Here is a 907,410-nt window from a genome sequence, read left to right on the forward strand (position 1 = left end):
CGGGGTCGGCGCCGGCCGCCTCTGGGTCGTCCGGCGGCTGAGCCACAGGGCGATGGCGTCGCACGAACGGACGGACCGGACCGGACCGGCCCTCAGGTGGTCCGGGCCCAGCCGAACTGCTCGGCGTCAACAGTGATCCAGGTGTGCTCGGCGGTGCCGACCAGCGTGCCGGCGTCGTCGTACAGGCTGGCGGCGGTGCGGATCTTGCGGCCGTCCTCGCCGCGGCCCTCGCCCACGACGACGTGCTCGACGCCCGGGCGCGGCAGCGCGACCAGTGAGGCGGTCATCCGGCCGAGGACCATGGCGCGCTCGCCGATGCCCACGGCCCAGGCGCTGATGCAGTCCAGCGCCGACCAGGTCGAGGCGACGTCCGAGGTCGTCGCGTCCGCGGGGGTCCAGGTGGCGGCGACGCGTGCCCCGCCGACCGGGCCGGGGAAGATCCGCAGGCCGTCGCCCGGCGCGCGCTCGGTGCCGCAGCCGAAGCAGGTGGCGAAGCCGTGGTGCGTCAGTCCCGGGTACGACGCCTCGGCGGCGCGGGCCACGTCGGCGGGAACGCCCGCGGCCGGGCTCGGGGAGGTGTCGGCCGGCGTCGCCGACGCGACCAGCGCGCCGTCGTGGTGCAGCGAGGTGACGCCGTCCTCGGTGGCGAGGTCCAGTGGCGTGTCGAGGGGCGGCGGCCGCCGCAGGGTCACCGTCACCGGCGTCGTGTGGTCGGTGGCGGGCACGCTCGTGGCGAGCGCTCCGGCCACCCAGCCGCCGTTGCCGGAGGCGGGTGGGCCGCAGAAGCGGGCGGGCACGGTGAGGGTCGTCACCGGCCGCAGTCTGCCCGCTCCCGCGGCCGTCGCCGCACGACCCCGTCACCAGCTGACGGCGACGTCCAGGACCCAGGTGATGCCGAAGCGGTCGACGAGCATCCCGTACGCCGGGCTCCACTGCGATGGCCCGAACGCCTCGACGACCTCGGCGCCGTCGGCGAGTGCCTCCCAGATCGCGGTGACCTCCTCGACGGTCTCGCCGCGCAGGGAGACGAACACGTCGCGGACGCCGCGCTCGAGCGGCTTGCTGGCGGGGGCGTCGTACGCCATGACGGTGAAGCCGTTCGGGGCGACGACCTGGCCGAAGACCACGTCCTCGGCCTCCTCGGGACGCTCGACCCGGTCGGCCTGCGCGTTGGTGACGACGTGGGCCTCCCCGCCGACGGCGGCGGCGTAGAAGGTGAGGGCCTCGCGGGCCTGGCCACGGAAGTTGAGGTGGGGGACGACGGCGACGGACATGGCGGTGCTCCTTCGGTGAGGGGTGGGCCGGCCGCGGGCGCGACCGGCCGACCGGGCGTCGGACGACGACCGGTGGTCAGGGGTGAGGGGTGCTGTGGCGGGCCGCTACGGGCCCGGCGGCGCGACACGCAGCGCGGGCAGCACCACCACGTCGACGAGGTGCATGAGCTCGTCGACGTCGATCGGACGCCGCTCGACGGCGAGCCGGAACGCGGTCATCGACGGGGTGACACGGGCGACGGTCGCGACGTCGACGTCCGCCGGCACCTCGCCGCGGGTCACGGCGCGCTCCATGAGGAGGCGCTGGGAGTCCACGAACGGACCGATGATCGCGGCGCTGGCCGCCTCGGCGAGCTCGGAGGACTGGGACAGCAGCGAGGTGAGACCCCGCATGACGCCCAGGGAACGGGCGTCCTCCTCGGGGGTCTGGGGCCGGAACAGCGCCGCGAGGTCGCCGCGCAGGGTGCCGGTGTCCGGCAGGTGGTCCAGGGTCGGTTCGTCGCCGCCCATCCGGCCGACGGCGGCGACCACGAGGTCGGCCTTCGACGGCCAGCGCCGGTAGATCGTGGCCTTGCCCGCGCCGGCCCGCCGGGCGACCTCGGCGGTGGTCAGGTCGTCATACCCGACCTGGGCGAGCAGGTCGAGCGTCGCGTCGAGGATGGCCTCGTCGCGGGAGGCGTCGCGGGGGCGGCCGCCGGTGCTCGTGCTCATGACAGAAACGATACCTGCCGGTTCCGATACTGACAAGTACCGGAACCGATCAGTTTTGAAATGGGCTCGGGACGGCTTTCCCGCGGCCCGCGAAGGCCGGACCGGCGAGGAACCAGATGGCCGTGACGAGGCCGAGCAGCAGCATCGTCGACCAGTACGGGTGGGTCGAGGCCTCGTCGAGCGTGGTCGGAACCGGCTCGCCGCCGGCGGCGACCATGGCCAGGAGCGCGCCGCAGGCCAGGACGCTCGCGACGACGACGCGGGACCACTCGACCCACAGCGCGCGGACGGCGGCGGGGGAGCCCTTCGAAGGTGAGGAGGGGGCGGGTCCGTCGGCGAAGCGGTGGGCGAAGCGGACGTCGGCCCAGCGCACGACGCTGTGCCCGAACGCGACCGTGAACCCCAGGTAGACCGCGGCGAGGGCGTGGGCCCGGGTCGGCTCCGCCCCGCGGGCGACGTCGACGCCCACGACGAGCAGCAGAACGACGTCCACCAGCGGGACGCAGACGAGCAGGACCGAGCTGGGGCGCCGGAGCCGAAGGACGTAGCGCGCCGTCAACCCGCCGAGCAGGAAGACCCAGAAGGCGACCTCGGCCGCCACGATCGCCGCGATCACGAGGTCGGTCCCAGGTCGAGCAGGACCCGGCGCAGCTGGGCGCGGGCGCGGTCGGGGTCCGTGAGGCCTGGCGCGACGAGCAGCCGGAGGAAGAGTCCGTCGACCAGGGCCCCGAGGTCCTCGGCGGCGGCCTCCACGTCGAGGCCCTCGCGGGTCCGGCCCGCCGCGCGCAGGCCCTCGACGACGGAGCGGCAGAAGGACTGGACCCCGTCGAAGCTCGCCGCCGCGACCGGCTGCAGCTCCTCGTCGACGCTGGCGCGGGTGACGAACTGCAGGTGGGCGAGGAACTCCTCACGGGTGCGGTCGGTCAGGGGGAGGAGCTCACCCAGGCCCGCGAGGGCCGCCTCGAGCGGATCCTCGTGGCTGGCGCAGGCGACCCGCACCCGCTGGGTGACGGAGCGGACCAGATCCTCCATCGCGAACCGGTGGAGGTCGGCCTGCGTGGCGAAGAAGTGCCGCACCGAGCCCGTCGACAGCTGCGCCTCGGCGGCCACGTTCCGCACCGAGGCGGCCTCGAAGCCGTCGCGCCGCACGACGCTCCAGACGGCCTCGGCGAGCAGTCGTCGTCGCTCGTCCCCGTCGATCGTCCTGACCACGGATCCAAACTAGCACGACTGTGACAGTCAGGAGCTCTTGACGGCCTCGTACCGGTCCAGCGCCTCCTTGCGCTCCTCCTTGTGGTCCACGATCGGCGGCGGGTAGCCGACCCGGTCGCGGTCGTCGGCCGACGGCTCGTGGGGGTCGGCGACGTCCGCGAGCTCGGGAACCCACCGGCGGACGTACTCGCCCTGCGGATCGAACTTCTTGCCCTGCGTCGTGGGGTTGAAGATCCGGAAGAAGGGCGAGGCGTCGGTGCCGGACCCGGCGACCCACTGCCAGCCGTGGTTGTTGGAGGCGAGGTCGCCGTCCGCGAGCAGGTCCAGGAAGTGCCGCGCGCCGTGCTGCCACTCGACGTGGAGGTCCTTGACCAGGAAGCTCGCCGTGATCATCCGGAGCCGGTTGTGCATCCAGCCGCTCTGCTTGAGCTGTCGCATCCCGGCGTCGACGATCGGGAAGCCGGTGCGGCCCTCCCGCCACGCGTCGAAGGCCTCGCCCGGCTGGGCGTAGGCCATCCGCGCGAACTCCGGTTTGTAGTAGTCCCGGGCGGTCTCCGGGCGCCGGAACAGCACGTCCGCGTAGAACTCGCGCCACGCGATCTCGGTGCGGTAGGTCGACCGGCCCTTGCCGCTGCCCTTGGCCAGGTCGGCGAGCAGCGTGCGGGGGTGGACCTCGCCGTACTTGAGGTGCGTCGACATCCGCGAGGTCTTGTCGTGGTCGGGGCGGTCCCGCTCGTCGTCGTAGTCGGCGACGTCGTCGGCGAACGCGTGCCAGCGCTTCGTGGCGGCGTCCTCGCCGGCCTCCGGGATCGTCAGGTCGGCCGGCAGGTCGACGGTGGGGACGTCCACGGTCTTCTCGAGCTCCAGCCACGAGCCCCCCGTCGGGGCGTCGTACGGCGCCTCCCAGCCGATGTCGGCCCACGCCCGGGAGAAGGGGGTGAAGACCTGGTAGGCCTTGCCCGAGCCGTTCAGCACGCTGCCGGGCGCCACGGCGTACGGCGAGCCGACGCGCACCAGCTCGATGCCGGCCTTCTCCAGCTCCGCCTCGACCCGCTCGTCGCGCTCGCGGCCGTAGGGCCCGAAGTCCTCCGCGACGAACACCCGGGTCGCGTCGACCGCCTTGGCGGCGAGGACGACCTGCCGCTCCGGCTTGCCGCGGACGACGGACAACGACGTCCTGCGCTTCCGCAGGGAGGCGTCGAGGCTGCGCAGCGAGTCGCAGAGGTAGGCGCGGCGGGAGACACCCGACGGCCCCCACAGGGCGGGGTCGAGGACGAACAGCGGCAGGACGGGTCCCGCCTCGCTGGCCTGCAGCAGGGCCGGGTTGTCGGCCAGGCGCAGGTCGCGTCGGAACCACATGACGGCGGGCTCGGGGCCGGACTGGGTGCTCACCGTCCCTTCGTACCCTGCTGCCGTCCGCGGCAACAACGGCCCCGTGCGCGGGCGGTCGGCGGGGTGGACCCGATAGGACACAATGGGGCCGTGAGCGACCTGATCGACACCACCGAGATGTACCTCCGGACGATCTACGAGCTCGTCGAGGAGGACATCGTCCCGCTGCGCGCCCGCATCGCCGAGCGCCTGCACCAGAGCGGGCCGACGGTGTCGCAGACGGTGGCCCGGATGGAGCGCGACGGCCTGCTGACCGTCGAGGGGGACCGCCACCTCGAGCTGACCCCCGAGGGCCGCAGGCTCGCGACGCGGGTGATGCGCAAGCACCGCCTCGCCGAGCGACTGCTCACCGACGTCATCGGCCTCGAGTGGGAGCTCGTCCACGAGGAGGCGTGCCGCTGGGAGCACGTCATGTCGGAGACCGTCGAGCGTCGCCTCCTCGAGCTGCTCGACAACCCCACCTCCTCGCCGTACGGCAACCCGATCCCGGGCCTCGACGAGCTGGGCCAGACCGCGCCCGCCGAGAGCTTCATGGAGGGCGTCCAGCCGCTGTCCAGCGCCGCCGGGGACGACGAGTCCCGCGTCCACGTCCGCCGGATCTCCGAGGAGATGCAGAAGGACGAGCAGCTCATGTCGGCCCTCCGCCGCGTCGGCGCGCTGCCCGACAAGACCGTCGTCGTCGCCGCCACCGAGCAGGGCGTCCTCGTCGGCTCCGGCGGCGAGACCGCCGAGATCGTCCCCGAGGCCGCCGACCACATCTTCGTCAGCAAGCTCTGACGCTGCCGCCCCACGGGCCGAGTCGGCACGTCTGCGCAGCTCTGAGGGGTCGAGTCGGCACGTCTGCGCAGCTCTGGGGTGTCGAGTCGGCACATGTGAGCGCGCGCCGGTGTACGCCGGCCGCTCGCGGCCGACTGGCTCGCCGCATCACTCGTCGTGCAGACCAACCCTCTCGGGCCGGCCGCCTGTCGGCTCCCTCGCCGTCCCTCCCGATCGCCGAGTCGGCAGAAGCCGCCCTCGCTCGCCAGGGCTCGCTCGGTGCGTTTCAGCCGACTCGGCTCGGGTGCCACTCCACGCGGTCCGACCTCCCGCCGGGTGCCACTCGGTGCGGGCTGACCTCCCGCCGGGTGCCACTCGATGCGGTCCGACCTCCCGCCCGGTGCCACTCCACGCGGTCCGACCTCCCGCCCGGTGCCACTCCACGCGGTCCGACCTCCCGCCCGGTGCCACTCGGTGCGGGCTGACCTCCCGCCGGGTGCCGCTCTGGGCGGTCGTCCGCCTCACCGGGTCTTGACGAGGCGGACTCGCTGCGCTCGTCGGCTGCTCGACTACCGGTAGCGGGCGTCAGCCGAGCAGGTCGGTGAGGAACCCGCTGCACCCCGCGTCGACGGTGTACGTCGCGAGCTCGTCGCCGCGGGTGGTGCCGCGGTTGACGATGACCACCGGGGTGCCGTTCTTCGCCGCGCGCTTCACGAACCGCAGCCCGCTCATCACCGCGAGCGACGAGCCCGCCACGAGCAGGGCGCCGTCCGTCGCAGCCAGCGACTCGACGGCGTCGTAGCAGCGCTGCACCCGGTCCTTCGGCACGTTCTCGCCGAAGAACACCACGTGCGGCTTGAGGATCCCGCCGCACGCCTCGCAGTCGGGGACGACGAACCCGGCGGTCTCCTCCAGCGCCACGTCGCCGTCCGGCCTGACGTCGACGTCGCGGTGCTCCTCGACCCAGCCCGGGTTGAGCACGGTCATCCGGGCGTGCAGGTCGGCGCGCGGGGACGTCGTCCGGCAGTCGAGGCAGACCACCTCGGCGATCCGGCCGTGGAGGGCCACGAGGCTGCGCGACCCGGCCTGCTCGTGCAGGCCGTCGACGTTCTGGGTGATCAGCAGCGTCGGGTCCAGCGCGGCGAGCGCGCGGTGGCCGGGGTTGGGGTCGGCGGCGCGCATCCGTCCCCACCCCACGTGGCTGCGCGCCCAGTAGCGCTGGCGGGAGGCGTGGCCGGAGACGAACTCCTGGTAGGTCATCGGCTGCCGCGCCACGGAGCCCGGGCCGCGGTAGTCGGGGATGCCCGAGTCGGTCGACAGACCGGCGCCCGTGAGGACGACCAGGGGCCGGTCGGCCAGCAGCGCCAGCGCGGCGGTGCGCCCGTCGGTCGTCGTCGTGCCGGACGAGTGGATCACGCGCCGTAGCGGACCGCGGCCCGCGCCCTCGCCTTGGCGGCCTCGACCTCGCGGTCCTTCGGCGGGGCGACGGTCACCAGCCGGTCGAGCAGGCGCTGGGTGGTCGCGGCGATCTCGGCAACGGCCTCGTCGTACGCCGCGGCGTTCGCGGTCGACGGCTTGCTGGCCCCGCCGACCTTGCGGACGTACTGCAGCGCCGCCGCCGAGACCTCGTCCGGCGTGGCCGGCGGTGCAAAGTTGTTGAGCGGGCGGATGTTGCGGCACATGCGGCGAGCGTACGTCGACCGGCCGGGCCCCGGCAGGCCTCCGAGGCCGAGGTGTCCCGGCCGGGGCTGGCAGGATCGGGGCATGGCTGACCGCGACCTCGACCTCGTCCTGCTCGGCGCGACCGGCTTCACCGGGGGCCTCACGGCCGACTACCTGGCCGCCCACGCCCCCGACGGGCTGCGCTGGGCGCTGGCGGGCCGCAGCGCCGACAAGCTCGCCGCCGTCCGCGACCGGCTCGGCCTGCCCGACCTCGAGCTGGTCGTCGTCGACTCCTCGGACCCCGCGGGCCTCGCCGCCATGGCCGCCCGCACCCGCCTGGTCGTCACCACCGTCGGGCCGTACCAGGCGTACGGCGAGCCGCTCGTCGCCGCCTGCGCGGCGGCCGGGACCGACTACTGCGACCTCACCGGCGAGCCCGAGTTCGTGGACCGCATGTACGTCGCCCACCACGAGACCGCGGTCGCCAGCGGCGCCCGCCTCGTGCACTGCTGCGGCTTCGACTCCATCCCGCACGACCTCGGCGTGCTCCACGCGGTGGACCGCCTGCCCGACGACCAGCCGATCACGGCGTACGGCGTGGTCCGGGCCAGCGGCACCTTCTCGGGGGGCACCTTCCACTCCGCGGTCGGCGCGTTCTCGCGGGCCGGCGAGATGCGTAAGGCGCACGCCGCCCGTCGCCAGGCCGAGCCCCGGCCGGAGGGCGGCCGCCGGTCGCGCGCGGTCGGCACCCGTCCCCGCCGCGACTCGCGCCTGGGGTTCTGGCTGCTGCCGCTGCCCACCATCGACCCCATGGTCGTCGCCAGGAGCGGCGCCGCGCTGGCGTCCTACGGCCCCGACTTCCGTTACTCCCACTACGCCGGGACGAAGACCCTGCCGTACGCCGTCGGTGGGCTGGTCGGGGCCGGGGCGGTGGGGCTGGCGGCGCAGGTGCCGCTGACGCGCAGGGCGATGCTCTCGCTCGTCAAGCAGGGCGACGGGCCCGACGAGGAGCGTCGCGCGCGCTCCCGCTTCAGCGTGGACGTCGTCGCGAGCGCCGGCGACACCACCGTCCACACCCGCGTCAGCGGGGGCGACCCCGGCTACACCGAGACCGCGAAGATGCTCGCCGAGTCCGCCCTGTGCCTGCTGGCCGACGACGTGCCGACCACGGCCGGCCAGGTCACCACGGCCCAGGCGATGGGACAGCCCCTGATCGCGCGGCTGGAGGCCGCGGGGATGCGGTTCGAGACCGTCGCCTGAGCCCCGGGGACCTCACCCGGCGGAGTCGAACTCCTCCTGGCTGGGGACCTCGACGTCGCTGAACTCGGCCTCCGTGAACCGGACCGGGATCACGTCGCGCAGGGAGGGGGCGTTCTCGAAGGCGTAGGCGACCTCCACGAAGTAGCCGGCGCGGAGCCCGTCGCCCGAGGCGATCACCCGCTGCTCGGGGGCGAGACGGACCACCCCGTCGGTCGGGACCTCGACCGGGCCGTCGGGCAGGACGACGTCGATGCGTCCGTCGTCGGTGATGATCTCGACGTCCGTGAGCGCGTCGGCCTCCGTGGCCTCGTTGACCAGCGTGGCGACGAGCGTCCCGTTGACTCCCCGTCCGTGACGAGGGTGGCGTTCAGGACGTTCATGCGGTCGGACCGGACGACGCCGACCGGCGGGTTGTCCTGGGCGTCGTCACCGGAGCAGCTCGCGAGCAGCATCGGCATCAGGGCGGCGGCGGTGACGGGGGCGAGGCGACGGAGACGCACGGGACGACCTTCTCTCGGGCGAGGAGGCCGAGCGGCCACCGTCGCGGGACGCTACCGGCCCGGCCAAGCGGCGCGGTCCCGGCGCGGCGGTCTGCCCAGGACGACGAAGCGCCCCACCTCGCATGGGGTCGAGGTGAGGCGCGAGCCCCACCGTACGACGGCCGTCTGTGAGCGCTCACAGACGGACGGCCACCGGACGCACGGAGGGCGCGGAGCGGGTGCCCCCGGCAGGAGTCGAACCTGCGACCTTTCGCTTAGGAGGCGGCTGCTCTATCCGCTGAGCTACGGGGGCCGGCGTCCGGGCGACATCCTGGCATCCGGCCCTGGTTTTTGTCCGAGCGGGCCGCCCGACGCATGATGTGGGCTGGATCCGTACTGTCGATGATCGGCGGGTCGGTCGTGATCCGGCCGACATTGACGCCCTGGAGTCCCCGTGAGCAAGCGCCGCGCACCCAAGCGCAAGGCCAGCCGAGCCCGCAAGCCCCGCCAGCACACCGTGGCGACGGTGATCGCGACCTCGACCCTGGGCCTCGCGCTCGCCACCGGTGTCGGTGTCACGACCGTCTACAACCACCTCAACGGCAACCTCGACGTGATGGACGTGGCCAACCAGCTCACGGACCGCCCCGAGAAGGTGGACGTGTCCGGCCCGATGGAGCCGCTCAACATCCTCGTCATGGGCTCGGACTCCCGCGACGGCGAGGGCAACGACATCGACGGCCTGACCGGCGGCGGCCAGCGCTCCGACACCACGATGATCCTGCACGTCTCCGCCGACCGCGAGCGCGCGTTCGGCGTCAGCCTCCCGCGTGACGCGATGGTCGACCGCCCGGAGTGCACCACCGAGGACGGCGAGAAGATCCCCGGGGAGAACCCGGCGATGTTCAACACGGCCTACGCGTACGGCGGCCCCGCGTGCACCATCCAGACCGTCGAGCAGCTCACCGGCATCCGCATCGACCACTTCGTCGACATCGACTTCGGTGGGTTCGAGTCCATGGTCGACGCCATCGACGGCGTCGAGGTCTGCATCCCGACGACCGTGGACGACCCCGCCCACGACATCTACCTCGAGGCCGGGACCCGCGAGCTCGAGGGCCGCGAGGCGCTCGCCTACGTCCGCGAGCGCTACCAGCTCTCCTCCAACTCCGACATCGGGCGCATGAAGCGTCAGCAGGCGTTCGTCGCGTCGATGGCCAACAAGCTGGTCTCCGCCGACACGCTGTCCCGCCCCGACCGGCTGGTCTCGTTCCTCAACGCGGCCACCAAGTCCGTGACGCTCGACCCCGACCTCGACTCGGTGGGCAAGCTGAGCGACCTCGGCCTGCAGTTCCGCAACACGGGCCTGAACAAGATCCGGTTCATCACGGTGCCGATCGCGGCCTACGAGCCCGACCCGAACCGTCTGGTCTGGACCTCCGACGCCGACGCGCTGTGGGACAAGATCATCAACGACGAGCCCATCGGGGCCGACCTCAGCGAGGGCGTCATCACCGCGGCCAAGCCGCAGGGCGGCAGCACCGGCGACGGCAGCGGTGACAAGGGCGGCGCGACCTCCGAGGAGGAGGCCGAGCAGCTCGCCGCCAACGGCCTCTGCACGTGACCGGTCCGGGCTCCGGCGCGGGCCCCGCGACGGAGTCCGACTGGCAGCGCCGTCGACGTCTCGCCGAGGTCTTCGGCGAGGTGCTGCCCCAGACCACCCGCGACGAGCGGGACCCGGGCGAGGACGCCCCGCGCGACGGCGGGTCGGCGGGCGACCGCTGGCTGCGCGAGCAGGTCCCGCCCCACCACGGCTGAGCGAGCCGCCCGGGCGACCGTCCGGGACGGTCGTGTCCGGGGTGGTCAGCCCTTGTGGCTGCCCTCCGAGGGCTGGGCCGGGCTGCCGCTGCCGCCGGCGAGCAGGTCGCGGATCTCCTTGAGCAGGACCACGTCCTCCGGGGTGCCCGGAGCGGGGCTGGGGAAGTACTTCTCCTTGACCTTCGTGTACGGCAGCACCACGAAGAAGTAGACGACCGCCGCGAGGATCAGGAACGAGATGCAGGCGTTGAGGAACGCGCCCAGCTCGGTCTCGTTGCTGAACCGGTCCGCCGTCTGCGGGGGCAGCAGGCTCGTGATGAGCGCGGTGAACGTGGTGACGACGGTGCCGAACGCGGTGGCGACGATGACCGCGACGGCCAGGTCGACCAGGTTGCCGCGGAGGACGAAGTTCTTGAAGCCGGACACGGTGCCTCCTGCTGCTGCGACGGCCTCCGTGACCGCCTCCCGGGGGCAGGTTAGCGCCGCCAGGTGGGGGTGAGGAACAAGCGCGCCATGGCGTCGGTCACCCCGGCGACCTCCGCCTCCCCGACCCCGACGACGACGAGACGGCCCGGGGGAGCGGCCCCGGACGCCCCGGCCGCCTGCTCCGCCGGGTCGGGGGCCGGGACCGCGAGCACCACGACGTCGCTCGCCACGGTGGCCGCCGACGAGCCCTGGGGGTCCGCGGCGACGAGGTCGATCCGGTCGCCGGCACGCAGCAGCGCCGCGGCGCCGGCGTCCGGCAGGCGCACCGGGACGGCGACCACGCCGGGGTAGTCCTCGAGCAGGGACGGCGCCACCAGCCGGGCGTCCGTCACCGGCTCCCCGCGCCGCAGCGGGGCGGCGAGGACCCGTCCGGTCGGGTCGAGCGCCAGACCGTCGGGGACGCTCCCGGGGGCGAAGTCGGTCTCGACGAGGTCGCCGGGACCGACCGTCGTCCCGGCCGCGAGGTCGGTAGCGGCGGTGAGGACCGTGACGCGTGGCGCGGGGGCGGGCGCCGCGGCCTGCAGCCCTGCGGCGACGGCGACGGCGAGGCTGACCGCGGCGAGCGGGCGACGGCGTCGCAGCACCGCGCGTCGTACGGCGGTGCGGGCGCGACCCAGTCGTCGCCGGAGCCCGAGGGTGGGTGGGGACGCGGTACCGGGGGCCATGCGTCGACGCTAGGAGCGGATCGGCCTCGCCCGCTGTGCTCGTCCCCAGGCGTGCGTCCCGGCGACACCGGTGGACGAGAACCGGCCCGGTGGTGGGCCGGTCGGCGTCAGGAGGTGGAGGCCGCCGAGGTGGAGCCCGAGGAGGAGGTGGACGACGAGGAGTCGGACTTCTTCTCGGTCTTCTTCTCCGCCGCGGGCGCCGACTTCTCCGACGAGCCGTCCGAGGAGGACTTCTCCCCGCCGGACCCGGAGCCCGAGGCCGTGTCGGAGCCGGAGGTCGTCGAGCGGCTGTCGTTGCGGTAGAAGCCGGAGCCCTTGAAGACGACGCCGACGGCGTTGAAGACCTTCCGCAGGCGGCCGTGGCAGACGGGGCACTCGGTGAGCGAGTCGTCGGTGAACTTCTGCACCTGCTCGAAGCGGTGCTCGCACTCGGTGCAGGCGTACTGGTAGGTCGGCACGCGCAGCGGTCCTCTCGTGGCGGGGATGACGGGGAACGTCGGGGACGGTGCTCGGCGTGGCCGCGGGGGTGACACCCGCCTGGCACTCGCCGGGAACGACTGCCAAGCGTACGGCACAATGCACGGACGATGAGGGCCAGACGATGAGGCGGGCGTGAGCACCCCGACGCGGCCCCCGCCACCCCTGGTGGCCTGGTGGCTGACGTTCCGCGCCTGGCCGGCCTGGGCCCGCCGCGCGAGCTGGACGGTGGTCGGCCTCGTGCTCCTGCTGCTGGTGCTGACCGTCACCGCCGTGGTCGTCGTCCGCCGGCCCCTGCCCACGGTGGACGGCGAGCTGGACCTGCCGGGGCTGTCGGCACCGGTCGAGGTGCTGCGCGACGAGCACGGGGTGCCGCAGCTGTACGGGTCGTCGGTCGACGACCTCCTGATGGCGCAGGGCTACGTCCACGCCCAGGACCGGTTCTACGAGATGGACGTGCGTCGGCACCTCACCGCGGGCCGGCTCTCCGAGCTGTTCGGCGAGGCGACGCTGGAGTCCGACGCCCTGATCCGCACCATGGGCTGGCGCCGCGTCGCCGAGCGCGAGCTGGCGCTGGTCTCCCCGCAGACCCGGGCCGCGCTGACCGCGTACGCCGAGGGCGTGAACGCCTACCTGGAGGCGAACGACCCCAGCGAGATCGCCGTCCAGTACACGGTGCTCGGCCTCACCGGACTCGACTACCGCCCCGAGCCGTGGACGCCCGTGGACTCCCTGGCCTGGCTGAAGGCCATGGCGTGGGACCTCCGCGGCAACGTCGACGAGGAGGTCGCCCGGGTCCTCGTCGGCGCGGAGCACTCGCCGCGGGAGACCCGCCAGCTCTTCCCGGGCTACCCGTACGACCGGAACCGACCGATCATCGAGGACGGCGGGCTCGTCGACGGCGTCTTCGAGCCCGAGGCCACCGGGGAGTCGACCCGGCTGCCGCGCCCCGCCTGGGGGTCCTCGCAGCGCGACCTGCTCGCGGGCGTCGACGAGGCGCTGCGATCCATCCCCTCCCCGCTCGGACGCGGCGACGACCTGGGTTCGAACTCCTGGGTCGTGTCCGGCGAGCGGTCCTCGACCGGGTCGCCGCTGCTCGCGAACGACCCGCACCTCGGAGTGGGGCTGCCCGGGGTGTGGACCCAGGTCGGCCTGCACTGCACCGAGGTGGGCGAGGACTGCCCCCTCGACGTCGCGGGCTTCGGGTTCTCCGGGGTGCCCGGGGTCGTCATCGGCCACAACGCCGACATCGCCTGGGGCTTCACCAACCTCGGACCCGACGTGGCCGACCTCTACCTCGAGCAGGTCACCGACGAGACCTGGCGCTACGACGACGGCCAGCGGCCGCTCCAGGTGCGTCGCGAGACCCTCGAGGTCCGCGGCGGCGAGGACGTCGAGCTCACCGTGCGCGCCACCGACAACGGCCCGATCCTCTCCGACGTCTCGGAGGACCTCGCCCTGGTGGGCGAGGAGGCCGACCCCGCCGTGGCCGGTGGCGGGGCCGCCGCCGACGCCACGGACGACGGCGGGTCGTCGTACGCCGTGTCGCTGGCGTGGACCGCGCTGGACCCCGCGCCGACCGCCGACGCGCTCCTCGCCCTCAACACCGCGTCCGACTGGGAGGAGTTCCGCGCCGCCGCCGCGGACTTCGCCGTCCCCGCGCAGAACCTCGTGTACGCCGACCGCGCCGGCAGCACCGGCTACCAGGCGCCGGGCCGCATCCCGATCCGCGGCTCCGGGAACGACGGGTCGGCGCCCACCCCGGGGTGGCGCCCGGAGAACGCGTGGACCGGCGAGTACGTGCCGTTCGAGAGCCTCCCGAACGAGCTGGACCCCGAGGAGGGGTTCGTCGTGACCGCGAACCAGGCGGTCACCGGGCCCGACTACCCGGTCTACCTCACCGACGACTGGGACCGCGGCTACCGGGCGCAGCGGATCCGCGAGCGGCTCCAGGCCGAGCTCGCGGAGGGCGACGTGTCGCCGGAGGAGCTGGCGGCGATCCAGCTGGACGAGCAGAACCCGCTGGCGCCGACGCTGGTGCCGTACCTCCTCGACCTCGACCTCGGGGACGGGTACGCCGCCGGCGGCCAGGAGCTGCTGGGCGACTGGGACTTCACCCAGCCCGCGAGCGGCGAGCAGAGCGCGGCGGCGGCGTACTTCGCCGTGACCTGGTCCCGGCTGCTCGAGCTGACCTTCCACGACGAGCTCGACGGCGTCGCCCGACCCGACGGCGGCGACCGCTGGATGGCGGCGGTCGAGGGCCTGCTGCGCCGCCCCTCGGCGTCTTGGTGGGACGACGTCGACACCGAGCGGGTCGAGACCCGGGACGACGTGCTGCGTGCGGCCATGGTCCGGGCGCGCGACGACCTGACGGCGCTGTCGTCGCCCGTGCCCGAGGAGTGGGAGTGGGGCCAGGTGCACTCGCTCGACCTGGTCGAGCCCACGCTCGGTGCCTCCGGGATCGGCCCGGTCGAGGCGCTGGTCAACCGCGGCGGCTGGGACGTCGGCGGTGGCTCCGAGGTGGTGAACGCCTTCGGGTGGGACGCCCGCGAGGGGTACGGCGCGCTGACCGGGCCGTCGATGCGCATGGTGGTCGACACCGGCGACTGGGACGCCTCCCGCTGGGTCAACCTCACCGGGGTCTCCGGCCACCCCGCCAGCGACCACTACACCGACCAGACCGACGTCCTCGTCGAGGGAGACACGCTGCCCTGGGCGTTCGGCGAGGACGCCGTCCGCGATGCCGCCGAGGACGCCCTCACCCTCCTGCCAGCCGAGGACGACGAGGGCTGAACCGGGTCTCGACGACGCGCGCTCGCTGCGCTCGCGTGCTGCTCGACCAGCGTGGTGGTCAGGTGGTCGAGCAGCCGAGCCGCGCCAGCGGCTCCGCGTCGTCGAGACCGTGCGGGGCCGGGTCTCGACGACGCGCGCTCGCTGCGCTCGCGTGCTGCTCGACCAGCGTGGTGGTCAGGTGGTTGAGCAGCCGAGCCGCGCCAGCGGCTCCGCGTCGTCGAGACCGTGCGGGCCCGGGTCTCGACGACACGCGCTCACTGCGCTCGCGTGCTGCTCGACCAGCTGGTCCGACCCCGAGGCGCGTCGGCTCGACCACCTGATCCGACCCCGAGGCGCGTGCTGCTCGACCACCAGGACCGTGGGACCGGCGACCTAGAACCGCCGGACGCCCGACTCCGTCACGGCGCCGGTGACGGCGCGGTCGTGGGGCTCGGCGGGCACGGCGCGGTCGAGCTCGTCCTCGTGCAGCAGCACCCAGACCGGGGTGCCCCGTGGCACCCGGGCGAGCGCGCGGTCGTACGAGCCCCCGCCGCGACCCAGCCGCATCCCGGCGGCGTCGACAGCCAGGCCGGGGACGACCACGACGTCGCAGGTGGCGATGGCGTCGCGTCCGGCGCGCGCGGTCACCGGCTCCAGCAGCCCCCGGCCGGCCGGGGCGAGCGACGCGGGTCCGTCGTACGGCGCCCAGTCGAGGTCGCCGTCCGGTCGCAGCACCGGCAGCAGCACCCGCCGGTCCAGGTCGCGCAGGGCGTCGAGCAGCTCGGTGGTGCCGGGTTCGGAGCCGACCGACACGTACGCCGCGACCGACGCGGCCCGCGCCAGCTCCGGGGAGTCGAGCAGGTGAGCCGTGCGGGCCCGGGCCCCGGCGGTGACCTCGGCGAGCGGCCGGCGGCGCCGGGCGGCGAGCAGCTGGTCGCGCAGACCGGTCTTGGCCACCGCCTGTGACGAACCCATCAGCGCAGCCTACGATCGAAGCATGGGCAGCCCCGGACTCATGCGCGCTCGCGAGAAGATGGCCGACGAGGGCGTCGACCCCGTCGCGATCGACGTGTTCTCGCACTACTACCGGCTCCTGGAGCACGGCGAGACCGGGATGATCCCCGAGTCCTCGATCGAGCCCCACGACATGGAGTCGCTGGCCGACGTCGAGGTCGACCCGGAGGCCGCCCGTGCGGCACTGGACGGCACCGCGGTCATCAAGCTCAACGGTGGTCTCGGCACGTCGATGGGCATGGACCGCGCGAAGTCGCTCCTGTGCGTCCGCAAGGGCCTGTCGTTCCTCGACATCATCGCCCGGCAGGTCCTGCACCTGCGGAAGACCACCGGCGCCCGGCTGCCGCTGATCTTCATGAACAGCTTCCGGACCTCGTCCGACACCATCGCCGCGCTGAGCCGGTACGACGAGCTCGCGGTGAAGGGCCTGCCGCTGGAGTTCCACCAGAACAAGGAGCCGAAGCTCCTCGTCCGCGACCTGCTGCCGGCCAGCCACCCCCGCAACCCCGACCTCGAGTGGTGCCCGCCGGGCCACGGTGACCTCTACACCGCGATGCTCGGCACCGGGCTGCTCGACCAGCTGCTCGACGCGGGCTACGAGCGGGTGTTCGTCTCCAACTCCGACAACCTCGGCGCCACCGCCGACCCCCGCGTGGCCGGGTGGTTCGCCGCGAGCGGCGCGCCGTTCGCGATCGAGGCGGTCCGCCGTACCCCCTCGGACCGCAAGGGCGGCCACTTCGCCCGGCGTACCTCCGACGGCCGGATCGTCCTGCGCGAGACCGCCCAGACACGGGACGTCGACAAGGAGGCGCTCGCCGACCTGGAGCGGCACCGCTTCACCTCGACCAACAACCTGTGGTTCGACCTGCGGGCGATGAAGGACGAGATGCGTCGCCGCGACGGCATCCTGGGCCTGCCGCTGATCCGCAACGTCAAGCACCTCGACCCGACCGACCCGACGACGCCCGAGGTCGTGCAGATCGAGACCGCCATGGGCGCGGCCATCGAGGTGTTCGAGGACGCCACCACCATCGAGGTCGGCCGGGACCGGTTCGTGCCGGTGAAGACCACCAACGACCTGCTCGTCCTCCGCTCGGACGTCTACACGCTCGGGCAGGACTTCGTCCTCGACCAGACCGCCGAGCAGATCCCGTACGTCGACCTCGACGGGCCGTACAAGACCGTCGACGCGTTCGCACAGCGCTTCCCCGACGGCGCGCCCTCGCTGGCCGAGGCGACGTCGTTGACGGTGCGCGGCGACGTGACCTTCGGCAAGGGCGTCAAGGTCGTCGGCGACGTCGAGGTCGAGGCCGAGAAGCAGCCCGAGCGGATCCCCGCGGACACGGTGCTGCGTTGACGACCTCACCCCTCGCGGGGTCGCCCGGCCCGACCCACGGTCCTGCGGGTGCCGACGACGGACCGATCACGGTCGAGCAGCTCCGCGACCACGTCCTGGGGACCGTCCAGCCGCTGCCCGCCCACGCCCAGCCCCTCATGGAGGCCCTCGGCCTCCCGGTGGCCGAGGACGTCCACTCCACGATCGCCCTGCCGGGCTTCGACAACTCCGCCATGGACGGGTACGCCGTCGTCCACCGCGACGTCGCGACCGCCAGCGCCGAGTACCCCGTCCACCTGCCCGTGATCGGCGAGATCGGCGCCGGGCAGGCCCGCCTGACCGCGCTCGCCGAGGGCACGGCGGCCAAGATCATGACCGGCGCCCCGATCCCCGCCGGCTCGGACGCGGTCGTGCCCTACGAGTGGACCGACCGCGGTGAGTCGTCCGTCTGGATCTCCCAGGCCCCCGAGCCCGGTCAGCACGTCCGGGTCCGCGGCGACGACATCGCCGAGGGCGACCTGCTCGTCGAGGCCGGCACGGTCCTGACCCCGCGCCACCTGGGCCTGCTGGCCGCGGTGGGTCGCGACCGGGTCCGCTGCCGCCAGCGTCCCCGCGTCGTCGTCCTCTCGACCGGCTCGGAGCTCCGGGACGCCGGCCAGGAGCTCGGCCACGACTCGATCTACGACGGCAACTCCTACCTGCTCGCCGCCGCCGCCCGGGCGGCCGGGGCGATCGCCTACCGGGTCGGGATCGTCCCCGACGACACCGGCCGCTTCACCGAGGCGCTGGCCGACCAGCTCGTCCGCGCCGACGTGGTCGTCACCTCCGGCGGCGTCAGCATGGGCGACTTCGACGTCGTGAAGGAGGCGCTCCGCGGCATCGAGACCATGTGGTTCGGGCCCGTCGCGATGCAGCCCGGCAAGCCCCAGGGCTTCGGCACCGTCGGCGAGGACGCCACCCCGGTCTTCACGCTGCCGGGCAACCCGGTGTCGTCGTACCTGTCCTTCGAGGTCTTCGTGCTCCCCGCGCTGCGCAAGATGATGGGGATGACGCCCCACGTCCGGCCGTCGGTGCGGGCGCGGGTCACCCACGGCGTGACGTCGCCCCCGGGCCGTCGCCAGTTCCTGCGCGGCTCGTACGACGAGGACGCCGGCACGGCGTACGTCACGCCGATCGGCGGCTCCGGGTCGCACCTGCTCGGCAACCTCGCGGTCTCCGACGCGCTGATCGTCGTGCCCGAGGAGACCACCTCGCTCGACGCGGGGGAGACCGTCGAGGTCATCCGCATGGACGTGCCCTTCTGATGGAGCCACGCCTGACCCACGTGGACGCCGCCGGCGCCGCCCGGATGGTCGACGTCTCCGACAAGGACGTCACGACGCGCACGGCCACCGCGTCGGGGCGGGTGCTGGTCTCGTCGACGGTCGTCGGGCTGCTCCGGGGCGAGGGCGTGCCGAAGGGCGACGCGCTCGCGGTCGCCCGCATCGCCGGCATCCAGGGCGCGAAGCTCACGCCCACGCTGATCCCGCTGTGCCACCCGCTGCCCGTCACCGGGGTGGTGGTGGACCTCGAGGTCGCCGACACCGACGACGGGGGAGCCGTGCTCATCTCGGCGACGGTGCGCACCACCGGGCGCACCGGGGTCGAGATGGAGGCCATGGCCGCCGTCGCCACCGCCGCGCTGACCGTCGTCGACATGGTCAAGGCCGTCGACAAGGGGGCCGTGATCACCGACGTCCGCGTCGAGGCGAAGAGCGGCGGACGGTCGGGGGACTGGACCCGATGAACGCCCCGGGCCCCCACGGGCTGCCCGCCACCGTCGTGGTGGCCTCCAACCGCGCGGCCGCCGGCGTGTACGACGACACCACCGGTCCGCTGATCGTGGAGGCCCTGGAGGACCTGGGGTTCGCCGTGACCGGACCCGTCGTCCGCCCCGACGGCGAGCCGGTCGGCGCGGCCATCGCCGAGGCCGCCGCCGGAGGAGCCCGCGTCGTGCTCACCACCGGTGGGACCGGCCTGACCCCGACCGACCGCACCCCCGAGGTCACCCGCGCCCTGCTGGACGCCGAGGTGCCGGGCATCGCCGAGGCGATCCGCGCCGCCGGCGTCGCGAAGGGCGTGCCGACCGCGGTGCTGTCCCGCGGGCTCGCCGGCCTCGTCGGGCGCTGCCTGGTCGTCAACCTGCCCGGGTCGCGCGGCGGGGTGAAGGACGCCCTCGAGGTGCTGCGTCCCGTGCTCGTGCACGCCGCCGAACAGGTCGTGGGGAGCGATCATTAGCGGCCCCGTCCAGGCCTGGCCGGCCCGCCTCGTCGACGGCGAGCTCGTCCTGCGTCCGCTGTCGTACGGCGACGCCAACGCCTGGCGCGAGGTCCGCCTGCGCAACCGGGCGTGGCTGCAGCCGTGGGACGCGACCCTGCCGCCCGGCGTCGAGCCCGGCCCGCGGACCTTCCGCGGCCTGGTGTGGCGGATGAAGCGGGTGGCCGCCAACGGCCAGGGCCTGCCGTTCGCGATCGAGGTCGACGGGGTGTTCGCCGGGCAGGTGACGGTCAGCAACATCGTCCGCGGGTCCGCGCAGATGGCGAACCTCGGGTACTGGATCGACCAGTCGGTCGCCGGGCGGGGCCTCATGCCCCGGGCGGTCGCGCTCGCGATCGACCACTGCTTCGCCCATGCCGGCCTCCACCGCGTGGAGATCGCCGTACGACCGGAGAACAGCAACTCCCTGCGTGTGGTCGAGAAGCTCGGCCTGCAGGAGGTGGGCTTCGCCCAGCGCTTCCTGCACATCGACGGGGCGTGGCGCGACCACCGGGTCTTCGCGATCACGACCGAGGAGTGCGACCGGCCCGTCCGGTCCCGGCTGCCCTGAACCGGACGTCGTCCGGCCCGACCTTGCGTGCTGCATGGATCTTTCGGTCCTACCGGGGCACGGTGGTCGATGGGCCCCCGACCGGGTGGCCCGTCGGAACGACAGAAGGAGCCATCCATGCTCGCAACCATCCTGTGGATCATCGCCGTCGTGCTCGTCGTGGCGGGGATCCTCGCCATCGTGCGCAAGCAGCTCGTGTGGGGCATCGTCCTGATCGTGGTCGGGCTGCTCGTCGGCCCCGGCGGCGTCAGCATCTTCGTCTAGACAGCGCGGCGGTCGGGAAATCACTCCCGTCACACGAGTGATTTCCCGACACACGCCTTGACATCCGTCCCAGGTCGGTCCGCCGCTCCTAGGGTCAGTACGTGGACCTCAGCGCCGTCATCTTCGTAGCCCTGGCCGTGGCCTGGGCCGTCTACCTCGTCCCGAAGGCGCTGAAGCACCACGACGAGGTGGCGCGCACGCGCTCCGTCGACCGCTTCTCCGCCACGATGCGCACCCTCGCCCGCCGCGAGCCCGCCGTCGCCACCGGCGCGGCCAGTGCCTCGGCCGGCGGCCGCGTCGTCGTGACCCCCGGCCGGCCCGCGTCGGTCTCCGAGGTCACCACCAAGCCCCGGGGCGCCCGCGGCACGACCGTCGTCGAGGCGCCCGCGGACCCGCTGGCCGACCTCAGCCCCGAGCAGCGCCGCGCCCGCCGCGAGTCCGCGCGCGTCGCGGCCCGCCGCCGTCGTCGCGTGCTCGGCACCCTCCTGGTCGCGCTGCTGGCCGCGGTCGTGGTGGCCGCCGTCGGCGTCACCTCGTGGTGGCTCGTCGCCGCGCCCGGCGCCCTGATCGTCATGTGGCTCGTCGCGTGCCGCGCCATGGTCCGCGGTGAGCACCGCGCCCGCGGCCTCGTGGTCCACACCGACGCCGCCGGCGACCCCGTCTCGGTGGAGGAGGTCGACGAGGGCGTGACGCTGCTCGAGGACGTGCCCCCGTCGTACGACGTGGAGCGGAGCGAGGACGGGTTCGACGAGGTCGGTCCCGCCGCCGAGACCGCCAGCATGGACGCGTCCGAGGTCGACCCCGAGCTCTGGGAGCCGCGGCCGGTGACCCTCCCGACGTACGTCGGCAAGGAGATCGCCCCCCTGCGCCACGCCAAGATGCTGCACAAGAACGAGAAGGGCGTCTGGACCTCCGGCCACGACACGTCCGACAGCATCATGGCCCAGGACGCCCGCGCCACCGAGCGCGAGACCAGCCGCACCAGGCCCCGCGAGGAGCCCGCCGCCGAGCGGACCACCTACTCCGGTGAGCGGGCCGTCGGCTCCTGATCCTGTCGCCCGGGGTGGGTTGGGGATCCTCCGGCTCCGGGTGCTAACGTCTCGTCTCGCGCTGATCCGGTTGCGGTGACGGCGCGATGGGGCTGTGGCGCAGTTGGTAGCGCGTCTCGTTCGCAATGAGAAGGTCAGGGGTTCGAATCCCCTCAGCTCCACCTCGAGGCCCGTGGTCGGCGGAAACGCCGGGCACGGGCCTTCGTCCGTGCGGACGGTGCTCTACCGCGGTCTCACGGATCTACCGCGGTCTCGTGGAGCGAGAACGGGCGCCAGCGCCGAGCTCAGTGGCGAGAACACCGCGTGACATGACGGCGCGGGGATCAGGCGGAGGCCCGGCGTCAGGAGGCGGCGCGGGAGGTGAGTCGGAGGACGGCGTCGGCGTGCGCGAGGGCGGCGCGGACGTGGAGCTCGAGGGCGTCCTGCTCGGTGCCGTCGACGGCCGCGAGCGCGAGGACGGCGGCGTCGTCGGCGTGGATGGCCGCGTCGAAGGCGACCGACTGCAGCACGGTGTCGTGGATGCTGGTGGCACCCCGGACGGCGGCGCTGGCGGCGTCGTCGGCCTGGCGTGCGAGGCGTCGACTGGACGTGCTGATCATCGGTTCCCCCCGGATCCGTCTGCCCGGACCCCCGTCCGAGCTCCTCCAGGGTACGGCGACCGGGACGGGTCCGGAGGGGTTTCGGTCGGATCGGCCGGTCAGCCGACGGTGGCCGGGACGTCGCCGTACAGGGTGGTGCGCTGGCGCAGGGGTCGACCCGCCTCGGCCGCGATCGCGGCGAGGTCGTCGGGGGTGAGGCCCTGGCCGTGGCTGGCGCCGGCGGCGCGGCTGATGTTCTCGTCCATCAGCGTGCCGCCGAGGTCGTCGACCCCCGCGGCGAGCAGCTGCCGGGTCCCGACCCTGCCGAGCTTCACCCACGAGGCCTGCACGTGGCGGATGTCGTCGGCGTACGCGATGCGGGCGACCGCGTGCACCAGGACCGTCTCGCGCCACGTGGGGCCGCGGCGGGCGCCGCGCTTGAGGTAGATCGGCGCCGCCATGTGCACGAACGGCAGGCCCACGAACTCCGTGAAGCCGCCGGTCTCGCGCTGCACCGCCCGTGTCCGCAGCAGGTGCCTCACCCAGTGGTGGGGCCGCTCGACGGAGCCGAACATCATCGTCACGTTCGACCTCAGCCCCACGGAGTGGGCGACGCGGTGGACCTCGAGCCACTCCTCGGTGGTGATCTTGTCGGGGCAGAGCACCGCGCGGACCTCGTCGTCGAGGATCTCCGCGGCCGTGCCCGGCAGCGAGCGGAGCCCGGCCTCCTTGAGGCGGAGCAGGTAGCTCTCCAGCGGCTCCTCGAGTCGCCGCGAGCCCTCCATCACCTCGAGGGCGGTGAACCCGTGGATGTGCATGTCCGGCACCCGCTCGTGGACCGCCTGGGCGACCTCGACGTAGAAGTTGCCGTCGAACTTCGGGTGGATGCCGCCCTGCAGGCACACCTCCGTGGCGCCGAGGCCCCAGGCCTCCTCGCTGCGGTCGGCGACCTCCTCCAGCGTCAGCAGGTACGGCGCCCCGCGCAGGTTGAGCGACAGCGGACCCTTCGAGAACCCGCAGAAGGTGCACTTGAAGGTGCACACGTTGGTGTAGTTGATGTTCCGGTTCACCACGAAGGTGACCTCGTCGCCGACCACCCGCCGCCGGATCGCGTCGGCCACCTCGGCGACGGCGGCGACCTCGGTCCCGCGCGCCGCGAACAGCGCCTCGAGCTCCTCGGCGCCCGCCTCCTGGCCCGCCCGGACGCCGTCCAGCACCTCGCCGATCCGGCCGCGGACCACGCCGCCGGTCGACGAGCGACCGGCGCGCAGCGTCGCCGGGTCGGTGCCGGACCCGGAGAACCACGACGTGGAGCGGCGTCCGACCTGGATCACCTCGGCGCCGGTGCCGACGTTGGCGGCGTCCGCGTGGCGCTCGGGCCACATCGCGCCCGGGTCGTCGCGGCCCAGCAGGTCGGCGTCGGCGCGGTCGAGCACCGGGAACCGCAGGGCCTCGTCGAGCCAGCGCTCCGGCTCCGCGGCGTACGTCGGGTAGACGGTCAGGCGCGGGGCGAGCTCGTGGCCGGCGGCCTCGGTGGCGTCGCGCAGGACGTCGAGGGACGGCCAGGGCCGCTCGGGGTTCACGTGGTCGGCGGTCACGGGGGAGACGCCGCCCCAGTCGTCGATGCCGGCCGCGAGCAGACCGGCGAGGTCCTCGGGCTCCGACAGGTTCGGCGGCGCCTGCACGTGGACGTCGTCCGGCAGCACGAGCCGGGCCAGGGCGATGGCGCGCAGGTGGTCCTCGGGCGGGCACGGCGGGGCCGCGCGCATCGCCGTCCCGGGCTTGGGCAGGAAGTTCTGGACGATCACCTCCTGCACGTGGCCGTGGGCGTCGTGGGACTCCGCGATCGCGCGCAGCGCCTCGACCCGGTCGGCCTCGGTCTCGCCGATGCCGACGAGGATCCCGGTGGTGAAGGGGATGGCCAGCTCGCCGGCGGCGTCCAGGGTGGCCAGGCGGCGGGCGGGCACCTTGTCGGGCGCCCCGCGGTGCGCGGCCAGGTCGGGTCGGAGGCTCTCGATCATCATCCCCTGCGAGGCGCTGGAGCGGCGCAGGGTCGCGAGGTCGGCTGCGTCGAGCGCGCCGGCGTTCGCGTGGGGCAGGAGGCCGGTCTCCGCGAGGACCAGGGCGGTGGCCTCGGCGAGGTAGTCGACCGTCGTCGCGTGGCCGCGCGCGGCGAGCCACTCGGCCGCGGCCGGGTAGCGGAGCTCGGGGGCCTCCCCGAGGGTGAACAGCGCCTCGTGGCAGCCCGCGGCCGCGCCCTGCTCCGCGATCGCGAGGACCTCGCCGGGCTCCAGGTACGGCGCGTGCGCGGTGCGCGGCGACTCCGCGAAGGTGCAGTAGCCGCAGCGGTCCCGGCACAGCTTGGTCAGGGGGATGAAGACCTTGGGGGAGTAGGTCACCCGCGTGGAGAACAGGGCGTCGCGCCGGGCGGCGGCCATCGCGAGGAGCTCGTGGGTCGGCAGCGCGGTGAGCGCGGTGACCTCGGTCTTCGGGAGCGACGTCATGGGTGAAGTATCCGGGTGGGGTCCTCAGCGGGACGTCCACGGGTTCTCAACACAGCCACAACGGCGGCGTCCGCACCGGTGACCCGGGCGCCTGAGCTGTGATACCCATCACCCATGAGCCAGGTCGCGTCCGAGCGCGCCCAGGCCCGGTGCCCGCTCGTCCTGGTCGTGGACGACGACGCCGCCATCCGCACCGTCGTCCGGTGGCAGCTGGACGACGAGGGCTTCCGCGTCGCCGAGGCCGACGACGGCCCCACCGCCCTGCGCCGGATCCGCGAGGACAGCCCGGCCCTCGTCGTCCTCGACCTGTCGCTGCCCGGCGTCGGGGGGCTCGACGTCCTCCGCTCCCTGCGCGGCGGGCAGCTGGGGCGCTCCGACACCCCGGTGATCGTGCTGTCCGGGCGCAACGGCGAGACCGACCGCATCGTCGGGCTCGACCTCGGCGCCGACGACTACCTGGTCAAGCCGTTCTCGCCCGGCGAGCTGGCGGCCCGGGTGCGCTCGGTGCTGCGTCGCAGCGCGCCGGACGCCGCCGACGAGGCCCTCACGGTCGGCGACGTCCGCATCGAGCCGGCCAGCCGCCGCGTGGTGGTCTCCCGCGGCGACGCCGGGGTGGCGACGGACGTCGAGCTGACGCCCAAGGAGTTCGACCTGCTGGCCTTCCTGGCCGCGCACCCGCGTCACGTGTTCACCCGCGTCCAGCTCCTCGACCGGGTGTGGCACTCCTCGGCGGAGTGGCTCGGCGAGGCCACCGTGACCGAGCACGTCCACCGGCTGCGCACCAAGGTCGAGGCCGACCCGGCCGCGCCCCGGCTGCTGCGGACGGTCCGCGGGGTCGGCTACCAGCTCGTGGACGACGAGTGACCGCCGAGGTCGCGGGTCGCGCCCCGACCGGGGCTCCCGAGGTGGGCCTCGCGCCGGACGACGCCCGCGTGATGCTGACCCGGCAGCGCGGGATCCTGGAGATGATCGCCCGCGCCGCACCCCTGGCCGACGTGCTGGACGAGCTGCTGTCGTCCCTCGAGACGCTCATGGACGGCGCGAGCTGCTCGGTGCTCCTGCTGGACCGTGAGCAGCGCACCCTGCACCACGGCGCGGCGCCGAGCCTGCCCGAGACCTACGTCCGGGCCATCGACGGCATCACCATCGGGGACGGCGCCGGGTCCTGCGGGACGGCCGCCGCCCGCAACGCCCCGGTCGTCGCGATCGACGTGCGCTCGGACGCGCGGTGGGCCGGGTTCCGCGGCCTCGCCCTCGACGCGGGGCTGCGCAGCTGCTGGTCGACCCCCATCGAGGGCCACGACGGCCTGCCCGTGGGGACCTTCGCGGTTTACCACGCCCGGCCCCACCGCCCGAGCCCGCGCGAGCAGCTGCTGGTGGACCGCTTCACCCACCTCGCGTCGGTCGCCATCGACCACGCCCGCGTGCTGGGTGACCTGGTCACCAGCGAGGAGCGGTTCCGCCGGTCGTTCGACGACAACCCCCTCGGGATGGTCCTGCTGCGGCCCGACGGGACCGTCGACCGCAGCAACCGCGCCTTCGACGCCCTGGCCCGCCCCCACGGGCCCCTCGCCGGACGTCGGCTCGCCGACGTGCTGGCCCCGGTCGACGGGCGCCTCGAGGAGCAGCTCGACGAGCTGGGCCCCGACCGGCCCGGCCCGGTCACCTTCGAGGCCCGGGTGCGCCCGGGCGACGGAGGGGACGAGGTCGCGGTCGAGACCACCGCGTCGCTGCTGTGCGCCTCCGACGACGGTCCGACCCAGTACGTCGTCAACGTGCTGGACCTGACCGAGCGACGGGCCGCCGAGCGCGACCGGCGCGCCCGTCTCGAGGCCGAGACCGCCCGTCGTACGGCGGAGGAGCTGACGCACGCGAAGTCGGCGCTGCTCGCGGCGGTCGGCCACGAGGCGCGCACCCCGATCCAGGCCATCGTGGGCTTCACCGAGCTGCTGGGCACCCTCGACCTCGAGCCGGCGCGGCGCCGCGAGGCGCTCGGCCACATCGACGCCGCGGCCGGGCACGTGATGGACCTCCTGACCGACGTCCTCGACCTCAGTCGTCTCGAGACCCACGTCCTGCCGCTGGCGATCGAGCCGGTGCGGCTCGCGGACGTCGTCCGGGAGGCCCAGGCGCTGCTCACGACCAAGTCCGCCACCCGCGAGTTCAGCCTCGTCGAGGACGTCGGACCGGAGGTGGTGCTGGTCGACCGCCGGCGGCTGCGGCAGGTGCTGCTGAACCTCCTCGTCAACGCGATCCGGCACGGCCGGGTCGGCGGGCGCGCCGTCGTGCGCTCGAGCGCCGAGGGCCCGCACGACGTCCGGGTGACCCTGACCGACGACGGGCCCGGCATCCCCGCCGAGGTGCTTCCCCGCCTCTTCACGCCGTTCTCCCGACCGGCGACGGCCGCGGCGGACGACCAGGCCGCCGACGAGAGCATCGGTCTGGGCGTCGGGCTGGCCCACGGCCTCATGCAGGCCATGGGCGGCGAGCTCCGCGTCGGCGCCACGGGCCCGGCGGGGACGACGATGCTGCTGCGCGTCCCCGCGGCCGGGTCCCGACGGACCACCCCCACGACGGGTGTCACCGCCCCCGTCACCACCCTCGCCGGCGCCCGTGCGCCGGACGTGCAGCACGAGCACGCCGACGACCCCGACACGAGAGGACACCGCCCATGACCGCCACCCTGTTCGCCTGCTACCGCCACCCCGAGGACCCCGCGGCCTTCGACCGCCACTACGCCGACGTGCACGCCGACCTCGGCCGCGCCCTGCCCGGCCTGCAGTCCTTCACCGGCACCCACACCCAGCCCGGCCCGGACGGACAGGCCGCGCCGTACTACTTCATCGCCGCCCTGACCTTCCCGGACGCCGCGACGATGGGCGCCGCCCTGTCCGGGCCGGAGGGTGGGGCCGCGGTCGCGGACCTCGAGAACTTCGCCGGCGCCGGTGTCGACCTGATCACCGGGGGCACCACCACGTACGCCTGAGCTCGCGCCGGAGATCGAGGTGCGAGGCCCGTCGCCGGGACCCCTCGCACCTCGACCTCCGACCGGGGCGGTCAGTCCTCGCTGGCCGCCCAGCCCGTGACCTTCACGATCCGGCACACGAGCACCCGGTGGAACGGCTTGTCGGCGTACTGCGGCACCGTCCGGGCCAGCCGGTCGCCCAGCTCGTCGGTGAGGGCGGTCGGTGGGTCGGGCACGTGCTCGAGCTGGGCCCGCACCCACCACAGCCGCGACCAGTCCTCGGCGTCCCAGTGCTCCACGAGCAGGGACCCCCGAGGGTCGGCGTCGAGGTTGTCCTCCCGCTGCAGCCGCGTCCGCGACTTCGGCTTGACGCTGTCGATCGGGACGCCGACGTGCCCGTCGCCGCTGACGGCGTACACCACCGGCTGGGGGTCGGGCCCCCGCTCGGGGTGCAGGGTGCAGAGCACGCCGTGGACGTGGTCGCCGAGACGGGTCCGCGCCGCCTCCTGGTCGAGCTTCATGCGACCACCCTCGCCCACCGGGCGCGGCCGGACCATCACCGTCCGATCAACGTCGACCCCGGGGGCGCCCGACGCCCTTGACCACCGCGGGGCGGCGGGTGAGGTTGTGCCCATGAACCTGGCGACGTGGGTGGAACGCCACGGACGGCGGCTGCGCGACGACCCCGCTCTCGCGACCGGGGAGGACGTCCACGCGACGTGGGGCGAGCTCGCGGCCCGGGTGGCCGGCGGCGCCGGCGGCCTGCGTGACCGGCTCGGCCTCGAGCCCGGTGACCGCGTCGCGATCGTCATGGGCAACCGTCCGGAGTACCTCGAGGTCCAGTACGCCGCGTGGCACGCCGGGCTGGTCGCCGTCCCCGTCAACGCGCGGCTCCACCGCGACGAGATCGCGTACGTGCTCGAGCACTCCGGCGCGCGGGTCGCGGTCACCGACGACGAGCACGCCGAGGACGTCGGAGCCCTGCTCGAGCGGGTGGGCACCCTCGAGGCCGTCGTCCGCGCTCCGGGGCCGGAGTGGGAGGGGTTGCGCACCGCCGCCCCGGTGCCGCTGACCGACCGTGGCACCGACGACCCGGCCTGGTTGTTCTACACGAGCGGCACGACCGGTCGCCCGAAGGGCGCGACCCTCACCCACGGCAACCTGTTGATGGCCTCGCTCAGCTACTTCGCCGACATCGACCCCGTCGCGTCCACCGACAGCGTGCTGCACGCCGCGCCGCTGTCGCACGGGTCCGGCCTGTACGGGCTGCCGCACGTCGCGAAGGGCGCGGTCAGCGTGTTCACGGAGGGGACCGTGGACGGCGCCCGCCTGCTCACCCTGACCCGACGGTGGCCGGGTCTGTCGTTCTTCGCCGCCCCGATCATGGTCCGGCGCCTCGCCGGCGACGAGGCGCTGCGGGACGCGGACCTGTCCGGGCTGAAGACGATCATCTACGGCGGCGCGCCCATGTACCTGGCCGACCTCGAGGCGGCGCTCGGGACGTTCGGCCCGCGGCTGGCCCAGATCTACGGGCAGGGCGAGACCCCCATGACGATCACGGGTCTGTCGAAGGCCGACCACGCCGGGACGGACCACCCGCGGTGGCGCGAGCGGATGCAGAGCGTCGGGTTCCCGCGCACCGACGTCGACGTCCGCGTCGTGGACCCCGACGACCGGGCCGTGCCGACCGGTGAGGTCGGCGAGGTGCTCGTACGCGGCGGGGTCGTGATGTCCGGCTACTGGCAGGCCGAGGAGGCGACCGCGGAGACGCTGCGCGGCGGCTGGCTGCACACCGGGGACGTCGGCAGCCTCGACGAGGACGGCTTCCTGACCCTGAAGGACCGCTCGAAGGACCTGATCATCTCGGGTGGCATGAACATCTACCCCCGCGAGGTCGAGGAGGCGCTCCTCACCCACCCGCAGGTGGAGGCCGTCGCGGTCGTCGGCCGCCCCGATCCCGAGTGGGGGGAGTCCGTGGTGGCGTTCGTCGTCCCCGGCGACGACCCGCCGTCCAGCGAGGACCTGGACCGCACCTGCCTGGACCGGATCGCCCGGTTCAAGCGGCCGAAGGAGTACCACCTCGTCGACGCCCTGCCGACCAACAGCTACGGCAAGGTCCTCAAGCGCGAGCTCCGCGAGCAGCTGGCGGGGGAGTAGGTCGTCCGGTCCGCAGCATCCCGGAGGCGAGCGCAGCGAGCGCGCGTCGTCGGGCCGTCGTACGGCGACCGACGGCACGGTGTCGTCCCTGACTCACCCGGTGCGTCACAGGCGACACGCACTGGTCCGGTCGGCGGTCTCGACCACCTCGCCTGGGTCGGGTGCAGGGATCTCGTGGCTCGGCCGTGGCCGGCCTCGCACCTCGATGTCCGGCGTCGCCTCCGGTGGTCGAGCAGCCCGCGAGCGCGCGTCGTCGGGACCGTCGTACGGCGACCGGTGGTCCCGGCGCGGTCGCTCGCCGGGGTCGGGCAGCGTTGATCAAACGATGAGAGGCCCGAGCCTTGCGGTGGTCAGGGGGCGGAATGTGGGATGCCTCACAGAGGGCCGGGACCCTGCGCCGCCGGCCGACGCCCCCTCCCGAGGAGATGTCCACCGATGAAGCTCGCGCTGTACCTGCCCACGTTCCGCGACCACGTCACGGTCCAGGAGCTCGCCGACCTGACCGACCTCGCCGAGGAGCTCGACTTCGACTCGGTGTGGACCCTCGACCGGGTCATCGTGCCCGAGGCCTCCGACCGCGGGGAGATGCAGTACCCGTTCGGGATGATGGAGCAGTTCCCGCTGCAGATGCCGGTGAGCTCGACGGGCAAGTGGTTCCAGGGGTGGCCCCTGCTGCCCTGGCTCGCGGCGCGCACCAGCAAGGTCCGCATCGGCATGAGCATCACGGTGACGCCGTTCCGCAACCCCGGCGTCTTCGCCGCCGAGTGCGCCACCATCGACCACCTCTCCGACGGCCGGCTCAACGTGGGCGTCGGGTCCGGATGGATGCCGGAGGAGTTCGCGGCCGCGAGCGTCGCCGACGTCTTCCCCCGCCGCCACGGCCACGTCCGGGAGACCATCGAGATCTGCCAGGGCATCTGGAACAACGAGCACTTCGAGTACCACGGCGAGTTCGCCGACTTCGGCCCGTCCGGCTTCGGGCACAAGCCCGTCCAGCCCGGCGGCCCGCCGATCTGGTTCAGCGGCCTCAAGGACGCGAAGCGCTCCGCCCGCCGCATCTCCAAGTACGGCCTCGCCGGCTGGATCGGCATCCAGGACACCCCGGACGAGATCGCTCGGTGGCGCGGGGCGATCTCCGACGAGCTGGACGCCATCGGCACCACCAGCATCGACAACGTCGAGATGAGCAGCATGATCTGGTTCACGATCACCGACACCGAGGTCGACCAGACCGACAACGGCAAGGTCAGCAACCTGCTCGTCGGCACCGAGCAGCAGATCACCGACCGGCTGAAGGCCTACCAGGAGGCGGGCATGACCATGCCGCTGATCTGGCCGCCGTTCGCCGACGTGCCGGTGTCCAAGACGCTCGACGACCTCAAGCGCCTGAAGAACGACATCATGCCGAAGGTCGAGGCCTCCTGAGGCCCTGAGCGGGCCACGGAGGTGTCACGGCCGGGGCGCGAGCGCGTCGAGCACGCGCTCCGCCTCGGCCGTCGCCGCGTCCGGGTCGAGGTGCGGCGCCCCGACGCGGGAGTCGAAGTTGAGGTCGACGAAGACCTCGGTGACGCCCTGGGCGGCGAGGGCGGCGAGGTCCTCGCGGACCTGGTCCGCCGAGCCCTGCAGGGGACGGCGGTCGGCGCCGGCGTCGCTCTCGGTCACGTCGACCAGGCCCCGCACCAGGATCCGGACGGCGTCCGGGTCGCGTCCCGCCTCCCGGGCCCCGGCGCGCACGTGCTCGACCGAGGCGGCGATCGTCGTCAGGTCCTGCTTGCTGCTGCCGATCCAGCCCTGCGCCAGCCGGCCGGCGCGGCGCAGGGCCGCCGGCGCGGACCCGCCGATCAGCAGCGGCGGGTGCGGGTCCTGCAGCGGGGCGAGGCCGGTGTGGGACGGCGGGACGGTGTAGAACTCGCCGTCGAACGAGACGGGGTCGTCGGTCCACAGCGCCGTCAGGCAGCGCAGGTACTCCTCCATCCGGGCGCCCCGCCGCTCGAACGGCACGCCCGCCGCCTCGTACTCGTGGGGCATCCAGCCGATCCCCAGGCCCACGGCCAGCCGGCCGCCCGTCAGGTGGTCGAGGGTGGCCGCGGCCTTGGCCATCACGACCGGCGCGATGAACGGCGCGCAGATGGTGGCGGTGCCGAGGCCGATCCGCTCGGTGTGCGACGCGACGTACGCCAGGGGGAGCAGGGGGTCGTGCACCTGCTGGTACGACGGGTCGTCGGCCGCCCGGGTGCCCGGGTTCTCACGGCGGTCGAAGGCGGGGTCGAGGCCACCCTCGACGGGGTACAACAGGCGTTGGAAGGTCCACAGCGAGGCGTAGCCGAGCTCCTCCGCCCGGCGTGCGACGTGGACCATCCGGTCCGGTGTCGCCCACGCACCCGAGACGGGCAGTCCGAACCCCAGCAGCGGCGAAGACACGCTCATCGGCACAGGATGACACCCACCACCCCCGTACGACCCCTCCGGAAGGACAGCCACCCCACATGAGCGAGACCCGCGAGACCCCGGCCCTCCGACTCGGCTACAAGGCCTCCGCCGAGCAGTTCGGCCCCCGCGAGATCGTCGACCTCGGCGTCCGTGCCGAGGAGGTCGGCCTCGACAGCGTGTGGATCTCCGACCACCTCCAGCCCTGGCGGCACGAGGGCGGCCACGCGCCGTACGCCCTGGCCTGCCTGGCGGCCATCGGGGAGCGCACCGAGCGGGTCGTGCTCGGCACGTCCGTGCTGACCCCGACCTTCCGGTACAACCCGGCGGTGCTGGCTCAGCACCTCGCGACGCTGACGCTGCTCAACCCCGGCCGCGTCGTCCTCGGGGTCGGCACCGGCGAGGCGCTGAACGAGATCTCGGTGGGGCTCGCCGAGTGGCCGGAGTTCAAGGAGCGCTGGGCGCGGCTGCGGGAGTCGGTGCGGCTCATGCGCGCGCTGTGGGACGGCGAGCGGGTGACGTTCGAGGGCGACTACTACTCGACCGTCGACGCCACGATCTACGACCGCCCCGAGGGCGGGGTGCCGATCTACGTCGCCGCGGGCGGGCCCCAGATGGCGCGGTACGCCGGCCGTGTCGGCGACGGCTTCATCTGCACCAGCGGCAAGGGCATGGACCTCTACACCGACAAGCTGCTGCCGGCCGTCGAGGAGGGCCTGGCGAAGGCGGAGCGCGGGCCCGGGGACCTCAGCCGGATGATCGAGATCAAGCTGTCCTACGCGCACACCCGGGAGGAGGCCCTCGAGAACTGCCGCTTCTGGGCGCCCCTGTCGCTCAGCGCGGAGCAGAAGCACCAGCTCGACGACCCCGTCGAGATGGCGCGGGCGGCCGACGAGCTGCCGATCGAGCAGGTCGCCTCGCGCTGGATCATCGAGACCACCCCCGAGGGCGTCGTCGACGCGGTCCGGCCGTACGTCGAGGCGGGGTTCGACCACCTCGTCTTCCACGCGCCGGGCCACGACCAGCAGGGCTTCCTGTCGTCGTTCTCGTCCGAGGTCGTGCCGGGGCTCCGCGAGCTGCAGGGCGTGCTGCCCACGCCGTGAGCGCCGGCGCGGTGGCTGCCAGCGGACCGCAAGGACGGTGACGGGGGCACGCACGAGGGTGGCCGCGTGCCCCCGTCGACGACACCGAGCCCGTGACCGGCCCACCCCCGGAGCCACCGGACCCACCGGCCGCCTGGCTCGCGCCCTGGTTCACCCCGCCCACCCGCACCGAGCTGGTGACCGGGCACCACCTGCGACCGCTGCGTGCCGCGGACGTCGGGCTGCCCGGCCTCCCGCCCGGCCTCGACCCCGAGGTGGCCGCTGCGGCCGGGCTCGCCCGTACCGCCTTCGTCTACGGCGCGTTCGACGACGAGGAGCGGCGCCTGCTCGCCTGGGTCACCCTCGACCCCGGCGCCGCCCCCCACGACGTGCGGGTCGGCTGGTCGCTCGCGCCGGAGGAGGTCGGTGGCGGCCTCGGGGACGCCCTGTCGTCGGCGCTGCCGGACTGGCTGCGGCGCACCTGGCCGTGGACGTCACCCCTCGTCGTCCGCCGCTGAGTCCGCCACTGAGTCCGCCGCCAGCGCCAGGGCCACGGTCCCCTCCAGCCCGAGCACCCGTCCGGCCCGTCGGCACCCCTCGTACGCCGGGGTGCCGAGCGTGCTCGCGATCGTCGCGGCCGCGGTGTCCCGGGCGGCGTCGTCCGGCAGGTAGTAGCCGCCGTACGCCTGCCCGTTGCCGAGCTCGCGGCAGGACTCGGCGGCTCCGAGCAGCGTCGCCAGCCGCCGCGACCCCCCGGCCCCGGCGCCGCCGACGCGGAGCTCGGTCACCACCAGCAGGTCCAGGAAGTAGGAGAGGTTCGACAGGTCGCCGATCTCCTGCGACAGCCGGATGCCCTCGCGCAGGTGGTCCCGCGCCGCCGCGTCGTCCGTGCCGGACTCGGTGCGGGCCAGGGTCCACAGGGCCGAGAAGGCGCCGAGCCGGTCGCCGCGGGCGGACGCCAGGGCTCGCCCCTGCTCGACGTGCGCCAGCGCCTCCTCCCGTCGTCCGGTCTCGAGGAGCGCCGTGCCCAGCCACACGTGGGTGAGGACCTGGAGCCACGGTCCGTAGGTGTCCGCGGCGAGGCCCTCGGTCAGCACGAGGGCGTCCTCGAGGTGGGGCCGGGCGGAGGCGGGGTCGCCGGCGGCCAGGGCGGCGATCCCCAGACCGGCGCGGCTGTTCGCCTCGGCCTCCACGTCGCCCAGGTCGAGGGCGGCGTCGAGCGCCGTCGCCCAGGCGGCGCCGGCGGCGACGTGGTCGCCCTGGGCGTAGGCCATGCAGGCCACCGCGATGGTGGCGCGGGTCCGGGTGCGGGGTGTGGCGTCGGGCAGGGACGCCGCCCGCGTCGCCGTCCGGCGGCCGAGGTCGGAGAGCCCCCGCAGCCACCAGTACAGCCACAGCGACCACGCGATCCGGCCCGGCGTCTCGTGGTCCCCGGCGGCGACGCTGCGCTCGAGGGCGGCGAGGAGGTTGGGGTGCTCGTCGTCCACCACCCGCAGCCACGTCACCTGCTCCGCGCCCCGGTAGCCGGGCGCGGCCCGCTCGGCCAGGTCGAGGCAGGCGCGGGCGTGGGCCTCCACCGCGGCCTCGTGCTCGGCGGGGACGGCGAGCCGTCGGGCGTGCTGCGCGACCGGCTCGAGCATCGCGTACCGCGGACGCCCGTCCGGCGACCAGCGGACGGAGACGAGGGAGTGCTCCACGAGCTCCTCCAGGTCGCCGAGCGCGTCCGCGGAGCAGACGTCGACGAACAGCTCGAGCGACCAGCCACCGCTGAAGACCCCGAGGTCGCGGAACAGGCGCTGGGCCGGCTCGGGCAGCAGGCGGTAGCTCCAGTCGAGGGTGGCCTGCATCGTGCGTTGCCGCGCGGGGAGGTCCCGCGGGCCCGAGGACAGGGCCTCGTCGAGACGGTCCAGGAGGACGTCGAGGGTGAGGACCCGCACCCGCGCGGCGGCGAGCTCGAGGGCGAGCGGGATGCCGCCGAGACGGTGGCAGATCTCCGCGACGGGTGCGGCCGTCAGGTCGTCGAGGACGAAGCCGCGGGCGACGGCCCGGGCGCGGGTCACGAAGAGGGACACGGCGGGGGAGCGGGCGATCTCGGCGGCGTCGCCGTCGCGGCGCGGGACGGCCAGCGGCTCCACCAGCCGCTCCTCCTCGCCCGCGACGCGCAGCGGTGCCCGGCTCGTCACCAGGACCACCAGGCCGGGGCACGCCCCGACGAGGTACGACACGTCGGGCGCCGCGTCCAGGAGGTGCTCGGCGTTGTCGAGGACCAGGAGCACCCTCCGCGCGCCCACCAGGGCGACGGTGGCCGTCCGGGGGTCGGCGTCCGCGGCGGCGTCCGCCGGGGCGGGCAGCACCTGTCGGAGGGCGTGGAGGATCGTCGGGAGCACCTGCTGCGGGTCGGCGAGGGTCGCGAGCGGGACGAGGACGACGCCGTCGGGGACCTGCTGCCGCAGGCCTGCCGCGACGGCCAGGGCGAGCCGGGTCTTGCCGACGCCGCCGGTCCCGGTCAACGTGAGCAGCCGGGTGCCGCCCAGCAGGGAGGCGGCGACCTCCTCGACGAGGCGCTCGCGTCCGACCAGCACCGTGGGCGGCTCGACCAGGCCCGCTCCGGCCCCGCCCGACGGGGGTTCGGGGCTGGGGGCGGCGCCCGCCGGGGCCGCCGCCGGGGCCGCCGCCGGGGCCGCCGCCGGGGCCGCCGGTGGGGTCGCCGGTGGGGTCGCCGGTGGGGTCGCCGGTGGGGTCGCCGGTGGGGTCGCCGGTGGGTCCAGCGCCGGGTCCTGCAGGAGGACCTGCTCCTGGAGGCGCCGCAGGCGGGGTCCCGGGTCGACCCCCAGGTCCTCCACGAGACGGTGGCGCCCGGTCTCGAACACCTCGAGCGCCGCGGCCTGTCGCCCGGAGCGGTAGAGCGCCACCATCAGCGCGCCGCGCAGCCCCTCGTGCAGGGGCTCGCGGTCCACGAGCGGGCCCAGCGTCTCCACGACCTGCTGGTGGCGGCCGAGGCGCAGGTCGAGGTCGGCGGCGAGCTCCTGGGCGTCGAGGTGGCGGGCGTCGAGGCGGGCGGCCTCGGCCCGCGCGAACCGCTGGGGGACGTCGGCGTACGCCTCGCCGCGCCAGAGACCGAGGGCCTCGCCGACCAGGGTCCGCGCGAGGGCGGGGTCCGGTTCCTCGCGCGCTCCGCGGAGCAGGGTCGCGAAGCGTGCCGCGTCGACGGCCTCGGGTCCCAGCGCGAGCCGGTAGCCGGGGGACTGCGTGACGAGGGCGTCGGGGCCGAGACGGCGCCGGAGCCGGGACACGTAGCTGTGCAGCGTCGACAAGGATCCCTCCCCGTCGGCGTCCCAGACCCGGTCCAGCAGCGCGTCGACCCCGACCACCCGCGGGGCGTCGACCACGAGGGCGGCCAGCAGCGTCCGCAGGGCGGGCATCAGCTCGACGTCCTCGCCGCCGACCGTGAGCAGCGTCGGCCCGAGCACGCGGAGGGTCACGGGGGCGGACGGGTCGGCGGCCACGGCGCGATCCTAGGCAACTCCCGGCGGAGCGGGGAGGGGCTTGCAACCGACCTCAAGTCGGGTGCCAGTGGCTCGCAAGGGCGTGGCGCGAACCTCGTCGCAGACACCTGACGACGACACGGGAGACAGTCATGACCCTCACCGCGACCGCCCCCTGGGACGCGGCAACCCTCACCCCCTGCCGGGACGACCTCGACCTCTGGTTCGCGGAGAAGCCGGAGGTCCTCGCGGTCGCGCAGGCCCTCTGCGGCGGGTGCCCGCTGGCCGAGGCGTGCCTCACCGGTGCGCTCGAGCGTGCTGAGCCCTGGGGGGTGTGGGGTGGTCGGATCCTCGTGGACGGCGCGGTGGTCGCGGTCAAGCGGGGCCGGGGTCGTCCTCCGCGCTCGGCCCCGACCGCGCCCGCAGCCGTGCGGCCTGCCGGGTGAGGTGGTCCCGCTCCGCGAGGCTCCCCGCCCGGGCGGCGGCCTCGGCGTAGAGCCGGCCGGCGGTCGTCACGTCGCCGTCGCGCTCGTGGAGGTACGCCGACGCCGCCGTCCACCGCGGCACGCCCGCGTCGACCTCCGCCAGGGCCCGCAGACCGGCGCGGGGCCCGTCCGCCTCCCCGACGGCCACCGCCCGGGCGAGGCGGGCGACCGGGTCCTCGCCGAGGGCGAGCAGCTCGTCGTACCACTCGACGACCTGGACCCAGTCGGTCTCCGCCGCGCTCGGGGCGTCGGCGTGCAGCGCCGCGACGGCGGCCTGCGCCTGCATCGGGCCGAGCACGTCGCGGGCGAGGGCGGCCTGCAGGACGGCGACCCCCTCGGTGATCATCGCGGTGTCCCACAGGGAGCGGTCCTGCTCGGCGAGCGGCACGAGGGCCCCGTCGGCCCGGGTCCGCGCCGGTCGCCGCGCGTGGTGCAGCAGCATCAGGGCCAGCAGCCCGCCGACCTCCGGGTGGTCGGCGAGCACGGCGAGCTGCCGGGTGAGCCGGATGGCCTCCGCCGCCAGGTCCACGTCGCCGGAGTGGCCCTCGTTGAACACGAGGTAGAGCACCCGCAGCACCGTCGCCAGGTCTCCTGGGCCCTCGCCGCGCAGCCCCGCCTCGGCGACCGTGCGCTTCGCGCGGCTGATGCGCTGCGCCATCGTCGACTCGGGCACGAGGTACGCCGCCGCGACCTGACGGGTGCTCAGACCGCCGACCGCCCGGAGGGTCAGCGCGACCGCGGACGCCGGCGTGAGTGCGGGGTGGGCGCACAGCACGTACAGCGCCAGCGTGTCGTCCGTGTCGCGCGGCGCCCCCGGTTCGGGCTCGTCGGTGACGAGGTCCTCCCTGCGACGCCGGGCCGAGTCGCTGCGCACCAGGTCGAGGAAGCGGCGCCAGGCGACGGTGACGAGCCACCCCTTGGGATCGCGGGGCGGCTCGTCCGCCCAGGTCCGGACCGCCTCCAGCAGCGCCTCCTGGACGGCGTCCTCGGCCGTCGCGAAGTCGGCCCCGCGACCCACGAGGACGCCCGTCACCTCCGGGGTGAGGCGCCGCAGCAGGGCCTCGTCCACGAGGCTCAGTCCGTGACCGTCGGGGCGTCGCCGTACAGCGGGCGCACCTCGAGCCACTCCCCGAGGGGTCGCCCGCCCGCGCCGGGCGCGGCGGACAGCTCGCCCGCGAGCTCGACGGCGCGCGCCCGGTCGTCGACGTCGATGATCATCCAGCCGGCGATCAGGTCCTTGGTCTCCGGGAACGGCCCGTCGGTCACCGGCGGGCGGCCCTCCCCGTCGTACCGGACCCAGAGGCCGTCGGGCAGCAGGGCCTGGGAGTCGACGAACTCCCCGGAGCCACGCAGCCGGTCGGCGAAGTCGTCCATGTAGCGCAGGTGGGCGTCGACCTCGTCGGGCTCCCACTGGTCCATCGGGACGTCGTTCGTCGACGCGGGGTTGCCGCGGTAGTGCTTGAGCAGCAGGTACTTCGCCATGGCCGGTCTCCTCGGTGCTGTGTCGAACGGTGTCGTGCGGCCCATCCTGGCCGCCTCGTCCCGGGGACGGAGCCGGCCGCGTCGTCTCGACATCGGCGGGGTCGTGACTTTCGGGCAGGTCGGCACACTGACCGGATGACCGACGTGACCGGGCCCCGATGAGCCGCCGTACGCGGGTCGCGGGAGTCCTCGGCGCCGTGCTGCTGCTCCTCGGTGGCGGGGCGGTGCTCCTGGACGTCGTCCGCGGTGCGGGGACCGGCGGCGACGACCGGCGCGACGCCGGACCGCGTGGGGGCGGGCGCGAGGTCCCGGCGGGGTTCCGCCCGGAGCGGGGCGGCCCGCGGGCGGGGGTGGTCACGGTCGCGTCGTTCAACGTGCTCGGGGCCGACCACACGGGCCCCGGGGGAGACAGCAAGCCGGACTGGCCGGAGTACACCGAGCGCCTGCCCGAGATGGTGGACATGCTCGACGAGGCCTCCGTCGGGGTCGCCGGGCTCCAGGAGCTGCAGAAGCGCCAGTGGGCCCTCCTGCGCTCCGACCACGGCGACACGTGGGGCGTCTTCCCCCGCACCGACACCGTCGTCACCGCCAACACCATCGTGTGGCGACGGGCGGACTGGACGCTCGTCCGCGCCCGGCAGTTCGACATCCCCTACTTCGGGGGCGTTCCGCAGGCGCAGGCCTGGGCGACGCTGCGGCAGCGGTCGACCGGGCGGACGCTGCACCTGGTCAACGTGCACAACCCCTACGACCTGAACGGCAGCAACGAGCGGTACCGCGCACGAGCGCTCCGCATCGAGCGGCGGCTGGTGCAGCGGCTGGCGACCGACGGCAGCCCCGTCTTCCTCGTCGGGGACTTCAACGAGATCACCGACCCCCACTGCGTGCTGACCCGCGCCGGCATGACCAACGCCTTCGGCGACGGAGGGTCCTCGCCCTGCCGCCCGCCCCGACGGGCGGGCATCGACCAGGTCTTCACCCTCGGTGTCGACGCAGGCCCGGCGCGGGTGGACACCGCGGGGATCCGCCGTCAGGTCTCGGACCACCCGCTGGTCACGGTACGGCTCCCGGGCGGCCGGGTGCCCGACTGAGCGGTCCGGTCCCGGTGCCGTCGCCGAGGTCGGGGTCGGCGAGCACGAGCCCGCACCCGCGCCGCATCGACGTCGGGAGCGCCGACACCGCGACCAGGGCCACGAAGCCGGCGACCACCTTGTCCACCAGCGAGGCCAGCAGGTTCGACGCGATGCTCGCCGCGACCCAGCCCCCGAGTCCGGCGGCCAGGGTCACGGTCAGCTGGTCCTGCGGGCCCCGGGGCTCCGCCCCCGCCACCAGCAGCAGGATCGGCACCGCGAGCGACGTGCTCACGACGGCGACGGCGGCGTTCAGGGCGAGGAAGCGGGGGAGGGTCCGCCCCATCCCCCGGGTGCGGACGCCGTACCCCCACAGGAGTGCTCCCGCCACGTTGACGAGCAGGAACGGCAGCTCCTCCGGCGCCGTGAGGCCGAGGCCGACCACCGAGCTCGTCGCCCCGACGAGCGCCCCGCGCCACGGGCCGAGCGCGATCGCCGCGATCGCGGTCCCGACCATGTCCAGGAAGAAGGGCAGGTCGGTGGCGGCCACGAACCACAGGCCCGCCAGGTTGAGGGCGACGCACGCCGCCACGAGGGCCGACGCCGCGCGGGCGCCGGGACCCCGCGCCGGGGGCCGGACGACGACGGTCTCGGTCCCGGCGTCCTCGTCGGTGTCGGTCGGTGCCGGGGCGGGCGCAGGCCCGGGGACGGCGGCCGGAGGCCCGCCCGACGGTGCGCGCGCCGCGGCGACCCACTCCTCGACCCCGGCCTCCGGTACACCGAGTGCGAGGGCGATCTCCGCGACGAGGGGGAGGTTCATCCGCTTCCTGCCGTCACGGAAGCAGTCGTAGACCGTCGACCGCGCCACCCGTGCCCCGGCCGGGGTCGCCCCGGCGGCGAGGCGCCGGTCACGCACCCGGGTCGCGATCGTCTGGAACGACGGCTCTCCGGCGTCGGCCCGGAGCCGACGGAGCTCGGACGCCAGCGGTGTCCACCGCCCGTCGTCCGGCAGGTCCGGGTCGTCCTGCGGGTCGTCCTGCGGGTCGTCCTGCGGGTCGTCCCCGCGTGCGGAATCCATCCGACACCCCCATGTCGTCAGCGACCGGGCGGCAACGCGCGCCGTCCGGCCCGTGCGGACCCTAGGGCATGTCCGCTGTCCGGGAGCGTCCGGGAGCGCCGGCCGGGGCTGACATCCTCCGGGTCGCGGCGGTGTGATGACGGCGGTCTCGCGCGCTCGACCCGGGGGAGGCGCGCGAGACCCCCGACGAGCTGCGGCGACCCCGGCGGGCGACCGGCGGGGGTCGTGGGGGGAGACGCGGTGCCCAGGTTCTTCCTAGGATCGCTCCAGCACCGAACGCCGGTGCCTCGGCTCGGGCGGGGGGCTCCGATGACGGACCAGGTGGCGCACCGTCGCGTGCGCGACCCCGCCGCCGACCTCCGGGACCTCCACGAAGCCGCCGGGGACGACCTGCACCACGCCGCCGAGGGCGTCCGCGACGTGCTCGGCTACGGGGTGGTCGCCGTCTCCCTGCTCCGCGGCACCGGCGAGTACGAGTTCGTCGCCGTCGTCGGGCCCCCCGACGCGCAGGAGTACCTGCAGGGCACCCATCTCGCGGGCGAGCAGCTCGACCGGGCGGTCGCGGCGGCCGACGTCGACGGCCGCGTCCACTACGTCCCCCGCGGACGGCTGCCCGACAACGGCCCCCGGTGGGCGTCGGACGCCGCACCCACCTCGGACCCCGAGGAGTGGTCGCCCGACGACGAGCTGTTCGTGCTGTTCGTCGACGGCTCCGGTGCCGTGCGGGGGCACGTCGCGGTCGACGACCCGCCCGGGGGCAGGGTCCCCACGCCGGTGATGCGCCGCCAGCTCGAGGCGTACGTCGAGCGGATGGTCCCGGTCCTCCTCCACGCGGACAGCCTCCACCGCAGCGACGAGCAGATCCGGATCGCGGCCCAGGCCAGGCGCGTGGTCCGGTCCGCCATCTCCCGGCTCGACGAGAGCGACCTCCTCGACTCGGCCGGGGCCGACCTCGCCGAGTGCCTGCGAGCGGACCAGGTGTGGTTCCACACCGAGGACCCCCGCCGCCTGCTGCGCCACCCCCCGGACGCCGGGGACGCGCCCCCGCCCGAGATCGTCGACCGCATCCGGCAGATGGCCGACACGGCCTGGCGCGACCAGCAGGCCGTGGTGGTGGAGCAGGAGCGCGTGCTGCCGGCGGGCCCCGGCAGCGAGGGCTGGGAGCAGGTCCTGGCTCACCTGCACGGGGTGGGGCTGGAGTCCATGCTGCTGGTCCCCGTCGGCGCCGGGACCGAGTGCCTCGGCGCCGTGGTCGGCGTACGACGCTCCGGGGCCGCGGAGTGGAGCGACCTCGAGATCCTCGCCGCCCAGGACCTCGGCCGCGACCTGGGCTCCGCCCTGCAGACCGCCCGCTTCTTCGAGCGCGAGCGGGGCCACGCGGCGTACAAGCAGCAGCTGATCGCCACGATCGCCCACGAGCTGAAGAACCCGCTGACCGCCGTGCGCGGCAACCTGGAGCTGCTGCAGGACGAGATCGACGGCCAGCCGGGCGGCCTGCTGCTCGCCGACCGCATCGGCCGGGCCACGCACCGCCTCACGGTCCTCGTGGACAACCTGCTGACGCTCTCGGCGGTCGACGAGGCCGCCGACGTCCGCGAGGGGCGGTCGGTCGACCTGGCCGTCGTCGTGGCGGACGCGGTGGAGGTGGTGACGCTCCAGGCCGGCCAGCGGGGGGTCGCCGTCCGGGTGGACGCGGACGACGACGTCCGGGTCCGGGGCATGCCCGGTGAGCTGGAGCACTTGGTCGTCAACCTGGTCAGCAACGCGGTCAAGTACTCCGACGACCACGGCTCCGTCGACATCCGCCTCGCGGGCGTCGCCGGCGAGGTGGTGCTCGAGGTCACCGACCGCGGCATCGGGATCGCCGAGGAGGAGCGCGGCCGCGTCTTCGGCGAGTTCTTCCGGTCGGCGAACCCCCGGGCCCGCTCCCGGCCGGGCACCGGCCTCGGTCTGGCCATCGCGGCGAGGGTCGTCGAGCGCCACGGTGGCCGCATCGAGGTCGACTCCACCCTGGGCGTCGGGTCGACCTTCCGCGTCCGTCTGCCGCGGGAGCGCTGAGGGCCCGCAGGGCCCGGCCAGGACCGGCCGCGGCGAGCTCGCGTCTCCTGCTGACGCGAAGGTGTCTCGTGCCCTACCGTGTTCCCTGCTCACCAGTGCTGCCGCGGCAGCGTCCGGGGCCGGTGGCGGACGTCGGGTGGCTGTGCCCCGTCCAGACCAGGCCGGAGGAGACCCATGGGGCGCGTCGTGGAGCCGGCCGTGCTGCTCGGGGACTCGTCCTTCGACCACTACTGCCGGCTGGTGCAGCGCTTCCTCGGCGTCCCCGTCGCGCTGGTCACGATCGTGGAGGCCGACCGCCAGGTGTTCCCCGGCCAGCTCGGGCTGCCCGAGCCGTGGGCCTCGCAGCGGGGCACCCCGCTGACCCACTCGTTCTGCCGCCTCGTGGTGAGGCAGCAGGCACCGCTCGTCGTCACCGACGCCCGACTCGACCCCCGGGTCGCCGACAACCCGGCCATCGAGGCCCTCGGCGTCGTCGCGTACGCCGGGTGGCCGCTCACGCGCGCCGACGGCACCGTGGTCGGCTCGCTGTGTGCCATCGACCCCGAGCCGCGCGAGTGGACCGAGGACGACCTCGCGGGTCTCGAGGACCTCGCACAGGCCTGCTCGGCCGAGATCCAGCACGTGAGCGCCCACGCGTCGGCGGGGGCCGACCTCGCGCGCACGATGGTCGACGCCGCCGAGGTCGCCCTCGCGCTGTACGACGCCGACGGCCACCTGCTGCTCGCGAACGGCCGGGCGGAGGACCTGGCGGAGGCGGCGGGCTTCGCCCTCGACCGGGCGCCGTACGCGGGGGAGCGCGTGGTCCGCGCCGACCGCCGTGAGCCCGTGCCGCACGCCGAGCAGATGGTGCCCCGGGCCCTGCGTGGCGCGCTGCGGCACCCGGAGGTGCAGTGGCTGGGCCCCGACGGGCAGCAGGTGGCCGTCGTCGCCACCGGCCACACGATCTCCCTGCCCGACGGCCGGCGCGCGACGCTGGTCGTGGCGCACGACGTCACCGAGCTGGCCCACTCCCTCGAGGTCCGGGAGCGCTTCTCGGCGACCGTCTCCCACGAGCTGAAGACCCCCCTCACCGCCATCCTCGGCTTCGCCGAGCTGCTCGGCGAGGAGATCGCCGACGACCCCACGGTCGCGGGCCTGGTCGAGCGGATCCGCCGCAGCGCCTCGACCCTGCAGGCGCGGGTCACGGGGATCCTCGAGGACGCCGGTCGTCGTCGCCGGCTCGACCTGCAGGCCACCGACCTGCACGCCCTGGTCACCCGGGCCGCCGAGTCGCTGGCCACCCCGGCCGCGGCGACCGGGGTGACGCTGAGCGTCCGCGGGGAGGAGACCTGGGCCACCCTCGACCCCGGCCGGATCGAGCGGGCCGTCGAGAACCTGCTCTCGAACGCGATCAAGTACGGCCGCGGCGGCGCGGTCGACGTCGTCGTCCGTCGTGGCGTGGACGAGGTCGAGGTGGTCGTGGCCGACGAGGGCGGGGGACTGGCGCCGGAGGAGGTCGATCGGGCCTTCGACCTCTACTGGCGCGCCGAGAGTGCTCACGCCGGCGACACGCCCGGCAGCGGCATCGGGCTCCCGCTGGTCCGCGAGATCGCCACGGAGCACCGGGGCACGGTGGACATGGTCAGCCGCCCGGGGCGCGGGACGACCGTGACGCTCAGGCTCCCGCGGGTGCCTGCCTGACCCCTGCGGTGGCCATCTCGTCGAGGGCCGCCCGGGAGGTGGCGGGGTCGACCCCGGCGTGGAGACCGTCCAGCAGGACGACGTCCAGACCGTGGCGGCGCGCGTCGAGGACCGTGGCACGCACGCAGTAGTCGGTCGCGAGCCCGGCGACGTCCACCTCGTCGACGTCGAGGCCGGCCAGCAGGTCGGCCAGCGACGAGCCGTGGTCCTCGCCGCCGTCCACCCGTCCCTCGAACCCGGAGTACGCCGGGAACCCGCGGCCCTTGCGGACGTGGTGGGTGATCCGCGTCAGGTCGAGGCCGGGGGCGTAGTCGTGGCCGTCGGACCCGGCCACGCAGTGCACGGGCCAGGTCGCGGCGAAGTCGGGCGCCTCGCCGGGCTCGGCGAAGTGGCCCCCGTTGGTGCCGTGGGCGTCGTGGTCGTCGCGGGTGGCGACGACGGCGACGTACTCGTCGGCGTGGTCCGCGAGGTGGCGGGTGATCGCCTCGGCGACGGCGTGGCCGCCGTCGACGGCCAGCGAGCCGCCCTCGCAGAAGTCGTTCTGGACGTCGACGACGAGCAGCGCGCGGCGGGTCATGCGTCCATCATCGCGACCCCGCTGGGTCCGCGGGCCCCGGGGCGCCCGCTAGCCGGTCGGGACGCGGGCCGAGACGGGGAGCCGACGGGCGCCGCCGACGAGGGGCTCGTCGGCGAGGCGCAGCGTGGGGTGGCGGTAGGCCCCGAGGTGGTAGAGGCCCCGGACCCCGGTGCTGTAGACCGCGCCGACCCCCGGGCGCCAGTCGGGGACGACCCGGTAGCGGCCGGTCGCGGGGTGGTCTCCGGCCATGCGGGCGAGGAGACCTGTCACCGGGCCGGCGGCGGGCCGCGTGCCGACGCGCCAGGCGGTGACGGCGCGGTCGAGACCCGGCGCGAAGCGGTCGACCTGCTCGAGCGCCCGGCGCAGGGCGCTCGCGGGGTCGGCGGCGGCGGCCACGGGCACCTCGGCCCGGAGCCAGGCCGTGCCCCGGCCGCGCGGCGCCCGACCGGGGTCCTGGACGGTGGGCTGCCCCACGGCGATCGGTGCGGCGCCCGGGCGCTCGACGTGGACCACCGGGCTCTCCTGCAGCACGTCGTCGGTCCAGGGCAGGGGTGACTGGAGCGCCAGGTGCGCCTCGATCTGGACGAGGCCGTGGTCGTCGAGCAGCCCGGCGTGCTCCGCCCGGCGGAGGGACGGCGGTCCGGACGGGACGACGGGGCACGGCGGGGCGACGTCGCCCAGGAGCTGCTCGTGCAGACGGGCGGGGTCGGTCGCGGCGATCACCGTCCCCACCGCCGCGAGACGGCGGTCGCCGACCCGGACGGCCGACGCGCGCCCGCCGTCGATCTCGATCGCGTCCGCGACCGAGTCGAGGAGGAGGTCGACCCCCCGCTCGACCAGGAGCCCGAGGAGGGCGGCGCTGAACCGGGCGGCCCCTCCCCGCACCGCGGGCAGGCCGATCTCGTGCATCGCCAGGGCGGTCGCGGGCAGCGCGAGGCCGCCGAGGACGTCGTCCGGCCGCAGCCCGAGGGCCGGCAGCCAGGGGAGCCACAGCCGGGAGACCTCGTCGCCGCGGAAGCGGTCGGCCAGCAGGTCGGTAGCGCTGAGGGCGGCGGCACGGCCGACCTCCCGGTGCCCGGTGGCGGCCGCGGCCCGCAGGCCGATCCCGTCGAGGGCGAACAGGTCCCGCTGGGTCAGGCCGGCGCCCAGGCCCTCGTGGACGTCGGCCGCGAGGTGCTCGACGCCCCGCAGCATCCCGACGTACGTCGCGGCGTCGCGGGGGTCGGCGAAGCCCGCGGACGTCGTGCCCGCGTCCCGGTGGGCGACGACGGTGCCGCGTTCCCCGACCGTGGCCGTGAGGGGACCGGTGCCGGTGAGGTACTCCAGCCCGTGGCGCCGCAGGTCACCGGCCAGGGCGGCGTACGCCGGCCCGGCCATGAAGTGCAGGTGCCACAACGTGAACGAGTCGTGCACGTGCCCGGGCAGGGTGAGGTGGTCGAGCCCGACGTGGTGCGAGCCGCTGAACTCCCCGACGACCGCGACCGACCAGCCGTTGCCGGCGAGCTCGGCGGCCGCGAGCAGAGAGTTCAGGCTCAGCCCGACCACCACCGCGTCGTACGTGGTCGTGGCGCGGGCTGGACGCCGGGTGTGCAGGTCGGGCGAGGCAGGCGGTGCCGTGCCGTCGGTGAGGGGCATGCTGGGTTCCGTCTCGTGGGGGGAGCGAGGACGCACCCGCGATCGTGGACCCTGCACGTCCACGAAAACCTCGGGTGAGAATATGTTAGGCCGTCCACCTCCCGTCGGTGGACTTTCGCCGAGAACCGGACGAAGTCAGCCCGCCGAGGACAGGAACTCGGCCAGGATCGGACCCGCCGTGGTGGAGCCGGAGGCGCCGGTCTCGACGAACACCGCGACGGCCAGGTCGCCGCGGGTGGCGATCATCCAGGCGTGCGTGGGCAGCTCGCCGTCCGGGCCGGGCTGGCCGTACTCGGCGGTGCCGGTCTTGGCGCCCACCTCGCCGGGCACGCCGGCGAGGACGCTGCCGGAGCCGTCGGTGACCACCGTGCGCATCATCGTGCGCAGCGCCCGCGTCTCCGGCGCGGTCAGGGGGGCCGACGGGTCCTCGGTCTCCGCCTCGACCTCCGGCAGGAGGCGGGGGACGACGCGCTCGCCGGCGGAGACCGACGCGGCGACGGCGGCCATGGCGAGCGGGCTGGCGAGCACCCGGCCCTGCCCGATCATCGAGGCCGCCTCGTCGGTGTCGCCGTCCGGGCGGGGGACCTCGCCGAAGAACGAGCTGAACCCGACCTCGGCGTCGACCCCGAGCCCGAGCGCCGCCGCGGCGTCGGCGAGGTCGCTGCCGCCGAGCCGCTCGGTCCCGGCGCCGATGAAGGCGGTGTTGCAGGAGTCCGCGAGCGCGCGGGTCAGCGTGACGTCGCCGAGCCCCGAGGCGGGGTAGTCGGAGTAGTTGGTGAACGTCCGGCCGTCGACGTCGAGGCTCGGCGGGCAGGCGACCGTGTCGTCGGAGGAGAGTCCCGAGCGCAGCAGCGCCAGCGAGGTCACGACCTTGAACGTCGAGCCCGGGGCGTAGCGGCCCTCGGTCGCGGTGCTGAAGCCGTCGCCGCCGGGTCCGCTGGCGGCGGCCAGCACGGCCCCGTCGGAGGGGCGCAGGGCCACCAGGGCCGACGGCACGTCGGCGGGCACGCCCTCGGCGAGCACCCGCTCGGCGAGGGTCTGGGTGTCGACGTCGAGGGTGGTGCGGAGGTCCTCGCCGTCGGTCGGCGCGGCCTCGAACAGCGTCCGCCGTGTGTCGCCGTCGCCCGCCGCGACGACCTCGGCGCCGTCGACGGACCGCAGCTGCTCGTCGTACCGGAGCTGGAGGCCGGACAGCCCCACCACGTCGCCGGGCTCGACGGCGCCGTCGCTGTCCTCCACGACCTCCTCGGTCGCCTCGCCCACGCGGCCGAGGATCGGGGCGGCGAAGTCGCGTGTCGGGGCGAGGGGGAGCGTGTCGACGACGGAAGCCGCGCCGGGGATGTTCCCGAAGCCGGGCGGCACCAGCTCGCGGGCGTCCTCCGGCCGCAGCACCAGGGCCTCCACGAACGCCTCGTCGCCGGACTGCTCCGTCTCCGCGACGTACGGCGCCACCTCGATGCCGAGGCTGCGGGCGATGCGTCGGGCGCTGTCGGCCTGGCGCGCGGGCCGCACGAGCGTCTTGTCGAGGCCGTAGCGTCGGACCTCGCGGTCGACCACGATGACCTCGCGGTCCGCGCCGAGCACGCGGCCGCGCTCGCCCTCGGTGGAGAACAACCCCAGCCGGTCCTGGGGGCGGAGGTACTCGGCGAGGGTGCTGGGGCGCCAGTCGACGAGCCAGGCGCCCTCGACCTCGACCAGGTTGGCCGTCGTCCGGTAGGCCCACTCCTGGCCGGCGATCTCCCACGTCCAGTCGAGGTCGGCGGTCGCGGTCGCGCCCCGTTCGTCGACGTCCCCGACCTCGACGACGACCTGCTGGTCGACGAGGGGCTCGATGAGCTCGGCGAAGTCCTCCTGGGAGGCGAACTCGACCAGCGGCACCCCCTCGAGCGTGTGCTCGCCCAGGCTCGCGGCGAGCTCCTCGGCGACCTCGGCGGCGTCCTCGCCGTCGTCCTCCTCGGGCGGCGCGCCGGTGCACGCGGTGAGCAGCAGGGCCGCCGCGGCGCAGGCACCGAGGCGGCCGAGGCGGCGTGGGGAGGCGGTCCGAGACATGCCGCGATCCTCGCATCCGCGCACCCCGCCGGGTCCTTCCACTGCCGCGACGGGCTCAGGTGTCGCGCTCAGCGGCCTTGTGCGGCCCCGGGGGCGGTCGCAGGATCGAGCCCGACCACCCCCCGTCCGAGGAGCCGCCCGTGAGCGCGACCGCACCACCCGAGATCGAGAAGGCCCTGGCCGACGCGGACGCCGAGTTCGCCCGGCTCGACGACGCCCTGGCGCAGTGCTCCGACGGTGACCTGCACCGCGGTCACTTCGACGGCGGCTGGACCCCCGCCGAGGTCGTCTCCCACATCCACGTCTGCGTGATCATGTGGCTCGGCAACCTCCGCCGCCTGGAGTGCGACCCCGACCTCCGCTTCTTCTACCGCGAGGCCATCGGCCACGACCTGACCGGCTTCCCGCCGCCCACGGTCGCCGAGGCCCGTGGCCAGCTCGAGACCACGCGCCGCACGATGGCCACCGCCGGCGGCGTCCTCACCGACGAGCTCGCCGCGCGGGTCGTCGAGATCCCCGACCTCGGCACGATGACCGTCCAGGAGTGGACGCCGCTCATCGTCGGTCACGCCGCGATGCACGTCGGCCAGGCGCTGACGGTGATGGAGAACCGCGGCTTCGGGCCGTACGCCTCGACCTCCGGCGACGCGTCGTGAAGGCGGCGGTGCTGACGGCGCTGGAGACCGTCGAGCTCCAGGAGCGTCCCGAGCCCACGGCGGAACCGGGTTGGGTCGTGGTGAAGGTCGAGTCGGCGTCGCTGTGCGGCACCGACGTCCACCAGTACGACGGCCGCATCGACACGCCGTTCCCCCGCGTGCCCGGCCACGACTTCGCCGGTGTCGTCGAGAGCGTCGGCGAGGGTGTCGACGAGGCGCTCGTGGGCCAGAAGGTCGCGGTGAAGCCGTCGCTGCCCTGCCGCGAGTGCGAGCAGTGCGGCAAGGGCAAGCCCGCCGACTGCGGTAGGAAGAAGCTGATCGGGCTGTGGTCCGACGGCTGCATGACGGAGAAGGTCACCGTCCCGTCGGTCAACCTCATCCCGCGCCCGGACGGCGTCGAGGCCTGGCAGGCCTCGCTGCTCGAGCCGCTGGCGGTCGGACTGAACACCGTCGACCGGTTGCGGATCCTGCTCGGCGAGACCGTCGTCGTCCTCGGGCAGGGCCCGATCGGCCTGGCGCTCACCCGCCTGTGCGCGCTGTCGGGCGCGGGGAGGCTGATCGTGACGGACGCCCGCGAGGCGCCGTTCGAGATCGCCCGGGCCTACGGGGCGACCGACTGCGTCAACGTCGCCGACTCCGACGACCCGAAGCAGGCGATCCTCGACCTCACCGAGAACGGCGCCGGCGCCGACATCGTCATCGAGACCAGCGGCTTCCCGGCGTCGTCCGCGATGTGCCTCGACCTGGTCCGCAAGGAGGGCAAGCTCGCCCACATCGGCTGGGCCAACGACCTGCCCCCGCTCCCCGTCGTCCCGATCATGGCGAAGACGCTGACGGTGTTCGGGATCGGCGGCAACGGCGGCCGTGGCCAGTACGAGCGCGCCCAGGAGCTCGTCCGCACCGGCCGCTTCGACATGGACCCGCTCGTCACCCACCGCTTTCCCCTCGACGACGTCGCCGAGGCCTTCGCGGTCGCGTCGTCCAAGCGGGACGGCGCGATCAAGGTGATCGTCGAGCCCTGAGGCTCTCTTTGCGGGCGGTTCTCCGCTGTGACAGCGGAGAACCGCCCGCAAACCGGGCTGTCCACAGGTCGATGGCGGGTGCCGTGCGTGGCCGGTGACTTCCGGGCAACCTGCCGGGGTGCGATCACCGTCCGACCTGCCCGAGCTGCGTGAGGTCCTCGCGCGCCAGGACGGGGTGGTCTCCAGGCGACAGGCGCTGAAGGCGGGCCTTGCGTCGCACGAGATCGAAGGGTTGGTGAGGCGGGAGCGCTGGGCCCGCCACGCGAAGGCGGTGTACGTCGCCCACTCCGGCCCGCTCACCGGTCCCCAGCGCGCCTGGGTCGCCGTCCTCTGCTGCTGGCCCGCCGCCCTCCACCTGGCGTCCGCGCTCACGCCACCCTCCACGACCGGACCGGTGTTCGTCGCCGTCGACCGGGACCGGCGCAGGCCGGTGACCCCGCCGTGGGTCGTGGTGCGCCGACTCACCCGTCTGGAGGGGGCGGCGCACTGGAACACCTCGCCGCCCAGGGTCCGGTGCGAGGACGCGGCGCTCCACCTCGCGGCGGCCGCGCGCGACGACCTTGCCGCCGTCGGGATCCTGGCCGCCGTCTGCCAGCAGCGTCGGACGACACCGCGACGACTCCTGGGCGCACTGGAGCGCTGGCCCCGTCTGGCACGACGTGCCTGGTTGGCGTCGGTGCTCACCGATCTCGCCCGGGGCACGACGTCGGTGCTGGAGCACGGCTACCTGACGCTGGTCGAGCGCGCGCACGGCCTGCCCCGGGCCCGGTGGCAGGTGCGGGTCGACTCCGGCGGGCGGCGCCGCTACCGCGACGCGACGTACGACGGTGGTGCAGTGATCGAGCTCGACGGCGCGGCCCACCACGGCACGAGGTCGCAGCGGGACGACGACCTGCAGCGCGACCTCGAGCTCGCGGCGGACGGCGGGGCGACCGCCCGCCTGGGCTACGGGCAGGTCTACGGCGACACCTGCCGGACCACCTTCCTCGTCGTCCGCTTCCTCAGGTCACGCGGCGTCGTGGTGGACCCGGTCGCCTGCGGCTCCGGCTGTCCGGTCGCGGCGCTCCGGGACGCCGCGTGAGGTCAGCCCGCGGCGTGCTTGTACGGGTCGGGCGGGAACCAGCCGGCGGCGACGACCCGGTCGGACCAGCCCTGGAGGCGGGTGATCAGGGTCTCGAGGTCGGAGCCGAGGGCGTCGACGACGGGCTGCTCGGAGGTGTCGGTGACGGCCTCGAGGGAGTCGCGCAGCGTGCGGCCGGCGGGGGTGATGACGTTGCCGTCGGCGAGGCCACGCTCCTCGAGCGAGCGGCGGCCGGCGGCCATGACCTCGGCGGACCAGCCGCGGGTGCCGGTGTAGGCGTCGGGCTCCCAGCCGATCCAGAGCTCGGTGAGCATGTTGGCGGTGACGCCGTCGAGGCCGGCGCCGACGCAGGCCGCGAGGTGGGCGTCGCCGCGGTGCTCGCGCAGCACCGTGCAGGCGTGCCACAGCCGCGCCCACGGCTCGTCGGGGACGTCGAGCGCCTGGAGACCGGCGTAGAACGGTCGGCCCAGCACCGACAGGCCGCGTCCGGCGGCGAGCAGGGCGTCGGCGGTCTCGGTGACCTCGGGTCCGGGCTCCCCGCACGCCGCGGTGAGGGTCGCCGTCACGCCCTCGACCCGTGCGGCGCGGATCTCGGCGAGGGAGCAGCGGGAGCGGGCGTCGTCCCAGAGGCTGTCCACCAGGCCGGGCTCGAAGACGCCGAACGCCGCGGCGACGACCTCGCCCTCGGGCTCGCCGAGCTGGCTGCCGCGGCCCCACACGTAGCCGGTGAGGAAGTCGAGGCCGTGCGCGGCCTGGGCGTCGTACGCCGGCTCGCCCCAGTAGCAGACCATTGCCACCGCCTCCATCGAGTCGCGGAGGCGGCGGGCCGGCGTGTGCCAGTCCAGCTCGTGGGCCTCGCCCTCGCGGGGGGCGAAGAAGGCGGCGCGGGCGTCGGCGTAGTCCATGGCGGCAGGATGCCCCCGCCGGGCGCGCGCCGACCAGACCCGCGAGCCGGTTCAGCGGCGACGGGACACGGCTTCGCACCGGGCGGCTACCTGCGCCCACGACGCCCCCGGGAGGATCGGGCGGGTGAGTAGCGTCGAGCTCGTCGAGGTGGGTCCGCGCGACGGACTCCAGAACGAGGACCGAGCCCTGCCCCCCGAGACCCGCGTCGCGCTGGTCGAAGGCCTCGTCGCCGCCGGCGTACGACGCCTCGAGACGGTGAGCTTCGTGCGGCCCGACCGCGTCCCGCAGATGGCGGGCGCGGAGGAGGTGATGGCGGCGGTGCCTACCACCGCGCCGGACGGCTCGCCCCTGACCCACATCGGGCTGGTGCTCAACGAGCGCGGCGCCCGGCGGGCGGTGGAGACCGCGGTCGGCGAGGTCAACGTCGTCGTCCCGGTCACCGACGAGTTCTGCACCCGCAACCAGGGCGTCGAGGTCGAGGGCATGCTCGACCACGCCGCCGCGGCCGTCGAGGTCGCCCGCACCGCGGGGATCGGCGCGTCGGTGACCCTCGCCGTCGCGTTCGGATGCCCCTTCGCCGGCACGGTGACCACCGAGCGGGTCGCCGACGTCGTCGAGCGCGTGCTGGCGCTCGGGATCGACGAGCTCGCGTTCGCCGACACCGTCGGGGTCGGCGTCCCCACCCAGGTCGCCGCGCTCGCCGACCTGCTGCCGGAGCTGCCTGACGCCCCGCGGCTGCGCTTCCACTTCCACAACACGCGGAACACCGGGTACGCCAACGCCTGGGCCGCGGTCGCCCTCGGCCGCCGGGTCGCGCTCGACGCGTCCGTCGGTGGCTTCGGCGGCTGCCCCTTCGCGCCCGCGGCCACCGGCAACATCGCCTCCGAGGACCTCCACTTCATGCTCGACCGCGCCGGCGTCGCGATCACGCCCGTCGACCGTGGAGTGCTCGTGGACACCGCGTCCCGGCTGTCGGCGCAGCTCGACAGCCCCGTGCAGGCGCTGCTCGGCAAGGCGGGGGAGCCGGCGTGAGCGACCCCGACGTGCGGCTCGACCGCGACCGTCCCCTCGCCGGCCTCCGGGTCGTCGAGCTCGGCAACTTCATCGCCGCCCCCACCGCGGGCCGCCTGCTCGCCGACTTCGGCGCCGAGGTGATCAAGATCGAGCGCCCGCGCACGGGTGACGAGCTCCGCAACTGGCGCCTGTACGCCGGCGACACCTCGATGCTGTTCCGCACCATCAACCGCGGCAAGCGCTCGGTCGCGCTCGACCTCAAGGAGCCCGAGGGCCGCGACGCCGTCCTCGCGCTGATCGCCCGCTCCGACGCGCTGCTGGAGAACTTCCGCCCCGGCACGCTCGACCGCTGGGGTCTCGACGCGGCCACCCTGACCCGGATCAACCCCGAGCTCGTCGTGGCGCGGGTGTCGGCGTACGGCCAGACCGGCCCGATGTCGAGACGCCCCGGCTTCGCCGCCGTCGCGGAGGCGTTCGGCGGGATGCGCGAGCTGGTGGGGGAGGCCGACCGGCCGCCTGCGCGGGTGGGGGTGAGCATCGGCGACTCGATCGCCGGCCTGTACGCCGCCTTCGGCATCGTGATGGGCCTGTTCGACCGGGAGCAGCGACGCCGCGTCTCCCAGCCCGCCGTCGGTCCCGACGAGCGCCACGTCGACGTCGCGCTGCACGAGGCGGTGTTCTCGATGATGGAGTCGCTGGTGTCGGACTACTCGGCGTACGACGTCCTGCGCGAGCGCACCGGCGGCCGGATGGAGGGCATCGCCCCGTCCAACGCCTACCAGTGCGGCGACGACGTCTCCGTCGTCATCGCGGGCAACGCGGACAACATCTTCGGCACCTTCATGCGGACCATCGGCCGCGACGACCTGGCCGACGACCCCGACCTGGCGCGCAACGCCGGGCGCTGGGAGCGGCGCGACGAGCTGGACGAGGCCATCGAGTCGTGGACCCGGACGCGGACCCGCGCCGAGGTGCTCGGCGTGCTCGAGGAGGCGGGGGTGCCGTCCGGCCCGATCTACGTGGCCTCGGACATCGTCGACGACCCCCAGTACGGCGCCCGTGACATGGTGCAGCACCGCCTCGTGGACGTCGGCGGGGTGCAGCGCAAGGTCGCGTTCCCCGGCGTCGTCCCGCTGCTGGGGGAGCGGTCCCTGCCCGTGAACGACCCCGGCCCGGACCTCGGCGCCGACACCGAGGCCGTGCTCGCCGAGCTGGCTCGGACGAACCAGGAGGACCGATGACCGAGACCGCAGGCCGCACCGCGGCCACGACGAGCGGCGACGACCCCGACCTCGAGACGCTGCGCGCGATCTCGCGGCGGGTGCTGTGGCTGTCGTCGGCGATCGTGGACGCCGCCAACCGCCAGCGACCCAACGACACCGGCGTCAAGGTCGGCGGCCACCAGGCGTCGTCCGCGTCGATGGTCGACGTCTGCGTGGCGCTGTGGTTCCACGAGCTGACCGCGCGCGACCGGGTCTCGGTCAAGCCGCACGCCTCGCCGGTCCTGCACGCCATGAACTACCTGCTCGGCGACCTCGACGCGTCGTACCTGACGACGCTGCGCGAGAAGGGGGGCCTGCAGGCCTACCCGTCGCGGTCGAAGGACCCCGACACCGTCGACTTCTCGACCGGCTCGGTCGGCATCGGCGCCACGGCGACGCTGTGGGCGGCGATCGCGCACCGGTACGTGCGCTCGCAGTTCCCGGCCGTCCACGACGACTCCGTCCTCCAGGGAGGACCACCGGAGCACCCCGGCCGCTTCGTCAGCCTGCTCGGCGACGCCGAGCTCGACGAGGGGGCCATCTGGGAGGCCGTCGCCGACAGCCAGGTCGCCGGGCTCGGCGAGCTGCTCTGGGTCGTCGACATGAACCGGCAGTCGCTGGACCGCGTCGTGCCGGACATCCAGATCGAGCGGCTGCAGGCGATGTTCTCCGCCGCCGGCTGGCAGGTCGTCACCCTGAAGTGGGGGCGGCTGATCTCGGCGCTGTTCGAGCGCCCGGGGGGCGACGAGCTGCGGCGCCGGCTCGAGGCGATGCCGAACGAGGAGTACCAGCGGATCCTGCGCGCCGACTCCACGGAGGTCGCCGAGCGGATCATGGGCGGCGACGAGGCGACCGGCTCCGACGAGCTGTGGGCGCTGCTGCAGTCGGTGCCGACCGCGCACCTCGCGGCCGCCGTCCGCGACCTGGGCGGCCACGACCTCGGGCTGCTGGTCGACACCTTCGCCGGCGTCGACACCGACCGGCCGACCGTCGTGTTCGCCTACACCGTCAAGGGCCGGGGCCTGCCGACCGAGGGGCACCCCAACAACCACTCGGCGCTGCTGACCGAGGCGCAGATGCGTGCCCTCGCCGACGCCTGCGGCACCTCGCTGGACGACCCGTGGGCCGGCTTCGCGGACGACAGCGAGCCCGGTGCGCTGTGCGCGCGGCGGCGTACGGCGCTCGCCCGGACGCCCCACGAGCCGGGCGAGCGGGTGGACGTCCCGCTCGAGCTCGGCCACCCCCACCGCAAGGCGATCTCGACGCAGGCCGTGCTGGGGCGGATGCTGGCCGACCTGGTCCGTGACGCCCCCGAGGTGGCGCAGCGCGTGGTGACCTGCAGCCCTGACGTGGCGTCGTCCACCAACCTCGGCGGCTGGATCAACAAGACCGGCGTGTGGGCCTCCTCGGAGCGGCGCGACTGGTTCGCGGACGACGCCGAGCGGGTGCTGCGGTGGTCCGAGGCGCAGGGCGGTCAGCACATCGAGCTCGGCATCGCCGAGGTCAACCTCGTCGGTCTGCTCGCCGAGCTCGGCGCGACCTGGTCGCGGTGGGGCGAGCGGCTGATCCCCATCGCGACCCTCTACGACCCGTTCCTGGCGCGCGCGCTGGAGCCCTGGTCGTTCGGCATCTACGCCGGCGGGCAGTCGATCCTGGTCGGGACGCCGTCCGGGGTGACCCTGGCCTCCGAGGGAGGGGCGCACCAGTCGGTGTCGACGCCGTCCATCGGGCTCGAGCAGCCGGGCTGCGTCGCCTGGGAGCCGGCGTTCGCGCAGGACCTCGAGTGGACCTTCCTGCACGCCATGCGCTCGGTGGGGGTGCCCGGCGGGACGTCGGCGTACTTCCGGCTCTCCACCCGCCCGCTCGACCCCGCGCTCGCGCGGGTGCCGGAGGACGCCGCCCTGCGGGAGCGTCGCCGCCGCCAGGCGGTGGCGGGCGGCTACCGCCTCACCGACCACGACCCGGCCGGCGAGGACGTCGTCCTCGTGGGGGCGGGCGCGGTGATGCCCGAGGTGCTGGCCGCGGCGGACCTGCTCGCCGGGCGGGGGATCACCGCCGGCGTCGTCTGCCTGACCAGCGCCGACCTGGTGTTCCGCTCCTTCCAGCAGCGGGGCAGCCGGGACGCCGGCGTCGGGTCGGGGATCCTCGACCTGCTCCTGCCGCCGCAGCACGCCGCGCCGATCGTGACGGTCCTCGACGGCCACCCGCACACGCTGTCGTTCCTCGCCGGCGCCCGCGGTGACCGCATCCGCTGCCTGGGCGTCACCGAGTTCGGCCAGTCCTCGAGCCTCACCGACGCCTACGCCCACCACGGCCTCGACGCCGGCTCCGTCACCGGCGCCGCGCTCGACCTGCTGGGCCGATGACGCCGAGTCGGCCCGAACGCACTCCGCCAGGGCGCTGAGTCGGCCCGAACGGCATCCGTTCGGGCCGACTCGAGGGGTCAGGGAGGTGCGTTCGGGCCGACTCGGCCAGGTGGTGGGCGCAGCCACACGATCCCGCCCGGCGAGACGACGGGGCGGGCGTGGGTCGGGTTCCTAGGCTGTGCGCGTCGTCACACACCTCATCCCCCGGGGGTCCCGTTGTCGCTCGCCGCCCTGCCCGTCGCCGACCGGGTGCTCGTCCTCGCCTGCAGCGCGCGTCGCGACGCCGTACGACGTGCCGCCCCGGCGGTGATGCGGGTGCGGCTGCCGGGGGTCGTGCTGGAGGTGCCGGCCGCCGCGGTGGAGGGGCTGCTCGCCGAGCTGCTCCCGACCGGGCGCGCCGCCGGGGTGACGGGACTCGAGGTCGAGGTCGACACCACGACCGAGGCCGGGCGCGGGGTGCTGCGGGCGGTGGGGTTCCTCGTCTCCGAGCTGGACCGCCCGGGCGGCATCGCCACCTGCCCGGTCGCGCGCGCCGAGCTCGAGCGGTTCGTGCTCACGCGCGTGCTGCTGGGCGGTCGGCACCGCTGGGCCGACGCCCTCGCCGACCACGACGACCGCACCCGGCTGGGGCGGCTCGCGCCGGTCGTGGCGTACGTCGAGGAGCACGCCGACGCCGAGCTCACCCCCGAGCTGCTCGCCCGGGTCGGCTGCGTGAGCGTCCGCACGCTCCACGCGGCGTTCGCCGACCGCCTCGGGGTGCCGCCCATGGCGTACGTGCGGACGGTGAGGCTGGCGAAGGTCCGCGCCGAGCTGCTCGCCGGCGACCCCGACTCGCTCCGGGTCACCGACGTCGCCACGCGCTGGGGCTTCTTCCACCAGTCCCGCTTCGCGCAGCAGTACCGCGAGCGCTTCGGCGAGCTGCCGAGCGAGACGCTCGCGCGCTGACCAGACAGCGTTGAGCGGATAGCGGACGGCGTACGGCGGACCTAGCGTGAGCGCGTGACCGTCACGGACCAGACCCCGCAGACCCAGCTCGAGACCTTCCGGCTGTTCATCGGCGGCGAGTCCGTCGACGCCGCCTCGGGGGCCACCTTCGAGTCGACCAACCCCTACACCGGCTCCTCCTGGGCGGTGCTGGCCGACGGCGGGGCGGAGGACGTCGACCGCGCCGTCGCCAGCAGCCGTGAGGCCTTCGAGGGCGAGTGGGGCGCCATGTCCGGGTTCGACCGGGCGCGGGTCCTGCGCCAGGTCGCCCAGGGCATCACCGACAACGCCGAGCGCCTCGCGCTCCTGGAGGTGCGCGACTCCGGCAAGCTGATGCGCGAGATGCGCGGCCAGCTGAACGGCCTCGGGAACTGGTACCTCTACTTCTCCGGCCTCGCCGACAAGCTCGAGGGCCGCACCGTCCCGCAGATCGCCCCGCAGACCTACTTCGGCTACACGCTGAAGGAGCCGGTCGGGGTCGTCGGCGCCATCACTCCGTGGAACTCCCCGCTGCTGCTGCTCACCTTCAAGCTCGCGCCGCTGCTCGCCGCCGGGTGCACCTGCGTGGTCAAGCCGAGCGAGCACTCGCCGGCCTCGACGGTGGCCTTCGCCCAGGTGCTGCACGAGGCGGGCCTGCCCGCCGGCGTCCTCAACGTCGTCACCGGACTCAGCCGGGAGACCGGTGAGGCCCTCGCGAGCCACACCGGCATCGACAAGGTCGCCTTCACCGGCTCCACCGCCACCGGCGCGGCCGTCGCCCGGGCCGCGGTGTCGAACATCAACAAGGTCACCCTCGAGCTGGGCGGCAAGTCCCCGCAGGTCGTGTTCGCGGACGCCGACCTCGACGCCGCCGCGAACGGCGTGGTCGCGGGTGTCTTCGCCGCCACCGGGCAGACCTGCATGGCGGGCTCGCGACTGATCGTCCACGAGTCGGTCAAGGACGAGCTCGTCGCGAAGATCGCCGAGCGGGCCCGCACCATCGTGCAGGGCGACCCGACCGACGCGGACACCGAGATGGGCCCCGTCGCCAACGCCCCGCAGTACGAGAAGGTGCTCGGCTACCTCGACACCGCCCGCACCGAGGGCGCCGAGGTCGTCGCCGGCGGCGGCCCCAACACCGAGCTCGGCGGCCTGTTCGTGAAGCCCACCGTCGTGGTCGCCGAGCCCGGCTCGACGATCGTCCGCGAGGAGGTGTTCGGGCCGGTGCTGGCGGCGTACACCTTCACCGACGAGGACGAGGCGCTGCGCCTGGCCAACGACACCCCGTACGGGCTGGCGGGGGCGGTGTGGACCAAGGACGTCCACCGCGCCCACCGCGTCGCCGCCCGGCTGAAGGCGGGCACGGTGTGGATCAACGCCTACCGGGCGGTCGCGCCGAACATGCCGTTCGGCGGCTACGGCATGTCGGGCATCGGCCGGGAGAACGGCCAGGAGGCCGTGAACGAGTACCTCGAGAACAAGTCGGTGTTCGTCGAGCTCACCGGCGGCACCCGGGACCCGTTCACGCTGGGCTGAGCGGGAGGCTCCGTCCCGTCAGTCGTCGCGCTCGGCCCTGATCGTGGGGCTGGTGTCGCCCTGGCAACCGGGGGACGGCGCCACCCTGGCGTAGAAGCGGCCCTCGGTGCCGGTGTTGCCGGTGTCCCAGGCGCCGTCGGGCCCGCTGGTGTCCATGGCGAACCGCCTGTCGTCACCACCGCCGCGGCTGCCCTTCTGCTTGAACACCACGACCGGCACCTCGGACCGGCAGGACGCCCGGCTGCTCCGCACCGACCCCGACAGGTCGGTGTTCTCGGCCCGGATGGTGACGGTGCGGGCGGCCGGGGCGGCCGGCGCGGCGCCGACGGAGGGGCCGGGAACGGCCGCGAGGCCGGCGGCGGCCAGCAGCGGGGCGAGGGCGAGGGCGCCGAGGCGGGAGCGGTTCATGGCGGTGTCCCTTCGAGGTGGGTGAAGGCAGGCTACGGTCGGCCCGCCGGGGTGGCGGGCGTGCGGACCTGTCCTCTTGCGGAATGTCCGGGATTGCCACCACGATCACGGTGCATGGCGGAGATCGGGAGGATCCGGGAGGGTCCGCTCCTCGACGAGCCGACGATGCGGCTGCTGGAGACGGTCTACCTGCTGCGGCCCGAGGACGAGACGGCCCTGCGGGCCGCGCTGGGCGAGTCGGTCCCGGACGTCCCGGACCACTCCGACCTCCCCGATCGGCTCCGGGCCCTGGAGGACGGCGGGTTCCTGCGCCGGCTCGACGGGCGCCTGGAGTACGAGTCGCCGTACGCCGCGTTCGTCGCGATCGGCGAGGCCCGGGCCGCGACGATCCTGGCGGAGGCGACGCTGGTCGGCGCCGGTCCCGGCGGTCACCGGGCGCCACCGCACCCGGGCCAGCGGGCCCACCTGCGGCAGCACCAGCCCGGCCGTGGCCGCCAGGCCGACGAGGACGGCCGGGGTGGCCCCCGAGGAGGTCGCCACGACCAGCCCGACGAGCGCGAGGGCGCCGGCGAAGGACTGGACGAGGACGACGGGGCGCTGGCCGGCGCGGTCGGCGACGGCTCCGGCGACGGGGGCGCCGACGGCGTTGGCGACGGCCAGGGCGCCGGCGGCGAGGCCGCCGAGGCCGTAGGAGTCGGTGGCCCCGGCGACGAGCAGCAGGGTGCCCAGCTGGCTCATGGCGAGGGGCAGGCGGCCGAGGAAGGCGACGACGACGTACGCCGGGCCGGCGAGGCGGACGAGGCGTCCGTAGGAACGCAGGGGTGACACGGTGAGGGACTCCAGGTGTGCGCAGGGTGCGGGGGTACGGCTGACAGCCGCGCCGACCCACCTCCAGAACGCGGACGAACCCTGTGCTGGTCCCAGTGTGCCAGGACTGAGGGTTGCCTTCCCTTTCTGGAACGATTCCAGAAAAGATGGGAGGGTGGGGCCACTCGCACGACGACACGGCCCCCGGCCGAGAAGGAGCACTCCATGACGCAGACCCTCCACACCGAGCAGCACGTCGCGAAGCCGCCGTTCCAGGCCTCCGAGCGGCTCGCGACCCACCTCCAGGCGCTGCTGGTCGACCTGACCGACCTGCACCTGGTCGGCAAGCAGGCCCACTGGAACGTCGTCGGCCCGAACTTCCGCGACCTCCACCTGCAGCTCGACGAGGTCGTCGACGACGCCCGGAACTTCTCCGACACCGTCGCGGAGCGCATGCGCGCCCTCTACGTCACGCCCGACGCCCGCGCCGCCTCCGTCGCCGCGCAGACGAGCCTGCCGGAGTTCCCGCAGACCGAGGTCGACACCGCCGAGACCGTCGACCGCATCGTCGCCGCGATCTACGCCGTCGCCGGCACCGGCCGCCGCATCCACGACGAGGTGGACGCCGAGGACCCGACGTCGGCCGACATCATCCACACGATCCTCGAGCGCCTCGAGCAGCTCGCCTGGATGATCGACGCCGAGAACCGCGTCGCGAACCGGAGCCTCCCGCGTCCCGTGCACCGCTGAGCCCCACCCGGACCAGCGGTCCCCGCAGCACCCGCGTCCGCCCGGCGGTCTAGACCGCCGGGCGGACGTGTCTGTACAGGACACCGGTTCCGCAGGACCCTGGCAGGGAGCAGCGGACCCGTGCCTCCCGAGCACGGCGTCGCCGCGCGGAGGTCATCGTGAACCGTCCCGCTCTCCTCGCGCTCGCCCTGGTGTCCGCCCTGTGCCTGCCACCCGGCTCGTCGTACGCCGCCCCACCGGCGGCCGAGGCGCCGACCGAGGCCTCGACCGAGGCGCCCGTCGGCTGCGCCGACCCCGTCTTCCCGGAGCCCGTCCGTGCCGACTCCGCCGCGGCCTCGCGCGCCGGGCTCGGCGAGACGGGCGACCCGACCGTGTGGCTCGACACCTGCGGCGAGGTCTACTACCGCGAGTCGCTGCGGGTCGGCCCCCACGCCGTGCCGACCGCCGAGCCCGCGACCGCGGTCCCGGCGGCGGCCGGGGTGCTGGGGCTGTCGTCGCGCCCGTCGTCGAACCGCACGATCTACCTCGACTTCACCGGCCACCGCACCGCGAACACGGCGTGGAACCGCGACTTCGGCGTCAACGCGTTCACCTCACCGCCGTTCCAGGTCGACGGTCCGACCTCGACGGCGTTCTCGGCGGTCGAGAAGGAGCAGATCCGTCGGGCGTGGGAGACCGTGGCCGAGGACTACGCGCCGTTCGACGTGAACGTCACGACGAAGGACCCCGGGCAGGCCGCGATCACCCGCAGCTCGGCGTCCGACCGGAAGTTCGGCACGCGGGTCGTCGTCACGGCCGGCGGTCCGCTGTACCAGCGCTGCTTCTGCGGCGGCATCGCCTACCTCGGCACGTTCGACCTCGCCGGGCGGCAGTCGCCGGTCTACCAGCCGACCTTCGTGTTCACGAACGGCTCCACCGACCAGGGATGGCTGTTCGCCGAGAACATCAGCCACGAGGCCGGCCACAACCTCGGGCTCGACCACGACGGCCGGGGGCGCGAGGAGTACTACTTCGGCTCCCAGCGGTGGGCCCCGATCATGGGCGCCAGCTTCGACAAGCTCAGCCAGTTCTCCCGCGGCGAGTACGAGCGCGCGACGAACACGCAGAACGACCTCGCCATCATGACCCGGCACGGCATCGCCGCGCGCCCGGACGACCACGGGGACGCCGCCGGCGGGGCCACCCCGCTGCCGGGGACCGACGCCCGCCGCGCCGCGGGCGGCGTGGTGTCGACCTCGGTGGACAAGGACGCCTTCTCCTTCACCCCGACCGCGGACGGGCCGCGGACGATCACGGTGGACCCGACGGGCGGGGCCACGAACCTCGACGTGCAGCTCACCCTGCTCGGCAGCGACGGCGCCGTCCTCGCCACGGTGAACCCGGCGCCGTCGGGCGACGTGACCCGGCCGTCCCCGGCCTGGCTGCGGGCGCGCTGGACCGGCGACGTCGAGGCGGGGCGCCGCTACACGGTCCTGGTCGACGGGGTCGGGTACGGCGACCCCCGGACGCAGGGCTGGTCCGGCTACGGCTCCCTCGGGGCCTACCGCGTGGCGGTCACGGCCGGCTGACCGCGGGCGGCCGACCACGGTCGGGCGGTCGCGGTCGGACGACGGCGAGCGTCGCCACCGCCAGCAGCACGCCGAGCGCGGTGCCGACGGTGTTCATGAACCAGTCGTTCGTGTCGCAGACCCGGCCGGTGGCGGGCACGAGGGCCTGCACGAGCTCGATCAGCGCCGAGACCCCCGACGCGACGACCGCGACCCCGACGGGCCGCCGGCAGGCCAGCACCGCGGCGTACGTCGCGGGCACGAACAGCGCGATGTTCGCGAGGGTGTCGAGGCCCTGGAACGGGACCGAGAGCTGCACGGCGCAGCGCACCTCGTCGAGCGCCGCGGCGGGTTCGGGCCAGGCCGTCAGCGCCAGGCCCGCTAACCCGGCGACCACGGAGAGGGCGGCGCTCGTCCGGCGGGCGTCGTACCGGACGAGGAGGACGCCGACGAGCAGCATCGCGAGCAGGAGGCCGGCCAGCACCCAGCGGACGTACGCCGAGTACTCGACCAGCAGGGTCGAGATCACCGCAGTGCTTCCGCGTCAGCGCTCGAGGAGGCTGCGGGAGGCGAGGAACGTCTCGACCGTGATCCGCAGCGCGACGCGCTCCGGGTTCTCGCTCGGCACGCGGTAGCGGGCGGCGTACATCTCCTCGGCGCGGGCGACCCCCGGCCGGTCGGTGACGACCTCGGCGCGTCCCTCGAGCGAGGACCAGCGGCCGCCGTCCACCGACCCGGCCGCGACGCGGGGGTCGGCGGCGACGTGGCGCGCCTTGACCGAGCCGCGCCGGGTGATCACCCAGGCGCACTCCTGCTCGTGGTCCAGCGCGACGCCGACGGCGACCACGTGGGGCCGGCCGTCGGCGTACAGGCTGGTCAAGGTGCACAGCTGGCGCTCGGTCCAGAACTCCAGGAGGCCGGCGGGGAAGTCGCCCCAGCCGGGACGCCAGCTCATGTTCACCAGGCGAGGATGACAGGTGTCAGGCGACGACCGCCGAGCCGGTGCGACGGGTCCGGCCGGCGCGGGCGCCACCCAGGCGGACCCGGACCGCCGCCGCGGCGAGGACCAGGGCGGCGACGACCGCGGCGGCCGCCACCAGGACGCTGTCGGGGGAGTCGGTCACGCGGCCGTACGCCAGCCAGCCGAGGCCCCAGATGGTCGCCCCGGCGACGGTGACGCGACCGCCGAGACGCTGGGCGAGGACCACGCCGCCGGCCGTGACGGCGACCAGGACGAGCAGCGAGACGACGTACCCGACGACGCTCGTGGCGCCCATGCCGGTGCCGACGAGGGCGGCGGTGACGTTGGCGCCGGTCGCGACGGCGACCCAGCCGAGGTAGAGCCCGAAGGTGCCGTCGACAGCGACGGTGTCGACCACGCCGTCCCCACGGGTGACGGTGAGGCGGCGCACGATCTCGACCAGCGTGGCGAGCAGGGCGAGGATCACGACCACGCTGCCCCAGATCCACCCCTGCTGGACGACGAGCAGCCAGGCCGCGTTGAGGACCATGGAGGCCGCGGCGAGCCAGCCGATGCTGCGCTGGCGCGCGGAGGTCGCCTGGCCGGGCAGCCACTGCCAGATCGTGTACGCCGCGAGGCCGGCGTAGACGACCGACCAGATGGAGAAGGCCGGCCCAGCGGGCGCGACGAGGGTGGAGTCCGCGGACAGGGCGCCACCGGACACGGCGGAGACCTCCGTGCCGAGCACCCCCACCCCGACGAGGGTGCCGAGGACGCACGCGACCTCGGCGACGGTGACGGTGACCTGGCGGGCCCGGTCCGTGCCGGTGGGAGAGGTGCTCATGCACCTAGTGTTTCACGAACTTAAGGACTTTCCCATTCCTTGAGGATGAGATCCTGCTCGCATGGGCGACCACCCCGCGGCCGCGACGGCACTGGAGGCACTCGACTGGGTGGTGGCCCAGGAGCGGCCGCTGGCGGACGGCGTCGGGTGGCCCGGGGTCCCGGACGACCCCGCCCTGCCCCCGGACCTCTACTCGGGCGCCGCGGGCGTCGTGCTCGCCCTGCTCGAGGCGGACGCCCACGACGGCGACCCGCGGTGGGCGGAGGCCGCCGCGGCCGGCGCGCGGGGTCTCGCCGCCGTGGCGCCGTCCGTGACCGACGCCTCGCTCTACTTCGGGGCCACCGGGCTCGCCGTCGCCCTCGACGCGGTGGGCCGGCGACTGGACGACCCCGTCGCCCGTGCCGCCGCGCGCGAGTGCCTGGACCGCGTCCGTGCGGCCTTCGACGGGGAGCGCTGGGGCGACGCCTTCGACCTCATGGGCGGCAACGCCGGGATCGCGCTCGGCGCGCTCGCGCTGGGAGACACCGACCTCGCGCTCACCGCCGTCGAGCCGTACCTGCGCACGGCCGAGACGACGCCGTACGGGGTGACCTGGGAGAACCGTCGCGGCCAGCCGTCGCGGCGCCACCACGTCTCGCACGGCACCCTCGGCATCGCCCAGGGGATCGCGGTCACCGCGGCCGCGACCGGTCGGGACGACCTGCGCGAGCTCGCCCTGGCCGCCGTGGCCGACGTCGTGGCCCGCGACGAGTCAGGGGGCGGCGGGTTCCTCGTCCCGCACTCCGACCCCCAGCAGCTGCCGGACCGGATCGACCGGTTCAGCCACGGCTGGTGCCACGGGCCCGCCGGCGACGCGCAGGTGTTCCGGACCCTGGTCGCCCTGACCGGGGACGCCTCCTGGAGCGTCCTCGTCGACCGCTGCTGGACCACCGTCCTCGGCTCGGGGATCCCGGAGCGCCGTCGGCCGGGGTTCTGGGACAACAACGGCCGCTGCTGCGGCACCGCCGGCGTGCTCGCCCTCGCTCTGGACCGGGAGGTCGAGGCCGGCGACGGAACGGCGTTCGCCGAGGTCCTCGTCGACGACCTGCTGGCCCGCGCCACCCGGGACGCCGAGGGGGTCCGCTGGTCCAACGTCGAGCACCGCGCCGAGCGGCCGGTGCTGCCGCCGCGCCTCGGGTGGGCCATGGGCAACGCCGGGATCGCCCGGGAGCTGCTGCGCCACGGCCGGCTGGTCACCGGCCGAGACCCGGCGTACGCCGTGGCCACCCCGGGCCACCCCGGTACGGTCGCCGCATGAGGCTGCCCCCCGCCCTGTCCCGCGGTGTCGACACCGTCCTCGACCGCACGATCGTGCCCGGCTACACCAAGATCGGCCCGGCCGTCCGCCGCCGGCTCGGCACGTGGCCGAGCGACCCGATGCCGACCGCGCTCGACGGGCGCACCGCGCTGGTGACGGGCGCGTCGTCCGGGCTGGGCATCGCGGCCGCGGAGGGTCTCGCGAAGCTCGGCGCCCAGGTGCGCCTCGCGGTCCGCAACACCGACAAGGGCGAGCAGGCCGCCGAGGAGATCCGCCGCGCGGTGCCCGGCGCCGACCTGCGGATCGAGCGGTGCGACATCGGCGACCTCGACGACGTCCGCCGCTTCGTCGAGGCGTACGACGGGGACGCGGTCGACGTCCTCGTCCACAACGCCGGCGTCATGCCGCCCGAGCGGACCGAGTCGCCGCAGGGCCACGAGCTCTCGATGGCCGTGCACGTGCTCGGGCCGGTGCTGATGAGCGAGCTGCTCGCGCCGCGGATGAGCGAGACGCGGGTGGTGTTCGTGACCTCGGGCGGGATGTACCCGCAGAAGCTCCGCGCCGACGACCCCGGCTACCTCGACGGCACCTACTCGCCGACCACGGCGTACGCCCGCTCCAAGCGCGCCCAGGTCGAGCTGCTCCCGGTGCTCGCGCAGCGGTGGCAGGCGCAGCGGACGATGGTCGCCGCCATGCACCCTGGCTGGGCCGCGACGCCCGGCGTCACGGAGTCGCTGCCGACGTTCGACAAGGTCCTCGGGCCGGTGCTGCGCAGCCCTGAGAGCGGCATCGAGACCGCGGTGTGGCTGGCCGCCTCGACGCCCGTGCCGGAGTCCGGGTTGCTGTGGCACGACCGCCGCCCCCGCCCGACCAGCCTCCTGCCCTCGACCCGCCCCACGACCGCGCAGCGCCAGCTGCTCTGGGACTTCGTGAAGCGCGCCACCCAGCTGCCGTAGGGCCGAGACCCGGTGGTCGAGGTGTGAGGCGCGCCAGCGCCGAGCCTCGAGACCCGGTGAGAGGCGGAGGGTCCCTCACCGGGTTTCGAGGCTCGCTCCGCTCGCACCTCAACCGGCGGCGGCGTCGAGGGCCTCGAACCAGCGTCCGTCCCGCATCGCGAGGCGGTCGGCGTGGGTGAAGATCGACACGATGTTGCTGATCGCGCCGTTCGCGCGACCGTGGTCGAGCGCCGTCAGGAACTCCTCGACCTCGTCGGCGGGTGCGAGCAGGATCGTGTCGAGGTACGTCGCCAGCTCGTCGGCGTCCAGCTCGGTGTCGCGGAGCTGGTAGGGGCTGTGCAGCGCGGCGTGGAGGAGCCAGTAGCGGGTGGCGTCGTCCCGCAGCACCGGGACGTGGCGCTCGGCGACCGGCAGTGCGACGGACCGGTCCATGTGGCCGCTGGCCACCATCATCGTCAGCAGCAGGTGCCCGTCCCGCCGGACGACGCGCGGCGCCCACGAGCCGCGTTCGGGCACGAGCAGCTCGTCGTTCAGATCCATCGCGAGAACCAGATGCGGTCGAGCCACTCGCCGTTCGTGAGCAGGCCGTCGGTCCAGATCGGCCAGAACCAGGCGAAGTTCACCAGCACGAGCAGCACGAACGAGCCCGCCACCACCACCCCCGCCGTACGACGCGGGGAGTGGCCGCGCCCCGGACCGATCAGCGCCCCCATGACCATGGTCAGCGCGAGCACGGTGAACGGCAGCATGGCGATCGCGTAGAAGAGGAAGATCGGCCGGTCCGCGTTGGCGAGCCACGGCAGCCACGTCGACAGGGCGCCGAGGACCGGCAGGCCGTAGCGCCAGTCGCGCCGCCCCACCCAGAGCGCCGCCGAGGCGAGCAGCGCGACAGCGCCGCCCCACCACAGCACCGGGGTGCCGAGGATCAGGACCTGGCGCAGGCAGTCGCTGTCCGCGGCGGCCTCGCAGCCCTGCTCGCCGGGCTTGATGTCGAGCTGCGCGTCGACCCCAACCGGACGGCCCAGCAGCGGCCAGCCCCACGGGCTCGACTCGTAGGTGTGGTCGGAGCAGTCGAGGTACTGGGTGTGGAAGACGTACATGTCGCGGTGGTAGCTCGCCAGCGACCGCAGCGACTGGGTGACCTCGCCGAGTCCGGAGGCGTCCGGCTCGGTCGCGGTCGCCCAGCGGGCGTCGGGGTCGGTCGCCGGGTCGGAGTCGCAGTCGGCGGCGGGGGCGACGTACTGGGTGTACTGGGTGCTGGACAGCGACTCCTCGTACTCCGCGGCGTTGACGAGCCACCCGGTCCAGCTGGCGACGTACACGACGAGGGCGACGAGGACGAGGTAGGCGAACGCGGGGACGCCGTCCACGAGGGCCGAGCGCAGCGCCGCCCACCGCACGCCCAGGCCGCGGCGGAGCGAGGCGCCCCACAGCCACACCAGGACGCCGAGGAGCGCCATCGGGTAGAGCGCGGTCCACTTCGTGCCGGCCGCGAGCCCGAAGGCGACGCCGGCGGCGAGCAGCCACGGCCGCCACAGCAGCGCCCGCACCGGCCCCCACCCGGAGGCGACCGGGACGTCAAGCCCGCGGCGCTCCAGCCGGGTGCGGACGGCGTCGCGGTCGGCGACGACGCACGCGACGGCCACCAGCAGGAAGAGCGCCAGGAAGATGTCGAGCAGCCCCAGCCGGGACAGCACGAGCTGCATCCCGTCGAGGCACAGCAGGAGGCCGGCGACGCAGCCGAGCAGGGTCGAGCCGGTCATCCGGCGCGCGAGCCGGCACATCACGAGCACCATCAGCGAGCCGGCGACGACGGCGGAGATCCGCCAGCCGAAGGGGTCCATCCCGAACGCCCACTCGCCCCCCGCGATCAGCCACTTGCCGACCTCGGGGTGCACGATCATCGACGGGCCGTCGGTCCAGACGTCGTCGACCCGGCCGTCGAGGATGAGCTGGTCGGCGTTCTCCTTGTGGTCGCGGACGTAGCCGAAGTTCAGCAGCGACCAGGCGTCCTTGGCGTAGTACGTCTCGTCGAACGCGAAGTCGTCCGGACGGCCCAGGTGGTAGAGGCGCAGCAGCAGGGCGAGCGCCGTCACCGCCAGGGCGGCACCCCAGTCGGCGAGGCGCTGGCGGCCGGTGCGGGCGGCGAGCAGCGCGCGACGTCCGCGGGGGGCCCGCGGACGGGCCGGCGGCGCCGGGGTGGGGGCCTCCGGCGTGAGGGTGCTCGTCACGAGGGCGAGGGTACGGCGGGGCCCGTCGCGCCGGGTGCTGGGAGGATCAGCCCATGAGCGGTGTCCTGGTCCTGGCCGCCACCCCGATCGGGCAGGTCGGCGACGCCCCGCCCCGGCTGGCGGCCGAGCTGGCGGGCGCCGACGTCGTCGCCGCCGAGGACACCCGCCGCCTGAAGCGGCTGCTGACCGACCTCGGCGTGGAGACCACCGGCCGCGTGACGTCGTACTTCGAGGGCAACGAGGCCGCCCGCACCCCGGTGCTGCTGGAGGAGCTCGTCGGCGGCGCCCGGGTGCTGCTCGTGACCGACGCGGGCATGCCGAGCGTCTCCGACCCCGGCTACCGCCTGGTCGCCGCGGCCGTGGAGGCCGGCATCCGGGTCACCGCCGTCCCCGGGCCGTCGGCGGTGCTGACCGCGCTCGCGGTCTCGGGGCTGCCGGTGGACCGGTTCTGCTTCGAGGGCTTCCTGCCGCGGAAGGCGGGGGAGCGGGCCACCCGCCTCGCGGGACTGGCCGCGGAGGAGCGGACGATGGTCTTCTTCGAGGCCCCCCACCGCACCGCCACGACGCTCGCCGCGATGGCCGACGCGTTCGGCGCCGACCGCCCCGGCGCGGTGTGCCGGGAGCTGACGAAGACCTACGAGGAGGTCCGCCGGGGCGGCGTCGCCGAGCTCGCGGCGTGGGCGGAGGGCGGCGTCCGCGGCGAGGTCACCCTCGTCGTCGCCGGCGCCACCCCGCCCGGCCCCGCCGACATCGCCGACGACGCCGACGCACTGCGCGCCGCGGTGGGCGAGCAGGAGGCCGCCGGGATGTCCCGCAAGGACGCGATCAAGGCCGTCGCGGCCGCCACCGGCGTCGGGCGACGGGACCTGTACGACCTGGTGCACCGCTCCGACGACTGAACGCGGAGGATCCCAGCGCCCCAGACGCTGGGATCCTCCGCCCTCACTGCACGGTGGTGGTGTCGTAGGAGTAGATCCCGTCGCCCATCGTGAGGTCGGTGTACGACGGCGCCACGTCCTCGGCGACCGTCTCGCAGGTTCCACGGGGGACGAAGCACGTGACGACGTCGACCGGCTCGTCCCCCACGGGATCGACAGCGAGCGCCTCGAGGGTGCGATCGCTGAGCCAGCGGAGAGGTGCCAACGATTCATCCTCGTCCAGTCGCAACACGCGGACACCGGTCTCGACCTCGAAGACCTCGAAGTCCTGACGTGGCTGGGTCACGACATAAGTGGCGTCGGGGGAGAGGATCGCGCCGTCTCGACCGGGCACGGTGCGCGTGGGGCCCTCCACAAGAGGCATGACTTCCACCGACTCTTTGGAGGCCGAGATGGCGGTGCGCCCGGCGGAGACGTCGAGCGCAGCCTGGCGGCCGTAGGAGAGGCCCGCCACCTGTGGGCTGCCCGGGACCGAGAGGTCGGAGGCCACGTTCTCATTCGCGATCGGGTTGTAGGTCCACAACCGGCCTTCGTCCAGGGCGATGAGTTGGGGCAGCTCGGCACCAGTGCTCCGGGGAGCTTCTTCGTACCGGGTCGTCCCTGCTACCTTGCCCGCCGCCGTGTCGTAACCGAAGAACTCCTCCTCGTCCCGGTCGAGCCACGCGACGTAGCGACCGTCCGTGACCAGCGCGACCGCCGCCGGGTCGGTCGAGGAGCCGATGCGCTCGGTGTCCCCGGTCGGGTCGGTGAGTCGGACGTCGTACGCGGCGTCGATCCAGACGATCCCCGCGTCGGTGAGGACGTACGCGCCCGGCTGCTCGCCCAGATCGACCTCGAGGTCGCCCACGTGCACCAGCCCGTCGACGGCCCATGACGGCGCGGAGGGGTCGAAGGCCTCCGAGGCGACCTGGGTGCGGTCCTGGCCGAGGCCACCCAGCGCGATCGGTGTGACCACCGCGAGCACAGCGACCACGGCCGCCACGGCGACCACCCCGGCGACGCGGCGGCGCCGTACCCGACGGTCACCGGCGGCGACGAGCGCGTCGACGTCCTCCCAGGGCGTGGCGCGTCCCCGCTCCTCGAGCGTCTCCCGCAGCACGTCGGTCATCGCACACCCGCCTGTCCGGCTCGTCGTCCCAGCTCGTCGACGAGGAGCGGGTGCTCCTCGCCCAGGTGATCGCGGAGGTTCGCGAGCGCAGCGCTGACCTGGCTCTTCACGGTCCCCGGCGCGCAGTCGAGCGCCGCCGCGGTCTGCGCGACGGTGAGGTCCTCGTAGTAGCGGAGCACCAACGCCGCCCGCTGCCGCGCGGGGAGCGCCTGCACCGCCGCCCACATCGCGTCGCGCTCGGCGAGGGTGTCGACCGCGGAGCCGCCGACACGCTCGGGCACCTCGTCGGTGGGCTGCTCGTGCCACGACCGGCGCCGCGACCACGACACGACGGTCGTGGCCATCACCCGGCGGGCGTACGCCTCTGCGTTGCGCGGGTCCCGCAGCCGGGGCCAGGCGACGTACGTCGCGACCAGCGCCTCCTGCACCAGGTCGTCGGCGAGCGAGCGGCGCCCGACCAGCAGGTACGCCGTCCCGCGCAGCACCGCCGACCGGGCGCGCACGAACTCGGTGAACGCGTCCTTGTCGCGCCCGCCGCGCCGCAGCGTCAGCCCCATGTCGACCCCTTCCGTCCCCCGATCACACCACTCAGGCGCATCGGGGGACGGAAAGGTTCGGTCAGCTGACCAACGTACGTCTTGACCAGCGTCTCCTGCACCAGATCCTCGGCGAGGCCGCGCCGCCCGACGAGCAGGTACGCCGCCCGGTGCAACGCCCGCGACCGCGCCTGCACGAACTCGGCGAACGCCGCGCTGTCGCGTCGTCGCCGCCCCCTCGGCAGCTCCATCCGCCCCTCCTCGATCCACGGCGGCCCCGGCGGGTCGCGCTCATCAGATCAGGACGCACGGACACCCGGGAAGGTTCGGTGGCCCGCGGCCTAGGGTCAGCCCATGAGCCGGGTACGCGCCTTCGCCCACGACGACCTGCGGTTCGACGTCGCCGACGAGGGACCCGAGGACGGGGACGTCGTGGTGCTGCTCCACGGCTTCCCGCAGCGGTACACCTCGTGGCGCGACGTCGTCCCGCGGCTGCACGCGGCCGGCTACCGCACCCTCGCCCCGGACCTGCGTGGCTACTCGCCGGGTGCCCGGCCGAAGGGTCGCCGGGCCTACTCCCTCGACAAGCAGGTCGGCGACGTGAAGGCGCTCGTCGACGCCGTCGGCGGACCCGTCCACGTCGTCGGCCACGACTGGGGCGGCGCCTACGCGTGGTCCTTCGCCGGCGCGCACCCGGAGCTGACCCGCACGCTCACCGCCATCTCGACGCCCCACCCCCGCGCCTTCCAGGCCGCGCTGCGGACGAAGGAGCAGGCGCGGAAGTCCTGGTACATGGGCGTCTTCCAGGTCCCCCTCCTGCCCGAGCTGGTCGCCGGCAGCGCCCCGCGGCGCTTCGACGGGCTGCTGCGGGCCAGCGGGATGACCCGCGAGGACGTCGAGCGGTTCCGCACCGAGGTCGTCGCGTACGGCGCCCTGCCGGGCGCCCTCGGGATCTACCGCGCCATGCCGATGATGCTCACCTCGTCGGGCAGCGGGATGGGCCGCACCGTCCGCGTCCCGACGACGTACGTCTGGAGCACCGGCGACGTCGCCCTCGGGCGCCCGGCGGCCGAGGCGAGCGCGCAGTACGTCGACGCGCCGTACGAGTTCGTCGTGCTGGAGGGCCCCAGCCACTGGCTGCCCGAGCACGCCCCGGAGGCCGTGGCCGACGCGATCCTGGCGCGCGTGGGCGGATGAGTTCGTCCCGCGAGGGCGTGCCCCCGGCGCCGGAGCCGCTGCCCCATCCCGTGGTCGACAACCACTGCCACCTCGACATCAGCCGCGGCGACGAGACCGCCCTCCCGGTGGAGCAGGCGCTCGCGGAGGCCGCGGCGGTCGGGGTGAGCCGCATCGTGCAGATCGGCTGCGACCTGCCCGGCGCGCGGTGGGCGGTCGAGACGGCCGAGCGGTACGACGCCGTCGTCGCCGGCGTCGCCCTGCACCCCAACGAGGCGCCGCTGCTCGCCGAGCAGGGCCGGCTCGAGGAGGCCCTCGCCGAGATCGAGGCGCTCGCCGCGCACCCGCGGGTGCGGGCGGTGGGGGAGACCGGCCTCGACGCCTTCCGCACTGGCGACGAGGGCCGGGCCGCGCAGGTCGAGAGCTTCCGTCGCCACGTCGACCTGGCCAAGCGCCTCGACCGGACGCTGGTCATCCACGACCGGGACACCCACGACGAGATCCTCGAGGTCATCGACTCCGAAGGCGCGCCGGAGCGGTGGGTCATGCACTGCTTCTCCGGGGAGGCCGACTTCGCCCGCCGCTGCCTCGACCGCGGCGCGTTCCTGTCGTTCGCCGGGACCGTGACGTTCAAGAACGCCCAGCCGCTGCGCGACGCCCTCGCCGTCGTCCCCCGCGACCGGCTGCTCGTCGAGACCGACGCGCCGTACCTCACCCCGACGCCGTACCGGGGCCGCACCAACGCCTCCTCCCTCGTCCCGCTCACGGTCCGGGCGATGGCCGAGGTCCGCGGCGACGACCTCGGCGACCTCTGCGCAGCCATCGACGCGACCACCGACACCGCCTTCGGCGGCCCCTGGGGCTGACGGGCCCCGGTGGTCGAGCAGGTCGGCAGGGTCTCGACGACGCGCGCTCGCTGCGCTCGCGTGCTGCTCGACCACCGGGAGAGCGGTAGAAGGTCGTCCCACGGGGTCTCGTGGCCCCTCGCCAGGGCTCGGGGCACCTCGACCTCCGATGGTCGGGCCGTGGGCCGTACGACGGCCACGACCCGCGGTGGTCGAGCCCGTCGAGACCTCGGCGTCCGGGCGTGGCGGGCAGGGTCTCGACGACGCGCGCTCGCGTGCTGCTCGACCACCTGAGGAGCCACGAGATCGGGTGAGGTGCCCGAAAACCCTGGCGGGGGGATCGTGTCGACAAGTCGCCTCGGATTGGCACACGCCCGCGGCCTCGCTATGGTCGGGTGCTTGTTGGCCGGAATCGGGCGGCCGCTCCCTCCCCGCGGGAGCACCCCTGCACCCGTGAGCGTCGTCCCCCACGTCGCGCACGCGCCCGAGGTCCGGAGAGCGCGACGTACGGAGATCCGTGGTTTCCCCCGAGAACACCCCTGCCCCGAGCACGAACCCCGGTACGACATCCAGCAGCACCCCCAGCGGCAAGAAGCGCCTGGCGCGCCTCCTCGGCAGCCGCGTCGCCCTGGTCGGCACGGCCACGGTCGTCGCTCTCGCCGTGGTGGCCACCACCGTCGGCTACTCGGCGATGGCCAAGGACGTCACCGTGATGGTCGACGGCGAGCCCCGTGACGTCTCCGCGATGGGCGGCACCGTCGGTGACGTGCTCGAGGCCGAGGGCATCGAGGTCGGCGAGCGCGACCAGGTCGCCCCCGAGCTCGACACCGCCGTGGACGACGGCAGCGAGATCTCCGTCCGCTACGCCCGGCCCGTGGAGATGGTGGTCGACGGCGAGGAGTCCACCCACTGGGTGACCGCGACCGACGTCGCCAGCGCGCTCCAGCAGATCGGCGGCCGCTTCGGCGACGCCGCGCTGTCGGCGTCCCGCGGCTCGCAGATCGACCGCGGCGGCATGACCCTCGAGGTCGTCACCGCGAAGAAGCTCGACGTCACCATGGGCGGGGCCAAGACCCGCACCAAGACCGTCAACGCCCTGACCGTCCAGGACGCCCTCACCGAGCTCGAGGCCGAGATCGGCGAGCACGACGTCGTGAGGCCGGCGCTGGACGCCGAGGTCACCGACGGCGACGCGATCACGGTGACCCGCATCGACTACGAGCGGGAGAAGGTCGAGGGCGAGGCGATCGACTTCGAGACCGTCGAGCGCACCGACGACGACATGACGACCGAGGAGACCGAGACGGTCCAGGAGGGCGTCGCCGGCGCCCGCGACGTCGTCTACCGCCGCACCCTGCGCAACGGCAAGGTCGTCGAGACCGAGGTCCTGCGCAGCAAGGTCACCCAGGAGCCCGTCGACGAGATCGTCGTGACCGGCACCCAGGAGCCGGAGCCCGAGCCGGTCGAGGAGAACTACGCCGACGGCGGCACCGTCTGGGACGCCCTCGCGCAGTGCGAGTCGGGCGGCAACTGGGCGATCAACACCGGCAACGGCTACTACGGCGGCCTGCAGTTCAACCTCGGCACCTGGCAGGCGTACGGCGGCACCGGGCTGCCCAGCGACAACTCCCGCGAGGCGCAGATCGCCGTCGCGACCCGCCTGCGCGACGCCACCGGCGGCTACGGCTCGTGGCCGGGCTGCTCGTCCGCGCTCGGCCTCCCGCAGTAGTGCGCGGGGACACGCCCGTCAGAATGACGTCATGAGCACCTCCGCCGGTCCCCGGTTGCTGGGGCCGGTGGAGGTGCGGGCCCTGGCGGCCGCCATCGACCTGCGGCCCACCAAGCAGCGCGGCCAGAACTTCGTGGTCGACGCCAACACCTGCCGCCGCATCGTGCGGGAGGCGGGCGTCGGCCCCGACGACGTCGTCCTGGAGGTCGGGCCCGGCCTCGGGTCCCTGACGCTCGCGCTGCTGGCCGAGGCCCGCCGGGTGGTGGCCGTCGAGATCGACCCCGCGCTGGCCGGACTGCTGCCCGGGACGGTCGCCGAGCGCGCCCCCGACCTGCCCGACGACGCCTTCGAGGTCGTCGAGGCCGACGCGCTCCGCCTCACCGAGCTGCCCGGCCCGCCGCCGACCGCGCTGGTGGCGAACCTGCCGTACAACGTCGCCGTCCCCGTCCTGCTCCACCTGCTGGCGCTGTTGCCGTCGCTGCGGACCGGCATGGTGATGGTGCAGTCCGAGGTCGCCGACCGCCTGGTCGCGACCCCCGGCTCCAAGACGTACGGCGTCCCGTCGGTCAAGCTCGCCTGGCACGCGGTGGCGCGGCGCGCCGGGACGGTCGGCGCCCAGGTGTTCTGGCCCGCCCCGCACGTGTCGTCGGGGCTGGTGGCCTGGGAGCACACCGACCCCCCGGCGACGACGGCCTCGCGGGAGGACGTGTTCGCCGTGACCGACGCGGCCTTCGCGCAGCGCCGCAAGACCCTGCGGGCCGCCCTGCGCGGGGCCGGCCTGGCCGCCGCCGACGTGGACGCCGCCCTCGCCGCCGCGGGAGTGGACGGCGGGGTGCGGGGTGAGACACTGTCCGTCACGGACTTCGCTCGCGTGGCGGAGCACCTGGCCATGGGGGGCCTGGAAGCGGGAGGTCGGCGATGACCACGGGGGACGTCCGCACGCTCACGGTCCGCGCGGCCGCGAAGATCAACCTGCATCTCGGGGTGGGTGCGGTCCGCGCCGACGGCTACCACCCGATCGACACCGTCTTCCACGCCGTGTCGCTCTTCGACGACGTCACCGCGGCCACCGGCGAGCCAGGGTCCGGCCCCGTCCTGACCCTCGACGGCTCCGACCACGTCGACCTCGTCGACGTCCCCTTCGACCGGCGCAACCTCGTCCACGCCGCGGCCACCCGCCTCGCCCGCGAGCAGCAGCGGGCCCCGGACGTCCGCGTCGCCGTCCACAAGTCGATCCCCGTCGCCGGTGGCCTCGCCGGGGGGTCGGCGGACGCCGCGGCCACGCTCGTCGCGCTCGACCGGCTCTGGGGGCTCGACCTGGAGGACCAGGACCTGCTGCGGGTGGCCGCCGACCTCGGCAGCGACGTCCCCTTCGCACTCCTCGGGGGTACGGCGCGGGGCACCGGCCGCGGGGAGGTGCTGCAGCGCGTCGACGACCGCTCCACCTGGTGGTGGGTGCTGGTGACCTCGACCCACGGCCTGTCCACCCCGGCGGTCTACCGCCGCTTCGACGAGCTGTTCCCGACCGCGCCCGCACGCCCGACCCCGGCGGACCGGGTGGAGCGGGCCATCCACTCCGGTGACCCGGTCCAGCTGGCCCGCGTCCTGCACAACGACCTCGAGCCTGCGGCCTTCGACCTGCGGCCCGGGCTGGCCGAGCTGGTCTCGCGCGGCGAGGCCGCCGGAGCGCTCCGGGGCATGGTCTCCGGCTCCGGCCCGACCTGCGCCTTCCTCTGCGCGGACGCCGACGCGGCCCGCGCGGTCTGCTCCGAGCTGCGGGAGACCGAGCCGGCGCGCGCCGGCGACCTCGGCGCGGACGGCGCCGTCCTCGTCACGACCGGACCGGCACCCGGTGTGCACCAGGTCGCCTACGAGCGCCGATGAGCCAACCGCAGTCCGGCGGAGCGAACCTGGTCAACCTCGAACGGGTGTCGCACGCCTACGGGGTCCGTCCCCTGCTCTCCTCCGTCTCCCTCGGCGTCGCCGCCGGCGACCGCGTCGGCATCGTCGGCCGCAACGGCGACGGCAAGACGACGCTGCTGGAGGTCCTCACCGGCCTCGTCGACCCCGACGGCGGGCGGGTCTCACGACCCCGGGGCCTGCGGATCGGCTACCTGCGCCAGGGCGACGACCTCGACGAGGCCTCGACGGTGCGCGAGACCGTGCTGGGCGGCAAGGCCGACCACCAGTGGGCGGCCGAGTCCGGGACCCGGGAGGTCGTCACCGAGCTCCTCGTCGGCATCTCGCTCGACCGCGGGGTCGCCGGCCTGTCCGGCGGGGAGCGGCGCCGCTGCGCGCTGGCCGCGCTGCTGCTGGACCGCAGCGACCTGCTGGTGCTCGACGAGCCCACCAACCACCTCGACGTGGAGGCCGTGGACTGGCTGGCGCGCCACCTCGTCGGCCGCTTCTCCGGCGGCGGCGCGCTCGTGGTCGTCACCCACGACCGGTGGTTTCTCGACGCGGTCTGCACCACCACCTGGGAGGTCCACGACGGCGCCGTCGACGCCTACGAGGGCGGCTACGCGGCGTACGTGCTGGCCCGGGCCGAGCGGCAGCGGCAGGCCGAGGCGTCCGAGTCCCGCCGCCGCAACCTGGTCCGCAAGGAGCTGGCCTGGCTGCGTCGCGGCCCGCCGGCGCGGACCTCGAAGCCCCGGTTCCGCGTGGAGGCCGCGAACCGCCTCATCGAGGACGAGCCGCCCGCCCGGGACCGGCTCGAGCTGGAGCGGTTCGCCGTCCAGCGGCTCGGCAAGGACGTCCTGGACGTCGAGGACGTCGACCTCGTCCGCGGCCACCCGCCGGCGGAGCGTCGGCTGCTGCACCACGCGACCTGGCGGATCGGCCCCGGCGACCGGATCGGCATCGTCGGCGTCAACGGTGCCGGCAAGTCGTCGGTGCTGCGGCTGCTCGACGGCACGCTGCCGCCGCAGGTCGGCCGGGTCCGGCAGGGCCGCACCGTCGCGCTGCAGCACCTGACCCAGCAGCTCGACGACCTCGACCCGGCGAAGCGCGTCATCGAGCTGGTCGACGACCCGGTGACCGGGTCGGCGATGCTCGAGCGGTTCGGCTTCACCGGCGACCGACTCACGACGCGGATCGGGGACCTGTCCGGTGGGGAGCGGCGCCGGCTGCAGCTGATGGTGCTGCTGCTCGACGAGCCCAACGTGCTGCTGCTCGACGAGCCGACCAACGACCTCGACATCGAGACCCTCCGGGTCCTGGAGGACTTCCTCGACGGCTGGCCCGGCACCCTCGTCGTGGTCTCCCACGACCGCTACTTCCTCGAGCGGACCACCGACACGATCTGGGCCCTCCTCGGCGACGGGACGATCTCGATGCTGCCCCGCGGCGTGGAGGAGTACCTGGAGCGGCGCGCGGCGCGTGCGGTCGAGGCGCCCGTGGCGGCCCCGGCCCCCGCGGCGGCGCAGACCGGGCAGGACGGGGCGGACGCCCCGCGGTCCCGGGCCGGCAGCGCCGCCGAGCGGGAGGCGCGCAAGACCATGGCACGCCTGGAGCGGCAGCTCGAGCGGATCGCGAAGGCCGAGGCCGCGCTCGACGCCGAGGTCCTCGAGCACGCCCACGACCACGAGCGCCTCACCGGGATCTCGCAGCGGCTCGCCGCCCTGTCGGCCGAGAAGGCCGAGGTCGAGGAGGCCTGGCTCGAGGCCGGGGAGCTGGTCGACTGACGGCCTCCCCGGTCCCGCGGTGGCGTCAGTTGTGGCGCAGCCGCCGCTGGCCGATGCGGACCGGCTGGTTCCCGTTGCCGTCGCGGCGGGCGTCGTCCGCGCGGGTGATGCCGTCCTCGGTGGCGGTGGTCCTCACCCCGAAGCGCACCCAGGTCGGCAGGCTGAGACAGGTGCGGGGGGCCGACAGGACCATCGTGTCCCGCCGCGGCTGGAGCAGCACCTCGTAGCCGTCGCACATGACCGGCCCGACGTCGTCCTGGGAGACGTAGTCCTCCCGGACGCCGCCGGAGCGGTTCGCGACGAACGTGTACGTCGCCTCGTCGGTGACCACCCGACCCTGCACCTGGTAGGCGCCGGGCCCGAGGTCGGCGACGGTGACGCGGAGGGTCACCCGGCGGTCCTCGTGCTCCCCGACGGTGCGGACGACGTCCGCCCGCTTGGCCGGCGGTGGGTTGAGCCCCCGAGGACCCATGCCCGTGCCGACGGTGTCGCCGCGCCGGTCGGCGACGGTCTCGGAGTCGGCGACCGCGGGGGCGGCCAGCGCGAGGACGGTGGTGGCCGCCAGCGCGGTGGCGGCGAGGGTGCGGACGGTCATCGGCGGGCTCCTCGCGTGGTGGGTGCAACGACGCTAGGACCTCCGGGGGACGCCGTCCAGATGGTCTGGGCCGGTGTCAGCACCGGGTCGCAGGGCTGGGCGGGCTCAGCCGAAGGGGGCGAGCAGGGTCCGCAGCAGGTGGGCGAGGCGGCTGCGGTCGTCGTCCTCGAGACCCGACAGGAAGCCCTGCTCGGCGGCGAGGAGGGCCTCGAACGCCCCGTCCACGACGGTCTTGCCCTCCACGGTGAGCCGCACCAGGACCCCGCGACGGTCGCGGGGGTCGGGGAGGCGCTCGACCAGGCCGCGGGACACGAGCCGGTCGACGCGGTTGGTCATGGTGCCGCTGGTCACCAGCGTCTCGCGCAGCAGGCGCCCCGGTGACAGCTCGTACGGCGCACCCGCGCGGCGGAGGGCCGCGAGCACGTCGAACTCCCAGGACTCCACGTCCCGCTCGGCGAAGGCCTCACGGCGCGCGAGGTCCAGGCGGCGGGCCAGCCGCGAGATGCGGCTGAAGACCTCGACGGGCGCGAGGTCGAGGTCGCCGCGCTCGCGCGCCCACGCCTCGACCAGCTCGTCGACCTCGTCCCGGACCATCGGTCCACTGTAAGTCATGGTCGAGAATCTTGACATCAAGATAAATCGGACGCAGGGTGTCGGCATGGCGACCACCGGACACACCTGGGACCCCGCCCGCTACCTGACGTACGCCGACGAGCGGGGCCGGCCCTTCGTCGACCTGCTCGCCCGCGTCGGCGCCGCAACCCCGCGGACCGTCGTCGACCTGGGCTGCGGGCCGGGGAACCTGACCCGGCTGCTGATCGACCGCTGGCCGGACGCCGAGGTCGCCGGCCTCGACTCCTCCGCCGCGATGGTCGAGCGTGCCCGCGCCGAGGTCCCCGGCCTGGACGTCGCGGTCGCCGACCTGCGGGAGTGGACGCCGCCGGAGCCCGTCGACGTGCTGGTGTCGAATGCCGTGCTGCAGTGGCTGCCGGAGCACCTCGACCTGCTGCCGTCCCTCGTCGACCGGGTCGCGCCCGGGGGGTGGCTGGCGTTCCAGGTGCCGGGGAACTTCGGCGAGCCCAGCCACACGATCCGCGCCGAGCTGGCCGCGCGACCGCCGTACGCCGCCCACACCGCCGGGGTCGACGTCCCCAGCTCGCACGACCCGGCCGTCTACCTGGCGGCGCTGTCCGCGCTCGGCTGCGAGGTCGACGCGTGGGAGACGACGTACCTCCACGTCCTGACCGGCGAGGACCCCGTCTTCACCTGGGTCTCCGGCACGGGGGCGCGCCCCACCCTGGAGGCCCTGCCGGACGACCTGCGGGCCGAGTTCGAGGCCGAGTACGCCGCCCGGTTGCGCGCGGCCTACCCGCCCGGTGTCGACGGCAGCGTGGTGCTGCCGTTCCGCCGGGTGTTCGTGGTCGCCCACCGCCGGGAGGTCGCTGCGTGAGGCACCACCACGTCCAGGTCTGCTGCCCGCCCGGCGGCGAGGACGTCGCGCGCCGGTTCTGGGCGGACGGGCTGGGCATGACCGAGGTCGAGAAGCCGGAGCCGCTGCGTGCGCGGGGCGGCTGCTGGTTCCGGCACCCGGGCGGCGCGGAGGTCCACGTCGGCGTCGAGGACCCGTTCGCCGCGGCCGCCAAGGCTCACCCGGCCTTCGTGGTCGGCGGCGTCGCCGCCCTGGAGGTGGTGGGGGAGCGGCTGGAGACCCTCGGCTTCGTGGTGGACCGCAGCGAGCGCGACACCTTCCCCGGCTTCACCCGCTTCCACTGCTTCGACGGCCAGGGGGAGGGGCGCGGCAACCGCGTCGAGCTGCTCGCCGACCCGGGGTGACCCGGTGGGCGAGCAGCCCGCGAGCGCGTCCCCAGGTGCTCGAGCAGCACGCGAGCGGTCCCCAGGTGATCGAGCAGCACGCGAGCGCAGCGAGCGCGCGTCGTCGAGACCGTGGTGCGCCCGTTCCAGGGGTTGGGCCGGCGGCGTCTACCCCCAGAGCTCTCGCACCTGATCGACGACGGCGGCGGCCTGGGCGTGCCCCGCGCGGGCGGAGGCGCCGCGGGCGGCGAGGTCGAGGACGTTCTTGCCGATCGCGGTCCGTGAGGCGTCGTCCGGGCGGACGACGAGGTGCGGGTGGCCCTCGAGCTGCTGGTACGGGTTCTGCATCGGTCCCAGCCCCTTCGCGATGGGGGCGACGGCGACCACGAGGTCGCAGTCGCGCGCCAGGTCGGCGTTGACGGCCGAGTGCGCGCCGCCGTCGACGTGCGGCCGCCCGTCGATCGGGACGGGCGGGTAGACCCCGGGGACGGCGCAGCTCGCGGCCACCGCGTCGAGCAGCGGGACGCCGGCGTCCCGGTCGAGCACCCGCCGGGTGCCGGTGGTCGCGTCGACCACGGCGATGCGGAGGTCCGCGGCGGTCGGCCAGTCGGTCGACGGCAGCCGCTCGCCGATGACCTGCAGCCGCTCCTCGAGCGGCGGGGTGCTGCCCCGCCTCGTCCGCCGGACCGCCCACGCGCCGAGGTGGCGGCCGAGCTTCTCGACGTCCCCGCGGGCGCGCAGCACCGCCAGGCCCGCCCCGGCCACGACCGGCAGCCCGAACGACGGCGGGGTCGGCGCGTCGAGGACGTCGGGGACCTGCTCGGCGTACAGGTCGGCGAGCGTGGTGCCGCTGGTCAGCTGGGCCCCGACGACGGAGCCGGCGGACGTGCCGACGACGACGTCCGCACTCGTGAGGTCGACGCCGTGCTCGAGCAGCCCGGCCAGCAGGCCGGTCTCCCAGGCGATCCCGGTGATGCCTCCGCCGCCGAGGACGAGACCTCGTGACCGTCCGGGTGTGCCCGCCATGCTGTCTCCTCGATCGTCGGTGGTTACTCGTGAGTAATGTACGCGCCATGAGCCAGGTGCTGACCATGTGGAGCAAGCTCTCGCCGCTGCCCCTGGGGGCGAGGGTGTTCTCGTTCGCCTTCGCCCGGAAGGCGCCGTACTTCGCGACCGTGCGGCCGCGGTTCACGGTGCTCGAGCCGAACCGGGCCGAGCTCGTCGTGCCGAAGCGGCGCGGTGTGCACAACCACCTCGGCACCGTCCACGCGATCGCGCTCTGCAACGGGCTCGAGGCCGCGATGGGGGCGCTCGCCGAGGCGACCATCCCGGCGGACAAGCGGTGGATCCCCAAGGGGATGGAGGTCTCCTACACCGCGAAGGCGACCTCGGACATCACCTGCGTCGCCGAGACCGACGCCGCGGCCTGGGCCGGGTCGGACCCCGACGTGCCGGTCCGGGTCCGCGGCGTCCGGGACGACGGCACCGTGGTGATCGAGGGCGTGATCCGGCTGTGGGTGACGCCGCGCAAGCGCGCCGCGGAGACGGCGACCGTCTAGACCTGGCCGTGGCGGGTGCCGGCGTCGGCCAGCCCGGTGTCCTGGTCCGACAGCCCCGCCGCGCCGACCTGCAGCTGGTCGCGCTCCCCGACGTACCGCTTCTGCACCCAGGTCGCGATCAGGGTCAGGATGAAGTTGGTGACGATGTACATCAGCGCCAGCACCAGCACGGTCTGGAACTGGTTGCGGAACTCGGTGTAGATGCTCCGACCGACCGCCGTGAGACCCGGCGCGAGGACGTAGAAGCCGAGGCTGGTGTCCTTCAGCGCCACGACGCACTGGCTGATGATCGCCGGGATCATGATCTTCACGGCCTGCGGCAGCAGGATCGTCGTCATCACCTGCGTCTTGCGCATGCCCACGGCGTACGCCGCCTCCGCCTGGCCGGGCGGGAGGGCGTTGATGCCGGCGCGGAAGATCTCCGCCAGCACCGAGCCGTTGTAGAGCATCAGGCCGATCACGACGGACCAGTACGAGCCGATGCCCCCGCCGACGCCGTACGTCAGGAAGATGAAGACGATCAGCAGCAGCAGCGGGACGGCGCGGAAGAACTCGACGACCAGTGCGGACGGCAGTCGCACCCACCGGTGGTCCGACAGCTTGCCGACACCGAGCACGACACCGAAGACGAGCGCCAGCAGGACGGCGGTCAGCGCCATCTGGATCGTGGTGATCCAGCCCTCGCCGAGCGCGACCATGAACTCGGGGGTGACGAACGGCTCCCAGTCCTCGTAGGTCAGCTGGCCCTTGGCGTCGAGGAAGAAGTAGAGGCCGACGAGGCCCACGACGAGCAGCACGAGGGCCGCGACGTCGTAGATGCGGTGGCGCAGCCGGGTGCGCGGGCCGGGGACGTCGAAGAGGACGGAGGTGCCGCGGCTCATCGGACGGTCCTCCAGCGACGCTCCAGCAGCCACGAGGCGCCGGAGATGGCCTCGACGATGACGATGTAGCCGAGGGCGAACACGAGGAAGATCAGGATCCGGTCGTCGGCGTTGTTGTTGGTGAAGCCGCGCATCCGGGCGGTCGCCTCGGCGAGACCGAACACCGCGGCGATCGAGGTGTTCTTGGTCATCGCGATGATGACGCTGGTCAGCGGCGGGACGCTGGCGCGGACGGCTTGCGGCAGCACGACCTGCGTCATGGTCTGGCCGAAGGTCATGCCGATCGCGCGGGCCGCCTCGGCCTGGCCGAGCTGCACCGAGTTCACCCCGGCGCGCAGGGCCTCGCAGACGAACGGCGAGGTGTAGATCGTCATCGTGACGATGCCCTTGACCAGGAACGGCGTGCCGACCAGCAGGTCGAGGGCCGGGAACCCCGCGAAGACGAGGATGAAGATCACCAGCAGCGGCGTGTTCCGCACGATGTTGACGTACGACGTCGCGAAGAGCGCCAGCACGCGGACCGGTCCGACGCGCATCGCCACCAGCAGGGCGCCGATGACCAGGGAGCCCAGTGCGGACCAGAACGCGAGCTGGAGGGTGATCCAGAAGCCGCTCAGCACGAGGTCGAAGTTCGAGACGATGTCCTCCACGGGCCCTCCTTCCTAGCGTCGCGGGGTGGTGCGGTGGTCGGGTCGGTGCTCAGAGGAGTGCGGGGCGGCCGTGAGGCCGCCCCGCACCGCTCGGTCGGTCAGTCCTGCGTCAGGCGCAGGGGTCGAGCGCGGGCAGCTCGGGCGTCTCGACGCCCGACTCGCCCAGGGTGATCTCGAACGCCTCGTCGTAGGAGCCGTCCTCGGCCGCGGTCTCGAGGCTGTCGTTGATGAAGTCGCACATCTCGGGCGCGTCCTTCGAGTAGCCCACGCCGTACCGCTCCTCGGAGAAGGGCTCCACGACGACCTTGAGGTTGTCGGGGTCCTCGGCGGCGTAGCCCAGCAGGATGGCGCCGTCGGTCGTCATCGCGTCGAGGCTGCCGTTGAGCACCTGGTCGACGCACTCGGAGTAGGTGTCGAAGCCGCGCGCCGTCGCGCCCTCGGCCTCGATGTTCTCCAGCGACGTCGAGCCGGTCACCGAGCAGACCTCGGTGCCCTTGATGTCCTCGACGGTCGAGATGTCGGAGTCGGAGCGGACCAGCAGCTGCTGACCGGTCTCGTAGTAGGGGCCGGCCTGGCCGACGACCTGACGGCGCTCCTCGGTGATCGAGTACGACGCCACGACGAGGTCGACCTCGCCCTCCTCGAGGAAGGGCTCGCGGTTGTCGGAGATGGTCTCGACCCACTCGATGTCCTCCGGCGCGATGCCGAGGTCGGCGGCGAGGATCTTGCCGATCTCGACGTCGAAGCCGACGGGCTCGTCCTCGGAGGCGCCCTTGAACCCGATGCCGGGCTGGTCGAACTTCACGCCGATCTTGATCGAGCCCTGCTCGTTCAGCTCCGCCATGCGGGTGCCCGACTCGAACTCCGCGTTCTCGTCGGCCTCCACGTCGCGGGTCTCCCCGCCGCTGCTGCCCGCGTCGCCGCAGCCGGCCGCCACCATGGCGAGGCCGGCGGCGACCGCGGCCACCTTGATCCGAGTCATGCGCATCTGCTGTCTCCCTTGTCGTCTCAGTGCTTGAGGATCTTCCCGAGGAAATCCTGGGCGCGTTCCGAGCGCGGGTTCGTGAAGAACTCCTCGGGGGTGTTCTCCTCCGCGATCGCGCCGTCGGCCATGAAGACGACCCGGTCGGCCGCCGTCCGGGCGAAGCCCATCTCGTGCGTGACGACGACCATGGTCATGCCCCGCTGGGCGAGGTCGACCATGACGTCGAGGACCTCCTTGATCATCTCCGGGTCCAGGGCCGAGGTGGGCTCGTCGAAGAGCATCACCTTGGGGTCCATCGCCAGCGCCCGCGCGATCGCGACGCGCTGCTGCTGGCCGCCGGAGAGCTGCGCGGGGTACTTCTGGGCCTGGTGGGCGATGCCCACCCGCTCCAGGAGCTCCATGCCGCGCTTCTCGGCGTCCGCCTTGGACGTCTTGCGGACCTTGATCGGGCCGAGCGTGAGGTTCTCGAGGATCGTCTTGTGGGCCCAGAGGTTGAAGGACTGGAAGACCATGCCGACCTCGGCGCGCAGGTTCGCGAGCTGCTTGCCCTCCGCGGGCAGCGGCTGGCCGTCGAGGGTGATGGAGCCCTGCTGGATGGTCTCGAGGCGGTTGATCGTGCGGCACAGCGTCGACTTGCCGGACCCCGAGGGGCCGATCACCACGACGACCTCGCCGCGCGCGATCGACAGGTCGATGTCGTTCAGCACGTGCAGGGAGCCGAACCACTTGTTCACGCCGTCGAGCACGACGAGCGGCTCGCCCGTGCCCGCGTGGATCTGCCCGGGCTCCGGGGCCGCCTCCGCCGTCATGGCCCGCAGACTAGGGGGAACCTGTGGCCAGCAGCCATCGCAGGCGCCGCGCGGCGCCGATCCGTGACCGGGATGTGACTCGGGGGTCCGGGATCGTCGTACGGCGGCAGACTGGCCGGGTGATCGAGCTCGGCCCGGCGGATCCCGACGACCCGGACCTCCGCGCGCTCGTCACCGACCACCTCGCCGACATGGTGGCGACCACCCCCGACCCCCGCAGCCGCCACGCCCTCGACCTGGAGGCGCTCCTCGGACCCGGCGTCACCCTGTGGACGGCGCGGCTCGACGGGGGGGTCGTCGGCACCGGTGCGCTGAAGGAGCTCGACGCCGACGCGGGCGAGCTCAAGGCGATGCGGACGACCCCGGCGGCGCGGGGCCGCGGGGTGGGCTCGGCGGTGCTGGACCACCTGCTCGCCGAGTGCGTCACCCGCGGCTACCGCCACGTGCACCTCGAGACGGGCGCGCAGGACTTCTTCGCCGCCGCCCGCCGTCTGTACGCCGCCCGCGGCTTCGTCCGGACCGGCCCCTTCGGCGCGTACGTCGACGACCCCAGCAGCGTCTTCATGCGTCTCGACCTGCCGGCCCGAGGACGTCGTGCGCCAGGTGCGTGACGGCGCCCCAGTCCTCACTGACCCGCTGCACCAGCTCCGTCGGCCGCCGCAGCAGCGGCGTCCCGGCCCCGAGCGGATCATGACGGTGCCGGCCGCCGAGGCGTCGCGTTCTCATCGCCCCGCGACCGCTCGCCGCGGGTCCGGACGACGACACGCCGACCGGTGCGGCGTGTCGTGTCCGGCGGGTGCGGTGACGGGCTGCTCGTCGGGCTAGGTTCCGCGCGTGCACCCGCTGCTGAGGAGCGTCCTGCTCGGTGTCGTCGTCGCGGCCGTCCTCTTTCCTGTGCTGGCCTACAGCCGGGAGGACTCCGCACTGCAGGGTCCCCAGCTGTTCTGGATCGTCCCGCTCGTCGGGGTCCTGGTCGGTCTGGTCCAGTACGTCCGCCGGGCCGCGAGTCGTCGGGCGGTCCGGGCCGCGGCGCGCGCGGCGGGACGAGACCCTGACGCGGCCGAGGCGGGTCGCAACCAGTCCGTCGGCGACCTCTGGCGTCGGAGCCCGGCGCTGACCATCGGTGTCCTCCTGCTGGTCGTCCTGGTCGTCGGCCTCACCATCTGGCTGCGTCTCCAGCGCTGATCCCGCACACTCGACGGCAGTCGAGGCTCTCGGTGGGTCCGTAGAGGCATGGGGGTGGACGAGGTGTTCGGTGTCGGGACGGTCGAGCTGCTGGTCGTCGGGTTCGGGTTCCTGGCGCTCGTCGCGCTGGTGGTCGCCGTCGCCCGGCGCAACGGGGTGGTGGCGGTGTCCGACGAGCTCGAGGTGCCGGCCGACCCGGCCCTCGTCGAGGAGCGGGTCTTCGGACCGCTGGGCTCGATCCGCGGCGCCGCGATGACGCGGGCCTCGGCGGGTCACGTCTCCCTGTCGTGCCGTCGTACGCCGGGGTGGGCGGTGGTGCTCGCCATCCTGCTGTTCCCGTGGGGTCTGGTGCTGCTCTTCGTGAAGCAGGAGCACGTCCTGCAGGTCAGGATCGCCACCCACGGCCTAGGCAGCCTCGTCCAGGTCAGCGGCCGCGCGCCGAAGCAGGTGGCCCTCGAGGTCGGGGAGACGCTCCAGCGACGTCTGGCGCCGGCGGACGGGATGGCGTGAGCGCCACCAGGGAGTTCGTGCTCTGGGCGGTCGGGGCCGCCGTGGTGCTCACGGTGGTGGCGGTGGTGGACACGGACTCGCCCTTCCGGGAGCAGCCCTGGGTGGTGCCGGTCATCGCGGTGGTGGCCGGGCTGGGGGTGGTCGCCCAGGGGCGACTGATGCGTCGCGCGCGCCGCCGTGGGGCCGAGGCACGCGGCATGACGCTCGAGGAGTCGGACGCACGAGGTCGTGAGGCCGAGCGTCGGTTCCGGGCGAGGCACCCGGTCCTCTCCCTGCTGGCGTGGATCGGGGTCCTCGCCCTGCTCGGTGTCGCGATCTGGCTGCGGGTGACCTGACCCTGTCGTCGCGCCCACCCGAAACCGGTTGCCGGGCTCTGGGTTCGCCCGGTAGCCAGGACCGGTGACCTCCCACATCAGCCACACCAGCGTCGACTGCCGCGACGCCTACGCCCTGTCCGTCTTCTGGGGCCAGGTCCTCGGGTACGCCGGCGACCCCGACGAGCCCGACGAGCCGGGGGACGAGGAGTGCCTGCTCCAGTCACCCGACGGCGCCCACCGGCTGCTGTTCATCGAGGTCCCCGAGCCCAAGGAGGCGAAGAACCGGATCCACCTCGACCTGGAGCCCGTCGACGGCACGCGCGAGCAGGAGGTCGAGAGGGTCCTCGCGCTGGGCGCCACCCTCGTCGACGACCGGCGGCGACCCGACGGGGGCTGGGCGGTGCTCGCCGACCCCGAGGGCAACGAGTTCTGCGTCCTCCGTACGCGCGCCGAGCGGGAGGCGTCCGGCTCGCTGTGAGGCGACCGGGCGTCGCCTCGTAGTCTTGGACGCTGTCATGCGCACCTACGAGGTCCGCACCTACGGGTGCCAGATGAACGTCCACGACTCCGAGCGCCTCACCGGCCTGCTGGAGGACGCGGGGTACGCCGCCGCGCCCGCCGACGAGCAGGCCGACGTGGTCGTGTTCAACACGTGCGCGGTCCGCGAGAACGCCGACAACCGCCTCTACGGCAACCTCGGCCACCTCGCGCCGGTGAAGGCGAAGAAGCCGGGCATGCAGATCGCCGTCGGCGGCTGCCTGGCCCAGAAGGACCGCGACACCATCACGAAGCGCGCGCCCTGGGTGGACGTCGTCTTCGGCACCCACAACATCGGCTCCCTGCCCGCCCTGCTCGACCGCGCGCGGTCGCAGGAGGAGGCGCAGGTCGAGATCCTCGAGTCGCTCGAGGTCTTCCCCTCCACGCTGCCTACGCGCCGTGAGTCGGCGTACGCCGCCTGGGTGTCGGTGTCGGTCGGGTGCAACAACACCTGCACGTTCTGCATCGTCCCGGCGCTGCGCGGCAAGGAGAAGGACCGCCGCCCCGGCGAGATCCTCGCCGAGATCGAGGCGCTGGTCGCCGAGGGCGTCAGCGAGATCACGCTGCTGGGGCAGAACGTCAACGCGTACGGCGTCGAGTTCGGCGACCGGCAGGCCTTCAGCAAGCTGCTGCGCGCCTGCGGCGGGATCGAGGGCCTGGAGCGGGTCCGCTTCACCAGCCCCCACCCCGCGGAGTTCACCGACGACGTCATCGAGGCGATGGCCGAGACGCCGAACGTGATGCCGAGCCTCCACATGCCCCTGCAGTCCGGCTCCGACGCCGTGCTGAAGGCGATGCGGCGGTCCTACCGCCAGAAGAAGTTCCTCGGGATCATCGACCGCGTCCGCGCGGCCATCCCCGACGCCGCGATCACCACCGACATCATCGTCGGCTTCCCCGGCGAGACCGACGCCGACTTCGAGGACACCCTCCACGTCGTCCGCGAGGCCCGCTTCGCCGGCTCCTTCACGTTCCAGTACTCCAAGCGCCCCGGCACCCCCGCCGCCACGATGGACGGCGAGGTGCCGCCCGAGGTGGTCAAGGAGCGCTACGGCCGCCTCGCCGCGCTCGTCGACGACGTCGCCTGGACCGAGAACAAGCGCCAGGTCGGACGCCGCCTCGACCTCCTCGTCGCCGAGGGGGAGGGGCGCAAGGACGCCGCCACCCACCGCCTCTCGGGACGCGCGCCCGACAACCGGCTCGTGCACTTCACCCCGGTGGACGCCGACGGCGCCGCGGTCGCCGTCCGCCCCGGTGACGTGGCCACCGTCGAGGTCACCTACGCCGCCCCGCACCACCTGGTCGCGGACGGCCCCGTGCTCGGCATACGACGCACCCGCTCCGGCGACGCGTGGCAGGCGCGGACCGAGGGCCCGAAGGCCCCGGTCGGGGTCGGGCTGGGCATGCCGACGATCGGCGTCCCCGAGCCCCTGCCGCCGGCGCCCGCCTGCGGCTGAGGCCACGACCACAGCGGAGATCGAGGTGCCCCGAGCCCTGGCGAGGGGCCACGAGATCCGGTGTCGCGCTCGCGAGCGTCTCCCGGGATCTCGTGGCTCGGCCGTGGCCGGCCTCGCGCCTCGATCTCCGGGCGGGTTGGTCCGGCCGAGGTCGGGTTGGGCATGCCGTCGATCGGCGTCCCCGAGCCCCTGCCGCCGGCGCCCGCCTGCGGCTGAGGCCACGACCACAGGTGGTCGAGCAGCACGCGAGCGCAGCGAGCGCGTGTCGTCGAGACCCTGGTGACGTCACCGCGGTCTCGACGACGCGCAGGCGCTGGCGCACCTGTGCTGCTCGACCAGCTGACGAGGTCAGTCCGAGCGGGGGTCGGTCTCGGAGTAGCCGGCCTTGGGGGTGAGCCCCTCGGCGTTCGGCTCCTCCCCACCGGGGTGCTGCTCGTCGGGGGTCTCGTCGGGGGTGCGGTCGGGGTCGAGCCGGTCACGGTCGGCGGGGGCGCGGACGCCGTCGGTGCCGACCTGGCCCGGGCCCGTCTCGCCGACGCGCTCGCTGCTGATGCCCATGTCGCCCTCGAGCCGCTGCGGACCGCCGGCGCTGGGGTTGGAGTCCTGGCCCTCGACGTCCTCGGGGAGCTTCTTGTCACTCATGGCGTGGCTCCTGTCCCGGCTCAGGCCGGGGGCTCGTCGGGGCTGTCGGCGTCCTCGCCGCGCTCGTCGTCGTCCGGCTCCTGCTTCTTGTCGTCGGACTCCTTGACCTCCTCCGGCAGCGCGTCCTCCACGGCCGGGTTGTCGTCGGGGTCCATGTCGCGGGCGGCGGGCTCGGCGCCGCGGTCCACGTAGTCGGTGGCGTCGCGCGTCGCGTCCGTCCCGCCGGGGAACAGCTCGGGGGACTCGGTGGTGGGGGTGGGCTGGGGGCCGAGGCCCCCGTCGGACTCGCTCATGCGCTCGCTCCTCGGTGGTCGGGATCGTGGTCGAAACCGTGGGTCAGGTACGTCGTGCCGGTGCCGATCGCCGCCAGCGCCCGCCGCTCGTGGGGCACCACCGGCTGGGGCAGGTCGTCCAGGGCGTCCAGCCGGCACCAGCGCAGGCCGGCGCTGCGGTGCGGCTCCTGGACCTCGGGCTCCCCGCTCCACGACCAGCAGGTGAAGAAGAAGTCCACCCGCTCGTCGATGGGCTCGCCGCTGCCGGTGCGCTGCATCGTCAGCTCGAAGTGCAGCTCGAGGTCGGTGAGGCCGAGCTCCTCGAGGGCCTCGCGGTGCGCCGCGTCGTACGCCGTCTCGCCGCGCTCGACGTGGCCCGCGGCGCCGGCGGCCCAGTGGTCGTCCATGAAGCCGGTGCCCTGCCGCAGCTGCAGCAGGACCTCCTCGCTGCCGTCCTCGGCGGGACGGAGCAGGAAGACGTAGGAGGCGGGGACGACGACGAAGCGGTCGTGGGTCACCGGCGCGGCGGACCGGTGGGCCCCGCGGGACCGGTCGGTCCGCCGGGGCCGCCGGCGGCACCCGGGCCGCGGCCGTCGTTCCCGTCGTCCATCTTCGCCAGCTGCTCCTGCGCCTTCACCCGACCCTTGGCGATCTTGTCGGAGTACTTGCCCTTGGTCCGCTTGTCGGCCTCGGACGCCGCCCGGTCCAGCCCCTTGGCGATCTTGTCGCCGTGCTGGTCGACGGCCTTCTGGGCCTGGCCACGAAGCTTGGAGAAGAAGCTGCTCATGTTGCGAGGATATCGGTCGTGCCCCACCCCTCCCCCTCCCCGAGCCCCCCACCGGTGGTGGCGGTGGTCGGTGCCACAGCGGCGGGCAAGAGCGAGGTCGCGCTGGGCCTCGCCGAACGGCTGGGCGGCGAGGTCGTCAACACCGACGCGATGCAGCTCTACCGGGGCATGGACGTCGGGACCGCCAAGCTGACGCCCGCCGAGCGCCGGGGGATCCCGCACCACCTCCTCGACGTCCTCGACGTCACCGAGACCGCCAACGTCGCGAGCTTCCAGCGCGAGGCGAGGGCCGTGGTCGCGGACCTGCGGGCCCGCGGCGTCGTCCCCGTGCTCGTCGGCGGGTCCGCGCTCTACACCCGCGCCGTGCTGGACCGGCTGGAGTTCCCCGGCACCGACCCCGTCGTCCGGGCCCGCCTCGAGGCCGAGCTGGAGGCCGAGGGCGCGGGCGTGCTGCACGCGCGCCTCGCGGAGGTCGACCCCGTGGCCGCGGCGGGCATCGAGCCGGGCAACGGCCGTCGCGCGGTCCGCGCCCTCGAGGTCGTCGAGCTCACCGGCCGCCCGTTCTCCGCGTCGATGCCGGTGCCGGAGTACGTCGAGCCCGCCACCGTGCAGCTCGGCGTCGAGGCCGACCGCGCCGTCCTCGACGCGCGGATCGCCGCCCGCGTCGACGCGATGTACGACGCCGGCCTGCTCGCCGAGGTCGAGCGGCTCCTCGCCGCCGGTCTGGCCGAGGGCCGCACGGCCTCCCGGGCCATCGGCTACCGCGAGGCCGCCGCCCACCTCGCCGGCGAGATGACCGAGGCCGAGGCCCGGACGCGGACCGTCGTCGCCACCCGACGCTTCGTCCGTCGGCAGGACGCCTGGTTCCGCAAGGACCCCCGCGTCGTCTGGGTGCGTGACCTCGACGAGGCGGTGACGACAGTCCGCAACATCGGTCGGGTCGCCGGCACCTCCGACGTCGGAGGCTGAGCCCCATGAGGACGACGTACTACACCGCCACCAGCCTCGACGGCTTCATCGCCGACCCCGCCGACAGCCTCGCCTGGCTGTTCGTCCAGACCCACGTCGAGCCCGACGAGCCCGCGCTCCGCTACGACGCCCTGATGGAGCGCGTCGGGGCGCTGGTGATGGGCGCGACGACGTACGAGTGGATCCGTGACCGCGTCACCGCCGCCGAGGAGGCCTGGAGCTACGACGTCCCGACCTGGGTGCTGACCCACCGCGACCTGCCCGGTCTCGAGGGCGCCGACGTCCGCTTCGCCTCGGGCGACGTCACCGCCGTCCACGCCGAGATCGAGGCGTCGGCGGGCGGGCGCGACCTGTGGGTGGTCGGGGGCGGCGACCTCGCGGGGCAGTACGCCGACGCCGGGCTGCTCGACGACGTCGTCGTGTCGTACGCGCCGGTGACGCTGGGGGAGGGGCGGCCACTGCTGCCGCGCCGGCTGCAGCTGCGGCTGGCCGAGCACGTGGGCGCCGGGGACTTCGTCTGCGCGCGTTACCTCGTCGACGGCCCCCGGCCGGCGCCGGACTGGACGCCGTGAGCGACGCACGTCGGGACCGCCTGCAGGAGCTGCTGGACGCCGTCCTCGCCGACGACCACGACGACCTCGGGGCGATGGCGGACTCCGCGCACGCCTCGCCGTACCACTTCGCGCGCTCGGTGAGCGCCGCCGCGGGGGAACCGCCGGTGGCGATGCGGCGCCGGGTCGCCCTGGAGCGGGCCGCCTGGCGGCTCCGTGGCGGGGCGAGCGTGACCGAGACCGCGTGGGAGGCGGGGTACGACTCGGTGGAGGGCTTCGCCCGCGCCTACGCCCGGGCGTGGGGCCACCCGCCGTCCGCGACCCCGCCGGGCCACCCGACCGCCACCGCGCACTGGCTGGAGGCACCCAACGGCGTCCACTTCCACTCGCCGACCGCGCTCTGGGTCGCCGCGGACCCCCGCGCCGCCGGCGGCGCCCCGGCGGGGGCGGGGGCGGTGACCACGGTGATGGCCCATCACGACCTGGCCGACACCGCGGTGCTCCTCGACCGCTGCGCCGGGATGGGTCGCGAGGAGTGGGAACGTGCCCGGGTCCCCGGGGCGGTGCTCGTCGGGTGGGCGGGCCCCGAGGAGTCGCTGGCCCTGGTGCTCGGCCGCGTCGTCGGCGGCCTGGAGGCGTGGGTGGCGGCGATCGAGGGCCTCGAGCAGCCGAGGGGCGCCGAGCCCGACACCGTCGCGGGGCTGCGCGCCCGGCTGGCCGAGGTCGGTCCCCGCTGGCTCGCGGTGCTCGCCGACGTCGAGCGCCGCGACGCGTGGGGGGACCGGCTCGTCGACGCGCTCTGCGACCCGCCGGAGTCGTTCGTCCTCGGGAGCGTCGTCGCCCACGTCCTGACGTACGACGCCCAACGCCGCGGCCTGGCCCGGGTGATGCTCGCCGCGGCCGGCCTCGGTGACGTCGAGGTGGTCGGCGAGCACGACGGCGACCCGGTGATGTGGCTTCGCCAGGCGTAGATTCACCCCTCGTGGAGGGTGCGGACGAGCGGGTGGGCGAGCCGGTGGGCGAGGTCGCGGTCGCCGACGGGGCGACGCTGACGGCGCTGCTGGGCGGCGAGCCGTCCGCCGCCGCCCGCGGCAAGGACCGCGACCACCTCCACGAGCTCGACCGGGCCTGGCTGGCCGCGTCGCCGTTCTGCGTCCTCGCGACGGCCGACGCCGAGGGCCGCGCCGACGCCTCGCCGAAGGGAGACCCGGCCGGCCGCCTGGTCCACGTCCTCGACGACCGCACGATCGCCCTCGCGGAGCGGCCCGGCAACCGGCGGGCGGACGGCTACCGCAACGTGCTGGCCAACCCCCGCGTCGGGCTGCTGTTCGTCATCCCCGGCCGCCCCGACACCCTGCGCGTCAACGGCCGGGCGCGCCTCGTCAGCGAGGCGCCCTGGTTCGACGCGATGGTCGTCCGCCGCCACCGGCCCGTGGTCGCGATGGTCGTCGACGTCGAGGAGGTCTTCCACCACTGCGGCAAGGCGTTCCTGCGCTCCGGGCTGTGGCACCACGAGGAGTGGGACCCCGAGGCCGGCGTCCCGCGCCGCGCGGTGCTCGCGCAGACCTTCGAGCGCCCCGAGGACGACCTGGACCGGCTGGACGCCCACTACGGGCCGTCGTACGCCGAGGGGCTGTACCGCTCGTGACCGCTTATCGCTTCCTCAAGGGCCACGGCACGGAGAACGACTTCGTCCTCCTGCCCGACCACGACGGCACCGTCCACGGCGACCTCGACCCCGCCCGCGTCGCCCGGCTCTGCGACCGGCGGGCCGGCATCGGCGGCGACGGCGTGATCCGGGTGGTCCGCTCCGCCGTCCTGCTCGGGCGCGACGCCGTGACCCCCGAGCAGGCCGGGGCCTCGGAGTGGTTCATGGACTACCGCAACGCCGACGGCTCGGTCTCCGAGATGTGCGGCAACGGCGTCCGCGTGCTGGCCCACCACCTCGTCACCGAGGGCCTCGCGTCGCTCGACGAGCCACTGCCGATCGGCACCCGCGCCGGGGTGCGCACGGTCGTGGCCGACCAGGACGGGTACGCCGTCGACATGGGCCCGGCCCGCCTGCTCGGCCCCAGCCGGGTCGGCGTGGACGACGCCTCCGGAGTCGGCGCTCGCGAGTGGCCCGCCACCGGGGTCGACATGGGCAACCCCCACGCCGTGGCCCTCGTCGACGACCTCGCCGAGGCCGGCGACCTCCTCGTGCAGCCGTCGTACGACACCGGGCTGTACCCGGCCGGCGTGAACGTCGAGTTCGTCGTACGCCGGGGCGAGGGGCACGTCGCGATGCGCGTCCACGAGCGGGGCTCGGGCGAGACCCGCTCCTGCGGCACCGGTGCCTGCGCGGTGCTGGTCGCCGTCGCGCTCGCGGACGGCGCCGCCGACCCGGGCGCCGAGCGTCCGAGCCCGTCCGAGCCCGTGCAGTACCGGATCGACGTGCCCGGAGGTGTGCTGAAGGCGTCCTGGGAGCCCGGTGGCGGCACTACACTCAGCGGGCCAGCGACGATCGTGGCGTCAGGCACCACCGACCTCTGAGCCATGGCTCGCCGGGGCCGAGGTTTGGCGACACGTGAGACGGGTGAGGCTGGCGGTGAACGCCGGACGCATGCGCCGGCCCGAGACACGAGGTGCGCACATGTCCCAGGACCGACCCGACGAGCCCGAGCCGACCCGCATCGCGGGCAGCGAGCCGCCCAAGCCCTCCGGCGAGTCCGGACCCTCCCTCGGGAAGGACCAGGGCGCGGGCCAGCAGGGATGGTCCCCTGCCGGCGCCACACCGCCCGGTCAGCAGCCGGGCCAGCCGGGTCAGCCCGGCCAGCAGGGCTGGGGCCAGCAGGGCGCCCAGCAGCCCCCGCCCGCCGGCCAGGGAGGGTGGGGCCAGCAGCCCCCGCCCCAGCAGCCCGGGCAGCAGGGCTGGGGCCAGCAGGGCGGGTACGGCCAGCAGCCCGGTGGCTACGGCCAGCAGGGCGGCCCCGGTGGCCAGGGCGGCTACGGCCAGCAGGGTGGCGGGTACGGCCAGCAGGGTGGCGGCTACGGCGGCCCGGGTGGTCCCGGCGGCTACGGCGGCCCTCCCGGCTACGGCGGCCCCGGTGGTCCCGGGGGCCCCGGCGGCCCCGGTGGACCCCGCAAGCCCAAGGACAAGAAGCCGCTGATCATCGCGGGCGCCGTGCTCGCGGTGCTGATCATCATCGGCGGCATCGGCCTGATCTTCGTGCTCGGCGGTGACGACGAGGGCAGCGAGGCCGACGGCGGTGGCACCTCCGAGTCTGCGGAGCCGACGCCGACGCCGAGCGAGTCCGCCCCCAGCGAGGAGTCGCAGGAGTCCGAGCCGGAGGCACCGTCCGACGTCCCCAGCTTCACCGCCACGGACTACTTCGAGATGACCGCCCTCTGCGAGCCGCGGGCGATGAGCAACGCCTCGGAGTACGACCCCGCGGACCCGCGGATCAGCACGTACGCCGCCGTCCCCGAGGCGGGGGCCTACACCGACCTGATCGGCCCGGGCATCGGCGAGACCTGGGGCGTCGAGATCGACCGCTACGAGGACGTCAGCGTCGCGATGTGCCTCACCGGCACGGACGCCGGCGACGCGCAGACCTGTGACGCGATGGACTTCGAGGAGAACGAGGTCACCTACGAGTTCCGCGCCGTCACCTACGACGTCGTCTACTACGAGGCCCTCACCGGCGCCGAGCTCGGCACCGGCAACCCGATCGAGGCGAGCGGCGCGTGCCCCGACCCGGAGTACACGCTGGTGAGCGAGGAGGGCGAGGTGCGGTACGCCTCCCCGGACACCGAGGACGTCAACCTCGAGGTCAACACCTTCATCACCGAGGGTGGCGGCGAGTCCAGCTGACCCGCCCGCTCCACCGGTCGTGACCGCCGGTCCTGGTGACGACGACGTCGTCCTAGGATCGGCGGTCATGGACCTCCACGGAACGAGCGCCCTGGTCACCGGTGGCGCGTCGGGCATCGGCGCGGCCGTCGTACGACGCCTCGCCGGGCTCGGTGCCCACGTCGTCGTCGCCGACCTCAAGGAGGACGACGGCTCCGCGCTGGCCGCCGAGGTGGGCGGCACGTTCGCCCGCACCGACGTCACCGACTCGGCCACGATCCAGGCCGCCGTCGAGACGGCCCTCGAGCACGGCCCGATGCGCACCGCGGTCAACTCCGCGGGCATCGGCTGGGCCCAGCGCACCGTCGGTCGCGACGGGAGCTTCGAGTCCGCCGCCGACATCGACGCCTTCCAGCGGATCATCCGCATCAACCTCGTCGGCGTCTTCGACGCGACCCGCCTCGCCGCCACGGGCATCAGCCGCAGCGAGCCCCTCGTGGACGGCGCCCGCGGCGCCATCGTGAACGTCGCCAGCGTCGCGGCCTTCGACGGCCAGATCGGCCAGGCGGCGTACAGCGCCTCCAAGGGCGGCATCGTCGGCATGACCCTGCCGCTGGCCCGCGACCTCGCCGCCTCCGGGATCCGCCTCAACACCGTCGCGCCCGGCCTGATCGACACCCCGCTCTACGGCCAGGGCCCCGACGCCGAGGCGTTCAAGGACAAGCTCGGCCAGAGCGTGCTGTTCCCCAAGCGCCTCGGCTACCCCGACGAGCTCGCCCGCATGGTCGTCGAGTGCCTGCTCAACCCCTACGCGAACGGGGAGACGATCCGCCTCGACGGCGGCATCCGCATGCCCCCCAAGTAGTCGAGTCGGCACGTCTGCGCAGCTGTACGGGCTCGAGTCGGCACGTCTGCGCAGCTGGGCCGTCGACACGTGCGCAGACGTGCCGACTCGGCCCTCGGTACGTGCGCGGACGTGCCGACTCGGGCTACAGGAGCTCGCGGTCGCGCTGGCAGGCGTTGCTGTCGTCCGGGCCGCCGAGGCAGTCCTCGGGCAGCACGTGGTGCAGGGCCAGGACGAGCAGCGGCGGGGTCGCCGCCAGCGCGAGGAGGCCCCAGGCGCCGGCGTGGGGCAGGCGCCGCTGCAGGAGACCGACGAGGAGCGCGGCCACCAGGACGGCGACGACCACCAGCACCGTGAGGGCGCCCAGGAACGACGGGACGCTGTCCAGCGTCCCGCACAGCACCGCGCTGTACGGCGACCCGGGGGCGGCGGTCTCGCCCTCGTCGTCGTACGACGGGCACTCGGGCCCGACGGTGCCGGTGAGCACCGCGAGGGCCATGGCCAGGCCGACCGCCACCGCCACCGAGCCCGCGACCAGCCAGCCGAGCGCTCGCACCGTCCTCACCCGCCCAGGCTGCCACGTTGCGCCCACGGCAAACGCGGGTGCGCACGACGGCGGGCCGCCGTACTCTGGACAGCACATGACTCATGCACACGACACCACCCCCGAGACCTCGCCCGCCGAGGACTTCACCCTGAGCGCCGAGCTCGCCGAGACCGAGGACTGGGTCGACGACCGCAGCCGGGACCGGGCCGACGACCGCGACCTCACCACCGGCGAGGCCGACCTGGCCGACCGGCAGTCGCTGCGCCGCATCACCTCGCTGCGCACCGAGCTCGAGGACATCACCGAGGTCGAGTACCGCCAGCTCCGCCTGGAGCGTGTCGTGCTCGTCGGGGTGTGGACCGAGGGCACCCAGACCGACGCGGACAACTCGATGACCGAGCTCGCCGCGCTCGCCGAGACCGCCGGCTCCGAGGTCCTCGACGCGATGACGCAGCGCCGTGGCAAGCCCGACCCCTCGACGTACATCGGCTCCGGCAAGGTCGCCGAGCTGACCGAGGTCGTCCGCGCCACGGGCGCCGACACCGTCATCTGCGACGGCGACCTCGCGCCGTCCCAGCTGAGGAACCTCGAGGACAAGACGGGCGTCAAGGTCGTCGACCGCACCGCCCTGATCCTCGACATCTTCGCCCAGCACGCGAAGTCCAAGGAGGGCAAGGCCCAGGTCGAGCTGGCGCAGCTGCAGTACATGACGCAGCGCCTCCGCGGCTGGGGAGGCAACCTGTCCCGCCAGGCCGGTGGCCGCGCCGCGGGCGGTGAGGGCATCGGTGGTCGTGGCCCCGGTGAGACGAAGATCGAGACCGACCGACGCCGGATCAGCGCCCGCATCGCCAAGCTGCGCCGCGAGCTGAAGGAGCTGGAGGGCACCCGTGAGGTCAAGCGCGCCGACCGCAAGCGCCACCAGGTCCCGAGCGTGGTCATCGCGGGCTACACGAACGCCGGCAAGTCCAGCCTCATCAACCGGCTGACCGAGGCGGGCCTGCTCGTCGAGGACGCGCTGTTCGCGACCCTGGACGCCACCACCCGTCGGACGACGACCGCGGATGGCCGCGAGTACACGATGTCCGACACCGTCGGCTTCGTCCGCCACCTGCCCCACCAGCTGGTCGAGGCCTTCCGCTCCACGCTCGAGGAGGTCGCGGACGCCGACCTCGTGCTGCACGTCGTGGACGGCTCCCACCCGGACCCGGAGGGCCAGATCGCGGCGGTGCGAGCGGTGTTCGCCGACGTCGACGCGACCGGCGTGCCGGAGATCGTCGTCGTCAACAAGGCCGACGCGGCCGACCCGATGGTCATCGCGCGGCTGCGCCAGCGCGAGCCCGGCTGCCTCGTGGTGTCCGCGCGGACGGGCGAGGGCATCGAGGAGGCGCGACGCGTCGTCGAGGGCGAGCTGCCCCGGCCCGCGGTCGCCTTCACGGCGCTCCTGCCCTACGACCGCGGCGACCTGGTCGACCGGCTCCACCGTTTCGGCGAGATCGACTCGATGGAGCACACCGCCGACGGCACCCGCCTGGTCGGTCGCGCCGAGCCGGCGCTGGCCGACGAGCTGGCGGCGTACGCCGTCTGAGCTCGACGGCTCCTGACGGCTCCTGACGTCACCCGACGTCCCCCGGCGAGTGCGACTCAGGCCGCGTGGGCCCCTCGCGGGCGTGTCCCGGCCCGCAGCACGGCGCGCACGGCGAGGCCGACCAGCAGGGCCCAGAACGCCGAGCCGACGCCGAGGACGCTGACGCCGGACGCCGCCACGACCAGGCAGGCGACCGCCGGGACCTGGTCGGACGGCTCCGCGAGCGCCTCCCGCAGGGACGCGGCCAGCGTGCCGAGCAGCGCCAGACCGGCGGCGGACTGGACGACGCCCGCCGGCGCCGCCGACACCAGCGTGGTCAGGGCGCCGCACCCCGCGGCGATGACGAGGTACGTCGCCGCCGCGCCCACCCCGGCCGGCCAGCGGCGGGCCGGGTCGGGCCCCGCCTCGGGCCCGGCGGTGAGGGCGGCCGTGATCGCGGCGAGGTTGACGGCGTGCCCGCCGAAGGGGGCCGCCACGAGGGTGCCGAGCCCGGTGACCGTCATCGACTCCCGCCACGGCACGCGGTAGCCGAGGCCCGCCATCACGGCGACACCGGGCACGTTCTGCGACGCCATCGTGACGACGTACAGCGGAAGCGCGACGCCGAGCAGGGCGCCGACGCTCCACGAGGGCGCCGTGAGCGTGAGGGACGGGACGAGGTCCGCGGCCCGGACGCCGTCCGAGGCGGTGGCCACGACGACCCCGAGCGCGACCGCCAGGGCCCCCGGCACCGCCCAGCGGGGCGCGAGGCGGAGCAGGACCAGCCACGTCACGACCACCGGCGCGACGACGGCGGGGGAGTCGGCGAGCGCGAGGACGGGCTCGACGCACAGCGGCAGCAGGACGCCCGCGAGCATCGCCCGGGCCAGCGGGACGGGGATGGCCGCGACCAGGTCCCCGAGCCGCGGCACGAGCCCGGTGAGGACGACGAGCGCACCGACGACCAGGAACGCCCCGACGGCGGCCGGCCACCCGCCCGCGACCGCGCCGGTCGTCACCAGCAGGGCCGCGCCGGGGGTCGACCAGGCGAGCGAGAGCGGGGTGCGGTGACGCAGGCAGAGCCAGAGCATCCCGATCGCCTGCGCGACGCAGAGCGCGACGAGACCGGACGCGGCCTGTCGCGGGGTGGCGCCGACGGCAGTGAGGCCGGCCAGCACGACCACGAAGGAGCTCGAGAACCCGACGACGGCGGCGACCACGCCGGCGGCCAGCGGCGTGCCCAGCGGCGTGCCCGTCGGTGTGCCCATCGCTACCCTTCCCCTGGCGTTCGGTGCACCGAACGTTCCGTTTGCGGAACAGGCTAGGGGAGGACGGCGATGACCACCACCGGGGGACCGACCGGCGCCCGGATCCGCGCCGTCCGGACGGAGCGCGGGTTCTCGCTCAGCGCGCTGGCCGCCGCGGCGGGCGTCGGCAAGGCGACCCTGTCCGAGCTGGAGGCCGGACGGCGCAACCCGACCCTCGACACCCTCTACGCCCTGGCCGGGCCGCTCGGGGTCCCGCTGGCCGCCCTGGTGGAGGAGGGCATCGACGAGGTCGCGGACGAGGCGCTGACGTCGGTGCGGCTCCACGTGTCGACCGAGGCGCACCGCACCACGGAGGTCTACCTGGTGCGGGTGCGGCCCGGCGCGACCCGGCGCTCCCCGGCCCACGCGCGCGGCGCCACGGAGCAGCTCGTCGTCCTCGCCGGGGCCGGCGAGCTGGAGGCCGAGGGTCGGACCGTGGTCCTGTCGCCCGGCGTCCACCACGCCTGGGCGGCGGACCTCGACCACGCCTACCGGTGCACCTCGACCGACGAGCTCGTGGCGGTCGACGTGATCGTCACCCCGATCGAGCCCGGACCGTGACCTCGGTGCCCGACCTGCCACCGGGGAACCCCAGGTAGCCTTCACCCGTTTGTTGCTACGGCAGTCCCGGGAAAGTCGTCGAAGATCGGTTGGTCCCCTTGTCGCGCGGAGTCCTCGTCCGTCTCGTGCTCGTGCTCGGCCTCCTGGCCGGCTGCGCGGCCATCGCCCTCAACGTCTCGCCCCGCCTGGGGCTGGACCTGAGGGGCGGGACCCAGATCGCGATCCAGGTCCTCCCCGACGAGAACGGCGACGAGCCGTCGACCGAGGACGTCGACCAGGTCGTCGAGGTGCTCCGCGGGCGTGTCGACAGCCTCGGCGTCTCCGAGCCCACGCTGCTGCGCCAGGGGTCCGACCAGATCCTGGTCGAGCTGCCCGACGTGCAGGACCCGGAGGAGGCGCAGGCCGTCCTGGGCCAGCAGGCGCAGCTGTCGATCCACGAGGTCGTCGGCGCCGCGCAGGGTCCGAACGCCGAGCCCACCGAGGAGGGCAACGAGGTCCTCCCCTCGGACTCCGGCGACGTGCTCGAGATCGGCCCCACGGTCATCCGGGGCACCGAGATCGACGGCTCGGAGGCCGTGAACGACCCCACCCAGGGTGGCGGCTGGGTCGTCAGCGTCGACTTCACCGGCGAGGGCGGCGCGACGTGGCAGGACATCACGGCCGCCGCGGCCTGCGAGGACGGCGTCCAGCGCCCGCAGACCGACCCGAAGCGCCGCGTCGCGATCGTGCTCGACGACCGCATCATCTCCTCGCCGCCCATGGCCTCCCAGGTGACCTGCGCCGGCATCGGCGGCAACGCCACCCAGATCACCGGCGACTTCACCTTCGAGGAGGCCGACAACCTCGCCGTCCTCATCGAGGGCGGCTCGCTGCCGTTCCCCGTCGAGGTGGCCTCGACCCAGGTCACGGGGCCCACGCTGGGCGCCGACGCCATCCAGCAGTCCGCGCTGGCCGCGATCATCGGCCTCGCCCTGACCGCCCTGTTCATCGGCGCGGTCTACCGCCTCGTCGGCTTCCTCGCGACGCTGGCGCTGACGTCGTACGCGCTGATCTCCTACGCGATCCTCGTCGCCCTCGGCTCGACCCTGACGCTGCCCGGTCTCGCCGGGTTCGTGCTCGCGATCGGCATGGCGATCGACGCGAACGTGCTGGTCTTCGAGAGAGCGAGGGAGGAGTACCGGGACAACCCCGCCGCGGGGATGCGCCGCGCCCTCTCGATCGGGTTCAACAAGGCCTGGTCGGCCATCATCGACTCCAACCTGACGACCCTGATCGCCGCGGGACTGCTGTTCTTCCTCGCCGCCGGGCCGGTCCGGGGCTTCGGCGTCACGCTCTCGATCGGCGTCGTCGCGTCGATGGTGTCGGCCCTCATCATCGCCCGCGTGCTCACCGAGGTCGGCGTCTCGCTGCCGTTCGTGCGCAAGCGCCCGAAGATCACCGGCCTGAGCGACGTCGGCCGGGTGCGCACCTGGCTGATGGACAAGAACTTCCAGATCATGGACCGCACGAGGATCTGGCTGTCAGTCGCCGCGGCCCTCGTCGTCGTCGCGCTGGCGGGCATCGGGACCCAGGGGCTGAACCTGGGCGTCGAGTTCACCGGCGGCCGGACCATCGAGTACGACACCACCCAGTCGATCGACGCCGACGAGGCCCGCGACGCGGTGGCCGACGCGGGCTTCCCCGAGGCCACGGTCCAGCAGGTCCAGCAGGGCAACATCTCGGTCCGCGCCGGGCAGCTCAGCCAGTCCGACGTCGACGCGATCAACGACGCGCTCGGCGACGTCGCCGGCGGGTCGCAGATCCTCAACGACTCCGAGATCGGTGCCTCGCTCGGCAACCAGCTGCGCAACCAGGCGCTCATCGCCTTCGGTCTCGCGTTCCTGGGCCAGCTGATCTACCTGGCGATCCGCTTCAAGTGGACGTTCGGCCTCGCCGCGATCATCGCGATGATGCACGACATCATCCTGGTCGTCGGACTGTTCGCCTGGCTCGGGAAGCCGATCGACGGGGTGTTCCTCGCCGCGGCGATGACCATCGTCGGTGTCTCGATCAACGACACCGTGGTCGTCTTCGACCGCATCCGCGAACGCTGGCGCCTCTCGCGGCCCGACGCGACGTTCAAGGAGGAGGCGAACATCGCCTGCCTGGAGACGACGCCGCGCACGATCAACACCGGCATCGGCATCATGTTCATCCTCGCGGCGTTGACGATCCTCGGCGGCAGCTCGCTGGGTGACTTCTCGCTCGCGCTCCTGGTCGGTCTGGTCGTCGGCACGTTCTCGTCGGTGTTCGTCGCCACGCCGCTGACGATCTTCTTCAACAAGCGCGCGCCGATGACCCGCACCGCGAAGATCCGCCGGAAGGAACGCGACCCGCAGGACACCGGCGCCGTCGTCTGACCCACCGCGGTTCGAGACCTCGGCCGGGTCCCGGGATCTCGTGGCTCGGTCGCTGCGCGACGCTCGCACCTCGATCTCCGGGCGTCCCGGAGGTCGAGGTGTGCCGAGCCCTGGCGTCCGGAGGTCGAGGTGTGCCGAGCCCTGGCGAGGCGCCACGAGACCCGGTGAGGGCGCTGGGTCGGGTCCCGGGATCTCGTGGCTCGGTCGCTGCGCGACGCTCGCACCTCTATCCGCGGGGGTCCGGAGGTCGAGGTGTGCCGAGCCCTGGCGAGGCGCCACGAGACCCGGTGAGGGCGCTGGGTCGGGTCCCGGGATCTCGTGGCTCGGTGGCTGCGCGACGCTCGCACCTCGATCTCCGGGCGTCCCGGTGTGGCGCTGGGTCGGGTTCCGGGCCCTCGCGCGGCGCCCGCGCCTCGATCTCCGGGGTTGTGGAGGGGGACCGAGGTCGGCGCCCGGTGGTGGCTAGGGTTCTGCGGTGCCCGAGACCAGCCGCGTGAGAGAGGTCCTCGAGGCCGCCGTGGCGGCCATCGGGGGTGAGACGCGACCCGGTCAGGTGCAGATGGCGGAGGCCGTGGCGGCGTCGTTCACCTCCGGCGAGCACCTGCTGGTGCAGGCCGGCACCGGCACCGGCAAGTCGCTGGCCTACCTGGTCCCGTCGCTGCTGCGCGGCAAGCGCGTCGTCGTGGCCACGGCGACGCTGGCGCTGCAGCACCAGCTCGTCGAGCGGGACCTGCCGCGCCTGCTCGACGCGGTCGGCGACCACCCCGCCCTCGACGACCTCGAGGAGGACCGAGCGTTCGCCGTCCTCAAGGGCCGCTCGAACTACGCCTGCCTGCACCGGGTGCGGGAGGGCGTCCCCGACGACCAGGGCGCGCTGGTCGACCTGCCGGAGGGCTCCCAGGGCGAGCAGGTGATCGCCCTGCGGGAGTGGGTCGAGGAGCAGGCGGCGGAGAAGGGCACGGGGGAGAAGGACGGCGCGCCGCGCCACACCGACCGGGCCTGGCGCCAGGTCAGCGTCTCCGCGCGTGAGTGCCTCGGCGCGACCCGGTGCGCCTTCGGCGAGGAGTGCTTCGCCGAGCGCGCGAAGGAGCGCGCCGCGAAGGCCCGCGTCGTCGTCACCAACCACTCGATGCTGGCCATCGACGCCATCGAGGGCGTCCCCATGATCCCCGAGTACGACGCCGTCGTGGTCGACGAGGCCCACGAGCTCGCGGCCCGCGTCACGCAGGCCGCCACCGACGAGCTCACCGTCCCGGAGGTCGAGCGGGTCGCCCGGCGGGTGCAGCGCCACGTCGCCGACAAGGACGGCGACGACCCCGCCGAGGACCTCCTCGACGCCGCCGCGGCCCTGCGCGCCGCGGTCGACGAGTGCCCCGAGGGGCGCCTCGACCCGCCGCCGCAGGACCTGGCGGACGCGCTGGCGCTCGTCCGCGACGCGGTCCGTGCGTGCCTCTCGGCGATGCCGAAGGAGGCCGGCGGCGACTCGGACCCCGGCCGGCAGCAGGCGAAGGCCTGGCTGAGCGACCTGTTCGACCACACCGAGCGAATGGCGAAGAACTCCGAGCACGACGTGCTGTGGCACGCGAAGGGCCGCGAGCGCATCCCCGCCCGCCTGTGCGTGGCCCCGCTGCACGTGGCGGGCACGGTCCGCTCGGGCCTGCTGGAGGAGAAGACGGTCGTCCTGACCAGCGCCACCCTGCGCCTCGGCGGCGACTTCCGGGCGGTGGCCTCGAGCCTCGGGCTGCGTCCCGACGACGAGCTCGGCTGGCAGGGGATCGACGTCGGCTCACCGTTCGACTACGCCCGCCAGGGGATCCTGTACGTCGCACGCCACCTGCCGCAGCCCGGCCGCGACGGCCTCGGCGCCGCCCAGCTCGACGAGCTCGCCGAGCTGGTGGACGCCGCGGACGGCCGCACCCTCGGGCTCTTCTCCTCGCGCCGCGCGGCCGAGACCGCGGCCGAGGGCCTCCGCGCCCGGCTGCCGCACCTGACGACGCTCGCGCAGGGCGAGGCGCAGCTGGGCGAGCTGGCGGCGCAGTTCGTGTCCGACCCCCACACCTGCCTGTTCGGCACGCTCAGCCTCTGGCAGGGCCTCGACGTGCCCGGGGACACCTGCCAGCTCGTCGTCATCGACCGCATCCCCTTCCCGCGCCCCGACGACCCCCTGATGTCGGCGCGTCAGAAGGCCGCCGACGCGGCCGGCGGCAACGGGTTCATGCAGGTCGCGGCCACCCACGCCGCGCTGCTGCTGGCCCAGGGCGCCGGTCGCCTGATCCGCAGCACGTCCGACAAGGGCGTGGTCGCGATCCTCGACCCGCGGCTCGCCACGGCGCGGTACGGCGGGTTCCTGCGCGCCGGGCTGCCGCCCATGTGGTCGACGTACGACCCGGCCGTCGCCCGTGCCGCGCTGGCCCGGTTGGCGTCGGCCGCCGGGTCACCGGTGGCGCCCCGGACGAAGGCTCAGACGAAGTAGGAGGCGACGAAGAACGCCGCGACCGCGACCACCAGCACCAGCGCGGTCAGCCGCACCCACGGCGAGAAGCTGCTCGAGCTCGCCGCGGCGGAGTACCCGTCCATCTCTACGCCCCGGAGCTCGGGCGGGTCGTCCTCGGCACCCTCGGACCACCGCTCGTCGGCCCGGACCGTCAGCTCGCGACGGACCGCGTCCCGCCAGGCGTCGACCTGACGGGCGTCGTACCCCCCCCCGGTGACGAGGCTGAACCCACCTCGGGAGGACCAGGGGCTCGGCGCGTGGCCGGCGAGCAGGCGGCGGGTCTCGGCGACCGCCTCGTCGACCTCGGCGACGTCGTACGCCGGGCGGCCGCGCACCAGCGTGAAGTCGGGGGCCAGGAGGTCCATGAGCCCCGACGCTACCGCCTCAGGCGTGGTGGTCCCGGGCTGCGTCCGACGCCCCGAGCTCGTCGGCCTCGGCGCGGTCGACGCGGCGGTGGAACCGCATGCCGGCCAGTCCGCCGAGCATCGCGCCCACGAGGGTGACGGCGGCGACGATCGCCAGCCCGGCGAGGCCGACGCCGAGCTCGCCGGACGGCGGCGACAGCGGCGAGAGCTCCTCGGCGCCGCTGCTGTCGTTGCCGAGGACGGCGGCGGCGACGCCGAGCGCGACGGCGACGAGCACCGCCCAGCCCCAGACCGCGACGCCCTGGCGGACGCCGTGGAAGCGCGCCATGCGGCCCGCGACGTACCCGCCGGCGAGGTAGGCGAGGAACAGGACGACGAGGACGACGACGATCCCGGCGACGCCGAGCTCGTAGGCGCTGGCGCCGGTCTCCTCGCCCGCGCGCTCCAGGGCGTCGCCGGTGCCCGTGTCGGTGATCGCGCCGAGGCCGAACCCCGTGACCGCGAGCACCGCGCTGAGCAGGACGACCATCCCGAGCGAGGTCACGAAGCCGAGGAAGGCGCTGCCGACCTTCACCCCGCCGTACCTGTCCTTGGCCTGCTGGTGGATCTCGGACACGACGGCCTCCTCGACTGGGTCCGGTGGTGGTGGTGCCTAGAGTCGCGGAACCCCGTCCCAGCCGCCTCGCGGCGCGCCGCGCAGGCCCAGGAACCCGGCGACGGTCGGGGCGACGTCCACGGTGGTGGCCGCTGCCGGCGACGTGCCCCGTCGTACGGCGGGGTGGCCGCCGGAGAGGAAGAACGGGATGGGCGCCGTCGTCGGGTGGCCGTGGTTTCCGGGCAGCGGGTTGGACCCCGGGCTCGGGTCGCTGAAGCGCCAGCCCGCCCGCGCGTAGACGACGACGTCGCCCGCCTCCGGCCCGAGCCGCAGCCAGGACGACGCACGCCGGCGGTCGTGGGCGGCCAGGACGCCGTCGGTGGCCAGGGCGAGGCGGCGGATGCGCGCCACGGCGCGCTCTCGGTCGCGGTCCGGACCCGTCCAGTAGACGAGGTCGGCCCCGCCGTTCTGGCCCACCACGACGTTGCCCGCCAGCAGGGGGTCGTCGGTGAGCACCGGCGTCAGCGAGACGGACCGGTCCGGTCGCGACCAGTCCATCGAGTGGTCGGCGAGGACGACGAGCAGCGAGTCGCGCCACCGGCCGCTCTCCTTCAGCGCGTCGACGAGCCGCGACACCTGGAGGTCCCCGGAGGCCAGGGCGGCCCGGCGGGCGAGCTGGAGCGAGGTGCCGGTGAGGTCGGAGTGCCCGACCCGGTCGATGTCGCCGAGGTTGACGAAGACCAGGTCGGGGTCGAACCGGTCGACCATCGCGAGCGTCGCGTCCATCGTGAACGCGTCGGGCGCGTGCCCGGAGACGGGGACGACGGGGAACGGCTCCCAGCGGTGCGTGGCCCGGGGCCCGAAGATGCCGTAGAGGTACTCCTTCGACAGGACCGTGCCGCTCGTCAGCCCCTGCCGGCGGCAGCGCTCCAGGACGGTGTCGGCGCGCATGTCGGCGGGCCGGTCCATCGTGCGGGTCTCGCCGAGGTCCCGGTCGTAGATCGCGTTGGCGGGCACGCCGCTGCGGTCGGGCCGAACCCCGGTCATCATCATCGTGTGGTTGGGGATGGTCTCCATCACCGGCAGCGAGCGGGCACGCGGGAAGCGGCGGCCGCCGTCGCGCAGGCCCCGCACCGTCGGCATCAGGTCGAGGCCGAGCTCCCCGTCGATCTCCGCGGGTCGGCATCCGTCGAGGACGACGACGTACGCGCGGCGCCGCCGTGAGCCCCGCCGGGCGGCGACCGTCGCTGCCGCGGGAGCCGTCGCGGCGGTCGAGAGGACGACGCCCCCGCCCAGCCGCAGGACCGTGCGGCGGCTCGGGCCCGGCGCGGTCATCGCCCACCACCCACCGGGCGGCTCGCGCGCTCGAGGCGCGCCGTGCCCGCCGGAGTCGCCCAGGACGTCGACCACGCCGCCGTCGCCCGCCGATCCGTCCGGGACGAGATCACCCACCAGTCCATCTGCACCCTCTCGCTGGTCACGTCGAGCACGCTGAAGCCGTGGCTGTCGAAGTCCAGGTACTTCACGTGCGGGTTGTCGGCCTTGATCGCCGTCTCGACCGCCACGCTCGTGGTGCGCGGCGGCGTGCCGGTGATGTCCTTGAGGTTGTTCGAGGTCACCGACGTGCACACCAGCTCCACCCCGGCGCTGGCCTCGCCGTCGACCGGCACCGGGTAGGTGCCGGCGTCGTACGGCAGCTCGGCGGCCCACCCCGAGTGGATGTCGCCGGTCAGGAACACGACGTCGCGCACGCCCCGGTCGCGGATGTGGGCGAACAGCTCGCGGCGGTCGTCGGTGTAACCGTCCCACTGGTCCACGTTGTATGGCGACCCGTCCCGCGGGAGCAGCCCCGTCACGTCGTTGACGTTGTCGACGAGCTCGGCCGGGAGGGACGCGAAGGTCACGGGCGCGATCATCACGGGGTTGCCGACGAGCCGCCACTGCGGACGTGAGGGGCGCAGGGAGTCCTTCAGCCAGTGCAGCTGCTGGCGCCCGGTGATCGTGCGGTCGGGGTCGCTGACCTCGCCGTCGACGAGCGGGGTGGCCACCTGCTGGTCGCGGTAGGTGCGGAGGTCGAGCATGCTCAGCTCGGCGAGCTGACCGAAGCGCAGGCGCCGGTAGAGACGGGTGCCGTCGCCGAGGTCGGCGGTGGCCGACATGCGCGCCGGCATCCACTCGTCGTACGCGCGGTGGGCGCGGGCGCGGCGTCGCCGCCAGCCGCCCTCGTCGGGCTGGTGGTTCTCGGCGCCGCGCCGCCAGGCGTCGTTCGCGGACTCGTGGTCGTCCCAGGTGACCACGAACGGCAGCCGGGCGTGGAGGTCGGCGAGGTCGGGGTCGGCCTTGTACTGCGCGTGCCGCTGGCGGTAGTCCGCCAGGCTCACGATCTCGCGGGCGGGGACGTGGGCGCGCACGTCGGTGTCCTGCTGCCCGGCGCCGTACTCGGTCGGGGCGTACTCGTAGAGGTAGTCGCCGAGGTGCAGCACCAGGTCGAGGTCGTCGCGGGCGGCCAGGTGCCGGTACGCCGAGAACCAGCCGGCCTGCAGGTTCGCGCAGGAGACCACGCCCCAGCGGAGGCGGTCCGGCGAGGCGTCGGGCGCGGGGGCGGTGCGGGTGCGGCCGACACGGCTGGTCCGGCCCTGCCAGGTGAAGCGGTACCAGTACCAGCGCGCCGGCCGCAGCCCGCCGACGTCGACCTTGACCGTGTGGTCGCGCCAGGGTCCGGTGACGGCGCGACCGCGACGGACGACCCAACGGAACGACGGGTCGTCGGCGACCTCCCACCGGACCTCGACGCGGGGCCCGCGGCCGGAGCCGGGGGCGGACGCCGCGGTCGGGGTGACCCGGGTCCACAGGACGACGCCGGTCGGCAGCGGATCGCCGGAGGCGACGCCGTGACGGAAGGCGCGGGACGAGGAGGCCGGGGCGGCTGTCGTGGCTGAGCCGGCGGCAGGGGCGACGGGGGAGGTCGCGAGCAGGGCGGTGCCGGCGGCGCCGGCCGCGAGCACGGTACGACGGGAGGCGGAGGAAGGACTCACACCTCAGTGAACGCCCGTCCGGGCCGTGCGTGACGGCCCGGACGGCAACGGTCACCGAGAGTTCACCTACAGGCGGCGCAGGACCGTGGTGACCTTGCCCAGCACCGAGGCGTGGGTGCCGTCGATGGGGGAGAACGCGTCGTTGTGGGGCAGCAGCCAGACCTGGCCGGAGTCGGTGCGCTTGAAGGTCTTCACCGTGGCCTCGCCGTCGATCATGGCGGCCACGACGTCACCGTTGATGGCGGTGGGCTGCTGGCGGACGACCACGTAGTCGCCGTCGCAGATCGCGGCGTCGACCATCGAGTCGCCCCGCACCTCGAGCAGGAAGAGGGTGCCCTCGCCGACGAGCTGGCGCGGCAGCGGGAAGATCTCCTCGACCCGCTCCTCGGCCAGGATCGGGCCACCGGCCGCGATGCGCCCGACCATCGGCACGTAGGCGGCGGCGGGCATGGCGTCGCCGGCCCCGGTGTCGTCGATCGCGGAGGGTCCCGCCGACGACAGGGCCCGGCGTGCGGCGAGCGCGTCCGGCATGAGGACCTCGAGCGCCCGGGGGCGGTTCGGGTCGCGTCGCAGGAAGCCCTTCTTCTCCAGCACGCGGAGCTGGTGGGCGACCGACGAGGACGAGGTGAGGCCGACCTCCTGGCCGATCTCCCGCATGCTGGGCGGGTAGCCCCGCTGCTCCAGGGAGTCCCGGACGACCTGCAGCACGCGCTGCTGCCGGGGCGTCAGGCCCGACGGGTCGGGCGGGCCGTCGGGGAGCTCGGTCACGGAGCCCGCACGGTCGGCCCCGGGATCGTCGGGGGTCTTCGCCTTGGCCATCGTGTCGCCTCCAGGGTGCCGTGCCGGCCCGCTGCGCAGGCCGCTGTCGTGGCGCTCACCGTACGCCGAGGCGGCCCCGAGGTTCAAACATCTGTTCGATCAGCGTGTCGTGCGCGCCGGTCGGGGTGCGGGTCGAACGCGTGTTCGTCCGAGGTCTTGCGACGTTCGAACAGATGCTCTACCGTCGCATGTGTGTTCGATCGAACGTGAGTACGAAGGCCGACCCGCCGCCACTGTCGGTGGTCGCCCGTAGAACTCGTCCCGATCGCAGCGCACCCCTTCTTCCCCAGGAGGTCCCCATGGACACCACTCTCTCCGCCCGCACCGTCGGCGCCGTCAGCCCGGCCCCCGTGCGTCTGACCCGACGGGGCCGGCTCGTCGTCTTTGTCGGCTCCCTGCTGCTCGTCCTGGGCGTCGTCCTGGGTCTCGGCCTGTCCCTGGACACCTCGAGCGCGACGCGCGACGCCGGGACGCCCCCGCCCACCGAGGTCGTCACGGTCGGGACGGGCGAGACGCTGTGGGACATCGCCGCCGACCTCGCCGGCCGGGGGGTCGGCGACGGTGACGTGCGGGTCGTCGTCCAGGACCTCGAGGAGCTCAACGGCCTCGACTCGGCCATGCTGCTGGCCGGTCAGGACCTCCGGGTCCCGCTCGTCGACTGACCCGTCGCTCGATCGGACCGGTCGGACCCGTCCTGCGCGTGCCGGCTCTCGTACGCCGGTGCGGCGTCGCGGCCCGTGAACAGCCGGACGGCGCGGGCCAGCAGGATGAGCGCGGTGAACAGGCAGGCAACCGCGCCCAGCGAGGCGGCGGCGAGGAACAACCACCCGCGGCTCTCACCCGACCGCGCCGCGGTGCCGAAGTCGATGGCCGCGACGACCAGGTAGCCCCAGGCCACCGCGGTCAGCGTGACGCCGAGGGCCAGGAGCAGGAGCCGCGCGATGGGGAGCCGTGAGCGCTCCGAGGGTCGCCGAGGGCCCGCGCGCTTGCCCCCGCGTTTCCCCCCGGCCACGGCGCCATCATCGCACCCGGCCCGGTCACAGGGAGAAGACGAGCCCGGCGATCGCGGCGTTGGAGAAGTTGGCGAGGCTGGCGGCCAGCAGCGCGCGGAGCCCGAGCGCGGCGAGCAGGGAGCGGCGCTCCGGCGCCAGGGACCCCACCACGCCCAGGATGATCGCGATCGAGGCGAAGTTCGCGAACCCCGCGAGCGCGAAGGTCACCACGACGACCGTCAGCGGGTCGAGCCCGGCGACGGCGGGCCCGAAGTCGGCGTACGCGACGAACTCGTTCAGCACGGTCTTCTGGCCGATCCACGAGCCCGCCTGCACCGCCTCCGACCACGGCACGCCGAGCAGCCACGCCAGCGGGGCCAGGGCCCAGCCGAGGATCCGCTCGAAGGTGAGCCCGTCGTAGCCGAACCAGCCGCCGACGGCGCCCAGCAGGCCGTTGGCCAGGGCGATGAGGGCGACGAAGGCGATGAGCAGTGCGCCGACCGTGATGGCGATCCGGCCACCCGCGAGCGCACCGCGGCCGATCGCGTCGATGAGGTTGCGCGACTCGGTGTCGCGGACCTCCCGGACGTCGAGGTCGTCGAGGTCGACCCGCTCCTCGCCCTCGGCGAGCACGATGCTCGCGGGCTCCTTCTCGACCGGCGTGGAGTCCGGCCACATGAGCTTCGCGAACAGCAGTGCGGCCGGGGCGTTCATGACGGTCGCGGCGAGCAGGTACTCCAGCGGGGCGCCCAGCAGGGAGTACCCCACGAGGGTGGAGCCGGCGGCGGCCGTGAGCCCGCCGACCATGACGGTGAAGATCTGTCCGGCCCGCAACGAGCGCAGGTACGGCGCGATCATCAGCGGCGCCTCGCTCTGGCCGAGGAAGATGACGGTGCTGGCGTAGAGCGACTCCACCTTGGACACGCCCAGCACCCGCGACAGCGCGCCCCCGATCCAGTGCGTGGCGTACTGGATGACCCGCAGGTAGAACAGCAGGCCGATCAGGGCGCCGAGGAAGATGATCACCGGCAGGACCGACAGGGCGAAGATCGTGCCGTCGTCGCCGCCGGCCTCGTAGAGCGGCCCGAAGAGGAAGGACGTCCCCTCGTCGGTGTAGCCGATGAGATCCGCGACCCGGTCGGACGCCCACCCCAGCGCCCGCTGGCCGGGACCCCAGCGCAGGACCAGCGCCGCGAAGGCGACCTGCAGGCCGAGCGCGGCGAGGAGGGTCCGCCAGGAGATGCCCTTGCGGTCGGTGCTCAGCGCCCATGCGACCGCGAGGAGCAGTGCGAGGCCCAGGACCCCCCGGAAGTCAGCCATGCGGCGATCCTGTCAGGGGACGTCCTGCGCGCCGACGCGTGCGACCAGCGCGGCCAGCGCGTCGACCACGGCGGCGGCGTCGTCCGGTCCGGCGTACACGTCGCGGCGCAGCTCGACCATCACCGACGACACGCGGGCGTCGGTGCGGTGGTGGCGCAGCGGCACGTAGGTGCCGTGGAAGGGCTCGTCGCGCACCACCTCGCCGACCGCGGCGAAGCAGGACGCCGCCGCCTCCAGGAGCCAGGACGGGGTGTGGTCGGGGTCGGTGCCCAGGCAGACGGCCGGTCGCCGCTCCTCGGCGTGACGCTCGTAGGGCAGGGCGGTGGTGGGGTAGGAGTGCAGGTCGACCAGCACGCACCGGCCGGTGGCCGCCAGCCGGTGGTCGACGAGGTCGGCCAGCGCGTCGGCGTACGGGTGGAACCACCGCTCGGTGTACGCCGCGTCGCGGGCCGGGTCGTCGGCGCGCAGCCGGCCCAGCGTGCTGGTGGCGGTGTAGACGGCGCCCATGCCGATCGCCGCCATCTCCTCCTCCGCCGGATCGGGGAATCGCTCCGGGTCGACCACCAGCCGCGAGAGGCGGTTGACGAAGCGCCAGGGCCGCGCGACGCCCCCGGCCGCGGCCCGGTCGACCGCCCTCGCGGCCAGGACGTCGGTGTCCGCGTCGGTCATCGCGTCGAGCTCGGCGCCCAGGGCGTCGTCGGCGAGCAGGACGCTCGCGCGGGCCTCCGGGTCGAGCCGGCGGGACGCGTGCGGGACGTGCACCAGGACGGGGCTGACGTCGTCCCCGGGCAGGACCTCGAAGGGGGGCGGGGCCGGGTGGCTCATGGGTCGAGCCTGGCAGTCTCGGAGGATGTCGCTGCTGCCGGACGTCGTGGGCGAGACCCCTCTCGTCGTGTTCTGCGGCATGGCGAACCTCTGCTCCCCGCTGCGCCACGACCACCACTACGGCGGCCCGGGCAACGCGTTCTGGCGGCTGCTGCACTCCTCCGGCCTGACCGAGGACCGGCTCGAGCCGGCCGACGACGTGCGGCTCCCGGCGTACGGGCTGGGCGTGACGGACCTGGTGGTCGAGCGCGCGCCCGACGTGCCGCGCCGCACCCACGTCGACGACCTCGCGTCGAAGGTCGAGGGGTGGTCACCGGAGTGGCTCGCGATGACCTCCAAGACCGTGGCGGCGGAGCTCGCGCGCTGCCTCGGCCACCGACCCCCGGGTCTCGGGATCACGGGCTGGGACCTGGCGGGTGCGCCGGTGTTCGTGCTGCCCGGACCGAGCGGCGCCAACCAGCGCCGCGAGTACGACGGGCGCCCCGACCGGCTGTCCTGGTGGACCGACCTGGCCGCCCTGGTCGGTCGCGGGCCGGACGCCGCAGGCGCCTGACCTGCGCTTTCTCCGTGGCCCGCGGCGTGTCGTCGACCGACTCGCCGAACCGCTTGCGGCCCTCGTCGCGCGGGGCGTAGTGTCCCCACATGTAGTAATCACAACCGTGTAGTTATCCACATCTAGTCCCCAGGGACGATGCGGTCCTCCACACGTGTTGCACCAGATGTCCCCAGGTCCATCCACAGGCCGGGGTCCGAGAGGCGGAGGGAGGGACCGGGATGCACTGCCCGTTCTGTCGTCACACCGACACCCGTGTGCTCGACAGCCGCGTCACCGACGACGGCTCCTCGATCCGACGTCGCCGCTCCTGCGGCGAGTGCGGACGCCGCTTCACCACCGCCGAGCAGATGCAGCTCACGATCGCCAAGCGCAACGGCACCGTCGAGCCCTTCGTCCGCGACAAGGCCGTCGCCGGCGTCCGGAAGGCCTGCAAGGGCCGGCCGGTCACCGAGGACCAGCTGGCGCGGCTCGGCCAGGAGGTCGAGGACACGCTCCGCGCCGCCGGGTGGGCCGAGGTGCCCGCCCACGAGGTGGGCCTGGCGATCCTGACCCCGCTCCGCGAGCTCGACGAGGTGGCCTACCTCCGCTTCGCGAGCGTCTACCGCGCCTTCACGTCGGCCGAGGACTTCGAGGCGGAGATCGTGGCCATGCGCCTCGAGCACGCCGTCCCGGCGGACACCTGACGCCCGGCAGGGCGCACCAGCTGCCCGGCACGTCGTGGGGAAGCGGCGTGCCGGGCGCACCACCGGCAGCAGACCAGCAGCACCAGACCAGCAGCACTCACCAAGCAGGGCGAACGAGGGGAACGACTGAGATGACCGAGACGGCGAACGGCGTGCGGGACGACGCCACCAAGGCCACGGGGCGGGGCGTCCGCATCCAGCGGGTCTTCAGCACCCCCGGCGTGCACCCCTACGACGAGCTGTCGTGGGAGCGTCGCGACGTCGTCCAGAACAACTGGAAGACCGGCGAGGTCGTCTTCGAGCAGCGCGGCGCCGAGTTCCCCGACTTCTGGAGCGTCAACGCCTCCACGATCGTCACGACCAAGTACTTCCGCGGCGCCGTCGGCACCGACGCCCGCGAGTGGAGCCTGCGCCAGCTGGTCGACCGCGTCGTGAAGACGTACACGAAGGCCGGCACCGACCACGGCTACTTCGCCGACGCCGGCGACGCCGAGATCTTCGAGCACGAGCTCACCTGGCTGCTCGTCCACCAGTACTTCTCGTTCAACTCCCCGGTCTGGTTCAACGTCGGCACGCAGTCCCCGCAGCAGGTCTCCGCGTGCTTCATCCTGTCCGTCGACGACTCGATGGACTCGATCCTGAACTGGTACAAGGAGGAGGGCTTCATCTTCAAGGGCGGCTCCGGCGCCGGCCTGAACCTCTCCCGCATCCGCTCCTCCAAGGAGCTGCTCTCCTCCGGCGGCACCGCCTCCGGCCCGGTCTCCTTCATGCGCGGCGCCGACGCGTCCGCGGGCACCATCAAGTCCGGTGGCGCCACCCGCCGCGCGGCGAAGATGGTCGTCCTCGACGTCGACCACCCCGACATCGAGGAGTTCGTCGCGACCAAGGCGCGCGAGGAGGACAAGATCCGCGCCCTGCGCGACGCCGGGTTCGACATGGACCTCGGCGGCAACGACATCACCTCGGTGCAGTACCAGAACGCCAACAACTCGGTCCGCGTCTCCGACGAGTTCATGCGCGCCGTCGAGGAGGGGGGCCAGTTCGGTCTCCGCGCCCGCGGCACCGGCGAGGTCATCGAGACCGTCGACGCGCGTGGCCTGTTCCGCAAGATCAGCGAGGCCGCGTGGGCCTGCGCCGACCCGGGCCTGCAGTACGACGACACCATCAACGACTGGCACACCAACCCCGAGACCGGCCGCATCACCGCGTCCAACCCGTGCTCGGAGTACATGTCGCTCGACAACTCCTCGTGCAACCTGGCGTCGCTGAACCTCATGAAGTTCCTGCGCAAGGACGACACCTTCGACGCGCAGTCCTTCGCCAGCGCCGTCGAGCTGATCATCACCGCGATGGACATCTCCATCTGCTTCGCGGACTTCCCGACCGAGCCCATCGGCCGCACCACCCGCGACTACCGCCAGCTCGGCATCGGCTACGCCAACCTCGGCGCGCTGCTCATGGCCATGGGCCTGGGCTACGACTCCGACGGCGGCCGTGCGATGGCCGCGACCATCACGTCGCTGATGACCGGCACGTCGTACGCCCGCTCCGCCGAGATCGCCAAGGTCGTCGGCCCGTACGCCGGCTACCGCCGCAACGCCGACGCCCACCAGCGCGTCATGCGCAAGCACCAGGCCGCGAACGACGAGATCCGCGCCCTCGGCACCGAGGACCGCGCCGTCCACGAGCTCGCGACCCGCACCTGGGACAAGGTCCTGCGCGACGGCGTCCAGCACGGCTTCCGCAACGCCCAGGCCTCGGTGCTCGCCCCGACCGGGACCATCGGCTTCATGATGGACTGCGACACCACCGGCATCGAGCCGGACTTCTCGCTGGTCAAGTTCAAGAAGCTCGTCGGCGGCGGCTCGATGCAGATCGTGAACCAGACGATCCCGCGGGCCCTGAAGAAGCTGGGCTACCAGCCCGAGCAGGTCGAGGCGATCGTCGCCCACATCGCCGAGCACGGCCACGTGATCGACGCGCCCGGCCTGAAGACCGAGCACTACGAGATCTTCGACACCGCCATGGGCGCCCGCTCGCTCAAGCCCATGGGCCACGTGCGGATGATGGCGGCCGCGCAGCCGTTCCTGTCCGGCGCGATCTCGAAGACGGTGAACCTGCCGGAGTCGGCGTCGGTCGAGGAGATCGAGGACGTCTACCTGCAGTCCTGGAAGCTCGGCCTCAAGGCCACCGCGATCTACCGCGACAACTGCAAGGTCGGCCAGCCCCTGTCCGACGGCGGCGGCAAGGCGAAGAAGGACAAGCAGGACGCCGCCGACGCGATCGCCGCGGAGGCGGGCGCCGCCCTGTCTCCGGAGGTCGTCGAGAAGATCGTCGAGAAGGTCGTCTACGCCCCGACCCGCAAGCGCCTGCCGAAGTCGCGCGTCTCCCGCACCACGTCCTTCACGGTCGGTGGCGCCGAGGGCTACATGACGTCCGGCGCCCACGACGACGGCGAGCTCGGCGAGATCTTCCTCAAGCTCGGCAAGCAGGGCTCGACCCTGGCCGGCGTGATGGACGCCTTCTCGATCGCGGTCTCGATCGGCCTGCAGTACGGCGTGCCGCTGGAGACCTACGTCTCGAAGTTCACCAACCTGCGCTTCGAGCCCGCCGGCCTGACCGACGACGCCGACGTGCGGATGAGCCAGTCGATCATGGACTACATCTTCCGCCGCCTCGCGCTGGACTACCTGGCCTTCGAGGACCGCGCCGCCCTCGGCATCTACTCCGCCGACGAGCGCCAGCGTCACCTCGAGACCGGCTCGTACGAGCCCATCGAGGTCAGCGAGGTGCAGGCCCTGCGGGCCGAGCCCGAGGCGGTGACCGTGGTCCTGCCCGACCCGGACGCCGAGGCGCCCGAGGACGCCGCCACGACGGAGCCCGAGGTGACCGCGGCGGAGGCCGTCGAGCTGAAGGACGTCGCCTCCAAGCCCGCCCCGCGGGAGGCGCACACCTCCGCGGAGCTGCTGGAGCGGGTCACCGGGACCGCCGTCGACTCGCCGCTCTGCTTCACCTGCGGCACGAAGATGCGCCCGGCCGGCTCCTGCCACGTCTGCGAGGGCTGCGGCTCGACCAGCGGCTGCAGCTGATGTCGAGTTGCGCGAACTGGGACCACATTCGGGACCAGTTGCGGGATAGCATGAGAACACACGTGGAAGAGGTACTGCTACTGGTAGCGGTGGCCGTCAGTTCGTGACTGTCGCGAATAGACACCTAGGGGTGGCCCGATCGGGCCACCCCTAGGTGTTTGAGGTCTATGTAGACCCCGCGATTATGGTGAGGGGACAGCCTGTTGCAATTGCCTTGTTGGCACCCATGTCCCTCGCGTATTGACCTCTATGCAGCCCAGATCGGCGAGTGTAGCGAGTTACATTCTGACGTTAGCGCTACCAATGCTGAGATGCATACCCTCGCCGTTCATTATGCGGCTAAGGAGTCTGGCCTGGTTCAGTGTTAGGCCGACACTTCCGGTCCGTGCCCGCGCGATCTTCGTTCTTGTTGACTTGTCCGTGGCCCTTAGGGGTCGTATTGAGACGAGTTGGTCGCTAAGAACTAGTTGGAGGCCAGTTCTTTCGAGTGCGGCCGGGACCATCTTCAGCGCGTCGTTGACCCGGTCGCGTCGTCGGTCGAGGGCGCGGGCTAGATCTGCGCGATCGACGAACTTCGAGACGGCCACCAGTAACGGGCCGTCGCGCAATGACAGTAGACGCCGCTGTGGTGATGAAGACGCCCTCGACACGTGTCTACGGCGCGCCTCCCACGAATGACGTGAGCGCACGTGTAGAGAAGATGTGGCGACGCGCCCGTGTCGCTTCACGCTGGTGCCTTCCCTACGCCAACGGCCTTGGGGAACGCTTATGCCCGGACCACCTGAACTCCGCCTTTCTGGCGGTGACTCGCACGCTAGCCACGGCCCGCGCTGTCGCAGCGGAGGCGCGCCGTACGACGTCTCCGTCAGCCTGCCGATGATCAGCGGGACTGTCGGTGGGCGTACGTACGCTGCCGGGCAGACAACCGACGGGAGCAGGAGCACTAGATGACTGGCCGATACGCACCGCACGGCCCGACTCCCGACGCATTCGAGGGAGACCGCTTCCAGATCCTTGCGCTCGACGGCGGTGGGGCGAAGGCACTGTTCACCGCCCACGTCCTCGCACACATCGAGGACGACCTGGGCGTCAGGATCACCGACCATTTCGACCTGGTCGCGGGGACTTCGGCCGGAGGCATCGTCGCGCTCGGGCTGGGCGCTGGACTGCGGCCGAAGGCAATCGCCGAACACTTCGGCGACCTCGTCAACCGAGTCTTCCCTGCCCGGCTGCAACGCAAAGCGCGCTTGGGTCGCCTGAGCAAGCCCGCCTACGACAGCGACGCTCTTCACGAAGTGCTGGTCGAAGTCCTTGGCGAGCGAGCGCTAGGCGACAGTTGCTTGCGGCTGGTCATCCCGTCGTGGGACTTGCAGCGCGGCGAGGTGCACATCTTCAAGACCCGGCACAGCGAGCGCCTGACCAGGGACTGGCGCATCAAGATGGTCGACGTAGCCCTCGCGACGGCCGCAGCCCCCACCTTCTTCCGCGCCGCCCGCGTCAACGACTCCCCGCTCATCGACGGCGGAGTCTGGGCCAACAACCCCTCCGTCGTGGCCATCGGCGAAGCCGTGAGCATGCTCGGCGTACCTCTGGACGCCATTCGCGTGTTGAACGTCGGGACGATGGAGCCGTTCACCGCCAACACCGACCCGCTGGAGAGCGCTGGCGTGTTGGGCTGGGGCACGAAGGCCGTCGACACCATCCTCAACGCCAGCAGCCGGGGCGGCATGGGCACCGCCATGCACCTGGTCGGATTCGATGACTTCGTGCGCTTCGACGCGCCTGTGCCACCGGGCAAGTTCGCCCTCGACCGAATCAAGGCCAAGTCGGTCAGGGGATACGCCTCCACCACCAGCCGGAACCTGGCCCCCGAGTTCACCGCGAAGTTCGCTGACCACGTTGCTCCGGGCTTCACCCCGCTCCCGCCGCCCACTCCACGCAGCGGCCCATGCTCTGACCCAACGCCCGAGGGGGACTCCTGATGGAACACGTCACTTACTTCAACAACCTGCTGAAGGACACCGTCAACCTTCCCGACGGCAAACTCGACAGCCTCGGCGACCGCGTAGACAGGATTTACGCCGCTATCAAGGCCGCGAACCTCGACTCGAAGGTCCTGAGCAAGAAGCGGCAGGGGTCATGGGCGCAGCGCACCATCATCAACCCGCCCAAAGATGTTGAGTTCGATGCTGACTTCATGCTCGAACTCAAGGAGGTGTCGGGCTGGTCCCCTGCCGACTACAACGACGCCGTCTTCCAGGCCCTCGACGACCACCCTGTCTACGGCGAGATGGACAAGCCCGTCGAAGCGAAGAACCGCTGCGTCCGCGTCTCTTACGCCAACGACATGCACGTCGATGTCGTGCCCTACGTGAACCTTGCGGACGGCGGCGAGCACATCATCAACGCCGAGACCGACGAGTGGGAACCGAGCAACTCGGACGGGTTCACCAAGTGGATGAAGGAGAAGGACGACCTCACCGACGGGCACATGCGTCGGGTCATCCGGCTGTTGAAGTACCTGCGCGACCACTGCAGCTGGTACGAGGACACCGTGTCCATCATCCTGACCACCGTCGTCGGCAACACCATCAAGGCTGAGAACGTGCTCGCCGATGCCGACTGCTACGCCAATGTCCCCGTAGCACTCGGCCGCAGCGTGTCGGACCTCGCTGAGTGGGTCCGCGACAACGAAAACCTCCCTGATGTCGAGACGGGGGAGGGCACCGTCTTCACCCACCGCTGGACCGAAGCCAAGTACCAGCAGTTCCGCACGGACATCCAGGACCTCGACACCAGAATCGCCGCAGCGCTCGCCGAGAACGACGAGGACGAAAGCCTCGCGCTCTGGCGCGACCTCTTCGGGACCGGCTTCAAAGCAGCCGAGTCCGACAGCAAGGCGTCCAAGTTCCCAGCCATCGGAACGGGAGCCGCCGGGGCCGCTGGTGGCGCAGCCTCCGAATCTTCCTCCAGCCGAAGCGGCAAGGCCGGGTGACTCGGAGGCAGCCACCGCGACCAGCGCTCAGCAAATGGCAACGACGGGCGCTGGCAGACCTGCGCGCCCAAGCCAAGCACCAGCCTGAACTCCTCGCCGTCGGCGCTCAGAACCGAGACGACGATGGAAACGTCCTTGTTCGGTTCACGCTCCACACCGATGACCTCCCCGCACCCAGTGCCGACGGCCTGCACTTCAAGGCCGTCGAGGAGTTCGTCCTCCTCATCGGACCCACCGACGACCACCCGCCAACCGTGCTCCTGGAACACGGGCGGTTCATCGGCACCCCACACGTCCTGTCCGGCTTCTACCTCTGCCTCTACCTCGACGAGTCCCGTGAGTGGGACCCCGATGCAGGCGTCAACGGCAAGAACGGTGTGCTCAATCGCCTTTGGGACTGGATGGAGAAGGCCAACCAGAACGACTTCAACCCCGACACCGCCCTCTTCCACGCCGTCGGGGGAGTCCCGCACCTCACCCCCGGCACCGCCAGCATCGTTGTCCGGCACCTACCCGACCCCAGTGCCCGTGTCGTCACCGCCCACCTCAACCGGCGGACCCCGAAACGGCTCGACCTGGCGTCTCAAGCCCAAGTCGATGCGGAGCCTACGCACGTACCCGTCTTCTTCGCCGACTCCGACATGCCACTGGGAGCCGGTCACCACTTCCTCGGCCTGCTCCTCGGCCTCATTCGACACCCCCGACCGCATGGGCTCGCGCACTTCATCGCTGCTCCACGCCTGACCCACACAGTCCGACAGCCCTGCGCCTCCGACCTGTCAATCGTCGCGAGCCGCGACTACACGTGCCCGCAATGGTTCGCAGCGCACTACCCCGAGCCAGTACCGCCCCCGTACGAGACGGCGCCCGACGCGGCCCTGTTCACCGCGCTCGCCGCCAGCGCGAGCCGTAACCCCGACGGAACACCGCAGCGCCTCATCTTGGCCGTGCCACACCCGGCTGGAGGCCCGCGCCACCTGCTTGCCCTTCAACTGGCTCCAGAACTCGCCGATGACCTCCGACGCCTCGTGTCCCACAAGACCACGACGTTCATCCCCTACGAGCCAGACCGCATCAACATGGCCGCACCCATCGAATGGTGCTTCGTTTCCGACGAGCGCGCAGCAGTCACCACACGGCGAGACGCCGACCGCCCAGTCGCCGCGCTGCACGGTAAGACCGTGGCCATCCTCGGTTGCGGAGGTATCGGCTCATGGATCGCCGAGTTCGTCGTTCGCGCCGGAGCAAGCCACGTTGTCATCAGCGACTATGGGCGCGTCACCGGCGGGCTACTCGTCCGGCAGGACTACGTCGAGGACGACATCGGGACCGCGAAAGTCCTCGCTCTCTGTGACCGTCTCAAGGCCACCAGCGACACCGTTCTTGTCGACGCCCACGGTCGGCTCGGCACCTCTGAACTGAGCCAGATCGCGCTCACGGCGGACCTCATCATCGACGCCACCATCAGCCTCAAGGTCTCGAAGCAACTCGACATCATCACCACTAACCCCCAGCGGAAGGCGTTCATCGCACAGGTAGCCACCGATGCCCGCAGCGGCACTCTCGGCTACGCCACCATTAACCCGCCGGGTAACACCACCTCCATGACCGACATGGACCACCACCTGCGCGACCAGGTCCGCGCCGACGGAGCACTGGAGCGCTACCGCTACTTCTGGGAAGAACCCGCACCCGGAGACGAGTTCGTCCCGACGCGAGGATGCTCAGCCCCGACCTTCCACGGTTCCGCCGCAGACCTAGCCGCCCTCGGCGGCGGGCTCCTCACCTTCATCGCCAAGCACCTCACCATCGCCGACCGCGGCGCGCATCTCATGGCTCTTCCGCACTCGGACGTCACTCCCGGCCACCGATACGTGCCCTACCGCCCAGTCGCACCGGGCTCAGCAGCCTGAGGTCGACGGCTCCCTCGCCTCTTAATGAGATTCGGAGTGACATTCGGATGAGATTCGACAGCTGATCGTCTGATCCGCGTCGAGAGGCCGGTGCCGAGGTCGGCACCGGCCTCTCGGCGTCCGGTCGGAACCACCCACTGCCGGCGTGCGTCGCAGTGATGTGAGCGGCCGGGCAGCGGGAGCGGTGGTGCTCGTCCTCGGGGCACTCGCGGGGTGCGGAGGCCAGGGGTCCTCGTCCGTGTCCGGCCCCGGCGGGGAGAGCGCGAGCCCGGCAGCCGAGCAGCCGACGTCGTACGACTACCGCCTGACGTCGACCTGCGGGGAACGCGGCTTCCTCGGGACCTTCGACGTCACCGTGCGGGACGACGAGGTCGTCCGGGCGACGGCGGTCCGTCGCTACCGCGGACGGGTCCGCCTCGGGGAGGTCCCCACGCTGACCGACCTCGTCGAGATGGCGGAGGGCGCGGACGGCGACGCCGTCGTGGACCTGCGGGTCGACCGACGCGGTCGGCCGACGTCGTTGCGGATCGACCACCGGCCCGACGCGATCGACGACGAGGAGTGCTACGCGGTCGACCACCTCGAGCTGAGGCCCTGACCGCTCCGAGATCCGCGCCGCGTGCGCGAGGATGGCCGGGTGCCGGTGACGTGGAGGACCGCGGGCCGGATCGCGGTGCTCCTGGCCGCGGTCCCGCTGCTGTGCGTCCAGGCGCCGCTGCTGGTGGCCGGCCACGACGTGGCCGTGGGCCCGGCGATCGCGCTGGCCGTGGCGCTCACCGCCGCCGTCCCCCTGGCGCTGGGGCGGCCGCGGCTCGCGGCGCTGCTCGCGGTGCTGGCGTCGGGCGCGCAGATGTCCGTGACTGCGGCCGGGGGCGTCGGCGGCTGGCCCTGGGCGGTCGCGCCGATGCTCACCGTGCTCCTGGTGATGGTGGTCGTGGGCGTCACCGGCGGCTGGCGGGTGGCACTGCTCGCGCTGCTCGCCACGCTCGCGCAGACCACGGCGTTCGCCGTCCTCGCTGCCCCCTGGCGCGACGTGGCGACGTCGCTGGCCAACCTCGCCCTCTGGGGCTCGCTGGCGACCATGGCGGCTGCGCTCGGGGTGCTGCTCGGACGCTTCACCGACGTCGCCGACGCGCTGCGCTTCGAGCGCACCGTCAGCGCGGAGGCGCAGGCGCGTCGCGTGGTGATCGAGGAGCGCGCCCGGGTGGCGCGCGAGCTGCACGACGTCATCGCCCACAACATGTCGCTGGTGACGGTCCAGGCCCGCTCGGCCCCCGCCCGCGTGCCCGGCCTGACCCCCGAGGCCGCCGCCGAGTTCGAGCAGATCGCCGAGCGCGCCTCCGACACCCTCGCCCAGATGCGGGGCGTGCTGACCGTCCTGCGCACCGAGCCCGGCCAGTCCGGCCGCGCGCCCGTGCCCACGCTGGGGCAGGTCACCGAGCTGTTCGACGCCGTCCGCGAGTCGGGTCAGGGCCTCGACGTCGACTGGCGGGTGACCGACGACGCCGGGGTCGACGAGGAGGTGGGGGCGGCGGCGTACCGGATCCTGCAGGAGGCGCTCAGCAACGTACGGCGCCACGCCCCGGCCGCCCCGATCACCGTCGAGGTCGCCGTCGACCCCTCCGACGTCCCGGGCCAGCTCACCCTCGACGTCAGCAACCCGCTGGAGCGCCCGCTCGCCGACGGGCCCGCGGGGCACGGGCTGGTCGGGATGGGGGAGCGGGCCGCGGCCGTCGGCGGTGCTGTCGAGAGCGGGGAGCTCGTCCCGGGCGAGTACGTCGTCCGTGCGCGCCTGCCCCTGCGGGCGCGGGCCGGCGGGTCGCGCGGCCAGGAGGTCCGGTGAGCACGCGGGTGGTCGTGGTCGACGACCAGGAGATGGTGCGGGCCGGGTTCGCGGCGCTGCTCTCGGCCGAGGCGGACCTGGAGGTCGTCGGCACGGCCGCGGACGGCGCGGAGGCCGTCGACCTCGTCCGGCGCAGCCGGCCCGACGTGGTGCTGATGGACATCCGGATGCCCGTCCTCGACGGCATCGAGGCGCTGCGGCGGATCGTGGGCGACCCCGTCACGCGCGACGTCCGCGTGGTCATGCTGACGACGTTCGACGCGGACGAGTACGTGCTGGACTCGCTGCGCGCCGGGGCCAGCGGGTTCCTGCTCAAGGACGCCTCCGCCGCCGAGCTGGCCGGTGCGGTCCGGGTCGTCGCGGCCGGCGAGGCCCTGCTGTCGCCCTCGGTGACCCGGCAGGTCATCGCCCGACTGGTCGACGGCCCGGCCCGCCCGACGCGGGACCCCCGGCTGCGCCAGCTCACCGACCGGGAGCGGGACGTCCTGCTGCTGGTGGCGGCCGGGCGCTCCAACGCCGAGATCGCGGCCGACCTGGTGCTGGCCGAGCAGACCGTGAAGACCCACGTCAGCCGGATCTTCACCAAGCTCGACCTCCGCGACCGCGCTCAGGCCGTGGTGCTGGCGTACGAGAGCGGGCTGGTCACCCCCGGCTGAGGCACCGCGCCGGTGACCGGGTGCTACCCCGGTAGGGGGTCGGGTTGGCTCCCGCGGGTGACGCGCCCGACCGGACCGCGTCCCTAGCGTCGAGGCCATGACCTCGACCCCGGCCGTCGCCCCGGTCCCCGCCGCGAGGCCCCTCCCGCCCCGGGCCGCCCGCCAGCTCAGCCTCTACACCGACCTGTCCCGCCAGGTCCGCGAGGCGGGCCTGCTCGACCGCCGACCCCGCTGGTACGCCGCCCGCGCGGCCGGACTCGCGCTCGGGTACGCCGCCGCCACGACGCTGCTGCTGACCCTCGGGCAGACCTGGTGGCAGCTCGCCGTGGCCGTCGCGTTCGCCGTGCTGTTCACCCAGACGGGGTTCCTGTCCCACGACGCCGCCCACCGGCAGGTCTTCGGGCTCGGCACCCGCAACGAGTGGGCCTCCCGGCTGCTCGGCAACCTGCTCGTCGGGCTCAGCCACGGCTGGTGGATGCGCAAGCACTCACGCCACCACGCCAACCCGAACAAGATCGGGTCCGACGAGGACATCGGCCCCGGCGTCCTGGCCTGGCAGTCGGAGGACGCGGCCCGCCGTACCGGTCTCGCCGCCTGGCTCACCGCCCGCCAGGGCTGGCTGTTCTTCCCGCTGCTGACCCTGGAGGGGATCAACCTCCACGTCGGCGCCGTCCGGACCGTCCTCGGCCGCGAGCCGGTGGCCCACCGCGGGATCGAGATCGCCCTGCTGACGGTGCGCCTGGTCGGGTGGCCGGTGCTGCTGGTCGCGCTGCTGGGCCCCGGCCTCGGTGCCGCGTTCCTGGCGGTGCAGCTCGCCGTCTTCGGCGTCTACCTCGGGTCCAGCTTCGCCCCGAACCACAAGGGGATGCCGCTGGTGCCGAAGGACTCCCGGATCGACTTCCTGTCCCGCCAGGTGCTCACCTCCCGCAACATCCGCGGCGGCCGCTGGGTCGACTGGCTGATGGGCGGGCTGAACCTCCAGGTGGAGCACCACCTGTTCCCGAGCATGCCGAGCGGCAGCCTGCGCCGGGCGCAGCCGCTGGTGAGGGCCTACTGCGCCGAGCACGGCGTGCCCTACACCGAGGCGGGGCTACGCGAGTCCTACGGGATCGTCGTGGCCCACCTCAACCGGGTCGGCCTCGGCGACCGTGACCCCTTCGCCTGTCCGCTCGTCGTCGCCCACCGCACCGGCTGAGGACCGCCGGGCCCACGCTCCCCACACCCCGACGACGCACGCCAGGACGGCGAGCACCCCGAGGGCGACCGCGGGGGCGAGCAGGGCCGCGGTGCCGGCGCCCCGCGCGCCGGGCACCAGCCCGCCGACCACGACCACCACGGCGGCCGTCGAGGCGATGATCCCGAGCGCGATCAGCATCTGGGTCAGCGCCAGACGCCAGCGCTCCCGGCTGCCACGACCCTGCAGGGTGCGGACGAGCTCGTGCAGCGGCATGTACAGAGCGAGCAGCAGGTAGAACAGCCCGCCGAGCCCGGTCCCGGGGAGTCCCGCGGTCATCAGTGCCCCTTCTCGTAGACCTCGAGCGGCCGACGCAGGACGACCTCGGTGACCAGCGCCTCGAGCATGTAGACGCCGTTGACGATCCGGAGCACGAGGAAGCTCGGCAGCGACAGCAGCGCCCGGCCGACCTCGCCGCGTCGTCGTGCCGCGACCAGGACCGGCACGACGACGGCGGGCACGTCGACGACGTACACGAGGAGGAGCCAGGGGCTCACCAGCACCGCCAGCAGGGGCAGCACGAGGAGGTAGACGAGCGACGCGACGACGGCGTCGAAGACACCCACGCCGACGACCATCCCCAGGAACGGCAGCCGCACGATGCCCCGCCAGTGCAGGACGACGTTCTGCACGAAGCCGTGCGACCACCGCTTGAGCTGCTTGCCGAGGAAGCCGAGGTCGTGGGGCTCGATCGGGTAGCAGACCGCCTCCGGCACGAACCGCACCCGGTGACCCGCCTGGTAGAAGGTCCAGGTCAGGTCCATGTCCTCGGCGCGGGTGCGCTCCGACCAGCCGCCGGCCGCCTTGAGGGCGTGGGTGCGGTACGCCGAGAAGCAGCCCGAGGAGATCAGCGGCTTGCCGAAGTGGTCCTGGGTGGGCTTGTAGAAGGTGAAGGACAGCAGGTACTCGACGTAGCGGCCCCGCTCCCACAACGTCCGCACGTGCCGCGGGACCACGAACCCGCACGCCGCGACGACCGTCTCGTCGGCGTCCAGGGGCGCCATCAGCAGCTCGAGGGCGTCGGGTGCGAGCGTGGTGTCGGCGTCGATGGCCATGGTGAAGCCGGTGTCGACCGTCGCGAGGACGGAGTTCTGGGCGCCGGCCTTCGAGCCGGTGTTGGCGGCGGGACGGAAGACCTCGGCCCCTGCGGCGCGCGCGAGGTCGCCGGTGCCGTCGTCGGAGAAGTCGTCGACGACGACCACCCGGGCGGGCGGGGTGGTCTGGGTCAGGATGCTGCGGACGGTGTCGGCGATCGAGGCGGCCTCGTTGTAGGCCGGGACGATGACCGTCAGGTCGTCGGCGGGTCGCGCGCGGTGCCGCGGCAGCGCGGTCGTGACCTGCGGGTCGGGCTTCACCGGGGGTGGCTCCTCGGTCGGGGACGGGACGGGGATCCGGCGCGGACCCCGGGGAGGACCTGCCGCGAGGCCGTCCGTGCGTTACGCCCGACCCAGGACACGGCCCGGGGACCTGGGCCCGAGGTCACGGCTCGCGCCCAGGTCGCACCGACTGTCGGCGGGGCGGTCTACGGTCGAGGCGTGAGGACGACGGGCGCGCGACGACGACGGGTGGCGCTCCTCTGCTCGCTGCTGCTGGCTCTCACGCTCGCGGGGTGCGCCGACCTCGGCCAGGGCGCGGGCGGGCGGGGCGGCGACCGCGCCGGCGACCGTGCGGACCGGGCCGGTGACGGCAACCGGGACCGCGATCGCAGCCGGGACCGCGGCGGCGACCGGGTCCGCGACCGCGGCAGCGATCGCGGTGGCGACGCCGGGCAGGGGCGGCGCGACGCGTCGGCGCCGGCGGAGCGCCCCGCGGCCCGGCGGGTGGACGCCGGCTTCGGCCGCGCGGTGGCGATGCTGCGCCGGGCGCCCGAGCGGGGCGAGGGCTACGACCGCGACGCGTTCGTCCACTGGACCGACGCGGACCGCGACGGGTGCGACACCCGCGACGAGGTGCTCCTCGCCGAGGCCGTCCGCCGGCCCCGGGTCGGCGACGGCTGCGACCTCCTCGGTGGCCGCTGGGTCTCGCCGTACGACGGGGAGTCGACGCGCGACCCCTCGACGTTCGACGTCGACCACCTGGTGCCCCTGGCCGACGCCTGGGCGTCCGGCGCCCGGCGGTGGTCGGCGACGCGGCGCGAGGCGTTCGCCAACGACCTGGGCGACCGCCGGAGCCTCGTGGCGGTGACCGCCTCGTCCAACCGCTCGAAGTCCGACCAGGACCCCTCGACGTGGCAGCCGGAGCGGCAGCGCTGCCGCTACCTGCGGGACTGGACGGCGGTGAAGCTGCGCTGGGACCTCACCGCCGACCGCGCGGAGGCCCGCACGCTCACCCGCCGCGCCCGGGCCTGCGGGGGCCGGGTGACGGTCCGGACCGTGCGTGCCGACGACGCGACCACGCCCGGCCGCGACCGGACCGACCCGTCCCCCGACCCGTCCGCCGACCCGTCCGCCGATCCCCGGTTCGACACCTGCACCGACGCCGGCGCGGCGGGCTACGGCGACTACCGGTCCGGCGACCCCGAGTACCCCTGGTACGACGACGCCGACGGCGACGGCCGGGTCTGCGAGAGCTGACCAGGCGCGCTCCGGGCGCAGGCGTCCCCGCGTCGCACGTCCTGCCGGCAGCGCTGTCGGTGGCGCCTGCTGGACTGGACCCGTGGACATCACCGCGGCGCTCTCGATGGGGGAGCAGCTGCTCGCCGAGCACGGGCTGACGACCTGGCGCGTCCAGGTCGACCGGGCCAAGCGCCGGGCGGGTCAGTGCCGGTACGCCGACCAGGTCATCACGATCAGCGCTCCCCTCACCCGCCTCCACGACGAGGCCGAGGTGCGCGAGACCCTGCTGCACGAGGTCGCCCACGCCCTCGCCGGCCCCCGTGCGGGTCACGGGCCCCGCTGGCGGGCGATCGCGACACGGATCGGCAGCACGGGTGAGCGCTGCCTGTCGTCGGACGCACCGAAGGTCGCGGGGGCCTGGGTCGGCACCTGCCCGGCCGGCCACACCACCGAGCGCCACCGCCGCCCGACCCGGGTGGCGACGTGCTCGCGGTGCAGCCGCACCTTCTCCCTGGACCACGTCCTGACCTGGACGCGTGACGGTGCGCCGGCCCCGATGCACCCGTCGTACGCCGCGGAGCTGGAGGCGCTGCAGGGCGCACGGCGGGAGGCGGGCCCGGGGGCGCGGCCCGGTGGCGCCCGGGACGAGCGGGTCGCGGTCGGCACCCGGGTGCGGGTCCTCGCCCCCGGGCGCTGGCACGGCCGGGGTGGACCGGTGGTCAAGGTCGGCCGCACGCGCTACCACGTCTCGGTCGGCCGGGACGTCGTCCTCGCCGTCCCGATGTCCGCCGTGGCCGTCGACGGCGGTCCCGGGGTGCCGGGCACCGGGTGAGGGAGGTCCGTCCACAGGGGCGGTGCGGGCACGTCGCGAGTGTCGGAGCGAACCCCTACCGTCGTCCCACCGGGGTGAGGGGAAGGTGGGGACATGGCAGGTGGGGCACGACGGGTCGCGCGGGCGCAGCGCGAGGCGCAGCGGCGGCGCGAGGCGCAGGAGCGCCTGGCACGGTCGACGCGGGGAACGGCGGTGGGGGAGGACGTCTTCCGGACCTCACCCGGGGGCGGACGGGCCCGGGCGCGGCGTGACCGCGCCGAGGAGAGCGTGGCGGACGCCGCCCGGCTCCGCGGCCTCGTCGAGACGGTCGTGCGGCTGACCGACGGCACCCGTCGCGACGACGCCCGCCTCGAGACGCACGCCGACATGCTGCTCGCGCGGGCGGCGCCGAGCGACCCGGACGACGTCCTGGACGCCGCGGTCGACCGGCTCCGCGCGGCGCTGGCGCGGGTCCGGGCCGGGGGCTGGCCCGAGGCCGACGTGCCGCGGCTGGTGGAGCGGACCCTCGGCCCGCCCCACCTGCGGACCCTCGACGCCCTCGCGGCCGGCCGGGGGGTGCGGCTCGCCTCCGTGCTGGGCCTGGCCGCCCTGCTGACGCAGGTGCCGCTCCTCGAGGCCACGGCGCTGGTGGACGCCGACGGGGCGGGTGTCCCGTCAGGCGCCGCCGGCGCGGGCCACCCCAAGCTGGCGCGGGTCCGGGGGCTGCTGGCGAAGGCGGAGTCCACGCCGTACCCCGAGGAGGCCGAGCTGCTGTCCGCGAAGGCGCAGGAGCTCGTCGCCCGCTACGCCCTCGACGGCCTGCTGGACGCCGCCCGCGAGGACGGCGGCGGACCCCGCCCGCAGGTGCGCCGTCTCTGGCTGGACGCGCCGTACGTCGACGCCAAGGCCGCGCTCGTGGCCGCGGTCGCGTCGGCGAACCGCTCGCGGACGGCGGTGGCGGTCCCCCTCGGGTTCTGCCTCGTCGTCGGGGACGCCCGCGACCTCGCCGCCACCGAGCTGATGGTGACGTCCCTGCTGGTGCAGGCCGGTGCGGCGATGCTCGCCCACGAACGCGCGGCCGGCGCGGGGACGGGCCGCACCCGGTCGTTCCGCCGCGCCTTCCTGCTGGCCTACGCCCACCGGGTGGGGGAGCGGCTGAGCGAGGCGACCGCGGAGGCCTACCGCGAGGCCGGTGGTGACGCCCTGCCCGTGCTGGCGGCGCAGGAGGAGCGCGTCGAGGCGGCGTTCGAGGCCGCCGTCCCGCACACGGCCGCGAAGCGGTCCACCGTCAGCAACGACGAGGGCTGGTACGCCGGCCGCGCCGCCGCCGACCGCGCGCGGCTGGACACCGCCGAGCCCCTCGAGGGGGCCTGAGCGGAGGCCTGAGCGGAGGCCTGACTGGGCCCACGCTCAGGGGCCGAGGTCCAGGTCGTCGAGCGACGGGTGTCGTCGGGCTCGGCGTGGGTGAACGGCATGGTGTGCCAGCGCAGCGCACCCCGCAGGTCGCCGTGGGCCTTCAGGACGCCGGCGACGCGCTCGTGGTCCAGGGCGATGAGGGCGTCCTCCCGCACGGAGACGCGCAACCGGGCGAGGACGTCCTCCGCCAGGGACTCGTCCCCGGCCGCGAGCGCCAGGTCGAGCCGCGTGGGCAGCACCCCGTCGGCCGGTTCGCCGCCCTCGGCCTCCGCGACGTCGAGGGCGCGGTGGGCCCGGCCCGCCTGGCCGCGCATGCCCCAGGGGTCCGCCGCGGCGACCAAGAGGGCCGGTCGGCCGAAGTCCTGTGGTCCAGGTCGTCGGCCGCGGCCTCACTCTTCGAACCCGCCACTGTCGGTGGTCGCCCCTAGCGTGCGGAGCGCAGGTGTCGGAGAGGTCGACGGACGGGGGACGAGCCATGGGCGACGCGCTGGAGCAGCGGTGGGACGACGAGGTCGAGGGGGCGTGGGCGGCGTTCCGGCGCCGGCTGGGGGACCGGTTGGCGGCCCTGGAGCAGGAGGAGAGCCTCGCGGTCGTCGTCCGCTCGGCGGAGGACGACGACGAGGGCGCGGCGCCGTACTGCCAGGCGATGGCGTGGGGCGGTCGGGGGCTCACGGTCGAGGCGGTGTCGGACACGTTCCTGGCCGCGGAGCACCGGGTGGGCCCGGAGGGCGCCGAGCGGCTCCGGGTGCTCGGGTTCCACCCGCCGTCGGGCGAGGAGTCGCCCAATCACCACCTCACCGTCGACCAGCGGGAGGCCGACCGGGCCGCCTGGATGGTCGTGGGGGCGGTGCGCGAGGTGTTCGGCGTGCTCCACCCCGCGTTCCTCCTCGACGACCTCACGGCGGCCCCGGGGCCCGATCCCGGTCCCGAGGTCCCGGAGGCGTCGACCTGGGCGGTGCGCGACGAGCACTGGCCCACCGACGACCACGGCCCGTGGTTCCCCGACGACGGCGAGGACGTCCGGCGAGCGGTCCACCGTGTGGTCCGTGACCTCACCGGCGACGAGCCGGAGTGGGACGACGACGACGACCTGCCGCTGCTGACCGACCAGGCGCGGGTGTGGGTGGTCGCGGCGAGCTCGCTGCCGCGCATCCTCCTGACGTGCACCCTGCTGACGGACGTCGTCGACGAGTCACGCGCCCTGGTCGAGGCGAACCTGCTGAACCGTCGCCACTTCGGGCTGACGTTCCTGCTGGACGACCGGCGACTGGTCGTCCGCCGTGAGCTCGGCGTCTCGGCCTTCCAGCCGACCGAGGTGCGCGCGGAGCTGGCGAGGCTGCTGGAGCACGTCGACCGCTGGGTGGTCGAGCTCCGCGAGCGCGTGGGCGGCCGCGGGGCCTTCGACGACGCGGCCGCCGCACCGCTCGCGTCCCGGGGGGAGGGGGAACCGGCCGGGGTCGACGACGCCCAGCAGCGCCGGTTCGCCGCGGCGTACGACGTGATGCGGGAGCTCGAGCGGGAGGAGCGCGGCTCCGCGGACCCGGCGACGCTGGCGCGCGTGTTCCACCACGACCGGGGCCTCGTCATGCTCGCCCTGACCGCGACCCGGGCCCGGGAGGCGCAGGACCGCCGTCGCGCGGAGCGGCAGGTGGAGGCGGAGCGGCCGGCGCTCGCCAAGCGGTTCCGCGCCTCGGCCCGCTACCAGCGGGAGCTGCGGTCCCGGCTGCGCCGCGCGCTGCGGATCACGGTGCAGTCCGCCCCGCGCTCGGAGGTGACGGAGCAGCCGGGTCTGTTCGCCGAGGAGGACGTCCGCGGCTGACGTCGCCGGAGCGGCGGGCGAACGGCCAGGTCATGAGGGCCCACACGGCGCAGATGATGACGATCTCGGCCACCACGTAGGTGGGCCACGGCCCGAGCAGGTCGAGCACCGAGCCGCCCGCCGGCTTGGCGTTGAGGAAGCCGTAGTTGGTGCCCAGCGCCACGTTCAGCCCGTAGACGCTCACCGCCCAGGCGGCGGTCACCGCGACCGCCATCCGGTAGTCGCGCCAGCTGGGGCCGAGCCCGCGTCCGAGGGAGAGGTAGACGGCGGCCCACACGATGCCGATGTGCATCACCCAGAAGAGCAGGAAGACGGGGTGCGGGAAGGCGGTGACGAGGTCCGGGGTCAGGATCGCCTGCGTGGTCAGGGGGATCCCCCACAGGTAGGTCAGGGCGACCGCCCGCCGCCGGTGGGACCACAGGGCCCAGACGCTCACGAAGGACGCGAGGTCGCACAGCTGGATCGGCAGCGTCCGGTCGAGCTCGAAGAACGCGGGGGTGAAGTACAGCACCTGCAGGGGCAGCGTCCCGGCCAGCAGCACCACCGCGAAGACCCGCCCGGTGCGGTCCGAGGGGTCGGTGCGGCGCAGCCGCCGACCCAGTGGCACGAGGACGGCGCAGCCCACCAGCAGCACCGCCAGCGCCGTCAGGTGGGTGACGTCGTAGGCGGTGAACTCGCGGGCGCTGGACACCCCGTCATCATGCCCGGCGGTGCCGGGACGGCGCCTGGGTCGTCGTACTCATCCTGGGCCGCTTGGCTATCCTCGCCACTTTGGCCGTCGCGACCGCCGGGGTCACCATGGATCCACTCCGGTCGGTGCGACGGGCCGGGGGGACCACGACCGCCGTTGCCGGACGACGAGCTCAGGGAGGGAAGCGCATGTCTGCACGTCTCAGGCGCGTCGTCCTCGTCGTGCTCGCGGCCCTCCTGGGCCTCGGGCTGGTGCAGGCGGCCTCGCCCTCGACCAGCCTGAGCGGCTCGTCGACGGACGGGGGTGACTCCGGCTCGCCGACCGAGGAGGACACCTCCTACCGGTTCCTGTCGGCCCCCGACTTCATGAACGCCGACGTCGCCGACCTGAGCGGCCAACCCCGGTGGCGCCCGGGGATGCCGAACTCGTGGAACACCTCCTGGGCCACCGCGACCGACACCGTGATGGACGCCTTCGAGGCCGAGGCCCCCGAGGACGTGCTGGTCGCGGGCGACCTCGTCAACGGCCACTGGGGTGTCGAGCCCAGCGGCGTCTTCGGTCCGGTGGGCACCGAGGCGGAGCGCCAGGCCGCCGTGCGGCGCGCCGCCGCGGCCTACTTCCCCGCGTGGCGGCAGCTGTTCGACGACCGCGGCCTGCCCGTCCACGTCGCCGTCGGCGACCACGAGGTCGGTGACAACGACTGGGCCGGCTCGGACAAGAACGAGTTCAAGCGCCGCAACCTGGGGCTCTTCAAGGAGGAGTTCTCGCGCTACGCGCTGCTCCCGGACCGCTACGACTCGCGCCCCGCGGGCCCTGCGAACCGCACGGCGTACGCCGTCCGCCTCGCCCCGGAGGTGCAGCTCGTGACGGTCGACGTCTTCGAGCGCACCGGGGACGACGTCGTCCCGCGGCTCGACCCGCAGCAGCTCCGCTGGCTCGACGACGTCCTGGCCCGGGCGCAGGCCGACGGCGTCGACTGGATCATGGTCCAGGGGCACGTGCCGGTCGCCCGACCCGTCCGCCAGACCAGCAGCTCGGGGCTGTACTACGAGGGCGGCGCCGCTTCGCCCTTCTGGCGGACGCTGGCGCGGCACGACGTCGACCTCTACCTCGCCGGCGAGGTGCACGACACCACCGCGGTCCGCCGCGACGGCGTGATGCAGATCAGCCACGGCGGGATGTTCGGCCACGGCGGTCACGACGGGCGGGGCGGCACCAGCTACCTCGTCGGTCAGGTCGAGGGCGACACCCTCGACCTCGTCGCGAAGCGCTTCCGGGTCAGCCACACCGAGGGGGAGGGCGAGCGGCTCTGGCAGGCCACCTCGCAGGGCCAGCCGCCGCTCGAGAAGACCTTCGTGCCCACCCCGGACGTCATCGGCACCATGCGGCTGACCGCCGACGGCGAGGTGCTCTCGATGGACGGCCAGCTCGGTCCCTACCTGCCGGGCGGGTCCGACGCGGACTGACCCGCCCGGGACCGACCCCGCCCGGGACCGACCCGGTGCGTCGTCGCGGCCACGAGCGCTGTCGGCGCTCCCTCCTACGGTGGGTGCCCACCGACGGAGGGGGACAGCATGGTGCGGCTCGTGCCCGAGCGCCCGGAGTTCACGACGAGCTCGGAGCAGCAGGTCTGGGAGCGGCTGGCCGCGTCCCTGGGCCCCGACGACGTGCTGCTGGCCAACCTCCGTCTCACCGACCCCACCAAGGACCACGAGGCGGACATCGTCGTCCTGATGCCGGGGGTCGGTGTCGTGGTCGTCGAGGTCAAGGGCGGCAGCGTCTGGTTCGACGCGGACCGCGGCGCCTGGCGTCAGCGGACGGGCCGGCGTGACAAGACGATCGATCCGGTGACGCAGGCGCGGACCACGAAGTACGCGATCCGCACCTACGTCGGCAACGACCCCCGGTGGGCCCGACGCGACCACGTCGGGTGGGCGCACGCCGTCGTGCTGGTCCACTCCGACGTCGACCCCGACTTCGCCCTGCCCGACTGCCCCCGCTGGTCGGTCCACGACCGCGGCGACCAGGCCGACCTCGCCGCCCGGCTGCGGGAGAACGCCCGGCTGGGTCGCCAGGGCAAGCGGGCGCTCACGGCGGACGACGTCGAGACCGTCCTGGAGGTGCTCGCCGGACGATTCCCGGGCTCCCGCGACGTCAACGCCGAGGCCGCCGAGGTGGCGGGCGCGGCCGACCGGCTGACGCTGGAGCAGGCGACCGTCCTGGGTGTCACCCGGCTGCTGCACCGCGTCGAGGTCCGCGGCGGGGCCGGGAGCGGCAAGACCGTGCTGGCACTGCAGCAGGCGCGTGAGCTCAGCCGCGGCGGACGCGGTCGCGGCCGGCAGCGCGTCGCGCTGCTCTGCTACTCCCTCGGGCTGGCCGCGCACCTGCGGCGGACGGTCGCCGCCTGGCCGCGGAAGGAGCGCCCCGCCTTCGTCGGCACCTTCCACGACTTCGGCCGCCAGTGGGGTGCGCCCGACGGCGCCCGGGAGGACAGCGACTTCTGGGAGACCCGTCTGCCGGCGTTGATGGCGGACCTGGCGGAGGACCTGCCTGTCGGCCACCGCTACGACGCCGTCGTCGTCGACGAGGCCCAGGACTTCGCCGACTCCTGGTGGCGGCCGGTGCTGCGCTCGCTGGCCGACGAGGAGGCCGGGGGCCTCTACCTGTACTCCGACGAGCACCAGCGTCTCTTCGCCCGCTACGGCCGCCCGCCCGTGGCCCTCGTGCCGCTGGTGCTCGACGACAACCTCCGCAACACCCGGCAGATCCACGACTGCTTCGGACCGCTGGCCCCGAGCCGGATGCGGGCCCGCGGCGGTGACGGGCCGGACGTGCGGTTCGTCGCCGCCCCGACGGACGAGGCCCTCGGTGTCGCCGACGACGAGGTCGACGCCCTCCTGGACGCCGGCTGGCGCGCCGAGAACGTCTGCCTGCTCACCACCGGCGCCCGTCACCCGGTCCAGCTCGAGCGCACCGAGCACCACGGGCAGGAGGGCTACTGGGACACCTTCTTCTCGGACGACGACGTGTTCTACGGCCACGTGCTGGGCTGCAAGGGTCTCGAGCGACCGGCCGTCGTGCTCTGCGTCAACGAGCGGGGCGAGCGCGAGCGCGCCCGGGAGCGGCTGTACGTCGGGATGTCGCGCGCCACCCACCAGCTGGTGGTGGTCGGCGACCCCGACGTGGTTCGCGCGGTCGGCGGTGACCTCGTGGCCCGCCGCCTCGGCCTCTGAGCCGTGCGACTTCCGTCGTTCGCCCACGCGGGGCCGGGTGGACGCGGAATAGTGGCGTGCGGGGAGAGGAGAGGATCATGGTCGACGTCATGGGGTTCGTCCCCGTCCTCGCGGACAGCCCGTGGACGCGCTGGCGCTCGCGTGCCGCGACCCCGTCCCGGGACGCCGCCGGGGCCCGCGCCACCGCCGCCGCCCTCTCCGGGCTCGACCCCGACCGCTGGCACGTGCTCGCCGACTGGCCGGTCCCCGGCGAGCCGCGGGCCCACGTCGAGCACGTGGTCGTCGGGCCGCCCGGCGTCCTGGTCGTGGACTCGAAGAACTGGAACGGGGCGGTCCGCACCGCCCAGGGCGTGCTCCGCCAGGACGGGTCCCGCCGGGAGCGCGACCTGGCCGAGGCCGCGCGTACCGCCGGAGTCGTGCGCGAGGCACTCGGGCTCGACGAGGACGTCCCCGTCATCGGGGTCCTCTGCTTCGTCCCGCCCGCCATGGTCACCGGCTGGATCGGCGAGGTGCTGCTGTGCGCCACCGGCGACGTGGTCGCCGTCCTCGACCGGCTCACCCGCCGCCTCGACCGGGACCGGGTCGACGACGTCGCGGCCCGCCTCGCACCCGGCGTCGCCCGCCGTCCGGCCCTCGCCCCCGTGGAGGGTCAGGCGGGCGCGTAGACCCGCACCCAGTCGATGCGCATCGCGCGACCACCCTCGAACGAGGGGTCCTCGCCGTCGACGCGCTTCGCGGCGGTCTGCATCGCCAGCCACATCGGCACGTCCGAGATCCGCTCCGGCTCGCGGACCGTCTCCACCGCCTGCCCGTCGACCACGACCTGGATCTCGTCCGCGGTCCACCGCACGGACACCTCGTGCCAGCGCGCGAAGTCGCCCCGCACCGGGCGGCGGGTCGCGGGGTGGGTGCCGTCGGCCGCCAGCTCGCCGTAGTGGTTGGTGACCGTCATCTGCCGGCGCCCGGGCGAGGTCTCGAAGATCTCGTAGAAGTCGATCTCCGGCGGCCACCCGCCGTACGACGGCCACAGCAGCGCGGCGACCGTCACCCCGAGGGCGTCGTCGTCGGTGCGCACCCGCATGTCCCAGCGCCCGTACAGCTGCTGGGTGGGGCTGTCCCAGCTGCCCACCCCGCCGGAGAGCCAGTCCCCGTCGACCTCGGCCGTGTCCAGCACGAGGGTCGAGTCCTCGACGCGGACCATCGAGGAGTCCCACAGGGCGTCGGGGCAGCAGCCAGGCACCCCGTCGTACACGCGCCACACGGAGGTGTCGAGGGTGTCGAAGTCGTCGAAGAAGACCTCCTCCCACCTCCGCTCGGTCGGCTCGGGCCGCTCGGGGACCGGGATGGGGTCCTTCAGCCGGCCGTCCGGCCCGATCTCGGGCAGGCCCTCCCGCCTCGGCTCGTCGCGTGCCGGCGGGGAGTCGCTCTCCACCGGTCCGGGGCCGGTGACCCGGCCGCCGGTGGCGAAGTCGCCGTCCGCGGACCGCCCCTCGCCGGCGACGGTCCCGCACCCGGCCAGCAGCAGGGCCGGCAGGAGGAGCGAGACCGCGAGGGCGGCGAGGGAGCGGGTCACGGTCAGGGCAGGGGGTCGACCTCCGCGTGGCCGCCGACGTCGGCGGCGAGGGCGCGGAGGTGGTGGTGGCCGTCCCCGAGCAGGTGGTCGAGCGCCGTGAGGTGGCTGACGTAGTTGCCGACGTGGTACTCGGCCGTCATCGCGATCCCGCCGTGCAGCTGGATGGCCTCCTGGCCGACGTGGCGCGCCGCCCGGCTGGTGCCGAGGGCGGCCCGACGGGCGGCGTCCGCCGGGTCGGCGTCCGCGGAGCCGGTCGACGCGGCCCCGAGGACCATCGCCGCCCACTGCGCGAGGCTGCGCGCGAGCTCCAGGGACACGTACATGTCCGCGGCCCGGAAGGTCAGCGCCTGGAAGGTCGCGAGCGGCACCCCGAACTGCTTGCGGCTGCGGAGGTACTCCGTCGTCGACTCGAGGGCCACCGTCATGGCGCCGAGGGCCTGGTGGCAGGCCACGACACGGGTCTCGTCGACCACCCGGGCGACCGCCGCGGCGGCGTCCGTGGTGCCGTCGCCGAGCAGGGTCGCGGAGGCGCCGGAGAGGCGGACCTGCGCGGCCCGGCCGCCGTCGTGGGTGGCGTAGCCGGTCCGGGTCACCCCGTCGGCGTCACCCTCGACGAGGAACACGCCGGTGCCGCCGTCCGGCAGCGCCGCGGTGACGACCAGGCGCCCCGCCGTCGCGCCGTGCGGCACGGGCTCCTTGACGCCCTCCAGCGTCCAGGCGTCCCCGGAGCCGGTCGCGACCACGTCGCGTGCCTCGGCCGTCCACCCCCGGCCGGGCTCCGCGAGGGCCGGGGCCAGCAGCAGCTCGCCCTCGGACAGCGCGCCGAGGGTCTCCGCGCGCTGGGCGTCGGTGCCGAGCGCGGCGACCAGGCCGCCGGCCAGGACCACGGAGGTCAGGAACGGCTCGGGGGCGATGACGCGCCCGAGCTCCTCCGCGACCAGCGCGCTCTCGATCGGTCCGGCGCCCATGCCGCCGTCGGCCTCGGAGAAGGGCAGTCCGAGGACGCCCATCTCGGCGAGGCCGGTCCACAGCTTCTCGTCGTACCCGGGCTCGTCCTTGACGGTGCGGCGCCGGTCCTCGTAGCTGCCGTAGGTCCGGGCCAGCAGTCCGCGGACCGCCTCGGCCAGCGCCTTCTGCTCGTCGTCGTGCGTGAAGTCCATCGCTCGTCCCTCTCTCTACAGACCCAGGATCGTGCGCGCGATGATCTGGCGCTGGATCTCGTTCGAGCCCCCGTAGATGGAGGCCTTCCTCAGGTTCAGGTACGCCGGGGTGGCGCGGCGGGTCCACTGCGGCAGCGTCGAGTCGTCCCCGGCGCCGGAGGCCAGCGAGGCCGGCCCGGCGAGGTCGACGACCAGCTCGGAGACGGCCTGCTGCAGCTCGGTGCCCTTCAGCTTCAGCACCGACGAGGCCGGGTGCGGCTTGCCGTCGGCGGAGTGCGCCACGACCCGCAGGGCCGTCAGCTCGAGCGCGAGCAGCTCGTTCTCGAGCTCGGCGACCCGGGCGGCGAGCAGCGGGTCGTCGGCGAGGGTGTCCCCGGCCCACTCCTTGGCCTGGGCGAGGACGCGCTTGGTGGCGCCGACCGGTGCGACGCCGACCCGCTCGTTGCCGAGCAGGAACTTGGCGTAGTCCCAGCCGTGGTTCTCCTCGCCGACGAGGTTCTCGGCGGGCACGCGCACGTCGGAGAACCAGACCTCGTTGACCTCGTGGCCGCCGTCGATCAGCTCGATCGGGCGGACCTCGACGCCGGGGGAGGTCATGTCGATGAGCAGGAACGAGATGCCCCGCTGCTTCTTCGCCTCGGGGTCGGTGCGGACCAGCATGAAGATCCAGTCGCCGTGCTGGCCGAGCGTCGTCCAGGTCTTCTGGCCGTTGACGATCCAGTCGTCGCCGTCACGGACCGCGGTGGTGCGGAGCGAGGCGAGGTCGGAGCCGGCGTCCGGCTCGGAGAAGCCCTGCGACCACCAGATGTCCAGGTTCGCGGTGGCGGGCAGGAAGCGCTCCTTCTGCTCCTGCGTGCCGAACTGGGCGATGACCGGGCCCACCATGGAGGCGTTGAACGCCAGGGGCAGCGGGACGCAGGCGCGCTGCATCTCCTCGTGCCAGATGTGGCGGCGCAGCGGCGTCCAGTCGCGACCGCCCCACTCGGCGGGCCAGTGGGGGACCGCGAGGCCCTCCGCGTTGAGGATCCGCTGGCTCGTGACGATGTCGTCCTTGCTCAGCTCGCCGCGGGAGGCGACGACGTCGCGGATCTCCTGGGGGATCTTGGTGGTGAAGAACTCGCGCATCTCTGCGCGGAAGGCAGCGTCCTGCTCGGACAGCTCCAGCTGCATGGCTTCGACTCCTCCTCGGGGGCGTCCGGGACACGGACGTGCTCCATCATGACGGGCGCTGTCGAGCGCCACGAGGCTGCGTCCCCAGGGGCGAGGGTCGTGCAGTCAGCGCCGACTGTTCCGCCGGCTGCCGCGCGGTGCCCGGTCGGGCTCGAGATCGGTCGGCAGCGTGGGCGTGACGACGGTGCCCTGGGCGGGGTCGCCGTACTGCGTCAGCGTCCCCGGTGCCCGGTCGACCAGCAGGGCGACGTACGCGCAGAGGACGGCGTCGACCTGGTCCTCGGCGAGGCGCAGGTCGCTCTTGCGGGGCGCCCGCTCGACGGCGGCGACCAGGCCCTCCCAGGGCTCCCTGCCCGCGAGCCGCAGGGGCACGTCGGCGGTGGCGAGGCCCTCCAGGAGGGTGGTGAGGCGCAGCAGCTCGGAGCGCAGCTGCGGCAGCTCGCGGCCCTGCTTCTGCTTGTACTTCAGCGTCCGGCCGAGCCGGAACAGCGCCACGGAGGCGGCGTGGGGGTAGACCTCGACGGCCCGACGACCGGGCGGTCCGGGGTGGACGGTGGACGGCGGGGCCGGCCACGGGGTGAGGCCCAGCGCGTCGGCCACCCGGCCGCCCCGGGGGCCGTCGGCGAAGACCGCCAGCCCGGTGTTGGAGGGGTGGGCGCCGGCCTCGAACGCACGGAAGTCCCGGTTGAGCGAGGTCTCGGCGCCGCGGGTGCCCGTCGGGTTCGTGACCACCAGCGGTGCGTCGATGCCGACCACGCACGCCTCGTCGGGCCCGAGCGCTGCCGCGTCGACGACCTCCGCGTCGGTCCGGACCGAGACGACGTCGAGCAGGACCCCGTCGCCGTCGAGGCGGGCGACCCCGGTGCGGTTGCGCTCGCCCCACGCGAGGTCGACGCCCACGAACCGCATGACGGCAGCGTCCCAGACGGGTCTGCCGGGTCCGCGACGACGGTGTTGGCGCGGTCGGGGAACCTGGGGGTCGTGGACCCCCGACGCGCACGGCTGGTCGAGGTCGCCTCTCCGGCCCGACCCACGGGACGGGTGCTGGTGCTGCACGGCGGCGCCGACCGGCCCGGGCACCCCCCGACCAGCACGACCCAGCTGTCGGTGGTGCGGATGATCCCCGTCGCGCGGCGGGTCGCCCGCGCCGGGCGGCGAGACCTCGCGGTGCACCGCCTGCTCAACTCGAGCCGCGGCTGGGACCCCGACCGCACACCCGTCGAGGACGTCGAGTGGGCCCTGTGGCACCTCGCCCAGCAGGGCCCGAGGCTGCCGACCTGCTTGGTGGGCCACTCGCTCGGGGGCCGCGCGGCGCTGCTCGCCGGGGCCGCCGACGACGTCGTCTCCGTCGTCGCCCTCAACCCCTGGGTGTACGCCGACGACGCCCGCCGCACCGACCTCGCCGGCCGCCGCGTGCTGGTCGTGCACGGCACGGACGACCGGATCGCCGACCCCGGACGCGCCCGCCGGGTCGTCACGGACCTGCGGGCCCGTCGTACGGACGCGGAGATGGTGGACGTCGAGGGCGGCAAGCACGCGATGCTGCGCCACGGGCGGGTCTTCGAGGACCACGCCGCCCGGTTCGCCGTCGAGACGCTGGTGGCCGACCGGAGCGGTTGAAACCGTATGGTTGCGGGGAGTTCGCCGACCGCTTCCTCAACTTGTGGTGATTCCGTGGACGGGACCACCTTTACTCGTGTGGAATGTTTGGCGACGCCCCCGCCGGAGCACGGTCGCCTGGGGGCGTCATTCACCGAGGAGATCCATGTCGTTGCGCAGCACCGTCCGACGCCTGCTGGTCGCGCTCTGCGCGACCGCCGCCGGAGGCGCCGCGCTGGCCGCGCCGCAGTCCGCCGTCGCGGCACCGACACCGAGCCTCGCCGCCCCGGCGGAGACCTCCGGCTCGGTCGTCCAGGGCCTGACCTTCCCCGGTGACGCCGGGTTCGCCTACGCCGGCTGCTACGGCTGGGACGGCGGCGTCGCGCCCCAGGCGCTGGTCCGCGACATCCCCGGCAGCCCCAACGGCAACCGCAGCACGGGCTTCACGACCTCCGCGGGCACCGGCGCCGGCCCGCAGGCCGCGGTCCCGAGCCTGAGGAACATCGGGCCGATGGACATCAGCGTGTGGTCCGAGGGCGGTGCCGACGGGTTCGCCTACGTCTGGCTGTTCCCGGCGAAGGGTGGCGCCTTCCTGGGCACGACCCGCCTGGCGACGGGCGCCGGCTGGGCCACGAGCGACGCAGCGTCCGCGACCTTCACCTGGACCGAGCGCAGCCGTCGTACGTTCGCCCCCGTGGCCGGCTCGACGCGCGGCGGCTCGTTGAGCCTCGCCCAGGCCGCCACCCGGTTCGGCAACGGACCGGCGCGGGTCGGCTTCGCCTTCGGCTGCGACGGCGGGGACTTCTCCCTCGACCGCTTCCGCGTCGGCACCTCCTCCTTCGACTTCGAGGGCGTGTCGGTCCTCACCTCCATGACCGTGGGCAGGCGCACCCCCGACGGCACCACCCTGGTCGGCCGCAGCGCCGGGGCCGGTAAGAGCACCGGCGAGCCCCTCGTCCTGCAGGCCTCCCGTCGCGGCAACGCGTTCCGTGACCTGACCGGGGCGCCCGTCGAGGTCGACGCGGACGGCGTCCACACGGCGGTCGTGAAGCCCGCCGTGACCACGAAGTACCGCTGGCGCCGCGTCGAGGTGTCGTACGCCGCGGGCGGGGAGTCCAACGTCGTGGCGGTCCGGGGCACGAAGGCCGTCGCCGAGAGGGACGGGAAGCAGGGCCGGCGCCTTGCCCCGGGTGGCCCGGACGCGACGGAGCCCCCGACCGAGCAGCCGACCGAGCCCGAGGCCGAGCAGCCGACGGAGCCGACGGAGCCGACGGAGCCGGCCGTCCCGGACCCGACCGAGCCCCCCACCGAGCAGCCGACCGAGCCCGAGACCGAGCAGCCGACCGAGCCCACGGAGCCGGCCGTCCCGGACCCGACCGAGCCGCCCACGCAGGAGCCGAGCCCCGAGCCCAGCCCCGAGCCGACCCCCGAGGCCCCCGTGGCCTGCGAGGGCCTGACCTACGAGGACACCGCCGTGTGGCTCGAGGCCCAGGGCCTCGACGCCTCCGACATCACCTCGACCCTCGACGAGGACTGCCCCACCGCGGAGGACCTCGACGCGATGGCGGCGGAGCTCGGCATCGTGCTCGAGCTCGTCCCGGGCATCCAGGGCTGAGAGCCGACCCGGCCCCCACCCCCTGGCTTGCGGGCTGGGTCCGGGTCGCCATACTCGGTTGACGATGAGCGAGACCGAGAAGCCACGCCTGGAGGTCGACTGGGTCAAGGTCGTCGCGGGTGCCCTGGCGGCCGTGTCGTCGGCCGTCCTGCTGTCCACCCTCGGAGCGGCCGGGACCCTGATCGGCGCCGCGCTGGGCAGCGTCGTGGTGTCCCTGGCGACCAGCGTCTACGGCACCGGCCTGGCCCGTGGCACCGAGAAGGTCGCCGTCGCGCAGACCGTCGCCCTGGAGAAGGTGTCCGCGGCGACCCAGCAGATCGCCCAGGTACGACGCACCACGGCCGACGGCGGGACCGGCCCGGAGACCTCCGCAGGCGCCCACGCCGCTGTCGACCCGGCGGCGACGGACGCCGCCGCCGAGGAGGTCACCGAGGCCCTGGAGGACGCCGAGCAGCAGCTCGAGGAGGCCCAGGCTGAGCTCGAGGAGGCGGCCAACCCGGCCGCCGAGGAGGCGACCAGCGACGGGCTCACCCTGAAGGAGCGGCTCGCGATCCTGCCGTGGAAGCGGGTCCTCCTCGCCTCCGCCGGCCTGTTCGTCATCGCGATGGTGCTGCTCACCTCCTTCGAGGTCATCGGCGGGCGCACGGTGTCGTCGTACACCGGCGGCAGCGACCGCGACGGCGGCACGTCGTTCGGCCGCACCTTCCGCGGCGGTGGCGACGACACCGACCAGCAGCCGGAGCAGGACCCCTCGCGCTCCCCGTCGCCCTCGCAGAGCCCGACCCAGGAGCCGTCCGACGAGCCGACGACGGATCCGACGACCGAGCCGTCCGACGACCCGACCGAGACCGACGACACCCAGACGGCGGACCCCTCCGAGGACCCGTCGGACACCCCCACCGAGTCCGAGTCGCCCACCCGCACCCCCACCACCCGCCTCCCCAGCCCCACCACGACGTCCCCCACCCGCTGACCCCAGCGCGCCCTCCCGGGACCGGACCGGGGTGCTCGCCGGGTCTCGACGACGCGCGCTCGCTGCGCTCGCGGGCTGCTCGACCGGCTGGGTGGGGTCCGGAGATCGAGGTGTGAGGGCCGCCAGGCCCGAGCCACGAGATCCCGGCACCGGACCGGGGCGTTACTCACCGGGTCTCGTGGCTCGTCGCTTGCGCTCCTCGCACCTCGACCTCCGGGGTGAGGTGACGACGCGCGCTCGCGGGCCGCTCGACCACCGGTGGGCGCTGCCGGAGATCGAGGTGTGAGGGCCGCCAGGCCCGAGCCACGAGATCCCGGCACCGGACCGGGGTGCTCACCGGGTGTCGACGACGCGCGCTCGCTGCGCTCGCGGGCCGCTCGACCACCGGTGGGAGGGCACCGACATGACACGTGTCATGCCCGACCGGTGAGGGACGCGGCCGGACCGATGACGCCAGGCACTGACCGCGGGGCCGGAGCAGCGGCAGTCTGGTGGACATGACGAACACACACCACGACCTGGCCGTGGAGGTCAGTGGCCTGCGGCGCTCCTACGGCTCCGGCAAGGACGCCTTCGAGGCGGTCCGTGGGCTCGACCTGACCGTCGAGCGCGGCACCATCACCGCCCTGCTCGGCACGAACGGCGCCGGCAAGACCTCGACGCTCGAGGTGATCGAGGGCCTCGCCCCCGCCACCGGCGGCGAGGTGCGCGTCCTGGGGATGGACCCGGTGGCCGACCGCCGCCGCGTGCGCCGGCGTACCGGGGTGCTGCTGCAGAGGAGCGGCTTCGCCGCGGACCTCACCGTGACCGAGACGCTGCGCATGTGGGCCAGCACGGTCTCCTCGCCGCGGTCCGTGCCCGAGTCCCTCGAGATGCTCGACCTGACCCACCGGGCCGACGTGAAGGTGTCCGGCCTCTCGGGTGGCGAGCAGCGCCGCCTCGACCTGGCCTGCACCCTGATGGGACACCCGGAGCTCGTGTTCCTCGACGAGCCCAGCACCGGCCTGGACCCCGAGAGCCGGCGCCGCGTGTGGCGTCTCGTCGAGGACCTGCGGGACGGCGGTGCCACCGTGCTGCTGACCACGCACTACCTCGAGGAGGCCGAGCGCCTCTCCGACCGGATCTCGATCATGGACGCCGGGCGGATCGTGCGCGAGGGGACGCCCGCCGAGATCGTCGAGGGCCACCCCTCCCACATCGAGTTCCAGAACGTCACGACGCCGCTGCCCGACCTGCCCGGCGCCCGCGTCGACGTCGGCCACACGCGCACCGTCATCGCGGCCCCCGAGCTGCAGCCGACGCTGACGGCGCTGCTGACCTGGGCCGAGGCCCAGCGGGTCACGCTGCCCGGCCTGGTGGCCCGCACGGCCACCCTCGAGTCCGTCTTCCTGTCCATCGCCGACTCCGGCCACGCGCCGTCCGAGCCGGCCGTCGCGGACAGCGACACCGACCACGACCTGGAGGTCGCCCGATGAGCACCACCACCGCACCCACCCCGGCCACCGGGCGCACGCCCAGCGCCACCACCCGCGTCCTCGGCCTGGCGCGCGCCAACCTGACCCTGCTGATGCGCAACAAGCTGACCGCCGGCTACGCGCTGGTCCTGCCGCTGCTGCCGCTGGCCCTGCTGCTGGGCGACCGCGGCAACGAGGCCCTCGTGTCGACCGGCCTCAGCTCGGCCCTGCTGATGGCCTTCCTCTTCCCGGTCTTCTACAACCTGCTGTCGGCGACCGTCACCCGCCGCGACGAGCTGGTCCTCAAGCGGATGCGGACCGGCGAGGTGAGCGACCTCGAGCTGCTCGCCTCCCTCGCCCTCCCGGGCGCCGGGATCGCCGCCGTGATGATGACGATCGCCGTCCCGGTCGCGCTGGCCCTCGGGGCGCCGATGCCCGCCAACGTCGTCGTGTACGCCGTCCTGGTCCTGCTGGGGATCGTCATGTTCAGCGCCTTCGGCTTCTGGACCGCCGCCTGGACCCGCAACGCCGAGGCCGCGCAGATGACGAGCTTCCCGGTCATCTTCCTGGCGATCCTGGGCTCGATCGCGCCCGTCCTCCCCGACCGCGCGGCCCGCGTCGTCGAGTTCACCCCGGGCGCCGCGATGGAGTCGCTGGTCGGCATCGGCTGGCTCGGCGTGGACGGCGACCAGGCGCTGTCGTTCGGCGAGACCTGGGCCGCGTCGGCCGAGCCGACGCTGGTCATGGTGGCCTGGGCCGTCCTGGCCCTGGTGCTGGCGCAGCGCTCGATGCGCTGGGAGCCCCGCCACTGACGCCCGCCGGGTCCCGACGGACCCTAGGCTTGACCCGCCGTACGACGACCGACGAGGAGGTGGACCGATGAGCACCACGGCCACCTCCTCGTCGGCGTCCGCCGCGGGCTCGGTGTCCCGGCGGCTCCCGCGCTGGCGGGACGTCAGCCAGGTCCGCCGGGCGGACCTGTACCTGCGGACGTCCTTCTACTGGCTCCTGTGGATCGTCCCGGGTTTCTTCGCGCTGGCCGGCGTCGCGTCGGTCGCGGAGCCGGTCTCGACCGCCGAGGCGCTGGTCACCGTGGTCGTCGCGGTGGCGTGCACCGCCGCGGGGACCGTCGCGCTGCGCGACGTCATGGCCCTCCACCCCCGGACCGGCCCCCTGCCCTGGCGGAGCCTGGGCGGTCTCGCGGCCGCCACGGCCGTCGCCGCGGTCACCGCCCTGGTCATCACCCCGCTCGCCGGTCCGCTGCTCATCGTGGTCACGGTCGTCGCCTCCCTCGCGGCCGGCGGCCTCCGCGACCGGCGGGCCTCGACCGTGCTGGCCCTGGCCCTCGCCGGCGTCCCGCTCCTCGCGACGGGCTCCGTCCCGATCACGGCGGTCTGCCTGGCCTACGGGCTGTTCATGATGTTCACCATCCGCTCCTCCCTGTGGCTGTACGGCGTGATCGCCGAGCTCGAGCGCGCCCGCCAGGCCCAGTCGGCCCTGGCCGTCGCCGAGGAGCGGCTCCGCTTCTCCCGCGACGTCCACGACGTCATGGGGCGGCGGTTGTCGACCATCGCCGTGCAGGCGGAGCTCGCCTCGTCCCTGGCCCGCCGCGGCGACGGCCGCGCCGCCGAGACGATGCTCGAGGTCCGGTCCGTCGCCCACGACGCGCTGCGGGAGGCCCGCGAGCTCGCCCGCGGCTACCGCGAGACCGACCTCGACACCGAGCTCGAGGGTGCCCGGTCCCTGCTGGCCTCGGCCGGGATCACCGGTGAGGTGGCCGTCGACGACGTCGCCGAGCGCTGGCGCGAGCCCGCTGCCTGGGTGGTCCGCGAGGCGGTCACCAACGTCCTGCGGCACTCGACGGCGAGCCGGGTCGCGATCACCTGGGACTCCACCGGGCTGAGGGTCGCGGACGACGGGGGCACGTCCCAGCCCCCCGGCGACACGGCACCGGGCTCGGGCCTCGTGGGGCTCGCCGAGCGGCTGCGCCCGCTCGGCGCGCGGCTGGAGGCCGGGCCGGGCGAGGGCGGGTTCGTCGTACGCATGCTGACGGAGGGGGCGGAGTGAGCGGGACGATCCGGGTGCTGCTGGCCGACGACGAGAACCTCATCCGGGTCGCGCTGGCCCAGATGCTGGACCTCGAGGAGGACATCGAGGTGGTGGCGCAGGCCTCGACCGGCGACGAGGCCCTCGCGCAGGCGGCCCACGCCCGGCCCGACGTCGCCGTCCTCGACCTGCAGATGCCCGGACCCGACGGCATCTCGGTGGCCGAGCGGCTCGCGTCGTCGCTGCCGGACTGCCGCTGCGTCATCGTGACCAGCCACGGGCGGCCCGGCTACCTCAAGCGCGCGCTCGCGGCCGGCGTCAAGGGGTTCCTGCCGAAGACCACCTCGGCCGAGACGCTCGCGTCGGTGGTGCGCAGCGTCCACGGCGGCGGGCGGCACGTCGACCCCGAGCTGGCGGCGGAGGCGATCAGCGCCGGCGACAGCCCGCTGACCCCGCGTGAGGCCGACGTCCTCGAGCTTGCCGCGGACGGCTCCCCGGTCGACCAGATCGCCACCCGCGCCTCCCTGTCGCCGGGGACGGTGCGCAACTACCTGTCCAGCGCGGTCATGAAGCTCGGTGCGGCCAACCGGCACGACGCCGCCGCGACGGCACGCCGCATGGGATGGATCTAGCTCAGGCCCCGCCCTGACGCCCGCCGACGACGGGCAGGTGCACCCGGACGTCGTCCAGCGAGACCACGCCCGGTGTCCGGCTGCCCATGCCGGCGAACAGGTCGGACGTCGGGGTGGCGAGCAGGTACAGGTTCTGCCCGCGCGGGACGTCGACCGCCACCGCGGGCAGCCTGATCCGGCGGGGCTCGCCGGTCACGGGGGACGGCTCGGAGACAGGCAGCACGTTGTTCTGGACGATCTTCGCGTCGGCCGGTGACGTGCCGACCGCGAGGGCGTAGAAGGCGCGGTTCCCGACGCCCAGCGCGGTGAGGTCGGCGGTGACGAAGGGCTTGCCGGCGATCCGCAGCGGGCCCTGGGCGACCTCGGCGGTCACCGGCACCCCCGCGGCCGTCGTGGTGGCCAGCGGCCCGTCGAGGCGCACCGTGCGGTCGGCCTGCACGCCCGACACCGTGGTGCAGCGGGCGCCACCGGGGGCGGCGGTCGCGAGGTGGTACTTGCCGTACCCCCGCAGCCCGGTGTCCCGGCCCCGCAGCTGCTCGTCGAAGAACCGCACCGTCAGGTCCTGGAACGTCCCGCCCGCGAGCCCCCGGCTGCAGGGGTCGCCCGCCACGCCCACGCCGGCCGGGAAGAGCGACGGCAGCGTGTGGCCGCCGTTGTAGCCCACGAAGAGGCTGCGTCGCTTCGCCGCCGGGGTCAGGGCGCGGGCGAACGTGGTGAGGCCCTCCTCGAGCGGGAAGAGGTTGTCGGTCGCGCCCTGGCCCACCAGGACCGGGATGTCGAGCCGGCGTCCCTGCGCGACGTGGTAGCTCGGCCCGTTCTTCGCGAAGAACGACACCAGGTCGGGCCCGGCCGGGTCGCCGTCGGGCAGCTCACCCTCGGCGGCGCCCAGGGCGAGACCGGCCAGCACCTCCTGCGGGACGTCGTTCGCCCCCGCGGCCGACAGCGCGAGCGCCCACTCGGTGCGGACGACGCCGTCCGGGGCGAGGGAGCGGCGCAGGTCCCACCAGGTGATCTCGGGGGCGAGCGCGTCGAAGACGGGCTTGCCGCGGCGACGGAGGGCGTCGAAGGCGCCGAGGTACTGGTAGCCGCCACCGTACGAGCCGCCGATCGCGCCCATCCGCGGGTCGCCGGGACCGTCCTGGCGGATCCACCGCGTGCCGGCGAGCAGGGCGACGAGGCGCTTGACGTCCTGGCCCTCGTAGCGGGGGTTCTCGACGTGGGCCTTGCCGCCGGACTCGCCGAACCCGCGCTGGTCGAACGACAGGACGGCGTACCCGCGGGACAGGAAGGGCTCGAACGCCGCCGAGTCCGTCGTCCGCGAGCCGCCCCAGCCGTGGCTGTGCATGATCACGGGCCGCGGGGTCCGCGCCGTGGCGCCGGCCGGGCGGAACAGGGAGTAGCAGATCGACACCGGGGCGGGGGTCTCGGTGTCCCCGACCGAGTCCAGGCACCCGTTCCGGACGGTCACCCCGGCCCGCGGCTCCGGCGCGGTGCCCACGGCGCCGAACGACGACGGGGGAGCGGCGGCGAGGAGGCCGGCGGCGAGCACGCCGCCGAGGAGAGCGCGGGCGGAGCGGACGAGGAGCGGTGAGCTCACGGGAGCCTCCAGACGGGTCGGTACGAGGTGCAACGGGTCACACCGGCCCTGGGTTACGGACGAGTAACCTCGGCGCATGGACGCCGGACGAGCCGCCCGCATCGCCAAGCGGAGCGCGACCCTCGCCGTGAAGTACGGCCCCCAGGCCAAGCTCGCCTGGGACAACGGCGGTCGCAAGGCGGCCGACGCCGCTGCCGCCCGGGTGACCCTGGCCCGGCACCGCCGTCACGCGTTCACCGAGGCCGACACCCTCAAGGACGGCTCGGTGCTCCGCGTCGCCCCCGGTGGCGTCGCGGCCTACGTCGTGCTGTCCGGCGACGACCCCGTCTCGGTCCACCCGCCCGCCGCCGAGGGCACGCCGCCCCTCGCCGAGCTGGTCGCCCGCGCCGACCTCGACAAGCGCGTCACCCCCGAGCAGGAGCGCACCCGCCGCGCCGCCCGCCGTGAGCGCCTGCGCCCCCGCCGCCCCCGCCGCCCCCGCCGCCCGGCCCCCGACTCCGCCACCCGCTCCGGCAGCGACCCCCAGGCCCTCCCACCCCCGGACGCCTAGGCGTCGAGTCGGCACCTCTGCGCAGCCTGAGGTGCTCGAGTCGGCACGTCTGCGCAGGCTCAGGGCGTCGAGTCGGCACGTCTGCGCACCTGTACGACGTCGGGTCGGCTGGAGGCTGCACGAAGGGACACAGTTCGCCTCGTCAGTGGGTGCGCCGGTGCGGCCTGGTGCGGTGTGAGGCGGCGAGGGAACTCGCCGGGTGTCGACGTGTGTGCGTTCGTGCAGCCGACCCTGGGGGTCCTCGCGTCGAGGGTGGCGGCGCCACGCGCGTGTGGCGCGCCGGTGGTCGACGTGGTCGACGGGGTCGCGAGGCGGAGGGTGCACATCGTCACGGAGTAACGCGACCACGGCTCCCGACCGTGATCGGACCACGCGGCCCACACGACCAGCAGGAGAGCCCGAGTCGGCACGTCTGTGCAGGCTCAGGGCGTCGCTGTCAGCCCTGCAGCCAGCGCTTCGCCTCCTCGGCGTGCGCCTCGCGCTTCTCGGTCTTCATCTTGTCGAGGGTCCGGACGGTCATGGCCGTGCGCGGGTTCGAGGTGAACCCGTCGCGGTGGTCGTCGACGAACTGCCAGTAGAGGGCGTCCCAGGCGGTCGCCCAGTCGCCCTTGCCGAAGTCGCTCATCTTGCGGACGTAGTTCGAGCCCGACACGTACGGCTTCGTCGTGATCAGCTCGCCCGCGGCGAACTGGCTCATGGCGTAGACGTTGGGGACCATCACCCAGTCGTAGGCGTCGACGAACATCTCCATGAACCACTCATAGACCTCGTCGGGGTCGATGCGCAGCAGCAGCATCGCGTTGCCGAGGATCATCAGCCGTTCGATGTGGTGGGCGTAGCCGGTCTCGAGGATCCGCTCGATGACGCGGTCGACGGGGTCGAGGCCGGTGTCGCCGGTCCACCAGCCCTCGTCGAGGCTGCGCGAGAGGTGGAGGATGTTGCGGGTCCGCATCCCGCGGCCGCGGGCGACGTACGCCCCGCGCATGTACTCGCGCCAGCCGATCACCTGCCGCACGAAGCCCTCCAGGCTCGACAGCGGTACGTCGTGGTCCTGGGCGTGGCGGACCACCGTGTCGACGACCCGGCGCGGGTCGAGCAGCCCGGTGTTGATCAGCGGCGACAGGGCGGAGTGGAAGATCCAGGTCTCGTCGGCGGCGATCGCGTCCTCGTAGGGTCCGAACAGCTCGAGCCGGTCAGCGCAGAACCGCTTCAGCCACCGCTCCGCGACCTCGTGGGTGACCGGCCACGCGAACTGCTCGGGGTCGCCCGGGTTGTCGGCGAACTCCTCGGCGACCCAGGCAACGGCGTCCGCGACCTCCGGGCGTCGCTGCACCCGGGGCATCGCGGGGATCTCCAGGTCCTTCGGCAGCGACTTGCGGTTGTCGGCGTCGTACGACCACTTGCCGCCCACGGGGGAGTCGCCGTCCATGAGGATGTCGAGGCGGCGGCGCTGCCACTCGTAGAACTTGTACATCCGCGGCTGCTTGTCACCGAACTGGTCCAGCACCTGCTCGCGGGTGGTGAGGAAGCCCGGGGTCTCCAGGATCTCGAGCTCGGCGCCCGCCTTGCCGACGACCTGGCGCAGGTCGCGCTCGAGCCAGTCGTCGACGACGTCGAAGCAGCTGACCTCGGTGACGCCCCGGTCGGTCAGCAGCGCGGCCAGCTGGTCGTTCGTGCCGTGGTCGGCCTCGCTGGCGACGTACGCCGTGGTGAAGCCGGCGTCGGCGAGCTTGGCCTCGAAGACCGTCATGCTCGCCCGGTGCAGCACCAGCTTGTGGGTGTGGAAGCGGTACTGGCGGAAGAACAGGTCGGGCTCCACCAGGACCATCAGGGTCCCGTCGCCGTCCTTCGGAGCGTCGAGGTGCTCGACGAACAGCTGGTGGGGCATGACGAGGCGGGCGGCGACCATGCCCTGGTGGTTCCCCCGCACCGCCCCACCGACACCCGGACCCCGCTACAGGCCGGCGGCCTTCTCCAGCGACGCCAGCTCGTCGTCCAGGTGGGTGAGCAGGCGCTGGAGCCTGGGGACGGTACGGCGGCACCCGGTGACGCCGAAGCCCATGTTGCCGTCGTACGACGTGCAGGTGATGTTCAGCGCCATGCCGTGGATCGGGATCGAGAGCGGGTAGAGGCCGTCGAGGCGGGCGCCGTTGAAGTACTGCGTCTCCTTCGGCCCCGGCACGTTGGAGATGATCACGTTGAACGGCGGCCGCACGATGTTGTGCATCCGCAGCATGGGCGTGACGATCGCGGGCGCCAGGCCCACCGCGGTCATGGCGACGATCTGCGCCGGCGTCATCGACGACAGCGCCTGCTTGCCGTCCTGCATGGACCGGTGGATCGAGACCAGCCGGTCCTCGGGGTCGGCGAGGTCGGTGCCGAGCTGGACCATCACGGAGCCGACGGCGTTGCCGCCGTCGGCGGACGCCTGGTGGACCTTCTTGGCGTTGAGCCCGACCGGCACCATCGCGACCAGCGGCCGGTCCGGGAGGGCGTCCTGCTCGAGCAGGTAGGACCGCAGGGCGCCGCTGCACATGGCGAGGACGACGTCGTTCAGGGTGGTGTCGGTGGCCTTGCCGACCGCCTTCATCCGCTCCATCGACCAGTCCTGCGCGGCGAAGCGCCGGGAGCCGGTGATCTTCTGGTTGAAGATCGTGTGCGGCGCGTGGAGCGAGATCGCCGAGGTGTCGTTCTTCAGGCCGCGCGCCAGCGTCCGGACGAAGGCGCTCGGCATGCCGGCCGCCTCGGCACTGAGGGCGAACGCGGTGCGCAGCGCCTCGACGGGGACCTCGGCGAGACCACCGCCGGAGGACTCCGTGGGCTTCCGGCGGCGACGGTTCGCCGCCGACCAGGGGGCGGGCATGTCACGCTCGTCGGGATCCGTGGACAGGGTGCTCTGGACGAGCCGCGACGCCGCGACCCCGTCGACCAGGGCGTGGTGCATCTTGGTGTGCAGCGCCATCCGGCCGTCGCGCAGACCCTCGATGAGGGTCGCCTCCCACAGCGGCCGCTCCCGCGCCAGGCGGGTGCTGTGCAGGCGCGAGCAGAGCTCCAGGAGCTCGCGGATGCGGCCCGGCTTCGGCAGCCCCGAGTGGCGGACGTGGTAGTCGATGTCGAACAGGTCGTCGGTCTCCCAGACCCACTGCCCGGCCGTCGCCGCCGAGCGGTGCGGACGGCGCAGGAACAGCGGCGCGATCTCCTCCTCCTCGCGGAGCTGGGCGTACATCTCGCGGGAGTAGGAGCGACCGGCGCCCTCGGGCTTCGCGAACAGCTGGAGACCGCCGACGTGCATCGGCATCGCCCTGTTCTCCGCGAAGAGGAAGGCCAGGGACGTGGGGTCGAGCGGGGTGACCACCGGGGCGGCTCCTGTGCGGGGAAGGGACGGGACCTCCGTCGATCATCGCGCGCCAGTGGTGACCGTCACAAGGGCGTGTGAGGTGTTCGGTCAACGTCTGTTCACCAACGGGACACCACCGGCTCGCCGCGAGGTCGCGGCGTCCGAGGGGAAACCCTTGATCCACCCCGGCGTACGCCGTCGCACCTCCCGTCGGCGTCGGCGCTGGGGCAGGGTGTCGCCGACCGCCCTCCACTCTCGGGAGCCCCTCATGTCCCTCCGCCCCACCCTGTCCGCGGGCGCCGCAGCCCTCGCCGTCCTCGCCGGTGCGCTGCTCGCCGGCCCCGCTGCCGCCCCGGCCGTGTCCGCCGACACGTCGCGTTCGGCGTCCGCGGAGACGTACTCCGCCCCTCTGCGCACCGCGGTGCGCGACCTGGCCGTGGCCACCGAGGTCCGCACCGGCTACGACCGGGACCTGTTCCGCCACTGGGTGGATGCCGACGGCGACGGTTGCGACGCCCGCCGCGAGGTCCTCATCAGCGAGGCCGAGGAGCGGCCCACCGTCGGCTCGGGCTGCTCGCTCACCGGGGGCCGCTGGTTCTCCTACTACGACGGGGTGTCCCGCACGAGCGCCTCCGACATCAGCGTCGACCACATGGTGCCGCTGGCCGAGGCCTGGGACTCCGGCGCCCGCAGCTGGGACTCCTCGACCCGCCAGGCCTTCGCCAACGACCTCGGCGACTACCGCTCGCTGGTCGGGGTGACGATCTCGTCGAACTCCTCCAAGTCCGACTCCGACCCGGCGGGTTGGCAGCCCGGACGCGAGCAGTGCCGCTACGTGTTCGAGTACACCGCGGTGAAGGTCCGCTGGCGCCTCAGCGTCGACAGCGCCGAGCGCAGCGCGCTCATCTCGCGGGCCGACTCCTGCTCCGACCGCACCCTCACGGTCACCCGCGCCCGCTGAGGCGGCGCGCACCGGGGTCTCGACGACGCGGACTCGCTGCGCTCGTCGGCTGCTCGACCACCTGGGATGCCCGGTGGGGGAGCAGCATGCGAGCGAGCGCGCGCACCGCTGGTCGAGCAGCTCGCGAGCCCCGGCGAGCGCGCGTCGTCGAGACCCGGCGAGGCGACCGGCGGTGCCACCTGACATCGGAGGCGATCGCTGTCTGTGAGCGACAGTGATCGCCTCCGTTGCCGAGCACGGGGGTCTCCACGACGGACTCGCTGCGCTCGTCGGCTGCTCGACCAGCTCGGTGGGTCGCGGCACGCCGTACGACGTCCACAGGCGCCGGGTCGTACGAGTGCTCCACAGGCCCCCGTCCGAGGCCCCCACGGAGGGGTCGAACGTTCCTAGCGTCCTCCGCACGACAGCCCCGCCGGACCGCCCGGCGGGGCCGACACGGAGGAGACAGACATGGGACGCACCACCCTCACCGCGGTGGCCACGACCGCGGGGCTGCTCGTCGGCGCGATCGTCGGCCTGACCGGAGCGGCCGCGGCGGACGAGCCGTCGGCCACCGGCTCGTGGCGGCCCCCGGGGCACACCATCGTCAAGGTGACCGGGGACGCCGCGAACGGCTTCACCGTCCACCGTCACGACGGCACCGCCCTGCACCCGCCGACGACGTCGGAGTCGATGGCGGAGTGCGGCGAGTACGACACCAAGGTCGCCCGCGTGCGCTGCCGCACCGAGGTGCGGGTCTGGTACCGCGACCTGGGGGCCACCAAGACCGCGATCAACTGGGCGCGGTACGACGCCCGGCGGTGACCCGCCCGCGGCCGCCTCTGGCACGATCGCGGCATGGAACCGCTGGGCCGGGCCCGGGACTGGGGAGCGCGCGGGCGTGACTCGGGTCGCGCGGGGGTGGGCCGCTGGCGGGCGAAGTGGTGGCACGTCGGGCAGTGCGCGATCGCCGCGGCGGTGGCCTGGTTCATCGCCGCCGACCTGCTCGGCAACCCGAACCCGTTCTTCGCCCCCGCCGCGGCGGTCCTGAGCCTCGGGACGTCCTACGGCCACCGGCTGCGCCGCGTGGGGGAGGTCGCGGTCGGGGTCGCCGTCGGCGTCCTCGTCGGGGACCTCCTGGTCTCCGTCGTCGGCGCCGGCGCCTGGCAGGTCGGGCTGATCGTCGCGCTCGCGATGTCGGCGGCGCTGCTGCTCGACGGCAGCCCGCTGCTGGTCAACCAGGCCGCGGTGCAGGCGATCATCGTGGCGACCCTGCTGCCGGCGGACGTCTCCGCGGGCTTCACCCGGTGGGTGGACGCCCTCGTGGGCGGGGCGGTGGCGCTGGTCGCCGCGACCGTGGTGCCGCGGGCGCCGCTGCGGCGACCGCGGCTCCAGGCCGGGGAGGTGCTGCGCAAGGTCGGCCGGCTGCTGCGGGCCGCTTCGGAGGTGATGACCTCGGGGGACGACGGCCCGGCCACGGCGCTGCTCGCCGACGCCCGCGACACCGACCACCTGGTGCGCGAGCTGCGCAGCGCCTCCGACGAGGGCCTCGCCGTGGTCAAGGTGTCGCCCTTCCGGAACCGGCACCGGCCGGGCCTGGAGCACATCGCGGAGCTGGTGGACCCCATCGACCGGGCGCTGCGCAGCACACGGGTGCTGGTCCGTCGCGCCGCGGTCGCCGCCCACCGGGGGTCGCGGCTGCCCACGGCGTACGCCGGACTGTGCCGGGAGCTGGCCGACGCCTGTGACGTCACGGCGGGGGAGCTGCTGACGGAGGGCGCCCCGCTGCAGCTGCGGGAGCGCCTGATCACGATCGGCGCGGCGACGTCCCAGGTCGAGCGGACGGGCGACCTGTCCGCCGAGGTCGTCCTGGCCCAGATGCGCTCGGTCGTCGCCGACCTGCTCGTGCTCACCGGCATGACCCCGATCGAGGCCACCGACGCCATCCCGCCCATGGCGGAGCGGGAGCGGTGAGCCCCGGCGGGGCGGGCCCCGTCGGCCGGGTCGGACCCGGCGGCCCCGTCCTGCACGTCGACCTCGACGAGTTCGTCGCCGCCGTCGAGGTCCGCCGCCGCCCCGAGCTGGCCGGGCTGCCAGTGGTCGTCGGGGGACGCGGCGACCCCACCGAGCGGGGCGTCGTCGCGACCGCGTCGTACGCCGCCCGGGAGCACGGCGTGTCGTCGGGGATGCCGCTGAGGGTCGCGGCCCGCAAGTGCCCGCACGCGGTGTTCCTCGCCGCCGACCACGCGGCGTACGACGCCGCGAGCGTCGAGGTGATGGACACCCTGCGGACCCTGCGCTGGGGCGGGGAGCCCGTCGTCCTGGAGGTGCTGGGCTGGGACGAGGCCTTCCTCGCGCCGCGACCGTCCGTCGCCACCGCGGACGGCCTCGGCGACCCGGTGGCGTACGCCGACGCGGTGCGCACCGCCGTCCTTGGCGCGACCCGGCTGCACTGCTCCGTCGGCGTCGGCGACAACAAGCTGCAGGCCAAGCTCGCGACGTCCTTCGGCAAGCCCCGCGGGGTGGGCCGGCTGGTCAGCGCCGACTGGGCCGAGGTGATGGGGCCCCGGCCGGTCGACGCGCTGTGGGGGATCGGCCCGGGGTGGGCGCGCCGGCTCGGCGAGCTGGGGATCCGTACCGTCGCCGACCTCGGCGCCGCCGACGTCCACGTGCTCGCCGAGCGGCTCGGCGACAGCACCGGCCCGTGGCTGCGGCGGATGGGCCGGGGGGTCGACACCTCCCCGGTCGACGACACCCCGCGGGTCGCGGTCAGCCACGGCCACGAGACGACGTACCAGGTCGACCTCGAGACCCTGGACGAGGTGCACGCCGGTCTCGCGGAGCTCGTCGCGCGGGCCCGCGAGGACGTCCTGGGTGAGGGACGCGCGGTCGCCCGGGTGGGCCTCAAGATCCGGTTCGTGCCCTTCACGACGTTCACCCGGATCCGCAAGCTGCCCGAGCCCAGCACGGAGGCCGAGGTGCTGCTGGAGGCCGCCGTGTCGCTGCTCGACCGGGTCCCGACCCGACGTGAGGACGGGTCGCTGCGCAAGGTCCGGCTGCTCGGCGTACGCCTCGAGATGACCCCGCCGGGGAGCACGACCGACGGTCCCTGAACCCGCCCGTGTGCGTCGTGTCACCGTGCGCCGGGGACGGCCGCGTCGGTTGGCTCCGGGGCCCCCAGGACTGTCACGCTTGACCCATGCTCGACACGCACCACCGGCTCGACCGCGACACCCCGCAGGACACCCCGCAGGACACCCGGAACGACGCCCCGCAGCCCCCCGACCACACCCTCCCCATCGAGGTCGACCGCACCGTGGACCGCACGACGACCCAGGTCCTCGACCTGTCGCTGCGCATCGGCGAGATGCTCCTGTCGAGCGGCGCCGGCGCCGCCGACGTGACGGCCACGATGCAGTCCGTCGCCATCCACTACGGCGTGCGGCAGCCCGAGATCGACGTCACGTTCACGTCGCTGTCGATGAGCACCCAGCCGGAGCCGTACGTCGCGCCGATCGTCGTGATGCGCCAGGTCAAGCAGCGCGACATCGACTACGCCGACCTCACCTCCGTCGACGTCCTCGTCAGCGACATCCTGCTCGACCGCGTCGACCCCGCCGAGGCCCGCAGCCGGCTCGCGCGGATCACCTCGACCGGCCACACGACCAAGCGCTGGGCGATCACGCTCGCCTGGGGCGTCATGTGCGCCGGGGTCGCGCTGCAGCTCGGCGGCGACCTGCCCGTGATGGGCAGTGCCTTCGTGGCGGCGATCGGCATCGACCGGCTGCAGCTGGTGATGGCGCGCCGCCGGTTGCCGTACTTCTACCAGCAGGTCGCCGGCGGCGGCTTCGCCGCGATCCTGGCGATCCTGGCCGCCAGCGCCAGTGGCGACATCGACCCCTCGCTGGTCGTCACCGCGAACATCATCATGCTGCTCGCCGGCATCGGCTTCATGGGGGCGTTGCAGGACGCGCTGTCCGGCTTCTACATCACCGCGGGGGCGAGGCTCACGGAGGCGATCCTCGCGACCGCGGGCATCATCGTCGGCGTCAGCGCGGGCCTGACCGTCACCGAGGTCGTCGGGCTGGCCCCCGAGCGCCTGATCCCCGGGCGCACCTCCATCGAGCAGCTGCTGGTCACCGCACCGGGGGCGGCCGTGTGCGCCGCGGCGTTCGCGGTCGCCTGCTACGCCCCGTGGCGGGCCATCGCGCCGATCGGGGTGATGGCGGCCGTCGCGTTCGGCGTCAACCAGGTGGTGTTCTCGGCGACGTCGTCGAGGCCGCTGGCCACCGGGATCGGTGCGTTCGTGGTCGGGCTCGTCGCGTTCGGCGTCGCGGGCAGGGTGCGGGTCCCCCCGCTGGTGGTCGCCGTCCCGGCTGTCGTCCCGCTGCTGCCGGGCCTGTCGATCTACCGCGGCCTGTCGCTGCTGACCGAGGACAGCGAGATGGTGTCCTCGGGCCTGCTGTCCATGATCACGGCCATCACCGTCGCCCTGGCCATCGCGTCCGCGGTGATCCTGGGGGAGTACGTCGCGCAGCCCCTCAAGCGCGAGGCGCGACGGCTCGAGAACCGGTTGTCCGGGCCGCGCCTGGTCGGACCCTTCCGCGCACGGTCGGTGCGGGCCGACTACCGGCCCGACGAGCCGGCGGAGGACGGGCCCCCGGCATGAGCGAGCCGCTCCAGCCAGGCCGCCGCCGTGCCGTCGTACGGCGGGAGGCGGGCCGCCACGGCGGCGTGGACCCGCTCGCAGGCCTCCGTGGCGGCGGCCACCACGAGGGGCGGGTAGGCGAGCGCGACCCGGTGGGCGGCGAACTCGTCCTCGTCGTCGACCCAGGTGCGTCCCGACGCGCCGCGGACGACGTCCAGGTCGAGGTCGAAGGCGTGCAGCTCGCCGTCGTCCAGGTCGGGGGGCGTGCTGATGTCGACGTACACCCCGTACGGCGTGCCGGGGGCCTGGAAGGACGGCAGGCACCAGTCGTCACCGACGAGGTGCACCCGCGGCCGGGTCTGCAGGTACGACGCGCCGGGTCGCTCGAAGCGCGTGCCGACGGCGCTGCCGAGCCAGAGCCCGTGCTCGTCCTCGCCGAGGACGACGGTCTCGTAGGTCCAGTGCGGCGAGCCGTCCCACTTCGCCATCCGCACCCGCACCCGCTCCGGCAGCGTCACCCGGCCATCCTCCCGGACGGCGGGGCGGGCGCGGCGGACCCGGTCCGTGCGTCGGTCGATCAGCCCCGACGGGCCGGCATCATCCGCTTCGTCAGGCGGGCGGTGACGTCCTGGTAGCGCGAGCCGACCGTCTTGGCGGCGTGGTGGATCAGGTGGGCGTCGATCCCGACCAGCACCCGCGCCTTGTCGCGCAGGATGCCGCGCACGATGATCTGCGCGGCCCGCGCCGGCTCCATCTTGGCCAGCTTCTCCTCGAAGAGGACGTCGATGGCCTCGGCGTCGCTGCCGAGGGTCTTGCGGCCGTTGCGGGAGATGCCGGTCTTGATGCCGCCCGGGTGGACGCAGGAGACACCGACCGGGTGCTCGCCGACGAGCATCTCCTCGCGGATCGCCTCGGTGAAGCCGCGCACGGCGTACTTGGAGGCGTTGTAGCCGGTCTGTCCGGGCACGCTGATCAGGCCGAACAGCGAGGAGATGTTGACGAGGTGGCCGTCGCCGGAGGCGATGAGGTCGGGCAGGAACTCGCGGGTGCCGGTGATCACGCCGTCGAGGTTGATGGACATGATCCAGTCGAACTCGTCGGGGGTGGTGTCGAGGAAGTCGCCGGTCATGGTGACGCCGGCGTTGTTGACGACGACGTTCACCCGGCCGAAGTGCTCGCGCACCGCGGCGGCGTACGACGAGAAGGCGGCGCGGTCGGCCACGTCGAGGCGTGCGGCGTGCACCAGCGGCGAGCCGGCGGCCTTCGCGAGCTCGACGGTCTCGGCGAGCCCGGTCTCGTTGACGTCGGACACCGCCACCTGGGCACCGAGGCTGGCGACCTCGACGGCGAGGGCGCGGCCGATGCCGGAGCCGGCGCCGGTGATCACGACGACCTTGTCGGTGAGCGTCTTCATGCGGGGATCTCCTCGGTGGTGGTCCGGTCGGTGCGGTCGGTGCGGGGCGCCTCGACGTCGTACGCGGCGACGTCGAAGGCGGCGGTCTGGCGGCGGAAGGTGAAGGTGGCCCGCGGCCACAGCGTGGTGTTGCGGCCGTGGTCGTCGAGGTACCAGCTGGCGCACCCGCCGGCGGACCACACCGTGCCCTCCATGCGGTCCTGCAGGTCGGCGTTGTAGCGCTCCTGGACGTCGGCGCGCGGCTCGAGGGCGGCGTACCGGTCGCGGCGCATCGTGGCGATCGCCTCGCGGATGTAGGCGACCTGCGACTCGATCATGAACACCATCGAGCTGTGACCGAGCCCGACGTTCGGCCCGACGATCTGGAAGAAGTTCGGGAAGCCGTGGACGGTCGTGCCCTTGTACGCCGCCATCCCGTTGCGCGCCCACGTCGCGCCGAGGGTCTCCCCGCTGCGCCCGCGGATGTGGTGGGAGATGGGCTGGTCGGTGGTGTGGAACCCGGTGGCGACGACGAGGACGTCGATCTCGCGCTCGGCGCCGTCGGCGGTGACGACGCCGGTCGGCGTGATCCGCGCGATCCGGTCGGTGACCAGCTCGACGTGGTCGGAGGCCAGGGCGGGGTAGTAGGCGTTGGAGATGAGGATCCGCTTGCACCCGATGCGGTAGTCCGGGGTCACCTTGGCCTTGAGCTCCGGGTCCTTGATGGCCCGCGCGATGTTGGCCTGTGCGAGGGCCTGCGCCGGGGCGGCGAGCCGGGGCTCCTTGGTGAACGCGGGCACGTAGCACTCGCGGCCCCAGTAGATCGCCGTCCGGTAGACCTTCTGGATGCCCGGGAGGTGGCGGAACGCGAACCGCTCGACGGCGGTGTACTCCCGGTCGTTGCGGGGGATCACCCAGGGCGCGGTGCGCTGGTAGACGTCGAGGTGGCCCGCGACCTTGGCGAGCTCGGGGACGATCTGGATCGCGGAGGCGCCGGTGCCGATGACGGCCACCCGCTTGCCGGTGAGGTCGACCGAGTCGTCCCAGCGGGCGGAGTGGAAGGTCTGTCCGGCGAACGACTCGATGCCCTCGATGTCGGGGAGCCGCGGCTCCGAGAGGCCACCCGCACCCGAGACGAGGGTGGTCGCCGTGAGCTCGCCGGCGTCGGTCGACACCCGCCAGTGCTGCTCGGACTCGACCCAGGTCGCCTCGAGCATCGTGACGCCGAAGCGGAAGCGGTCGAGCGTGCCCGACTCCTGCGCCACCCGGCGGATGTAGGCCTGGATCTCCGGCTGGGGCGAGAACGACATCGACCAGTCGGGGTTCGGCGCGAAGGAGTACGAGTACAGCTGGCTCGGGACGTCGCACGCCGCACCGGGGTAGGTGTTGTCACGCCAGGTGCCGCCGACGTCGTGGCCCTTCTCGATCACGAGGAAGTCGCGCTCGCCGTCCTCGTCGAGCTTGATGGCCATCGCGAGGCCGGCGAACCCGGCGCCCACCACGAGGTGGTCGACGTGGCCGCTGAGCGTGGTGTCGGTCATGGCACGACGGTAGGGGCGTTATTGAACGAGCGTCAACAGTTAGGGTGGAGATGTGTCCGCCACCACGCACGCCGGCCGTCGCGCCCGCCTCGCACCCGAGGCGCGGCGCGCGCAGCTGCTGGACCTCGGCGTACGGCTGCTCGCGACCCGCTCCGTCGAGGAGCTGTCGGTCGAGGTGCTCGCCGAGGAGGGCGGGGTGTCCCGCGGGCTGCTGTACCACTACTTCGGCGGCAAGCACGCCTTCCACGAGGCCGTCGTACGACGGGTGGCGGACGAGCTCATCGAGCGCACCGCGCCGCCGGCCACCGGCGACCCGGTCGAGCGGCTGCTCGCCTCCGTCGACGCGTACGTCGGCTACGTGGTCGAGCACTACGACAGCTACCTGTCGCTGGTGAAGGGCGCCTCGAGCGGCAACCCGACCGTCCGCGCCATCCACGACGAGGTGCTGGCGGCGATGACCGACCGGATCTTCGACGAGGACGACGGCCGGACCGTCCCCGACACCCCCGGCGCCCGCCTCATGGCCCGCGGCTGGTCGGCCATGGTCGAGGAGGTCGTCCTCGGCTGGACCGCCGACCCTCGCGGCATCACCCGCGAGAACCTCCTGCTCTCCCTCGCGGCGTCCCTGCAACACCTCGTCGACTCCGCCCCCTAGGAGCCGAGTCGGCCCGAACGCACTCCCCAGGGACGCCGAGTCGGCCCGAACGCACGGCTCAGGGACGCCGAGTCGGCCCGAACGCACTCCTGAGGGGTGCCGAGTCGGCCCGAACGCATCCCTCGGGGCGCCGAGTCGGCCCGAACGCACTCCTCAGGGGCGCCGAGTCGGCCCGAACGCGGTCACGGCGCTGCCGTTCGGCTCGGCTCGAGCCTGCTGAGCTGCGCAGATGTGCCGACTCGGCGTCCTCAGACTGCGCAGACGTGCCGACTCGGCGTCCTCAGGCTGCGCAGACGTGCCGACTCGGCGTCCTCAGGCTGCGCAGACGTGCCGACTGGGCTCAGGCCTGGACGACGTCCACCAGCTGGTCGAGGCCCCAGGAGAGGTCCTCGGCGGAGACGACGAGCGGGGGAGCGAGGCGGATGGTGGAGCCGTGGGTGTCCTTGGCCAGGACGCCGCGGTCCATCAGGGCCTCGCAGACCGCGCGGCCGGTGCCGACGGCGGGGTCGATGTCGACGCCGGCCCACAGCCCGCGGCTGCGGACGGCGTGGACGCCGTGGCCGACGAGGGCGTCGAGGCGCTCGCGCATCAGGTCGCCGAGCTCGAGCGCCTTCGCCTGCAGCTCGCCGGTCGACAGCAGCGAGACGACCTCGCGGCCGACCGCGCACGCCAGCGGGTTGCCGCCGAAGGTCGAGCCGTGCTGGCCGGGGCGCAGGACGCCGAGCACGTCGCGGTCCGCGACGACGGCCGAGACGGGGACGATGCCGCCGCCGAGGGCCTTGCCGAGGATGTAGACGTCGGGGACGACGTCCTCGTGGTCGCAGGCGAACGTCTTGCCGGTACGGCCCAGGCCGGCCTGGATCTCGTCGGCCATGAACAGCACGTCGTTCTCGGAGCAGATGTCGCGCACGGCGCGCAGGTAGCCGTCCGGCGGGATCAGCACGCCGGCCTCGCCCTGGATGGGCTCGATCATGACGGCGACGGTGTCGCCGTCGATGGCCTCGCGCAGCGCGTCGGCGTCGCCGTACGGCACGTGGACGAAGCCGGGCGCGAACGGGCCGAAGCCGTTCTTCGCGTCGGGGTCGTCGGAGAAGCCGACGACGGTCGTGGTGCGGCCGTGGAAGTTGCCGTGGGCGACGATGATCTTCGCCTGCCCGTCGGCGACGCCCTTGACCTGGTAGCCCCACTTGCGGGCGACCTTGATCGCGGTCTCGACGGCCTCGGCGCCGGTGTTCATCGGCAGGACCAGGTCCTTGCCGGCCAGGTCGCCGAGCTCGGCGCAGAAGGCGCCGAACTGGTCGTGCACGAAGGCGCGGCTGGTCAGCGTGAGGCGGTCCAGCTGGGAGTGCGCGGCGCGCAGCAGCGCGGGGTGGCCGTGACCGAAGTTGAGGGCGGAGTAGCCCGCCAGGAGGTCGAGGAAGCGACGTCCGTCGACGTCGGTCATCCAGGCGCCCTCGGCGTGCTCCACGACCACCGGGAGGGGGTGGTAGTTGTGCGCGGTCCGCGAGTCCGCCAGGGCGGCGAGCTCAGGGGTGCGGGGCTCGCTGGCAACAGAGGTGGTGGTCATGTTTCGCCTCCTTCGGCGTCGAGTGGCCGCGGCTCCTGGGAGGGGTACGACGACGTACGGCGCGGCCCGTCCACGGTAACGCCCGCCGGCCCGGACGCCGCATCGCGGAGGGTGCGTCAGAATGGGCTTGCTGTGCGCATCCACTTCCCGCCCGAGCTGCCCGTCTCGGGCCGCCGCGACGACATCGCCGCCGCGATCCGCGACCACCAGGTCGTCGTCGTCGCCGGCGAGACCGGCTCGGGCAAGACCACCCAGCTGCCGAAGATCTGCCTCGAGCTGGGTCGCGGCCGGGGACGCCGTGGCAAGGACGGGAGGGGCGGCCTGATCGGCCACACCCAGCCCCGCCGGATCGCCGCCCGCAGCGTCGCGGAGCGCATCGGTGAGGAGCTCGGCACGGGCCTCGGCGACGACAGCCCCGTCGGCTACCAGGTCCGCTTCACCGACCGCACCTCGAGCGCGACCCGGGTCAAGCTGATGACGGACGGCATCCTGCTCGCCGAGCTGCAGCGCGACCGGATGCTGAAGCGCTACGACACCCTCATCATCGACGAGGCCCACGAGCGCAGCCTCAACATCGACTTCCTGCTCGGCTACCTCAAGCAGCTGCTACCGCGTCGGCCGGACCTCAAGGTCGTCATCACCTCCGCGACCATCGACCCGCAGCGGTTCGCCGAGCACTTCGCCGAGCCCGACGGCACCCCGGCGCCGATCATCGAGGTGTCCGGGCGCACCTTCCCCGTCGAGGTCCGCTACCGACCCCTCCTCGAGCTCCCGGAGGACGACGAGGAGGGCGAGCCGGTCCAGCGCGACACCACCGAGGCCGTCGTCGACGCCGTCCGTGAGCTGTCCCGCGAGGGCCCCGGCGACGTCCTGGTCTTCCTGCCCGGCGAGCGCGAGATCCGCGACACCGCGGACGCGCTGACCGAGGCCCTGGGCGGCGGGGACCGCGGGCCGTCGCGCCTCGAGGTCCTCCCGCTCTACTCCCGGCTCTCCGCCGCGGAGCAGCACCGCGTCTTCGCACGCCCGACGAGCAACGTCGTGCGCCGCGTCGTCCTCGCCACCAACGTCGCCGAGACGTCGCTGACCGTCCCCGGCATCCGGTACGTCGTCGACTCCGGCGTCGCCCGGATCAGCCGCTACTCGGCACGCACCAAGGTCCAGCGGCTGCCGGTCGAGGCCATCAGCCAGGCCTCCGCCCGCCAGCGCTCCGGTCGCTGCGGCCGCGTCGAGGCCGGCATCGCGATCCGCCTGTACTCCCAGGAGGACCACGACGCCCGCCCGGAGTTCACCGACCCCGAGATCCTGCGGACCAACCTCGCCAGCGTCGTCCTCCAGATGGCCGCGCTCGGCCTCGGCGAGCTCGGGGACTTCCCGTTCGTCGAGCCCCCCGAGAACCGCGACGTCACCGCCGGCGTCCAGCTGCTGGAGGAGCTCGGGGCGATCACGGGAGAGCGCGGACGACGGCAGCTCACCGGTCTGGGCCGCAAGCTCGCCCGCCTCCCCGTCGACCCCCGCATCGGCCGGATGGTCCTCGAGGCCGAGCGGTTGAACGTCGTCCGCGAGGTCCTGGTCATCGCCGCCGCGCTGTCGCTGCAGGACCCCCGTGAGCGTCCCCTCGAGCAGCGGGCCCAGGCCGACCAGCTCCACGCCCGCTTCCGGTCCGAGACCTCCGACTTCCTGTCCTGGCTCGCCCTGTGGCGCTACCTGCGCACCCAGCAGCGCGAGCTGTCCTCGAGCGCCTTCCGCCGGATGTGCAAGCGCGAGCACCTCAACTACCTGCGCGTGCGCGAGTGGCAGGACTTCGAGTCGCAGCTGCGCCAGGTGACCAAGGAGATGGACGTCCGCCTCGGGCCCCAGCCGGGCGGCGACGACGAGCCCGACGCCGACGGCGTCCACCAGGCCCTGCTCTCCGGGCTGCTCAGCCAGATCGGCCTGCTGGAGGAGCGCGAGAAGGCCGCGCCCGGCGCCCCGCCGAAGGAGCGCCGCCGCGGCCCGCGGGAGTACCTCGGCGCCCGCGGCGCCCGCTTCGCGATCTTCCCCGGCAGCGGGGTGGCGCGGAAGAACCCGCCGTTCGTCATGGCCGGCGAGCTCGTCGAGACCGGGCGCCTGTGGGGCCGGCAGGTCGCCGCCGTCCAGCCCGAGTGGGCCGAGCGCCTCGGCGCCCACCTGGTCAAGCGCACCTACTCCGAGCCCCACTGGTCCAAGCGCCGCGGCTCGGTCGTCGCCCGCGAGCGCGTCACCCTGTACGGCGTCCCGCTGGTCGCCGACCGCCTCATCGGCTTCGGGAAGGTCGACCCGCAGCTCTCGCGGGAGCTCTTCATCCGCCACGCCCTCGTGTACGGCGAGTGGCACAGCCGTCACCGCTTCCTCGCCCAGAACGCCCGGCTGCTGCGCGAGGCCGAGGAGCTGGAGCACCGCGCGCGGCGCCGCGGGATCGTCGTCGACGAGCACACCCTCTTCGACTTCTACGACGCCCGCGTCGGCGCCGAGGTCGTCTCCGGGCCGCACTTCGACACGTGGTGGAAGGCCGAGCGGCGCAAGCGCCCCGACCTGCTCACCTTCGACCCCGCCATGCTCACCCGCGACGAGGCCGCGGTCGACGCCGACGAGTTCCCCGACGCCTGGGCGGCGCCGGGCAGCGGCGGCGGGGACGGCCTCACCTTCGACCTGCGCTACCACTTCGAGCCGGGCGCCGCCGACGACGGCGTCACCGTCGACGTCCCGGTCGCGACGCTGAACCGGGTCAGCGACGAGGACTTCTCCTGGCACGTGCCAGGCCTGCGCCACGAGCTCGTCACGAGCCTGATCCGCAGCCTGCCCAAGGCGCTGCGGGTGAACTTCGTGCCCGCCCCGCAGCGCGCCGCCGAGTTCCTCGACGCCGTCCCCGCCGGCGACGAGCCGCTGCTCGACGCCCTCGAGCGCCACCTGCGGGCCACCACCGGCGTCCACGTCCCCCGCGACGCGTGGGACTGGGACAAGGTCCCCGACCACCTCCGCCCCACCTTCCGCGTCCTCGACGCCGCGGGGTCCGAGGCCGCGCGCGGCAAGGACCTCGAGGCGCTCAAGGCCCCGCTGCGCGGCGAGTTCGCCCAGGCCGTGCAGGAGGCGGCGGACGAACGGACCGTGAGCGGGCAGACGTCCTGGACCTTCGGTGCCGTCGAGACCTCCGGCACCTGGACCCGCGGCGGTCACGAGGTCCAGGCGTTCCCCGCGCTCGACGACGAGGGCACCACGGTCGGGCTGGGGGTCTACGGCACCGCCGACGAGGCCGAGGCCCGCCACCGGCTCGGCGTACGACGGCTGCTCGCGCTCGCCGTGCCCACGCCGACCAAGGCGCTGCTCGACGACCTGACCACCGCCCAGAAGCTCGGGCTGGCCTCGACGCCGTACCCGACCGCCGCGGCGCTGCTCGACGACCTGTCGCTGGCGGTGCTCACCGACGCCGTCGACTCCTGGCCCGGCGGGGCGGCCGCCGTCCGCGACGAGGCGTCGTACGCCGCCCTGGAGCGCAGCGCCCGCGACGGCCACCGCGAGCGGGTGGCCGCGGCACTGCCCGAGGTCCTGCGGGTCCTCGAGCGGTGGCGGGAGGCCCAGAAGGCTCTCGGCGGCCGGGCCGAGATGGCGCAGCTGCCCTCGCTGACCGACATGCGGGACCAGCTCGCCGGCCTCGTCGGCCCGGGCTTCCTCGCCGAGGCGGGTGCCGCGCGGCTGCGGCGGGTCGGCGTCCACCTCCAGGCGCTGCTGGTCCGCCGGGAGCGCCTCGAGACCCACGTCGCCGAGGACCGCCAGCTGATGGCCCAGGTGACCCCGGTGGCCGAGGCGTGGCGCCACCGCGTCGAGGCGCTGCCGCCGGGCCGCCCGATGGGTGCGGACCTCCGCCGCGCCCGGTGGCTCCTCGAGGAGCTGCGGGTCTCGACCTGGGCCCAACGGCTGGGCACCGCCGAGAAGGTCAGCGACGCCCGGATCCGCAAGCTCCTCTCCTGACCCGGACCGGCCGGCCGCGCCACGGCCAGGGTCGGGGTGCTGGGATGGGGGTGTGTCCGACTCACCCCGCCAGCACCACCGCCCGGTGCGCCCCGGCAACGACTACTTCGACGCCCAGCCCGGCGGCGTCGACCCGGCGGGGCTGGCCGAGGCCGCCGACCGGGCGGCGACGCTCCTGGTCCGCGGCGTGCGCGGCACCGACGACGCCGGCATGGTCGACCGGGTGCTGCACCTCGCGGACACCGAGGGCCTCGACGCCCTCGCCCAGGTGTGGTCCCAGTCGCCCGCCGACTCCCTCGCCGGGTGCCTGTGGCGCCTGTACCTGCTCCGCTCCTGGGTGTACGCCGACCCCGTGACCGTCGCCCGCGAGTACGCCGCGGGCCGTGGCGCCCAGGTCGCGCGCGTGGTCGCCGGGGTCGCCGAGCCGCCCGGGCCCGACGAGCTGCGGGCGATGGTCGACGAGGTCCTGCGCGGCATCGCCGTCAGCGACTTCGCGGACGTGCTCCTGCGGGCCGCGGCCTTCGCCCGGGTCGTCGCGACGGGTCGCGCCCAGCTCGACGAGGCGGCGCCGGAGCAGGCCGCGCGGATGCTGCTGCTGTCGGAGCAGCTCGAGGCCTCCGGCCACACCGAGCTCGCGGCGGGGCTCGTCTGACTCCTCGGCGCGACGGGCTGTCGTCGTGCCCGGGTCGGCTGTAAAATACGAGAGACGGCACATCGGGCCGCGGCAGCCCCGGGTCCCAACTGAAGCCGCTATGAGCGGCCACGCGCCGTGAGGCGCTCCCGGTCCGATGTGTCGTCACAGTCGTTTCACAGCCCCTCGGTCGCGCGCGGTGCGGCGCGGGGAGGTCGGCGGTGCTCTGTAGGGTGGCCGCTCCGGATCGTCCGCGGCCCGGACTCGGTTCGGGAGTGCGGGAGGGCACGGGTTTGTCAGCGCGTCAGCAGCACACGGCACGTCGCCCGTCCCGGTCCCCGCGGGCCGTCCGCCGTACGGCGGTCCGGTCCCTGGCCGCCCTCGCCGTGCTCGTCGCGACCGTCGCCTGCAGCCCCGAGGCCGCGGACCCGCCCGAGGCCGAGCCGTCGCCGGGGGAGCCCCCCGCCAGCCTGAGCTTCGGCATCGCGGCCTCCGACGCGGAGGCCGAGGCGTGGGAGCGCGTCGCGGGCGACTTCGACGACGACGCGGGCACGACGGTCGAGACCACCCGGCTGCCCTCCGGCGCCGGTGCCCTCATCGCCCAGGCCGAGGCGGGCTCGTTGCCCGACGTGTTCCTCGCGGACCGCGGCGAGATCGCCACCCTGGTCGAGGACGACCTGGTGCAGCCGGTCGACGAGCTGCTCGACGAGCGGGGCGTCGACTTCGGCGACGACTACGCCCGCGACGCCCTCCAGGCGCTGAGCAGCGACAACGCACTGCAGTGCATGCCGATCGGCATCTCCCCGGTGGTCGTCTACTACAACACCGACCTGATCGACTTCGACCGGATGGCCGCCCGCGGGATCGAGGGGGCCCAGTCCACCGACGGCTGGAACCTCCAGCAGGTCACCAACTCCGCGCAGTTCGCCACGCGCCCCGCGCGGGGCACGCGCGGGATCCACGTGGACCCCACCCTGCGCGGGTTCGCCCCGTGGGTGCTCGCCGCCGAGGGCGAGGTGTACGACGACGTCGCCGACCCGGTCTCGACGGACTTCGCCTCCGAGGAGACCCAGGCGGCGCTCGAGACGTTCCTGCCGCTGCTGCGGGACCGGTCGCTGACCCTCACCGACGAGCAGCTGGACCGCCGTACGGGCGTCGAGTGGTTCGAGGCCGGCCGCCTCGGCATGATCACCGGCACCCGCTCGCTCGTGCCCCGCCTGCGCCAGGCCGACGACCTGTCCTTCGACGTCATGCCGGTCCCGTTCCTCGGCCAGAACGCCACGATCGGCGACGTCACCGGCATCTGCATGTCCGCGGACACCGAGGACACCGCCGCCGCCGCGGACTTCCTCGTCCACGCCCTGTCCGCCGAGTCGCTGGGCCGCGTGGCCCGCAAGGGAGAGCTCGTCCCGGCGAACCTCGAGGTGTCGGTGTCCGACGACTTCCTGCAGCCGGCTCGGCAACCCCGCAGCAGCAACGTCTTCACCGAGAGCGTCCGGGACATCGTCCTGTCGCCGCTGATCGACACCGGCGACGAGCTCGCGGCCGCCGTGAACCCGTCGCTGCAGGAGATGGTGCGGGAGCCCGTGCTCACCCCCGAGGACCTGCAGACCCTCGGCGTCGAGGCGGACCTGGCCTCCCGGGAGGTCCTCACCCCCGGTGACCTGGACGCCGACGGCACCCCCGACGCCGAGGACGACGAGGACGACTCGGGCCTCGAGCTCCCGTCGGAGACGCCGGACCCGGCGGGCTAGACAGCGGCCACGGTCGCCCTTCGACAGGCTCAGGAACCGGCGAGGCCGTGACGCCGCGCAGATCGAGCGACTGCGGGTCGAGATCCGGTGAGACGGAAGTCCGCCTCAGCCCGGCTCAGCCCGCCTCGGCTCCCAGGATCGCGCGGACCAGCACGGGGGCGACGATCTCCACCTGCCAGGGCCGGGCGCCGAGGCGGAGGAGCGCGGCGTCGACCTCGGTGGCGAGGGCCTCCGGGTCGCGGGTGGCGGGGGGCTCCCAGAGCACGCGGCGGACGGTGTCCGGGGTCATCAGGTTCTCGGTCGGGACGACGTGCGCCTCGGCGACCTCGGCGAGCTCGGCGCGCGCGAGGGTGAGGCGCTCGGCAGCCACCGGGTCGCGCTCGGCCCAGGCCCGCGGCACCGGCGGACCGTCGGAGCGGGGCGAGCGCGGGGGGAGGTCCTCCTCCGGCATCTCCGCGGCCTCCTGGAGGGCCTCGACCCACCGGGAGGAGTAGCGCGACGCGCCGCGCCCGTGGAACCCCGGGGTCGACAGCAGCGCGCGCCGCTCGGTCGGCATCGCCTGGGCGGCGGCGACGATCGCGGAGTCCGGGATGATCCGGCCCGGGGTGACGTCGCGGGAGGACGCGATGTCGTCGCGCGCCGTCCACAGCGCCCGGACGGCGGCGAGCCCGCGCCTGCCGCGGACCTTGTGCATCCCCGACGTACGACGCCACGCGTCGACGCGGACGGGCGCCTCGTGGTCGAGCAGGGCCTCGAACTCCTGCCGGGCCCACTCGGTCTTGCCGGCCTCCTCGAGCTGGGCGACCATCACCTCGCGCAGCTCGACCAGGGCCTCGACGTCGAGGGCGGCGTACTCGAGCCAGGGCTCGGGCAGCGGCCGCGTCGACCAGTCCTGCGCCGAGTGCTCCTTGCGCAGGCGCTTGCCGAGCTGGGTCTCGACGAGGGTCGCGAGCCCGACCCGCGGGTGGCCCAGCAGCCGGCCGGCGAGCTCGGTGTCGAACAGCGAGTCGGGCCGCAGGCCCACCTCGCGCAGGCAGGGGAGGTCCTGCGTGGCGGCGTGGAGGATCCACTCGGTGCCCCGCAGCGCCTCCTGCAGGGGGTCGAGCGAGTCGAAGGCCACGGGGTCGACGAGGAAGGAGCCCGACCCCTCGCGCCGCAGCTGCACGAGGTAGGCGCGGGCCGAGTAGCGGTAGCCGGACGCCCGCTCGGCGTCGATGGCGACGGGACCGGTGCCGGCGGCGAGGGCCGCGCACGCCTCAGCGAGCTCGGGGGCGGTGTCGGCCACCGGCGGCAGGCCGTCCCGCAGGGTCAGCAGCTCGGCGGGCGGGGCCTCCGGCTCCTCCGGCACCCCGACCGCCGACCCGAGGTCCGGGGTCTCGGCGTCGTCGGGGCTCGTCACGGGATCCACCGGGGCTCTCAGTGGACCGGTCCTCGGTGTCCGCGACGGCTCGGCATCACCGACACGCCGTCGGGCACCGGGGGCAGGCCGGCGGCGGTGCAGAGCAGCTCGCCCCACGCCTCGACGTGCCGGCCGACCTCGTCGGGGTCCGGGGTCCACGACGCGCGGATCTCGACCTGCGCGGTGGGTTCCTCGTCGGCCATCCCGCCGAAGCTGGTGCTGCTCACGCAGGTGACGGTGCCCGAGGCCGCGCTGAACGACGCGTGGTGCGCCGCGAGCGCCTCCGTCAGCCAGGTCCAGGCCACCTCGGCGAGCATGGGGTCACCCGCCTGCTCGGGCTCGACGTCGGCGCGGACGTAGCCGACGCAGCGGAAGGTCCCGTCCCACGCGTCGTTGCCCGCGGGGTCGTGGAGCAGCACGAGCCGGCCGGTGCCGATCTCCTCGCCGTCGACCTCGACGTCGCCGGACAGCGCGGCGGCGTACGGCGCGATCCGCTGCGGGGCGGGCATCTGCTCCGCGGTCACCTCGGGTCGCAGCACGGCGTCGCGCATCGCGGCGACCGCGGTGGCGAACTCGGCGGGGAACGCCGCACCACCGACTCCCGCGCCGGCTCCGCGGCGCGGCTCGTGACCGACGACCATGGTGCCAATGTAGGCCGCGGGCCCCGGTACCGACGCGCCGCCACGCCGCCTGACCTGGGAGGATCGGGTGGTGAGCGAGGCCGAGAGCACGACCGGAACAGCCACCACCCGGGACCCCCGGTTGGCCGACAGCGCCTTCCTGGCCGCGTGCCGCGGCGAGCGACCGGACCACGTGCCGGTCTGGTACATGCGTCAGGCGGGTCGTTCGCTGCCCGAGTACCTCGCCGTCCGCGAGGGCGTCGCGATGCTCGACGCCTGCATGGACCCCGACCTCGTCACCGAGATCACCCTGCAGCCGGTGCGCCGGTACGGCGTCGACGCGGCGATCTTCTTCTCCGACATCGTGCTGCCGCTCAAGGCCGTCGGCGTGGACCTCGACATCAAGCCCGGGGTGGGCCCGGTGGTCGCCGACCCGGTCTCCACGCTCGCGGACGTCGAGGCCATCCCCGACCTGACCCCCGACGCGGTCGACTTCGTGACCACCGCCGTGGGCCGCCTCGCCGGCGAGCTGGGCGGCACGCCGCTGATCGGGTTCGCGGGCGCTCCCTTCACCGTGGCGTCGTACCTGGTGGAGGGCGGGCCCTCCAAGGACCACGCCCGGACGAAGGCCATGATGTTCGGCGCCCCGGACGTGTGGGACGCCCTGATGCGCAAGATCGGCGGCATCGCGGCGGCGTACCTCGAGGTCCAGGTGCGGGCCGGGGCCTCCGCCGTCCAGCTCTTCGACTCCTGGGCCGGCGCGGTCTCGCCGCGGGACTACCGGGAGCACGTCAAGCCGTACTCCGCCGCCGTCCTGGAGCGGGTCGGCGCCCTGGGGGTGCCCCGGATCCACTTCGGGGTCGGCACCTCCGAGCTGCTCGCCGACATGGGCGACGCGGGCGCGGACGTCGTGGGCGTCGACTGGCGCACCCCGCTCGAGGTCGGCATCTCCCGCGTCGGCGACCGGTCGGTCCAGGGCAACCTCGACCCCACCCTCGTGTTCGCCCCGGTCGAGGTGATGCTCGAGCGGGCGGCCGAGGTGATCGAGGCCGGCCGCGGCGCCCGGGGCCACGTGTTCAACCTCGGCCACGGCGTGCTCCCGGCGACCGACCCGGGTCGGCTGGAGGAGCTCACGGCGTTCGTGCAGTCCCAGCCCGGCTGAGGCGGCCGTTCGGGCCGACTCGAGCCCCGTCGGGGGTGCGTTCGGGCCGACTCGAGCCCCGTCGGGGGTGCGTTCGGGCCGACTCAGCGGCGACGCTCGGCCAGGTGGTACGACACCGCGGCGTGGGGGACGACCCACACCAGCGCGGCGAGGACCAGGACCATCGCGGTGGCGACGGGCGGCGCCGAGGGGTCCAGGGCGGTCGCCGCGAGGCTGAACGGTGTGCCCATCATCCCGAGCCCCGACTGCAGCAGCGACCCCACGAGGCCCGGGCGACCGTCCGTGACGGTCGAGAGGACCGCGAGGACGACGCCCGCCACCACCACCGCGGCGGCGTGCATCGCGGGGCCGACCAGCCAGCGCCACGGGTCGTGGGCGACCGGGGCGGCGGCGTACGACTGCTGGAACGGCGGGGTCACGGGCCGGCCGAACGACTGCTGGAGGGGCTGCGAGGTCATGCCCCCACGCTCACCCGGGGCCCGGGCGCCGCGCATGGGTCGGCGTACTCAGGTGCGCCACGTGGGTGCTCAGGCCGGGGCGAGGACCTCCTCCGCGGCGCCGGCCCCGGCAGCCTCCGCCGCCTCCTCGGCGAGGCGCTCGGCCTGCTCGGAGAGCGCCCGCATCAGCAGGCGTACGGCGGGGGGCTGGGCGGCCGCGGCGTGCAGCATGAGCAGCGACACCTCGGTCTCCACCCCGACCAGCGGGCGGTGGGTGATCACGCCGGCCTTCACGAGCGGGTCGCTGTCGATGCTGTAGTCGGGCAGCACGGTGACGCCGAGGCCCTCGGCGACGAGCAGCTTGCCCATCTCGGCGCCGTCCGCGGCGATCGCGACGGGCGGCGGGTCGCCCTCGGAGACGCGGTGCAGGAAGCGGTGCATCAGGTAGCCCGAGCGCATCCCGACCAGGGTCGAGACGCGGAGGTCGTCGAGCGTGATGCTGTCGAGCTGCGCGAACGGGTGGTCGGCGTGGCAGCAGACGACGACGTCGCCGCGCAGCAGCACCGACGAGCCGAGCTCGGGCAGCTGGTCGTCGCCGGGCAGCGCGTTGACCAGGCCGAGGTCGAGGCTGCCCTCGGCGATGGCCAGGGCGATCGCCGCCTGCTGGCTGGTGACCACCTCGACGGCGGCGCCGGTCTGGGCCTCGTGGAAGTCGCGGAGCGCGGGCACCAGGAGGTGGGAGGTGCCGGCGTTGACGGTGCCGACGTGGACGGTGCGGGCGCTGGTGCGCTGGTGCCCGGCCTGGCTGCGCAGGCGGTCGACGGCCTCGAGCACCTCGACCATCCCGGGCAGCAGCGCCTTGCCGTCCCGGCTGATCCGGGCGCCGGAGCGGCGCCGGTCCAGGAGCGTGACCCCGAGCTCCCGCTCCAGGTTCCGCAGGCCCTCGCTCAGCGCGGGCTGCGAGAGGTGGAGCTGCTCGCTCGCGCGGCGCAGCGACCCGTGCCGGGTCACCGCGGTCAGGTACTCCAGCTGTTCGATCCGCACCCTGATCTCCTCCGTGGTCCTTCTGGGCCCGTGACGGTCGTGCCAGGCGGCGCCTGGCACCCCGACGGACCTCTGTGGCGTGGTGGGCGTGGCCCGAGCCGATGTCGTCCGTACTTTGTCTAGCGAGACTATAGACAAAAGGAAGGCAGAACCGATGACCGACACCCTGTTGCCCCCGTCACCCGCGGGTACCGCTCCCGACCCGCTGGTGCGGGTCCGCGCGCGGCTGGCGCCGCTGCTGGCCGAGATCGCCGAGGGGGCGGTGCGTCGCGAGGTCGACGGCGAGCTCCCCACCGACGCCGTACGACGCCTGGCCGAGGCCGGCGTCGGCGCCGTCCGGGTGCCCGTCGAGCACGGGGGCGACGGGCTCGACCTGCGCGGCCTGACCGCGCTGTGGATCGACCTCGCCGCGGCCGACTCCAACCTCGCGCAGGCGCTGCGGGGCCACGGCGCCCTCGTCGAGGACCGGCTCTGGCAGCACGCGCGGGGCGCGGAGCAGTCGACCTGGTTCGCCCGGCTGGCCGCCGGCGAGCTCGTGGGCAACGCCTGGTCCGAGATCGGCACCACCGGGCAGGACACCCAGCGCACGACGATCACCCGCGACGGCGACCGCTGGCGCCTCGACGGCGCGAAGTACTACACGACCGGCACCATCTACGCCGACTGGGCCGACGTGTACGTCCGCGTCGCCGGCACGGGCCGGACGACCGGGGAGGGCGCGCAGTACGCGATCGCCCTCGTCCGCACCGACCAGCCGGGCGTGGTCGTGTCGGACGACTGGGACGGCTTCGGCCAGCGCGGCACCGGGAGCGGCACCGCGCTCTTCTCCGGTGCCGTCGTCGAGGACGCCGACGTCCTTCCCTTCGAGCAGCGGTTCGGCTACCAGACCGCGCTCTACCAGCTGAACCTCCTGGCCACCCTCGTCGGCATCGGCCGGGCCGCGCTCGCCGACACCGTCCGCGAGGTCCAGGGCCGCGAGCGCAACTACTCGCACGCCAACGCCGCCCGCGTCCGCGACGACGCCCAGGTCCTGGCGCGGGTCGGCGAGATCGCCGCCCGCGTGTACGCCGCCGAGGCCGCGACGCTGCGGGTCGCCGACGCGATGCAGCGCGCCGCCGACACCGCGACGGCCGACGCCGAGACGCAGCGGGCGGCGAACGAGGTCGCCGAGGTCGAGTCCTCGACCGCCCAGGTCGTGGTGACCCAGCTCGTCCTCGACGCCGCCACCGACCTCTTCGACACCCTGGGCGCCTCCGCCACCTCCCGGGCCAAGGCGCTCGACCGCCACTGGCGCAACGCCCGCACGGTGAGCTCGCACAACCCGCGGATCCTCAAGGCCCGGGTCGTCGGCGACGCCCTCGTCAACGGCACCGCCCCGCCGTACGCCTGGGCGATCGGGCGCACCGAGAGGCAGTGACGACCCCGGTGGCAGGCCCTGCCTGTCACCGGCTCGTCACGTCCGACGGCCGGGAGGGCTCGTCGAGTTGAAACCGGGACGTTAAGTACATCAACCTGATCTACATAACCCGATTTGAGGAGCAGCGCATGACCGAGCAGACCGTGGCCGGCGACCTGGCGTCGTCCGAGCCACTGAAGTTCGCCTACTGGGTGCCCAACGTGAGCGGGGGCCTGGTCGTGTCCAAGGTCGAGCAGCGCACCGACTGGGGCTACGAGTACAACAAGCGCCTGGCGCGCACGGCGGAGAACAACGGCTTCGAGTACGCCCTGTCCCAGGTCCGCTACATGGCCTCGTACGGCGCGGCGTACCAGCACGAGTCGACCTCGTTCAGCCTCGCGCTGCTCCTCGCCACCGAGCGCCTGAAGGTGATCGCCGCCGTCCACCCCGGCCTGTGGCAGCCCGGCGTGCTCGCCAAGTTCCTCGCCACCGCCGACCACCTGTCCGGCGGCCGCGCCGCGGTCAACGTCGTCTCCGGCTGGTTCAAGGACGAGTTCACCAAGATGGGCGAGCAGTGGCTCGAGCACGGCGAGCGCTACCGACGCTCCGAGGAGTTCATCGCCTACCTCCGCGAGATGTGGACCAACGAGCACGCCGAGCTGAACGGCGACTTCTACCGGCTCCACGACTTCGACCTGAAGCCGAAGCCGCTCTCGACGCCCGACCGTCCGCACCCCGAGATCTTCCAGGGCGGCAACTCCGGCGACGCGCAGGCGATGGCCGGGCGGGTCTCCGACTGGTACCTCGCCAACGGCAACACCCCCGAGCGGATCGCCGAGCAGGTCGCCACGGTCAAGGCCGGCGCCGCCGAGAACGGGCGACGCCTGCGGGTCGGCGTCAACGGGTTCATGGTCGCCCGCGACTCCGAGGCCGAGGCCCGCGACGTGCTCCGCGAGATCATCGACCGCGCCGACACCGAGGCCGTCGAGGGCTTCGGCGCCGCGGTCAAGCAGGCCGGCCAGTCGACCGGCGACGGTCGCGGCATGTGGCAGGACTCCACCTTCGCCGACCTGGTGCAGTACAACGACGGCTTCCGCACCGGCCTCGTCGGCAGCCCCGAGCAGGTCGCCGAGCAGGCGATCGCGCAGAAGAAGGCCGGCGCCGACCTGCTGCTGCTGGGCTTCCTGCACTTCCAGGAGGAGGTCGAGTACTTCGGCGCACGCGTCCTGCCGCTGATCCGCGAGATGGAGGACGACCTCGCGGGCCGGCCCCGCGGCAGCGGGCTGGTGGCCTCCTGACGGCCACGCCGTCCTGATCGACCCGCCGGCACGGTCCGGCAGCACGCATCCACGAGGAGAGAGATGAGCCTGAAGTTCCACTGGTTCCTGCCCACCAACGGCGGCGACGGCCGCCACGTCGTCGGCGGCGGCCACGGGGTGAACCCCGGCGCCGCCGGGCGTCCCGGTGACGTGGCCTACCTGACCCAGGTGGCGCGAGCCGCGGAGGACAACGGCTTCGAGGCCGCACTGACCCCCACCGGCGCGTGGTGCGAGGACGCCTGGCTGTCGACGGCGATGCTGTCGCAGACCTCGGAGCGGCTGAAGTTCCTCGTCGCGTTCCGCCCCGGGCTCGTCTCGCCGTACGTCGCCGCGCAGATGGCCGGCACGTTCCAGAACCTCACCCGCGGCCGGCTGCTGCTCAACGTCGTCACCGGCGGCGAGAGCCACGAGCAGCGGATGTTCGGCGACTTCCTCGACAAGGAAGGCCGCTACGCCCGCTGCGACGAGTTCCTCTCCATCGTGCGCAGGCTCTGGGCCGGCGAGGTCGTCGACCACGACGGCGAGCACCTGCAGGTCGAGAGCGCCCGCCTCGAGCAGATCCCGGACCCGCTGCCGGAGATCTACTTCGGCGGGTCCTCCCCGGCCGCCGGCCGCGTGGCGGCGAAGCACGCCGACGTCTACCTGACCTGGGGCGAGCCGCCGGAGGCCGTCGCGAAGAAGATCGAGTGGATCCGGGGCCTGGCCGCCGAGGAGGGCCGCGAGGTCCGTTTCGGCATCCGGATGCACACCATCACGCGCGACACCTCGGAGGAGGCGTGGGCCGAGGCGCAGCGCCTGCTCGACGCCATCGACCCGGCGATGATCGAGAAGGTCCAGTCGGGCCTCAAGCGCAGCGAGTCCGAGGGCCAGCGGCGCATGCTGGAGCTCAACCAGGGCGCCAAGGGCAACGACGTCCACTCCCTCGAGATCCACCCCAACGTCTGGGCCGGCGTCGGCCTGGTCCGCGGCGGGGCGGGCACCGCGCTGGTCGGCAGCCACACCGAGGTCGCGGACCGCATCGAGGAGTACGCCGACCTCGGCATCTCCGAGTTCGTCCTGTCGGCCTACCCGCACCTCGAGGGGGCGTACTGGTTCGGCGAGGGTGTGCTGCCGATCCTGGCCGAGCGCGGCCGCTGGAAGGACGTCCGGCCCGAGCGCCACCGCAACGCCGCGGTGCCCTTCGCCGGGGCCGACGGCCCGCGGGCGGCCTCGTGACCACGCCCCGGACCGTCCTCGTCGTCGGCAACCCGCGCCCGGCGTCGCGCACCCGCGCCGCCGGCGAGCAGGTCGTCACCGGCCTGACCGGCCGCGGGCCCGACCTCGTGGTCGAGCTCGCCGACCTCGGCGCGGAGCTGCTCGACTGGACCTCCGAGCGGGTCACCGGCCTGGTCGAGCAGGTGGCCGCGGCCGACCTGGTCGTCGTGGCCAGCCCGACGTACAAGACGGCCTACACCGGGCTGCTGAAGCTGTTCCTCGACCGGTTCGCGATCGGGCAGGTCGCCGGGGTCGTCGTCCCGCTCATGCTCGTCGCCGCCCCGCAGCACGCCCTCGCGCCCGAGCTCGTGCTGCGGCCGGTCCTCGCCGAGATCTCGTCGGGCCCGGTGCTCAAGGGCCTCGCGGTCCACGACGCGGCGTACGACGACCCGGCGTCGTACGCGACCTGGCTGGACACCGTCCGACCCACCACCGACCGGCTGCTCGGTGCCGTCACCCCTTCCCCCGAGACGACAGGAGCACGCGCATGACCGTCACCCCGCTCTTCACCAACCAGGACCTCGACCCGGACCGCCTCCGCGAGGCCTTCGGGGTCTTCCCCTCGGGCGTCGTGGCGGTGGCCGCGGAGGTCGACGGCGTCCGCACCGGCCTCGCCGCCTCGTCGTTCACGTCGGTGAGCCTGGAGCCGCCGCTGGTGCAGTTCTCGGTCGCCAACACCTCGAAGACCTGGCCCGTCCTGCGCCGCGCCTCGCACCTGGGGCTGACCGTCCTCGCCGAGGACCACAGCGGCGTGTGCCGCCAGCTCGCCGGTCCCGTCGAGCAGCGCTTCGACGGCGTCGAGGTCACCCTCAGCGACCACGGCTCGCTCTTCCTCGACGAGGGTCTGGCCCGGTTCGACTGCACCGTCTACCGCGAGGTGGAGGCCGGCGACCACACCATCGTGCTGCTGCAGCTCCACGCCGTGGAGCAGGCCTCCGACCCCTCGCTCCCGCTGGTGTTCCACCGCAGCGGCTTCGCCGGGGTCTCCGCCACCGCCTGATCGGGCGCCCCTCCTCAGGGGGTCGGGTCGTCCGCGAGCCGCGCCCACAGGTCGAGGTCGCCGCGGGTGCCGTCGGGACGCAGGCGGGAGCGCAGGGTGCCCTCGTGCCGCAGCCCCGCCGCGGCGTACGCCGCCGCCCGCACGCCGTCGTCGGGCGCCGCGACGGCGCTGACGCGGTGCAGGCCCAGGGTCCCCGTGGCGTGCTCGACCACCTGCCGCAGCGCGGCCGTGGCGGCCTCCGCGGAGCGCGCCGCCTCGACGTCCGCGTCGACGTACGCCTCGGCGGCGGACCGCCCGCGATCGAGGTGTCGCAGCCCGGCCGTCACCGCCGCCCCGTCGACGGTCGTCGTGACCGTCGCGGGCCGTGCCCGGCGCGGGGCCCGTCCGCGGAGGTCCCCGCGCACGCGGCTGGCGGTGTAGCGCGCCAGCGCGACGCGGCTGGACCGCGAGCCGGGGAGGTGGTCGGGCGACCGCGCGGGCCGGGTCCCGGCGGGCCGCGGCTCGTCCTCGCCGCGGGACGCCTGGCGTCGGACCACGAACCCGTCGACGGGCCGGTCGGTCGCGAGCACGGACAGCAGGTCGTGGTCCTGCCACACCCCACCCACGTGGGAGTAGCCGCGCATGGTGGCCTCCGCGACCATGCCGATGTGGCTGGTGGCCAGCGCGACGGAGAAGTTCCTCGTGCTCACCGGCGCGGTGACGACCTCCAGCCCCAGGTGGTCGAAGGCGTGGTCGACGACGGCGCAGGCCGCCAGGGTGGCGACGTCGCGGCGGGCGACCCGCAGGTCGGCCCAGATCCCGAGCTCGGCGGTGCCGGCCACCCGGTCGATGCCGCTCAGCCCCACCTGGCCGACGAGCTCGCCGTCGACCTCGATGACGAACGCGAGCCCGGTCCCGAGGCGAGCGGTGCGCCGCGCGTCGGTCACCTCCTGGACCCACCGCCACTCGGTGTGCCGCTCGTCCCAGCTCAGGGGCGAGGTGAGCCAGTACCGCTCCATGACCCGCCGGTTGCGCAGCCGCACCTCCCGCCAGCGCGGGAAGTCCGCGTACCGCGCGGCCCGCAGCAGCAGCGCACCGTCGGTGACGGGGACCGGCCCGATCTCGACCGGGCGGCTCACGGCACGTCCCGACGGCGAGCGCGCCCCGATGCGACCACGGCCCCGAGCGTAGGGGGCCACGGGCACGCTCCGGGCCGGATTCCGAGGGCTGGCAGGCTGGGCGGGTGAGGGTCGCGGTCGTCGGAGCGGGGGTCGGGGGGCTGGTCGCCGCCCGGGACCTGCGGGCGGCGGGCCACGACGTGACCGTCCTCGAGGCGGCCGACCGGCCCGGCGGGAAGCTCCGACGGGCCGAGGTGGCGGGCGTCGCGGTCGACGTCGGCACCGAGGCGATGCTCCACCGGAGGCCCGAGGGATCGGCGCTGGCCGCGGACCTCGGGCTGGAGGTCGTCCACCCCACCCGGGCGTCGTCCCGCATCTGGACCCGTGGCGCGCTCCGGCCGCTGCCGCGGTCGCTGATGGGCGTGCCCCTCGACGTCCACGACCTCGCCGCCTCGGGCGTCCTGTCGCCCGCGGGTCTCGAGCGCGCCCGCGTGGAGCGGGTCGAGCCCTGGGACGGCGAGGACGTCGCCGTCGGCGACCTGGTCGCCGCCCGGTTCGGCGACGAGGTCGTCGACCGTCTGGTCGAGCCGCTCCTCGGGGGCGTGTACGCAGGACACGCGCGCCGGCTGTCGCTGCGGGCGACGGTCCCGGCCCTGGCCGACCTCGCCGCCCGCGGTCCGCTCGTCACCGAGGGCGCCCACGGGGCCACGGTGGCCGCGGCGGGTGCGGGTGTCCCGGTGTTCGCGGGCCTCCCCGGGGGGATGGCCTCGCTCGTGGACGCGCTGGCCGCCGACCTGGTGGTGCGCACCGCGACCACCGTCCGCGCCCTCGAGCGGACCCCCGACGGTCTCGCCCTCACGCTCGGCCCGACCACCGCGCCCGAGCGGCTCGAGGTCGACGGCGTCGTCCTCGCGGTCCCGCCGGCGGCCGCGGCGCGCCTGCTCGCGGACCTCGCCCCGGTCGCGAGCGCCGAGCTGGCCGGCGTCGAGGCCGCTTCGACGGTGGTCGTCGCCCTGGCGTTCGCGGCGCCGGACCTCGCCGCGCTCGGGGCGTACGACGGCTCCGCGGCGGGGTTCCTCGTCCCGCCCGTCGACGCCCGCCGCATCAAGGCCGCGACGTTCTCCTTCGCGAAGTGGGACCACGTCCGCGCGGCCGGCGCCGCGCAGGACGTCGTCCACCTCCGCACCTCGCTGGGCCGGCAGGGGGAGGAGGCGACCCTGCAGCGCGACGACGCCGACCTGGTCGCCGACTCGCTGGCCGACCTGCGCGACGCCACCGGCCTGGAGGCCCGCCCGGTCGACGCCGTGGTGCAGCGCTGGGGTGGCGGCCTGCCGCAGTACGCCGTCGGCCACCTCGACCGCGTCGCCCGCGTCCGCGCCGCGGTCGCCGCCGTGCCCGGCCTGGTCGTCTGCGGGGCGGCGTACGACGGCGTCGGCGTCCCCGCCGTGATCGGCTCCGCACACCGGGCGGCCGGTGAGCTGCACGAGGACCTGCGCGGCAGAATGGACCCATGAGCGAGCAGACGAACGCGGCCCGGCTGAAGGAGCTCAACGCCCTCACCCGCTACACGATGTGGTCGGTCTTCCGGCTCCGCGACGTCCTCGGCGACGGCGCCGACCGTGCCGGCGAGGCGGCCGAGGTCGAGAAGCTGGTCGTGGGGCTGGCCGAGGAGGACGTGACCGTCCGCGGCCTGTACGACGTCTCCGGCCTGCGCGCCGACGCGGACGTGATGGTCTGGTGGCACGCCGCCGACTCCGAGCAGCTCCAGGCGGCGTACCACCGCTTCCGCCGCACCGGCTTCGGCGCCCGCCTCGACCCGGTCTGGTCGCAGATGGCGCTGCACCGCCCCGCGGAGTTCAACAAGTCGCACGTCCCCGCGTTCCTCGCGGGCGAGGAGCCGAAGCGGCACCTGTGCGTCTACCCGTTCGTGCGGTCGTACGAGTGGTACCTGCTGCCCGACGAGGAACGACGCGCCCTGCTCGCCGAGCACGGCAAGATGGCGCGCCCCTACCCGGACGTGCGCGCCAACACCGTCTCCTCGTTCGCCCTCGGCGACTACGAGTGGCTGCTGGCCTTCGAGGCCGACGACCTCGCCCGCATCGTCGACCTCATGCGTGACCTCCGGGCCTCCGGCGCCCGCCGCCACGTCCGCGAGGAGATCCCCTTCTACACCGGCGCCCGCGTCGAGGTCGCCGACCTCCTCGACCGCCTGCCCTGACCCGCCGCGACCGAGGGACGGGGTCGTGACGCGGCCGCGCCCCGGCCGGATCCCCGGGGTGGGTCTCAGCCGGAGAGTCGGCGGGAGGCGTCGGAGCCGTAGCGTCGGGTGGGGTTGGAACCGATGTCGCCCGACGTCGCGGAGGATCCACGGGCGGAGGTCTTCTTCGCGGCGGTCTTCTTGGTCGCCGTCTTCTTCGCCGGGGCCTTCGTGGCGGTGGTCTTCTTCGCCGCGGTCCTCGTGGACGACCTCGCCGACTTCTTCGCGGCCGTTCTCGTGGTCGCCGTCTTCTTCGCCGCCGTCTTCTTGGTGGCGGTCTTCTTCGCGGCGGTCTTCTTGGCGGCGGTCTTCTTCGCCGCCGTCTTCTTCGTGGCGGCCTTCTTGGCCGCGGCCTTCCGCGCCGGCGCCTGCCGCCCGCTGAACCGCTCGAACCAGTCGTCGAGGGAGCGCCAGGTCGTCGCGCGGGCTGCGCGGCCGGTGAGCATGCCGAGGTGGCCGCCGGGGACGATCTCGAACTCGACCGTCTCGGCGCCGCGGAGCAGCCCGACGAGCGCCTTGACCGCGGCGACGGGGGCGATGCCGTCGTTCGCGCCGGCGTACACCGCCACGGGGACGGTGACGTCGGCGAGGTCGAGGGTGCGGCCGCCGAGCTCGAGGGTGCCCCGGCGGAGCTCGTTGGAGCGGACGAAGCGGTGGTACAGCTGCCCGAAGCTGCGGCCCGGGTAGGCGTTCATGTTCGCGGTGAAGTGGTCGACGGCCTCGATCTGGGCCAGCCACTCGGTGTCGTCGAGGTGCGCGGCGATCGCGACCGGCTTGGTGACGAACTTCTGGAACGACGTCATCTGGAACGCCCACCGCACGAACGGCTTGGGGGCGCCGCCGAGCAGGCGGTAGGCACGGTCGACGACACCGCCGCCCGCGAGCTTCAGCAGCGGCCGCAGGGGCGCGACCATCGGGACCAGGCGGGTGTCGACGGGGGTGGCCAGCACGCTGACCGACGCGATCGGGAGGTCCTGGGCGTCGGCGGCGACGAGGAGCGAGAACAACCCGCCCAGCGACCAGCCGACGAGGTGCACCGGGCGTCCGCCCGCGTGCGCGGAGGCCGCGCGGATGGCGGCGGGGACGACCTCGTCGATCCAGTGCTCGATGCCCAGCGACCGGTTGCGGAAGGAGATCTGGCCGTACTCCACGACGTACGTCGGGCGGCCGGTCGTCACGAGGTGCTCGGCGAGCGAGCATCCCCGGCGCAGGTCCCAGCACAGGCTCGGCGCGGCGAGCGGGGTCACCAGCAGCACCGGGTCGCCGGACTCCCGGACGGCCATCGGCCGGTAGTGGTGGACCTCGCGCAGCTCGCCGGAGTCGATCAGCGTGCGGGGCATCGGCCGGAGGTCGGCGAGGCCGCCGTACAGGACGGTGTGGGCGACGTTGCCGGCGCCGCGGACCACGGTGGACACCACCTGGTCGGGCTGCAGGGCGTCGGGCACGACCGGGATCGCGGGGAGGGCCATCACTCGTCGCCGGAGGAGCCGACGGGGCGCACGGTCTTGCCGTGCTCCGGCCGGGTGGCGGCCAGCTCCGCGAGGAAGCCGTCCGCCCACCGGGTCACGTTGCGCTCCTTGACGGTCTTCCGCATCGCACGCATGCGTCGGTTCAGCTCCTTGGGTTCGGCGTCGCTCGCCTCGCGCAGCGCGGACTTCATGCCGTTGATGTCGTAGGGGTTCACGAGCCAGGCCTGCCGCAGCTCGTCGGCGGCGCCGGCGAACTCGGACAGCACCAGGGCGCCGTCCTCCTCGAGCCGGCAGGCGACGTACTCCTTGGCGACGAGGTTCATGCCGTCACGGAACGGCGTCACCACCATCACGTCGGCGGCCCGGTAGAGCGCCGCCATCTCCTCACGGGGGTAGGAGGAGTGGAGGTAGGAGATGACCGGCCGGCCGATCTCGCCGAGGTCGCCGTTGATGCGACCCACGAGGCGGTCGATGTCGTCGCGGAGGATGCGGTACTGCTCGACCCGCTCCCGCGACGGCGTGGCGACCTGCACGAAGACCGCCTCGCCGACCTTCAGGTGCTCGTCGCGCACCAGCTCGGAGAAGGCGCGCAGCCGGGCGTAGATGCCCTTGGTGTAGTCGAGGCGGTCGATGCCGAGGAAGATCTTGTCGGGGTTGCCGAGCGCCTCGCGGATCTCCTTCGCGCGCTGCTCCACCGGGTCGGACGCCGCGAGCTCCTCGAAGCCGGCGGTGTCGATGGAGATGGGGAACGCGGCGGCCTTCACGGTGCGGCCGTCGGGCAGGTAGACGAGGTCGCGGTGGGTCTTGTGGCCCACCCGCTGACGGACGAGGCGCACGAAGTTCTGCGCCGCGCCGGGCAGCTGGAAGCCGATCAGGTCGGCGCCGAGCAGCCCCTGGAGGATCTCGCGGCGCCACGGCAGCTGCTGGAACAGCTCGCCGGGCGGGAAGGGGATGTGGAGGTAGAAGCCGATCCGCAGGTCGGGCCGGGCCTCGCGCAGCATCTGGGGGACCAGCTGCATCTGGTAGTCCTGCACCCAGACGGTGGCGCCCTCGGAGGCGATCTTCGCGGCGCGGTCGGCGAAGCGCTGGTTGACCCGGACGTACGACTCCCACCACTCGCGGTGGAACTCCGGCTTGGCCACCAGGTCGTGGTAGAGCGGCCACAGGGTGCCGTTGGAGAAGCCCTCGTAGTGCTCCTCGATCTCCTCGGCGCTCAGCGACTCCGGGACGAGCGAGAGCCCGTTGGCGGTGAAGGGCTTCATGCCCGTCTCGGTGCCTCCCGGCCAGCCGATCCAGGCGCCGTCGTTGGCCCTCATCACGGGCTCGAGCGCCGTCACGAGCCCGCCGGGGGAGGGGCGCCAGGACTTGGTGCCGTCCGACTCCTCGACCCGGTCCACGGGCAGGCGGTTGGCCACGATCACGAGGTCCGCCGAGCGGTTCTTCAAGGCCACGGTGCGACCCTATCCGGCGTGTCGACCCGCCACGCCGCACGACGAACGACACCGGTGTGGTTCAGGCGTTACAGTGCTGCGCATGACCGCCGCGACCGACCTCGTCCCCGACCAGCCGGGGCCCGGGCTCTCCGAGCGCGACCAGGCCATCCTCGCGTTCGAGCGCCAGTGGTGGAAGTACGCCGGGGCCAAGGAGCAGGCGGTCCGTGAGGCGTTCGACATGTCCGCCACGCGCTACTACCAGGTGCTCAACGCCCTGATCGACAGCCCGGACGCCCTCGCCGAGGACCCGCTCCTCGTCCGTCGCCTGCGTCGTCTCCGGTCGGCCCGCCAGCGGCAGCGCTCGGCCCGACGCCTCGGCTTCGACGTCTGATGAGCGGCCGGCACGTGCGGGACGAGCGCGGCGTCGCCTTCCCCTCACCCCTGGTGCTGCTGAGCATCGTGGCGGTCGCGATGGCCGGCCTGGCCTTCCTGGTCACCTCGGGCGACGACGAGGCCGACCAGGCACGCGTGGTCACCTCTACCCCGAGCAGCACCCCGAGCGCGTCGCCGTCCCCGACGGAGCAGCCGTCGCGCACGCCGAAGCCGAAGCCCTCCCCGAAGCCGGTGGAGCGCGGCGAGGTCTTCGTCGAGGTCTACAACAACTCCGGCATCACCGGTCTGGCGGCCGGGTTCTCCGAGACCGCGGCGGCGGCCGGCTGGCAGGTCGTGGGCTCCGACAACTGGGTCGGCACCATCCCGTCCTCCACCGTCTACTTCCCGCCGCGCCTCGAGCGCGAGGCGGAGAGCCTCGCCCGTGACCTCGGCATCAGCCGGCTCATGCCCGCGGTGGCTCCCATGCGCTTCGACCGCCTCACGGTGATCCTCACCGGCGACGTCGCCTGAGTCACAGGCCGCCGGTCCCGCCTCGGGGTTCGCCGCCGGTGCACGGTCGTGCCGTGGGAGGCTCGGACCATGGAGTTCGTGACCCCTGCCGGTGAGCAGGAGTACGCCGGGGTCGTGCGCGCGGCCGAGGACCTGCTGGTCTGCCTCGACTTCGACGGCGTCCTCGCCCCGATCGTCGAGGACCCCAGCGAGGCCCACGTCCACCCGGACGCGCAGCAGACCCTCGTCGACCTCGCGGAGGTCTGCCGGTCGATCGCCGTGGTCACCGGGCGGCCCGCCCGGCAGGCCATCGAGCTCGGCCGCCTGGACGAGGTCGGCGCAGCGATGGAGGAGCGCGGCCGGACCCTGCACCTGCGCGGCCAGTACGGCAACGAGCGCTGGGACTCCTCCGTGCGCCGGGTGTCCTCGCCGCGCCCGCCGGAGGGGCTGGCGACCTTCGAGGCCGAGCTGCCCGCCGTCCTGCGCGAGCACGACGCCGCGGACGCGTTCCTCGAGGACAAGGGGCTCGCCATCGGCGTCCACACCCGTCGCCTGAGCGACCCCGACGCCGCGCTCGACCGCCTGCGCGGGCCCGTCGCCGTCCTCGCCCGCAAGCACGGCCTGGTCGTCGAGCCGGGCCGCCAGGTCCTGGAGGTCCGTGCCCCCGGCGCCGACAAGGGTGCCGCCGTCCGCGACCTCCTCGAGCAGACCGGCGCCTCCGCCGTGCTCTTCGCGGGCGACGACCTCGGCGACGTCGCGGCGTTCTCCGCGATCACCGACCTCCGCGCCGAGTCCTCGGCCCGCGGGTCGTCCCTGCCGTCCCTGCTCGTCGCGTCCGCCTCCGAGACCGCCGCCGTCCCCGAGCTCACCTCCCGGGCCGACGTGGTCGTCGACGGCCCCGACGGCGTCATCGCCCTCCTCCGCAGCCTCACCGCGGACGCCTCCGCCGCGCGTCTCTGACCGGGTGCTCCCCCCAGCTCGGTGGGCGCGGGACGCTCTGGGGCGGCCTGGCCGACTTCCCGGGGTGAGTGGTGACCTCGGCACCTCCCGTGCCGAATTACGCACGGTAGGTGCCGACATCACAGGGCACCCTGGGAACTCGGCAGCCAGGGCGGGCCCGTCTCACGATTCGGACGCAACGTCCACATGTCGGGACCCCGATGTGCGTCGCGTACGACGGGCTGCGTACCGTGAGGGCTGCTCATCACGAGGGACTGAGGGAACGGCCCGTCGACGTCCCGGCAACCACCGCCATCCACGCCGCCCAGAGGCGCACGGAGGCCGGAGAGGTGCCAATTCCGGCCCGCGGCGAGAGACGTCCCGGGGAAGATGAGGAGGAGGATCCCCATGAGCGCTCCCGTCGTCGAGATCACCGACGCCCCCGAGTCCGCCGCCACCCCGGCCGGCGCCACCCTGCGTGAGGGCGCCTTCGGGCCCGCCCGATGTCTCGCCTGCCGCGAGTGCGGCAACGAGGTCGAGCTCGGCCCCCAGTACGCCTGCCCGGAGTGCTTCGGCCCCCTCGAGGTGGCCTACGACTTCACTGCGGTCACCCGTGAGCAGATCGAGGCCGGCCCGCGGAACATCTGGCGCTACAAGGCGCTGCTGCCGGTCCCGGACGACATCGAGACCAGCCCCAACACCGAGCCGGGCTTCACCCGCCTGCTGAAGGCGAACAACCTCGGCGCCGAGCTCGGCATCACGAACCTGTGGGTCAAGGACGACTCGACCAACCCCACCAACTCCTTCAAGGACCGCGTGGTCGCCTGCGCGCTGAGCGCCGCCCGCGAGTTCGGCTCGACCGTCTTCGCCTGCCCCTCGACGGGCAACCTGGCGAACGCCGTCGCCGCCGCGGGTGCCCGCGCCGGCATGAAGACCGTCGTCTTCATCCCCAGCGACCTCGAGAAGCCCAAGCAGGTCAACTCGGCGGTCTACACCGACTCGCTCGTCGCCGTCGACGGCAACTACGACGACGTCAACCGCCTCGCCTCCGAGATCGCCGGCGAGGAGGAGGGCTGGGCGTTCGTCAACGTCAACGTGCGGCCCTACTACGCCGAGGGCTCCAAGACGCTGGGCTACGAGATCGCCGAGCAGCTCGGCTGGCGCCTGCCCGACCAGATCGTCATCCCGGTCGCGTCCGGCTCCCAGCTGACCAAGGTCGACAAGGCCTTCCGCGAGCTCATCACCCTGGGTCTCGTCGAGGACAAGGACTACCGCGTCTTCGGCGCCCAGGCGACCGGCTGCTCGCCGGTGTCAGTGGCCTACAAGGCCGGCACGGACGTCGTCCGCCCGGTCAAGCCCGACACCATCGCGAAGTCGCTGGCGATCGGCAACCCGGCCGACGCCGTCTACGTGCTCGACGTGTGCAAGCGCACCAACGGTGCGGTCGAGGACGTCACCGACGACGAGATCCGCGCGGGCATCCTGCTGCTGGCCCGCCACGAGGGGATCTTCACCGAGACCGCCGGCGGCACGACCACGGCCGTGCTCAAGAAGCTCGTCGAGACCGGCCAGCTCGACACCGAGCTCGAGACCGTCATCATCAACACCGGCATGGGCCTGAAGACCCTCGACGCGATCGCCGACCAGGTCGGGCCCGCCGCGACCATCGCGCCGACGTACGCCGCGTTCTCGGCCACCGGCATCTGAGCCGGCCCCACCCAGTCACGACCCACCACGCGAGGAGACGAGTTGAGCGTCCAGGTCCGCATCCCCACCATCCTGCGCACCTACACCGGCGGTGAGTCCGAGGTGAGCGCCGAGGGGAGCACCCTCGCCGAGGTCCTCGACCACCTCGACGCCCACCACACGGGCATCAGGGCGCGGATCCTGGACGACGACGGCAAGCTGCGCCGCTTCGTCAACGTGTACGTCGGCAACGACGACGTCCGCTTCCTCGACGACCTCGGCACCGCGACCCCCGACGGCACGCAGATCTCCGTCATCCCCGCGGTCGCCGGGGGCTGAGCCTCCCTCGTCCGAGGACCCCGTGGCGGACCACCACTACGCGCTCGACCTCACCTGGACCGGTGACCGCGGCACCGGGACCAGCGGCTACCGCGCCTACGACCGCGACGTCCTCGTCGTCGCCGACGGCAAGCCCGCGCTGGAGGGCTCGGCCGACCGGCCGTTCCGCGGCGACCCGTCCCGGTGGAACCCCGAGGAGCTGCTCCTCGCCGCGCTCGGCCAGTGCCACCTGCTGAGCTACCTGCACGTCGCGGTGGTGCACGGCGTCGTGGTCACGGCGTACGCCGACTCGCCGGTCGGCACGATGCGGCAGGAGGGCATCGGCGGCCGGTTCACCCAGGTCGTGCTGCGACCGCGGGTCACGGTGGCCTCGCCGGAGATGGTCGAGACGGCCACCCGGATCCACCACGACGCCTCGGAGGCGTGCTTCATCGCCGCGTCCGTGAGCTTCCCCGTGCGTCACGAGCCGGTCGTGGTCGCCGGCTGACTCAGCCGAGCGCCGCCCGGCGTCGCGCCAGGTGGGCGGCCTCGACGGCGTTGCGGCACTCCGCGAGCGCGTCGTCGTACGACGCCCGCGCCGCGTCGGCGCGTCCGAGCCGCGCGAGCAGCTCCGCGCGGACCGCGGGGAGCCGGTGCCCGGGGACGACGAGGCTCTCCAGCAGCGCCAGCCCGGCGGCGGGTCCGTCGGCCTCCGCGACGGCGACGGCCCGGGCCAGCCGCACGACCGGCGAGCCGGTCAGCGCCACCAGCTCGTCGTACAGGCTCACGATGCGGGGCCAGTCGGTGTCCTCGGCCCGCGCCGCGGTCGCGTGGCACGCCGCGACCAGCGCCTGCAGCAGGTACGGCGTCGCGGGTGCGGTGGCGAGCGGGGTCAGCAGGTCGACCGCCTCGACGACCTCGGCGTGGTGCCACCGGGAGCGGTCCTGGTCCGGCAGCAGCACCAGTCGTCCGACGTCGTCGAGCCGGGCGTCGCGTCGCGAGTGCTGGAGCAGGACCAGCGCCAGCAGCGCGTCGAGGTCGGGCGACGTCGGAGCGACCTCGCGCGCCACCCGGACGAGCCGGACGGCTTCCGACGTCAGGTCGGGACGGTGCAGGTCGGGACCCGAGGACGGCGCGTAGCCGGCGGTGAAGGCGAGGTAGGCGACGTCGGCGACCACGCCGAGACGGTCACGGAGCGCCGCGCCGGTCGGGACCTCGAACCGCTCGGCGGCGAGACGCTTCCGGGCCCGGGTCAGCCGTGCCGCCATGGTGGGGACCGGCACCAGGAACAGTCGGGCGACCTCCTCGGTCGGGACCCCCACGACGAGCCGCAGCGACAGCGCCGCGGCCGACTCCCGGGCCAGGGCGGGGTGGGCGCACAGCAGCACCAGCCGCAGCCGCTCGTCCACCGCCCCCACCTCCTCCCCGGCGCTGGCCAGCACCCGCTCCGCCTCCTGGGCCCGCGACGCCTCCACCTCGAGCACCGGCTGGGCGCGCGCCCGGACCGCCTCCGCCCGCAGCCGGTCCAGCACGCGCCGACGGGCGACCGTCATCAACCACCCGGCCGGGTTGGCCGGGACCCCGTCGACACCCCAGGTGCGGAGGGCCGCCTCGAACGCCTCGGACAACGCGTCCTCGGCGAGGTCGAGGCGTCCGAACCTCGCCACGAGCAGCGCGAGCAGGCGGCCCCACTGCTCGCGGTGGAGCGCGTCCAGCTCGCCGGGCCGACCCACCTCGTTCAGAACGACACGTCCACGACCTCGCGGACCTCGACGTCGTACTCGCGGGGGAGGAGACGGACCAGCTCGACCGCGACCTCCAGGTCGTCGACCTCGATCAGGTAGTAGCCGCCGAGCTGCTCGGCCGTCTCGGCGTACGGGCCGTCCGTGACGGCGCGGGAGGCGGCGTCGGTGCCGGCCCTCACCGTCCGTGCCGTCGACGCCGGCGCCAGCGCCTCGCCGCCCAGGACGCGGCCGCGGGCGGCGACCGCCTCGTCGAAGGCCGTGAAGTCCGCGACCACGCGCGCCCGGTGGTCGTCGTCGGCGGCCTCCCAGTGCGCGAAGTGGTCGACCTCCGCCAGGAGCACGAGCACCTTCATCTCAGCCCTCCTCCGTCGTGCCGGGAGCCGGCGCGGGCTGCGACGGCTTCGCGGCCCGCACCTCGACGCCGCCGTCGTCGTCGACCAGCAGCGCTGCGCAGGCCAGCAGGTCCTCGAGGTCGTCGGACTCGACCAGGTAGAAGCCGGTCAGCTGCTCGGCCGTCTCGGCGTAGGGACCCTCGGTGCGCACGACGTCACCGTCGCGACGCCGCAGCGCCCGCGCCGCGCGCGAGTGCTCCAGCTCGGCGCCGCCGACGACGGTGTGCCCCCGCGCGGCGAGCGCCTCGGCGAACCGTCCGTGGGCGGCGTACGTCGCGGCGCGGGTCGCCTCGTCGGCGGCCTCCCAGGTCGTGTCGTCGCCGGTCAGCAGCACGGTGTAGGTGGTCATGTCGTCTCCTCGTCTCGGGTGAATGGTCTCTCGTGGTGGTGACGCGCGGAACCGTCGCGGATCGACAGGCGTCGCGGAAAGTTCCGGGAGTTCGACCCCGGGGCGCCCGGGGTTCACCGGGACGCCGCCGGAATCGGCGAGAACGTCCTCGTGCGATCTCGGATGCTCACCACCCTCGCCCTGCTCACCCCGCTCCTCGCCGCCCCCGCGCTCGCGGGTCCGGCCGCGGCCGACCCCGACCCCCGGGCGGTCGACCGGTCGACGGCCTCACGGACCCTCGACCTCCAGGCCCACCGCGGTGGCATGGCGCTCACCGTGGAGTCCACGCGCGCCGGTTTCGCCCGGGCGCTGCGGCTGGGGGTGACGACCCTCGAGCTCGACACCCAGGTCACCGAGGACGGGGTCGCGGTCGTCACCCACGATCGGCGCACCAACCCGGCGGTCTGCACCGACACCGCGCCGGCGACGCCCGGCGACCCGGCCTTCCCCTACGTGGGCTCCTTCGTGCGCGACCTGTCCTGGGACCAGCTGGCGACCCTCGACTGCGGCTCGACGACGAAGTCGGCCACCTACCCGGACCAGCTCGCCGTCCCGGGGGCACGAATGCTGCGCCTCGACGAGCTGTTCGACCTCGTCGAGACCTACGGCGCCGACGGGCCCGACGGCGTCCGCATGAACATCGAGACCAAGGTGGAGGCCGGCGCGCCCGCCGAGACCGCGCCGCGCGGCCGTTTCGTCCGCGCCGTGCTCGCCGAGGTCGAGGACGCCGGGGTCGGCGACCAGGTCAGCATCCAGAGCTTCGACTGGGGTGCGCTGAACCTCGTCCAGCGGCTCGCGCCGGCGCTGCCACTCGTGGCCCTCGACAACGAGGACTTCCTCCAGGAGGGGCAGCCCGGGGCCTCCCCGTGGCTCGGCGGCGCCGACATCGACGACTACGACGGCGACCCGGTCGCCGCGATCGACGACCTCGGTTACGACGCCTGGTCGCCGGTCCAGGGCCGGCCCCAGAACGGCCGCGTCGGCGACGGGACCTTCGTGCCGTACGCCACCCGCGCCGACGTCCGCGACGCCCACCGCCTCGGCCTCGACGTCGTCCCGTGGACCGTGAACGACCGCGCGACGATGGCCTGGTACCTCGACCGCGGGGTGGACGGGCTCATCACCGACCGCCCCGACCTGCTGCGCGACCTCATGGCCGAGCGGGGCATCGACCTGCCGCCGGCGTACGCGAACCCGGGCGGCCGCGTCGTCCTGCCCCCGGCGCACGCCCACAACGACTACGAGCACGAGCGCCCGCTGCGCGACGCGCTCGCCCGCGGCTTCACCAGCGTCGAGGCCGACGTGTGGCTGCGCGACGGGGACCTCCTCGTCGCGCACGACGAGGTCGACCTCGACCCCGCCCGCACCCTGCGCTCCCTCTACCTGGAACCGCTCGCCCGCCGCGTCGAGCGCCTCGACGGCCGGGTGCACCGTGGCAGCGACCGCCCCCTGCAGCTGCTCGTCGACCTCAAGACCGACGGGCCGACGACGTACGCCGAGCTGGACCGTCAGCTGCGCGAGGTCCGCGGGATGCTCAGCCGCTTCGCGCCGACCCTGCGACCCGGTGCGGTCGAGGTCGTCGTCAGCGGCAACCGCCCGCTCGACGAGATGAGTGCCCAGCGCACCCGCTGGGCCGGGTACGACGGTCGGCTGGCGGACCTCGACTCGGACCTCCCGCCGGAGCTCATGCCGCTGGTGAGCGACAACTGGGCGAACCACTTCACCTGGACCGGCGTCGGGGACATGCCGCCCGCGGAGCACGCCAGGCTCGTCTCGTTGGTGCGCCGGGCGCACAGCCAGGGCTACCGGCTGCGGTTCTGGAACACCCCGGACGTCGCGACCCCGGCCCGCGCCCGCCTCTGGGCCGTGCTCGCCGACTCCGGGGTCGACCACCTCAACACCGACGACCTGCCCGGCCTCTCGACGTTCCTGACGAACCGCGGCCTCGCCGAGACGCCCTGACCCGCACCGACCCGGTGGGCCGCACGACGGACGGTGGGACGGGACCCCGCGCGGTGGAGCGCCCGCCTAGGGTCGGCGCCGTACGCAGGGGACGACGACCAGGAGGACAGATGAAGGCGATCGGCTACACCGAGGCAGGATCCGCGAGCGTGCTGAGCGACGTCGAGGTCGAGGACCCGACCCCCGGCCCGCACGACCTGCTGGTCGAGGTCGCCGCCGTCTCGGTGAACCCGGTCGACACGAAGGTCCGCACCCGCGGCGGCTCCGAGGACGGCACGCCGAAGGTCCTCGGGTACGACGCCGCCGGCACCGTCCGCGCGGTGGGTGAGCAGGTCGAGGGCTTCGCCGTCGGCGACGAGGTCTACTACGCGGGCTCCATCGCGCGACCCGGCACCAACTCCGAGCTCCACGTCGTCGACGAGCGCATCGTCGGCGCCAAGCCGACCAGCCTCTCGATGGCGGAGGCCGCGGCCCTGCCGCTGACCGCCATCACGGCGTGGGAGCTGCTGTTCGACCGGCTCGGCGTCGAGCAGGGCGGGGGAGAGGGGCAGACGCTCCTCGTCGTCGGCGCCGCCGGCGGGGTCGGCTCGATCCTCGTCCAGCTCGCCCGGCAGCTCACCTCCCTCCGCGTCGTCGGGACGGCGTCCCGCCCGGAGACCCAGGAGTGGGCCCGCGACCTCGGCGCCCACGACGTCGTCGACCACTCCGGCGACCTCGCCGAGGCCGTCCGCGCGATCGGGGTCGAGCACGTGGACCTGATCGCCGGCCTCACCGGCACCGACGACCACTGGGCGGCGTACGCCGACCTCGTCGCGCCCCAGGGCCGCATCGGGGTCATCGACGACCCCGCCGACGGCCTCGACGTGATGCCCCTGAAGCAGAAGTGCGCCTCCCTGCACTGGGAGTTCATGTTCGCCCGGCCCGTCCACCAGACCCCCGACATGGTCGAGCAGCACCGGCTGCTGGGCGAGGTCGCGCGCCTGGTCGACGAGGGGAAGGTCCGCACCACGCTGACCGAGACGTACGGCGAGATCACCGCCGAGAACGTCGTCCGCGCCCACCGGATGCTCGAGTCGGGTTCGACCCGCGGCAAGGTCGTGCTGGCGGGCTGGCCCGCCTGACGTTCCGACCCGGGACTCCGGCCCGGGAGGCGTTTGCACTCGACTGGGTCGAGTGCTAGACATTGTGTTGGCAGTCTCGTCACGAGAGTGCCAATCCGGACCGGTCAGCTGAGGTCCGCCGCCACCGCGGGAAGGGTCCGCGGGCGGGGGTGGGCCGTCCGTCGCGGGCAGCCCCGGACCACCCCAGACACTCTGTTCAGAGATGCAGGAGCCATGCCGAAGCTGATTGCTTTCAACGAGGAGGCCCGGCGCGGTCTGGAGCGTGGCATGAACACGCTCGCCGACGCCGTCAAGGTCACCCTCGGTCCCAAGGGCCGCAACGTCGTCCTCGAGAAGAAGTGGGGCGCGCCCACCATCACCAACGATGGTGTGAGCATCGCCAAGGAGATCGAGCTCGAGGACCCGTACGAGAAGATCGGTGCCGAGCTCGTCAAGGAGGTCGCCAAGAAGACCGACGACGTCGCGGGCGACGGCACCACCACCGCCACCGTCCTGGCCCAGGCCATGGTCCGCGAGGGCCTGCGCAACGTCGCGGCCGGCGCGAACCCGATGGCGCTGAAGCGCGGCATCGAGCAGGCCGTCGCCTCCGTCTCCGAGCAGCTGCTCGGCATGGCGAAGGACGTCGAGACCAAGGAGCAGATCGCCGCCACCGCGGGCATCTCCGCGGGCGACCCCTCGGTCGGCGAGCTCATCGCCGAGGCGATGGACAAGGTCGGCAAGGAAGGCGTCATCACCGTCGAGGAGTCCAACACCTTCGGGCTGGACCTCGAGCTCACCGAGGGCATGCGGTTCGACAAGGGCTACATCTCGGCGTACTTCGCGACCGACATGGAGCGCATGGAGGCCGTCCTCGACGACCCCTACGTGCTCATCGTCAACTCGAAGATCTCGTCGGTGAAGGACCTGCTGCCGCTCCTCGAGAAGGTCATGCAGGCCGGCAAGCCGCTGCTGATCATCGCCGAGGACACCGACGGCGAGGCGCTGTCCACCCTCGTGGTGAACAAGATCAAGGGCACCTTCAAGTCCGTCGCCGTCAAGGCCCCGGGCTTCGGTGACCGCCGTAAGGCCATGCTGCAGGACATCGCGATCCTCACCGGCGGCCAGGTCATCTCCGAGGAGGTCGGGCTCAAGCTCGACACCGCCGGCGTGGAGCTGCTCGGCCAGGCCCGCAAGGTCGTCATCACCAAGGACGAGACCACCATCGTCGAGGGTGCGGGCGACCAGGCCCAGATCGAGGGCCGGGTCAACCAGATCCGTGCGGAGATCGAGAACTCGGACTCCGACTACGACCGCGAGAAGCTCCAGGAGCGCCTCGCCAAGCTGGCCGGCGGCGTCGCCGTCATCAAGGTCGGCGCGGCCACCGAGGTCGAGCTCAAGGAGCGCAAGCACCGCATCGAGGACGCCGTCCGCAACGCGAAGGCGGCCGTCGAGGAGGGCATCGTCGCCGGCGGCGGCGTCGCCCTGGTGCAGGCGTCGACCCGTGCGTTCGAGAAGAGCGACCTCGAGGGTGACGAGGCCACCGGTGCGCAGATCGTGCGCCTGGCGGTCGAGGCCCCGCTGAAGCAGATCGCGGTGAACGCCGGCCTCGAGGGCGGCGTCGTCGCGGAGAAGGTCCGCAACCTGGAGGCCGGTCACGGCCTCAACGCGGCCACCGGCGAGTACGTCGACATGCTCGCCGCGGGCATCAACGACCCGGTGAAGGTCACCCGCTCGGCGCTGCAGAACGCCGCGTCGATCGCCGCGCTGTTCCTCACCACCGAGGCCGTCGTGGCCGACAAGCCGGAGAAGGCCCCCGCCGGTGGCGGCGACCCGACCGGTGGCATGGGCGGCATGGACTTCTGAGTCCCGCCCGCTGCCGCACCGGCAGCACCCGCACGAGGCCCCCGTCGTCCGCGACGGGGGCCTCGTCGCGTCCCCGGGGCCACCGATCTCCTCCGGTGTCGCACCGGGGCCGGGCACTTTGTCGAATTGCAGGACTCTTGCGGAAAAGCGTTCTACCTTCTTGAGGTAGTTCCTCTTCCCCCTCGTTCCCCGCCCCGGCGTCCGGGCCCCGCGGCGGTTCGCCTCCTGGAGTCCCCATGCTTCGCTCCCGCCTGCCCTGGCTCCGCCCCTCCGTCGTGGTGACGGCCGGGCTCGTCCTCGCCGGAGGACTCCTGACGCCCGGTGCCGCCGTCGGCGCCCCCGCGGACCCGGCCCTCCGCGTCGGGACGAACCTCTCCCCGAACCCGGTGCTCGCCCAGGACCGCGACGGCTGGCGCCTGGACGGCGACGGCACCTCGACCCGGGTGGCGGTGGTGCGCCGGGAGGCCCGGCACGCGCTGCAGGTCACCGGTCCCCGCGGCCCCGTCACCGTCACCGCACCCGCCACCCCGCTCGGCGCGGACGTCGCCCGTCTCGACCTCGGCCTCGACGTGAAGGCCGCCACCGGCACGGTCACCGACCTCGTCGCCACCTTCCTCGGCCCCGCCGGCGACACGCTGTCGACCGTCTCGGTCCGGCGCCTGACCGGGCCGCTCTGGCGGGCCGTCGGCGTCGGCGCGGACGTCCCCGACGAGGCCACCGCCGTGTCGCTCGCCGCCGTCGTCCGCGGCCTCCGCGGCCGCCCCCTCCACGTCACCCGCCACCTGGCCTCGATCGCCGTCCTCGACGAGCAGCCGGAGCCCGAGCCGGAGCCCGAGCCCGAGCCGGAGCCCGAGCCCGAGCCGGAGCCGGAGCCGGAGCCGGAGCCCGAGCAGCCGGAGCCGCCGCGCGTCCTCGACAACAGCGTCACCCAGCCGGCCCTGGTGGCGTACGGCGCCGCACGCCACGCCACGCCGTACGCCCAGGAGGGCGCGCTCGTGATCGCCGGCCGCGACAACTACGGCTCGCCGGAGATGAAGGCCGTCTCCGAGGCGGGCGGGACCGTGCTGGTCTACCTCGACCTCGTCATCGACAACGACTACGGCCGCTACCACCAGCTGCTCAACGAGCCCTCCGCCTGCGGGGGTGCTGCCACCCAGCGCTGGCCGGGGGACATCAGGGCCAACGACTGGGGCTACCTCAACGACTTCCGGGCCGGCTCGGTCGTCCAGCAGAAGCTCGAGTGCGTCCTCGAGACGATCGTGCGGGAGAACCCGCACATCGGAGGCTTCTTCGCCGACGACCTCGGCTCCCGGTCCTGGTTCCGCGGCTTCGACTGGTCCACGTTCGGGGCGGCGAACCAGCAGGCCTACCGCGACGGCGCCATCGCGGCGTCGCAGACCTTCCGGCGCGTCGCCGACCGCCACGGCCTGATCTTCATGGTCAACGGCACCTGGCAGGGCGGCGCGACCGCCACCAACGGCGGTGGGTACCCCAACGCCATGGAGCACGGCAACGCCCTGGCCGACGGCACCTTCGCCGAGAACCACGCCGCGGACGCCTACTGGGGCAGGGCCTACCCCTGCGCCCGCCAGTGGGCCACCCAGTCGTCCGTGACGAACGGCACGGCCTTCAACTTCGCCGTCCACCGCGACGACCGGGTCCGCGCCGACTTCACCCGGACCGGGTGCTACGCGTTCGCGGCCACCCACCAGGCCTACGACACCGCCCCGGTCTGGGGACCGTTCCGCCGGACCGGCCTGCCCAGCCACGTCCGTCGGTAGCGACACGGTCGGCACCGATCTCCGGGATCCACGCGACATCGCACCGGAAAAATTGCACAATTCCTGAGGACCGGTGTGGCAACCGGCCCCGCAGTCCCCCCACCCCCCACAGCCCGGAGCCCCCCCATGCTCGGACGCCCCACCCCCCGCCGACTCACGCTCGGCGTCCTCACCCTCGTGCTCACCACCGCCCTCAGCGGCCTGCTCGCCCCAGGGGCGTCCGGTCTCGACCAGGACGCGGAGGCCCGGGGCGGGTCGCGACTCGACAACTCCCACACCCAGCCCGCCCTGGTCGCGTACGGCGCCCCCCAGCACGCCGAGCCGTACGCCCGCCGCGGCTCGCTGGTGATCGCCGGACGGGAGAACTTCGGCTCGCCCGCGATGAAGGACGTCTCCCGGGCCGGGGGCACCGTGCTGGTCTACCTCGACCCGATCATCGACAACGCCTACGGCCGCTACCACCAGATGCTCAACAAGCCGTCCCGCTGCGGCAGCCGCGCGACGAAGCGGTGGCCCGGCTCGATCCGCGCGAACGACTGGGGCTACCTCAACGACTTCCGGCGCGGCTCGGTCCTGCAGCGCAAGCTCGGCTGCGTGCTGCGCACCATCGCCCGGGAGAACCCGCACATCGGCGGCTTCTTCGCCGACGACGTCGGGTCGCGCTCCTGGTTCCCCGGCTTCGACTGGAACCGCTTCGGCGCCGCGAACCAGCGGGCCTACCGGGCCGGCGCGATCGCGGTCATGAAGACGTTCCGGCGGGTCGCCGACGACTTCGGCCTGATGGTCATGGTCAACGGCACCTGGCAGGGCGGCTCCACCGCGGAGCACGGTGGCGGCTACCCGAACGCCTCGCAGAACGGCAACGCGCTGGCCGACGGCACCTTCGCGGAGAACCACACCGCCGACGCCTTCTGGGGCCACGCCTACCCGTGCGCCAAGCAGTGGGCGAACCGGTCGAGGACCACCCGCGGCAAGCAGTTCAACTTCGCCGTCACCCGCGACGACAGCACACGGAACGCGTTCGCGCGGACCGGGTGCTACGCCTTCGCCGCCACCCACCAGAGCTACGACACCGCCCGGGTCTGGGGCCCGGCGCGACGGACCGGTCTGCCGCACCGGGTCCGTCGGCGCTGACCTCGCGCCCCTGGGGCCGTCCGTAGGCTGGACGGCATGCGACGCCGGCGGTCCCGTGCCCCCGTCGCACCCGGGGTCCCGGTGCTGCGCCCGGTCCCGAGCTCGGTCCTGCGCCCGGTGCTGGCCGTGGTGCTGCTCGCGCTGGTGACCGCCGGCTGCACGGCCGGCCGCGACCCGGCGTACGACGACACGGGCGAGCCGCCCGTGTCCGGCGGCGTCGTGACCCAGCCCGCGACGCTCGCCTACGGCACCCCCCGCGGGGTCGAGCAGTACGCCGAGCCCGGTGGGCTCGTCGTCGCGGGCCGGAACAACTACGGCGCGCAGGAGTTCCAGGACGTCGCCGCGGCCGGGGGGACCGTGCTGGTCTACCTCGACGCGATCATCGACAACGACGAGGGCCGCTACCACGAGCTGCTGCTCCAGGACTCCGACTGCGGGCCCGCCGTGGAGCCCTGGCCGGGCGAGCCGGGCGCCAACGAGTACGGCGACCTCACCGACTTCCGCCCCGGCTCCGTGCTGCAGGACAAGCTGCGCTGCGTGATGGAGACGATGGTCGAGGAGAACCCCCACATGGGCGGCTGGTTCCTCGACGACGTCGGCTCCCGCTCCTACTTCCCCGACACCGACTGGGAGTCCTGGAGCGCCGAGGACCAGCAGGACTACCGCGACGGGGCCATCGAGATCACCCGCACCGCCCGTGAGGTGGCCGACGAGCACGGGCTCGTCTTCGTCGTCAACGGCACCTGGGGCGCCGGCAGCGTCGCCGAGGCCGGAGGTGGCTACCCCGACGCCGACCGTCCCGGCAACGCCCTCGCCGACGGGGGCTTCGTCGAGAACCAGGACGAGAACCTCGAGTACTTCGCGCCGTACGCCTGCGACGGCCAGTGGGCCGAGGACTCCCCGGTGACCCGGGGCGATCCCGTGAACTTCGCCGTGACCGAGACCGTCGAGGCGCGGGACGCCTACATCGCCTCGGGCTGCTTCTCCTACGTCCAGCGCCACGACGGGTACGACCTGCCCGTCCCTCCCTGGGCGGGCTTCCGCGACCGGGGCCTGCCCACCGGCGTCAGCGGATAGTCCGGACTCCGCCCGTCGGGCCACGTGCCGTCCTTACACTGGGCGGCGTCGTCCGGCACCCGCCGGCGGCACGGGGGAGTGGCCGAGGGGGCGCACCAGCATGTCCGAGCCCGACCATCGCACGCCGCGCCGTGAGCGCGACATCCTCGTCGCGCTCATGGCGGACGTCCGCGCCTTCCGCTGGGTCGCGATCGTCGTCCTCCTCCTCGCCGTCGGTGGGGCGGTCGCGGCGACGGTGCTGTCGCCGACGACGTACACGGGACGGTCGTCGCTCATCGTCAGCTCGAACGACCGCTCACCCGACCAGGACGCCGTCCTGGTGCAGGGCTACGTCGACTACTTCGACGACGTCGCCTACCAGGCGCAGATCCTCGAGGCGGCGGGCGTCGAGGGGTCCGTGCAGATCGAGGCCCGCTCGGCCGCCTCCAGCCCGATCATGATCGTCGAGGCGACGGCCGACGACCCCGACGTCGCGGCCGAGGCATCCGCCGCGGTGGCGCAGGCGTTCCGCGACAGCATCAACGAGGTCCGGACCCAGGAGAAGCAGACGCAGGTCGACCAGCTCCAGAGCCGCCTCGACGCCCGGCGTCGTGCCGACGGGGCCGAGTCCGGCGGGGTCGCGGCGCTCCGCTCGGAGCTGCTGAGGATCGAGGCCGACCGCACCGACGAGCTCCAGGACCTCCAGCTCGACGGCGGCGTCTCCGAGAACTCCGCCGACCCGGTCACGAACCTCGGCCTCGGCGTGGTCGGGGGTCTCGTCCTCGGTGTCTGCGCCGCCGCGGCCACCGGGGCCGTCGCCCGGCGGCGCGGCCGCCGGAGGTGACCCCGACGGCCGAGGCGGCGGAGACGGCCGCCGGCGGACCCGGCGGACCCGGCGGACCGGTCGACCCGGCGCCCGAGCCGTCCTCGCTGGGCCCCGGACTCCTCGTGCTCGGCGTGGTCGGGCTCGTCGTGGCCGGCGTCGTCGTCGTCGCCCCCGCGCAGTACGGCGTCCTCGTGCTGATGGCCGCGATCGCCCTCGTCGCCGTCGTCCTCGGGCTCGCCAGCCCCGCGCTCGCCGCGGCGTACCTGCTCGTGTCGACGTTCCTGCGCCAGGCCCTGCCCACCGGGCCGCTGCCCACGGACGCGTTCATCCTCGCCTTCGGCGGGCTGCTGGCAGCGCTGGTCATCCGGAGGTTCCAGGGGGCGCGGTCCGTGCCCGTGGGCCGGCTCGGGTACGTCGTGGCCGCCTACGTCGCCTGGACGGTCTTCTCGGCGGTCTCCGCGCACACCTACGACGCCGTGTTCCCCTCCGACGGGACCGAGATCGAGGTCCTCCGCTTCCTCCTCGTCGGCACCGTGATGCCGCTCGTCGTCCTCCTGGTCGGCATCGCGGTCCTCAGCCGCCCCGGCCCGGTCGAGGTGCTCGTCCGCACCACGCTGCTCATCGGGGGCTACTCCGCCTACGTGTCGATCATGCAGTTCCACGGGCCGGCCGCGCTGGTCTGGCCGTCGTACGCCGCGGGCAGCGACGTGTGGGTGGGTCGCGCCATCGGCGTGGTGAACCAGCCCGCCGCCCACGGGCTGCTGCTGATCGTCGGCTACGTGGTCGCGCTGATGGTCGCCTCCGAGCCCTGGCGCCGGCGCGCGGTGCGGGTGGCCTCCGCGCTGCTGGCCCTGGCCTGCGCCTACTCCGTCTTCCTGACCTACACCCGCGCGGTGTACGTCGCCCTCGCCCTCGTCGTCCTGCTCGGGTCGTGGCTCGCCCGGGGCTGGCGCACCGGGTTCGTCCTGACCGGTCTCGTCGGTCTCGTCGGCGCGGCCGCCAACTTCTCCAGCCTGGCCTCCGACAGCCGCGCGACCGGCGGCATCGGGTCGACCAACGAGATCGACGACCGCCTCAACATCAACGCCACCGGGGTGTGGGCGACCCTCCAGGAGCCGATCACCGGGTGGGGGATCGGCCGATTCGGCGCCGTCAACACCTACCACCACCAGCAGTTCTCGCCCGAGATCCCGTGGGAGCGGGGGTACGGGATCGCCGCCCACAACGACCTGCTCGCGGTGTCCTCCGAGCTGGGGCTCGTCGGGGCCGCGCTGTGGCTCACGATCGTCGTGCTCCTCGCCGTGCGGCTGGTGCGCGGGCTGCGCACGACCGGCGCCGACCCGGCACGCGGCCGTCTCGTCCTCGCGGCGCTGCTGGCCTACGTCTCCTGGATCGTCTCGGGCCTGCTCGTCGACCAGCGCTTCTTCGACGTCACCAACCTGCTCGTGATGGTCCTCGTGGGCGCGGCCATCGGCAGCGCCGAGCGCGCCGTCGTCCCCCGCTCGCGCTCCGCCCAGCGCGTCGAGCCCGCCGGGGTGGTCGGGGCGTGACGCGCGGCCGGGGGGTCGTGTGGGTCTCGACCAGCACCGCCACGCGCGGGGGCATCGCGAGCTACGTGCGCTCGATGGCGACGACACCGCTGTGGACCCGCTGGTCGGTCACCCACGTCGCCACCCACGAGGACGGCTCCGCGGCGCGCAAGGTGCTCCGCTTCGTGCTCGGCGGGACGCAGGTGCTGCTGCGGCTGCTGCTGCACCGCCCGGCCCTGCTGCACATCCACACCTCGACCGACGGCAGCTTCGTGCGCAAGTCGCTGCTCGCCCGCGCCGCGACGGCCCGCGGGGTCCCCGTCGTCCTGCACGTGCACGGCGGGGCGTTCGACAGCTTCCACGACCGGGCCCCCCGCCCGGTGCAGCGGTGGATCCGCAGCACGCTGGAGGCCGTCGACGTGGTGGTGGCGCTCGGCCCGACGTGGGCGGCGGTGCTGTCCCGGATCGCCCCGGCCGCGCGGGTCGTCGTCGTCCCCAACGCGGTGGACCCGGGCCCCGCCCCGACCGCGGCGACCCGGTCCGGCCCCCGCACCGTGCTCTTCCTCGGACAGGTCAGTGCGCTCAAGAACGTGCCGGTGCTCGTCGAGGCGTGGGCGAAGGTCCTGCCCGGTCTCGCCGCGCCGGCGCGCCTGGTCGTCGCGGGCGACGGCGACGACCTCGACCGGGTCCGGGCCACGGTCGCCACGCACGGGGTCGGGAGCGACGTCGACCTCCGCGGCTGGGTGCCCCCGGAGGAGGTCGACGGACTGCTCGGCGCGGCCGACGTCCTCGTCCTGCCCTCGAAGTGGGAGGGCCAGCCGATGGCCGTCCTCGAGGGCATGGCCCGCGGCCTCGCGGTCGTCGCGACCCGGGTCGGCGGCCTGGTCGACCTGGTGGACGCCGACAGCGGCCTCCTGGTCCCCCCGGACGACGCCGACGCCCTGGCCGACGCCCTCGTGCAGGTCCTGACCGACGACGACCTCCGCGTCCGCCTCGCGCACGGCGGCCGCCGGCGGGTGGAGACCGAGTTCTCGGTCGACCGGACCTGGCGTACGCTCGACGACCTCTACCGCGAGCTGGTCCGGTGAGGGCGCCCGGGCCGCTCCGGGTCACCTTCGTGGTCCCGGACCTCGCGGTCGGCGGCGCCGAGCGCCACGTCGTCGACCTCCTCGCCCGTCTCGACCGCGACGTGGTGGAGCCCCGCGTCGTCTGCCTCGGCGCCCCGGGCCGGCTCTTCGACGCGGCCGCACAGGTGGCACCGGCGACCGCGTTCGGGCACGCCCGACGCGACGCGGCGCGCAGCGTCGTCGCCCTCGCGCGCGAGCTGCGGCGCACCCGCACCGACGTCGTCGTCGCTCGCGGCTACAGCGCGGAGCTGGTCGGTCGGGTCGCCGCCGTCCTCGCCCGGGTGCCGCGCTCCGTCGTCTGGGTCCACAACTGCGGCAGCCTCACCCCCCGCGGCCGCCTGCGGGGCCTCGCCGACCGCGTGCTGGACCCGGCGACCGCCGCCTACTTCGGCGTCGCCCACCGCCAGGTCCCCTACCTGGTCGACGAGCTGGGCTACCCGGCCGACAAGGTCCGCATCCTGCACAACGGCGTCGACGTCGACGCGTTCTCTCGCCCGGCCGACCTCGCCGCCCGCGACGAGACCCGCGCCGCGCTGGGGCTGGCGCCCGACGACGTCGCGATCGGCATCCTCGCCGCGCTGCGCCCCGAGAAGGAGCACGAGCTGCTCCTCGCCGCCGTACGACGGGTGGTCGCCGTGGCTCCCCACGCGCGGCTCGTGGTGGTCGGCGACGGTGAGCGCCGGCCCGGCCTGGAGGAGCACGCCGCCGCGCTCGGCCTGGGCGACCGCGTGGTCTTCGCGGGCTACCGCTCCGACGTGCCGCAGGTCCTCGCCGCGCTCGACGTGATCACCCTCGCCTCCTCGGCGGTGGAGTGCTTTCCGATCTCCCTGCTGGAGGCGATGGCCAGCGGCCTGCCGGCCGTCTGCACCGACGTCGGCGGCGTGGGCGAGATCGTCGTCGACGGCGAGACCGGGTTCCTCGTGCCGTCGCGCCGGGAGGAGCCGCTCGCGGACCGCCTGGGTGCCCTCGCCGCCGACCCCTCGCTGCGGCGCCGCATGGGGGAGGCGGGCCGCGCCCGGGTCCGGGAGCACTTCACCCTCGCCGCCAACGTCCGTGAGACCGAGCGTCGGCTCACGGAGCTCACCGAGCCGACCCCCGGCGGCCGCCGTCCCGCCGGCGCCGGCAGGGCCGGTGCGCGACCTGTCGAGCTGGCCGTCGTCATGGACACCACCGCGGTCGGCGGCGCGGAGAACGTGGTCCTCGCCATGTGCGCCGCCTTCGACCCCGACCGCGTGCGCCCCCGGCTCGTCTGCCTGCGCGAGGAGGGTCCCCTCGCCGACGACTTCCGCCGGGCCGGGGTGCCGGTGACGGCGCTGGGTCGCAGCGGACGCTTCGACCTGCGCACGCTGCCGCGGCTGGTGCGGGCGCTGCGCGGCGCCGACGCCGTGCTGGTGTCGCACCACCACCGGGCCTCGCTGGTGCTCGGCCGCCTCGCAGGGCGGCTGGCCGGTGCCCGTCACACGGTGGTCGCGGCGCACGACATGGGCCTCGTGGAGCTCGGCGGGCGGGTGCTGCCCCGCACGACCGTCGCCAGCCTGCGGTGGACGGGGGCCCTGGTGCTCCTCGCGCCCAGCCAGGGTCGCTACCTCCACGACCAGGAGGGCGTCGGCCGCCGGCCCTGGAGCCGCACCCGCGAGGTCGTCGTCCCCAACGGCATCCCGCTGCCGCCGCCCCCGCCCGACGGCGCCCGCGGTGCTGCCCGCGCCGCTCTCGACCTGCCGGACGGGGCATTCGTGGTCGGCGTCGTGGCCCGGTTGTCGGCACAGAAGGCGCACCACGTCCTGCTGCAGGCGTTCGTCCGGGTCCGCGCGGAGGTGCCCGACGCCCGCCTCGTCGTGGTCGGGGACGGGGAGCGCCGCACCGAGCTGGAGGCGCTCGCCGCCGACCTCGGTCTGGGGGACGCCGTCCTGTTCACGGGGGTCCGGCGCGACGTGGCCGACCTGCTGCCCGGCTTCGACGTCCTCGCGCTGTCGTCGGTCCACGAGGCCGCGCCCCTCGTCGTGATCGAGGCGATGGCCGCGGGGGTGCCGGTGGTCGCGACCGACTGCGGCGCCCTGCGGGACATGGTCGCCGAGCCCACCGAGGGCCTGCTCGTCAGGGTGGGCGACCACGTGGGGCTCGCGGCCGCCCTGACCCGCCTCGCCGGGGACCCGCAGGAGCGGGACCGGATGGGGGCGGCCGCCCGCCGTCGCGCCGAGCGGGACTTCGACGTCACCGCCACGGCACGCGGCTACGAGGACCTCCTGGCCGACCTGACCGGACCCGCCCGGGCCGAGCGTCCCCGCTCTCCCCGCTCTCCCCACGACAGCCACGAGAGGCACACCTGATGAGCACCCCACGCAGGGCGCCGCACGTCCTGGTCCTGGTCGAGAACCTGTCGGTCCCCCTGGATCGGCGGGTGACCCAGGAGAGCCGCTGCCTCGTCGAGGCCGGCTACCAGGTCACCGTGATCTGCCCGCGGGGGAGGACCCAGGACACCGAGCCCGAGGCCGTCGTCGACGGCATCCGGGTGCTGCGCTACCCCCTGACCCCCGCCACCGGGGGCGCCAGCGGCTACCCCAAGGAGTACGCCGTCGCCCTCTGGCACACCTTCCGGCTCGCGCTGCGCGTCCGACGTCAGGGGCCGGTGGACGTCGTGCAGGCGTGCAACCCGCCCGACCTGCTGTTCCTCGTGGCGCTGGCGCTGCGGCCCCGCGGCGCTCGCTTCGTCTTCGACCACCACGACCTCGTCCCGGAGCTGTTCCTCTCCCGCTTCACGGGCGCCCGTCGCGGGCTCCTCTACTGGGCGACCCGGGTCGTGGAGCGCCTCACGTTCGCGGCCGCCGACGGGGTCATCTCGACGAACGAGAGCTACCGGGAGATCGCCGTACGGCGGGGGAAGGTCGACCCGGCCGACGTCACGGTCGTCCGCAGCGGGCCCGACCTGTCCCGCTTCGAACGGCTCGACCCGGACCCGGACCTGCGCCGCGGCAAGGAGCACCTGCTCGCCTACCTCGGGGTCATGGGCCCCCAGGACGGCGTCGACTACGCGCTGCGGGCCGTCGGCGAGCTGCGCGCCCGGGGCCGGGACGACTTCCACTGCATCCTCATGGGGGCCGGCGACTCGCTGGAGGACCTCCGGGCGCTGAGCACCGAGCTGGGACTCGACGACGTGGTCGACTTCCCCGGGCGGGTGTCCGACGACTTCGTCCGGCGCTGCCTGTCGACCGCGTCGGTCTGCCTCTCGCCCGACCCGAAGAACCCCCTCAACGACCTCTCGACGATGAACAAGGTCGTGGAGTACATGGCGATGGGACGGCCCCTGGTCTCCTTCGACCTGAAGGAGGCCCGGGTCTCGGCGGGGGACGCCGCGCTCTACGCGACCGACGACGACCCCGTGCGCCTCGCCGACGACGTCGAGACCCTCCTCGACGACGCCGACCTCCGCGAGGAGATGGGCCGTCGGGGGCGCGCTCGGGTGGAGCACGAGCTCTCCTGGGACGCCTCCCGTCGCCACCTGCTCGCGTTCTACGCCCGCCTCCTCGGCGCGGACGCCCCCCGACCGGACAGCGGGGAGCGCGGGAGGTCCGCGTGAACGACCGGACGCCCACCTTCAGCTTCCTGACCACGGCGTACCTCACGGAGGACACCGTCGGGCGGGCCATCGGCTCCGTCCTCGACCAGACGTACGACGACTGGGAGCTCGTCGTCGTCGACAACGGCCGCTCCGACGCCATGGCCGCCGTCGTGGCGCCGTTCACCGTCGACCCCCGGGTGCACCTCGTCCGCCAGGAGAACCGCGGCGCCGCCGGCGGCATCGCCGCGGCCGCCGCGCACGCCACCGGCCGGTGGCTGGTCGTGCTCAACTCCGACGACCACGTCGCGCCCACCTTCGCGGCCCGCATGCTCGAGGTGGTGGACGCCTACCCGGACGTCGCGGCCGTCACGTGCGACGCGGTCCGCTTCAGCGACACCGGGGCCGACCCGCCCGGCAGCTACCTCGAGACCGCCGGCCAGCGTCGTCCGGCCGACCCCGACCGTCCGCTGACGGTGGCCGACGTCGTGGACGGTCCGTGCCCGTACTACACGTCGGCGGTGCGCCACGACGTGTGGGAGTCGTCGGGCGGGATGACCAGCCTCCGGCCCGACACCAGCAAGGTGAGCGACCTCGACTTCTGGCTGCGCCTGCTGCTGGCCGGGCACGAGGTCCGCACCGTCCCCGACCGCCTCGGTCGCTTCCGCATCGAGGCGGGCTCGGTCAGCCGGCCGGACGACGACGCGGCGGCCGACGAGCTCGACGACCAGCTGGAGGGCGTGCTGCGTCGCGCCGTGGAGCAGACCGGCGCCCCCGAGGACCGTGACGCCCTCGACCGGGTCCTCGCCCGGCGCCACCGCGAGCGCGCCGTCCGCCACGGGCGGGCCGCGCTGCGCGACAGGGAGACGGCCCGGGCGCGGGAGCACTACCGCGAGGCGTGGCGGCTGAGACCCAGCGGACGGCTCGGCGTCGTCCGGGCCGGCCTGCGGGTCGCACCGTGGCTCGTGCTCCTGGCCCACCGGGCGAAGCGCCGCCGGGACCGGCGATGAGCACGCTCGTCCTGGCGTCGCGAGCGCCGACCTCGCCGACCAGCGGGTACGACCTGCGGGTCCGGCACCTGTGCGAGCACACCCCGGGCCCGCTGCACCTCGCCGTCGTGAGGCTGGCCGCGGACGACGGACCGGACCGGCCCGTGAGCGGCGACGCGGTGGCGGGCTTCGCGTCGACGACCTGGGTCGACGACCTGCTGGTGGGCGCGACCGGCCTCCGTCGCCACCTGCGCCGCAGCGACGCGGACTGGCTGCGCACCTCGCGCCCGGCGGGGTACGCCGCGGCCCGGGGCCGGCTCGAGGCCCTCGTCGCGGAGCACGACGTCGACCTGGTGGTGGTCTTCGGCGGCGACCTGGCCGAGCTCGTCCCCGGTGGCGAGCGGCTCCGCACCGTCCTCGACGTGTGCGACAGCGCCGCCCTGACCCGGCGGCGCGGGCAGGAGGTCGCACCGCCCACGGGCGCGCGCGAGCGCCTGCGCGCCGGGCTCGCCCTCGCGCGCACCCGCGCCCTGGAGGCGTCGCTGCCCGCCCGCTTCGACGAGGTGGTGGCCATCAGCGCCCAGGACACCGCCGAGCTGGTCGCGCTCGCGCCGTCGGGGGCGCAGGTCGCCACCGTGCCCAACGGCGTCGACGACCGGTTCCTGACCGGGATGCTGCCGCCCGGGGACGACCGTGTCGTCGGGTTCTGGGGGAACCTGGTCTTCGGGCCCAACCAGGAGGCCCTGCGGTACTTCCTGCTCGACGTGCACGATCCCCTGCTGCGCCCCCACGGCGTCGGCGTCCGGGTGATCGGACCGAACGCCCCGGACTGGCTGGTCGCCCACGCCGCGGCGGACCCGCTGGTGGACCTCGTCGGGTTCGTGCCCGAGCTCTCCGAGGCCCTGGCCGGGGTCCCGGTCGCGATCAACGCGATGCGGTCGGGGAGCGGGCTGAAGAACAAGGTCCTGGAGGCCTTCGGGATGGGCCTCGTGGTCGTCACGACCACCCGCGGGATCGAGGCGGTCGGGGGCGCTCGCGACGGAGAGCACGTCCTCGTCGCCGACTCCCCCGAGGACCTCGCCGCCGCCGTCCTGGCGGTGCTCGACGACCCGTCCGAGCGCGACCGCCTCCGCACCGCCGCCCACGCGCTGCTCGCGGCCGACTACCGCTGGGAGGCCGTCGGCGCCCGCTGGCGCGCGCTCGTCGAGGGTGGGGAGGCCCGCTCCTCCTGAGGCGGCCGGGTCACGGTGGTCTCGACGACGCGCGCTCGCTGCGCTCGCGTGCTGCTCGACCAGCGGGGGGTCGCCGGAGATCGAGGTGCGAGGCCGGCCACGGCCGAGCCACGAGATCCGGTGACGGTCGGCGGGGCCCTCGCCGGGTCTCGTGGCTCCTCGCCGGGGCTCGGAGCACCTCGACCTCCGGGGTGTCGCCGGGCCCGTCCCCGTCAGCCGCGGCGCAGCGCCTTGCGGAGGATGGGGCCGGCGGTCTCGGTGACCGTCCGGGCCGCCCGGGGGGCGAGGACGCGGAGGAGGACGGCGTACAGCAGGAGGTAGACGAGGCCGTCGACGACGAGGAACGCCAGGGCCACGGCGAGGTCGCGGCCGGCGGAGTCGAGCACCTGGGACTCGAGCGCGTAGACGGCCACGCCGGCCAGGGACGCCGCCAGGACCGTCGGGAGGATCGCCCCGAGCACCGGACGCCACCGCAGCCCCAGGACGGAGCGGGCCATCGCGAGGAGCACGGCGGCGGCCACCCACGTGGTGAGGGTGATCGACAGCCCCACGCCGAACAGCCCTGCGGTCCAGGCGAGCAGGGCCAGGAGCCCGATGCCGAGCACGACCTCGAGCGCGGTGACGTAGTTGAGCAGCGACGTGCGGCCGGCGCCCTTGATGGCCTCCGCCGAGGTCGAGACCGCCGTCCCCAGCCCGAGGCCCGCCAGGCCGACGAGCACCAGCCCGGCGCCGCGCCACTCCTCGCCGAGGACGACGACGACCAGCGGCACCGCCACCGAGGCCAGGGCGGCGCTCATCGCCGCGCCGACCACGACGACCAGGGTGAGCGCCCGCAGGTACGCCGCCCGGAACCGCTCGAGGTCGCCGCTGATCCGGGAGTACGCCGGGAAGAGGGAGTTCGCCCCGACCTCCACGATGACCCCGACCGGGATCAGCGCGATCCTCTCGCCGTACCGGAAGAGGCCGAGGTTCTGCACGCCCAGCAGGCCACCGGTGATGAAGGCCTGCACGGACTTGGTCCCCTGGTCGGCGAACAGCCCGATCGCCAGCGGGGCGCCGTACGAGACGAGCTCGCGGTAGAGCCTGATCGTCGGGCGGCCCCGCCCGGGGCGCCAGTCACAGATCCACCACAGCGTCCCGACCCACGTCAGGGTCGAGGCGTAGCTGCCGATGACGAGGCTCCAGACCCCGAACCCCATCAGGGCGAGCGTCACCGAGACCACGGCGAACACGATCGACACCGAGGGCCCGACGACCAGGCGCCGCAGGACGCTGAACTGCCTCTGGAGGAGTGCCTCGGGCACGTTGACCAGCGACATCAGCAGGACGCCGCCGGCCATGCTCGCGGCGACCACCCCGGCCGTGCGGTCGTCGAAGATCAGGCCGATCACCGGCGCCGCCGCGAGCGCGAGCAGCGTCATGACGGTGCCGGAGAGGAGGGTGGCCCGGAAGACGGTCTCGGCGACGTCGTCGACCTGGTCCTCGCGGTGGACCAGTCCGGAGCGCAGCCCGCCCTCCACGAAGGTCCCGGCGAAGGCGGTCAGCACGCTGCCGGCGGCGAAGAGCCCGACCTCGGTGGGGGAGAGGATCCGGGCCAGCACCACGGTCTGCACCACCGTGATCAGCTGCCCGACCACAATCGCGACCGCGGACGCCGCGGCGACCCGGCCGATCCGCTTGCGCAGCGTGCTCGCGCTCCCGGCGGGTGCGTCAGCGGGTGCGTCGGCCCCGGGTGCGGGCTCGGCCCCGGGTCCAGCGGCGGGGTCCGGACCGACCGTCACCGGAGGCGGTCCTCGGAAGCGGCACCGCGCGGGCGTGGGGTCGCGGGCACCCGCCAACTCTGCCACGCCGACCGTGCCGGGGGAGGGCTAACCTCGCGACGGCGCGGATCGCGCCGACGACGGCGGACGGGGGACGCACGGTGGCGGGTGGACGCCTGGGGTGGTACGCCCGTCGGCTGCGGACGATGGGGCCCGCCGAGCTCGCGTGGCGCGTACGACGGGCCGCCCAGGACGCCGTCCCCGCGCGGCCGGGTCGGCGCTCCGGGCTCCCGGACGACGACGCCTGGTGGGACGAGGCGCTCGCGGCGTTCCGTCGCGCCGACGACCGGCCGGTGCTGCTGGACCGGGAGCGGGCGGAGGCGATCGCCGCCGCGGCCCCCGCGTCGGTGGCCGCGGTCGTCGCCGCCGCGGAGCGGGTGCGCGAGGGCCGGGTGCAGTACTTCGGCTACCCCAAGGTCCGCCTGGCCGACCCCGTCGACTGGCACCACGACCCGCTGCGCGACCACCACTGGCCCCGTGTCGCGGCCCGGCGGCTGGACCACCGCACCGCCCCCGCCGACCCGAAGTGGATCTGGGAGCTCAACCGCCTCCAGCACCTGCCCTGGCTGGCGCAGGCCTGGCTGGTCACCGGGTGCGACGAGTTCGCCGAGACCGCCTTCGCGCACCTCGACTCGTGGGTCGAGCAGAACCCCGTCGGCGTCGGCGTGGCCTGGCGCGGCGCGTTCGAGGCGGGTGTCCGGGCGATCTCCGTGCTGGTCGCGCTGCAGGGCCTGCGCGACAGCCCCCTGCTGGACCGGGACCGGTTCCGCCGCCTCGTCGAGGTCCTCGACGCCGGCGCCGAGGCCTGCTGGCGGGAACGCTCGCTGCACAGCTCGGCCAACAACCACCTCGTGGGGGAGCTGGCGGGTCTTGCGACCACCGCGCTCCTCCTTCCCGAGCTGCCCCGCGCCGCGCGGTGGCGCGCCCGGGCGGTCGAGGCGCTCACCCTCGAGGCCGACCGCCAGGTGCTGCCCGACGGCGCCGGCGCCGAGCAGGCCGTCGGCTACCAGGTCTTCACCGCCGAGCTGCTCCTCGTCGTCCTCACCCTGCTGCGCGCCGGCGGGGACGACGTGCCCCGCGCTCTCGAGCACGCCGTGCGCCGCAGCGGCGACTTCCTGGCCGCCCTCGTCGCCGACGACGAGCCCGCCCCCCGGTACGGCGACGACGACGAGGGCTTCGCGCTGCGACTGGGGCCCGCGAGCCACCCAACGGTGCCCGACCACCTCGCCCTGCTCGCCGCGTACGGCGCCGTCCAGCCGCCCGCCGACCTCCCCGCCGTGGGCGTCGGCCCCCACTGGGTCCACGCCGCGACCGCCGGGGCGCTCGACCCGGTGCCCGGGCCGTGGGTCCCGCCGGCGGGTCCCGCCGCCAGCCGCCACGCGCCGTACGGCGGGCTCGTGGTGCTGCGGTCGCGGGAGGGTGCGGACGCCGACGGTCGGCGGCAGCGGGTGACCGTGGACGTCGGGCCGCTGGGCTACCTGTCCATCGCCGCCCACGGCCACGCCGACGCCCTGGCGCTGACCTGGACCCTCGACGGCGAGGAGGTCGTCGAGGACCCCGGCACCGCGAGCTACTACGGCCACCCCGCGTGGCGCACCGCCCACCGCAGCACCGCCGCCCACGCCACCGTGGCCGTCGACGACGAGGACTCCTCCCAGATGGCGGGCCCCTTCCTCTGGACCACCTACGCCGCCGTCACCGACGTCCGCGTCGACCTGGTCGACGGCATCGTCGAGGCCGCCCACGACGGCTACCTGCGCCTGCCCGACCCGGTGCGGCACCGCCGCCGGGTCGTCGCCGCCCCGGACAGGCTCGGCCTCGAGGTCCGCGACTCGCTCGAGGTCCCGGGCGGCGGCAGCCACTCGGCCGTCGTGTCCTGGCCGCTCGCGCCGGGGCTGTCCGCGCAACCGACCGCCGCCGGCACCAGCGCCGGCGTCAGCGTTCTCCGGGCGGACGGGACGCCGGTCGCGACGGCCGCCGTCACCGCCGACGTGGACGTGGACGTCGACGTCGTCCGGGCCGACCCGGACACCCACCTGGGGTGGTCGTCGTCGCGCCTGGAGGCCCGCGAACCCGCCAGCCTGGTGCGGTTCCGGGTGCGCGCGGAGGGACATGTGTCCCTGACAACCGTCTGGCGGCCCGCCAGGCAGAACGCTTGCCCTGAGAACGTGCAAGATTCACCCAATCCACCTGGATGAGCCTCGGGGCCGCCGTACAGTCGCGGTGTTCGTGCGTCAGTCCAGGGGGGAAAGATGCCACGCGACGTCAGTCGTCCACGTCTGTCCGTGCTCGGTCTCGGGTACGTCGGTTGCGTCTCCGCAGCCTGTTTCGCTGCCGAGGGGCACAGCGTCGTCGGAGTCGACGTCGACGCCTCGAAGACCGCCCTGCTCGCTCGGGGCGTGTCACCGATCGTCGAGGAGCGCATCGGTGACCTCGTCGCCGAGGTGGTCGCCGACGGCCGCCTGCGGGTCGGTCACGACCTCGCCGCCGCGGTCGCGGAGACCGACGTCTCGCTCGTCTGCGTCGGCACGCCGTCCGGGCGCGGCGGCAAGCTGTCGACCGAGCACCTCGAGCGCGTCAGCGAGGAGCTCGGGCTGGCGATCGCCGACAAGGACGCCTGGCACACGGTCGTGTTCCGCAGCACGATGCTGCCCGGCACCTGCGAGGACCTGCTCGTCCCGCTGCTCGAGAAGTACTCCGGCAAGCGCGTCGGGGAGGACTTCGGCGTCTGCGTGAACCCCGAGTTCCTGCGCGAGGGCAGCAGCGTCCGCGACTTCTACGACCCGCCGAAGACGGTGGTCGGCCAGAGCGACGACCGCGCCGGCGACGACGTCCTCGCGCTGTACGACGGCCTGCCGGGCCCCCGCTTCCGGGTGGCCATCGGCACCGCGGAGATGACGAAGTACGTCGACAACAGCTTCCACGCCCTCAAGGTCGGGTTCGCCAACGAGATCGGCGCTGTCTGCTCCGCCCTCGGCGTCGACTCCCACGAGGTCACTGAGATCTTCCTGTCGGACACGAAGCTGAACGTCAGCCCGGCGTACCTGCGCCCGGGCTTCGCGTTCGGCGGGTCCTGCCTGCCGAAGGACGTCCGCGCGCTCACCCACGTCGCCCGCACCCGCGACGTGGCCGTGCCGATCCTCGACCACGTGCTGCCCTCCAACGTCGCGCACCTCGAGCGCGCCGTCCGTCTCGTGGTCGAGCTCGGCCACCGCGACGTGGGGATGTTCGGCCTGACCTTCAAGGCGGGCACGGACGACCTCCGGGAGAGCCCGCTGGTCGAGCTCGCCGAGCGTCTGGTCGGCAAGGGCTTCGACCTGCGCGTCCACGACGCGATCCTCGAGCTCGCCCGCCTGATCGGCGCGAACCGCGCGTTCGTCGACGAGCGCCTGCCGCACCTGGCCCAGCTCATGACCGAGGACGCCGGCGAGGTCGCCGCCCACGGCCGCACCCTCGTGGTCGGCTCACGCGACGAGTCCGTCCTGGCGGCGCTCGGGGCCCTGGACGCCTCCCAGGACGCGGGCGGCGACGGCGTCGACCTCGTCGACCTGGTCCGGCTGCCCGACGAGCTGGTCGACGGGCTGCGCGCACGCGGTGTCCGCTACCACGCGATCGCCTGGTGAGCGGGGGACGACGATGACGACGTCAGCGCGGGCCGGGCGCGATGCGCGCCAGGCCCTCCGCGCACTCCGCGAGCGGGGAAGCATGACGGTCGGCCTCCGACATGGCGGACGCCGGGAGCGGCCACTCGATGGCCAGGTCCGGGTCGTCCCAGGCGATCGTCAGGTCCTCGGTGGGGTCGTGCTCGGCGTCGATCCGGTACGACGTGTCGGCCGGGTCGGTCAGCGCCTGGAAGCCGTGGGCGCAGCCCGCGGGCACGTAGATCGAGTTCTGCTCGTCCCCGTCGAGGCGGAAGGTGACGTGGCGGCCGTGGGTCGGCGAGCCCGGCCGCAGGTCGACCACCACGTCGAAGACCGCGCCGGAGCTGCAGCGGACCAGCTTGTTCTCGCCGCGCCCCACGCGGACGTGCAGGCCCCGCACCACGCCGTACGCCGACCGGGACAGGCTGTCCTGGAGGAAGGCGCGCCCGTCGATGCCGGCCTCCGCCGCCGTCGCGGTGTCGAAGGTCCGGGAGAAGAAGCCCCGGTGGTCGCGGTGCGGGGTGGGGCGCAGCTCCAGCAGCCCCTCGATCTCGGTCCGGCGGATCTCCACGCGCTCAGGCTCCTCGCTCGCTGTCCCTCTGTCGCTCGGGGTCACCACCCTAGGGCGCCCCGTGCCACCCGGAGGTCCCACCGATGACCGCGCCCCTGTGCCGGCTCTGCTCGGCCGAGCTCACCCACACCTTCGTCGACCTCGGCATGTCCCCGCCCTGCGAGACGTTCCTGACCGCCGACGAGCTCGACTCCGGCGAGACCTTCTACCCGCTGCACGTCCGCGTGTGCGAGCAGTGCCTGCTGGTGCAGCTCCCGGCGTACATCCCGGCGGAGGAGATCTTCAGCCACTACGCCTACTTCTCCTCCTACTCCGACTCGTGGGTCCGCCACGCCGGCACGTACGTGGAGGACGCGGTCGACCGGCTCGGGCTGGTCGAGGACTCGTTCGTGGTCGAGGTCGCCAGCAACGACGGCTACCTGCTGCGCCACGTCGCGGACCGCGGCATCCGCTGCCTCGGCATCGAGCCGGCCGCCAACGTGGCGGAGGCCGCCGTCGCGGCCGGGGTGCCCACCGAGGTGCTCTTCCTCGGCGCGGACACGGGCGCGGACGTCGCCGCCCGCCACGGCGGCGCGGACCTCGTGGTCGCCAACAACGTCTTCGCCCACGTGCCGGACATCGTCGACTTCACCGCCGGCCTGCGGGCCCTGCTGGTCGACGACGGCACGCTGACCATCGAGATCCCGCACCTGCTGCGCCTCATCGACGGCCGCGCCTACGACACGATCTACCACGAGCACTACTCCTACGTGTCGCTGCTGACCACCCAGCGGGTCCTCGCCACGGCGGGCCTGGTGGTCGTCGACGTCGAGGAGCTGTCCTCGCACGGCGGCTCGCTGCGGACCTGGTCGAAGCCCGCGGAGACCGCGGGCGAGCCCTCCGAGCGGGTGGCGAAGGTGCTGGCCGACGAGGAGGCCGCCGGGCTGCACACCCTGGAGGGCCACGACGGCTTCGCCCCCGTCGTCTCGCGGGTCCGCGACGACCTGGTGTCGTTCCTGGTGCAGGCCTCGCGCGAGGGCAAGCGGGTGGCGGCGTACGGCGCCCCCGGCAAGGGCAACACCCTGCTCAACCACGCCGGCGTGCAGCGCGACCAGATCGAGTTCGCCGTCGACCGCAACCCGTTCAAGCACGGCCGCTTCCTGCCCGGCACCCACATCCCGGTCCACGCCCCCGAGCACCTCGACGCCGAGAAGCCGGACTACGTCGTGATCATGCCGTGGAACCTGCGCTCCGAGATCTCCGCGCAGCTCGCGCACGTGCGTGAGTGGGGCGGGAAGCTGGTCGTGTTCGTCCCCGAGCTCGAGGTCTGGTGAGGTCGCGATGAAGGTGGTCCTGTTCTGCGGCGGCCTGGGGATGCGCATGCGCACCGGGCCGGAGTCGCTGCCGAAGCCGATGATGCCGATCGGCTCCCGGCCGGTGCTGTGGCACGTCATGCGCTACTACGCGCACTTCGGGCACACCGAGTTCGTCCTCGCCCTGGGCCACGGCGCCCAAGCGGTGAAGGACTACTTCCTCACCTACCGCGAGACGTCGTCCAACGACTTCGTGCTCCGCCGCGGCGGGGCCGAGGTCGAGATGCTGTCGACGGACATCAGCGACTGGACGATCACCTTCGCCGACACCGGCGTGGGCTCGCCGATCGGGGAGCGGCTGCGGCGCGTGCGCCGGCACCTCGGCGACGACGAGATCTTCCTGGCCAACTACGGCGACGTCCTGACCGACGCCCCGATGGACACCATCGTGTCCGAGTTCGCCGCCTCCGACGCGGTCGGCTCGATGCTCACCGTCAAGCCGCAGGACTCCTTCCACGTGGTCGGCATCGACCAGGGTCGGGTCACGGGCCTCACCGCCGTGGGCGACATGGACATGCGGATCAACGGCGGCTACTTCGTCTTCCGGCAGTCCATCTTCGACTACCTCGACGAGGGCGACGACCTCGTCATGGACGGCTGCGTGCGCGCCGCCAAGGACGGGCTGATGCGGGCCGTCGAGTACGACGGGTTCTGGGCGCCGATGGACACCCTCAAGGAACGCTCGGCGCTGGAGGAGCGGTGGCGCCACGGGGACAGCCCGTGGACGCTGTGGCGCGGCGGCCGCTCGAACGGTGGGTCCGACGTGGCCGACGTGGAGCTCGAGACCCCCTCGGCGTCGGACGTCTGATGCTCGGTCTCGCCCCCGCCGCCGGCCCGCTCGAGGTGCTCTGCCTCGGCGCGCACCCCGACGACGTCGAGATCGGGTGCGGCGCCACGCTGCTGACGCTCGCCGGGCGACCCGGCACGACGGTGCGCGGCGTCGTCCTCACCGGCGGCGGCGGGCCCCGCGAGTCCGAGGCCCGCCAGGCGCTGCCCCGCTTCGTGCCCGGCGCGGAGGTCGAGGTCCACGACCTGCCCGACGGCCGGCTGCCGCAGCACTGGGACGCCGTGAAGGAGACCCTCGAGGACGTGGGTCGTCGTACCGCCCCCGACCTCGTGCTCGCGCCGCGCACCGACGACGCCCACCAGGACCACCGCCTGATCGGCGACCTCGTCACCACCGTGTGGCGCGACGCGCTCGTGCTGCACTACGAGATCCCCAAGTGGGACGGCGACCTCGGGCCGATGACCCACTACGTGGGGGTGGACGACGCCGTCCGCGCCCGCAAGCAGGAGCTGCTCGACGTCAGCTTCCCCAGCCAGCACGCCCGCGACTGGTGGGACCCCGAGGTGTTCGGCGGGCTGATGCGGTTGCGCGGCATGGAGTGCCGGGCGCCGTACGCCGAGGCCTTCCGGTCCGCGAAGGTCCGTCTCGACCTGGGAGCAGTGTGATGACCGAGCAGATCGTGCGGCAGTCGTTCGCGCAGTCCACCCGCCTGCAGGACCGCCTGCACGAGCTGGTCCCCGGCGGCGCCCACACCTACGCCCGTGGCGCCGACCAGTACCCCGAGCAGATGGCCCCCGTGCTGGTCCGCGGCGAGGGCGCGCGGGTGCTGGACGCCGACGGCAACTGGTTCGTCGAGTACGGCATGGGCCTGCGCTCGGTCACCCTCGGCCACGGCTACGCCCCGGTCGTCGACGCGGTCAGCGCGGCCATCCGCGACGGCGTCAGCTTCTCCCGGCCCTCGACCTGGGAGGTCCGGGCCGCCGAGCGCTTCCTGGAGCAGGTGCCGACCGCGGACATGGTGAAGTTCGCGAAGAACGGCTCCGACGCCTCGACCGCCGCGGTCCGGCTGGCCCGTGCCGCGACCGGCCGCGAGCTCGTCGCCGTGTGCGGCAGCCAGCCGTTCTTCTCCACCGACGACTGGTTCATCGGCACCACCCCGATGCACGCCGGCATCCCCGCCGCCGACCGGGCCCGCACCCTGACGTTCCCCTACAACGACCTCGACGCGCTCGACGCGCTCCTGCGCCGCCACCCGGGCCAGGTCGCCTGCGTGGTCATGGAGGCCGCGACCGGCACCGTCGAGCCCGAGCCCGGCTACCTCGAGGGCGTCCGCGCCCTCACCGAGCAGCACGGCGTCGTGTGGGTGCTCGACGAGATGATCACCGGCATGCGCTGGTCCGCCGGCGGGGCGCAGGCGACGTACGGCGTGACGCCGGACCTGTCGACGTGGGGCAAGGCCCTCGGCAACGGGTTCGCGGTCTCCGCCCTGGCGGGGCGGCGCGACCTCATGGAGCTCGGCGGGCTGCGGACCTCCCAGTCGCGGGCGTTCCTGCTCTCCAGCACCCACGGCGCCGAGGTCACCGGGCTCGCGGCGTACCTCGCGGTGGCCGACGCGTACGACGCCCTCGACGTGGTGGGCACGATGGAGCGCCGCGGCGCGGCCCTGGCCGCCGGGGTCAACGACCTCGCCGCCGTCCACGGGGTCACCGGCCACGTCGAGGCGCTCGGCCGGCCCTCCTGCCTGGTCTTCGCCACCCGGGACGCCGACGGTCAGGCGTCCCAGGCCTACCGGACGCTGTTCCTCCAGAGCCTGCTCGAGCACGGGGTGCTCGGCCAGTCCTTCGTCATCTCCGCCGCGCACACCGAGGCCGACGTCGACCTGACGCTCGCCGCGGTGGACGCCGCGCTGCCGACGTACCGGCGGGCGCTGGAGCAGGGCAGCGTCGACGGCCTGCTCCGCGGCCGCCCGGTCGCCCCCGCGCTGCGCGACCGCGCCGAGCCCCGCCGCCTGCTCCTCCCGGACGCCCCGATGGTCGAGACCGTGGCGCTCGTGGAGGCGGCGTCCCTCGCGGAGGTGGCGGCCGACGACGAGGCCGTGCTGCTCCACGGGGCGGTGCGCCTGGGCGACGGGGAGCCGGTCGGCGAGGCGCTCGTGCTGCCGGAGTCGGTCCTGGAGCAGATGCCCGGTGTCGTGCCCGGTGACGTGGTGGTCGACCCGGCCCCCGGCGACGACGCCCGGTGAGCACGCCGCCCACCGTCGCCGCGCTCACCGACGCCCTGCGCGCCGGCACCACCTCGGCGGGCGAGGACCTCGCCGTCCTCGGCGAGCGGCTGCACGCCCGGATGGCGGCGCTGTACCCGCTCCCGCGCAGCCTCACCGGCCCCGGTGTCCGGGCGACGCTCGACCTGCTCGAGCAGGGCCTCGACGGGGTCGCGGCGATCGAGCGGCACGAGGTGCCGACCGGCACCCGCGCCCACGACTGGACGATCACCGACGAGTGGGCCCTGCGGCGGGCGTGGATCACCGACACCACCACCGGCGACGTGGTCGTCGACACCGACGTCCACACGCTGCACGTGGTCGGCTACAGCGTCCCCGTGCGGACGACGCTCAGCCGCGACGAGCTGCTGCCGCACCTGCACACGCTGCCCGACCGTCCGGACGCCGTCCCGTACCGGACCAGCTACTACCACCGCACCTGGGGCTTCTGCCTGACCCAGCGCCAGCTCGACGGGCTGGGGGAGGGGCCGTTCGAGGTCGTGGTGGACGCCGACCTCGGCCCCGGCCACATGACGTACGGCGAGATCCTGCTGCCGGCCACCGAGCCCCCGCCCGACGGCGAGGAGGCCGGTGAGGTGCTGCTGTCGGCGCACCTGTGCCACCCCTCGCTGGCGAACGACAACCTGTCGGGCCTGGTGCTGGTCACCGAGCTCGTGCGGCTGCTCGCCGCCGTGCCGCGACGGCACGCCTACCGGGTGGTCCTCGCGCCGGGCACCGTCGGCGCCGTCCTGTGGCTCTCGCGCAACGCCGACGTGCTCCCGCGGATCCGCCACGGGCTGGTCCTCACCGGCCTCGGGGGACCGGGCGCGCTGGTCTACAAGCGGACCCGCCGCGGCGACCGCCCGATCGACGCGGCCGTCTCCCACGTCGTACGGCGGCGGGGCGGGGAGGTCCGCGACTACTCGCCGTGGGGCTACGACGAGCGGCAGTACAACGCGCTCGGCTTCGACCTGCCCGTCGGCCGCCTGTCGCGCACCCCGCACAACGAGTACGCCGAGTACCACACCTCCGACGACGACCTCGGGCACGTGACGCCCGCCGAGCTCACCGACGCGCTCGTCGCGCTCGTCGAGGTGGTCGACGTCCTCGAGGACGACGCGCGCCCCCGCAACCTCGCGCCGTACGGCGAGCCGCAGCTGGGCACCCGCGGGATCTACCCGACGACGGGCGGCAGGGCCGCGAGCGACGCGGTGATGGCGATGCTCTGGACGCTGGCGTACGCCGACGGGGAGACGTCCCTGCTCGACGTCGCGGCACGGGCCGACCTGGACTTCGCGGCCATCCGGACGGCGGCTGCGACGTTGTCCGGCGCGGACCTCCTCGACGGGCTAGGTTGAGCGCCGTGCGCGTCCTCGTCACCGGCTCAGACGGCTACCTCGGCAGCCTCCTCGTCACCGAGCTGAGGTCCGGCGGCCACGACGTCGCCACCCTCGACTCCGGTCTCTACCGGCGGGCGCTGCTCGAGTCGCGCGACGACCCCGACTCGACCGGCGACACCCGCGACGTGGCCGCCACGGCGCTCGCGGGCCGCGACGTCGTCGTCCACCTCGCCGAGCTGTCCAACGACCCGCTCGGCGAGCTCGACCCCGACCTGACGGTGGCGATCAACCACCGCGGCTCCGTCCGGCTCGCCGACCTCGCCGCCGAGGCCGGCGTCGGTCGGTTCGTCTACTTCTCCTCCTGCAGCGTGTACGGCGCCACCGGCGACGCGATCGTCGACGAGGAGGGCCCGACGAACCCGCTGACGGCGTACGCCCGCTGCAAGGTCGCCGTCGAGCAGGACCTGCTCGGCACGGACCGCGGCGACCTCGTCCCGGTGATGCTGCGCAACGCGACGGTCTACGGCCCCTCGCCCGCGCTCCGCCTGGACCTCGCGATCAACGAGTTCGTGTACGACGCCGTCATCAACGGCGCGGTGCGGATGCGCAGCGCCGGCACCTCGTGGCGCCCGTTCGTGCAGGCCGGCGACATCGCGATCGCCGCCCGCGCGCTGATGGAGGCCCCGATCGAGTCGGTGGGCCGCCAGATCGTGAACGTCGGCTCCGACGAGGCGACGGTCCAGGTCAGCACGGCCGCCGAGATCGTCGGCCGCCTCACCGGCGCCCCCGTCGAGATCGCCGACCCCTCCCCGGACCTCCGCGACTACCGGGTCTCCTTCGCGAAGCTCTCCTCGCTGCTGCCGGACCTGCGGATGCGGCCCATCGAGGACGGCATCGGTGACCTCGTCGCCTTCGTCCGCGACCACGCCGACGACTTCCGCGCCCGCCCCAAGGATGACTTCTTCCGCCTCGCCGAGCTCCGCCGCCGCCGCGAGGCCGGCGAGCTCGACGAGGCGCTGCGGCGTACGTAGGACGTCCGGGGTCGGCCCGGCCGGCTGCTCGGCGGGAGGACGGACGTGCAGAAGTCCCGCTGACGGCGACGACACGTGCTCGTCGGCGACTTCTGCACGTCGGTCCTCGCAACAGACGAGGCCCTCGTGGCCGGCCCGCTCCTTCCCCAGGCCGGGCCGGTCCCACCGGGTAGTCCCCCGCGTCCCGGTCGTCCCGAGGACGCCGGAAGGACCGATGGTAAGGGGACTACCCGCCGCGGGCGTCCGAGCCTGTGGAGACCGCTCAGCCCAGCGGCTGCTGCAGCTCCACGACCCAGCGCGTGCCGCCGGGCTCGTACGGCGTGGAGTGGTAGACCTCGCGGCAGGTGCCGGCGGGGGTGAGGCCGCGCCGCTCGACCTCGGTGACCAGGGACTGCCAGGCGCCGGCGATGCCCGACAGGTCCGCCGCGTCGTACGTCGTCACGAGGGCGCGGTCGACGGCCGTCAGCTCCGCCGACTCGAGGCCGTCGACGCCACCGTCGACCTGCTCGGCGGCCGCCGCGCGCAGGCCGTCGCCGTCCGGGCCGGACTCCGGCGTGTAGTGGGCGATCCCGGGGCCGGTGCGGAGGGCCGCGGCGGCGTCGACGGCCTCGTTGACGGCGCCGAACATCATGCCCATCTCCGCCTCGATGGCGGCCATGTCCGTGACGACGACGGACCTCTGGACGAGCCGCAGGGACGGGAGGGCGGTCTCGGTGAACTGCAGGGTGGTGCTCATGGCGTGCTCCTTCGTGATCGTGGAGAGCCGCGCCTCGACCCGGGCGAGGCGACCGCGGTCGACCGCGATCTGCGCACGCAGCTCGTCCCGCCGCTCCCGCAGCAGGGCGACCACCCGGTCGCCGCCCGAGGCGTCCGCCTCGAGCAGCTCGGCGACCCGCTCCAGCCCGAAGCCCAGGTCCTTCAGCGCCACCAGGTGGTTGGCGCGGTCGAGCTGGGCGGCGGCGTACGAGCGGTAACCGGTGTGGGGGTCGACCCGGTGCGGCCTCAGCAGGCCGAGCTGGTCGTAGTGCCGCAGCATCCTCACGGACACCCCGGCCAGGCGGGCGAACTCTCCGATACTCATCATGGCGAACCCCACGAGACCGTCTGACACCGTGTGAGGGTCAAGGATGGCGGAGGAGAGGATCGTGGCGTGTCCGACCTCGACCCTGCCCTCGCCTGGGCGGCGGAGCACCTCGGCCGCCTCGCCGACGTACGTCGCCTCGAGGGCGGCTGGACCTCCACCATGCTCCGCCTGGTGCCCGCCGACGGCCCCGACGCGGTGCTCCGGCTGATGACCGAGGAGCCGTGGCGCACCCACGGCGCGGGGCTCACCACCCGGGAGGCCGAGGTGCAGACGATGCTCGCGGACGGCGACGTCCCGGCACCGCGCTCCCTCGCCCTCGACGCGGACGCCGCCGCCTGCGGCCATCCCGCGCACCTCATGACCCTCCTGCCCGGCCGGGTCGAGGCCGAGCGCGCCGACCCCGCCGCCCTCGCCGCGCTCCTGGCGCAGGTGCACGCGGTCGTCCCGACCATCGCCGTGCGGACCTACCAGTCGTGGGCGTGGGAGGAGAAGTACGTCGTCCGCGACTGGGCCCGCGATCCCGGGCTGTGGGAGGCGGCGTTCGACCTCCTGCGCACCGAGCCCCCGGCGTACGAGCCCACGTTCCTGCACCGCGACTTCCAGCCACGCAACGTGCTCTGGGACGCCGGCCGTGTGACGGGGCTCGTCGACTGGGTCGAGACCTCCGTCGGCCCCGCCTGGCTCGACGTCGCCCACGGTGCGACCAACCTCGCCGTGCACAGCGGGCCCGAGGCGGCCGAGGTGTTCGCGACGACGTACGTCCGGGCGACCGGCGCGACGCCGCAGCCGTACTTCGACGTGATGGACGTCGTCGGCTTCCTCCCGCCGCCGGGCCGCGCGATCTTCCTGCCCGAGGCGTGGCAGCGCGAGCGCCTCGAGGACCGGTTGCGCGTCGTGATGGCCCGGGTCGAGGCGTGACCCCTCGCCTGCAGCCCCTGGTCCGGGCGCGCCTGGCGGCGATGGGCACCGCGGGGGAGGACTGGACCGCCGCGCTGCCCGACCTGCTCGCCGACCTCGCCCGCGCCTGGGGCCTGGACCTCGGTCGCGGACTGCCCGGCGGCTCCGCGTCGTACGTCGCCCGCGCGACGACGCGCGACGGCACCGACGTCGTCCTCAAGGTCGGCCTGCCCGGCCAGGTCGAGGCGGTCGCACGGGAGGCCGCGGTGCTGCGGGCCGCCGACGGCCGGGGCTACGCGCGGTTCCTCGCCCACGACGGGGAGCGGGGCGCCGTGCTGATGGAGGCGCTCGGCCCCTCGTTGGAGCGCGGGATGCTCGGCCCGCACCGCACCCTCGACGCCCTCGGCGCGACCCTGCCCGACGCCTGGGCGCTCGACCTCGACGAGCCCCGGGCCGGCGCGAGCCGCGCCGACGAGCTCGCCACGATGGTCCGCGACCTGGCCGAGGGCCACCCCGGCGCCTGCGACGACGCCGTCCTCGACCGGGCGCTGTCGGTCGCCGCGTGGCTGGCGTCCGGCGACGACCCCGACGCCCGGGTGTGGGCCCACGGCGACCCGCACCCCGCGAACGCCCTGCGGCGCGGTGACGGACCGGACGACGCCTGGGCGTTCGTCGACCCCGACGGCCTGTGGGCCGACCCGGCGTACGACGCGGGCATCGCGGTCCGCGAGTGGCTCGGCCGCGTCGAGGAGGCCGCCCGCCACGGCGACCAGCACGCCCTGATCGCCTCGTACGCCGGGCGGCTGGCCGCCGCCACCGGCCTCGACGCCGAGCGGGTCGCCGCGTGGGGCTACCTCGAGCGCGTCAGCACCGGGCTGTACGTGCTCGACTTCGGCGCCGACGCGATGGGCCGACGCTTCCTCGACTCCGCCCGCCTACTGTTGTAGCGAGCACCCGGTGCGCAGGTCGTCGCGCTGCGGGCGGTCGACGAACCCGCTCGCCGGCGGTGCCTTCGCGTCCTCGACCCAGGCGACGAGGCGGTCGAACGCCCGCGTCGCGCACGGCAGGATCGGACGCAGCCGGTCGGGGTAGGTCGCGTACAGGCTGTCGACGTGGGTGCCGTCCTCGATCTCGTAGGACCGGTGCAGGCGACCCGCCCCGGCCCGGCGCACCAGCCGCTCGTAGGCGCGGCCCGCGGTGTCGGGCGGCAGCAGCGTGTCGAGGGTGCCGTGGACGGTCAGCAGCGGCTTGCGGATCCGGCCGGTCAGCTGCACGGACCGCACCGCCTCGCGGACCTCCCGCGGCCGGTCGGCGTAGTCGTAGTCGGCGTCGCAGCGCGGGGTGCCCGGCCGGCAGAACGGCACCCCCGCCTCCAGATCGCCGTCGTACGTCGGGTCGAGCTCCTCGCGGTAGACCCGCTGGGTGAGGTCCCAGTAGACGCCGTAGTGGTACTCCCACAGGAACTGCGAGCCCGGCTCGAAGCCCGCGCGGAGCATCCGCCGCTCGGCCTGCTCCGCGCCCGGCCCGCCCGCGGCGTACGTCGGGTACTCGCGCAGCGCCGTCGGCAGGTAGGTCAGCAGGTTCGGCCCGGCCGCGCGGAACAGCGTGCCCTCCCAGTCCAGTCCGCCGTCGTACAGGCCGGGGCGGTTCTCGAGCTGCCAGCGCACCAGGTAGCCGCCGTTGGAGATGCCCGCCATGTAGGTGTGCCGCGGCGCGCGGCCGTACCGCTGCTCGACGGCGACCTTCGCGGCCCGGGCGAGCTGGGTGACGCGGCGGTGCCACTCGCGGATCGAGCCGCCGGGCGCGGAGCCGTCGTCGTAGAAGGCGGCGCCGTTGTTGCCCTTGTCGGTGGCGGCGAACGCGAAGCCGCGCGCCAGCACGCGGTCCCCGATGACGAAGTCGTTGGCGTACTGGCGCCGGGTGCCGGGAGCCCCCGACACCACGAGGCCGCCGTTCCAGTCGTCGGGCACGCGGAGCACGAACTGCGAGTCGTGGTCCCACCCGTTGTTGGTGTTGGACGTGGAGGAGTCGGGGAAGTAGCCGTCGACCTGGATCCCCGGCACCCCGCTCGGGGTGGGCGTGCCCGGCGCCTGCAGGCCCTCCCAGTCGGCGACGTTGGTGTGGCCGCTGACGGTGGTCCCCGTGGTGGTGAGGTCGTCCAGGCAGGCGGTCTTCTGCTCCTCGGCGCCCGGGACGTCGATGCGGCCCTCGCCGGCGCAGTGCCGGTCCGGCCCGCTCGACGGTGCGGCGGCCGGGGCCGGGGCGGCGGTGGCCGGCGCGGCCAGCAGGCCGGCGGCGAGCGGGACCGTCGCGAGGAGCAGGGGGATCCGAGACAGGCGCATGTCCGGCAGCCTGCGTGACCTGGCTCACGGAGGGCAATGTGGCTGCGCCACACCCTCGGGCCTGTCGGGTGTGCCGGGGCTCAGTCCTCGAGCCGCAGGGCGCCGGTGGGGCAGGCGTCGCACGCCTCGGCGACCTCGGCACGACGGGCCTCGTCGGGGCTCTCGTCGAGCACGTGCATCCACCCGTCGTCGCCGATGGAGAACACGTCCGGGGCCACCGACTCGCACATCCCGGTCGAGGCGCACCGGTCCTCGTCGAAGCGGATCCTCACGACGCCACCTCCGGGGTGAAGCGCACCGGCAGCGACAGCACGGCGTGGAAGAAGTTGCCGCTGCCGTACGTCGGCTCGCCGCTGACGTGGATGTCCGGCAGCCGGGTCAGCAGCTCGCGCAGGATCGAGGCGAGCTGGCGTCGGGCGAGCTGGATGCCGAGGCAGTGGTGGATCCCGCCGCCGCCGAACGCGAGGTGCTTGTTGGGGTGCCGGGCGAGGTCGAGCTGCTCGGGCCGGTCGAACGCGGCGGGGTCGAAGTTCGCCGAGGAGTAGAAGAGGACGACCTTGTCGCCGGCGGTGATCCGTCGGCCGCCGAGCTCGCAGTCGCGGGTCGCCGTCCGGCGGAAGGTCATGATCGGCGTCGCCCACCGCACCAGCTCCTCGACGGCGACGGGGAGGCGGCCGTCGAGGTCCTCGAGCAGCCACGCGCGCTGCGCGGGGTTCTCCGTCAGCGCGAGGATCGCGTGGCTGATCGACTGCCGGGTGGTGTCGTTGCCGGCCACCATGAGCAGCCCGAAGAAGGACACGATCTCCGCGTCGGTGAGCTCCTCGTCGTCCACCCGGGCGGTGACCAGGGCGGAGAGCAGGTCGTCGGCCGGCCGCGCCCGGCGCTCGGTGATCAGCTCGGAGGAGACGACGCGCATCGCCTCGGCGGCCTCGAGCAGGCGCAGGAGGGGGTCCGCCCCGGCGAGGAGCCGCTCGTCGCGCCAGCCGCCGGCGAACTGCGCCTCGTGGGCGACCGTACGGCGGTGCTCGGCCGGGACACCGACCATGTCGCAGATGTTGTGCATCGGCACCGGGGCGGAGACCTCGGGCACCAGGTCGACCTCGCCCCGCGCCGCGACGGCGTCGACCACGGCGCGCGAGTTGGCGTCGATCCGCTCGGTGATGCGGGCCATCTGCCGCGGCGTGAACGCCGCGGTGAGCAGTCGGCGGACCCGGGTGTGCCGGGGCGGGTCCATCGCGATGAACCCCTGCCCGGCCTCGAGGATCTCGGCGGGCATCGACTCGAAGACGATGCCCTCGCCGGAGCAGAAGTCCTCGTGGCGGCGGGTGACCTCCACCAGGTCGTCGTAGGTGGTGACGGCCCAGAAGCCCTGGTCGTTGGGGTCGGTGAACAGGCCGTTCTCGACCGGGCGGTGCCACGACACGGGGCGCCGGGCGCGCAGGTCGGCGAACGTGCGCTCCCGGACGGCGGCCGTGCTCGACCAGAAGGTCTCGGAGGACAGGTCCGCCTCGTCGTACGGACGGTCGAGGCGGGAGTCCACCGGTGCGGTCATGCCGAGACGTTCTGACAGAAACCAAAATCTGTCAAGAAGATGGTTGACGGTCGAAGTGCTTGGGTCCGCTGGTGTAGACCTTCGACCCATGAGCGACAACGGACGAGGCGGCTCGTCCGGGCGGCGACGGGAGATGCGCGACCTCGCGCTCGACGCCGCCCGCGCGCGCGTCCTCGACCGCGGATGGGCAGCCGTCCGCATGGGCGAGATCGCCGCGGCCGTCGGCACGAGCCGCCAGACGCTGCACGCCGAGTTCGGCACGAAGGACGAGCTCGGCCAGGCGCTGATCCTGCGCGAGACCGCGGACTTCTTCGAGGCCGTGTCCGCGCGGCTCGACTCCCACCCGAGCACCGACGTCGGCGAGGTCGTCGCCTCGGCCGCCGAGCTCGCCCTCACGATGGTGTCGGTCAACCCCCTGCTGCAGGCCGTGCTCGGCGGCAACGACGAGGACCACGGCCTGCTCCCGCTCGTCACCAGCCGGGGCGAGCCCCTCGTCGTCCACGGCATCGAGCTGTTCGGCGCCTGGCTGCGACGCAAGGGCCCCGACCTCGAGCCCCGGGTCGCGGAGGTGGTGGTGGAGAGCACCGTGCGGCTGCTGATCAGCCACGCGGTGTCCCCGCTCCACGACGTCCCGCGGGCCTCGGCCGACCTCGCGATGCTGGTCAGGCTCGCTGCGGCGTCCTAGCCGGCGCTCCTACCGCGTGCGGCGGATCCGGATCGCGCCCTTCGCGGTGCTCGGGTCGACGACCGAGCCCTTCTGGGTGATCTCGACCTCGCCCGCGGCGACCAGCCGGCGTGCGGCCCGGCGGGCCGGTTCCATGAGGTCGCGCCAGCCGTCGTCCTCGCCCTCGTAGACCGTGCGGGCGGCGTCCGACGGGCAGATCGTCGCCCCGCCCTTCCGCTTCTCCAGCAGGGACAGGATCGTCGACTCGAGCGCCTCGTCGGTGGCGGTGACGCCGTGCTTGCGGCAGGCCGCTGAGCAGTAGCGGACGGAGTCCCAGTCGCGCTCCCACTTCTTGCGCCACTCGATGCGCCGGCCGCAGGAGGCACAGGTCTTGTCCTCGGGGGTGTTCATCCGCGCCTCGCCTCCAGGAGGAACCGACGGGTCGTGGCGACGACCGGCCCGCCGGCGCGGTGGAGGGCGCGGAGCGTGTCGGCGTGGGCGTCGACGCTGAAGTCCTGGGGGAGCTGCCACGGCATGCGGGAGAGGTACCCCAGCATCGTCGTCACGTCCGCGAAGCGGACCGACCCGGCCCAGTCCTCGGCCCGCTCGACGACCAGGCCGGCCTCCTGCGCACGGGCGGTGAGCGTCGCGAGGGTGACGTCGGGGTACGGCGCGCCCCCGCCGAACCACCCGGCCAGGTCGTCCATCTCGTGGCCGTCGACCTGCTGGGTGAGCAGCCGCCCACCCGGGCGCAGGACGCGGCGCACCTCGGCCTCGTCGTACGCCTCGTGCCGCGCCAGCACCAGGTCGAGCGAGCCGCCGTCGTACGGCAACCGGTCGCCGGCCTCGGCGTCGTACGCCCGGACCTCGACGCCGTGGGGCGCGAGCGCGGCCGCGGCGACCGGCAGGTTCGGCGCCCACCCCTCGGTCGCGTGCACCGTCGCCGGCCACGCGTCGCGCAGGCCGAGCAGCCACTCGCCGCCGCCGGTGCCCAGGTCGACCGCGACACGGCTCGACCCGAGCGCCTCCCGGGCGAGGTCGTCGTACGACCAGGGCGGGGAGTCGGTCGACACCCGGTCGCCGAGGTCCGCGAAGTCCCACCCCACGGGCTGCTCGGCCCACGCCGCCCGCCAGCCGGCGAGGAGGTCGTCGTCGCGGCTCACCCCTCCATCCTCCCGCCGTGACGAAGAACGAGACCCACGGCCCGATCCGGTCTCCTGAGGGCCTCCGGGCCGGGGCGGTCTCGTTCTTTCTCACGCCGACCGCGGGGACCGGCCGCCTAGATTGGCGGCGTGCGCCCCCGAACCCCCCTGGCCGGTCTCGCCGGGCTGGTCCTGGTCGCGACCGGGTGCAGCGCCGAGCCCGAGCCGGCCGCCGAGTCCTCCCCGTCGCCGGAGCCCTCGTCCTCGTCGACCACCGAGCCGTCACCCAGCCCGAGCGCCGAGCGGCCGGAACCGCCCGAGGAGCCGGACCTCCCGCCCGTCGACAGCCCCGTCTCCCTGCCCGCGGTCATGCGCGAGGAGGCCCGGGGCGAGCTCGACGGGAGCCGCCTGCGCCAGGGCGAGGTGATCGAGGAGACCGACGCCTACACCCGGTCGGTGGTCACCTACGAGAGCAGGGGACTCACGGTCTCGGGGATCCTGCTGCGACCGCGCGGCGACGGGCCGTTCCCCGGCGTGGTGCTCAACCACGGCTACATCGAGCCGTCGGTCTACGCGCCGGGCCAGGGCATGGCCCGCGAGCAGGACTACCTCGCCCGCGCCGGGTACGCCGTCCTCCACACCGACTACCGCGGCCACGCCAGCGGCGACCCGGCCTCCGACCTCGACCGCGAGTCCCGCCTCGGGTACGCCCGCGACGCCGTGACCGCCGTCCGGTCCCTGGCCCGCGAGCCGTACGTCGACGCCGACCGTCTCGGGATGGTCGGCCGGTCGATGGGCGGCGGCGTGACCCTCAGTGCGCTGGTGATCGCGCCCGACCTCGTCGACGCGGCCGTCGTCCACGCCAGCGTCAGCTCCGACTACGTCGACAACCTGCGGCAGTTCACCGAGCCGGGCCGGCCCGCAGAGGCCCAGGAGCTCTACGACGAGCTCGGCGGCCCGCCGTCCGAGGACCCGGAGCCCTACCGCCAGCTGTCGCCGCGGACCTACTTCGACCGGGTCAGCGACCCCGTCCTCGCGATCCACGGCGAGGTCGACGACACCTGCCCGCCGGTCTGGGCCGACGACACCCAGCGCGCCCTGAGGCGCGCCGGCGCCGACGCGCAGCTCGAGACCTACCCGGGCGAGGGCCACACGTTCTACGCCGGCTGGCAGTCGATGATCGAGCGCACCGACGAGTTCCTGACCAACCGGATGGGCGACGCATGAGCGCGCTGTTCGACGTCGAGGTCAGCACCACGATCACCGCGATCCACCTCGCCAAGGGCCGGCGGCTGCCCACGAAGGACGTCGAGCGGGCGACCGTCGAGACCCAGCGGGGGATCGTCGGCGACCGCTACCACGGCACCCGCCACCGCCACGTCTCCCTGCAGTCGCGCACCCAGCTCGACGAGGCGCAGCGGACGTACGGCGCCCCGATCGCCAGCGAGCTCACCCGCCGGAACCTGACGCTGGCCGACGGCGTGGTGCCCACCGCGCCCGGCACCCGGATCACGGTCGGGGACGGCGAGGACGCGGTGCAGCTCGAGGTCGTGCGCGTCGCCGCGCCCTGCAAGCTGCTCGACGACACCATCGGCCCCGACGCCCAGCACGCCCTGCGCCGCCGGGCCGGCACCATCTGCCGCGTCCTCGCCGGGGGCGAGATCGCCGTCGGTGACCCGGTCACCTGGACCGTCCCGTGATCGCCGCCGGACTGCTCCTCGCCGCCGGCGCCGGTCGCCGCATGGGCCGCCCCAAGGCGCTGGTCGACGACTGGCTCGCCGCCAGCCTCGGCACGCTCCGCGACGGCGGGTGCGGACCACTGACCGTCGTCCTCGGCGCCGCCGCCGACGAGGCCCGCGCCCGCGTGCCCGACGGCGTCGACGTCGTCGTCGCCGACGACTGGGCCGACGGCATGGGCGCCTCCCTGGCCGCCGGCCTCGCGGCGCTGGACCCCACCGACGCCGACGCGGCGCTGGTCCACCTCGTCGACCTGCCGGACGTCGGCGCCGACGTGGTCGCCCGCGTCCTCGCGGCGCCGTACGGGCCGACGACGCTGCGCCGCGCGGCGTACGACGGGGCCGCGGGGCACCCGGTCCTGCTCGGCCGCGACCACTGGGGCGGCGTCCGCGCGGCGGCCTCCGGCGACCGCGGGGCGCGCGACTACCTGCGGGTCCGCGACGTCGAGCAGGTGGAGTGCGGGGACCTCGCGGGCGGTGCTGACGTGGACACCAACCAGGAGCGAACCTCCCCGACCTAGAGTCACGCCCATGTCTGTCGCACCGCAGGTCACCCCTCAGGTCGCATCGGTCCAGGAGCTCAGCGCGAGGCTCGAGGCCACCGGGTACGTCGGGGACACCTCGCTCGCCACCACCGCCTGGCTGGCACTGGCCATGCAGCGTCCGCTGCTGCTGGAGGGCGAGCCCGGCACCGGCAAGACGTCGTTGGCCGAGTCGATCGCCGCGTCGCTGGAGCTGCCGCTGGTGCGGCTGCAGTGCTACGAGGGCATCGACGCCACGCAGGCGCTCTACGACTGGGACTTCCCCCGCCAGATCCTCCACCTCCGCGCGCTCGAGGCGACCGGCGAGAAGGCCGCGTCGGCGCAGGCCGCCGAGGAGGGGCTGTACGACGAGCGCTTCCTGCTCGCCCGCCCCGTGCTGGCCGCGCTGCAGCAGGCCCCCGCCGTCCTGCTGGTCGACGAGGTCGACCGCGCCGACGACGAGTTCGAGGCGTTCCTGCTCGAGGTGCTGTCGACCTACCAGGTCACGATCCCCGAGCTCGGCACGATCAAGGCCGCCGTGCCGCCGGTCGTGATCCTGACCTCGAACCGGACCCGCGACCTCCACGACGCCCTCAAGCGGCGCTGCCTCTACCACTGGATCGACCACCCCGGCCTGGAGAGGGAGGTCGCGATCGTCCGGTCCCGGGCGCCCGAGGTCTCCGAGACCCTCGCCCGCCAGGTCGTCGAGGTCGTGCAGGGCCTGCGCCAGGGGGGTGGGCTGCTCAAGCCGCCCGGCGTCGCGGAGACGCTCGACTGGGCGCGCGCCCTGCAGATGCTCGGCACCACCGACCTCGACCTCGAGGTCGCGGCCCAGACCGTTGGCGCGCTGGTGAAGTACCGCGAGGACACCGACCGGGTCCAGATGGCCCTGGACCGGATGCTCGCGGCGTGAGCACGCCGCATCCCGAGGCGCCCCTGCTCGACGCTGACGGCCTCCCCCTCGAGGTCCGCCACCCGGGCGACGAGGTGCTGCTCGCGTTCACCCGCGCCGTCCGCGCGTCCGGGGTGCCGGTGACGTCCGACCGCTCCCACGGGTTCCTGCTCGCGGCCTCGCTCCTCGACGCCGGCGACCGGGAGGGTGTCCGGCTCGCCGGGCGGGCGACGCTGTGCGCCGGCCCGGACGACCTCGAGCGCCACGACGAGGTGTTCGACGCCTGGTTCGACCCGCGGGGCGAGCTGCCCCGCCAGCGCGACCGGGCGGCGAGCAACGCGCCCCAGGTGAGCCAGCTGCCGGAGAAGGAGCCCGAGGCGGGGGAGGGCAGCGCGAGCGACGACGACGTGATCCGGGCCGCGGCCAGCGAGGTCGAGATCCTCCGGCACCGCGACGTCGCCACCCTCGAGCCGCTCGAGCGGGCCCGGCTGGAGGCGATGTTCGCCTCGCTGCCCTGCCGCGTCCCGCGCCGTCGTACGGCTCGGCACCGGGCGTGGCACCGCGGTCAGGTGGACGCGTCACGGACCCTGCGGGAGAGCCTGCGACGCATGGGCGAGCCCGGGCGGATCGCGTGGCGCCGCCGGTCGAGCCGGCCGCGCCGCGTCGTCCTGCTGCTCGACGTGTCCGGCTCCATGAGCGGGTACGCCGACGCGCTGCTGCGCCTGGCCCACCGGTACGTCGGGGCCACGCCGCCCGGGGCGTCGTACGGCGTGGAGGCCTTCACCGTCGGCACCCGGCTGACGCGGATCACCCGCGCCCTAGCCAGTCACCGCGACCCCAAGAAGGCCATCGAGGCCGCGGGCGAGGTCGTCCCCGACTGGTCCGGCGGCACCCGGCTGGGGGAGTCCCTGCAGGCCTTCACCGACCGCTGGGGCGCCGCCGGGCTGGCCCGCGGGGCGGTCGTCGTGATCTGCAGCGACGGGTGGGAGCGCGGGGAGGTCGACGTCCTCGAGGAACAGGTGGCGCGCCTGTCCCGTTACGCCCACCGCGTGGTGTGGGTGAACCCGCACCGCGGCAAGGCCGGCTACGAGCCGGTGCAGCGTGGCGTCCAGGCGGTCCTGCCGCACGTGGACGACTTCCTCGCCGGTCACTCGCTGGCGACGTACGCGGAGCTGGTGGAGGTGGTCGCCCGTGCGTGAGGTGCTGGACGAGCTGATGGAGTGGTACGACGCCGGCCAGGAGGTCGGGGTCGGCACCGTGGTCGCGACCTTCCAGTCGGCGCCGCGGCCCCCGGGCGCGTCGATGCTGGTGGGTCCCGACGGGACCGCCGTCGGGTCCGTCTCCGGCGGGTGCGTCGAGGGCGCCGTCTACGAGCTCGCGCAGGAGGTCACCGCCTCGGGCGAGCCCGTGCTGCAGCGGTACGGCGTGTCCGACGACGACGCCTTCGCCGTGGGGCTGACCTGCGGCGGGATCCTCGACGTGTACGTCGAGAAGGTGTCGCGCGCGACGTTCCCCGAGCTCACCGACGTCGCCGCCGACGTGGCGGCCGGTCGGCCCGTCGCGGTCGCCACCGTGATCGAGCACCCCGACCCCGCCCTGCTCGGACGCCGGATGTTCCTGCGTCCCGGCGGCCCCGGCGAGGAGCTGTCGGTGCAGGGCTCGTTCAGCAGCGAGCGCGCCGACGACGCCGTCCGCGACGACGCCCTCGGGCTGCTCGCCCAGGGGCGCAGCGAGGTCCTCGGCTACGGCCCCGACGGCGAGCGCCGCGGCGAGGGGATGCGGGTGTTCGTGTGGGCGCTGGCCCCGAAGCCGCGGATGCTGGTCTTCGGCGCCATCGACTTCGCCGCCGCGGTGGCCCGCGTGGGCTCCTTCCTCGGCTACCACGTGACGGTCTGCGACGCCCGCCCCGTCTTCGCGACCGCCACCCGCTTCCCCGAGGCCGACGAGGTCGTCGTGGACTGGCCCCACCGCTACCTCACGGCCGAGGTCGAGGCCGGACGGATCGACGGCCGCACGGTCATCACCGTCCTCACCCACGACCCCAAGTTCGACGTGCCGCTCCTCGAGGTCGCCCTCACGCTGCCCGAGGTCGCGTACGTCGGCGCGATGGGCTCCCGCCGTACCCACGACGACCGGCTGGAGCGCCTGCGCGAGAAGGGCCTGACCGAGGAGTCGATCGCCCGGCTCTCGTCGCCCATCGGCCTCGACCTCGGCGCCCGCACCCCCGAGGAGACCGCCGTCTCCATCGCCGCCGAGGTCATCGCCGCGCGCTGGGGCGGCACCGGCCGCCGCCTCGCCGCCACCGACGGCCGCATCCACGCCGACGCCGCGAGGTAGCCGAGTCGGCAGGAAGGTGCGCCCGAGAGGCGCCGAGTCGGCAGGCGCGGGGTCCACCGGTCGTCCGACCCGTGGAGGGGATGGGTGGCGTCGGCTACCGTGAGCGGCGTCACGTCCCAAGCGTCCGGAGGCCGACTGTGAGCTCGATGCCCGACCTCGCGCCCGGGGCGCCGGACCTCTCCCAGCGACGGCTCGCCGCGGTCAGCGCCTGGTCGCGCTTCGTCGAGCACGGCGACGCCGTCGAGCCCGTCGTCCGGCCCGAGATCCTCGGCAGCTGGCAGCGCTCCACCAGCGTCAGCCTCGACATCGGGGAGGCCCCGCTCGCGGACGAGGACGAGACGTCCTCGCTGTGGAAGGAGTCCCCGCTGCAGGTCGCGGTCGAGCGCGTCGAGGCGGACCTGCGCCGGACCGCCGAGGACGGCGACCTCGTGCTCGCCGTGACCGACCCGCACACCCGCGTCCTGTGGACGTACGGCGGCCGCGTGATGCGCCGCAAGGCCGAGAGCGTCAACTTCGTGGCCGGCGGCCGCTGGGACGACCAGTCCGTCGGCACCAACGCCCTGGACCTCGCCAACCGGCTGCTCGAGCCCTCCATGGTGTTCAGCGCCGAGCACTACGCTCCCCTCGTCCAGGACTGGGTCTGCTGGGCCGCGCCGGTCCACGACCCGGCCACCGGCCGTCACCTCGGCGTCATCGACCTCTCGACCACCTGGGACCGCACCCACCCCATCGGCCTCGCCACCGCCCGGGTGATGGCGCGCCTCATCGAGACCGCGCTGCCCCACTCGGCCCACCACCCGACGGCCACCGAGGAGACCGACGACCCGGGCCTGGTGATGACGCTGCTCGGCACCGCCGAGGTGCGCCTCGACGGCCAGCGCCTCCTGCTCAACCGCCGCCAGACCGAGATCCTCGCGCTGCTCGCCCTCCACCCCGAGGGCCTGAGCCTCGAGCAGCTCCACGCCCTCGTGTACGGCGACCAGGGCGTCACCTTCTCCACCCTCAAGGCCGAGGTCTCCCACCTCCGCTCGGCCGTCGGTGGCCAGCTCGCGTCGCGGCCCTACAAGCTGCTCATGCCGGTGAGCACCGACGTCGACCACGTCCTCGCCCTGCTGCGCCGCGGCCGGGTCGCCGAGGCCGTCGACGCGTACGGCGGCGACCTGCTGCCGGGCACCAACTCCCCGGCGCTCTCCGAGCTCGCCGAGTACGTGGCCGTCGCCGTCCGCGAGGCCCTCCTCGCCAGCCCCGACCCCGACGCGGTCCTGCGCTACGCCGAGCGCGCGCCGTACGACGCCGAGGTGGTCGAGCACTGCCTGGCCGTGGTGGGCCGCGAGGGCGCGGCCACCCACCCGGCGGTGCCGCTGCTCAAGGGCCGGCTCGCCGCCGCACGCGACCGCTGAGGCCTCACTCGACCGGCTCGCACCGCCCGGTGGAGAACGCCACGCTGTAGGCGTCCTCGGGAGGCGCGTACCCCTCGGGGCCGAGCGAGCCGTACGAGGTCCGCTCCACCACGACGCACGCGGCGGGGGAGGGCGGCGAGTCGTCGTCGACGTACCCGCTGGCGCGCTCGCCCAGCGTCAGCCGGCGGACCTCGAGGGACGTCCGGTCGACCGTCGGCGTCGCGGCCGCCGAGTCCTCCTCCGTCACGGGTGCCGGGAGCGAGGCCGACACGTCCTCGACCAGGACCCGGTCGCCGAGCAGGAGGCGCAGCTCGGCCTCCAGCCGGCCGCCGTCCAGCTCGTCGGCCGGGACGAGGTCGGTCACCAGCTCGGTCGCCTCGACGAGCTCGTCCGTCGTCGGCCCCACCTCCTCGACGGTCCGCAGGACCGCGAACGAGGCCACGAGCACCAGCAGTGCGAGGTTGCGCCAGAAGAGCAGGGCGTGGCCCCGCTCGGTCGGCCCGGCGGCGTCCGGGCGGAGGTTCCGGACGACCTTCCGGACGTACCGCTCGGGTCCCATGAGGACCGCCGTGAGCAGCAGGGTCGTGGACACCCAGAGGGCGACGAGGACGAGCACGGTGGGCAGTCTCCCCACCTCCGCACGCCTCCAACCTTCCGCCAACGTCACCGACCTAGGTTGCGCAGTGGTAACCCACGTCACATTGGATGGAGCGGTGCGAATGACCAGGATCACGATGATGGTCGACGGCGCGAAGGTCGCCGACGACGTCGAACCCCGCACGCTGCTCGTGCAGTACCTGCGGGAGAAGCTCGGCAAGACCGGCACGGTCGTCGGGTGCGACACCTCCAACTGCGGTGCCTGCACGGTGCACATGGACGGCACGAGCGTGAAGTCGTGCAACGTCCTCGCCGTCCAGGCCGACGGCGGTGAGGTCACGACCATCGAGGGCCTCGCCAACGGCAGCGAGCTCCACCCGGTCCAGGAGGCGTTCCGCGACTGCCACGGCCTCCAGTGCGGCTACTGCACGCCCGGCATGATCATGCAGAGCGTGGCGCTGCTCGAGGAGAACCCGAAGCCGACGGAGGCCGAGATCCGCGAGGGTCTCGAAGGCAACCTGTGCCGCTGCACCGGCTACCAGAACATCGTCCGGGCCGTGAAGCAGGCGTCCGGGCAGACCGAAGGAGTGACCGCGTGACCACGCTCGATGACCGTCCCGACGTCGCACCCGAGATCGGCCGCGACCGCCGCCGCAAGGAGGACCAGCGGCTGATCACCGGTCGTACCCGCTGGACCGACAACATCACCCTCCCGGGGATGCTGCACCTCGCGATGGTGCGCAGCCCCTTCGCCCACGCGACGATCACCGCGATCGACACCACCCAGGCGAAGGCCGCGACCAACGTCGTCGGCGTGTTCACCGCCGCGGACCTCGGCGAGAGCCAGGGCGTGCTGATCAACGCCTGGGCCATCACCGAGGACCAGGTCACCCCCACCCACCTCCCGATGGCCGGTGAGCGCGTCAGCTTCGCCGGCGAGATCGTCGCCGTCGTGGTGGCCCGCACGCAGGCCGAGGCCCGCGACGCCGCCGAGCTCGTCGACGTCGACTACGAGGAGCTCCCGGCCGCGCTGGACCTGAAGAAGGCCGCCGCCGACGAGGTGCTCGCGCACCCCGAGCTCGGCACCAACAAGTCGGCGTTCTGGCAGTTCGACTCCGAGGGCGCAGGCACCGGCGGCAACGTCGACGCGGCCATCGAGAAGGCCCGCACCGACGGCGTCGTCATCGAGCGCGAGTTCCGCCAGCAGCGCCTCATCCCGGCGTTCATGGAGCCCCGCTCCACCGTCGTGGACCCCACCGGCGAGCAGGTCACGATGTGGTCGGCGACCCAGATCCCGCACATCCTGCGGTTCGCGCTCGCCGCGACCACGGGCATGCCGGAGTCCAAGATCCGCGTCATCGCCCCGGACGTGGGCGGCGGGTTCGGCGGCAAGCTGCAGACCACGCCCGAGGAGTGGCTGACCTTCTGCCTGGCCAACCGCCTCGGCAAGCCGGTCAAGTACACCGAGACCCGCTCCGAGAGCCTGGTCTCCGCCCACCACGGGCGCGACCAGTGGCAGAAGCTGACGCTGGCGGCCGAGAAGGACGGCACGGTCACCGGCCTCAAGGTCGACCTGCTCGCCGACCTGGGCTCGTACGTCTCCCTCGTGGGTGGCGGCGTGCCGGTCCTCGGCGCGTTCATGTTCAACGCGATCTACAAGTTCCCGGCCTACCAGTTCAACTGCCAGACGGTCCTCACCAACAAGACCTGGACCGACGCCTACCGCGGCGCCGGGCGCCCCGAGGCGACGTACGGCATCGAGCGGATGATGAGCGAGCTCGCCGCCGAGATCGGCATGGACCCGATCGAGCTGCGCGAGAAGAACTGGATCAAGCACGAGGAGTTCCCGTTCACCACGGTGGCCGGGCTCGAGTACGACACCGGCAACTACGAGGCCGCCACGAAGCGGGCCCTGGAGATGTTCGGGTACGACGAGCTCCGGGCCGAGCAGAAGCAGCGCCGCGACGCCGGCGACAAGATCCAGCTCGGCATCGGCATCTCGACCTTCACCGAGATGTGCGGCCTCGCCCCGTCCCGCGTGCTCGGGTCGCTGAACTACGGCGCCGGCGGCTGGGAGTCCGCGACCGTGCGGATGCTCGCCACCGGCAAGGTCGAGGTCGTCACCGGCGCCTCCGCCCACGGCCAGGGCCACGAGACGGCGTTCAGCCAGATCGTCGCCGACCGCCTGGGCGTGGCCTTCGAGGACGTCGAGGTGCTCCACGGCGACACCCAGATCGCGTCCAAGGGCCTCGACACCTACGGCTCGCGCTCGCTGGTCGTCGGCGGCGAGGCGCTGGTCAAGGCCACAGACAAGGTCGTCGAGAAGGCCAAGCCCGTCGCCGCCCACCTGCTCGAGGCCTCGGTGGACGACATCGAGTTCTCGGGTGGCCGCTTCTCGGTCAAGGGCACCGACCAGGGCCTCGCGATCGGTGAGATCGCGGCGGCCGTGTTCACGGCGCACAACCTGCCCGACGGCATGGAGCCCAGCCTGGACTCCGAGGCGACGTTCGACCCGGTCAACTTCAACTACCCCCACGGCACGCACCTGTGCGCCATGGAGGTCGACACCGAGACCGGTGCCGTGAAGATGCGCAAGTACGTCTGCGTCGACGACATCGGCAACGTCATCAACCCGCTGATCGTCTCGGGCCAGGTGCAGGGCGGCCTGGTGCAGGGCATCGCGCAGGCGCTGTGGGAGGAGGCGGTGTACGACGACGCCGGCACGCTGGTGTCCGGCTCGTTCGTGGACTACCTGCTGCCCACCTCGGCCGACACGATGAACTACGAGATCGACCACACCACGACCCCGTCGATCACCAACACGCTCGGCACGAAGGGCGTCGGCGAGGCGGGCACCATCGCCTCGACCCCGGCGGTCGTCGGATCGGTCGTCGACGCGATCCGTCACCTCGGCGTCAACGACATCCAGATGCCCTGCACGCCCGAGCGGGTGTGGAAGGCGATCCAGGGCGCCGGTCGTGGCGGCGACTCCACCGAGGGTGCGGCCATGCCGCACTTCGACACCGACCAGCCCGGCACCGACAGCACGGAAGGAGCGGGCGCATGATCCCCGCACAGTTCGACTACCTCGCCCCGACGTCGGTCGAGGAGGCGCTCTCCGCGCTGGCCGAGCACGGAGACGACGCCAAGATCATCGCGGGCGGGCAGAGCCTGCTCCCGGTGCTGCGGCTGCGGCTCAACGCCCCGGAGATGATCATCGACCTCGGCAGGATCGAGGCGCTGCGGGGCGTGCGCGACGACGGTGACGCGATCGTCATCGGCGCGATGACGCCCCACGCGGCCGTGCAGAAGGACCCGCTGGTCGCCGAGCACGCCGCGCTGATCTCCCGGGCTGTCGACCACCTCGCCGACGCCCAGATCCGTCACCGCGGCACCTTCGGCGGCGCGCTGGCGCACGCCGACCCCGCCGGCGACCTCGGCGCCCCGGCGATCGCCCTGGGCTCGCAGTTCGTGATCGCGGGCCCGAGCGGCACCCGCACTGTCGACGCCGACGAGTTCTTCGTCGACCTCTTCGAGACCGCCATCGGCGAGGACGAGATCCTCACCGAGGTCCGCGTCCCGAAGCACACGGGCTGGGGGGCGCACTACGAGAAGTTCGTGCGCGTCGCCCACCAGTGGCCGATCGTCGCGGTCGCCGCGGCGGTCAAGGCGGAGGGCGGCACGATCTCCGAGGCCCGGGTGGGCCTGACCAACATGGGCAACACCCCGATCCGCGCCCGCGCGGTCGAGCAGGCCCTGGTCGGTCAGCCGGCGACCGAGGAGGCGGTGTCCGCCGCGGCGGCCCACGCCACCGAGGGCACCAACCCCCCGGCCGACCTCAACGGGGACTCCGACTACCGGCGTCACCTCGCCGGCGTCCTCACCCGGCGGGCCGTCCTCGCCGCCGCGGGGGCGTGATCGGGTGCAGCTGACACACGAGTTCACGGTGCCCGCCGGGATCGACGAGACCTGGCGGGTCCTGGACGACATCGAGTCCGTGGGGGCCTGCTTCCCGGGTGCCCAGGTGACCTCCGTCGAGGGGGACACCTTCCAGGGCACGGTGAAGGTGAAGCTCGGCCCGATCGCGCTCGTCTACTCCGGCACGGGCACGTTCAAGGAGAAGGACGAGTCGACCCACAAGATGGTCATCGAGGCCAAGGGCAAGGACAAGCGAGGCAACGGCACCGCGGGAGCGGACGTCGTGGCCACGCTGACCGAGTCCGGCCCCGCGGCCACGGTGGTCAGCGTGGTGACCGACCTGCAGATCACCGGCAAGCCGGCGCAGTTCGGCCGCGGCGTGATGCAGGACGTGTCGGACAAGCTGCTCGGCAAGTTCGTCGACTGCCTGGAGGGCAAGTTCACCGCTGAGCCGGAGCCCGCCGCGGCCCCGGCGACCGAGCCCGGTGCCGACGCCTCCGGCGCGGACGCCACGTCGGCCGCGCCTGCGGCCGCCGCGGCTCCGGCGGCGGCCGACGCCCGGGCCGGGGCGGACACCCAGGACGCCGTCGCCCCGGGGCCCCGCGCGGTCCCGAGCGCGGGGTCCGGCGCGTCGGGCGGGTCGCACCGCGCCGACGAGGACGAGGCGCTCGACCTGGGCGCCACCGTGATCCCGGTGCTGCTGAAGTCCTACGGACCTCAGCTCGCCGGCGGACTCGGCGTCCTCGCCCTGATCATCTGGCTGATCCGCCGTAAGTAGCAGCACCAGCTCGTACGCCGGCCCGTCACCGTCCGCGGTGGCGGGCCGTCGTGCGTCGTGCGTCGGTCGTCGGGCTCAGAAGACCCCGCGCGGCCGGAACTGCACCGAGACGCGCGGCCCGGCGTGCGCAGCCTTCGGGACGGCGTGCTCCCAGGTCCGCTGGCACGAGCCGCCCATGACGACCAGGTCGCCGTGGCCCATCTCGACCGACGTCGAGGGCCCTCCGCCGCGTGGTCGCAGCGCGAGGCGGCGGGGGTCGCCGACGCTGACGATGGCGACCATCGTGTCGTGGGTGGAGCCGCGCCCGATCGTGTCGCCGTGCCAGGCGACGGAGTCGCGACCGTCGCGGTAGAAGCAGCAGCCCGCGGTCGCGAACCGCTCGCCGAGCTCCTCGGCGTACATCGCGTCGAGGGCCTCCCGGGCGGCGGTCAGGGAGGGGTGGGGGAGCGGCTCACCCTCGCCGTACGTGTGCAGGAGCCGGGGCACGTCGACGACGCGGTCGTACATCTCGCGGCGCTCCGCCCGCCACGGGACGTCGCGGACGAGGGTCTCGAGGACGCCGTCGGGATCGGCCAACCAGGACCGTGCCACGTCGATCCAGGCCCCGTCGCCCAGTGCACGACGGTGCGCCCGAGCGGGTTCCGGGAGGGTCGCGGCGAACAGTGAGCCCTGGAAGTCCACGCCGCCACGGTAGCACTCGATCGAACAGGTGTTCGTCTGCGACCGAGGGGAACCTCAAGCCCTCGGATTACCCGCAAGAGACTCGCAAGGTCGGCTGATCTCCCGGGTGCCCGGCCTACATTTCCGCTATGACCTCCCTCCTCCCCGAGCGTCTCGCCGGAGCCCCCGCCGGGCCGCCCCGGGTCGACGGACGGACCGGGGAGGTCGACGCCGCCTCCTGCAAGCACGTCCAGGTCCGGGAGTACGTACGTAGCCTCGCCGACGGGCTCGCCCCCGGCGCGCCCATGCCGTCCGAGCGGGAGCTGGTGGCCCGCTTCGGGGTGGCCAGGATGACGGTGCGCCAGGCGCTCGACGTCCTGGTCGGCGAGGGGGTCCTCGAGCGGGTCCCCGGGCGTGGCACGTTCGTCGCCGAGCGCCGAGGGTCCGCGGAGGGCCTCCGCGGCTTCGGCCAGGAGATGGCCGGTCGAGGCATGCTGGCCGAGGCCCAGACCCTCCACGCGGTCCTGGCCCCGGCGACCCCGGGCGTCGCGCGGGCGCTCGCGGTGGGCCACGGGGAGCCCGTGTGGCACTGGCGCCGGCTCCGGCTCGCCGACGGTCGTCCCCTCGCCGTGGAGGACTCCTGGTTCGCCGCCTCCTCCCTGCCGGACTTCGACGCCGCCCGGCCACCGACCAGCCTGTTCGACGCCCTGGGGGCGCGGGGGCTGCGTCCCGTCGCCTCGGAGGACTCCGTCGCCGCGGACCTGGCCAGCCCCGCGGAGGCCCGCCAGCTCGGGATCTCCCGGGCGGCGCCGGTGCTCCGGGTCGCCCGCCGCGGCATGGTCGCCGGCCGCCCCGTCGTCGTCACCCGCACGATGTTCCGCGCCGACCGCTACACCTTCTGGTCCCGCCAGCTCGACGGCACGGCCGCGGAGGACTGAGACCGGCGCACAGCTGGTCGAGCAGCACGCGAGCGCAGCGCCCGTCGACAGGCTCAGGAACCAGCGTCGTCGAGGCCGTCGTACGGCGACCGGCGGCCGTGGTCTCGACGACGCGGACCCGCTGGCGCGAGTCTGCTGCTCGACCGACTGAGGAAGCTCTCGCTGGTCGAGCAGCACGCGAGCGCAGCGAGCGCGCGTCGTCGAGACCGTCCTACGGCGACTGGCGACAGGGTGTCGTCTGCGACCCACGCAGTACGTCACAGATGACACGCAGCTGCTGGGCCAGGCGGTCTCGACCACCTCACCCCGGAGGTCGAGGTGCGAGGAGCGCCGGCGACGAGCCACGAGACCCGGTGACAGGCGCGCTGCTCAGGTGGGGGGATCTCGTGGCTCGGGCCTGGCGGCCCTCACACCTCGATCTCCGGGAGCGCGTGCACGCGCGACGAGGCCTAGACGGGCCCGCCCCGGTCGCGGAGCTTGCTGAGGTCGCCGAGGCGGGCGACGACCGCGCCGGACTCCTCGCAGACCCACACGGGGTCCGGGCCGCCCAGCTCGGGGCTGATGTGCAGCGGGTGCTGCGGGCCGTCGTCGCACCCCTCGCAGAGCGGCCAGCGGCCCGTCTGGTCGAGGAGGGCGTCCTGGACGTCCTGGGCGACGAGCCCCGCGACGTACTGCGCGCCCTCCGGCCACTGGGAGACCCACCAGCGGCGTGAGGCCACGGCGTCCTCGAGGGCGGAGACGGCCCACGGGTCGGCCATCCGCCTGGCCTCCAGGTCCGCCAGCACCCGCGCACGGGACTCCAGCACCACGTCCTCCACCTGACCATCATGACGCCCGGCCCAACCGCGTGGCAGCACCCCCGAGGGCGGGGGCCGACCTAGGCTTCGGACGTGTCCGAGACCGCCGCCGACCCGTTGCTCGAGGTGGCGGTGCGCCACGAGCGCGACGTCGCCGGGGCGCTGGAGGGCGGGGCCGACCGGCTGCTCCTCACCGGGGACGGCGAGCTGTCGCCCGAGCCCGCCACCGTCACCGCCGTGTGCCGCGCGGCCGACGACGTGCCGGTACGGGTGGTGCTGCGCCTCAACGACGGCTGGACGACGACCGGCGGCGAGGCCGCCCGCCTGGTGGGCCTCGGCACCGAGTACGTGGACCGCGGCGCGGAGGGCCTCGCGCTGGGGTTCCTGGACGCCGACCTCGAGGTCGACCTCGACGTCTGCGCCCACCTGCTGTCGCGGCTGCCCGAGGTGGGGTGGACCTTCCACCGCGCCGTCGACGCCACCCTCGACATGCGTCGTTCCCTGCGCCGCCTGGTCGGCCTGCCACGGCTGACCGCCATCTGGTCGGCCGGCTCGCCGCGGGGCCTCGGGGTGGGGTTCGAGGACCTGCTGGACGCAGCCCGCGCCGACGCCTCCCTCGCCGCGGTCCTGATGCCGGGTGGCGACCTCCACGCCGAGCAGGTGCCGTGGCTGCTCCGTGCCGGCGTCCGCCAGTTCCACCTCGGCGACGAGGCCCGACCCGGCCGCTCCGCCCGCGCGTACGTCGACGGCGCCCTGGTGCGCTCCCTGCGGCTGCTGCTCGACGACCTGGGGTCGCGGGTCCGATGAGTCCCGCGCGGACGGCGGCGTCGACGCCGCCTCGCGCGCTGCGGGCGGGCGACCTCGTCGCGGCCGTCGCGCCCGCCGGACCCGCCGACCCCGCTCGCGTCGCCGAGGGGACGGCGCTGCTCACCTCCTGGGGGCTGCGGGTCCGGCCCCCGGCCGACCTCGGCCCGGCCGACACCACGTGGCACGCCGGGCCGGACGCCGCCCGCCCCCGCGCCGTCACCGGGGCCTGGTGCGACCCCGAGGTGACCGCGGTGTGGGCGCTGCGCGGCGGCGTGGGCTGCCAGCGCGTCGTCGACCTGCTCGACCTCCCGGCCATGGCGGACGCGGCGGCCCGGTACGGCCCACGGCTGCTGGTCGGCTACTCCGACGTCACCGCGCTCCACCAGGCCCTCGGGGCCGGGCTCGGCCTCGGCGGCGTCCACGGGGCCGGTGTGGCGTCCCTGCCGGGCCTGCTCCCGGACGCCGCCGAGGACCAGCGGGCCCTGCTCCTCGGGGAGTCGGCCCCCACCCTGGTCGGACGGGCGGGCGCCGGCGGGTCGGCCACCGGACCGCTCGTGGGCGGCAACCTCACGGTCCTCGCCGCGGGGGTCGGCGCCCCCGGCGTCCTGCCCGCCGCCGGCCGCGTCGTGCTGCTCGAGGACGTCGGCGAGGCGCCGTACCGCCTCGACCGGGCGCTGACCCAGCTCAGCCGCTCCGGGTGGCTGGAGGGCTGCCTCGGCGTCGCCGTCGGTCAGCTCACCCGGTGCGGCGAGCCGACGGTCGCGCGCGACGTCCTCCTCCTGCGGCTGCGGGCGCTCGGGGTCCCCGTCGTCACCGACCTGCCGCTGGGCCACGACCCCGACAGCCGGGCGGTGCCGTTGGGCGCCGCGGTCCGTCTCGACGGCGACGCGGGCACCCTGACGGTGTTGGAGCCGCTGGAGCCCCCGGGCCCCTGACGTCCGTCAGGCCAGCGCGCTGAGCTCGGCCGCGAGGTTCGCCCGGGCCGGGCGCTCCCAGTACCGCCGGGCGTGGGAGGTCGCGAACAGCACGGGTCGGTCGAGCAGGTCGCGGAGGACGGCGGAGCGCCCGCGGGCGAAGTCCGCGTCGGGGACGTGCGACCACTCGGCCCGGACGTCGGCGGCGTACGCGCGGTAGCGCTCGCGGCCCGCCGCCAGGATCGCCAGGTCGGCGTCGCAGAGCGCCGCGCCGTCCCCGTCGGCCGCGTCGGCGCGGTGGTCGACGGTCAGCAGGACCAGGCGCGCGACCTCGGCGGCGACGCCGGCACCCGGGCCGCCGTCCCCGAGGTCCAGCAGCGCCCGCTTGGCCCAGGCGGCCGAGCGGGCCTCGTCGTCGTCGGAGCGCTCGTGGACGCCGTCGTGGAACCAGGCGGCCAGCGTGACGGTGAGCGGGTCGAACCGCTCCCCGGCCGCGGAGAGCTCCGTCAGGCGGTCCAGGACCTCCCCGAGGTGGCGCAGGTCGTGGTAGCGCCGGCCGTCCTCGTCGTACGCCGCCAGCAGCTCGTCGCGCAGCGCCGGGGCGCCGGGCAGCGGCCAGCGCGGGGCGGGGTCGGTCACGACTCGGCGGCGTGCGGGGCGGTCGCCCCGTCGGGCACGGAACCGACGACCGTCTCGACCTCGCGGGGGCTCATGGCCCACCGGATCGTCCTCGTGGCGGCGCCACCCGCGGCGCGGACCGCGGTCTGCTCGACGCCGGGGAGCAGCGGCAGCCGCAGCGGCAGCCGGGTCCACCAGGGCATCAGCCCGATGCCGGCGGCCATCAGCACGCCGTACGGCGCCCGGGCGGGCAGCGGCAGGTCGGGGTGGAGGATGAGGTGCCGGACGGCCTCGCGGGCGTGGCGGGTTCCGCGCAGCTCGGGGCGGAAGTCGCGGAGCACCTGCCTGAGCTCGGCCTCGGTCGTCGGCGGCTCGAGGACCCCCAGCCGGGCGCTCACCTCCCCGACCTGCGCGACGTAGGTGTCGCGCTCGTCCTGGGTGAGCGGGTCGTCGCCGTACACGGTGTGGGAGCGCAGGAAGCTGTCGGCCTCCGCCGCGTGCACCCAGGCGAGCAGGTGCGGGTCGGAGGCGACGTACGGCGTGCCGTCCGGCATGGTGCCGCGGACCTTCTCGTGGATGCTGCGCACGGCGGTGACGGCCTGCTCGGCGTACTGCGCCGGACCGAAGGTCGTGACGGCGAGGAAGGAGCTGGTGCGGGCCAGCCGCCCCCACATGTCGACGCGGAAGCCCGAGTTCTCGGCGACCGCGGTCATGGCGACGGGGTGCATGGTCTGCAGCAGCACCGCGCGGATGCCACCGATGAACATGGCGGCGTCGCGGTGCACCCGGGCGATCGGGCTGTCGGGGTCGAACCAGCGCGGCCCGGGGGTGTCGTGGATGCGCTCACGCTGGCGGGGCCCGTCGGGCCCGGCGACGCGCGCGAAGATCATCTGACCGAGTCGGTCGCGCACGGCGTCCATGTGTACGAGCGTACGGACCCCCGCCCAGGTGGGGCGGGGGTCCGCAGGTGACGCGTGGTGCGTCAGGCGACGCCCGACTGCTCGTCGGACCCCGGCCAGTCGAGCTCGGTCACCATGCCGCCCGTGACCTCGGCGACGAGCACCGCGGTGTCCGAACCCTTCGGGACCAGGACGTAGCGTCCCTGCGTCACCTCGGGGTAGACGAGGCTCGGCCGAGGGCCGCGCGGCGTGGGTCGTACGACGACCGCCACGTGGTCGTGGTGGGGCCCGTGGCCGTGCCCGTGACCGTGCCCGTGGTCCCCGGACCCTGCCGCGTGCTCGGCGTCGTGCGCCCGGAGGGCGACCAGGTCGGTGCCCTCCGGGTGGATCTCCACCTCGTCGCCGGTGGTGTGCGCGGGCATGTTCACGACGAGCGCGCCCACGTCACCACCGATGTCGAGCAGCACCGAGCCGGTGCCGGCGTGGGGGTTCTCCACGCTCGCCTCGTCCTTCTCGGTGTCGGTCATCAGTTGTCGCCGTTGCCCTCGTCCACGGTGCCCGGCCGGGTCTGGTAACCGCCCGACGGGTCCTGCAGGTAGGGGAACGAGTTGGTCCCGGGCGCGGCGGACTCCGTGCCGTCGTTCAGCTGGTTGGCGGCACCGTCGGGCTCGTAGTCCGGGTCGACGAGCGGGATCGTCGCCCCCGCCACGGCACGCAGCTCGATCGCCACGATGTCGTCACGGACCCTCCGGCCGTTCGGGAAACCGGCGAGGTCTCCGCCGATCAGTCCGAGCCTGTTCTGGTCCGCCGGCTGGGTCGGGGGGATCGCCACGTTGAGCCGCAGCATGTCCGCTTGCGTGGGCCCGGTGAAGTTCTGGAAGTTGTCCACCACGCCCTTCGGGATCCCGGTGTGCAGGATCGCGTTCAGGTCCGCGCGCGGCTTGTCGTACGCCTCCAGGTTCGGGAACACGTCCGGGTAGAGCACCGGCAGGAGCTTGGCCAGCTCCGGGCGGTCGACGTACTTGCGGAAGCGACGGTCCCGGGCGGGCTCACCGGCGTTCCAGCGGTCCTTGTCGCCCATCGGGATGAGGACCTCGTTGACCAGCGGGTTGCCCAGGCGGGAGACCTGCCTGTACGGACCGGTGCCGGTCTTGGTGCCGGTCTCCGGGTCGATGATCGTCGAGGTGCGACGCTCGGCGGTGGCCCAGATACCGAGGGTGGCGAACTTGTTGTACCGGTTCGAGGGCTCGTTCTTGTAGCGGGTGAGGCGCGAGATCGGGACCTGGATCGCGATGGTGTGCACGTTGCACGCCTGCACGGAGTTGACGCCGTCCATGTTGGCCATCGGGATCAGGTGGGCCTCGTTGAACGGACGGAGAGCGCCCAGGTCGAAGATGCTCCCGAGGTCCACGTTGAAGGCGTCCGCGCGCTGGCCGCAGAAGAACCAGGTGCCCTTCCGCCGCAGGACGGCCTGCTCGGCGACCGCGGCGTAACCACCCTCCCCGGAGAAGGTGCGGGAGCCGACGTTGACCGGCGGCACCGGCAGGTTGCGGCCGAAGACCTCGGTCTCGCCGCCCTCGATCCGCGTGGCCGTGTAGTACTGCGGGCGGTTCCAGTTCTCGCTGTCGATCGACTCGATCGGGCCCACGTTGTAGAGGAAGGTGTTCGGGTTCCGCACCTCGGTGCGGAAGTCGAACTGGTAGATGATGTCCGACTCCGCGGTCGCGTTGTTGGCGATGTGGATGCGGTAGCGGACGTCGTCGGAGAACTCGTAGAAGTTCGGGCCGCCGTACGGCTGCTGGAGCGGCAGGAAGTTCGCGATGATCGTGACGAACGACGGCCTGTCCGGCGAGACGAACGCGTAGACGTCGGTGTTGTCGGCGGCCGGGTCCTGCGAGATTTCCGGTGCTTCGCGGTGGCTGGACATCAGCGGCTCCCGGCGGCGTTGAGGAGGCGGAGGACGAGGTCGCGGTCGTGCACGACGACCTCGCGCTCGCCGACGAGGAGCTGGACCTTGTCTCCGGCGTGGTCCGGGACGTGCGCGACGACGCGCTCGCGGGCGCGGTCGGCGCTGGGGCGTGCCGAGGCCGAGGCGGTGAACGCCCCTGCGCCGACGGCGGCGACGGCGCCGAGACCGACGCCTCCTGCCGCGATGAAGCCTCTTCTGCTGGTGTCGCTCATGGATTCCTCCATCAGGGGTCGCGCACGCAGACGCGCGCGCGAGCGGGTGTGTGATCCGGGCCATACGGCGTTCGGAGCCCACCCTGCACCCGGATGGGACGAAATTCCTACAAAGTCTGAATGTTTCTCGCGGGTCGGGCGAGACGCTCCAGGAGACGGCCCAGGTCGTCGTCGACGGTGACGATCCCGGCGGCCTCGGGGCGGACGAAGCCGGCGTCGACCATGTGGTCGCGCAGCACGAGGAGGGGCTGCCAGAAGCCCGCCACGTCGAGGAACCCGCTGGGCTTGTCGTGGATCCCGATCTGCGCCCACGTCCACTGCTCGGCGACCTCGTCCAGGGTGCCGGCGCCGCCGGGGAGCACGAGGAAGGCGTCGGAGAGGTCGGCCATGACCTGCTTCCGCTCGTGCATCGAGCCGACCTCGTGCAGCGTGGTCAGCCCGGTGTGGGCCACCTCGGTGGCGAACAGGCCCGAGGGGATCACCCCGACGACGTCGCCGCCGGCCGCCAGCGCCGCGTCGGCGACCTCGCCCATGAGGCCGACCCTGCCCCCGCCGTACACGAGCGTCAGGCCGCGCTCGGCCAGCGTCCGACCGACCAGGCGGGCGGCCTCGGCGTACGCCGGGTCGCTGCCGGAGCTCGACCCGCAGAACACCGCCACCGACCGCAGACCCATGCCGCCGATCCTCTCAGGGCGCGCCTCATCGCCGTCGTGGACCGAGGTGCGAGGCCGGCCACGGCCGAGCCAGGAGACCCGGTGAGGTGTTCGTCGGCCCGGTGCGGGGATCTCGTGGCCCGGTCGCTGCGCGACGCTCGCATCTCGATCCCCTGGGCTACCGGAGGTCGAGGTGCGAGGCCGGCCACGGCCGAGCCACGAGACCCGGTGAGGTGTTCGTCGGCCCGGTGCGGGGATCTCGTGGCCCGGTCGCTGCGCGACGCCCGCACCTCGATCCCCGGGGCTACCGGAGGTCGAGGTGCGAGGCCGGCCACGGCCGAGCCACGAGACCCGGTGAGGTGTTCGTCGGCCCGGTGCGGGGATCTCGTGGCCCGGTCGCTGCGCGACGCTCGCACCTCGATCCCCGGAGCCCGCTACAGCGCCGAGAGGTCCTCGGCGTCGAGGATGCGGTAGGCGTAGCCCTGCTCGGCGAGGAATCGCTGCCGGTTGGCGGCGAAGTCCGCGTCGACGGTGTCGCGGGAGACGACCGTGTAAAACCGGGCGGTCCGGCCGTCGGACTTGGGCCGCAGCAGCCGGCCGAGGCGCTGCGCCTCCTCCTGGCGCGAGCCGAAGGACCCGGACACCTGGATCGCGACCTCGGCGCCGGGCAGGTCGATCGAGAAGTTCGCGACCTTCGAGACCACCAGCAGGCGCTCCTCGCCGGTGCGGAACGCCTCGAACAGCCGCTGCCGCTCCTTGACCGGGGTCTCGCCCTTGATGACGGGGGCGTCGAGCGCCTCGGCCAGCTCGTCGAGCTGGTCGATGAACTGCCCGATGACCAGCGTCGGGGCCTCGGGGTGGCGGTCGACGAGCTGCTTCACCACGCGCGTCTTCTGCGCGGTCGTCGCCGCGAGGCGGTAGCGCTCCTCCGGCTCGGAGGTGGCGTAGACCAGTCGCTCGGAGTCCGGCAGCGAGACCCGCACCTCGACGCAGTCCGCGGGCGCGATCCACCCCTGGGACTCGATGTCCTTCCAGGGGGCGTCGTACCGCTTGGGCCCGATGAGGCTGAAGACGTCGCCCTCGCGGCCGTCCTCGCGCACCAGCGTCGCGGTGAGGCCGATGCGGCGGCGGGCCTGGAGGTTCGCGGTCATGCGGAAGATCGGCGCAGGGAGCAGGTGCACCTCGTCGTACACGATGAGGCCCCAGTCGCGGGCGTCGAGCAGCTCGAGGTGCGGGTAGACGCCCTTCCGCTTCGTCGTCAGGACCTGGTACGTCGCGATGGTGACGGGGCGGACCTCCTTGACGGTGCCGGAGTACTCGCCGATCTCGTCCTCGGTGAGCGAGGTCCGCTTGACCAGCTCGTCCTTCCACTGCCGCGCGGAGACGGTGTTGGTGACGAGGATCAGCGTGGTGGCCTGCGCCCGCGACATCGCGGCGGCACCGACCAGGGTCTTGCCCGCGCCGCACGGCAGCACGACGACGCCGGAGCCGCCGTGCCAGAACGACTCGGCCGCCTCCTCCTGGTAGGGACGCAGCGTCCAGCCGGTGGTGTCGAGGGCGATGGGGTGCGCCTCCCCGTCGACGTACCCGGCGTAGTCCTCCGCCGGCCACCCGATCTTCAGCAGGGCCTGCTTGAGGTTGCCGCGCTCCGAGGCGTGGACGGCGACCGTGTCGGGGTCGATGCGGTCGCCGATCATCCCGGCGATCTTCTTGGCGCGCAGCACCTCCTCGAGCACGGGCCGGTCGGTGGTGACGAGCACCAGGCCGTGGAGGGGGTGCTTGTCGAGGCGCAGCCGGCCGTAGCGGGCCATGGTCTCGGCGACGTCGACGAGCAGCGCGTGCGGCACGGGGTAGCGGGAGAACTCCATCAGCGCGTCCACGACCTGCTCGGCGTCGTGGCCGGCGGCGCGGGCGTTCCACAGGCCCAGCGGCGTCAGCCGGTAGGTGTGGACGTGCTCGGGGCTGCGTTCGAGCTCCGCGAAGGGGGCGATCGCCTTGCGGCAGTCGGAGGCCCGTTCGTGGTCGACCTCGAGGAGGAGGGTCTTGTCGGACTGCACGATCAGGGGGCCGTCGTTCACCGACCCAGCCTACGGACCGGTCGTGCGGCGGACGGTGGTGATGCGGTGGACCGCGAAGGTGCGGAGGTCGTCGGCGCGGTGGTCCCAGGCCGTCAGCGTCCCGCCCTCGACGCGGCGGGGCCGGACGACGCGCTCCGTGCTCGCCCCGTGCGAGTCGACGTACGCGATGGTCACTGTGGCGCCCGTCTCGACCGCGTCGCGCAGGGCGGCGAGGCTGCCGCTGGGGGAGAGGGGCGCGGTGAGGGTGGGGCGGTTCCTCGCGGCGACGTCGCCCGCACGGACGGCGCGGGCGACCTCGTGCCAGTGCTCGTCGCCCAGCCCGGACCGGTCGGCCGCGCTGCCGCCGGCGACGCGTGCGGTGCGCGGCACGCGGGCACGCTGGCGGGTCGTCCCCACGACGTGCACGGTGCCGTCGGCGGCCTCCACGACCGGCGCGGCCCCGAGCTCGCGCAGCAGCGGCACGAGCTCCTCGACCTCCAGGTTGGAGATGACGACGGTCGGGGCGATGCGGCGCAGCCCCAGCTCGCCGGCGCGCTGGTGGTGGAGGATCTCGACCAGCGAGCTCTCGTCGTCGGCCCGCAGGAACGACGCCGCGCGTCCGGCGCGGACGCGACCGTGGGTGCGGGCGGCGTCGTCGACGAGGTAGGTCAGCGGCTGCGGCACGGGGGTCGCCGAGACCCGGGCGACGAACGCGTGGACGTCGGCCGCGGCCCACCCGGCGTCGAGCGCACGGCGGACGGACGCGGCCGTGAAGCGGTAGACCGTCGCCCCGCCGCTGGACTCCACCTCGGCCACGAGGCCGAGCTCGCGGGCGACCTCCGGGGCCAGGGGGCCGGGGGCGACGGCGGTGAGGTCGGCCTGCAGCAGCACGTGCTCCACCGGGCTGGGCAGCTTCGGCGCGAGCTGCGCCCCCGCCTCGTCGGCCCCCTCGAGCACCAGCGTCCGCCCGTACGGCGGCAGCGCGCCGAGGCCCGCGACCCCGAGGACGGCGGCCTCCCGCAGCGCCCAGCGCGCCAGGTCGTCGCGCAGCCGGGGGCGACGGGGCCGCAGCCACCGCAGCCGCTTGACCAGCGAGTCCTCGTCGGCGAGCCCGTAGCCGGGCTCGACCTCGGCCAGCACCGCGAGCACCGCCCGCCGGGTCTCGGGGGCGAGGCTCGAGGACAGCTCGGGGACCAGGGCGTTCCAGGCCTTGCCGGTGTGGTCGCGACCGCCGACGAGGCCGGGCACGCGGGACGTGCTCAGCCACGTCCCGGCGAGCAGCGCCCACCGCTCGGCGGGCTCGCGCCCGCACCAGGCGTCGTACGCCGGGGTGGGGAGCCAGGCCGGCGTCCCCTCGTGGTCGCTGCCCTGCGCGAGCAGCCCGGCGGCCGCGGCGAGCTCCACCAGCAGGGCCGCGTGGTCCTCGTCCACGCCCAGCAGGCGGGCCGCGGCGCGGAGGTCGCGCACCGCGAGCCCCCCGGTGCGCAACGTCGACGGGGGCTCGGTGCCCCAGGTCTCCAGCAGCTGCTCGACGCGGCGCACGGCCTCGGTGGCGGCGCCGACCGCGGCGTGCTCGCAGCGACGGGCCTCGCGCTCGGTGGTGCCGAGCCCGGGGACGTCGTCGACCGGCTGACGGGTGGTCCGTCCGTCCCGCAGCGCCAGGCCGACCTCGCCGGGCAGCTCGACGGTGCCGGGCGGCTGGTCGGAGGCGGCGGGGACGAGCACCCGGGCCGCGAGCAGCTCCTCGACGGGGGAGGTGGGCTCGCCGTCCGGCACCGTCGGGCGGCGAGCGGTGCCGGTGGTGCCCCGGCCCCCGTGGGCGTCGACGTGGGCGGCCAGCGCCCGGGCGCCCTCGCCGAGCCCGGCGAGCCGCTCGGCGAGGACCGCGGGCGACGGCGGGTCCGCCGAGACGGGGAGCAGGCCGCTGCCCGGCCCGGCCGCCCCCGAGCGCAGCAGGTCGGTCACCGCGGCGAGGGGACGGAGGCCCCCGGGGGCCTCCCACACCAGCGCGAGGTCGACCAGACGGTGCGCCGAGGCCCGAGTCACGGCAGGATCACCGTTGACGTGCTCGACCAGCCGCTCGATCGAGGTTTGGCCGAGCACGACCAGGGCATCAAGGACGAGGAGCTCGGCGTGGGTGAGCAGGTCGAGGGCGCGCAGCAAGGAGGTACGGGTGGCTGCCCGTGACGCAAGCTGTCCTGAGTCGGCGGGCACCGGGGTGCCGAGGTCGGCGCGTTCGGTGAGCAGCCGCACGAGCCGCTCGTCGGGCCAGCCGCGCAGCCGGTCCGCGAGCGTCCGGCCCGCGGTGCTGGACGAGGAGGACATCCGCACCACGGTAGCGAGCCCGTCCGCGTCGACGCCCGCCGCGACGGGGGAGGGCCGATGAGCGGCGTCCGGCTCCACTTCGGGGCGGCCACCGACGTCGGTCGCGTGCGCGAGGTCAACGAGGACTCCTACCTCGCCGCGGCACCCGTCTTCGTGGTCGCCGACGGCATGGGCGGGCACGCCGGCGGCGACGTCGCCAGCCGCATCGTCGTGGAGGAGTTCGCCCGGCTGGCCGACGCCGGGTACGACGCCCGCGAGGGCGCCACCGCCGTCTCCGGGACGCTCGAGTCGGCCCAGCAGCGCATCCGGGCGTACGGCGAGGAGAACGGCAGCGACTCCCGCCCCTGGTACGCCGGGACCACCGCGGTCGTCGCGCTCGTGGTGGAGGACGACGAGGGGCCCAAGTGGCTGCTCGCCAACCTCGGGGACTCCCGGATCTACAAGATGCTCGACGGCCGCCTCGACCAGGTCAGCGTCGACCACTCGGTCGTGCAGGAGCTCATCGACGCCGGCCAGATCTCGGCCGACCAGGCGAGCCGCCACCCCGAGCGGCACGTCGTCACCCGCGCGCTGGGCGGACCCGAGCCGCTCCGTCCCGACTTCTTCCTGCTGCCCTTCGGTGCCGCCCGGCGCCTGGTGCTGTGCTCCGACGGGGTGAGCGGCCTGATCGACGACCCGACGATGGAGGACATCCTCCTGGGGGCGCCCGACCCGCGCGACGCCGCGGACCGCGTGGTCGCCGCGGCCGTCGAGGCCGGGGGCACGGACAACGCCACCGCGGTGGTCGTCGATGTGGTGGGATGGGACGACGAGGAGGAGTCCTACGACGCCGCGCGTCAGCAGACGACTCTGCACGAGAAGCTGGGGGCCCTGCCGTGAGTGTCGATGTCAGTCCTGAGAGCGGACGCCGGTCCTACCTGCCGGGCGCCTGGTTCGGCGTCTTCGGGGAGCACGCCACCGTCCTGCTCCCGCCGAGCGAGAAGCGGCGGGTCGCCGCGCTCTGGGAGCTGCTCGACGACGGCGCCGACTTCGACGAGGTCCTCGACGCGCTCATCGCCACCGGGCTGCGCGACCTCCCCGGCTTCGTGCTGCTCAGCGACACCGACGGCGAGGGCGGCGTGACCGCCCGCGTCGTCGTCCGCGGCGACGCGCGCGTCTCCTTCGAGACCACCGACGGCCCCGTCGAGGTCCTGGCCGCCGGCGCCGGGACCTGGGTCGAGCGCACCGTCCCCGGCGTCACCTCGACCGTCCTCGAGGTCGCCTCGCCCGGCGACGACGAGGTCGTGCCCGACCCCGCGGACGCCACCCCGATGACCCTGACCTCCGGGCTGGTCCGCGTCTCGCGCGTCCAGGCCCCGCCCGCCCCGGCGGTGGCCGGTGCCCTCGTCGACGAGGGTCCCGACACCGACCCGATGGTCCTCCCGGCCGACGACCGCGCCGACGACCACGCCGACGACCACGCCGACGACGTGGCCGGGGGCGGTCTCGCCGGCGGCCACGGCGACATCCCGGCCACCGGGTCCGGCGCGTCCGACCCTGCGGGCCTCAGCCCCGCCGTCGTGGCCGGCTCCGCCCTCGGGGCCGCCGGCCTCGCCGGCGCCGCCGGCGTGATGGCGTCCCGCTCCGACCACGAGGCGCAGGAGCCGCCCGCGGGCGACGCCGCCGTCGAGCACGACGCGTTCACCGAGCACCACGAGCCCGCCCCGGCGCCCGAGCCGGAGCCGGAGCCCGCTCACGAGCCCCTCGCCGAGGCCGACCCCGCCACCGAGGCGTTCCCCGCGCCGGTCGACCACCTCGACCCGGCCACCCCGGTGGAGCACCACGACGAGCCGCAGGCCGAGCCCGCCCGGACGGACGACGAGGTGGGCGAGCCCACCGAGATGATGTCCTTCGACGAGCTCGCCGGTGCGTCCGAGCAGCACGCCGAGCAGCACGCCGACCAGGACGTCGCCCCGGACCAGCACCCGGACCAGGGCCCCGCCGACGACGCCCCCGGGCACGGCGGCTGGGAGCCCGCCGAGGCCCCCCGCCAGGACGGTCCGCCGCCTGCGCCCGACTTCGGCAACGGATCCGGGCCCGCGGGCGCGCAGTGGAGCCCGCCGCCCGCGCCGGCCAACCCCTTCGCCCCCGGCGGTGGCGACCAGCCCGGCGACCAGGGCGGCTACGGCGGGGTGGGCCACGAGGAGCAGCCCGCGCCGTACGACGCCCCGCAGGACGCCCCGCAGGACGGCGGCTGGGGCCGACCCGACCCCGCCCCCGGGTGGGGGGAGCCGGCGCAGGCCGGCCATGCCGACGTCGACCACGACGGCGACACCCGCGCGGGTGAGTACGACCCCGAGGTCTACGCCCGCTCGCAGCCCGGGATCCCGGGCCAGCCGCCCGCCCCCAGCGTGACCTCGCGCCCGGTCGCCCGGCTGATGATGTCCCACGGCGAGAGCATCGACGTCGACCGCGCGATCCTCGTCGGACGAGCCCCCGAGGCCCGCCGGTTCACCGCCACCGAGCAGCCACGCCTGGTGACCGTGCCCAGCCCGAACCAGGAGATCTCCTCGACCCACCTCGAGGTCCGACCCGGGTCGGGTGCCGACCACGGCTCGGCCGTGGTCACCGACATGGGGTCGACCAACGGCACGGTGCTGATCCAGCCGGGCCTGGCCCCGGAGGACCTCCAGCCGGGCGTCGCCGTGCAGCTCATCCCGGGTGCGGTGATCGACCTCGGCGACGGCCTCACCATCCAGGTCGCGAACCCGTGACGTCGCCGCTGGAGCGGCGCCCCCTCGACCCCCTGCGGGTCGCCGACCGATGAGCACAGCCTCGGCCGAGGAGGCGTCCCCGCCTGCCGGGCTCGAGCGCCGGTTCCTCGCCTTCACCCTCGACCGGCTGGTCGCGTGGACCGCCTACGCCGGCTTCGGCGTCCTCGCGTGGTGGGTGTTCTGGCGCGACGGCGAGACCTGGCCCGGCGTCGGGGTGCTCCTCGGCGGCGTCGTCCTCGTGGCGGGTGGCCTGGCGGTCCTCGCCGGCCTGACCGGCACCTCGCCCGGTCGTGCGGCGACCGGGCTGCGCCTCGTGGACGCCGACAGCGGCGAGCCGCTCGGCGTCGGCCGGTCGCTGCTGCGGGCCCTCGTGCTGGGCGCGGCCACGCTCCCGACGTTCGGGTTCGGGGTGGCCACCCTGGCCTGGACCGCCGTCAGCGACCCCGGTCACCGCCGGCGCGGGTGGCACGACCGGCGGACGGGCTCCGTCGTGGTCGACACCCGGCCCCCTCCCGAGGAGGACGACGAGGAGGTCGAGGAGCTGCCGCGCCAGATGGTCAACCTCACCGCGATGCGCCTCGTGCCCTCGACCTCCTCGGCGCCGGCCCCCGCTCCCGAGCCGACACCCGCACCAGCACCAGCACCCGCGCCGAGACCCGAGCGGACGCCGCCTCCCCAGCCGGCGGCCCGGCCGCCCGGCGACCCCGGCGCCCCCGCCCCGCGGCCCGAGAAGCAGCAGCTCCAGGGCCCCCTGCGTCCCGACACCGACACGGGGCCGGGCCCAGGGAGCGACACGGGACCCGACGCGGCTCCCGGCGACCTCGGGACGACGGGGGGAGCTCCGGAGCGGCCCACGCCCGCCCCGAGCGGCACCGCCGTGGCCGCCGCACCGGCCGGCACCGCCGTGCCGCCCGACCGGCCGGGACGCCACCGCGGTCGTGACCGCGGACGCGGCCGCTCGGGAGCCGCCCCGGCCGCCCCGGCGCCCCCCCGCTGGGAGATCACCTTCGACACCGGCGAGTCCCTCCTCGTCGAGGGGGTCGTCCTGGTCGGTCGACGCCCCGAGCCCCGACCGGGCGAGCAGGTGCGCCACGTCGTCGCGCTGCCCTCGCAGGACATGTCCCTGTCGAAGACCCACGCCCAGCTGCACCTCGCCGACGGCGTCCTGGTCGTGATGGACCGGGGCTCCACCAACGGCTCCGTGCTCAACCGCCGCGGGGTCGCGCGGGACCTCGCCCCGAGCCGACCCACCACCCTGGTCGACGGGGACAAGGTGCGCTTCGGCGACCGGGAGATGCAGGTCGTGAAGCGGGCGTGAGCACGGGGCTGGTCTGGTACGTCAGCTACGGCTCCAACATGTCGGCGGCGCGGCTGCGCAGCTACCTCGCCGGCGGTCTGCCCCCCGGGGGGTCACGCGTGCACCCCGGCGCCCGCGACCCGTCGCCGCCCCGCGCCGACGCCGCCGTCGACCTGCCCGGCGCCCTGTTCTTCGCCGGCGACTCCAGCCAGTGGGGCGGGGGAGGCGTGGCCTTCTACGACCCCGAGGTCCCCGGCCCCACGGCGGCCCGCGCCTACCTGCTGACCGTCGGCCAGCTCGTCGACCTCGCCGCCCAGGAGATGTACCGCGTGCCGCGCGACGACGACCCCCTGGAGGCCGTGCTCGCCGGGCCGTTGCCCGGCGGGCGGCACCGCGCGGGTCCGGGCCTCTACGAGACCCTCGTCGAGGTCGGGCGCCGCGACGACCTGCCGATGCTGACGTTCACCTCGCCCCACGGACGGGACACGGTGACGGCCGTCCCGCCGTCCCCGGCGTACGCCGACGTGCTGTTCGCCGGCCTCGCGGAGTCGCGGGGCTGGACCCGCGAGCGGTTCGACGCCTACCTCGCCGACGTCACCGGCTGACGACGACGGGGATCCGGGCGCGGGTGCCGTCGGCGCCGGCCCAGGTGACCGTCCCGTCGTCGGGTCGGCCACCGGCCCCGGGGGCTCCCGGGCCCACCTCGACGACGAACTCGCCGCTCTCCCCGGGGCCGAGGCGGAGGGCGGCCGGCCGGACGACGACCCGGTGGTCGGTGAACCCCTCGGCGCGGGAGGAGAAGTACCGCGCGCTCTCGCTGACGTTGCGGACCCGGCGGACGACGCTGGCCGGGCCGCCCCGCACGACGACCGACGGAGTGTTGACGTCGGACGGAGCCAGGTCGCCGTCGAGGTAGCGGCGCAGGTCGCGGACGGGCAGCTCGAGGACGAGGCCGGGGTCCCGGGCGAGCGCCGGGCGCATCCGGCCGGAGCCCTGCGCGAGCGTCGGGTCGCCCGCCAGGGGCAGGGCGGAGGTCCGCAGGGCGGACCGCACGCGGTCGGCGGCCCAGCCCGGGCGCAGGGCCCGCAGGCGTGCCGCGGCGCCGGCCACGGACGCGGCAGCGGCGGACGTCCCGGAGAAGCTGCGCCACGCCAGTCCCTCGGGCGAGGGCGGCACCGCGCCGAGGACGCTGACCCCGGGCGCGAGCAGCGAGGGGGCGAGGACCGGGCCCGCCGGGTCACCGGTGGCCGAGAAGGCGGCCGGGTGCAGCCGCCGGAACCCCTCGCCGTCCGGGACGAGGTCGACCCGGGGTGCGGGGCCGCGGCCGGCCAGGGCGCGCTCGACGCGTCGACCCTCGTCCGCGGCGAGGTGCAGCACCGGGACGCGGTGCAGGTCCAGGGTGAGGGCGGCGCCGCGCTGGTTGACGAGCACCATCGCCGACCCGCCCGCGCGGTCCACCGCCGTCGACTTCTCCAGCCGGGAGACCGCGCCCCGGGTGCAGACGACGGCCGCGCCGTCGACCCGGGCCGCGTCCAGGCTGCCCGGGGTGCACAGGGCGGCGTCCTCCCGGGCGCCGGGGAGCGCGGCGTCGGCACCGCGGACGAGCCGGACGCCGTCGAGCCGACGGCGGGAGGCCATGGCCCCGGTCACGCTGACGCCGCCGGGCAGGTCGAGCCGTGCCCGGCGCAGCGGCGTCGTGTGCGCCCCGACGGTCAGGACGCCCGGCGAGGCGTGGCCGGCGTACGCCTCGCCGCCGGTGTTGCCCGCGGCCGCGACGACGACCACGTCGGCCTCGGCGGCCCCGACCAGGGCCCGGTCCAGGGTGTCGGGACGGGCAGGACCCCCCACGGCGACGCTGAGCACGTCGACGCCGTCCGCGGTCGCGCGGTCGACGGCGGCGACCAGGTCGGAGGTGGCGCAGCCGTCCTGGGAGGGGTCGGGCGCCGACCAGCAGGCCTTGTACGACGCGACCCGCGCCTGCGGGGCGATGCCCGAGTAGGAGCCGAGCCGGTCGCGGGCGACGACGCCGACCGCTCCGTTGCCGGCGGCCACCGAGACCACCGACGTGCCGTGCCCGACGTCGTCGCGCCCCGACAGGGTGGCGGAGGAGGCGAGGCGGTCCTGGCCGAAGCCGCGGACGAACCAGTCGGAGGCCACGAGCTTCTCGCCGCACGCGTCGTCCGGCCACCCCGGTCCGGGCCGGCACCGCCCGCGGAAGCCGGCGGGCTCGCGGCCCAGCTCGGTCGAGTCGTCGACGACGGGGCTGTCGGGGTCGACGCCGGAGTCGACGACGCCGACGACCACCCCTGCACCTCCGCGGACGGCGCGGGACGGCGACCCGGGGGCCGAGGGCTCCGCGCGTCCGCCCCGGGCACCGGCGACGGACCTCGTCGAGGCCATCGGCCGGACGGCGTCCCGCTCGACGGCGACGACCTCGGGACGGGCGGCCAGCCGGTCGGCCTCGGCCTCGGTGAGCGGGACGGCGTACCCGTTGAGCGCGGTGGTCCAGCGGTAGAGGGGCTCGGCGAGGCCGGCGAGGGTGCGGTCCTGGGTGGCGAGGAGGGCCTCCCGGGTCACCGGGGTCCGGCCGGTCGCCGGGCCCGCGGTGCCGGGACCCGCCAGGGTCACCAGGTGCACCGTCCGCCCGCCGGACGCGGCAGCCGACCCCGCGCCGTGGGCGGGGGTGGACGTCGGGGAGCCGACGAGCAGCGAGGCCACCAGCGTGCCGAGGACCGCGAGGCCCACCGACCGTGCGCCCGGCGCCCGGCGTCGGGTCGGCGTGACAGGGGTCCTCACGCGCGGGCCCCCTCTTCCTCGTCCTGCTCTCGTTTCCCTCGTGTCACTCCGGTGACAAGAGGGAAATGGTGCCAGCCGCCGTGACCTGCGGCAACGGGCTGGCGGCAGGGATGCCCGAGGGGACCGTGCGGCCGGTCCCCGGTGCCGGGCCGCGAGGGGCGCGAACCCGGTGGAGCGGACGTCGTCCCCCTCCTACGCTGGGGCCTTCTAGGCTGACGACGAGCGCGGCGGAGCCGCGCACCCGGGCGAGGGCCCGGCTCGGAAGGGGGACGAGGTGCCGAACGGCAAGGTCAAGTGGTTCGACGCGGACAAGGGGTTCGGCTTCCTGGCGCGCGACGAGGGTCCGGACGTCTACGTCCACGCCGACGCCCTCCCTGCCGGCACGACCTCCCTCAAGGCCGGGACGCGCGTGGAGTTCGGCGTCGCCCAGGGCCGGCGGGGCGACCAGGCCCTGCAGGTCCGGGTGCTCGACGAGCCGTCCTCGGTGAGCCGCAACCGCTCCCGCGCGCAGCGCAAGAAGCCCGAGGACATGGTCGGCATCGTGGAGGACCTGATCCGCCTGCTCGACGACACCGGCGAGGCCTACCGCAACGGCCGGCACCCCGACCCGCGCACCGCCAGGCCCACCGCGAAGCTGCTGCGCGCCCTGGCCGACGAGCTCGAGCTCGGCTGAGCCGACGCCCGACGACGGCACCTGTGCGGCCCGTGGCGCGGTACGTGGCGTGGCACGTGCGGCGACGGGGTCGGCGGCGGGGGAGGATGGGCGGATGAGCCAGTCGCGCGAGCCCGGGGGGAGCCCGTCCGGGTCCGAGGGACCCGCTCCGACGGCGCCGTACACCGAGCCGGTGGCCGGTCCGGGCGCGCAGGACGGCCGGGCCCGTCGGGGTCGGGGACGGACCCGTCGCGTCGACGGCCCGCCGCGGCCCGGGGCGGCAGGCCGGGGCGCCCGGGCGACGGCCCGCGGAGCGCAGGCCGCGGCGCGGGCCACCGGGCGCGCCAGCCGCTTCACCGTGCGCCAGGCGCGGCGAGCCACCCACGCGGAGGGTGCGGGGGCCTCGGGGCTGTCCCGCCTGATCGAGATGCACGCGTTCAGCACCGCGGGCGACGCGGCGGTCGCGATCGGCCTCGCGGGCACCCTGTTCTTCCAGGTCCCCACCGGCGAGGCCCGCAGCCAGGTCGCCCTGTTCCTCGGGCTGACGATGCTGCCGTTCGTCATCGTGGCCCCGCTGATCGGGCCGTTCCTGGACCGGTTCAGCCACGGCCGACGCTGGGCGATCGGCTCGGCGATGGCCCTGCGTGCGTTCCTCTGCTGGGTGCTCGCCTCCGCCGTCACGACCGAGTCGCCGGCACTGTTCGCTGCCGCGCTCGGCGTCCTCGTGGCGTCCAAGGCGTACGGCGTCACCCGGGCCGCGGCGGTGCCCCGGCTGCGGCCCTCCCACCTCAGCCTGGTGAAGTCGAACGGCCGGGTCTCGCTCGCCGGGGTGGTCGGCGTCGCCGTCTCCGCGCCGCTGGCCGGCCTGGCCGCCACGTTCGGCGCCGAGTGGGCGCTGCGCTACGGGTTCGTGCTGTTCGTGGTCGCGACCGTGCTGGCGATCCTCCTGCCGTCCGCGGTCGACGACAGCGCGGGGGAGGAGCAGCTGTCGCTGTCCGCGTCCGGGATCGCCCGGGAGGACCAGGCCGACGTCCCCACCCAGCCGCTGCGGGTCGGCAAGGACGGACGCGTCCGGGAGCGGTCGCCCACCCGGGTGCCGCCCGAGGTCCTCTTCGCGCTGCTCGCCAACTGCGGTCCCCGGTGGCTGGTCGGGTTCCTCACCATGTTCATGGCGTTCCTGCTGCGGGAGCAGCCGGTCGCCGACCTCGCGCCCGAGGTCCTGCTGGGCCTGGTGATCGGCGCCGCCGGCGGGGGCAACGCGCTCGGGATCGCGCTGGCCTCCGTGCTGCGCAAGGTGGACCCCCGCGCGACGGTGGTGGCGGTCCTGCTGGCCGACGCCGTGATGGTGGTGCTGGTCGCGGTGCTCTACGCCCTGCCGACCCTGGTCCTGCTCGGGCTGGTCGCCGGTCTGGCGCAGTCGCTGGGCAAGCTCTCCCTGGACTCCACCATCCAGCGCGACGTGCCCGGCCGGGTCCAGTCGAGCGCCTTCGCCCGCTCGGACACGACGCTGCAGCTGGCGTGGGTGATCGGCGGGTTCGTGGGGATCGCGATGCCGCTGGTCCCGCAGCTCGGCCTCGGCACCGCGGCCGTCGTCCTGCTCGCCTGGTCGGTCTACGTGCTCGCGGTCCGCCGCCGTCCCGCGCGGCCCCGCGACGGCCGGGTCGACGCGATGAGGCATGCTTGACCGCCGTGATCGCCCCGACCCTGACGCCGGGCCCCTCGACGGACTCCTCGGAGCCCTCGACCGGGCAGGACGCCGCCCCCGCATCCCGTGCGCGGCGCCCCCGAGCCGACGCCACCCTGGCCTCCGCGGTCGCCGTCGAGCAGGCCCGTGCCGCCGTCCTCGCGCAGGCCGGTGACGACGAGCTCGGCGAGCACCTCGGCCACCTCGTCGAGGGCGACCGGCTGCTCACCCACCGCTTCGCCTGCACCCGCCGCGGCTACGCCGGGTGGCACTGGGAGGTCACCGTCGCCCGCGCCCCGCGCCAGCGCACGGTGACCGTCGACGAGGTCGTCCTCGTCCCCGGCCACGGGGCGATCGTGGCGCCCGAGTGGCTGCCGTACCGCGAGCGCCTGCAGCCCGGCGACCTGTCCCCGGGCGACCTGCTCCCGGTCCCGGACGACGACCCGCGCCTGGTCCCGTGCTGGTCGTACGGCGACGACCCCCTCGACACCGACGACCGCGCGCAGGTCCGTCAGGTGGCGAACGACCTCGGGCTCGGCCGGGTGCGCACCCTGTCGGTCGAGGGCCGCGACGCCGCCGCCGAGCGCTGGTACGACGGCGACGGCGGACCGACGTCGGCCCTGGCGAAGGCGGCCCCGGCGAGCTGTGACAGCTGCGGCTTCCTGGTCCGCCTGGCCGGCCCGCTGGCCGGAACCTTCGGGGTCTGCGCCAACGGCGACGCCAACGACGACGGCCGCGTGGTCTCCCTCGACCACGGCTGTGGTGCGCACTCCGAGTCGAACCTCGGCAAGCGTGCCCAGCCGCAGCCGCTGCCCGACCACGTCTGGGACACGCTGACCCAGGACGACCTCGAAGCGTTCTGACACACCGCGCCCGAGGGACGAGGGCGCGACGTGTGGCAGGTCGAGGGAGCGCGCGACCGAGGGACGAGGTCGCGACCGCGGCTCGAGACCCGGTGAGACGAAAGCCGACCGGACCAGCTACGGCTGCGTCTGCCGCGCCCTCCGCCGACGCCGGCAGTACTCCAGCCCGAGGAGCCCGAGGCCGAAGCCCGCGAGGCAGGTCCACAGCCACCAGAGGCGGCCGGCGTCCTCGAGGCGGCCGTAGAACGGCAGCAGGGCGAGGAACCCCAGGAACCAGAGCCCCACGCCGATCTCGACGGTGCGGACGCCGTCGACGTCCAGGGGCTCGACGTCCGCGACGATGAAGGTGCGGTTGCCGATCTCGTGCTGCGTCGGCTGCTCGTCGCGGAACTCCACGCCCCGAGGATAGGTGAGCGTCCCGGTGGCCCGCGCAGCACCGAGGAATGCTTAGCACGGCTAATGAGTTAGGCTAAGCACCATGGCTCCCACCGTCGAGAAGGTCGCGCGCACGGACGCCGGTCTCGCCTCCGAGCTCCGGCTCTCGGTGATGCGGCTGCGCCGGCGCCTCGCCGCCGAGCGGCACCCCGACAACGAGCTGGGCTCGGGCGCGATGGCCGCGCTCGGCTGCCTGTTCCGCAACGGCGAGCAGACCGTCGGCGAGCTGGCCGAGGCCGAGCGCGTGCGGCCCCCGTCGATGTCGCGCACGGTGCGCGGCCTCGTCGAGGGCGGGTACGTCGTCCGCGAGTCGTGCGCCGACGACGGCCGCCAGGTCCGGGTCCGCCTCACCGAGGCCGGCCGGGCCACCGTGCTCGCCGACCGGCGTCGTCGCGACGCCTGGCTGGCGCTGCGGCTGAAGGAGCTCACCCCCGACGACCGCGCCGTGCTGCGTGCCGCGGCCCCGATCCTGGAGAGACTGGCCACCGCTTGAGTCCCACGTTCCGCGCCCTCGCGAACCCCAACTACCGCCGGTACGCCATCGGCGGTGCGGTGTCGAACACCGGGACGTGGATGCAGCGGGTGGCGCAGGACTGGCTCGTGCTGCAGCTCGCCGCCAACGGCGCGCTCGCCCTCGGCATCACCACCGGCCTGCAGTTCCTGCCGATCCTCCTGCTGTCCCCCTTCGCCGGGCTGGTCGCGGACCGGGTCGCGAAGCGCACCCTGCTGCAGGTCACCCAGCTGATGATGGCCGGCCCGGCCCTGGTGCTGGGACTGCTCGCGGTGACCGGGACCGCCGAGACGTGGCACGTCTATGTGCTCGCCCTGGTCTTCGGTGTCGGCACGGCCTTCGACGCCCCCGCCCGCCAGTCCTTCGTGCCGGAGCTCGTCTCCCGCGAGGACCTCAGCAACGCCGTCGGCCTCAACTCGGCGTCGTTCAACGCCGCCCGCGTCGTGGGTCCGGCCGTGGCCGGGCTCCTCATCGCGGCGTTCGGCGGCGGTGCGGTCGGCACGGGGTGGGTGATCCTCATCAACGCGGTGAGCTACGTCGGGCCGATCTGGGCGCTGCGCGGGATCGACCCCGCGCGCCTCGACACCCCCGAGCCCCGCGCGGCCGGGCCGGGCGGCGTCCGCGAGGGGCTGCGCTACGTGCGGGGCCGCCCGGACCTGCTGCTGATCCTCGCGATCGTGTTCTTCGCCGGCACCTTCGGGCTGAACTTCCAGATGACCTCCGCGCTGATGGCCACCGAGGTCTTCGACAAGGGCGCCGCCGAGTACGGCCTGCTCGGCACCGTCATGGCCGTCGGCTCGCTGACCGGTGCGCTGCTCGCCGCGCGTCGTACGACGATCCGCCTCCGCCTGGTGGTGCTCGCCGCCCTGGCCTTCGGCCTGGTCGAGATCGTCGCCGGCCTGCTCCCGACGTACGTCGTCTTCGCGGCGTGGCTGCCCCTGCTGGGGCTCACCGCGCTCACGATGATCACCGCCGCCAACACCACCATGCAGATGACCACCGCGCCCGAGCTGCGGGGGCGGGTGATGTCGCTCTACCTCATGATCTTCATGGGCGGCACCCCGCTCGGGGCGCCGCTGGTCGGCTGGGTCGGCGCGACCTTCGGGGCGCGGTGGACCCTGATCGGCGGGGGAGCGGCGACCGTGGTCGGAGTGGCGCTGTCGGCCCTGCTGTTCGCGTGGTCCCGGGGCGTTTTGCGTCGTCCCTGGCGACCGAGTAGCCTCGAATCTCGTGTCTGGCAGCACCAGGCGTCCTCGCGCGTGCCCGTGAAGTAGGGGCTCGAGCCACGACACGCCCGACCTCGGGGTGAGGACCACCCGACCAGCACACATCACCGTGCCCGGCAGAGCGCCGCGCACTGAGAGCGAACAAGAGAGGGAACCACCCGGTGCCCACCATTCAGCAGCTGGTCCGCAAGGGCCGAGCCGACAAGGTGTCGAAGAACAAGACACCCGCCCTGCAGGGCTCGCCCCAGCGGCGCGGCGTCTGCACGCGCGTCTACACGACCACCCCGAAGAAGCCGAACTCCGCCCTCCGCAAGGTCGCCCGCGTGCGCCTGAGCAGCGGCGTCGAGGTCACGGCGTACATCCCGGGCGTGGGCCACAACCTCCAGGAGCACTCCATCGTGCTCGTCCGCGGCGGCCGGGTGAAGGACCTCCCCGGCGTCCGCTACAAGATCATCCGTGGCTCCCTGGACACCCAGGGCGTCAAGAACCGCAAGCAGGCCCGCAGCCGCTACGGAGCGAAGAAGGAGAAGGGCTGATGCCGCGCAAGGGTCCCGCCGCCAAGCGCCCCGTCGACGTCGACCCGGTCTACGGGTCGCCGGTCGTCTCGCAGCTCGTGAGCAAGGTGCTCCAGGACGGCAAGAAGCAGGTCGCGCAGCGCATCGTCTACAAGGCGATGGAGGGTGCGCGCGAGAAGACGGGCACCGACCCCGTCGTCACGCTGAAGCGCGCGCTCGACAACGTCCGCCCCTCCATCGAGGTCAAGTCCCGCCGCGTCGGCGGTGCGACCTACCAGGTGCCGATCGAGGTCAAGCCCGGCCGCAGCAACACGCTCGCGCTGCGCTGGCTGGTCTCCTACGCGCAGGCCCGTCGTGAGAAGACGATGACCGAGCGCCTCATGAACGAGATCCTCGACGCCTCCAACGGCCTCGGTGCCGCGGTGAAGAAGCGCGAGGACACGCACAAGATGGCCGAGGCCAACCGGGCCTTCGCGCACTACCGCTGGTGACGACGTCCGGCCCCGACCAGGGGCCGGGCATCCCGCCTTCCACCGACACTCAGCCGACTTAAGGGGTCATCACTCACGTGGCTGTCGACATCACGACCGACCTGAAGGTCGTCCGCAACATCGGCATCATGGCGCACATCGATGCCGGCAAGACCACCACCACCGAGCGGATCCTGTTCTACACGGGCATCTCCTACAAGATCGGTGAGGTCCACGACGGTGCTGCCGTCATGGACTGGATGGAGCAGGAGCAGGAGCGCGGCATCACGATCACGTCCGCCGCGACGACCTGCTGGTGGAAGGACCACCAGATCAACATCATCGACACCCCCGGGCACGTCGACTTCACCGCCGAGGTCGAGCGCTCGCTGCGCGTCCTCGACGGCTCCGTCGCCGTCTTCGACGGTGTCGCCGGGGTCGAGCCCCAGACCATGACGGTCTGGCGCCAGGCCAACAAGTACTCCGTCCCGCGGATGTGCTTCGTCAACAAGCTGGACCGCACGGGCGCGGACTTCTTCCGCTGCGTCGACATGATGGTCGAGCGCCTGAACGCCAACGTGCTGGTCCTGCAGCTCCCGATCGGCGCCGAGGGCGACTTCCTCGGAGTCGTCGACCTGGTCAAGATGCGTGCGCTCACGTGGCGTGGCGAGACCACGATCGGCGAGGACTACGAGGTCGAGGAGATCCCGGCCGAGCTGGCCGAGCAGGCCGCCGAGTACCGCGAGAAGTTCCTCGAGACGCTCGCCGAGGCCGACGACGCCGTGATGGAGAAGTACCTCGAGGGCGAGGAGCTCTCCGTCGAGGAGCTGGAGGCCGCGATCCGTCGCGCCACCCTGGCCGACAAGGTCAACCCGGTGCTGTGCGGCACGGCGTTCAAGAACAAGGGTGTGCAGCCCCTGCTCGACGCCGTCGTGTCCTACCTGCCGTCGCCCGTCGACGTGGAGGGCATCGTCGGCCACGACGTCAAGGACGAGTCCGTCGAGGTCGTGCGCAAGCCGTCCGACGACGAGCCGTTCTCCGGCCTGGCCTACAAGATCGCCTCCGACCCGCACCTGGGGAAGCTCACCTACGTGCGCGTCTACTCCGGTGTCCTCGAGGCCGGCGGCACGGTGTTGAACTCCGTGACCGGCAAGAAGGAGCGGATCGGCAAGGTCTACCAGATGCACGCGAACAAGCGTGAGGAGATCGCGAAGGTCGGCGCCGGCCAGATCGTGGCCGTCATGGGCCTCAAGGACACGAAGACCGGGCACACGCTCTGCGCGCAGTCCAGCCCCGTGATCCTCGAGTCGATGACCTTCCCGGCCCCGGTGATCGAGGTCGCCATCGAGCCGAAGACCAAGAGCGACCAGGAGAAGCTCGGCACCGCGATCCAGCGGCTGTCCGACGAGGACCCCACCTTCACTGTGAAGACGGACGAGGAGACCGGCCAGACCATCATCGCCGGCATGGGCGAGCTCCACCTGGACATCCTGGTCGACCGGATGAAGCGCGAGTTCCGCGTCGAGGCCACCGTCGGCAAGCCGCAGGTCGCCTACCGCGAGACCATCCGCCGTGCGGTGGAGAAGCACAGCTACACGCACAAGAAGCAGACCGGCGGCTCCGGCCAGTTCGCCAAGGTGATCATCAACCTCGAGCCCAGCATCGACGAGGAGACCGGCGCCGGCGCGGGCTACGAGTTCGTCAACGCCGTCACCGGTGGTCGTGTGCCGAAGGAGTACATCCCCTCGGTCGACCAGGGCGGCCAGGAGGCCATGGAGTTCGGCGTCCTCGCCGGCTACCCGATGGTCGACGTGAAGTTCACCCTGGTGGACGGGCAGTACCACGACGTCGACTCCTCGGAGCTGGCGTTCAAGATCGCCGGCAACCAGGCCTTCAAGGAGGCCGCCCGCATGGCGAAGCCGGTCCTCCTGGAGCCCATGTTCGCCGTGGAGGTGACCACCCCGGACGACTACCTGGGCGACGTCATCGGCGACATCAACAGCCGTCGCGGCCAGGTGCAGAGCATGGAGGAGCGTCACGGCGAGCGTGTGGTCAACGCGCTCGTCCCCCTGTCCGAGATGTTCGGGTACGTTGGCGACCTGCGGTCGAAGACCTCCGGTCAGGCGTCGTACTCGATGGAGTTCGACTCGTACGCCGAGGTTCCCTCCAGCGTGGCCGAGGAGATCGTCAAGAAGGTCCGCGGCGAGTAGTCGTCCGCGCGACGTTCACGGGCTTCGGCCCCGCACCACCCCCACAGTTTCCGCACAACCCATCACAGGAGGAGCCCCAGTGGCTAAGGCGAAGTTCGAGCGGAGCAAGCCGCACGTCAACATCGGCACGATCGGTCACATCGACCACGGCAAGACGACGCTGACGGCTGCCATCTCGAAGACGCTCCACGACCGGGACCCGCAGGGCAACCCGGACACGCAGGCCTTCGACATGATCGACAAGGCCCCCGAGGAGCGTCAGCGCGGCATCACGATCTCGATCGCGCACATCGAGTACCAGACCGAGGCGCGCCACTACGCGCACGTCGACTGCCCCGGGCACGCCGACTACATCAAGAACATGATCACCGGTGCGGCGCAGATGGACGGCGCCATCCTGGTGGTCGCGGCGACCGACGGCCCGATGCCGCAGACTCGCGAGCACGTGCTGCTCGCCCGCCAGGTCGGCGTCCCCGCCCTGGTGGTCGCGCTCAACAAGTGCGACATGGTCGACGACGAGGAGCTCATCGAGCTCGTCGAGATGGAGGTGCGCGAGCTCCTCACCGAGTACGAGTTCCCCGGCGACGACATCCCCGTCGTCCAGGTCGCCGCGTTCCCCGCCCTGCAGGGCGAGGAGAAGTGGGCCAACAGCGTCGCGGAGCTCATGCAGGCCGTCGACGACTACATCCCGACCCCCGAGCGTGACACCGACAAGCCGTTCCTCATGCCCGTCGAGGACGTCTTCACGATCACCGGTCGCGGCACGGTCATCACCGGTCGCATCGAGCGCGGCATCGTCAAGGTGAACGAGGAGGTCGAGATCATCGGCATCCGCGAGAAGTCGCAGAAGTCGACGGTCACCGGCGTCGAGATGTTCCGCAAGCTGCTCGACGAGGGCCAGGCCGGCGAGAACGTCGGGCTGCTGCTCCGCGGCACCAAGCGCGAGGACATCGAGCGCGGCATGGTCGTGATCAAGCCGGGCACGACCACCCCGCACACCAACTTCGACGCCTCGGTCTACATCCTGAGCAAGGAGGAGGGCGGCCGCCACACGCCGTTCTTCAACAACTACCGTCCGCAGTTCTACTTCCGGACCACGGACGTGACCGGTGTCGTCACCCTGCCCGACGGCACCGAGATGGTGATGCCGGGCGACAACACCGAGATGTCGGTCGAGCTGATCCAGCCCGTCGCCATGGACGAGGGCCTGCGCTTCGCGATCCGCGAGGGTGGCCGCACCGTCGGCGCCGGCCGGGTCACCAAGGTCACCAAGTGACCCTGGCGCACCCCGCCTAGCAGCACCCGCAGCACCCAGCACGACCACAGCGCCCCCGGGGTCACCCCCGGGGGCGTTGTGCTGTCCGAGTCCGTCCGCGAGGAGAGTCCGACCATCAGCTCCGTCACCCCGCCCGCGCGCCCGCACCGCAAGCTCACCGACGACGGCCGTCGGGTCCGCGAGGTCCTGTCGTACTCCCGGCGCGGCGCGCGCTTCACCGACCGCCAGCAGCGCGCCTGGGACGCCCGCGCCGCCGACCTGGTGATCCCCACCGACGCCGTCGACGACGACGGCTTCGACCTCGCCGAGCACTTCGGGCGCCGAGCACCCCTGATCGTCGAGATCGGCTCCGGCGTCGGCGAGGCGACGGTCGCGCTCGCCGCCGAGCGGCCGTCGTACGACGTGCTGGCGCTGGAGGTGTGGCGGCCGGGGATCGCCTCGACCCTGGAGGCACTCACCGAGGCGGGTGTCTCGAACGTGCGCCTCTGCGCGGTCGACGCGGCCTGGTTCCTCGACCAGCGGGTGGCCCCCCGCGGCCTGGCGGAGCTCTGGACCTTCTTCCCCGACCCGTGGCCGAAGACCCGGCACCACAAGCGGCGGCTGGTGTCGCCGACCTTCGCCTCGGTGGTCGCCTCCCGGCTCGCCGTGGACGGCGCGTGGCGTCTCGCCACCGACTGGGCCGACTACGCCCGGCAGATGCGCGAGGTGCTCGACGCCGAGCCCGGCCTCGCCGGCGGTGAGGTCGAGCGGTGGGAGGACCGTCCGGTGACCCGCTTCGAGCGCAAGGGCCTGGCCGCGGGCCGTCCGCCCACGGACCTGCTCTACCGCGCCCGCGGTTGACCCGAGCCGACGGTCGCGCCGACCCCTCGGACTCGTCAAGGGTTATCCCTCTACCCCCTCGACCCGCCCCCGGGAGAGGGTCGTCCCGGCGGCTCGGGCCGCCCCCGGCACGCGGGAGCGCGGCCGGCGAGTCGAGGAAGGCCCCTACCGGGGTCGGGAGGTCACAAGCATGCTGAAGAGGACTGCGGTCGGGGTCGCCACCCTTGCCATGACCGCGCTGGGCGCCACCGCGCTCGGCGCCGTGAGCACCCCCGCCACCGCCGCGGGCGACGTCGAGCAGGAGCGGGCCCCGCTGGTCCAGGCCGGCAAGGACGCCATCGCCGGGCAGTACATCGTCATGCTCGAGCCGGGCGCCGAGGCCTCCCGCGCCGAGGGCCGCAGCGGCCTGTTCGCCCAGGGCGGCACCGTCGAGCGCGTGTACGACGACCTCGGCGGCTACTCCGCCGAGCTGACCCCCGCCGAGCTCGCCGCGGTCCGCGCGAACCCCGACGTGCAGCTCGTCGCCGAGGACAGCGTCGTCACCGCGTCGGCCACCCAGAACAACGCCACCTGGGGCCTCGACCGCATCGACCAGCGCAACCTGCCGCTGACCCGCACCTTCACCTACAACGCCACCGGCGCCGGGGTGACCGCCTACGTGATCGACACCGGCATCCAGCCCCACAACGAGTTCAGCGGGCGCCTCGGCTCCGGCTACACCGCGATCAACGACGGCCGCGGCACCACCGACTGCAACGGCCACGGCACGCACGTCGCCGGCACCGTCGGTGGCACGACGTACGGCGTGGCGAAGCAGGTCACCCTGGTGCCGGTCCGCGTCCTCGGCTGCGACGGCTCCGGCACGAACTCCGGCGTCATCGCCGGCATGGACTGGGTCGCCGGTCGCGGCGGCCCGGCGGTCGCCAACATGAGCCTCGGCGGCGGCGCGAGCACGGCCACCGACTCGGCCGTGTCCCGCATGACCAGCTCCGGCGTGACCACCGTCGTCGCCGCGGGCAACGAGAACCAGAACGCCTGCAACGTCTCGCCGGCGCGTGCGGCCTCGGCCATCACCGTGGGCTCGACGACCAACACCGACGCCCGCTCGTCGTTCTCGAACTGGGGCTCCTGCGTCGACATCTTCGCGCCGGGCTCGAACATCACCTCGGCGTGGATCGGCAGCACCTCGGCCACCAACACCATCTCGGGCACGTCGATGGCCTCGCCGCACGTCGCCGGTGTCGCCGCGCAGTACCTGCAGACCAACCCGGGCGCCGGCCCGACGACCGTGACCAACGCGATCGTCGGCAACGCCACCACCGGGGTCGTCTCGGGCACGAACGGTGCGCCGAACCGCCTGCTGTTCACCAACTACTGAGCAGCCGCTGACCGCCCTCACGGGCAGCTGATCCTCCACCCCGGACGGGGTGCGAGATCTCGGGGAGACAGGGCCGTCCACCGCCAGGTGGGCGGCCCTGTCGCACGTCGGAGGTCTCGGAACGGTCACCGGCCGGACAATTCTCTGGTGCAGCGAGGACCCGCGGTCCTACGCTCGGCGGGCGGCGAGGACGCCCGAGTCCGAGCCCGACCGCTCAGGGAGAGCCCATGAACACCTGTGTCCGGTGCGGCACGCAGTTCGCGGCGGGCGAGGACCGCTGCCCCTTCTGCTCGCTCGCGGTGGCGGGGGACGCCGACGTCACCCGCGCCGCCCCCCCGAGCGGCCCGGGCCAGCAGCCGTCCGGGCAGGGGCCGTGGCAGCAGCCGGGTCAGCAGCCGTCGGGTCAGGGGCCGTGGCAGCAGCCCGGCCAGCAGTCGTCGGGGCAGGGGCCCTGGCAGCAGGGCCAGCCCGGCCAGCAGCCGTCGGGTCCGGGTCCGTGGCAGCAGCCGGGTCAGCAGTCGTCGGGTCAGGGGCCCTGGCAGCAGCAGGGTCAGCCGGGCCAGCCCTGGCAGCAGGGTGGTCCGCAGGGTGGCGGCTGGCAGGGTGGCCCGCCCCCGGGTGGCCCGCCGTGGCAGCAGGGCGGTGGCATGCCGCCGAAGAAGGGCATGAGCCCTGCCGTGCTGATCGGCATCGGTGTCGCCGTGCTGCTCGTCCTCGGCCTGGGCGCCTGGGGACTCGTGGCCGCGTTCTCCGGCGACGACGACACGACCACCGCGGACGACGGCGACCAGACCTCCGAGTCGGCGTCGCCGTCGGCGAGCCCGTCGGAGTCCGCCTCCGACGAGGCGTCACCGACCGAGTCGACCGAGTCCTCCCCGAGCGCGACGGAGGACCCGAGCGGCGGTGGTGGTGGTGGTGGTGACGACGTGGTCGCCTTCGACCTCGCCTCCGGCCAGGCCGTCGTCACCGTGACCGTCTCCTCACCCGGCCGGCTCCGGATCGAGGCCCAGTCCGACGTGGACGAGGACATCGTCATGGTCGTCAACGACCCCGACGGCGAGGAGGTCTGCAACGAGGACAGCCTCATCACCTACCCCGAGGAGTGCACGATCCAGGCCGTCGTGGGGGAGTACGAGGTCGTCATCACGCCGTACGACGACCAGGACAGCGCCCTCGGCACCGGCGAGGTCCGCCTCCGCTGACACCGACCGTCCCCGGGGCCCGCTGCGGGCCTCGGGGCGTCCCGTTTCGTCACAAACGGCAGTGGGAACGCGCCCGGGGCTGCCGTTTGTCACAAACGGAGGCGGTGCGCGACGGTCCGGACCGGCCGGCGACACGAGCGGCCGGACGCCGTACGTCGGGCACGCGGCGCCATCCCGCGGGCTGGCGGAGCTGCCCGGGCCGTGGTCGTCGTCCGCGGGCCTCCCGGGCCCGGGGCCTCCCGTTTCGTCACAAACGGCAGTGAGAACGCGCCCCGGGCTGCCGTTTCGTCACAAACGGAGGCGATGGGGGGACGGTCCGGAGTGGCCCCCGACCACCCCGGGCGCGGGCGTCACGGACGGTGGCGCGGACGGGGGCGGAGCAGGCGCCAGGCGCCGGTGCACCAGAGGGCCCAGGCGACGAGGAGCGGCTGGAAGAGGAGCCGGGTGGCGCGGGCGCCGTCGGTGTCGAGGCCGAAGCCGTCGGTGCCGGTCACGTACTGGCTGATGTTGCCGGGGAAGACGGCGACGAAGAGGCCGGCCACCGCCAGGCCCACCAGGGGTCGGCGGCGGGCGGGAGCGAGCAGGACGGCGAGGCCGACGGCGATCTCGACGAGTCCCGAGAGCACGACGACGAGGGTCGGGGCAGGCAGGAACGGGGGGACCTGCGCCAGGAACTCGTCGGTGACCACCAGGTGCCCGACACCGGCGAACACCAGGAACGCCCCGAGCAGCAGGCGGCCGGCGGTGGCGGCGGTCGCGAGGACCGCGCTCACCGCCCCGACACCAGCCGCGCGCGCAGACGCGCCTCCCGCGCGAGGCGGCGCGAGTCGCGCTCGCGGCGCTCCGCCACCACCGCGGCCAGGAAGGCCTCCGCCGGGGTGCCCGGCGGGGGGAGCGGGGCCACGTGGGGCGACACCTGGCGGGCCAGGTCGGCGCCGATGGCCTGACGGCTGGCGGGGTCGAGCGTCCCGGCCCGGCCGAGGAACTGGCGCACGGCGAGCGCCAGCGAGGTCGGCAGCGCGGTGATGTCGGCCCGCTGCGCCCAGGCCGCGAGCGGCGGCGGCATCATCGCGGGGGCGTCCAGCCGCAGCGGCACCCGCTCGCGGACGACGTAGGTCCCGGCGGCGTAGTCGCCGAGCCGCTTGCCCTTCGCCGAGACCATCGCCGAGAAGAAGGCGGGGACGCCGGTGAGGGCGTAGATCTCGACGTACCCGATCATCGAGCGGACCAGGGCGTGCTGGAACGAGATGGGCCCGGCGTCCTCCCGGACCGTCCGCAGCCCGAAGGCCAGCTTGCCGACCGTCCGGCCCCGCGTGAGCGTCTCCATCGTGGTCGGGAACACCAGGAACACCCCGACGGTCAGGCCGATCACCGCGATCGTCTGGACCGCGCCGCTGCTCCCCGAGGCCGACAGCAGCACCGTGAACGCGCCGACGACCAGCAGGACGGCGGTGACGACCACGTCGAGGAGCCCCGAGCCGATCCGTACGGCGAGGCCCGCCGGCGGCAGGTCGAGCGCGACGGCCTCGCCGGTGACGAGGTCGTCGTCGGTCAGCGTCGCCGTCTCGCGGGCGGCGACGGGGCGGGAGGCGTCCATCGCGCTCATCGTAGGTCCCCGTCCGCAGCCGGCGCCCCCGGACGACGGGCGCCCTAGGATCGTCGCCGTGGACCTGGACGCGTACGTCGCCGCCCACCACGCCGAGTGGCGCCGGCTCGAGGAGCTGTCGCGGCTGCGACGCCCCGGCGGCGCCGAGAGCGACGAGCTGGTCGAGCTCTACCAGCGGGTCGCGACGCACCTCTCCGTCATCCGCACGTCCGCGCCGGACGCCTCGCTGGTGGCGTACCTCAGCTCGCTGCTGGCCCGGGCGCGCACCCGCTCGGCGGGCGCCCGGATCACGACCTGGCGCAGCGTGACCTCGTTCTTCACCGAGCGCTTCCCCGGGGCGCTCTACCGGCTGCGGTGGTGGTGGCTCGGCACGATCGCGGGCAGCGTCGTCGTCACCGGCGTGATGATCCTGTGGCTGCTGGCCAACCCGCAGGTCGAGCAGACGCTGATGTCGCCCGAGGCGGTCGACCAGCTCGTCAACGAGGACTTCGAGGGCTACTACAGCGAGTACGCCGCCGGCGAGTTCGCCGCCCAGGTCTGGGTGAACAACGCGTGGGTCAGCGCCCTGTGCCTGGCGCTGGGCATCCTCGGGTTCCCCGTGCTCTACCTGCTGTTCCAGAACCTCGCGAACCTGGCGATCATCGGCTCGATCATGCACCGGGCCGACCAGGGCGCCTTCTTCTGGGGACTCCTGCTGCCCCACGGCCTCCTCGAGCTCACCGCCATCTTCGTCGCCGGCGGGACGGGCCTGCGGCTCTTCTGGTCCTGGGTCGCGCCCGGTCCGATCACGCGCGCCCGCTCGATCGCCCGGGAGGGCCGCACCATCGGCACGATGGCGCTCGGCCTCGCCGCCGTGCTGTTCGTCAGCGGCCTCATCGAGGGGTTCGTGACCCCGTCCGGGCTGCCGACGTGGGCCCGGGTGGGGATCGGCGTCGTCGCCGAGGTGCTCTTCCTCGCCTACGTCTTCGTGGTCGGCCGCGCCGCCCACCGCCGCGGCCACGACGGCGACCTCGACGAGGCGCTGCTCGAGGACCGGGTCGCCACCGCCGCCTGAGCCGCCGGACTCGCCTACAGCAGGCCGCGGGCCTTCAGGGACAGGTAGTGGTCGGCCAGGGCGGGCGGCAGGGACTCGGCGTCGGCGTCGACCACGTCGACCCCGAGGGTCCGCAGCATGTCGGCCGTACGACGTCGACGGCCCAGGGCCTGCTCGGCGGCGGCCGCGCCGTACGCCTCGGCGACGGTGCCGCGGGTCGCGGCGAGCCGCTCCAGCTCGGGGTCGCGCACCGAGGCGAGGACGACGCGGTGGTGCCGCACCAGGGTCACGAGCGTCGGCAGCAGGCTCTCCTCGACGGCGGCCGGCTCGAGCGGGGTGAGCAGGACGACGAGGCAGCGGCGCCGGCCCATGGCGTTCACCGCCGCGGCCAGCGCGGACCAGTCCGCCTCGGCGAGCACGGGGGACAGGTCGGCCATCGCGTCCTGCAGCGTCCCGGCGATCGCCCGCGACCCCGCCGAGCGGACCCGGGACCGGACGCGACGGTCGCCGGCCACGAAGTCGACCCGGTCGCCGGCGCGCGAGGCCAGGGCGGCCAGGAGCAGGGCGGCGTCCATCGCGGAGTCCAGCCGCGGCACGTCGTCGACGCGGCCCGCGGAGACCCGGGAGGTGTCGAGGACGAGCACGACCCGGCGGTCGCGCTCGGGCTGCCAGGTCCGGACGACGACCGTCCGGTTGCGGGCGCTGGCCCGCCAGTCGATGGAGCGGACGTCGTCGCCGTCGACGTACTCGCGCAGGGAGTCGAACTCGGTGCCCTGCCCCCGGACCCTGACGGCCGCGCGGCCGTCGAGCTCGCGCAGCCGGGCCAGGCGGCTCGGGAGGTGCTTGCGGGACTCGAACGGCGGGAGGCTGCGCACGGACCCCGGGACGTCGAGGGTCCGCTGCCGGGCGACGAGGCGGAGGGGCCCCAGCGAGCGGACGGTGACGCCGACCGCGCGCAGGTCGCCCCGGCGTACCGGGGTGAGCGGTGTGGTGAGCCGGGCGGAGGCGCCCGGCCCGAGGCGGAGCCGGTGGCGGTTGCCGGTCGCGCCGGCGGTGGGCTGCCACGCGTCGCGGAGTGCGCCCCGCAGGCGTCGCCGTCCGGTGTTCGTGGCGACGACCGTCGTGCTCGTCGCCTCCCCGGTCCGCACCGGGCCGGTCGCCTCGCGGCGCAGCCCGACGGCGGTCGTCGACGGGGCCAGCAGCAGGTCGACGACGGTGACGGCCAGGACCAGGCCGACCCAGCCCCAGCCGACCCCGGCGGTCGGCCGCAGCACGAGCGGCACCACGCCGAGCAGGAGCAGGAGGGGGACGCGCCCCGTGATGGCCACGCCGGGTCCTAGCGGGGGACCGGGACCGAGCCGAGGGCGGAGGCCAGCACCTGGGCGACGTCGGTGCCCTCCAGCTCGGCCTCGGGCCGCAGGCCGAGACGGTGCACCAGGGTGGCGTGGGCCAGGGCCTTGACGTCGTCCGGCGTGACGAAGTCCCGTCCGTTGAGCCACGCCCAGGCGCGCGCCGCCCGCAGCAGCGCGGTCGCGCCGCGCGGGCTGACGCCCAGGCTGAGCGACGGGGAGTCGCGGGTCGCGCGGGCGACGTCGACGATGTAGCCGGCCACCTCGTCGGACACCGACACCCGCGCCACCGCGGCGCGGCCCGCGAGGATGTCCTCGGGCCGGGCCACCGCCGTGACGCCGGCGCCGCGCACGTCGCGGGGGTCGAAGCCGCCGGCGTGGCGTCGCAGCACCTCCAGCTCCTGGGCGCGCTCCGGGATCGGGAGCACCACCTTGAGCAGGAACCGGTCGAGCTGGGCCTCGGGCAGCGGGTAGGTGCCCTCGTACTCCACCGGGTTCTGCGTCGCCGCGACCAGGAACGGCGACGGCAGGGTGCGTGAGCGGCCGTCGACGGAGACCTGCCCCTCCTCCATGGCCTCCAGCAGCGCGCTCTGCGTCTTCGGTGGCGTCCGGTTGATCTCGTCGGCGAGCAGCAGGTTCGTGAAGACCGGGCCCTCGCGGAAGCGCAGCTCGCCCTGCTGGGGGTCGATGACCATCGACCCGGTGATGTCGCCCGGCATCAGGTCGGGCGTGAACTGCACCCGCCGGGTGTCGACGTCGAGGGCGCTGGCGAGGGTCCGCACGAGCAGCGTCTTGGCGACGCCGGGCACTCCCTCCATCAGCACGTGACCGCCGCACAGCAGCGCCACCAGCAGCCCCGACACCGCGGCGTCCTGGCCGACGACGGCCTTCGCGACCTCCCGTCGTACGTCGGAGAGGCGGTCGCGGGCCTGCTCCCCGGCGTCGCGGGACCCGGTCTCGTCGGGCTGCTTCGCGAGCCGGTCCCGGGTGAGGTCGGAGCCGGGGCCGGGGGTGGGCTCCGGGGCGTGGTCGTGGGTCATGTGCGGCGTACCTCTCTGTCGAGCTCGGCGAGCGCGTCGGCCAGGTCGACCAGCTCGGTGTCGGTGCCCGGCGGCGGGGCGGTGGGGTCGATCAGCCAGGCGACCTCGGCGGGGTGGCGCGCCGTACGACGGGCCACGTCGAGGACGACGGGGGCGGGCGCCCCCGGTGCCGGGGGCGTGGCGGGGATGCCGAGCCGCGCGGCGAACCGGTCGCGGGCGGCGTGGCGCAGCGCACCGGCGGCGTGGCCGCGGTCGCGGCTGCGGTGGTAGAGCCGGCCGCGGCTGCGGGTGGTCTCGGAGGCCTTGACGCTGACCGGGAGGGGCTCGGTCACCAGGGGGCCGAAGCGGCGGGCCCGCCACCAGATCCCCACCAGCGACGTCGCGAACAGCAGCCACAGCACCGGCACCAGCCACGGCGGCAGCAGCGCGGACGGGGCGGTGCTCTCCCCGGCCGGGACGTCGGCGGGGTCGGGGACGTACCAGACCAGGCGCTCCCGGGCGCCCAGGAGACGCAGCGCCACCGCGGCGTTGTCACCGCGCAGCACCTGGTCGTTCGCGAGGACGTCGGCCGCGCCGAGCACCGTCAGGCCCGGGCGCGGGCTGACGAGCAGGGACCCCTCGTCGACGGTGAAGCACCCGTCGAGGGGGTAGGCGTCGGCGACCTCGACGTCGATCGCCAGGCCGGACAGGTCGACCCCGTCGACCCCGCCGGCCGCGTCCGCCTCGCAGTCCGCCTCGAGGTCGTCCGGGACCTCCACGGTGACCGGCTCGTCGGCGTCGTCCAGGAGCCCGACCTGCGCGAGCCCCGAGCCCGCGACGACGAGCTGCCCGTCCGCGGCGTGGTCGACCAGGCGGTCGGTGCTGGCGCCGCCCAGGGAGTACGGCGCGGTGACGAGCACGGTGGTGTCGCCGTCGACCTCGGTGTCCTCCAGGGCGTCGGCGTCGCGGACGACCTCCACGTCGACGCCCTCGTCGGCCAGCACCCGTGCCAGCGCCTGCGCGCCGCCGGGGGAGGGGTTGTCGGGGTCGAGGGGGTCGGTGCGGGTGGCGTCGCGGGTGCTGACGGCCAGCAGGACGACCGTCGCGAGCACGACCAGCGCGATCAGGACCGTCGAACGGCGCGGCAGGAACCGTCGCGACGGGCCGCTCCCGGGGACGGCGGTCGCCGGTGCGGGACCCGCGGTCAGGGTCGGGCTCACCGCACGCCCGCCAGGTCGTCGTCCAGGGCGAGGACATCGCGCACCCGCTCGGCCGGCAGCGACCGGTCGCCGTACACGACCTCGTCGAAGGCGGACGCGGCCCGGCGCAGGGCGTCCCCGCGGCCCGGGTGCTCGGTGGCCACGGCGGTCGCGACCTCGCGGGCGGTCAGCCCGGGCAGGTCGGCGAGGCGTCCGCGCTCGACCTGGCGGACGGCGAGCGCGCGGAAGGCGTCGGCCAGTGCCTCGCCCAGGCGCCCGTCCGCGAGCGCCGCCTCCGCCGCCGCCCGCAGCTCGTCGGCCGAGGCGCGGACGTCGTCCAGCACGCCCTCGCCGCGGGTGCGCGTCCCGCCCTCGGTGCGTGCCCGGGTGACGAGCCACAGCACGGCCAGCGCGAGCGCGACCAGGACGACGAGCGCGGCGGCGACCACCAGCGGGTCGGCGTCGCCGGCGCGCCGCAACCCCTCGTCGAGCTGCTCGCCCAGCCAGTCGAGGAAGCGCAGGAACGGGTTCTCCTGGTTGTACTCCGGTCGCAGCAGCTCGCGGCGCAGCAGGTCGCGTCCCTCGTCACCCGAGGGATCGAGCCCGGTCACGGTGTCGTGATCCCGGCCCGAGCGAGGAGCTCGACGTCCAGCGCCTCCTTGCGCATGCGCTGGTCGACGTACTGCAGGGAGGTGACCGCGGCGGAGAACGGGGACACGAACGCCGCCACCACCACGGTCGACAGGGCCTGGCCGAGCACGAAGACCAGGACCTGGAAGCCGCCGAGGGCGGGGACGAGGACGGCCAGCTGCGACACCAGGGAGACCGGCAGGCTGATGATGCTGCCCGCGACCTGCGCGATCAGCGAGGTCAGCAGCGCGATCCCGAGGGTCCGCCAGAACTGCCGCCTGGTCAGCCGGAAGGCGCGGCCGAGGGCGCCGAGCACCCCGGTCCGCTCCAGCATCAGTGCCGGCACGGCCAGGTAGCTGACGCGCACCCAGGCCCACACCGCCAGCGCGACCATCGCCGGCACGGTGACGACACCCCACAGGACCAGGACGACGGGCTCGCCGACGGCGACCACCAGGACGACCCACAGCCCGATGTAGACACCCAGCACGACGGTCCAGACCAGACCCAGCAGCGCGGTCAGGCCGATCAGGCGCCACCGCCGTCCGTGGGTCGCGGCCCAGGCCTCCTGCAGCGACAGCCGTCGACCGACCGCGGCCGCCATCGTGACGTGGGCGATCATCCCGGTGACCAGGACGAGCCCGATTGCCTGGGCGAGCGCCCCCACCATGAACGAGCCGAAGGCCCCGATGAAGCCCAGCGTGTCCTGGGTCGACGGCGCCGCGGTGGGGTCCGACCCGACCGCCGTGGAGGGGTCGAGGAAGTCCAGCGACAGGTCCAGCGTCAACGACAGGACGAGCGTGACGAGGACCGGCACGGCCATCGCCGCCCCCGCCACCAGCGCCGCGGCACCGACCGTCGCGCGCGGGTTGAAGCGGATGATCTTGAACGCCGCGTCGTACATGTCGCCCAGGCGCAGCGGACGGATCGGGATCGCCCCCGGCTTGTGGGCCGCGCCGGCGAACGCCGGCGGCGGTCCCGCCTGCCACGAGGGCGGGCCGGCGTACGACGTCGGGCCCGGCGCGCCGTACCCCGGCGCCGACCTGACCTTCTCGAACGACGGACCGGCCGGGCCCGGCGGCGGCGCACCCGGCGGCGGTGCGCCCGGTGGCGGGAACTGCTCCTCCGGCGCCATGCGCCCCCCTTCGCTGCGTGACTGGTGGTCATCCTGTCAGCACCCGGTGAGAGGCGGCTCCGCATGCCGACGTCCGCCGCGACCTCGTTCCTCGGTCGCGGCTGGGCCGTCACGTAGCCTCACCGGTGTCTCGACCCGCTCTCGCGACCTCGTTCCTCGGTCGCGTCGCTCGCTCGACCCGCCCCCTGCCACGACCTCGCGAGCTCGGTCGTGAGGGGGCGATTTGATGTTCGTCGCGGGCGGGTGTCAGGATAGTGCGGTTGCTCCGGCGGGTTGCCGGGGTGTGGCAGTGCTTGACCACTTCATCGTGTCTCCAGGGATCGACGGTGGTGGCGTGCGGCCGCACCGTTCCAGGAGACCCGATCCGCTCCGCCCAGGCGGAGCGGCACCACCGCTCCACCACCTCGTCCTGTGCGGGGTCGCGCGAGGAACCAGCGCGACACGCCCGACCGCGGGGGTGGGAGACGGAGGCCGGGCACCGAGGGGCGGACCCACCCGGGGACGCACCACAGGACCGAGCACGACGTACGCCCTTGTACTCCGGTACACGTTCGAGTGAGGACATCTCAGACCTATGGCGGGACAGAAGATCCGCATCAGGCTCAAGGCCTACGACCACGAGGTGATCGACACCTCCGCGCAGAAGATCGTCGACACGGTCACCCGTACCGGCGCGCGCGTCGCGGGCCCGGTGCCGCTGCCGACCGAGAAGAACGTCTACTGCGTGATCCGGTCTCCGCACAAGTACAAGGACTCGCGGGAGCACTTCGAGATGCGCACCCACAAGCGCCTCATCGACATCATCGACCCCACGCCGAAGACCGTCGACTCGCTCATGCGGCTGGACCTGCCCGCGGGCGTCGACATCGAGATCAAGCTCTGAGGCTGACACCATGACTTTCGAACGCACCCTGAAGGGCCTGCTGGGCACCAAGCTCGGCATGACCCAGACCTGGGACGCCGACAACAAGGTCGTCCCCGTCACCGTGATCGCCGCCTCCACCAACGTGGTGACCGCGATCCGCCGTCCCGAGCTCGACGGCTACAACGCCGTCCAGATCGGCTTCGGCGAGATCGAGGCGCGCAAGGTGAACAAGCCGGTCGCCGGCCAGTTCGCCAAGGCCGGCGTCACGCCGCGCCGCCACGTGGTCGAGATCCGGACCGCCGACACCTCGGCCTACGAGGTCGGCCAGGAGCTCACCGTCGAGGAGTTCGCCGTGGGCGACTCCGTCGACGTGACCGCCACCAGCAAGGGCAAGGGTTTCGCCGGCACGATGAAGCGTCACGGCTTCTCCGGTGTCGGCGCCTCCCACGGTGCCCACCGCAACCACCGCAAGCCGGGCTCCATCGGTGCCTGCGCGACGCCGGGCCGGGTCTTCAAGGGCACCCGGATGTCCGGCCGGATGGGTGCGGAGAAGGTCACCACCCAGAACCTCACGGTCCACGCCGTCGACGTCGAGCGCGGTCTCGTGCTCGTCAAGGGGGCCGTCCCCGGCCCCCGCGGTGGGGTCGTCGTGCTGCGCTCCGCGGCGAAGAAGGAGGCCACCCGATGAGCAAGGTCGACGTCGCTCTCCCCGCCGAGATCTTCGGCGCGAAGACCAACGTGTCGCTGATCCACCAGGTCGTCGTGGCGCAGCAGGCCGCTGCCCGCCAGGGCACGCACGCCACCAAGACCCGCGCCATGGTGCGCGGCGGTGGCACGAAGCCCTACCGCCAGAAGGGCACCGGTCGCGCCCGCCAGGGCTCGATCCGTGCGCCCCAGTTCGCCGGCGGTGGCGTCGTCCACGGCCCGCAGCCGCGTGACTACAGCCAGCGGACCCCCAAGAAGATGAAGGCCGCCGCCCTCCGCGGTGCCCTCTCCGACCGGGCCCGCAACGACCGCGTCCACGTGGTCGACGGCTTCCTGGACGGCGACGCCCCCTCGACGCGGGCCGCGCTCGCGTCGCTGCACGCGCTGGCCGACCGTCGCCGGTTCCTGGTCGTGGTGGACCGCGAGGACCACCTGACCTGGCTGTCGCTGCGGAACGCGCCCGAGGTGCACCTGATCGTCCCGGACCAGCTGAACACCTACGACGTGCTCGTCAACGACGACGTCGTGTTCACCCAGTCGGCGTACGACGCGTTCGTCGCGCACGCCGGCAAGGGCTCGACCCGCGAGGAGGGCGACAAGTGAGCACCCTGCACAAGGACCCGCGCGACATCCTGCTCGCGCCGGTCGTCTCCGAGAAGAGCTACGGGCTGCTGGACGCGAACAAGTACACGTTCATCGTCCGCCCCGACGCCAACAAGACCGAGATCAAGATCGCCGTCGAGAAGATCTTCGGCGTCAAGGTCACCTCGGTGAACACCCTGAACCGTCCGGGCAAGAGCCGCCGTACCCGGTACGGCATGGGCCGCCGCAACGACACGAAGCGCGCGATCGTCAGCCTCGCCGAGGGTGACCGGATCGACATCTTCGGCGGACCGGGCGCCTGAGCGGGCCTGGAGAGGACATCTAGACATGGCTATCCGCAAGTACAAGCCGACCACCCCGGGCCGCCGCGGCAGCTCCGTGGCCGACTTCGTCGAGATCACCCGGACCACCCCGGAGAAGTCGCTCACGCGGCCCCTGGCGAAGAAGGGCGGCCGCAACAACCAGGGCCGCATCACCACCCGCCACCAGGGCGGCGGCCACAAGCGCGCCTACCGGGTCATCGACTTCCGTCGCTACGACAAGGACGGCGTGCCCGCCAAGGTCGCGCACATCGAGTACGACCCGAACCGCACCGCGCGCATCGCGCTGCTGCACTTCGCCGACGGCGAGAAGCGCTACATCGTGGCGCCCCGCGGTCTGCGCCAGGGCACGGTCGTGGAGTCGGGCCCCGGCGCCGACATCAAGACCGGCAACAACCTGCCGCTGCGCAACATCCCGGTCGGCACGACGATCCACTGCGTCGAGCTCCGCCCCGGCGGCGGCGCGAAGATCGCCCGTTCCGCCGGCAACAGCGCCCAGCTGGTCGCCAAGGAGGGCTCGCGCGCCACGCTGCGCATGCCCTCCGGCGAGATGCGGTTCGTCGACGCCCGCTGCCGCGCCTCGCTGGGCGAGGTCGGCAACGCCGAGCAGTCAAACATCAACTGGGGCAAGGCCGGCCGCATGCGGTGGAAGGGCAAGCGCCCGACCGTCCGCGGTGTGGTCATGAACCCGGTCGACCACCCGCACGGTGGTGGTGAGGGCAAGACCTCCGGTGGACGCCACCCGGTGTCCCCGTGGGGCAAGCCCGAGGGCCGCACGCGCAAGCGCAAGGCCAGCGACAAGCAGATCATCCGCCGCCGCCGTACCGGCAAGAAGCGCTGAGCAGGACTAGGTAGGGAAAGCACAGATGCCTCGTAGCCTGAAGAAGGGCCCCTTCGTCGACGACCACCTTCAGAAGAAGGTGGACGCCGAGAACGAGAAGGGCAGCCACAACGTCATCAAGACCTGGTCGCGCCGGTCGATGATCGTCCCGGACATGATCGGTCACACGATCGCCGTCCACGACGGTCGCAAGCACGTGCCGGTGTTCGTCACCGACGCGATGGTCGGTCACAAGCTGGGCGAGTTCGCCCCGACCCGCACCTTCCGCGGCCACATCAAGGACGACCGGAAGGGGCGCCGCCGATGAGCACCACCGAGCGCACCCGCATCAGCGCGCGTCGCGTCTCGCTGCTCGGCGACCAGCCGGGCGCGTTCGCCAGCGCACGCTTCGTGCGGATCACCCCGATGAAGGCCCGCCGGGTCGTCGACCTGGTCCGCGGCATGGGCGTCGAGGACGCCCGCGCCACGCTCCAGTTCGCCCCGCAGGCCGCGTCCGAGACCGTCCTCAAGGTCCTGGAGTCCGCGATCGCGAACGCCGAGACCACCGAGGACCTGGACCCCGCGACGCTCGTCGTCTCGGTCGCCCAGGTCGACGAGGGACCGACCATGAAGCGCTGGCGCCCCCGTGCGCAGGGTCGCGCGACCCGCATCAACAAGCGCACGAGCCACATCACTCTCGCCGTCCAGCCCGCCGACGCGGTCGCTGTCCGACGGGGCAAGAAGGGACGGACCGCCTGATGGGTCAGAAGATCAACCCGAACGGGTTCCGCCTCGGCATCTCCACCGACCACCGCACCCGGTGGTACGCCGACAAGCTCTACAAGAGCTACGTCGGCGAGGACGTCGCCATCCGCAAGCTGCTCTCCAAGGGCATGGAGCGGGCCGGCATCTCCAAGGTCGAGATCGAGCGCACCCGCGACCGCGTCCGCGTCGACATCCACACCGCCCGGCCCGGCATCGTGATCGGCCGCCGCGGCGCGGAGGCCGACCGGCTGCGCGGCGAGCTCGAGAAGCTCACCGGCAAGCAGGTGCAGCTCAACATCCTCGAGGTCAAGGGCGCCGAGATCGACGCCCAGCTCGTGGCGCAGGGCGTCGCCGAGCAGCTCGCCGGTCGTGTGCAGTTCCGCCGCGCGATGCGCAAGGCCATCCAGACATCGATGCGCTCCGGTGCCAAGGGCATCCGGATCCAGTGCTCCGGCCGCCTGAACGGCGCCGAGATGTCGCGCACCGAGTTCTACCGCGAGGGCCGCGTGCCGCTGCACACCCTGCGTGCGGACATCGACTACGGCTTCTACGAGGCCAAGACGACCTTCGGCCGCATCGGCGTGAAGGTCTGGATCTACAAGGGCGAGGTCGCCGGCACCCGCGCGGAGCGCGAGGCCCAGGCCGCCGCCCGCGCCGGGGCCCCCGGCCGCGGTGGCGCGCGTGGTGGCGGCCGGGGCGGCGAGCGTCCGTCCCGCGGCACCCGCGGCGACCGTCCCACCCGTTCGGCCCGCGACGGCGCGCCCGAGACCTCCGCCCCCGCGGGCGAGGCGACGGCTGCTCCCGCCGAGGCCGCTACCTCGGCTCCGGCCGGGCAGGAGGGCTGACAACCATGCTGATGCCCCGACGCGTCAAGCACCGCAAGCAGCACCACCCGAAGCGCCGCGGTACCGCCAAGGGCGGCACCCGCCTCACCTTCGGTGACTACGGCATCCAGGCGATCGAGGGTCACTACGTGACCAACCGGCAGATCGAGTCGGCCCGTATCGCCATGACCCGCCACATCAAGCGCGGCGGCAAGGTCTGGATCAACATCTACCCGGACCGCCCGCTGACCAAGAAGCCCGCCGAGACCCGCATGGGTTCCGGAAAGGGCTCGCCCGAGTGGTGGATCGCCAACGTCAAGCCCGGACGCGTGATGTTCGAGCTGTCCGGCGTGACCGAGGACGTCGCCCGCGAGGCCCTGCGTCGCGCGATGCACAAGCTCCCCATGAAGTGCCGCTTCGTGTCCCGTGAGGCAGGTGACCTGTGATGGCGACCAAGACCAGCAAGGCGTTCGAGCTCGACGAGCACGAGCAGGCCGAGCTCGAGACCAAGCTGCGCGAGGCCAAGGAAGAGCTGTTCAACCTGCGCTTCCAGGCCGCCACCGGCCAGCTGGAGAACAACGGCCGGCTGCGCACGGTCAAGAAGGACATCGCGCGGATCTACACCGTGCTCCGTGAGCGCGAGCTCGGGATCCGCAGCAGCAGCGAGACCGACGAGACCGAGAAGGACGCATGAGCACCGAGTCGAGCACCGGGGCCACCGCCCCGCAGCGCAACAGCCGCAAGGTCCGCGAGGGCCTCGTGGTGAGCGACAAGATGGACAAGACCGTCGTCGTCAGCGTCGAGGACCGCGTGAAGCACGCGCTGTACGGCAAGGTCATGCGCAAGACCAGCCGGCTGAAGGCCCACGACGAGCAGAACCAGTGCGGCACCGGCGACCGCGTCCGCATCATGGAGACCCGACCGCTGTCGGCCACGAAGCGCTGGCGCGTCGTCGAGGTCCTCGAGAAGGCCAAGTGACCGACGGGCAGCAGCCCGTCACCGACCACACCGTGGAGTTCCCCCAGGCTCGTCGCCAGGCGAGAACCAGGGCGACAAGGAGAAGGACATGATCCAGCAGGAGTCGCGGCTCAAGGTCGCCGACAACACCGGTGCCAAGGAGATCCTGTGCATCCGGGTTCTCGGTGGCTCCGGGCGACGCTACGCCGGCATCGGCGACACCATCGTCGCCACCGTCAAGGACGCCATCCCCGGCGGCAACGTGAAGAAGGGCGACGTCGTCAAGGCCGTCATCGTCCGCACCGTCAAGGAGCGTCGTCGTCCCGACGGCTCGTACATCCGCTTCGACGAGAACGCCGCCGTCATCCTCAAGCAGGACGGTGAGCCGCGCGGGACCCGCATCTTCGGCCCCGTCGGCCGTGAGCTGCGCGAGAAGCGCTTCATGCGGATCGTCTCGCTCGCCCCGGAGGTGCTCTGAGATGACCTCCAAGAAGGCAGCGAACAAGTCGAGGAAGTCGATGAAGATCAAGAAGGGCGACACCGTCAAGGTGATCGCCGGCAGCGACCGGGGAGCCCAGGGCAAGGTCATCACCGTGCTGCGCGAGCAGCAGCGGGTGATCGTCGAGGGCGTGAACCGCGTCAAGAAGCACACCAAGGTCGTCGACGCGGGCGGCCGCTCCGGCAAGTCCGGCGGCATCATCACCACCGAGGCCCCCATCCACGTGTCCAACGTGATGCTGGTCGAGGGCGACGGCGTGACCCGCGTGGGCTACCGCCGCGACGAGGTGACCAAGCGTCGCAGCGACGGCACCACCTACACCGCGCACCGCTCCGTGCGGATCTCGCGCACCACCGGTGAGGAGATCTGAGATGGCCGACACCGCCACCCCCATCGAGGACCAGATCGACCCCGACCTCGAGGTCGAGTCCAGCCCCACCATCTCCGCTCGCGAGATGCCCCGGCTGAAGAAGCGCTACCGCGCCGAGATCCTGCCGACGCTGCAGTCGGAGTTCGAGATCCCCAACGTCATGCAGGTGCCCGGCCTGACCAAGATCGTGGTCAACATGGGTGTCGGCGAGGCCGCGCGGGACTCGAAGCTCATCGAGGGCGCCGTCCGCGACCTCGCGCTGATCACCGGCCAGAAGCCGGCGATCAACCGGGCGAAGAAGTCGATCGCGCAGTTCAAGCTCCGCGAGGGCATGCCCATCGGTGCGCACGTCACCCTGCGTGGCGACCGCATGTGGGAGTTCCTCGACCGCCTGCTGTCGATCGCGCTGCCCCGCATCCGTGACTTCCGCGGCCTCGAGTCGCGCCAGTTCGACGGTCGCGGCAACTACACCTTCGGTCTGACCGAGCAGGTCGTCTTCCACGAGATCGACCAGGACAAGATCGACCGTCCGCGAGGCATGGACATCACCGTGGTGACCACCGCCGAGAACGACGACCAGGGGCGTGCGCTGCTCAAGCAGCTCGGCTTCCCGTTCAAGGAGAACTGAGATGGCGAAGACTTCGCTGAAGGTCAAGGCGGCCCGCAAGCCCAAGTTCGCGGTCCGCGGGTACACCCGCTGCCAGCGCTGCGGGCGTCCCAAGGCCGTCTACCGCAAGTTCGGCCTGTGCCGGATCTGCCTGCGCGAGATGGCGCACCGCGGCGAGCTGCCCGGCGTCACCAAGTCCTCCTGGTGAGCACGAGTCACCTGACCTACCGCTGAAGGTCGCGGGCGACCGCGAAACCGCAGAAGAGAGAGAACCACCCATGACGATGACCGACCCGATCGCAGACATGCTGACGCGTCTGCGCAACGCCAACCAGGCGTACCACGACGAGGTGTCGATGCCGTACTCCAAGCTGAAGGCCGGCCTCGCCGAGATCCTCCAGCAGGAGGGCTACATCACCTCCTTCGGCGTGACCGAGCCCGCGGAGGGCGAGGTCGGCCGCACGCTGACCATCGGCCTCAAGTTCGGCCGTAACCGCGAGCGCTCGATCGCCGGCCTGCGCCGCGTCAGCAAGCCCGGCCTCCGGGTGTACGCGAAGAACACCGGCCTGCCCAAGGTCCTCGGAGGACTCGGCATCGCCATCATCTCGACCAGCCAGGGTCTGCTCACGGACCGCCAGGCCAACCAGAAGGGCGTGGGTGGGGAAGTCCTCGCCTACGTCTGGTGAGGAGGAGTCACCCATGTCGCGAATCGGCAAGCTCCCCATCACGGTGCCGTCCGGTGTGGACGTCGCCATCGACTCCCCGCACGTGACGGTCAAGGGCCCCAAGGGCACGCTGAGCCACACGGTCGTCGAGCCCATCACGGTCTCGCAGTCCGACGGCGTCCTGTCGGTCGAGCGTCCGGACGACGAGCGGCTCAGCCGCTCGATGCACGGGCTCACCCGCACCCTGATCGCCAACATGGTCCACGGCGTGACCGAGGGCTTCGAGAAGCGCCTCGAGATCCACGGCGTGGGCTACCGCGTGCTGTCGAAGGGGCCGACCCAGCTGGAGTTCCAGCTCGGCTACTCCCACTCGATCACGTTCGACGCCCCCGAGGGCATCACGTTCACGGTCGACAACCCCACGCGCCTCGGCGTCCAGGGGATCGACAAGCAGCTGGTCGGCGAGACCGCGGCGAAGATCCGCGAGCTGCGTCGCCCCGAGCCCTACAAGGGCAAGGGCGTCCGGTACGCCGGCGAGCACGTCCGCCGCAAGGTCGGAAAGGCAGGTAAGTGACCATGGCGATCTCCCTGAAGCGCCACAAGCACACCGCACCGCGGGTGCGCGCCCGTCTGCGCCGCCAGGCGCGGGGCCGCAAGCACCTGTCCGGCACGCCGGACCGCCCGCGCCTCGTGGTCACCCGCAGCGCCAAGCACATCTCCGTGCAGGTCGTCGACGACCTGGCCGGTCGCACCCTGGCCCACGCCTCCTCGATGGAGACGGACCTGCGGTCGACCGACAGCGACAAGACCGCCAAGGCCAAGCGCGTCGGCGAGCTCGTCGCCGAGCGTGCGGTGGCGGCCGGCATCTCCGGCGTGGTCTTCGACCGCGCCGGCAACAAGTACCACGGCCGGGTCGCTGCCCTCGCCGACGGCGCCCGCGAGGGCGGCCTGACCTTCTGACCTTCCCCGGGCCCACGGCCCGGTGTGATCGCGAGAGAAAGAGGAAAACCATGAGCGGACCCCAGCGCGGTCAGCGCGCCGGCGGTGAGCGCCGTGGCGGACGTGACGACCGCCGCGGCGGCCAGGCGGGCGACAAGACCGCCTACGTCGAGCGTGTCGTCGCCATCAACCGTGTCGCCAAGGTCGTCCAGGGTGGTCGACGCTTCAGCTTCACCGCCCTCGTCGTCGTCGGCGACGGCGACGGCATGGTCGGCGTCGGCTACGGCAAGGCCAAGGAGGTGCCCGCGGCGATCGCCAAGGGCGTCGAGGAGGCCAAGAAGAACTTCTTCCGGGTGCCCCGCAGCCAGGGCACCATCCCGCACCCCGTGCAGGGCGAGAAGGCGGCCGGCGTGGTCATGCTGCGTCCCGCCGCGCCCGGTACCGGCGTCATCGCCGGTGGCCCGGTGCGCGCCGTGCTCGAGTGCGCCGGCATCCACGACATCCTGAGCAAGTCGCTCGGCTCGTCGAACCAGATCAACATCGTGCACGCGACCGTCCAGGCGCTGCGGATGCTGGAGACGCCCGAGTCCGTGGCCGCCCGTCGTGGGCTCCGCGTCGAGGACGTCGCCCCGGCCGCCCTGCTGAAGGCCCGCGCGGAGGTGACTCCCTGATGGCACAGCTCAAGGTCCAGCAGAAGCGGTCGACCATCGGCTGCAAGCAGAACCAGCGGGAGACCATGCGTTCGCTCGGTCTCAAGCGCATCGGCGACGTCGTCGTCAAGGAGGACCGCCCCGAGATTCGCGGGATGGTGCACACCGTGCGCCACCTCGTGGAGTTCGAGGTCCTCGACGGTGACGTCGAGAAGGGGGCGTGAACCCATGACGCTCAAGATCCACCACCTGAAGCCCGCTCCGGGCTCGAAGAAGGCCCGCACTCGTGTCGGCCGCGGTGAGGCCTCCAAGGGCAAGACCGCCGGTCGCGGCACCAAGGGCAGCAAGGCGCGCAACCAGATCCCCGCGGGGTTCGAGGGCGGCCAGATGCCCCTGCACATGCGGCTGCCGAAGCTCAAGGGCTTCAAGAACCCCTTCCGCACCGAGTACCAGGTCGTGAACCTCGACCGGCTCGGCCAGCTCTACCCGGACGGGGGCGACGTCACCGTCGCGGACCTGGTCGCGCGCGGCGCCGTCCGCCGCAACCAGCCCGTCAAGGTGCTGGGCGACGGCAGCATCTCCGCGAGCGTCAGGGTGAGCGCGAACGCGTTCTCGACGTCCGCGACCCGCAAGATCGAGGCCGCTGGGGGCACGACCACCGTCGTGTGACCCGTCCGGACCTCCCGTGACAGGACAGGCACTCCTCGGCCGCGAGCGGCCGGGGAGTGCCCTGTTAGGCTGCGAGGCGTTCTCGTGGTCGTCTGCGGGAGTCGCATCGCTGCAGAGGAAGAGGAGCTCGTGCTCAGCGCGTTCGCTAACGCTTTCCGCACTCCGGACCTACGGCGTAAGCTGCTGTTCGTCCTGTTCATCGTCGCGATCTTCCGCCTCGGGTCCCAGGTCCCTGCCCCGGGCGTCGACGTCGCGTCGGTGCAGGCGTGCATCCAGACCCAGGAAGACTCGAGCGTCTTCAACCTGATCAACCTGTTCTCGGGTGGAGCGCTGTTCCAGCTCACCATCTTCGCGCTCGGGATCATGCCGTACATCACGGCGAGCATCATCCTGCAGCTGCTGGTGGTGGTGATCCCGCGGCTGGAGGCCCTCAAGAAGGAGGGCCAGTCCGGCCAGGCCAAGATCACCCAGTACACCCGCTACCTGACGTTGGCCCTCGCGGTCCTGCAGGCCACCGGCATCGTCGCGCTGGCGCGGTCCGGGCAGCTGCTCCAGGGCTGCACCGAGCCCCTGCTGCACAGCGACAGCACCGGCGCCTTCCTCGTCATCGTCATCACGATGACTGCCGGCACCGCCGTGATCATGTGGCTGGGCGAGCTCATCACCGACCGTGGCGTCGGCAACGGCATGTCGATCCTGATCTTCACGCAGGTCGTCGCGACGTTCCCCTCCGCGCTCTGGGCCGTCCAGCAGCAGCAGGGCTGGGTCACCTTCGCCCTCGTCATGGCCATCGGCCTCGTCCTCGTCGCGGCGGTCATCTTCATCGAGCAGGCCCAGCGCCGCATCCCGGTGCAGTACGCCCGCCGCATGGTCGGCCGCAAGATGTTCGGCGGCTCGTCGACGTACATCCCGCTGAAGGTCAACCAGGCGGGCATCATCCCGGTCATCTTCGCCTCGTCGCTGCTGTACCTGCCCGGCCTGGCCGTGCAGTTCAACGCGAACTCGAGCGCGGGCTGGGTGTCGTGGCTCAACCGGTACTTCGTGACCGGGGACCACCCCCTCTACATGGCGGCGTACTTCGCCATGATCGTGTTCTTCACCTACTTCTACGTGTCCATCACCTTCAACCCTGAAGAGGTGGCGGACAACATGAAGAAGTACGGCGGCTTCATCCCCGGGATCCGGGCGGGCAAGCCGACGCAGGACTACCTCTCCTACGTCCTCTCCCGGATCACGCTGCCGGGGGCTCTCTACCTGGGCATCATCGCGCTCGTCCCGCTGATCGCGCTCGCGATGATCAACGCCAACCAGAACTTCCCGTTCGGCGGCACGTCCATCCTGATCATGGTCGGCGTCGCCCTGGACACGGTGAAGAAGATCGAGAGCCACCTGCAGCAACGGAACTACGAAGGATTCCTCCGCTGATGCGTCTGATCATCATGGGCCCCCCCGGTGCAGGGAAGGGGACGCAGTCCTCGCGCATCGCCGAGCGCTACGACATCCCCGCGATCGCGACCGGTGACATCTTCCGTGCCAACGTCAAGGACGGCACACCGCTCGGCCAGGAGGCCCAGCGCTACATGGACGCGGGGGACTACGTGCCCGACAGCGTCACCAACGCGATGGTGCGCGACCGCCTGGGCCAGGACGACGCCGTGGGCGGCTTCCTCCTGGACGGCTACCCGCGGACCGTCGCGCAGGTCGACGAGCTCGACGGCATGCTCAAGGACCCCGGTTCGGAGCTCGACGCCGTCGTCGTCCTGACGGTCGACGCCGAGGAGCTCGTGACCCGGCTGGTCAAGCGTGCCGAGCAGGACGCGCGCAGCGACGACACCGAGGACGTCATCCGTCACCGGCAGGACGTCTACGCCGAGCAGACCGCGCCCCTCATCGACGTCTACGCCGAGCGGGGCATCCTGGTCACGGTCGACGGCATGGGCTCGGTCGACGAGGTGTCCACGCGGGTGCGCGAGGCCCTCGACGGCGTCCAGGCCTGACGCGACCCCCATGCTCTGGCGTCGCCGGGGGATCGAGGTCAAGACCCCCGAGCAGGTGCGCGCCATGCGACGCGCCGGCCTGGTGGTCGGCCGCACCCTCGAGGTGCTCCGCTCCGCGGTGGCTCCGGGGGTGACGCTCGCCGAGCTCGACGCCCTGGCGGAGCGGACCATCCGCGACGCCGGGGCGACGCCGTCCTTCCTGGGCTACCAGGGCTTCCCGGCGACGATCTGCACGTCGGTCAACGACGTCGTCGTCCACGGGATCCCGGACGACACGGTCGTCGCCGACGGCGACCTGGTGTCCGTGGACTGCGGGGCGATCGTCGACGGCTGGCACGGGGACGCCGCGATCACGGTCGCCGTGGGTGAGGTGCCTCCGGCGGAGCGGGCGCTGGTCTCGGCGACCGAGGACGCGATGTGGGCCGGCATCGCCGCCGCGCGTCCCGGTGAGCGTGTCGGCGACGTCTCGCACGCCGTCGCCTCGTCCCTGCGTGCGGCCGGGTACGACGGGATCGTGCGCGACTACACGGGCCACGGGATCGGCACCGCGCTGCACCAGGCACCCGACGTCCCCAACGTCGGCAAGCCGGGACGCGGGCCCCGCCTCGTGGTGGGCATGGTGCTCGCCGTGGAGCCCATGGTCACGCTCGGCACCGACGAGGTGGACGTCGACGACGACGAGTGGACCGTCCGCACCCTCGACGGCTCGCGGGCCGCGCACAGCGAGCACACGGTCGCCCTCACCGAGGACGGGCCCTGGGTGCTGACGGCGCTCGACGGGGGCCGCGCGGGGCTGGGTCGTCTCGGCGTGCGCACGGCGGATCTCGACTACGGTGACGAGCGACCACCGAGGGGAGGCCGTGCATGAGCGGTGCGCAGCAGCCGGGGGCGGGAGTCGACCGTCGCCGTGTCCGTGTGAGCCACGACGGCCGAGCCGTCGTGCTCGAGGGCCCGTCGGTGACCTTCGGGCGTGACGCGCGCTGCGAGGTCGTCGTCTCCCACGAGGACGTCTCGCGTCGCCACGCCGAGCTCCGCCTGGCCGGTGAGGGCTGGTTCCTCGTCGACGTGGGCAGCACCAACGGCACCTGGATGGGCGGCCAGCGCGTCAGCCACGTCCGCCTGCCCGACGGTCCGGTGTCCTTCCGGCTCGGTGGCCGCACCGGCCCGTTGGTCGAGGTGCAGCTCGCCGGCGACGGCGAGGCCGCCCCGCCTCCGCCGCAGCCCGGCGCCGCGGCGCCCGTCCAGGCACCGCCGGCCACCCCGCCGTACGGCGTGCCCCCGCAGGGGCCCCCGCCGCACCAGGGCTGGGGGCAGGCCCCACCCGTGCAGCAGGGGTGGGGAGCGCCTCCGGCCGCCCCGGCGGCCCAGCAGGGGTGGCCCGGCCAGGCGGCCCCGATGGGCCAGGGGAGCGGACCGCGGATGGCCCCGCCCGGCCTGATGGAGCACGGGCGGACGATCCTCCCCGAGGGCCGGCCGCAGGGCGGCGCGGCGACGCTGAGCATCGGCCGGAGCCGCACCAGTGACGTGTTCCTCGACGACCCGCTGGTCTCGCGCCAGCACGCGACCCTCGAGCTCGGCGCCATGCAGCCCGTGCTCCGCGACCTCGGCAGCTTCAACGGCACCCACGTCAACGGCCGCCGCATCCAGGGCCCGGTGCCGCTGTCCGGCGGCGACGAGGTGGCGATCGGCAACCAGACCTTCGTGTGGGACGGCTACCAGCTCGTCTCCCGTGCCAGCCGCAGCGACCTCACCCTCGGGGTCGAGGGGCTCACGCAGGTCGTGAAGGGCGGCAAGAAGCTGCTCGACGGGGTCTCCTTCCAGCTCGAGCCCGCCTCCCTCACCGGGGTCGTGGGGCCGTCCGGCTCCGGCAAGTCGACGCTCCTGGGGGCCCTCACGGGTCTCAACCCGGCGTCCCACGGCAACGTCGTGTGGCAGGGCCACGACCTCTACACCCACTACGAGCAGCTGCGCTTCCAGATCGGCCTCGTGCCGCAGCAGGACATCCAGCACCCCCAGCTGACGGTGCGCCAGGGCCTGTCGTACGCCGCCATGCTGCGTCTCCCGCCCGACACCGGCAAGGAGGAGCGGGACGAGCGCGTCGGGCAGGTCGTCGGCCGGATGCAGCTGCAGCGCCAGGTCGACAACCGCATCGGCACCCAGCTCTCGGGCGGGCAGAAGAAGCGGGTCTCCATCGCGACCGAGCTGCTGACGGCGCCCCCGCTGCTGTTCCTCGACGAGCCGACCTCGGGCCTCGACCCGGGCCTCGACCGCGACGTGATGCTGCAGCTGCGGGACCTCTCGGACGAGGGCCGCGTCGTGGTGGTCGTGACCCACTCCGTGCTGGCGCTCGACACCTGCGACAACGTCATCGTCCTCGCGCCCGGTGGCCGGCTGGCCTACTTCGGCCCGCCGTCGGGCGTGCTCGCACACTTCGGGTGCCGGACCTACCCCGAGGTCTTCGACATGCTCGACGAGCCGGACCTGTGGCAGCGCATCCCGCCGCCCCCCGGCGCGATGCACACCGGCGGCATGCCCGCCCTCGGCGCGAACACCTCGGTCACCCCGCCCCCACCGCAGTCGCTCTCGCGGCAGCTGCTGACCCTGGTGCGGCGCAACCTTGCCCTCACCGTCTCCGACCGGCTGCTGCTGGCGATGCTGGTGCTGATGCCCCTGGTGCTCGGCGGCCTCAGCCGCCTGGTGCAGGGCGACGCCGGCATGTCGCTGTCCGAGGCCGACTTCCGCGTGTCCGAGGTCCAGCAGCGGCTCACGATTCTCATCGTGGCGGCGGCCCTGATGGGGGTCGCGGTGACCATCCGCGAGCAGATCAAGGAACGCGCCATCTTCAAGCGCGAGTACGCCGTCGGGTTGTCGCCCGGCGTCTACCTCGCGTCCAAGATCATCGTCCTCGGCACCGCCTGCTTCCTGCAGGGCGTCCTGGTCACCTTCATCGCCACCGTCGGGCTGCCCGGCCCCGACGACGGGGGAGTGCTCGGCCTGGGACGGCTGGAGATCACCTTCGCCATCGGCGCCCTGGCGTTCACGATGGCGGTCACCGGCCTGGCGTTCTCGGCGCTGGTCACCAGCTCCGAGCAGACGATGCCGATCCTGGTCGGCCTGGTGATGGTCCAGCTGGTGCTGTCCGGTGCGCTGTTCGCGGTGAACGACCGCCCGATCCTCGAGCAGTTCGCCTGGCTGGCGCCGTCGCGGTGGGCGTTCTCGGCGGCCGGGTCGTCGGTCGACATCCACGGCCCGCTGGACCGGCGTCCGGGGGAGACCCCCGACCCGCTGTACTCCGACACCGTCGGGCAGTACCTCGGCAACATCGTGATGCTCGGCGTGCTCTGCGCGGCGACGATCGTGATCGCCTTCGTCCTCACCCGCCGCAGCGCCACCGCCCCGGACCGCTGAGCCGCCTCGGCCGAGCTTGCGAGGCCGTGACGCGGCGCAGGTCGAGCGAGCGCGCGCCTGAGGGACGAAGGCGCGCACGCGGGTCGAGACCCGGTGAGTCGACCGACGGCCTAGTGCCGGCGGTCTCGACGACGCGCGCTCGCTGCGCTCGCGTGCTGCTCGACCAGCGGGGCGGCTCCGGAGATCGAGGTGCGAGGCCGGCCACGGCCGAGCCACGAGATCCGGGGACCCGACCGCCGGGGAACAGGTGGGCCGCCCGGGTCGTTGTAGACACCGATGAACGCTGCCGCCATGCCCGCCCTGTCCGTGCTCGACCTGGTGCCCGTGCGCACCGACCAGACCAGCGCCGACGCCGTCCACGCGGCGCGCCACCTGGCGCAGGTGGCCGACGCGCACGGCTACCGACGCTACTGGGTGGCCGAGCACCACAACATGCCGGCGGTCGCGGCGACGAACCCGCCGGTCCTCATCGCGATGCTCGCAGCGGCGACGGAGCGGATCCGCGTCGGCTCGGGCGGCGTCATGCTGCCCAACCACGCGCCCCTCGTCGTCGCCGAGCAGTTCGCGCTGCTCGAGGCCGCCTTCCCGGGCCGGATCGACCTGGGCCTGGGACGCGCACCCGGGAGCGACCCGGTGACCAGCTACGCCCTGCGGTACGGCGGGGGCGGCGTCAGCGAGGACGCCGCGGAGCGGTTCGCCGAGCACGTCGACAACGTGCGGGCGATGATGGACCCGGCCGGGGTCGGCGTGAGCGTCGGTGGCCGGAGCCACGAGCTGCGGGCCACGCCCCTCGCGACGTCGACGCCGGACGTCTGGCTGCTGGGGTCCTCGGACTTCTCCGCCCGTCTCGCCGCGCGCAACGGGATGCCGTACGTCTTCGCCCACCACTTCTCCGGGCAGGGCACCGCCGAGGCGCTCGACCTCTACCGCTCGCAGTTCGTGCCCAGCGCCGAGCTCGCCGAGCCGCGGACCTTCCTCACCGTCAACGTCTCCGTCGCCGCCGACGGTGACGAGGCGATGCGCCTCGCCCGGCCCCAGCTGCTCGGGATGCTGGCGCTGCGGACCGCCGGGCGGCTGGACCCGCAGGTGCTGGTGGAGGAGGCCGAGAAGGTCGAGCTGCCCGCGGCCCACGCGGACCTCGTCGACGCGATGGCCCGGCGCTGGGTGATCGGCGACCCCGCCACCGCCCGGGCCGGCCTCGCCGAGCTCGCCGCGACGTACGGCGTCGACGAGGTGATGGTCCACCCCGTCGCGGGCGCCTGGACCGGCACCGACGCCGACCGCGCCCCGGCGCGCGAGGAGACCCTCCGCCTGCTGGTCGAGGGCTGAACGGGACCGGTCGCGTGGATTACCCCGCGCGACCACCCATGACCTAGTGTTGTTCCTTGGCCCCACGTGGGCCTGTCTCGTGACGCCCAGCGGCTGCCCGACGTACGTCGGGAACAGGACGTCCACGAGCACGTCCACGAGGTCCGTCCGTCGCCCACCGAGAAGCAGGGTGGCGGGGAGGTTCTGCGGGCCACGGTAGACCAGAGACAGATTCGTCGAGTCGAGACAAGCGAGGACATGCCGAAGAAAGAAGGCGTGATCGAGATCGAGGGCACCGTGATCGAGGCCCTGCCGAACGCGATGTTCCGCGTCGAGCTGAGCAACGGGCACAAGGTTCTCTCGCACATCAGCGGCAAGATGCGACAGCACTACATCCGGATCCTCCCCGAGGACCGCGTGGTGGTGGAGCTCTCGCCGTACGACCTGTCCCGTGGACGGATCGTCTACCGCTACAAGTAGCTCCACTCACCAGCCGATCCGAGAGGACCTCCACCCGTGAAGGTCAAGCCCAGCGTCAAGAAGATCTGCGACAAGTGCCAGGTGGTCCGCCGCCACGGCCGAGTCATGATCATCTGCGACAACCCCCGGCACAAGCAGCGCCAGGGCTGATCGCAGCACCGCACAGCACCACCGGCACGACGGTCCCCACGGGGACCGGCACCACAACTCCACACACGACGTGAACGCTGGCCCGGGGTCCCCCCGGGTGAGACACCTCCGGAGCAGGGGCCGGAGCCCGTGCCGGGAACGATCCCGGGCACCACGGGGCGCGACACGTCTCGACACCTCTGTGGCAACCGAAGGGAAACCGCCAGCACATGGCACGCCTCGTTGGAGTCGACCTCCCGCGCGAGAAGCGCGTGGAGATCGCTCTCACCTACATCTACGGCATCGGCCGTACCCGCTCCCGCCAGCTCCTGGCAGCCACCGGCGTGAACCCGGACACCCGGGTCCACCAGCTCGGTGACGACGAGCTCGTCAAGCTCCGCGACGAGATCGAGGCCAACTTCAAGATCGAGGGCGACCTGCGCCGCGAGGTGCAGGCGGACATCCGCCGCAAGATCGAGATCGGCAGCTACCAGGGTCGTCGCCACCGTCAGGGCCTCCCGGTCCGCGGTCAGCGCACCAAGACCAACGCGCGCACCCGCAAGGGACCCAAGCGCGCCGTCGCCGGCAAGAAGAAGGCCAGGTGAGCTCCGTCGTCCCCGTCCTCACGGACGCGGGGCGACGTCGTAGCACCTGAGCATCGACACCAGGACACACAGGAGCAGGTATGCCACCGAAGAGCCGCAGCACCGCGGGCGCCAAGAAGGTGCGTCGCAAGGAGAAGAAGAACGTCGCTCAGGGCGAGGCCCACATCAAGAGCACGTTCAACAACACGATCGTCACGATCACCGACCCCTCGGGTGCAGTGATCTCCTGGGCCTCCGCCGGCACCGTCGGCTTCAAGGGCTCGCGCAAGTCCACGCCGTTCGCCGCGCAGATGACCGCCGAGGCGGCGGGTCGTCGGGCGATGGAGCACGGGATGAAGAAGATCGACGTCTTCGTGAAGGGCCCGGGTTCGGGTCGCGAGACGGCGATCCGCTCCCTGGGTGCGGTCGGCCTCGAGGTCGGCACCATCCAGGATGTCACCCCCACGCCCCACAACGGATGCCGGCCGCCCAAGCGCCGTCGCGTCTGAGCCCCGCCGACCACAGCACACCGAGGAGCATCTGAGACATGGCCCGTTACACCGGCCCCATGACCAAGAAGTCGCGCCGTCTCGGCGTCGACCTCGTCGGTGGCGACGCCGCGTTCGAGCGTCGCCCCTACCCGCCCGGCATGCACGGCCGTGGCCGCATCAAGGAGAGCGAGTACCTCCTCCAGCTGCGCGAGAAGCAGAAGGCCCGCATCTCGTACGGCATCATGGAGCGTCAGTTCTTCAACTACTACGCGGAGGCCTCGCGGCGTCCCGGCAAGACCGGTGACAACCTGCTCCAGCTCCTGGAGTGCCGCCTGGACAACGTGGTCTACCGCGCCGGCTTCGCCCGGACCCGTCGTCACGCCCGCCAGCTGGTGTCCCACGGGCACTTCCTGGTGAACGGCAAGAAGGTCGACATCCCGTCGTACCAGGTCAGCCAGTACGACATCATCGACGTCAAGGAGAAGTCCCTCGAGACCACTCCCTTCATCGTGGCTCGCGAGACCCACGGCGAGCGGGTCGTCCCGGCGTGGCTCCAGGCGCTGCCCACCCGCATGCGGATCCTCGTGCACCAGGTCCCGGTGCGCGCGCAGATCGACGTGCCGGTGCAGGAGCAGCTGATCGTCGAGTTCTACTCCAAGAAGTGACCCGGCGGGTGCCGGCCCCCGATCGTGGGGGCCGGCACCGGCAGGAGCCTCTCGTCCGTCAGCCTCAGCTCGCCACGCAGTTCGGGCCCGTCAAATAGCGGGTGGGCCCGGGAAGGAAAGAACAAGTGCTCATCGCACAGCGCCCCACCCTGTCCGAGGACGTCGTCGACGACTTCCGCTCCCGCTTCGTCATCGAGCCGCTCGAGCCCGGCTTCGGCTACACGCTCGGCAACTCGCTGCGTCGTACCCTCCTCAGCTCGATCCCCGGTGCGTCCGTCACCAGCATCAAGGTCGACAACGTGCTCCACGAGTTCTCGACGATCGAGGGTGTCAAGGAGGACGTCACCGAGGTCATCCTGAACCTCAAGTCCCTCGTCGTCTCCTCCGAGCACGACGAGCCCGTGACGATGTACCTGCGCAAGTCCGGCGCCGGTGAGGTCACCGCCGCCGACATCGCGCCCCCGGCCGGCGTCGAGGTGCACAACCCCGACCTGGTCATCGCGACCCTGTCCGACAAGGGCCAGCTCGAGATGGAGCTCGTCGTCGAGCGCGGCCGCGGCTACGTCTCCGCCGTCCAGAACAAGGGCGCCGACAACGAGATCGGCCGCATGCCGGTCGACTCGATCTACAGCCCCGTGCTGAAGGTGACCTACAAGGTCGAGGCCACCCGTGTCGAGCAGCGCACCGACTTCGACCGTCTGGTCATCGACGTCGAGACCAAGCCGTCGATCCGGCCCCGCGACGCCATCGCCTCGGCGGGCAAGACGCTGGTCGAGCTCTTCGGCCTGGCCCGCGAGCTGAACGTCGAGGCCGAGGGCATCGACATCGGCCCGTCGCCGGTCGACGAGCAGCTGGCCGCCGACCTGGCCCTGCCGGTCGAGGACCTGCAGCTCACGGTCCGGTCGTACAACTGCCTCAAGCGCGAGGGCATCCACACCGTGGGTGAGCTCATCAGCCGCTCGGAGCAGGACCTCCTCGACATCCGCAACTTCGGTGCGAAGTCGATCGACGAGGTCAAGGCCAAGCTGGTCGAGATGGGTCTGTCCCTCAAGGACAGCGCGCCCGGCTTCGACCCGACCGCGGCCCTGGCGGCGTACGGCGACGACGACAACGACGACGCCTACGTCGAGGACGAGCAGTACTGATCCCCGTACGACCCTGAGATGCCGCCCGTCGACGTGACGGGCGGCCCACTACCCCGGTACCTGGTACGGCCGGGGAGAGAGCGAGAGAAGCAGCATGCCCAAGCCCACCAAGGGACCCCGTCTCGGCGGCAGCCCGGCGCACCAGCGCCTCATCCTGCGCAACCTGGCGACCCAGCTCTTCGAGTACGGCGCCATCACCACCACCGAGAAGAAGGCCCGTGTGCTGCGGCCCTTCGCCGAGAAGCTGATCACCAAGGCCAAGAAGGGCGACCTGCACAACCGTCGCCTGGTCCTGCGTGAGCTCTTCAACGGTGTCGACCAGCGTGCCTTCGACGAGGAGGGCGTGCTGGTGGTCAACAAGTACCCGCAGCACAAGCTCTTCACGGAGATCGCGCCGACCTTCGCGGACCGTCCGGGCGGCTACACCCGGATCACCAAGATCGGTCCCCGCAAGGGCGACAACGCCCCGATGGCTGTCATCGCGCTCGTCACCGAGCCGTACACCGCGTCGGAGAAGTCCGCCGACAAGGAGAAGCCCGTGAGCAAGCCGTCCGAGGACACCCCGGCCCCCGTGGCCGAGACCGACGAGCCCACCCTGGTGGACGAGTCGGCCCGCGAGGAGGAGGCCGGCGACGCCCCCACCGCGCAGGACGCCACCGGTGGCGACACCGGCACCGACGACGTGGTCGAGGAGGCTTCCGAGGAGGCCGAGCCGGCCGCCGGCACCGAGGACCCGCAGACGCAGGCCTCGACCGAGGACGCCGCCCCCGTCGGCGAGGGCGACAAGAACGCCTGATCCTCCGCTCCACCCGCTCCGTCCCGGACGCGCAGACGACTCGGTCGTCTGCGCGTCCTGGCGTCTCCGGGGTTCCCGGCCTGCGCAGACGTGCCGACTCGAGGTCGCTGAGGTGCGCAGACGTGCCGACTCGGCGTTCCTCAGGTGCGCAGACGTGCCGACTCGGCGGTGGAGAGCAGCCCGGCGGCGTCGAGGGAGCGGGGGCGGCCGCCGGCGCGGGCCAGCTCGGCGACGGCGCGCTGGACCACCTCGTTGTACGGCGCCCGCCGGCCCAGCAGCCTGGCCCGGAGCACGATCTCGCCGTTGAGGTGGTCGGCCTCGGTCGTGCCGCCCGCCCCGCCGGCGCGCTGCAGGCTCTGCCAGGTCGAGGAGCCGACGCCGTCGTCGCGGGCGAGGGGGCGCAGGTGCTCCGCCCGGCGCGCACGGTCGTCCTCGGCCGAGGTCACCGCGACGCCCGCCGCGGCGAGGACCTCCTCGCCCTCGGCACGGCAGCGGGCGACGAGCTCGGCGGCGGCCTCGCCGTCCCCACACGCGGCGTCCACGCCGTTGCCGAGGTTCATCAGCAGCTTGCGGTGCTTCCACGCCATCACGTCGCCCCGGGGCTCCGACAGGAACCCGGCACCCACCAGGTCCCCGGCGACGGCGCGGTCGACCTGGTCGACGCCGCCGGCGGCGCGGCCGACGTCGAGGATGCCCGGCCGCCCGAGCGAGAACAGCCTCACGGTGCCGGGTTCGAGGTGGGCGCAGGGGAGCATCACGCAGACGCCGTGCACCCGCGCGCTGTGACGGAGCAGGAGCCGCTCGTTCGCGACGCCGTTCTGCAGGCACACCACGGGCAGGTCGACCGGCAGCGGCAGCAACGGCTCGAGCGCCGCCGCCGTGTGCTGCGACTTCACGGCGAGGACGAGCACGGTGCCCGCTGCGTCCAGACCCGCCTCGGAGGCGTCCGGGACCGCGGGGACGTCGACGCGCCACTCCTCGTCGCCCCGGACGACCAGGAGCCCGTCGCGGCGGACGGCGTCCAGGTGCGGCCCGCGGGCCACCAGCGTCACGTCGGTGCCCGCGCGGGCCAGCAGGCCGCCGACGACCCCGCCGACCGCGCCGGCGCCGAGGACGACGTACCTCACGGGCGCGTCACCGACCGGCCTGCCAGGAACGCGTGACGAGGGCCGCCGCCTCCTCGGCGGACACCCCCGCCCGTCGGGCCGCGTCGACGTACGCCGTCACCGCCGCGCGGAGGTCGGAGCCGGCCGCGGAGGTGGCGACGAAGGTGCCGCGCCGGCCCTCGGTGACGACGACGCCGTCCGCCTCGAGCTCGCGGTAGACGCGGGCCACGGTGTTGACGGCGAGACCCACCTCACCGGCCAGTCCGCGGACGCTGGGCATCCGGGTGCCGGCGGCGAGGCGCCCGTCCGTCACGCGCTCGGCGATCGCGGCGCGCAGCTGCTCGTACGGCGGACGCGGGTCGGCGGGGTCGGCGGCGGGGAGGTCCACGCGCCCACCGTAGGGGTGCTACTCGAGCACAAGCGCCCGGCAAGGACGCGGGCGCACGCTCCGGGGGTCAACCGCACCCCTCACCGAGGAGAACCCATGTCACCCCGGACCCTCCAGCGCGCCGGCGGCGTGACGCTCGTCGTCCAGTTCGCGCTCTGCCTCGCCGGCGGCCTGCTGCACCCGGTCGTCGACGGTCGGGCGCACAGCGCCGCGGCCCTCACCGCGGCGGGCGGACCCGTCGCCCTCAGCCTGCTGCTCACCGGGACCGTCCTCCTCGTGGTGGCGTTCCCGGTCGCCGTCGTGCACCTCGCACCCCACGTCGGACGGGTCGGGACCATCGCGGCGATCGGTCACCTCGTCGCCCTCGTCGTGGTCGTCGTGCCCCACCTCGCGGTCGAGCTGATGGTCGCCCCGGTCATCGCCCGCGACCCCGCGGCGGCCCACCTGATCGACCCGGCCGACTCCATCGTCGACGCCCCCGTCTTCCTCGCCACCCAGGCGATCGGTGGACTGGTGATGATGGGGTGCCTCGCCGTCCTCGGCATCACCGTCGTGCGGTCGTCCCTGCCGTCGTGGATCGGTTGGACGATGGTCGCCGCCCTGGTGGTGCTGCTGGTCCCGGTGCCCGTGCTGCCGTTCCTCGCGGGCCTGCAGATCGAGGTCCCGCGCGGCCTCGCGCTCGCCGCGGTCGGCGTGCTCGTGGTGCGGGCCACCGGGACGACCCGGCCCACGGACGCCCGGCCCGAGGTCGGTGCGGTGCGGTAGAAACCCCTCATGACCCAGGCAGCGGACGTCCCGTCGCACGACCCCTCCGTGCTGGTCGTCGGGGAGGCGCTCGTCGACGTCCTCCGCGGCGACGACGGGACCGACACCGACCTCCCCGGCGGGAGCGCAGCCAACGTCGCGGTCGCGCTCGCCCGGCTGGGACGGCCGACGTGGCTCGCGACCTGCTTCGCCGACGACCGCCTGGGTCGGCTGCTCGACGCCCACCTGTCGCGCGACGGGGTGCGGATGGCCGCCGACCCGGGCGCCGTCGTGGACCACACCTCCTCGGCCGTGGTCACGCTCGCACCCGACGGCTCCGCCAGTTACGAGTTCGACCTCGACTGGCGGCTCGGCGGGCTGCGCGACCTGCCGGAGGTCGTGGCCGTGCACACCTGCTCGCTCGGGGCCGTGCTGGAGCCCGGGGCCGACGACGTCCTCGCCCTGGTGCGCCGTCTGGCGTCCACCGCCCTCGTCTCGTACGACGTCAACGTGCGCGCCGTCGTCACCGGCACCGGTCCCGACGTCGTGGGCCGCATCGAGGCGACCGCCGCCGCCGCGGACGTCGTGAAGGCCTCCGACGAGGACCTCGAGCACCTCTACCCCGACCTCGACCCCCTCGACGGTGCCCGTCGCCTGCTGGCGCTGGGCCCCGCGGTCGTCGTCCTCACCCGCGGGGAGCACGGCCCGACCTGGGTGTCCACCGACGGCGAGACCTCCGTGGCGGCGCCCCGCGTGGCGGTGGCGGACACCATCGGCGCGGGGGACACCTTCTGCGCCGCGATGCTGCACGGACTCTGGGAGCGGGGGGTCGTCGGACCCGAGGCCCGGGCGCGGCTCCTCGCCCTCGACGCCGACGCCCGCGCGGAGCTCCTCGCGCTCGCGGCGCGGGCCGCCGCGATCACCGTGTCGCGCCCCGGGGCCGACCCGCCGTACGCCGAGGAGCTGCTGGTCCAGCCCTGAGCGGGGCTGCCGACCCGCGCCGACCACCCCGGGGTCGAGACCGACACCCCACAGGACGGCCGACGCTGCTTAGGATCCCGCCATGGATCCCATCCTCGCGTGGCGTGAGGCCCACAGCCGGGTGGTCGGGCTGCTCACCGGCCTCGACCCCCGACGGGCCGGCACTGTCGTCCCCGCCTGCCCGGACTGGACCGTGCGCGACCTGCTGTCGCACATGGTCGGCCTCGCCGCCGACGTCCTCGACGGCGACGAGCCCGACGACCACAACGAGCAGTGGACGAAGGCCCAGGTCGAGGCCCGCCGGGACCGGAGCGTCGCCGAGCTGCTCGCCGAGTGGGGCGAGCTCGTCGAGGACCTCGTCGCCTGGATGGGCGAGAACGGCTCCCGGCCGCTGAACGACGTCGTGATCCACGAGCAGGACCTCCGCGGCGCGCTCGACCAGCCCGGCGCCCGCGACTCCGACGGGTTGCGGGTCGTCCGCGACCGGCTCGCCGGCCGGCTGGCCGACGCGGCCGCCGACCTGCCGCCCCTGCTGCTCGTCGAGGCCCGGGGGGCCGGGGGCGACCCGTGGACCTTCGTCACCCGCGGCAGCGCCGACGACGCGGCGTGCGTGGTGTCCGCGGACGGCTTCGAGCTGTTCCGGGCGCTGACGTCGCGTCGTACGGAGGACCAGCTCCGCGCGATGGTGGTCCACGGCGACGTCTCGCCGTACCTCCCGGCGTTCGCCGGCCTGGGCTCCCTGCCCGACGAGACGCTCCCCGAGTGAGGACGCGCTCCGGCGGACTGCTCCCCGCCCTGGTCGCCGCGTGCCTCGTGCTGGCCCTCGCGGTCGGCGGCGGACCCGCCGTCGCGGACCCCGACACCCCGGACCCCGACGCCCCCGGCTCGGTCCCGTCGCGCGACATGCCCTCCCGCGACTGGGGCAGCCGCGGGGTCCCGGACCCCTTCGCGTCGGGCCCCGACGAGCCCCGCACCAGCACCGAGCGCTTCTACGCGGGCGAGCGCTACACCGGCATGTTCGCCGACCCGTCGGTCGTCCGGGTGGGCCAGCGGTTCGTGGCCGTCGCGACCAACCACGACGGGCTGAACCTGAACCTGATGACGTCGCCGAACCTGCGCGACTGGTTCCCGCGCCAGGGACTGCCGAACCACCGCCGGTGGACCGACTGGCCCGGCTACAACGACGCCATGCCGACCCGGCCCGCCTGGGCCGCGCGGGTCGACAAGGGCGAGCGCAAGGAGGGGTTCAGCCTCTGGGCGCCGTCGGTGGAGCGGGTGGGCTCCCGCTACGTCGCGGCGTACTCCGCGGCCACCCGGCTGGAGACCGCGACGAAGGTCCGGCGCAGCTGCATCGGCCTCGCCACCTCACGGAGCCCGATCGGGCCGTTCGCCCACGTCTCCCGCCGGCCGCTGGTCTGCTACCCGCCGTCCCCGCGCGGGGTCATCGACCCGGACCTGCTGACGCTCGGCGACGGCCGCACCTTCCTGCTGTGGAAGCGGGAGGGCATCCCGAACCGCGCCGACAGCGAGCCGGCGCTCATGGTGCAGCAGCTGTCGCAGGACGGCACCCGTCTCAAGGCGGGCTCGCGGCGCCACGCCCTGCTGGAGCTCGTGCGCGGCACGTGGAAGGGCGGGGTGATCGAGAACCCGTCGATGACCCGCTACCGCGGCCGCTACTACCTGTTCTACTCCGCGCACGACTGGTACAGCAGCGACTACGCCGTCGGGTACGCCGAGTGCGCCTCGCCGGCCGGTCCCTGCGTCGACCGGACCCACCAGCGGCCGCTGCTGGCCTCCGGGCCCCGCGCGAAGGGACCGGGCGGGGGCGACGCGTTCGTCGACCGCGCCGGGCGCCTCCGTCTCGCGTACGCCGCGTGGGACCGCGGCCGGGTCGGGCCGACGGGCACGAACGCCCGGATGCTCCACGTCGCGACGCTGCAGCGCCGGGGCGGGCGGCTGCGCGTGGCCGCACGCGGCTGAACCGGTGTAACGCCGGCGGCGTCCGGCGGCAGGTGGTGGTCGGGAGCCCGTTCCGGGGCCCACCGACCCGAGGAGAAGCCCATGCACCTCACCACCCGTCTGGCCGGCGCCCTCGCCGGCTCCGCGCTGAGTCTCGGCGTCCTCGCCGCGGCCCCCGCCACGGCAGGGGAGCCGGTCGAGCCTTGCGCGAAGCAGCAGCAGAAGGTCGACGACGCCGAGGCGGCGCTGGAGAAGGTCACCGCCGTGTTCGAGCGTCAGAAGGACAAGGTGGAGAAGGCCAGGCGGCAGAAGGGCGAGGCCGACACCCCCCGCGAGGAGAAGGCCGCCGACCGCGCCCTCGAGCGGGCGAAGGACGGCCGCGACGAGGCGAGGAAGGACAAGAAGGCGCAGAAGCAGCGCCTCGCCCGCGCCGAGGAGCGCCTCGAGGAGTGCCAGGCCGAGCAGGCCTGACCCAGACCCCCCCGGGCCGTGCGGCCCCCGTCGTCCCCCCCGGCGGCGGGGGCCGTGAGGGGTCCGGGGGTCAGGGGGCGCCGGCGCCGTCCGGACGGCGGTCCGCGGCTGCCCGGGAACGGAGCTTGCGCAACCCCCGGTGCCTCGCGACCCGCAGGGACACCGCGCTGACACCGAGCGCCTCCGCCGCGGTCGCGTTGTCGAAGCCGAGGCCGTCGACGAGCCCCACCGCGTCGCGCTCGCGGGGTGGCAGCGACGCGATGGCGTCGCGGACCCAGTCCCGGCCCTCGACGGCCACGGCGTGGTCCGGCTCCCGGTCGAGGTGGTCGTCCACCTCCCCGGGGTGGGTACGACGACGGTCCGCACGCCGCTTCGTCCCCCCGCTGAGCTTGCGGGCGATCCCGAAGAGCCAGCCCGCGAAGTCCGACGACGAGCCGTGGAAGTCGGCGATCTTCGCGGCGGCCACCAGCCAGGCCTCGCTGGCGACGTCCTCGGGCGACCCGGCCGTGTCACCGGTGGGTCGGGAGGACAGCCACGCGACGAGGCGGCCGGCGTGGTCGGCGTACAGGGCGCGCCAGGCCTCCGTGTCGCCACTCTTCGCCGCGGCGACCACCTGGTCGTCACGCATCGGGCCCCCGGCCCTCGGAGCGGTCCTGCCCCGTCGCCTTCCCCTGACTGTTCTGGCTGCCCTGGCCCTGGCTGCCCTGGCCCTGGCTGCCCCGGCCCTGGCTGCCCCGGCCCTGGCTGCCCTGGCCCTGGCCTCGGCCCCGGTTGCCCTCGCCCGGGTCCTGGTTGCGCCGCTCGTCACCGCGACCGGGGTTCTCACCGCCCCGACCGGGGGCGGTCGGCGTGGCCGATGGGGGCGCGGTGGTCGGCGGCGCGCTCGACGACGGACGGTCGGACGGCTCACCGCGGCCGCTGGGACGCTCGGTCGGTGACGAGTCGGGCGGTGACGAGTCGGGCGGTGACGTGCGCGTCGTGCCCGGGACGGTGGGGGAGTCGGGGCGGTCCGACGGGGTGGCGGAGGGCGTGTCGGACCCGGTCGGCTCCGGCGTGGGCCGCCGCGCTGGCGAGGGGGCGTCGTCGTCGGACCGGTCCACGATCACCGGCAGCCCGCCGTCGGGGAGGCCCGGGACGGGCAGGGCACCGGTGGCCCAGGCGCCGCCCACGCCCGCGAGCGCGACGACGACCCCGGCCGTCACGGTCGCGGCCCGGCGTCCGGCCCGACGTGGCGTCGGGGTGCTGTTTCGCGCCGCCTCGGCGAGCTGCTCGAGCAAGTGGGGCGGCGGCTCCGGCTCGGTGACCTCGAGCCGGAACGGGCGGTCGTCGGGAGGCATCGCCCACTACCTGCCGCGACCCACCCGGTCCGTTACGTCGCTCAGCCCTTCTTCAGCAGCTGACGGGCCATGACCACGCGCTGCACCTGGTTGGTGCCCTCGTAGATCTGGGTGATCTTGGCGTCGCGCATCATCCGCTCGACCGGGTAGTCGCGGGTGTAGCCGTAGCCGCCGAGCAGCTGGACGGCGTCGGTCGTGATCTCCATGGCGGCGTCGGAGGCGTAGCACTTCGCGGCGGCGCCGAAGAACGACAGGTCGTCGTCGTTGCGCTCGGACTTCGCGGCGGCGACGTACGTCATCTGGCGGGCGGCCTCGAGCTTCATCGCCATGTCGGCGAGCATGAACTGCACGCCCTGGAAGCCCGAGACGGCCTGGCCGAACTGCTCCCGCTCCTTCACGTACGACGTCGCGAAGTCGAGGGCCCCCTGCGCGATGCCGACCGCCTGCGCCGCGATCGTGATGCGGGTGTGGTCGAGGGTGCGCAGCGCCGTCTGCAGGCCGGTGCCCGGCTCGCCGATGATGCGGTCGCCCGGGAGGCGGACCTTGTCGAAGTGGAGCTCGCGGGTCGGGGAGCCCTTGATGCCGAGCTTGCGCTCCTTCTCGCCGAAGGTGAACCCCTCGTCGCCCTTCTCGACCACGAACGCGGAGATGTTGCGGCCGCGAGCGCCGTCGGGGTCGGTGACCGCGAGGACGGTGTAGAACTCCGACTCGCCGGCGTTCGTGATCCACGACTTCTGGCCCGAGAGGATCCAGTCGTCGCCGTCGCGCACCGCCTTGGCGCGCATCGAGGCGGTGTCGGAGCCCGCCTCGCGCTCGGACAGCCCGTAGGAGAAGCCCTCGCCCGCGGCGAGGCGGGGCAGGTACTTCTGCTTGATCTCCTCGCCCCCCGCGAGCATGACCGGCAGCGAGCCCAGCTTGTTCACGGCCGGGATGAGGGAGGACGTGGCGCAGGCGCGGGCGACCTCCTCGATGACGAGGCAGACGGCGAGCGCGTCGGCGCCGACGCCGTCGTACTGCTCGGGGACGTGGGGGGCGTGGAAGTCGGAGGCGACCAGGGCGTCGTGGGCCTCCCGGGGGTAGCGGGCGTCCTCGTCCACCTCGGCGGCGTACGGCGCGATCTTGTCGGTCGCGAGATCGCGGACGGCGGCCTTCAGCTCCTGGTGGTCGTCGGAGAGGCGGAACTGGTCGAAGTCGCTCATGGTGCGGGCCCCCAGGCTCGTCGCGTCGCTGGTACGGAGTACTGCCGTCATGGTACGCAGTACCGATGACCGAGTCCACGCGCGAGTCGACCAGGGACCGCCTCGTCTCCGCGGCGTACGACCTGTTCGACGAGCGCGGGTACGACGCCACCACCGTGGAGGCGGTCGCCGAGCGCGCTGGCGTGGGTCGGACGACGTTCTTCCGGGCCTTCCGCTCCAAGGACGACGTCGTCCTGCCCGACCACGCGGCGGTGCTCGCCCGGGTGGCGGCGCGCCTCGACGCCGTCGCCGCCACGGCACCACCCGCCGCGGTGGCCACGGGGGTCGTCGAGGCGGCGCACCTCGTGCTCGCCCACTACCTCGCGGAGGGCGACCGCGCCCGGGCCCGCTACCGGCTGACCCGGACCGTGCCGGCGCTGCGGCAGCGCGAGGTGGCCGGCCTCCAGGCCTACCAGCGCCTGTTCCGGGAGTTCTTCCGCGGCCGGGTGGGCGACGGCGAGGCCGGCGAGGTCCGCGCCGAGGTGCTCGCCGCCGGGGTGGTCACCGCCCACAACCACGTGCTGCGCCGGTGGCTGCGGACCGAGGAGGTCGGGTCGTCGGAGACGACCGCCGCGCTGGACCGCGCGCTCGCCGACGTGCTGCGGCTCTTCGCCCCGGCGCCCGGGGGTGGCGCGCGCGTCGTCGTCCTCGAGGCGGACGGCGACGTCGACGACGTGGTCCGCGAGGTGCGCGCGGCGCTGGAGCCGTAGGCTCGCGCCGTGTCCGGAGCGACCGTCCTCCCTGAGCTGCCCGTCCTCGACGCCCCCGAGCAGCGTGTGCTCGGCGCCCTCCTGGAGAAGGAGGTGACGGTGCCCGGCAGCTACCCGATGACGCTCGGCGGCCTACGGACCGCCTGCAACCAGGCGAGCAGCCGCGAGCCCGTCAGCGAGTACGACGACGGCGAGGTGCAGGCGACCCTGGCGGCGCTGAAGCAGCGCGACCTCGTCGGGGTCACCTGGGCGGACTCCGGGCGTCGGACCCTGAAGTACGTCCAGCGGCTCTCCGTCGTCCTCGACCTGGCGGCGGACGCCCGGGCCCTGCTCACGGTGCTGCTGCTCCGTGGGCCGCAGCCGCCGGGCGCGCTGCGGTCGCGGACCGAGCGCCTTCACCCGTTCGCCGACCGCGACGAGGTCGAGGCGGTGCTGTCGGCGATGGCCGCCGCGGACCCGCCGCTCGTCGAGCAGCTGCCGAAGCGGCCCCGCGAGCAGGACCACCGCTGGCGCCACCTGCTCGGCGACCCCGCCGACGACGAGGCGGCCGCCCCGACCGCGGCCGTCGCGGACCGCGAGGCCTCCCTCGCCGACGGGCCCCAGGCGCGGGACGTCAAGGTGCGGACGACGTACGACGCGGTCGCGGCGTCGTACGCCGAGCGGTTCGCCGACGAGCTCGACGACCTCCCCTTCGAGCGGTGGGTGCTGAACCGGGCGGCGTGGCTGGCCGGTGAGCGGCCGGCCGTCGAGGTCGGCTGCGGACCGGGCCACGTCACCGCCTTCCTCGCCGACTGCGGCGTCGAGGCCACGGGCTACGACCTGTCCCCGGCGATGGTCGAGCAGGCCCGCAGCCGGTTCCCCGACGGGCACTACGAGGTCGGCGACCTCCGCCGGCTGATGCGTCCGACGTCCGCCGACGGGTGGGGTGCGGTCCTGGCCTGGTACTCGCTCATCCACCTCGCGCCGTCCGAGCTCACCGAGGCGGTGGCGTCGCTGGTCCGCCCCCTCGCACCCGGCGGGTGGTTGGTCCTCGCGCTGCACGCGGGGGAGGACCTGAGGAGCCCGACGGAGTGGTTCGACGTCGAGATCGACGTCGACTTCGTGCTGCACCGGCCGGCCGAGGTGGTGGCCGCGGTGGAGGCCGCCGGTCTGGTCGACGTCGAGTGGTACGTCCGTGGCCCCCTGGCCGCCCGCGAGGAGACCACCGACCGGCTGTACCTGCTGGCCCGTCGGGGCGACTGAGGCTGGGAGGATGCCGGGGTGCGGATCCGCCTCGACCTGACCTACGACGGCGCCGGCTTCCACGGGTGGGCCGCGCAACCGGGTCTGCGGACGGTCCAGGGCGAGCTCGAGGCCGCGCTGAGGACCGTGCTCCGGCACGACGACGTCACCGTCACGTGCGCCGGCCGCACCGACACCGGCGTCCACGCCCGCGGCCAGGTCACCCACCTCGACCTTCCCGACGGCCTGCTCGCCGAGGCGGCGGGCCGGGCGCGGGACCGCCCCGTCGTCGCCCTGCGCCGCCGGGTCAACGGGGTGCTCGACCCGGACGTCCGGGTGCGTCGGGTGGGCATCGCACCCGAGGGCTTCGACGCCCGCTTCTCGGCGCTGTGGCGCCGCTACGTCTACCGCGTCGCCGACGACCCGGCGTCCGTCGACCCGTTGACCCGCGGGCACGTGCTCGCCTGGCCGCGGCCCCTCGACGTCGAGGCCATGGACGCCGCCGCGCAGCGGCTGCTCGGCGAGCACGACTTCGCGGCGTTCTGCCGGAGGCGGGAGGGCGCGACGACCATCCGCACCCTGCTCGACCTGCGCTGGGAGCGCTCCGGCGCCGCGGACGGGCTCGTGGTCGGGACCGTGCGCGCCGACGCCTTCTGCCACTCGATGGTGAGGGCCCTGACGGGGTGCCTGATCTCCGTCGGGGAGGGCCGCCGTGACGTGGACTGGCCGGCCGCCGTGCTGTCCGCCGGTGTCCGCGACCCCGCCGTCACCGTCGCGCCGGCGCACGGGCTCACCCTCGAGGAGGTCCGTTACCCCGAGGACGCCGACCTCTCCGCCCGCCAGACCGAGACCCGGAGGGTCAGGACGCTGTGAGCGACGAGACCGAGACGGAGCAGCAGCACTACTTCAGCGCCGACCCCACGGTGGCCTTCCGGCGCGAGCTGGTCACGGCCCGGGTGTGGGGCCACGACCTGTCGCTCGCGAGCGGCAGCGGCGTCTTCGCGCGGGGTCGCGTCGACGCCGGCACCGCGGTGCTGTTCCGGGAGACCGAGCCGCCGGCGCGCGACGGCGTACGCCGGGTGCTCGACCTCGGCTCCGGCTGGGGCGTGATCGGCCTCGCCGTCGCCACCGCCGTCCCCTCCGTGGAGGTGACCTGCGTCGACGTGAACGAGCGCGCCCTGCTGCTGGTCCGGGAGAACGCCGCCGCCCTCGGCCTCGCCGACCGTGTCACCGCCGCGCTGCCCGCCGAGGTCGACCCGGCGGCGACGTACGACGAGATCTGGTCGAACCCGCCCATCCGCGTCGGCAAGGAGGCGCTCCACGAGCTCCTGCTGACCTGGCTGCCCCGGCTCGCGCCGGGCGGTCGCGCGGTGATGGTGGTCGGCAAGAACCTCGGCGCCGACTCCCTCCAGCGGTGGCTCGACGAGCAGGGCTGGCCCACCACCCGGCTGGCGTCCGCCAAGGGGTTCCGGGTGCTGGAGACCCGCCGGGGATGAGCCCCGGACCGGCCGCGCGTCGCCCGTTCCTCGGCGTCGGGCTCGACGAGCTCTCCGGCGCCCGGGCCCCGGCGGCCCTGGCCGGTCTCCGCGCCGTCGGGCCCGTGGTCTGGGTCCCCGCGGTCGAGGGCTGGCTGGTCACCGGTCACGCCACGGCGGTCGGTGTGATGAAGGACGCCCGGACGTTCACCGTCGACGACCCGCGGTTCAGCACGGCGCGGGTCGTGGGCGCCAGCATGCTCTCGCTCGACGGCGCCGAGCACCGGCGCCACCGGGACCCGTTCGTGGCCCCGTTCCGACCACGACAGGTCGAGGAGGACTTCGGCGCGACGGCACGGTCCCTGGCCGCGCAGCTCGTCGCGGCGGTCCGACCCGCCGGCCGCGCCGACCTCCGGACGTGCCTCGCCGGGCCGCTGTCGGTCGCCGTGGTCGCGCACGCCCTCGGACTGCCGACGGCGGACGCCCGCGAGGTGCTCGACTGGTACGACGCGATCGTGGCCGCCGTCTCCGCCCACAGCGCGGGGGAGGAACCCCCGGCCCGGGCGTCGACGGCGGTGGCGGAGCTGGGGGCCCACATCGGTGCGACGCAGGGCGAGCACTCCGTGCTGACCACTGCCCGCTCGGTCCTGACGGACCGCGAGGTCGTCGCCAACGCGGCGGTCATGATGTTCGGCGGTATCGAGACGACCGAGGGCATGATCACCAACGCGGTGCTCCACCTCCTCGAGGCCCCCGGCTGGCTCGACCGGCTCCGTCAGGACCGCTCGCTCCTGGCCGGCGTGGTCGAGGAGTCCCTCCGGCTGGAACCCGCCGCCGCCGTGGTCGACCGGTACGAGACCCGGGACGTCGACCTGGCCGGGGCGACCGTCCGCCGCGGCGACCTCGTGCGTGTCTCGATCACCGGCGCCAACCGCGACCCGGCCGTCTACGAGCACCCGGACCGCTTCGACCCGGCGCGCCCGGGGCTCGGGCTCCAGCTGTCCTTCGCCCGCGGCCCCCACGTCTGCCTCGCCATGGGTCTGGCCCGCCTCGAGGCGACCGTGGCGGTCGAGGCCGTCCTCGACCTGCCCGGGCTGCGGCTGGCCGAGCCGGCCACCCCGACGGGCCTGGTCTTCCGGAAGCCGGCCTCGCTCGTCGTCGCGTGGGACCCGCCGCCAGGAGGTTGAGCGTCCCGGCCTTGGGGTGGGCGTGGGTGACAGGTAGTCCCTGACGTTGCGACCCCACATCCACCCGATCCAGGGTCAGGACGTCAGGGACTACCCCGCACGGCGCCAGCCGGTCTCCGGGCCGAGCGGGTCGGTGTCCGGGCGGTCGTCCACGTCGCGCCACCGCTCCAGCTCGCCGGTCACCTCCAGGACGTCGGTCAGCCACAGCGTCTCGTCGGGATTCCACCCGCCGAGGAGGGTGGCGGCGTCCTCGGTGCCGGGAACGGCCACGTCCCAGGCCTTCGTCGCACTGACGAGGTAGCCGGTCACCGTGAGGTGGACGGCGTCGTAGGCCTCGGCGACGGCGAGCCACTCCGGGAGGAACCACGGGCAGTCGCGCCCGCTGACGCTGTACCAGTCGTTGCGGCGCAGGTCCGTCACGTCGAGGGGGAACCTCTCCACCAGGGCGACCCAGGCCGCCGGGGAGTCGACCTCGTACACGCGCGGCTCCCTCCGCGGGGCCAGGCGGCGCAGGTCCGCCTCCTCGTAGTCGCTGTCCCCGTCCTCGGCCCACATCAGCCCGACCGCGCCGAGCCCGGGCAGGCCGCGCGTCGTCGCGGGCAGCCCGGCGGCCATCGGGACGCTCCACCAGCCCGATGACGGGGTCCCCCGCGGGTCGGTGGGGCGCGCGGGCCCGTTCATCGCGGCCAGCGATCGTTCCCGGGCCTCGCCGGCGACGAGCCGCCCGGGTACGCCCGTCAGCGGCTGGTGCCTCGTCCCGTGCTCGGCCCGGAACTCGATGTCCTGCAGCGACGCCAGGTCGACCCCGCTCGACCACCAGGCCGTGGCGGGCGCGGCCAGGACGGCCTCGGCAACCGGCACCAGCGCCTCGACCAGCTCGGGCCGGTCCGCGATCAGCGCATCTCGCTCGTCGGGCTCCTGCCAGTACATGGCCGACGCGACGGCTTCACTCATGGGCCACACCAGGCTGGCGGGGTCCTCACGACCTGCGACTGCTGCGGGCTCGCTGTCACGCAGGGCCGCGAGGACGTCCCCGACGGGCCCGTCGAAGTGGGACGCGAGGTTCATCGCCCAGTCGAGACCGGGGGACAGCGCCACTGCCACCGCTAGACAGAGCCGCCGCCCGCGAGGTCCGTCGAGGAGCTCGCGGGCGGTCGGGCGGTGCGTCACGAAGCCGGGTCGTTACGCGGTGTGCTTGCGGATCTCGGCCTTGCCCAGCGCCGACTTGTGGACCTCGTCGGGGCCGTCGGCGAAGCGGAGCGTCCGGATGCCGGCGTACGCCGCGGCGAGGGGGAAGTCCTGCGAGATGCCGCCGCCGCCGTGGACCTGCATGGCCCGGTCGAGGATCGTCTGCACCGCGAGCGGCGTGGCGATCTTGATGGCCTGGATGTCGCCGTGGGCGGCGCGGTTGCCGGCGGTGTCCATGCGCCACGCGGTGTGCAGCGTCAGCAGGCGGAGCTGGTCGACGGTGACGCGGGCCTCGGCGATCCACTCGCGGATCACGCCCTGCTCGGCGAGCGGCTTGCCGAAGGCGACGCGCTCGGAGGCGCGGGCGCACATGAGCTCGATCGCGCGCTCGGCGACGCCGATCGAGCGCATGCAGTGGTGGATGCGGCCGGGGCCGAGACGGCCCTGGGCGATCGCGAAGCCGTCGCCCTCGTCGCCGATGAGGTTCGCGGCGGGCACCCGGACGTCGGTGAACCGCAGCTCGGCGTGGCCACCGTGGTCGTGGTCGTCGTACCCGAAGACGTGCATGCCGCGGACGACCTCGAGGCCGGGGGTGTCGCGGGGGACCAGGATCATCGACTGCTGGCGGTGGCGGTCGGCCGACGGGTCGGTCTTGCCCATCACGATGAAGATCGTGCAGTCGGGGTTCATGGCCCCGGTGATCCACCACTTGCGGCCGTTGATGACGTAGTCGTCGCCGTCGCGGACGATCGAGGTCTCGACGTTGGTGGCGTCGGACGACGCGACGTCGGGCTCGGTCATCGCGAACGCCGAGCGGATCTCGCCGGCCAGCAGCGGCTCCAGCCACTGCTTCTTCTGGGCGTCGTCGCCGAACATGGCGATCGTCTCCATGTTGCCGGTGTCGGGCGCGGCGCAGTTCAGGACGGCGGGCGCGAGGCCGACGGCACGGCCGGTGATCTCGGCGAGCGGGGCGTACTGGAGGCTCGTCAGCCCGGCGCCGTGGCCGTCGGGGTCGTGCTTGGGCGGCAGGAACAGGTTCCACAGACCGCGGTCGCGGGCCTCGGCCTGGAGCTCCTTGAGGATGGGCGTGCGGCTCCACGCCCACGGGTCGTCGGAGCTCGAGAGCTGCTCGGAGAAGGTCGCCTCGGCGGGCACGATGCGCTCGGCCATGAAGGCCTCGAGCCGCTCGATCATGTCGGTGGTGCGCTCGTCGTGGGTGAAGTCCATCGGGAGTCCTCTCGGGAGTCTCAGGAGGTGCTGCGGAGTGCGTCGAGGCCGGCGCGCATCAGGGGCACGGTGGCGGCCCCGATGCCCTCGAACCCGTCGCCGGTGGTCTGGCCCTGCTCGTGGCGGTAGTGGATCCCCTCGAGGATCACGGCGAGCTTGAAGAAGCCCAGGCCGAGGTGGAAGCGCAGGTCGTCGAGGTCGTGGCCGGCGGCGGCGTACCGCTGCTGGACCTCCTCGGCGCTCGGGTAGCCGGGGGCCAGGGAGGCGTCGGAGACCGACCGCTCCTGGCCCCCGAGGTCGAGGCGGGCGAGCCGGTCGTAGACCAGCAGCAGCGCGAGGTCGGTGAGCGGGTCGCCGAGCGTGGCCATCTCCCAGTCGACGACCGCGGCGACCTCGTCGTCGGGTCCGACCAGGAGGTTGTCGAGGCGGTAGTCGCCGTGGACGATCCCGGCCCGGTCGGTGGTCGGCACCTGCGCGGCCAGCGCGGCGGCGAGCTCGTCGGCGCCGGGCAGGTCGCGGTTGCGCGACCCCTCCAGCTGGCGGGTCCAGCGACGGACCTGCCGCTCCAGGAACCCCTCGGGGCGCCCGAACTCCGCGAGCCCGACCGACGCCGGGTCGACGTGGTGCAGGGCGGCGAGGACGTCGACCATCCGCTCGGTGATCGCGCGGGTGCGCTCGGCGCCGAGGGGCTCGAGCTGCGCGGCGGTGCGGTACGGCGTCCCGTCGACGCGCTCCATCAGGTAGAAGGGCGCGCCCAGCACGTCCTCGTCGGTGCAGTGCGCGACCATCCCCGGCACGGGGACGTCGGTGTCGCGCAGCGCCGACATGACGGTGAACTCGCGGCCCATGTCGTGGGCCGTGGCCTGCACGTGGCCCCGCGGCGGGCGCCGCAGCACCCAGGTCGACGTGCCGTCCGTGACCTCGAAGGTGAGGTTCGACTTGCCGCCAGTCAGGAGCCGGCCGGTCAGGTCACCGGCGAGGTCGACCGTGCCCGTGGACGTCAGCCAGGCGCCGACGGCGGCGAGGTCCTGCTCGACGGGCCGGGCCTCCCACTCGCGTGCGCTCGTGCTGTCGGCCATCAGAAACCCGCCTCCCCGATCGACGTGCCGCCCTGGTCGTCGACGCGCTGGCGCAGCTTGCGCATGCCGCGCAGCCAGCCGTCGGTGTCCGCGGCCCGGTAGGAGTAGTAGTCGGCCACCTCGGGGTGGGGGAGCACCAGGAAGCGCTCCTCGCCCTCGGACAGCGACGCGACCCAGGCCTCGGCCACCTGCTCGGGCTCGAGCGCACCGTCGTGGGACAGCAGCGCGGTCACCTTGCCGGCCTCCTCGAGCATCCGGGTGCGCACGCCCTGCGGGCAGATGGCCTGGACGGCGACCCCGCGGTCGCCGTACGTCACGGAGAGCCACTCGGCGAAGGCGACGGCGGCGTGCTTGGTGACGGTGTACGGCGCGTTGCCGATCATCCCGAGCAGCCCCGCGGCGGACGCGGTGACGACGAAGCGACCGCCGGGCGGGCCGGCGGGGCCGGGGTCGGTCCACGTGGGGACGAGCGCGCGCGCCAGCCGGACGTGGGCGAGCACGTTGACCTCGAGGGTCTGCTCCCAGACCGCGTCGGGGGTGTCGAGGTCGCCGCCGGTGTCGACGCCGGCGTTGGAGCACACGACGTCGACGGCACCGAGGTGCTGGGTCGCGGCGGTCACGAGGTCGCGGGCACCGTCCGCGGTGGCGCAGTCGCCGGGCTCGGGGTGGCCGCCGACCTCCTCGGCGACCTCCGCGGCCAGGGCCGGGTCGAGGTCGTTGACGACCACGCGGGCGCCCTCGGCGGCGGCGCGGACGGCGAGCGCCCGACCGATGCCGCGCCCGGCGCCGGTGACGAGGACGCCGGCGCCGGCGAGCGGGCCGCTCACACGCCGCCCCGCAGCAGGGTGCCGCCGTCCAGGGTCAGCGTCTGCCCGGTCACCCAGGCGGCGTCGTCGGACAGCAGGTAGGCGACGGCGCCGGCGACGTCCTCCGGGGCGCCGAGGCGTCCGAGCGGGTAGCCCGCGACGACCTCGGCCTCCTTGCCGTCGAACAGCGCGGTGGCGAACTGGGTCTTCACGATCGCCGGCGCCACGGCGTTGAGGCGGACGTCCGGCGCGAGCTCGACCGCGAGCTCCTCGGTGAGGTGGATGAGCATCGCCTTGGTGGCGCCGTACCAGGCGATGCCCGGGGCGGGCCGGATCCCGGCGACGGAGGCGACGTTGACGACGGCGCCGCCGTGGTCCTTCATCCAGGCGGCGTGCGCCCGCTGGATCCACGACAGCGCGGCGAGGCAGTTGACCTCGACGGTCTTGCGGGCCGCGCTGAGGTCGAGCTCCAGCAGCGGGCCGTACGTCGGGTTGATGCCCGTGTTGTTGACCAGCAGGTCGAGGCTGCCGAAGGTCGACACCGCCCGCTCGACGACCTCGGCCTGGTGGTCGGCGTCGTCCGCGCCGCCCGGGACGCCCAGGACGTGCTCCTCGCCGCCGAGGCTCTCGACGGCCTCGGCGAGGGGCTCGGGCTTGCGTCCGGTGATCACCACCCGCGCCCCCTCGTCGACGAGGCGGCGGGCGATCGCGAGACCGATGCCCCGGCTGGCGCCGGTGACGACCGCGGTGCGGCCGGCGAGGCGGGTGGACATCTCGGGCACTGGACCTCCAGGGGCGTTGCCGACTAGGTGAGCGTTTGCTTACCCTGTCCGACGTGGATGGTCCAGTCAACCCCGACCGCGGCCCTGGTCCGGGCTCCGGTCCGGGCAGCGAGCGCCTGGCGCGCGCCGCCGCGGAGGCGTTCGCCGCGCGGGGCTTCCACGGGACGTCCACGCGGCACGTCGCGGCGGCCGCGGGCATGAGTCCGGCGGCGCTCTACGTCCACCACCGCTCGAAGGAGGAGCTGCTCCACGCTCTCTCGCTGGAGGGCCACCGGCGGGTCCTCGCGCTCGTGCGTGAGGCCGCCTCCGGGGCCGACGACCCTGTCGCGGCACTGGGGGTCCTCGTCGAGCGCTTCGTCGAGCACCACGCGACCGAGCACGTCTCGTCGCGCGTCGTGAACTACGAGCTCGCCGCCCTCGACGACGACCACCGCGCCGAGGTGGCCGCGCTGCGCCACGAGATCGAGGAGACCGTCCGCGCCGTCGTACGACGGGGGGTCGCGGCGGGCCTGTTCGTCACCGACGACCCCGACCTCAGCGCCGCCGCGCTCCTCTCGCTCGGGGTCGACGTCTCGCGCTGGTACCGCCCCGGTGGCCGGTGGACCCCCGCCGAGGTCGCCGCGCACTACCGCGGACTCGCGCTCGCGATGCTGGGGGTCAGCGGTCGTGGCCCAGGGCCCGCCACTGCTCGAGCGTCAGGTACTCGTCGTCCCACATGAACGGCGCCGGCGCACGCTGGCTCCACCGGTTGCCGCTCCAGGTGATCGTCGGGTCGTCGAAGATCTCGTCGCGGCCGTCGTCGGCGACCATGCCTGACTCGCCCTCCGCCATCGCCACGGTGTTGTCGGCGATCCGGACGTCGTGCAGCCGGCGCGGGGTGCCGTCGACGTCGCTGGTGCCCCGGTCCTGCTGGATCATCCCGATGCCCTCCGCGTTGCCGGCCAGTCGGTTGCCCGTGACCTGGACGTCGTGGGAGCCCGCGAGGAGGATCCCGGAGCCCCACAGCCACGCCGGGAAGCCGTGGCCGTTGCCGGTCACGTCGTTGTCCGCGATCACCGCGTCGGCGCTGATCTCGTGGAAGATCCCCATCCACGCGTTGTCGTGGACCTCGTTGCCGCGGTAGACGGTGTCCTGGGCGTCGATGTCCGTCCACAGCCCCGGGCCGGCGTTGCGTACCACCCGGTTCCGCAGGACGCGCAGGCCGTCGGTGACGGCCCACTTGGCCCCGCCGGCCTCCCACGCGGGGTCGTAGCCGCCGCCGCCGTTCCGCGCGATGACGGTGCCGACCACCCGGGTGTCGTCGCCGGTGCCGCCGATCCCGAGCTGGCCGTTGCGGCGGACGGTGCTGTCGAGCACCGTCGCGCCGCCCTCCGTGGTGATGCCGGCGCCGTGGTTGTCCTGGACGGTGACGTCCTCGATCCTCCAGCCCGGCGCCGAGGCCCGGACGGCCCCGCGCTGGGCGGGCGTGGCGAAGTGCTGGGCGGTGATCCCGTGGACGGTGACGCCGGTGGCGTGGGGGCGGGCGAGGACGGCGGCGGGGGAGACGAGCCCCTCGATCCGCGTGCCCCGCGGGTCGCCGCCGAGGTGGACGGCGTCGTGGCGGTAGTCGAACCAGTAGCTGCCCGGTCCGAGGTCCGACCGGGCGAGCACCCGGCGGAGGGGGACGCCGTCGCGGAGGACGTCGTCCGGGCGGGAGCACTCCGGTCGCTCCTCCAGGCACGTGCCGGTGCGCTCGCCCTCCTGCCGCTGGCCGCGCACCACCCAGCCGTCGCGGGTGCGGGTGAAGCCCCGCAGCACGCGAGAGCCGTCCAGGACGGCCCCCGGCCCGGTGATCGTCTGGTCGCGCCGGGGCTCCAGCGGTCGGCTGATGCGGTAGGTCCCGGGGCGCAGGCAGATCGTCTCCCCGGTCGCGGCGGCCCGCACCGCGCCGACCGGGTCCCCGCCCGGGCGGACGACGACGTCGCAGGCGACCTCCAGGGCTCCAGCCGGGGCTTGCGCGGAGGCGGTCGGGAGCCCGAGGGGCACGAGCCCGAGGACGACTCCGACCGCGGCGGTGAGGTGACGACTCGCCATCATGGTCCGACGGTAGGCCCCGGACGGCCCGGTGTCTGCGGTCCGCGACGGGATATCGACGTGCGGTCCCGAGGCCGCTCCGGCAGGATCGAGCCCCGTGGGACACGTCGACATCGCCGGGGTACGGGTGGACCTGCCCGACGGGCGGGTCCTGCTCGACGAGGTCTCCTTCCGGGTCGGGGAGGGCCAGAAGGTCGCCCTCGTCGGCGCGAACGGCGCCGGCAAGACCACCCTGCTGCGGGTGGTGACCGGCGAGCTGGTCCCGCAGGCCGGCGCGGTCACCCGCTCCGGCGGGCTCGGGGTGATGCCGCAGTTCGTCGGCCAGGGCGTCGTCCCCGGCGGTGGCGAGCTGCCGACCGTCGCCGACCTCATGGTCTCCGTCGCGCCGCCCCGCGTACGACGGGCCGTCGCCGAGGTCGACCGCTGCGAGCTCGCGCTGATGGAGTCCGACGACGAGCCCACCCAGATGGCCTACGCCACCGCGCTGGCCGAGCTCGGCGACGCCGGCGGCTACGACATCGAGGTCGTCTGGGACACCTGCACCACCGCCTCCCTCGGCGTCGGCTGGGACCGGGCCCGCAACCGCCTCCTGCGCACCCTGTCCGGCGGGGAGCAGAAGCGGCTGGTGCTGGAGTACCTGCTCCGCGGCCCCGACGAGGTGCTGCTGCTCGACGAGCCCGACAACTACCTCGACGTGCCCGCGAAGATCTGGCTCGAGCAGCGGCTGGCGGCCTCGGAGAAGTCGGTGCTGTTCGTCTCCCACGACCGGGAGCTCATGGCGAACGCCGCGACCCGCGTCGTCACGGTCGAGCTGGGCGCCGGCGGCGCCGCCAACGGGGTCTGGGTCCACCCCGGTGGGTTCGCGTCGTACCACCAGGCGCGCACCGAGCGCTTCGCCCGCTTCGAGGAGCAGCGCAAGCGGTGGGACGAGGAGCTCGCCAAGCTCGAGGCCCTCGTCGCGATGTACAAGGCGAAGGCGTCGTTCCGCTCCGACATGGCGAGCCGCTACCAGGCGGCCAAGACGCGCCTCCGGAAGTTCGAGGAGGCGGGCCCGCCCACCGAGCAGCCCCGCGAGCAGCAGGTCTCGATGCGCCTGCGGGGCGGTCGCACCGGCAAGCGCGCGGTGGTCTGCGAGGGCCTCGAGCTGACCGGCCTGATGAAGCCCTTCGACCTCGAGGTCTGGTACGGCGAGCGCGTCGCCGTCCTCGGCTCCAACGGGTCCGGCAAGTCCCACTTCCTGCGGCTGCTCGCCGGCGAGGACGTCACCCACACCGGCGTCGCCCGGCTCGGGGCGCGGGTGCGGCCGGGGTGGTTCGTACAGACCCACGAGCACCCGGAGCTCGTCGGGAGGACGCTGCTCGAGATCCTGCACCGCGGCGAGGGGGAGCGCGCCGGGATGGGACGGGAGGCCGCCTCCCGGGTGCTCGACCGCTACGAGCTGTCCGCCTCCGCGGAGCAGCGCTTCGAGCAGCTCTCCGGCGGCCAGCAGGCGCGCTTCCAGATCCTGCTGCTCGAGCTGTCGGGCTGCACGCTGCTGCTGCTCGACGAGCCGACCGACAACCTCGACGTGCAGTCCGCCGAGGCGCTCGAGGCGGGCCTGGAGTCGTTCGAGGGCAGCGTCCTCGCCGTGACCCACGACCGCTGGTTCGCCCGCGGCTTCGACCGCTACCTCGTCTACGGCGCCGACGGCACCGTCCGCGAGACCGACGGCCCGGTCTGGGACGAGGGGCGGGTCGTGCGGTCGCGCTGACGTCGTGCGACCTCCGACCAGCCCCGGAGATCGAGGGATGAGCGTCGCGCAGCGACCGGGCCACGAGATCCGGTGAGGGGTCGGCGGTCGGCTCGCCGGGCCTCGTGGCTCCTCGCCGGGGCTCGGAGCACCTCGACCTCCGACCGGGACGACCGTTGCCGCTGTCTGTGACCTGTGCCACTCTCCGGCCATGACGGCGACGGCTGAGCTCGCGACCCCGACGTACCTCGACGAGCGCCTGGCGCACTGGGCGCGCGAGACGCCGGACGCCGAGGCGATGACCTACCTGGGGCGGACGTGGACCTGGGCCGAGATGCACGACCGGGTACGACGCCTCGCGGGCGCGCTCCGGGCGATGGGGATCGGGCGCGGCGACGTCGTGTCGTTCCTCGACAAGAACCACCCCGCCTGCGTCGAGCTGACCCTGGCCGCGGCCTCGCTCGGCGCGGCCAACGCGATCGTGAACTTCCGCCTCGCCGCCGACGAGATCGACTACGTCGTCAACGACTCGGGCGCCCGCGTGCTGCTCGTCGGCACCGAGCTGCTGGGCCAGGTGGAGGCCGTCCGCGACCGGCTGACGCACGTCGAGCGGGTCGTCGCGCTGACCCCGGACGGGGCCGACGGCGACGAGTACGAGGCGCTGCTCGCCGGGGCCGACCCGGTCGACCGCGACCCGGCGGTGGAGCCGGGGGACACCTGCCTCGTCATGTACTCCTCGGGCACCACCGGTCGCCCCAAGGGCGTCATGCTCAGCCAGGCCAACATGGTCGCCCACACCCTGAACGCGCACGACGGCTGGGCGTTCGACCCGGGCGACAAGAACATGGTGTCGATGCCGCTGTTCCACGTGGGCGGGTCGTCGTACGTGCTGTTCGGCATCCACGACGGCGTCCCCAGCGTGATGACCCGCGACCCTGACGGCGCGTCGCTGGCCGGCGCGATCATGGCCGGGGCGAACCGGACCTTCCTCGTGCCCGCCGTCCTCGCGCAGGTGCTGGCGTCGGGCGACCAGGCGATCGCGGTCTTCGGCAGGCTGAAGACCTACTGCTACGGCGCCGCCCCGATGCCGCTGCCGCTGCTCCGTGCGGCGATCCAGGCGTGGCCGGACACCGACTTCATCCAGGTCTACGGCCTGACCGAGGTCTGCGGCGTCATCACCCACCTCATGCCCGCCGAGCACCGCGACCCCGACCACCCCGAGCGCCTGGTCAGCGCGGGCCAGCCGATCCCCGGCGCCGAGGTGCGGGTCGTCGACGTGGGCACCGGCGAGGACCTCCCGGTCGGCGACCACGGCGAGCTGTGGTTCCGCTCCCCGCAGGTCATGACGGGCTACCTCGGCAAGCCGGAGGCCACGGCCGAGGTGATCACCGAGGACGGCTGGTTCCGCACCGGCGACATCGGCAAGGTCGACGCCGACGGCTACGTCTACGTCACCGACCGGCTCAAGGACATGATCATCTCGGGCGGGGAGAACATCTACTCGCCCGAGATCGAGCGCGTCCTCGCCGAGCACCCCGCGGTCGCGGAGGTCGCGATCATCGGCGTGCCCGACGACCGCTGGGGCGAGACCGTCAAGGCGGTCGTCTCGCTGCACCCCGGCCAGGAGGCGACCGAGGCCGAGCTCGTCGAGCACTGCCGCGCGTCGCTCGCCCGGTACAAGTGCCCGAGCAGCGTGGAGTTCCTCGAGGCGCTGCCACGCAACCCGACCGGCAAGATCCTCAAGCGCGACCTGCGGGCGCCGTACTGGGGCGAGTGGGACCGCCGGATCTGAGGCTCACCCGGCCGCCGCGATGGCGACGAGGTCCCGGACCGGTCCCGCGGGCGGCGTACGACGACCCAGCCAGACCGCCCGCAGCGTGCGGCTGAGCGCGAGGTCGCGCAGGGGCACCTCGACGAGGTCGCCGGACGCCAGCGGGACCGCGACGGTGCGCCGGCTGACCACGGCCGGCGCGGAGCCGGCGAGGACGGCCTCCCGGATGCCCGTCGAGGTCGTGAGCTCGACCGCGGGCGGTGACAGGGTCAGCCCGTGTCCGGCCAGCGCCTCCTCGAGCACCTCCCGGGTGCCCGAGCCGGCCTCGCGGGAGGTCAGCGACAGTGCGGCGACCTCTGCGGGCCCCAGCGGCGTGCGGCGGCGGGCCAAGGCGTGGTCGGGGGTGCAGACGAGGACGAGCTCGTCGGTGCCCACCTCCGCCCAGGCCAGGCCACGGGGGGCCTCGACGCCCTCCACGAACCCCAGCGAGGCGCGGTGGGCGAGCACCGCCGCCACGGCACCCGCCGAGTTCGTCGCCGTCATCGAGACCTCGACGGCCTCCCGGGAGGTGGCGCGCAGGCGCACGAGCCACCGGGGGAGCAGGTGCTCGGCGACGGTCATGCTGGCGGCGACCCGGAGGTGACGCTGCTGGTCGTCGCGGAGGCTGGCGAGCGCGACCTCCGTCTCGGCGGCCACGTCGAGCAGCCGCGTCGACCACTCGACGACGACCTGCCCGGCCGCGGTGAGCTCGGAGCCGCGGGCGCCGCGCCACAGCAGCGGCACGCCCAGCAGTGTCTCCGCGGCCCGCACCCGTTCCGAGGCGCCCTGCTGTGAGAGGCCCTCGGCGCGCGCGGCGGCGCCGATGCTGCCGTGGCGCGCGACCCCCACGAGGAGGGCGAGGGTGCGGAGGTCCGGGAGGGGCATCCCACAAGCATAGATTGTGGACACACCAAGATCCGGTGGCTACTGCCGGACTCGGGAGGAGCGCACCATGGAGTCATGACCACGACCGACCTGCCCCCTGCCGCCACCACGGCCGCGCTGGCCCCGAACTGGTTCGCCGCGGTCATGGGCACGGGCATCGTGGCGACCGCGGCCGTCACCCTCCCCGTCACGCACCCCGTCCTCACCGTCGCCGCCACCGGCGTCTGGGTGCTCTCCGTGGTCCTGCTCGCGGGGGTGACCGTCCGCAGCCTCGGCGGCGCCTGGCACGACCACCCGGCGATGTCGCACTTCCTCGGGGCGCGCGCGATGGCGCCGATGAGCGTGGCCGCCGCGACCATCCTGGTCGGCAGCCGCGTGGTCGGCGCCCCCACCGCGTACGTCGCGGCCCTGGTGCTGTGGCTGGTGGGGACCGGCCTCGGCCTGGCGACGGCGACCTCGCGACGCATCCGGGCGCAGCGCACCGGGCCGGCGGAGGCCACGTGGCTGATGCCGGTGGTGCCCCCGATGGTCAGCGCCGCGGTCGGCGCGCTGCTCGCGGTCCGCTCGCCCGAGCCGCTGGCCACCGGCCTGCTCGTCGTGTCGTGGGCCTGCTTCGCGCTGACCCTCGTGCTGGCGGCGGGCCCCGCCCTGGCCGTCGTCCGTCGCGTCGCCGGTGGGGACCTCCCGGCGGCGACCCCGACCCTGTTCGTCGTGCTCGGCCCGCTGGGCCAGTCCGCGACCGCGGTGCTCCTGCTGGCCCCCGGCCGGCGGCTCGCCGTCCTGTACGCCGCCCTCGTGCTGGTCGCGGCGCTGGTCTGGTTGGCCGCGGCGGTGGCCTGCGTGCTCCGGCAGCGTCCGCCGTTCGCGATGACGTGGTGGGCGTTCACCTTCCCGGTGGGCACGGTCGTCACCGGCTCGTCGGCCCTGGCCGCGGCCACGGGGTCCGGGCTCGCCGCGACGGTGGCCGTGGCGACGTACGTCGGGCTGGTCGGTGTCTGGGCCGTGACGGCGTCCCGCACCGCCCTCGGGCTCCGCGCCCCGCGCTGAGGTATCGGTCCGGGTCGGGCCGTTCGGCACGAGCCGGCCGCCCGGTCGCTGTAGGTTCGTCGCATGGGGACACCGCTGACCGCCGTGATCGCCGACGACGACCCGGACATCACGGACCTGATCGACGTCGTGCTGGGCAGCGTGGGCTTCCGCGTGGTCCACGCGCAGAACGGGGCGGACGCCGTGGAGGCGGTGCGCCAGCACGCCCCGGTGCTGACCACGATGGACGTGAGCATGCCGGGCATGGACGGGTTGTCCGCGCTGCGCCAGCTGCGTGAGTTCAGCGCGACGTACCTCATCATGATCACCTCGAGGTCGACCGACGACGACGTGATCGCGGCCTTCGAGGCCGGCGCCGACGACTACCTGGTCAAGCCGTTCAGCCCCCGCGAGCTCCAGCTGCGCGCCGAGGCCATGCTGCGCCGCGCCGCGTCGGCCCCGCAGGTGGAGCCCGAGCCGGAGCAGGGGTGGGCGGTCGCCGCCGCCCGCGAGTTCCGGGAGTCGCTGAACCGCGACGCGACCCCGGCGCCGGTCGATCCCGACCCCGGCGCGCCGCTGTTCGACGAGGTCGCGGACGTGGTCCCGCCGCCCCTGCCCCCGGTCGCCCCGGTCGCCCCGGTCACCCCGGTCACCCCCGCGGTTCCCCCCGCCCCTGCGGCGCCGGCTCCCGTCGCGGCTCCGGCTCCGCCGGTCCAGCGACCCGTCCCCGCCGAGGACGACCCCGCCGGCGGGGTGGTCTGGCAGGGGGACCTGGCGCAGTTCGGCCCGCTCGTCGTCGACACCCGCGGGGGTGCCGTCCAGCTCGCGGGCCGGCGGATCGCGGTCCCGGCCGAGGAGCTCGACCTGCTGGTCGCCCTGATGCGCACCGGACGCCGCGTCCGCAGCCGCGCCGACCTCGTCCTCGCCATGCGCGGGGACGGGGCGACGTCGCACTTCGTCAACGAGGCCGACAAGCGGGTCGTCGACCAGCACGTCGCCAGCCTGCAGCAGCGCCTCGGGGACGACCCCGCGAACCCGCGCGTGGTGGAGACGGTCCGGGGCGTGGGCTTCCGGCTGGCGCGATCCACCGGCTGAGGCCTCCGGGCGACCGGGTCCGACCGGCCGGGCCCGGCAGCGGGGGTCCGCCGGGCCCGACCGGCTCGATCCCGGTCGCCTGTCGGTCGGTTCAGTCGCGTGTGACCGCGTCCGACGTCGTCCGCTCCCGGGAGTCGAAGATCCCGACCGGGACGTCGGTGCTGACGGTCCGGCGGTCGAAGGTGTCGCTGCCGGCGGAGGTCTCGACGAAGACGACGGCGTCGAACGTCAGCTCCACCCCGCGGGTGCCCCGCGGCACGGAGCCGAGCTTCTGCTCCTGGAGCTCGAAGGAGCCCTTGGGGGAGGTGATGAGCATCCCGTCGTCGTTGCCCGCCGGCTCGGGGTCGAGCGTCACGTCACGGGCCTCGGCGTCGAGACGGTACGGCTCGTCGGCCTTGCGGTCGCGCTTCCCGTCCTCGCCGATGACGACCGAGGAGACGTCGAGGTCGCCCAGGTAGACCTCGCGCTTGGAGTCGAACGGGTCGCGCTCGCCACGCGAGGTGTCGAAGGCCTGGAGCGTGTACGTAAAGTACTTCCCGCCCTTCGGGTGCCACTCGTGGGTCCGGGGCGTCCGGGCCGTGGGGTACATCGTGAGGACCACGTCGATGTCGTCCGCGCCGCGGACGTCGAGGTGGGCCTGCACCGTGCCGTCGTCCGTGAACTCCGACGAGATCGGGTCCGGCGTACGCCGCTCGGCCGCGGCCGGCTGGGCCGCGGGGTCGCCGCCGACGAGGCCGGCGGCCGAGTCGACGATGCCGCAGGACGACGTCGCCAGGGCGGTGGCGGCGAGGACGACGCCGAGGGCGATCCGCCCCGTGGTGCGGGTGGACGTGGTCACGACTGGAACCCCCGGTTTCGCTTCATGATCTTGAGCACCATCCAGGCGGTCTGGACGACGGTGATGATGCCGAGCACCGGCCAGCCGACGGAGAGCATCGCCGAGCGGACGTCGACGGACAGCTGCAGCCAGATGGCCAGGCCGGCGAGGACGACGACGAGCAGCGTCAGGTAGGGGTAGAGCCAGGCGCTGCCGCGCCCGCTCTCCGCCTTGGCCTGGGCCGCCCAGTTGTCGGACTGCTGGTGGGAGAAGAACTTGAGCCAGGCGCGGACGAAGTGGCCCATCCGCACCCACATGTAGACCTCGGCCTGCACGAGCGTGGCCGCGAACAGGTAGTCGCGCCGGTTGGCGTTGGCCATGGCCCGTACGACCTTGAGGTTCAGCAGGATCGCGACGGTCGGCGGGATCAGCCACCAGGCCTGGAAGACGAACGCGTCGATCGTCAGCGACCCGATGAGCAGCAGCAGGAAGCCGACGCGGGTCAGGATGTTGAGCACCATCGAGGCGTGCTCGAACCACCGCAGGCGCAGGTTCGGGTGGAGCGGTTGGCCGCGCGTGTCGCCGCGCTGGCCCGGCCACATCAGGTCGATGGCGCCGAAGTTCCACTTGACCTGCTGGGCGTCCAGCGAGCGGAGGGTGGTCATGCCGCCGACGTGCGCGCGGGCGGTGGCGCTGATCTTCGTCAGGTAGCCGGCGCTCTTGATCTGCAGCGACAGCAGGGAGTCCTCGACCTCGCTGTCGTTCACCCACGGGGTGCGCTGGTGGCTCTGGGCCATGACCTCGCGCAGTGCGCGGGTCGAGAAGATCGAGAACTGGCCGCCGAGCACCGCCATGTTGCGCCCGCGCAGCAGGTTCTGCATGTTGAAGGCGGCGAACTGGGCGCGCTGCCCGGCCACCAGCCACCGACCGACCCGGGTGTCCATCGCGCTGTCGTCGATGGAGTAGATGGCCGAGATGCCGCCGATCCGGTCGTCGCTCGTGACCTCCGCGACGAGCGCCTCGACGGCGGTCGGCTCCGGGGTGGTGTCGCCGTCGACCCCGAGCATGTAGTCGCAGTCGGACACCAGCGAGTAGCCGTGGTTGAGCGCGCCGACCTTCTTGTCGGGGTTCACGCCGATGTCGTGGACGTAGATCTCGGTGGTCTGCGTGCCGAGCTCGGTGGTCCGCTCGTGCTTGCCGGCCCAGTGGGACGCGATCTCCACGGTGTCGTCGCTGGTGTTGTTGACGATCAGGTGGATGACGTCCGGCAGCCGCGTCTGCATCAGCAGTGCGTCGAGCACCCCGCCGATGGTCTCGGCCTCGTTGTACGCCGGGATCACGCAGCCGACCGTGGGTCGGCTCTCCTCGATGGCCGCGACCTCGGCCAGGAACTGCTCGGCGTAGGCGTTCAGCCCCGGGTCGGCGACCGTGACGTAGGGGTTGTCGACCGGGGCGGCCGGAGCCTGCTGCGGGGCCGCTGCCGGAGCCGCAGCCGGTGCTGCGGTGGCCGTGGGTGCGGCGTGGGTGCGGGTCCGCGTGCGGATGTGTCGGGTCATGACGGGTCCTCGTCGGTGGTGGTGTCCGGAGAGGGGGGGACGGTGGTGTGGCACTGCTCGCCGTCCTGGTCGGCGTCGGGCAGGTGTGGCAGACCGAGGCGACCGAGGGAGGTCTCCTGGCCGGTGCGGACCGCGACCGGGACGGTCAGGTCGTCGTACTTGCAGTAGCTCGTGCCGCGGCCCAGGTACGGGCTGTACGGGCCGGGCCCGACGACGAGACGCAGGTCGGTGCGGGTGGTGAGCTGCCCGCCGAGGCGGAACGTGCCGTCCTCGTCGGTGGTGGCGGTGGCGAGGACGGTGCCGCGCTCGTCGAGGAGCTGGACCTGGCCGTCCTCGAGGGTCGCCTCCGGGCGGTTCGCGTCGACGAGGGTCCCCCGCAAGGAGGCGCCGCGCTCGGTCAGCTGCACGGAGTCGAACGTGGCCCGACCGGCCCTCACGACCTTCCGCGGGGTGGCAGTGGTGCCCAGGTAGTTGCCGGAGCCCGGGACGACGACGCGGTAGCGGCCGGGGAACAGGCCGGAGAAGGTGTACGAGCCGCCGCGCATCCGGGTGACCCAGAACTGGCCGGTCCGCTCCGACACGGCCGTGGCGTAGCCGGTCCCGGACGCCCGGGTCTCCCCGGCGTACACGTCGAGGAGCAGGGTGCCCGCCTTCGTCCCCAGCGCGATGTCGACCGGCTTGTAGACGCCCGCCCTCAGGCGCGGCAGGTAGATGCTCCTCGCCGTCCACCCGCCCTGGGCGTCGTAGGTGAAGACGGAGTAGGCGCCGGCGGGCAGGCCGCCCAGCGCGTAGTTGCCGTGGCTGTCCGCGGTGGAGGTGTAGACCGTCTGGTCCTTCCTCGCGGCGACGACCCGGGCGCGGGGTGCCACCGTGCCGCCGGCCCTCACGCTGCCGCCGATCGAGGCGCCCTGCACGAGCCGGACGTTGCGCTGCACGGTCCTGCCGGCCTCCACCGTGACCTCGACGGTCGAGGGAGCGCGCTTGCTCGTGTCGTACGTCGGCCGGCGGTCGGTGACGGTGAGACGGTAGGTGCCGGGCGCGAGGCTCAGCGAGTACACCCCGCCCGTGGCCCGCTTGGTGCCGCTGCGGGTGCCGTCGGTGCTCGTCCAGGAGAGGTCGGCGGTGCTGTCGCCGAGCCCGGTGATCGCTCCGCGCACCCCGCCCGTCGGTGCGGCAGCCTGGGCCGGTCCGACGGTGACGACGAGCGCGCTCATCAGCAGGGCCATCGCGGCCAGCGCGACGGTCACGAGGGCCCCCCGGCCCAGCTGGTTCGTTGACATGTCATCACCGTACGAGCGGCGGAGCCCCTTTTCGGGGGCCTTGGGGAAGCCTGGCCGGATCCTGAGGTGACTGCTGAACCGCCGCGGAGGATGCCCTGCGCTCCCCTTGAGGTTCGCGGTGCTCCCGGTCACACCGGCCCGGTCGGGCGGGCGTGGCAACCGATGGTGCGCCGTCGTCGTAGGAGTGGTGACAGGGTGCTCGTACCGACCAGGAGGCGACGTGGAGATCGACTGGGAGCGTGAGCTCGACGGGGTCGTCGGTGGTGGAGCCGGCGGCGACCGGCCGCCGTCCGACTTCGTCGTCCCGGGCCGCAGGGCCCTGAGTCGTCGCCGCGCGGCGCTCACGGGGGCGTCGGTCGCCGCGGTCGCGGTCGTCATCGGTCTCGGGGTGTCCGTCGGTGGCGCCACCGGACTGGTCGGCCAGGGCCCGACGGGTGCCGGGTTCGCGGTCGACCCGACGAGCGCGCCCTCGCCGGAGGCCGACCCCGTCACGGAGTCGTGCTCGCCGAGCGACAGGGACACGTTCGCGGAGTACGACGGCGTCGGACGGCTGTGCGTCGCGGCCGGGGCGGCGGTCGTCCAGCGGGTCGCCGACCCCATGGCGTACGGCGAGGGGCGTCGACGCTCGATCGGGCTGGTCGTCGAGAGGGAGGGGGAACGCGAGTTCGTGCTCGCGACCTGGCGTCGCGGGTCGTCCTCGACCACCCAGCGCCCGGCCGTCGGTGCCCTGGAGGAGTGGTTGCCGGCGGTGGTCGCCGCCCAGCGGCTGCTCGACGGCGACGCCGTGCCCGACGAGACGCTGACGCTGGACGCCTCGGGCGAGGTCGTCGCCGGGGAGGGCATCACGGTCGTGGACCAGCGGGACGTGGACCTCGGGCCGAGCTTCGCCCCGCCCGGGAGCCCCGCCGTGGCGGTGGAGCTCGAGGTGAACGGCGAGCGCACGTTCGCCCTGCTCCGGAGGGTCGACGGGACGACGGACGTGATCCCGAGCCGCATCGACTTCTTCGACCTCGACGCGTTCGTCGCCGACGCCCGCGAGCGGTACGACTCGGGCGAGGGCGTCCTGTGAGGCGTGAGGAGCGCGAGGCGGCGTACGTCGAGTTCGTCGCCGCACGCCAGTCCCACCTGCGACGCATCGCCCACGGCGTGTGCCGCGACGCCTCCCGTGCCGAGGACGTCCTGCAGGACGCCCTCGTGAAGCTGTACGTCGCCTGGCCCCGGGTGCGCCTCGAGAACGCGGAGGCCTACACGCGGCGGATCATCGTGCGCGCGAACCTCGACCAGGTGCGTCGGCCGTTCCGTTCCCGCGAGGTCAGCGGCCTCGACGGGCACGACCGGGGCGAGGAGTCGGAGGCGTCGTACGAGGACCGCAGCGTGCTCCACGACGCCCTGCGCGACCTGCCCGAGATGCAGCGCAAGGTGGTGGTGCTGCGCCACTGGGTCGGGCTGTCGGTGCGGGAGACCGCGCAGGACCTGGGGATCTCGGAGGGCACGGTGAAGAGCTACTGCTCGCGCGGGCTCGAGAAGCTGCAGGCGGCACTGGAGACCTCCCGGTCCTGAGCCCTCACCGGTCGCGGACGGCCGCGCCCATCCTTCTCACGGCCTCGGTGAGGACCTCGGTCGACGTCGCGAGGTTGAGCCGCACGTGGCCCGCGCCGCCGGTGCCGAAGGTGTGCCCGGCGCTGAGGGCGACCCGCGCGGCGTCGACGAAGAACCGGGCGGGTCCGGCGAGGTCGGTGACCACGGCGGGCCCGTCGCCCGGCGAGGAGTCGTCGTCGGGCAGGCCCAGGTCGCGGCAGTCGAGCCAGGCGAGGTAGGTCGCCTCGGGCGGCGTCCAGCGGACGGCGGGGAGGTGCTCGGCCAGCAGCCCGCCCAACAGCGTCCGCTTGGCGTCGAGACCGAGCAGCAGGGCGTCGAGCCAGGGCTCGCCCGCGGTGAGCGCGGCGGTGTGGGCGAGCACGGCGAGGTGGCTCGCGCCGTGGCCGACCTCCTCGGGCAGCCGGGCCAGGTCGGCGGCCGCCTCGGGCCCGGCGACCAGGACGGCCGACTTCAGGCCCGCGAGGTTCCACGCCTTCGACGCGGAGGTGACGACGAAGGCGTCCTCGGCCCCGGCGACCGACAGGTAGGGGACGAAGGTGGCGCCCGCGGGCACGAGCGCGGCGTGGATCTCGTCCGCGACGACCCGGACCCCGTGGCGCCGGGCGAGCGCGGCGACGGCCTCCAGCTCGACGCGGGTGTGGACCACGCCGGTCGGGTTGTGCGGGTTGCTCATCAGGTACGCCGCCCGCCCGCCGCCGGCGACGGCCTCGTGGAGTCGGCGGTCGAGGTCGTCGAGGTCGAGGCGGCCGTCCGGCGTCAGCCCGGCCTCGACCACCCGCCGTCCGTCGTGGGCGGTGAACGCCTGGAACGGCGGGTAGACGGGGGCGCTCACGACGACGGTGTCGCCGGGGGCGGTGACCAGGCGCAGCGTCTCGACGATGCCCTGCATGACGTCGGGCACGACCGCGGTCCGCGCGACCTCGAGCCCGTCCCAGCCCCACCGCCGCGCGGCGAACCCGGCCAGCGCCTCGGCGTACGCCGTCCCGACGGGGTAGCCCGTGTCGCCCCGCCGCATCGCGTCGCTCACCGCGGCGACGACCGGCTCGGCGAGGACGACGTCCATCTCCGCGACCCACAGCGGGAGGACGTCGTCGGGGTACTGCCGCCACTTGATGCTGGTGCGGCTCCGCAGCTCGGCCAGGCTCAGCTGCTCCAGGGGGTCGGGGACCGCCGCGGCCGACGTGTGTGGATTCGCTGTCGCCATGACGACAGCGAACCACCACGGTCCGCCCTCGGGGTGGCCACGGTCTCGACGACGCGCGCTCGCTGGCGCTCGCGTGCTGCTCGACCAGCGGTGGCTGGGTCAGTCCCCGGTGCCCATCGCGGCGAGCGCGGTGGCGACGCGGGGGTGGGCGCGGGCGCCGGTGCGGTGGACGCCGAGCAGGTGGCGCGCGGGGCGGGGGTCGCCGCGCAGCGGCACGCGGACGATGTCGTAGACCGACGGCAGGTTCGCGAGCTGCGGGACGAGGGCGACCCCGAGGCCGGCGTGGACCAGTGCCGCGCCGGTGTCCCACTCGACCGCCTCGTGGGCGAGGTCGGGAGTGAAGCCCGCCGCGAGGCACGCGCCGGCGACGAGGCGGTGGTACGGCCGGCCGGGGCGGTCCATGATCCACGGCTCGTCCGCGGCCTCGGACAGGGCGACCGACGCGCGTCCGGCGAGCGGGTGGTCGGTCGGGACGAGGAGGTCGAGGGGGTCCTCGCCCAGGGCGTGCTGCTCGAAGCGGCGGTCGGCGCGTGAGGGCGTCGCCTCGGTGGCCACCACGACGGCGAGGTCGGCGCGCTCGGCGAGCAGCAGGTCGAAGCACTCGACGGGGTCGGCCTCGACGATGCGGACGACGGTGCCGGGGTGCTCCTCGGCGACCCGCCGGGCCGCGTGGGGGAGCAGGGTGGCGGCGGCGGTCGAGAAGCCGCACAGGGTGAGGTGGCCGCCCGCGTGGGCCTGCACGCGGGCCCGGGCCGCCTCCCAGCTCGCGGCCACGTCGTGGGCGTGGTCCAGCAGGACGAGGGCGGCGTCGGTCAGGCGGACGCCGCGGCCCTGCGGCTCCACCACCGGTGCCCCGACCTCCTTGGCCAGCGACCGCAGCTGTGCCGACACCGCCGACGGGCTGTAGCCGCTCGCCTCCGCCGCCGCGGTGACGCTGCCGTGCTGTGCCACCAGTCGCAGCGCGTGGAGACGGGCATCGAGCATGCAGCATGATTGCACGGTTCTGCCCGGATCTTCGCGACGATCTGCAGCGTCCTGGGCGGGACGTACCTCGGTACGGTGGGCCGGTGAGGGCCCCGTGAGGATCGCCGAGATCGCCGTGTTCTCCCACCGCATGCCGGTGGTCGGGGGCACCTACCGCATCGCCAGCAGCGAGGTCGACGCCCTCGACAGCACGCTGGTGCGGATCACCGCGGACGACGGGACCGTCGGCTGGGGCGAGACGTGCCCGGTCGGCCCGACGTACCAGCCGCACCACGCCCTCGGCGCCCGCGCGGCCCTCGCCGAGCTCTGTCCCTCCCTGCTCGGCCGGGACCCGAGCCGGCTCCGCGGGCTCCACCGGACCATGGACGGCAGCCTCGCCGGCCACCGCTACGCCAAGGCCGCGGTCGACATCGCCGCGCACGACCTCGTCGCCCGGCACCGCGGCGTCCGGGTGGCCGACCTGCTCGGGGGACCGCTCGTCGACGCGGTGCCCTCCTACTACGCGACCGGCGTCGGCGAGCCCGACGCCGTCGCGGAGACCGCCGCGGCGAGGGTCGCGGCCGGCTACCGCCGCATCCAGGTGAAGATCGCCGGACGCCCCGTCGAGACCGACGTCGAGGTCGTCCACCGGGTGTGGGAGCGCCTCGAGGGCACCGGGGCGCGGCTGGTCGTCGACGGCAACCGGTCGCTGACCACCTCCGACGTCGTCCGGCTGAGCCAGCAGTGCCGCGACGTGCCGCTGGTGCTCGAGCAGCCCTGCGACACCCTCGCGGAGCTCGAGGTCGTCCGCGACCGGCTGGCCCACCCCGTCCACCTCGACGAGGCCGGCACCGACCTCGCGACCGTCGTCCGGGCGATCGGTCGCGGCGTCGTCGACGGGTTCGCCATGAAGGTGACCCGGCTCGGGGGCCTCGTGCCCATGGCCACCTTCCGCGACGTCTGCGAGGCGACACACGTGCCGCACACCGTGGACGACGCCTGGGGCGGCGACGTCGTCGCGGCGGCGTGCGTGCAGCTGGCCGCCACGGTCGACCCCCGCCTGCTGGAGGGGGTCTGGATCGCCCAGCCGTACGTCGAGCAGCACCTCGACCCCGACCACGGACCGGAGGTGGTCGACGGCCGGATCGCGCTGCCGGAAGGCCCCGGGCTCGGTGTCGTGCCGCGCGCGGACCTCCTCGGGGAGCCGGTCGCCGTCCACGGGTGACCCGTCCGTCGTACCGTGCAGTCCTGACGCACGGTCGGGCGTCGTTTCTTGCGATGGTGTGCACGGTCGCGGGCTTGCAGACTGACGCCCATGACGACCCTCGCCGCCCGTGAGCACACGCCCGGGTCCGGGCGGACCGGGCTGGCCGACCCGCTGCTGCAGCCCTTCACCCTCGGCCACCTCGAGCTGCGCAACCGCGTGGTCAGCGCGTCGCACGAGCCGGCGTACACGGAGGACGGGATGCCGAAGGAGCGCTACCGGCGCTACCACGTCGAGAAGGCCCGCGGCGGGGTCGGCCTCACCATGATCGGCGGCTCCGCCGTGGTCTCCCCGGACAGCCCGCCGGCGTTCGGCAACATCGAGGTGCACCGCGACGAGGTCGTCGGCTGGCTGCGCGCGCTCGCCGACGAGGTCCACGACGCCGGGGCCGCGGTGATGATCCAGCTGACCCACCTCGGGCGCCGCTCCAGCAACTTCTCCGGCGACTGGCTCCCGCTGGTCTACCCCAGCGGGCAGCGCGAGCCCGCCCACCGCTCGTTCCCGAAGGTCGCCGAGGCCTGGGACGTCGACCGCATCGTCGGCCACTACGTCGCCGCCGCCCGGCGCTGCCGGGACGCGGGCCTCGACGGCATCGAGCTCGAGGCGTACGGCCACCTGCTCGACGGCTTCCTCTCGGCCGCGACCAACGACCGCGACGACGCGTACGGCGGGGACGCCGACCGGCGCCGAGCCTTCGGCCTCCGCGTCGTCCGGGAGGTCCGCGCCGCGGTCGGGGGTGACTTCCTCATCGGCCTGCGGATGAGCATGGACGAGTGCCTGGTCGGCGGGATCGACCTCGACGAGGCGGTCGAGACCGTCCGGCTGATGTCGGCGGAGGGCGTCGACGTGCTCTCGGTGATCCGCGGCACGATCGACTCCGACGCGACGCTGGCGAAGGTCATCCCCTCGATGGGCGGCCGCTCGGCGCCGCACCTCGCGTTCGCCGGGGAGGTCCGCGCGCGGGTCGACGTCCCCGTCATGCACTCCTCGATGATCTCGGACGTCGCGACCGCCCGGCACGCGATCACCGCCGGCCTGCTTGACCTCGTCGGCCTCACCCGCCCTCAGATCGCCGACCCCCACCTCGTCGCGAAGGTCGCCCGGGGCGAGGAGGACCGGATCCGGCCCTGCGTCGGCGCGAACTACTGCCTGGACGCGATCTACGAGTCCGGCGACGCCAAGTGCCTTCACAACGCCGCCACCGGGCGGGAGCTGCTGTGGCCGCAGCTCGTGCCGCCGACCGAGCGCGCCCGCAAGCGGGCCGTCGTCGTCGGCGCCGGCATCGCCGGCCTCGAGGCCGCCCGGGTGCTGGGGGAGCGGGGCCACGACGTGACCGTGCTCGAGGCCAACGCCGCCCCCGGCGGTCAGGTCCGCCTCGCCGCGGCCGCCCCCCGGCGCCGCGACCTCGTCGGCGTCGTCGACTGGCGCGTGGCGGAGGCGGCCCACCTCGGCGTCGAGATCCGCTGCGGCGTGATGGCCGAGCCGGACGACGTCCTCGCCCGCGACCCCGACGTGGTCGTCGTCGCCACCGGCGGCCTGCCGAACACCGACGTCCTCGACTCCGGCTCCGAGCTCGTCCTCGACACCTGGGACGTCCTGTCCGGCGACCGCCACCCCACCGGCACCGTCCTGGTGTACGACGACCACGGCGGCGAGGCCGCGCTCGGCACCGTCGAGCTGCTGGCCGGCCGCGGCTGCGACGTCGAGCTCGTCACCCCGGAGCGCACGGTCGGCATCGGGGTCGGCGGCATGAACTCCCCGGCGTACCTCACCGCCTTCGCCGAGCACGACGTCCGCACCACGCTGGCGACCCGGCTGCGGTCGGTGGCGCGGGTGCCCGGCAGCCGGCGGCTGGTCGCGACGCTCGGCAGCGACTACACCGACCGGACCTGGCGCCGCGAGGTCGACGCGGTCGTCGTCGAGCACGGCACCGTGCCCGCCGACGACCTCTACCACCGCCTCGTGGCCGGCTCGACGAACCTCGGCGAGGTCGACCAGGCCGCGCTGCTGGCTGGCCGGCCGCAGGAGGTCGCGACCAACCCGCTCGGCGGCTACCAGCTGTTCCGCATCGGCGACGCGGTCTGCAGCCGCAACATCCACGCCGCCGTCTACGACGCGCTCCGGCTCTGCGTCGCGATCTGAGGAGGACCCCGTGACCGCGCTCCCCACCACCGCCCAGCCCACCGGGCTCGAGTGGGACCTCCTCGAGCGGGTGCCCGGCCGCCCGCTGCCGGGTCACCTCTACACCGACGCGGCCGTGTACGACGCCGACCTGCGCCACGTCTTCGGCCGCCACTGGTTCCTCGCGACCACCGAGGCGGAGGTCCGCGAGCCCGGGGACTTCGTGACGATCGACGTCGACAGGCGCTCGATCATCGTCATCCGGGACGACGACGGTCAGGTCCGCGCCTTCCACAACGTCTGCCGCCACCGCGGGGCGCGCTTGCTGACCGAGCCGTCCGGCTTCGTCGGCAACCTCACCTGCGGCTACCACTCGTGGACCTACGGCACCGACGGCCGACTCCTGCACGCGCCCGGGCTGACCGGCACGGACCCGGCCTGCCTGTCGCTGCGCGCCGTCGCCGTCCGTGCGGTCGCGGGGCTGGTGTTCCTCAGCCTCGCCGCGGTGCCGCCGACCGACATCGACGACTTCGCCGCGCTCGCGACGCCGTACCTCGAGCCCCACGGCCTCGCCCGGGCCAAGGTCGCGGCGCAGGTCGACCTGGAGGAGGCCGGCAACTGGAAGCTCGTCATGGAGAACAACCGCGAGTGCTACCACTGCGACGGCCACCCCGAGCTGTCGTGCTCGTTCTTCCCGACGTACGGGCTCGAGGCCCACGAGGTGCCCGAGCGGCTGCGCCCCGCCCACGAGCGGTTCACCGCCGCCGAGGCCGACCTCCACGCGCGGTGCGTCGAGCTCGGCCTGCCGGACGCGCTCCTGGAGGACCTGGTCGACCCCGACGTCGCCCACCGCGTCGCCCGTGAGCCCCTGGACGGGGCGGGGGAGTCGTTCTCGCTGACCGGCCGGGCCGTCGTACGCCGCCCGCTGGCGGACCTGGGCGAGGCCCGGCTGGGTCGGCTGAGCATCCACACGCAGCCCAACGCGTGGCTGCACGTGCTGTCCGACCACGCCGTCGTCTTCTCGGTGCTGCCGCTCGGCGTCGACCGGACCCTGGTGCGCACCACCTGGCTCGTGCACGAGGACGCGGTGGAGGGCGTGGACTACGACCTCGCCGAGCTCACCCACGTGTGGACCGAGACCAACGCCCAGGACAGCGCCTTCGTCGCGCTCACCCAGGCCGGCGTCGCCGACCCGGCGTACGAGCCCGGTCCGTACACCTCGAGCGAGTACCAGGTCGACCACTTCCTGTCCTGGTACACCGCCAAGATGCTCGACGGGCTCACCGCGGGACGGGCCTCGTGAGCGGTTTCGACGCGGACCTGCTGGTTCGCCGGGTCGTCCCGGTGACCCACGACGTGACGACGTTCGTGCTGGAGGCCCCCGCCGGGTGGGACGGCCGGTTCGACGCCGGGCAGCACCTGACGCTGACCGTGCCCGTCGACGGGTCCACCACGGGGGAGAGTGTGGAGCGCTGCTACACGATCTCGTCCCCGCCGACCCGTCCCGGGACGCTGACGATCACGGTCAAGCGGCAGCCCGGCGGGGTGGTCTCGCCGTGGCTCCACGACCACGTCCGCCCCGGCGACCGGCTGCGCGCCCGCGGACCCGCCGGCGCCTTCACGGACGTCGAGCACCCGGCGTCGTCGTACCTCTTCCTGACCGCGGGCAGCGGCGCCACCCCGGCGATGTCGATGGTCCGGGCGATGGCCGACCGGGGGAGCGGGGCGAGCGTGGTGCTCGTCCACAGCGCGCGGACCCCGTCCGACATCCTGTTCCGCCGCGAGCTCGCCGCGCTCCCCGAGTCGGGTCTCGACCTGCGGGTGACCTCGGTGTGCGAGTCGGACTCGCCGGCGGACCGGTGGGACGGGCCGCTCGGCCGGCTGTCCGCGTCGCTGCTGCAGCTGGTGGCGCCGGACCTCGACCGCCGCGAGGTCTTCCTCTGCGGCCCGCCCGGCTACATGGCCGCCGCGACCGCGCTCCTCGACGGCCTCGGCGTGGACCCCGAGCGGGTGCACCGCGAGTCGTTCGAGGTGGGCACCGCGGACGCGCTGTTCGCGGAGGCCCCGGTGGACGCGGACGCCCCGGCCACGGTGCGGGTCGAGCTCAAGCGCACCGGCCGGACCGTGGTCTGCGGCCCGGGCGACACCGTCCTCGACGCCGTCACCGCTGCCGGCGTCATGCTCCGCTCGTCGTGCCGCCAGGGCCTCTGCGGCACCTGCAAGATCTCGCTCGTCGAGGGCGAGGTCGACATGCGGCACCAGGGCGGCATCCGCCAGCGCGAGATCGACGTCGGCCGCATCCTCCCGTGCTGCTCCCGCCCGCTCACCGACCTGGTGCTCGACGCCTGAGGTACCTCTGCGGTCGACGCTCGGAGATCGAGGTGTGAGGCCGCCCGCGGCCGAGCCACGAGATCACCGCACCGGAACGACGCGGCACGGCAGACTGTCGTCCGACTTCACTGTCGCAAGTGCGTTGATTTGCTGTCGCCATAGCGACAGCGAATCGACACACTCCCGGATCAACCGAGGAGCGGTCCGACCGGCTACCGCGCGTCGCGCGTGGAGGCCTACGCGGGCGGTGACGGATCGAGGCGACAGTGCAGTCGGCAGCTCTCATCGCCCCAGGCAGCCGTCCAGCTCACCGGGTCTCGTGGCTCGTCGCCAGGGCTCCTCGCACCTCGACCTCCGGTGGCTCAGGTGAGGAAGTGGTCCGCCGTCAGCGGCAGGTCGCGGACGCGGGTGCCGGTGGCGTGGAAGGTCGCGTTGGCGATCGCCGCGGCGGTGCCGACGATGCCGATCTCGCCGATGCCGCGGCTGCCCATGGGGGTGGCCGCGGTGTCCTCCTCGTCGAGCCACTCGACCTGGAGGTCGCCGACGTCCGCGTGGGAGGCGACGTGGTACGTCGCGAGGTCCTGCGTCACCACGTGGCCGAACCGCGGGTCGCGGTAGCCCTCCTCGAACAGTGCGCCCGACAGCCCCATGACGAGACCGCCGAGGAACTGGGAGCGGGCGGTGGTGGGGTTGATGACCCGGCCGACGGAGTAGACGCCGAGCATCCGCGGCACGCGCACCTCGCCGGTCCACCGGTGCACCCGCGTCTCGGCGAAGACCGCGCCGAAGGAGTGCAGCGCGAGGTTCTCCATGTCGGGGTAGCCCTCGGACGTCGCCGTGGTCTCGACGCCCGCGTCGGGGTCGTCGCCGTGGTCGGCGCGGAGCTGCTGGGCGGCCAGGACGATGGACGTGCCCCAGGACGACGTGCCCGCCGAGCCGCCGGCGACGGTCGCCTTCGGCAGCTCCGTGTCGCCCAGCGACAACTCGATGCGCCCGGGCTCGACGCCGAGGGCGTCGGCGGCGATCTGGGTCAGCACGGTCCGGGCGCCGGTGCCGATGTCGACGGCACCGATGGAGACGGCGTACCGGCCCTCGCCCAGGGCCTGGATCCGGGTGGTGTTGCCGGGCATGAACAGCGCCGGGTACGACGCCGACGCGACGCCGGTCCCCACCCGCCAGTCGCCGTCGAGGCGGACGCCGGGCTCGGGGTCGCGCTCGGCCCACCCGAACCGGGCGGCGCCGCGCTCGAGGCACTCGAGCAGCCGCCGGTTGTTGAACAGGTTGCCGGTGTCCGGGTCCACGTCGGGCTCGTTGCGCAGCCGCAGCTGGATCGGGTCGACGCCGCAGGCGACGGCGAGCTCGTCCATCGCCACCTCCTGCGCGAACATGCCGGGCATCTCGCCGGGCGCGCGCATCCACGCCGGGACGGCGACGTCCAGCGGCACGACCCGGTGGGTGGTGGCGCGGGCGTCGGCGGCGTACATGGTGCGCGCCGAGGTGGCCGTCTGCTCGACGAACTCCTTGTAGCGCGACGTCTGGCTCAGCGCGTCGTGGCTGAGTGCGAGCAGCCGGCCGTCCGGCTCGGCGCCGAGCCGGAAGCGGGAGACGGTCTGGGTGCGGTAGCCGGTCAGGGAGAACATCTGCTGGCGGGTCACCGCGAGCTGCACCGGCCGGCCGTCGGCCGCGAACGCCGCCAGCGCCGCCGCCATCTCCGGGGCATGGGGGAGGCCCTTGCTGCCGAACCCGCCCCCGACGTACGGCGCCCGCACGCGCGTCTTCCCCCGCTCCAGCCCGAGCGCCCGCCCGATCACGGAGGCGACGCCGTGGACCGACTGGGTGGAGTCCCACATCGACAGGTGCTCGCCGTCCCACACCGCGGTCACCGCGTGCGGCTCCATCGGGCTGTTGAACTCGTGCGGCGTCGTGTACGTCGCGTCCACGACGACCGCGGCGCCCGCCAGGGCCGCGTCGACGTCGCCGTCGGTGGTGTCGGGCTCGTGGCCGGCGTTGGCGACCTCGGGGGCGTACGCCTCGCCGTCGTCGAGGACGACCTCGGCGGGAGCGGCGGCCGGGGTCTGGTGGACCCGCACCAGGCGGGCGCCCTCCCGCGCGGCCTCGCTCGTCTCGGCGAGCACGACCGCGACGATCTGGCCGCGGAAGCCGATGGCGTCGTCCTGCAGGACGGCCAGCTCGGCGTCGTCCGGCTTGGCCAGCCGCCGGGCCGAGGTGTGGTCGAGGACCTGCACGACGCCCGGGTGGGCGAGGGCGTCGCTCGCGTCGACCCGCTCGACGGTGCCGCGGGCGATGGTCGAGGTGACGAGCCAGGCGTGCAGCGGCCGCTCGGGCAGGTCGAGGGCGTGCTCGACGGCGTACGCCGCGACGCCGGTGACCTTCTCGTGCCCGTCGAGGCGGGTGAGGTGGGTGCCCATCGAGCGGGGGCGGATCGGGGTGGCGGTCATGCGAGGTCCCTCCCGGCGAGCGTCGTCAGCGCGCTCGTGGTGACGCCACGCAGCATCGCGGGCTTGTAGGCGTTCTGGTCGGTGGTGGTCGCGTGGCGCGTCTCGGCGTCGACGGCCTCGCGGACGGCGGCGGCGTCGAGCGGACGGCCGCGCAGCACGTCCTCGGCGGCGGTGGCCCGCCACGGCTTGTGCGCGACCCCGCCCCAGGCGAGTCGGACGTCGGTGACGACGGCGTCGGGGCCCTCGCCGTCCAGCTCGAGGCCGGCGGCGACGGAGACGAGCGCGAACGCGTACGACGCCCGGTCGCGCGCCTTCACGTACGTCGACCGACGCGCCACCGGGGAGCCGGCCAGCTCGACGTGGGTGATCAGCTCGCCGTGCGCGAGCGTGGTGTCGCGCTCGGGGTGGTGGCCGGGCAGCCGGTGCAGCTCGCCCATCGGCACGCGACGCTCCCCGTCGGGCCCGAGCACGACGACGGTCGCGTCGAGCGCGGCCAGGGCGACGGCGAGGTCGGAGGGGTGCGTCGCGACGCAGGCCTCGCTGGTGCCGAGGATCGCGTCGTACCGGCCGTACCCGCCGATCGCGGAGCACCCGGACCCGGGCTCGCGCTTGTTGCAGGGCGTCGAGGAGTCCTGGAAGTACACGCAGCGGGTGCGCTGCAGCAGGTTGCCGCCGGTGGTGGCCTGGTTGCGGATCTGGCCCGACGCGCCCGCGAGGAGCGCGCGGCTGACGGCACCGAAGCCGTGGCGCAGCAGCGGGTGGACGGCGAGGTCGGAGTTCCGCACGTTGGCGCCGATCCGGACGCCGCCGTCGGGCAGGGACTCGACCTCGGTCAGCGGCAGCCCGCTGACGTCGACCAGGCTGCCGGGCGTCGCGACGCCGAGCTTGAGGTGGTCGACCAGGTTGGTGCCGCCCGCGAGGAAGCGGGCGTCGGGGTCGGCGGTGACCGCGGCGACGGCCTCGGCGGCGTCGGTGGCCCGGACGTAGGTCAGCTCCTTCACGCGCCCGCCTCCTGACGCTCGTGCTGCTCGAGCCCGGCGGCCTCGCGGATCGCGTCGACGATGCCGCGGTAGGCACCGCAGCGGCACAGGTTGCCGCTCATCCGCTCCTTGATCTCCTCGTCGACCATGAGCTCACCCTCGGCGTCGAGGTCGACGTCGGCCTCCAGGTCCTCGGTGACGTGGCTCGGGTGGCCCTGCTTGACCTCCTCGAGCATGCCGACGGCGGAGCACACCTGGCCAGGCGTGCAGTAGCCGCACTGGTAGCCGTCGTGGTTCAGGAACGCCTGCTGCACCGGGTGCAGGTCGTCGCCCTCGCCGAGCCCGTCCGCGGTGGTGATCGTGGCGCCGTCGTACGACACCGCGAGGGCGAGGCACGTCAGGTGGCGGCGGTCGTCGAGCAGCACGGTGCACGACCCGCACTGCCCGTGGTCGCAGCCCTTCTTCACGGTGTGGACGTCGAGCCGCTCGCGCAGCGCGTCGAGCAGCGTCGTCCGGGTGTCGACGGAGACCTCGTGGGGGGTCCCGTCGACCGTCAGCCTGACCGTCGTCTCCATGCCCGCGACGGTACCCAGCACGGAGGGGGGCATCTAGCGCCAGGCGCCGAGGCGGGCGCACACTGCGACATGCCCCCGCGCCCCCGTCTGGCCGCCGTCCTGCTCGCCCTCGTCCTCGGCGCGACGGGCCTCCTCGCCGCGCTCCCGGCCGCCGCGGCGCCGGGCGTGCCCCCGCCCGGCGCCAACGAATACGACTGCCGCCCCGACGCGGCGCACCCGCAGCCCGTCGTCCTCGTCAACGGCACCTTCGAGACGATGGACAAGAACTGGGTGACGATGTCGCCGTACCTCGCCGACGCCGGCTACTGCGTCTTCGCGTTCAACTACGGCAACCGCGCCACGGGCCCGATCCCGCGGTCGGCGAGGCAGCTGCGCCGCTTCGTGGAGAAGGTCCGCGAGGCCACGGGCAGCCGGCAGGTCGACCTCGTCGGGCACAGCCAGGGCGGGATGATGCCGCGCTACTACCTGCGCTTCCTCGGCGGAGCGCGGAAGGTCGACGACCTCGTCGGGCTGGCGCCGTCCAACCACGGCACGACGATGGCGATGGAGGGCGACGGCACCTCCCCGTGCCGCGCGTGCGAGCAGCAGGCCCGCGGGTCGGCCTTCCTGGAGCGGCTCAACCGGGACGGCGACACCGTGCCCGGCCCCGACTACACCGTCGTCTCGACCGAGTACGACGAGATCGTCACGCCGTACCGGTCGCAGTTCCTGCGCGGCCCCGAGCGCCGGGTCACCAACACCGTGCTGCAGGACGTCTGCGCCACCGACGTCTTCGAGCACGACCAGATGCCCAACGACCCCGTCGCCCAGCAGGTCGTGCGCAACGCGCTGCGCCTCGACGGGCCGGCCCGGGAGGGCTTCCAGCCGGAGTGCCTGCCGGCCCCGTGACCCGGCGTCACGCCTCCGCGACCGCGGCGACGAGGGTCCGGGTGAGCCAGTCGGCGTACGCCGTGGTGCTCCACCCCCGCTGCAGCACCAGCAGGTCGTAGACCTCGACGGAGAGGCAGGTCCACACGACGTCGGCGATCTCGGCCTCGTCCACGCCCTCCCGGACGCCGCCCGACGCCACGAGGTGGCGGGCGAACATCGTGACGCCCACGAGGCGCTGCTCGGAGATGGTGCGCCACAGGTCCGCCACGTTGGCGTCACTGCCCGCCCCCGCCCGGATCGCGAGCTGGACGCGCGCCGACCGCTCGGCACGGAGCGCCGCCCCCTCGGCGTACAGCCGGAGCTTGGTGCGGAGGTCGGGCTCGGCGCGGATCCGCTGGTTCTCGGGCCGGTCGGCGACCGCGACCGGGGCGTCGTCCCCGGCGATGGCGACGTCGAAGACCTCCTGGACCAAGGCGGCCTTGGAGCCGAAGCGCTGGTAGACGCTCTCGGCGGAGACCCCGGCGGTGCGGGCCACGTCGGCGATGGTCGTCGCGGTCCAGCCGCGCTCCTCCAGCAGCTCCCGGGCCGCGGCGATGACCGCGCGGCGGCGCTCGTCGGCCCGTCGTCGCCGTCCGCTGGCGTCGTACTCGCGCGCCCGGCCCTTGACCCCGTCGTCCACCAGGTCCATCCTCACTTTCAATACAGTCCGACTTTATCGAAAGCTGCGGCCATGACCACGACGACCGACCCGACCCGCGCGGCGGCGCTCCGCAGCATCGCACTCATGGCCGACGGCGACCGGGCCGACTTCACGGAGGTGGTCGCCCCCGACGCCGTCAACCACGAGGCCGACGTCGAGCCACCGGACTGCCGCGTCGGCGGCCCGGAGGGCTTCCACGCGACGGCGCTGTGGCTGCGGGCGGCGTTCGCCGACCTCTCCCACCACGTCGAGCACGTGGTCGCCGAGGACGACCTCGTCGTCGTCGACACCACCATGCGCGGTCGTCACGTCGGGCCGTTCGCGACGTACGACGAGCACGGCGCCGTCGACACGGTGTGGGCGCCGACCCGGCGGAGCTTCGCCGTCCGCCAGAGCCACTGGCTCCGGGTGCGTGACGGCCTCGTCACCGAGCACTGGGCGGTGCGCGACGACCTGGGCCAGGGGTTCCAGCTGGGATGGGTGCCGCCGACGCCGCCGTACCTCGTGCGCTGCGCGCTCGCGAAGCGGCGCCTGAGGCGCACGGGCCCTCCCGGACGTTGAAGGACGCCGAGCGGACGCGATTGCGGGTTTCCCCGGATGGTGCGACGGCCCGGTGAGGACGAGGGTCGCCGCCATGAGCACCGATCTCGCACCCGCCGCCCCGACCACCCGTCCGGACCTCCCGCCCCTCCTGCCCGCCGCCCGTCTGGCCTTCGCCCTGCTGGTCCTGTCCCAGCTCGCCCTCGTCGTCTTCGCGTGGTGGGAGCCGCCCTTCGACGGCTCGACGTCGTACGACGACGTGGCCGGGCCCGGGGCGGCGTACTGGCCGATGCACGTCCTGCTCGGCGGCCCCGCCTTCGCGCTGACCGCGGTCACGACCACCGTCTTCCTCCTCGTGCTCGGCACGGGCCGGGGGAGGGCGCTCACCCTCATCGGCGCGACGGCCCAGCTGCTCGGGGGTCTGGTGTTCGCCCTCGTCGTCACCGCGGAGGTGCTGCCCCTCGCCTTCGCCGTCCAGGCGCCGGAGGCCACGGGCCGGGCGCAGGTCGAGGCCCTCGCGGAACCCCTCGCGGGCTACGGGCCCTACGTCCTCGTGCCGATGCTGGTGGTCGCCCTGGGTGCGCTGCTCGCGATCACCGGGGCGGCCCTCTCCGGCGGACTGCCCTGGTGGGTGATCGGGGTCGCCGTCGTCGTCGCCGCGCTGGTCTTCGCCCTGCCGCCCGACGGCGCCCTGGTGCCGGCGGTCGACCTCGCCCAGCGCGCCCTGTGGGTGTACGTCGGCTGGCGCGGGCTGCGGGTGGCGAGTGGTCGTGCCTGAGGGCTCGCGCTCCTTCGACGGCCGCGCCGATACTGGTCCGGTGTCCGCCTGCGGACCGCCTCGTCGGTGGTTGCCGCTCGGAGTGCTCGTGCTCACCGTCGTCGTCGGGGTCGCGGGCGGGGCGGTCCTGTGGATCGGCGGTGACCGGACGTTCGTCACCCACCCGGTGTCGCTGGCTGCCCTCGGTGGCGCCGCCGTCGGGGTGGCCACCTGGACCGGACCCGACGACGGCTCGTCCACCCGGCGGGTGCGGTGGGGGCTCGCCTGGAGCCTCGTGTCGTACCTGCTCCTCGGAGGCTGGGCGACGGCCGCTCCCGGTGGCGTCGCGGCGGGGCTCTGGTCGGTCGCGTGGGTGCCCGTGACGACGCTGCTGGCGGTCCTCGGACTCCTCGCCGCGGGCCTGCGGCGCACCGCGGTGGTGCTGGGCTCGCTGACGGCCGTGGCCGTGGTGGCGGGAGCGCTGCTCGTGCGGCCCGAGGCGCCCTTCGCGGGGGTGGCCACGGTGGCCCCCGACGGTTGGTCGAGCACCTCGCCCGTCGTGGTCGACGCCCTGACGGTCACCTGGACCGTCACGCTCCTCGTCTGCCTGGCGATGGCCACGAGGACCGCCGTTCGCGCGTCCCTCATCGACCGCCGTCGCCTCGCCCGTGCGGCGGCCGTGACCTCGACGGCGCCGTGCCTGGTCCTCGCGTGCCTCGGGCTCGCGGTGCTCCGGGACCCCGGGGACGTCGATCCTGGCACCGGCAGCGTCGCCTACCTGGGCACCGTGGCGGCTTTCGCCCTGCTCGCCGCCTGGGTCGAGGCCACCGAGCGGCCTGCCGCCGTCCGGGCCGTCGCCGCCGCCTGGGCGGCGTCGGTCGTCGTCCTCGCCGGGGTGGCCGTGGCCGGCCCGCTGGCCGAGGGCAGCCTCGCCGTCGCCGTGCTGGCCGTCGTCCTCGTCACCGCGCTCGTCGGCGCCGGCACGGTCGTCGCGCTGGCGCGCTTCGAGGCCTGGTCGCGCCCGCCGCCGCCCCGCGCGGTGACCCGCACGGTCCCGGGCCTCTCACCGCGGGAGAACGACGTCCTCGCGGCCACCGCGACCGGCGCCACCAACGCCGCGGTCGCCGCCGAGCTCTTCCTCTCGGAACGGACCGTCGAGCAGCACCTGCGCTCGATCTTCACCAAGCTCGACCTGGGCGAGCACGGCGGTTCCAACCGCCGGGTGCGCGCCGCCGCGATCTGGTGGGAGCACCAGCGCAGCCGCGAGTCGGCCTGAGGGTCAGGTGGTGGGCGACCCCGGTGCGGTGGGACCTCGTGGGGAGCCGCGGGTGGTGCCGCCGTGGGGGCGGGTGTCGACGAGGTAGGTCTCGCGGTGGGGTGAGGTCCATTCGTAGAGGCCGGGGTGGAGGTGGCGGTAGCGCCATCGGCCGTGGGTCTTGAGGCGGTGGTGGTAGCGGCAGAGGGGGGCGAGGTTCGCGGCGCAGGTCTCGCCGCCGGAGCCGTGGGGCACGGTGTGGTCGAGGTCGCAGGCCTCGGCGGGGCGTTGGCACCAGGGGAAGACGCAGTGGCGGTCGCGCAGGCGGACGAGGCGGTCGAGGTGGGCGGGGATGCGGTAGCCGGTGCCCTGTCCGGTGGCCTGGCCGACGATCTGCTCGACGGTGGTGGGGTCGGGGTCGAGGTCGATGACAGGCTGGACGGTGACGGTGGCGGCGTCGTTGCACCAGGTGCGGGCCTGCTCGGCGAGGGTGAGGACTTCGCCGGTGATGGGGTGGCGCACGGTGACGATCTCGCCGGTGCCGTCGAGGGCGGCGCGGGTGAGGTGGACGACCAGGGTGATGTTCCGGGTCGGCCTGCTAGCCGTGCGGACCGTCGGCCCACTTGACGCGTTGGCGTCGGTGGTGAGGTCGAGGCCGAGCTGGGCGCGGGCGAGGTCACCGGCGGCGTGGGCGCGGCGTTCGTCCAGGGAAGCGTCGGAGCCGAGGTCGGCGCGGAGCCGGGCGCCTGCGCGGATGGCGGTCTCGAGGTCGAGGGCGTCGTCGGTGTCGAGGCATCCGGTGAGGGTGACGGTGGCGGAGAGGTCGCCGTGGGCGCTGGCAGACGATGCGGCGTCGAAGTCAAGGTCGAGGAACCGGCGGGCGTGGCCCTCGGTGGCGCGGGCTTCGCGCGCGAGGCGTTCGGCGAGGTCGGGGTCGGTGGTGGCGATCGCGGCGCCGACGGCGCGGTCGATGACGGCGGGTCCGGCGCGGTGGGCGACGGGCAGGAGCTGGCGGTCGACGAAGTCCGCTCCCGCGCGGGAGAGGCCGGTGGTGCGTTCGGCGATGCGGCGGGCGCGCCAGGCGGGCAGGCGGCCGTCCAGGACGGCGGCGTAGAGGCGGGGGAGGCGGTAGGCGAGCTCGAGGGCGGCGGTGAGGTAGGCCCGCCCGGACTCCTGCGGGAGACCGAGGGTGGTGGCGAGGTCGGCGAGGCAGAACTCCCCGACCTCGGGGGTGCCCTCCCCGGCCAACCGCCGCGCCCGCTCGCCACCCTGCACGGTGGACCAGGAGGCGGCGTCGTCGATCGAGGCGGGCGGGTGCATCGTCGCCCACGTCACCGCGAGGCGCAGCTGGGCGGCCTCGGCGGCGTCGGCGGTGACCCGCGCGGAGCGCAGCGCGGTGAGGACCGCTGCCGGGTCGACCGGCTCCCGCTCCTCGTCCACCACCGCTTCGCTCATGTGTTCGACTCTAGGGGCGACCACCGACAGTCAGGAACGCGCTCGAGCCCATGACCCACCGGTCGCCCTCGGGGTAGAAGTACGACGTCCCGGCGAACACCGCGGTGACGTCGCTGCCCGGTCCCACCCCCGCCACCGGGAAGGCCCCCGCGGGGCCGGTGGTCCGTTCCACGGACGTCGTCGCGCCGCCGGGCGCACGGGTCGTGACCGTCACCGGCTGGTTCGGCAGGCCCCGGCCGTCGCCGTCCAGCAGGCGCCCGCGCACGGTGCCGTCGGCAGCAGCCAGCGACAGGCGGGAGCCCCGGACCACCAGGGACTCGGGCCGGCTCACGTTGTCCCACCGGTCCACCAGGCGCAGCGTCAGGCGGACGTCCTGGCCGGGCAGCAGTCCGTCGACCCCGAACCGCTCCCGGGGGCCCCGGTAGACGACCCGCTGCCCCCCGCCGTCGAGCGGCCTGACGCGGAGGACGGCGGTCAGGTCACCCGCGGGTCCCCGGCCGGCCCAGTCCACGTCCATGCCCCCGACCCGGGGCTCGGCGCGGAAGGTGGACACCTCCGGTGGGTCGGTCGGCGCCGGCACCCGGGGCGGTCGCCGCAACGTCGGCGACGCCCAGGCGAGCGACGCCCCGAGCCTGACGGCGGGGGAGCCGAGGCGGTAGGTCAGCAGCAGCGACCGGACCTCGCCGTCGGGCCCGAAGCGCGCCCGGTGGACGGTCACCGAGCCGTCGTCCTCCCCGAGCAGCCCCCCGTTGCCCTGCACGGTCAGCGACGGGATGCCGGGGCCGCGCCGCGCGCTCACCGGGTAGGTGCGGCCCTCCCGGATCCCGCCGGGGACCGTGAAGGTGCCGCCGGCCGCACCGAGGTGCTCGCCGTCGTCGACGGTCCAGGTGACGGCCTGGCGGTCGCCCAGGACGAGCAGGTCGCTGTCCTGCGGGTCCTGCGTGCGCACGGACCGGCCGTCGTCGACCTGCCAGCGGCTGCGCCCGGGGCGTACCGTGCCCCGCACCGGGACGGTCGTCGTCCCGGACCCGTCGGCCACCCGCAGCGTCGTCCGCCTCGTGCCGGTCCCCTCGGGGTCGAAGCCGACGAGGACCCGGCAGGACTCGCCGGCCGGCAGCGCGCCGCAGGCCGGGCCGACGAGGCGGAAGTGCCGGGTGTCCGCGAGCGACACCTCGACCTGCCGGGCGGTGTCCGCGGGTTGGACGACGACCGGGAGCACGGCACCGCGGTGGCCCGCGTGGTCGGCGGGCCAGGTGAGCGCCGACGTGCCGAGGCGCGGGCCCTCCGGGGCCGGGGCCCCGATCCGGATCTCACCGAACGCCCGCTGGCCCAGCCAGCCGCACTGCGCGTCGAGCACCAGCCACAGCCGGTCCAGGTCCGCGCTGAGCTCGCGGACCTCCACCGTGGCCTGGTCCCAGGTCCCGCAGACCGAGTCGCTGGCCTGGAGGTCCAGGCCACGCAGGTTGCCGTAGGTGCCCTCCTCCAGCCGCTCCCCGGCGGGGGCGGTCAGCGTCAGGTCGAGACCGGCCTCGTCGCTGCGCAGCGAGACGTCGAGGACGCGCCGCTCGGTGTCGTCCGCCCAGCGAGCGGTCACCCGCGACAGGCCGGGCAGCCAGGTGCGGACGACGTCCGGCGGGCGGATGTCGTTGCGGAACGCGACGGTGGCGTGGTCCCCGGCGGGGCCTCCGGCCCAGATCGACCGGTCCGCGCGGTCCGTGTCCGCCTCCTCGGCCGAGGTCGCGGTGGGCACGGCCGCGACGAGCAGACCCATCAGCACCAGGACGACGGCGGTGCCGCCGAGGCTGCGCGTCGTGCCCGGGCGGCTCATCGGACCGCTCCGACGGAGGTCACGCTGCCGAGGTCGCGCCCGACCCCGGAGAAGCCGAGCTGGACGACGGCGTCGCGCGGGACGGTGAGCGAGAACCGGCCGTCGGCCGCCGTCCTCACCCGCCGGGCCGAGGGTGGACCGTCGGGGGGGTTCTCCTCCGCGGTCACCCAGCGCCGGGGGACCGGTCGTCCGTCGCTCGTCACGAGTCGTCCCCGGACGACACGGCGGTCGCCCTCCACCCGGCTGCTCCGCTTGATCCGGGTGCCGCGCAGGACGACGGTCACCGGGGGCGGCGGCTCACCGCGGGAGGGGTCGACGAAGAAGGTGACCGTGTAGTCGCGGCCGGGGAGCAGGCCGGTGGGCTGGACGACGTCCTCGCCGTTCGCCGTGGTCGTCGGCTCCAGCTCCTCACCCTCCTCGGGGGAGGTCATCGGCTCGTCGCCCTCGCGCAGCCGGACGGTGACGGCGTCCTGGTCGTCACCGGACCCCGCGTACGACGGCGGCGGCGCGAAGGTGATCTCCGCCCGACCGGTGGAGGCGTACGGGACGACCTGCCGGACGGGGTCGGAGCGCCACGGCGTCAGCGCCCCGAGCGCCGGGAGGTCGGCGTCGGAGCGCCAGGCGATCGCGCCCTGGACGGCGCGGTCCGGGCTGTCGAAGCAGCCGTGGTGCCAGGACGCCACGAGCGAGGTCAGGTCGCCCGTGCGGGGGTCGTGCGTGGCGCGGTGCACGGTGAGGGCCCCGCCGGTCTCGCGGCACCCGTCGGGGAAGCCGGTGAACACGGCGGCGCGGCGGGTGCCGCGCCCGGGCCCGACCCCCACCGGGTAGGTGCCAGGCACCAGGGCTCCGCCGACCGGGGCGCGCAGGCGCACCGACAGCTCGAGGTCGTCCGAGGAGGCGCCCAGCTCGGCGTACCGGTCGCTGACCGACCACTCCTCCGCCGCACCGTCGAGCACCTCCCAGGTGCCCTCGTCGCTGGCGACCCGCATGCTCGCCGCGGGGGCGGCGCCCACGACCGACAGCGGGACGATCAGCTCGCCCCTGGTGTGGGTCACGACGACCTCCGCCTCGCGGCGGCCGACGTCACCCGGCGTCATGGCCACCGTCGCCGTGCAGGCCGCGCCGGCGTCGAGCGCGCCGCAGTCGTGGGTGAGGTCGACGTCCTCGGCGTCACGGCCCCGCACCGTCACCGCCAGGACCGACACCGGCGCGGCGGAGTCGTTCGCGACCCGGACCGGGACGGCCTCGGCCGCCTCGCCCGGACGGCGCTCGGGCCAGTCCACCCCGTACGGCGCCGCGACGACGCGGTCGCCGGGCTCGCCGTCCGCCGGGACGGCGTCCGGCCCCACCCGCACCTCGCCGAAGGACCCGCCGCGGCCGCACGCGGAGCGCCACGTGATCCACACGTCGGTCAGGTCGTCGTCGATCCGGTGGACCGTGAAGCCGCCGTCGCCGAGCCCGCAGGCGAGAAGGTTCTGCGCCAGGTCGAGGCCCGGCTGGTGCAGGGCGGGCGTGCCGGCCTGCGCGTCGACGTACGTGCCCACCGTCAGCTCCTCGCCGACCGGCGGCGCGAACCTCAGCGTCGCCGACTGGCCCGGGACGGTCGCCTCCACGCGCAGCTCACCGTCGGCCTCGCGGGTCAGCGTCAGGGTGCCGGTGGCCTCGTCGAACGCGACGCTGGGGTGCTCCCAGCGCTCGCCGCCGCGGTGCATCACCGACACCGACCAGTCCGTCGCCGGCGACGCGACGGTCTCGTCGGCCGCACTCACGCTGCTCGGGACGAGCAGGGCCGTGCCCAGCAGCACCGCCGCGAGGAACCGCGGCGTCCAGGAGCGGTCGGATGAGCGTCGTCGCATGTGTCCCCCACGTGTGATCCGTCGACCAGCGCCCGAACGCTGTGGGGAACCTAGCGCCCCGCTGAGGCCCGGGGAAGCAGAACGCCGGCCCCGGACGAGTCCGGGGCCGGCGCGCGGCGTGCTGCTGGGGGAGCGGGGTCAGGCCCAGCGCTCCGAGGCGGGCGTGAAGGTCAGCTCGCGGTCACCCATGTAGAGCTGCTTGGGGCGGGCGATCTTCTGCTCCTTGTCCTGCACGAGCTCCAGCCACTGCGCGAGCCAGCCGGGGGTGCGGCCGATCGCGAAGAGGACGGTGAACATCTCGGGCGGGAACTGGAAGGCCTCGTAGATCAGGCCGGAGTAGAAGTCGACGTTCGGGTAGAGCTTGCGGGAGACGAAGTACTCGTCCTCCAGCGCGATCTTCTCCAGCTCCAGCGCGATGTCGAGGAGCGGGTTGGTGCCCGTGACCTCGAAGACGTCCTCGGCGGCCTTCTTGATGATGCGGGCGCGCGGGTCGTAGTTCTTGTAGACCCGGTGGCCGAAGCCCATCAGGCGCTCGTCGCCGTTCTTCACCCCGGTGATGAAGTCGGGGATGTTCTCCTTGGTGCCGATGCGGCGCAGCATCCGCAGCACCGACTCGTTCGCGCCGCCGTGCAGCGGGCCGTAGAGGGCGCCGATCCCGGCCGCGACCGCCGAGTAGGGGTCGACCTGCGAGGAGCCGACGGAGCGGACCGCGTTGGTCGAGCAGTTCTGCTCGTGGTCGGCGTGCAGGATGAACAGCACGTCGAGGGCCTTCACCAGGCGCTCGTCGGCGTTGTACTTCTGCTCGCTCATCTTGAACAGCATCGCGAGGAAGTTCTCGGTGTACGACAGGTCGTTGTCGGGGTAGACGTACGGCTTGCCCTGCGCGTGGCGGAACGCCCAGGCGCCCAGCGTCGGCATCTTCGCGATCATGCGGATGATCTGCAGGTAGCGGACGTCGGGGTCCGAGATGTTGCGGGCGTCGGGGTAGAAGGTCGACAGCGCGCCGGTGCCGGCCATGAGCATGCCCATGGGGTGCGCGTCGTACCGGAAGCCCTGCATGAACGTCTTCACGTTCTCGTGCACGAAGGTGTGGAAGGTGATGTCGTGCACCCACTGCTGGTGCTGGTCGGCGGTCGGCAGCTCGCCGTGCACCAGCAGGTAGGACACCTCGAGGAACGACGACTTCTCGGCCAGCTGCTCGATGGGGTAGCCCCGGTACTCGAGGATCCCCTTCTCGCCGTCGATGTAGGTGACGGAGCTGCGGCACGAGGCCGTGTTGACGAAACCCGGGTCGTAGATCGACAGCCCGGGGCTGTCGTCGTCGGTCCGGATCTTCCCGAGGTCCGCGGCCTTGATGGCGCCGTCGGCGATCGGGACGTCGTACTCCTGCCCGGTGCGGTTGTCACGGACGGTGAGAGAGTCGGTCACGCGCTCACGGTAGTAGCACCGCCGCCGTCGTGCGACAGGGGTCTCACTCGTTTTGACCGCCCCCCGCGGCCCCCGTACTGTTACCGGCTGCGCCTACTGCCGCGTCCGCACGCCTCCTGAGGGGGTGTCACGGTCGCAGACCCGGACGAGGACGAGCCGGGCAGTGTCGGTCAGGAGGCGTACGACCAGGCCCGGGCTCACCGGGCCGCCACCGACGAGCAGAACCGAGGATGCCCGTGCGCACCTACAGCCCCAAGCCCGGCGACATCGAGCGCGCCTGGCACATCATCGACGCGGACGACGTCCGCCTCGGCCACCTCGCCGTGCAGGTCGCGAACCTGCTCCGCGGGAAGCACAAGCCGACCTTCGCCCCGCACGTCGACGGCGGTGACTTCGTGGTGATCATCAACGCGGAGAAGATCTCGCTGTCCGGCAAGAAGCGGACCGACCGGATGATGCACCGCCACTCCGGCTACCCGGGCGGCCTCACCTCCACCCCGGTGGGCGAGGTCCTCGACAAGGACGCGCGCAAGGTCGTCGAGAGCGCCGTGTGGGGCATGCTCCCCAAGAACCGCCTCGGTCGCCAGATCATCAAGAAGCTGAAGGTCTACTCCGGCCCGACGCACCCGCACCAGGCGCAGCAGGCCACGCCCTACGAGATCCACCAGATCTCCCAGTGACGCGCCCGCTGACCGCCCACCTGCCTGAGCCGAACCGATCGAGGACCATCTGATGGCTGACGAGACCACCACCCCCGCCGCGGACACCACCGACGCCGCCGGCGACGAGACCTACACGACCGACTCCGCCGGGGTCGCCTACTCCTCCGAGACCGCCGCCGCGCCCGACGCGGGCGCCGCGACCTCGGTCATCGCCCCCGGCGCGGCCACCGGCCGCCGCAAGGAGGCGGTCGCCCGCGTCCGCATCGTCCCGGGCACCGGCCAGTGGACCGTGAACGGTCGCACGCTGGACAGCTACTTCCCGAACAAGCTGCACCAGCAGGTCGTCAACGAGCCCTTCGTGACGACCCACCTGGAGGGCCGCTTCGACGTCATCGCCCGCATCCACGGCGGCGGCATCACCGGTCAGGCCGGCGCCCTGCGCCTCGGCGTGGCCCGCTCCCTCAACGCGATCGACACCGAGGCCAACCGCGCCTCGCTGAAGAAGGCCGGGCTGCTCACGCGTGACGCCCGCGCCATCGAGCGCAAGAAGGCCGGTCTCAAGAAGGCCCGCAAGGCCTCGCAGTTCAGCAAGCGCTGATCCGCGCCGCGCGAGGAGCCTCGTCATGGGGAAGAGGATCTTCGGCACCGACGGCGTGCGGGGGCTGGCGAACGGGGTCCTGACCCCCGAGCTGGCCCTCGACCTCGGGGTGGCCGCTGCACGGGTACTCGTCGGACACGGCGAGTACACCGGGCAGCGGCCCCTCGCCGTCGTGGGCCGTGACACGCGCATCTCGGGGCAGTTCCTCGAGCACGCCGTGGTGGCGGGTCTCGCCGCCGCCGGCGTGGACGTCGTCCGGCTCCGCGTGCTCCCCACCCCGGGGGTCGCGTACTTCACCGACCAGCTCGGCGCCGACGTCGGCGTCGTCATCAGCGCCTCGCACAACGCGATGCCCGACAACGGCATCAAGTTCCTCGCCCGCGGCGGCGTCAAGCTCGACGACGCCCTCGAGCGCGAGATCGAGTCGGTGATGGGCACCGAGTTCGACCGCCCCGTCGGCGGGACCGTCGGCCGGGTCACGCCCCACCAGGGCACCGTCGAGCGGTACGCCGCCCACCTCGTCGCCACGGTCACCCAGCCCCTCGCCGGGCTGCGGGTGGTCCTCGACTGCGCCAACGGCGCGGCCTCCGAGGTCGGGCCGATGGCCCTGCGCCAGGCCGGTGTCGAGGTCATCACGATCAATGCCCAGCCCGACGGCCTGAACATCAACGAGAACTGCGGCTCCACCCACCTGGAGCCCCTGCAGCAGGCCGTCGTCCGGCACGGCGCCGCCGCCGGCTTCGCCCTCGACGGGGACGCCGACCGCTGCCTCGCCGTCGACCGCAACGGCGAGGTCGTCGACGGCGACCAGATCATGGCGATCCTCGCGCTGGGCATGCGCGAGGCCGGCACCCTGCGCGACGACACCGTCGTCGCCACGGTCATGAGCAACCTCGGCTTCCTGGTCGCGATGCGCGAGGCCGGCGTCACCGTCGCGCAGACCGCGGTGGGCGACCGCTACGTGCTGGAGGAGATGAAGCGCGGCGGGTTCAGCCTCGGCGGCGAGCAGTCCGGCCACGTGATCCTGTCCCGCCACGCCACCACCGGCGACGGCGTGCTCACCGCGCTGCAGCTGCTGGACCGCATGGTCGTCGCGGACGCCCCGCTGCACCGGCTCGCCGCGGTGATGACCCGCATGCCCCAGGTCCTCGTCAACGTGCCGGGTGTCGACCGCTCCCGCGCCGCCTCCGACCCCGAGCTCGCCGCCGCCGTCGACGCCGAGGCCGCCGCCCTGGGCGAGACGGGTCGCATCCTGCTCCGCCCCTCCGGCACCGAGCCCCTGGTCCGCGTGATGGTCGAGGCCCCCACCGCCACGGTCGCCCGCGAGGTCGCCGACCGCCTCGCCGACGTCGTCCGGGCGCGTCTGTCGCTGTAGCTCTCCGGAGATCGAGGTGCGTGGAGCGCCAGCGACGCCCCCGGTGGTCGAGGTGCGAGGAGCGCCAGCGACGCCCTCGGTGGTCGAGGTGCGAGGAGCGCCAGCGACGAGCCTCGAGACCCGGTGAGAGGGTCGTCGGTCCGTCCCCGGGGTCTCGAGGCTCGCTGCGCTCGCACCTCAACCACCGGGGTGGGCACTCGCACCTCGACCACCAGTAGCCGGCGTGTCCGGGAACAGAGAGGCGGCGCGGTGTCGTTGGGCCTGACATGACCAACACTCCGGACAAGATCGTCTACACCGCCCGCGCCTCCGTCTCCGGTGGCCGCAAGGACGGCCGCGTGGCCTCCGAGGACGGCGTCCTCGACCTGTCGCTGACCGCTCCGAAGGAGATGGGTGGCCCCGGCACCGGCACGAACCCCGAGCAGCTCTTCGCCGCCGGGTACGGCGCCTGCTTCAACGGCGCGCTGCAGGCCGTCGCCCAGAAGGACGGCGTGGACGCCTCCGGCGCCACGCTCCAGATCGAGATCGGCTTCGGCCCCGACGACACGTCGTACGCCCTGACCGCCGACCTCACCGTCACCATCCCCGGTGTCGACGGCGAGACCGCGCAGAGCCTCGTCGAGAAGGCCCACGCCTTCTGCCCGTACTCCCGCGCCATCAGCGGCAACGTGCCCACGACGGTCACCGGCATCGCCGGCTGACCCACGACGGGACAGCGCGAACCCGCTCGACCCGACCCCGGACGCTCTCGTAGCGTCCGGGGTCGTGCCGTCCCTGGAGCCGGGTCGCGGAGAGGGTCCTCGAGGTCCGGAACTGCCTCCCGAGGACAGAATGACTATCATTCTCAGTTAGGGTGCGGGGCGTGCCCGAGCCCGCCCTCACCGTCCGAGGTCTCCAGGTCCGCCACGGCGGACACGTCCTCGTCGGACCCGTCGACCTGGACGTCGCGCCCCGCGAGCGGGTCGCCCTCGTCGGGGCGTCGGGGGTCGGGAAGTCGCTGACGCTGCGCGCCGTCGCGGGCAGCCTCCCGCCCGGCCTCACCCGCCACGGCGAGGTCGTCCTCGGGGGCCCGGTGGCCTTCCTGGCCCAGGACTCCGCCGTCGCCCTGCACCCGCTCGTGGGCCTCGCGCGCCAGCTGGAGCGGCCGCTGTGCCGCCGCGGCGTACGACGGGACACCGCACGCGGCCGGGTCGCCGACGCGCTGGAACGGGTCGGCCTCGACGCCCGCCACGGCCGCGCCCGGCCCGGCGAGCTGTCCGGGGGCGAACGGCAGCGGGGCTGCCTCGCCCTGGCGCTGCTCACCGAGCCGGCCCTGCTGCTGGCCGACGAGCCGACGACCGCGCTCGACACCGTCGCGCAGCGCCAGGTGCTCGACGCCCTCGGCACGCTGGACGCCGCGCTCGTGCTCGTCACCCACGACCCCGCCGTCGCCCGCCACGCCTGCGACCGGGTGGTGGTCGCGGCGTGAGCGTCCTGCTCGAGGCTTCCGGGGCGGCGTACGCCCACCCCGGCGGGGCCGGGGTGGGCCCGGTCGACCTCGCCGTCGGACCCGGGCGGGCGCTCGGCGTCGTCGGTCGCTCCGGCTCGGGCAAGAGCACGCTCGTCCGGATGCTGCTCGGGCTGACGGTCCCGCAGCGCGGGGAGGTCCGCTGGCGCGGGGCTCCGGTCCCGCGCGGCACCGGCCGCGCCGCCCGCGTCGTCCGCCGGGAGCTGACCTACGTCCCCCAGGACCCGGCCGGCAGCCTCGACCCCCGCCGCACCGTGCGACGCACCCTCACCGACCCCCTGCGACGGCTCGGCGTGGACGGCGGCCCGCGGGAGCACGAGGTCCGGGTGGCCGAGGCGCTGGCCGCGGTGGGGCTCGAGCCCGACGTGGCCGACCGTCGTCCGCCGACGCTGTCCGGCGGGCAGGCCCAGCGGGCCGCCCTGGCCCGGGCCCTCGTCACGGGCGCCCGGGTGGTGGTCGCCGACGAGCCCGTGAGCGGTCTCGACCACGCGCTGCGCGACCAGGTCCTCGACCTGCTCGCCGACTTCGTCGCCTCCGGGCGCATCGGTCTGGTGTGGGTCTCCCACGACCTCGACGCCACCGCCCGCCTCTGTGACGACCTGCTCGTCCTCGACCGCGGCGCCGTCGCGGAGTGCGGGCCCGCGGACGAGGTGCTGCACCGACCCGGGCACCCGGCGACCCGGGCGCTCGTCGAGGCCCGGCTGACCGACCCGACGCCCGCGCGGTGACGGCGCGCACCACCCCGCTGCCGCCCCTCCTGGGTGCGCAGCTGGTCTTCAACACGGGCTTCTACGCCGTCGTCCCGTTCCTCGCCGTCGTCCTCCGCGACGACTTCGCCCTCGGCGGCGCCGCCGTCGGTCTGGTGCTGGGACTGCGGACCTTCGCCCAGCAGGGCATGTTCCTCGTCGGCGGCCTGCTGGTCGACCGGCTCGGCGCCCGGACGCTCGTCGTCCTCGGGTGCGCCGTGCGGACCACGGGCTTCGCCCTGCTGGCCGTGCCCGGCGACCTGTGGCTGTTCGTCGTCGGGGTCGTCGCCACCGGGCTCGGCGGGGCGATGTTCTCCCCGGCCCTGGAGTCCCTCGTCGCGCACGCCGACCGCGGCCGGTCGGGGCGGACGACGGCGTTCGCCCTGCTGAGCGTGGTGGGCGAGACCGGCGCCGTGCTCGGACCGCTGCTCGGCGCCCTCCTCCTCGGGTGGGGCTTCGCCGCCGTCGCCGGGGGAGGGGCCGTGATCTTCGCGGTGACCGGCGTCGTGCTGGCGGTCGTCCTCGCCGGGGTGCCGCAGGCGGGCCGGCCGGACGTCGACCGGGCCGACGGCGCCGCGCGCCGGGTCCTGCCCACCGCCCCGCTCGTGCTGCTCGCCGCGGTCTGCTCGGTCAACCTCCTGGCCTACAACCAGCTCTACCTCGGCCTGCCCTACGAGCTCGACCGCGCCGGTCTCGGCGTCGGTGCCCTCGCGGGTCTGTTCGCCCTGGCGTCGGCCATGACCGTCGCGCTGCAGCTGCCCCTGGCGCGGCTCGCCCGGCGGGTCGGCACCCCGGCCGCGGTGCGCACCGGCTACCTGCTCATGACCGCCGGCTTCGGCGTCCTCGCGCTGGCCGCGCCCGCCCCGCCACCCGCGCTGCCGTGGCTCCCCGCCGCCGTCGCGGTGGGCCTGCTGAGTCTCGGCCACCTGCTCGTCACGCCGACCACCCTCGAGGCGGTCGGGCTGCTCGCCCCGCCGGGCGCCCTCGGGGCGTCGTACGGGCTCATGGCCACCGCCGGCGGCGTCGCCGTCCTGCTCGGCAACACCGGGCTCGGCCTGCTCTACCCGGACGCCGCCACCCCCGGACCGGCCGCGGCCGCCGTCTGGTGCGTGCTCGCCGTCCTGCCCCTCGTCCCCGCGGTGGTCGCCCCCCGCCTCCTCCGCACCGCACCCGGCCCCCACGCACGACCCGACCCACGAACCACCCCTCGAACCCAGGAGATCCCCCGATGAGGACCCCCGTCCGTCTCGCCGCGACCGCCCTGCTCCTCGCCCCGCTGACCGGCTGCTTCGCCGGCGGCACCGATACCGGCGCCGAGGGCGGGGACGCGAGGATCCGCCTCGCGATGCTGCAGCCCCCGCGCTCCGGGCTCAGCCCGCTCAGCGACGACGCCTTCAAGCTCTCGCGGTGGAGCACCGCCGAGACCCTCGTCGAGCTCGACGGGGCCGGCGACCCCCGGCCCGGGCTCGCCACCTCCTGGGAGCGGACCGACCCCCGGACCTGGCGCCTCGAGCTCCGCGCCGACGTCGTCTTCCACGACGGCACCCCGCTGGACGCCGACGCGGTCGTCGGCGCCCTGACGGCCGCCACCGAGGCGTCCCCCGTGCCGAGGATCCTCGACGGGTTCGAGCTCGACGTCGCGGTCGACCCCGACGACCCCGAGGGCGCCGTCGTCATCACCACCGGCGAGGTCGACCCGCTGCTGCCCGCCCGCCTCTCGAGCCCTCAGCTCGCGATCCTCGCCCCGAGCGCGTACGCCGGGGACGGCCCGGTCGACCCCGTCGGGACCGGCACCGGACCCTTCGAGCTGGTGCGCTCCGACGGCACCGCGGGCGCCGCCCTGGACCGCTTCGACGACTACTGGGGCGAGACCGCCGCCGCGAGCGGCATCGACGTCTCCTACGTGCCCGACGGCACCGCCCGCGCCGCCGCGCTGCGCACCGGGGAGGCGGACGTCGTGGAGGCCGTCCCGGTCGCCCAGCTCGCCGGGGTCGACCCCGAGCTCCTCCACGAGGTCGCCATGCCGCGCACGAACACGCTGTACCTGAACACCGACACCGGACCCTTCGCCGATCCGGCGGTCCGCGCGGCGGCCCGCGAGGCGCTCGACCCCGCGCGGCTCGTCGCGGACGTCTACGAGGGCCGCGCCGACCAGGCGACCGGCCTGCTCGGCCCGGCGCTGCCGTGGGCGGCGCCGCTGCGCGAGGACCCGTCGTACGACGCGGAGCTGGGGCGCCGCGTGGAGCCCGCGACCCCCGACGAGGTCGACGGGGCCCCGATCACCCTGGGCACGTTCACCGACCGCGCCGAGCTGCCGGAGGCCGCCGTCCTGCTGGAGCAGCAGCTCGAGCAGGCCGGGTTCGAGGTCACCCAGGAGGTCCGCGAGTACCAGTTCATCGAGGCCGACGCCCTCGACGGCGCCTTCGACGCCTTCCTGCTGTCGCGCGCGACGATCCTCGACTCCGGTGACCCGGTCGCCTACCTGGCCAGCGACTTCGGCTGCGACGGCTCGTTCAACCTCTCCCAGTTCTGCGACCCGGCCGTGGACCGCGCCCTCGAGCGGGCGGCCACGACCCCGGCCGGGGAGGAGCGCCGCGCGGCGATCATGGCCGCCGAGGCCGCCGTCCTGTCCCGCGACGCCGCGATCCCGCTGCTGCACGAGCGCGTCGTCCAGGGGGAGGCCGCCGACGTCACCGGCGCCCTGCGCGACCCCCGGGAGCGCGAGCTCGTCGACGAGCGCACGAGCGTCGGGTGAGGGTCCCCGTCGCGGCCCTGTCGCGGGTCGTCGCCGTCCTCGGCGTGACCGCCGTCGTGGCGCTGCTCCCGTGGCTGTCGGGCCGCGACGCGGCGTACACGGTCCTGCGCGCCCGGTACGCCGACCGCGAGGCCACCGACGCCGCGCTCGCCGCCGTCCGGGCCGAGCTCGGGCTGGACCGGGGACCCCTCGTCATCGCCGGGGACTGGCTGGGCGGGGTGGGCCGCGGCGACCTCGGGACGTCCTGGATCAGCGACCGACCCGTGGCGGACGCCCTCGCCGGCGCGGTCGGGGTCTCGTTGACCCTGACCCTCGCCGCCCTCGGCGTCGCGCTGGTCGTCGCCTCGCTCGTCGTGGCCCCCTCCGTGCGGGCCGCCCTGGCCGGGCGCCCCCGCGTCGGCAGCGGGGTCGTCGCCACCGCCGTGATCTCCCTGCCGGAGTTCCTGCTGGCCACGCTCCTGCTGCTCGTCGGCGCGGTGTGGCTGGGCTGGTTCCCGCCGTACGGGTGGACCGGGCTCGTGCACCTGCCGCTGCCCGCCCTGGCGCTCGGACTCCCCGCCGGGGGCCTGCTGGGACGCCTCGTGGCGACCGCGGTGACCGCCGCGGCCACGGAGCCGTGGGTGCGCACGTGGCTGCTCGCCGGCCACGGCTCCGCGGCCACCGGGCTGGCGCTGCTGCGACGCGCGCTGCCCTCGGTGGCGGGACAGGTGGGCCTCGTCGTCGTCGGCCTCACCGGGGGAGCGGTGGCCGTCGAGGAGGTCTTCGCGATCCCCGGGCTGGGCCGGCTGACCCTGGGTGCGGCGTCGTCGCAGGACCTCCCGGTGCTGCAGGCCGGGCTGCTGGCGCTGATGCTGCTCGCGGCGGGCCTCGGCGGGGTGGTCGCCCTGCTCCGCCGGGCGCTGCTCGGCGGCCGCGCCGCCCCGGCGCTGCCGCCCGCCCTCCCGGCCGCCGGCACGCGGCGGCGCGACCTCGCCGTCGCCGTCGGCGCCGCGGCCCTCCTGGCCCTGGTGGTGGTCGCCGGGCTGCTGCGGGACCCCTTCGCCTCGGCACACCCCCGCCTCGCGGCGCCGTCGTGGACGTTGCCGTTCGGGGCGGACGCCTCCAGACGCGACCTGCTCGCCCGGGTCGGCCACGGCGCGGTGTCCACGCTGGGCACGGCCCTGCTCGTGGTCGCGGTCTGCACCGTGGTGGCGCTGCTGGTGGGCTGCCTGCCCCGCCTCGCCGCCGGCCCGGTCGAGGTCGGCAACGCGCTGCCGCCGGTCGTCGTGGGCCTGGTCCTCGCCGCGCTGCTCGGCGCCTCCGTGCCCGCCGCGGCGCTCGCCGTCGGCCTGGTGTCGTGGGCGCCGCTCGCGGCCCACACGTCGGCCCTGCTCGAGGAGGCCCGCCGCGCCCCGCACGTCGAGGTGCTCCCGCTGCTCGGGGTCGGCCGCGCCCGCCTGCTCCTCACCCACCTGCTCCCGTCGGTCGTCGTCCCGGTCGTCCGGCACGCGGCGCTCCGGGTGCCCGGCGTGGCGCTCGCCCTGGCCGCGCTCGGCTTCCTCGGCCTCGGCGCGCGGCCGCCCAGCCCCGAGTGGGGCCTGCTGCTCGCCGAGGGTGCGGCGTACGTCGAGCGGGCGCCCTGGACCGTCCTGGCACCGGGCGGGGCGCTGGTCCTCGCCGCGGTGGTCGCGGTGACCTCGACGTCGCTGGCGCCGCGACGGTCCCCGGCCGCTCCCCGTCGTACCGTCCCGGCGCCCGCGGGCGAGCCCGACGTCCGCGTGTGAGCGTCCCCGCGCCGGGGTAGGTTTCGCCGCGACGACCAGGGCGGGACCGAGGAGGTGGCGTGTCCGGGAACCAGCGGTCCTCGGCGGCCACCGGCGGTGTCGCCGGACCCGTCGCGGCGGCGCTCGCCGTGCTCGCGGTGCTCGCCGTCGTCACCGCCGGTGTCGTGGCGGGCGTCGAGGGCCTGGGCGGCTCGCCCGGCGCCGACCCCGGGCCCCCGTCGCCGGCCCCCACCGAGGCCACCTCCGGGGCCACGGAGGAGGAGACCGACGAGCCGGCCACCTTCTTCCCCGACGGCCAGGTCATCGTCGGCGACCGCCGCGACAACGCCGACATCGAGGTGCCGTCGGTCGACGAGGGCTGGGAGGTCCAGGCACCCCGCGACGTCCGGGGCTTCCAGTCCGAGACGCCCGACGGGGAGACCGTCTCGGTCGGCGTGACCGGCCCGGCCCTGTGGAAGCCCCTGACCTGCGAGGACGAGTACGGCTACGAGGTGGACTCCCCGCGTGCGTTCGCCGGGTTCACCGCCCCCGGCGAGGACGACGGCGAGGCGGACGCCGTACGCCGCGCCAACGAGCAGACGACCGAGCAGTGGCTCCGGGTGTTCCGGCTCGCCGGCGACGACCTCGCCGACCCGTCGTACGACTCGACCACGATCAGCGACGGCACCCCGGCCCGGCGGGCACGGATCCTCACCGTCCCCACCGGCGACCGCGGCAAGGGGTCGTGCGACGCCACGGCGATCGAGATCAGCCTGCTCAGCTTCGACTCCGGTGACTACGTCTCCACCGTGGTCCTCAGCCGCCTGGTGGCCGACGACGGGTCCGACCTCGACTCGGGGCTGCCCGCCGACGTGGCCGACCAGGTCCTCGCCAGCCCCCGCCTGCAGGAGACGCCGTGAGCGGCCCGGGCTCGCGGCGGGCCGTCCTCGCGAGCGCCCTCGCACCCCTGGCGGTGCTCGGCGTGCTCGTCGCGGGCGTCAGCGCGGCGGTGGTCTACCCGGGCGAGGACGCCGCCTCGGGACCCGGTGGCACGAGCACCGGTGGGTCCCCGACGACGCCGTCGGGCTCGCCGTCGGACTCCCCGACCGCCCCCGAGGGCATGCAGCTGGTCTCGGGCGACGGCCGCTCGGACGCCGTGTTCGCCGTGCCGGAGACCGACGACTGGACCCTGACCGAGGCCGGCACGAACCTCGGCTACTCCACCTCCGACGGATCGGTCACCGAGGGCGTCCGCGACCCGGCGCTCTTCGGCGCCGACTTCTGCGACGACGACCTCGGGCTCACGAACCGGGCGTTCGTCGGCTTCACCCGCCCCGTGCCGGTGGAGGACGCCGACGTCCAGTCCACGGCCCAGGAGCTGGTGACCAGCTGGGCCGGCGTCCTCGGCGCGGACGACGAGGCCGCGGCGCCGACGGTCACCCCGGTGCGGCTCGACGACGGCTCGGCCGGCTGGACCGGCGCGACCGTGGTGCCCGTCACCGACCCCGAGTCCGACTGCGACCCCGCCGCCCGCGAGGTCCGCGTCGTCTCCGTGGCGTCGTCCAGCTTCGTGGCCACCCTGGTCCTGGTCCGGGACGTCCGCGCCGACGGCAGCGACCTCGACGACGGCCTGTCCGCCGACGGCGCCGACGAGGTCCTGCGCACGCTCGACCCGCAGTAGCCCCTGAGGTGGTCGACCGGGGAGCAACCCCGGCGAGCGGCCGCGGCGAGACCGCCGGTCGGCTGACGGGAGGTCTCGACCCGCGGTCGCGCCCTCGCAGGCTCGGGCGCGCGCTCGCTCGACCTCTTCGCGTCGGGACCGGACTCGTTCCTCGCCCGGTCCCGGCTCAGAGCTTCCGGAGCCTCACGTAGCGCACGGAGTGGTCGGCGTCCTTGCGGAGCACGAGGGTGGCGCGGGGGCGGGTGGGGAGGACGTTCTCGCGGAGGTTCGGGCCGTTGATGCGGTCCCAGATCCCCTCGGCGCGGGCGCGGGCCTCGGCCTCGGAGAGGGAGGCGTACTTCGCGAAGTACGACGCCGGGTCCTGGAACGCCGTCTCGCGCAGGCGCAGGAACCGGTCGACGTACCACTCCCGGATCTCGGAGGTGCGGGCGTCGACGTACACGGAGAAGTCGAAGAAGTCGCTCACCGCCAGGCCCTGGCGGCCGTCCTCGCGGGTCCGGGCGGGCTGGAGGACGTTCAGGCCCTCGACGATGAGGATGTCGGGGGTGCGGACGACGACCTTCTCGTCGGGCACCACGTCGTAGCGGAGGTGGTCGTAGACCGGGGCCTCGACGGTCTCGCGGCCCGACTTGATGTCGATGACGAACCGCAGCAGCGCCTTGCGGTCGTAGGACTCCGGGAAGCCCTTGCGCTCCAGCAGCCCGCGGCGCTCCAGCTCGGCGTTGGGGAGCAGGAAGCCGTCGGTGGTCACCAGCGCGACCTCCGGGTGCGCGGGCCAGTGGGCCAGCATCTGCTGCAGCACCCGGGCGGTCGTCGACTTGCCCACGGCCACCGACCCGGCGACCCCGACGACGAACGGCGTCCGGCGCGGCTGGGGGCGGTGCAGGAACGTCTCGGTGTCGCGGTGCAGGCGGCCCGCGGACTCGACGTACAGCGACAGCAGGCGCGACAGCGGCAGGTAGACCTGCTCGACCTCGTCGAGGTCGAGGGCGTCCCCGAGGCCCCGCAGCCGGGCCAGCTCCGTGGCCGTCAGGGGGTTCGGGGTCTCCCGCGCCAGCCGGGCCCAGGCCTCCCGCTCCAGCTCGACGTACGGCGAGGACTCCGCCAGGTGCGCCAGGGGTACGGAGGGTGCGGCACCGTCGTCACTGCTCGCCGGAGGCCGCACCCACGCATTGTTGCAGCGCTCCCACCCGGCCGGAGGGGCAGCCCGGTCCGGGCACGTCCCGTCGAGCCCTAGACTCGGCTCCCATGTGCGGCATCGTGGGGTACGTCGGCGGCGTGGGCTCGGCCCTCGACGCCAAGGACGTCGTGGTCGAGGGCCTCGCCAGGCTCGAGTACCGCGGCTACGACTCGGCCGGCCTGGCGCTGGTCACGGAGCCGGGCGGGCCCGACGGGGGTCAGGGCGGACTCCACGTCGACAAGAAGGCGGGCAAGCTCGCCAACCTCCGCGCCGTCCTGGACGACGCGCCGCCGCCGGCCACCCGGACGGGGATCGGCCACACCCGCTGGGCCACCCACGGCGCGCCCACCGACGCCAACGCACACCCGCACCTGGGCGCGCAGGGCCGCCTGGCCCTGGTGCACAACGGGATCATCGAGAACTACGCCGTCCTGCGGGAGGCCCTCGAGGCCGACGGCCACCGGATGGCCTCCGAGACCGACACCGAGATCGCCGCCCACCTCCTCGAGAACCGCCTCGACGCCGGGGACGACCTCACCACCGCGATGCAGCAGGTCTGCTCGATGCTCGAGGGGGCCTTCACGCTGGTCGCCGTCGACCGCGACGACCCCGACCGCGTCGTCGCCGCCCGCCGCAACTCCCCGCTGGTCGTCGGCCTGGGCGAGGGCGAGAACTTCCTCGGCAGCGACGTCGCCGCGTTCATCCAGCACACCCGCGAGGCCCTCGAGCTGGCGCAGGACCAGGTCGTGACGCTGCGCCCCGACGGCGTCGAGGTCACCGGGTTCGACGGCAGCCCCGCCGAGGGCACCCGCTACCACGTCGACTGGGACCTCTCCGCCGCCCAGAAGGACGGCTACGACTGGTTCATGCGCAAGGAGATCTTCGAGCAGCCGCGCGCGCTGGCCGACTCGCTCCTGGGCCGCCGCGGCCTCGACGGCCACCTGCAGCTCGACGAGATGCGCCTGACCGACGCCGAGCTCCGCGAGATCGACCGGATCGTCGTCATCGGCTGCGGCACGGCGAACTACGCCGGCCTCGTGGCGAAGTACGCCATCGAGCACTGGACCCGCATCCCCTGCGAGGTCGAGCTCGCCCACGAGTTCCGCTACCGCGACCCCATCCTGACCAGCACCACCCTGGTCGTGGCGATCAGCCAGTCCGGCGAGACCGCCGACACCCTGATGGCGATCCGCCACGCCCACCTGCAGAAGGCCAAGGTCCTGGCGATCTGCAACACCAACGGCTCCACGATCCCGCGCGAGTCCGACGCGGTGATCTACACCCACGCCGGCCCGGAGATCGGGGTGGCGTCCACCAAGGGCTTCCTCACCCAGCTCATGGCCTGCTACGTGCTCGGCCTCTACCTCGCGCAGGTGCGGGGCACGATGTTCGGCGACGAGATCAACGACGTCATGGGCGAGCTCGAGGCGATGCCGGCCCACGTCCAGACGATGCTCGACAAGGCCGAGGACGTCTACAAGCTGGCCCACGCCCACGAGGACTCGAAGACCGTCCTGTTCCTCGGGCGTCACGCGGGCTTCCCCGTCGCGCTGGAGGGCGCGCTGAAGCTCAAGGAGCTGGCCTACCTCCACGCCGAGGGCTTCGCCGCCGGCGAGCTGAAGCATGGGCCCATCGCGCTGATCGACGAGGGGCTGCCGGTCTTCTGCGTCATGCCGCCCCGCGGTCGCGACCAGCTGCACGACAAGATGCTGAGCGCCGTCCAGGAGATCCGCGCCCGCGGCGCCCGCACCCTGGTGCTGGTCGAGGACGGCGACGAGGGCGTCGCCCGGTACGCCGACGAGGTCGTCTACCTGCCGAAGGTGCCGACGCTGCTCCAGCCGCTCGTCGCCGTCGTCCCGCTGCAGCTGTTCGCCTGCGAGCTCGCCACCGTGCTCGGCCACGACGTCGACCAGCCCCGCAACCTCGCCAAGTCCGTCACCGTCGAGTAGCCGGCGACGTCCGTGCCGGTGGTCGGCGTCGGGATCGACGTCTGCGAGATCGAGCGGTTCACCGCCGCGCTCCGTCGTACGCCGGGGCTGCGGGCGCGGCTGTTCACCCCCGCCGAGTCGACCCGCGGCGACGCCTCGCTCGCGGCGCGGTTCGCCGCCAAGGAGGCGCTCGCCAAGGCCCTCGGCGCCCCCGCCGGCCTGGAGTGGCAGGACGCCGAGGTCGTCAGCGAGGACTCCGGCCGCCCCCGCCTCGAGGTCCGCGGCACCGTCGCGGACGCCTGCACCGGCCTCGGCGTGACCTCCCTCCACGTCTCGCTGTCCCACGACGCCGGCGTGGCGTCGGCCGTGGTGGTGCTCGAGGGCTGAGCCCGCACCGCTGGTCGAGGTGCGAGGAGCCCTGGCGACGAGCCTCGAGACCGGGTGAGGGCCCCGCGCTGACCTGCCATTCGTCTCACCGGGTCTCGACCCGCGGTCGCGGCCTCGCAGGCTCGGACGCGCGCTCGCTCGACCTGCGCCGCGTCACGGCCTCGCGAGCTCGGCCGTGGCGGCTTGCCATCATGGGGGTGATGAGACGAGCGCACACCGTGCAGGAGATCCGGGCGGCCGAGGCCGCGCTCATGGCGACGCTGCCGGACGGCACCCTGATGGACCGGGCCGCCACCGGCCTCGCGCACCACGTGGCCGACCTGCTCGGCAGCTGCTACGGCCGCACGGTCCGGCTGCTCGTCGGGTCCGGGGACAACGGCGGTGACGCCCTGTACGCCGGCGCGGCGCTCGCCCGGCGTGGCTGCCGGGTCGAGGTGCGGGCGCTGTCCGAGACGCCCCACCCGGCCGGCCTCGCGGCGCTGCGGGCGGCCGGCGGGCGGGTGCTGGCGGCGGGTGAGCCGGGACGGCGGCCCGACCTCGTCCTGGACGCGGTCGTCGGCATCGGGGGCCGCCCCGGCCTGCGTCCGGACGCCGTCGCGGCGCTCGCGGAGGTCGCCGGCGTGCCGGTGGTCGCGGTCGACGTCCCCTCCGGCGTGGGCGTCGACACCGGCGAGCTGGACGGCCCGCACGTCGTCGCCGACGTCACCGTCACCTTCGGCACCCACCGGGTCTGCCACCTCGTCGACCCCGCGGCCGCGGCCTGCGGGCCGGTCCACGTGGTCGAGCTCGGCGGCCCCGGCGACCTGCCGCTCCCGCCGTCCGCGGTCACCGCGCTCCAGGCCGCGGACGTCGCGCGGCTGCTGCCGCGGCCCGGCGGGACGGACCACAAGTACTCCCGCGGCGTCGTCGGCGTCCGCGCCGGCTCGGCCCGCTACCCCGGTGCGGGCCTGCTCTGCGTGGCCGGCGCCGCCTCCGGGCTCGCCGGCATGGTCCGGTACGTCGGGGACGACACCGTCGCGGACCGCGTCCGCGAGCAGCACCCCGAGGTCGTCGGGGCGGGCCGCGTGCAGGCCTGGGCGGTCGGGTCCGGCACCGACGCCGCGGCCCGCCGCACGCTCGAGGAGGCCCGCGCGGACGACGTCCCCCTGGTCGTCGACGCGGACGCCCTCGCCCACGTCACCGACTTCGGCGGCCCGCTGGCCAGCTCCGTCGTCCTCACGCCGCACGCGGGCGAGCTGGCGTCGATGCTGGGGGCGTCCCGCGACGCCGTCGAGGCCCGCCCGCTGGAGCACGCCCGCCGCGCGGCCGCGGCGTACGGCGCCGTCGTCCTGCTGAAGGGCCGCCGCACCCTGGTCGCCGACCGGGACGGCGACGTCCGGGTCAGCGCCAGCGGCACCCCCTGGTTGGCCACCGCGGGCGCCGGCGACGTCCTCACCGGACTGATCGGCGCCCTGCTCGCCGCCGGCCTCGCGCCGTACGACGCCGCCTCGGTCGGCGCCTGGCTCCACGGCTCCGCGGCGACCCTCGCCTCCGGCGGCGGGCCGCTCGTCGCGGGCGAGGTGGCCCTGGCGGTCCCGGCCGCGGTGCGCGCCCTTGCCGACTGATCCGGCGCCGGGCTGAGACACTTCCGGGCGTGCCACCACCGCCCAGGGTCGAGATCCGCGTCGACCTCGACGTGATCAGCGCCAACGTGGCGCTTCTCGCCGAGCGGGTCGCCCCCGCCGCGCTGATGGCCGTGGTGAAGGCCGACGGCTACGGCCACGGCCTGCTGGAGTCCGCCCGCGCCGCCCGCCGCGGCGGCGCACCCTGGCTGGGTGTCGCCACGCCCGAGGAGGCGCTCGCGCTGCGCGCCGACGGGGACGCCGGCCCGCTGCTGTGCTGGCTCACCACCCCCGGTGACGACCTCGCCCCCGTCGTGGCGGCCGGCGTCGACGTGACGGCGTACGACGCCCGCGAGGTCGCCGCGATCGCCGACACCGCCGCCGCGGTCGGCCGGCCCGCCCGCCTGCAGCTCAAGGTCGACACCGGCCTCTCCCGCGGGGGAGCGACCCCCGAGGACTGGCCCGGCCTCGTCGACGCGGCGCTCCGTGCCCGCGACGCCGGTCTCGTCGACGTCACCGGCACCTGGTCCCACCTCGCCTGCGCCGACGAGCCCGCCCACCCGGCCAACGACGCCCAGCAGGCCGCCTTCGACGCCGCCCTGGCCGTGATGGCCCAGCGCGGCGTCGACCCCGGCGTCCGCCACCTCGCGAACTCCGCGGCGTCCCTCCTGCGCCCCGGGGCCCACTACGACCTGGTCCGCTGCGGCATCGCGACGTACGGCGTCGACCCGGCGCCCGGCGCCCACGACCTGGCGGCCTCGGGGCTGCGGCAGGCCATGACCGTCCGGGCGCGGGTCGCGACCGTGAAGCGGATCCGCGCCGGCGCGAGCGTCTCCTACGGGCACCGCTGGACCGCCCCCGCCGACACCTGGGTCGCCCTCGTGCCCGCCGGGTACGGCGACGGCGTCCCCCGGCACGGCACGAACGTCCTCGAGGTGCTCCTCGGCGGTCGCCGCCGGCCCGTGCGCGGCACGGTCTGCATGGATCAGGTCGTCGTCGAGCTCGGCCCCGACGACGCGGACCGCGTCGAGCCGGGCGAGGTCGCCGTCCTGATCGGGGACGCCGCCACCGGTGCGGCGACCGCCGACGAGTGGGCGGCCGCCTGCGGCACCATCGGCTACGAGATCGTCACCCGGATGGGTGGCTGGCGGACGGTGCGCACGCACCACGGCGAAGGGACGGCCCCGTGAAGCGCGGCGGCATCATCGGACTGGCGGCGGGTGCCCTCGGCCTCACCGCGACGGGACTCGCGGCCGGCGCCGCCGTCCAGCGTCGACGCAGCATCCACCGCCGCTCCCCGGGCGAGGAGGTCGAGCTCGGCTCCTTGCGCGCCCCCGCCCTGACGGTCGTCGCGGACGACGGCGTCCCCCTCCACGTCGAGGTCGACGAGGTGGACGGCCAGGGTCCGGGCGACCTCACCGTCGTCCTCGTCCACGGGTATGCCCTGAACATGGACTGCTGGCACTTCCAGCGCGCCGCCCTCCGCGGGCACGTCCGGACCGTGCTCTACGACCAGCGCTCGCACGGCCGCTCCGGTCGGTCGGCGCCGGAGCACACCACCATCGAGCAGCTCGGCCACGACCTCGCGCGGGTCCTCGACGAGACCACCGAGGGCCCCGTCGTCCTCGTCGGTCACTCGATGGGCGGGATGACGCTGCTCGCGCTCGCCGAGCAGCGACCCGAGCTGTTCGGGACGAAGGTCGTCGGCGCCGGTCTCGTCGCCACCGCGGCCGGGGGCATCGCGCCGCACAAGACGGTCCTGCCGATGCTCCCCTCGACGATCGGCGGGGGGCTCTCGACGCGCATCGTCGCCCTGCTCGGACGCAACCACCACACGGTCGACGGGATCCGCCGGCTCGGGAAGGACGTCGCCTTCGTCGCCACGGACGTCTTCGCCTTCGGCGGCCCCGTCCCGGAGGCGTGGCTGGCGTTCGTCGACGACATGATCAACGCCACGCCCTTCGACGTCCTCGCCGACTTCTTCCCCGCGTTCCGCAGCCTCGACAAGTACGCCGCGCTGGCCGCGTTCGAGTCCATCCCGACCGTCGTGATCGGTGCGACGAAGGACAAGATGACGCCGATCAAGCTGTCCCGCAAGCTCGCGGACCGGCTGCCCGACGTCGACCTCGTCGAGTGCGAGGGCGCCGGGCACCTGGTGATCCTCGAGCAGCACGAGAAGGTCCAGCAGGCGCTCGAGGGGATGCTGGAGAAGGCCCGTGCCGACGTCTGAGCCCGGCCCCTCGCCCGTGACCGTCGCGGACGGCGACGCGATGCGGGACCTCGGGGAGCGCCTCGCCGCGCGGCTGCGCGCCGGGGACCTGCTCGTCCTCGTCGGCGGCCTGGGCGCCGGGAAGACCACGTTTACGCAGGGCCTCGGCGCCGGGCTGCAGGTGCGCGGCGCGGTCACCTCCCCGACGTTCGTGCTCTCCCGGGTGCACCCCTCCACCGTCGGCGGCCCCGCGCTCGTGCACGTCGACGCCTACCGCCTCGGCCTCGGCGCCGGGGACGGCGACGACCTCGGCGTCGTCCTCGACGACCTCGACCTCGACGCCTCCCTGGACGACGCCGTCACCGTCGTCGAGTGGGGCGAGGGCCTCGCCGAGCGCCTCGCCGAGGACCGCCTCGAGGTCCGCATCGACCGCTCCTCCGACCCCGACGACGAGACCCGCGTCGTCCGCCTCCTCGCCGTCGGCGCCCGCTGGGACGGCGTCCCGCTCGACCTCTGAGGCCGCCCCCGCGACGGGGCGGGGTCACAGGGGCCTCACCTGCCAGTCGGGGCTTCCCCAGCCAGGCGGCGAAACCCGAGGCGGGAGGGACAGCAGTGACGCGAGTGACCCCAGGGCCGCCGGCACCTCAGCACCCCAGCCCCCCGAGCCCGCGCGGCGCCGGGCGATAGCCTGCGGATCGTGCTGCTGACCCTCGACACCGCGACGGCGTACGTGTCCGTCGCGCTGCACGACGGCACCGACGTCGTGGCCGAGGCGTCCGGCGAGGACCGCATGCGCCACGGCGAGCAGCTCGCTCCGGCGATCGCGCAGGTGCTCGCCGAGGCCGGTGCCGAGCGGGGGGACCTCACCGCCGTCGGCGTCGGGGTGGGGCCCGGGCCGTTCACCGGCCTGCGGGTCGGTGTGGTCACCGCGCGGGTGCTGGGCCACACCCTCGGCATCCCCGTGTACGGCGTCTGCAGCCTCGACGTCATGGCCGTCGAGGCCGTGGCGCGCGGGCAGGTCGACGGCGCCTTCGTGGTCGCCGGCGACGCGCGGCGCAAGGAGGTCCACGTCGCGACGTACGACCACGGCACCCGCCTCGAGGGTCCCGTCGTCGCGAAGCCCGACGCCGTGGCGACGTCGCTGCCGGTCGTGGGGGAGGGGGCGCTGCTCTACCCCGAGGCGTTCCCCGGCGCGGTCGGCCCCACCCGTGTGTCCGCGGGCTTCCTGGCCCGCACGATCGCCGGTGAGCACGCCGAGCTGCTGGACCCCGACCCCCTCTACCTCCGCCGCCCCGACGCGGTCGCCGGGCTGAGCGCCAAGCGCGTCTCGTGACCGGGACCGGCGAGTCCGGGCCGGCCGTCCTCGTACGCCGCGCCACCCGCGCCGACGTCGACGCCGTCGCCTCCTCGGAGACCACCAACCTCGGGGACGACGCCTGGTCGCCCGCGCTGGTGCGGGCCGGGATCCTCGGCGACCTGCCGACGGTCCGCTACCTGCTGGCCGAGACCGACGGGGAGGTCGTCGGCCACGCCGTCGCCAGCCTCGTCGCCGACGTCGCCGAGCTGCAGCGGATCGCGGTCGACGAGGCCCACCGCCGTGGCGGGGTCGCCTCCGCGCTGATCGCGGCCGTCGAGGCCGAGGCGCTCGCCGTGGACGCCGAGCGGCTGCTGCTCGAGGTCCGCGAGGACAACCACGGCGCGCAGGCGTTCTACGCGGCGCACGGGTTCGTCGAGATCGCCCGGCGCCGCAACTACTACGCCGACGGGGCGCCGGCGGTCGTCATGGAGCGCCGCCTGGCGCCGGGGCCGCCTCAGCCCGCGAGCTGACCGGAGTAGAACGTGTGCCGGGTCGCGTACCCGAGCCGCGTGTACACCCGCAGCGCCGCCGCGTTGTCGACGTACACCCCGAGCGTCGCCACCCCGGAGGCACCCGCGAGCGCGCGGCGGGTCAGCGCCGCCGACAGCGCCGTCCCCAGCCCCTGCCCGCCGTACGACGGGAGGACGGCGATGCCGCGCAGGTTGCCGGTGCCGTCGGGCTGGCGCGCCACCGCGCCCACCCCGGCCAGCGTCCCGTCCGCGTCACGGACCCCGAGCCAGCACTCGAGCCCCGGCGTCCCCGGTCGGGCGTGGGTCTCGGGCATCGCGACGTCGAGCACCGCCGTGACCGCCGCGGCGTCGTCCACGACCTCGACCGCGTCCTCACCCGCGACCGCCGCCGGCGCCTGGCGGGTCAGCATCCAGTGCCAGCTGTGCGGCTCGGCCGGGCGCCAGGCGGGCGGCAGGGCACCGGCCGAGGTCTCGTCGACGAACAGCCGCCAGGGCCGGTCCGCCGTCCCGGCGACCTCGGCGAGCAGCGGGTCGAGGTCGGCGGCGGGCCCGACCCCGGCCGTCATGACCCGCACCCCGTCGGCGACGGCCCGCTCCATCTCCACCACCGCGGCGTCCCCGCGGCGCCACACCCGGCGGACGGCGTCCGGCGCGACGTGGTGCAGCAGGAAGGGGTCGGTCAGTCCGTCGAGCAGCACCTGTGACACCCCGCCATCCTCTCCCCGCCACAATGGGCGGGTGGACGAACCCCTGGTCCTCGGCATCGAGACCTCCTGCGACGAGACCGGCATCGGGATCGTGCGCGGCCGCACCCTCCTCGCCGACGCGATCGCCAGCAGCGTCGACGAGCACGCCCGCTTCGGCGGCGTCGTCCCCGAGGTGGCCAGCCGCGCCCACCTCGAGGCGATGGTCCCGACGCTCGACCGGGCCTGCGAGACCGCCGGCGTGCGCCTCGAGGACGTCGACGCGATCGCCGTGACCTCCGGACCCGGCCTGGCCGGCGCCCTGCTGGTCGGCGTCGCGGCGGCGAAGGCGCTGGCCATCGGTCTCGGCAAGCCGCTGCACGGCGTCAACCACCTCGCCGCCCACGTCGCCGTGGACCAGCTCGAGCACGGCCCGCTGCCCGAGCCGTGCCTCGCGCTCCTGGTCTCCGGCGGGCACTCCAGCCTGCTGCGCGTGGACGACGTGACCGCCGGTGTCGACCCGCTCGGCGCGACCATCGACGACGCGGCGGGGGAGGCCTTCGACAAGATCGCCCGCCTGCTGGGCCTCGGCTTCCCCGGCGGTCCCCACGTCGACCGCGCCGCCGCCTCCGGCTCGTCGGTCGCCATCGACTTCCCCCGCGGCCTCACCGGCCGCCGCGACCTCGAACGACACCGCTTCGACTTCTCCTTCTCCGGCCTCAAGACCGCCGTCGCCCGCTGGGTCGAGGCCCGGGAGCGGGCCGGCGAGCCCGTCCCCGTCGAGGACGTCGCCGCGTCGTTCCAGGAGGCCGTCTGCGACGTCCTCGTCCGCAAGACCCTGGACGCCGCGGCGGCCACGGGCGTCGAGGACCTCCTCATCGGCGGCGGCGTCGCCGCGAACTCCCGCCTCCGCGCCATGGCCGTCGAGCGCGCCGAGCGGGTCGGCGTCCGCGTCCGGGTGCCGCGGCCGGGGCTGTGCACCGACAACGGTGCGATGGTCGCCGCGCTGGGCGCCGAGGCCGTACGACGGGGGCGCGCGCCGTCGGCGCTCGACCTCCCCGCCGACTCCTCCCTGCCCGTCACCGAGGTGCTCACCTAGGCGACGTCCCGCCCGGGTGCGCGGGGGACAGGAGAGATCGGTCCCCGACGGCCGGTGGGACGTGATCCGGGGACATCTCTCCTGTCCTCCGCGCACGTGGTGGCCGGCCGTGACGGCGCGCGGCCCGGCGGCCCGGGGCCGCCGGCGGACTGTCTTCCGATCCACCGGGTACATCCCTGGGCGGACGGGGTTAGGTTGTGCACGTCACAGCACGCGAAGGTCAACGGAAGGCACCTCATGCAGCAGGTCAAGGCGGTCGTGGCGAAGGCCAAGGGCGAGCCGGTCTCGATCGAGACCATCAACGTCCCCGACCCCGGCCCGGGCGAGGCCCTGGTGAGGATCCAGTCCTGCGGGGTGTGCCACACCGACCTGCACTACCGCGAGGGCGGCATCAACGACGAGTTCCCCTTCCTGCTGGGCCACGAGGCCGCGGGCGTCGTCGAGTCCGTCGGCGACGACGTGACCGAGGTCGCCGCCGGTGACTTCGTCGTCCTCAACTGGCGCGCGGTGTGCGGCGAGTGCCGCGCCTGCGACCGCGGCGAGCCGCAGTACTGCTTCGCGACCCACAACGCGACCCAGAAGATGACCCTCGAGGACGGCACCGAGCTGTCCCCGGCCCTGGGCATCGGTGCCTTCGCCGAGAAGACCCTCGTCGCCGCCGGCCAGTGCACCAAGGTCGACCCCGAGGCGCGTCCCGCCGCGGTGGGCCTCCTCGGGTGCGGCGTCATGGCCGGCATCGGCGCGGCCATCAACACCGGCGGCGCGACCCGCGGACGCAGCGTGGCCGTCATCGGCTGCGGCGGCGTGGGCGTCGCCGCGGTGGCCGGTGCGGCGCTCGCCGGCTCGAGCCCGGTCATCGCCATCGACATCGACGCCAAGAAGCTCGAGGCCGCGACGAAGCTCGGCGCCACCCACACCATCGACTCCTCCACCGAGGACGTCGCCGCGCGGGTCAAGGAGATCTGCGGCGCCCTCTACCCGGGCGCCGAGGGTGCGGACGTCGTCGTCGAGGCCGTCGGCCGCCCCGAGACGTGGAAGCAGGCCTTCTACCTCCGCGACCTCGCCGGGACCGTCGTCCTGGTCGGCGTCCCGACCCCGGACATGACGATCCCCGAGATCCCGCTCATCGACGTCTTCGGGCGCGGCGGCTCGCTGAAGTCCAGCTGGTACGGCGACTGCCTGCCCAAGCGCGACTTCCCGATGCTGGTCGACCTCTACCGCCAGGGCCGGCTCGACCTCGACGCCTTCGTCACCGAGGAGATCGGTCTGGACGACGTCGAGGAGGCGTTCTCCACGATGCACTCCGGCGGCGTCCTGCGCTCGGTGGTGGTCCTCTGATGGCCGCCGGCACCGGGCTCCGCGTGGACCACGCCGTCACCAGCGGCACCTTCAGCCTCGACGGGGAGACCCACGAGGTCGACAACAACGTCTGGGTCGTCGGCGACGACGACGAGTGCGTCGTCATCGACGCCCCGCACTCCGTGGACGACATCCTCGCCGTCGTCGGCGGGCGCACGGTGAAGGCGATCATCGCCACCCACGCCCACGACGACCACGTCCGCGTCGCGCCGGAGCTGCGCAAGCGGGTCGGCGCGCCGATCCTCATGCACCCCGCCGACCGGCCGGTCTGGGAGCTCACCCACGGCGACGAGCTCTGGGACGTCGACCTGTCCGACGAGCAGTCCATCAAGATCGCGGGCGCCTCGATGAAGGTCCTCCACACGCCGGGCCACGCCCCGGGGGCGGTGTGCCTCTACGTCCACGACCTCGGCTGCGTCTTCACCGGCGACACCCTGTTCCAGGGCGGCCCCGGGGCGACCGGCCGGTCGTTCAGCGACGCGGACCTCATCAAGGACTCGATCCGCGCCCGCCTGCTGACGCTGCCCGACGACACCGTGGTGCACACCGGCCACGGCGACGACACCACCATCGGCCAGGAACGGGTGAACCTCGAGTGACCACCCACCGCACGGCACCCGGAGGCTGCGACCACGGCACGGCGAGGCACGTCTCGCCTCGCCTGTCGTCGTCGTCCCCGGCGGTGCTGTGCGGTCGACGGGACGACGGGGGCGGCCGTGGACGCTGAGTACTGGCAGGCGCTCTGCGACGGCGACCGCCACGCGTCGCTGGCCGCCGTACGACGACTGCGCGCGTCGGGCCTGACCAACTCGCAGGTCATCGCCGACCACATCCTGGTCGCGCAGCGCCGCGTCGGCGACCTGTGGCTCGACGGTGAGTGGAGCGTCGCGCAGGAGCACGCCGCCACCGCCATCAACGAGGGCCTGGTCCACTGGCTCGGCTCCTTCAGCGACCCGCCCGCCGCGGGTCGCCCGCTCGTCCTCGTCTCCTGCCTGGAGAAGGAGTCCCACGCGCTGCCGGCGCTGATCGTCTCCGAGGCCCTGGTCGAGGCCGGCTACCGCGTGAACTACCTCGGCGGCGCCCCGGAGCCGGACGACCTGCTGCGCCAGGTCCTGCGGCTGAAGCCGCGGGCCGTGATGTTCAGCGCCTCCCTGACCTCGTCGCTGGGGCGGCAGAAGCGGATGCTGAACCAGATCCGCTCGCTCGGCCTGCCGGTCATCGTCGGCGGACAGGGCTTCGGCGGCGACGGGTCCCGGGCCGAGGCGCTCGGCGCGACCGCCTGGTGCGCGAGCCCGGCCCACGCGGTCGCCCTGCTCGAGACCCTGCCCGAGCGCACCGAGCGGCTGGCCATGCCCGAGCCCACGATGGCCGACGAGGAGGCCGCCTGGATCGAGGAGCACCGCGCCCAGATCGCCGGGTACGTCGTCGCCGGCCTCCGCGACGCCGAGCACTTCTCCGACGAGCTGGCCCGCTCCTCGCGCAGCTGGCTGGTCGAGCTCGAGGGCCTGGCCGACCACCTCGTCGGCTGCCTCTCCGCCGCCCTGGTCACCGGCGACGAGACGATCATGGTCGAGGCGCACTCCTGGCTCGCCCGCGTGCTGACCGCCCGCGACGTCGACACGGTCCTGCTGGTCGAGGCGTGGTCGCTGCTCGCCGAGTCGCTGCGGGGCCACCCCCTGGCCCGCGCCGCGGTCGCCTCCGCGGCCAGCTACGCCGAGCAGGCCCTCACCGACGACAGCGACGACCGACCGGCCTGAGCACGTCGTACGACGGCCCCGTGACGGGTCGTGCTCAGTCGACCGGCTCGACGAGCAGCGCCGTCCCGACGCCCGCGACCCGGGTCATCACCAGGGTGGCCGTCTCCTCGCCGCTCAGGTCGAGCCGCTTGCGCAGCTGCTCGGGGACGACGTCCACGCCCCGCTTCTTGATCGTCAGGGTGCCGACCCGGCGGAACCGCAGGGCCGCGCGCAGCTGCTTCTCCCGGTACGGCAGCTCCTCGACGACCCGGTAGGACCGCGACAGGGCGGCCGGGCCGGGGGAGTCGGCGCTGACATAGGCGAGGTGGGGGTCGACCAGCCAGCCGTCGCAGCGGGCGGCGACCGCGGTCACGAGCCCGGCGCGGACCACGGCGTCGTCGGGCTCGACCAGGTAGGCCCCGACCGCGCCCGTCGGGGCCGGCGTGCCGGGGGCGACCGGGTCGTCGGCGTCGGTGAGGGTGGCGAGCCCGGACGTGCCGAGCACGGTGGCCCGGTGGCGCGCGGTCGCCAGGGCGGGGCCCCACAGCGCCGCCTCCTTCAGGTGTCCGCGGTCGCTGACCCACTCGGCCTCGACGCCGGCGGGGACCAGGTCGTGGGGCAGCCCGGGCGCCACCTTCGCGACGGCCGGCACCGGGCCGGTCAGCAGCCCGGCGAGCACGTCCCACGACGGCTCCCAGGCGTCGGCGCGGAACGTCCGGCCGGTGCCGTCGCGCCGGGCGGGGTCGATCATCACGGCGTCGAAGGAGCCGAGGGCCAGCGTCGTCCCGTCGCGGACGTCGACGGCCACCGGGAGCCCGAGCGAGTCGACGTTGGCCTGCGCCACCGCGGCGGTGACCGGGTCGAGGTCGGTGCCGACACAGGTCGCGCCGGTGGCGGTGGCGGTCGCCATCAGGTCGCCGCCGATGCCGCAGGTGAGGTCGGCGAAGGCGCGGACGTCGTACGCCTCGAGCCGGCGCGCCCGGTGGGCGGCCACGGAGGGGCGGGTGGCCTGCTCGAGCCCGGCGGGCGTGAACCACAGCAGGTCCGCGGCCGCGCCGAACTTCGCCCGGGCCCGCCGCCGCAGGGAGGCCTGGGTCAGGGCGGCCGTCACGTGGGCGCCGTCGGCCCGGCGCCGCAGCCGCGCCTGCACGGCCAGCTCGGAGGCGCCGTCCCCCAGCGCGGCCGCGGCCTCGTCCAGCAGCCGGCCGCCCTCGTCGGTGCGCAGCCACTCGAACGACTCCAGGTCCATGGGGCCATCCTCGCAACCCCGTCCGGCGAGCGTCCGCGGCGCGACCCTCCCTGGCACTCGCCCGCGCTGAGTGCTAGTTTCGGCATTGGCACTCTCGCCATGAGAGCGCCAGCCAGCACCGGGGTGCGGCACCCGCGACGGCGCTCCCCACCGCAGGCCCCGAACATCTGTGCCCGGCGCGTGCCGGGCCGGCACACACCCCGTACCAGCAGAAAGTGGAGGTCGACATCGTGTCGGTCAACATCAAGCCCCTCGAGGACCGCCTGGTCGTCAAGCCGCTCGACGCCGAGCAGACGACCGCTTCCGGGCTGGTCATCCCGGACACCGCCAAGGAGAAGCCCCAGGAGGGCGAGGTCCTGGCCATCGGTCCCGGTCGCGTCGACGACAACGGCAACCGTGTCCCGCTCGACGTGAACGTCGGCGACAAGGTCATCTACAGCAAGTACGGCGGCACCGAGGTCAAGTACTCCGGCGAGGAGTACCTCATCCTCTCCGCGCGCGACGTCCTCGCGGTCGTCGGCTGACGCTCGGCCCAGCAGCGCCGTAGGGCGGGTCCGTACCGCTCGCGGTGCGGACCCGCACCCTTTTCCCCAGCTCATCCAAGGAGCAAGCAGTGCCCAAGATCCTGGAGTTCGACGAGAACGCCCGCCGCGCCCTCGAGCGCGGCGTGGACGCCCTCGCCAACGCCGTCAAGGTGACGCTCGGCCCGAAGGGCCGCTACGTCGTCCTCGACAAGAAGTGGGGCGCCCCCACCATCACGAACGACGGCGTCACGGTCGCCCGCGAGGTCGAGCTCGACGACCCCTTCGAGAACCTCGGCGCCCAGCTGACCAAGGAGGTCGCCACCAAGACGAACGACGTCGCGGGTGACGGCACCACCACCGCCACCGTGCTGGCCCAGGCGATGGTCCACGAGGGCCTGCGCGCCGTGGCCGCCGGCTCGAACCCGATGTCGCTCAAGCGCGGCATGGACAAGGCCACCGAGGCCGTCGGCGAGGCCCTCCGCGAGGCGGCCCGCGAGGTCGACTCCCGCGAGGACATGGCCTCCGTCGCCACGATCTCGAGCCGCGACGCCCTCATCGGCGACCTGCTCGCGCAGGCCTTCGACAAGGTCGGCAAGGACGGCGTGATCACGGTCGAGGAGGCCAGCACCCTCGGCACCGACCTCGAGTTCACCGAGGGGATGCAGTTCGACAAGGGCTACATCTCGCAGTACTTCGTGACCGACCCCGAGCGGATGGAGGCCGTCCTCGACGACCCGTACATCCTGCTGCACCAGGGGAAGATCTCGTCGGTCTCGGACCTGCTCCCGCTGCTCGAGAAGGTCATCGCCGCCGGCAAGCCGCTCTTCATCCTCGCCGAGGACGTCGACGGCGAGGCGCTGTCGACCCTGGTCGTCAACAAGATCCGTGGCACCTTCAACGCCGTCGCGGTGAAGAGCCCGGCCTTCGGTGACCGCCGCAAGTCGATGATGCAGGACATCGCGACCCTGACCGGTGGTCAGGTCGTCGCCCCCGAGGTCGGCCTCAAGCTCGACCAGGTGGGCCTCGAGGTCCTCGGCCAGGCGCGTCGTGTCGTCGTCACCAAGGACGACACCACGATCGTCGACGGGGCCGGCGACGCCGACGCCGTTGCGGGTCGCGTCAACCAGATCAAGGCCGAGATCGAGAACACCGACTCCGACTGGGACCGCGAGAAGCTCTCCGAGCGCCTCGCGAAGCTGGCCGGCGGCGTGTGCGTCGTCAAGGTCGGCGCCGCCACCGAGGTGGAGCTCAAGGAGAAGAAGCACCGCATCGAGGACGCCGTCTCCGCGACGCGCGCCGCGATCGAGGAGGGCATCGTCCCCGGCGGTGGCTCCGCCCTCGTCCACGCCGTCTCGGTGCTGGACGACGGCCTCGGCCTCACCGGCGACGAGGCTGTGGGCGTCCGCATCGTGCGTCGCTCCGCCGACGAGCCCCTGCGCTGGATCGCCGAGAACGGCGGCTACCAGGGCTACGTCGTGACCTCCAAGGTCCGTGAGCTCGGTGTCGGCAACGGCTTCAACGCCTCCAGCGGCGAGTACGGCGACCTGGTCGCCCAGGGCGTCCTCGACCCGGTCAAGGTGACCCGGTCCGCGCTCGTCAACGCCACCTCCATCGCGGGCATGCTGCTCACGACCGAGACCCTGGTCGTCGACAAGCCCGCCGACGAGGAGCCCGCCGCAGCCGGTCACGGCCACGGCCACGGCCACTGAGCCGAGGCACCTCCCGCACCACCCGCACGCCGTACGACGCCCCCGGTCCCCTCGCGGACCGGGGGCGTCGTCGTGTCCCACCCGCCGCCCCCGGCCCCGAGTCACAGGGGCCCCACCTGCCTCAGGTTTCGCGGGTCGGCTGGTGAAACCCCGTCCGGGCTGACGAAAGTTCGTCCGCCCAGTCGGGGTTTCGTGGGCCCGACCCCGGGTCGCCGGCCGTCGAAGGGACGGCGAGTCCCAGGCGTCCCACCGGTCCCGGGCGCCTCGCGTTTCGCGGGTCGGCTGGTGAAACCCCGTCCGGGCTGACGAAACTTCGTCCGCCCGGACGGGGTTTCGTGGGCCCGACCCCGACCCCGACCCCGACCCCGACCCCGACCCCGGCCGGCCGGCCGGCCGGACCGGATCAACTCGCGCGCGCGGGCGGCGAGGTCAGACCAGCAGCCACGCGAAGCGGGCGGCCTCGAGGACGATCCAGAAGCGCAGGAAGCGGCCGGCGAGGCCGGCCAGGACGAAGACCTCGATGCGGGTGCGGAGCAGGCCCGCGACGACCGAGACGACCGCGAACGGCGGGAGTCCGGTCAGGCTCGAGGTGAACAGCAGCGCCGCCGTGGTCCACGGCCGGCCCTCGGTGCGCGCCCGCCACCGCTCGACGTTCGCGTGCCAGGACTCCTTCGCCATCTTGCGGCGCAGCCACGGGACGCGGTCGAGGCGGTCGCCGGCGTAGTACCAGACGACCTTGCCGAGCATCTGGCCCGTCGCGGCCGCCCCGACGAGCAGCAGGGTGGGAGCGGTCGAGTCGGAGGCGGCGACGACGAGGTAGGCCTCCACGTTCAGCACGGGGATCAGGGCGGAGGCCACCGAGAACCCGAACGTGAGGGCCAGCAGCCACACGTCAGGGGCTCCCGGGCACCGGCAGGCCGAGGCGGAGCAGCCTCACCAGCGACGCCGTCTTGAGCACCGTCAGCGCCAGCGCCAGGACGAGGCCCGCCCACATCGAGCCGGTGACCAGCAGCAGCACGGCCACCAGGGCGGAGTTCGCGGCCTTCCCGGGGGGCGACCAGTTCCACAGCCACAGCCGGCGGTCCACGACGTAGAAGTAGTTGGGGGAGCGGATCGGCCACGCCACGAAGGCGATCGACAGCAGGCAGTCGATCACCATGAACTGGGCGAGGTAGACGAAGACGGCGGGCGCGAGGTCGGGCTGGAGCCAGGCCAGACCGAGGTAGAACGACGCCGCGCACAGCCGGTCCGACAGGACGTCGAGCAGCGCGCCCACGCGGCTCTCCTGGCCCAGGACCCGGGCCGTGAACCCGTCGAGGACGTCGCCGGCCCAGTAGACGACCAGCCCGGCGACCAGCAGGGTCAGCGAGGACTGGTGCGCCGCCATCGCGGACAGCACGACCGCGACCACCGTCCGCGCGATCGTGACGAGGGTGGGGACCGTCAGGAGCCGCTCGTTGGCAGGGATCACCCCGACCCGGGGGTCGTCGGCGCGCACGTCGCGCGGCGGGTCCAGGAGGTGGTCCAGGGGCACGGCCCCAACCTAGCGATCGGCGGTGGGGTCGCAGGGGATGTCGGGGGTCCCCCGCTCCACGCCGTCGAGCAGCCAGACGCGGGCGCCGTCACCGCAGACGGCCGTCACCTCGGTGTAGCGGGCGTCGACGTCGGCGTACAGCGCGGGGGCGGCCGGGTTGCCCCACGAGCCGAACCACGCCTGCTCGACGATCCACGTCGGCGCCTCGGGGGAGTCGATCACCGACCGGAGCTCGGCGTAGTCGGGGTCGAGGGTCCGCATCGGCAGGCTCCACAGGTGCCGGTACGGCGAGTCCATGCCCGACAGCAGCTGGATGTCGGCGCGCCCGCCGAACACCACGAGCGTGTCCTGCGGCTCGGCGACGGCGGCGAGCGCCTCGCCGGTGCGCGCCTCCTGGGCCCGGTCGGGGCCGAGGACGTTGACGACGACCCAGGCGGCGGAGGCGACGACGCACGACACGACGCTCGCGACGATCACCGCCCGCATCGCCAGACCGCGCTTGCTGGTCCGGCCCCGCCGCACCAGCATCGCGGCCGCGAGCGCCGTCCCGGGGACGAGCGTGAACAGGTAGGCGCGCCAGAAGCTGCCGCCCAGGAACATCGCGACGAGGTCGACGGCGATCATCGCGGCGATCGCGGTCGTCAGCGCGGGGCGGTCGCGCCACTCGTCGCGGGCGTGCACCACGAAGCCACCGATGAGCAGCACCACGCCGGCGGCGAGGGCGTACGACAGCAGCTCGAGGAGGCGGATGTCGTTGGCCTCGGAGGAGTACTCGGTGATGACCGCGAACGCGTCCGAGCGGAACCCGTACACGTCGTACCAGAGGGTGCTGAGCCCGACCCCGGCGGCGAGCGCCCACCCGACGGTGGCGAGCAGGGGGACCAGCGCCCCGGCGGTGGCGGCCGCGCCCAGGCGCAGGACGCGCGGCCAGGGGAGCCGGCCCTCCCGCGGACCCAGCGCGGCGGAGGCGACGAGCAGGACGGCGCCGAACACGAGGCCGCCCACGAGGTTCTGCTTCATCCCGAGAGCGGCGGTCGCGAGGAAGCCGGCCGCGCCGGCCTGCAGCAGCGCACGACGCAGGGGCGGCTCGTCGGCGTCGGTCCGGGCGGCGAGGAGGGCCAGCCAGCAGCTGCCCATCACCAGCGGCAGCCCGAGGAGCTCGCCCTTGACCGCCACCGCGTCGATGGCGGTGTTCGAGACGACGGCGGCGGTCGCGACGGCGGTCCAGGCGGCCGCCCGGTCGCCGGCGATGACGCGGGCGCAGCCGGCGGCCGCGACGACGAGGACCACGCACGCCACCGCCCCGGCGGCCCGCAGGGCCGCGACGCCCCCGAGCTGGTCGAGCAGCCCGATGAGCGCGATCAGCGGCGGCGGACGGTCGACGAAGTACGGGCCGAACATGCTCGTGGGCTGGGGGTCCCAGGACCGGGCGACCAGGATGAACCCGGCCTCGTCGGGCCGCACCGGCCAGAACAGGCCGGGGAAACGCAGCAGCGCGGCGGCCGTGGCCGCCGACGCGACGACCACCCGACTCCTCACGTGGGTCGAGGTTAGCGGCGACGAAACACGACCGACGCGGATCCGCAACGACGGCCAGCCAGGCTGGGGTCATGCTCTGGCGCATCCGCACCTCCCTGCCCGACCGCCCCGGTGCGCTCGCGGCCCTCGCCCGGGCCTGCGGCGAGGCGGGGGTCAACGTCCTCGGCCTGCAGATCTTCCCGGGCGTGGTCACGGTCACCGACGAGCTGGTGGTCCGGACGCCGGCCGGCTGGGGCGGTGACGACCTGGCCCGGCTGGTGGTCGGCGCGGGCGGCCAGGCCGTCGCCGTGTCCGTCTGCTCGGAGTCGGCGCTCGTCGACCAACCGGCCCGCTACCTGCGGGCGGCGCGGTCGGTCCTGGCGAGCCCGGCGAGCTTCACCGAGGTCCTGGCCGACCTCTTCGACGCGGGGGCGGGTCCCGAGCCGGGACCCGGGCCGGAGGGAGGCCCGGGAGCCGACGTGATGGAGATGCGGGTGGTCGACGTCGTGGTCCAGGTCTGGCGGCGCACGCCGTTCACCGCGACCGAGCACGCCCGCGGCGCGGCCCTCGCCGACCTGCTCGCCGACGTCCTCGCCGACGACCGGTCCGCCCTGCTCGCCCCGACCGCGGTCCCCGGGGGGCCGACCGCGCTCGAGGTCACGGTCCGGGCCACCGGCTCGGGCGGGGTGGAGGCGGTCGCCGGGGGCGGGGTCGTCGGCGCGGCCACCCTCGACGGCCCCACCCCCGACGGCGTCATGATGCTGCGGCTGCACGTCGAGGCGGGCTGGCGACGACGCGGGGTCGGCACCCGGTTGCTGCTGGGCGCCGTGAGGGAGGCCGGCGCGGCCGGGGCGTCCGAGGTGCTGCTGGAGACCGAGGCCGGCAACCAGGCCGTGCTGCCGATGGTGCTGGCCGCGGGGCTGCGCGGCCGGATCCGCGTCAGCGGCGGGCGGCTCGCCGTCCACGTGCCCGCCCGGGCCCTCGCGCCGCGAGGGGTCCGCACCGCGTGACCTAGAGTGGGGGTCCTCCCCGACGGCGTACGAGAGGACCCCGCAGGCGATGGACGAGACGCACGGCATCCCGGACAAGTTCGCTGCGGTCGGGCTCACCTACGACGACGTGCTGCTGCTGCCGGGCCACTCGGACCTGGCGCCGTCGGACATCGACACGACCACGCGCCTCACGCGTGAGATCAACCTCCGCGTGCCGCTCATCAGCGCCGCGATGGACACCGTCACCGAGTCGCGCATGGCGATCGCGATGGCCCGCGAGGGCGGCATCGGGGTGCTCCACCGCAACCTCTCGACCTCCGACCAGGCCTACCAGGTCGACCTGGTCAAGCGGACGCAGACGGGGATCATCTCCAACCCGGTCACCATCGGCCCGGACGCGACCCTCGAGGAGCTCGACCGCATCTGCGGGGAGTACCGCGTCTCCGGGCTGCCGGTGGTCGACACCGACATGCGTCTGCTGGGCATCATCACCAACCGCGACCTCCGCTTCACCCCGGTCGCGGAGTGGGCGTCGACGAAGGTCGACGAGATGATGACGCAGATGCCGCTGATCACCGGCCACGCCGGGATCAGCCGCGACGAGGCCACGGCGCTCCTGCGCAAGCACAAGCGCGAGCGCCTGCCGCTGATCGACGACGCGGGCCACCTCGTCGGCCTCATCACCGTCAAGGACTTCGTCAAGGGCGAGCAGTTCCCCCACGCGTCGTACGACGGCGACGGCCGCCTCATGGTCGGCGCCGCCATCGGCTACTTCGGCGACGCCTGGGAGCGGGCCACCACGCTCATCGAGGCCGGCGTCGACGTGCTGGTCGCCGACACCGCGCACGGCCACGTCAGCCTGCTGCTCGACATGGTCCGCCGCCTCAAGACGGACCCCGCCACCCGCCACGTGCAGGTCATCGGCGGCAACGTCGGCACCCGGGAGGGCGCCCAGGCGTTCGTGGACGCCGGTGCGGACGCCGTCAAGGTCGGCGTCGGCCCGGGCTCGATCTGCACCACCCGCGTCGTCACCGGCGTCGGCGTCCCGCAGGTCACCGCCATCCACGAGGCGTCCCTGGCCTGCGGCCCCGCCGGCATCCCCGTCATCGCGGACGGCGGCATGCGCCACTCGGGCGAGATCGCCAAGGCCCTGGTCGCCGGTGCCGACACCGTGATGCTCGGCTCGCTGCTCGCCGGCTGCGACGAGACCCCCGGTGAGCTGGTGTTCGTCAACGGCAAGCAGTTCAAGGCCTACCGCGGCATGGGCTCGCTCGGCGCGATGAGCAGCCGCGGCAAGAAGTCCTACTCGAAGGACCGCTACTTCCAGGCCGAGGTCACCAGCGACGACAAGATCGTCCCCGAGGGCATCGAGGGCCAGGTCGCGTACCGCGGCCCGTTGTCGGCGGTCTCCCACCAGCTGCTCGGCGGCCTGAGCCAGTCGATGTTCTACGTCGGCGCGCGCACGGTGCCGGAGCTGAAGGAGAAGGGCCGCTTCGTGCGGATCACCTCCGCGTCGCTGCAGGAGTCGCACCCGCACGACGTGCAGATGACCGTCGAGGCCCCGAACTACGCGGGGCGCTGAGCCGAGCCGGTCCCCGGGTCGGCCGGCGGGTCCTACAGCTCGCCGGTGAGGAACTGGGCCCGGCCCATCCCGAAGGACCAGTCGTCCCGTCCCACCTCCGCGACCGACACCAGCAGGTCCTCGGGACGCAGGCCGCACCGCTCCTCCAGCCGCTCGGCGAGCGCGGCGTACAGCGCCTGCTTCTGCTCGGTGGTCCGGCCCTGCTGGAAGACGTGGACGACGACCTGCTGCGCGGTGCGCTCGAGGCCCAGCCCCGTGTCCTCGAGGATGATCCGCCCGGGCGGGTGCTCGGTGATCACCTGGTAGCGGTCGCGGGGCGGGGCGGCGAAGACGTCGAGCATGCACTCCTGGACGACGTCCGCCAGCAGGCGGAGCTCGTCGTCGGTGCGTCCGGTCTCGAGGTCGATGCGTACGAGGGGCATGCCGGTGGGGTACCCGGTCGCCCGACACTAGGCTCCTCCCCATGACCGAGATCCAGATCGGGCAGGCCAAGCGCGCTCGGCGGGCCTACGCCTTCGACGACATCGCCATCGTGCCGTCGCGGCGCACGCGCGACCCCGAGGAGGTCAGCACCGCCTGGCAGATCGACGCCTACCGCTTCGAGCTGCCCGTGCTGGCCGCGCCGATGGACTCGGTGATGTCCCCGGCGACCGCGATCGCGCTCGGGCGCCACGGCGGGCTGGGCGTGCTGAACCTCGAGGGGCTCTGGACGCGGTACGAGGACCCCACCTCCCTGCTCGAGGAGATCTCCGAGCTGCGCGGCCCGGCGGCCACCCGTCGCATGCAGGAGATCTACACGGCGCCGGTCGTCCCCGAGCTGGTCGCCGAGCGCCTGCGGGAGATCCGCGAGGCAGGCGTCACGGTCGCGGGCTCGCTGTCACCGCAGCGCACCAAGGAGCTCGCGAAGACGGTGGTCGACGCGGGCGTCGACATGTTCGTGATCCGCGGGACGACGGTCTCCGCCGAGCACGTGTCGTCGTCGTCGGAGCCGCTGAACCTCAAGGAGTTCATCTACGAGCTCGACGTGCCGGTGGTCGTCGGCGGCTGCGCGACGTACCAGGCGGCGCTGCACCTCATGCGGACCGGCGCGGCCGGCGTCCTCGTCGGCTTCGGCGGTGGCGCGGCCCACACCACCCGGTCGGTGCTGGGCGTCGCGGTGCCCATGGCCTCGGCCGTCGCGGACGTCGCCGCCGCGCGCCGCGACTACCTCGACGAGTCCGGCGGCCGCTACGTCCACGTCATCGCCGACGGCTCGATCGGCCGCTCCGGCGACCTCGCCAAGGCGATCGCCTGCGGCGCGGACGCGGTCATGGTCGGCTCCCCGCTCGCCCGCGCGAGTGACGCGCCCGGCAAGGGCTTCCACTGGGGCGCCGAGGCCCACCACCCCGACCTGCCCCGCGGCGAGCGGGTCGAGTTCGGGACCGTCGGCACCCTCGAGCAGATCCTGTTCGGGCCCTCCGAGGTCGCCGACGGCACCATGAACCTCATCGGCGCCCTCCGCCGCGCCATGGCCACCACGGGCTACACGGACCTCAAGGAGTTCCAGCGCATCGAGGTCGTCGTCCAGTAGGCGGCCGGAGCCGCGGGGCCCTCACGGGATCTCGTGGCTCGGTCGCTGCGCGACGCTCGCACCTCGATCTCCGGGCGAACCGGAGGTCGAGGTGCTCCGAGCCCTGGCGAGGAGCCACGAGACCCGGTGACAGCCCCGGGGCCTCTCGCCGTCCGTGCCCGGTCGCTGCGCGACGCCCGCACCTCGATCTCCGGGCGAACCGGGGGTCGAGGTGCTCCGAGCCCTGGCGAGGAGCCACGAGACCCGGTGACAGCCCCGCTGCCTCTCGCCGGTCGCCGTCCGTGCCCGGTCGCTGGGCGACGCCCGCACCTCGATCTCCGGGCGAACCGGAGGTCGAGGTGCTCCGAGCCCTGGCGAGGAGCCACGAGACCCGGTGACAGCCCCGAGGCCTCTCGCCGGTCGCCGTCCGTGCCCGGTCGCTGCGCGACGCCCGCTCCTCGATCTCCAGGGGTACGACGGGCGACCGGACGGGGACACGCCGCGGCCCCTGGTTGACACACCCACCCGATGGCGGTCGACTGGCGGGCACCGCACGACACCCCACGGGCCCGGGCCCGGGAAGCGAGATCCCTGTGTCCGAACCGAAGGCGACACCCTCGGCCGTGGCCGACGACGGTGGTCTCAAGAGGTCCATCACCGGCCGGCTGCTGTTCTTCTACGTGCTCGGCGACGTGCTCGGCTCCGGCATCTACGTGCTCATCGGTGCGGTCGCGGGCGAGGTCGGCGGGGCGTTCTGGGCGGCCTTCGCCGTCGGCGTGACCGTCGCGGCCTTCACCGGGCTCGCGTACGCCGAGCTGGCGACGAAGTACCCGCAGGCCGCGGGCGCCTCGCTCTACGTCAACAAGGCCTTCCGCAACCGGGGCCTGACGTTCATGACGACCGTGCTCTACCTCTCCGCGACGTTCGCGGCGGCCGGCTCGCTCGCCGCCGGCTTCGCGCGGTACTTCGGCCAGATCTGGTCGCTGCCCCCGGCCCTGCTGGTGATGATCGTCTTCGTCGGGCTGCTCGCGCTCGTGAACTACATCGGCATCACCGAGTCGGTCGTCATCAACATGGCGATGACGATCGTCGAGGTCGTCGGCCTGGTGATCGTGCTGCTCGTCGGCATCATCTACGTCGGGCAGGGCAACGCCGACTTCTCGGTCCTCGTGAACTTCAGCAGCGGCGACAACATCATCTTCGCGATCATCGCCGGCGTCGCGCTGGCCTTCTTCGCCATGACCGGCTTCGAGAACGCCGCCAACGTCGCCGAGGAGACCATCGACCCGTCGCGGAACTTCCCGCGGGCCCTGGTCGGCGGCATGGCGGCCGCCGGCGTGATCTACGTGCTGGTGTCGATCTCCGCGGCCCTGGTGGTCCCGGTCGACACGCTCGCGAACTCGGACGCCGCGCTGCTCGAGGTGATCCGCGCGGGGATCCTCCCCGTCCCGGTCTCGATCATGGTGCTGGTGTTCGCGATCATCGCGATGATCGCCATCAGCAACACCACGCTGGTGCAGGTCGTGACGCAGTCGCGGATCCTCTACGGCATGGCCCGGCAGGACGTCGTCCCCGCCGCGTTCGCCAAGGTGCACCCCACCCGTCGCAGCCCCGTGACCGCCATCGTGTTCAGCGCGTTCGTGGTCGTGGCGCTGCTCGTCGTGGGGGACCTGCTCAACCGCATCGGCCTGCAGATCGACATCGTGGAGCGGCTCGCCGCGGTCACGGTGGTGCTGCTGCTCGTCGTGTACGCCGGCGTGATCATCGCCTGCCTCAAGCTGCGCGGGCAGGACGACACCGACGACTCCTTCCGGGCGCCCACCGCGCTGCTGCTCGTCGGTCTGGTCGGCAACCTCGTGCTGCTCTACTACGTGATCTCCACCGACCCGGGCTCGCTGCTGTGGTGCGCCGGCCTGGTCGCGGTGGGCCTGCTGCTGTTCGTCGCCGAGCTCGCCGCCGGCAAGCGCGACCGCCCGCCGGGCGTCGAGCGCGGTACGCCCATCGACGGAGGGAACTGACATGGCGTCCACCACCGGGATGCACGTCGTCGTGGCGACGGACGGTTCGAAGCAGTCGCTCGCCGCTGCGAAGCACCTGATGTCCTTCGCCGACCCGGCCAAGATCTCCGAGATCTCCGTCGTCGGCGTCGTGAGCCCCTACGCGTCCGTCGCGTTCGCCGACGACATCTCGGGGTCGACCGGGGACCGCACGTTCCGCGAGGCGGCCAACGACGCCGTCGCGACGGTGGCCGCGGTCCTCGACGCCTGGGGGCCGAAGGTCAGCAAGAAGGTCCGCAGCGGCTCCCCGGCCAACGAGATCGTCAAGGCGGCCACCGCCGCCGGGGCCGGACTCGTGGTCGTCGCGAGCGGTGGCCGCGGCCTGTCGGAGACCATCCTGCTCGGCAGCACCGCCCAGCGGGTGCAGCACTCCGCACCGTGCCCCGTGCTCGTCGTCCGCCCCGCCAAGCGCAAGAAGAAGTGACCCAGCGGTGAGCCGGCGGTGAGCCGGCGGTGACCCTGCGGGTCGCCGCCGCCCAGGCGGAGGCCGTCGCGGCGCACGACACGCAGGGACTGGCGGCCAACGCGGCCACCGCCGCCCGGCTCGTACGGCGGGCGGCCGGCGAGGGAGCCCGCGTCGTGGTGCTGCCCGAGGCGTTCCTCACCGGGTACGACGCCGCCGTGTTCGCCGGTCCGCTGCCCGGTCCCGGCGACCTCGACGCCGGCTGGCTGGACCCGCTGCGGACGGCGACCGCCGAGACCGGGGTCGTCGCCCTCGTCGGGACGGCCCTCGACCGGGGCGAGGTCCGCACCCTGTCGCTGCTCCTCGCTGCGCCGGGCCGCCTCGAGGTCGCCTACGACAAGCAGCACCTCGACGGTGACGAGCGCCCCTTCTTCACCCCGGGGGAGAGCGGTGTGACGCTCGACGTCGACGGTCACCTGCTCGGGCTGAGCATCTGCTACGACGGCTGCTTCGGCGAGCACGCCCGCACCGCCGCCGACGCCGGCGCGATCGGCTACCTGGCCTCCGCGGCGTACTTCACCGGCGGCGAGCACCGCGCCGAGCTCTACTACCGGGCCCGGGCCCTCGACAACGGCATGTACGTCGCGTTCGCCGGTCTCACCGGTCGGTGCGGGAGCGGGCAGTTCATCGGCGCCTCCGCGGTCCACGACCCGGAGGGCCGGACGCTGGCGCGGCTCGGCACCGGGGAGGGCGTGGCCGTCGCCGACCTCGACCCGGCCGTCGTGGAGGCGACCCGCGCCCGCCACACGATGCTCGCCGACCGCCGTACCTCGCTGGGCGGCGTCGTCCGGCTGGCGGTCTGACCGGTCGAGTCGGCACGTCTGCGCAGCTGTGAGGGCTCGAGTCGGCACGTCTGCGCGGCTGTGAGGGCTCGAGTCGGCACATCCGTGCACCGGCCGTGCGCAGACGTGCCGACTCGGCGGTCTGGGGGTGCGCAGACGTGCCGACTCGGCGGGCTGGGGGTGCGCAGACGTGCCGACTCGGCGGGCTGGGGGTGCGCAGACGTGCCGACTCGCGGGGCTGGGGTCAGCGCATCGTGACCGAGGACAGGTCCTCGCGCAGCGAGGTCTTCACGCCGTCGGCCTCGAGGACCTCGGCGGTCTTGGTGACGGGTCGCGACCAGGGCCAGCAGTGGAAGGCCAGGCCGAGGCAGGTCAGCGCGGCCGAGAGCCCGACCAGCACGACCGGCTGGGGGACCGCGAAGGCGAACGACAGGGCGACCGCGACGACGAAGGGGGCCTCGGTGAGCGCGAAGCGCAGGATCATCCCGGTGCGGAACCGGTCCGCCGCGAGGCGTCGGGCCTGCTCGGGCCCGGTGCCGGCGGGGATCGCCGGCACCGTGTAACCGACGAGCTCGGCCGCGACGATCCCGGCGAGGTTCAGCACGGGGACGACGAGCAGCCAGGGTCCCCACGACGCCGTGGGGTCGTCGGTGGCGGCGAAGTAGATCGCGACGGTGATGATCAGCGGCGCGCCGATCAGGGTGGAGGCGAGGGTGACGACGGGTTGACGCATGGCGGCCATGTTCCCGCATCCGAGGGCTGACCGGTGGTTGACATTTAGTACGAGCCTCGTACTTAATAGCCCTTGTGACGCTCGTCATGGGAGTCGACTCCTCCACCCAGTCCTGCAAGGCCGTCCTCGTCGACGCCGCGGACGGGACCGTCGTCGACGCGCGGAGCGTCGCCCACCCGCCCGGCACGGCCGTCGACCCCCGCGCCTGGTCGGCCGCCGTCGACGAGGCCACGGCCGGGCTCCTCGAGCGGGCCGACGCCCTCGCGGTCGGCGGCCAGCAGCACGGCATGGTCGCCCTCGACGCCGACGGCGCCCCCGTCCGCGACGCCCTGCTGTGGAACGACACCCGCTCCGGCCCGGCCGCCGCGGAGCTCGTCGCCGAGATGGGCGGCCCGCAGGCCTGCGCCGACGCGGTCGGCAGCGTCCTGGTCGCGTCCTTCACCGTCACCAAGCTGCGCTGGCTCCGCGACGCCGAGCCCGACCACGCCGCCGCGGTACGACGGGTGCTGCTGCCCCACGACTGGGTCTCGCTGCACCTCGCCGCCCCCGGCACCGCGCCCTGGACCGACCGTGGCGACGCGTCCGGCACCGGCTACCACGACCCGGCGACGGGGGAGTGGCGCCACGACCTGCTGGTCGCCGCCCTCGGCCACGACGCCGACCTGCCCCGCGTCGCCGGACCGGGTGAGGTGGCCGCCGCCACGGCGGCCGGCACCCCGATCGGGGCGGGCACCGGCGACAACATGGCGGCCGCGCTGGGGCTCGGCCTGCGCACCGGTGACGTCCTCGTCTCGCTCGGCACCTCCGGCGTCGCCTCGGCGGTGAGCGCGACCCCCGTGGCCGACGGCACCGGCGTCGCGACCGGCTTCGCCGACGCCGCCGGCGGCTGGCTGCCGATGGTCACGACCATGAACGCCGCGGGCATCCTCGACCTCCAGGCGAGGTGGCTCGGCGTCGACCACGCCGGTCTCGCCGAGCTCGCCCTGTCCGCCGACGTCGGCGCGGGCGGCGTCGTCCTCTCGCCGTACTACGGCGGGGAGCGCACCCCGAACCGACCCGACGCCACCGGGACCTGGACGGGCCTGCGACCCACGACGACCCGCGCCGACCTGGCCCGCGCCGCGGTCGAGGCGCTGCTCTGCAGCGTCGCGGAGGCCGTCGACCGGCTCGTCGCGGAGACCGGCGAGGAGCCGCGCCGCGTCCTCATGACCGGCGGCGCCACCCGCAGCCCCGCCGTCCGCGCCCTGGCCCCCGCGGTCCTGGGTCGGCCCGTCGTCCTGCCGCCGCCGGGTGAGTACGTCGCCCGCGGCGCCGCCCGGCAGGCCGCCTGGGCGTTGTCCGGGGCCGAGGCCGCCCCCGCCTGGACCCTGACCGGCGAGGAGCACCTGCCGCTCGACGACGCCCTCGCCGGGCGCTACGCCGCGGTGCGCACGGCGTACGCCGACCTGCGCGAGCGCACCGCCCCCTGATCCCCGAGACGACCCCGGACCACCCCACCGCACACCCGCACACCCGAGGAGCCCCATGAGCCTGCCCGCCCCGACCCCCGACGACCGCTTCTCCTTCGGCCTGTGGACCGTCGGCTACACCGGACGCGACCCCTTCGGCGAGGCCACCCGCGCCCCGCTCGACCCGGTCCACTCCCTCGAGCAGCTGGCCGGCCTCGGCGCCTACGGCGTGAACTTCCACGACGACGACCTCATCCCGTTCGGCAGCGACGACGCCGAGCGCGAGCGCATCCTCGGTCGCTTCCGCCAGGGCCTGTCCGACACCGGACTGAAGGTCACCACCGCGACCACCAACCTGTTCTCCCACCCCGTCTTCAAGGACGGCGGCTTCACCGCCAACGACCGCGACGTCCGCCGCTTCGCGCTCCGCAAGGTCATGCGCAACATCGACCTCGCCGCCGAGCTCGGCGCCGAGGTGTACGTCTGCTGGGGCGGACGCGAGGGCGCCGAGTCCGGCGCCGCGAAGGACGTCGCCACCGCGCTCGACCGCTTCCGCGAGGGCTTCGACATCCTCGGCGACTACGTCGTCGAGCGCGGCTACGACATCCGCTTCGCCATCGAGCCCAAGCCGAACGAGCCCCGCGGCGACATCCTGCTGCCGACCGTCGGCCACGCCCTCGCCTTCATCGAGCAGCTCTCGCGCCCCGAGCTCGTCGGGGTCAACCCGGAGGTCGGGCACGAGGAGATGGCGGGGCTCAACGCCGCCCACGGCTACGCGCAGGCCCTGTGGGCGGGCAAGCTCTTCCACATCGACCTCAACGGCCAGCACGGCCCCCGCTACGACCAGGACCTCCGCTTCGGCGCCGGCAACGTCCGGGGGGCCTTCTGGGTCGTCGACACCCTCCTCGCCGGCGGGTACGACGGCGTCGTCCACTTCGACTACAAGCCCGTCCGCACCGACGGCGAGGACGGGGTCTGGGAGTCGGCCAAGGCGTGCATGACCAACTACCTGGTCCTGCGCGACAAGGTCCGCGCCTTCCGCGCCGACCCCGAGGTCCACGAGGCCCTCGTCGCCTCCCGCGTGCACGAGCTGTCCGAGCCGACCCTCGCCCCGGGCGAGTCGATCGCCGACCTGCTGGCCTCCCCGGCCGAGGACGTCGACGCCATGGCCGCCCGCAGCATGGGCTACGAGCGCCTCGACCAGCTGGCGCTCGAGCACCTGTACGGCGTCCGCGGCTGACGTGGTCGACCGCACGCCGGCACGGTCGGGCCCGCTCACGACGGGCCCGACCGTGCCCCCGGGCGAGGCGGTGACGCCCGACGACCTGCGTCGGACCTCGACCGCCCGGGTCGTGCGGACGCTGCGCGAGGACGGCCCGGCGAGCCGGGTCGACCTGGCCGGGCGGACGGGCCTGTCGAAGGCCACCGTCGGTGTGATCGTGGCGCGCCTGGAGCGCCAGGGCCTCGTGGGGCCCGCCGACGAGCCCGACGGCCCGGCCACCCGCGGACGGCCCGCGCGCCCGGTCGCGCTGCTCCCCGGGACCTGCTGGGGCCTGGGTCTCGAGCTCAACGTCGACTACGTCGCCGTCGGGGTCGTCGACCTCGCCGGTGTCGTGGTCACCGTCGAGGTCCGCGCCGTCCGGCCGGAGGCCGACGACCGTCTCGCGGTGCTGCTCGACCTGCTCGCCGAGGTGCTGGACGCCCCGTCGTGCCCCGACCGCTCCGGCCTGCTCGGGGCGGTCGTCGCCATCCCCGGACTCATGGACGCCGAGCGGCACCGCGTGACCTGGGCGCCCAACCTCGTCCTCGCCGGCGAGGACGTGGGCTCCCGCCTGGCGGGCCTGCTCGGCCCCGACGTCACCGTCCACCTCGACAACGACGCGAGCTGCGCGGCGTACGGCGAGCGGTGGCACGGTGCGGCGCTCGGCGCCGCGCACGCGCTCTACCTCACGGGCACCGTCGGCATCGGCGCCGGGATCGTCGCCGACGGACGGGTGCTGCGCGGTGCCGCGGGCAACGCGGGCGAGGTCGGCCACGTCCCGCTCGGCCGGCCCGGCGTGCCGTGCGGCTGCGGGCGGACCGGGTGCTGGGAGACCGCGGTCGGCCTCGGCGCCATGCTCGCCGCGGTGGGGGCGGAGGAGTCGGGCACGCCGGTGGAGTCCGCGACCGCGGTGGCCGCCCGCGCCGCACACGTGCCCGCGGTGCGCGCCGGTCTCGAGGCGGTCGCCGAGGACCTGGCCCGCGGCCTCGCCGTCCTCGTCAGCGTCGTCGACCCCGAGGTCGTGGTGCTCGGCGGCTACTTCGGCGCGTTGGAGGAGCACCTGCTGCGCCCGGCGGCCGCCCGCCTCGACGGGCTGCTCCCGTCGCCCTCGCAGCACCGCCCCGCGCTGGTCCCCGGACGGCTCGGCATCACGGCGGCCGCCGTCGGGGCCGCGGAGCTGGCCATGGAGCCGGTCGTGGCGGGCCTGGTCGGTCTGCCGGAGCCCGCGGCGGAGGTCATGCCGACGTGACCGCGCCCGCGCCGAGCACCCGCGCGGCGTCCGGGAGGGCGCCGGCGAGCGCGCCGGCCGGGTCGGCCAGCAGCGGCTCGAACGCGAGCTCGGCGGCCCCGAGGAGGACCGAGTCGGCCCCGAGCCCGGGCAGCGACAGGGAGACCGACTCCTGCGGCGCGGGCAGCGCGACCTCCTCGAAGCCGGCACGCACGTCACCGGGCACGAGGCGCAGCAGCGAGCGGAAGTAGCCACCGAGGACGACGACCTGCGGGTTGAGGACGTTCACGATGCCCGCCAGGCCCTGCCCGAGCTCGCGACCCACCCCGCCGAGGCCGGGCGGCGCGACGTCGTACCGCTCGAGGACGAGGTCGAGGTTCGCCACCTCGTCGGTGGGGCAGCCGATCGTGCGGGCGATCTCGTGGCCGCCGACGGAGGTCTCCCAGCAGCCGCGGGCGCCGCAGTGGCAGTCGCGGCCCGCGGGGCTCAGCGCGAGGTGGCCGACCTCGCCGGCGTACCCGCCGGCACCGGCCAGGGGCACGCCGCCGGCGACGACGCCGGCACCGACACCGACGTTGCCGGAGACGTAGACGAGGTCGTCGATGTCGACGCCGACGCCCCGGTGGTGCTCGGCGAGCGCGCCGAGGTCCGCGTCGTTGCCGACGCGCAGCGGCACGTCGACGCCGAGGGCGGCGAGGATCATCGGGCCGGGGGAGACGTCCGACCAGCCGAGGTTCGGGGCCAGGCGGACCATGCCGTCGCGGCGCCGGACCATGCCCGGCACGGCCAGGCCGATCCCCACCAGCGGCGCCCCGTCGGGTGCGTCGGCGACGACCCGGCGCACCAGCGCTGCGATGTCGGCGGCGATGCGCCACGCCTCGCGGTCCTCGTGGACCCGGGCGGGCAGGCGGGCGTGGAGCTGCCCGCCGAGCCCGACCCGGGCCACGGTGATGCGGTCCACCCCGAGGTCGACGGCCACCACGTAGGGCCCGTCGTCGGAGAGGCCCACGCCCTGCGAGGGCCGGCCGGCGCCCTGCCGCGGTCCGGAGACCGCGGTGGTGGCGCCGACCAGGCCCAGGTCGGTGAGCTCGCCGACCAGGCCGCCGATGGTGCTGCGGTTCAGCCCCATCGCGGAGGTCAGCTCGGCCCGGGACACCGGCCCGGGTGCGAGGTGCACCTGGCCCAGCAGGGTCGAGAGGTTGTGCCGCCGGACGGCCTCCTGGTTGGCCCCGGTCCCTCGGCGTTGCGCGGTGACCACGGCCGGGGCCTACAGGCCCGACGCGGAGCGACGACGCCGCGAGATCGCGTCGACGCCGGCGGCGACGAGCAGCACGATGCCCGTGACGAGGAAGTTGATGTACGCCGACTGGTTCAGCAGGCCGAGGCCGTTGGCGATGGTCGCGATGACCACGCCACCGAGCACGGCGTCGAGCGCGCGCCCGCGGCCGCCGAAGAGGCTGGTACCGCCGATGACGGCCGCGCCGACGGCGTACAGCAGCGTGTTGCCGCCACCGGACGCCGGCGAGACGCCACCGGTGTACGACGACTGCACGATGCCGCTGACCGCGGCCAGCGTGGAGCAGATGACGAAGGCGAGGACCTGCATCCGGGCCACGTTGATGCCGGCGCGGCGGGCGGCCTCGGCGTTGCCGCCGACGGCGTACAGGTGGCGGCCGAAGGTGGTGCGGTCCAGCACGAAGGTGCAGATCAGCAGCAGGACGACGACCAGCGGCAGGACGTAGGGGATGCCCGCGATGGGGAAGAACGGGTTGACGCTGCGGTTCAGGCTCAGCAGGCCGGTGATGCCGAGGACGATGAGCCCGACGACGACGACCCGCACGACGACCAGGCTCAGCGGCTGGTGCTGCAGCTTGTTGGCGACCTGGGTGCGGTAGCGCAGCAGGGAGCCGCCGGCGTACGCCACCACGAGGACGGCCGCGGCCACCCAGCCGAGGACGACGGGGACGTTGTCGATGGTCAGGCCGCGCAGGACCGGGTCCTCGACGCCGACCGAGCCGCCCTGGCCGATCATGTACAGGATCACGCCCTGCAGGCCGAGGAAGAACGCCAGCGTCACGACGAACGACGGGATGCCGAGCCGGGCGACCAGGACGCCGATGACGACGCCGATGACGGCGCCGGTGACGAGGCCGGCGAGGACGGCGACGTACCAGGGCAGGCCCCGGTCGGCGATCGCCAGCGCCGTCATCGCGGCGGCGGTCCCGCCGGCGACACCGGCGGACAGGTCGATCTGACCCAGGAGCAGCACGAAGACGAGGCCCATGGCGAGCAGGCAGATGGGGCCGGCCTGGACGACCAGGTTCGCCATGTTCAGCAGCGAGAAGAACTGGTCGGAGGCGAGGCCGAAGACGATCATGAGCACGACGAGGCCCAGGATCGCGGGCAGGGAGCCCATGTCGCCGCCGCGCACGCGGGCGACGTAGCCGCGGAGGCTCTCACCGAGGGTGGAGGCCTGGGTGCTGTCGTGGGCGAAGTCGGTGTCGGCGAGCGACGTGCCCTTCTTGCCGGCGTCCTTGTCGGTGGACGGCGTCCCGGTGGTGCTGGTGCTCATGGTGGTCCTCGAGATCTGCGTGGCGTGCGGGGCGGGGGGCTCAGACGGTGGCGGTGGCGGGGTTCTCGGCGATGCCGAGCGAGCCGCTGCGGCCGGCGGTGATGAGCTCGACCACCTGGCTGTGGTTCAGCTCGGAGGTCGGGACGTCGGCGGCGACACGGCCCAGGTACAGCGCCGTGATGCGGTCCGCGACCTCGAAGACGTCGACCATGTTGTGCGAGATGAGGACGACGCCGAGGCCGCGGTCGGCCAGGCGCCGCACGAGGTCGAGCACCTGGCGGGTCTGGGCGACGCCGAGCGCCGCGGTGGGCTCGTCGAGCAGGACGATGCGGGAGTTCCACAGCACCGCCTTGGCGATGGCCACGGTCTGGCGCTGGCCGCCCGACAGGCTGGCCACCGACTGGCGGACCGACTTCACCGTGCGCACCGACAGCGACGCGAGGGTCTCCCGGGCGCGGGACTCCATCGCGGTCTCGTCGAGCACGACGCCCTTGCGGGACTCGCGGCCCAGGAACATGTTCTGGACGATGTCGAGGTTGTCGCACAGCGCGAGGTCCTGGTAGACGACCTCGACGCCCATGGCGGCGACGTCGCGGGGACCGGTGACCTCGACCGGCTTGCCCTCGAAGAGGTAGTCCCCGTCGTCGCGACCGTAGATGCCCGCGATCACCTTCACCAGCGTCGACTTGCCGGCGCCGTTGTCGCCGACGAGCGCGGTGACCTGGCCGGGGTAGACGGAGAAGTCGACGTCGTGGAGCACGCGGACGTTGCCGAAGCTCTTGTTGACCGAGCGCAGCTGGAGCAGGGGTGCCGTGGACATGGTTCCTCCGGGAGCGGGTGTGCCGACCGAGCGTGTGTCAGGGGAGCGTGTGTCAGGGAAGCGGGTCGTGCTGGCTGGACGCGGCCCCCTCGGGGTTGACCCGAGGGGGCCGCGTCCTGTCTGTGGTGCGGGCCGGTCAGGAGATGCCGGCGTCCTCGCACATGGCCTCGTAACGCCCGGTGCAGACGTCCTCGACCTTCTGGCCACCGTCGTCGAACACGTCCTGCATGTTGTCGGTGGTGATGGACTGCGGCTCGAGCAGCACCGAGGGGACCTGACGGTCACCGTCGACGTCCTCGGTCTCACCGTTGGTCTCGGCCTCCTCGCCGTTCACCAGCGCGATGGCGGTGTCGGCGAGCGCGCCGGCCTCGAGGTTGGCCGACTTGTAGACGCTCATGCACTGGTCGCCGGCGAGGATGGCCTGCAGGCCCTCCACGGTGGCGTCCTGGCCGGTGACGGGCACCTCGCCGTTGCGGCCGTTGCGCTCGAGGATCGAGATCGCCGCACCCGCGAGTCCGTCGTTGGCGGCGTACACGCCGTCGACGTCGCCGCCGGCCTGCGTGTAGAGCTGGTCGAAGATCGTGACGGCCTCGTCCGGGTCCCAGTCCGGCACGGCCTGCTCGCCGGCGTTGGTGTAGGTCGAGACCTCGTCGAGCACGCTGTGCGCGCCCTCGGAGAACAGGGTCGCGTTGTTGTCGGTCGGCGAGCCGTTGAGGTAGATCAGGCTCGCGTCCTCGTCACCGAGGCAGTCGGCCAGGCCCTGGCCCTGCAGCTCGCCGACGACGGTGTTGTCGAAGCTGACGTAGTAGTCGGCCGAGCCGCCGAGGGTCAGGCGGTCGTAGTCGATGGTCTTGACGCCCTGGGAGGCGGCGCGCTCCTGGATGGCCGCACCGGAGTCGGAGTCCAGGTTGACGATCGCGAGCACCGTCGCGCCGTTCGCGATCATGCTGTCGGCGATCGTCGCCATGCGGTCGGCGCTGCCCTCGGCGTTCTGGATGTCGTACTCCACGCCGGCGTCCTCGAACGCGGCCTCGAGGGCCGGGCGGTCCGCGCTCTCCCAGCGGACCGAGGACTCGGTGTCGGGCAGGATCACGCCGATCGCGCCCTGGGGCGCGTCCTCACCGCTGCCGCCGCCCGAACCGGAGTCCGAGTCGCTCCCACAGGCGCCGAGGGTCATGGCCACTCCGACCACGGCCGCCAGGGCCACACCACGCTTCAGCTTCACGAGCAACCGCCTTTGTCTCCGGGTTCGACGTCCGACCCACGGTTGGTCGGCTCGTCATTTGTTGTCCGCGACAACGTAAGCCGTGGCGTCCGTCACGTCTAGGGGGCGGGAACAGCAAGATTTCCGCAGGTTGCGCTGTGCAGCGCTGTGCGGTTGGTCACAAAACGGCAACGACGAATGTCGTCCGAGACAACAAATCCAGGAATGCGTTCTGGGTGAACAGGTGTGTCGGACGTCGTGTTACTCAGGGGTAGGCACCCACCCGCGCCTCACATACCCTCGGTACATGAACGCCCCCGAGCCGTCCGGTCCCGCTGACCTGCAGGGTCTGCGGGACCCCGAGCACGACCCCCGCGCCTCCTACGCCCTCGAGCCCGAGTACGTCGCTGGCCTGGCGACACGCCTGCGCGCCACCTCGGGGGAGACGACGGCCCTCGTGTCGCCGCTGGCCGGACAGCCCCTCGCGCACCTGCCGGTGTCGCAGGTCTCGGACGTCGAGGAGGCGTTCGCCCGGGCCCGCCGTGCGCAGGAGGCCTGGGCGCGGACCCCGGTTGCGCAGCGCAGCGCGGCCCTGCACCGGCTGCACGACCTCATCCTGGACCGTCAGGACGAGATCATGGACCTGATCGTGTGGGAGTCCGGCAAGGCCCGCAAGCACGCCTTCGACGAGCCGCTGCACGTCGCGCTGACCGCCCGCTACTACGCCCGCACGCTGCCCGGGCTCGTCGCCCCGCGCCGGGCGTCCGGCGCCATTCCGGTGCTGACCCGGGTCGACCTGTCCCGGGTCCCCAAGGGCGTAGTCGGGATCATCTCGCCCTGGAACTACCCGTTCACGATGGCCCTCTGCGACGGCATCGCGGCCCTCGCGGCCGGCAATGCGGTGGTCACCAAGCCCGACGGGCAGACCATGATCACCGCCCTGTACGGCGCGCAGCTGCTCGAGGAGGCCGGCTTCCCGGCGGACCTGTGGCAGGTCGTCCACGGCCCGGGCTCCGAGATGGGCCCGGCGATCATCGAGCGGGCCGACTACGTGTGCTTCACCGGCTCGACGGCCACCGGCCGTGACGTCGCCCGGCGCTGCGCGGACCGCCTGATCGGCTGCTCGCTCGAGCTCGGCGGCAAGAACCCGCTGCTGGTGCTGCGCGACGCCGACCTCGAGCGGGCCGCCGAGGGCGCCGTGCGGGCCAGCTTCGCGAACGCCGGCCAGCTGTGCGTCTCGATGGAGCGGATGTACGTCGCCGACCAGGTCTACGACCGCTTCGTGGAGCGCTTCGTGGCGCGCACGCAGGCGATGACGATCGGCGCCACCCTCGACTGGGGCAACGACATGGGCTCGCTCATCTCCGCGAAGCAGCTCGAGACCGTGGTCGCCCACGTCGACGACGCCGTCGCGAAGGGGGCCCGCGTGCTGACCGGGGGCCGCGCGCGCCCCGACCTCGGCCCGTACGTCTACGAGCCGACGATCCTCGAGGGTGTCACGCCCGACATGACCTGCTTCGCCGACGAGACCTTCGGACCCGTCATCGCGCTGTACCGCTTCTCCGACGAGGCGGACGCCGTCGCCCGGGCCAACGCCGGCGACTACGGGCTCAACGCCTCCGTCTACAGCCGCGACGTCCGCCGGGCGCGGGCGCTGGCCTCGCAGATCCGCTGCGGCACGGTCAACGTCAACGAGGCGTTCGCCGCCACCTTCGCCTCGATCGACGCCCCGATGGGTGGCATGCGCCAGTCCGGGCTCGGTCGCCGCCAGGGCGCCGAGGGCCTGCACCGCTTCACCGAGACCCAGTCGGTGGCGACGCAGCGGCTGATGCGCTTCGGGCCGGCGTACGGGATGTCGGACCGGGCGTACGCCCGGATGATGACCGTCAGCCTGCGCGCGCTCGACAAGCTGGGCCGCGCGTGAGCGCGGCGGACGAGGGGTTCGACTACGACGTCCTGGTCGTCGGCTCCGGCTTCGGCGGGTCGGTCTCGGCGCTGCGGCTGAGCGAGAAGGGCTACTCCGTCGCCGTCCTGGAGGCCGGCGCCCGGTTCGCGGACGACGACTTCGCCTCGACGTCGTTCGACGCGAAGCGTTTCCTGTTCGCGCCGTCCGCCGGCTGCTACGGCGTGCAGCGGATCGACGTGGTCAAGGACTGCGTGATCCTCGCCGGCGCCGGTGTCGGCGGCGGGTCGCTGAACTACGCGAACACGCTGTACGAGCCGCCGGACGCGTTCTACCGCGACCGCGGCTGGTCGCACATCACGGACTGGAAGGCCGAGCTGGCGCCGTACTACGACCAGGCGAAGCGGATGCTCGGCGTGGTCACCAACCCGACGCACACGCCGTCCGACGAGGTGATGCGCTCGGTGGCCGCCGAGATGGGCGTCGAGCACACCTTCCGCGCCACCCCGGTCGGGGTGTTCTTCGGACCCGAGGGCACGCAGGCGGGCGAGACCGTCGCCGACCCGTTCTTCGGCGGCGCGGGCCCGGACCGCCAGGCGTGCCGCGAGTGCGGCGAGTGCATGACCGGCTGCCGCCACGGCGCGAAGAACACGCTGGTGAAGAACTACCTGCACCTCGCAGAGAACCTCGGCGCCGTGGTGCACCCGCTCACCACCGTCACGAGGATCCGACCGCTCGAGGGCGGTGGCTACGAGGTCAGCGCCCGGTGGACCAAGGCGAAGCTGTCGCGCGGCCGGGCGGTGCGCACCTACCGCGCCCGCCAGGTAGTGCTCTCCGCCGCCGCGCTCGGCACCCAGAAGCTGCTCCACCGGCTCAAGGCGGACGGCGACCTGCCGCACGTCTCCGACCGGCTGGGCGAGCTGACCCGCACGAACTCCGAGGCCATCCTCGGGGCCATCGCGCCCCGGTCGACGACGGACTTCACCCAGGGCGTCGCGATCACCTCGTCGTTCCACCCGGACGACGACACCCACGTCGAGCCGTGCCGCTACGGCCGCGGCTCGAACGCGATGGCGCTGCTGCAGACGGTGCTCACCGACGGCGACGGCCCCGGCGCCCGCTGGCGGACCTGGATGGTCGAGCTGTGGAAGCAGCGCAGCCACCTGCTCGGCATGTACGACGTCAAGCACTGGTCGGAGCGGACGGTCATCGCGCTGGTCATGCAGACGCTCGACAACTCGATCACCACCTCGGGCCGGCGGACCCCGTTCGGCTACCGGCTCACCTCCCGGCAGGGTCACGGAGCGCCGAACCCGACGTACATCCCGGTGGCGAACGACGTCGTACGACGCATGGCGAAGCGCATCAACGGCTTCGCGGGGGGCTCGGTGGGAGAGCCGTTCGAGAAGCCGATGACCGCGCACTTCATCGGCGGCTGCACCATCGGCGACAGCCCCGAGACCGGCGTGGTCGACGCCTACCAGCGGGTCTTCGGGCACGAGGGGCTGCACGTCGTCGACGGGTCGACGATCTCGGCGAACCTCGGCGTGAACCCGTCGCTGACCATCACCGCCCAGGCGGAGCGCGCCATGGCGCTGTGGCCGAACAAGGGTGAGACGGACCGCCGTCCGGCCCTGGGGTCGTCGTACGAGAGGGTCGCGCCGGTGGCGCCCACGTCGCCCGCGGTGCCCGAGGCGGCCCCCGGCGCGCTGCGGCTGCCGCTCGTCGCCGTCCGGCAGGGCGACGAGGCCCGGATGGGACGTAACCCGGTCTCCGAGGTGTCGTTGAGCCAGTAGGAGCCGCTGGCACCGAAGCACCACCCTCCCGGCCACGGCTCCTGGTCCGGGTGGCCCCGAGCCCCCGGACAGGCCAGGACCCGGCCATCCTCCCTCCCGGCCGGGTCCTGGCCCCGGGGCCCGCGACCGCGTGCGGGGTGCGAGCGGCCCTCGACCGGCGTGGGGGTCCGGCCCTCGATAGGGTGCGGACGTGTCAGACGAGACGGTGAGAGACGCACGTCCCGAGGCCCACCACGACCTGGTCCTGGTCGTCGACTTCGGAGCCCAGTACGCCCAGCTGATCGCCCGCCGCGTCCGTGAGGCGCGCGTCTACTCCGAGATCGTGCCGCACACGATGCCGGTCGCGGACATGCTGGCGCGGGAGCCGAAGGCGATCATCCTGTCCGGCGGCCCGTCCTCGGTGTACGCCGACGGCGCCCCCGGGATGGACGACACCGTGTTCACGGCGGGCGTCCCCGTCTTCGGCATGTGCTACGGCTTCCAGCTGATGGCCCAGGGTCTCGGCGGCGAGGTCGCGGCCACCGGCGCCCGCGAGTACGGCCGCACCCCCGTCGCCGTGAGCGACCCCGGGACCCTGCTCGCCGACCTGCCCGCCGAGCACCGCGTGTGGATGTCGCACGGCGACGCCGTCACCGCGGCTCCCGAGGGTTTCTCCGTCCTGGCGTCCACCCCGACGACCCCGGTCGCGGCGTTCGAGGACGTCACCCGCGGGCTGGCCGGCGTCCAGTGGCACCCGGAGGTCATGCACACCGAGCACGGCCAGCAGGTGCTCGAGCACTTCCTCCACGACATCGCCGGCTGCCGCCAGACCTGGACGATGCTCAACATCGTCGAGGAGCAGGTCGACGCCATCCGCAGCCAGGTCGGCGACGGCCGGGCGATCTGCGCACTGTCCGGCGGCGTCGACTCCGCCGTCGCCGCCGCGCTGGTGCAGCGCGCGATCGGCGACCGCCTGACCTGCGTGTATGTCGACCACGGGATGATGCGCGCCGGCGAGACCGACCAGGTGAAGCGGGACTTCGAGGAGGTCTTCGACTCCCTCGACGTCGTCGACGCCGCCGACCAGTTCGTCGGCGCCCTCGCCGGGGTCACCGAGCCCGAGCAGAAGCGGAAGATCATCGGGCGCGAGTTCATCCGTACCTTCGAGACCGCCCAGGTCCGGGTCTTCGGCGATGCGGAGGAGGGAGAGACAGCCTTCCTCGTCCAGGGGACCCTCTACCCCGACGTGGTCGAGTCCGGCGGCGGCGCCGGCACCTCGACGATCAAGTCCCACCACAACGTCGGCGGCCTGCCCGACGACCTCACCTTCGCCCTGGTCGAGCCCCTGCGGACGCTGTTCAAGGACGAGGTGCGCGCCGTCGGCGAGCAGCTCGGCCTGCCGTCGACGATGGTGTGGCGCCAGCCCTTCCCGGGCCCCGGCCTCGGCATCCGCATCATCGGCGAGGTCACCCACGAGCGTCTCGACCTGCTGCGCTCCGCGGACCTCATCGCCCGTGAGGAGCTCACCCGCGCGGGCCTCGACCGCGACGTCTGGCAGATGCCGGTCGTGCTGCTGGCCGACGTCCACTCCGTCGGCGTCCAGGGCGACGGCCGCACCTACGGCCACCCCGTCGTCCTGCGCCCGGTCACCTCGGACGACGCGATGACCGCCGACTGGGCCCGCCTGCCGTTCGACCTGCTGGAGCGCATCTCCACCCGCATCACCAACGAGGTCCCCGACGTCAACCGCGTCGTCCTCGACGTCACCAGCAAGCCGCCGGGCACCATCGAGTGGGAGTGACCGCCGGACGCTGACCCTCGTCGGCGGGCCTGTGGAGGAGCGCCGACGCCGGACCCCGGATCGGGGCAGGCTCCTCGCCATGACCTGCGACCACGAGCCCGACAGCCCCTTCCGCCCCCTGATCCGCACCCAGGCCGACCTCGAGGCCACCTGGCGACGTCTGATGGAGCCCCTCGGCTTCTCCCGCCACAGCGTCTGGATCCTGATGATCGACGCCGACGACCGTCCGGTCCCGCAGATCATCGAGATCGACGACGCCCACCACCTGCCGCCCGACCTCGAGGCCGAGGGGTTCGGCCCCTTCGCCCGCCACCTGCTGGACGACGTCGTCCCCGGTGGTCGGCTGGCGATGCTGCGCACGCGTCCCGGCTCCGGAGGTCCGGACGCCGACGACCTGGGCTGGTCCCGGATCCTGCTGGCGGGCTGCCGCAGCGCCGGCGTGCCCACGGACGTGGTCCACCTCGCCACCGACGTCGACCTCCTGCCCCTGCCGCTCGACGTCCTCGGCGCCGCCTGAGGCCCCGGCGAGGGCCCTCCGGGAGGCGGGCGCGCCCGTGCCACGATGAACCCCATGCGTGAGGTGAGCCGGGTCCGGACCGCACTCACCGGGGGACTGCTCGTGCCCCTCCTGGCCGTCGGTCTCGCCGCGTGCAGCGGGTCCTCCGAGCCGGAGTCGCCCCGACCCGTGGTCGCCTTCCTCGGCGGCGCCGACCCGGACTCCCGCCACGTCGAGGTCGACGCAGAACTGCTGCGCTCAGCGCTCGCCGCCGACTGCGAGGACTGCGAGTACGTCGCCCGTGACGCCGAGGGCGACCCGGACCTGCAGGCCGAGCAGATGGCCGAGGTCGTCGAGGGCGGCGCGGACGTCGTCCTGCTCGAGGCCGCCGACGCCGCGGCCGCGGAGGAGATGCTGGCCGAGGCGGGTGACGTCCCCGTCGTCACCCTGGACCGCTCGGTCCCGGGCGCGGCGTACCACGTGGGCTACGACCCGGTCGCCGGTGGACGCAGCCTCGCCCGGGCGGGTCTGCAGGTGGCCCTCGACGCCGGGGCACCCGCCCAGGGCGCGGGCGTGCTGGTGCTCGGGGCCGGCGGCGGGGACCTCGCGGGGACGGCCCGTACCGAGGCCGCCCTCGGCGCCCTCGAGAAGCGGGGCGCCACGGTGCTGGCCACCGACGAGCCGGACGTCGCCACCGCCGAGGACGCCCAGGAGTGGACGGCGGGGCAGATCGCGGAGCGCGCCGTGGAGGAGGTCGCCCTCGTGGTGGCCGCCGACGAGGCCCAGGCCGAGGGCGTCGTCGCGGCCTACGAAGAGGCGGGCGTCGCGCCGGAGGACCGGCCGGTCGTCGCCGGGTCCGGCGCCGACCTGGACTCCCTGCGTCGCGTGGTCACCGGGGAGCAGGAGGTGCTGCTGTACCGCCCTCGGCCGCCGATGACCTCCCGCGCCGTCGAGACCGCCGCGGAGGTCCTCGAGGGCGCCCCCGTCACGGACACGGTGGACGTCGACGGCGTCCCCTCGTTCCTCGGCACCGCGGAGGCGCTGTCCCTGCGCACCCTCACCAGCGTCGCGGTCGCCCGCGGCTTCGTGACCACCGCGGAGCTCTGCGAGGGCGAGACCGCCGACGCGTGCGCCGCCAACGGCATCCGCTGACGGCGTCCCGGGCGCTCAGAGGCCGAGCGACCGGCCGATGATCTCCTTCTGGATCTCGGTCGTCCCGCCGTAGATGGTCTGCACGCGGCTGTCCAGGAACGCCTTCGCGACCGGGTACTCCATCATGTAGCCGTAGCCGCCGTGCAGCTGGACGGCGACGTCGGCGGTCTTGGTCTGCAGCTCGGTGGTCCACCACTTCGCCATCGAGGCGAGGCTGGTGTCGAGGGTGCCCTCGTTGTGGCGCCGGACGCAGTCGTCGAGGAACACCCGCGCGACGTGCACCTCGGTCGCCATCTCGGCGAGCGTGAAGCGCGTGTGCTGGAACTTCGAGATCGGGCGGCCGAACGCCTGCCGCTCCTTGACGTAGGCCAGCGACAGCTCGAGCAGCTGCTCGCAGGCGGTGACCGCGATCATGGCGATCGACAGCCGCTCCTGCGGGAGGTTCTGCATCAGGTACACGAACCCGCCGCCCTCCTCGCCGAGGAGGTTGTCCTTCGGGACGACGACGTTGTCGAACGACAGTTCGGCGGTGTCCTGGGCCTTCATGCCGACCTTGTCGAGGTTGCGCCCGCGCTCGAAGCCCTCCATGCCGCGCTCGACCACGAGCAGGCTGATGCCCTGGTGGCCGGCGTCCGGGTCGGTGCGGCACACCACGATGACGAGGTCGGCGTTGATGCCGTTGCTGATGAACGTCTTCGAGCCGTTCAGCACCCAGTGGTCGCCCTTGTCGACGGCGTGGGTGCGGATGCCCTGCAGGTCGCTGCCGGCGCCGGGCTCGGTCATCGCGATCGCGGTGATCGTCTCTCCGGACACGCAGCCGGGCAGCCAGCGCTGCTTCTGCTCCTCGGTCCCGAGCGTGGTGATGTAGGGGACGATGATGTCGGTGTGGACCGGGAAGCCGGGCCCGCTCGCCATCGCCCGCGACATCTCCTCGCTCAGCACGAGGTTGTAGCGGAAGTCGGTCGCCCCGAGCCCGCCGTACTCCTCGGGGACGTCGAAGCACAGCAGCCCCGCCTGGCCCGCCTTCGCCCACACCTCGCGCGGGACGATGCCCGCCGCCTCCCACTCGGCGTGGTGGGGGACGACCTCGCGGTCCATGAAGGCCCGCGCGGTGGTCCGGAAGTCTTCGTGCTCCTGCTCCAGCAACGTCACCCGCTGATCGTGACACCATCACTGTCACGGTTCAAGGGCCAGTTCCCGTCCTCAGACGCCCGGGCGGTACAGGTCCTCCACACCCCGGACCGATCGTCGCCCGGGGGCAGACGGGGGTCGGGACGATCCACGCGTGCTGCTGCCACCGCCCGTCCTCGCGCTCGCCTCCCGGCAGAGCGGGGTCGTGTCGCGCCGTCAGCTCGTCGGCGTCGGGGCGTGTGACGGTGACCTCCGGTCGTGGCTGCGACACAGACTCCTCGTCGTGGTCCACCGGGGCGTCTACGTCACCCACACCGGCGCGCTGAGCTGGTCGGAGCGGGCCTGGGCAGCAGTGCTGTACGCCGAGCTCGCGTCGCTCCACGGCCCATCGGCGATCCTGGCCTCCCTGGGGCGCAGCCGACAGGTGTCCGAGAAGGCGGCGATCCAGGTGGCGGTCGAGCTCGGACGCCGTCCGTCCTCGCCCGAGGGGGTCGTGGTGAGGCGAGTGGCCCGCTTCGAGGAGCGGTCCCTCCTCGGCCTCAGTCCGCCGCGTGCGCGCATCGAGGATGCCGCTCTCGACGCCGCCGCGGAGGCGACGGACGACCTCGGCGCGATCGCCGTCCTCGCCGAGGTCGTCGGGTCACGTCGCACCACGCCCGCCCGGATCACAGCGGCCCTGGACGCCCGGGGGCGGATCGAGCGCCGGGTCCTTCACCAGGGCGCGTTGTCGGACCTGAGCCTGGGAGCGTGCTCCGTGCTCGAGCGCGAGTACCTGAACCGGGTCGAGCGGGCGCACGGGCTCCCGGCGGCAGCCCGCCAGGTCCGGGCGAGCGCCCGCGGCTCGGTCTTCCGCGACGTCCTCTACGGGAGGTACCGCGCGGTGGTCGAGCTCGACGGGCGGGCCGACCACACCCACCTCCTCGACCGGGACCGCGACCTCGAGCGGGACCTCCATGCCGTGGAGGACGGGCTGGTCACGCTGCGTCTCGGCCATGGTCAGGTGCACGACCGAGCCTGCGCGACGGCCGGCTTCGTCGGCCGTGCGCTCGTCCGCGGGGGTTGGACCGGCCGCCCCAGGCGCTGTGCGCGCTGCCGGTGACACGACAAGGTGGAGAGTTACTGCTCCTGAGGAGCAGCAACTCTCCACCTACCGGGGCGTGACAGCGCCTCAGACCAGCCCGAGCTCCACCGCGCGGTCGACGGTGTCGTCCACGTGCACCGTCTCGTAGCCGAGCCGCGCCAGCAGGCTGCACCCGATGGCGGCGCGAACGCCGCTGCGGCAGTGCACCCACACCGGCCGGGCCGGGACCTCGTCGGTGCGACGCAGCAGCTCGTGCAGCGGCACGTGCAGCGAGCCGTCGATGCCGCCGGACGCCCGCTCGTCCTCGCGGCGGATGTCGAGCACCGTGATCGCCGAGCGCTCCGCCGCGGAGAGTCCCGCCAGGTCGTCGAAGGTGACGACCCGGCGCTGTCGGAGCTGGTCGGCGTCCGCCGCCAGGTCGTGCGGCGCGCCGACCGCGGCGCCCTCGGGCCGGTCGATGCCGATCCGGACCAGCTGCCGCTGGGCCTCGGCGACCTGCTCGGCACTCTCGCCGAGCAGGGTCACCGGGGCGCCCCACGGCATCAGCCAGCCGAGGTACGTCGACATCTGGCCGCCGAGCTCGATGCTGACCGTGCCGGCCAGGTGCTCCGCGGCGTACGCCGTCCGCGACCGCAGGTCGACGACCCACTCCCGCGCCGCGAGCCGTTTGCGCAGCTCGTCCGGCTCCACCGGGGTCGGCGCCGACAGGTCGACCGGACCCGCGCCCGCGAGGTTCGCCACGCCCATGTGGGCGTAGTAGGCCGGGTACGCCGTCAGGCCGGCGATCAGCCGCTCGGCGAAGGCGTCCTCGTCGTCGGTCAGCAGCGCCTCGTTGCGGGCGAGCTCCTCGGCGATCGTGGAGGTGTCGGTGACCACGCCGGTCGATCCCGACGAGCAGAAGCTGCCGAACCCGTGGGTGGGGAAGACCCGTGTCCCGCCCGGGAGACGGGCCAGGCGCCGGGCGGAGCGGTACTGCTCACGGGTGAGCTCCTCGGTGCGGTGGTCCCCGAGGAGGTCGGTGCGGCCCACCGACCCGAACAGCAGCGACCCGCCCGTGAACAGGGCCCCGGGACCGTCCCCGGGGACCGCCTCCACCAGGTAGGCCAGGTGCGTGGCGGTGTGGCCGGGGGTGGCCAGCACCCGCACCCGCAGGCCGCCCACGGTGAGGGTCGCCCCGTCGCTGACGCCGACCCGCTCGAACGCGACCGGGTCGGCCGCGTTGACGAGGTAGTCCGCGCCGCTGCGCCGGGCGAGCTCGAGCCCGCCCGAGACGTAGTCGTTGTGGACGTGGGTCTCCGCGACCGCGGCGCAGGCCAGGCCGCGCTCCGCGAGCAGGTGCTCGACCCGGTCGATGTCGCGCTGCGGGTCGACGACCAGGGCCGTGGCGCCGTCGTGGGCGACGTAGCTGCGGTCGCCGAGCTCGCTGGTCTCGAGGACCTCGACCTGCACCCCGGCCCGAGCCGGCGCGCTCAACAGACCGAGTCCGTCGGCTTGGGGTTGCTCAGCCCGAACAGCGGACGCAGCGCGAGGCCGGCCGCGGTGCCGCCCAGCGCCATGAGGCCCCACAGCCAGCCGTGGAGGCTGAACGAGGCGATGCCGCCGAAGTAGGCGCCGATGTTGCAGCCGAACGCGATGCGGGCGCCGTACCCCATCATGATGCCGCCGACGACCGCGCCGAGGGCGAGCCTGCCGGGGATCCGCTTGTGGACGACGAACGCGCCGGCCATGGCGGAGGCGATGAGTGCGCCGAGGATGATGCCGAAGTCCATCACCGAGGTCTTCTCGGCGAAGATGCCGGCCTGGTACTTCGCGAGGTTCATCGGGTCCTGCCAGAAGCCCCAGGACAGGACGTCGACCCCGACGGCGTCGAGGATCTTGCTGCCCCAGAGGCTGAACGCGAAGGTGACGCCCCAGGCGCCGCCGGACACCCACAGGGTGAGGGCGTTGAGGCCGGCGAGCAGCAGCGCGCCCACCCACAGCGGCCACGAGCCGCGGACGGCGCGGGCGAGGCCGGTCGCGACCGGCGCGCGGTCGACCGGGGGGACGCTGCCGCGGCGGGCGACGACGTACGTCGCGCCGACGATCGCGCCGACGGCGGCCATGGTGATCACCCAGGCACCGGTGTAGCCGAACGGCTGGATCTGCGCGAGCGAGACCGGCTCCGCGGCGGGCAGGCCCGTCCAGAAGCCGAACGTGTAGGCGCCGAGGACCGAGCCGACGATGAAGCCGCCGAGCGTGATGAGGACGGCGGTCTGCCCGCTGCCGACCGCGAACAGCGTGCCGGAGGCGCAGGAGCCGCCGAGCTGCATGCCGACGCCGAACAGGAAGGCGCCGACGACGACGCCGAACCCGATCGGGGCCAGGGTCGGGGTCGCGGGGACGCCCTGCCAGGCCACGCCGACCGCGAGGATCGGCGCGAACAGGGTGGCGGCGACGCCGATCATCAGCATGTGGGCCCGCAGCCCCGCGCCCTGCCGGACCGAGACCAGCTGGCGCCACGCGGAGGTGAAGCCGAAGCGGCTGTGGAACAGCACGAAGCCCAGGGCGAGCCCGATCGCGAAGAGCACGCCGGGGACGGTCCCCGAGCGCAGGACGATGAAGCCGCCGAGCGCCAGCGCCACGACGGCGCCGCCCAGGACGACGGGCACCTGGGGCGGGGGAGCGGTGTCGGCCTCGGCGGCTGAGCGCGCCGAGCGTGTCGGACGGGGTGGTTCGACGGTGGTGGCCATGGTGCGTTCCTTGTCTGGTGCGTGCGGTCGGTGTGCGGGTGCTACTCGGAGAGGGTGTTGCTGGCGGTGTTCTCGCGGGCGTCCAGCACCGTGCCGGCTGCCTCCAGGGTGCCGACCGGGGTGATGGTGCCTCCGGGGAACCACGAGATCTGGGTCGCGTGGTTGTGGGTGGGCGAGCCGTCGGTCGGTGGCTCGGCCATGAGGATCGACGCCCGGGACGCGGCGTACAGCTGGACGGGCTGGGGCTTCGTGCCCCGCGCCTCCGCGAACGCGGCGTACCCGCTGGAGGTGGGCGCCTGGCCCGGCAGGAGCGTGCGGACCAGGTCGGCGTACCGGGCCGCGTCGGCGGACCGGATGTCGAAGTCCAGCGGCAGGACCGCGCCGGAGGTCGAGTCGACCACCCCGCGCGACAGCAGCCAGGGCGCGAGCCAGGTGCCGTCGGAGCGGACCGGTTGCTCGGTGAGCGGCAGGCGGCTGACGGCGGCGAGGCCCTCGGCGGAGGTCTCCCAGCCGGCGACCTCGAGCAGGGCGGTGCGGCCCGTGGCGGGGGCGTCGGGGTCCACGACCTCGACGCCGGAGCCCTCGGCGGCCTCGCGGACGGTGTCGAGGGCCGCGGTGGAGCGCTCGGAGTCGTCGGCGCGCACCGCGAGCCGGCGTACGCCGCGGGCGGCGAGCGTCTCGACCGTGTCGCCGAGGGTCGTCGCGTCCGCGCGGCTCAGCTCGTCGCTCGGGCACGCGCCCACGTCGGGGTCCTCGCCGGCGGCCAGCACGGCCACCGAGGCGCTGAGGCACTCGGGGGCGTCGGCGCTGCGCCACGCGGGGGAGACATCGACCTGCTCACCGGTGTCGACCGGCAGGGTGTGCCTCACGCCGTCGAGCTCGACGACGACCTCGTCGGAGCCCGTCTCGAGGTCGACGCGGGCCCAGAGCCCGTCCGTGCCGGGGACGGCCTGTGCGGCGACGGGCTCGGTGCCCGTCGAGCCGATGAGCACGCCGGCCTCGTCCGACCCGTGGTCGGAGCCGTGCTCGGACCCGTGCTCGGCCCCGTGGCCCGCGGCCGGTCCGGAGATGTCGAGCCGGACGACGTTCTCGCCCGGGGTGGCGGGTCCGACCGCCACGGTGAGGGCGGTCTCGTCGTCGGTGACGACGCGCTGCACCGACGGGACGCCGGCCTCGGTCGGACCGAGGTGCTGTACGTCCTCGGACGCCGCGGCGGCGTCGGAGGCCCGAGGGGCGTCGAGCTGCCAGACGGCGACCCCGGCGGCCAGGCCCAGCGCCAGGACGCCGCCCGTGACGGCGGCGAGGGGCCGGGCCCCCCGCCGACCGCCGTGGCTCGCGCCACGACGGTCGGCGGGGGTGGTGCCGGGGTGGTGCTCGGTCACTTGACGTCCTCGTCGGCGGTCACGAAGAGCATCGAGTGCGGCTTGGCCGGACCCCACTCGCCGTGCGGCCACGCCGCGCGGTCGAAGTCGAGGCAGGCCTGGCCGGTGTACTCGTCGCGGAACTCCTCGTCGAGCGCCAGCGTGCCGTCCTCGGCCTGGTCGGCGATGCACACGCGGTGGTCGCCGTTCAGGCCCGTGCGGGCGACGAAGTAGTTGCTGTACGCCAGACGCTTGGCCACCGCGTCGTCGCGGTAGAAGCCGTCCTCGCCGAGCTCCAGGTTGTCCAGCGCGCCCCAGTGCGGGCCGCCGGGGGCGGACTGCACGTCGACGACCGCGGGGCAGTCGGACTCCTCGCCGCCGGCGGTGACCTCGGCCAGCGTGTCGATCTTGCACTCGGGGGCGTCACCCGAGGCGAGGAGCTCCTCGATGTCGAGCACCAGGATGTACGGCTTGCTGCCGTCGGTGCCCTGGCGTCCCTGGACCGCGTGGTATAGGTACTTGTCGTCGTAGCTGGTCTGGATCCAGGCGCCGTTGCTGCCGCCGCCGTAGTAGTTGCCGGCCGGGTCGGCCGTCTTGTTCGACGTGGTCACGTCGAAGACCTGGCGCCACGTCGGCTTGTCGACGGTGATGTCGGGGGCGTAGAAGATCGCGCCACCCTGCATCGTCGAGACGAACGCGCCCTTGTTCTCGGGCTGGTTGGTGACCGTCACCTCCATCGCCGCGCGGTTCTCCTCGTGGTGCGCGACCTTGCCGGTGCGGGGGCCGTCGGGGAGGAACGAGACGTTCTTCAGCTCCGGGGCGTCCTGGTCGGAGATGTCGTAGGTGCGGACCGTCGGGCGCCGCAGGTACGACGAGGGCGCCTGCACCGGGTTGAGGATGATGTTGCGCGGCTCGTTGTAGTCGCTGGTGATGAGGATGTCGAGGTCCTCGCGGGCCTGGATGCCGTGCGGGTTGGCGCAGGTCGGACGCGGCAGCGCGGGGATGTTGTCGCACCGCAGCTTCGTCTCGCCCTCCTCCGGCGTCGCGGGGGCCTCGTAGATCGTCTCGCCGTTCTCACCGAGCCGGACCACCTCGCCGGGCGAGCCGGCGAAGCCGTTGCCGAAGCGGGTCGAGCCGTCGGAGTAGGTGCAGGGGCCGGGGACGTCCGGGCCGCCCATGTAGGTGCCGTAGGCCTTGTTGTCCTTCGTCACCCAGTAGGCGTCCGGCACCGTGCCGCACAGCGTGTCGGTCGGGAGGTTGATCCCCTTCAGCGACAGCGCGGGCAGGTTGGAGGTGTCCAGGACGTAGGTGACGTCGGTGAACAGGCCGCCGGCGAAGATGTTCTGGCCCTTCTGCCACGTGTACTGCATGTGGTGGGGCTCGTTCTCGACGAGCGGGCCGACCGTGGCGGTGTTGACGACCTTGCCGTAGGTCTCCGACTCGGGCGTGGCGTCGATGACGGCGAAGAAGTCGGGACCGATCAGGTCCTTCTGGCCGATGAGGTCCGGCCCGATGGACTTCGGCAGGTCCAGCAGGTCCGCGCCGGACTTGTCGAGGATGTTGTTGTCACCCGCCCAGGCGACGAGGTACTTGCGGCGCACCCCGTCGTCCGGGGCCTCGCCGCCGGAGTCGCCGCCCACGACGGGCAGGTCGACGAGGTCGAGGTCGAGGCCGGGCACGTCCTCGAGGACGTCGAGCGCGCTCGCCGACAGCAGGTCGGGGCGGATGTGGTTCTTCACCCAGTACTGGCGGCCGTCGCCGCCCTTCTTGCTGGACGTGTTGGTCAGGATGTCGCCGCCGGCGACCTGCTCGAGCAGGTCCTCCACGGACTCCTGGGTGTCGGACGGGGTGTCGACGGGGCCGGCGTCGGCCGCCGCCGGTTCGACACCCGCGGACTGGCTCTGCCAGCCGAGGGTGCTCACGACCAGCAGTGAGCTGGCGAGGACGGCGAGCCTGGTGCCCGACCGCCTCCTGGACTTGAGCTGCACGGTGATGCCTCCGAGAGATCGGCGTCAAGGTCACTTACGAGTGGAACTCGGCAAAGTTAAGTGACCTTGTCGCCTTGAGGCCTTCGAGATGCTGTCGAACGGTGCTCACAGGATCCTGGTGGGACAGGGCGTAACCCCGGCGGCGGTGGTTCGTTCAGGCGCGCCCAGGAGGTACGGACGGGCTCAGGCGAGCCACTCCTTCGTCTGCGACACCAGGGCGGGCTGGTCGCCGTCCAGGGCGGCGGGGACGACGCTGAGGGTCGTCACGCCCGCCTCGGCGAAGGCGGCGATCCGCTCCTTGACGTACGACGCCGGGCCGACGAGGTTCGCCGCGCGGAGCCACTCCAGGGGGACCTCGGCCTCGGCCTCCTTCTTCTTGCCGTCGAGGTAGAGGTCCTGGATGCGCGTGGCCTCCTCCTCGTAGCCGTACGAGCGGGCGACGTCGTTGTAGAAGTTCTTGCCGCGGGCGCCCATGCCGCCGACGTACAGCGCGAAGTGGGGGCGGGCGAAGTCCAGGACGGCGTCCGCGGTCGCGGTGTCCTCGGTGATCGACAGGACGCCGCCGGCGGTGATCTCCAGGGGGCCGAGGGCGGGGTCCCGCTTCGCGGCGCCCGCCCGCAGGGCGTCGCCCCAGACGCGGTCGGAGCGCTCGGGGTGGAACAGCGTCGGGATCCAGCCGTCGGCGATCTCGGCGGTCTGCTGGACCGACTTCGGGCCGAGGGCGGCGATCCACAGCGGTACGGCGTCGCGCTCGGGGTGGGTGAGGATCTTCAGCGGCTTGCCGAGCCCGGTGCCCTGCCCCTGGGGCAGCGGCAGCGGGTAGAGGCCGTCGTTCGTGAGCACCTCGCGGCGCATGCCGCGGCGGATCAGGTCGACGATCTCCCGCAGCCGGCCCAGGGGCTTGTCGTACGGCACGCCGTGGAAGCCCTCGATCACCTGCGGGCCGCTGGCGCCGAGACCCAGGATGGCGCGGCCGCCGGAGACGTTGTCGAGCCCGGCGGCGGTCTGCAGCAGCGCGCTGGGGGTGCGGGAGTAGATGTTGACGATCCCGGCGCCGATCTCGACCGTCTCGGTCCGCGCGGCGAGGTAGCCCATGAGGGTGGGGGAGTCGAAGCCGTAGGCCTCCGGCACCCAGAGGACGTCGAGCCCGGCGCGCTCGAGGGCCACGACGTCGTCGGCGGCCTCCCGCGGGTTGCCGGCGTACATGAGCTGGAGGCCGAGCTTCACAGGTCCACCTTGCTGTCGAGGGCTTGGTCCAGGGCGGCGGTCAGGTCCTCGGCGTACGAGGTCGTGAGGTGACCGGGGTCGCGGTAGGTGACGGTCGAGCCCACCACGGCGGGGCAGGCGTCGCGGAAGCAGAGCCAGGCGTAGGGGTTGAGGTACGGCACGCGCTGCGCCCAGGCGACGCGCTTGGTCACGTCGGCCATCAGCGTGGTGCGGTCGTACGGCGTCCCGAGGCAGCTGCCGAGGTCGACGTCGCCGGTGGTCAGGCACTCGGCGGGGTCGATGTCGAGCTGGGGGACGTCGCCCAGCACCACCAGCTCGCCGGTCAGGGGCTCGAGGGTCGCGAGGCGGTCGTCGATGCCGACCCGGACGGCCTCCGCGACGCCCTCGTCGTCGTCGACGTACTCGTCGTCGACCCAGACGCCCTTCGGCGGCGCGGTGCTCGACACGATCGTGAGGTCGGGGGCGAGGTCGGCGACCTGCTCGTCGACCCAGTCCTGGAACTCGGTGCAGTCGGGCCACGGGTCGGGCGAGCCCTGCACGGTGGTCACCACCCGGGCGGCGGTGCAGCGGGGTTTCACCAGGAAGTAGGCGGTGTAGCCGCGCTCGGCGGCGATCGCGTCGATCGCCGGGATCCAGGCGCGGGCGTGGGAGTCGCCGGTGAGCACCAGCGTCCGGTCGCCGTCGGGGTCGCCCTGGGGGCAGAGCTCGCGCAGCTCGTTGTCCTGGTAGTCGCACTCGACGGGTGCGATGGCGTCGCGGATGTCGAGCAGGTCGGGGGTCAGCTCGCTCGGGACCGGGTCGCCGTCGCGGGCCGCGGCCACCGACGCCCGCACGAGCGCGCGGGCCTCGGCGTCGGCGGAGACCTCCGGCGCCTGCTCGCCGGGCTCGGCGGTGCGCTCCGGCACGGTGATGGCGGGGGCGTCGCCCGCCTCGGCGGCCCAGTTCACGTAGCCCCAGCCGACGGTGCTGCTCGCCACGACCAGCACGATCGAGGCGGGGTAGAGCACCAGGCCGCGGGGCAGACGCACCCGGAGCCGGCGGGGGGCGCCGGGGCGCCGTCGTACGGCGGCGGGCGCGCGGAACGGCTGCTCGACGTACCGGTAGGTCAGGGCGGACAGCCCGAACGTCGCGGCGACGGCGACGATGCTGCCGAACACGCCGAGCGGGCGACCCAGGGCGCTCGCCGGGATGATCAGCAGCGGCCAGTGCCAGAGGTAGAGCGAGTAGGACCAGTCGCCGATGACGCGCATCGGGGCGACGCCCAGGGCCCGGGTCGGCCACGGCGGTGCCTCCCGCAGGCGCAGGCCGGCCACGAGGAGCATCGCCGTGCCGAGGACCGGCGGCAGCGCGGCCAGGCCCGGGAACGGGGTCGAGGAGTCGTAGGCGATCGCCGGCACCAGGATCGCGCCGAGACCGACCGCGCCCAGGATCGTGCGGCCGCGGGTGGTCAGCAGGTCCGCCAGGGCCGGGCCGACGAGGGCGGCCAGCGCGCCGAGGGACAGCTCCCAGATGCGGGCCGTGGTCGAGAAGTACGCCGCCTCGGGCTCGACGCTCGTCGTCACCAGCGACCACAGGAGGCTGAGGGAGGTGACGGCGACCAGCAGCCAGAAGACCGTGAGCCGGGGCAGCCCGCGGCGGGAGTCGTCGCCGTGGCGGTGGCGGTGCCACAGCAGCGCGGCGAGGATCAGCAGCGGCCAGACGAGGTAGAACTGCTCCTCGACCCCGAGCGACCAGTAGTGCTGCAGCGGGCTGGGCGTCAGCCCGTCGGAGAAGTAGTCGGTGCCGGTCTCCGCGAACCGCAGGTTCGCGACGAACAACCCGGCCCACACGGCGTCCACCAGGATCGTCTCGACCTCGATGAGGCTGAGCCAGATCATCGACGCAAGGAGCGTCGCGACGATGACGACCGTGGCGGCGGGCAGGATGCGGCGGGCCCGTCGTACGTAGAAGGTGCGGAGCGAGATCGTGCCGTGCCGTCCGACGTGGCGGAACAGCAGGCGCGAGATCAGGAAGCCCGAGATGACGAGGAAGACGTCGACCCCGAGGTAGCCGCCGGAGAAGGGTCCGAGGCCGGCGTGGGCGCTGATGACGAGCAGCACGGCGAGGGCCCGCAGGCCCTGGACGTCGCCGCGCAGCGCGGTGCCCGGACCGTCGCCCCGCGGGGCGCTCGGGTCCTTCTGCACTGTGCTCGCCGCGCCCACGTTTCCCGCCCGTCCGTGCCCCACCCCAGAGTGCGCCCGCCGCGTGTGGGCGGGCTGGCCGAGTTTACCAACGGCCCGCGGACTACCATCGGTGGTTGATGACCGCGGACTGGTGCGACCTGTGTGAGCTCCCCCTGAGCCAGTGCCCCCACGGGGCACCGCCGCCGCCCCCGCGGCCCGCGGTCAAGGCGACGCCGGTGCGGACGCGGACGGCGAAGCCGGCCACGACCCGGGCCGCGGGCACCCGTCGTACGCCCGGAGAGGCTGCGCCCCGCCCGCCCGCACAGCCCCGGACGCCGCCCGGCCGGACCCCCCAGACCGAGTTCCGCAAGCACCTGCTCGCGGTCCTCGCGACGTACCCGGTCGCCGCCGAGCGCGACGTCGTCCTCGACGAGATGGGGGAGCGGATGACGCTGACGACCCAGGACCGCGGCATCACCGCCGACGGCCAGGTCCGCTGGCGCCGCGCCGCCATGAAGGAGCGCGCGGCCATGGCCGAGGAGGGCCTCGTCGCCTCCGAGGGCCACGCCCTCTGGGTCCTCACCCCCGTCGGCCGCTCCCTCGCCGCGGAGCAGGCCGAGCCGGAGCCGGAGTCGGAGTCGGAGTCGGAGTCGGAGTCGGACGAGCCCACCGACTGACGCAGAGTCGGCCCGGACGTGCGCCTCAGGGGCGCCGAGTCGGCCCGGACGTGCGCCTCAGGGGCGCCGAGTTGGCCCGGACGTGCGCCTCAGGGGCGCCGAGTTGGCCCGGACGTGCGCTCCGGGTTTGGAGTTGCGGGCCCAAGATGTGCGTTCGGGCCGACTCGACGTCTGTACGGCGTGCGCTCGGGCCGACTCGGCGTCTGTACGGCGTGCGCCCGGGCCGACTCGGCGTCTGTACGGCGTGCGCCCGGGCCGACTCGACGTCTGTACGGCGTGCGTTCGGGCCGACTCGGCGTCTGTACGGCGTGCGTTCGGGCCGACTCGCGCTCAGGTGACGGCGAGGCCCTCGACGACCTCGGCGCCCGGGAGGTCGGCCAGGAGGTCGCCGGGCATGAGCAGCTTGGAGTGGCGTACGCCGGACCCGAGGACGGCGACGTCCATGGCGAGGCAGCGGTCGTCGACGAACAGCCGCCAGCCGGTCGGGAGCCCGAGCGGGGTGATGCCGCCGTACTCCATCCCGGTCTCCTCGACCGCCCGGTCCATCGGCAGGAACGACGCCTTGCGGACGTCGAGGAGCCGCTTGACGGCGGTGTTGACGTCGACGCGGGTGTCGGCGCGGACGACGCACGCCGCGATGCGCTCCTCACCGGCGCGCCGTCCGGCGACGACGAGGCAGTTCGCGCCGGCGGTCATCGGGACCGCGTAGGCCTCCGACATGGCGGCGGTGTCCGCGAGCCCGGGATCGATCTCGACCACGGCCGTGCGCTGCGACCCCGCCCAGCGCACCAGTGCGGCCCCGACGGGGTCGGCCAGCAGGCCAGGATGGTCGAGCACCGGCAGCGAGGTCAGGCCGTCGATCTGCGGAAGGCTCATCCGGACATCATCGGCCATTCACGAAGGCGTCACCGCGCGGACCACCGGTGCGGGTCCTCTGGGTGTCGTGTCCGTCACCGAGGTCCTGCCCCTCGCACCGCTCGCCCCCGCCGCCGGGCCGCGCTCGCGCGGCCTGCTCGGCGGCCGGGCGGACAGCCTGGTCGTCACCCCCGCGGTGGTCGGCCACCGCGGCGCCTCCGGCTACCGCCCCGAGCACACCCTCGAGGCCTACCGCACGGCGATCCGGATGGGCGTGGACGACGTCGAGCTCGACCTGGTCCTCACCGCGGACGGGGTGCTCCTCGCGCGCCACGAGAACGAGCTGTCGCTGACCACCGACGTCGCCGAGCACGCCGCGCTCGCGGACCGTCGTACGACGAGGGTCGTCGACGGGCGCGAGGTCACCGGCTGGTTCGCCGAGGACCTCACCGCCGCGGAGGTCGCCACCCTGCGCGCCCGCGAGCGCAGCCCGCGGATGCGCCCGCACAGCGCGGCGTACGACGGTCGCGAGGGCGTCCCCACCCTCGACGACGTCCTCGCCGCGGTCGCCGAGGAGTCGGCCCGGCTGGGCCGCAGCGTCGGCGTGATGATCGAGCTCAAGCACTGCGCGCACCTCGAGGCGCGCGGCCTGTCCGTGGTGGAGCCGCTGCTCGAGGTCCTGGCCCGCCACGGTCTCGACCACCCGCGCTCCCGCGTGACGGTGATGTCGTTCGAGGTCGGCGTGCTGCGGCGCCTCGCGCCGCTGACCCGCCTGCCCCTCCTCCAGCTCGTCGACCGCCTCGAGTCACGCCCCCCGGACCTCGCGGCGGCCGGCGAGCCCACGACGTACGGCGACCTGGTCACCGCGGCCGGGCTCGCCGAGGTCGACACGTACGCCGACGGGCTGGGCGTCCACAAGGAGCTGGTGCTGCCCCGCGACGAGGACGGGACCACGCTCGGCGCCTCCGACCTGGTGCGGGCCGCGCACCGCCGGTGGCTGACCGTGCACGTCTACACCGTCCGCGCCGAGAACCGCTTCCTGCCCGTCGAGGCCCGCCTCGGCGACGACCCCGACGCCCGCGGTGACGTCGCCGCGGAGGCCCGGGCCCTGCTCGACGCCGGGGTCGACGGGCTCATCTGCGACCAGCCCGAGGACGCGCTGGCCGTCCGCGACGCCCGGGTCTGAGCCACCGGGCACCGGGCGTTCACCCGGACGCCTGGACCCCGTCACCCGCGTGGGGCACGATCCGGAGCATGACGACTCGGGTCCCCGCCCTCCGCCGCGCCCTGCTCGGCTCGCTCTCCGCCGGCCTCGCCCTCGCGGTGACCGCCACCGTCGCCCCACCCGGCAGTGCGACCACCGACCCGCCGCTCGACGCGCCGCGCTCCGTCCCGAGCGACGCCGCCCAGCGGTCGGCGGCCGACACCTCCGCGCAGCGCGCCGCCCGCGGCCAGGTCCGCCGGCCGCTGGTCACCGCCCACCGCGGCGCCTCCGGCTACCGCCCCGAGCACACCCTGGCGGCGTACCAGCTGGGCATCCGCCTGGGCGCCGACTACGTCGAGCCCGACCTGGTCTCGACCAAGGACGGCCGCCTGGTCGCCCGCCACGAGAACGAGATCAGCGGCACCACGAACGTCGACGACCTCCCGCAGTACGCCGACCGCGAGACCACCAAGACGATCGACGGCGAGCCGATCACCGGGTTCTTCACCGAGGACTTCACCCTCGCCGAGCTGAGGACGCTGCGCGCGGAGGAGCGCCTCCCCGACGTCCGGCCCGACAACACGCGCTACGACGGGCGCTTCCAGGTCCCGACCTTCGAGGAGATCCTGCGCCTCGTCCGCGACCACAACGCGAAGCCGGGTCGCGACGTCGGGCTCTACATCGAGACGAAGCACCCGACGTACTTCGACTCCATCGGGCTGTCGCTCGAGGAGCCGATGGTGCGCACGCTGCGCCGGTTCGGCTTCGACGAGCCGCGGTCGAAGGTGTTCCTGCAGTCCTTCGAGACCGGCAACCTGCGCGAGCTGGACTCGATGACCGACCTGCCCCTGGTGCAGCTGATGGACGTCGTCGGCGGGCCCTACGACCTCGAGGCGAAGGGCGACCCGACCACCTACGAGGACCTCGCCAGCCGCCAGGGCCTGCGCGGTGTCTCTGAGTACGCCGACGTGGTCGGACCGGAGAAGACGCTGGTGATCCCGCGCAACGCCGACGGCTCGGCGGACCGTCGTACGGCGCTCGTCGGCGACGCCCACGAGTTCGGGATGCGCGTCCACGTCTTCACGATCCGCGACGAGAACCAGTTCATGGCGACCGACTGGCGCCGTGGCGACGACCCGAACGCCAAGGGGAACGTGTTCGGCGAGATCACGTCGTACCTCGACGCGGGCATCGACGGATTCTTCGCCGACTACCCCGACTCCGGGGTCGACGCCCGCGACGCCTGGGTGGCCGCCAACCGCTGAGGCGGGGGCGGTCCCGCACCTCGCCGGATCTCGTGGCTCGGCCGTGGCCGGCCTCGCACCTCGATCTCCGGCGGGCCCCGTGCGTGGAGCTCCGGGCTAGAAGCCCGGGCCCTCCTGCTTGGGCAGCACGGCCCACAGCACGACGTACAGGATGGCGACGGTGCCGAAGCCGAAGACCACGCCGAGCACGGTCACGGCGCGGATGACGTTCACGCTGACGTTGGTCCGGGCGGCGAGGCCGGAGCAGACCCCGCCGAACCAGGCGGTGTCGGAGCGTCGGACGAGTGCAGCCATGTGAGTCCCTCCCAGGAATCGCGAACTCCCATGGTGGCAGGTGGCCTTGAACACTCGTCGCCAGTGGCGCGCGCCGGAGAACCTCGGCGCTCGCCGCGGCCCAGGCACGCGCATCGCGGCGTCCTCGTCGGTCGACGGGCCTCGGCCCGCCTTCCCTCCTCGTCCTTGCGCTGCACGCACCTGGACCACGGCAAGCGTGCGAGGACCTTCGACGCACACCACTAGTCTGCGCCCGTGGAGACGTTGCGGTTGGTCCTGTTGTTCCTGCACATCCTCGGTTTCGCCGCCCTCGTCGGGGGCCTGCTCAGCCAGGTCCGCTCCGACGAGAAGAAGGTGCTGCCGATCATGCGCGACGGGGTCGGGACGGCCTTCGTCACCGGGCTCGGACTGGTCGGCGTCCTGGAGGCCGGTGACGGCGACGTCGACCACGTGAAGATCGGGATCAAGTTCGCGGTCGGCCTCGTCCTGCTCGTGCTGGTGATGGCCAACACGCGGAAGCCGACCATCCCGGCGGGCCTGTACTGGGGCCTGCTCGCGCTGTCGGTGCTGAACATCGCGGTCGCCGTCTTCGTCTCGCCCACCCACGTCACGGAGGTGCCCGCATGAGCGAGCCCACGGTCCAGCACCTCGTCGGCGGCGTCCGTCGTCCCGCGAGCGACGGCAGCACCCGCGAGATCCGCTGCCCCGCCGACTCCACCCTCGTCGCGGTCGTCGCCGAGGGCACCGCGGACGACGCCGCGGCCGCCGTCGAGGCCGCCCGCAGCGCGTTCGACAACACCCACTGGCCCTGGACGCCGACGCCCGAGCGCGCCGCGATCCTCACCCGGGTGGCGGACCACCTCGAGCGCGATCTCGAGACCGTCGCCCGTCTCGAGGCACTCGACACGGGCAAGCGCATCGTCGAGGCCCGCGTCGACATGGCGGACGTCGTCTCGGTGTTCCGTCACTACGCCGCCGTCGGGCAGACCGAGGCGGGTCGCGTCGTCGACACCGGCGTCCCCGACATCTCCAGCCGCGTCGTCACCGAGCCCGTCGGGGTCTGCTCGCTCATCACGCCGTGGAACTTCCCGCTGCTCCAGACCTCCTGGAAGGTCGCGCCCGCGCTCGTCGCCGGCAACACCTTCGTGCTGAAGCCGAGCGAGCTGACGCCGTCCACCGCGTCGTGGCTGATGGACGCCCTCGCCGGGGCCGGCCTGCCCGACGGCGTCGGCAACCTCGTCCTCGGCGCCGGCGACCGCGTCGGACCCACGCTCACCGAGCACCCCGGCGTCGACCTCGTCTCCTTCACCGGCGGCGTCGTCACGGGCCGCCGGATCATGGCGGCCGCCGCGCCGACCGTGAAGAAGATCGCCCTCGAGCTCGGCGGCAAGAACCCGAACGTCGTCTTCGCGGACGCCGACCTGGACGCCGCGCTCGACATGGCGCTCACCGCGGTGTTCCTCGACTCCGGCCAGGTCTGCTCCGCGGGCGCCCGGCTCGTGGTCGAGGAGTCGATCCACGACGAGTTCGTCGACGAGCTCGTCCGCCGCGCCGGCCAGATCCGCCTCGGCGGGCCGTACGACCGCGAGGCCGAGACCGGCCCGCTCATCAGCGCCGCCCACCGCGACAAGGTCGAGGCGTACGTCGCCGCCGGCGTCGCCGAGGGCGCCGTCCTCCGGGTCGGCGGGGAGCGTCCGACGGGGGAGTCCTACGACGACGGCTGGTTCTACCCGCCGACGGTCCTCGACGGCTGCTCCGCCGACATGTCGTGCGTGCAGGACGAGTCCTTCGGACCGGTGCTGACGGTCGAGACGTTCTCCGGCGCCGACCGCGACACCGCCGAGCAGGCCGCGGTCTCGATCGCGAACGACACCATCTACGGACTGGCCGGCGCGGTGTGGACGCAGGACGCCGGCCGCGCCGAGCGCGTCGCCGCCCGCCTGCGACACGGCACGATCTGGATCAACGACTACCACCCGTACGTGCCTGCGGCGGAGTGGGGCGGGTACAAGCAGTCAGGCATCGGCCGTGAGCTCGGCACGGCCGGCCTCGCGGAGTACCGCGAGACCAAGCACATCTGGCACCACACCCGGCCCGTGCCGCAGCAGTGGTTCGGCGGACAGGAGAAGAACGAGTGAGCGAGCGCTTCGACTACGTCATCGTCGGCGGGGGGTCCGCCGGCTGCGCGCTCGCGAACCGGCTGAGCTCCGATCCGTCCACGACGGTCCTGGTGCTCGAGGCGGGCCGCAGCGACAACCGGCTCGACCCGTTCATCCACATGCCCGCGGCGCTGCCGTACCCGATCGGCAACCGGCTCTACGACTGGAAGTACGACAGCGAGCCCGAGCCCCACATGGGCGGGCGCACCGTCTACCACGCGCGCGGCAAGGTGCTGGGCGGGTCGTCGTCCATCAACGGGATGATCTTCCAGCGCGGCAACCCGCTCGACTACGAGCGCTGGGCCGCCGACGCGGGCATGGAGTCGTGGGACTACGCCCACTGCCTGCCCTACTTCAAGCGCATGGAGTCGCGCCTGCTCGAGGACGGCACGTCCGGCGCCGACGCCTGGCGCGGCGGCTCCGGACCGCTCGTGACCGAGAAGGGCCCGGCCACCCGGGCGATCTTCGGGGCGTTCTTCGAGGCCGTGCAGCAGGCCGGCCACCCGCTGACCGACGACGTCAACGGCTACCGCCAGGAGGGCTTCGCGCCCTTCGACCGCAACGTCCACCGCGGCCGTCGGCTCTCCGCGGCCCGGGCGTACCTGCACCCGGTGCGACGCCGCAAGAACCTCGTCGTCCGCACCCTCGCGCAGGTCACCGCTCTCCGCACGACCGGCAGCGGCGACACCACCCGCGTCACCGGCGTCGACTACCTCCGCGGCGCTGCCGGGCGGGGCGCGCGGCGCAGCGTGGACGCCGGGGAGGTCATCCTCTGCGGCGGCGCCATCGGCTCGCCCCAGCTGCTGCAGCTCGCGGGCATCGGGCCGAGCGCCGTGCTCGGCGCGGCCGGCGTCCGCACGCTCGTCGACCTGTCCGGGGTGGGGGAGAACCTCCAGGACCACCTCGAGGTCTACATCCAGCACGCCGCCAAGCAGCCGGTGTCGATCGCGCCGTGGCTGGCCCACCAGCACAAGCCCCGCATCGGTGCGGAGTGGCTGTTCCTGCGCAGCGGCGTGGGTGCCTCGAACCACTTCGAGGCCGGCGGGTTCATCCGGTCCAACGACCGGGTCGCCTACCCGAACCTGATGTTCCACTTCCTGCCCATCGCCATCCGGTACGACGGCTCGCGGCCCGCCGAGAGCCCCGAGCCGGGCGGGCACGGCTACCAGGTCCACATCGGGCCGATGTACTCCGACGTCCGGGGCCACCTGCGCATCCGGTCGAGCGACCCGATGCAGCACCCGGCCCTGCAGTTCAACTACCTCTCGACCGAGACCGACCGGCGCGAGTGGATCGAGATGGTCCGCGCGGCCCGCACCATCCTCGAGCAGCCGGCGTTCGCGGCGTTCAGCGCCGGCGAGATCTCGCCCGGCCCCTCGGTGGAGACCGACCAGGAGATCCTCGACTGGGTCGCGAAGGACGCCGAGACCGCCCTGCACCCCTCCTGCACGGCGGCGATGGGCACGGGCCCGCAGTCGGTGGTCGACCCGCTGACGATGAAGGTGCACGGGGTCGAGGGCGTCCGGGTCGTCGACGCGTCGGTGATGCCGTACGTGACGAACGGCAACATCTACGCCCCGGTGATGATGCTGGCCGAGAAGGCGGCCGACCTGATCGCCGGCAACACCCCGCTGCCCGCTCTCGACGTCCCCTTCTACCGCCACGGCGCCGGCATGCCCCTGTGGCCCGAGGGCGACCCCCGCAACAACGAGGCCGTCCCGGGCACCGTCCACGGCTGACGCCGCCCGGACCACCCACCGCTGGTCTCGACGACGCGGCCTCGCTGCGCTCGGCTGCTGCTCGACCACCCACTGCTGGTCGAGCAGCACGCGAGCCCCTGGGCGAGCGCGCGTCGTCGAGACCCGGTGAGGCGTACGGCGGCTTGTGCCGCGGATCGGCCGCGGTATGAGGGTGCGATCCACGGCACAAGGGGTCTCGACGACGCGGCCTCGCTGCACTCGGCTGCTGCTCGACCACCCACCGCTGCTCGAACAGCACGCGAGCCCCTGGGCGAGCGCGCGTCGTCGAGACCCGGTGAGGCGTACGGCGGCCTGGACCCGCGGCGCTGGCGGTCGGCTCTGGTGGTGCCGGGGTCTCGTGGCTCCTCGCCAGGGCTCGGAGCACCTCGACCTCCAGCGCGGGTGAAGGGTCACGGTTCGGGACAGCTCGGGCTCGGGACTAGGACCTGGGATCGATCCGCGCGATGATGCTGCCGCCCCCGACACAGGAGAACAGCGACGATGACCGACCTCGCCAGCCCTCCCGCCAAGGAGACCCTCCCCGAGGGTCCCGGGGGAGACCCCACCGTCAAGTGGCCGGTCTTCGTGACGTCCGCGGCCATCACCCTCGCGGTGACCCTCTGGTGCGTCCTCGCGCCCGACCACGCCTACGCGACGCTCGGCTCGGTGGTGGGATGGGTCTCGACCTGGTTCGGGTGGTACTACATCGCGCTGACCACGGCCGTGCTGATCTTCGTCATCGGCCTCGGCGTCAGTCGCTACGGCTCGGTGCGGCTCGGGCCGGAGCACTCACGTCCGGAGTTCAGCACCGGCGCCTGGGCGGCGATGCTGTTCGCGGCGGGCATCGGCACCGACCTGATGTTCTACTCCGTCTACGAGCCGGTCACCCAGTACCTGACCCCGCCGTCTACGGCGACGGCCACGCCGGAGACCGTCGAGGCGGCGCGGGAGGCGACGGTCTGGACGCTCTTCCACTACGGGATCAGCGGCTGGGGGATGTACGCCCTGATGGGCATGGCCCTGGCCTACTTCTCCTACCGGCTTGGTCTGCCGCTGGCCGTGCGCTCCGCGCTCTACCCCCTGATCGGCCGCCGTGTGGACGGGCCGATCGGGCACGCGACCGACATCGCCGCCACCCTCGGGACCATCTTCGGAGTCGCCACCTCGCTCGGCATCGGCGTCGTCAGCCTGAACGTCGGCCTGCAGCTGGTGTTCGGCCTGCCCCAGGGACTGGCCGTGCAGAGCGCGCTGATCGTCCTGGCCGTCGGCGTCGCCGCGTTCTCGGCGGTCAGCGGTGTCGACAAGGGCATCAAGCGGATCTCCCAGCTCAACGTCCTGCTCGCGATCCTGCTCGCGGTGTTCGTGCTGGTCACCGGAAAGACGGCCTACCTGCTCAACGCCACGGTGCTGAACGTCGGGGACTTCGTCCGACTGTTCCCGGACATGACGATGCAGAACTTCGCCTACGAGGACACCGGCGACTGGATGAGCTTCTGGACCCTGTTCTTCTGGGCCTGGTGGATCGCGTGGGCCGCCTTCGTCGGGCTGTTCCTGGCGCGGATCTCGCGCGGTCGGACGATCCGCCAGTTCGTGGCGGGCACCATGATCCTGCCGTTCAGCTACATCGTCATGTGGGTGACCATCTTCGGCAACGCGGCCCTCGACGAGATCCGCAGCGGCAACGACGCCTTCACGGCGGTCGCGTCCGCAGCGACCGGGCCTGACCAGGGTCTGTGGGCGCTGCTGCAGGAGTACCCGGCGTTCCCCGTGGTGGCCTCACTGGCGATCCTGGTCGGCCTGCTGTTCTACGTCACGTCGGCCGACTCCGGCGCGCTCGTCATGGCGAACCTGTCCTCGAACCTCCCGACCGCCGAGACGGACGGGAAGCCCTGGATGCGCATCTTCTGGGCCTCCGCCACCGGGGCGCTGACCCTGGCGATCCTGTCGGCCGGCAACATCTTCGCGCTCCAGTACGCCACCGTCATCGTCGGTCTGCCTTTCGCGTTCGTCATGATCGCGGTGATGTGGGGCTTGTGGCGTGCACTGAGTGTCGAGGGACGAGTGGTCGACAGTCGCGGCAGCGCCCTGAACAGCGCGCTGTCCGGGCGCAGCTGGAGCTCGACCGATCGTGGCCAGCACGTGCCGTGGCAGGCCCGCGTACGTCGGGCCATGAGCTTCCCCGACATCGACGACGCCGAGCGCTTCGTGTCCGACGTGGCCCGCCCGGGCCTCGAGGAGGTCGCCGGCGAGCTCCGGGAGCAGGGCGTGGCCGCCGAGGTGGAGTCCGGGACGCTCGACGACGAGCGTCCGGCGGTGCGACTGCTCGTGCCGGCGGGTGACCTGCTGCCCTTCGAGTACTCGCTGGTCCACACCACGGCCCCGGTCCCGGCCTACGGAGGTCGCGTGTCGCGGGGGACCGACGTCTACTCCCGGCTCGAGGTGCACCTGCGGGACGGCGGGCGGGGCTACGACGTGATGGGGTACACCAAGACCCAGCTCATCGACGACGTCCTGGACGCCTACGAGGCCCACCTCGAGTTCCTGCGGATGCAGGCCGCCTCGGGCTGAGGTCGACCCGGCCGGGATCCCTAGAGCGTCAGACGGGCCTCCAGCGCCGGGCCGACGGCGTCCAGCGGCAGGTGGCCGTCACCGACCAGGGCGGCGAGCCCGTGGACGGTGCCCCACAGCGCGTTCGCGAGCGCGGGCGCGTGCCCGACGTCGCGGCCGCGGGCGACGAGCAGGTCGACGACGCACGCCGCCAGGAGCTCCTCGTTGCGGGTGATGAGGACCGCCCGCTCGGGGCTCGGGTCGCCGGGCGGGCACAGCTCGGGGTCGAAGACGAGCGCGAACGCGTGGGGGTGCGCCGCGGCGTACCCGACGTAGGCCTCGCCCAGGGCGACCAGGCGTGCGTCCGGGTCGTCGTGCGCCGCGACCGCCGACTCCTGGGCGGCGAGGAAGTCACCCATGCACCGGTCCCCGGCCGCCTTCAGCAGGTCGCCGCGGTCGGAGAAGTGGTGGTACGGCGCCGCGTGGCTGACGCCGGCGGCCCGTGCGACCTCGCGCAGGCTCAGGCGGGCGGGGGAGTGCTCCTCCACGAGTGCCACCGCCGCGTCGACGAGCGCGCCGCGGAGGTCGCCGTGGTGATAGCTCGTCGACGGGGATCTTGACACGAGAAAGATCGTACCCGACGCTGGGTGCGTCCTGATCTTTACAGTGTCAAGAAAGGCTCACCCCATGTCCCGGATCCTCGTCGTCGACGGCCACCCCGGCCGCGACTCCCTCTGCGCCTCCCTCGCCCACCGCTACGCCGACGCCGCCCGCGCGGCCGGCGCCGACGTCACGCTGCTCCCGCTGCGCGACCTCGCCTTCGACCCCGACCTCCACACCGGCCGACGCGGCGAGCAGCGGCTGGAGCCCGACCTCGTCCGCGCCCAGCACGCCCTCGTCGACGCCGACCACGTCGTCGTGGTCGCGCCCGTGTGGTGGGGCTCGGTCCCGGCGCTGCTCAAGGGCTTCCTTGACCGCACCCTGGAGAGCGGCTGGGCCTACCGCTACCGCGACAACGGGCTCCCGCAGGGCCTGCTCGCGGGTCGGACGGCGCGCGTCGTGGTCACCACCGACTCGCCCGGGTGGTGGTTGCGGCTGCTGATGGGGGACTCGACGGTCCGCCAGCTCGTCCGCAGCACGCTGCGCTTCTGCGGCTTCCGGAAGGTCGCGGTGACCCGCATCGGCGCCGTCCACGGCAGCGACGAGGCCCGCCGTGCCGCCTGGCTCGACGAGGTCGCCGAGCTGGGCCGGCGCGACGCCGCCCGGCCCGCGCGGGCCGACAAGGCACTGCCCGCCAAGCGTCCGCTGGAGGAGCCCGCGGCGGCCGCCTGAGCCGGGTCGAGCCGCGGCGAGGGTGTCGGCGGGCGGACGTAGGCTGGGCGTCTCATGACGTCTCCCGGCATCGACACCGACACCCTCCCCGGTCTCGAGTACGACGGGCCCCGCCGCGAGCCCGGGTCGCGCACCGCCCAGCGGTCCGGGCCCAGCCGCGAGGCCCTGCTCGAGGGCCTGAACGGCCCCCAGCGCGAGGCGGTCCAGCACGCCGGGACGCCGCTGCTCGTGGTGGCCGGCGCGGGGTCGGGGAAGACCCGGGTCCTGACCCGACGGATCGCCTGGCTGATCTCCGAGCGCGGCGCCCACCCCGGCTCGATCCTGGCCATCACCTTTACCAACAAGGCCGCCGCCGAGATGAAGGAACGTGTCAGCGAGCTCGTCGGCAACCGGGCGCGGATCATGTGGGTCTCGACGTTCCACTCCGCGTGCGTCCGGATCCTCCGCAAGGAGATCCACGTCCTCGGCTTCAAGTCGAACTTCTCGATCTACGACGCCGCCGACTCCCGGCGGCTGATGCAGCTGGTGTGCCAGGACCTCGAGCTCGACGTGAAGCGCTACCCGCCGCGCGCCGTCCTCAACTGGGTCTCGGACGCCAAGAACGAGCTCAAGGACCCCGACGACGCCGCGAAGGCGGCCGAGAACGCCCTGGAGGAGACGTACGCGAAGGCGTACGCGGTCTACCAGCGGCGGCTGCGCGACGCCCACGCGCTCGACTTCGACGACCTGATCATGACGACGGTGCGGCTGCTGTCGGCGTACCCCGAGGTCCGCGAGGTCTACCGCCGCCGGTTCCGCCACGTGCTGGTCGACGAGTACCAGGACACCAACCACGCCCAGTACGCCCTCATCGGCCAGCTGTGCGCGCCCAACCCCGAGACCGGCGGGGACGACGACGTCGACGCGCGCGTGCCCCCGAGCGAGCTGATGGTGGTCGGCGACGCCGACCAATCGATCTACGCCTTCCGCGGCGCCGACATCCGCAACATCAACGACTTCGAGTCCGACTTCCCCGACGCCGAGACCGTCCTGCTGGAGCAGAACTACCGCTCGACCCAGACCATCCTGGAGGCCGCGAACGCCGTCATCGGCCGCAACCGCGACCGACGCGAGAAGCGGCTGTGGTCGGACTCCGGTCAGGGCGAGAGGATCGTCGGCTACGTCGGGGACGACGAGCGCGACGAGGCCCGCTTCGTCTCCGAGGAGATCGACCGGCTCACCGACGCCGGCGACGTGCGCGCCGCCGACGTCGCGGTGTTCTACCGCACCAACGCCCAGTCCCGGGTGATGGAGGAGGTGTTCATCCGCACCGGGCAGCCGTACAAGGTCGTCGGCGGGGTGCGATTCTACGAGCGCCGCGAGGTGCGTGACTCCCTGGCCTACCTGCGGATGCTGGTCAACGCGGCCGACGAGATCTCCCTGCGGCGCATCCTCAACGTCCCCAAGCGCGGCATCGGTGACCGCGCGGAGGCCTGCGTCCAGGCGTTCGCGGAGCGGGAGCGGATCACCTTCTTCGAGGCGCTGCAGCGCGCGGAGGAGGCCCCCGGGGTCGCGACCCGGTCGCTCAAGGCGATCCAGGGCTTCGTGACGATGGTCGAGGAGCTGCAGGCGATGGTCGAGGCGGGGGAGCGGGCGGACGTCGTCCTGGAGACCGTCCTCGCCCGGTCGGGCTACCTCGAGGAGCTCGAGGAGTCCGAGGACCCGCAGGACCACACCCGGGTGGAGAATCTCGCCGAGCTCGTCGCCGTGGCGCGGGAGTTCGCCGAGGACCCGGTCGCCGGCCCCTCGGCCGACCCGGCCGACGTGGAGGCGGGGGACGTCGCCCCGACCCTCGCGGACTTCCTCGAGCGGGTCGCGCTCGTCGCCGACACCGACCAGATCCCCGACACCCCGGACGCCGAGGACGGCGAGGACCCGGGCGTCGTGACCCTGATGACGCTGCACACGGCGAAGGGGCTGGAGTTCCCCGTCGTGTTCCTCACCGGCATGGAGGACGGGATCTTCCCCCACATGCGCGCGCTGGGCGGTGACCGTAAGGAGCTCGAGGAGGAGCGCCGGCTGGCGTACGTCGGGGTCACCCGCGCCCGCCAGCGGCTCTACGTCTCCCGCGCCGTCGTCCGCTCCGCCTGGGGCGCCCCGGCCCACAACCCGGCGTCGCGGTTCCTGGACGAGCTGCCCGTCGACCTCGTCGACTGGCGTCGTACCGAGGCCGCGCAGACCCAGTGGTCACGCCCCGACCAGGCCTCGTGGTCACCGGCCGCCCGGGGCCTCGGCGCCCCGACCGCCGCCGGCCGCCGCAACTTCTCGAGCGCGGCCGCCCGTGCCGACGCCGCCGCCAAGTCACGCCCGTCGCGCGCCGTCCCGTCGCTGGACCCGGGGGACCGGGTCATCCACGACTCCTTCGGCATGGGCTCGGTCGTCACCGTCGAGGGCTCCGGCGACAAGACCGTCGCGAGCATCGACTTCGGCTCCGAGGGCGTCAAGCGCCTGCTCCTGCGGTACGCGCCGGTCGAGAAGCTGTAGGCCACGGTGGTCGAGGTGCGAGCGGAGCGAGCCTCGAAACCCGTCGTGCCTCAGGACGCCTGACCCCTCACCGAGATCTCGACGCGCCGCCGCGACCTCGTCACTCGGTCGCGACGCTTGCTCGATCTGATCCCGTGACGCCGGGCGCTCGTTCCTCGCGCCCGCCTACGGGATCAGACCGTGATGCCGTGGACGGCGAGAGCCTCGGCCGGGTCCACGGGGTCACCGGCGCCGGGGCGCACCTCGAGGTGCAGGTGGGGGCCGGTGGAGTTGCCGGTCGAGCCGACGGTGCCGATCTGGTCGCCCGCGGCGACGGTGTCGCCGGTCTGGACGTCGATCGACGTCTGGTGGCAGAACCAGAGCTCGGTGCCGTCGTCGAGCGTGATGACGGTCTTGTTGCCGTACGCGCCGTCGTACCCGGTCTCGGTCACGGTGCCGTTCGCGACCGCGACGATCGGGGTGCCGATCGACGCCGCGAAGTCCAGGCCGGTGTGGTAGCCGGAGGAGTAGTACGAGCGGGCGAGTCCGAAGGTGTTCGTGATGCGGTAGCCGGTCACCGGGAGGACCCAGCGGTTCAGGGCGAGCTCGTCGGCCTGCTCCTCGGCCTGCTGGGCGAACTGCTGGAGAGCGGCGTTGCGCTGCTCGGCCTGGCGCTCGGCGGCGGCGACCTCCTTGTCGTCCGCGGCGTCCTCGAGGGCGTCGCGGGCGGAGTCGCGGGAGACGGCGGCCTGGCGCGAGCGCAGCAGGTCGCTGCTCGCGGTGCCGCTCGTGCCGCTGGTCGCGTTCGCCGGGGCGTACTGGCCCAGGTCGGAGGCGACGACGTCGGCGCTGTCGACGCTGCCCGCGGTCACGGCACCGGCGCCGGAGACGGCGAGCGCGGTCACGCCGACCAGCAGCGGTGCGGAGGGCAGGGCTCGGACGACGCCGCCACGGCTGGCGGTGGCAGGGCGCTCGGCCCTGCGCTTGCCACCGGCCTGACGGGCCGGAGGAGTCGCCGAGGAGTCTGCGCGGCGAGGGCCGCGGCGGTCTGCTCGGTGGTTGCCCATGGGCAGGTGGATCCCTTGCAAGCTCGGGTGCGGGGGCAGCGTGCTCGCGGGGGAACGGCACGGCGACGACCGACTGTAACCGAGGTGCCACGCGGACCGAAATCCCCCACGACGATCATGTGGACCAACGGTGAGCACCGGGTGTCGTCACGGGTCCGGGGCCCGGAGTGACCGAGGCCACGTGCCCGGGCGTGTCCCCGCCGTGGCCGGGCAACCCGGGACCGGACTAGGGTGCCGGACGGACCAGAGCGCCCGTGCGGAGCGTACGGAGCGCCACGGACACACCGACGGGATGCAGACGTGGACCTGATGGAGTACCAGGCGAAGGAGCTCTTCGCCAAGCACGGAGTGGCGGTCACCGCCGGCGAGGTCGCGACCACGCCCGAGGAGGCCCAGGCCGCGGCCGAGCGGATGGGGACCTGCGTCGTCAAGGCCCAGGTCAAGGCCGGAGGCCGCGGCAAGGCCGGCGGCGTGAAGCTGGCCAAGACCCCCGAGGAGGCCCGGCAGCACGCCGAGGCGATCCTCGGCATGGAGATCAAGGGCCTCACCGTCCACCGGGTGCTGATCGCCCCCGCGGCGAGCATCGAGGAGGAGTACTACTTCTCCTTCCTGCTCGACCGCGCGAACCGCCGCTACCTCTGCATCGCCAGCGTCGAGGGCGGGGTGGAGATCGAGGAGGTCGCCAAGACCAACCCCGACGCGGTGAAGCAGATCGCCATCGACCCGGGCACCGGCGTCGACGAGGCCAAGGCCCGCGAGATCGTCGCCGAGGCCGGGTTCCCCGACGTCCTCACCGACCAGGCGGTCGCCATGGTGCAGTCGCTGTGGACCGTGTTCACCGAGGAGGACGCCACCCTCGTCGAGGTCAACCCGCTGGCCCGCCTGGCCGGGGACACCCTCGAGGCGCTGGACGGCAAGGTCTCCCTCGACGACAACGCCGACTTCCGCCACCCCGAGCACGCGTCGTTCACCGACGAGGCCGCGGCCGACCCGCTCGAGGCGAAGGCCAAGGAGAAGGGCCTGAACTACGTCAAGCTCGACGGCGCGGTCGGGATCATCGGCAACGGTGCCGGCCTGGTCATGAGCACCCTGGACGTCGTCGCGTACGCCGGCGAGGCCCACGGCGGCGTCACCCCGGCGAACTTCCTCGACATCGGCGGCGGCGCCTCGGCGCAGGTCATGGCCGACGGGCTCGACGTCATCCTCGGCGACGAGCAGGTCAAGAGCGTGTTCGTGAACGTCTTCGGCGGCATCACGTCCTGCGACGCCGTCGCCAACGGGATCGTCGGCGCGCTCGACATCCTCGGCGACGACGCCACCAAGCCCCTCGTCGTCCGGCTGGACGGCAACAACGTCGAGGAGGGACGGCGGATCCTCGACGAGCGGAACCACCCGCTCGTCACCCTCGTCGAGACCATGGACGGCGCGGCCGACAAGGCCGCCGAGCTCGCTCACGCGGCGAAGTGAGGGCCTGACCAATGTCGATCTTCCTGAACTCCGGCTCCACCGTCATCGTCCAGGGCATCACCGGCGGTGAGGGCACCAAGCACACCGCTCTCATGCTCAAGGCCGGCACCAACGTCGTCGGCGGCGTCAACGCCCGCAAGGCGGGCACGACGGTCTCCCACAAGGACGCCGACGGCAACGACGTCGAGCTCCCCGTCTTCGGCTCCGTGGCCGAGGCCATGAAGGAGACCGGTGCCGACGTCTCGGTCGCCTTCGTCCCGCCCGCGTTCACCAAGGACGCCTGCATCGAGGCCATCGACGCCGGCATCGGCCTGCTCGTGGTCATCACCGAGGGCGTCCCGGTGCAGGACACCGCCGAGGTGTTCGCCTACCTCGACGGCAACTCCACGCGCATGATCGGGCCGAACTGCCCGGGCATCATCACGCCCGGCGAGGCGCTGGCCGGCATCACGCCCGCCACCATCGCCGGCAAGGGCCCGGTCGGCCTGGTCTCCAAGTCCGGCACGCTGACCTACCAGATGATGTTCGAGCTGCGGGACTTCGGCTTCTCGACCGCCATCGGGATCGGCGGCGACCCGGTCATCGGGACGACGCACATCGACGCCCTCGCGGCGTTCGAGGCGGACCCCGACACCGAGGCCATCGTGATGATCGGCGAGATCGGCGGCGACGCCGAGGAGCGTGCCGCCGACTACATCAAGGCCAACGTCACCAAGCCGGTCGTCGGCTACGTCGCGGGCTTCACCGCCCCCGAGGGCAAGACCATGGGCCACGCCGGCGCCATCGTCTCGGGTTCCTCGGGCACTGCCCAGGCCAAGAAGGAGGCCCTCGAGGCCGCCGGGGTCAAGGTCGGCAAGACGCCGTCCGAGACCGCCAGCCTGATGCGGGAGATCCTGCAGTCCCGCTGAGCACCACCTCGGACGACGACGGGGCCCGGACGCCGCACGGCGTCCGGGCCTCGTCGCGTCCGACGGGCCGTCCGGAGATCCCGCTCCTCGACCACCGGTGGCGGAGCGCCGACTCAGAGGCCCTTCGTCGCCCCGAGGCGCACCTGGGCGCGGGTGACGAGGTCGGTGAAGGCCTGCTGGTCGACGGCGGTGCCGGCCGGGACGTAGCCGACCTGCCCGACGGCGCGGCCGTTGCGGACGAAGCCCATGAGGAACTCGACGGTGCGGTCCTCCGACAGCTCGGTGGTGACGCGCCAGGCGAGGCGCTGCCCGGTGTCGTCGGACTCGTCGAGGATCAGCTCGACCTCCGAGCCGAGCTGGTCCTCCTCGCAGGCGTCCATGCGGCCGCGGACGCCGGCGACGAAGTCCTGGGCGCCGACGTCGCGGGGGAAGAGGCCGACGGTCTCGGTCAGCCCGAACTCGTCGGGCAGGTCACCCTCGGGCACCAGGAACGTGCGGGTGACGTCGTCGGTGATCGGCTCGGCGGAGAAGTCGGTCTCGTCGCAGCTGGTCGCCGCGACGTTGACGTCGGCGGGGGCGGGGTCGGTGGCGACCCACGGCTGGTCGACGTCGGCGACGGGGGGCAGGTCGAGCGTGCCGAGCATCCCGCCGGCGGGCCCGCCGAGCGACAGCGGCTCGGTGGTCTCCGAGGACGGCGGCCCGGCGCACCGGCCGGTGCCGTCCAGACCGCACAGCCCGTTGACGGCCGTGGCCAGCAGCGTGGTCAGGGGTTCGCGGACCGGGTCCGCGTCGCTCTGCACGGACCGCGCCAGCGTCGACACGGTCCGGCCCGAGCGGGCGAGGGTGACGGTGTGGGTCGTCACCGGGTCGTCGTACGAGCGCAGGACGAAGAGCGTCGCCTGCTCGCCGACGTCCGACACCTTCTCGGTGGCCAGCAGCTGCACCCGGTCGGCGCCGCAGGCGGCGAACCAGCGGGCCGTCGTCCGGTACGCCGCGCGCGCCTCGTCCTCGGAGCGCGACATCTCCACGAGCTGGGTCACGTCGATGCGGGGAGCCCCCGCCTGCTCCTCGCCCTCGGGCAGCACGCTGCGGAACTGCCGGACGAGGGCGTCGTCGCCGTCCGGGTCGGCGTACCGCGCGGACTGGCACGGCAGCACGAGGCCGTCGCCGGTGGTGTTGTCGCTGGTGTCCCGCATCCGCCAGGGCCGGTCGGGGGACAGCCGGGCGACCTGCTCGCGGCCCAGGAGCCGCGCGGGCTCGAGGCCGGGGTCGCGGTCGGCCGCCTGGCGGGCACCGGCGCCGCCGGTGATGCCGGCGAGGCGCTCGGTCTCCAGCGAGGGGCGCAGGCCGTCCTGGTCGGTCACCAGCACCCCGCTCGCCACCAGGGCGCCCGTGGTGAGGGCGGCCCCCGCGGCGACGTGCAGCCGCCGGCGAGTCGTCCCGGCCCGTCGCACGATGGTCACCCGGGGCCAGCGGACCTTCTCCACGGCCGCTGAGAGGGGCTCGAACAGCACGCTCACCGACGTGGACGGCACGCCCCGGTGCAGCGACAGGTTCGCCGTCGCGGACTGCAGCTCCCGCTCCACCGTCGCCAGGACCAGCCCGAGCTCCTGCGCGATCTCCGGCAGCGTCCGCGACGCCTGGTGGGTGAGGATCAGCACCTTGCGCTGCGTCAGGCTCAGCTTGGCGAGGGCCTCCAGCGTCGCCCGCACCTCGTCGTCCAGGCCGCGCTCGCGGTGCCACGGGCGGGTGGTGCTCCGGCGGAGTGCGGACGCCCAGGCCTGCGGTCGTACGGCGCTCTCGGGGTCCTCGTGCCGCGAGACCTTCCGCCAGCGGTGCCAGGCGGCGACGTAGGCGTCGCGGACAGCACGGCGCGACGCCGGGAGGTCACCGGTCAGGGCCCACGTCTGGACGAGCAGGCGGTGCCGGCCCTCGGCGTAGAACGCGTCGAAGTCGGGCGGGGAAGTCATGGCAGCCGTCCACGGTACCGACCGGCCCCCGCGCAGGCGAACCACGCCGTGCCGCGGCGTGGGTCCCCGAGCCCGGGGGCCGTCCCGGACAGGATGTGCGGTCATGACCTCCCTGCTGCCGACCCCCGGCCGCACCCGGGACGAGGGTGCCGCCGCGACCGGGGCGACCCCCGGTGCGACCACCCCGTCGGGCTCCGGCTCCTGGACGGCCTCCGTGCCCCGTCCGCTGACCCTGGTCGCCCTGCTGGCCGGCGCCCTGGCGGCGGCGACGACGCTGACGGTGTGCCTGGCGCTCGGCGTGCTCGGCTGGTTCCTCGTCGACTCCGGCGCGCACGGCACGCCCGGTGACGGCCTGCGGACGGCGGCCACCGCCTGGCTGGTCGCCCACGGCTCCGCCGTCACCGTGCAGGGCAGCCTGGTGACCCTCGTGCCGCTGGGCCTCACCGCGCTCGCGGCGTGGACGACGTGGCGGGCCGCCGTCCGCTCCGGGGAGCTGCTCGCCGGCCACGGGCCCGACGCCGACCGGCTGGGCGACGGCGAGCGGGACTGGACCGTGCCCCTGGCCTCCGTCCTCTTCTCCGCCGGGTACGTCGCCGTGGCGGTCGTGACCGTCGTCCTCGCCGCCACCCCCGAGGCGGGCCCCTCCACCGGCCGCGCCGTCCTCGGCGCCCTCGCGCTCTCGCTGGTCGTCGGCGCCCCCGGGCTCGCGGTCGGCTCCGGTCGGGCCGCGCTGTGGGCCAGCCAGCTCCCGCCCGCCGTCCCCGCGGCCGTCGCCGCCTGCGGCCGCCTGCTGGTCGCCGTCGCGGTGGCCTCCGTGCTCACCGTCCTCGCGGCGGTCGTCCTCGCGTTCGACGACGTCGTCAACGTCTTCTCCCGCCTGCACACCGGCACCGGGGAGGCCGTGGCCCTCCTCGTGGTCTGCCTGGCCGTGCTGCCGAACGCGGCGGCGTACGCCTCGTCGTGGCTGCTGGGCCCCGGCTTCGCGGTCGGCACGCAGACCCTCGTCTCGCCCGGCCTCGTCGTGGTCGGGCCGCTGCCGCTGTTCCCCCTCGCCGGCGCCGTGCCGGCCGGCGGCGACCCCACGCCGTGGTCGGCGGCCGCGCTCGGCGTGCTGCCCCTGGTCGCCGTCTGGGCCGTCGCCCGGACCCTGCGCCGTCACCCCACGGCGCGCTGGGACGAGGGCGCGATGCGCGGCTGCGCCGCGGGCCTGCTCGCCGGTCTCGCGCTCGGTGTGCTCGCCTGGCTCGCCGGGGGAGCGGTGGGCCCGGGCCGGATGACCGAGATCGGCCCCGCGCCGTTCGCGGTGCTGCTGCACGCCGTGCCGAGCCTGGGGCTCGGCGGGCTCCTCGGCGGCGTCCTGGCGACCTGGCGCCACCGCCGCGCCACCGTCTGACCTCCGCCCGGCACCACCCATGCACCGCCGGACCCGGGTCGGTCGTACGCCACTACAGTGACCCGGTGCCCTCGCGAAGCCCCGCGCGACTCGTCGTGCTCGTCTCCGGCACCGGCACCAACCTCGCAGCCCTCCTCGACGCCTGCGCGGACCCGTCGTACGGCGCCCGCGTCGTCGCCGTCGGCGCCGACCGGCACGGCACGCTGGCGCAGGAGCGCGCCGAGGCCGCCGGCCTGCCGACCTTCGTCCACCGCGTCGCCGACCACCCGAGCCGCGAGGACTGGGACGCCGCCATGGCGGGGACCGTCGCGTCCCACGAGCCCGACCTGGTCGTCTCCGCGGGGTTCATGAAGCTCGCCGGACCCGCGTTCCTCGCGGAGTTCGGCGGCCGCTACCTCAACACCCACCCCGCGCTGCTGCCGTCGTTCCCCGGCATGCACGGCGTCGCGGACGCCCTGGCCCACGGGGTCAAGGTCACCGGCGCCACGCTGTTCGTCGTCGACGCCGGGGTCGACACCGGCCCGATCCTCGCCCAGACCGCCGTGCCCGTCCTGGACGGCGACGACGAGGCCACCCTCCACGCCCGCATCAAGACCGCGGAGCAGGCGATGCTCGTCGAGCACGTCGGCCGACTGGCCCGAGAGGGTCTCGACAGGAAGGTCACCACCGGCCCATGAGCACCCCCGACACCGTCACCACCACCGGTGACGCCCGCGTCCCGCTGCGCCGCGCGCTGGTCTCGGTCTACGACAAGTCCGGCCTCGAGGACCTCGTCCGCGGCCTCGCCGACGGCGGCGTCGAGCTCGTCTCGACCGGCGGCTCCGCCCGCCTCATCGAGTCGCTGGGACTGCCGGTGACCAAAGTCGAGGACCTCACCGGCTTTCCCGAGTGCCTCGACGGCCGGGTCAAGACGCTGCACCCCCGGGTGCACGCGGGGATCCTCGCCGACCGCCGCCTGCCCGACCACGTGAGCCAGCTCGAGGACCTCGGCGTCGCACCGTTCGACCTCGTCGTGTCGAACCTCTACCCCTTCACCGACACCGTCGCCTCCGGCGCCGGCTTCGACGAGTGCGTGGAGCAGATCGACATCGGCGGGCCCTCGATGGTCCGCGCGGCCGCGAAGAACCACCCCTCCGTCGCGATCGTCACCAGCCCCGCGTCGTACGCCGCGACCCTGGATGCCCTCGCCGCCGGCGGGTTCACCCTGGAGCAGCGCCGCCGCCTCGCCGCGGAGGCGTTCGCCCACACCGCGGCGTACGACGTCGCGGTCGCGGAGTGGTTCGCCCGGCAGGTCACCCCCGACGCGTGGCCCGCGTTCGGCGGCACCGCGCTGCAGCTCGGCAGCACCCTGCGGTACGGCGAGAACCCCCACCAGCAGGCCGCGCTCTACCTCGACGGCACCGGCGGGCTCGCCCAGGCCGAGCAGCTGGGCGGCAAGGAGATGTCGTACAACAACTACGTCGACACCGACGCCGCCTGGCGGGCCGCGCACGACCACGACCGGCCCGCCGTCGCGATCATCAAGCACGCCAACCCCTGCGGCATCGCGGTCGGTGAGGACGTCGCCGAGGCCCACGCCCGGGCCCACGCCTGCGACTCGACGTCCGCGTTCGGCGGCGTCATCGCCACCAACCGCCCGGTGAGCGTCGCGATGGCGACCCAGGTCGCCGAGGTCTTCACCGAGGTGCTCGTCGCGCCGGCGTACGAGGACGGCGCCGTCGAGGTGCTGGCCGCGAAGAAGAACCTGCGGATCCTGCGCTGCGAGGCCCCGCCGGCCGCGCCCCTGGAGCGTCGTCCGATCTCCGGCGGGGAGCTCGCCCAGGAGCGCGACGTGTTCCAGGCCGACGGCGACGACGTCTCCGGCTGGACGCTCGCGACCGGGGAGGCCGCGTCCGACGAGGTCCTCGCCGACCTCGCCTTCGCCTGGCGTGCGGTGCGCGCGGTGAAGTCGAACGCGATCCTGCTCGCCACCGACGGCGCGTCCGTGGGGGTCGGCATGGGCCAGGTGAACCGCGTGGACTCCTGCCGCCTGGCCGTCGAGCGCGCCGGCGACCGGGCCGCCGGCTCGGTCGCCGCCTCCGACGCCTTCTTCCCCTTCGAGGACGGCCCCCAGGTGCTCATCGACGCCGGCGTCCGCGCGATCGTGCAGCCGGGCGGGTCGAAGCGCGACCAGCTCACGATCGACGCGGCGAACGCCGCGGGCGTGACGATGTACTTCACCGGCACGCGCCACTTCGCCCACTGAGCCCACTCAGCCCGATCCTCCCGAGATCCCCAGGAGCACCGTCATGACCGCGCAGACCCTCGACGGCAAGGCGACCCTCGCCACCATCCTCGACGAGCTCCGCGGCCGGGTGGCGGCCCTGCGCGAGCGCGGGGTCGTGCCCGGCCTGGCCACCGTCATGGTGGGGGAGGACCCCGGCAACCAGTGGTACGTCGGGGCGAAGCACAAGGACTGCGCGAAGGTCGGCATCGAGTCGTTCCGCCACGACCTGCCGACCGGCACCCCGCAGGCCGAGGTCGAGGCCCTGATCGACGACCTCAACGCCGACGACCGCGTCACCGGCTTCATCGTCCAGCAGCCCACCGGCCTCGACGAGTTCCGGCTGCTGTCGCGGGTCTCGCCGGACAAGGACGTCGACGGCCTCCACCCCGTCAACCTCGGCAAGCTCGTGCTCGGCGAGCCCGGCCCGCTGCCGTGCACCCCGGTCGGGTGCCTCGACCTGCTCCGGCGCCACGGCGTGGAGCTCGCCGGCGCCGAGGTCGTCGTCGTCGGTCGCGGCCTGACCGTCGGACGCCCCCTCGGCCTCCTCCTGACCCGGCGTAGCGAGAACGCGACCGCGACGCTGTGCCACACCGGCACCCGCGACCTGGCCGCGCACGTGCGCAACGCCGACGTGGTCGTCGCCGCGGCCGGCGTCCCCGGGATCATCCGCGGCGACATGGTCAAGCCGGGCGCCGCCGTCCTCGACGTCGGGGTCTCCCGCGTGGACGGCACGATCGCCGGCGACGTCGCCGACGACGTGTGGGACGTGGCGGGCTGGGTCTCCCCGAACCCCGGCGGGGTCGGCCCGATGACGCGCGCGATGCTGCTGGAGAACGTCGTGTCGCTCGCCGAGCGGTCCGTCCAGCAGTCGGCCCAGCACCCGGCAGGGTGACCGCGCACCCGATGACCGACGCGAGCCCCCCACCCGCCCCCGACGACGAGCCCGACCGCCCGCCGCGGCTCTACCCGTCGACGGTCGGGGGCGCGCTCTACCTGCTCGTGATGGCGGCCACCGCGGTCGGCATCGCGATCGTCGGCCTCGGCCCGTGGCGCAGCGGGGTGCGGGTCCTCGCGGGGGCGCTGCTCGCGGCGGCGTCGCTGCGCCTGCTGCTGCCCAGCAAGGACGCCGGCATGCTCGCCGTACGCCACCGCGCCTTCGACGCCGTGCTGCTCACGGTCATCGGCGGGTCGCTGATCTTCCTGACCTACTCGATCCCCGACCAGCCCGTCTGAGCGACGCGTCCTGCCAGCCCCGCTAGCCCCGCTCGTCCACAGGTCGCCGGGGTCGGTGGCGGGTAGTCCCCTGAGGAACTGCTCCGCCGGGCCCCGTCGCACGACGGTTGCTCAGGGGACTACCCGCGTCGGCGGGCCCGGGCTGTGGACACAGGACAGCCGGGTAGTCCGTGACGTTCTGCACCCGCGACCGGCGGTACGACGGTGCAAGACGTCACGGACCACCCGGCTGGGCGTCGTCCGGGTCCGCCCCGAGGGGCGGACGGGCCTCAGATGAGCCCGAGGCCCTTCACGGCGTCGCGCTCCTCGGTGAGCTCGGCGACCGAGGCGTCGATGCGGGTACGGGAGAACTCGTCGATCTCGAGACCCTGCACGATCTCCCAGTCGCCGTTGCTCGTGGTGACCGGGAAGGACGACACGATGCCGGCGGGGACGTCGTAGCTGCCGTCGGAGACGACGGCCATCGAGACCCAGTCGTCGGCGGCGGAGCCGGTCAGCCAGTCGCGGGCGGCGTCGATAGTCGCGGAGGCGGCGGAGGCGGCCGAGGAGGAACCGCGGGCCTCGATGATGGCCGCGCCGCGCTTGGCGACGGTGGGGATGAAGTCGTCCTCGATCCAGGACTGGTCGCCGACGACCTCGGCGGCGTTGCGGCCGCCGACCCGGGCGTGGAACAGGTCCGGGTACTGCGTGGCCGAGTGGTTGCCCCAGATGGTCATGTGGCTGATGTCGGTCACCGGGGCGCCGGTCTTGGCGGCGAGCTGGCTGATGGCCCGGTTGTGGTCGAGGCGGGTGAGCGCCGAGAACCGCTCGTCGGCGATGTCGGGGGCGTTCGTGCAGGCGATCAGGGCGTTGGTGTTCGCCGGGTTGCCGGTGACGCCGATACGGACGTCGTCCGCGGCGACCTTGTTGAGCGCCTTGCCCTGGGCGGTGAAGATCGCGCCGTTGGCCTCGAGGAGGTCGCCGCGCTCCATGCCCTTCGTGCGGGGGCGGGCGCCGACCAGCAGGGCGAGGTTCACGCCGTCGAAGACCTTCTCGGCGTCGTCGCCGATCTCGACGCCGGCCAGCGTCGGGAACGCGCAGTCGTCGAGCTCCATGACGACGCCCTCGAGCGCCTTCAGCGCCGGGGTGATCTCGAGCAGCCGCAGCTCCACGGGGCGGTCCGGGCCGAGCAGGGCCCCACTCGCCAGGCGGAACAGCAGGCTGTAGCCGATCTGACCGGCGGCACCGGTGACGGCGACCTTGAAGGGGGCTGCGCTCACGACGTACTCCTCCGTGGTGCGGACCCGTCAGGGCCCGCGGGCTGGGTGGTGGTCCGCCCGCGAACCTAGCAGCGCGTGGACACGCTCCACGGACGGGTCCGTGCGCTCTGGGACACTGCGCTCATGAGCGACCACGGCCGACGGCGCGGCACGGCGGCAGCGGCGGCCCTCGCCGCGGCGCTGCTCCTCGGCGGCTGCGGCGGCACCCCGCCGGTGAGCCCGACCGCCGGCGTCGACGGCCTGACGATCCCCACGCCGGACCCCGACCCGTACGACTTCACCGCAGAGGTCGACCACCCCCTCTTCCCGCTCGCCGACGACCCCACGTGGACCTACGAGGGCCCCGAGGGCAGCACCGTCGAGCTGAGCGTCGACGGCACCGACCTCGTCGACGGCGTCGAGGTGACCACCGTGCGGCGCGTGCTGCGGGACCGCCGCGGCCGGACCGTGGGGGAGCGACGCTCGTCGTTCGCCCAGGACACCGACGGCAACGTCTGGTCGTTCGGCCGTGAGGTCCTCGAGGGCGACGGACGGTCCTGGGAGGCCGGGACGGACGGCGCCGAGGCCGGCCTCCTGCTCCCGGCCCGCCCCCGCGTCGGCGACGCGTGGCTCCAGCAGGAGTCCGAGGCGCTGACGACGACGGTCGAGGTGCTCGAGCTCGACGACCGCGTCGACGCCCTCGGCGGCCAGGTCGAGGCCGTCAGCACCCGCGACCGCGCGACGGGCGCGGACGTCGACGAGGACGTCGTCCGCTACTACGCCCCCGGCCTCGGCATCGTCCGCGTCGAGGACGCCGTCACCGGCGAGCCGCTCCTCGAGCTCACCGACGTCGAGACGCCGTAGCCCGCTCCGGGTGTCTTCCTGCGGGACTCCGGACTGCCGTTTCGGCAGAAACGGCAGTCCGACGGGGCCCGGAGGTGCCGTTTCGGCAGAAACGGCAGTGCCCGAGCCGCGAGCCGAGCCGCCGGGCCCGCCGGCCCGCCGACGCGACGTCAGGGCTGGTCGGGGCGCATGCGGGTGTGGTCGCCGCCGTCGTCGCCGGGGGTGTTCGGGGGCGTGTAGGGCTGCTGCTCGTAGCCGGGCTGGTAGCCCTGCTGCGGGGGCTGCTGGCCCTGCCAGCCGCCCTGGTCGCCGTACGGCGAGGGCTGCTGCTGCTCGTAGTAGCCGCCCTGCTGCCCCGGCTGCGCGGGCTGGCCCTGCTGTCCCTGCCAGGCGCCCTGCTGCTGGTCGTAGTAACCGCCCTGCTGACCGGGCTGGCCCTGCTGTCCCTGCCAGCCGCCCTGCTGCTGGTCGTAGTAACCGCCCTGCTGCTGCCACGCGGCGTACGGGTCGGTGCCGCGCGAGCGGCGCGAGCCGCCGCCGAGCTTCAGGCCCGACCCGGCGACCGCCTCGCGGTCCTTGCCGAACAGCAGGGGGTAGGTGAACCCCGCGACCGCGGCGCCGATCAGCGTCGCGACGAGGACGACGAGTCCGGAGAGCAGCGAGTCCACGCCGCCGAACACGTTCGTGGCGAGCGCACGGGCGGGGTTGGCGACGCCGCCGGTGGCCGAGGCGCCGGCGAAGACGACGGCGCCGTAGGCGAGCCCGATGGCCAGCGGGGCGACGCCGCGGTGCTCGTGACGGTCGTCGGTCACGGCGAGGACGACGTAGACGAAGAGGACGGTGAGGACGATCTCCAGCAGGATCGCCGACCACCACGCGACGCCGGTGAAGCCGTCGCCGAAGCCGACGAGGAACATCGAGCGGGAGGCGTCGGCGCCGTTGTACCCGAGGGCGAGGACGAACAGCACCAGCCCCGCGACGAGGCCGCCGCCGACCTGGGCCGCGGCGTACAGGCCGGCGTCCTTCCAGGCGAGCCGGCCGGAGAGCGCCGCGGCGATCGACACGGCCGGGTTGAAGTGGCCGCCCGAGAGGCGGGAGAAGGCGTAGCCCGCGCCCGCCAGGGCGAACGCGTAGGCCAGCGGGCTGACCCCGGGGGAGCCCAGACCGGAGAAGTCGGTGCCCAGGTCGCCGGCCGTGAGCTGGGCGAACGCGAACGACGTCGCGGCGCCACCGAGCAGGATCAGCAGGAACGTGCCCAGGGCCTCGCCCGCGAGGCGCTGGACGGTCGTCACGGGGGCGGTCCCCCTGGTCGGGTCCGTGGTCGTGCCGCCGGCGTCGCCCGCCGCGGGGGAGGGGCTGGGGTTCGTCGTCATGCGCGGCACCATATCGCCGCACGGGGCGTCGCCCCGTCGTTGCAGGAGCGCCACGAAGGCTGGGAGGGTGGGGAGCGAGGTCCGGTATCTTGACGTCGAGACGTCCGGTCGCCCGGGCCCCCATCCGTCGACGAAGCAGGAGCTGCACTGCGCATGTCCACGATCATCTACACGCACACCGACGAGGCGCCGCTCCTGGCGACGTACTCGCTCCTCCCCATCGTGCGGGCGTACGCCGCGCAGGCGGGCGTGGAGCTCGAGACGCGCGACATCTCCCTCGCGGGCCGCATCCTGGCCCAGTTCGCGGACCGGCTGCCGGAGGACCAGCAGGTCCCCGACTCCCTCGCGGAGCTCGGCGCGCTCGCCGAGCAGCCCGAGGCCAACATCATCAAGCTGCCCAACATCTCCGCCTCCGTGCCGCAGCTGAAGGCCGCCATCGCGGAGCTGCAGGGGCAGGGCTTCGACCTCCCGGCGTACCCCGAGAACCCGTCGACCGACGAGGAGAAGGAGACCCGCGCCCGCTACGACAAGGCCAAGGGCTCCGCGGTCAACCCGGTCCTGCGCCAGGGCAACTCCGACCGCCGCGCCCCCGCCGCGGTCAAGGGCTACGCCCGGAAGTACCCCCACCGCATGGGGGAGTGGAGCAGCGACTCGAAGACCGCCGTCGCCACGATGGGCAAGGACGACTTCCGCTCCAACGAGCAGTCCGTCGTCCTCGACGGCGAGGACACCCTGAGCATCGTCCACGTCGCCGCCGACGGCACAGAGACCGTGCTCAAGGACGACGTGAAGGCGCTGGCCGGCGAGGTCGTCGACACGACGTACATGGACGTCGCCGCGCTGCGCCGCTTCCTGACCGAGCAGATCGCCCGCGCCAAGGCCGACGACGTCCTGTTCTCGGTGCACCTCAAGGCCACGATGATGAAGGTCTCCGACCCCATCCTCTTCGGGCACGCGGTCCAGGCGTTCTTCCCGACCCTCTTCGAGCAGTACGGCGAGCAGCTGCGCGCCGCGGGCATCTCGCCCAACGACGGGCTCGGCGCCCTGCTGTCGGCCACGAAGGACCTCCCGGACGGCGACGCCATCGCGGCCGCCGTGAAGCAGGGCTTGGAGGACGGCCCGCGCATGGCGATGGTCGACGACCGCAAGGGCATCACCAACCTGCACGTCCCCTCCGACGTCATCATCGACGCCTCGATGCCGGCGATGATCCGCACCTCGGGCCACATGTGGGGCCCCGACGGCCAGGAGGCCGACTGCCTCGCGGTCATCCCGGACTCCTCCTACGCCGGCGTCTACCAGACGGTGATCGAGGACTGCCAGGCGAACGGCGCCTTCGACCCGGCCACGATGGGCTCGGTCCCGAACGTCGGCCTCATGGCCAAGGCGGCCGAGGAGTACGGCTCCCACGACAAGACCTTCGAGGTCCCCTCGGCGGGTCGCATGGAGCTCCGCAGCTCCGGCGGCGACGTGCTCACGACCCACGACGTGCAGCCCGGCGACGTGTGGCGCGCCTGCCAGACCAAGGACGAGTCGATCCGCGACTGGGTCAAGCTGGCCGTCACCCGCTCGCGCGCCTCCGGCGCCCCCGCGGTGTTCTGGCTCGACGAGACCCGCGCCCACGACGCGAACCTGATCGCGAAGGTCCACGAGTACCTCGGCGACCACGACACCGACGGTCTGACCATCGAGGTCCTGGCGCCCGCCGAGGCGTGCGCCTACTCGCTGGAGCGCATCCGCCGCGGCGAGGACACCATCTCCGTCACCGGCAACGTGCTGCGCGACTACAACACCGACCTCTTCCCGATCCTCGAGGTCGGCACGAGCGCGAAGATGCTGTCGATCGTCCCGCTCATCAACGGCGGTGGCCTGTTCGAGACCGGCGCCGGCGGCTCGGCGCCCAAGCACGTGCAGCAGCTCATCGAGGAGAACTACCTGCGCTGGGACAGCCTGGGCGAGTTCTTCGCGCTGGCCGCGTCGTTCGAGCACCTCGCCGGGTACGCCGACAACCCGCGCGCCCAGGTGCTGGCCGACACCCTCGACCGCGCCACGGGGACCTTCCTAGACCGCGACAAGTCGCCGACCCGCAAGATCGGCGGCATCGACAACCGTGGATCGCACTTCTACCTGGCGCTGTACTGGGCCGAGGAGCTCGCCGCTCAGTCCGACGACGCCGAGCTCGCCTCGGCCTTCGGTCCGCTCGCGGAGACGCTGGCCTCGCAGGAGGAGACCATCGTCGGCGAGCTGAACGGCGTCCAGGGCTCGCCCGCGGACGTCGGCGGCTACTTCCGCCCCGACGACGACAAGGCCGACGCGGTCATGCGCCCGTCGGCGACGCTCAACGAGGCACTCGCCTCGCTGGGCTGAGCCCGGTCCACGGCGGCGTCCCGCCCCGGTCTCGTACCGGGGCGGGGCGCCGTCTGCGTGGGCCGTGCGCCGTGAGTCTGCCCACATCGGACGGCCTGATGCCGATGTGGGGAATCGCGTGCGGGTCCCGCAGGCTGGATCCACCATGACCGCCCCCACCCTCGACGCTCCCGCGCGCCCGGACGACCTCACGGGACTCGGCCCCCGCCGCGTGACCCTGGCCATCCTGGCGCTGGCGACCGGTGGCTTCGCGATCGGCACCACCGAGTTCGTCTCGATGGGTCTCCTGCCCGAGATCGCCGCCGGCGTGGGCGTCTCCATCCCGTCCGCCGGCCACCTCATCTCGGCGTACGCGCTGGGTGTCGTCGTCGGCGCCCCCGTCCTGGCGTACTTCGGCGCCCGCCTCCCGCGGCGGGCGCTCGCCCTGGCACTGATGGCCGCCTTCGTGGTCGGGAACGTCGGCAGCGCGATCGCGTCGTCGTACGGCCTGCTGCTGACGGCCCGCTTCATCGCCGGACTGCCGCACGGCGCCTTCTTCGGCGTCGCCTCGCTCATCGCCGCCTCGCTCGTCGCGGAGTCCCGCAAGGGCCGCGCGGTCGCGATGGTCATGCTCGGCCTGTCCGTCGCCAACGTCGCCGGCGTCCCGCTCGGCACCTGGCTGGGTCAGAACGTCGGCTGGCGCGAGGTGTACTGGATGGTCGCCGTGCTCGGCGCCGTCACCGTCACCATGACCGCGCTGTTCGTGCCCCGCCGTCCCGGTGACCCGACCGCCAGCGGCCGCACCGAGCTCAGCGCCTTCGCGAAGCCGCAGGTGTGGCTGACGCTCCTCGTCGGCGCCGGCGGGTTCGGCGGCATGTTCGCCGTCTACACCTACATCGCCGAGACCGTCGTCGACGTGGGCGGCCTGGGCTCCGCGGCCGTCCCGGCCTTCCTGCTGGCCTACGGGCTCGGCATGGTCGCCGGCACCTGGGTGGCCGGCGAGCTCGCCGACCGCTCGGTGATGCGCGCCCTGTTCATCGGCAGCATCGGGATGGGCCTGTCGCTGCTCGTCTTCTACCTGGTGGCGCCGTTCGCCTGGTGGGGCATGCCCGCCGTGTTCGTGATCGCGGTGATGGCCTCGGTGCTCGCGGTCAACCTCCAGCTGCGGCTCATGGCCGTCGCCGGCAAGGCGCAGACCCTGGGCGCCGCGATGAACCACGCCTCCCTCAACACCGCCAACGCCCTCGGTGCCTGGCTCGGTGGCCTCGTGATCGCCGCCGGGCTCGGCTACCGCGCCCCGGCGCTGGTCGGCGCCGCGCTGTCGGTGTTCGGGCTCGTCGTCCTGCTCTTCTCGGCCGCGCTCGAGCGGCGTACGGCGGCGTCGGCGAAGGTCTGACCTGCTGGACACGCCCCGACGAGCGGGGGCAGGCTGCGGAGCATGCGACGTCTCGGGATCGCCCTCGCCCCCGCCTGCCTCGCGGCGGGCCTCGTCCTCCTCGCGCCGACGGCCGGTGCCGCGGCGCCACCGGCGAAGCCGAAGCCCGGCCTCACCGTGGAGCAGACGGTCGTCGACGCCGACCAGAGCTTCCGCGGGCTCGACGCCGTCGACCGCCGTACGGCGTGGGTCGCGGGCGGGAGCGTGTCCGGCGGCGCCGGCTCGGTCCACCGGACGTCGGACGGCGGCCGCACCTGGGTCGAAGTCACCCCGCCCGGCGTCGAGGGGCTCCAGTTCCGCGACGTCGAGGTGACCGGCCGCCGCAGCGCGGTCGCCCTGACCATCGGCGAGGGGGCGCTGTCGCGGGTCTTCCGCACCACCGACGACGGCCGCACCTGGACCGAGACCTTCCGCAACGACGAGCCCGCCGCGTTCTACAACTGCGTCGACTTCTACCCGGGCGGGAAGGTCGGCCTGGCGGTCTCCGACCCGGTCGACGGCCGGTTCCGCATCATCCGGACCGACGACGGCGGCGCCTCGTGGCGGGTCCTGCCGAGCGCGGGGATGCCCGACTCGACCGGCGAGGCCAACTTCGCCGCCTCCGGGGACTGCCTGGTCACCCACGGCCGTGACGCGTCCTTCGGCACCGGCGGCGAGCGCTCCCGGGTGTTCACGAGCCGCGACCGCGGGCTGACCTGGACCGCGACCGACTCCGCGATCCCGGCCGGTGAGGCCGCGGGCGTCTTCGGGCTCGTGTTCCGCGGCGCCCACGGGGTCGCCGTGGGCGGGGACTTCTCGGCGCCGACCGACGGCGTCGACGCGTCGTCGTACACCGCGCCGCCGCGGCGCGGCTGGACCAGCGGCGGCGACCTGACGCACCTCGCGGAGGACGCGGCGTACGTCAGCGGGCGGACGCTCCTCGCCACCGGGGAGTCCGGGGACGTCGCCGGCACCAGCCTGTCGACCGACGGCGGCCGGTCCTGGCGCTTCCTCTCGGACGTCGGCTTCCACACCCTCGACTGCGCGGGCGGCAAGGACGGCGCCTGCTGGGCCGCCGGCGGTCGCGGCCGGGTCGCCCGGGTGGCGGCGGGGCGCTGAGGCGCTCCTAGCCGCGGAAGGTCCCCATCCGCTCGCGGACCTCGGCGAGCGTCGCGTCGGCGATCTCGTTCGCGCGGGCGTTGCCGGCGGTGAGCACCTTGTCGACGTACGACGGGTCCGCTGCGAGCTCGGCGCGACGCTCCCGCAGCGGGGCGAAGAAGGTGTTCAGCGACTCGGTGACGCGCTTCTTCAGCGCGCCGCCCCCGCCGTCCCCGATCTCCTCGGCGATCGCGGCCGGGTCGCCGTCCTCGCAGAGCGCCGCGATGGTCAGCAGGTTCGACACCTCGGGCCGGTTCGCCGGGTCGTAGGTGATGTGGCGGTCGGAGTCGGTCTTCGCGCCCTTGACCTGCTTGGCCGTCTCGTCGGCACTCATGCGGAGCTCGACGACGTTGCCCTTCGACTTGCTCATCTTCGTGCCGTCGGTGCCGAGCAGCAGCGGGGTCGCGGAGAGCAGGGCCTCGGGCTCGGGGAACGTCTGCCCGTAGCGCTCGTTGAAGCGGCGCGCGACCACCCGGGTCTGCTCGATGTGGGGCAGCTGGTCCTTGCCGACCGGGACGACGTTGCCCTTGCAGAACAGGATGTCCGCGGCCTGGTGCACCGGGTAGGTGAGCATCAGCCCGCTGATGGAGGTGATGCCCGCGGTGGCGGCCTCGTCCTTGACCGTGGGGTTGCGCTGCAGCTCGGCCACGGAGACGAGGCTGAGGAACGGCAGCAGCAGCTGGTTCAGCGCCGGGACCGCGGAGTGCACGAAGATCGTGGACCGCTCCGGGTCGATGCCGGCGGCGAGCCCGTCGAGGAGCAGGTTGCGGGTGTTGCCGGCGATGTCGCCGGCGACCTCGCGGTCGGTGATGACCTGGTAGTCGGCGACGAGCACCATGATGTCCGCGCCGCTGGCTTGCAGGCGCAAGCGGTTCGCGATGGAGCCGAAGTAGTGCCCGACGTGCAGCGCGCCGGTGGGCCGGTCCCCGGTGAGCATCCGGAACCGCTCCGGGTGCTCGGCCAGGCGCTTCTCCAGGTCCTCGCTGCGGGTCAGGGACGCCTCGTACGACTCGGTCACGGACGCCGACTCTACAAAGGCGTCGGCGGGGCCGGGCAGGCGAGGCAGTAAGGTGCGGCAGGTGCCCACCATCGGAGTCGCCGTCGCGATCCCGGAGCCGTGGGCGGCCCGCCTGCAGGACTACCGGGCAGGCCTCGGGGACGTCACCGCAGGCTCCATCCCCACCCACATCACGCTCGTCCCGCCGACCGAGGTCGTCGACGAGGACCTCGACGCGCTCCACGACCACCTCGAGGCCGCGGCGTCCTCCCTCGACGCCTTCGAGGTCCACCTGCGGGGGACGGGGACGTTCCGCCCGGTCTCCCCGGTGGTCTTCGTGGCGCTCGCCTCGGGCATCGCCGGCTGCGAGGCCCTCGCGGACGCCGTCCGCACCGGCCCGCTCGACACCGCGCTCGAGTTCCCGTACCACCCGCACGTGACGGTGGCCCACCACCTGCCCGACGAGGTGCTGGACCGGGCGTACGCCGAGCTCGCCGACCTCGAGTGCCGCTTCGACGTCGAGGACTTCCACCTGTACGTCCACGACGAGCTGAGCGGCTGGCAGCCGGTCCGCGGCTTCCCGCTGCGTCGTGTCCCGGTGAGGACCTGATGTCCGGCGTCGGCGACACCGTCCGCGTCCGCCTCAACGAGACCCGCACCCGTCGGCCCGCGGTGGACCACCTGCTCCGCACGCTGCAGCACTTCGGCCAGGTGCAGGGCACCGCCCACGCCGGCGGCGTCACCTTCTTCGGCTTCCTGTCGGTGTTCCCCCTGCTCGCGCTGGCCTTCTTCGCGCTGGGCCTGATCGCGAGCACGACGGGCGCGACGCTCGACCTGGTGCAGACGGTCAACGGGGTGGTGCCCGGCCTGATCGGCAGCGGCGAGGGTCAGATCCCGCTGTCGACCATCGAGTCCGCGGCCGGTGCCGCCCTGGGCATCGGTCTGGTCGGTCTGGTGTACGCCGGGCTGAACCTGCTGTCGGGGATGCGGACGGCGCTGCTCATCGTCTTCGAGCAGCCGGTCGACGAGCAGCCCAACTTCGTGATCGGCAAGCTCCGCGACCTGCTCGCCCTGCTCAGCCTGGGGGCGATCCTCCTGGTGAGCGTCGGCGTCTCCAGCGTGGTGAACCTGCTCTCGAGCTTCCTGCTGGGCCTCGTCGGCCTGGACGACGACCTCGCCTGGGCCCTGCGCCTGCTGACCGTGGTGATCGGCCTCGCGGCGTCCACTGTGCTCTTCTACGCGCTGTTCCGCGTGCTCGGCCGGCCGCTGGCGCCGAACCGGGCGCTGTGGCAGGGCGCCCTGCTCGGTGCGGTGGGCTTCGAGATCCTCAAGCAGCTCAGCGGCGTCCTCATCGGCTCGACGCAGAACCAGCCGGCGTTCGCCGTGTTCGGCGTGGCCCTGGTGCTGCTGGTGTGGATCAACTACTCGGCGCGGCTCATCCTCATCGCGGCGTCCTGGGTCCACACCAGCGACGGCGCGCGCCTGCTGCGGGAGAAGCGGACGGCCGAGGAGCAGGCCCGCCACGCCTCCACCGCGGTGGAGCTGCGCAAGCGTCCGCCGGCCCCCGCCTCGCCCGGGCCGCGCTCGTTCGGTGCCGGCGTGCTCAGCGCCCTGGGTGCCGTCTTCCTGCTCCAGCGACGCCGTCGCCGGGACCGGTGAGCCGCCGATGAGGTTCGAGCGTCGTCACGCCGTCCTGCTGCTGGCCGTCGCGGCCTGGACCGTCCTGTCCTTCGGCAACTTCGCGATGAACCTGTACGGCGCCTGGTCGGCCGGCGAGGACCGCGCGACGTCGTACTGGGTCGCCCACACGATCCTCATCGTCGTGAACATGGTGATCGCCGTCCTCCTCGGCTCGCTGGGGTGGCGCGCCTGGCGCGCCACCGGCCGCCGCGCCGGCCGGACCCCCGTCGACGCCTGACACGGCGGCGGTCTGCGGCCAGACGCCACATGGAGTGGCTTTGCAGCGCCTGGAGCGCTGAGGAGCCACTCCATCCCGTCATCGCCGGACCGGCCCGACCGACGAGTCACCGGGTCGCACGACGAAGGCCGCGACGCGCCGTGGGTGACGGCGTGTCGCGGCCTCGCGTGGTGCTGGGCGGTGCGGGTGGCTGCGCCGGGCTCAGTGCCCGTGGCGGATGGCGGTGCGCAGGTCCTTGTTGAGCTGGGAGATCACGTCGAGCGGGATCTCCTTCGGGCAGGCGGCGGTGCACTCACCGATGTTGGTGCAGCCGCCGAAGCCCTCGGCGTCGTGCTGCGCCACCATGCTGGCGACGCGGCCGTCGCGCTCGGGCTGGCCCTGGGGGAGCTCGCCGAGGTGGGTGATCTTCGCGCCGAGGAACAGCGACGCGGAGCCGTTCGGGCACGCCGCGACGCAGGCGCCGCAGCCGATGCAGGTCGCCACGTTGAAGGCGCGGGTGGCCTTGTCGCGGGGCGCGGGCACCGAGTTGGCCTCCGGCGCGGAGCCGGTGTTGGCGGAGATGTAGCCGCCGGCCTGGATGATCCGGTCGAACGCCGACCGGTCGGTGACGAGGTCCTTGATCACCGGGAACGCGTCGGCGCGCCACGGCTCGATGGTGATCGTCTGCCCGTCCTTGAAGGACCGCATGTGCAGCTGGCAGGTGGTGGTGACCTCGGGGCCGTGCGCCTGGCCGTCGATCATCAGCGCGCACGAGCCGCAGATGCCCTCACGGCAGTCGTGGTCGAACGCCACCGGCTCCTCGCCGGTCTCGTTCAGCTGCTCGTTGAGGACGTCGAGCATCTCGAGGAAGCTCATGTCCTCGCTGACGCCGCCCAGCTCGTAGGTCTTGAGGCCACCCTTGTCGGCGGGGTTCTGCTGGCGCCAGATCTTCAGGGTCAGGTTCACTTGTAGCTCCGCTGCTTCATCTCGATGGCGGTGTAGATCAGGTCCTCCTTGTGGAGCACGGGCGAGCCGTCCTCGCCGCCGAACTCCCAGGCCGCGACGTAGGCGAACTCCTCGTCGTGACGCAGCGCCTCGCCCTCCTCGGTCTGCGACTCGGCGCGGAAGTGGCCGCCGCAGGACTCGCGGCGGTTCAGGGCGTCGATGCACATGAGCTCGCCGAGCTCGATGAAGTCGGCGACGCGGCCGGCCTTCTCGAGGCTCTGGTTGAGCGAGTCGGCGGTGCCGAGGACCTTGAGGTCGGTCCAGAAGTCCTTCTTCAGCTCTCGGATCATGTCGATCGCCTTGCGCAGGCCCTCCTCGGAGCGCTCCATGCCGCAGTACTCCCACATGATGTGGCCGAGCTCGCGGTGGTAGGAGTCCGCCGAGCGGCTGCCGTTGATCGACAGGAAGGTCTCGACGCGCTTCTCGACGGAGCGGCGGGCCTCGACGACGGCCTCGTCGTCCTCGGTGATCTTCTCGAACGGACCGTCGGCGAGGTAGTCGCGGATGGTGTTCGGCAGGACGAAGTAGCCGTCGGCCAGGCCCTGCATCAGCGCGGACGCGCCGAGGCGGTTGGCGCCGTGGTCGGAGAAGTTCGCCTCGCCGGTGACGAACAGGCCGGGGATGTTGGACTGCAGGTGGTAGTCCACCCACAGCCCGCCCATCACGTAGTGCACGGCGGGGTAGATGCGCATCGGCACCTCGTACGGGTTCTCACCCGTGATCCGCTCGTACATGTCGAAGAGGTTGTCGTACTTCTCCTTCACGACGTCCGCGCCCATGCGCTCGATCGCGTCGGTGAAGTCGAGGTAGACGCCGCGGCGGAAGTCGCCCACGAGCGGGCCGACGCCGCGGCCCTCGTCGCAGACGTTCTTCGCCTGGCGGGAGGCGATGTCGCGGGGGACCAGGTTGCCGAACGCCGGGTAGATCCGCTCCAGGTAGTAGTCGCGGTCCTCCTCGGGGATGTCGCGGGGGTCCTTGTCGCAGTCCTCGACCTTCTTGGGCACCCAGATGCGGCCGTCGTTGCGGAGCGACTCGCTCATCAGCGTCAGCTTCGACTGGTGCTCGCCGGAGACGGGGATGCAGGTCGGGTGGATCTGCGTGTAGCAGGGGTTCGCCATGTAGGCGCCCTTGCGGTGCGCGCGCCACGTGGCGGTGACGTTGCAGCCCATCGCGTTGGTGGAGAGGAAGAAGACGTTGCCGTAGCCGCCGGAGGCGAGGACGACGGCGTCCGCGAGGTGGGTCTCGATCTCGCCGGAGACGAGGTCGCGGGCGACGATGCCGCGGGCCACGCCGTCCTTGACGATCAGCTCGAGCATCTCGTGGCGGGTGTACTGCGTGACGGTGCCGGCGGCGACCTGGCGCTCCATGGCCTGGTAGGCGCCGAGGAGCAGCTGCTGGCCCGTCTGGCCGCGGGCGTAGAACGTGCGGGACACCTGCACGCCACCGAAGGAGCGGTTGTCGAGCAGGCCGCCGTACTCGCGGGCGAAGGGGACGCCCTGCGCGACGCACTGGTCGATGATGTTCGTGCTGACCTCGGCCAGGCGGTAGACGTTCGACTCGCGGCTGCGGTAGTCGCCGCCCTTGACGGTGTCGTAGAAGAGACGGAAGACGGAGTCGCCGTCCTCCTTGTAGTTCTTCGCCGCGTTGATGCCGCCCTGGGCAGCGATCGAGTGGGCGCGCCGCGGGGAGTCCTGGTAGCAGAAGGACTTCACGTTGTAGCCGGCCTCGCCGAGCGTGGCGGCGGCCGCGCCGCCGGCCAGGCCGGTGCCGACGATGATCACGTCGAGCTTGCGCCGGTTGGCCGGGTTGACCAGGCGGTTCTCGAAGCGGCGGGTGGTCCAGCGGTCCGCGATGGGACCGGTGGGCGTCACCGGGTCGACGAGCGGCTCGCCGGCGACGTAGTAGCCGTGGGCGTCGTCGGAGGTCTGCTTCGCCGCCTGGTTCAGCGGCGAGGAGCCGTCGTGGAGGGTGGAACCGGCCATGGTGATCGCTCCCTGGTGGTGGATCGGGTGGGGCGGATGGTTCGGGTGCTGCGCTGCTAGGAGATGACGCCCGCGAGGACGAACACCGGGATCAGTGAGTAGCCGCCGGCAATGACGACGGCCAGGAGGTACCCGAGGAGGTTGGCGTTGCGACGGGCGGACGCGGTGTTCGTGAGCCCGAGCGTCTGCGCGGCGCTCCAGGTGCCGTGGCGCAGGTGCATGGCGAGGGCGGCCATCGCGACCAGGTAGATCGCGGAGACCCACCAGATCTCGAAGCTGCCCACGAGGCGCTCGTACGGCGAGTCGGAGTTGCTGCCCGGCGTCACGACGCGCAGCGTGAAGTGGAGGATGTGGAAGACGATGAACAGCAGTAGGGCGGTGCCGCCCCAGCGCATCGTCTTGCTCGACCAGGTCGAGTTCACCCGCTTCGTGACGGCGTACTTCGTCGTCCGCGCCTTGCCGGCCCGCGCCCACAGCGTGTACGCCGCGTACACGTGCACCGCGAGCGCGACCAGCAGCACGATCCGGATGATCCAGAGCAGGCCGGAGTACGGCAGCAGGGGCTCACCGATGGTGCGCAGGTGCTCGGCGTAGGAGTCGAACGCCTCCTGGCCGCTGAAGGCCTTGAGGTTGCCGTACATGTGCGCCAGCACGTAGCCGATGAAGATCAGACCCGAGAGGGCCATCAGCAGCTTCAGCGCGATGGTCGACCGGGACGACCTCTTGTTCTTGACCGCAGTCACAGTTGCCACGGCCCGTACGGTACCCCCGCGCCTGGCCGGTCAGACCATCCGTGGTCGTGAGGCGACAGTCACACAGGGGACCCTCACCGGCCCCGTCCGAGGGCGTCGGAGCAGCGTCAGGCGGCGTCGGCCCCGGCCGCGTCGAGGACGGCCGGCAGGTGCACCGCCAGGAGCTCGGCGGTGGCGTCCGCCCAGGTCCGTCGTACGGCGTGGGCCCGGGCGCGGGCGCCCATCGCGGTGAGCTCCGGGGTGGTCGCGGCGCGGGCGAGGCGGCCCAGGCATCGGGCCATCGCCCCCGGGTCCGCGGGGTCGTAGAGCAGGCCGGTGCGGCCGTCGAGGACGATCTCCGCCGCGGCGCCCCGGGCGGGGGCGACGACGGGGACGCCGCTGGCGGCGGCCTCCCGCAGCACGGGCGCGCAGGTCTCCTGCTCGCCGGGGTGGACGAGCACGTCGAGGCTGGCCAGGGCGGTGGCCAGGTCGCCGCCGGTGACGGTCCCGGTCATCTGCGCCTGCGGCAGCCGCTGCCGCAGCCAGTCGCGCTGCGGCCCGTCGCCGACGAGCACGGGCCGGACGCCGGGGACCCGGGCCACCTCGGGCAGCGCCCGGACGCCGTGGCGGCGGTGCAGCCCGCCGACGTACCCGACCACGAGCCGGGGCCCACCGCGGGAGCGCGCCAGCGACCAGCGGTCGTGGAGCCAGGGGTCGCGCAGCTGCGGGCCGAACATCGCGGGGTCGACGCCGGGCAGCCACAGGTGCGACTCGACGTCGAGCGAGGCGAGGCGGTCGCGGACCCAGGCGGCGCTGACCACGATCCGGTCGGAGCGCTCGGCGACCTTCGTGCGCCAGGACGTGAGCCCGGCGTCCGGGGCGGCCGCGAGCTGCGCCGTCAGGGTCGGTACGCCGGCCCGCCGGGCGTGCTTGAGCGCCTTGCGGCCCAACGTGCCGGGGGAGTGCACCTGCACGACGTCGGGCCCGAAGCGGTCGAGGGCGCGCTGGGCCTGGCCGCCGGGGCGGTCCCGCATGCGCACCCGCTCGACGCGGGCGCCGCGGTAGGTGGCGAGGCCCGGGCCGGGGGCGAGCACCTGGACGGTGTGGCCCTCGTCGACGAAGCGGTCCGCGACCTGCCGCACGGTGCCGGTCGCGGCGTCGACGGCGGGGTAGAAGGACTCGGTGACCAGCATGACCCGCATGGCGCCAGCCTCACGGGTGCGCGCGTCCGGGGTGCGACGAATGCGCGACCCGGGGGTGAACCCTCGGCTGGCGCTCAGGGCCGGTCGTCGGGGTCGGGGAGTCCGCGGCTCCCGACGGGCGCGGCGAGGGTGCCGGGCGGCGGGACGACGCGGATGGGGTCCTCGACGACGCCGGAGGCGAACGCGCTGACCACGGCCACGGCGACGATCGCGGCGGCGTGGATGAGCAGCCAGGCGATGATCGCGAACGCCACCCCGATGACGCCGTACCGGTCGGCGTTGCGCTCCAGCAGGACGGGCATGGCCGTGCCGGCGACCCAGCCGGTGGCGACCTGCAGGATCCCCGCGAACACGGCCCCGCGGCGCAGCACGCCCCAGGGCACCGCGCGCTGCAGCAGGACCCACAGCGTCAGCCACCAGAACGCCGTGTAGACGAGCAGCTGGGCGGCCACCGTCGCGGCGACCGCCCCGAGCAGCGCGTCCAGGCCGCGACCCGCCAACCATCCGGGCAGCCAGGTCGACGTCCCGAGCATCGCGACGATGATGACGAGCCCGGCCGTGCCCGACAGCGCCGCGGTGAAGCCGAGGGTGGGGCGGCGCCAGGCGTGCTCGAAGGTACGGCGCAGCGAGCGGTTGAAGGCCGTGAACGAGACCACCAGCAGCACCCCGCTGACCAGCCCGACCCCGGTCGTCGTGCCGTCGGGCTGCGGCTGGGCGAAGAGCGCCTGGATCGTCGCGGCCACGTCGGCGTCGACGTCGTACCGGTCGATGAGGAGGTCGGAGAACTGCGCGCTCTCGCCCCGGGTCCAGACCGAGGCGAGGACCGAGACCAGCACGATCGTGAAGGGGACGACGGCGAAGAACGCCTGCCCGGCGAGCAGGAACACCCGGTCGCGGGTCTCGACGCTGATCAGGACGAACAGCAGGCGGGTGGCAGGGCCCCCGTCGGCCACCCGGGCGTCGAGGCGGGCCCGGCGCGCGGCCTTGCGGGCGTCGCGGGAGGGTTTCCGCGCCCCCTCGCTCACCCGCCCAGGTCGGCGAGCCGCACCGGCACCACCGAGGTGAGCGGGACCGCCAGGTCGATCGCGTCGTCGTCGTTGACGCCGAGGTCGGCGGAGGCGAGGACGAGCCCGTCGCAACCGGGGCTGAGGTGGACGACGTCGCCGAGGTCGGTGCGCAGGGCGACGTAGCCGGCGCCCTCGCCGGCGGTCAGGTCGCAGGCGCCGGCCTTCGGCTCCGGAGCCTCGTCCCAGGCGCTCGTCAGGTCGTCGAGCGCGGCGCCCTCGAGGGCCTCCGGGGACGCGTCGGGGGAGGAGCAGAGGGCCGCCTCGGTGATCTGCTCGCGTCCGGGGACGACGGGCGCGGTGGCGGCGGGGGCCTCGCAGGTCAGCTCGGCCTCGGTCGCGGCGGCGGGGGGCTCGTAGGTGCCCTGCTGCCGCTGACCGTCCAGGGCCTCGAGGAACGTGGAGACCAGCCCGACCCCGGAGACGGTCCTCGTGCCGGACAGGATCCCGGCGCAGACGCCGGTGCGGACGTCGACCTGGCGGCCGTCGGTGGTCTCCATGACGAGGACCGTGGTCGGCGCGCCGCCGCCGGCCGCGGCGCAGAGGTCGGTGTCGGCGGCGGGCAGGTCCTCGATCGCCCGGGCGAACGCGCCGACGCCCTCGACGAGCGCATCGGCGGGCACCTCGGACGCGTCCTCACCGCAGAGCCGGACGGCGACTACGCGATCCAGGGGCGGCAGCTCGAGGCCCGCCTGTGCCGGGTTCGGGAGCGGGTCGGGGCACGCGGCGGCGGCGTACGGCGCGTCGACCTGCTCCGCGGCGTCGGCGGACTCGCCGTCCCCGGTGCTCCCGTCGGTGCTCTCGCCGGAGGTCGGGGCGGGGGCGTCGTCCCCGCCGGAGGCCAGGACGCTGATGCCGGCCGCGATCGCGCCGACGACCAGCACCACCGCCAGCAGCGCGGCGATCGTCTTCGTGCGGGCCTGGGTCATCGGGTCCCTCTCGGCTGGGTGTCACGCGGAAGCGTCCATCGTGCCCCAGTGGGACGCACGAGGCCGCCGTCCGGTTGCGTCGGGCGTGCCGGGCCCACCCGTCGTCACCGCTGCGGGGCGGCTTCCCTGCCGAGCGTGGTCGGCGGCAGGTCGCCGCGCTCGATGCGCTCCGCGACGTCCTGGATCCGGCCGCCGGAGGCCTTCCAGTCGCCGACCTCCTCCTCCCAGACCGCGGTGAAGCCGCGCCGGGCCTCGATCACCCAGTGGTGGCCGAGCAGGACTCGGCCGAGGACGGCGAACGGCAGCACGAGCAGCAGGAGGAGCAGCTCGAGCAGCGCGACGAAGGCGATGAAGAGGAACGGGAGGATCAGGATGAGGAAGAACAGCCCGACGATCATGCTGATCGGGTCGTCGCCGAGGCCCGAGGGCATGTCGGGGCCGGTGTCGAAGTCCCGCACCCGTCGCCGCCACGGCACCCACCGCCGCGTCACGCGCCACGTCCGCCCCTGGGGGTCCTGCACCTTCATGGCCGACAGGGTGCCTCAGGAGGCGGCGGGCGAAACCCGACGCCGCACGAGGTCGCGGCTCGCTCACGGGGTCTCGTGGCTCCTCGCCGGGGCTCGGAGCACCTCGACCTCCGGCTGTGGGTGCCGGAAACCTCACACTCGGTGGCCGACGTCACTCCCGGTGCCTAGGGTGCCCTCATGACCGACGAGGGCGCTGTGGGCAGCGCCGACGGCGAGGTGGAAGGGGGTCTCGACGACCCCGGGAGCCTGCAGCCCGAGCAGGGTGGGCTCGCGCTCGCCGACCCCGAGCACGACGACCACGCGCGCGCCGACTGGGAGGCCGCGGCGGCGGCCGTCCTGCGCAAGGCCAGGCGGCTGCGCGACGACGACCCGGACGACGCGGCCTGGGGGAAGCTCACGCGCCGCACCCTCGACGGCATCGACGTCCGCCCCCTCGGGACGCCCGAGCAGGCCGAGGACGTCGTCACCGCCGGGCGGCCCACCCGGGCCGGGGACTGGGACATCCGCTCCTTCACCGACCGCGCCGCGCTGGCTCAGGACCCGAAGGCCGCGCACGCGCACCTCCTGACCGACCTCGCCGGCGGGGTCGGGAGCCTCTGGCTGCAGGCCGGGCCCGACACCGACTGGACGACGCTGCTGGAGGAGGTCCTGCTCGACCTCGCGCCCGTCGTCCTCGAGCCCGCGCCCGGCGAGGCCCTCGCCACCGCCCGCGCCTTCCTCGAGGCCGTCGGCGACGCCGACCTCGCCGCCGGGACCCAGCTCGGCGCCGGCCCGGACGACGACGACCTCGCCGAGGTCGCGGCCCTCGCCGCCGAGCGCGGCGTGCTCGGTGTCGTCGTGGACGGCGCGACCGTCCACGACCGCGGCGCCTCCGACGCCCAGGAGCTCGGCTGGGTCCTCGCGGCCGGCGTCCGCGCCCTGCGCACCCTCGAGGCCGCCGGCACCGAGCCCCAGCAGGCGGCTGCACTCGTCGAGCTGCGGCTCGCCGTCACCGACGAGCAGCTGACCTCGATCGCCAAGCTCCGCGCCGCGCGACGCGCCTGGACCCGCGTCCTCGGGGCCAGCGGCGTCACCGACGCACCCGTGCGGGTCCACGCCGTGACGAGCCGCCCGATGATGAGCCGCTACGACCCCCACGTGAACATGCTGCGCACCACCGTCGCCGCGTTCGCCGCGGGCGTCGGCGGCGCCGAGGCGGTCACCGTGCTGCCCTTCGACGCCCCGCTCGGCCGCCCCGAGGCGTTCGGGCGCCGCATCGCCCGCAACACCAGCGCCCTGCTCATCTCCGAGAGCCACGTCGCGAAGGTCGTCGACCCCGCCGGTGGCTCGTACGCCGTCGAGCGCCTCACCGACGACCTCGCCGTCGCCGCCTGGGCCGAGCTGGGCCGGATCGAGGCCGAGGACCACGCCGCCGACGCGTTCGAGGCCCGGGTCGCCGAGGTCGTCGCCGAGCGGGACCGCCAGGTCGCGACCCGCAAGCGACCCCTCACCGGGCTGTCGGAGTTCCCGTCCCTGTCGCTCGAGCAGCCCGAGCGGACGCCCTACGACGCCTGGGACGGTGTCCGCCCCTGGGGCGCGGCGTACGAGGCGATGCGTGACGACCCGCCGACCGCGCACGTCTTCCTCGCCACCCTGGGCCCGATCGCGGCCCACACCGCGCGGGCGACCTTCGCGACCAACCTGCTCGCCGCGGGCGGCGTCGACGTCGACGTCGCCGGGCCCACCGAGGGCCCCGACGACCTCGTGTCGGCGTACGACGGCCAGCCCGTCGTCTGCCTCGCCGGGTCCGACGGCACGTACGACGAGTGGGGCGAGCAGGCCGCCGCCGCGCTGCGCGGGGCCGGGGCGTCGTACGTCGTGGTCGCGGGCAAGCCACGCGAGTGGGCCGACGACGACGCCGCGATGGGTGTGGACGCCGTGGACTTCCTGGGCCGAGTGAGGGAGAAGCTGTCGTGAGCGTGCCGAAGAGCTTCGCCGACGTCCCGCTGGCGGGGGAGGGTCCCGACGACGCGGGCTCGCAGGGCTCGCTTGCTGCTCGACCACCTGGTGGCGCCGGTGCCGAGCCCTGGACCAGCCCGGAGGGCATCGACATCGCGCCCCGCTACGACGCGGGCGACCTCGACGGCCTCGACGCGCTGGCGACGTACCCCGGGCTGAGCCCGTTCCTGCGCGGGCCCTACCCGACGATGTACACGACCCAGCCCTGGACGATCCGCCAGTACGCCGGGTTCTCCACCGCCGAGGCGTCCAACGCGTTCTACCGGCGCAACCTGGCCGCGGGCCAGAAGGGCCTGTCCGTCGCGTTCGACCTCGCCACCCACCGCGGCTACGACTCCGACCACGAGCGCGTGCGCGGCGACGTCGGCATGGCGGGCGTGGCGATCGACTCGATCTACGACACCCGCACCCTCTTCGACGGCATCCCGCTCGACGAGATGAGCGTGTCGATGACCATGAACGGCGCCGTGCTGCCCGTCATGGCGCTGTACGTCGTCGCGGCCGAGGAGCAGGGGGTGAGCCCGGACCGCCTCGCGGGGACCATCCAGAACGACATCCTCAAGGAGTTCATGGTCCGCAACACCTACATCTACCCGCCCGCGCCGAGCATGCGGATCATCTCCGACATCTTCCGCTACACCGCGGAGAAGATGCCGCGGTTCAACTCCATCTCGATCTCCGGCTACCACATCCAGGAGGCCGGGGCCACGGCCGACCTGGAGCTCGCCTACACGCTCGCGGACGGCGTCGAGTACCTCCGTGCCGGCCTCGACGCGGGCCTCGACGTCGACGCGTTCGCACCCCGGCTGTCGTTCTTCTGGGCCATCGGGATGAACGTGTTCATGGAGATCGCGAAGCTGCGTGCCGCGCGGGCGCTGTGGGCGCGGCTGGTGCGGCAGTTCGAGCCGACCAACCCGAAGTCGCTGTCGCTGCGGACCCACTCCCAGACCTCCGGCTGGAGCCTCACCGCCCAGGACGTCTACAACAACGTGGGCCGCACCTGCCTGGAGGCCATGGCCGCCACCCAAGGCCACACCCAGAGCCTGCACACGAACGCCCTGGACGAGGCCATCGCGCTGCCCACCGACTTCTCCGCGCGCATCGCCCGGAACACGCAGCTGCTGCTGCAGCAGGAGTCCGGCACCACCGGCGTCATCGACCCCTGGGCGGGCTCGTACTACGTCGAGCGACTGACCCACGACCTCGCCGAGCGTGCCTGGGCCCACATCACCGAGGCCGAGAAGGCCGGCGGCATGGCCGCCGCGATCGAGCAGGGCATCCCCAAGATGCGCATCGAGGAGGCCGCCGCCCGCACCCAGGCGCGGCTCGACTCCGGCACCCAGGCGCTCATCGGGGTGAACACCTACCGGCTCGAGAAGGAGGACGACCTCGACGTCCTCCGCGTCGACAACGACGACGTGCTGCGCCAGCAGCTCGCCAAGCTCGAGCGGCTGCGGGACGAGCGTGACGAGGACGACGTACGGCGGGCCTGCGAGCGCCTGACGAACGCCGCGGCGTCCGAGACCGACCGCACCAGCCTCGACGGCAACCTCCTCGCGCTCGCCATCGACGCCGCCCGCGCGAAGGCGACGGTGGGGGAGATCTCCGAGGCGCTGGAAAAGGAGTGGGGCCGCCACCGCGCGACCATCCGTACGATCTCGGGCGTGTACCGCGAGGAGGCCACCGGCGGCGGCGACCGCGACGGCTCCGTCGCGAAGGTCCTCGCCGCGACCGAGGCGTTCGAGGCGGCCGAGGGACGCCGTCCGCGCATCCTGGTCGCGAAGATGGGCCAGGACGGCCACGACCGCGGCCAGAAGGTCGTCGTCACCGCCTTCGCCGACCTCGGCTTCGACGTCGACGTGGGGCCGCTGTTCTCCACCCCGGAGGAGGTGGCCCGGCAGGCCGTCGACGCCGACGTCCACATCGTCGGTGTCTCCTCCCTCGCCGCGGGCCACCTGGCGCTCGTGCCCGCGCTGAAGCAGGCGCTGGCCGACGAGGGCCGGGGCGACGTCATGGTCGTCGTCGGCGGCGTCATCCCGCCCGAGGACGTGCCGCGCCTGGAGGAGATGGGCGCCGCCGCGGTCTTCGGACCGGGCACGGTGATCGCCACCTCGGCGCTGGAGCTGCTGGAGAAGCTGAGCGCCGAGCTGGGGCACTGAGCGGGTGCCCCCTGCCCCCGTCCTCGACCTCGACGAGCTGGCCGACGGCGTCCGCGCCGGACGGCGTGCCTCGCTGTCGCGCGCGATCACGCTGGTCGAGTCCTCCCGCGCCGACCACCGGGTCGCCGCCCGCGACCTGCTGACCCGGCTCACCCCGGACGCCGGGGGAGCGGTCCGGGTGGGCATCTCCGGGGTGCCCGGGGTCGGGAAGTCGACCTTCATCGAGGCCCTCGGCTCCGACCTCACCGCGGCCGGCTCGAAGGTCGGCGTCCTCGCGGTCGACCCCTCGTCGGTGCGGACCGGCGGCTCGGTCCTGGGTGACAAGACCCGCATGGGGCGGCTCGCGAACGACCCCGCGGCGTACATCCGGCCCTCGCCGACCGCCGGCACCCTCGGCGGCGTCGCCCGGACCACCACCCAGGCGATGCTCGTCCTCGAGGCCGCCGGGTACGACGTCGTCCTCGTCGAGACCGTCGGCGTCGGGCAGTCCGAGATCACCGTCGCCCGGATGGTCGACACGTTCTGCTTCCTCACCCTGGCCCGCACCGGCGACCAGCTGCAGGGCATCAAGAAGGGCATCCTCGAGATCGCCGACGTCGTCGCGGTCAACAAGGCCGACGGCGCCGGCGAGGCCGACGCCCGTGTGGCCGCCCGGGACCTGTCCGGGGCGCTGCGGATGGTGCGCGGCAAGGGGGAGTGGGCGCCGCCCGTGGTGACCTGCTCGGCGCTCGAGGACCGGGACGTCGACGAGGTGTGGGCGAAGGTGATCGCCCACCGCGACCACCTCGGCGAGGAGGGCCTGCGCGAGAAGCGGGCCGCCCAGCAGCTTGAGTTCACCTGGGCCCTCGTCCGCGACGAGCTCGACGCGCGCCTCAAGGCCTCGCCGGGGGTCGCCGCCGTCCGCGACGAGGTCCGCGCCGCCGTCCTCGCCTCCGAGATCGCCGCCCCCGAGGCCGCCGACCGCCTCCTCGCGGCGTACGACGGGGGCTGAGACCTCGAGGCCCCCGGTGGGGCTGGAGGGGTCGGTGTGGTTGGTGTGGTTGCGGGCGTCTGCCGGTTTCCCAGGGTGCCCTGTGACCTCCGCGCCTACCCTGCGAAATGTCGCGAGGTAGGTGCCGACATCACAGGGCACCCTGGGAAGCCGGCACAGGGGCGCCCACCCACCCCGGGCGGCCCGAGGACGAGAAGCGCCGGACGGTAACCTGCACGGTCGTGCCCACCGACCTGCGACTGCCGCCCGAGGAGGAGCTCGTCGCGTTCCGGCGCGACCTGCACGCACACCCGGAGCTGGCCTGGCAGGAGCGGCGGACGACGGAGCGGATCGCGGCCCGGCTGGAGGCCGCCGGGATCGCCGTACGGCGGACGGAGCCGACGGGCCTGATCGCCGAGGTCGGCGGGGGACCGGGCGGCGTGGGTCCGGTCGTGGTGCTCCGCGCCGACATCGACGCCCTGCCGCTGGAGGACCGCGGCGGTGACCCGTGGGCCAGCACCGTGCCCGGCGTCGCCCACGCCTGCGGCCACGACGTCCACACCACCGCGCTGCTCGGCGCGGCGCTCGCGCTGGCGGAGCTCGACGCCCGCGAGCCGCTGCCCGGCCGCGTCCGGCTGCTGTTCCAGCCCGCCGAGGAGGTCATGCCCGGCGGCGCGCTGCGGCTGATGGAGCAGGGCGCGCTCGAGGGGGTCGTCAGGGCCTACGCCCTGCACTGCGACCCCACCGTCGACGTCGGTCAGGTCGGCCTGCGGGTCGGCCCGCTGACCGGCGCCGCCGACGCCCTCGAGGTGCGGCTGCGCGGCCACGGCGGCCACACGTCACGGCCCCACCTGACCCAGGACCTCACCTTCGCCCTCGGGCACCTCGTCACCGGGCTGCCCGGCGCCCTGTCGCGCCGGCTCGACCCCCGCGCCGGCGCCACCCTGGTGTGGGGCCTCGTGCAGGCCGGCGCCACCCACAACGTCATCCCCACCGAGGGCCGCGCCGCCGGCACGATCCGGATCCTCGACGCCGGCGCCTGGGCCGAGGCCGAGCGCCTCGTGCGCGAGCTCGTGCCCGCCGTCGTCGCGCCGTACGGCGTCGAGGCCGAGGTGCTCTACACCCGCGGGGTGCCGCCGGTGGTCAACCACCCGGAGGCCGTCGGCGTCCTCGCGGACGCCGTCCGTGACCAGCTCGGCCCCGACGGCGTCGTCACGACGCTGCAGAGCCTCGGCGGCGAGGACTTCGGCTGGTACCTCGACCGGGTCCCCGGCGCGATGGCCCGCCTCGGCACCCGGACCCCCGACGGCCGGACCTACGACCTCCACCAGGGCGACCTGCGCATCGACGAGCGCGCCATCGGCATCGGCGCGCGGCTGCTCGCGGACACGGCCGTGCAGACACTCGCTATCGAGTCGGTAACGAAGGCGCCTCCGAGCACCGGAGCACCCCTGTCGAGGCCCTAGTGTCTGCCTCGGTTCGTGCCCGACCAGGGGCGCGTCAGGGCACACACTAGGAGGGCGTCTTGAGGCGCACCACGAAGCTTGCGGCAGTGCTCAGCACCGCCGTCCTCGCACTGTCCGCCTGTGGCGGCGGCGACTCCGAGAGCGACTCGGGCGGCGACTCGGGCGGCGGCGACGCCGGTTCCGACATCAAGGTCGGCGTCGCGTACGACGTCGGCGGTCGCGGCGACCAGTCGTTCAACGACTCGGCGGCCGCGGGTCTCGACCAGGCGTCCGACGAGCTCGGCCTCGACTTCCAGGAGTCCGAGGCCTCCGACGGCGAGTCCGAGGCGGACCGCGAGGAGCGCCTGCGCACCTTCGCCGAGGCCGGCTACACCCACATCATCGGTGTCGGGTTCGCGTACAGCCCCTCCATCGCCGCCGTGGCGCCGGAGTACCCCGAGGTCAGCTTCGCGATCATCGACGACGAGGCCGCGGTCGGCGACAACATCGCCAACCTGGTCTTCGCCGAGGAGCAGGGCTCCTTCCTCGTCGGCGCGGCCGCCGCGCTGAAGAGCGAGTCCGGCCAGATCGGCTTCGTCGGCGGCGTCGAGACCCCGCTGATCCAGAAGTTCCAGGCGGGCTACGAGGCGGGCGCCGAGGCCGTCAACGAGGACATCCAGGTCGACGTCACCTACCTGACCCAGCCGCCGGACTTCTCCGGCTTCGCCGACCCGGCCCGCGGTGAGACCGCCGCGACCGGCATGTACGACGACGGCGCCGACGTGGTCTACCACGCCGCCGGCGGCTCCGGCGGTGGCGTCTTCGAGGCCGCCTCGCAGGCCGACGCCCTCGCGATCGGCGTCGACTCCGACCAGTACGAGACCGCCGACCCGGCCGTGCAGGACGTCATCCTCACCTCGATGCTCAAGAACGTGAACGTCGCGGTCTACGAGTGGCTGACCGCCGCCGCCGAGGGCGACACCCCGACGGGCACCACCCGCTACGACCTCGCCGCCGACGGCGTGGGCTACTCCACCAGCGGTGGACAGGTCGACGATATCGAGGACCAGCTCGAGGACTTCAAGCAGCAGATCGTCGACGGGGAGATCGAGGTCCCGACCACCCCGTAGCGCCACCCGCACCACCGCGGAGGACTCCGCAGGGCCCGCCGGGCAGTGCACGCGCACTGCCCGGCGGGCTCGGTCCACGCCCAGCACCCGCAGCACCAGCAGTCACCAGCGCCAGGAGGTCCCGGCCCGTGCCCGAGAAGGCCAAGAAGCCCGAGCAGCCGGGAGCCGAGCCCGTGGGGGACCTCGCGGTCCGCCTCCGTGGCATCGGCAAGCGGTTCCCCGGCGTCATCGCCAACGACGACATCAACATCGACGTCCGTCGCGGGACGATCCACGCGATCGTCGGCGAGAACGGCGCCGGCAAGTCGACGCTGATGAAGATCCTGTACGGCGTCCAGCCGCCCGACTCCGGGACGATCGAGATCGGCGGGAAGCAGGTCTCCCTGTCCTCGCCGGCCGAGGCGATCGCGCAGGGCGTCGGCATGGTCTTCCAGCACTTCATGCTGGCCGACAACCTCACCGTCGCCGAGAACGTCGTCCTCGGCGCCGAGAAGCTGCACGGCATCGGCGCCGGCGCGCGCGCCGAGATCACCCGGATCTCCGACTCCTACGGGCTGGGGGTCGACCCCGACGCGATGGTCGAGGACCTCGGCGTCGGCGCCCGCCAGCGCGTGGAGATCCTCAAGGTCCTCTACCGCGGCGCGCGGGTGATCATCCTCGACGAGCCCACCGCAGTCCTCGTCCCGCAGGAGGTCGACGAGCTGTTCGGCAACCTGCGCGAGCTCAAGGCCGAGGGACTCGCCGTCCTCTTCATCTCCCACAAGCTCGACGAGGTCCTCTCCGTCGCCGACGACATCACCGTCGTCCGCCGCGGCACCACGGTCGCGACCGTCGACCCGTCCGGCACGACGGCCCGCCAGCTCGCCGAGCTGATGGTCGGCTCGGAGCTGCCGCAGCCCACCCGGGAGGCCTCCACGGTCACCGAGGAGGTGCTGCTCGACGTCCGCGGCCTGACGCTGCCGACCCCCACCGGCCGCCCCCTGCTGGACGACGTCACCTTCCGCATCCACCGCGGCGAGGTCCTGGGCATCGCCGGCGTCGAGGGCAACGGCCAGGCCGAGCTCGTCGAGGCGATCATGGGCATGCGGCCCGGGTCCACCGGCTCGATCACCGTCGGCGGGCGCGACCTCTCGGGCACCTCCACCCGCGAGCGGCGCGAGTCGGGGATCGGCTACATCCCCGAGGACCGGCACCGCCACGGGCTGCTGCTCGACGCGCCCCTGTGGGAGAACCGCGTGCTGGGCCACCAGACCCGGCGCCCCAGCGTGCGGCGCGGCCTGGTCGACCGGAGGGCCGCCACCGCCGACACCCAGCGGATCATCAACACCTACGACGTCCGCACGCCCGGCCCGAACGTCCCCGCGCGGGCGCTGTCCGGCGGCAACCAGCAGAAGCTGATCGTCGGTCGCGAGATGAGCGGCGAGCCGACCCTGCTGATCGCCGCCCACCCCACCCGCGGCGTGGACGTCGGCGCCCAGGCCGCGATCTGGGACCAGATCCGGATCGCCCGCCGCGAGGGCCTCGCCGTCCTGCTGATCTCCGCCGACCTCGACGAGCTGATCGGCCTGTCCGACCGCATCGAGGTCGTCCTCCGCGGCCGCCTGGTCGGGGAGTTCGACCCCACGACCGTCACCCCCGCCCAGCTCGGCTCGGCGATGACCGGTGCCGGCGACGAGCCCGCCCAGGAGAGCGCATGACCTCCCTCGACCCGCGGATCGTGCGGCTGCTGCTCGCCGTCGGGGCCCCCGTGCTCGCCCTGGGCGCGGCGTTCGCGATCACCAGCCTCGTGCTGCTCGTCGCCGGCGACCCGGTCGGGGAGGTGTGGTCGACGATCCTGTCCCCGCCGGAGACCCGGAACGTCGTCAACATCATCAACGCCGCCACGGTGCTCTACCTGTCCGGTGTCGCCGTCGCGATCGGGTTCCGGATGAACCTGTTCAACATCGGCGTCGACGGGCAGTACCGCGTGGCCGCCTTCGCGGCCGCCGCGGTCGCCGGGGAGGCCTGGCTCCCGGGCGTGCTCAACATGGTGCTCGCCGTCCTCGTCGCGATGCTCGCGGGCGCGATCTGGGCCGGCATCGCCGGCCTGCTGCGCGCCACCCGCGGCGTCTCCGAGGTCATCAGCACGATCATGCTGAACTTCATCGCCACCTCGGTGGTCGCGTTCATGCTGCGCCAGCTCGCCGTGCGCGAGGAGGGCAGCAACATCGTGTCCACCCGGCCGATCCCCGAGGGCAGCCGCCTGCCCGGGATCCCGTTCGGCGACCTGCCCAACCTCGAGATCTACGGCTTCGTCGTGGTCGCGGTCGCCGTCGGGTTCGGCTACTGGTTCGTGCTCAACAAGACCCGCTTCGGCTTCGACCTCCGCGCCACCGGCCGTTCGGCGCCCGCCGCGACGGCCAGCGGCATCAGCGTGAGGAGGATGACGATCGCGACGATGCTGCTGTCCGGCGCGATCGCCGGCCTGGTCGGCATGCCGCTGCTGCTGGGCAGCTCGTACGCCTACGGCTCGACCTTCCAGTCCGGCCTCGGCTTCGCCGGCATCGCCATCGCGCTGCTCGGCCGCAACCACCCGGTCGGGATCGCGCTCGGCGCGCTGCTGTTCGCGTTCCTCGACGAGCAGTCGAACCCGCTGCAGATCCTGGTGGGCGTCTCGCCCGACATCGTCGCCATCACCCAGGGGGTCGTCGTCCTCACCGTCGTCATCTCCTACGAGGTCGTCCGTCGGTTCGGCTCCCGCCTCGAGCAGCGTCGCGTCGCCGCGGCGCTGGCCACCGAGCGGGCGAGCGGCACCGACGACAAGCAGGAGGCCCGCGCATGAGCACCACCACGAAGGCCGGCCCGACCCCCGCGGGCGGCCGGGCGGCCAAGCCCGCCCGCCGACGCCTGCGGCCGTCGTACCTGCTGCTCGGCTTCGCGGGCCTGGTCCTGCTGCTGTCGCTGCTCGAGCTCGCCACCGGCGCGACCGACCTGACCTCGGCGGGCACCGTCGGGGCGACGTTCATCGCCGTCACGCCGATCATGCTGGCCGGCCTGGGCGGGCTGTGGGCCGAGCGTGCGGGCATCGTCAACATCGGGCTCGAGGGGATGATGATCCTCGGGACGTACGGCGCCGGCTACTTCGCCTACCACTACGGCGCGTGGGCCGGCATCCTCGGCGCGCTGCTCCTCGGCATGATCGGCGGGCTCATCCACGCCACCGCCACCGTGATCTTCGGCGTCGACCACATCATCTCCGGCGTCGCGATCAACATCATCGCGCTCGGCGCCGTGCAGTACCTCGCCTCGCTGACCTTCGAGGGCCTCGAGGGCGGCGGCTCGACCCAGTCGCCTCCGCTCCCGGACCTGCCGTCGATCACGATCGGCCCGCTCTCCGACCTCCTCGGCTCCGTCGTCGACACCGACTGGTTCTTCGTCTCCCAGGTCGCCGGCATCCTCCAGGCGCTCGTGACGAACCTGTCGGTCTACGTGCTGCTGGCGCTGCTGCTGCTCATCGTGTCGTCGTACGTGTTGTTCCGGACGCCGTTCGGCCTGCGGCTGCGCTCCTGCGGTGAGAGCCCCTCGGCGGCGGAGTCGCTCGGTGTCGCGGTGCTGCGCTACAAGTTCGTGGCCGTCCTGATCTCCGGCGGCATGGCCGGGCTCGCGGGCGGATTCCTCGCCCTCGTCGCGTCGAGCACGTACCGCGACGGGCAGACCGGCGGGCGCGGCTACATCGGCCTCGCCGCGATGATCTTCGGCAACTGGCGGCCCGGCGGCCTGCTGATGGGCTCCGGCCTGTTCGGCTACACCGAGACGCTCGGCCTGCGGCAGGGCGGCACGTCGGTGCACGCGCTGCTGCTCCTGCTCGCCGTCCTCGCCGTGTGCGCCGCCGTCTGGCAGTTCCGCCGCGGGCAGTCCACCGCCGGCGCGGGCATCCTCGTGGGCGGCCTGCTGGTCGGGGCGCTGTACTTCTCGATCGACGAGGTGCCCGGCGACTTCACGTCGATGACGCCGTACGTGATCACCCTGCTGGTGCTCGCCTTCGCGGCCCAACGCCTCCGGGCCCCGGCCGCGGTCGGGCAGACCTACCGGAAGGGGTCGGCCGGATGACCTCCACCGGGGACACGTTCGACTGGGACGCCCTCAAGGCCGCGGCCGAGGAGGCCGCGACCCACGCCTACGCGCCGTACAGCAACTACCACGTGGGCGCCGCGGCGCTCGTCGACGACGGCCGCGTCGTGTCGGGCTGCAACGTCGAGAACGCGGCGTACGGCGTCGCGCTGTGCGCCGAGTGCGGCCTTGTGTCGACGCTGCACCGCGAGGGCGGCGGGCGGCTCACGCACTTCGTGTGCGTCAACGGCGACGGGGACGTGATCATGCCGTGCGGGCGCTGCCGCCAGCTGCTGTGGGAGAACGGCGGCCCGTCGCTGCTGGTCTGGACCGTGTCGGGTGTCAAGCCGATGACCGAGGTGCTGCCCGATGCGTTCGGCGCCGACGACCTCCGCTGACCTCTCCGACCCCGCCTTCGTCGCCGACCCCTACCCGCTGCTCGACGAGCTGCGGGCGGCCGGGCCGGTGGTGCGGCAGGGCTCGGGCCGGTGGTTGGTGCTGGACCACGCCGGGGTGTCGCGGCTGCTGCGGGAGCGAGCGCTCGGCCGGATCTGGCGCGACAAGGAGCCGGCGGCGGCGCTGGAGCCGTTCAACCTGCTGCACCGCCACCAGATGATGGAGAGCGAGCCGCCGGTCCACACCCGGCTGCGCCGGCCTGTGGCGGCGGCGTTCAACCGTGGTCACGTGGAGCGGCTGCGACCGCGGGTCCGGGCGCTCGCGGCGGACCTGCTCGCCGAGGTGGACGCCGGGGCGGGCTTCGACGTGGTCGGGGCGTACGCCGAGCCGCTGCCCGTCCTGGTGATCGCCGAGCTGCTCGGCGTGCCCGCGTCGTACGCGCCGTTCCTGCGCGACTCCTCGCAGGCGATCGTGCGGATGTACGAGCACGCGCCGGCGGAGGAGACCGTGGAGGCCGCGGTCGCGGCGGCCCGGGACTTCGCCGCGCTGGTCGCCGAGCTGGCGGCCGAGCGTCGTCGTACGTCGCCCGAGGCGCGGCCCGCGGACCTGCTGTCGGACCTGGTCGCGACCGAGCTGTCCGACCTCGAGGTGGTCGCGTCCGCCGTCCTGCTGCTCAACGCGGGCCACGAGGCGTCGGTCAACGTGTTCGGCAACGGCCTGGTCGGCCTGCTCCGCGCCGGGCTGCGGCCCGCCGACGACGTGGCGCTGACCGTCGAGGAGATGCTGCGCTTCGACTCGGCGCTGCAGCTGTTCGAGCGGACCGCCACCGCCCCGGTCGACCTCGGCGACGGCCTCGTCGCCGAGCCGGGGGACACCGTGGCCCTGCTGCTCGGCGCCGCGAACCGGGACCCCGCGGTCTTCGAGGCCCCCGCCGTCCTCGACCCCGCGCGCTCGCCGAACCCGCACGTCGCCTTCGGCGCCGGCGTCCACTTCTGCCTCGGCGCCCCGCTGGCCCGGATGGAGCTCGTCGAGTCCCTGACGCTGCTGTTCGACCGCCACCCCGACCTGACGCTCGCCGACGAGCCGACCCCGCGCGGGACCTTCGTCCTGCGCGGGTTCCACTCCGTGCCGGTCCGCGCGGGCTGAGGGTCGGCTCAGTCGCGGGTCAGGCAGCGGGTCAGGCCCTCAGCGCCGTCCGGCCGCTGACGGCGACGCCGGCGAGGGCCATGACGAGCAGCAGGACGAACAGCGCGGCGAGGCCGCCGGAGACGCCGGCGAGGACGGCGACGAGCCCGCCGCCGACGCCGATGACGACGGCCTGGGAGAGCTGGTCGCCGAGCTGGGCGGCCGAGGAGTGGAAGCCGGTGTCCTCGGGCGCGGAGTGCGCGAGCAGCAGGTACGACAGCGACGAGAAGCCGAGGCCCATCCCGGTGCCGGCCAGCGCCCACAGCGGCACGGCGAGCCACGGCACGCCCCACGCGGGGGCGACGAGCAGCAGGCCGGCGATCGCCGTGCCGACGCACACGAAGCCGGCGCGCAGCAGGGCCGGGCGGGACAGCTCGGGACGGCGGCCCTGCCACGCCGAGGACGCCGACCAGCCCAGCGAGCCCACGATCAGCGGGATCCCCGCCGCGGTCAGGGACCACCCGTGGACCTCGGTCAGCAGCAGCGGCATGAACGCCGTCGCGGTGAAGAACGCGCCCGACAGCAGCCCCCGCCCGGCGACGACCGCGGCCACGCCCGGGCGGGCCACGAGCGTGCCCGCGGGGACGAGCAGGCGGACGGCGGGGACCAGGACGGCGAGGGCGACGAGCCCGACGGCCACCCCGACGTACGTCGTGTGGTCGGCCACCCAGCTGATCGCGGCGACGGCGACGGCCGCGGCGAGGGCGCCGGGGAGCAGTCCGCGGCGCCCGGGACGCGGGTTCGCCGGCGCGCCCTGACGGACGGCGGTGCGGGCGATGAGCGCGACGGCGAGGACCACGAGGGGCAGCAGCCCGCCGAACACCCACCGCCACGACGCCTGCTCGGCGAGCAGCCCCGCGACGGGCGGCCCGACCAGCGACGGCACCACCCAGGCCGAGGAGATGAGCGCGAAGACCGCCGGACGGGCCCCCACGGAGTAGACGAGCGCGATGAGCACGTAGACCGCGACGCCCTGCGCGCCCGCCCCGGCGCCCTGCAGGACCCGGCCCACGAGCAGCACCGGCAGGGTGGGTGCGGTCGCGGCGACGAGCAGGCCGGCACCGAACAGGACCGGGGCGCCGAGCAGGACCAGCTTCGGACCGTGGACGTCGCACCACCGGCCCGCGGCCACGGTGCCGACCACGGTGGCGGCGCCGAAGGCGACGAAGGGCCACGAGTAGTCGGACACGTCGCCGAGGTCGGCGACGAGGGCGGGCATCGCCGTCCCCACGCCCATGGCCTCGAAGGCCACGAGGCTGATGAGCAGGACGAGGCCGACCGTCACCCCTCGTCGGTCCGGTCCGAACAGCTCCTCGCGCACCGACGGCGCGGTCCCCGAGGTCGTCATCGCGCGTTCACCGCCCCAGCCTGCAACCTCGACCGCGGTGGAGGTCAACCGGGTTCCGGTGTCTCAGGCCCCGAGCGGGACCTCCTCGCACCCCGGGACGTCGGCGAGCCGGAACCAGACGGGGATGCCCCGCTCCCGGGCGATCGCGACGTCCTGGTCGGCGCCACGGGAGGCGCCGGGGAGCCGGAGCACGCCGTCGCAGTGCTGGAGGAGACGCTGGGCGGTCGGGTACATGACCTGCTCCGCGAGGGGGTCGGTCACCCCGGTGGCGCCGGCGCTGGTCAGGACGGGCAGGGCCACCCACTCGCCGATCATCGGGAGGTGGCCGGCGGCGAAGAGCGGCCACGCGGCGGACTCGAGCGCGGCCAGGTTGGCGGCCATGAGGGCAGGGTCGTCGTCGGTGCCCGAGCGGTAGGGGCCGGCGATCAGGATCATCAGCGGTGTCGTCATGTCCGGGACGCTAACGGGCACGTTCGTGCAGAAGCAAGGTATTTCGTGCAGAACCCGGTAGGCTCGCGCCATGCTGGCGGCGCAACGCAAGGAGCACATCCTCTCGACCCTCCGGGACGACGGGAGGGTGGTCGCGAAGGACCTCGCCGTCGCACTCGACCTGTCGGAGGACACGATCCGGCGCGACCTGCGCGAGCTCGCTGCGGAGGGCTTGCTCCACCGGGTGCACGGCGGTGCGCTCCCGGTGTCCCCGGCGATCGCCGACTTCGCCACGCGCACGTCCATCGGCACGGGGGCCAAGGTCGAGGTCGCCCGGACGGCGTGCGGCCTCGTCCGGTCGGGTCAGACGATCGCCCTCGACGGTGGTACGACGGCCCGCGAGCTCGCCCGCCGACTCCCGGCCGACCTGCGGGCCACCGTGGTCACCCACAGCCCGACCGTCGCCGTGGAGCTCGCGGAGCACCCCACCGTCGAGGTGATCATCGTCGGGGGGCGGCTCTTCAAGCACTCCGTGGTCGCCGCGGGCGCCGTGGCCCACGAGGCCATCGGCCGGGTCAGCGTCGACCTCTTCTTCCTCGGGGTCACCGGCATCCACCCCACGGCCGGGCTCACCACCGGTGACGCCGACGAGGCGGCGATCAAGCGCGCCTGGTCGGTACGGGCCGCGGAGACCTACGTGCTCGGCAGCGGCGAGAAGATCGGCGCCGCGTCGCCCTTCGAGGTGGTCCCGCTCGACTCCGTCACCGCGGTCCTGACCGACTCCGGGGCGCCCCCGCGCGGCGTCGCCGAGCTCCGCGCGGCCGGGGTCCGCGTCCTCGGGGACGCCTGAGCCGCCGTGCGGAGGCCGCTGCCCGAGCCGGCGGCCAGGGCGATACGTTCGCCCGCATGGTGGAGGCACACGACGCGGTCGAGGTCATCGCAGCGAAGCGGGACGGCGGTCGGCTCAGCGACAGCCAGGTCGACTGGGTCGTCGACGCCTACACCCGCGGGGTGGTGGCCGACGAGCAGATGTCGGCGCTGGCGATGGCGATCCTGCTGAACGGCATGGAGCGCGACGAGATCGCCCGGTGGACCGCCGCGATGATCGCCTCGGGGGAGCGGATGGACTTCTCCTCGCTGTCCCGCCCCACCGCCGACAAGCACTCCACGGGCGGTGTCGGCGACAAGATCACGCTGCCGCTCGCGCCCCTCGTCGCGGCCTGCGGGGTCGCCGTGCCCCAGCTGTCGGGGCGCGGCCTCGGCCACACCGGCGGCACCCTCGACAAGCTCGAGTCGATCCCCGGCTGGCGGGCGGCGCTGAGCAACGACGAGATGCTGCGTCAGCTCGAGGACGTCGGCGCCGTCATCTGCGCGGCCGGGTCCGGGCTCGCCCCAGCCGACAAGAAGTTGTACGCCCTGCGCGACGTCACCGGCACCGTCGAGGCGATCCCGCTCATCGCCTCCTCGATCATGTCCAAGAAGATCGCCGAGGGCACGGGCGCGCTCGTGCTCGACGTGAAGGTCGGCTCGGGTGCCTTCATGAAGGACGAGCCCTCCGCCCGCGAGCTCGCCGAGACGATGGTCGCGCTCGGCACCGACGCCGGGGTCCGCACCGTCGCGCTGCTCACCGACATGTCGACCCCGCTCGGGTTCACGGCCGGGAACGCGCTCGAGGTCCGCGAGTCCGTCGAGGTCCTCGCCGGCGGCGGTCCCGCCGACGTCGTCGAGCTCACCCTCGCGCTGGCCCGGGAGATGCTCACGGCGGCCGGCCACGGCGACGTCGACCCCGCCGAGAAGCTGGCCGACGGCTCCGCGATGGACGCCTGGCGCCGCATGGTCGCGGCCCAGGACGGCGACCCGGACGCCCCGCTGCCCATGGCCCGCGAGACCCACGTCGTCACCGCACCGTCCTCGGGGACGCTGACCCGCCTCGACGCGATGGCCGTCGGCCTCGCCGCCTGGCGCCTCGGTGCGGGCCGCGCCACCCAGGGCGAGCCCGTGCAGGCCGGCGCCGGCGTCGAGCTGCACGCCAAGCCGGGAGACACCGTCACCGGGGGCCAGCCCCTGCTGACGCTGCACACCGACACCCCCGAGCGGTTCGAGCGGGCCCTGGCCGCGCTCGCGGGCGGGTACGACGTCGCCGGCGACGCCTCGTCGTACGCCGCGACGCCGGTCGTCATCGACCGGGTGGGCTGAGCCTGCCGGCTCAGCTCAACAGGTCAGCCCGGCAGCTCAGCCCTGCAGCAGCAGGATCAGGTTCTCCGCGACGCAGGCGGGCTTGTCCTCGCCGTCGATCTCGATGGTGTGCTTCATCGCCACCTGCAGGCCGTGACTGGCCTCGGTGACCTCGCCGATCGCGAGGTGGTCGCGCACGCGGGCGCCGACCTTGACGAACTGCGGGAAGCGCACCTTGTTGAGCCCGTAGTTCAGCTTCGGGCCCGGGAAGTCGAAGGTGACGACCTTCGAGCCGAGGAACGGCAGCAGCGACAGCGTCAGGTAGCCGTGGGCGATCGTCGTCCCGAAGGGGCCCTCGGCGGCGCGCTCGGCGTCGACGTGGATCCACTGGTGGTCCTCGGTGGCGTCGGCGAAGCCGTTGACCCGGTCCTGGGTGATCTCGAACCAGTCCGAGGTCCCGATGTCGGAACCGGCGGCGGCGGAGACCTCGTCGAGGCTGGTGAAGGTGCGCATGGGCGCAACCTATCCCGGGGCCGTGCCGGGCGGGACGGGTCTCAGGCGGTGCAGGTGCTGGAGACGAACTCGCTGTAGGCGGTGAGGAAGTTGAGCTCGTCGTCGGAGAGGTCGCGCTCGTCCGCGCCGTCCTCCCCGGAGGAGGTGAGCAGGTCGACCTGGATCTCGAAGCCCTCCCGGGCCTGCTCGGAGATGCCCTCGGGCGTGCCGACGCGGTCCAGCTGCTCGCCGACCTCGTGGGCGCGCTCGGCGCCCGAGTTCTCCTCGCCGTCGAGCGCGGTCGCCGCGTCGCAGAAGTCCGCCACACCGGCGTCCTGCGGCGCGTTGCTCCCGGTCCCGCACCCCGTCAGCAGGCCGGCGGCGGCGATCAGCGGGGCGAGGACGACGATCAGGGGGCGGCGCACCCCGCGACGGTAGCGCCGGCTCACCCGAGGGTGAACTCGGCCCGGGCCGTCGTCCGGCCGCCCAGGTCGCGGACGGTGGCCGTGGCTCCGGAGCCGTCGCGGTCGGCCCGCGCGACGAGCCCCTGGTGGTCGAACAGCGGCGACACCAGGCGGTAGCGGCACGTCAACCCCGGCTCGGTGGCGACGCCCTCGGCGCGCGCCGCCTCCGCCATCGCGAGGGCCTGCAGGGGCCCGTGCGTGACGAGGCCGGGATAGCCCTCGGTGCGGCGTGCGTGGTCGCGGTCGTAGTGGATCCGGTGGCCGTTGTAGGTCAGCGCCGAGAAGCGGAACAGCAGCGGCGGCGTGATCGCCAGCGGCCGGTCGCCGTCCGCGAGGGGCACGGGGTCGACGGGTTCCGGGTCGGGCGGTGCCTCGGCCGGGTCGACGGACGGCGCGTCGCGGTAGACGAGGTCCTGCCGCTCGCGGACGACGACCCGTCCGTGCTGGACGACCTCGTGGTCGACGGAGACGAACTCCAGGCGCCCGGAGCGGCCGTCCTTGACCACCGGCGCGCGGGCGGCGCTACGACGCGTCGCGGGCTCCCCGAGGCGGAGCGGGCCGAGGCTGGTGACCTCGCCGCCGGCCCACATCCGGCGACGTCCGGCGCCGGGCGGGTCGACGGGGCCGCCGGACGTCGGGTGGCCGTCCGGGCCGAGGTCGGCGGTGCGGGGCCGGTCGAGCAGGTGGAACCAGTGCCACATCAGCGGCAGGACGCCGTCCGCGGGCGCCGGGACGTCGAGCAGCCCGGCCACCGCCAGCGCGACGTCCGGCTGCAGGACCTCGGTGGCCTCGGTCGTCACGACGCGCTCCCGGGGGCCCGGGCGAGGAGCGCGCGGGCCCGCGCCAGCACCGGGGCGTCGACCATGGCGCCGTCGTGGGCGAACGCCTCACCGGCCGGGGCCTGCTCCGCGGCGGCGAGGACGTCGCGCGCCCAGGCGAGCTGGTCGGCGGCGGGCGCGAAGGCGTCGCGCACCACCGCCACCTGGGAGGGGTGCACGCAGAGCTTGCCGCCGAACCCGAAGCGGACCGACCGCCGCGCGTCCTCGGCGGCGAGGTCGAGGTCGCGGACGTCGGCGGTGACCCCGTCGACAGGCGGCGCGATCCCGGCCGCCCGGGACGTGGTGGTGAGCGTCGAGCGGGCGTGGGCGAGGACGTCGGGGTCCTCCTCCGCACCGAGGTCGAGGGCGTAGTCGATCGACCCGAACGCCAGCCGCGTCACGCCCGGCACCCGCGCGAGGTCGAGCGCTTGCACGACCCCCAGGGCGGACTCGACGAGCGGCACCAGGCCCGCCCCCGTTCCCGCGCCGGCCCCCGAGGCGACCAGCAGGCCGGCCAGGCGTCGTACGACGTCGGGGTCCTCGGCCTTCGGCAGCACCAGGCCGCGCAGCCCGGCGGGACGGTCGGGGCCGGCCAGCGCGGCGACGTCCGCGGCGTGCCACGGCGTGGTCGCGGCGTTGACGCGGACCCAGGCCGAGCCGGACCCCGCCAGCCAGGCGGCGACGTCGGCGCGGGCGGCGTTCTTGCTGTCCGGGCCGACGGCGTCCTCGAGGTCGACGACCACCTCGTCGGCGCCGGCGGCGACGGCCTTGTCGAAGCGGTCGGCGCGGCTGCCGGGCACGAACAGCCAGGTCACCGCCGTGGCGCTGCTCATCGGGTGCTCCCCTCGACCGGGTGGCGGGCCACCAGCTGGCGGGCGATGACGTTGCGCTGGATCTCGTTGGTGCCCTCGCCGACGATCATCAGCGGGGCGTCGCGGAAGTAGCGCTCGACGTCGTACTCGGTGGAGTAGCCGTAGCCGCCGTGCACGCGGACGGCGTCCAGCGCGACCTTCATCGCGGTCTCGGAGGCGAACAGCTTGGCCATCCCGGCCTCCAGGTCGGCGCGGGCGCCGGAGTCGTAGGTCCGCGCCGCGTGGAGCGTGAGCTGGCGGGCGGCCTCGAGCTGGGTGGCCATGTCGGCGAGGTGGTTGCCGACCGCCTGGTGCTGCCAGATCGGCTTGCCGAAGCTCTCGCGCTGCTGGGCGTAGGCGAGCGCGTCCTCCAGCGCCGCGCGACCGACGCCGAGGGCGCGGCAGGCGACCTGGATCCGGCCGATCTCGAGCCCACGCATCATCTGCGCGAAGCCGCGGCCCTCCTGCTCACCGAGGACGGCGTCGCCGGGCACCCGGAGCCCGGAGAAGGTCAGCTCGCAGCTCTCGACGCCCTTGTAGCCGAGCTTCGGCAGGTCGCGGGAGACCTCGAAGCCCGGCAGGTCGCCGTCCACGGGCTTCTCGACCATGAGGATGCTGATGCCGCGGTGCGCCGGCTCGGCGTCGGGGTCGGTGCGGCACAGCAGGGCGACGAGGCCGGAGCGGCGGGCGTTGGAGATCCAGGTCTTGGAGCCGTGGACCTCCCAGTCACCGGAGTCACCCTCGGTGCGGCGGGCCGTCGTCCGCAGCGCCTGCAGGTCGGAGCCGCCGCCGGGCTCCGTGAGCGCCATCGTCGCGCGGAGCTCGCCGGTGGCCATGCGCGGCAGCCACCGGTCGCGCTGCTCGGGGGTGCCGTGGTCGACCAGCAGCTTCGCGACCACGGTATGGCCGCCCATGGCGCCGGCGAGGCTCATCCAGCCGCGCGCCAGCTCCTCGGTGACCGCGGCGTAGCAAGGCGTCGAGACGGCGGTCTCGCCCCACGGCTCCGGTACGGCGAGGCCGTACACGCCGAGCTGCTTCATCTGCTCGACGAGCGCCTCGGGGTAGGTGTTCGCGTGCTCCAGCTCCCGGACGACGGGTCGGACCTCCCGGTCGACCCAGTCGGCCACGAGCGCCACGATCTCGCGCTCCTCGTCGGACAGCCCTGTCATGCCGCTCCTTCGCTCGGTGGGTGCGTCGTCGTCCATTCTGTTCCGTCGCCCCGCTCCTGAGAGGATCCGACCATGCTCAGCCGCGACGACGTACGACGTGCCCCGAAGGTGCTGCTCCACGACCACCTGGACGGCGGGCTCCGCCCGTCGACCGTGCTGGAGCTGGCCCGCGAGATCGGCCACGAGTTGCCCGTCGCCGCCGACGCGAGCGCCGAGGACCTGGCGACCTGGTTCGCCGAGGCCTGCGACTCGGGCTCGCTGGAGCGCTACCTGGAGACGTTCGTCCACACCGTCGCGGTGATGCAGACCGAGGACCACCTGCGCCGCGTCGCCCGCGAGTGCGTGGAGGACCTGGTCGCCGACGGCGTCGTGTACGCCGAGGTCCGCTGGGCCCCCGAGCAGCACGTCGAGCAGGGCCTGTCGCTGGACCAGACCGTCGCCGCCGTGCGCGCCGGCTTCGAGGACGGCATGACCGCCGCCCGCGCGGCCGGGACGCCGATCGTCGTCCGCCAGCTCCTCACCGCCATGCGCCACCAGGCGCGCTCGCGGGAGATCGCGGAGCTGGCGATCCAGTGGCGCAACGAGGGCGTCGCCGGCTTCGACATCGCCGGCGCCGAGGCCGGCCACCCGCCGACCCGCCACCTGGACGCGTTCGAGTACCTCCAGCGCGAGAACGCCCACTTCACGATCCACGCCGGCGAGGCGTTCGGCCTGCCGTCGATCTGGGAGGCCATCCAGTGGTGCGGCGCCGACCGCCTCGGCCACGGCGTCCGGATCGTCGACGACATCACCGTCGCCGACGACGGCACGGTCACGCTCGGCCGGCTGGCGTCGTACGTGCGCGACAACCGCGTGCCCCTCGAGATGTGCCCCGCCTCGAACGTGCAGACCGGTGCCGCGGCCTCGATCGCCGAGCACCCCATCGGGCTGCTGCGCGACCTCAGCTTCCGGGTCACCGTCAACACCGACAACCGGCTGATGAGCCGCACCTCGATGACCAGCGAGATGCACGCGCTGGTCGAGGCCTTCGGCTACGGCCCCGCCGACCTGCGCTGGTTCACGATCAACGCCATGAAGTCCGCCTTCTGGCCCTTCGACGAGCGCCTCGCGCTCATCGAGGACGTCATCAAGCCGGGGTACGCCGCGCTCGGCGCCTGAACGGTCGCCTCGGCGTCGGAGGTCGAGGTGTGAGGGCCGCCAGGCCCGAGCCACGAGACCCCGGGCACGTGGTCGGCGGGCGTCATCGCCGGTGGTCGGTTCGTCGGGTTCCTCACCGGGTCTCGTGGCTCCTCGGCGGGGCTCGGAGCACCTCGACCTCCGGTGGGGCTGAGGCGGCGTCGGAGGTCGAGGTGTGAGGGCCGCCAGGCCCGAGCCACGAGACCCCGGGCACGTGGTCGGCGGGCGTCATCACCGGTGGTCGGCTGGTCGGGGCGTCACCGGGTCTCGTGGCTCCTCGCCGGGGTGGGGCTGAGGCGGGTCGGAGGTCGAGGTGTGAGGGCCGCCAGGCCCGAGCCACGAGACCCCGGGCACCTGGCCGGCGTGCGTCACCACGGGTGGTCGGTTCGTCGGGATCCTCACCGGGTCTCGTGGCTCCTCGCGAGAGCTCGGAGCACCTCGACCTCCGGTGGGGCTGAGGCGGCTTCGGAGGTCGAGGTGTGAGGGCCGCCGGGCCCGAGCCACGAGACCCCGGGCACGTGGTCGGCGGGCGTCACCATCGGTGGTCGGTTCGTCGGGACCGTCACCGGGTCTCGTGGCTCCTCGGCGGGGCTCGGAGCACCTCGACCTCCGGTGGGGCTGAGGCGGCGTCGGAGGTCGAGGTGTGAGGGCCGCCAGGCCCGAGCCACGAGACCCCGGGCACGTGGTCTGCGGGCGTCATCACCGGTGGTCGGTTTGCCGGGATCGTCAGCGGGTCTCGTGGCTCCTCGCCGGGGCTCGGAGCACCTCGACCTCCGGTGGGGCTTCGGTCACTCAGCGCGGGGCGACGACCGCCCAGAGGTGGTCCCAGCCGCTGAGGCCGAGGGTGTGGCCGGCCGCCTGGGCGCGCGTACGGCGGACCCGGCCGCCGTGGGCGGGGTCGTAGAGCTCCCGGTCGTCGCCGTCGGCGGCGAGCACGAGGACGACGTGGCGGGGGAGGGTGGCGCTGCCGACGAACAGGGCGGAGCCGACGGAGGCGCCGTCCCAGCCGGCACCCGGGTCGTGGCGGGCGGGGACGACGCGGTGGCGGCCGGGCAGCAGGCGGGCGACCTCCCAGGGCGGGGTGCCGAGCAGCCGCGGCCAGGCCGTGACCTGGCGGTGGGTCTCGAGCACCTCCGGCCCGAAGCGGGGCAGCGCGCGGGCGGCGTACGCCGGGTCGTCGAGCATGCGGGCGACCACGACGCAGGCGGGGCCGCAGGTGAAGCGGTCCGGCTGGCGCAGGGCGGGACCCCAGGGCAGCGTGGGCACCTCAGGCACGGGTGGACTCGCGCAGGGCGGCGACCCGGCCCTCGGCCTCCCGCAGGCCGACGGCCTCGCAGCCCTTCGCGACGGCGTCGGCCACGACGTGCCGCTGCTCGCGCATCAGGGCGACACCCCGCCGGACCAGCATCAGCGGCGGCTTGCGGCGCTCCCGCAGGTCGCGCTGCAGGCGGAGCAGGAAGGTGACCGGCGCGGGCCGGCGTACGCAGAAGGCCGCGGCCAGCACCCCGGCCTCGCGCAGCGGCTCGACCACGTCCGGGGCGAAGATGCCCTCCGCGACGACGAGCGGGGCGCCGTCGAGGTGCAGCCGCTGGGTCCCGGTGCGGCCGTTGCGGGCGATCTCGTAGACGGGGACGTCCACCTCGCCGGTGCGGCAGAGCTCGACCAGCGCGGCGACGCCCTCGTCGGGGAGCCAGGAGTCGGGGTGGTCCCAGTCGACGAGGCCCTCGTTGGGGCCGTGGGTGATCAACGGCAGCGACGGGTCGCCGCCGGACTTGTAGAAGTCGTCCAGCCGCAGCACCGGGAGCGCGAGGCGTTCGGCGAGGCGTGACTTGCCGGACCCCGAGGGTCCGGCGAGGACGATCACCCGAGCCGGCATCCGCCCATTCTGCCGTGCCTCATCCGGCGCGCGTGAACGGGAAGAACCCCTCCGGGCTGCTGAGCCCCGTGCCGGCCACCACGAACAGGTCACCCTTCGCCGGTCCGCGGTCCGCGGTGTCCAGCCCACCGGGGAAGCTGGTGCCCACGAAGGCCTGGACCGGGCGCAGACCGTTGCGCTCGACGATGGTGAGGATGCGGTCGTCGGGCTGCTGGTCGTGGGTGACGACGAGGTACCTCTTGTCGCCCGACACGGCGATGTAGCCGCCGCCGTCGTTGCCGGGGGCGAGGTTCTTGACCCGGTTCAGCGTCCCGCGGCCCGCGCCGACCACGGCGAGGCGGGAGTCGTCGGCGCCCCAGAGGTACGCCGTGCTGCCGACCATGGCGACCGCCTCGACGTCGAACGGGAGGTCGAGGCGCTTGCGGATGACGCGCGGCTTCGAGGGCCGGGAGGTGTCGATGACGGTGGCGTCGCCGACGAGCGCGTTGGCGGTCACGACCCGCTTCGAGTCGCCGCTGACGGCGAGCCCGGCGGGCAGGGTGCCGACGTCCACCCGGGCGACGGGGCGGGGCTTGGCGGGGCTCGCCAGCGACATCACCCGGACGCCCTGGTCGGGAGCGCCGAAGCCGCTGCCGTAGGAGATGTACAGGTGCTTCCCGTTGGGCGCGATCGCCACGTCGAGGGCGTCGTCCGGCACCGCCGCCGACATCTCCCGCACCCGCCGTGGACGCTGCTTCGAGACGTCGACGACCTGGAGGCGGTCGTCGTTCACGACGTACGCCCACCGGCTGTCGCGGCGCATCGCGAGGTCGGAGCCGAACACCGTGGTCGCGCGGGCGACGACGGGGGAGGGGCGCTGGGTGACGTCGAGGACGGCGAGGCGGTCCTCGTCGAGCTGGTAGGCGCGCAGCCCGTTCGGCGCGACCACGAGGTCGCGGGGGAAGGTGTTCGGCCCCGACACCTGCGTGCCGTCCTGGGAGACGAACGGCCCGCCCTGCCGTGACGAGCTCAGCGGCGGCTCGCTGTCACCGGTGGCCGACGCCGGGGCGAGCGCGCCCAGCGGCAGGGCCAGGGCGAGCAGGGCGGCAGCGGTCAGGGCACGAGGGTTCCGAGGCATGGCAGCACCCTGGCGCAGCAGGGTCGGGCCGCGCCATGAGCACGGGCGCTCAGCCGTCTCCTCAGACCCCCATCGGGTGCCACACGGTCTTGATCTCGAGGAAGTCCGTCATCGCGTCCAGCCCCGGCTCGCGGGTCCAGTCGGGCTCGGTGGCGGGCGCGCGGCGTACCCGCTTCAGGTTGTCGGCGGCGGCGACCTGCATCGCGACCGCGGCCTCCGCGCCGCCGTCGACCCCGGCGAGGCCGCCGAGGTCGATCGCGTTGACGTCCATGTGGGACGCCAGCCACGGGCCGACCGAGAGCGCGTCGCCGGTGAGGATGTTGACCACCCCGCCGGGCACGTCGGACGTCGCCAGCGCCTCGCCGAGGGTGACCGCCGGCAGCGGGCGGGCGTACGACGACACCACGACGACGGTGTTGCCGGTGACGATCGCGGGGGCGATGGTGCTGACCAGTCCCAGCAGGCTCGAGCCCTGCGGCGCGAGGACGGCGACGACGCCGGTCGGCTCCGGGGTGGAGAGGTTGAAGAACGGCCCGGCCACCGGGTTGGCGTTGCCGACGACCTGGGTGAGCTTGTCGGCCCACCCGGCGTACCAGACGAGACGGTCCACGGTCGCGTCCACCACGGCCTCCGCGCGGGAGGCCGACAGGCCCTCCGAGGAGCGGACGGCGGCGACGAACTGCGGGCGGCGGTCCTCGATGATCTCCGCGACCCGGTAGAGCACCTGACCCCGGTTGTACGCCGTCCGGCCGGCCCAGCCGGACTGCGCCTTGCGGGCGGCGACGACGGCGTCGCGGGCGTCCTTGCGGGAGGCCAGCGACGCGTTGGCGAGGAAGCCGCCCTTGCTGTCGTGCACCTCGTAGGAGTAGCCGGACTCCGAGCGGGGGAACGCCCCGCCGACGTACAGCTTGTAGGTCTTCCGGACGTCGATCCGGGCCTGCTCGCGGGCCATCAGCGACCACCCTCCAGGTACGCGGCGAGGCCGTGGCGTCCGCCCTCGCGACCGAAGCCCGACTCCTTGTAGCCGCCGAAGGGGCTGGTCGGGTCGAACTTGTTGAACGTGTTGGCCCAGACGACGCCGGCGCGCAGCTGGCCCGCCATCGCGAGGATGCGGGAGCCCTTCTCGGTCCAGACGCCGGCCGACAGCCCGTACGGCGTGTTGTTGGCCTTGGCGACCGCCTCGTCGGGCGTGCGGAACGTCAGCACGGACAGCACCGGGCCGAAGATCTCCTCGCGCGCGATGCGGTGCGCGGTCGAGACCTCGGTGAACAGCGTCGGGGGGAACCAGAAGCCCCGGCTCGGCAGCTCGCACTCCGGCGACCAGCGACCGGCCCCCTCGGCCTCGCCGGCCTCGGTGAGCTCGGTGATCCGGGCGAGCTGGGCGGCGGAGTTGATCGCGCCGACGTCGGTGTTCTTGTCGAGCGGGTCGCCGACGCGCAGCGTCGCCATGCGGCGCTTGAGGCGGTCGAGGAACTCGTCGGCGATGCTCTCCTGCACCAGCAGGCGCGAGCCCGCGCAGCAGACGTGGCCCTGGTTGAAGAAGATGCCGGTGACGACGCCCTCGACGGCCTGGTCGACCGGCGCGTCGTCGAAGACGATGTTCGCGGCCTTGCCGCCGAGCTCGAGCGTGACGCGCTTGTCCGTGCCGGCCACCGAGCGGGCGATGGCCTTGCCGACGCCCGTCGAGCCCGTGAACGCGATCTTGTCGACGCCCTGGTGGTCGACGATCGCCTGGCCGGTCGCGCCGGCGCCGGTGACGATGTTGACCACGCCGGGGGGCAGGTCGGCCTGCTGGCAGATCTCCGCGAACAGCAGTGCCGTGAGCGGCGTGGTCTCGGCGGGCTTGAGGACGACGGTGTTGCCGCACGCCAGCGCGGGCGCGACCTTCCACGCCAGCATCAGCAGCGGGAAGTTCCACGGGATCACCTGGCCGGCGACGCCGAGCGGCGTCTCGCCGTACCCGGAGTGCTTCAGCTTGTCGGCCCAGCCCGCGTAGTAGAAGAAGTGCGCGGCGACGGTCGGGACGTCGACGTCGCGGGCCTCGCGGATCGGCTTGCCGTTGTCGATCGACTCCAGGACGGCGAGCTCGCGCCCGCGCTCCTGGATGATCCGCGCGATGCGGAACAGGTACTTGGCCCGCTCCGCGCCCGGCATCCGCGACCAGACCTTCTCGTACGCCGACCGCGCGGCGCGCACGGCGGCGTCGACGTCGCTCGCGTCGGCCTCGGCGACCTCGGCGAGGACCTCCTCGGTGGCCGGGTTGACCGTCTTGAACGGCGTCCCGTGGCCGTCGCGGAACCGCCCGTCGACGAACAGCCCGTAGGACTGCCTGATGTCGACGATCCCTGTCGACTCGGGGGCGGGGGCGTAGTCGAAGTCGATGCCCATCAGAGTCAGTCCACCGTCACGTAGTCGGGGCCGGAGTACCGGCCGGTCTGCATCTTCTGGCGCTGCAGCAGCAGGTCGTTGAGCAGCGTCGAGGCGCCGAACCGGAACCAGTCCGGGTCGAGCCAGTCGCTGCCGGCGACCTCGTTGACGGTGACCAGGAACTTGATCGCGTCCTTGGTCGTGCGGATCCCGCCGGCGGGCTTCACGCCCACCTGGGTGCCGGTGGCCGCGCGGAAGTCGCGGACGGCCTCCAGCATCAGCATGGTCACCGGCAGTGTCGCTGCGGGCTGCACCTTGCCGGTGGAGGTCTTGATGAAGTGCGCGCCCGCCATCATCGCCAGCCACGAGGCGCGGCGTACGGCGTCGTACGTGACGAGCTCGCCGGTCTCGAGGATGACCTTGAGGTGGGCCGGCCCGCAGGCCTCCTTCACCGCGACGATCTCCTCGAAGACGTGCAGGTAGCGCCCCGACAGGAACGCGCCGCGGTCGATGACCATGTCGATCTCGTCGGCGCCGGCCGCGACGGCGTCGCGGGTGTCGGCCAGCTTGATCTCGCGGGACGCGCGACCCGACGGGAAGGCCGTGGCCACGGCGGCGACGTGCACGCCGGAGGCGCCGAGCGTCTGCTTCGCGACGCCGACGAGGTCGGGGTAGACGCAGACCGCGGCGGTGGCGGGGCAGGTCGGGTCGGAGGGGTCGGGGCGCATCGCCTTGCTGGCCAGCGCGCGGACCTTGCCGGGGGTGTCCTGGCCCTCGAGGGTCGTGAGGTCGACCATCCCGATGGCCAGGTCGATCGCCTGCGCCTTCGCGGTGGTCTTGATCGACCGTGTCGACAGGGTCGCCGCGCGGGCGTCCGCGCCGACCTGGTCGACCCCGGGCAGGCCGTGGAGGAAGCGGCGGAGCGACGCCTCGTCGCGCGTCACCCCGTCGAGGTCGGCGCCCGCGGCGGTCCCCGCGGCGGGGTCGATGGTCGGTGCAGTCACCGAGGCAGTCTAGGAGCCTCCGCGGAGGTCGGGTCGGGTGCCTAGGCTGGCTGCCGTGAACGACGACCAGGCGCACGTCGAGCGGTTCCCGGGCACCGGGGGCCTGCTCATGCCGGTCGTCGCCGGGGTGCTCGGCGCGCTGCTGCTCGCCATCGCCCTCGTCGACGGCCTCCAGGGCCGCGACCTGCCCCTGGCCGCGGGCTGCCTGCTCGGTGCCGTGGTCGTGTGGGTGGTCTTCCTGCGCCCCTCCGTGCGGGTCGTGGACCAGGAGACCCTGGTGCTGACCGGGCCGCTCTCGCGCACCGAGATCCCGCTCGCCGCGGTCGAGCGGCTCGCGCTCACCCGGATGCTCGTGGTCCAGGTCGCCGGACGTCGCCACGTCTCCACCGCGGTGGCGCGGAGCATGCGCAGCGCGCTGGCGTCCGGAGGCATGCTCGCCACCCGCTCGGGCCCGGGTGCGCCCGCCGTGCCGGAACGTCCGTCGGAGGCGAAGGCGGCGGGGAGGCGGGAGGGTCAGCCCTACCCGGACTTCGTCGAGGAGCGCCTCGCTCGGCTCGCCGAGAACGCCCGCGCCCGCCGCGGCATCCGCGTGCTCTCCGACGAGCAGGAGGCACTCGCGGCCGACGTACGCCGGGAGGTCTCGACGCCCGCGGTCGCTGCGCTGGGCCTCAGCGCCCTGCTGTTCGTGGCCGCGCTGCTCCTCGTCTGAGACCTCGACCCGGCGTCCTCCACAGCCTGGGGCGCCCTCGGCCGGGTAGTCCCCTGAGGATCCGTCGTCCCCGGGGGCTCCGGACGACCGTTGCCCAGGGGACTACCCGGCCCCGGGGCCAGGACCTGTGGACCACGAGCGCGCGGCGGGGCTACAGGCCGGCGGCCTCGACGAGGTCGGCGCGGATGGCGTCGAGGCGGCCGGCGGCGGCGATGCGGGCCGCGGCGACGGCGTCGCGGCGTACGTCTTGATCGGGCTCGGCGTCGGTCGCGTCCACCCCTACGACGACCTCGAGGTAGCACTTCAGCTTGGGCTCGGTGCCGCTCGGGCGGACGACGACCCGCCCGCCCTCGGCAAGGCGGTAGCGCAGGCCGTCGGTCGGGGGCAGGTCACCGGCGCCGTCGGCGAGGTCCTCCGCCGAGGTCACCGCGAAGCCGCCCATCGTGGTGGGCGGCTGCGCGCGCAGCCTCGCGAGGACGGCGTCGATCTGCGAGATGTCCGTGACCCGGACCGACACCTGGTCCGTGGCGTGCAGGCCGTGGACGATCGCGAGGTCGTCCAGCAGGTCCAGGAGGGTCCGACCGTCGGCCTTGGCCCGCGCGGCGATCTCGCAGAGCAGCAGCAGCGCAGAGACGCCGTCCTTGTCGCGCACGTGGGTGGGGTCGACGCAGTAGCCGAGCGCCTCCTCGTAGCCGTACGCCAGCCCCTCGACCCGGCCGATCCACTTGAAGCCGGTGAGCGTCTCGACGTGCCGCTGGCCCGCGGCCTGCGCCATCCGCCCCAGCAGCGAGGAGGAGACGATCGAGCAGGCGTAGACACCCTCCTCGCCGTGCGCGGCCGCCCGTGCGAGGAGGTGGGAGCCGAGCAGCGCGCCGACCTCGTCGCCGCGGAGCATCCGCCAGCCGCGCTCGGTGGCGGGCGCGGGGACGGCGGCGGCGCAGCGGTCCGCGTCGGGGTCGTTCGCGACCACCAGGTCGGCGCCGACCTCGACGGCGAGGTCCATCGCGAGGTCCATCGCGCCCGGCTCCTCGGGGTTGGGGAACTCGACCGTCGGGAAGTCCGGGTCGGGCTCCTCCTGGGGGCCGACGACGTGGGGCGCGTCGAAGCCCGCCTGCTCCAGCACCGTGCCGACCGTGCCGCCGCCCACGCCGTGCAGCGGGGTGTAGACGACCCGCAGGTCGCGGGGACCGTCCTCGGCGAGGTCGGCGACGGTGTCGAGGTAGCGGTCCAGCAGCTGGCTGTCGAGCGTCCGGCCGCCCGTGCCCCGGGGCACCTCGGCCAGCGGCCCGACCGCGGCGATCCGCTCGGCGATCCCCGCGTCGGCGGGCGACACGATCTGGCTGCCGTCGCCGAGGTAGACCTTGTAGCCGTTGTCCGCGGGCGGGTTGTGGCTCGCGGTGACCATGACACCGGCGACGGCGTCGAGCTCTCGGATCGCGTACGCCAGCACCGGGGTCGGCAGCGCGTGGGGGAGCGTGAGCGCGGTGAGGCCGGCGCCGGTGACGACCTCGGCGGTGTCGCGGGCGTAGGTGTCGCTGTGGTGGCGGGCGTCGTACCCGATGACGACGGAGTCGCCGGGCCTCGCGCCCTGGGCGAGCAGGTACGCCGCCAGGCCGGCCGCGGCGCGGGTGACGACGACGCGGTTCATGCGGTTCGGGCCAGGACCCTGGCGCCCGCGCAGGCCGGCCGTGCCGAACTCGAGGGTGCCGTCGAAGGCGTCCGCGAGCTCCGCGCCGGCGGCCTCGTCGCCGTCCTCGGCCCGCGCGAGGAGCGTCTCCAGCTCGGCGCGGGTCTGCTCGTCGGGGTCCTCGGCCACCCAGGCGCGGGCGCGGGCGCGGAGGTCGTCGGTGATCACCGTCGCACCGTAGCGTCGCCCTCATGGCCGCCCGCGACGAGACGCCCCGCACCGACCTCCTGCGCGAGCACGTCGTCGAGTGGAACCGCTGGGAACCGGTCTCGGACACGCAGCTGCGGGTGTGGTGCTGGCAGGGGAACCGGACGGCGTACGGCGTCCGCGCGGTCGTCGCCGAGGACGAGCAGGTGGTGCGCCTCGCGACCGTCACCGGCACCCGCCCCGACGCCCCGGGGATGACGACGATGGAGGCCCTCGAGGTGTCCCTGCTCGTCGACCTCGCCGCGCCGCTGGGAGACCGCGAGGTCCGCCAGCACCCGGACGCGCTGGGCTGAGCCGCGGTCCCGCGATGACGGACGACGGCCTGGTCGCGCGGCTACGCGCCGCCGGCTGCGTGTACGCCGAGGAGGAGGCCGCCCTGCTGCGGGAGGCCGCTCCCGACGGCACCGTGCTGGAGGCCCTCGTCGGACGGCGCTGCGCGGGCGAGCCGCTGGAGCAGGTCGTCGGGTGGGTCGACCTCGGCGGGCTGCGGCTGCGGGTGGCGCCCGGGTGCTTCGTGCCGCGGCAGCGGACGCTGCTGCTCGTCCGGCAGGCGGTCGTGGCGGCCCGCGCCGCCGGACCGGGTGCCGTCGTGGTCGAGGCGTACGCCGGCGTCGCTCCCGTCGCCGCCCACGTCGCGGGGGGAGTCCCCGGCGCGGTGGTGCACGCCGTCGAGCGCGACCGGCGGGCCCTGGAGGCGGCCCGGACGAACGGCGGTGGACGGGTGGCCGTGCACCCCGGCGACGTCCTCGACGGACTGCCGCCGTCGTTGGCCGGACGGGTCGACGTCGTGGCCGCGGTGCCTCCGTACGTGCCGGACGGCGAGCTGGACCTCATGCCCCGCGAGGCCCGTGACCACGAGGCACCCGAGGCGCTGCTGGGCGGTGCGGACGGGCTGGACCCCTTCCGGTCCCTCGTCGCGGCGGCGGAGCGGTGGCTGGCGCCGGGCGGCGTCGTCCTCGCGGAGATGGCGTCGGGTCAGGTCGCCACAGCGCTCGCCGCCGTGGCGTCGGTCGGGGGCCCGGGACGTGCAGCGACGGCGGCCACCGAGGAGGGGACCGCCGTCGTGCGGGTCGTGCGTGCCGAGCTCGGGTGAGGCTCAGCGGTCGATGGTGCTCATGTCGCTGTAGCGCTCGCCCGCCACCGCGTCGCGCGGGACCGCGGACTCGAGGGCGGCGAGGTCGTCGGCGGTGAGGACGACGTCGAGGGCGCCGGCGTTCTCCTCGAGGTAGCGGACCCGCTTGGTGCCGGGGATCGGCGCGACGCCGACGCCGTCGAGGGCGCCGTGCGACTGCTGGGCGAGCACCCAGGCGAGCGCGAGCTGGCCGGGGGTGGCGTCCTTGGCCTCGGCGAGCTCACGGATCTTCGCCACCAGCGCGAGGTTCGCGTCGAACGCCTCGCCCTGGAAGCGGGGGAATCGGGCGGTGCGGGCGTCGGAGTCGTCGAGGTCGGACGCCGAGCCGATGGCCCCGGTCAGCAGGCCGCGGCCGAGCGGGGAGTAGGGGACGAGACCGATCCCGAGCTCGCGGAGCACGGGGGCGATGTCGTCCTCGAGGTCGCGGGAGAACAGCGAGTACTCGGTCTGCAGCGCGGTGATCGCGTGGGTGGCGTGGGCGCGGCGGATGGTCTGCGGGCCGGCCTCGGAGAGACCGAGGAAGCGGACCTTGCCGGCCTCGACGAGCCCGGCCATGGCACCGACCGTCTCCTCGATGGGGACGTCGGGATCGACGCGGTGCTGGTAGTAGAGGTCGATGACGTCGACCCCGAGGCGCTGCAGGGACGCGTCGGCGGCGGCGCGGACGTAGTCGGGGCGGCCGTTGATGCCGACCCAGCTGCCGTCCTCGCGGCGCTCGTTGCCGAACTTGGTGGCGAGCTGGACCTCGTCCCGGCGTCCGGCGATCGCGGCGCCGACGAGGCGCTCGTTGGTGAACGGGCCGTACATGTCGGCGGTGTCGAGGAAGGTGACGCCCAGGTCGAGGGCGCGGTGGATGGTGTCGGTCGCCTCCTGCTCGTCCGCGGTGCCGTAGAACTCCGACATCCCCATGCAGCCGAGGCCGAGGGCGGAGACGGTGAGCGGGGCGGTGGAGCCGAGGGTGCGTGTGTCCATGCCTGTCCCAACCGGCGGCCGTCGCTGCGTGTTCCGCGCCACAGCCACTCACAGGCCTCAGGACGGGAGGCGGTCCAGGGCGGGGCGCTCGAGGTCACCGAACGTGGTGGGTCCGCCGACGACGGCGCCCTCGGCGTCGTCCGCCTCCCGCCGCTCGACGTCGGCCGCGTAGTCCTCGGCGTCGTCGGCGGGCTCGTAGCCGAGGCGGCGTCCGGGCTCGAGGTCCCACCACGCGCGGGTGTTCGCGGAGATGCCGTGGAGGACGGCGTACCCGGGCGCCGGGGCGACCAGGCAGGCGTGAACCATCCGGATGCAGTCGTCGGGCGACAGCCACGTGGAGAGGTGCCGGACGGTGGTGGGGTGCTCCTCGAACGAGCCGATCCGACAGGCGAGGACGTCGAGGCCGTACCGGTCGGCGTACAGGCTCAGGAGGCTCTCGGCGGCGACCTTGCCGACGCCGTAGAAGGTGTCGGGGCGCACCCGGACGTCGACGGTCAGGACGCCGTCCGTCAGCTCGGCGCGGGGGTGGCGCCCGACGGCGTGGTTGGAGGAGGCGTAGACCATCCGGCCCACGCCGTGGGCCAGCATCGCGTCGAGCAGCGCGCCGGTCGAGACGACGTGGCCCGACAGGGCTTCCGGCAGCGACGTCTCGCCGGGGTCACCGGCGAGGTGGACGACGGCGTCGAGCGGCTGGGCGCCGACGGCCTCGTGGACGGCGTCCGCGTCGGTGCAGTCGGCGACGTGCCAGGTGGTCGCCCCGGCCGGGTCGGGGAGCAGGTCGAGCCCGACGACCTCGTGCCCTGCGGCGGCGAGACCCGCGACCAGGGTGCGCCCGACGCTGCCCGCGGCACCGGTGACGAGGACCCGCACCTCAGATCCTGGGGACGATGCGGGCGAGCAGGTCGCCCATGCGGCCGGCGGCGGCGCGTCCGGCCTCGAGGACCTCGGCGTGGTCGAGCGGGGCCTCGGAGATGCCGGCGGCGAGGTTCGTGACGAGGCTGATGCCGAGGATCTCCATGCCCGCCTCGCGGGCGGCGATGGCCTCCAGCGTGGTGCTCATGCCGACGAGGTCGCCGCCCATGGCCTTGACCATGCGGACCTCGGCGGGGGTCTCGTAGTGGGGTCCGGGGAACTGGGCGTAGACGCCCTCCTCCAGCGACGGGTCGAGCTCCTGGCACAGCGCGCGCAGGCGGGCGGCGTACAGGTCGGTGAGGTCGATGAACGTCGCCCCCTCCAGGGGGCTCGTCGCGGTGAGGTTGAGGTGGTCGCTGATGAGCACGGGGGTGCCGGGCGCCCAGTGCTCCTTCAGCCCGCCGCAGCCGTTGGTGAGCACGATCGCGCGGCACCCGGCCGCGGCGGCGGTGCGGACGCCGTGGACGACGGGCTGGGTGCCGAGGCCCTCGTAGAGGTGGGTGCGCCCGGCGAAGACCAGCAGGCGGGTGTCGCCGGCCCTCACGGAGCGGACGGTGCCCGCGTGGCCCTCGACCGCCGGCGGCGCGAAGCCGGGCAGGTCGGTCGTCCTCAGCTCGGCCACGGTCTCGCCCAGCAGGTCGACCGCGGGGAGCCACCCGGACCCCAGCACGACGGCCACGTCGTGCCGCTCGACCCCCGTCGCCTCCGCCAGGGCCGTCGCCGCTGCCTGTGCCTGCTGCTTCGCGTCGCTCACGGGAGGTGACCCTACTGAGGCCGCAGGCGTGGTGCGGCGTCCGGGACGACAGTGCCGCAGATCGCACGCACCGGGTGCGGGCGATCTGCGGCACTGGTCCTCGACGGGGCGGTGAGGACCGTCAGACCCGCCAGGCGGGCATGAGCTGGGCGAGCTCGGCGAAGACGGCCCGGTTGTGGCGGAACGCCGCGCGCACCTCCTCGACCACGGCCTCCTGGTCGACGGGACCGAGGGGGAGGGCGTCGAGGCGGGCTCGGTAGGCGTCCTTGTAGGGCTTGGGCTTGCCGACCTCCGCGAAGGAGTAGAACGACAGGCCCTCCCCGCGCCGGGGCAGGTCGTAGACGCGGGCGAGCCCGTGACCCACGACCTGTCCGCCGGAGAGGTCCCCGAGGTAGCGCGTGTAGTGGTGCGCCACCAGCAGGGTCGGCTCGTCGCGGGCCGCGGCGATGCGGGCGGCGTACGCGCGGGCGGCCGGCCCGGCCTCCGGGAGGGAGGTGTCGGCCGTCCACCACGCCAGGTCGGCGTCGATCCGGGCGACCCGCGCCAGCGCGGGGTCGTGGACGGCGGCCACCGCCGGGTGGGCGGCGTGCTCGTCGAGCGACGCCTCGAGGGCGGCGTACACGACGCGGAGGTGCACCAGGTAGGCGACGTACGCCGGGCGGGTCAGCCGGCCGCCGAGCAGCTCGGTGAGGAAGGCGGAGCCCTCCGCGGCCTCGTGCTCGGCGGCCGAGCCCTCCCGCATCGCGCGCGAGAGGGGCATCTCGACCTCGGTCGTCGGCTCGGTGAGCGTCATCGGACCGTGAACCTGACCGTGGTGTTCCTCGCGGCCGCGTGGTTCGCGTCCCCGGCGTACGACGTCACCAGGCGGTAGGTGCCGGCGGCGAGCTTCGGCAGCGCGATCGTCGACGGCTTCGCGACCCCCGGGGTCCAGGAGCGGACCGTCGAGCCGTTGGAACGGCGCAGCACGACCGAGGAGCGGCCGCCGAGCGCGCGGCCCGAGTCCGTGGCGACGACGACGCGGGCCGCGCCCGCCCTCGTCCGCGTGGGTGCCTTCGTGACCTTCGTGGTGGTCGACGTCGCGGCCTTCGCGACCCGCAGGGTGCCGCTCCGCTCGCCCGCCTCGGTGTTGGCGTCCCCGGCGTACGACGCGACGAGCGCGTAGGAGCCGGCGGTGAGGTCGCGGGGCAGGGTGAAGGTGGCGCTGCCGTCGGTCAGGGCGGCCGTCCCGACCGCGGTGCCGTCGCGGGTGAGCACGACGTCACCGGTGGGGGAGGACTCGCCCGTGACGGTCGCGGTGACGGTCGCCGCGCTGCCGTACGTCGTCCGCGGGGCCGCCAGCCGCACCGTCGGGGCGGCCTTCGCGAAGGTGAGCGGCGTCGCCTTCTCGTACGACGGGGCCGCGGCGCCACCGCCCGGGTAGGTGTAGATCCCGACGGCGCCCGCGCCGAGGGCGTCGACGTCCGCCTTGTCGACGCGCAGCGTCGTGGAGAAGGTGCCCTCGGGGGTCAGCTCGATGGCGCCGCGCGCGTCGCCGCCGATGGTGGTCATGTCCTCGGCCAACACGGCCCACTTCGTGGCCGACTGCACGTTGCGTCGCGCGGTCGACGGGGCGCCGGCGGACGGGCGCCAGACCTCGTCGTACGAGCCCAGCGCGACGTAGACCCCGCCCGGCTTGCCGGCCAGCGGCGGCCGGGTGGCGGTCGCGGCGGCGGGGTCGAAGCCCTCGCCGGTGACGGTCACGTCCTGCGCGCCGCTGGGGAGCAGGGTGGTGTCGGAGACCTCGACGGTGGGCTCGGTGGCCGGGGCGGAGGCGTCGTACGCGACCGTCAGCGGCTCGGCCGGCTTGCGGGCGTCGGCGCTGCCACCGGTGGAGTACCAGTACGGCCCCGCGCCGGTGAGCTGGGCGAAGTCCACGAAGTCCTGCGGGAAGGCACCCCACGTCGCGGCGGTCCGGTTCTGGGCGGTGGCGCCGCTCGGGGCGTCGTAGACGACCTCGCGGTAGTCGGGGGTGACGGTGAACCCGTCGGAGTCGACCTGGACCCCGGTGAGGGTCGCGACGGTGACCCGCTCGGGGTCCAGGGCGTCCCAGCGGTCGGGGTCGTCCATCGAGGTGGCGTAGCCGTCGACGGTCGCGGTGAGCTCGGCGGTGCCGTCCTCGGCGACCTCCAGCGCGGGGTCGGCGACGTGGAAGTACGTCATGCCGGAGTAGAAGAGGACGGTCGCGTCCCCGTCCCACGAGATCGAGGCGGTGCCCGCGTCGGGGTCGACGGTGCCGCTCCCGGCGCCGAAGACCAGCCGGTTCTCGCTGTTGCCGGAGACCGCGGTGATCTGCCTGCCGGTCGAGTCGGTGCGGGTGCCCGCGAAGCTCGTCGGGGCGTAGCTGCCGTCGGCCGCCAGGTCCTCGACGACGACGTCGCCCGCGGTCGCCCTCCAGCCGGCCGCCTCGCCGTTGCCCCAGGTGGCGCCCTGGTCGGCGGTGCTCAGGGACTGCCCGCCCTCACCGGGGGTCCCGATGCGCCCGGCGGAGACCAGGTTCCAGGTGCCGGGGGCGAAGGCGCCGCTGCCGGCCTCCTTGTTGACGGCCCAGGTGAGGTCGACGTCGTCGACCGTGACGGGCGCCTGGGCTGCAACGTGTGGTGCGGCGGACGCGGTGGGTGCGCCGGCGAGCGTGCCGCCGACCAGGGCCGCGACGGTGAGTGCGCCGAGCGCACCTCGGGTGTTCCTCATGGGTTTCCTCTCGGGGTGGAGCGGTTGCGGGTCGTGGGGCGGACTCTCGGCACGAGGAGCGCTGCTGCTCCGAGCAGCAGCAGGGATCCGACCCACCAGTGCCAGCGGTGGTCCGGGGTCGTCACCGGGGAGGCGACGGGTTCGAGGGCGCGGCTCACCGGCGGCGGGGCCGCGACCGGGGCCGCGGGGGTGGCCGCGGAGCCGCCACGGGGCGTCCGGTCGGTGGCCCCGCCCGCCGACGTCGTCGGTGTCGAGGACGACGTCGGGCCCGGCGGGGTGACGCCGCCGGTGTCGGGCGGCGGGGACGGGGCGTCCGGGGCGTCGGGCTGGTCGGGGTCGTCACCGGCGTCGACGGGCGGCGGTGGCGTCGGCGGGTCCAGGGGGTCGCTCGCCTCCCAGCTGACGGTCAGGGGCGTGGCCACCTTCCAGGCGTCGGTCGCGCCGCCGGACGAGTACCAGTACGACGCCGACCCGGCGCGCTGCTGGAAGTCCACGAACGACCGCGGCCAGGAGCCCCACGCCTCGCCGGTCCGCACCTGCGGGGCGGCGTCGGCGGGGGCGTCGTACCGGACGCCGGCGTAGGCCGGGGCGGCGGTGAGGCCACCGGTCGCGGGGAGGTCCAGGGCGGACCGGTCGAGGTCGGCGAGGACCACCTCGGCGGGCCGCATCGGCTCCCACTTCGACGCGTCGTCCATCGAGCTGGCCCAGCCGCCGAGCGTGCCGCGCAGGACGGCCCGCCGCGGGGTCACCTCGAGCACGGGGTCGGAGACGGTGAAGGTCGACATGCCGGAGTAGAAGAGGACGGTGAAGGTCCCGTCCCAGGCGATCTCGGCGGTGCCGGCTCCCGGGTCGACCTCGCCGCTCCCGCCGTCGAGGACGACGCGGTGGTTGCTGAAGGTGCCCGCCGACGGGCTCCCCAGGTCGGAGCCGTCGGACTGCGTGAACAGGCCGGCCCAGGTCGCGGGCCGGTAGACGTCGTCGGTGCCGGCCTTCTCGATCCGGACGTCGCCGTCCCGTGGGCGCCACAGGTCCGGGGTGACCTTCCGGCCCCCGCCACCCGGGTTGATCGTCCCGGCGCCCAGCATGTTGACGGTCCCGGGCGCGAACGCCCGGTTGGACGCCTCCAGGTTGAGCCCCCACGCCAGCTGGGCGTCGTCCAGGACGACGACGCTCGACTCCTCCTCGTCGGTCGGCGGGTCGCTCGGGCCCGGGGTCTCCTCGGTGGCGTACGCCGGCGGCGCGGCGACCAGCACGAGCGCCGCGAGCAGCACCCCCACCGCGAGGCGCCTCACGCGGTCACCGCGGCGGGCTCGGTCGCGGCCTGCGCCCGGGCACGACGGGTACGACGGCCCCGCAGATGCCGTCGTACCCGCCAGCCCGTGACCGCCAGCAGGACGGCGGTGGCGAGGAGGACGAAGAGCAGGGACAGGGGCACGGGGCCCAGCGACCAGCCCGCCGCCTGCGGCTCGGGGGCCTCGGTGGTCGTCGGGGCCGCGGAGCCCGCGACGGGGAAACGCTCGCGGGCGGAGACCTCCGAGGCCGCCCCGCTGACCCGCAGCTCGTGGGTGCCGGCGCCGATGTCGTCCGGCAGGGGCAGGACGCCGGCGACCTCGCCGCCGGTGCCGGCGGTCAGGGGGCCCAGGGAGACGACGCCGTCGTCGAGGACGGCGACGACCTGCTCGCCGGGGGTGAAGCCCCGGGCGGTGAACGCCATCGCGTGGCCGGCCTGCGCGGTGCGCTTGTCGACGGCCACGCGGACGGCGCCGCCCTTCTGCTTCCCGCCCTTCTCCTGGCCGCGACCGTCGCCGCCGGCGGCGGCCTGCGGGTCGTCGGGGGTCCCGGCGCTGTCGGTGTCGCCGCCACCCGGGTCGTCGGCGGCCGCCTCGTCGCCCGGCGCGGCGTCGTACACGTCCTCGAAGGCGACCGGGGTGAAGGACTCGTTGCGGGCGTTGCGGACGCCGTGCGCGCCGAAGGTGATCACGCCGCAGGTGACCTCACGGCAGTCGACGGAGGTGGCGTTCCCGTCGCGGTCGAGGCTCTCGAAGACGGGGCCGGGCACGACCAGGTCGACCTCGAAGGAGCCCGAGGAGCCCATCACCGCATGGGCCTCGTTCGCCGTCGAGCTGCCGGGGAAGGCGACGAAGCGGAGGTAGCCCGCGTTGCTGCCGGTCTCGGAGTCGGGGACGTAGCGGTAGTCGTCGCCGCTGGTGCCGCCGCGCGACGGCTTCCAGGACCCGCCCCCGGGGTCGCTGACCCAGCCGAAGGCCAGGTAGACGCCGCCGAAGCCGCCCTGCACGGACTGGAAGCCGCTGCCCCGGACGGTGAACGACGTCCGGTAGGTCAGGTCGGCCGCGGACCTGCCGCGGTCGTTGGTCACCGACACCGAGGGGTCGGCCGCGGCCGGGGCGGCGGCGGCGAGGACCCCGGTGGCGGCCAGGGCCAGCGCCAGGAGGGGTCGGGCGGTGGGTGCGAGCAGGTGGCTCATGGGGTGCTCTCCTCGAGCTGGTGTGCGGCGGGACGAGCGGCGCGCCGGGGCAGGACGAGCAGCGCGCCGGTGGCGGGGTGCCGCAGCACCTCGACCGGGTGGGCGTAGACCGACGTGAGCCGCGGGGCGGTCAGGACGGCGTCGGGAGGGCCGTCCGCGACGACCTCGCCCGCCTCGAGGAGGACCACGCGGTCGGCCCACGCGGCGGCCAGCGACAGGTCGTGCAGGACGACGACCGCGGCCACGCCCCCGACGGCGGCGCGACGGACGTCGGCCAGCAGGTCGTCGGCGTGCCCGAGGTCGAGCGCCGCCGTGGGCTCGTCGAGCAGCCAGATCCCGGCGCGCTGGGCGAGGGTGCGGGCGAAGGCGGTGCGGGCCTTCTCCCCGCCCGACAGGGTCGGGAACGTCTGGGCCGCGAGGGGCAGGGTCGAGGTCCGCGCCATGGCGTCGGCGATCGCGGTCTCGTCGTCGTCGGACTCGGGCCGGCCGTGCCAGGGGGCGCGCCCCATGGCGACGACGTCGGCGACGGCGAACGGGAAGGCGAGGTGGTGCTCCTGGGTCGTCACGGACCGCTCCCGCGCGAGCTCGCGCAGGCGCCAGTCGGCGACGGGCCGCCCGTGCACGTGGACGGACCCCGCCGCGGCCGGCAGGTCGCCCACGAGCGCGGCCAGCAGCGTGGACTTGCCGGCGCCGTTGGGTCCGACGAGCGCGAGCACCTCGCCGGCCTCGACCCGCAGGTCGACCCCGCGCAGCAAGGCGCGGCCACCGATCCGGACCTCCAGGCCCTCCGCCGTGAGCGCCGGGGCCGGCGTCGGGGCAGGTGTCGGGGCCGGTGTCGGGGCCGGCGTGCGGGCGCTCACGCCCAGCCCCCCGCCGTACGACGGGTGCGGCGGAGCAGCCAGAAGAAGAAGGGGCCGCCGACCAGCGAGGTGAGCATCCCCAGCGGCAGCTCGGCGTACGCGACGAGGGTGCGGGCGGCGAGGTCGGCGACGACGAGCACGAGCGCGCCGGCGACCAGTGAGGCCGGGAGCAGCACCCGGTGGGAGGGGCCGACGACCATGCGAACCAGGTGGGGAACCACGAGGCCGACGAAGGCGACGATCCCGCAGAAGCTGACGGCGGCCGCGGTCAGCAGCGCGACGACCACGACGAGGACGACGCGGAGTCGCTCGACGTCCACGCCGAGGTGGCGCGCGGGCCGCTCGCCGAGGGCCAGCAGGTCCAGGGGGCGGGCGTACCGCATCGCCAGCGCGGCGCCGAGGAGCGTGAGGGGGACGACGACGCCGACGTAGGTCCAGCGGCTGCCGTTGAGGCTGCCGAGCTGCCAGAACACGATCTGCTCCCGGGCCTGGGTGTCGGCGAGGAAGAGCAGGAGCGCGAGCAGGGCGCCGGCGACGGCGTTCACCGCGATGCCGGTGAGGACGAGGGTGACGACCTCAGTGCGACCGCCCGAGCGGGACAGGGCGTAGACCGCGAGGGTCGTCACCAGGCCGCCGAGGAAGGCGCAGGCGGCGATCGTCCAGACGCCGGCGAAGTCGAGGCCGAGCACGATGGCCAGCGCTGCGGCCACGGCGGCTCCCGCCGAGACGCCGACGACGCTCGGCTCGGCCAGCGGGTTGCCGAAGACGCCCTGCATGAGGGCGCCGGCCACGGCCAGCGCCGCCCCGACGGTGGCGGCCATGACGATGCGCGGGAAGCGGATCTGCCACAGCGTCGCCTCGCCCTGCGGGTGGGCGGGCAGCGGCCCGAGGTCGAGACCGAGGCGGTGCAGCACCGACCCGGCGACCTCCGCCACCGGGATCGGGAGCTGGCCGGAGCCGGCGGCGACCAGGCACGCGAGGACCAGCGCGGGGACGAGCCCGAGCAGCAGCAGTCGACCGCGCGTACGACGGGGCGCCGGCGGCGCCTCGGGCGGCGGGGTCGTCGCGTCCGGGGCCGGCGGTGTCGCCGGGGACGGTGCCGGCAGGACGGCGGTCACAGCGCGTCGGGGGAGTAGAGGGCGACGCCGAGGGCGTTAACGACGTCCGCCGTCCGCGGCCCGAAGCCGAGCACCTGCGTGTCGGACATCGTGACGACGCGTCGCTGCTGGCCGGCCGGGGTGCGGGCCAGGGCGGGGAACTGCTCGAGCAGCCCCTCGACGCCGTCGACCGACTCGAGGCCCTTGGTCATCGTGATGACGACGTCCGGCTGGGCGGCGACCAGCCCCTCGTCGTTCAGGGGCTTCATCCCGGACCAGCCGATCTCGTCGGCGACGTCGTACCCGCCGGCGGCGCGGATCAGGGAGTCGGCGCCCGAGCCCTCGCCGAACATGTAGTAGACGCCGGAGCGGCCGCGCAGGTAGAGGAAGACGGTCCGCAGCCGGTCGGTCGCGGCCTCCGGGGCGGCGGCGTCGACGGCGTCGGCGGCCTCGGTGGCGTCGGCCTCGATCCGGCTGCCCAGCCGCTCGGCCGCCGGTCCCACGCCGAGGGCGTCGCCGACCTGCTGCGTGAGCGACGCCAGGTTGTCGAGGCTGCGCTCGTTGTCGACCACGACGACCGGGACGCCGGCGTCCCGGACCTGCAGGACGACGTCCCAGGGGCCCAGCGAGGTGTCCGTGATCAGCACGGTGGGGTCCAGGCCGAGGATCGCCTCGGCGTTGAGCTCGTGGCCGTCCTGGGTCATCAGCGGGCGGTCGGCGATCTCGGGGAAGCCCGAGGAGGTGTCGCGGCCCACCACGGAGTCGCCGAGGCCGAGCTCGAAGACGGTGCGGGCCAGGGTGCCGCTGAGGTCGAGGGCGAGGATCCGGCTGGTGTCGGTGACCGTGACCTCGGTGCCCTGGACGTCGGTCACGGTCGCCGGGAGCTGCTGGCGCGGCGCCGTCGTCGTCCCCACGGACTCCTCGGGCAGCGTCACGTCGACCGGGCCCTCCCAGGACCGCGGGTCGTCGAGGGGCGTGGTGTCGCCGATCGCCGGCACCGCGCTCGTCCGCTCGCCGCCGTCCTCGCTGCCGCTGGCCGGTCCGGACCCCAGCGGCGCGCACCCGGTGTGCAGGACGACGGCGGCGAGGACCACCGCGGCGACGCGGGCGGTGCGGCGGGTGCGGGTCATGACGCTCCAGGTGTTTAGGTAAGGCTGCCCTAAATCAGGTAAGCCTTACCTAAACAGAGTCCGTGCGAGCGCGTCAGCCCCGTCTCGGTCACAGAACGGTCACAGGTGCCGGTCCACGTTGCCGTTCGCCTGTGGCTGACCGCTTGGGGAGGACGGCCCGGGACGCAATAGGCTGGAGGCGTGAGCCACTTCGACGTCCTCGTCCTCGGCGCTGGCCCCGGTGGCTACGTCGCCGCCATCCGCGCCTCCCAGCTCGGCAAGAGCGTCGGCGTGATCGAGGAGAAGTACTGGGGCGGGGTCTGCCTCAACGTCGGCTGCATCCCGTCGAAGGCGCTGCTGCGCAATGCGGAGCTGTCGCACATCCTCACCCACGAGAAGGACAAGTTCGGGATCTCGGGTGACGTGACGATGGAGTTCGGCGCCACCCACGCCCGCAGCCGCTCGGTGAGCGACGCCATCGTCAAGGGCGTCCACTACCTGATGAAGAAGAACAAGATCACCGAGGTGCACGGCTGGGGCACCATCAAGGACCCGAGGACGGTCGCGGTGAAGGGCTCGGACGGCGAGACGACCGAGCACACCTGCGACACCCTCATCATCGCCGCGGGCGCGGTCACCCGGCTGATCCCGGGCACCGAGCTGTCCGAGCGGGTCGTGACCTACGAGGAGCAGATCCTCACCGACGAGCTGCCGGGCTCCGTCGTGATCGCCGGCTCCGGCGCGATCGGCGTCGAGTTCGCCTACGTCATGAAGAACTTCGGCGTCGACGTCACCATCGTCGAGTTCCTCGACCGCATGGTGCCGACCGAGGACCCGGAGATCTCCAAGGAGCTCCTCAAGCAGTACAAGAAGCTGGGCGTGGACGTCCGCCTCTCCACGAAGGTCGAGTCGATCGACGACTCCGGCGACAAGGTGAAGGTCACCGTCTCGAAGAACGGCGAGTCCGAGACGATCGAGACCGACAAGGTGCTGCAGGCCATCGGCTTCGCGCCCCGCCTCGAGGGCTACGGCCTCGACAACCTCGGCCTCGAGATGACCGAGCGCGGCGCGATCGCCGTCGACGGCCGCGGTCGTACGTCGGTCGAGGGCGTCTACGCCATCGGCGACGTCACCGGCAAGCTGATGCTGGCCCACACGGCCGAGGCCATGGGCGTCGTCGCGGCCGAGACCATCGCGGATGCCGAGACCATGGAGATCGAGTTCGACATGATCCCGCGGGCGACGTACTGCCAGCCGCAGATCGCCTCCTTCGGCTACTCCGAGGAGCAGGCGAAGGAGAAGGGGTACGACGTCAAGACGTCGAAGTTCCCGTTCTCGGCGAACGGCAAGGCGAAGGGTCTCGGCGACGAGGTCGGCTTCGTGAAGATCGTCGCCGACGCCGAGCACAACGAGATCATCGGCGCCCACATGATCGGGCCCGACGTGACCGAGCTGCTGCCGGCGCTGACGCTCGCGCAGCGCTGGGACCTGACCGCCGACGAGGTGTCGCGCAACATCTTCGCGCACCCGACGCTCGGTGAGTCGGTCAAGGAAGCCGTCGAAGGCATCGCCGGCCACATGATCAACCTCTGAGAAGGGACCGCATGAGCCGCGTCGTCATCGTCGGGGGAGGCCCGGGCGGGTACGAGTCCGCGCTCGTCGCCGCCCAGCTGGGCGCGGAGGTCACCGTCGTCGACACCGACGGCCTCGGTGGGTCCGCCGTCCTCACCGACTGCGTCCCGTCCAAGACGCTCATCGCCACCTCCGAGCTCATGACGGACCTCGGCAGCGCGGGCGAGCTCGGCCTGGTGTGGGAGGACTACGAGGGCGACACCGCGGAGAGCCTCCGCGTCGACCTCGCGAAGGTCAACCGGCGGGTCAAGAAGCTCGCCGCCGACCAGTCCGCCGACATCCTGCGCCGCGTCGAGCGCGAGGAGATCCGGATCGTCGTCGGCCGCGGTCGGCTCGACGGGCCCGAGACCGTCGTGGCGACGCTGGACGACGGCTCCGAGGAGCGCCTCGAGGCGGACGCTGTCCTGCTCGCCACCGGCGCCGCGCCCCGCACGCTCGACTCGGCGAAGCCGGACGGCGAACGGATCTTCACCTGGGAGCAGGTCTACGACCTCGACGAGATCCCCGAGAAGCTCGTCGTCGTCGGCTCCGGGGTCACCGGTGTCGAGTTCGCCGCGGCGTACCTCGCCCTCGGTGTCGACGTCACGCTCGTCTCCTCCCGCGACCGGGTGCTCCCCAGCGAGGACGCCGACGCCGCGGAGGTGCTCGAGGAGGTCCTCACCCGCCGCGGGATGACGGTGCTGTCGAAGTCCCGGATGGAGTCCGTCGTTCGCGACGGCGACACCGTCACGGTGACGCTGACGGACGGCCGCTCCGTCGAGGCCTCCCACTGCATCCTCGCGCTCGGCTCGGTCCCGAACACCGCGGACATGGGTCTGCAGGAGTCCGGCGTCGAGCTGAACGACGGCGGTTTCGTGAAGGTCGACAAGGTCTCGCGGACCACCGCCCGGGGCGTGTACGCCGCCGGCGACTGCACCGGCGTCCTCATGCTCGCGTCGGTGGCCGCCATGCAGGGCCGGACCGCGATGCGCCACGCCCTCGGCGACGCCGTGTCGCCGCTGGACCTGCTGAAGGTCTCCTCGAACGTCTTCACCTCCCCGGAGATCGCCACCGTCGGCATCACCCAGCGCGCCGTCGACGCGGGGGAGACCCCGGCCGAGGCCGTGATGCTGCCGCTGGCCGGCAACCCGCGCGCGAAGATGCTCGGCATCCGCGACGGCTTCGTGAAGCTCTTCTGCCGTCCCGGCTCGGGGACCGTCGCCGGCGGCGTCGTCGTCGCCCCGCGGGCCTCCGAGCTGATCCACGCGATCTCGGTCGCGGTCTCCGAGCGGCTGACCGCCGACCAGCTCGCCGCGGACTTCACGGTGTACCCGTCGCTGTCCGGCTCGGTGGCCGAGGCCGCCCGCCGCGCCCACCAGGTCCAGGACTGATCGCCCGTGCACGGTGAGGTCGTCTCCGCGACGCGTCTGACGCCGTCCATGGTCCGCGTCGTCCTCGGCGGGGAGGGCCTGACCGGCTTCGCCATGCCTGAGGGCGACCCCACCGACACCTACGTCAACCTGGCCTTCCCGCCAGCCGGGGCGTCGTACGGGCCGGTCTTCGACCCGAAGGCGCTGCGCGACCTGCCCCGCGAGGATCAGCCCCTGCGGCGGCGCTACACGGTGCGCTCCTGGGACGCCGCCTCCGGCGAGCTGACGATCGACTTCGTCGTCCACGGGGACGCCGGTGTCGCGGGGCCGTGGGCGGCTGCGGCGTCACCCGGTGACGTGCTGGTCTTCCAGGGCCCCAGCGGCGGCTACCGCCCGCGCCCGGACGCCGAGCGCTACCTGATGGTCGGCGACGAGTCCGCCCTGCCCGCGATCGCCGCCTCGGTCGAGGTCGTCCCCGCCGGCCGCCCGCTGACGGTGCTGCTCGTCTGCGACGGCCCCGAGCACGAGCTGGCGCTGACGACGGACGCCGACCTCGACGTCCGCTGGCTGCACCGCTCCGCCGACGGCGCGGGCACCGAGCTCGTCGACGCCCTGCGCGAGGTCGACCTCCCCGCCGGCGCCGACGTCTGCACCTTCGTGCACGGCGAGGCGGAGGAGATCCGCGCGATCCGCAAGCACCTGCTCACCGAGGTCGGCATGGGCCGCGCCGACATGTCGTGCTCGCCGTACTGGCGGCGGACCATGGACGACGAGGCCTGGCGCGCGGTGAAGAAGGACTTCGTGGCGGCGATGGAGCAGGACGCGTAGAGCCCGGCTGGTTCTGCACCGGATCTGATCCACCAGGTGAGTCAGATCCGGCGTGCAACGGTTCACCGCGACCAGTCCACCGCCTCCCACGCCGCGATGAGACGCGCCCCGCGCGTGCGGTCGTGCTGCGCGACCCAGGCGATGCGGCCCCGCAGGTGCTCGGCGTACGACGGGTGGTCGTCGCGGTTCTGGCTGGCGGGGCCGTGGCGGGCGCAGTTGTGGAGGATCGCGCGGAGGCGGTCGACCTCGGCGCGGCTGACGCGCGGGCGGTCGTTGACGACCAGGCCGGTCAGCTGCTGGCGTCCGGCCCGCGGCATGACGCCGGTCTTGCGCGGGTTCAGGCGGAAGCCCTCGTCGACCACGACCTCCTCGATCGCGTCGAGCAGGCGCGAGGTGCCGCGCCCCCAGCCGCGGTCGCCGGAGAGGGCGAGGTCGTCGGCGTACCGGGTGTAGCGCCCGCCCCACGACGCGGCGAGCGCGGTGAGGCGGACGTCGAGACGGTACGCCGCGAGGTTCGCCAGCGCTGGGGAGGTGGGCGCGCCCTGCGGCAGGTGGGGTGCGGCGAGGCGGCGCCCGAGCCGCCAGTGGGCGTCGACCAGGCCGGGGTCGCGCGGCTTCGGGACGGCTCGCCACGCCGACAGCGGCAGGACGCTCGTCGTGAGTCCGGCCAGCGCGTGGGCGACGGACTCGGGGTAGCCGGCGGTGCGGAACAGCCCGTACACCCGGCCGACCGTGACGCTCGCGAAGAACGCCTCGAGGTCGAGGTGCAGGACGACGGCCTGCCCGGCGTGCGGGGCGGCGTACGAGCGCGCCGACCCGCCGGGGCGGAACCCGCGGGCGGCGTCGTGGGGCGGGATGCCGCCGAGGACCTCGTCCAGCAACCGTCGCTGCATCTCCTTCAGCGTGGCCTTCGGTGCCTCCAGGACGCGGATCGCGCCGCTCGGGGCGGTGACGTGGCTGACCCGGTAGTGCTGGAGCGCGGGGGTGCTCGTCCGGCGGGCGAGGCGCTTGGGGTCGGCGTACCAGTCGAGCTCGCCGGCGTTCAGGTCGAGGAAGCGGGCGAGGGCGCCGAGGTCGTCGAGCACCGGGAGGCGCCAGCGGTTGGTGAGCATCCGGGTCGGGCTCACCGGCTGCGTCACCGGCGCAGCAGCCGGACGTCGGGCGCGGGCGCGGCCGGCCTTCTGCGCGGCGGGGCAGGTCGTGATGACCGCGGCCAGCTCGCGGGGGCGGTCGTGCGGCGGGCGCGGGTAGAGCGCGTGCACCTGGGTGGCGAGGGCGGTCAGCCACTGCGGGCGTCGTCCCAGCACCTCACGGCCGCTGGCGGTCAGGCCCTCCGGGGTCCAGTCGCCGGCGAGGTAGCCCGCGGCGAGCGCCCGCGCGAGGTCGGCCCTCACGGGGCCGACAGGCGGGGGAGGGCGGGGTGCGGCAGCGCTGCTCGACCTGTCCCGTCGTGCGCGCGCGGACCTGCAGCGGAGCGCAGCGTCGTGCGCGCGGTGTGGTGCCCGGACGTACCGGTGGACCCCGGGGTAGCCCCGGGGTAGCTCCCTGATGACGCGCACCAGGGTGCCGTCTCGACCAGACGCTGCCGCACGGGGCGCACCCTACGGCCCGGGGGTGAGACGGGAGTGTGGTGGATTTGATCCACCACACTCCGGCGAGAACGCACGCCGGACGGGCTCGGCGGGTCTCGTGGCCCCTGCGCTCGTGCCTCGCTCCGGGGCACCTCGACCTCCGGTGGCGGCGAAAAGCGGGTGCGTCGACGGCCGGCGCCTCCCTACCCTGGAGCCATGTCCGTCGCATCCATGAGGCTCCGCACCCGCGCCTGACGGCGCGGCCCGAACCCCTCTCGCTGCCCGCCGTCCCGGTGTCCCCGCCGGGCGGTGCTCCTGCGTGCGCGCACACCTGCCCGGCTCCACCCACACGATGTGGAGCAGCAGATGCAGACCCCTGTCCTCACCCCGTCCCCGTCCGCCGGCGCGACCGCCCACCTCCGGGCGCGCGGCCTCGAGGTCGCCGTCGCCGGCCGCCCCGTCCTCACCGGCGTCGACGTCACCGTCTCCGCCGGCTCACGCCTCGCCGTCGTCGGCGAGAACGGCCGCGGCAAGACCACCCTCGTCCGCGCGCTCGCCGGGGAGCTCGAGCCGGACGCCGGCGAGGTGACCCGCGCCGGCAGCCTCGCCGTCGCCCGCCAGGTCATCGACGCCGCCGACGGCCTCACCGTCCGCACCCTCGTCGCCGAGGCCGTCGCGGAGCCGCTGGCCGCCCTGGCCGCGCTCGACGACGCCACCACCCGGCTCGCCGACGACGAGCCAGGAGCCGATGACGCGTACGCCGCCGCGCTCGAGGCCGCCGTACGCCTCGACGCCTGGGACGCGGAGCGCCGCGTCGACGTCGCGCTCGCCGGCCTCGACGCGTGCACCGACCGGGACCGTCCGCTGGCCACCCTGTCGGTCGGCCAACGGTCGAGGGTGCGGCTGGCCTGCGTGCTCGGCGGCGCCTACGACCTCCTCCTGCTCGACGAGCCCACCAACCACCTCGACGCCGACGGGCTCGCCTTCCTCGAGGGTGCGGTCCGCGACCACCGCGGCGGCGTCCTCGTCGTCAGCCACGACCGCGCGCTGCTGCGGGCGGTCGCCGAGGAGATCCTCGACCTCGACCCGACCATGGACGGCCGACCGCGCCTGTTCTCCGGCGGGTACGACGGGTGGCGGGCCGGGCGCCGGACGGAGCGGGAGCGCTGGCAGCAGACGTACGACGCCCAGCGCGCCGAGCATGCCCGCCTCAGCGAGGCGGTGGACCAGGCGCGCAGCCGGCTGGGCTCCGGCTGGCGGCCCGACAAGGGCACCGGCAAGCACCAGCGGCAGTCCCACGCGCCGGGCGTCGTCCAGCAGGTGCGCCGCGCCCGGGAGCGGCTCGAGGCCCACCGGGTCACCGCGCCGCGCCCACCGGCGACGATGTCGTGGCCGACCCTGACGGCGCGGCCCGGCCGGGTGCTGGCGCGCGCCGAGGGTGTCACCGTCGCCGAACGGCTCGACGAGGAGGTCGACCTCCGGCTCGAGGCGGGCGACAAGCTCCTCGTGACCGGCCCCAACGGCGCCGGGAAGTCCACGCTGCTCGCCGTCCTCGCCGGGACGCTGGCCCCGACGACGGGGGAGGTGCGCCCGCCGGTCGACCAGACGGCGTACCTCGGCCAGGAGACGCCGGTCACCGCCCGCTCCGCCGGGCAGGCCCGCCGTCGCCACCTGGAGCGGTTGCTGGCGCAGCGCCCGGAGCTGCTGCTGCTCGACGAGCCGACCAACCACCTCGCGGCGCCGCTGGTCGACGAGCTCACGGCCTTCGTCCGGGAGACGTCGGCGGCCGTCGTCGTCGCGACCCACGACCGGCAGCTGCTCGCCGACCTCGCCGACTGGCCGGTGCTGCGGCTGGGAGGCCGGTGAGCCCCGAGCCGTGGGTACCGTCCGGACGTGACCACTGCAGTCGTCGTCGGCTCCGGCCCCAACGGCATGGCCGCCGCCCTCCGTCTCGCGGGGGCGGGGGTGAGCGTGACCGTCGTCGAGGCGTACGACGAGCTCGGTGGCGGGCTGCGCTCGGACGACGGCGCCACCGTGCCCGGGCTCGTCCACGACCTCGGCGCGGGCTTCCACCCGCTGCTGATCGACAACCCGTTCACCGCCGAGGTCGACCTCGAGGCCGCCGGGGTGGAGTGGGCGTGGCCCGAGATCCAGTTCGCGCACCCGCTCGACACCTCGGTCGACCCGCAGGGTGGCGCGGCGGCGTACCTCTCGGTCGACGAGACCGCCGACGGCCTCGGTCGGGACGGCGCCACGTGGCGGCGGATCTTCGCCCCGCTCGTCGACGGCTGGGACGACCTCGCGGTCGACGTCCTCAAGCCGCCGCTGCACGTGCCCCGGCACCCGATCGGGCTGGTGCGCTTCGGCCTCCAGGCGGTCATGCCGGCGGCGCTGATGGCCAGGCAGTTCCGCACCGAGCGCGCCCGTGCCCTGTGGACCGGCATCGCCACCCACGGCTTCCGCCCGCCCACCGTGCCGATGTCGTCGGCGATCGCGCTCATGCTCGGGACGGCGGCCCACAAGTACGGCTGGCCCGTCGCCGTCGGCGGCTCCGCCCGCATCGTCGACGCCACGACCTCCTTGCTGATGAAGGCCGGCGGCAGCGTCGAGACCGGCCGCCGCGTCACCTCGCTCGACGAGCTCGGCTCGCCCGACCTCGTCCTGCTCGACACCGGCCCCGCCGACGCGCTGCGGATCCTCGGCGACCGCGCGCCCGCCCTGACCCGGCGCGCCTACTCGCGCTGGCCCACCGGGTCCGGGACGTTCCAGGTCTCCTTCGCCGTCGACGGCGGCATCCCGTGGTCCTACGAGCCCGCCCGCCGCGCCGGGACGCTCCACCTCGGCGGCACCGTCGCCGACACCACCCGCGCGGAGAAGGACGCCGAGAAGGGCCGCCTGCCGGACCTGCCGTACGTCCTGCTCGGCCAGCAGTACCTCGCGGATCCCTCCCGCTGCGTCGGCTCGACCGTGCCGATCGACTGCTACGCCCACGTCCCGACCGGCTGGGCCGACGGCGACGCCGCCCTCGCGGCGCTCACCGCGCGCATCGAGGGCTACGCGCCCGGGTTCTCCGACCGTGTCGTCGCCACCTCGGTCCGTGGACCGGCGGAGCTGTTCGCCGAGAACCCCAACTGGGTCGGCGGCGACATCGCCGCCGGGCTCGTCACCCCCCTGCGCCTCGCGTACGGCGCCCGCCCCACCCTCTCGCCGTACGACACCGGCGTGCCGGGGGTCCACCTCTGCTCCGCCGTCACCCCGCCCGGCCCCGGCGCCCACGGCCTCTGCGGCTGGAACGCCGCCGGCGCGGCGCTCGACGGGCTCGCCCGACGCTGACGTAGAACCACGCCCACCGGGTCTCGACGACGCGCGCTCGCCAGGGCTCGCGTGCTGCTCGACCACCGGGAGGTGCGAGGCCGGCCACGGCCGAGCCACGAGATCGGGTGAGCGTCAGGCCGGGTGGTCGCGGGCCCAGAGGGCGGCGGAGGTCCGGTCGGCGACGCCGATGCGGCGGAAGATGCTGCCGACGTGGGCCTTGACGGTGCGCTCGGTGATGCCCAGGCGGCGGGCGATCTGCTTGTTGGCCAGCCCCTCGCCGACGAGGTCGAGGACCTCGCGCTCGCGGCGGCTGAGGTCGACGGCGGACCCCGATGGCGACGGCGTGGCGCCGGGCAGGAGCGCCCCGGCGACGCGGGGGTCGAGGGGGACCTGGCCGTCGGCTGCGGCGCGGACGGCGGCGAGCAGCGCGCCGGGCTCGGAGTCCTTCAGCAGGTAGCCGACCGCCCCCGCCGCCAGGGCCTCCCGGACCCGGTCGTGGTCGGCGAAGCTGGTGAGCACGAGGATCCGGGTGTCCGGGGCGTCGGTGAGGATCGCCCGGGTCGCGGCGACGCCGTCCATCACCGGCATGGACAGGTCCATCAGGATCACGTCCGGGTCGCTGGAGGCGGCCAGGGCGATGGCCTGGACGCCGTCCGCGGCCTCGCCGCACACCTCGAGGCCGTCGTCGCCGGCGACCAGCCCGGCGAGGCCCGCGCGGACCAGGCGGTGGTCGTCCACCAGCAGCACGCGCCGCACGTCTGCCGTCACGGGGCCACCTCCAGGCACCAGGTCGTCCCGGTGGGCCCGGTGGCGACGTCGAGGGTCGCGTCCTGCGCTGACGCGGCGTCCATGAGGAGCCTCAGGCCGAAGTGGCCGGGCTCCGGGTGGTCGAGCGCGGCGTCGAGGTCGAAGCCGCGTCCGTCGTCGGCGACCCTCAGCACGACGTGGCCGGTCGCCGGGTCCTGCGTGAGGCTCACCTCGACGAGGCTGCAGCAGGCGTGGGTCGCGGCGTTGCGCAGGGTCTCGCGGGCGACGCCGAAGATCAGCTGCGCCCGCTCGCCGTCGAGGGCCTCGGCGGCGGAGGTGTCGACGTCGAGACGGACGGCGACGTCGCGGCCCCTCAGTCCCGCACCCAGGTCGGTCAGAGCCTGCTCGAGGGCCGCGCCGTCGAGGCTGGCGGGGTAGATGTCGACCAGCAGCGAGCGCAGGCCGCCGATGCCGGCGCGGACGGCGTCCGCCGCCCCGTCCAGCGATGTCGCCAGCTCGCGGTCGCCCGACGCAGCAGCCCGCGAGGCGGCACCGGAGACGACGTACGACGTCGCGGCCAGCTCCTGGACCGGCCCGTCGTGCAGTGTGGCGGCGATGCGGCGGCGCTCCGCGTCGGAGGCGTCGAGGGCGGCCTGCAGGAGCAGCTCGCGCTCGTCACGGCCGCGGCGCAGGTGGCCCAGCAGCCGCCAGAAGATCGGCAGCAGCAGGAGCACGAGGCCGACGAGGCTGACGACGACGATCGCCGCGAAGCCCCGCCAGATCTCCGCGCCACGGTCGGTGACCAGCGAGTACGGCGCGTAGGTCTCGAACAGGAGCACCTCGCCGTCCGGCGTGCGGACCGGGTGGTAGACCTCGAGCAGGCGGCCCTGCCCGCGCTCGTAGACGTTCTCCGGCTCCTCGAGGTCGCTGATCTCGGCCCCGGTCCCGACGCCGTCCGCGCCCTCGGCGATCGCCTCGCGCTCCTCGGTGTCGAGGTCGTACTGCTCGCCGACCAGGCGCTCCTCGTCGGAGTAGACGATCGTGCCGTCGGCGGCCCACAGCTTGGTCCGGACGATGTCGTGGCCCAGGACCTGCGAGCGGACCGCCTCGTCGAGGCGGGTCAGGGCGGCGGGGTCCCCGTCGAGGACCCCGTCGGTCAGGGCGGGCTCGACGACGGCGTCCGCCAGGATCTCGGTACGACGGGCGGTCCCGGCCACGCCCTCGGCCTCGCCCTCGCGGCGGGCCGCCCAGGCGCCGAGCACCGACACCGCGACCAGCACCGCCAGCGTGGCGGCGACGACGCCGGCGTACACCCGGCCCGGGCGGACGCCCGCGTCCGCCCGCCGCGGCGCGCGCCCCTCGGAGAGGCGCCGCCACGGCGGGGGGACGGGTGTCTGCACGAGGTCAGTATCGGCCCCGGCAGCCTGCTCGACGCTCAGGGGAGCGGGGTGGGGTCGGTCGGGTCGGGCGGGACGGGCACGGAGCCGCGGATGCGGTTCTGGGCCTGGCACTGGCTGGTGCAGCTCGTCGCGCCCTGGGACAGCTCGACGGCGTCCTCGCCGAGCACGCCGCCCATGCGGCCGCCGGACGCGACGGACCAGCGGGTCGTCGTCGCGGTTTGCTCGAGCTTGGTCGCGACCTGCGGGCTGTCCTTGCCGAGCAGCATCTGGTGCGCCCCGGCGCCGGAGGGGACCGCCGCGACGCCGTCCCCGAAGTTGATCTTCTGCGTGTACGGGTTGGTGAAGTAGAACAGCCCGGCCCCGAGGGTGTGGGTGATCTCGACCGGGCTGCCGAACTCGGGCTCCATCTGGAAGATGCCGCCCTGGGGGGCGTCCTTCGCCTGGACCTTCAGCTTGCCGGCTGCGGTGCCGAGGATCGCGACGAGCGAGCCGTCACGGATCTCGAGCTTCGTGAGCGAGGGGCTGCGGCGCTGCGCGGCGGTGAGGCTCGGGACCTTCGAGGCGAAGACGACGGTGGGCTTCGTGACCATCCGGTCGGGGGCTGCGGCACCGGTGAGGGTGTAGTCGTACACACCCAGCGTCGAGGGGTCGATGGTGAAGCGGGTGTTGAGGCCGCTCACCGTGATCGGACCGCCGACGGCGACCTTCGCGAGCTTCAGGTCCTTCCCCCGGGCCGGGTCGTACGTCGTCCCGTTGACGGTGACCGCGTAGTCGCCCGCGGCGGCCTTCGACCCACCGCCCTCGCCCTCGTCCTCCCCGCCGCCCTTGCGGGAGGCGGAGGCGGGGGACGCCGTGGCGAGCACGGCCAGGGTGGTCACCAGGGCGCCGACGCCCAGGGTCACGAGGCGGGAGCGGCGGGTGGTGCTGCGGGTCATGGTGTCTCCGATGGGAGGAACGGTCTGTGTCCTGCACAGCCCATCGGAGTCGCGGTCGGAGTCGCCAGGTGATCGATGGTCCTAGTACCTCCTCAGGCCCGTCCGGCCCGGCCGAAGTCGGAGCGCAGCCACTCCGCGAGGTCCTCCGCGGGCGGCTCGCGCCGCGGTGCGTGCCCGCCCACGTCGAGGTCGGCCACCCGGTCGAGCAGGAAGAACCGCCAGTCCTCACGGTCGTGGTCCCACGCCAGGACGCTCCAGCGACCCTCGACCAGGACGCAGCGCAGCGAGTCGACGTGGCGCCGCGTGCCGCGACCGTGCCGGTCGGTGTAGGCGAACCGGATCTCCCGATTCGCGGCGGCTGCGGCCGTGACCGGGCCGAGGAGGAAGCCGGCGTCGCGGTCGAGCGTGACCGCCTCGCTGGCGGCGGCTGCGTCGTCCGCGAGTGTCGCCAGCCGGCGGGGGAGGACCTGCCGCAGCTTCGTCATCGCGCGGGCGGCGGGCTCGGCGGTGGGTCCACGCTCGACGGACCGCAGCCCGGCCACGAGGGCCACGACCTCGTCGTCGGTGAACAGCAACGGGGGCAGCCGGGCCCCGGGCTCCAGCCGATAGTGCCCGCCCGGCCCCGGCACGCCCCGCACCTCGTAGCCGAGCGCGCTCAGTCGTCGTACGTCGCGGCGCAGCGTGCGCGGGCTCGTGCCGAGGCGCTCCGCCAGCTCGGCTGCGCCCCAGGTGGGGCGGGACGAGAGCAGCGTCAGCAGCTCCAGGGTCCTCGCGGCGACGTCGGTCTCCACCGACTCAGGATGCCACCGGATGTGGTCAGGATCCGGCCACGTCTAGCGTTACCGTCGATGCGATGAGTGCTTCGACCCTCGCCCTCACCGCGCCCTCCGGCCACGTCGGACGACATCTGCTGGCCGACCTGGTGCGCGCCGGCGTACGCCCCCGGGCGCTGACGCACCGCGCCGGGAGCGTGGAGGACGCGCTGGCCGACCACGTCGACACCCGCGTCGTCGACCTCACCGACGAGGCCGCCACCGGGGCGGTCCTGGACGGCGTCGACGCGCTGCACCTCACGGTCCCGTCGGTGCCCGCCGAGGACCCGGTCGCGGCGTACGAGCGGATCGGCGCCGGGGTCGCCGCGGCCGTCGAGCAGCACGGCGTGGCCCGGGTCGTGCTGCAGAGCAGCGTCGGCGCCGAGCTCCGACACGGCGCCGGGGAGATCGACGGGCTGGCGCGGGTCGAGGAGCGACTCGACGCCACCGGCGCCGCAGTCATGCACCTGCGCTGCGGTTTCTTCTTCTCCAACTTGCTGCTGCAGCTCGACGACCTGCGCTCCGGAGAGGTCGCCGTCCTGCTCCCGATCGACCGGCCGATGCCCTGGGTCGCGCCCACCGACATCGCCCGGGTGGCGGCCGGGTGGCTGCTGCGCGACGACTGGTCGGGGCGTCACGTGCGGGCGGTGCACGGACCCGAGGACCTCTCCTGGGACGACGCGCTCGCGCGGGTGTCCGCCGCGACCGGTCATCGTGTGGTCGCCCGCCGGGTCGCGGACGACGACCTGCGCGCGACCCTGCTCGGCGTGGGGCTGGCGCCGGGGCACGTCGAGGCCGTCCTGGGGATGTCGACGGGGCTGCGTGACGGCTTCGTCCCCGAGCAGGTCCGCGACGCCACCACGACCACGCCGACCACGCTCGACGCCTGGGCGTACGACGTGCTGCGCCCGCTCCTGCGCTGAGCCCGCGAAGTGTGTCGATTCACTGTCGCCAGGACGACAGCGGATCGACACACTTCACGCGGGGTGGCCGGGGTACCCCCTCCCCGTGACCGATCCCCGCCCCGACCTCGTCCGCCGCTCGCTCGACCTCGCCCTGGAGAACGTCGAGGCCGGCGGCAAGCCGTTCGCCTGCCTCGTCGTGGACGCCACCTCCGGCGAGGTCCTCCACGAGGCGACGAACCAGGTCAGCCAGTCCGGTGACATGTCCGCCCACGCCGAGATCACCGCGATCCGCGAGCTCGCCGCCGCGGGGCGCACCGACCTGACCGGCTGCGACGTCTACGTCACCGCCTACCCCTGCCCGATGTGCCTCGGCGCGCTCTACTACGCCGCACCCGAGCGGGTCGTGTACGCCGCGTCGCGCGAGGAGGAGGACCAGCACTACGAGGACGGCGGCCGCTACATGACCCTGGCGACGTTCTACGACGAGTACGCCAAGGCGCCCGCCGACCGGAACCTCCCCGCCGTCCGCGGCGAGGCCGACGGCGGCCCGGAGCCCGTCGAGCCGTTCCGGCGGTGGACGACCAGGAACGGCTGAGCCGGGGTCGGACGGGCTAGGCCTCCACGAGGTCCGGCAGCTGCCTCGTCGACTGCGGGCCGCCGGTGACCTTCTGCGCCACGGTCTTGACCGGCTTGGAGGCGGCGACCTTGGTCGCGAGGCGCAGCGCACCCACGCCGAGGGCGGTCTTCGGGGCCGCGAGACGGGGGACGCCGCGGGGCAGGTCCTGCGCGTCCTCCACGAGCGGGCGCATCCAGGCGTCGTACGCCGTGAACGCGGCCTCGTCGCCGGCGGGGGTGCCGTCGGCGGCGGAGAGGTACGCCGCGAGGACGTAGGCGCCCGCGATCGCCAGCGAGGCGCCGCCCCCGCCGATCGGGGTGACGCACCAGGCGGCGTCGCCGGTGAGCACGACCGACCCGCGGTGCCAGGTCGGCACGCGGACCTGGCGCAGCCAGTCGACGTACAGGTCGTCGGCGGCGTCGAAGCCGTCGAGGATGCGGGGGACCTGCCAGCCCGCGTCGGCGAACCGCTCCCGCAGCGCCGCGCGCGTCTGCTCGTCGTCGAGGCCGTCGAGGACGGGGGAGTCGGCGAGGAAGTTGAGGTTGGCCCGGATCGTGCCCTCGTCGTCGGGCCGCAGCGCCGCCTGGCGGGACCCGGGGGCGTGGAAGACGTTCCAGAAGTCGTCGTCGCCGGGGGTGCGGGGGATGGTCCCGTACGCCGAGTACATGCCGAGCGTCCGCTCCTGGGCCTCCCCGCCGAAGACGAGCTCGCGGGTGCGGGAGCCGACGCCCTCGGCGACGACGAGGAGGTCGTACGTCTCGTCGTCGCCGGTCTCGTAGGACACCTCGACGCCGCCGCCGTCGCGCTGGGTGACGGCGGTGACGCGGTCGCCGTACCGCCACGCGACGGAGTCCTCGCAGGCGTCCATGACGACCTGGGCCAGCGCGCCGCGGAGGATCTCGAGCTCGGCCGTGGGCCCCTCGGAGCCCTCCGCGGTGTCGACGCCGAACTCGGAGACCACCGTGCCGTCGCCGTCCACGAAGCGGGTGCCGACCTCGCCGGTGTTGCGAGCGCGGACGGCGCCCTCGAGGCCCATCCGGCGCAGCGCCTCGCGGCCGGTGGCGCGGACGTCGATGTTCTGTCCGCCCGGCCGGAACGCGGGTGCGCTCTCCAGCACGGTCACGGCGAAGCCGACCCTCGCCAGCCAGAACGCGGAGGCTGCGCCCGCGATGCTGCCGCCGGTGACCAGGACTCGTCGGCTCATGCCTGCGATCCTCCCCGGGGCGCCAAGCCCGCCTCGTCGTCCCTCCACCGTCGGGCCGTCTCGACGAACTGCGCGACGACCGCGGGCGCGCCGTCGCGGCGCCAGGCGACCTGCAGCGCCACCTGCGGGGGTGAGCCCTGCAGCGGCCGGAAGACCACCCCGGCCGGGCTGGCGCGGGCGTAGAACGCGGGCTGGAGGGACACCCCGAACCCCGCCGCGACCAGCGCCAGCTGGGTGTCGATGTCACCTCCCTCGCTGACCACCCGCGGGCTGAACCCGTGCTCGCGGCAGTAGGCCACGACGATGTCGGAGAACTCCACGCCGAGGTGGCGCGGCCAGCTGACGAAGAGCTCGTCGGCCAGCTCGCGCGGGTCGATCGCCCCGTCCGGGGAGGCGGACGAGGACAACCGGTGGTCGGCCGGCAGGGCGAGCACGAGGGGCTCGGCGACCAGCGGCTCCACGACCAGGCCCGGGGTCGGGGCCGCGGCGCGGACGATGCCGACGTCGATGCTGCGGTCGGCCAGGGCGCGCAGCTGCAGCGCGGTGTCCATGTGCACGAGGTCGAACCGCACGTGCGGGTGGTCGACGGTGAACGCCCGCATCACCTCGGGCAGCACGCTCGCCAGCCCCGTCCGCACCGAGCCGATCGTGAGCCGGCCCGTGATCCCGTGCGCGGCCTGCCGGGCCGCCTCCACCGCGCGGTCCAGCTCGTGCAGCACCCGCGGCGCCGCCTGCTGCAGGGCCTCGCCGGCGAGCGTGAGCCCGACCTGCCGGCTCGTCCGGGTGAAGAGCGCGACGCCCAGGTCGCGCTCGAGCAGGCGCACCTGCTGGCTGAGGGCGGGCTGGCTCAGGTGCAGCCGCTCGGCGGCGCGGCTGAAGTGCAGCTCCTCGGCGACGGCCAGGAAGACCCGCAACCGCCGGGTGTCGACATCCATCAGTCGAAACCTATGGAAGGAGTCAAGACGCGTCTGACGATCTGCTGTCGTGATCGACCGGCACCGGTGAGGGTGGACGCATGAACCGCGACTTCCCGATCGTCGTCATCGGCTGCGGCGGCCTCGGCTCGGCGGCGCTCCACTGGCTCGCGCAGGAGGCCGGCGGCGCCGTCCTCGGCCTCGAGCAGTTCGCGCTCGGCCACGACCGGGGCGCCTCCCAGGACCACTCCCGCATCATCCGGCACGCCCAGCACCAGGACGCGTACGCCGACCTCGCCCCCGCGGCGTACGACGCCTGGCACGCGGTCGAGGAGGCCTCCGGCGTGCAGCTCCTCACCCGCACCGGCGGGCTGGTGATCGAGGACGTCGCCGCCCGCGAGGGCGTGGCCACCGGCACCCGCAACATCGCCGGGTACGTCGACGTCATGCGCCGCCACGGCGTCGAGCACGAGCTGCTCGACGCCGACGAGATCACGCGCCGGTGGCCGCAGTTCCGGCTGAGCGGCTCCGAGCGGGGGATCCACCAGGCCGAGTCCGGCATCGTCGACGCCGCCAAGGCGAACGCCGTCCACGTCGCTCTCGCCCGCGCCGCCGGCGCCACCGTCCTGGACGGGACGCCCGTGCTCGCCGTACGACCCAGCGGGCCGCACGTCGAGGTCGTGGCCGCCGAGGAGACGTACGTCGCCGAGCGGGTCGTGATCACCGCCGACGCGTGGACCAACCGGCTCCTCGCCGGTCTCGGCCGACAGCTGCCGCTCACGGTCACCCAGGAGCAGGTCACCTACTACGCCACCCCGCACCTGCGGCAGTTCGCACCGGACCGGTTCCCGGTCTTCATGTGGCACGGGGCGGACAACTTCTACGGCTTCCCCGTCCACGGCGAGGTCGCGACCAAGCTCGGGCAGCACAACGGTGGCCACCCGGTCACGGCCGAGACCCGCACCTTCACCCCCGACCCGGTGCGCGAGGAGCGTCAGCTGGCGTTCCTCGCCGAGCACCTCCCGGACTTCGCGGGCCCACGGCTCTACACGAAGACCTGCCTCTACACCGTGCCGCCCGACCAGCACTTCGTCCTCGACACGCTGCCCGAGCACCGCGGCGTCACCGTCGCCGTCGGGGCCGGGCACGCCTACAAGTTCGCGAGCCTGATCGGGCAGGTCCTCACCGACCTCGCCCTGCGCGGCAAGAGCGAGCACCCGCTCGACGACTTCCGTCTCGACCGCCCCGCCCTCACCGACCCGGAGTACACGGCGACCTTCCATGTCTGAGCTCTCGATCGCACCCCCGTCCGCACAGCTGACCCTGGCCCCCACCACCCCCGGGTGGAGCCTGCCCGCGTCGTACTACGTCGACGAGCGGGTCCTCGCCCTCGAGCTCGAGACCGTCTTCCTCGAGGGCTGGCTCTTCGCCGGCCACACCTGCGAGGTCACCGAGCCCGGTCAGTACCTGCTCTTCGAGATCGGCGACGACTCCGTCATCGTGGTCCGCGATACCGAGGGCGTCCTGCACGCCCACCACAACGTCTGCCGCCACCGCGGCTCCCGGATCCGCGACGAGCCGCGGGGACAGGTCCGGGCGCTGATGTGCCCGTACCACCAGTGGACCTACGGTCTCGACGGGCAGCTGCGGGCGGCCCGGCTCATGGGCGACGGGTTCGCCAAGGGCGGCGTCCGGCTCGGGGCGGTCGCCGTCCGGGAGCTCGCCGGGCTCGTGTTCGTGTCGCTCGCCGAGGAGCCGCCGTCCTTCGCGCCGATGGCTACGGCCGTCGCCGCGCAGCTCGGGCCCCACCGCCTGGAGTCGGCACGGGTCGTGCACCGGGCGTCGTACTCGGTGCGGGCGAACTGGAAGACGCTCGTCGAGAACAACCGCGAGTGCTACCACTGCCGCAGCAACCACCCGGAGTTCCTCGAGTCGAACTTCGAGTTCGGCAGCCACGGCGACCCGCGGCGCAACGACTCCTACGACGACGCGCTGGCGACGGCGTACGACCGGTGGCGGTCCGACGGCCTCCAGCCCGCGGACGTCAGCTTCCCCGACGGCGAGAGCTTCCGGGTGAGCCGGCTGCCGCTGCGCGACGGGTTCGTCACCGAGTCGATGGACGGCGCGCCCGTCGCGCCACCGATGGGGGAGGTGGGTCCCTCGCCGGGAAGCCTGCGGCTCATCACGCTGCCGACGATGTGGGCGCACGCGAACCTCGACTACGCGATGACCACCCGCCTGACCCCGGTCGGGGTCGACCGCACGGACGTCGAGGTGTGCTTCCTGGTCGACGCCGACGCGGAGGACTCCGACGTCGACCTCGAGCGGCTGACGACGGTGTGGACGGCGACCAGCGAGCAGGACTGGGAGCTGTGCGAGGCCAACGCGGCCGGCATCCGGTCCCGCGGCTACCTCCCGGGCCCGCTGTCGCCGGTGGTGGAGGCGTCGGTCCAGCACTTCCTCGACTGGTACCTGCGGCGGCTCACCGGCTCCGGGCCACGCACCCCACGCACGAGCGCGCCGTCGGCCTGACCTCGAGCCGCGCCCCGGCGATCGGGCCGCCGCACGTCTCGCAGGTGCCGTACGTCCCCGCGTCGAGGCGAGCCAGCGCGGCGTCGACCTCCTCGAGGTGCCGTCGCGCACGAGTGGCGAGCGAGCCGACCTGGGAGCGCTCGAACGCGATCGTCGCGCCCTCCGGGTCGTGCTCGTCGTCGGCGTTGGTGTCGCGGGAGGCGGCGACGACGGCGTCGTACTCCTCGGTCAGCGTGCGCAGGCGGGCGAGCGTCTGCTCGCGCTCGGCCCCCAGCCGGGCGCGCGCCCCGTCGTCCGCCGCCACGGAGCCCCGGCTCAGCGCGGGTCGGCGAGCACGTCGCGCCACGAGTGCTCGGGGGAGTAACCGAGCACCCGGCGCGCCTTCTCGATCGAGTAGAAGGTCTCGTCCGGACCGAGCTCGCGGCGGACCTCGACGCCCTCGTAGAAGTCGCGGAGGATCTCGTCGGTCTTCGCGGCCACCGACATGTCGGCGTTCGCGACGTTGAACACCTCGTAGCCGAGGCCGTCGGTCTCGAGGGCCCGGCGCACCAGCTGCGCGAGGTCGCGGGTGTCGATGTAGGCGAACACGTTGCGGCGGCGCAGCGAGGGGTCCTTCAGGTAGTCGCCGAAGTACTCCTCGTACTCGTGCGGCTCGATCACGTTGTTGATCCGCAGGCCGTAGATGTCGGCGCCGGTGCGCTGCTGGAAGGACTGCGCCACGGCCTCGCCGGCGACCTTCGACATCGCGTAGGAGTCCTCGGGGACCGTGGGGTGCTCCTCGTCGACCGGCACGTAGAGCGGCTTGCGGTCGCCCTGGGCGAAGCAGATCCCGTACGTCGTCTCCGACGAGGCGAACAGGACCTTGCGGATCCCGAGCCGCGTGGCCGCCTCGAGCACGTTGTAGTGGGCGAGGATGTTGGTCCGGAAGGTCTCGGAGTCGCTCTCGAGCATCGGCCGCGGGATCGCGGCGAAGTGCACGACCGCGTCGTACGGCGGGTTGTACGGCTCGGCGTCGAGCTGTCCCTGGTTGGAGGGCGCGGTCAGCGCCGAGTACACCTGGCCCACGTCCGTCAGGTCGACCCGCAGGTCGTCGACGCCGTCGAGGCCGAGGGGCTCGAGGTCGGCGTTCGTGACCTGGTGCCCCTGCTCGAGGAGGTGCTCGACGACGTACTTGCCGGCCTTGCCGGTCCCACCGGTGAAGAAGATGCGCATGGTGGTCCCAACGGCGCCGCGCGCCCACCGTGTTCCCGACCGGGAGCCGCTGACGAGACTCCTCGCAACAGATCGGGGGTCCCGTGCGTCGTAGGGGTGTGAGCGGTCCGGACTTCGACGCGTGGGTCGAGCGGCGCGGCGACGCCCTGCTGCGGCTGGCCTACCTGCTCACCGGCAGCAGGACGGACGCGGAGGACGTCGTCCAGGACGTCCTGGTCCGCGCCCTGCCGCGCTGGGACCGCATCGCCGCCGCGGACGACGTCGACGCCTACGTGCGCCGGATGGTCGTCAACGCCCACACCTCGTGGTGGCGGCGCTGGCGCAAGCGGGAGACGCCCGTCGAGCAGGTCCACCGGACCGGCCACCTCGAGCCGGTCGAGCCCCGCGACGACGCGCTGTGGCGCGCCTGCCTCGCCCTGCCCGCCGACCAGCGCGCGGCGGTGGTGCTGCGCTTCTACGAGGACCTGACGTACGCCGAGATCGCGGCCCTGGCCGGCGTCCGTGAGGGGACCGTGCGCTCGCGGGTCTCCCGCGGGATCGCCGCACTGCGCATGCAGGTCGCCACCCTGGAGGACGTCCGATGACCGACCTCGAGACCCGCCTGCGCGACGGCCTCACCCGGGCGGCGTACGACGCCCCCACCGCCGCCGGGCTGGCGGCGCGGGTGCGGGCGCGACGTCGTACGCGCCGGACGACGACGACCGCCTGGAGCGCCGGCGTCCTCGTCGCGGCGGTCGTGGCCCTGATCGCGGTCGTGCCCGGGCTCCTCGGGAGCACCGGAGGCGAGGTCGGGGTGTCCGACTCCCCGTCGGGCGAGCGGACCCTCGAGGGCGGCTGGCGCACGGTGACCCTCTCGGAGGGCGGGAGGAACAGGCTCGAGATCGACCTCCCCGAGGACTGGCCGGAGAACGGCCTGTTCACCTACCCCGCCGACCGCCGTGATCGTGAGCGGGCGCAGGGCCGGGTCAGGGCCGGCATCGACAGCGTCGTCGGCCAGGTGCTCGTGGGGGACACGATGATCTCCGTGGACGTGCGGTCCGCTGCCACGGTCCGCCGGGTCCTGGCCTCCGCGCGCCCCGGCGGCACCCCTGCCGCCGAGGTGACCGGCTGGGAGACCGAGACCGTCTCCGACGAGTACGGCGAGGTCACCGCGCAGGTGCCGGACGACCCCCGGGTCGAGGTCCGCCTGCTCGACGGCTTCCCCGACTGCGAGCCGGGTCGGTCGCCCGCCGAGCCCGACGGGGAGGGCGGGTGGTCGGCGACCCTGTGCCGTGACCGTGTCGTCGTGGTCGACGCCCCCACCCAGGCGCTCGCCGACGTGGTCGCCGCCACCGTGCGGGGCTACTGACGACCGTCGGTGCCAGGGGCCAGGATGGAGCCATGGAGCGCGCCTGGACCTTCACCGACACCGCCGTCACCGTCACCCTCGTCGACTTCGCCGACCCGGCCCTGGCGGGGGAGCCTGACGTCCGGGAGCGCGGCGTACGCCTCGAGGTGCGGCCGCTGTCCTGGTCGACGACGGGCTCGATCTACTCCTCCCCGGCGATGACGCTGGGGTCGGCCGTGCTGCGGGTCGACCTGCTGGAGTCCGCCCCGGGCAAGGCCGACCGCATGCACTGGCACCCGACGATGTCCGACGGGGAGCCCGGCGACCGCAGCTTCGAGGTGACCATGGTCGACGACCCGGTCGGGTGGACCCGCGACCTGCTGACGACGCTGGACGACCGCATCGGCGCCGACGCCGCGGCCGAGGTCCGTGACGCGACCGAGGACGTCCTGGCGGAGGTCGAGCGGACGCTCGCGCAGGCGCGCCGGCCGTGGCCGGACGTCGTCCACGACGAGCGGGGCCTCGCCGTCGGATGAGGGCGGCCCGATGAGCCACGAGGTGCTGCTCGTGGCCGGGGCGGCGCTGGCGATCATGATCGCGGCGTCGGTGTTCTCGCGGCGCACGGGCGTCGCGGCGCCCCTGCTGCTCGTCGGGCTGGGCATCGCGGTCAGCTACGTGCCGGGGGCGCCCGTCGTCCGGCCCGACCCCGACCTGGTGCTCGCCGGCGTGCTCCCGCTGCTGCTGTACTCGTCCGCGGTCAACCTCCCGGTCACCGACGTACGTCGCAACCTCGGGCTGATCTCCTGGCTCGCGGTGGTCATGGTCGTCGTCCAGGCCGTGGCCATCGGCGTCGTCGTCCACCTCGTCTTCCCCGACGTCTCCCTGCCGCTGGCCGTCGCGCTCGGCGCGGTCGTCAGCCCCACGGACGCGGTCGCGGCGACCGCGGTGGGACGGCGGCTCGGGCTGCCGCCGCGGGTGATGACCGTGCTCGAGGGCGAGAGCCTCGTCAACGACGCCTCGGCGCTCGTCGTCCTGCGGACCGCCGTGGCCGCGCTGGCCGTCGCCGGCGGGTTCTCGCTCGGCGGGACCGCGCTCGAGTTCGTGTGGGCGGTCATCGGGGCCGGGCTGGTCGGTGGCGTCGTCGGCGTCCTCACGGTGCGGCTGCGCCAGCGCCTCGACGACCCGGTGCTGAACACGGCGATCTCGTTCGCCGTCCCGTTCCTCGCCTACGTGCCGGCGGAGTCGGTGGAGGCGTCCGGCGTCCTGGCGGTGGTGGTCGCCGGGTTGGTCACGGGATCGCAGGGCAGCCACCGGTTCAGCGCCGAGGACCGGCAGACGCAGGGGACGACGTGGACCACCGTCAGCTTCGTGCTCGAGTCCGCGGTGTTCCTGGCGATGGGCTACCAGCTGCCGGAGCTCGTCGCGGACGTGCAGGGCGAGACCACGGCGGCCCAGATGACCGGGCTGGTGGCGCTGGTCCTCGCGCTGCTGGTGGTGCTGCGGTTCCTGGGGCTGGCCTGGCCGGCGCTCCTCGTCCGGGGTGGCCGCGGGGAGGCGCACCAGCAGCTGCGGGACCGGTTCGACGCCTTCGAGGAGCGCCTCGACGCTCTCGCGACCGACGGTGGCCGGCAGGAGAAGCGGGTCCGCTGGGCGCGGACCCGGCTCGCGCGGAGCCGGGCCGACGTGGACTTCGAGGAGCGGGAGCCCCTCACCGGACGGGGGATGCTCGTCATCGCGTGGGCCGGGATGCGGGGCGTCGTCACGGTGGCGGCGGTCCAGACCATCCCGGAGGACGTCCCGCAGCGGGGGACCGTCGTCCTGGCCGCGTTCCTGGTCGCGCTGGTCACCCTGGTGGCGTTCGGGCTCACGCTCCCGGCGGTCATCCGTCGTACCGGCATCGAGGCCGCCAGCGCCGAGGACCAGCGGGACGCCGTCCACGCGCTGCTGCGTCAGGTCGGGTCCTCGGCGCTGGAGACCGTGGGTCCGCCGGAGGACCTCGAGGTCGACGGGAGTCCCGTCGACCCCGAGGTGGCCGCGACGATCAAGGACCGGGTGCTGCCCCGGCTCGTCGCCGGCGTGAACGAGCGTCGTACGGCGCCCGCCGGGGCGATCGAGCAGAGCCTCGGCATCCAGCGGGTGTACCTCGACGCGATGCGGGACGCGCTGGCGTCCGAGCGTCGGGTCGGTGCCTACCCGACCGCGACGTACCGCCGGGTGGAGTCGCTCCTCGACGCGATGGAGCAGCGGCTGCAGCCGGGCCTGTGACCAGCTGACCCCTAGAGCATCTCGCCGTCCACGACGACCGACTCCACGTCACCGGGCACGGCGGCCCACAGGATCGACGTCCCCGGGGCGAGCTCGGTGTCGACGCGTCCCTCGACCGTCTCGCCGGTGGTGCTGACGAACTCGACGCTGGTGACGTCGTCACGGGCCACGCCGGCGACGACGAGGCTCGGGGCGTCGCCGGCGAGCGTGAGGTCGGGCTCGACGACCCGCACCTCGTCGGGGCCGAGGTCGCCGAGCCAGGTCTGGTCGGGGCCCGCGCGGCCCGTCAGGGTGGTGGTGAGTCCGGACCGTGTCAGGAGCACGGGACGACAACCCTCCGCTGCGGTGCCCGACTCGCAGCCGAGTCGCCACTCGCCGGCGTCGACCCGCAGGGCGCCGTCCGCGAGCTCCGTCAGGCGGGGGTCGTCCTCCGCCCGGGCGCGGTCCGCGAACTCCAGCCAGTCCGTGGCGAGCCAGTCCGGGAAGGCGCCGGGCACGAAGCCGTCGGGTGTCGCATAGAAGGGGACCCCGAGCCCGACCACCGGACCGGCGAGGTCGCGGTAGCCGTTGGTCGGGGGCAGGTCGGTGTCGCCCGCCCGCGGGTCGGGCAGGTCGACCTGCGTCGGGGAGGACCGGACGGCGCCGGGCACCTCGTCGAGGATCCGCTCCTGCAGGGCGGCGAGCTCGGGCGGGAGGTCGGGGGAGGCCTGGATCTCGGGGTCCTGCTGGTCGCCCTGGGACGCGACCTGCGGCGTTGGCCCGGCGGGGACCGGTCCCTCGCTGCTCCCGCTGCCGACGAGGAACGGGGTGCCGACGGCGAGCGCCACGGCCAGGCCGGCGCCGCCGGTGACCAGCGCGCGACGGCGGGTACGGCGTCGGCGCCCGTCCCGGCGGATGTCGGCGAGACGCGCGGGGTGCAGGGGGGCGGGGGTGTCGGCGTGCAGCTCGCGCTCGAGCCGGGTGGTGATGTCGCTCATCGCTGGATCCCTTCGGTCGTGCCCTGGGTGTGGTGCCGGGTCTGGTCCTGCTCGGCGTGGCCGAGGCCGAGCCGGAGCTTGGCGAGCGCGCGGGACAGCGTGCTCTTCACGGTGCCGCGGGAGACGCCGAGCTCGTCCGCGACGTCGGCCTCGGAGAGGTCGAAGTAGTGCCGCATCACGACGACCCGGCGCTCCTTCAGGCTCAGGTCGGCGAGGAGCCGGACGACGTGGTCGCGGTCGGCGACCGTCTCGGTGTCGGCCCGCCTCGTCGCCCCGTCCGCGGCGAGCAGGGCGTCGCCGCCCACCTCGGTGACGCCGTGACGGCGCCGGTGACGGTCGATGTTGAGGTTGACGAGCGTCCGTCGGGCGTAGGCGAGCGCCTCGGTCCGTCGTACGCGACCCCAGCGGTCGTAGGTCCGCACCAGCGCGGTCTGCGCCAGGTCCTCGGCCAGGTGCACGTCACCGCACAACAGGTACGCCGACCTCCGCAACCGCGGCCACGCCGCGGCGGCGAACTCGTCGAACTCCTTCTCGGCGTCCCCGCCCATCACCCCTCCTGCCGTCGTCCTCACCCTGACCCACACGCAGCCGACCGTCGGGAGGTTGAGTGAACCCGGTCAGACCGGTGGTCGAGGTCGACAGCACCGGTGGTCGAGGTGCGAGCGTCGCGCAGCGACCGAGCCTCGAGACCCGGTGAGCGGGAGGTTGTGGAGAGCGGATCGCCATTGTCGGTGGTCGAGCGTATGTTCGAACCATGGTCAGGGACGACGGCGCGGGCGGCGCAGGCGGGACGGAGTGGGGGCTCGGCTCCCACCCCCTGCTGACCGCGTCCACCTCGCTGACGACGGCCCTCGCTGCGGCGCACGGGGCGATCGACTCGGGCTCCGACCCGTCGTGGCTGGCCCCGGCCGAGCAGGGTGCGTTGCTGGAGTCGCTGGGGCGGGCGCAGGCCAGCCTGGACGCGCTGCTGATGCGGGTGCTGCCCGCGTGCTCCGGACCGGACTCCATCGCCGACGACACCGCCTGCCGCACCGCCGCGGACTGGCTGGCCCACCGCCAGCACACCCGCGCGAACCGGCTGCACGCTGCGTCGAAGCTCGGGCAGTCCCTGGCCCGGTGGCCGCGACTGGCAGCCGCGTTGGCGTCTGGAGAGATCACCACCGACCACGCCCGCGCCGCCGTCGAGGCCCTCGACCGGCTCCCCCGCAGCGGGCCCGACGCCCTCGACCCCGAGACCCTGGACAAGGCCGAGACCGTGATGCTCGGCCACTGCCGTGAGTTCACCCCGATCCAGATCCGCACCCTCGGCGCCCGCCTGCTGGAGGCCGTCGCCCCCGACGTCGCCGAACGCCTCGAGGGCGAACGCCTCGCCGACGAGGAGCGCCAGGCCCGCCGCGAGACCACCTTCTCCATGTCCCGCACCGGACGCGGCACCCGCCGGTTCCGCGGCGAGATCCCCGAGCTCCACGCCTCCATCCTGGAAGCCGCCCTACGTGCCGTCACCAACCCACGACGCACCCACCTCGACGGCGGCATCCCCTACGACGACAGCAGATCCTGCGACGACGCGACGGTCCAGGACGGCCAGCGCCTGACCGACTCCCAGCGCCTCGGCCAGGCGTTCTGCACCCTCGTCGAGAACCTGCGCACCGACCGCCTTCCCGTCCACGGTGGGTCCCCGGTCACCGTGGTCGTCACCATCACCGAGGAGACCCTGCGCCGAGAGGCGACCGAGCACGGCTACTCCGGCTACGGCACCACCACCGGCGGGGCGCCGGTCTCGGTCGGGGAGGCCCGGCGCCTCGGCTGCGTCCACGGCGTCCGCGGGGCCGTGCTCGGCGGTGCCTCCGAGGTCCTCGACCTGGGCCGCAAGGTCCGCCTGCACCAGGGTCCTCAACGCCTCGCCCTCGAGCTGGAGCACCCCACCTGCCAGGCCCGCGGTTGCGACGTCCCCGCCCCGTGGTGCGAGACCCACCACGTCACTGAGTGGGCCGAAGGAGGCGACACCAGCGTCGAGGACGGCGCCCTGTTCTGCCCCCATCACCACCATCGCGTCCACGACCCGACGTACGAGACCCGCTGGCACGACGACGACACCGTCACCTTCCACCGACGATGCTGAGCCGAGGGGTCAGCGGTTGACTGGCGCCGTGGCGACGCATCTCCTGCTCATGGCCGACACGCACCTCCCCAAGCGCGCCCGCGACCTGCCGGCGCAGCTGTGGGAGGAGGTCGAGCGCGCCGACGTGGTCGTCCACGCCGGCGACTGGGTCGACGTCGCCCTCCTCGACGACCTCGAGGCGCGGTCTCGTCGACTGGTCGGGGTCCACGGCAACAACGACCACGGCGTCCTCCGCGAGCGGCTGCCCGAGGTGGCCCGGGTCGAGATCGAGGGCGTCCGGTTCGGCGTCGTGCACGAGACCGGCGACAGGACCGGGAGGGAGAGGCGCTGCGCCGCGGCGTACCCCGACCTCGACGTCCTCGTCTTCGGCCACAGCCACATCCCGTGGGACACCACCACGGACACCGGGCTCCGCCTGCTCAACCCGGGGTCGCCCACGGACCGTCGCCGCCAGCCCCACTGCACCTACATGACCGTCACCGCGGACGGCGGCGCGCTCGGCGAGGTCGCCCTCCACCGGCTGCCGCCGCGCGCCGGGTGAGGTCAGACCGGGGGCAGCTCGGCGCGGTGGGAGGCGTGCGGCTCGCCACGCCACCAGACGATGAAGGACGCCCCGGTCGAGGCAACGGTCCCCTCGAGGTCGGCGGCCGCGTACGCGTGGCCCTGGCCCGGTCGCATGGCATCAACACCCCGGTCGCGCCGTGCTGCGACCTCCCAGTCAACGACGTGCTCCCGCCACTGCTCCGGGGTGACGAGGACGGTCGTGCGGTTCACGACGAGCCGGTCGCCCTCCCACCTCCCGCCCGCTAGCCGCGGCAGGTCCGCCCACAGCGTCACCGCGTCCGGCAGCGAGGCGTCGACGGCGGCCCTCTCCGCCGTGGTCGGGTCCTGCTCCGGCGTCTCGTACGTGCCTCCCACGACAAGACCGAAGGCGATGGCGTCGACGTACCCACCGGGCTGCTTCGCGTCCTGCGATCGACGCCACTCCGCGTCGAGACCGAAACGGGCCCGGGCTGTGGGAGGTTGGTCGCCGTCGTGGATCGTGCAGTCGATCACGAGCTCCGGGAGACCGTCGTCACGAACGTCGACTCGCAGGACCAGGTCCCGGACGTCGGGAACCTCGTCCTCGGAGCCGAAGTAGGCGACCTCCTTCGCCCGGTGCGCAGCGACGGCCGCGGGCAGGTCCCGACGCAGCCCCTCGACGTACGCCGCTGTCTCGACGTCGACCTCCCCGCTCATGCGCCGAACCTAGGTCACGGCTGTGCCCGCGAGCACCAGGGTCTGCGTCGCGCGGGTCATCGCCACGTACCGGTCCACCGCGCCGCCGGCGCCGTCCCAGCCCGGGCCCTCGACGAGCACCACGAGGTCGAACTCGAGGCCCTTCGCGAGGGTGGGCGTCAGGGTCCGCAGGCGCGGCGAGTCCGGGAGGTCGAACGGTGACGACAGGGGCGACACCACGCACGCGGTCCCCTCGGCGTGCGTCGCGAGCCAGTCCTCGAGCCAGGCCCGGAGGTCGTTCAGCGGGACGTCGAGGACCGGGGTCCCGGTCGAGCGGACCGAGGTCGGCACCGAGGCGTCGGGGACGACGGCCCGGATCACCGGTGCCGCGGCCTCCATGATCTCGGCGGGGGTGCGGTAGTTGACGGTGAGCGTCCGGACGTCGGCCCCGGGCAGGCCGACCCGGGCGAGACGCTCGGCCCACGAGCCCACGAACGGCTCCCGCGCCTGGGCCCGGTCACCGACGACGGTCAGCCGCCGCGACGGGCACCGGCGCAGCACCATCGCCCACTGGGCGTCGGTGAGCTCCTGGGCCTCGTCGACGACCACGTGCCCGAAGGGCCCGGCGAGCCGGTCGCCGCCGGCCGGGTCGAGGGCGTCGGTGTCGACGAGCAGCGACTGGCCGTCCTCGGCACGGAGCATGCTGACCAGCCCCACGCCGTACTCCTCGCCGGAGTCGCCGCGCGACGCCGACACGAGGTCGTCGACCGCCTCGTTGACCCGTGCCCGTTCCCGGGCCGCCGTCGCGGCGGCCCGGCGCCGGCGGCGGGCCGCGTCGGGGTCGCCCAACCGGTGGCGGGCGGCGTCGAGCAGCGGCAGGTCCGCGGTCGTCCAGGTCTGGGGGCCGGGTCGTCGCAGCGCGCGTCGCTCCTCCTCGGTGAGCGACGGCGCGCAGTGCCGGAGGTACGCCGGCACCTCCCAGAGGTCGCCCACGAGGTCGGTCGCCTCGAGCAGGGGCCAGGCGCGTCCGAGCACCTCCCGCAGCCCGGGGTCGGCGCGGACGACGGCTCCCACCGCCGACGCGTCCGGCCCGTCGAGGTCACCGACCCCGATCTCCTCGCCGACGATCGTGGCCACCTCGTCCAGAACCTGCTCGCGGCCCTCGGCGTGGGAGGTGCCGGGGTCCGGGGCGGCGAACGCCCGGGCCCACCGCGCCCGCCCGAGGGTGACCTCCCCCCACGGGGTGGCGACGTCGAGGCGCTCCGTCGGCGGCTCCTCGTACAGCCGCACCGCCGGCTCGATCGCCTCGACCAGCGCGGACGACCCCTTGAAGCCGGCGGCCACGGGGTCGGTCTCGGGACCGGCGGTGGCGCCCTCGGCCACCAGGGCGTCGAGGGTGCAGGTCGCCACCGACTCCTCGCCCAGCCCGGGCAGCACGTCCTCCACGTAGGCGAGGTACGGCGCGTGCGGGCCGACGACCAGCACCCCGCCACCGCCGCCGACCAGCCGCGGGTCCGCGTGCAGCAGGTACGCCGCCCGGTGCAGCGCCACCACCGTCTTGCCGGTCCCGGGCCCGCCGTCCACCACCAGCGGTCCCCGCGCCTGTGCGCGGACGATCGCGTCCTGGTCGGCGGCGATGGTGGTCAGCACGTCCCGCATCCGCCCGGTCCGGCTCTCGCCGAGGCCGGCGAGGAGCGCCGAGTCGTCGTCCAGCGTCGCCGCGGACACGTCCGGGAGGTCGGCCGGGTCGCCGTGGAGGACCTCGTCCGAGTAGTCCACGACCCGGCCCCGCACCCACCGGTAGCGCCGCCGCGCGACCAGGCCCCGCGGCTCCGCGCGCGTCGCGGCGAAGAACCCCTCGGCGGCCGGGGTGCGCCAGTCGACGAGCAGACGTGTCCCGTCCGCGCCGAGGAGCCCGGTCCTCCCGACGTACGTCGCGCTGCCGTCCGCGGCGGTCATCCGTCCGAGGCAGGCCTCGACCCCGAAGCGGCGCAGGAGCCGCAGCCGCGCGGTGAGGCGGTGCACCTCCTGGTCGCGGTCCATCGCCGACTGCCCCGTCCCGCCGGGACCGCGACGGGCCTCGGCCAGTCCGTGCGTGAGCTCGTCGTCGAGCCGCTCGAGACATGCTGCGATCGCCGCCAGGTGGGCCTCGTCGGCGCGGGTCAACCGGGGATCGGACTTGGCGGAACGAGGGGCGGGGAGGGCGAAGAAGGAGTTCACGACCCGTGATGGTGGACCCCTCCACGGGTCTTGCCGCAAGCCCCCGCGACCGCTATACCTTGGGAGTGGAGGGACGCCGAGGCGTCCCTCGTACCATGTCCGGACGCGTGCGATTTTGCTGGTACAGCAACGAAGTTTGCGGTTACCTCCGGATGGTCGCACAGTGGTGCCATGAGCCACCAGCACGGCGCCCAGGGCGCCTCCACGGGCGACGCGGACGCCGCCGCGAACCACGCCGACACCGACTTCTTCGAGCCCGCGGGGTGGGAGGACCGGTACGCCGGCGACGCCACGATGTGGAGCGGTCACGCCAACCCGCAGCTCGTCGCCGAGGCGTCACGCCTGGCCGCGGGGACCGCCCTCGACGTCGGGTGCGGGGAGGGTGGTGACGTCGTCTGGCTCGCCCGCCAGGGCTGGCGCGTGACCGGGGCCGACTTCGCCGCGAACGGCCTGGCCCGCGCGGCCTCCCACGCCGAGCGCGCCGGGGTCGCCGACGCCTGCGACTGGTGGCAGGTCGACGCCCGGTCCTTCGACGCCGAGGGCCGGACCTGGGACCTCGTGACCACCCACTTCCTGCACCCGCCGGAGGCCGGCATGGTGGCGGTGACGGCCCGCCTCGCGGCCGCGGTCGCGCCAGGTGGTCACCTCCTGGTCGTCGGCCACGCGCCGTCCCCGCTGTTCACCCAGCTCGACGAGCGCCGCGCGAACGCGATGTGGCACGCCGCGGACCTCGTCCCGGCCCTGCCCGACGACTTCGAGGTGCTCGTGGTCGAGGAGCGCGCCCGCACCGCCGAGCGCGACGGCGTCACGCACGAGATCGAGGACGCGACCCTGCTGGCTCGGCGGCGGGGCTGAGGGGCTCCGCGCTGTCGCGGGCGACCACCCAGGTCGCCCCGAGGGCCAGGACCAGACCCACCGCGGTCAGGACGGTCAGGGGTTCGTCGAGGGCGACGGCGGCCCACAGGGTCGTGACGGGCGGGACCAGGAACAGCAGGGCGTTGACCGTCGTCACCCCCGACCGCTCAAGCAGCAGCCAGTAGAGGCCGTACGCCGCCAGCGTCGGGACCGCCGCCAGCCAGGCCACGGTGACCCAGAAGACCGGCGACGCCGGCGGGACGACGGCCCCGGCGGCGACCGCGACCACGGCGAGCACGGCGGCCGAGGCGGCCGTGTGGACGGCGAGCCGCTCCACGGGTCGGATCGCCGCCGGCGTGCGCTGCTCCACGAAGGTGGCCGCGACGAGGCTGGCCATGCCCAGCAGCGGGACGGCGTACGCCGCGGCCGGCACGTCACCGCCCTGTGCGGCGTCCGCGGCGACGACGAGGCCGACGCCGAGCGCGCCGACCGCCAGTGCGGCCCACTGGCGGGCGCCGACGGTGACGCCCAGCAGGGGGCCGGCGAGCGCGGCGACGACGAGCGGCTGGACGCCGTCCATCAGCGACGTGGTCCCGCTCGCGACGCCGAGGGAGAGCGCGGCGTACACCGACCCGACGTACCCCGCCTGCGAGAGCACGCCGATGACGGCGTGGCGCCCGCTCGACGCGAGCCGGCCCTCCCGGCGGGCGCGGGCCAGGTGGCGTACCAGGAACGGCGCGAGGACCGCCGCGGCCGGCAGCGAGCGCCACAGCAGCAGCGTCATCGCGTCGGCCTGCTCCAGCGCCCAGGCCGGGCCCACGAAGCCCGAAGACCACGAGAGGACGAAGGCGGCGCCGAGCGCCGTGGTCACGAGGGCCGGAGGTATACCGATCGGTGTACTCATGGGCCTGACGGTACACCGATCGGTATAGTGGCGCCATGACCCCGGTCGTGACAGACATCGAGTGGACCCCGAAGGCGCGTGCCGTGCTCGCGGCTGCGGACGAGCTGTTCTACGACCGCGGCATCCACGCGGTCGGCGTCGACCTCGTCGCGGAGCGGGCGGGGGTCACGAAGAAGACCCTGTACGACCGGTTCGGGTCCAAGGACCGCCTCGTGGTGGCCTACCTCGAGGACCGCGACGCCCGGTGGCGCGTGCTGCTGGCGGAGCACCTCGACGCCGCCGGGCCGGAACCGGCGGCCCGGGTCGCGGCGGTCTTCGACGCCTCGGCGGCCTGGACGTCGTCCCACGCCCCGCGCGGCTGCGGGATGATCAACGCCCACGCCGAGATCAGCGACCCGGACCACCCGGCGTACGCCGTGATCACCGGGCAGAAGGCATGGATGCTGGCGCTCTTCGCGGATCTCGTCGGCGACGCCGCACCCGCGGTGATGCTGCTCCACGAGGGTGCGCTCGCGGCGAGCGGGATGGGCGCGGTCGACGACGCCTTCGCCGTGGCGCGGGACGCGGCGCTGCGGCTGCTGCAGGTGTAGGACGCCGACGTCCGTGGAAGGGTCGGTCCATGAAGGCCGTCCTCGCCCTGCTGAGCGTGCTCTGCTTCCTCGTCGCGCCGGTGCTGCTCGTGCTGAGCCTGGCGCAGCTCAACCCCGACTACGACACGGAGAGCACCAGCGACTGCACCACCGTGCCGCCGGCCAGCGAGGGTCTGGGCGCCACCGAGCAGTGCACCGGCGCCGACGCCGCCGGAGGACAGCAGGCCTTCACGGTGTGGGGCGCGGCGTTCCTCGTCTCGGGCGCCGTGCTGGCCGCGGCGTCGGTGGCGGTCCGGCACCCCGACGAGCGCCGGGCCCCCGCGCCGTGGCAGGGGGGCCCGCCGCGCCGCTGAGCGGGAGGAGCCGCTCAGACGTCGGCGACGAGCGGGGCGACCTCGGTGCCGAGCAGCTCGATGCCGCGCAGCAGGTCCTCGTGCGCCAGGCGCGGGTTGGTCATCTGGATCGACAGCCGGTCGACGCCGCCGAGCTGGTCGGAGACGCGCCGGATCTTGTCGGCGACCTCGGTCGGGTCGCCGAGGAAGAAGGCGCCGTCCGGGCCGGCGGTGGCGTCGAACTGCAGCCGGCTGGGCTGACGGAAGCCGCGCTCGCGGGAGATCTTCGTGAACATCTCGTGCCAGCCCGGGTAGATCGTGTCCGCGGCCTGCTGGTGCGACTCCCCGACGAACCCGAAGACGTGCAGGCCCACCTTCAGGCTGGCCGGGTCGTGCCCGGCCTGGGCGCCGGCGCGGCGGTACAGGTCGACGAGCGGCGCGAACTGGCGCGGCTCCCCGCCGATGATGGCGATCATCAGGGGCAGACCGAGCAGGCCCGCGCGGGCGAACGACTCGGGGGTGCCGCCGACGCCGACCCAGATCGGCAGGGGGTCCTGCACCGGGCGCGGGTAGACGGCCTGGCGGTTCATCGGGGGCCGGTGCTTGCCCGACCAGGTGACCTCCGTGGAGTCCCGGATCTTCAGCAGCAGGTCGAGCTTCTCGGAGAACAGCGAGTCGTAGTCGGCGAGGTCGAGGCCGAACAGCGGGAACGCCTCGGTGAACGACCCGCGCCCGACGACGAGGTCCATCCGGCCCTTCGAGATCAGGTCGAGGGTGGCGAACTGCTGGAACAGCCGCACCGGGTCCGTCGCGCTGAGGACGGCGACGGCGCTGCCGAGGCGGATCCGTTCGGTCCGCGCGGCGGCGGCGGCCAGGATCACCGGGGGAGCGGAGTCGTAGTACTCGCTGCGGTGGTGCTCACCGATGCCGAACGAGTAGACCCCCGAGCGGTCGGCGAGCTCGATCTCCTCCAGCAGGTGCGCCATGCGCTCCTGCGGCCCGATCAGGCGCTCGGTGGCGGGGTCGGTGACGGCGGCGACGAAGCTGTCGATTCCCAGGTGCATGACATGTCAACCAAGGCGGCGGCGAACTATTCCGAGCCGCCCTGACCGAGGCGTCCGGGGCCGGCCCGCGTCGCGCTAGAAGTCGAAGCCGCCGAAGTCGAACCCGCCGCCGGCGTCGGCGCTGCCCGAGGCGTCCATGCCGCCCCAGTCGCCGCCGCCGTCACCGCCGCCGCCGTCGAAGTCACCGCCGCCCATGTCGCCGCCGTACCCGGCGTCGAAGCCGCCGTACGGCATCATCATCGACGTCAGGAACATCGCGGGCAGGATGCCGCTCATCACGAAGCCGCCGAAGTAGCCCTGCGCGTAGGGCCCGTACGCCGGGCCCGCCTCGTAGTAGGGCACCATCCGGTTGCCGTCGCGGACCTTGCGGACGTCCGGCTCCGCGCCGGCCTTCACGCGGTCGGCGTCGGCGGCGCAGACGGGGACCTCGCGCTCGACGCCCCCGGGCGGGGCCCAGTTGATGTCGCGGTCGGCCGGGCCGTGGTTGGGGTTGAAGAAGCACGGCGGGCGCCGCGTCGGGAGGTCGCGCCCGTCGCGACGGGCCAGCACGCAGGCCATGGCGTAGCGGCCGTCCTCGAGCGCGGTCGTGACCTCCTTGAGGTCGTCCGACGCCTGCGCGTCCTTGAGCAGCTGCTTCGCCTGCTCGTAGGAGTCCAGCGCGCGCTGGTAGTCCTGGCGCATCGCGGTGTCGAGCTCGTCGGTGAGCGTCTCGATGTGGAGGTCGGACAGCTCCTCGCCGAAGCGGGTGACGTCCTCGTCGATCGGCACCCGGACCTTGCGGAACGCGTCCGCGGCCTCCAGCTCGCGCTTCTGCGTGGCGCGTCGGCCCGCCACGAGGGCCACGCCGCCGAGCACGGCGACGATCAGCAGGACGACCACCAGCTCCGTCATGGACCGAGTCTACGGACCGTCTGTGAAGTACAGCGGTGTAGTTATGTCAGAACTCTGGTGTGACTGATGTGACGCATGGTGCCCTTGTGGCCATGCGCCTCACCCCCCGCCTGCTCGGCCCTGTCCTGCTCGCCGCCCTCGTGCTCCCGGTCGGTCCGGCCGCGCCGACGGCGAGCGCGGCGTCCGTCGACGGCGTGACGCTGACCGGCCACGGCTACGGGCACGGCATCGGGATGTCGCAGTACGGCGCGTACGGCGCCGCGCGGGAGGGGCTGTCGTACGGCCGGATCGTCTCGTTCTACTACCCGGGCACGAAGCCCGGACGGACCGACGGGCGGATCAGGGTCCAGGTCTCGGCCGACTCGGGCGGCGACGTCGTCGTCGAGCCGCGCCAGGGCCTGCGCGTGCGCGACCTGGCCACCGGACGCACCCGCGAGCTGCCGTCCGGCAACGGTGCCCGGCTGTGGCGGCTGAAGCGGAACGCCGACGGCGACACGCTCGTGGGCTTCCGCGACGCCCGGCAGTGGCGGTTCCTCACGCGCCTGAAGGGCCTCGGCGAGCTCGACGCGAAGGGCGCCGTCCTAGCGCTGCACACGCCGTCGGGCGTGCGTCGCTACCGCGGGTCGCTCCGGCTCGCGGCCGGCGACACGGTCAACGTGCTCGGGATCGACAACTACCTCAAGGGCGTCGTCCCCGGCGAGATGCCGTCGTCGTGGCACCCGCAGGCGCTGCGTGCGCAGGCGGTGGCCGCGCGGAGCTACGCCGCCTGGGAGCGGAGGAACCCGCGCGCGGGTCACTTCGACGTCTTCGACACCGTCGCCAGCCAGGTCTACGGCGGGTACGGCGCGGAGGCGGCCTCGACGAACGCGGCCGTCGACGACACGGCCGGCGAGATCCGCACGTCCGGCGGCGGGCCCGCGTTCACGCAGTTCTCCTCGTCCAACGGCGGCTTCGCGGCGCCCGGCTCGCAGCCGTACCTGAAGGCCCACCGCGACCCGTACGACGGGTGGTCGGGCAACCCGAACCACGACTGGTCAGTCCGGGTCCCCGCCTCCACCATCGAGGCCCGCTGGCCGGGGGTCGGCGACCTCCGCGGCGTCCGCGTGACCAAGCGCGACGGCCACGGCGAGTGGGGCGGCCGCGCGGTCACGGTGGCGATCACCGGGTCGGGCGGCACGACCACCGTGAGCGGCCCCGACTTCCGCTTCGCCCTCGGCCTGAGGTCGCACTGGTTCCGGGTCGGCTGAGGTCGGCTGAGGTCGGTTGAGGTCGGCCGGGCTCAGCCCCGCGCCGGCACCCCCAGCGGCCGCATGAAGCCCTCGGGCACCTCGACGACGTCCGGGGTGAGCTGGTCGATCGACGACAGGCCGAGCCCGAGCAGGGCGGAGTCGACGCCGGAGCGGAGCACGTCCAGCACGTTGCCGACGCCCTCCTCGCCGTTGGCCGCGAGGCCCCAGAGGTAGGCGCGGCCGATCATCACGGCGCGGGCGCCCAGCGCGAGGGCCTTGACCACGTCGGAGCCGCGGCGGATGCCACCGTCCATGAGCACCTCGACCTGGTCGCCGACGGCCTGGGCGATCGGGTTCAGCACCCGGATGGTCGCCGGGGTGCCGTCCAGGTTGTTGCCGCCGTGGTTCGAGACCGAGATGGCCGCGACGCCGGCGTCGACGGCGCGCTTGGCGTCGTCCACGCGGCAGACCCCCTTGAGCATGAACGGGCGACCGCCGCTGATCTGGCTCCAGGTCTCCCGCATCCACTCGACGTCGTCCCAGGTGGGCGGGGTGGTGGTCATCCACTCGTAGTAGGCGCCGAAGAAGGTCGGCGCCTCGCCGCCGTCCGGGGGAGCGAGGTTGGGGGCGCGCAGGTCGGGGATGGTGCCGGTCTTCCCGAACTCCCAGAGCCACCGCGGCTTCGTCGCCACCTTGGGCGCCATCCGCACCATCGTCTTGAGGTCGACCTTCTCGGGGATCTCCGGGCTGCCCCAGTCGCGGCCCATCGAGAACGACCAGTCGAGGGTCGCGATGAGGCCCTTGGCGCCGGCGGCGTGGGCGCGCTCCATGCGTTGCACCATCACGTCGCGCTGGCCGGTCCAGTACATCTGGAAGAAGGTCCGGTCGTTGACCGCGCAGACCTCCTCGACGGACTTGGAGGCGAAGTTCGACAGGCCCATCACCGTGCCGCGGGCGGCGGCGGCGCGGGCGACGGCGACCTCCCCGTCGGGGTGGACGGCCTGGACGCCGGTCGGGCTGATGATGACCGGGAGCGACACGTCCTGGCCCATCACCGTCGTGGCCATCGAGCGCTCGGGCTGGTGACCCGCCACGTGCGGCGCGAAGCCGATCTCGGTGAAGGCCCGCTGGTTGTCGTCGATGGTCTGGCCGCGCTCCGACCCGGCCACCAGTGCGCCGTACACCGGGGCGGGGAGGCGCTTGCGGGCCCGCTGCTGCGCGACCGCGACGGACTCGAACCAGGGGTTCTGCTTCCAGGGGTTCTGCAACCAGTCGGGCTTGCTGCTCATGGGGGCCTCGCCGGGGTCGGTGTCGTGGTGTGTCACGGAGTCGGGTGTGACCTGGACCACCGAGGTTATGGCACTCTGGGCCACAACGGAACCGTCCGACCGGGTAGGAGGTGGTCATGGCCGGAGGCGGACGACCCAGCGCCACCACCCACCACACGATCGAGCGGGTGGCCTTCCGGCTCTTCGCCGAGCGTGGCTTCGACGCCACCCCGCTGGAGCTGATCGCCGCCGAGGTCGGTGTCGGCCGGCGCACGCTGTTCCGCTACTTCCCGTCGAAGAACGACATCTGCTGGGGCGCCTTCGACGACACCCTCGGCGGCTTCGCCGCGAGCCTCGAGGCCGCCCCCGCCGAGCGGCCGCTGTGGGAGGCCGTCCACCGTGCGGTCGTCGACTTCAACGACTTCCCCCTCGACGCCGACCCGCCCCACGAGCAGCGGATGCGGCTCATCCTCGGCACGCCCGCGCTCCAGGCCCACTCGGTGCTGCGCTACGCCCAGTGGCGTGCGGTGATCGCGGCGTACGTCGCCCGCCGCACCGACGCCTCGCCCGACGACCTCCTGCCCCGCACCGTCGGCCACGTCAGCCTGGCGCTCAGCCTCGCGGCGTACGACCGGTGGCTCGACGACACCTCCGTGTCCCTGCCGGGCCTCGTCGACGACGCCATGACGGGCCTGCGCGACCACCTGGCGTGACGGACCGGACTCAGCCGAGCACGACCACCAGATCGCCGCCGTCGACGCTGGCGGTGCCGGACAGGGCGACGCGCTCGACAGTGCCGGCGCGGGGGGCGGTGATGGAGGCCTCCATCTTCATGGCCTCGATCGTCGCGACGGTCTGGCCGTCGCTGACCTCGTCGCCCTCCTCGACGACCACGGTGACGACCCCCTGGAAGGGGGCGGCGACGTGGCCAGGGTTCCCGGCGTCCGCCTTCTCGGCGGCGGCCGAGTCGGCCTGGACGTTGCGGTCCCGGATGCCGACGGGGCGCAGCTGGCCGTTCAGGGTGCACATGACGGTGCGGACCCCACGCTCGTCGGGCTCCGAGACGGCCTGCAGGCCCATCAGCAGCGTGACGCCCTCCTCGAGCTCGACCTCGTGCTCCTCGCCCTGCCGCAGGCCGTAGAGGTAGTCGCGGGTGTCGATCACCGAGGTGTCGCCGTACGTCGACCGCGCGTTGCGGAACTCGGTCGTCGGGCCGGGGAAGAGCAGCTCGTTGAGCACCTCGCGGCGACGGGTGGAGTCCAGCGCCTCGGCCTGCTCGGCGCTGAGCTCCTCCTCCTTCGGCTCCCAGGTGCGGCCCTCGAGCGCGCGGCTGCGGAAGGGCTCCGGCCAGCCGCCGGGCGGGTCGCCCAGCTCGCCGTGGAGGAAGCCGATGACGGAGTCGGGGATGTCGAACTCCGCCGGGTCGGCCGCGAACGCCTCCGGGTCGGCGCCGACCGCGACCAGGTGCAGCGCGAGGTCGCCCACCACCTTCGACGACGGGGTCACCTTGACCACGTTGCCGAGGATGTCGTTCGCGGCGGCGTACATGTCCTCGATCTGCTCGAACTTCTCGCCGAGGCCCAGCGCGACGGCCTGCTGGCGCAGGTTCGAGAGCTGACCGCCGGGGATCTCGTGCCGGTAGACGCGGCCGGTGGGGGAGGCGAGCCCCGACTCGAACGGGGCGTAGACCCGGCGAACCGCCTCCCAGTACGGCTCCAGCGCGTTGACCGCGGCGAGGTCGAGGCCGGTCTCCCGCGGGCTGTGGTCGGTGGCCGAGATCAGCGCCGACATGGCGGGCTGCGAGGTCGTGCCGGCCATCGCCGCGCAGGCAGCGTCCACGGCGTCGACGCCCGCGTCGATCGCCGCGGTCAACGTCGCCAGCTGGCCGCCGGCGGTGTCGTGGGTGTGCAGGTGCACCGGCAGGTCGAAGCGCTCCCGCAGCGCCGTCACCAGCGTCCGCGCCGCGGGGGCCCGCAGCAGCCCGGCCATGTCCTTGATCGCCAGCACGTGGGCGCCGGCGTCGACGATCTGCTCGGCGAGGCGCAGGTAGTAGTCGAGCGTGTAGAGCCGCTCGGACGGGTCGGAGAGGTCGCCGGTGTAGCAGAGGGCCACCTCCGCGACGGTCGTGCCGGTCGCGCGGACGGCGTCGATCGCGGGCCGCATCTGGGTGACGTCGTTCAGGGCGTCGAAGATGCGGAAGACGTCGATGCCGGTGGCTGCGGCCTCCTCCACGAAGGCGTCGGTGACCCGCCGCGGGTACGGCGTGTAGCCGACCGTGTTGCGTCCCCGCAGGAGCATCTGCAGGCACAGGTTCGGCATGGCCTGCCGCAACGAGGCCAGCCGCTCCCACGGGTCCTCGGCGAGGAAGCGCAGCGCCACGTCGTACGTCGCCCCGCCCCACGCCTCGACGCTCCACAGCTGGGGCGTCGACCGCGCGACGTGGCCGGCGACGCCGAGCAGGTCCCGGGTCCGGACCCGCGTCGCGAGCAGGCTCTGGTGGGCGTCGCGGAACGTCGTGTCGGTGACGGCGACCCGCTCCTGCGCCCGCAGCGCGGCGGCGAACCCCTCGGGCCCCAGCGCCAGGAGCTGCTGGCGGCTGCCGTCGGGGGCCGGGACGGCCAGGTCGACGTCCGGCAGCTTGGTGGCCGGGTCGACGCTGACCGGCGCCGGCCCGTGCGGCTGGTTCACCGTGACGTCGGCGAGGTAGGTCAGCAGCTTCGTGCCACGGTCGCCCGACGAGCGCGCCGTCAGCAGCTGCGGGTGGGTCTCGATGAACGACGTCGTCACCCGCCCGGCGGCGAAGTCCGGGTCCTCGAGCAGCGCCTGGAGGAAGGCGATGTTCGTGGCGACGCCGCGGATCCGGAACTCCGCGACCGCCCGCCGCGCCTTCGCCACCGCGGTCTCGAAGGTCCGCCCGCGGCACGTCAGCTTGGTGAGCATCGAGTCGAAGTGGGCCGACACCTCCGCGCCCGTGTACGTCGTCCCGCCGTCGAGGCGCACCCCGCCGCCGCCGGGGGAGCGGTAGGTGGTGATCCGGCCGGTGTCGGGCCGGAAGCTGTTGGCCGGGTCCTCGGTCGTGATGCGGCACTGGAGCGCGGCGCCGCGCAGGGAGACGGTGTCCTGCGACAGGCCGAGGTCGGCCAGGGTCTCGCCGGCGGCGATCCGCAGCTGCGACTGCACGAGGTCGACGTCGGTGACCTCCTCGGTCACCGTGTGCTCGACCTGGATGCGGGGGTTCATCTCGATAAAGACGTACTCGCCCTCGGGGTTCAGCAGGAACTCGACGGTGCCGGCGTTGCGGTAGCCGATCTCGCGGGCGAACCGGACGGCGTCGGCGCACATCCGCTCCCGCAGCGCCGGGTCCAGGTGCGGAGCAGGGGCGATCTCGACGACCTTCTGGTGGCGCCGCTGCACCGAGCAGTCGCGCTCGAAGAGGTGCATCACGCCCTCGTCGGTGCCGGTGCCGTCGGCCAGGATCTGCACCTCGATGTGCCGCGGCTCGGTGACGGCCTGCTCGATGAAGACGGTGGGGTCGCCGAACGCGCCGTCGGCCTCACGCATGCACGCCTCGACCGCCTCGCGCAGGTCCGCCTCGGCCTCGACGCGCCGCATCCCGCGGCCGCCGCCGCCGGCGACGGCCTTGACGAACAGCGGGTAGGGCAGCTCGCGGGCGGCCTCGATCAGCGCGTCGGCGTCGTCGGTGGGCTCCACGCTGGACAGCACGGGGACCCCGGCCGCCTTCGCCGCGGCGATGGCGCGGGCCTTGTTGCCGGTGAGGGTGAGGACGTCGGAGGTCGGGCCGACGAACGTGATCCCGGCGTTGGCGCAGGCCTCGGCGAGGCGGGGGTTCTCCGACAGGAAGCCGTAGCCGGGGTACACCGCGTCGGCGCCGGAGCGGACCGCCACCTCGACGATCGCCTCGGGGTCGAGGTAGGCCCGGACCGGGTGCCCGCGCTCGCCGATCTCGTACGCCTCGTCGGCCTTCAGGCGGTGCTCGGACCAGCGGTCCTCGTGGGGGAAGACCGCGACCGTGCGCGCCCCGAGCTCGTACGCCGCCCGGAAGGCACGGATCGCGATCTCGCCGCGGTTGGCGACGAGGACCTTGGAGAACATGGGCCGCAGGCTAGCGGCGCCCGCCGCCGGGCCGGTCCGACGTCCGCGGGCGGGCACGTACGCTCCCCGCCGTGAGCTTCCTGCGACGCGCCGCCAGCCTGGCCATGCGCCACGGTCCGACCGTGGTCCGTCAGGTCCGGGCCGCCCAGGCCCGCCGGACGGCGGCGCCCCCGGCCCCTTCGGCCCCACCGACCCGGAAGGCGGCCCCGGCCCCCGGCCCGGCTCCGACGGGGGACGGCGTGTCGTACGCGCCTCGGGCGGACGGGCAGCCCGACCCAGGCGAGGTCGTGTGGGGCCACGTGCCCTACGAGGACGACCCGTCGCAGGGCAAGGACCGCCCCGTGCTGCTCGTCGGCGAGCGCGACGGCCGCTGGCTCGGGCTCTACCTCACCTCGAAGGACCACGACCGCGACGCCGCCGACGAGGCCCGCTGGGGCCGGCAGTGGATGGACGTGGGCACCGGCGGCTGGGACGCCCAGCGCCGGCCCAGCGAGGTGCGGCTGGACCGGCTGGTGGTGCTGGACCGCGACGCCATCCGCCGCGAGGGCGCGGCGCTCCCGCGCCCGGTGTACGACGAGGTCGTCGCGCGGGCGCGGGAGCTCGGCACGCTCTGAGCGCGTCCCCGCTCAGTCCCGTCGGCGGGCGTTCCACCGCCAGTCGTCGAACACACCGGGGTAGCCGTCGAACTCGTAGCTCTCGCTCCCGACCAGCACGGTCGGGTCGGCAGGGAGCTCCTGCAGGTCCTGGCCGACACCGCCGTTGAGGGCCCACCACGACTCGGTCTCGGGCGGGGTCAGCGGACAGTCGACCTCGACGTCGGCGGAGTGGGCGCCCGGCCGGATCTCGACGCCGTACTGGTTCAGCGGCTCGCCGTAGACGACGATCGAGGCGAGGCCCTCGAACGAGTCGCTGCCCTCGTAGGTGCATCCGCTCCCGGTGTCGGTGCCGGAGATGCGCCAGGTGATGGTCGCGGGGCCCTGCGAGAGCGGGCTGTCGTCGCCCCCGAAGGGACTGGTCAGGAAGGTCGCCGTCCATGTCTCGACGACCCCGTCGGCGGTCCGCGTCCCCGAGGCGGTCCCGGTGAAGTGGAGCGGCTCGGCGCCTCGGCACGAGATCAGCTCCTCGGCGGTGCAGCGGTCCGGGTCCGTCGGGCTGTTGCCCCGGGTGCCGGGCGAGCCGCCGTCACAGGTGTCGTCGTCGGCGCCGCCGTCGCAGACGTCGGTGCCGGGTCCGCCCTGGAGGCGGTCGTCGCCGGCACCTCCGACGACCCGGTCGCGGCCGGGACCGCCGGTGACGGCGACGTCGTCCCCGCCGCGGGCGTCGATGGTGTCGGTGTCCTCGCCGCCGTCGATGAGGTCGGCGTGGTCGCTCCCGGTGATGGTGTCGTCGCCGTCCTCGCCCCTCGCGGAGCCGTCGGGTCCGCCACCGAGCCGGATCTCGTCGTCGTCGGGTCCGCCGAGGAGCGTGATGCCGCCGGCCTGGGCGACGAGGAGGTCCTCGCCCTCCTGACCGTCGAGCAGGCCGTTGCCGCCGGCACCGGCGCCGCTGTAGAGGTCGTCGTCGTCGGGCCCGCCGTCGAGCCGGTCGATCCCGGCGCCGCCGTCGATCAGGTCGTCACCGGGCCCGCCGTCCACCTGCACGTCGTCGCCGCCGTCGGCGCTGATGTGGTCGTCGTCGCGGCCGCCAGCGAGCCGGTCGGCCCCGTCGCTGCCGAGGATCCGGTCGTCGCCGGGGCCGCCGTCGACCATCCCGGGCTCGGTCAGGGTGAGCCGGTCCTTGCCGCCGCCGCCGCAGATCCGGTCGGTGCCGCCGAGCCCGTCGATGCGGTCCTTGCCGCCGCGGCCGACGATGACGTCGTCCCCAGGGGTGCCGCGCAGGGCGCCGCCCCTCGCCGTCGCGACGATCGTGGCGCGCTGGCCGAAGCAGGTCGGGACGCCGCGCGCCGAGGCGCTGCCGTCGGTTGCCGCCGCGGAACCCACGCCGGCGAGGAGCGCGGCGGGGGCGAGGGCGACCGCGCCCACGGCCAGGAGGCGGCGGAGCCGTCGTACGGCGCTCACGGCCGGGCCCACCGTCCGCGACGGCGGGTCCGGCGGGCCCGGTGCTCGGCGGCGTGGACCGCCTGGTGGCGCGCCTCGGTGCGCAGCGCGTGCTCGTGCTCGGCGAGGCGGAGTGCCACGTGGGTGGGGAGGGTCGAGAAGGTCATGGCGTGGGCCCGTCCTGTGACTGCGTCGGCCGGTCCGAGTCCCGGGAGGCCGCCCGTCGCGGCCTCGGGACCGACCCTGGGCCCCGTGCCTTGCACTCCGGTTGCAGTCGGCTCGCCGTCCCTTGCAGACGGTGCAGTCGGTGCAGTCGGTGCGGGCTCAGCCCGCGGCGGCGCGCAGCTTCTCGAGGAGCGGCTCGGCGGCGTGGGTGAAGAAGGGATCGACGCCCTCGTCGCCGACCTGCACCAGCGCGACGTCGGTGAACCCGTTCTCCCAGAACGGCCTCACCGCCTCGACGATCGCGTCGAGGTCGGGGCCGCAGGGGATGTTCTCGGCGACGTCCTCGGGCCGCACGAACTGGGTCGCGCCGGCGAAGCCCGCCGTCGTCGGCAGGTCGGCGTTGACCGACCAGCCGCCGGCGAACCAGCGGAACTGCTCGTGGGCGCGCTCGACCGCGCGCTCGCGGTCCGGGTCCCAGCAGATCGGGATCTGGCCGATCGCCCGGGCGCCGGCGCCGATGGTCTCGGTGCCCTCGGTCGCGTTCCAGGTGCTCACCAGGTCGGCGGAGGGCTCGGTCGCGATGAGGTGGTCGGCCAGTGGCCCGAACCGGGCGATCGCCTTCTCCCCGCCCATCGCCACGCCGATCGGGACGCCGTCGTCCGGGAGGTCCCAGATGCGGGCGGAGTCGACCCGGAAGTGCTCCCCGGCCCACGTCGTCAGCTCGCCGGTGTGCAGCGCCCGGATGATCTCGATGGCCTCGACGAGCATGTCCTGCCGCTCGTCCAGCGCCGGCCAGCCCTCACCGATCACGTGCTCGTTGAGGTTCTCGCCCGAGCCCAGGCCCAGCGTGAAGCGGCCGTCGGCCAGCAGCTGCAGGGTCGCGGCCTTCTGGGCCACGACGGCGGGGTGGTAGCGCATCGTCGGGCAGGTCACGTACGTCATCAGCTCGACCCGCTCGGTGGCGTGGGCGACCGCGCCCAGCACCGTCCAGGCGTGCGGCGCGTGGCCCTGCGCGGACAGCCAGGGGAAGTAGTGGTCGGAGGAGACCTCGAAGTCGAAGCCGGCCCGCTCGGCGGCCACCGCGTGGCGCACGAGGTCCTTCGGGCCGCTCTGCTCGGTCATGAGGGTGTAGCCGAAACGCGTCATGATCCCGCCGTACCCGGTGCGGCGAGGGGTCAGCCGGGGGCGGCCGTGACGTCAGCGGGCGCTGATGCGCAACCAGAACACCCCTTGGCTCCCACCGCTCGTGTTGCCGGTGATGGCGATCCGACCGCCGCGGCCGGCGTCGATGTCCCTCGTGTTGTACGGGCCCCGCACGGCGCCGACGAAGTCGCCCGTCGGCGTGAACGCCTGGATGCGACGCGAGGCGTCGACGACGAGGAGCCAACGACCAGTCCAGGCCACGGAGTACGGGCCGTCCTGGAACTTCCCGTCGCCGGTGCCGAGGCCGCCGAAGGACGACAGGTAGCGGCCCTGTCGGTCGAACAGGTGGACCTTGTGCTTGCCGTAGTCGGCGACGGCCACCCCCTTCGACGTCGTCGTGATCGAGTCGGTCTGCCGCATCCGCACCCCGGTGTGGGCGACCGGCTCGTCCTCGGAGTCGGGATCGAAGCGCCACAGGGTGTCGCTCAGGTCCTCGAGGACCCACTGCGTCCCGTCCTTCGCGACGGCGACGTCGTCGGGGGAGAAGGGCCGGCCGGACGTGGTCCCGGCGCTGTAGGTCCGTACCAGCTCGCCGCCCCGCTTCACGACCCAGACCGACCCGTCCCTGTCGCGCGACCGGCCCTCGGGCACGTGGACGAGACCGTCGGGTGCCACCTCGACGCCGAACCCGGCGCCGGCGTACGGCGGCCCGAGGGTGACCCGGGAGACCAGGCGACCTCGGTCGTCGAACCGCAGGAGACGGTTGCCTCGTCTCTGGACGACGACGTCGCCGTTCGGGGCCAGGGCCACGCCGCCGGGCGGCGACTCCTCTGTGGGAGTCGTGAGGGGTCGGAAACGCTCCCAGGTCAGCCTGAGTGAGCCGGCCCTCCCGGCGTCGGAGGACGCCGGGGAGGGCGACGACGCGGACGCCGCGCCCCGAGGAGCGCCCTGCTCCGCGGCCACGGCCGCGGCCGGGGAGAGCAGGGCGGACAGGACGGACGCGACACCGACGAGGCGGACGGGGAGTCTCATGGCGCGGGACCCTAGACGACGGTGGCCGCGGCATCCAGCGCGTGCGACGGGTCCCTCAGGCGTCCTTGATCTCGCAGACGACGGCGCCGTTGGTGAGGGTGTCGCCGACGGAGGCCGTGAGGCCGGTGACGGTGCCGGCCTTGTGGGCGGTCAGGGACTGCTCCATCTTCATGGCCTCGATGACCACGACGGTGTCGCCCTCGGCGACCTCGTCGCCCTCGGAGACCACGACCTTGACCACGGTGCCCTGCATCGGCGAGGTGACGGCGTCGCCGGAGGCGGCCGCACCGCCGCCGGACTTCTTGCGCTTCCGCTTGGCGGGCGCGGCGCCGGCGGCTGCTCCGCCGCCACCGAGGGCGAGGCCCGCGGGGAGGCTGACCTCGAGGCGGCGACCGCCGACCTCGACGGTGACCGTCTGACGCTCTCCGGCGCCCTCGTCGTCGTCTCCCGCGCCTCCGGCGTACGGGGTGATCTGGTTGTCGAAGTCGGTCTCGATCCAGGTCGTGTAGACGTCGAAGGAGCCCTCGCCGGAGGGGTTCGAGGCGCCGACGTACGCCGGGTCCTCCACCACCGCGCGGTGGAACGGGATGACGGTGGGCATGCCGTCGACGTCGAACTCCGCGAGGGCACGGCGGGAGCGCTCCAGCGCCTGCTGGCGGTCGCGGCCGGTGACGACCAGCTTGGCGATCAGGGAGTCGAAGCTGCCCGGGATCGTCTCGCCGTTCTCGTAGCCGCCGTCGATGCGGACGCCGGGGCCCTGCGGCGGGCTCCAGCGGGTCAGGGTGCCGGGGGCGGGCATGAAGTTGCGGCCGCCGTCCTCGGCGTTGATCCGGTACTCGATGGAGTGGCCGCGGATCTCGGGGTCGTCGTACCCGAGCTCCTCGCCCGCGGCGATGCGGAACATCTCGCGGACCAGGTCGATGCCGGTGACCTCCTCGGAGACGCAGTGCTCGACCTGGAGGCGGGTGTTGACCTCGAGGAACGAGATGGTGCCGTCCTGGCCGACGAGGAACTCGCAGGTGCCGGCGCCGACGTACCCGGCCTCCTTCAGGATCGCCTTCGACGCCTCGTAGAGGCGCGACATCTGGTCGTCGGAGAGGAACGGTGCGGGGGCCTCCTCGACGAGCTTCTGGTGGCGGCGCTGCAGCGAGCAGTCGCGGGTCGAGACGACCACCACGTTGCCGTGGGAGTCGGCGAGGCACTGGGTCTCGACGTGGCGGGGACGGTCGAGGAACTTCTCGACGAAGCACTCCCCGCGACCGAACGCGGAGACCGCCTCGCGGACCGCCGACTCGTAGGCGTCGGCGACCTCCTTCATCTCCCGGGCGACCTTGAGGCCGCGACCGCCGCCGCCGAAGGCGGCCTTGATCGCGATCGGGAGCCCGTGCTCCTCGGCGAAGTCGACGGCCTGCTGGGCGTCGTCCAGCGGGTCCTTGGTGCCGGGGGCCAGCGGGGCGCCGACCTTCTCGGCGATGTGGCGGGCCTTGACCTTGTCGCCGAGGTTCTCGATCGCGGACGGCGGCGGGCCGATCCAGACCAGTCCGGCGTCGATGACCGCGGTGGCGAAGTCGGCGTTCTCGGCGAGGAAGCCGTACCCGGGGTGCACCGAGTCGGCGCCGGAGGACTTCGCGACGGCGATGATCTTCTCGATGTCGAGGTAGGACTCGGCGGGGGTGGAGCCGCCCAGGGAGTGCGCCTCGTCGGCGACCCGCACGTGGACGGCGTCGCGGTCGGGGTCGGCGTACACCGCCACGGAGCCGATCCCGGCGTCGCGGCAGGCACGGATGACGCGGACGGCGATCTCGCCACGGTTGGCGATCAGGACCTTCTGCAGGGGGACGACCTCGGGCACGGAACGGCTCCTTCGACGACTGCGCGGCAGCGTAGCGCCCCGGGGTGTGGGCGCCGGCGGCCGCTCACGGAGGCTTAGTGTGTGCGCGGCGTCACCTCGGGCGCCCTGGAAGGAGAGCCTCGTGCTTCCTGGTTTCCTGCGCCGCGAGCGGATCATCGCCCGTCCCGGCTTCAACCGCTGGCTCATCCCGCCCGCGGCGCTCGCCGTCCACCTCAGCATCGGGCAGGTGTACGCCACGAGCGTGTACCGCTCGACGCTCAAGGAGGAGTTCGCCGCCTCCGAGACGGCGATCGGCTTCATCTTCTCGATCGCCATCGTGATGCTCGGTCTCTCGTCCTTCGCCATGGGCACCTGGGTCGACCGGAACGGCCCCCGCGCCGCGATGGCGCTGTCGATGGTGTTCTGGGTCTCGGGCTTCCTGGTGGGCGCGCTCGGCATCGCCACCGCCCAGCTCTGGCTCGTCTACCTCGGGTACGGCGTCCTGGGCGGCATCGGCCTGGGCATCGGCTACATCTCGCCGGTCTCCACGCTGATCAAGTGGTTCCCCGACCGCCCGGGCCTCGCGACCGGCATGGCGATCATGGGCTTCGGCGGCGGCGCACTGGTCGCGAGCCCGCTGTCCGGCCGCCTCCTCGCGCTGTACGACGGCGACTTCGACCCGTCGTCCGCCGACTCGGTGGCGTCCAGCGGCGCCCTCGTCGGGCTGTTCCTGACGCTGGCCGCGATCTACGCCGTCTTCATGTCCTTCGGCGCGCTCATCGTCCGGGTGCCCGCCGACGACTGGCAGCCGGAGGGCTTCGACCCGTCGCAGGCCAAGAAGAGCGACATGATCGCCACCGCGAGCGTCACCGCCCGCAACGCGCTGCGCACGCCGCAGTTCTGGCTGCTGTGGATCGTCCTGTTCTGCAACGTCACCGCCGGTATCGGCATCCTCGAGCAGGCCTCCGGCCTGATCCAGGACTCCTTCTCGTCGGTCAGCCCCGCCGGGGCCGCCGGGTTCGTCGGCCTGCTCTCGATCGCCAACATGGCCGGCCGGTTCATCTGGTCCACGACCTCCGACAAGGTCGGCCGCAAGCAGATCTACATGCTGTACCTCGGCGGCGGGGCGGTCCTGTACGCGCTGTTCGCCACCGTCGGCTCCAGCTCGATCGTCGTCTTCCTGGTCCTCGCGGTCTTCATGCTGTCGTTCTACGGCGGCGGGTTCGCCACCATCCCGGCCTACCTGCGTGACCTCTTCGGCACCCTGCAGGTCGGCGCCATCCACGGCCGGCTGCTGACCGCCTGGTCGGCCGCCGGGGTCGCGGGGCCCCTCATCCTGAACGGCATCCTCGACCTCACCGGCGCCGTGACCATCGCGCTGTTTGTCATGGTCGGCCTGCTCGCCGTCGGTTTCCTCGCGAACCTGATGGTCAAGCCGGTGGACTCCAAGTGGCACGAATCCGAGACCGACCCGGCCCTGAAGGGGAGCAACGCATGAGCTCGATCACCGACAACAAGGGCTTCATCGGCATCGCGTGGGCGCTCGTGGCCGTCCCGCTGGCGTACGGGCTGGTCGAGACGCTGATCCGGGTCTCGGCGCTGTTCGCGGGGTAGCCCGTGGACCGGCGGCGACCTCCTCGGTGGTTAACAACCGCTAACCGCCTCGGGTAGCCTGGGTCACATGACCCACGGTTTCGAGCTGTCCCGCGAGCACGAGGAGTTCCGCCGGAGCGTCCGCGACTTCGCCGAGTCCCAGATCGCGCCCCACGCGGCGCAGTGGGACCGCGAGCACCACTTCCCGGTCGACGTGGTGCAGCAGATGGGCAAGATGGGGCTGTTCGGCCTCACCGCCCCTGAGGAGTACGGCGGCGCCGGCCTCTCCGGGGAGGACGGCGGGTTCACGTCGCTCTGCCTCGCGATCGAGGAGATCGGCCGCGTCGACCAGTCGATGGGCATCACCCTCGAGGCCGCCGTGGGCCTCGGGATCAATCCGATCCTCACCTTCGGCACGGCCGAGCAGAAGAAGCGCTGGCTCCCGGCGCTCGTGGCCGGCGAGGCCGTCGCGGGCTTCGGGCTGACCGAGCCCGGCGCGGGCTCCGACGCCGGTGCCACCCAGACCAAGGCCGTCCTCGACGGCGGCGAGTGGGTCGTCGACGGCGCGAAGCAGTTCATCACCAACTCCGGCTCCGACATCACCTCGCTGGTGACCGTCACGGCCCGCACCGGCACCCGGGAGGGCGCCGACGGCGCCACCAAGCCGGAGATCTCGACGATCGTCGTCCCGTCGGGCACGCCCGGCTTCACCGCCGAGAAGGCGTACGACAAGCTCGGCTGGCACGCCTCCGACACCCACCCGCTGACCTTCACCGGCGCCCGGGTGCCCGAGGACCACCTCCTCGGCGAGCGGGGCCGCGGCTACGCGCAGTTCCTCGCCACCCTGGACGACGGCCGCGTCGCGATCGCGGCCCTGGCAGTCGGCTGCATCCAGGCCTGCCTCGACATGAGCCTCGAGTACGCCGGACAGCGCCAGACCTTCGGCGGCCCGATCGGGCGCAAGCAGGGCGTCGCGTTCCAGATCGCCGACCTCGAGGTGCTGCTCCGCACCGCCCGCCTGCTGACCTACTCGGCGGCCGCCATGAAGGACGCCGGCGCCCCGCTGAAGGAGTTCAAGCAGGCCGCCGCGGTGGCCAAGCTCCAGACCACCGAGGCCGCCGTCACCGCCACCCGGATCGCCACCCAGGTCTTCGGGGGCTACGGGTTCATGGAGGAGTACCCGGTGGCCCGGTTCTACCGGGACGCGAAGGTGCTGGAGATCGGCGAGGGCACCTCGGAGATCCAGCGGATGCTCATCGCGCGGGGGCTCGGCCTGCCGGTCGAGTAGGTCCGCCCCGTCACGGGTAGGTTTCACCGTGTGGGCAGATGGCGCAGACGCGGGACCGAGGGCGCCAAGTTCGCCGGCGTCGGCACCGTCTCGACGATCGTCTCGTTCGTCCTGTTCAACGTGCTGCTGCACGGGGTCTGGATCTTCGACGACCCCTGGCTGAGCGGCTACCCGATCACGGCGTACGTCGTCGCGAACACCGTCGGCATGGTCGTGACGTACGTCGGCAGCCGGACGTGGGCGTTCAAGAACCGCGAGACGCACGGCAAGGACGGCGGCGTCCTGTCGTTCGTCGTCATCAACGTGACGACGATGGCGATCCCCGTCGCGCTGCTGTGGGTCAGCCGCAACCTGCTGGGGCTCACCGACCCGATCTCGGACAACATCGCCGCGAACGTCGTCGGCCTCGCGCTGGGCTTCGTCGCCCGGTTCTACCTGTTCCGGAAGTTCGTCTTCACGAAGCCGGAGCAGACGGGGGAGCAGACCAGAGGTCCGGCCACCGCAGGCCGACCTCCCGCAGCAGCTCCCGCAGCAGGGGAAGGCTGAGCCCGACCACCGCGTGGTGGTCGCCCTCGATGCCGCGCACGAACGCCCCGCCGTACCCGTCGACCGTGAACGCCCCGGCCACCACGAGCGGCTCGCCGGTCGCGACGTAGGCCTCGATCTCGTCGTCGTCGACCTCGGCGAAGTGGACGACGGTCGAGGCCGTCCGCGACACCACCCGGCCGTCGGGCGCGCGCAGGCTGTGCCCGGAGTGCAGGACGCCGGAGCGGCCGCGCATCACCCTCCAGCGCGCGGTCGCCTCGGCGGCGTCGGCGGGCTTGCCGTACGCCTCGCCGTCCAGCTCCAGCACCGAGTCGCAGCCGAGCACGAGCGCGTCGTCGGCGACGTCCTCGCGGGCGACGACCGCGGCGCACTTGAGCCGGGCGAGCTCGAGCGCGAGGTCGGCCGGGGCCAGACCGGTCACCTGCTCCTCGTCGACGCCGGACACGATCACCTCCGGCTCGATCCCCGCCGCCCGCAGGGTCGCGAGCCGGGCGGGGGAGGCGGAGGCGAGGACCAGGGGCTGCCTCGCCGCCATCAGCGGGGCAGGCCGCTGGCGCGCCAGGCGCCCGGGCCGGGGTGGTGCGGGGTCCGCAGGCGTCGCCCGGGTCGCGACCACTCCGAGGGACGACGGGCCGCCGGGGCCTCACCGCCGCCCGACGCCGCGGCCAGCACGGCCACCAGCGCCGCCAGCTGCTCGGGGGTGGGGTCGCCCTTGACGACGCGCAGCACGGGCGCCTGCGACGCTCCGTCCGAGTCGTTCGCGGCTTCGCCGCTCACAGTGACCCCCTCCTGCCGTGACGTCGGCGCTCATCGCCGAGTCGGCATGTTCTCCCGGCCTCGCTGGCGCTCGGGCGGGAGAACATGCCGACTCGGCTCGTCGTCCCGCTGTTCGGGGGGCGCTTCGCTGCCCCCCTCACAGCGGGATGTTCCCGTGCTTCTTGGGCGGCAGCGTGGCGCGCTTGGTGCGCAGCAGCCGGAGCGCCCGGACGACCTCGGCGCGGGTCTCGTGCGGGGTGATGACCGCGTCGACGTACCCGCGCTCGGCGGCGATGTAGGGGTTCGCGAGGTGCTGGTCGTACTCCTCGACGAGCTCGGCGCGGCGCTTCTCCGGGTCCTCGGCCTTCTTCAGCTCGCCGCGGTGGAGGATGTTGACCGCGCCCTGCGCGCCCATGACCGCGATCTGCGCGGTGGGCCACGCCAGGTTGATGTCCGCGCCCAGGTGCTTCGAGCCCATGACGTCGTAGGCGCCGCCGTAGGCCTTGCGGGTGATGATCGTGACCAGCGGGACCGTCGCCTCGGCGTACGCGTAGATCAGCTTCGCGCCGCGACGGATGATGCCGCCCCACTCCTGGTCGGTGCCGGGCAGGAAGCCCGGGACGTCCACGAAGGTCAGCACGGGCACGTTGAACGCGTCGCAGGTCCGCACGAACCGCGCCGCCTTCTCGGAGGCGTCGATGTCGAGGGTGCCCGCGAACTGCATCGGCTGGTTGGCCACGACGCCCACCGGCCGGCCCTCGACCCGGCCGAAGCCGATCACGATGTTCGTCGCGAACAGCGGCTGGACCTCGAGGAAGTCCCCGTCGTCCACGACCGCCTCGATGACGGTGTGCATGTCGTACGGCTGGTTCGGGCTGTCCGGGATCAGCGTGTCGAGCGCTCGGTCGTCGTCGCTCGGCTCGAGGTCGTCGTTGGACAGCTCCGCCGACGGGTCGTACGGCGGCTCGTCGAGGTTGTTCTGCGGCAGGTGGCTCAGCAGCGCCTTGACGTAGTCGAGCGCGTCCTCCTCGTCGGAGGCCATGTAGTGGGCGTTGCCGGACTTCGTGTTGTGCGCGCGGGCGCCGCCGAGGTCCTCCATCGTCACGTCCTCGCCGGTGACGGTCTTGATGACGTCGGGGCCGGTGATGAACATGTTCGAGGTGCCGTCGACCATCACCGTGAAGTCGGTGACGGCGGGGGAGTAGACGTGGCCGCCGGCGCACGAGCCCATGATGAGGCTGATCTGCGGGACCACGCCGGAGGCGTGCACGTTGCGGCGGAAGATCTCGCCGTACAGGCCGAGCGAGACGACGCCCTCCTGGATGCGGGCGCCGGCGCCCTCGTTGATGCCGATGATCGGGCTGCCGGTGCGCATCGCGAGGTCCATGACCTTGGTGATCTTCTCGCCGTACACCTCGCCGAGCGAGCCGCCGAAGACGGTGAAGTCCTGGGAGAACACGCAGACCTGACGGCCGTCGATCGTGCCGTAGCCGGTGATGACGCCGTCGCCGTACGGGCGCTTCTTCTCGAGGCCGAACGCCGTCGAGCGGTGCCGCGCCAGCTCGTCGAGCTCGACGAAGCTGCCCTCGTCGAAGAGCTGTCCGATCCGCTCCCGGGCGGTCTGGCGGCCCTTCGCGTGCTGCTTCTCGACGGCCTTCTCCGACCCGGCGTGGACCGCCTCGTCCAGGCGGCGGTCGAGGTCGGCGAGCTTGCCGGCCGTGGTGTGCAGGTCGAGGTCGTCGGGGACCTCGGTGCCGGCTGCGGATGCGTCGGGACCCGTGGGTTCGTCAGTCTGCGCGCTCACGTGCGTCAACCTAGTACGCGTGCTCCCCGCCTCCGAGTCCCGTCCGCCGCTGGATCCGCGCCGCCTGGGCTCCGACGTGCTCCCCACCGGCCTCCTCCCCGGGCTCCGCGTCGAGGTCGTCGAGGCGACCCCGTCGACCAACGCGGACGCCGCCGCCCGCGCCGCCGCGGGGGAGGAGCCCGGCCTGGTGCTCGTCACCGAGCACCAGACCGCCGGGCGGGGACGGCTCGACCGGGTGTGGACGACGCCGCCGCGGGCGTGCCTGACCTTCTCCACCCTGCTGCGCCCCGACGTGCCGATGGCGCACTGGCCGTGGCTCCCGCTGCTGACCGGGTACGCCGTCGCCGCGGCGCTGCGGACCCACCTCGCCGTCCCCGGCGGCCCGGACCCGGTGGGGCTGAAGTGGCCGAACGACGTGCTGCTCGACGAGCGCAAGGTCGCGGGGATCCTCGTCGAGCGCCACGAGGCGCCGGGCGGCCCGGTCGCCGTGGTCGGCATCGGCCTCAACGTGACCCTGCGCGACGACGAGCTGCCCGTCCCGCACGCGACCTCGCTGCTCCTCGCGGGCGGGCCCGTGCCGGACAGGGAGGACCTCCTGCTCTCCGTGCTGGCCGAGCTCGCCGCGGCGTACGACGCGTGGCGGGCGGAGCCGACCGGGTCGCGGCTGCGGGCGTCGTACGCCGCGGCCTGCACGACGGTGGGCCGACGGGTGCGGGTGGAGCTGCCCGTCGGACCGCCGCTGGTCGGCACGGCCGTCGACGTCGACCCCGGCGGCCGGCTGGTGGTCGACGACGGCGTCGTCCGCCGTCCCGTCGGCGCCGGCGACGTCGTGCACGTCCGGCCCGCCTGAGCCGCCCGGAGACCTGTGCCGGGATGACAGACTGGCGCCCGTGACCTTCCCCACCCGTCTGCTCAACGAGGGCGAGCGCGTCGTCGTCTCGACGCGGACGCACGTGAAGGTCCTGCTGCTGCCCCTCCTCGTGCTGCTGGTGACGCTCGTCGCGGCGGTCCTGCTGTCCCGGCTGGGGGAGGGGACCACCGAGCAGGTCCTCGACTACGTGGCCTGGGGGCTCGCGGCGCTGGTGGTGCTGTGGTTCGTGGTCCGGCCGTTCCTGCGGTGGTGGACGACGACGTACACGTTCACCGACCGGCGCTTCGTCGCCCGCTCCGGCGTCGTCGCCAAGGAGGGCCGCACGATCCCGCTCAACCGCATCAGCGGCGTCGACTTCGACATCGGGATCCTCGACCGGATGCTCGGCTGCGGCACGCTCGTGGTCTCCGACGCCAGCGTCGAGGGCCGGGTCGAGCTGCACGACATCCCCCGGGTCGAGCGGGTCCAGCTGCAGGTCGCCGAGGAGCTGCACCGCCTCGGCGGCGGGGGACGACGCGGGGACGACGGCTCCTGAGGTGACCCAGGACGACAGCAGGGACCAGAGCACGGTCGACGGCACGAGCGGCACCGACGACGCCAGGACCCACGGGACCGGCGCCCGCGGCCCCGGCGAGGCCGCCACCTCCCGGCTCGAGGAAGCGATCCTCGGCGAGCGGCCCACCCTGACCGGGGCCGAGGTCGCGGAGCAGGCGGGCGTCGACCCCGACCAGGCGCGACGGATGTGGCGCGCGCTCGGCTTCCCCGAGCTCGAGGGCGGCGAGGACGACGGGAGCCGGGGCACCCCGGGCGTCGTGGGCTTCACGACCGCCGACGTCGAGGCGGTCCGGGACCTGTACGCCACGGCCGGGCACGGCCTCATCGACGTCGACACCGCCGTCACCCTCGCGCGGGCCGTGGGCCAGACGATGAGCCGGCTGGCCGACTGGGAGGTCGCGACGCTGGTCACCCGCATCGAGCAGATCGAGGCCCAGGGTCGCGCCCGCGCCGGGGCGAGCGGCTCGCAGGAGCCGCGCCCGGGTCGCGCCGACCTGGCCCTCAAGCTCGTCGAGGACATCGGCACCGGCTTCGAGTCGCTGCTCGTCTACACCTGGCGGCGCCACCTGGCCGCGGCCGTCGCGCGCCTCGAGGCGCTCAGCGCCGCCGAGGAGGACCTCCACACCGCGAACCTCACCGTCGGGTTCGCCGACATCGTCAGCTTCACCGCCCTGTCGAACCGGCTCGAGCACGACCGCATCGGCGACCTCGTGGAGCTGTTCGAGCTGCGGTGCCACGACGTCGTCAGCGCCCACCGCGGCCGGGTCATCAAGAGCATCGGCGACTCCGTGCTGTTCCTGAACGACGACGCCGGCCGCGCGATGCGCACGGCCGAGGGGATCATCCAGGTCATCGGCCGCGACCGGAAGATGCCCGACGTGCGGGTCGGGCTCGCCAGCGGCGCGGTCACCCTGCGCCTCGGGGACGTGTTCGGCCCGCCGGTCAACATGGCCGCCCGCCTCACCGCCGTCGCGCGCCGCAACCGCGTCATCGTCGACTCCGCGACCGCGGACCTGCTGCCCCCGCACTACGAGACCCGACGCCTGCCCGCGCGGCCGGTCCGGGGGTTCGGTCTCGTCGAGCCCGTCGCCGTCCGCCGCGCCTGAGCACGCACGGCCGACGGTAAGGATTTCCGGGTTCCGCCACGCGGGGCGCCGCTGCTGCCTACCGTTTCTCGTGTGTTCACCGCCCAGGACGTCCGCGTCGATCCCGCCGGTCGGCGTGCCTGGCGGGACGGGGTCGAGCTCGAGCTGACCCGCAAGGAGTTCGACCTCCTGCACGCCCTGATCTCCCGCGCCGGCGACCTGGTCACCCGCGAGGAGCTCATGCGCGAGGTGTGGCAGACGGACTTCTGGAGCTCCTCGAAGACCCTCGACGTCCACCTCGGCTGGCTGCGACGCAAGCTGGGCGACGACCCGCGCGCGCCCGGGCTGATCACCACCGTCCGTGGCCGCGGCCTGCGGTTCGAGACCGTCACGCCCGTCGTCGGGGCCTCCTGAGCCCCTCGTACGACGCTCCTCCGACCCCCGTCGTCCGCCCCCGGCGGATCGGGCGCCGGGACCGCCGCCGCGCTGACTAGGGTTGCCGCCGTGGCACTCCCCGCGACCCCCGGCCCGGCCCCCGGCCGGGCGCCCCGCACCGCCGTGATCGGCGGCGGCCAGCTCGCCCGCATGATGGCGACCCCGGCCGCCGAGCTCGCGCTCCCGCTGCGCCTGCTCGCCGAGGGCCCGGACGTCTCCGCGGCGCAGGTGATCGCCGACGTCGTCGTGGGCGACCACACCGACCTCGCCGACCTCCGTCGCGCCACCGAGGGCTGCGCCGTGGTCACCTTCGACCACGAGCACGTGCCCACCGAGCACCTCCGGGCGCTCGAGGCCGACGGGGTCGCCGTACGACCCGGGCCGGACGCGCTGGTCCACGCCCAGGACAAGGTCGTGATGCGCGAGCGGCTCACCGCGCTCGGGGTCCCCTGCCCCCGCCACGTGGTCGTCACCGAGGTCGCCGACGTCGAGGCGTTCGGCCTGCCCTGCGTGCTCAAGACGAGCCGCGGCGGGTACGACGGCAAAGGCGTCTGGGTGGTCCGCGCCCCCGAGGACGCCGCCGAGGCCTTCGCGACGGCCGCCGCGTCCGGCGTCCGGGTGCTCGCCGAGGAGCTCGTCGACTTCCGCCGCGAGCTGTCCGCGCTGGTCGTCCGCTCGCCCAGCGGCCAGGCGGCGGCGTACCCGGTGGTGGCCTCCGTGCAGCGGGACGGCATCTGCCACGAGGTCGTCGCCCCCGCACCCGACCTCGCCCCCGAGCTGTCGGAGCACGCCCAGGAGGTCGCCCTGCGTGTCGCGGGCGAGCTCGGCGTCGTCGGGATCCTCGCCGTGGAGCTCTTCGAGACCCGTGACGGGCGGATCCTCGTCAACGAGCTCGCCATGCGGCCCCACAACACCGGCCACTGGACCCAGGACGGTGCCGTCACCAGCCAGTTCGAGAACCACCTGCGCGCCGTCCTCGACCTGCCGCTCGGCTCGCCGTCCCCCCGCGAGCGCTGGACGGTGATGGTCAACGTCCTCGGCTCCACCCAGGACCCCGACGGCCCCGACGTCGGCCGCCTGTACGACGGCTACCCCCACGCGCTGGCCCGCGACCCGCGGCTGCGCGTCCACCTGTACGGCAAGGACCTGCGGCCCGGCCGCAAGGTCGGCCACGTCAACGCCTTCGGCGACGACCTCGAGGACTGCCTGGAGCGGGCGCGGCACGCCGCCGCCTGGTTCGCGGGCGACCTCGGCAACGAGAGCGAGTGAGATGACCGAGAACAGCCAGCAGGCCCGCGTCGGGATCGTCATGGGGTCCGACTCCGACTGGCCCGTCATGCAGGCCGCCGGCGAGGCCCTCACCGAGCTCGGCGTGACCTGGGAGGCCGACGTCGTCTCCGCCCACCGGATGCCCGAGGACATGCTCGCCTGGGGCCGCGACGCGGCCGGGCGCGGCATCGACGTGGTGATCGCCGGGGCCGGCGGCGCCGCGCACCTGCCCGGCATGCTCGCCTCCGTCACCCCGCTGCCGGTGATCGGCGTCCCCGTGCCGCTGCGCCACCTCGACGGCATGGACTCGCTGCTCTCGATCGTCCAGATGCCCGCCGGCGTCCCCGTCGCGACCGTCGGCGTCGGCAACGCCCGCAACGCGGGCCTGCTCGCCGCGCGCATCCTCGGCGTCGCCGACGAGGCCCTGCGCGGCCGGATGACCGACTTCCAGGCCGCCCTGCGCGAGACCGCCCGGGAGAAGGGCGGCGTCGTGCGCCGCGCCTCCGGCGGCGAGCGGCCGCGGACGGGGTTCTGAGCGCCGCCGACGCACCCACCGCCCCCGTCGTACGCCGGGGGCGGCTGCTCGGGCTGGACGTCGCCCGCTGCCTCGCGCTGGTCGGCATGGTCGCCACCCACGTGGCCGCCGAGCGGGACGCCGACGGCTCCCTGAGCCTCGCGCACCAGCTGGCGAGCGGCCGCGCCTCCGCGCTCTTCGCGGTGCTCGCCGGGGTCACGCTGGCCCTCGGGACCGGCGGCCGCGTCCCGGCCGTCGGGCGGGAGCGAGCCGCCCGCAGCGCCGGGTTCGCCGTCCGCGCCCTGATGGTGGCGCTGCTCGGGCTCGCGCTCGGCGGGCCCGACTCCGGGCTCGCGGTGATCCTCACCTACTACGGCGTGCTGTTCCTGCTCGGCCTGCCGTTCGTCGCCCTGCGGGCGGGGCCGCTGCTGCTGCTCGCGACGGCCTGGTGCGTGGTGGCCCCGGTCGTGTCGGAGGTGGTGCGCCCGCTGCTGCCGGACCGGGGCTTCACCAGCCCCGACCTGTTCTCCCTCGCCGAGCCCGGGCGGCTGCTCGCCGAGCTGCTGTTCACCGGGTACTACCCGGCGGTCCCGTGGCTGACGTACCTCCTCGTCGGCATGGCGCTCGGGCGGCTGGACCTGCGGCGGCCCGCCGTGGCCGCGGCGGTCGCCGTCAGCGGCCTGGTCGTGGCCGTCGCCGCGACCGCCGTGTCACGGCTGCTGACCGGCTCGGCGGCGCTCCGGGCGACGCTCGCCTCCGAGCTGCCGATCCCCGTCCGACCCGACGAGCTCATGGACTCCCTCGCCGGCGGCCTGCCCGGCACGACCCCCACCGGCGGGTCCTGGCAGTGGCTGCTCACCGCCGCGCCGCACAGCGCGACCCCGTTCGACCTGGCCGCCACCGTCGGCAGCTCGCTGCTCGTGGTCGGCGTCTGCCTGCTCGCGTGCGGCGCCCTGCCCGCCGTCCCCGGCCGCGCCGTCGAGGTGGTCTTCGGCGCCGGCCGCATGACGCTGACGCTCTACAGCCTCCACGTCGTGCTGAAGACGCCGTCCGTCCCGCCCGGCGACGACCCCGAGGACCTCGCCCGCCACGTCCTCGTCCTGCTCGCGATCGGCGCCCTCTTCGCCGCCGCCCGATGGCGCGGCCCCCTCGAGGCCGCCGTCGGGACGGTCAGCACCGCCGCCGTGGCCGCCGTACGCCGAGTCGGCACGTCTGCGCACCCCTGAGGGGTCGAGTCGGCACGTCTGCGCAGCCTTCTCGACGGTGACCACTCAGCCGCGGCGTCTCCACTCGATGGCGGGGCAGGTGTCCATGACCATCGGGACGCCGGCGGCGGTGGTGCGGGCGAAGGCGTCCTCGTCGACCACGCCGAGCTGGAACCAGACGGCCTTGGCGCCGATGGCGACCGCCTCGTCGGCGAAGCGCCCGGCCTGGTCGGAGCGGCGGAAGACGTCGACGACGTCGACTCCGAACGGGATCTCGGCCAGCGAGGTGTAGCCGGGCTCGCCGAGCACCTCGGCGCCGCGCGGGTGGACGGGGACGATCCGCTTGCCGCGCTGCTGCAGCAGCTGCGCGATCTGGTACGCCGTCCGGCTGGGGTCGCCGCCGAGGCCGACGACGGCCCACGTCTCCAGGTCGTCGAGCATGAGGCGCACGGCCTCGGGGTCCTGCCAGTTCTCGGTCACGACCCGACTGTAGGTTCCGGAGCATGGGTGAGCGCATCGAGATCGACGGACCGGACGGCGCCAGGGTCGAGGCCTACGTGACGGCGGGGCCGGACGGCGGGCCCGGCGTCCTGCTGTGCATGGACGCCATCGGTCTGCGCCCGCGCCTCGAGGAGATGGCCGACGAGATCGCGTCGTGGGGCCACACGGTGCTCGTCCCGAACCTGTTCCACCGCTTCGGCCCCGCCGCGGAGATGGCGCCCGACGGCGACCTCACCGCCCCGGGGGCGCGCGAGGCGTTCTTCGGCCCCGCGATGGAGCGGGTGCACGCCTACACCGCCGAGCAGGCCGTCGCCGACGGCCGCGCGGGGGTCGCGGCCCTCCGCGCGCTCGGTGTCACCGGACCGGTCGGCGTCCACGGCTACTGCATGGGCGCCGCGGTCGCGGTCCGTGCCGCGGGCGCCATGGCCGAGGACGTCGCCGCATGCGGCGGGTTCCACGGCGGCGGCCTGGTGACCGACGCCGACGACAGCCCGCACCGCACGCTCGCGTCGGCCCGCGCGTCGTTCGCGTTCGGCCACGCCGACCAGGACGCGTCCATGCCGGCCGAGGCGGTCGCCGAGCTCGGCCGCACCCTCGACGAGCACGGCCTGACCGCCGTCAACGAGGTGTACGCCGGCGCCGGCCACGGCTACACGATGGCCGACACCTCGGTGTACGACGCCGCTGCCACCGCGCGCCACTTCGACGCGCTCCGCGACCTGTACGGACCCCTGCGCGGCTGACTACTCGAGCGCCGGGTCGTCGAACAGGGCGGGTGCCTCGGAGGCGCGCCCGGTGAACTCCGGTGCGCGCTTGCCCAGGAAGGCTGCGACGCCCTCCTTGCCGTCCCCGACCGAGGCGTGCCACATCGCGATCGAGTCGGCGCGGTGCGCCTCGACGGGGTGCGCGGCGCCGAGCCCGGCGTACATCAGCCGACGGGTCATCGCGACGGCGACGGGGGAGCGGTTCTCGGTGAACCGCCGTGCCAGCGCGTACGCCGCGTCGAGCAGCTCGTCGGGGGCGTGCAGCGAGCGCACGAGCCCACCCTCGTGGGCCTCCTCGGCGGTGAGGATGTCGGCGGCGTAGCTCCACTCCAGCGCCCGGGAGATCCCGACGATCCGGGGCAGGTACCAGGACGACGCGGCCTCGGGGACGATCCCGAGCCGGCCGAAGACGAACCCGATCCGCGCCGACGTCGACGCCAGCCGCACGTCCATCGGCAGCGTCATCGTGGCGCCGATGCCCACCGCGGCGCCGTTGATCGCCGCGATCACGGGCTTGGTGCAGTCGCGGACAGCGAGCGTCACCCGTCCGCCGAGGTCGCGCACGCCGGTGACGACGGCCGGGTCGTCGAACCGCTCCCGCAGGAGGGTCGGCGTCACGTCGGCGTCCTCGTCGAGGCCGAAGACGTTGCCGTCGCTGCTGAGGTCCATCCCGGCGCAGAAGGCGCGGCCGGCGCCGGTCACGACGATCGCGCCGACCCCGTCGTCGGCGGAGGCGCGCCCGTAGGCGTCGATCAGCTCGTCCGCCATCGCGACGGTGAAGGAGTTGAGGGCGTCGGGGCGGTCGAGGGTGAGGGTGAGGACGCCGTCGGCGACCGTCCAGTCGAGGGTCTCGTACCCGGGGTCGGTGCTCACTGGTTCGCCAGTCCGGACGGCGTGCAGAGCTGGCGTCCGATCTTCTCGGTCTCGTCGTTGCGGATGCGGTTGAACATCTCCTCGGACCTCTCGGCGTCCCAGTTGACCGCCAGGTCCGCGATCGGGACGCCGCAGGTCAGGCCGTTCTCGCCGTCCACACGGGTCATCGCGAAGGCGAAGCGACCGAGCGCGAACGGGCCGGTGCCCTCGCTGACCCGCAGGGAGCCGGCGGCGGCGATGTTGAGCCGCCACCAGCGCACGGGGTTCAGCACCGACCAGGGGGAGAACACCTTCGCGCCGACCGCCGAGACGACCTCGCGCTGGTTCTCGGCGCGCTGGATGTCGCTGGTCGCGAACGTCTTGCGGGTGCGGGCGTAGCCGAGGGCGTCGGCGCCGTCGACCTCCTGGCACCCCTTCTTGATGTCCAGGTTCGCCAGCGGGTCGTCGATCGCCTGCTCGGGGCAGATCTCGATGCCGCCGACGCCGTCGATGATGTTGACGAAGCCGCCGAAGCCGATCTCGACGTAGTGGTCGACCCGGATGCCCGTGTTGGACTCGATCGTGTCGGTCAGCAGCTCCGGCCCGCCGATCGCGAACGCGGCGTTCACCTTGTTCGTGCCCTCGCCGGGGATGTCCACGATGGAGTCGCGCGGGATGGACATCAGCAGGTTCGGTCCGCTGCCGACGTGCAGCAGCATGATCGTGTCGGTACGACGCCCGGCGGCGTCGCCGGTCCCGAGCTCCTCCCGCTCGTCCGCGGACAGGTCCTCCCGGGAGTCGCTGCCGACGAGCAGGTAGTTCGTGCCGGGCTGGCTGTCGAGGCGGTCGTCGCCGAACGCGTCGACGCGGTCGATGCGGAAGTAGGCGATGATCGGCACGGCGACGATGAAGACCAGCCAGGCCGCCAGGAGCAGCACGAGGTAGCGGGCGCGGAAGCGCGGACGCCGACGCGCTCGCTGCGTCCTCGGGGCGGGCGCCGGTCCCGGCGGTGGCACAGGACGACGCTGCGGCTCGTCGCGCCGGGGCGGCTCGCCGCGACCCACGGCCGGCATCGACTGGGTCGCGCCGACGCCCTGGCCCTGGCCGCCCGCGCCGCCGTACAGGTCGTAGGGGTCGCGGCCCGCGGGGGGCTGCTGCGGGGGGCCGGCCGGGGGAGGGGTGCCGCCCTGCTGACGGAAGACCTGCGTGGACTCGTCGTCCGGGCTGGGCGCGGCCCGCTTCCCCGGGGACGGGGGCGGTGGAGGGGCGCCGGCACCGCTGTCGCCGCCGGGGCCGCTTGTGGACGTGCCGTAGAGCCAGTCGTACTCGGGCGTGCCCCTCTCGGGTCCCTGCCCGCCGCCCTGCGGCCCGTCTGCCATGCGGCGACCGTACCGGGCCCCCTGGTGTCGGTGGGGCGAGGCACGATGGCGGGCGTGCCGCACCACGACGCCGTCGCCGCCCGGGTGCGCGAGGGTGCCCGCGACTGGCGGCACACCCGCACGGAGCGCCTCCTGCTCGACGCCTACGACCCCGCCGACCTGCCCGCGCTCGGCGCGCTGCACGCCGACGCCCGCGTCTGGCGGCACTTCCCGAGCGGTCGCCACCACGACCTCGCCCGCACCGCCGCGACGGTCGCGGCCGACGCGGCCTGGTGGGCACGCGACGGCCTGGCGCCCTGGTCGGTGCGCCTGGCGGCGGCCGGTCCGGGGTCCCCGGTGGTCGGTCGCGTCGGGTGCTCGGTGCCGGACGGGAGGCCCTGGTGGAACGTCTACTACCGCCTCGCCCCGGCGGTGCACGGCGCCGGGCTCGCGCTCGAGGCGGCCCGGCACGCCGTCGCCGCGGCGTACGACGTCGACCCCGCGCGCCCCGTCCTGGCCTTCCTCGTCGAGCACAACGTGGGCTCCCGTCGTACGGCGGAGGCGCTCGGGCTGCGGCTGGTCCGCCGCGGACCGGACGTCGGGAATCCCGACGCGGACGCCGTCCGTCTGGTCTTCCTCGACCGCGACCCGACCCCCGAGGTCGAGGCGGCGCTGGCCCGTCTCACCGTCTGACCCACCTGTCGCCGGTCTCACCCTGAAGTTCAGGTCGAGGGTTCGGCGCGCCGTCGAGGCTGTGACAGGTGGGGCTGGTGATACTGACGGGCACGTCGCTGCTTCCTTCCCCCGAGCAGAGAGGTCCCGATGTCGCTCGACCGTCCTCCGGTCACCCCGCACCCCGCGGGGCCCCGGTCGTCCCCTGGGTCCGCGACCCCCGACGACCGTGCGGCCAGGGTCCGGTTCCGCCGCGCGATCACCCTGATGCTGCTGACGCTCGTGGCCCCCGGATCGGCGCAGCTGCTCGCGGGCAACCGCCAGGTCGGGCGCGTCGCGCTGCGGATCTGGGTGGGTCTGATCGTGGTCGTCGTCGCGCTGCTGGCGACCGGCCTGGTCTGGCACGGGATGGTCTTCGAGCTCGCCTCCGACACCCTCGTGCTCGGCGTCTTCCGGTTCGTCCTCATGGCGCTCGCGGTCGGCTGGGCCACCCTGTTCATGGACGCGTGGCGCCTCGGCGACCCGCTGACCCTGCGCCAGCCGCAGCGGGTGGCGGCGGTCGGCGTGAACGGCCTGCTCTGCTTCACCGTCGCCGGGACCCTGCTCTTCGGCGCGCACGTCGTGGGCGTGCAGCGCGAGCTGATGTCGTCGATGTTCAGCGACGGCGAGGCCACCGCGGCCACCGCCGGCCGCTACAACGTGCTGCTCATGGGCGGCGACTCCGGCGCGGGCCGCGTCGGGCTGCGTCCCGACTCGATGACCGTCGCCAGCATCGACGCCGAGACCGGCCGGACCGTCCTGATCTCGCTGCCGCGGAACATGGCGAACTTCTCGTTCCGCAAGGGCAGCACGATGGACAAGCAGTTCCCCGAGGGCTGGACCTGCGACGACTGCTACCTCAACGCCGTCAGCACCTGGGCCACGGACAACCCCGAGCTGTTCAAGAAGTCGAAGAACCCCGGCATCGACGCGACCATCGACGCGATCGAGGGCATCACCGACCTGCGCATCAACTACTGGGCGATGGTCAACATGGCCGGCTTCACCGAGCTGGTCGACGCCGTCGGCGGGGTCGAGCTCACCGTCCGCGACCGGATCCCCGTGGGCGGCCTCGGCGACGACGTCACCGGCTACATCGAGCCCGGCGTCCGCACGCTCGACGGTCACGACACGCTCTGGTACGCCCGGGCCCGCGAGGGGTCCGACGACTACTCCCGCATGGCCCGTCAGAAGTGCGTGATGAGCGCGATGCTGCAGCAGATCAGCCCCCAGAGCGCCCTGAGGAACTTCTCCGACATCGCCCAGGCCGGCTCGGACATGATTTCGACCGACGTCCCCAACTCCGAGGTCGGCACCTTCGCCCAGCTCGCGCTGAAGGCCCGCAACGAGCCCGTCTCGACCGTCTCCCTGGTGCCGCCGCTCATCAACACGGCGGACCCGGACATCGAGCTGATCCAGAACCGGATCAGCAACGCGATCGACCGCGCCGAGGGCAAGGACGCCCCCAAGCCGTCCCGCAAGCGCACCAAGACCCCCACCGACATGACCGGCGGCTCCCTGGGCTCGATGAGCGAGGGCTACGCCGCCAACCAGGCCGAGGACCTCGGCGCCACCTGCTGAGCGGCACGCGAGCGCTGGTGGATCCGAACGCTGGTTGAGGTGTGACGAGCGCCCGCGAGGAGCGTTGCCCGTCGGTGGTTGAGGTGTGACGAGCGCCAGCGAGGAGCGTTGCCCGTCGGTGGTTGAGGTGTGACGAGCGCCAGCGAGGAGCCTCGAAACCCGGTGAGGGGACGTCGGTCGGGTCGCGGGGTTTCGAGGCTCGGGCCCGGGGGCCCTCGCACCTCAACCAGCGTGGGGTTCGGCGGTGGTTGAGGTGTGACGAGCGCTAGCGAGGAGCCTCGAAACCCGGTGAGGCAGTCCGAGCTCACCCGCCGTTGTCCTCGCCCGCGAGACGGGCCTGGACCGCCTTGCGCCGGCTGAGCGCCGGGAGCCCGGCGAAATCACCGCGGATCAGCGCCTCACGCTTGGCGCGGCTCCACCCCTGGACGCGCTTCTCGAACGCGAAGGCCTCCTCGATCGAGTCGTACTCACCGGACCAGACCAGGACGACGGGTCGCCGGCGCCGGGTGTACGCCGCGCCCTGGTCGTCGCTGTGGTTGTGCTCCCACAGGCGGCGCACCAGGTCGATGGTGCTCCCGACGTAGTAGGTGCCGTCGCTGCAACGGAGGACGTAGGTGTGGGCCATGGGCGGCAGTCTCGGCGTCCACGCGGTGGTCCGGAGGACGTCGTCCACAACGTCCGTACCGTGGGCGCCCTGTGGAGGTCACCGGGTTTCGAGGCTCGTCGCTGGCGCTCCTCGCACCTCAACCAGCGGGGACGGCTGGCGCTCCTCGCACCTCCACCAGCGGGGACGGCTGGCGCTCCTCGCACCTCAACCAGCGGGACGGCTGGCGCTCGTCACACCTCAACCACCGGGAAGGGGCCGGGTCAGGGGGCGACGAGCGAGCCCGCGAGGGGGGCGACGACGGCGTGGACGGCGGGGGAGGCGGCGACCACGAGGGGGCCGTGCTCGTCGAGAAGGTGCGCCCGCGTCGGGTCGTACGGCGACCCGTCGGCGCCGCCGGTCGCCCCGCCGGCCTCGGTGACCAGGAGCGAGCCGGGGGCGTGGTCCCAGGGGGCGCCGTTGCCGTACAGCGCGATGGTGGCCTTGCCCTCGATCAGCGAGGGGTAGTCCAGGCCGCAGCAGACCCAGGTCAGCTCGAAGGGCCGCAGGCCCGGCAGGCCCCGGCCGCGCCACCGGCGCTTCGAGGTGACCGGGAGCCAGGCGGCCGGGTCGTCCCCGGCCTCGGGCACGGTGAGCCGCTCACCGTCGCGCCACGTGCCGGCGCCGCGCTCGGCGACGTACGAGCGGCCGTGCTGCGGCTGGTGGATCCACGCGCGCGTCACGAGCCCCTCGCGGAGCTCGGCGACCATCACGGCGTGGTCGGGGGAGCCGTTCACGAAGTTCTTGGTCCCGTCGACCGGGTCGACGGTGAAGGCGTGGCCGGAGCGGGCGGCGGCGGTGAAGCGGTCCGCGAGCGCCGGGTCGCCGGCGTACGCCTCCTCGCCGAGCACCACCGCGTCGGGGTACGCCGCGAGGAGCGCCGCGGTCAGCTCCACCTCGGCCTCGCGGTCGGCGATCGTGACCAGGTCGCCGGGGTTCTTCTCGGAGACCTCGTCGCTCGTCAGCGACCGGAAGCGGGGGGTGATCACCCGCGCGGCGACGTCGGCGATGAGCTCCAGCACGGCGTCGGTGTCCACGAACCCCAACAGTAGGGTGGCCGCCGTGACGGTGGTGGCGGTGGTGGTGACGTTCAACCGGCTCCCCCTCCTCACCACCCTCGTCGAGCGGCTCGGCGAGACGACCGGTCTCGACGAGGTCCTGGTCGTCGACAACGCCAGCACCGACGGGACCGGCGAGTGGCTCGCCAGGACGGGCGAGGGCCGGGACGACCTCCGCTCCCGCGTGCTGACGACCAACACCGGCGGCGCCGGCGGGTTCCACGAGGGCCTCGCCTGGGCGCTCGAGCGCGGCGCCGACCTCGTCTGGCTGATGGACGACGACGGCCTGCCCGACGTCGACTGCCTGCCCGTGCTGCTCCGCCACGCCGGCGACCTGGACTTCTGGGGGCCCGTCGTCGTCGACCAGGACCACCCCGAGGAGCTCGTCTTCCCGATCCGCCTGCCCGGCGGCATCCGGACCGCGCACCGCGTCGCCGAGGTCGAGGCCGCCGCGACCGACGGCCTGCTCGCGGACGTCGTCATCCCCTTCAACGGGGTCCTCGTCACCCGCGCCCTCGTCGAGGAGATCGGGCTGCCCCGCGAGGAGTTCTTCATCTGGGGCGACGACCACGAGTACCGGCTGCGCGCCGAGCGGGCCGGCGGCCGCGTCGCCACCGTGGCCGGCGCCCGGGTGCGTCACCCGAGCGTCGGCGACCTCGGGACGCCCATGATGTTCGGCCGCACGACGTACAACCACAGCCCGAGCGAGCTGAAGGCCTACTGCATGGCCCGCAACAACACCGTCAACCTCCGCGACTACCGCGGCTGGGCCCACGTCGTCGCCTTCTGGGTCAAGACCGTCTGGTTCTACTCGTTCACCCGCCGCGACCCGGGCCGGATCACCCTGTCCGCCCGGGCGGCGTACGCCGGCCTGCGCGGCGACTTCACCGGCCACCGGAGGTTCCTGCGTGGGTGACCCCACCGGACGGCGCGAGACCGTGGCGGTCGCCGTCGTGACCTACGACCGCGCCGACCTGCTGCGCGGCATGCTCGACGGCCTCGCCGCGCTCGACCCCGCGCCCGACGCGGTGATCGTCGTCGACAACGCCAGCACCGACCACACCCCCGAGGTCCTCGCCGCCCACGACCTGCCCGGTCTGCAGGTGGACCGGGCCGAGACCAACCTCGGCGGGGCCGGCGGCTTCCGCCGCGCCGTCAAGGCGGCGTACGAGCAGGGCTTCGACCGCATCTGGCTCATGGACGACGACGTCGTGCCCGCCCCCGACTGCCTCGGCGTGCTGCTGTCGTACGACGAGGACTGCCTCATGGCCGTCCGCGAGGACCGCGCCGGCGCACTGGTCGAGAAGGCCGCGCTCACCTTCGACCTGCGCCACGCCCGCGCGATCAAGCCGAAGACCGCGATGGTCGAGACGACGTACGGCACCCGGGGGGCGATGCCCGCGACCGTCGAGCTGGAGAACGTCGCGTTCGAGGGCTTCATGGTCCGTCGCTCCGTGGTCGCCGAGATCGGCCTGCCCGACGCCTCGTTCTTCATCTTCTACGACGACTGCGACTACGCCATCCGCGCCCGGCGTGCCGGTCGGCGGATCCTGGCCGTCCGCGACGCCGTGCTCGTCCGGCAGCTGGACTTCGACCAGCAGCACGACCTGGCGGGGTGGAAGGGGTACTACATGTACCGCAACCTCTTCGCGGTGCACCTGCGCTACGGCGAGAACGCCCGGGTGCGGGCCAAGCCCTGGCTGATCACGGCGGTGGTGGTCGCCCTCAGCCCGGTCCGGGGCGGGCGGGGTGAGGCACGCAACGTGGTCCGGGCGCTCCGCCACGCGCGGGCGATGCGGCCCCTGCCCTCCACTTCCGTAGACTGACTCCCCGTGTCACTCCCTGATCTTGTCGTCGTCGGCTCCGGATTCTTCGGGCTCACCATCGCCGAGCGCTGCGCGCGGGACCTGGACCTGAAGGTCCTCGTCCTCGAGCGGCGCCACCACCTCGGGGGCAACGCGTACTCCGAGAAGGAGCCGACCACCGGGGTCGAGGTCCACAAGTACGGCGCGCACCTCTTCCACACCTCCAACGAGCGGGTGTGGGAGTACGCCAACCGGTTCACGACCTTCACCGACTACCGGCACAAGGTGTTCGGGAAGTACCAGGGCCAGATCTACTCCCTGCCGATGAACCTGTCGCTGATCAACCAGTTCTTCGGCAAGGCGCACACGCCGGCCGAGGCGCGCGAGCTGATCGCCGAGCAGTCGAGCGAGATCGCCACCGAGGACGCCACGAACCTCGAGGAGAAGGCGATCAGCCTGATCGGGCGCCCCTTGTACGAGGCGTTCATCAAGGGCTACACCGGCAAGCAGTGGCAGACCGACCCGACGAAGCTGTCGGCCGACATCATCACGCGCCTCCCGGTCCGCTACACCTACGAGAACGGGTGGTTCTCCGACACCCACGAGGGCCTGCCGACCGACGGCTACACCGCCTGGCTGACGGCCATGGCGGACCACCCGAACATCGAGGTCCGCCTCGAGACCGACTTCTTCGACGTCGCGGACGAGTTCCGGGGCAAGGTCCCGATCGTCTACACGGGGCCGGTCGACGAGTACTTCGGCAACTCCGAGGGCCGCCTGTCGTGGCGCACCGTGGACCTCGAGGAGTCCGTCGTGGACGTCGACGACTTCCAGGGCACCGGGGTCGTCAACTACAACGACGCCGACGTCCCGTACACCCGCATCATCGAGTTCCAGCACTTCCACCCGGAGCGCGCCAAGACGCACCTGCCGGGCAAGAGCGTCATCGTCCACGAGTACAGCCGCTTCGCCGGCCCGGACGACGAGCCCTACTACCCGGTCAACACCGCCGAGGACCGCGAGAAGCTGCTGCGCTACCGCGAGAAGGCCAAGGCCGAGCCCATGGTGCTCTTCGGTGGCAGGCTCGGGACCTACCAGTACCTCGACATGCACATGGCGATCGGCTCGGCCCTGTCGATGTACGACAACACGCTGCGTCCCCACTTCGCCGAGGGCGCGGCACTGACGAGCGGAGGTGTCGACGCATGAGTGCTCGCCGACTGCTGCAGCGCCAGATCCTTCCCGTCGACGGGGACCTGGACGTCATCAGCCTGTACGTCGACTCGAAGCCCGCGAGCCTCGACCTGGACCGCTACGAGGTCGGGTCGAACAAGACCGCCCAGGCCGTCAACGCCACCGCCATGCGCGGTGGCACCGGCGGCGGCGAGACCATCGGTCCCGAGCAGGTCGAGTCCCGGACGGCGATGCGCGTGCCGTCGGGCGAGCGCCTGTCGTTCGGCACCTACTTCAACGGCTTCCCCGCCAGCTACTGGCGCCGCTGGACCGTCGTCGACGAGGTGCGCCTGACGGTCCAGGTCGCCGGTGCCGGCGCCACGCTCGTCGTCTACCGCTCGACGGCGGACGGCCGCTCCCAGCGCGTGGACGGCGGCAGCACCGGGGAGGAGTCGAAGGCCACCTTCGCCTTCGACCTCCCGCTGAAGCCGTTCGTGGACGGTGGCTGGTACTGGTACGACCTCGTCAGCGGCGACAGCGACGCCACGCTGCTGGGCGCGGAGTGGAGTGCCGAGGTCCCCGACGACCGGGCCGAGCACGGCACCGTCGACATCGCCATCACCACCATGAACCGTCCGGACTTCTGCGCGAACCTGATCGCCCAGATCGGCTCCGACGAGCACCTCAGGCCCTACCTCGACTCGGTCATGGTCATGGAGCAGGGCACGCAGAAGGTCGTGGACTCCGAGCACTTCGCCGCGGCCCGCGACGCCCTCGGCGACACGCTGCGGATCTACGAGCAGGGCAACCTCGGCGGCTCGGGGGGGTACGCCCGGGGCCAGCTCGAGTCGGTCCGCAAGGGCACGGCGACGTACGCCCTGATGCTGGACGACGACGTCGTCTGCGAGCCCGAGAGCATCGTCCGCGCCGTCACCTTCGGCGACCTCGCCCGCCGCCCGACGATCGTCGGCGGCCACATGTTCAGCCTCTACTCCCGCGCGCGGCTGCACAGCTACGGCGAGAAGGTCCAGCCCTGGACCTTCTGGTGGGGCTCCGCGCCCGGCGTCGTCAGCGACTGGGACTTCGCCGCCCGCAACCTGCGCTCGACCCGGTGGCTGCACAGCCGTGTGGACGTCGACTACAACGGCTGGTTCATGTGCCTCATCCCGCGCTCCACGATGGAGCGGATCGGCCTGTCCCTGCCGCTCTTCCTGAAGTGGGACGACTCGGAGTACGGGCTGCGCGCCCAGGCCGCCGGCATCCCGACCGTGAGCCTCCCGGGCTCCGCCGTCTGGCACGTGCCGTGGACCGACAAGAACGACGCGGTCGACTGGCAGGCCTACTTCCACCAGCGCAACCGCTTCGTCGCCGCCCTGCTGCACAGCAAGTACGAGAAGGGCGGCCGGATGGTGCGGGAGAGCCGCAACCACCAGATCGCCCGCCTGATCTCGATGCAGTACTCGACCGTCGAGATGCGCCACCAGGCCCTCCTCGACGTCCTCAAGGGGCCGGACCACCTGCACCGGGTGCTGCCCACGCGTCTGGCCGAGGTCAACGCGATGCGCAAGCAGTTCCTCGACGGCCGGCTCGAGTCCGACCCCGACGCGTTCCCCGAGGTGAAGCGGTCGAAGCCCCCGCGCAAGGGCCGCGACGGCAACCACATCCCGACCCGTCTCGAGCTGCTCGTCCGCGCCGGGCTGCAGCCGCTCCGCCAGGTCAAGCGCCCGCGGGAGCTCTCACGCACCCACCCGGAGGCGGAGGTCCGCGCGACGGACGCCAAGTGGTACCGCCTGGGCACCCTCGACTCGGCCGTGGTGTCGATGAACGACGGCACCTCGGCCGCGCTCTACCGCCGCGACCCGGAGACGTTCCGCGCCCAGCTCGCCAAGACGGTCGAGATCCACGAGCGCCTCAAGCGCGAGTGGCCCCGGTTGGCCCGCGAGTACCGCGACGCCCTGCCTCGCATCACCTCTCCGGAGGCGTGGGAGGAGACCTTGAGGCCCTGGAGGGACGGGTGACCGACGTCGCCCCCCGCAGCGCGTCCGCGGAGGGTGAGCCGTACGACGTCTCGCACCTGCCCCTGGTCGCCCCGGCGGCCACGACGGGCCTGCTCGAGGTGTTCCGCCGTCGCTACCTGCTGCGCCTGTTGGTGCGTCGCGAGATCAGCGCGCGCTACCAGGCGTCGTTCCTGGGGATCATCTGGTCCTACGTGAACCCGTTCACGCAGTTCCTGCTCTACTACTTCATCCTCGGCATCGTCGTGGGCCTGGGCTCGCGGTTCCAGAACTTCGCCGTCCACGTCTTCTGCGGGCTGGTGATCGTCTCGTTCTTCACCGAGACCTTCAACGCCGGCACCCGCTCGATCGTGGGCAACAAGCAGCTGGTCCAGAAGCTCGCCGTGCCGCGGGAGATGTTCCCGGTGGCCTCGATGCTGGTGTCGGGCTACCACGTGATCCCGCAGCTGGTGATCCTCGTGGTGGTGGCCCTGTTCTACGGGTGGACACCGGACCCCGTGGGGATGCTCGGGCTCCTGGTGGCCCTGCTCATCGTCGGCACCCTCGGCACGGCGCTGGCGCTGCTGTTCAGCGCGGCCAACGTGTTCTTCCGTGACTTCTCGCAGGTCGTCAACGTGCTGACGAACTTCGTCCGCTTCGGCGTGCCGATGATCTACCCGTACACGCTCGTCTCCGAGCGCTTCGGGCCCGTGGCGCAGTTCTACCTGCTCAACCCGATAGCGGACGCCGTCCTGCTGGTGCAGCGCGCCTTCTGGGTGGGGACGACGGACGACCCTGCCGAGTACACCCGGCTCCACATCCCCGACCACATCCTCACCATCGGCCTCGGCGCGTTCGTCGGCTCGGCCGTCGTGCTGGTCATCGGTCAGCTGGTCTTCAGCCGGCTCGAGAACAAGATCCCGGAGCGTCTGTGACCACCTCCATCGTCGTCGACGGCGTCGCCAAGAAGTTCACGCTCCGCTACCACCGCACCCTCAAGCAGGTGACGGTCGCCGCGGTGCGCCGCCAGGAGCTGTCGAACAGCTTCTGGGCGCTGCAGGACGTGTCGTTCGAGGTGCAGCAGGGCGAGTCCATCGGGCTGATGGGGCTGAACGGCTCCGGCAAGTCCACGCTGCTGAAGCTCGTGAACGGCGTCATGCGGCCCGACAAGGGCTCGGTGCTGACCCGCGGCCGCATCGCCGGCCTCATCGCGGCCCGCGCGGGCTTCCACCCGCAGCTGTCGGGGCGCGAGAACATCTACCTCAACGCCGCCGTCCAGGGCATGAGCGAGGCGGAGACGAAGCGGAAGTTCGACGACATCGTCGACTTCGCCGACATCGGCAAGTTCCTCGACTCCCAGGTCGGGCACTACTCGTCCGGCATGACCGCCCGCCTCGGCTTCTCGGTGGCGGTGCACGTCGACTCCGACATCTTCCTGGCCGACGAGGTCCTCGCGGTGGGGGACCGGCCCTTCAAGAAGAAGTGCATGGAGCGGATGCAGGAGATTCGCGACTCCGGCCGCACGATCTTCTACGTCAGCCACGCCCCCGGGTCGGTGCGCAAGATGTGCGACCGGGTCATCGTGCTCGAGGAGGGCCGCGTCGGCTTCGACGGCCCCACCAATGCCGGCATCAAGTACCTCAAGTACGACAGCAAGCCCGACGAGGACGACACCGACGACGACCTCGGCGCCGACATCTGACGCTCGCCCACCCGGTGGTCGAGGTGCTCCGAGCCCCGGACCTGGTGCCTCTCGCGCCCCGACGAGGCGACGTCGACCCCGCGACGCGCCGACTTTCTCGCCGTCGTCGGCGTGTCGACTGGAAATTACAGAGTTGTACTTACTCAGTTCCCTGCCGTAACGCATGTGACTGGTGTGAAACTTGGGTGCTCGAGTGAATCTTCCCCGGCTCTGGAGTCACCAGGATGCGTCCTTCGCAGGCTCGTTTCGTCACCGTGTGCCAGCAGCTGCTAGCCCTCGCGGTGGTCCTCGTCGTCCTGGCCCCGGCCGCCGGGATCGCCACGCTCGACGTGGTCGACCGCATGCCGGACGAGCCCGGGACGGTCGGTGACGCGCGCGTCCTGATGGACCCCGCGGCGTACCGGGTCGAGGACGCGGAGGTGGAGACCGCGCCGGTCGAGCCGATCGTCGTCGAGCACCAGCTGACCGCCGACACCTCCGCGGCGCAGCGGAGCGAGCCGGGCCGCAGCGCCCGCTCCACGCCGTCCGCGCTGGCGGGCGGTCGTCTGCTGAGCAAGGCCGAGCCGGTGACCGGGTACGGCGCCGTCGGCGTCACCTGGGGCGACGCCGAGGAGGTCGGCGAGGACGGCATCGCCGTCTCGGTGCGGACCCGGACCGGCGACGGGGCCTGGAGCCGCTGGGACGACGTCGAGTACCACGACGACCACGCCCCCGACCCCGGCAGCGCCGAGGCCCGCCGATCGCGGCCGGGCACCGAGCCGACCTTCGTCGGCGAGGTCGACGAGGTCCAGGTCCGCGCGGAGACCGACGAGGGCGCGATGCCCGCCGACATGAGGCTGGCCGTCGTCGGGCCCGGCGAGTCCCGGGGCACCGACACCGAGGCGCCGGCGTACGGAGCGGAGCCCGCCGAGGCAGCCACCCAAGAGTCCAGCGAGGGCGACCTCGCCCTGTCGGCCGCCGCGGGCGCCGCGAGGCCGACGATCTTCTCCCGCGCGCAGTGGGGCGCCGACGAGCGGCTGCGCTCGGGCAGCCCGAGCTACGGCTCGGTCAAGGGTGGCTTCGTGCACCACACGGTGAACGCGAACGACTACTCGCCCGACCAGGTGCCGGGGATGCTGCGGAGCATCTACGCGTACCACACGCAGAGCCGCGGCTGGAGCGACGTCGGGTACAACTTCCTCGTCGACAAGTTCGGCCGCATCTGGGAGGGCCGGTACGGCGGGGTGACCCGCGCGGTCATCGGCGCCCACACGTTGGGCTACAACCACGAGTCCTTCGCGATGTCGGCGATCGGCAACTTCGAGACCGCCACCGCACCGGACGCCATGGTCCGGGCGTACGGCGCCCTGATGGGCTGGAAGCTCGGGATCCACGGCGTGGACGCCGGGGCCGGCGCCACCATCGCGGGCCGTCGCTTCGCCAGCGCCATCAACGGCCACCGCGACGCCGGCTCGACCGCCTGCCCGGGCCGCTACCTCTACGACCGGCTCGGCGCGATCCGCTCGCTCGCGAAGGCCGCGCAGAACGGCAACGGGGGGGAGCAGCCCCCGACCGAGCCGCCGACCGAGCCGCCGGTCGAGGTGTCGGGCACGCCCGACCTCGACTCCAACCTCGTCGGCACCCGCCACCCGGACCTCGCCGTCCGGCGCGCGAGCGACAACCGCCTGCTGCTGCTGCGCACCGCCGGCGGGACGAAGTTCACGACGGCACGCCCGGTGACGCGCAGCGTCCCGGCGTCCGCCCAGGTGTTCGCCAGCCCCGACCTGACCGGCGACGGCGTCGCCGACCTCGTCGCCGTGGACGGCGGCCGCGCGGCGATCCACCCCGGCGCGGGCGACGGCACCTTCGGCGCGCCGGTCCGGGAGGCGAAGGGGTTCGCGGGCATGTCGACGGTCGTGGCCGCCGGTGACCTCGACGGCGACGGGCGGCACGACCTCGTGGGGCGCACGGACTCCAGCGGGCGGCTGACCGCCTTCCTCGGCACCGGCCGCGGGGGCTTCTCCCGCCAGGTCCTGGGTGCGGGGTGGAACACCTACGACCGGGTCACCGGCCTCGGGGACGTCGACGGTGACGGGTACGGCGACCTCCTCGGTGTCGACGCCCAGGGCCGCGCCTTCGTGCACCGCGGGGCGCTCAGCAGTGGAGGCGGCACGGGCCAGGGCCGCGTCGCCGTGCTGCCGCGCCAGCAGCTGGCCGAGGGCCTGTCGGCGCTCAGCGGCGTGGCCGGTGTCGGCGACGTCAACCGCGACGGCCGGGCCGAGCTGCTCCTGCGCCGTCAGGGCGGGGCGACCGTCCTGCACGGCGTGGAGCCCGACCTGACCCTGGGACCGGCCATCGGGCCGGTGACGGGGGCCGAGGGACTCGGGTCGCTGAGCGGCGGCGTCGACCTCACCGGCGACGACTGGCCCGACCTCCTGGCCCGCAGCGGCGGTCAGGTCGTCGTCGTGCCGCACAAGGGCACCACCGAGGTGCTGGAGCCGATCGTCACCGACGTCGACCTGTCCGGGGCGAACCGACTGATGACCGCCGGTGACATGAACGGCGACGGCCACGGCGACGTCGTGGTCCGTCAGGGCAAGGGCGTGCTGAACCTCTACCGCGGCGACGGCGCGGGCGGCTTCGCGGCGAAGGCGCGGATCGGGACCGGGTTCAGCAACGTCCAGGGCCTGCGCGCCGTGGGCGACGTGACCGGCGACGACAAGCCGGACCTCCTCGGCACCCGCGGGGGCCGCGCCCTCGTGTGGCCCGGTCGCGGGGCCGCCGAGCTCGGCGAGCCCGTCGCCGCGCCCGCGGCGCTGGTCGCCTACTTCCGGCCCGAGGTCAACGCCGGCACGAGCTGGGACTGGGCGACCACCGTCAGCGACCTCCGGCTGGTCGGGGCGCCCGACCTGGTCGTGGGCGACCGCGAGTCGCGGCTGCTGTGGTCGCGCAACCGGCGCAACGACGGCACCTACGAGACCCGGCGCCTGCTCACGCGGTGGGACGGCGCCTGGAACCTGATGGGCTGATCCCTCAGGCCCCCGGCAGGGTGGCCCGGCGGGTGACCCGCTCGGTGCCGGCGAGCGCGGTCAGCCGCGCCTCGTCGGCACCGACGACCACCACCAGCGACGCCCCGCGGGACCAGGTGGCGAGCAGCAGGCCGAGCCCGTCGGCAGAGCCGGGGTCGCCGAGCAGCAGCAGCCGGTCCCCGTCGGCGACCCGAGGGTCGGTGGCCGCTGCCGCGACCAGCTCGCCCTGGGTGGCGTCCGGGGTGGCCTGGTCGTCCGCGGACGGCGGGTCGAGGGCGAGGAACGCGTCCGGCTGCGACCAGATCTCGACCCCGACGTCCAGCACGCCGGCGGGCAGCGGCTCGGCGAACCGCATCCCGAGCGGCAGCAGGGCGCAGGCGAGGACGGTGGCGCGGTCGGCGTACGGCGCCCACGCCGCGACCGTGGCGGGCCCGCAGACGACGGCGGCTGGCGGCGTCGCCCCGCGGGCGGCGTCGGAGGGGACCACCTGCAGGCCCGCCGTCCAGGCCGCGGCCGCGAAGACGGTGGTCAGCCAGTGCGGGGGCAGGTCGAGGACGAGGGCGTCCCCCCGCTCGAGGTCGCACTCGTCGACGAGCAGGGAGGCCGCCTTGGCGACCCAGTTGGCCCAGGTCGTCACCGACAGCTCGACGCGCTCGCCGGTGGTCTCGTCGTAGAAGGTGACCAGCGGACGGCCGGGGTCGGTCGAGGCCAGCGAGGCCAGCAGTGCGGGGATGCTCACGACCCCCGACCCTAGACTCGGTGCCATGGGGTTCTGGGCCGTGGTGCCGGCGGGCGGGGCGGGGACACGGCTCTGGCCGCTGTCGCGCCGCGACGACCCGAAGTTCCTGCACGACCTGACCGGGTCGGGGTCCTCGCTGCTGCAGCAGACCCGCGCCCGGCTCGAGCCGCTCGCCGGCGACCGTGTCGTCGTCGTGACCGGTGCGGCGCACGCGGACGCCGTCCGCGCCCAGCTGCCCGACGCCGTCGCCGCCCGGGTCGTTGCCGAGCCGTCCCCGCGCGACTCGATGGCGGCCATCGGGCTCGCCGCGGCCCTGATCGAGCGCCAGGACCCCGACGCCGTCCTGGGCTCCTTCGCCGCCGACCACGTCGTGGCTGACGACGCGGCCTTCGCCGAGTGCGTACGCCGTGCCGCCGCCGTCGCGGCCGACGGCTGGCTGGTGACCCTCGGGGTGCGGCCGACGTACGCCGCGACCGGGTTCGGGTGGATCCACCTCGGTGAGGAGCTCGCGGGCCACCCGGGCGCCCACGCCGTCGCGCAGTTCGTCGAGAAGCCCGACGCCGACCGGGCCGCGGTCTACCTCGCCGGCGGCGAGCACCGCTGGAACGCCGGCATGTTCGTCGCCCGCCCCGGCGTCCTGCTCGACCTGCTGGCCGACTCCGACCCGGGGTTCGCCGCCGAGCTCCGGGCGATGGCCGCGGACCCCTCGCTCGTCGGGGCCGCCTGGCCGACGCTGCCGAAGATCGCCATCGACCACGCCGTCGCCGAGCCCGCCGCCGACGCCGGCCGGGTCGCCGTCGTCGAGGCGGACTTCGACTGGGAGGACGTCGGCGACTTCGCCGCCCTCGCCGGCCTGCTGCCCGCCACCGGCCCCGGCCCCCGCGTGCTCGGCGACGCCGCCCTCGTCCACGCCATCGACTCCGACGGCGTCGTCGTCCCCGCCGGCGGACGCCCCGTCGCCGTCGTCGGCGTCCCGGGCGTGGTGGTCGTCGACACCGGTGACGCGCTGCTGGTCACCACCGTCGAGCGCGCCCAGGACGTCAAGCGCCTCGTCGCCGAGCTCGGCGCGACCCGGCCCGACCTGCTCTAGGGCGCCGAGTCGGCACGTCTGCGCACGCCCAGGGGGTCGAGTCGGCACGTCTGCGCAGGTTCAGGGGGTCGAGTCGGCACGTCTGCGCACCCAGGTCCGTCCGGACCGTCGGTCTCGACACGCCCGACCACCGGTGGGTCGAGCGTGCCGAGACCGTTCACCGAAGCCCGCGACCGCGTTCCTCGGGTCGCGCGAGGGGCCGAATGCTCACCACGCTAGGTGGGTGAGTGCCGGCATAGCGAGGTGAACTCGCCGCGCTATGCGTCGGCTCGCCTGCCTAGCGTGGTGAGCGGCGTCGGGGGTGGTGCGTCGGCTCGGGACCGCTGCGACCAACGTACGGCGCCCGCGACCGCCGCGGCTTCGTCCCTCAGCCGCGACCTCGTCCCTCGGTCGCGTCGCTCGCTCGACCCGGTGTGACCACGCTCCGCACTCGTTTCTCGTGCGGAGCTGTCACACCGCGTTCGGCTCGGGGGAGTCCGTGTAGGGGAACTCGGTCATGAAGGAGTCGAGCGCGGCGCCACTGGGCTCGGAGCAGTACTGCCAGATGCCCGTCTGCGCGCCCTCCTCGATGATCCCGTCCTCGACCGCGGTCGGGTTGTTGCCGGCGGACCAGCGGGTCATCGCGATGTGCTGGCCGTCGGGGAACGGGTCGCCGTCCTCGGACGTCCACGGCACGGCCTTGAACTTGTTGCGGAGGTCCTCGCTGCCCTCGAACTTCTCGGACAGGGCGCGGATCTCCTCCATCTGCTCGGCGTCGTCCGCGACGGTGTCGTCGTACCAGAGGATCGTGTAGCCGTGCTCGAGGTTGTGCACGAGCATCCCCAGCTCCGGGCGGTCGGAGGCGCTGTAGAACTTGCGGTCGAACCCGTCCCAGTTCTCCCAGTGGCGCCCGAAGGCGGGCGGGGAGTCGGGGTAGGTGAGCGGCGTGCCCTGCGGGACGTGCTGCTGGTTGCCGTCCGCGGGCTTCGTCTCGTAGTCGGTGCAGACGTCGGCCGGGGCGCCGATGTCGGCGACGGAGGCGTCCTCGTACTGGCGCAGGTTCCACCACTGGCTCACCGGCTGGAACGCCGCGGCGCCGACGATGAGGAGCGCGATCAGCACGCAGACGCCGACGATGGCGAAGTTCCTCCGCTTCTCGCCACGCTTCTGCTGCTTGCGCATCTTGTCCGCCACCGCACGACGGTCGGACTTCTGCATCTTCTCTGCCACGGCCTGCGCTTCCTGTTCGTCGGACGACGTCCGCGGGGAGTCTACGGAGTGCTCGGTCGCGACCGGAGGCGGACGAGGCGACCCTCGACCTCGACGTCCCACCCGTGGGCCAGGGCGAGCACGCGCAGGCGGACCCGGTCGGCGCCTGCGGGGTCCGTCCCGGCGACCTCGACGGTGTCGTCCGCGGCGAGCGACGGCGTCCCGCACCCGACCGTGGTCACCGCGGCGGCCACCTCCTCGCCGCTCGCCGCCCCGCCGTACGGCGACGCGTCGCCGGCGCCGGCGCGCTCGCCCGCCAGGGCCTGGACGACGGCCTCCCGGGCGCCGTACCCGAAGAGGTCGCCCCCGGGCGGCCGCACGAGCGTCCGGGCGCCGGGCCCGTCGTCGCCGACGGGGAGCACGAGGCGCCCCAGGCCGCGGACCAGGGCGAACGGACGCGCGGTGAGCTTCCCGCCGGCCAGCTCGGCGGCGCCGGCGACCTCGTCGGCGACCGCGGGCGCCGTGACGGCGAGCGGGTTGCCGTAGGCGTCGGTCCGCCCCGCGTGGTCGTCGAGGACGAGGACGCCGGCCGCCCCGATCGCGAGGTCGGTCTGCCCCTCGCGCCAGGCCCGGCCGACGGTGTCGGTGACGACGACGCCGACGTTCGCCCCGGTACGACGTCCGAGCCCGGCGCGCAGCACCCGGGCCGAGGCGTCGGGGTCGACGGGGAGCAGGATCACGTGGCCGGCCGGGACGTTCGAGGCGTCCACCCCGGCCGCGGCCATGGTCAGGCCCAGGCGGGTGCGGACGATGGTGGTGGGCCCGCGGCGGGCCACGACACGGACCCGCTCGCCGGCGAGCTCCTCCGCGAGCCCGTCGTGCCGGTCACCGGGCCGCAGCCGGCCCTCGGCCTTGCTGACGACCTTGCTGGTCACCACCACGACGTCGCCGTCGGCGAGGGACTCGCCGGCGAAGGCCAGCGCGTCGACCAGCAGGTCCGCGAGGTCGTCGCCGGCCGCGACCTCGCCGACGCCGTCGGGGGCGAGGACGACGAGCCGGTCGCTCACCGCAGGACCAGCTCCGTCGCCGCCGCGGCCATCCGTCCGGTGGCCGCGTCGTCGCTCATCAGCAGGGGGACGGCGGCGCAGGCGATGCCCGCGGCCTCGACGCCGGCGACCTGGTCGGCGTCGGTGTCAGCGACCAGCCAGCCGTCGAGGACGCCCCCGGCGGCGCGCGCGCCGTAGTGCCGGGCCACGGCCCCGGCGGAGACCTCGACGCCGAGCGAGTCGAGCAGCTGGCGGGCCATGCCGTGCACGTGGCTGGCGCCGATGATGGGGGAGACCCCCACGACGGGCGCCGGGCCCTCCCGCAGCGCCTCGCGGAGCCCCGGCACGCCGAGGATCGTGCCCACCGAGACGACCGGGTTGCTGGGCGGCAGCATGACGAGGTCCGCGCCCGCCAGGGCCTCGAGGACGCCGGGGGCGGGCGTGGCGCGGTCGAGCCCGACGACGACGACGGCCTCGGCCGGCACCTGCGCGCGCATCCGCACCCAGTACTCCTGGAAGTGCACCGTGCGGCGCCCGCTCGCCTCCTCGGGGTCGGCGATCGCGATGTGGGTCTCGACCCGGTCGTCGGTCATCGGCAGCAGCTCGACGTCCGGCTCCCAGCGCCGGCACAGCGCCGCCGTGACCGCCGAGAGCGGGTAGCCCGCCTCGACCATCTGGGTGCGGACGAGGTGGGTGGCGATGTCGCGGTCGCCGAGGCCGAACCACTCCGGCCCCGCGCCGTACGCCGCCAGCTCCTCGCTGGTCGCCCACGTCTCGCCGTCGCGTCCCCAGCCGCGCTCGACGTCGATCCCGCCGCCAAGGGTGTACATGACGGTGTCGAGGTCGGGGCAGACCTTCAGGCCGTGGATCCACCAGTCGTCGGCGGTGTTGGCCACGACGGTGACGCTCGCGTCGGCCGCGACCCCGGGCAACGCGCCCGCGCGGAGGGCTGAGAGGGTTCCGCGGAGGAAGCGAGCACCGCCGACGCCTCCGGAGAGCGCGACGATCGAGCGTGCAGCCGGGGTGGCCCCGTCAGGGGCCGTGAGGTCGGGGGAGGGGGCGTGCGACACGCCCACAGCCTGCCTCACGTGCGGCGACGTGGCCTCGCGCGGTCCGCGTCGTGGGGCGGGAAGGGCCGCGCCAATAACACAGAACGGCTTGACTTCCTCTGTACGACAGGCATGTAATTCCCTCAGTGTTCTTCACCGCCAGGTTCGTTGCACCCTGGCGCTCCAGGTGGCCGGAGGCGCGGGGGTTCCGAGAGCACGACCGGGTCGAAAGGGCGTAGCGCGATGAGAGAACTGTTCCTGGTAGAAGGTGATGGAGACGGCGAGGAGTTCGGCTGGCAGGAGCGGGCGCTCTGCGCGCAGACCGATCCCGAGGCGTTCTTCCCGGAGAAGGGCGGATCGACGCGGGAGGCCAAGAAGGTCTGCCTGACCTGCGACGTCCGCGACGAGTGCCTCGAGTACGCCCTCGCCCACGACGAGCGCTTCGGCATCTGGGGCGGCCTGTCCGAGCGCGAGCGTCGCCGCCTGAAGAAGCTCGCGGTCGTCTGACCCTGCGCTGATCCTCCGTTGACCGCGCGGCACCGACTCCCGGCGCTGCCGCCGGGATCGAACGCGCTCAGCCCTCGTCGTTAAGGTGGTCGGCCGTGGCCGACACACTCGAGCCCGCCTCCTCCGTCGCCCCCGCGGCGGGGACGTCGAGCGGGCCCCCCAGCGCTCTGCTGGGAGAGGTGTCCCCCGACGCCCCCGGTCCCGTGCTCGCGCCCGGCCGTGTCGCCGTCGTCCTCGTCAGCCACGACGGCGCCCGCTGGCTGCCCACCGTGCTCGACGGCCTCGCCTCGCAGCGGGTCTCGCCGTGGCGCGTCGTCGCCGTCGACACCGGCAGCCGCGACGACAGCCTCGCGCTGCTCGACGACAGCCCGGCCGTCGACGACGTCCTGCGGCTGCGCTCGGACGTCGCGTTCCCCGGTGCCGTCGCCGCCGGGTACGACGCCCTGCGCGCCGCGGGCCTGCGCGACGACGACTGGCTCTGGCTCCTGCACGACGACTCGACCCCCGACCCGGCGGCCCTCGAGCAGCTGATGCTCGCCGCGGGCGCCGACCCCGGCGTCGACCTGCTCGGCCCGAAGCTCCGTGAGTGGCCGTCGCTGCGCCGCCTCCTCGAGCTCGGGGTGACGATCTCCGGCACGGGACGCCGCGAGACCGGCCTGGAGCGCGGCGAGTACGACCAGGGCCAGCACGACGACCTCCACGACGTCCTCGCCGTCAACACCGCCGGCCTGCTGGTCCGCGCCGGCGCCTGGGAGGCGCTCGGCGGGCTCGACGAGCGGCTCCCGGTGTTCGGCAACGACGTCGACCTCGGGTGGCGGGCGGCCGCGGCCGGCCGCCGTACGGTCGTCGTGCCCGCGGCCGTGGTCTTCCACGCCGAGGCCGCCCACCGCGGGGTCCGCCGTACGCCGCTCACGGGGCGCCACACCCACTACGCCGAGCGGCGCGCGTCGCTCTACACGCTGCTGGTCAACGCCTCCGCCCGCTCGCTGCCCTTCCGGGTCCTCCGGCTCGCGCTCGGGACGCTGCTGCGGATGGTCGGCTTCCTGCTGTTGCGCTCCCCGGGCGAGGCGCTCGACGAGCTGGCCGCGCTGGTCGCGGTCTACCGCCGCCCCGGCGAGGTCCGGGCCGGACGGCGGGACCGCGCGGCGAGGCGCCAGGCGGCGGCCGGGTCGGCGGGCGAGGCCCGGGCCGACCGGTCCCGCGAGCTGCTCGCGCCGGCCTGGCTGCCCTACCGCCACGGGCTCGACGTGGTCGGCGACGTGCTCGCCGCCGCCACCCAGCAGGCCTCCGACGTCGCCGAGCGGCGCCGTGACGAGCGCGCCGTCGAGCACGCGGCGCGCACGGGCACGGGACGCCGCAACCGCCACCAGGCGCCCGCCGCCGTGCTCGGCGCGGTCGGGGACGACGACGACCTCGCCCTCCCGGCCGACCGCGGCCTGGTGTCCCGCTTCCTCGCCAGCCCGGTGGCGCTGGCCGTCACCGCGCTGGTGCTCGTGGCCCTCGTCGGCGCCCGCGCCGCCTGGGGCCCGGTGTCCGGCGGCGCGCTGGCACCCGCCCCCGCCGGGGCGGGCGACTGGTGGACGCTGCACCTCGCCACCTGGCACCCACTGGGCCTGTCGGGCAGCGACGTCCCCGCCCCGCCGTACGTCGTGGTGATGGCCCTGCTGGCGAGCCTGCTGCTGGGCAGCGCCACGGCCGCGGTGTCCGCGGTGCTGGTCCTCGCCGTCCCGCTGGCCCTGTGGGGCGCGTGGCGCTTCCTGCGGGTCGCCGCCCGGCTCGCCGACCCGGGCGGTGCGCCGGCGTGGCTGCTGGCCGCGGGTTCCGGCGCCTACGCGCTCGTGCCCGTGACCTCGGGGGCCTGGGGGCAGGGACGCCTCGGTGTCGTCGTGGTCGCCGCGCTGCTGCCGTGGATCGGCCATGCCGCCCTCGGGTTCCTGGACCCCGAGCCGGACCGGCGCCGCCGGGCGGGCTGGCGCACCGGGCTGCTGCTCACGGCGGCCGCCGCGTTCGTGCCCACGACCTGGCTCGTCGCCGCCGCGATCCTGCTCGTCGTCCTCGTCGTCGGCTTCGTGCTGAGCCCGCGGGGGATGCGGTCGCGCTCCGCGTGGGGTCCGCTGCTCGTCGCGCTCGCGGTGGCCCCGCTGCTGCTGTCGCCCTGGCTGGTCGGGCTCCTGCTCGCCGGCGCCCCCGAGGGCCTGCTCCTCGAGGCCGGCCGCCCGCCGGTCGCCGCCCCCGGGCCGCTCGACCTGCTCACCGGACGCGTCGGCGGACCCGACCCGGACGGCGTCCTCGGGCCCGTCCTGACCTGGCTCGGCGTCGTCCCCGTCGTCCTGGCGCTGCTCGCCCTCGGGGTACGCCGGACCCGCGGCGCCGTCGTGACCTGCTGGGCCGTGGCGCTCGTCGTCGTCGGAGTGGCCGCCGCCCTCGCGCTCGTGCGGGTCGACCTCGGTGCGGCGCTCGTGCCCGCCGCGGTGTCCCCGGCCGTCCCGCTGCTGGCCGGCGCCGCCGTCACCGCCGCCGTGGCGGGTGCCGCCGGGGCGGGAGGGGCCCGGGGCCGCGGCCCGTTCCGCCTGCTCCTCGGCGCGGCCCTGGCCGTGGTCGCCGTCCTCGGCGCCGCGGGCTTCGTGCTCGGATCGACGGGACAGCCCGGCGAGCTCGCCGCGGACGACCCCGTGCCGGCGTACATGACCCAGAGCGCGCTCGAGGCTCCCGGCAACGGCGTCCTCGTCGTCACCGGGGACCTCGACGAGGGCCTCACGTACGTCGTCCGACGCGGTGACGGGACGACGCTCGGCGAGGCCGAGGTGGAGGCCCTCGCCGACCCCGACCCAGCGGCGGAGGCCGCCGTGGCCACCCTGCTCGCCAGCCCCACCGACGAGGCCGTCGCGGCGCTGCCGACCGTCGGGGTGTCGTACGTCGTCCTCCCGCCGCCGGCGGACGGGCGCGTCGCCGCCGGGCTCGACGCGGTCGACGGCCTCGTGCAGGCCGGCGCCGAGGACCGCTCGACCCGGGCCTGGGAGGTCCAGGTCGAGGCCGACGGGACGGACGCCGCCCTCGACGCGCCGGCCGACGCCACCCCGGCCTGGGTCCACGTGCTGCTGCTCGTGGTCCAGCTGCTCCTGCTCGTCGTCGTCGCTGTCCTGTGCGGTCCGAGCCGGAAGGGGACCCGATGAACGCCGCCGGCGGTCACCGCGGCAAGCGTGCCGCCCCCCGCAGGCGCCGCTCCGGCGGTGCCGAGCCGACCCCGCGACCGGAGGGGACCCCGCGGCCCGACCGCCCCCGGGGGAGCGTCCGGGGCAGCGTCCGGGGGAGCGCCCGGCGCGGCCCCGCGGTCCTGCTCGCCGTCGTCCTGCCCCTGGTGACGCTCGGCGCCGGGCTGCTCGTGACCCCCGACGCCCCCGAGCCCGCGCCCGCCGCGGCGCCGACCGCGACGACCCTGGCCGAGCAGACCCTCGTCTGCCCGCCGCCCCCGACCGGTGCGGCCGCGCCCGTCGTGGTCGGCCGCGACGCCCCCGACGCCCCCGACGCCTCCGCGGCCGACCGTGCCGTCCTGCTGGAGGGCATCGGGGAGGACCCGGTCTCGGAGACCCTCGAGGTCCCCGCACTCGGGACGGTCGGCCCCGTCGTGGCCTCCGACGACGCCGCGGCCGTCCGCGCCGAGGGCGACACCGCGGCCGGGCTCCTCGCGGGGCGGTTCGGGGACGACGCCGTGAACGGCACCTCCTGCGAGCCCACGGCCGCGGACCAGTGGTTCACCGGGCTCGGCGCCGGACCGGAGCGGTCCTCGGTGATCGAGCTCGTCAACCCCGCCGCCGGCGACGCGGTGGCCGACGTCACGCTGCTGGGCCCGGACGGCCCGCTCGACGTCCCCGACGTCGCCGGCGTCACCGTGCCCGCCGGGGAGCGGGTGTCGCTCGACCTCGGGGCCCTGACCCCGACGGGCGACGAGCTCGCGGCCCGCGTGCAGGTCGTCCGCGGCCGGGTCGCCGCCTCCGTCCTCGACACCGCGACCCCGATCGGCGGCACGGACGTCGCCGAGTGGCTGCCGCGCCAGGCCGAGCCCGCGACGACCTCCCTGCTGCCGGGCCTCGTCGGCGGGGAGGGTCAGCGCACGCTCGTCGTGGCCAACCCCGGGGACGCCGCCACCCAGGTCGAGGTCGACGTCCTCACCCCGACCGGTGCGGTCCGGCCCACCGACGTCCGGACCCTCCAGGTCCCCGCCGGTGGCGTCGAGACCGTCGCGCTGTCCACCCAGCTGCAGACCCAGGCCGACCAGGGCGCCGGCGGCGTCCTGCTGCGCTCCGAGGCCCCCGTGACCGCGTCGCTGCGGGGCCTGGTCCGCGAGGACCTCACGTACGCCGTCCCCGTCGCCCCGGCGTCCTCCGGCGCGGCGGTGCTGCCCGTGGGGGAGTCGCGGGTGCTCGTCACCGCGGAGCCCGACGCGGACAGTCCTACGACCGCGACCGTCGTCGGCCGCGACGCCGACGGCGAGGAGGTCATCAGCGAGGACGTCGAGGTCGTCCCCGGCGGCCTGGGCGAGGTCACGCTGCCCGAGGACGCCGCCTCGGTCGCGGTGAGCACCGACGGGGAGGTGTCGTCCGCCGTCGTGGTGCTGCGCGGGGAGGGCAACGTCGTCCTCCCGCTGCGCCCCGCGGTGACCGAGGCGCTCGTCGCGCAGGTACGGCCCGGCCTGCCCTGAGCGGCCCCGCCCACCTCGGGGGCACGTGGCGCCAGACACCCCGGATCCTCCTGGCGCGTCCCGCCTCGGCGGACGCCTCCGACGGGTAGCGTCCCTGCCGTGAACACCGCCCGACGCTGCTCGCGCGCCGCGTGCGGCCGCGCCGCGGTCACCACGCTGACCTACGTCTACGCGGACCAGACCGCCGTGGTCGGCCCGCTCGCGACGTACGCCGAGCCCCACGCCTACGACCTCTGCGCCGCCCACAGCGAGCGCCTCTCGGCCCCGCGCGGCTGGGAGATCATGCGGCTGGCGCCCTCCACCGCGCCCACCGGGCCCTCGACCGACGACCTGCTCGCGCTGGCGGACGCCGTCCGCGCGACGCCCACGCCGGTGGGCACCGCCGTGACCGCGGGCACCGACCCGCGCCGTGGCCCCGACGACGACGGCCGCGGCACCCGGCGCGGCCACCTGAGGGTGCTGAGCAGCGACTAGGCTCGCCGACATGGTCGACGCCTCCCCGCAGACGCGGGACCTCTCAGCTGTGTTCAAGGCGTACGACGTCCGGGGGCTGGTGCCCCAGCAGATCGACGAGGACCTCGCCCGGGCCGTCGGCTCGGCGTTCGTCGAGGTCGTCGGCGCCACCGAGGTCGTCGTCGGCCACGACATGCGACCCAGCTCGCCCGGCCTCGCGGGGGCCTTCGCCGACGGCGCCAGCGCGGCCGGCGCCGACGTGACGATGATCGGGCTCGCCTCGACAGACCAGCTGTACTTCGCCTCCGGCCACCTCGGCGTCCCCGGCGCGATGTTCACCGCCAGCCACAACCCGGCGCAGTACAACGGCATCAAGCTGTGCCGCGCCCACGCCCAGCCCGTCGGCCTCGAGACCGGGCTCGCGGAGATCCGCGACCACGTCGCGGCGGGGGCGCCCCCCGGCACCGCGGCCACCCGCGAGGGCGCGATCGCCGAGCACGACGTCCTCGACGCCTACGCCGCCCACCTGCTGTCCCTGGCCCCCGTCGAGGGACGCCCGCTGAAGGTCGTGGTCGACGCTGGCAACGGGATGGCCGGGCTGACCGCCCCCGCCGTGTTCGGCCGCCTGGGCGCCGGTCGTGGCGACGCGGTCGACCTGGTCGAGATGTACTTCGAGCTCGACGGGACCTTCCCGAACCACGAGGCGAACCCCATCGAGCCCGCCAACCTGGTCGACCTCCAGCGCCGCGTGGTCGAGGAGGGCGCGGACGTCGGGCTGGCCTTCGACGGCGACGCCGACCGCTGCTTCGTCGTCGACGAGGCGGGGCGGGCTGTCTCCCCGTCGACCGTCACCGCGCTCATCGCCGCCCGGGAGCTCCGCCGTGTCCCCGGGTCGTCGGTGATCCACAACCTGATCACCAGCCGGGCCGTGCCCCAGATCGTCCTCGAGAACGGCGGCACCCCGGTCCGCACCCGGGTCGGGCACTCCTACATCAAGGCGACCATGGCCGAGACCGACGCCGTCTTCGGGGGCGAGCACTCGGGCCACTTCTACTTCCGTGACTTCTGGCGCGCCGACTCCGGCATGCTCGCGGCCCTGCACGTGCTGGCCGCGCTCGCCGGGTCCGACGTCCCGCTGTCGGTGCTGCTCGCGGACTACGAGCGCTACGTCGCCAGCGGCGAGATCAACTCGACCGTCGACGACCAGGCGGCCGTGCTCGCCGCCCTCGAGGCGGAGTACGGCGGCCGCGAGGGCGTCACCGTCGACCACCTGGACGGGCTGACCGTCGGGAGCGAGCGCTGGTGGTTCAACGTGCGCGCCTCCAACACCGAGCCGCTGCTGCGGCTGAACGCCGAGGGAGAGGACCTCACGACGATGGAGACCGTGCGCGACGAGGTGCTCACGAGGATCCGGGGTGGTCTCGCGTGAGCGTCGACCCGAAGCTCCTGGAGATCCTGGCCTGCCCGGGCTGTCGCAGCAGTCTCCGCGAGGGCGACGCCACCCTGACCTGCACCGGTTGCGGCCTGGTCTACCCGGTGCGCGACGGCATCCCCGTGCTCCTGCTCGACGAGGCCGAGCGGCCCGGGTAGGAGCCCCCGGTGCCCTGGTTCGACGAGTCCCGCCTGGACGACGAGCGCGCGCTCGCCGTCGCCGACGCCCAGCTGCGCGGCCTCGCCGAGTCGGGCGCGCGGCTGCGTCGCGCCGCCCTCGAGGCTGCCGAGGACGCCGAGGTCGCGGTGGCGTTGTCCGGCGAGCTCGACCCGCCCCGGGCCGTCGTCGTCCTCGGGCCGGAGGCCGAGCTCGTCCGCCTGGTGCTGGCCCCGGTCGCCGGTGTCCCCGTGGTCACGTGGGAGGACGCCGACCTGCCGGGCTGGCTGGGCGGCGCCGACCTCGTCGTCGTCCTCGCTCCTGAGGGCGCGCCCGATGCGGTCGTGGTGCCGCAGGTGGCGGGCGCCGTGCGCCGCGGCTGCCAGGTGCTCGCCGTCGCCGCCGACGGCTCCGCCGTCTCCGACCACGCGCGGGGACGGTGGTCGACGGTGCTGACCACGGCGTCCCCCGAGCCGACGGCGGTCGCGCTCGTCGCGCTCGCCCACCTGGCCCGCACCGGCCTGGGCCGGCCCCTCGACCTCGACCTGGTCGCCGACGCCCTCGACGAGGTCGCCGTCGACTGCTCGCCCTTCTCCGACGCCGGGACGAACCCCGCGAAGGTCGCGGCGGTCGGCCTGGCCGAGAGCGTGCCGCTCGTCAGCCCCCGGGCGGCCACCCCGCTGGGCCTGGACGCCGCGGTCCGGGCGGGGGCCGCCCTGCGCCGGATCACCGGGCTGCCGGTCGTGGCCGGCGACGCGGCGACCGTGCTCCCCGTCCTCGAGGCGACCGCGACCCGCACCGTCTTCGACGACCCGTACGACGACGCCCCGGACGCCGTCCGCCCCTCCCTGCTCCTGCTCGGCTCGCCCGGCGAGGGCGCCGCGCCGGCGGGAGGGCCGGGGCCGGACCTGCAGGAGGTCGCCGAGGGCCGCGGCGTCCGCGTCGTCGAGCTCGGCGACGAGCCCCTGGACGCCCCGGTCGCCCACGCCACCACGGTCCTGCGCGCGACGTACGTCGCCGTCTACCTCCGCCTGGGCACCACCGACTGACGAGTCGGCCCGAACGCACGTCCCCAGGGCGCCGAGTCGGCCCAAACGTGCGTCCACAGGGCGCCGAGTCGGCCCGAACGTGCGTCGGGAGAGGCTCGAGTCGGCCCGAACGCGCGTCGGGAGGGGCTTGAGTCAGCTCCGGCTACGTGCGCTCGGGCCGACTCGGCGGTCCTGAGGGGCGCGTTCGGGCCGACTTGGCGTCAGTGACCGATCCGGGCGCGGACCTTCTCGGGGAGGGCGGAGACGGCCGCGACGATCAGGCCGCCGACGAGCAGGCCCAGCACCGCGGACGCGAGGGTGTTGACGAACCAGCCCGCGACGGCACCGGCGGCCCCCAGGGCGTCGTGGACGAGGACCTCGACGTGGTGGACGGCGTCGTACGGCGCCGCGAGGCCGAGCTCCTCCATGCCGACGAGGAGGATGTGGCCGCCGACCCAGAGCATCGCCGCGGTGCCGACGACGGAGACGACCGCCATGACCTTCGGCATGCCCCGCACCAGCGACCGGCCGAAGCGCTGCGCGGCGGGGGAGGGACGGCGGGTGAGGGAGAGGCCGACGTCGTCGACCTTCACGATCACCGCGACGACGCCGTACACCAGCACGGTGATGCCGATCGCGACCACGACGAGGATCGCGGCGCGGGACCAGAAGCCCTCGGTGGCGACCTCGTTCAGCGAGATCACCATGATCTCCGCCGAGAGGATGAGGTCGGTCCGGATGGCGCCGGACACCATCGTCCGCTCGGCCTCCTCCGGCGTCTGCGGCGTCGAGGAGACGTCCGCCGTGGCGGGGCCGTGGTGCTCCTCGGCCGGGCGCAGCTTGTGCCACACCTTCTCGGCGCCCTCGTAGCAGAGGAAGGCGCCGCCGAGCATGAGGATCGGGGTGAGCAGCCAGGGCAGGAACTGCGACAGCAGCAGCGCGGCGGGCAGGATGATCAGCAGCTTGTTGCGCAGCGAGCCGACCGCGATCTTGCGGATCATCGGCAGCTCGCGGTCGGCGGCGACGCCCTGGACGTACTGCGGGGTGACCGCGGCGTCGTCCACCACGACCCCCGCCGCCTTCACGCTGGCGCGCCCCGCGGCGGCGCCCACGTCGTCGATCGACGCGGCCGCCATCCGGGAGAGAGCGGCGACGTCGTCGAGCAGGGCGAACAGTCCGCTGGCCATGGCGGCAGGCTACCGAGACACCGCCGCGGGCGGGGCCTCGAGGATTCTCGTCGGGCGCGGGGGGCGGCTTACCGTGGAGTTCTTCACAGGACCACCGACAGGGGAGCGAGTCAATGGACTACAAGGTCGCCGATCTCAACCTGGCCGACTACGGCCGCACGGAGATCACCCTCGCCGAGAACGAGATGCCGGGCCTCATGGCCATGCGTGAGCGGTACGGCGTCGAGAAGCCCCTCGCGGGGGCTCGCGTCACCGGTTCGCTGCACATGACGGTCCAGACCGCCGTGCTGATCGAGACGCTCGTCGACCTCGGTGCCGAGGTTCGCTGGGCCTCCTGCAACATCTTCTCCACCCAGGACCACGCCGCCGCCGCGGTCGTCGTGGGGCGCCCCGAGTCCGGTGGCACTCCCGAGGCCCCCGCCGGCGTCCCGGTCTTCGCCTGGAAGGGCGAGACGCTGGAGGAGTACTGGTGGTGCACCGAGCAGGTCCTGAACTGGGGCCCCGGTGTCGAGCCGAACATGATCCTGGACGACGGCGGCGACGCCACCCTCCTCGTCCACCTCGGCGTCGAGGCCGAGAAGACGGGTACGGCGCCCGACCCGGCCACCGCCCAGAGCGCCGAGCAGCGCGTCATCTTCGGCGTCATCGCCCGCGCGCTCACCGAGGACGACCAGCGCTTCAGCCGCATCGCCAACGAGGTCAAGGGCGTCACGGAGGAGACCACCACCGGCGTCCTCCGCCTCTACGACCGGATGCGCGAGGGCTCGCTGCTCTTCCCGGCGATCAACGTCAACGACTCGGTCACCAAGTCGAAGTTCGACAACAAGTACGGCTGCCGCCACTCGCTGATCGACGGCATCAACCGCGGCACCGACGTCCTCATCGGCGGCAAGGTCGCGGTCGTCTGCGGGTACGGCGACGTGGGCAAGGGCTGCGCCGAGTCGCTGCGCGGCCAGGGCGCCCGCGTCATCGTCACCGAGATCGACCCGATCTGCGCGCTGCAGGCGGCGATGGACGGCTACCAGGTCACCACCCTCGAGGAGGTGCTCCCGACCGCCGACATCATCGTCACCGCCACCGGCAACAAGGCGGTCGTCACCGTCGACCACATGCGGTCGATGAAGCACCAGGCGATCGTGGCGAACATCGGCCACTTCGACAACGAGATCGACATGGCCGGCCTCGAGGCCGAGGGCGTCGCGACCCGCAAGAACGTGAAGCCCCAGGTCGACGTGTGGACCTTCAACGAGGGCTCGGGCGCCGAGGGTGAGGGCACCACGATCATCGTGCTCTCCGAGGGCCGCCTGATGAACCTCGGCAACGCGACCGGCCACCCGTCGTTCGTGATGTCGAACTCGTTCACCAACCAGGTGCTCGCCCAGATCGAGCTCTTCACGCGCACCGAGGACTACCCGGTCGGCGTCTACGTGCTGCCCAAGCACCTGGACGAGGAGGTCGCCCGCCTGCACCTGGGCGCCCTGGGCGTGCGCCTGACGGAGCTCAGCCAGGACCAGGCGGACTACCTGGGCGTGGCCGTCTCCGGCCCGTTCAAGTCCGAGGCGTACCGTTACTGAGGCATGACAGACATCGCACCCCGTGGCCGCGTGCTCGTGGTCGACGACGACGCCTCGCTCGGCGAGATGTTGTCGATCGTGCTGCGGCAGGAGGGCTTCGACTCCCGCATCTGCACCCGCGGTGACCGCGCCCTCGCCGAGTTCCGCGACTACAAGCCGGACGTCCTGCTCCTCGACCTGATGCTGCCGGGTCGGGACGGGATCGACGTCTGTCGCGAGATCCGCGCGGAGTCCGGGGTGCCGATCGTCATGCTCACCGCGAAGGGTGACACCGTCGACGTGGTCGTCGGCCTCGAGTCCGGGGCCGACGACTACGTGGTGAAGCCGTTCAAGCCGAAGGAGCTCATCGCCCGGGTCCGGGCCCGGGTGCGCCGGGTCGAGCCCCCCGGCCCGGAGACCCTCCGGATCGGCGACCTCGAGATCGACGTCTCCGGCCACACCGTGACCCGCGGCGGCCGCTCGCTGTCGCTGACGCCGCTCGAGTTCGACCTGCTGGTCGCCCTCGTGCGCAAGCCCGGGCAGGTGTTCAGCCGCGAGGTGCTGCTCGAGCAGGTCTGGGGCTACCGCCACGCGGCCGACACCCGACTGGTGAACGTGCACGTCCAGCGCCTGCGGTCGAAGGTGGAGACCGACCCGGAGAACCCCGAGATCGTCGTCACCGTCCGGGGCGTGGGCTACAAGGCCGGCACCCCCTCCGCGGCCTGACATGAGCACGCCGGCGCCCCCGGCGTCCTCGACGTCCACCGCCGCGGCGTCACCGACGACCGCCCCGACCGACGGCGCGCCGTCGGGCGACGACCCGTTCGCGGACGTCGGACGACGACGTCGTCTCGCGGAGTCCCTGCGGACCGGCCTCACCGTGTGGCGCCGTTCCATCCAGGTGCGCGTCGTGGCCAGCACGATGGTGCTCTCGGCCCTCGTCGTCGGCGCCGTCGGGTGGTTCCTGCTGCAGCAGACCCGCGACGGCCTGCTCGACGACCGGGTGGAGGCGGTGGTCGCCGAGGCCGGCAACGAGACCGCCGAGGCCCAGGACCGGCTGCTCGCCGCCAGCGGCACCGACGCCGACGCCGCCGGACAGCGCGTCCAGCTCATCGAGCCCATCGTGAACCGCGGCGAGGCCCGCGGGTTCGCCGTCGTCCTCGCCGGGCCGACGGAGCCGGGGGAGTCGCTGGGCGAGGCGGGCGACACCCAGTTCACCCCCGGCCTGGACGTCGCGAGCGTCCCGCCCGCGCTGGTGGCCCACTTCGCCGACTCCTCCTCGCCGGCGTGGACCTACGGCCGCATCCGCAGCGAGGACGACCGCGGCCGCTCCCGCAGCGGCCCCGCCGTCGTGGTCGGCTCGCAGGTCGAGCTGCCCGCCGACGGCGAGACGTACACGCTGTACTACCTCTTCCCGCTCGAGGACGAGGAGGAGACGCTCGCGCTCGTCACCCGCGCGCTCCTGACCGCCGCCGTCCTGCTGCTCCTGCTCGTCGGCGGCGTGACCTTCCTGGTCACCCGGCAGGTCGTCACCCCGATCCGCCTGGCCCGGCAGGTGGCCGAGCGCCTCGCCGCCGGCCGGCTGACCGAGCGCCTCCGCGTCGCCGGCGAGGACGACCTGGCCCGCCTCGCGACGTCGTTCAACCAGATGGCGTCCAACCTGCAGACCCAGATCCGCCAGCTCGAGGAGCTCAGCCGCCTGCAGCGCCGGTTCGTCTCGGACGTCTCCCACGAGCTGCGGACGCCGCTGACGACCGTCCGCATGGCCAGCGACGTCCTGTACGACGCCCGCGACAGCTTTCCGGGCGGCACCGGGCGCGCGGCCGAGCTGCTGCAGACCGAGCTCGACCGCTTCGAGGTCCTGCTCGCCGACCTGCTGGAGATCAGCCGCTTCGACGCCGGCGCCGCCGTCCTCGAGATCGAGGACGTCGACCTCGCCGACCTGGCCCGCCGCGTGGTGGACGTGACCCGGCCCCTCGCCGACCAGCGCGGGGTCAGCGTCGTGGTGGACGCCCCCGCCCGCCGGGTGCGGGCCGAGGCCGACGCGCGGCGCGTCGAGCGCGTCATCCGCAACCTCGTCACCAACGCCATCGACCACGCGCGTCCCACCTCGGGCGACGCGGCCGGGGCCGGCGCGGGGGCCGGACAGGGTGACGGCACCGCCGCGGACGTCGTGGTGCGGGTGGAGGGCGACGACCGGGCCGCCGCCGTGGCCGTGCGCGACTACGGGATCGGGCTGGAGTCGGGGGAGTCGGCGATGGTCTTCAACCGGTTCTGGCGGGCGGACCCCGCCCGCGCCCGCACCTCCGGCGGCACCGGTCTGGGGTTGTCCATCTCGCTGGAGGACGCCCACCTGCACGGCGGCTGGCTCCAGGCCTGGGGCCGTCCCGGCGCCGGCGCCCAGTTCCGTCTCACTCTGCCGCGCCGCAGCGGCGGCGAGCTGCGCCAGAGCCCCCTGCCGCTGGTGCCGACCGACGCGGGGAGCCGGCGGTGAGCGGCCGTCGTACGGCGGGGGTGGCGGCCCTGCTCGTCGCCGTCGTGCTGCTGGTGTCGGGCTGCGTCCGGCTGCCGGTGTCCGGACCGGTGGTGGCCGAGTCCGGCGAGACCACGCGGACCGAGACGCCCGGCACCTTCTACGTCCCCAGCGGGCCGCAGCCGGGGGAGTCGCCGACCGACATCGTCCGTCACTTCATGGAGGCCATGACGGCGACGCCGCTGCAGACCGGGGTCGCGCGGGAGTTCCTCACCGACGACGCCGCCGGCTCGTGGGAGCCCGACCGGGAGACCATCACCTACTCGGGCGCGCTGCGACCCACGGGCGGCACCGAGGTCTCCCTCCGCCTGCCGGACGCCAGCCGCCTCGACCGCACGGGCACCTGGCTGGGCGACCTGACCGGGCCGGCGTCCGTGCTGGGCTTCCCGATGTCGCGCGTGGACGGCGAGTGGCGCATCGCCGAGGCCCCGGACGCGCTCGTCGTCCCCGAGACCTGGTTCGACGACCGCTTCCGCCCCGTCTCGCTCTACTTCTTCGACCCCGAGGCGACGATCCTCGTCCCCGAGCCCGTCTTCGTCCCCGACGGCGAGCAGCTCGCGACCACCCTGGTCCGACGGCTGCTCGACGGGCCGCGGCTGCCGGGGGTCTCGCGGACGTTCCTGCCCCCCGAGGCCTCCCTCGGGCTGTCGGTGACCGTGTCGCGCTCCGGCGTGGCCGAGGTGACCCTCCAGGGCACCGGTCGCTCCGTGGCCGACCCCGAGGTCGCCTCCCTGCTGCTGACCCAGCTCGGCTGGACGCTGCGCCAGGACCCCTCGATCGACGCGTTCCGCCTCGTCGTGGGCGGCGAGCCGGTCCGGCTGCCCGACGGCACCTCGCAGGTGCCCGTCGACATCGGCGGGGAGTTCGCCCCGTGGGTCTCGGCGAGCAGCAGCCGGCTCTTCGGGCTCCTCGACGGCTCGGTCGTCGACGTCTCGCCGGGCGAGGGCACGGCCGCGGTCGCCGGGCCGTTCGGCACCGGGGACTACGGGCTGGGCGAGATCGCCGTCGACATGGCCGGCGACCGGCTGGCGGGCGTCTCGGACGACGGGACCACCGTGCTGGTGGGCGCCGTCGACGACGACGGCACCGAGGTCCGCACCGTCCTGTCCGGCGGCGAGGACCTCGGCAAGCCGTCGTGGGACCACGCCGGCCGCCTGTGGACCCTCGACCGCACCGCGGCCGGGGGCCGGGTCTCGCTGGTCACGCCCGGCGGCGAGCTGCGCGAGCTGGACGTGCCCGGCGTGACCGGCCGGTCGGTGAAACGCATGATCGTCTCCCGCGACGGGTCGCGGCTGGTCTCCGTGGTCCGGGGACCCGAGGGCGACTCCGTGGTCGTCAACCGCGTCCGGTACGGCGACGAGGGCGGGATCACCCTCCTGACCGCGGCCCGGACCGTCTTCGCGGGCAGGGAGGAGCCGATCCGGGTCGTCGACGTCGCCTGGTCCTCCCCGACCACCCTGGACGTCGTCGACCGCAGCCAGCGGATCTGGTCGGTCACCGAGGTCCCCGTCGACGGCTCCGGGGCGAACGCCGACGACCAGACCCCCCTCGCGCTCGACCGCACCCCCGTGTGGCGCGTCGCGAGCGCCCCCGAGGACGGGCTCCCGGCGTACGTCGTCACCGCCGACGGCGCCGAGGTGCTCGGCAGCCTGCTCCGCACCTCCGACGAGGTCGACCCCCGGGTCCGCGGCCTGACCTACGTGGGCTGAGGCGCCGCCCCCGCTCGCGGGGCCACCCGACGTCCCCAGGCGCTCCGCGGGGCCCGTCGTCCCCAGGCCCGCCGCCGGCGGCACCGCTCCGCGTGGCCGACGTGGTGGGCTCGGGCATGACCGAGTCGCACCCCACCGTCGACGACCCCGGGGGACCGCTGCGGGTGCGCGAGGCCGTCGCGGACCTGCTCACCGGGGTCACCTGCCTCGGCTGCGGCCGGCCCGGACGGTTGCTGTGCGCGCCCTGCCGCGGCGCGCTGCCGACGACCGCCGCGCCGGCCGTCCTCGACCCCGTCCCGCCGGGGCTCGCACCCACCTGGGCGGCCGCGCCGTACGACGGGGTGGTGCGCGCGCTGGTCGTCGGGCACAAGGAGCGGCGCCGGCTCGCCCTGCGGGCGCCGCTGGCGGACCTGCTCGCAGCCGCCGTGCGGGCCGCCGCGCCGGGCGCCGGCCCGGTCCTGCTGGCGGCGGTGCCGAGCCGTCCCGCCGTGGTCCGGGCGCGGGGTCACGACCCGCTCGGAGCGGTGGTCGCGCTCGCCGCGCGGCGGCTGCGGCACGAGGGGGTCGCCGCACGGGTCGTCCGGCTCCTGGCGCCCCGCGGCGCGGTCGCCGACCAGGCCGGCCTCGACGCCGCGGCACGAGCGGCGAACCTCGCCGGGTCGCTGTGGTGCCCCCACGTCCGCCGTCTCCCGGCCACCGCGGCCGGGTCGCGGCTCGTGGTCTGCGACGACGTCGTCACGACCGGGGCCACGCTCGCCGAGGCGCAGCGCGCCCTGGCCGCGGTCGGGCTGCCCGTCACCGGGCACGCGACCGTCGCGGCGACGCTCCGGCGCCACCCGAGCTCCGGACGCCCGGCGCCGACCGGGGCGACCTCCGAGCCGCTTCCGCTTCCGCGAGCCGACCGACTGCACTAACGTCTCGTCATGGAGTCCGTCCCGGCACGTGGCAGGTGCCGCCGGCACGCCGCGACCGGCACGTCGCGAGCGCGGAGGGACGCACTCCGCGTCACTCCTCCTCGTGGTCGTGGGGCTCCGCACGCCCACCACGAACGCCCCGTCCGGGGCTAGAACGAGGGAGGTCGCAGCATGGAGGTCGTCGTCAGCGCTCGGCACTGCGAGGTGTCCGAGGGTTTCCGTGCCCACGTCGAGGAGAAGCTCGCCCGACTCGAGAAGCACGACCACCGCATCATGCGGATCCAGGTCGAGGTCTCGGCCGAGCGCAACCCCCGTCAGCACGACCAGGCGGTGCGCGTGGAGCTGACGGCCTTCTCCCGCGGCCCGGTCGTCCGCGCCGAGGCGGCCGCCGAGGACAAGATGGGTGCCCTCGACCTGGCGATGGACAAGATGGCCTCCCAGATGCGCCGGGCCGCCGACCGCCGCCGGGTGCACAAGGGACGCACGGTCCCCGCCGAGGTGGGCCAGACGCTCACCGCCCCGGCGCCCGCCCCCGCGGTGCAGGACACCGAGGACGGCGTCACCTCGCGCCACGTCGGGCCCATCGAGGTCACCGGTGACGGTCCGCTGGTGGTCCGGGAGAAGAGCCACCCCGCCGAGCCGATGACGCTCGACCAGGCGCTCTACGAGATGGAGCTCGTCGGCCACGACTTCTACCTGTTCGTCGACAAGGAGAGCGAGCGCCCGGCGGTCGTCTACCGGCGACGGGGCTACGACTACGGCGTCATCTCGCTCGAGCTCGGCGACTGAGGCACACCCGGCCGGGCTCGTCCCCGGGTCGGCGTCACCGTGGCAGGATGCGGTGGTGGCCGATCCGGGGACTGCCGCCGACGTGAGGGTGCTGGTCGCGGACGACCAGGAGCTCTTCCGCCGGGGGCTCGCGATGGTCCTCGACGCGGAGGACGGCGTGTCCGTGGTCGGCTCCGCCGCCGACGCCGACTCCGCGGTTGTCGAGACCGCCCGCACGAGGCCCGACGTCGTCGTCCTCGAGGGCCGCATGTCGGGGCGCGGCGGCCTCGACGCCTGCCGGCGCATCACCGCCCACCACCCCGGCGTCCGGGTGATCGTGCTCAGCACCTCCGACGACGAGGCCGACCTGTTCGAGGCGGTCCGCGGCGGCGCGCTCGGCTACCTGCTGAAGGACGCCTCGCTGCCCGAGCTGGTGCAGGCCGTCCGGGTCGTCGCCGCCGGCCAGTCCCTCATCAGCCCCTCGATGGCGGCCAAGCTCGTCAGCGGGTTCCGCGAGGCCGAGGTGGCCGACGCCCGCCCGAGCGACCCCGCGAGGCTCACGGCCCGCGAGCTGGAGGTGCTGACGCACGTCGCGCGCGGGCTGGCCAACCGCGAGGTCGCGGCGCGGCTGTCGATCAGCGAGAACACGGTGAAGAACCACGTCCGCAACATCCTGGAGAAGCTCGGGCTGCACTCGCGCATGGAGGCCGTCATGTACGCGATGCGGACCAAGCTCCTCGATCTCCCGTGACCCCGTCCCTGCCCGGCCCCGCGCCCGAGCGGCTGACCCGGACCCGCGCCCGCCGCGTGGCGCTGGCCGCCCAGGGGTTCACCGACCGCCCCCACGCCACCCCCTCGCTCCGCACCCTGGAGCGGACGCTGCGCCGTACCGGCGTCCTGCAGGTCGACTCCGTCAACGTCCTCGCCCGCGCCCACCTGATGCCCGTGTTCTCCCGCGTCGGCCCGTACGACGTCGACCTGGTGCGCCGCGCCTCCGAGGTGCGCCCGCGCCGGATGGTGGAGTACTGGGCGCACGTGCAGGCCTTCATGCCGGTGGACCTGTGGCCGGCCATGCGCCACCGGATGGCCGAGCACCGACGCCGCCACGAGGCGGACGGCCCGCGCTGGTCGCCCCAGGTGGAGGCCGACGTCCTCGCCGAGGTCGCCGCGCGCGGACCGGTGACGGCCCGCGACCTCGACGACGGTGCGCCCCGTCGGACCGGGCACTGGGGCTGGAACTGGAGCGAGGCCCGGCAGGTGCTCGACCTGCTCTACCGCACCGGTGAGGTGGCGATCGCCGGCCGCAACCGCCAGTTCGAGGTCCTGTACGACGTCCCGGAGCGGGTGCTGCCGCCCGACGTCCTCGCCCGGCCGACGCCCTCGGTCGAGGAGGCGTCCCGCGAGCTGGTCCGCCGCGCCGCGGCGTCCCACGGCGTGGCGACGCTCGTGTGCCTGCGCGACTACTACCGGATGTCCCCGGCCGCGGCGGCGCGGGCGGTCGAGGAGCTCGTCGAGTCCGGGGAGCTGCTGCCGGCGCGCGTGGAGGGCTGGGACCGCCCGGCGTACCTGCACCACGAGGCCCGCACGCCCCGTCGCATCGGTGCCCGGGCGCTGCTGAGCCCGTTCGACCCCGTGGTGTGGGAGCGCGAGCGGACCGAGCGACTCTTCGGGTTCCGCTACCGCATCGAGATCTACGTCCCCGCGGCCAAGCGGGTGCACGGCTACTACGTCCTGCCGTTCCTGCTCGGCGACCGGCTGGTCGCCCGGGTCGACCTCAAGGCCGACCGTGCCACGGGCCGCCTGCTGGTCCACGCGGCGTACGCCGAGGCGGGCACCTCGGCCGGTGAGGTCGCCGACGCACTGGCCGACGAGCTGGCCGACCTGGCGGACTGGCTCGGGCTGGAGACGGTGGTCGTGGGCGAACGCGGGGACCTCGCCCCGGCCCTCGCCGCCGCCGTGGGCCGCGGCGGGCGCTGAGAGCCGGCCGGCATCGGGGGATCGGGCCGCTCCGCATGGCCCGCGCGGGTCATGGTGGGCGGCCGGGCGTCGTCCTAGGTTCGCGGGCATGGTGAGGGACCTCGCGCTGGCCGCCCTGGTGGGCCCGGGACTGGTCCTGGGCCTCGCCACGACCCTGGACCAGCAGGGCGTCCTCGCGGTGGAGGGGATGTGGCTGCGGGTCGTCACGGTGAGCGCCGTGGCGCTCGCCCTGTGCGCGTTCGTGCTCCTGAGCGGGCTGCGGCGGGCCCCGTCGCCCCGACGGCGTCCCCGGCGTCGCGGCCGCCCGGGCTGATCGTGTCCCGGGCCTCCGTGCTCGCCGGTTAGAGTTGACGACGGCCCCGGGCCCGAGCAGCAGACGACCCGGCCGATCCTCCGTCCCGAACCCCAGGAGACATCCGCTGTGCCCGCCATCATCGACAAGCTCCTCCGCATCGGCGAGGGCAAGATCCTCCGCGAGCTCCAGGCGATCTCCAAGGCGGTCAACGCCATCGAGGACGACTACAAGGAGATGACCGACGAGGAGCTCGCCGGTCAGACCGTGGAGTTCAGGAAGCGCCTCGCCGACGGCGAGACCCTCGACGACCTGATGCCCGAGGCCTTCGCCACGGTGCGCGAGGCGGCGTCCCGGGTGATCGGCCAGCGGCACTACGACGTCCAGATCATGGGCGGTGCGGCACTGCACCTCGGCAACATCGCCGAGATGAAGACCGGCGAGGGCAAGACGCTGGTCGCCACGCTCCCGTCGTACCTGAACGCCCTGTCAGGCAAGGGCGTCCACGTCGTCACCGTCAACGACTACCTGGCGAAGTACCACGCGGAGTGGATGGGCCGCGTCCACCACTTCCTGGGCCTCACCACCGGCGTCGTCGTCCCGCAGATGCGCCCCTCCGAGCGCCGCGAGGCCTACGCCTGCGACATCACCTACGGCACGAACAACGAGCTCGGCTTCGACTACCTGCGCGACAACATGGCCGGCTCCGTCGAGGAGTGCGTCCAGCGGGGCCACAACTTCGCGATCGTCGACGAGGTCGACTCGATCCTCATCGACGAGGCCCGCACGCCGCTGATCATCTCGGGCCCCACGCAGGACGAGGTCCGCTGGTACGGCGAGTTCTCCCGCATCGTGAAGAAGATGGAGCGCGAGGTCGACTACGAGGTCGACGAGAAGAAGCGCACCATCTCCGTGCTCGAGCCGGGCATCACGAAGGTCGAGGACCACCTCGGCATCGACAACCTCTACGAGTCGGCGAACACGCCCCTGATCTCGTTCCTGAACAACGCGATCAAGGCCAAGGAGCTGTTCCGCAACGACAAGGAGTACGTCGTCATGGACGGCGAGGTGCTCATCGTCGACGAGCACACCGGCCGCATGCTGTCGGGCCGCCGCTACAACGACGGCCTGCACCAGGCCATCGAGGCGAAGGAGGGCGTGACGATCCGCGAGGAGTACCAGACCCTCGCCACGATCACGCTGCAGAACTACTTCCGCCTCTACACCAAGCTCTCCGGCATGACCGGTACGGCGATGACCGAGGCCAGCGAGTTCGACAAGACCTACTCCCTCGGCGTCGTCCCCATCCCGACGAACAAGGCGATGGTCCGCCAGGACGGCGCCGACCTCGTCTACCGCACCGAGGACGCCAAGTACGAGGCCGTCGTCGAGGACATCGCGGAGCGCCACGAGAAGGGCCAGCCGATCCTCGTCGGCACCGCCTCGGTCGAGAAGTCCGAGCAGCTGTCGGTGCTGATGAAGAAGCGCGGCATCGCGCACACGGTGCTGAACGCGAAGGTCCACGCCGACGAGGCGAAGATCGTCGCGATGGCCGGCCACAAGGGCGCCGTCACCGTCGCCACCAACATGGCCGGTCGCGGCACCGACATCATGCTCGGCGGGTCGGTCGAGTTCCTCGCCGACCAGGAGCTCCGCAAGAAGGGCCTGCAGCCGGCCGGGGAGACCGCCGACGAGTACGAGGCCGAGTGGCCCGAGACCCTCGAGCGGCTGAAGAAGCAGGTCGCCACCGAGCACGACGAGGTCAAGGACCTCGGCGGCCTCTACGTCGTCGGCACCGAGCGCCACGAGTCGCGCCGCATCGACAACCAGCTCCGCGGTCGTTCCGGCCGGCAGGGCGACCCCGGGGAGTCCCGGTTCTACCTGTCGCTGCAGGACGAGCTGATGCGGCTGTTCAAGTCCGACTGGGTCGACCGGGTGCTGCAGGTGCTCAAGGTCCCCGACGACGTCCCGATCGAGAACAAGCGCGTCACCGGGGCCATCGCCAGCGCGCAGGGCCAGGTCGAGTCGCAGAACTTCGAGTCCCGCAAGAACGTCCTCAAGTACGACGACGTGATGAGCCGCCAGCGCGAGGTCATCTACGGCGAGCGCCGCCAGGTCCTCGAGGGCGCCGACCTCAAGGAGCAGGTGCGCGGCTTCCTGGACGACGTCGTCGAGGGCTTCGTCATGGGCGCCACGATGGAGTACGCCGAGGACTGGGACCTCGAGGCGCTGTGGACGCAGCTGGGCCAGGTCTTCCCGATCTCCATCGACCGCGAGGAGATGACCGAGAAGGCCGGCGGCCAGGCCGCGCTGAGCCGCGAGAACCTCGTCGAGGACCTCCGCGCCGATGCCCACCGCGCGTACGACGCCCGCGAGACCGAGGTCGGCGAGGACGTCATGCGCGAGCTGGAGCGGCGGGTGCTGCTCTCCGTGCTCGACCGCAAGTGGCGCGAGCACCTCTACGAGATGGACTACCTCCGCGAGGGCATCCACCTGCGGGCCTACTCGCAGCGCGACCCGCTGGTGGAGTACCAGCGCGAGGGCTTCGACATGTTCGGCGCGATGATGGACGGCATTAAGGAGGAGACGGTCGGCTTCCTGTTCAACCTCGAGGTCGAGGTCGAGCAGCACGACGACCACGAGCACGTCCTGGTCTCGGACCCGGACGTCGCGGACGGCGCCCTGGAGGGCGACCTGCCCGAGGAGGGCGACGAGGACGACGCCGAGGTGGCCACCGTCGGTGCCACCGCCCGGACCCGCCCCGACGCGCCCCAGATCCGCGCGAAGGGCCTGGAGCCGCAGCGCTCGAACCAGCCGCTGTCCTACACCGCGCCGTCCGAGGACGGCGAGGCCGAGGTGCACACCGAGGCGCCCGTCGCCGACGACGACCCGTTCGCGGGCACGGGCCGCAACGCCTTGTGCCCCTGCGGGTCCGGCAAGAAGTACAAGCGCTGCCACGGCGGCCCGGGCGGCGGCCCGACCGGCACGACGACCCGCGCGGGGGGCTGAGCACCCCCGTGCCCGGTGTGCCCCGGCACGTGGTGCTGCACGTCGGCGCCATGAAGACGGGCACGTCGTTCCTGCAGTCGGTGCTCGACCACCACCGCGCACCGTTGGCCGCGGCGGGGACGACGTTCCCGCCCTCCAGCGTGCACGCGGTGCGGGCCGTGCTGCGCGGCCCCGCCCAGGGCCCGCCGGACGCGACCCGGTGGCGCGAGCTGGCGGGGTCCACCGACGGCGACCTGCTGGTCTCGATGGAGTTCCTCAGCTTCGCCGGGCCGGAGCGGATCGCGCTGCTCCTCGAGCCGTTCGCCGGCGACCGGGTGAGCGTCGTCGTCGGCGTCCGCGACCAGCGGGCCGTGCTTGGCGCCCAGTGGCAGACCCACTGCCGCAACCGGGGCGTGCTGGCCTGGCCCGACTGGCTGCGCGCGATCCGCGGCGACGCCGACCCGGACGCGGCCGGCGTCGCCGACGCCCGCCGTACCTGGGACCGGGCGCAGCGGGTCCCGCGCCTGCTCGACCGCTGGACGGACGCCGGCGTCGACCGCGTCGTCGCCGTCACGGTCCCACCGTCGGGGACGGACCCCGGCGTGCTGTGGGACCGCTTCGCGCGGGCGGCCCGGTTGCCCGAGGTCCCCGTCGACGTCACGCTGGCGCGGACCAACCCCTCGCTGGGCCACGGCTCCTGCGAGCTGCTGCGCCGGGTCAACCCGCTGCTGGCGGACCGCCCGGCCGGGAGGTACCGGCGGGCCGTGCGCGACCTCGCGAACACCGCGCTCGTCGCGCGGCGTGACGCCGAGAGCCGCGTGGTGGCCGACGAGGTCGCCGTACGGCGGGCGCTCGAGGCCAACGCCCGGGTCCGCGAGCGGCTCGGCGACGGCGTGGAGCTCGTCGGCTCGCCCGACGACCTGCCGACCCCGGAGGAGGTCGGGACCCCGCCCGCCGGGCGCGCGGCCTCGGTGTGCGAGGAGGCGGAGGTGGCGGCCGCGGGGCGGACGGCGTACGCGCACCTCCACGGTCGGCCCGCCCCGGACGGCGCGGACGTCGCGTGGCTCGTCGCGGAGGTCGCGGAGGGCCTGCGGTGAGGCACGGGCATGATCGGGGCATGTCCCGCCGCGTCGTCCTGCACATCGGGGCGATGAAGTCGGGGACCAGCTTCGTGCAGTCCACCTTGCGCCGCCGTCGCCCCGCCCTGGCGCGGGAGGGCTGGACCTACCCGCGCGCCAGCATCGACGAGGTCCGCGCGGGCCTCGGACGCGGGCGGCCCGGGGGAGTCCCGGACCCGGAGCCGTGGCGGGCCCTGACCGCCGTCGAGGGTGACCTCGTGGTGTCGATGGAGTTCCTCTCCTTCGCCCGGCCCGCACACCTCGACGACTTCCTCGCCCCGTTCGCCGACGACGACGTCACCGTCGTGATGGGCGTGCGGGACCAGGTGCGGAGCCTGCCGTCGCAGTGGCAGACGTGGTGCCGCAGCCGGGGGACGCTGGACTGGCCGGACTACCTCGCCGCGCTCCGCGGGGAGGGCGAGGGCCAGGTCGCCGCCGACGTGCACGCCGCGCACACCCGCGTCCGCGCGCCCGCGGTGCTGCGCCGGTGGTCGGCGCACCCGGCGGTGGACCGCGTCGCGGTCGTGACGGTGCCCGCCGCGGCCGAGCCGGCCGAGCTGTGGCGCCGGTTCGTCGCCGCGTCCGGCCTGCCGCCGGTGGAGGTGGACCTGGAGCGCGCCCGGCCGAACGCCCGGATCGGGTACGGCTCGACCGAGCTGCTGCGGCGGGTCAACGGCCACCTGCCGGACGTCGGCTACGGCGAGTACCGCCGCGCCGTGAAGGCCTTGTGGGACGAGGTGCTGGCCCCGCGCAGCGACGCGGAGTCCCGGATCGTGCTGGACCGCCCCGCGACCGAGGCCGCCCACCGGGCCAACGCGGTGGTCCGCGACGTCCTCGCCGACCCGGGCGCCGGTCTCGTGCTGCACGGTGACCTCGGTGACCTGCCGGTCACCGGGGAGCCCGCGGTCGAGGTGGCCGGACCGCCGCCCGCCGGGGAGGTCCTGGCGGCGGGGGAGGCGGCGCTGGCGTGGCTCGGCGAGGACGCCCGCGCCGACCCGCGTGCGACCGACGCCCGGGAGCTGGCCGCGCGCGTCGCCGCCGGCCTGCGGCGGCGGCACGGCTGGTAGGCGACGCGACTCAGGCGAACTCGAGGGCCGCGCACTGCCAGCGCCCGCCCGCCAGCTCGAACCGCGCGGCGATCGCGCGGGACCGGGCGCCGTAGCGGACGTGGATGCTGGTCTCGGCGACGTCGCGGCCCACGAAGCTGGTCCGCACCCCGAGCACCTGGGCCCGCACTGCGGTGCGGTGCCGACGGCCCTGGCCGGCGACGTGGCCCCCGGCGCGGGCGACCAGGTGGGCCCGGCGGGCCAGGTCGGCGTACACGGCGGGGGTGGTCCACCGCAGCAGCTGGCTGACGGGACGGTCACCGGCGACGACCTCGACGACGGCCTGGGCGTAGCGCCAGGACCACGCCTCGAGCGCGCGGCGCTGCTGGCGGTCGATCGGGACCACGTCGCCGCGGCCCCCGTGGGTCCCGCCGCGGCCACCCCCGTGGTCGAAGCCGTGGTCGTCGTCCTCCGGGGCGAGCCGGGCGGGCACCGGCGGCGGCTCGAGGCGCGGCGCCAGGTCGAGGGCGAGCGTCCCCTGCACGGTCGGGATGTCGGCGGGCATGGGTCCTCCTAGTCGCGGGAGCGGTCGTGGTCGGGTCGGGCGTCGGGAGCGGCGTGGCCGGGGGTGCGCAGGTGCTGGCCGGGGAGGAGGAGGTCGGGGTCGGGACCGACCACGTCGGCGTTGGCCGCCCAGAGGGCGCGCCACTCCGCGTCGACGTCGGCGGCCGACGGGGCGCGGTCGTCCCGTGCGCGGAGCCGGTCGGCCGCGAGGTCCCACAGGGTGTCGCCCGGCCGGACGACGTGGACCCCACCCTCGCCGGCGGAGGGACGGACCGGGTCGCCCGGTGTCGCGCGGCCGCGGGGGCCCCGGTCGCGGTCGGCGTCGCGGGCACCGGGACCGGAGTGCGCACGGTCGGGCATCGGCAGGCCGTGCAGGTCGGGGCCGTCGGGGTCAGGGGTGGCGGCCACGGCGGCAGCTGGGTCCGCGGAGCCGACGAGGGCACCGGAGGCGAGCGAGCCGCCGACGGGCACCGGGCGGGGCAGCGGGTCGGCCGAGGCGGGCAGGGTGAGCCCGGTGACGAGGGCGCCCGTCGCGGCGGCTCCGCAGGCCGTCAGCAGCAGCCGTCGCAGCGCCGCCGGGCACCCCGGCACCGCGTCGCGTCGGACGCCGCGGGCGGCGTCGAGGGCCACCAGCCCGGCGACGACCCACAGCCAGCCCAGCGCGAGGCTCGCGGCGGCCGCGGCGAGCCAGCCCAGGAGCACCTCGAGGGGGCGCGCCTGCCAGGAGCCGTCGGCGACCGCGGCTGCTGCGTCGGTGAGGTCGGGCGCCACGAGGGCGCCCAGGCCGAGCACCGCGACGCCGATTCCGCCCCAGACGCCGAGGCACCGCAGGGCGGGCGCCGAGGGGACGTCGGTGGCGGTCATCGTCGTTTGCCTTTCGTTTGACCTTGTTTGCGTCATTTGACGTTGTTTGCGCATGATCGTCAACCTCTGCGTCCACAGGTGGAGGCGCCGGTGCCGTGCGACGATGACCGGGTGGGGGCGGGCGACGAGCAGCTGTTCGGCCTCCTGGAGGACCTCGAGGCGCAGGCCGAGAGCGCGTACGACGCCGAGCGCCGGGTCGACCTCGAGGACCGGAGCCGGGCCGAGTACCGCGAGGTCACCCTCGCCGCCCGGCTCGTGGCGTCGGTGGGTCACGACCTCGAGGTCGACGTCGCCGGGGTCGGGCCGGTCCGCGGCGTCCTCGAGCGGACGGGCGACGGCTGGCTCCTCCTCCGGGCGCCGTCCCAGGACTGGGTCGTGCGGACCGCGTCGCTGCACCGCGTCGTCGGCGCCTCCGACCGCGCGGTGCCGGAGGCCGCCTGGTCACCGCTGCAGCGGCTCGGCGTCGCCTCGCTCCTGCGCCGCCTCGCCGACGCCGGCTCCCGCTGCGTCGTCCACACCCGCGACGGTCGTCGTCACGAGGTCGTCGTCACCCGTGTCGGCGCGGACTTCCTCGAGGCCCTCGAGGGCACCGGCGACTCCCGCCGCTCCGTCCTGCTCACCCTGGACGGCCTCGCGGCCGTGCAGAGCCCCGAGCCCGAGCTCTAGCGCCCGGTCGGGCGAGTCGGCACGTCTGTGCAGCTGAGAGGGGTCGAGTCGGCACGTCTGTGCAGCTGAGCGGGGTCGAGTCGGCAGAAGTGTGCGCTGATCGGTGGACGTCGGCCGCTCGCGGCGGTCCCTGGGTCGCCGGCTCGCTCGGGCTCAAGACCAACCCCCTCGGGCCGGTCGGTGCCCGGCCCACCCGCCGTCACTCCCGATCGCCGAGTCGGCAGGGGTTCCCTCACCCGCCAGGGCTCGCTCGGTGCGTTTCAGCCGACTCGGCTCGGGTGCCACTGGTTCTTGCTACCTGGCTTGCCGGGTGCCACGTGGTGCCGAGACCTGGCTCGCCGGGTGCCGCTCGTTCTTGCTACCTGGCTTGCCGGGTGCCGCTCGTTCTTGCTGCCTGGCTTGCCGGGTGCCGCTCGTTCTTGCTGCCTGGCTCGCCGGGTGCCACTTGGTGCCGAGACTTGGCTTGCCGGGTGCCGCTCGTTCTTGCTACCCGGCTCGCCGGGTGCGGCTCGGTGCCGAGACCTGGCTGAGGGCCGGGCTACGTGGCCTCGACGTCGTACGGCGGGATCTCGCCGGGGGCGAGGACGCCGGCGCGGCGCTTCCGGGGCTTCTCCGCGGGCTCGTCGGGCTCGTTCATCGCGTCGATCACGTGCTTTCGCACGATCTCGCGGGGGTCGAGGTCGCGGAGCTCGAGGTCGGCGTACTCGGGACCGAGCTCGCGGCGGAGGTCGTCGCGGGCCGAGTTGGCGAGGGTGCGGAGGCGGCGGAGCATCTGCCCCGCCTGCTTGGCGAGCTCGGGCACCTTCTCGGGCCCGAAGACGAACACCGCGACGAGCGCGATGACCGCGGCCTCCGCCAACCCGATCCCGAACACGGGGTCAGGCCCGGCCGGTGGGGGTCAGCCCGAGCTGCATGCCGGCGAGACCGCGGCCGCGGCCGGCGAGGTCGGTGGCGATCCGGCTGAGCTCGACGGCGGCGGGAGCGGTCGGGTCGGCCTCCACGATCGGCTTGCCGACGTCGCCGCCCTCGCGCAGCGACGGGTCGAGCGGGATCGTCCCGAGGAGCTTGACGTCGTACCCGAAGCGCTCGGACAGGGTGCCGGCGACCCGGACGCCGCCGCCGCTGCCGAAGATGTCGATCTTGTGCTCCGGCCCGCAGTGGGGGCAGGGGAGCCACGACATGTTCTCCACGACCCCGACGACGCGCTGGTGCATCATCGACGCCATCGTCCCGGCGCGCTCGGCGACCTCGGCGGCCGCCTCCTGCGGGGTGGTCACGACGACGACCTCCGCGTTGGGCAGGTGCTGGCCCAGCGAGATCGCGATGTCACCGGTGCCGGGCGGCAGGTCGAGCAGCAGGACGTCGAGGTCGCCCCAGTAGACGTCGGAGAGCATCTGCACGAGCGCCCGGTCGAGCATCGGGCCGCGCCAGGCGACGACCTGGTCGCGGCGGGGCTTGAGCATGCCGATCGAGATGACCGAGACGCCCGAGGCGGTGGGCACGGGCATGATCAGGTCGTCGACCTGGGTGGGACGGTGGTCGGCGACGCCGAGCATGGCCGGCACCGAGTGGCCGTAGATGTCCGCGTCGACGATGCCGACCTTCAGGCCCTCGCGGGCCATCGACAGCGCGAGGTTCACGGTGACCGACGACTTGCCGACCCCGCCCTTGCCGCTGGCCACGGCGAGCACGCGGGTCAGCGACCCGGGCTGCGCGAACGGGATCTCCCGCTGGACCTGGCCGTTGTTCAGCGTCTTCTTCAGCTCGGCCCGCTGGTCGGCGTCCATGACGCCGAGGGTGAGGTCCACGTCGGTGACCCCGTCGACGGCACCGACCGCGGTCGTGACGTCGTGGGTGATGGTGTCCTTGAGGGGGCAGCCGGACACCGTCAGCAGGACGTGCACCGCGACCCGGCCGTCGTCGGAGACCTCGACGGAGTCGACCATCCCCAGCTCGGTGATCGGACGCTTGATCTCGGGATCGTTGACCGTGGCCAGGGCCTCACGGACCCGGTCGGCGGAGGGAGCGCTCATGATGTCCCAGCCTAGTTCGCGGTCCGCGGGACCGCGCAGTCCGGGACCAGGAACGCCCGTGCGACGGCGTCCAGGAGCGGGTCAGGACGGGTCGGGACAGGTCGGGACCGCGTCAGGACCGGTGCCGGGGCTCCTCCGGCTGGCCCTCGCGGCGGCGGGCGTCGAGCTCGTCGAGGTCGGAGAGCAGCGAGCGGAGCTCGGAGCGGACGAAGTCGCGGGTGGCGACCTCGCCGACCGCCATCCGCAGCGAGGCGACCTCGCGGGCCAGGAACTCCATGTCCGCGTGCGCACGGGCGTTCGCCTGGCGGTCCTGCTCGGCGATCACCTTGTCGCGCATCTCCTGGCGGTTCTGGGCCAGCAGGATCAGCGGGGCGGCGTACGACGCCTGGAGGCTGAGGATGAGCGTCAGGAAGATGAACGGGTAGGCGTCGAAGCGGGCCCCGTCCGGCGCGAGCCGGTTCCACACGATCCACACGACCACCACGAGGGTCATGTAGAGCAGGAACTGGGCGGTGCCCATGAAGCGGGCGAACTGCTCGGCGAAGACCCCGAACGTGTCGCCGTCGCGACGCCGGCCGGCCCCGAGGCGCCGACGCGCGCCGAGGCGGCCCCCGAGCGGGGTGCGCAGGGGAGTGCTCAGCGGTGTGCTCAGCGAACCGCCGGAGGGCGGCATCGGGCTGTCCATCCGGTTGCCCTCACGACGCGACGCGCCGCCGGGACGGTCCGCCATCTCACGCCCTCCGCGTCGCGGAGGCGGGGACGTCCATGCTCGGGACATCGGGTCGCGGGGCGTGGTCGCGCCAGTTCGGCGGCAGCATGTGGTCGAGCAGGTCGTCGACCGTGACGGCGCCCAGGAGGCGCCCCTCGTCGTCCACGACCGGCGCCGCGACGAGGTTGTACGTCGCCAGGTGCGCCGCGACCTCCTCGATCCGGGCGTCGGGGTGCAGGTGGTCCATCGAGGAGTCCAGCGCGCCGGCGACGAGGCTGGACGGCGGCTCCCGCAGCAGGCGCTGGATGTGCGCGACGCCGAGCAGGCGACCGGTCGGCGTCTCCAGCGGCTGGCGGCAGACGTAGACCAGGGCGGCCAGGGACGGGGTCAGCTCGGGACGCCGGACGTGGGCCAGCGCGTCGGCGACCGTCGCGTCGGGGCCCAGGATCACGGGCTCGGGCGTCATCATCGCGCCGGCCGTCTCCTCGGCGTACGACATGAGGCGGCGGACGTCCTCGGCCTCCTCGGGCTCCATCAGCCCGAGGAGCAGGGTCCCGGTGTCGGCCGGCAGCTCGGCGATCAGGTCGGCGGCGTCGTCGGCGGACATCTCCTCGAGGACGTCGGCGGCCCGCTCGACCTCGAGGGCCTCGAGGATCTCGACCTGGTCCTCCTCCGGCATCTCCTCGAGGACGTCGGCCAGCCGCTCGTCGTCCATCGCCGCCACGACGGCGGTACGACGGTCGGTGGGCAGGTCGTGCAGCATCGAGGCCGCGTCGGCCGGCCGCATCTCGTTGATCGCGGCGACGAGGTGGTGGGCCCCGTGGGCCTCCTCCCGCCCGACCAGGCCGTCCAGCTCGCCCCACTCGACGACGTGGGACTGGCCGCGCCGACGCAGGCCCTTGCCGGTCTCGGCGACGGCGAGGCGGCTCACGACCCAGTCGCGGTTGCGGGCCTGCTCCATCGCGAGGTCGTAGACGGTGGCGGACACCCCGGACTCACGGAGCGTGACGGTGCGGTCCAGCAGCTGGGCGATCGCGAGGGTCTCGGTGGGCCGCTGCTCGAAGCGGCGCAGGTTGAGCAGCCCGGTCGTGTAGACCTGCCCGGAGTCGATGTTGGTCACGCGGGTCATCGGCACGAAGATCCGGCGCCGGCCGAACACCTCGGCCACCAGGCCGAGCACGCGGGGCTGTGCCTGCGCCGAACGGATGGCGACGACGACGTCGCGGACCTTGCCGACCTGGTCGCCCTGGGGGTCGTAGACGGGCAGGCCGACCAGCCGGGCGACGTACACGCGGGGAGGGCTGCTGCTCACCTGCCCAAACTACCGGCCGCGCGGGCTCGGGGACGTCGGGGCGCTCGGTTACCCTGCACGACGTGAGCGCGGAGGAGCAGCGGTCGTCCGGGCCCGGTGAGGGTGCGGGACCGAAGGGTCCGCAGCCGGGACGTCGTGACGCGGTGCTGACCGTCGTCGTGGTGGCCGCGCTGCTGTGCGTCGTCGCCCTCGTCACGACCGTGGACCTGACGGCGCTGGGCGGCTCCGACGACTCCGCCAGCGAGGCGGCGCCCCCGGCGACCTCGTCGTCCTCCTCCTCGGCGTCGGCCGACGACACCCGTGCGCCGGCGACGGACGACCCCGGCGACCGGCTCCCGCCCCGCGAGCGCCGCGAGTCCGACCCCACCTCGCAGGCCCAGCCGCCGGCCCTGCCCACCCTGGCCGAGCTCGACCGCACGATGCGCCGCAAGGGCCTCGTCCGCGTCGGGGGCGACGCCGTGGACGGCCTGGAGTTCACCGCCGCGTCCTTCAACGTGCTCGGGGCCAGCCACACCCGCGGGCCCAACGGACGCAAGGGCTACGCGATCGCCGAGCGCCGGCTCGGCCCGCAGCTCAGCATCATGGAGTCCAAGGGCATCGAGATCGCCGGGATGCAGGAGTTCCAGCAGGACCAGGTGCGGGCCCTGGGCCGACAGGGCCGCGACTGGGCGATCTTCCCCGGCCTCGAGCTCGGGACGCGGCTCGCCGACAACTCGATCATGTGGCGCGACTCCCTGTGGGAGCGCGTCCGCACGCAGACCACCCCGGTGCCGTACTTCGGCGGCAACCCCGTCCCGATGCCGCAGGTGCTGCTCGAGCACCGCGAGACCGGACGCCGGGTCTGGGTCGCCAACTTCCACAACCCGGCGGACTCCCGCGGCAACGCCGCCGCGTTCCGCCAGCGTGCCCTCGAGATCGAGGCGGACCTCGCGCTCCGGCTGGGGGAGGACGGCACCCCGGTGCTGCTGACCGGCGACATGAACGACCGCGCCGAGTTCGCCTGCCCGTTCTCCCGGCTCTCCGGGATGGTCTCCGCGGACGGCGCCGCGACGCGCAACGGCCGCTGCGTCCTGCCGCAGGACATGTTCGTCGACTGGATCTTCGGCAACGACGCCCTGGCCTTCTCCGACTTCGAGGCCGACCGCAGCGTCGAGCGGGACCGGCTGAGCGACCACCCGCTGATCAGCTCCACGGTCACGCTGCCCGGCGTCCGCGACACCCCGGGCTGCCGCACGCGCATCGTGCGCCGCGGCCAGGTCTGGTACTGCCCCGCCTGACGCCCGCCTGATCGGGCGGCCCCCCGAGGACGACGGCCGGGTCACCGGACCTCGTGGCTCGGCCGTGGCCGGCCTCGCACCTCGATCTCCGGTGGGAACGACCTCGCGCCCCGATCCCCGGGCAGCCGGGGGTCGGGGCGCGAGGGGTCGGGCGATCAGTCCAGCGGGAGGACGTTGAGGCGCTGGGTGGTGTTGACCTGGCTGCCCGGGATCGGGGGCAGCTTGAGCGCGGCCGTGACCAGGTTGGCGGCGGCGCCGATCATGACCGGCCCCGTGCCGTCGTACCGGCCCTGCCCCGTGCGCTCGTACGTCGACTCCGGGTTCAGGGTGTAGAGCCCCTCGCCGCGGGGGACGCCCGGGCCCCGGACCAGCAGCGGCACCTCCTGCAGGCGCTGACGGCGCACGGTGGGGCTGTCGCCCTCCTTGGAGGCGCCGGTGGTGCCGGCGACGACCACCATCGTGTTCGCCAGCGCGGGGGTGTTGTTCACGGCCGCGAGGATCGCGCCGATGCGCTGGTCGAGGGTCCGCAGCGCGGCGACGTGCTCCTTGCTGCCGTACTTGCTCCGCGCCCGCGCGGCGGCCAGGCCCGTCATCTCCACGACCGTCAGCCTGGCGGGGTTCGCCCGCAGGTCGGCGGCCACGCGGGAGGCGACGGCGCCGTCGTCCGGCAGGACCGGGTCGACGTCGATCTTGTCGCGGCCGTTGTCCGGGCCGAACGGGTCGCCCCCGCCGTGGGCGCCGTCCCAGGTCCGCCGGATCAGCGCGGAGCGGGGGTGCGCGGAGTAGAACGCGGTGCGCATGCCGTGGTTGTGGGTGAGGTCGAAGACGCTCGAGGTGTACTGCCCGGCGGCGGAGTGCACGGTGCCGCCGGTGTCGCTGTTGCCGGTGACGCCGTGCCCGCCGTCGGCGCGGGCGACCCGACGTCCGGTGAGCATGGTGACGAGGTTCGGCATCGTCAGCGTGGTCTCGGGGGCGGTGCGGGCCGAGGTCGTGGAGGCGCCCGACCCCATCAGGCGCTGCAGCACGGGCGTGGCGCCCTTGTGCGTGCGCAGCAGTCGACCACCGAGACCGGCGGCGCCGATGACGAGGACGCGGTCCGTGGCCGCGGAGCGCACCCGCGGCGCCAGGATGTTGGCGTTGGCCACGATGAACGGGTGGTCGCTGGCCTCGCTGACCTGCGCGTCGCGCAGCGAGGTGTGGCTGGTGAAGGAGTTCTCCTTCGTCGACACGATCCAGTCGACGTCCATCTGACCGGGGGGCCGGCACCCGCCCTGGGCGGTCCGGTAGCCGCCGGCGGAGGCGATGACGGGAGCGCGGCGGACCATCGGGCAGAAGAACTTGTCCCGGTCGTTCATGTCGCCGGTGAGGAACACCGGCGCGCCCGGGGTCTCCCGGCTGAGGCGGTTGATCAGGTCGCCCTCGCGGCGCACCGCCTCCGCCCGGAACCGGGTCGCGTCACCCTGGGTGTTCGCCGGGTTGTGGACGTTGATGAACCACGCCTCCTGCCCGGTGCCGCGGTGACGCAGCAGCACGTAGGGCATGGGCAGCTCCTGGCCCTTGAAGTAGGGGATCTTGATCGTCTGCAGCTTCACGGCCTCGAAGACGCTCTTGTTCCAGGACAGCGAGAAGCGGCCGGGGTCGGCGCCGCGGCGGGTGCCGGGGAACGTGGCCCACTCGTCACCGAAGTTCGCCGTCCACTGCTGCGCCTGGGGATAGTGCATCTCCTGGAAGCCGACGACGTCGACGCTGCGGGCGTCGATGATGCGCTTGGTGATGCCCAGGCGGACCTTCGAGTTCTTGAACTTCTTGCGCGGCGCCTTCGGGCCGTCGGTGTGGCCCGCGCCCAGCAGGTTGAAGGAGGCGATCTGGAAGACCGCCGTCCCCCGGGGCTGGTCGCCGGGGTCCGCCGCGGCGCCGGAGGCGCCACCGACGACGAGGGCCGGGCCGAGGAGGGCGGTCGCGAGGACCAGGCAGGCCCCGCGGAGACGGGACGACGCGCGCGGGAGCGGGTTCATGGGGAGTTCGCACCTCGGTGGGGGAGGATGTCGGGCACGGCACGAGCGCCCGTGTCCTGCTGCCTGTGACTGATGTGACGGATGTTGCGTCGAAACGCTGGGAGCGATGGTAGGCGGCCGGTGCCGTATCGTCCGGCAATCACCGTTTCCCGCGGGTTGCGGACGAGGCCCGGCACCGGGCGCACGAGGACGACGACCGACGACGACCGACGGAAGGGGTGAGGGGGTGGGTGACCCCACGGCCGTGGCGCGGCCCGACCACGTGGTCGTGAGCGACACGGGTATCAGCCTGCGCGCGAGCCACGACGCTCCCGTCGACGTGCTCTTCGACGGCAGGCGCATCGGCTCGTTCTGGTCCCTGCGCGACACCACCGAGGACGCCGACGGCGGGGCGGAGGGCGTCCGCACCTGGGCCTGGCCCGACATGCTGCGCCGCCGCCTGGAAGGCCGCACCTCCCTGACGCTCGCGATCCACGGCGAGGACGAGCCCTTCTACTCCGCCGAGACCACCTTCGGGGAGGGCGCCGAGCCGCTCGACCTGGTCGACCACCGCGGCAACCCGCTGGCGCTCGACAAGAGCAACCGCCTCACCCGCGTGTTCGAGGGTCGCGACGAGGAGCACATCGCCCCGCTGCTGGACTCCATGCAGGTGGTCCTCGAGGCCCTCCAGGCCGCCGGCATCCGGCCCTTCATCGCCTACGGGACCCTGCTCGGGGCGGTCCGCGAGGGTGGCCTGATCGGGCACGACTCCGACGCCGACCTCGGCTACGTCAGCGACCACGAGCACCCCGCCGACGTCGTGACCGAGTCCTTCGACCTCCAGCGACGCCTCGTCGACGCGGGCTTCGAGGTCCACCGCTACTCGGGCGCCGCCTTCAAGGTCGTCGTCCTCGAGGGTGACGGCAGCCGTCGCGGGCTCGACGTCTTCGCCGGCTTCGTCCGCGCCGGGACGCTCTACCTGATGGGGGAGGTCGGGGCCCCGTTCGACCGCTCCTGGGTGCACCCGCTGACCGAGGTCGAGCTCGAGGGCCGCACCTTCCCGGCCCCCGCCGTGCCCGAGCGCTTCCTCGAGGCGATGTACGGCACCTCGTGGCGCGTGCCCGACCCGGCGTACAAGTTCGAGACGCCGCGCAGCACCACCCGCCGCCTCAGCGGCTGGTTCCGCGGCACGCGGGTCAACCAGGAGGCCGTCTGGGGCCCGTACTTCGCGGACGCCGCCTCGCTCGTGCAGTCCCGGCCCAGCGCGTTCGCCCAGTGGGTGGAGCAGCGGCTGGACGACGGCGACACCGTGCTGGACGTCGGCTGCGGCGCCGGCAAGGACGTCATGTGGCACGCCAAGCAGGGCCGGACGGCCGTCGGCTACGACTACGTGCGTCGCGCCTACAAGCGCCGCATCACCCAGGCCAGGCGCCGGGAGATCCCGGCGACGTTCGAGCACCTCAACCTCACCGAGACACGGTCCGTGTGCGCCACCGCCGCCGTCGTGGCGGGCATGCGGGGTCCCGTGGTGCTCACCGCGCGGCACGTCATGGACGCCGTCAACGCCACCGGCCGGGCCAACCTGCTGCGCCTCGCACGCTCCCTGCTGGCCTCGGGCGGTTGCCTCTACCTGCAGGTGTACGTCGGCGGGCAGGACCAGGCGCCGCACGGCGTCCGGCCGATGTCACCGGCGGGCCTGCGCGCGCAGGTGGCCGCCGCAGGTGGGACGGTGGTCCTCGAGGAGCTGCGTCGCGACGACACGGACGCCGGCTCGGGCGTGCTGGCCGACCCCGACCGCGGGGAGGCCCGGATCTTGCGAATGGTGGTCGAATGGCGCTGAACAGGGTGAAGCAGCAGGTCAGGAACGCCGTGGACCGCGTGGGCACGGACGACTCCGAGCTGCGCGCGCGCGTCGAGGAGCTCGAGGCCGAGGTGCAGGAGTGCCGCGAGCTCAACCTGCGGATCTCCGAGCTGACGGACGTGGTCGTCGAGCTGCTGGTGCCGCTCGCCGACAGCGACGACCCGCGGGTCGCCGAGATCGTGCGCCGCTACCGCCTGGGTGTGACGAGCGCGGTCGACGACCAGCCGTGACCCGCCGGACGTTCCTGCACGTCGGGATGCCCAAGACGGGCACGACGTACCTGCAGGACATCTGCTGGTCGCACCGGGACGCGCTGCGCGCCGAGGGTCTCCTGCTGCCCGGCACCGGGCACCGCGAGCACCTCTGGGCGGCGCTCGACGTCCAGCAGTCCACCGAGCGCCTCGCGCGCCGCAACCCCCGTGCCCCCGGCACCTTCGAGCGCTTGCGCGGCGAGATCGCCGCGCGCAGCGAGCCCGACGCCCTGCTCACCCACGAGTTCTTCTGCCTGGCCTCGAGGAAGCAGGCCGCACGCGTCGTCGAGGCGCTCGCGCCCGACGAGGTCCACGTCGTCGTGACCGCCCGCGACACCGCGGGGATGCTCCGCGCCGGGTGGCAGGAGCGCGTCAAGAACGGCAGCACCGCCACCCTGCGCGACACCGCGGACGCCTCGCGCACCGGCTCGGAGTTCAGCTGGGGGACCTGGGACCTCGCCGGGATCGTCCGCCGCTGGGCCCCCGCGGTGCCGCCGGAGCGCTTCCACGTCCTCCCCGTGCCCTCCCGTGACGAGCCGGCCGACCAGCACTGGCGCAACTTCGCCTCCGTCCTCGGCGTCGAGGGCACGTACGACGCGTCGCAGGAGGCGGCCAACTCCTCCCTCGGCCTGGTCGAGGTCGAGCTGCTGCGCCGGGTCAACGCCCACCTCGCCGACTTCCTCGGCGAGCAGGACCGCGGGCGCTGGATCCGCGGCTACCTGGCCGAGGGCCACCTCCGCGACGACGGCGGAGCGCCGTTCGTGCTGGACGACGACCTGCTCGACGACTGCCGCGAGCGCAGCGAGCGGGCCGTGGCGGTGATCCGGCGCAAGGGGCTGCACGTCGTGGGCGACCTCGACCGGCTCCTCGTGCCCCCCTCGGCGGGCCAGGGGCGCGGGGTCGACACCGTCTCGGACACCGAGCTGCTCGGGGCGGCCACCGAGCTGGTCGCCCGCATGCTGGCCGACGTACGCCGGCTCACCGACGGCGCTGAGTCCGAGGGCGGGGACGACGGGGGCGACGGGGGAGAGGCGTCCGGCCGACGCGGAGCCCTGCGCGGCGTCGTGTCACGCCTGCGCGGGTCCCGCTCCTGACCCCGTCACCGGGTCGTCACCGGACCGTGACCGGAGCGTGATCGCAGCGTGATCAGCGGGCTCCCCGACGACGCGCCGGAAGACTGGATCGTCCACCTTCGTCGGGTACGCTCCGCGGCGTGCTCAAGTCATCTCTCGGCTCCCGGTCCCCGCGACGTCTCGTGTCGCTGCTGACGGTCGCGGTCTCCATGAGCGTCGTGGCCGGCCTGACCGTCGGGGCGCCCGTCGCCTCGTCCGCGTCGGGCGAGGTCGTGGCCGCTGCCCCGACCGCGTCCCAGGTGCGCTCCGCGCCGGAGACCAACGCGAAGCGCTACATGCCGAAGGAGGGTGCGCACTTCAACACCCCCCGTGAGGGCGCGCGCCAGTACGTCATCGAGCGCGAGGTCCTCGGCGCGATCAACCACGCCATCAAGGGCACGGCGATCCGCATGTCGATGTTCTCCTTCGACCGCATGGTCGTCGCCGACGCCCTGGTCCGCGCCAAGCGCCGCGGCGTGAGCGTCAAGGTCCTCGTCAACAACCACGAGATGACCGCCGCGCAGGCGAAGCTCCGGTCCGTGCTGGGCAACAACCGCAACAAGAAGAACTGGTGGTTCCAGTGCAAGTCCGCCTGCCGCGGGCAGGGCGACGTGAACCACAGCAAGTTCATCCTGTTCCGCAAGGCCGGCGGCGCGAACTACACGACCATGGTCGGCTCGATGAACATGAAGCAGAACGGCACGGACAACCAGTTCAACGACCTCTTCGTCGAGAACGGGCAGAAGCCGCTGTTCACCTTCTACAACCGGATCTTCAACGAGATGGCGAAGGACAAGAACGCCAAGCCGATGTACGTCAAGAAGACGTTCGGTGACGGCAAGTTCTGGGTCCACATCCTGCCCTTCCCGAAGGCCCCGCTGGGCACGCCGAAGACGCGCTACACCGTCGCCCGCGACCCCATGAACCAGATCCTGCGCCCGATCAAGTGCCGCAACGCGCGGACGCCGAGCGGCCGGACCGCCGTCCGCGTCAACATGCACGCCTGGGACGGCACCCGCGGCACGATGCTCGCGAACCGCTTCCGCGACCTGTACGCCCAGGGCTGCGACGTGAAGATCCTCGTCGGGTTCGCCGGCGAGAAGGTCCGCCGGGTCTTCGCCAACCGCACCAAGCGCGGCTACGTGCCGGTCCGCAGCACCGGGTTCGACACCAACGGTGACCGCATGATCGACAAGTACAGCCACGAGAAGACGCTCATGGTGAACGGCAACTACGGCAAGAAGCGCGGCGACAAGTTCATCGTCACCGGCTCCGCCAACCACCAGGACGGCGGCCAGTACGGCGACGAGATCATCATGCGCGTCCGTGGTCCTCGCCTGCACTCCCAGTACGTCAACAACTGGAACGTGAAGTGGAACCGCTACAGCCACGGCTTCAGCTGGGGCGCCGCGGGCATGCCCCGCGCCTCCGGTCCCGCCATCCTCGGCTGGAACGGCCTCGGCACCGACAGCCCCGAGTGGGAGGACGAGTAGTCCCGACCAGCCCGCGAGGGCGCCCGGCCGGGAGCCGCGCATGATCGTCACGGTCAGCACCGTCAAGACCTCGCTGGCCGGGGTGCAGCGGTTCGTGGAGGGCAACCTCGCGGGAGGGGCCGACCACCTGGTCGTCTTCCTCGACGAGGCGGACGCCGAGGTCGAGGGCTGGCTCGCGGGCCGGCCCGAGGTCACGGTGGTCGTCACGAACGACGCCTGGTGGGGCGGTGACCGTCCGCGGCGCATCAACAAGCGCCAGCGGATCAACGCCAACGTGGCCCGGTCCGTGCTCGCCCTGACGGACTGGGCGACGTGGCTCTTCCACGTCGACAGCGACGAGGTCGTCCGGATCGACCGGGCGCAGCTGGACGGCGTCCCCGCGCACAGGCGGGCCGTCAACCTGCGCCCCCTCGAGGTGGTGAGCGTCCGCGAGCCCGACGGGGAGCCGACGCTGTTCAAGCGGCTGCTCGAGCCGGGCGAGCTGAACCTGCTGACCGTGCTCGGCGCCCTGCCCGAGCCGTCCAACTCGCTGTACTTCCGCAGCCACATCGCGGGCAAGGTCGGGATCCGGCCGGCGCTCGACATCTGGCTGGGCATCCACAAGGCCACCACCCGCGAGGAGGACCGCGTCGGTCTCGCACGTCGTCCGGGTCTCGCGATGCTGCACTACGAGTCGTACTCCGGCGACGAGTTCGTCCGGAAGTGGCTGGCCATGGTCGGCTCCGGCACCGACCTCAAGCTGTCGTTCGGCGAGCACCGCCAGAAGCTGGCCGACGCGATGGTCACCCTGCTCGGCATGGACCTCGACCCGGCGGCCGCGCGCCGGCAGCTGGGGGCGATCTACGAGCGGCACATGGCCGACCCCGTCGACGTCCTCGACGACCTGGGGCTCCTCGAGCGCGTCGACGCGCGTACCGGTGGCCACGTCCCCGAGCCGCTGCCCGCGGGGGAGGCCGACCTCCTGGTGTCCCGCCTGCAGGCGCTGGCGGGGGTGCCGATGGCGGACTTCCTGCCGGAGACCGAGGGCGCCGACGTCGCCGGCCTGCTCCGCTCCCGGCTCGGCGACCTGGACGACCTCGGCGATCTCGACGAGCAGGCCGCGGACGGCGGCTCCGCTCGCGGCCGGGGGCTCAAGGGGCTGCTGCGCCGTCCCTAGTGGCGCTTCTCACAGCGCCCCGCGTGGCTACCCGTGGGTAGTGTGCGAGCACCCGCAGTCCGCCCCCGCAAGGAGTGTGCCGTGCCCCGCTTGTGCCAGACCGAGGGACTGTCCGAGGACCAGAGCGAGATCCTCAAGGCCGTCCGCACCTTCGTGACCGAGAAGATCCTCCCGGTCGCCACCGAGCTCGAGCACGCCGACGAGTACCCCACCGACATCGTCGAGGAGCTCAAGGAGCTCGGCGTCTTCGGCCTCACCATCCCCGAGGAGTACGGCGGCCTCGGCGAGTCCCTGCTGACGTACGCGCTGGTGGTCGAGGAGATCGCCCGCGGCTGGATGAGCGTCTCCGGCGTCATCAACACCCACTTCATCGTTGCGTACATGCTGATGCGCCACGGCACCGACGAGCAGAAGCAGAAGTACCTGCCCCGCATGGCGACCGGCGAGGTGCGCGGCTCCTTCTCGATGTCCGAGCCCGGCCTGGGCTCCGACGTCGCGGCCATCAAGACCAAGGCCAAGGCGACCACCCTCGACGACGGCTCCGACGGCTACGAGATCACCGGCCAGAAGATGTGGCTGACCAACGGCGGCTCGTCCAACCTCGTCGCCGTCCTGGTCAAGACCGACGAGGGCGCCGAGAGCGTCTACAAGAACATGACCACCTTCCTCGTCGAGAAGGAGTCCGGCTTCGGCGAGACCGCCCAGGGCGTCACCATCCCCGGGAAGATCGACAAGATGGGCTACAAGGGCGTCGACACCACGGAGATGGTCCTCGAGGGCCACCGCATCGGGGCCGACCAGGTCCTCGGTGGGGAGTCCGGTCGCGGCTTCTACCAGATGATGGACGGCGTCGAGGTCGGCCGCGTCAACGTCGCGGCCCGTGCCTGCGGCGTCGCGAACCGCGCCTTCGAGCTCGGCATCGCCTACGCCCAGCAGCGCGAGACCTTCGGCAAGCCCATCGCCGAGCACCAGGCGGTCCTGTTCCGCCTCGCCGAGATGGCCACGAAGGTCGAGACCGCCCACGCGATGATGGTCCGCGCCGCCCGTCTGAAGGACCGCGGCGAGCGCAACGACGTCGAGGCCGGCATGGCGAAGTACCTCGCCGCCGAGTACGCCCACGAGGTCGTCGAGGCGTCCTTCCGCATCCACGGCGGCTACGGCTACTCCAAGGAGTACGAGATCGAGCGCCTGTACCGCGAGGTCGCGTTCCTCCTCATCGGCGAGGGCACCGCCGACATCCAGAAGATGATCATCGGCCGCGCCCTGCTCAAGGAGTACAAGCTCTAGGCACACCGCGCCGAGTCGGCCCGAACGTGCGCCCCAGGGGTGCCGAGTCGGCCCGAACGTGCGTCTCAGGGGTGCCGAGTCGGCCCGAACGTGCGTCTCAGGGGTGGCGAGTCGGCCCGAACGTGCGTCTCAGGGGTGGCGAGTCGGCCCGAACGTGCGCCCCAGGGGTGCCGAGTCGGCCCGAACGTGCGCCCCAGGGGTGCCGAGTCGGCCCGAACGTGCGTCTGAGGAATGCCGAGTCGCCCCCTGCGGGGTGCGTTGGGGCCGACTCGGGCGTCGTACGGGGTGCGTTGGGGCCGACTCGGGCGTCGTACGGGGTGCGTTGGGGCCGACTCGGCTGCATGACGACGGCCCGGTGGCGGGTGCCACCGGGCCGTGAGGGTGTGGAGGCGACGGGCGGGACTACTCCGACGCGTCGTCGGCGGGGGACTCCTCGTCGGCGGGCGACTCCTCCGAGGTGTCGTCGCCGGTGCCGGTGTCGCCCTCCTCGGAGTCCGAGGAGCAGCCGGACAGCACCAGGGTGGCGCCGAGGGCGAGGGCGGCGGTGCCGCGGGTCAGGGTCTGACGGGTCAGCGAGGATCGGTTCATGCCTCCATTGACCCGCCGCCGGGTGAACGGTCCGAGAGCGCCCCGGTGAACCGTCGTCGCCCTCCCGGTGACCTCTCGGTCGCGGTCGCCGGGGCGTCACCGCGCTGTCCCCGCGGGGTGGGCGAGCCGCCACCGGACGTTCGCCCCGGCCCCGCGAGCGATACCCGGTCGCCCGGCGGGCCGTGCCGTGCCAGGGTGGGAGCGGCGCCGTACCCCGGCGCCACGACGCAGCACGGACGAGAGGAGCGGTCATGGCCGAGCGCGAGGGCAACGAGGACCTGAAGGCGAAGATGCGCGAGGCCCTGGAGCGCAAGAAGGGCGCCTCCCACCCCGACGACACCGCCGGCTCGAAGGCGAAGGCCCACGGCTCCGAGGTCGTCGGCGGCGGTCCCCAGATGCACCGCCGCAAGGCCGGCGGCGGGGGTTCCTGAGGCGCGCCGCGGGCGGATCCGCCACTATGTGCGCGGACGTCGTCGCCGACGTCCGACCCACCGGGGTTCGTCGGGAGGAGCAGGCATGCAGTTCGGTCGGACCTACGAGGAGTTCGAGGTCGGCGCGACGTACAAGCACTGGCCGGGCAAGACGGTCACCGAGTTCGACGACCACATGTTCTGCCTGCTGACGATGAACCACCACCCGCTGCACCTCGACCAGCACTACGCCGAGGAGACCACGCAGTTCGGTCGCAACGTGGTGGTCGGCAACTACGTCTACTCGATCCTGCTCGGGATGAGCGTCCCCGACGTGTCCGGCAAGGCGATCGCGAACCTGGAGATCGAGTCGCTGCGCCACGTGGCGCCGACGTTCCACGGCGACACGCTGTACGGCGAGACCCGCGTGCTCGACAAGTGGGAGTCGCGGTCGAAGGACGACCGGGGCGTCGTCCACGTCGAGACGATCGGCTACAACCAGGACGGCACCGTCGTCTGCGTGTTCCGGCGGAAGGTGATGGTCCCGAAGGACTCCTACCTCGCCGAGCGGGGCGGGGAGCAGCCGGGACGTCCCGTGCCGCGTCCGGACAAGAACTGGCCCGGGCCGGACGGCACCGGCGGCCACGAGAACGGCTGAGGCGGAGCCCGACGTGGTCGACGAGCTGTGGGTCGTGCGGCACGGCCAGACCGAGTGGAGCCGCGACGGGCGCCACACCTCCGTCACCGACCTGCCGCTGACCGACCACGGGTCGCAGCAGGCGCGCAGCCTGACCCCGCTGCTGGCCGGGACGGACTTCACCCTCGTGGTCACCAGCCCGCGCCGGCGGGCGGTGCAGACCGCGCGGCTGGCCGGCTTCGAGGAGACCGCCAGCGACCCGGACGTCGCCGAGTGGGCGTACGGCGACCTCGAGGGCCGCACCAGCGCCTCCATGCGCGAGGCGGACCCGAGCTGGAGCCTGTGGACCCACGGCGCCCCCGGGGGCGAGACCCCCGACGAGGTCAGCACCCGGATGGACCGCTTCATCCGCGGCGTGGACGGCGTCCCGGGGCGGGTCCTCGTGTTCTCCCACGGCCACGCCTCGCGGTGCCTGGCCGCCCGCTGGCTCGGCCGGCCGGTCGCGGACGGCGGCATGTTCTCCCTCGACACCGCCACGGTCTCGGTGCTCGGCCACGAGCACGGCCGCCGGGCGGTGACGGTCTGGAACTCGACCGGGGCGCCCCGGTGAGCGACGACCCGCCGCGACCCTCCTCGCCGGAGGAGCCCGCCCTGCCGATGACCCCGGCCTGCCCCCGGTGCGCCGGGCCGGTCACCGGGGGGACCGGTCGGCGTGAGTGCCCCGACCACGGACCGGTGCCGCCCCTGTGGCGGCCCGAGGAGGCGTCGTACGACGCCCTGGTCGCGCAGGTCCACGCGGCCGGGTCGGCGAGGGCCGACACCCCGACGTACCTGCCGTGGCCCATCGGGCCGGGGTGGGCCGTCACCGACCTCGGCACGGTGGGGGAGCCGGGCGACGTCCGCGCCACCATGACCGGCTGCTCGGGCGCCACCGACCTCGACGGGGCGGTGGACCTGCTGGTCGTCGTGGAGGAGCCGGGCACCGGCCTCGGCGCGGCCCGCGCCGGGCTGCCCCACGGGGTGACCGGTGGCCCGCCCGTCGAGCTCTTCGACGACGCCCCGCAGACGCGGCTCCGCGCGGGGGGTCTCGACGTCCGCCTGTGGGCGGTGCCGCTGCCGGAGGACCGTGAGACCTCCGCCGTCCCGGACACGCCGGGCGCGCTGTTCGACCCGCTCGCCGACGTGGGCCTCGACCGGTCGGTGCTGGTGGGGGAGGCCTCCGGCCGCTGGCTGTGGGTGCTCGTGCGGCCCGCCTCGGCGCTGCTCCTGCTCGGCGCCGACCTGGCGCTGGCCGACGCCGCCGACCTCGGGACGGCGCTCGTCGAGGTCTCGTTCGCGGGCCCACCGCCGCGCTGGTGAGGGCGGCGCCGGGGGCGGTGGCCGCTGGCGCCGTCGGTGGTCGTCCCTAGGCTCGCGGTGTGCGCATCGACCTCCACACCCACACCGACGTCAGCGACGGCACGACCTCGCCCACCCAGCTGGTGCGCGACGCCGCCGCCGCCGGCCTCGACGTGCTGGGGCTGACCGACCACGACACCGCGCGCGGCTGGGACGAGGCGGCCGCCGCGGCGCGCGAGGAGGGCGTCGCCCTGGTGCGGGGGATGGAGCTGAGCACCCGCCTGGACGACGGCCGCGGGGTGCACCTGCTGGCCTACCTGCCCGACCCGACGACCCCGGGGATGGTGGCCGAGCTCGAGCACGTCCTCGGGGGCCGCGGCGGCCGGGTCCCCGAGATGGTGGCCCGGCTCAACGAGCACGGCATGGCCATCACCGTCGAGGACGTCGCCCATCAGGCCGGCGACACCGCGGCGCTCGGGCGCCCCCACGTCGCCGACGCGCTCGTCGCGGCCGGCTACGTCGCGCACCGCGACGACGCGTTCGCGGACTGGCTGATGGCCGGCAAGCCGGCGTACGTCGGGCGCTACGCCGCCCCGATCACCCGCATGATCGGCCTGGTCGAGGAGGCCGGCGGGGTCACGGTCATCGCCCACCCCTGGGGCCGCCACGACCCGTCGAGCCTGCCCGCCGCGGCGCTGGCGGAGCTCCGGGACGCGGGCCTGGGGGGCATCGAGGTGGACCACCAGGACCACACCCCCGACCAGCGCCGCGAGCTGCGGGCGATCGCCGACGACCTCGACCTCGTGCGGACCGGGTCGAGCGACCACCACGGCGAGGGCAAGCGCGACCACGACCTGGGCTGCAACCTCACCGAGCCCGCGCAGCTGGAGCGGCTGCTGGCCCGTGCCGCGGCCGCGGCGGCGCGGTCCGGGGCGACAGTGCCGCCGGGACCGTTCGGGGACCCGTCCGGCCGCTGACGTCGCGCGGGGGGCCGGCCGGTCGTGCACACTGTCGGGCACGACGGCCGCCTCCGGCCGCGCAGCCGAGGGAGTGTCCATGTCCCGCCTCCACCTCGCCGTGCTGGTCAGCTCGGTGCTGTTCCTGGCCCCGGCGCCGACGACGGTGCCGCTCGCGGCGGCCTCTCCCGTGCCGGCCGCGGGCGGATTGCCTGCCGGCCGGGTAGTCGTGACCGATGCCTCGGACGACGCCTTTGGCCGACCGTCCCTGCGCCCTGCCGCCGAGGTCGTGAGCGCCAGCTACACCCTGCCCGGTGACGGCCGTGTGCGGCTTCGGATGGGCCTGCGGTTCCGTCATCTGCGCGATCGTGACGAGGCTCGCGGCCGTGTGCGCCAGCTCGCCACCACGGTCCTGACGACGCCCCGGGCCGAGTACCTCGTGATCGCCGCCAGCGGGGTCCGCACGGCCGCGCGAGTCCTGCGCCTCACGGACGACGGCACCGTCCGGGTGCGGCCGGACAGCCTGACGGTCCGAACCCTGCCGGGTCCTCGGGGCGTGCTGGCGGTGCAGACCTCCACGGAGTGGATCGACGGGGACGAGGTCCGCTTCCAGAGCTTTGGCTCCGCAGGCCGGGGGCGCCCGGCCCGCGACCGGATGAGCCGGACGTCGTCCATCGCCCTGAGGTCTCCGGCGGGAGACCCGCGAACCGGCTAGCGACCCAGCGTCTGCAGGCGTTGCAGCGCGCGGTCCGGGACGGTACGGGCGGCCGCGGTGATGACCCGGTAGCGCCGGGTGGGCACCGACAGCGCCCGGCCGCGGGCCAGGTCGTCGAGGGCCCGGGCGGCGACGCGGTCGGCGTCCAGCCACAGCGGGCCGCGCCCGGGGGCCACCCCCATCCGGGTGTGGAACTCGGTCCGGACGAAGCCCGGGCAGGTCACGGCCACGCGGACCCCGCGGTCGGCGTACTCGGCGGCGGCCCAGGTGCTGAACCGCACGAGCCACGCCTTGGCGGCGCCGTAGGTCCCGCGGGGGAGGAAGGCCGCGACGCTGGCGACGTTGAGGACGGACCCGTGGCCGCGCTCGGTCATCTGTGTCAGCGCGGCGTGGGTGAGGCGCATCGGGGCGGTGACGAGCAGGTCGAGCATGGCCTGCTCCTGCTCCACGTCGTGGTCGAGGAAGCGGCCGCGCAGGCCGGCGCCGGCGTTGTTGACCAGCAGGGCGACGGGCCGCTCGGGCTCGGCGAGGCGCCGCTCGACGGTGGCGAGCTCCACGGGGTCGCTGAGGTCGGCGGGCAGCACCTCCACCTCGACGCCGTACGCCGAACGGAGGCGGGCGGCGACCGCCTCCAGCCGTGGGGCGTCCCGGGCGACCAGCACGAGGTCGTGGCCCCGCTCGGCCAGGAGCCGCGCGAAGGACCAGCCGAGACCCGCCGAGGCGCCGGTGACCAGGGCGGTGCCCCCTCCGCCGGCCACCTCGCCCGTCGCGCCGGAGGTGGGTACGGCGGCGGTGCGGGATCCCATTGCTCCACCCTTCCCGGACGGGGCCCGGCGCACAAGATCGGGGACCCCGACGATCCCGGGACGATCCGGCATGATGGGTCGTGATGACCACCTGCCTCGCGATCGCCAACCAGAAGGGCGGCGTCGCCAAGACGACGTCCGTCGCCTCCCTCGGGGCCGCGCTCGCCGAGCTCGGGTCCTCGGTGCTGCTGATCGACCTCGACCCGCAGGCGTGCCTGACCTTCTCGTTGGGGATCGACCCCGAGGACGTCGAGGTCTCGGTGCACCACGTGCTCACCCAGGGTGTCGACCCGACCGAGGTCATCGTCGAGACCGAGGACGGCGTCAGCCTGCTGCCGGCCACCATCGAGCTCGCCCGCGCCGAGGCGGACCTGCTGACCCGCACGGGTCGCGAGCACGTGCTGCGGACGCTCCTCGAGCAGCTCGCCGAGGCCGGCGTGCACTACGACTGGGTGCTCCTCGACTGCCCGCCGTCGCTCGGCGTGCTCACGGTCGCGGCGCTGACCGCCGCCGACGGGGTCGTCGTCCCGCTGCAGTGCGAGACGCTGTCGCACCGCGGGGTGGGCCAGCTCCTCGACACCGTGCACGACGTGCGCCGGTTCACGAACCGGTCGCTCGAGGTGTGGGGCGTCCTGCCCACCCTGTACGACGGCCGCACCAACCACGCGCGGGCGGTGCTGGACACGATCTCCGAGACCTACGGCCTCGAGGTGCTGCAGCCGCCCATCCCGAAGACGATCAAGTTCGCGGAGGCGCCGGCCGCGGGCCGGTCGATCCTGTCCACGGGGCGTCGTACCAAGGGGGCGCAGGCGTACCGCGAGGTCGCCGAGTCGCTGGTGAAGCGGGCCGGCTGAGTCGGCTGGCCGCTCAGAGGGCCCGCATGCCGCCACCCTGCGGCACGAACGTCGTCCCCATGAGCAGCGGGACGTCGTCGGCGACGTCGAGCGCCGCGGCGATGCTGACGTCCTCGCCGTAGCCGCGCTCCACCAGCTCCCGGCCGCTGCCGGTGGCCCGCAGGGCGACCTCGATGTCGCCGTCCGCGCCCACCGCCGCACGCCAGGCGGCGAGGGCGACCGCGGCCTCCGGGGAGGGCGTCAGGTCGGGCACCGCGGCGACGAGTGCCTCCAGGACCGCGCCCGCGCCGTACAGGTCCTCGGCGGCGGGGCGCAGCGACCCGTCGCGGGCCCAGCGCTCGCCGGCGGGGACGAGCGCGACGGCGCTGCCCTCGGCCATCCGCTCGGCCAGCCAGCCCGCGACCGCGGTGCGGTTGCGCAGGCACCCCGCGACGACGCCGGCACAGCGCTCGGCGAGGTCCACGGCGGTGGTGGCGCCGTTGGGGGAGGGGAGCACGACCCGGCGCAGGTCGGCGGGGGCGTCGCGCAGGGACGCCGGCGACAGGGACACCCCGTCGCGCTCCCTGGCCTCGTCACGGCCCAGGGCACGGACCGCCGCGTGCTCGGCGGCGTACGCGTCGGCGTCCTCGTCGGGACGCGACGCCCGCCAGGGCAGCACGTCGATCCCGGCGCCGACGGCGACACTCACGCAGGTGGTGAACGACAGGACGTCGACGACCACGGCGTACGTGTGGCGGTCGACGACCTCCGCGCCGCCCACCGGCCCCCACTCGAGGCGCAGCCGGTGGCCCGCCTGGTCGTACGGCGAGGGGTGGGAGGCGCCGAGCGCCGGCTCGGGGGTCATTCCGAGGCGGGTGCCTGCTCGCCGGTCGCCGACGAGCGGCGGCGACGACGACGGTTGCGCGAGCGCGGGGCCCCGCCCTCGGCTCCCGCGTCCGCAGCGGCGGGTGCGTCGCCGCCCGTGACCGCCGTGACCGCTGCGGCGTCGTCCTCGCCGGCGCGGGTGCGCGTCCGGTTGCGGTCGCGCGCCGGCCGGTCGCCCTCGCGTCGGCGGGAGCGGCCGCCGTCACGGCCGCCGTCACGGCCGCCGTCTCGGCCGCCGTCGCGTCCGCCGGAGCGCTCTCGCGGCGCCTGCGGGGCGGGCGGCACGATGCGACCCGTGGTGCCCTCGGGGATGCCGAGGTCGGTGTAGATGAGGGGCGAGGTGGAGTACGTCTCCGGCGGCGACGGGAACGGCAGGTCGAGCGCGTTGTTGATCATGGTCCAGCGGTGCAGGTCGGACCAGTCGACGAACGTGATCGCGACGCCCGAGGCGCCGGCGCGGCCGGTGCGACCGATGCGGTGCAGGTAGGTCTTCTCGTCCTCGGGGCACGTGTAGTTGATGACGTGCGAGACGCCGCGGACGTCGATGCCGCGGGCGGCGACGTCGGTGGCGACGAGGACGCGGACCTTGTCCTCGCGGAACCGCGCCATCGCCTTCTCGCGGGCGGCCTGCTGGAGGTCGCCGTGGAGCGGCGCCGCGGAGAAGCCCCGCTCGGCGAGGTCGTCGGCGATGCGCTGGGCCTGCCGCTTCGTGCGGGTGAAGACGATGGTCTTCTCGCAGTCGTCGGCCTGCAGGACGCGGGCGATGATCTCGGGCTTGTCGAGGTCGTGCGCCTGGTAGATGTACTGCGCCGTGGCCGGCACCGTCTGGGTGTCCGAGGACGACTCGGCCCGGATGTTCATCGGGTGGCGCATGTGGCGGCGGGCCAGCGCGACGATCGCACTCGGCATCGTCGCGGAGAAGAGCATGGTCTGGCGCTTCTCCGGCGTCTTCGCGATGAGGCGCTCGACGTCGGGCAGGAAGCCCAGGTCCAGCATCTCGTCGGCCTCGTCGAGGACGAGCGCGTGGACGTGGGAGAGGTCCAGCGCGCGACGGTCCGCCAGGTCGAGCAGGCGACCCGGGGTGCCGACGACGACCTCGACGCCCGCGGTCAGCGCGTCGAGCTGCGACTCGTAGCCGACGCCGCCGTACACGGTGAGGACGCGGAGGCCGATGTCCTCGCTGGCGAGGTGGAGGTCGCGGGAGACCTGGAGCGCGAGCTCGCGGGTCGGGGCGACGACGAGGGCCTGCGGCTTGCCCTGCGGCAGGTCGCCGTACCCGGGGGCGTCGACGGCGGTGCTGCGCTGCAGCAGCGGGATGCCGAACGCCAGCGTCTTGCCCGTGCCCGTGCGGGCCTGGCCGATCAGGTCGGCGCCGCCCAGGGCGACCGAGAGGGTCATCTCCTGGATCGGGAACGGGTGGGTGATGCCCTTGCGGTCGAGCGCGTCGCAGATCCCGGGCATGACGCCGAGGTCGCGGAACGTGTGGACGACGGCGGGCTCGGCGGCCTGCTCGGCCGTGTCGTCGGTGGTCTCGTCGGTGGTGATGTCGGTCGCCGCGACGGCCTCGAGGGCGTCGTCGGGCTCCGGGGAGCTCAGGGAGTTCAGTGTCTCGTCGCTTCCGTGCGTAGGTCCGTGGTGGTTCGACACAGGCGGCGTGCCGTCGAGGTACTCACGGACCCACCGCGCACATGCGCCCGGCGGCGGTGTCAGGACTGCCGCCAGGGGTCTCGAGGGGGCGCTCCGGGAGGGGCGCGCGCCGTACGAGTGGACTCCAGGGTATCGGTAGGGTGCGCGCATGACCGTACCGACGCCGGAGGACGACCTCACGACCACGGCGCCGGTCCCGGACTCGGCCCTGGCCGACGAGGGCTACCGCGCCGCGGTCGTCGACCTCCTGGCGGCGGTGGCGTACGGCGAGATCTCGGCGTTCGAGCGGCTCGCCGAGGACGCGAAGCTGGCCCCGAACCTGGCCGACATGGTCGAGCTGAGCACGATGGCCGCCGCCCAGCTCGGGCACGTCGTCGAGCTGCGGGAGCGCCTGTACGCCCTGGGGGTCGACCCCTTCGACGCGATGGAGCCCTTCCGGGTCCCGATCGACGAGTTCCACCGCCACACCGCCCCGGCGGACTGGTGGGAGGGCCTCGTCAAGGCTTACGTCGGCGACGGACTCGCCGCCGACTTCTACCTCGAGGTCGCGGGCTTCCTCGACGAGTCGACCGCCGACCTCATCACCCGCACGCTGACCGACGTCCACCACTCGGAGTTCGTCGTCGGACGGGTCACGCAGGCCATCGAGGCGGACCCGCCGCTCGGCGGCCGCCTGGCGCTGTGGGGCCGCCGCCTGATGGGGGAGGCCCTGTCACAGGCGCAGCGCGTCGCGGCGGAGCGCGAGTCCCTGCTCGACCTGGTCGCCGGCGGCGTCGGCCGCCCGGGCCTGGACCTGCTCGAGCTCGGCCGGATGTTCACCCGCATGACCGAGCGTCACAACCAGCGGATGGGCACCCTCGGGCTGGCCTTCTAGGCGCCCGGTCGGCACGACTGCGCAGCAGCAGAACGGCGTCGAGTCGGCACCTCTGCGCACCCTGACCGCCCGCTCGGGCCCTCAGGACTGCGCAGACGTGCCGACTCGAGCCCTCAGGAGCGGAAGCCGACGGTGCCCTGCGTGGTGGCGCCGATCTCGACGTACGCCAGGTGGCCGGCGGGGACGAGCACGGTGCGGCCCTTCGTGTCGGTGAGGGTGAGGACGCCGGAGGCGGCGACGGCCTCGGCGACCTGCGAGCGGAGCTCGTCGGCGGACAGGTCGCTGTCGACGGACAGCTCGCGCGGGGCGTTGCGGATGCCGATCTTGACGTCCATGGGGTGCCTCCTGGGTCTGGGTGGTGCGGGTTCGCTGCGGGTTCGCTGCCGGTCGTGGGGGCGCTCAGTCGTGCATCGGGTAGCCGCGGATCCCGCGCCACGCGAGACCGGAGACCAGGGCGGACGCGACCTCGAGGCCGATCCCGCTCTCGTCGTCGCCGTGCTCCACGAGCCAGAACCGGGCGCTGACCTGCGCCATTCCCACCAGGGACACCGCCAGGAGGCGGGCCTCGGCCTGGGGCAGGTCGGTGTCGTTGGCGATGACGGCGGCGATGAGGTCGGCGCACTCGGAGGTGACGCGGTCGACCTGGGCGCGGACGGCGGGCTCGCTGGTCAGGTCGGACTCGAAGACGAGACGGAAGGCGCCCGCGGCGTCGGCGACGTAGGAGTAGAAGACCCCCATCGCCGCCTCGACGCGGGTGCGGTTGTCCTGGGTCGACGACAGGGCGTCGCGGCAGTTGGCGATGACGTCGTCGGCGGCGACCTCCAGCAGCGCGAGGTAGAGGTCGAGCTTGCCGGGGAAGTGCTGGTAGAGCACCGGCTTCGAGACCCCGGCGCGCTCGGCGATGTCGTCCATCGCGGCGGCGTGGTACCCCTGGGCGACGAAGACGCCGAGCGCCGACTCCAGGAGCTGCTCGCGGCGCTCGCGGCGGGGCATGCGCACACCGCGGCCACCCACCTCGGGGGCCGCGTCGGCTCTCGGCTGCCCTGCGGTCACGTCGAGAACCCTACCCACGGGTCACCTCGGTCGGTGTCGCGGACCGGACGGCGGCCCGCCGGACCGGAACAAGCCTGGGAGGATCGACGTTCGCACAGGTGCCGGGGCCCGCACCGGGTCCCTTCATCCGATCCAACCGAGGAGTACGTCGTGAGCTACCCCGCTCTCGTGGAGCCGGCCGACGAGCTGACCATCGACGAGGTGCGGCGCTACAGCCGCCACCTGATCATCCCCGACGTCGGGATGTCCGGCCAGAAGCGGCTGAAGAACGCCAAGGTCCTGGTCATCGGCGCCGGCGGCCTCGGCAGCCCCGCGCTGCTCTACCTCGCCGCCGCGGGCGTCGGGACGCTCGGCATCGTCGAGTTCGACGAGGTCGACGAGTCCAACCTGCAGCGCCAGGTCATCCACGGCCAGTCGGACGTCGGCCGTTCGAAGGCGCAGTCCGCGAAGGACTCGATCGCCGAGGTGAACCCGCTGGTGAACGTGGTCGTCCACGAGGAGCGCCTCGAGAACGACAACGTCTACGCGATCTTTGAGGGCTACGACCTCATCGTCGACGGCACCGACAACTTCGCCACCCGCTACCTCGTCAACGACGCGGCGTACTTCGCCGGCATCCCCTACGTCTGGGGCTCGATCTACCGCTTCGACGGCCAGGCCTCGGTCTTCGCGCCGTCGCTCGACGGGATCGACGGCGAGGCCCCCTGCTACCGCTGCCTCTACCCCGAGCCCCCGCCGCCGGGCATGGTGCCGTCGTGCGCCGAGGGCGGCGTGCTGGGCGTGTTGTGCGCCAGCATCGGCTCGATCCAGGTCAACGAGGCCATCAAGCTGCTCACCGGCATCGGCGACCCGCTGGTCGGCAAGCTGATGATCTACGACGCCCTCGAGATGGAGTACCGCAAGCTGAAGGTCCGCAAGGACCCCAACTGCGCTCTCTGCGGCGAGAACGCGACCGTCACCGAGCTCATCGACTACGAGTACTTCTGCGGCGCCGTCTCCGACGAGGCCGCCGAGGCCGCCGCGGACGCGACCATCTCGGTCGTGACCCTCGAGCACATGCTCAAGGAGCGCGAGGAGGGCAGCCGCGACTTCGTCCTCGTCGACGTGCGGGAGCCCAACGAGGCCGAGATCAACCACATCCCCGGCGCGATCCTCATCCCGAAGGGCGACTTCCTCAACGGCTCCGCCCTCGAGAAGCTGCCGTCCGACAAGCAGGTCGTCATGCACTGCAAGACGGGCGTCCGATCCGCGGAGACGCTGGCGATCGTCAAGGGCGCGGGCTACTCGGACGCCGTCCACGTCGGTGGCGGCGTGTCCGCCTGGGTGAACCAGATCGACCCCAGCCAGCCGTCGTACTGAGCCCTCCCGGGGGTCGGCGCAGCACCTCGGAGAACGGTCGTGACCCGACCGTGACCTGATCGCTCCCCGCTCGTTGGACGTCGGTACCGGGCCCACGAGGCCCGGCACCGACATCCTGGGAGGGAACCCTCGTGATCACGTCACCGCACGCCCGCCGCACCGCCCTCGGCGTGGCCGCCGCCTTCCTCGGGGCCGCCGGAGCGATCGCCGTGGCCCCGTCCGCCGAGGCCGCCCCGCGGTCCGACTGGGCGCCCGCGGACTCCGCCACCATCCACCCCGGCGTGCAGATGTACACCGAGGGCGCGCAGTGCACGGCCAACTTCGTGTTCACCGACGACGCCGGCTCGACGTACGTCGGGTACGCCGCGCACTGCGCGGGCACGGGCGAGGCGACCGACACCAACGGCTGCGAGGCGGCGTCGCTGCCCCTCGGCACGCGGGTCGAGTTCGCCGAGGGCGGCTCGCTGGTCAGCGGCGGCACCCCGGTGGGCGCCGGCACGCTGGTCTACAGCAGCTGGGACGCCATGGACCGCGCCGGCGAGACCGACGAGAACGCCTGCGCCTACAACGACTTCGCGCTCGTCGAGGTCGACGCCGCGGACGCCGACACGGTGAACCCGAGCCTGCCGTTCTGGGGCGGACCGACCGGCATTGACTCCGACGGCCTCCCGGCCGGCGAGCAGGTGTTCAGCTTCGGCAACTCCAGCCTGCGAGGCGGCGTCGAGGTCCTCTCACCGAAGACCGGCGCCGGCCTCGGCGACCCGGCCGGCAGCGACGGCTGGACGCACCCGCTCTACACCGTGACCCCCGGCGTCCCGGGCGACTCCGGCAGTGCCTTCCTCGACGCGGAGGGCCAGGCCGTCGGCACGCTGTCGACCCTCGGGCTCGCGCCCCTGCCGGCGTCCAACAACATCGGCGACCTGTCCCGCGAGCTCGCGTACGCCCAGCAGACGTCGGGCATCGCCGGGCTGCAGCTCGTCGAGGGCACGGAGCCCTTCACGCCTGTGCCGTGACCTCCTGAGACCGCACGACCCGTCCCCCGACACCGCCACGGCACCGGACCCCGTCGGCGGACCGAGACCCGCCCGGCCCCTCGCCGGGCGGGTCTCGTGCGTGCCGACGGTTTCGTGCGTCGTACGAGCGGGCAGGACCCGGGCACACCACCCAGGCCCAGGAGCACCCATGACCGCACGTCCCCGCACCCCCCGGCACCCTGCCGCCCTCACCGTCGCGCTCGGTGGCACGGTCCTGGTGGCGGGCGCCCTGCTCGCGCCGGTGCCCGCCACCGCTGCTCCCGCCGAGACGACGGCCGCCGTGCTGTCCGACCCCGACGACTGGGCTCCGGTGGACGAGGCGACCATCACGCCGGGCATGCAGATGTACACCGAGGGCGGTCAGTGCACCTCGAACTTCGTCTTCACCGACGCCGAGGGCACCGTGTACGTCGGCTACTCGGCGCACTGCGCCGGCACCGGGGAGTCCAGCGACATCGACGGCTGCGCCAACGGCTCCCTGCCCCTCGGCACGCGGGTCGAGTTCGCGGAGGGCGGCTCCCTGGTCGAGGAGGGCACGCAGGTCGGTGGCGGCGAGCTCGTCTACAGCAGCTGGCTCGCGATGGACGAGGTCGGCGAGACCGACCCCGACACCTGCCTCTACAACGACTTCGCGCTCGTGGAGGTCGACACCGACGACGTCGACCAGGTCAACCCGTCCATCCCGATCTGGGGTGGTCCCGTCGGCATCGACACCGACGGCCTCGAGGCGGGGGAGCGGGTCCACAGCTACGGCATGTCCTCCCTCCGCGGCGACCTGAACCCGCTGCTGTCGCCCAAGGTCGGGGCCGCGATGGGCGACGCCTCCGGCGCCTGGACGCACCCGCTCTACACGCTGTCGCCGGGCATCCCGGGCGACTCCGGCAGCGCGTTCCTCGACTCCGAGGGCAACGCGGTCGGGAGCCTGTCGACGCTGACGATCCTGCCCGTCCCGGGCGGCAACAACATCGCCGACATCAACCTGGCCCTGGCGTACGCGCAGGAGCACTCCGGCATCGAGGGCCTGGAGATGGTGGCCGGCACCGAGGACTTCTCCGGCGCGCCGTGACGACGGGGGAGACGAGGGGGACCGGGCCGTGACCGACCGTCGACGCGATCGTTGCCCCTGACATGCGACCCGTCCGAGCCCTCGCCTCCGCCCTGTCCCTCGCCGCCCTCGGTGCGGCGTTCCTGATGCCGGGCGCCGCGGCGTCCGCTGCCTCGGCCGTCGGCTCCGCGGTCGACTCCGCCGACGCCGGCCGCTGGGCCCCCGCGGAGACGGCGACGATCACCCCGGGCGTGCAGATGTACACCGCCGGCGCCCAGTGCACCGCCAACTTCGTGTTCCGCGACGGCTCCGGCCGGACCTACGTCGGGTACGCCGCGCACTGCGCGGGCACCGGCGAGGCCACCGACACCAACGGCTGCGAGGCGGGCTCGCTGAAGCTCGGCACGCCGGTGCGCTTCGCGCGCGGCGGCAGCCTCGCGAGCGGCGGCGAGACGGTCGGCCGGGGCACGCTGGTCTACTCCTCGTGGCGCGCGATGCGGAAGGCGGGCACCACCGCGAACCGGATCTGCGCCAACAACGACTTCGCTCTCGTGCGGGTGCGCGCCGGCGACGTGAAGAAGGTCAACCCGTCGGTCCCGTTCTTCGGCGGTCCCACGAAGGTCGCCGACGCGCCGGCGGAGGGCACGCAGGTCTACACCTACGGCTCCTCCAGCGCCCGCCCGACCGACGTGCTCTCGCCCAAGACCGGCGCCTCGCTCGGCACGACGGGCCGTGGCTGGGGCTTCACCGCGTACACCGTGACGCCCGGGATCCCGGGTGACTCGGGCAGCGGGATGCTCGACGACCAGGGCCGCGCGGTCGGCACCCTGTCGACCGTGGCGATCGCCCCGCTCCCCGCCTCCAACGGGCTGGGCTCGCTGGACGAGGAGCTCACGTTCGCGCAGAAGCACTCCGGCATCGCCGGTCTGCGCCTGGTCCGCGGCACGGAGCCCTTCACCCCGATCCCCTGAGGCCCCGAGGCCCGTCCTGCTCGGTAGCGTCGGGACGGTGGAGCGCCCCGACACCGAGGAGTACGTCGAGCTGGTGCTCGCCTGCGTCGAGTCGGTGCCGGCCGGCCGCGTCACGACGTACGGCGCCATCGCGGCGCACCTCGGCTGGTTCGGGCCGCGCCGCGTCGGCAACGTGATGTCGGCGTGGGGCGGTCCGGTGCCGTGGTGGCGCGTCGTCCGCGCCGACGGATCGCTGCCGCCGAGCCACGGGGCCGAGGCGCGGGCGGCGTACCTCGAGGAGGGGACGCCGGTCCGCCCGTCGGGGAAGGTCGACCTCCCCGAGGCGTTCTGGGACCCGGGCGACGAGTCCTGAGCCGGCGGCGGGCTGTGATACTGCCGCCGTGATGTACCAAGTGCTCCACACGGTGGTGCCGCCCGTGGCGAAGGCCGTCTGGCGGCCGCGCGTCTCGGGCCTGGAGCACGTGCCCGCCACCGGCGGGGTGCTGCTGGCGAGCAACCACCTGAGCTTCGCGGACAGCCTGGTCATCCCGATCGTGGTGCCGCGCAAGGTCGTCTTCCTCGCCAAGTCCGACTACTTCACCGGCCCGGGCCTGAAGGGCCGGATGTGGAAGGCCTGGTACGAGGGCCTCGGAGCGCTGCCGGTCGACCGTGACGACTCCCGCGCCGCCCTGGACAGCCTCGACACCGCGCTGGCCGTGCTGCAGCGCGGGGAGGCGTTCGGCATCTACCCGGAGGGCACGCGGTCGCGCGACGGCCGGCTCTACCGCGGCCGCACCGGCGTCGCGCACCTGGCGCTCACCGCGGGCGTCCCGATCGTGCCGGTCGGCCTGAGCGGCACGGAGAAGCTGCAGCCGGTCGGCGCGCGGCTGCCCCGCCTGGTGACGGTCGACGTCCGCTTCGGTGAGGCCCTCCACGTCGCCGGGCGGTACGACGGCGTCCCGACCGGCCGGGCCCGACGCGAGGTGACGGACCGCGTGATGGCGGCGATCTCGGCGCTGAGCGGTCAGGAGGAGGCCGGGGTCTACAACGAGCGGCCGGTCGATGCCTGACACCGGAGCGTCACGTCCGCTGACCGTCGTGACCGGCGGCACCCGCGGGATCGGCGCGGCCACCGCCCGCCGCCTGGCGGCCGACGGCCACGACCTCGTGCTGTCGTTCCTCTCCGACGCGGAGGCCGCGGAGGCCACCCGCGCCGCGTGCGCGGGCCACGGCGTCGACTGCGCCGTCGTGCGGGGCGACCTCAGCCGCAGCGAGGACGTCGACGCCCTGTTCGCGGCGCTGCCCCGCACCCCGACGGGCGTGGTCAACAACGCCGGGCTCACCGGCCCCGTGGGCCCGCTCGCCGAGGCCGACCCCGACGTCGTACGGCGGGTGGTGGACGTCAACCTGACCGGCGCGATCCTGGTCGCGCGGGCCGCCGTCCGCGCCCTGTCGACGTCGTACGGCGGGGACGGTGGGGTGCTCGTGAACGTGAGCTCGGGCGCCGCGACGATCGGCTCGCCGGGCGACTACGTGCACTACGCCGCCGCGAAGGCCGGCGTCGACACCCTGACGAAGGGGCTGGCCCAGGAGGTCGGGCCCCAGGGCGTGCGGGTGGTGGGGGTGGCGCCCGGCGCGATCCGGACCCGCATCCACGCCGACGCGGGCGACCCGGACCGGCTCGACCGCATCGGCGGCGCCGTTGCGCTGGGCCGGGCGGGGGAGCCCGAGGAGGTCGCCGAGGCCGTCGCCTGGCTCCTGAGCGACGCCGCGGCGTACGTCACCGGGACGACGCTGCGGGTGGCCGGCGGACGCTGAGGGTTTGAGTATCAGGCAACTGATACTAGGCTCCTCCTCATGCGGGTCGTCGTGGTCGGTGCGGGCATCGGCGGGCTCGCGCTCGCGCAGGGCCTCGTGGGCGAAGGGGTCGACGTCCTCGTGCTGGAGCGGGACCGTGCGCTGCCGGACACCGGGGGCTACCGGTTGCACCTCACCCCGGCGGCCGGCTCCGCGCTGCGGGGTCTGCTGGGCGCCGAGGCCTGGCGCTCGGTGGTCGCGGCCTGCGCCCCGCCGGGCGCCTCGCGGCGGATGCACGTGACCGACCGCCGCCTCCGGACACTGGTCACCGCCCCCTTCGAGCCCGGGCCGGACGACGAGCCGCACCGCATGGTGGGCCGGATCCCGCTGCGGGTCGCGCTCGGCACGGGACTGGCCGACCGGCTGCGGCTCGGGGTCCGGGTGACCGGCACGGCGCCCCGGACGGCGGGCGGGGTCGACGTCCTCCTCGCCGATGCGGACCCCGTCGCCGCCGACGTGGTCGTCGCCGCGGACGGCGTGGGGTCGGTCGTCGCGCGCGGCTGCGCCGGCGGGCCGACCTCCGCCCCGGTCGGCCTGCAGGGCCTCGCCGGTCGCGCCGAGCCCGGTCCCGGGGTGCCGGAGCTGCTCGGGGCCGGACCCGTCCTCGGCATCGGACCCCACGGCGTGGGCGCCTTCCTCACCCTCCACGCGCCGGCCGACGAGGTTCCCGAGGCGATCTGGGGCCTGGTGGTCAGCGACGGGGCCGCCGCCCGCGCCGACCTGGGCGATGCCGACCCGCGGGCCGCGGCGGCCCGGCTCCTGCGCGGCTGGGACCCCTGGCTGCGTGACCTCGTCGCCCACACGGACCCCGCCACCGTGGGGCGCTACCGCTTCCACGCCGCCGACCCCCGCCGTGGGACGGCCCCGTGGCGGGTCGACCCCGCCGCGCCGGTCGTGGCGCTCGGCGACGCCGTCCACGCCATGCCGCCGACCGGTGGGCAGTCGGCCTCGACGGCGGTCCTGGACGCCGCCGACCTTCGCGACGCGCTGGTCCGGTCCGCCCCCGACGCCGCCACCCTGGCGGCACGGCTCGACGAGGTCGGCGACACGATCGCCCGTCGGGGCGCGGCGGCCGTGGCCGAGTCGGTGGCCCCGGCGCGGTGGATCCGTCGTACCGAAGGCCCCGTCGGCTCGGCGGCGCTGCTGGGCGCGGAGCGGGCCGTCAGCTCGGCGCGCGGCCTCCTCGGCGCCCTGGGCGTCCGTCGGGGTCCCCGGTGACCAGGTCGGCGGGCGACCTCGTCCTGTGGCGGCTCGTGCAGACCGCGCACCTCGCCCGGCAGCGGTTCGAGGACGCCTTCGCCGCCGAGGGCCTGACCGGCTCGCAGTTCGGCGTCCTCGCCGCCCTGGCCGACGGCGACGACCTCACCTCGGCCGAGCTGGCCCGCGCGATCCTGGTCCGCCCGCAAAGCATGACCGCCTTGGTGCGGCAGCTGGAGTCGGCGGGCCTCGTCGAGCGGGCGGGGCCGGGCGGTCGGGGCCGGGCCACCCCGGTCCGGCTGACCACCTCCGGGCGGGAGCGCCTGGCTCGCGGGTACGCCGTCGTCGCGTCGCTCCACGCCCCGTCGGTGACCGGTCTCGACACCTCCGCCGCGGACCGCCTCGCTGCGCTGCTCACGACCGTCCACGCGTCGCTCGAGGACGCCGACGAGCCGGATCCGTGAGCCGCGAGGAGTCCGGGCGCCCGGGGTGGGTGGGCACACTGCTCGGCGTCGGGCAGAACGTCGTCCTGCCCATCGCGGCGTACCTCGTCCTCGTCGGCCTGGGCTGGGCGCCGGTGTGGGCCCTGGCGGGCTCCGCCGCCGTGAGCGTCGTCGTCCTGGGCGTCGAGTGGCGCCGGACGCGGCGCGTCGACGCCCTCGGGGGCCTCGTGCTGCTGCGCTTCGTGCTCTCGCTCGCGCTGGCCTGGCTCACCGGTGACGCCCGCGTGCTGCTCGTCAAGGACAGCGCCATCACGGCGGTGATCGCCCTGGTGGGCCTGGCCTCCCTGCGGTGGGAGCGCCCCGCCGTCGCCCGGATCCGCGCCGACCTGTCTGGGGACCGGGAGGCCTTCGACGCCGAGCTGGCCCGCCGCGGCGACCTGCGGGCCCTGCACCGTCGCCTGACAGTCGTGTGGGCCGTCGGTCTGCTCGCCGAGGCGGCGACCTCCACGACGGTCGCGCTGCTGGCGCCGATCACCGTGGCGGTCGTCGTCACGAACCTCACCGGTCCGGCCGTCATCGTCGGCCTGGTCGCCCTCACCGAGCTGCGGGCCCGCCGGCACCGGGCCCCGGCCGAGGCCTGACCGGCGCTGTCGGTGGCCCGTGCTTGGGTGGTTGCGTGCCCGAGCCCAGCCCCGCCTACCGCCTGCTCCCGCCGTCCGCGCCGCCGGCGGCGCCGGTGCTGGACGACGCGCAGAAGGCGGTCGTGGAGCACCCCGGCGGGCCCCTGCTCGTGCTCGCCGGCCCCGGCACCGGCAAGACGACGACGATGGTCGAGGCGATCGTCGACCGGGTCGTGACCCGGGGCGCCCGCCCGGAGGAGGTGCTGGCGCTCACCTTCTCCCGCAAGGCCGCCGACCAGCTGCGCGACCGGGTCCAGGGCCGTCTCGCACGCACGACCTCGACCCGCACGTCGTGGACGTTCCACTCCTACGCGTTCGCCCTGGTCCGCCGCTACGCCCCGGACGACCTGTACGCCGCCGAGCCGCGATTGCTGTCGGCGCCCGAGCAGGACGTCGTCATCGCCGAGCTCCTCGCCGACCACCCGGAGTCCGTCACCTGGCCCGCGCACCTGCGGGCGGCGCTCGGCACCCGCGGCTTCGTCCGCGAGGTGCAGGCCGTCCTCTCCAGGGCCCTCGAGCGGACGCTCGAGCCCGCCGACCTCGTGGGGCTGGCCGAGGTCGAGCAGGCGCCCGAGCTCGCCGCCGCCGGTCGCTTCCTCGACCAGTACCTCTCGGTGCTCGCGCTGCGCAACGCCGTGGGGTACGCCGACCTGGTCGCCCGGGCCACGCAGGTCGCCGAGGAGCACCGCGACGAGATCCGGGCCGGGCTGCGCCACGTGTTCGTTGACGAGTACCAGGACACCGACCCGGCCCAGGTCGCGCTGCTCCGCGCCGTCGCCGGCGACGGACGCGACCTCGTGGTCGTCGGCGACCCCGACCAGTCGATCTACGGCTTCCGCGGCGCCGACGTGCGCGGCATCCTCGACTTCCCCGCTGCGTTCCCCACCGTCTCCGGCGCCCCGGCCGACGTCGTCGCGCTCGGCACCACGCGCCGGTTCGGCTCCCGCCTGCTGCGGGCCTCCCGGCGCGTGGTCGGCGGCATCCCCATCGCCGGCGCCATCCCGGCGTCCGCGCGGACGGTGTTCCGCCACCCCGAGTCCGCGGCCCAGGACCTCGGGCACGGCTCCGTCGAGGTGCTGACCTTCGACACGCCGCGGGCCGAGTCGGAGCACCTCGCCGACCTGCTGCGTCGCGCCCACCTCGAGGACGGCGTGCCCTGGTCCGACATGGCCGTGCTCGTGCGGTCGGGGCGCGGCAGCATCCCCGGCCTGCGTCGCTCGCTGGTAGCGGCGGGCGTGCCGGTCGACGTGGCCGCCGACGAGACACCCCTGGTCGACGAGGCCCCCGTGCAGCCGCTGCTGCGCGCCCTGCGGGTCGTGGTGGGCGACGCCGTCGACCACGGCGACCACGGGGACAGCCCCGAGGGCCCGGTGGACGTCGCCACCGAGCACGCCGAGGAGCTGCTGACCTCGCCGCTCGGCGGCCTCGACGCGACCGACCTGCGCGCCCTGCTGCGGGCGCTCCGCGCCGCCGACCCGCGGGTCACGTCCGCCGGCCTGCTGCGGTCCGTGGTCCTCGACCCGGCCCTGACCGCGGACCTGCCCGGCGAGGCGGCGCGCCGCGCCCACCGCCTCGCGACCCTGCTCGCGACGGCGCGGGCGCAGGACGCGGCCGGCGCGAGCGCCGAGCAGGTGCTCTGGACGCTCTGGGACGGCGTCGACTGGGGCCGACGGCTGCGGCGCGCCACCGAGACCGGCGGCAACGCCGCCCGCCTGGCCCACCGCGACCTGGACGCCGTCTGCGCGCTCTTCGAGACCGCAGCCCGCGACCAGGAGCGTCGCGGTCGCGTCGGCGCCGCCGGCTTCCTCGAGACCCTGCGCGCCCAGCGGATCCCGGGCGACACCCTCGCCGAGCGGGGCGTCCGCGGGGGAGCGGTGCGGCTCCTCACGGCCCACCGGTCGAAGGGGCTAGAGTGGCGGCTGGTCGTGGTCGCCGGGGTGCAGGAGCAGCGCTGGCCCGACGTGCGCCGCCGCGACTCGCTCCTGGGCGCCGACCGGATCGGCGGGCCCGACACCCCCGGCCTGCTGCCGCCCCCGTCGCGACGGGCGATGCTCGCCGAGGAGCGCCGCCTGTTCTACGTCGCCGTGACCCGCGCGCGCCAGCGGCTGGTCGTCACCGCCGTGGCCTCGCCCGACGACGACGGCGACCAGCCCTCGCGCTTCCTCGCCGAGCTCGGCGTCCCCGTCGTCCACCGCGTCGGTCGCCCCCGCCGCCCCCTCTCGCTCCCCGGCCTCGTCGCCGAGCTCCGCCGCACCCTCGCCGACCCGGAGGCCCCCGAGCCGCTGCGTGCCGCGGCCGCCCGACGCCTGGCCCGGCTCGCGTCCGCCGAGCACGCCGGCCGACCGCTCGCCGCCGCGGCAGACCCGGCGACCTGGTGGGGACTGCGCGCCCCGAGCCGGGCCGACGTCCCGGTGCGACCCGACGACGAGCCGCTGGTGCTGTCGGCCAGCACGCTCGAGGGCCTGCTGACCTGCCCCGCCCAGTGGTTCCTGCGCCGCGAGGCCGGCGGCGAGGAGGTCAGCTCCGCCAGCCAGGGCTTCGGCCAGGTCGTCCACGGCATCGCGGAGCGCTACGCCACCGCCGGGCCCGACCTCGACGTCGAGGTCGACCTCATGCCGCTGGTCGACGAGGTCTGGGACCGGATGGACTTCCGCACCCCCTGGTCGGCCGCCCGGGAGCGCACCGAGGTCCAGGCCGCCCTCGAGCGCTTCGTGGCGTGGGTCCGCACCCCGGGCGCCCGGCCGGTGATCGCGACCGAGCCCCGCCTGCGCGCCGAGGTGACCCTGCCGGGCGGCGAGACCGTCCGCCTCCACGGGTACGCCGACCGCCTCGAGCTCGACGAGGACGGCGCGGTCGTCGTGGTCGACCTCAAGACCGGCAAGTACCCACCCACCCGCGACGAGGTCGCCGTCCACCCGCAGCTCGGGCTCTACCAGCTCGCCGTCGAGCACGGCGCCGTCGACGAGGCCCTGGGCGGGCCCGGCCGGTCGGGAGGAGCCGAGCTCGTGCAGCTGCGCCACGGCACCGACCTGCCGCGGGTCCAGCGCCAGCCGGCCACCCCGACCGACGAGGAGCCGCCCGTGCTCGCCCAGCTCGCCCAGGCCGCCGCCGCCTTGCGCGGCGAGGACTTCCCGGCCCGCCCCGGCAAGCAGTGCGACCGCTGCACCTTCCACGCGGTGTGCCCCGACAAGAGCGCAGGGAGCGTCCTCTCGTGACCGGCCCGACCACGACCCAGACCCCGACCCAGACCCCAGCCCCGACCCCCGACCCGACCCGGGCCCGCCGCGTCGACACCCCCGCCGAGCTGGCCGCGCTGCTCGGGGTGGCCTGGGAGTTCAGCCCCCAGCAGTTCGCCGCCGTCACCGCCCCCCTGGGCCCGGGCGTCGTCGTCGCCGGCGCCGGGTCGGGCAAGACCGCCGTGATGGCCGCCCGCGTCGTCTGGCTCGTCGCCACCGGGCGGGTCGCCCCCCACCAGGTGCTCGGCCTGACCTTCACCACGAAGGCCACCGCGGAGCTCCAGACCCGCATCCGCGAGAGCCTGCGCGCCGCCGACCTGCTGCCCGAGCGGGGCACGCGGGCGACGGAGCCGCCGGGCGCGCCGGACCCGACGGAAGGGGCCGACGGGGCCGACGGCGAGGACGACGAGCCGGAGGAACCGACGGTCTCGACGTACCACGCCTACGCCGCGGCGCTGCTCACCGAGCACGGCCTGCGGATCGGCCACGAGCCCGACACCCGCCTGATCGCGGACGCCAGCCGCTACCAGCTGGCCGCCCAGGCGGTGCAGGGCCACACCGGGGCGGTCGCACAGCTGACCGACCACCCGCAGACCGTCGTCCAGAACCTCCTCGCGCTCGACGCCGAGATGAGCGAGCACCTCGTCGACCCCGACGAGGTCCGCGCGTACGACGTCCGCGAGCGCCAGCGGTTCGTCGACGGCATGGCCGCCGAGCACCGCAAGACCTACCGCGAGGTCAACGAGAAGGCGATCTCGGCGATCGACCGGCGCGCCGAGCTGCTCGGGCTCGTGGCGGCGTACCGCGAGCGGAAGGCGCGGCTGGGGGCGATGGACTTCTCCGACCAGATCGCGCTCGTCGCCCGCCTCGCGCAGGAGCGGCCCGAGGTCGGAGCAGGGGAGCGGGAGCGGTTCCGGGTCGTGCTGCTCGACGAGTACCAGGACACCTCCGTCGCGCAGGCCCTGATGCTGAGCCGGCTGTTCTCCGGACCGGACGAGGCCTCGGGCCTGGGCCACCCGGTGACGGCGGTGGGCGACCCGCACCAGGCGATCTACGGCTGGCGCGGCGCGTCGGTGTCCAACATCCTCGAGTTCGCGCGGGACTTCCCGCCGGTGGCGGGCGAGCCGCTGCGCTTCCCGCTCACGGTCAACCGGCGCTCCGACGCGCGCATCCTCGCCACGGCCAACCACCTCGCGGCGGACCTCTACGCCGCCCGGGCGGACCTCGAGCCGCTGGTGCCCGCGCCGGGTGCCGCCGACGGCCACGTCGGCTGCCTGGTGACCGAGACCGCCGCCGACGAGCTGGCGTGGCTGGCGCGCAGCGTGCGGGAGACGCACGACGACCTGGTCCGGGCCGCCGGCCCGGACGCTCCGGTGTGGCGCGAGATCGCCGTGCTGACCCGCGACAACAAGCAGGCCGCGGCGTGCTTCGACGTGCTCTCCGACGCCGAGGTCCCGGTCGAGATCGTCGGCCTCAAGGGCCTGCTGCGGCTGCCCGAGGTCGCCGAGGTCCTCGCCTGCCTCACCCTCGCCGCCGACGTCACCGCCAACAGCGCCCTGCTGACGCTGCTCGCCGGGCCGCGGTGGGCCGTGGGTCCACGCGACCTGGCGCTGCTGGGGCAGCGGGCCAAGGAGCTGGCGGAGGTGCCCGCCCCCTCCGACGCCGAGGACGGCGCCGGGGCGGGGCCCCACGACGACCTCCGGGACGACCTCCTCGCCGCCGTGGCCGGAGCCGACGCCACCGAGCTGCCCTGCCTCTGCGACGCCCTGGACGACCCCGGTGAGCGGCCCTACAGCGCGCAGGCGAGGGAGCGGTTCGCCCTGCTGGCGGTCGAGCTGCGGCGCCTGCGCGCCGCGGCCGGCGAGCCGGTGCTCGACCTGGTGCGGCGCGTGCTCGACGTGACGGGCATCGACGTGGAGCTCGACTCCTCGGTCAGCCCCGCCGCCGCGGCCCGCCGCGACAACCTCGACCTGTTCGTGCAGGCCGTCGCCGACTTCCAGGCCGTCGACGGCCGGGTCAGCCTGCCTGCGCTGCTGGCGTGGCTGGAGGCGGAGGACGAGTACGGCCAAGGCCTGGACGTCGCCGTTCCCAGCGAGGCCGACTCCGTCAAGCTGCTCACCGTCCACCGGGCCAAGGGCCTGGAGTGGGACGCCGTGTTCGTCGTCGGCGTCTGCGAGTCCAAGTTCCCCACCCGGCAGACCCGCTCCACCTGGCTGACCGTGCCCGCCGCGCTGCCCATGGCCCTGCGCGGCGACGCCCGGGACCTGCCGGTCCTCGCCGGCCACACCCCGGCCGACGTCAAGGCCCTGCTGGCCGCGAACCGCGAGCACGCCGCCACCGAGGAGCTCCGGCTGGCGTACGTCGGGTGGACCCGCGCCCGCCACCGGCTCACGGTCTCGGCCCACTGCTGGACCCGGGGCCGCAAGTCCGGCCTCGGCCCCTCGGCGTACATCGAGGCGACCCGGCAGGCGATGGCCGGCTGGGGCGCGGAGCCCGAGGCGTGGCTCGGTGTCCCCGCGAAGGGGGAGGTGAACCCCGTCGGGGAGGAGCCGGACCAGGCCTGGCCGATCGCACACCACGCGACCCGCGAGGTCGAGCGGCGCCACGAGGCCGCCCGGCGGGTGCGTGAGGCCGACCCCGACGAGCCCGACGGTCTCGAGGACGTCCTCCTCGCCGAGCAGGTCACCCGCTGGGACACCGAGATCGACCGCCTGCTGACCGAGGCGGTCGGCGACGCGGGCCAGGAGGTGGGGGTGCCCCTGCCCCCGAGCGTGTCCGCCACCTCGCTGTCGCGGCTGCGCGACCCCGCGGCGTACGCCCGGGACCTCGCGCGCCCGCTGCCGCGGCCGCCGTCGTCCACGGCGCGCTCCGGCACCGACTTCCACACCTGGGTGGAGAACCGCTTCGGCCAGCAGCAGCTCATCGACCCCGACGAGCTCGAGGACCGCGCCGACGCCCGGGTCGACGACCCCGCCGACCTGGACGCGCTCGTCGCGGCGTTCGAGGCGGGGCCCTTCGCCGACCGACCGCCGCACGCGGTGGAGGCCCCGTTCGCCCTCGTCCTGGCCGGGCAGGTCGTGCGCGGCCGCATCGACGCGGTGTTCGCGGAGCCCGACGGCTCCTGGCTGCTCGTCGACTGGAAGACCGGCCGCACCGAGCTCGCCGACCCGTGGCAGCTCGCGGTCTACCGGGTCGCCTGGGCCGAGCTGGTGGGGGTCGACGTGGAGCAGGTGCGCGCGGCGTTCTTCCACGTGCGCAGCGGGCGCCTGGTGAGTCCCGACGACCTGCCCGACCGCGCCGCGCTGGAGGCGATGCTGCGGGCGTAGATTCGCCGCTCGTGGCCCACCCGCACCAGCGCATCTCCCTGACCCCGCACGACCGCCTCGGCGTCCACCGCCGCGACGCCGTCTGGCTCGACGACCGGTGGCAGCAGGCCGGTACGCGGGTGCTGCCCGTGGCCGGCGGGCGCGTCCGTCGTACCGGGCGCGACGAGGGCGGCGGCCCGGCCTGGACCAGCCCGGACGCGGCGCCCGAGGGTCGGCGGGTGCTGCTCGGCGAGCGCGACGGCACCACGTCGTTCGCCGTCATGGTCGACCCCGGGTCGGTGGACGAGGATGACCGGTCGTGGGCGGCGCTGCGCGAGATGCTGCCCGTGGTCGACGGCCACCCCGACGCCCCGCTGGTGCTGCACGCCGTCGGCCTCGGCGAGTGGCTGGCCGTCACCCGGTTCTGCCCGAACTGCGGGGCCGGCCTCGAGGCCGCCGCGTCCGGGCACGAGCTGGAGTGCCCGCGGTGCGGTCGGCGCCAGTTCCCGCGCACCGACGCGGCCGTGATCATGCTCGTGCGCCACGGCGTCCCCGGCGCGGACGACGAGCGCTGCCTGCTGGGCCGCCAGGCCGTCTGGCCGGAGGGCCGCTTCTCGACCCTGGCGGGGTTCTACGAGCCGGGGGAGACCCTCGAGGACACGGTGCGCCGCGAGGTGGCCGAGGAGACCGGGGTGCAGGTGGGCGACGTCGAGTACTTCGGCAACCAGCCGTGGCCGCTGCCGGCCAGCCTGATGCTCGGGATGGTCGCCGAGGCGACCAGCACGGACATCGTCCGCGTCGACGACGAGCTCGAGGATGCGCGCTGGTTCACCCGCGCCGAGATGGCCGAGCAGGCTGCGGCGGGGGAGCTCGTCCTCCCCGGCGGCATCTCGATCAGCCGCTCGCTGATCGAGCACTGGTACGGCGGGGAGCTGCCCGGCTCCTGGTGAGCCGGGCGCCCGCCGCCGGTGCCGCGCGGCCGTCAGGCCAGCGCGGCCAGCTTCTCCTTGACCTGCGCCAGGGAGGGGTTCGTCTGCGCGGTCCCGTCGGAGTAGACCAGCGTCGGGACGGTCTGGTTGCCGTTGTTCGCCTGCTCGACGATCGCGACGGCGTCGGGCTGCTGCTCGATGTCGACCATGTCGAACTCGATCCCCTCGCGAGCCAGCTGGCTCTTGAGGCGGTGGCAGTACCCGCACCACGGAGTGCTGTACATCGTGAACGACCCGGCCATCTGAGGACTGTCCCTTCGCACGTCTACTGTTCCTGACGCACCCTCAACCACCGCGATCCGGGAGTTCATTCCGCCCATGCCCGACCCCCTGTCCGACCCCGGGGCACTGCTCGACGCCCTCGACCCCGAGCAACGTCGGGTGGCCGAGGCACTGCGGGGTCCGGTGCGCGTGCTCGCCGGTGCGGGGACCGGCAAGACCCGGGCCATCACCCACCGGATCGCGTACGGCGTGGCCACCGGCGTCTACGCCCCGACCGAGGTCCTGGCCGTCACGTTCACCACCCGCGCGGCGGGCGAGATGCGCGGCCGGCTCCGCGGGCTCGGCGCCCCCGGCGTCCAGGCGCGGACCTTCCACTCCGCCGCGCTGCGGCAGCTCCGCTACTTCTGGCCGCAGGTCCACGGCACCGACCTGCCGACGCTAACGGAGTCCAAGCTGTCGATGCTCGCGCTGGCCTCGCGCCACTGCCGGCTCCGGCTCGACCAGGCCGGGCTGCGCGACCTCGCCTCCGAGGTCGAGTGGGCGAAGGTCAGCAACGTCACGCCCGCCGACTACGAGCGGGTCGCCACCCGCGCGGGGCGCTCGGTGACGGGCCAGGACGCAGCCAGCGTCGGACGCCTGTTCGCGGCGTACGAAGAGGTCAAGCGCGACCAGGGCCGCATGGACATGGAGGACGTCCTGCTGCTCACCGCGGCGACGCTGGACGCCGACGAGCGGGTCGCGGCGCGCGTGCGCTCGCAGTACAAGTGGTTCGTCGTCGACGAGTTCCAGGACGTCTCCCCGCTCCAGGCCGCGCTGCTGCGGCTGTGGCTCGGCGGGCGCGACGAGATCTGCGTGGTGGGCGACCCGGCCCAGACGATCTACTCCTTCGCGGGGGCCGACGCCGACTACCTGCGCCACTTCACCCGTGAGCACCCGGCGGCGACGACCGTCGAGCTGGTGCGCAACTACCGCTCCACCCCCGAGGTGGTCGCCTCCGCCAACCGCCTGCTCACCGGCACCGCGAGCAAGGGCGTCGAGCTGGCCGCGCAGCGCCCGTCCGGGCCGGCCGTGACGTGGACCGGCCACGCCGACGAGGTCGCCGAGGCGACCGCGGTCGCCGAGCAGGTCCACCGGCTCCACGCCGCCGGCACCCCGCTGCGCGAGATCGCCGTGCTCTTCCGCATCAACGCCCAGTCGGAGCAGATGGAGGAGGCGCTCGCCGCCCGCAGCATCGCGTACGTCGTGCGCGGCGCCGCCCGGTTCTTCGACCGCGCCGAGGTCCGCCAGGCCGTGATGCTGCTGCGAGGCAGCGCCCGGGCCGGGGAGGCCGGGTCCGACCTGGTCGCCGACACCCGCGCGACGCTCACCGGCGCCGGCTGGAGCGAGGAGCCGCCCGAGGGTCGCGGCCAGGTGCGCGACCGGTGGGAGTCGCTGCAGGCGCTGGTCGACCAGGCCGTCGAGCACGCCGCCACCCACCCCGACGCCACGCTCGGCGACTTCGTCGACGAGCTCGACCGGCGGGCGGCCGAGCAGCACGCCCCCGTCGCCGAGGGCGTCACCCTGTCGACCTTCCACGCCGCGAAGGGCCTGGAGTGGGACGCCGTGTTCCTCACCGGGGTCCAGGAGGGCACCCTCCCCATCACGTACGCCGAGGGGCCCGTCGCCGTCGAGGAGGAGCGACGACTGCTGTACGTCGGGATCACCCGCGCGCGACGTGACCTCGCCGTCAGCTGGTCCGCGGCCCGCAACCCCGGCGGTCGCCAGAGCCGCCGTCCCTCCCGCTTCCTCGACGGCCTGCGACCCGCCGACGCCGGGGGCTCGTCCGCCGCCGGGGTCGCGCCCGGTGGTCGCAAGCGCGCCCGCAAGGCGCAGCACTGCCGTGAGTGCGGCCGTCCCCTCAGCGCCCCGGCGGAGCGCAAGACCGGACGCTGCGAGAACTGCCCGGCCTCGTACGACGAGGCGCTGTTCGAGCGCCTGCGGGAGTGGCGCGTCGGGCGCGCGGGGGAGGAAAAGGTGCCGGCGTACGTCGTGTTCACCGACGCCACCCTCCAGCTCATCGCCGAGATGCGGCCCGACTCCCCGGAGGCGCTGCTGCGCATCAGCGGGGTCGGCCGCGCCAAGCTCGAGCGCTACGGCGAAGACGTCCTCGGTCTCGTCGGCTGACCCGGCGCGGGTCCGTCCGGGACGAATCCGCGCCGAAAGAGAGCCGATCCCGGGGCCGCACACGGCGGGCACGAAATCAACGGGTTTATTCGTTTGCCCCTTTCCTGTAAGGGGCGTTACGGTTCACGGGAACTGACCAGCAGCGCACCACGCCCCCGCCAAGGGGCGGCGCACGAGGCCCGGATGGAGGTGGCCGCGATGAGCACCATGACGACTCTCGCTCCGTGGACGAACGTCTACCGCGTCGAGCACACGATCGCGCCCGTCTCCGCGCTCCGCCTCAAGGGTGACGTCTGCCTGCAGTCCGTCGGCAGCATCGCCCCGTCCTTCCCGGCCTTCATGGGCGCGGAGGGCGGCGTGGCCGTCGTCGCTGATGAGCGCACCACGGGGACCCCTGCCTGGAGTCCGCCGGACTGTCGATAGACAGCACCGGCAGCCTCCAGGCCGCGGATCCCACCACCGGGATCCGCGGCCTTTGTCGTTTCCCGGGTCCGACACCGAGACCGACGAGACACCGAGAGGAGGTGAGACCGACATGACGAGCACCCTCGTCACCGCCCACCAGGACGCTGCTGGTCCCAGCCTGAGTTGCCTGCACGACGAGGCCGGGCAGTACGACGACGACCGGCTGCCCTGCCGTAGCGGGAACCCCGAGCTGTGGTTCGCGGAGCTGCCGAGCGACGTGGAGCACGCCAAGGCCCTGTGCCGGGACTGTCCCGTCCGGGCCCTGTGCCTGGCCGCGGCCAAGGACCGCCGCGAGCCCTGGGGCGTCTGGGGCGGAGAGCTGTTCCTGCAGGGAACCGTGATCCCCCGCAAGCGCCCCCGGGGCCGACCCCGCAAGGACGCCGCCTAGGCGCCTGGACCTTCCCCCGCGGGAAGGGCCCACCCTCCGAGAGCAGCACCCGCCCACCACCCACCACCGACATACGGACGAGAACCGGAGCACCGCCATGACCCACCTGCCGGAGGAGCTGGCCCGAGCACACCGCTCGGTCCTGCTGCACGACGCGCGCCAGGAGCGCCGCCGTCGGGCCCTGTCCCGCCGACGCCGCAACGACCGCCAGGCCGCCGAGCTCGCCCGCCGGGCGCGCGAGGCCGTCGTCCGCGACCTGTGAGGACCGACCACCGATGACCACCGACCCGATCACCGACCCGATCACCGACACCACCACCCACACCCCTGAGATCAGGAGCACCACCATGCAACTCATGCACGAGGAACTGGCACGCGCACAGATGTCCGCGCGCCTGGGAGAGGCGCAGTCACACCAGCGCGGCAACCGTCTCGCGAAGGCCCAGCGGCTGTCCCGCCGGGCCGAGCGGGCCGCCGCCAAGGCCCGGCTCGCCCTCGCGCGCAGCCTCTAGGCCCCGCAGCACCGAGCAGCACCCGCACCGCCCCGCCGCCGATCTCGGCGGCGGGGCGGTGTGGCGTCCGGACTCGCTACCGTGGGCCGATGCCGACCTGCGACTTCTGCGGGCGCCACGCGGACGGCGCCGACGCCCTGGCCTGGACCACGTCGGTGGAGCGGGGGCGGCAGCAGCGCTACTGCGACACCTGCTCCCGGGAGCACCTGCGCGCGATCGAGGGGAAGCTCGACAGCGAGTGGTGGTGACCCCGGTTCTCCCGCGTTCGATCGCGGACGCCGCTCAGCCCGTCAGGTGGTTGCCCCACCCGCAGCCGCAGCAGGGGTGCGGCGACACCGGGCGCGGGGTGGTCCCGCTCTCGGCGTCGGCGGACACCTCGATCGTCGCCGACCACGTCGCGGGTCGTCCGCCCTCCGCCCAGGTGACGACGTCGCGGGCGGCGTACGCCACGGCGAGCGTGCCGAGCACCGGGTCGACCGGCTCCAGCCCCTGACCCTGCTGCTCCACCACGAGCGACCGGCGGGGGTCGCGCTCGGACAGGTGGGCGTCGAGGCACCGCAGGCACGAGGTGACCCCGGGGACGACGAACGGGCCGACCCGCACCCGGCCCTGCACCGCGGCGAGGACGAGGTGCGGCCGGCCGGCCCGCACCGCGTCGTCCAGCCGGGCGCGCTCCGGCTCGCCGACGCCGAGCAGGACCAGGAGCCCCGAGGAGTCCCGGCGCCGCCGGTCCGGGGCCCGCACCGTCAGGCCCGCCACGGTCATCAGCTCGCGCGCCTGCGCCGCCCAGTCCGACGCCCCGGCGACCTCGACCTGCAGCGACCGACGTGCCGTCAGCCGCTGCGCCGCGGCCGGGCCGTGCGCGGCGAACGCGGCGCCGACCGAGGCCCGGGCCCGGGCGCCGGCGGGGCTGAGAGCCGTCATCGCCGTCGGGTCGACGAGCAGGCCCCGCGCGGTGAGGTCGTCGAGCAGCCGCGGGTCCAGCTGTCCGGGGGCCACGGGGCGACCCGTCGCCAGTTCGGCGAGGGCGGCGGCGGTCGCCGGGCGGTCCGCCACCACGAGCCCCAGGTCGTCCAGCCCGACCTGCAGGTGGGTGGCGTCGCGCCGCACGACCCGGACCCCCGGCCGAAGGCAGACCCGGACGTCGTCCCGGGTGGAGCGGCTGCTGGTCATGGGCCGCACGGTGCCACCTGTGCCCGCCGGGCGCCCGGCTCTGTCCACAGGACGCAGGAGAGGCCCCCGTCGACCCGTCCGGCCCGCCTTCCCCTAACGGACCGTCCGGACCGGCCCGGGGGCCTCGTCCACGACCCACGCTAGGAGCGCCTCGCCAGGAGGTCAACGGGTGCCATGACCCGCCTGTGGAGGAGGCTGTGGACAGCCCTGTGGACGGGCGACGCGGCCGGTGGACAAGACCGGGGGCGCCGTGGACGGGCCTGGGGACGACACGCCGGGCCGACAGCGCCGCAGTGGCCTGACCAGCCATGATGGCCGCCAGCGGGTGTGCACGGAAGAAATCCGGTGGCCCGCCGACGTGCCGGAGCAGGGGGAGGCCGATGGGGGACACGTACGACGCCGGGCCGGTCGCCGCGCTGCGCCGGATCGCGTTCCTCCTCGAGCGGGCCCGGGAGGACACCTACAAGGTCAAGGCCTACCGGTCCGCCGCCGCCACGCTGCTGCCCCTGGACGCCGACGAGGTCGCCGCCCGGGTGGACGCCGGGACGCTGACCGAGCTGCCGGGCATCGGGCGCAGCACCGCGACCGTCGTCGCGGAGGCCGTGCGCGGGGAGACCCCGTCGCGGCTGGCGAGGCTCGAGGCGGAGCAGCAGGGGCCGCTGGTTCCGGGCGGGCGTGAGCTGCGGGCGGCGCTGCGCGGAGACTGCCACTCCCACTCCGACTGGTCCGACGGCGGCTCGCCGCTCGAGGAGATGGCGTTCACCGCGCTCGAGCTCGGCCACGAGTACCTCGTCCTCACCGACCACTCGCCCCGCCTGCGGGTGGCGAACGGGTTGTCCGCGGCACGCCTGGCGAAGCAGCTCGACGTCATCGACGCGGTCAACGGCCACCTCGACGCGCAGGGCGAGGCCTTCACGCTGCTGAAGGGGATCGAGGTCGACATCCTCGACGACGGCGGGCTCGACCAGAGCGACGAGATGCTCGCCCGGCTCGACCTCCGGGTCGCCAGCGTCCACTCCAAGCTCCGGATGGACGCCGAGCCGATGACGCGGCGGATGGTCGCCGCGGTCGCGAACCCGTTCGTGAACGTGCTCGGCCACTGCACGGGCCGGCTCGTCACCGGGGGCCGCGGGACCCGTCCGCCGTCGGAGTTCGACGCCCGCGCCGTCTTCGAGGCCTGCGTCGAGCACGACGTCGCCGTCGAGATCAACTCCCGGCCCGAGCGCCGCGACCCGCCGACGACGCTGCTGGAGCTCGCCCGCGACCTCGGCTGCCTGTTCAGCATCGACTCCGACTCCCACGCCCCGGGCCAGCTGGACATGCTCGACTACGGCTGCGAGCGCGCCGAGGCCGCCGGCATCGAGCCCGACCGCATCGTCAACACGTGGCCCCGCGACCGACTGCTGGAGTGGGCGCTGCCGTGAGCGGGACCACGGGGGAGCAGGTCGAGGTACGACGGTCGCGGCGCCGCCGTCGTACCGTCTCGGCGCGGCGGGACGGCGAGAAGATCCTGGTGCTGATCCCCGCCTCGATGAGCGAGGCGGACGAGCAGCTCTGGGTTCCGAAGATGGTCCAGCGCGTCCTGCGGGCCGAGCAGCGACGTCGTACGCCGCCCGGCGAGGAGGACCTGATGGCCTGGGCGACGCGCCTCTCCGACCGCTACCTCGGCGGGCTCGCGCAGCCCGACTCGGTGCGCTGGGTCGACAACCAGAGCTCCCGCTGGGGCTCCTGCACCCCCGGGGAGAGGACGATCCGGCTCTCCACCCGGCTGCAGCAGATGCCGCGGTGGGTCGTCGAGTACGTGCTCGTCCACGAGCTCGCCCACCTGCTGGAGCCGGGTCACGACGCGCGGTTCTGGGCCTGGGTGCGGCACTACCCGCTCACCGGCAAGGCGCAGGGCTACCTGCTCGGCTGGTCCGCCGCCCACGGCGTCGAGCCGCCTCCCGGGGAGACCGAGCCCGAGCCGGAGTGAGCCGAGTCGGCCCGAACGTGCGTCGTGGGGACGCCGAGTCGGCCCGAACGTGCGTCGTGGGGACGCCGAGTCGGCCCGAACGTGCGTCCAAGGGACGACGAGTCGGCCCGAAGGGGTCACAGATGGCGCGAGGCGACCCGGGCACTCTCCGTGGGGCGGGCCTGGAGTGCGGTGCTGACCGTTCGGGCCGACTCGGCACCCCAGTGGAGTGCGTTCGGGCCGACTCGGCACGTCCGGGGCGTGCGTTCGGGCCGACTCGGCGGCTACAGACGCGCGCGGGCGAGGGCGACCAGGTGCAGCATGTCGGCGTCCGGGTCGGGCAGGGCGTCGGCGGGCCACCAGCGGAGGTCGGCGGACTCGTCGCTGATGCCGAGGGGTGCGTCCGGGTCGGCGACGGCGAGGAAGCGGACGTCGAGGTGGTGGGTGGTGCGCGCCCGATCGCTCGAGCCGTCCGGGCCCTCGGGGCGGGGGCCGCAGAAGGGGACGGGGTGCTCGGACAGCTGGAGCGGCACGGGGTCCAGCGCCGGGCCGGACGCCAGCCCCGACTCCTCCGTCGCCTCGCGCAGCGCGGCACCGGCGAGCGTGGTGTCCGCGGCCTCGCAGTGCCCGCCGAGCTGGAACCAGCGCCCCGCGCGGGCGTGCAGGGTCAGGAGCACCCGGGACCCGTCGGGGCTGGCGACCAGCGTGCTGGCGGTGAGGTGGTCGGGCAGGCAGGAGCGGTCCAAGCCGTCGGGGTGCGCCGCGAGGTGCCCGACGTACCGGCGGCGCAGGACCTCCTGCGCGTCGTCCGGTGCCACCCACCCGCCGAGCACCGCGAGGGCGTCGGCGTGGAGGCTCACGCCGGGCCGTCGCCCTTCGGGCCCTCGTCCTTGGGCCCCTCGTCCTCCGGGTCCACGTCCTTCTCGTCCGAGGCGGGGGTGGTGCCGTCGAGGAGAGCCTGCAGCTCGGCGTCGAACTGCTCCTCGCTCAGCTCGTCGGGCTTGGCGGCGTCCTCGCGGAAGCCGAGCGGGTCGTCGAGGTCCGCGTCGGTGGGGAGCAGGTCGGGGTGCATCCAGACGCCGTCCCGGGCCTCGACGCCCTGCCGGGTGCGGAGCGAGCCCCACAGCGTCGAGGCGTCGCGCAGGCGCCGGGGCCGGAGCTCCAGCCCGACCAGGGAGGCGAAGGTCTGCTCGGCGGGCCCGCCCGCGGCGCGGCGGCGGCGTACCGCCTCCTGCAGCTTGGCGGCGGCGGGCATCCGCGTGGCGGTGGCCTGGCCGACGACCTCGTCGACCCAGCCCTCGACCAGGGCGAGGGTGACCTCGAGGCGCGACAGCGCCGCCTTCTGGGCGGGGGACTGCTCCAGGTCGAACATGCCGCCCTCGAGCATCTCCTGCATGGCGGCGGGGTTGGTCGGGTCGAGCCCGCGAAGCCGCTCCTCCATCGTGGACTGGATCTGCTCGGTGTTGATCTGCAGGCCCTCGCCGTAGTCGCGGACGGCGCCGAGCAGGTGCTCGCGCAGCCACGGGACGCCGGCGAACAGGCGCTGGTGGGCTGCCTCGCGCAGCGCGAGGTACAGCAGGACGTCGTCACCGGAGACGTCGAGGCCGTCGGCGAGGGAGGCGACGTTGGCCGGGACGATCGCGGCCTTGCCGACCGGGCCCAGCGGCAGGCCGATGTCGGAGGCGGTGAGCACCTCGGAGGCCAGGGCGCCGAGACCGGAGGCGACCTGGCCGCCGACCATCGCGCCCGTGACCTTGCCGAGCATCCCGATGAGCGGGCCGGCCATCTGCGCGGCCTCGGCGGGCAGGGCCTTGCCGAGCGCGCCGTTGGCGGAGGCGGCGATGGGCTCGACGAGGTGCTTCCAGACGTCGAGGGTCTCGACCAGCCACTCCGCGCGGCTCCAGGCGGCGGTGGTGCTCACGCCGGAGGTCAGCTCGGTGGTCTCGTCGAGCCACAGGTCGGCGAGACGGATGGCGTCGGCGACGGCGTCCTTCTGCCCCGGCGTCGGCGTCGGGTCGGGCTGGGAGGCCACCTGCTTGCGGGCGGTGTCGAGGACGACGTCCCAGTTGACCGGGCCGTCGTACGGCTGCATGAGGGCCTGGACCTGCGCCATCATCTGGCCGAGGTCGGGCATCTGGCCGCCGAAGAGGGCGGACAGGTCGGGCATGCCGCCAGGCAGGCCGGGCCCGCCCTGGCCGCCGGCCCCGCCACCGAGGGCGCCGAAGAGCTGCTCGAACGGCGTGCCCTTGAACGGGTTCTCGCCGCGCGAGGAGTCGTCGCCCGTGGGGTCGTCGGGTCCGTCGTCCGGTGGGTTCGCCATGCTCCGAATCTACGCGGGTCGACCAGCCGACCACGACCGATCCGCGGTCCGGGGGAGGGGTGTTCGCCGAGGGCGCACTAGCCTCGCGCCCATGACCTCGCCCCGGCCCGAGCGCGTCCCCGACCCGCCCCGACCGGTCAGTGAGGTGGTCCGGTGGGTCGACATCGTCGCCGAGCCGCTCGACGCCGACGCCGTCGCCGCCTCCCTGGACGACCTCGCGGCCGGTGCCGTCTGCGTCTTCGTCGGCCGCGTCCGTGACCACGACGAGGGCCGCGACGTGTCGGGCCTGGCCTACGAGGCCCACCCCTCCGCGCTGGAGCGGATGCGGGAGGTCGCCGAGCGCGTGGCAGCCGAGCACGACGTGCGCGGGCTGTCCGTCGTCCACCGCATCGGTGAGATCCCGATCGGCGGCGCCGCCGTCGTGGCCGCCGCCTCTGCCGCGCACCGGTGGGAGTCGTTCCGCGCCACCGAGGCGCTCGTCGACATCCTCAAGGCCGAGGTCCCGATCTGGAAGCACCAGACCTACTCCGCCGGCGACGCCGGCTGGGTGGGCGTCGACACCGAGGGCTGAGGCAGACCGCAGCTCCAGACCGGCGGCCCCGCCGTGGCCGCTCGACCACCTCGGTGCGGATCTCGATCTCCCGAGGGCGCCCGCGTGGCTTCCCAGCGGGACGCGCCCCGCTCCCTAGCCTGGGCGCGTGGAGATCCTGCTGTGGCTCGTGCCCTCCGTGGCGGTGACGGTGGTCGCCATGTGCTGGGTCGGCTGGTACGGCCGCGAGGGGCGCGGCGAGGTCGATCGGGAGGTCGCCGTCGCCCGCATGGCGCAGGCGCTGCGCCGCGAGCACCGGGGCGGGTACGCCGTGCGCCCGGCACCCGCCCGCGACCGCAGCCGGGGGATCGCGGTGCGGCCCTCGCGCACCCCGCCCCCGGGTCGCTGAGCCGCACCCACGGTCGCCCGGAGCGCTGTTGTCGGTGTTTGAGAGGCTGACGCCATGAGTCAGCGGACCCTCGCGGGGATTGTGGCGGTACCGCTGCTCGTCGCGCTCTGGGTCCTCGCGCTCGTCCTGCCCACGCCGGTGGTCACCAACAGGCCCGGCCTGACCGTCGACGTGCTCGCCGCCCCCGACGACCGGGAGACCATCCAGGTGCAGGGGGCCAAGACCTACCGCGACGACGGCCAGCTGCGCCTGACGACCGTCTACGTCACCCAGCCCGGCGCCCGCGTCAACCTGTTCGAGGCCATGGCTGCCTGGGTCGACCCGCGCGACGCCGTGCTGCCGTACGACGCGGTCTACGCGCCCGAGGAGTCACGTCAGGACTCCGAGGCCGAGTCCGCCGCGCAGATGGTCTCCTCCCAGGACACCGCGATCGCTGCCGCGCTGACCGAGCTGGACTACGACGTCACGGAGGACGTCGAGGTCCTCGCCGTCACCGCCGACACCCCGGCCGACGGCAAGCTCGCCGCCGAGGACCAGCTGCTCGAGATCGACGGTGAGGAGATCGAGACCCCCCAGGACGTCGTCGACGCGGTGACCGCGGCCGGCTCCGGGGACCCCGTCGAGTTCGTCGTACGGCGCTCCGGCGAGCGGCGCACCGTCGAGGTCACCCCCACCGAGGTCGACGGCAAGCCGCGGATCGGGATCCTGCCCGGCGTGGGCTACGAGTTCCCCATCGACGTGTCCATCGAGATCCCCGACTCCATCGGCGGACCCAGCGCCGGCCTCATGTTCTCGCTGGGCATCCTCGACACCCTCACCCCCGACTCCCTGACCGGCGGCGAGACCATCGCCGGGACCGGCACCATCACGGCCGAGGGCGAGGTCGGACCCATCGGCGGGATCCAGCAGAAGATCGTCGCCGCCGAGGGTGACGGGGCCGAGCTGTTCCTCGTCCCTCCCGGCAACTGCGCCGACGCCCTCGAGACCGACGTCGACGACATCCGACTCGTGCGCGCTGACACCCTGTCCGACGCCCGCGACGCCCTGGCTGCGTGGGTCGCCGACCCCGACGCCGACCTTCCCTCCTGTGAGGACGCCACGTGAGTGACGACGACCTGAGCGACCCCGCCCTCGACACCGCCCTGGTCGGTGACGACCTGGACACCGACCCGGCGCTCGCCGCGGCCGTCCTCGAGATCGAGGGGCACGTCGCGGGCGCGGGGTGGGACCAGCCCGGCCGGCTGTACGCCCTCGTCGAGACCGCCCGCCTCGTGGAGCGCGAGCCGTCGCTGGCCGTCCAGGCCGGCCTGGCCGACGCCAGCGCCGACGGGTCGCTGACCCCGATCGAGCAGGACCAGCTCCCGCAGGAGCGCCCGCTGGAGGAGATGCTCGCGGAGATGGCCTGGCCCGCCGAGGTGGCCGGCTGCGTGGCCGTCGTCGAGCGCCTCGTGCTCCCGCCCGGCGCGGACGACGAGCTGCCCGCCGACCCCGAGGACGCGGAGGCGTTCGCGCGCTCCCACCCCGACCGCCAGGAGGTCCGCATGGTCGCGGGCGTCACCCGGGCGGGCGCCACCTACTGCGCGCTGCGACTGCGCGCCCACGACGACGACACCTCCGTGGTGACGGGGTCCGACCTCGTGCCCGGACTCGTGGAGCTCGTGCGCTCCACCCTGGACGACCGAACCGACGAGGAGCAGGCCCCGTGAGTGACATGTTCGACGACGAGCCCGGCAGGCCGCAGCGCGGCGGCCGGGGCACCGTCACCGCCGGACCCAGCGGGCGCAGCAAGGCGCTGCTGGTCACCGGTGCCGTCCTGCTCGTCCTCTTCCTCATCCTGACCGGCCTGTCGTCGTTCTGGACCGAGCGTCTCTGGTTCGTCTCGGTCGACTACGGGTCCGTCTTCACCACGCTGCTGCTGACCCGCATCACGCTCTTCGCGGTGTTCGGCCTGGTCATGGCCCTCGTCGTGGCGCTCAACATGTGGCTGGCCTACCGCTACCGGCCGACGTTCCGCCCGCCGTCGCCGGAGCAGACGAGCCTCGAGCGCTACCGCGAGGCCGTCGCCCCCATGCGCAAGTGGCTGGTGCTGGGCATCGCCCTGCTCATGGGCGCCTTCGCCGGCACGTCGGCAGCGGGCCAGTGGCGCAACTACCTGCTGTGGCGGAACGGTGGGTCCTTCGACCGGTCCGACCCCTACTTCAGCCGGGACGTCGGCTTCTTCGTCTTCGACCTGCCCGCCTACCACTACGTCGTCGACTTCGTCATGGCCGCGGCCGTGGTCGGCCTGATGGCCGCCGCCGTCGTCCACTACCTGTACGGCGGCATCCGCCTGCAGCCCGGCTCGGACCGTCTGTCGGGGGCCGCCCAGGTCCAGCTGTCGGTCCTGCTCGGCGTCTTCGTGCTCGCCAAGGGCGTCGACTACTGGATCGACCGCTACGACCTGCTGACCGACTCCAGCGGCCTGATCACGGGCATGACGTACACGGCGGAGAACGCCGAGCTGCCGGCGAAGGAGATCCTCGCGGCGATCGCCGTGATCTGCGCGGTGCTGTTCTTCGTCAACGTCTGGCGCCGGACGTGGATCCTCCCCGGTGTCGGGCTCGGCCTGCTGCTGCTCTCGGCGGTCCTGCTCGGCCTCGTGTGGCCCGGCCTGGTCCAGCGCTTCCAGGTCACGCCCACCGAGGCGGACCGCGAGGAGCCCTACATCCAGGCGAACATCGACGCCACCCGGGACGCCTACCAGCTCGAGGACACGGTGGTCGAGCCGTACACCGCGGAGTCGGACGTGGCGGGCGAGCAGCTCGCCGCCGCCGCGATCGGCGCCGAGGGCATCCGTCTGGTCGACCCGGCCGTGGTGCCGCCGACCTTCGAGCAGAGCCAGCAGGTGCGCGGCTACTACAGCGTGCCTCCGGTCCTCGACGTCGACCGCTACCCGGTCAACGGCATCGAGCGCGACATGGTCCTGGGCGTCCGCGAGCTCAACCAGGCCGGCATCAGCGAGGGCAGCCAGAACTGGCAGAACCTCCACACGGTCTACACGCACGGGTACGGCGTGATCGCGGCCTTCGGCAACCAGCGCCCCGCGTCGAACGACGAGGCCATCAGCGGTGCCTCCTCCGGGGACGGCCTGGCCTTCGCCGAGCAGGACCTGCCGCCCCGCGGCGAACTGACCGACCAGAGCCCGGACGGCTACGAGGGCCGCATCTACTTCGGCGAGAACTCGCCGTCGTACTCGATCGTGGGCAAGGCGTCCGAGGACGCCGACGACGTGGAGCTCGACCTGCCGAGCGGCACCGAGAGCAGCGACGGCTCCGACGCCACCAACACCTACGACGGCGCCGATGGCGTCTCGGTCGGCAACCTGTTCAACAAGCTGCTGTACGCCGTGAAGTTCGGCGAGCCGAACATCGTGCTGTCGGGCCGGGTCAACGAGAACTCGAAGATCCTGTACGACCGCGACCCCGCCCTGCGGGTCGAGAAGGTCGCGCCGTGGTTGACGGTCGACTCCGACCCCTTCCCGGCGGTCATCGACGGCCGGGTGCAGTGGATCCTCGACGGCTACACCCTCTCCGACCGCTTCCCGCAGTCGGAGAAGGAGTCGTTCGACGAGATGACGGACGACTCGTTGGCCAACGACAACCAGTTCCAGACCCTGCCGACCGACGAGGTCAACTACATCCGCAACGCGGTGAAGGCCACGGTCGACGCCTACGACGGCACGGTCAGGCTGTACGCCTGGGACGAGTCCGACCCCATGCTCGACGCGTGGATGTCGGCGTTCCCGGACACGGTCGAGCCGCGGTCCGCGATCTCCGACGAGCTCATGGACCACCTGCGCTACCCCGAGGACATGTTCAAGGCGCAGCGCTACCAGCTCGCGCCGTACCACGTGACCGACGCCAGCGACTTCTACGAGGCCAACGACCGGTGGGAGGTCCCGGCCGACCCCAACGACGGTCGCTTCCTCCAGCCGCCGTACCGCCTCTCGCTGCCGCAGGAGGACGGGGCGGACGACGTGTTCTCCCTGACCTCGGTCTACACCCCGGTGAACCGCGAGAACCTCGCCTCGTTCGTGTCGGTGGACGCCGACGCGGCCGAGGACGAGTACGGGACCATCCGGATCCGCCGTCTGCCGTCCACCAGCCAGGTGCCGGGACCCGCGCAGATCGCCAACGCGATCGGCTCCGACACCGGCGTCACGGCCCTGACCCTGCCGCTGGAGAACAGCGGCGCCACGGTCGTGCGGGGCAACCTGCTGACCGTCCCCGTCGCCGGGCAGCTGCTGTACGTCCAGCCGATCTACGCCCTGCGGTCCGCGGGCGAGGGCAACTTCCCGGTGCTGCGGTACGTCGCCGTGTCGTTCGGCCAGGACTCGGTCGGTGTCGGTGAGACGCTCGGTGAGGCGCTGTACGACGTCCTCAGCCTGCCGGGCGACCCGCCGGACACGCAGGACGACCCCGGCGGTGAGGACCCGGGCGGCCAGGATCCGCAGGAGGGCAACGCCGGTGGTGGCGGCGGGGAGCCGACGGGCACGGTCAACGAGCAGATCCGTGACCTGCTCGACCAGGCGGACCAGGCCTTCACCGACGCCCAGGAGGCCCTCGACGCGGGGGACCTCCAGGGCTACCAGGACGCCAACGACAACGCCCAGGACCTGATCGAGCAGGCCATCGAGCTGTCCGAGGGCGGCGGAGGCGGCACCGACGGCGCTGCTGGCGGCTCGACCGACGGCGCCACAGGCGGGGGAGACGCCGAGAACTGATCAGCGGCTGTGCTCGACGCCCCGGATCCGGTCCACCCCGTGGATCAGGTCCGGGGCACTGTCGTTCCGGGCTGGTCGCGCCGGCGACGACCCCGATTTGAGGCCCCCGGACCCCGTGACGTAGTGTTCTGTTCACCGACGCGGGGTGGAGCAGCTCGGTAGCTCGCTGGGCTCATAACCCAGAGGTCGCAGGTTCAAATCCTGCCCCCGCTACCACGACGAACCGCCTCCGGAAATCTTCCGGGGGCGGTTTCGTCATTCTCGAGCAGCGTGGTTGGCTTTCGCCCGTGACGAGGACGATCGAGGCCGACTACCTGGTGGTCGGGGCCGGCGCGATGGGCATGGGCTTCACGGACGCGCTCGTGGAGCACGACCCCGACGCGCGCGTGGTGATGGTCGACCGCCGTGACGGGCCCGGCGGCCACTGGCGGGCGGCGTACCCCTTCGTGCGGCTGCACCAGGCCTCCCAGTTCTACGGCGTCCAGTCGACGGTGCTCGGCGGCCGCATCCAGGAGTCCGGCCCCGAGGCGGGTCTGCACGAGCGCGCCGACCGGGCGACGATCCTCGGCTACTACGACGACGTGCTCGCGCGGATGCGCGCCACCGGCCGCGTCGAGCTGCTGAGGGGCCACGAGGTCGACGGCCGCACCGTGGTCTCGCGCGAGACCGGGGAGCGCCTCGCGGTGCCGGAGCACTGCCGGGTCGTGGACGCGCGCTACCTCGCCCCCGAGGTGCCGGCGGAGGTGCCGCCGCGGTTCGCGGTCGACGGCGCCCGGGTGGTGCCGGTCGGCGACCTGCCGGGCGTCGAGGACGACCCGAGCCGGTACGTCGTGGTCGGCTCGGGCAAGACCGCCACCGACGCGATCGTGTGGCTGACGGACGCCGAGGTCGGCCGGGGGATCGACCCCGACCGCATCACCTGGGTGCGTCCCCGCGACCCCTGGATGCTCGACCGGGCGGTCGTGCAGCCCGACCCCGTCGTCTACCTCGGGATGGTCGCGGAGATGATGCGCCTCGCGGGCGACGCCGACGACCTCGACCGCCTCTTCCTCGACCTCGAGGACGCCGGGATCATGATGCGCCTCGACCCCGGTTCGACCCCGACGATGGCGAAGGCCCCGACGCTGGGCCGCTGGGAGCTCGAGCGGCTGCGGCAGGTCGAGGACGTCGTCCGACTGGGCCGCGTCGTGAGCGCCGGCAGGGGTCGGCTGGACCTGCAGGAGGGGTCAGTCACGACCGCCCCCGACGCCCTCGTGGTCAACTGCGCCGCCGACGGCCTCAGGAACCGCCCGCTGGTGCCGATCTGGGGCGAGGACGTCGTCACGCTGCAGCCGATCCGCGCCGGCTTCCCCTGCTTCGCGGCAGGTCTCGCGGGCTACGTCGAGGCCACCCGCGACGACGACGCCACCAAGAACCGGCTCTGCCCGCCGTCCTCGTTCGGCAACTCGCTGACCGACTGGGCCGCGATGCAGGTGCGCGGCTTCCGCGCCTCCGCGGCCTTCGGCTCCGAGCCCGACATCAAGGCGTGGGCCGACCGCGTCGCGATCAACCCCTCCCGCGTCCCGCCCGAGCACCCCGGTTCGCCCGAGCTCGACGCCGCCCGCGAACGCCTGGCCGCCCACGTCGGCCCGGGGCTGGAGCGGCTCGCGGCGCTGAGCGGCGAACCGGCGTCCTGACGGCGTCCGACGGTCAGGGGCGCTCCCGTCGTCCCGGATCGTCGCCATCGTCCCCGTCGTGGCGCCGGCGCCGCCCGATCCCCGCGTTGGCCGCGAAGCCCACCGCCGCGGCACCCAACCCGAGCGCGAACTTCCAGACGTCGTCGTTGGTGTGGGAGACGGCGACGAGCCCACCTCCGGCGGCCAGTCCGGCCGGAGCGAGGACGAGGGCACGGACCGGGCGCAGTCCCCAGGCGCGGGCCACGGCCGCTCGCCAGGTCGAGCGCGGCGACCGTGCCGACCCCGCCGATGCCGGCTCGGCCGGCAGGTCCAGCAGCAGTGCCGCGAGGTCGTCCGCCGTCGACGCGGTCAGCGCGAGGCGCTGACGTCGGTCGAGCTCGTCGAGGGTGAGGCGCCCGCGCACGTGGTGCTCGGCCAGCACGTCGACGCACGCGTCGCGCTCCGCGTCACCGATGCGCATCGCCGGCGGTCCGGCGACCGCGTCCTTCGTCTGTCCCATGCTGGATGCTCGCACGTCGCGGGGCGGGATCGCCGTACCGCGGAGCGCGGGTCCCGCGCTGCGTCCTAGAGCTGGATGCCGCGCGTCAGCGCGCCGTCCACGACGAGGTTGGTGCCGCTGATGCGGCGGGCGGCACGGCTGGCGAGGAAGACGACCGGGGCCGCGACCTCCTCCGGCGTGCCCATCTGACCGGTCGGGTTCAGCCCCAGCGCGGTCGAGTAGAGGTCGGGGTCGCCGGACTCGATGCCGGCCCACACGCCGCCCTCGAAGTAGGTGTTGCCGGGGGAGACCGTGTTGGCGCGGATCCCCTTCTCGGCGAGCTGCAGGGCGAGGCCGTGGACGTAGCCGATGATCGCGGTCTTGGCGGTGCCGTACGGGCCCGAGGCGAAGTCCGACTCCCGGCCGGACACGCTCGAGACCGCGATGATCGAGCCGGCGTCGCTGCGCTGGAGGTGGGGCATCGCGGCCCGGACGAGGCGGACCGTGTGCATGACGTCGACGTTCAGGCTGGCCTCCCAGTTCTCCTCGGTGTCGGGGATCGCCAGTGCGCTGACATTGGCCACGACGACGTCGATGCCGCCGAGGGCCCCGGCGCTGGCCTCGACCCAGGCGGCGAGCGCGGCGGCGTCGCCGACGTCGACGCTCGTGCCGTACGTCGTCCCGCGGGCGGCGAGGACCTCCGAGGCGGTGCGGACGTCGTCGGCGTTGCGGGCGCAGAAGGCGACGTGGGCGCCCTCGTCGAGGAACGCCTCGACGACCGCGCGGCCGATGCCGCGGGTGCCGCCGGTGACGAGGACGCGGGTGCCGTGCAGCTGCAGGTCCATGGTGGGGCCTTTCGGGGGAGGGGCGGGGAGCGGAGACGGAGGGCGGGGTCAGACCGAGCCGAGGCTGCGCGCCCGGGTGCGCAGGTCGGCGTGGAGGCCGTCGTACGGGTTCACGGGCGGGAGCAGCGAGGTCGCGGCCTTCACCACGACGCTGTAGTTGGCGTCGACGACGTTGGCGATCGGGGCGCGGGCGACCTGGGAGAGCAGCTGGTAGGAGTCCATGGTGTGCAGGCCGGACAGCTCCGCGACCCAGCCCACGAGGTCGGCGTTGGCGATGCGCCAGGAGTCCTCCAGCGGCCGGCTGGAGCCGATGACCATGAGCTGGTCGTCGTCCTGCAGACGCGGCCAGCCGGGGGCGCCGCCCTTGACCAGCTCGACGATGAGCGTGGTGGTCATCGCGCCCTCGACGGCGGTGCCGCAGGCCTCGCCCTCGCCCTGGCGGTAGTGACCGTCGCCGATCGAGAACATCGCGCCCTCGACGTTCACCCCGAGGAAGCAGGTCGTCCCGGCCCGCATCTCGGGCGTGTCGGTGTTGCCGCCGAACCGGTCGGGCACCAGCGACGAGCGCACCTCACCGCCCGCCGGGGCGACCCCGACGGTGCCCAGCATCGGCTCCAGCGGCAGCTCGAGGCGGTGCTCGGAGTGCCGCGCGGCGAACCCCACCGTGCCGCGCTCCCGGTCCAGCTCGTAGATCCAGGTCGTGTCCGGCAGGGCCGGCTGCAGGGAGACCGTGCGGTCGGTGCTGGTCATGCCGCCGAAGAACGGGATCGCGGCCGAGGCGCCGAAGTCCCGGGCGGGCTCGAGGGCGACCAGGTGCAGCGCGAGCGTGTCGCCGGGCTCGGCGCCCTCGACGTAGAAGGGCCCCGACTGCGGGTTGACGAACCGCAGGTCGACCTTCTCCGCGGACAGGTCGTCGACGCTGCGCAGGGCGCCGCCGAAGGCGTCGTCCGACCAGATCCGCAGGACGCTGCCGGGCGTCACCCGCATCACGGGCGCGGCCCCGCCGAACGTGTAGGTGTACTGCTCGCGGGTGGGCACGTACTCGATGACGTCCATGCCCGAACCTACCGCGCGCGGTGGACGGGTGGGGGTCCTAGGACCATCGGACAACTGTCGGACGGACGGATCCGCGACCAGCATGGGTGACACGTCGACCACCGACGTCCACCCACACTGGAGGACCCCATGAGCACCCCCACGACCGTCCGCCGCGCCGCGGCGTCCACCCTGCTCGCCGTCACCCTGGGCGCGAGCCTCGTCGGCGTCGCCGGCGCCCCCGCCCAGGCGTCGGGCGGGGACGACGACCGCGTCGAGCGCACCGGTAGCTGCACCGGCCCCGGCGTCTCGGAGTGGAAGCTGACGGCGAAGTCCGACGACGGCGGCGTCGAGGTCGAGGGCGAGGTCGACAGCAATCGGGCCGGTCAGACCTGGTCGTGGGTCATCCGTCAGGACGGCGACCTGGTCGCCCGCGGCACCTCGACCACCCGCGGCCCCAGCGGCTCGTTCTCCGTCGAGCGCCGCGCCCGCGACGCCGCCGGCACCGACCGCTTCACCTTCCGCGCCACGCGCGGCAGCTCCGGCGAGGCCTGCGCCGGCAGCCTGCGCTTCTGACCCCCCTGGGGCGGTGCGACCGGGCGCTCAGGCGCCCGGTCGCACCAGCCGCTCGTCCGGGACCACGGCCACGCCGACGATCTCGACGAGGGCCTCCGGCTGCCACAGCGCCGTCGTCCCGATCCCCGCCATCGCCGGGTACGTCGTCCCCGCGAGCTCGCGCCACACGCGCCCGATCTCGCGGCCGTGGGCGATGTAGTCCGGGATGTCGGTGAGGTAGATCGTGATGCTCACGAGGTCGCCCGGCTCGCCGCCGGCCTCGGCCAGCGTGGTCAGCACGTTCGAGAACGCCTGACGGAACTGCTCGACGATCCCGCCCTCGACGATCCGCATGTCCGCGTCGAGGGCGGTCTGGCCCCCGAGGTAGAGCGTGTTCCCCGTCAGCGTGCCGTGCGAGTACCCGCTGGGCTTCGGCAGCGACGAGGGGTTCACGGGCACGGGCGACAGGTCGGGGTGCGTGGAGGTCATGCCCGTGAGGCTAGGCGATCCATTGACACCTCAGCAACGATCGTGCTGACTATGGAACATGGATGCCGAGCAGAACGATCACGTCCTCGAGGGGGACCCCTCGCCCTGGGCGAACGAGCACGGCCTCGTCGTGCCCGTCGTGACCCGGGGCGGGCAGGAGCCCGACGACACCGGCCAGTCGGCCGGCGCGAGGCGGATCTCGGGCGTGAGCCCGCAGCACACCCCCGCGCAGCGCATCTGGTTCGGCCAGGTCCACAACCTCGGCGGCTTCCGGTCGGTCCCGCACCACCACGGCGAGGCCGAGACCGGCGGGTTCGTCCTCTCCGGCCGAGCGCGCATCTACTTCGGCGAGAGGTTCGAGGACTACCTCGACATGGCCGAGGGCGACTGGGTGTTCGTGCCCCCGTTCATGCCGCACGTCGAGTGCAACCTCGACCGCAACCACCCGCTCACGTGGATGACCACGCGGACCCCCGACAACATCGTGGTCAACCTGCCGCAGGTCGACGACTCCGCGCTCCCCGACTGGGTGGACCGCCCGTGAGCACGTCTGAGGTCTTCACCGACGCGGTCACGCTCACCGCCGCCGGGGCCGAGCACCTCGACGTCGCGTTCACCGCGACCACGCAGGCCTGCCCCTGGCCCAAGGCGTACGGCGGGGACCTCGTCGCGCAGGCCGTCGCGGCGGCCGTACGCACGGTCGAGGACAAGACGCTGCACTCGATGCACTCCTACTTCATGCGGCCCGCCGACATCGGCGCGGAGGTCCGTCACGAGGTCGAGCTGCTCCGCGACGGCCGCGGCTACGCCACCCGCCAGGTCCGCGCCTACCAGCACGGCAGGTGCGTCTACGTCTGCCTCGCCTCGTTCGCCGCGGGGGAGGCGGGCGGCAGCGTGAGCAGCCCGCTCCCCGAGGACCTGCCGGGCCCCGACGAGCTGCCGACCTCGGCGGCGTACCTCGAGGGCCGCGAGGGCGGCACCTCGACGGAGACCTCGCGGGAGTACTGGTCGTCGGGCCGCAGCTTCGACATGCGGCACGTGCCCGGCCCCGTCTACCTCACCGTCGACGGCGGGAACGCTCCGCACCAGGCCGTCTGGGTCAGGCCGTACGACGCCCTGCGCCCGGTCGAGGGCCTGAGCGACGACCAGCGCGACCAGGCGGCCCTGGCCTACGTGTGCGACTACACGATCCTCGAGCCCGTCCTGCGGGTCCTGGGCCGGCCGTGGGCCGAGCCGGGCCTGGTCACCGCGAGCCTCGACCACGCCATGTGGTTCCACCGCACCGGGCCAGCCGGGTGGATGGACGGCTGGCTGCTCTACGCCCAGGAGGCCGTCGCCGCCGAGCACGGCCGCGGCCTCGGCACCGGCCGGTTTTTCACCCCCGACGGCACCCACGTCGCGACCGTGGCCCAGGAGGGGATGCTGCGCGAGCCCGCGGCCGACGCCGGGGAGACGTCGTGAGGCTGCTGCCGTCGGCCCACGTCGACACCTTCACCCGCGACCACCTGCCGCCACCGGAGCTCTGGCCGACGATCGAGCTCACCCTGCCCGCGCTGCAGGAGGTGCCTGACACCCTCAACGCCGCGACCGCGCTCGTCGCCGACACGATCGCCCGGGCGGGGGATGACCGCGTCGCGCTGCGCACTCCCGACGGGGTCGCGTGGACCTACGGCTACCTCGAGCGCACCTCCGACGCCGTCGCGCGGGTCCTCGTCCAGGACCTCGGCGTCGTCCCCGGCAACCGGGTGCTGCTCCGCGCGCCCAACACGCCGTGGACCGTCGCCTGCTGGCTCGGCGTCCTGAAGGCCGGGGCCGTCGTGGTGACCACGTTCGCCGCCCTGCGCGCCCGCGAGCTGGGCCCGATCGTCGAGCGCACCGGGCCGGTCGTGGCCCTGGTCGACCACCGCTGGACCGAGGACGTCGCCGAGCTCGCCGTCCCGACGCTGCGCCTGGTCGCCGTCGGTGGCGACGGCCCCGACGACCTCGTGGCGCTGGCCGCGGCCAAGCCGGGAGGCTTCACCCCCGTGCCCACGAGCGCGGACGACGTCGCGCTGCTGTGCCCGACGTCCGGCAGCACCGGCGTCCCGAAGATCACCATGCACACCCACCGCGACCTGCTCGCGATCGACGCCACCTTCGGCCGGCACGTGCTGCGCCTGGAGCCGGACGACGTCGTCGCCTGCACCGCGCCCCTCGCCTTCACCTTCGGGCTCGGGATGCTCGTCGTCTTCCCGCTCCTCGTCGGCGCGAGCGCCCTGCTCGTCGAGGCGGCCACCCCGCCGCAGGTCGCCGACCTGGTGGCCGCCCACGGGGTCACGGTGCTGGCGACGGCGCCGACGTCGTACAAGCAGATGATCAGGGCCGGCAAGGTCGAGCAGCTGCGCGACCTGCGGGTCGCGGTGAGCGCGGGGGAGCACATCCCGGCCCACACCTGGCAGCACCTGCGCGACGCGATCGGGCTCGAGGTCGTCGACGGCATCGGCTCCACCGAGCTGCTCCACATCTTCATCTCCGCGGCGGGAGCCGACATCCGGCCCGGCGCGACCGGGAGACCTGTGCCCGGCTGGCGGGCGACGATCCTGGACCCGACGGGCCAGGAGGTCGGCCCCGGGGTGCAGGGGCGGCTCGCGGTCGTCGGCCCGGTGGGCTGCCGCTACCTCGACGACGAGCGCCAGCGCGCCTATGTCCAGCACGGCTGGAACGTCACCGGCGACACCTTCGTGGTCGACGAGGACGGCTACTTCACCTACTGCGCCCGCGCGGACGACATGATCGTCTCGTCGGGCTACAACATCGGCGCGCCCGAGGTCGAGGCCGCGATCGACACCCACCCGGCGGTGGCCGAGGCGGCGGTCGTCGCCAAGCCGGACGCCGAGCGCGGCTCCGTGGTCTGCGCATTCGTGGTGCCCCGCGAGGGCGTGGCGGCCGACGAGGCGCTCGCGACAGGGATCCAGGCGCACGTGAGGGCGACGATCGCGCCGTACAAGTACCCGCGGGAGGTCCGCTTCGTCGACACCCTCCCGCGCAACACCAACGGCAAGCTCCAGCACTACCGCCTGCGGCAGCAGGTCGAGGCGGAGGCCGCGGAAGGGGTCTCACCATGAGGATCGCGATCGTCGGCGGCGGGCCCGGGGGGCTCTACTTCGCCGCCCTGATGAAGGGCCTGGACGCCGGGCACGACATCACCGTCTGGGAGCGCAACGCCCCCGACGACACCTTCGGCTTCGGGGTCGTCTTCTCGGACGAGACGCTCGGCAGCATCGAGGGCGCCGACACGGTGGTCCACGAGCAGATGGAGCGCGCGTTCGCGCGGTGGACCGACATCGACACCGACGTCGACGGCACCACCTTCACCGTCGGGGGCCAGGGGTTCGCGGCGATGGGCCGCAAGGACCTGCTCCGCGTGCTCCAGGAGCGCGTCGCCGACCTCGGGGTCACCGTCCACTACCGGACCGAGGCGCCGGACGTCGACGAGCTGCGGGCGTCGTACGACCTCGTGCTGGCGTGCGACGGGGCCAACTCCGCCGTCCGCGGCCGGTACGCCGACGCGTTCGGGCCCACCCTCGACCGCCGGCAGAACAAGTACATCTGGTTCGGCACGGACCTCGTCTTCGAGGCGTTCCAGTTCGTCGTGAAGCAGACGGAGTGGGGCACGATGCAGATCCACGGCTACCCGTTCTCGGCGGCCGGTTCGACGTTCATCGTCGAGATGCACACCGACGTGTGGCGCCGGGCCGGGTTCGACGCCACCGAGGACCAGGCGTTCCCGCCCGGCACCTCCGACACGTACGCCGCCGAGCGGGTCGCCGAGATCTTCGCCGACGAGCTCAAGGGCCACGAGGTCCTGCTCAACAACTCGAAGTGGCTGAGCTTCACCACGGTCCGCAACGAGCGCTGGTACGACGGCAACGTCGTGCTGCTCGGCGACGCCGCGCACACCGCGCACTTCTCGATCGGCTCGGGCACCAAGCTCGCGATGGAGGACGCGCTCGCCCTGGCCGCGTGCCTCCACGAGCACCCGAGCACCGAGGCGGCGCTGGCGGCGTACTCCGACGAGCGGAAGCCGGTCGTCGAGTCGACGCAGCGCGCCGCCCAGGCCTCCCTGGAGTGGTTCGAGAACATCGGCATGTACGCCGACCAGGACCCGGCGCAGTTCGTCTTCAACCTGCTCACCCGGTCCCGGCGGATCACCTTCTCCAACCTCGAGGAGCGCGACCACGAGTTCGCGCAGCGGATGGAGCGGGAGTTCGCCCGCCAGGAGGGCACGCACCCCGGGGCGGACGCGGCGGACCCGGGGCCGGCGATGTTCCAGCCCGGCCGGATCGGGCCGCTGGAGCTCAGGAACCGGGTGATCCTCTCCCCGATGGACATGTACGTCGCCACCGACGGCGTCCCGGACGAGTTCCACCTCGTCCACCTGGGGTCGAAGGCGCTCGGCGGCGCCGGCCTGGTGATGACCGAGATGACGTGCGTGTCGCCGGAGGGTCGGATCACGCCCGGCTGCCCCGGCCTGTGGACCGACGAGCAGGCCGACGCGTGGCGTCGCGTCACGGACTTCGTGCACACCCGCACCACCGCGAGGATCGGCCTGCAGCTCGGCCACTCGGGCCGCAAGGGCTCGACGCGGCTGATGTGGGAGGGCATGGACGAGCCGCTCGAGGACGGCAACTGGGAGGTCGTCGGACCCTCCGCGCTGCCGTACGGCGAGGGCTGCCACGTGCCGCGCGAGGCGACGGAGGACGACCTGCGCGCCATCACCGCGGACTTCGTCGCCGCCGCGGAGCGGGGCGTGGCGGCGGGCTTCGACCTGGTCGAGGTGCACGCGGCGCACGGCTACCTGCTGTCGTCGTTCCTCTCGCCGGTGGCCAACCACCGCACCGACGCGTACGGCGGCCCGCTGGAGAACCGCCTCCGCTTCCCCCTCGAGGTGTTCGACGCGGTGCGCGCCGCGGTGCCGGAGTCGGTCCCGGTGACGGTGCGCATCTCGGCCACCGACTGGATGCCGGACGGCAACACCGACGAGGACGGCGTCGCCATCGCCCTCGCGTTCGTCGAGCACGGCGCCGCCGCGATCGACGTGTCGTCGGGGCAGGTGAGCAAGGACGAGAGGCCGGCGTTCGGGCGCAGCTACCAGACGCCCTTCGCGGACAAGATCCGTCACCGGGTCGCCGCGCCCGCGGGTGTCGCGGTGATCGCGGTCGGCGCGATCTCGTCGTACGACGACGTGAACTCGATCCTGCTGGCCGGGCGCGCGGACTTCTGCGCGCTGGGCCGCACCCACCTGTTCCAGCCGAACTGGACCCTGGCGGCCGCGGCGGAGCAGGACTACACCGGGCCCGGGGCGGTGTGGCCCGACCCGTTCGCGGCGGGACGCCGCAAGCCGCCGAGCGCGCGGACGGACAAGGTCCCGCCGCGGCTCGCGCTGCTGCGCGACGGTGCGCAGGACGTGCACGTGAGGTGGACTCCGACCCCCTGAGCCGGGGGAGGGCAGGATGGGCGCCGTGAGCAGGAGCGACGGGGACGGTACGGCCCGGAGCACCCGGACCGTGGTCGTCACGTTCCTCGGCTCGGTCGTGCGGTCGATGGGGGACTGGATGCCGATCGGCGGCGCCGTCGACCTGCTCGGCGAGGTGGGCCTCGACCCCACGAGCGTGCGGACGGCGGTCTTCCGGCTGAAGAAGCGGGACTGGCTGGTCTCCGAGGTGCGCGACGGGGTGCGCGGCTACGCCCTGACGCGGCAGGCGCTGACGTCGCTGGCGGCCGGCGACGAGGTGATCTGGCACGCCCGCCGGCAGGCCGCCCTGGACGACGGGTGGTGCGTCGTGAACTTCTCCGTCCCGGAGACCGAGCGGGCGAAGCGCCACCAGCTCCGCTCCCACCTCGCCGCGCTGGGGTTCGGCAACGTCGGCACGGCGATGTGGATCGCGCCCGCCCGCATGCGGGCCGCGGCGGAGCAGGCGATCGCCGAGCTCGGGCTGACGTCGTACTCGGCGGTGTTCGAGGGAGCCCACGTCGGTGGGCAGGACCTCCGCACCCTCGTGGCCGGCAGCTGGGACCTCGACGGCATCGCGGAGGGCTACCGGGACTTCCTGGCCCGGTTCGGGACGGTCGCGGTCGACACCCCCGGCGACGCCTTCGCCACCTACGTGGAGCTCGTGGACCACTGGCGCAAGCTGCCCTTCCGCGACCCCGGCCTCCCGCCCGAGCTCCTGCCCACGGACTGGCCCGCCGCCGACGCCCTCGCGCTGTTCGAGGGCCTCGTCGCCCGGCTCGAACCCCCCGCCCTCGCCCACGCCGCGACCCGCTGGACCCCCGCCTCCGCCGCCGGCTGACCGCCTCCTGGGGTGGTCGAGCAGGGGGAGCCCTGGCGACGCTCGCACCTCGATCTCCGGGTGACCCGCCGGAGGTCGAGGTGCTCCGAGCCCTGGCGAGGAGCCACGAGACCCGGTGACGGTCCCGGGGCCCCTCGGGGGGATCTCGTGGCTCGGTCGCTGCGCGACGCTCGCACCTCGATCTCCGGGTGCTGGGTGATCGAGCAGGGGGAGCCCTGGCGACGCTCGCGCCTCGACCTCCGGGTGACTCGGCGGAGGTCGAGGTGCTCCGAGCTCTGGCGAGGAGCCACGAGACCCGGTGGCGATCCCGGGGCCTCTCGCGGGGATCTCGTGGCTCGGTCGCTGCGCGACGCTCGCGCCTCGATCTCCGAGTGCTGAGGTGGTCGAGCAGGGAGGAGCCCTGGCGACGACCGCGTCGGGACCGCCGGTCGTCGAGGTCACCGTCGCGGCGTGATCGACGCGGACTTCACCCGGGGGTCGCGTTCCCGATGGACGCCGTTCGTCCGGTCCCCGCAGGCTGCCCGCGGAGCGCCGGTCACTCGGGACCTGGCGCCACTGACTCGGGAGCCCCCTCTTGTCGACCCCACGCCAGACCTGCCGCCGGACGCCGCGGGTCCTCGTCGCCCTGACCACCCTGGCCGTCGCTGGCCTGCTCGCCCCGGCCGCGGCCGCGGAGCCCCGCGCGGCGGCCGCCCCTGCCGCCGCCGACCGCGACGCGACCTTCCGCGGCGAGGTCCACGTCGTCCGCGGGCAGGACAGGACGCCACGACGGCTCGAGGGCACCGTGTTCGACGACGCCGACCGGGACTCCCGCCAGGACCCCGGGGAGCGCGGCCTGCCGGGGGTGTCGGTGTCGAACGGGCGCCAGGTCGTCACGACCGACCGCCAGGGCCGCTACACGCTGCCCGTGAGCGACAACACGACCGTCTCCGTCGTGCAGCCGCGCGGCTGGCAGGTGCCGGTGGACGACGCGAACATCGCCCAGTTCTTCTACAACCACCTCCCCGCGGGCTCGCCGCCCCTGCGGTACGGCGGCCTCGAGCCGACCGGCGCCCTGCCCGCGGCGGTGAACTTCCCGCTGGTGCGCAGCGCCGCGACCGCCTCGGCCGACCAGCGCTGCGTGATGGCCGCCGACGTGCAGACCTACACGGAGCAGGAGGCGGAGTACGCCCGCGCCGGCACGTTCGGGGACCTCGCCGGACGGACCGACCACCGCGGCTGCGGCGTCCTCATGGTCGGTGACCTGGTCGGCGACGACCTGTCGATCTTCGAGCGCACCCGGGCGCTCACCTCGATGCTGAACGGCCCCGCCCGCGCCCTGCCCGGCAACCACGACCTCGACTACGACTCCCCGAGCGCCGAGCACAACTTCGACACCTACCGCTCGGAGTTCGGCCCGACCCACTACTCCTACGACGTCGGCCGGGCGCACGTCGTCGCGCTGCAGACCGTGGAGTACCCGACCCAGACCCCGCCCGCCATGAGCTCCTACCGAGGCGCGATCGACCCCGAGCAGCTCGCCTGGCTCCGCCGCGACCTCGCACGGGTGCCCGAGGACCGTCTCGTCGTCCTCGCCGGGCACATCCCGCTGCTGGAGACCTACTACAGCCCCAGCCACCAGATCCGCGGCCTCGCAAAGCTCTACCGCCTCCTCGAGGGTCGGACCGTCGTGTCCGTCAGCGGCCACACCCACATGATCGAGAACCTCCGCGAGGGTGACCTCCTGGCGGGGTGGAAGGACGTCCTCGGTGACGACGGGCTGCCGTTCGACCACCTGGTCGCGGGCGCGGTCTCCGGCCACTGGTACGCCGGCCGGATGCTGCCCGAGGGCTACCCCACGGCGATCATGCGCGACGGCGCCCACCCGGGCGTGATGACCCTCGAGCTCGACGGCACCCGCTTCACCGAGTCGTACGACGTCCGCGGCCCCGGTCGCGGTCCGTCGCTGTCGCTGGGCCTCAACACCCCGGCGTACCGCGACTGGTTCGCCGACAACCAGGCCGCCGCCCGGAGCAACAGCCGGGAGGCCGCCGTGCGTCCCCGCGCCACGGCGACGCGCGGCACCCCGCCGCCTGCCCGGGTCGTCACCCGACGGGACCTCCGCGGCGGCTCCTGGCTGACCTCGAACGTGTTCCTCGGGACGTCGGCGAGCTCGGTGCGCGTCCGGATGACCGGTCCCGACGGGCGGCCCGGCCGGTGGCAGGACGCCGAGCACACCCAGCCGATGCAGGGCGAGCCGCTGCGCGTGGGCGCGGAGTGGTCCGACCCCACGGCCAACCGGGAGACGATGGTCCACGGCGGCGGTCTCGTCGACCGCACCAGCCACCTGTGGCGTCTCGCGCTTCCCGAGGACCTGGTGTCCGGCCGCCACGTCGCGCAGGTCCGCACCGTCGACCGCCACGGCCGGGCGTCGTCGCGGTCGATGACCTTCCGCGTGCGCTAGCCCGCCGGTCGTCGCACTACCCCTGATCTGACCGCGCGCCTCCCGCCGGATCCGTGGCTCGGTCGTTGCGCGACGCCCGAACCTCGACCTCCGGAGCAGGCACGCCTGGGAGGATGCGCGCATGGGTGGGAACCACGCGCGGACGGCGGCGCCGCAGACGCGACGGATGCGCCGGTGGGCGCTGGCGCTGATCCTCCCGATCGCGGCGCTGACCCTCGTGGCGACGGCGCTGCTGTGGCCGACGGAGGGTGTCGACTCCTCCGACGGGCTGGCCGCGGCGCAGCGCGACGCCCGGGTCACGGCGATCGACGCCCAGCCGTGCGAGGCGTCGCTGCCCGACGACGTCAACGGCTGCGGGACGGCGGGAATCCTGCTCGAGGACTCCGACACCGACGTCGAGGTCGCCCTGCCCAACGGGGCCGGTGCGCCCCGGATCGCGGTCGGGGACGACGTCGTCGTGACCGAGGCGGAGGGGCCGGACGGGCCGACGTACACGATCGTCGACCACCAGCGCGGCACCGGGATGTGGGTGCTGGTGGGGGTCTTCGCCCTGGCGCTGGTCGCCTTCGGGCGACTACGGGGCCTGGCGGCGCTGCTCGGGCTGGCGGTGACGTTCGGGGTGCTGCTGCTGTTCGTGGTGCCGGCGGTCCTCGCCGGCTCGTCGCCGGTGCTGGTGGCGATCGTCGGTGCGGCCCTCATCGTGCTGACGGTCCTCTACCTCACCCACGGGCTGACGCTGGTGACCACGGTCGCCGTGGTCGGCACGCTCGCGAGCCTCGCGCTGACCGGCGTCCTCGCCGTCGTCGCGACCGCCGGGCTGAACCTCACCGGCGTCACCGACGACCTGTCCGGCTCCGTCTTCACCACGTACGGCGTCGACATGGCCGGCCTGCTCGTCGCGGCCATCATCATCGGCTCCGTCGGCGTGCTGGACGACGTCACGGTCACCCAGTCCGCCACCGTCGCCGAGCTCGCCGCGGCGGACCCGACGTCCGGCGTCCGGGGGCTGTACGCCGCCGCCTCCCGCGTCGGCCGCGCCCACATCGCGTCGGTGGTCAACACCATCGTCCTCGCGTACGCCGGGTCGACCCTGCCGCTGCTCCTGCTCATCGTGGCCGACAACTCGTCGTTCACCGGGGTGGTGACGACCCAGCTGGTGGCCCAGGAGATCGCCCGCAGCGCGGTGGCGACCCTCGGTCTCGTCGCTGCGGTCCCGATCACCACGCTGCTCGCGTCGGTGGTGATCCGGCGGGCCCAGCCCGCCGTCGCCCCACCGCCCGCTCATCTTACCGGCACGTGACGGGCCAGGAAGTCCAGGTAGTCGGCCATCGCAGCCTCGAACGCCTCGCCGAGGTAGATCGCGAAGTGCCCCACGGGGTAGGTGCGGACCTCGACCCGCGGCGCCCGCGACACCTGCCGACGGGCGCGCGCGCTCGGCGCGACCGTGTCGGGCTCGCAGAGGGCGACGAACAGCGGGCAGCCGATGCGTGAGGCCCGCCGCCCGGGGGCGTAGCGCAGCACGTCGAGGGCCGAGCGGGCCGTGAGGCGGTTGTCGAAGTCGTCCGCGCCCCGACCGAGCGCCGTCATGCCCGGCAGTGCGTCGTGGGCGGTCATGAAGGCCGTCCGGCCCGGCTCGCCGGCGGCCGGCCGGTAGACAGGTGGTCGTCCCGCGAGGGCACCGGCCCGGTCCCGGAGAGCGACCGCGGTCAGCCGGACACTCGTGAGCGGCGGGACGGCGAGCGCCGAGGCCACGCCGTCGGTGAACGGGCACTGGGCGATCGCCGCGGCCAGCCGGCGGTCCTCGGCGGCCAGCGTGAGGGCGTGCCCACCGCCGAAGCTGGTGCCCCACGCGACGACACGGTCCGGGTCCACGCCCTCCAGCCCCCGCACGTGCGCGATCGCGGCGCGCCAGTCCTCGAGCTGGCGTCGTACGGACAGGAGCTGGCGGGGCTCCCCGCTGCTCGCGCCGAAGTGGCGGTGGTCGAGGACGAGGCAGACGTACCCGGCGGCGCTGAACCGCTCGGCGTACGCCGCCAGCCGCATCTGGCGGGTCCCGCCGAGGCCGTGCGCCAGGACGACCGCGGGGCGCCGACCCCCGTCGTCCGTGCCGGGTCGGTAGAGCCAGGCGGCGCAGGTGCCGTCGCCGCTGCGGAACGAGGTGTCGGAACGCACGGGGAGGATCATCGCGGATCAGAATGTGTGACATCTCTTGGCAAATCCGTCACGAGAGTGTAGAACATATAGGACCTACTTCGCTCACGAGGAGACCGCGATGACGACCGTTGACGACCCGCGCACCGGAGCCGCTCCCGAGCCCACCGGCCCGGTCAGCACCATCGACTACGACGAGCGCATCCCGAACAACGTGAACCTCGCCGGGGACCGCCGGCTGCAGCGCGCCCTCGAGGGCTGGCAGCCGAAGTTCCTGGACTGGTGGAAGACCCTCGGCCCGGCCCTGCCGACCGAGGACGTCTACCTCCGCACCGCCATCGCCGTCGGCCGCGACGGGTGGGCGCACTTCGAGCACGTGCCGATGGAGGAGTACCGCTGGGGCATCTTCCTCGCCGAGCAGAACCCCGACCGCCAGATCGCCTTCGGCAAGCACAAGGGTGAGCCCGCCTGGCAGGAGGTGCCCGGGGAGCACCGCGCCGACCTGATGCGGCTCATCGTCATCCAGGGCGACACCGAGCCGGCCTCGGTCGAGCAGCAGCGGATCCTCGGCAACACCGCGCCGAGCATTTACGACCTGCGCAACCTCTTCCAGGTCAACGTCGAGGAGGGTCGACACCTCTGGGCGATGGTCTACCTCCTGCACGCCTACTTCGGTCGCGAGGGCCGCGACGAGGCCGAGCAGCTGCTCAAGCGCAACTCCGGCGACCTCGACGCCCCGCGCATCCTCGGCGCCTTCAACGAGGAGACCACCGACTGGCTGCAGTTCTTCATGTTCACCTACTTCACCGACCGTGACGGCAAGTACCAGCTCGGCACGCTCAAGGAGTCGGCGTTCGACCCGCTGGCGCGCACGTGCGAGTTCATGCTGAAGGAGGAGGCGCACCACATGTTCGTCGGCACCACCGGCGTGCAGCGCGTGGTGGAGCGCACCGCCGAGGTGATGAAGGCCAAGGGTGGCGAGGCGACCTTCGAGGACGGCGTCATCCCGCTCGACGTCGTCCAGAAGTACCTCAACTTCCAGTTCTCGGTCTCGATGGACCTGTTCGGCTCCGAGCAGTCCACCAACGCCGGCAACTACTACTCCTCGGGCCTCAAGGGCCGCTGGCAGGAGACCCGTCGCAAGGACGACCACGTGCTGCTCGACGACGAGCGCGAGATGAACTACGTCGAGGACGGGCAGATCAGGCAGAAGACCGTCCCGATGCTGAGCGCGCTCAACCTCGACCTCCGCGACGAGTACGTCGCCGACTGCGCGAACGGCGTCCGCCGCTGGAACCAGGAGCTCGAGGACGCCGGGCTCACCGAGCGTCTGTTCCTGCCGCACGAGGGCTTCAACCGCAAGGTGGGCGCGTACGCCAGCCACCACGTGAGCCCCGAGGGCGAGGTCATCGACGACGCGGCCTGGGAGGCCGGTGTCGGCGGCTGGCTGCCCTCCGAGGAGGACCGTCGGGCGGTCGCCGCGCTGATGGTGCCCGTCTACACCTACGGCGAGTTCGCGCCGTGGATCGCACCCCCGAAGACCGGCATCAACGACCAGCCGGTCGAGTTCGACTACGTCCACCTGGCCGAAGAGGGCATGGCCTGAGATGACCGTCGCTCCCGACCCGTCGTCCGTCGCCAGCGACCTGCAGTGGGTCCGCGAGGAGTCCCCGACGTGGGACGCCGACAAGGTCCGCGTGATCGGCGGCGCCCCCGAGGGGGCCTTCGTGCTCCCGTTCTCCGACGGCGAGCAGCTGCCGGGGGACTGGTTCTCGGCCCGCGACGCCGGCGGCGCGGTCGTCGGCTACGGCCGCCTCGACACCACGTGGGGCGGTGACGCGGAGATCCTCCTCGCCGTCGACCCCGGCCACCAGGAGGCCGGCGTCGGCTCGTTCGTCCTCGAGCGCCTCGAGGCGGAGGCCGCCGCCCGCGACATCAACTACATCCACAACCGCATCCGCGACCACGCCCAGAGGGACGTCGTCCACGACTGGCTGGTCGTCCGCGGGTTCCGCGGTCCGGTGGACGGCGACCTGCGCAAGCGGGTCGGCGCCGGCGGCCGGCGTCCGCGGCCGGAGGCGCGTCCCGCGTCGTCCGCGGCCTCGGGCACCCCGGACGGGCGTGGACCGGGCCACGAGGAGCAGGGCGGCTACGTGGACGTGGAGGAGCACCAGTACTGAACCCTCGCCCGGAGATCGAGGTGCGAGTGTCGCGCAGCGACCGAGCCACGAGATCCGGTGAGGGGTCCTGCGGTCGTCTCGCGGGATCTCGTGGCTCGGCCGTGGCCGGCCTCGCACCTCGATCTCCGGTGGTGCGGCCGGCCTCGCACCTCGATCTCCGGTCTCGCGGCCGTGCTTGCACCTCGATCTCCGGTGGTGCGGCCGGCCTCGCACCTCGATCTCCGGTGGGCTAGATCCGGTCGGAGGCCTCGGCCTGCAGGCGGGCCCAGACTTCCTGGGCGCCGGCGTGCCACGCGGCGTGGCGGGCGTGGAAGACATCGGCGGCGGCGCGGCCCGGCCAGTCGTCGTCCAGCAGCTCACGGGGCAGGTCGGGGTCGAGGAACGGGAAGCGGCGCCACTCCTGCACGAGCTCGACCTGCGCGGTGAAGGCCTCATCGGCGGAGTCGGCCCGCCGGTCGCTGAAGGTCGCCAGGAAGACCCGGTAGCGCTCGGCGAGACCGGCGAGGTCCCAGGCGGCGTCCACCAGCAGCGACTCGTTGCCGATGCCCGCGGTCGGGCCGACCCAGGCGACGCTCTGGTCGCCCAGCCCGAGCTCGGTGATCACCTCGTCGACCTCGGCCACCTTCTCGGCGTCGGGGGAGACCCACAGGCCCGAGTACGGCGACCCCATGCCGAGCCACGTCAGCCGCGTGCGCAGCCGGTGGCGCAGGCGCCGCTGGCTCTCGGGGATCGACACGGTCAGCACGAGCCACCGCGAGTCCCACACGTGCGAGGACCGCAGGAAGCCGTAGATGCGCGTGGTGCCCTCGGCCAGCAGCTCGGCGCCGCGCGGCGTCAGCGACCACGCCGTACGACGGCCGTGCCGCTCGGAGGCGAGCAGGTCCTCGGCGCTGGTCCGGGCCAGCGCCTGGCGAGCGGCGCGCTGCTCGACCCCGAGGCGGGAGAGGGCGTCCAGGACGGTGGCGGTCCACACCGGCTCGGAGCGGGGGAGCGCGAACTCGCCGAGGATCGTCAGCAGCAGGGAGCGCGCGGACGCCGACCCGACCTCGCGGCGCCGCGTGAGGGCGCTCGGGCTCTCGCTCACGGGGCCTCCTCTCGCGGTGCACCGGCCGGCGTGATCGTCAGACAGGGTCGCACGGAGCACCCTGCCACAATTCGTTCCACACGCACTTGACGGCTTACCAACTTTCCGTAGAGTGTTTCACCTCACGCCGGAGGCCCGCGCAGGCGAGCGGTGCCGTGCCGGGTCCTGACCGAGAGGTGCCCACATGACTGCCGTCCAGCACGACGAGCCGGAGACGCAGACGGCCGACGCCGGCCCGGACGCCGGGGCCGTCGCCCCGCCGGTCGTCGACTTCGACACCCACCCGGACCGCTACAAGCACTGGCGCCTGGACGTCGACGGCGAGGTCGCGACCCTCACGCTCACGGTCGCCGAGGACGGCGGCCTGGTGCCCGGCTACGAGCTGAAGATGAACTCCTACGACCTGGGCGTCGACATCGAGCTGCACGACGCCGTCCAGCGGCTGCGCTTCGAGCACCCGGGCGTCAAGGCCGTGGTCGTGACCGGGGGCCTGGACCGCATGTTCTGCGCGGGCGCCAACATCCGGATGCTCGCCCAGTCCAGCCACGCCTGGAAGGTGAACTTCTGCAAGTTCACCAACGAGACCCGCAACGGCATCGAGGACGCCACCGAGCACAGCGGTCAGACGTACGTCGCCGCGCTCAACGGCACCGCGGCCGGCGGCGGCTACGAGCTCGCCCTGGCCTGCGACGACATCGTCCTCATCGACGACGGCAGCTCGACCGTCTCGCTCCCCGAGGTGCCGCTGCTCGGCGTGCTGCCCGGCACCGGCGGCCTGACCCGGGTCGTCGACAAGCGTCTGGTCCGCAAGGACCGCGCCGACCTGTTCGCCACCAAGTCCGAGGGCTACCGCGGGGAGACCGCCGTCCGGTGGGGTTTCGTCGACGCCACCTTCCCGAAGCGGGAGTGGGACGAGAAGCTCGCCGCCCGCGCCGCCGACGCGGCGTCCCGCTCGAGCCGGCCGGGTGGTGAGGGCGTCGAGCTGACCCCCCTCGACCGCACCGAGGACGGCGACACCCTCACCTACCCGTACGTCCGCGCCGAGATCGCCCGCGACGCCCGTCGGGTCGACCTCACGATCGAGGGCCCGACCGACGCCCCGCCCGCCGACGAGGCCGCCGTCCTCGCCGCCGGCGTCGACTACTGGCCGTTCGCCGTCGCCCGTGCGCTCGACGACCTCGTCCTGCGGCTGCGGACCAACGAGCAGGACCTCGGCACGTGGACCTTCCGCACCGCCGGCGACCCCGCCGCCGTCCTCGCGTACGACGAGCAGCTGCGCGAGCTCGCCGACGACTGGTTCGTCAACGAGGTCACCCAGTTCCTCAAGCGCCTGCTCAAGCGCCTCGACGTCACCAGCCGCAGCCTCATCGGCATCGTCGAGCCGGGCAGCTGCTACGCCGGGTTCCTCGCCGAGGTGCTGCTGGCGTGCGACCGCCAGTACATGCTCGAGGGCGTCTACGAGGACGTCGACCCCGACGCCGACCCGGCGACGGTCACCCTCACGGCCGCCAACGACGGTCCGTTCCCGATGTCGAACGGGCTGACCCGGCTCGCCAGCCGCTTCTGGGGCCACGACGACGACCTCGAGGCGGCCCGCGCCACCTTCGGCACCGCGCTCGACGCGACCGCGGCCGACGAGGCGGGTCTCGTCACGCTGGCCATGGACGACATCGACTTCGAGGAGGAGCTGAGGATCGTCCTGGAGGAGCGCGCGTCGCTGTCGCCGGACGCCCTGACCGGCATGGAGGCGAACCACCGGTTCGTCGGCCCCGAGACGATGGAGACCAAGGTGTTCGGCCGGCTCACCGCCTGGCAGAACTGGATCTTCAACCGTCCCAACGCGTCCGGGCCGGAGGGAGCGCTGCGGCGCTACGGCAGCGGGCAGCGCGGCAGCTACGACTACAAGCGGGTCTGAGCCGTGGCCGCCCCCGCCTCCGACCGGAGCGGCTCCAACGCCGCGCAGTACCTCCTGCACCGCCACCTCGACGAGGGGCGGGGCGACCACCCCGCCGTCCGCGGACCCGGCGGCGAGACGTCGTACGCCGAGCTCTCCGACCTGGTCCGCGACGTCGCGGCGGCGTACCGGGCGATGGGCCTGCGCCGCGACGACCGGGTGCTGTTCGTGGCCGCGGACGACGTCCCGCTGCTCGCGGGACTGCTGGCCGCCTTCCACGCCGGGGTCGTCGCCGTCCCCGTCTCGACGATGCTCACCGCGAAGGAGCTCGGCGGGATCATGGCCGACTCCGGCGCCCGGATGGTCGTCGTGAGCGAGGACTTCGCCGGCACCGTCGCCGAGGCCCTCGCCGCGGCGCCCGAGGTCGAGATGGTCACCACGATCGGCGCGCCCGGCGCGTTCGCCACCGACCACGGCACCCACGTCGTCCGGGACTTCGACGCGGTCGTCGCCCTGGGCCGGGAGGCCCGCGCGGACGACGACGCGGCCGGGGACGTCGCCGCGACCAGCCAGGACGGCTGGGCGCTGTGGCTCTACACCTCGGGCACGACCGGCCAGCCGAAGGCGGCCATGCACCGCCACGCGAACATCCGCCACGTCTGCGAGACCTACGGCACCCAGGTCCTCGGGATCACCCCCGACGACGTCACCTTCTCGGTGGCCAAGCTGTTCTTCGCCTACGGCATCGGCAACTCGCTGTTCTTCCCCTTCTCCGTCGGCGCCACCACGGTGCTCGAGCCCCGCCGGCCCAGCCCCGCCGTGGTGGGGGAGCGACTCGCGGCCGACCGGCCCACGCTGTTCTTCGGCGTCCCGACCTTCTACGCGGCCCTCGTCGCCAGCGACCTCCCGGACGACGCGTTCGCCTCGGTCCGCTGGTGCGCCAGCGCGGGGGAGGCGCTGCCGGCGCCGCTGCAGCAGCGGTTCTCCGACCGCTTCGGGGTCCAGATCCTCGACGGCATCGGGTCCACCGAGGCGCTGCACATCTTCCTGTCCAACCGCCCCGGCGACATCCGGCCCGGCACCACCGGCCGGGCCGTCCCGGGCTACGAGGTCGAGGTCCGCGACGAGGACGGCAAGCGGGCGCCCGTCGGTCAGCCCGGCGCGCTGTACGTCCGGGGCGAGTCCATCGCGCTCGGTTACTGGCGGCGCACCGACGCCACCCGCCAGGTCTTCCAGGGCTCCTGGCTGAGCACCGGCGACACCTACGTCCAGGACGACGAGGGCTACTTCCGCTGCCTGGGCCGCAACACCGACATGCTCAAGGCCGGCGGGATCTGGGTGTCCCCGGCGGAGGTCGAGAGCCGTCTGCTGGAGCACCCCGCGGTGCAGGAGGCCGCCGTGGTCGGTCTCGCCGACGCCGACGGTCTCGACAAGCCCGTCGCCGTCGTGGTGGCGGACCGGACGAAGGCCAGCGCGGAGGACCTCGTCGCCTGGTGCCGCGACGGCCTCGCGCACTTCAAGGCGCCCCGTCAGGTCGTGCACGTCGACGAGCTGCCCAAGACCGCGACCGGCAAGCTGCAGCGCTTCAAGGTGCGGGCCTTCCTCGTCGCCGCCGACGAGCCCGAGGTCGTCGAGCCGACCCCCTCCGAGCCGGCGGTGGCGACGTGAGCACGAGCAGCACGCGCCACGAGGTCGACGTCCTCATCGTCGGCGCCGGACCCGTCGGGCTGTACGGCGCCTACTACGCCGGCGTCCGCGGACTCTCCGTCGCGGTCGTCGACTCGCTGAGCCAGGTCGGCGGCCAGGTCACCGCGATGTACCCCGAGAAGGAGATCTACGACATCGCCGCGCTGCCGGTCGTGACCGGCCGCGACCTCATCGCGGGCCTGCGCACGCAGGCCGACCAGTACGACCCGACGTACCTGCTGGGCCAGGAGGCGCAGGAGCTGTCCCGCCGTACCGACGACGCCGGGCGGGAGCGGCTCGTCGTCCGCACCAGCGCCGGCGTCGAGGTCGACTGCGGTGCCGTCGTCGTCACCGGTGGCATCGGCACCTTCACCCCGCGCCCGCTCCCGGCGGGGGAGGACTTCCTCGGCCGGGGCCTCGAGTACTTCGTGCCGTCGAAGGACGCGTACGTCGGCCGCGACGTCGTGGTCGTCGGTGGCGGTGACAGCGCGATCGACTGGTGCCTGATGCTCGAGCCGGTCGCCTCGTCGGTCACCCTCGTGCACCGCCGGGCCGCCTTCCGCGCCCACGCGGCGAGCCTGGAGCAGGTGCGCGCCTCGACGGTGCGGATCGTCACCGACGCCCAGGTCGTCGCGCTCGACGGCGACCTCGCCGACGGCGGGATCGAGTCGGCGACGATCCAGATCAGGGGCGCCGATCCCGAGACCGTCCCCTGCCAGCAGGTGGTCGCGGCGCTCGGGTTCACCGCGAACCTGGGTCCGCTGCGCGAGTGGGGCGTCGAGCTGCACGACAACCGGCACCTCGTCGTCGACACCACCATGGCGACCGCCGTCCCCGGTGTGTACGCCGCCGGTGACATCACCGACTACACCGGCAAGGTGCGCCTCATCTCGGTCGGGTTCGGCGAGGTCGCCACCGCGGTCAACAACGCCGCCGTCCACCTCGACCCCGACGCGCAGCTCTTCCCCGGTCACTCGACCGACCTGCCCCACACTGTCCCCGTCCCCGCCTGATCCAGCCCGCCACTCCGAGACGTCAGGAGCGACCTGCATGCCGTACGTGATCGCCAGCCCGTGCATCGACACGATGGACAGGAGCTGCGTCGAGGAGTGCCCCGTCGACTGCATCTACGAGGGGGAGCGGAAGCTCTACATCAACCCCAAGGAGTGCATCGACTGCGGCGCCTGCGAGCCGGTCTGCCCGGTGGAGGCGATCAGCCAGGACCGTCGGGTGGCGGACGGCGACGAGGCCCACGTCGAGGACAACCGGGCCTTCTTCACCGAGGTCCTGGACGGCCGCGACGAGCCCCTCGGCGCGCCCGGCGGCGCCCACAAGACCGGCGAGATCGGCGTGGACACCCCGCTCGTCGCCGGTCTGTAACCGTGCTCGACGGCCACGTCCTGGTCGACGCGCACGTCCACGTGCCCGTCCTGACCTCGCTCGCCCCCGCGTGGATCCAGTGGGCCCGTGACTTCGGCCCGGAGGGGATCCTCGACCGGGTCTGGGACGCCGAGGGCCGCCCCCGGCCCGCGGTCCTCGCCGAGCTCTTCGCCGAGCAGGGCGTCGACACGGCGCTGCTGTTCTGCGAGTACAGCCCCCGCGCGACCGGCTACCAGCGCTTCGACGACCTGCTGCCGCTCGTCGAGCACGACCCGCAGCGGTTCCGCCCCGTCGCGAACGTCAACCCGCACCTGCACTTCCCGATCGCCGCCGAGGTGCGCCGCCAGCTCGACCTCGGCGCGGCGGCCCTGAAGCTGCACCCCGTCCACGGCGGCTTCCGGTGCGACGACGCGCAGCTCTACCCGGCGTACGCCGTGCTGGAGGAGCGCGGCGTCCCGCTCGTCGTCCACTGCGGCACGAGCAGCTTCCCCGGCTCACGCAACGAGCTCGCCGACCCGGAGTTCCTGCTGCCGGTCGCCCGCGACTTCCCCGGCCTGGACGTCGTCCTCGCGCACGGCGGGCGCGGCTGGTGGTACGACGCCGCCGCGTTCATGGCGCTGAGCCACCCGAACGTGTGGATCGAGCTGTCCGGGCTCCCTCCCAAGCGGCTGCCGGAGTACTACGCCCGCTACGACCTGCGCCGCCTCGCCCGCCGCTGGATCTTCGCGACCGACTGGCCCGGGGTCCCCGGCACGGCCGCGAACGCCCGCGCGGTCGTCGGCCTCGGGCTGGACGACGAGCTGGCCGGGCTCGTGCTGGGCGGCAACGCCCGCGCCGTGTACGCCGGTCTCGACCACCTGGAGCACCTCGCCCCGCCCCCTCCCGGAGGAGAACCCGCATGACGACCCCGTCCTACCTCGGCCGCCCGGCCGGCGAGCTCACCGACGACGAGCTGGAGCAGCAGGGCCGCAACGCCCACGAGACCCGCAACTGGGTCTTCCTGCACGGCACCGCCGAGCAGTTCGCGACCCACACGGCGCGGATGCTCGAGCTGGAGCAGGAGTACCTGCGACGCCACCCCAAGCGCACCTGGCAGGGCTCCGGCGGCGCCGCGACCGAGGAGTCGCAGCTCGTCGTCCTCCGCAAGGCGCTGCGCGGCATCCTCGTGCAGCTCGAGGCGCTCCTGGAGCCCGCCGCGACCGAGGTCGACGAGGTCCCGGCAGGGGAGGACCCCACCACGCTGCTGCTGCGCCAGGTCGGCGCTGCGCCCGGTGGGCGGATGAACAAGCTCGAGGTGCACCAGCTCGCCCGCGAGGTCGGCCTCGAGCGCGCCGCCCTCGCCCGGCTCTACACCGGCGACGCCCCGCTGCTCGCGACCGACAAGGGCGACCGCGTCCTCACCGACGCCGGCCGCGCCCACCTGGGCTGACCTCCCGGCGGCTCACGGGATCTCGTGGCTCGGTCGCTGCGCGACGCTCGCACCTCGATCTCCGACGCGGCGGGCGAGCCGTAGCCGCGGGCGCCGTCCCTCGCTAGCATTACCGACCGATCGGTCAGTCACTCTGCAGAGGAGCGTCCATGGACGACCTGAGCCCCCGCCCCGACGAGCTCGACCCGATCGAGCGGGCGTCGACCGACGAGCTGCGGGCGCTGCAGACCGAGCGGCTGCGGTGGACGGTGCGCCACGCGTACGAGAACGTCCCGCACTACCGGGCGGCGTTCGAGGCCGCGGGCGCCCATCCGGACGACGTCCGGGAGCTGTCCGACCTCGCGAGGCTGCCGTTCACGACGAAGGCGGACCTGCGGGAGAACTACCCGTTCGGCATGTTCGCCGTGCCTCGCGAGCGGGTCGCCCGGGTCCACGCCTCCTCCGGGACGACGGGCCGCCCGACCGTCGTCGGCTACACGGTGGACGACCTCGACGTCTGGTCGGACGTCGTCGCGCGCAGCATCCGCGCCGCCGGCGGGCGGGCGGGCCACGTCGTCCACGTGGCGTACGGCTACGGACTGTTCACCGGCGGCCTCGGCGCCCACTACGGGGCCGAGCGCCTCGGCTGCACCGTCGTCCCGGTCTCGGGCGGCATGACCGAGCGCCAGGTGCAGCTCATCGGCGACTTCGCGCCCGACGTGATCATGGTGACGCCGTCGTACATGCTGGCGATCGTCGAGGAGATGGAGCGCCAGGGCATCGACCCCCGCACCACCTCGCTGAAGGTCGGCATCTTCGGCGCCGAGCCGTGGACCGACGACATGCGGCACGAGCTCGAGCAGCGCCTCGACATGCACGCCGTCGACATCTACGGGCTGTCCGAGGTGATGGGGCCGGGCGTCGCCAGCGAGTGCGTCGAGACGAAGGACGGCCCCACGATCTGGGAGGACCACTTCTACCCCGAGGTCATCGACCCGATCACCGGCGACGTCCTGCCGGACGGTGAGGAGGGTGAGCTCGTCTTCACCTCGCTGACCAAGCAGGCGATGCCGGTGATCCGCTACCGCACCCGGGACCTGACGAGGCTGCTGCCCGGCACCGCGCGCACGATGCGGCGGATGGGCAAGATCACCGGCCGCACCGACGACATGATCATCCTGCGCGGGGTGAACCTCTTCCCGACCCAGATCGAGGAGCTGATCCTCCGCGACCTGCCCGCGCTGTCGCCGCACTTCCAGTGCCGCCTGTCCCGCCCCGGCACGCTCGACGAGCTCACCGTCGTGGTCGAGCGCCGCGAGGGCGTCGGCCCGGAGTCCGCCGAGGACGCCGGCCGCACCCTGCGCGAGCGCATCAAGGCCGTCATCGGCGTCACCGTCGCCGTGGACGTCGTCGGCCCCGGCGGGGTCGAGCGGTCGGTCGGCAAGATGCGGCGGATCGTCGACGAGCGCCCGAAGCGCTAGTCCCGTCCCGGCCGACGGAGGACCAGCGAGCCGAACAGCACGACCAGCGCGACGTTGACGGGCACCGCGACCACGGCGACGTCCCCGATGTGGGCGACCGGCCAGGCGACCACGGCCAGGACCAGCAGGACCGGTTCCCAGCGTCGGCCCAGGCGCCACAGGGCCACCGCCACCAGCGCGAGCGAGAGTGGGAAGAACAGCCCGAGCGGCTTGATGAGGTTCGCCGCCCCGGCCTGGTCGACCAGGGCCACGTCGCCGAGCGAGGCGTGGATGGCCTCGAACCCGTAGGCGACGTTGCCGGCCATCCCGGCCAGAGCCGTCACCAGCAGGGCGGCGGCCAGGCGGGTGCCGGGCAGCCAGGCGGCGACCCGCAGGACGACGGCGGCGTAGGCGATCGCTCCGAGCACGTGGACGACGCCGGCGGTGGGGGAGTCCCACCCCCGCAGCGCGTAGGTGGTGTCGGCGGCGAGCGACAGGACCGGCCCGACCACGAGTGCGGCGGTCAGCACGGTGCGGGTCGGGTCGGCCGCTGAGCGGTCGGGGGCGGTGTGGACGTCAGGCGCTGTCTGGGTCATGCCCCGACCGTCGTCCGCGGGGGCCCGGACGCGGTACGGGGAAAACCCTGGAGCCCGTCCGGCCCCGTTCCTGGGACCATCGGCAGGTGTCGTCCGCGGCCGGCCGTCGCCTCCCACCCCTCCTCGGCCTGGCTGTCGCGCTCGCCCTCGTCGCGGTGGGTCTCGAGCGGGGGGTGTGGTGGACGAACCTGCACAACGGTCTCCTCGCGACGGTGCTGGCAGCGGTCGGCGCCTACGTCCTGCTCCAGCGGCCGGGGCATCGCGAGGGCGTCCTGTTCCTGGCCGCGGGCCTCGTGCAGGCCGTGATGTTCCTCGGTCGCCAGCGGGGGCACGACCCGGTCGCGGACGTCGACCGGTGGCTGGGGTGGCTGGGCGTGTGGCCGCTGGCGGTCTCGATCGGGCTCGTCAGCCTCGTGGCCGTCCTCTACCCGGACGGTCGGCTGCCCGCCCCCGGTTGGCGCTGGGTGGTGCGGGTGGGCGCGGTGCTCGTCGCGCTCTGCGCCCTGACGTCGGCCCTGTGGCCCGTGGAGTACGGCGCCACCGGCGTCGTCACCCCGTTCCCCCTCGCCCTGCCGCAGCCCGCGTTCGTGCAACCGGCGTGGGACGCGGTGGCGCACCCGTCGTACGCCGTGATGCAGCTCCTCCCGCTCCTGGCCCTGGCCCACCGGTGGCACCTCTCGGGCGCGGTGGTGCGCCGCCAGATCGCCTGGGTCCTCGGCGCGGCCGTCGTCTCCGCCCTCGCCGTCGTGATGGGTCTGGTGGTGTGGCAGACCCCGCGCCCCGGCATCTGGTCGGCGGCACTGCTCCCGGTGGCGGCGGGCTGGGCCATCGTCCACGGGCAGCGGACGGCGACCCGGCGCGCGCTGACCTGGTCCGCACCCGCGCCGGAGCCCGGAGACGCCGCGGACCCGCCGGTCGCGCTGGCCCGGGCGGCCGCGGAGTCGTTGGCGGCCACCACGGGGAAGCTGTGGATGGGCACCGCGGACCGCCTCCAGGCCGTCGCCGTGTGGCCCGTCGACGCGGCGTACGGCGAGCCGACGTCGTGGGACCTGCTGGCCGCCTCGCCGGACCACCAGGTGCGCTCGGTGACGAGCGCGGGCGAGGTCGTCGGTGCACTCGGCGTCGAGCGCTCGGCCGCGGACCGACTCTCCATCCACGAGGTGACGATCCTCGACGCGCTCACCGGCCAGGCGGGTCTGGTCGTCGCGAACCTCGACCTGGCCCGCCTCGTCACCCGCGAGCGCGGAGCCGGGCACCTGGACCGGCTGACCCCGCGGGAGCGCGACGTCCTCGAGCTGATGGCCCGCGGCCTGTCCAACCAGGCCATCTGCGCCGAGCTCCACCTCAGCATCAAGACCGTCGAGCCGCTGGTCAGCTCGGTCTTCGCCAGGCTCGACCTCCACGCCGACTCGGCGACCAACCGGCGGGTGCTGGCGGTGCTCGCCTTCGTCCGGGAGGCATGATCTCCGGCGTGCCCGCCCCGATCGCCGACGTCCTCGCCGCCCGCCCTGTCGTCCTCGACGGCGGCCTCGCCACCCTGCTCGAGCGGCACGGCCACGACCTCTCGTCCGCGCTCTGGTCGGCGCGGCTGCTGCGCGACGACCCCGGCGCCGTCGAGGCCGCCCACCGGGAGTTCTTCGACGCCGGCGCCGAGGTGGCCACGACGGCGTCGTACCAGGCGTCGTTCGAGGGCTTCGCCGCGCTCGGCCTCGACCGGGACGAGGCGGCGGGGCTGATGCGCCGCAGCGTCGAGGTGGCCGTCGCCGCCCGCGACGCCGTCGCGCCGGAGGGCTGGGTCGCGGCGTCGGTCGGACCGTACGGCGCCGTGCTGGCCGACGGGTCGGAGTACCGCGGCGACTACGACCTCGACGTCGGCGGGCTCCGGGCCTTCCACGCGCCCCGGCTCGCGGTGCTCGCCGAGGCCGGCGCCGACGTCCTCGCCGTCGAGACCGTGCCCTGCCTCGCCGAGGTCGAGGCGGTGCTCGCCGAGCTCGACGGCACGGGTCTGGTCGCCTGGCTGTCGCTGACCGCCGTCGGCGGCCGCACCCGCGCCGGGGAGCCGCTGGCCGAGGCGTTCGCGATGGCCGCCGACGTGGCCGAGGTCGTCGCCGTGGGGGTCAACTGCGTCCCGCCGGCGGAGGTCGCGGGCGCGGTGGCGCTCACCGGGGGGCTCCCGGGGGTCGCCTACCCCAACAGCGGCCAGGGCTGGGACGCCGTCGCCCGCGCCTGGACGGGGGAGTCGGCTTTCGCCGCGGACGACGTACGCCGCTGGGTCGACGCGGGCGCCCGGTTGGTCGGCGGCTGCTGCCGCGTCGGACCGGAGGACGTCACGGCCCTGGTCGAGCGGCTCGGCGGGACCGGAGAATGACGTCATGGACACCGTGAGCGACACCGACCTCGTGCACCTGCGGCGGTGCGTCGAGCTGGCCGCTGAGGCGGTCGACGCCGGCCACCAGGCCTTCGGGTCGGTGCTGGTCGACGCCGGCGGCGTCGTCGTGGCCGAGGCCCGCAACGAGGAGGGCGGGGGTGACGCCACCCGGCACCCCGAGCTGGAGCTCGCCCAGCTCGCCGTCCGCCACCTCGCTCCCCAGGAGCGTCCGCGGGCCACGGTCTACACCTCCGGTGAGCACTGCCCCATGTGCGCGGCCGCGCACGCCTGGGTCGGCCTCGGACGGATCGTCTACGCCACCTCGGGGGAGCAGACCGCCCGCTGGGCCGCCGAGCTCGGGGCGGCGCCGTCCCCGGTGGTGTCGCTGGCGATCAACGAGGTCGCCCCCGGCATCCCGACCGCCGGGCCCGTGCCGGAGCTCGCGGACGCCGTGCGGGAGCTCCACCGCCGGGCCGCCGGAGGCGCCTGAGCCGACGCTGCAGGTCGACTTCCGCGGTGTTCTCGCCACTGCAGTGGGCGCTGGCGGGCCTACGGGCGCAGCAGGGCCGCGATAGATCCACCTGACCGCGGTAGATGCGGCGACCGGCTGCCTCGACGCGGTCGCTCGCCGGGGCTGCGAGGTCAGGTGGTCGAGCAGCACGCGAGCGCAGCGAGCGCGCGTCGTCGAGACCGTGGTGGGACGACCGGCGGTCTCGACGCGGCCTAGAAGACGACCGTGGAGTTGCCGTGGCGGGCGACGCGGTCCTCGCAGTGCCAGCGGACGGCGCGGGACAGCACCGCGCGCTCGACGTCCGAGCCGAGGCGGGTGAGGTCGGCGGTGGAGTGGCGGTGGTCGACGCGGACGACGTCCTGCTCGATGATCGGGCCCTCGTCGAGGTCGGCCGTCACGTAGTGGGCGGTGGCGCCCACGAGCTTCACGCCCCGGTCCTTCGCCTTCTGGTACGGCGCCGCGCCGATGAAGGCGGGCAGGAACGAGTGGTGGATGTTGATGAGCGGGCACCCGACGGCGTCGAGGAAGTCGTCGGTGATGATCTGCATGTAGCGCGCCAGGACGACGAGGTCGACGTTGCCGCGCAGCAGCTCGAGGATCCGCGACTCGGCCTCGGCGCGGTTGTCCCGCGTGGCCGGCACGTGGAAGTACGGCACGCCGAACGGGCGGACGTCGTCCGCGAGGTCCGGGTGGTTCGAGATCACCATGGCGATGCTCATGTCCAGCTCGCCGCGGCGGTTGCGCCACAGCAGGTCGAGCAGGCAGTGGTCGGTCTTGGAGGCCATGATCGCGACCCGCTTGGGGCGCGAGGCCTCGGAGAGCTGGAAGTCGACGTCGAAGCGGGAGGCGACCTCGTCGGCGAAGCGGCGCTCCAGGTCGTCCCGCGCTGCGTTGAGGCCGGGCAGGTGGAACTCGGTGCGCTGGAAGAACCGCCCGCCCTCGGCGGCGGTCGAGAACTGGTCGAGCGTCACGATGTTCGCGCCCGCCCCGGTGAGGAACGAGCTGACGGCGGCCACGATGCCTGGCTGGTCCTGGCACTGGATCATCAGCCGGCCGCGCTCGCGCGACGGTGCGGCCGGGGAGGCGGCGCGGGGCAGGGGGGCATCGGGTGTGCTCGTCATGGTCCCTCCGGAGTTCTGCGCCCACGTCGTGCAGCGTCGGCGGACGCTACCGCAGCGGAGGCCCCCGCCGTACGACCACCCGATAGCGCTGTTGCCTCGTAGACATTGTCGCCTTCATCAGGTTGGCTGGTGCGGCCGAAGCGACCGGTCGGCACGCCTCACCCTGCCCGTCCGTTCGCCCGCAGCCCGGAGGTGTGCGTGAACCGCCTGATCCGAGGGACCGACCCCGCCGTCTTCTGGGGTTCCGCCGCCCTCATCGCCGTCTTCGTCGTCTGGGGCCTGGTCGCCCCGGCGAGCCTGGGCAGCTCCATGGCCGCGGCGCTCGGGTGGGTGGTCGGCAACTTCGGCTGGGCGTTCATCCTCATCGCCTTCTCCGGCCTGATTTTCTGCCTCGTGCTGGTGATCCACCCGTGGGGCCGCATCCGGCTCGGGCCCGACGACTCGCGGCCCGACTTCAAGACGTTCTCCTGGGTCTCGATGATGTTCGCCGCCGGCCTCGGCGCCGGTCTCCTCTTCTACGGCGTCGCCGAGCCGGTGACCCACTGGTCCGCGCCGCCGCACGGCCTCGCCGAGCCGCAGACCCAGGAGGCGGCGCTCACCGCGCTGCGCTACACGTACTTCCACTGGGGCTTCAACGGCTGGGCGATGTACGCCATCCTCGGCGGCGCGATGGCGTACTTCAGCTACCGCAAGGGGCTGCCGACGCTGGTCAGCGCGACCTTCACCCCGATCCTCGGCCCGAACGCCTCGACCCGCCCCCTGGGCCGTCTCGTCGACGCTCTGGCGATCGTCGCGACCATCTTCGGGACGGCGACCGCCCTCGGCCTCAACGGCCTGCAGCTGAACAGCGGCCTGGACTACCTCTTCGGCGTCCCCAAGTCGAACGCCGTCGCGGTGACGATCATCGTCGCCGTCACCGCGCTGTTCCTCGTCTCGGCGACGTCCGGGGTCGAGAAGGGCATCAACTTCCTCGCCAACGCCGGCTCCATCGCGACGATCGTGCTGTTCGTGTTCTTCCTCGTCGTCGGTGGCTCGACCGTCCTGGTCATCTCCAACGGCATCCAGTCGATCGGCGACTACGTGATCCAGGTGATCCCGATGTCGCTGGAGACCGGGGTCGGCGACGAGCCGTGGATGGCCAGCTGGACGATCTTCTACTGGTCCTGGTGGATCTCCTGGGCGCCCTTCGTGGGCATGTTCGTCGCGCGCATCTCGCGGGGTCGCACCATCCGGGAGTTCGTCCTCGGCGTGGTCGCCGCCCCGACCGGGTTCGGCTTCATCTGGTTCGCCGTCGTCGGCGGGACCGGCATCGAGCTGCAGCGCACCGGCCAGGCCGACATCCTGGGCAGCCTCGCCACGCCCGAGCTGTCGCTGTTCCAGGCCCTCGACGCCCTGCCGTGGCCGACGGTGATCTCGTTCGTCTGCGTCATCCTCATCGCCCTGTTCTTCATCTCGGGCGCCGACGCCGCGAGCGTCGTCATGGCCACGATGGCCTCCCGCGGCTCGCTCGAGCCGTCCCGGGTGGTCGTGATCGTCCTGGGCCTGCTGATGGGCGGGATCGCCTGCGCGATGCTGCTGGTCGGTGGTCTGGTCGCGCTCCAGCAGGCCGCCGTGCTCGGCTCCGTGCCGTTCACCTTCGTGATCATCGGTGTCGCCTACTGCTGGGTGAAGGCGCTCCGGGAGGAGACCCGCGACCAACGGGCGGCCGCCGCCGAGGAGGCGGGCCGGAAGGGCACCGCCGACGCGGACGCCGTCCTGCCCGAGGCCGGGCGGTCGGCGTGAGGGTGGTCGCGGTCGGCGCCGCGGGCCTGCTGGCGGCCGGACTGTTGACCGCGTGCGGCACCTCGACCGAGCAGGACGCCTCCCAGCAGCCCCAGGGCGCCTCGGTGCGCGTGCGGATCGGCACCCAGGAGTTCCCCGAGGCCCGCGTCCTCGGTGAGCTCTGGCGCCAGGCGCTGGCGGTCAACGGGTACGCCGTCGACCTGCAGACCGGCGTCGGCCCCGCGGAGGACCTCGACGAGGCCCTCGCCGCGGAGGAGATCGACGGGTACGTCGCCTACACCGGCACGGTGCTCTCGGTGGTGGCCGGCGAGGACGTCTCCGGCCTCGACCCGGAGGAGACCTACCGGGCCGCGGAGGACTTCTACGCGACCCAGGACATGGTCATGAGCGAGATGACCCCGTTCGAGAACACCGACGCCGTCGCGGTCACCCCCGAGTACGCCCGCGCCGAGGGCCTGTCCGAGATCGGGGACCTCGCCGACGTCGGGCCGCTCCGCTTCGGCGGTCGCCCGGAGTTCGAGGACCTCGACCTCGGTCTCGTCGGGCTGTCCGACGTCTACGGCCTCGACGACGTCGACTTCGTCCCGCTCGAGCTCGGCACTCAGTACGCCGCGCTCGACGACGGCGAGGTCGACGCCGTCGACGCGTTCAGCACCGACCCGCAGCTCGAGGGCGGCGGCTACACCCTGCTCGAGGACCCCGAGCGGCTGTTCGGGTCCCAGAACGTCGCGATGGTGCTGGGGGAGCCGAAGCTGGAGCGCATCGACGGCGAGGCGTTCCTCACCGTCGTCGACACGGTGAACCGCTCGCTGACCGAGGAGGCCATGGTCGCGATGAACGCCCAGGTCGCCGACGGTCGCGACCCCGGGGACGTCGCCCGCGCCTACCTCGACGACGAGGGCCTCACCACCCCGCTCGACCTCGGCTGAGCGTCGTCCCAGCCGTCGTACCGCCGTCGCACCAGGAGGAACCATGTCCGACCGCCACACCAACCCCTTCGACGGCGTCGCCGACTACTTCAGCGAGCTGGGGCGGATGCGCAGCCTCGGCACCCACGGAGCCGTCGGCGGGCCCGAGCGCGGGGTGGAGGCCGCCGAGCGCACCCACGCCTCGGCGTGGGTGCCGACCACCGACATCGTCGCCGTCGGCGACGACCTGCTGATCCAGGTGGAGCTCCCGGGCATCGCCGCCGAGGACGTCGACCTGCGCTTCCACCACGGCGTCCTCACCGTCTGCGGCGCCCGCCCCGGGGCGAGTCGACTGCGGGACGCGGCGTACTACGTCCAGGAGCGCTACCGCGGCGAGTTCCGCCGCTCCATCACGCTGCCGGACGGCACAGAGCCGTCCCAGCTGGTCGCCGAGTTCACCGACGGCCTGGTGGAGATCACGGTGCGCGGGGCGGCGCGGGAGTCCGACACCACCCGCATCGCCGTCGCCGACCGGTCGCAGGGCTCCACCACGCGCGGGGTCGCCGTCGACTGACCCACCCGGGAGGCGGCACGCGGGTGCGCGGGACGAGGATCCGACACCGGGCGGCCCGATCTGGCAGAATCGGCACTGCCGTTTCCCGTCGTCTCCAGGAGACCCGACACACCGATGGACTGCGACAGTCCGAGCCGACAACCGGCTCCCACTCGCCCCCTCCGTCCTCGCCGCGCCGCTGAGCCGGCACGCCTCCCCCTCGGGGAGGTCCAGCCATGTGGGTCCTGAGCCTGCTGCTCGGCGTCGTCGTCGTGCTGCTGATCACGGCGGCCACGGGCTACTTCGTGGCCCAGGAGTTCGCCTACATGACGGTGGACCGCAACCGTCTGAAGGCCCGCGAGGCCGAGGGTGACGTCTCGGCGTCCCGCGCCCTCGCGGTCACGCGCCGTACCTCGTTCATGCTGTCGGGGGCCCAGCTGGGCATCACCGTCACCGCGCTGCTCGTCGGGTACGTCGCCGAGCCGCTGATCGGCGAGGCCCTCGGCGTCGCCCTCGGTGGGGTCGGCGTCCCGACCGGCGTCGGCATCGGCATCGGCACGGCGTTCGCGCTGATCTTCTCGACCTTCGTGCAGATGCTCTTCGGCGAGCTGTTCCCGAAGAACCTGTCCATCGCCAAGCCGGAGCCCGTGGCCCGGTGGCTCGCGCGGTCGACGACGATCTACCTCGCCGCCTTCGGCTGGCTCATCGCCATCTTCGACGCGGCGTCCAACGCGCTGCTCAAGCTCGCCGGCATGGAGCCGGTCCACGACGTCGAGTCGTCGGCCAGCCGCGCCGACCTCGCGCACATCGTCGCGGACTCCCGCGAGACGGGCGACCTGCCCGCCGAGCTGGCGCTCCTGATCGACCGGATCGTGGACTTCCCCGACGAGGACGTCGAGCACGCCATGGTCCCGCGCGCCCGCCTCGGCACCGTCCGCGCGGACGACTCGCTGGACGAGCTGTGGACGACCATGGCCTCCGGCCACTCCCGCTACCCGGTCCTGGGCTCCGACCAGGGCATCGAGGAGATCGTGGGCGTCGTCCACCTCCAGGACGTCCTCGGCGTGACCGACCGCTCCGGGCGCGACGTGGCCAGCGTGATGCGCGAGCCCGTCCTGGTGCCCGCGGTGATGTCGCTGCCCGACGCGCTGACCGAGCTGACCGCCCGCAAGGAGCAGCTCGCCTGCGTGCTCGACGAGCACGGCGGGCTCACCGGCGTCATCACCCTCGAGGACCTCGCCGAGGAGCTCGTGGGCGAGATCGACGACGAGCACGACCCCGACCTCGCGCCCGGCCTCGACAGCCTCGACCACGAGGAGGGCGAGGAGCCCGCGACCGAGTGGACCCTGCCCGGGTCCCTGCCGTACGACGAGCTGGAGCGCGCCGTCGGCCGCGACCTGCCCGAGCTCGAGAGCGAGACCCTCGGCGGCCTGCTCGTCGAGGTGAACGGCGCGTTCGCCGAGGTCGGCGACGTCGTCGAGGTGGACCTCGTCCCCGCCGGCGAGGACCTGCTCGACAGCGACGCCCCGCCGGACCGGCTGCGACTCGAGGTGCTCGAGCTCGAGCGCCACGTCCCCGGCCTGGTCCACGTCACCCTGGTGGACGCCGACGACGTCGAGCCCGACACCGCCGACGAGCGGTCCGAGACCACCGACGACGGGGACCTGCCCACCGTGGACACGACCGACCGGCAGGAGGAGCGGGCATGACCTCGAACCCGATCCTCGTCATCGCGATCACCGTCGCCCTCATCGTCGGCAGCGCGCTCTTCGTCGCCGTCGAGTTCGCCCTGCTGGGCGCCCGACGCCACCGCCTCGAGGAGCTCGCGCCCACCAGCCGTGCAGCGCGCGCAGCGCTGCGCAGCCACGGCGAGCTGACCGTGCTGCTCGCCGGCTCGCAGCTGGGCATCACCGCCTGCGCCCTCGGCCTCGGTGCGGTCACCAAGCCCGCCCTGGACTACGCCCTGCGGCCGCTCCTGTCCGACATCGGTGCGCCGGGCTGGCTCGCGACCGCGGCGGCGTTCGCGATCGCGCTGATCGTCGTCACGTTCCTGCACCTCGTCATCGGAGAGATGGCCCCGAAGTCCTGGGCCATCGCCCACCCCGAGACCGCCGCGACCATGCTGGCGATCCCGATGCGGGGCTTCATGTGGATCTTCCGCCCGGTGCTGGTGTTCCTCAACGAGTCCGCCAACTGGCTGCTCCGCCGGGTGGGGGTGACCCCCCAGGACAGCGTCTCGTCGGGACAGGACGCCTCCGACCTGCGCCAGCTGATCGAGCACTCCGCCAACGTCGGCGCGCTCGACCCGGCGTTCTCGGCGCACCTCACCGAGACGCTCGACCTGCAGAACCTCACCCTCGGCGAGCTCGTCGACGTCGGTCGGCAGGCGACCGCCGTCCCGGCCGGCGCCACGATGACCGACGTACGCCGGGTCGCCCGGGAGACCGGCCACCTGCGGGTCCTGCTGGGCCCGACCGGTCGGTGGAACGGGTTCGTCCACGTGCGCGACACCCTCGCCGAGGACGACGGTGCGCTGGCGGAGTCGCTGCTGCGGCCGCTGCCGCTCATCGACGGGGCCACCCCGGTCTACGAGGCCGTACGACGCATGCGCGAGCAGCGCTCGCACCTCGTGCTCGTCTCGACCGACGAGGGCACGGGCGTGATCACGCTGAGCGACGTCCTGACCCGGCTGTTCCCGCACCCGGTGGAGCCGTCGCAGGCCTGAGCCCCGCGCTCCTGCGGCGCGCCCTCAGCCGAGGTCGCGCCGCAGCAGGAAGAAGAACGGCTGCTCCATGCCCCGGAGGTCCATCAGACCGAGCACGGCGTCGTCGTCCAGGCGGCGGAAGTGGTCGTGGATCGGCAGCGCGTCGTAGGCCATGGTCGCCGTGACCACGCCGCGGTGCTCGATCATCCGCAGCCGCGAGCGCGGTGACCGGGTGCGCGCCAGCGCGACCGCGCGGCGTCCGGCCGCGGCGACCGGCGCGGGACGCAGCCGGGGTCCGAACCGGGACACCAGCCCCATCGGCACGAGGGCGGGGTTCGCGCTGAACAGCCCGCGCGGGCCGCGGAAGACGAGCGGGTGACCGTCCTCGGGGCCGTCGAACCGCTTGCCGTGCCAGCCGTAGGCCTCGAGCAGCCCGTCCATGGGGTGGCCGGTGGGGACGCCGCTGCCGCGCCACGCGCCGAGCATCTCCTCGACCGTCACCGCGGGCAGGGCGTCGTACACGGCGAGCGCCTCGGCGGTCGTCGTCCCGCCCTCCAGGTCCGTCCAGGTCGTCATGCCCACCTCCCGCGGGGTTCGTCGGATCCCCGAGACTAGGTCCGTGCAGCCATCTGGGGGAGCCCCGTCCGTCGTCGTCATCGGGACGGGGTTCGGGGGCCTCGCCGCCACCATCGAGCTGAAGCGGCGCGGCGTGACTGACCTCGTGGTGCTCGAGAAGGGCGACGACGTGGGCGGGGTGTGGCGCGAGAACACCTATCCCGGCGCCGCCTGCGACGTGCCGTCGCCGTTCTACTCGTTCTCCTTCGCCCCGCACACGCGCTGGCCCCGCCGCTTCTCGCGGCAGCCGGCGATCCTCGACTACCTGCGCTCCGTCGCGGACGCGTACGACGTCCGCCGCCACGTGCGGTTCGGCACGACGGTCGTGGGTGCGACGTACGACGAGCCGGCCGGCCGCTGGGAGGTCGAGCTCGACGACGGCGAGCGCCTGACCTGCGACGTGCTCGTGTCGGCGGTGGGCCAGCTCTCGCGGCCCGCCGTCCCGGACCTGCCGGGCCGCGACTCGTTCGCGGGTCCCGCCTTCCACACCGCCACCTGGGACCACGACGTCGACCTGGCGGGCAAGCGGGTCGCGGTCGTCGGGACCGGGGCCAGTGCGATCCAGGCGGTCCCGGAGATCGCACGGGTCGCGGGGCACACGACCGTCGTGCAGCGCACCCCGCCGTACCTGGCCCCGCGCCCGGACCGTGCCTTCGGGCCCGGTCACCACCGGATGTTCCGCTGGGTGCCGCTCACGCTGCGGGTCGAGCGGCTGTTCTGGTACCTCGTCGTCGAGACGCTCAGCGTCGCCTGGGCCTACTCGCGGCCGCTCGCCGCGGTGGTCCGCGCCTGGTCGCGGCGTCACATGCGCCGCCAGACCGCCGACAAGGACGGGCTCTTCGAGCAGGTGTGGCCGTCGTACGCGATCGGGTGCAAGCGCCTGCTGTTCTCCGACGACTACCTGCCGGCGCTCGCCCGTCCCGACGTCACCCTGGTGACCGGTGGCGTGGAACGGGTGGTGCCCGAGGGGATCGTCACCGACGACGGTGTCCTGCACCCGGCGGACGTCGTGGTGTGGGGGACGGGGTTCGCGGCGAGCGAGTTCCTCGCGCCGATGACGATCCGGGGGCGCGGGGGCCGGGACCTGCACGAGTACTGGTCCGAGGGCGCCCACGCGCTGCACGGCATCACCGTGCCCGGCTTCCCGGGGCTGCTGTGCCTCTACGGCCCGAACACCAACACCGGCGGCGGCTCGATCGTCTACTTCCTGGAGACCCAGGCGTCGTACGTCGGCGACTACGTCGACCACCTGCGCCGTACCGGCAGCCTGCTCGACGCCCGCGAGGACGTCGAGCGCGCGTACGACGACCGCTTGCAGCGGCGGCTGCGCGACAGCGTCTGGACCCGCTGCTCGTCGTGGTACCGCACCGCCTCCGGTCGCATCACGACCAACTGGCCGGGCCTCGGGATCGAGTACCGGCGCGCCGCCCGCTTCGACCCCGCGGACTACGAGCGCGTCAGGTCCTGACGACGCAGGACGACGACGAGGCCGGCGACGACGGCCAGGAGCAGCGGCAGCAGGGGCGAGGAGTCCAGGAACGCGAGGTTCGCGACGGCGGCGCCCAGCATGAGGAGGACGAGGCCGCCCGCGGCGAGGGCGGCGACCCGCGGGACCAGCAGCCCGACCGCCCCGAGGACCTCCAGCACCCCCACCACGAGACGCAGGAGCGGCTCGCTCCCGAGGGTTGTGAACATCTCGACCATGGCCGGGTCGGCGAACAGCTTCGCCGCACCCGCCATCACGAAGACGACCGCCAGTGCGACCTGGGCCACCCACGCGACCACGGTGGCGGCGCGCCCCCGGCGCGCAGGGACGGTGGTGCTGGTGTGCGGTGCGGTCATGGCTGCTCCTCGTCGTCCGGATGTCCCGCAGCACGGACCATCCGATCGCTCCGGACTCATCGGTACGACCGCGGGGCGCCGACCCCGCTTCGTACCGCTTCCCTCAGGCGTTGACCTCGGGGGTGCCGACGACGTGGAGGCGGCCGGCCTTCTCCTTCTCCCACGCGCGCCAGGCGAGGCGGCCGATGAGGGCGAGCCAGGCGACGATGAGGACGGCGTCCAGCCAGCCCGGCAGGCCACCGAGCAGCGCGACGACGGTCACGAGGTTCACGAGGATGACCAGGCCGCCGACCATGGTGCCCATCGGGGCGTGGGGCAGCCGGCCGGCGAGGCGGGCGGCGATCGGGGCGATGCAGACGCCGCCGAGGACCAGGCCGAGCACGGGGAGCCAGGGGATGTCCTGGTGGGCGGCGCCGGTGATGAACCCGGCGGACACGGAGACGGCGACGGCGAACTCGGCGGCGTTCACGGTGCCGACGACCTTGCGGGGCTCGTGGCGGGTGATGGTCATGAGGCTGGGCGTGACCACGGGGCCCCAGCCGCCGCCACCGGTGGCGTCGACGAAGCCGCCGAGCACGCCGACCGGTGCCAGCCAGCGGGTGCGCTCGCCGTTCTTCGGGACGGGGATGAGGCGGACGCCGAAGCCGAAGCGCAGCAGGATGACGGCGCCGAAGAACAGCAGCAGCCCGGACATCCAGCCCTTCGCGGCCTCGAGGCTGATGCCGGTGAGGACGACGGCGCCGAGGAAGCCGCCGACCATGCCCGGCAGGGCGACGCGGACGAGGATCTTGGCGTCGATGTTGCCCTCACGCCAGTGCGACAGCCCGGAGATGAGCGTCGTCGGGAGCTTCGCGGCGTGGGTGGCGGCGCTGGCGGTCGCGGGCGCGACACCGAGCGCGAGCAGCACCGTGGCCGACGTGACGCCGAACCCCATGCCGAGGGTGCCGTCCACGAGCTGGGCGAGGCCACCGGCCATCGCGAAGGCGAGTACGAGCCACATGTCTGAGGTCCTCCGGGTCTGCTAGATCTAGCGAACAGCCGAAGACTAGTGGAATACACGACCTTTCACGACATCGGCCGCGCCTATCGCCCGCGTGTCGTCGGACACGCCCGTTCCTGACCCGCCCGAGCGGCCCCCCGGTCCCCGTCCAGGGCCCGTCGCGAGCCCCGCGAGCCACCCGTCGTCCACAGGCGCCGGGTCGTGGCCGGGGTGGGTGCGGTGGGGTTTCACGGGTCGGCTGGCGAAACCCCCTCCGGGCGGACGGAACTTCGTCCGCCCAGTCGGGGTTTCACCAGCCAACCCGCGAAACCCGAGGCGGATGGGGCTCCTGGGACCAGCCGGCGGGGCGCCGGAGGTCAGTCCGCGGCGGGCGGCCAGGTCTTGGCGACGAGCGTGAGGACGTCGTACGTCGCGACGGGGGCGCCCTCGGCGTTGGTGACGACGGCGTCCCAGCGGACCTCGCCGTACTCGGCGCGGGCGCGCGGGGTGATCTGCTTGACGGTGAGCGTCACCGCGATGTCGTCGCCGGCCTTGACCGGAGTGAGGAAGCGCAGCGAGTCGACGCCGAAGTTCGCCAGCACCGGGCCGGGGTCGGGCTGCACGAAGAGCCCGGCCGCGATCGAGACCACGAGGTAGCCGTGGGCGACGATGCCGCCGAACAGCGGGTTCCTCCGCGCCGCCTCCTCGTCGGTGTGGGCGTAGAAGGTGTCGCCGGTGAACTCGGCGAAGTGCTCGATGTCCTCCAGGCTGATCCGCCGCGACTCCGAGGCGATCGTGTCGCCGACCCGCAGCTCGGCGAGGGACTTCCGGAAGGGGTGGGTCCCGTCGTCACGCCGCTGCGAGCCCGTCGTCCAGCGGCCGGTGACGGCGGTGATCATGTCGGGGGAGCCCTGGACGGCGGTGCGCTGCATGAGGTGCAGCACGCCGCGGACACCGCCCATCTCCTCCCCGCCGCCGGCGCGGCCGGGTCCGCCGTGGACCAGCGTCGGCAGTGGGACGCCGTGGCCGGTGGACTCACCCGCGTCGTCGCGGTCGAGCACCAGCACGCGGCCGTGGTGCGGCGCGAGCCCGCGGACGAGGTCGCGCGCGACGACCGGGTCGTGGGTGACGACCGACCCCGCGAGGCTGCCCCGGCCGCGGGCGGCCAGGGCGACGGCCTCGTCGACGGAGGAGTAGGTCATGACCGTGCTGACCGGGCCGAACGGCTCGACGTCGTGGGGCTCGGCGGCACCCTCGCCGGCGCGCAGCAGCACCGGGGACATGAACGCGCCGCGCTCGGCGTCCGCGCCGGTGACCTCGACCGAGGCCGGGTCGCCGTACGCGATCTCCGAGGAGGCCCGGAGCCTCTCGACGGCGGAGCGCACGGCGTCGCGCTGCTCGACGCTGACCAGGGCGCCCATGCGGACGCCCTCGGCGGCGGGGTGGCCGACGGTCGTCCGCGCCAGGCGTGCGGAGATCGCCTCGACGACCTCCTCGGCGCGGCGGGCGGGGACGATGGCGCGGCGGATGGCGGTGCACTTCTGGCCCGCCTTGTACGTCATCTCGGTGACGACGCCCCTGACGAACAGGTCCCACTCGGGGTCGTCGGGGGTGACGTCGGGGCCCAGGATCGAGCAGTTCAGCGAGTCGGCCTCGACGCCGAGGGTGACCCCGCCGTGGACGACGGCGTCGTGGGTGCGCAGCAGCGCGCCCGTGCGCGCGGAGCCGGTGAAGGCCACGTGGTCGCCGACCGTGAGGGCGTCGAGCAGGCCGTCGGGGGAGCCGACGTGCAGCTGCAGCGCCCCCTCGGGCAGCAGTCCGGAGTCCGTGATGATCCGGACCATCCGCTCGGTCACGTACGCCGTCTGCGGCGCCGGCTTCACGATCTGCGGCAGCCCGGCGAGCAGGCCGGGACCGAGCTTCTCCAGCACGCCCCAGACGGGGAAGTTGAAGGCGTTGACCTGCACCATCACGCCCGCCCGGGAGGAGAAGAGGTGCTGGCCCAGGAAGGTGCCGCCCTTGCCCAGGGGCACCGGCTGGCCGTCCAGGACGATCGTGTCGTTGGGCAGCTCGCGGGTCCCGACGCTCCCGGCGGCGAACAGCGTGGAGATGCCGCCCTCGATGTCGCCCATGCCGTCGCCTCGCGTGGCGCCGGTGCGCAGCGACAGCTCGTGCAGCTCCGCGGCGTGCCCGCCGAGGTGCTTGCCGAGGGCCTTCAGCAGCCCCGCGCGCTCGTGGAACGTCAGTGCGCGCAGCGCCGGCCCGCCCACCTCGCGGGCGTGCCGGGTCATCGCCTCCAGGTCGGGCGCGGCGCCGGAGAACCGGGCCACCTCCTCGCCGGTCGAGGCGTCCAGCAGCGGTGCACCCTCGTCGGAGGGCGTGACCCAGCGGCCGGCGACGTAGTGGTCCAGGAGCGGGGAGGACGTCATGCCCGGACCCTATTCCGGACCGATCGGTCGGTAAACCCGCTGAGCCAGGGGTGGTCGGCGGCGGTGACAGGGTGGGTGCAGACGTGGCACACTGGATTACAGACCGATCGGTCAGGAAAGACTGGTCGCGACACACGTGGAGGCCCCGTGACCGTCACCGATCCCGCACCCGACGCCGCTGCCGCCGAGCTGCAGGAGCAGTTCGACGCCGTGATCGCCCGGCACGACCGGGTGGAGCCGCGGGACTGGATGCCCGAGAAGTACCGCGCCACCCTGGTCCGCCAGATCGCCCAGCACGCGCACTCCGAGATCATCGGGATGCAGCCGGAGGGCAACTGGATCACCCGCGCGCCCTCGCTGCGCCGCAAGGCGACGCTGCTCGCGAAGGTCCAGGACGAGGCCGGCCACGGGCTCTACCTCTACTCCGCCGCCGAGACCCTCGGGGCCTCGCGAGGCGAGCTGACCGAGAAGCTGATCTCGGGCAAGCAGAAGTACTCCAGCATCTTCAACTACCCGACGCTGTCGTACGCCGACGTCGGCACCATCGGCTGGCTCGTCGACGGCGCGGCGATCTGCAACCAGGTCCCGCTGTGCCGGACGTCGTACGGGCCCTACGGGCGCTCGATGATCCGCATCTGCAAGGAGGAGTCCTTCCACCAGCGGCAAGGCTACGAGCTGCTGATGACGATGATGCGCGGCACCGACGAGCAGCGCGCGATGGTGCAGGAGTCGGTCGACCGGTTCTGGTGGCCGGCGCTGATGATGTTCGGCCCGCCGGACGCCGACTCCCCGAACACCGCGCAGTCGATGGCGTGGGGCATCAAGCGCGACACCAACGACGACCTGCGCCAGAAGTTCGTGGACATGTCCGTCCCGCAGGCCGAGCGCCTCGGCGTGACCCTGCCGGACCCCGACCTGCGCTGGAACGCGGAGCGCGGCGCCCACGACTTCGGGCAGCCCGACTGGGACGAGTTCATGGCCGTGGTCAAGGGCGGCGGTCCCTGCAACGCCGAGCGGATCGCGCACCGCAAGCGCGCCCACGACGACGGTGCCTGGGTCCGCGAGGCGGCCTCGGCGTTCGCCGCGAAGGGGGCCTGATGCCGGACTCGCAGCCCGAGGACTTCGCCGCCGACGGGGGCCATGGCGCCGTCCCCCTCGACGGGGTGCCGACCGCGCTCGGCGAGCAGCCGCCGTCGGGGGAGTGGCCGCTGTACGAGGTCTTCGTCCGCGGCAAGCGCGGCCTCAACCACGTGCACGTCGGCTCGCTCCACGCGGCGGACGACACGATGGCCGTCCACCACGCCCGCGACGTCTACACGCGCCGCAACGAGGGCGTCTCGATCTGGGTGGTCCGCGCCGACGCGATCACCGCGTCGAGCCCGGACGAGAAGGACCCGATGTTCGCCCCGGCGGGCGACAAGGTCTACCGGCACCCGACGTTCTACGACATCCCCGACGACGTCCCCCACATGTGAGGACGGACGGCCATGACTGACGACCACGACTCCGTGTACGACGGCCTGCTGGGCGAGGACGACTCGCACTGGGCCTTCGGCACCTCCTTCGAGGACCCCCTCGCGGGCGTCGACACGACGATCCCGGACGGCGCCGACCCGGCCACGCTGGCGACGTACTGCCTGATGCTCGGCGACGACGCCCTCGTCTACTCCCACCGGCTCTCGCAGTGGGCCAGCAACGCCCCCGACCTCGAGGACGACATCGCGCTCGCGAACACCGCCCTCGACCTGCTCGGCCAGGCGCGGCTGCTGCTGGCCCGCGCGGCCGCGGCGGACCCCTCCGCCGTCCCCGCGATGCCCGAGGGGTCCCCGGTGCCCGCCGAGGACTCCCTGGCGTTCTTCCGCGACGAGCCGGCGTTCCGGAACCTGCGGTTCGTCGAGCCGGAGAACGGTGACTTCGCCGTCACGATCGCGCGTCTGCTGGTGTTCTCGACGTACCGCCTCGCCCTGCTGGAGCGCCTCGCCTCCTCGAGCGACCCGGTCCTGTCGGCGATCGCCGCCAAGGGCGTCAAGGAGGTCGCCTACCACCGCACGTACGCCGGCCGCTGGTTCGTGACGCTGGCCCAGGGGACGCCGGAGTCCCGCCGCCGCCTCGAGGCCGCCCTGCCGCTGGTGTGGCGCCACCACGACGAGCTGTTCGCCACCCACCCGGTCGAGGCCGACGCCGCCGCGCAGGGCGTCGGGGTCGACCCCGCGGGCCTCGCCGGCGAGGTCGGCGCCGTGCTCGACCAGGTGCTGGCCACGGCGGGCGTCGAGCGTCCCGAGGTCCCCTCGGCCGGCCCGGTGGCCGGCGGCCGGGGCCGCGACGGACGGCACACCGAGCACCTCTCGCGCCTGCTCGCCGAGATGCAGTCCGTGGCCCGCGCGCACCCGAGGGGGCAGTGGTGACGACGACCGCCCTCGCCGACGCCCGGTCCGTGGCCGCCCAGGTCACCGACCCGGAGATGCCGATGCTGACGCTGGAGGACCTCGGCGTCCTGCGCGACGTCGCCGAGGACGACGGCCGGGTCGTCGTGACCATCACCCCGACGTACTCCGGCTGCCCCGCCATGGCGACCATGCGCGACGACCTGCAGCACCGCCTGCTCGACGCCGGGTACGACGACGTCCAGGTCAGGGTCAGCCTGTCGCCCGCCTGGTCGAGCGACTGGATCACCGACCGCGGGCGTCGTGCCCTCGCCGAGCACGGCATCTCGCCCCCGGGCGCCGCACCGGCCGGGGGACCGGTCGTCCTCGACCTGCTCCCGACCCGCCGCGCCGTGCGCTGCCCGCGCTGCGGTGCGGACGGCGTACGCCTGGTCTCGGAGTTCGGCGCCACCGCCTGCAAGGCGGTCTACACCTGCGGCGCGTGCCTGGAGACCTTCGACCACGTGAAGGAGATCTGATGCGCGCGGGGTTCCACGAGCTCACCGTCGCCGAGGTGGAGCGGCTGACCGACGACGCGGTCGCGGTGACGTTCGACGTGCCGGACGACCTGCGCGCCGAGTTCGACTTCGTCGCCGGCCAGTCGCTGACGCTGCGCCGCCGGATCGACGGCGAGGAGCACCGTCGCAGCTACTCGATCTGCGCCCCTGCCGGGGCGCGGCCGCGGGTCGGCGTCCGCGAGATCCCCGACGGCCTCTTCTCGACCTGGCTCGCCCGCGACGTCCGTCCCGGCGACACCGTCGAGGTGCAGACCCCGACCGGCAGCTTCCGCGCCGACCCGGCCGAGGCCGGCCGTCACCTCTGCATCGCCGCGGGGTCGGGCATCACGCCGATGCTCTCGATCGCCTCGACGGTCCTGACGAACGCGGCGTCGTCCGTGACCCTGGTCTACGGCAACCGCCGCACCGACTCGGTGATGTTCGCGGAGGACCTCGCGGACCTCAAGGACCGCTACGGCTCCCGCCTGAACCTGGTCCACGTGATGTCGCGGGAGCCGCGCGACGTCGAGCTGTTCTCGGGGCGGCTCGACGCCGACCGGCTCCGACGCCTGCTGCCCATCGTCACGCCGCTCGGCGCGACCGACCACGTGTGGCTGTGCGGCCCGTACGGCCTGGTCACCGACGCCCGCGACGTCCTCGGCGAGCTGGGCGTCCCGGCGGAGAAGGTCCACGTCGAGCTCTTCTACGTCGACGAGCCGCCGCCCGAGCTGGACCGGCCCGAGCCCGAGGTGTCGGGCGAGGCCGCCCAGGTCACGATCGTCCTCGACGGACGGACGACGACCGGTGCGGTGGAGCGGTCGACCACGATCCTGGACGGCGCCGCGGCGAGCCGGAACGACGTCCCCTTCGCCTGCAAGGGCGGGGTCTGCGGCACCTGCCGCGCGAAGCTCGTCGACGGCGAGGCCGACATGCGCCGAAACTACGCGCTCGGGGACGACGAGGTCGAGGCCGGGTTCGTGCTGACCTGCCAGACGTTCCCGGTGAGCGACGCCGTCACGGTGGACTTCGACGCGTGAGCGCCCCGTCGCTCGGCCCCGACGAGGTGGCCCGACGCAGCACGGAGGAGATGCTGCGCGGCGACGCCGCCGGTCGGATGCTCGGTCTGGAGCACCTCGACGTCGGCCCCGGCCGCGCCGAGGTCGCGATGGTCGTGCGCGAGGACATGGTCAACGGCTGGGACATCTGCCACGGCGGCCTCATCGCCACCCTCGCCGACACCGCGTTCGCCGTCGCCTGCAACGCGGGCGGCGAGGTCACCGTCGCCGCCGGCTTCGACGTCAGCTTCCTCGAGCCCGGGCGCCTCGGCGACCGCCTCGTCGCCCGCTGCCACGAGGTCAGCCGTCGCGGTCGGTCGGGGATCTACGACGTCACCGTCTCCCGCGCGTCGGACGACGTCGCCATCGCCGAGTTCCGCGGCCGCAGCCGCTCCACCGGCCGCCCCAACCCGGCGCTCGCGGACGGGTGACGTGGCTCGGCTCCCTCGGCTCGCACCTCAGGTGCCTTGTGCCGTGGATCGACCGTGCCATCGCGGTTCGATCTACGGCAGAACGGCTGCGACCGGACATCCGGCACCGCAGGCGTACGGCGTGACCTCGATCCCTCGCGAGCGCAGGAACCGGATGACGGCCGCGATGGTCGCGCACCCTGTGCCGTAGACCTGCCGGTAGCCCAGCCTGACGTTCACCCCGCCGTCCGCAGCCACCTCGAGGTCGCGCGCGAGGTCGGCCTCCCACTGCTCCCGGCGCCCATGGACGGCCCAGCCGTCCAGCTCGACCGTCGCGGTCCTGCCGTAGCGGGCGTCCCGGTAGACGACCCCTGTCGGCGTCTCCTCACGGCACTGGCGGAGGGCCTGCGGCAGACCGTGGGCACGTTCGAGCTCGCGGTAGCCACGTTCGAGGACGCTGTGCGTTCCCTCGGCGGCGTCGGTCAGCACCGCCTCGATCCACGGTCGACGCGAGATGCGACACCGCTCGTCCAGGGCCGACCGCAGCCGGGCGGCGGTCGTGCGGCGTGAGCCGCAGGCGTCGAGCAGGACGGCCACGGCGGCCAGGTCGTTCTCCGCCGAGGCCGCCAGGTCGAGGACGGCGTCCTCGAACCGCAGCCGCGGTGGGCTGAGGTTCCACCGGGCCCGCGCCTCGAGATCGGTGACGAAGTGGACCGCGACGCCGGGCACCCGGGCGGGCCGGGCCCTGGTGCGGTCGATGCCGACGTGGATGAGGTCCGCCGCTGCCCCCGTGCTGTGGGTGGCCGCGAGCACCGAGGCCCCGAACAGGGCGGCGGGCCAGTGGCCGAGCACCGCACCCCACGCTCGTTGCCGCCAGGTCGGCCGACCCGTGTGGTCGACGTACACGCCGGGCTGCAGGAGCGCCCACTCCCGCCGCCGCAGGAGTCGCTCGACCTGGTGCGCGCGCAGTCCCTCCTCCAGCGCCTGAAAGCGCGCGACGACGCCGTCCTGCCGCGCGAGCAGCGCGACGAGGTCGGGCGGGAGCAGCGTCGTCGACACCGTGCCAGCCTGGTCGCTCGGCACGGTCTGTGCTCGAGGAGCGGCCGAACCCTGTGGACAACCCCTTCTGCCGCGGATCACACCGTGATGCTGCGTTCGATCTACGGCACAAGGCCGCCCGGCCTCCCGCTCAGCGCCGCGCGAGCCCGTCGAAGACCAGCGAGGTGAGCGTGTCGGCGAGGACCTCGCCCGTGACGGGGCCGCCGGGGCGGTACCACTCGACGAGCGAGTTGACCGTGCCGAACAGCAGGCGGCTGACGAGGTCGGGCTCCAGGTCGTCGCGCAGGGCGCCGTCGGCGACGGCTGCGGCGACGAGTGCGGTGAGGCGGTGGTCGATGTCGCGGCGGCGGGCCAGGGCGGCCTGCTCGACGGCACTGTTGCCGCGCACGCGCAGCAGGAGGGTCACGGTCGGCTGGTGGTCGACGAGCACCCGCACCGAGCGGCGTACGACGGCGCGCAGGCGCTCCTCCGCGGTCAGGTCGTCGGCGGTCGCCGCCTCGAGCAACGCCGCCTCGAGGGCGTCGAGGGCGTCGTCGAGCGCCGCGCGCAGCAGCGACTCCTTGCCGTCGACGTGGTGGTAGATCGCCGACTTGGTGAGGCCCAGGTGGGCGGCGAGGTCCGACATCGAGGTGGCGTCGTACCCCTGGGCGTTGAACAGCTCGACCGAGCGGGCGAGCACCGTCGCCGCGTCGTAACCGGGGCGGCCGCGGCGTGCGGGGGGTCCGTCGGTGGGGTCGGCCGTCACGTCCGTCAGTCTCCCAGCCCTACCGGTGAGGCCACCGCAGGTGCTGGGATGTCGTCATGAGCGAGCCCACCGCCCCCGTCCACGTCGAGATCGAGAGCGAGGGCGGTGTCCGCCTCGCCGGCTACCGCTGGGAGCCCGCGGGTGAGCCCCGCGGGATCGTCCAGCTGGTCCACGGGATGGGCGAGCACGTCGGCCGGTACGGCGAGACCGCCCGCCGCCTCGCCGGCGAGGGGTACGCCGTGTGGGCCCACGACACCCGGGGCCACGGCCGGACCGCGGTCGAGCTGGGTGGCGGGGTCGAGGCGCTCGGCCGGGTCGGCGCGGACGGGTGGCGCGAGTTCGTCCTCGACATCGGTCGCGTCGGCGCGGCCGCCCGCGAGGCGCACCCGGGCCTGCCGCTCGCGGTGGTCGCCCACAGCCTCGGCAGCTTCGCCGCCCAGCAGTACGTCGTGGACCACAGCGCCGACCTGGACGCGCTCGTGCTCTCCGGCACCGCCGCCATCGACCTGCTGGAGCCGGCGGTCGACCTGGACGCCGAGATGGACCTCAGCGGCTTCAACGGCCCGTTCGAGCCGGCGCGCACCGACTTCGACTGGCTGACCCGGGACGAGGCCGTCGTCGACGCCTACGTCGCCGACCCGTGGTGCGGCTTCAGCATCGACGCGGCCGCGGTGCGGGCGGCCTTCGAGGGCGGTCGCGTCCTCGCCGACCCGGACCGGGTGGCGCAGGTCCGCGACGACCTGCCCGTGTACGTCGTCGTCGGTGACGCCGACCCGCTCAACGGCGGGCTGGCGCTGGCCACGGCCGTCACCGACCGCTACGAGGCCGCGGGTCTCACCGACGTCACGCTGGTGGCCCACCCGGGTGCGCGCCACGAGGTCTTCAACGAGACCAACCGTGTCGAGGTCCTCGACGGGATGGTCGCCTGGCTCGACCGGGTGCTGCCCGCGCGCTGAGGACGCGGGGACCGGGCCTCACGCCAGCGAGGGGTCCAGCAGGTGCGCCACCGCACGGCGCACGGCGTCGGGGTCGGCCGTGCGGTGGTCCGCGGACCAGGCGTCGGCGACCTCGTCCACGAGGTGCTCGGCGAGGCGCCACAGGTGCTCCTCGGCGTCGCCGTCGTCGAAGGGCCCGGCCGTCCAGGCGGGCAGCGGGGGAGCGGCCAGGCCGGTCACCTCGGTGAGCAGCTCGGTGAGGTCGCGGGCGGCCGCCAGCATCGCCAGGTCGTCGGCGGCGTTCACCGGCCGCGGGGACGCCTGGACGACGACCCCGCCGGACCTCGTCGCCGTCAGGACGGCGGGCCACGCCGCCACCGAGACCGCGCCGCCGGCGGTGGTGTCCTCGCAGGTCGACCCGTCGTCCTGGTGGGTCGCGACGAGCGTCGCGCCGGCGTCGACCCGGCCCTCGACGAGGCGTCCGTGGTCGCAGCGGGTCGTCCGGGCGCAGTCCCGGCAGACCGTGCGGGGGTGGGCCCGTGACCAGGGCGCCACGCCCCGGCAGACCGGACAGGGGTGGATCGGCGGGTCCGGGGCGGGCACCCGCCGCAGCGCCTCGGCCTCCTCGAGGTGAGCCGCCGCCTGCAGCACCGTGGGGGCGCCCAGCGGGTGGAACTGCCGCAGCATCATGAGGATCCACTCCGCGCCCGGCAGCTCGACCAGCCCGACGCCCGGGCGCTGCTGCACCGGCACCGCGGCGACCCGTCGTACGCCGAGGCGCAGGGCCGCCAGCGCCGCCCGCTGGTGGGCCCCGAGGTGCCGCGGGGGCACCGGGACGGGGTCGCGGGCCGACCGCTCCCACGCCCGGAGCACCACGTCGCGTCGTCCGGGCTCGTCGCCGGGGTCCACCCGGACCGCGTGCGAGCCGTCCCGCCCGGCCACCAGCAGGAGACGGCCGAAGCGGAAGGCGTAGCCGCCGGCGGGGTCGTCGGCGTAGCCGTCGACGACGACCTCCGAGACCTCCGACGCGTCGACGCCCCGGCGGGCGGCGACCGCGACGGCCCACGCCCGGGCGCCGCCCCGGGTGAGGGGCTGCTCGGGCCCCGCCGTGCCCGTCGGGTCCGGCACTACTCCAGGCCCAGCAGCTCGGGGCTGCGCTGGCGCATCTCGACCTTGCGGATCTTGCCGGTGACGGTCATCGGGAACTCGTCGACGACCACGACGTGGCGGGGGATCTTGAAGTGGGCGAGCTTGTCGTGGCAGTACGCCCGCACGGCCTCGGCGGTCAGCGGCTCCGCGCCGGACCGCATGCGCACCCAGGCGCACAGCTCCTCGCCGTACCTCTCGTCGGGGATGCCGACGACCTGCACGTCCTCGATGTCGGGGTGGCCGTAGAGGAACTCCTCGATCTCGCGGGGGTAGATGTTCTCCCCGCCGCGGATGACCATGTCCTTGATGCGGCCGACGATGTTGCAGTAGCCGTCCTCGCGCATCACCGCGAGGTCGCCGGTGTGCATCCAGCCGTCGGCGTCCAGCACCTCGGCGGTCTTCTCGGCGTCCTCCCAGTAGCCGAGCATCACGCTGTAGCCCTTGGTGCAGTACTCGCCGGTCTCGCCGCGCTCCACCGTCTCGCCGGTCGCGGGGTCGACGACCTTGATCTCGAGGTGGGGGTGGACCCGCCCGATCGTCGACGTACGACGGTCGAGGTCGTCGCTCATCAGCGTCTGGCACGACACCGGTGAGGTCTCGGTCATGCCGTAGGCGATCGACACCTGCTCCATGTGCATCTCCTCGATGCAGCGCTTCATGACCTCGACCGGGCAGATCGAGCCGGCCATGATCCCGGTTCGCAGGCTGGAGAGGTCGTACGAGGCGAAGTCGGCGTGGTTCTGCATCGCGATGAACATCGTGGGGACGCCGTACAGCGCGGTGCAGCGCTCGTCCTGGACGGTCCGCAGCACGGCGGCGGGGTCGAACGCCGGGCCGGGGATGACCATCGTGGTGCCGTGGGTGACGCAGCCGAGGTTGGCCATCACCATCCCGAAGCAGTGGTAGAAGGGCACCGGGATGCACAGGCGGTCGGCCGCGGTGAGCTCGATCGTCTCGGTGACGAAGTGCCCGTTGTTGAGGATGTTGCGGTGGCTCAGCGTCGCGCCCTTGGGGCGGCCGGTCGTGCCGCTCGTGTACTGGATGTTGATGGGGTCGTGGGCCCGCAGGTCGTGGCCGACGCGGCTGACGGCGTCGACCGGCAGCGCGGCGCCCTCCTCGAGCAGCTCGCCCCAGTCGTCGGTGTCGAGCAGGACGACGTGGCGCAGGGACGGCACGTACTCGCGCACCTCGGCGACCATGGCCGCGTAGTCGCTGCTCCGGAACGACGAGGCGGAGACGAGGAGGCTGACGCCCGACTTGTCGAGGGCGTAGGTCAGCTCGTGGGTCCGGTAGGCCGGGTTGATGGTCACCAGCACCGCCCCGATGCGGGCGGTGGCGAGCTGGGTGATGGTCCACTCGGCGCAGTTGGGCGCCCAGATGCCCACGCGGTCGCCGGTGCGGACGCCGCGGGCGAGCAGGCCGCGCGCGAACGCCTCGACGTCGGCGGCGAGCTCACCCCAGGTCCAACGCCGGTCGGTGGCGGCCTCGACGAGGGCCTCCTCGTCGGCGTGCTCGGCGACGGTGCGGGCGAACCGCTCCCCGATGGTGTCCTCCAGCAGCGGGACCTCGGTGGACCCGACGTCGTACGACTCCATGTGACCTCCTGTGTCGACCTGATGTCGGCTGGCTACAGCCAACCGTCAACGGGGGCCGGGGGCAACGCCCGACCGGGCAGGTCGTCCGAGGAGGGGCGGGACGTCAGAGCACGGTCTCGCCGTACATCTCGCCGAGCGGGTCGGCGATGAGCTCGATGCGGGCGCCGTCGGGGTCGGTGAAGTAGACCGACGTGCCGGAGTGGACGGCGTGCTCGACCCCCTGGGCCTCGAAGCGCTCGACGATCGCCTCCCACCGGGAGGGCTCCATCGAGATGGCGACGTGGTGCAGGCCGCCGAGGACCTCGGCGTACGGGCCGAGGTCGAGGCCGGGGAAGTCGAAGAAGGCCAGGAGGTTGTCGTGGCCGATGTCGAAGAAGAAGTGGGTCGAGCCCGGGTAGTCCCGGTTCTCCACGACCTCGGTCAGCGGGAAGCCGAGGAGGTCCTGGTAGAAGCGGACGGTGCGGTCGACGTCGCTGCTGACGAGCGCGGTGTGGTGCAGCCCCCGGGCGGTCGAGGCGGGCCGGTCGCCGGGCGCACGCAGGTGCGTGGCCCGGATCCGGTCGCGCTCGACCGCCACGGCGTCGAGGTCCACGGTGTCGTGAGCGGCGGTGTCAGCGGTGGCGTGCTGGTCGGTCACGGGAGGCTCCTCGGTGGGGACGTCGTACGGGGGGTGTGGGGCTCAGGCGGTCTTGATCGCGGAGATCTCGAACTCGAGGTCGATGTTCTCGCTGACGAGGACGCCACCGGTCTCCAGCGCAGCGTTCCAGGTGACGCCGAAGTCCTTGCGGTTGATCCTGACGGATCCCTCGAAGCCGACGCGCTGGTTGCCGAACGGGTCGGTGGCGCCGCCCTCGAACTCGAAGGGGACGGTGACGGAGTTCGTCGTGCCCTTGATCGTGAGGTCGCCGGTGATGTCCAGGCCGGTCGGGCCGGTCTGCGTCACGCCGGTGGACACGAAGGTGATGGTCGGGTACTCGTCCATCGCCAGGAAGTCGTTGCTGCGCAGGTGGCCGTCGCGCTGCTCGTTGCGGGTGTCGATGCTGGCGGCCTGGATGGTGACCTCGACGCGGGCGTCCGAGAGGTCGGAGCCGACGGTCGCGGTGCCAGCGACGTCGTTGAACGCGCCGCGGACCTTGGTGACCATGGCGTGGCGGGCGACGAAGCCGATGCGGGTGTGGGCGGGGTCGATCTCGTAGGTGCCGGCCAGGTCGGTGACGGTGGCGGCGGCGGCGGACTCGGTCATGGGGTTCTCCTCGGTTCGGGTTTCGGTGATGTGTCAACCATCTTGCCGAACAGATGATGATGCGTCAACTATTCCGCTACGATGGACCCATGACCGACGGACCGTGGCTCGACGACCGCCAGCAGCAGGTGTGGCGGCGGTGGCTCGCGGTCGAGACCCTGCTGCCCGCCGCCCTCCACCGCGAGCTGCAGGCCGACGCCGGCCTGTCGCTCCAGGACTTCGCGGTCCTGGTGCAGCTCACGGAGGCCGAGGAGGGCCGGCTGCGGGTCACCGACCTGGCCCGCCTGCTGACCTGGGAGAAGAGCCGGGCCTCGCACCACCTGACCCGGATGGAGTCGCGGGGGCTGGTCGAGCGCCGCGCCTGCCCCGAGGACGGTCGCGGGTCCTTCGTCGGCGTCACCGCCGCCGGTCGTCAGGCCATCGAGGCCGCCGCGCCGGGTCACGTGCAGGAGGTCCGGTCGCTGCTCTTCGACGGCCTCAGCGACACCGAGCTCGAGGTGCTCGACACGGTCCTGACCCGGGTGGTCTCGCGGCTCGAGGCCTGACCGCCGTCACCGGGGTCGCAGGCGGGCTACCAGCCGGGAGCGAGCACGGTGGCCCACGCCAGGCCGGGGCCCACGGCGACCACGATGCCGGCGTACCCGAGCAGCCGGCGGTAGTAGGCGTCGCGCTCCTCCTCCGGCACGTTCGCCAGCACGAGCGCGCCGTTCGTCGAGAACGGGCTGACGTCCACGATCGTCGAGGCGATCGCGAGCCCGACCACGAACAGCACTGGGTCGAGGTCGCCGGCCTGGAGGAACGGCACGGCCAGGGCGATCGCGACGCTGATGATGCCGACCGAGGAGGCCATCGCCGAGGTGACGCCGGCGAGGTAGTACAGCAGCAGCGCGGCCAGCAGCGGCACCCCCAGTGCGGTGATGCCGTCGGAGACGAACTCGACCGTGCCCGCCAGCTGCAGCACCTCGATGTAGGTGACCATGCCGGTCACCAGCACGACGACGGACCAGCTCACCGACCCCAGGGCCTGCTTGGCGGCGTCCGGCTTCGCCAGGGCCAGCAGGGTCGCCAGCACCAGGGCGAGGGAGGTGATGTCGAGGCCGAACGCCGTCGTCCCCACGGCGAGGACGAGCAGCGCGCCCAGGGTCACCAGCTGGTACGGCGTCGCGCGGGCCGAGGTGGCCCCCTCGCCGTCGGCGTCCTCGTCGATGCGCCCGGCGGCCCGCCAGCCGCCGCGGACGGCGTACAGGACCCCGGCGACGCCGACGTCGAACACCAGGGGGACGAGGAAGAGCGTGAGCGGCTCGAAGGGGACGTCGTCGCCGAGGAACCCCGCGATCGTGACGCCGTACACGCTGATGGGGCTGAACGCGCCGGCGAGGGCGCCGTGCACGACCATCATCCCCATCATCAGCTGGTCGAGCTTGTAGCGGCGGGCGAAGGGCAGGGCGAGCGGCGCCACGATCGCCACGGCGAACAGCGCGCCGAGGGCGATCAGGACCGCCGCGAGGAGGAAGAACACCCAGGGGGCGAGTGCCACGCGGCCGCAGCAGGCGCGCATGATCCAGGTGACCAGGACCTCGATGCTGCCGTTGTGCTGCGCGAACCCGAACAGCAGCGTGAGCGCGACGAGCACGAGGAACAGGTCGCCGGGGAACAGGGCGACCACGTCGTCGGCGGTGAGGCCGAGCGAGAGCTGGGCGACGGCGTACGCCGCGGCGAAGCCCAGGATGCCCAGGTTCACCGACCGGACGGTGCCGACCACGAAGACGACGAGCAGGACGATGATCGAGGTGACCTCTGGGCTCACCGGCGACAACCTAGGACACGACGTGACACGGGTCACGTCCTGCGTCCACGACGAGGAGACCGCATGACCGAGGCCCCGAACGCGGACCGCGTCCTCGACCGGCTGTGGGTCGGGGGCGACCTCGAGACCGCCGACGAGGACGTCGCCCGCGCCCAGCTCGCCGCGCTGTACGACGCCGGGGTGCGGCACATCGTCGACTGCCGCCTCGAGTGGGACGACCGGGAGTGGGTGGCCTCCGAGCGTCCCGACGTCGACTACCTCTGGCTCGGCGTCGACGACGCGGGGCAGACGATGCCCGACGAGTGGTTCGAGACCGGCAGGACCGCGGTGGTCGAGCAGCTCGACGGCGGCGGCGCCTCCCTCGTCCACTGCCACATGGGCATCAACCGCGGCCCGTCGATGGGCTTCGCGGTCATGCTGCGGCTCGGGTGGGACCCCCTCGAGGCGCTGGACCGCATCATCGAGCGTCGCCCGATCGCCTACGTGGACTACGCCGAGGACGCCGTCGACTGGTGGCTGCGTCGCGAGGGCGCCGACGAGCACGCCCGGACGGCGGCCGCCGAGCGGGTGCGCGCGTGGCGCGCGGACCGCGGTGTGGACGCCGCCGACCTCATCCGCGGGGTGCGCGGGGGACCGACGTCCGGCTGACTCACCAGTTCGCGGCGTCGGTGAGGCAGAACGGGTGACCGGCGGGGGAGAGCAGCACCCGCCAGGTCTCGCCGGGCTGCTCGTCGGGGACGGAGCCGCCGAGCTCGACGGCCCGGGCCTCGCTGGCGGCCATGTCCTCGCAGCCGAGGTCGAGGTGGAACTGCTTGGTGCCACGGGGGTTCGGCCAGGCGGGCGGCTCGTGGTCCTCGACGCGGCCCAGGCCGAGGGCCGGGGCGCCGGCGCGGGTGAGCATGGCGTACTCGTCCTCGACGACGGCGACGTCCCAGCCGAGCAGGCCGGCCCAGAACGCCGCCTCCGCGCGGACGTCGGCGCAGTCGAGGGTGATCATCTTCAGCTCCGTGGTGGTCATGGACCCAGGCTCCTACGATCGCGCCGTGGTCGATAGGACGAAGGCGACCAGCACCACGGCGGGCATCCTGCGCCCCGAGGAGCTCGCCCGGCACGCCGCGGTGGAGCGCGTGCCCGCCCACCCGGGCCTCGGCCGCCACGTCGAGTACCACTGGCGGCTGTGCTGGGACCTGCCGCCCGGGTCGTCGTACCCGAGCGAGACGCTGCCGCACCCCGCCTGCACGCTGAGCGTGGAGCTCGGCGAGCCCCGGGAGGGTGTGGGGGAGGACCGCGTCGTCGTGACCGGTGTCGTCACCCGTCGCTTCGACGTCACCCTCACCGGCTCCGGCTGGGTGCTGGGCACCAAGTTCCGGCCCGGTGGGCTCGCGGCGCTGGCGGGGCTGCGGGCCCGCGACCTCACCGACCGCACCCGGCCGGCGAGCGGGCTGCTGCCCGAGGAGGTCCTCGCACCGCTGCGCGACCTGACGCCCGAGGCGTCCCCCGCCCGGGCGGCGGCGGTCGTCGACGAGGCGCTGCTGGGCGTCGGCCCCGACCGGCCGGACCCGGTGTACGACGACCTCCTGCTGCTCGTCACCGAGATGCTCGCCGACCGCGACCTGCAGCGGGTGGCCCAGCTCGAGGAGCGGTCCGGCTGGTCGAGGCGGCAGCTGGAGCGCCGGTTCGCGGCGTACGTGGGCGCGACCCCGAAGTGGGTGCTGGCGCGCTACCGGATGCACGACGTCGTCACCGCGCTCGACGCCGGGTACGACGGGCCGCTCGCCGACCTCGCCGCGGACCACGGCTGGTACGACCAGGCCCACTTCGGCCGGGAGTTCGTCGCCCTGGTCGGTCAGACGCCGGCGGCGTACCGCGCACGGACCGGACGCAGACGATCCACAGGTTCGCCACAGCAACATGCGTGATCCTGTGGCCATGAGCGACCTCACACAGCCCGACCTCGTCCGCGCCGACGGGTCGCCGCTGCGCGTCCTCGTGGTCGACGACGAGCCGAACATCGCCGAGCTGCTGAAGATGGCCCTGCGCTACGAGGGCTGGGACGTCAGCGTCGCCCACACCGGGGGCAACGCGGTGACCACCGCGAAGGACGTCCACCCCGACGTCGTCGTCCTCGACTGGATGCTGCCCGACCTGGACGGTCCGGAGGTGCTGCGCCGGATGCGCGCGACCGACGACGACGTCCCGGTGCTGTTCCTCACCGCGCGCGACTCCGTCGAGGACCGCATCGCGGGCCTCACCGTCGGCGGCGACGACTACGTGACGAAGCCGTTCTCGCTGGAGGAGGTCGTCGCCCGGCTCCGCGCGCTGGTGCGCCGCTCGGGCGCCCGCCGCGCGAGCGCCCGCTCGGTGCTGAGCGTCGGCGACCTCACGATGGACGAGGACAGCCGCGAGGTCGCCCGCGGCGGCGACGAGATCCTGCTGACCCCCACGGAGTTCGAGCTGCTGCGCTACCTCATGCGCAACCCGCGCCGCGTGCTCAGCAAGGCCCAGATCCTCGACCGCGTCTGGAACTACGACTTCGGCGGCCAGGCCAACGTCGTCGAGCTCTACATCTCCTACCTCCGCAAGAAGGTGGACGCCGGCCGCCCGCCGATGATCCACACCATGCGCGGCGCGGGCTACGTGCTCCGACCCGCGAGCTGAGGTACGACGGCCCGGTGCGCCCCGTCCTCCGCCGACCCGTCTCCCTGACGGCCCGTCTGGTCCTCACCGTCGTCGCGCTCACCGTCGTCGTCACCGTCGTGGCCGGCGGGGTGACCAGCGTGGCCGTCGGCCGGTTCCTGCACGACCGCCTGGACAACGAGGTCCGGGCCGCCCTGGACAGGGTGACCTCCGGGCCGGACGGTGACCGGTTCGGCACCCCGAGCGACGGCAGCGATCCCGACCTGGGCGGGGACGCGGACGCCGACGACCTCGGCCCGCCCCCCGGGCAGTCCGTCGGGACCCTCACCGCCGTGCTGCCGACGACCGCGTCGGACCGGGAGGGCACCGTGCTGCTCCAGACCGATCCCGGACCGGCCACCGAGGTCCCGCTATCGGAGGCCGACCTCGCCGCCCTCGCCGACGTCCCGGACGACGGTGGGTTGCACGACGTCGACCTCCCGGACCTGGGGGAGTACCGGGTCGCCGCCGACGACCTCGACTCCGAGACGTTCGCCACCGGGCTCCCGACGGAACCCGTCCACGAGGTGGTCCGCACCATGGTGCTGTGGGAGCTGCTGCTCCTCGTGCTCAGCGCCGTGGCGGCGTGGCTCGGGGGCCGGTTCCTCGTCCGGCGTCAGCTCCGGCCGCTGCGGGAGGTCGCCGCCACCGCGGACGACGTCGCGAAGCTGCCCCTGGCCACCGACGAGGTCGACCTCCACGACCGCGTGCCCGCCCACCTCCGCGACGAGCGCACCGAGGTCGGTCGGGTCGGCGACGCCCTCGCCAACCTGCTCAGCACCGTCGGGTCGTCGTTCGCCGCCCGCCGCCGGGTCGAGGAGCAGATCCGCCGGTTCGTCGCGGACGCCTCCCACGAGCTGCGGACGCCGCTGACGACGATCGGCGGCTACGTGCAGCTGGCGCGCCGGCGTCCCGACGACCGCGAGGCGACGGCGACGGCACTGGCCAAGGTGGAGGAGGAGGCGGCCCGGATGACGGCGCTGGTCGAGGACCTGCTGCTGCTGGCCCGCCTCGACTCCGGCCGGCCGCTGGAGCGCAGCGAGGTCGACGTCACCAAGCTGATGCTCGAGGCCGTGGCCGACGCCCGCGTCGTCGGCGCGGGGCACCGGTGGCGGCTCGACGTCCCGGACGACGACCTCGTCGTCGTGGGCGACCCGCTGCGGCTGCACCAGGTGGTGACGAACCTGCTGACGAACGCCCGCAAGTACACCCCGCCCGGCAGCACCGTCACTGCGCGGGCCGCCCAGGAGGACGGCCGGGTGGTCCTGGCCGTCCACGACGACGGACCGGGCTTCGACCCCGACGCCGCGGCGCACGCGTTCGAGCGCTTCGCCCGGGGCGACCCGGCGAGGGTGCGCGCCGGGGGAGTCGGACTCGGTCTCGCCCTCGTCGAGGCCATCGTCGAGGCCCACGGGGGCGCCGCCCGGCTGGAGAGCCAACCCGGCGACACCACGGTCTCGGTCACCCTCCCGGCGACGGCCTCGGTCGCGGGGGCGCCGACTACGGTGGACGCATGAGCGAAGACCAGCTGCAGCCCGAGGACACCCTGGACGATCGCGGGGTCGACGACGTCCTCGACGAGGGGATCTCGCCCCCGGAGGCCTACCGCGGGGTCACCGCGAAGGGCACCACCACCGCCGAGCAGATCGAGGGCGAGACCATCGACGACCGCCTCCCGCAGGAGGAGCCGGACGTCTGGGAGGCCGCCGAGGTCGAGGACGAGAACCAGGCCGCCCAGGAGTCCGGCGTCGTGGACGGTCCCGTCGGCGGTGAGGTGGGCTCCGAGCGCACCGGCCGCCTCGGCGAGGACGTCGACGACCTCAGCAGCATGACCGCCGAGGACGAGGGCATCGACGGCGCCGCCGCGGGTGCCGAGGAAGCCGCGATGCACACCATCGAGGACGACCCCGCCTGAGCCCCTCCCCGCACCCGGTGCGACGCCCCGGACCCGGCCCGCGTGGGGTCGGGTCCGGGGCGTCGTCCGTCGTACGGGCCCGCACGGTCCCGGCGCCGCGGCCGGGTCAGCGCAGCGCGCGGGCCTCGACCACGAAGCGGCGGCCGTCGTCCTCGCGGCGGGGCGAGGCACTGACCAGCGTCACCGTCACGCCCAGCACGCGCGAGGACGTGACGTCGGTCCGGACGGTCGCCGTACCGGCGGGACCCGTCAGCGGGACGTAGCGGCGCCCGAGCGTCCCGTCGGCACGACGGGTGGTCACGACCACGGCCGGCTGCGCCGCGCCGGGAGGCCCGTCGACAGCCAGCCGCAGCCGGGTGCCCGCCGGCAGTCCGCGCGAGTGCAGGCCGAGGCTCGTCGAGCTCAGGTGGGCGGGCTCGGCCTCGAAGCGCACGGCGCGGTGCGAGGGCCGCAGCGTCTCCTGCCTCGCGACCGGCGCCCGCAGGCCCCAGGCGGCGCCCTCGGGGTAGTACGGGCTCCGCCCGGGCGCGAGGTTGTCGGCAGCGAACCGCGCGTACGCCTCCCGCAGGTCCCCGCCGCGCCCCGCCAGCGCCGTGGTCAGCGCCGGGACCGAGGAGAGGCCGCCGCCGGGGGAGCCGTCGAGGGGCGCCGCGGCAGCCTCGAGGGTCTCGCGGACCAGGTCGACCCCGAACCGGGTCGTCAGGTGCTCGACGAACGCCCAGTTGCCGTACGCCCCCGTGTGCCGGTCCAGGGGGACCCGGGGCCGGCCGACCTGGCCGTCGGCGAGGAACTGGCGGTTGTCGTCGACGTCGTCGGCGAACCGCTCCTCGACCCAGGTGGCGGTCGACTCGAGCAGCCAGGTGTCCTCGCCGGCGTCGTAGGCGTACTGCACGGCGTGCAGGAACTCGTGGGCCGCCGTGACGCGCAGGTTGTCGTCCGGGGTCTGGCGTCGTCCGAACTCGTCAGGGGCGTAGTCGTTGTCCAGCACGCAGTACGACGGCCGCACGCGGCGCTGGGGACCCTCGGCGGCCTCGGGGGAGCAGAAGCCGTAGAGACCGGACCCGCCGATGTCGGCGAGGTAGACGTCGAACCGGGCGTCCCCGCCCTTCGCCGCCGTGCCCGCGTCGGGGACCGGCGCGCGAAGGCCGAGCTCGTCGACGTGGTGGGACCGGACCTCGCCCATCACCTCGAGGGCGCGGCGCGCGAATGTGCCGGTGGCGGCGTCCGCCGTCGTGGTGACGTGGTGGACGCAGAGGTCGTCGTCACAGGCGCGCTCGACGTCGTCCGTGGTGTACCCGCCGCCCAGCTCGGCGGCGGGGCCGTCGGTGGGCCGGGCGAGCAGCCGGCGGGCCCGGGCGCGGTCGTCGCCCTCGAGGTCCGCCGCGGCGAGCGCGAGGTCGAGCAGGGCGAGGCTGGCGTCGGGGCTCCCCGCGGCCGGGTCACCGGCCGGGCCGGCGAGGGCGTCCTCCGCGGTCGCGAGGGCCTCTTGAGCGGCCGCGGCCGGGCCGTCCTCCGGTGAGACCGGTGCGAGCGCGGCGCCGGTCGCCGTGGCCGGGCCCGGCGCCACGAGGGCGCCGGCGAGCGCGAGGACGAGCGCGGGCAGCAGGGACGCCGGTCGGCGCGGTGGGCGCAGCACGAGGTGGGGCCTTCCGGGACGGCCTGGCGCGGCGGGGGTCCGCGCCGGAGGAGGCCGGGTCAGCCTACGGCGCGGAACCTCGCGGAGAGCACCTGATCGTCGTACCGGGGCTCGCCGGCGCACGCGAACGGCTGCCCCTCCCAGCAGTCGTAGCGGGCCGAGGCGTTGACGAGGGTCACGGTGACCCTCTCGACCCGTCGGGGGCTGAACGGGACCTGGACCTTGCCCCGACCGTTGCCGCCGATCTTGACCGGACGCGCCTGCACACGGCCGTCCGCGAGGTGGACGACGACGCGCGCGGCGGTGCGGACGGGGGCGCCGGGGGTCCGCACGGACACCCGCAGCACCCGCGGGGTGCGTTTCGGGGACGGCTTCGGGATGACCTCGGCGCTGCGGCTCGAGAGATGCGGCAGCCGGGTGGTGAAGCGGGTGCTGCCGCCGGCGCGCAGCCGCTTCGTGAGCCCCACCGGCGACGCGTCGTACGCCGCCCCCTCGGAGTAGGCGCGGCCGGGCGTGAGGTTCCCGGCGGAGAAGACCGCGAGGAACGAGCGCAGGGAGCTGTCGTTCTCGGTCAGGAAGCGGCTCAGGGCCTGGACCGAGTACTCGTCGGGATCGCCGCGGCCGGCAGCGACCCGCTCCCAGAGGCGGCGGACGGCGTCCGTGCCGTAGGTGTCGGCGAGACGCTCGAAGAACAGCCAGTTGCCGTAGTGCGCGAGCCCCTCGGGCTCGAACGCGTCGAGCGACACGCCGGGGCGGCCCAGCTGGCCCTTCGGCAGGTACTGGCGGTTGTCGTCGGCGCCGGGGGCGAACTGCTCCTCCATCCAGACCGCCGTGGCCTCCATGAACCAGCGGTCCTCGCCGACGTCGTAGTCGAACTGGACGGCGTGGAAGAACTCGTGGGCGGCGGTGACCGCGAGGTTGCGGCCGGGCGGGCCGTCGAACTCGGCGAAGTCGTTGTCGAGGACGCAGTAGCCGGACGCCCTGCGCTCCTCGCCGGGCCGGCCCTTCTCGGGGCTGCAGTAGCCGTAGTAGCCCTGGGCGCCCACGTCCGCGAGGTAGACGTCGAAGCGGCTGCGACCGCCGGGGGAGCCGCCGCGGTCACCGTCCGGGGCGGGGGCGCGGTAGCCGAGCTCGCCGACGTGGTGCTGCCACACGCGGGCCATGACGGTGCGCACCCGGCGTACCCAGGCGAGGTCGGGGGGTGCGTCGGGGCCGTCGGCGACGTGGTGGACGCAGATCCGCGCCCCGCACAGCGGCTCGGCCTCGGGCCGGTCGTAGCCGTCGCCGTAGGTGTCGCGGGCCCGGTCGGTCGGGCGGGCGAGGAGTGAGTCGGCGACCTCGCGCTGCTCGGCGTCCAGCCGCGGGTACGCCGTGAACAGCTCCGCGAGGGTCAGCGTGGGGGCGTCGACGCGCTCGAGGGTGGCGCCCTGCACCGCCGTCCGGGCGCGTCGCAGCACGTCGTCGCCGTCGGAGTCCGCCATCGCGGTCAGCCCCGCGAGGAGCTCCGGGAGCGGCATGGAGGTCCGGGGACCGGGGTCCTGGGCCGGGACGGCGGCCGACGCCGGGCCGGCGACGAGGCCCACGGCGAGCAGGCCGGTCAGGAGGCAGGACAGCAGCACCGCCGGCAGGGCACGGGTGGGCTGCACGGCGCTCGCTCTCGTCGGGGGAGGACGCACAGGGCTGTCCCGGGGGCTGCCCGACGAGCGTAGGTGGCTGGGGCCCGTGTGACCTGTGTGACGCGCGGGGCGGGGCCGATCAGCCTGTGGAGGAGATCTTCTCGATCAGCGCCGTCGTGGAGATGGCGGGCGTGCGGGTCAGGTAGACGACCTCGCAGACGTCGCGGAACTCGTCGAAGCGTCCCTCCCAGTCGTCACCCATGACCAGGACGTCGGCGCCGTGCTCGAGGATGTAGTCGCGCTTCTGCTCCAGGCTCTCCTCGACGAAGACGGCGGAGACGGGCTTGAGGGCGGCGACGATCTCGAGCCGCTCGTCCTGGCTGAAGACCGGCTCGCGGCCCTTCTTGCGCAGGTTGAGGGCGTCGGCGGACACCCCCACCACGAGGCGGTCGCCCAGTGCCGCGGCGCGCTCGATCACCCGGAGGTGGCCGACGTGGAACACGTCGAAGGTCCCGAAGGTGATGACCGTGCGTGACATGCCCGGGATTCTGGCACGTCGTGGGGTGCGAGGATCGGCGGCGATGACCACCGTGACCCGCGCCCCCATGGTCCAGGCCGACCCGGCGGCGGACGAGCTCCGGCGCCGCGGGCTGCGGCGCATGCGGCTGGTCGCCACCTCGCTGCTGGTCCTCGCGGCCGTCGTGTACGTCGCCACGCTGGGCCAGGACGGCGTCCTCGGGTTCGTCAACGCCGGTGCCGAGGCCTCGATGGTCGGCGCGATCGCGGACTGGTTCGCGGTGACCGCGCTCTTCCGGCACCCGCTCGGCCTGCCAATCCCGCACACGGCCCTCATCCCGCGCCGCAAGGACGACCTGGGCAAGGGGCTGCAGGAGTTCGTCGGCGAGAACTTCCTCGCCGAGGCCGTCGTCCGCGAGCAGGTGCTCGGCGCGGAGCCGTCCCGGCGTGTCGGCACCTGGCTCTCGCAGCCCGCGAACGCCCGTCGCGTCGTGGACGAGGCGGTCGAGATCGCGACCATCGGGCTGTCGAAGATCCGGGACGACCAGATCGCGGACCTCGTGGAGGGCGCCGTCCTCCCGCGGTTCCGTGAGGAGCGGGTCGCGCCGCTGGCGGGCTCGCTGCTGGCGGAGGTCGTCCGCGACCGCGTCCACCACGGGCTGGTGGACCTCGCCCTCGGCGAGATGTACCGGTGGCTGGCCGAGAACCCGGACCGCTTCGCCGAGATCGTCGGCTCCCGCGCCCCGTGGTGGGCTCCGCAGTCGCTCAACGAGGCCGTCACCGGGCGGCTGCACACCGAGGCCCTGCGCTGGCTGGGCGACATCCGCGACGACCCCGACCACGACGCCCGGGCCGCCCTCGACTCGCTGCTGGAGCAGCTGGCCCAGGACCTGCTGTTCGACCCGGCCACCCAGGAGCGTGCGGAGCGGCTCAAGGACCGGGTGCTGGAGCACCCGCAGGTCCTCGCCACGGCCGTGTCCCTGTGGCAGGCGTTCCGGCGGGCGCTGCTGACCTCGCTGCGCGAGAAGGACGGTGAGGTCCACCGCCGCCTGCTGCGTGAGCTGACGGCGTTCGCCGAGCGACTCGTGACCGAGGCCGACCTCCGCGAGCGGCTCGACACCCGTGTCGCCGACGCCGCGGTCTTCGTCGTCAGCCGCTACGGCGAGGAGGTCACCGCCGTCATCAGCCGCACCATCCAGCGCTGGGACGGCAAGGAGGCGTCGCAGCGCATCGAGCTCCACGTCGGCCGCGACCTGCAGTTCATCCGCATCAACGGCACCGTCGTCGGCGGCCTCGTCGGCGTCGTCATCCACGCCGTCGCCGTCCTCCTCGGCTGACGGGCGCGACGCCGAGTCGGCACGTCTGCGCACGCTCAGGACGTCGAGTCGGCACGTCTGCGCAGCTGTACGGGGTCGAGTCGGCACGTCTGCGCACGCTCAGGACGTCGAGTCGGCACGTCTGCGCACGCTCAGGACGTCGAGTCGGCACGTCTGCGCAGTCGTCGTGGTCGGCCGGGTCGCCTCGCCCCACCGGGTCTCGACCCGCGGCCGCGGCCTCGCAAGCTCGCCCGCGCGCTTGCTCGACCTGCGCCGCTGCACGGCCTCGCGAGCTCGGCCGTGGCGGCTTGCCGACTCGGCGGTCAGGAGGAGGTGGTGACCACCGCGGAGCGTCCGTCGAGGGACACCACGTCGCCGCCGGCGAGCAGCCGCCCGCGCTGGATCTCGGGGTGGCCGTTGACGGTCACGAGGCCCTCGGCGACCGCGGACTTGGCCTCGGCGCCGGAGTCGACGAGGTCCGCGAGCTTGAGGAACTGGCCCAGGCGGATGGCACCGGTGACCGGGACCTCCGCCGGCTCCTGCCCGGGCGCGCCGGGAGGCGGGGTGGTCAGGAGACCGACACCAGGTCGACGACGAAGATCAGCGTCTCGCCGGGCTTGATGACCCCGCCGGCGCCGCGGTCGCCGTACCCGAGGTGGGGCGGGATGACGAGCTGGCGGCGACCGCCGACCTTCATGCCCGGGACGCCCTGGTCCCAGCCGGCGATGACCTGGCCGACGCCGATGCGGATGTCGAGGGTCTGGCCGCGGTCCCACGAGGCGTCGAACTGCTCGCCGGTGGAGTGCGCGACGCCCACGTAGTGCATCGAGATCGCCGCCCCCTTCGTCGCCTCGGGGCCGTCACCGACCACGAGGTCGGTGACCTCCAGGTCGCTCGGGGGGTCGAAGTCGGGGAAGTCGATCTCAGGACGCTCAGCCATGCGACGAGCCTACGAGGTCGTCGCGGGCGCCGTGGACCGGTGGCCTGCTCAGGACTGGCGGAGGTAGTTGTCGAGCTGGTCGCGCTCGAACTCGAGCTGTCCGATCCGGCTCTTCACCACGTCGCCGATGCTGATGATCCCGACGAGCGATCCGTCGTCCACGACCGGGACGTGACGGATCCGGTACTGCGTCATCGTCGCCATCAGCTCGTCGACGGAGTCCGCGGAGCCGCAGGTCTGCACCGTGGCGGTCATGATCGCCGACACAGGGCCGTCGAGGACCCCGTCACCGCCCGGCAGCCGGCGTACGACGTCCCGCTCGCTGACGATGCCCGCGACCGGACCGCCGTCGGTGTCACGGACGACGACCGCGCCGATGTTGTGCTCGGCCAGCAGCTCGACGAGCTCGCGGACCGCCGCGTCGGGGCTGATCGTCACGACGTCGCGTCGGGCGCCACCCGCCTGGGCGTCGAGCACCTCGTGGATCCGCATGCCGGTCTCCTCCCGCCGACACCCCGTCGGGCGTCGGGTGGGGGACAAGGTAGTCCCGCCGGGGGGCCCTGGCCAGGGTCCGGAGTCAGTCCTCCGCGCGGGGGCGGCGGCGCAGGTGGGACACCGAGCCGGGCCCGAAGGCGCGGACGTCGGGGTCGCCGTGGTCCTGGGCGGCCGTGCCCAGGAACGAGAGGGCGACCTCGTGCAGGTGCCCGTTGGTCGCGAGGGCGTTGCCGCCCCAGGGTCCCGGGGCGCCGTCGAGGGAGGAGAACCGGCCTCCCGCCTCGCGGACGATCACGTCGAGGGCCGCCATGTCGTAGACCTGCAGCTCCGGCTCGGCGGCCACGTCCACGGCGCCCTCGGCGAGGAGCATGTAGGACCAGAAGTCGCCGTACGCCCGGGAGCGCCAGCAGCGCCGGGAGAGGGTGACGAAGTCGTCGAGGCGGTCCTGCTCGTCCCAGCCGTCGAGCGAGCTGTACGACAGGGACGCGTCCTCGATCCGGCGTACGTCGGACACCTGGCAGCGGCTGGCCCGGACCAGCGAGCGACCCGTCCACGCGCCGTTGCCCTTCGAGGCCCACCACCGGCGGTTCAGCTGCGGGGCGGACACCACGCCGCACACCACCTCATCGCCCACCGCCAGCGCGATCAGCGTCGCCCAGACGGGCACGCCCCGGATGAAGTTCTTCGTGCCGTCGATCGGGTCGACGATCCAGCGCCGGTCGGACTCGCCGTCGGAGCCGAGCTCCTCGCCGGTGATGGCGTCCCTGCTGCGGACCCGGCCCAGGGTCCGGCGCAGCCCCTCCTCGACGGCCCTGTCGGCATCGGTGACGGGGGTGAGGTCCGGCTTGCTCATCACGTGGAGGTCGACGGCCTTGAACCGGTCGGTCGTCAGGGAGTCCGCGTCGTCGGCCAGCAGGTGCGCCAGACGCAGGTCGTCCATGTGGTCGGTCGCTCCCAGCAACGGCATGGGGTCAGGCTAGTGCCGCGGGTCGAAGGTCCTCGCACGGCGACCACCGGGGTTCCTCGAACGCGCGGCTCCAGGGCCCGGCCCCACGCGACTGTGCCTACCCTGTGCGCATGGAGATCGCCGGGCTGCCCGCCCACGCCCTCGTCATCCACGCCGCCGTCGTCCTGACGCCCCTGGCGGGTCTCGTGGCGATCGTGTACGCCGCCGTGCCGCGCTGGCGGTGGGCCGTCCGGTGGCCCCTGCTCGGGCTGGCCGTCCTCACCGCGCTGTCGATCTTCGGGGCGTGGCTGACCGGCGGGTCCTACCTCGACGCCAACCCGTCGCTGGAGCAGATCCCGGCCGTCAGCACCCACGCGGAGCGCGCCGACGTGATGCTCTGGGTCGGCCTGGTCTTCGCCGCGCTCGCCGCCGCGTCGGCCTTCGTGCTCGGCGGCCCCACCGGCCTGGCCTCGGGGCGCGGGGCCCGCGACGTCCGCAGCGTCGCGGTGGACCGCGGCCTCGCCGCCGTCCTCGCCGTCGCCGCGGTCGCGGCGATCGTGCTCGTGGTCCTCACCGGTGACGCCGGCGCCCGGGCGGTCTGGGGCGGGTAGCGCGTCCGCGCGTCCTCACGCGTCCCTCCTGTCGCTCGCTCACCACGCTGGCCAGGCCCCGTCGCCCGACCCGCCCTCAGTCGCCGGTGTCGCGGACGCGGGCGGCGAGCAGGCGGCGCAGGGAGTCGACGCGCTCGGGCTCGACGCGGCCCTCCGCGACGGCGAGGTCGAGGCCGCACTCGGGGGCCTCGGCGGAGTGGTCGCAGCCGCGGGAGCAGTCGGAGGCGGCCTCGTCGAGGTCCTGGAACGACCTCAGCAGGTCGTCGGGGGAGACGTGCGCGAGCCCGAAGGACCGGATCCCCGGGGTGTCGACGATCCAGCCGTCGCGGCGCTCGGAGCCGTCGCCGGGCAGCGGCAGCATCAGCACCTGCGTCGACGTGTGGCGCCCCCGGCCGGTCACCGCGTTCACGTCGCCGATCTCGCGGCGGGCGCCCGGGACCAGCGCGTTGACCAGCGTCGACTTCCCGACCCCGCTGGGCCCGACGAGCACCGAGACCCGACCGGCCAGCGCCTCGCGGACGGCGGCGGGGTCCTCCCCGCGGCGGCTGACGACCCACCGCACCCCGAGCGCCCGGTACGTCGACACGAGGTCGTCGGGGGAGGCCAGGTCGGCCTTCGTGAGGCACAGCAGCGGGTCCATCCCCGCGTCGTACGCCGCCACGAGGGCGCGGTCGATCAGCCGGGCACGGGGCTCGGGGTCGGCGAGGGCGGCGACGACGACGAGCTGGTCGGCGTTGGCGACGACGATCCGCTCGACCGGGTCCTCGTCGTCGGCGGTACGACGCAGCGTCGTGGCCCGTTCCTCGACCTCGACGATCCGCGCCATCGTGCCGTCGTCCCCGGAGACGTCGCCGACCAGGCGGACGCGGTCGCCGACGACGACCGCCTTGCGGCCCAGGGGGCGGGCCTTCATCGCCGTCACGGGCAGCGCGTCGAGGGGGCGACCCGCGATCCGCACCCGCAGCCGGCCGCGGTCGACCCGCATCACGGTGCCGTCCACCGCGTCGTCGTACGACGGCCGCTCCTTGGTGCGCGGCCGGGTACGGCGGCGCGGCCGGTCGTAGTGCTCCTGGTCCTCCTCGCCGTACCGCCGTGCGCCCCGGGCCATCAGCGGCTCACAGCAGCCCGGACCAGACGTCGGCGAAGCCGGGGAAGGTCTTCGCCGTGGTGTCGACGTCCTCGATCCCGACGCCGGGCACGACGGCCCCGACCACGGCCGCGGCGTGGGCCATCCGGTGGTCGGCGTACGTGCGGAACACGTCGCCGTGCAGGGGGGCCGGCCGCAGCTCGAGGCCGTCCTCGCGCTCGGAGACGTCGGCCCCCAGGCGGCCCAGCTCGGTGGCCAGGGCGGTGATGCGGTCGGTCTCGTGGCCGCGGATGTGCGCGACGCCGCGCAGCACCGACGGCGACGACGCCAGCGCGCACAGGGCGGCGACGACCGGCGTCAGCTCGCCGACGTCGCGCAGGTCGAGGTCGACGCCGGCCAGCTCGTCGGGCCCGGTCACGAGCAGGCCGTCGTCACCGAGCTCGGCCGTGCAGCCCATCAGCGTGAGGATCTCGCGGAGTCGGTCGCCGGGCTGCGTGGTGGACGACGGCCAGTCCCGCACCAGCACCCGTCCACCGGTCGCGGCGGCGAGGGCCAGGAAGGGCCCCGCGTTGGACAGGTCCGGCTCGATGGTCGTGTCGAGGGCGCTCACGGGACCGGGCCGGACCGTCCACCGGTCGGGCTCGGAGCCCTCGTCGCCGGGCGCGGTCACGTCGACGCCGTGCTCGCGCAGCATCGCCACCGTCATCTCGAGGTGAGGGAGGGACGGGACGGGCTTGCCGTCGTGCAGCACGTCCACGCCCTCGTCGTACGACGCCCCGGCGAGCAGGAGTGCGGAGACGAACTGCGAGGACGCCGACGCGTCGAGCACGACGCGCCCGCCGCGCACGGAGCCGTGCCCGACGACCCCGAACGGCAGGAACGGTCCACCGTCGACCGCCACCCCGAGGTCGCGCAGGGCGTCGAGCAGGGTCCCCACCGGCCGGGTCCTCATGTGGGGGTCACCGTCGAAGTCGACGCGCCCCGTGTGCAGCGCGGCGACGGGCGGCACGAACCGCATGACCGTGCCGGCCAGGCCGCAGTCGACACGCGCGTCGCCAGCACCGCCGGAGGACGGCGTCACCGCCCAGTCGTCGCCCGAGGAGTCGACGCCGTGACCGAGCGCGCGCAGCGCGGCCGCCATCAGCTCGCTGTCGCGCGACCGCAGCGCCCGCCGGACGACGGAGGGGCCGTCCGCGGTGGCCGCCAGCAGCAGCGCGCGGTTGGTCAGCGACTTGCTCCCCGGCAGCCGGACGACGGCGTCGACCTTTCCGTCCGCGACCGGCGCCGGCCACACCGGCGCCGTCACGGGCGGGGTCACGGGGGTGTTCAGGGGGGCTCAGCTGGCCTTGGCGGCCGCGAGCTTGGCGGCGTTGGCCATGTCGTGCTGGACGTGCTTGGCCTCGCGCTTGACGTCCTTCGCGGCGCGACGCGCGCGCCAGGCCACGCCGGGCTTGCCCTCGGTGTCGACGCCGGCGAGCAGCAGGCCGCCCAGGGTCGAGACGTTCTTGAAGAAGGCGAGGCGCTGGGCCTTGACCTGGACCGGGTCGGTCTCGTTCCAGAAGGCGTGACCGGCGATGGTGGTGAGCGTCAGCGACCCGGCGAGCACCGAGGAGCTGAGGCGGGGGAAGCGGTTGGTGGCCAGCGCGGCGGCGGCGGCGATCTGCACCACCGCGTTGACGCGGACCAGGGTGGTGGGGTCCTCGGGGATGGGCGCGGAGGGGACCGCAGCCTTCGCCGCGGGCACGACCCGGTCGGTCACGTTCTGGGCCTTCGGGCCGAGCGACTCGGCGTTGCGCAGCGCGTTCGCCGCGCCGATGAAGAACACGGAGGCGAGCATCGGCCGGGCGATCAGTCTGATGGCGGTCATAGGGGCATTCCTACACGATCCGTCACGCCGGGGCGCCGTACGCTCGTCCCATGTGCGGCCGCTACGCCTCCACCCGTGACGCCGACGCGCTCGCCGAGGAGTTCGAGGTCGTCGAGCAGGTGCTGGCGACCCCCCTCGAGGCGGACTGGAACGTGGCGCCGACCAAGCCGGTCCCGGCGATCCTCGAGCGGCCGCCCCGGGAGCCGGGCGCGGGGGGCGAGGACGACGAGGACGCCGGTCCCCAGCGCCAGCTGCGCTCGCTGACGTGGGGACTCGTGCCCTTCTGGGCCAAGGATCCCGGCATCGGCAGCCGCATGATCAACGCCCGCACCGAGACGGTGGCGGACAAGCCCGCCTTCCGCCAGGCGTTCGCGAAGCGCCGCTGCCTGCTGCCCGCCGACGGATACTTCGAGTGGTACCCCACCCAGCAGCGGGGGAAGGGCGGCAAGCCGCTCAAGCAGCCCTTCTTCATCCGCCCCCACGACGGCGGGGTGCTCGCGATGGCGGGGCTGTACGAGATCTGGCGCGACCCCGACCGCGCGGACGACGACCCCGAGCGCTTCCGCTGGACCTGCACCGTCCTCACCACCAGCGCCACCGACGAGCTCGGCCACCTCCACGACCGGATGCCGATGACCGTGGCCCGGGAGTCCTGGGCGGCCTGGCTCGACCCCACCCGCTCCGACGACGCCCGCGGCCTCCTCGTGCCCGCGGCGCCGGGGGCGCTCACGGCGTACCCGGTCTCCACGGCTGTCGGCAACGTCCGCAACAACGGCCCGAGCCTCGTCGAGCCGCTGCCGCTGGAGGAGGTCGACCCGGAGGTGGCCGAGCAGGCGACGGGCTCGCCCGGATGACGGCCCGGGAGCTGGACACCCCGCACGGTCCTGCCCGCCTCGAGGTGGCGCGGGCCCGGTCCCCGATCGCGACGCTGCTCCTCTCCCACGGCGCGGGCGCCGGCGCCGACACCCACGACCTCGAGGCCCTCGCCGCCCACCTGCCGCGCCAGGGCGTGACCGTCGCCCGCCTCACCCAGCCCTGGCGCGTTGCCGGGCGGAAGGTGGCCACCGCCCCGCCGACCCTGGACGACGCCCTGCTGGTCGCCGTGGGCTCGCTGCAGCGCTCCGCGCGCCCCCTGGTGCTCGGGGGACGGTCGGCCGGCGCCCGGTCGGCCGCCCGCTGCGCCCGGTCCGCTGGCGCCGCCGGATGTCTCGCGCTCTCCTTCCCGCTCCACCCGCCGGGTCGGCCCGAGCGCAGCCGCCTCGACGAGCTGACCGGCGCCGGCGTCCCGACGCTGGTCGTGCAGGGCGAGCGCGACCCGATGGGGACGCCCGAGGAGTTCCCCGCCGACCTCGAGGCGCACGACGTCCACCTGGTCGTCGTGCCTGCCGCCGACCACTCGCTGCGGACCCCGAAGCGCTCGGGACCCGCGCCGGACGACGTCGCGGCGCTGCTCGTCGAGGCCACCCTCGAGTGGCTCGTGCGCGAGGTCACCGGCTCCGGCTGAGCCGCGGGCCGGCGTCCACGGAGCCGCGGCCGGTACCCCGCCCCGGTGCGGGAATGCCCGGCCCGGGGGTGCTGTTCAGCCGACATGCCCGCACTGCTCACCACCACGCAGACGGAGTCGGTGCCCGCCGCCGGTCCCGTCTCGACCGGCCCCCGCGCCGAGGCCCGAGGGCTAGGGTGGACGTCGATGACGAACACCGCAGCCGACGAGGTCGACACCGTCGACGTGGCGACCGAGACCCCCGAGGACCGAGCAGCCCGCTTCGAGAGGGACGCCCTGCCGTTCCTCGACCAGCTCTACTCGGCGGGCATGCGCATGACCCGGAACCCGGCTGACGCCGAGGACCTGGTGCAGGAGACGTTCGCCAAGGCGTACAGCTCCTTCCACCAGTTCCGCCCCGGCACGAACCTGAAGGCCTGGCTCTACCGCATCCTGACCAACACCTTCATCAACTCCTACCGCAAGAAGCAGCGTCAGCCGCAGCAGTCGATGTCCGAGGACGTCGAGGACTGGCAGCTGGCCCGCGCCGAGTCGCACAGCTCCACCGGGCTGAAGTCCGCGGAGACCGAGGCTCTCGAGCACCTGCCCGACTCGCAGGTCAAGGACGCGCTGCAGCGACTGCCCGAGGAGTTCCGCCTGGCCGTCTACCTGGCCGACGTGGAGGGTTTCCCCTACAAGGAGATCGCCGAGATCATGGACACGCCCATCGGCACCGTGATGTCGCGCCTGCACCGGGGACGCCGGCAGCTGCGCGACATGCTCACCGAGCACGTCCGCTCCAACGCCCTCGTGGCCGACGAGACCGTCGAGCGCGCGGTGCGGAAGGGGGGAGCGCGATGACCAGCCAGTCCGAGGCCGACCGGCCCGCAGGCAGCGCCGAGGCCGGCGACGGCTGTGCGGAGTACCTCGAGCGCATCGTCTACTTCCTCGACAACGAGCTCGACCAGGCCGACTGTCAGCAGGTCCAGCTGCACCTCGACGAGTGTGCGCCGTGCCTGCGCAAGTACGACCTCGAGCGCACGGTGAAGGCCGTCGTCGCCCGCTCGTGCTCCGAGGCCGCACCGTCCGGTCTCGCCGAGCGCGTCCGCATGCAGATCCGCACGGTGCAGGTCCAGATCACCGACGGCTGAGGCCGCGTGGGACGATAGGCCACCACCGTCACGAGGAGGACACCATGGGCAAGACCGGACGCAAGCGCCGCGCGCGCAAGAAGAAGGCCGCCAACCACGGCAAGCGCCCCAACGCCTGAGGCGCGCAGCGCGGCCCCACGGGGCCGACGCCGCCCGACGAGCCCCCGGTCACCGACCGGGGGCTCTCGTGCGTCCCGGGGCCTTCGTCCTCCCCAGGACGGGGCCCTCGCGGCGGGTGGTCCCCTGACCTTCCGTCGTCCGAGGGGGCCGCGGGGAGCAGGTGCTCAGGGGACCACCCCCGGCCCGGGTACCGCCTGGGGAGGACGGCGCTCAGCAGTCGAGGGCGGGCGCGACCGCCGCGGCGACGGCCGCGAAGCCCTCGTCGGAGGGGTGGAGCGAGTCGCCGGAGTCGTACGACGGGCGCAGGCGGGCCGGGTCCGCGGGGTCGCGCAGGACGCGGTCGGTGTCGACGACGCCGTCGAGCTCGTCGGTGCTGCGGATCCAGTCGTTCACGGCCTGCCGGTCGGCCTCACCGGCCTCCGTGGCGTAGCCGAAGCCCGTGAACGGGGTGAGGGTCGCCCCGATGACCCGGACGCCGTCGGCCCTGGCGCGGTCGACGAGGGTGCGGTAGGCGTCGATCAGCTCCTCCGGCTCGAGGTCGCCCTCGGCACCGCCGATGTCGTTGATGCCCGCGAGCACGACCACCGTCCGCACGCCGGGGACGGCGAGGACGTCGCGGTCGAAGCGGTCCAGGACCGGGTCCCCGGTGCGTCCGCTGCCGCTGAGCACCCGGTTGCCGCCGATGCCCGCGTTCACGACCCCGCACCGGCCCACGGGTCCGGTCGACCCGGCTGACCCGGCGGAGGCGGCCGTCCCGCCGAGGAGCCTCGCGGCGACCTGGTCGGGGTAGCGCAGGTCGGCGTCCACGCTGGAGTTCGCGCCCGCCGTGATCGAGTCGCCGACGAACACCACCGTGCCGTCGTCGTCGTCGGTGGCGACGTCGACGCCGGCGAGGAAGTAGCGCGACTCGTCGAGGGTCTCGAAGGCGTCGCCCGGGTCGGTGACGTGCTCGCCCTCGGCGACGAAGGAGGTCGCGAACGCCGACGCCTGCCACGTGGCGGGACCCGTCGGCCCGGGCAGGTGCATGCTCACGACGACGTCGGCGAGGTCGGGGACCCGCACCCGGACCGGGTCCGAGGCCAGCACCTCGCCGACGGGGATGCTCGTCGACTCCTGGCCGTCGAAGGTGACCCGACGGAGGTCCACGATGTCGACGCGGGGCCGGCCCTGGTTGCCTCGGCGGACGGCGACGGTGACGGCACCGATCTCGAGCGGGCGGTCGCCGTACACGTTGGAGAGGCGGAGCCGCAGCGCGTCGCCGCCCAACGACAGCCGCGCCACCTGGCGCAGGGTCACGTCGGTGAAGCCCTCGGGGGCGATCTCGTCGGCCTCACCCGCCTCGTGCAGCGCGGCACCCCACGAGCCGACCCAGCTGCTGCCGGGCGGCAGGTCGGCCGCCGCCTGCTCGGACGGCTGGCTCGGGGACTGGGCGAGCAGCACGGAGCCGACCGCGGTCAGCGTCGCCAGGCTGAGGGCGCTGAGGACCGCCGTCAGGCGGCTGCGGCGCGCAGGAGCCATCGGATCCTCCTGCTCGAGGTCCGGCCGTGGGCGGCGCGCTCCCCACGAGCGCGGTCACACGGGAGGGAATGAGGTCTCCAGTGTGGCAGTGGCGCTCAGTCCTCGTGCAGGAACCGTCGAATCTCGACGACCGCCCGGACCACCTCGCCGGTGGCGACCTCGACCTCCTCGGTGTCGTCACCCACGCGATGGCGGGCATGGACGGCGAACCGCGCCCGCCGACCGCCCGGAGCGTCCTCGCCCGAGCGGCGCGCGGTCACCACCACGGTGGCCCCGACGGGGCTCGGCGCCCGGTGCTCGAGGCTGACGCGGGTCCCGACCGACGTGCTGCCGTCGGGCAGGTCGGCCTCGAGGGCGGCACAGGTCGCGGCCTCCATCCAGGCCAGCAGGCGGGGTGTGCCGAGGACGGGCAGCGACCCACTGCCGACAGCGGCGGCGGTGTCGTCGTCGGTGACGGTGAAGCGGAGCTCGGCCTCGGCGGGGACGGCAGGAGCAGGGGTGTCGGGCACGGGACCTCCGCGATCTCGGGGTGGGGGTGGGGCAACCTGGGGCGATGTCAGACGTCTACCAGGTGTGAGGACGGACGTGACAGATCTCGGGGCCGCGCGGAGCACTGCCGTGCGTGCCGGCTCCGTGGACGACGGGGGACCGTCGGTGGGGCTGGAGGAGCTGTACGCGACGCACCGGCTGTCCCTGGTGCGCCTCGCGCTGCTGCTCGTCGACGACGTGGCCGCGGCGGAGGACGTCGTCCACGACGCGTTCGCGCGGATGGTCGCCCGGCGCACCCCGCTGCGGGACCCGCACGCCGCACTGGGCTACCTGCGGACGTCGGTGGTCAACGGCTCCCGGTCGGCGCTGCGCCGCCGTCGTACCGCCCGGGCCTACGCGCCACCCCTCGACGTCGCGCCGACGTCCCCGGAGGACTCCGCCGTGCTCGCCGAGGAGCACCGGGCCGTCCTCGACGGCCTCGCCCGCCTGGGCCGCCGCCAGCGGGAGGTGCTGGTGCTGCGCTACTGGTCCGGGCTCTCGGAGGCCGACATCGCCGCGACGCTGGGCATCAGCCGCGGCACCGTGAAGTCCACCGCCAGCCGCGCCCTCGTCGCGCTGGAGCGGGTCATGACGCAGGAGGCAGACCGATGAGCAACGAGCTGGAGCAGCGCCTGGCCGCGGCCCTCGAGGCCCGCGCCGGCCAGGTCGGACCCGACGACCTCACCCCCCGCGGGCTCCCGGGCCCGGCCGGGCGCGGCCCCTCCCGCGCCGTGTGGGTGGGGCTGGCCGCCGCGGCCTGCCTGGCCGCCGTCGGCGCCGGGGTGGTCGTGCCCCGGCTCCTGGCCGACCTCGACGCGTCCCAGCCGCCACCGGTCTCCCGTCCCGACGTGCCGCCGGACGTCGGTCAGGACTGGGAGCCGATCGGCGGGGTCGAGAGCGACGTCGACCTCGACGGCGACGGCGAGGCCGACCGGGTCCGCCTCCGCGGGGAGCCGGACCCCGACTTCGAGGGCCGCACGCGTCTCGACGTCGAGCTCAGCGGTGGCGGGTCGGCGTACGGCGTCGTCGCGCTGGGCTCGACCCTCGCCACGTACTCGCCGCGGGGTGCGGACCTCGACCTCGACGGCGCCGACGAGATGGTCCTGACCGTCGACGTCGACGAGGCCACGACGGCCCCGCGGGTGCTCGACCTGCGCGACGACGTCCTCGTCGAGGTCGCGCCGGCGGCCGGTGACGGGACCCCCCTGGTGGCCGGGCCCGTGCGCGCCGGGACGGACCCTGCGACCGGCCTGGTCGAGCAGCGGGCCGCCGACTGGTGGTTGGCGGACGGGACGTTGCGCTCCTCCGTCTCCGAGAGCGCCTACCCGGCCCTCGGGATGAGCTGGTGGGTCCCGGACCCCTTCGTCGCCCAGGTCGTCACCTGGCGGCTCGAGGGCGACGTGCTGGTGCCTCGCCTCGACGAGGACGTCTGCATCAGCCGGCTCGAGGAGGAGCGGCGCCCCTGCGAGCCGGGGGAGCAGGACGGCCTGCCCGACCTGGCACCGGTCGCCGACGACCTCGTCGGGGCGGGGGAGTCGGCCCGCCTGATCGGGGGACTGCCCGCCACCGCGCGGATCATCCGCTCCGGGCGCTCCGACCGCGTCGTCGTCACCCCCGACGGCGGCCGCCCCAGCGGCTTCACCATCTTCGGCAAGCGCCTCCGTGTCTTCACCACGGCCCCGTCCGCGCTGGTCCTCGACGAGGTCGCCGCGGCGTACGACGAGGACGGCGACGACCGACCCGACGGTGTCCTCGTCGCCCCCACCGACGGGCCGATCACCCCGCTGCGGGCCCCCGACGACCAGCGCGCCTGGCTGGCCGAGGACGGGGCCGTGTACACCGTGTCCGGGGGGTCCGGCCGGGTCGAGCTCGGCCAGTGGGCCCGGGACGGCGACGACCTGCTCGTCGTCCCCCTCGGGACCGTGTGCCTCCCCGACGACGGCGACGTGACCGCGGCGGAGCGCTGCTGACCTCCTCCTCAGGTCGGACCGGGGATCGAGGTGCGAGCGTCGCGCCGCGACCGAGCCACGAGGTCTGGTGAGGGATCGTTCGGTGGTTCGCCGGGTCTCGTGGCTCCTCGCCAGGGCTCGGAGCACCTCGACCTCCGGTCGGTCCGGAGATCGAGGTGCGAGCGTCGCGCAGCGACCGAGCCACGAGGTCTGGTGAGGGATCGTTCGGTGGTTCGCCGGGTCTCGTGGCTCCTCGCCAGGGCTCGGAGCACCTCGACCTCCGGTCGGTCCGGAGATCGAGGTGCGAGTGTCGCGCAGCGACCGAGCCACGAGATCCGGTGGGAGGTCGCTCGTCGGCTGCTCGACCAGCGGTGGTCCCGGGTGGTCGAGCTGGTGCGGCCCGCCGGTCGGCGACCGAGCCACGAGATCGGGTGGGAGAGGTCAGCCGCCGTGGATCGTCGAGAGCTCCTGCGCGAGGTCGCCGGGGGCGGAGAGGGTGCCCTCGACCAGGCCGCCGCCGCTCGCGCGACCGGGCACGGTGGAGTCGGGGGAGTCGGTCAGCCGCACGCTGCGGCAGCCGAACCCGTCGACGGACACGCCCGTCAGGTCGCCCTGCTCGTCCGCGGTGACCAGCAGCCAGCGTGGGCCGAGCTCCTCGGTGCACATCTGGTCGGGGTCGCTCGGCTCGAGCCCGGTGAGGCTCTCCTCGATCCCTGCCAGGTCGTCCTGCGGCACCTCCACGGGCTCGCCGACGAGCTGCCAGCCGTTCCTCGACTCGTACTGGCACACCCACGCCCGGTCGACCGGCGCCAGGTCCGGCGCCTCGGTGGCGGGGTCGGTCACGCCGAAGCCGCCGTCGCCGTCGTCCGGCAGCTCCGCCGGGCACAGCTCGTCCGCGGCCGGGGCCGAGGCGGCGTCGCCGGCCGAGGTGTCGTCCGACCCGGAGTCCGGAGCGGAGTCTGCGCCGGAGCCGGAGTCGGCCCCGGAGTCGGTCGAGCCGCACCCGGCGAGGACGCCGAGCAGGGCGAGAGCGGCGAGGGAACCCGTCGTGGTCTTCATGCCCCTGTGACGGATGGGGCGCGCGACCGGTTCCCGGGTCGTCGCTGCCAGCACAGGTCCCACGATCCGGCCCACGCTCAGATCCCGAAGGTGCTGCGGGGGTACGCCGCGTCGACGTCGGTGATGACGTTGACCAGGTACGGCACGTTCGCGGCGAACGCCCGGTCCAGGGCCGGACCGATCTGGCGGGGGTCGGTGACCTCCTCGCCGGCGCCGCCGAGGGCCTCCACGACCCGGTGGTACGGCGTCCGCTGGGCCAGGTCGGCGACGACGTCGTAGCCGTAGAGCATCTGCATGGGGCCCTTCTCCAGCGCCCACGCCGAGTTGTTGCCCATCACCATGACCACCGGCAGGTCGTGCCGGACGAGCGTGTCGACGTCCATCAGCGAGAAGCCGGCGGCGCCGTCGCCGAGCAGCAGCACCACCTGCGCCGACGGACGGGCGATGCGCGCCGCGATGGCGGCACCGAGGCCGGCGCCGAGGCAGCCGTACGGCCCGGGGTCGAGCCAGCCGCCGGGGCGCTTGGGCTCGACGTACTTGCCGGCGAACGACACGAAGTCGCCGCCGTCGCCGATGACGACCGAGTCCTCGGCGAGGCGGGGGACGAGCTCGCCGTAGATGCGGGCGGGGTGGACCGGGTCGGCCTCGGCGGTGAGCAGCTCGCGGTCCCGCTCGACGGCGGCCGCGACGGCGTCCTGCAGGCCGGAGACCCACGTCGACCAGTCGGGCTTGCGCGGGGCGCGCTCGACCGCGGCCTGGACGCCGTCCAGCACCGTGGTGAGGTCCCCCGAGGCCGACGCGGCGAGCTCGGCGTGCCCGGCGACCTGGTCGGGGCTGTCGGCGAGGTGGACGACGCGGGCGGGCGTGGCGCCGTCCTTGCCGCCGAACACGCCGTAGCCGAGCCGGAAGTCGAGCGGGGTGCCGACGACCACGACGAGGTCGGCGCCGCCGAGCGCCTTGCTGCGGGCCTTGGTGACCAGCATCGGGTGGCCGCCGGGCACGATGCCGCGACCCATGCCGTTGGTGATGGCGGGCAGGCCGAGCTGCTCGACCAGGCGCAGGGCCGCCTCCTCGGCGCCGTCGGCCCACACGTCGGTACCGATGACCATCACCGGGCGGGAGGCCTCCGCGAGCAGCTGTCCGACGTGGGCGACGGCGTCGGCGTCCGGCTCGAGGGGGGCGCGCCCCGGTGGCACGGGCGCAGCCCCGTCGGCGGAGTTGAAGAACTCGTCCATGGGGACGTCGACGAACACGGGCCCGCGGTGGGAGGCCCCGGCGGCGGTGAACGCCTCGTCGAAGCCGCCGAGCACGGTGTCGGCGGTGGGGAGCGTCCGGGCGAGCTTGGAGACCGACGCGAGGATCGGGGGCTGGTCGAGCTCCTGGAGGCTCCCGGAGCCCCAGCGGTTCTGCGGCGCGCGACCGCCGACGACGACCATCGGCGAGCCGGCGAAGCTGGCCTGGGCGATGGCGCTGACGCCGTTGGTGACGCCGGGCCCGGCGGTGAGGACGGCGAGGCCCGGGGTCCGGGTGAGCTTGCCGGTCGCCTCCGCGGCGAACGCGGCCGTCTGCTCGTGGCGGACGTCCAGCAGCCGCATCGGCGGGTCCGCCTTGACCGCCCCGTCGTACATCGGGAAGACGTGGGCCCCGGAGAGGGTGAACTGCGTGGTCACGCCGTGGGCGCGGGCGACGGCGACGGCGAGCTCGCCCGCGTGGCCCTGGATCTGGTCCTGGGTCTGGTCCTGGGGATCGGTCATGCGGGCACGCTACCGGCCGGTAGCCCCGGACGGCACGAGCCCGGGCCGCCGCCTGGGACGCCTCCCGGGGGACCTCAGCGGGACGCGGCCAGGGTCTGCGGGTTGGCGGCCCGCAGGGCGTCGACGAGGACCAGCAGCAGGTCGTGGCGGCCTGCCGGCGGCCGGGGGGAGAGCTGCACCTGCAGGTGCAGGGCGCGCAGGAACGCCTGGGCGTCGTACCCGCGGTCTCCGTCGGCGCCGTACGCCGCCGCGGCGACCGACGCGATGCGGCGCACCCACGGCTCGAGCACCGACAGCGGCACCTGGTTGCGGCGCAGGACCGCCATCGTCGCCTCGGCCATGCGGTCCGGCTCGCCGGCCAGCAGCAGCCCCGACGCGGGGGCGGTGAGGCGGTCGACGAGCACGTCGAGCAGGACCGTCAGCTCCGGGGTGCCGAGGTGCGAGGACGACGCCAGGACGCCGATCGCGTCGGCGCCGTGGGCGACGGCGTGCGCCCAGCCGCGCTGGGGGACGTAGCCGCGGACGTCCTCCTCGCGCAGGAACCAGCTGACCAGCCGGTCGGCCCACTCCAGGACCTTGGCGCCGGGCACGAGCCGGTGGGCGTTGTCGCGGGCGATGCACTCGGCCAGCGCGAGCGCGGAGAAGCTGCGGCGGAACACGGTGTCGGTGCCGGACTGGCCGAGGCCGGTGGTCAGGCCGCGGGCCATCCCGTCGCCGAGCCCGGGGAGCAGGTCGTCGTACACGCCGCGCCCGATCCAGGTCGCCAGCGCCGGGTACGCCGTGCCGTCGCGCTCGTCGGGATCCGTCGACCCGAGCATCGTCGTGAGCTCGGCGGTCAGCTCGCCGAGGTCACGGTCCGTGGGCACCTGCAGGCCCCCGTCGACGACCTGCTGCCAGTAGCCCGAGACCATGCTCGGCATCCTGCCAGCCGTCGCGGGGGTCGCTCTAGGGTGGGGCGGTGCCCGTGCTGACCGACCTGGTGCGTCTGCACACCGACCTCGACGAGGCCGCGCTGGACCGTCTGCACCGGCTGCTGGCGGACTGGCAGATCCTCGCCGACCTGTCCTTCGCCGACCTCGTCCTGTGGCTCCCGGACCGCAGTCGGGCGGGCTTCTGGGCGGGCGGGCAGATGCGTCCCACCACCGGCCCGACGGCGTACGTCGAGGACGTGGTCGGCACGTTCGTCCCCGCCGGTGGCCACGCGATGCTGGACACGGCGTACGCCGAGGGCCGGCTGGTGCGGGACGCCGACCCCGAGTGGCGGGCGGAGGTCCCGGTGCGGGTCGAGGCGATCCCGGTCCGTGACGGGGCGTCGGTCATCGGCGTGGTCACCCGTGACACCAACCTGCTCGGCGTCCGCACCCCCAGCCGGCTTGAGCTGGCCTACCTGCGCACCGCCGGCGACCTCACCCAGATGATCGCGGCGGGGGAGTTCCCGCCGGCGACCTCCCGCGGCGACCACGCCGACTCCCCGCGGGTCGGCGACGGCTTCCTGCGCGTCGACGCCGCGGGCCGGGTGGAGTACGCCAGCCCGAACGCCCTGTCGGTCTACCGGCGACTCGGGCTGTCGGGCGACCTGACGGGGCTGTCGCTCGCCGAGGTGACCCGGGAGCTGGTGCCGGCGCGGCGCCGGCCCGACGAGGAGATCCTGTCGGCGGTCCTCGCGGGGCGCGCCGACTCCGGCACGGAGGTCGGCACGGAGTCCGTCTCGCTGATCGTCCGCTCGATGAGCCTGCGGCCGGCGGGGCAGCACATCGGCGCGCTCGTGCTGGTCCGCGACGTCACCGAGCTGCGTCGCCGCGACCGCGAGCTGGTCAGCAAGGACGCGACGATCCGCGAGATCCACCACCGGGTGAAGAACAACCTGCAGACCGTGGCCGCGCTGCTGCGCCTGCAGGCCCGCCGGGCCCGGGACCCCGAGGCGCGCGAGCCGCTGGAGGAGGCCGTCCGCCGGGTCGGGTCGATCGCGATCGTCCACGAGACCCTCAGCCAGGCCGCGACCGAGGCCGTCGAGTTCGACGACGTCGCCGACCGGCTGGCCCGCATGGTGCTCGACGTCGCCGCCGCGGGCGACCGGGTCGACGTCCGACGTGACGGGGGGTTCGGGACGCTGCCGTCGGAGACGGCGACGACGCTGGCGATGGTGCTCACCGAGCTGCTGCAGAACGCGGTGGAGCACGCCTACGTCGACCAGGCGGCAGGCCGGGTCACGGTCCGGGTACGACACGGCGCGGAGCAGCTGGAGGTGGCCGTGGCCGACGACGGGCAGGGCCTGCCCGTCGACTTCGACCCGGCGACGTCGGGGTCGCTGGGCCTCACGATCGTCCGGACCCTCGTCACCACCGAGCTCGGCGGCTCCCTGGGCTTCGGGCCGGGGCCCGGCGGGCGGGGTACGAGGATCGTCCTCGCGGTGCCCCTCGGGTCCTAGTCCGTCAGTCCGTCAGTCCGTCAGCCGGTCCGTCGCGACCGGGTCAGGCCGTCCGGATGCGGGCGCGGGCGTTGCGACGCTTCAGGGCGCGGCGCTCGTCCTCGGACAGACCGCCCCACACGCCGTGGTCCTGGCCGGCCTCGAGGGCCCAGGCCAGGCACTGCTCGCGCACCTCGCAACGACGGCACACCTGCTTGGCCTCCTCGATCTGGAGGATGGCCGGGCCGGTGTTCCCGATCGGGAAGAACAGCTCGGGGTCCTCGTCGAGGCAGGCAGAACGGTTGCGCCAATCCATGGCTGGGCGGTCCCACTTTCACGTCGTAGAGCAAACAGGCGGTGGCCTGAGAAGTCAGATCCCTCGGCACGGCACTGGAGTGTCCCCATGGCTCACGTGCTCGAGCGCAGCGACAAGCGTCCCAGTATCTGCCAGCGCAGACAACCCTCTGGGGGATTCCCTGGGTAGTCACGTCCGTCACAGACCGCCGACGGCCGCGTGGCGCGGCTCCGGCGTGGGTGTGTTCGTAGGGTAACGGGGTGGACGGACACGGACGTCAGGCGGCCCCCGCCCCGCTGGTGACGGCGGCCTCGCTGGTGGCCGTCGAGGCCCTGGTGATGCTCGGGCTGGCGGCGGCCGAGCTGTTCTCGACCGACGGCGGCCGCCTGCTCCTCGGCCTCACGACGACGCTCTTCTTCGGTCTGTACGGCGTCCTGCTGCTCGTCTGCGCCCGGCTGGTCACGCGCGGCGTGGGGTGGACGCGCGGCCCGATCCTGCTGGCGCAGCTGATCCAGCTGGGCATCGCGTGGTCGATCCGGGACGTCGAGAGCCCGCTCGTGCTGGGCCTGCTGGTCGTCGTCTCGCTCGTCGTCCTCGCGGGCATGCTGCACCCGGCGTCGCTGCGGTTCCTGCTGGAGGACGCGACGCCCGAGGACAGCGGCCCTCGCTAGTCAGCGCTGGTCAGCGCTACTCCGGGTCCTGCAGGGAGGTCCGCAGCTGGTCGAGGGTGCGGCTCAGCAGCCGTGACACGTGCATCTGCGAGACACCGATCTCGGCGGCGATCTGGGTCTGCGTCATGTTCTTGAAGAACCGCAGCAGCAGGATCTTCTTCTCCCGCGGTGCGAGCTGGTCGAGCAGGGGCTTGAGGGACTCGCGGACCTCGACGTGCTCGATCCCGGCGTCCTCGACCCCGAGGCTGTCGAGCATGGTGGCGGCGCCGCCGTCCTCGGAGGAGTCCGAGGCGTCGAGGGACAGGGTGGCGTAGGCGTTCGCCGACTCCATGCCCTCGATGACCTCCTCGACGCTGCAGCCGATGTGGGTCGCGAGCTCGGAGGCGGTGGGGGAGCGGCCGTGGGTCTGGGTGAGCTCGGCGGTGGCGGAGCTGATCTGCATCCGCAGCTCCTGGAGGCGCCGGGGCACCCGCACGGCCCAGCCCTTGTCGCGGAAGTAGCGCTTGATCTCGCCGATGATCGTGGGCGTCGCGTACGTCGAGAACTCGACGCCGCGGTCGGTGTCGAAGCGGTCGACCGACTTGATGAGCCCGATCGTGCCGACCTGCACCAGGTCCTCGAACGGCTCGCCGCGGTTGCGGAACCGGCGTGCGCAGTGCTCCACCAGCGGCAGGTGCAGCTCGACGAGCGCCTCCCGTGAGACCTGGCGCTCGAGGTCGGTGGCGGTCTCGTCGGCGATCTCGGCGAAGAGCTCGGCGCTGCGTCGTCGTACCTCGACCATCGCGGGGGAGGGGCCGCCCGTCGCGGGTCCCTCCGGGGGTGCCTCCGGTGGCGTCTCCGGGGGTGCCTCGGGGTCCAGGGCGCGCTCCTCGACCGCCGTGTCCGGCTCGCCGGCGGACGTCACAGCGACGCGGAGGACTCGATGGTCAGCGCCACGGTGACCCGGCCGTCCTCCACCCAGCTGTCCGCGCTCGACGCCAGCGTGCTGAGGACCTGCCAGGCGAAGCCGTCGCGGTCCGGCGCGACGGTGTCGGCTGCGTCGTACGCCTCGCCCGCGCCGTCGAGCGAGATCGCCACCCGCATGAGCCCGGGGGCGAGGTCGAAGGCGCAGTGGAGGTCGGCACCGGGCCGGGCGGACTCGAGGAGCAGGGCGCAGGCCTCGCTCACCGCGATGCGCAGGTCCTCGATGTCGTCGATCGGGAAGTCGAGCCGCGCGGCCAGCCCCGCCGTGGCGGTCCGCAGCACCGAGACGAAGGCGCTCTCGGCGGGCAGCCGGAGCTCGACGGCGGGTCGGGCGTCGCCCGTCAGCGTCGTCCCCGACGTGGGGACCCCGGTGTGCGTCATGCGGCTCAGACTAGCCCTCGCCCGCCCTCGGTCCGGGGGATCAGCGCGTGCAGTCCTGCTTCTGCGCGTACGGCCCGGTGTAGACGTCGAGGCACCCGGTGCGCTGCAGGATGGTCCCGTCCTGCGACACCACGAGGCTGCCGACGCTGCGGGAGGTCGGGGCCAGGGAGACCCGCTCGCGAATCTGGCCGCCGGTCTGCCACAGCCGCGCCCTCGAGCGGGCGACGACGTCGATGGTGCGGGCGTCGACCTGGATCGATCCGTCGGAGAGCACGTCGCCGACGATGAAGTCGGTGCGACCGTTGCCGGCGTACCCGCCGTGGGTGATCTGCACCGGCCCGGGGCCCCGCTTGACCGCCGTGAAGTCGTGCACCTCGCCGGCCAGGTACAGGTCGGCGCCGTGGCGGACCATGGACTGCCAGATCGGCGAGCTCTCGCCGTACGCGGTGGTGGGTCCGCCCCCGCCGCGCCGACGCACGGGCTCGAGGATCGGGAAGTGCCCCTGGACGATGATCGTCGTCTCCTCGGGGGCGTCGGCGAGCACCTTGTCGAACCAGGCCAGCTGACCGCCGGAGACCGTGACGTCGATCGTGTCGTCGCTGATCTTGTCGAACCAGTCGACGGTCACCAGGAGCACCCGTCCGCCGTCGAGGTACTTCGCGTACGCCGAGCCCTCCTGAGCGGTGCCGACGGGACGCATCGGGTAGCGCGGCGTGCCGTTGGGGCGCTGGGTGAAGTGCTCGGCGAAGAGGTCCTTGTAGGTGTCGTACGCCGCCAGCTGGGTGTCCCGCGCCTTCCAGGGGTTGTCGCCCATCTCGTGGTCGCCCACGGCGGTGCGGACGCGCCAGGACGGGATGCCGGCGTCCTCCCAGAACTGCAGCCACTGCGGGTAGTAGGTCTCCCCGGCCCGGCGTACCCGCGCGATCCGCTCGGCCATCGTGCGGCCGGGACCGAACGTGCCGGTGTCGCCCTTGTCGTAGTGCCAGCGGCCGTTCACCATGTCGCCGGCCACGAGGTAGGTGTTCGCGTCGAAGTCCGCGAGCTGCCCGAACAGGTTCTGCGTCGTCTCGGCCCAGCGCGGGGACCACGAGTTGGGGGCGCCGCCGCGGTAGAACGCCGAGCCCGTGACGTCGCCGATGTCGGCGTTGAAGAGGTCGGGGGCGGACAGGAAGCGGAACGGCTCCCGGTAGGGGTCGTCGGCCTGCGTGGTCCCGGCCGTCGACGCCGCCGGTCCTGCGTGGGCGGGCGCCTGGGCGGGTGTCGCGGACACCGCCGGCGTCCCCGGCGTGGCGGCGACGGCGAGGGCGGCGGCGCCGACGAGCGTGGTCAGGGCGCGCGAGTACGCGGTCTTGCGCATGAGGGCTCCTACGGACGAGCGGCTGGGGATGCCTGCCCGAGATGCTTCGAGGGTAGGAGGGTTCCTGCACGTCGCGCGGGAAAACGCAAGAACTGCGCAAGGCCGGCCGACCCCCGGTTTCGCGGGTCGGCTGGCGAAACCCGAGGCTGCTGAGGCCCCTGGGAAACGCGACCCCGCGGACGACGAACGCCGCCCGGCCCACCGACGAGCGGCGGGCGGACGGCGTCGTGCGTGACGCGGGTGGTGACCCGGGCCGTCAGGCCTTCTTGGTCTCCCAGAAGATCTCGGCGATCTCGTCGATCTTGGCGAGCAGCTGGTCGGCGACGTCACCGTCGAGCGAGCCCTTGGCGCCGGTGGCGCCCGCGAGCTTGGTGGCCTCGTTCACGAGCTGGTGCAGCTGCGGGTACTTCTCGAAGTGCGGGGGCTTGAAGTAGTCGGTCCACAGCACCCACAGGTGGTGCTTGACCAGCTCCGCACGCTGCTCCTTGATCAGGATGGCGCGGGTGCGGAAGTCGGGGTCGTCGTTGTCGGCGACCTTGCCGATGATCCCCTTGATGGACTCGGCCTCGATGCGGGCCTGGGCGGGGTCGTACACGCCGCAGGGCAGGTCGCAGTGGGCCGAGACCTCGACGGTCGGGGCGAGCAGGCGAGCGAACATACGGTGCTCCTCACGTGGTGGTTCGGGATGACGGGCTGTCCATCGGCGACAGTACCCCCGTGGCACCCCCCTCATCGCCCCGCGTCCTGTCGCCCTTCGGCCTGGCGCGCGTCCGCGGCGACTCGATGCGCCCGGCGCTGCGTCCCGGCGACCTCCTGCTGGTCCGGTACGGCGCCCGCGTGCGGCCCGGCGCGGTCGTCGTGGCCCGCTTCGCCGACGGGACCCTGGCGGTCAAGCGGGCCGCGGAGGCCCGTCGTACCCGCACGGGCGGGGCCGGCTGGTGGCTGCTCTCGGACGACCCGGCGGTGGGGGTCGACTCCCGCCACCGGGGCCCGGTGCCGGAGCGGGACGTGACGGGGGTCGCACTGATGAGGGTGTGGCCGCGGCCGGGGCGCGTGCCAGACTGACCGGCCAGGGAGACCCCCGCACGACCCGCGCCCGACGATCGGCACACCCCCGCCGTGGCGCACGCCTCATGACAGAGAGCCGACTGCGATGACTCCCAGCCCGATCGACGCCGACCACCGCGCGCCGACGCCCAGGCCCGCCGACCACCCGTACGCCGGCGACCCGGTCTTCGACCTGCACCACGGCGGCAAGATGGAGACGGTCTCGACCTCCCCGCTGCGCGACGCCGCCGACCTGTCGCTGGCCTACACCCCGGGCGTCGCCCTCGTCTGCGAGGCGATCGCGGCCGACCCGGCGCTCAGCCGCAGCTACACCTGGGTGCCGAACACGGTCGCCGTCGTCACCGACGGCACCGCCGTGCTCGGCCTGGGCGACATCGGCCCGGCCGCCGCGATGCCCGTCATGGAGGGCAAGGCCGTGCTGTTCAAGGAGTTCGGCGGCGTCGACGCCGTCCCGATCTGCCTGGACACCACCGACGTCGACGAGATCGTCGAGACCGTCGCACGGATGGCGCCCAGCTTCGGGGGCGTCAACCTCGAGGACATCTCCGCGCCGCGCTGCTTCGAGATCGAGCAGCGCCTGGCCGCGCGCCTCGACGTCCCCGTCTTCCACGACGACCAGCACGGGACGGCGGTCGTCGTCCTCGCGGCACTGGTCAACGCGCTGCGCCTGACCGGCCGGGACGCCGCGAGCACCCGGGTCGTGATCGCCGGGGCGGGCGCCGCCGGCGTGGCCTGCGCCAAGATCCTGCTCGCCGCAGGGGTCACGGACCTCGCGGTCACCGACCGCCGCGGCGTGCTGCGCACGGGCCGTGAAGGGATGACGCCCGTCAAGACGGAGCTCGCCGCGATCACGGCGGACCGCACGGGCCGCGAGGGGAGCCTCGACGACGTCCTCGAGGGCGCCGACGTGTTCATCGGCGTCTCGGGCGGAGCGGTGCCCGAGTCGGCCATCGCCCGGATGGCACCCGAGGCACTGGTGTTCGCGCTCGCGAACCCGACCCCGGAGGTCCACCCGGACGTGGCGCACCGGCACGCCCGGGTCGTGGCCACCGGTCGTTCGGACTTCCCCAACCAGATCAACAACGTCTTGGCGTTCCCCGGGATCTTCCGCGGGGCCCTCGACGTGCTCGCCACCGGTGTCGACGAGTCCATGAAGCTCGCCGCGGCCATGGCGATCGCCGGTCTGGTGGGCGACGATCTGGCGGCGGACCACGTGATCCCGTCGCCGTTCGACCCGCGGGTCGCGCCCGCGGTCGCGGCCGCGGTGGCGGACGCTGCCCGGACGGCGGGTCTCGCCCGGCGCTGAGGTCGGTAACGTCACCGCCATGTTCGCCGTCTACGCCGAGTCCTTCTCCTCCGACGACCCCGTCTCCGCCCTGTCCACGGGGGAGCGGCCCGAGCCCGAGGTCCCCGACGGGTGGACCACGATCACCGTCAAGGCCGCCTCGCTGAACCACCACGACCTGTTCAGCCTGCGCGGTGTGGGCCTCAAGCAGGAGGCGCTGCCGATGATCCTCGGCTGCGACGCCGCGGGGTACGACGAGGACGGCAACGAGGTCGTCGTCCACGCGGTGATCTCCGACCCGGCCTGGACCGGCGACGAGACCCTCGACCCGCGGCGGTCGCTGCTCTCGGAGCGCTACCAGGGCACCTTCGCCGAGCGGGTGGCCGTGCCGCGGTCGAACGTCGTCCCGAAGCCCGCGTCGCTGTCGTTCGAGGAGGCCGCGTGCCTGCCGACGGCGTGGCTGACGGCGTACCGGATGCTCTTCGGCCAGGGGAACCTCAAGGCCGGGGACACCGTGCTGGTGCAGGGCGCCGGCGGCGGCGTGGCGACCGCGCTGATCACGCTCGCCCGCGCAGGCGGGCTCAAGGTGCTGGCCACCAGCCGTGACGAGCACAAGCGCTCGCGCGCCCTCGAGCTCGGCGCCCACGAGGTCTACGAGTCCAACGAGCGGCTCCCGGGCAAGGTCGACGCCGTCATGGAGACCGTCGGCAGGGCCACCTGGTCGCACTCGATCCGGTCGCTGCGCCCCGGCGGGAAGATCGTCATCTCGGGCACCACCTCCGGCCCGAAGGTGGACGACGCCGAGCTGACCCGCATCTTCTTCCTGCAGCTGTCGGTCATCGGCTCCACGATGGGCACCCGGGCCGAGCTGGCCTCCCTGGTGCAGATGCTCGACGCCACGGGCGCCCGGCCGCTGATCGACCGGACCGTGCCGCTCACCGACGCCCGCGAGGGGTTCGCGGCGATGGCCGGGGGCGACATCTTCGGCAAGATCGTCTTCACCGCCTGATGGGCGCCTACCTGCTCACCGGTGCGGGATCCGGCATCGGTGAGCTGGTCGCCCGCGCCCTGCACGACCGTGGCGAGGAGCTCTGGCTGCTCGCCCGGTCGGCGGAGCGGGCCGAGCAGCTCGCGGCGTCGTACGACGGGGCGCGGACGCTGGTCGCCGACCTCGCCGACCCGTCCTCCCTGACGGGGCTCGACGTCCCGGACGCGCTCGACGGCGTCGTCCACTCGGCCGGGGTGATCGGGCTGGCGGCCATGGACCACGCGGACGCCGCGAGCCTGACGGAGTCGGTCACCGTGAACCTGCTCGCGCCCATGCTCCTCACGCGGCTGGTCGTCGGCGCCGTGCGCCGACGACGGGGGACCCACGTCTTCCTGAACTCCCGGTCGGGTCTGTGGGCCCGCGCCGAGCAGTCCGCGTACAACGCCTCCAAGTTCGGGTTGCGTGGCTTCGCCGACGCGCTGCGCGAGGAGGAGACCGCGCACGGGGTCCGGGTGACGAGCGTCTTCCCCGGACGCGTGGCGACACCGATGCAGGAGCGCCTCCGCGCCGCCGAGGGGGAGGACTACGACGCCTCGGACTGGATCCGCCCCGAGACCGTCGCGGCCCAGGTGGTGTCGGTGCTCGACCTGTCCGAGGACGCCACCATCACCGACCTGACCATCTCGCCGACCCCGCGGTAGCCGCGACTACGACCGCTCGACCACCGGGGGGTGCGGGTGGGGTGCGGGCCGTCAGCCCTGCGACTTCCAGTTCAGGGCGCCGACCAGGACCATCCGCAGCTGGGTCCGTGCCTGGTCCTTGATGTCCTGGGTCATCTCTGGCCGGGCGGCCAGGATGAGGGCCTCGGCGGTGGCGACCATCGACGTCACCATGAGCCGTGACAGCACGCGCAGGTCGTCGCTGGCCCAGGCCTCGGTGCCGGGGATGCGGGCGATGTCGGTGGCCAGCTCACGCTCGACGAGCTCGATCTGGTGGCGCACGGCCTCGCGCACCGCAGGGGGTCCCGCGACCCGCTCGCGGGCGATGAACCCGAAGTGTGCCCGCCGTGCCTCGACGTGCTCGGCGAGGACGTCGACCGAGCCGTCGATGAGCTGCTTGAGCGAGGGGTCCGGACGACGGACGTCGCGGAGCACGGCCCGTAGGGACACGAAGGACTCGTCCACCAGCTCGAGACCGAGCGCCTCGATGGAGGCGAAGTGACGGTAGAAGGCGGTCGGCACGATGCCGACCTCCTTCGCCACCTGCCGCAGCGAGACGGCGACCAGGCTGGTGTCGGCGGACAGGTCGAGAGCCGTGTCGAGGATCGCGCGGCGGGTGCGTTCCTTGCGCTCGACACGGCTCAGCGAACCCTCCCCGAGCGCTGTGGCCATCCCTCCAGTCTAGGAGCCTGGCAGTGACGAGGACCACCTCACTACACACCTGTGCACAAAGGTGTGCACGCGGTCACACGGATGTGGCCACAGACACCGCGGCAGGCCGTTGACGTGAGCACAGCCGCTCGTCAGACTGAGAGTACAGACGTTCACTGAATCGTATCGACGTCAGGGGGAGACCCGATCATGAGCCTGGCCACCACCGTCCTGAGGTCCAAGACGCTCGCCGCGCTGACCTCGCCGCACGGGGTCGACCGGTACCTCGAGCTCGTCAACCCGATGTGGGCCGCCCACGAGGTCCGCGCCCGCATCGTCGAGAAGACCGTGGAGGTCGACGTCGAGGGCCACCCGCGCGTCGCGACGCTGACCCTCCAGCCGACCTCCACCTGGCGGGGCCACCGCGCCGGCCAGCACGTCCAGGTCGGCGTGGACATCGACGGCGAGGGCGGCGGACGCCGTACGACGCGCGTGTTCACGATCTCGAGCCTCGACTCGCGGCCCGGCGACCGCTTCACGCTGACGATGCGCGCCAACCCGGACGCCCCGGAGGGCCGTGGCGTGTCCCGGTACCTCGTCGAGGAGGCGCAGCCCGGCACCGTCGTCCACCTCAGCCAGGCGCAGGGCGACTTCGTCCTGCCCGACTCGGTGCCCGAGCACATCGTGCTGATCTCCGGAGGCTCCGGCATCACGCCCGTCATGTCGATGCTGCGCTCGCTGCAGAACCGCACGCACCGCGGTCGTGTCACGTTCATCCACTACGCCCAGTCGCCGGAGCACCAGATCTACGCCGGGGAGCTGCGCGACGTGGCGCGCACCGGGTACGGCGTCGACCTTCACCTGCTCCACCCCGAGCTCGGCGACCCCAACCTGTCGCCGGCGTGGCTCGAGAGGCTCGTCCCCGGCTACCGCGACGTGCCGACCTGGGCCTGCGGCCCGGCGCCGCTCATCGAGGGCGTCCGCGACGCGTACGGCGACTCCGAGAACCTGCACGTCGAGTACTTCAAGCCCCCGCGCACGACGGGCGGCGACGCCGGCGGCGAGGTCACCTTCGCGCGCAGCGGGAGGACGGCCCCCAACACCGGCGCGTCGCTGCTCGAGCAGGCCGAGGCCCTCGGCCTCACGCCGGAGTACGGCTGCCGCATGGGCATCTGCTTCTCCTGCGTGTCGCGCAAGACCGACGGCGTCACCCGCGACGTGGTCTCCGGCGACACCTCGACCCTGCCCGACGAGGAGATCCGCATCTGCGTCAACGCCCCCGAGGGCGACTGCACCGTGGACCTCTGAACCACCTGACCACCCGCCCCGCCCGACCCCTCACGACCGAGAGGACACCGGACATGAGCACCGACATCCCGACCCTGACCCCCGAGCAGCTCGACACCTTCGGCGAGGAGATGGACGCCATCCGGCGCCGCATCCTCGACGACCTGGGCGAGAAGGACGCCGACTACATCCGCAGCGTCGTCAAGGCCCAGCGCGGCTTCGAGACCGTCGGCCGCGCGCTGTTCTACCTGCCCCCGGCCTGGCCGCTGGCGGTGGCCTCGCTGAGCGTCTCCAAGATCCTCGACAACATGGAGATCGGCCACAACGTCATGCACGGCCAGTACGACTGGATGGGCGACCCCGGCCTGAACTCCCGCATGTACGAGTGGGACAACGTCTGCCCCAGCGAGCAGTGGAAGAACTCCCACAACTACATCCACCACACGTTCACGAACATCCTCGGCAAGGACCGTGACATCGGCTACGGCATCCTCCGGATGGACGAGGACCAGCCCTGGCACCCGTACTACCTGGGCAACCCGGTCTACGCGCTGCTGCTGATGACGTTCTTCGAGTGGGGCGTCGCCCTGCACGACCTCGAGGTCGAGAACATCGTCGCCGGCAAGCGCAAGATCGAGGAGAACAAGGCGCTGCACGCCGGGATCATGCGCAAGGTCAAGCGCCAGGCGCTCAAGGACTACGTCCTGTTCCCGGCGCTCACCGGCCCCCTGTTCGTGCCCACCCTGGTCGGCAACGCGACCGCGAACCTGGTCCGCAACATCTGGGCCTTCAACATCATCTTCTGCGGCCACTTCCCGACCGGCGTCGCCACGTTCAGCCAGGAGGAGTGCGAGGACGAGAGCCGCGGCCACTGGTACTACCGCCAGCTGCTCGGGTCCGCCAACATCACCGGCGGCTCGCTGTTCCACCTGCTGACCGGCAACCTGTCGCACCAGATCGAGCACCACCTCTTCCCGGACCTGCCGGCTCGCCGCTACCCGGAGATCGCCGTCGAGGTCCGGGAGATCTGCGAGCGCTACGGCCTGCCCTACAACACCGGGCCGCTCGGCAAGCAGCTGTTCAGCGTCGCGTCGAAGATCTGCCGGATGGCGCTGCCCGACCGGAAGAAGAAGGACGCGCCGGAGGCCACGAGCACCGACGACGCAGTCACCACGGACCGGGAGACCGTCGCGGCCTGACCCTGTCGCCGTCCGCCGTGGTCGTACGGCCCGTCGTACGCCCGTCGTAGTCACCGACGTCACCCGCCCCGGCGCTAGCCAGGGCGGGTTTCGTCGCGCCACGATGGGGGGATGGACGAGCACCTCTCGAAGTCCGAGATCCGCAAGGACGCCGTGCAGGACGCCGTCGAGGCGACGGCAGGCGCCGTCGGTCAGGTGGCGACGATCCTCACCGGGGCCGTGCGCGACGTGGCCTCGGCGATCGGCGGCCTGGCCACGGAGATGTTCGAGATCCGCGACGCCGCCCGTCGGGCCGCCGAGGAGTCCGGGCTGGTCGACGAGGACGAGGACACCACTGTCTGACCCAGGTCAGGTAATGTCCGGGGCGTGGACCGGACGACAGCGACCCTGCGTGGCTTCAACCGCACCTGGACGCAGCGCGTCGGCGCCCTGGACGAGTCCTACCTCGGCACCGGCCGGCCCCTGGCCACCAGCAGGTTGCTGTTCGAGCTCGACCCCGTGGCGCCGACGCCCGTGACCGACCTGCGGGACTGGCTCGGTCTCGACGCCGGCTACCTGGCGCGGCTGCTGCGCCGCCTCGAGGCGGAGGGGCTGGCCACCACCGTCCCGGACCCCGAGGACCGCCGGCGCCGCCAGGTCGGCCTCACCGACGCCGGTCGCGATGAGCGCGCCGAGCTCGAGCGCCGGTCGGCGGAGGCGGCGACGAGGCTCCTGCGTCCGCTCACCGACCGTCAGCGCGAGCGACTCGCCGACGCCCTCGCGGTCGCCGACCTCCTCGTCCGGGCCGCCACCCTCGACCTCCGGCGGGCCCGGCCGGACGAACCGGCGGTGGCACGGGCGCTCACCCGGTACGTCGCCGAGCTCGCCGACCGGTTCCCGGCCGGCTTCGACCCCGGCCCGGCCGACCCCCGCGACCCGGGGACGACGTACCTGCTCGCCACGAGCGACGGGGAGCCGGTGGCCTGCGGCGGGGTACGTCCGCTCGAGGCGGGGACGACGGGGACGGCCGAGGTCAAGCGGATGTGGGTGGATGCCGCCTGGCGCGGTGCCGGCCTCGGTGCCCGGCTGCTCGCGTCCCTGGAGGACCTCGCCCGCGACCTCGGGCACACCCGGGTCGTCCTGGACACGAACAGCACCCTGGTCGAGGCCGTGGCGCTCTACGACCGCGCGGGCTACCGCCGCATCGACCGCTACAACGACAACCCGTACGCCGAGGCCTTCTTCACGAAGGGCCTGTAGCGCGAGTCGGCCCGAACGCATCCCTCAGGAGCGCCGAGTCGGCCCGAACGCATCCCTCAGGGGCGCCGAGTCGGCCTGAACGGATGCCTCAGGGGCGCCGAGTCGGCCCGAAGGGGTGCCTCAGGGGTGTCGAGTCGGCCTGAACGGACCACTCAGGCGCGTCGAGTCGGCCTGAAAGGACGTGTTCGGGCCGACTGGGCGTCGTACGGCGGTGCGTTCGGGCCGACTGGGCGTCGCACGGCGGTGCGTTCGGGCCGACTGGGCGTCGTACGGCGGTGCGTTCGGGCCGACTCGGTGTCGTACGGGGGTGCGTTCGGGCCGACTGGACGTCGTACGGCGGTGCGTTCGGGCCGACTCGGCGTCAGTCGTCGGGGTCGTCGAGGCGCGCGAGCCAGGTCGCGATCGCCTCGACGGTGCCCTCGGTCTCCGGGTGGGCGTCGACGTACTCGCGGAGGCGGTCGGCGACCCAGGCGAGGGTCACCTCCTCCTCACCACGACGCTCCTCGAGCTCCTCGAGCCCGCGGTCGGTGAAGTACATCCGCGCTCAGCCCTCGGCGGGGCCGCCGAACGCCCGCGCCACGAGGTCCTTCTGCTCGTCGGTGTGACGCTTGAGCGTGCCGACCGACGGGGCGGCGGACGCCGACCGGGTGACCGGCTCGACGGTGACGTCGAGCTGGGGCCACACGTTCAGCGCGAAGTTCGGCCACGGGCCCATGTTCATCGGCTCGTCCTGGACCCACCGCACGTGCTGCAGGTTCGGGAAGCGCGCGATCTCGGCCCGGATCTCGTCGACCGGGCGCGGGTAGAGCTGCTCCACCCGGCCCAGCGCGACCGTGTCGTCCTCGCGCTTCGCGCGCTCGACGAACAGGTCCCACGACACCCGGCCCGACGACATCAGCAGGGTGCGCACCTTGTCCGGGTCCGCCGTCGCGTCGCCGATGAACGGCTGGAAGGTCCCCGAGGTGAACTCGTCGGGCTGCGAGGCCGCCTCCTTGCGCCGCAGCAGCTGCTTCGGCGTGAAGACGACCAGCGGACGGTGGTGGCCGCTGAAGGCGTGGCGTCGCAGCAGGTGGAAGTACGACGCCGAGCTCGACGGCTGCGCCACGACGAAGGCGTCCTCGGCGGTCATCGCGAGGAAGCGCTCGATGCGGGCCGAGGAGTGGTCGGGGCCCTGGCCCTCGTAGCCGTGCGGGAGCAGCAGGACGACGCCCGACTGCTGGCCCCACTTGGTCTCGCCGGCGGTGATGAACTCGTCGATGACCGTCTGCGCGCCGTTGACGAAGTCACCGAACTGCGCCTCCCAGGCCACGAGGGCCTCGGGGCGGGCGACGGAGTAGCCGTACTCGAACCCGAGCGCGGCGTACTCGGACAGCAGCGAGTCGTAGACGAAGAACTTCGCCTGGTCCTCGGTGAGGTTCGCCAGCGGGACCCACTCGTCGGCGTTGGTCCGGTCGATGATCGTGGCGAAGCGCTGCACGAACGTGCCACGACGCGAGTCCTGGCCGGCCAGGCGCACCGGACGCCCGTCCATCAGCAGCGAGCCGAACGCGATGATCTCGCCGGCGCCCCAGTCGATCGGGCCCTGCGTGATGGCGGCCGCGCGACGCTGCAGCTGCGGCAGCACCTTCGGGTGGACCGTGAAGCCCTCCGGCGGCGTGATGTAGGCGTCGGAGATCCGCTTGAGGACCTCCTGGCTGACGGCGGTCGACTGGTCCCCGTGCGGCTTCTCCGGGTAGTCGGGCACCGTCGTCCACTCTGTCGGCGGCTCCTTGCCGGCCTCGCGGACCTCGTTGAACACGCGCTCCAGCTGGGCCTGGTAGTCCCGCAGGACCTCCTCGGCCTCCTCCACCGTGATGTCGCCGCGACCGATGAGGGACTCGGTGTAGAGCTTGCGCACCGAGCGCTTCTGCTCGATGAGGTCGTACATCAGCGGCTGCGTGTACGACGGGTCGTCGCCCTCGTTGTGACCGCGGCGGCGGTAGCAGACGAGGTCGATGACGACGTCCTTGTTGAAGGTCTGGCGGTACTCGAACGCCAGCCGCGCGGCCCGGATGCAGGCCTCGGGGTCGTCGCCGTTCACGTGGAAGATCGGCGCCTGGACCATCCGCGCGACGTCGGTGCAGTACAGCGTCGAGCGTGACGAGCCGGGGGAGGTGGTGAAGCCGACCTGGTTGTTCACGATGACGTGGACCGTTCCGCCTGTGCGGTAGCCCCGCAGCTGCGACAGGTTCAGCGTCTCGGCGACCACGCCCTGGCCGGCGAACGCGGCGTCGCCGTGCACCAGCAGCGGCAGCACCGGGTAGAACTCGGCTCCGCGGTCCAGCACGTCCTGCTTGGCGCGGGCGATGCCCTCGAGGACCGGGTTGACGGCCTCGAGGTGGGAGGGGTTCGCGGCGACGGAGACCTTGATGCGCTCCCCGGTGCCCGCCTCGAACTCGCCCTCGGCGCCGAGGTGGTACTTCACGTCGCCGGAGCCCTGCACGGTGCGCGGGTCGATGTTGCCCTCGAACTCGCGGAAGATCTGGCTGTACTTCTTGCCGACGATGTTCGCCAGCACGTTGAGGCGGCCGCGGTGGGCCATGCCGATCGCGACCTCGTCCAGGCCGGACTCGGCCGCGGCCTCGCAGAGCTCGTCGAGCACGGGGATGGTGGTCTCGCCGCCCTCGAGGCTGAAGCGCTTCTGCCCGACGAACTTGGTCTGCAGGAACGTCTCGAACGCCTCGGCCTGGTTGAGCTTCAGCAGGATCCGCAGCTGCTCCTCGCGGGGCGGCTTGGTGTGGGGCTGCTCCACCCGCTCCTGGACCCAGCGGCGCTGCTCGGGGTCCTGGATGTGCATGTACTCGATGCCGGTGGTGCGGCAGTAGGAGTCGCGCAGGATCCCGAGGATCGAGCGGAGCTTCATGAACCGGCGGCCCTCGCCCCCGAAGGAGCCCGTCGCGAACTCGCGGTCGAGGTCCCAGAGGGTCAGGCCGTGCGTCTCGACCTCGAGGTCGGGGTGGCTGCGCTGGCGGTACTCCAGCGGGTCGGTGTCCGCCATCATGTGGCCGCGCACGCGGTAGGCGTGGATCAGCTCGAGGATCCGGGCCTGCTTGCTGATCTCGTCGTCGTGGTCGGCCGGGACGTCGCGAGCCCACCGGATGGGCTCGTAGGGGATCCGCAGCGACCGGAAGATGTCGTCGTAGAAGCCGTCCTCGCCCAGCAGCAGCTGGTGGACGGTGCGGAGGAACTCGCCGGACTGCGCACCCTGGATCACGCGGTGGTCGTAGGTGGAGGTCATCGTCATGACCTTGCTGACCGCGCCCCGGGCCAGGGCGGCCTCGGAAGTGCCCTGGAACTCGGCCGGGTACTCCATCGCGCCGACGCCGATGATCGCGCCCTGGCCCTTCACGAGCCGGGGGACGGGGTGGTTGGTGCCCAGGCCGCCGACGTTGGTCAGCGACACCGTCGTGCCCTGGAAGTCGGTGACGGCCAGCTTGTTGTCGCGGGCCTTGGTGACGAGCTCCTCGTAGGCGGTCCAGAAGCCGGCGAAGTCCATGCCCTCCGCCGCCTTGATGGACGGGACGAGGAGCTGACGGGTGCCGTCGGACTTCTTGATGTCGATCGCGAGCCCGAGGTTGACGTGCGCCGGCTCGATGAGCGTCGGCTTGCCCTCGACGACGTCGTACCCGACGTTCATGGCGGGGATCGCCTTGAGCGCACGGACCAGCGCGTAGCCGATGATGTGCGTGAACGAGACCTTGCCGCCGCGGGCACGGGCGAGGTGGTTGTTGATGACCGTGCGGTTGTCCCACAGGAGCTTGACCGGCACCGAGCGGACCGAGGTCGCGGTCGGCACGGTCAGCGACTCGTCCATGTTCTTGGCCGTGCGGGCCGGCGCGCCGCGCAGGGTCGTGTACGACGGCTCCTCGCGGGCGGCGTCCTCGGCGGCGGCGGGCGCGGCCTTCGACGCGGCGGCCTTGCGGCCCTCGCTCGGCTTCGGCGCCGGCTTCGGCGCCGGCTTCTCGGCGGGCTTGTCAGCGGCCTTCGGGGCCGGCTTCTCGGCGGGCTTGTCGGCCGGCTTCGGTGCCGCCGCCTTCTCGGGAGCCTTCGGGGCGGGCTTCTCAACCGGCTTCTCGGCGGACCTGTCGGCCGGGGCACCGGCGGCAGCACCGTTCGAGGAGCCGTTCGAGCCGGCGAAGTACTCGCGCCAGGCGGCATCGACGCTCTCGGGGTCCCGCTCGTAGGCCTCCCGCATCTCGTCCACGAGCCACTCGTTGGCCCCGAAGTCCTGGGCGGCTGCCGCCGCGGTGTCGGAGGTGGAGGTGGAGGAGCCTCGGGACTGCGGCACGGCTGGGATCGCCTCTTCCGGTGAGCGCGCGGAAAGAAAAGAACGGGAGTCAGGCTAGTCCCATCCTGCAACGGATGTCGCAGGGGACACGGGCCCCGGTGAGAGGGAGACCGGACGTGGGGCCGTCTGGGGGGTTCGGCCCCACGTCCGGTGTCTGGCGTCGCCGTCGAAGGCGGGACGACGTCGCCGACCCACGCAGATGCGTGGCAACACCAATTAAACCGGTTGGCGGGGGGGCCTGTCGCGACACCCAGGGTAAAAAGTCAATCGGCCCGGCCGTCCGCAGGCGGACGGCCGGGCCGATCGTCAGGGGAGGGTCAGCCCTTCTTGAAGTAGAGGGCGGAGTGCCCGATGTCGAGGGTGATCGGGTCGAGGCCCGAGTTCACGACGTTCGGGATGTACTTCACCCGGAGCGCGGTGTTGGCCGCGCCCGAGGCGCCCTTCTTCAGGATCCGTCGGGTGACCTCGACGGCGCCGTTCTCGTAGCTGCGGGTCTGGCCGGGCTTGGGCACGGGCACCTCCTCGCCGGAGATGATCAGCGTGCCCACCGACGAGCCGAACTTCGTGGTGACCTTGCCCTGCGAGGGGTTGCCGTTGACCGCGACGCGCGAGGTGATGTCCTCCACGGCCACGGTGGGCAGGAGCGGGGCGAGCTCGGGCGGGAGGATCGAGACGCTGCCGACCTTGGCCACCGTGGAGGCGGCGCCGGTGCGGCCGGACTGGTTGCCGGTGATCTCGGACCGGGCGTCGGTCACGTCGACCACGAGCGGGGTGGCGATGCCGCCCGACGGGCGGTTCTGCACGACCTTCTTGCCGAAGGTGCCCTCGCAGGGGATCAGCGTCTGGTTGGTGGCGCCGAAGGGGGCTGCGTCGTTCAGCAGGTCACCCTGCAGCGCCGCCGTGCCGCCCTGGAAGACGCCGGCCGGGACGGGCTGGCTGACCCGGGCCCGGGTGTTGCCGAGGCTCACCGCGGCGAGGTTGCCGACGAGCAGGCGGACCTGCAGGCCGGAGGTCTCCTGCTCGGCGGAGCCGCGCGCGCCCTGGGTCACCGTGCGGGTCGAGGGGGCCAGTGAGAGGCGGGCCAGGCCCGGGATCTCGATGGTCTCGCCGCCGCCCAGCTGCTCGAGCACGTCGGCGGCCCCACCGCCGATCAGGTCGAGGAGGTCGCCCAGGGGGCCGTTGTCCGGCAGCCCGGACACGCTGATGCCGTCGAAGGTGAAGGAGCTCGCGGTGTTGAACCGACCGTTCTGGCGGTAGGCGTCAGAGACCGACTTGAAGCCGTTGAGCACCAGACGCGGGGAGTCCTCGGTGCCGAGCGTGACCTTGGCGATGCGGTTGACGGCGCGCGCCCCGGTCCGGCCGTTGGCGTACTTGTAGGTCACGTTCTGGCTCTTGACGCCCTCGAGGGCGATGGCGTCGCCCAGGGCCGGGGGAGTCAGAGCCGCCGAGTTCGTCTTCTTGCCGACGGTCTTGGTGCATCCGAGCTCGGTGCGGGCGAGACGCGCCTGCTTGATGGAGATGCCGTTCGTGTAGATGCTGGCGCCGAACGACCGGGCGGTGAAGGCCAGGTTGACGCGCTGCTGGTCGGCGGCCGAGGCGGCCGTGGTGGCGCCGCCGCCGGCGACGAGCGCGCTCGAGGCGGCAACGGTCGCGACGAACGCCGCGAGGATCTTGCGTGGCTGCGTGGTCATGGTCCTGGTCTTCTCCCCAAGTCGTACGACGTCGGAGAGGGGCTCGGGACCCTGGGCCTCCAACGGCCGCGGGGGGTGCGGCGGACTTAGACAACCCCGCCAGGACGCATTCCCGCAGCAATTTGACCCACCAAGTACTCGTGTCGGCGACATTTCTCCGAGAAACAGGAGAAGTCATTCACCGCTCAACTATTTTGGCTGTAAAAGTAGTTGAGGATTGAATGGTCGCGGCCGTGCTGCCGGGCGCACAGGGGCGAGGGACAACCTCTCGCGGGAGGTGGTGGAGCGAGGGAGCGCGAGACGCGCGGGGCCGCGAGAGGATCGTGCGGCTTCGGTACCCCCGGCAGGATTCGAACCTGCGCTTCCGCCTCCGGAGGGCGGCGCTCTATCCCCTGAGCTACGGGGGCTCAGACGTGCGGGCATCAACCTACCGTCCCCGGCCTCCGGCCCGAAACGCGGCTCCGGTCCCGGTTCGGCTCCGACGCCGGATCAGGCGCCCGGTCGGTGGTGTCCGCGCCGTCGATACCCTTGGCCGGTGACCCCCGAACAGCTGTCGACCGCCGTCCGCGACGTCCTGACCGGACTCGTGGAGCGAGGCGCCCTCGCGCTGCCGGACGGGCCGCCCGAGCGGGTCACGGTCGAGAGGCCGCGCCAGCAGGGCCACGGCGACTGGGCCACCAACGTCGCCATGCAGCTGGCGAAGAAGGCGGCGACGTCCCCGCGCGAGCTGGCCGAGCTCCTCGCCGCCGACCTGCGCGAGGTCGACGGGGTCGGCGCGGTCGAGGTCGCCGGCCCGGGCTTCCTCAACATCACCGTCGACGCCGCTGCGCAGGGCACCCTCGCGGCCGAGATCGTCGCGGCCGGGTCGTCGTACGGCACCTCGGGCGCGATGGCGGGGCAGCGGGTGAACGTCGAGTTCATCTCGGCGAACCCCACCGGACCGCTCCACCTCGGCCACACGCGCTGGGCGGTGGTCGGGGACGCCTTGGCCCGGGTGCTGCAGGCGGCGGGCGCCGTCGTCGCCCGGGAGTTCTACATCAACGACCGCGGCAACCAGATGAACCTGTTCGGCGCCTCGGTGGAGGCCCGGGCCCTGGGCCGGGAGGTCCCCGAGAACGGCTACCACGGCGGCTACGTCGCGGATGTCGCGGCCGAGGTCGTGGCCGAGCGGCCGGACCTGGTCGACCTGGAGGGCACGGCACGCACCGAGGCCTTCCGGGAGGCGGCGTACGCCGTGCAGCTGCGCCAGCAGCGTGACCAGCTGGAGCGGTTCGGCACGCGGTTCGACGTGTGGTTCTCGGAACGCTCGCTGCACGAGAGCCAGGACGTGGCGACCGGGCTGGAGACACTCCGGGAGCAGGGCCACCTCTTCGACGCCGACGGGGCGCTGTGGATGCGCACGACGGACTTCGACGACGACAAGGACCGCGTGCTGATCAAGTCGGACGGCGACCTGACCTACTTCGCCTCCGACACCGCGTACTACGTCGACAAGCGCCGCCGCGGGTTCGACGTGTGCGTCTACCTGCTCGGCGCGGACCACCATGGCTACGTCAACCGTCTCCGGGCGATGGCCGCCTGCGCCGGCGACGACCCGGACCGCAACATCGAGGTCCTCATCGGTCAGCTCGTGAAGATCATGAAGGACGGCGAGGAGCTCAAGCTGTCCAAGCGTGCGGGGACGCTGGTCACGCTCGAGGAGCTGGTGGACCTCATCGGCGTCGACGCGTTGCGCTACACCCTGTCGCGCTACCCGGCCGACTCCCCGCTGACCCTCGACGTCGCCGAGATGACCAAGCAGTCCAGCGACAACCCGGTCTTCTACGTCCAGTACGCCCACGCCCGGGTGGCCTCGCTGATCCGCAATGCCGCCGACCTCGGCCTCGCGCCGGACCCCGCGGCGTTCGACCCCTCGCTGCTGACCCACGAGAAGGAGGGTGCGCTGCTGCGCACGCTGGCCGAGCTGCCACGCGTCGTCGCGGGCGCGGCGGAGCTCCGCGAGCCGCACCGGGTGGCGCGCTACCTCGAGGAGCTGGCCGGGGACTACCACCGCTTCTACGACGCCTGCCGGGTGCTTCCGCAGGGCGACGAGGAGCCCGGTGACCTCCACCGGGCCCGGCTGGTGCTCGTGGCGGCCACGCGCACGGTGCTGGCCAACGGCCTCGAGCTGCTCGGCGTCTCCGCGCCCGAGCGGATGTAGGGGAGTCCTGGTGAGCACCACCCACGAGGCGGGCTGGGCGCACGCGTCCGGCGCCCTGCGCGGCCCGTCCTGGCTGCGGCCCCCGGGCGAGGTCAACGACCTCGTCCCGGCGCTGTGGTCCGGCACCGCCCGCAAGGTCGACGGCGAGCTCGAGGTCGGGGGCGTCCGCCTCGCCGACCTGGCCGCCGAGCACATGACCCCGGCGTACGTGCTGGACGAGGAGGACTTCCGCTGCCGCGCCCGCGCCTTCCGGGACGCGTTCGCCGGCTGGGACGTCTACTACGCGGCCAAGGCCTTCTGGTGCACCGAGGTGGCGTCCTGGATGGCCGCCGACGGCCTCCACGTCGACTGCTGCTCGCCCGGCGAGCTGCTCGTGGCGCTGCGCGGCGGGGTCGACCCCGCCCGCATCGGCTACCACGGCAACAACAAGACGGTCCCCGAGCTGCGCCGCGCGGTCGACGCCGGCGTCGGCCGGGTGGTCGTCGACTCCCTCACGGAGGTGGAGCGCGTCGCCGCGGTGGCGGCCGACCTGGGCGTCGTCCAGCCCGTGATGGTGCGGGTCACCGCGGGCGTCGAGGCCCACACCCACGAGTACATCGCCACGGCCCACGAGGACCAGAAGTTCGGGCTGTCCATCACCACCGGCGACGCCTACGAGGCCGTACGACGGGTGCTCGCCGCCGACAGCCTCGAGCTGCGGGGGCTGCACTCCCACATCGGCAGCCAGATCTTCGACGCCTCCGGCTTCGAGGTCGCCGCGCGCCGGGTGCTCGCGCTGCACGCCCGGATCGCCACCGAGCTCGGGGCCGAGCTGCCCGAGCTCGACCTGGGCGGCGGGTTCGGCATCGCCTACACGACCCAGGACGACCCGGCCACGCCCGCGCGGCTCGCCGAGGACCTCGACCGCATCGTCACCCACGAGCTGCGCGCGCTCGGGCTGGAGCGGCCGCGGCTGTCGATCGAGCCGGGCCGGGCGATCGCCGGCCCGTCGACGTGCACCGTCTACACCGTCGGCACGGTCAAGCCGGTGACGCTCGACGCGGGTGCCGTGCGGACCTACGTCTCCGTCGACGGCGGCATGAGCGACAACATCCGCACCGCCCTGTACGACGCGGACTACTCCTGCACCCTGGCCAACCGCGCCAGTGACGCCCCGCCCGTGCTGGCCCGGGTGGTCGGCAAGCACTGCGAGGCGGGCGACGTCGTCGTCCGCGACGAGTTCCTGCCCGCCGACGTCGCGCCCGGGGACCTCCTCGCGGTCCCGGCCACCGGGGCGTACTGCCGCTCGCTGGCCAACAACTACAACCACGCCCTGCGGCCTCCGGTGGTCGCGGTGCGGGACGGATTCGCGCGCGTCGTCGTCCGGCGGGAGACTGAGGACGACCTGCTGGCCACGGACATGGGAGGACCCCGGTGAGCACCGGAGCGATCGCCGGGACCGACCGGCTGGGAGTGGCCGTCCTCGGCTGCGGCTCGGTGGGCTCGCAGGTCGTGCGCCTGCTCCTCGAGCAGGCCGACGACCTCGCCGCCCGGGTCGGGGCCCGCATCGAGCTCGTCGGGGTCGCCGTCCGGCGTCTCGACGCCCCTCGCGAGGTGGAGGTGCCCGACGGGCTGCTCACCACCGACGCCGCCGGGCTGGTCGTGCGCGACGACGTCGACCTCGTCGTCGAGGTGATCGGCGGCATCGAGCCCGCCCGCGGCCTGGTGCTGAGCGCACTCGAGCACGGCGCGAGCGTCGTCACCGCCAACAAGGCCCTGCTCGCCGAGGACGGCCCGACCCTGTACGAGGCGGCCGCCAAGGCGGGGCGCGACCTGTTCTACGAGGCCGCCGTCGCCGGCGCCATCCCGATCCTGCGGCCGCTGCGCGAGTCGCTGGCCGGCGACAACGTGACCCGCGTGCTCGGCATCGTCAACGGCACCACCAACTTCATCCTCGACCGGATGGACTCCTCCGGCGCCGGGTTCACCGAGGCCCTCGAGGAGGCCCAGGAGCTCGGGTACGCCGAGGCCGACCCCACCGCGGACGTGGAGGGCTTCGACGCCGCCAGCAAGGCCGCCATCCTGGCCTCCCTGGCCTTCCACACCCGGGTCACCGCCGCCGACGTGCACCGCGAGGGCATCTCGGAGGTCTCCGCGGCCGACGTCGCGTCCGCCCGCGACATGGGCGCCGTCGTGAAGCTGCTGGCGATCTGCGAGCTGCTCGAGACCCCGGACGGACCGGCCGTCGCCGCTCGCGTGCACCCGGCGATGATCCCGCGCAGCCACCCGCTCGCCTCGGTGCGCGAGGCCTACAACGCGGTCTTCACCGAGTCCGAGGCCGCGGGCCAGCTGATGTTCTACGGCCCGGGCGCCGGCGGCTCGCCCACCGCGTCCGCCGTCCTCGGCGACCTCGTCACCGTCGCCCGCAACCGGCTCGCCGGGTTCCGCGGCGCGGGGGAGTCGGCGTACGCCGACCGCGAGGTGCTGACGATGGGCGAGACGCAGACGCGCTACCACGTGGCGATCGACGTCGAGGACCGCGCCGGCGTGCTGGCCGCGGTCGCGACGGCCTTCGCCGAGCACGACGTCTCCATCCAGACCGTGCGCCAGGAGGGCCGCGGGGACGAGGCCCAGCTCGTCGTGGTCAGCCACCGCGCCACCGACGCGCAGCTGAGCGCGACGGTGGAGCACCTGCGGGGGATGCCGATCGTGCGCGAGGTGACCTCGGTGATGCGTGTCGAGGGGGAGAGCGAATGACCACCACCAGCTCGGTCGGAGGTCCGGTCGGCGGCCCCGCGGGAGCGGCGCCGTCCACCCACGCCCCCGCCGTGACCCCCACCCGGCAGTGGCGCGGCGTGATCGAGCAGTACCGCGAGCTCCTGGACCTGCCGTCCGGCCTCGCGGCCGTGACCCTGCGCGAGGGCGGCACGCCGCTGGTCCGTTCCGACTGGCTCTCGGCCCGCTCCGGCGCCGAGGTGTGGCTCAAGGTCGAGGGCGACAACCCCACCGGGTCCTTCAAGGACCGCGGGATGACGACCGCGATCTCGCTGGCCGCCCACGAGGGCGCGCAGGCCTGCGTGTGCGCCTCGACCGGCAACACCTCCGCCTCCATGGCCGCGTACGCCGCTCGGGCCGGGCTGAAGCCCCTCGTGCTCGCCCCGGAGGGCAAGATCTCCGCGGCGAAGATGGCGCAGGCCGTGCTCCACGGCGCGCAGGTGATCAGCGTCCGCGGCTACTTCGACGACTGCCTCGACCTGGCCCGCGGCCTCGCCGCGAACTACCCGGTCGCCCTGGTGAACTCGGTCAACCCGGTCCGGCTCGAGGGTCAGAAGACCGCAGCGTTCGAGATCGTCGACTTCCTCGGCGACGCCCCCGACGTCCACGTCCTGCCCGTCGGCAACGCGGGCAACATCTCGGCGTACTGGCTGGGCTACACGCAGTACCAGCAGTGGGGTGCAGCGACCCGTCGCCCGGAGATGCGTGGCTTCCAGGCCGCCGGGGCGGCGCCGCTGGTGCACGGGGCCCCCGTGAAGGACCCGGACACGAAGGCCAGCGCGATCCGCATCGGCAACCCGGCCTCCTGGGACCTCGCCGTCACCGCCGCCGAGCAGTCCGGGGGTCGCTTCGCCGCGGTCAGCGACGAGCAGATCCTGTCCGCGCAGCGCGAGCTCGCCCGGCGCGACGGCGTCTTCGTGGAGCCGGCGTCCGCCGCGGGCGTCGCCGGGATGGTCGCCGACCTCGACTCGGGTCCCGACGCGATCACCCGCTGGCAGGCGCGGACCGTCGTGGTCACCGTGACCGGCCACGGGCTCAAGGACACCGCCACCGCCCTGGAGGGCGTGGGCCCCATCGTCGACGAGGTCGTGGACGCCGACCTGCACGCCGCGGCCGAGGCCGCGGGCCTCGTCTGAGGTCCGGGTTGACGCTGCGTCGCGACGAGGTCCGGGTGCGCGTCCCGGCGACCTCGGCGAACCTCGGGCCGGGGTTCGACACCCTCGGCCTCGCGCTGTCCCTGTACGACGACCTGTCGGCGCAGGTCCTCGACGACGGGCTCGTCGTCGACGTCGAGGGGGAGGGGGCGGACGACGTCCCCCGCGACGGGACCCACCTCGTCGTGGCCTCCCTGGTCGCGGCGCTGGAGCTCGCCGGCGTCCGGGCGCCGGGCCTGGCGGTGCGCTGCCGCAACGTCCTGCCCCACGGCCGCGGCCTGGGGTCGTCCTCCGCGGCGATCGTGGGGGGCCTCGTGCTCGCCCGGGGTCTGCTCGAGGACCCGTCGCGGCTGCCCGACGCGCTGCTGCTCGACCTTGCGAACCGCATCGAGGGCCACCCCGACAACGTGGCGCCCGCCCTGCTCGGCGGCTTCCTCGTCTGCGGCACCGACCCCGACGGGACGGCGTACGCGGTGCACTCGCCGGTGGCGGACGGTGTCGAGGCCGTCGTCGTCGTGCCGCCCCACGAGGTGGCGACGCGGGAGGCCCGCGGCCTGCTGCCCGACGTCGTCCCGCACGCCGACGCGGCCGGCAACGCGGGCCGCGCCGCCCTGCTCGTGGCGGCGCTGGCCCGGCGGCCCGACCAGCTCCTGCGGGCCACCGAGGACCGGTTGCACCAGTCCTACCGCGGCCCCGCGATGCCTGAGACCCTCGGGCTCGTCCACGACCTGCGGGCCGCCGGGGTGCCGGCGGTCGTCTCGGGTGCCGGCCCCACCGTGCTGGCGTTCGTCGGGGACGCCGTCGGGGTCGCCCCGCGGACGGTGCTCGACCGCGCTCCGAGCGGCTGGGCGGCCCACCACGTCGAGGTCGCGGGCCCCGGGGCCACCGTCCTGTCCTGACCCGCGCGGCTGGTACCGTCCCCGCGCGGCGCCAGGACCTCACACCCGGCGCCCTCACGCCCGGGTCCGTCCCGTCCTCCGGGCCACCGTCGTCGGTGCGATCTCCGCACCAGCCCCGTCACCGCATCCTCAGGAGCACCCGTGAGCGAGTCAGGCGAGACCGCCCCCGAGCCCAAGAAGCGCGGCAGCCTCGCTGCGATGCGCATCGCCGACCTCAAGGCGATGGCCGGGGGGATCGGCATCTCCGGCGCCGACGGCATGCGCAAGGCGCAGCTCGTCGAGGCCATCAAGGCCGCCGGCACCGTCAAGAAGGCGCCCGCACCCGAGACCGCACGGTCCGCGGACGGCGCTCCGCGGGCCGCCGCCCGGCCCGAGCCGACCCCCGAACCGACCCCCGAACCGACCCCCGGGCCCGCATCCGGCGACCAGCAGCCGGAAACCCAGCCCGAGCAGCCTGAGCAGGCGAGGCAGCCCAAGCAGGCGAAGGCCAAGCAGCAGGGCAAGCAGCAGAAGCAGGGCAAGCAGCAGGGTCAGCAGCAGGGCCAGCAGCAGGGCCAGCAGGGCGCTGACCAGCAGAGCCGAGGCGACTCCCCGTCCGACCAGGACGAGTCCCCGGCCGGTCGCCAGAAGCAGAACCAGGGCCAGAACCAGGGCCAGCAGAAGCAGCAGAACCAGCAGAACCAGCAGAACCAGCAGCAGTCGAAGCAGCAGGGCCAGCAGAACCAGGGCCAGAACCAGCAGCAGAACCAGCAGCAGAACCAGCAGCAGAACCAGCGGGAGCAGAACCCGAACCAGCGGGACCAGAACCCGAACCAACGGGACCAGAACCCGAACAACGACCAGCAGGACGTCGGGGACGACGGCGACGACGGCACGGGCTCGCGTCGCAGCCGGCGTCGCCGCGGCCGTGACAACCGCGAGCCCGCCCCGCGCGGCAACCGGCGGAACGAGCCGGACACCCAGGTGCTCGAGGACGACGTCCTCGTCCCGGCGGCGGGCATCCTCGACGTGCTGGAGAACTACGCGTTCGTGCGGACGAGCGGATACCTGCCCGGCACCGAGGACGTGTACCTCTCCCTGTCGCTGGTCCGGAAGTTCGGCCTGCGGCGCGGTGACGCCGTCAAGGGCCAGGTCCGTCAGCCGCGCGAGGGCGAACGTCGGGAGAAGTTCAACCCGATGGTCCGCATCGACGGCGTGAACGCCCACGACCCCGACGAGGCGCGGACGCGGCCCGAGTTCGACGAGCTCACCGCCGAGCACCCCTCGGAGCGGATCCGCCTCGAGACCGGCCCCGACGACGTCGTCGGGCGGGTCCTCGACGTCGCCGCCCCGATCGGCAAGGGTCAGCGCTGCCTGGTCCGGGCCTCCCCGCGGTCCGGACGCACGGCGTTCCTCAAGTCGCTCGCACACTCGGTCACCGCGAGCCGCCCGGAGGCCCACCTGATGGTGGTCCTGCTCCACGAGCGTCCGGAGGAGATCACCGACTTCGAGCGGGAGGTGGAGGGCGAGGTCATCGCGTCGTCCTTCGACCACCAGCCCGCCGACCACGTCGGCGTCGCCGAGCTCGCACTCGAGCGGGCCAAGCGGCTGGTCGAGCTCGGGCACGACGTCGTCCTGCTCGTGGACGGGCTGACCCGCCTCGCGCGCGCCCACAACCACGCCGGCGTCGGCGGCGGCCGCATGCTCCCGGGCGGGGTCGACGCGTCCGCGCTGCTGCCGCCGAAGCGGCTGTTCGGCGCCGCCCGCGCCACGGCCGAGGGCGGGTCCCTCACCGTGGTGGCGACGGCGTCGGTCGACACCGGTGCCGCCACCGACGAGCTCGTGCTCGAGGAGCTGGAGGGCACGGCGAACGCCGAGGTGAGGCTGAGCCGCGCCCTGGCCGACGCCGGGCTGCACCCGGCCGTCGACCTGCGCGAGACGACGACGCGTCACGAGGACCGCCTGCTCGGGGCCGAGGAGCTGGACGCCGTCCGGCGGCTGCGGCGGACGCTCGCGGAGCGTCCGGACCCCGCGGCGGCGCTCGGGCTGCTGCTCGAGCGGGTCGGCGCGACCCGCACGAACATCGAGATGCTCAGCCGGGTCGGCAAGGCGTAGGCCTCCCGGGACCTCCCGGGACCCGTTTCCGGCCGATCCGCCAAACGGCTGACCTGCTCCGGGTGCCGCCCTACTATGGGACCCGGAGGACGGGTCCTCCGGAGGTGGAGCGAGGGGACGGCAGACGTGGCGCACATCCTGGTGGCGGACGACGACGCGGACATCCGCGAGCTGGTCGAGTTCAAGTTGACCACCATGGGCCACCGCGTCGTGGCCGTCGGCGACGGCGCCGCGGCCCTCGACGCCCTGCGGGCCGAGCGGCCCGACCTGGTCGTCCTCGACGTGATGATGCCCGGCATGTCGGGCCTGGAGGCGGTCGCCGAGATCCGCCGGGACCCCACCCTCGCGAACCTGCCCGTCATCCTGCTGACCGCGCGCGCCCAGGAGTCCGACGTCGAGAACGGCCTGCACAGCGGCGCCGACCAGTACGTCACCAAGCCGTTCAGCCCCCGCGACCTGGCCACCCGGGTCGAGGACCTGCTCGGCGCGCCGGCCTGAGCCACCGCCCGCGTCCCGGGCCGCGAGGCACGGGAACAGCCTGATTGGGTCCGGCGTTGGACCCACTGGCACAATCGTGCGCTGGTTCCGGTTCACGCCCCCGCAGCAGGCGGTGGGCGACCCGGCGGCCGAGAGAGGACCTCCCTGTGAAGAACGACATCCACCCCGAGTACGTCGAGACGACGGTGACCTGCACCTGCGGTTCCACCTTCACGACGCGCAGCACCGCGAGCTCCGGCACCATCCGGTCCGACGTCTGCTCGCAGTGCCACCCCTTCTACACCGGCAAGCAGAAGATCCTCGACACCGGTGGTCGCGTGGCTCGCTTCCAGGCGCGCTACGGCAAGGCGAAGCAGCAGGCGGACTCGGACTCCTAGTCCCACCCGAGCGCCGGTCCCCGCACAGCGGGGGCCGGCGCTCGTCTGCGTCCCCCACCCTGCCGCCCAGTCGCCACCCCGAGGAGCCCACCGTGTTCGAGGCAGTCGTCCCCCTGCAGGCCGAGCACGCCGACCTCGAGCGCCGCCTGGCCGACCCGGAGACCCACGCCGACCCGGCCCTGGCCCGCCGTCTGGGCCGTCGCTACGCCGAGCTCGGCTCCGTCGTCGCGGCCTGGCAGGAGTGGAACCGCCTCGGTGAGGACGAGCAGGCCGCCCGGGAGCTCGCACCCGACGACCCGTCGTTCGCCGAGGAGGCCGAGCGCACGGCGGTGCGCCGCGACGAGGTCGGCGCGCGCCTGCAGCGGCTGCTGCTGCCGCGGGACGAGGCCGACGACAAGGACGTGATCATGGAGCTGAAGTCGGGGGAGGGCGGCGAGGAGTCCGCCCTGTTCGCCGGCGACCTGCTCCGCATGTACACGCGGTACGCCGAGCAGCGCGGCTGGCGCACCGAGGTGCTCGAGGCCAACGAGTCCGACCTCGGGGGCTACAAGTCCGTGACGGTGGCCGTGAAGGGCTCGTCGGCGTCGTCCTCGTCGTCGGAGGAGGACCCCGCGCCGTACGCGACGCTGAAGTTCGAGGGCGGCGTGCACCGGGTCCAGCGCGTGCCCGTCACGGAGTCCCAGGGACGTGTCCACACCAGCGCCGCCGGGGTGCTGGTGCTGCCCGAGGCCGAGCCGGTCGACGTCGACCTCGACGAGAACGACCTGCGCATCGACGTCTTCCGCAGCAGCGGACCGGGCGGTCAGAGCGTCAACACCACCGACTCCGCCGTCCGCATCACCCACCTGCCCAGCGGGCTGGTCGTGTCGTGCCAGAACGAGAAGTCCCAGCTGCAGAACCGCGAGCAGGCGCTGCGGATCCTCCGCTCACGCCTCCTCGCCGACGCGCGCGACCGCGCCGACGCGGAGGCCAGCGAGGCCCGTCGCAGCCAGGTCCGCACCGTCGACCGGTCCGAGCGCATCCGGACCTACAACTACCCGGAGAACCGGATCTCCGACCACCGCACGGGCTACAAGGCGCACAACCTCGACCGGGTCCTCGACGGCGACCTCGCGCCGGTGATCGAGTCGTGCCGGGAGGCCGACGTCGCCGCCCGGCTGGAGGCGCTGGGGGAGGGCGCGTGAGGTCCTGGCGCGCGGGTGCCGAACGGCTCCGGGCGGCGGGCGTCGCCTCCCCGGACGCCGATGCCCGCCTGCTGCTCGCCCACGTCCTGGACGTGCCCCTGCTGCGGCTGCCGATCGCGCCCGAGCCGGACGCCGAGCAGCAGGCGACGTACGACGCCCTGCTGGCGCGCCGCGCCGCACGGGAGCCGCTGCAGCACCTCACCGGGACGGCCCCGTTCCGTCGCGTCGAGCTGGCCGTGGGGCCCGGGGTGTTCGTCCCGCGGCCCGAGACCGAGCTGCTCGCCGGGTGGGCCGTCGAGGCCGCCCTGGCCGTCTGTGCCGCCGAGGTCCGCGACCCCGTGGTGGTCGACCTCGGCACCGGGTCCGGGGCGATCGCCCGCGCGGTGGTCGACGAGGTCCCCGACGCCCGCGTGCACGCCGTGGAGCTGGACGAGGGCGCCCACTCCTGGGCCACCCGCAACCTCGCCGGCACCGGGGTCGACCTGCGGCTGGGCGACCTCGCGGAGGCGTTCACCGACCTGGACGGCGAGGTCGACGTCGTGGTGTCGAACCCGCCGTACATCCCGACGGCGGCGTGGGAGTCGGTGGCGCCCGAGGCGCGCGACCACGACCCGTCCGCCGCCCTGTGGTCGGGGGAGGACGGGCTGGACGCGATCCGCGCGGTGGAGCGTCGCGCCGCGGCCCTCCTCCGCCCGGGCGGCGTCGTCGGCGTGGAGCACGCCGAGGTGCAGGCCGAGGCCGCCCCCGGGGTGCTGACCGCCACCGGGCGGTGGGCCGCCGTCCGTGACCACGAGGACCTCACCGGGCGGGCCCGGTTCGTCACCGCCCGGTTGGTGCGCCGCTCCGTCGACGATGAGGACCCTGAGGGAGGATGACGACGTGACCCGCCACACGATCACCCCGGCCGAGGACGACGCCGACGAGGCCGCGATCTCCGCGGCGTCGGAGGCGCGGGAGAGCGCCATCGAGGCGGCCGCGCTCGCCGTGCGCCGCGGCGCGCTGGTCGTCATCCCGACCGACACCGTCTATGGGGTCGCCGCGGACGCCTTCGACGCCGACGCGGTGCAGCTGCTGCTCGACGCCAAGGGCCGCGGCCGCGACATGCCGCCCCCCGTGCTGGTCAGCGCGCCGGGGACCATCGACGCCCTGGCGATCGACGTCCCCGGGTGGGCGCGGGCGCTGCTCGACGCCTTCTGGCCCGGCGGCCTGACGCTCATCTGCCGCCAGCAGCCGTCGCTGCAGTGGGACATCGGCGAGACCCGCGGGACCGTCGCCGTCCGGATGCCCGACCACGCCGTCACCCTCGAGATCCTCGAGCGCACCGGCCCGCTGGCCGTGAGCTCGGCGAACGTCACGGGCGAGCCCGCGGCGACCACCGCCGACGACGCGGACGACATGCTCGGCGACGCGATCAGCGTCCTCCTCGACGACGGGCCCTCCCCGGGGGGCGTCGCCTCGACGATCGTCGACGCCACCACCCCCGAGGGCCGGGTGCTGCGCGAGGGGGCGCTGTCGACGGCCGAGCTCAACGCCGTGATCGAGCCCCTCGGGGCGGTGCTCACGGGGCCGGACGCCGCCGGGGACCCCGACGACGCCGACGACGACACCGACGGCGACACCGACGACACCGACGACCCCGGCGTGGACCTGAAGAAGCCCCGCGACGAGGGGGAGTGACGCCGGCGCATGCGTGAGTACCTGGTCGTCTTCCTCGTCGCGGGCGCCGTCACCTACCTGCTGACGGTGTTCGCCCGGGAGATCGCGCTCCGCACCAACGCGGTGGCCGCGGTCCGCGACCGGGACGTCCACGCCGAGCCGATCCCGTACCTGGGCGGGCTGGCGCTCCTCGGTGGGCTGGTGGCCGCCTACGTCGTCGCCCGGGAGCTCCCGTTCCTGTCGACCTCGCAGGACTTCGTCTTCCAGGACGCCGGGGTGGTGCTCGTCGCGGGCGCGCTCATCTGCGCGGTCGGGGTCGTCGACGACATCTTCGAGCTCGACGCGCTGACCAAGCTCGGCGGTCAGGTGCTGGCGTCCGGGCTGCTCATCTACTTCGGTGTCCGCTACTACTACGTCCTGGACCGGGACGGCGGACAGATCTCCCTCGTCCCGTCGCAGGGGGCGCTGCTGACCGTCCTGGTCGTGGTCGCCACGGTCAACGCGGTGAACTTCGTCGACGGCCTGGACGGCCTCGCCGCCGGCGTGGTCGGGATCGGCGCGGCGTCCTTCTTCCTCTTCTGCTACCAGCTCACGGTGATCAACGACGCCACCCGCGCCACGACCGCCGCGCTGCTGAGCGCGGCCCTGGCGGGGGCCTGCGTCGGGTTCCTCGTGCACAACTCCCACCCGGCGCGCATCTTCATGGGCGACTCGGGCTCGATGCTCATCGGGCTGGTGCTGTCGGCGAGCACGCTGACCCTGACCGGTCAGTTCTCGGCCAGCGAGCTGTCCACCGCCCAGGGGACCGGCCCCGGGTTCCTGCCCGTCATCCTCCCGGTGCTGCTGCCCGTCGCGATCCTCATCGTGCCGCTGGTCGACCTGCTGCTGGCCGTCCTGCGCCGTACCCGGGCCGGCCGATCGCCGTTCGCCCCCGACAAGCAGCACCTGCACCACCGCCTGCTCGAGATCGGCCACTCCCACCGCCGCGCTGTCCTCCTGATGTGGCTCTGGGCGGCGCTGATCGGCTTCGGCACGGTGCTCGCCAGCCTCTACCAGGGCCCGTTGATGTGGACCTCCCTCGCGGTGATGGTCGTCGTCACCCTCGCGCTCACCTTCGTCGTCCCCAACGCCCCCGCCCCGGCCTTCATGGCCGAGGAGGACGACTGAGCCCTTCCCCAGCGGGTCGAGCGCGCGTCGTCGAGACCCGGCCCCACCGGTGGTCGAGGTGTCCCGGAGCGACGCAGGAGCGTCGGGGTCACGAGATCCGGTGAGGGGTTGTCGTACGTCGTGCGGGATCTCGTGGCTCGGTCGCTGCGCGACGCTCGCACCTCGATCTCCGGGGGCGGGCCCCGCGAGGTGAGCGTGGGGGACCGCTTGTGATAACTTTCACGAGCGTTCCGACGGGGTTCCACCCGTCGCCGGACGCCCGCTCCGCCCCCGATCAGGAACGGCCGCCACCATGACGACCGACCGCAGCCCCGCCCGCCAGATGCTGGTCTCGGGGTCGTTGGGGACCGTCGTCGTCGGTGCCGTGTGCACCGTCGTCGCGTGGTTCCTCGCCGGCACCCCCGGGCTGTGGGGCGCGCTCACCGGTGTCGCCGTGGTGTGGGGCTCGTCCCTGGTCAGCATCATCGCGCTGAGCGCCACCCGCCGGGCCGAGCCGACCATCGCGCTGATGGTCGCCCTGGTCGTGCACTTCGGCAAGGTGATCGTCCTGATCGGTGCCCTGCTCCTCATCTCGTCGACCGGCCTGCTCGACGGCACGCTCGACCGCTGGAGCCTCGCCGGGACCATCGTGGCGGTCGCGATCACCTGGTCCCTGGCCGAGATCAACGCCTACCTGCGCACCCGTCAGCCGACGTACGACCTGGACGCCGCATGAGCGCCCGCGGCTGTTACGGTTCCCACCGTCGCCTGTGGGCGACCCAGCACCCCCTGCTGCTGCCCGGCCGCGCCCTCGTGCGTCCGCGTGCCGACCTGAGCCCCCTGGAGGATGGACAGTGACCCTCGCCGGTGCCGCGATCCGCGCCTCGGAGTCGCCTCCCCAGCCGGGGCCGGCCGACTTCAACCTGCCCCCGATCTTCGAGGTGGCGGGCTTCGGGATCACGAAGCCCATGGTGCTGGTCGTGCTGTCCGCCGTCATCGCGTTCGGTGTGCTGTACACGATGTCGCGACGCGCCGCCGTCGTCCCCGGTCGCCTGCAGTTCGCGGGCGAGGCCATGTACGGCTTCGTGCGCAACGGGATCGCCCGGGAGAACATCGGGGCGCCCGACTACCACCGGTACGTGCCGTACCTGTTCACGATCTTCGTGTTCGTGCTCGTGAACAACTACTACGGCATGATCCCGTTCTTCCAGTTCCCGACGATGTCGCGCATCGGCTACCCGCTGGCGCTCGCGCTGATCGCCTGGGTCGTCTACAACGTCGCCGGCATCGCCCGCCACGGCCTCCTCGGCTACCTGCGGCTCCAGACCCTGCCGCCGGGCCTGCCCGCGTGGATCGTCCCGATCATCGTGCCGCTGGAGTTCCTCTCGAACATCCTGCTGCGGCCGCTGACGCTGACGCTGCGTCTGTTCGCGACGATGTTCGCGGGCCACCTGCTGCTCATCCTGTTCGCGCTCGGCGGCGAGTACCTGCTGCTGCACTCGGACAACGCGCTCGCCATCCCCGGCGGCATCCTGTCGTTCGTCATGTTCATCGCGATCAGCTTCCTCGAGCTGCTGATCATGTTCCTCCAGGCCTACGTGTTCACGCTGCTGACGGCGATGTACATCGGCCTGGCGCTCGCCGACGAGCACTGAGTCGGACGAGGAGCACCGCGCACCACCCCCGCACGACCCGCACCACCACTGACTCGACACGTACCACCCACCGGCGCCGTACCGTGCGGTGCCAACCCAGAAAGGAATCGCCGTGGAACTGGGCACTCTGAACATGGTCGGTCTCGGCCTCGCTGCGATCGGCCCCGGTGTCGGCATCGGCCTCATCTTCGCCGCGCTGGTCAACGGGATCGCCCGTCAGCCGGAGGCCGAGGGCCGCCTGCGCACGACCGCCATCCTCGGCTTCGTGCTCTGTGAGCAGCTCTTCGTCATCGGCGTCGCGCTCGCCTTCGTCCTCCAGCCGTAGCAGGACGCACCATCGGACCGGGAAGGACGACCATGAGTACAGACGTGGTGCGGGCAGCGGAGGACCTCAACCCGCTGATCCCGCACGTCTCCGAGATCGTCATCGGGCTTGTCGTCTTCGGCATCCTGTTCTTCCTCATCGTCAAGTTCGTCGCGCCCAACTTCGAGAAGGCGTACGCCGACCGCACCAAGGCGATCGAGGGCGGCATCAGTGCGGCCGAGACGAAGCAGGCCGAGGCGGACGCACGCCTCGCCGAGCTGGAGAAGCAGCTCGCGGACGCCCGCCACGAGGCGGCACGCATCCGTGAGGAGGCTCGCGAGCAGGGCGCGCAGATCGTCGCCGAGATGCGCGAGCAGGCCAACCGCGAGGCCGAGCGCATCAAGGAGAACGGCAAGGCCACCATCGAGGCGGAGCGCCAGCAGGCGGTCACCTCGCTGCGGGCCGAGGTCGGCACCCTGGCCACCGCGCTCGCCGGTCGCATCGTGGGCGAGTCCCTCGAGGACGACGAGCGCGCCAACCGTGTGGTCGACCGTTTCCTGGCGGACCTCGAGGACCTCGAGACCTCCCGCCAGGCTGCTCCGGGCGTGAACGGCGGGGCGGTCTGATGGTCGCCTCCTCCGCTCTGCGCGGTGCGTCGGCCGAGTCGCTGGCGACCCTCGACGAGCAGCTGTCCGCAGCGCTCGGCGGGGCCGACGGCACCGCGGACGCCGCGCGGGTCGGCGACGACCTGTTCGGGGCCGCGATGCTGCTGCAGCGCGAGTCCGCGCTGCGTCGTACGGCGACCGACGCGTCCCTGGACGTCGACGCCCGCTCGGGCCTGGTGCGCCAGGTGCTCGAGGGCCAGCTGTCGGCGACCGCCCTGGACCTCGTGGCGAAGGCCGCGACGCTGCGGTGGACCGCGAGCCGGGACATGCCCGACGCGCTGGAGCACCTGTCGGTCGTCGCGACCGTCCGCTCCGCGCCCGACGCGTCCGACCGTCTCGCCGACGAGCTCTTCGCCGCGGCGGCGATCGTCCGCGAGGAGCCCGGTCTGCGCGACGCGCTGGCGGACTCCGCCCGCACCGCCGAGGACCGCACCCGCCTGGTGGACGACGTGTTCGGCTCCCAGGCCCTCGAGGCCACCACGGTGCTCGTCAAGCGCGCCGTGACCGGCACCTACCGCACCGTCGGGGTGGCGCTGGACGAGTACCAGAAGATCGCCGCCGACGTGCACGCCGAGCGTGTCGCGGTGGTCACCGTCGCCGCGCCCGTCGGCGACGACGAGCTCGACCGGCTCCGCCGCGCGCTCACCTCGCAGTACGGGCGCGACGTGCACCTCAACGTGCAGGTCGACGCCAGCGTGATCGGCGGCATGCGGGTCGAGATCGGGGACGACGTCATCGACGGCACCGTCTCCGCGCGGCTCGACGAGGCGCGCCGCAGGCTCGCCGGCTGAGTCGGCCCCGCCGGTGCAGCCACCCCCCAGACATCATTGGAAGATCGACCCACCGAGAGTAGGGATCAGCTCATGACGGAGCTCTCAATCCGTCCGGACGACATCCGGGACGCGCTGCAGCGGTTCGTCTCCGACTACAACCCGGACACCGCCTCCAAGGAGGAGGTCGGCACGGTCGCCGAGGCCGCCGACGGCATCGCCCGCGTCTCCGGCCTGCCCTCGGCCATGGCCAACGAGCTCCTCGAGTTCGAGGACGGCACGCTGGGCCTCGCCCTGAACCTCGACACCCGCATCATCGGCGTGGTCGTCCTGGGTGACTTCGACGGCATCGAGGAGGGCCAGACGGTCCGCCGTACCGGCGAGATCCTCTCGGTCCCCGTCGGCGACAACTTCCTCGGCCGGGTCGTCGACCCGCTGGGCACCCCGATCGACGGTCTCGGCGACATCGAGTCCTCCGAGCGCCGCGCCCTCGAGCTGCAGGCGCCGACCGTGATGCAGCGCAAGTCGGTGCACGAGCCGCTCTCCACGGGCATCAAGGCGATCGACGCCATGACGCCGATCGGCCGTGGCCAGCGCCAGCTCATCATCGGCGACCGCGCGACGGGCAAGACCACCATCGCGATGGACACGATCATCAACCAGCGCGCGAACTGGGAGTCGGGCGACCCCGACAAGCAGGTCCGCTGCATCTACGTCGGCATCGGTCAGAAGGGCTCGACGCTGGCCTCGGTCCGCGGCGCCCTCGAGGAGGCCGGCGCGCTCGAGTACACGACCATCGTCGCCGCGCCCGCCTCGGACTCGGCCGGCTTCAAGTACCTCGCGCCGTACACCGGCTCGGCCATCGGCCAGCACTGGATGTACGACGGCAAGCACGTCCTCATCGTGTTCGACGACCTGACCAAGCAGGCCGAGGCGTACCGCGCCGTGTCGCTGCTGCTGCGTCGTCCGCCGGGCCGCGAGGCGTTCCCCGGCGACGTGTTCTACGTGCACTCCCGCCTGCTCGAGCGCTGCGCGAAGCTGTCCGACGAGATGGGTGCCGGCTCGATGACCGGTCTGCCGATCATCGAGACGAAGGCCAACGACGTGTCGGCCTTCATCCCGACGAACGTCATCTCGATCACGGACGGGCAGATCTTCCTGCAGTCCGACCTGTTCGCGGCGAACCAGCGCCCGGCCATCGACGTCGGCGTCTCGGTGTCGCGCGTGGGCGGCGCCGCGATGACCAAGGCGATGAAGGGCGTGACCGGCTCGCTGAAGGTCGACCTGGCGCAGTTCCGCGCCATGGAGGCGTTCGCGATGTTCGCCTCCGACCTCGACGCTGCCTCGCGCCAGCAGCTCGACCGCGGCCAGCGCCTCATGGCGCTGCTGAAGCAGCCGCAGTACTCGCCGTACCCGATCGACCAGATGACGGTCTCGCTGTGGCTCGGCACCTCGGGCCGCCTCGACCGCGTCCCGACCGACGACGTGCTGCGCTTCGAGCAGGAGTTCATCGACTACCTCAAGCGCAGCCACGACGGCGTCCTCTCGGCGATCCGCGAGTCGCTGAAGTTCGAGGACGACACGGAGAGCTCGCTGAGCGACGCGTACGACTCCTTCCTCGACCAGTTCGAGACGTTCGACGGCTCGTCGATCAAGCCGGGCAAGGAGTCCCACGAGGCCCTCGACGACGAGGACATCGAGCAGGAGCAGATCGTCAAGCAGAAGCGGGGCTGAGGTCACACCATGGCTGTATCGCTGCGGGAGTACCGCGCACGGATCAAGTCGACGGAGTCGATGAAGAAGATCACGCGCGCCATGGAGCTCATCGCTGCGTCCCGGATCATCAAGGCGCAGCAGCGGGCCCAGGCGGCAGCGCCGTACGCCCGTGAGCTGACGCGGGCGGTCTCGGCGGTGGCCACGTTCTCGAACGTGGAGCACCCGCTGACCATGGAGCCCGAGGACCCGAAGCGGGCGGCGGTGCTCATCGTCACCAGCGACCGGGGTCTCGCGGGCGCCTACTCGTCGTCGGTGCTCCGGGAGGCCGAGCGCCTCGCCGAGAAGCTCCGCGAGGAGGGCAAGGAGGTGGACACCTACATCTCGGGCCGCAAGGGCCAGGCGTACTTCACCTTCCGCCAGCGCCCCGTCGTCCGCTCCTGGTCCGGCTTCTCGGACCAGCCGACGTACGACAAGGCCGCCGAGATCGGGCAGGCGCTCATCGCGGCGTTCAACGCCGCCGAGGGCGAGCAGGGCACGGCGACGGCGGGGGACGAGGAGTACGAGGTCCCCGCGGTCGACGAGGTGCACGTGGTGTTCACCCGGTTCCGCTCGATGCTGAGCCAGGAGCCGAGCACCATCCGCCTGCTGCCGCTCGAGGTCGTCGAGGGCTCCGAGAAGCCCGACGAGTCCGAGCTGCTGCCGCTCTACGAGTTCGAGCCCAGCGCCGAGGAGGTGCTGGACACGCTGCTGCCGCAGTACGTCCAGAGCCGCATCTACTTCGCGCACCTCCAGGCGGCGGCCTCCGAGCTCGCCGCCCGTCAGCAGGCGATGAAGTCCGCCACCGACAACGCGGACGAGCTGATCAAGAAGTACAAGCGCATCGCCAACCAGGCCCGCCAGGCCGGCATCACCCAGGAAATCAGCGAGATCGTCGGAGGCGTCAACGCGCTCGCCGACGCCGGAGCCGGGAGAGACTGAGAGACCATGACTGCCACCATCGACGAGACCACCACCGAGTCCCACGAGGGCTCGGTCGGCCGCATCGCCCGGGTCATCGGCCCGGTCGTGGACATCGAGTTCGCCTCGGACTCCATGCCCGAGATCTACAACGCCCTCAAGGTGGACCTGGAGCTCGGCGGCGAGACCCAGACCCTGACCCTCGAGGTCGCCCAGCACATCGGCGAGGGCATGGTGCGCGCCATCTCCATGCGCCCCACCGACGGCCTGGTCCGCGGCTCGCAGGTGCGTGACACCGGCGGCCCGATCTCGGTGCCGGTCGGCGACGTGACGCTCGGCAAGGTGTTCAACACCACCGGCGACTGCCTGAACCTCGCCGAGGGCGAGACCCTCGAGGGCGTCGAGCGCTGGGGCATCCACCGCAAGGCGCCCGCGTTCGACCAGCTCGAGTCCAAGACCCAGATGTTCGAGACCGGCATCAAGGTCATCGACCTGCTGACGCCGTACGTGCAGGGCGGCAAGATCGGCCTGTTCGGCGGCGCCGGAGTCGGCAAGACCGTGCTGATCCAGGAGATGATCGCCCGCGTCGCCAAGGACCACGGCGGTGTGTCCGTGTTCGCCGGCGTCGGCGAGCGCACCCGTGAGGGCAACGACCTCATCGAGGAGATGACCGAGGCCGGCGTCATCGGCCAGACTGCGCTGGTCTTCGGCCAGATGGACGAGCCGCCGGGCACCCGGCTGCGCGTCGCGCTGTCCGCGCTGACGATGGCGGAGTACTTCCGCGACGTCCAGAACCAGGACGTGCTGCTCTTCATCGACAACATCTTCCGGTTCACGCAGGCCGGTTCCGAGGTCTCCACGCTGCTCGGCCGCATGCCGTCCGCGGTGGGCTACCAGCCCAACCTGGCCGACGAGATGGGTCAGCTTCAGGAGCGGATCACCTCCACCCGAGGCAACTCGATCACCTCGCTGCAGGCCATCTACGTGCCCGCCGACGACTACACCGACCCGGCGCCGGCGACGACGTTCGCCCACCTGGACGCCACGACCGAGCTGTCCCGCGAGATCGCGTCGCAGGGCATCTACCCGGCCGTGGACCCGCTGACCTCGACGTCGCGGATCCTCGACCCGCAGTACATCGGTCAGGCGCACTACGACTGCGCCATCCGGGTGAAGCAGATTCTGCAGCGCAACAAGGAGCTGCAGGACATCATCGCCATCCTCGGTGTCGACGAGCTGAGCGAGGAGGACAAGGTGATCGTCCAGCGCGCCCGCCGCATCCAGCGCTTCCTCTCGCAGAACACCTACGTCGCGAAGCAGTTCACCGGCATCGAGGGCTCCACGGTCCCGGTCGCCGACACCATCGAGGCGTTCGACAAGATCGCGGACGGCGAGTACGACCACGTCGCCGAGCAGGCCTTCTTCATGTGCGGTGGCCTGGACGACGTCGACCGCAAGTGGTCCGAGCTGCAGAAGAACGGCTGAGCCATGGCATCGGAGAACCTCCAGGTCGAGCTGGTCGCGGCCGACCGGCTCGTCTGGTCGGGCGAGGCGAAGCAGGTGACGGCACGGACCGTCGAGGGCGACCTCGGCGTCCTGCCGGGCCACGCCCCGCTGCTGTCCGTGCTCGTGCCCGGCGTGGTCGACGTCCAGACCGCCGACGGGGAGACCTGGGCGGCCGCGGTCGACACCGGGTTCCTGTCGGTGGCGGACAACCGGGTGTCGATCCTGTCCGAGTACGCCCAGCTCTCCCACGAGATCGACCTCGAGAAGGCCCGTCACGACCTCGAGCGTGCGCGGGAGGCCGGCGAGGACGACGACGAGGCGCTGGCGAACGTCCGGAGCGCCGAGGCGCGCATCCGGGCGGCCGAGCGCGAGACCTCGGGCCGCGCCCGCTAGCCTGACGTCGGTGGGTGGGCGAGAGGCGTCGCGCCCCTCGACAAGTGTGTGGGTCGGGAGGTGCGGATGGCGTGGTGGCAGATCGCTCTCGAGATCGTCGGCGTCCTGCTGTTCCTCGTCCTCCTCTACGGACTCGTGCTCGTCGCCCGCCGTCGCTGGCTCTCCCGTGACGGCGGGACCTTCGAGCTCTCCCACCGCGTCCGGTCCGACCGGGAGGGACGGGGCTGGGTCCTCGGGCTCGGTCGCTACTCCGGCGAGCGCCTCGAGTGGTTCCGCATCTTCTCGCTCTCCCCGCGGGCCAGTCGCGTGTTCGTGCGGTCGAGGCTGGTCCTCGAGCAGCGCCGTGACCCGGAGAGCAGCGAGCTCGCCGCGCTGTACGCCGAGCACGTCGTCGTCCGCTGCCGCACCCCGGACGGCGAGGTCGAGCTCGCGATGAGCCCGTCGTCGCTCACCGGCTTCTCGTCCTGGCTGGAGGCCCATCCTCCCGGGGCCCGGAGGCTCGGCTAGGTGCGCACCGTTCTCTGCGGCGTGCTGGCCCTGGTCGCCGTCGTCGCCGGGACCGCCTCGGTCCTGCTCATCCTGACCGGTGCCTTCGTCGCCGACCCCGACCGCCCGGGACGCCTCGGGGCCCTCGCGCTCAGCTCGCCGGTCGTCCAGGACCAGGCCACCGACTACCTCGTCGACACCTTCGCGGGCCAGGCCCCGGCGATGGGCCTCGAGCAGTCGCAGGTCCGCCGCGTCACACAGCGGGCCGTCGACGACCCCCGGGTGCGCGAGGCCCTCGCCGAGGCCGAGGTGACGCCCGACGGCCGGCTGCGCCTGGACGGCGTGTACGGCGCGGTGGCCGACCAGCTGGAGGACGCCGGTCGACCCGACGAGGCCCGCCGGGTGCGGCAGCTGCCGCGGCAGGCGGTCGACTCGGGCCCCGTCGCCGACGAGCTCGCCGACCTGGTGCGCACCGCCCGGCTGGCACTGTGGGGCGGAGCACTGGTGGCGGGCATCGTGTCGCTCGTCGCCGGCTCCCTCGCGCTCGCCGCCGCCCGTCGGCGGCTGCTCTGCTTCGGGCTGATGCTCACCGGGGTCGGCGCCCTCGCTGCCCTCGTCCTCGAGGTCGCCCCCCGTCTCGCGGGCGACGTCCGCGCCCGCGATGCCGGGTGGCTGGGCGCGGCCCGCGGCCTCGACGAGGTGCTCGGCCAACCCGGGCTGGTCACCGTCGTCGCGTTCTGCGTGGTCGGTGTCGTGGTGGCCGTCCTCGGTCTGCGCTCCCGCCCGGCCTGACGGACAGCAGACGGAGGGGCGGGGACCCTCAGCCGTCCTCGTCGACGACCTGCAGCAGCCCGGCCACGATCTCGACGTACGCCGCCGTGCGGTCGCGCACGTCCACGTCACGGAGGTCGGCCGCCGGGTAGGTGCCCACGAGGACCACCTCGCCGTCCCCGTCGTCCCCGTCGTCCCCACTGTCCCCGGCGTCCCCGCCGGAGGGGTCGTCGTCCTCGGCGCCGTCGGCCCAGACGGTGATCGTGGGCTCGGCGGTGTCGCTCAGCGTGAGCCACACCGCCACCCGGTCGTACGACGTCCCGTGCGCCTCGCCGATCGAGCGGCGGGCGTGCGCGACCCCGGGGTCGACGAGCAGGGTCTCGCAGGCGCTGTCCCACGCCGGGTCGGCGGCCGGGACGACGCCCCACGACGGGTCGTCGTCGAGCGGGGGGTGGTCGGTGCGCCAGGCGGAGCGGACGCCGGCGGGCAGGTCCTCGGTGAGCCACTGGAGGACGAACGGGCCGGTGCCCTCCGCCGGCTCGCCGAGCGCGAGCAGCGCGTCGGCCTCCTGCCAGGCCCAGTCGTCCGGGTCGAGGACGCCGCCGGTCGTGTGGACCCGCTCGTAGGTGTCCCGGCCGCGCGCGAGCACCGCGGCGGCGACGGCCTCGGACACCTCGCCCCAGTGGTCGTGCGTCACGTGGCAGCGCTCGAGCAGGCCGTCCACGAGGTCCCGGACGGCCTCGCCCAGCTCGCGCTCCTCCTCGGCTGCCAGGGAGTCCCCGAGCCGACCCACGCTCGTCTCGTCGGCGACACCGTCGAGGGCGCGCAGCAGTTCCCAGACCCGAGAGGAGTTCACCGCGACATCGTGTCAGCCGACGCGTCCGGGCGCAGCACGTCGTCGGAGGCGTCACACGGGGCGGCGAAGAACCGGCGCTCGTGCTCGGTCGACGTCGCGAAGGCCCGCTGCATCCGTGCGCGGACCGCCGGCGTCGTCGCGGCGGCGGTCCGCCCGACGATCCCGACCGCCTCGGCGGTCACCTCGGCGAACCCCTCGTCGCCGTAGGTGCGCAACCAGGCGGCGTACGGGTGCTCGTCGTGGGCGTGGGGCAGCAGCCGCTGCCCGACGTCGGTGTAGACCCAGAAGCAGGGCAGCAGGGCGGCGACGAGGACGGGGTAGGACCCGCGGGCGACGGTGGCGAGCAGGTGGTCCGTGTACGCCGTCAGAGCGGCACCGGGTGCGGCGCCGAACAGGTCCGCCGGGGGCAGGAACGAGCCGTGCAGCGCGAGCTCCGTGGCGACGGCGTCCTGCGCGGCGCCGGCCCAGAAGGCCTGCTCGGCCGGGGTGGGGGCGAGGTGGCTGGCCGCCGCGAGGGCGCGGGCGAAGTCGAGCAGGTACAGCGCGTCCTGACCCACGTAGTGGTCGAAGACGTCGCGGTCCAGGGAGCCGTCGGCGAGGTCGCGCACGAACGGCAGGGCGTCGATCGCGGCCCGGGTCGCGGCGGTGTCCGCCCACCAGCCGTCGGTGACCTCGGCCGGCGACGGCGTCGTGGCGACGCCGCCGCGGGACCACAGGCCGGCGAAGTGCGACACGGGTCCGCGCCCCTGCCCGACCCGGAGGGCCGCGCCGCCCGCGACGGACTCGTGGAGCCAGCGCGTGGCCTCGCGGCAGGCGGTCGGCCAGTCGCCGTGGGAGACCCGGAGCGTGGCGACGGCCGAGGACAGCGAGCACCCCGTGCCGTGGGTGTGCGGTGTGTCGACCCGCGGGGCCTCCAGCTGGACGACGGTGCCGTCGGGCGTCACGAGGGCGTCCCGCACCCGGTCGCCGTCCAGGTGGCCGCCCTTGGCGAGCACCCGGACCCCCAGGTCGGCGGCGACCGAGCGGGCCTGGGCGAGCACGCCGTCCCAGTCCGCGGCGACCGCGCCGCCGTCGCCGGCCAGCACGGCGAGCTCCGGCACGTTGGGGGTCACGAGGTCGGCGACCTCACGGACCAGGTCGAGCAGCGCCTCGACCGCGTCCTCGTCGAGGAGGCGGTCGCCTGAGGTCGCCACCATCACCGGGTCGACGACCACGACCGGCGGGCGGTGCTCGACCAGCCAGTCGTGCACGGTCCGGACGAGCCCGGCGTCGGCCAGCATCCCGACCTTCACCGCGTCGAGGACGACGTCGTCGGACACGGCGTCCAGCTGCTCACGCAGGAAGGACTCCGGCGGCCGGTGCACCGAGCGCACCCCCTGGGTGTTCTGCGCGACGAGGGCGGTGACGACGCACAGGCCGTACCCGCCGTTGGCCGCGATCGACTTCAGGTCGGCCTGCACCCCGGCCCCGCCGGTCGGGTCGGTGCCCGCGATCGACAGCACCCGCGGCGGGGGAGTGCTCGCGGTCGGGGCGGTCATCGTGCGGCCTCCCAGGCCCGGACGAGCCGGCGGGCGGCGGACGCCGGGTCGGCGGCCGCGCACACGGCGGACACCACCGCCGCGCCCGCGAAGCCGCCGGCGCGCAGCACCGGCAGGTCGGTCTCGTGCAGCCCGCCGATCGCGACGGGCGCCAGGCCCAGGTCACGGGCCACCGTGGCCAGGGCGCAGGCCCCGGCGGTGCCGAGCGGGGGCGGGGCGTCCGTCTTCGTGGCGGTCGCGTGGACCGCCCCGATGCCGACGTGGTCCGCTCCGGCCCGCGCCGCGGCGCGGAGCTGGTCGGGGGTGGAGGCGCTGACGCCGAGGGCGAGGTCGGGGCCCATCAGCGCCCGGGCGTCCGCGGGGGAGCCGTCGGACTGACCGAGGTGGACGCCGTCCACCCGGACCCCGGCGTCCAGGGCCGCGCGGACGACGGCGACCCGGTCGTTGACCACCAGTCGGACGTCGTCGGGCACGGCGTCGCCGACGGCGCGCAGCAGGGCGAGGGTCTCGGCGTCGGTCTCCTGCTTGCACCGCAGCTGGACCCAGCGGACGCCTCCGGCGACCGCCGCGACGACGGTGGTGACGACGTCGCGGTCGTGCCGCGCGGCCTGGGCGGCGTCGGTGACGAGGTAGACGCCCAGGTCGGCCAGGTCGGCCGGCCTCGCCCTGGTCGGCGCTGCCGCGGCGTTCACGCCAGCCTCGCGGCGAGGAGGGAGTCGGGCGTCAGCGCGGCGAGCGCGTCGAGCATCGCGACGGCGAAGGAGCCCGGCCCGGCGGCGCCCGTGGCGGCGCGCTCCGCGGCGACGGCGTACGACGCGCACCCGGCGACCGCCGCCACCAGCGGCGGGGAGGTGGCGCAGAACGCGGCGACCACGGCCCCCAGCAGGCAGCCGCCGCCGGTGACCTGCGCGAGCAGCGGGCTGCCGCCGGCGACGCGGACCTCGCCGTGCGGCGCACAGACCAGGTCGACCGGGCCGGTCACCACGACCACGCCCCCGGTGCGCCGCACCAGGTCGCGGGCGGCGTCCGCGGCGTCGTCGACGGACGCGGCGGAGTCCGTGCCCCGGCCGCCGGCGCCGTGACCGGCGAGGGCCATCACCTCGGAGGCGTTGCCCTTGACCACCGTCGGGCGGCGGTCGAGCAGGTCCGCCGCCAGGGCGGTCCGCACGGGCAGGGAGCCGACCGCCACCGGGTCGAGGACCCAGGGCGTGCCCGACCCCTCCGTGGCGTCGACCGCCTCGACCATGGCCTCGCGCTGCTCGCCGTGGGGGGTGCCGAGGTTGACCAGCACCGCGGAGGCGACGCGGGCGAAGGGCCCGGCCTCCCCGGGCACGTCGACCATCGCGGGGGAGGCACCCAGCGCCAGCAGGCCGTTCGCCGTCCACGGCATCACGACCGCGTTGGTCAGGCAGTGGACCAGGGGAGGGGCCTGCCTCAGCGCGGCCAGCGCCTCGGCCAGGTCCGCCGGGGCGGGGGTGGCAGCAGGGTCCATCGGACATCCCTTCGCTAGTGCGAGCTAGATCAGGTTCGACGGGTGTGATCTCAGCCCGCTCGGCGGCGGGCACCCCGTGTCGACCTCGACGCTACCCCAGCGAGGGGAGGGGGTCAGGCGGACCTCAGCGCTCCCCGCCCGGCTTCCACAGCACGTCGCCCTGCTGACGGTTCGCGTGGCGGGCGAGGATGAAGAGCAGGTCGGAGAGCCGGTTGAGGTAGGTGATCGCGACCGTGTTCATCGCCTCGCCGTGCTGATCGTGGGCCCGCCAGGCGGAGCGCTCCGCGCGGCGGCACACGGTGCGGGCCACGTGCAGCAGCGCCGCGCCGGGCGAGCCGCCGGGCAGGATGAACGACCGCAGCGTCTCCAGGTGCTCGTTGTAGGCGTCGCACCAGCCCTCGAGCCGGTCGACGTACGTCTGCTCGACGCGCAGCGGCGGGAACTCGGGGTCGGCGGTGACCGGGTTGCCGAGGTCCGCCCCGGCGTCGAACAGGTCGTTCTGGATCGTGCGCAGCACCGCGACCACGTCGTCGTCGAGGCCGCCGAGCTCGATCGCCACCCCGATCTGCGCGTTGGTCTCGTCCACGTCGGCGTAGGCGTGCAGCCGCAGGTCGTTCTTCGTCGTCTCCGTCATGTCGACCAGACGGGTGCGCCCGCCGTCGCCGGTGCGGGTGTAGATGCGCGTCAGGTTCACCATGCCGCTCACCCTAGGGCTCACGGGGCGGCGGGCTAGGTTCTGCGCATGGACCTCCCGCGCACCGCCGTCCTGCGGCGCACCCCCGCGGCGTACGCCGCCCTCTGCGCCGTGCCGGGGGTGGGGCTGGCCGTGGCCGGGCTCTTCCACCCGCACTCGCTGAGCTACGAGACCTCCGGGCTCTGGTACGGCCTGCACCTGCCGGGCCTGCTCTTCTTCCCGCTCGTGGGGCTCGCGCTGCTGGCCCCGGTGCGGGGGCGCACCGACGTCGTGTCGTGGGTGGTCCGGCTGACGGCGTACGTCTACATGACCTTCTACTCCGCCCTCGACGTCGTCAGCGGGATCGGCGCCGGCTACGTCACCCGCGAGCTGGGGCCCGACGAGCCGCGCCCACCCGCGGTGAGCCTGATGTTCCGGATCGGGACCCCGCTGGGCGAGATCGGCTCCTGGGCGCTGCTGGCCTGCTGCGTGGTGCTGCTCGCCGACCAGGTACGGCGCCTGGGCGCGCCGGCGCTGGTCGGGCTCCTGCTCCTGCCCGGCGCGTGGCTGGTGCACATCGGTCACATCTTCAGCCCCGAGGGCGTCGCCGGCATGCTCCTGCTGGCCGCCGGCACCGCGGGGCTGACCTACCTCGGGGCGACACGTGTGACGCAATCCACGGATAATGCAACCAACGGGGGTTCTCGCGCGTCATCCTGATCGTGCACACGATCGGGGGACGCATGGGATCCGAGGTCGAGCTCGACGCGGGTGAGCACCGGGTGGTGCTCGTCGGTGACGTCGACGTGCGGTGCACCGACAGGCTCCGCGCCGAGCTGGACGCCGCGCTCGCCGCGTCGGACCCCGACGCCGACGACGGGCTCGTGGTCGTGGACATGCGCCGCGTGGAGTGCGTCGACCTCACCGCGCTCCGGGTCCTCGCCGCGGCGTCGTACCGGGCGGGCGCCCGGGGGCGCCGCCTGGTGCTGCGCGACCCGCCGCCCGCCGTCCGCCGACTGCTGCACCTCTCGCACCTGATCCGGGTGGTGGAGGTCCAGCAGACCGCCCGGCTCGCGCCCGGCCACGCCTGAGCCGTCCGTCCGGCCCGGGCGGTGTGGCCTTTTCCACACCCTTCGGCGGGTTACCGGGCGGTAGGCGCCGGTCTACCCTCCGATCATGAGTGACGCGATCCCCGCCCGCCCGGAGCGCGACCGCCCCTGGGTCATGCGCACGTACGCCGGGCACTCGACGGCCGCCGCGTCCAACGCGCTCTACCGGGGCAACCTGGAGAAGGGCCAGACCGGCCTCTCGGTCGCCTTCGACCTGCCGACGCAGACCGGCTACGACCCCGACGACGCCCTGGCGGTCGGCGAGGTCGGCAAGGTCGGCGTGCCCGTGCCGCACCTGGGGGAGATGCGTCGGCTGTTCGACGGCATCCCGCTGACCGGGATGAACACCTCGATGACCATCAACGCCACGGCGATGTGGCTGCTGGCGATGTACCAGGTCGCCGCCGAGGAGCAGAACCCCGACCTGGCCCCCGAGGAGGTCGCCGCCCAGCTCGCCGGGACCACCCAGAACGACATCATCAAGGAGTACCTGTCCCGGGGGACCTACGTCTTCGGGCCGGAGCACTCGCTGCGGCTGATCAGCGACGTCATCTCCTACACGGTGCACCAGGTGCCGAAGTGGAACCCGATCAACATCTGCAGCTACCACCTGCAGGAGGCGGGGGCGACCCCGCAGCAGGAGCTCGCCTACGCGCTGTGCACCGCGATCGCCGTCCTCGACCAGGTCAAGAACGCGGGCCAGGTCACGGAGGAGGACTTCGGCAAGGTCGTCGGCCGGATGTCGTTCTTCGTCAACGCGGGCGTCCGCTTCGTCGAGGAGACCTGCAAGATGCGGGCCTTCGTGCAGCTGTGGGACGAGCTGTGCCGCGAGCGGTACGGCGTCACCGACCCGAAGATGCGCCGCTTCCGCTACGGCGTCCAGGTCAACTCGCTCGGCCTCACCGAGGCGCAGCCGGAGAACAACGTCCAGCGCATCGTGCTGGAGATGCTCGGCGTCACCCTGTCGAAGAACGCGCGGGCCCGCGCCCTGCAGCTGCCCGCCTGGAACGAGGCGCTCGGGCTGCCCCGCCCGTGGGACCAGCAGTGGTCGTTGCGGCTGCAGCAGGTGCTGGCCTTCGAGTCCGACCTCCTCGAGTACGAGGACATCTTCGACGGCAGCCACGTCATCGAGGCCAAGGTCGCCGAGCTCGTCACCTCGGCCCGCGAGGAGATGGACCGGGTGCAGGCGATGGGCGGGGCGATCGCCGCCGTCGAGTCCGGCTACATGAAGCAGGCGCTGGTCTCCGCGCACGCCGCACGCCGCGGCCGGATCGAGAGCGGCGAGGAGAAGATCGTCGGCGTCAACGTCTACACCTCGACGGAGCCGTCGCCGCTGACCTCCGACCTGGACGGCGCGATCCAGACCGCCGACCCCGAGGCCGAGGCCGCCGCCAAGCGGTCGGTCGAGGAGTGGAAGGCGCAGCGCGACCAGTCCGCCGTCGACGCGGCCCTCGAGCGGCTGGCCGCCGACGCCAAGACCGACACCAACCTGATGCACGCCACCCTGGCCGCCGTCCGCGCCGGCGCCACCACCGGCGAGTGGGCCGGGACGCTGCGCGAGGTCTTCGGCGAGTTCCGCGCCCCCACCGGCGTCTCCGGCGCGGTGGGCGTCGTGGCCGCGGCCGGCCAGGCCGGCGACGAGCTGCGCGCCGTCCGCGAGAAGGTCCGTGCCACCGGCGAGGAGCTCGGCGGCCGGCTGCGCCTGCTGGTCGGCAAGCCCGGTCTGGACGGTCACTCCAACGGCGCCGAGCAGGTCGCCGTCCGCGCCCGCGACGCCGGCTTCGAGGTGGTCTACCAGGGGATCCGCCTCACCCCCGAGCAGATCGTCCGCGCCGCCGTCGACGAGGACGTCCACTGCGTGGGGCTCTCGATCCTGTCCGGATCCCACATGGAGCTCGTGCCCGCCGTGGTCGAGGGCCTGGCCGCAGCGGGGCTCGCCGACCTGCCCGTCATCGTCGGCGGGATCATCCCCGACGCCGACGGCCGCCGCCTGAAGGAGGCCGGCGTCGCCGCCGTCTACACACCGAAGGACTACGGCCTCACCGCGATCATGTCGAGCATCGTGGACGTGATCCGGGAGGCGGAGGGTCTCACGGCGTCGGACGCCGACGGCTGATCGACGTCGACGGTCGGCTCACCGGGTCGCGACCCGCGGCTTACCGGGACTCGACCCGCCGTCGCCCGGTGGAGGCCGTCGCCCGGTGGAGGCCGTCGCCCGGTGGAGGCCGTCTCCCGGCTCACCGGGTCTCGACCCGCAGTCGCGACCTCGTTCCTCGGTCGCGCGCTCGCTCGGCCCCTGAGGCCGCCTCTCGCCTCACCGGGTCTCGACCCGCGTACGCGCCTTCGCAAGCTCAGGCGCGCGCTCGCTCGACCTTCGTGCGCTGGGATCCGCGCTCGTCCCTCGCGCGGTTCCCCGCACTCACCAGCCCCAGGACCCGGGGATGCCCTTGAACGGGCCGGCGACCTTCGAGGTGATCCAGCCGCCGTAGAAGCCGCCCTCCTGGGGCCGGACGAGCTCGCCGTCGACGTAGCAGGCCTCGACCGCCAGCGGCGTCACCGCCCAGTAGCCGAGGAGCTCGGTGAAGTCGGACGTGGGGGAGGGGTAGGTCCAGGCGGCCCGCTCGGCGCGCACGCCACCGCCCACCAGGTCGGCGTACGCCGCCTCGCCCTTCCACTCGCAGAACGACGACCCGGCCACCGGCACCAGCGCACCGTCGGCGAAGGCCTCGGTGGGCAGGTAGTACGTGGGGGGGTGGGAGGTCTCGAGGACCTTGAACGTCCGGGTCGACTCCGCGACGGTGACGCCGCCGACGACCACGCTCACCGACTCCTTGCTGGCGACCAGCGCGGGGGGACGGGGGTAGTCCCACACCGACTCCTGGCCGGGTCCGGGCTTCTCGGGCTGAGGTCTGCGCATGCCCCCAGTGAACCCGGTGTCCCTGACCGGGACCAAGGACACAGGTAAGGCTTGCCTCAATCGCTGCTACGGTGTGGTCATGGGCAAGAAGTCGTCCCCCGGGCTGCCGAAGACGAAGTGCTGCGTGTCGAAGGACAAGTGCGGCCGCTGCCCGCTGCGGATGCTCAAGGAGGGCACGCTGCCCGAGGCGTACGCCGTCAAGAAGCGTCGCCTCGTCCACGCCGACTCGATGGAGCCCGTCCGCAAGGACGACCTCAAGAAGTCCCGGAAGGTCGAGGTCGTGAGCGCCGGCAAGGCGACGAAGGCCGCCAAGGCGAAGGCGTCCAAGAAGGCCGGACGCAAGGGCTCGCGTCTGCCCGCCGCCGCCTGACAGGCTGCGCCCCATGACGGCCACCCGCTTCGCCAGCCAGCTCAACGAGCAGATCGGTCACGAGCTCGCGGCCCACAACCAGTACCTCGCGTGCGCCGTGCACTACGACGCCCTGACGATGCCGCGCATGGCGGCGTTCTTCTACGCCCAGGCGCTCGAGGAGCGCGACCACGCGATGATGATGGTCCGCTTCCTGATCGACACCGACGCCGAGGTCGCGATCCCCGCCCTGTCCGCGCCGCAGTCGACCTTCGCCGACGTCGTGGAGCCGGTCGCCCTGGCCCTCGACCAGGAGCGCCGCGTGACCGCCCAGATCAACGCGCTGGTCGCCACGGCCCGCGAGGAGCTCGACTTCGCGGCCGAGCAGTTCATGCAGTGGTTCGTGAAGGAGCAGGTGGAGGAGGTCGCGACGGTCTCCGACCTGCTCGCGGTCGTCCGCCGCAACGCCGACGACGTCGACGACATCGAGGACTGGGTCGCCCGGGAGGCCGCCGGCGGTGGCGGGGAGGACCCCGGCGCCCCGCCCGTCGCCGGCGCCTGACCGGCCCCCCGACTCGCGACCGTCCCGGCGTCAGTCGAACAGCGCGCGGACGTCGTCCGCGGTGATCAGTCCGCCCGCGGCGCCGCCACCGTCGACCACGTCGGCGAAGAGCGCCGCCTTGCGTGCCTTCAGGGCCATGACCTTCTCCTCGATGGTGTCGGCGGAGACCAGCCGGTAGACCATCACCGTGCTGCGCTGGCCGATGCGGTGGGCGCGGTCGACGGCCTGCGCCTCGGCGGCCGGGTTCCACCACGGGTCGAGGACGTAGACGTAGTCGGCCTCCGTCAGGGTCAGGCCCACGCCGCCCGCCTTGAGGCTGATGAGGAAGACCGGGGCGTCCCCGTTCCGGAAGCCCTCGATGACGGCGGCGCGGTCGGTGGTGGCCCCGTCGAGGTAGGCGTGGTCGAGGCCGGCCTCGGCCAGACGGTCGCGGGCGCGACCCAGGAAGCCGGTGAACGAGCTGAACACGAGCACCCGGTGACCCTCGGCGGCCACCTCGGTGACGTGCTCGACCAGCAGGTCCAGCTTCGCCGAGCCGATGTCGTCGTGGTCGGCGTGGACCAGCCCGGGGTCGAGCGCGAGCTGCCGCAGCCGGGTGAGGGCGGCGAGGACCGCCACCTGGTTCTCGTCGAAGTCCTCGAGGAGGCCCAGGATGCGCTGCTGCTCGCGGGCGTGGCGGGCGTCGTACAGCTCGCGGTGCCGGGGTGAGAGCCGGACCGACAGCTCCTGCTCCTGCTTCGCCGGCAGGTCCTTCGCGACGAGCTGCTTGGTGCGGCGCAGCATGAACGGGCGCACCCGCTGCTGGAAGCGGGCGAGCGCGCGCTCGTCGCCCTCCCGCTCGACCGGTTGCGCGACCGCGCGGGAGAAGCCCGCCAGGGTCGGGTACAGGCCCGGGGCGACGATCGCCAGCAGCGACCAGAGCTCGCGCAGCCGATTCTCGAACGGCGTGCCGGTCACCGCGAGCGCGAACGGCGCCCGCAACCGGCGCACGGCCTTGTGGGCCAGCGACTTGTGGTTCTTGACCTGCTGCGCCTCGTCGAGGACGACGCCCGCCCAGTCGACGTCGGCGTACTGGTCCTGCTCGAGCCGCAGCAGCGTGTAGCTGGTCACCACGACGTCGGCGCCGGCGGCGACGTCGGCGACCGTCACCCCGCGCCGGGCCTGGGTCGCGGTCACGGTGGCCACCCGCAGGCCGGGCGTGTGGCGGGCGGCCTCGGAGGCCCAGGCACCGACCACGCTGGTCGGGGTGAGGACCAGGAACGGGGCGGACTCGCCCCGGCTGCGTGCGTGGGCGATGAGGGTGAGCACCTGCAGGGTCTTGCCGAGGCCCATGTCGTCGGCCAGCACGCCGCCGAGGCGGTGTCGCCACAGGAAGGCGAGCCAGGCGAACCCCTCGCGCTGGTAGGAGCGCAGCTCGGTCACGACGCCGACGGGCTCCGGCCGCTCGATGTCCGTCAGGTCGCGCAGGCTGCGCGCCCGCTCGACCCACTCCGACGCCCGGGCGTCGACGCGGCCCACGTCTGCGAGCGCCGCCAGCGTGCCGACGTCGTCGCGGGCCACCCGCAGGCGGGTCGGGTCGTCGTCGGCCTGCGCCCGACGGTCGCGCAGGGCGGCGGCGGCCGCGACGGTCTCCGCCAGCCGGGCGAGCTCGGGCCCGTCGATCCGCACGATGAGCCCGCTGGGCAGCACCATCACGTCGTGCCCGGCGGTCAGCGACGCCAGCAGCTGGGGGAGGGGGACCGGCTTGCCCTCCACCAGGACGACGACCTCGAGGTCCAGCCAGTCGGTGTGCTCGTCGACGCTCCCCGAGCCCGCACGCCGACCCGGGGCGGGCTCGGCGAGGTCGAAGGAGATCTCGGGGGCCTCCTCGGCGGGTCGCAGGTCGGGCCGGTCGACCTGCACGACGTCGAGGTCGTCCCGGGACTCCCAGTCGGGCAGCTCGAGCAGGGCCAGGGAGACGACGTCGGCGCCCGCCACGGTGCGGTCGACCGGGTCGAGCCCCTCGAGGTCCGCCAGGAGCATGCGCTCCGCGGCGCGGTCGCGCAGGCCGCCGAGGTCGTCGGAGGAGCCGAGCGGGACCGCGTGCGTCTCGCCGTCGGTGCTGTAGGTGACGGACCAGAGCACCTCGGCGGAGGCCGCGGTGCTCCACCGGACGGTCACCCGGAGCCGGGGCACGACGGCGTCCGGCAGCGCGACGGAGGCGTCCGTGGAGGTGAGGGGGAGCAGGCGGCCGAGCCGGCGCAGGTAGTCGGGCAGCTCGTCGACCTCGGACGCCGGGACCGTGAGCCGTCGCTCGCCCAGGACGGTCGCCACGTGCTCGGTGAGGGGCGCCGCCAGCGGGGCGAGGAGCAGCACGCCGTCGGTCGCGACGGCGACCGTGTGGGCGGGCGAGCCGGCCAGCGCGACCGCGGTCGAGGCCCGGGGCTCGCCGTCCAGGGTCACCCGCAGCCCGACCTGCACCGCGCCGGCGTCGGTCGCGACGAGGTCGACCTCGGCCACCGCCGGCTCGTCGAGGAGGCGCACCTCGGTGAGGGGCGGCTCGCCGTACAGCACCACCCCGGCCTCCCGGGCCTCGCGCAGGAGCCGCAGCACGTGGGGTCCGAACTCGCCGAGGGTCCGGTCGACCCCGGCGTAGAAGTACTGCGCGCCTAGGGCGTGGTGCAGGGCGAGCAGCGCTGCGAGCTGCTCGGGGTCGTGGCCCCGGCGCAGCGCCGCGGCCGGGACGTCCTTCCAGTCGAACCCCCGCTGGACCCATCCCCGCCTGCCCTGCTGCATCGGTCGCAGCCGCACGGTGGGTCGGCCGGTGCCCGTGGCACCCAGGAAGGAGGAGGCGAAGCGCAGGGCGGTGGCGACCGGTGCGGTCTCCGGCGGGGCCGCGGCACCCAGGCCGTCGAGCACCTGCTCGAGCTGGGTGCGCCAGGTGGGGCGGGGGACCGGCGAGGCCACGTCGGGGAACGCGAGGGCCAGCGCGAGCGCGGCGCCGTGCTTGCACTGGTGGCCGACCGGGCAGGTGCAGGAGGTCAGCAGGTCGACCTGGCGGCGGACGCCGACGTACGCCTCCAGGTCGACGCGGTACGGCGCCGGTGCCGTGCCCTGCACCCGGGCGCGGGCCACGACGTACGACCGGTCCTTCTCGAGCACCTCGACGGCGTGCACCGACCGCACCAGGCCACCGCGGGCGCGAACGAGCGAGCCGAGGTCGAAGTTCGCCCCCAGCACGTCGGGGTCGGCGAGGAGGTGGAGGTCCATGGTCCGGCCATCGTGGCACCCGGGACCGACATCCGGCGGCCGCCGTCCACAGGCCCCACGGGGCCCTGCTCAGGGGCCCCGGCGCTCCCGGCGGCGGTAGACCGCGACGGCCAGGACGGTGGCCACGACGAACACGACGACCGCGGCCAGCAGGCCGAACGGCTCGCCCGCGGCCTCCTGGACGACGGTCCCCGCCAGCGCCGAGAGGACCATGACGCCGAACGCGAGCACGACCCGGACGCCGATCTCGGCCATCAGCAGGCTGGAGAAGGACCGGCCGCCGGCGGGGTCGGCCCGCGGGGCCGTCGAAGGAGCCGTGGAAGGGGCCGTCGAGGGTGCCGGCAGCTCGGTGACCGCCACGACGGCGTCGACGGGGATCGCGCCGTACACGTGGGGGAAGCGCTCGGTCGACCCCGGCTCGCCCGGCTCCTCGACGACCGGGGCGTCGAGGAGGTCGGTGTCGATCGTGAGCAGGAGCAGCGGCTCGGTCACGTCGTCGTACACCGCGTCGCGGACCCGCTGCCACTGGTGGGCGTGGGAGCAGTGGACGAACCCGACCTCGGCGAGCGAGCGCCCGCGGGTGGAGCGGTCGTAGTAGCGGCCCGCGCGGGCGGCGTCCCAGTCGGGGCGCTCCGCGAGGTGGAAGATCCGCATCAGGGCCGCCGCATCAGAACAGGCGCGAGCCCGGGTCGTCGAGCCCGCGCAGCGCGTCGTAGTCGACGACGGCGCAGGCGATGCCGCGGTCGGTGGCCAGGACGCGGGCCTGGGGCTTGATCTCCTGCGCCGCGAAGATGCCGCGGACGGCTCCCTTGCGGGTGAGCGCCGGGTCGCGGTTGAGCAGCTCGAGGTAGCGCGTCAGCTGCTCGACCCCGTCGATCTCGCCGCGCCGCTTGATCTCCACGGCCACCGAGGTGCCCGCGGCGTCGCGGCACATGAGGTCGACCGGCCCGATCGCGGTCGGGAACTCGCGGCGCACCAGCGACAGGCCCTCCGCCAGCGTGGCCGGGTGCTCCGCCAGGAGCTCCTGGAGGTGCTTCTCGACGCCGTCCTTGACCAGGCCCGGGTCGACGCCGAGGTCGTAGCGGGAGTCGTGGACGACCTCGCTGATGAGGATGCGCAGGGTGTCGTCGGTCTTCGGGCTGGTGACGGTCCACTCGACCTCGCCGTCGTCCGTGGTGCCCTCGCGCAGGGTGCACGGTGGCGACATCCAGTTCAGGGGCTTGTAGGAGCCGCCGTCGGAGTGCACCAGCACCGATCCGTCGGCCTTGATCATCAGCACCCGGGTCGCCATCGGCAGGTGCGCCGTCAGCCGCCCCGCGTAGTCCACCTGGCACCGCGCCACGACGAGTCTCACGCCGGGCGAATCTACCCGCCTGCCAGGATGAGCCGCGTGGCCGACCTGCACACGACGACCCTGGGGGAGAGCGGGCCGTGGGTGGTGTTCTGCCACGGTCTCTTCGGCCAGGGCAAGAACTGGACGACGGCCGCCAAGACCCTGGCGGGCTCCCACCGGGTGCTCCTCGTCGACATGCCGAACCACGGACGCTCCGCCTGGACCGACCACCTCGACTACGTCGACATGGCCGACGCCGTCGCGGAGCTGCTCGACCCCGCCGAGCCGGCGGCCCTGGTGGGTCACTCGATGGGCGGCAAGGCGGCGATGCTGCTGGCCCTGCGGCACCCGGAGCTGGTCGAGCGCCTCTGCGTCGTCGACATGTCGCCGGTGACCTACGAGGAGGGCGGGCGCGAGGAGTTCGGGCGCTACATCCGCGCGATGCGCTCCCTCGACCTGGCCGCTCTCGAGACCCGCGCGCAGGCCGACGAGGCGATGAGCGAGGCGGCGCCGAGCCCGACCGTGCGGGGGTTCCTGCTGCAGAACCTGCGTCGCGACACCGCCGAGGGGGGAGCCTCCTGGCGCTGGCAGCCGAACCTCGAGCTGCTCGCCGAGGAGCTCGACGTGCTGGGCAGCTGGCCGGAGGACCGCGTGGCCGACGCCCCGCCGTACGACGGTCCGGTGCTGTGGGTGGCGGGCGCCGAGTCGCCGTACGTGCAGCCGGAGCACGCCGAGGCCATGGAGCGGCTGTTCCCGCGCGTGCGGAAGGTGACGGTCAAGAACGCCGGTCACTGGGTGCACTCCCAGCAGCCCGAGGTGTTCGCCGAGGTGCTCCGGCGCTTCGTGGACGCGCCGGCCTGATCGCCGCCCTCCCGGCGGGCCCGGGTGGCCGACGTCACAGGTCGGGACGTCCGTGCCCCGTGGCAGGATCGCGAGCATGACTGACAGCGCCACCGAGCCCGCCGCCCGCACCGACGTCGTCGGGGTGGTGGGCCTGGGCACGATGGGTGCCGGCATCGCCGAGGTGTTCGCCCGCCACGGCTACTCCGTGGTCGGGGTCGAGGTCGACGACGCCGCTGCTGACCGCGGCCAGGGCCACCTCGACCACTCCACGAGCCGGGCGGTCGCGCGCGGCAAGCTCTCCGAGGAGGACGCCGCCGCGCTGCTCGGGCGGGTGCGGATCACCACCGACCTGGCCGACCTGGCCGACGCCACGCTGGTCGTGGAGGCCATCGGGGAGTCCCTCGACCTCAAGCGACGGATCTTCAGCCGCCTCGACGAGATCGTCGGCCCCGACGCGGTGCTGGCGACCAACACCTCCTCGCTGTCGGTCACGGAGATCTCCGCGGCGACCTCCCACCCGGGCCGGGTCGTCGGCATGCACTTCTTCAACCCGGCCCCGGTGCAGAAGTTCGTCGAGGTCGTGCGCACCGTCGTCACCGACCCGCGGGTGCTCGACGAGGTCACCGGCATGGTCGAGAAGCTCGGCAAGAGCCCGGTCGTCTGCGGCGACCGCGCCGGCTTCATCGCCAACACGCTGCTGTTCGGCTACCTCAACCACGCGGCGTCCATGTTCGAGAGCCGCTACGCCACCCGCGAGGACATCGACGCCGCCATGCGCTTCGGCTGCGGCTACCCGATGGGCCCGCTGGCGCTGCTCGACCTGATCGGTCTGGACACGGCGTACGAGATCCTCGAGACGATGTACCGCCAGGGCCGCGACCGGCTCCACGCGCCCACGCCGCTGCTCAAGCAGATGGTCTCCGCGGGCCTGCTGGGCCGCAAGACGGGCCGGGGCTTCTACACCTACGAGGGCCCCGACAGCCCCGTCGTCGTGGACGACGAGCGCACGCCGTCCGCCGCGGACGCGGCCGAGCTGCGGCGTCCGGTCCGGACCGTCGGCGTGGTCGGCACCGGGACCATGGCCTCCGGCATCGTCGAGGTCTTCGCCAAGGGCGGGTACGACGTCCTGTACGTCGGCCGCTCGGCCGACAAGGTCGACGGCGTGGCCGCCCGCGTGGCGAAGTCGCTCGACAAGGCCGTCCAGCGCGGCAAGCTCGAGGAGTCCGCCCGCGACGAGGTGCTCGGTCGGCTCACCGGCACGACCTCGCTCGACGACCTGTCGTCGGTGGACCTGGTGGTCGAGGCCATCGCCGAGGACCTGAAGATCAAGACCACCCTCTTCGAGAACCTCGACGAGATCTGCCGCGACGGCGCGATCCTCGCCACGACCACCTCGTCGCTGCCGGTCATCGAGCTCGCGAAGGTGACCTCCCGCCCCGGTGACGTCGTCGGCATGCACTTCTTCAACCCGGCGCCGGTCATGAAGCTGGTGGAGGTCGTCTCGACCGTCGCCACCGCCGACGACGTCGCGGAGACCACCCGGGCCCTGTGCGGCGCGGTCGGCAAGACCGCGGTGTCCTGCGGCGACCGGGCGGGCTTCATCGTCAACGCGCTGCTGTTCCCCTACCTCAACGACGCGGTGAAGATGCTCGAGGGCCACTACGCGACGGCCGACGACATCGACACCGCCATGAAGCTGGGCTGCGCCCTGCCGATGGGGCCGTTCGAGCTGCTCGACGTGGTCGGCAACGACGTCTCGCTGGCCATTCAGCGCGAGCTCTACCTGGAGTTCCGCGAGCCCGGGTTCGCCCCGGCGCCGCTGCTGGAGCACCTGGTCACGGCCGGCTACCTCGGCCGCAAGACCGGGCGCGGGTTCCGCGACCACAGCCGCTGAGCCCGGTCAGGGGCAGAAGCGGCGGACGCCCCTCGGGCTGACCGCGAGGTCGCGGCGCACCAGCGCGATCCGGCCGTCCCACTCGCGGCAGGCCGTGCGGAAGGCCGGGTCGCGGTACTCCACCGCGAGCACCCGGGCGCCGTACACGCGGCGGTAGGCGCCGCACTCGTCGTACTGGCCGCACTCCTCGGCGACGGCGAAGTCGAGGCCGAAGCGCTTCCCGTTCCACCCCGCGCGGTTCTTCTGGGCGATGGCGAGGCCGCTGCCGTGGGCGCGCTCCGCCAGGAGACGGACGAAGGCGTTGGTCTGCTGCTGGCTGATCAGGCCCTTGCTGCGCAGGTAGGAGTCGAGGTTGTCGGGCTCGACGGCGTCGTAGCCGGCCTCGGCGCAGCCGCTCATCCAGCCGCCGACGATGCGCGCCAGCCGTTGGCGCTTCGCCGGGGTGCGGATGTCCAGCAGCCACTCGCCCCACCCGGAGTCGACGACCGCACGACCGTTCTTCTTCAGGACGAGGCCCCACCGCTTCTTCCAGAACTGCTTCTCGTTCGGCTGGGTCTGGAAGGCGTTGACGTAGCAGACGTCGTAGACGCCGTCGCGGCCCACCGGCGGAGCCTCGCGGTCCCGGATGACGACGTCGACGCTCCCGGGCACCGTCCGGGTGCCACCGATCTGGTAGTCCCACCGGTCGGCCGCGGGTGGCAGCGCGTAGTCGCCGGCGCCGCGCCCGGCCGTGGCCGCGGGGTCCGCGGTGGCGGTGGTGGCCGGCAGGGGGACGCCGACCACCGCGAGGACGAGGGCGAGGAGCAGCAGGCGAGGACGCACACCGGGATTCTGCCCGACGGCGCTCACCGGCGGTCAGGACCGAGTGGTGCGTCGGCGGGCGCGGTACGCCGCCGCGGCCTCGCGGTTCGTGCAGGTCGTGGAGCAGAAGCGGCGCGAGCGGTTGCGGGACAGGTCGAGGACGACGCCCTCGCAGCCGTCGGCGTCGCAGGAGGAGATGCGGCTGAGCTCGTCGACGCGGACGACGTCCATCATCGCCATGGCGGTCTCCACGACGATCCGGTCGGGCAGCGGGGCGTCGTCGTCGATGGCGTGCAGGTGCCAGTCCCAGCCGTCGTGGCGGGCGAGGCGCGGCACGGCCCCCGCGTCGGCGAGCATCCGGTTCACCATCCCCGCGGCCGTGTCGCGGTCGGCCGTCAGCAGCGTGCGCAGCGTGGGGCGCAGCGCCCGCACCGCCTCGAGCTCGGCGACGTCGCCGTCGTGGCGGCCGGTGTAGCCGTACTCCTCCCACACGGCGTCGAGGTCGGCGACCGACGTCAGCGTGTCCGGCTCCTCGGCGCTGTTGACCAGGGCGGTGGCGGCCTGCAGCGACATCACGGTGTCATGAGTGAAGTCCACGTTGACACCTTACGACATCCGGTCCTAGGGTCAGGAGCCATGAGCACGATGACTCCTGACGTCCGGTCGAGCGGTGTGGCGGGGGGCCTCGCGTTCGCGCTGGTCTCGGCGACCGCCTTCGGTCTCGCCGGACCCCTGGCCCGCGGCCTGCTGGACGAGGGATGGACCGCCGGCGCCGCCGTCCTGGTGCGGGTCGGCGTCGCCGCCCTCGTCCTCGCCGTACCGGTCGTCGTCGTGCTCCGCGGCCGCTGGGGGCTGCTGCGCAGCAACGTCCGCGTCGTCACCCTGTACGGCGTCGCCGCGGTCGCCGGCATCCAGCTCGCGTTCTTCTACGCCGTCACCTACCTGGACGTCGGCGTCGCGCTGCTGATCGAGTACACCGCCCCTGTCGCGGTCGTGCTCTGGATGTGGCTGCGCCACGCCCAGCGCCCCGGCCGGCTGACCCTCGTCGGGGCCGTCGTCGCCGCGGTCGGGCTCGTCCTGGTGCTCGACGTGGTCTCGGGGGCCTCCCTCGACGTCGTCGGCGTGGCCTGGGCGCTGGCCGCGATGCTCGGACTGGCCGTCTACTTCGTCGTCTCGGCCGACGCCGACAACGGACTGCCGCCGATCGTCCTCGCGGAGGGCGGGCTGGTGGTCGGCACCGTCGTCCTCGGGCTCGCCGGGCTCGTCGGCCTCGTGCCGATGGCCGCCTCGACCGCGCCCGCGTCGTACGCCGGGTTCGAGCTGCCGTGGTGGGTCGCCGCACTGGGTCTGGGTGTCGTCTGCGCGGCGCTCGCCTACGCGACGGGCGTCGCCGCCGGGCGCAGGCTCGGCTCGCGCCTGGCGTCCTTCGTCGGGCTCAGCGAGGTCCTCGCCGCCCTGGTCTTCTCGGTGCTGCTCCTCGCCGAGCTGCCCGGACCGCTCCAGCTCGCGGGCGGCGTCCTGGTGCTCGCGGGCGTGCTGCTGGTGCGCGCCGGGGAGCCGGCCGCCGAGCAGGTCCTTCCCGCGGTCCCGCCCGTGGTGGAGGATGCCCGTCGATGACTCGCGAGTGGGACGCCTCGACGTACGACGCCCTGCCCCTGCCGCACGAGGCCTGGGGCGCCGGCGTCCTGGACCGTCTCGACCTGCCGGGTGACGGCGCGGGTCTGCGGGTCCTGGACGCCGGCTGCGGGACGGGCCGCGACGCCGCCGCTCTCCGCGACCGGTGGCCCGGGGCGGAGCTCGTGCTGCTGGACGGCTCCGAGCGGATGCTCGAGCGCGCCCGGGAGCGGTTGGGCGACTCCGCGACGTACGTCCACGCGGACCTGACCCGGCCGCTGCCCGACACCGTGGGCACCGTCGACGCCGTCATGAGCGTCGCGGCCTTCCACTGGGTCGGTGACCACCGGGCCCTGTTCGCGCACCTCGCCGCCGTCCTGCGCCCCGGCGGCCGACTGGTCGCCGAGTGCGGTGGTGCGGGCAACCTCGACGCGATGGACTCCGCCCTGCGGACGGCGCAGCGGGCCTTCGGGATCGACGAGGACCCGGGGGAGTGGTGCTTCGCCGGGGTCGACGACACCCGCGCGGAGCTGGTGTCGGCCGATCTGGTCGTCGACGACGTCCGGCTCCGGCAGCACCCGATCCGCCTGGCGGAGCCCGACCTGCTGCGCCGCTACCTCGCGACCGTGGTGCTCGGCGGCTACGCCGAGCCGCTGGCGGACCGCTTCGACGCCTTCGTCGACGCGGTCGCGGAGGCCATGACCGAGCCGGTCGTGGACTACGTCCGGCTCGAGCTGGAGGCCACGGCGCCCTGAGGGGCGCCGTGGCCGGTCCTCACTTCTTGCGGGGCCCCTTGGCCGGCGCCGCCTGCGGGCTGGCCTGGGTCGCCTCCGGGTCCGGGGTCGTGGGGGCCGCGGCCGCGTCGTCGGGCTCGTCGTCGCCGAACCCGGCCACGACGTCGCGCAGGGCGCCCAGCTGCACGGCGATGGCCTCGCGGCGCTTGATCATCCGCTCGACCTGGGACCGCACGGCGGCGAGCTCGCGCTCGGACTCCTTCGTGCGGTTGTCGGTGATCGCCTCCGCCTGGGTGCGCGCCGAGGACACGACCTGCTCGGCCTCGCGGCGGGCCCGGGAGAGGATCGCCTCGGACTCCGTCTGGGCCTGCTGGCGGTGGGCGGTCGCCTGGGCGATCGCGTCGCGGGCGCGGGCCTCGGCGGCCGTGGCGCGCTCCTCGGCCTCGGTGACGAGGCGCTTGGTCTCGGCGGTCGCCGACTCGTGGTGGTCGGAGGCCTCGCGGGCCAGCCGCTCCTTCTCCACGGCCAGGGCGCGCCGGGCCTCCTGGGCCTCGCGGTCCGCGGCGGCCCGGACCTTCTCGGCCGCGCGGGTCGCGGACGTGCGGACCTCGTTGGCCTCCTGGTCGGCGGCCAGCCGGAGCTGGTCGGCTTCGCGCTGGGCGGAGGCGCGCACGTCCTCCCCCTCGGACCGGGCCAGGGCGCGCTCGGTCTCGGCGTCGGCGAGCACCCGGCTGCGGGTCTCGTCGAGGTCCTTCAGCTGGACCAGGCGCATGTCGTCGGCGTCCCGGGCGGCCTCGGCGCGGATGGCCTTGGCGTCGCGCTCGGCCTGCTCGCGGATCTCGGCCGCCTCGCGCTCGGCGGCGCGCCGGACGTCGCCGGACTCCTCCTCGGCGAGGCGCAGCATCGCCGACGCGCGGCCGCCGAGACCGGCGTACGACGGGTTCTGGTTCTCCGCCAGCTCGGCCTCGAGCTGGGTGATCCGGGCCTCGAGGTCGCCGTGGCGGCGCTCGGCCTCGGCGAGGTCGGTCGCCAGGGCGGCGCGGTCGCCGGCCATCTCGCGCACCTTCGCGTCGACCGCGTCGGCGTCGTAGCCGCCGCGGCGGACCCGCGGGAAGCTCGGCGGCAGGGTCGGACCCGGCCGGGTGGCCGGACGGGGTGCCGGGCGCGGCGGCGCCTGCTGCGGCGCCCGCGAGGGCGGGGCCGAGGAGGCCTGCTGGGTCCCCGTCGTGGGCGTCGGGGTCGTGTCCGGGCCTCCCTTGCCGGCGCCCACCGTGGGGATGGCCTGCGTGGCGCGGTCGTCCTGGGTCGTGCCGGCGCCCTCGGTGGAGGACGGCGCGTCCGCGTCGTCGTCGAAGATGGACAGGCCGCGGTCGCTCATGCAGGCGCCCTCCTGGCTCGCGAGGTGGTCGTGGAGAAGACCCCAGTCTGTCGGATCGGAGGGCGAGAACCCACCCCGCACGGGTGTGGTGCGCGCCCCGTCCGAGCAGATCCCGCGCCCCGTCCGGGAAGGTGGCGCGGGACCCGGGTGATCAGACCCCTCGGAACCGGTTGATCGCGTCCAGGTGGGTCGCGCGGAGCTCGTGGTCGTGCACCCCGAGACCCTCCTCGGGCGCCAGGCAGAGCACGCCGACCTTGCCCTGGTGCTTGTTGTGGTGGACGTCGAGCGTGGCCTGCCCGACCTCGTCCAGGGTGTAGGTCCGGGACAGCGTCGGGTGGATCTTGCCCTTCGCGATGAGGCGGTTCGCCTCCCACGACTCGCGGTAGTTCGCGAAGTGCGAGGAGATGATGCGCTTGAGGTTCATCCACAGGTAGCGGTTGTCGTACTCGTGCATGTAGCCGCTGGTCGAGGCGCAGGTGGTGATCGTGCCGCCCTTGCGGGTCACGAACACCGAGGCGCCGAAGGTCTCGCGACCCGGGTGCTCGAAGACGATGTCGATGTCCTCGCCGCCGGTGAGCTCGCGGATGCGCTTGCCGAAGCGACGCCACTCCTTCGGGTCCTGCTCGGTGTTCTCGTCGTTCCAGAACCGGTAGTCCTCGGCGGAGCGGTTGATGATGAGCTCGGCGCCCATCGAGCGGGCGATGTCGGCCTTCTCCTCGCTGGAGACCACGCAGATCGGGGTCGCGCCGCCGTTGAGCGCGTACTGCGTGGCGAAGCCGCCCAGGCCGCCCGAGGCGCCCCAGATCAGGACGTTGTCGCCCTGCTTCATGTCGCCGCCGTTCTTCGACACCAGCTGGCGGTACGCCGTGCAGTTGACGAGGCCGGGGGAGGCGGCCTCCTCCCAGGTGAGGTGCTGCGGCTTCGGCATCAGCTGGTTGGCCTTGACCAGCGCGACGTCGGCGAGGCCGCCGAAGTTCGTCTCGAAGCCCCAGATGCGCTGCTCCGGGTCGAGCATCGTGTCGTTGTGGCCGTCGGGGCCCTCGAGCTCGACCGACAGGCAGTGGGCCACGACCTCCTGGCCGGGCTTCCAGGTGTGCACGCCGGGGCCCGTGCGCAGCACGACGCCGGCCAGGTCGGAGCCGACCACGTGGTACGGCAGGTCGTGGCGCTTCGCCAGCGGCGACAGCCGTCCGTAGCGCTCGAGGAAGCCGAAGGTGGAGACGGGCTCGAAGATCGAGGTCCAGACGGTGTTGTAGTTGATGGCGCTGGCCATGACGGCCACCAGCGCCTCGCCCGGGCCGAGCTCGGGCATCGCGACCTCGTCGACGTGCAGGGACCGGCGGGGGTCCTTCTCCTTGGCGGAGAGGCCCTCGAACATGTCCACCTCGTCCTTGGCGACGTACGCCGCGCGGTAGGACTCGGGCAGGGCGAGGGCTGCGAAGTCCTCCGACGAGGTGTCTGGGGCCGAGATGGCGTCGAGGATGTGCTGCACGGGGAGCTCCTGGGTGTCTCGCGGTCCGGGGTGCACGCAACGTACCGACGAGTAACCGGCCGCGGGCCACTCCGTGTCCTACGTCACGGCCGACCCGGGCTTCGCCGGCCCACCGTCGGCGCCTGCGGCGGCCCGCCCCGTCCACCGGGCAGGACAGGCTGTGTCGCCAGTCACAGCGGACCGCCTACTGTCAGCACATGAGCCAGACCGACTCGGGCCCCGCCGAGCAGACCGAGGTGAGCGGCGAGCTCGCCACCCCGCTCGACATGCTCCTCGCCGACGCCTCCTCCAGCCTCCCCCGCCGCTTCGTGCCCGGCATGTCCGGGATCCGCTTCGCCGCGGGCCTGGCCCGCCACCCCCGCCGTGTCGTCGGGCGCACCGCCGGCCTGGCCGGTGAGCTCGTCAAGGTCGGGCTGGGCCGCTCCGAGCTGGCCCCCGACGAGAAGGACCGTCGCTTCGGCGACGACGCCTGGGCGAAGAACCCGCTGTTCCGGCGGGCGCTGCAGACCTACCTCGCCACCGGGCACGCAGCCCGGGGGCTCGTGGACGACGCCGAGCTGAGCTGGGGCGACGACCACCGCATCCGCTTCATCGTCGACAACATCGTCGAGGCCGCGTCGCCCAGCAACCACCCGCTGACGAACCCGAAGGTCCTCAAGCGGACCCTCGACACCGGTGGCGGCAACCTGCTGGAGGGCGGCCGGCGCTTCGTGCGGGACTTCGCCACCGCGCCCCGCGTGCCGTCGATGGTCGAGCCCGACGCCTTCGAGGTCGGCGCCGACATGGCGGTCACGCCGGGCGCCGTCGTCCTGCGCACCGAGCAGTTCGAGCTGATCCAGTACACGCCGCAGACCGACAAGGTCCACGAGATCCCGATGTTGATCGTGCCGCCGACGATCAACAAGTACTACGTGATCGACCTCGCCCCGGAGCGCTCCCTGGTCGAGCACCTCGTCCGCTCCGGCAAGACGGTCTTCTGCATCTCGTGGCGCAACCCCGACGTCCGGCACGCCCAGTGGGACCTCGACACGTACGGCGCCGCGATCCTCGAGGCCATGGACGCCGCCCAGGCGATCTCGCGGCAGTCGAGCACCTCGATCTTCGGCATCTGCTCCGGCGGGATGATCGCTTCGATGGTGCTGGCGCACCTCGCGGCGGTCGGCGAGCTCGACCGCGTGGCGTCGTACACGCTGGCGGTGACGGTGCTCGACCAGGCGCGGGCCGGCGTGACCAGCGCACTGATGTCGCACAAGGCGGCCGCCGCGTCGACCCGGGCGTCCGCGGAGAAGGGCTACCTCGACGGCCGGACGCTGGCCGAGGTGTTCGCCTGGCTGCGACCCAACGACCTGATCTGGAACTACTGGGTCAACAACTACCTGATGGGTCACGCGCCCAAGGCGTTCGACATCCTCTACTGGAACGCCGACCCGGTGCGGATGTCGGCGGGCATGCACCGCGACTTCATGGACCTCGCGCTGCGCAACGCGCTGGTCGAGCCGAAGGCCGCGACCATGCTCGGCTCGCCGGTCGACCTGTCGACGATCACCACCGACTCCTACGTCGTCGCGGGCATCGCCGACCACCTGTGCCAGTGGCAGTCCTGCTACCAGGCCACCCAGCTGTTCGGCGGCGACACGCGGTTCGTGCTCTCGACGAGCGGCCACATCGCCGCGATGGTGAACCCGCCCGGCAACCCGAAGGCCAACTTCCGGGCCTCCCCGGAGCGCGACGGTCACCCCGTGAACCCGGAGTCGCCCGAGGACTGGCTGGCCAGCGCCAACCGGGTCCAGGGCAGCTGGTGGGAGGACTGGTCGGAGTGGCTGTCCACCCGGTCCGGCGGGGAGCGGGGCAAGCCGCGGAAGCTCGGCAACGCCGACCACGAGCCGGTCGCGGAGGCGCCGGGCACCTATGTCCACGACCGCTGAGGCGCGGGTCGTGGACACCGCGAGGTCCGGGGCGGCTCCCGACCGCGTCCGTCAGGTCTCGGTCCGCGGCCTGACGGCCCGCGTCTCGGTCCGTCCCGCCACCGGACCCCTGACCGACGCCCCGCCGCTCCTGCTGTGCAACGGCATCGGCATCAGCCTCGAGGCGCTGCAGCCGCTGGTGGACCACCTCTCCCCGCACCGCGGGGTGGTCCGCTTCGACGTGCCCGGCATCGGGGGCTCCCAGCTGCCGCCGACGCCGTACCCGATCGCGGCGCTCAGCTCGTGGGTCACCGCGCTGATGAAGAAGCTCGGCCACCGCAGCTTCGACGTCTTCGGGCTGTCGTGGGGCGGTGGGCTGGCCCAGCAGCTCGCGCTGCAGTCGCCGCGGAAGGTCCGGCGGGTGGTGCTCGCCGCCACCGGCACCGGCGTCCTCATGGTCCCGGCGCGGCCGGAGGTCCTGAAGATCATGTCGACGCCGCGTCGTCACCGGGACCCGGCGTACGCCCGCGAGGTGGCGTCCACGATCTACGGCGGGTCGATGCGGACGAACCCGGCGCAGGGCGCCGCACTCCTGCACGCGACCACCCGGTCCGGACCCAAGCGCGGCTACTACTACCAGCTCGCGGCCATGACGGGCTGGAGCAGCCTGCCGTTCCTGCCCTTCGTGCGTCAGCCGACGCTGGTCATGGGCGGGGACGACGACCCGATCATCCCCGTCATCAACCCCCGGATGCAGGCCGCGCTCATCCCCGGCGCCCGCTTGCACGTCTACTCCGGGGGGCACCTGGACCTGTTGGTCCAGGCGGCCAAGAACGTCCCCGTCATCGAGCAGTTCCTGAGCGAGGAGAACCCATGACCGCCGGCGGTGCCATCGAGGTGGACGAGTCCCCGTTCTCCGACTTCCTGGGGTTCGAGCTGCTCCTGGCCGAGGAGGACCGTGAGCTGCTGAGCCGGGTGCGGGCCTTCATGACCCGCGAGGTCGAGCCGGTCATCAACGACTTCTGGACCCGGGCCGAGTTCCCCCACGAGCTGGTCCCCGGCATCGCGGAGCTCGGCATCGCCGGGCTCGCGTACGACGGCCCCGGCTGCCCGGCCCGCGGCGCGCTGGTCGACGGGCTCGTCGCCATGGAGCTCGCGCGCGTCGACCCGTCCATCGGCACCTTCATGGGTGTCCACGGCGGCCTCGCGATGGGCTCGATCATGCTCGGCGGCTCCGACGAGCAGCGCGAGCGCTGGCTGCCCGCCATGGCGCGGATGGAGCTGATCGGCGCCTTCGGGCTGACCGAGCCCGAGGTCGGCTCGGCCATCAGCCAGGGCTTGGCCACCACCGCGACCCGTGACGGCGACGGCTGGGTGCTCAACGGCCGCAAGAAGTGGATCGGCAACGCCGCGTTCGCCGACCTCGTCGTCATCTGGGCCCGCGACACCGACGACGGCCAGGTCAAGGGCTTCGTGGTCGAGAAGGGCAGCGAGGGGATCGAGTTCACCAAGCAGGAGGACAAGATCGCGCTGCGCGTGGTGCAGAACGCCGAGATCACCATGACCGACTGCTACGTGCCCGAGTCGAACCGCCTGGGTCGCGCCGAGTCGTTCCGGACGACGTCCGACGTGCTCCGGGTGACCCGGATGGGCGTCGCGTGGCAGGCCGCCGGCTGCGCCCGCGGTGCTTTCGAGCACGCGCTGCGCTACACCAAGCAGCGCGAGCAGTTCGGCCGCCCGATCGCCGGCTTCCAGCTCGTCCAGGACCTACTGGTGAAGATGCTGTCCAACGTCACCGCGTCGACCGCGATGAACGCCCGCGCCTCCCAGCTGCAGGACGCGGGCCAGCTCCGTGACGAGCACGCCTCGCTCTGCAAGGCCCACGCCACCGCCCGCATGCGCGAGGCCGTCGGGTGGGCCCGTGAGGTCCTCGGCGGCAACGGCATCCTGCTGGAGCACCACGTCGGCCGCTTCGTCGCCGACGCCGAGGCCATCTACTCCTACGAGGGCACCCGCGAGATCAACACCCTCATCGTCGGTCGGGCGATCACGGGGGAGTCGGCCTTCGTGTGACCCGACCCTCCGCCGTCGGGCGAGCGGTGACCGGGGTCCTGGCCCTGCTCCTGCTCGTGGCGGGTTGTGGTGGGGACGGCCCGGCGCCGCCGGAGCCGGTGGTGGTGCCGGGTGGCGTCGACGCCGCCGACCCCGTGCTCGGCTGGTTCGACGTCACCACCGCCGCGGTCGACGCCCTCGACTCGCCGGTCCAGTCACCCCGCAGCGCACTGTGGGCGACCGCGTGGGGCGCCGGCGACCGGGCGGTGTCCGCCGCGGCGACGCCGGGTTCGCCGGGGTCGCCGGGCGCGGGGGCGGTGGCGTTCGCCCGAGCGGTCCACGACGTGCTCGTCGACCGGGTCCCCGCCGTCCAGGAGGCCGCCGACGCCCAGCTGGAGGCGACCCTGGCCGCCACCGAGGCCGGTCCCGACCGGGACCGGGCCGTCGACCTCGGCGCCGCGGCGGCGGCGGAGGTGCTCGCGGAACGGTCCGACGACGGCCTGGGCGCCGACGCGGTGGCCGCCGGCGCCGAGTCGTTCAGGCCCCGCGGTGGTGCCGGCTCCTGGGTGCTCACCGACGTCGACAGCACACCGAGCCAGTCCGCGCTGGGCCGGGCGACGCCGTTCCTCGTGGCCCCCGACGAGGTGGACGTGCCGTCACCGCTCGAGCTCGGCACACCGGCGTACCGGGAGGACCTGGCGAAGGTCCGCGCCCTCGGCGGGCGCACCGGGTCCGACCGCACGGCGGGGCAGACCGCGACGGCGTCCTTCTGGGCCGACGACAGCCTCGGGTCCTACACGCAGGTGCTGCGGGGGCTCCTCGAGCGGGACCCCGGCCGGCCCCTCGCGCAGCGCGTCCACCTGGTCGCGGTCTTCCACCAGGTCAGCACCGACGCGCAGATCGCCTGCTTCGCCGCGAAGTACGACGTCCAATTCTGGCGGCCGGTCACCGCGGTCCGGGAGGCCGCTCCCGACGGCTACCCGATCCCCGACGGCGACCCGCGGACCGTGCCGGACCCGGCCTGGGAGCCGCTGCTGGAGACCCCGTCGCACCCGGAGTTCCCGAGCGCGCACACCGTGTTCGCGGGTGCGGCCGAGGTGGTCCTCGACGCCCTGGCGGGGCCACCGTCCGAGCCGGTGCGGATCGACGTCGACGGCGTCGGGACGCGGGCCTACACCGACTGGACCGACCTGGTCGAGGAGAACGTGGACGCCCGGGTCTGGTCCGGCATCCACTACCGGACCTCCGACGAGGCCGGCGCCACGCTGGGCCGCGGGGTGGCCCGGCTCGCCCTGGACCGGCTGGGCGACTGACCAGCGGTGGTCGGGACCGTCGCTCAGGCGGGGGCGGGCTCGACCAGCTCGACGAGGACCCCGCCGGCGTCCTTCGGGTGGACGAAGTTGATGCGCGAGCCGGCGGTGCCGCGGCGCGGCTCGTCGTACAGCAGGCGCAGGCCGCGCTCGCGCAGCGTCGCGCTGACGGCCTCGACGTCCACCACGCGGTAGGCGACCTGCTGGAGGCCGGGGCCGCTGCGGTCGAGGAACTTCGCGATCGTCGACTCCGGCGACAGCGGCGCGAGCAGCTGCACGTGGGAGCCGGAGTCACCGACGGCCATCATCGCCTCGCGGACGCCCTGCTCGTCGTTGACCTCCTCGTGCGCCAGCGTCATCCCGAAGGAGTCGCGGTAGAACGCGATGGCCGCATCCAGGTCGGGCACGGCGATGCCGACGTGGTCGACGGCGGTGAACAGGTCGGAGGGCAGGTCGGCCAGGGGAGCGCTCATGCCGCCATCGTCGTACGGCGGACCGCCCGGCGGCGAGGGGTGTGACGTGCGTGACACCTCTCGTCGCCGTCGGTGGGCGTCGGTAGTGTCCGAGTCCTGAGCACGAGCAGCCGCACCGCCCACCCCGCCTGGAGGCACCCATGTCCGGATCCGTCATCGTCGCCGGGGCCCGCACCCCCATCGGCCGCCTGCTCGGCGGGCTGAAGACCCTCAGCGCCGCCGACCTCGGCGGCGTCGCCATCAAGGGCGCGCTGGAGAAGGCCGGGGTCTCGGGCGACCAGGTCGACTACCTGATCATGGGCCAGGTCATCCTCGCCGGCGCCGGCCAGAACCCCGCCCGCACCGCCGGCCTCGCGGCCGGTCTGCCGGCGTCGCTGCCGTCGATCACGATCAACAAGGTCTGCCTGTCGGGCCTCAACGCCATCGCGACGGCCGACCAGATGATCCGCGCCGGCGAGGCCGAGGTGATCGTGGCGGGCGGCATGGAGTCGATGACCAACGCCCCGCACCTGCTGCCGAAGTCCCGCGAGGGCACGAAGTACGGCGACGCGACGCTCGTCGACTCGATGGCGTACGACGCGCTGTACGACCAGCTCACCCAGCAGGCCATGGGAGCGCTGACCGAGCAGTGCAACGCCGACGGCCTCCAGCTGACCCGCGAGGAGCAGGACGCGTTCTCCGCGCGCTCCCACCAGCGGGCCGCCGAGGGCTGGAAGAACGGCGTCTTCGACGACGAGGTCGTCCCGGTCTCGATCCCGCAGCGCAAGGGCGACCCGGTCGTCGTCAGCACCGACGAGGGTGTCCGCGGCGACACCACCACCGAGTCGCTCGGCGGACTGCGTCCCGCCTTCGACAAGCAGGGCACCATCACCGCCGGCTCCGCCTCCCAGATCTCCGACGGCGCCTGCGCCGTGGTCGTCATGAGCAAGGCGAAGGCCGAGGAGCTCGGCCTGGAGTGGCTCGCCGAGATCGGCGCGCACGGCATGGTCGCCGGCCCCGACTCCACCCTGCAGATGCAGCCCGCCAACGCCACCGCCAAGGCCTGCGCGAAGGAGGGCATCGAGCCCTCCAGCCTCGACCTGGTCGAGTTCAACGAGGCCTTCGCGGCGGTCGGCATCGCCTCCGCGCGCGAGCTCGGCCTCGACGAGGACAAGGTCAACGTCAACGGCGGCGCCATCGCGCTGGGCCACCCCGTCGGCATGTCCGGCGCGCGCGTCGTCCTCCACCTCGCCCTCGAGCTCAAGCGCCGCGGCGGCGGCACCGGCGCGGCCGCGCTCTGCGGCGGCGGCGGCCAGGGCGACGCCCTGATCGTCAAGGTCCCCGCCTGAGCGGCACCACCCGACGCCCCGGACGTCCTGGACGGCACGGCGGCGACGCCGCGGACCTCGTCACCCGCGCCCGCGCGGGTGAGGTCCGCGCCGTCGCCCGCCTCGTGTCGTGGGTCGAGGACGAGGCCCCGGGTCTCCCGGAGGTCGCCCGGCTGCTCGCCCCGCACACCGGCCGCGCGCAGGTGATCGGGGTGACGGGCGCCCCCGGCGTGGGGAAGTCGACCACCACCAACGCGCTGATCGCGGCGCTGCGGGCGGCCGGCCGGTCCGTGGGCGTCCTCGCCGTCGACCCCTCGTCGCCCTTCTCGGGTGGCGCCCTGCTCGGCGACCGCGTCCGCATGGGTGACCACGCCGGGGACGGCGGCGTGTTCATCCGGTCCATGGCCGCGCGCGGCCACCTCGGCGGGCTCGCCTGGTCGACGCCGCAGGCGGTGCGGGTCCTCGACGCGTCGGGGTACGACGTCGTGCTGGTCGAGACCGTCGGCGTCGGCCAGTCGGAGGTCGAGGTCGCGGGCCTCGCGGACACCACGCTCGTGCTCCTGGCGCCGGGCCTCGGCGACGGGATCCAGGCGGCGAAGGCCGGGATCCTCGAGACGGCCGACGTCCTGTGCGTCAACAAGGCCGACCGCGAGGGCGCCGACCGGCTGGTGCACGACCTGCGCGCCGCGATGAACCTCTCCGAGCGGCACCCCGACGACTGGCGCCCGCCGATCCAGCGCGCCGTCGCCCGGGACGGGACCGGGATGCCGGAGCTCGTGGGCCGCCTGGACGAGCACCGCGCGTGGCTGGAGTCGTCCGGCGACCTGGCGCGGCGTCGTACGCGGCGGGCCCGGGCGGAGGTCGAGGCCATCGCGGTGGCCCGGCTGCGCTCGCGGTGGGCCGACCTGTCGGGCTCCGCGGACCTCGACGACCTCGCGGCGGCCGTCGCCGCGGGCGACTCGGACCCGTACGCCGCCGCCGGGGTCCTGCTCGCCGACCTCCCCGACGGCGCCGGTCCCTGAGGTCGGGTTGGCCCGGTCCGCGGACGGGTAGGGTCCACGACCGTGCTGCGCCGTCTCCTCGCCCTCAGCCTGGCCACCGGGCTGCTGACCCTGTCCGGGGTCGTCGGCGGGCCGGCGTACGCCGACGAGGCGGAGACCTCGCCCGCCGGCGGGATGGTGCTGCCCGGTGAGGACCTCGAGGAGGAGTCCTCCGACCTCGGGGCGCCCGTCACCGTCACCGCCGGCACGTGGCGCGGCGAGCTGGGGGAGGGCGGGAGCGCCGACGCCGCGCGCTACTTCGCCTACGACCGGGTCACGCCCGGCAGCTCGCTGGTGGTCTCGGTGCTGAGCCCCGGTGCCGAGCAGTCGGCGCCGGACGGCATCTCCCTGTCGGCGGTGAGCGCCGACGGCGAGGACTGCACGATCTCGCCGAGCACGGCGACCCGGTTCGAGACGGACTTCGCCACGATGAGCGCCAGCCTGGTCGTCGGGGTCCAGGACGCGGTCGCCGGCGACGACGAGTACCTCTGCCTGACCGACGACCGCATCGTCCTCGGCGTCACCCGCGACGACGAGGCCGAGGGCGCGGCGCCGTACGCGCTGCGGATCGTGGAGGAGTCGCCGCTGGCCTCCGGCGACGGCCTGCCCGGCGCGCTGGAGGAGTTCCCCGAGCCGGAGGCGCCGAGTGTCGACGGCGACGCCGAGGCCGTGTCCGGCACCCCCGGTCTCGAGGACGCGCCCGAGGTCCGCGACGGCATCTACCAGCAGTCGGGCTCCTCCGACCGGACCACCTACTACCGCGTCCCCGACGTCGGGTGGGGCCAGAGCGTGCGCGCCGCGGCCGTCGTCCAGCCGTCGTCCGACCTGGACCAGTTCGAGTCCGGCCCGGAGGTGACGGTGGCCGTCCTCAGCCCCATGGGCGAGCCCCTGACGGACGACTACACGAACGTCAGCGGCTCCGAGCCGGAACGGACGGTCGTCGACTCCGGCCCGGTGCGCTACAAGAACCGGTTCAACCAGTCCGTGGCCCTGCCCTGGGCGGCGGGCGACCACTTCCTCCGCGTCACCGTCGAGCCGAGGGACGGCGAGCAGATGGACGTCGACTACACCCTCCAGGTGCAGGTCGCCGGCGAGGAGGACGACGCCCCCGACTTCACCGACGACGACGCCTACCTCGTCGCGGACGGCGACCAGCAGCCGGTCATCACGGCCTGGGGCGTCTCCGGGTTCGACCGGGTGCTCGGAGGGCTGGCGACGATCGTGCGGTACGCCGGCGCCGGGATCCTCGCCGTCCTCGGGCTCGTCGCGCTCGTCGCCGGGGCCCGCACCCTCCGGGCGCCCCGGCCCGCGGCGGCCTAGCCCGACAGCGCCAGCACCGCGGCGAGGACGAGCAGGACGACACCGACCCCGACCAGGCCCGCCCCCTTGACCGTCTGCCCGAGCGGGCGCCGGGCGGCCGCCGCCGACGCGGCCGGCGCCCCACCGGCGTACGCCGAGGCCGGGGAGTGGGTCGGCACGCCCGAGCCCTGCGCGAGGTGGGGCGTGCGGGTCGGGGCCTGGGAGGCGTCCATCGGGGTGCCGGCCGGTGGGTGGTCGTAGGCCGCGAAGACGTCCGCGACCTCGATGCGCTCGCCCGGCTCGGCGGGCAGGGAGGCGAGGTCGAGCGCGAGGAGGTCCTCCCGCATCCGGGCGGCGTCGACGGGCCGCGCCTGCGAGTCGGGGTCGGCGGCGCGTCGCAGCAGGTCGACGAGGCCGGCGACCCGGGCGTCGTGGGCCTGCGGGACCGGCAGGTCCGGGCCGAAGCCGCCGTCCGCCGGCGGCCGGATCCCGCTGAGCATCTCGAGGCCGACGACGCCGACGGAGTAGAGGTCCTGGCGCGGGTCGGGGTCGGCGCCGTGCTCCTGCTCGGGCGGCATGTAGCCCGGGGTCCCGATGGCGCCGCCGGCCCGCGTCATCCGCGGGGAGTCGACGGGCGCCGCGATCCCGAAGTCCGTGAGCCGCAGGTGCGGCCGGGCGCGGCCGGTGGGCTCGAGCAGCAGGTTGGCCGGCTTCACGTCGCGGTGCACGATCCCCGCCGCGTGGACGGCCTCCAGCGCCTGCAGGGTCTGGTCGAGGAGCGTCGCCGTCCACCGGGCGGGCAGGGCTCCGAAGCCACGGATCAGGTCGGCGACCGACCCGCCCCGCACCAGCGGCATCGTGAACAGCACCCGGTCGTCCATGCCCGCCCACGACTCCGGGGTCACGACGTGGCGGTGGTCGATCCGCACCGACTGCTCGCGGACGAACCGCAGCAGCGAGGCGGCGTCCGACTGCTGCAGGATCTTGGCGACCTTGAGGCGACCGTCGCTCTGGTCGCGGATGGTCCACACCGTGCCCATGCCGCCCATCGCGACCGGCTCGAGCAGCTCGTAGCGCCCCGCGAAGACCTCACCCACGGGGCCACCCTAGGTCCGCCCGCGGGCGATGGGCGAGGATGGGGCCATGTCGCAGCAGCCGTTCAGCCGCCCCGGCGCGGTCGACCTGTCCGCCCTGAAGCGCCCCGCCCCGCCCGCCGGTGGAGCCCCCGGCGCGGCCGGTGGGCCGGCCGGCCCCGGCGCGGGTGGAGCGCCCGGCGCGGGACCCGGCGGAGCGGGTGTGCGGGGTGCGTACGCCGTCTCGCTGGACGAGCAGAACTTCCAGGCCACCCTCGAGGCGTCGATGTCGGCGCCGGTGCTCCTGGTCTTCTACTCGCCGTCCCGCATGCCGGAGAGCGCGCAGCTCGCCGAGGACCTCGCTCTGCTGTCCGACGAGTTCGCCGGCCGCTTCCTCGCCGGTCTCGTCGACATCGACGCCGTCCCGCAGATCGCGCAGGCCATGCAGATCCCGTCGGTGCCGCTCGTCGTCGCCGTCCTCGAGGGCCGACCGGCCCCGCTGCTGCAGGACGTCGTCCCGCTCGAGGAGCTGCGGACCGCGCTGACCCAGGTGATGCAGCAGCTCGCGTCGCAGGGCATGACCGGACGCCACCAGCCGCTCACCGCGGGCGTCGCCGAGGTCGAGGACCCCGACGCCGAGCCGCCGCTCGACCCGCGCTTCGTGCCGGCCGAGGACGCCCTGCAGCGGGGGGACGCCGCCGCCGCGGTCGCGGAGTACCAGAAGCTCGTCGACGCCAACCCCGCCGACACCGAGGCCGCCGCGGGGCTGGCCCGGTCCAAGCTGCTGCAGCGCGCCGGGACCGCCGACCTGAACGAGGCCCGCGCGGCCGCGGCCGCCGCCCCGGACGACATCGACGCCCAGCTGCTCGTCGCCGACCTGGACCTGCTCGGCGGGCACGTCGAGGACGCCTTCTCCCGCCTCGTCGACCTGGTCCGACGGACGCGCGAGGGCGACCGGAACCGGGTCCGCGAGCACCTCGTCGAGCTGTTCGGTGTCGTCGGCAACGACGACCCGCGCGTGCAGCGCGGCCGGCAGAACCTGGCCTCGGCGCTGTTCTGAACGCCCCGGACATGCCCACCGACCCCACCGTCGAGACCCTCGACGACGGTGTCGCCCGTGTGCGCTGGACCGGCGCGGGGGCGGACGCCGTCCGCGCCGCCGTCGACGAGGCCCTCGTCTCGCACGGACGGGTCGAGGCCCACGTCGCCGCGGACGACACCGCGGGCCAGCGCACCGCCACCTGGTCCGGCCTGCGCAAGGAGGGCGTACGACGGGGGGTCGCCGGCGACCACGTCGTGTACGCCCGCCTGCGCTCCGACGCGCCGGTCGGCGAGCCGGACGGCTTCCGGGCCCTCCTGAACAGCTTCCTGCCGCGCAAGCGGGGGATCGGCCAGATGCTGATCCGCGACGACCGGGGACGCGTGCTGCTGTGCCGCCTCACCTACAAGCGCGACTGGGACCTGCCCGGCGGCGTCGTCGAGGTGGGGGAGTCACCCCGCGTCGCGGTGGGCCGGGAGGTCCTCGAGGAGCTGGCGCTCCAGATCGACCCGGGCCCGCTGCTGCTGACCGACTGGCTGCCCCCGTGGGGTGGCTGGGACGACGCCCTCTGCCTCGTCTTCGACGGCGGCACCCACACCCCGGCCCTGCTCGACCGGGTGGTCCGCCAGGAGCGGGAGATCCGCGACGTCGAGTTCTGCGACCCCGACCAGGTCGAGGAGCGCTGCGCCGACTTCACCGCCCGCCGCGTCCGCGCCGCGCTCGCCGCCCTCGACGGCGGTACGACGTACACGGAGTCCGGGCGGGTCTGAGGACCGGCGAGCCTGATGTCCGGCGGGGCTCGGCGCTCAGGACAGACCGAGCATCCGACGGATCCGTTGGGCGGTGACGGTCGGACGGGAGTAGTCGGACCAGATGAGGCGCACCATCCCGCAGCCGGTGGCCTCCCGCATGCGGTCCTCCCGGTTCTTCTCGCCGAACACGACCTCGCCGGGGTCCTGGCCCGGGCGCAGGAGACGCCGGTACTTCCACTGACCGTCGAACTCGCCCAGCAGCCGGAACTCGCGCCACCACCAGTCGGTGGTGCCGATCAGCTCGCCATCGGGTGTGCGTACCTCGTGCTGCACCACGGGCTGCGGGATCCGGTGCTGGCGGAAGAGCCACCGTCCGCGGCTCTCCCCGGGGCCGTCCGCGCCGGGCTCGACCATGCGCAGCGGGATGTGCAGCCGACGGGTGTTCGGCCAGTCGGCCATGAGGTCGGAGCGGTGCAGGAGGTCCTCGGGGGTGCAGAGGCCGAGGTGGGTCATCGAGTCGAAGACCACGAGGGCGCGTTCCCCGTCGGCGAGGCTGGCGGCCTCGATCGCTGCACGGTCGGGCCGTGTCACGAGCATCCCGTCGACCTCCACCACGTCGTCCTCGGTGAGCCGGCCTGCGTGGAACGTGACGTCCGCCTCGACGCGGCTCGACCGGCCGTCGAGCCGGGTGACGTGCACCCGGTCGAGGCAGTGGCCCCAGACCACCCCGCCCTGCACGAGCACGGAGGAGACGTGGCTGAGGGCGAAGCCCGGGCCGAGGGACCGCAGCACGGCGCGACAGCGCACGACGTGGCGCCGCGCGTCGTCGTACCCGCGCCAGACATCGACGAACGCGTACGAGCCGCGGCGGAACCGAACGACCAGGTCGGCCCTGACCGCAGCCGTGAGGTCGCCGTCCCGGTAGCCACGGGAGAGGGCGTCGGCGCGGGTGAAGAAGCCGCGTGCTTCGGCGAGCAGTCTGAGGTCGTCCACGCCCCGAGGGTCGACGAGCGAGCCGTCGTTCGGCGCCGCCGGCGACGTCCCGGTGGACAGCTGGTCCCGCCCGGCGGGTGTGGACGGGTTGTGGCCCACGCCGTCCCCACGCGGCTCACCACGCTAGGGAGGTGAGCCGCCGGTCAGCGAGGTGAGCTCACCTCGCCAGGCGCCTGCTCGCCTCCCTAGCGTGGTGAGCGACACGCCCGACGCCGCAGCTCACCCACCTAGCGTGGTGAGCCACGACGGCGCCGGGGCCGGTCGGCGTCGCGCTCAGGCGCGGCGGCGGAACCAGACGGTGGCGAGCGGGGGCAGGCGGACGTCGGCGTGGGCGGGCTGGCCGGAGACGTCGCCGGCGACGGCCTCGACCGAGCCGAGGTTGCCGACGCCGGAGCCGGTGTAGCCCTCGGCGTCGGTGTTGAGGACCTCGTCCCACACTCCGGCGGCGGGCAGGCCGAGCCGGTAGCCCTCGTGGGGGACGGCGGCGAAGTTCGCCACGCAGACCAGGTCCGGCGACCCGCCGTCCGGCGAGCGCCGGACGAACGAGAACACGTTGTGGCCGGCGTCGTTGGCGTCGACCCAGCTGAACCCCTCGTGGGAGGAGTCGGCCGACCACAGCGCCGGGCTGTCGAGGTAGACGTTGTTGAGGTCGCGCACCAGCGAGTGGACGCCGCGGTGCTCGGGGTGGTCGAGCAGCCACCAGTCGAGCTCGCGGGACTCCGCCCACTCCGACTCCTGGCCCATCTCGGCGCCCATGAAGAGCAGCTGCTTGCCGGGGTGCGCCCACATGTACGCCAGGTAGGCGCGCAGGTTCGCGAGCTGCTGCCACCGGTCGCCCGGCATCTTGCGCAGCAACGAGCCCTTCCCGTGCACGACCTCGTCGTGGCTGATCGGGAGCACGAAGTTCTCCGAGTAGGCGTAGACCAGCGCGAACGTCAGCTCGCCGTGGTGGTGCGACCGGTAGATCGGGTCGTACGCCACGTAGCCCAGCGAGTCGTGCATCCAGCCCATGTTCCACTTGAAGCCGAAACCCAGACCGCCTTGGTCGGTCGGCTTCGTGACCCCGGGCCAGGAGGTGGACTCCTCCGCGATCGTCACCACGCCGGGGCAGCGGCGGTAGACGGTCGCGTTCATCTCCTGCAGCATCGCGACGGCCTCGAGGTTCTCGCGGCCGCCGAGGTGGTTCGGCGTCCACTCGCCCTCGGCGCGTGAGTAGTCGAGGTACAGCATCGAGGCGACGCCGTCGACACGGAGGCCGTCGGCGTGGAACTCCTCGCACCAGTAGACGGCGTTCGCATAGAGGAAGTTGCGGACCTCGCGGCGACCGAAGTCGAAGATGTGGGAGCCCCACTCCTTGTGCCACCCGCGCTGCGGGTTCGGGTCCTCGTACAGCGGCTGTCCGTCGAAGCGCACCAGCGCCCACGGGTCCGTCGCGAAGTGGCCCGGCACCCAGTCCAGGATCACGCCGATCCCCGCCTGGTGCAGGCGGTCGACCAGCAGCCGGAAGCCGTCCGGGTCGCCGAAGCGGCTGTCGGGCGCGAAGTACGACGTCACGTGGTAGCCCCACGACCCGCCGAACGGGTGCTGCATCACCGGCATCATCTCGACGTGGGTGAAGCCCAGGTCGGAGACGTAGGCGACCAGCTCGTCGGCGAGCTGCTCCCAGGAGCGGTCGCGCCGCCAGGACGCCAGGTGCACCTCGTACGTCGACATCGGCGCCGCCACCGGCTGCTTCTCCGCGCGGGCCGCCATCCACTCCGCGTCGTCCCACGTGTACGACGACTCGAAGACGCGGCTGGCCGTCTCCGGGGGCGTCTCGGCCCAGGCCGCGAGCGGGTCGGCGCGGTCGGTCCAGACGCCGTCGGAGCCGAGGACGGCGTACTTGTAGCGGGTCCCGGAGCCGACGTCGGGGACGAACAGCTCCCAGACGCCGGACGTGCCGAGCTGCCGCATCGGGTGCTGCGCGCCGTCCCAGCCGTTGAAGTCGCCCTTCACGCGGACGGCGCGGGCGCGGGGCGCCCACACGGCGAACGCGGTGCCGACCACGTCGCCCTCGAGCCCGCCGGTGTAGCGGTGCACGCGCGCGCCGAGGACGGTCCACAGCTGCTCGTGGCGGCCCTCGTTGACCAGGTGCAGGTCGGTCTGGCCGAGGCTCGGCAGGAACCGGTACGGGTCGTCGGTGACGTGGTGCGCGCCGTCGGGGTAGGTGACCGATACCCGGTAGTCCGGCGTCTCGGCGAGCGGCAGCACGCCGGCCCAGATCCCGCCGTGCTCGTGGGTCAGCGCGGTCTCCAGCGAGCCGTCGGGGGACGGCGCGGCGCCGTGCCGGATCGTCACCGACTCGGCGAACGGCCGCAGCACGCGGACGGTCACGCCCGAGCCGTCGGCCGCCGGGTGGGCGCCGAGGATCGCGTGCGGGTCGCCGTGCTGGCCGTGCAGCAGCAGGTCGAGCTGGTCGGTCGGCACCGGGACGGGCCCGGCCCCCGGGCTGGCCGGCGTGGGCTCGGGCGTGGGCTCGGGCGTGGGAGGGGTGGGCGGGGTGGGCGGGGTGGTCATCGGGCTCCGATCCGAGCGATGGCTGCAAGCGGGATGGACACCCACGTCGGCCGGTTGCGGGTCTCGTACACGGTCTCGTAGACCGCCTTGTCGGCGACGTACGCCGTGAGCAGGGCGCGTTCGGCGTCGGTCAGGTCGCGAGCGGCGTACGCCGTCAGGAAGGCCTCGCGGTTGCGGTCGGCCCACTCGGCGGCGCGGTAGGCCCGCTGCGGGGCGCCCTCGCCCTCGTCGTCGTCGATGGTGTGCTGCACGACGCGCGGCACGTAGTCGAAGGAGCGCAGCATCCCGGCGACGTCGCGCCACGGGGAGTCGGGCAGCACGCGCTCGGCGAGCTGCTTGGCGGGCTCGCCCTCGAAGTCGACGATCTTCCAGCCCTTGGTGGTCCGCAGGGTCTGGCCGAGGTGCAGGTCGCCGTGGATCCGCTGCACGGGGATGCCGTCCAGGGTCGCGATGTCGGAGTACAGGCTGCGCAGGGCCGCGGCGTCGGCCTCGAGCTCAGGGACGACGGGCAGCGCCTCCTCGAGGCGCCGGGTCATCGCGGCGGCCAGCTCACCCATGGCGGCGCGGTCGGCGTCCGCGGTGGGGAAGTGCTCGGCGAGGGTGGCGTGGACCTCCGCGAGCGCGACCCCGAGCCGGGCGGACTCGCCCGCGAAGTCACCACCGACCTCGTCGGCGTGCAGGTCGGCCTCGGCGAACAGGTTCCGGACGCTGGCCAGGCCGAGCTCCCAGCCGTCGGAGGCGGTGCGGAGGAACTGCTGGATCATCGCGAGGTGCAGCGGCTCGCCGGTGGCGGGGTCGCGCGCCTCGAGCCAGCCGTACAGCGCGGCGACGTGCTCGGACTCCGCGCGCGTCAGCACCTCGTGGATCGTGATGTCGGGGTTGAGCCCGGTGGTGACCTTGCGGAACACCTTCATCAGCGAGTCCTCGCCGAAGGCGACCGAGGAGTTCGACTGCTCGCCGGTGAACAGCAGCGAGGTGGCGGTGTCGTCGAGCGTGTAGAACGGCAGCCGGTGGAACGACAGACCGTCGGTCTGCATCACCTTGTCGGGGGCCTCGAAGGCGTCCGAGAAGGCCGTCAGCCAGCCGGCCATCGCGGTGCGGTCGTGCAGCGCGTCGTACGCGTGCTCCGGCCGAGCCCCGTCGTTCTCGCCGCCGTCGGTGGGCGTGTACATCCCGACCTGGGCGTACTCGAGGTGCTCCTGCGGCTCGGCGTAGCAGGACAGCGGCACCTGGTAGGTCTCGCGGGAGTCCGTCGCCGTGCCCTCGGCGTACGCCACGTCGACGAGCAGGACCCGGACCGTCGGACCGTCGGCGGGCACGGAGCCGAGGTGGGTGACGCCCGTGACGGAGAACGCGCGGCCCTTGCCCCCGAACCAGCGGGTCCGCACCAGGTAGGCCTCGAGGGCGGCGAGGAGCGGGTCGGTGCCGGGTACGGCGTTCACAGCAGGCCCCCCGTCGTCGTGGTCTCCGGCGCGGTGAGGCGGAACCAGTAGAAGCCGTACGCCGACAGCGTCAGCAGGTACGGCAGCTCGCCGATCACGGGGAACGGCACCCCACCGAGCAGCTCGACGGGGCGGTACCCCTCCCAGCGGCGCAGATCCAGCTCCACCGGCTGCGGGAAGCGCGACAGGTTGTTGACGCAGAGGATGACGTCCTGGCCGTCGACCGGGTCGGTGTGCGTGCGCAGGTAGGACAGCACCGACGGGTTCGAGCCGCCGAGGTCGACGAAGTCCCCGAGCCCGAACGCGCCGTGCTGGCGGCGGGCGTGGATCATCCGGCGGGTCCAGTGCAGCAGCGAGGACGAGCTCTCCAGCTGCGCCTCGACGTTGACCGACTGGTAGCCGAACACCGGGTCCTGGATCAGCGGCAGGTCGAGCCGCCCCGGGGTGGCCGAGGAGAAACCGGCGTTGCGGTCCGGCGTCCACTGCATCGGGGTCCGGACGCCGTCGCGGTCGCCCAGCCAGATGTTGTCGCCCATCCCGATCTCGTCGCCGTAGTAGAGGACGGGGGAGCCCGGCAGCGACAGCAGCAGGGCGTTGAACAGCTCGAGCCGGTTGATGTCGTTGTCGAGCAGGGGGGCCAGGCGTCGTCGGATGCCGATGTTGGCCTTCATGCGGGGGTCCTTGGCGTACTCCTCCCACATGTAGTCGCGGTCGGTGTCGCTGACCATCTCGAGGGTGAGCTCGTCGTGGTTGCGCAGGAAGATGCCCCACTGGCAGTTGTCCGGGATCGCCGGCGTCTGCTCGAGGATCTCCGAGATGGGGTAGCGCGACTCGCGCCGCACCGCCATGAAGATGCGCGGCATCACGGGGAAGTGGAACGCCATGTGGCACTCGTCGCCGCCGACGGAGTAGTCGCCGAAGTACTCCACGACGTCGGCCGGCCACTGGTTCGCCTCGCACAGCAGCACCCGGCCGGGGAACTCCTCGTCGACGAAGCGGCGGACCTTCTTGAGGAACTCGTGGGTCTCGGGAAGGTTCTCGCCGTTCGTCCCGGGCCGCTCGTAGAGGTAGGGCACCGCGTCGAGGCGGAAGCCGTCGAGGCCCATGTCCAGCCACGTGCGCATCGAGTCGATCATCGCCTCGTGCACGGCCGGGTTGTCGAAGTTGAGGTCCGGCTGGTGGTGGAAGAACCGGTGCCAGAAGTACTGGCCGCGGACCGGGTCCCACGTCCAGTTGCTCGGCTCGGTGTCGACGAAGATGACCCGCGCCTCGGAGTAGAGCTCGTCGGTGTCGGACCAGACGTAGAAGTCGCCGTACGGGCCGTCGGGGTCCTTGCGGGACTCCTGGAACCACATGTGCTGGTCCGAGGTGTGGTTGCAGACGAAGTCGATGATCACCCGGATGCCGCGGGAGTGGGCCTCGTCGAGGAGGTGGTGGAAGTCCTCGACCGTGCCGACCTCGGGCAGGACGCCGTTGTAGTCGGCGACGTCGTACCCGCCGTCGCGGAGCGGGGAGGGGAAGAACGGCGGGATCCACAGGCAATCGACGCCGAGCCACTGGAGGTAGTCCAGCTTCTCGACCAGGCCCTTGAAGTCACCGGTGCCGTCGCCGTTGGAGTCACGGAACGACCGCACCAGGACCTCGTAGAAGACCGCGGTCTTGAACCAGTCCGGGGTGTCGCCGGCGGCGTACTCGGCGTTGTCGGCCGCGGTGGTGCCGGCGGCCGGGTCGGACTCGACGGCGGGGTCGCCGTCGAAGGTGAGGTCGTCGGTCACGGGGTTCTCCTGACGACCAGCACGTGGGCCGGCTCGTGGTGGGGGTCGAGGCGGACGTAGTTGCGCTCGCCCCAGCCGTAGCTCTCGCCGGTGATCTCGTCGGTGACGGTGAACCCGTCGTGCCAGTCCATGCCGAGGGCGGGCATGTCGAGGTGCACCGTGGTCTCGCGGGTGGCGTGGGGGTCGAGGTTGAGCACGACGATGACCTGGTCGTCGCCGTGGGACTTGGAGAACACGAGCGTGTGGTCGTCGTCCGCGTGGTGCAGGCGCAGGTTGCGCAGCAGCTGCAGCGCCGGGTGGCGACGCCGGACGTCGTTCAGCCGCGTGATGTACGGCGCGAGCGTCCGGCCCTCGGCGGCCGCGGCGTCCCAGTCGCGCACCCGCACCTGGAACTTCTCGGTGTCCAGGTACTCCTCGCTGCCCGGCTTCACCGCGACGTGCTCGTAGAGCTCGTAGCCGGAGTAGACGCCCCACGAGGGGGCCGACATCGACGCCAGCACGGCGCGGATCTTGAACGCCGGCGGGCCGCCGTACTGCAGGGAGGCGTGGAGGATGTCGGGGGTGTTGACGAAGAAGTTGGGCCGCATCAGGTGGTCGGTCTCGGAGGAGAGCTCGCGGAGGTACTCCTCGATCTCCCACTTCGCCGTCCGCCACGTGAAGTACGTGTAGGACTGCTGGAACCCGATCGCGCCCAGCCCGTGCATCATCGCGGGCTTCGTGAAGGCCTCGGCGAGGAACAGCACGTCGGGGTCGGTACGGCGGACCTCGCCGAGCAGCCACTCCCAGAACGCGACGGGCTTGGTGTGGGGGTTGTCGACCCGGAAGATCCGCACGCCCCGGCTGATCCACAGACGCACGATCCGGAGCACCTCGCGGCAGATGCCGGTCGGGTCGTTGTCGAAGTTGACCGGGTAGATGTCCTGGTACTTCTTCGGCGGGTTCTCGGCGAACGCGATGGTGCCGTCGGCGCGGGTGGTGAACCACTCGGGGTGCGCGGTCACCCAGGGGTGGTCGGGGGCGGCCTGGAGCGCCAGGTCGAGCGCCACCTCGAGGCCGAGGCCGGTCGCGTGGGCGACGAACGCCTCGAAGTCCGCCTCGTCACCGAGGTCGGGGTGGATGGCGTCGTGGCCGCCGTCCTTGCTGCCGATGGCCCAGGGGCTGCCGGGGTCGTCGGGGCCGGGCGTCAGGGTGTTGTTGGGGCCCTTGCGGTTGACCTCGCCGATCGGGTGGATCGGGGGCAGGTAGACGACGTCGAAGCCCATGTCCTTCGCGCGGTCGAGGCCCGCCACGGCGGTGCGGAAGGTGCCGGAGACGACCTTGCCGGTCGCCTCGTCGACGTACGCGCCCTCGGAGCGGGGGAAGAACTCGTACCAGGAGCCGTACAGCGCCCGCGGGCGGTCGGCGTACGCCCGGAACGGGCCGGCGGTGGTGACGAGCTCGCGCAGCGGGTGCGCGGTCATGACGCCGACCAGGGCCGGGTCCTGCAGCGCGGCCAGCCGGGCCTCGACGGGACGGGTCGTGTCCGTGCACGCCTCGATGCCCGAGGCGACGACCGCCTGCTCCTCGGCGGTCCCGCCGGTCGCGCCGAGGTCGGCGGCGACGCGCTCCAGCAGGAGGCGGCCCTCGGTGAACATCAGCTCGACGTCGACGCCGGCGGGGATCTTCAGGCCGGCGGCGTGCTCCCAGGTCGCGAGGGGGTCGGACCAGGCCACCACCTCGAAGCCCCAGGCGCCGGGGGCGTCGGGCGTGACCCAGGCGCTGTAGAGGTTCGGGGTGTCGGCGTCCTCGACCATCCGCACCGGCGCTCGGCGCCCGCCGCTGGGGTCGACGAGGACCACCTCGGCGCCGAGCCGGTCGTGGCCCTCGCGGAACACGGTGGCGGTGACGGGGAAGGGCTCGCCCACGGTCGCCTTCGCGGGCAGGCGCCCGAGATCGACCACGGGCGAGACGTCCATGACGGGGATGCGTCCGACCATGACTCGACCCTAGTCAGCCCCGCACCCCCGCCCGCAACCGCGCGTCCACGGCGGACCCGCCCCCGCTGGTCGAGCCCGGTCCCCGCCACAGCTGGTCGAGCAGCACGCGAGCGCAGCGAGCGCGCGTCGTCGAGACGCGGGCAGCACGGCTGGTCGAGCAGCACGCGAGGGCAGCGAGCGCGCGTCGTCGAGACCACGGGCAGCACGGCTGGTCGAGCCCGGTCCCCGCCGCAGCCGGTCAAGCAGCACGCGAGCGCAGCCAGCGCGCGTCGTCGAGACGCGGGCAGCACGGCTGGTCGAGCCCGGTCCCCGCCACAGCTGGTCGAGCAGCACGCGAGTGCAGCGAGCGCGCGTCGTCGAGACCACGGGCAGCACGGCTGGTCGAGCCCGGTCCCCGCCACAGCTGGTCGAGCAGCACGCGAGGGCAGCGAGCGCGCGTCGTCGAGACCCGACGAGGGTTGTCCACAGGCCCGAGCATTCGCACTGGCCACCGCGGCCGCCGGACCCGAGGATCTCGGCATGAGCCGGTCCGCGTTCGCCTACATGCTCCGCTGCAGCGACGGCAGCTACTACGTGGGCAGCACCACCGATCTCGACGCCCGTCTGAACCAGCACAACCTGGGCATGGGTGCCGAGTACACGCGGCGTCGCCTTCCCGTCGTCCTCGTCTGGCACGAGCAGTTCGAGCGGATCGACGAGGCCTTCGCGCGGGAGAAGCAGATCCAGAACTGAAGCCGCCGCAAGCGTGAGGCGCTGATCGACCAGCGGTACGACGTGCTGCCGGCACTGGCCGAGAGTCACTACTGGTCGCAGGTGCGCGAGGCGGAGGCGCGTCGGCGGGGGCCGTCGTAGAACGCTCGCCGTGGTCTCGACGACGCGCGCTCGCTGGCGCTCGCGTGCTGCTCGACCAGCTGAGGGTTCGGGGTCTCGACGACGCGCGCTCGCCGCTCGACCGGCTGGGTCCGGGTCTCGACGACGCGCGCTCGCTGGCGCTCGCGTGCTGCTCGACCAGCTGAGTGTTCGGGGTCTCGACGACGCGCGCTCGACCGGCTGCGGCTCAGACCGGGCAGGAGTCGACGCGGAGGTTGGGCCCGGTCTCGACGTAGTGGCACGTGACGTAGCCGGACGCCGGCGCGGTGATCTTCGCCCAGTTGCGGGAGGTGTTGCCGCCGATGGTCACCGCCTCGCCGACGGCCTGGCACTGGACCGTCATGACCGTGCCGTTGGCCAGGCTCGCCACGACGGCGCCGGAGGTCGACGGCGTGGTCCGGACGTTGAGGTTGCCGACCGTGGCCCGCAGCGGGGTGCCCTCGGACGGTGGGTCGGTCGGTGGCGTCCCTCCCTGGGCCGCGGCGACGTCGGCCCGCATCGAGTCCAGGGTGATGAAGGAGGGGTCGATCTTGCCGGTCGTCGAGGTCTCCCGGTGGCCCCGGGCGTACGACGAGTCGCGGCCGAGGCGGTCCAGCACGGCCGCCGTCGCGGTGACGGAGGCGTTGTACTGCGCCGTCGTCATCTGCTGGCGCACGCCGCCACCGCCGTCGCCGGCGTAGTCGATCTCCCACCCGATCATCAGCGTGTTGCCGTCGCCCGCCGGGATCGGGCCGGACCCGGCGCTGCGGCCGGCGTGGTTGGCCCGGTTGGCGCTGATGACGTGGAAGACGCCGTGGTAGTCGACGAGCGCGTGGCACAGCGGCCCGGGCAGGTCGGAGCGCCCGTTGATGCAGATGTTCAGCGCCGGGTGAGGGTTCGACGCGCTGCTCGGCGCCGCGGTGTGGTGCCACAGCACGCCGATGGGGGAGAACGACGACCCGGCGCTGCGGGAGAGCCAGTTCCCCTCCTCGACCACCTGCACGCCGGCGGCGCGGAGGACGTCAGCCAGCCACGAGATCGCCACGGCTCACCACCCCCATCTCGATGAGGTCGGCCAGGCAGGACGGCTCGGCCACCTGCTCGTAGCCGCGGGCGTCCACGCCGTCGCCGGCGCGCTCGTCGGCGTAGGCCGGGGCGTCGCCCAGGACGGTGAGCGCGGCCGGAGCGACGGCCAGCGCGCCCAGCCCCTTGAGCACTCCTCGGCGCCCCGCACGCAGCGGGGTGGGATCCATCGGGGGTGTCATGGCCCCACACCACCACGTCGACCCGGCGGGTCGAAACGGGGAGATCCCTTGTCGGGGAAGGACCGAGGGCCCGGCCGCTGCAGGTGTGGTCGGGCCCTCGGCGTGTGGGGAGCTGCGGGTCAGTAGACCTGCAGCTCGGCGGCCCGCACCGACTCGTCACGATCGGTGGCGGACGTGCAGTCCGTGTCGTTCGTGGGGTCGTCGTCCTGCTCCCCGGCGTACCCGCCGAAGCCGGTGCACTGGTTCTCCAGGGCGACGAACCGCAGCGCCTGCGCCTTGGTGGCGGGCACCGTGAACGACCGCAGCTGCTGCGTGCCGATCGTCGGGCGGGGCCGCACGGACGGGAACGCGTCGGCCGGCGAGGTGTAGAACCGGCGGAACGTCGCGTCCGGGCTGCCGCACTGCGAGACGCACGCCTCGAGGGCGAAGCGGCGCAGCGAGGTGAAGCGCGACCCGGCGTCCGTGTCGTCCTCGCCCTCCGCCGCGGCGGGCCGCAGCATCGCGCTGACCTGGACCCGGCGCACCGTGCGGACGCCGCCCGCGAGGTCCACCGTGACCGACGGGCTGGTGCCCTGGTCGACCGGGACACCCGTGCCCGAGCTGCGCCCGGCCCAGTTGGTGGCCTCGGTGCCGTCGATCAGGTCGTCGGCGTTCAACGACCCGGCCGTGCTCGTGGTGACCTTCGCCCCGTTCGCGGCGGCGGCCAGGTTCTCCGGCGCGGCGACGCTGACGGTACGACGCTCGCCCGGCTTGACGGTCAGCGAGAAGCGCTTCGCGCCCCGGGTGGGGGAGACGTAGAGCATCTCGTAGGTGCCGGGCACGAGGGTGGCGGTGTCGCCGAGCTCGGTGCCGCGCCGCGTGTCCGCCACGGGGCGGGAGCGGGCCTCGAACTGACCGACGTACACGTTGCCGGCACCGGCGGTGTCGAAGGTGATCCGGCCGTTGTCCGAGCGCGGGGAGGCGAAGCCGCCGACGACGGTGGTGTCGTCACCGCCGCGGCTGACAGCGTCCTCGCCCATGCCCCGACGGGCGAAGGCGTCCCAGATGACCTTCTGGTTCGCGCCGTTGAAGCGCACCCGGTCCGCGGCGAGGAAGGCGTCGCGCATGTCGAGCATGCTGACCGAGCCGCTGGCCTGGAGGAGGAACGAGTCGAACATCAGCTGGACCCAGCGGCGGTTGCCCGCGCAGACCTGCGGCCGCAGCGGGGAGGCGGCGGCCCGGCCCTGGGCGCAGCTGAGCTGGCGCTTGGCGTCGCGGTAGGGGTAGTCGCGCTCCCACTTCTCGACGAGGGCCTGACGGACCTCCCACATGGTGCCGTTCCAGATCTCGCCGTCGGCGTGGACCTCGGCGCCGGTGGTGTCGTAGCCGTAGTTGGAGTAGTTCAGCGGGTTCTTGTTCGTCGCGTAGTTCCGGATGCCGGTGACCTTGTTGCCGGTCGCGTAGGCGCCGGTGACGAACGGGTCGGCGCCCTGGTCGTAGCCGTGGCTGAAGATGTACTCCGAGGCGACCAGGTCGCTCCAGGACTCACCCATGGCGCCGCCCTGCTCCGAGGTCAGGCCCTCGTCCGGTCCGGCGATCATCCGGTTGCTGATGGCGTGGGTGTACTCGTGGCCGGCGATGCTGAAGTCGAGCGCACCGTCAACGCACGGGGAGTAGAACGCCCCCGCGATCGGCTGGAACAAGTACTGGTTCGTGATGCCGGGGATGCCGTCCTGCAGCGTGATCTGGTTGGCGTTGTCACGGCCGAGGCCGGTGAGGACCGGTGCGCCGGACAGCGCACCCGCCTGCACGTTGCCGACCTCGGGGTCGCGCTCGCGGCTGGCGTCCGGGTTCTTCCCGAAGTTGCTCACCTGCATGTTGTAGTTCTGCTCGGTGAAGCCGAGGCCGTAGCCGTAGTCGTGCATCCGGTTGTGCTGCACGTTCAGGTTGGTCGTCGCGTAGACGACGTCGTTGCCGCCGGGCACCAGCTGCGCGGGGTTGCAGCGCGCGTTGTTCCACGCGTCGGTGAAGCGCGGCGTGGTGTAGCGGCGCTCGGGAGAGAACGGGCGCTGCATCAGGCCGCCCGGGGTCAGCGGGCTGGCCCACGCCTCGGCGGTGTTCGCGTTGTTGCCGAGCGAGGTGAAGCTGGGCACGTTGACGCCGGGGATGATGTCCCAGGGTGCGCTGAACGGCTGGTCGACCGGTCCGCTCTCGAGCGTGCAGCCCTTCGGCTTGTCGCCGAGGCCCCGTCGTCCGCCCCAGCAGGCCACCCGGTCGTTGGTCGGGGTGGTGTCGGCGCTGAAGTCGAGCTCGGGGTTCGCGGGGAAGAAGCGGTAGCGCGGCAGCTGGTCGGAGGGGTTGCCACCGCCGCCACCGCCGGGCAGGCCCTCGTCGCTGGTCTGGACGACGCCGGCGTACGTGCCGGGCTCCATCACCGAGGCCGCGTCGAACGGGCAGACCTGGACGGAGTACTCACCGGCCGGGATCGGGTCGTCCGGGGAGTAGGTGAGGGCCTCCGGGGAGGTCAGGAGGTCCTGGCTGACGAGCAGGTCGCCGTTCGGGTCGAACAGCTTGACGGTGACGTCGTTGGTCGGGATCGCCGCGGTGACGCCGACGACGATGGAGCGCGTCGCGTCGTCCGTGAGCGGGACCGGGTAGGGGTCGTCGCAGGCGGTCGGGGTGATGCTGCCCTGGAAGGGCAGGGTCTGGGTGGTCGTCGCCACGGGCGCGGCGCCCACGGCGTGCTCGACCTGGTTCTCGCGGAACAGGACCTCGCCGGTCACGGCGTCCACCAGGGAGGTGTAGGCCAGGGAGGCGCGGTCGTCGGTCGGGACGGCGTCGACGACGTTGGCCTCGACCACCGGACGCACCGTGCCGTCGGCGAGCGCGAGGGCGGTGGGCCGGGCCTGCTGCTCCTGGGCGAGGCCGTCGACGGTCAGCCGGGTCCACGGCGCGGCGGCGCCGACGGCGTCGGAGACGTCGTCCACGACATCGTTCACGACGTCGCCCGCGGACACGGGCAGCCCGACCTCGTCGGCCGCGGCCAGCCAGCCCTCGACGGGGCTGAGGTCGGCGGTGTCGTCGAGCGCGCCGGGCTCGGCCTTGACCAGGGACGACGACACGTAGTGCACGCGGCCGTCCTTCACGGCGACCGTCACGAGCCCGCCGCGCGCCGAGCCGAAGCCATCCTCGCCGAAGGTCTGGCGGAACAGCACCGCCCGGCCGCTGGACTGGCGGAGCTTCTGGGCGTTCACCAGCTCGAGGCCGTCGACGACCTCCTCGTTGATCCCGAGCACGTCGCGGTGCTCGCTGAGCCAGGCGGTGGCGCCCGCGACGGCGTCGCCCGGCGCGTCGCCGAGGTCGGCGCCACGGGCCGGGCTCACCGAGCCTGCGGTGCCGAAGGTGTTCCACGAGACCCGGAAGCCCGCGCGGCGCGCGGCGTCGACCTGGCCGGCGGTGCGGTCGACGGAGTCGCGGAGGTCGAGGTCGCTCAGGCCGTGGGGCGAGTCCCCGAGCGTGCGGACGTCGTCGGGGGAGGAGGGGGCCGCCGGAGCGGTCGTGACGCCGGAGATGGCCGGCAGGGGTGCGAGGGCGGGGACCGCGATGGCGAGCCCGAGGCCGAGGCCGAGAACCCGGAGGCGGGGACGGCGTGGACGACTGGTGGTCATGACTGCTCCCAACGTGACCCGGGGCACGTGGTTACGGCCTGTCCACGCACTGCTCGCGCCGGGATCGACGGACATCCGGGGTTGGATCGATCCAAGATGGGCGTTAGCGTTCGCCGGTGCGCGCTATCCGTCGGTTCACCGTCCGTCCCCTGCTCCCCGAGGCGCTGGAGGGCCTGGCGGTCCTCGCCCGCAACCTCCGGTGGTCCTGGCACCCCGAGACGCAGGACGTCTTCGCGGCCGTCGACCCGGAGCTGTGGGAGGCCAGCCGCCACGACCCGGTCCGTCTTCTCGGCGCGGTCTCCCGCGACCGCCTCGCGGAGCTGGCGCGCGACCGGCGCTTCACCCGCATGCTCGAGCTGGCCGTGGCCGACCTCGACCAGTACCTCAGCGGCGACCGCTGGTACCAGCGCCACGAGCCCGCCGCCGGCGAGAGCCCGCGCGGCATCGGCTACTTCTCCCCGGAGTTCGGCATCACCTCGGTGCTGCCGCAGTACTCCGGCGGCCTCGGCATCCTCGCCGGTGACCACCTCAAGACCGCCTCCGACCTCGGCGTCCCGATCACCGGCGTCGGGCTGCTCTACCGCCACGGCTACTTCCGCCAGTCCCTGTCGCGCGACGGCTGGCAGCAGGAGACCTACCCGGTCGCCGACCCCGACGGCCTGCCCATCACGCTGCTGCGCCGCGAGGACGGCACCCCGGCGACCGTCAGCATCGGCGTCCCCGGCGGCACCCTGCACGCCCGGATCTGGGTCGCCCAGGTCGGCCGCGTGCCGCTGCTGCTCCTCGACTCCGACATCGAGGCCAACGAGGGCCAGCTGCGCGAGGTCACCGACCGGCTGTACGGCGGCGCCGGCGAGCACCGCCTGCTGCAGGAGCTCCTGCTGGGCGTGGGCGGGACCCGCGCGATCGGCGTCCACAGCGAGATCACCGGTACGCCGTACCCCGAGGTCTTCCACACCAACGAGGGGCACGCCGGCTTCCTGGGCCTCGAGCGGATCCGCCTGCTCTCCGTCGCCGAGGGCTCCCCGGGGCTGTCCCTCGACGCCGCCCGCGAGCTGTCCCGCGCGGCGACCGTGTTCACCACCCACACCCCGGTGCCCGCCGGGATCGACCGCTTCCCGGTCGAGCTGATGCGCCAGTACTTCAGCGCCGGCCGCGACGGCTCCGACGGCCCCGTGCCCGGCCTGCCGGTCGACTGGGTCCTCGCGCTCGGCGCCGAGGACTACCCCGGCGGCGACCCCGGCGTGTTCAACATGGCGGTCATGGGCTTCCGGCTCGCGCAGCGCGCCAACGGCGTCTCCCTGCTGCACGGCGAGGTCTCCCGCGGCATGTTCAACGGCCTGTGGCCCGACTTCGACACCGCCGACGTGCCGATCTCCTCGATCACCAACGGCGTCCACGCCCCGACCTGGGTCGCCCGCGAGGTGTTCGACCTCGCCGCGAAGGCCGGCGGCGACGCCGACGACGAGTCGGTCTTCGACGTCGTGGACGCGATCCCCGCCACCGACCTGTGGAGCACCAAGCGGGTGCTGCGCGCCCGGCTGGTGGACGACGCCCGCCGCCGCCTGCGCGACTCCTGGCTCGAGCGCGGCGCCGCGCCCGCCGAGCTCGGCTGGATCGACGAGGCCCTGAGCCCCGACGTCCTCACGATCGGCTTCGCGCGCCGCGTGCCGTCGTACAAGCGGCTGACGCTGATGCTGCGCGACCCCGCGCGGCTCAAGCGGCTGCTCCTGCACCCGGAGCGTCCGATCCAGCTCGTCATCGCCGGCAAGTCGCACCCCGCGGACGACGGCGGCAAGTCGCTGATCCAGCAGATGGTGCGCTTCGCCGACGACCCCGAGGTCCGGCACCGCATCGTGTTCCTGCCCAACTACGACATCGCGATGGCGCAGCCGCTCTACCCCGGTTGCGACGTGTGGCTGAACAACCCGCTGCGCCCGTACGAGGCGTGCGGCACCTCCGGCATGAAGGCCGCGCTCAACGGCGGCCTGAACCTGTCGATCCTCGACGGCTGGTGGGACGAGTGGTACGACGGCCAGAACGGCTGGGCGATCCCGTCCGCCGAGGGCCCCGGCACCGGACCTGAGCTCGACAACGGCCACCGCGACGACGTCGAGGCGACCGCGCTCTACGACCTCATCGAGAACCACGTCGCGCCGCGCTTCTACGACATCGGCCGCGACGGCGTCCCCGACCGCTGGCTGGCGATGGTCCGCCACACCCTGAAGTCGCTCGGCCCGAAGGTGCTCGCGACCCGCATGGTCCGCGACTACGTCGAGCAGCTCTACGCCCCGGCGGCCCTCACCGCGCGTCTCCTGGACGGCGACTACACCGGCGCCCGGGAGCTCGCGGACTGGAAGGGCCGGGTCAACGGTGCCTGGGGCCAGGTGGCGGTGGAGCACGTCGAGGCGGCCGACCTCGCCGACGCCCCCGAGATCGGCTCGACCTTCTCGGTCCGCGCGTTCGTCGCCCTGGGCTCGCTGTCGCCGGACGACGTCGTGGTGCAGCTCGTCCACGGCGGCATCTCGGCGACCGACGAGCTCACCGGCTCCGTCAGCCAGCCGCTGACCCTCGCCGAGTCGTACGACGGCGGCCGCCACCGCTTCGAGGGCACCGTGACCCTCGACCGCACCGGCGCCTTCGGCTACACCGTCCGCGTCCTGCCCACCCACCCCCACCTCGCCGGCCCCGCCGAGATGGGCCTCGTCGCGCTGCCGTCCTAGGGGCGGGGCATCCCCAGGGTCACACGGGTCACGGCAGTCCCAAACGCCGCGCGCGTCACTGTGGTCGCTGTGACACCGGGAGTCCCGGGGACCAGAGGTTTCGCCGCCTGACCCGTGAAGCCCCGGCTGGGCGCACGAAACTTCGTGCGCCCAGTCGGGGTTTCACCAGCCGGCTGGTGAAACCCCGAGGCCACTGGTGCGCCCGTGACCCGAGCGACGCTCGTGACGGGGGTGACTCCAGCGACCACCGAGGCCCCTGAGGCCACCGAGCCCAGCGAGGCGCGAGGCCGACCTACGGCGCGTGCGGGCGGGGGCGGTCGGTGGGGTCGGCGGCGCCGAGCTGGGAGCGCCAGGGGCTGGCGGGGTAGGTGCCGAGCATGCGGAGCTCGTCGGTGAAGAACGACAGCTCCTCGAGGGCGTAGCCCAGGCCGGTGTCGTCGGGGTGGCCCTCGACGTCGGCGTAGAACTGGGTCGCGGCGAAGACCCCGCCGATCTGGTAGCTCTCGAGCTTCGTCATGTTCACGCCGTTCGTGGCGAAGCCGCCGAGCGCCTTGTAGAGCGCCGACGGGATGTTGCGGACCCGGAACACGAACGACGTGACGTACGGCGTCCCCTCCTGCCGCGTCACCTCGACGGGCTCGGGGGAGAGGGCGACGAAGCGGGTCGTGTTGTGGTGCTCGTCCTCGACGTCCGAGGCCAGCACCTCGAGGCCGTACAGCTCGGCGGCCAGCAGCGGGGACAGGGCGCCGACGGTGCGGTCGTCGCCCTCCGCGACCTCGCGCGCCGCGCCGGCGGTGTCGTCGGCGACCACCCCGCGCCAGCCGTGCTCGCGGATGATCGTGCGGCACTGGCCGAAGGCGTGGGCGTGGCTGCGGACGCTGCGCACGTCGGCGATCGTCGTGCCGGGCAGGGCCATCAGGTGGAAGTGGATGGGCAGGAAGTGCTCCCCGGCCAGCCACAGCCCCGAGCCGGGCAGCAGGTGGTGGACGTCGGCGACCCGGCCGGCGCTGGAGTTGTCGATCGGGATGACGGCGAGGTCGGCGGCGCCGTCCTGCACCGCGCCGATCGCGTCCTCGAAGGTCTGGCACGCCATCGGCTCGAGGTGCTCGGCCATCTGCTCGCAGGCGAGGTGGGAGTTCGCGCCGGGCTCGCCCTGGTAGGCGACCCTCCCCGTGCGGGGACGCGGGGCAGGGCGTGTGGTCACGGGTGGTGAGCCTAGGACTGCCGCAGCACCACGACGCAGCGGGCGTCGAGCTCGAGCGCCGACCCGGCCGGGACGACCGTGCCCTCCGTGAGGCTGGGCAGCGTCGACAGCACGACCTCGCCGGCCTCGGACCAGTCCTCGGTGGGCAGCGAGACCGTGACGCTGCCGGGGCGGCCCTGGATCCAGACGAGGAAGGACGCGTCGTGCTGCTGCTCCCCGCGGGGTCCGGGGGAGCGCAGCGGGGAGCCCGACAGCAGCAGGCCGATGACGGCGAGGTCGGAGTGCCAGTCGTCCTCGGTCATCTCGCGACCCGACGGGTGGATCCACGCCAGGTCCTTCGGCCCGCCCGGGACCGTGGGGCGCCCCTCGAACCAGTGCCGCTGACGCAGCGCCGGGTGCTCGCGACGCAGCCGCAGCGCCGTCCGGACGACGTCCAGCACGTCGTCCCACGACTCCGACCAGTCCACCCAGGAGACCTCGTTGTCCTGGCAGTAGGCGTTGTTGTTGCCGCCCTGGGTGCGGCCGCGCTCGTCGCCGGCGGTGATCATCGGCACGCCGTTGCTCAGGCACAGCGTCGCCATGAGGTTCGCGGCCTGCCGACGGCGCCGCGCGTCGATGCCGGGGTCGTCGGTGGGGCCCTCGACGCCGTGGTTGAAGGACCGGTTGTTGTCGGTTCCGTCGCGGTTCGACTCGCCGTTGGCCTCGTTGTGCTTGTGGTCGTACGAGACGAGGTCGCGCACCGTGAAACCGTCGTGGGCGGTCACGAAGTTGACCGACGCGTACGGCGACCGGCCGTCGTCGGCGTACAGGTCGGAGGAGCCGGCGAGCCGGGTCGCCACGGACCGGATCGCGCCGGGCCCGGAGTGGTCGCCGCGCCAGAAGTCCCGCACGGCGTCGCGGAACTGGTCGTTCCACTCCACCCACGGCGGCGGGAACGACCCGACGAGGTAACCGTCAGCGGAGGCGTCCCAGGGCTCGGCGATGAGCTTGACGTGGCGCAGCACAGGGTCCTGCCCGATGGCCGACAGCAGGTGGCCCTTCAGGTCGACCTCGTGGCCGTCGCGGGTCAGCGCCGGCAGCAGGTCGAAGCGGAACCCGTCGACGTGCATCTCGGTGACCCAGTAGCGCAACGAGTCCATGATCAGCCGCAGCGACGCCGGGTGGTCGGTCGAGACGGTGTTGCCGCAGCCGGTGACGTCCCAGTAGTGCGGCACCGTGCCGGGGCGCGTGGGGGCGGCGCGGTGGTAGCTCGCCTCGTCGAGGCCCCGCAGCGACAGCACCGGCCCGTCGAGGCCGCCCTCGGCGGTGTGGTTGTAGACGACGTCGAGGATCACCTCGAGGCCCTCGGCGTGCAGCGCCTTGACCATCGCCTGGAACTCGGTGACCTGCCCGCCCTCGGAGCCGGCCGACGAGTACGCCGCGTGCGGGGCGAGGAACCCGATCGTGTTGTAGCCCCAGTAGTTGACCAGCCCGCGCTCGGAGACGCCGGGCTCGGTGAGGAACTGCTGCACCGGCAGCAGCTCGACGGCGGTCACCCCGAGGTCCCTCAGGTACGACGTCACCGCCGGGTGGGCCAGGCCGGCGTACGTGCCGCGCAGCTCGGCGGGGACGTCGGGGTGCAGCGCGGTGAGCCCCTTGACGTGCGCCTCGTAGACGACGGTGTCGCGCAGCTTGCGCCGCGGCGGGGTGTCGGCGCCCCAGTCGAACCCGTCCCGCACGACGACCCCGCGCGGCACGTACGGCGCGCTGTCGACGCCGCTCGGGGCGTCGGCGGTCGGGTCGTCGTACGTCGCGGGGTCGGGGGTGAAGGAGCCCGTCACCGCGCGGGCGTACGGGTCGAGGAGCAGCTTGGCCGGGTCGAAGCGCAGCCCCTCCGCGGGCCGCCACGGCCCGTCGGCGCGCAGGCCGTACCGGGTGCCCGGCGCCAGGCGCGGCACGGCGCCGTGCCAGATGCCGAGCGACTGCTCGGGCAGGCGGTGGCTGGTCTCCCGCTCCGTGCCGTCGGCGTCGGTGGTGAAGATGCAGACCCACATCGCGGTCGCCGCGGGGGAGTGCACCGCGAAGTTCGTGGCCTCCGGGGCCCACGTCGCGCCGAGCGGCCAGTACCGGCCGGGCCAGACCTCCGCCGTCTCGCCGAGGCCGGTCCAGGTCGTCGAGACGGTCACGGGCGTCATTCAACAGGAGGTGCCGCGCACCCCCCGACGTCGCCCGCAGGTGGCACCATGCCCCCATGAGCAGCCCCGGGAGCGAGTCCGAGACCACCGTCCACCTCGAGGTCGCCGACGGCGTGGCCACGATCCGGCTGGACCGGCCGAAGATGAACGCCCTCGACGTGTCCACCCAGGAGCAGATCCGGGCGGCGGCGGCCGAGTGCACCGACCGCGACGACATCCGCGCGGTCGTCGTCTACGGCGGCGAGCGGGTGTTCGCGGCCGGCGCCGACGTGGTGGAGATGCAGACGATGTCGCACCTCGACATGGTCAAGCGCTCCGGCGGACTGCAGTCCGCGCTGAGCGCCGTGGCCCGGATCCCCAAGCCGGTCGTCGCCGCCGTCACCGGCTACGCGCTCGGTGGCGGGTGCGAGCTCGCGCTGTGCGCCGACGTCCGCATCGCCGCGGACGACGCGACGCTGGGCCAGCCCGAGGTCCTCCTCGGCATCATCCCGGGCGCCGGCGGCACCCAGCGCCTCACGCGTCTGGTCGGCATCAGCACGGCGAAGGACCTCATCTTCACCGGGCGCTTCGTCAAGGCCGACGAGGCGCTCGCGATCGGCCTGGTCGACCGGCTGGTCCCCGCCGCCGAGGTGTACGACGCCGCGGTGACCTGGGCGAAGCAGTTCGCCCAGGGCCCCGCCCTCGCGCTGCGGGCGGCCAAGGAGGCGATCGACCGGGGGATCGAGACCGACCTGGAGACCGGTCTGGAGATCGAGCGGGCGGCCTTCGCGGCCCTGTTCGCCACCGACGACCGGACCGCGGGCATGACGTCGTTCGTCGAGAAGGGCCCCGGCAAGGCGACCTTCACGGGCCGCTGACGCCGTCCTGCGTCATACTCGCGGGTAACCCGTGGGCGGAACGACCGTTCACCTTGTTGTGACCGTGCCGGATCGGCGAGGATCCAGGCCACGCGCCGAGGGAGGAACCATGTCGACCGAGACCGACAAGCCGACGCCCGAGTCCACGGGCGATCCGAAGGCGAGGACGCGGGCCGAGGTCAAGGCCAAGCGCGCCGAGCGCCGCGAGGAGCGTCAGTCGGCTCGCGCCGAGAAGGCGGCGACCAAGGCCACCGCGGCCGAGGAGAAGCAGAAGGCCAAGGCCGAGAAAGCGTCGGCCAAGGAGTCCGCCAAGGGCTCCGGCGGCGGTGGCAAGGAGAAGAGCAAGGGCGGCGGCACGAGCGCCGGGCCCGCCATCAAGGGCGGGATCGACTCGCTGCGCACCCTCGTCGGCCAGGTGGTCTGGATCGCCGCGGTCGTCTGCGCGCTGTTCCTCGCGGTCGGCGCCCTGTGCATCGCGCTCGACGCCAACCGCGACAACGCCCTGGTCTCCTTCGTCCTCGAGGGCGCGGAGACGGTCTCGCTGGGCGTCTTCTCCGTGCGGGGCGACGGGGTCTTCGACTTCGTCGGCGCCAACTCGCAGATCAAGAACGCGCTCGTGAACTACGGGCTCGGAGCACTGCTGTACCTGGTCGTCGGCCGCATCGTCGAGCGCGTCCTGCGTCCCTGACGCCCGCGGCCGAGGCCCGGTGGGATCGCCCATCGGGTACCGGTTGTGTGAGTCTTGCCACCGTCCTCACCCCTGCCGACCGCATGTGACTCGCGGGTAACATCGCCGGGGTACACCCGAGCGCACAGGAGGGGCCCGAGGGCCACACCATGAACATCGTTGTCTGCGTGAAGTACGTCCCGGACGCCACGGCGGACCGGCAGTTCGAGTCCGACAACACCGTCGACCGCGTCGGCGTGGACGGTCTGCTCTCCGAGCTCGACGAGTACGCCGTCGAGCAGGCGCTGCAGATCAAGGAGAAGAGGTCCGACGAGGACATCTCCATCACCGCGCTGTGCGTGGGACCGGAGAAGGCCGTCGACGCCGTGCGCAAGGCGCTGCAGATGGGGGCCGACAAGGGCGTCCACGTCAGCGACGACGCGATCGCGGGCTCCGACTACGCCGCGACCTCCCTGGTCCTCGCCAAGGCGGTCCAGAAGATCGACGCCGAGGAGAAGGTCGACCTCGTCATGTGCGGCATGGCGTCGACCGACGGCTCCGGCAGCGTCGTCCCGGCCATGCTCGCCGAGCGCCTGGACTACCCCCAGGTCACCTTCGGCTCGAAGATCGAGACCCAGGGCGACCAGGTGCGGATCCAGCGCGACGGCGACGTCGCCACCGAGATCATCGGCGGCTCGATGCCGCTGGTGCTGTCGGTGACCGACCAGACCGGCGAGGCCCGCTACCCGTCGTTCAAGGGCATCATGGCGGCCAAGAAGAAGCCGATGGAGACCTGGTCGCTCGGCGACATCGGGGTCGACGCCGGCGAGGTCGGTCTGTCGGTGGCCTGGACCACCGTCCAGGAGGCCACCGCCCGCCCGCCCCGTCAGGCCGGCGAGGTCCACACGGACGAGGACGGCTCCGGCGCCGGTGCGCTGGCCGACTTCCTCGCCTCCAAGAAGTTCATCTGAGGAGCGGATCGATGTCTGAAGTTCTCGTCCTCGTCGACCACGTCGACGGCGCGGTCAGCAAGCCCACCCTCGAGCTGCTCGCCCTCGCGGGCCGGCTCGGCGAGCCCTCCGCGGTCTTCATCGGCCCGTCGGGCCAGGGCGCCGAGGCCGCCACGAAGCTCGGCGAGTACGGCGCCGCCAAGGTGTACGTCGTCGACGACGCCGAGGTGAAGGGCTACCTCGTGGCCCCCAAGGCCGAGGTCCTCGCCCAGCTGGTGGAGAAGACCTCGCCCGCCGCGGTCCTGCTCGTGTCCTCCTACGAGGGCAAGGAGATCGGCGGCCGGCTGGCCATCAAGACCGGCTCCGGCCTCATCACGGACGCGGTCGACATCGCGGACGACGGCACCACCACGCAGGCGGTGTTCGCGGGCAACTACTCGGTGCAGGCCAAGGTCACCCGCGGCACCCCGATCGTGACGGTGAAGCCGAACTCGACCGCCCCGGAGGCGTCCGGCGCCGCCGGCACCGTCGAGGAGTTCTCCGCGACCATCTCGGACTCGGCCAAGAAGGCGCAGATCGTGGCCTCGCAGCCGCGCAAGGCGTCCGGTCGCCCCGAGCTCACCGAGGCCGCGATCGTGGTCTCCGGCGGGCGTGGCACCGGGGGAGACTTCGCCCCGGTGGAGGGCCTCGCCGACGCGCTCGGCGCCGCCGTCGGCGCCTCCCGCGCCGCGGTGGACTCCGGCTGGATGCCGCACAGCTTCCAGGTGGGCCAGACCGGCAAGACGGTCTCCCCGCAGCTGTACCTGGCCAACGGCATCTCCGGCGCCATCCAGCACCGCGCCGGCATGCAGACCTCGAAGACCATCGTCGCGGTCAACAAGGACGAGGAGGCGCCGATCTTCGAGCTCGTCGACTTCGGCGTCGTGGGCGACCTGCACGCCGTCCTCCCGGCCCTGACCGAGAAGGTCAAGGAGCGCAAGGGCTGATCCGCACCCCGCTCGACACGACGACGGGCCCGACACCGCGAGGTGTCGGGCCCGTCGTCGCTCTCGTGCGGTCCGGCCGTGTCCGGCCGTGTCCGGCCGTGTCTCGTCAGTCGCAGGCGTTGCGGGGCTGGCCGCAGATCAGCCCCTCCTTCGGGACCGTGACGGTGCGGGCGCCGGGCTCGCCGCCGATCACGACCTTGCGGAGGGCGATGTCCTTCGACGCGTCCTCGTCGGCCTCGTGGAGCAGGTCGCGGGGGTTCGCCTCGACGCTGATGAAGTACGTGCCGTTGGGCAGGCCCTTCAGCCGGAACGCCTGGCCGGCGCGGTACTGCGTGTAGGTGTCACCGGAGCCGGCGGACAGCACCTGGCGCAGCGACTGCGCGGAGCGCGACCCGCAGGCGCTCGAGAGGTCCGTGCCCTCGGGACGCCAGTCGGCCCCGGGGCGGGTGTAGTCGACGGCGTCGGTGTTGGCGAGGCAGAACGACTGCTTGGTGCTGCGGACCACCGTGCTGCGGTCCTCGCTCAGCAGGCGGTAGCGCGCGAAGTCGAGGAAGTGCCAGTGGTGGTGGCTGGGCGCCGCGTGCCAGTGCATGGCGCCGACCCCGCAGTAGCCCTCCTGGGTGAGGTCGCCGTCCTCGTCGCGCGAGTAGAAGTACTGGTAGGCGTCCATCAGCTCCTCGTCCGCGCGGCGGAACCCGTCGACGACCAGCGGGCTGTCGCCGGAGTTCCAGACCGTGGCGGCGAAGCTGAGGTTCTCCCCGCGGGCGTCGATGCCGAACGCCGGCAGCGACTCGAGGTCGGGCAGCGGGTCCTCGGCACCCGGCTCGTAGTCGCACGCCTGCGTCGCGGCGGAGTGGGCCATGCCGTCCATGTCGGCCATGCCGCCGGAGCCGCGGGTGGGCGCGGGACGCGGTCCGGGCTCGGCGGGCGGGACGGCTCCCTCGGCGCGCTCCCGGGCCTCGCGCCTGCCGCCCTCGTCGTCGCCGCGGACGCGCAGCGGGTAGGTCACGGACCGGCCCTCGGTGACCCCGAGGAGCTCCGCCCACGCCTCGCCGATCGTCGCCCGCACGGTGTACCGGCCGGCCCCGATCGGCAACCGGGTCCAGTCCTGCACGGAGGCGGCGTACCCGGCCTCGATGCCCTGCACGGAGCCGACGGTGAACGGGTTCCGCGGACAGCCACCGGGGTAGTGGGGCTCGGCGGGCGAGTCGGGCCCGAGACGCTCCGGCTCGTAGCCGTTCAGGCACCCGTCGACGCTGCGCTCGACCTTCGGACCCGTGCCGTCGGCACGCCTGACGACGATGTCGACGACGCCCAACAGGCGGTCGAACCCCTCCATCATGCGGCGGGGGACCTTCACCCCGTCGGTCCAGGTGGTGGTCCCCTCCACCCAACCGCCGGGGAAGTAGCGGGTCTCGGGCTGCTTCGCCCAGTCGGTACGACGGGTGCGGAGCTCGACGCGACCGTCGCTGGTCGCGAGCCGGACGCCGAGGTCGCCGTACGCGCGGTCACGGTCGGCCCACATCTCGCCCGGGGCGCCGCGCAGGCTCACGGAGGGCTCACCGGGAGCGGCCGTCGGGGCGAGGGCGGTCGCGGCACCGCCGCTGACCGCTCCGGGCACCAGGGACGCCGCGAGCGCGGCGGCCGCCGCGGCGGCGGCGAGGCTGAGTCGGGGTCTGGTCACGTGTCTGCTCCCTCGATGACGGAATGCTCTCGAGAACCAGGACGCCCCGAGAGCCGGATGCGTTGCGTCCGACGGCAGGCGGATCGTGTCACCGGTCCGGGCCCGGGTCCCGGAACGTTTCCACAAGATCGCGGGCGCCCGTCCCGGCCGGCGTCCGAGGGGGCGGCTCCCTGCCGGTAGCATGCGGACATGTCCTCGATCGCCCCCCTCGTCGTGCTCGCCTCCGAGTCGGGGGAGGAGCCGCTGGTCAACGTCTGGCTGGTCGGTCTCATCGCCTTCGCGATCCTCATCGGGTTGCTGGCCGCTGTCATCGCCATCGGCGGCGGCCGCGACCACAGCTGAGCTGTGCGCATCCCGTGGCGGACCCGGTAGTCGAGCCCGTGACCCGACGTCGCGTCGGGGTCATGGGCGGCACGTTCGACCCCATCCACCACGGGCACCTCGTGGCCGCGAGCGAGGTGCAGTCCTGGTTCGGCCTCGACGAGGTGGTGTTCGTCCCCACCGGTGACCCCTGGCAGAAGTCGGGTCGTGAGGTCTCCCCGGCCGAGCACCGCTACCTGATGACGGTGGTCGCGACCGCGTCGAACCCCCGCTTCACGGTCTCGCGCGTCGACATCGACCGCGCGGGGCCGACGTACACGATCGACACGCTGCGCGACCTGCGCCGGCAGCTGCCGGACGCGGACCTCTACTTCATCACCGGTGCCGACGCGCTGGCGGAGATCTTCACCTGGCGCGACGCCGACGAGCTCTTCGAGCTCGCGAACTTCGTGGGCTGCACGCGTCCGGGGTACACCATGGACGCTGCGACGCTCGACAAGATCCCGGCCGAGCGGGTGACCATGGTCGAGATCCCGGCGCTGGCCATCAGCTCGACCGACTGCCGGGAGCGCACCACCAAGGGCGACCCGGTCTGGTACCTCGTGCCCGACGGCGTCGTGCAGTACATCGCCAAGCACCAGCTCTACGCCGGCGTCGCGGTGACCCACCTCGACGCCGTGCTCCTCAGGCCCCAGAACGGAGACCAGACCACCGCATGAGTGCCACCGACCACGCCGTGGAGCTCGTCCACGCCGCCGCCGTCGCGGCCTCGGACAAGCTCGCGAAGCAGATCGTCGCCTTCGACGTCTCCGAGCAGCTCGCCATCACCGACGCCTTCCTGATCGCCTCCGCCACCAACGAGCGGCAGGTCGGCGCCGTCGTCGACGCCGTCGAGGACGCGCTGCGCGAGCACGGCGAGAAGCCCATCCGCCGCGAGGGCCACAAGACCGGACGGTGGGTGCTCATCGACTACGGGGAGATCGTCGTCCACGTCCAGCACGAGGAGGAGCGGCAGTTCTACGCCCTCGAGCGGCTGTGGCGCGACTGCCCCGCCATCCCGCTCCCCGCCACCGTGACGGAGGACCGCTGAGCGCCGAGGCCGGCCGCACCCTGGTGCTCGTGCGCCACGGCCGCACCGAGTGGAACGCCGCCGGTCGCGCCCAGGGCCACACCGACGTCGACCTCGACGCCACCGGCCACGAGCAGGCGGCCCGCATGGGCCCGGTCGTCGCGGGCCTCGGCCCGTCGCTGCTGTGGTGCAGCGACCTGGCGCGCGCCCGCGACACCGCGGCGTACGTCGGCAAGGAGGTCGCCCTCGAGCCGATCACCGACCCGCGGCTGCGGGAGTACTCCCTGGGGGAGCGCGAGGGGATGCTCGACAGCGAGTGGCGCGCGCGGTTCCCGGAGGAGCGTGCGGCCTTCGAGGCGGGCGACTACGACGTCGTCCCCGGGGGTGAGCGGAGCGCCGAGGTGGGCGCCCGTGTCGCCGCCGCCTGCCGGGACCTCCTCGCGGCGACCCCCGCCGGCGAGACCGCCGCGGCGGTCTCGCACGGCGGCGCGATCCGGGTGGGGGTGGGGACGCTCCTCGGCTGGCCCGAGGGCCTGCACGGCACCCTCGGCAGCCTCGGCAACTGCGCCTGGGTCCGCCTCGGCGAGCGGTCGTACGGCGCCGGGCTGCGCCTGCTGTCGTGGAACGAGCAGGCCTGACCCCCGGTTTCGCACCCCCGCCGCGAGCGGGGTAAGGTTCCCGTCGTTGTCCACTCCGGTGGGCACACCTTTGGGGCTGTGGCGCAGCTGGTAGCGCACTTCCATGGCATGGAAGGGGTCAGGGGTTCGAGTCCCCTCAGCTCCACCCTTTCGCACCACCCGCCGCTCCCGGCCCGCCGTCGCGCAGGCCAGGAGCGGTTTCTGCGTCGCGGGTGCGCTCGGGGACCGCGACGAGTAGCGAAACTGCAGCGATCCCCGAGACATTGGGCTCATGAGCCACCCGATCACCGTGCTGTGGAGCATCCCGCGGTCCGTCTCGACGTCGTTCGAGCGCATGGTCAGCGAACGCGGGGACCACACCGTCCTCGACGAGCCGTTCTCGCGGGCCTACTACTTCGGCCCGGACCGGCTCTCGGACCGGTACTCCGAGACCATCCCGCACAGCGCGCTCCACGAGGTGGTGGAGGAGATCGACGACGCGGCCCGGCAGCGACCGGTGTTCGTGAAGGACATGGCCTACCAGGCCCAGGCGCTGCTCGACGAGGCCTTCGTCGGCCGGCTGCGCCACAGCTTCATGGTGCGGCACCCGGCCGCGACCCTGCGCTCGCTCGCGCGCACCTGGCCCGACTTCACCGACGACGAGACCGGGTGGGAGCACCTCGGGCTCGTGGCCGATCTCGTCGAGGCGCAGGGCGACGAGCTGGTCGTCGTGGAGGCCGAGTCGCTGTGCTCCGACCCCGGCCCGGTGGTCGCGGACTGGTGCGAGCGGATGGGCCTGGACCACCGTCCCGACGCGCTGACGTGGGAGCCGGGCATGCGGCCGGAGTGGGAGCTGTGGGCGGAGTGGCACGGGTCGACATCCCGGACCACCGGCTTCGCACCGCTGCGCCCGACCCCGCCCCCGCCGGGTGAGGACCAGCCCCGCCTGCGGGCGGCGTACGACGCGGCCGTGCCGGTCTACGAGCGCCTGCGGGCCCACGCGCTCTGAGGATGGGACCTGGTCGGGCGGGTGCTCCGTACGCTGGTCCGGTGGCACTGAGCGCGGAGGACGTCGACACCGTCCTGGAGCACATGGACGCCGACCACCGCGAGGCGAGCCTCGCGATCGTGCGGGCGCACGGCTACCCGGCCGCGACCTCCGCGGAGATGACCGGCGTGGACGAGCACGGTGGGACGTGGCACGTGACGGTCGGGACCACCGAGGCCTCCCTCCGCGTGACCTGGCCGGACGGACCGGTGGCCGACCTCGACGGCGTACGGCGGGCGGTCGTGCGGCTCTCCCGCGCGTCGTCCACAGGTCGGGGCGGGCCGGCGGGATAGTCCCCTGAGGTCCTGCTCGTCCGGGGGCCTCGGGACGACCGTCGGTCAGGGGACTACCGGCGAGGGGCCGGGCGGGCTGGGGAGGGACCCCGAGTCGCCGAGGGTCGCGGCGAGACGACGCGGGTCGTCGGCGGCGAGGGTGTCGAGCCGGACCCGCCGCGGGTGCGCGGCGTCGCCCACCACGAGGTGCGTCTGGCCCGGCCGCACGGTCGCGGCCTGGGCGTGCACCTCCGGGGGGTGGGGGTCGGCGTACGCCGCCGGAGCGGGCCGGTCCGCCAGGGCGTCGCGCACCACGCGGCGCGGGTCGTAGGCCCGCGGGTCGAAGTCCTGCCACTCCCGCCGCAGCACGTCGGCCCCGGTCCCGGACTCCGCCCGGGCCCGCTGGGCCTCCACGAGGTCGCGGAAGGACCGCACGGTCCGGCCCAGCTCGCGGGCGTACGCCGGCAGGCGGTGCGGGCCGAGCAGGAACCCGGCCAGCAGGACGACGAGGAACAGCTTCTCGAAGGTCAGGCCGAACACGCGGTGCTCCTCTCCGCGCGGTGCTCGCGCAGGACGGTGAGGGCGACGGCACCGGGGAACAGCACCGTCATGGGCAGGGCCACGACGACCATCGACAGCACGTCCGCGGCCGGGGTGACCAGCGCGCTGAACAGGGTGATGACGACGACGATCAGCCGCCAGCTGCGGCGGATCGTGCGCGAGCTGACCAGGCCCAGGTGGTGCAGCATGACCACCAGGACGGGCAGGACGAAGGAGATCCCGGTCGCGACGACCATGGTGAGCACGAAGTCGACGTAGGTGGAGGCGGACAGGATCGTGCTGTCCTCCGCCGACGAGAAGCCGGCCAGCACCACCACGACGTGGGGGAAGAGCCAGAACCCGAAGCCGCAGCCCGCGGCGAACAGGACGGCCGCGCTGCCGCCGTACCCGGTGACCAGCCTGCGCTCCCGCCGTTCGAGGCCGGGGGAGACGAAGCCGAACAGCTCGGTGACCCACACCGGGCTCGAGAGGACCACGCCCGCGGTCACCGCGATGCGGAGGCGGAGGTCGAAGGCGCCCGTGACGGTGTCGTAGTTGAGGCTGGCGGCCCGCTGGTCGGCGATCGCCTCGATCGGCTCCCGCAGCAGATCGAGGACCTGCTCGGACAGCAGGTAGCCGACGACGACACCGACGAGCAGCGCCGCCGCCGCGCGGGTGGCACGGCGCCGCGCCTCCCGCCCGTGCTGAGCGAGGGGCATCGTCCCCCGCGCCGTGGCGGGAGGGGCGGCGGCGCTCACGAGGCGGTGCGCCGCAGCTGCGGCTCCTCGACGGCTGACCGGTCGGCCCGGTCGCGCTGGTCGGCGCGGTCGGCGCGGTCGGCGTGGTCGGGACGGGCGGTCTCGTCCTTGAGGATGCGCATCGACTCACCCACGCTCCGGGCGAGGCCCGGGAGCTTGGAGGAGCCGAAGACGAGCAGGACGACGGCGAGGATGATCAGGGCGTGCCAGCCCGTGAGGTTCTGCAGCATGGGTTCTCTCCCGGTGTGGGTGTGTGGGTGGGGCGGGGGTGTCGTGGCAGGCGGTCAGCTGTCGGAGCCGGGCGGGGGACCGGACGGCGGCTCACCGCCACCGGGGCCGCCGTCACCGGGCCCGCCGCCCATGCCGCCCATGCCTCCGCTGGAGGGCTCGGTCGTGGTGTCCACCGCCACCGCGAGGCGGGCGGTGTAGCCGGCCGTGGGGTCGCCGCTGATCTCGGGCACCTGGAGCTCCCAGTCGCCCTCGCCGAACAGGCCGTCGTCGCTGACCTGGGTGCCGACGCCCGCGAGGTTCTCCGTCGAGCCGGCGTACGCGTCGGCCCAGCGGGTCGAGGAGTAGACGTCGGCGAGCACGTCGGGCGGGAACGCGAGCTGTGAGGTCGCGATGACGTGGGCGACGTCGGTCGCGGAGGCGGCGTCCGGGTAGACCTCGAAGTGGATGTGGGTCCAGCGGCCGGCGTAGCAGCCCGGGACGATGGTCGTGAACGTCACCTCGCCGTCGGCGTCCGCGACCTGCACGCCGCGCAGGTAGGTCTCGTCCTCCACCCCGGAGGAGTACATCGAGTAGCGGCCCTCGGCGTCGCACTGCCAGGCGTAGACGGCGACACCCTCGAAGGGCGCGTCGCCCTTGGCCGCGTCGGTCACCGCGAACGTCAGCTCGAGCGGAACCCCGTCGACCGTCGTCCCACCGTCGAGGCTGGAGGTGATGTCGCTGCGGACGATGCCGGAGTCCTCGAGGATGTTGAGGTCGGCGGTGCCGTCGGCGGGGTAGGGGCCGTTGGTCTCCTCGGGGATCTCCCCGGCGGACGTGGTGGCCGACGACGCCGACGAGGACGAGCCGGACCCGCTCGAGCCGGAGGCACCGCAGGCGGCGAGCGCCGCGGCGCCCACCCCGACGCCCACCAGGCCGAGCAGCCGGCGGCGGGTCACGAGGGTGCGGACGTCGAAGCCGGCGCCCTGGTCGACGACCTCGTCGTCGGGTCGGGTGAGCAGCCGCCCCTCGTAGGTGGGTCCGTCGGGGGTCCGGTCGGGCTCGGGGATCTGGGGCATCGGTGGGTCGTCCTCCTGGTCGTGGGGTTCTCGGTGGCACCACCCTGACTGGCCGACCAGTGAGGACGATGGGATTCAACAGTGAGATTTCTGTGAGCATGTTTTGAGCCGGGGCGAGGCGGCGGCCGTCGAGACCGCCGTGCGCCCCCGTCCCCGCCGATGAGTTCCGGGGCGATTTGCGGTCGGACGAGGCATGACCACCCACACCGTCACCGTCCCCGGCGCCACGCTCACCTACGACGTCCACGGGGAGCTCGGACCCGGCGTCGTCCCGCTCGTGCTCGCCGGGTCGCCCATGGACGCCTCCGGGTTCGAGACGCTGCGCTCGCACTTCGCCGATCGTGCGGTGGTCACCTACGACCCGCGCAACGTCGGCCGCAGCGTCCCGGACGACCGCACCGCCGCGGTCACGCCCGAGCAGCACGCCGACGACCTGCACGCGGTCCTCGCGGACGTCGGCCACGGCCCGGTCGACCTGTTCGGCACGAGCGGGGGAGCGGTCAACGCCCTCCACCTCGTCGCCCGCCATCCGGACGACGTGCGGCTGGTCGTCGCCCACGAGCCGCCGGCGGCCAACGCGCTGCCCGACCACGCCGAGATCGTCGCGGTGTGCGACGACATGGTCGCCACGTACGACGCGCAGGGCATGGGCCCCGCGATGGCGAGGTTCATCGCCGCCGTCATGCACCGCGGCCCGGTCGGCGCCGACTACCTCAGCGGGCCTGCGCCCGACCCGGCGGCGTTCGGCCTGCCCACCGAGGACGACGGCGACCGGGGTGACGGGCTGATGGGCAACATGCGGGGCGAGGGGGTGGCGCGCGGCATGCCCGACCCGGCGACCCTGCGGGCGGCGTCCACGACGGTCGTCGTGGCGGTCGGCGAGGAGTCCGGCGGGCCCGAGGACGGCGAGATCGCCGGCCGGGCGGCGTACGCCGTGGCGGCCGCCCTCGGCCAGGACGCCGTCGTCTTCCCCAGCGGCCACGCCGGGTTCCTCGGTGGCGAGTACGGGCAGACCGGCCAGCCGGACGCGTTCGCCGCCCGGCTCCGTGAGGTGCTGGCCTCGGCCTGAGGTGCGCCTACGGGTGGGCGGCGTGCAGGGCGTGCAGGCGGACGAAGCGGGCGCCCTCGTGGTCCACCGGGCCCGGCATGCGCAGGGTTGCCGGGTCGCCGGGGTGGGACAGCAGCAGCAGCGCGTACGGCCCGGCGTCGCGGTTGCCGTCGGCGGCCAGCCGCTCGACGATCGCGGCCACCCGCTCGTCGCCGTCGGCGCGCAGCTGCGCGGCGTACGAGGCGGTCAGGGCGAGCATCGGCACCCGTGTCTCGATGCGCGGGACGACGGCCATCAGACGCCCGTCGCGCTCGAAGGCCACGTGGGTGACCTCCGGGTCCGGGACGTCGGCGGGGGCGCAGACCAGCACGGTGTGGTCGAGGTACTCCCGCCACGCGGACCGGGCCGGGACGACGACCACGTCGGTCCCCGGGGGCCGCGAGGAGGGGCGGCGCAGGCCGAGGTCGAGGGCGTCGAGGTCGGCCAGGTCCAGCTCCAGACCCACCGGGTCCGGGGTCGCCGCGGGGCGGTCCGTCGGCTCCGACGCGGGCGGCTCGACCACGATCGGCGGGCCCTCGTCGAGGAGGTGCTCGGCCTCGTAGACCGCGACCAGCTCCTGCAGGAGCAGCCGGCTGGTGGAGTCCACCGGCCGGAGCGGGTCCTCGAGCACCGCGACGATGGCCTTGGTCAGCCACGCGAACGAGCTCCACGCGATCCGCGACCGGACCGACTCAGCGACCCCGTCCGGTGCGGCGAGCCAGGTCGGCGCCGGCGGGTCGTTGGAGATCACGAACACCCACGACCGCGGACCCAGGTCGCGCGCCACCGCACGGATGCGGTCGCGCGCCGCACCGTCGACGCCGTACGCACCGGGCCGGGTGGAGACCTCGAGCCACCAGTCCAGTTCCGCGCGGAGCCGAGGGATCGGACCGTCGAGGTCGAGCGAGACGCCGGGCAGGTCCGCCTCGAGGCCTGTGGCCTCTTGGAGCAGGTCCCGCACCAGGGCAGGGTCGAGCCGCGCGATCACGGCGAGCGTCGCGTGCACTGCGCGGTCTTCGTCCGCGCCGCCGAACAACGGCATGGTCATGTCACGGCACCCCCCGGGCCGTTCTCGCCGCGCCCTCGACCCCCCGGTCACAGGCAGCGGCGACTGTCGTACGCGGACTGCCCCCCGGCAGCCCGTCCCCCATTGAACTAGGCAGCACCCCAAAGGTCACGGCGTGCGGCCCAGGTGCGGCCAGGCTTTACCCTGGCGACGTGGTGGACCCGGTGGCCGTTCCCCTCCCGGACTGGGACGAGAGCACCCGTCCGACCACGTCGACGTACGACGAGATCGGGGCCGACGAGCGCGCCGCGGGTCAGCACCTGACCGCGATCCACGACATGTACCGGCAGGGCCTGGCCCAGGTGTCCGCGGTGCTCGACCAGGTCGTCGACGGCGCCGCGGGCCTGGGCGAGGCCCGGGAGGCCGTGCGTCAGCTGGGTCTGCGGACGGCGGTCGAGCGGGCGGGCTCGTTCTGCGGGCAGCTCTGCCGCGCCGTGGAGTCCCACCACCGGATCGAGGACGCCTACCTCTACCCGGCGCTGCGCATCGCGGACTCCGGTCTGGGCGGTGTCCTCGACCGGCTCGACAGCGAGCACCTCGTCGTCCACGAGCTGCTGGTGCGGCTCGACGACACCCTCGTCGCCGTCACCCGCGACCCCGACCGGCTGGGCGTGCTGGTCGAGGAGTTCACCCACCTGCGCCGGCTGCTCGAGTCGCACTTCGTCTACGAGGAGCAGCAGATCGGCGGCGCCCTCGGCGTCCACCGCATCACGGTCTGAACGCGACTGCGCGTCGCCGGACCGGGTAGCGGGGTTCGGGAGTAGCCTCCCGGTCGATGTGAACGACCTCACTGCTCGGGAGGGCCGATGGACGAGGCACTGCGTCTCGACGCGAACTGGATCGACTACCTGCTCGTCGCGCTGTACTTCGGCTTCGTGCTCGGGATCGGTCTCGCCGCCAGACGACAGGTGTCGACGAGCCTCGACTTCTTCCTCTCGGGACGGAGCCTGCCCGCCTGGGTGACGGGTCTGGCCTTCGTCTCCGCGAACCTCGGCGCCGTCGAGATCGTCGGCATGAGCGCGAACGGCGCGAACTACGGCATCGCGACCATGCACTACTTCTGGGTCGGCGCCGTCCCGGCGATGCTGTTCCTCGCGATCGTGATGATGCCGTTCTACTACGGCTCGAAGGTCCGCAGCGTCCCCGAGTTCATGCGTCGCCGCTTCGGCACGGGGGCGCACCTCGTCAACGCGATCTCCTTCGCGGTCGCGCAGCTGCTGATCGCGGGCATCAACCTGTTCCTGCTGGCCACGGTCGTCGAGGTGATGCTGGGCTGGTCGCTGATCGTCTCGCTCGTGGTCGCGGCGCTGGTCGTGCTGACCTACACCGCCCTCGGCGGTCTGTCGGCGGCGATCTACAACGAGGTCCTGCAGTTCTTCGTCATCGTCGCGGCGCTGCTGCCGCTGACCCTCGTCGGCCTGCACAAGGTCGGCGGGTGGGACGGGCTGACCGCCGCGGTGTCCGACAGCCCGGGCGGGGCCGAGCAGCTGTCGAGCTGGCCCGGCACCGCCCTGACCGGCTTCGACTCGCCGGTGCTGTCGGTGATCGGCATCGTGCTGGGCCTCGGCTTCGTGCTGTCCTTCGGCTACTGGACCACCAACTTCGTCGAGGTCCAGCGCGCCATGGCCGCCGACTCGATGGCCTCCGCGCAGTCGACGCCTGTCATCGGCGCCTTCCCGAAGATGTTCGTGCCGTTCATCGTCGTGATCCCCGGCATGATCGCCGGGGTCCTGGTCACCGAGATCGCGACGGAGAAGGCGGCGGGCGGGGAGCCGGCGTACAACGACTCGATCCTGTACCTGATCCGCGACCTGCTGCCCAACGGGATGCTCGGCGTCGCGATCGCCGGTCTGCTGGCGTCGTTCATGGCCGGCATGGCCGCGAACATCTCGGCCTTCAACACCGTCTTCAGCTACGACCTGTGGCAGCAGTACGTGAAGAAGGACGAGCCCGACGAGTACTACACGAAGGTCGGCCGATGGGCGACCGTCGGCGCCACCGTCATCGCGATCGGCACGGCGGGCATCGCCTCGCAGTACTCGAACATCATGGACTACCTCCAGACCCTGTTCGGCTTCTTCAACGCCCCGCTGTTCGCGACGTTCATCCTCGGCATGTTCTGGAAGCGGATGACCGCCACGGCCGGCTGGGTCGGCCTGGTCGCCGGCACCGCGTCGGCCATCGGCGTCTACGTGCTCTCGGGCGACGTCCTCGGCGTGATCGGGCTCTCCGGCCAGGGTGCGGCGTTCGTCGCCGCCGGTGTCGCGTTCGCCGTCGACATCGTGGTCAGCGTCGCGGTCTCCCTGATGACCCGACCCCGTGAGTACGCCGAGCTCACGGGTCTGGTCTGGTCGGAGACCCCGCGGGAGACCTTCCGCGACGTCGACGCCGAGGCCCTCCCGTGGTTCCGTCAGCCCACGAAGCTGGCGGGCATCGCCCTGGTCATGGTCATCGGCCTCAACCTGCTGTTCCTCTGAGAGGGGACGACATGAGCGACAAGAAGACGGCTCGCGCGGCGCGGGCGTTCGACGTCCGGACCTTCATCGCCGCCCTGATCGGCCTGTACGGCGTGATCCTGCTGCTGACCGGGATCTTCGGGACCTCGGACGCCGACCTGGCCAAGGCCGACGGCCTGAACGTCAACCTCTGGACCGGCCTCGGCCTCCTCGCCTTCGCGATCGCCTTCCAGGCGTGGGCGATGCTGCGGCCCGTCCGGGTGCCGCCCAGGAAGGATCCGGAGCAGTAGCGACGTCGGCCGTGGCGGAGGACGGGACCAAGGCCTCCGATCAGGCGCTCTGGCGGCAGTCCCGGTGCCTTTCTCCCGTTCTGCGCAACGAGTCCAGGCACTGCGTGACCCAGTCGGGCCGGAGAGTCACGTCGTCGTACCCGAAGCGGACGACCGTTCGTCCCGAGACGGTCAGCGCGGTGTAGCGCCAGAGGTCACGAGCGAACTGCTTCGGCCCGCCGTGGTAGAGCCAGCCCTCCGCCTCGACCACCAGACCCAGGCGCTCGTCCAGGAGGTCGGGGTGCAGGGTGACCCCCTCGACCTGCAGCTCGACCTGCGGGACCAGCCGCAAGCCCGGGACCCCCAGCCCCAGCGCCCGCAGCGCCGACTCGAGGGGAGAGGCAGCCAGGGGTGTCGCCTCGCGACCGACCACGGCGACCTGGGCGCTGCCCGGACCTCGGGCCAGGTTGGCCGACGAACAGAGCTCGTCCGGGTCGACGGTCCCGCTGCGCAGGGCCGAGTCGGCCACGGCGAGCGCCTCGGTCAGAGGTAGACGGCGGGCACAGTCCAGGACCGTCCTGAGCGGCGAGCTCACGCTGCGCCCCTCCGTCTCGCCGTAGCCGAGTCGCACCCCGCGGCGCCGGTGAGGAGCGACGTTGCGGTTCGGCGGCACCTGGACCCACGGGCGGTCCGCCCGCCGCAGCACTGGCCAGCCGAGCTCCTGGGCGGCTGAGAGCCCGAAGACCATGCCGTCGAGCCGCGTCGCGGCGACGATCGCCGCGTCGGCGGACGGGAGGCCGTAGCGACCGAGGGCGAGTCGGACGACGCTCCCGGACCGGACGGCCGCCGCGAGGTCGCGCTCGCTCACGATCCTGCGCAGCTGGTCGGTGCGCGCCGTGCCGCCGAGCCGCGCGACCACCTCCGCCACCTCCATGCGACGAGCCTGGCCGGAGGCGGCCGGGCTCGCATCCCTCTCTCCACAGCCTCCGGCGGGGTCGGCTACCCTGGACGCGTGAACGGCCGCCTGCTCCTTCCCTAGCCGCGTCGAGAACCGACGCGGCCGCCCCTCTGCGCGAGGGGCTTTTTTGTGCCTGGAGCCAGGCCGGGACCGGAGCACGGCAACGACCCACGAGGAGACCGTCATGAGCAGCGAGCAGCACCCCGCAGGCGCCCCCGAGGCCGCGACGTACGACGTCGCCGCCGTCGAGGCCGCGTGGCAGGAGCGGTGGGCCGCGCTCGACCTCTTCACGGCCGACGACGCCAGCGAGAAGCCGACGAAGTACGCGCTGACGATGTTCCCGTACCCCTCGGGCGACCTGCACATCGGTCACGCCGAGGTGTTCGCGCTGCACGACGTCATCGCCCGCTACTGGCGCTTCCGCGGTTTCGAGGTCCTCAACCCGATGGGGTGGGACTCCTTCGGGCTGCCCGCCGAGAACGCCGCGATCCGCCGCGACGAGCACCCCGCGACGTACACCTACGCCAACATCGAGACCCAGCTCGCGGCGATGCAGCGCTACGGCCTGAGCTTCGACTGGACCCGTCGGCTGCACACCTCCGACCCGGAGTACTACCGCTGGACCCAGTGGCTGTTCCTGAAGTTCCGTGAGCAGGGGCTGGCCTACCGGAAGAACAGCCCGGTCAACTGGTGCCCGCAGGACCAGACCGTGCTGGCCAACGAGCAGGTGCTGGCCGACGGCACCTGCGAGCGGTGCGGCGCCGAGGTCACCAAGCGCGAGCTGACCCAGTGGTACTTCCGCACCACCGAGTACGCCCAGGAGCTGTACGACTGCCTGGACGACCTGCAGTCGACCTGGATCGGCAAGGTCGTCAACGCCCAGCGCAACTGGATCGGCCGTTCCGAGGGCGCCCACGTGCGCTTCGACGTCGAGGGCCACGAGCCGCTGACCGTCTTCACCACCCGCCCCGACACCCTGTGGGGCGCCACGTTCATGGTGGTCGCGGCCGACGCGAAGCTGGCCGCCGAGCTGGTCACGGACGAGCAGCGTCCTGCGCTGGCGGCGTACGTCGACGAGGTGCGCAAGGCCTCCGACATCGACCGCCTGGCCACCGACCGCCCGAAGTCGGGCGTCTTCCTGGGCGTGCACGCGACCAACCCGGTGACCGGCGAGCAGGTCCCGGTGTGGGCGTCCGACTACGTGCTGGCCGACTACGGCACCGGCGCCATCATGGCCGTCCCGGCCCACGACCAGCGCGACCTCGACTTCGCGAAGGCCTTCGACCTGCCGGTACGCCGGGTGGTCGACACCGGCGAGCCCGACCCGGCCATCTCCGGGGTCGCGACCACCGGCGACGGCGCGTACGTCGACTCGGGGCCCCTGGAGGGCGTCGCCGACAAGGCCGAGGGCGTCCGCCGCGCGATCGAGCTGCTGGAGGCCGACGGGCGGGGGACCGGCACGGTCAACTTCCGCCTGCGGGACTGGCTGCTGAGCCGCCAGCGCTACTGGGGCGCGCCGATCCCGATCGTGCACTGCCCCACCGACGGCGAGGTCGCCGTCCCCGAGGACCAGCTGCCGGTCGAGCTGCCCGAGCTGCGCGGCGCCGACCTGAAGCCCAAGGGCACCTCGCCGCTCGGCGCGGCCCGGGAGTGGGTCGAGACCACCTGCCCCACCTGCGGCGGGCCGGCGGAGCGCGACACCGACACGATGGACACGTTCGTCGACTCGTCCTGGTACTTCTTCCGCTACCTGTCACCCCACGACTCGACCCAGGCGTTCGACCCCGCGCTGGCGAAGCGGTGGGGCCCGATCGACCTGTACATCGGCGGCGACGAGCACGCCGTCCTGCACCTGCTGTACGCCCGCTTCTTCACCAAGGTCCTGCGCGACCTGGGCGTCATCGACTGGGACGAGCCGTTCTCGGCGTACCTGTCGCAGGGCAAGGTCATCAACGACGGCCGCAAGATGAGCAAGTCGCTCGGCAACGGGGTGGACCTGGGCGCCCAGCTCAAGGAGTTCGGCGTCGACGCCGTCCGCCTGACGCTGGTCTTCGCCAGCCCGCCGGAGGACAACATCGACTGGGCGCGGGTCTCGCCGGCCGGGTCGCTGAAGTTCCTGCAGCGGGCGTGGCGCCTGGCGCACGAGGTCACCTCCGAGCCGGGTGCGGACCCGACGACCGGCGACGCCGCGCTGCGGGCCGCGACGCACCGCACGGTGCACGAGGTCGAGCAGCTGGTCGAGTCCTACCGGTTCAACGTCGTCGTCGCCCGCGTCATGGAGCTCGTCAACGTCACCCGCAAGGCCATCGACTCCGGCTGCGGGCCGGCCGACCCGGCGGTCCGGGAGGCCACGGAGGCGGTGGCCGTCATGCTCTCGCTGGTGACCCCGTACGTCGCCGAGGAGATGTGGGCCGAGCTGGGCCACTCCCCGTCGGTGAGCCAGGCCGCCTGGCCAGTCGTCGACGAGGCCCTGCTGGTGCAGGAGTCGGTGACGGCCGTCGTCCAGGTGAAGGGCAAGGTCCGGGCCCGCCTCGAGGTGTCGCCCGACATCTCCGAGGCCGACCTCGAGGCCGCGGCCCTGGCCGAGATCGCCGACCTGCTGGCCGACCAGACGGTCCGCAAGGTCATCGTGCGGGCACCCAAGCTCGTCAACGTCGTCGTCTGACGGACGGCGCCCCGGGCGGACCGGACGGACTGGGCGGACGGGGCGGGCACGGGGGTTCACCCTTCCGTTGCCCGCCCGTCGCCCGGCCGTGGTGGGCTCCGCGCATGCAGACATCTCGGAGGACCATCCTGTCCGCGGGCGCCGTCACCGGCGGCGCCCTGCTCGTCGGCGGCGCCACCTCACCTGCCGCCGCAGCCCTCGACCACCGCCCCAGCGCGGCCGCCGCCCGCCTGCGCACCGACCCGTTCACCGTCGGGGTCGCGTCGGGCGACCCCGCTCCCGACGGGTTCGTGATCTGGACCCGCCTCGCGCCCGACCCGACCGCGGCCGACGGCCTGGGCGGCATGCCGTCGTCGCGGTACCGCGTGCGCTTCCAGGTCGCGACCGGCCGTCGCTTCCGTGGCCGCGAGATCGTCAAGCGCGGCGAGGTCACCGCGGGCCCGGAGACCGCCCACGCGATCCACGTCGAGCTGCGCGGCCTCGAGCCGGGCCGACCGTACTTCTACCGGTTCTCCGTCGCCGGCTGGACCTCCCCGGTCGGCCGCACCCGGACGGCGCCCGAGCCCACGTCGTTGACGCCGCTGGCGATGGCCTTCACGTCCTGCTCGAACTACCCGGCCGGCTACTTCACGGCCTACCGGCACCTCGCCGAGGAGAACCCCGACCTGGTGCTCCACCTGGGCGACTACCAGTACGAGGGCCCCGAGGCCGCCAACGCCCTCGGGCGACCCCACCTCGGCCCCGAGACGACGACGCTCGCGGGCTACCGCCAGCGCCACGCGCAGTACAAGACGGATCCCGACCTGCAGGCCGCCCACGCCGTCGCCCCGTGGCTGGTGGTGTGGGACGACCACGAGCTCGACAACAACTGGGCCGGCGACGTCCCCGAGAAGCCCGCCGAGCAGGGCCAGTTCGCCGCCCGCAGGGCCGCCGCGTTCCGGGCCTACTACGAGAACATGCCGCTGCGCCGGACCTCGGTCCCGCGGGGCACCGACCTGCAGCTGTTCCGCCGCGTGCAGTGGGGCGCCCTGGCGACCTTCCACATGCTCGACACCCGCCAGTACCGCGACGACCAGGCGTGCGGCGACGGGTACAAGGACTGCCCCGAGGCCACCGACCCCTCCCGCACCCTCACCGGGGCGGAGCAGGAGCGGTGGCTGCTCGACGGCTTCGCCGCCTCGACCGCCCGGTGGGACCTGCTCGGCCAGCAGGTGTTCTTCGGCCGCCGCGACAACGACCCCGGCGCCGCCCGGACCGTGTCGATGGACGCCTGGGACGGGTACGCCGCCTCGCGCGACCGGGTCGTCAACGGCTGGGTGGACGCCGGCGTCCGCAACCCCGTCGTCCTCACCGGCGACGTGCACGCCCACTGGGCCTCCGAGGTGCTCGCCGACTTCGACGACGCCGACTCCGAGGTGCTCGGCTCCGAGCTCATCAGCTCCTCGATCACCTCCGGCGGCGACGGCTACGACCAGCCCGACGGCCAGCACCCGTGGGCCGACTGGAACCCGAACCTGGAGTTCTGGACCAACCTGCGCGGCTACGTCTCCACCACCATCACCGCGGACTCGATGACCGCCGACTTCCGCTGCGTGCCCCGCGTGACCACGCCGGACTCCGACGTCTTCACCCGCCGCCGCTACGTGATCGAGGACGGCGTCCGGGGCCTGCAGCTGGCCCTCGACAACCCGCAGCCGGCGGGCTCGTTCTCGGCGCGGTCGCTCCCGAGCGACGCGCAGATCATCCGCGACACGATCCGGGAGGAGACCGGCTACTGAGCTCCGCCCGCGACCTCCGCGGTGGCACCGCGGCCGGCCGGTGAGCGTGCCCTAGGGTGCGCGACATGCCTCCGCAGCCCGGCGCTCACGGTGGTCGCGTGGTGGTCGTGACCGACTCCACGGCCAGCCTCCCCAGCGCCCTCGTGCGTGACCGGGGGCTGGTCGTCGTCCCGCTGCAGGTCGTCATCGGCGACGAGATCCTCGACGAGGCGCTGAGCGAGGAGGAGGGCGCCGAGGGCGGTGCGACCCCGGCGCGGGTGGCCGAGGCGCTGCGCGGCCACCAGGCCGTCAGCACCTCCCGGCCGAACCCGGCCGCGATGGGTCGGGTGTACGCCGACCTGGCCGCCGACGGTGCCACCGAGATCGTCGCGGTGCACCTGTCGGGCGAGGTCAGCGGCACCGTCGAGTCGGCGCGGGTCGCCGCCCGGGAGGCGTCGGTGCCGGTGCACGTCGTCGACACCCGGCAGGTCGGCGTGGCCACCGGGTACGCCGCCCTCAGCGCCGCGCAGACCCTCGACGCCGGCGGCTCCGCGGAGGAGGCCGCCGACGCCGCCCGTCGCCGCGCCGCCTCGGCGACGTCGTACTTCTACGTGGACACCCTCGAGTTCCTGCGTCGCGGTGGTCGGATCGGCGCGGGTGCCGCCCTCCTGGGCAGCGCCCTGGCGGTCAAGCCGCTGCTGTCGATCACGGACGGCGTCGTCGGGCCCCTCGAGCGGGTGCGGACGACCACGAAGGCGCTCGCCCGGCTGGAGGAGCTCGCCGTCCGCGACGTGCTGTCGGCCGGCGGGGAGGGCGGCGTCGCCGTGGAGGTGGGGGTCGCCCACCTCGCCAACCCCGAGCGCGCCGAGCGGCTGGCGGCCCACCTCCTCGAGCGTCTGACCGGCGAGGCGGACGTCGAGCTGGTGGGTGGTGAGGTGCGCTGCGTCGAGCTCGGCGCCGTCCTCGGCGCCCACGTCGGTCCGGGCATGGTCGCCGTCTGCGTGTCGCCGGTCTGACCCGATCTCGTCCACAGGCTCCGGCGCGAGGGACTCCTCCACAGGTCGTGCCGTCGACCCGATCGGTGAAGCCGTTCGCCTCCTAGCGTCGCGGTCATGCGATCTCGACGGCCCTCGCCCGCCCAGCAGGAGGCGGTCGCCCGACGCCTGGCGCTGCTGGACGCCGAGCTCTCCGCGGTCCGCACCGGCGAGCACCGCGCCGGTCCGGACGACGGGGACCCGTCGGAGGTGACCGGCTGGGACGTCGCGCCCGCCGGCGCGACGGACCCCCCGCCGGCGGCCCGCTGGGCGCCACCGGACACCCACACGCGGCCACGCCAGGTCCGCCCCGACCCGGACGACGGCGGGTCGGTCATCGGCTCCGTGCCGCGGATCGGCCGTCACGCCCACCGGCGGCCGGCCGGGCCGGTGGCCACCTCGGGGGCCGGGGACCCCGGGCCGGCCCCCGGGTGGACGTCCGGGTGGGCCGCGCTGGTGCCGGAGACGTTGCGCGGTCGGGCGGGGCTCGGTCCGGCGCACCTGGCCGTCGTCGCGGTGCTCGTCAGCGTCGGGCTGGGCGCGACCTGCTGGTGGGTCCTCCGGTCGGGGCCGGAGCCGTTGCCGGCGACCGCTCCCGTCAGCGCCCTGGTCACCCCCACGGGAGCCGTGACGCCGGAGAGCACGACGTCCTCGGGGGCGGCCCCGGTGGCGGGCGGGACCACCGGTGGTCCTGCGGCCCCGGGTCCGTCGGTCGCGTCGGGCGCCGAGGTGGTGGTCGACGTGGCGGGGCGGGTACGACGCCCCGGCATCGTTGTCCTCCCGGGCGGCTCCCGCGTCGCGGACGCTCTCGAGGCCGCCGGGGGCGCCCGCCCGGGCACCGACCTGACCCCGCTCAACCTGGCCCGGGTGCTCCTCGACGGCGAGCAGGTGCTCGTCGGGGTCGACGCCCCCGCCGGCACCGGAGGCCTGCCGGTGCCGTCCGACCCGGGCGCCACCGGGGCCGCCCCGACGCCGGGCGCGCCGACGGCGCTGGTCAACGTGAACACCGCCGACCTGGCGACCCTCGACACCCTGCCCGGGGTCGGGCCGGTGACCGCCCAGGCGATCGTCGACTGGCGGACCGAGAACGGCGGGTTCAGCGCCGTCGCCGACCTGCTCGACGTCAGCGGCATCGGTGAGGTCACCCTCGCCGAGCTGACGCCGCTGGTGACGGTGTGACGTGCGGCCCGCGCCGCGGGTCGGCGTACGGGACCTCGCGGGGGAGGGCGCCGGGCAGGAGGTGGCGGAGCCGGAGGAGCCCGACCGTCCGGACCTCCGGACGCCGGCCCTCGCGGTCGCCGCCTGGTCCGGGGGGCTCCTCGGGCTGCTGTGCCCGCCCGCGGTGCTGGCGGGGGTGCTCGGCGCGCTCCTCTTGACCGCCCTCCTTCTCGGGCGGGGGCTCGTGCGCCGGGTGCCCCTCGGGCCGGGCGGGCGTGCCGGTCGCGGAGACCTGCTGCGGGCCGCCGCCGGCTGCCTCCTCGTGCTCGTCGCCGTGGCCGTGGTGGCGGGGATCCGGGTCGCCGTGGTCGCCCAGGACCCGGTCGCGGTGCTGGCCGCCCACGACGCGTCGGTCCGCGTCGAGGCGACCGTCACCTCCGACCCCCGGCTGCGCCAGGGCGGGTTCTCGGACTACGTGCTGCTCCGGGCTCGCGTGGTCGAGGTCGCCGCCCGGGGGCAGCGGACGCGGGTCTCGGCCCCGGTGCTGGTCATCGCCGACCCGTCCTGGATCGAGGTGGAGCTCGGCTCGCGGGTGGCGGTGGCGGGCCGGCTGGAGCCGGCGGACGGCGACGACCTCGCCGGCCTGCTGGTCGCCCGCGGGGACCCGGAGGTCCGCGCACCGCCGGGCCCGCTGTGGCGGGGCGCCGACGCCGTCCGTGACGCCATCCGCGACGCGGTGGCCCACCGCCCGCCGAGCCAGGCGGGGCTGGTCCCCGCCCTCGTCGTCGGGGACGACTCCCGGCTCCCGGAGGACCTGACCGAGGACTTCCGGACCACCGGGCTCACCCACCTGCTGGCGGTGTCCGGCACCAATGTCTGTCAGGCAGACTGGTGTCATGACCACCGCGACAGACACCCTCACGGGCCGGGAGTACCTGCGTGTCTCCCTGGACCGGAGTGGGACGGGCAAGAGCCCTGACCAACAGCACGACCAGAACGCAGACGCCTTCCCCGGTGCGCTCGGAGAGCCCTACAGAGAGCCGGGCAGTGCCAGTGCGTCCCGGTACGCCCGCAAGGCCCGTGAGGTCTTCACACGGCTCCTGGACGACCTGGGGGCGGGGGAGTTCGGTGCCGATGCGCTGGTGCTCTGGGAGTCGTCCCGTGGGTCCCGTTCCGTGGGGGAGTGGGTTGCTCTCCTGGACGCTTGTGAGACTCAAAATGTCGGCATCTTCGTCACGACTCACGGACGCCTGTACGACCCGAAAAACGCTCGGGACCGCAGAACGCTTCTAGAGGACGCGGTGGACTCTGAGTATGAGTCCGCCAAAACCTCCACCCGTGGCAAGCGGAACACGGCTGCAAACGCGGCGACGGGCAAGCCTCACGGGAGGGTGCTCTACGGGTACGTCCGGGAGTACGACCCTGCCACCCGCGCTTTTCTTCGGCAGGTCGTGGACGCTCCAAAAGCTGAAATTGTGAGGGAGGCTGCTCGACGGATCGCGTCCGGTGACTCGTGCTACGGCATCGCACGAGACTTCAACACGGACCAAGTTCCTGTGCCGCACCGACCCTCCAACCCTCGGAATTTCCCAGAGTGGAACGGGGCTCAGATCAAGCGGATGGTCACAAACCCCGGATACATCGGGAAGCGGGTTCACCGTGGCGAGGTTGTGGGCGATGCCGTTTGGCCCGCCATTCTGGATGAGGAGACGTTCTACACCTGCGCTCGCATCCTCAACGACCCGGCCAGGAAGCGGAGCAAGGATGGTGCGATTCAACATCTCCTGAGTGGCATCGCTACGTGCGGGGAGTGTGGTCGCATCCTGCGAACGGGTCGGCAGAGCAACGGGGCAACGCCATACAAAACTTACGTCTGCAAAAACTGGTGCGCGTCCCGCCGTGTCGAGTACCTGAACGAGTTTGTTGAGGAACTGGCAATCGAGCGTCTGTCTCGTCCTGACCTGTTGGCAGTCCTCACGTCCGGTTCTGACGGCTCTGAGTCTGCGCTTGCAGAAATTGCCGAGAAGAGGCTGCGTCTGCAAGAGGTCGAGACTGAAATTTCTGCTGGTGGTCGTGCGGTCGTGATTCTTTCCCGCGTTGCAGACGATCTGCTCGAGGAAATCGAGAACCTAGAAAGCAAGATCAAGCGAGCATCTGTCTCGCCTGCCGTGGGCTCGATGATGGGACCGGACGCTCGGGAGAAGTGGGAGAGCGCGTCCATCCCGCGCAAGCGAGAAATTCTGCGTGCTCTCTTCTCGGAACTTGCGATCTTGCGGACGCCCAAGGGTCGCCAGGGCAGGCGGGGTTTTGATCCTTCACTTGTGCGATGGGACTTTTTTGGGACTGACTTCCCGGAGGACGTTCCCACCCGTCGCACTGTGCGGGTCCCCGCCAATACGCAGTTTCAAGATCAAGTTCGGGACACGAAGCGTCGTGCTGCCGTAGACGCTGCGCCCCTGGTCCCTGTGGAGCAACAGGAAGCGATCAAGCGGGCTCTCAACTCCTGAGAACACAGAACAAGGCACCGACTCAGGGAATGGAGGAACCCTGAATCGGTGCCTTGCTTTTTGTGTCGCTCTAGACGTGAGGGGACAAGGAAGGTGAAGACCCCCACGGAGCGACACCGGCCAGAGGTTGTCTGTGGCGATCAGACACCCTCTGGCACGTCCACTGGGTCAACTCCCCATCGCCTACCCCGTCGTCCCTCCTTGGCCCGGTTCTGCGCCTCTTGCATGGCACCCAGGTAGTTGTGAACCGCCATGCGAACTACTGCCGCTCGCGTGAGAGACAGGAAATCCGCCCGCTCTTCAATTCGCCGCATCGTGTCTGGCGAAACCTTGAAGTCGATGAATGCTTTTTGAGCCCGACGGGTGTTGTCGTCCTGCCACTGGCCGGGGATGACCACCTGATCTAGCCAGACCAAAACCATGGTGCGAATCATCATGGATTTTGACATTCCATGCCGCTCGGCCAACTTTTCGATCGTGGCGTTCATCCTCACGGTCAACCGCAGACCGACACTACGTGTCAATTTTCTTTCGGCAGAGTTCAACCGCTCTTGCCAGTCAGTCTTTTCGCGGGTCACGAGACGTAGACCTCCGTGTAGACAACTTCTCGGGCTCCGAGAATGTGACGAACAGAAATGATGCTTCGTTCGCCCTCAGGAAGCGTCAACTTGTCCACGTTCTCTAGGGCCACGTCTCCCGGCATCCTGACGACTGCTCGGGCAGAGACTTCCTGCCCGCCTTGATCCCGCACCATGCGATAGGACTCCTCAATACGGGCGGGGATCGTGGTGAGGTTGCCGGGGATGGGCTGCCCGTAGTCGTCATATCCGCCTGTCGTGCCGTAGGACACGGACTGAGGGAAGAGACGGGGTGAAATCTTGCTGGGTGGCTTCTCTCCACTCGGAACGATGATTTCACTCATCACATCGCCTTTCGTCGGTACCTGTTGAGGGTTTGAACCTCCACAAGTGACCATCCGTAGAGCGTGCCGGGGGAGACGGCGTAGTCCCCGATCTGCTCGCGCTTGTGCTGCTCGGGGTTCACGACGGTTCGTGCCGTCGCCATGATGATGACCGACACAATTTCGCTGTTTGGCCCGGTTTCCTCGAAACCCCTGCCGCGTGTGTAAGCCTTTGCAAGTTCGGTCACGATGCCAACGTGAACCCCGGCCAGGGAGACGAGTTCTGGCTCATCTCCCCGGCCAAGGAACGCGGCAACGTCACTACCCGTGACTGTCGCCATTGTGAGACTCCAATCAGGCAGTGACGGCCTTGAGAACCACGACCGCAGCCGGGTTCATCGGGGCGGCGTCATACCGCGTGATGACCCTGAGGGCCTGCTGGTCGTACTCCGCGAATCGCTCCGTCAGGAGAGTGACGGACGGGGCAAGGTCACGGGCAACAGCGATCTGAGAAAAATCGGCGAGGACAACCTCAGACTCGTTCGTGCCGGTTCCGCCGTTCTTGGGAATCCGGTTCGTGACCGTGACGGGGTACCCGAGAAGGAGATACTTCCCCGGCTCCGTGGGGTCCGGCTGCAACTGATAACGATTCTGCGAGTCCTTCAACTTTCGAAGACCCACAAAATCGCGGGAGTTCATCATCCATCGCAACCCGCCCTCGGGGTCCACATCGGCACCGAGCGCCAACCCCACCGCATCGTGAAGGTGGTCGAGAGTCGGCTTGCCCACCGCAGCCATGCTCTGGATGCCCGGATACTTCCTGATGCCAACGGGCGTGTTATTCGCTCCGGTGCTGTTGAGAAGCGCGTCATCCATCTTGTACGCAACGTCACGCACCAGGCGGAGTTTGAGCGATTCTGAAATGTCCACAACGGCCTGACGTGCAAGTTCGTTGCTGAAACGAGTGATGACCTTAACGCTCTTCATGTTGCTCGGAAGCAACGTGATTTCGTTGAACGTCGCATCCTTCTCGGTAATGAGTTCGTTTTCACCGACCCAATCGGGGTTGGTGGGGTCCGGCAACTTAGGAACGCGGACCGGAGAACCGTTGGAGTTAAAAACGTTGGACTTGGGGACCGCCGCAAGGAAGACGGACTTCTTTTCAAGCGGCTGGATCAAAATCTTCTTGACCTGATCGTTGGTGAGCGTAGTTCCGTTCGTAACCATCTTGGCCCGACACCTTTCATGTTTGTGGATTTCACTAACACGAATGGCATCGGGCCAAGACTCGTTTGCCCATCAGGGGCGGTTTGAAGTTATGTGAGCAATGTTGCCTTATCCGGCGCTTTGACGCAAAAGCGAGGCCAACGAGAAATCATCGCCCCCGCCTTGATTTCCCTGCCCAATGTCGCCACGGGGACGACGCGGGGCAAGGTGCGGCTTGCGTTCGATGAGGGCTTCGGCCGCCTCCTTGATCTTTTCGGGATCAGGAAACCCGTCCTCATCGCTCATGGACTCTTCGTCGTACGTCAGATCAGTCGGATCGACCAGAATCCCGCTCGTTGCCTCACGAACCGTGGACACAGTGAGCCGAGAGAGTGCCGTCTCTCCCCTTTTGGCCCGATCCCGGTAGTTCTGGCTCTCTTTGCGAATCTTCTCGACGTACGACCTCGGGAACGTGTCGCCCTGGGGCTCCTGCTCGCCCTCTCCCGGCTCTGTGGGCTCGTCCTGGCCCTCGGGTCCACCCGTGGGTTCATTGTCGTTTTCAGGCCCGTTCTGGGGCTCGTCAGTCGGCTGAGTCATGCTTCCTCATCTCCATTTTCATTCTTGGGGTTCAAAACCGGCAGCATGTTCGGGTCGAAACCGAGACGTTCGAGAAGTGCGGGCGGAACGGACCCAAGAGAGTCAGAAATCTTCGATGCCGCGTCTGCCTCCTGAGCGATGGTCCGCGTTGAGGGATCGGCCCACACCGCGCTCACATGCTCAGAGGGCATCAGGGTCCTCTCTCCGACCTCATAAACCATCCGCAGCACCCGTTCCCACGAACGACCGAACGACCGCATACGGGCGTGTGCTCGTGCCGTCAGGGATGCCTCGCTCGCCCTGATGCTGTCTGCCGACACGGGGGAGTTGCTGAGAATCCCCACGTAGTGGGCGGGCAGTGTGCTCACGGCCATGATCTGACCAAGCAAAATCCGAACCGGGACCTCATAGCCGTTCATGTTGGCTGTTTCGAAGTTTCCGAACTTCGTGAGTTCGCTCTCGCTGGTCCACGGGGCTTCACTATTTTCGGGGAATGGAGACTTTACAGACGGGTTTTCTGCCGACTCTGGCTTGTCGTTGTCGAAGTCTTCGTTGTCCTCCAGTTCGATGCCGGTCGCCCACCGACGGGGACGGGCGTAATACTCACTCGTCACCATCACGTCACTCATGATTTTCGTGAGTCCGTCAGTCATGGGGATCACGTCCCGCATCTCAGAAATGCCGTGCTCATCGCTGAGACGTTCCGAGTTCTTGAACTGCACCACGGGGACGAAACCGAGCGGGTTGGGGATCGTGTTGACCCGGTTCCACGCCCCGGCCTCAGGGGCAGTGCTGGGGTTGGACTCGAATCGGATGATCTCGTTTGGGAGATACAAGACGGCTACGTCAACGGACAACTCGGGTCGCTCAACGTCAGGACGGGTCCACCGCTTCACGGCTGCCCGAATCTCTCCCGTGCCGGGGTCCTCGATCGCGTAGAACTGCCGAGCCGTCTCGACCGAGAGCGTGGGGTTGCCCTTGTCGTCGGCCCACACCAGGACGAACGCTTTCCCAAGAGCTAAAACTTCGCGGTGAAGCGCGGCGCTCTGCTCGTCGCAGTCGTTCTGCTGCCATACCGACCACAACCAGGGGTCGATCTGACCGCCCCGGACGAGAGCGATGATCCTCAGTCGCTCCGCAAGGCTGTTCACGACCAGGCGCGGGATGTTGACCGTCAATTTGGTCACTCGGTTTTTGAGTCGTTCTGCATCTTTCGGCGTCAGGAACGCCAACGGCTGCTCACCATCGAAGTACGCATCCAGGTACTTCAAGTGGTTCTGGCGCTCCTCCAACTTCCCGAGAAGGTGCCGCAATGTCTGATGCTCTTTCGTGTCACCCTCAGTAGGAAGCACCGTAAATCACCCTCATCTTTTTGCTCTTAGTTTGACTCTTGTTGTTGGCGTGCCATGACGCTCGATCGATCGCACCGATTGCACAGACGGCCAAGTCGATTTTCAGTTGGCTCATCTTTCGTTCCTTCACAACGACGTCGCCCATCGGCGTGCTCTTCGCGACGCAGTTGGCGACGTGACGCCTCAAATCTTCGTGGCCGTCGAACGTGAACTTCTCTTCCATCGCCAGGGCGTAGAAACGGTCCGTGGCGGGTGCCATGCGGCTCACGACGTTGGTGGGCCACTCGATGACTCGCTCTGATCCGAATTCTGCCGCCCATCCTTCGATTTCCGTTCGCCACGACCAGGGATCGCAAGCAACTTCCAGCACATTGTGAGTCCGAAAGAACTCGCGGACCGTCTCAGTGACCTCGTGGCGAGGGACCCGCCAACGTGGGTCGCCAGGGTTGGCCCAATGGCCGATCACGAAGAGGTGAGGCTTCTCGCCGTTCTGGGGGACCGTGCAACCGACGAGAGCCGTGCTGTCACCCGAGTAGGACCCATCGAAGAACGCGACAACGGGAGTTGCGGGATGGATGACCACGTTCGGGTTTGCCAGAGGGGCAAACTTCTCGTCGGCAAGCCATTTGGACATGTCGTAAACCCACTGGCCCAGTTTGAGACGCCGGAACGCGGCTTCCGTCATGGTCCGCATGAGTGCGAGCATCGTGTCTTCGGCAAGGAACGGGTTTTTGTCCGCCATAGCGGGATTCGCAGTCATCCAGGCCTCACGGTCGTCAACTTCGCACTCATCCGGGGCAGCAAACTCCCGAAAGAAGAAACTCGGGTCCGTCCCCTCGCGTCCGTGCTGCACCAGGGGCCACATGACACTGTTTTTCGTGTTTGAGGGAGTGGAGATAGCGAACGTGAGGGACGACGGACGCTTGCCGGATGCCGACGTGCAGGCAACCCACACGTCCTCGGTCACTACGTGAAGTTCGTCCACGATCAGTAGTGACGGGTCGTAACCGTGCAGGGCATCCGGCTCCGCACTGAGGGCAACCATGAGCCCAGCGTTGCTCTCGACCTTGATTTTCTGCTGATACCGCTGCGAACGTCGATCGAGTTCGGGATTTAGCTCGATCATGCGCTGTGCGATTCGAACCGTGATTTCCGCCTGAGCCGACGATGACGCGACCACCAGGACCTCAGGTCCAGGAGGACCGTCGAACAACGCCCAGAGGGCCACCATCGCCGCTAGAGACGTCTTCCCGTTGCCTCGACTGACGCTGACGAGGGCTGTTCGGACACCTTCCGAGAAAGCACCCCGGATTATTTCTTTCTGGAACTCCCGCAGTCGGACCTTTTTCCCGGCGTCGTGACCTTTGGGCACGATGCAGAAGTGCTCGATCCATGCAATGCAGCGTTCTGGGCCGCTCTCAGGGAACCGTTCGCGCACAACTTTGCCGCCCACAACCCGCGTTCGAAAGCGGGGGATTGGGAGCGGCGATTTGTCAGCGGTTCTTTTCGGCCCTGCCTGCATAGCAAATAGGTTCGGTCCTATCCGCTTTTTGGTCAAATGGCGGGTTTCTGACGGAATCCTAATTCTGCCTTATTGACTCGCCATATCTGTTTGTTTTATAGGTCTACGCAGTGATTACCGGAACGGTAATCACGAGGAAGACCCGGCGCGGCGGTGATTGAGATGCGGACTCGACCCCTACCCCCCTCCTCGTTTGTCAAGGGTCCACAAGAAAAATGTTGACGTGAAATGTCTGACCGAGAGAACTCAGAACCGACGGACACGAATTTGTCTCGCCGCCCCTTTGCGACTGTTGCACTCACGACACAGAACTTGCACGTCATCGAGTGTCAACTTTTCCCCGCGTTGTTGCTTCATCCATGCCTCAGGACTGTGGTCAGTCGTGAGTGGGTTGGAGTTGCTGCCTGTTGTGGAGCACCACAAACAGAACGGTTGCAACTTCTTGGCGCGACGGCTCAGACGTTGGAACTCCTTGGTGTAGCCCTGCTGCTCCTTCGTCCCGCGTCCACCCGTTTTGGGATCACGCAAACACAGAGCACACCGCGCACTGCCACGCGCTGGGGGAGAGAACAACTCACCGCAACTCAGGCACGGCTTCTTGAGAATGGGGGATGGGTTGTCTGGCATTTTCGGGCTCTCTGCAAATTTCGGTCCAAAGGTGTCCAGACACAAGAAACCCCCACGGGAGAGAGAAGGGCAACCAACCAAAATCTCGCCGTGGGGGTTCTTGCTGTCGTACCGAAATTCCCGTTTCGGTATGTTCTACTTTAGATCTGTACCTCAGTCTTGGCAAATGACTAGTTTTTACTCAGATGTTTTTGGTGTCTCACTAAATCTTGTTGGCCCACGAGTAGCAACGGTCGTCGCCCTCCCAATTCGGGCCACGAGAGCCGCGAGGATCGCTTCTCCCGCGTCGCCATGCCTTCATCGCGTCTTGGTGCCGCCAGAGCAATTGCTTGCCTGTGGGACGGCTCCTGAGGATGCGCTCTAGGTTACGGGGCTCGGCTCCCAACTGCCGCGCTGCCTCATCGAGTCCGAGTCCACGACCAAGCAAAATGCACGCATCCGCGTACAAATCTTCTTTGCTCCGGTTGTCAGTCTTAATGTTTGGGGCTTCCAAATCCGTTTGTTCATCAGTCCTCCATTTTTCGTAGACCGTTTTCCTTGTCACGTTGAAGTATTTTGCTGTACTAATCGCTGAGTAGACACCTCTACATGCAAGGATTTTTTCGTCTCTGTTGACGACTCGATCAAGGGCTTGCTTTTTGACCCTCACAGATTTGGTCATTTTTGAGCCTTCCACTCCTGAAAAACGTCGAACGCTGTTGGCCGGTCGAGGTCCGGGAAGCGTTCCAACAATTTCTTGACGGAAGCAGAGTCCTCTAGACCGCCTAGGAAGTCAAAGTAGGCACTCCCGTCTCGTGAAAGTGCCCCGCTATTTTCTTGGTTAACAACCTTCCGAGAAGTGTTGTCTGTCTTGTCAGATTTTCTAACCACCATCCGTTTTTTGTAAGGGTCCTTGGGTAAGGGTCCTTTAGTCCCGTCAGGTGAAGGTGCCCCACTCCCGCCAGGCGAAGGTGCCCCACTCCCGTCTGGTGAAGGTGCCTCCTTCGTGGTGAAGACGAGACGGTACAAATTTGGGAGCGGCTGCTGTCCCGGTCGTTGATTTCTTCGGTCAATTTTGAGGACGCCCATGTCCTCGAGAGTTTTGGTGTTGTTGGTGAGAGCCGTCTGACCCAATTTGCAGAACTGCCTCAAGTGCTCCTGGCTCACCCATCCCGAACCGTCTTGCCCCATGCGCAGATGGATTGCCATGAGGATTGCGGCTTGTGGAGTCGTGAAATCGTGAGCCGAGAGAAGTTCGCGCATGAGGTCTCTCGTGTCCCGCGATGCGACCTTGCGAATTTTCGGCATGGCCTCATCAGCCCTGACCCTTCGTCACCCGACGGCGGACGACGCGGGCAGAACGCCGCTTCTCGGCGCGTGGGGACGGGTTGTCCTGGGGCCAGTTGCAGCGCATATCAATCATGTTTCGCAACACATCGGCCATAGATGAGCCCTCGATGAGCGCAATGTCTTGCAACTTCTCTCGGTGCTCTTTGTCCAGGTGGAGAATAAATCGGTAGTTGTCACTAGCCACGGTCTTACCTTTCGATAGCGGATACCTGCTACCAATGGGACCGTTATTCACGCAATCTGTCAAATTGCCTATTTTCGTCGGCGTCTTTATTGGGATTCTGGATCTAGCGCGGCAGTTCCGGATGCTGAGTCTGAAATTTTCGCAGTGCGCGTGTGCGTTGGAAATACGTTAGCCCGATGCTCTGTGTTGCGCGCACCTCAGCGCGCGCTTCCCGCAAGAAGTTGTCGAGAGCGGCCTGGTGGGCTGCATGGTCAAAGGGTGCGTCGCTCGACTGGGTCGGCGCCTTCAGTGTCGCAATCGTAATTGCGTCTAGCAGCGTTTTCGCCCGTGCCTGACTGGCGTGTTCCGCCGCAATTTGATTGTTGGCGGCGGCATTTGCCTCCTTGCGCCTCTCTCTCAACATCTCGAGAGTTCGAGACTCCGCCCTCGATTTGGATTGCCTCTCTGTCGCGTCCTCAATCAGGGCAATCGCTTCGAACCGGTCCGCGCTCGCGTGTAGTTCATTTGCAACATCGCGGAGTGCTTTAATGGAAAGTCCCAAAGCGCTACTGCTTTCGATAAGGGCGGCCGCAGCATCGCTCTTACGTCGGGCATTCTCTTGCCGCGCTTCCCAGATTTTGACGAATGCCTGTGTTACTAGCGCCAGGGAACCGATAATCACGGCTGCGATGATCGGCGCTATCACTCCGATAGACGACGCTTCCGCCATTGCTTTTCCTTCCAGCGTCACGGTCCTCACCTCGCTCAGTATGTGCCTCAGGAGAGGGCTGTCTGTACCCTCTGCGGCGGGCGTTCCCACGGTCAGAACCCCATGTCAGTCCGTGGGGGCGTCCCTCTTGCACCCCTGCGCCTGTAGGCCGGTGTCGGGCACCAACCTCACCCTGCTCGTCGGGTTCCTCCTCGTCGCGGCCCGCTGGTGCGGCGTCCGCGGTCGCTGGCTGCACCTGGTCGGTGCGGTCGGGATCGCGGGGTTCGTCCTGCTCGCGCGGACCGAGCCGAGCGTCGTCCGGGCCGCGGCGATGGGCACGGTGGCCCTGATCGGGATGGGCAGCAACGGACTGCGCCGTGGCACCCGGACGCTCGGGGTGGCCGTCACGGTCCTGCTGCTGGTCCACCCCTGGTACGCGCTGTCCGCCGGCTTCGCCCTGTCGGTCCTCGCGACCGCCGGCATCCTGCTCCTCGCGCCCGGGTGGCGCGACGCCCTCGCCCGCCGCCTCCCGCGCTGGCTGGCCGAGGCCGTGGCTGTCCCCGCGGCCGCTCAGCTCGCCTGCACGCCGGTGGTCGCCGCGATCTCCGGGCAGGTCAGCCTCGTCGCGGTCGTCGCGAACCTGCTCGCCGCCCCGGCGGTCGGACCGGCGACCGTGCTGGGTCTACTGGCCGGTCTCGTCGGCCTCGTCTGGGACGCCGCAGCACGGCTGGTCGGCACCGGCGCGGCCTGGTGCGTCGCGTGGATCGTGCTGGTCGCCCGTCGCGGGGCGGCGCTCCCGACGGCCGCGGTGGACTGGGGCACCTCGGCGGTCTCCCTGACCCTGCTGACGCTGCTCTGCCTCGCGATCGCGGTCCTGCTGCCGGTGGTGCTGCGCCGCCGCGGTGGCCTCCTGCTCTGCGTCGGCCTCACGGCGGTCAGCCTCGGGGTGCCCCTGCCCACGCCCGGGTGGCCCGCCGCGGGGTGGGTGGTCGCGGCCTGCGACGTCGGCCAGGGCGACGCCCTGGTGCTGCGGGCGGGGGAGGGGGCCGGCGTCGTCGTCGACACCGGACCGGATCCGGCGCTGGTCGACCGGTGCCTACGTCGTCTCGGCGTCGACCGGGTGCCTCTGGTGGTCGTCACCCACTTCCACGCCGACCACGCCGACGGGCTGTCCGGGGTGCTGTCGGGTCGTGACGTCGGCGCCGTCGAGGTCACCGCCGTCGCCGAGCCGGCGGACGGGGCGGAGGCGGTGTCCCGGGCGGCGGGCGAGGCGGGGGTGCCGGTCCGGGTGCCGGCGTACGGCGAGACCCGGCAGGTGGGTGACGTGACGCTCCAGGTGCTCTCGCCGCTGCCGGGCGTGGCCCCGGTCGCGGGCGCCGAGGGCGACGCCGCCAACGACGCCAGCCTCGTCGTCCTCGCCGAGGTCGGAGGGGTGACGGTGCTGCTCACCGGAGACCTCGAGCCGCCGGGGCAGGAGGCGCTGGCGGCGTCCGTGCCGGGCCTGCAGGTGGACGTCCTCAAGGTCCCGCACCACGGCAGCCGCCACCAGGACCTCGACCTGCTGCTGTCCCTCGACGCCTCCCTGGCGCTGGTGTCGGTGGGGGAGGACAACACCTACGGCCACCCCTCCCGCGAGGTCCTCGACCCGCTCGAGGAGGCGGGGGTCGAGGTCGGCCGCACCGACACCGACGGCGACCTCCTCGTCGTCCCGGGCGAGGACGCCCCCGAGCTCGTCACCGGAGTAGCACCGCTCGCCGGGTCTCGACGACGCGCGCCGCCGGCACGGTGGTCGAGCAGCTGACGAGCGCAGCAAGTCCGCCGTCCTGGTGGTCGAGCAGCCGACGAGCGCAGCGAGTCCGCGTCGTCGAGACCCGTGGATCCGGGTCGCCGGGTCGCCGGGTTTGCTCGAGGGGTCTCGACGACGCGCGCTCGCCGGGGGCTCGCGGGCTGCTCGACCAGCGTGGGGCCGGTCAGGTGGTCGAGCAGCCGACGAGCGCAGCGAGTCCGCGTCGTCGAGACCCGTGGGTCCGGGTCGCCGGGTTGCTCGACCGGCTGGGGGGCGACGTCCTCGGGACCGCCACGTGGTGCTCGTCCACCGCCGACCCGGGGCGTCGGCGGGCTGTGGCAGGGTCTGCCGCATGGCCCGATCCTCCGCCGCGACGTCGGTCTCGTCCGCGCCCGCCTCGGTCCTGGGGCGCGTGACGCTCGTGACCGGCAAGGAGGAGTTCCTGCGTGACCGCGTCGTCCGCGACGTGCGCGCCGCGGTGCGCGAGGCCGACGTCGAGGCCGAGCTGTCCGAGACCCGTGGCAGCGAGCTGACGCTGGCGACGCTGGGCGAGCTCGCGGCGCCGTCGCTGTTCTCCTCCACCCGCGGGGTCGTGGTGTGGGAGCTCGAGAACCTGCCGGAGGAGTCCGTCGCCGGCCTGGTCGGGTACGCCGCCGAGCCGGCCGAGGACGTCGCCCTCGTGCTCGTGCACTCCGGCGGCCCCCGCGGCAGCGGCGTGCTCACGAAGCTCCGCAAGCTGCCGGGAGTGGCCGACATCCAGGTGGAGGAGGTCAAGGGCTACCAGATGTCCGGTTTCGCCCAGGCCGAGATCCGCCGCCACGGCTCCCGCCTCGATCCCGACACCGCGGGCTTCCTGGTGCAGGCCGTGGGCCACGACCTGCGCTCCCTGGCGGCCGCCGCCCACCAGCTGGCGACCGACTTCCCCGGCCGCACCGTGTCGTCCGAGGAGGTCAAGCGCTACTTCGGGGGCCGGTCCGAGGCGACGTCGTTCGCGGTCGCCGACCACGCCCTCGAGGGCCGGCGCACCGAGGCCCTGGAGGAGCTCCGCTGGGCCCTCGACGGGGGAGTGGCGCCCGTGCTGGTGACCTCGGCCTTCGCCTCGGGGGCCCGGGGCCTCGCCCGGTTCGCGACCGCCCCGCGGGGGATGCGGGACGCGGACCTGGCCCGGGAGGTCGGCGTCCCGCCCTGGAAGCTGAAGAGCCTCCGCTCGCAGGTTCGCGGCTGGGACGAGCGGTCCCTGGCTGCCGTGCTCGTCGAGGTGGCGCGCACCGACGCCGACGTCAAGGGCGCCGCCACCGACGCGGCGTACGCCCTCGAGCGCATGACGCTCACGGTCTGCGCGCTCCGGCGGGGCTGAGCGGAAGCACCACCGGCCCGCCGCGAGGACGCGACGGGCCGGTGGAACAGAGTGTGCGGGTGGGCCTCAGAGGCCGGCGGCGCGCACCGCGATCTTCGACTTCCGGTTCGCGGCCTGGTTGGCGTGGATGACGCCCTTGGAGGCCGCCTGGTCCAGCTTGCGGGTCGCCGCGCGGGCCAGGGTCGTCGCGTTGTCGGTGTCGCCGGCGTCGGCGGCCTCGCGGAACTTGCGCACGGCGGTCTTCAGGTCCGACTTCACGGACTTGTTGCGCTCGCGGCGCGCCTCGTTCTGCTTGTTGCGCTTGATCTGGGACTTGATGTTCGCCACTGGTGGGTGTCCTCGATGCTCGACTCGGTGCTGGACTGAAGATCTGAAGGCGCGCAGCGATGCGGCGCTGCGCGCGACAGGGCAATCTATCAAGCCGTGCCGACGGCTCCCAAATCACTCGCGCCACCCGCGGCCCCGGCGGGGCCGATCCAGCCCCGTCGCTCGGCCAGCCACCCCCACGCGACCTGGGCGCACTGGTCCTGGTGGGCGCGCAGCCACGGCGAGGCCGGGGGGACCGGGCGGTCCCGCGCCTGCAGGTAGAACCCCGCCATCAGCGCGATCAGCCGGTCGACGTGGTCGGGCGGCACGTCACGGGTCAGCGACCGCGAGGCCAGGAGCGCGTCGACGTCCACGCCGTCGCCCCGGGGCCCGAGCAGGAGGTCGACCGTGTCGATCCAGGCGGCCCCGCGGGCGGGGAAGTTCCAGTCGCACAGCCACACCTCGCCGTGCGGGCCGACGAGCACGTTGTCGTCGCGGACGTCGGTGTGGACGGCGGTCCCACCAGCGGTGACCTCGACGTGGGAGGCGGCCAGCCGGGCCGCCTCGGCGGCGTGCTCGGCGAGGCCGGGCAGGTCGTGGCGGACGCCGGCCCAGGCGGCGACGGCGCCGGTCATCTCCTCGGCGAACGTCGCGGGCGCCAGGCCCGGCGGTGCCGGCGTCAGCAGGTGGGCGCACTCCTCGAGGGCGTCGAGCGCACGGTCGAGGTCGTCGTCGGTCCACGGACGGGGGGCCGGGACGCCGGGCACGTGCTCGATGGCCAGCACCACCCAGTCCTCGTCGCGGTGCCACCACCGCAGCCGGGGGGCGGGGACGCCGGGGGGCAGCAGCGCCAGCCGGCGGGCCTCCTCGGCGTACGCCGCGGCGAACTCTCGCTGCGCCTTGACGCTGGCGGCCTTCACGAAGTGCCGGGTGCCGTCCTCGCAGGTGAGGACCGAGGCCATGCCGGGCGTGAAGCCGCCGCCGCAGGAGGCTGCGTGGACCACGGCGGACCCGAGGCGGCGGGCGACGAGGTCGCGCAGCCGCGGGGGCAGGAACGACCACTCGAGACGGCGGGCGGTGGCGCCGTGCGGGATGGGCTGCAGCACGCGCACAGCCAATCACGGCCGGCCGCGACCCCCGACGCTCGACGGGCCCGGCGGAGTGCCGCCCGGAGTGCCGCCCCCCGGGACGGGGAACGGAGGGTCATGACCACCGTCGCGGACCACCTCGCCGAAGCCCTCGCCGCCCACGGCGTCACCCAGGTCTGGGGCGTGGTCGGCGACGCGCTGAACCCCGTCACCGACGCCATCCGCCGCCAGGACGGGCTGGACTGGGTCGGGGTGCGCCACGAGGAGGTCGGGGCCTTCGCCGCGGGCGCCCAGGCTCAGCTGACCGGGCGTCTGGGCGTGTGTGCCGGCACGGTCGGGCCGGGCTCGGTGCACCTGCTCAACGGCCTGTACGACGCCAAGAAGTCCCACGCCCCGGTGCTCGCGATCTGCGGCCAGGTGCCGCGGGCCGACATCGGCAGCGACCTGTTCCAGGAGGTCGACAACCACGTCCTGTTCGCGGACGTCGCGGAGTACCGCGCCACGGTCACCGACCCGACGCAGCTGGCGCACGTGCTGGAGCAGGCCGGCAACGCGGCCCTGGCGTCCGGGGGCGTGTCGGTCGTGATCCTGCCCGGCGACCTGGGCGACCTCGAGCTCCCGGAGGGCACCCCGCCCACGCGGTGGGCTGCGCTGCCCGCGCCCCCGGCGCCTGCCGCCGAGCCCCTCGCCGAGGCCGCCGCCGCGATCGAGGACGCCTCCCGGGTGACGATGCTCGTCGGTATCGGCGCGCGCGACGCCCGCGACGACGTCCTCGCGCTGGGCCGGCGCCTGCGGGCGCCGATGGTGCTCAGCCTCAAGGCGAAGGAGGGCCTCGAGCACGACAACGAGCTCGAGGTCGGCCAGACCGGCCAGCTCGGCAACCCGGCCGCCGCGCAGGCGCTCGAGGACTGCGACCTGCTGCTCATGGTCGGCACCGACTTCCCGTACACCGACTACCTGCCCCACGGCACCACGACGGTGCAGCTCGACGCCCGCGCCGCCCACGTGGGCCGTCGTACGCCGGTCGCCCACGCGGTCGTCGGCGACGCGGGGGAGTCGCTGCGTGCGCTCCTGGCGGTCGTCGCCGAGCGCGACGACTCCGGGCACCTCGACCGCGCCCGGTCGTCGTACGACGCGTGGCGGGAGGAGCAGCGACGCCTCGGGGAGCCCGGGGCGTCGGCGAACGGCGTCCGGCCCGAGGTGCTCGCCGCGGCGATCGACCGCCACGCCGCGTCGGACGCCGTGATGACGACCGACACCGGCATGGCGACCATCTGGGCCTCCCGGCACGCCACGATGGGCGCCGGCCGCCGACTGCTCGGCTCCTACAACCTGGGCTCGATGGCCAACGCCATGCCGCAGGCGCTCGGCGCCGCGGCCGCCGCACCGGGTCGCCAGGCGGTCGCCTGGTGCGGCGACGGGGGCCTGACGATGCTGCTGGGCGACCTGCTCACCGTCGCCGAGCAGGACCTGCCGGTGAAGATGGTGGTCTTCGACAACGGCCGGCTCGGCCTGGTGAAGATCGAGCAGGAGCACTCCGACCTGACCGAGCACGGCACCGGTCTCGACAACCACGACCTCGCCGCCGTCGCCCGGGCCGTCGGCGTCCACGCGGTCCGGGTCAGCACCGACGCCGAGGTCGACGACGCGGTGCGGGAGGCCTTCGCCCGCCCCGGCCCGGTCCTGCTCGACGTCCTCACCGACCCCGGGGCCACCGCGGAGGACTGAGCCTCCGGGTGGTGCTCAGCGCCGCTTCGGGCGCAGCGTCCGGCTGAAGAGCGAGGCACCCTCGACGTCGCGCAGGTGCACCGTCAGCGCCTTCGTCCCCGCGTCGATCTCGACCTCGCCGAAGAACTGCGACCCCTCCGCGGGCGAGGTGTTCGGCGCCGGCGGGGCGGCCACGAACGCCGCCCGGGGCCCGAAGGTGCCGTCGAGCTCGCTCGGCCCGAACGCGCCGGCGTTGAGCGGTCCCGACACGAACTCCCAGAAGGGGTCGAAGTCCGTGAACGCCGCGCGGTCGGGGGAGTAGTGGTGCGCGGCGGTGTAGTGGACGTCGGCGGTGAGCCAGACGTGGTTGCGGATCCCCAGGCGCTTGAGGCCGGACAGCACGGTCGCGATGCCCTGCTCACGGCCGAGCGGCGCACCGTCGTCGCCGTTCGCGATCCCCTCCCAGGCCTCGCCGTCCGGCACGAGGAGCCCGATCGGCAGGTCGGCGGCGATCACCTTCCAGGTCGCGGTCGAGCGCTCGAGCTCGCGCAGCAGCCAGCGGGTCTGGCGCGCGCCGAGCACCCCCTGCCGCTCCGCGGGCTCGAGGTTGGCGGTGTTCGGGTTCTTGAAGGTGCGCATGTCCAGGACGAACACGTCGAGCAGGGGTCCGTAGGCGATCTTGCGGTAGACGCGCCCGTCGGGGTCGGGGGAGAGGTCCGACAGCGGCGTCCACTCGTGGAAGGCGCGGTGACCGCGGCGGGCGAGGGTGTCGACGTCCTTCACCCGGTAGCGCTCGTCGTCCAGGATCTCGCCCGGGTACCAGTTGTTCGTGACCTCGTGGTCGTCCCACTGCACCACCTGCGGGGTGCGCGCGAGGAACTCCCGCCAGTTGTCGGCCAGCAGGTTGTAGGCGTACTGCCCGCGGAACTCCGCCAGCGTCTCGGCGACCTTGGACTTGGCCTCGGTGACCTCGTTGCGCCAGATCGAGCCGTCGGGCAGCTCGACCTGCTCCTGCACCGGCCCGTCGGCGTACACGTAGTCGCCGGAGCAGAGGAAGAAGTCGGGGTCGCGGCGGGTCATGGCGTCGGCGATCCGGAAGCCGCCGTACTCGGGGTTCACGCCCCAGCCCTGGCCGGCGATGTCGCCCGACCACAGGAACCGGACGTCGTCCCCCCGCCCGGGCGCGGTGCGGAGCCGACCGACGACCGGCTCGCTCGCGCGACGGGCGTCATCGAGGTCGACGGCGCGGACGCGGTAGTGCAGCTCGGCGCCGGTCGGCAGGTCCGTGAGGGCGACGTGGCCGGTCAGGTCGGTGCCGGGGCGGACGACGGGCCCGCGGACGGTGCGCACCCGCCGGCGGAACCGGGGGTCGCGGGAGACCTCGACGACCAGGCGGGACGGCCGGTCGGCGCGGCCCCACACGACGGCACCGCCCGGTCGGACGTCGCCCGACTGGACGCCGTGGGTCAGCCGGGGCCGGCCCCCACGCACGAACGCGGGCGCGGAGCCGGGGACCGCGCCGGCGTGCGGGGCGAGGAAGCCGGAGGAGGCGGCGACGGAGGCGGCTGCGGCGAGGCCGGTGCTGCGCAGGACGGTACGGCGGTCGAGGGATCCCGAGGTCATGGGGAGAAACCTGGCGGACCCGGACGAACCACAGGTGGCGCCGGGGTGAACGCGGTCCGCCGCGAGGCGGTGGGGCGAGGGGTCGCGTGGGAGGATCGGGTCGACCCGACCGCCCGCAGGACCGAGCAGAGAGCAGCCGTGGCCACCACCTCCGTCGCGACACCCCAGCAGCCGGGACGCACCGACCCGTCGCTGATCCGCAACTTCTGCATCATCGCCCACATCGACCACGGCAAGTCGACGTTGGCCGACCGGATGCTGCAGCTGACCGGCGTGGTGAGCGACCGCGACGCGCGTGCGCAGTACCTCGACCGCATGGACATCGAGCGCGAGCGCGGCATCACGATCAAGAGCCAGGCCGTCCGGATGCCGTGGACGGTCGACGCCGAGGCCGCCGAGCTGCACGAGATCCCGGCCGCGTCGTACGTGCTCAACATGATCGACACCCCCGGCCACGTCGACTTCACCTACGAGGTCTCGCGCTCGCTCGAGGCCTGCGAGACCGCGGTGCTGCTCGTCGACGCGGCGCAGGGGATCGAGGCGCAGACCCTCGCGAACCTCTACCTGGCGATCGGCGCCGACCTCCACATCATCCCGGTGCTCAACAAGATCGACCTGCCCAACGCGCAGCCCGAGAAGTACGCCGCGGAGCTCGCCGGCATCATCGGCTGCGAGCCCGGCGACGTGCTCCGGGTGAGCGCCAAGACCGGCGTCGGCGTCGAGCACCTGCTCAACGAGATCGTCGCCCAGACCGCGGCACCCGTCGGCGACCCGGACGCCCCGCCGCGCGCGCTGATCTTCGACTCCGTCTACGACACCTACCGCGGCGTCGTCACCTACGTGCGCGTCGTCGACGGGAAGCTGAGCCACCGCGACCGGATCAAGATGATGTCCAACGGCGTCGTCCACGAGATGCTCGAGGTCGGCGTGATCAGCCCGGAGCCGACCAAGGCCGGGGACCTGGGCGTCGGCGAGGTCGGCTACCTCATCACCGGCGTGAAGGACGTCCGTCAGTCCCGCGTGGGCGACACCGTGACCAGCCAGCACCACGGGGCGACGGAGCCGCTCGGCGGCTACAAGCACCCGAAGCCGATGGTCTACTCCGGGCTCTACCCGATCGACGGCGACGACTACCCGACGCTGCGCGACGCCCTGGAGCGGCTGCAGCTCAACGACGCCGCGCTGGCGTACGAGCCGGAGACCTCCGGCGCGCTCGGCTTCGGCTTCCGCTGCGGCTTCCTCGGCCTGCTGCACATGGAGATCGTGCGCGAGCGCCTCGAGCGCGAGTTCGACCTCGCGCTCATCTCCACGGCCCCGAACGTGGTGTACGGCGTGCTCATGGAGGACGGCTCCGAGCAGGTCGTGACCAACCCCAGCGAGTACCCCAACAACGGCAAGATCGCCGAGGTCCGCGAGCCGGTCTGCAAGGCCACGATCCTGTCGCCGAGCGACTACATCGGCGTGATCATGGAGCTCTGCCAGTCCAAGCGCGGACAGCTCGAGGGGATGGACTACCTCTCCGAGGACCGCGTGGAGATGCGCTACACGCTGCCGATGGGCGAGATCGTCTTCGACTTCTTCGACCAGCTGAAGTCCAAGACCAAGGGCTACGCCTCGCTCGACTACGACGTGTCCGGCGAGCAGGCCGCCGACCTGGTGAAGGTCGACATCCTGCTGCAGGGCGAGACCGTCGACGCGTTCAGCGCGATCGTGCACCGCGACGCGGCGTACGGCTACGGCGTGATGCTGGCCGGCAAGCTCCGCGAGCTGATCCCGCGCCAGCAGTTCGAGGTGCCGATCCAGGCCGCCATCGGCGCCCGGGTGATCGCCCGCGAGACCATCCGCGCGATCCGCAAGGACGTCCTCGCCAAGTGCTACGGCGGTGACATCAGCCGCAAGCGGAAGCTGCTGGAGAAGCAGAAGGAGGGCAAGAAGCGGATGAAGATGGTCGGCCGCGTCGAGGTCCCCCAGGAGGCGTTCATCGCCGCGCTCTCCACCTCCGGCCCGGCGGGCGACCAGCCGAAGAAGTAGCCCCGAGGACCGTCGTACGACGCCTCAGCGGCAGGTGCCGTCGGCGCACCGGGCGCGTCGGCCCGCAAGGGTCGCCCCGAGGCCCACGGCCCAACAGGTGGGGCAGCCGCGCCACGCGACCACGGTGCCGACGAGGCCCAGCAGCGCCCACGGGTGGTCGCCGGCGTAGGCGAACGCGGCCGCGGCGAGCAGCAGGCCGACGACCCCGCGCACGAGGTGCTCCGTCAGGGTCCGGCTGGCGAACACGAGCCCGGGCAGGTCGTCCGCGGTCGTGACCGGCGGCTGCTCCTGGGTGGGGGTGCTCACGCCGTCCACGGTAGCCCGCGGCCCGTCAGCCGAGCAGCGCCCGCAGGGTGTCGCGGTGCCGCGTGTA

Annotated in this window: 863 protein-coding genes, 5 tRNA genes, 2 pseudogenes and 2 riboswitches (1 of these 872 cut by a window edge); of the genes and pseudogenes, 535 read left to right on the plus strand and 335 right to left on the minus strand. The window is 73.7% G+C overall.

Annotation, left to right across the window (positions count from 1 at the left end; genetic code table 11):
• Window positions 1-92: 92 nt before the first annotated feature.
• The 6 genes from Q0858_RS00545 to Q0858_RS00570 form a co-directional block, all read right to left on the minus strand.
• Complete coding sequence (locus Q0858_RS00545) at window positions 93-812, minus strand: hypothetical protein (RefSeq protein ID WP_299049927.1); 720 nt, start codon at window positions 810-812, stop codon at window positions 93-95.
• A 45-nt stretch (window positions 813-857) separates the two neighbouring features.
• Entirely contained in the window at window positions 858-1,274 is a 417-nt protein-coding gene (locus Q0858_RS00550) for a VOC family protein (RefSeq protein ID WP_299049929.1), read from the minus strand.
• Window positions 1,275-1,379: 105 nt separating this feature from the next.
• Window positions 1,380-1,985: a TetR/AcrR family transcriptional regulator gene (locus Q0858_RS00555; protein ID WP_299049931.1), complete on the minus strand. Its 606-nt coding sequence runs from the start codon at window positions 1,983-1,985 to the stop codon at window positions 1,380-1,382.
• 49 nt (window positions 1,986-2,034) lie between these two features.
• The gene (locus tag Q0858_RS00560; protein ID WP_299049934.1) at window positions 2,035-2,601 is read right to left on the minus strand and encodes a hypothetical protein; all 567 of its coding nucleotides are present in this window, start codon (window positions 2,599-2,601) and stop codon (window positions 2,035-2,037) included.
• Window positions 2,598-3,197, minus strand: a complete 600-nt coding sequence (locus Q0858_RS00565) for a TetR family transcriptional regulator C-terminal domain-containing protein (protein ID WP_299049937.1) — start codon at window positions 3,195-3,197, stop codon at window positions 2,598-2,600. The genes Q0858_RS00560 and Q0858_RS00565 overlap by 4 nt, the downstream gene beginning before the upstream one ends.
• Before the next feature lie 27 nt (window positions 3,198-3,224).
• The gene (locus Q0858_RS00570; RefSeq protein ID WP_299049939.1) at window positions 3,225-4,589 is read right to left on the minus strand and encodes a deoxyribodipyrimidine photo-lyase; all 1,365 of its coding nucleotides are present in this window, start codon (window positions 4,587-4,589) and stop codon (window positions 3,225-3,227) included.
• 90 nt (window positions 4,590-4,679) lie between these two features.
• On the opposite strand from Q0858_RS00570, the gene Q0858_RS00575 reads away from it, so the two are divergent.
• Window positions 4,680-5,366 (plus strand): metal-dependent transcriptional regulator, encoded by a 687-nt coding sequence (locus tag Q0858_RS00575; RefSeq protein ID WP_299049942.1) that lies wholly within the window; start codon window positions 4,680-4,682, stop codon window positions 5,364-5,366.
• Between the two features lie 564 nt (window positions 5,367-5,930).
• Here the strand turns inward: Q0858_RS00575 and Q0858_RS00580 are convergent.
• Window positions 5,931-6,761: a Sir2 family NAD-dependent protein deacetylase gene (locus tag Q0858_RS00580; protein WP_299049945.1), complete on the minus strand. Its 831-nt coding sequence runs from the start codon at window positions 6,759-6,761 to the stop codon at window positions 5,931-5,933.
• The gene (locus tag Q0858_RS00585) at window positions 6,758-7,027 is read right to left on the minus strand and encodes a DUF2277 domain-containing protein (RefSeq protein ID WP_299049947.1); all 270 of its coding nucleotides are present in this window, start codon (window positions 7,025-7,027) and stop codon (window positions 6,758-6,760) included. Before Q0858_RS00585 ends, Q0858_RS00580 begins: the two co-directional genes overlap by 4 nt.
• An 82-nt stretch (window positions 7,028-7,109) precedes the next feature.
• On the opposite strand from Q0858_RS00585, the gene Q0858_RS00590 reads away from it, so the two are divergent.
• Window positions 7,110-8,267 (plus strand): saccharopine dehydrogenase NADP-binding domain-containing protein, encoded by a 1,158-nt coding sequence (locus Q0858_RS00590; RefSeq protein ID WP_299049950.1) that lies wholly within the window; start codon window positions 7,110-7,112, stop codon window positions 8,265-8,267.
• A gap of 12 nt (window positions 8,268-8,279) precedes the next feature.
• On the opposite strand, the gene Q0858_RS00595 is transcribed toward Q0858_RS00590, so the two are convergent.
• Window positions 8,280-8,471 (minus strand): hypothetical protein, encoded by a 192-nt coding sequence (locus tag Q0858_RS00595; RefSeq protein ID WP_299049951.1) that lies wholly within the window; start codon window positions 8,469-8,471, stop codon window positions 8,280-8,282.
• A gap of 515 nt (window positions 8,472-8,986) precedes the next feature.
• Window positions 8,987-9,059 (minus strand) — tRNA-Arg (locus Q0858_RS00600).
• 141 nt (window positions 9,060-9,200) lie between these two features.
• Here Q0858_RS00600 and Q0858_RS00605 point away from each other — a divergent pair.
• Entirely contained in the window at window positions 9,201-10,370 is a 1,170-nt protein-coding gene (locus Q0858_RS00605) for an LCP family protein (protein WP_299049953.1), read from the plus strand.
• Complete coding sequence (locus Q0858_RS00610) at window positions 10,367-10,564, plus strand: hypothetical protein (protein ID WP_299049954.1); 198 nt, start codon at window positions 10,367-10,369, stop codon at window positions 10,562-10,564. The genes Q0858_RS00605 and Q0858_RS00610 overlap by 4 nt, the downstream gene beginning before the upstream one ends.
• A 45-nt stretch (window positions 10,565-10,609) precedes the next feature.
• Here the strand turns inward: Q0858_RS00610 and Q0858_RS00615 are convergent, their stop codons facing one another.
• From Q0858_RS00615 to Q0858_RS00625, 3 genes are all read right to left on the minus strand, one after another.
• Window positions 10,610-10,990, minus strand: a complete 381-nt coding sequence (locus Q0858_RS00615) for an MscL family protein (RefSeq protein WP_299049956.1) — start codon at window positions 10,988-10,990, stop codon at window positions 10,610-10,612.
• Between the two features lie 50 nt (window positions 10,991-11,040).
• Window positions 11,041-11,715 (minus strand): SAF domain-containing protein, encoded by a 675-nt coding sequence (locus tag Q0858_RS00620; protein WP_299049957.1) that lies wholly within the window; start codon window positions 11,713-11,715, stop codon window positions 11,041-11,043.
• 107 nt (window positions 11,716-11,822) lie between these two features.
• Complete coding sequence (locus Q0858_RS00625) at window positions 11,823-12,173, minus strand: FmdB family zinc ribbon protein (RefSeq protein WP_299049959.1); 351 nt, start codon at window positions 12,171-12,173, stop codon at window positions 11,823-11,825.
• Window positions 12,174-12,327: 154 nt separating this feature from the next.
• Between Q0858_RS00625 and Q0858_RS00630 the strand changes: the two genes are divergently transcribed.
• Window positions 12,328-14,985 carry a penicillin acylase family protein gene (locus Q0858_RS00630; protein ID WP_299049962.1) on the plus strand — a complete coding sequence of 886 codons (2,658 nt, stop codon included), beginning with the start codon at window positions 12,328-12,330 and terminating at the stop codon, window positions 14,983-14,985.
• A gap of 372 nt (window positions 14,986-15,357) precedes the next feature.
• Here the strand turns inward: Q0858_RS00630 and Q0858_RS00635 are convergent, their stop codons facing one another.
• Window positions 15,358-15,939, minus strand: coding sequence for a 5-formyltetrahydrofolate cyclo-ligase (locus tag Q0858_RS00635; RefSeq protein ID WP_299049964.1), 582 nt, complete (start codon window positions 15,937-15,939; stop codon window positions 15,358-15,360).
• Between the two features lie 22 nt (window positions 15,940-15,961).
• On the opposite strand from Q0858_RS00635, the gene Q0858_RS00640 reads away from it, so the two are divergent.
• The 8 genes from Q0858_RS00640 to Q0858_RS00675 all read left to right on the plus strand — a co-directional run bounded on the left by Q0858_RS00640 (window position 15,962) and on the right by Q0858_RS00675 (window position 21,654).
• The gene (locus Q0858_RS00640; RefSeq protein WP_299049967.1) at window positions 15,962-17,335 is read left to right on the plus strand and encodes a UTP--glucose-1-phosphate uridylyltransferase; all 1,374 of its coding nucleotides are present in this window, start codon (window positions 15,962-15,964) and stop codon (window positions 17,333-17,335) included.
• Window positions 17,332-18,618: a gephyrin-like molybdotransferase Glp gene (gene glp, locus Q0858_RS00645; protein WP_366915981.1), complete on the plus strand. Its 1,287-nt coding sequence runs from the start codon at window positions 17,332-17,334 to the stop codon at window positions 18,616-18,618. Before Q0858_RS00640 ends, glp begins: the two co-directional genes overlap by 4 nt.
• Window positions 18,618-19,100, plus strand: a complete 483-nt coding sequence (gene moaC / locus Q0858_RS00650; RefSeq protein WP_299049970.1) for a cyclic pyranopterin monophosphate synthase MoaC — start codon at window positions 18,618-18,620, stop codon at window positions 19,098-19,100. The genes glp and moaC overlap by 1 nt, the downstream gene beginning before the upstream one ends.
• Window positions 19,097-19,591 (plus strand): molybdenum cofactor synthesis domain-containing protein, encoded by a 495-nt coding sequence (locus Q0858_RS00655; RefSeq protein ID WP_299049972.1) that lies wholly within the window; start codon window positions 19,097-19,099, stop codon window positions 19,589-19,591. Before moaC ends, Q0858_RS00655 begins: the two co-directional genes overlap by 4 nt.
• 49 nt (window positions 19,592-19,640) lie before the next feature.
• A complete protein-coding gene (locus tag Q0858_RS00660) occupies window positions 19,641-20,180 on the plus strand; it encodes a GNAT family protein (protein ID WP_299051717.1) in 540 nt (179 codons plus the stop codon).
• A gap of 117 nt (window positions 20,181-20,297) precedes the next feature.
• On the plus strand, window positions 20,298-20,444 hold the full coding sequence (locus Q0858_RS00665; protein ID WP_299049975.1) for a GPGG-motif small membrane protein: 147 nt from the start codon (window positions 20,298-20,300) through the stop codon (window positions 20,442-20,444).
• Between the two features lie 101 nt (window positions 20,445-20,545).
• Window positions 20,546-21,493, plus strand: a complete 948-nt coding sequence (locus Q0858_RS00670) for a hypothetical protein (RefSeq protein ID WP_299049976.1) — start codon at window positions 20,546-20,548, stop codon at window positions 21,491-21,493.
• Between the two features lie 88 nt (window positions 21,494-21,581).
• A tRNA-Ala gene (locus Q0858_RS00675) sits at window positions 21,582-21,654 on the plus strand.
• A gap of 180 nt (window positions 21,655-21,834) precedes the next feature.
• On the opposite strand, the gene Q0858_RS00680 is transcribed toward Q0858_RS00675, so the two are convergent.
• Both Q0858_RS00680 and Q0858_RS00685 read right to left on the minus strand, forming a co-directional pair.
• A complete protein-coding gene (locus tag Q0858_RS00680) occupies window positions 21,835-22,092 on the minus strand; it encodes a hypothetical protein (protein ID WP_299049978.1) in 258 nt (85 codons plus the stop codon).
• A 98-nt stretch (window positions 22,093-22,190) separates the two neighbouring features.
• Window positions 22,191-24,575 (minus strand): bifunctional FO biosynthesis protein CofGH, encoded by a 2,385-nt coding sequence (locus Q0858_RS00685; RefSeq protein ID WP_299049980.1) that lies wholly within the window; start codon window positions 24,573-24,575, stop codon window positions 22,191-22,193.
• A 114-nt stretch (window positions 24,576-24,689) separates the two neighbouring features.
• On the opposite strand from Q0858_RS00685, the gene Q0858_RS00690 reads away from it, so the two are divergent.
• From Q0858_RS00690 to Q0858_RS00700, 3 genes are read left to right on the plus strand one after another with little or no spacing between them, the layout of a single operon-like run.
• Window positions 24,690-25,439: a response regulator gene (locus Q0858_RS00690; RefSeq protein WP_299049983.1), complete on the plus strand. Its 750-nt coding sequence runs from the start codon at window positions 24,690-24,692 to the stop codon at window positions 25,437-25,439.
• Complete coding sequence (locus Q0858_RS00695) at window positions 25,436-27,250, plus strand: ATP-binding protein (protein WP_299049985.1); 1,815 nt, start codon at window positions 25,436-25,438, stop codon at window positions 27,248-27,250. Before Q0858_RS00690 ends, Q0858_RS00695 begins: the two co-directional genes overlap by 4 nt.
• Window positions 27,247-27,561, plus strand: coding sequence for an EthD family reductase (locus tag Q0858_RS00700; protein ID WP_299049987.1), 315 nt, complete (start codon window positions 27,247-27,249; stop codon window positions 27,559-27,561). The genes Q0858_RS00695 and Q0858_RS00700 overlap by 4 nt, the downstream gene beginning before the upstream one ends.
• 71 nt (window positions 27,562-27,632) lie before the next feature.
• Here the strand turns inward: Q0858_RS00700 and Q0858_RS00705 are convergent, their stop codons facing one another.
• A complete protein-coding gene (locus Q0858_RS00705; RefSeq protein ID WP_299049989.1) occupies window positions 27,633-28,061 on the minus strand; it encodes a hypothetical protein in 429 nt (142 codons plus the stop codon).
• 112 nt (window positions 28,062-28,173) lie between these two features.
• Here Q0858_RS00705 and Q0858_RS00710 point away from each other — a divergent pair, with 112 nt between their 5' ends.
• Entirely contained in the window at window positions 28,174-29,697 is a 1,524-nt protein-coding gene (locus tag Q0858_RS00710) for an AMP-binding protein (protein ID WP_299049991.1), read from the plus strand.
• A 435-nt stretch (window positions 29,698-30,132) separates the two neighbouring features.
• The gene (locus Q0858_RS00715) at window positions 30,133-31,122 is read left to right on the plus strand and encodes an LLM class flavin-dependent oxidoreductase (RefSeq protein ID WP_299049992.1); all 990 of its coding nucleotides are present in this window, start codon (window positions 30,133-30,135) and stop codon (window positions 31,120-31,122) included.
• 24 nt (window positions 31,123-31,146) lie between these two features.
• Here Q0858_RS00715 and Q0858_RS00720 read toward each other — a convergent pair whose 3' ends face one another.
• On the minus strand, window positions 31,147-32,124 hold the full coding sequence (locus tag Q0858_RS00720) for a TIGR03619 family F420-dependent LLM class oxidoreductase (protein WP_299049995.1): 978 nt from the start codon (window positions 32,122-32,124) through the stop codon (window positions 31,147-31,149).
• Window positions 32,125-32,183: 59 nt separating this feature from the next.
• Between Q0858_RS00720 and fgd the strand changes: the two genes are divergently transcribed.
• The gene (fgd, locus tag Q0858_RS00725; RefSeq protein WP_299049996.1) at window positions 32,184-33,227 is read left to right on the plus strand and encodes a glucose-6-phosphate dehydrogenase (coenzyme-F420); all 1,044 of its coding nucleotides are present in this window, start codon (window positions 32,184-32,186) and stop codon (window positions 33,225-33,227) included.
• A 92-nt stretch (window positions 33,228-33,319) separates the two neighbouring features.
• Complete coding sequence (locus Q0858_RS00730) at window positions 33,320-33,724, plus strand: hypothetical protein (RefSeq protein WP_299049997.1); 405 nt, start codon at window positions 33,320-33,322, stop codon at window positions 33,722-33,724.
• On the opposite strand, the gene Q0858_RS00735 is transcribed toward Q0858_RS00730, so the two are convergent.
• Entirely contained in the window at window positions 33,701-36,712 is a 3,012-nt protein-coding gene (locus Q0858_RS00735; RefSeq protein WP_299049999.1) for a BTAD domain-containing putative transcriptional regulator, read from the minus strand. The genes Q0858_RS00730 and Q0858_RS00735 overlap by 24 nt on opposite strands.
• A gap of 131 nt (window positions 36,713-36,843) precedes the next feature.
• On the opposite strand from Q0858_RS00735, the gene Q0858_RS00740 reads away from it, so the two are divergent.
• The gene (locus tag Q0858_RS00740; RefSeq protein WP_299050000.1) at window positions 36,844-37,137 is read left to right on the plus strand and encodes a WhiB family transcriptional regulator; all 294 of its coding nucleotides are present in this window, start codon (window positions 36,844-36,846) and stop codon (window positions 37,135-37,137) included.
• Here the strand turns inward: Q0858_RS00740 and Q0858_RS00745 are convergent.
• Together Q0858_RS00745 and Q0858_RS00750 are read right to left on the minus strand one after the other, a co-directional pair.
• The gene (locus Q0858_RS00745) at window positions 37,067-38,245 is read right to left on the minus strand and encodes a DUF6596 domain-containing protein (RefSeq protein ID WP_299050001.1); all 1,179 of its coding nucleotides are present in this window, start codon (window positions 38,243-38,245) and stop codon (window positions 37,067-37,069) included. The genes Q0858_RS00740 and Q0858_RS00745 overlap by 71 nt on opposite strands.
• 5 nt (window positions 38,246-38,250) lie before the next feature.
• On the minus strand, window positions 38,251-38,658 hold the full coding sequence (locus tag Q0858_RS00750; protein ID WP_299050004.1) for a YciI family protein: 408 nt from the start codon (window positions 38,656-38,658) through the stop codon (window positions 38,251-38,253).
• A gap of 158 nt (window positions 38,659-38,816) precedes the next feature.
• Here Q0858_RS00750 and Q0858_RS00755 point away from each other — a divergent pair, with 158 nt between their 5' ends.
• Entirely contained in the window at window positions 38,817-39,749 is a 933-nt protein-coding gene (locus Q0858_RS00755) for a hypothetical protein (RefSeq protein ID WP_299050005.1), read from the plus strand.
• Here the strand turns inward: Q0858_RS00755 and Q0858_RS00760 are convergent.
• Window positions 39,712-40,806: a hypothetical protein gene (locus tag Q0858_RS00760; RefSeq protein ID WP_299050007.1), complete on the minus strand. Its 1,095-nt coding sequence runs from the start codon at window positions 40,804-40,806 to the stop codon at window positions 39,712-39,714. The genes Q0858_RS00755 and Q0858_RS00760 overlap by 38 nt on opposite strands.
• A gap of 309 nt (window positions 40,807-41,115) precedes the next feature.
• Here Q0858_RS00760 and Q0858_RS00765 point away from each other — a divergent pair, with 309 nt between their 5' ends.
• Both Q0858_RS00765 and Q0858_RS00770 read left to right on the plus strand, forming a co-directional pair.
• Window positions 41,116-42,864 (plus strand): GAF domain-containing sensor histidine kinase, encoded by a 1,749-nt coding sequence (locus Q0858_RS00765; RefSeq protein WP_299050010.1) that lies wholly within the window; start codon window positions 41,116-41,118, stop codon window positions 42,862-42,864.
• 174 nt (window positions 42,865-43,038) lie between these two features.
• Window positions 43,039-44,544 carry an ATP-binding protein gene (locus Q0858_RS00770; RefSeq protein WP_299050012.1) on the plus strand — a complete coding sequence of 502 codons (1,506 nt, stop codon included), beginning with the start codon at window positions 43,039-43,041 and terminating at the stop codon, window positions 44,542-44,544.
• On the opposite strand, the gene Q0858_RS00775 is transcribed toward Q0858_RS00770, so the two are convergent.
• The 3 genes from Q0858_RS00775 to Q0858_RS00785 form a co-directional block, all read right to left on the minus strand.
• Window positions 44,519-45,121 carry an isochorismatase family protein gene (locus tag Q0858_RS00775; protein WP_299050015.1) on the minus strand — a complete coding sequence of 201 codons (603 nt, stop codon included), beginning with the start codon at window positions 45,119-45,121 and terminating at the stop codon, window positions 44,519-44,521. The two genes, Q0858_RS00770 and Q0858_RS00775, sit on opposite strands and share 26 nt — an antisense overlap.
• A 48-nt stretch (window positions 45,122-45,169) precedes the next feature.
• Window positions 45,170-46,756, minus strand: coding sequence for an NAD(P)/FAD-dependent oxidoreductase (locus Q0858_RS00780; protein ID WP_299050016.1), 1,587 nt, complete (start codon window positions 46,754-46,756; stop codon window positions 45,170-45,172).
• 135 nt (window positions 46,757-46,891) lie between these two features.
• Window positions 46,892-48,805, minus strand: a complete 1,914-nt coding sequence (locus tag Q0858_RS00785) for a penicillin-binding transpeptidase domain-containing protein (RefSeq protein WP_299050017.1) — start codon at window positions 48,803-48,805, stop codon at window positions 46,892-46,894.
• 140 nt (window positions 48,806-48,945) lie between these two features.
• Here Q0858_RS00785 and Q0858_RS00790 point away from each other — a divergent pair, with 140 nt between their 5' ends.
• From Q0858_RS00790 to Q0858_RS00800, 3 genes are all read left to right on the plus strand, one after another.
• Window positions 48,946-49,461: a DinB family protein gene (locus Q0858_RS00790; protein WP_299050018.1), complete on the plus strand. Its 516-nt coding sequence runs from the start codon at window positions 48,946-48,948 to the stop codon at window positions 49,459-49,461.
• A gap of 8 nt (window positions 49,462-49,469) precedes the next feature.
• Window positions 49,470-50,483, plus strand: coding sequence for an alcohol dehydrogenase catalytic domain-containing protein (locus Q0858_RS00795; RefSeq protein ID WP_299050021.1), 1,014 nt, complete (start codon window positions 49,470-49,472; stop codon window positions 50,481-50,483).
• A gap of 118 nt (window positions 50,484-50,601) precedes the next feature.
• The gene (locus Q0858_RS00800) at window positions 50,602-51,564 is read left to right on the plus strand and encodes a hypothetical protein (RefSeq protein WP_299050023.1); all 963 of its coding nucleotides are present in this window, start codon (window positions 50,602-50,604) and stop codon (window positions 51,562-51,564) included.
• A gap of 2 nt (window positions 51,565-51,566) precedes the next feature.
• Here the strand turns inward: Q0858_RS00800 and Q0858_RS00805 are convergent, their stop codons facing one another.
• Window positions 51,567-52,469: a hypothetical protein gene (locus tag Q0858_RS00805; protein ID WP_299050026.1), complete on the minus strand. Its 903-nt coding sequence runs from the start codon at window positions 52,467-52,469 to the stop codon at window positions 51,567-51,569.
• Between the two features lie 124 nt (window positions 52,470-52,593).
• Here Q0858_RS00805 and Q0858_RS00810 point away from each other — a divergent pair, with 124 nt between their 5' ends.
• The 5 genes from Q0858_RS00810 to Q0858_RS00830 all read left to right on the plus strand — a co-directional run bounded on the left by Q0858_RS00810 (window position 52,594) and on the right by Q0858_RS00830 (window position 59,611).
• The gene (locus tag Q0858_RS00810; RefSeq protein WP_299050028.1) at window positions 52,594-53,502 is read left to right on the plus strand and encodes a hydroxymethylglutaryl-CoA lyase; all 909 of its coding nucleotides are present in this window, start codon (window positions 52,594-52,596) and stop codon (window positions 53,500-53,502) included.
• Window positions 53,499-54,725, plus strand: coding sequence for a CaiB/BaiF CoA-transferase family protein (locus Q0858_RS00815; protein ID WP_299050031.1), 1,227 nt, complete (start codon window positions 53,499-53,501; stop codon window positions 54,723-54,725). Before Q0858_RS00810 ends, Q0858_RS00815 begins: the two co-directional genes overlap by 4 nt.
• Entirely contained in the window at window positions 54,722-57,112 is a 2,391-nt protein-coding gene (locus tag Q0858_RS00820; RefSeq protein WP_299050032.1) for a pyruvate dehydrogenase, read from the plus strand. The genes Q0858_RS00815 and Q0858_RS00820 overlap by 4 nt, the downstream gene beginning before the upstream one ends.
• A 216-nt stretch (window positions 57,113-57,328) precedes the next feature.
• Window positions 57,329-58,057, plus strand: coding sequence for a helix-turn-helix transcriptional regulator (locus Q0858_RS00825; protein WP_299050035.1), 729 nt, complete (start codon window positions 57,329-57,331; stop codon window positions 58,055-58,057).
• Window positions 58,058-58,111: 54 nt separating this feature from the next.
• The gene (locus Q0858_RS00830) at window positions 58,112-59,611 is read left to right on the plus strand and encodes an aldehyde dehydrogenase (RefSeq protein ID WP_299050036.1); all 1,500 of its coding nucleotides are present in this window, start codon (window positions 58,112-58,114) and stop codon (window positions 59,609-59,611) included.
• An 18-nt stretch (window positions 59,612-59,629) separates the two neighbouring features.
• On the opposite strand, the gene Q0858_RS00835 is transcribed toward Q0858_RS00830, so the two are convergent.
• Window positions 59,630-60,019, minus strand: coding sequence for a hypothetical protein (locus tag Q0858_RS00835; protein WP_299050039.1), 390 nt, complete (start codon window positions 60,017-60,019; stop codon window positions 59,630-59,632).
• Between the two features lie 114 nt (window positions 60,020-60,133).
• Here Q0858_RS00835 and Q0858_RS00840 point away from each other — a divergent pair, with 114 nt between their 5' ends.
• The 3 genes from Q0858_RS00840 to Q0858_RS00850 all read left to right on the plus strand — a co-directional run bounded on the left by Q0858_RS00840 (window position 60,134) and on the right by Q0858_RS00850 (window position 63,144).
• On the plus strand, window positions 60,134-60,844 hold the full coding sequence (locus Q0858_RS00840; RefSeq protein ID WP_299050040.1) for a hypothetical protein: 711 nt from the start codon (window positions 60,134-60,136) through the stop codon (window positions 60,842-60,844).
• Window positions 60,845-61,051: 207 nt separating this feature from the next.
• Window positions 61,052-61,576, plus strand: a complete 525-nt coding sequence (locus Q0858_RS00845) for a DNA starvation/stationary phase protection protein (RefSeq protein WP_299050042.1) — start codon at window positions 61,052-61,054, stop codon at window positions 61,574-61,576.
• A 158-nt stretch (window positions 61,577-61,734) separates the two neighbouring features.
• A complete protein-coding gene (locus tag Q0858_RS00850) occupies window positions 61,735-63,144 on the plus strand; it encodes a hypothetical protein (protein WP_299050044.1) in 1,410 nt (469 codons plus the stop codon).
• Here the strand turns inward: Q0858_RS00850 and Q0858_RS00855 are convergent.
• Genes Q0858_RS00855 through Q0858_RS00865 form a run of 3 tightly spaced genes read right to left on the minus strand, consistent with a single transcriptional unit; the run spans window position 63,131 to window position 64,928 of the window.
• A complete protein-coding gene (locus Q0858_RS00855; RefSeq protein ID WP_299050046.1) occupies window positions 63,131-63,652 on the minus strand; it encodes a VanZ family protein in 522 nt (173 codons plus the stop codon). The genes Q0858_RS00850 and Q0858_RS00855 overlap by 14 nt on opposite strands.
• A gap of 15 nt (window positions 63,653-63,667) precedes the next feature.
• Window positions 63,668-64,078, minus strand: coding sequence for a pyridoxamine 5'-phosphate oxidase family protein (locus tag Q0858_RS00860; protein ID WP_299050048.1), 411 nt, complete (start codon window positions 64,076-64,078; stop codon window positions 63,668-63,670).
• Between the two features lie 25 nt (window positions 64,079-64,103).
• Window positions 64,104-64,928: a TspO/MBR family protein gene (locus tag Q0858_RS00865; RefSeq protein WP_299050050.1), complete on the minus strand. Its 825-nt coding sequence runs from the start codon at window positions 64,926-64,928 to the stop codon at window positions 64,104-64,106.
• Window positions 64,929-64,989: 61 nt separating this feature from the next.
• On the opposite strand from Q0858_RS00865, the gene Q0858_RS00870 reads away from it, so the two are divergent.
• Both Q0858_RS00870 and Q0858_RS00875 read left to right on the plus strand, forming a co-directional pair.
• On the plus strand, window positions 64,990-66,225 hold the full coding sequence (locus Q0858_RS00870) for a lanthionine synthetase LanC family protein (protein ID WP_299050052.1): 1,236 nt from the start codon (window positions 64,990-64,992) through the stop codon (window positions 66,223-66,225).
• On the plus strand, window positions 66,222-67,181 hold the full coding sequence (locus Q0858_RS00875; protein WP_299050053.1) for an SDR family NAD(P)-dependent oxidoreductase: 960 nt from the start codon (window positions 66,222-66,224) through the stop codon (window positions 67,179-67,181). The genes Q0858_RS00870 and Q0858_RS00875 overlap by 4 nt, the downstream gene beginning before the upstream one ends.
• Window positions 67,182-67,289: 108 nt before the next feature.
• On the opposite strand, the gene Q0858_RS00880 is transcribed toward Q0858_RS00875, so the two are convergent.
• The gene (locus tag Q0858_RS00880; protein WP_299050054.1) at window positions 67,290-67,721 is read right to left on the minus strand and encodes a DUF6357 family protein; all 432 of its coding nucleotides are present in this window, start codon (window positions 67,719-67,721) and stop codon (window positions 67,290-67,292) included.
• Window positions 67,712-69,412, minus strand: a complete 1,701-nt coding sequence (locus Q0858_RS00885; protein ID WP_299050056.1) for a phospholipid carrier-dependent glycosyltransferase — start codon at window positions 69,410-69,412, stop codon at window positions 67,712-67,714. The genes Q0858_RS00880 and Q0858_RS00885 overlap by 10 nt, the downstream gene beginning before the upstream one ends.
• A gap of 53 nt (window positions 69,413-69,465) precedes the next feature.
• On the opposite strand from Q0858_RS00885, the gene rsmI reads away from it, so the two are divergent.
• Complete coding sequence (gene rsmI, locus Q0858_RS00890) at window positions 69,466-70,311, plus strand: 16S rRNA (cytidine(1402)-2'-O)-methyltransferase (RefSeq protein WP_299050058.1); 846 nt, start codon at window positions 69,466-69,468, stop codon at window positions 70,309-70,311.
• Window positions 70,312-70,354: 43 nt separating this feature from the next.
• On the opposite strand, the gene Q0858_RS00895 is transcribed toward rsmI, so the two are convergent.
• From Q0858_RS00895 to Q0858_RS00905, 3 genes are read right to left on the minus strand one after another with little or no spacing between them, the layout of a single operon-like run.
• A complete protein-coding gene (locus tag Q0858_RS00895) occupies window positions 70,355-71,458 on the minus strand; it encodes a hypothetical protein (protein WP_299050059.1) in 1,104 nt (367 codons plus the stop codon).
• Window positions 71,455-72,015 (minus strand): SigE family RNA polymerase sigma factor, encoded by a 561-nt coding sequence (locus Q0858_RS00900; protein ID WP_299050062.1) that lies wholly within the window; start codon window positions 72,013-72,015, stop codon window positions 71,455-71,457. The genes Q0858_RS00895 and Q0858_RS00900 overlap by 4 nt, the downstream gene beginning before the upstream one ends.
• On the minus strand, window positions 72,006-72,245 hold the full coding sequence (locus Q0858_RS00905; RefSeq protein ID WP_299050063.1) for a sigma factor: 240 nt from the start codon (window positions 72,243-72,245) through the stop codon (window positions 72,006-72,008). Before Q0858_RS00905 ends, Q0858_RS00900 begins: the two co-directional genes overlap by 10 nt.
• Window positions 72,246-72,348: 103 nt before the next feature.
• Here Q0858_RS00905 and Q0858_RS00910 point away from each other — a divergent pair, with 103 nt between their 5' ends.
• The 6 genes from Q0858_RS00910 to Q0858_RS00935 all read left to right on the plus strand — a co-directional run bounded on the left by Q0858_RS00910 (window position 72,349) and on the right by Q0858_RS00935 (window position 79,427).
• Complete coding sequence (locus tag Q0858_RS00910; protein ID WP_299050066.1) at window positions 72,349-73,191, plus strand: alpha/beta fold hydrolase; 843 nt, start codon at window positions 72,349-72,351, stop codon at window positions 73,189-73,191.
• Complete coding sequence (locus Q0858_RS00915) at window positions 73,188-74,036, plus strand: TatD family hydrolase (protein WP_299050068.1); 849 nt, start codon at window positions 73,188-73,190, stop codon at window positions 74,034-74,036. The genes Q0858_RS00910 and Q0858_RS00915 overlap by 4 nt, the downstream gene beginning before the upstream one ends.
• Window positions 74,037-74,532: 496 nt before the next feature.
• On the plus strand, window positions 74,533-75,744 hold the full coding sequence (locus Q0858_RS00920; RefSeq protein WP_299050070.1) for a resuscitation-promoting factor: 1,212 nt from the start codon (window positions 74,533-74,535) through the stop codon (window positions 75,742-75,744).
• 31 nt (window positions 75,745-75,775) lie between these two features.
• Complete coding sequence (gene rsmA / locus Q0858_RS00925) at window positions 75,776-76,666, plus strand: 16S rRNA (adenine(1518)-N(6)/adenine(1519)-N(6))-dimethyltransferase RsmA (RefSeq protein ID WP_299050071.1); 891 nt, start codon at window positions 75,776-75,778, stop codon at window positions 76,664-76,666.
• A complete protein-coding gene (locus Q0858_RS00930; protein WP_299050073.1) occupies window positions 76,663-77,628 on the plus strand; it encodes a 4-(cytidine 5'-diphospho)-2-C-methyl-D-erythritol kinase in 966 nt (321 codons plus the stop codon). The genes rsmA and Q0858_RS00930 overlap by 4 nt, the downstream gene beginning before the upstream one ends.
• A complete protein-coding gene (locus Q0858_RS00935; protein ID WP_299050074.1) occupies window positions 77,625-79,427 on the plus strand; it encodes an ABC-F family ATP-binding cassette domain-containing protein in 1,803 nt (600 codons plus the stop codon). Before Q0858_RS00930 ends, Q0858_RS00935 begins: the two co-directional genes overlap by 4 nt.
• Before the next feature lie 25 nt (window positions 79,428-79,452).
• On the opposite strand, the gene Q0858_RS00940 is transcribed toward Q0858_RS00935, so the two are convergent.
• Window positions 79,453-80,022, minus strand: coding sequence for a hypothetical protein (locus Q0858_RS00940; RefSeq protein WP_299050075.1), 570 nt, complete (start codon window positions 80,020-80,022; stop codon window positions 79,453-79,455).
• 105 nt (window positions 80,023-80,127) lie between these two features.
• A complete protein-coding gene (locus Q0858_RS00945) occupies window positions 80,128-80,616 on the minus strand; it encodes a MarR family transcriptional regulator (RefSeq protein ID WP_299050077.1) in 489 nt (162 codons plus the stop codon).
• Window positions 80,617-80,680: 64 nt separating this feature from the next.
• On the opposite strand from Q0858_RS00945, the gene Q0858_RS00950 reads away from it, so the two are divergent.
• Together Q0858_RS00950 and Q0858_RS00955 are read left to right on the plus strand one after the other, a co-directional pair.
• On the plus strand, window positions 80,681-81,472 hold the full coding sequence (locus Q0858_RS00950; RefSeq protein ID WP_299050078.1) for a trans-aconitate 2-methyltransferase: 792 nt from the start codon (window positions 80,681-80,683) through the stop codon (window positions 81,470-81,472).
• Complete coding sequence (locus Q0858_RS00955; protein ID WP_299050080.1) at window positions 81,469-81,855, plus strand: glyoxalase; 387 nt, start codon at window positions 81,469-81,471, stop codon at window positions 81,853-81,855. The genes Q0858_RS00950 and Q0858_RS00955 overlap by 4 nt, the downstream gene beginning before the upstream one ends.
• Before the next feature lie 147 nt (window positions 81,856-82,002).
• Here the strand turns inward: Q0858_RS00955 and Q0858_RS00960 are convergent, their stop codons facing one another.
• Complete coding sequence (locus tag Q0858_RS00960; RefSeq protein WP_299050082.1) at window positions 82,003-82,860, minus strand: patatin-like phospholipase family protein; 858 nt, start codon at window positions 82,858-82,860, stop codon at window positions 82,003-82,005.
• Window positions 82,861-82,907: 47 nt separating this feature from the next.
• Between Q0858_RS00960 and Q0858_RS00965 the strand changes: the two genes are divergently transcribed.
• Window positions 82,908-83,393, plus strand: a complete 486-nt coding sequence (locus tag Q0858_RS00965) for a hotdog fold domain-containing protein (RefSeq protein ID WP_299050083.1) — start codon at window positions 82,908-82,910, stop codon at window positions 83,391-83,393.
• On the opposite strand, the gene Q0858_RS00970 is transcribed toward Q0858_RS00965, so the two are convergent.
• From Q0858_RS00970 to Q0858_RS00985, 4 genes are all read right to left on the minus strand, one after another.
• Window positions 83,390-84,274, minus strand: coding sequence for an amino acid ABC transporter permease (locus Q0858_RS00970; protein WP_299050085.1), 885 nt, complete (start codon window positions 84,272-84,274; stop codon window positions 83,390-83,392). The genes Q0858_RS00965 and Q0858_RS00970 overlap by 4 nt on opposite strands.
• The gene (locus Q0858_RS00975; protein ID WP_299050087.1) at window positions 84,271-84,924 is read right to left on the minus strand and encodes an amino acid ABC transporter permease; all 654 of its coding nucleotides are present in this window, start codon (window positions 84,922-84,924) and stop codon (window positions 84,271-84,273) included. Before Q0858_RS00975 ends, Q0858_RS00970 begins: the two co-directional genes overlap by 4 nt.
• 109 nt (window positions 84,925-85,033) lie before the next feature.
• On the minus strand, window positions 85,034-85,906 hold the full coding sequence (locus tag Q0858_RS00980; RefSeq protein ID WP_299050089.1) for a glutamate ABC transporter substrate-binding protein: 873 nt from the start codon (window positions 85,904-85,906) through the stop codon (window positions 85,034-85,036).
• 26 nt (window positions 85,907-85,932) lie between these two features.
• Complete coding sequence (locus tag Q0858_RS00985; RefSeq protein ID WP_299050090.1) at window positions 85,933-86,718, minus strand: amino acid ABC transporter ATP-binding protein; 786 nt, start codon at window positions 86,716-86,718, stop codon at window positions 85,933-85,935.
• Between the two features lie 119 nt (window positions 86,719-86,837).
• On the opposite strand from Q0858_RS00985, the gene Q0858_RS00990 reads away from it, so the two are divergent.
• The 6 genes from Q0858_RS00990 (at window position 86,838) to miaB (ending at window position 90,724) form a co-directional block, all read left to right on the plus strand.
• Window positions 86,838-87,329, plus strand: coding sequence for a GNAT family N-acetyltransferase (locus Q0858_RS00990; RefSeq protein WP_299050091.1), 492 nt, complete (start codon window positions 86,838-86,840; stop codon window positions 87,327-87,329).
• A gap of 223 nt (window positions 87,330-87,552) precedes the next feature.
• Window positions 87,553-87,903: a hypothetical protein gene (locus Q0858_RS00995; RefSeq protein ID WP_299050093.1), complete on the plus strand. Its 351-nt coding sequence runs from the start codon at window positions 87,553-87,555 to the stop codon at window positions 87,901-87,903.
• Window positions 87,904-87,957: 54 nt separating this feature from the next.
• Window positions 87,958-88,413: a hypothetical protein gene (locus tag Q0858_RS01000; RefSeq protein ID WP_299050094.1), complete on the plus strand. Its 456-nt coding sequence runs from the start codon at window positions 87,958-87,960 to the stop codon at window positions 88,411-88,413.
• Window positions 88,410-88,748: a hypothetical protein gene (locus Q0858_RS01005; protein ID WP_299050096.1), complete on the plus strand. Its 339-nt coding sequence runs from the start codon at window positions 88,410-88,412 to the stop codon at window positions 88,746-88,748. The genes Q0858_RS01000 and Q0858_RS01005 overlap by 4 nt, the downstream gene beginning before the upstream one ends.
• A gap of 64 nt (window positions 88,749-88,812) precedes the next feature.
• Complete coding sequence (locus Q0858_RS01010) at window positions 88,813-89,208, plus strand: VOC family protein (RefSeq protein ID WP_299050097.1); 396 nt, start codon at window positions 88,813-88,815, stop codon at window positions 89,206-89,208.
• 37 nt (window positions 89,209-89,245) lie between these two features.
• Window positions 89,246-90,724, plus strand: coding sequence for a tRNA (N6-isopentenyl adenosine(37)-C2)-methylthiotransferase MiaB (gene miaB, locus Q0858_RS01015; protein WP_299050099.1), 1,479 nt, complete (start codon window positions 89,246-89,248; stop codon window positions 90,722-90,724).
• A 348-nt stretch (window positions 90,725-91,072) separates the two neighbouring features.
• Here miaB and Q0858_RS01020 read toward each other — a convergent pair whose 3' ends face one another.
• Genes Q0858_RS01020 through Q0858_RS01035 form a run of 4 tightly spaced genes read right to left on the minus strand, consistent with a single transcriptional unit; the run spans window position 91,073 to window position 92,425 of the window.
• The gene (locus Q0858_RS01020; protein WP_299050102.1) at window positions 91,073-91,366 is read right to left on the minus strand and encodes a hypothetical protein; all 294 of its coding nucleotides are present in this window, start codon (window positions 91,364-91,366) and stop codon (window positions 91,073-91,075) included.
• Between the two features lie 20 nt (window positions 91,367-91,386).
• Window positions 91,387-91,659 (minus strand): hypothetical protein, encoded by a 273-nt coding sequence (locus tag Q0858_RS01025; protein WP_299050104.1) that lies wholly within the window; start codon window positions 91,657-91,659, stop codon window positions 91,387-91,389.
• A complete protein-coding gene (locus tag Q0858_RS01030; RefSeq protein ID WP_299050107.1) occupies window positions 91,656-92,156 on the minus strand; it encodes an NUDIX domain-containing protein in 501 nt (166 codons plus the stop codon). The genes Q0858_RS01025 and Q0858_RS01030 overlap by 4 nt, the downstream gene beginning before the upstream one ends.
• On the minus strand, window positions 92,153-92,425 hold the full coding sequence (locus Q0858_RS01035) for an antitoxin (protein WP_299050109.1): 273 nt from the start codon (window positions 92,423-92,425) through the stop codon (window positions 92,153-92,155). Before Q0858_RS01035 ends, Q0858_RS01030 begins: the two co-directional genes overlap by 4 nt.
• Window positions 92,426-92,443: 18 nt before the next feature.
• Here Q0858_RS01035 and miaA point away from each other — a divergent pair, with 18 nt between their 5' ends.
• The 7 genes from miaA (at window position 92,444) to Q0858_RS01070 (ending at window position 98,642) form a co-directional block, all read left to right on the plus strand.
• Window positions 92,444-93,394, plus strand: a complete 951-nt coding sequence (miaA, locus tag Q0858_RS01040) for a tRNA (adenosine(37)-N6)-dimethylallyltransferase MiaA (protein WP_299050112.1) — start codon at window positions 92,444-92,446, stop codon at window positions 93,392-93,394.
• Between the two features lie 5 nt (window positions 93,395-93,399).
• Window positions 93,400-93,966: a dihydrofolate reductase family protein gene (locus Q0858_RS01045; RefSeq protein WP_299050114.1), complete on the plus strand. Its 567-nt coding sequence runs from the start codon at window positions 93,400-93,402 to the stop codon at window positions 93,964-93,966.
• Complete coding sequence (locus Q0858_RS01050) at window positions 93,963-94,916, plus strand: helix-turn-helix domain-containing protein (protein WP_299050117.1); 954 nt, start codon at window positions 93,963-93,965, stop codon at window positions 94,914-94,916. Before Q0858_RS01045 ends, Q0858_RS01050 begins: the two co-directional genes overlap by 4 nt.
• Window positions 94,917-94,927: 11 nt before the next feature.
• Window positions 94,928-95,593, plus strand: a complete 666-nt coding sequence (locus tag Q0858_RS01055; RefSeq protein ID WP_299050119.1) for an MSMEG_1061 family FMN-dependent PPOX-type flavoprotein — start codon at window positions 94,928-94,930, stop codon at window positions 95,591-95,593.
• Window positions 95,590-96,477 (plus strand): diaminopimelate epimerase, encoded by an 888-nt coding sequence (dapF, locus tag Q0858_RS01060; RefSeq protein ID WP_299050121.1) that lies wholly within the window; start codon window positions 95,590-95,592, stop codon window positions 96,475-96,477. Before Q0858_RS01055 ends, dapF begins: the two co-directional genes overlap by 4 nt.
• A gap of 100 nt (window positions 96,478-96,577) precedes the next feature.
• Window positions 96,578-97,798: a hypothetical protein gene (locus tag Q0858_RS01065; RefSeq protein ID WP_299050123.1), complete on the plus strand. Its 1,221-nt coding sequence runs from the start codon at window positions 96,578-96,580 to the stop codon at window positions 97,796-97,798.
• Window positions 97,799-97,865: 67 nt separating this feature from the next.
• Window positions 97,866-98,642 (plus strand): SDR family NAD(P)-dependent oxidoreductase, encoded by a 777-nt coding sequence (locus tag Q0858_RS01070; RefSeq protein ID WP_299050125.1) that lies wholly within the window; start codon window positions 97,866-97,868, stop codon window positions 98,640-98,642.
• Between the two features lie 124 nt (window positions 98,643-98,766).
• On the opposite strand, the gene Q0858_RS01075 is transcribed toward Q0858_RS01070, so the two are convergent.
• Entirely contained in the window at window positions 98,767-99,186 is a 420-nt protein-coding gene (locus Q0858_RS01075) for a hypothetical protein (RefSeq protein WP_299050127.1), read from the minus strand.
• 76 nt (window positions 99,187-99,262) lie between these two features.
• Between Q0858_RS01075 and hflX the strand changes: the two genes are divergently transcribed.
• Window positions 99,263-100,753 (plus strand): GTPase HflX, encoded by a 1,491-nt coding sequence (gene hflX / locus Q0858_RS01080; protein WP_299050130.1) that lies wholly within the window; start codon window positions 99,263-99,265, stop codon window positions 100,751-100,753.
• A 56-nt stretch (window positions 100,754-100,809) separates the two neighbouring features.
• Here hflX and Q0858_RS01085 read toward each other — a convergent pair whose 3' ends face one another.
• The gene (locus tag Q0858_RS01085) at window positions 100,810-102,000 is read right to left on the minus strand and encodes a benzoate/H(+) symporter BenE family transporter (protein ID WP_299050132.1); all 1,191 of its coding nucleotides are present in this window, start codon (window positions 101,998-102,000) and stop codon (window positions 100,810-100,812) included.
• Window positions 102,001-102,069: 69 nt separating this feature from the next.
• On the opposite strand from Q0858_RS01085, the gene Q0858_RS01090 reads away from it, so the two are divergent.
• The 3 genes from Q0858_RS01090 (at window position 102,070) to Q0858_RS01100 (ending at window position 107,472) form a co-directional block, all read left to right on the plus strand.
• Entirely contained in the window at window positions 102,070-102,600 is a 531-nt protein-coding gene (locus tag Q0858_RS01090) for an XRE family transcriptional regulator (protein WP_299050134.1), read from the plus strand.
• A 98-nt stretch (window positions 102,601-102,698) separates the two neighbouring features.
• On the plus strand, window positions 102,699-104,999 hold the full coding sequence (secD, locus tag Q0858_RS01095; RefSeq protein ID WP_299050137.1) for a protein translocase subunit SecD: 2,301 nt from the start codon (window positions 102,699-102,701) through the stop codon (window positions 104,997-104,999).
• Window positions 105,000-105,558: 559 nt separating this feature from the next.
• The gene (locus tag Q0858_RS01100) at window positions 105,559-107,472 is read left to right on the plus strand and encodes an ATP-dependent DNA helicase (protein ID WP_299051719.1); all 1,914 of its coding nucleotides are present in this window, start codon (window positions 105,559-105,561) and stop codon (window positions 107,470-107,472) included.
• Here the strand turns inward: Q0858_RS01100 and Q0858_RS01105 are convergent.
• The 5 genes from Q0858_RS01105 to lexA form a co-directional block, all read right to left on the minus strand.
• Entirely contained in the window at window positions 107,460-107,858 is a 399-nt protein-coding gene (locus Q0858_RS01105) for a hypothetical protein (RefSeq protein ID WP_299050139.1), read from the minus strand. The genes Q0858_RS01100 and Q0858_RS01105 overlap by 13 nt on opposite strands.
• A gap of 19 nt (window positions 107,859-107,877) precedes the next feature.
• The gene (locus Q0858_RS01110) at window positions 107,878-108,474 is read right to left on the minus strand and encodes a hypothetical protein (RefSeq protein WP_299050140.1); all 597 of its coding nucleotides are present in this window, start codon (window positions 108,472-108,474) and stop codon (window positions 107,878-107,880) included.
• A 36-nt stretch (window positions 108,475-108,510) separates the two neighbouring features.
• Complete coding sequence (locus tag Q0858_RS01115) at window positions 108,511-109,788, minus strand: nucleotide pyrophosphatase/phosphodiesterase family protein (protein ID WP_299050142.1); 1,278 nt, start codon at window positions 109,786-109,788, stop codon at window positions 108,511-108,513.
• Window positions 109,785-111,488 (minus strand): alkaline phosphatase D family protein, encoded by a 1,704-nt coding sequence (locus Q0858_RS01120; protein ID WP_299050144.1) that lies wholly within the window; start codon window positions 111,486-111,488, stop codon window positions 109,785-109,787. The genes Q0858_RS01115 and Q0858_RS01120 overlap by 4 nt, the downstream gene beginning before the upstream one ends.
• Before the next feature lie 66 nt (window positions 111,489-111,554).
• Window positions 111,555-112,307 (minus strand): transcriptional repressor LexA, encoded by a 753-nt coding sequence (gene lexA / locus Q0858_RS01125; protein ID WP_299050147.1) that lies wholly within the window; start codon window positions 112,305-112,307, stop codon window positions 111,555-111,557.
• A 299-nt stretch (window positions 112,308-112,606) separates the two neighbouring features.
• On the opposite strand from lexA, the gene Q0858_RS01130 reads away from it, so the two are divergent.
• On the plus strand, window positions 112,607-112,969 hold the full coding sequence (locus tag Q0858_RS01130; RefSeq protein WP_299050148.1) for a LysM peptidoglycan-binding domain-containing protein: 363 nt from the start codon (window positions 112,607-112,609) through the stop codon (window positions 112,967-112,969).
• On the opposite strand, the gene Q0858_RS01135 is transcribed toward Q0858_RS01130, so the two are convergent.
• The 3 genes from Q0858_RS01135 to Q0858_RS01145 are packed head-to-tail and all read right to left on the minus strand — an operon-like array spanning window position 112,939 to window position 115,444.
• Entirely contained in the window at window positions 112,939-113,319 is a 381-nt protein-coding gene (locus Q0858_RS01135) for a hypothetical protein (RefSeq protein ID WP_299050149.1), read from the minus strand. The two genes, Q0858_RS01130 and Q0858_RS01135, sit on opposite strands and share 31 nt — an antisense overlap.
• Before the next feature lie 25 nt (window positions 113,320-113,344).
• The gene (locus Q0858_RS01140; RefSeq protein ID WP_299050152.1) at window positions 113,345-114,619 is read right to left on the minus strand and encodes a nucleoside transporter C-terminal domain-containing protein; all 1,275 of its coding nucleotides are present in this window, start codon (window positions 114,617-114,619) and stop codon (window positions 113,345-113,347) included.
• Between the two features lie 12 nt (window positions 114,620-114,631).
• The gene (locus Q0858_RS01145; protein WP_299050154.1) at window positions 114,632-115,444 is read right to left on the minus strand and encodes an N-formylglutamate amidohydrolase; all 813 of its coding nucleotides are present in this window, start codon (window positions 115,442-115,444) and stop codon (window positions 114,632-114,634) included.
• Between the two features lie 25 nt (window positions 115,445-115,469).
• On the opposite strand from Q0858_RS01145, the gene Q0858_RS01150 reads away from it, so the two are divergent.
• The 10 genes from Q0858_RS01150 to Q0858_RS01195 all read left to right on the plus strand — a co-directional run bounded on the left by Q0858_RS01150 (window position 115,470) and on the right by Q0858_RS01195 (window position 128,374).
• Complete coding sequence (locus Q0858_RS01150) at window positions 115,470-115,997, plus strand: mismatch-specific DNA-glycosylase (RefSeq protein ID WP_299050157.1); 528 nt, start codon at window positions 115,470-115,472, stop codon at window positions 115,995-115,997.
• Window positions 115,998-116,218: 221 nt separating this feature from the next.
• Entirely contained in the window at window positions 116,219-116,683 is a 465-nt protein-coding gene (gene nrdR / locus Q0858_RS01155) for a transcriptional regulator NrdR (protein ID WP_299050159.1), read from the plus strand.
• Between the two features lie 131 nt (window positions 116,684-116,814).
• Window positions 116,815-119,772 carry a vitamin B12-dependent ribonucleotide reductase gene (locus tag Q0858_RS01160; protein ID WP_299050162.1) on the plus strand — a complete coding sequence of 986 codons (2,958 nt, stop codon included), beginning with the start codon at window positions 116,815-116,817 and terminating at the stop codon, window positions 119,770-119,772.
• A gap of 947 nt (window positions 119,773-120,719) precedes the next feature.
• A complete protein-coding gene (locus Q0858_RS01165; RefSeq protein ID WP_299050165.1) occupies window positions 120,720-121,754 on the plus strand; it encodes a CBASS cGAMP-activated phospholipase in 1,035 nt (344 codons plus the stop codon).
• A complete protein-coding gene (locus Q0858_RS01170) occupies window positions 121,754-122,767 on the plus strand; it encodes a cyclic GMP-AMP synthase DncV-like nucleotidyltransferase (protein WP_299050168.1) in 1,014 nt (337 codons plus the stop codon). Before Q0858_RS01165 ends, Q0858_RS01170 begins: the two co-directional genes overlap by 1 nt.
• Entirely contained in the window at window positions 122,764-124,680 is a 1,917-nt protein-coding gene (locus Q0858_RS01175; protein ID WP_299050171.1) for a ThiF family adenylyltransferase, read from the plus strand. The genes Q0858_RS01170 and Q0858_RS01175 overlap by 4 nt, the downstream gene beginning before the upstream one ends.
• Window positions 124,681-124,918: 238 nt before the next feature.
• The gene (locus Q0858_RS01180; protein ID WP_299050173.1) at window positions 124,919-125,278 is read left to right on the plus strand and encodes a DUF6174 domain-containing protein; all 360 of its coding nucleotides are present in this window, start codon (window positions 124,919-124,921) and stop codon (window positions 125,276-125,278) included.
• A 45-nt stretch (window positions 125,279-125,323) separates the two neighbouring features.
• Window positions 125,324-126,523: a histidine kinase gene (locus Q0858_RS01185; protein WP_299050176.1), complete on the plus strand. Its 1,200-nt coding sequence runs from the start codon at window positions 125,324-125,326 to the stop codon at window positions 126,521-126,523.
• Window positions 126,520-127,179 (plus strand): response regulator transcription factor, encoded by a 660-nt coding sequence (locus Q0858_RS01190; RefSeq protein ID WP_299050178.1) that lies wholly within the window; start codon window positions 126,520-126,522, stop codon window positions 127,177-127,179. The genes Q0858_RS01185 and Q0858_RS01190 overlap by 4 nt, the downstream gene beginning before the upstream one ends.
• A gap of 97 nt (window positions 127,180-127,276) precedes the next feature.
• Window positions 127,277-128,374: an acyl-CoA desaturase gene (locus Q0858_RS01195; RefSeq protein ID WP_299050182.1), complete on the plus strand. Its 1,098-nt coding sequence runs from the start codon at window positions 127,277-127,279 to the stop codon at window positions 128,372-128,374.
• Here the strand turns inward: Q0858_RS01195 and Q0858_RS01200 are convergent.
• Both Q0858_RS01200 and Q0858_RS01205 read right to left on the minus strand, forming a co-directional pair.
• Window positions 128,270-128,692 (minus strand): hypothetical protein, encoded by a 423-nt coding sequence (locus tag Q0858_RS01200; protein ID WP_299050184.1) that lies wholly within the window; start codon window positions 128,690-128,692, stop codon window positions 128,270-128,272. The genes Q0858_RS01195 and Q0858_RS01200 overlap by 105 nt on opposite strands.
• On the minus strand, window positions 128,692-129,768 hold the full coding sequence (locus Q0858_RS01205) for a glycosyltransferase family 2 protein (protein ID WP_299050187.1): 1,077 nt from the start codon (window positions 129,766-129,768) through the stop codon (window positions 128,692-128,694). The genes Q0858_RS01200 and Q0858_RS01205 overlap by 1 nt, the downstream gene beginning before the upstream one ends.
• A gap of 180 nt (window positions 129,769-129,948) precedes the next feature.
• Here Q0858_RS01205 and Q0858_RS01210 point away from each other — a divergent pair, with 180 nt between their 5' ends.
• The 4 genes from Q0858_RS01210 to Q0858_RS01225 all read left to right on the plus strand — a co-directional run bounded on the left by Q0858_RS01210 (window position 129,949) and on the right by Q0858_RS01225 (window position 135,014).
• Window positions 129,949-130,986: a DUF1524 domain-containing protein gene (locus Q0858_RS01210; RefSeq protein ID WP_299050192.1), complete on the plus strand. Its 1,038-nt coding sequence runs from the start codon at window positions 129,949-129,951 to the stop codon at window positions 130,984-130,986.
• Window positions 130,987-131,068: 82 nt separating this feature from the next.
• Window positions 131,069-131,800: a SprT family zinc-dependent metalloprotease gene (locus tag Q0858_RS01215; RefSeq protein WP_299050194.1), complete on the plus strand. Its 732-nt coding sequence runs from the start codon at window positions 131,069-131,071 to the stop codon at window positions 131,798-131,800.
• 93 nt (window positions 131,801-131,893) lie between these two features.
• Entirely contained in the window at window positions 131,894-133,153 is a 1,260-nt protein-coding gene (locus tag Q0858_RS01220) for a DUF2786 domain-containing protein (RefSeq protein ID WP_299050196.1), read from the plus strand.
• A gap of 517 nt (window positions 133,154-133,670) precedes the next feature.
• Window positions 133,671-135,014, plus strand: coding sequence for a hypothetical protein (locus tag Q0858_RS01225; protein ID WP_299050199.1), 1,344 nt, complete (start codon window positions 133,671-133,673; stop codon window positions 135,012-135,014).
• On the opposite strand, the gene Q0858_RS01230 is transcribed toward Q0858_RS01225, so the two are convergent.
• Window positions 134,938-135,705, minus strand: coding sequence for a TIGR02206 family membrane protein (locus Q0858_RS01230; protein ID WP_299050201.1), 768 nt, complete (start codon window positions 135,703-135,705; stop codon window positions 134,938-134,940). The two genes, Q0858_RS01225 and Q0858_RS01230, sit on opposite strands and share 77 nt — an antisense overlap.
• Window positions 135,706-135,893: 188 nt before the next feature.
• On the opposite strand from Q0858_RS01230, the gene Q0858_RS01235 reads away from it, so the two are divergent.
• The 3 genes from Q0858_RS01235 (at window position 135,894) to Q0858_RS01245 (ending at window position 139,603) form a co-directional block, all read left to right on the plus strand.
• A complete protein-coding gene (locus Q0858_RS01235) occupies window positions 135,894-137,171 on the plus strand; it encodes a metallophosphoesterase (protein WP_299050204.1) in 1,278 nt (425 codons plus the stop codon).
• A 108-nt stretch (window positions 137,172-137,279) separates the two neighbouring features.
• Complete coding sequence (locus Q0858_RS01240) at window positions 137,280-138,938, plus strand: NERD domain-containing protein (protein ID WP_299050205.1); 1,659 nt, start codon at window positions 137,280-137,282, stop codon at window positions 138,936-138,938.
• A 77-nt stretch (window positions 138,939-139,015) separates the two neighbouring features.
• Entirely contained in the window at window positions 139,016-139,603 is a 588-nt protein-coding gene (locus Q0858_RS01245; RefSeq protein WP_299050207.1) for an NERD domain-containing protein, read from the plus strand.
• On the opposite strand, the gene Q0858_RS01250 is transcribed toward Q0858_RS01245, so the two are convergent.
• From Q0858_RS01250 to Q0858_RS01265, 4 genes are all read right to left on the minus strand, one after another.
• A complete protein-coding gene (locus Q0858_RS01250; RefSeq protein WP_299050210.1) occupies window positions 139,588-140,511 on the minus strand; it encodes a glycoside hydrolase family 16 protein in 924 nt (307 codons plus the stop codon). The two genes, Q0858_RS01245 and Q0858_RS01250, sit on opposite strands and share 16 nt — an antisense overlap.
• 2 nt (window positions 140,512-140,513) lie before the next feature.
• Window positions 140,514-141,671 carry an acyl-CoA dehydrogenase gene (locus Q0858_RS01255; protein ID WP_299050212.1) on the minus strand — a complete coding sequence of 386 codons (1,158 nt, stop codon included), beginning with the start codon at window positions 141,669-141,671 and terminating at the stop codon, window positions 140,514-140,516.
• Window positions 141,672-141,686: 15 nt separating this feature from the next.
• Window positions 141,687-142,841: an acyl-CoA dehydrogenase family protein gene (locus tag Q0858_RS01260; RefSeq protein ID WP_299050215.1), complete on the minus strand. Its 1,155-nt coding sequence runs from the start codon at window positions 142,839-142,841 to the stop codon at window positions 141,687-141,689.
• Between the two features lie 105 nt (window positions 142,842-142,946).
• Window positions 142,947-143,750 carry a DUF429 domain-containing protein gene (locus tag Q0858_RS01265; RefSeq protein WP_299050217.1) on the minus strand — a complete coding sequence of 268 codons (804 nt, stop codon included), beginning with the start codon at window positions 143,748-143,750 and terminating at the stop codon, window positions 142,947-142,949.
• Window positions 143,751-143,822: 72 nt separating this feature from the next.
• Here Q0858_RS01265 and Q0858_RS01270 point away from each other — a divergent pair, with 72 nt between their 5' ends.
• The 7 genes from Q0858_RS01270 to Q0858_RS01300 all read left to right on the plus strand — a co-directional run bounded on the left by Q0858_RS01270 (window position 143,823) and on the right by Q0858_RS01300 (window position 151,160).
• Window positions 143,823-144,461, plus strand: coding sequence for an alpha/beta fold hydrolase (locus tag Q0858_RS01270; RefSeq protein ID WP_299050220.1), 639 nt, complete (start codon window positions 143,823-143,825; stop codon window positions 144,459-144,461).
• Window positions 144,462-144,606: 145 nt separating this feature from the next.
• Window positions 144,607-146,055, plus strand: a complete 1,449-nt coding sequence (locus Q0858_RS01275; RefSeq protein ID WP_299050222.1) for a hypothetical protein — start codon at window positions 144,607-144,609, stop codon at window positions 146,053-146,055.
• 64 nt (window positions 146,056-146,119) lie between these two features.
• On the plus strand, window positions 146,120-147,028 hold the full coding sequence (locus Q0858_RS01280; RefSeq protein WP_299050223.1) for a hypothetical protein: 909 nt from the start codon (window positions 146,120-146,122) through the stop codon (window positions 147,026-147,028).
• A 497-nt stretch (window positions 147,029-147,525) separates the two neighbouring features.
• On the plus strand, window positions 147,526-148,503 hold the full coding sequence (locus Q0858_RS01285; RefSeq protein ID WP_299050225.1) for an ABC transporter ATP-binding protein: 978 nt from the start codon (window positions 147,526-147,528) through the stop codon (window positions 148,501-148,503).
• Window positions 148,500-149,294: an ABC transporter permease gene (locus tag Q0858_RS01290; RefSeq protein ID WP_299050228.1), complete on the plus strand. Its 795-nt coding sequence runs from the start codon at window positions 148,500-148,502 to the stop codon at window positions 149,292-149,294. The genes Q0858_RS01285 and Q0858_RS01290 overlap by 4 nt, the downstream gene beginning before the upstream one ends.
• A gap of 67 nt (window positions 149,295-149,361) precedes the next feature.
• Window positions 149,362-150,549 carry a histidine kinase gene (locus tag Q0858_RS01295; protein WP_299050229.1) on the plus strand — a complete coding sequence of 396 codons (1,188 nt, stop codon included), beginning with the start codon at window positions 149,362-149,364 and terminating at the stop codon, window positions 150,547-150,549.
• Window positions 150,546-151,160 (plus strand): response regulator transcription factor, encoded by a 615-nt coding sequence (locus Q0858_RS01300; RefSeq protein WP_299050231.1) that lies wholly within the window; start codon window positions 150,546-150,548, stop codon window positions 151,158-151,160. The genes Q0858_RS01295 and Q0858_RS01300 overlap by 4 nt, the downstream gene beginning before the upstream one ends.
• A 1-nt stretch (window position 151,161) precedes the next feature.
• On the opposite strand, the gene Q0858_RS01305 is transcribed toward Q0858_RS01300, so the two are convergent.
• The gene (locus tag Q0858_RS01305; protein ID WP_299050233.1) at window positions 151,162-152,757 is read right to left on the minus strand and encodes an alpha/beta fold hydrolase; all 1,596 of its coding nucleotides are present in this window, start codon (window positions 152,755-152,757) and stop codon (window positions 151,162-151,164) included.
• Window positions 152,758-152,833: 76 nt separating this feature from the next.
• Here Q0858_RS01305 and Q0858_RS01310 point away from each other — a divergent pair, with 76 nt between their 5' ends.
• Window positions 152,834-153,307, plus strand: coding sequence for a hypothetical protein (locus tag Q0858_RS01310; RefSeq protein WP_299050236.1), 474 nt, complete (start codon window positions 152,834-152,836; stop codon window positions 153,305-153,307).
• Window positions 153,308-153,743: 436 nt separating this feature from the next.
• Here the strand turns inward: Q0858_RS01310 and Q0858_RS01315 are convergent, their stop codons facing one another.
• Both Q0858_RS01315 and Q0858_RS01320 read right to left on the minus strand, forming a co-directional pair.
• Window positions 153,744-155,237, minus strand: a complete 1,494-nt coding sequence (locus Q0858_RS01315; protein WP_299050238.1) for a cryptochrome/photolyase family protein — start codon at window positions 155,235-155,237, stop codon at window positions 153,744-153,746.
• Window positions 155,238-155,261: 24 nt separating this feature from the next.
• A complete protein-coding gene (locus Q0858_RS01320; RefSeq protein ID WP_299050241.1) occupies window positions 155,262-156,662 on the minus strand; it encodes a wax ester/triacylglycerol synthase family O-acyltransferase in 1,401 nt (466 codons plus the stop codon).
• A gap of 250 nt (window positions 156,663-156,912) precedes the next feature.
• Between Q0858_RS01320 and Q0858_RS01325 the strand changes: the two genes are divergently transcribed.
• The 5 genes from Q0858_RS01325 to Q0858_RS01345 all read left to right on the plus strand — a co-directional run bounded on the left by Q0858_RS01325 (window position 156,913) and on the right by Q0858_RS01345 (window position 162,253).
• The gene (locus Q0858_RS01325) at window positions 156,913-157,605 is read left to right on the plus strand and encodes a DUF1524 domain-containing protein (protein WP_299050243.1); all 693 of its coding nucleotides are present in this window, start codon (window positions 156,913-156,915) and stop codon (window positions 157,603-157,605) included.
• Between the two features lie 450 nt (window positions 157,606-158,055).
• Window positions 158,056-158,409 (plus strand): hypothetical protein, encoded by a 354-nt coding sequence (locus Q0858_RS01330; RefSeq protein ID WP_299050246.1) that lies wholly within the window; start codon window positions 158,056-158,058, stop codon window positions 158,407-158,409.
• Between the two features lie 33 nt (window positions 158,410-158,442).
• Window positions 158,443-159,558, plus strand: a complete 1,116-nt coding sequence (locus tag Q0858_RS01335; RefSeq protein WP_299050248.1) for an FUSC family protein — start codon at window positions 158,443-158,445, stop codon at window positions 159,556-159,558.
• Window positions 159,555-160,697 (plus strand): DNA polymerase IV, encoded by a 1,143-nt coding sequence (locus Q0858_RS01340; RefSeq protein ID WP_299050251.1) that lies wholly within the window; start codon window positions 159,555-159,557, stop codon window positions 160,695-160,697. Before Q0858_RS01335 ends, Q0858_RS01340 begins: the two co-directional genes overlap by 4 nt.
• A gap of 86 nt (window positions 160,698-160,783) precedes the next feature.
• A complete protein-coding gene (locus Q0858_RS01345) occupies window positions 160,784-162,253 on the plus strand; it encodes a threonine/serine exporter ThrE family protein (RefSeq protein WP_299050254.1) in 1,470 nt (489 codons plus the stop codon).
• On the opposite strand, the gene Q0858_RS01350 is transcribed toward Q0858_RS01345, so the two are convergent.
• Genes Q0858_RS01350 through Q0858_RS01360 form a run of 3 tightly spaced genes read right to left on the minus strand, consistent with a single transcriptional unit; the run spans window position 162,211 to window position 165,166 of the window.
• A complete protein-coding gene (locus Q0858_RS01350; RefSeq protein WP_299050256.1) occupies window positions 162,211-162,750 on the minus strand; it encodes a DUF402 domain-containing protein in 540 nt (179 codons plus the stop codon). The genes Q0858_RS01345 and Q0858_RS01350 overlap by 43 nt on opposite strands.
• A gap of 59 nt (window positions 162,751-162,809) precedes the next feature.
• A complete protein-coding gene (locus tag Q0858_RS01355; protein WP_299050257.1) occupies window positions 162,810-163,646 on the minus strand; it encodes an SDR family NAD(P)-dependent oxidoreductase in 837 nt (278 codons plus the stop codon).
• Window positions 163,643-165,166, minus strand: coding sequence for an NAD(P)/FAD-dependent oxidoreductase (locus Q0858_RS01360; RefSeq protein ID WP_299050259.1), 1,524 nt, complete (start codon window positions 165,164-165,166; stop codon window positions 163,643-163,645). The genes Q0858_RS01355 and Q0858_RS01360 overlap by 4 nt, the downstream gene beginning before the upstream one ends.
• Window positions 165,167-165,218: 52 nt before the next feature.
• On the opposite strand from Q0858_RS01360, the gene Q0858_RS01365 reads away from it, so the two are divergent.
• Window positions 165,219-165,821, plus strand: coding sequence for a TetR/AcrR family transcriptional regulator (locus tag Q0858_RS01365; protein ID WP_299050261.1), 603 nt, complete (start codon window positions 165,219-165,221; stop codon window positions 165,819-165,821).
• Between the two features lie 340 nt (window positions 165,822-166,161).
• On the opposite strand, the gene rocD is transcribed toward Q0858_RS01365, so the two are convergent.
• Window positions 166,162-167,388: an ornithine--oxo-acid transaminase gene (gene rocD / locus Q0858_RS01370; protein WP_299050263.1), complete on the minus strand. Its 1,227-nt coding sequence runs from the start codon at window positions 167,386-167,388 to the stop codon at window positions 166,162-166,164.
• Window positions 167,389-167,499: 111 nt separating this feature from the next.
• On the opposite strand from rocD, the gene hrpA reads away from it, so the two are divergent.
• From hrpA to Q0858_RS01385, 3 genes are all read left to right on the plus strand, one after another.
• Window positions 167,500-171,372: an ATP-dependent RNA helicase HrpA gene (gene hrpA / locus Q0858_RS01375; RefSeq protein WP_299050265.1), complete on the plus strand. Its 3,873-nt coding sequence runs from the start codon at window positions 167,500-167,502 to the stop codon at window positions 171,370-171,372.
• Between the two features lie 52 nt (window positions 171,373-171,424).
• A complete protein-coding gene (locus tag Q0858_RS01380; protein WP_299050266.1) occupies window positions 171,425-172,024 on the plus strand; it encodes a hypothetical protein in 600 nt (199 codons plus the stop codon).
• 272 nt (window positions 172,025-172,296) lie between these two features.
• A complete protein-coding gene (locus Q0858_RS01385; RefSeq protein WP_299050269.1) occupies window positions 172,297-173,757 on the plus strand; it encodes an extracellular solute-binding protein in 1,461 nt (486 codons plus the stop codon).
• Between the two features lie 115 nt (window positions 173,758-173,872).
• On the opposite strand, the gene Q0858_RS01390 is transcribed toward Q0858_RS01385, so the two are convergent.
• Window positions 173,873-175,156: a ribonuclease D gene (locus tag Q0858_RS01390; RefSeq protein ID WP_299050272.1), complete on the minus strand. Its 1,284-nt coding sequence runs from the start codon at window positions 175,154-175,156 to the stop codon at window positions 173,873-173,875.
• A 17-nt stretch (window positions 175,157-175,173) separates the two neighbouring features.
• On the minus strand, window positions 175,174-175,797 hold the full coding sequence (locus Q0858_RS01395) for a DUF3000 domain-containing protein (RefSeq protein WP_299050274.1): 624 nt from the start codon (window positions 175,795-175,797) through the stop codon (window positions 175,174-175,176).
• 70 nt (window positions 175,798-175,867) lie between these two features.
• Here Q0858_RS01395 and hemE point away from each other — a divergent pair, with 70 nt between their 5' ends.
• Window positions 175,868-176,938, plus strand: a complete 1,071-nt coding sequence (gene hemE, locus Q0858_RS01400) for a uroporphyrinogen decarboxylase (protein WP_299050276.1) — start codon at window positions 175,868-175,870, stop codon at window positions 176,936-176,938.
• Window positions 176,939-177,021: 83 nt separating this feature from the next.
• Here the strand turns inward: hemE and Q0858_RS01405 are convergent, their stop codons facing one another.
• Complete coding sequence (locus tag Q0858_RS01405) at window positions 177,022-177,396, minus strand: hypothetical protein (protein ID WP_299050277.1); 375 nt, start codon at window positions 177,394-177,396, stop codon at window positions 177,022-177,024.
• A 69-nt stretch (window positions 177,397-177,465) separates the two neighbouring features.
• Entirely contained in the window at window positions 177,466-178,419 is a 954-nt protein-coding gene (locus Q0858_RS01410) for a LysR family transcriptional regulator (protein ID WP_299050280.1), read from the minus strand.
• Between the two features lie 154 nt (window positions 178,420-178,573).
• Between Q0858_RS01410 and Q0858_RS01415 the strand changes: the two genes are divergently transcribed.
• The 5 genes from Q0858_RS01415 to Q0858_RS01435 all read left to right on the plus strand — a co-directional run bounded on the left by Q0858_RS01415 (window position 178,574) and on the right by Q0858_RS01435 (window position 183,388).
• Window positions 178,574-179,836 carry an acyl-CoA dehydrogenase family protein gene (locus Q0858_RS01415; protein WP_299050282.1) on the plus strand — a complete coding sequence of 421 codons (1,263 nt, stop codon included), beginning with the start codon at window positions 178,574-178,576 and terminating at the stop codon, window positions 179,834-179,836.
• A gap of 128 nt (window positions 179,837-179,964) precedes the next feature.
• Window positions 179,965-181,113: a dimethylsulfone monooxygenase SfnG gene (gene sfnG, locus Q0858_RS01420; protein ID WP_299050284.1), complete on the plus strand. Its 1,149-nt coding sequence runs from the start codon at window positions 179,965-179,967 to the stop codon at window positions 181,111-181,113.
• Between the two features lie 63 nt (window positions 181,114-181,176).
• Window positions 181,177-182,349 carry an LLM class flavin-dependent oxidoreductase gene (locus Q0858_RS01425; protein ID WP_299050287.1) on the plus strand — a complete coding sequence of 391 codons (1,173 nt, stop codon included), beginning with the start codon at window positions 181,177-181,179 and terminating at the stop codon, window positions 182,347-182,349.
• Window positions 182,346-182,879 (plus strand): NAD(P)H-dependent oxidoreductase, encoded by a 534-nt coding sequence (locus tag Q0858_RS01430; protein WP_299050288.1) that lies wholly within the window; start codon window positions 182,346-182,348, stop codon window positions 182,877-182,879. Before Q0858_RS01425 ends, Q0858_RS01430 begins: the two co-directional genes overlap by 4 nt.
• The gene (locus Q0858_RS01435) at window positions 182,876-183,388 is read left to right on the plus strand and encodes a flavin reductase family protein (protein WP_299050291.1); all 513 of its coding nucleotides are present in this window, start codon (window positions 182,876-182,878) and stop codon (window positions 183,386-183,388) included. The genes Q0858_RS01430 and Q0858_RS01435 overlap by 4 nt, the downstream gene beginning before the upstream one ends.
• 14 nt (window positions 183,389-183,402) lie before the next feature.
• Here Q0858_RS01435 and Q0858_RS01440 read toward each other — a convergent pair whose 3' ends face one another.
• Window positions 183,403-184,506, minus strand: a complete 1,104-nt coding sequence (locus Q0858_RS01440; RefSeq protein WP_299050294.1) for a GNAT family protein — start codon at window positions 184,504-184,506, stop codon at window positions 183,403-183,405.
• Window positions 184,507-184,610: 104 nt separating this feature from the next.
• Here Q0858_RS01440 and hemG point away from each other — a divergent pair, with 104 nt between their 5' ends.
• On the plus strand, window positions 184,611-185,999 hold the full coding sequence (hemG, locus tag Q0858_RS01445) for a protoporphyrinogen oxidase (RefSeq protein ID WP_299050295.1): 1,389 nt from the start codon (window positions 184,611-184,613) through the stop codon (window positions 185,997-185,999).
• Complete coding sequence (gene hemQ / locus Q0858_RS01450; protein WP_299050297.1) at window positions 185,996-186,703, plus strand: hydrogen peroxide-dependent heme synthase; 708 nt, start codon at window positions 185,996-185,998, stop codon at window positions 186,701-186,703. Before hemG ends, hemQ begins: the two co-directional genes overlap by 4 nt.
• Before the next feature lie 65 nt (window positions 186,704-186,768).
• Here the strand turns inward: hemQ and Q0858_RS01455 are convergent, their stop codons facing one another.
• A complete protein-coding gene (locus tag Q0858_RS01455; protein ID WP_299050299.1) occupies window positions 186,769-188,211 on the minus strand; it encodes an alpha/beta fold hydrolase in 1,443 nt (480 codons plus the stop codon).
• Window positions 188,211-189,662: a trehalose-6-phosphate synthase gene (locus tag Q0858_RS01460; RefSeq protein WP_299050300.1), complete on the minus strand. Its 1,452-nt coding sequence runs from the start codon at window positions 189,660-189,662 to the stop codon at window positions 188,211-188,213. The genes Q0858_RS01455 and Q0858_RS01460 overlap by 1 nt, the downstream gene beginning before the upstream one ends.
• A gap of 82 nt (window positions 189,663-189,744) precedes the next feature.
• Between Q0858_RS01460 and Q0858_RS01465 the strand changes: the two genes are divergently transcribed.
• The 6 genes from Q0858_RS01465 (at window position 189,745) to Q0858_RS01490 (ending at window position 193,977) form a co-directional block, all read left to right on the plus strand.
• Complete coding sequence (locus tag Q0858_RS01465; RefSeq protein ID WP_299050303.1) at window positions 189,745-190,035, plus strand: DUF3263 domain-containing protein; 291 nt, start codon at window positions 189,745-189,747, stop codon at window positions 190,033-190,035.
• A complete protein-coding gene (locus tag Q0858_RS01470) occupies window positions 190,035-190,547 on the plus strand; it encodes a LytR C-terminal domain-containing protein (RefSeq protein WP_299050306.1) in 513 nt (170 codons plus the stop codon). Before Q0858_RS01465 ends, Q0858_RS01470 begins: the two co-directional genes overlap by 1 nt.
• A gap of 69 nt (window positions 190,548-190,616) precedes the next feature.
• Window positions 190,617-191,486, plus strand: a complete 870-nt coding sequence (gene otsB / locus Q0858_RS01475) for a trehalose-phosphatase (protein ID WP_299050308.1) — start codon at window positions 190,617-190,619, stop codon at window positions 191,484-191,486.
• Window positions 191,487-191,724: 238 nt separating this feature from the next.
• A riboswitch (SAM riboswitch) is annotated at window positions 191,725-191,862 on the plus strand.
• An 11-nt stretch (window positions 191,863-191,873) separates the two neighbouring features.
• Entirely contained in the window at window positions 191,874-193,172 is a 1,299-nt protein-coding gene (gene thrC / locus Q0858_RS01480; protein WP_299050310.1) for a threonine synthase, read from the plus strand.
• Window positions 193,173-193,214: 42 nt separating this feature from the next.
• Window positions 193,215-193,490 (plus strand): MoaD/ThiS family protein, encoded by a 276-nt coding sequence (locus tag Q0858_RS01485; RefSeq protein WP_299050313.1) that lies wholly within the window; start codon window positions 193,215-193,217, stop codon window positions 193,488-193,490.
• 22 nt (window positions 193,491-193,512) lie between these two features.
• Window positions 193,513-193,977 (plus strand): OsmC family protein, encoded by a 465-nt coding sequence (locus tag Q0858_RS01490; protein ID WP_299050315.1) that lies wholly within the window; start codon window positions 193,513-193,515, stop codon window positions 193,975-193,977.
• A 1-nt stretch (window position 193,978) separates the two neighbouring features.
• Here the strand turns inward: Q0858_RS01490 and Q0858_RS01495 are convergent, their stop codons facing one another.
• Genes Q0858_RS01495 through Q0858_RS01505 form a run of 3 tightly spaced genes read right to left on the minus strand, consistent with a single transcriptional unit; the run spans window position 193,979 to window position 195,955 of the window.
• A complete protein-coding gene (locus Q0858_RS01495) occupies window positions 193,979-195,202 on the minus strand; it encodes a DUF6596 domain-containing protein (RefSeq protein WP_299050317.1) in 1,224 nt (407 codons plus the stop codon).
• A gap of 5 nt (window positions 195,203-195,207) precedes the next feature.
• The gene (locus Q0858_RS01500; RefSeq protein WP_299050318.1) at window positions 195,208-195,567 is read right to left on the minus strand and encodes a YciI family protein; all 360 of its coding nucleotides are present in this window, start codon (window positions 195,565-195,567) and stop codon (window positions 195,208-195,210) included.
• Window position 195,568: 1 nt separating this feature from the next.
• Window positions 195,569-195,955, minus strand: a complete 387-nt coding sequence (locus tag Q0858_RS01505; RefSeq protein WP_299050321.1) for a YciI family protein — start codon at window positions 195,953-195,955, stop codon at window positions 195,569-195,571.
• Between the two features lie 162 nt (window positions 195,956-196,117).
• On the opposite strand from Q0858_RS01505, the gene Q0858_RS01510 reads away from it, so the two are divergent.
• The 13 genes from Q0858_RS01510 to Q0858_RS01570 all read left to right on the plus strand — a co-directional run bounded on the left by Q0858_RS01510 (window position 196,118) and on the right by Q0858_RS01570 (window position 214,146).
• Window positions 196,118-197,956: a glycerophosphodiester phosphodiesterase family protein gene (locus Q0858_RS01510; RefSeq protein WP_299050324.1), complete on the plus strand. Its 1,839-nt coding sequence runs from the start codon at window positions 196,118-196,120 to the stop codon at window positions 197,954-197,956.
• A 110-nt stretch (window positions 197,957-198,066) separates the two neighbouring features.
• Entirely contained in the window at window positions 198,067-199,077 is a 1,011-nt protein-coding gene (locus Q0858_RS01515) for a zinc-binding alcohol dehydrogenase family protein (RefSeq protein ID WP_299050326.1), read from the plus strand.
• 213 nt (window positions 199,078-199,290) lie between these two features.
• Window positions 199,291-200,919, plus strand: a complete 1,629-nt coding sequence (gene groL, locus Q0858_RS01520) for a chaperonin GroEL (protein ID WP_299050327.1) — start codon at window positions 199,291-199,293, stop codon at window positions 200,917-200,919.
• A 236-nt stretch (window positions 200,920-201,155) separates the two neighbouring features.
• Window positions 201,156-202,700, plus strand: a complete 1,545-nt coding sequence (locus tag Q0858_RS01525) for a hypothetical protein (RefSeq protein ID WP_299050329.1) — start codon at window positions 201,156-201,158, stop codon at window positions 202,698-202,700.
• Between the two features lie 126 nt (window positions 202,701-202,826).
• Entirely contained in the window at window positions 202,827-203,834 is a 1,008-nt protein-coding gene (locus Q0858_RS01530; RefSeq protein ID WP_299050330.1) for a hypothetical protein, read from the plus strand.
• Between the two features lie 36 nt (window positions 203,835-203,870).
• Window positions 203,871-204,911, plus strand: a complete 1,041-nt coding sequence (locus tag Q0858_RS01535) for a hypothetical protein (RefSeq protein ID WP_299050333.1) — start codon at window positions 203,871-203,873, stop codon at window positions 204,909-204,911.
• A 100-nt stretch (window positions 204,912-205,011) separates the two neighbouring features.
• Window positions 205,012-205,734: a hypothetical protein gene (locus Q0858_RS01540; protein WP_299050335.1), complete on the plus strand. Its 723-nt coding sequence runs from the start codon at window positions 205,012-205,014 to the stop codon at window positions 205,732-205,734.
• Entirely contained in the window at window positions 205,731-207,266 is a 1,536-nt protein-coding gene (locus tag Q0858_RS01545; protein ID WP_299050337.1) for an O-antigen ligase family protein, read from the plus strand. The genes Q0858_RS01540 and Q0858_RS01545 overlap by 4 nt, the downstream gene beginning before the upstream one ends.
• A gap of 74 nt (window positions 207,267-207,340) precedes the next feature.
• Window positions 207,341-208,333 carry a glycosyltransferase family 4 protein gene (locus Q0858_RS01550; RefSeq protein ID WP_299050338.1) on the plus strand — a complete coding sequence of 331 codons (993 nt, stop codon included), beginning with the start codon at window positions 207,341-207,343 and terminating at the stop codon, window positions 208,331-208,333.
• Entirely contained in the window at window positions 208,330-210,699 is a 2,370-nt protein-coding gene (locus tag Q0858_RS01555) for a glycosyltransferase (RefSeq protein ID WP_299050340.1), read from the plus strand. Before Q0858_RS01550 ends, Q0858_RS01555 begins: the two co-directional genes overlap by 4 nt.
• Window positions 210,699-211,946: a glycosyltransferase family 4 protein gene (locus Q0858_RS01560; protein WP_299050343.1), complete on the plus strand. Its 1,248-nt coding sequence runs from the start codon at window positions 210,699-210,701 to the stop codon at window positions 211,944-211,946. The genes Q0858_RS01555 and Q0858_RS01560 overlap by 1 nt, the downstream gene beginning before the upstream one ends.
• Window positions 211,943-212,935: a glycosyltransferase family A protein gene (locus Q0858_RS01565; RefSeq protein WP_299050344.1), complete on the plus strand. Its 993-nt coding sequence runs from the start codon at window positions 211,943-211,945 to the stop codon at window positions 212,933-212,935. Before Q0858_RS01560 ends, Q0858_RS01565 begins: the two co-directional genes overlap by 4 nt.
• Window positions 212,932-214,146: a glycosyltransferase family 4 protein gene (locus tag Q0858_RS01570; RefSeq protein WP_299050347.1), complete on the plus strand. Its 1,215-nt coding sequence runs from the start codon at window positions 212,932-212,934 to the stop codon at window positions 214,144-214,146. The genes Q0858_RS01565 and Q0858_RS01570 overlap by 4 nt, the downstream gene beginning before the upstream one ends.
• A gap of 212 nt (window positions 214,147-214,358) precedes the next feature.
• On the opposite strand, the gene Q0858_RS01575 is transcribed toward Q0858_RS01570, so the two are convergent.
• Window positions 214,359-215,927, minus strand: a complete 1,569-nt coding sequence (locus tag Q0858_RS01575; protein WP_299050349.1) for an oligosaccharide flippase family protein — start codon at window positions 215,925-215,927, stop codon at window positions 214,359-214,361.
• 140 nt (window positions 215,928-216,067) lie between these two features.
• Between Q0858_RS01575 and Q0858_RS01580 the strand changes: the two genes are divergently transcribed.
• Window positions 216,068-218,164 carry an alginate lyase family protein gene (locus Q0858_RS01580; protein ID WP_299050351.1) on the plus strand — a complete coding sequence of 699 codons (2,097 nt, stop codon included), beginning with the start codon at window positions 216,068-216,070 and terminating at the stop codon, window positions 218,162-218,164.
• 54 nt (window positions 218,165-218,218) lie between these two features.
• The gene (locus Q0858_RS01585) at window positions 218,219-219,589 is read left to right on the plus strand and encodes a nucleotide sugar dehydrogenase (RefSeq protein ID WP_299050352.1); all 1,371 of its coding nucleotides are present in this window, start codon (window positions 218,219-218,221) and stop codon (window positions 219,587-219,589) included.
• A 22-nt stretch (window positions 219,590-219,611) separates the two neighbouring features.
• Here the strand turns inward: Q0858_RS01585 and rfbC are convergent, their stop codons facing one another.
• Window positions 219,612-220,178: a dTDP-4-dehydrorhamnose 3,5-epimerase gene (rfbC, locus tag Q0858_RS01590; RefSeq protein WP_299050353.1), complete on the minus strand. Its 567-nt coding sequence runs from the start codon at window positions 220,176-220,178 to the stop codon at window positions 219,612-219,614.
• 83 nt (window positions 220,179-220,261) lie between these two features.
• On the opposite strand from rfbC, the gene Q0858_RS01595 reads away from it, so the two are divergent.
• From Q0858_RS01595 to Q0858_RS01620, 6 genes are read left to right on the plus strand one after another with little or no spacing between them, the layout of a single operon-like run.
• Window positions 220,262-221,491: a class I SAM-dependent methyltransferase gene (locus tag Q0858_RS01595; protein ID WP_299050355.1), complete on the plus strand. Its 1,230-nt coding sequence runs from the start codon at window positions 220,262-220,264 to the stop codon at window positions 221,489-221,491.
• A 7-nt stretch (window positions 221,492-221,498) separates the two neighbouring features.
• Window positions 221,499-222,338, plus strand: coding sequence for a glucose-1-phosphate cytidylyltransferase (locus Q0858_RS01600; RefSeq protein ID WP_299050357.1), 840 nt, complete (start codon window positions 221,499-221,501; stop codon window positions 222,336-222,338).
• A complete protein-coding gene (locus Q0858_RS01605) occupies window positions 222,338-222,982 on the plus strand; it encodes a PIG-L deacetylase family protein (protein ID WP_299050359.1) in 645 nt (214 codons plus the stop codon). The genes Q0858_RS01600 and Q0858_RS01605 overlap by 1 nt, the downstream gene beginning before the upstream one ends.
• Entirely contained in the window at window positions 222,982-224,559 is a 1,578-nt protein-coding gene (locus tag Q0858_RS01610) for a glutamate-1-semialdehyde 2,1-aminomutase (protein WP_299050361.1), read from the plus strand. The genes Q0858_RS01605 and Q0858_RS01610 overlap by 1 nt, the downstream gene beginning before the upstream one ends.
• Window positions 224,556-225,935 carry a DUF4910 domain-containing protein gene (locus Q0858_RS01615; RefSeq protein WP_299050364.1) on the plus strand — a complete coding sequence of 460 codons (1,380 nt, stop codon included), beginning with the start codon at window positions 224,556-224,558 and terminating at the stop codon, window positions 225,933-225,935. The genes Q0858_RS01610 and Q0858_RS01615 overlap by 4 nt, the downstream gene beginning before the upstream one ends.
• 5 nt (window positions 225,936-225,940) lie before the next feature.
• Complete coding sequence (locus Q0858_RS01620) at window positions 225,941-226,948, plus strand: NAD(P)-dependent oxidoreductase (protein ID WP_299050366.1); 1,008 nt, start codon at window positions 225,941-225,943, stop codon at window positions 226,946-226,948.
• 262 nt (window positions 226,949-227,210) lie between these two features.
• Here Q0858_RS01620 and Q0858_RS01625 read toward each other — a convergent pair whose 3' ends face one another.
• The gene (locus Q0858_RS01625) at window positions 227,211-228,032 is read right to left on the minus strand and encodes a MerR family transcriptional regulator (protein WP_299050368.1); all 822 of its coding nucleotides are present in this window, start codon (window positions 228,030-228,032) and stop codon (window positions 227,211-227,213) included.
• A 66-nt stretch (window positions 228,033-228,098) separates the two neighbouring features.
• Here Q0858_RS01625 and Q0858_RS01630 point away from each other — a divergent pair, with 66 nt between their 5' ends.
• Both Q0858_RS01630 and Q0858_RS01635 read left to right on the plus strand, forming a co-directional pair.
• Entirely contained in the window at window positions 228,099-228,950 is an 852-nt protein-coding gene (locus Q0858_RS01630) for an aminoglycoside phosphotransferase family protein (protein ID WP_299050369.1), read from the plus strand.
• Window positions 228,947-229,876 (plus strand): phosphotransferase, encoded by a 930-nt coding sequence (locus tag Q0858_RS01635; protein ID WP_299050372.1) that lies wholly within the window; start codon window positions 228,947-228,949, stop codon window positions 229,874-229,876. The genes Q0858_RS01630 and Q0858_RS01635 overlap by 4 nt, the downstream gene beginning before the upstream one ends.
• Here the strand turns inward: Q0858_RS01635 and Q0858_RS01640 are convergent.
• From Q0858_RS01640 to Q0858_RS01650, 3 genes are all read right to left on the minus strand, one after another.
• The gene (locus tag Q0858_RS01640; RefSeq protein ID WP_299050374.1) at window positions 229,865-231,271 is read right to left on the minus strand and encodes a tannase/feruloyl esterase family alpha/beta hydrolase; all 1,407 of its coding nucleotides are present in this window, start codon (window positions 231,269-231,271) and stop codon (window positions 229,865-229,867) included. The two genes, Q0858_RS01635 and Q0858_RS01640, sit on opposite strands and share 12 nt — an antisense overlap.
• 80 nt (window positions 231,272-231,351) lie before the next feature.
• Window positions 231,352-231,543, minus strand: a complete 192-nt coding sequence (locus Q0858_RS01645; protein WP_299050375.1) for a ferredoxin — start codon at window positions 231,541-231,543, stop codon at window positions 231,352-231,354.
• A complete protein-coding gene (locus tag Q0858_RS01650) occupies window positions 231,540-232,823 on the minus strand; it encodes a cytochrome P450 (protein ID WP_299050377.1) in 1,284 nt (427 codons plus the stop codon). The genes Q0858_RS01645 and Q0858_RS01650 overlap by 4 nt, the downstream gene beginning before the upstream one ends.
• Window positions 232,824-232,911: 88 nt before the next feature.
• Here Q0858_RS01650 and Q0858_RS01655 point away from each other — a divergent pair, with 88 nt between their 5' ends.
• Window positions 232,912-233,508 (plus strand): TetR family transcriptional regulator, encoded by a 597-nt coding sequence (locus Q0858_RS01655; protein ID WP_299050378.1) that lies wholly within the window; start codon window positions 232,912-232,914, stop codon window positions 233,506-233,508.
• A 9-nt stretch (window positions 233,509-233,517) separates the two neighbouring features.
• On the opposite strand, the gene Q0858_RS01660 is transcribed toward Q0858_RS01655, so the two are convergent.
• Window positions 233,518-233,898 carry a DUF2256 and DUF3253 domain-containing protein gene (locus Q0858_RS01660; RefSeq protein ID WP_299050380.1) on the minus strand — a complete coding sequence of 127 codons (381 nt, stop codon included), beginning with the start codon at window positions 233,896-233,898 and terminating at the stop codon, window positions 233,518-233,520.
• Window positions 233,895-234,650, minus strand: a complete 756-nt coding sequence (locus tag Q0858_RS01665; protein WP_299050382.1) for a methyltransferase domain-containing protein — start codon at window positions 234,648-234,650, stop codon at window positions 233,895-233,897. Before Q0858_RS01665 ends, Q0858_RS01660 begins: the two co-directional genes overlap by 4 nt.
• A gap of 129 nt (window positions 234,651-234,779) precedes the next feature.
• On the opposite strand from Q0858_RS01665, the gene Q0858_RS01670 reads away from it, so the two are divergent.
• The 7 genes from Q0858_RS01670 (at window position 234,780) to Q0858_RS01700 (ending at window position 241,515) form a co-directional block, all read left to right on the plus strand.
• Window positions 234,780-235,856 carry an alpha/beta fold hydrolase gene (locus Q0858_RS01670; RefSeq protein ID WP_299050383.1) on the plus strand — a complete coding sequence of 359 codons (1,077 nt, stop codon included), beginning with the start codon at window positions 234,780-234,782 and terminating at the stop codon, window positions 235,854-235,856.
• The gene (locus Q0858_RS01675; RefSeq protein ID WP_299050385.1) at window positions 235,853-236,329 is read left to right on the plus strand and encodes an MOSC domain-containing protein; all 477 of its coding nucleotides are present in this window, start codon (window positions 235,853-235,855) and stop codon (window positions 236,327-236,329) included. The genes Q0858_RS01670 and Q0858_RS01675 overlap by 4 nt, the downstream gene beginning before the upstream one ends.
• Window positions 236,326-236,886 (plus strand): NTP transferase domain-containing protein, encoded by a 561-nt coding sequence (locus Q0858_RS01680; RefSeq protein ID WP_299050387.1) that lies wholly within the window; start codon window positions 236,326-236,328, stop codon window positions 236,884-236,886. The genes Q0858_RS01675 and Q0858_RS01680 overlap by 4 nt, the downstream gene beginning before the upstream one ends.
• A gap of 10 nt (window positions 236,887-236,896) precedes the next feature.
• Window positions 236,897-237,799, plus strand: a complete 903-nt coding sequence (locus Q0858_RS01685; protein WP_299050388.1) for a MoxR family ATPase — start codon at window positions 236,897-236,899, stop codon at window positions 237,797-237,799.
• Window positions 237,796-238,977 (plus strand): VWA domain-containing protein, encoded by a 1,182-nt coding sequence (locus Q0858_RS01690; protein WP_299050389.1) that lies wholly within the window; start codon window positions 237,796-237,798, stop codon window positions 238,975-238,977. The genes Q0858_RS01685 and Q0858_RS01690 overlap by 4 nt, the downstream gene beginning before the upstream one ends.
• A complete protein-coding gene (locus Q0858_RS01695; RefSeq protein WP_299050390.1) occupies window positions 238,970-240,115 on the plus strand; it encodes an XdhC/CoxI family protein in 1,146 nt (381 codons plus the stop codon). Before Q0858_RS01690 ends, Q0858_RS01695 begins: the two co-directional genes overlap by 8 nt.
• A 146-nt stretch (window positions 240,116-240,261) precedes the next feature.
• Window positions 240,262-241,515, plus strand: coding sequence for a transcriptional regulator (locus tag Q0858_RS01700; protein ID WP_299050392.1), 1,254 nt, complete (start codon window positions 240,262-240,264; stop codon window positions 241,513-241,515).
• Window positions 241,516-241,519: 4 nt separating this feature from the next.
• Here the strand turns inward: Q0858_RS01700 and Q0858_RS01705 are convergent, their stop codons facing one another.
• Window positions 241,520-242,149: a hypothetical protein gene (locus tag Q0858_RS01705; protein WP_299050394.1), complete on the minus strand. Its 630-nt coding sequence runs from the start codon at window positions 242,147-242,149 to the stop codon at window positions 241,520-241,522.
• A gap of 85 nt (window positions 242,150-242,234) precedes the next feature.
• On the opposite strand from Q0858_RS01705, the gene Q0858_RS01710 reads away from it, so the two are divergent.
• Genes Q0858_RS01710 through Q0858_RS01725 form a run of 4 tightly spaced genes read left to right on the plus strand, consistent with a single transcriptional unit; the run spans window position 242,235 to window position 246,808 of the window.
• Window positions 242,235-242,711: a (2Fe-2S)-binding protein gene (locus Q0858_RS01710; RefSeq protein ID WP_299051721.1), complete on the plus strand. Its 477-nt coding sequence runs from the start codon at window positions 242,235-242,237 to the stop codon at window positions 242,709-242,711.
• A complete protein-coding gene (locus tag Q0858_RS01715; protein ID WP_299050395.1) occupies window positions 242,708-245,179 on the plus strand; it encodes a xanthine dehydrogenase family protein molybdopterin-binding subunit in 2,472 nt (823 codons plus the stop codon). The genes Q0858_RS01710 and Q0858_RS01715 overlap by 4 nt, the downstream gene beginning before the upstream one ends.
• Window positions 245,176-246,030, plus strand: a complete 855-nt coding sequence (locus Q0858_RS01720; protein ID WP_299050397.1) for a xanthine dehydrogenase family protein subunit M — start codon at window positions 245,176-245,178, stop codon at window positions 246,028-246,030. The genes Q0858_RS01715 and Q0858_RS01720 overlap by 4 nt, the downstream gene beginning before the upstream one ends.
• A 4-nt stretch (window positions 246,031-246,034) precedes the next feature.
• Window positions 246,035-246,808, plus strand: a complete 774-nt coding sequence (locus Q0858_RS01725; protein ID WP_299050398.1) for an SRPBCC family protein — start codon at window positions 246,035-246,037, stop codon at window positions 246,806-246,808.
• Window positions 246,809-246,883: 75 nt separating this feature from the next.
• On the opposite strand, the gene Q0858_RS01730 is transcribed toward Q0858_RS01725, so the two are convergent.
• Window positions 246,884-247,471, minus strand: coding sequence for an alpha-ketoglutarate-dependent dioxygenase AlkB (locus Q0858_RS01730; RefSeq protein WP_299051724.1), 588 nt, complete (start codon window positions 247,469-247,471; stop codon window positions 246,884-246,886).
• A gap of 146 nt (window positions 247,472-247,617) precedes the next feature.
• Between Q0858_RS01730 and Q0858_RS01735 the strand changes: the two genes are divergently transcribed.
• The gene (locus tag Q0858_RS01735) at window positions 247,618-248,406 is read left to right on the plus strand and encodes a GntR family transcriptional regulator (RefSeq protein ID WP_299050401.1); all 789 of its coding nucleotides are present in this window, start codon (window positions 247,618-247,620) and stop codon (window positions 248,404-248,406) included.
• 449 nt (window positions 248,407-248,855) lie between these two features.
• On the opposite strand, the gene Q0858_RS01740 is transcribed toward Q0858_RS01735, so the two are convergent.
• Entirely contained in the window at window positions 248,856-249,224 is a 369-nt protein-coding gene (locus Q0858_RS01740) for a hypothetical protein (RefSeq protein WP_299050403.1), read from the minus strand.
• 72 nt (window positions 249,225-249,296) lie between these two features.
• On the opposite strand from Q0858_RS01740, the gene Q0858_RS01745 reads away from it, so the two are divergent.
• Both Q0858_RS01745 and Q0858_RS01750 read left to right on the plus strand, forming a co-directional pair.
• A complete protein-coding gene (locus tag Q0858_RS01745) occupies window positions 249,297-250,010 on the plus strand; it encodes a copper homeostasis protein CutC (protein ID WP_299050405.1) in 714 nt (237 codons plus the stop codon).
• Window positions 250,007-250,945 (plus strand): LD-carboxypeptidase, encoded by a 939-nt coding sequence (locus Q0858_RS01750; RefSeq protein WP_299050407.1) that lies wholly within the window; start codon window positions 250,007-250,009, stop codon window positions 250,943-250,945. Before Q0858_RS01745 ends, Q0858_RS01750 begins: the two co-directional genes overlap by 4 nt.
• Before the next feature lie 6 nt (window positions 250,946-250,951).
• On the opposite strand, the gene Q0858_RS01755 is transcribed toward Q0858_RS01750, so the two are convergent.
• From Q0858_RS01755 to Q0858_RS01790, 8 genes are all read right to left on the minus strand, one after another.
• The gene (locus tag Q0858_RS01755; RefSeq protein ID WP_299050409.1) at window positions 250,952-251,563 is read right to left on the minus strand and encodes a hypothetical protein; all 612 of its coding nucleotides are present in this window, start codon (window positions 251,561-251,563) and stop codon (window positions 250,952-250,954) included.
• On the minus strand, window positions 251,560-252,462 hold the full coding sequence (locus tag Q0858_RS01760) for an oxygenase MpaB family protein (RefSeq protein WP_299050410.1): 903 nt from the start codon (window positions 252,460-252,462) through the stop codon (window positions 251,560-251,562). Before Q0858_RS01760 ends, Q0858_RS01755 begins: the two co-directional genes overlap by 4 nt.
• A 62-nt stretch (window positions 252,463-252,524) precedes the next feature.
• Window positions 252,525-252,968: a hypothetical protein gene (locus tag Q0858_RS01765; protein WP_299050412.1), complete on the minus strand. Its 444-nt coding sequence runs from the start codon at window positions 252,966-252,968 to the stop codon at window positions 252,525-252,527.
• The gene (locus Q0858_RS01770) at window positions 252,968-254,368 is read right to left on the minus strand and encodes a DUF4331 domain-containing protein (protein ID WP_299050413.1); all 1,401 of its coding nucleotides are present in this window, start codon (window positions 254,366-254,368) and stop codon (window positions 252,968-252,970) included. Before Q0858_RS01770 ends, Q0858_RS01765 begins: the two co-directional genes overlap by 1 nt.
• Entirely contained in the window at window positions 254,368-254,622 is a 255-nt protein-coding gene (locus Q0858_RS01775) for a hypothetical protein (protein ID WP_299050415.1), read from the minus strand. The genes Q0858_RS01770 and Q0858_RS01775 overlap by 1 nt, the downstream gene beginning before the upstream one ends.
• Window positions 254,623-254,729: 107 nt before the next feature.
• Window positions 254,730-255,296 (minus strand): TIGR00730 family Rossman fold protein, encoded by a 567-nt coding sequence (locus tag Q0858_RS01780; RefSeq protein ID WP_299050417.1) that lies wholly within the window; start codon window positions 255,294-255,296, stop codon window positions 254,730-254,732.
• A 413-nt stretch (window positions 255,297-255,709) separates the two neighbouring features.
• Entirely contained in the window at window positions 255,710-257,353 is a 1,644-nt protein-coding gene (locus Q0858_RS01785) for a DNA repair helicase XPB (protein WP_299050418.1), read from the minus strand.
• Between the two features lie 9 nt (window positions 257,354-257,362).
• Window positions 257,363-259,657 carry a helicase C-terminal domain-containing protein gene (locus tag Q0858_RS01790; RefSeq protein WP_299050420.1) on the minus strand — a complete coding sequence of 765 codons (2,295 nt, stop codon included), beginning with the start codon at window positions 259,655-259,657 and terminating at the stop codon, window positions 257,363-257,365.
• 57 nt (window positions 259,658-259,714) lie between these two features.
• Here Q0858_RS01790 and Q0858_RS01795 point away from each other — a divergent pair, with 57 nt between their 5' ends.
• Genes Q0858_RS01795 through Q0858_RS01810 form a run of 4 tightly spaced genes read left to right on the plus strand, consistent with a single transcriptional unit; the run spans window position 259,715 to window position 264,312 of the window.
• The gene (locus Q0858_RS01795) at window positions 259,715-260,536 is read left to right on the plus strand and encodes a protein phosphatase 2C domain-containing protein (RefSeq protein ID WP_299050422.1); all 822 of its coding nucleotides are present in this window, start codon (window positions 259,715-259,717) and stop codon (window positions 260,534-260,536) included.
• Window positions 260,533-262,410, plus strand: a complete 1,878-nt coding sequence (locus tag Q0858_RS01800) for an FHA domain-containing protein (protein WP_299050425.1) — start codon at window positions 260,533-260,535, stop codon at window positions 262,408-262,410. Before Q0858_RS01795 ends, Q0858_RS01800 begins: the two co-directional genes overlap by 4 nt.
• A gap of 49 nt (window positions 262,411-262,459) precedes the next feature.
• The gene (locus tag Q0858_RS01805) at window positions 262,460-263,728 is read left to right on the plus strand and encodes an RDD family protein (protein ID WP_299050427.1); all 1,269 of its coding nucleotides are present in this window, start codon (window positions 262,460-262,462) and stop codon (window positions 263,726-263,728) included.
• Window positions 263,725-264,312: a histone deacetylase gene (locus Q0858_RS01810; RefSeq protein ID WP_299050428.1), complete on the plus strand. Its 588-nt coding sequence runs from the start codon at window positions 263,725-263,727 to the stop codon at window positions 264,310-264,312. The genes Q0858_RS01805 and Q0858_RS01810 overlap by 4 nt, the downstream gene beginning before the upstream one ends.
• On the opposite strand, the gene Q0858_RS01815 is transcribed toward Q0858_RS01810, so the two are convergent.
• Window positions 264,302-266,503 (minus strand): S8 family serine peptidase, encoded by a 2,202-nt coding sequence (locus tag Q0858_RS01815; RefSeq protein ID WP_299050430.1) that lies wholly within the window; start codon window positions 266,501-266,503, stop codon window positions 264,302-264,304. The two genes, Q0858_RS01810 and Q0858_RS01815, sit on opposite strands and share 11 nt — an antisense overlap.
• A gap of 274 nt (window positions 266,504-266,777) precedes the next feature.
• Here Q0858_RS01815 and Q0858_RS01820 point away from each other — a divergent pair, with 274 nt between their 5' ends.
• The 3 genes from Q0858_RS01820 (at window position 266,778) to Q0858_RS01830 (ending at window position 269,702) form a co-directional block, all read left to right on the plus strand.
• Window positions 266,778-267,176 carry a cold-shock protein gene (locus Q0858_RS01820; protein ID WP_299050431.1) on the plus strand — a complete coding sequence of 133 codons (399 nt, stop codon included), beginning with the start codon at window positions 266,778-266,780 and terminating at the stop codon, window positions 267,174-267,176.
• A gap of 94 nt (window positions 267,177-267,270) precedes the next feature.
• Window positions 267,271-268,839: an MFS transporter gene (locus Q0858_RS01825; RefSeq protein WP_299050433.1), complete on the plus strand. Its 1,569-nt coding sequence runs from the start codon at window positions 267,271-267,273 to the stop codon at window positions 268,837-268,839.
• 116 nt (window positions 268,840-268,955) lie between these two features.
• Window positions 268,956-269,702 carry a DUF3027 domain-containing protein gene (locus Q0858_RS01830; RefSeq protein ID WP_299051726.1) on the plus strand — a complete coding sequence of 249 codons (747 nt, stop codon included), beginning with the start codon at window positions 268,956-268,958 and terminating at the stop codon, window positions 269,700-269,702.
• Window positions 269,703-269,819: 117 nt separating this feature from the next.
• Here the strand turns inward: Q0858_RS01830 and Q0858_RS01835 are convergent, their stop codons facing one another.
• Entirely contained in the window at window positions 269,820-270,098 is a 279-nt protein-coding gene (locus Q0858_RS01835; protein ID WP_299050434.1) for a DUF2530 domain-containing protein, read from the minus strand.
• Between the two features lie 82 nt (window positions 270,099-270,180).
• Between Q0858_RS01835 and Q0858_RS01840 the strand changes: the two genes are divergently transcribed.
• The 9 genes from Q0858_RS01840 (at window position 270,181) to Q0858_RS01880 (ending at window position 279,744) form a co-directional block, all read left to right on the plus strand.
• Window positions 270,181-270,630, plus strand: a complete 450-nt coding sequence (locus tag Q0858_RS01840) for a MarR family transcriptional regulator (protein WP_299050436.1) — start codon at window positions 270,181-270,183, stop codon at window positions 270,628-270,630.
• On the plus strand, window positions 270,627-271,922 hold the full coding sequence (locus Q0858_RS01845; protein ID WP_299050437.1) for an MFS transporter: 1,296 nt from the start codon (window positions 270,627-270,629) through the stop codon (window positions 271,920-271,922). Before Q0858_RS01840 ends, Q0858_RS01845 begins: the two co-directional genes overlap by 4 nt.
• A gap of 113 nt (window positions 271,923-272,035) precedes the next feature.
• On the plus strand, window positions 272,036-272,410 hold the full coding sequence (rpsL, locus tag Q0858_RS01850; protein ID WP_240239285.1) for a 30S ribosomal protein S12: 375 nt from the start codon (window positions 272,036-272,038) through the stop codon (window positions 272,408-272,410).
• Complete coding sequence (gene rpsG / locus Q0858_RS01855; protein ID WP_299050442.1) at window positions 272,410-272,880, plus strand: 30S ribosomal protein S7; 471 nt, start codon at window positions 272,410-272,412, stop codon at window positions 272,878-272,880. The genes rpsL and rpsG overlap by 1 nt, the downstream gene beginning before the upstream one ends.
• Before the next feature lie 77 nt (window positions 272,881-272,957).
• Complete coding sequence (gene fusA, locus Q0858_RS01860; protein ID WP_299050444.1) at window positions 272,958-275,069, plus strand: elongation factor G; 2,112 nt, start codon at window positions 272,958-272,960, stop codon at window positions 275,067-275,069.
• 79 nt (window positions 275,070-275,148) lie between these two features.
• Window positions 275,149-276,345 (plus strand): elongation factor Tu, encoded by a 1,197-nt coding sequence (gene tuf, locus Q0858_RS01865; protein WP_299050445.1) that lies wholly within the window; start codon window positions 275,149-275,151, stop codon window positions 276,343-276,345.
• A 78-nt stretch (window positions 276,346-276,423) separates the two neighbouring features.
• The gene (gene trmB, locus Q0858_RS01870) at window positions 276,424-277,185 is read left to right on the plus strand and encodes a tRNA (guanosine(46)-N7)-methyltransferase TrmB (protein WP_299050448.1); all 762 of its coding nucleotides are present in this window, start codon (window positions 276,424-276,426) and stop codon (window positions 277,183-277,185) included.
• A gap of 169 nt (window positions 277,186-277,354) precedes the next feature.
• Entirely contained in the window at window positions 277,355-278,542 is a 1,188-nt protein-coding gene (locus Q0858_RS01875) for a S8 family peptidase (RefSeq protein ID WP_299050450.1), read from the plus strand.
• Window positions 278,543-278,769: 227 nt separating this feature from the next.
• The gene (locus Q0858_RS01880; RefSeq protein WP_299050455.1) at window positions 278,770-279,744 is read left to right on the plus strand and encodes a hypothetical protein; all 975 of its coding nucleotides are present in this window, start codon (window positions 278,770-278,772) and stop codon (window positions 279,742-279,744) included.
• 350 nt (window positions 279,745-280,094) lie between these two features.
• Here the strand turns inward: Q0858_RS01880 and Q0858_RS01885 are convergent, their stop codons facing one another.
• Window positions 280,095-280,517: a hypothetical protein gene (locus tag Q0858_RS01885; RefSeq protein ID WP_299050457.1), complete on the minus strand. Its 423-nt coding sequence runs from the start codon at window positions 280,515-280,517 to the stop codon at window positions 280,095-280,097.
• Window positions 280,514-281,341, minus strand: a complete 828-nt coding sequence (locus tag Q0858_RS01890; protein ID WP_299050459.1) for an RDD family protein — start codon at window positions 281,339-281,341, stop codon at window positions 280,514-280,516. The genes Q0858_RS01885 and Q0858_RS01890 overlap by 4 nt, the downstream gene beginning before the upstream one ends.
• A gap of 67 nt (window positions 281,342-281,408) precedes the next feature.
• Between Q0858_RS01890 and Q0858_RS01895 the strand changes: the two genes are divergently transcribed.
• Window positions 281,409-282,404, plus strand: coding sequence for a stage II sporulation protein M (locus tag Q0858_RS01895; RefSeq protein WP_299050462.1), 996 nt, complete (start codon window positions 281,409-281,411; stop codon window positions 282,402-282,404).
• Between the two features lie 14 nt (window positions 282,405-282,418).
• On the opposite strand, the gene Q0858_RS01900 is transcribed toward Q0858_RS01895, so the two are convergent.
• From Q0858_RS01900 to Q0858_RS01920, 5 genes are read right to left on the minus strand one after another with little or no spacing between them, the layout of a single operon-like run.
• Window positions 282,419-283,711, minus strand: coding sequence for a DUF58 domain-containing protein (locus Q0858_RS01900; RefSeq protein ID WP_299050464.1), 1,293 nt, complete (start codon window positions 283,709-283,711; stop codon window positions 282,419-282,421).
• An 8-nt stretch (window positions 283,712-283,719) separates the two neighbouring features.
• On the minus strand, window positions 283,720-284,772 hold the full coding sequence (locus tag Q0858_RS01905) for a MoxR family ATPase (protein WP_299050467.1): 1,053 nt from the start codon (window positions 284,770-284,772) through the stop codon (window positions 283,720-283,722).
• The gene (locus Q0858_RS01910; RefSeq protein WP_299050469.1) at window positions 284,769-285,971 is read right to left on the minus strand and encodes a DUF4350 domain-containing protein; all 1,203 of its coding nucleotides are present in this window, start codon (window positions 285,969-285,971) and stop codon (window positions 284,769-284,771) included. Before Q0858_RS01910 ends, Q0858_RS01905 begins: the two co-directional genes overlap by 4 nt.
• Entirely contained in the window at window positions 285,968-286,561 is a 594-nt protein-coding gene (locus Q0858_RS01915; protein WP_299050472.1) for a DUF4129 domain-containing protein, read from the minus strand. The genes Q0858_RS01910 and Q0858_RS01915 overlap by 4 nt, the downstream gene beginning before the upstream one ends.
• The gene (locus Q0858_RS01920) at window positions 286,558-287,715 is read right to left on the minus strand and encodes a hypothetical protein (protein WP_299050474.1); all 1,158 of its coding nucleotides are present in this window, start codon (window positions 287,713-287,715) and stop codon (window positions 286,558-286,560) included. The genes Q0858_RS01915 and Q0858_RS01920 overlap by 4 nt, the downstream gene beginning before the upstream one ends.
• A 574-nt stretch (window positions 287,716-288,289) precedes the next feature.
• On the opposite strand from Q0858_RS01920, the gene rpsJ reads away from it, so the two are divergent.
• The 33 genes from rpsJ (at window position 288,290) to rplQ (ending at window position 308,976) form a co-directional block, all read left to right on the plus strand.
• Window positions 288,290-288,598 (plus strand): 30S ribosomal protein S10, encoded by a 309-nt coding sequence (rpsJ, locus tag Q0858_RS01925; protein WP_240239255.1) that lies wholly within the window; start codon window positions 288,290-288,292, stop codon window positions 288,596-288,598.
• Between the two features lie 10 nt (window positions 288,599-288,608).
• Complete coding sequence (gene rplC, locus Q0858_RS01930; RefSeq protein WP_299050477.1) at window positions 288,609-289,268, plus strand: 50S ribosomal protein L3; 660 nt, start codon at window positions 288,609-288,611, stop codon at window positions 289,266-289,268.
• Window positions 289,265-289,888, plus strand: a complete 624-nt coding sequence (gene rplD, locus Q0858_RS01935; RefSeq protein ID WP_299050479.1) for a 50S ribosomal protein L4 — start codon at window positions 289,265-289,267, stop codon at window positions 289,886-289,888. The genes rplC and rplD overlap by 4 nt, the downstream gene beginning before the upstream one ends.
• Entirely contained in the window at window positions 289,885-290,190 is a 306-nt protein-coding gene (gene rplW / locus Q0858_RS01940; RefSeq protein ID WP_299050480.1) for a 50S ribosomal protein L23, read from the plus strand. The genes rplD and rplW overlap by 4 nt, the downstream gene beginning before the upstream one ends.
• Window positions 290,191-290,215: 25 nt before the next feature.
• Complete coding sequence (gene rplB / locus Q0858_RS01945) at window positions 290,216-291,049, plus strand: 50S ribosomal protein L2 (RefSeq protein WP_299050482.1); 834 nt, start codon at window positions 290,216-290,218, stop codon at window positions 291,047-291,049.
• 25 nt (window positions 291,050-291,074) lie between these two features.
• A complete protein-coding gene (gene rpsS, locus Q0858_RS01950; RefSeq protein WP_240239245.1) occupies window positions 291,075-291,356 on the plus strand; it encodes a 30S ribosomal protein S19 in 282 nt (93 codons plus the stop codon).
• Window positions 291,353-291,787: a 50S ribosomal protein L22 gene (gene rplV, locus Q0858_RS01955; protein ID WP_299050486.1), complete on the plus strand. Its 435-nt coding sequence runs from the start codon at window positions 291,353-291,355 to the stop codon at window positions 291,785-291,787. The genes rpsS and rplV overlap by 4 nt, the downstream gene beginning before the upstream one ends.
• Window positions 291,787-292,638 (plus strand): 30S ribosomal protein S3, encoded by an 852-nt coding sequence (gene rpsC / locus Q0858_RS01960; RefSeq protein ID WP_299050489.1) that lies wholly within the window; start codon window positions 291,787-291,789, stop codon window positions 292,636-292,638. The genes rplV and rpsC overlap by 1 nt, the downstream gene beginning before the upstream one ends.
• A 5-nt stretch (window positions 292,639-292,643) precedes the next feature.
• A complete protein-coding gene (gene rplP, locus Q0858_RS01965; RefSeq protein ID WP_299050492.1) occupies window positions 292,644-293,063 on the plus strand; it encodes a 50S ribosomal protein L16 in 420 nt (139 codons plus the stop codon).
• On the plus strand, window positions 293,063-293,311 hold the full coding sequence (gene rpmC, locus Q0858_RS01970; protein ID WP_299050495.1) for a 50S ribosomal protein L29: 249 nt from the start codon (window positions 293,063-293,065) through the stop codon (window positions 293,309-293,311). Before rplP ends, rpmC begins: the two co-directional genes overlap by 1 nt.
• Window positions 293,308-293,595, plus strand: a complete 288-nt coding sequence (rpsQ, locus tag Q0858_RS01975; RefSeq protein WP_299050497.1) for a 30S ribosomal protein S17 — start codon at window positions 293,308-293,310, stop codon at window positions 293,593-293,595. The genes rpmC and rpsQ overlap by 4 nt, the downstream gene beginning before the upstream one ends.
• An 88-nt stretch (window positions 293,596-293,683) precedes the next feature.
• On the plus strand, window positions 293,684-294,052 hold the full coding sequence (gene rplN, locus Q0858_RS01980; protein WP_240239233.1) for a 50S ribosomal protein L14: 369 nt from the start codon (window positions 293,684-293,686) through the stop codon (window positions 294,050-294,052).
• Window positions 294,053-294,092: 40 nt separating this feature from the next.
• On the plus strand, window positions 294,093-294,443 hold the full coding sequence (gene rplX, locus Q0858_RS01985) for a 50S ribosomal protein L24 (RefSeq protein ID WP_299051728.1): 351 nt from the start codon (window positions 294,093-294,095) through the stop codon (window positions 294,441-294,443).
• A gap of 85 nt (window positions 294,444-294,528) precedes the next feature.
• Window positions 294,529-295,071, plus strand: a complete 543-nt coding sequence (gene rplE, locus Q0858_RS01990) for a 50S ribosomal protein L5 (RefSeq protein ID WP_299051730.1) — start codon at window positions 294,529-294,531, stop codon at window positions 295,069-295,071.
• A 1-nt stretch (window position 295,072) separates the two neighbouring features.
• Window positions 295,073-295,258: a type Z 30S ribosomal protein S14 gene (locus Q0858_RS01995; protein WP_010831721.1), complete on the plus strand. Its 186-nt coding sequence runs from the start codon at window positions 295,073-295,075 to the stop codon at window positions 295,256-295,258.
• A gap of 70 nt (window positions 295,259-295,328) precedes the next feature.
• Window positions 295,329-295,736 (plus strand): 30S ribosomal protein S8, encoded by a 408-nt coding sequence (gene rpsH, locus Q0858_RS02000; protein WP_299050499.1) that lies wholly within the window; start codon window positions 295,329-295,331, stop codon window positions 295,734-295,736.
• A gap of 13 nt (window positions 295,737-295,749) precedes the next feature.
• Window positions 295,750-296,289 carry a 50S ribosomal protein L6 gene (rplF, locus tag Q0858_RS02005; protein ID WP_299050500.1) on the plus strand — a complete coding sequence of 180 codons (540 nt, stop codon included), beginning with the start codon at window positions 295,750-295,752 and terminating at the stop codon, window positions 296,287-296,289.
• 2 nt (window positions 296,290-296,291) lie between these two features.
• The gene (gene rplR, locus Q0858_RS02010; protein ID WP_299050501.1) at window positions 296,292-296,675 is read left to right on the plus strand and encodes a 50S ribosomal protein L18; all 384 of its coding nucleotides are present in this window, start codon (window positions 296,292-296,294) and stop codon (window positions 296,673-296,675) included.
• 50 nt (window positions 296,676-296,725) lie between these two features.
• Window positions 296,726-297,325: a 30S ribosomal protein S5 gene (gene rpsE / locus Q0858_RS02015; RefSeq protein ID WP_299050503.1), complete on the plus strand. Its 600-nt coding sequence runs from the start codon at window positions 296,726-296,728 to the stop codon at window positions 297,323-297,325.
• Window positions 297,325-297,528, plus strand: a complete 204-nt coding sequence (gene rpmD / locus Q0858_RS02020) for a 50S ribosomal protein L30 (protein ID WP_299050504.1) — start codon at window positions 297,325-297,327, stop codon at window positions 297,526-297,528. Before rpsE ends, rpmD begins: the two co-directional genes overlap by 1 nt.
• 4 nt (window positions 297,529-297,532) lie before the next feature.
• A complete protein-coding gene (rplO, locus tag Q0858_RS02025; protein ID WP_299050507.1) occupies window positions 297,533-297,973 on the plus strand; it encodes a 50S ribosomal protein L15 in 441 nt (146 codons plus the stop codon).
• Window positions 297,974-298,102: 129 nt separating this feature from the next.
• Entirely contained in the window at window positions 298,103-299,398 is a 1,296-nt protein-coding gene (secY, locus tag Q0858_RS02030; protein WP_299050509.1) for a preprotein translocase subunit SecY, read from the plus strand.
• Window positions 299,398-299,970 carry an adenylate kinase gene (locus Q0858_RS02035; protein ID WP_299050511.1) on the plus strand — a complete coding sequence of 191 codons (573 nt, stop codon included), beginning with the start codon at window positions 299,398-299,400 and terminating at the stop codon, window positions 299,968-299,970. Before secY ends, Q0858_RS02035 begins: the two co-directional genes overlap by 1 nt.
• A gap of 10 nt (window positions 299,971-299,980) precedes the next feature.
• Window positions 299,981-300,838 (plus strand): type I methionyl aminopeptidase, encoded by an 858-nt coding sequence (gene map, locus Q0858_RS02040; protein ID WP_299050513.1) that lies wholly within the window; start codon window positions 299,981-299,983, stop codon window positions 300,836-300,838.
• Window positions 300,835-303,378 (plus strand): FHA domain-containing protein, encoded by a 2,544-nt coding sequence (locus Q0858_RS02045; RefSeq protein WP_299050515.1) that lies wholly within the window; start codon window positions 300,835-300,837, stop codon window positions 303,376-303,378. Before map ends, Q0858_RS02045 begins: the two co-directional genes overlap by 4 nt.
• A gap of 291 nt (window positions 303,379-303,669) precedes the next feature.
• On the plus strand, window positions 303,670-304,707 hold the full coding sequence (locus Q0858_RS02050) for an LLM class flavin-dependent oxidoreductase (protein WP_299050518.1): 1,038 nt from the start codon (window positions 303,670-303,672) through the stop codon (window positions 304,705-304,707).
• Window positions 304,708-304,944: 237 nt separating this feature from the next.
• Window positions 304,945-305,166, plus strand: a complete 222-nt coding sequence (gene infA, locus Q0858_RS02055; RefSeq protein WP_240239214.1) for a translation initiation factor IF-1 — start codon at window positions 304,945-304,947, stop codon at window positions 305,164-305,166.
• A gap of 36 nt (window positions 305,167-305,202) precedes the next feature.
• A complete protein-coding gene (gene rpmJ / locus Q0858_RS02060; protein ID WP_299050523.1) occupies window positions 305,203-305,316 on the plus strand; it encodes a 50S ribosomal protein L36 in 114 nt (37 codons plus the stop codon).
• Between the two features lie 209 nt (window positions 305,317-305,525).
• A complete protein-coding gene (gene rpsM / locus Q0858_RS02065; protein WP_299050525.1) occupies window positions 305,526-305,900 on the plus strand; it encodes a 30S ribosomal protein S13 in 375 nt (124 codons plus the stop codon).
• 80 nt (window positions 305,901-305,980) lie between these two features.
• Window positions 305,981-306,388, plus strand: a complete 408-nt coding sequence (gene rpsK, locus Q0858_RS02070; protein WP_299050527.1) for a 30S ribosomal protein S11 — start codon at window positions 305,981-305,983, stop codon at window positions 306,386-306,388.
• A gap of 38 nt (window positions 306,389-306,426) precedes the next feature.
• Entirely contained in the window at window positions 306,427-307,035 is a 609-nt protein-coding gene (gene rpsD / locus Q0858_RS02075; protein ID WP_299050529.1) for a 30S ribosomal protein S4, read from the plus strand.
• Window positions 307,036-307,160: 125 nt separating this feature from the next.
• Window positions 307,161-308,180, plus strand: coding sequence for a DNA-directed RNA polymerase subunit alpha (locus tag Q0858_RS02080; protein WP_299050531.1), 1,020 nt, complete (start codon window positions 307,161-307,163; stop codon window positions 308,178-308,180).
• A 94-nt stretch (window positions 308,181-308,274) separates the two neighbouring features.
• On the plus strand, window positions 308,275-308,976 hold the full coding sequence (gene rplQ / locus Q0858_RS02085) for a 50S ribosomal protein L17 (RefSeq protein ID WP_299050533.1): 702 nt from the start codon (window positions 308,275-308,277) through the stop codon (window positions 308,974-308,976).
• Between the two features lie 140 nt (window positions 308,977-309,116).
• Here rplQ and Q0858_RS02090 read toward each other — a convergent pair whose 3' ends face one another.
• Together Q0858_RS02090 and Q0858_RS02095 are read right to left on the minus strand one after the other, a co-directional pair.
• On the minus strand, window positions 309,117-310,103 hold the full coding sequence (locus Q0858_RS02090) for a 2-dehydropantoate 2-reductase N-terminal domain-containing protein (protein ID WP_299050535.1): 987 nt from the start codon (window positions 310,101-310,103) through the stop codon (window positions 309,117-309,119).
• Window positions 310,104-310,110: 7 nt separating this feature from the next.
• Window positions 310,111-310,470, minus strand: coding sequence for a GntR family transcriptional regulator (locus Q0858_RS02095; protein ID WP_299050537.1), 360 nt, complete (start codon window positions 310,468-310,470; stop codon window positions 310,111-310,113).
• Between the two features lie 96 nt (window positions 310,471-310,566).
• On the opposite strand from Q0858_RS02095, the gene Q0858_RS02100 reads away from it, so the two are divergent.
• From Q0858_RS02100 to Q0858_RS02120, 5 genes are all read left to right on the plus strand, one after another.
• Window positions 310,567-311,235 (plus strand): hypothetical protein, encoded by a 669-nt coding sequence (locus tag Q0858_RS02100; protein ID WP_299050539.1) that lies wholly within the window; start codon window positions 310,567-310,569, stop codon window positions 311,233-311,235.
• Between the two features lie 9 nt (window positions 311,236-311,244).
• Complete coding sequence (locus tag Q0858_RS02105; RefSeq protein WP_299050542.1) at window positions 311,245-312,195, plus strand: PfkB family carbohydrate kinase; 951 nt, start codon at window positions 311,245-311,247, stop codon at window positions 312,193-312,195.
• 82 nt (window positions 312,196-312,277) lie between these two features.
• Window positions 312,278-312,961 (plus strand): maleylpyruvate isomerase family mycothiol-dependent enzyme, encoded by a 684-nt coding sequence (locus tag Q0858_RS02110; protein WP_299050543.1) that lies wholly within the window; start codon window positions 312,278-312,280, stop codon window positions 312,959-312,961.
• Window positions 312,958-314,175, plus strand: coding sequence for a glycoside hydrolase family 43 protein (locus tag Q0858_RS02115; RefSeq protein ID WP_299050546.1), 1,218 nt, complete (start codon window positions 312,958-312,960; stop codon window positions 314,173-314,175). Before Q0858_RS02110 ends, Q0858_RS02115 begins: the two co-directional genes overlap by 4 nt.
• Window positions 314,176-314,256: 81 nt before the next feature.
• Complete coding sequence (locus Q0858_RS02120; protein WP_299050548.1) at window positions 314,257-314,625, plus strand: hypothetical protein; 369 nt, start codon at window positions 314,257-314,259, stop codon at window positions 314,623-314,625.
• 70 nt (window positions 314,626-314,695) lie between these two features.
• Here Q0858_RS02120 and Q0858_RS02125 read toward each other — a convergent pair whose 3' ends face one another.
• The 3 genes from Q0858_RS02125 to Q0858_RS02135 are packed head-to-tail and all read right to left on the minus strand — an operon-like array spanning window position 314,696 to window position 317,161.
• Complete coding sequence (locus tag Q0858_RS02125; RefSeq protein WP_299050550.1) at window positions 314,696-315,253, minus strand: RNA polymerase sigma factor; 558 nt, start codon at window positions 315,251-315,253, stop codon at window positions 314,696-314,698.
• Window positions 315,246-315,962 (minus strand): hypothetical protein, encoded by a 717-nt coding sequence (locus Q0858_RS02130; RefSeq protein ID WP_299050553.1) that lies wholly within the window; start codon window positions 315,960-315,962, stop codon window positions 315,246-315,248. The genes Q0858_RS02125 and Q0858_RS02130 overlap by 8 nt, the downstream gene beginning before the upstream one ends.
• 41 nt (window positions 315,963-316,003) lie before the next feature.
• Window positions 316,004-317,161: an acyl-CoA dehydrogenase family protein gene (locus Q0858_RS02135; RefSeq protein ID WP_299050555.1), complete on the minus strand. Its 1,158-nt coding sequence runs from the start codon at window positions 317,159-317,161 to the stop codon at window positions 316,004-316,006.
• A gap of 65 nt (window positions 317,162-317,226) precedes the next feature.
• Here Q0858_RS02135 and Q0858_RS02140 point away from each other — a divergent pair, with 65 nt between their 5' ends.
• The 5 genes from Q0858_RS02140 to Q0858_RS02160 are packed head-to-tail and all read left to right on the plus strand — an operon-like array spanning window position 317,227 to window position 321,793.
• The gene (locus tag Q0858_RS02140) at window positions 317,227-317,910 is read left to right on the plus strand and encodes a TetR/AcrR family transcriptional regulator (RefSeq protein WP_299050556.1); all 684 of its coding nucleotides are present in this window, start codon (window positions 317,227-317,229) and stop codon (window positions 317,908-317,910) included.
• 9 nt (window positions 317,911-317,919) lie between these two features.
• Window positions 317,920-319,152 carry a DUF480 domain-containing protein gene (locus Q0858_RS02145; RefSeq protein WP_299050558.1) on the plus strand — a complete coding sequence of 411 codons (1,233 nt, stop codon included), beginning with the start codon at window positions 317,920-317,922 and terminating at the stop codon, window positions 319,150-319,152.
• An 18-nt stretch (window positions 319,153-319,170) separates the two neighbouring features.
• Window positions 319,171-320,004 (plus strand): tRNA pseudouridine(38-40) synthase TruA, encoded by an 834-nt coding sequence (gene truA, locus Q0858_RS02150; RefSeq protein ID WP_299050560.1) that lies wholly within the window; start codon window positions 319,171-319,173, stop codon window positions 320,002-320,004.
• Window positions 320,001-320,627, plus strand: coding sequence for a methyltransferase (locus Q0858_RS02155; protein ID WP_299050562.1), 627 nt, complete (start codon window positions 320,001-320,003; stop codon window positions 320,625-320,627). The genes truA and Q0858_RS02155 overlap by 4 nt, the downstream gene beginning before the upstream one ends.
• On the plus strand, window positions 320,624-321,793 hold the full coding sequence (locus Q0858_RS02160; RefSeq protein WP_299050563.1) for a cytochrome P450: 1,170 nt from the start codon (window positions 320,624-320,626) through the stop codon (window positions 321,791-321,793). The genes Q0858_RS02155 and Q0858_RS02160 overlap by 4 nt, the downstream gene beginning before the upstream one ends.
• Before the next feature lie 90 nt (window positions 321,794-321,883).
• On the opposite strand, the gene Q0858_RS02165 is transcribed toward Q0858_RS02160, so the two are convergent.
• From Q0858_RS02165 to Q0858_RS02185, 5 genes are all read right to left on the minus strand, one after another.
• Window positions 321,884-322,891 carry a hypothetical protein gene (locus Q0858_RS02165; protein WP_299050565.1) on the minus strand — a complete coding sequence of 336 codons (1,008 nt, stop codon included), beginning with the start codon at window positions 322,889-322,891 and terminating at the stop codon, window positions 321,884-321,886.
• Between the two features lie 84 nt (window positions 322,892-322,975).
• Window positions 322,976-324,208: an acyl-CoA dehydrogenase family protein gene (locus Q0858_RS02170; protein WP_299050570.1), complete on the minus strand. Its 1,233-nt coding sequence runs from the start codon at window positions 324,206-324,208 to the stop codon at window positions 322,976-322,978.
• Window positions 324,209-324,228: 20 nt separating this feature from the next.
• On the minus strand, window positions 324,229-325,287 hold the full coding sequence (locus Q0858_RS02175) for a phosphotransferase family protein (RefSeq protein WP_299050572.1): 1,059 nt from the start codon (window positions 325,285-325,287) through the stop codon (window positions 324,229-324,231).
• Window positions 325,287-326,114 carry an SDR family oxidoreductase gene (locus Q0858_RS02180; protein WP_299050575.1) on the minus strand — a complete coding sequence of 276 codons (828 nt, stop codon included), beginning with the start codon at window positions 326,112-326,114 and terminating at the stop codon, window positions 325,287-325,289. The genes Q0858_RS02175 and Q0858_RS02180 overlap by 1 nt, the downstream gene beginning before the upstream one ends.
• Complete coding sequence (locus Q0858_RS02185; protein WP_299050578.1) at window positions 326,111-326,866, minus strand: SDR family oxidoreductase; 756 nt, start codon at window positions 326,864-326,866, stop codon at window positions 326,111-326,113. Before Q0858_RS02185 ends, Q0858_RS02180 begins: the two co-directional genes overlap by 4 nt.
• A 62-nt stretch (window positions 326,867-326,928) precedes the next feature.
• Between Q0858_RS02185 and Q0858_RS02190 the strand changes: the two genes are divergently transcribed.
• Window positions 326,929-327,594 carry a TetR family transcriptional regulator gene (locus tag Q0858_RS02190; RefSeq protein ID WP_299050581.1) on the plus strand — a complete coding sequence of 222 codons (666 nt, stop codon included), beginning with the start codon at window positions 326,929-326,931 and terminating at the stop codon, window positions 327,592-327,594.
• Here the strand turns inward: Q0858_RS02190 and Q0858_RS02195 are convergent.
• Window positions 327,533-328,951 carry a right-handed parallel beta-helix repeat-containing protein gene (locus tag Q0858_RS02195; RefSeq protein WP_299050583.1) on the minus strand — a complete coding sequence of 473 codons (1,419 nt, stop codon included), beginning with the start codon at window positions 328,949-328,951 and terminating at the stop codon, window positions 327,533-327,535. The two genes, Q0858_RS02190 and Q0858_RS02195, sit on opposite strands and share 62 nt — an antisense overlap.
• Window positions 328,952-329,045: 94 nt before the next feature.
• Between Q0858_RS02195 and Q0858_RS02200 the strand changes: the two genes are divergently transcribed.
• Both Q0858_RS02200 and Q0858_RS02205 read left to right on the plus strand, forming a co-directional pair.
• Window positions 329,046-330,698 carry an ATP-binding cassette domain-containing protein gene (locus Q0858_RS02200; RefSeq protein ID WP_299050586.1) on the plus strand — a complete coding sequence of 551 codons (1,653 nt, stop codon included), beginning with the start codon at window positions 329,046-329,048 and terminating at the stop codon, window positions 330,696-330,698.
• Window positions 330,699-330,888: 190 nt separating this feature from the next.
• On the plus strand, window positions 330,889-332,469 hold the full coding sequence (locus Q0858_RS02205; protein WP_299050589.1) for a long-chain-fatty-acid--CoA ligase: 1,581 nt from the start codon (window positions 330,889-330,891) through the stop codon (window positions 332,467-332,469).
• Window positions 332,470-332,472: 3 nt separating this feature from the next.
• On the opposite strand, the gene Q0858_RS02210 is transcribed toward Q0858_RS02205, so the two are convergent.
• Window positions 332,473-333,372, minus strand: coding sequence for a LysR family transcriptional regulator (locus tag Q0858_RS02210; protein WP_299050591.1), 900 nt, complete (start codon window positions 333,370-333,372; stop codon window positions 332,473-332,475).
• Window positions 333,373-333,447: 75 nt separating this feature from the next.
• Here Q0858_RS02210 and Q0858_RS02215 point away from each other — a divergent pair, with 75 nt between their 5' ends.
• Both Q0858_RS02215 and Q0858_RS02220 read left to right on the plus strand, forming a co-directional pair.
• Window positions 333,448-334,419, plus strand: coding sequence for a C4-dicarboxylate ABC transporter (locus Q0858_RS02215; protein WP_299050593.1), 972 nt, complete (start codon window positions 333,448-333,450; stop codon window positions 334,417-334,419).
• Window positions 334,420-334,482: 63 nt separating this feature from the next.
• A complete protein-coding gene (locus Q0858_RS02220; protein WP_299050595.1) occupies window positions 334,483-335,493 on the plus strand; it encodes a response regulator transcription factor in 1,011 nt (336 codons plus the stop codon).
• A 91-nt stretch (window positions 335,494-335,584) separates the two neighbouring features.
• Here the strand turns inward: Q0858_RS02220 and Q0858_RS02225 are convergent, their stop codons facing one another.
• From Q0858_RS02225 to Q0858_RS02235, 3 genes are read right to left on the minus strand one after another with little or no spacing between them, the layout of a single operon-like run.
• On the minus strand, window positions 335,585-336,331 hold the full coding sequence (locus tag Q0858_RS02225; RefSeq protein WP_299050597.1) for a hypothetical protein: 747 nt from the start codon (window positions 336,329-336,331) through the stop codon (window positions 335,585-335,587).
• Window positions 336,328-337,866, minus strand: a complete 1,539-nt coding sequence (locus Q0858_RS02230) for a glycosyltransferase (protein WP_299050600.1) — start codon at window positions 337,864-337,866, stop codon at window positions 336,328-336,330. The genes Q0858_RS02225 and Q0858_RS02230 overlap by 4 nt, the downstream gene beginning before the upstream one ends.
• Window positions 337,863-339,146 (minus strand): hypothetical protein, encoded by a 1,284-nt coding sequence (locus Q0858_RS02235; RefSeq protein WP_299050603.1) that lies wholly within the window; start codon window positions 339,144-339,146, stop codon window positions 337,863-337,865. Before Q0858_RS02235 ends, Q0858_RS02230 begins: the two co-directional genes overlap by 4 nt.
• 220 nt (window positions 339,147-339,366) lie before the next feature.
• Here Q0858_RS02235 and Q0858_RS02240 point away from each other — a divergent pair, with 220 nt between their 5' ends.
• Together Q0858_RS02240 and Q0858_RS02245 are read left to right on the plus strand one after the other, a co-directional pair.
• Window positions 339,367-340,215: a hypothetical protein gene (locus Q0858_RS02240; RefSeq protein WP_299050606.1), complete on the plus strand. Its 849-nt coding sequence runs from the start codon at window positions 339,367-339,369 to the stop codon at window positions 340,213-340,215.
• Window positions 340,212-340,706: a SigE family RNA polymerase sigma factor gene (locus Q0858_RS02245; RefSeq protein ID WP_299050609.1), complete on the plus strand. Its 495-nt coding sequence runs from the start codon at window positions 340,212-340,214 to the stop codon at window positions 340,704-340,706. The genes Q0858_RS02240 and Q0858_RS02245 overlap by 4 nt, the downstream gene beginning before the upstream one ends.
• Before the next feature lie 4 nt (window positions 340,707-340,710).
• Here the strand turns inward: Q0858_RS02245 and Q0858_RS02250 are convergent, their stop codons facing one another.
• Together Q0858_RS02250 and Q0858_RS02255 are read right to left on the minus strand one after the other, a co-directional pair.
• Window positions 340,711-341,949: an aminotransferase class I/II-fold pyridoxal phosphate-dependent enzyme gene (locus Q0858_RS02250; RefSeq protein ID WP_299050611.1), complete on the minus strand. Its 1,239-nt coding sequence runs from the start codon at window positions 341,947-341,949 to the stop codon at window positions 340,711-340,713.
• 99 nt (window positions 341,950-342,048) lie between these two features.
• Complete coding sequence (locus Q0858_RS02255) at window positions 342,049-342,933, minus strand: LysR family transcriptional regulator (RefSeq protein ID WP_299050612.1); 885 nt, start codon at window positions 342,931-342,933, stop codon at window positions 342,049-342,051.
• Between the two features lie 94 nt (window positions 342,934-343,027).
• Here Q0858_RS02255 and Q0858_RS02260 point away from each other — a divergent pair, with 94 nt between their 5' ends.
• The 4 genes from Q0858_RS02260 (at window position 343,028) to Q0858_RS02275 (ending at window position 348,646) form a co-directional block, all read left to right on the plus strand.
• The gene (locus tag Q0858_RS02260; protein WP_299050613.1) at window positions 343,028-344,137 is read left to right on the plus strand and encodes a mandelate racemase/muconate lactonizing enzyme family protein; all 1,110 of its coding nucleotides are present in this window, start codon (window positions 343,028-343,030) and stop codon (window positions 344,135-344,137) included.
• A 90-nt stretch (window positions 344,138-344,227) separates the two neighbouring features.
• Complete coding sequence (locus tag Q0858_RS02265; RefSeq protein WP_299050615.1) at window positions 344,228-346,318, plus strand: NADH:flavin oxidoreductase; 2,091 nt, start codon at window positions 344,228-344,230, stop codon at window positions 346,316-346,318.
• Between the two features lie 10 nt (window positions 346,319-346,328).
• The gene (locus Q0858_RS02270) at window positions 346,329-347,600 is read left to right on the plus strand and encodes an aromatic ring-hydroxylating dioxygenase subunit alpha (protein ID WP_299050616.1); all 1,272 of its coding nucleotides are present in this window, start codon (window positions 346,329-346,331) and stop codon (window positions 347,598-347,600) included.
• Window positions 347,597-348,646: a hybrid-cluster NAD(P)-dependent oxidoreductase gene (locus Q0858_RS02275; RefSeq protein WP_299050618.1), complete on the plus strand. Its 1,050-nt coding sequence runs from the start codon at window positions 347,597-347,599 to the stop codon at window positions 348,644-348,646. The genes Q0858_RS02270 and Q0858_RS02275 overlap by 4 nt, the downstream gene beginning before the upstream one ends.
• 344 nt (window positions 348,647-348,990) lie before the next feature.
• Here Q0858_RS02275 and Q0858_RS02280 read toward each other — a convergent pair whose 3' ends face one another.
• Genes Q0858_RS02280 through Q0858_RS02290 form a run of 3 tightly spaced genes read right to left on the minus strand, consistent with a single transcriptional unit; the run spans window position 348,991 to window position 352,642 of the window.
• Entirely contained in the window at window positions 348,991-351,087 is a 2,097-nt protein-coding gene (locus tag Q0858_RS02280) for a xanthine dehydrogenase family protein molybdopterin-binding subunit (RefSeq protein ID WP_299050621.1), read from the minus strand.
• Complete coding sequence (locus tag Q0858_RS02285) at window positions 351,084-352,088, minus strand: xanthine dehydrogenase family protein subunit M (protein ID WP_299050623.1); 1,005 nt, start codon at window positions 352,086-352,088, stop codon at window positions 351,084-351,086. Before Q0858_RS02285 ends, Q0858_RS02280 begins: the two co-directional genes overlap by 4 nt.
• Window positions 352,085-352,642 (minus strand): 2Fe-2S iron-sulfur cluster-binding protein, encoded by a 558-nt coding sequence (locus tag Q0858_RS02290; RefSeq protein WP_299050626.1) that lies wholly within the window; start codon window positions 352,640-352,642, stop codon window positions 352,085-352,087. Before Q0858_RS02290 ends, Q0858_RS02285 begins: the two co-directional genes overlap by 4 nt.
• Before the next feature lie 69 nt (window positions 352,643-352,711).
• On the opposite strand from Q0858_RS02290, the gene Q0858_RS02295 reads away from it, so the two are divergent.
• Window positions 352,712-353,530: an alpha/beta fold hydrolase gene (locus tag Q0858_RS02295; protein WP_299050627.1), complete on the plus strand. Its 819-nt coding sequence runs from the start codon at window positions 352,712-352,714 to the stop codon at window positions 353,528-353,530.
• A 7-nt stretch (window positions 353,531-353,537) separates the two neighbouring features.
• Here the strand turns inward: Q0858_RS02295 and Q0858_RS02300 are convergent, their stop codons facing one another.
• Window positions 353,538-354,191, minus strand: a complete 654-nt coding sequence (locus Q0858_RS02300) for a TetR/AcrR family transcriptional regulator (protein WP_299050629.1) — start codon at window positions 354,189-354,191, stop codon at window positions 353,538-353,540.
• Window positions 354,192-354,242: 51 nt separating this feature from the next.
• On the opposite strand from Q0858_RS02300, the gene Q0858_RS02305 reads away from it, so the two are divergent.
• The 3 genes from Q0858_RS02305 (at window position 354,243) to Q0858_RS02315 (ending at window position 356,785) form a co-directional block, all read left to right on the plus strand.
• Window positions 354,243-354,773, plus strand: coding sequence for an ester cyclase (locus Q0858_RS02305; protein WP_299050632.1), 531 nt, complete (start codon window positions 354,243-354,245; stop codon window positions 354,771-354,773).
• Window positions 354,774-354,846: 73 nt separating this feature from the next.
• Window positions 354,847-355,530, plus strand: a complete 684-nt coding sequence (locus tag Q0858_RS02310; protein ID WP_299050635.1) for a hypothetical protein — start codon at window positions 354,847-354,849, stop codon at window positions 355,528-355,530.
• An 88-nt stretch (window positions 355,531-355,618) separates the two neighbouring features.
• A complete protein-coding gene (locus Q0858_RS02315) occupies window positions 355,619-356,785 on the plus strand; it encodes a LuxR C-terminal-related transcriptional regulator (RefSeq protein WP_299050638.1) in 1,167 nt (388 codons plus the stop codon).
• Window positions 356,786-356,788: 3 nt separating this feature from the next.
• Here Q0858_RS02315 and Q0858_RS02320 read toward each other — a convergent pair whose 3' ends face one another.
• From Q0858_RS02320 to Q0858_RS02335, 4 genes are all read right to left on the minus strand, one after another.
• Window positions 356,789-358,219: an HNH endonuclease signature motif containing protein gene (locus Q0858_RS02320; RefSeq protein ID WP_299050640.1), complete on the minus strand. Its 1,431-nt coding sequence runs from the start codon at window positions 358,217-358,219 to the stop codon at window positions 356,789-356,791.
• A gap of 10 nt (window positions 358,220-358,229) precedes the next feature.
• Window positions 358,230-360,047 carry a hypothetical protein gene (locus tag Q0858_RS02325; protein WP_299050643.1) on the minus strand — a complete coding sequence of 606 codons (1,818 nt, stop codon included), beginning with the start codon at window positions 360,045-360,047 and terminating at the stop codon, window positions 358,230-358,232.
• A complete protein-coding gene (locus tag Q0858_RS02330) occupies window positions 360,044-361,903 on the minus strand; it encodes a hypothetical protein (protein ID WP_299050646.1) in 1,860 nt (619 codons plus the stop codon). Before Q0858_RS02330 ends, Q0858_RS02325 begins: the two co-directional genes overlap by 4 nt.
• Window positions 361,904-362,041: 138 nt before the next feature.
• Window positions 362,042-363,331 carry a citrate synthase gene (locus Q0858_RS02335; protein ID WP_299050649.1) on the minus strand — a complete coding sequence of 430 codons (1,290 nt, stop codon included), beginning with the start codon at window positions 363,329-363,331 and terminating at the stop codon, window positions 362,042-362,044.
• A 236-nt stretch (window positions 363,332-363,567) separates the two neighbouring features.
• Between Q0858_RS02335 and rplM the strand changes: the two genes are divergently transcribed.
• The 11 genes from rplM (at window position 363,568) to Q0858_RS02390 (ending at window position 374,397) form a co-directional block, all read left to right on the plus strand.
• Window positions 363,568-364,011: a 50S ribosomal protein L13 gene (rplM, locus tag Q0858_RS02340; RefSeq protein ID WP_299050651.1), complete on the plus strand. Its 444-nt coding sequence runs from the start codon at window positions 363,568-363,570 to the stop codon at window positions 364,009-364,011.
• A gap of 52 nt (window positions 364,012-364,063) precedes the next feature.
• The gene (rpsI, locus tag Q0858_RS02345) at window positions 364,064-364,591 is read left to right on the plus strand and encodes a 30S ribosomal protein S9 (RefSeq protein ID WP_299050654.1); all 528 of its coding nucleotides are present in this window, start codon (window positions 364,064-364,066) and stop codon (window positions 364,589-364,591) included.
• 25 nt (window positions 364,592-364,616) lie between these two features.
• Window positions 364,617-365,966 carry a phosphoglucosamine mutase gene (gene glmM, locus Q0858_RS02350; RefSeq protein WP_299050656.1) on the plus strand — a complete coding sequence of 450 codons (1,350 nt, stop codon included), beginning with the start codon at window positions 364,617-364,619 and terminating at the stop codon, window positions 365,964-365,966.
• A 266-nt stretch (window positions 365,967-366,232) separates the two neighbouring features.
• On the plus strand, window positions 366,233-366,667 hold the full coding sequence (locus tag Q0858_RS02355; RefSeq protein WP_299050658.1) for an organic hydroperoxide resistance protein: 435 nt from the start codon (window positions 366,233-366,235) through the stop codon (window positions 366,665-366,667).
• Between the two features lie 161 nt (window positions 366,668-366,828).
• Window positions 366,829-367,434 (plus strand): ATP-binding cassette domain-containing protein, encoded by a 606-nt coding sequence (locus Q0858_RS02360; protein WP_299050661.1) that lies wholly within the window; start codon window positions 366,829-366,831, stop codon window positions 367,432-367,434.
• On the plus strand, window positions 367,431-368,201 hold the full coding sequence (locus Q0858_RS02365) for an ATP-binding cassette domain-containing protein (protein ID WP_299050664.1): 771 nt from the start codon (window positions 367,431-367,433) through the stop codon (window positions 368,199-368,201). The genes Q0858_RS02360 and Q0858_RS02365 overlap by 4 nt, the downstream gene beginning before the upstream one ends.
• On the plus strand, window positions 368,198-369,451 hold the full coding sequence (locus Q0858_RS02370; protein WP_299050667.1) for an MFS transporter: 1,254 nt from the start codon (window positions 368,198-368,200) through the stop codon (window positions 369,449-369,451). Before Q0858_RS02365 ends, Q0858_RS02370 begins: the two co-directional genes overlap by 4 nt.
• Window positions 369,448-370,974 (plus strand): ABC transporter substrate-binding protein, encoded by a 1,527-nt coding sequence (locus Q0858_RS02375; protein ID WP_299050670.1) that lies wholly within the window; start codon window positions 369,448-369,450, stop codon window positions 370,972-370,974. Before Q0858_RS02370 ends, Q0858_RS02375 begins: the two co-directional genes overlap by 4 nt.
• A complete protein-coding gene (locus Q0858_RS02380; RefSeq protein WP_299050673.1) occupies window positions 370,971-372,737 on the plus strand; it encodes an ABC transporter permease subunit in 1,767 nt (588 codons plus the stop codon). The genes Q0858_RS02375 and Q0858_RS02380 overlap by 4 nt, the downstream gene beginning before the upstream one ends.
• 59 nt (window positions 372,738-372,796) lie before the next feature.
• Window positions 372,797-373,636, plus strand: coding sequence for a hypothetical protein (locus tag Q0858_RS02385; protein WP_299050675.1), 840 nt, complete (start codon window positions 372,797-372,799; stop codon window positions 373,634-373,636).
• On the plus strand, window positions 373,633-374,397 hold the full coding sequence (locus Q0858_RS02390) for a hypothetical protein (RefSeq protein ID WP_299050678.1): 765 nt from the start codon (window positions 373,633-373,635) through the stop codon (window positions 374,395-374,397). The genes Q0858_RS02385 and Q0858_RS02390 overlap by 4 nt, the downstream gene beginning before the upstream one ends.
• Window positions 374,398-374,563: 166 nt before the next feature.
• Here the strand turns inward: Q0858_RS02390 and coaA are convergent, their stop codons facing one another.
• The gene (gene coaA / locus Q0858_RS02395; protein WP_299051732.1) at window positions 374,564-375,514 is read right to left on the minus strand and encodes a type I pantothenate kinase; all 951 of its coding nucleotides are present in this window, start codon (window positions 375,512-375,514) and stop codon (window positions 374,564-374,566) included.
• Window positions 375,515-375,645: 131 nt separating this feature from the next.
• On the opposite strand from coaA, the gene glmS reads away from it, so the two are divergent.
• The 8 genes and pseudogenes from glmS to rimI all read left to right on the plus strand — a co-directional run bounded on the left by glmS (window position 375,646) and on the right by rimI (window position 383,529).
• Window positions 375,646-377,526 (plus strand): glutamine--fructose-6-phosphate transaminase (isomerizing), encoded by a 1,881-nt coding sequence (glmS, locus tag Q0858_RS02400; protein ID WP_299050681.1) that lies wholly within the window; start codon window positions 375,646-375,648, stop codon window positions 377,524-377,526.
• 12 nt (window positions 377,527-377,538) lie between these two features.
• The gene (locus Q0858_RS02405; RefSeq protein ID WP_299050683.1) at window positions 377,539-377,892 is read left to right on the plus strand and encodes a holo-ACP synthase; all 354 of its coding nucleotides are present in this window, start codon (window positions 377,539-377,541) and stop codon (window positions 377,890-377,892) included.
• A gap of 200 nt (window positions 377,893-378,092) precedes the next feature.
• Window positions 378,093-379,496: an NAD(P)H-hydrate dehydratase gene (locus tag Q0858_RS02410; RefSeq protein ID WP_299050685.1), complete on the plus strand. Its 1,404-nt coding sequence runs from the start codon at window positions 378,093-378,095 to the stop codon at window positions 379,494-379,496.
• 29 nt (window positions 379,497-379,525) lie between these two features.
• Window positions 379,526-380,683, plus strand: a complete 1,158-nt coding sequence (gene alr, locus Q0858_RS02415; protein ID WP_299050688.1) for an alanine racemase — start codon at window positions 379,526-379,528, stop codon at window positions 380,681-380,683.
• A complete protein-coding gene (locus tag Q0858_RS02420) occupies window positions 380,680-381,723 on the plus strand; it encodes an alpha/beta hydrolase (RefSeq protein WP_299050690.1) in 1,044 nt (347 codons plus the stop codon). The genes alr and Q0858_RS02420 overlap by 4 nt, the downstream gene beginning before the upstream one ends.
• Before the next feature lie 28 nt (window positions 381,724-381,751).
• Window positions 381,752-382,219, plus strand: a pseudogene (gene tsaE / locus Q0858_RS02425) (tRNA (adenosine(37)-N6)-threonylcarbamoyltransferase complex ATPase subunit type 1 TsaE); the annotation flags it as partial.
• Window positions 382,220-382,399: 180 nt separating this feature from the next.
• Window positions 382,400-383,035 (plus strand): tRNA (adenosine(37)-N6)-threonylcarbamoyltransferase complex dimerization subunit type 1 TsaB, encoded by a 636-nt coding sequence (gene tsaB, locus Q0858_RS02430; protein WP_299050692.1) that lies wholly within the window; start codon window positions 382,400-382,402, stop codon window positions 383,033-383,035.
• Window positions 383,032-383,529, plus strand: coding sequence for a ribosomal protein S18-alanine N-acetyltransferase (gene rimI, locus Q0858_RS02435; protein WP_299050695.1), 498 nt, complete (start codon window positions 383,032-383,034; stop codon window positions 383,527-383,529). Before tsaB ends, rimI begins: the two co-directional genes overlap by 4 nt.
• Here rimI and Q0858_RS02440 read toward each other — a convergent pair.
• On the minus strand, window positions 383,514-384,236 hold the full coding sequence (locus Q0858_RS02440; protein ID WP_299050698.1) for a GNAT family N-acetyltransferase: 723 nt from the start codon (window positions 384,234-384,236) through the stop codon (window positions 383,514-383,516). The genes rimI and Q0858_RS02440 overlap by 16 nt on opposite strands.
• Before the next feature lie 31 nt (window positions 384,237-384,267).
• Here Q0858_RS02440 and tsaD point away from each other — a divergent pair, with 31 nt between their 5' ends.
• From tsaD to Q0858_RS02460, 4 genes are all read left to right on the plus strand, one after another.
• Window positions 384,268-385,311 carry a tRNA (adenosine(37)-N6)-threonylcarbamoyltransferase complex transferase subunit TsaD gene (tsaD, locus tag Q0858_RS02445; RefSeq protein ID WP_299050701.1) on the plus strand — a complete coding sequence of 348 codons (1,044 nt, stop codon included), beginning with the start codon at window positions 384,268-384,270 and terminating at the stop codon, window positions 385,309-385,311.
• 237 nt (window positions 385,312-385,548) lie between these two features.
• A complete protein-coding gene (locus Q0858_RS02450; RefSeq protein ID WP_299050704.1) occupies window positions 385,549-386,649 on the plus strand; it encodes an S-(hydroxymethyl)mycothiol dehydrogenase in 1,101 nt (366 codons plus the stop codon).
• The gene (locus Q0858_RS02455; RefSeq protein WP_299050707.1) at window positions 386,649-387,269 is read left to right on the plus strand and encodes an MBL fold metallo-hydrolase; all 621 of its coding nucleotides are present in this window, start codon (window positions 386,649-386,651) and stop codon (window positions 387,267-387,269) included. Before Q0858_RS02450 ends, Q0858_RS02455 begins: the two co-directional genes overlap by 1 nt.
• A 117-nt stretch (window positions 387,270-387,386) precedes the next feature.
• The gene (locus tag Q0858_RS02460) at window positions 387,387-388,427 is read left to right on the plus strand and encodes a cobalamin-dependent protein (RefSeq protein ID WP_299050709.1); all 1,041 of its coding nucleotides are present in this window, start codon (window positions 387,387-387,389) and stop codon (window positions 388,425-388,427) included.
• Window positions 388,428-388,461: 34 nt separating this feature from the next.
• Here the strand turns inward: Q0858_RS02460 and Q0858_RS02465 are convergent, their stop codons facing one another.
• Window positions 388,462-389,655, minus strand: a complete 1,194-nt coding sequence (locus tag Q0858_RS02465; RefSeq protein WP_299050711.1) for a class I SAM-dependent methyltransferase — start codon at window positions 389,653-389,655, stop codon at window positions 388,462-388,464.
• A 230-nt stretch (window positions 389,656-389,885) separates the two neighbouring features.
• Here Q0858_RS02465 and groES point away from each other — a divergent pair, with 230 nt between their 5' ends.
• Together groES and groL (Q0858_RS02475) are read left to right on the plus strand one after the other, a co-directional pair.
• On the plus strand, window positions 389,886-390,179 hold the full coding sequence (gene groES, locus Q0858_RS02470) for a co-chaperone GroES (RefSeq protein WP_240235612.1): 294 nt from the start codon (window positions 389,886-389,888) through the stop codon (window positions 390,177-390,179).
• Window positions 390,180-390,268: 89 nt separating this feature from the next.
• Window positions 390,269-391,888: a chaperonin GroEL gene (groL, locus tag Q0858_RS02475; RefSeq protein WP_299050714.1), complete on the plus strand. Its 1,620-nt coding sequence runs from the start codon at window positions 390,269-390,271 to the stop codon at window positions 391,886-391,888.
• 429 nt (window positions 391,889-392,317) lie between these two features.
• Here the strand turns inward: groL (Q0858_RS02475) and Q0858_RS02480 are convergent, their stop codons facing one another.
• The 3 genes from Q0858_RS02480 to Q0858_RS02490 are packed head-to-tail and all read right to left on the minus strand — an operon-like array spanning window position 392,318 to window position 394,961.
• Window positions 392,318-392,779 (minus strand): VTT domain-containing protein, encoded by a 462-nt coding sequence (locus Q0858_RS02480; protein ID WP_299050716.1) that lies wholly within the window; start codon window positions 392,777-392,779, stop codon window positions 392,318-392,320.
• 1 nt (window position 392,780) lies between these two features.
• Entirely contained in the window at window positions 392,781-393,422 is a 642-nt protein-coding gene (locus Q0858_RS02485; RefSeq protein ID WP_299050718.1) for a CDP-alcohol phosphatidyltransferase family protein, read from the minus strand.
• A 9-nt stretch (window positions 393,423-393,431) separates the two neighbouring features.
• Complete coding sequence (locus Q0858_RS02490; protein WP_299050721.1) at window positions 393,432-394,961, minus strand: hypothetical protein; 1,530 nt, start codon at window positions 394,959-394,961, stop codon at window positions 393,432-393,434.
• Between the two features lie 71 nt (window positions 394,962-395,032).
• Here Q0858_RS02490 and Q0858_RS02495 point away from each other — a divergent pair, with 71 nt between their 5' ends.
• Together Q0858_RS02495 and guaB are read left to right on the plus strand one after the other, a co-directional pair.
• Window positions 395,033-395,950, plus strand: coding sequence for a GNAT family N-acetyltransferase (locus Q0858_RS02495; RefSeq protein WP_299050724.1), 918 nt, complete (start codon window positions 395,033-395,035; stop codon window positions 395,948-395,950).
• A gap of 49 nt (window positions 395,951-395,999) precedes the next feature.
• Complete coding sequence (gene guaB / locus Q0858_RS02500; protein ID WP_299050727.1) at window positions 396,000-397,514, plus strand: IMP dehydrogenase; 1,515 nt, start codon at window positions 396,000-396,002, stop codon at window positions 397,512-397,514.
• Between the two features lie 32 nt (window positions 397,515-397,546).
• Here the strand turns inward: guaB and Q0858_RS02505 are convergent, their stop codons facing one another.
• On the minus strand, window positions 397,547-397,936 hold the full coding sequence (locus Q0858_RS02505) for a tautomerase family protein (protein ID WP_299050729.1): 390 nt from the start codon (window positions 397,934-397,936) through the stop codon (window positions 397,547-397,549).
• A gap of 41 nt (window positions 397,937-397,977) precedes the next feature.
• Here Q0858_RS02505 and Q0858_RS02510 point away from each other — a divergent pair, with 41 nt between their 5' ends.
• From Q0858_RS02510 to Q0858_RS02525, 4 genes are all read left to right on the plus strand, one after another.
• A complete protein-coding gene (locus Q0858_RS02510; protein WP_299050732.1) occupies window positions 397,978-399,084 on the plus strand; it encodes a GuaB3 family IMP dehydrogenase-related protein in 1,107 nt (368 codons plus the stop codon).
• A gap of 602 nt (window positions 399,085-399,686) precedes the next feature.
• Window positions 399,687-401,081, plus strand: coding sequence for an APC family permease (locus Q0858_RS02515; protein WP_299050734.1), 1,395 nt, complete (start codon window positions 399,687-399,689; stop codon window positions 401,079-401,081).
• 1 nt (window position 401,082) lies between these two features.
• Window positions 401,083-401,544: a universal stress protein gene (locus Q0858_RS02520; protein WP_299050737.1), complete on the plus strand. Its 462-nt coding sequence runs from the start codon at window positions 401,083-401,085 to the stop codon at window positions 401,542-401,544.
• Between the two features lie 29 nt (window positions 401,545-401,573).
• A complete protein-coding gene (locus tag Q0858_RS02525) occupies window positions 401,574-402,386 on the plus strand; it encodes a carbon-nitrogen hydrolase family protein (protein WP_299050740.1) in 813 nt (270 codons plus the stop codon).
• A 223-nt stretch (window positions 402,387-402,609) separates the two neighbouring features.
• Here the strand turns inward: Q0858_RS02525 and Q0858_RS02530 are convergent, their stop codons facing one another.
• Window positions 402,610-403,098 carry a hypothetical protein gene (locus Q0858_RS02530; RefSeq protein WP_299050743.1) on the minus strand — a complete coding sequence of 163 codons (489 nt, stop codon included), beginning with the start codon at window positions 403,096-403,098 and terminating at the stop codon, window positions 402,610-402,612.
• Between the two features lie 86 nt (window positions 403,099-403,184).
• On the opposite strand from Q0858_RS02530, the gene Q0858_RS02535 reads away from it, so the two are divergent.
• From Q0858_RS02535 to Q0858_RS02545, 3 genes are read left to right on the plus strand one after another with little or no spacing between them, the layout of a single operon-like run.
• Complete coding sequence (locus Q0858_RS02535) at window positions 403,185-404,567, plus strand: FGGY-family carbohydrate kinase (RefSeq protein ID WP_299050745.1); 1,383 nt, start codon at window positions 403,185-403,187, stop codon at window positions 404,565-404,567.
• 55 nt (window positions 404,568-404,622) lie between these two features.
• On the plus strand, window positions 404,623-405,786 hold the full coding sequence (gene xylA, locus Q0858_RS02540) for a xylose isomerase (protein ID WP_299050748.1): 1,164 nt from the start codon (window positions 404,623-404,625) through the stop codon (window positions 405,784-405,786).
• 52 nt (window positions 405,787-405,838) lie between these two features.
• Window positions 405,839-407,056, plus strand: coding sequence for an ROK family transcriptional regulator (locus tag Q0858_RS02545; RefSeq protein WP_299050751.1), 1,218 nt, complete (start codon window positions 405,839-405,841; stop codon window positions 407,054-407,056).
• Here Q0858_RS02545 and Q0858_RS02550 read toward each other — a convergent pair.
• The 4 genes from Q0858_RS02550 to Q0858_RS02565 form a co-directional block, all read right to left on the minus strand.
• Window positions 407,043-408,293, minus strand: coding sequence for an ROK family protein (locus Q0858_RS02550; protein ID WP_299050753.1), 1,251 nt, complete (start codon window positions 408,291-408,293; stop codon window positions 407,043-407,045). The two genes, Q0858_RS02545 and Q0858_RS02550, sit on opposite strands and share 14 nt — an antisense overlap.
• A gap of 9 nt (window positions 408,294-408,302) precedes the next feature.
• Window positions 408,303-409,607, minus strand: a complete 1,305-nt coding sequence (locus Q0858_RS02555; protein ID WP_299050756.1) for an ABC transporter permease — start codon at window positions 409,605-409,607, stop codon at window positions 408,303-408,305.
• Window positions 409,608-409,647: 40 nt separating this feature from the next.
• Complete coding sequence (locus tag Q0858_RS02560) at window positions 409,648-410,427, minus strand: ATP-binding cassette domain-containing protein (protein WP_299050759.1); 780 nt, start codon at window positions 410,425-410,427, stop codon at window positions 409,648-409,650.
• A 136-nt stretch (window positions 410,428-410,563) separates the two neighbouring features.
• Entirely contained in the window at window positions 410,564-411,652 is a 1,089-nt protein-coding gene (locus Q0858_RS02565) for a substrate-binding domain-containing protein (RefSeq protein ID WP_299050762.1), read from the minus strand.
• 286 nt (window positions 411,653-411,938) lie between these two features.
• Between Q0858_RS02565 and Q0858_RS02570 the strand changes: the two genes are divergently transcribed.
• The 5 genes from Q0858_RS02570 to Q0858_RS02590 all read left to right on the plus strand — a co-directional run bounded on the left by Q0858_RS02570 (window position 411,939) and on the right by Q0858_RS02590 (window position 418,758).
• Window positions 411,939-413,555 (plus strand): succinic semialdehyde dehydrogenase, encoded by a 1,617-nt coding sequence (locus Q0858_RS02570; protein ID WP_299050765.1) that lies wholly within the window; start codon window positions 411,939-411,941, stop codon window positions 413,553-413,555.
• Window positions 413,552-415,330 (plus strand): GMC family oxidoreductase, encoded by a 1,779-nt coding sequence (locus tag Q0858_RS02575; protein WP_299050768.1) that lies wholly within the window; start codon window positions 413,552-413,554, stop codon window positions 415,328-415,330. Before Q0858_RS02570 ends, Q0858_RS02575 begins: the two co-directional genes overlap by 4 nt.
• A gap of 190 nt (window positions 415,331-415,520) precedes the next feature.
• Window positions 415,521-417,110, plus strand: a complete 1,590-nt coding sequence (guaA, locus tag Q0858_RS02580; protein ID WP_299050770.1) for a glutamine-hydrolyzing GMP synthase — start codon at window positions 415,521-415,523, stop codon at window positions 417,108-417,110.
• 79 nt (window positions 417,111-417,189) lie between these two features.
• The gene (locus Q0858_RS02585) at window positions 417,190-417,627 is read left to right on the plus strand and encodes a hypothetical protein (protein WP_299050773.1); all 438 of its coding nucleotides are present in this window, start codon (window positions 417,190-417,192) and stop codon (window positions 417,625-417,627) included.
• Window positions 417,628-417,681: 54 nt separating this feature from the next.
• Window positions 417,682-418,758: a substrate-binding domain-containing protein gene (locus Q0858_RS02590; protein WP_299050775.1), complete on the plus strand. Its 1,077-nt coding sequence runs from the start codon at window positions 417,682-417,684 to the stop codon at window positions 418,756-418,758.
• Between the two features lie 15 nt (window positions 418,759-418,773).
• Here Q0858_RS02590 and Q0858_RS02595 read toward each other — a convergent pair whose 3' ends face one another.
• Window positions 418,774-419,910 (minus strand): acyl-CoA dehydrogenase family protein, encoded by a 1,137-nt coding sequence (locus Q0858_RS02595; RefSeq protein ID WP_299050777.1) that lies wholly within the window; start codon window positions 419,908-419,910, stop codon window positions 418,774-418,776.
• Window positions 419,911-420,043: 133 nt separating this feature from the next.
• Between Q0858_RS02595 and Q0858_RS02600 the strand changes: the two genes are divergently transcribed.
• Complete coding sequence (locus Q0858_RS02600; RefSeq protein ID WP_299050780.1) at window positions 420,044-420,988, plus strand: hypothetical protein; 945 nt, start codon at window positions 420,044-420,046, stop codon at window positions 420,986-420,988.
• A gap of 69 nt (window positions 420,989-421,057) precedes the next feature.
• On the opposite strand, the gene Q0858_RS02605 is transcribed toward Q0858_RS02600, so the two are convergent.
• From Q0858_RS02605 to Q0858_RS02630, 6 genes are all read right to left on the minus strand, one after another.
• Window positions 421,058-422,443, minus strand: a complete 1,386-nt coding sequence (locus tag Q0858_RS02605; RefSeq protein ID WP_299050783.1) for an MBL fold metallo-hydrolase — start codon at window positions 422,441-422,443, stop codon at window positions 421,058-421,060.
• Window positions 422,440-423,699, minus strand: a complete 1,260-nt coding sequence (locus Q0858_RS02610; RefSeq protein WP_299050786.1) for a YeeE/YedE family protein — start codon at window positions 423,697-423,699, stop codon at window positions 422,440-422,442. Before Q0858_RS02610 ends, Q0858_RS02605 begins: the two co-directional genes overlap by 4 nt.
• A gap of 41 nt (window positions 423,700-423,740) precedes the next feature.
• On the minus strand, window positions 423,741-425,081 hold the full coding sequence (locus Q0858_RS02615) for a hypothetical protein (protein WP_299050789.1): 1,341 nt from the start codon (window positions 425,079-425,081) through the stop codon (window positions 423,741-423,743).
• Window positions 425,078-426,982, minus strand: coding sequence for a hypothetical protein (locus tag Q0858_RS02620; protein WP_299050792.1), 1,905 nt, complete (start codon window positions 426,980-426,982; stop codon window positions 425,078-425,080). The genes Q0858_RS02615 and Q0858_RS02620 overlap by 4 nt, the downstream gene beginning before the upstream one ends.
• A gap of 249 nt (window positions 426,983-427,231) precedes the next feature.
• Window positions 427,232-428,275 (minus strand): LLM class F420-dependent oxidoreductase, encoded by a 1,044-nt coding sequence (locus Q0858_RS02625; protein ID WP_299050795.1) that lies wholly within the window; start codon window positions 428,273-428,275, stop codon window positions 427,232-427,234.
• The gene (locus Q0858_RS02630; protein ID WP_299050798.1) at window positions 428,272-430,458 is read right to left on the minus strand and encodes an acyltransferase family protein; all 2,187 of its coding nucleotides are present in this window, start codon (window positions 430,456-430,458) and stop codon (window positions 428,272-428,274) included. Before Q0858_RS02630 ends, Q0858_RS02625 begins: the two co-directional genes overlap by 4 nt.
• A 116-nt stretch (window positions 430,459-430,574) precedes the next feature.
• Between Q0858_RS02630 and Q0858_RS02635 the strand changes: the two genes are divergently transcribed.
• Window positions 430,575-431,114, plus strand: a complete 540-nt coding sequence (locus Q0858_RS02635) for a hypothetical protein (protein WP_299050800.1) — start codon at window positions 430,575-430,577, stop codon at window positions 431,112-431,114.
• A 330-nt stretch (window positions 431,115-431,444) separates the two neighbouring features.
• Here the strand turns inward: Q0858_RS02635 and Q0858_RS02640 are convergent, their stop codons facing one another.
• Window positions 431,445-431,990: a YbaK/EbsC family protein gene (locus tag Q0858_RS02640; RefSeq protein ID WP_299050801.1), complete on the minus strand. Its 546-nt coding sequence runs from the start codon at window positions 431,988-431,990 to the stop codon at window positions 431,445-431,447.
• A gap of 67 nt (window positions 431,991-432,057) precedes the next feature.
• Here Q0858_RS02640 and Q0858_RS02645 point away from each other — a divergent pair, with 67 nt between their 5' ends.
• Both Q0858_RS02645 and Q0858_RS02650 read left to right on the plus strand, forming a co-directional pair.
• Window positions 432,058-433,155: a glycerophosphodiester phosphodiesterase family protein gene (locus Q0858_RS02645; RefSeq protein ID WP_299050802.1), complete on the plus strand. Its 1,098-nt coding sequence runs from the start codon at window positions 432,058-432,060 to the stop codon at window positions 433,153-433,155.
• 68 nt (window positions 433,156-433,223) lie between these two features.
• Window positions 433,224-434,438 carry a glycerophosphodiester phosphodiesterase gene (locus Q0858_RS02650; RefSeq protein WP_299050803.1) on the plus strand — a complete coding sequence of 405 codons (1,215 nt, stop codon included), beginning with the start codon at window positions 433,224-433,226 and terminating at the stop codon, window positions 434,436-434,438.
• Window positions 434,439-434,534: 96 nt separating this feature from the next.
• Here Q0858_RS02650 and Q0858_RS02655 read toward each other — a convergent pair whose 3' ends face one another.
• Window positions 434,535-434,732: a PspC domain-containing protein gene (locus Q0858_RS02655; RefSeq protein ID WP_299050806.1), complete on the minus strand. Its 198-nt coding sequence runs from the start codon at window positions 434,730-434,732 to the stop codon at window positions 434,535-434,537.
• Window positions 434,733-434,966: 234 nt separating this feature from the next.
• Here Q0858_RS02655 and Q0858_RS02660 point away from each other — a divergent pair, with 234 nt between their 5' ends.
• The 4 genes from Q0858_RS02660 (at window position 434,967) to betT (ending at window position 441,177) form a co-directional block, all read left to right on the plus strand.
• Window positions 434,967-435,338, plus strand: coding sequence for a hypothetical protein (locus tag Q0858_RS02660; protein WP_299050808.1), 372 nt, complete (start codon window positions 434,967-434,969; stop codon window positions 435,336-435,338).
• On the plus strand, window positions 435,335-436,849 hold the full coding sequence (locus Q0858_RS02665) for an aldehyde dehydrogenase family protein (RefSeq protein WP_299050812.1): 1,515 nt from the start codon (window positions 435,335-435,337) through the stop codon (window positions 436,847-436,849). Before Q0858_RS02660 ends, Q0858_RS02665 begins: the two co-directional genes overlap by 4 nt.
• Entirely contained in the window at window positions 436,846-438,609 is a 1,764-nt protein-coding gene (betA, locus tag Q0858_RS02670) for a choline dehydrogenase (protein ID WP_299050815.1), read from the plus strand. Before Q0858_RS02665 ends, betA begins: the two co-directional genes overlap by 4 nt.
• Before the next feature lie 501 nt (window positions 438,610-439,110).
• Window positions 439,111-441,177: a choline BCCT transporter BetT gene (betT, locus tag Q0858_RS02675; RefSeq protein ID WP_299050818.1), complete on the plus strand. Its 2,067-nt coding sequence runs from the start codon at window positions 439,111-439,113 to the stop codon at window positions 441,175-441,177.
• A 20-nt stretch (window positions 441,178-441,197) separates the two neighbouring features.
• Here betT and Q0858_RS02680 read toward each other — a convergent pair whose 3' ends face one another.
• Complete coding sequence (locus Q0858_RS02680) at window positions 441,198-441,779, minus strand: TetR/AcrR family transcriptional regulator (protein ID WP_299050820.1); 582 nt, start codon at window positions 441,777-441,779, stop codon at window positions 441,198-441,200.
• Between the two features lie 64 nt (window positions 441,780-441,843).
• Here Q0858_RS02680 and Q0858_RS02685 point away from each other — a divergent pair, with 64 nt between their 5' ends.
• Both Q0858_RS02685 and pcrA read left to right on the plus strand, forming a co-directional pair.
• Entirely contained in the window at window positions 441,844-442,488 is a 645-nt protein-coding gene (locus Q0858_RS02685) for an NAD(P)H-dependent oxidoreductase (protein ID WP_299050821.1), read from the plus strand.
• 54 nt (window positions 442,489-442,542) lie between these two features.
• Window positions 442,543-445,011 (plus strand): DNA helicase PcrA, encoded by a 2,469-nt coding sequence (pcrA, locus tag Q0858_RS02690; protein ID WP_299050822.1) that lies wholly within the window; start codon window positions 442,543-442,545, stop codon window positions 445,009-445,011.
• Window positions 445,012-445,184: 173 nt separating this feature from the next.
• Here pcrA and Q0858_RS02695 read toward each other — a convergent pair whose 3' ends face one another.
• Complete coding sequence (locus tag Q0858_RS02695; protein WP_299050825.1) at window positions 445,185-445,895, minus strand: M23 family metallopeptidase; 711 nt, start codon at window positions 445,893-445,895, stop codon at window positions 445,185-445,187.
• A 462-nt stretch (window positions 445,896-446,357) separates the two neighbouring features.
• Here Q0858_RS02695 and sucC point away from each other — a divergent pair, with 462 nt between their 5' ends.
• Complete coding sequence (sucC, locus tag Q0858_RS02700; RefSeq protein WP_299050828.1) at window positions 446,358-447,524, plus strand: ADP-forming succinate--CoA ligase subunit beta; 1,167 nt, start codon at window positions 446,358-446,360, stop codon at window positions 447,522-447,524.
• Window positions 447,525-447,535: 11 nt separating this feature from the next.
• Window positions 447,536-448,432, plus strand: coding sequence for a succinate--CoA ligase subunit alpha (sucD, locus tag Q0858_RS02705; RefSeq protein ID WP_299050831.1), 897 nt, complete (start codon window positions 447,536-447,538; stop codon window positions 448,430-448,432).
• 113 nt (window positions 448,433-448,545) lie between these two features.
• Here sucD and Q0858_RS02710 read toward each other — a convergent pair whose 3' ends face one another.
• Window positions 448,546-450,402: a hypothetical protein gene (locus Q0858_RS02710; RefSeq protein ID WP_299050834.1), complete on the minus strand. Its 1,857-nt coding sequence runs from the start codon at window positions 450,400-450,402 to the stop codon at window positions 448,546-448,548.
• Between the two features lie 103 nt (window positions 450,403-450,505).
• Here Q0858_RS02710 and Q0858_RS02715 point away from each other — a divergent pair, with 103 nt between their 5' ends.
• From Q0858_RS02715 to Q0858_RS02735, 5 genes are all read left to right on the plus strand, one after another.
• Window positions 450,506-451,795 carry a DUF6350 family protein gene (locus Q0858_RS02715; RefSeq protein ID WP_299050837.1) on the plus strand — a complete coding sequence of 430 codons (1,290 nt, stop codon included), beginning with the start codon at window positions 450,506-450,508 and terminating at the stop codon, window positions 451,793-451,795.
• Between the two features lie 65 nt (window positions 451,796-451,860).
• The gene (gene purN / locus Q0858_RS02720; RefSeq protein ID WP_299050839.1) at window positions 451,861-452,472 is read left to right on the plus strand and encodes a phosphoribosylglycinamide formyltransferase; all 612 of its coding nucleotides are present in this window, start codon (window positions 451,861-451,863) and stop codon (window positions 452,470-452,472) included.
• The gene (gene purH / locus Q0858_RS02725; RefSeq protein ID WP_299050842.1) at window positions 452,469-454,040 is read left to right on the plus strand and encodes a bifunctional phosphoribosylaminoimidazolecarboxamide formyltransferase/IMP cyclohydrolase; all 1,572 of its coding nucleotides are present in this window, start codon (window positions 452,469-452,471) and stop codon (window positions 454,038-454,040) included. The genes purN and purH overlap by 4 nt, the downstream gene beginning before the upstream one ends.
• A gap of 43 nt (window positions 454,041-454,083) precedes the next feature.
• Complete coding sequence (locus tag Q0858_RS02730; RefSeq protein ID WP_299050844.1) at window positions 454,084-454,953, plus strand: bifunctional methylenetetrahydrofolate dehydrogenase/methenyltetrahydrofolate cyclohydrolase; 870 nt, start codon at window positions 454,084-454,086, stop codon at window positions 454,951-454,953.
• Between the two features lie 11 nt (window positions 454,954-454,964).
• Complete coding sequence (locus Q0858_RS02735) at window positions 454,965-455,294, plus strand: DUF3017 domain-containing protein (RefSeq protein ID WP_299050845.1); 330 nt, start codon at window positions 454,965-454,967, stop codon at window positions 455,292-455,294.
• Between the two features lie 269 nt (window positions 455,295-455,563).
• Here the strand turns inward: Q0858_RS02735 and Q0858_RS02740 are convergent, their stop codons facing one another.
• Entirely contained in the window at window positions 455,564-456,553 is a 990-nt protein-coding gene (locus Q0858_RS02740) for a malate dehydrogenase (RefSeq protein ID WP_299050846.1), read from the minus strand.
• 123 nt (window positions 456,554-456,676) lie between these two features.
• Here Q0858_RS02740 and Q0858_RS02745 point away from each other — a divergent pair, with 123 nt between their 5' ends.
• Window positions 456,677-457,396 (plus strand): hypothetical protein, encoded by a 720-nt coding sequence (locus Q0858_RS02745; RefSeq protein WP_299050848.1) that lies wholly within the window; start codon window positions 456,677-456,679, stop codon window positions 457,394-457,396.
• 149 nt (window positions 457,397-457,545) lie between these two features.
• Here the strand turns inward: Q0858_RS02745 and Q0858_RS02750 are convergent, their stop codons facing one another.
• The gene (locus Q0858_RS02750; protein ID WP_299050850.1) at window positions 457,546-458,748 is read right to left on the minus strand and encodes an MIP/aquaporin family protein; all 1,203 of its coding nucleotides are present in this window, start codon (window positions 458,746-458,748) and stop codon (window positions 457,546-457,548) included.
• A 153-nt stretch (window positions 458,749-458,901) separates the two neighbouring features.
• Between Q0858_RS02750 and Q0858_RS02755 the strand changes: the two genes are divergently transcribed.
• From Q0858_RS02755 to Q0858_RS02765, 3 genes are all read left to right on the plus strand, one after another.
• Complete coding sequence (locus Q0858_RS02755; RefSeq protein ID WP_299050852.1) at window positions 458,902-461,115, plus strand: NADP-dependent isocitrate dehydrogenase; 2,214 nt, start codon at window positions 458,902-458,904, stop codon at window positions 461,113-461,115.
• Between the two features lie 145 nt (window positions 461,116-461,260).
• A complete protein-coding gene (locus Q0858_RS02760; RefSeq protein WP_299050854.1) occupies window positions 461,261-462,490 on the plus strand; it encodes an MFS transporter in 1,230 nt (409 codons plus the stop codon).
• Between the two features lie 42 nt (window positions 462,491-462,532).
• Window positions 462,533-463,627 carry an oxidoreductase gene (locus Q0858_RS02765; RefSeq protein WP_299050856.1) on the plus strand — a complete coding sequence of 365 codons (1,095 nt, stop codon included), beginning with the start codon at window positions 462,533-462,535 and terminating at the stop codon, window positions 463,625-463,627.
• A gap of 7 nt (window positions 463,628-463,634) precedes the next feature.
• Here Q0858_RS02765 and trpS read toward each other — a convergent pair whose 3' ends face one another.
• The gene (gene trpS, locus Q0858_RS02770; protein WP_299050857.1) at window positions 463,635-464,684 is read right to left on the minus strand and encodes a tryptophan--tRNA ligase; all 1,050 of its coding nucleotides are present in this window, start codon (window positions 464,682-464,684) and stop codon (window positions 463,635-463,637) included.
• 61 nt (window positions 464,685-464,745) lie between these two features.
• Between trpS and Q0858_RS02775 the strand changes: the two genes are divergently transcribed.
• The 3 genes from Q0858_RS02775 to Q0858_RS02785 are packed head-to-tail and all read left to right on the plus strand — an operon-like array spanning window position 464,746 to window position 466,581.
• Window positions 464,746-465,273: a 2'-5' RNA ligase family protein gene (locus Q0858_RS02775; RefSeq protein ID WP_299050860.1), complete on the plus strand. Its 528-nt coding sequence runs from the start codon at window positions 464,746-464,748 to the stop codon at window positions 465,271-465,273.
• Entirely contained in the window at window positions 465,273-466,322 is a 1,050-nt protein-coding gene (locus tag Q0858_RS02780) for a YihY/virulence factor BrkB family protein (protein ID WP_299050862.1), read from the plus strand. Before Q0858_RS02775 ends, Q0858_RS02780 begins: the two co-directional genes overlap by 1 nt.
• 7 nt (window positions 466,323-466,329) lie before the next feature.
• The gene (locus tag Q0858_RS02785) at window positions 466,330-466,581 is read left to right on the plus strand and encodes an SCO4848 family membrane protein (RefSeq protein WP_299050864.1); all 252 of its coding nucleotides are present in this window, start codon (window positions 466,330-466,332) and stop codon (window positions 466,579-466,581) included.
• A 201-nt stretch (window positions 466,582-466,782) separates the two neighbouring features.
• Here Q0858_RS02785 and Q0858_RS02790 read toward each other — a convergent pair whose 3' ends face one another.
• The 7 genes from Q0858_RS02790 to Q0858_RS02820 all read right to left on the minus strand — a co-directional run bounded on the left by Q0858_RS02790 (window position 466,783) and on the right by Q0858_RS02820 (window position 474,000).
• Window positions 466,783-467,526 carry a succinate dehydrogenase/fumarate reductase iron-sulfur subunit gene (locus Q0858_RS02790; protein ID WP_299050866.1) on the minus strand — a complete coding sequence of 248 codons (744 nt, stop codon included), beginning with the start codon at window positions 467,524-467,526 and terminating at the stop codon, window positions 466,783-466,785.
• Window positions 467,523-469,547: a fumarate reductase/succinate dehydrogenase flavoprotein subunit gene (locus Q0858_RS02795; RefSeq protein ID WP_299050869.1), complete on the minus strand. Its 2,025-nt coding sequence runs from the start codon at window positions 469,545-469,547 to the stop codon at window positions 467,523-467,525. The genes Q0858_RS02790 and Q0858_RS02795 overlap by 4 nt, the downstream gene beginning before the upstream one ends.
• A 56-nt stretch (window positions 469,548-469,603) precedes the next feature.
• A complete protein-coding gene (locus Q0858_RS02800; RefSeq protein ID WP_299050870.1) occupies window positions 469,604-470,299 on the minus strand; it encodes a succinate dehydrogenase cytochrome b subunit in 696 nt (231 codons plus the stop codon).
• Between the two features lie 107 nt (window positions 470,300-470,406).
• Window positions 470,407-471,480: a glycosyltransferase gene (locus Q0858_RS02805; RefSeq protein ID WP_299050872.1), complete on the minus strand. Its 1,074-nt coding sequence runs from the start codon at window positions 471,478-471,480 to the stop codon at window positions 470,407-470,409.
• A 74-nt stretch (window positions 471,481-471,554) separates the two neighbouring features.
• On the minus strand, window positions 471,555-472,505 hold the full coding sequence (locus Q0858_RS02810) for a YhjD/YihY/BrkB family envelope integrity protein (protein ID WP_299050874.1): 951 nt from the start codon (window positions 472,503-472,505) through the stop codon (window positions 471,555-471,557).
• Window positions 472,502-473,473: a hypothetical protein gene (locus tag Q0858_RS02815; protein WP_299050876.1), complete on the minus strand. Its 972-nt coding sequence runs from the start codon at window positions 473,471-473,473 to the stop codon at window positions 472,502-472,504. Before Q0858_RS02815 ends, Q0858_RS02810 begins: the two co-directional genes overlap by 4 nt.
• A 104-nt stretch (window positions 473,474-473,577) precedes the next feature.
• On the minus strand, window positions 473,578-474,000 hold the full coding sequence (locus tag Q0858_RS02820; protein WP_299050878.1) for a hypothetical protein: 423 nt from the start codon (window positions 473,998-474,000) through the stop codon (window positions 473,578-473,580).
• Between the two features lie 177 nt (window positions 474,001-474,177).
• Here Q0858_RS02820 and Q0858_RS02825 point away from each other — a divergent pair, with 177 nt between their 5' ends.
• The 10 genes from Q0858_RS02825 (at window position 474,178) to Q0858_RS02870 (ending at window position 487,333) form a co-directional block, all read left to right on the plus strand.
• Window positions 474,178-475,956 carry a methylmalonyl-CoA mutase family protein gene (locus Q0858_RS02825; RefSeq protein ID WP_299050880.1) on the plus strand — a complete coding sequence of 593 codons (1,779 nt, stop codon included), beginning with the start codon at window positions 474,178-474,180 and terminating at the stop codon, window positions 475,954-475,956.
• Window positions 475,953-478,157, plus strand: a complete 2,205-nt coding sequence (gene scpA, locus Q0858_RS02830) for a methylmalonyl-CoA mutase (RefSeq protein WP_299050882.1) — start codon at window positions 475,953-475,955, stop codon at window positions 478,155-478,157. The genes Q0858_RS02825 and scpA overlap by 4 nt, the downstream gene beginning before the upstream one ends.
• Window positions 478,158-478,161: 4 nt before the next feature.
• On the plus strand, window positions 478,162-479,148 hold the full coding sequence (meaB, locus tag Q0858_RS02835) for a methylmalonyl Co-A mutase-associated GTPase MeaB (protein ID WP_299050884.1): 987 nt from the start codon (window positions 478,162-478,164) through the stop codon (window positions 479,146-479,148).
• A 221-nt stretch (window positions 479,149-479,369) separates the two neighbouring features.
• Window positions 479,370-480,593, plus strand: coding sequence for an amidohydrolase (locus Q0858_RS02840; protein ID WP_299050886.1), 1,224 nt, complete (start codon window positions 479,370-479,372; stop codon window positions 480,591-480,593).
• A 59-nt stretch (window positions 480,594-480,652) separates the two neighbouring features.
• The gene (locus Q0858_RS02845) at window positions 480,653-481,702 is read left to right on the plus strand and encodes a BMP family ABC transporter substrate-binding protein (RefSeq protein WP_299050887.1); all 1,050 of its coding nucleotides are present in this window, start codon (window positions 480,653-480,655) and stop codon (window positions 481,700-481,702) included.
• A gap of 128 nt (window positions 481,703-481,830) precedes the next feature.
• Complete coding sequence (locus Q0858_RS02850; protein ID WP_299050890.1) at window positions 481,831-483,399, plus strand: ABC transporter ATP-binding protein; 1,569 nt, start codon at window positions 481,831-481,833, stop codon at window positions 483,397-483,399.
• Window positions 483,396-484,523 (plus strand): ABC transporter permease, encoded by a 1,128-nt coding sequence (locus tag Q0858_RS02855; protein ID WP_299050891.1) that lies wholly within the window; start codon window positions 483,396-483,398, stop codon window positions 484,521-484,523. Before Q0858_RS02850 ends, Q0858_RS02855 begins: the two co-directional genes overlap by 4 nt.
• Complete coding sequence (locus tag Q0858_RS02860) at window positions 484,520-485,791, plus strand: ABC transporter permease (RefSeq protein WP_299050894.1); 1,272 nt, start codon at window positions 484,520-484,522, stop codon at window positions 485,789-485,791. Before Q0858_RS02855 ends, Q0858_RS02860 begins: the two co-directional genes overlap by 4 nt.
• Window positions 485,788-486,189, plus strand: a complete 402-nt coding sequence (locus tag Q0858_RS02865; protein ID WP_299050896.1) for a cytidine deaminase — start codon at window positions 485,788-485,790, stop codon at window positions 486,187-486,189. The genes Q0858_RS02860 and Q0858_RS02865 overlap by 4 nt, the downstream gene beginning before the upstream one ends.
• Window positions 486,161-487,333: a cytochrome P450 gene (locus Q0858_RS02870; RefSeq protein ID WP_299050897.1), complete on the plus strand. Its 1,173-nt coding sequence runs from the start codon at window positions 486,161-486,163 to the stop codon at window positions 487,331-487,333. Before Q0858_RS02865 ends, Q0858_RS02870 begins: the two co-directional genes overlap by 29 nt.
• 31 nt (window positions 487,334-487,364) lie before the next feature.
• Here the strand turns inward: Q0858_RS02870 and Q0858_RS02875 are convergent, their stop codons facing one another.
• Entirely contained in the window at window positions 487,365-488,720 is a 1,356-nt protein-coding gene (locus Q0858_RS02875) for an MFS transporter (RefSeq protein WP_299050900.1), read from the minus strand.
• 63 nt (window positions 488,721-488,783) lie between these two features.
• A complete protein-coding gene (locus Q0858_RS02880; RefSeq protein WP_299050901.1) occupies window positions 488,784-489,170 on the minus strand; it encodes a DUF4406 domain-containing protein in 387 nt (128 codons plus the stop codon).
• A gap of 70 nt (window positions 489,171-489,240) precedes the next feature.
• Here Q0858_RS02880 and Q0858_RS02885 point away from each other — a divergent pair, with 70 nt between their 5' ends.
• Window positions 489,241-489,999, plus strand: coding sequence for a DeoR/GlpR family DNA-binding transcription regulator (locus Q0858_RS02885; RefSeq protein ID WP_299050903.1), 759 nt, complete (start codon window positions 489,241-489,243; stop codon window positions 489,997-489,999).
• Between the two features lie 56 nt (window positions 490,000-490,055).
• Window positions 490,056-491,345 carry a thymidine phosphorylase gene (locus Q0858_RS02890; RefSeq protein WP_299050905.1) on the plus strand — a complete coding sequence of 430 codons (1,290 nt, stop codon included), beginning with the start codon at window positions 490,056-490,058 and terminating at the stop codon, window positions 491,343-491,345.
• 36 nt (window positions 491,346-491,381) lie between these two features.
• On the opposite strand, the gene Q0858_RS02895 is transcribed toward Q0858_RS02890, so the two are convergent.
• Genes Q0858_RS02895 through Q0858_RS02915 form a run of 5 tightly spaced genes read right to left on the minus strand, consistent with a single transcriptional unit; the run spans window position 491,382 to window position 495,118 of the window.
• Window positions 491,382-491,837 (minus strand): MaoC family dehydratase, encoded by a 456-nt coding sequence (locus tag Q0858_RS02895; RefSeq protein WP_299050908.1) that lies wholly within the window; start codon window positions 491,835-491,837, stop codon window positions 491,382-491,384.
• Window positions 491,838-491,878: 41 nt separating this feature from the next.
• Window positions 491,879-492,241, minus strand: coding sequence for a hypothetical protein (locus tag Q0858_RS02900; RefSeq protein WP_299050911.1), 363 nt, complete (start codon window positions 492,239-492,241; stop codon window positions 491,879-491,881).
• A 20-nt stretch (window positions 492,242-492,261) separates the two neighbouring features.
• The gene (locus tag Q0858_RS02905) at window positions 492,262-493,080 is read right to left on the minus strand and encodes a hypothetical protein (protein WP_299050913.1); all 819 of its coding nucleotides are present in this window, start codon (window positions 493,078-493,080) and stop codon (window positions 492,262-492,264) included.
• A complete protein-coding gene (locus Q0858_RS02910) occupies window positions 493,077-493,931 on the minus strand; it encodes a CoA ester lyase (RefSeq protein WP_299050915.1) in 855 nt (284 codons plus the stop codon). The genes Q0858_RS02905 and Q0858_RS02910 overlap by 4 nt, the downstream gene beginning before the upstream one ends.
• Window positions 493,928-495,118, minus strand: a complete 1,191-nt coding sequence (locus tag Q0858_RS02915) for an acyl-CoA dehydrogenase family protein (protein WP_299050918.1) — start codon at window positions 495,116-495,118, stop codon at window positions 493,928-493,930. The genes Q0858_RS02910 and Q0858_RS02915 overlap by 4 nt, the downstream gene beginning before the upstream one ends.
• 72 nt (window positions 495,119-495,190) lie before the next feature.
• On the opposite strand from Q0858_RS02915, the gene Q0858_RS02920 reads away from it, so the two are divergent.
• Complete coding sequence (locus Q0858_RS02920; protein ID WP_299050920.1) at window positions 495,191-496,276, plus strand: adenosine deaminase; 1,086 nt, start codon at window positions 495,191-495,193, stop codon at window positions 496,274-496,276.
• 810 nt (window positions 496,277-497,086) lie between these two features.
• Here Q0858_RS02920 and Q0858_RS02925 read toward each other — a convergent pair.
• The 6 genes from Q0858_RS02925 to deoC form a co-directional block, all read right to left on the minus strand.
• Window positions 497,087-497,569 carry a hypothetical protein gene (locus Q0858_RS02925; protein WP_299050923.1) on the minus strand — a complete coding sequence of 161 codons (483 nt, stop codon included), beginning with the start codon at window positions 497,567-497,569 and terminating at the stop codon, window positions 497,087-497,089.
• Entirely contained in the window at window positions 497,562-498,170 is a 609-nt protein-coding gene (locus Q0858_RS02930; protein ID WP_299050926.1) for an ATP-binding protein, read from the minus strand. The genes Q0858_RS02925 and Q0858_RS02930 overlap by 8 nt, the downstream gene beginning before the upstream one ends.
• A gap of 19 nt (window positions 498,171-498,189) precedes the next feature.
• Window positions 498,190-499,287 carry a hypothetical protein gene (locus Q0858_RS02935; RefSeq protein WP_299050928.1) on the minus strand — a complete coding sequence of 366 codons (1,098 nt, stop codon included), beginning with the start codon at window positions 499,285-499,287 and terminating at the stop codon, window positions 498,190-498,192.
• 61 nt (window positions 499,288-499,348) lie between these two features.
• The gene (locus tag Q0858_RS02940; protein ID WP_299050929.1) at window positions 499,349-500,239 is read right to left on the minus strand and encodes an aldehyde dehydrogenase family protein; all 891 of its coding nucleotides are present in this window, start codon (window positions 500,237-500,239) and stop codon (window positions 499,349-499,351) included.
• Window positions 500,239-501,675 carry an aldehyde dehydrogenase family protein gene (locus tag Q0858_RS02945; protein WP_299050931.1) on the minus strand — a complete coding sequence of 479 codons (1,437 nt, stop codon included), beginning with the start codon at window positions 501,673-501,675 and terminating at the stop codon, window positions 500,239-500,241. Before Q0858_RS02945 ends, Q0858_RS02940 begins: the two co-directional genes overlap by 1 nt.
• A gap of 5 nt (window positions 501,676-501,680) precedes the next feature.
• Window positions 501,681-502,598 carry a deoxyribose-phosphate aldolase gene (gene deoC, locus Q0858_RS02950; protein WP_366915989.1) on the minus strand — a complete coding sequence of 306 codons (918 nt, stop codon included), beginning with the start codon at window positions 502,596-502,598 and terminating at the stop codon, window positions 501,681-501,683.
• A gap of 115 nt (window positions 502,599-502,713) precedes the next feature.
• Between deoC and Q0858_RS02955 the strand changes: the two genes are divergently transcribed.
• The gene (locus tag Q0858_RS02955) at window positions 502,714-503,367 is read left to right on the plus strand and encodes a hypothetical protein (protein ID WP_299050937.1); all 654 of its coding nucleotides are present in this window, start codon (window positions 502,714-502,716) and stop codon (window positions 503,365-503,367) included.
• Window positions 503,368-503,518: 151 nt separating this feature from the next.
• On the opposite strand, the gene Q0858_RS02960 is transcribed toward Q0858_RS02955, so the two are convergent.
• Window positions 503,519-505,219, minus strand: coding sequence for a phospho-sugar mutase (locus Q0858_RS02960; RefSeq protein ID WP_299051737.1), 1,701 nt, complete (start codon window positions 505,217-505,219; stop codon window positions 503,519-503,521).
• Window positions 505,220-505,245: 26 nt separating this feature from the next.
• Here Q0858_RS02960 and Q0858_RS02965 point away from each other — a divergent pair, with 26 nt between their 5' ends.
• The gene (locus Q0858_RS02965) at window positions 505,246-505,554 is read left to right on the plus strand and encodes a hypothetical protein (RefSeq protein ID WP_299050939.1); all 309 of its coding nucleotides are present in this window, start codon (window positions 505,246-505,248) and stop codon (window positions 505,552-505,554) included.
• 14 nt (window positions 505,555-505,568) lie between these two features.
• Window positions 505,569-506,354: a putative protein N(5)-glutamine methyltransferase gene (locus Q0858_RS02970; RefSeq protein WP_299050942.1), complete on the plus strand. Its 786-nt coding sequence runs from the start codon at window positions 505,569-505,571 to the stop codon at window positions 506,352-506,354.
• A gap of 3 nt (window positions 506,355-506,357) precedes the next feature.
• On the opposite strand, the gene Q0858_RS02975 is transcribed toward Q0858_RS02970, so the two are convergent.
• The 10 genes from Q0858_RS02975 to Q0858_RS03020 form a co-directional block, all read right to left on the minus strand.
• Window positions 506,358-507,365 carry an aldo/keto reductase gene (locus Q0858_RS02975; protein ID WP_299050945.1) on the minus strand — a complete coding sequence of 336 codons (1,008 nt, stop codon included), beginning with the start codon at window positions 507,363-507,365 and terminating at the stop codon, window positions 506,358-506,360.
• Window positions 507,366-507,422: 57 nt separating this feature from the next.
• Window positions 507,423-508,235: an NAD(P)-dependent oxidoreductase gene (locus Q0858_RS02980; RefSeq protein ID WP_299050948.1), complete on the minus strand. Its 813-nt coding sequence runs from the start codon at window positions 508,233-508,235 to the stop codon at window positions 507,423-507,425.
• A 1-nt stretch (window position 508,236) separates the two neighbouring features.
• On the minus strand, window positions 508,237-509,031 hold the full coding sequence (locus Q0858_RS02985) for a purine-nucleoside phosphorylase (protein WP_299050950.1): 795 nt from the start codon (window positions 509,029-509,031) through the stop codon (window positions 508,237-508,239).
• A gap of 121 nt (window positions 509,032-509,152) precedes the next feature.
• Window positions 509,153-509,824 carry a heme oxygenase (biliverdin-producing) gene (locus tag Q0858_RS02990; protein WP_299050953.1) on the minus strand — a complete coding sequence of 224 codons (672 nt, stop codon included), beginning with the start codon at window positions 509,822-509,824 and terminating at the stop codon, window positions 509,153-509,155.
• On the minus strand, window positions 509,821-511,758 hold the full coding sequence (locus Q0858_RS02995) for an Ig-like domain-containing protein (RefSeq protein ID WP_299050956.1): 1,938 nt from the start codon (window positions 511,756-511,758) through the stop codon (window positions 509,821-509,823). The genes Q0858_RS02990 and Q0858_RS02995 overlap by 4 nt, the downstream gene beginning before the upstream one ends.
• On the minus strand, window positions 511,755-513,050 hold the full coding sequence (locus Q0858_RS03000; protein WP_299050959.1) for a hypothetical protein: 1,296 nt from the start codon (window positions 513,048-513,050) through the stop codon (window positions 511,755-511,757). The genes Q0858_RS02995 and Q0858_RS03000 overlap by 4 nt, the downstream gene beginning before the upstream one ends.
• Window positions 513,047-514,243, minus strand: coding sequence for a hypothetical protein (locus Q0858_RS03005; RefSeq protein ID WP_299050961.1), 1,197 nt, complete (start codon window positions 514,241-514,243; stop codon window positions 513,047-513,049). Before Q0858_RS03005 ends, Q0858_RS03000 begins: the two co-directional genes overlap by 4 nt.
• Entirely contained in the window at window positions 514,240-515,103 is an 864-nt protein-coding gene (locus tag Q0858_RS03010) for a heme ABC transporter ATP-binding protein (RefSeq protein WP_299050962.1), read from the minus strand. The genes Q0858_RS03005 and Q0858_RS03010 overlap by 4 nt, the downstream gene beginning before the upstream one ends.
• A complete protein-coding gene (locus Q0858_RS03015) occupies window positions 515,100-516,221 on the minus strand; it encodes an iron ABC transporter permease (protein ID WP_299050964.1) in 1,122 nt (373 codons plus the stop codon). The genes Q0858_RS03010 and Q0858_RS03015 overlap by 4 nt, the downstream gene beginning before the upstream one ends.
• Entirely contained in the window at window positions 516,218-517,330 is a 1,113-nt protein-coding gene (locus Q0858_RS03020; RefSeq protein ID WP_299050967.1) for an ABC transporter substrate-binding protein, read from the minus strand. Before Q0858_RS03020 ends, Q0858_RS03015 begins: the two co-directional genes overlap by 4 nt.
• A 180-nt stretch (window positions 517,331-517,510) precedes the next feature.
• Here Q0858_RS03020 and lpdA point away from each other — a divergent pair, with 180 nt between their 5' ends.
• The 3 genes from lpdA to Q0858_RS03035 are packed head-to-tail and all read left to right on the plus strand — an operon-like array spanning window position 517,511 to window position 521,118.
• Entirely contained in the window at window positions 517,511-518,902 is a 1,392-nt protein-coding gene (gene lpdA, locus Q0858_RS03025; RefSeq protein WP_299050970.1) for a dihydrolipoyl dehydrogenase, read from the plus strand.
• 11 nt (window positions 518,903-518,913) lie between these two features.
• The gene (locus Q0858_RS03030; protein ID WP_299050973.1) at window positions 518,914-520,311 is read left to right on the plus strand and encodes an NAD(P)H-quinone dehydrogenase; all 1,398 of its coding nucleotides are present in this window, start codon (window positions 518,914-518,916) and stop codon (window positions 520,309-520,311) included.
• Between the two features lie 6 nt (window positions 520,312-520,317).
• The gene (locus tag Q0858_RS03035) at window positions 520,318-521,118 is read left to right on the plus strand and encodes a siderophore-interacting protein (RefSeq protein WP_299050976.1); all 801 of its coding nucleotides are present in this window, start codon (window positions 520,318-520,320) and stop codon (window positions 521,116-521,118) included.
• Window positions 521,119-521,180: 62 nt separating this feature from the next.
• Here the strand turns inward: Q0858_RS03035 and Q0858_RS03040 are convergent, their stop codons facing one another.
• Window positions 521,181-522,512: a reverse transcriptase family protein gene (locus Q0858_RS03040; protein ID WP_299050979.1), complete on the minus strand. Its 1,332-nt coding sequence runs from the start codon at window positions 522,510-522,512 to the stop codon at window positions 521,181-521,183.
• Between the two features lie 543 nt (window positions 522,513-523,055).
• Here Q0858_RS03040 and Q0858_RS03045 point away from each other — a divergent pair.
• Together Q0858_RS03045 and Q0858_RS03050 are read left to right on the plus strand one after the other, a co-directional pair.
• Window positions 523,056-524,555 carry an ABC-F family ATP-binding cassette domain-containing protein gene (locus Q0858_RS03045; RefSeq protein WP_299050982.1) on the plus strand — a complete coding sequence of 500 codons (1,500 nt, stop codon included), beginning with the start codon at window positions 523,056-523,058 and terminating at the stop codon, window positions 524,553-524,555.
• A 27-nt stretch (window positions 524,556-524,582) separates the two neighbouring features.
• Complete coding sequence (locus Q0858_RS03050; protein WP_299050985.1) at window positions 524,583-526,022, plus strand: NAD(P)/FAD-dependent oxidoreductase; 1,440 nt, start codon at window positions 524,583-524,585, stop codon at window positions 526,020-526,022.
• A gap of 114 nt (window positions 526,023-526,136) precedes the next feature.
• Here Q0858_RS03050 and Q0858_RS03055 read toward each other — a convergent pair whose 3' ends face one another.
• The 4 genes from Q0858_RS03055 to Q0858_RS03070 form a co-directional block, all read right to left on the minus strand.
• Window positions 526,137-526,772 carry a response regulator transcription factor gene (locus Q0858_RS03055; protein WP_299050988.1) on the minus strand — a complete coding sequence of 212 codons (636 nt, stop codon included), beginning with the start codon at window positions 526,770-526,772 and terminating at the stop codon, window positions 526,137-526,139.
• Window positions 526,769-528,151, minus strand: coding sequence for a histidine kinase (locus Q0858_RS03060; protein ID WP_299050990.1), 1,383 nt, complete (start codon window positions 528,149-528,151; stop codon window positions 526,769-526,771). The genes Q0858_RS03055 and Q0858_RS03060 overlap by 4 nt, the downstream gene beginning before the upstream one ends.
• A 35-nt stretch (window positions 528,152-528,186) precedes the next feature.
• Window positions 528,187-529,086 (minus strand): hypothetical protein, encoded by a 900-nt coding sequence (locus Q0858_RS03065; RefSeq protein WP_299050992.1) that lies wholly within the window; start codon window positions 529,084-529,086, stop codon window positions 528,187-528,189.
• Window positions 529,087-529,178: 92 nt separating this feature from the next.
• Window positions 529,179-529,877, minus strand: coding sequence for a WYL domain-containing protein (locus tag Q0858_RS03070; protein WP_299050994.1), 699 nt, complete (start codon window positions 529,875-529,877; stop codon window positions 529,179-529,181).
• Window positions 529,878-529,939: 62 nt separating this feature from the next.
• On the opposite strand from Q0858_RS03070, the gene Q0858_RS03075 reads away from it, so the two are divergent.
• Both Q0858_RS03075 and Q0858_RS03080 read left to right on the plus strand, forming a co-directional pair.
• Complete coding sequence (locus tag Q0858_RS03075; protein WP_299050996.1) at window positions 529,940-530,821, plus strand: NAD(P)H-binding protein; 882 nt, start codon at window positions 529,940-529,942, stop codon at window positions 530,819-530,821.
• An 85-nt stretch (window positions 530,822-530,906) separates the two neighbouring features.
• Window positions 530,907-531,398 carry a nucleoside deaminase gene (locus Q0858_RS03080; protein ID WP_299050999.1) on the plus strand — a complete coding sequence of 164 codons (492 nt, stop codon included), beginning with the start codon at window positions 530,907-530,909 and terminating at the stop codon, window positions 531,396-531,398.
• Between the two features lie 16 nt (window positions 531,399-531,414).
• Here the strand turns inward: Q0858_RS03080 and Q0858_RS03085 are convergent, their stop codons facing one another.
• Together Q0858_RS03085 and Q0858_RS03090 are read right to left on the minus strand one after the other, a co-directional pair.
• Window positions 531,415-532,623, minus strand: coding sequence for an FAD-dependent monooxygenase (locus tag Q0858_RS03085; RefSeq protein ID WP_299051000.1), 1,209 nt, complete (start codon window positions 532,621-532,623; stop codon window positions 531,415-531,417).
• Window positions 532,620-533,558 (minus strand): LysR substrate-binding domain-containing protein, encoded by a 939-nt coding sequence (locus tag Q0858_RS03090; protein WP_299051003.1) that lies wholly within the window; start codon window positions 533,556-533,558, stop codon window positions 532,620-532,622. Before Q0858_RS03090 ends, Q0858_RS03085 begins: the two co-directional genes overlap by 4 nt.
• 80 nt (window positions 533,559-533,638) lie before the next feature.
• Between Q0858_RS03090 and solA the strand changes: the two genes are divergently transcribed.
• Both solA and Q0858_RS03100 read left to right on the plus strand, forming a co-directional pair.
• Window positions 533,639-534,826, plus strand: coding sequence for an N-methyl-L-tryptophan oxidase (gene solA, locus Q0858_RS03095; RefSeq protein WP_299051006.1), 1,188 nt, complete (start codon window positions 533,639-533,641; stop codon window positions 534,824-534,826).
• A complete protein-coding gene (locus Q0858_RS03100; RefSeq protein ID WP_299051009.1) occupies window positions 534,819-536,069 on the plus strand; it encodes an aromatic ring-hydroxylating dioxygenase subunit alpha in 1,251 nt (416 codons plus the stop codon). Before solA ends, Q0858_RS03100 begins: the two co-directional genes overlap by 8 nt.
• On the opposite strand, the gene Q0858_RS03105 is transcribed toward Q0858_RS03100, so the two are convergent.
• Window positions 536,020-536,373: a TraR/DksA C4-type zinc finger protein gene (locus tag Q0858_RS03105; RefSeq protein ID WP_299051012.1), complete on the minus strand. Its 354-nt coding sequence runs from the start codon at window positions 536,371-536,373 to the stop codon at window positions 536,020-536,022. The two genes, Q0858_RS03100 and Q0858_RS03105, sit on opposite strands and share 50 nt — an antisense overlap.
• An 11-nt stretch (window positions 536,374-536,384) precedes the next feature.
• Window positions 536,385-537,281, minus strand: a complete 897-nt coding sequence (locus tag Q0858_RS03110) for an NAD(P)-dependent oxidoreductase (RefSeq protein WP_299051015.1) — start codon at window positions 537,279-537,281, stop codon at window positions 536,385-536,387.
• 98 nt (window positions 537,282-537,379) lie between these two features.
• Between Q0858_RS03110 and Q0858_RS03115 the strand changes: the two genes are divergently transcribed.
• The 4 genes from Q0858_RS03115 to Q0858_RS03130 are packed head-to-tail and all read left to right on the plus strand — an operon-like array spanning window position 537,380 to window position 540,873.
• Window positions 537,380-537,865, plus strand: coding sequence for a SigE family RNA polymerase sigma factor (locus Q0858_RS03115; RefSeq protein ID WP_299051017.1), 486 nt, complete (start codon window positions 537,380-537,382; stop codon window positions 537,863-537,865).
• The gene (locus Q0858_RS03120; RefSeq protein WP_299051018.1) at window positions 537,862-538,629 is read left to right on the plus strand and encodes a hypothetical protein; all 768 of its coding nucleotides are present in this window, start codon (window positions 537,862-537,864) and stop codon (window positions 538,627-538,629) included. The genes Q0858_RS03115 and Q0858_RS03120 overlap by 4 nt, the downstream gene beginning before the upstream one ends.
• A 32-nt stretch (window positions 538,630-538,661) precedes the next feature.
• Window positions 538,662-539,144 carry a hypothetical protein gene (locus Q0858_RS03125; protein ID WP_299051019.1) on the plus strand — a complete coding sequence of 161 codons (483 nt, stop codon included), beginning with the start codon at window positions 538,662-538,664 and terminating at the stop codon, window positions 539,142-539,144.
• Window positions 539,145-539,154: 10 nt separating this feature from the next.
• Window positions 539,155-540,873 (plus strand): sodium:proton antiporter, encoded by a 1,719-nt coding sequence (locus tag Q0858_RS03130; protein ID WP_299051022.1) that lies wholly within the window; start codon window positions 539,155-539,157, stop codon window positions 540,871-540,873.
• 11 nt (window positions 540,874-540,884) lie between these two features.
• On the opposite strand, the gene Q0858_RS03135 is transcribed toward Q0858_RS03130, so the two are convergent.
• Window positions 540,885-541,850, minus strand: coding sequence for a hypothetical protein (locus Q0858_RS03135; protein ID WP_299051024.1), 966 nt, complete (start codon window positions 541,848-541,850; stop codon window positions 540,885-540,887).
• Window positions 541,847-542,398 carry a SigE family RNA polymerase sigma factor gene (locus tag Q0858_RS03140; protein ID WP_299051027.1) on the minus strand — a complete coding sequence of 184 codons (552 nt, stop codon included), beginning with the start codon at window positions 542,396-542,398 and terminating at the stop codon, window positions 541,847-541,849. Before Q0858_RS03140 ends, Q0858_RS03135 begins: the two co-directional genes overlap by 4 nt.
• Before the next feature lie 206 nt (window positions 542,399-542,604).
• On the opposite strand from Q0858_RS03140, the gene Q0858_RS03145 reads away from it, so the two are divergent.
• Both Q0858_RS03145 and Q0858_RS03150 read left to right on the plus strand, forming a co-directional pair.
• Window positions 542,605-543,972, plus strand: coding sequence for an HNH endonuclease signature motif containing protein (locus Q0858_RS03145; RefSeq protein ID WP_299051029.1), 1,368 nt, complete (start codon window positions 542,605-542,607; stop codon window positions 543,970-543,972).
• A 28-nt stretch (window positions 543,973-544,000) separates the two neighbouring features.
• Entirely contained in the window at window positions 544,001-544,513 is a 513-nt protein-coding gene (locus Q0858_RS03150; protein ID WP_299051031.1) for a metallophosphoesterase, read from the plus strand.
• Between the two features lie 2 nt (window positions 544,514-544,515).
• On the opposite strand, the gene Q0858_RS03155 is transcribed toward Q0858_RS03150, so the two are convergent.
• Window positions 544,516-545,211, minus strand: a complete 696-nt coding sequence (locus Q0858_RS03155) for a hypothetical protein (RefSeq protein WP_299051033.1) — start codon at window positions 545,209-545,211, stop codon at window positions 544,516-544,518.
• Between the two features lie 9 nt (window positions 545,212-545,220).
• Window positions 545,221-547,410: an RNA polymerase recycling motor ATPase HelR gene (gene helR, locus Q0858_RS03160; protein ID WP_299051036.1), complete on the minus strand. Its 2,190-nt coding sequence runs from the start codon at window positions 547,408-547,410 to the stop codon at window positions 545,221-545,223.
• A 171-nt stretch (window positions 547,411-547,581) separates the two neighbouring features.
• Here helR and Q0858_RS03165 point away from each other — a divergent pair, with 171 nt between their 5' ends.
• Window positions 547,582-548,265, plus strand: coding sequence for a class I SAM-dependent methyltransferase (locus tag Q0858_RS03165; RefSeq protein ID WP_299051039.1), 684 nt, complete (start codon window positions 547,582-547,584; stop codon window positions 548,263-548,265).
• Here Q0858_RS03165 and Q0858_RS03170 read toward each other — a convergent pair.
• A complete protein-coding gene (locus Q0858_RS03170) occupies window positions 548,216-549,169 on the minus strand; it encodes a DMT family transporter (protein ID WP_299051043.1) in 954 nt (317 codons plus the stop codon). The two genes, Q0858_RS03165 and Q0858_RS03170, sit on opposite strands and share 50 nt — an antisense overlap.
• Before the next feature lie 35 nt (window positions 549,170-549,204).
• On the opposite strand from Q0858_RS03170, the gene Q0858_RS03175 reads away from it, so the two are divergent.
• The gene (locus Q0858_RS03175) at window positions 549,205-549,759 is read left to right on the plus strand and encodes a TetR/AcrR family transcriptional regulator (protein WP_299051045.1); all 555 of its coding nucleotides are present in this window, start codon (window positions 549,205-549,207) and stop codon (window positions 549,757-549,759) included.
• 29 nt (window positions 549,760-549,788) lie between these two features.
• On the plus strand, window positions 549,789-550,112 hold the full coding sequence (locus Q0858_RS03180) for a hypothetical protein (RefSeq protein ID WP_299051048.1): 324 nt from the start codon (window positions 549,789-549,791) through the stop codon (window positions 550,110-550,112).
• Between the two features lie 14 nt (window positions 550,113-550,126).
• Here Q0858_RS03180 and Q0858_RS03185 read toward each other — a convergent pair whose 3' ends face one another.
• Both Q0858_RS03185 and Q0858_RS03190 read right to left on the minus strand, forming a co-directional pair.
• Window positions 550,127-551,155: an Atu2307/SP_0267 family LLM class monooxygenase gene (locus tag Q0858_RS03185; protein ID WP_299051050.1), complete on the minus strand. Its 1,029-nt coding sequence runs from the start codon at window positions 551,153-551,155 to the stop codon at window positions 550,127-550,129.
• A gap of 75 nt (window positions 551,156-551,230) precedes the next feature.
• Window positions 551,231-552,046 (minus strand): hypothetical protein, encoded by an 816-nt coding sequence (locus Q0858_RS03190; protein WP_299051051.1) that lies wholly within the window; start codon window positions 552,044-552,046, stop codon window positions 551,231-551,233.
• A 92-nt stretch (window positions 552,047-552,138) separates the two neighbouring features.
• Here Q0858_RS03190 and Q0858_RS03195 point away from each other — a divergent pair, with 92 nt between their 5' ends.
• The gene (locus Q0858_RS03195) at window positions 552,139-553,293 is read left to right on the plus strand and encodes a SpoIID/LytB domain-containing protein (RefSeq protein WP_299051054.1); all 1,155 of its coding nucleotides are present in this window, start codon (window positions 552,139-552,141) and stop codon (window positions 553,291-553,293) included.
• A gap of 32 nt (window positions 553,294-553,325) precedes the next feature.
• Here the strand turns inward: Q0858_RS03195 and mftD are convergent, their stop codons facing one another.
• Window positions 553,326-554,564 (minus strand): pre-mycofactocin synthase MftD, encoded by a 1,239-nt coding sequence (gene mftD, locus Q0858_RS03200; RefSeq protein ID WP_299051057.1) that lies wholly within the window; start codon window positions 554,562-554,564, stop codon window positions 553,326-553,328.
• A gap of 116 nt (window positions 554,565-554,680) precedes the next feature.
• On the opposite strand from mftD, the gene mftR reads away from it, so the two are divergent.
• Window positions 554,681-555,256: a mycofactocin system transcriptional regulator gene (gene mftR, locus Q0858_RS03205; RefSeq protein ID WP_299051065.1), complete on the plus strand. Its 576-nt coding sequence runs from the start codon at window positions 554,681-554,683 to the stop codon at window positions 555,254-555,256.
• A 10-nt stretch (window positions 555,257-555,266) separates the two neighbouring features.
• Here the strand turns inward: mftR and Q0858_RS03210 are convergent, their stop codons facing one another.
• Window positions 555,267-558,656, minus strand: coding sequence for a pyruvate carboxylase (locus Q0858_RS03210; RefSeq protein WP_299051066.1), 3,390 nt, complete (start codon window positions 558,654-558,656; stop codon window positions 555,267-555,269).
• 71 nt (window positions 558,657-558,727) lie between these two features.
• Between Q0858_RS03210 and Q0858_RS03215 the strand changes: the two genes are divergently transcribed.
• Window positions 558,728-559,270, plus strand: coding sequence for a type II toxin-antitoxin system PemK/MazF family toxin (locus tag Q0858_RS03215; protein ID WP_299051067.1), 543 nt, complete (start codon window positions 558,728-558,730; stop codon window positions 559,268-559,270).
• 12 nt (window positions 559,271-559,282) lie between these two features.
• Here Q0858_RS03215 and Q0858_RS03220 read toward each other — a convergent pair whose 3' ends face one another.
• From Q0858_RS03220 to Q0858_RS03240, 5 genes are all read right to left on the minus strand, one after another.
• Window positions 559,283-560,713, minus strand: a complete 1,431-nt coding sequence (locus Q0858_RS03220; RefSeq protein ID WP_299051068.1) for a calcium-binding protein — start codon at window positions 560,711-560,713, stop codon at window positions 559,283-559,285.
• Window positions 560,710-560,859, minus strand: coding sequence for a hypothetical protein (locus tag Q0858_RS03225; RefSeq protein ID WP_299051069.1), 150 nt, complete (start codon window positions 560,857-560,859; stop codon window positions 560,710-560,712). Before Q0858_RS03225 ends, Q0858_RS03220 begins: the two co-directional genes overlap by 4 nt.
• A gap of 157 nt (window positions 560,860-561,016) precedes the next feature.
• Window positions 561,017-562,003 carry an LLM class F420-dependent oxidoreductase gene (locus Q0858_RS03230; RefSeq protein ID WP_299051071.1) on the minus strand — a complete coding sequence of 329 codons (987 nt, stop codon included), beginning with the start codon at window positions 562,001-562,003 and terminating at the stop codon, window positions 561,017-561,019.
• Window positions 562,004-562,054: 51 nt separating this feature from the next.
• Complete coding sequence (locus Q0858_RS03235; RefSeq protein ID WP_299051073.1) at window positions 562,055-563,032, minus strand: hypothetical protein; 978 nt, start codon at window positions 563,030-563,032, stop codon at window positions 562,055-562,057.
• A 55-nt stretch (window positions 563,033-563,087) separates the two neighbouring features.
• A complete protein-coding gene (locus tag Q0858_RS03240) occupies window positions 563,088-564,884 on the minus strand; it encodes a biotin carboxylase N-terminal domain-containing protein (protein WP_299051075.1) in 1,797 nt (598 codons plus the stop codon).
• A 121-nt stretch (window positions 564,885-565,005) separates the two neighbouring features.
• Between Q0858_RS03240 and Q0858_RS03245 the strand changes: the two genes are divergently transcribed.
• The 3 genes from Q0858_RS03245 (at window position 565,006) to Q0858_RS03255 (ending at window position 568,290) form a co-directional block, all read left to right on the plus strand.
• On the plus strand, window positions 565,006-566,361 hold the full coding sequence (locus Q0858_RS03245) for an OFA family MFS transporter (RefSeq protein ID WP_299051077.1): 1,356 nt from the start codon (window positions 565,006-565,008) through the stop codon (window positions 566,359-566,361).
• A 183-nt stretch (window positions 566,362-566,544) separates the two neighbouring features.
• On the plus strand, window positions 566,545-567,744 hold the full coding sequence (locus Q0858_RS03250) for an acyl-CoA dehydrogenase family protein (RefSeq protein ID WP_299051079.1): 1,200 nt from the start codon (window positions 566,545-566,547) through the stop codon (window positions 567,742-567,744).
• Window positions 567,745-567,774: 30 nt separating this feature from the next.
• On the plus strand, window positions 567,775-568,290 hold the full coding sequence (locus tag Q0858_RS03255; RefSeq protein ID WP_299051081.1) for a GtrA family protein: 516 nt from the start codon (window positions 567,775-567,777) through the stop codon (window positions 568,288-568,290).
• Here Q0858_RS03255 and Q0858_RS03260 read toward each other — a convergent pair.
• From Q0858_RS03260 to Q0858_RS03270, 3 genes are all read right to left on the minus strand, one after another.
• Window positions 568,199-568,825 carry a nucleoside triphosphate pyrophosphatase gene (locus Q0858_RS03260; RefSeq protein ID WP_299051083.1) on the minus strand — a complete coding sequence of 209 codons (627 nt, stop codon included), beginning with the start codon at window positions 568,823-568,825 and terminating at the stop codon, window positions 568,199-568,201. The two genes, Q0858_RS03255 and Q0858_RS03260, sit on opposite strands and share 92 nt — an antisense overlap.
• Window positions 568,825-569,067: an acyl-CoA carboxylase subunit epsilon gene (locus tag Q0858_RS03265; protein WP_299051085.1), complete on the minus strand. Its 243-nt coding sequence runs from the start codon at window positions 569,065-569,067 to the stop codon at window positions 568,825-568,827. Before Q0858_RS03265 ends, Q0858_RS03260 begins: the two co-directional genes overlap by 1 nt.
• A 136-nt stretch (window positions 569,068-569,203) precedes the next feature.
• Entirely contained in the window at window positions 569,204-570,775 is a 1,572-nt protein-coding gene (locus tag Q0858_RS03270; protein ID WP_299051740.1) for an acyl-CoA carboxylase subunit beta, read from the minus strand.
• Window positions 570,776-570,869: 94 nt separating this feature from the next.
• On the opposite strand from Q0858_RS03270, the gene Q0858_RS03275 reads away from it, so the two are divergent.
• The 7 genes and pseudogenes from Q0858_RS03275 to Q0858_RS03305 all read left to right on the plus strand — a co-directional run bounded on the left by Q0858_RS03275 (window position 570,870) and on the right by Q0858_RS03305 (window position 576,805).
• Window positions 570,870-571,700 (plus strand): biotin--[acetyl-CoA-carboxylase] ligase, encoded by an 831-nt coding sequence (locus tag Q0858_RS03275; protein ID WP_299051087.1) that lies wholly within the window; start codon window positions 570,870-570,872, stop codon window positions 571,698-571,700.
• A gap of 40 nt (window positions 571,701-571,740) precedes the next feature.
• Window positions 571,741-572,256 carry a PH domain-containing protein gene (locus tag Q0858_RS03280; protein ID WP_299051089.1) on the plus strand — a complete coding sequence of 172 codons (516 nt, stop codon included), beginning with the start codon at window positions 571,741-571,743 and terminating at the stop codon, window positions 572,254-572,256.
• Window position 572,257: 1 nt separating this feature from the next.
• Window positions 572,258-573,382: an adenylate/guanylate cyclase domain-containing protein gene (locus Q0858_RS03285; protein ID WP_299051091.1), complete on the plus strand. Its 1,125-nt coding sequence runs from the start codon at window positions 572,258-572,260 to the stop codon at window positions 573,380-573,382.
• A gap of 135 nt (window positions 573,383-573,517) precedes the next feature.
• Window positions 573,518-573,775, plus strand: a pseudogene (locus tag Q0858_RS03290) (helix-turn-helix domain-containing protein); the annotation flags it as partial.
• Window positions 573,776-573,865: 90 nt separating this feature from the next.
• Window positions 573,866-575,065, plus strand: a complete 1,200-nt coding sequence (locus Q0858_RS03295) for a 5-(carboxyamino)imidazole ribonucleotide synthase (protein WP_299051093.1) — start codon at window positions 573,866-573,868, stop codon at window positions 575,063-575,065.
• A 1-nt stretch (window position 575,066) separates the two neighbouring features.
• Window positions 575,067-575,600 (plus strand): 5-(carboxyamino)imidazole ribonucleotide mutase, encoded by a 534-nt coding sequence (gene purE / locus Q0858_RS03300; protein ID WP_299051095.1) that lies wholly within the window; start codon window positions 575,067-575,069, stop codon window positions 575,598-575,600.
• 53 nt (window positions 575,601-575,653) lie between these two features.
• Entirely contained in the window at window positions 575,654-576,805 is a 1,152-nt protein-coding gene (locus Q0858_RS03305) for a heparan-alpha-glucosaminide N-acetyltransferase domain-containing protein (protein WP_299051742.1), read from the plus strand.
• 45 nt (window positions 576,806-576,850) lie between these two features.
• Here Q0858_RS03305 and Q0858_RS03310 read toward each other — a convergent pair whose 3' ends face one another.
• A complete protein-coding gene (locus Q0858_RS03310; protein WP_299051096.1) occupies window positions 576,851-577,264 on the minus strand; it encodes a CoA-binding protein in 414 nt (137 codons plus the stop codon).
• 23 nt (window positions 577,265-577,287) lie between these two features.
• On the opposite strand from Q0858_RS03310, the gene Q0858_RS03315 reads away from it, so the two are divergent.
• A complete protein-coding gene (locus tag Q0858_RS03315) occupies window positions 577,288-578,028 on the plus strand; it encodes a dienelactone hydrolase family protein (RefSeq protein WP_299051097.1) in 741 nt (246 codons plus the stop codon).
• Here Q0858_RS03315 and Q0858_RS03320 read toward each other — a convergent pair whose 3' ends face one another.
• Both Q0858_RS03320 and Q0858_RS03325 read right to left on the minus strand, forming a co-directional pair.
• Window positions 578,029-578,922, minus strand: coding sequence for a crotonase/enoyl-CoA hydratase family protein (locus tag Q0858_RS03320; RefSeq protein WP_299051098.1), 894 nt, complete (start codon window positions 578,920-578,922; stop codon window positions 578,029-578,031). It abuts the gene before it with no gap.
• On the minus strand, window positions 578,919-580,280 hold the full coding sequence (locus Q0858_RS03325) for an LCP family protein (protein ID WP_299051099.1): 1,362 nt from the start codon (window positions 580,278-580,280) through the stop codon (window positions 578,919-578,921). Before Q0858_RS03325 ends, Q0858_RS03320 begins: the two co-directional genes overlap by 4 nt.
• Window positions 580,281-580,334: 54 nt before the next feature.
• Between Q0858_RS03325 and Q0858_RS03330 the strand changes: the two genes are divergently transcribed.
• Together Q0858_RS03330 and Q0858_RS03335 are read left to right on the plus strand one after the other, a co-directional pair.
• Window positions 580,335-580,952, plus strand: a complete 618-nt coding sequence (locus tag Q0858_RS03330) for a GNAT family N-acetyltransferase (RefSeq protein ID WP_299051100.1) — start codon at window positions 580,335-580,337, stop codon at window positions 580,950-580,952.
• Between the two features lie 246 nt (window positions 580,953-581,198).
• The gene (locus tag Q0858_RS03335; protein ID WP_299051102.1) at window positions 581,199-582,551 is read left to right on the plus strand and encodes an LCP family protein; all 1,353 of its coding nucleotides are present in this window, start codon (window positions 581,199-581,201) and stop codon (window positions 582,549-582,551) included.
• Between the two features lie 304 nt (window positions 582,552-582,855).
• Here Q0858_RS03335 and Q0858_RS03340 read toward each other — a convergent pair whose 3' ends face one another.
• Entirely contained in the window at window positions 582,856-583,176 is a 321-nt protein-coding gene (locus Q0858_RS03340) for a GIY-YIG nuclease family protein (RefSeq protein ID WP_299051104.1), read from the minus strand.
• A gap of 242 nt (window positions 583,177-583,418) precedes the next feature.
• Window positions 583,419-584,231 (minus strand): inositol monophosphatase family protein, encoded by an 813-nt coding sequence (locus Q0858_RS03345; protein WP_299051106.1) that lies wholly within the window; start codon window positions 584,229-584,231, stop codon window positions 583,419-583,421.
• Between the two features lie 25 nt (window positions 584,232-584,256).
• Between Q0858_RS03345 and Q0858_RS03350 the strand changes: the two genes are divergently transcribed.
• The 7 genes from Q0858_RS03350 to Q0858_RS03380 all read left to right on the plus strand — a co-directional run bounded on the left by Q0858_RS03350 (window position 584,257) and on the right by Q0858_RS03380 (window position 593,934).
• Window positions 584,257-585,168: a glycosyltransferase family 2 protein gene (locus Q0858_RS03350; RefSeq protein ID WP_299051107.1), complete on the plus strand. Its 912-nt coding sequence runs from the start codon at window positions 584,257-584,259 to the stop codon at window positions 585,166-585,168.
• Complete coding sequence (locus Q0858_RS03355; RefSeq protein ID WP_299051108.1) at window positions 585,161-586,078, plus strand: glycosyltransferase; 918 nt, start codon at window positions 585,161-585,163, stop codon at window positions 586,076-586,078. The genes Q0858_RS03350 and Q0858_RS03355 overlap by 8 nt, the downstream gene beginning before the upstream one ends.
• 6 nt (window positions 586,079-586,084) lie before the next feature.
• Window positions 586,085-587,266, plus strand: coding sequence for a UDP-galactopyranose mutase (gene glf, locus Q0858_RS03360; protein WP_299051109.1), 1,182 nt, complete (start codon window positions 586,085-586,087; stop codon window positions 587,264-587,266).
• Window positions 587,263-589,248 (plus strand): glycosyltransferase, encoded by a 1,986-nt coding sequence (locus tag Q0858_RS03365; protein WP_299051111.1) that lies wholly within the window; start codon window positions 587,263-587,265, stop codon window positions 589,246-589,248. The genes glf and Q0858_RS03365 overlap by 4 nt, the downstream gene beginning before the upstream one ends.
• Window positions 589,245-590,159, plus strand: coding sequence for an ABC transporter permease (locus Q0858_RS03370; protein WP_299051113.1), 915 nt, complete (start codon window positions 589,245-589,247; stop codon window positions 590,157-590,159). The genes Q0858_RS03365 and Q0858_RS03370 overlap by 4 nt, the downstream gene beginning before the upstream one ends.
• On the plus strand, window positions 590,156-590,926 hold the full coding sequence (locus tag Q0858_RS03375) for an ABC transporter ATP-binding protein (protein WP_299051115.1): 771 nt from the start codon (window positions 590,156-590,158) through the stop codon (window positions 590,924-590,926). Before Q0858_RS03370 ends, Q0858_RS03375 begins: the two co-directional genes overlap by 4 nt.
• A gap of 224 nt (window positions 590,927-591,150) precedes the next feature.
• A complete protein-coding gene (locus Q0858_RS03380; RefSeq protein WP_299051117.1) occupies window positions 591,151-593,934 on the plus strand; it encodes an FG-GAP-like repeat-containing protein in 2,784 nt (927 codons plus the stop codon).
• A gap of 4 nt (window positions 593,935-593,938) precedes the next feature.
• On the opposite strand, the gene Q0858_RS03385 is transcribed toward Q0858_RS03380, so the two are convergent.
• Window positions 593,939-594,673, minus strand: a complete 735-nt coding sequence (locus Q0858_RS03385; RefSeq protein ID WP_299051119.1) for a TIGR03089 family protein — start codon at window positions 594,671-594,673, stop codon at window positions 593,939-593,941.
• A 25-nt stretch (window positions 594,674-594,698) separates the two neighbouring features.
• On the opposite strand from Q0858_RS03385, the gene Q0858_RS03390 reads away from it, so the two are divergent.
• Window positions 594,699-595,763, plus strand: coding sequence for a mannose-1-phosphate guanylyltransferase (locus Q0858_RS03390; protein ID WP_299051121.1), 1,065 nt, complete (start codon window positions 594,699-594,701; stop codon window positions 595,761-595,763).
• Between the two features lie 450 nt (window positions 595,764-596,213).
• On the opposite strand, the gene Q0858_RS03395 is transcribed toward Q0858_RS03390, so the two are convergent.
• The 3 genes from Q0858_RS03395 to cofD are packed head-to-tail and all read right to left on the minus strand — an operon-like array spanning window position 596,214 to window position 599,004.
• Window positions 596,214-596,972, minus strand: coding sequence for a DUF3105 domain-containing protein (locus Q0858_RS03395; RefSeq protein WP_299051123.1), 759 nt, complete (start codon window positions 596,970-596,972; stop codon window positions 596,214-596,216).
• Window positions 596,973-597,013: 41 nt separating this feature from the next.
• Window positions 597,014-598,018 carry a coenzyme F420-0:L-glutamate ligase gene (gene cofE, locus Q0858_RS03400; protein ID WP_299051124.1) on the minus strand — a complete coding sequence of 335 codons (1,005 nt, stop codon included), beginning with the start codon at window positions 598,016-598,018 and terminating at the stop codon, window positions 597,014-597,016.
• Window positions 598,015-599,004, minus strand: a complete 990-nt coding sequence (gene cofD / locus Q0858_RS03405; protein WP_299051744.1) for a 2-phospho-L-lactate transferase — start codon at window positions 599,002-599,004, stop codon at window positions 598,015-598,017. The genes cofE and cofD overlap by 4 nt, the downstream gene beginning before the upstream one ends.
• A gap of 285 nt (window positions 599,005-599,289) precedes the next feature.
• On the opposite strand from cofD, the gene Q0858_RS03410 reads away from it, so the two are divergent.
• From Q0858_RS03410 to Q0858_RS03440, 7 genes are all read left to right on the plus strand, one after another.
• On the plus strand, window positions 599,290-599,553 hold the full coding sequence (locus tag Q0858_RS03410; protein WP_299051126.1) for a WhiB family transcriptional regulator: 264 nt from the start codon (window positions 599,290-599,292) through the stop codon (window positions 599,551-599,553).
• Between the two features lie 95 nt (window positions 599,554-599,648).
• Window positions 599,649-602,726, plus strand: a complete 3,078-nt coding sequence (locus tag Q0858_RS03415; protein ID WP_299051128.1) for a glycosyltransferase family 2 protein — start codon at window positions 599,649-599,651, stop codon at window positions 602,724-602,726.
• Window positions 602,723-604,252, plus strand: a complete 1,530-nt coding sequence (locus Q0858_RS03420; RefSeq protein ID WP_299051130.1) for a DUF5719 family protein — start codon at window positions 602,723-602,725, stop codon at window positions 604,250-604,252. The genes Q0858_RS03415 and Q0858_RS03420 overlap by 4 nt, the downstream gene beginning before the upstream one ends.
• Window positions 604,253-604,351: 99 nt before the next feature.
• Complete coding sequence (locus tag Q0858_RS03425) at window positions 604,352-604,726, plus strand: DUF3499 domain-containing protein (protein ID WP_299051132.1); 375 nt, start codon at window positions 604,352-604,354, stop codon at window positions 604,724-604,726.
• Between the two features lie 10 nt (window positions 604,727-604,736).
• On the plus strand, window positions 604,737-606,134 hold the full coding sequence (locus tag Q0858_RS03430) for a phosphomannomutase/phosphoglucomutase (RefSeq protein WP_299051134.1): 1,398 nt from the start codon (window positions 604,737-604,739) through the stop codon (window positions 606,132-606,134).
• Window positions 606,131-606,295 carry a Trm112 family protein gene (locus tag Q0858_RS03435; RefSeq protein ID WP_299051135.1) on the plus strand — a complete coding sequence of 55 codons (165 nt, stop codon included), beginning with the start codon at window positions 606,131-606,133 and terminating at the stop codon, window positions 606,293-606,295. Before Q0858_RS03430 ends, Q0858_RS03435 begins: the two co-directional genes overlap by 4 nt.
• A gap of 9 nt (window positions 606,296-606,304) precedes the next feature.
• On the plus strand, window positions 606,305-607,342 hold the full coding sequence (locus Q0858_RS03440; protein WP_299051137.1) for a hypothetical protein: 1,038 nt from the start codon (window positions 606,305-606,307) through the stop codon (window positions 607,340-607,342).
• Between the two features lie 200 nt (window positions 607,343-607,542).
• Here the strand turns inward: Q0858_RS03440 and Q0858_RS03445 are convergent, their stop codons facing one another.
• Entirely contained in the window at window positions 607,543-608,508 is a 966-nt protein-coding gene (locus Q0858_RS03445) for a DUF808 domain-containing protein (RefSeq protein WP_299051139.1), read from the minus strand.
• A gap of 113 nt (window positions 608,509-608,621) precedes the next feature.
• Between Q0858_RS03445 and ahcY the strand changes: the two genes are divergently transcribed.
• The 12 genes from ahcY (at window position 608,622) to Q0858_RS03505 (ending at window position 623,427) form a co-directional block, all read left to right on the plus strand.
• Window positions 608,622-610,082 carry an adenosylhomocysteinase gene (gene ahcY / locus Q0858_RS03450; protein ID WP_299051141.1) on the plus strand — a complete coding sequence of 487 codons (1,461 nt, stop codon included), beginning with the start codon at window positions 608,622-608,624 and terminating at the stop codon, window positions 610,080-610,082.
• A 3-nt stretch (window positions 610,083-610,085) separates the two neighbouring features.
• A complete protein-coding gene (gene mtrA / locus Q0858_RS03455) occupies window positions 610,086-610,787 on the plus strand; it encodes an MtrAB system response regulator MtrA (RefSeq protein WP_299051143.1) in 702 nt (233 codons plus the stop codon).
• A gap of 1 nt (window position 610,788) precedes the next feature.
• Window positions 610,789-612,555, plus strand: coding sequence for an MtrAB system histidine kinase MtrB (gene mtrB / locus Q0858_RS03460; protein ID WP_299051145.1), 1,767 nt, complete (start codon window positions 610,789-610,791; stop codon window positions 612,553-612,555).
• On the plus strand, window positions 612,552-614,303 hold the full coding sequence (locus Q0858_RS03465; protein WP_299051147.1) for an LpqB family beta-propeller domain-containing protein: 1,752 nt from the start codon (window positions 612,552-612,554) through the stop codon (window positions 614,301-614,303). Before mtrB ends, Q0858_RS03465 begins: the two co-directional genes overlap by 4 nt.
• A 116-nt stretch (window positions 614,304-614,419) precedes the next feature.
• Window positions 614,420-615,217, plus strand: a complete 798-nt coding sequence (locus Q0858_RS03470) for a phosphoribosyltransferase family protein (RefSeq protein ID WP_299051148.1) — start codon at window positions 614,420-614,422, stop codon at window positions 615,215-615,217.
• Window positions 615,218-615,388: 171 nt separating this feature from the next.
• Complete coding sequence (gene raiA / locus Q0858_RS03475; protein WP_299051150.1) at window positions 615,389-616,006, plus strand: ribosome-associated translation inhibitor RaiA; 618 nt, start codon at window positions 615,389-615,391, stop codon at window positions 616,004-616,006.
• 55 nt (window positions 616,007-616,061) lie between these two features.
• On the plus strand, window positions 616,062-616,736 hold the full coding sequence (locus Q0858_RS03480; protein WP_299051152.1) for a response regulator transcription factor: 675 nt from the start codon (window positions 616,062-616,064) through the stop codon (window positions 616,734-616,736).
• Window positions 616,733-617,962 (plus strand): crosslink repair DNA glycosylase YcaQ family protein, encoded by a 1,230-nt coding sequence (locus tag Q0858_RS03485; RefSeq protein WP_299051154.1) that lies wholly within the window; start codon window positions 616,733-616,735, stop codon window positions 617,960-617,962. Before Q0858_RS03480 ends, Q0858_RS03485 begins: the two co-directional genes overlap by 4 nt.
• An 88-nt stretch (window positions 617,963-618,050) precedes the next feature.
• Window positions 618,051-618,275, plus strand: a complete 225-nt coding sequence (locus Q0858_RS03490; protein ID WP_299051156.1) for a hypothetical protein — start codon at window positions 618,051-618,053, stop codon at window positions 618,273-618,275.
• 108 nt (window positions 618,276-618,383) lie between these two features.
• Entirely contained in the window at window positions 618,384-621,263 is a 2,880-nt protein-coding gene (secA, locus tag Q0858_RS03495; protein ID WP_299051159.1) for a preprotein translocase subunit SecA, read from the plus strand.
• Window positions 621,264-621,271: 8 nt separating this feature from the next.
• Window positions 621,272-622,339, plus strand: a complete 1,068-nt coding sequence (locus tag Q0858_RS03500; RefSeq protein WP_299051161.1) for a hypothetical protein — start codon at window positions 621,272-621,274, stop codon at window positions 622,337-622,339.
• Window positions 622,340-622,359: 20 nt separating this feature from the next.
• Window positions 622,360-623,427 carry a hypothetical protein gene (locus Q0858_RS03505; RefSeq protein ID WP_299051163.1) on the plus strand — a complete coding sequence of 356 codons (1,068 nt, stop codon included), beginning with the start codon at window positions 622,360-622,362 and terminating at the stop codon, window positions 623,425-623,427.
• A 10-nt stretch (window positions 623,428-623,437) separates the two neighbouring features.
• Here the strand turns inward: Q0858_RS03505 and Q0858_RS03510 are convergent, their stop codons facing one another.
• Window positions 623,438-623,971 (minus strand): Rv3235 family protein, encoded by a 534-nt coding sequence (locus Q0858_RS03510; RefSeq protein WP_299051165.1) that lies wholly within the window; start codon window positions 623,969-623,971, stop codon window positions 623,438-623,440.
• Between the two features lie 8 nt (window positions 623,972-623,979).
• Complete coding sequence (locus tag Q0858_RS03515; protein WP_299051167.1) at window positions 623,980-624,834, minus strand: LysM domain-containing protein; 855 nt, start codon at window positions 624,832-624,834, stop codon at window positions 623,980-623,982.
• A gap of 111 nt (window positions 624,835-624,945) precedes the next feature.
• Here Q0858_RS03515 and Q0858_RS03520 point away from each other — a divergent pair, with 111 nt between their 5' ends.
• Entirely contained in the window at window positions 624,946-625,500 is a 555-nt protein-coding gene (locus Q0858_RS03520; protein ID WP_299051168.1) for a hypothetical protein, read from the plus strand.
• Window positions 625,501-626,038: 538 nt separating this feature from the next.
• Here Q0858_RS03520 and Q0858_RS03525 read toward each other — a convergent pair.
• The 4 genes from Q0858_RS03525 to Q0858_RS03540 form a co-directional block, all read right to left on the minus strand.
• Window positions 626,039-626,374 carry a sec-independent translocase gene (locus tag Q0858_RS03525; RefSeq protein WP_299051169.1) on the minus strand — a complete coding sequence of 112 codons (336 nt, stop codon included), beginning with the start codon at window positions 626,372-626,374 and terminating at the stop codon, window positions 626,039-626,041.
• 4 nt (window positions 626,375-626,378) lie between these two features.
• Entirely contained in the window at window positions 626,379-627,533 is a 1,155-nt protein-coding gene (locus Q0858_RS03530; RefSeq protein ID WP_299051171.1) for a P-loop NTPase, read from the minus strand.
• A 112-nt stretch (window positions 627,534-627,645) separates the two neighbouring features.
• On the minus strand, window positions 627,646-628,263 hold the full coding sequence (locus Q0858_RS03535) for a DUF1003 domain-containing protein (protein ID WP_299051173.1): 618 nt from the start codon (window positions 628,261-628,263) through the stop codon (window positions 627,646-627,648).
• 1 nt (window position 628,264) lies between these two features.
• Complete coding sequence (locus Q0858_RS03540; protein ID WP_299051175.1) at window positions 628,265-629,554, minus strand: CBS domain-containing protein; 1,290 nt, start codon at window positions 629,552-629,554, stop codon at window positions 628,265-628,267.
• 62 nt (window positions 629,555-629,616) lie between these two features.
• Between Q0858_RS03540 and Q0858_RS03545 the strand changes: the two genes are divergently transcribed.
• Window positions 629,617-630,831: an endonuclease/exonuclease/phosphatase family protein gene (locus tag Q0858_RS03545; RefSeq protein WP_299051177.1), complete on the plus strand. Its 1,215-nt coding sequence runs from the start codon at window positions 629,617-629,619 to the stop codon at window positions 630,829-630,831.
• A 155-nt stretch (window positions 630,832-630,986) separates the two neighbouring features.
• Here the strand turns inward: Q0858_RS03545 and Q0858_RS03550 are convergent, their stop codons facing one another.
• Window positions 630,987-632,846, minus strand: coding sequence for an alkaline phosphatase family protein (locus Q0858_RS03550; protein ID WP_299051179.1), 1,860 nt, complete (start codon window positions 632,844-632,846; stop codon window positions 630,987-630,989).
• 226 nt (window positions 632,847-633,072) lie between these two features.
• On the opposite strand from Q0858_RS03550, the gene Q0858_RS03555 reads away from it, so the two are divergent.
• From Q0858_RS03555 to Q0858_RS03580, 6 genes are all read left to right on the plus strand, one after another.
• Window positions 633,073-634,665: a methyltransferase domain-containing protein gene (locus Q0858_RS03555; RefSeq protein WP_299051181.1), complete on the plus strand. Its 1,593-nt coding sequence runs from the start codon at window positions 633,073-633,075 to the stop codon at window positions 634,663-634,665.
• Window positions 634,656-634,916: a DUF6752 domain-containing protein gene (locus tag Q0858_RS03560; RefSeq protein WP_299051182.1), complete on the plus strand. Its 261-nt coding sequence runs from the start codon at window positions 634,656-634,658 to the stop codon at window positions 634,914-634,916. The genes Q0858_RS03555 and Q0858_RS03560 overlap by 10 nt, the downstream gene beginning before the upstream one ends.
• A complete protein-coding gene (locus Q0858_RS03565; RefSeq protein ID WP_299051184.1) occupies window positions 634,913-636,031 on the plus strand; it encodes a hypothetical protein in 1,119 nt (372 codons plus the stop codon). The genes Q0858_RS03560 and Q0858_RS03565 overlap by 4 nt, the downstream gene beginning before the upstream one ends.
• Window positions 636,032-636,150: 119 nt before the next feature.
• The gene (locus tag Q0858_RS03570) at window positions 636,151-637,542 is read left to right on the plus strand and encodes a phospholipase D-like domain-containing protein (protein WP_299051186.1); all 1,392 of its coding nucleotides are present in this window, start codon (window positions 636,151-636,153) and stop codon (window positions 637,540-637,542) included.
• A 40-nt stretch (window positions 637,543-637,582) separates the two neighbouring features.
• Window positions 637,583-638,698: a glycosyltransferase family 2 protein gene (locus Q0858_RS03575; protein ID WP_299051188.1), complete on the plus strand. Its 1,116-nt coding sequence runs from the start codon at window positions 637,583-637,585 to the stop codon at window positions 638,696-638,698.
• An 81-nt stretch (window positions 638,699-638,779) separates the two neighbouring features.
• Window positions 638,780-639,985: an acyl-CoA dehydrogenase family protein gene (locus Q0858_RS03580; protein ID WP_299051190.1), complete on the plus strand. Its 1,206-nt coding sequence runs from the start codon at window positions 638,780-638,782 to the stop codon at window positions 639,983-639,985.
• Between the two features lie 402 nt (window positions 639,986-640,387).
• Here Q0858_RS03580 and Q0858_RS03585 read toward each other — a convergent pair whose 3' ends face one another.
• Window positions 640,388-640,573 carry a hypothetical protein gene (locus tag Q0858_RS03585; protein WP_299051192.1) on the minus strand — a complete coding sequence of 62 codons (186 nt, stop codon included), beginning with the start codon at window positions 640,571-640,573 and terminating at the stop codon, window positions 640,388-640,390.
• 251 nt (window positions 640,574-640,824) lie between these two features.
• Here Q0858_RS03585 and Q0858_RS03590 point away from each other — a divergent pair, with 251 nt between their 5' ends.
• The 6 genes from Q0858_RS03590 (at window position 640,825) to Q0858_RS03615 (ending at window position 644,629) form a co-directional block, all read left to right on the plus strand.
• The gene (locus tag Q0858_RS03590) at window positions 640,825-641,004 is read left to right on the plus strand and encodes a DUF5302 domain-containing protein (protein WP_299051194.1); all 180 of its coding nucleotides are present in this window, start codon (window positions 640,825-640,827) and stop codon (window positions 641,002-641,004) included.
• Window positions 641,005-641,089: 85 nt separating this feature from the next.
• A complete protein-coding gene (locus Q0858_RS03595) occupies window positions 641,090-641,641 on the plus strand; it encodes a MaoC family dehydratase (RefSeq protein ID WP_299051196.1) in 552 nt (183 codons plus the stop codon).
• 13 nt (window positions 641,642-641,654) lie between these two features.
• Window positions 641,655-642,230, plus strand: a complete 576-nt coding sequence (locus Q0858_RS03600) for a histidine phosphatase family protein (protein ID WP_299051198.1) — start codon at window positions 641,655-641,657, stop codon at window positions 642,228-642,230.
• Complete coding sequence (locus Q0858_RS03605) at window positions 642,227-642,979, plus strand: DUF6758 family protein (RefSeq protein ID WP_299051200.1); 753 nt, start codon at window positions 642,227-642,229, stop codon at window positions 642,977-642,979. The genes Q0858_RS03600 and Q0858_RS03605 overlap by 4 nt, the downstream gene beginning before the upstream one ends.
• 59 nt (window positions 642,980-643,038) lie before the next feature.
• The gene (locus tag Q0858_RS03610) at window positions 643,039-643,935 is read left to right on the plus strand and encodes a PHP domain-containing protein (protein ID WP_299051202.1); all 897 of its coding nucleotides are present in this window, start codon (window positions 643,039-643,041) and stop codon (window positions 643,933-643,935) included.
• A gap of 79 nt (window positions 643,936-644,014) precedes the next feature.
• On the plus strand, window positions 644,015-644,629 hold the full coding sequence (locus Q0858_RS03615) for a hypothetical protein (protein ID WP_299051203.1): 615 nt from the start codon (window positions 644,015-644,017) through the stop codon (window positions 644,627-644,629).
• Here the strand turns inward: Q0858_RS03615 and Q0858_RS03620 are convergent.
• Complete coding sequence (locus Q0858_RS03620) at window positions 644,626-645,435, minus strand: SDR family oxidoreductase (protein WP_299051204.1); 810 nt, start codon at window positions 645,433-645,435, stop codon at window positions 644,626-644,628. The genes Q0858_RS03615 and Q0858_RS03620 overlap by 4 nt on opposite strands.
• Before the next feature lie 83 nt (window positions 645,436-645,518).
• On the opposite strand from Q0858_RS03620, the gene Q0858_RS03625 reads away from it, so the two are divergent.
• The gene (locus tag Q0858_RS03625; protein ID WP_299051205.1) at window positions 645,519-646,289 is read left to right on the plus strand and encodes a ParA family protein; all 771 of its coding nucleotides are present in this window, start codon (window positions 645,519-645,521) and stop codon (window positions 646,287-646,289) included.
• A 13-nt stretch (window positions 646,290-646,302) separates the two neighbouring features.
• Here the strand turns inward: Q0858_RS03625 and Q0858_RS03630 are convergent, their stop codons facing one another.
• Complete coding sequence (locus tag Q0858_RS03630; protein ID WP_299051206.1) at window positions 646,303-647,133, minus strand: 2-phosphosulfolactate phosphatase; 831 nt, start codon at window positions 647,131-647,133, stop codon at window positions 646,303-646,305.
• The gene (locus Q0858_RS03635) at window positions 647,130-648,614 is read right to left on the minus strand and encodes a DEAD/DEAH box helicase (RefSeq protein ID WP_299051746.1); all 1,485 of its coding nucleotides are present in this window, start codon (window positions 648,612-648,614) and stop codon (window positions 647,130-647,132) included. The genes Q0858_RS03630 and Q0858_RS03635 overlap by 4 nt, the downstream gene beginning before the upstream one ends.
• 334 nt (window positions 648,615-648,948) lie before the next feature.
• Here Q0858_RS03635 and Q0858_RS03640 point away from each other — a divergent pair, with 334 nt between their 5' ends.
• Window positions 648,949-649,674, plus strand: coding sequence for a ferritin-like fold-containing protein (locus tag Q0858_RS03640; protein ID WP_299051208.1), 726 nt, complete (start codon window positions 648,949-648,951; stop codon window positions 649,672-649,674).
• A 113-nt stretch (window positions 649,675-649,787) separates the two neighbouring features.
• Here the strand turns inward: Q0858_RS03640 and Q0858_RS03645 are convergent, their stop codons facing one another.
• A complete protein-coding gene (locus Q0858_RS03645; RefSeq protein ID WP_299051211.1) occupies window positions 649,788-650,009 on the minus strand; it encodes a DUF3107 domain-containing protein in 222 nt (73 codons plus the stop codon).
• Between the two features lie 64 nt (window positions 650,010-650,073).
• Window positions 650,074-650,727: a TetR/AcrR family transcriptional regulator gene (locus tag Q0858_RS03650; RefSeq protein WP_366915982.1), complete on the minus strand. Its 654-nt coding sequence runs from the start codon at window positions 650,725-650,727 to the stop codon at window positions 650,074-650,076.
• A 150-nt stretch (window positions 650,728-650,877) separates the two neighbouring features.
• On the opposite strand from Q0858_RS03650, the gene moeZ reads away from it, so the two are divergent.
• The 13 genes from moeZ to nudC all read left to right on the plus strand — a co-directional run bounded on the left by moeZ (window position 650,878) and on the right by nudC (window position 666,783).
• Window positions 650,878-652,086, plus strand: a complete 1,209-nt coding sequence (moeZ, locus tag Q0858_RS03655) for an adenylyltransferase/sulfurtransferase MoeZ (protein ID WP_299051213.1) — start codon at window positions 650,878-650,880, stop codon at window positions 652,084-652,086.
• 131 nt (window positions 652,087-652,217) lie between these two features.
• Complete coding sequence (locus Q0858_RS03660) at window positions 652,218-653,099, plus strand: hypothetical protein (protein ID WP_299051215.1); 882 nt, start codon at window positions 652,218-652,220, stop codon at window positions 653,097-653,099.
• Between the two features lie 169 nt (window positions 653,100-653,268).
• Window positions 653,269-654,186, plus strand: coding sequence for a hypothetical protein (locus Q0858_RS03665; protein WP_299051217.1), 918 nt, complete (start codon window positions 653,269-653,271; stop codon window positions 654,184-654,186).
• A 62-nt stretch (window positions 654,187-654,248) separates the two neighbouring features.
• Window positions 654,249-655,136, plus strand: coding sequence for a hypothetical protein (locus Q0858_RS03670; RefSeq protein WP_299051219.1), 888 nt, complete (start codon window positions 654,249-654,251; stop codon window positions 655,134-655,136).
• Between the two features lie 37 nt (window positions 655,137-655,173).
• Window positions 655,174-655,488, plus strand: a complete 315-nt coding sequence (locus Q0858_RS03675) for an MGMT family protein (RefSeq protein WP_299051221.1) — start codon at window positions 655,174-655,176, stop codon at window positions 655,486-655,488.
• Window positions 655,489-655,519: 31 nt separating this feature from the next.
• Window positions 655,520-656,185, plus strand: a complete 666-nt coding sequence (locus Q0858_RS03680) for a lysophospholipid acyltransferase family protein (protein WP_299051749.1) — start codon at window positions 655,520-655,522, stop codon at window positions 656,183-656,185.
• A complete protein-coding gene (locus tag Q0858_RS03685) occupies window positions 656,178-656,933 on the plus strand; it encodes an SDR family oxidoreductase (protein WP_299051223.1) in 756 nt (251 codons plus the stop codon). Before Q0858_RS03680 ends, Q0858_RS03685 begins: the two co-directional genes overlap by 8 nt.
• Window positions 656,934-656,972: 39 nt before the next feature.
• Window positions 656,973-658,190: an FAD-dependent monooxygenase gene (locus tag Q0858_RS03690; protein ID WP_299051226.1), complete on the plus strand. Its 1,218-nt coding sequence runs from the start codon at window positions 656,973-656,975 to the stop codon at window positions 658,188-658,190.
• A complete protein-coding gene (locus Q0858_RS03695) occupies window positions 658,187-658,633 on the plus strand; it encodes a MarR family transcriptional regulator (RefSeq protein WP_299051227.1) in 447 nt (148 codons plus the stop codon). Before Q0858_RS03690 ends, Q0858_RS03695 begins: the two co-directional genes overlap by 4 nt.
• Complete coding sequence (locus Q0858_RS03700) at window positions 658,630-659,253, plus strand: VC0807 family protein (RefSeq protein ID WP_299051228.1); 624 nt, start codon at window positions 658,630-658,632, stop codon at window positions 659,251-659,253. Before Q0858_RS03695 ends, Q0858_RS03700 begins: the two co-directional genes overlap by 4 nt.
• A gap of 35 nt (window positions 659,254-659,288) precedes the next feature.
• Complete coding sequence (locus Q0858_RS03705) at window positions 659,289-662,507, plus strand: ATP-dependent DNA helicase (RefSeq protein WP_299051230.1); 3,219 nt, start codon at window positions 659,289-659,291, stop codon at window positions 662,505-662,507.
• Window positions 662,504-665,854, plus strand: a complete 3,351-nt coding sequence (locus Q0858_RS03710; protein WP_299051232.1) for an ATP-dependent DNA helicase — start codon at window positions 662,504-662,506, stop codon at window positions 665,852-665,854. Before Q0858_RS03705 ends, Q0858_RS03710 begins: the two co-directional genes overlap by 4 nt.
• Before the next feature lie 11 nt (window positions 665,855-665,865).
• On the plus strand, window positions 665,866-666,783 hold the full coding sequence (gene nudC / locus Q0858_RS03715; RefSeq protein WP_299051234.1) for an NAD(+) diphosphatase: 918 nt from the start codon (window positions 665,866-665,868) through the stop codon (window positions 666,781-666,783).
• Between the two features lie 32 nt (window positions 666,784-666,815).
• On the opposite strand, the gene Q0858_RS03720 is transcribed toward nudC, so the two are convergent.
• Window positions 666,816-667,064, minus strand: coding sequence for a mycoredoxin (locus tag Q0858_RS03720; protein WP_299051236.1), 249 nt, complete (start codon window positions 667,062-667,064; stop codon window positions 666,816-666,818).
• 76 nt (window positions 667,065-667,140) lie between these two features.
• On the opposite strand from Q0858_RS03720, the gene Q0858_RS03725 reads away from it, so the two are divergent.
• From Q0858_RS03725 to Q0858_RS03750, 6 genes are all read left to right on the plus strand, one after another.
• Window positions 667,141-669,207, plus strand: coding sequence for an ATP-dependent DNA helicase UvrD2 (locus Q0858_RS03725; RefSeq protein ID WP_299051238.1), 2,067 nt, complete (start codon window positions 667,141-667,143; stop codon window positions 669,205-669,207).
• Between the two features lie 198 nt (window positions 669,208-669,405).
• Entirely contained in the window at window positions 669,406-669,630 is a 225-nt protein-coding gene (locus Q0858_RS03730) for a hypothetical protein (protein ID WP_299051239.1), read from the plus strand.
• 112 nt (window positions 669,631-669,742) lie between these two features.
• Window positions 669,743-670,060: a WhiB family transcriptional regulator gene (locus tag Q0858_RS03735; RefSeq protein WP_299051240.1), complete on the plus strand. Its 318-nt coding sequence runs from the start codon at window positions 669,743-669,745 to the stop codon at window positions 670,058-670,060.
• Between the two features lie 97 nt (window positions 670,061-670,157).
• A complete protein-coding gene (locus Q0858_RS03740; protein ID WP_299051242.1) occupies window positions 670,158-670,322 on the plus strand; it encodes a hypothetical protein in 165 nt (54 codons plus the stop codon).
• 13 nt (window positions 670,323-670,335) lie between these two features.
• Complete coding sequence (locus Q0858_RS03745; RefSeq protein ID WP_299051244.1) at window positions 670,336-670,572, plus strand: hypothetical protein; 237 nt, start codon at window positions 670,336-670,338, stop codon at window positions 670,570-670,572.
• Window positions 670,573-670,661: 89 nt separating this feature from the next.
• Window positions 670,662-670,820 carry a hypothetical protein gene (locus tag Q0858_RS03750; RefSeq protein ID WP_299051246.1) on the plus strand — a complete coding sequence of 53 codons (159 nt, stop codon included), beginning with the start codon at window positions 670,662-670,664 and terminating at the stop codon, window positions 670,818-670,820.
• Between the two features lie 34 nt (window positions 670,821-670,854).
• Here the strand turns inward: Q0858_RS03750 and Q0858_RS03755 are convergent, their stop codons facing one another.
• Window positions 670,855-671,745 (minus strand): hypothetical protein, encoded by an 891-nt coding sequence (locus Q0858_RS03755; RefSeq protein ID WP_299051248.1) that lies wholly within the window; start codon window positions 671,743-671,745, stop codon window positions 670,855-670,857.
• 380 nt (window positions 671,746-672,125) lie between these two features.
• Here Q0858_RS03755 and Q0858_RS03760 point away from each other — a divergent pair, with 380 nt between their 5' ends.
• Both Q0858_RS03760 and Q0858_RS03765 read left to right on the plus strand, forming a co-directional pair.
• Window positions 672,126-673,169 carry a PHP domain-containing protein gene (locus Q0858_RS03760; RefSeq protein WP_299051250.1) on the plus strand — a complete coding sequence of 348 codons (1,044 nt, stop codon included), beginning with the start codon at window positions 672,126-672,128 and terminating at the stop codon, window positions 673,167-673,169.
• Window positions 673,166-673,717, plus strand: a complete 552-nt coding sequence (locus Q0858_RS03765) for a M48 family metallopeptidase (RefSeq protein WP_299051252.1) — start codon at window positions 673,166-673,168, stop codon at window positions 673,715-673,717. The genes Q0858_RS03760 and Q0858_RS03765 overlap by 4 nt, the downstream gene beginning before the upstream one ends.
• 263 nt (window positions 673,718-673,980) lie before the next feature.
• Here Q0858_RS03765 and Q0858_RS03770 read toward each other — a convergent pair whose 3' ends face one another.
• The gene (locus Q0858_RS03770) at window positions 673,981-674,556 is read right to left on the minus strand and encodes an NUDIX domain-containing protein (protein WP_299051254.1); all 576 of its coding nucleotides are present in this window, start codon (window positions 674,554-674,556) and stop codon (window positions 673,981-673,983) included.
• Window positions 674,553-676,016: a zinc-dependent metalloprotease gene (locus Q0858_RS03775; RefSeq protein WP_299051256.1), complete on the minus strand. Its 1,464-nt coding sequence runs from the start codon at window positions 676,014-676,016 to the stop codon at window positions 674,553-674,555. The genes Q0858_RS03770 and Q0858_RS03775 overlap by 4 nt, the downstream gene beginning before the upstream one ends.
• Window positions 676,017-676,107: 91 nt before the next feature.
• Here Q0858_RS03775 and Q0858_RS03780 point away from each other — a divergent pair, with 91 nt between their 5' ends.
• The 7 genes from Q0858_RS03780 (at window position 676,108) to Q0858_RS03810 (ending at window position 683,392) form a co-directional block, all read left to right on the plus strand.
• Window positions 676,108-676,587: a molybdenum cofactor biosynthesis protein MoaE gene (locus Q0858_RS03780; RefSeq protein ID WP_299051258.1), complete on the plus strand. Its 480-nt coding sequence runs from the start codon at window positions 676,108-676,110 to the stop codon at window positions 676,585-676,587.
• Window positions 676,588-676,714: 127 nt separating this feature from the next.
• Window positions 676,715-676,954, plus strand: a complete 240-nt coding sequence (locus tag Q0858_RS03785) for a hypothetical protein (RefSeq protein WP_299051260.1) — start codon at window positions 676,715-676,717, stop codon at window positions 676,952-676,954.
• A gap of 54 nt (window positions 676,955-677,008) precedes the next feature.
• Window positions 677,009-678,058, plus strand: a complete 1,050-nt coding sequence (locus tag Q0858_RS03790) for a PDZ domain-containing protein (protein ID WP_299051262.1) — start codon at window positions 677,009-677,011, stop codon at window positions 678,056-678,058.
• Window positions 678,055-678,660, plus strand: coding sequence for a PPA1309 family protein (locus Q0858_RS03795; protein ID WP_299051264.1), 606 nt, complete (start codon window positions 678,055-678,057; stop codon window positions 678,658-678,660). Before Q0858_RS03790 ends, Q0858_RS03795 begins: the two co-directional genes overlap by 4 nt.
• A gap of 5 nt (window positions 678,661-678,665) precedes the next feature.
• Window positions 678,666-681,716 carry a UPF0182 family protein gene (locus Q0858_RS03800; protein ID WP_299051751.1) on the plus strand — a complete coding sequence of 1,017 codons (3,051 nt, stop codon included), beginning with the start codon at window positions 678,666-678,668 and terminating at the stop codon, window positions 681,714-681,716.
• A 139-nt stretch (window positions 681,717-681,855) separates the two neighbouring features.
• Window positions 681,856-681,932, plus strand: a tRNA-Met gene (locus Q0858_RS03805).
• A gap of 71 nt (window positions 681,933-682,003) precedes the next feature.
• Window positions 682,004-683,392: an NAD(P)-binding protein gene (locus tag Q0858_RS03810; protein WP_299051266.1), complete on the plus strand. Its 1,389-nt coding sequence runs from the start codon at window positions 682,004-682,006 to the stop codon at window positions 683,390-683,392.
• A 13-nt stretch (window positions 683,393-683,405) separates the two neighbouring features.
• Here the strand turns inward: Q0858_RS03810 and Q0858_RS03815 are convergent, their stop codons facing one another.
• The 3 genes from Q0858_RS03815 to Q0858_RS03825 form a co-directional block, all read right to left on the minus strand.
• Window positions 683,406-683,891, minus strand: a complete 486-nt coding sequence (locus Q0858_RS03815; RefSeq protein ID WP_299051268.1) for a DUF1707 domain-containing protein — start codon at window positions 683,889-683,891, stop codon at window positions 683,406-683,408.
• A 65-nt stretch (window positions 683,892-683,956) separates the two neighbouring features.
• Window positions 683,957-684,715: an SDR family oxidoreductase gene (locus tag Q0858_RS03820; RefSeq protein WP_299051270.1), complete on the minus strand. Its 759-nt coding sequence runs from the start codon at window positions 684,713-684,715 to the stop codon at window positions 683,957-683,959.
• Between the two features lie 48 nt (window positions 684,716-684,763).
• On the minus strand, window positions 684,764-685,771 hold the full coding sequence (locus Q0858_RS03825) for an acetamidase/formamidase family protein (RefSeq protein WP_299051272.1): 1,008 nt from the start codon (window positions 685,769-685,771) through the stop codon (window positions 684,764-684,766).
• A 129-nt stretch (window positions 685,772-685,900) separates the two neighbouring features.
• Here Q0858_RS03825 and Q0858_RS03830 point away from each other — a divergent pair, with 129 nt between their 5' ends.
• Entirely contained in the window at window positions 685,901-686,326 is a 426-nt protein-coding gene (locus Q0858_RS03830; RefSeq protein WP_299051274.1) for a hypothetical protein, read from the plus strand.
• A gap of 27 nt (window positions 686,327-686,353) precedes the next feature.
• Here Q0858_RS03830 and Q0858_RS03835 read toward each other — a convergent pair whose 3' ends face one another.
• Window positions 686,354-686,794, minus strand: coding sequence for a RidA family protein (locus Q0858_RS03835; protein ID WP_299051276.1), 441 nt, complete (start codon window positions 686,792-686,794; stop codon window positions 686,354-686,356).
• A 58-nt stretch (window positions 686,795-686,852) separates the two neighbouring features.
• Between Q0858_RS03835 and Q0858_RS03840 the strand changes: the two genes are divergently transcribed.
• The 7 genes from Q0858_RS03840 (at window position 686,853) to Q0858_RS03870 (ending at window position 696,869) form a co-directional block, all read left to right on the plus strand.
• Complete coding sequence (locus Q0858_RS03840) at window positions 686,853-687,338, plus strand: cupin domain-containing protein (RefSeq protein WP_299051278.1); 486 nt, start codon at window positions 686,853-686,855, stop codon at window positions 687,336-687,338.
• Window positions 687,335-688,255: an acyl-CoA thioesterase II gene (locus Q0858_RS03845; protein ID WP_299051280.1), complete on the plus strand. Its 921-nt coding sequence runs from the start codon at window positions 687,335-687,337 to the stop codon at window positions 688,253-688,255. The genes Q0858_RS03840 and Q0858_RS03845 overlap by 4 nt, the downstream gene beginning before the upstream one ends.
• Window positions 688,252-689,898 carry an AMP-binding protein gene (locus Q0858_RS03850; RefSeq protein ID WP_299051281.1) on the plus strand — a complete coding sequence of 549 codons (1,647 nt, stop codon included), beginning with the start codon at window positions 688,252-688,254 and terminating at the stop codon, window positions 689,896-689,898. The genes Q0858_RS03845 and Q0858_RS03850 overlap by 4 nt, the downstream gene beginning before the upstream one ends.
• Window positions 689,895-692,270 (plus strand): bifunctional salicylyl-CoA 5-hydroxylase/oxidoreductase, encoded by a 2,376-nt coding sequence (locus Q0858_RS03855; protein WP_299051283.1) that lies wholly within the window; start codon window positions 689,895-689,897, stop codon window positions 692,268-692,270. The genes Q0858_RS03850 and Q0858_RS03855 overlap by 4 nt, the downstream gene beginning before the upstream one ends.
• A 25-nt stretch (window positions 692,271-692,295) precedes the next feature.
• On the plus strand, window positions 692,296-693,126 hold the full coding sequence (locus tag Q0858_RS03860) for a PaaX family transcriptional regulator C-terminal domain-containing protein (RefSeq protein WP_299051285.1): 831 nt from the start codon (window positions 692,296-692,298) through the stop codon (window positions 693,124-693,126).
• A 574-nt stretch (window positions 693,127-693,700) separates the two neighbouring features.
• On the plus strand, window positions 693,701-695,569 hold the full coding sequence (locus Q0858_RS03865; protein ID WP_299051287.1) for a calcineurin-like phosphoesterase family protein: 1,869 nt from the start codon (window positions 693,701-693,703) through the stop codon (window positions 695,567-695,569).
• Window positions 695,570-695,690: 121 nt separating this feature from the next.
• Entirely contained in the window at window positions 695,691-696,869 is a 1,179-nt protein-coding gene (locus Q0858_RS03870) for a YibE/F family protein (protein ID WP_299051289.1), read from the plus strand.
• Here the strand turns inward: Q0858_RS03870 and Q0858_RS03875 are convergent.
• The gene (locus tag Q0858_RS03875) at window positions 696,851-697,741 is read right to left on the minus strand and encodes an alpha/beta fold hydrolase (RefSeq protein ID WP_299051290.1); all 891 of its coding nucleotides are present in this window, start codon (window positions 697,739-697,741) and stop codon (window positions 696,851-696,853) included. The genes Q0858_RS03870 and Q0858_RS03875 overlap by 19 nt on opposite strands.
• 100 nt (window positions 697,742-697,841) lie before the next feature.
• Between Q0858_RS03875 and boxB the strand changes: the two genes are divergently transcribed.
• Together boxB and Q0858_RS03885 are read left to right on the plus strand one after the other, a co-directional pair.
• On the plus strand, window positions 697,842-699,326 hold the full coding sequence (gene boxB, locus Q0858_RS03880; RefSeq protein ID WP_299051291.1) for a benzoyl-CoA 2,3-epoxidase subunit BoxB: 1,485 nt from the start codon (window positions 697,842-697,844) through the stop codon (window positions 699,324-699,326).
• A 1-nt stretch (window position 699,327) separates the two neighbouring features.
• A complete protein-coding gene (locus Q0858_RS03885) occupies window positions 699,328-699,900 on the plus strand; it encodes a GNAT family N-acetyltransferase (RefSeq protein ID WP_299051293.1) in 573 nt (190 codons plus the stop codon).
• Between the two features lie 229 nt (window positions 699,901-700,129).
• On the opposite strand, the gene Q0858_RS03890 is transcribed toward Q0858_RS03885, so the two are convergent.
• Window positions 700,130-700,984: a PaaX family transcriptional regulator C-terminal domain-containing protein gene (locus tag Q0858_RS03890; protein WP_299051295.1), complete on the minus strand. Its 855-nt coding sequence runs from the start codon at window positions 700,982-700,984 to the stop codon at window positions 700,130-700,132.
• A gap of 184 nt (window positions 700,985-701,168) precedes the next feature.
• On the opposite strand from Q0858_RS03890, the gene boxC reads away from it, so the two are divergent.
• From boxC to paaK, 7 genes are all read left to right on the plus strand, one after another.
• Complete coding sequence (gene boxC, locus Q0858_RS03895; protein WP_299051296.1) at window positions 701,169-702,899, plus strand: 2,3-epoxybenzoyl-CoA dihydrolase; 1,731 nt, start codon at window positions 701,169-701,171, stop codon at window positions 702,897-702,899.
• 3 nt (window positions 702,900-702,902) lie between these two features.
• Window positions 702,903-704,546, plus strand: coding sequence for a benzoate-CoA ligase family protein (locus tag Q0858_RS03900; protein WP_299051297.1), 1,644 nt, complete (start codon window positions 702,903-702,905; stop codon window positions 704,544-704,546).
• Window positions 704,543-705,577 (plus strand): NAD(P)/FAD-dependent oxidoreductase, encoded by a 1,035-nt coding sequence (locus tag Q0858_RS03905; protein ID WP_299051298.1) that lies wholly within the window; start codon window positions 704,543-704,545, stop codon window positions 705,575-705,577. The genes Q0858_RS03900 and Q0858_RS03905 overlap by 4 nt, the downstream gene beginning before the upstream one ends.
• 37 nt (window positions 705,578-705,614) lie before the next feature.
• Complete coding sequence (gene fdxA / locus Q0858_RS03910; protein WP_299051300.1) at window positions 705,615-705,944, plus strand: ferredoxin; 330 nt, start codon at window positions 705,615-705,617, stop codon at window positions 705,942-705,944.
• Window positions 705,945-705,946: 2 nt separating this feature from the next.
• On the plus strand, window positions 705,947-706,846 hold the full coding sequence (locus tag Q0858_RS03915; RefSeq protein ID WP_299051302.1) for an amidohydrolase family protein: 900 nt from the start codon (window positions 705,947-705,949) through the stop codon (window positions 706,844-706,846).
• The gene (locus Q0858_RS03920; protein WP_299051304.1) at window positions 706,843-707,373 is read left to right on the plus strand and encodes a DUF6158 family protein; all 531 of its coding nucleotides are present in this window, start codon (window positions 706,843-706,845) and stop codon (window positions 707,371-707,373) included. The genes Q0858_RS03915 and Q0858_RS03920 overlap by 4 nt, the downstream gene beginning before the upstream one ends.
• 149 nt (window positions 707,374-707,522) lie before the next feature.
• The gene (gene paaK, locus Q0858_RS03925) at window positions 707,523-708,833 is read left to right on the plus strand and encodes a phenylacetate--CoA ligase PaaK (RefSeq protein WP_299051306.1); all 1,311 of its coding nucleotides are present in this window, start codon (window positions 707,523-707,525) and stop codon (window positions 708,831-708,833) included.
• On the opposite strand, the gene Q0858_RS03930 is transcribed toward paaK, so the two are convergent.
• Window positions 708,830-709,408, minus strand: coding sequence for a hypothetical protein (locus tag Q0858_RS03930; protein WP_299051308.1), 579 nt, complete (start codon window positions 709,406-709,408; stop codon window positions 708,830-708,832). The genes paaK and Q0858_RS03930 overlap by 4 nt on opposite strands.
• 86 nt (window positions 709,409-709,494) lie before the next feature.
• Here Q0858_RS03930 and Q0858_RS03935 point away from each other — a divergent pair, with 86 nt between their 5' ends.
• The 3 genes from Q0858_RS03935 to Q0858_RS03945 are packed head-to-tail and all read left to right on the plus strand — an operon-like array spanning window position 709,495 to window position 712,266.
• Window positions 709,495-710,871 (plus strand): LuxR family transcriptional regulator, encoded by a 1,377-nt coding sequence (locus Q0858_RS03935; protein ID WP_299051309.1) that lies wholly within the window; start codon window positions 709,495-709,497, stop codon window positions 710,869-710,871.
• Between the two features lie 8 nt (window positions 710,872-710,879).
• Complete coding sequence (gene mmuM / locus Q0858_RS03940) at window positions 710,880-711,776, plus strand: homocysteine S-methyltransferase (RefSeq protein WP_299051310.1); 897 nt, start codon at window positions 710,880-710,882, stop codon at window positions 711,774-711,776.
• A gap of 4 nt (window positions 711,777-711,780) precedes the next feature.
• Window positions 711,781-712,266 carry a nucleoside deaminase gene (locus tag Q0858_RS03945; RefSeq protein ID WP_299051311.1) on the plus strand — a complete coding sequence of 162 codons (486 nt, stop codon included), beginning with the start codon at window positions 711,781-711,783 and terminating at the stop codon, window positions 712,264-712,266.
• A gap of 233 nt (window positions 712,267-712,499) precedes the next feature.
• On the opposite strand, the gene purU is transcribed toward Q0858_RS03945, so the two are convergent.
• Complete coding sequence (purU, locus tag Q0858_RS03950) at window positions 712,500-713,408, minus strand: formyltetrahydrofolate deformylase (RefSeq protein ID WP_299051312.1); 909 nt, start codon at window positions 713,406-713,408, stop codon at window positions 712,500-712,502.
• Between the two features lie 198 nt (window positions 713,409-713,606).
• Here purU and Q0858_RS03955 point away from each other — a divergent pair, with 198 nt between their 5' ends.
• The 5 genes from Q0858_RS03955 to Q0858_RS03975 all read left to right on the plus strand — a co-directional run bounded on the left by Q0858_RS03955 (window position 713,607) and on the right by Q0858_RS03975 (window position 719,376).
• A complete protein-coding gene (locus tag Q0858_RS03955) occupies window positions 713,607-715,190 on the plus strand; it encodes a BCCT family transporter (protein ID WP_299051314.1) in 1,584 nt (527 codons plus the stop codon).
• Complete coding sequence (locus tag Q0858_RS03960) at window positions 715,187-716,119, plus strand: glycine betaine ABC transporter substrate-binding protein (protein ID WP_299051316.1); 933 nt, start codon at window positions 715,187-715,189, stop codon at window positions 716,117-716,119. Before Q0858_RS03955 ends, Q0858_RS03960 begins: the two co-directional genes overlap by 4 nt.
• Window positions 716,120-716,162: 43 nt before the next feature.
• Window positions 716,163-716,672 (plus strand): Hsp20/alpha crystallin family protein, encoded by a 510-nt coding sequence (locus Q0858_RS03965; RefSeq protein WP_299051317.1) that lies wholly within the window; start codon window positions 716,163-716,165, stop codon window positions 716,670-716,672.
• A gap of 215 nt (window positions 716,673-716,887) precedes the next feature.
• Complete coding sequence (locus tag Q0858_RS03970; RefSeq protein ID WP_299051318.1) at window positions 716,888-718,360, plus strand: hemolysin family protein; 1,473 nt, start codon at window positions 716,888-716,890, stop codon at window positions 718,358-718,360.
• The gene (locus Q0858_RS03975; RefSeq protein ID WP_299051320.1) at window positions 718,357-719,376 is read left to right on the plus strand and encodes a hemolysin family protein; all 1,020 of its coding nucleotides are present in this window, start codon (window positions 718,357-718,359) and stop codon (window positions 719,374-719,376) included. The genes Q0858_RS03970 and Q0858_RS03975 overlap by 4 nt, the downstream gene beginning before the upstream one ends.
• 24 nt (window positions 719,377-719,400) lie before the next feature.
• Here Q0858_RS03975 and Q0858_RS03980 read toward each other — a convergent pair whose 3' ends face one another.
• A complete protein-coding gene (locus Q0858_RS03980) occupies window positions 719,401-719,931 on the minus strand; it encodes a DUF4334 domain-containing protein (RefSeq protein ID WP_299051322.1) in 531 nt (176 codons plus the stop codon).
• A gap of 43 nt (window positions 719,932-719,974) precedes the next feature.
• Here Q0858_RS03980 and Q0858_RS03985 point away from each other — a divergent pair, with 43 nt between their 5' ends.
• Window positions 719,975-721,438: an NAD(P)/FAD-dependent oxidoreductase gene (locus Q0858_RS03985; protein ID WP_299051324.1), complete on the plus strand. Its 1,464-nt coding sequence runs from the start codon at window positions 719,975-719,977 to the stop codon at window positions 721,436-721,438.
• Here Q0858_RS03985 and Q0858_RS03990 read toward each other — a convergent pair.
• The 3 genes from Q0858_RS03990 to paaZ form a co-directional block, all read right to left on the minus strand.
• Window positions 721,417-721,812 carry a DoxX family protein gene (locus Q0858_RS03990; RefSeq protein ID WP_299051326.1) on the minus strand — a complete coding sequence of 132 codons (396 nt, stop codon included), beginning with the start codon at window positions 721,810-721,812 and terminating at the stop codon, window positions 721,417-721,419. The genes Q0858_RS03985 and Q0858_RS03990 overlap by 22 nt on opposite strands.
• A gap of 103 nt (window positions 721,813-721,915) precedes the next feature.
• On the minus strand, window positions 721,916-722,812 hold the full coding sequence (locus tag Q0858_RS03995) for a sulfite exporter TauE/SafE family protein (RefSeq protein WP_299051328.1): 897 nt from the start codon (window positions 722,810-722,812) through the stop codon (window positions 721,916-721,918).
• Window positions 722,813-723,168: 356 nt separating this feature from the next.
• The gene (gene paaZ / locus Q0858_RS04000) at window positions 723,169-725,220 is read right to left on the minus strand and encodes a phenylacetic acid degradation bifunctional protein PaaZ (RefSeq protein WP_299051330.1); all 2,052 of its coding nucleotides are present in this window, start codon (window positions 725,218-725,220) and stop codon (window positions 723,169-723,171) included.
• Between the two features lie 147 nt (window positions 725,221-725,367).
• Between paaZ and paaA the strand changes: the two genes are divergently transcribed.
• From paaA to paaI, 6 genes are all read left to right on the plus strand, one after another.
• Window positions 725,368-726,318: a 1,2-phenylacetyl-CoA epoxidase subunit PaaA gene (gene paaA, locus Q0858_RS04005; RefSeq protein ID WP_299051332.1), complete on the plus strand. Its 951-nt coding sequence runs from the start codon at window positions 725,368-725,370 to the stop codon at window positions 726,316-726,318.
• 65 nt (window positions 726,319-726,383) lie between these two features.
• A complete protein-coding gene (gene paaB, locus Q0858_RS04010) occupies window positions 726,384-726,695 on the plus strand; it encodes a 1,2-phenylacetyl-CoA epoxidase subunit PaaB (protein ID WP_299051753.1) in 312 nt (103 codons plus the stop codon).
• Between the two features lie 12 nt (window positions 726,696-726,707).
• A complete protein-coding gene (gene paaC, locus Q0858_RS04015) occupies window positions 726,708-727,625 on the plus strand; it encodes a 1,2-phenylacetyl-CoA epoxidase subunit PaaC (protein ID WP_299051333.1) in 918 nt (305 codons plus the stop codon).
• On the plus strand, window positions 727,622-728,122 hold the full coding sequence (gene paaD, locus Q0858_RS04020) for a 1,2-phenylacetyl-CoA epoxidase subunit PaaD (protein ID WP_299051335.1): 501 nt from the start codon (window positions 727,622-727,624) through the stop codon (window positions 728,120-728,122). The genes paaC and paaD overlap by 4 nt, the downstream gene beginning before the upstream one ends.
• Window positions 728,122-729,177, plus strand: a complete 1,056-nt coding sequence (gene paaE, locus Q0858_RS04025; RefSeq protein WP_299051337.1) for a 1,2-phenylacetyl-CoA epoxidase subunit PaaE — start codon at window positions 728,122-728,124, stop codon at window positions 729,175-729,177. The genes paaD and paaE overlap by 1 nt, the downstream gene beginning before the upstream one ends.
• Window positions 729,174-729,626 carry a hydroxyphenylacetyl-CoA thioesterase PaaI gene (paaI, locus tag Q0858_RS04030; protein ID WP_299051339.1) on the plus strand — a complete coding sequence of 151 codons (453 nt, stop codon included), beginning with the start codon at window positions 729,174-729,176 and terminating at the stop codon, window positions 729,624-729,626. The genes paaE and paaI overlap by 4 nt, the downstream gene beginning before the upstream one ends.
• 72 nt (window positions 729,627-729,698) lie before the next feature.
• Here paaI and Q0858_RS04035 read toward each other — a convergent pair whose 3' ends face one another.
• Complete coding sequence (locus Q0858_RS04035; RefSeq protein ID WP_299051341.1) at window positions 729,699-730,664, minus strand: hypothetical protein; 966 nt, start codon at window positions 730,662-730,664, stop codon at window positions 729,699-729,701.
• Window positions 730,665-730,794: 130 nt separating this feature from the next.
• Window positions 730,795-731,409, minus strand: coding sequence for a TetR/AcrR family transcriptional regulator (locus tag Q0858_RS04040; protein ID WP_299051343.1), 615 nt, complete (start codon window positions 731,407-731,409; stop codon window positions 730,795-730,797).
• A gap of 56 nt (window positions 731,410-731,465) precedes the next feature.
• Here Q0858_RS04040 and Q0858_RS04045 point away from each other — a divergent pair, with 56 nt between their 5' ends.
• On the plus strand, window positions 731,466-732,365 hold the full coding sequence (locus Q0858_RS04045) for an alpha/beta hydrolase (protein ID WP_299051345.1): 900 nt from the start codon (window positions 731,466-731,468) through the stop codon (window positions 732,363-732,365).
• 18 nt (window positions 732,366-732,383) lie between these two features.
• On the opposite strand, the gene Q0858_RS04050 is transcribed toward Q0858_RS04045, so the two are convergent.
• The 4 genes from Q0858_RS04050 to Q0858_RS04065 all read right to left on the minus strand — a co-directional run bounded on the left by Q0858_RS04050 (window position 732,384) and on the right by Q0858_RS04065 (window position 736,331).
• Window positions 732,384-733,472 (minus strand): hypothetical protein, encoded by a 1,089-nt coding sequence (locus tag Q0858_RS04050; protein WP_299051347.1) that lies wholly within the window; start codon window positions 733,470-733,472, stop codon window positions 732,384-732,386.
• Window positions 733,472-735,088 carry an AMP-binding protein gene (locus Q0858_RS04055; protein WP_299051348.1) on the minus strand — a complete coding sequence of 539 codons (1,617 nt, stop codon included), beginning with the start codon at window positions 735,086-735,088 and terminating at the stop codon, window positions 733,472-733,474. Before Q0858_RS04055 ends, Q0858_RS04050 begins: the two co-directional genes overlap by 1 nt.
• 103 nt (window positions 735,089-735,191) lie before the next feature.
• Window positions 735,192-735,725 (minus strand): VOC family protein, encoded by a 534-nt coding sequence (locus tag Q0858_RS04060; RefSeq protein ID WP_299051350.1) that lies wholly within the window; start codon window positions 735,723-735,725, stop codon window positions 735,192-735,194.
• Between the two features lie 42 nt (window positions 735,726-735,767).
• Window positions 735,768-736,331: a YceI family protein gene (locus Q0858_RS04065; RefSeq protein WP_299051352.1), complete on the minus strand. Its 564-nt coding sequence runs from the start codon at window positions 736,329-736,331 to the stop codon at window positions 735,768-735,770.
• Window positions 736,332-736,420: 89 nt separating this feature from the next.
• On the opposite strand from Q0858_RS04065, the gene Q0858_RS04070 reads away from it, so the two are divergent.
• A complete protein-coding gene (locus tag Q0858_RS04070; RefSeq protein WP_299051354.1) occupies window positions 736,421-736,876 on the plus strand; it encodes a MarR family transcriptional regulator in 456 nt (151 codons plus the stop codon).
• 26 nt (window positions 736,877-736,902) lie between these two features.
• Here the strand turns inward: Q0858_RS04070 and Q0858_RS04075 are convergent, their stop codons facing one another.
• Window positions 736,903-738,138, minus strand: coding sequence for an SLC13 family permease (locus Q0858_RS04075; protein WP_299051356.1), 1,236 nt, complete (start codon window positions 738,136-738,138; stop codon window positions 736,903-736,905).
• 63 nt (window positions 738,139-738,201) lie between these two features.
• Between Q0858_RS04075 and Q0858_RS04080 the strand changes: the two genes are divergently transcribed.
• Entirely contained in the window at window positions 738,202-738,786 is a 585-nt protein-coding gene (locus Q0858_RS04080; protein WP_299051358.1) for a dual specificity protein phosphatase, read from the plus strand.
• 1 nt (window position 738,787) lies between these two features.
• Here Q0858_RS04080 and Q0858_RS04085 read toward each other — a convergent pair whose 3' ends face one another.
• Window positions 738,788-739,156 carry a VOC family protein gene (locus Q0858_RS04085; RefSeq protein ID WP_299051360.1) on the minus strand — a complete coding sequence of 123 codons (369 nt, stop codon included), beginning with the start codon at window positions 739,154-739,156 and terminating at the stop codon, window positions 738,788-738,790.
• Between the two features lie 25 nt (window positions 739,157-739,181).
• On the opposite strand from Q0858_RS04085, the gene Q0858_RS04090 reads away from it, so the two are divergent.
• The 4 genes from Q0858_RS04090 to Q0858_RS04105 are packed head-to-tail and all read left to right on the plus strand — an operon-like array spanning window position 739,182 to window position 742,729.
• Window positions 739,182-740,057 (plus strand): helix-turn-helix domain-containing protein, encoded by an 876-nt coding sequence (locus Q0858_RS04090; RefSeq protein WP_299051362.1) that lies wholly within the window; start codon window positions 739,182-739,184, stop codon window positions 740,055-740,057.
• Between the two features lie 10 nt (window positions 740,058-740,067).
• On the plus strand, window positions 740,068-740,796 hold the full coding sequence (locus tag Q0858_RS04095; RefSeq protein ID WP_299051364.1) for a response regulator transcription factor: 729 nt from the start codon (window positions 740,068-740,070) through the stop codon (window positions 740,794-740,796).
• Between the two features lie 14 nt (window positions 740,797-740,810).
• Window positions 740,811-742,331, plus strand: coding sequence for a HAMP domain-containing sensor histidine kinase (locus Q0858_RS04100; RefSeq protein WP_299051366.1), 1,521 nt, complete (start codon window positions 740,811-740,813; stop codon window positions 742,329-742,331).
• Window positions 742,328-742,729: a DUF5709 domain-containing protein gene (locus tag Q0858_RS04105; protein WP_299051368.1), complete on the plus strand. Its 402-nt coding sequence runs from the start codon at window positions 742,328-742,330 to the stop codon at window positions 742,727-742,729. Before Q0858_RS04100 ends, Q0858_RS04105 begins: the two co-directional genes overlap by 4 nt.
• Before the next feature lie 106 nt (window positions 742,730-742,835).
• Here the strand turns inward: Q0858_RS04105 and Q0858_RS04110 are convergent, their stop codons facing one another.
• From Q0858_RS04110 to Q0858_RS04120, 3 genes are all read right to left on the minus strand, one after another.
• On the minus strand, window positions 742,836-744,365 hold the full coding sequence (locus Q0858_RS04110) for an MXAN_6640 family putative metalloprotease (protein WP_299051370.1): 1,530 nt from the start codon (window positions 744,363-744,365) through the stop codon (window positions 742,836-742,838).
• 59 nt (window positions 744,366-744,424) lie between these two features.
• The gene (locus Q0858_RS04115) at window positions 744,425-746,011 is read right to left on the minus strand and encodes an MXAN_6640 family putative metalloprotease (protein ID WP_299051373.1); all 1,587 of its coding nucleotides are present in this window, start codon (window positions 746,009-746,011) and stop codon (window positions 744,425-744,427) included.
• A 109-nt stretch (window positions 746,012-746,120) separates the two neighbouring features.
• Window positions 746,121-746,519 (minus strand): adenylyltransferase/cytidyltransferase family protein, encoded by a 399-nt coding sequence (locus tag Q0858_RS04120; RefSeq protein ID WP_299051375.1) that lies wholly within the window; start codon window positions 746,517-746,519, stop codon window positions 746,121-746,123.
• A 43-nt stretch (window positions 746,520-746,562) separates the two neighbouring features.
• Between Q0858_RS04120 and Q0858_RS04125 the strand changes: the two genes are divergently transcribed.
• Window positions 746,563-747,834 carry a DUF445 domain-containing protein gene (locus Q0858_RS04125; protein ID WP_299051377.1) on the plus strand — a complete coding sequence of 424 codons (1,272 nt, stop codon included), beginning with the start codon at window positions 746,563-746,565 and terminating at the stop codon, window positions 747,832-747,834.
• A gap of 302 nt (window positions 747,835-748,136) precedes the next feature.
• On the opposite strand, the gene Q0858_RS04130 is transcribed toward Q0858_RS04125, so the two are convergent.
• From Q0858_RS04130 to Q0858_RS04145, 4 genes are all read right to left on the minus strand, one after another.
• Window positions 748,137-748,385: an RNA-binding S4 domain-containing protein gene (locus Q0858_RS04130; protein WP_366915990.1), complete on the minus strand. Its 249-nt coding sequence runs from the start codon at window positions 748,383-748,385 to the stop codon at window positions 748,137-748,139.
• Entirely contained in the window at window positions 748,382-748,753 is a 372-nt protein-coding gene (locus Q0858_RS04135) for an FKBP-type peptidyl-prolyl cis-trans isomerase (protein WP_299051379.1), read from the minus strand. Before Q0858_RS04135 ends, Q0858_RS04130 begins: the two co-directional genes overlap by 4 nt.
• A 48-nt stretch (window positions 748,754-748,801) precedes the next feature.
• Window positions 748,802-749,245 carry a CBS domain-containing protein gene (locus tag Q0858_RS04140; RefSeq protein ID WP_299051381.1) on the minus strand — a complete coding sequence of 148 codons (444 nt, stop codon included), beginning with the start codon at window positions 749,243-749,245 and terminating at the stop codon, window positions 748,802-748,804.
• 85 nt (window positions 749,246-749,330) lie between these two features.
• Window positions 749,331-750,215 (minus strand): inositol monophosphatase family protein, encoded by an 885-nt coding sequence (locus Q0858_RS04145; protein ID WP_299051382.1) that lies wholly within the window; start codon window positions 750,213-750,215, stop codon window positions 749,331-749,333.
• Between the two features lie 110 nt (window positions 750,216-750,325).
• Here Q0858_RS04145 and Q0858_RS04150 point away from each other — a divergent pair, with 110 nt between their 5' ends.
• A complete protein-coding gene (locus Q0858_RS04150; RefSeq protein WP_299051383.1) occupies window positions 750,326-750,805 on the plus strand; it encodes a hypothetical protein in 480 nt (159 codons plus the stop codon).
• A gap of 76 nt (window positions 750,806-750,881) precedes the next feature.
• Here the strand turns inward: Q0858_RS04150 and rsgA are convergent, their stop codons facing one another.
• Genes rsgA through Q0858_RS04165 form a run of 3 tightly spaced genes read right to left on the minus strand, consistent with a single transcriptional unit; the run spans window position 750,882 to window position 753,759 of the window.
• The gene (gene rsgA, locus Q0858_RS04155; RefSeq protein ID WP_299051384.1) at window positions 750,882-751,913 is read right to left on the minus strand and encodes a ribosome small subunit-dependent GTPase A; all 1,032 of its coding nucleotides are present in this window, start codon (window positions 751,911-751,913) and stop codon (window positions 750,882-750,884) included.
• 7 nt (window positions 751,914-751,920) lie between these two features.
• On the minus strand, window positions 751,921-753,210 hold the full coding sequence (gene aroA, locus Q0858_RS04160) for a 3-phosphoshikimate 1-carboxyvinyltransferase (RefSeq protein WP_299051385.1): 1,290 nt from the start codon (window positions 753,208-753,210) through the stop codon (window positions 751,921-751,923).
• Window positions 753,211-753,228: 18 nt separating this feature from the next.
• Window positions 753,229-753,759 carry a DoxX family membrane protein gene (locus Q0858_RS04165; protein ID WP_299051387.1) on the minus strand — a complete coding sequence of 177 codons (531 nt, stop codon included), beginning with the start codon at window positions 753,757-753,759 and terminating at the stop codon, window positions 753,229-753,231.
• A 50-nt stretch (window positions 753,760-753,809) separates the two neighbouring features.
• On the opposite strand from Q0858_RS04165, the gene Q0858_RS04170 reads away from it, so the two are divergent.
• The 4 genes from Q0858_RS04170 to rsrA all read left to right on the plus strand — a co-directional run bounded on the left by Q0858_RS04170 (window position 753,810) and on the right by rsrA (window position 756,393).
• A complete protein-coding gene (locus Q0858_RS04170) occupies window positions 753,810-754,613 on the plus strand; it encodes an SOS response-associated peptidase (RefSeq protein WP_299051389.1) in 804 nt (267 codons plus the stop codon).
• Complete coding sequence (locus tag Q0858_RS04175) at window positions 754,610-755,263, plus strand: alpha/beta family hydrolase (RefSeq protein WP_299051391.1); 654 nt, start codon at window positions 754,610-754,612, stop codon at window positions 755,261-755,263. Before Q0858_RS04170 ends, Q0858_RS04175 begins: the two co-directional genes overlap by 4 nt.
• A gap of 186 nt (window positions 755,264-755,449) precedes the next feature.
• Window positions 755,450-756,103, plus strand: coding sequence for a sigma-70 family RNA polymerase sigma factor (locus Q0858_RS04180; protein WP_299051393.1), 654 nt, complete (start codon window positions 755,450-755,452; stop codon window positions 756,101-756,103).
• The gene (rsrA, locus tag Q0858_RS04185) at window positions 756,100-756,393 is read left to right on the plus strand and encodes a mycothiol system anti-sigma-R factor (RefSeq protein ID WP_299051395.1); all 294 of its coding nucleotides are present in this window, start codon (window positions 756,100-756,102) and stop codon (window positions 756,391-756,393) included. The genes Q0858_RS04180 and rsrA overlap by 4 nt, the downstream gene beginning before the upstream one ends.
• Window positions 756,394-756,723: 330 nt before the next feature.
• Here rsrA and Q0858_RS04190 read toward each other — a convergent pair whose 3' ends face one another.
• Both Q0858_RS04190 and Q0858_RS04195 read right to left on the minus strand, forming a co-directional pair.
• Window positions 756,724-758,031, minus strand: coding sequence for an SGNH/GDSL hydrolase family protein (locus Q0858_RS04190; protein ID WP_299051396.1), 1,308 nt, complete (start codon window positions 758,029-758,031; stop codon window positions 756,724-756,726).
• Window positions 758,032-758,126: 95 nt separating this feature from the next.
• Window positions 758,127-758,540 (minus strand): thioesterase, encoded by a 414-nt coding sequence (locus Q0858_RS04195; RefSeq protein ID WP_299051398.1) that lies wholly within the window; start codon window positions 758,538-758,540, stop codon window positions 758,127-758,129.
• A gap of 109 nt (window positions 758,541-758,649) precedes the next feature.
• Here Q0858_RS04195 and Q0858_RS04200 point away from each other — a divergent pair, with 109 nt between their 5' ends.
• Window positions 758,650-759,171, plus strand: coding sequence for a SigE family RNA polymerase sigma factor (locus Q0858_RS04200; RefSeq protein ID WP_299051400.1), 522 nt, complete (start codon window positions 758,650-758,652; stop codon window positions 759,169-759,171).
• Complete coding sequence (locus Q0858_RS04205) at window positions 759,168-760,529, plus strand: hypothetical protein (RefSeq protein ID WP_299051402.1); 1,362 nt, start codon at window positions 759,168-759,170, stop codon at window positions 760,527-760,529. The genes Q0858_RS04200 and Q0858_RS04205 overlap by 4 nt, the downstream gene beginning before the upstream one ends.
• 420 nt (window positions 760,530-760,949) lie before the next feature.
• Here the strand turns inward: Q0858_RS04205 and Q0858_RS04210 are convergent, their stop codons facing one another.
• From Q0858_RS04210 to Q0858_RS04220, 3 genes are all read right to left on the minus strand, one after another.
• Window positions 760,950-761,567, minus strand: a complete 618-nt coding sequence (locus Q0858_RS04210) for a hypothetical protein (RefSeq protein WP_299051404.1) — start codon at window positions 761,565-761,567, stop codon at window positions 760,950-760,952.
• A 77-nt stretch (window positions 761,568-761,644) separates the two neighbouring features.
• Window positions 761,645-763,321, minus strand: a complete 1,677-nt coding sequence (locus Q0858_RS04215) for an acetolactate synthase (RefSeq protein WP_299051406.1) — start codon at window positions 763,319-763,321, stop codon at window positions 761,645-761,647.
• Window positions 763,322-763,395: 74 nt separating this feature from the next.
• Complete coding sequence (locus Q0858_RS04220; RefSeq protein ID WP_299051408.1) at window positions 763,396-764,232, minus strand: DUF2785 domain-containing protein; 837 nt, start codon at window positions 764,230-764,232, stop codon at window positions 763,396-763,398.
• A 47-nt stretch (window positions 764,233-764,279) separates the two neighbouring features.
• Between Q0858_RS04220 and Q0858_RS04225 the strand changes: the two genes are divergently transcribed.
• The gene (locus tag Q0858_RS04225) at window positions 764,280-765,749 is read left to right on the plus strand and encodes a sensor histidine kinase (protein ID WP_299051409.1); all 1,470 of its coding nucleotides are present in this window, start codon (window positions 764,280-764,282) and stop codon (window positions 765,747-765,749) included.
• 43 nt (window positions 765,750-765,792) lie between these two features.
• Here Q0858_RS04225 and Q0858_RS04230 read toward each other — a convergent pair whose 3' ends face one another.
• Window positions 765,793-766,044, minus strand: a complete 252-nt coding sequence (locus Q0858_RS04230) for a WhiB family transcriptional regulator (RefSeq protein ID WP_240235884.1) — start codon at window positions 766,042-766,044, stop codon at window positions 765,793-765,795.
• 239 nt (window positions 766,045-766,283) lie between these two features.
• On the opposite strand from Q0858_RS04230, the gene Q0858_RS04235 reads away from it, so the two are divergent.
• Entirely contained in the window at window positions 766,284-766,694 is a 411-nt protein-coding gene (locus Q0858_RS04235; protein WP_299051413.1) for a hypothetical protein, read from the plus strand.
• Between the two features lie 16 nt (window positions 766,695-766,710).
• Here the strand turns inward: Q0858_RS04235 and Q0858_RS04240 are convergent, their stop codons facing one another.
• From Q0858_RS04240 to sodN, 4 genes are all read right to left on the minus strand, one after another.
• A complete protein-coding gene (locus Q0858_RS04240) occupies window positions 766,711-767,598 on the minus strand; it encodes an RNA polymerase sigma factor SigF (RefSeq protein ID WP_366915983.1) in 888 nt (295 codons plus the stop codon).
• The gene (locus Q0858_RS04245; RefSeq protein WP_299051415.1) at window positions 767,595-768,038 is read right to left on the minus strand and encodes an anti-sigma factor; all 444 of its coding nucleotides are present in this window, start codon (window positions 768,036-768,038) and stop codon (window positions 767,595-767,597) included. The genes Q0858_RS04240 and Q0858_RS04245 overlap by 4 nt, the downstream gene beginning before the upstream one ends.
• A gap of 40 nt (window positions 768,039-768,078) precedes the next feature.
• The gene (locus Q0858_RS04250) at window positions 768,079-769,395 is read right to left on the minus strand and encodes a hypothetical protein (RefSeq protein WP_299051417.1); all 1,317 of its coding nucleotides are present in this window, start codon (window positions 769,393-769,395) and stop codon (window positions 768,079-768,081) included.
• Between the two features lie 256 nt (window positions 769,396-769,651).
• The gene (sodN, locus tag Q0858_RS04255) at window positions 769,652-770,053 is read right to left on the minus strand and encodes a superoxide dismutase, Ni (protein ID WP_299051419.1); all 402 of its coding nucleotides are present in this window, start codon (window positions 770,051-770,053) and stop codon (window positions 769,652-769,654) included.
• A gap of 59 nt (window positions 770,054-770,112) precedes the next feature.
• Between sodN and Q0858_RS04260 the strand changes: the two genes are divergently transcribed.
• The 4 genes from Q0858_RS04260 (at window position 770,113) to Q0858_RS04275 (ending at window position 773,437) form a co-directional block, all read left to right on the plus strand.
• On the plus strand, window positions 770,113-770,460 hold the full coding sequence (locus tag Q0858_RS04260) for a S24 family peptidase (RefSeq protein ID WP_299051421.1): 348 nt from the start codon (window positions 770,113-770,115) through the stop codon (window positions 770,458-770,460).
• Between the two features lie 193 nt (window positions 770,461-770,653).
• A complete protein-coding gene (locus Q0858_RS04265; RefSeq protein ID WP_366915991.1) occupies window positions 770,654-771,769 on the plus strand; it encodes an NADP-dependent malic enzyme in 1,116 nt (371 codons plus the stop codon).
• A 19-nt stretch (window positions 771,770-771,788) separates the two neighbouring features.
• Window positions 771,789-772,757: a zinc-binding dehydrogenase gene (locus Q0858_RS04270; protein WP_299051424.1), complete on the plus strand. Its 969-nt coding sequence runs from the start codon at window positions 771,789-771,791 to the stop codon at window positions 772,755-772,757.
• Window positions 772,757-773,437, plus strand: a complete 681-nt coding sequence (locus Q0858_RS04275; protein ID WP_299051425.1) for an SDR family oxidoreductase — start codon at window positions 772,757-772,759, stop codon at window positions 773,435-773,437. Before Q0858_RS04270 ends, Q0858_RS04275 begins: the two co-directional genes overlap by 1 nt.
• A gap of 51 nt (window positions 773,438-773,488) precedes the next feature.
• Here the strand turns inward: Q0858_RS04275 and Q0858_RS04280 are convergent, their stop codons facing one another.
• Window positions 773,489-774,127 carry a TetR family transcriptional regulator gene (locus Q0858_RS04280; protein WP_299051427.1) on the minus strand — a complete coding sequence of 213 codons (639 nt, stop codon included), beginning with the start codon at window positions 774,125-774,127 and terminating at the stop codon, window positions 773,489-773,491.
• A 189-nt stretch (window positions 774,128-774,316) separates the two neighbouring features.
• Here Q0858_RS04280 and Q0858_RS04285 point away from each other — a divergent pair, with 189 nt between their 5' ends.
• The 4 genes from Q0858_RS04285 (at window position 774,317) to Q0858_RS04300 (ending at window position 777,831) form a co-directional block, all read left to right on the plus strand.
• Window positions 774,317-775,414 carry a ferredoxin reductase gene (locus tag Q0858_RS04285; RefSeq protein WP_299051429.1) on the plus strand — a complete coding sequence of 366 codons (1,098 nt, stop codon included), beginning with the start codon at window positions 774,317-774,319 and terminating at the stop codon, window positions 775,412-775,414.
• A gap of 53 nt (window positions 775,415-775,467) precedes the next feature.
• Window positions 775,468-776,592, plus strand: coding sequence for an acyl-CoA desaturase (locus Q0858_RS04290; RefSeq protein ID WP_299051431.1), 1,125 nt, complete (start codon window positions 775,468-775,470; stop codon window positions 776,590-776,592).
• Window positions 776,593-776,703: 111 nt separating this feature from the next.
• Entirely contained in the window at window positions 776,704-776,934 is a 231-nt protein-coding gene (locus tag Q0858_RS04295) for a hypothetical protein (protein WP_299051432.1), read from the plus strand.
• A 24-nt stretch (window positions 776,935-776,958) separates the two neighbouring features.
• A complete protein-coding gene (locus Q0858_RS04300) occupies window positions 776,959-777,831 on the plus strand; it encodes a helix-turn-helix domain-containing GNAT family N-acetyltransferase (protein ID WP_299051433.1) in 873 nt (290 codons plus the stop codon).
• A gap of 361 nt (window positions 777,832-778,192) precedes the next feature.
• Here Q0858_RS04300 and Q0858_RS04305 read toward each other — a convergent pair whose 3' ends face one another.
• The 4 genes from Q0858_RS04305 to Q0858_RS04320 all read right to left on the minus strand — a co-directional run bounded on the left by Q0858_RS04305 (window position 778,193) and on the right by Q0858_RS04320 (window position 784,256).
• Window positions 778,193-778,369 (minus strand): DUF6104 family protein, encoded by a 177-nt coding sequence (locus Q0858_RS04305; protein WP_299051434.1) that lies wholly within the window; start codon window positions 778,367-778,369, stop codon window positions 778,193-778,195.
• Between the two features lie 6 nt (window positions 778,370-778,375).
• A complete protein-coding gene (locus tag Q0858_RS04310) occupies window positions 778,376-782,158 on the minus strand; it encodes a multifunctional oxoglutarate decarboxylase/oxoglutarate dehydrogenase thiamine pyrophosphate-binding subunit/dihydrolipoyllysine-residue succinyltransferase subunit (RefSeq protein ID WP_299051435.1) in 3,783 nt (1,260 codons plus the stop codon).
• Between the two features lie 317 nt (window positions 782,159-782,475).
• Entirely contained in the window at window positions 782,476-783,849 is a 1,374-nt protein-coding gene (locus Q0858_RS04315) for a hypothetical protein (RefSeq protein WP_299051436.1), read from the minus strand.
• 335 nt (window positions 783,850-784,184) lie between these two features.
• Window positions 784,185-784,256: transfer RNA gene (locus Q0858_RS04320), tRNA-Arg, on the minus strand.
• Between the two features lie 128 nt (window positions 784,257-784,384).
• On the opposite strand from Q0858_RS04320, the gene argS reads away from it, so the two are divergent.
• From argS to Q0858_RS04435, 23 genes are all read left to right on the plus strand, one after another.
• Window positions 784,385-786,049 (plus strand): arginine--tRNA ligase, encoded by a 1,665-nt coding sequence (gene argS / locus Q0858_RS04325; protein ID WP_299051437.1) that lies wholly within the window; start codon window positions 784,385-784,387, stop codon window positions 786,047-786,049.
• Between the two features lie 10 nt (window positions 786,050-786,059).
• Window positions 786,060-787,466, plus strand: coding sequence for a diaminopimelate decarboxylase (lysA, locus tag Q0858_RS04330; protein WP_299051438.1), 1,407 nt, complete (start codon window positions 786,060-786,062; stop codon window positions 787,464-787,466).
• Window positions 787,463-788,785, plus strand: coding sequence for a homoserine dehydrogenase (locus Q0858_RS04335; protein WP_299051439.1), 1,323 nt, complete (start codon window positions 787,463-787,465; stop codon window positions 788,783-788,785). The genes lysA and Q0858_RS04335 overlap by 4 nt, the downstream gene beginning before the upstream one ends.
• Window positions 788,782-789,939 (plus strand): threonine synthase, encoded by a 1,158-nt coding sequence (thrC, locus tag Q0858_RS04340; RefSeq protein ID WP_299051440.1) that lies wholly within the window; start codon window positions 788,782-788,784, stop codon window positions 789,937-789,939. Before Q0858_RS04335 ends, thrC (Q0858_RS04340) begins: the two co-directional genes overlap by 4 nt.
• Before the next feature lie 8 nt (window positions 789,940-789,947).
• Window positions 789,948-790,856, plus strand: a complete 909-nt coding sequence (thrB, locus tag Q0858_RS04345; RefSeq protein WP_299051442.1) for a homoserine kinase — start codon at window positions 789,948-789,950, stop codon at window positions 790,854-790,856.
• A gap of 141 nt (window positions 790,857-790,997) precedes the next feature.
• Entirely contained in the window at window positions 790,998-792,950 is a 1,953-nt protein-coding gene (gene rho, locus Q0858_RS04350; RefSeq protein ID WP_299051444.1) for a transcription termination factor Rho, read from the plus strand.
• A 126-nt stretch (window positions 792,951-793,076) separates the two neighbouring features.
• The gene (locus tag Q0858_RS04355) at window positions 793,077-793,448 is read left to right on the plus strand and encodes a response regulator (RefSeq protein ID WP_299051446.1); all 372 of its coding nucleotides are present in this window, start codon (window positions 793,077-793,079) and stop codon (window positions 793,446-793,448) included.
• 146 nt (window positions 793,449-793,594) lie between these two features.
• Window positions 793,595-793,825: a 50S ribosomal protein L31 gene (rpmE, locus tag Q0858_RS04360; RefSeq protein WP_299051448.1), complete on the plus strand. Its 231-nt coding sequence runs from the start codon at window positions 793,595-793,597 to the stop codon at window positions 793,823-793,825.
• A 92-nt stretch (window positions 793,826-793,917) separates the two neighbouring features.
• A complete protein-coding gene (gene prfA / locus Q0858_RS04365; RefSeq protein ID WP_299051450.1) occupies window positions 793,918-795,009 on the plus strand; it encodes a peptide chain release factor 1 in 1,092 nt (363 codons plus the stop codon).
• On the plus strand, window positions 795,006-795,884 hold the full coding sequence (prmC, locus tag Q0858_RS04370) for a peptide chain release factor N(5)-glutamine methyltransferase (protein ID WP_299051453.1): 879 nt from the start codon (window positions 795,006-795,008) through the stop codon (window positions 795,882-795,884). The genes prfA and prmC overlap by 4 nt, the downstream gene beginning before the upstream one ends.
• Window positions 795,885-795,888: 4 nt before the next feature.
• Complete coding sequence (locus Q0858_RS04375; RefSeq protein WP_366915984.1) at window positions 795,889-796,686, plus strand: L-threonylcarbamoyladenylate synthase; 798 nt, start codon at window positions 795,889-795,891, stop codon at window positions 796,684-796,686.
• 9 nt (window positions 796,687-796,695) lie between these two features.
• Complete coding sequence (locus Q0858_RS04380; RefSeq protein ID WP_299051455.1) at window positions 796,696-797,832, plus strand: MraY family glycosyltransferase; 1,137 nt, start codon at window positions 796,696-796,698, stop codon at window positions 797,830-797,832.
• Between the two features lie 292 nt (window positions 797,833-798,124).
• Entirely contained in the window at window positions 798,125-798,547 is a 423-nt protein-coding gene (locus Q0858_RS04385) for a hypothetical protein (protein ID WP_299051456.1), read from the plus strand.
• Between the two features lie 118 nt (window positions 798,548-798,665).
• Window positions 798,666-799,466 (plus strand): F0F1 ATP synthase subunit A, encoded by an 801-nt coding sequence (atpB, locus tag Q0858_RS04390; protein WP_299051458.1) that lies wholly within the window; start codon window positions 798,666-798,668, stop codon window positions 799,464-799,466.
• A 133-nt stretch (window positions 799,467-799,599) separates the two neighbouring features.
• Window positions 799,600-799,791, plus strand: coding sequence for an ATP synthase F0 subunit C (atpE, locus tag Q0858_RS04395; RefSeq protein ID WP_275695391.1), 192 nt, complete (start codon window positions 799,600-799,602; stop codon window positions 799,789-799,791).
• A 47-nt stretch (window positions 799,792-799,838) separates the two neighbouring features.
• Window positions 799,839-800,396 (plus strand): F0F1 ATP synthase subunit B, encoded by a 558-nt coding sequence (locus Q0858_RS04400; protein WP_299051765.1) that lies wholly within the window; start codon window positions 799,839-799,841, stop codon window positions 800,394-800,396.
• On the plus strand, window positions 800,396-801,226 hold the full coding sequence (locus Q0858_RS04405) for a F0F1 ATP synthase subunit delta (protein WP_299051459.1): 831 nt from the start codon (window positions 800,396-800,398) through the stop codon (window positions 801,224-801,226). The genes Q0858_RS04400 and Q0858_RS04405 overlap by 1 nt, the downstream gene beginning before the upstream one ends.
• Window positions 801,227-801,298: 72 nt before the next feature.
• Window positions 801,299-802,939, plus strand: coding sequence for a F0F1 ATP synthase subunit alpha (atpA, locus tag Q0858_RS04410; RefSeq protein ID WP_299051461.1), 1,641 nt, complete (start codon window positions 801,299-801,301; stop codon window positions 802,937-802,939).
• 9 nt (window positions 802,940-802,948) lie between these two features.
• A complete protein-coding gene (locus Q0858_RS04415; protein WP_299051463.1) occupies window positions 802,949-803,899 on the plus strand; it encodes a F0F1 ATP synthase subunit gamma in 951 nt (316 codons plus the stop codon).
• 6 nt (window positions 803,900-803,905) lie between these two features.
• Entirely contained in the window at window positions 803,906-805,363 is a 1,458-nt protein-coding gene (gene atpD / locus Q0858_RS04420) for a F0F1 ATP synthase subunit beta (protein WP_299051465.1), read from the plus strand.
• Window positions 805,364-805,366: 3 nt separating this feature from the next.
• The gene (locus Q0858_RS04425) at window positions 805,367-805,777 is read left to right on the plus strand and encodes a F0F1 ATP synthase subunit epsilon (protein WP_299051467.1); all 411 of its coding nucleotides are present in this window, start codon (window positions 805,367-805,369) and stop codon (window positions 805,775-805,777) included.
• Window positions 805,778-805,843: 66 nt separating this feature from the next.
• Entirely contained in the window at window positions 805,844-806,284 is a 441-nt protein-coding gene (locus Q0858_RS04430) for a DUF2550 domain-containing protein (RefSeq protein ID WP_299051468.1), read from the plus strand.
• Window positions 806,285-807,055, plus strand: coding sequence for a hypothetical protein (locus Q0858_RS04435; protein ID WP_299051469.1), 771 nt, complete (start codon window positions 806,285-806,287; stop codon window positions 807,053-807,055).
• Between the two features lie 28 nt (window positions 807,056-807,083).
• Here the strand turns inward: Q0858_RS04435 and Q0858_RS04440 are convergent, their stop codons facing one another.
• The 5 genes from Q0858_RS04440 to Q0858_RS04460 all read right to left on the minus strand — a co-directional run bounded on the left by Q0858_RS04440 (window position 807,084) and on the right by Q0858_RS04460 (window position 811,617).
• A complete protein-coding gene (locus Q0858_RS04440; RefSeq protein WP_299051470.1) occupies window positions 807,084-807,890 on the minus strand; it encodes a hypothetical protein in 807 nt (268 codons plus the stop codon).
• Window positions 807,887-809,428 (minus strand): bifunctional hydroxymethylpyrimidine kinase/phosphomethylpyrimidine kinase, encoded by a 1,542-nt coding sequence (locus tag Q0858_RS04445; RefSeq protein WP_299051471.1) that lies wholly within the window; start codon window positions 809,426-809,428, stop codon window positions 807,887-807,889. The genes Q0858_RS04440 and Q0858_RS04445 overlap by 4 nt, the downstream gene beginning before the upstream one ends.
• On the minus strand, window positions 809,425-810,120 hold the full coding sequence (gene thiE / locus Q0858_RS04450) for a thiamine phosphate synthase (RefSeq protein WP_299051472.1): 696 nt from the start codon (window positions 810,118-810,120) through the stop codon (window positions 809,425-809,427). The genes Q0858_RS04445 and thiE overlap by 4 nt, the downstream gene beginning before the upstream one ends.
• Entirely contained in the window at window positions 810,117-810,920 is an 804-nt protein-coding gene (thiM, locus tag Q0858_RS04455; protein WP_299051473.1) for a hydroxyethylthiazole kinase, read from the minus strand. Before thiM ends, thiE begins: the two co-directional genes overlap by 4 nt.
• Window positions 810,910-811,007: riboswitch (TPP riboswitch) on the minus strand. Its footprint overlaps the gene before it by 11 nt.
• Before the next feature lie 37 nt (window positions 811,008-811,044).
• On the minus strand, window positions 811,045-811,617 hold the full coding sequence (locus Q0858_RS04460) for a cob(I)yrinic acid a,c-diamide adenosyltransferase (RefSeq protein ID WP_299051474.1): 573 nt from the start codon (window positions 811,615-811,617) through the stop codon (window positions 811,045-811,047).
• Window positions 811,618-811,662: 45 nt separating this feature from the next.
• Here Q0858_RS04460 and Q0858_RS04465 point away from each other — a divergent pair, with 45 nt between their 5' ends.
• The 3 genes from Q0858_RS04465 (at window position 811,663) to Q0858_RS04475 (ending at window position 814,818) form a co-directional block, all read left to right on the plus strand.
• Window positions 811,663-812,313 carry a hypothetical protein gene (locus Q0858_RS04465; RefSeq protein WP_299051475.1) on the plus strand — a complete coding sequence of 217 codons (651 nt, stop codon included), beginning with the start codon at window positions 811,663-811,665 and terminating at the stop codon, window positions 812,311-812,313.
• A gap of 23 nt (window positions 812,314-812,336) precedes the next feature.
• Window positions 812,337-812,684 (plus strand): STAS domain-containing protein, encoded by a 348-nt coding sequence (locus tag Q0858_RS04470; protein ID WP_299051476.1) that lies wholly within the window; start codon window positions 812,337-812,339, stop codon window positions 812,682-812,684.
• A gap of 85 nt (window positions 812,685-812,769) precedes the next feature.
• A complete protein-coding gene (locus Q0858_RS04475) occupies window positions 812,770-814,818 on the plus strand; it encodes a protein meaA (protein WP_299051477.1) in 2,049 nt (682 codons plus the stop codon).
• Window positions 814,819-815,121: 303 nt separating this feature from the next.
• Here the strand turns inward: Q0858_RS04475 and Q0858_RS04480 are convergent, their stop codons facing one another.
• A complete protein-coding gene (locus tag Q0858_RS04480; RefSeq protein WP_299051478.1) occupies window positions 815,122-815,619 on the minus strand; it encodes a DUF427 domain-containing protein in 498 nt (165 codons plus the stop codon).
• Between the two features lie 79 nt (window positions 815,620-815,698).
• On the opposite strand from Q0858_RS04480, the gene Q0858_RS04485 reads away from it, so the two are divergent.
• Both Q0858_RS04485 and Q0858_RS04490 read left to right on the plus strand, forming a co-directional pair.
• Complete coding sequence (locus Q0858_RS04485; RefSeq protein WP_299051479.1) at window positions 815,699-815,989, plus strand: hypothetical protein; 291 nt, start codon at window positions 815,699-815,701, stop codon at window positions 815,987-815,989.
• 13 nt (window positions 815,990-816,002) lie between these two features.
• On the plus strand, window positions 816,003-816,530 hold the full coding sequence (locus tag Q0858_RS04490) for a ferritin (RefSeq protein ID WP_299051480.1): 528 nt from the start codon (window positions 816,003-816,005) through the stop codon (window positions 816,528-816,530).
• A gap of 30 nt (window positions 816,531-816,560) precedes the next feature.
• Here Q0858_RS04490 and Q0858_RS04495 read toward each other — a convergent pair whose 3' ends face one another.
• From Q0858_RS04495 to nucS, 3 genes are all read right to left on the minus strand, one after another.
• Window positions 816,561-819,779, minus strand: a complete 3,219-nt coding sequence (locus Q0858_RS04495; RefSeq protein WP_299051481.1) for a DEAD/DEAH box helicase — start codon at window positions 819,777-819,779, stop codon at window positions 816,561-816,563.
• A 69-nt stretch (window positions 819,780-819,848) separates the two neighbouring features.
• Window positions 819,849-820,433, minus strand: coding sequence for a DUF952 domain-containing protein (locus tag Q0858_RS04500; protein WP_299051482.1), 585 nt, complete (start codon window positions 820,431-820,433; stop codon window positions 819,849-819,851).
• A 13-nt stretch (window positions 820,434-820,446) separates the two neighbouring features.
• Window positions 820,447-821,133 (minus strand): endonuclease NucS, encoded by a 687-nt coding sequence (gene nucS / locus Q0858_RS04505; protein WP_299051483.1) that lies wholly within the window; start codon window positions 821,131-821,133, stop codon window positions 820,447-820,449.
• A 27-nt stretch (window positions 821,134-821,160) separates the two neighbouring features.
• Here nucS and Q0858_RS04510 point away from each other — a divergent pair, with 27 nt between their 5' ends.
• Both Q0858_RS04510 and Q0858_RS04515 read left to right on the plus strand, forming a co-directional pair.
• On the plus strand, window positions 821,161-821,973 hold the full coding sequence (locus Q0858_RS04510) for an alpha/beta fold hydrolase (RefSeq protein ID WP_299051484.1): 813 nt from the start codon (window positions 821,161-821,163) through the stop codon (window positions 821,971-821,973).
• 76 nt (window positions 821,974-822,049) lie between these two features.
• On the plus strand, window positions 822,050-823,849 hold the full coding sequence (locus tag Q0858_RS04515; RefSeq protein WP_299051485.1) for a 3-hydroxyacyl-CoA dehydrogenase family protein: 1,800 nt from the start codon (window positions 822,050-822,052) through the stop codon (window positions 823,847-823,849).
• A gap of 6 nt (window positions 823,850-823,855) precedes the next feature.
• Here Q0858_RS04515 and Q0858_RS04520 read toward each other — a convergent pair whose 3' ends face one another.
• Together Q0858_RS04520 and Q0858_RS04525 are read right to left on the minus strand one after the other, a co-directional pair.
• Window positions 823,856-824,671: an endo alpha-1,4 polygalactosaminidase gene (locus Q0858_RS04520; RefSeq protein WP_299051486.1), complete on the minus strand. Its 816-nt coding sequence runs from the start codon at window positions 824,669-824,671 to the stop codon at window positions 823,856-823,858.
• 33 nt (window positions 824,672-824,704) lie between these two features.
• Window positions 824,705-825,247, minus strand: a complete 543-nt coding sequence (locus Q0858_RS04525) for a CGNR zinc finger domain-containing protein (protein WP_299051487.1) — start codon at window positions 825,245-825,247, stop codon at window positions 824,705-824,707.
• Between the two features lie 39 nt (window positions 825,248-825,286).
• On the opposite strand from Q0858_RS04525, the gene Q0858_RS04530 reads away from it, so the two are divergent.
• Complete coding sequence (locus Q0858_RS04530) at window positions 825,287-826,267, plus strand: DMT family transporter (RefSeq protein ID WP_299051488.1); 981 nt, start codon at window positions 825,287-825,289, stop codon at window positions 826,265-826,267.
• Entirely contained in the window at window positions 826,264-827,019 is a 756-nt protein-coding gene (locus Q0858_RS04535) for a class I SAM-dependent methyltransferase (RefSeq protein ID WP_299051489.1), read from the plus strand. The genes Q0858_RS04530 and Q0858_RS04535 overlap by 4 nt, the downstream gene beginning before the upstream one ends.
• A gap of 19 nt (window positions 827,020-827,038) precedes the next feature.
• Here Q0858_RS04535 and Q0858_RS04540 read toward each other — a convergent pair whose 3' ends face one another.
• Window positions 827,039-828,376, minus strand: coding sequence for a hypothetical protein (locus tag Q0858_RS04540; protein ID WP_299051490.1), 1,338 nt, complete (start codon window positions 828,374-828,376; stop codon window positions 827,039-827,041).
• 151 nt (window positions 828,377-828,527) lie between these two features.
• A complete protein-coding gene (gene ccrA, locus Q0858_RS04545) occupies window positions 828,528-829,868 on the minus strand; it encodes a crotonyl-CoA carboxylase/reductase (RefSeq protein ID WP_299051492.1) in 1,341 nt (446 codons plus the stop codon).
• A 197-nt stretch (window positions 829,869-830,065) separates the two neighbouring features.
• On the opposite strand from ccrA, the gene Q0858_RS04550 reads away from it, so the two are divergent.
• Genes Q0858_RS04550 through Q0858_RS04565 form a run of 4 tightly spaced genes read left to right on the plus strand, consistent with a single transcriptional unit; the run spans window position 830,066 to window position 835,137 of the window.
• Window positions 830,066-831,793 (plus strand): alpha/beta fold hydrolase, encoded by a 1,728-nt coding sequence (locus Q0858_RS04550; protein WP_299051494.1) that lies wholly within the window; start codon window positions 830,066-830,068, stop codon window positions 831,791-831,793.
• Between the two features lie 10 nt (window positions 831,794-831,803).
• Entirely contained in the window at window positions 831,804-832,649 is an 846-nt protein-coding gene (locus Q0858_RS04555; RefSeq protein ID WP_299051496.1) for an alpha/beta fold hydrolase, read from the plus strand.
• Complete coding sequence (locus tag Q0858_RS04560) at window positions 832,646-833,845, plus strand: acyl-CoA dehydrogenase family protein (RefSeq protein ID WP_299051498.1); 1,200 nt, start codon at window positions 832,646-832,648, stop codon at window positions 833,843-833,845. Before Q0858_RS04555 ends, Q0858_RS04560 begins: the two co-directional genes overlap by 4 nt.
• A gap of 26 nt (window positions 833,846-833,871) precedes the next feature.
• Window positions 833,872-835,137 carry a vanadium-dependent haloperoxidase gene (locus tag Q0858_RS04565; protein WP_299051500.1) on the plus strand — a complete coding sequence of 422 codons (1,266 nt, stop codon included), beginning with the start codon at window positions 833,872-833,874 and terminating at the stop codon, window positions 835,135-835,137.
• 23 nt (window positions 835,138-835,160) lie between these two features.
• On the opposite strand, the gene mce is transcribed toward Q0858_RS04565, so the two are convergent.
• Window positions 835,161-835,607 carry a methylmalonyl-CoA epimerase gene (gene mce / locus Q0858_RS04570; RefSeq protein WP_299051502.1) on the minus strand — a complete coding sequence of 149 codons (447 nt, stop codon included), beginning with the start codon at window positions 835,605-835,607 and terminating at the stop codon, window positions 835,161-835,163.
• Window positions 835,608-835,747: 140 nt separating this feature from the next.
• Here mce and Q0858_RS04575 point away from each other — a divergent pair, with 140 nt between their 5' ends.
• Genes Q0858_RS04575 through Q0858_RS04585 form a run of 3 tightly spaced genes read left to right on the plus strand, consistent with a single transcriptional unit; the run spans window position 835,748 to window position 839,274 of the window.
• Complete coding sequence (locus Q0858_RS04575; RefSeq protein WP_299051503.1) at window positions 835,748-836,935, plus strand: acetyl-CoA C-acetyltransferase; 1,188 nt, start codon at window positions 835,748-835,750, stop codon at window positions 836,933-836,935.
• Window positions 836,932-837,936 carry a methylmalonyl Co-A mutase-associated GTPase MeaB gene (meaB, locus tag Q0858_RS04580; protein WP_299051766.1) on the plus strand — a complete coding sequence of 335 codons (1,005 nt, stop codon included), beginning with the start codon at window positions 836,932-836,934 and terminating at the stop codon, window positions 837,934-837,936. Before Q0858_RS04575 ends, meaB (Q0858_RS04580) begins: the two co-directional genes overlap by 4 nt.
• A 42-nt stretch (window positions 837,937-837,978) precedes the next feature.
• Window positions 837,979-839,274, plus strand: a complete 1,296-nt coding sequence (locus tag Q0858_RS04585; protein ID WP_299051504.1) for a hypothetical protein — start codon at window positions 837,979-837,981, stop codon at window positions 839,272-839,274.
• Here the strand turns inward: Q0858_RS04585 and Q0858_RS04590 are convergent.
• Window positions 839,271-840,350, minus strand: a complete 1,080-nt coding sequence (locus Q0858_RS04590; RefSeq protein ID WP_299051505.1) for a serine/threonine-protein kinase — start codon at window positions 840,348-840,350, stop codon at window positions 839,271-839,273. The genes Q0858_RS04585 and Q0858_RS04590 overlap by 4 nt on opposite strands.
• A 46-nt stretch (window positions 840,351-840,396) precedes the next feature.
• Between Q0858_RS04590 and Q0858_RS04595 the strand changes: the two genes are divergently transcribed.
• Both Q0858_RS04595 and Q0858_RS04600 read left to right on the plus strand, forming a co-directional pair.
• Window positions 840,397-841,386, plus strand: coding sequence for a tetratricopeptide repeat protein (locus tag Q0858_RS04595; protein WP_299051507.1), 990 nt, complete (start codon window positions 840,397-840,399; stop codon window positions 841,384-841,386).
• Between the two features lie 11 nt (window positions 841,387-841,397).
• Window positions 841,398-842,135 (plus strand): NUDIX hydrolase, encoded by a 738-nt coding sequence (locus tag Q0858_RS04600; RefSeq protein ID WP_299051509.1) that lies wholly within the window; start codon window positions 841,398-841,400, stop codon window positions 842,133-842,135.
• Between the two features lie 36 nt (window positions 842,136-842,171).
• Here the strand turns inward: Q0858_RS04600 and Q0858_RS04605 are convergent, their stop codons facing one another.
• The 5 genes from Q0858_RS04605 to Q0858_RS04625 all read right to left on the minus strand — a co-directional run bounded on the left by Q0858_RS04605 (window position 842,172) and on the right by Q0858_RS04625 (window position 850,859).
• On the minus strand, window positions 842,172-843,110 hold the full coding sequence (locus tag Q0858_RS04605; protein ID WP_299051512.1) for a hypothetical protein: 939 nt from the start codon (window positions 843,108-843,110) through the stop codon (window positions 842,172-842,174).
• 273 nt (window positions 843,111-843,383) lie between these two features.
• Window positions 843,384-845,666, minus strand: coding sequence for a 1,4-alpha-glucan branching protein GlgB (glgB, locus tag Q0858_RS04610; RefSeq protein ID WP_299051513.1), 2,283 nt, complete (start codon window positions 845,664-845,666; stop codon window positions 843,384-843,386).
• Window positions 845,663-847,108 carry a phosphotransferase gene (locus tag Q0858_RS04615; RefSeq protein WP_299051515.1) on the minus strand — a complete coding sequence of 482 codons (1,446 nt, stop codon included), beginning with the start codon at window positions 847,106-847,108 and terminating at the stop codon, window positions 845,663-845,665. The genes glgB and Q0858_RS04615 overlap by 4 nt, the downstream gene beginning before the upstream one ends.
• The gene (treS, locus tag Q0858_RS04620) at window positions 847,105-848,883 is read right to left on the minus strand and encodes a maltose alpha-D-glucosyltransferase (RefSeq protein ID WP_299051517.1); all 1,779 of its coding nucleotides are present in this window, start codon (window positions 848,881-848,883) and stop codon (window positions 847,105-847,107) included. The genes Q0858_RS04615 and treS overlap by 4 nt, the downstream gene beginning before the upstream one ends.
• Entirely contained in the window at window positions 848,880-850,859 is a 1,980-nt protein-coding gene (locus tag Q0858_RS04625; protein WP_299051519.1) for a maltotransferase domain-containing protein, read from the minus strand. Before Q0858_RS04625 ends, treS begins: the two co-directional genes overlap by 4 nt.
• A 519-nt stretch (window positions 850,860-851,378) precedes the next feature.
• On the opposite strand from Q0858_RS04625, the gene Q0858_RS04630 reads away from it, so the two are divergent.
• Window positions 851,379-851,591 carry a GIY-YIG nuclease family protein gene (locus Q0858_RS04630; protein ID WP_299051521.1) on the plus strand — a complete coding sequence of 71 codons (213 nt, stop codon included), beginning with the start codon at window positions 851,379-851,381 and terminating at the stop codon, window positions 851,589-851,591.
• A gap of 325 nt (window positions 851,592-851,916) precedes the next feature.
• On the opposite strand, the gene Q0858_RS04635 is transcribed toward Q0858_RS04630, so the two are convergent.
• The 3 genes from Q0858_RS04635 to Q0858_RS04645 form a co-directional block, all read right to left on the minus strand.
• Window positions 851,917-852,753, minus strand: a complete 837-nt coding sequence (locus Q0858_RS04635; RefSeq protein WP_299051522.1) for an N-acetylmuramoyl-L-alanine amidase — start codon at window positions 852,751-852,753, stop codon at window positions 851,917-851,919.
• Window positions 852,731-852,961: a hypothetical protein gene (locus tag Q0858_RS04640; RefSeq protein WP_299051524.1), complete on the minus strand. Its 231-nt coding sequence runs from the start codon at window positions 852,959-852,961 to the stop codon at window positions 852,731-852,733. Before Q0858_RS04640 ends, Q0858_RS04635 begins: the two co-directional genes overlap by 23 nt.
• Window positions 852,962-853,092: 131 nt before the next feature.
• Window positions 853,093-856,620 carry a M36 family metallopeptidase gene (locus Q0858_RS04645; protein WP_299051526.1) on the minus strand — a complete coding sequence of 1,176 codons (3,528 nt, stop codon included), beginning with the start codon at window positions 856,618-856,620 and terminating at the stop codon, window positions 853,093-853,095.
• A gap of 116 nt (window positions 856,621-856,736) precedes the next feature.
• On the opposite strand from Q0858_RS04645, the gene glgP reads away from it, so the two are divergent.
• Window positions 856,737-859,343: an alpha-glucan family phosphorylase gene (glgP, locus tag Q0858_RS04650; protein WP_299051528.1), complete on the plus strand. Its 2,607-nt coding sequence runs from the start codon at window positions 856,737-856,739 to the stop codon at window positions 859,341-859,343.
• Window positions 859,344-859,635: 292 nt separating this feature from the next.
• On the opposite strand, the gene Q0858_RS04655 is transcribed toward glgP, so the two are convergent.
• A complete protein-coding gene (locus Q0858_RS04655) occupies window positions 859,636-860,547 on the minus strand; it encodes a prephenate dehydratase (RefSeq protein WP_299051530.1) in 912 nt (303 codons plus the stop codon).
• A gap of 11 nt (window positions 860,548-860,558) precedes the next feature.
• On the minus strand, window positions 860,559-862,712 hold the full coding sequence (gene glgX, locus Q0858_RS04660) for a glycogen debranching protein GlgX (RefSeq protein WP_299051532.1): 2,154 nt from the start codon (window positions 862,710-862,712) through the stop codon (window positions 860,559-860,561).
• Between the two features lie 65 nt (window positions 862,713-862,777).
• Here glgX and Q0858_RS04665 point away from each other — a divergent pair, with 65 nt between their 5' ends.
• The 4 genes from Q0858_RS04665 to Q0858_RS04680 all read left to right on the plus strand — a co-directional run bounded on the left by Q0858_RS04665 (window position 862,778) and on the right by Q0858_RS04680 (window position 866,181).
• Window positions 862,778-863,578: an enoyl-CoA hydratase-related protein gene (locus Q0858_RS04665; protein ID WP_299051534.1), complete on the plus strand. Its 801-nt coding sequence runs from the start codon at window positions 862,778-862,780 to the stop codon at window positions 863,576-863,578.
• A gap of 109 nt (window positions 863,579-863,687) precedes the next feature.
• Window positions 863,688-864,266 (plus strand): hypothetical protein, encoded by a 579-nt coding sequence (locus Q0858_RS04670; RefSeq protein ID WP_299051536.1) that lies wholly within the window; start codon window positions 863,688-863,690, stop codon window positions 864,264-864,266.
• A gap of 149 nt (window positions 864,267-864,415) precedes the next feature.
• A complete protein-coding gene (locus Q0858_RS04675; RefSeq protein WP_299051537.1) occupies window positions 864,416-865,216 on the plus strand; it encodes an electron transfer flavoprotein subunit beta/FixA family protein in 801 nt (266 codons plus the stop codon).
• Window positions 865,217-865,227: 11 nt separating this feature from the next.
• Window positions 865,228-866,181 carry an electron transfer flavoprotein subunit alpha/FixB family protein gene (locus Q0858_RS04680; protein WP_299051539.1) on the plus strand — a complete coding sequence of 318 codons (954 nt, stop codon included), beginning with the start codon at window positions 865,228-865,230 and terminating at the stop codon, window positions 866,179-866,181.
• Window positions 866,182-866,287: 106 nt separating this feature from the next.
• On the opposite strand, the gene Q0858_RS04685 is transcribed toward Q0858_RS04680, so the two are convergent.
• Entirely contained in the window at window positions 866,288-867,865 is a 1,578-nt protein-coding gene (locus Q0858_RS04685) for a lysyl oxidase family protein (protein ID WP_299051540.1), read from the minus strand.
• A 189-nt stretch (window positions 867,866-868,054) separates the two neighbouring features.
• Here Q0858_RS04685 and Q0858_RS04690 point away from each other — a divergent pair, with 189 nt between their 5' ends.
• From Q0858_RS04690 to Q0858_RS04720, 7 genes are all read left to right on the plus strand, one after another.
• The gene (locus tag Q0858_RS04690) at window positions 868,055-868,207 is read left to right on the plus strand and encodes a hypothetical protein (RefSeq protein ID WP_299051542.1); all 153 of its coding nucleotides are present in this window, start codon (window positions 868,055-868,057) and stop codon (window positions 868,205-868,207) included.
• A 38-nt stretch (window positions 868,208-868,245) separates the two neighbouring features.
• Window positions 868,246-868,905 (plus strand): nicotinate-nucleotide adenylyltransferase, encoded by a 660-nt coding sequence (gene nadD, locus Q0858_RS04695; protein ID WP_299051544.1) that lies wholly within the window; start codon window positions 868,246-868,248, stop codon window positions 868,903-868,905.
• The gene (gene rsfS / locus Q0858_RS04700) at window positions 868,902-869,276 is read left to right on the plus strand and encodes a ribosome silencing factor (protein ID WP_299051545.1); all 375 of its coding nucleotides are present in this window, start codon (window positions 868,902-868,904) and stop codon (window positions 869,274-869,276) included. The genes nadD and rsfS overlap by 4 nt, the downstream gene beginning before the upstream one ends.
• 29 nt (window positions 869,277-869,305) lie before the next feature.
• On the plus strand, window positions 869,306-869,893 hold the full coding sequence (locus Q0858_RS04705) for a histidine phosphatase family protein (protein WP_299051546.1): 588 nt from the start codon (window positions 869,306-869,308) through the stop codon (window positions 869,891-869,893).
• A gap of 72 nt (window positions 869,894-869,965) precedes the next feature.
• Window positions 869,966-870,038: transfer RNA gene (locus tag Q0858_RS04710), tRNA-Ala, on the plus strand.
• 126 nt (window positions 870,039-870,164) lie between these two features.
• Window positions 870,165-870,881: a hypothetical protein gene (locus tag Q0858_RS04715; protein WP_299051548.1), complete on the plus strand. Its 717-nt coding sequence runs from the start codon at window positions 870,165-870,167 to the stop codon at window positions 870,879-870,881.
• 41 nt (window positions 870,882-870,922) lie between these two features.
• A complete protein-coding gene (locus Q0858_RS04720) occupies window positions 870,923-871,213 on the plus strand; it encodes a DUF2470 domain-containing protein (protein WP_299051550.1) in 291 nt (96 codons plus the stop codon).
• A gap of 45 nt (window positions 871,214-871,258) precedes the next feature.
• Here the strand turns inward: Q0858_RS04720 and Q0858_RS04725 are convergent, their stop codons facing one another.
• The 4 genes from Q0858_RS04725 to Q0858_RS04740 are packed head-to-tail and all read right to left on the minus strand — an operon-like array spanning window position 871,259 to window position 873,776.
• On the minus strand, window positions 871,259-871,732 hold the full coding sequence (locus Q0858_RS04725; RefSeq protein WP_299051551.1) for a twin-arginine translocase TatA/TatE family subunit: 474 nt from the start codon (window positions 871,730-871,732) through the stop codon (window positions 871,259-871,261).
• A complete protein-coding gene (gene tatC / locus Q0858_RS04730) occupies window positions 871,720-872,490 on the minus strand; it encodes a twin-arginine translocase subunit TatC (RefSeq protein ID WP_299051553.1) in 771 nt (256 codons plus the stop codon). The genes Q0858_RS04725 and tatC overlap by 13 nt, the downstream gene beginning before the upstream one ends.
• On the minus strand, window positions 872,487-872,720 hold the full coding sequence (locus Q0858_RS04735; RefSeq protein WP_299051555.1) for a twin-arginine translocase TatA/TatE family subunit: 234 nt from the start codon (window positions 872,718-872,720) through the stop codon (window positions 872,487-872,489). Before Q0858_RS04735 ends, tatC begins: the two co-directional genes overlap by 4 nt.
• A 54-nt stretch (window positions 872,721-872,774) precedes the next feature.
• Window positions 872,775-873,776: a 3,4-dioxygenase subunit beta gene (locus Q0858_RS04740; RefSeq protein WP_299051557.1), complete on the minus strand. Its 1,002-nt coding sequence runs from the start codon at window positions 873,774-873,776 to the stop codon at window positions 872,775-872,777.
• 193 nt (window positions 873,777-873,969) lie between these two features.
• On the opposite strand from Q0858_RS04740, the gene Q0858_RS04745 reads away from it, so the two are divergent.
• A complete protein-coding gene (locus Q0858_RS04745) occupies window positions 873,970-874,845 on the plus strand; it encodes an alpha/beta hydrolase (protein ID WP_299051558.1) in 876 nt (291 codons plus the stop codon).
• A gap of 7 nt (window positions 874,846-874,852) precedes the next feature.
• Here the strand turns inward: Q0858_RS04745 and Q0858_RS04750 are convergent, their stop codons facing one another.
• Window positions 874,853-875,911, minus strand: coding sequence for a hypothetical protein (locus tag Q0858_RS04750; protein ID WP_299051559.1), 1,059 nt, complete (start codon window positions 875,909-875,911; stop codon window positions 874,853-874,855).
• Window positions 875,912-876,081: 170 nt separating this feature from the next.
• On the opposite strand from Q0858_RS04750, the gene Q0858_RS04755 reads away from it, so the two are divergent.
• From Q0858_RS04755 to Q0858_RS04765, 3 genes are all read left to right on the plus strand, one after another.
• Entirely contained in the window at window positions 876,082-876,648 is a 567-nt protein-coding gene (locus tag Q0858_RS04755) for a hemerythrin domain-containing protein (protein WP_299051560.1), read from the plus strand.
• Between the two features lie 87 nt (window positions 876,649-876,735).
• Window positions 876,736-878,406: a sodium:solute symporter family protein gene (locus Q0858_RS04760; RefSeq protein ID WP_299051561.1), complete on the plus strand. Its 1,671-nt coding sequence runs from the start codon at window positions 876,736-876,738 to the stop codon at window positions 878,404-878,406.
• A gap of 11 nt (window positions 878,407-878,417) precedes the next feature.
• Window positions 878,418-878,675, plus strand: a complete 258-nt coding sequence (locus Q0858_RS04765) for a hypothetical protein (RefSeq protein ID WP_299051563.1) — start codon at window positions 878,418-878,420, stop codon at window positions 878,673-878,675.
• A gap of 40 nt (window positions 878,676-878,715) precedes the next feature.
• On the opposite strand, the gene Q0858_RS04770 is transcribed toward Q0858_RS04765, so the two are convergent.
• Window positions 878,716-879,588 carry a hypothetical protein gene (locus Q0858_RS04770; protein WP_299051565.1) on the minus strand — a complete coding sequence of 291 codons (873 nt, stop codon included), beginning with the start codon at window positions 879,586-879,588 and terminating at the stop codon, window positions 878,716-878,718.
• Between the two features lie 208 nt (window positions 879,589-879,796).
• Here Q0858_RS04770 and leuS point away from each other — a divergent pair, with 208 nt between their 5' ends.
• The 6 genes from leuS to Q0858_RS04800 all read left to right on the plus strand — a co-directional run bounded on the left by leuS (window position 879,797) and on the right by Q0858_RS04800 (window position 888,733).
• Window positions 879,797-882,277, plus strand: a complete 2,481-nt coding sequence (leuS, locus tag Q0858_RS04775; RefSeq protein ID WP_299051567.1) for a leucine--tRNA ligase — start codon at window positions 879,797-879,799, stop codon at window positions 882,275-882,277.
• Between the two features lie 104 nt (window positions 882,278-882,381).
• On the plus strand, window positions 882,382-884,055 hold the full coding sequence (locus tag Q0858_RS04780) for an alkaline phosphatase D family protein (protein ID WP_299051569.1): 1,674 nt from the start codon (window positions 882,382-882,384) through the stop codon (window positions 884,053-884,055).
• A gap of 107 nt (window positions 884,056-884,162) precedes the next feature.
• Complete coding sequence (locus Q0858_RS04785; protein WP_366915985.1) at window positions 884,163-885,050, plus strand: DegV family protein; 888 nt, start codon at window positions 884,163-884,165, stop codon at window positions 885,048-885,050.
• A 96-nt stretch (window positions 885,051-885,146) separates the two neighbouring features.
• Window positions 885,147-886,247: a ComEA family DNA-binding protein gene (locus Q0858_RS04790; protein WP_299051571.1), complete on the plus strand. Its 1,101-nt coding sequence runs from the start codon at window positions 885,147-885,149 to the stop codon at window positions 886,245-886,247.
• Between the two features lies 1 nt (window position 886,248).
• Complete coding sequence (locus Q0858_RS04795) at window positions 886,249-887,205, plus strand: ComEC/Rec2 family competence protein (protein ID WP_299051573.1); 957 nt, start codon at window positions 886,249-886,251, stop codon at window positions 887,203-887,205.
• A complete protein-coding gene (locus tag Q0858_RS04800) occupies window positions 887,123-888,733 on the plus strand; it encodes a recombinase family protein (RefSeq protein ID WP_299051575.1) in 1,611 nt (536 codons plus the stop codon). Before Q0858_RS04795 ends, Q0858_RS04800 begins: the two co-directional genes overlap by 83 nt.
• Window positions 888,734-888,873: 140 nt before the next feature.
• On the opposite strand, the gene Q0858_RS04805 is transcribed toward Q0858_RS04800, so the two are convergent.
• The 9 genes from Q0858_RS04805 to Q0858_RS04840 form a co-directional block, all read right to left on the minus strand.
• The gene (locus Q0858_RS04805) at window positions 888,874-889,311 is read right to left on the minus strand and encodes a hypothetical protein (protein WP_299051577.1); all 438 of its coding nucleotides are present in this window, start codon (window positions 889,309-889,311) and stop codon (window positions 888,874-888,876) included.
• Window positions 889,308-889,583, minus strand: coding sequence for a hypothetical protein (locus Q0858_RS04810; RefSeq protein ID WP_299051579.1), 276 nt, complete (start codon window positions 889,581-889,583; stop codon window positions 889,308-889,310). Before Q0858_RS04810 ends, Q0858_RS04805 begins: the two co-directional genes overlap by 4 nt.
• Window positions 889,584-889,654: 71 nt before the next feature.
• A complete protein-coding gene (locus tag Q0858_RS04815) occupies window positions 889,655-889,975 on the minus strand; it encodes a hypothetical protein (RefSeq protein ID WP_299051581.1) in 321 nt (106 codons plus the stop codon).
• 13 nt (window positions 889,976-889,988) lie between these two features.
• A complete protein-coding gene (locus tag Q0858_RS04820) occupies window positions 889,989-890,861 on the minus strand; it encodes a phage major capsid protein (RefSeq protein ID WP_299051582.1) in 873 nt (290 codons plus the stop codon).
• Window positions 890,862-890,969: 108 nt separating this feature from the next.
• A complete protein-coding gene (locus Q0858_RS04825; protein WP_299051584.1) occupies window positions 890,970-891,437 on the minus strand; it encodes a hypothetical protein in 468 nt (155 codons plus the stop codon).
• Window positions 891,434-892,789, minus strand: a complete 1,356-nt coding sequence (locus tag Q0858_RS04830; protein ID WP_299051586.1) for a phage portal protein — start codon at window positions 892,787-892,789, stop codon at window positions 891,434-891,436. The genes Q0858_RS04825 and Q0858_RS04830 overlap by 4 nt, the downstream gene beginning before the upstream one ends.
• Complete coding sequence (locus tag Q0858_RS04835) at window positions 892,776-894,227, minus strand: terminase large subunit (protein ID WP_299051588.1); 1,452 nt, start codon at window positions 894,225-894,227, stop codon at window positions 892,776-892,778. The genes Q0858_RS04830 and Q0858_RS04835 overlap by 14 nt, the downstream gene beginning before the upstream one ends.
• A gap of 330 nt (window positions 894,228-894,557) precedes the next feature.
• The gene (locus Q0858_RS21500; protein WP_366915986.1) at window positions 894,558-894,938 is read right to left on the minus strand and encodes an HNH endonuclease; all 381 of its coding nucleotides are present in this window, start codon (window positions 894,936-894,938) and stop codon (window positions 894,558-894,560) included.
• Window positions 894,939-896,554: 1,616 nt separating this feature from the next.
• Complete coding sequence (locus tag Q0858_RS04840) at window positions 896,555-897,190, minus strand: hypothetical protein (RefSeq protein WP_299051589.1); 636 nt, start codon at window positions 897,188-897,190, stop codon at window positions 896,555-896,557.
• Window positions 897,191-897,311: 121 nt separating this feature from the next.
• Between Q0858_RS04840 and Q0858_RS04845 the strand changes: the two genes are divergently transcribed.
• Together Q0858_RS04845 and holA are read left to right on the plus strand one after the other, a co-directional pair.
• Window positions 897,312-898,940 (plus strand): ComEC/Rec2 family competence protein, encoded by a 1,629-nt coding sequence (locus Q0858_RS04845; RefSeq protein ID WP_299051590.1) that lies wholly within the window; start codon window positions 897,312-897,314, stop codon window positions 898,938-898,940.
• 337 nt (window positions 898,941-899,277) lie between these two features.
• Window positions 899,278-900,282: a DNA polymerase III subunit delta gene (holA, locus tag Q0858_RS04850; RefSeq protein WP_299051592.1), complete on the plus strand. Its 1,005-nt coding sequence runs from the start codon at window positions 899,278-899,280 to the stop codon at window positions 900,280-900,282.
• A 66-nt stretch (window positions 900,283-900,348) separates the two neighbouring features.
• On the opposite strand, the gene rpsT is transcribed toward holA, so the two are convergent.
• Both rpsT and Q0858_RS04860 read right to left on the minus strand, forming a co-directional pair.
• A complete protein-coding gene (gene rpsT, locus Q0858_RS04855) occupies window positions 900,349-900,609 on the minus strand; it encodes a 30S ribosomal protein S20 (RefSeq protein WP_299051593.1) in 261 nt (86 codons plus the stop codon).
• Between the two features lie 89 nt (window positions 900,610-900,698).
• Window positions 900,699-901,694, minus strand: a complete 996-nt coding sequence (locus Q0858_RS04860; protein WP_299051595.1) for a phosphotransferase — start codon at window positions 901,692-901,694, stop codon at window positions 900,699-900,701.
• Window positions 901,695-901,793: 99 nt separating this feature from the next.
• On the opposite strand from Q0858_RS04860, the gene Q0858_RS04865 reads away from it, so the two are divergent.
• Window positions 901,794-903,404: a thiamine pyrophosphate-dependent enzyme gene (locus Q0858_RS04865; protein ID WP_299051597.1), complete on the plus strand. Its 1,611-nt coding sequence runs from the start codon at window positions 901,794-901,796 to the stop codon at window positions 903,402-903,404.
• A gap of 15 nt (window positions 903,405-903,419) precedes the next feature.
• Here Q0858_RS04865 and Q0858_RS04870 read toward each other — a convergent pair whose 3' ends face one another.
• The gene (locus tag Q0858_RS04870; RefSeq protein WP_299051598.1) at window positions 903,420-905,006 is read right to left on the minus strand and encodes an alkaline phosphatase D family protein; all 1,587 of its coding nucleotides are present in this window, start codon (window positions 905,004-905,006) and stop codon (window positions 903,420-903,422) included.
• Window positions 905,007-905,144: 138 nt separating this feature from the next.
• Here Q0858_RS04870 and lepA point away from each other — a divergent pair, with 138 nt between their 5' ends.
• Window positions 905,145-907,037: a translation elongation factor 4 gene (gene lepA, locus Q0858_RS04875; protein ID WP_299051600.1), complete on the plus strand. Its 1,893-nt coding sequence runs from the start codon at window positions 905,145-905,147 to the stop codon at window positions 907,035-907,037.
• Between the two features lie 24 nt (window positions 907,038-907,061).
• On the opposite strand, the gene Q0858_RS04880 is transcribed toward lepA, so the two are convergent.
• Together Q0858_RS04880 and Q0858_RS04885 are read right to left on the minus strand one after the other, a co-directional pair.
• The gene (locus Q0858_RS04880) at window positions 907,062-907,343 is read right to left on the minus strand and encodes a hypothetical protein (protein ID WP_299051602.1); all 282 of its coding nucleotides are present in this window, start codon (window positions 907,341-907,343) and stop codon (window positions 907,062-907,064) included.
• Window positions 907,344-907,368: 25 nt separating this feature from the next.
• Window positions 907,369-907,410 carry the 3' portion of a transcriptional regulator gene (locus tag Q0858_RS04885; RefSeq protein ID WP_299051603.1) on the minus strand. 261 nt of this gene lie beyond the right edge of the window, so the window shows 42 of its 303 coding nt (coding positions 262-303); its start codon lies off the right edge, out of view; the stop codon is at window positions 907,369-907,371.

Source organism: uncultured Nocardioides sp. (genome assembly GCF_947489365.1).
Classification (GTDB): domain Bacteria; phylum Actinomycetota; class Actinomycetes; order Propionibacteriales; family Nocardioidaceae; genus Nocardioides.

Bases quoted from the DNA above. Each gene is read 5' to 3' on its own strand.
- Q0858_RS00550 (WP_299049929.1), bottom strand. From the start codon at position 1,274: ATGTCCGTCGCCGTCGTCCCCCACCTCAACTTCCGTGGCCAGGCCCGC.
- Q0858_RS00555 (WP_299049931.1), bottom strand. From the start codon at position 1,985: ATGAGCACGAGCACCGGCGGCCGCCCCCGCGACGCCTCCCGCGACGAG.
- Q0858_RS00585 (WP_299049947.1), bottom strand. From the start codon at position 7,027: ATGTGCCGCAACATCCGCCCGCTCAACAACTTTGCACCGCCGGCCACG.
- Q0858_RS00590 (WP_299049950.1), top strand. From the start codon at position 7,110: ATGGCTGACCGCGACCTCGACCTCGTCCTGCTCGGCGCGACCGGCTTC.
- Q0858_RS00620 (WP_299049957.1), bottom strand. From the start codon at position 11,715: ATGGCCCCCGGTACCGCGTCCCCACCCACCCTCGGGCTCCGGCGACGA.
- Q0858_RS00635 (WP_299049964.1), bottom strand. From the start codon at position 15,939: ATGGGTTCGTCACAGGCGGTGGCCAAGACCGGTCTGCGCGACCAGCTG.
- Q0858_RS00640 (WP_299049967.1), top strand. From the start codon at position 15,962: ATGGGCAGCCCCGGACTCATGCGCGCTCGCGAGAAGATGGCCGACGAG.
- moaC (WP_299049970.1), top strand. From the start codon at position 18,618: ATGGAGCCACGCCTGACCCACGTGGACGCCGCCGGCGCCGCCCGGATG.
- Q0858_RS00655 (WP_299049972.1), top strand. From the start codon at position 19,097: ATGAACGCCCCGGGCCCCCACGGGCTGCCCGCCACCGTCGTGGTGGCC.
- Q0858_RS00665 (WP_299049975.1), top strand. From the start codon at position 20,298: ATGCTCGCAACCATCCTGTGGATCATCGCCGTCGTGCTCGTCGTGGCG.
- Q0858_RS00680 (WP_299049978.1), bottom strand. From the start codon at position 22,092: ATGATCAGCACGTCCAGTCGACGCCTCGCACGCCAGGCCGACGACGCC.
- Q0858_RS00685 (WP_299049980.1), bottom strand. From the start codon at position 24,575: ATGACGTCGCTCCCGAAGACCGAGGTCACCGCGCTCACCGCGCTGCCG.
- Q0858_RS00690 (WP_299049983.1), top strand. From the start codon at position 24,690: ATGAGCCAGGTCGCGTCCGAGCGCGCCCAGGCCCGGTGCCCGCTCGTC.
- Q0858_RS00700 (WP_299049987.1), top strand. From the start codon at position 27,247: ATGACCGCCACCCTGTTCGCCTGCTACCGCCACCCCGAGGACCCCGCG.
- Q0858_RS00705 (WP_299049989.1), bottom strand. From the start codon at position 28,061: ATGAAGCTCGACCAGGAGGCGGCGCGGACCCGTCTCGGCGACCACGTC.
- Q0858_RS00710 (WP_299049991.1), top strand. From the start codon at position 28,174: ATGAACCTGGCGACGTGGGTGGAACGCCACGGACGGCGGCTGCGCGAC.
- Q0858_RS00715 (WP_299049992.1), top strand. From the start codon at position 30,133: ATGAAGCTCGCGCTGTACCTGCCCACGTTCCGCGACCACGTCACGGTC.
- Q0858_RS00720 (WP_299049995.1), bottom strand. From the start codon at position 32,124: ATGAGCGTGTCTTCGCCGCTGCTGGGGTTCGGACTGCCCGTCTCGGGT.
- fgd (WP_299049996.1), top strand. From the start codon at position 32,184: ATGAGCGAGACCCGCGAGACCCCGGCCCTCCGACTCGGCTACAAGGCC.
- Q0858_RS00740 (WP_299050000.1), top strand. From the start codon at position 36,844: ATGACCCTCACCGCGACCGCCCCCTGGGACGCGGCAACCCTCACCCCC.
- Q0858_RS00750 (WP_299050004.1), bottom strand. From the start codon at position 38,658: ATGGCGAAGTACCTGCTGCTCAAGCACTACCGCGGCAACCCCGCGTCG.
- Q0858_RS00755 (WP_299050005.1), top strand. From the start codon at position 38,817: ATGAGCCGCCGTACGCGGGTCGCGGGAGTCCTCGGCGCCGTGCTGCTG.
- Q0858_RS00760 (WP_299050007.1), bottom strand. From the start codon at position 40,806: ATGGATTCCGCACGCGGGGACGACCCGCAGGACGACCCGCAGGACGAC.
- Q0858_RS00765 (WP_299050010.1), top strand. From the start codon at position 41,116: ATGACGGACCAGGTGGCGCACCGTCGCGTGCGCGACCCCGCCGCCGAC.
- Q0858_RS00770 (WP_299050012.1), top strand. From the start codon at position 43,039: ATGGGGCGCGTCGTGGAGCCGGCCGTGCTGCTCGGGGACTCGTCCTTC.
- Q0858_RS00775 (WP_299050015.1), bottom strand. From the start codon at position 45,121: ATGACCCGCCGCGCGCTGCTCGTCGTCGACGTCCAGAACGACTTCTGC.
- Q0858_RS00780 (WP_299050016.1), bottom strand. From the start codon at position 46,756: ATGCCCCTCACCGACGGCACGGCACCGCCTGCCTCGCCCGACCTGCAC.
- Q0858_RS00785 (WP_299050017.1), bottom strand. From the start codon at position 48,805: ATGTCTCGGACCGCCTCCCCACGCCGCCTCGGCCGCCTCGGTGCCTGC.
- Q0858_RS00805 (WP_299050026.1), bottom strand. From the start codon at position 52,469: ATGGACTACGCCGACGCCCGCGCCGCCTTCTTCGCCCCCCGCGAGGGC.
- Q0858_RS00820 (WP_299050032.1), top strand. From the start codon at position 54,722: ATGACCGAGACCGCAGGCCGCACCGCGGCCACGACGAGCGGCGACGAC.
- Q0858_RS00835 (WP_299050039.1), bottom strand. From the start codon at position 60,019: ATGAACCGCTCCCGCCTCGGCGCCCTCGCCCTCGCCCCGCTGCTGGCC.
- Q0858_RS00840 (WP_299050040.1), top strand. From the start codon at position 60,134: ATGGCGGAGATCGGGAGGATCCGGGAGGGTCCGCTCCTCGACGAGCCG.
- Q0858_RS00845 (WP_299050042.1), top strand. From the start codon at position 61,052: ATGACGCAGACCCTCCACACCGAGCAGCACGTCGCGAAGCCGCCGTTC.
- Q0858_RS00860 (WP_299050048.1), bottom strand. From the start codon at position 64,078: ATGAGCTGGCGTCCCGGCTGGGGCGACTTCCCCGCCGGCCTCCTGGAG.
- Q0858_RS00865 (WP_299050050.1), bottom strand. From the start codon at position 64,928: ATGAGCACCTCTCCCACCGGCACGGACCGGGCCCGCCAGGTCACCGTC.
- Q0858_RS00870 (WP_299050052.1), top strand. From the start codon at position 64,990: ATGGGCGACCACCCCGCGGCCGCGACGGCACTGGAGGCACTCGACTGG.
- Q0858_RS00875 (WP_299050053.1), top strand. From the start codon at position 66,222: ATGAGGCTGCCCCCCGCCCTGTCCCGCGGTGTCGACACCGTCCTCGAC.
- Q0858_RS00880 (WP_299050054.1), bottom strand. From the start codon at position 67,721: ATGGATCTGAACGACGAGCTGCTCGTGCCCGAACGCGGCTCGTGGGCG.
- rsmI (WP_299050058.1), top strand. From the start codon at position 69,466: ATGAGCGGTGTCCTGGTCCTGGCCGCCACCCCGATCGGGCAGGTCGGC.
- Q0858_RS00895 (WP_299050059.1), bottom strand. From the start codon at position 71,458: ATGACCGACGTGCTGCGGGAGACGCTCGAGGAGCGGGGACGCGCCACG.
- Q0858_RS00900 (WP_299050062.1), bottom strand. From the start codon at position 72,015: ATGGGGCTGACGCTGCGGCGCGGCGGGCGCGACAAGGACGCGTTCACC.
- Q0858_RS00905 (WP_299050063.1), bottom strand. From the start codon at position 72,245: ATGGAGCTGCCGAGGGGGCGGCGACGACGCGACAGCGCGGCGTTCGCC.
- Q0858_RS00910 (WP_299050066.1), top strand. From the start codon at position 72,349: ATGAGCCGGGTACGCGCCTTCGCCCACGACGACCTGCGGTTCGACGTC.
- Q0858_RS00915 (WP_299050068.1), top strand. From the start codon at position 73,188: ATGAGTTCGTCCCGCGAGGGCGTGCCCCCGGCGCCGGAGCCGCTGCCC.
- rsmA (WP_299050071.1), top strand. From the start codon at position 75,776: ATGAGCACCTCCGCCGGTCCCCGGTTGCTGGGGCCGGTGGAGGTGCGG.
- Q0858_RS00930 (WP_299050073.1), top strand. From the start codon at position 76,663: ATGACCACGGGGGACGTCCGCACGCTCACGGTCCGCGCGGCCGCGAAG.
- Q0858_RS00935 (WP_299050074.1), top strand. From the start codon at position 77,625: ATGAGCCAACCGCAGTCCGGCGGAGCGAACCTGGTCAACCTCGAACGG.
- Q0858_RS00940 (WP_299050075.1), bottom strand. From the start codon at position 80,022: ATGACCGTCCGCACCCTCGCCGCCACCGCGCTGGCGGCCACCACCGTC.
- Q0858_RS00945 (WP_299050077.1), bottom strand. From the start codon at position 80,616: ATGGTCCGGGACGAGGTCGACGAGCTGGTCGAGGCGTGGGCGCGCGAG.
- Q0858_RS00950 (WP_299050078.1), top strand. From the start codon at position 80,681: ATGGCGACCACCGGACACACCTGGGACCCCGCCCGCTACCTGACGTAC.
- Q0858_RS00960 (WP_299050082.1), bottom strand. From the start codon at position 82,860: ATGGCGGGCACACCCGGACGGTCACGAGGTCTCGTCCTCGGCGGCGGA.
- Q0858_RS00965 (WP_299050083.1), top strand. From the start codon at position 82,908: ATGAGCCAGGTGCTGACCATGTGGAGCAAGCTCTCGCCGCTGCCCCTG.
- Q0858_RS00970 (WP_299050085.1), bottom strand. From the start codon at position 84,274: ATGAGCCGCGGCACCTCCGTCCTCTTCGACGTCCCCGGCCCGCGCACC.
- Q0858_RS00980 (WP_299050089.1), bottom strand. From the start codon at position 85,906: ATGACTCGGATCAAGGTGGCCGCGGTCGCCGCCGGCCTCGCCATGGTG.
- Q0858_RS00985 (WP_299050090.1), bottom strand. From the start codon at position 86,718: ATGACGGCGGAGGCGGCCCCGGAGCCCGGGCAGATCCACGCGGGCACG.
- miaB (WP_299050099.1), top strand. From the start codon at position 89,246: ATGCGCACCTACGAGGTCCGCACCTACGGGTGCCAGATGAACGTCCAC.
- Q0858_RS01020 (WP_299050102.1), bottom strand. From the start codon at position 91,366: ATGAGTGACAAGAAGCTCCCCGAGGACGTCGAGGGCCAGGACTCCAAC.
- Q0858_RS01025 (WP_299050104.1), bottom strand. From the start codon at position 91,659: ATGAGCGAGTCCGACGGGGGCCTCGGCCCCCAGCCCACCCCCACCACC.
- Q0858_RS01035 (WP_299050109.1), bottom strand. From the start codon at position 92,425: ATGAGCAGCTTCTTCTCCAAGCTTCGTGGCCAGGCCCAGAAGGCCGTC.
- Q0858_RS01045 (WP_299050114.1), top strand. From the start codon at position 93,400: ATGAGGACGACGTACTACACCGCCACCAGCCTCGACGGCTTCATCGCC.
- Q0858_RS01065 (WP_299050123.1), top strand. From the start codon at position 96,578: ATGTCCCAGGACCGACCCGACGAGCCCGAGCCGACCCGCATCGCGGGC.
- Q0858_RS01070 (WP_299050125.1), top strand. From the start codon at position 97,866: ATGGACCTCCACGGAACGAGCGCCCTGGTCACCGGTGGCGCGTCGGGC.
- hflX (WP_299050130.1), top strand. From the start codon at position 99,263: ATGACTCATGCACACGACACCACCCCCGAGACCTCGCCCGCCGAGGAC.
- Q0858_RS01085 (WP_299050132.1), bottom strand. From the start codon at position 102,000: ATGGGCACACCGACGGGCACGCCGCTGGGCACGCCGCTGGCCGCCGGC.
- Q0858_RS01090 (WP_299050134.1), top strand. From the start codon at position 102,070: ATGACCACCACCGGGGGACCGACCGGCGCCCGGATCCGCGCCGTCCGG.
- Q0858_RS01100 (WP_299051719.1), top strand. From the start codon at position 105,559: ATGGCGGAGGCCGTGGCGGCGTCGTTCACCTCCGGCGAGCACCTGCTG.
- Q0858_RS01105 (WP_299050139.1), bottom strand. From the start codon at position 107,858: ATGGACCTCCTGGCCCCCGACTTCACGCTGGTGCGCGGCCGCCCGGCG.
- Q0858_RS01115 (WP_299050142.1), bottom strand. From the start codon at position 109,788: ATGACCGCGCCGGGCCCGAGCCGCCGCACGGTCCTGCGGCTGGGCGGG.
- lexA (WP_299050147.1), bottom strand. From the start codon at position 112,307: ATGGCCAAGGCGAAGACCCCCGACGATCCCGGGGCCGACCGTGCGGGC.
- Q0858_RS01130 (WP_299050148.1), top strand. From the start codon at position 112,607: ATGGACACCACTCTCTCCGCCCGCACCGTCGGCGCCGTCAGCCCGGCC.
- Q0858_RS01140 (WP_299050152.1), bottom strand. From the start codon at position 114,619: ATGGCTGACTTCCGGGGGGTCCTGGGCCTCGCACTGCTCCTCGCGGTC.
- Q0858_RS01145 (WP_299050154.1), bottom strand. From the start codon at position 115,444: ATGAGCCACCCGGCCCCGCCCCCCTTCGAGGTCCTGCCCGGGGACGAC.
- Q0858_RS01150 (WP_299050157.1), top strand. From the start codon at position 115,470: ATGTCGCTGCTGCCGGACGTCGTGGGCGAGACCCCTCTCGTCGTGTTC.
- nrdR (WP_299050159.1), top strand. From the start codon at position 116,219: ATGCACTGCCCGTTCTGTCGTCACACCGACACCCGTGTGCTCGACAGC.
- Q0858_RS01160 (WP_299050162.1), top strand. From the start codon at position 116,815: ATGACCGAGACGGCGAACGGCGTGCGGGACGACGCCACCAAGGCCACG.
- Q0858_RS01165 (WP_299050165.1), top strand. From the start codon at position 120,720: ATGACTGGCCGATACGCACCGCACGGCCCGACTCCCGACGCATTCGAG.
- Q0858_RS01170 (WP_299050168.1), top strand. From the start codon at position 121,754: ATGGAACACGTCACTTACTTCAACAACCTGCTGAAGGACACCGTCAAC.
- Q0858_RS01195 (WP_299050182.1), top strand. From the start codon at position 127,277: ATGACCTCGACCCCGGCCGTCGCCCCGGTCCCCGCCGCGAGGCCCCTC.
- Q0858_RS01200 (WP_299050184.1), bottom strand. From the start codon at position 128,692: ATGACCGCGGGACTCCCCGGGACCGGGCTCGGCGGGCTGTTCTACCTG.
- Q0858_RS01220 (WP_299050196.1), top strand. From the start codon at position 131,894: ATGGCAGGTGGGGCACGACGGGTCGCGCGGGCGCAGCGCGAGGCGCAG.
- Q0858_RS01225 (WP_299050199.1), top strand. From the start codon at position 133,671: ATGGGCGACGCGCTGGAGCAGCGGTGGGACGACGAGGTCGAGGGGGCG.
- Q0858_RS01235 (WP_299050204.1), top strand. From the start codon at position 135,894: ATGTCTGCACGTCTCAGGCGCGTCGTCCTCGTCGTGCTCGCGGCCCTC.
- Q0858_RS01240 (WP_299050205.1), top strand. From the start codon at position 137,280: ATGGTGCGGCTCGTGCCCGAGCGCCCGGAGTTCACGACGAGCTCGGAG.
- Q0858_RS01245 (WP_299050207.1), top strand. From the start codon at position 139,016: ATGGTCGACGTCATGGGGTTCGTCCCCGTCCTCGCGGACAGCCCGTGG.
- Q0858_RS01255 (WP_299050212.1), bottom strand. From the start codon at position 141,671: ATGGACTTCACGCACGACGACGAGCAGAAGGCGCTGGCCGAGGCGGTC.
- Q0858_RS01260 (WP_299050215.1), bottom strand. From the start codon at position 142,841: ATGCAGCTGGAGCTGTCCGAGCAGGACGCTGCCTTCCGCGCAGAGATG.
- Q0858_RS01265 (WP_299050217.1), bottom strand. From the start codon at position 143,750: ATGCGGTTCGTGGGCGTCGACCTCGCGTGGGGCGAGCGCAACCGCACC.
- Q0858_RS01275 (WP_299050222.1), top strand. From the start codon at position 144,607: ATGTCGTTGCGCAGCACCGTCCGACGCCTGCTGGTCGCGCTCTGCGCG.
- Q0858_RS01280 (WP_299050223.1), top strand. From the start codon at position 146,120: ATGAGCGAGACCGAGAAGCCACGCCTGGAGGTCGACTGGGTCAAGGTC.
- Q0858_RS01285 (WP_299050225.1), top strand. From the start codon at position 147,526: ATGACGAACACACACCACGACCTGGCCGTGGAGGTCAGTGGCCTGCGG.
- Q0858_RS01290 (WP_299050228.1), top strand. From the start codon at position 148,500: ATGAGCACCACCACCGCACCCACCCCGGCCACCGGGCGCACGCCCAGC.
- Q0858_RS01295 (WP_299050229.1), top strand. From the start codon at position 149,362: ATGAGCACCACGGCCACCTCCTCGTCGGCGTCCGCCGCGGGCTCGGTG.
- Q0858_RS01310 (WP_299050236.1), top strand. From the start codon at position 152,834: ATGGACGCCGGACGAGCCGCCCGCATCGCCAAGCGGAGCGCGACCCTC.
- Q0858_RS01325 (WP_299050243.1), top strand. From the start codon at position 156,913: ATGTCCCTCCGCCCCACCCTGTCCGCGGGCGCCGCAGCCCTCGCCGTC.
- Q0858_RS01330 (WP_299050246.1), top strand. From the start codon at position 158,056: ATGGGACGCACCACCCTCACCGCGGTGGCCACGACCGCGGGGCTGCTC.
- Q0858_RS01335 (WP_299050248.1), top strand. From the start codon at position 158,443: ATGGAACCGCTGGGCCGGGCCCGGGACTGGGGAGCGCGCGGGCGTGAC.
- Q0858_RS01345 (WP_299050254.1), top strand. From the start codon at position 160,784: ATGCTCGACACGCACCACCGGCTCGACCGCGACACCCCGCAGGACACC.
- Q0858_RS01355 (WP_299050257.1), bottom strand. From the start codon at position 163,646: ATGAAGACGCTCACCGACAAGGTCGTCGTGATCACCGGCGCCGGCTCC.
- Q0858_RS01360 (WP_299050259.1), bottom strand. From the start codon at position 165,166: ATGACCGACACCACGCTCAGCGGCCACGTCGACCACCTCGTGGTGGGC.
- rocD (WP_299050263.1), bottom strand. From the start codon at position 167,388: ATGACCACCACCTCTGTTGCCAGCGAGCCCCGCACCCCTGAGCTCGCC.
- Q0858_RS01395 (WP_299050274.1), bottom strand. From the start codon at position 175,797: ATGGTCGTCGGTCACGAGCCGCGCCGCGGAGCCGGCGCGGGAGTCGGT.
- Q0858_RS01405 (WP_299050277.1), bottom strand. From the start codon at position 177,396: ATGACCTCGCAGCCCCTCCAGCAGTCGTTCGGCCGGCCCGTGACCCCG.
- Q0858_RS01415 (WP_299050282.1), top strand. From the start codon at position 178,574: ATGACCGACACCCTGTTGCCCCCGTCACCCGCGGGTACCGCTCCCGAC.
- sfnG (WP_299050284.1), top strand. From the start codon at position 179,965: ATGACCGAGCAGACCGTGGCCGGCGACCTGGCGTCGTCCGAGCCACTG.
- Q0858_RS01425 (WP_299050287.1), top strand. From the start codon at position 181,177: ATGAGCCTGAAGTTCCACTGGTTCCTGCCCACCAACGGCGGCGACGGC.
- Q0858_RS01435 (WP_299050291.1), top strand. From the start codon at position 182,876: ATGACCGTCACCCCGCTCTTCACCAACCAGGACCTCGACCCGGACCGC.
- hemQ (WP_299050297.1), top strand. From the start codon at position 185,996: ATGAGCGAGCAGACGAACGCGGCCCGGCTGAAGGAGCTCAACGCCCTC.
- Q0858_RS01455 (WP_299050299.1), bottom strand. From the start codon at position 188,211: ATGGCCCTCCCCGCGATCCCGGTCGTGCCCGACGCCCTGCAGCCCGAC.
- Q0858_RS01465 (WP_299050303.1), top strand. From the start codon at position 189,745: ATGACCGCCGCGACCGACCTCGTCCCCGACCAGCCGGGGCCCGGGCTC.
- Q0858_RS01470 (WP_299050306.1), top strand. From the start codon at position 190,035: ATGAGCGGCCGGCACGTGCGGGACGAGCGCGGCGTCGCCTTCCCCTCA.
- otsB (WP_299050308.1), top strand. From the start codon at position 190,617: ATGGAGTTCGTGACCCCTGCCGGTGAGCAGGAGTACGCCGGGGTCGTG.
- thrC (WP_299050310.1), top strand. From the start codon at position 191,874: ATGAGCGCTCCCGTCGTCGAGATCACCGACGCCCCCGAGTCCGCCGCC.
- Q0858_RS01500 (WP_299050318.1), bottom strand. From the start codon at position 195,567: ATGAAGGTGCTCGTGCTCCTGGCGGAGGTCGACCACTTCGCGCACTGG.
- Q0858_RS01505 (WP_299050321.1), bottom strand. From the start codon at position 195,955: ATGACCACCTACACCGTGCTGCTGACCGGCGACGACACGACCTGGGAG.
- Q0858_RS01510 (WP_299050324.1), top strand. From the start codon at position 196,118: ATGCTCACCACCCTCGCCCTGCTCACCCCGCTCCTCGCCGCCCCCGCG.
- Q0858_RS01515 (WP_299050326.1), top strand. From the start codon at position 198,067: ATGAAGGCGATCGGCTACACCGAGGCAGGATCCGCGAGCGTGCTGAGC.
- groL (WP_299050327.1), top strand. From the start codon at position 199,291: ATGCCGAAGCTGATTGCTTTCAACGAGGAGGCCCGGCGCGGTCTGGAG.
- Q0858_RS01525 (WP_299050329.1), top strand. From the start codon at position 201,156: ATGCTTCGCTCCCGCCTGCCCTGGCTCCGCCCCTCCGTCGTGGTGACG.
- Q0858_RS01530 (WP_299050330.1), top strand. From the start codon at position 202,827: ATGCTCGGACGCCCCACCCCCCGCCGACTCACGCTCGGCGTCCTCACC.
- Q0858_RS01535 (WP_299050333.1), top strand. From the start codon at position 203,871: ATGCGACGCCGGCGGTCCCGTGCCCCCGTCGCACCCGGGGTCCCGGTG.
- Q0858_RS01540 (WP_299050335.1), top strand. From the start codon at position 205,012: ATGTCCGAGCCCGACCATCGCACGCCGCGCCGTGAGCGCGACATCCTC.
- Q0858_RS01550 (WP_299050338.1), top strand. From the start codon at position 207,341: ATGGCGACGACACCGCTGTGGACCCGCTGGTCGGTCACCCACGTCGCC.
- Q0858_RS01560 (WP_299050343.1), top strand. From the start codon at position 210,699: ATGAGCACCCCACGCAGGGCGCCGCACGTCCTGGTCCTGGTCGAGAAC.
- Q0858_RS01570 (WP_299050347.1), top strand. From the start codon at position 212,932: ATGAGCACGCTCGTCCTGGCGTCGCGAGCGCCGACCTCGCCGACCAGC.
- Q0858_RS01585 (WP_299050352.1), top strand. From the start codon at position 218,219: ATGCCACGCGACGTCAGTCGTCCACGTCTGTCCGTGCTCGGTCTCGGG.
- Q0858_RS01595 (WP_299050355.1), top strand. From the start codon at position 220,262: ATGACCGCGCCCCTGTGCCGGCTCTGCTCGGCCGAGCTCACCCACACC.
- Q0858_RS01600 (WP_299050357.1), top strand. From the start codon at position 221,499: ATGAAGGTGGTCCTGTTCTGCGGCGGCCTGGGGATGCGCATGCGCACC.
- Q0858_RS01605 (WP_299050359.1), top strand. From the start codon at position 222,338: ATGCTCGGTCTCGCCCCCGCCGCCGGCCCGCTCGAGGTGCTCTGCCTC.
- Q0858_RS01610 (WP_299050361.1), top strand. From the start codon at position 222,982: ATGACCGAGCAGATCGTGCGGCAGTCGTTCGCGCAGTCCACCCGCCTG.
- Q0858_RS01625 (WP_299050368.1), bottom strand. From the start codon at position 228,032: ATGATGAGTATCGGAGAGTTCGCCCGCCTGGCCGGGGTGTCCGTGAGG.
- Q0858_RS01640 (WP_299050374.1), bottom strand. From the start codon at position 231,271: ATGCGCCTGTCTCGGATCCCCCTGCTCCTCGCGACGGTCCCGCTCGCC.
- Q0858_RS01650 (WP_299050377.1), bottom strand. From the start codon at position 232,823: ATGACCGCACCGGTGGACTCCCGCCTCGACCGTCCGTACGACGAGGCG.
- Q0858_RS01655 (WP_299050378.1), top strand. From the start codon at position 232,912: ATGAGCGACAACGGACGAGGCGGCTCGTCCGGGCGGCGACGGGAGATG.
- Q0858_RS01660 (WP_299050380.1), bottom strand. From the start codon at position 233,898: ATGAACACCCCCGAGGACAAGACCTGTGCCTCCTGCGGCCGGCGCATC.
- Q0858_RS01675 (WP_299050385.1), top strand. From the start codon at position 235,853: ATGAGCGCGCTGTTCGACGTCGAGGTCAGCACCACGATCACCGCGATC.
- Q0858_RS01685 (WP_299050388.1), top strand. From the start codon at position 236,897: ATGTCTGTCGCACCGCAGGTCACCCCTCAGGTCGCATCGGTCCAGGAG.
- Q0858_RS01700 (WP_299050392.1), top strand. From the start codon at position 240,262: ATGCCCGACCTCGCGCCCGGGGCGCCGGACCTCTCCCAGCGACGGCTC.
- Q0858_RS01710 (WP_299051721.1), top strand. From the start codon at position 242,235: ATGACCAGGATCACGATGATGGTCGACGGCGCGAAGGTCGCCGACGAC.
- Q0858_RS01720 (WP_299050397.1), top strand. From the start codon at position 245,176: ATGATCCCCGCACAGTTCGACTACCTCGCCCCGACGTCGGTCGAGGAG.
- Q0858_RS01735 (WP_299050401.1), top strand. From the start codon at position 247,618: ATGACCTCCCTCCTCCCCGAGCGTCTCGCCGGAGCCCCCGCCGGGCCG.
- Q0858_RS01750 (WP_299050407.1), top strand. From the start codon at position 250,007: ATGAGTCCCGCGCGGACGGCGGCGTCGACGCCGCCTCGCGCGCTGCGG.
- Q0858_RS01760 (WP_299050410.1), bottom strand. From the start codon at position 252,462: ATGGACGCCGTGCGCGACCGACTCGGTCAGATGATCTTCGCGCGCGTC.
- Q0858_RS01765 (WP_299050412.1), bottom strand. From the start codon at position 252,968: ATGACCGACACCGAGAAGGACGAGGCGAGCGTGGAGAACCCCCACGCC.
- Q0858_RS01770 (WP_299050413.1), bottom strand. From the start codon at position 254,368: ATGTCCAGCCACCGCGAAGCACCGGAAATCTCGCAGGACCCGGCCGCC.
- Q0858_RS01775 (WP_299050415.1), bottom strand. From the start codon at position 254,622: ATGAGCGACACCAGCAGAAGAGGCTTCATCGCGGCAGGAGGCGTCGGT.
- Q0858_RS01780 (WP_299050417.1), bottom strand. From the start codon at position 255,296: ATGGGTCTGCGGTCGGTGGCGGTGTTCTGCGGGTCGAGCTCCGGCAGC.
- Q0858_RS01790 (WP_299050420.1), bottom strand. From the start codon at position 259,657: ATGTCCTCCTCGTCCAGCACCGCGGGCCGGACGCTCGCGGACCGGCTG.
- Q0858_RS01795 (WP_299050422.1), top strand. From the start codon at position 259,715: ATGAGCGGCGTCCGGCTCCACTTCGGGGCGGCCACCGACGTCGGTCGC.
- Q0858_RS01805 (WP_299050427.1), top strand. From the start codon at position 262,460: ATGAGCACAGCCTCGGCCGAGGAGGCGTCCCCGCCTGCCGGGCTCGAG.
- Q0858_RS01825 (WP_299050433.1), top strand. From the start codon at position 267,271: ATGAGCCAGTCGCGCGAGCCCGGGGGGAGCCCGTCCGGGTCCGAGGGA.
- Q0858_RS01840 (WP_299050436.1), top strand. From the start codon at position 270,181: ATGGCTCCCACCGTCGAGAAGGTCGCGCGCACGGACGCCGGTCTCGCC.
- rpsG (WP_299050442.1), top strand. From the start codon at position 272,410: ATGCCGCGCAAGGGTCCCGCCGCCAAGCGCCCCGTCGACGTCGACCCG.
- Q0858_RS01875 (WP_299050450.1), top strand. From the start codon at position 277,355: ATGCTGAAGAGGACTGCGGTCGGGGTCGCCACCCTTGCCATGACCGCG.
- Q0858_RS01880 (WP_299050455.1), top strand. From the start codon at position 278,770: ATGAACACCTGTGTCCGGTGCGGCACGCAGTTCGCGGCGGGCGAGGAC.
- Q0858_RS01890 (WP_299050459.1), bottom strand. From the start codon at position 281,341: ATGGACGCCTCCCGCCCCGTCGCCGCCCGCGAGACGGCGACGCTGACC.
- Q0858_RS01905 (WP_299050467.1), bottom strand. From the start codon at position 284,772: ATGACCCACGACCACGCCCCGGAGCCCACCCCCGGCCCCGGCTCCGAC.
- Q0858_RS01920 (WP_299050474.1), bottom strand. From the start codon at position 287,715: ATGGCGCCGGAGGAGCAGTTCCCGCCACCGGGCGCACCGCCGCCGGGT.
- rpsJ (WP_240239255.1), top strand. From the start codon at position 288,290: ATGGCGGGACAGAAGATCCGCATCAGGCTCAAGGCCTACGACCACGAG.
- rplC (WP_299050477.1), top strand. From the start codon at position 288,609: ATGACTTTCGAACGCACCCTGAAGGGCCTGCTGGGCACCAAGCTCGGC.
- rplD (WP_299050479.1), top strand. From the start codon at position 289,265: ATGAGCAAGGTCGACGTCGCTCTCCCCGCCGAGATCTTCGGCGCGAAG.
- rplB (WP_299050482.1), top strand. From the start codon at position 290,216: ATGGCTATCCGCAAGTACAAGCCGACCACCCCGGGCCGCCGCGGCAGC.
- rpsS (WP_240239245.1), top strand. From the start codon at position 291,075: ATGCCTCGTAGCCTGAAGAAGGGCCCCTTCGTCGACGACCACCTTCAG.
- rplV (WP_299050486.1), top strand. From the start codon at position 291,353: ATGAGCACCACCGAGCGCACCCGCATCAGCGCGCGTCGCGTCTCGCTG.
- rpsC (WP_299050489.1), top strand. From the start codon at position 291,787: ATGGGTCAGAAGATCAACCCGAACGGGTTCCGCCTCGGCATCTCCACC.
- rplP (WP_299050492.1), top strand. From the start codon at position 292,644: ATGCTGATGCCCCGACGCGTCAAGCACCGCAAGCAGCACCACCCGAAG.
- rpmC (WP_299050495.1), top strand. From the start codon at position 293,063: ATGGCGACCAAGACCAGCAAGGCGTTCGAGCTCGACGAGCACGAGCAG.
- rpsQ (WP_299050497.1), top strand. From the start codon at position 293,308: ATGAGCACCGAGTCGAGCACCGGGGCCACCGCCCCGCAGCGCAACAGC.
- rplN (WP_240239233.1), top strand. From the start codon at position 293,684: ATGATCCAGCAGGAGTCGCGGCTCAAGGTCGCCGACAACACCGGTGCC.
- rplX (WP_299051728.1), top strand. From the start codon at position 294,093: ATGAAGATCAAGAAGGGCGACACCGTCAAGGTGATCGCCGGCAGCGAC.
- rplE (WP_299051730.1), top strand. From the start codon at position 294,529: ATGCCCCGGCTGAAGAAGCGCTACCGCGCCGAGATCCTGCCGACGCTG.
- Q0858_RS01995 (WP_010831721.1), top strand. From the start codon at position 295,073: ATGGCGAAGACTTCGCTGAAGGTCAAGGCGGCCCGCAAGCCCAAGTTC.
- rpsH (WP_299050499.1), top strand. From the start codon at position 295,329: ATGACGATGACCGACCCGATCGCAGACATGCTGACGCGTCTGCGCAAC.
- rplF (WP_299050500.1), top strand. From the start codon at position 295,750: ATGTCGCGAATCGGCAAGCTCCCCATCACGGTGCCGTCCGGTGTGGAC.
- rplR (WP_299050501.1), top strand. From the start codon at position 296,292: ATGGCGATCTCCCTGAAGCGCCACAAGCACACCGCACCGCGGGTGCGC.
- rpsE (WP_299050503.1), top strand. From the start codon at position 296,726: ATGAGCGGACCCCAGCGCGGTCAGCGCGCCGGCGGTGAGCGCCGTGGC.
- rpmD (WP_299050504.1), top strand. From the start codon at position 297,325: ATGGCACAGCTCAAGGTCCAGCAGAAGCGGTCGACCATCGGCTGCAAG.
- rplO (WP_299050507.1), top strand. From the start codon at position 297,533: ATGACGCTCAAGATCCACCACCTGAAGCCCGCTCCGGGCTCGAAGAAG.
- Q0858_RS02035 (WP_299050511.1), top strand. From the start codon at position 299,398: ATGCGTCTGATCATCATGGGCCCCCCCGGTGCAGGGAAGGGGACGCAG.
- map (WP_299050513.1), top strand. From the start codon at position 299,981: ATGCTCTGGCGTCGCCGGGGGATCGAGGTCAAGACCCCCGAGCAGGTG.
- Q0858_RS02045 (WP_299050515.1), top strand. From the start codon at position 300,835: ATGAGCGGTGCGCAGCAGCCGGGGGCGGGAGTCGACCGTCGCCGTGTC.
- Q0858_RS02050 (WP_299050518.1), top strand. From the start codon at position 303,670: ATGCCCGCCCTGTCCGTGCTCGACCTGGTGCCCGTGCGCACCGACCAG.
- infA (WP_240239214.1), top strand. From the start codon at position 304,945: ATGCCGAAGAAAGAAGGCGTGATCGAGATCGAGGGCACCGTGATCGAG.
- rpsM (WP_299050525.1), top strand. From the start codon at position 305,526: ATGGCACGCCTCGTTGGAGTCGACCTCCCGCGCGAGAAGCGCGTGGAG.
- rpsK (WP_299050527.1), top strand. From the start codon at position 305,981: ATGCCACCGAAGAGCCGCAGCACCGCGGGCGCCAAGAAGGTGCGTCGC.
- rpsD (WP_299050529.1), top strand. From the start codon at position 306,427: ATGGCCCGTTACACCGGCCCCATGACCAAGAAGTCGCGCCGTCTCGGC.
- rplQ (WP_299050533.1), top strand. From the start codon at position 308,275: ATGCCCAAGCCCACCAAGGGACCCCGTCTCGGCGGCAGCCCGGCGCAC.
- Q0858_RS02100 (WP_299050539.1), top strand. From the start codon at position 310,567: ATGTCACCCCGGACCCTCCAGCGCGCCGGCGGCGTGACGCTCGTCGTC.
- Q0858_RS02105 (WP_299050542.1), top strand. From the start codon at position 311,245: ATGACCCAGGCAGCGGACGTCCCGTCGCACGACCCCTCCGTGCTGGTC.
- Q0858_RS02110 (WP_299050543.1), top strand. From the start codon at position 312,278: ATGGATCCCATCCTCGCGTGGCGTGAGGCCCACAGCCGGGTGGTCGGG.
- Q0858_RS02120 (WP_299050548.1), top strand. From the start codon at position 314,257: ATGCACCTCACCACCCGTCTGGCCGGCGCCCTCGCCGGCTCCGCGCTG.
- Q0858_RS02125 (WP_299050550.1), bottom strand. From the start codon at position 315,253: ATGCGTGACGACCAGGTGGTCGCCGCGGCGAAGAGTGGCGACACGGAG.
- Q0858_RS02130 (WP_299050553.1), bottom strand. From the start codon at position 315,962: ATGCCTCCCGACGACCGCCCGTTCCGGCTCGAGGTCACCGAGCCGGAG.
- Q0858_RS02135 (WP_299050555.1), bottom strand. From the start codon at position 317,161: ATGAGCGACTTCGACCAGTTCCGCCTCTCCGACGACCACCAGGAGCTG.
- Q0858_RS02140 (WP_299050556.1), top strand. From the start codon at position 317,227: ATGACCGAGTCCACGCGCGAGTCGACCAGGGACCGCCTCGTCTCCGCG.
- Q0858_RS02160 (WP_299050563.1), top strand. From the start codon at position 320,624: ATGAGCCCCGGACCGGCCGCGCGTCGCCCGTTCCTCGGCGTCGGGCTC.
- Q0858_RS02170 (WP_299050570.1), bottom strand. From the start codon at position 324,208: ATGGACTTCACCCACGACGAGCGCACCACCGACATGATCGAGCGGCTC.
- Q0858_RS02175 (WP_299050572.1), bottom strand. From the start codon at position 325,287: ATGGCCGACAGCACGAGCGCACGCGAGTGGGAGGCCCGGCCCGTCGAG.
- Q0858_RS02185 (WP_299050578.1), bottom strand. From the start codon at position 326,866: ATGTCCACCCGCCTCGCCGGCCGCACCGCGGTCGTCACCGGCGCCAGC.
- Q0858_RS02195 (WP_299050583.1), bottom strand. From the start codon at position 328,951: ATGATGGCGAGTCGTCACCTCACCGCCGCGGTCGGAGTCGTCCTCGGG.
- Q0858_RS02205 (WP_299050589.1), top strand. From the start codon at position 330,889: ATGACGGCGACGGCTGAGCTCGCGACCCCGACGTACCTCGACGAGCGC.
- Q0858_RS02210 (WP_299050591.1), bottom strand. From the start codon at position 333,372: ATGCCCCTCCCGGACCTCCGCACCCTCGCCCTCCTCGTGGGGGTCGCG.
- Q0858_RS02215 (WP_299050593.1), top strand. From the start codon at position 333,448: ATGACCACGACCGACCTGCCCCCTGCCGCCACCACGGCCGCGCTGGCC.
- Q0858_RS02220 (WP_299050595.1), top strand. From the start codon at position 334,483: ATGGGGACACCGCTGACCGCCGTGATCGCCGACGACGACCCGGACATC.
- Q0858_RS02230 (WP_299050600.1), bottom strand. From the start codon at position 337,866: ATGACCCGACACATCCGCACGCGGACCCGCACCCACGCCGCACCCACG.
- Q0858_RS02235 (WP_299050603.1), bottom strand. From the start codon at position 339,146: ATGTCAACGAACCAGCTGGGCCGGGGGGCCCTCGTGACCGTCGCGCTG.
- Q0858_RS02250 (WP_299050611.1), bottom strand. From the start codon at position 341,949: ATGGCGACAGCGAATCCACACACGTCGGCCGCGGCGGTCCCCGACCCC.
- Q0858_RS02255 (WP_299050612.1), bottom strand. From the start codon at position 342,933: ATGCTCGATGCCCGTCTCCACGCGCTGCGACTGGTGGCACAGCACGGC.
- Q0858_RS02265 (WP_299050615.1), top strand. From the start codon at position 344,228: ATGACGACCCTCGCCGCCCGTGAGCACACGCCCGGGTCCGGGCGGACC.
- Q0858_RS02280 (WP_299050621.1), bottom strand. From the start codon at position 351,087: ATGACCGCCACCCCGATCCGCCCCCGCTCGATGGGCACCCACCTCACC.
- Q0858_RS02290 (WP_299050626.1), bottom strand. From the start codon at position 352,642: ATGGAGACGACGGTCAGGCTGACGGTCGACGGGACCCCCCACGAGGTC.
- Q0858_RS02295 (WP_299050627.1), top strand. From the start codon at position 352,712: ATGCCCCCGCGCCCCCGTCTGGCCGCCGTCCTGCTCGCCCTCGTCCTC.
- Q0858_RS02305 (WP_299050632.1), top strand. From the start codon at position 354,243: ATGACCACGACGACCGACCCGACCCGCGCGGCGGCGCTCCGCAGCATC.
- Q0858_RS02310 (WP_299050635.1), top strand. From the start codon at position 354,847: ATGAGCACCGATCTCGCACCCGCCGCCCCGACCACCCGTCCGGACCTC.
- Q0858_RS02320 (WP_299050640.1), bottom strand. From the start codon at position 358,219: ATGAGCGAAGCGGTGGTGGACGAGGAGCGGGAGCCGGTCGACCCGGCA.
- Q0858_RS02325 (WP_299050643.1), bottom strand. From the start codon at position 360,047: ATGAGCCGCCCGGGCACGACGCGCAGCCTCGGCGGCACCGCCGTCGTC.
- Q0858_RS02330 (WP_299050646.1), bottom strand. From the start codon at position 361,903: ATGCGACGACGCTCATCCGACCGCTCCTGGACGCCGCGGTTCCTCGCG.
- rpsI (WP_299050654.1), top strand. From the start codon at position 364,064: ATGGCTGACGAGACCACCACCCCCGCCGCGGACACCACCGACGCCGCC.
- glmM (WP_299050656.1), top strand. From the start codon at position 364,617: ATGGGGAAGAGGATCTTCGGCACCGACGGCGTGCGGGGGCTGGCGAAC.
- Q0858_RS02355 (WP_299050658.1), top strand. From the start codon at position 366,233: ATGACCAACACTCCGGACAAGATCGTCTACACCGCCCGCGCCTCCGTC.
- Q0858_RS02375 (WP_299050670.1), top strand. From the start codon at position 369,448: ATGAGGACCCCCGTCCGTCTCGCCGCGACCGCCCTGCTCCTCGCCCCG.
- glmS (WP_299050681.1), top strand. From the start codon at position 375,646: ATGTGCGGCATCGTGGGGTACGTCGGCGGCGTGGGCTCGGCCCTCGAC.
- Q0858_RS02410 (WP_299050685.1), top strand. From the start codon at position 378,093: ATGAGACGAGCGCACACCGTGCAGGAGATCCGGGCGGCCGAGGCCGCG.
- Q0858_RS02450 (WP_299050704.1), top strand. From the start codon at position 385,549: ATGCAGCAGGTCAAGGCGGTCGTGGCGAAGGCCAAGGGCGAGCCGGTC.
- Q0858_RS02455 (WP_299050707.1), top strand. From the start codon at position 386,649: ATGGCCGCCGGCACCGGGCTCCGCGTGGACCACGCCGTCACCAGCGGC.
- Q0858_RS02465 (WP_299050711.1), bottom strand. From the start codon at position 389,655: ATGGACCTGGAGTCGTTCGAGTGGCTGCGCACCGACGAGGGCGGCCGG.
- Q0858_RS02495 (WP_299050724.1), top strand. From the start codon at position 395,033: ATGCTCTGGCGCATCCGCACCTCCCTGCCCGACCGCCCCGGTGCGCTC.
- guaB (WP_299050727.1), top strand. From the start codon at position 396,000: ATGGACGAGACGCACGGCATCCCGGACAAGTTCGCTGCGGTCGGGCTC.
- Q0858_RS02505 (WP_299050729.1), bottom strand. From the start codon at position 397,936: ATGCCCCTCGTACGCATCGACCTCGAGACCGGACGCACCGACGACGAG.
- Q0858_RS02510 (WP_299050732.1), top strand. From the start codon at position 397,978: ATGACCGAGATCCAGATCGGGCAGGCCAAGCGCGCTCGGCGGGCCTAC.
- Q0858_RS02520 (WP_299050737.1), top strand. From the start codon at position 401,083: ATGGCGTCCACCACCGGGATGCACGTCGTCGTGGCGACGGACGGTTCG.
- Q0858_RS02530 (WP_299050743.1), bottom strand. From the start codon at position 403,098: ATGCGTCAACCCGTCGTCACCCTCGCCTCCACCCTGATCGGCGCGCCG.
- Q0858_RS02535 (WP_299050745.1), top strand. From the start codon at position 403,185: ATGGGAGTCGACTCCTCCACCCAGTCCTGCAAGGCCGTCCTCGTCGAC.
- xylA (WP_299050748.1), top strand. From the start codon at position 404,623: ATGAGCCTGCCCGCCCCGACCCCCGACGACCGCTTCTCCTTCGGCCTG.
- Q0858_RS02555 (WP_299050756.1), bottom strand. From the start codon at position 409,607: ATGAGCACCAGCACCACCGGGACGCCGTCCACCGACAAGGACGCCGGC.
- Q0858_RS02560 (WP_299050759.1), bottom strand. From the start codon at position 410,427: ATGTCCACGGCACCCCTGCTCCAGCTGCGCTCGGTCAACAAGAGCTTC.
- Q0858_RS02570 (WP_299050765.1), top strand. From the start codon at position 411,939: ATGAACGCCCCCGAGCCGTCCGGTCCCGCTGACCTGCAGGGTCTGCGG.
- Q0858_RS02585 (WP_299050773.1), top strand. From the start codon at position 417,190: ATGACCTGCGACCACGAGCCCGACAGCCCCTTCCGCCCCCTGATCCGC.
- Q0858_RS02590 (WP_299050775.1), top strand. From the start codon at position 417,682: ATGCGTGAGGTGAGCCGGGTCCGGACCGCACTCACCGGGGGACTGCTC.
- Q0858_RS02610 (WP_299050786.1), bottom strand. From the start codon at position 423,699: ATGGCCACCACCGTCGAACCACCCCGTCCGACACGCTCGGCGCGCTCA.
- Q0858_RS02635 (WP_299050800.1), top strand. From the start codon at position 430,575: ATGACCGCGGACTGGTGCGACCTGTGTGAGCTCCCCCTGAGCCAGTGC.
- Q0858_RS02640 (WP_299050801.1), bottom strand. From the start codon at position 431,990: ATGAGCCTTCCGCAGATCGACGGCCTGACCTCGCTGCCGGTGCTCGAC.
- Q0858_RS02650 (WP_299050803.1), top strand. From the start codon at position 433,224: ATGACGACTCGGGTCCCCGCCCTCCGCCGCGCCCTGCTCGGCTCGCTC.
- Q0858_RS02655 (WP_299050806.1), bottom strand. From the start codon at position 434,732: ATGGCTGCACTCGTCCGACGCTCCGACACCGCCTGGTTCGGCGGGGTC.
- Q0858_RS02665 (WP_299050812.1), top strand. From the start codon at position 435,335: ATGAGCGAGCCCACGGTCCAGCACCTCGTCGGCGGCGTCCGTCGTCCC.
- betT (WP_299050818.1), top strand. From the start codon at position 439,111: ATGACCGACCTCGCCAGCCCTCCCGCCAAGGAGACCCTCCCCGAGGGT.
- Q0858_RS02685 (WP_299050821.1), top strand. From the start codon at position 441,844: ATGTCCCGGATCCTCGTCGTCGACGGCCACCCCGGCCGCGACTCCCTC.
- pcrA (WP_299050822.1), top strand. From the start codon at position 442,543: ATGACGTCTCCCGGCATCGACACCGACACCCTCCCCGGTCTCGAGTAC.
- sucD (WP_299050831.1), top strand. From the start codon at position 447,536: ATGTCGATCTTCCTGAACTCCGGCTCCACCGTCATCGTCCAGGGCATC.
- Q0858_RS02710 (WP_299050834.1), bottom strand. From the start codon at position 450,402: ATGACTTCCCCGCCCGACTTCGACGCGTTCTACGCCGAGGGCCGGCAC.
- Q0858_RS02715 (WP_299050837.1), top strand. From the start codon at position 450,506: ATGACCTCCCTGCTGCCGACCCCCGGCCGCACCCGGGACGAGGGTGCC.
- purH (WP_299050842.1), top strand. From the start codon at position 452,469: ATGAGCACCCCCGACACCGTCACCACCACCGGTGACGCCCGCGTCCCG.
- Q0858_RS02730 (WP_299050844.1), top strand. From the start codon at position 454,084: ATGACCGCGCAGACCCTCGACGGCAAGGCGACCCTCGCCACCATCCTC.
- Q0858_RS02735 (WP_299050845.1), top strand. From the start codon at position 454,965: ATGACCGACGCGAGCCCCCCACCCGCCCCCGACGACGAGCCCGACCGC.
- Q0858_RS02745 (WP_299050848.1), top strand. From the start codon at position 456,677: ATGAGCGACCACGGCCGACGGCGCGGCACGGCGGCAGCGGCGGCCCTC.
- Q0858_RS02750 (WP_299050850.1), bottom strand. From the start codon at position 458,748: ATGACGACGAACCCCAGCCCCTCCCCCGCGGCGGGCGACGCCGGCGGC.
- Q0858_RS02755 (WP_299050852.1), top strand. From the start codon at position 458,902: ATGTCCACGATCATCTACACGCACACCGACGAGGCGCCGCTCCTGGCG.
- Q0858_RS02760 (WP_299050854.1), top strand. From the start codon at position 461,261: ATGACCGCCCCCACCCTCGACGCTCCCGCGCGCCCGGACGACCTCACG.
- Q0858_RS02765 (WP_299050856.1), top strand. From the start codon at position 462,533: ATGCGACGTCTCGGGATCGCCCTCGCCCCCGCCTGCCTCGCGGCGGGC.
- Q0858_RS02780 (WP_299050862.1), top strand. From the start codon at position 465,273: ATGTCCGGCGTCGGCGACACCGTCCGCGTCCGCCTCAACGAGACCCGC.
- Q0858_RS02785 (WP_299050864.1), top strand. From the start codon at position 466,330: ATGAGGTTCGAGCGTCGTCACGCCGTCCTGCTGCTGGCCGTCGCGGCC.
- Q0858_RS02795 (WP_299050869.1), bottom strand. From the start codon at position 469,547: ATGGCCGGTTCCACCCTCCACGACGGCTCCTCGCCGCTGAACCAGGCG.
- Q0858_RS02805 (WP_299050872.1), bottom strand. From the start codon at position 471,480: ATGCGGGTCATGCTGGTCACCGAGTCCTTCTACCCCGCCGTCGACGCC.
- Q0858_RS02815 (WP_299050876.1), bottom strand. From the start codon at position 473,473: ATGACCCAGGCCCGCACGAAGACGATCGCCGCGCTGCTGGCGGTGGTG.
- Q0858_RS02820 (WP_299050878.1), bottom strand. From the start codon at position 474,000: ATGAAGGTGCAGGACCCCCAGGGGCGGACGTGGCGCGTGACGCGGCGG.
- Q0858_RS02825 (WP_299050880.1), top strand. From the start codon at position 474,178: ATGACCGACGAGGGCGCTGTGGGCAGCGCCGACGGCGAGGTGGAAGGG.
- Q0858_RS02855 (WP_299050891.1), top strand. From the start codon at position 483,396: ATGACCTCCCTCGACCCGCGGATCGTGCGGCTGCTGCTCGCCGTCGGG.
- Q0858_RS02860 (WP_299050894.1), top strand. From the start codon at position 484,520: ATGAGCACCACCACGAAGGCCGGCCCGACCCCCGCGGGCGGCCGGGCG.
- Q0858_RS02865 (WP_299050896.1), top strand. From the start codon at position 485,788: ATGACCTCCACCGGGGACACGTTCGACTGGGACGCCCTCAAGGCCGCG.
- Q0858_RS02870 (WP_299050897.1), top strand. From the start codon at position 486,161: ATGCGTTCGGCGCCGACGACCTCCGCTGACCTCTCCGACCCCGCCTTC.
- Q0858_RS02875 (WP_299050900.1), bottom strand. From the start codon at position 488,720: ATGACGACCTCGGGGACCGCGCCGTCGGTGCGCGAGGAGCTGTTCGGA.
- Q0858_RS02880 (WP_299050901.1), bottom strand. From the start codon at position 489,170: ATGACGACACCGCTGATGATCCTGATCGCCGGCCCCTACCGCTCGGGC.
- Q0858_RS02885 (WP_299050903.1), top strand. From the start codon at position 489,241: ATGCTGGCGGCGCAACGCAAGGAGCACATCCTCTCGACCCTCCGGGAC.
- Q0858_RS02890 (WP_299050905.1), top strand. From the start codon at position 490,056: ATGGTGGAGGCACACGACGCGGTCGAGGTCATCGCAGCGAAGCGGGAC.
- Q0858_RS02895 (WP_299050908.1), bottom strand. From the start codon at position 491,837: ATGCGCACCTTCACCAGCCTCGACGAGGTCTCCGCCGCCGCCGGTTCC.
- Q0858_RS02910 (WP_299050915.1), bottom strand. From the start codon at position 493,931: ATGAGCAGCGCCACGGCGGTGACCTGGCTGTTCGTGCCCGGCAGCCGC.
- Q0858_RS02915 (WP_299050918.1), bottom strand. From the start codon at position 495,118: ATGACAGGGCTGTCCGACGAGGAGCGCGAGATCGTGGCGCTCGTGGCC.
- Q0858_RS02920 (WP_299050920.1), top strand. From the start codon at position 495,191: ATGCTCAGCCGCGACGACGTACGACGTGCCCCGAAGGTGCTGCTCCAC.
- Q0858_RS02930 (WP_299050926.1), bottom strand. From the start codon at position 498,170: ATGCCGGCTCGGGTGATCGTCCTCGCCGGACCCTCGGGGTCCGGCAAG.
- Q0858_RS02935 (WP_299050928.1), bottom strand. From the start codon at position 499,287: ATGCCTCGGAACCCTCGTGCCCTGACCGCTGCCGCCCTGCTCGCCCTG.
- Q0858_RS02940 (WP_299050929.1), bottom strand. From the start codon at position 500,239: ATGGCCCGCGAGCAGGCCCGGATCGACGTCCGGAAGACCTACAAGCTG.
- Q0858_RS02945 (WP_299050931.1), bottom strand. From the start codon at position 501,675: ATGGGCATCGACTTCGACTACGCCCCCGCCCCCGAGTCGACAGGGATC.
- Q0858_RS02965 (WP_299050939.1), top strand. From the start codon at position 505,246: ATGGCCGCCCGCGACGAGACGCCCCGCACCGACCTCCTGCGCGAGCAC.
- Q0858_RS02970 (WP_299050942.1), top strand. From the start codon at position 505,569: ATGACGGACGACGGCCTGGTCGCGCGGCTACGCGCCGCCGGCTGCGTG.
- Q0858_RS02975 (WP_299050945.1), bottom strand. From the start codon at position 507,365: ATGGACACACGCACCCTCGGCTCCACCGCCCCGCTCACCGTCTCCGCC.
- Q0858_RS02990 (WP_299050953.1), bottom strand. From the start codon at position 509,824: ATGACGCTCACCGAGCCGACGACCGAGGTCGAGATGCCCCTCTCGCGC.
- Q0858_RS02995 (WP_299050956.1), bottom strand. From the start codon at position 511,758: ATGAGGAACACCCGAGGTGCGCTCGGCGCACTCACCGTCGCGGCCCTG.
- Q0858_RS03005 (WP_299050961.1), bottom strand. From the start codon at position 514,243: ATGAGCCACCTGCTCGCACCCACCGCCCGACCCCTCCTGGCGCTGGCC.
- Q0858_RS03020 (WP_299050967.1), bottom strand. From the start codon at position 517,330: ATGACCCGCACCCGCCGCACCGCCCGCGTCGCCGCGGTGGTCCTCGCC.
- Q0858_RS03030 (WP_299050973.1), top strand. From the start codon at position 518,914: ATGAGCCGCGTCGTCATCGTCGGGGGAGGCCCGGGCGGGTACGAGTCC.
- Q0858_RS03045 (WP_299050982.1), top strand. From the start codon at position 523,056: ATGCAGACCCCTGTCCTCACCCCGTCCCCGTCCGCCGGCGCGACCGCC.
- Q0858_RS03065 (WP_299050992.1), bottom strand. From the start codon at position 529,086: ATGACCCGCAGCACCACCCGCCGCTCCCGCCTCGTGACCCTGGGCGTC.
- Q0858_RS03075 (WP_299050996.1), top strand. From the start codon at position 529,940: ATGAGTGCTTCGACCCTCGCCCTCACCGCGCCCTCCGGCCACGTCGGA.
- Q0858_RS03085 (WP_299051000.1), bottom strand. From the start codon at position 532,623: ATGAGCCGACGAGTCCTGGTCACCGGCGGCAGCATCGCGGGCGCAGCC.
- Q0858_RS03090 (WP_299051003.1), bottom strand. From the start codon at position 533,558: ATGGATGTCGACACCCGGCGGTTGCGGGTCTTCCTGGCCGTCGCCGAG.
- solA (WP_299051006.1), top strand. From the start codon at position 533,639: ATGAACCGCGACTTCCCGATCGTCGTCATCGGCTGCGGCGGCCTCGGC.
- Q0858_RS03100 (WP_299051009.1), top strand. From the start codon at position 534,819: ATGTCTGAGCTCTCGATCGCACCCCCGTCCGCACAGCTGACCCTGGCC.
- Q0858_RS03110 (WP_299051015.1), bottom strand. From the start codon at position 537,281: ATGCGCATCTTCTTCACCGGTGGGACCGGCAAGGCCGGCAAGTACGTC.
- Q0858_RS03120 (WP_299051018.1), top strand. From the start codon at position 537,862: ATGACCGACCTCGAGACCCGCCTGCGCGACGGCCTCACCCGGGCGGCG.
- Q0858_RS03125 (WP_299051019.1), top strand. From the start codon at position 538,662: ATGGAGCGCGCCTGGACCTTCACCGACACCGCCGTCACCGTCACCCTC.
- Q0858_RS03130 (WP_299051022.1), top strand. From the start codon at position 539,155: ATGAGCCACGAGGTGCTGCTCGTGGCCGGGGCGGCGCTGGCGATCATG.
- Q0858_RS03135 (WP_299051024.1), bottom strand. From the start codon at position 541,850: ATGAGCGACATCACCACCCGGCTCGAGCGCGAGCTGCACGCCGACACC.
- Q0858_RS03140 (WP_299051027.1), bottom strand. From the start codon at position 542,398: ATGGGCGGGGACGCCGAGAAGGAGTTCGACGAGTTCGCCGCCGCGGCG.
- Q0858_RS03145 (WP_299051029.1), top strand. From the start codon at position 542,605: ATGGTCAGGGACGACGGCGCGGGCGGCGCAGGCGGGACGGAGTGGGGG.
- Q0858_RS03155 (WP_299051033.1), bottom strand. From the start codon at position 545,211: ATGAGCGGGGAGGTCGACGTCGAGACAGCGGCGTACGTCGAGGGGCTG.
- Q0858_RS03165 (WP_299051039.1), top strand. From the start codon at position 547,582: ATGAGCCACCAGCACGGCGCCCAGGGCGCCTCCACGGGCGACGCGGAC.
- Q0858_RS03170 (WP_299051043.1), bottom strand. From the start codon at position 549,169: ATGAGTACACCGATCGGTATACCTCCGGCCCTCGTGACCACGGCGCTC.
- Q0858_RS03175 (WP_299051045.1), top strand. From the start codon at position 549,205: ATGACCCCGGTCGTGACAGACATCGAGTGGACCCCGAAGGCGCGTGCC.
- Q0858_RS03180 (WP_299051048.1), top strand. From the start codon at position 549,789: ATGAAGGCCGTCCTCGCCCTGCTGAGCGTGCTCTGCTTCCTCGTCGCG.
- Q0858_RS03185 (WP_299051050.1), bottom strand. From the start codon at position 551,155: ATGCACCTGGGAATCGACAGCTTCGTCGCCGCCGTCACCGACCCCGCC.
- Q0858_RS03190 (WP_299051051.1), bottom strand. From the start codon at position 552,046: ATGACGGAGCTGGTGGTCGTCCTGCTGATCGTCGCCGTGCTCGGCGGC.
- Q0858_RS03195 (WP_299051054.1), top strand. From the start codon at position 552,139: ATGCGCCTCACCCCCCGCCTGCTCGGCCCTGTCCTGCTCGCCGCCCTC.
- mftD (WP_299051057.1), bottom strand. From the start codon at position 554,564: ATGAGCAGCAAGCCCGACTGGTTGCAGAACCCCTGGAAGCAGAACCCC.
- mftR (WP_299051065.1), top strand. From the start codon at position 554,681: ATGGCCGGAGGCGGACGACCCAGCGCCACCACCCACCACACGATCGAG.
- Q0858_RS03210 (WP_299051066.1), bottom strand. From the start codon at position 558,656: ATGTTCTCCAAGGTCCTCGTCGCCAACCGCGGCGAGATCGCGATCCGT.
- Q0858_RS03225 (WP_299051069.1), bottom strand. From the start codon at position 560,859: ATGACCTTCTCGACCCTCCCCACCCACGTGGCACTCCGCCTCGCCGAG.
- Q0858_RS03230 (WP_299051071.1), bottom strand. From the start codon at position 562,003: ATGACGCGTTTCGGCTACACCCTCATGACCGAGCAGAGCGGCCCGAAG.
- Q0858_RS03235 (WP_299051073.1), bottom strand. From the start codon at position 563,032: ATGAGACTCCCCGTCCGCCTCGTCGGTGTCGCGTCCGTCCTGTCCGCC.
- Q0858_RS03250 (WP_299051079.1), top strand. From the start codon at position 566,545: ATGACCCACGGTTTCGAGCTGTCCCGCGAGCACGAGGAGTTCCGCCGG.
- Q0858_RS03260 (WP_299051083.1), bottom strand. From the start codon at position 568,825: ATGGCGGCGAGGCAGCCCCTGGTCCTCGCCTCCGCCTCCCCCGCCCGG.
- purE (WP_299051095.1), top strand. From the start codon at position 575,067: ATGACCGAGAACAGCCAGCAGGCCCGCGTCGGGATCGTCATGGGGTCC.
- Q0858_RS03315 (WP_299051097.1), top strand. From the start codon at position 577,288: ATGGGTGAGCGCATCGAGATCGACGGACCGGACGGCGCCAGGGTCGAG.
- Q0858_RS03325 (WP_299051099.1), bottom strand. From the start codon at position 580,280: ATGGCAGACGGGCCGCAGGGCGGCGGGCAGGGACCCGAGAGGGGCACG.
- Q0858_RS03335 (WP_299051102.1), top strand. From the start codon at position 581,199: ATGCTGCTGACGCTCGTGGCCCCCGGATCGGCGCAGCTGCTCGCGGGC.
- Q0858_RS03340 (WP_299051104.1), bottom strand. From the start codon at position 583,176: ATGGCCCACACCTACGTCCTCCGTTGCAGCGACGGCACCTACTACGTC.
- Q0858_RS03365 (WP_299051111.1), top strand. From the start codon at position 587,263: ATGAGTGCTCGCCGACTGCTGCAGCGCCAGATCCTTCCCGTCGACGGG.
- Q0858_RS03380 (WP_299051117.1), top strand. From the start codon at position 591,151: ATGCGTCCTTCGCAGGCTCGTTTCGTCACCGTGTGCCAGCAGCTGCTA.
- Q0858_RS03390 (WP_299051121.1), top strand. From the start codon at position 594,699: ATGGGGTTCTGGGCCGTGGTGCCGGCGGGCGGGGCGGGGACACGGCTC.
- Q0858_RS03410 (WP_299051126.1), top strand. From the start codon at position 599,290: ATGAGAGAACTGTTCCTGGTAGAAGGTGATGGAGACGGCGAGGAGTTC.
- Q0858_RS03420 (WP_299051130.1), top strand. From the start codon at position 602,723: ATGAACGCCGCCGGCGGTCACCGCGGCAAGCGTGCCGCCCCCCGCAGG.
- Q0858_RS03430 (WP_299051134.1), top strand. From the start codon at position 604,737: ATGGTCGACGCCTCCCCGCAGACGCGGGACCTCTCAGCTGTGTTCAAG.
- Q0858_RS03445 (WP_299051139.1), bottom strand. From the start codon at position 608,508: ATGGCCAGCGGACTGTTCGCCCTGCTCGACGACGTCGCCGCTCTCTCC.
- ahcY (WP_299051141.1), top strand. From the start codon at position 608,622: ATGGACTACAAGGTCGCCGATCTCAACCTGGCCGACTACGGCCGCACG.
- mtrA (WP_299051143.1), top strand. From the start codon at position 610,086: ATGACAGACATCGCACCCCGTGGCCGCGTGCTCGTGGTCGACGACGAC.
- mtrB (WP_299051145.1), top strand. From the start codon at position 610,789: ATGAGCACGCCGGCGCCCCCGGCGTCCTCGACGTCCACCGCCGCGGCG.
- Q0858_RS03470 (WP_299051148.1), top strand. From the start codon at position 614,420: ATGACCGAGTCGCACCCCACCGTCGACGACCCCGGGGGACCGCTGCGG.
- raiA (WP_299051150.1), top strand. From the start codon at position 615,389: ATGGAGGTCGTCGTCAGCGCTCGGCACTGCGAGGTGTCCGAGGGTTTC.
- Q0858_RS03490 (WP_299051156.1), top strand. From the start codon at position 618,051: ATGGTGAGGGACCTCGCGCTGGCCGCCCTGGTGGGCCCGGGACTGGTC.
- Q0858_RS03505 (WP_299051163.1), top strand. From the start codon at position 622,360: ATGTCCCGCCGCGTCGTCCTGCACATCGGGGCGATGAAGTCGGGGACC.
- Q0858_RS03510 (WP_299051165.1), bottom strand. From the start codon at position 623,971: ATGCCCGCCGACATCCCGACCGTGCAGGGGACGCTCGCCCTCGACCTG.
- Q0858_RS03515 (WP_299051167.1), bottom strand. From the start codon at position 624,834: ATGACCGCCACCGACGTCCCCTCGGCGCCCGCCCTGCGGTGCCTCGGC.
- Q0858_RS03530 (WP_299051171.1), bottom strand. From the start codon at position 627,533: ATGAGCGCTCCCTCCGCCGACCGGGTCCGTGAGGCCCTGGCCACGGTC.
- Q0858_RS03535 (WP_299051173.1), bottom strand. From the start codon at position 628,263: ATGGCGGACCGTCCCGGCGGCGCGTCGCGTCGTGAGGGCAACCGGATG.
- Q0858_RS03550 (WP_299051179.1), bottom strand. From the start codon at position 632,846: ATGAACCCGCTCCCGCGCGCGTCGTCCCGTCTCCGCGGGGCCTGCCTG.
- Q0858_RS03560 (WP_299051182.1), top strand. From the start codon at position 634,656: ATGGCGCTGAACAGGGTGAAGCAGCAGGTCAGGAACGCCGTGGACCGC.
- Q0858_RS03575 (WP_299051188.1), top strand. From the start codon at position 637,583: ATGATCGTCACGGTCAGCACCGTCAAGACCTCGCTGGCCGGGGTGCAG.
- Q0858_RS03585 (WP_299051192.1), bottom strand. From the start codon at position 640,573: ATGAACCGATCCTCGCTGACCCGTCAGACCCTGACCCGCGGCACCGCC.
- Q0858_RS03590 (WP_299051194.1), top strand. From the start codon at position 640,825: ATGGCCGAGCGCGAGGGCAACGAGGACCTGAAGGCGAAGATGCGCGAG.
- Q0858_RS03595 (WP_299051196.1), top strand. From the start codon at position 641,090: ATGCAGTTCGGTCGGACCTACGAGGAGTTCGAGGTCGGCGCGACGTAC.
- Q0858_RS03615 (WP_299051203.1), top strand. From the start codon at position 644,015: ATGTCCCGCCTCCACCTCGCCGTGCTGGTCAGCTCGGTGCTGTTCCTG.
- Q0858_RS03620 (WP_299051204.1), bottom strand. From the start codon at position 645,435: ATGGGATCCCGCACCGCCGCCGTACCCACCTCCGGCGCGACGGGCGAG.
- Q0858_RS03625 (WP_299051205.1), top strand. From the start codon at position 645,519: ATGACCACCTGCCTCGCGATCGCCAACCAGAAGGGCGGCGTCGCCAAG.
- Q0858_RS03630 (WP_299051206.1), bottom strand. From the start codon at position 647,133: ATGACCCCCGAGCCGGCGCTCGGCGCCTCCCACCCCTCGCCGTACGAC.
- Q0858_RS03635 (WP_299051746.1), bottom strand. From the start codon at position 648,614: ATGCCCGGGATCTGCGACGCGCTCGACCGCAAGGGCATCACCCACCCG.
- Q0858_RS03640 (WP_299051208.1), top strand. From the start codon at position 648,949: ATGACCGTACCGACGCCGGAGGACGACCTCACGACCACGGCGCCGGTC.
- Q0858_RS03645 (WP_299051211.1), bottom strand. From the start codon at position 650,009: ATGGACGTCAAGATCGGCATCCGCAACGCCCCGCGCGAGCTGTCCGTC.
- Q0858_RS03665 (WP_299051217.1), top strand. From the start codon at position 653,269: ATGACCGCACGTCCCCGCACCCCCCGGCACCCTGCCGCCCTCACCGTC.
- Q0858_RS03670 (WP_299051219.1), top strand. From the start codon at position 654,249: ATGCGACCCGTCCGAGCCCTCGCCTCCGCCCTGTCCCTCGCCGCCCTC.
- Q0858_RS03680 (WP_299051749.1), top strand. From the start codon at position 655,520: ATGTACCAAGTGCTCCACACGGTGGTGCCGCCCGTGGCGAAGGCCGTC.
- Q0858_RS03685 (WP_299051223.1), top strand. From the start codon at position 656,178: ATGCCTGACACCGGAGCGTCACGTCCGCTGACCGTCGTGACCGGCGGC.
- Q0858_RS03690 (WP_299051226.1), top strand. From the start codon at position 656,973: ATGCGGGTCGTCGTGGTCGGTGCGGGCATCGGCGGGCTCGCGCTCGCG.
- Q0858_RS03720 (WP_299051236.1), bottom strand. From the start codon at position 667,064: ATGGCCGGGTCGTTCACGATGTACAGCACTCCGTGGTGCGGGTACTGC.
- Q0858_RS03725 (WP_299051238.1), top strand. From the start codon at position 667,141: ATGCCCGACCCCCTGTCCGACCCCGGGGCACTGCTCGACGCCCTCGAC.
- Q0858_RS03730 (WP_299051239.1), top strand. From the start codon at position 669,406: ATGAGCACCATGACGACTCTCGCTCCGTGGACGAACGTCTACCGCGTC.
- Q0858_RS03735 (WP_299051240.1), top strand. From the start codon at position 669,743: ATGACGAGCACCCTCGTCACCGCCCACCAGGACGCTGCTGGTCCCAGC.
- Q0858_RS03740 (WP_299051242.1), top strand. From the start codon at position 670,158: ATGACCCACCTGCCGGAGGAGCTGGCCCGAGCACACCGCTCGGTCCTG.
- Q0858_RS03745 (WP_299051244.1), top strand. From the start codon at position 670,336: ATGACCACCGACCCGATCACCGACCCGATCACCGACACCACCACCCAC.
- Q0858_RS03750 (WP_299051246.1), top strand. From the start codon at position 670,662: ATGCCGACCTGCGACTTCTGCGGGCGCCACGCGGACGGCGCCGACGCC.
- Q0858_RS03755 (WP_299051248.1), bottom strand. From the start codon at position 671,745: ATGACCAGCAGCCGCTCCACCCGGGACGACGTCCGGGTCTGCCTTCGG.
- Q0858_RS03760 (WP_299051250.1), top strand. From the start codon at position 672,126: ATGGGGGACACGTACGACGCCGGGCCGGTCGCCGCGCTGCGCCGGATC.
- Q0858_RS03775 (WP_299051256.1), bottom strand. From the start codon at position 676,016: ATGGCGAACCCACCGGACGACGGACCCGACGACCCCACGGGCGACGAC.
- Q0858_RS03780 (WP_299051258.1), top strand. From the start codon at position 676,108: ATGACCTCGCCCCGGCCCGAGCGCGTCCCCGACCCGCCCCGACCGGTC.
- Q0858_RS03790 (WP_299051262.1), top strand. From the start codon at position 677,009: ATGAGTCAGCGGACCCTCGCGGGGATTGTGGCGGTACCGCTGCTCGTC.
- Q0858_RS03800 (WP_299051751.1), top strand. From the start codon at position 678,666: ATGTTCGACGACGAGCCCGGCAGGCCGCAGCGCGGCGGCCGGGGCACC.
- Q0858_RS03815 (WP_299051268.1), bottom strand. From the start codon at position 683,891: ATGGGACAGACGAAGGACGCGGTCGCCGGACCGCCGGCGATGCGCATC.
- Q0858_RS03820 (WP_299051270.1), bottom strand. From the start codon at position 684,715: ATGGACCTGCAGCTGCACGGCACCCGCGTCCTCGTCACCGGCGGCACC.
- Q0858_RS03825 (WP_299051272.1), bottom strand. From the start codon at position 685,771: ATGGACGTCATCGAGTACGTGCCCACCCGCGAGCAGTACACCTACACG.
- Q0858_RS03830 (WP_299051274.1), top strand. From the start codon at position 685,901: ATGAGCACCCCCACGACCGTCCGCCGCGCCGCGGCGTCCACCCTGCTC.
- Q0858_RS03835 (WP_299051276.1), bottom strand. From the start codon at position 686,794: ATGACCTCCACGCACCCCGACCTGTCGCCCGTGCCCGTGAACCCCTCG.
- Q0858_RS03840 (WP_299051278.1), top strand. From the start codon at position 686,853: ATGGATGCCGAGCAGAACGATCACGTCCTCGAGGGGGACCCCTCGCCC.
- Q0858_RS03855 (WP_299051283.1), top strand. From the start codon at position 689,895: ATGAGGATCGCGATCGTCGGCGGCGGGCCCGGGGGGCTCTACTTCGCC.
- Q0858_RS03870 (WP_299051289.1), top strand. From the start codon at position 695,691: ATGGGTGGGAACCACGCGCGGACGGCGGCGCCGCAGACGCGACGGATG.
- boxB (WP_299051291.1), top strand. From the start codon at position 697,842: ATGACGACCGTTGACGACCCGCGCACCGGAGCCGCTCCCGAGCCCACC.
- Q0858_RS03885 (WP_299051293.1), top strand. From the start codon at position 699,328: ATGACCGTCGCTCCCGACCCGTCGTCCGTCGCCAGCGACCTGCAGTGG.
- boxC (WP_299051296.1), top strand. From the start codon at position 701,169: ATGACTGCCGTCCAGCACGACGAGCCGGAGACGCAGACGGCCGACGCC.
- fdxA (WP_299051300.1), top strand. From the start codon at position 705,615: ATGCCGTACGTGATCGCCAGCCCGTGCATCGACACGATGGACAGGAGC.
- Q0858_RS03920 (WP_299051304.1), top strand. From the start codon at position 706,843: ATGACGACCCCGTCCTACCTCGGCCGCCCGGCCGGCGAGCTCACCGAC.
- paaK (WP_299051306.1), top strand. From the start codon at position 707,523: ATGGACGACCTGAGCCCCCGCCCCGACGAGCTCGACCCGATCGAGCGG.
- Q0858_RS03930 (WP_299051308.1), bottom strand. From the start codon at position 709,408: ATGACCCAGACAGCGCCTGACGTCCACACCGCCCCCGACCGCTCAGCG.
- Q0858_RS03945 (WP_299051311.1), top strand. From the start codon at position 711,781: ATGGACACCGTGAGCGACACCGACCTCGTGCACCTGCGGCGGTGCGTC.
- purU (WP_299051312.1), bottom strand. From the start codon at position 713,408: ATGACGAGCACACCCGATGCCCCCCTGCCCCGCGCCGCCTCCCCGGCC.
- Q0858_RS03965 (WP_299051317.1), top strand. From the start codon at position 716,163: ATGTCCGACCGCCACACCAACCCCTTCGACGGCGTCGCCGACTACTTC.
- Q0858_RS03970 (WP_299051318.1), top strand. From the start codon at position 716,888: ATGTGGGTCCTGAGCCTGCTGCTCGGCGTCGTCGTCGTGCTGCTGATC.
- Q0858_RS03975 (WP_299051320.1), top strand. From the start codon at position 718,357: ATGACCTCGAACCCGATCCTCGTCATCGCGATCACCGTCGCCCTCATC.
- Q0858_RS03980 (WP_299051322.1), bottom strand. From the start codon at position 719,931: ATGACGACCTGGACGGACCTGGAGGGCGGGACGACGACCGCCGAGGCG.
- Q0858_RS03990 (WP_299051326.1), bottom strand. From the start codon at position 721,812: ATGACCGCACCGCACACCAGCACCACCGTCCCTGCGCGCCGGGGGCGC.
- Q0858_RS03995 (WP_299051328.1), bottom strand. From the start codon at position 722,812: ATGTGGCTCGTACTCGCCTTCGCGATGGCCGGTGGCCTCGCCCAGCTC.
- paaZ (WP_299051330.1), bottom strand. From the start codon at position 725,220: ATGACGTCCTCCCCGCTCCTGGACCACTACGTCGCCGGCCGCTGGGTC.
- paaC (WP_299051333.1), top strand. From the start codon at position 726,708: ATGACTGACGACCACGACTCCGTGTACGACGGCCTGCTGGGCGAGGAC.
- paaE (WP_299051337.1), top strand. From the start codon at position 728,122: ATGCGCGCGGGGTTCCACGAGCTCACCGTCGCCGAGGTGGAGCGGCTG.
- Q0858_RS04045 (WP_299051345.1), top strand. From the start codon at position 731,466: ATGAGCGAGCCCACCGCCCCCGTCCACGTCGAGATCGAGAGCGAGGGC.
- Q0858_RS04055 (WP_299051348.1), bottom strand. From the start codon at position 735,088: ATGGAGTCGTACGACGTCGGGTCCACCGAGGTCCCGCTGCTGGAGGAC.
- Q0858_RS04065 (WP_299051352.1), bottom strand. From the start codon at position 736,331: ATGACCGAGTCCGCCGCCGCCGCCACCGTCACCGACCTGGCCGGCACC.
- Q0858_RS04070 (WP_299051354.1), top strand. From the start codon at position 736,421: ATGACCGACGGACCGTGGCTCGACGACCGCCAGCAGCAGGTGTGGCGG.
- Q0858_RS04080 (WP_299051358.1), top strand. From the start codon at position 738,202: ATGACCGAGGCCCCGAACGCGGACCGCGTCCTCGACCGGCTGTGGGTC.
- Q0858_RS04085 (WP_299051360.1), bottom strand. From the start codon at position 739,156: ATGACCACCACGGAGCTGAAGATGATCACCCTCGACTGCGCCGACGTC.
- Q0858_RS04095 (WP_299051364.1), top strand. From the start codon at position 740,068: ATGAGCGACCTCACACAGCCCGACCTCGTCCGCGCCGACGGGTCGCCG.
- Q0858_RS04105 (WP_299051368.1), top strand. From the start codon at position 742,328: ATGAGCGAAGACCAGCTGCAGCCCGAGGACACCCTGGACGATCGCGGG.
- Q0858_RS04120 (WP_299051375.1), bottom strand. From the start codon at position 746,519: ATGTCACGCACGGTCATCACCTTCGGGACCTTCGACGTGTTCCACGTC.
- Q0858_RS04125 (WP_299051377.1), top strand. From the start codon at position 746,563: ATGACCACCGTGACCCGCGCCCCCATGGTCCAGGCCGACCCGGCGGCG.
- Q0858_RS04135 (WP_299051379.1), bottom strand. From the start codon at position 748,753: ATGGCTGAGCGTCCTGAGATCGACTTCCCCGACTTCGACCCCCCGAGC.
- Q0858_RS04140 (WP_299051381.1), bottom strand. From the start codon at position 749,245: ATGCGGATCCACGAGGTGCTCGACGCCCAGGCGGGTGGCGCCCGACGC.
- Q0858_RS04145 (WP_299051382.1), bottom strand. From the start codon at position 750,215: ATGCCGTTGCTGGGAGCGACCGACCACATGGACGACCTGCGTCTGGCG.
- Q0858_RS04150 (WP_299051383.1), top strand. From the start codon at position 750,326: ATGGAGATCGCCGGGCTGCCCGCCCACGCCCTCGTCATCCACGCCGCC.
- rsgA (WP_299051384.1), bottom strand. From the start codon at position 751,913: ATGGCCCGGGGCGCACGGCGGTACGGCGAGGAGGACCAGGAGCACTAC.
- Q0858_RS04165 (WP_299051387.1), bottom strand. From the start codon at position 753,759: ATGACCGCCATCAGACTGATCGCCCGGCCGATGCTCGCCTCCGTGTTC.
- Q0858_RS04170 (WP_299051389.1), top strand. From the start codon at position 753,810: ATGTGCGGCCGCTACGCCTCCACCCGTGACGCCGACGCGCTCGCCGAG.
- Q0858_RS04175 (WP_299051391.1), top strand. From the start codon at position 754,610: ATGACGGCCCGGGAGCTGGACACCCCGCACGGTCCTGCCCGCCTCGAG.
- Q0858_RS04180 (WP_299051393.1), top strand. From the start codon at position 755,450: ATGACGAACACCGCAGCCGACGAGGTCGACACCGTCGACGTGGCGACC.
- rsrA (WP_299051395.1), top strand. From the start codon at position 756,100: ATGACCAGCCAGTCCGAGGCCGACCGGCCCGCAGGCAGCGCCGAGGCC.
- Q0858_RS04190 (WP_299051396.1), bottom strand. From the start codon at position 758,031: ATGGCTCCTGCGCGCCGCAGCCGCCTGACGGCGGTCCTCAGCGCCCTC.
- Q0858_RS04205 (WP_299051402.1), top strand. From the start codon at position 759,168: ATGAGCAACGAGCTGGAGCAGCGCCTGGCCGCGGCCCTCGAGGCCCGC.
- Q0858_RS04210 (WP_299051404.1), bottom strand. From the start codon at position 761,567: ATGAAGACCACGACGGGTTCCCTCGCCGCTCTCGCCCTGCTCGGCGTC.
- Q0858_RS04215 (WP_299051406.1), bottom strand. From the start codon at position 763,321: ATGACCGATCCCCAGGACCAGACCCAGGACCAGATCCAGGGCCACGCG.
- Q0858_RS04220 (WP_299051408.1), bottom strand. From the start codon at position 764,232: ATGGTCTCGGGCTACTGGCAGCAGGTCGTCGACGGGGGCCTGCAGGTG.
- Q0858_RS04230 (WP_240235884.1), bottom strand. From the start codon at position 766,044: ATGGATTGGCGCAACCGTTCTGCCTGCCTCGACGAGGACCCCGAGCTG.
- Q0858_RS04245 (WP_299051415.1), bottom strand. From the start codon at position 768,038: ATGACGCACACCGGGGTCCCCACGTCGGGGACGACGCTGACGGGCGAC.
- Q0858_RS04250 (WP_299051417.1), bottom strand. From the start codon at position 769,395: ATGCGCAAGACCGCGTACTCGCGCGCCCTGACCACGCTCGTCGGCGCC.
- sodN (WP_299051419.1), bottom strand. From the start codon at position 770,053: ATGTTCGCTCGCCTGCTCGCCCCGACCGTCGAGGTCTCGGCCCACTGC.
- Q0858_RS04265 (WP_366915991.1), top strand. From the start codon at position 770,654: ATGGAGACGGTCTCGACCTCCCCGCTGCGCGACGCCGCCGACCTGTCG.
- Q0858_RS04270 (WP_299051424.1), top strand. From the start codon at position 771,789: ATGTTCGCCGTCTACGCCGAGTCCTTCTCCTCCGACGACCCCGTCTCC.
- Q0858_RS04275 (WP_299051425.1), top strand. From the start codon at position 772,757: ATGGGCGCCTACCTGCTCACCGGTGCGGGATCCGGCATCGGTGAGCTG.
- Q0858_RS04280 (WP_299051427.1), bottom strand. From the start codon at position 774,127: ATGGCCACAGCGCTCGGGGAGGGTTCGCTGAGCCGTGTCGAGCGCAAG.
- Q0858_RS04285 (WP_299051429.1), top strand. From the start codon at position 774,317: ATGAGCCTGGCCACCACCGTCCTGAGGTCCAAGACGCTCGCCGCGCTG.
- Q0858_RS04290 (WP_299051431.1), top strand. From the start codon at position 775,468: ATGAGCACCGACATCCCGACCCTGACCCCCGAGCAGCTCGACACCTTC.
- Q0858_RS04295 (WP_299051432.1), top strand. From the start codon at position 776,704: ATGGACGAGCACCTCTCGAAGTCCGAGATCCGCAAGGACGCCGTGCAG.
- Q0858_RS04305 (WP_299051434.1), bottom strand. From the start codon at position 778,369: ATGTACTTCACCGACCGCGGGCTCGAGGAGCTCGAGGAGCGTCGTGGT.
- Q0858_RS04315 (WP_299051436.1), bottom strand. From the start codon at position 783,849: ATGACCACGCAGCCACGCAAGATCCTCGCGGCGTTCGTCGCGACCGTT.
- thrC (WP_299051440.1), top strand. From the start codon at position 788,782: ATGACCACCACCAGCTCGGTCGGAGGTCCGGTCGGCGGCCCCGCGGGA.
- Q0858_RS04380 (WP_299051455.1), top strand. From the start codon at position 796,696: ATGCGTGAGTACCTGGTCGTCTTCCTCGTCGCGGGCGCCGTCACCTAC.
- Q0858_RS04385 (WP_299051456.1), top strand. From the start codon at position 798,125: ATGACGACCGACCGCAGCCCCGCCCGCCAGATGCTGGTCTCGGGGTCG.
- atpE (WP_275695391.1), top strand. From the start codon at position 799,600: ATGGTCGGTCTCGGCCTCGCTGCGATCGGCCCCGGTGTCGGCATCGGC.
- Q0858_RS04405 (WP_299051459.1), top strand. From the start codon at position 800,396: ATGGTCGCCTCCTCCGCTCTGCGCGGTGCGTCGGCCGAGTCGCTGGCG.
- atpA (WP_299051461.1), top strand. From the start codon at position 801,299: ATGACGGAGCTCTCAATCCGTCCGGACGACATCCGGGACGCGCTGCAG.
- Q0858_RS04415 (WP_299051463.1), top strand. From the start codon at position 802,949: ATGGCTGTATCGCTGCGGGAGTACCGCGCACGGATCAAGTCGACGGAG.
- atpD (WP_299051465.1), top strand. From the start codon at position 803,906: ATGACTGCCACCATCGACGAGACCACCACCGAGTCCCACGAGGGCTCG.
- Q0858_RS04425 (WP_299051467.1), top strand. From the start codon at position 805,367: ATGGCATCGGAGAACCTCCAGGTCGAGCTGGTCGCGGCCGACCGGCTC.
- Q0858_RS04430 (WP_299051468.1), top strand. From the start codon at position 805,844: ATGGCGTGGTGGCAGATCGCTCTCGAGATCGTCGGCGTCCTGCTGTTC.
- Q0858_RS04445 (WP_299051471.1), bottom strand. From the start codon at position 809,428: ATGACCGCCCCGACCGCGAGCACTCCCCCGCCGCGGGTGCTGTCGATC.
- thiM (WP_299051473.1), bottom strand. From the start codon at position 810,920: ATGGACCCTGCTGCCACCCCCGCCCCGGCGGACCTGGCCGAGGCGCTG.
- Q0858_RS04460 (WP_299051474.1), bottom strand. From the start codon at position 811,617: ATGGTGAACCTGACGCGCATCTACACCCGCACCGGCGACGGCGGGCGC.
- Q0858_RS04465 (WP_299051475.1), top strand. From the start codon at position 811,663: ATGGACCTCCCGCGCACCGCCGTCCTGCGGCGCACCCCCGCGGCGTAC.
- Q0858_RS04470 (WP_299051476.1), top strand. From the start codon at position 812,337: ATGGGATCCGAGGTCGAGCTCGACGCGGGTGAGCACCGGGTGGTGCTC.
- Q0858_RS04475 (WP_299051477.1), top strand. From the start codon at position 812,770: ATGAGTGACGCGATCCCCGCCCGCCCGGAGCGCGACCGCCCCTGGGTC.
- Q0858_RS04480 (WP_299051478.1), bottom strand. From the start codon at position 815,619: ATGCGCAGACCTCAGCCCGAGAAGCCCGGACCCGGCCAGGAGTCGGTG.
- Q0858_RS04485 (WP_299051479.1), top strand. From the start codon at position 815,699: ATGGGCAAGAAGTCGTCCCCCGGGCTGCCGAAGACGAAGTGCTGCGTG.
- Q0858_RS04490 (WP_299051480.1), top strand. From the start codon at position 816,003: ATGACGGCCACCCGCTTCGCCAGCCAGCTCAACGAGCAGATCGGTCAC.
- Q0858_RS04495 (WP_299051481.1), bottom strand. From the start codon at position 819,779: ATGGACCTCCACCTCCTCGCCGACCCCGACGTGCTGGGGGCGAACTTC.
- Q0858_RS04500 (WP_299051482.1), bottom strand. From the start codon at position 820,433: ATGCGGATCTTCCACCTCGCGGAGCGCCCCGACTGGGACGCCGCCCGC.
- Q0858_RS04510 (WP_299051484.1), top strand. From the start codon at position 821,161: ATGAGCCGCGTGGCCGACCTGCACACGACGACCCTGGGGGAGAGCGGG.
- Q0858_RS04515 (WP_299051485.1), top strand. From the start codon at position 822,050: ATGACTGACAGCGCCACCGAGCCCGCCGCCCGCACCGACGTCGTCGGG.
- Q0858_RS04530 (WP_299051488.1), top strand. From the start codon at position 825,287: ATGAGCACGATGACTCCTGACGTCCGGTCGAGCGGTGTGGCGGGGGGC.
- Q0858_RS04535 (WP_299051489.1), top strand. From the start codon at position 826,264: ATGACTCGCGAGTGGGACGCCTCGACGTACGACGCCCTGCCCCTGCCG.
- Q0858_RS04540 (WP_299051490.1), bottom strand. From the start codon at position 828,376: ATGAGCGACCGCGGCCTGTCCATCTTCGACGACGACGCGGACGCGCCG.
- Q0858_RS04550 (WP_299051494.1), top strand. From the start codon at position 830,066: ATGAGCCAGACCGACTCGGGCCCCGCCGAGCAGACCGAGGTGAGCGGC.
- Q0858_RS04560 (WP_299051498.1), top strand. From the start codon at position 832,646: ATGACCGCCGGCGGTGCCATCGAGGTGGACGAGTCCCCGTTCTCCGAC.
- mce (WP_299051502.1), bottom strand. From the start codon at position 835,607: ATGAGCGCTCCCCTGGCCGACCTGCCCTCCGACCTGTTCACCGCCGTC.
- Q0858_RS04575 (WP_299051503.1), top strand. From the start codon at position 835,748: ATGTCCGGATCCGTCATCGTCGCCGGGGCCCGCACCCCCATCGGCCGC.
- Q0858_RS04595 (WP_299051507.1), top strand. From the start codon at position 840,397: ATGTCGCAGCAGCCGTTCAGCCGCCCCGGCGCGGTCGACCTGTCCGCC.
- Q0858_RS04600 (WP_299051509.1), top strand. From the start codon at position 841,398: ATGCCCACCGACCCCACCGTCGAGACCCTCGACGACGGTGTCGCCCGT.
- glgB (WP_299051513.1), bottom strand. From the start codon at position 845,666: ATGACCACCCCGCCCACCCCGCCCACCCCTCCCACGCCCGAGCCCACG.
- Q0858_RS04625 (WP_299051519.1), bottom strand. From the start codon at position 850,859: ATGGTCGGACGCATCCCCGTCATGGACGTCTCGCCCGTGGTCGATCTC.
- Q0858_RS04630 (WP_299051521.1), top strand. From the start codon at position 851,379: ATGAGCCGGTCCGCGTTCGCCTACATGCTCCGCTGCAGCGACGGCAGC.
- Q0858_RS04640 (WP_299051524.1), bottom strand. From the start codon at position 852,961: ATGGATCCCACCCCGCTGCGTGCGGGGCGCCGAGGAGTGCTCAAGGGG.
- Q0858_RS04645 (WP_299051526.1), bottom strand. From the start codon at position 856,620: ATGACCACCAGTCGTCCACGCCGTCCCCGCCTCCGGGTTCTCGGCCTC.
- Q0858_RS04665 (WP_299051534.1), top strand. From the start codon at position 862,778: ATGAGCAGCCCCGGGAGCGAGTCCGAGACCACCGTCCACCTCGAGGTC.
- Q0858_RS04670 (WP_299051536.1), top strand. From the start codon at position 863,688: ATGTCGACCGAGACCGACAAGCCGACGCCCGAGTCCACGGGCGATCCG.
- Q0858_RS04675 (WP_299051537.1), top strand. From the start codon at position 864,416: ATGAACATCGTTGTCTGCGTGAAGTACGTCCCGGACGCCACGGCGGAC.
- Q0858_RS04680 (WP_299051539.1), top strand. From the start codon at position 865,228: ATGTCTGAAGTTCTCGTCCTCGTCGACCACGTCGACGGCGCGGTCAGC.
- Q0858_RS04690 (WP_299051542.1), top strand. From the start codon at position 868,055: ATGTCCTCGATCGCCCCCCTCGTCGTGCTCGCCTCCGAGTCGGGGGAG.
- rsfS (WP_299051545.1), top strand. From the start codon at position 868,902: ATGAGTGCCACCGACCACGCCGTGGAGCTCGTCCACGCCGCCGCCGTC.
- Q0858_RS04715 (WP_299051548.1), top strand. From the start codon at position 870,165: ATGAGCCACCCGATCACCGTGCTGTGGAGCATCCCGCGGTCCGTCTCG.
- Q0858_RS04735 (WP_299051555.1), bottom strand. From the start codon at position 872,720: ATGCTGCAGAACCTCACGGGCTGGCACGCCCTGATCATCCTCGCCGTC.
- Q0858_RS04740 (WP_299051557.1), bottom strand. From the start codon at position 873,776: ATGCCCCAGATCCCCGAGCCCGACCGGACCCCCGACGGACCCACCTAC.
- Q0858_RS04745 (WP_299051558.1), top strand. From the start codon at position 873,970: ATGACCACCCACACCGTCACCGTCCCCGGCGCCACGCTCACCTACGAC.
- Q0858_RS04750 (WP_299051559.1), bottom strand. From the start codon at position 875,911: ATGACCATGCCGTTGTTCGGCGGCGCGGACGAAGACCGCGCAGTGCAC.
- Q0858_RS04760 (WP_299051561.1), top strand. From the start codon at position 876,736: ATGGACGAGGCACTGCGTCTCGACGCGAACTGGATCGACTACCTGCTC.
- Q0858_RS04765 (WP_299051563.1), top strand. From the start codon at position 878,418: ATGAGCGACAAGAAGACGGCTCGCGCGGCGCGGGCGTTCGACGTCCGG.
- Q0858_RS04770 (WP_299051565.1), bottom strand. From the start codon at position 879,588: ATGGAGGTGGCGGAGGTGGTCGCGCGGCTCGGCGGCACGGCGCGCACC.
- leuS (WP_299051567.1), top strand. From the start codon at position 879,797: ATGAGCAGCGAGCAGCACCCCGCAGGCGCCCCCGAGGCCGCGACGTAC.
- Q0858_RS04780 (WP_299051569.1), top strand. From the start codon at position 882,382: ATGCAGACATCTCGGAGGACCATCCTGTCCGCGGGCGCCGTCACCGGC.
- Q0858_RS04790 (WP_299051571.1), top strand. From the start codon at position 885,147: ATGCGATCTCGACGGCCCTCGCCCGCCCAGCAGGAGGCGGTCGCCCGA.
- Q0858_RS04800 (WP_299051575.1), top strand. From the start codon at position 887,123: ATGACCACCGCGACAGACACCCTCACGGGCCGGGAGTACCTGCGTGTC.
- Q0858_RS04815 (WP_299051581.1), bottom strand. From the start codon at position 889,975: ATGGCGACAGTCACGGGTAGTGACGTTGCCGCGTTCCTTGGCCGGGGA.
- Q0858_RS04820 (WP_299051582.1), bottom strand. From the start codon at position 890,861: ATGGTTACGAACGGAACTACGCTCACCAACGATCAGGTCAAGAAGATT.
- Q0858_RS04825 (WP_299051584.1), bottom strand. From the start codon at position 891,437: ATGACTCAGCCGACTGACGAGCCCCAGAACGGGCCTGAAAACGACAAT.
- Q0858_RS21500 (WP_366915986.1), bottom strand. From the start codon at position 894,938: ATGCCAGACAACCCATCCCCCATTCTCAAGAAGCCGTGCCTGAGTTGC.
- holA (WP_299051592.1), top strand. From the start codon at position 899,278: ATGGCCCGATCCTCCGCCGCGACGTCGGTCTCGTCCGCGCCCGCCTCG.
- Q0858_RS04865 (WP_299051597.1), top strand. From the start codon at position 901,794: ATGACCACCGTCGCGGACCACCTCGCCGAAGCCCTCGCCGCCCACGGC.
- Q0858_RS04870 (WP_299051598.1), bottom strand. From the start codon at position 905,006: ATGACCTCGGGATCCCTCGACCGCCGTACCGTCCTGCGCAGCACCGGC.